The following is a 922,746-nucleotide window of genomic DNA, read 5'->3' as shown; positions in this document are numbered from 1 at the left end:
CGCATCGGCATAACATCAAGCATAAGCTGGATTTGCACTCGACGGCTGAGTTGGCGAAGTATGCGTTTGAGATGGGGCTAACTGAATAGTGCTCGCTAAATGCGAGCACTCGGTGGAGAAGAAGAACTTAATCTAATTTTGTAATGCTACCGAGCTCTAGCATTGGGGCGACATCGAAATCTTCAGCGTTCATCATAGTTGAGATGCGCTGAACCGAAGAAAGCAGTAAAGTTTGTTCCCATTCTGCTAGTTTTTGGAATCGGCGAATGAAGTGTTCTTGCAACGGAGTTGGTGCTTGTCTTAATGCCTCTTGGCCTTTCTCGGTCAATACAGCATGCACTTTACGTTTATCCTGAACACTGCGTTGGCGCTCAACGAACTGGCCTCTTTCTAGGCGATCTAGGATCGTCGTCGCGGTCGCTTGGCTCATATTCGTGTGGCTAGACAACTGTTTGATAGTTACGTTATCTAAATCGTTGATAGCACGCATTAATATTAACTGTGGAGCGGTCAATCCAGATTCTTTGCTCAGTTTTTTAGAATGTAAATCAATAGCGCGGATGATCTGACGAATCGAGACCAATACTTCTTCGTACTTTTCCAATTTTTTCATCCAGTCTGTAAGGTACATTTAACGAGGCGACACTAACTTAAATACGCCCTTATTTAAAGGGGGGTCTTCAAAAATTACCGCTACAATCTTAAGTAGCTTCTTTACTTTATTTTCATTGCGTCATGCATGTGCAATAGAAAGACCTAAATTATTATAGCAATAAATGTTTGTGGTCTAACTATTGTGGCAAAGGTTTGTACTTTTGGTAGAGGAAATTTCTACTTGAAAAGTAAGTTATCGGATTTTTTCATAGCGAAAGATAGACAAAAACGTTTCAAGTGATAGGATCTTGCGCTTTCACGAGGCGCAAAACGTATCGTGTTCGAATGATTTTTTGTTTGGTGCGTAAAAAATAGTACAAAAATAGAGAGGAACGATGACAAAAGGTATAGATAAGTACAGTATCGATAGTACCGACTATACGGTAGGTCAGGACAACGTTCAAAAATGGGGTTTTGATGTTCACAATCCTGTTTTTGGTATTAGTGCAGGTTTAATTGCGCTGTTTCTTGTCGCTGCATTAGTGTTAGATCCACACACCGCAAAGACGGTACTTGACGGGCTTAAGTGGAAGATCATTGGCTCATTCGATTGGTTGTTCATTATTGCAGGTAATATTTTCGTTATTTTCTGTTTGGCACTTATCGTCTCCCCAATGGGTAAAATCCGTTTAGGTGGTAAGGATGCCGTCCCTGATTACTCATTTATGTCATGGCTTGCCATGCTTTTTGCTGCAGGTATGGGTATCGGCTTGATGTTCTGGAGTGTTGCAGAACCGGTTGCTTACTTTACGGGTTGGTACGAAACCCCATTAGGCGTCGAAGCAAATACACCAGAAGCGGCTAGGTTGGCGTTAGGTGCAACCATGTACCACTGGGGTCTTCACCCATGGGCAATCTACAGCGTTGTAGCACTTTCTTTAGCATTTTTCGCCTACAACAAAGGCCTACCGTTATCAATGCGCTCGATCTTCTACCCACTGCTGGGCGACCGTGCATGGGGTTGGGCAGGGCACATTGTCGATATCTTAGCCGTACTAGCGACGCTGTTTGGTTTAGCAACATCATTAGGCCTTGGTGCTCAACAGGCAGCAAGCGGTATTCACCATGTGTTTGGTGTGGAGCCCGGTCTAGGGTTACAAATTGTTGTTATTACTGTTGTCACTCTACTTGCGGTTGTTTCTGTGTTACGCGGTATTGATGGTGGTGTTAAAGTCATCAGTAATATCAACATGGTCGTGGCTTTTTTACTACTGATTCTCGTTGGGTTAATTGGCTGGGCTGCAAGCTTGGGTTCAATTCCTACGACGCTGATGGCGTACATAGAAAATATTATTCCGCTAAGTCAGCCGTTTGATCGGACTGATGAAGCATGGTTCCAAGGTTGGACGGTATTCTACTGGTCTTGGTGGATTTCATGGTCACCATTTGTCGGTATGTTCATTGCACGTGTATCTCGTGGTCGCACGGTACGTCAGTTCATTACTGCTGTATTACTTGTACCAACCGCAGTGACGGTGATCTGGATGTCAGTGTTTGGTGGCTTGGCCATTGAGCAAGTTGTCGACAAAGTTGGTGACTTGGGCGCTAATGGTTTAACCGATGTTTCACTGGCTATGTTCCAGATGTTTGATGCTTTACCATTCGGTAGCTTGCTATCTATCATTGCGATTGTTCTGGTATTGGTATTCTTTATCACCTCTTCAGATTCAGGCTCACTGGTCATCGACAGCATCACGGCTGGTGGTAAAGTGGATGCACCTGTGCTGCAACGTATTTTCTGGGCATTCATGGAAGGTGCAATTGCGGTTGCTCTGCTATGGATTGGTGGCTCGGAAGCGGTTCAGGCCCTACAGGCTGGTGCAATATCAACAGCATTGCCATTCACCTTTGTTCTGCTTGCAATGTGTGTAAGCTTATTAATGGGAATGAGAACCGAGCGTCAGTAACTTGGTCATTTTGTCTGAGAAACAAATAGTTAAAAGCCAGCGTATCGCTGGCTTTTTTGTGTGTGGTTTTTATGACGCACAGACAAAAAAATGTCACATTAAAGTTCAAGCATTACAAAGAGTTAATGTGTTATTGTGTTTTCTTTAAATTTAATGAATAGTCATGAAAAAGTGTGTATTATTCACACACCTTAACTGTTCTCCCAACTCAAAAAATATAAATATGAATTTATCATTAAAACAAAAGCTTATTGGCGCAAGCCTTTCTGCTGTTGTTGTGATGGCAACAGCACTTACTTGGTTGTCGGCTGGTCAATTGTTTGATCAGACTCGTTCAGGTGTCTATTCACGTGCACAAAGCCTAAGTACAACGGCGTCAGAAGGAATTTCTGATTGGGTCAATATCCGCAAAGATATTGCTACGGCATTCAACGACTACTCGACAGAGCAAGATGTTGTGCCTTTCTTACAACAAGCTCGTAAATCTGGTGGTTTTGACGATATATTCCTAGGTACGCCTAACGGTGACATGTATCGCTCTCATCCTGAGCGTAACCGTGCTGATTATGATCCGCGCACCCGTCCTTGGTATAAAGATGCCAATGCAGCCGGTAAGCAGATCATCACTGCCGCTTATCAAGATGCAATTACGAATGCACTTCTCGTGACCATTGCTGAGCCAGTCATGAAAAATGGCCAGTTTATTGGAGTGGTAGGGGCAGACGTACTGATCGATCAACTTATCAGTGACGTGATTAACTTAGATGCGGGTAAAAATGCTCGCGCTATGTTAATTGATATGAATGAAGGTACTTTCCTTGCCCATCCGGATAAAAGTTTAACGCTTAAGCCCATTACCAGCGTGCTAACAGATTTCTCTGAAGAGGAAATTAAGCGCGCGGCTGAAGAAGGTCGAATTGAAGAGACCATCATCAAAGGCAAAGAGAAGATGTATTACTTCAACAAAGTATCTGGTACAAATTGGATGTTCGCGATTGAAATGGATCGCGCAACCGAAGAAGCTGGCCATGCTATTTTGTTGCGTGACTTGTTGATTGCTGCGGTAATGATCACCATTGTGGTGATTCTCGCTGTTTCTTGGTTAGTTGGCTTCCTATTCCGTGATTTAAACCGTGTATCAGTTGCACTGGAAGAAATTGCATCTGGTGACGGCGATCTGACTCAACGCCTAGAACCACGCAGCGATGATGAAGTCGGTAAGTTGGCTGAAAACTTTAACCGCTTTGTAGGTAATATGCATACGATGGTAACCAAGTTAAGCCATGTATCCACGGCGCTATCTGAGCAGGCTCGTACAACAGCACAGCAGGCTGAAGAGCGTAGTCAGCGTATTTCTTACCAGCAAGATGAAATCAACATGGTTGCAACAGCGGTGAATGAAATGGCCGCTGCAACGCAAGAGATCGCTGGTAATGCGGATAGCACTGCAAGTAACTCTGAAGAAGCGGTTCAAGCTTGTTCACATGGTTCTAATCAAGTCAAACAGACACAAGTTTCTATCCAGAACTTAGCACAAGAAGTTCAAGTCGCGACCAATGTTATCCAAGAGCTAGAAGCGCACGGTAACAGCATTAATACGATTCTATCGACCATTCAAGGTATTGCTGAACAAACGAACTTACTTGCACTTAATGCGGCAATTGAAGCTGCTCGTGCGGGTGACCAAGGTCGTGGTTTTGCGGTTGTGGCTGACGAAGTCCGTGTATTGAGCCAACGTACACATGCATCAACTCAAGAGATTCAAGAAACCATCGAGATGCTCCAAGGTACAACAGGGAAAGCCGTTGGTATCATGGGTGATAGTCGACGCTTAGCTGACACAAGTGTTGATGACGCGAACTCGGCAGCAGCAAGTCTGACGCAGATCCACACCGCAGTGGAACGTATCAATGATATGGCGACGCAAATCGCGTCTGCAGCAGAAGAGCAAGCATCGGTAACAACAGAAATCACTCGAAACTCGGAAGGTATCCGAGACGTGTCGAATGAGTTGTCGACAGAAGCTCACCAAGCCGCAGAGCAAGCCGCGCATCTTTCTGAGCTTTCTCATGAGCTAGAACAAGAGATCAAACGCTTTAAGTTGTAGTGGCGTGAATTGACCTAACAAAAAAGGAGCCGAAATGGCTCCTTTTTTTATTTTTATCATGTTGGTTCTATACCGGGTGTCACTACAACCACAATTCGCCGATGGGCTTATCATCGTTGTAATGATGGGCGATTTGCGCTTGTAGTAGCTCCGCAGTGGCAATCGCGTCCGTTAACGCGTGGTGAGGGGTATAATCTGGTAAGCCGTAGCGACGCCTCGACTGAGCAAGTCTCAAAGACTCGGGCTTTTTCCCTTTTAACCGTTCCCATAATGAACTTATACGTTTCTGCTGGATAGTTTCTTCGATATGAAGCGTATCTAACACTGGAAACTCAACCCCTTCACCAATACGTGCTTTGAGGGCGATATCGAGAAATTCTCGCTCGATACGGCGATAATGTACCACCACAATTTTGCCGCTTAAGCACGGTAGCAGCTCACTTAAAATATCCCCTAAGTCAGGAGCGTCAATGAGGTCGCTATGAGTAATGCCATGAATAATAACCGAATCCTCATCCAGCGTTCTTCGAGGTCGTACTTTCCAGTGACGCGAATCACGTAAGGAAATGCGTTTCAGGTTGAATGGAACCAAACCGATGGTAATGATGTCGTGTTTTTCTGGATTTAAACCAGTCGTTTCGAAATCTAAAGCGACGAACTCAATTTCGGAAAGCGGTGTTTCTGGATCAGGCAGTTTATTGCTATAAAACGCGATTAAATTCTCATTTTTAGCAAGCTCAAGTTTTTGCTCAAACTTAGTCGGCCATTGAATTGTCGGCTTTTGAAAGAGCTTCTTAATCATGCAAACCTCACTTAAAATTCTTGTTAGCTTGATAACGGAACTTAAGGAAGTTCTGACCATTACTTAGAATCTGGAAAGCATCTTTTAGGTTTCGACGTTCAAATTCAGAGAGGTTTTCTGGTTCAATGTTGTTATCAGGTTCTATACCCAGCTCAACATCCGTTGCTTGGTGGCGAATGCGAACCATAGAAATAAATTCTAACGCGTCTTTTAAATCTTGAGCACGGCCTTTTGGCAAAATGCCGGCGTCAATAATGTCATCAAGACGCTCGAACGAGTTTTGTGCTCGGGAGCCAACAGCTAGGGAGTGGACACGAATCAAATCGACCAAAGGAGCCGTGCCACGACGTTTGAGGTTAATGGAGTTATTATGTCTGCCGTCTTTCTCCATCACAAAGTCTTTAAAGAAACCGAGAGGTGGGGTGCGGTTAAGAGCATTGCGAGCCAAACAAGCCAAAAATCGGTTGTTTTTACGTGCTCGGCGGACAATAAAGCTGGTTAACTGCTCAGCCCATTTTAAACGGCCATAAACGCCATATAAATCGAAAAAGATAGAAGCGTTCAGTAGTGCTTTCGGGTTTGGGTTGTCAATCCAATCAGCAAAACATTCTTCCCACTCGGAACGAGTCATACGCCACATTGGGTTTGTCGCCATAATATCGCCAGTACAATATTTGTATCCACAAGCATCTAGCCCGTCACTGACGTATTTTGCTAATGCTTCAAAATATTTACCGTGCTTTTCTTCTTGATAAGTATCATCAAGGATGATGGCGTTGTCTTGGTCTGTGACCAACAGTTGCTCATCTCGTCCCATAGAGCCAAGGGCGAGGAAGCAGTACGGGATAGGAGGGGGACCAAGCGCTTCTTCGGCCATTTCCAATAAACGCTGTTTGAAGCTTCGTCCAATCACTGACATTGCACTGCCGACCATGTGAGAGTTGGCATCTTCATTGACCAGGCGCACGAAGCTACTGCTTACCTCTTCAGCAACCACGGCTAAATCTTCAATGGTTTGTTGTTGGAAAATGCTGCTCACCAATAACAATGAGTTTTGCGATTCGTAACGGACGATGTCCGTTGTTTCGATAATGCCAATCGGTAGTTGATTTTTGACCACCGGAAGGTGATGCACGTTGTAGCGCAACATGGTCAGCATCGCCTCATAGATGTAGGCATTGTGGTCGAGAGACATTACCTCGGTCGTCATCACACTTGACACGTCGTCTTGCGGTGATAGCCCTTCTGCCAACACGCGTGTACACAAATCACGGTCGGTAATAATACCTAGTACAGGGGACTGAGGGTCGTCTTCATCACGAACAAAGTCAGGTTCTACGATGAGCAGGGCAGATACGTTATCATTTGCCATTAATTGAGCGGCTTGTTGTATCGTTTGACCGCGATCGATGGTATGTACATCGCCAGTTAGCAATGTTTTCACTTTCGATGTGGTAAGGTCGTTCGCATCTTTGTTTTCTGAAATAGCAAGTCGTAAGCGTGCGCTGTTTTCTACTTCAACAAAGTCTGCGAATGAGTCAAAGGAATCGTAAATTTCTTGGAATACATCACCCGGGATACAATAGAGCAAAGAGTCTTCAATGGCTTTGACCGGAAAACGAACTTTGTTATTAGTTAGCATGCCCATCTGGCCAAATAGGTCACCTTCATCAAGACGGTTGTAGAGCTCCCCTTTACGTCGATAAACTTCTACAACACCGCTCCTTACCACATAAAGATCCTGAATATAATCACCAAAATGGATGATAGGTGTGTCTTGTCGATAGTACGATATTTCGACGCTTTCAGTCACTTTGTTCAGTGTTTCTTCTGGGAGTTCATTGAACGGGGGGTACTTGGCGAGAAAGTTATATATCTCGAGAAGTTCTGCATCCATCAAGGTGCCTTTTGGTTCGCAAATAATAAAGCAATCTTAACTTAGTTTTAAAACAGAGTCTTATTCGATCCTTGTTTTTCATACTCAGTCGTAAGATTCTGACATACCGCACGGCAAGAAATCAGCACTTCAACTACTATGTAGACTCTCAAGTCTTAGCATCATATCGTGTTTAGATAGTTCTCATAAGTTTAGATAACTCTCATAAAAGGAAGTTGAATGGTGAGAAGTTTAGTGTTTGGGCTACTTTCAGTCTTACCTGTAGTGAGTAGCGCTTCAGCTGTAGATCAAGGTGAAAAATTTGGTTACGAGCACCTTCATCTTGATGTCGGTGCAGGCACCACAAACGAAGAATGGTTAGATAACTCTAACGCGACCACAGTTAATTTTGGCGGCAACTATTTATTTACCAATAATTGGTTGTTTAATGTTGATTATTCGGCACAGTTTTTTCATCCGGATGATTTTACACTCCGAATTGACCGTTTGTTAGTTGGTGGTGGGTATCGTCAAGGTATTACTCCGCTATTCGATATCTACGGTACATACGGGGTCGGTGCAATCAAAGCCAAAGCAACCAATGATAAAACAGATAATACGTTATCTTCCGATAGTGAACTGCTCCAGGCTGTTACTGTAGGTGTCAACTACTTGTTGAGTGAGAAGCTCATCGCAACGGCAGAAGTGGAAGTAAATCGAAGTGATATCGTCGACGAAAATAACGTCAAGATCGGGTTTAATTATCAGTGGCACGACGTTATCGGCAGTGGGCTTTTTTACCAATTTCGAGACACTGATTACAGCGGCGAAAGCTCGGACTACATTAATGAAGTGGGTTTGAGTTTAAAGTTCATTTATTAAGTCAAGATAAATAAAAAGGTCAGCACATGCTGACCTTTTGCTTCTTCTGATAATGGGTTTACGTCACTTAAAGAACTGCTGCAATCCCTTTACATAGTGGGCCCATATTTGATTTAGTCATGCCAGCAACGCTAATACGACCTGAGCCGACAATATAGATTGCGAACTCATCTTTAAGGAGATTAACTTGTTCTTTTGATAACCCAGAGAACGAGAACATGCCATTTTGACGCTCAATAAAGCTAAAGTCTGCGTCTACGCCTTCTGACTTAAGTGTCGCAACAAATAGCTCACGCATCTCTTGAATACGATCACGCATCTCTGCGACTTCTGCTTCCCATTCTGCACGTAGTGCTGGGTTGTTTAGAATGTGAGTCACAACTGCGCTACCGTGCGCTGGTGGGTTAGAGTAGATAGAACGAATGATCGCTTTTACTTGTGAGAAAGCCGTTGTTGCCACTTCTTCTGACTCTGCTACAAGCGTAAATGCGCCGACACGCTCATTGTACAAACCGAAGTTCTTTGAGAATGAGCTCGCTACGAGGATCTCTTTATTGTACTTAGCAAAAATACGCAGACCTGCAGCGTCTTCTTCTACGCCTTTAGCGAAACCTTGGTATGCAAAGTCGAACAGAGGTAGAAGGTTCTTCTCGGCTACCAACTTGGCCAGTGCTTCCCATTCTTCGGCTGTTGGGTCGATGCCTGTAGGGTTATGACAGCAGCCATGCAGAAGCACGATGTCGCCTTCCGTTGCCGCTTGTAAATCGCTTAGCATCGCATCAAAGTCTTTATCTTTGCTTTCTGCATTGTAGTAGCTGTATTGTGCAGTTTCGATACCTGCCGCAGCGAATACGCCATTGTGGTTCGCCCATGTTGGGTTGCTGATCCAGATTTTTACGTCGCCAAGCTGACGTTTAATGAATTCACCAGCAACGCGTAGTGCGCCAGTACCACCGGGTGCTTGTGCCGTTTTTGCACGCTTTTCTGCAACAATGTCAGCATCCGAACCGAACAACAGTTTTTGCACGGCTAAACCGTATTCTGCTGTCCCTTCAATAGTGAGGTAAGATTTGGTTGTTTCAGTCTCGATGAGTGCTGCTTCAGCTTTTTTGACAGTCGTAAGAACTGGTGTTTCACCTTGCTCGTTTTTGTAAATTCCTACGCCAAGGTTAATTTTCTCAGCACGAGTATCTTTTTTAAACTCTTCAGTCAGGCCAAGAATAGGGTCAGCCGGAGCGGCAACTACTTTTTCAAACATAATCTTCATCCATGTTAATCGAAGGGGTCTGGTGATATTTATACCTTTCAGCCATATTCGTTACAACCGTTCATGAAAAGAAAACCTGAAAAAATTGCGATTTGAAACGAAAATCTAACATAATTAGAGTTTTGCTATGAAAACGTCAGCTAGGCAAGGAATAAAAGTAATCGTTCACCAAGGTAACTTGACTCGATATTAACGGGGGGAACAGCCTATAGATCAAAGATGTTGGGGTACGGTCTCTTCGCCACAACAGCCGTGATGATCTCACTCAACACTGACATTGCCGACAAGCCACGTTTTTTGCAGGTTTCGATGAGGGTATGTATCCTACTGCGGAATTTATCGCCTGCATCCGAGGTCGTTCCGAAGCTGATTTTCCTTTGGATTACAAAACCTCTAATACATCGCTCAGCTTCATTATTGGTTAAGGGGATTGACACTATCTTGAGGAAAACCCACAAGCTCTCTCTATGTTTGAGCAGTAACTTGCATCGCCCCCGATATCGCTTGACCATGACATCAGTCCCTTTGCTCAACCAATGATCGAACGATTTCTGCAACCTACGCATTCTTCGTAAGTATAGCGCATAATTTAACTCATCTTGTTCATAACGATGCCGAGTATGGAAAATGGCGTTCGTCAGCAAACAAAGATGTCTGCCAATATAAGCGGTGTGGCCACCGCCACTATAATCCGCCATTTGCTGAAGGTTACGCTTCACATGTGCCCAACATAACTGATGACGGTCTGCGGCTATCCAGTTATAGCTAGGGCACTGGTCGCTGACCACAATGCCTGCATAGTCTTCATCAATGACCTTTTTCGCTGATGAGGTCGAGCGCGAATAAAGTATTTGCTCATAGACAAGGTCATCACTTGCCACTAACCAACACCAGCGAAGGCTTTGTTCATCATTTCTGTGATGAGAGGTCTCGTCAGCATGAATCAAAGGCGCTTTCTTTAATGCTTGTTTTATCGCTTGATGTAATGGCGTTAGCATTGAAGCGACTTTCGTTTGAGCTTCGCTGATCGCGCCAACTGAAAAGGTTGTGCCAAGCTGTTCTTTGAGAAGAGATTGGATTTTTCGAACACTGAGGTGATATTGCCCCGCAAGAACCCCAATGTAACTTAATAAGTTAGGCCCTATAATCCCTTGTGATGCATCGTCAGGCTTTTGAGCCTTGACGGCTTCTTTGCAGTGCCGACATTGACCTGAAAATAAACGGTATTCGGTGATATCGACAGTGGGCTTGGGAATATCAAAGACTTGGTGTCGGTAGTAAGGGCCGTCATGAACATCAATGTCAGACTGTTCGCAACAAGGACAACTATCAGGGAAGCAATCAATAATGATATCCGTGTCTTTTAACGGGGAAAGTTTTCGTTGATGCCCTGTGTGGCCTTTTTTAGCTCCTCTCGAATTGCGACCACCAGAGCTTTCATCTTTTTTCGCTCATGGCGATCTTTAGGACTGTCTGATGAGGGCGATTTTGAAGAGTTTTTGGAGCTAGTGGTAAGCTTATCTTCATAGTGCCTGAGCTGCTCCCACAGCTCATCAATAAGCACCTTAGCCTCATTCAGATCAGAGACTTTAGGTGGTGCGTCTTGGTATTTAGGAGCTTTTTTTCTAGTCATATAACTATGATGAAGCTCAAAAATGATCACTCAATACCTAAAGTGGGATCAAGTGCTAGAGGTCACAGTTTTTATGTCAATAGGGTTTGGTGAACACTTACGAATAAAAAGGATATCTACACTGGCGCAGGTGATCTTTTGTGCATGTTTCTGGGCTTTAGTCGAGGGAGAGTAGTCGGACGTTTAAATATGCAATTTTGGCTAAGCGAATGTACTTATTTATTTGTTGACAAAGAATCTTAAAATTTATAGTTGCTGCTCATTCTTTCGAATTCATACAATTCAGGGATTGGTGGCTTAGGGATACTGCCAGATATTACATCCATGCGATAGAACGAATTAAGTCACAACCCATCGATTAATATTAGTTAAGATTGAATTGAAGCGGCGCGTTAAAGGTTTGAAAAATTAAGCCCTCGTATATTTGAGGGCTTAATTGCTTACCAGTGGTAGTTAACCGTTAATATTTCTTCAGTATCTCGATAATCTCTTCTTTGCTTTCTGCAGAAATGATTGCATCGATATCCTCATCATTTTGGAATAGCTCAGATAAGGCCACAATGGTTTGAATGTGGCTATCCGAGTCCAATGCTGCAAGAGTTATCGAGAAATACACATCACCATTATCTTCCGACTCTAGGTCAACGCCATTTTTAAATACAGTGACTTGTAAACAAGCTTCATTAACACCATCCTCTGGACGAGCATGTGGCATGGCAATCTTAGGGGCTAGTACATAATACGCCCCGATTTCTTTGTGTTTACTTTTAATCGCCTCTAGGTAGCTTTTTTCAACTTTGCCTTGTTCAATTAATCTAGAGCAGGTGAGATCTAATGCTGCATCAACACTTAAATTTTCTTCTGTAGAAATAACAATGCTGTTATCGCCAATTAAATTAAAAATACTCATGAAACAATCCACCCAAGAATTAGTCCTACTACACCGAAGTCAAAGTCTGCAAACGTCGTTGCTTCAAGACCTAAGCCCCCAAGTACTGGTAACAACATCATTGGTAGAAACGAGATACACAGCCCTTGAGTAAAAGAACCTAAAATGGCACCACGTAGGCCACCCATGGCATTACCATATACGCCTGCGGTGCCACCAACGAAGAAGTGAGGAACGACACCAGCCACGATAATGGTCAAATCCAGCGCCCCTTGTATTGCCATGGCAATAATACCGGCGGCAAAGGAAGATAAGAAACCAATTAGTACCGCATTGGGCGCAACAGGGAATACCATCGGACAATCCAAAGCAGGCTTTGCTCCTGGAACAAGCTTGTCAGAAATGCCTTTAAAGGCTGGCACAATTTCAGCAATCAACATCTTCACGCCTTGAAGTACAATGTACACACCTCCCGCAAACACCAAAGATTGCATAAACGTAAACACGACCCAGTTCTGACCTCCAGAGATAGACTCTACAAACTCACCGCCAGCAAAAATCGATGAGAATAAGAAGAATATCGCCATCGTAACGGCAACGGCTACTGGCGTATCTCGTAGAAACATCAAACTTTTCGGTACTTTCAGATCTTCGGTTGATTTCGATTTGTCACCAAACTTAGAGCCGATAAAAGCCGCAATGATGTATGAGAATGTAGAAAAGTGACCCATAGCGAGTTGATCAGTCTGCATAACCTTTTCAGTGTATTTCTGCACAAGTGCGGGCATGATAACCATCAAAGACCCTACAATGATTGACCCCGCTGCTACCAGTGCCGCACCTTTGACTTCTGCCGTTGACAGGATAACTGCAACGAGCATTGACATAAACATGGTGTGATGACCGGTTAAGAAGATAAATTTTAACGGAGTAAATCGCGCGAGAAGAATATTCACCATGAAAGCAAAGAACATGATAAGGGCCATTTCGTAGCCAAATGCTTCTTGTGCCAGTGCAACAATCGCTTCGTTGTTTGGAATAACACCACTGACACCAAACGCTTCAATAAATACAATAGAGAAATTATTTAGCGCACCGATTAGGGCTCCGGCACCAAAACCTAAAATAAGGAAGCCCATGACTGTTTTAACAGTGCCTTTCAGAATTGTTGAAACATCGGATTTTTGAGCAACTAAGCCTACAAATGCAATAAGGCCGACCATGATTGCGGGCTCTTTTAATATGCCCAGCATAAACTCAAAGAAATTCGCCATACTACTATTCCTTACACAAATTTTTGTAATTGCTCTTCAATTGACTCTTTATCAAAAATATTGGCTAGGCTCACAATATTCTGTTTACCCTGATCGGCTAATTGGCTTGCTACATCGGTGGCTGCAACCCAAATATCAGCTTTGCTTGATGATGCGGAAGAAAGATCTTCATGATCAACTTCGACTTCTAGACCCATTTTTTTGGCAACTTCTTTAACTGCCATTTCCATCATTAATGAGGTACCAAGACCGTTACCGCATACAACCATTATTTTTTTCATAATATTATTTCCCTGTAGGGTGTAATTAAGAATATTGTCTTATTCTGTTATTGGACGAGAAAAGAATAGCTAAGATATGGTTAATTTGATGGGTTATTCGTCACAAAGTCAGATTGATCTTGTGACGTAGATCTTATTTTTGGTGGTTTTTTTAATTATTAAAAGTTTCTATTGAATTGAGTATTAAATAAAATATGCGGCTTAGAATTTGGATGGGGTAGGCGAGATAGTCATGTCGCTTAATGACTTTATAATTACTTACCGTAATCTGTAAGCATTTTTTTAAGTAGACTGTTGATGTCTTTGGTTTTCTTATTTCGCTTAGTCAGTGCGGTTAATGACGTAGGTGCTATAACAGCTTCATGAGTATCTTCTTCGGTATCAGTCCGTTCACGAAGTTTTTGTACCGAAGCCATTAACATGCGAACTTCTTTACCGAGACTGTCCTCGAGAACGACGATATTATCAGCCTCGACTTGAGTAATAGTAAGCAGCCCGTATTTAACCGATTCAACTTTTTCACCCACCATCAAGGATTGAGGTGGAACGGAGCGATCAGAAACTTGACCACTACGAAGCTTTGCAGCAGTCGTTGCACGTATATTCCCTGTATTTTCAAAAGCTACAATGACGGTATGAGTATTGTAGTACTCTACAACAGTGACGTAACCGTGTTTTCTTGTTTTAAATAATGCACCTACCTGCATATCATGCGGTGCGTCCATTTTTCTCATTAACATCTGGTGTTCCCAATACTACCTAGTGTTGCTTTGGCATATCGATAAATTAGCTTATTCCCCAAAGTATATACCTTCCTATGTTTTATAGGAACGATTAGGTTCATAGCCTATTATTTTAGTACAGCGTATGTAGCCCACAAGGGTGGTTGGCTTATTGTGAGTAATGGTGACTATTTAGAGAATGTAATTGTATCGTGACTATCTAAAGCTCTCTCGGAGTGCAGGTAGGAGGATAAGTGGGTATAAAAAACGGCAGTTTGTGTCTGTTTTTGTTTAGCGACAAAATTGTACCATTGACTACCGTTTCAGTTTTCGCATTTTTACGATGAACCTATTTTTTGAGTTCAATCTCTGACTCAACCGCGTTGGTTTCAATCTCCGGGTTAGAAGAAAGTTTATCGGTTGCCCAGTCATTCATATGTTTCAAAATCGCGGTTAATGCGTGCTTTTCTGTTGGTACTTCAGACTTCTCAAATTCAAGCTTTTGCTTGGGGTGTGAACCCGTCGCATCTTCTGCTACGTGTAGCCAATCTGGATGCCAGTAATAAGGCTGGCCTGAAGGTGAGCTCCAAGAATGTACGCCGTTGGATTCACCTTTGTATTTGAGGTCTTCTTCTTTATATTTCGTCATTTGTGTTTTCTCTCATAATTTATGAGTTGAGGTGTGCATCACCATTCCTATATAAATGTAACAAACGTGATAAGAATTAATGTGACAAATCTCAATTTATTTTGCAGGCAGCTCGCTCATGACGATACACACCTCTCACTCAGCAACATTTCGTCTCTGATTTTCTTACCACTTTTCTCCTTGATGTGGGCATTCGTTTTGACGTTCGTAGTCCAGCATTGATGGCAGTTGATTTGGGCGTGATGAGTTATTCGCCATTAATATGTTTAACAATAGCGGTTTTTGCGTGTTCTTCTGTCGCCGTTTCGCCATCGGGCACTTCTAGGTCGGCTTTCTTGCGTTCACCTAATGCGTCTTCGGCAATATGCAACCAGTCAGGATGCCAATAATAAGGGGTTTTACTGCCAGGGTGGTTCCAGCTATGTACACCTTTGTGTGCGCCACGATATGAGAGGTCGTCCATTGTAAAAACTTTCATCGTTTCCTCCTGAAATAAAAGTCATACGACTGAAAGTATGGAACATAATGCCGCATTTTTGTATCGCGAATTGCTATCGATAACCTTGCTAAATTGATCGTTGCGATATCAGAATGCTGGCGCGAAGTATGCTAAGGTGCGTTCGCAAGTGAAAGAGGGATACATGAATCGATATCATCAATTGGCCGAATTGTTCAAAGCGCAGATTCAGAAGAATACATGGAGGGCAGGGGAAAAATTACCTTCTTTGCGTGTCACAAGTCGCAATTATTCAATTAGTACAGGTACTGTACTACAAGCCTATCAATTGTTAGAAGCACAAGGGTGGGTAATAGCAAGACCTCAGTCGGGTTATTATGTGACTGCAAAGCAGCAACGGATCGAAAGTGTGAATGGTACTAACAATACGGCACACACCAAACTGAATGATGAATTGTATGCTTTTTTAAAGCACCAAGCGACGCCTGATATGACTCATTTGGGCTCTGCCTTTCCTGAGCCTTGTCTGTTCCCTCTTGAAGCGCTCAACCGCAATCTAGCCAGCTCGGGTCGTAAAATGGGACCGGATACGCTTTTAGATAACTTACCTCCAGGGTTCGAAGCACTCAGGCGCTTAATTGCACAGCGCTATATTCAGCGCGGCAACTCTCTCTCTCATGATGACGTTGTGATCACCTCTGGTGCATTGGAAGCCTTAAACCTTAGCTTGCAAGCCGTCACTCAACCAGGAGATACGGTGGTTATCGAATCTCCGACGTTTTATGGTGCTCTTCAGGCGGTTGAGCGGTTAGGTTTAAAGGTGATTGAAATACCTGTAGATGCGCAGTACGGACACTCATTAGATCATCTTGAACAAGCATTTTCTGAACATGATGTGCGCGCGTGTTGGCTGATGGTGAATTTTCATAACCCAACCGGGAGCTCTTTATCTGAAGCAAAAAAAGAACAAGTGGTGCGCTTGGCAGAAAAATACGATGTCTACATTATTGAAGATGATGTGTACGCTGAATTGCATTTTGATATTGAGAAACCAACTTCTTTGAAAACTTATGATTCACAAGATCGCGTGCTTCATTGCGGTTCTTTTTCTAAGAACTTATGCCCGGGATATCGATTAGGGTGGGTTGTGAATAGACGCTTTAATGAGGCGGTGCAAAAACTTCAATTAATCTCGACGTTATCGGGGAGTGCGCCCATTCAACAGGGGGTTGCGCATTATCTGCAAAATGACAGCTATGACAATCATCTAAGAAAGTTGCGTAAGACGCTACAACAGCGGCAACAGGTATTCGCTGACATGGTCAAGAGGTACTTACCTAGGGAGGTCACATTTCATCTTCCTGATGGGGGCTATTTCTTATGGTTACAACTGCCCGTAGGTAAAAGTAGTAAAGCCATTTATCAAGCATTACTCGGTGAGCAAGTGACGGTCGCGTACGGTCAGTTGTTCTCCATGGATGGACAATATGAGAACTGTTTAAGGTTAAATACTTCACTCCCTGTTGATCAAAAACTAGAAAGTGCAATCAAGAAGTTAGGTGATCTGCTTCGCTAAACCAACTGTTTAGCTTTTTTTCATTCCAATTGTATCAGAGTGATTTATTTGGGCCGTGCTTCAATCATCACTAGAATTTCTGATAGGGGTGATGATGAAAAAACAGTTGGTTAAACATGAATTAAGGTTGATAGCCGTAGCTATCTTTAGCGCGTTTTTATTAGTTTTTGCTCACTTAATTTTAGCGAAGTCGTTTTCTCATAAGGTGTGGACCGAATACACGGCGGCGGTGATTCCTTTTGTGATGCTTGCTTTGTGTATCGTTGGCGTGAAGTACGCAGTAAGAGCGGACTTGGAAGAGGAATAGTCGTAAAGAAGGTATTGCTTATTCGAGCTTATGTGAATGTTAAATAAAAGACCTCCACTTAGGAGGTCTTTTTGATTCTGTGTCACTGCGTAGAATTAGAAGTTTGCAGAGCGTGGAGTACGTGGGAAAGGGATCACATCACGAACGTTGCCCATACCAGTCACGTAAGAGACTAGGCGCTCGAATCCGAGACCGAAGCCAGCGTGCGGCACCGTCCCGTAACGACGTAGGTCGCGGTACCAGTTCATGTGTTCAGGGTCGATACCCATCTCACGCATGCGTGAATCAAGAACGTCTAGACGTTCTTCACGTTGAGAACCACCGATGATTTCGCCGATGCCAGGTGCTAAAACGTCCATCGCGGCGACCGTTTTGTCATCGTCATTCATTCGCATGTAGAACGCTTTGATGTCTTTCGGATAGTTTTTCACGATTACTGGTGCTTTGAAGTGTTCTTCCGCAAGGTAACGCTCATGCTCAGAAGACATGTCGATACCCCACTCAACTGGGAACTCGAACTCGCGACCAGATTCAAGCAGGATTTGAATTGCATCTGTGTAATCGACTTGTGCAAAATCAGAAGAAACAAAATTCTCAAGACGAGTTAATGCTTCTTTGTCGATGCGTTGTGCGAAGAACTCCAAATCATCACGACGCTCTTCAAGAACGGCCTTGAATACGTATTTCAGCATATCTTCAGCAAGTTTGGCTACGTCATCCAGATCAGCAAATGCAATTTCAGGCTCAACCATCCAGAATTCTGCTAGGTGGCGGCTTGTGTTTGAGTTTTCAGCACGGAAAGTCGGTCCAAATGTATAAACTTTGCTCAGTGCGCAAGCGTAAGCTTCTGCGTTGAGCTGTCCAGATACCGTTAGGAATGTCTCTTTACCAAAGAAATCTTCGTTGTAGTCCACTTTACCAGCGTCAGTGCGAGGTAGGTTTTCCATGTCTAGCGTAGAAACACGGAACATTTCACCAGCACCTTCTGCGTCCGATGCGGTGATCAGCGGAGCCGAAACCCAGAAGTAACCCTGCTCGTGGTAGAAGCGGTGAATCGCTTGAGAAAGGCAGTTACGTACACGTGCTACCGCACCGATTACGTTTGTACGTGGGCGTAAATGCGCAACTTCACGTAGGTATTCGATAGAGTGACGTGTTTTTGCCATTGGGTAAGTTTCTGCGTCTTCAACCCAGCCTACAACCTTCACAGCAGTGGCGGCCAGCTCGAAATCTTGACCTTTCGCAGGAGACTCTACAACCTTACCCGTTACTTCAACAGAGCAGCCAGTTGTTAGCTTAAGTACTTCGTCTTCGTAATTATTAAGATTACTTGGGACCACGGCCTGAATCGGGTCGAAACAAGAGCCGTCATATATGGCAAGGAAAGAGATTCCAGCTTTGGAATCACGACGTGAACGGATCCAGCCGCGAACAGTAACTTCACTGTCTACTGCTAGCTTACCGCGTAGTACGTCAGATACAGGCGCGTAAGTCATTTTTTTAATATTCTCCATTGAGGTAAAAATTCAACGCAATGCTTATTAAAGTGCTTGTCTCATAATAACTTTGTTTAAAAAACAAACTAAGCGCTGAGTTGGGTCGCATTTTACAGATTCAACCGAATATATTACCTGTCAAATCGTCAGCTTCAACCTTTATATTCATTTTGAAGGGGAGAATTTTTCTAATTATCCTCTCTTTGCTCTTTCGAAAGAGTAAATTGATTAAGTAATTGCTCCAACCGCTCTGAAAGATGCTCTAAATCGACACTGATATCACGAGTATGGGATGCCGATTGCGATGTATCGTTAGCGTGTAATGTAATCACATCAACTTTCGTTTGGATACGTGTACCCACATCCGATGTTGTTTGCGCTTGGCTCTGGATATTTTCTGCATGCTTGAGCACTTGGTGCATTTCATCCACCATCTTATGCATTGTTGCTGAAAGAGCCTCGACATCAACAGAGCGTTGGTGAGCAGACTGACAAACATGATCGACGGAAGAGAGCGACTCTTCACTGCCTTGTTGGAACTGTGCAATGATGTGCTCAATGTTGCTGGTGGCCTCGGCGGTGCGGGAAGCAAGCGTTCGTACTTCATCCGCAACCACTGCAAAGCCGCGACCTTGCTCACCCGCCCGTGCTGCTTCAATGGCAGCGTTCAAGGCGAGTAAGTTGGTTTGTTCTGCAATGCCTTTAATGAACCCAAGAATGGACGAAACCTCTTCCGTTCTCTGGTTGAGCGATGTGATTTTTTCGCGCACGCCATCAATATCGCTGACCAAATTCTTAATGTCCTCACTCACGCTGTGTGCCTGACTCGCACTGTATGTGGCGAGATCGACGGTGTGATTGACCAACGTCGTAGCATCGATCGTCGAGTTCTCAACGGCGGTTTGTTGCTGCAACATATCAGTGATATTGCTTTGCACTTCACTGGTTTCTAATTGTTGGTTATTCGCGGCTTTATCCGTTGACTGAGCCACATTCGTCAGTCGCCCAGCGGATCCAGCAAGGGAATGGGAGGTGTCTTGCACACGCTCTAAGCTCTCGGAGACGGTATCCATAAAAGAGTTGATTGCCATCGAGAGCTGGCCGACCTCATCATTCTGCTGGTGGGTGAGTCGTTGTGAGAGGTCTTTAGTGTTGCTCACATTCGACATAAATTGAGACGTCTTTTGAATTGGGCGCACAATGATCTTACGAATTAATCCCATGGTGATAAGAAAACCGATAAAGGCAATAACAGCCATAATGCCCATCGCGAACATGGCCTGTTTATTGATCATTGAATTGACGTGGTTCATGTTGTATTCCAAGCGGATCGCGCCAAGCACTTTGCCTTCAGGCGCAACATGGCAAGCAACGCAGTTAGTACCACGATAATTTTCGCTGGATTTCATTGGCAGTGCGACAACAAGCCCTTTTCCCCAATCGGCTGTGATGGGTTCAATGACTAGTTCGCCATTTAAGGCTCGTTGATCAATGTCATCAACAGGTTGTTGACTTGCTTTTCCTGGTCCATAGAGCGTGGTGACGGCCTCGGCACGCAACACTCGAACTTGCTCAATGCCTTCTTGGGCAAGTGCTTTTTGTCTGAGCGTTTCTTTCTGTGACATGGTCCCAGTGAGCATCATCATGTTCAGGCTATCAAAATAATTGCTGGCCTTATCATGAAGCTGTTCACTAAGAACATCCTTTATTAACGTTTTTTGTTGGTGGTATTGGTAAGCGGTGGAGGCGGCTAAAACGCAACTGAAGACAGCGATTAACGTGAGCAAGAGTTTAAAAGTGATAGTTGAGTGCATATTCTTATAAGTGTAATTGGAACGAACGGCGCAATCTTAATGCACATAAATGCATACTGCGAACAACCAAATGAATGATTGTGACTCCACTCATGTTGGGAATATGTAATTGTGATGTGAGTGCGGCGTAATCAAATGTTTGGCATGCGACAAAAATACGGCAGTAGCCGGAAGCGATAATGATTAACATCAGAAACGGCCAAGAGCATGGACTATGTCTGTATTGGGTTGTACTTGTCTCTTGGAAGTGAATTCCTTAGTATGACGTGTTTTTTTAAGCCTGAGAATCAAGATGAAAACAGAATTGTACAAAGAGTTTATGTTTGAAGCGGCACACCACTTGCCACACGTGCCTGAAGGGCATAAATGCGGTCGTTTACATGGACATTCTTTTTTGGTTCGTCTTTATGTAGAAGGTGAGGTCGATCCACATACTGGTTGGGTTGTGGATTTCGCAGAAATCAAAGCGGCATTCAACCCAATTTATCATCGTCTGGACCATTATTACCTAAACGATATTGAAGGTCTGGAAAACCCGACCAGTGAAGTATTGGCAAAATGGATTTGGCAACAACTTAAGCCAAGTCTACCGCTGCTAAGTAAAGTCGAGATTAAAGAAACTTGTACAGCAGGGTGTATATACAAAGGCGAGTAAATTAAATTTATTATTAAGTTTTCGACACAAAGGCAAGCGATAAGTTTGCCTTTGTTTTATCGGTGATTTGTGGATATTAGAGTATAAAAAACCCGAGCATTGCTCGGGTTTTGTACGCTTTTAGCGCCAGTAACGTTATGAACTAAAAGTGATTAGCAGATAACTTTAATGGCGAGACCACCTTGAGAAGTCTCACGGTATTTCGCGTTCATATCTTTACCTGTCTCCAGCATGGTTTCGATAACCTTATCTAAAGAGACAGTAGGAGCAGAAGAACGACGTAGTGCCATACGAGTCGAGTTGATCGCTTTTACTGCTGCAATGCCGTTACGCTCAATACATGGCACCTGCACCTGACCTGCAACGGGGTCACAGGTTAAGCCAAGGTTGTGCTCCATTGCAATTTCTGCCGCCATACATACTTGCTCTGGGCTACCACCCATAAGTTCAGCAAGGCCAGCTGCTGCCATTGAACATGCCACGCCTACTTCGCCCTGACAGCCAACTTCCGCACCAGAGATAGACGCGTTACGCTTGTAAAGGCCGCCAATGGCACCAGAAGCTGCGAAGTAACGGATGTAGTCTTTCTCAGTTACGGTTTGGATAAACTTGTCATAGTAAGCCAGTACCGCTGGGATGATGCCACACGCACCGTTAGTTGGCGCAGTTACAACACGACCACCTGCTGCGTTTTCTTCGTTAACGGCAAAAGCAAACATGTTGACCCAGTCAACCACTGACATAGGGTCGTTAGTGGTTTTTTCTGAAGTAAGCAGTTGCTGACGAAGGGCTGCCGCACGGCGAGGTACGCGTAGTGGACCAGGCAAAATGCCTTCTTCGTTCATACCGCGATCCATACATTCGCGCATTGTGCGCCAGATGTTCGCGAAGTAAGTACGAGTCTCTTCATCAGAGTGGAGAGCTTGTTCATTCTTCATGGTTAGCGCGCTGATAGATAGGCCACTTTCGCGACATTGATTTACCAGCTCTTCAGCCATAGTGAATGGGTAAGGAACTTTAATTGGATTTTCAACTTCTTTTCCGAAGTTCTCCTCATCAACGATGAAACCACCGCCGATAGAGTAGTAGGTTTTCGAGTACGCTTTTTCGTCTTCAATCCATGCATGGATCTGCATGCCATTTTCGTGCAGATCCAAGTTGGTTTTATGAAAGTTCATACCACCTTCACGTGGGAACGATACTGTATGACAGTGCATGCCAACAGGAAGGCGTTCAGTTTCTTCTACACGAGCCATAAAGCCCGGGATAGAGTCGATATCTACTTTCTCAGGGGAGTTGCCTGCAAGACCCATGATGATCGCGATATCTGTGTGGTGACCTTTCCCTGTCAGTGATAATGATCCATAAACGTCAACGGTGATTTTAGTGATGTCGCGCAGTTTTCCCATTGCACGAAGGTCATCAATAAACTCTTTGCCCGCTTTCATTGGGCCTACAGTGTGTGAGCTTGAAGGTCCAACACCGATTTTATAGATATCAAAAACACTAATCATATCGATTACCTCAGAAGAAAGCCTCCCAAGGGGAGTTGGGAGGCTTAATTTTATCGTTATATTTTTGGATTAATCATGCCCAGTGGAGCGGAATGATTAAAGAGCGCCGTAGATTACAGAAGTAATCGCCGCAAGACCACAGATTGCTGTGAAAATTTGCACAGGTGCTGAAGTTTTGAACTTCGCCATCGCTGGCACTTTTTGCATCGCGAAAACAGGCATCAAGAATAGGATTGCCGCAATCATTGGCGCGCCCATTGTTTCAATCATACCTAGGATGCTTGGGTTAACGATAGCCACAACCCAAGTTGTGATTACGATGAAGATAAGCGACATTTTTTCAATTTTGCTTACCGATGAGTTTGAGCGAGATTTGACCAGACCGACTAGACCTTCATGAGCACCTAAGAAGTGGCCGAAGTAGCTAGAAGTAATTGCTGCGAAGGCAACCAGTGGACCCAAGTAAGAGATCAGTGGTGATTCGTGAACGTTCGCTAGGTAAGAAAGAACAGAGATATTTTGATCTTGTGCTGTCGCTAGTTGCTCTGGAGAAAGAGAAAGTACAACAGAGAATACGAAAAACATCACGAAGCCCATTAGCATCATCGCTGCGCCGCCAGTGATAGCGTCTGTTTTCTTAACTGCACCGTCACCGTATACACGACGTTGTTCTTTAGAGAACTGCGAGACAATAGGGCTGTGGTTGAAAGAGAACACGATAACAGGGATTGCTAACCAAATGATAGCAGGCATTGCACTCCAGTCTGGTGATACATCTACCATTGAAGTGTTCCAACCAGGGATAAGGTAAATAGACAGGGCCAGTAGGATGAATACGAGAGGGTAAACCATTGCTGATGTTGCTTTCAGCATCAGTTCTTTACCAAATACTACACCCGCTGTCATTGCCGTGATAAGTGCACCTGACAGTAGCCAGCGAGGAATGGACTCCATTCCAATTTGGTTAACTAGAAACGAGTCAACCGTGTTTGTAATACCAACACCGTAGATAAGTACGATTGGGTAGATAGCAAAGAAGTAAGCGAAAGTAATAAGGTTGGCGCCAGTCTTACCAAAGTGCTCTTCTACAGTGTCAGTGATGTCCGCGTCAGGCTTTTTTGCTGAAAGAACGAAGCGAGCGAGAGATTTGTGTGCGAACCAAGTCATTGGTGCAGCGATTAGGGCTAGGATTACTAATGGCCAAAAACCACCCGCACCCGCTTTAATAGGAAGGAACAGTACACCTGCACCTACTGCCGTGCCGAATAATGACAGACACCAGGTGAAGTCTTTGTAAGAAAACTTACTAGGTGATTGTGCGGTCGAAACCGCAGAAGTAGTTGTATTCATTTTTGAGTTACTCGTTTTGGGAACAGGAAATAATTCGGGAGCGATTTTGCAAGATTTTACACTATGAAAATTAGATCTGAATCATGTATTGCTCGCGCTTATTGAATGATTTATCAAAAATCTGGTTTTTATCACGAAAATGATGTGCTACTCGTGATTTCTGCTAATGAGTGAGATTAGAAAAACTTATCAATAGGTGAGGTTGTGTAAATTTATTTCACTGCAAACGATTGCGATTGAAGTTGAAAATTAAACTAATGTGAATGAATTTTTATGAAGTAACATTCTAATAATATTGATGCACATAATGTTCAACTCAATAAAAGCATCAATATGAAGGATTGTTCAGTGAGAAATGATGTGTTTTTGCATGGATTCGATGATTTGAGCCGTCATGCCCCAGATGAAATGCTGTCGATATGGGATGGCAAATATACGATGGTTGCTTCTTTTTAGTTCAAATTGGGTGCTATACAGCTTTTTCGGGTTTAAAATATGGTCTGCAGGCACCTCAAAAACAGACTCCACCTCGTTTGGGTCAATATGCGTTTTATAGTCGGGGAAAATAAAGGCTAAAAACGGCGTCACATTAAATTGGCTAATCGTTGGCAGTGTTGGAAGCTGACCAAATACGTGAATGTGTTCATCCTCGATACCAATCTCTTCTTTCGTTTCTCTTAGCGCAGTATTCATCAAGTGGATATCTTCGGCTTCAAACTTTCCACCGGGAAAGCTAATTTGTCCTGGATGATGGCGTAAGTGCGTCGCTCTTTTGGTCAAAATTACTTGTAAACCTTCAGGGCGCTCTACAAAACCAATGAGAACCGCCGCATTTCGTAGCGGTTTTTCTTTCATAAACTTCAAGCGGGCAAGGGATTCTTGGTGATAGCCCGTTGGAAGGCGCAATTGAAAATTCTGTAATAACCTTGTTTTATCAATAATCAAACTGTGAACCCTTACTTATCTCATCCATCCCATATTATATACCTCACACGATGAAACATGTGTGAACACCAAGAGAGTTAGTGGGCTCGGTAGTGATGGTCATAAAGGTTTGAGTAAACGGGCCGTGAATGTCAGTCAGGTTTCCCATACCTTTGGCCCAGAGCATATACAACAATAAACCCGAGATTCCGCAGCCAATTTAGGAATAAACCGCTTCATACAGTACGCCAAGAAGCTTAAGCAGCCGAGTCTGATGCTCCTGAACACCCGTGATGAAGCTTTGACCGCCAAATTCGAGTGTGTCGATACCTTCGAATTTTAAGAATACCCAACGTGCCGTCGGTTTGGTTGTCGTCTTGTTCTTTACCATGCTAGGAAAGAATTCCTCGGTCTTAGTGAGACTCTCTCGGATTTTGTGCTCTAAGCTTGCGTAAACGAGTAGGCTAAGCGTCATGATCATCAGCAATGCCTCGATTCGCTGAGGTTTCTTCAGGAAAATTGATGATGTTAGGAACTCAGGGCTCTTCAAGAAGCGAAATCCGCGCTCTACCTTTTGCTGAGACTTGTAATGCTCAAGTAACGCAGCCATTGTTAGATCGGCGTAGTCAGTATCGTTGGTGGCGAGAATAAACATACCTACTTTAAGCTTGGCCATCTTCACTTTTTCTAGATCGGTATAAGGCGTAGCATCTATCAAATAGTGGTATCCCGTTGGCTCTGCGTCTTTCTTCGGCCGACCGCGACCTGAATAGATTGGCTCTTTAACAATGGTTGGTTGTGCAAAGCCAAGCAAATAACACTGGCTAGCGAAGTCGCTCATTGCTTGCTCGGCATCCACTGCGCAAGCAAACTTCTTTTTCATTAGTTGTCCCAGTGCTTTCAGCTCTTTGGTGATATTTTTGTCTAAGTTCTTATAGAACGTTGCTTCTTCTCGCTTGGTTGCTTGTTCACTATGAACCAATAGCCACTTCTGAGATACCGAGCCATAGTCAGCATCAACCCAGCAACCCGAGTAACCATTGCCGATACGGCTCAACTGCTCTGGCTCAAGGTTCATTAAGGCTTCTTTGGCTGACTTAATGGTCATTGGAACACGCGTAATAAACTTCTGTTGTTGCTCATCCAGTGAACGAATGCTTTCCTCGGTGTATAGAGCGGCATCGGCGATGAAGTAGCGACTGTTTTGAGCTGCCTTTAGGCAATGAATATGCCGTTTAGTGACCTCTGAAAATGCCTTAGCATCATTGGTGTTGCCACTGAGCGCTTGCATGTAAACAGGTAGGCCGGCTTGGTTTTCACAAATCAACTCAAGGACCACTTGATTTAGCTCTGGACGGTGGTCTCGGCTGTAGCCTTTTACCAGTTTGATGGCATTAAGATCTTCGTCTTGGATGTATTCACCGTCGACATGAAAACTCGTGATATCAAGGTGGACAGAGTCTGCTTTAAGCCCAAGCTTATCAACGACATGCTCTGCAATCGCTTGATAAAGTGCGGACACATCTGCTTCATATAAAGCATCTAACGTACGTCCGAGTACATCGTCAGTTAAATGGTGCGCTTCAATGTCTTTAGCGAGCAACTTGGCAACAGGCTTCGTCTCGAAGAAGTCAGAGAACATATGCAGCGTTCTACTGTGAAAGCCAAGACCATTAAGAATCATTGCTAAGACTGCATCGCCGTGTGAGACGTTGTGATCCGAGTATTTGGGAATGATGCGATCAATAATGCCTGGTAAACCGACTTCATGACAGAAAGCAGCGATTAACCCTAAGTGGTCTAGGCGTTTAATGACAGGTTGAGCAGCAGACATAATAAGTGACCGTTAAATAACAGTAATAGATCAAAACTGGGGATCGCGGTCAAGATGTCTGTCGCACTAACAGTTGTAAACGATCACTGGATCACATTATTTTAATTCTGAAATTGGCTGCGGAATGACGGATAAACCTGTCCAAGCGGAGACGTTTATTGTGGCACACTCTAATCGGCTAAGTTGTGCTATAGCAATGCAGGAAGAATTTTGGACAACTTATCCAATGTCTCTTGGTATTCCGCGGCGCAATCACTATCTGCGACCACACCGCCGCCCGCCCACGCATACAAGGTGTTATTTTCAGCCACGAGTGTGCGAATTGTGATACTGGTATCCATACGGCCATGTCGAGAAATATAACCGATACTGCCACAGTAAGCACTGCGGCGATGCGGCTCTAGTTCTTCGATGATCTGCATGGCGCGAACTTTTGGCGCTCCCGTGATCGAGCCGCCAGGGAAGCAGGCTCGCAACAAGTCCGCAGGGGCGTATTGCTTATCTAAATCCGCGCGAATAGTACTCACTAAATGATGAACGGCAGGAAAGCTTTCAATATCAAACAGCTTTGGAACATGCACACTCCCCGGTGATGCAACACGGCCAATGTCGTTACGCAATAGGTCTACAATCATCAGGTTTTCTGCTTGATCTTTCTCTGCGGTTTGCAAATCTAACGCATTGACTTTGTCTTGTTCTGGATCGGCGTTGCGCGGGCGAGTGCCTTTAATTGGTTTGGTTTCTATCACGCGATCTTTTAGTTCCAAAAAGCGCTCTGGTGAAATGCTTAAAATTGACGATTCTGGCATGCGAATAAACGCAGAAAAAGGCGCTTGGTTGGCAGATTCGAGCTTCAAATAGGCTTGCCATTCACTGCCTGTATAAGGGGCATTAAAGCGTTGTGCTAAGTTGATTTGGTAGCAATCGCCACTGAGCAAATACTCTTGAACCTTATCGAAGCGAGACGAGTAAGCTTCTTGCGTCATATTGGAGTGCCACTCTCCCGCTAAGGTGAAGTCATTGGTTTGCTCAGCTTCTTGCTCGTTTAACCACTGCCAAGCTTGTTCGATATTCTGACCGACTAGGCAGGCTTTTCTGAGATGGTGGTCAATAACGACGGCCCATTCATACAGACCTACTGCCATATCTGGCGTGTTGAGATCTTTTTCGGCCAGTTCTAGCATCGTTTCTACGCGCCGACCTAAATCGTAACTAAAGTAACCGAGCGCGCCGCCAACAAAAGGTAAGTCCCATTCATGGCTGATTTCAACATGGGGTAACCACTGTTGTTGTAACTGCTGCAGAAGAGCAAAAGGGTCATCATAAGACACCACCTCATCGAATGGCGTTATGATTTGCGTGCTTTTCGAAGTGGTTTCTAACGTGACGATTGGGTTAGCAACGAGCACATCAAAACGGCTATCAATATGGTTTTTTGACGCAGAGCGCAGCAACATTGCCCAAGGCTTATGTTGAATGCATGAAAAAAGGTCAAGAGCAAGATCGGGTGCGTAATCTAACGCTTTAAAATCAATGAATTGGTTGTCTATGTTGTTCATTTGTGTAATTTGTGACAAAGAGATCGTTCACTGAATGGCATGTCATGGTCGGCAAGAGTATCATATTCCCCTGTATAGCCAAACTCCCTCTATACAAAGGGGTCAGAGAGGGTTTTAACTATACGAGTAGGCGACTTCAATGTTTCGTGTGTCGATATCAGCCGTTCGACAATTGTTTATAAAAAACGAAGCTCACTCAAAAGAGCAATAAGCTCAACAAACACGATTGAAGCCAAGCCAATAATGGAAGCATAACGATAACGAGGCATGTAATGACGGTAATACGCAAGCAGGATGTGATCAGCAGTGTCGCTGATGCGCTACAGTATATTTCTTACTACCACCCGCTAGACTTTGTTCAAGCCCTTGAAAAAGCCTACCACCGCGAAGAGAGCCAAGCCGCGAAAGATGCGATTGCACAAATCTTAATTAATTCGCGTATGTCGGCCGAAGGCCATCGACCAATTTGCCAAGATACCGGTATCGTGACTTGTTTTGTCAATATCGGTATGGGCGTGCAGTGGGACTCAACGGACATGACGGTTCAGCAAATGGTAGATGAAGGGGTTCGACAAGCTTATACGAATCCAGATAATCCATTGCGTGCGTCAGTACTTATGGATCCGGCTGGTAAACGTATTAATACCAAAGACAACACGCCAGCTGTCGTACACATCAATATGGTTCCTGGCGATAAAGTTGAAATTCAGATCGCGGCCAAAGGTGGCGGCTCTGAAAACAAAACCAAGATGGTAATGCTAAATCCATCTGACGACATTGCTGAATGGGTAGAAAAAACGCTACCAGCCATGGGCGCGGGTTGGTGTCCACCAGGCATGCTTGGCATTGGTATCGGCGGTACGGCTGAAAAAGCAGCAGTACTGGCAAAAGAATCGCTAATGGAACACATCGATATTCAAGAGCTTATCGATCGTGGCCCACAAAACGCAGAGGAAGAACTTCGTCTGGATATCTTCAACCGCGTGAACAAGCTTGGGATCGGCGCGCAAGGCCTTGGCGGTTTGACGACCGTTGTTGATGTGAAGATCAAAACCGCGCCAACGCATGCGGCTTCTAAGCCTGTTTGTTTGATCCCGAACTGTGCGGCGACTCGTCACGTACACTTCACGCTTGACGGCAGCGGCCCAGCAGAGCTAACGCCACCTAAACTAGACGATTGGCCAGACATCACTTGGGAAGCGGGCGAAAATACGCGTCGCGTTAACCTTGATACGGTAACGAAAGAAGAGGTACAAGAGTGGAAGACAGGCGAAACCGTTCTTCTATCTGGTAAAATCCTGACTGGCCGTGATGCTGCGCATAAACGGATTCAAGGTATGTTAGAAAGTGGCGAAGGCCTACCAGAAGGGGTCGACCTCAACGGTAAATTTATTTATTACGTAGGCCCAGTTGATGCCGTAGGTGACGAAGTTGTCGGTCCGGCAGGTCCAACAACCTCAACACGTATGGATAAGTTCACTGATATGATGTTAGAACAAACCGGCATTATGGGGATGATTGGTAAAGCAGAGCGTGGTCCTGCGACCGTAGAGTCGATTAAAAACCACAAAGCGGTTTACTTAATGGCCGTAGGCGGTGCGGCGTACCTTGTGTCAAAAGCAATTAAGAAATCTCGTGTTGTTGCGTTTGAAGATTTAGGCATGGAAGCGATCTACGAATTTGAAGTCGAAGATATGCCAGTCACGGTTGCGGTAGACTCGAACGGTGTGAATGCCCACCAAGTCGGTCCAGATACTTGGAAAGTGAAAATTCAGGAAATGGAAGCGTAAAGGAAACAGTAATCTTGCAGTGCTCAATAGAGAGAGTGTGACAAAGTGCTGATTTAAATCGCAAACAATTGGGAAAAGTGCAGCGAAAACTGCACTTTTTGTCTATATAATTAGGTATAGCAATTCAATGTTATGCAAACAATAATTAGGAGACCGCATGCCTCGTTTTATTCAGATTCTACAAATTATTCTTGCTGTAGTGGTAGGCGGCTTTGTTGGCTACGACTTAATTCTTCACGGTATCAGTATCTTTAATGGTAAATATGTCACCATCACCTGTGCATTATGGCTGATGCTGGAAATTGCCCTATTTGTTATCTATAAACTGATCGAGAATGATTAAACCATATTGGGCCTATAACTTGCTTTGCCGTATGTGTCGTGACGGTATGGGAAGTAAAGCGATAAAAGATCAAAAGTTTAAGCCTCTGAAGTTCTCAGGGGCTTTTTCTATTTTTGGCCATTTGAGCGTGAATACTTTGTTCATCTTTAATTAAGGTATATAAAGTTAAACTCATACAGGTTGAATGTTTATAGCTACACAAAGTGGATGAGATAAAGAACAGCAATGAAAAGAATTAAGAAAGAAGTGAATGACTTTATCAACAGAGGTATGGACTCTAACGTCCGAGTCGCAGTGACAGGGCTTTCTCGCGCGGGTAAAACGGCGTTTATTACTTCACTTGTTAATCAGCTGCTCCACACGGCCACCCACGATAATTTGCCTTTGTTGACCGCGGCAAGAGACAAGCGTCTTATTGGGGCGAAACGAGAGCCACAAGCCAATATGATGGTCCCCCGTTTTGCCTATGATGAAGCCATGAGCCAGATACATGCTACCCCTCCTCAATGGCCAGTGCCAACGCGCGATGTAAGCGAGATTCGCTTAGCGCTGAAATATAAACCAAACAAAGCCACCAAAAAGCTATTGAGTAAAACGGCAGTTTTGAACGTCGATATCATCGATTATCCTGGAGAGTGGCTGCTTGATTTACCGTTACTGGATATGGATTTCGCGACATGGTCGCAAACTCAATTTGACGCACTTAAAGGGCAGCGTGGCGAGTTAGCGCAAGCGTGGCTCGCCGAATTGGACCATGTCGATCTCTCTGCCGACGTGAACGAAAAGCAGTTAGAGAAGGTGGCACATTGCTACACAGAATATCTTCATGCATGTAAAGACGCTGGGCTACACTGGGTGCAACCAGGGCGATTTGTCCTGCCGGGCGAACTTGCAGGTGCGCCCGTGCTGCAATTCTTTCCGTGTCGATATGACTCAGAAACCAAGCCAGTGAAAGGCAGCAACTTGGCGATGCTAGAAGCGCGCTTTCATGAATATCAGCAGAAAGTCGTGAAGGCGTTCTACAAGCATCACTTTGCGACATTCGATCGCCAGATTGTACTGGTAGATTGTTTGCAGCCGCTCAATGCCGGTGATGAAGCGTTTTACGATATGCGCCAAGCACTCGAACAAATCATGCGTAGTTTCCGTTATGGTCGCAGCAGCTTTTTGCGTCGTTTGTTCTCACCCAAGATAGACAAAATACTTTTCGCGGCAACAAAAGCCGATCACATTACGCCTGACCAGCATCCCAACTTGGTGTCTTTACTGCAACAAATGGTGCATCCGGCGTGGCAAACAGCGGCTTACGAGAATATTGAGATGAGCTGCATGAGCATCGCTTCTATTCAGGCAACCACAACAGGCTTTATTGCGTCTGGAGATCACACCATTCCAGCGTTACAAGGGGTCACATTAGATGGTGAACCAATGACGATGTTCCCAGGAGATGTGCCTAAAAAGCTTCCTAATGCAGCTTACTGGCAAAACAGTGGTTTTGATTTTACGTCGTTCCGCCCGATGCCTTCGACAAATGATGAGCCAGTGAAACACATTCGCTTGGATAAAGCGCTGGATTACCTGATTGGAGACAAGTTGACATGAGTGAATTGAAGAAAAAACAAGTTTTCTCTGAAAAGGCATTAGAAAAAGAGGTGCAATCAGACGATCTAGAGTTAACCGCACAGAAGACCTTTGGTCGAAATGAAGCCTTTGTGCCAGTTGAAATGAAAGAAGAGCAAGCAGAAACCGGAGCAGAACGCCAACTTGAGCATGTGATCCGTCCAAAATCAGGACGAAAATGGTTCACAACAGGAATATTTAGCGCTTTTGCAGGTTTGCTAGGGTGGCAGGCGGTGGACTCCGTTGTTACAGCGATACAAAACTCTGATTGGTTAGCGTTAGGCTGGGCTGGGTTTATCACAGGGATCGCTTCTTTGGGCTTAGCCGCAATAGGTAAAGAATTGTGGAAACTGAGAAAACTAAGAAATCATTTTAGTATCCAAGAAGAAGGTGAACTTCTCGTGCAGAGCGAGAGTGTCGGCAAAGGTAAAGCGTTTTGCGAGAAAGTGGCCGAACAAAGTGGCGTACTGGCAGAAAATCCAGGTTTTGATCGATGGAAGAACAGCATCAATCCGGCGCACAGTGACGCAGAAATTCTCGACATGTATGACGCAATGGTCGTCAGCCAACAAGACAAGCTGGCGACGCAGATCGTGTCTCAGCACGCCACTGAGTCAGCGGCTTTAGTGGCAGTCAGCCCACTGGCGGCCGCCGATATGCTGTTGGTGGCGTGGCGCAACTTTAAAATGATCGATAATCTTTCCAAAGTATATGGCGTTGAGTTGGGCTATGCCTCGCGGATTAAGTTATTGCGAGCGGTATTCGTTAACATGGCCGCCGCGGGGGCCAGTGAATTAGCCATAGATGCAGGCATGGACTTAATGTCGATGGATTTGGCGGGGAAAGTATCAGCAAGAGCAGGGCAGGGACTTGGTGTCGGGATTCTTACTGCTCGATTAGGTCTAAAAGCCATGACATTACTTCGTCCTTTACCTTGGTACCCGCAGCGCCAAGTAAAACTCGGGATGATTCGCAAAGCCGTAGCGGCGAAAGTTGCATCAATTACGATGAAACCGTAACGAATATCACCTTTGATAGGTAGGATTGCTTGACGCCATACCAAGCATGGTAGAAACTACTGTCAACTTTTCCTGACAGTTGCGAATTGGGATATTTTCAGTGCGTCTTGAAGTCTTATGTGAAGATCGACTCGGCTTAACCCGAGAATTACTCGATATTTTAGCGTCAAAAAGTATCGATTTACGTGGTATCGAAATCGACATCAGCGGCATTATCTATCTAAATTGCCCAGATATTGACTTTGATACGTTCAGTGAATTGATGGCTGAAATCCGCCGTATACCGGGGGTGAAAGACGTACGTAAAATCCAGTTTATGCCGATGGAGCGCCACAACACTGAGCTGCTCTCATTGGTAGACAATTTGCCTGATCCGGTTTTTGCCATTGATCTTAGAGGCGCCGTTGATATGGCAAACATGTCTGCCTTGTCACTACTTGGGCTTCACAAGCAAGAAGTGATTGGCACTCCAATTGGTACATTATTACCAAGCGTACGTTTTTCTCGTTGGACGGAAGGCGTTAATGGTCGCACACGAGAAAATCTCGTTATTGATGGCTTAGATTATATTCTTGAGCTTATGCCTGTTTATATCCGAGATGAGGCACAAAACTCGACCTTAGCCAGCACTCTTATGACGATTCGTTCTAATCAACAAGTCGCCAAAATTGAAGAAGCGCTACCATTGCACAACCCACTTGGTTTTGAACATTTTGTTGGGTTGTCCAATCGCCATAAAGCATTAATGAACCAAGCCAAAAAGTTGTCCGTACTTGATCAACCGCTATTGATTGAGGGGGAGACTGGCACTGGTAAAGAAATGCTAGCTAAAGCGTGCCATAGCCGCTCAAGTCGTGCGAGCAAACCGTTCTTAGTATTAAGCTGCGCTTCAATGCCGGACGATGTCGCGGAAACAGAACTATTCGGCCATGCTCCGGGGTCATTCAATCATGAGCAAGGGCACAAAGGGATTTTCGAACAAGCGAACGGTGGCACGGTATTTCTTGATGAAATTGGTGAGATGAGTTCACACCTGCAAATTAAGCTTCTTCGTTTTCTCCAAGATGGTAACTTCCGCCGTGTGGGCGCAGAAGACGAGATGCACGCAGATGTCCGCATTATCGCTTCAACCAAACATAACTTGGCTGAACTATCTGAAGCAGGCTTGTTTCGAGAAGATTTATACTACCGTTTAAATGTGTTGACGTTAAGTATCCCAGCTTTACGCAAGCGCTCAAACGACGTCGTGCCATTACTGGATTTATTTGTGGCTAAGCATGCTCAGCAACTTGGTATCGATAAACCTGAATTTGATGAAGGGTTAGTGGATGCGTTAGCTAATTATCAATGGCCTGGAAATATGCGCCAGCTCGACAATATGGTACTGCGCGCGTTGACTGAAATGGATGGCGATTTGTTAAAAGCTGAACACTTTAATTTACCACAGCCGCAGACAGTAGGTGGCGGCAACATCACTCTCAACATCGACGGCTCTCTGGATGAGATAATGAGTGACTACGAATCCCAGATATTGGAACGTTTATATCAGTCATTCCCCTCAAGCCGAAAGTTGGCCAAACGTTTGAATGTCTCGCACACTTCTATCGCCAATAAACTGCGTGATTATGGGATTCGCAAGAATTAAATCGAGTCAGATGGTAAACGGGGATTGTCATTTGTAATGGAAGATAAAAGCTCATCCATCGCCGTTCATAAGCAGGACGGCGACTTACTTCTGCGTACTGCTGAGATTGGCGACGCCGACATGATTGCCGAGTATTTCCAAATTAACCGAGAGCACTTAAAACCATTTGAACCAGCTCGTGATGACGTGTTTTACTCTGTCAACGGTTGGTTAAAAAGGCTTATTAAACTTAACGAGTTGCACCGTATGGGGCTTGGTTATTATTGTTTGTTGATCAATGCAAACTCAGGTGAGATGTTAGGTACGATCTCGTTTAGCAGTCTGAGCCGATTCCCATTTTATTCGTGTAACGTTGGCTACTCCTTGGCAGAAAAAGCACAAGGCCATGGTTATATGCGCCGCGGTTTAAAAATGGCTTGCGAATATATGTTTGATGTTCAAAAGCTACATCGCATCCAAGCGGGCTATATGCCGCATAACAAACGAAGTGAAGCGGTGTTAGAGCACGTTGGTTTTAGTAAAGAAGGTTACGCAAAAGACTACCTTTTGATTAATGGTAAATGGCAAGACCACGTGTTAGCGTCATTAACTAATCCAAGTTGGCAACAAGAGAAACATTAGTATGGGATGGTTAGAAAAGCCGCAGAAGCTTTGTTTGGCAAGCCTGCAGAGAACAAGACCAACAACTATTCGCGCTATAACATCAATTTGAAGCAGCAGAGTGTGATGACGCAGAAGATGCTCAAACACTCGAACGGTTGATTCCAGTGCTCTTGAGCGATCATAATGATGGTCAACGTTGGCAAGCGCATGGTGTCACGCGTGAACAAGTGCTTACTATTAATAAATGAATTGAAGTTGGCGTTGTTCCCTTATGGAACAAAGCCAAAAGTTGATTGAAAATGCCACTATAAAAGGTTGGCTGAAGTCGTAATAAAGGAGACTGAATGTCTTATTTGCCTTTGGACGAATACCAAAGAAAATGGATTTTTACTCACCAGTCAATGCCGGTGCCAGAAGAAGACTTAGCGTTAATAAAACCAATGAGCCAAGCGCGATCAGCTCAGTTTTGGAAAGAGAATATTAGTGCCCAAAGTCCAGATATGGATCACTTAAGCTCCCAAGATTGGCCTATGAATGAGCCTAATTGGTCAAAAACGGTCGATTGGATGGCGGCATGGGAATCGGATGAGCCAGAAATGCCACAAGAAGTAGAAGTTCATATTGATTGGCAAGATGATGTGACCGTGTACTTTTGCTATGAGAAGTACAATGTAATCGAAACAAAATGGTCGATTTTTAAAAAGCATTGGAAAAACTTTCTCTTCTATGACGATGGTCCGATATTAATTGGACGCCGTCGCTCACAAGCGCTTTGGTTTGATTCAAAAGGCAATGTGAAACTCGGTGTCCGTCAATAAGTTATTTTTTACCAAAGCCACCCTCTGAGGTGGCTTTGTTTTGCCTAAAGACTCGATAGTGGGCTTAACACACCGCCTGCACCTCGTTCGATGACGTGCGTGTAGATCTGTGTTGTCTTAACATCGGTATGTCCTAACTGTTCCTGAACGGTCCTAATGTCAGCTCCAGATTCTAATAAGTGGGTTGCAAAGCTATGCCGTAGTGTATGGCAAGTCACAACTTTCTCAATTCCAGCATCTTTTGCAGAACGCTTTACCGCTCTTTGTATCGCACTTTCATTAATATGGTGTCGTCTTAGTTCTCCAGTTTCTCGATCAATACTTAGCTTGGCTGACGGGAACAAAAAATGCCAGTTAAAATCCAATTCTGCTTTTGGGTATTTGCGTCTTAACCCTTCAGAAATATAGACCCCAGCGTATCCTGGCATGTGCCGATCTTTAAAATAATAATTTCTCGCGAGACTTACTTGCGCTTTAAGCTGCTCGTGCAGTTCTTTTGCTAACGTGACCGTTCGGTTTTTTCCTCCTTTTCCTTGCCAGACACGAATGGCGCCATAGTCATAATCAATGTCTTGAACTCTTAACCTCAAACATTCCATCACTCGAAGGCCTGAACCATAAAGTAATTGAGTGTGTAGCTTATATTTCGGATCCATATGTTGAACGAACCTTCTGACTTCTTCGCGTGTTAGTACAACAGGTAGTTTCTTCTCAGTTAGTGACTTTTGAAACCTCATATCAAGGGATAAAGGGGTTTGAAAGTAGTCTCTGTATAAGAAAGAGATTGAATTAAGTGCCAAAGCTTGCGTTTTTACTGCTACTTTTTCTTTAACAGCTAGATGGCTAAGAAATTGAACAACATCGTCTTCAGCTAATGTGGAAGGATGTGCAAGCTGGTGGAAAGCTATGAAGCGCTTTATCCAAAATAAGTAGCTATCAATTGTTTTGTTGGCATAGTGACGGGTAATCATATGTTCTTTAACACTCAATAAAAACTGACTTTTCATTGTTATCTTTACCTGTTTATTTATACAGTTTTGATAATTTATCACTCTTCTCAAAATTAACGTTCTTTTAGCCGTCTAATTGCGCGCTCGAACACACATATCCATACTATTTTTCTATTTGTTTCATGTAGGTAAGTGCTAACATTCATATTTCTTTTGTCGAGAAAGAGGGCGGTAGCTTGCTTGAAAGGCGGCAAATAGCCGTATAGAAAGCGTTATGCATATGGAGTCTATATGGACATAGATATCGAAGTGATTGAATTACCAGACCTTGATGGATTTCGCATAGAAGCCTTACTTCCAAATGGTCATTCAGTCGGCTATATCAATATCATTGTAAAAGGAACAGTTGCTGACCTTTGTGATCTATGCGTTAAAGATTCCTATCTATATTTCTGGCCTAGTTTTATGCCTGTATTTCTAAGTATTCAGCGAAAGCGTAATTTCCAAAATAAAGGAATCGGAAGTCGGTTGCTTACTACTGCTATTGAACACTCAAAATTTAAAGGCTGTAGCCAAATGAAAGGTTGGATGCATGGTGACAAGCCTAGGTTAGAAAAGTTTTATAGATCATTTGGCTTTCAAATCAGTGGAATTAACATCGAGCTAGACCTTGAAAATATGCATAACAAAGCGTTTAAGAGTGATTCTCAACGCTTGGCATTCTGAGTTCTAGGTTGAGTTTTGTGATTATGGCACGATGGTTTAGGTCTGGTGGTCGCGTTGTTCACACCTTAACGCGGCGTTAGCAGTTACGGAGGTTCAGTGGTATCAAATAAAGCAATATGGGTTTGTTGCATCAGCTTAGCTGCGAGTGGCTTTATTGTCGGAGCTAATTGGTTAATTGACCCCGATATATTGAAAATTTTCAATTTGAGCTTTACAGCTATCGGAGCTTTAGCAACAGCAGGGCTACTGTATTTTGGTTCTAAAGCCTTTTCAGTGTGGAAGTTGCAGTTTGTTTATGCTGAGAAATTTAAAGCATTCGTAGATCTAGAAAAATCATTTTCAAATGCAATTAGCTGTTACAGACGCTTGGTAGCTAGTATGATCAATAAACATGATATACAACGAGGTATTCCAGCGGACAAGCTCATATATATCGAAATTGATCATGAGAGAGCATATTCAGATTTTAAGGCCGCAAAGCGTGATTATTTAACCAAAGTTGACTGGGCGATCTCTTTCTTACCTGATGGACAAAAATTTGAATTAGACTATATAAAGTTTGAAAGTGAACTTCATAAAGGACTTCGTTATTGGCACCAATCGCATAATGCGGACGATAGCGACTATGAACATGAAATGATGTGCAAAGCCGAGCAATTTATCGTTGATTTTAATGTAAAAGGTAAAAAACTAATTCGAGAGCAGCGAAATAAGTAACTGCTAACAAGCAATTTAAGAGGGATTCCCAACGCTTGGCATTTTTGCTTCTACTTCAATTTTAGTGATTACGGTACAATGCTTTAGGTTGGGTGGTAGCGTTGCTCACCCCTTAATTGGGCGTTATGTTTCACTTTGATTTAGAAGAAATAAAAGGTTTCTTGGCGTTTTTTTCTTTGGTCTCTTTGGCAATTCGTTCGAGTTGTTTCAGCAATTAAATATTGTCCGTCCAAGTTCATGAATCCATCAAACATAATCACGCTTCAAAGTTCGTGGGTTGCTTCAATTTGAAATTGCATTTGCGCGTTGATAATCGGTTTGGCTTAAAGTCGCTTGGGTTATATTTCCCAATTAGCAAATCGGCAGCGGGGTTTTCTGCAATTCGGGTTTTGTCTTTCGCTTTTTTGACAGTGATGCCATCACTTGCTGAAAATCATCAAAGTTGCCTCAATCCAATTTCTGGGAATTACGTGCTTTGTGTTTATCGCTTTTGTCGGTTAATTCCACAACGTCGTGTGACGTGAGTTAAACAATTTCTTATGCAATTCAGTTCTTTGCCATGTGAGCGAGTCAGTTGTGGTAAAACATAACAAAGTGTTTAAGAGGGATTCGTCAACGCGTGGCACTTTCACTTCAAATCGGTTTAAGTGATTAAGGTGGTCATATCCGCTTTGGCGGTAGCGTTGTCTCACCCCTTAACACGGCGTTAGTACTGGGTTGGTATCAATAGTCAAAAATTCGGTGTTTATCGGTTTTTCTTTCTAGCTTTACACCTGAATAAATGTGCCTTTCACGTTCTTTCCGGTGGCACTATATGTGGAGTGCTTGCGTTTATTTCACCGTTTACGGTGTCTCACTCACAGTCTATTTCTTTGGCGCGGCTTCTTTTTTGTGGTTGGTTTTTCATCGTAAATTCGGCTCGTTGGCGTGGTTGTCCAAGTCCGATGATCGAATTCTTTGCTAATTTTGACGCGGTGAAAGTTGGGCGGTTTTGTGTGTTTTTCTTCTCGCCAACTTGCGTTTTGGGAGTGAGTTCTAGTTCGGTAATTATCCGTTTAGCTTCAGCGTTTTAAGCCAGCCGTTTCGTGCTATATTTCAACACTTTGGTGTGTGCCAAAGGCTTTGGAGTAGCGTACTAACAAACAATTCAAGCGTGATTCGGCACGCGTGGCATTTTTGTTATGCGTTAGTTTTAGTGATTAAGGTGGTTACGTTAGCATCGGTATTGCGTGCCTCACACCTTAATTGGGCGTTAGTTCCCCAGAGCGAGTAATCAATCCGTAGGGAATTTTTGTTTCTGGTGGAGTACACGCATAACTCGGATGATATCGCCCTCGACCCAGTAAGAGACAATCATCGAAATCTCAGGAATAATGAGCAATCGTCCGCGGATGCCATCTCGTTGTACACCCATTAAAGGTTGTTCAAGCAAGTTTTCTACTTTTGCTTCAATGAGGTTGTCAGTTTTTTCTGCCGCATCAGGGTTGAAGTCATAGAGAAACTCGAAGATCTTTTCACGATCATTAAGTGACTCTTCTTCCCATAAAATCATTGCTTACCTCGATTACGGATTCTGGCTTTGCGTTCTTCCATTCGAGACTTAGCCGTTTGGTGTTCAACGAAAACGGATTTTCCTGAGTCAAACTTCTCAAATGCTAGGTTTACTTGTTCAGTTAGCCATGCATCGTGAGATAATGTTTTTCTTTGTTGTTCAGCGAGTTGCTCAGTAAGTTCACGGCAAGCATCACTTAGAGTTCGACCTTGGCTCTCAGCCATTTGTTGAGCTAGGCGTTTTGTTTCTTCATCAACACGAAACTGAATTCTAGTGTCCATGATGTATTCCTTTGTTGGTGTGTGTACAAATGTTAGCACTAGGCTTTGAGATGGGCAACTAACAAACAATTTAAGAGTGATTCGGCACGCGTGGCATTTTTACTATGCGTTGGTTTTAGTGATTAAGGTGGTATGCGGGAGCATCGTATTGCGTGCCTCACACCTTAATTGGGCGTTATGGTACATAGGGAAATTATGAGTCAATTTGATATTCTTGAAGCGTTTAAAAAAGAATTATGGGATCTGGAAAATCATTGGTATTTGTTTTTAGATCTATATGGACATGAGCATAAAAAGCGTAGGCGTGAAGTTCTTTTTCCGTCACATCCGTTGTTATTTGATACCATTAAGTTGAGGCTGCATGATCACGTACTACTGATCATTTCTCGATTACTAGACCCCGAAAAAACATGTGGTAAACACAATCTAAGCTTGAAAACGCTCATCTCAACCTACAAGCCGTTTTCTTCGGAGGCATTAGAAGTCATTGAAAATGCCCAATCTGATATATTGGCTAATTTTACGAAAATCAAAACTCATCGCAATAAACGTATTTCGCACAACGATCTAACCAATAAGTTAAACTTCGATTTGCCGACCATACCAATAAAAGAAATTGAGTCCGTCATTGATAGTTTGGAATTGGTGTTTAATACGATCTCAATCGACAAGAGAAACCGTAGCCATGAATTTTTTCCTAGAAATCTAGATGATAATTATAAGGCTGGACACCTGTTGGACATTTTGGAAGCCGGACGAAAGGCTCTTGGTCTAGATGTGCGTTGAAATGTACCATAACAAACGCTTCAAGACGGATTCGCAACGCGTGGCATTTTTATCATGCGTTGATTTTAGTGATTAAGGTGGTATACGGAAGCATCGTATTGCGTTGCTCACCACTTAAGCGGGCGTTAGGCAATCCGGTAATATTTAAATTTTTGAGTAGGATAATGAATAAAGTAATTGATAAGCTCGCTTGGGTTCTGATTCAAGACGGTAAGTTTTTGGCTGTAAGATCTAAAGGTAAAGACCTATTTTATCTTCCCGGTGGTAAGCGTGAAATCGGTGAAAGTGACGCTGAAGCTCTAATTCGAGAAATTAAAGAAGAACTGTCTGTTGACCTTGTTCCAAGCAGTATTAAGTACATGGAAACTTTCACAGCTCAAGCTGATGGTAAAGCTGAAGGTGTCTCTGTAAAACTAACTTGTTATTTTGCTGATTACTCAGGTGAACTTCTTCCTGCTGCTGAAATAGAAGAACAAAAGTTCATTGACGGTCATGACGAAGAAATTTGCTCTGTTGCAGCATTGGTAGCGTTGAAATGGCTAGAAGAAAAGTCACTGGTAGTTGGAAAAATTGCCTAACAAAGCGTTTAAGACAGATTCGCAACGCGTGGCATTTTCAGTTCAAGTTGATTTTTGTGTTTACGGTGCAATGGTTTAGTTCAGTGCTGGCGTTACTCACTACTTAACGCGGCGTTATGTGCTTGGAGGGAAATAATGAATTCAAAGGAAGTCGTCTTAGCTTTTTGGGACGCAATGAAAACTAATGATTTCGCGAAAGCAAGTGAGTGGCTTAGCCCAGATTTTGAAGGGTTTTGGCCTCAATCTGGTGAGCTTACTGTTGGACGAGACAACTTCACAGCAATCAACTCTTACTATCCAGCAAATGGTACTTGGGAGTTCGTCGTTCATTCAATCGTCTGCGATGGCGAAACAGTAGTCACTGATGTTTCTATAACTGATAGCGTTCAAAAGGCGCGTGCTATTACTTTCCATACGGTAGAAAATGGGCTTATCCGTAAACAGAAAGAGTTCTGGCCAGACCCAATGGAAGCGCAGGAGTGGCGTTCCAAGTGGGTGAGGGTCGTGCAAGAGCAGGCGCGCACATAACAAAGCGTTCAAGAGGGATTCTCAACGCTTGGCAGTTTTGGTTCAAAGTTTAGCTTTTGTGATTATGGCACAATGGTTTAGGTCAGGTGGTGGCGTTGTTCACCCCTTAACGCGGCGTTAGGCGCAGTAAAGAAATTCTTGGATCCAATCTCTTTTTACCTCTCTGGCAATTTGCCCCAGTTTCTCGGCAATCTGGCTTTGTCCCCCCAAATTCTTGAATCACTCAACCCGTAAAACATGCCAATGTTCGCGAGTTGCCTCATTGGATTTTTGGGTCGGTTAGTTGTGATTTTCTTTGGCTCAAATCGCTTTGATTTTCTCTGTCTTTGGAGCCAGTTCATTGGCTGAAATTCAGCTTTGAAAGTTAACCTTTCCAAATTCCATGTTTACGTGCTGAGAAGCCAATTTCTTTGGTGGTTTGGTTGCAGTGGGTTTCAGAGGCTTAGCCGCTTTAGCATTTGGGTTTCAATCAAATTCAGTGGGTTACGTGTGTTTATTTTTCCAAAAGGTGGTTTTCTAAATCCAATTTTAACTATTTGCGTGAAGCGCCTAACAAAGCATTTAAGAGTGACTCTCAACGCTTGGCGATTTCAGTTTAAACTTGGCTTAAGTGTTTAAGGTGCAGTGGTTTGGGTTCGGTGTTTAGCGTTGTTCGCACCTTAATGCGGCGTTAGGCAAATATTGGTGAGGTGATAATTGAAATGAGTTTAGAAAAAGCACTTATTAAAAATTTATTTACAGATGTTCTTATGGCGCCAGAGTTAGATGTTGCATTAATTGAGCAGTACGTCGACCCATCTTATATACAAAAAGTGGATGGAGTGGAGTTGGATTATGATAGCTTTGTAAATCATATAGAGGCACAGAAGAAAGTTATTAGTACATTAGATGTTAACTTTCTTACTTTGGTTCAAGAGGGCAATGTTCTTTTCAGTAACCATGTAGTAACAGCCCACAAAAAAGATGGCTCGATTATAAAAGTCAAAGTTATAGCCCAGTTCACGATACATAATAATCGTTTAGTCTTGTGTGATGAATTAACAAGGTTAATTGAGGGCGGTGATGAAGATCATGATATTGGGTCAAGGCATTAAATCACTTTGACTATTTGCCTAACAAGCTGTTCAAGAGTGATTCGCAACGCGTGGCATTTTTACTATGCGTTGGTTTTAGTGATTAAGGTGGTATGCGGCGGCTTAGGTATTGCGTTGCTCACACCTTAACAGGGCGTTAGAGTGCAGGAGAAATTGATGTCCCCAGAAGAAATTGAGTTATACAAAGATGCATTAAAGATTGGGATACCAGCACTAGTTGGCTTATCAGCTGGTTTAGTTCCATATTTTATCGAAAAGCGCAAAGTGGCTATCCAGAAAACAATAGAAGACGACAAAGCTAAAAGAGCTCTCGTGATCAGTTTTGCTGAGGCTTTATCTGAGTATCAAGGTAGTTCACGGGCCTACATATCATATTTAGTTAGTTCTCGATATAACGCTGGAGAAGGATGGGGGAAAGTCATAGATTCAGCATCTCAAAAAATGACGGATAATGAAGTCAATCGAGTTAAAGCAAAGTCTCTTGCTGGCATTGTTGGTAATACTGAGGTAGTTGATGCTTTGTTGGAATATGACAGATGTATCACAGAGGTAATGAGCCTATTAGTTAAGTCTCAACTCCTCATTGATGATAAAACCGAGAAAGAACAAGTTTTGAAACTTGAGGTTGCTGAAAGAAAACTTCTGCATTCATTAAATCGGTTGTTGTGAGCACTCTAACAAACAATTTAAGAGTGATTCAGCACGCGTGGCATTTTTATTATGCGTTGATTTTAGTGATTAAAGTGGTATTCGGTAGCATCGGTATTGCGTGCTTCACACCTTAATTGGGCGTTAGTTGCCAGCGGTAAAACGCAGCTAAAGCAGAAAACTTAAGGTTAATGAATGGTGCAATTGTGCTCGGTTTTGTCTCCATATCTAGTTTGCTGAAGTTGCGTTCGATTTTTAATATTGTGGTTTTGTTTTGCCGTTTCAGACGCGAATGTACTCGTGGAAAGTCAGCTTTGTGGCATTGTCTTTCCAAAAGGTTTATTGGGTAGTTTTTGCCTGTTTTCTGCGGCGTTGTAAGTTCCAAGTGGTTTCAGTGACAGGCGCTTTGAAACTGCGCCTGAATTGGGTTTTTCAACACACTGAAAAACGGCGTTGGCAAAGTAAAAATAATTTGGAAGTCAGAGGGTTAGAATGGCAACTAACAAAGCGTTTAAGGCAGATTCGCAACGCTGGGCATTTTCGGTTTGCTTTGAATTTAGTGTTTACGGCACAATGGTTTAGGTTAGGCGGTAGCGTTGCTCACTACTTAACGCGGCGTTAGTTGCCAGTGGGGAAAACGTAGCTAAGGCAGAAAGTTTAGGGCTAATGAATTGTGCTCGATGTTTGTCTGGGTGTGGTTTGCTGAAGTTTCGTTCGACTTTTAATGTTGTGGTTTTATTTTGCCGTTTCAGGCGCTAACTCACTCGTTGAAAATCAGCCTTGTGACATAACCTTTCCAAAAGGTTTTTTGGGTGCTTTTTAGCCAGCTTTCTACGGCGCCGCTAATTCCAAGTGGTTTCAGTGGCAGGCGCTTTGAAACTGCGCCTGATTTGAGTTTTTCAACACGCTCAAAAACGGTGTTGGCAAAGTGGAAATAACTGGAAATCAAAGGTGTAGAATGGCAACTAACAAAGCGTTTAAGGCAGATTCGCAACGCTAGGCATTTTTGGTTTTCTTTGAATTTAGTGTTTATGGCACAATAGTTTAGGTCAGGTGGCAATGTTGCTCACTACTTAACGCGGCGTTAGGCTTCTAGGAGGAGTACTAGATGATAAGAAAGGCGGTTTGGGCACTTTTACGTCTTGGAGTTGTTTTCTTTCTATACCTGCCCGTAGCGTATGCGTTTTTGATCATTATTCAGACATCTCGTCCTCGATTCCTCGAAATGAACTGGGATGCTTACATTTGGTTTACGGTCTTGCTATTGGTTGTAGGCTATTGCTTGCTTCGTTTTTCACGTACAAAAGAACTTTGGAAGCTATTCCTAATTAGTGTGCTCGGGGTCTCTGTGTTGATGATGTATGAAGGTCAGTCTTATACATTTAGCACCCAGAACATATCAGCGAATGCCTTGTATGTGTCTTTTCTGTTCTTGATTCCTGCAATTCACTTTATAGTGCCTTCAGTGTGGACGAGACCGTTTTTGTTTTTGCTTCCTGTTAGTGCTCTGAGTTGGTTTTTACGAATGTCGATATATCAGCCGGTTTGCTTCTCTTATGAGCTATACGTAAGTAAGTCAACGTTGAGTCCAGAGCAGTACGATAAGGCTTTTGAATTAGTGCTACAAAGCTTCCCAACCACGTTTATAGGTGGGTCAATGGCATTTGGGTTACTAATCCCATACTGGTTCGCATTGTATGGTCCTAACCCTGTCTCAGCGTACAGAAGCCTAACAATAAATTTAAGAGTGATTCACAACGCTTGGCGCCGTCACATCAAGTCAGTTTAGTGTTTATGGCACAATGGTTTAGGTAAGGTGGTAGCGTTGTTCACACCTTAATTTGGCGTTATGAAATTTTTAGGTAAGGTGTAATTAGTGAACTTTAATGAAAGATTAAAATGTACAACCTGTGGAGGGTTAGTTGATTGCCGTTTTGGTATGTCTAACCGAGATGTTCAGCCTTTTAGGTTTGCCTGCCCATCTTGTGGATCTGGAATAGAAGTAACTGTTGAACAGGGTAAACAGCCCAAGATGTACGGCGCAGAAAGCTACCCATTGGATGGGCACTTTACTGGTGAAAACCCATTTATTGACTTGCATATTGATTTTCCAGTGTCATTTGAGCCTTATGTGATGGGGCAGACACCTTTTCTTAGAGCTATTGGTCGTATTGGACGTGAAAATTTTCAAATCCACAACTTTAGACTCGATTCGTTGAACCAGTTGTACAAGAAGCATGAAGTCATTGAGCGCTTGGTCAACTTATACAAGAGAAAAAGAAACAAAGTCCTCTCTGATCTTGCGGAGAAAGAGTTTGATGAACCTGCTAAATCGTTTAAAGACTGTGACATTAATATGATGATGTATTGTGTTATTGCGAAGGTTTTTTATCCGTTTTCAACCCCAACATCTAATGCTGAAGATGTCAGTCTGTACCTTACTAAGTTCAATGATATTGTCAAAAAAGACAAAAACATCATGGACTCATTTGTTAAAGAAATAGTTGAATCTAAATTTATTTTCAATCTTCAAGAGGATTGCTTTGAGATTTATCCGAGAATATTGGAGCTAGAACTAGCCCTCAGACCTGCACTATTTCTAGACTACGATAAAGATTATGTCGATGGAAATGAGCAAGTTCCTTATCGCGTGTCTTCACGTGAATTCAAAAATTATAAGGATCTTTATAAAGACATTTCAGAGATAATATCCAGACAAATTGTGCTCGTAGCCGGTGTTAATAATTTATTAAAACGTAGTGACCACAATAAATTCTCAGATGAGAAGATTAAAAATCTTAACGACTTTGCGAATAAGCCATTTGGTAAGAAACTCGAATTCATTGATGATACTTGGCTACCGATCTCAAAGAGTGTCGCTGATAATCAGTTGAGAAATGCGGTTGCACACTATAAAGCTGAATATGATGAAGTTTCTCAAAAAGTAACGTACTTCCCTAGACAGGAGGGGATGAAGCAGGAAAAACCAAATGAAATTTACTTTTTAGGTTTTACACGCAAAATACTAGATTCGTATCGTTTAATGCATTCTCTAAATCAGTTAATTAAGTGCTTGTTAAACTATGAGTATTTCATGAGAAATAAAAATTCATAACAAAGCATTTAAGAGTGATTCGCAACGCTTGGCATTTTCGCTTCGCTCAAGTATAGCCAAGCGTCGCTCACACCTTAATGCGGCGTTAGGTGCCTAATGGAGAACTATTTTGCAGCAGTTATTTTTTATCGAAAAATCAGTGGCTGGTAGGTGTGGTCCTGACAACTGTATGTGGGATCTAAATGAACTACACAATAACAATGTAGTTGCCATACTATCTGTCAATGACGGTGAAATGGTGCATGTTTCTCTTCTGGAGTCATTGGGTATTGCCTACAAAAACGTTCCGCTTTCAAGTAATGCACCACCTCTCGATGGTGATTTGGATCTTTGCTTAAAGACTCTCCCACAAATACTCAATTTCATTGAACAGCACGAGCGCAATGGTGTGGTTGTTATTCACTGTAGATCAGGTAAAGATCGCACTGGTCTAGCTTTGGCTGCATATTTAATGAGCACCAAAAAGCTGTCACCTATAGAAGCCATTTATGCTGTTAAACAGGTAAGGAGTATTGCCTTTACTGCGCCAGGTTGGGACGAATTTGCGCTAAAGGTACTGAGCGCGTTGAGAGACACCTAACAAACAATTTAAGAGGGATTCCCAACGCTTGGCATTTTTGGTTCTACTTCAATTTTAGTGGTTACGGTACAATGCTTTAGGTTGGGTGGTCGCGTTGTTCACCCCTTAATTGGGCGTTATAACGCAGTAGAGTTCATCACACATATTAAGGATTGTATGGAAGAATATTGGAATCCAATGGTGCCAGAATTATCGGTATCAGACTTCTCAAAATCACTGAATTTTTACTGTGAAATCTTAGGGTTTAAGGTTAGAAGTCAAAGAACAAAACCAGATTTTGCTTACATCGAATTTGAACAAGTACAAATCATGTTGGAGCAAATTCATGATAACGGTTGGGCTACAGGAAGCTTAGAAGCGCCGTTCGGGCGTGGTGTAAATTTTCAAATTGAACTATCGAACATCGAACCTGTTTATAAACGTATCAAGCTAGCTGGGATATCATTGTTCAAAGAACAGAAAGATACATGGTATGACGTTGGCCATAGCCTTTCTGGGCAGCGCGAGTTTTTAGTGCAAGACCCAGATGGTTACCTCTTGAGGTTTTCGCAATATCTTGGTGAAAAGTCTAAGTCATGAAAACAGCGTTATAACAAACGCTTTAAGACGGATTCGCAACGCTCGGCGTTTTTAGTTTGATTTGGCTTTTGTGTTTACGGTGTAATAATTGAGTCTTGTGGCAGTGTTGCTCACCACTTAAGCGGGCGTTAGGTGAAAAGGAGTTCACTCAAAGTATGAAGACTGTTTCAAAGTCCATAATGTTGGCGGTTTCGATTTTTTCAGTTCTGGGCTGCAAAGATAAATCTGAAGTCTATTCAAATCCGCCAGTTCACTTAGTGGAGCAAATAGATGCATATTTTCCATTATCTATCAAATATGTAAGAAACAATGAAAATATAGCCTTATCTCAAGGAGAGTCACTATTGCCTCAATACCTCGAAATAGCTCGTAAAATTGGCATTAAACACCCTGAAAAAGTACGTGTTTATTATGCGGACAAATTGCCTTTACCTAAAAACGAGTCACTTTTATTTCAGATGCAGCGGTTAGGTCTTGATTCTCCTTATTTCACAGGCACTACGTTTGGCTATGGTATTTGGATTTCCACTAAAGCTAAGGGTGATAAATTGCTTCTCTCACATGAGTTAATTCATGTAAAACAAGCAGAAGAGTTAGGTCTTGATGAGTTTACAAAAAAGTATTTACTGCAACTCGCAATCTTTGGTTATCGGGAATCTCCGATAGAGCTTGAAGCTTATGAAAAAGCGGCCAATTATTTGTAATCTTCGTGTAATTCACCTAACAAAGCGTTTAAGACAGATTCCCAACGCTCGGCATTTTCGGTTTGCTTTGAATTTAGTGTTTACGGCACAATAGTTTAGGTTTGGTGGTTTGCGTTGCTCACTACTTAACGCGGCGTTAGTTGCCAGTGAGAAAAACGCAGCTAAAGCAGAAAATTTCGGGCTAATGAATCGTGCAATTTTGCTCGGTTTTGTGCTTTGGTGTAGCTTGCTAGAATTGAGTTCGATTTTGAATGTTGTGGTTTTGTTTTGCCGTTTCAGACGCGAATGTACTCGTTGAAAGTGAGCTTTGTGACATTGCCTTTCCAAAAGGTTTTTTTGGTGCTTTTAGTCAGTTTTCTACGGCGTTGCTAATTCCAAGTGGTTTCAATGACAGGCGCTTTAAAACTGCGCCTGATTTGAGTTTTTCAAAGCACTCAAAAACGGTGTTGGCAAAGTGGAAATGGAGATGAAATCAAAGGTTTAGAATGGCAACTAACAAAGCGTTTAAGGCAGATTCGCAACGCTTAGCATTTTCGGTTTGCTTTGAATTTAGTGTTTACGGCACAATGGTTTAGGTTAGGTGGTAATGTTGCTCACTACTTAACGCAGCGTTATGAGCCACCATTAAAAATGCAGAATAGAGTGGAATAGATGGAACGGAAAAAACAGGTTCAGTGGCTCAAGATTCAAAAGAGAGGCTTTCTAAGGCACTGTCTTACTCATGGATTAGCTTTCTGTGTACCATTTATATTTGGTACTGCATTTGTTCAAAACGATTTTTACTTGAACCTGTCGCCTTTTATTTCGTACCGGCTTTATTTAGTTACTGTCATTGGCGCGGTATTTCTCGCAGGCAGTGATTGGGTTTTTAAAAGTAGGCAGTATCAAAAGCACAGAAAGAATCTATTGCGAAAAAATGTCTCATAACAAATTGTTCAAGAGTGATTCGGCACGCGTGGCATTTTTACAATGCGTTGGTTTTGGTGGTTAAGGTGTTATGCGGAAGCTTCGGTATTGCGTGCCTCACACCTTAACAAGGCGTTAGGTTTCTCCGCGGGAAACATCGAATTCGAGGATTTTGAATAATGGATTATGAAACGAAGCTGCAACTTGCTCACAAAGAATTAAGTGACAAAGGTGTTTGGAAGTCGAACTACAATCCACCAATTGTAAAGTGGCTACGTAAACTTGGCATGTGTTTTCCGCCACCTTATTACCAAACCTATTTTGCAAACGTTATGCTTTGTGTGGCTTTCTTCGCTCCTGTTTGGGGAATCTTTCAATGGTTTCTCGTGTGGAACGAGCTAGGTAAACCAGTTTTAGAAGCAGTTTTCATCTCGTTACTTGCTGGCACTTTGTTTGGTTTGGTTATGGCAACCTTCTACTACATTAGGCGCAAGCAATTAAATCTAACAGATTGGGGTTCATTGGGAGAATAAGCCCAAAACCTAACAAAGCGTTTAAGACGGATTCACAACGCTTGGCAGTTTCAGTTTCAATCAGGTTAAGTGTTTAAGGTGCAATGGTTTAGGTTTGGTGGTTGGCGTTGTTCACCACTTAACGCGGCGTTATGTTTACTTGTATTTCAGTGGCTTAAAACTTCTTCGATCTATGTTCTTTGCCCTTTTGGCAGTTCGTTCGAGTTGCCTCAGCAAATCCGCATTGTCGGCCAAAATTCGTGAATTTCTCAACCCGTAAAACATGTAAATATTCGCGGGTTGCTTCATTTGCAGGTCGTGGCGGATGGTTGTAAATTTCTCTGGCTCAAAGTCGCTTTGAACGTATTTGGCAAGTAGCATGTCGGCTTGGCAGTTGCCTCGGCAATTTGCCATTGTTTTGCGCTTTGTTTGGAAAGAGAGGGCGCTTGTTGAAGTTAAGCCGGGTTGCCTCATTGGGCAGGGAAGTGGATCTGCGCGTTTTATGTTTCGTGCATTTGGCGGCCAAGCTAGAATGAGCTTGTGATTTACTTCTTGAAATGCGCTCAACAAAGCAGTTCTTTGCCAAGTAAATCAGTCATTTGTGGTAAAACATAACAAACAATTTAAGAGGGATTCCCAACGCTTGGCATTTTTGCTTCTACTTCAAATTTAGTGGTTACAGTACAATGCTTTAGGTTGGGTGGTAGCGTTGCTCACCCCTTAATTGGGCGTTAGAAAATGGAGGTTAGAATTGGGATACGATTTATATGATGCTCAATACGATCAATACATGGATGAAATGTACTCCAATATTGAGGAAGAACTTCGAGAGGAGCTGTATGAGGAGCACAGAGATCAAGCTATTGAAGAGTTTATCTTTGAGAGAATGCAGTCGTATTATCGTCAAAAGCCTGACTTAGCTGAGAATGCTATTAAGTTTCTACGCAAGAGCAAAGCTCTTCTTGAGGTAGATCCTACGGTTTCGTTAATTTATGCAGCAATTTCGACCGAGGTGTTAATTAAATCAGTTTTGTTAAAGCCTATAGTGTATGGAATGGTTCATAACGAATATGCGGCAGAAATGATCTCAAGTGGGTTACTCAAACAAAGTGGAATCGATAGATTCAAAGATCTAGTTTTCGATGTGATCGATGAAAATGTAGACTTAGGTTGTTCAATTAATGAGTACAAGCGCCAACAATCTTCGGAAACTCTTTGGCGAGAGCGAGACAATATTCAAAGGTTACGCAACAAAATCATGCATGCAGCTAATGAGTGTTCATCTGAAGACGCACAACAAGCAATTGATATAACCGTAGAGTTTGTTTCCATTATCGTTGCTGTTATTCGTAACTTCAGCTTGGATCTATCATCAGAGGGATTGGTGATCGACTATGTTGACCCTAATCAGCAGTCCCTTTTCTAACAAACTGTTTAAGAGTGATTCGCAACGCGTGGCATTTTTATTATGCGTTGCGTTTAGTGTTTAATGTGGTATGCGGCGGCTTTGGTATTGCGTTGCTCACACCTTAACAGGGCGTTATATGCTTTCTCGAAAAAATCATAACGTAGTGTAGAATTAGGGTTTTGAAATATTGGAAATAACCATGTCTAAACTTGTGCAACAACAAATCGGAAATATCGCCCTAGTTGTTGAGAATTACGATGACGCTATTGAGTTCTACACTCAAAAACTTCAGTTTACATTGATCGAAGATACTGACTTAGGCGGTGGCAAACGTTGGGTTCAAGTTTCTCCTCCAAATTCTAATGGTACGAATCTACTTTTGGCTCAAGCTAGTACCAAAGAACAGACTCAAGCAGTAGGTAATCAAACTGGTGGTCGTGTTTTCTTGTTCCTACAAACGAACGATTTCTGGCGAGACTACGAACTAATGAAGGCAAATGGCGTTGTATTTAACGAAGAGCCACGAGTTGAAGAGTACGGGACAGTAGTGGTGTTTCAAGACCTATATGGTAACAAGTGGGACTTACTGCAATTAAACAGCGTAACCAAATAGCACGCATATAACAAAGCGTTTAAGACGGATTCCCAACGCTTGGCGATTTCGGCTTATTTTAAGTTAAGTGATTATGTCACAATGGTTTAGGTAGGATGGCCGCGTTGCTCACCACTTAACGCGGCGTTATGCTACCGGGCGAAATCTTAAATAAGGAATACTATGAAACAGAACATTGTCCATATTGCCTTGGTTGTAAACGATTATGATGAAGCAATTGATTTTTACGTAAACAAACTCAAATTTGAGCTTATTGAAGATACTTATCAACCTGAACAAGATAAACGGTGGGTGGTTGTAGCTCCACCAAATTCTCATGGTGTTACGTTGCTACTTGCCAAAGCCTCGAAGCCAGAGCAGCAAGATTTCATTGGTAATCAAGCAGGTGGTCGAGTATTTCTGTTCTTAAATACTGACGATTTCTGGCGTGACTTTGAGCGCATGAAATCTATTGGTATTAACTTTGTCCGAGAGCCAGCTGAACAAGACTATGGAACGGTAGCAGTGTTTGAAGACTTGTATGGAAACTTATGGGATCTTCTTCAATTAAACCCAGACCATCCAATGGCGAAAAGGTAGCATAACAAAGCGTTTAAGGCAGATTCCCAACGCTTGGCACTCTCAGTTCAATGTTGGGTTTAGTGTTTACGGTGTAATGGTTTAAGTTGGGTGGTAGCGTTGCTCACTACTTAACGCGGCGTTAGCTTTTTGAGGATAAACGTTGATTCTGTATAAATATATGTCGTTTAAAGCGGCTATTTCTGTTATTGAAAATTCATCACTTGGCTTCTCTTGTCTTGAAGACTTGAACGACCCATTTGAATGCACCGCTTTTGGATTCGAGGATGGTAGTGATTCATTCGTAACTGCAAGCATGGCTACGAATGCGTGTAAAAATCGTTTTTCAAGAAACTATGGTGTGCTTTCACTTACTAGGCAACCATTGAATCCATTGATGTGGGCTCACTATGGAGACGAACATCAAGGTGTGGTAATTGGCTTTGATGCTAAATTAGCTGGATTTACAGATGAAGATGCGTGCGTCATACCTTGTCAGTATGGAGAAATCGTCTATTCGGCAACCAAGCCACATAAAAATTTGCCTACTTTAAGTAGTGAAGAACTGATGAGTATAGGAAATGGCATCAAATTTAACTCTGACTCGTTTAATCTAATCAAAAGGGCATTTTTGTACAAATCTATTGAGTGGAGCTACGAAGAAGAAGTTCGAGTTGTTAAGGACATATCAGCTCTACCGTTTAGCTACCATTTCGGTAAGGGGCGCAGTAACGCTTGGAATAAAATCTCAGTAGCAGGGCGTCCATTGTATTGTTTTGATATACCAGAAAATGCTATTAAGGAAATATATTTAGGTCGGCATGTATATAAGAATGTAACTAAAAAGAATGACTTCTCCGGTGATGAACTTAAAGAGATCCTTCTCTCATGGGGACGCAAAGATTTAAAATTGTTGCAATGTAAGCCTGACGTACATTCATGGCAGTTAATAGCAGAACAATCAATCAACCAACAAAGCTAACAAACTGTTTAAGAGTGATTCGCAACGCGTGGCATTTTCACTATGCGTTGGTTTTGGCGTTTAAGGTGGTATGCGGGAGCTTCGGTATTGCGTTGCTCACACCTTAACAGGGCGTTAGGTTTTTCGGAGGTAAAATGCATAAGTTTGTATGGGATACATCAGCAATAGTAAATATTAAAGAATCGAATGATGATGGATATTCACCGGGTAGAAGCCTATTTAAAGATCTTTCTGACGGTTGGATTGATATTGACTATCAAAATATATTTCCAACTCTCGCTGTTTTCGAAGTAAATGCAACGGTCTCAAAGCTCGCTCGCAAAGGAAAACCGGTTCTTAGAGAGTTCTATCTTTTAGATGACCGAGCTCTTATGTACGATGTTGACCAAGAACTAATTCGAAAAGCTAATCAATTATTTACGTTGGATGGCTTTGATAAGTTGTATGGAGCAGATTTGGTTTTTGCATGCATCGCAAAGATTGAAGATGCGTACTTGGTTACAATGGATCGTAAACTTGCCATGCATGCTTCGAAGCATGTAAAAGTCATAGATTTAAATGAGAGTAAATCTTCGCCAGTTTATAGAGCACTCTTTGAGTAAAAACCTAACAAACTGTTTAAGAGTGATTCGCAACGCGTGGCATTTTCATTATGCGTTGTTTTAAGTGGTTAAGGTGGAATGCGGCAACTTCGGTATTGCGTTGCTCACACCTTAACAGGGCGTTAGTTGCCAGTGGGGAAAACGTAGCTAAGGCAGAAAGTTTAGGGCTAATGAATTGTGCTCGATGTTTGTCTGGGTGTGGTTTGCTGAAGTTTCGTTCGACTTTTAATGTTGTGGTTTTATTTTGCCGTTTCAGGCGCTAACTCACTCGTTGAAAATCAGCCTTGTGACATAACCTTTCCAAAAGGTTTTTTGGGTGCTTTTTAGCCAGCTTTCTACGGCGCCGCTAATTCCAAGTGGTTTCAGTGGCAGGCGCTTTGAAACTGCGCCTGATTTGAGTTTTTCAACACGCTCAAAAACGGTGTTGGCAAAGTGGAAATAACTGGAAATCAAAGGTGTAGAATGGCAACTAACAAAGCGTTTAAGGCAGATTCGCAACGCTAGGCATTTTTGGTTTTCTTTGAATTTAGTGTTTATGGCACAATAGTTTAGGTCAGGTGGCAATGTTGCTCACTACTTAACGCGGCGTTATGCATTGCAATAAAGTTTGGAGTTAATTTGAACAATTACTTTTTAGAATTAGAATCAATAAGCCCTTCTTGCATTGTTAAAATCATGCAAGGTGGAAAGCTTCCCAAAGGAGGAGATATATGGGAGTTTACCAATGAGATCAAACCCCTTGATCTTTATTGTTACCTGTATGCTAAATACGGAAAGCCAAATGGAATGCAAAACTTATTTCGATCTAATGATTCAGACAACCTCATTCAATGGGAATGGACACTTGCCGGTGACTTTGGGTTAACGTCTATACAAGGTCACAACTTTCGAACAGAGGTACATTTAGTCGGTGACTTTAAAGATAAAGGTTTAACTTTAGACATGTTTATTAGTCAGGTTAAATCAGATATTGGCAACTATGGAAAACAAATATCTGAACTACGAAAAGAGTTAGAGAAATGGACTCAATTTGTAAACCCATACCATAGAATTTTGTCGGCTGTCAGACAGCATATGAATAAGTTGGACGAGCTTAACCTCAACCCTGCAAAGGATAAAGTTCCGCAGCCTACATCATCAGAAGATATGACCGAATTTAGCAATCGTTGGGAAGAGATGACGGATAAATATAGTCATGCTGTCGGGCTTTCATTTGGTTTGCGTTCAATGCTTCCTGTACTAGCAGAATCATTTATCAATTTGGCTCTATTTCTACTGTGTAAGCCTGAAATTAAATCAAACGAAAGGTTGTTTCAAAACGCTCTACGACAGCCAATTGACATTAGGGTGCAATCACTACATTTAAACTGTGTAGGTTTTGAAGAAATTGTCGATTATACGGCTGACGAATGTAAAAAATTCCATACGTTAATGAATGAACGGAATGATCTGTTACACGGCAACGTTGAAGTTAATAAACTATCCATAGGAGATGTGTATTTCAATGGTACAGTCCCGCTGTTTATCCAATATGAAGACTTTTGGGACAAATCAATTGGAGTGTCGATGTCCTCTGTTAAATTTGACTCCATAAAAGACGATTACAACGTTGTTGATGATTTCATTCGCTACATTTTAAGCAAAATGAATGCTCAAATTAGTAAACAACTTGAAGCAATCATGGATAAAGGTCAATTGGGCTTTAACAAGAAAACTGGTCGAGTTGGTGTCTTGTTTCCAGAGCACTTAGCTGATTTTCGTGTAGCAGTTAGCAAAGCATAACAAAGCATTTAAGAGTGATTCGCAACGCTTGGCAGTTTCGCTTCGCTCAAGTATAGCCAAGCGCCGCTCACACCTTAATGCGGCGTTAGTTTGCAAAGGGCAGAAAAGCGTTTGTGGTCTAAGAGCGTTGTTCTACGTTCTAGCTATTCACCTGTCCGTTTTCCAATCTCACGAACTTTCCGGTGGCACTATGTTGGAAGCGTTTGCGGCGAGTGAGTCACTTACTGGTTCTAACATTATTGCTAGTTCTTTGGTGCGTTTTCTTTTTCTTGGCAGCTAATTTGTTAACAAATGGCTTGATCATATTTGGTTGTCAGGTTGGTCGAACGAATCCTTTGTCAGTTAAAGCACTTCAAACCGTCGTTGTTTGTCGTCTGTCGCTTCTTAGCCAAGTGCATTTTGTTGGTTGGGTTTAACTTCTGAGCTGTCCGTTTTACCTTTGTGTTTAAATCCAGTAGTTTCATCATTAATTCAGCATCTTGGCGCTAAGCCTTTGGCTTCATCGTGGTGGCAAACTAACAAAGCGCTTAAGGCAGATTCGCAACGCGTGGCATTTTTAGTATGCGTTGATTTATGTGTTTAAGGTGGTATGCGGTGACTTTTGTATTGCGTTGCTCACTACTTAGCTTAGCGTTATGCGTAAGGAGATAAAATGGCAATTCCAAGATACAAAGATATTGTTGAATTAATCAAAAAGGGCTCAACAATCGAAGCACAAGAAAAAATAATGGAGCTTCGCGAGGCTGCTTTAGAGTTGCAAGAAGAAAACTTTGGGCTCAAAGAAGAGTTGTCTCAATTGAGGCGCGAAGTTTCAAATAGAAAAGCAATGGTATTTAAAGGAGGGATCTACTGGAAACAACTAGAAGACGGGACTGAAGATGGTCCATTCTGCCCTAAGTGCTTAGATACCGGAAATAAGTCAGTACGTATGCATAAAGATGGTGACGGTTGGTGGTGTTATACATGTAGCTTGGATTTCGGCACCAATAGCGATTACGCATAACAAAGCATTTAAGAGTGATTCGCAACGCTTGGCAGTTTCGCTTCGCTCAAGTATAGCCAAGCGCCGCTCACACCTTAATGCGGCGTTATGTGATACAGGTGGCTACTCTACCTTTTGCATTAAATGAAAACACAGTAAAATGTCACATTGGTTTTTCCATTTTGAGGCTGTGTTGTGAAAGGAAAAGTTAAGTGGTTTAGCTCAGACAAGGGCTTTGGCTTTATTGTTTCTGAAAGTGGTGATGACCATTATTTTAATGTTAAAGGCGTTAAGGGTGCAGAGCTACCAAGTAACGGTGATGAGGTAGAGTTTTCTTCAAAGCCTGGAAATAAAGGTCCACGAGCTTTTGATGTAGTTATTACGAATAAAGCTAAAAAAGCTACAACTACGGACGATCGAATTAATTGCCCGAGTTGTAATAAGAAAATAGTTCCTCGTATGATTACATATGCAGGAAAAGCCGAAAGATCTATTTGCCCTTATTGCGCTGCGGAAGTGAGAAATTTCAAGTCGTCCATGTGCTTTATTGCAACCGCTGTATATGGTGACGCAGAATGTTGGCAGGTTAGAGAGCTTCGAGACTTTAGAGATAAAAATTTAATGAACTCATATTTAGGTAACAAGTTTGTTAAAGCGTATTATGCGGTTTCTCCTTCAATATCTGAATGGTTAAAAACTAAAGCAGTTATTTCTAAAATTGTGAAATATGGACTTAATATTTTGGTTAATTCTATTCAGAAAAGTAAGTCAAAGTAGCACATAACAAAGCATTTAAGAGTGATTCCCAACGCTTGGCATTTTTCATTCCATCGTTGGGTTTCGTGATTCTGGTGATATGGTTTAGGTTCGTGGTAGCGTTGCTCACACCTTAATGCGGCGTTAGGCTTATAGGAGGAAGATTGATACTCTTCAAGTATTTACCAGTCGAGCGACTTGATGTCATTCGTAACCTGAAAATTAGATTTACGCAACTTAGCTCTTTGAATGACTTTTACGAGACTTATCATTCAGTAGATAACAAAGATGCCTTTAAAAGTCAGATGCAAAGCTCTCTCGATGAGTTGGATGAGCTTTGGAATCAACTTAGCCCTATCGAGCAGGTTGAGAACAAAAGTGATTATGAGAATGCAATCGTTACTCTCAAAGAGCTTTGGGGCAAAGCGATTCAAGATTCGTTGATGACACAAGAGATCACCAATATGTTAGATAAAACTCTTGGTGTATTGTCTCTTTCCAAGACAAACAGTTCTCTCTTGATGTGGTCACATTATTCTGACTCTTATTGTGGCTATGTGATCGCTTTTGACTCTAAACATGAGTTTTTCCATAAAAAAGATCAAACTGGTAAAGCTACTGATCCTATATGTATGGTGTATACGGAGAATAAGCCATGTATAAAGCTAGATTCATTTGATACGAACAAGCAAATCATAGGTACAAAAGACCTATCGTGGAGCTATGAGCAAGAATTTAGGTTGACAATAAATTTTCTTGGACTTTATCCAATAAAAAACGACAAAAATAGACCAGTCCTAGATCAGTTTGGTAATAAAATTTATCTAGTTGATATCCCTAAAGAAGCTATCAAAGCCATTTACCTTGGTCCTAGAGTTTCAGAAAAAACGAAAATTGCTATATTTGATAGCCTGAAAAACAACCAGATTGAATGTTCTGTATATCAGGGTGTTTTAAGTGGCGAGAAGCACTCTGTTACTTTTGATGAAATATAAGCCTAACAAGGCGTTTAAGGCAGATTCGCAACGCATGGCATTCTCAGTTCAAATTGAGTTGTGTGTTTACAGCACAATGGTTTAGGTTATGTGGAGGCGTCGCTCACTACTTAACGCGGCGTTAGCTTCTTTGGAGGTCAATTGGAAGATTTAGTGTTAATCTTAAACATTGCTGTGGTGGTATCCGTATCCATCGGTGGTTTTCTTATTAGAAACTACTTTCCCAAGTATTTATCTGAAAAAGCCAAAAACTTAGCGACAAAAGAAGATATTGGGCAGATTACAGACCAAGTAGAATCCATTAAACGTCAGCATGCTGTTGAACTCGAAAAGATAAAAACAGAACTAGATGTAAAAGGGGCTCTTCGTCAGTCATTTCAATCTAAGAGCTTGGACGCGCTGACTGCAATTGATGAGTTACTCGTAGAAATTCATCTATACAGTTGGAAACAACTCGCAGAACGATCACCAAATGAACATTACGTTTGGAGTAATGTCGACACTTTAGCCGATAATCGACATTTTCATTATTATCGCGTCGCTATAGATAAAGTTAAAATGGTTCACGGCCTTTACCTTACTTCAGCAGCACAGCAAGCCTTGTCAGACTTATCTCAATCTCTAGGTATGCTATCTAGTATGGAACTTGCTCTCAGCAGTGAACCTGACGAAGCAATTTTAGAATCAGCAGTCCCAGGTTATTCGTCAGCCATTGAGTCTGTCGAAAAGTGTAGAAAGAAACTAATGCACGAGCTGGGAGTACAAAGCTAACAAGCAATTTAAGAGGGATTCACAACGCTTGGCATTTTTGCTTCTACTTCAAATTTAGTGTTTATGGCACAATGCTTTTGGTTTGGGTGGAGGCGTTGTTCACCCCTTAATTGGGCGTTATGATTTTGGAGGTAATATTGGAAACATCAGATTTAGCAAAAACTATTAAAAGATCGAAGATCTTTGCTTTTTTCCTAATCGTTGCAATCCCAGCAACGTATTTAATTTGGTTTTATTTTATAAATAAACAAGGATTTTCTACTGATAGTTCCATGTGGGGTACTTTCGGAGATTTTGTCGGTGGACTTCTTAATCCCCTAATTGCCTTATTAGCATTTTATTGGCTAACTCAGTCTGTACTTATTCAAAAAACAGAACTATCTGAAACTCAGAATGTGCTAAGGGAAACAGAGAAAGCCCAAAGAGAACAAGCGTTAACTCAAGAAAAAAAGAGATTTGAGGACACATTTTTTTCGCTTCTAAACCAACTAAACGCAGTCCATTCAGGTTTAAGTGAGCGATTAATTGTCAGAGACATCCCTCAAGCATCAGAAATATCTAGGCTACATAGTACAGTAATAAAAAATGGCACAGGTAATTCTCTTGATCAAAGAGTTACCAAGATGAGAGAGTCATCTAGTGATACGAGTCATTATTTTCGTGTTCTATACCATATTCTTAAGTTTATCTTACAACATAGTAAATTCAGCGCAGAGCCCGTGAAATTCAATGTGGCGATTACCAAAGATGTTTCACCAACTGAAAAGTTCTACTCGAATATAGTACGTTCATTCTTGAATAAAGATGTGATTCAATTACTAGCGATTAACTGTATTGTCGATGATCCAGAAAATGATTTTTATAAGTATCGACAACTTGTAGAACGATACTCATTGTTAGAGCATTTACATATCGATAAAGAGTGGCAAGAAGAGTTATTTCAAAGGTATGATAAATCGGCTTTTGGTGAGCGTGTCGGGATAAAATCATAACAAACAATTTAAGAGTGATTCAGCACGCTTGGCATTTTTGGTTTGGGTCAAGTTTAGTGATTAAGGTGTTCAAATTGAGTGTCGTGGTAGCGTGCTTCACACCTTAATTGGGCGTTATAACTACCGTCAGGTTTGAACTACCTCGAATTACCTTCCAAGTTCTTTGCACAGTTCGACCTCCTTGGCTAGTTTGGTACTACATTGAAACTAGATGAGAGTACATATGTTTAAATGTCCAAATTGTAGTGCGCCCATTTCCATTGGTGCCAAATTAACTATAAACCTTGATAAGTACATAACATGTAAGAAGTGTTCACAAGAACTAAAACCAGTGAGGTTGTTCATATATGCAGTTATTTTTATTGCCCCTACAGTTATGTCTTTACTGGTAAACTACGGTGGACTCAATTATTTGGCAGCAGTAGGGAGCACGTTTGCGTTTTGCTTCTTTCTATTAGCATGTCAACCATTAAGGAAAAAGTAGTTATAACAAAGCATTTAAGACGGATTCCCAACGCTCGGTATTTTCGGTTTGCTTTGAATTTAGTGTTTACGGCACAATGGTTTAGGTCGGGTGGTAGGCGTTGCTCACCACTTAATGCGGCGTTAGGCTAAAGAATGCGTTCATCTTTATGTGTGCTTGTTCATACTTTTTGTCAGTTAAGTTAGTTACAGTTTAGATCCATACACAAACGAGGACTAAATATGGCTAAATGGGCCGACTACTTAATTTCAGCAGTAAGATATAACCCTGAGCACACTCACATAACACATCTATATGCGCATGAGGACAAAGGCGAAAATGTTGGTGAAGGGGCTTCGTATACTAGGCAGGCTATAGTTGATGCCATCGAAAAAGGAACTACATTTGTAACTATCTACAAAAATAACCAAGGCAAGTACAGCAAGGGTCAAAAGGTTTTTGTGATCAAGGTTAATGGAATTAGTTACCTCAAAACTACTGATAATAGCAAAGAGGAAGACAACTTAGAAAACTTGCCGGAGTTTTAGCCTAACAAACTGTTTAAGAGTGATTCGCAACGCATGGCATTTTTACTATGCGTTGCGTTTATTGTGTAAGGTGGTTTGCAGATGCTTCGGTATTGCGTTGCTCACACCTTAACAGGGCGTTATGCCTTAGAGGAATAAATGAATTTGGAAAGTGTTGTAACTTGGTCTGCTTTGGTGATTTCCGTTATCAGTTTACTTGTGAGTGGGTATGCAATTTATCGAGATAGAAGTCGGGTAAAAGTTTTCTGCAAGGTAGTATATGACTACTCCAAAGATCAATCTGAGAACTTAGATAATCCGCCCCCATTTTTACGCATATATGCTGTTAACACTGGAAAAAGAGCAATATTTCTATCTGATCTTTGTGGTTATATTTCAAGGAAATCATCAAGCTCTTGGTCGCTGAAAGATGAACCAATAGTATTTGATGAGCATGGATTACCGTCGGTCGTATCTAGCGGCTTTGTCCATGATGTCGCAGTGAGACTGGATGATGGAGATATTTACGAGTATCGAATTAAGCATGATGATTTTGCAAAGTTATATGCAGTTAATCATGATGGCTTGTTATTTAAAAAATATTTTTTAACGGACGTATTAGGTAAAAAGTACCCAGTTAAAGGCTCCAAAAAAGGTATCGAAAAACTGTTGGAGTATAAGGCATAACAATCTGTTTAAGAGTGATTCGCAACGCTTGGCATTTTCACTATGCGTTGTGTTTGGTGTTTAAGGTGGTATGCAGGAGTTTCGGTATTGCGTTGCTCACACCTTAACAGGGCGTTAGCTTGTAGGAGAACAAATGACTGTAGATTGGCGTGATAAATACATAACAGAAAAAGGTTTTCGTTTTACAGAACTAATAAACGATGACTTCTTTCAACCTTTCAGAGTCTTATATCAAGCAGGACATTATGTTTCTAGCATTAAGCTTATGCTTGTAGCTGTTGACTCGATTGGCTATATCGAGTTTGGCGAAAGCTCTAGAGGTGAAGATACCCCGTTTGTTAAATGGTTAAATGAGTATGCTGACTTAACATCAGTCGAGGTTACTCCTAGAGAGCTTTGGGAGCATCGAAATTCACTCTTACACATGAGTAACTTGGATTCAAGGCAAGTCCAAAAAGGTAGCATAAAACGCTTGGTTGCTTATGTCGGCAGTATTCCTCCGGAAGTTGAGTTGTTGGAAGAAAATGCTAAGTATTATGACTATCGAGCATTAATACATGAGTTTGGTCAGGCTTGTAATAAGTGGATTCAATCATACAGTGACGATCCATCAAAATTTGATCAGTTCATTCAACGATACGATCTCATTGTGTCAGATTCACGTATGCTCCACATTCCACTTACAAGCTAACAAACTGTTTAAGAGTGATTCGCAACGCGTGGCATTTTCACTATGCGTTGCGTTTGGTGTTTAAGGTGGTATGCGGGAGCTTCGGTATTGCGTTGCTCACACCTTAACAGGGCGTTAGGCTTTAGGAGAAATATGCAAGATATCTGGTTGGTGATTTCAAAATGGGACTGGAGTGGGATCGTACAAGCTGGTTCGGGGCTACTTACTGTTGTTGTTGCTTATTGTGCTCTTTCTTCATGGAAAATTCAGCAAAAATCAGCGCAAGTAAACGCTTTGTTTGATGAGTTAGTTACTGAAGTAAATGAATTTATTCGTCATTCTGTAGTACCTGCACAGATTGTAAAATTTAGCCATATTCGGTTTGAGTCACATAAAGACTACATTGAACTAGACAAGTCACTCCCTCATCCTGAGGTCGTTTATGTAATAAATGAGTTTGGCAATGACTTATCAAAACAGTTAATTGCGGCTCTTGAGCCATGTGGTCAGAATTCGAGTCGTATAAAATCTTTGCTTGTTCGCATCCAACTTCATCAACCGATTGGTTTCGAAGATTGCATTAACGCATGTAATTACATTGTTTGGCAACATGACAGAATGCAAGCATTCGCTATGACTTTGGGTAGCTCACATATGAACTGGGAAAACCCAATGGTAGCTAAAAGTGTTGAAAATTCATTAGCCATAACGGCAGAAAATATCGAAGAGCACATCAATGAAAATTATGGTAACTTACTAAAATATATTACAAAAACCTACGGCGTCATCTACAAAAAGCCTAACAAAGCATTTAAGAGTGATTCCTAACGCTTGGCATTTTTGCTTCGTCTTTGGGTTCAGTGTTTACAGTGGTATGGTTAAGTTTCGTGGTCGCGTTACTCACACCTTAATGCGGCGTTAGTTGCCAGTGGGAAAAACGCAGCTAAATCAGAAAGTTTTGGGCTAATGCATCGTGCAATTTTACTCCTTTTTGTTGCTGAGTGTGGTTTGCTGAAATTGTGTTCGATTTTTAGCGTTGTGGTTTTGTTTTGCTGTTTCAGACGCTCATTTACTCGTGGACAGTCAGCTTTGTGGCATTGACTGTCCAAAAGGTCTTTTTGGTGCTTTTGGCCAGTTTTCTGCGGCGTTGTCAGTTCCAAGTGGTTTCAGTGGCAGGCGCTTTAAAACTGCGCCTGATTTGAGTTGTCAAAGCGCTGAAAAACGGCGTTGGCAAAGGTGGAAATAAACTGGAAATCAAAGGTTTAGAATGGCAACTAACAAAGCGTTTAAGGCAGATTCGCAACGCTCGGCATTTTTGGTTTGCTTTGAATTTAGTGTTTACGGCACAATGGTTTAGGTTAGGTGGCAATGTTGCTCACTACTTAACGCGGCGTTAGCTGCTAGGGAGAAGAGAATGATTAGACATATCTTACTAATAAAATTTAAAGACGCATCGTCGGTCTCAGAAATAGACAAACTTAAAGGTTTATTTGAATCTATGCCTGAGAAAGTAGCGGGTGTCGAATCGGTAGAGTGGGGTATTAATGATAGCCCCGAAGGTAAAAGTAAAGGTTATACGCATTCAGTTTTAATGACTTTCGCAGATGAAACTGGGCGCCAAAACTATCTTCCGCATGTCGAACATGAGAAGTTGAAGCAAGTGTTTAGGCCGTTGCTTGAAGATATCGTCGTATTTGATTACACGGTCTAATTTGAGAACGCAGCTAACAAAGCGTTTAAGGGTGATTCCAAACGCTTGCCGGTTTCGCTTCGCTCAAGTATGGCAAACGCTTGTCACACCTTAACGCAGCGTTATGAGCTAATAGGGAAATCAGTATGAATTACGAAGAATTTAACCATTTTTGCGGATCTTTTGCCGGAACGAGTCACGTCGTTCAATGGGGTAATTCCGATGTATGGAAGGTTGGTGGTAAAGTTTTTGCCATAGGAGGTTGGAGCGATGGTTCTCAAGCTGCATTCACGTTTAAAACCTCCAACTTAAATTTCGACTTTCTAAGTGATTGTGAAGGTTATAAACCGGCTCCATATTTTGCTAGTCGTGGAATGAAGTGGATACAGCAAGTTGAGACTTCAGGCAAATTAGACGATGACCTAAAGTATTATTTATCGGAATCATACCGAATTGTCGCGAGTGGTTTAAGTAAGCGCAAGCAACGAGAATTGGGCATAGAGCACCTAGCTGAACCACGCTCATAACAAAGCGTTTAAGACGGATTCGCAACGCTTGGCGATTTCGGTTTATTTTAAGTTAAGTGATTATGTCACAATGGTTTAGGTAGGGTGGTTGGAGTTGCTCACCACTTAACGCGGCGTTATAACAAATAGGAGATTTTCATTGAATATTGAGACAATAAGTGCAGTCACAGCTTTAATTGCAGTCATTGTGGGGCCAACAGTGTCGATTTTAATTGCTAAAAAGCAGATTAAGTCTTCAGTAGTGTCTAAGAATAGGCAAGACTGGATTATTAGTCTAAGAGAACAAGTTTCTGAGCTTATGAGTGACTTTCAATATCTGCCAAATGCTTCAATTGATGGTGAGCTACAACGAAATGAAGTATTAGCGCTGCACAAAGAAATCTTAAGAAAAAGTAACTTAGTAAGGCTGCACCTAAATATGGATGAGCAGCTACATATAGATTTGATGGACAATATCGATCAGATGAACAAGGAATTGTTGCAACATATTCGAGGCGGTCTATTCAACTATACAAAAATGTCCCAAATGTGCTTCGATTCTATTGAGCAATGTAGTTTTATAGTCAAAGACGAATGGAAAAAGGTAAAGTCAGGTGAATAATTTGTATAACAAAGCGTTTAAGGCAGATTCGCAACGCTAGGCATTTTGGGTTTTCTTTGAATTTAGTGTTTATAGCACAATGGGTTAGGTTAGGTGGCAATGTTGCTCACTACTTAACGCAGCGTTATGTTTATAAGAGGAAAGTTTCGAGTTGTACATAAAAAAGTTAAATAGTATCAGAAGCTTAATTAGATATTATCTAATTTCATACTTTGCAAAGCATTTAGATGATGAATCGGATAAATTTAGGTTCTTACCGCGTTATCGCGTTGAACTTTTTATTGCAAATGATACTCGACTAGAAAGTTACCAATTTATCAGAGAGGATTTGGTCAAGTACTCAAATGTAAAGCTCAGATTTATTCCATCAAGTTCAACAGTCAGGGGAGGGGTTCGATTACTTACAGGAAAAGACTCAGGCTCAATCCCTGAGAAGGAATGCTTACTTTCTTATGATCACCTTGCTTTTATAAAAGTATCAATTGGTATCGTGTTGAACAACTGGTCAGATCATGACAATACGTATTCGACTATAAAATTGTTTAAATATTTCTTATATCGAAAGTTGGGAATTTTTTATTTTTCAATACTGAAAAGTAAGCTGAAAGTTATTAAAAATAAACTATTCAATAAAGTTAGACCTGTAGATGTTGTGAAGTCCAAGTATGAAATATTCCAAGCTATTTTTAGCAACGATTATTTTGTCAATTATGGCTCATTTGATAGGAAAGACCTCGTAGATCTATTGTACCCGAATAAAGAATATAAAGGTGTAATTTCAAGGTCTGCGATTTCGTCATCAGTCAATTTGGTTGTGGAATCATGTGTTGAATCTGGTGAGTTTAAAATCATAAATAAAGACCGACCAAATGAAAGGATCAAAGTTACAGGAAAAGGAATTAATTTCTTCACAGAAACTAAAGAAAGCTACAAAAAGGATGCAAGTTTATTTGAACTTCAGTCATCTCAAACTAAGACACAAAGATCTGTTGCGTGGTTAACATTTGTTCTAGCAATTGCAACAACACTCTCGCTAGTAGACAAAATAGAGTTAATTGAATATTGGTGGAACTACTTTTGGTGCTACTTTGGGGCATAAACATAACAAAGCATTTAAGAGTGATTCACAACGCTTGGCAGTTTCGCTTCGCTCAAGTATAGCCAAGCGCCGCTCACACCTTAATGCGGCGTTAGTACTGGGTTGGCATCAAAAGTCATAAATTTCGGTGTTTATCGGTTTTTCTTTCTAGCTTTACACCTGAACAAATGTGCCTTTCACGTTCTTTCCGGTGGCACTATATGTGGAGTGCTTGCGTTTATTTCACCGTTTACGGTTTCTCACTCACAGGCTATTTCTTTGGCGCGGCTTCTTTTTTATGGTTAGTTTTTCATCGTAAATTCGACTCGTTGGCGTGGTTGTTCAAGTCCGATGATCGAATTCTTTGCTAATTTGAATGCGGTGAAAGTTAGGCAGTTTTGTGTGTTTTTCTTCTCACCAACTTGCGTTTTGAGAGTGGGTTCGAGTTTGGCGACTGTCCGTTTAGCTTCAGTGTTTTTAGCCAAAAGTTTCGTGCTATATTTCAACACTTTGGGGTGTGCCAAAGGTTTTGGAGTAGCGTACTAACAAACAATTTAAGAGTGATTCGACACGCGTGGCATTTTTATTATGCGTTGGTTTTAGTGGTTAAGGTGGTATGCGGCAACATCGGTATTGCGTGCCTCACACCTTAATTGGGCGTTATGACTATCTCGAATGAAAAGGATTTTTACATATGAAGAAGCTGTTTTGGTGGAATCTTAGTACTCAGGAAAAAGCGAGGCGTTCATTCATCTTAACGCCCATTACAGGCATTTTGGTTTACCTAGCTCTTCAGGATTCTAATCTCTCTGGTTTCCAAGTTAGTGGAATCATCTTAGGCAGTATGGCGTTGATGCTGCTACAGGGCGTATATTACAGGCGGAAAGACAGCAACAATGGTGACATAAAATGAAACTAAAGACATTGCTAAAATTCCTTGTTAAAGACAGTGTTTGACTTGCTTGGTGGTGATTTGAGATACCATAGTCATAACAAAGCGTTTAAGGCGGATTCACAACGCTTGGCATTTTCAGTTTGCTTGTGCTTAAGTGTTTACGGCACAATGCTTTAGGTGAGTGGTTGCGTTGTTCACCACTTAACGCGGCGTTAGCTTAAATCATTAACAAGGATGTGTAATGAGAAGTAAAAAATGGATATTTGCAGGTATTTTACTCATTGGTGGACCTTCATTATTGCCATTTAGTTTGGAAGTTATCTCAATAATTGAGCTGTTTGGTCTTTTCGGCTTGTGGACAATTTACTCATCTTACGCCGAATATTTGGTGAATCATCCTCGTTTTAAAAGAGGTCTGCGTTTAGCTACCAGTTGGGACTTCCAGCCTCAAATGTTGTTCTCGCTGAGAGAGCTTAGGGCATGTCCACAGTTAGTTTTTCATATGCTCCCTATTCAAAGTGTGATGGTCTGGACTTTGAATATTATGTTTTGGGGTGGTGTGGCATGGTGCTACATAATTTAAGCTAACAAATTGTTCAAGAGGGATTCGCAACGCGTGGCATTTTTACTATGCGTTGGTTTTAGTGATTACGGCGGTATGCAGTGGCTTCAGTATTGCGTTGCTCACCCCTTAACAAGGCGTTATGCGGTTTGAGGGATAAGGATAATCAATGGAACACGTAAAGCAGATTTTGGATTCAATTGATCAGGCAATTAAACGTCTGGTTTCTCCTGTTGCGATGCTAGTTGGTGCAGCATTACTTGGAAATGGTCTCGATAAACCCGAAACAAGTGAATTTGGGATATATTTCCTCATGATTTTACTTAGCGTCGGTGCCGTGGGTTATATGTTTTTTTCTGGTCGAGAGGCAGTTAATACATTTAAAGAATTGCCAATAAGTCGTTGGAAAGTGGCAATATTAACGGTCTATTTTATGTTAATTTACCTAGTCTTATGTATTGCAGCTGTTAGGTTAGGCTTTGACAAGTTACCCACCGCATAACAAATTGTTCAAGAGTGATTCGGCACGCGTGGCATTTTTACTATGCGTTGGTTTTAGTGGTTAGGGTGTTATGCGGAAGCATTGGTATTGCGTGCCTCACACCTTAACAAGGCGTTAGTACTGGGTTGGCATCAAAAGTCATAAATTTCGGTGTTTATCGGTTTTTCTTTCTAGCTTTACACTTGAATAAATGTGCCTTTCACGTTCTTTCCGGTGGCACTATATGTGGAGTGCTTGCGTTTATTTCACCGTTTACGGTTTCTCACTCACAGGCTATTTCTTTGGCGCGGCTTCTTTTTTGTGGTTGGTTTTTCATCGTAAATCCGGCTCGTCGGCGTGGTTGTCCAAGTCCGATGATCGAATTCTTTGCTAATTTGAATGTGGTGAAAATTGGGCAGTTTTATATGTTTTTCTTCTCACCAACTTGCGTTTTGAGAGTGGGTTCGAGTTTGGCGGCTGTCCGTTTAGCTTCAGTGTTTTTAGCCAAAAGTTTCGTGTTATATTTCAATATTTTGGTGTGTGCCAAAGGCTTTGGAGTAGCGTACTAACAAACAATTTAAGAGTGATTCGGCACGCGTGGCATTTTTACTATGCGTTGGTTTTAGTGGTTAAGGTGGTATGCGGCAACATCGGTATTGCGTGCCTCACACCTTAATTGGGCGTTAGGGTACAAACGTAAAAAAGCCCACCATATCAACAGTGGGCTTGGAATTTAAGCTTCCTCTGCTTCACCTTGGCTAGAGTTACTTCTGTCGAAAGCAAACTCAAGTTTCAGAAACCAAGCATGAAATGCTGCAGAAACACTAAAACTAATCTTCATAGTCAACGCCTCTAAGGGTTGGTGACTATCAGGCTTGAAGGTGTATTTTGAGTTTCAGGTATATTGAAATTAGTCGTTTTAAGTTAAATTAGAGAGAGTTTTAATATTAGTGTTTGTCTTCAATCTTATGAGCTTTAGCATCTTAAGCATTGAAATAGTAGTCTAGTTTATGTAGCTCTTTACTCTAATCTGTATTCAGTTATGTTAGTTTCAGTATCTTACTTTTGGTATTTAGTTACCTTAATTTTGCCTGACACCTCGCGGATAACCGCTTGAAATTTATACTATGCATTTAAGCACTCATGTCAAGCAAGAAGTACCCTAACAAACTGTTTAAGAGTGATTCGCAACGCGTGGCATTTTCACTATGCGTTGGTTTAGGTGGTTAAGGTGGTATGCAGTGGCATCGGTATTGCGTTGCTCACACCTTAACAGGGCGTTATATTTTGGAGGAAAATTCATGCCACATCTAATGGCTGTTTGTGATAATTGTGGAAATGAATTCCCATCAGGCTTCTTTATCGAAGGTTGTTCTAATGTCACATTCACAGGGAATAAATCAGGGCCATGTCCAAATTGTGGGGGGATGGGTTCAGTCAACTATATTTCCGATGAAGATAAGCAAGATGCAATTTGGGCTATTGCAACAACTAAACAGTTTGAGTTGTTTCAAGATTCAATCACTAGCGTTGAAGCATTGTTGAAGATTCAATCAGGGCAAAAGGTAGAAAGAGCCCTTTTAATTATGCTACATACACATGTAGTGACAGCTATTGAATCTTATCTATCATCAATTACAATCCACAAAATTTTAAACTCAGAAGAGTTCAAACGAAAATTGGTCGAGAGTGACCCTGAGCTATCTAAACAAAAGTTTTCACTAAAAGAAATCTATGAAAAAAGTGAAAATATAGGTTTTATAGTTGCCCAGCACTTAAAAAGTATAATCTTCCATGATATGAAGAAGATAAAGCCAATGTATTCAAAAGTCTTCCAGTATGAGTTTGGCGATATTAAGTGGCTTTTTAAAGCTATATCTTTAAGGCATGATTGTGTTCATCGGGGAGGCTTTACACAAAATGGAGACTCTATTGATGTCAGTAAAAGCTCCCTCGGTGAGCTAGTTAAGTTGGCAAAATCTTTGATTAACAACCTAGAAGATCACTGGCAAACCAAAATATAACAAACAATTTAAGAGTGATTCAGCACGCTTGGCATTTTTGGTTTGAGTTAAGTTCAGTGTTTATGGTGGTTAAATTAAGTATCGTGTTTGCGTGCTTCACACCTTAATTGGGCGTTATGCATATGGAGCAAAAATGACATACGATGAACTAATACCAGTACGAGATGAAGTTTTATCTAGTATCAAGATGACTAATCACCGAGATAAAGTTGTAGCATCATGTATGGCGCGAATATTGGGTATAACAGATGATATTCAAATACTATTAATTTCTCGTCAGTACAGCTCTCTCGAAATCTTAATGAGGTCTGTTCTCGAAACTTATATTGAACTGAAGTGTTTGCTTGAAGATGAAAGTTATATTGAAAAATTTGACTTAAATTGCCAATTAGAAGAGCGCAAATATTATAAGCAATTTAAGCCAGATAATCCGTTTTACTCTGGTGTATCACAAGAAAAAGTAGAATCGATATTAGCATCCATTCCCAATAAAAAACCGATGGCAGTCTTTGACAAATTCAAGAAAGTAAATGAGGTCGATGCGTACAATACGTTATATGCTCATTTTTGCCGTTTTTCTCATGGTGGTTTACAAGCTCTTGCTTCAAAACATTTTGATGACAACAATGTTGTTATACAGAAAAGCCCTTCAAAGGAGTCGATGAAGTTTATCGAAGAGTCGTCATTCAATGTAGTAATTGCAACTCTGTTTGAAACTTCGCTCTACTTTAAGGCAAGTGAAGATCTAACAAATCAAATAGCGTCACTCAAGATAGAATATGCATAACAAGGCATTTAAGACGGATTCCCAACGCTCGGTACTTTGGGTTTGCTTCGACTTAAGTGTTTACGGCACAATACTTTTAGTGTGGTGGTCTGCGTTGCTCACCACTTAATGCGGCGTTATAAAACAAGGAGAGTTCTGCATTTGAAAATAGTAACGGATAGACTAGAAATGACTCAAATCACAGTGAAAGACTGGGATTTATACCAATCTTTAAATCGAGATCCTGCGGTAATAAAGTTCTGTTTTGATGAACCATCACCTAAGGAAATTAAGGACAATTTTAATTCTCGACTCCCAGTGTGGACTAAGGTTTCTGATCATTGGTTGTGCTTAACCATTATTGCAAGTGAAACTGGTGAAAAGATTGGAGTCACTGGCTTTCGTATGCGTGATGGTGCAGCTGAAGTTGGCTTTCTAATTCAACCTAAATACCATGGTCTTGGCTACGGCACTGAATCTCTAAAATCTCTGATTAACTGGGCATGTGAAGAGCAAGATATCCAATCGTTTAATGCAGTCGTAACTGAGGGTAACATTGGTTCAGAAAAAGTATTAACCAAGTGTGGTTTTTCGCTGAAAGAAGTTATTCCAGAAGCTTATGAAATCGGTGGTAAATTGTATGCAGATCATGTTTACCAATATGGAAAAATTGTTTTATAACAAAGCGTTTAAGACAGATTCCCAACGCTTGGCATTTTCCACTCCATCGTCTGGTCTCGTGTTTACGGTGGTATGGTTAGATTTCGTGGTAGCGTTGCTCACTACTTAACGCGGCGTTATGTTTACTTGTATTTCAGTGGCTTAAAGTTTCTTCGATCTCTGTTCTTTGCCTCTTTGGCAGTTCGTTCGAGTTACTTCAGCAAATCGGCATTGTCGGCCCAAGTTCATGAATTACTCAGCCCGTAAAACATACTAATGTTCGTGGGTTGCTTCATTTTCAGGTCGTGGCGGTTGGTTTTATGTTTCACTGGCTCTAAGTCGCTTCGAGTGTATTTGCCAGTTAGCATGTCGGCTTGGCAGTTGCCTCGGCAATTTACCATTGTATTGCGCTTTGGCTGGAAAGAGAGGGCGCTTGTTGAGGCTAAGTCGGGTTGCCTCATTGGGCAGGGAAGTGGAATTACGCGCTTGGTGTTTCGTGCATTTGGCGGCCAAGTGAGTTTGAGCGTGTGATTCACTTCTTGAAATGCGGTCAATAAAGTAGTTCTTTGCCAAATAAATCAGTAGTTTGTGGTAAAACATAACAAACAATTCAAGCAGACCCTCAACGCGTGGCGCTTTTGGTTTGCGTTGGTTTTAGTGTTTACGGCGCAATGCGGAAGGTGGGCTGGGGCGTTTCGGGCTACTTAATTGGGCGTTAGTTGCCAGTGTTAAAAACGCAGCTAAAGCAGAAATTTCAAGGCTAATGAATTGTGCAATTGTGCTCGATTTTTGTCTGGGTGTGGCTTGCTGAAGTTGCGTTCGATTTTTAATATTGTGGTTTTGTTTTGCCGTTTCAGACGCGAATGTACTCGTTGAAAGTGAGCTTTGTGGCATTGCCTTTCCAAAAGGTCTTTTTGGTGTTTTTAGTCAGTTTTCTACGGCGTTGCTAATTCCAAGTGGTTTCAGTGACAGGCGCTTTAAAACTGCGCCTGATTTGAGTTTTCAAAGCGCATCAAAAACGGTGTTGGCAAAGTGGAAATGGACTGGAAATCAAAGGTGTAGAATGGCAACTAACAAAGCGTTTAAGGCAGATTCGCAACGTTGGGCATTTTTGGTTTTCTTTGAATTTAGTGTTTATGGCACAATGGTTTAGGTTAGGTGGCAATGTTGCTCACTACTTAACGCGGCGTTATGTTCAACCATATCTCATTGGAGTAATTAGTTTTGGATAAGATTCAGTTGTCTAATCAGGTGGTTGGCGATGAACTGCAAGGGTTTGTTATTAGTGTTGTAACTGATATCGTCGCTGTATCTGCTACAGCTCTTGTTGGTTTGGGAAGTGTCTTTGTTTCACTTGCTCTAGTCTATGTAACGCGGAAAAACCAAAAGTCACAAAATGCAGTACATGCTGCAAGTCTAGCGATATCTCATTGGGATAACGTCCAAAGAAATACGGCAAAGTATTTATCATCTGTTTCCTGTCTGGGTATGGTAATTCGTAATCATAAAGGCGATGAAATGCCGTTGAATTTACCTCAATTATACTCTGAGATGATGGAAAACAGCCTGAATGTCACTCTGGTATTACCAGATTCAGATCAAGGCAAAATTATAAATCGGCTAATTGCAGACTTGAATAAAGCGGTTATAAATAGGGATTGCTCTCATACTGATTCAGGCGCTTTAGCTTCAGCTGTCGGTACGCAAATGAGAAACCTTTTGCGGGAAGAGCGTCAGAAGCACTTTGGAAATTGAACATAACAAATTGTTCAAGAGTGATTCGGCACGCGTGGCATTTTTACTATGCGTTAGTTTTAGTGGTTAAGGTGGTATGCGGAGGCTTTGGCATTGCGTGCCTCACACCTTAACAAGGCGTTAGCTGTACAGAGAGATTATATTTATGTATTCAGACAACGAGTTAAAACAATTATCTGAAATGGCGTACCAAAATGCTTGTGAACTTCTAGAAGAGTCATTAATTCTTTTCAATGCAAGTCGTTTTCCGCGAGCTTACGTGTTAGCCCATCTAGCAAGTGAAGAGATAGCTAAAATTCCAATGATTTATGGAACTAGAGTTCGGTTGAAAGGTAAAGAAAAAATAGGTTGGAAAAATTTCAATAAAAAACTTACAGGTCATCAATCTAAACTAAGATCTATCGCACAATTCGACTATATGAATGATGAGTTGGATTTAATAAGAAATCTAGATTTAAAGCGATACGAAACGCAATTAGATTTTGTAAAGAAATTTGATTTGATAAAAAACATGGGGCTTTATTCTGGCTATCATGAAAATACCGTGTTCAAGCCGAGCGATCAATTTACATTGGAGACTGCTAAGTCAATGATCAGTCTTACTGAAGGTCGGTTAAAATGTTTAAAATCAAATTGGCAAGGTATGATTTCAGGAGAAGTTACAGATCAAGCCTATGAAGTACATAAAGCATATATGGCGGCACGTGATATGTTTTACGATGAACCAAGCAGCTAACAAAGCGTTTAAGACGGATTCCCAACGCTCGGCATTTTTGGTTTGCCTCAGCTTAAGTGTTTACTGCACAATACTTTAAGTGCAGTGGTCTGCGTTGCTCACCACTTAACGCAGCGTTAGCTTTTTATCGCAATACTATCCAGTATAATAGCGGCATATAAAGAAAAAATAGAGATTAGATTGAATGAGTGATGACAGTAATTTTCAAGAGTACAAGCGTAATGCTGCTGACGAAATGGATTGGGTTGAAGTTGATCAACTTCATGAAGCGACTTTGAAAAGAGGGCGTTCAGAATTCTGTGTCAGCTAATTTTGGCTAAATATCTAAGACGTCATCCAAGCGACCTTCAAAATGAATCGCCAGTTGAGACAATGTCATATTCCAATTCTGTATTGGCATTGTCCATTTCTTAGAAGCATTCAATATCCCAGCATACAGTAGCTTAAGCAAGCTATTTTCATTTGGGAACCCACCCTTAGTTTTGGTCAGTTTACGGAATTGGCGATGTACGGCTTCAATAGCATTTGTCGTGTAAATAGCCTTTCGGACGTATTCTGGATATTTGAAGTAAACCGATAAATTTGCCCATTTGTTCCGCCAGGAACGAATCACTATTGGGTATTGCTGTCCCCATTTGGCTTCCAAACGATCCAACTCCATCTCGGCCGCTTCTTTGCTGACAGCCCGATAGACTGGCTTCAAGTCGGCCATAAACGCCTTCTGATGCTTAGAGGCAACATATTTCATAGAGTTACGGATTTGGTGAATGATGCATTGCTGAACTTCTGTATCAGGATAGATGGTTGCTATCGCTTCTGGGAAGCCTGTTAGCCCATCTACGCAGGCGATCAAGATATCTTCAACGCCGCGGTTATACAGATCTGTTAGCACGGAGAGCCAGTAATTAGCGCCTTCCGACTCTGACAGATAAAGACCGAGTAGCTCCTTTTTCCCCTCAACATCTAAGCCCAATATTGTGTATATCGCTTTGCTAACGTAGCGTCCGTCTTCTTTGATTTTATAGTGGATGGCATCAAGCCAGACAAAGGGATAAAGTGCATCGAGCGGACGTTGCTGCCACTCCTTCAGCTCAGGTATCAAACGGTCGGTAACACCTGTGATGGTGGCCTCAGAGACATCAATGCCATACATATCTTCTACGTGACCACGGATATCACGGTAGCTCATACCGAGCGAGAACATGGATAGGATCTTACGGTCGATCTCATCGGTCAATTTAGTCTGGTTCTTCTTAACTAACTGGGGTTCAAATGTTCCAGAGCGGTCGCGTGGGGTATCCAGTTCAAACGTGCCGACAGAAGACTTAATCGTTTTCTTGCTTGAGCCGTTCTTACGGTTAGGTTGCTCATCACCTTCAAGGTGCTGTTCGAGTTCTGCTTTCAAAGCAGCTTCTGTGATTTGTTTAATGAGCGGAGTTAAGAAGCCATCTTTACCTGTCAGGTCTTGGCCTGACTGAAGGGCTTTAATAGCTTGTTCTAGATCGAAGTCTTTGTTCATGTGTCATTCCTGTTTTGTATATCATACTGAAATGACACAGATTTCTAAACACTACCTTTGAAAATTAGTCAAAACTGTTTCGAATTTAAAAAACTATGTGTTGCGGTAATCGGTATAGCAGCTGTCGCACTTGGTAAACTAACATCTGATACTCTAGACCCTTCATATTTTGTAGTTCCCTTTCTTGTTGCGTTTGGCTTTTGGATTGCTGACTTTACTGCATATTATTATCAACGAGTTACCAGAAAACGCATGAATATAAGGCTTCAGGCAATAGCATCAAGAAACCAACTTTCAACCGATAATCTCTCAATAGTAAATGTTAGTTGGGGCAACGCTATGTTTAATTTATCTATGTCGCTTTACTTCGTTCTAATGTCTTTGTCTGTAGTTGGATTTTTCTTGTTTTCTCAAGGTCGCATTGCGTAATGAACATTTTTATTAGCTATACCCTTCGAGATGAGGTGATCACAGTTGATCATCTTAAGTCTATATCAGAGGTTGTCTCTGATTACGGCAAGCCATTTGTAGACATCATTGATAATGACGCAAAAGACAAACAAAAATTTGTCATTGAGCAACTAGATAATTCTGATCTGGTCGTGCTACTTAACACTGATTCTGTTTCAAAATCTAAGTGGGTTAGGTTGGAAATCGACCGAGCAAATAAAAACAATACGCCTGTAATTAGTATTCCGTTAAACGGAAGTCAGTCAATCCGCTTAAATTACATAAACAAATACTTACGTGCAGAACTAAAAAAAGCTAACAAAGCATTTAAGAGTGATTCGCAACGCTTGCCATTTTCGCTTCGCTCAAAGTATAGGCAAGCGCTGCTCACACCTTAATGCGGCGTTATGGCGCAGGGCAAAATTCAGCTAAGGGAGCTAGATGAGTGATAAAGTTAAAGTAGCCTTGCAGTGGCTCAAAGAAATCTTGGATGCAGAGGTTGTGGAGTATCAAATAGTAGGTGGATTAGCGGCAACTATTTATGGTGGAAGTCGGGAAGTCGCAGATATAGATCTTTATATTCGAAACTCAGACGCAGATAAAGTGTTATCGCATGTATCAAAATACATATCCAAACCGTTAACTCATTATGTCGAATATGGTTGGGATTTAGAGTATTTCCAATTGGTTTACCAAAATCAAAAAATTGAAATCGGTTTGTCTGAACATACTAAGATACAATCACATCAAGATGGCTCTTGGCACCAGCTTGAAATCTCCTTTTCAGAATCAGTTATTAAAAATTATCAAGGCATAGAGTTGCCAGTTATCCCAGTTCATCGTTTAGTCGAGTACAAGCGGATATTGGGCAGGGAAGTAGACCAAATTGACATACAAGAGCTAACGTTGAGCGTAGCGCCATAACAAATTGTTCAAGAGTGATTCGGCACGCGTGGCATTTTTACTATGTATTGGTTTTAGTGGTTAAGGTGTTATGCGGAAGCATTGGTATCGCGTGCCTCACACCTTAACAAGGCGTTATATTTTTTCAGTTCGTATTTAACATATAGAGGTATAGTTATGGAAATTAAACCAGAGTTTTTCTTGGATGAAATATTCAAAATTGAAGCTGAAGGAATGCTCAGTGATATCATGCTATCAACAGTAATGGTTTCGTTGGCATTTGATTTTGACGAACAAAAGCAAAAAGTAGCGTTAGGTTATATTTCCGATGTTTTGAGGGAGTGTTACAACGCGGGTCATTTACAAGTTGCGGTGCAGCACGAAGGTGAAACTTTGTACGGGTTTGCTTTGTTGTTTATTCATCCCCAGCATCCAGCGACCTATCTACACAAAATATTTGTACATGAACCGTATAGAAACAATGGGTTAGGTACAAATATTTTAAAGAATCTAACAGATTCAGTGAGTAGTGTTAATTTGGTATGCCCTGATAGTAAAGTTGATTTTTATGAGAAAAATGGCTTTCGTTATGTTCAACCTTTTCAAATTCCCGAAAATGACCAGTTTCAATTGTCTAAAGGTTTGTATTCAGGTTTGTCGATAATGACTTCTTCTGAAGACACTATGGAAGCCCCAATATTTTTCCTCAATGACAACGATCTTAGAACTATCGCTGGGTTGAAATAAAAATATAACAAAGCATTTAAGAGTGATTCGCAACGCTTGGCAGTTTCGCTTCGCTCAAGTATAGCCAATCGCTGCTCACACCTTAATGCGGCGTTAGCATTACAACTGAGGAGAGCATAATTTGATTTCATTGGCAGAGGTTACCGCCTTTCTGGTAGTAGCTATTCCATTATTTAGGTTCCTTAACGATTGGTTATCCGCTCGAAACCAGTTCCGGATTAAAAGCCTTGAGCTTTTCTATCAATGCTTTGAAGCTGAATCAAACAAGTCAATGAAATTAGTCGTTGAACAACAGTTTAAATCGGTGTTTAAGTTAAATGCTGACTTTGACGTAGTAGAAGCCTTATTGCTTTCGAATCAACCTAGTAAGGCTATTCAATTGTATAAAAAGTGCAAAGCTTATGTGGTTGTAGAATCTCAAGCATTGAAATTATCAGATAAGTATGTGGATCTGAATCGTCGCAAGCGTGAGTATTACCTTAAACCTATACGAAATTTTTCACTGTATTTCCTGACTGCTATGCCTGCAATATATTTGGGGCTTTGGTCATATGAACAGTTCACATCCTTATATACAGGCGACATCGTTTTGTCACCCTCGCATATTGGAAGTGCATTTATATCTTTGATTGCTTCAATAACAATGGCATTTATTGCTTACATCAGCGTAACTGATTCAGCAAGCATCAAATATGCGGAAGAACTCGTAGGTCAATATGACCATGATTTTCAAAAAGCTGATTTGGGAGTAAGAATAATGCTAACAAAGCGTTTAAGGCAGATTCGCAACGCTTGGCAGTCTTAGTTTTAATCAGTTTAAGTGTTTACGGTGTTATGGATAAGGTTAAGTAGCAGCGTTGCTCACTACTTAACGCGGCGTTAGGCTAATGGGGGTAAAATTCATATTTCATTCCCATTTCAAGGTAAATCGAGACTTTCTGCCTTGCCTGAGAAGTGAGCAAAAGTAGTATGTGCTGTAGAACTCTACTTCAAGTCAATTTTGCAGGTAACAAGTGAATATACTTCTAATCATAGCTACGGTTTTTATAGCCAAATTTATCGGTTCACAAATGGGATTCACCTATAACCTGTTTTCAGATCCGTTCAGTCTTAAACTAGCTCTAATTGACTTTGGTCTGTTTGTCGTTGTCGGTGTGGTTCTAAGTTTTATTTACAACAAGACCAAACATGCATTCAAGAACTTCAGGCAGAATTAGCCTAACAAAGCGTTTAAGACGGATTCCCAACGCTCGGCATTTTCGGTTTGATTCAGCTTTAGTGTTTACGGCACAATGGTTTAGGTAAGGTGGTCTGCGTTGCTCACCACTTAACGCGGCGTTATGGCGCAACGGGTAGTCGAAATTTCGAGATATTGTATGATGTTTATGCTTTACAAAAGATTGTTAAGTTACTTCTTCAAACGAAATGAAGATCGTAATAATTACTACCAGATTCGGTGGGAGAATGAAGATACTGGAGATGAGTATCTGATTACTTCATTATTAAAGAAAGGTGTTGAAGTTCAGGTTAAGAACAGAGGTAAAGGAACTCGAGATCGAAAGTACTTCGCATATCAGCGGCTAACTGCTTTAAAAACTGAAATATATGTCTTAAATTTCTACCATTTTTTAACAATTCGCACTCATGGTTTATTTTACGGGTTTGTAAGTGATTTATTTGGTTATAAAAAACTATTGTGTCGTTGGAAACATCGTAAACAATTCGACTTCAATGCAAAGCCGCTGCTTAAAAAAGACCGCCATATGATTTTAAAAGCGATTGTTGAAAAACAGTTAGTAGAGCCTAGGGCTCGTTTTCATCGTCTTAATGTAATGCCATTGTTGGAAGGAGGGATGTGGCTACATCACCCAAATAAAGATCGAGATATAGCATTCATAAAACTATGTCTGGAATCATGGGCTGATACTGGTGAGTTGACCCCAGAAAAGGATAATGGCTGGTTTAAAGTCGGACCTAAAGCTGTTGAAACAATCGAAAGAATGGAGCGAGAAGAGTTAGTTCATAATGACAACGTTAAGCAAGCGAACCATATTAAGTATCTGACAGTGTGCTTGGTCTTAGTTGGTATCGTCCAAGCAATTGCAACCGCATACCAGGCATACAATGCGCCATAACAAAGCATTTAAGAGTGATTCGCAACGCTTGGCAGTTTCGCTTCGCTCAAGTATAGCCAAGCGCCGCTCACACCTTAATGCGGCGTTATATTTTTATTTGAATTCATAGGACTATAAATTATGCATCAAAAGATTCTTCGATTCAGAGTTTCTCTATCGGGAAGCGAACCGGAAATTTGGCGAGAAATTGATGTGCCAGATCATTACAACTTCTGGGAATTGCATGTTGCTATTCAAGATGCAATGGGTTGGCTTGATTACCATTTACATGAATTTTCTCCAAGAAAAGCTGGTCCTACAAAAGGTAAGCGGATCGGCCTTCCCGAGTCAGAGCATGATGAAAGTATAATTGCAGGTTGGGAACTTTCGGCCAAAAAATATTTCACATCACTGGGCAATACTATTGATTATGTTTATGATTTTGGTGATAGTTGGCATCACGAAGTCACTTTGGTTGGTATGTTTTTAGCTTCCTTAGATTCTACTTTCCCTCAATGCTTAGACGGAAAAATGGCTTGTCCACCAGAAGATAGTGGTGGCTTACATGGTTATCAGAGTGTGTTAGAAATATTGTCCGATCAAAGCCATGAGGAATATGTCGATACAGTTGAGTGGCTGAAAAATCATGCAAAAAATTATTGGCCATACGACCAGCATGCGTTTAGCCCGAAAAAAGTCGAATTTTCAGACCCTTATCTACGCTGGTGTAATGCATTTAATCAGCCCTATCAGCCGTAAAAAATATAACAAACAATTTAAGTGTGATTCAGCACGCTTGGCATTTTTGGTTTGGGTTTAGTTTAGTGATTACGGTGCTCAAACTGACTATCTTGGTAGCGTGCTTCACACCTTAATTGGGCGTTAGCCGTCATGGAGCTTGCTATACGTAAAGTGATAGAATAGTATCACTATAGTATTCCTTTGGAGTTGCTCTCATGAAAGTAGAATTAGTCACGTCACTCAAGCGTCAAGCAACTAAGATCCTCGCCGATCTGCACGACACTAAAGAACCAGTATTAATTACCGAGCACGGTAAACCATCAGCATATTTGATCGATGTTGATGATTACGAGTTTATGCAAAACCGTTTGTCAATTCTTGAGGGTATTGCGCGAGGCGAACGCGCACTAGCTGATGGCAAAGTGGTTAGTCACGAAGAAGCCAAGGACAAAATGTCAAAATGGCTGAAATAATCTGGACTGAGCCAGCGCTATCCGACCTCAATGATATCGCTGAATACATCGCACTTGAAAATGTCGTTGCAGCAAAGCAATTGGTTCAAACGATTTTTTCTAAAGTTGAGCGTCTAGAGAGTTTTCCGGAATCAGGGCGTATTCCACCTGAATTAGAACATTTAAGTTACCGTGAGGTTGTTGTTAATCCATGTCGTGTATTCTATAAACAAGACGCAGACAAAGTATTTATTCTGTTTGTTATGCGTGCCGAAAGAGATTTGCGTAAGTTCCTGTTGAGTAAACAATAACCTTTGAAAATGAGCGGCTAACAAACGCTTTAAGACGGATTCGCAACGCGTGGCATTTTTACCATGCGTTGATTTAAGTGATTAAGGTGGTGTGCGGAAACATCGGTATTGCGTTGCTCACCACTTAAGCGGGCGTTAGTTTGCAAAGGGCAGAAAAGCGTTTGTGGTCTAAGAGCGTTGTTCTACGTTCTAGCTATTCACCTGTTCGTTTTTCAATCTCACGAACTTTCCGGTGGCACTATGTTGGAAGCGTTTGCGGTGAGTTAGTCACTTACAGGTTCTAACATTGTTGCTAGTTCTTTGGTGCGTTTTCTTTGTCTTGGCGGCTCATTCGTTAACAAATAGCTTAGTCACATTTGGTTGTCAGGTTGGTCGAACGAATCCTTTGTTAGTTAAAGTGCTTCAAACCGTGGTTGTTTGTCGTATGTCGCTTCTTAGCCAAGTGCGTTTTGTCGGTTGCATTTAAATTCTTAGCTGCTCGTTTTACTTTTGTGTTCAAAGCCAGTAGTTTTGTAACTAATTCAGCATCTTGGCGCTAAACCTTTGGTTTTATCGCGGTGGCAAACTAACAAAGCGCTTAAGACGGACTAACAAACGCTCGGCATTTTTGGTTTGGTTAAGTTGTGTGTTTAAGGTGTTCAAATTGAGTCAGGTGGCAGGTTTGTTAGCCACTTAGCTTAGCGTTAGCTTCACTCTGGCAAGGTTGTCTATAATTTGCAATATAAAATACAATTGTGGGCATAATGATGTTTAAGTTTTACGGGGCAATCATCGTAATAGTCGGGGCTGTATGGCTTTATCGAGCAAATGACGGGGTACCTCCCAGTACCAACAATAAGTGGGGGGCATGTTACAATCAATTGTATGCCGCCAACCACCCAAGTGATCGTCGCGTTGGAGACCCCGCCTTTCGCATTGGGAATGGGATGTTTGTTAGGCAAGAAGTGTACTTTTGCCGAAATGAATTTGTTAGTTGGATAAACTCTTCCCGCAGTCAGCAGTCCATATATGACGTAGAGTTATCCAAGAAGTTAACTAGGTATATTGTATGCCGAGATAAAGGTAACGATCATCAGTCTTGTAACTCATAAGCATGAAGCTAACAAAGCGTTTAAGACGGATTCACAACGCTTGGCATTTTTAGTTTGAATCAGCTTTAGTGTTTACGGCACAATGGTTTAGGTTTGGTGGTTGCGTTGTTCACCACTTAACGCGGCGTTAAGTTTATCAAGGAGCTAGGTGATATGAAAAAATTGATACCAATACTGATTTTGTTTACAAGTGCGTCTTCAGCGTATGACTTTGATGCATGGACTTATAAGTCGAAAAAAGATCAACTTACAGATGAAGAGTATTCGTATGCTTATTCAAGCGGAGTAAATTATCAGTATAACAACTACTTTAACATTGGCTTTCAATGTAAGAACGGCCGAGTTCGTTTTGAAGTTTCTGCAGATACTCTAATTGAATCAAAGAATAAGCCTTTTACATTTACCTATAGAGTTGACAAAAAACCTTCCAATACAATTCAAATGAAAACATATTCAAATGATGGTCAAGGCGGTTACTCTTATGACAAGGCAGAAATTGTCGCAAGGGACATTCTAGGTGGTTCTTCTATATTTGTACGTGCTATTTCTTGGAACAACGACTACCTTCAAGGTAGTGTTTAGAAATCTGTGTCATTTCAGTATGATATACAAAACAGGAATGACACATGAACAAAGACTTCGATCTAGAACAAGCTATTAAAGCCCTTCAGTCAGGCCAAGACCTGACAGGTAAAGATGGCTTCTTAACTCCGCTCATTAAACAAATCACAGAAGCTGCTTTGAAAGCAGAACTCGAACAGCACCTTGAAGGTGATGAGCAACCTAACCGTAAGAACGGCTCAAGCAAGAAAACGATTAAGTCTTCTGTCGGCACGTTTGAACTGGATACCCCACGCGACCGCTCTGGAACATTTGAACCCCAGTTAGTTAAGAAGAACCAGACTAAATTGACCGATGAGATCGACCGTAAGATCCTATCCATGTTCTCGCTCGGTATGAGCTACCGTGATATCCGTGGTCACGTAGAAGATATGTATGGCATTGATGTCTCTGAGGCCACCATCACAGGTGTTACCGACCGTTTGATACCTGAGCTGAAGGAGTGGCAGCAACGTCCGCTCGATGCACTTTATCCCTTTGTCTGGCTTGATGCCATCCACTATAAAATCAAAGAAGACGGACGCTACGTTAGCAAAGCGATATACACAATATTGGGCTTAGATGTTGAGGGGAAAAAGGAGCTACTCGGTCTTTATCTGTCAGAGTCGGAAGGCGCTAATTACTGGCTCTCCGTGCTAACAGATCTGTATAACCGCGGCGTTGAAGATATCTTGATCGCCTGCGTAGATGGGCTAACAGGCTTCCCAGAAGCGATAGCAACCATCTATCCTGATACAGAAGTTCAGCAATGCATCATTCACCAAATCCGTAACTCTATGAAATATGTTGCCTCTAAGCATCAGAAGGCGTTTATGGCCGACTTGAAGCCAGTCTATCGGGCTGTCAGCAAAGAAGCGGCCGAGATGGAGTTGGATCGTTTGGAAGCCAAATGGGGACAGCAATACCCAATAGTGATTCGTTCCTGGCGGAACAAATGGGCAAATTTATCGGTTTACTTCAAATATCCAGAATACGTCCGAAAGGCTATTTACACGACAAATGCTATTGAAGCCGTACATCGCCAATTCCGTAAACTGACCAAAACTAAGGGTGGGTTCCCAAATGAAAATAGCTTGCTTAAGCTACTGTATGCTGGGATATTGAATGCTTCTAAGAAATGGACAATGCCAATACAGAATTGGAATATGACATTGTCTCAACTGGCGATTCATTTTGAAGGTCGCTTGGATGACGTCTTAGATATTTAGCCAAAATTAGCTGACACAGAATTCTGAACGCCCTCTTTCCGTACTCTCACCCTTCATTAAAGCAGTTTGAAAAGTCTTCGTTTCAACGGTTATTAGTCGGCTCAGATTTACAGTTAATCACTGTCGATGATACTCCGATAGGGACAGTCAGTTGTTATTGGGAATGTGAAGAAACTCGCTGGCTTGAAGCTGGTGTGGTGATCTACGATTCTAAGTTTTGGGGGCAAGGTATCGCTGCGTTGGCTCTTCCTCAATGGATATCATACTTGTTCAAAAATAACACAATCGAAAGGGTTGGTTTGACAACATGGTCAGGCAATCCGCGCATGATGTCTCTGGCGCTGAAGTTGGGTTTTCAACAAGAAGCAAGGCTAAGAAAAGTACGTTACTATGAAGGCGAGTATTACGATTCAGTGAAATATGGGGTGTTGCGTTCGGAGTGGCAAGAACGCAACTAACAAAGCATTTAAGAGTGATTCGCAACGCTTGGCAGTTTCGCTTCGCTCAAGTATAGCCAAGCGCCGCTCACACCTTAATGCGGCGTTATGTACTTTCTCGAAAATTAACCTAGCCAACGAATGAAATTTGGTCGTAAACTTAGCTTAATTAAAGGGTTAGGTAGTAGATATGGCATTTTCAGAAATTGAGCAACAGCGTTACAGAAAGGCAGTGGAGAAATACCTCGATTCTTGTCGACCGCCAGAAGAGATCCGCAACCAACTTGACATTGGGTATCGGCTAGAGGGGCAGGTTATCGAAATATTTGAGATACGTCCTAAGTGGAATGACGCATCCGAAAAAATGGAGTGCCCAGTAGCCAAAGTCAAATATTATAAGTCGCGTGACGCGTGGAAAATTTACTGGATGAAATCCGACCAAAAATGGCATTCGTATGAGCCAATTCCAGAAATTCAGCTCCTAGAAGCTTTCTTTGAAGTATTGGAAGACGATACTTATGGGTGTTTTTGGGGATAGAATCAACCACGTACATAACAAAGCATTTAAGAGTGATTCGCAACGCTTGGCAGTTTCGCTTCGCTCAAGTATAGCCAAGCGCCGCTCACACCTTAATGCGGCGTTATGTTTACTTGTATTTCAGTGGCTTAAAGTTTCTTCGATCTATGTTCTTTGTCCCTTTGGCAGTTCGTTCGAGTTACTTCAGCAAATCGGCATTGTCGGCCCAAGTTCATGAATCACTCAGCCCGTAAAACATACTAATGTTCGTGGGTTGCTTCATTTTCAGGTCGTGGCGGCTGTTTATAAGTTTCACTGGCTTTAAGTCGCTTTGAGTGTATTTGCCAATTGGCATATCGGCTTAGCAGTTGCCTCGGCAATTTGCCATTGTTCTGCGCTGTGGTTGGAAAGAGAGGGCGCTTGTTGAACGTTGGTCGGGTTGCCTCATTGGGCAGGGAAGTGGACTTACGCGTTTTATGTTCCGTGCATCTGGCGGCCAAGTGAGTTTTGTCGTGTGATTCGGCTCAGAAAATCCGGTCAAGAATGCAGTTCTTTGCCAAATAAATCAGTCATTTGTGGTAAAACATAACAAACAATTCAAGCTGATTCGCAACGCTCGGCGCTTTCGGTTTCAATTTGTTTAGTGATTACGGTGAAGTGTTTGAGTAAGGTGGCAGCGTTGCTCACAACTTAATTGGGCGTTATAGAGCAGAGTGAAAATATTCAAATTTGGGAGTTTTATGCAACATATTATACCTGGCTATGAAAAACGTAAAGTGTCTATAGATATGCTCAAACATCTTGCAACTTTGTCGGTTGCATGTATTGCGTTTATAGCGTCATTTTATAGTCAAATGAAACAGTTGCCTGATTACCAAGAGTTTTTGGTTCACTCAGTTAGCGCATTCTTCTTCTGTGTGGTCTGCACCATTATTGCCTGTTTTATTTTGTTAGCCAATTTAGAAAATATAGTGAAAATCGCTGGTACACTTCAGCATCAATTGTTGCGACTCTCCATTTTAGGAGCAGTTGGAAGTTTTCTATATGGTGTGTGGAAACTAGCATCATTGGTGTTGGGAAATGCTCTATAACAAAGCGTTTAAGGCAGATTCCCAACGCATGGCATTTTTCATTCCATCGTTCGGTTTCGTGTTTACGGTGGTATGGTTATGTTTCGTGGTAGCGTTGCTCACTACTTAACGCGGCGTTAGCTTTCAAGATAAACAATAATCACCTCAAAGAATTACATTACCAAGTGTTCTAAACTAATTGCTTATTACTAGCGATAAGGAAATGGTTATGTCTGTAGAAAATGATAAACAAGAAGTTACTGTTGTAGATATAAAAATGCCTTTTATGTCGATGGTTATTTTTATGGTTAAATTGGTTATTGCTTCGATCCCCGCTTTTATAATTCTGAGTATAATTTTTGGTCTTTTAATGGCTTTTTTTGGTGGAATGTTCCATGGAATGGGGCGGTATTAAAAGCTAACAAACTGTTCAAGAGGGATTCGCAACGCGTGGCATTTTCACCATGCGTTGGTTTTAGTGTTTAAGGTGGTATGCGGCGGCTTAAGTATTGCGCTGCTCACCCCTTAACAGTGGGAATGAGTAAAAACTCTCAGTAAACACCAATGAACAAGAATGAGCGAATACTCGCATAAAAACATGTACTTATATGAATCTGGTTTGTTCTTTGTTGTTCGTGGGTATGGGTGTACGTACAATAATTTTGCTACATATACGCTACACGAGGACTTGTGCATGCCCATTAAGAAGAAGATCACCAACACCTCAATCAAAGCACTTACCGTCGAACAGGGGAGGCTTAATGATACTGAGATAAGTGGCTTTCATGCCCGTATCTCTCCAAAAGGCGCAATCAAATATTACTTTTATTACCGCGTAAATGGCAAACAACGAAATTACTTCATTGGCTCGGCGGATTCACTCACACCCGCTCAAGCGAGAGATTTAGTCAAAGAGAAAGCAGGATTAGTTGCGAGCGGGGTGGATATCCAAGAATCTCGTCATGAAGCGAAAAAGGCAGAGATGCGCAAAAGTCTCACGCTTGGTCGTTTTCTTTCCGAACACTATAAAGATTACTTAATTTCAATGAATCCAAAACGGGCGAGTCAGGCTTATTCTTGCATTGCGAATTCTTTTACCCACCTTTTAGACAAACCATTGGATGAGGTCAAAGCTTGGGATATACAGCAGTGGATCACCGAACGTAGAAAGCTAGGTCGCGCACCCTCAACGATAGAGTATTGTGTCAATCGCCTTAGAGCGGCATTCAATCGTGCTGTCGAGTGGGAGTTCATAGATAGCCACAACCTAAGCAGCGTGAAACTCATTAAGCAGGATAACACCCGAATACGATATTTATCTAAGGAAGAAGAACAGCGTCTACTGGATAGTATTCAAAACCGAAATCAAAGCATTCGAGCGTCCGATAGAACGAAGAAGCCTCTCATGTTCGTTGATTTCTTAGAGCCATTAGTGATCACCGCTATGAATACAGGCATGAGAAAAGGCGAACTTCAGACTTTACGATGGGAGTATGTTTCTTTCCCCAATCGTTATTTAACCATTCGCTCTGAAAATGCCAAATCAAAGAAGACTCGAACGATACCGCTTAACGATACGGTGCTTAATCTACTAGAGAGTTGGCGAGCACAAAACTCTGATGCCGATTATGTCTTCGTAGCGAATAACCAACCCGTAGAGTTCTTTCAATATCAATGGCAATCATTATTGAAAGAGGCGGGTATTGAGAATTTCAGGATCCATGACTTGCGGCATCATTTTGCAAGCAAACTGGTAATGGCGGGCGTCGATTTGAATATTGTGCGTGAACTTCTTGGACATGCGGATCTCAAGATGACGTTGCGCTATGCACATTTAGCCCCTGAGCATAAAGCGGCAGCGGTGAATCTCATTGGTTAGGTTACAAAGTAAATCGAGATATCACTCGAATTATCAAGGGTATGGTTTTTTATACAGTGGTATTGGTGCTGTAATTCGGTGTTTAAGTGGTGTTAATTCAAGGAGGGATTGAAGTGAGCCAGTTTAAACGCCGTTATGTCAGGCTTGAGGAAGCTTGTGATAAAACCTATTTAACCAAGTGGGACATACTGGAAGCCATTGAAGAAGAGAAGCTGAGTTTGTATGCGCAGATCTCTGCTCAACGTCTTGGGGCTATTCATCCATCTAGTCAAGGTGTTGCGGCCATCTTCGACTATAAAGGCATTGTTCAACTGACGGACAGACCATCTAAACAGTTTGCGCTTTCGTTAGAGCCAGTACCCGTTCAACACGTCATTGTGGTTGAGCCACATGGGATCAACCGTTGGCGTTCGGTTACGGATGCGTTTGATAACGTATTACAAGCGGACTTTAAGTACTTATCGAGTGCGTTAAACCAACCGAACAAAGCATTCCTTGCTTATACGGCGGTTAATGCTTCCCTAATCACTGAAAGCGTGGTTGGAGAGTTCATCACGAGAGCCTCGAAGATCTTAAACGATGAAAAGGTTCATCAGTATGTTGAGCAATACCCAAGTCAGCGTGGTCAGCGCCTTTCAACCGATACGTTAACGGTTAAACCCTCTCAAATACGGGTTGATATGGAGGAGGTTGTCTGTGTCTTTGGTAAAGCCGCACTCATGAATGGCGGTTGCCAAGCGGTGAATACTACTGAGGCAACGGTAGGCTTAACGGTTAACCCTATTGCTAGTAACTGCACTGGAGTGGTTGAAGCACCCACTACTATTCGGTTGAATTCGGTTACCCAACCGATGCCAATCCATCCGATAGCACAAATAGCCTATCGAGTATTACAACTGCATTCTAAAGCGAGAGCGGATAAGGTTTGGAACATCATAAGACAAGATGTGAGAGAAAACGAGTTTAACCGTCAGTTTGATATTGATACGCTGGTTGAAAGTATTACTCAGGACTCTGTGACGTGGTTTGGCCGCGGGGATAATGAAAATACCATGTCCTACGAATCATTCAGAAAGAATGTATTGGTCGATGTGAGACGGCAAATTAGAACGCTGGGATAAAACGTCGTCGTCATCGTCGTTGATAACGTCATATGACGTTTGCAGTCATTAAGTTGAAACCTCAATGAACAAGAGGAAACATCAACATGACTCAATCCCCACTGGATAAACGTGTATACACAGAGCAAGAAACTGCACTTTACATCGGCATGAGCCGTTCGTTTTTACGCCAAGCTCGAATGGAAGGACAACGCAAGAGCCGAACGGCAGCGCCGCCTTTCATTAAAATTGGTCGTGCTGTCCGTTATCTCAAAGAAGACTTAGACCAGTGGCTAGATAGTCATGTCAAACGTGACCACTTGCTACAAGGGGAGGGCTTCCATGCTTAACGATGGCAATGCACCAGAATTTCCTCATGTCAGATATAAAGAATCGGGACAACAAATCGTATTAAACACGGCGGATAACCTGAGAGAATTGCTTAAGAGCACAGGCTATCAAGCAAAGCTCAACAAAATGACGTTAGAGCCTGATATCTTCAAAGACAATATTTGTATCGGTTTTCCTGATATGGTCAGAAGTGAGCTCGTCTCTCTGGCGTCGATTTACTCATTACCCAAATCGGCCATTGATGATCATTTTAACGCCATTGCACAAGATAGTAGCTACCATCCAATCGCGGATTGGCTTGATGGTGAGTGGGATAGAAAGCCAAGAGTGGAGGCGGTACTCAACTGCTTAGATAAACAGAATCCAACGCTCTCTAACACCGTGTTGCTACACTGGTTGGTTTCCTGTGTAGCATGTCTCTTTGTTCGTAATTTTAAATCTAAGCTCGTGCCCGTCTTACAAGGTGAGCAATCTTACAAAAAGACCGCATTTGTTGAGCGTATTGCCAATGTAATGCCGAGTGCCTTTCTTGAAGGTGCAGAGCTAAACCCTGACCACAAAGACAGCGTGCTCACGGTGATCCGCTCATGGATAGTGGAATTGGGTGAGCTAGAACGTTCAACAAAGAACTGCCAAGGGGCATTGAAAGCATTCATAACGCGAGCCTGTGATACGGTGCGTCCACCCTATGCGCGCAATGATATCAAGAAAGAGCGTCAAACCAACCTAATTGCGACGGTAAACGGTACGGATTTTCTAAAAGACGAAACCGGAAATACCCGCTACGCGGTCATTGAGCTTGTGGGTGAAACGGATATGGATACACTTAATCAAATACTGGGTTGGGAATATCAAGCCACCGGTGAATTGACCCTGAAAGAGCCTGAGCAGCTGCGCCAATTTTGGTTAGAAGTGAAATACAAGTTCATGGTTGAACGTCACCCTTGGATGTTGTCGCCTGAGATACAATCACAAGTATCACAAGAGTCGGCGAAATACGTAGATAAAGGCACTTGGTATAACTTGTTAAATGACCATTTAGTCGAATGCGCAGGTAAGGCGAGGGAGTGGCTATCGACCAAACAGATATGTGAAGTCCTGAACACAGACGGATCGAAAGGAAATGTGATTGGCAAAGCACTGAATCAACTGGTTAAAGAGGGCAAGTTAGAGAAAAAAATGCTCAATGGCTCAAACCGCTATTGCTTCCCGACTGTACGTCCTCAACACGCATTTCACTAAGTAGCCAAAGTTACCCCACTTGCCCCACTTGAATTGATATTAAGTGGGGTAAGTGGGTTATTTTTATAAGATTTAATGAATTAAGACGACTGGTAAATCCAGAATGAGTACTGTCTCGAAACTTTTACGATAGGCGTTTGGTTTAATATGTGCTTTACATTTTAGGATATGAGACGTTATGGCAAAGAAAAATGATGGAATTCTTCTACACCTAATGGATGCGCCTTGGTGGGTTAGCGTTCTGTTTGCCATCGCTATATATGTAGGAATGACCTATATATTGCCCTCACTGGCTATAAACACGGATAATATTGTCTTTAAAGCTGTGGGGCCGAACCTTCCTATTATGGCCCCGATCTTTACTTTCCTTTTCCTTATACCAGCTCCGATCGCGTTTTTTAAACAATACCAACGAGTAAAAACCTATCAAACCACAACTAACCATATCTTGAGGCGAAAAGATTCTAAACCATTAAGCTCATTGAGTTGGCTTGAGTTTGAAAGTTATATAGGTGAGTACTTTAAACACCAAGGATATAAAGTGAAACAAAACTTGTCTCACAAGCCCGATGGCGGCGTCGATATTTGGTTAACGAAAGATGGTGAGCGGATTTTAGTTCAGTGCAAACATTGGAAAACACGTAAAGTTGGGATCCAAGTGCTTCGTGAAATGTATGCGGTCATGATTGAGAATCAAGCGACTAAAATGATGATTGTAACTTCAGGAAATTTTACCTCAGAGGCGATAGCATACGCTCAAGATAAACGACTTTGGTTAATCAACGGCAGTGAGTTGGTTCATCTGATTGAAGATGGTCGTTATCATAAGGATAAGGCAATAGTCAGTGACGTCACAGAGACACCAACAACAACACTATGTCCTAATTGTCATTCCCCCTTGGTACAAAGAGTGGCAAAACGAGGCGTAAATGCAGGAAAACCATTTTGGGGTTGCTCGTCATTCCCCAAATGTAGGTTTACGCGTGACAGTTGATACTCTTTCTATCTATTCAACAAGTAGCGCCATGTTATCTTGCAAAAATCGAGTGGGGTAAGTGGGGTAAGTGGGGTAACTTTTGTTACATTGAGAAATTGAGATAAGATAGAGAGTAGTTAATCTTTATTTATCAGTAGCGTAAATACGCTTCATTTGAGATTTTATGAACTATTACAACCAACATGCACAAGCGTTTTTCGACGGTACAATCAGCGTTGATATGGAAAGTATTTATCGAGAGTTTTTACCTTTGGTAAAAAATGGCGGCGTTATTCTCGATGCAGGCTGTGGCTCAGGGCGCGACTCAAAAGCGTTTAAAGAATTGGGCTTCCAAGTTCACGCAATAGACGCTAGTCCCGTACTAGCGGAACTGGCAGAGGAACTCATTGAACAACCTGTTCAAGTTACCACGTTTTGATCATGTCTTGCCAAGACAGGTAGTAAATCACGATGAAATTTGGAACTTAGTGCTCGCTCATGGTGACTGTAATCTGTTGAAGTCCGATAGATTGGTCGGAGAGCACTTTATTACCAAGCTTATTGCTAGAAATGAAAACATCATGGGTAGTAATCACCCTTGGAAAGCACAAATCCAAGCCGCGTTAGGAACAACACCCAGAAAGAGGTCATCTGCTTTGCGTCATCACTACGACAACGTAAAAATGGTACTAGGAAACTATTATTGGGGTGGTTCTGATTCCTACAATCCTGCAACTGACCCGTTCTACATAAAACTAATTACAGTTCTGAATAATCGGTGATGATGTAACCATGAATAGAGATAACAAGTTTATGCCCCAAAATGAGTTACGGAACTGAATTGCAATCGTTTAATTCTTATGTGCTACTCATTGTGGTGTCCCTGAAATGCGAACCTAACTTTTTCGGGTACTGTTTGGCCTGAGTTTGAGTGCAGTCAATTGGTTATACCAAATGACTATAGATATGCGTTAAACAACCATACATCTGTACTCGTTTGAAATTAGTTAAATTCATTAAGGTGCTGAGAGTTGACGTAGTAAACATAATCGATATTTTGCGAATACTTTTCGTGGCAATTGTTACATCTGCTCTTGATGATTTCATCACGTTGAGATATTTATCCGTATGCCATTAGTTTAAACTAATTAGGTTGCATAATATGACGACTAAATCAACAGCAGTATTGGATCACCACGGACAACCTCAGACTTTGGCGTTTAATTACAAACGAAACAAAGCTAAGGCAATATTAACACTTAAAGGAATTCTAGATGGTATTCATGCTGATAAGCATTTGAGTGAACTAGAGGAAGTCTATCTTCGAGCATGGAAGGACAACGATGTCTTCAACTTAACAGATGGAGATTTCATTGATATTCATGAACAAGTAGAAGATATCTTAGAAGACGGTGTGATAACAACATCTGAACTTATTGATATGCAGCAAATGCTGCAAGACATACTTAATTATGGTGACCTTGAAGATGGTGGCTATGAAGGCACAGTCAATCATCTTCTTGGGTTTCTAAGTGGTATAAGCGCTGACGACACTTTATGTGATGCAGAGATAGAAAAACTAGGAAAGCTACTTAGTAAAGATAAACACCTTGTTAGTAAGTGGCCTGCAAACGCAATAAAAAAGCGTCTTGATATGATACTGGAAGATGGGATTGTTGATGATAGTGAAAGATGTGACTTATTAAGTCTTATCAAGGCTATTTCTGGTCAATCTCTGCTGGAAACAGGCCTTGCTTATGGTATGTCAGCTGATTTTTCGACAACTCAAGAAGGACGAATTTGTCTCAAGGGGAAACAAGTTTGTTTTACGGGTAAGTTTTTAAGTGGTTCAAGAAAGATCCAAGAGCAAAAAGCTTTGTCTTTAGGTGCCCAAGTAAAAGGCAACGTTGTGAAGGGACTTGATATACTTGTACTTGGTGCAGTTGCGAGTCGAGATTGGCGGTTCACGAGTTATGGTCGAAAAATTGAATCAGTCTTAACCTATCGCGAAGAAGGGCGCAAGATTGAAATTATTAATGAAGAACTGTGGAATGCACTAACGGTTTGTGATGACTAGTGATGATCTTCTTGTTCAAAAAGCTGGTACAAAGCTAAGAATTATAATGGAATTAAGTTATTGATGTTAAATAAATTTAAATTTGGCAGCTTGTGCTCGAGAGTTCGAATCTTCTAAAGATGTCTATTTACTTTTTTTGACACGTTTTATGCGCCGCTAACGCGTTCATGTCCACCAACATTTCAGATCTTTCTGAGGCCTACTAAATGTGACTGCCAAACTTCATGTTGACCAAAAACACTGAGAGGAGGTCATCATGAGAAAGTCATCTTCTGGAAAATGCAGTGGCATCAAAAGGCCATTTAAGCTTGAAGAGATCTGGCGGATCAGAACTAGGCTGGAGATTGAAAACGATTTGATGCAGCTCGCGTTACTGAACCTAGCTATAGATAGCAAGTTAAGAGCGAGTGATTTGCTAAAGTTACACGTTTACGATGTTTCTTCGCAAGGAGTTATCTATGACAGGGTTCAGTGCATCCAGCAAAAAACGGGAACCGATGTCCACTATGAGATTACACCAAGAACACAGAAAAGTATTAGCCGATGGATTTTTGCAGCATCCCTAGAGGCAAGCAGTTTTCTATTTCCGAGTAGCCGCCGCTCTGGGCAACCTATCAGCTATTCATTCTATCGAGCAATTATCAGGAGCTGGGCTGTAAAGCTTGGATTGAATGCTGACTATTACGGTACTCACTCCATGCGTCGCACCAAAGCAACTTTAATCTATGCCAGAACGAAAAACATCAGGGCTGTACAGATCTTACTTGGACACTCGAAGCTTGATAACACAATTCGATACCTTGGCGTTGAGCTAGAGGACGCTCTGAGGTTGTCTGAGAAAACAGACTGCTGACAGATAGAAGCTGTTACAGGCTTTTCTCCTGAAAAGCCTGTGCCACATTAAATGTTTTAGATTAATTACTCTTTGATACATCGAGGAAGAGTTTTTTCATACTAAAAGTTATCCTTTCTTATAGCGTGCCGTTCGTTTTGAGGTACCGTAATTTATCGAGGAAGTGAATTTCTCGTTAACTCAATAAATGTTTGGACTCAATAAGCACTCTAAATATGCAATAATACTCCTCAGTTTTAGTTACGGGCTAGCAAAAAAATAGGAAGAACAAATGACTTCCTATTTTTATGTTTACGACTAAACATATGAAACAATAAATCAATGTGAGTGATGCAATAGCCCTGTAGAAATCATTGCCGTAGTTGCGATTTCCTGACATCGTTTGGTGTTTATACAGCTACCTAATGCGACTTGTTGGTCAATTGAGTAAATCGTTTGACCCTCTTTTATCGTTTCTAACACTTTGATATCAGAAAGTATTTCGGGTTTTGCCGTTAGTGGGTTATCAGACAATATAACTAGGTCTGCAAGCTTCCCAACTTCCAGAGAGCCTTTGTTTTTCTCTTCTTTGTATTGAGTTGCCGCCCATAGTGTTTGCGATTTTAATCCGTCCAGCGCCGATACGCGTTGTTTAGGTCCCAAAACCTGACCACTACGACTCACACGGTTAACTGTCGCAGAATAAACACGCATTGAGTTAGGAAAAGCCACTGGGGAATCATGGTGAGACGTATAGATCATCCCCAAATCTCGTGCCCAGCCGGTAGGCGAGATATTTTCTGCACGACCTTTACCTAAAACGGAACTCATGTGCCAATCACCCCAGTAGAAGGTATGCATTGGAAAGAACGACGGAAAAACGCCTAATTGCTTAAATCGTTCTACTTGATCTTTACGAGCGGTCTGAGCATGTATCGCGATAAAACCTCGGTCTGGTATACCGAGCTTTTTCTGACTCGCTTCAATACCGTTAAGCAATTGATCAATTGCAGCATCACCATTGACATGGGTTAACAACTGCCATTCATTACGTTGGGCTAACTCAATATACTCGGCGGCTTTTTCATCACTCATACTCGGGTAACCTTTGTAGCCTTGTTCTTGACCGACAGGTGGAACAAGGTAAGGCTCAGTTAACCATGCAGTCTTCCCCTGAGGAGAACCGTCTAGATTAAGCTTAGCCCCAGCAACGCGAAATCCATTAGAATACTCGCTTGAGTAATACGGAGGAGAGATAACTTCTTGAGCTACTTGAATATCGGGATACGCGGCTACATCGATAGGGAGTTTTTCCTCTTGAGCTAAGTTGTACATGGTTTTCACTGCCGAAATCGAAGCGCGACCTTCCTGAGCTGTGGTATAACCAAAACTCGCGTAAAGCTCCATACCCGCTTTAAAAATGGCTTCATTCTCTTTGGCATTGAGTTTGGAAAGCAGTGGTAGCAAGGTCCCAAAGAAAGCGGTTTCTTCCAGCACACCATTAGGTGTTTTTCCATCACTCTCACGACGAATCTTACCGCCATCAGGATCGGTACTCTCTGATTTCAAACCTGCCAACTCTAATGCTTTAGTGTTCAACGTCGCTAAGTGACCTGACTGATGAATAATAAGTATCGGAAGGTCTTTAGATACTTCATCCAATTCTTGCCGAGTAGGATGCCTTTGCTCTTTTAGCTGTGAGTCATCATAACCAAACCCCAGGATGATTCCATGCTTGCCATTTTCTGGCTTCGCCACCCAAGATCTTAGTTCTTCTTGCAGCGACGCAATACTATTCACATTACCATCAGGATCGGCAAGTAAGTTCGCAGATAAAGCTTGAATGCCCGTGTTAAAAACATGTCCATGGCCATCAATGAAGCCCGGGATCATGGTTTTTCCATCTAAATCAAAAATTTTCGTCTTATCATCTCGTAACTTCATCAGTTCCGATTCTTTGCCGACAGCTAAAATTCGACCATTCTTAATGGCTAGAGCCTCAGCGGTAAGGTCAGAGTCGTTGACCGTAATAATATCTCCGCCAACATAGATTCTATCCGCAAAAGATTTTGTTGGGCTTGCCGCCAAAGTGGTACAACTGACAGATAGTAAAGCGAATGCCAAAGGTGAGAGCCTCATTATGTTTCCCCTCCAAGGAACTATGAAAAATGACTTGTAATAAGTAGAAAGTGTAGATTAGTCAGGTAGATTTTACCCACTTGATATTAATAAAGTTTAATACTTGGGTAAAAAGTAAGGCTAATGCTTTAAATAATTAAAAATATTAAACTTGCGTCTAAACGATAAACCATCCGACTAATAGGGAGCTCAAGTCTCGAAATACATAAAAACAGACGTTCTAGTCTTCGCCAGTAGGACTGGGCTCCTTACTAAGCGTCTTTTCCATACCTGACATTATTCATGAATTGCTAATATTCGATTCTTCGAAACTCATTATTGTACAAAAGCATGTTGGTAGAGTGCTTGCTTTGTTCACTTTTATCGCTACATATTTGCTACATTCCTTGTGGTTTTGGATGTTTACTTATTAGTTAAGTATATGTTTTAAAGGCTTTTTAAAGATTGTCATCATCCCCTTAACAGGGCGTTAGCTTTCAAGATAAACAATAATCACCTCAAAGAATTAAATTACCAAGTGTTCTAAACTAATTGCTTATTATTAGCGATAAGGAAATGGTTATGTCTGTAGAAAATGATAAACAAGAAGTTACTGTTGTAGATGTAAAAATGCCTTTTATGTCGATGGTTATTTTTATGGTTAAATTGGTTATTGCTTCGATCCCCGCCTTTATAATTCTGAGTATAATTTTTGGTCTTTTAATGGCTTTTTTTGGTGGAATGTTCCATGGAATGGGGCGGTATTAAAAGCTAACAAACTGTTCAAGAGGGATTCGCAACGCGTGGCGTTTTTACCATGCGTTGGTTTTAGTGTTTAAGGTGGTATGCGGCGGCTTAGGTATTGCGTTGCTCACCCCTTAACAGGGCGTTATGTTCTAAGGTGAAAAATGAGAAATCAAGGAATGATATTAGTTGCTTTCATCTTTTCAATTGTTCAAGCTTCTTTAGCGTATTTTCTTCATAACGACATGATTTCAGTAAAAATATTTCAATGGATAGTCTCGGTAATATATATCCCGTTGTATTTCGTTCTTCTGTTGATTGGTGGATTATTAGAAGTAGTCTTTGGGCTGAATCTGCTAAAAGGTGGAGTTGTTTTTCCTTATCTGCATGATGCTTTATGGGCAGTTGGTGGCATACTATTACTTCCTCTGAATCTGTGGTTTTTGAAGTTAGGCGCACGCTGTAAATTACGAACATAACAAAGCGTTTAAGGCAGATTCGCAACGCGTGGCATTCTCAGTTTAAATTGAGTTTTGTGTTTAAGGTGTAATGGTTTAGGTTAGGTGGCTGCGTTGCTCACTACTTAACGCGGCGTTATGTATCTCGCGAAAAAGGACAGTTTTAATGGATGTAGTTCCAAAAATATCAGATATAAAAAACCTTAAAGATCTCAGTACCGTTCTAGTTCTTCCGTTGTTATGTGCCTGCTATATATATCAAACGGAGTACATTTTATCGCTGGATAGTTTTAGTTTCTCAGTTGATCCTGACAGTTCTGGTTTCTGGTACTACTTCCAAATAGTGGTGATTTTCGTTGGAAAAACTATATGGGCTGCATTTTTTAGTTTTGCGCTCTATATGGCTGTAATTTACGCCTATATATACATTCATCAGTCAACTATTCATTTAATCGTATTGATTTTGTTAACATTTGGTTTTGTTGGTGTTTTTGCTACGGATAGAATTAATGCGTATTTGTCTTTGGCTCCTTTGTGGTATTACACTAGTTTCGTTGTAGCATTCTTTTTACTTTCAATGGTGGAACAAATCGAGTCCGATACATAACAAACTGTTTAAGAGTGATTCGCAACGCGTGGCATTTTTACTATGCGTTGGTTTTAGTGTTTAAGGTGGTATGCAGGAGCATTGGTATTACGTTGCTCACACCTTAACAGGGCGTTAGTTTGCAAAGGGCAGAAAAACGTTTATGGTCTAAAAGCCTTGTTCTGCGTTCTAGCTATTCACCTGTTATTTCCCAAAGACTTTTCATCGAAATAGGCATCTCGCGTAGCCAGTTTTTCGGTTAATTGGCTTTCGTGTTATTCATTTCTTCCGTGTTAGTAAGGTTCATTTCTCAATATTCTTGCACGCTGCTTCTTTGGTTTTGAACGTTAAGCGGGAACATTGAAAGATGGTATTTGTGGCCGTCGGCATCTACGAAAGTCTTCTTAGCCAAGTGCGTTTTGTTGGTTGGGTTTAAATTCTGAGCTGCCCGTTTTACTTTTGCGTTTAAAACCATTAGTTTCATAGCTAATTCAGCACCTTGGCGCTAAACCTTTGGCTTCATCGCGGTGGCAAACTAACAAAGCGCTTAAGGCAGATTCGCAACGCGTAGCATTTTTAGTATGCGTTGATTTATGCGTTTAAGGTGTTATGCGGTGGCTTCGTATTACGTTGCTCACTACTTAGCTTAGCGTTAGGAGATTCAATGGTTTCGTATCAACAAACAGAAGATTTATCAGCTTCGGCTAAAATCACTTACTTAAACATGCGTTCATATTACGAGCATTACTCTGTTGATTGGGATTGCTCAAAAATAGAAGCTCAAATCCATGATTTAAATAACTTCGATATTCTGTTTAATGGTGAGGTTGTTGGGGCAATTCGTTTGGCGTTTGATAACGATGGTTGTTACATCCGTGACTTGCAAGTCAGCGAAAAATGCCAAAATCAAGGTATTGGTGCGTTAGCACTTTCTGAATGTGAAAGGTTAGCCATTAAATCAGGCTCTAATCGACTTAGGTTACGTGTATTTAAAATTAGTCCAGCTTTCCACCTCTATAAAAGAGTTGGATTTGTAATTGATAGCGCTGACGAGAGATTTTATAGCATGTCGAGAACAATCTCCTAACAAAGCGTTTAAGACAGATTCCCAACGCTCGGCATTTTCGGTTTGCTTTGAATTTAGTGTTTACGGCACAATGGTTTAGGTTCGGTGGTTTGCGTTGCTCACCACTTAACGCGGCGTTATGTTTATAGTCAAAAAGGAAAATATTTATGAGTAACTCTATTGAAAAAATGAAACAAAATGATCTTTTGGTTGAAATTCATCCTGGTGGAGAAGCCGATATCCCTCGGTTGAACGAATTACTTAGACTACATGATGAGTATATAGACGGTATTGAATTTACCTATGCTAAGAATCTGGGAGGGAACCAAGTTCAGTTTTGCTACGATCATCCAGATACATTTACTAATAAACAAGCTGAAATAGCGCAAAGAATTGTATCTGAAGTCAAAAATAAGTTTATGGCGACAAAATAAACATAACAAACGCTTTAAGACGGATTCGCAACGCTTGGCGATTTTGGCTTGATTTGGCTTTTGTGTTTACGGTGCAACAATTGAGTGTCGTGGTAGCGTTGCTCACCACTTAAGCGGGCGTTATGAGTAAATTGGTATTGGAGTCCAAGTGTAATGTCAGAAAAAGAAAAAATGTTAGCAGGTGAGCTTTATGATCCAAGTGATGAAGAGTTATTAAAGCTAAGATTGAACGCTAGATTGTTAACTGAAGAGTTGAATACAACCTCTGTTGAGTTTCAACAAAAGCGTGTTGAAATAATTAAGCACTTGTTCGGCACAACAGGTGACAATATTCACATCGAATCTTCTTTCAATTGTGACTATGGCTCTAATATTCATGTTGGTGATAATTTCTATGCTAATTTCGGCTGCGTGATTTTGGATGTTGCGGAAGTAAAATTTGGTAAGAGCTGTTTACTTGCACCTCAAGTTGGAATTTATACTGCGACACATCCCTTAGACCCAATCGAGAGGAACAGTGGTTTAGAGTTAGCAAAGCCAATAACCATTGGTGACAATTGTTGGATAGGTGGTCATGCGGTTATCAACCCTGGTGTGGCCCTTGGGAACAATGTGGTGGTAGCCTCTGGTGCAGTGGTAACGAAGAGTTTTGGAGACAATGTCGTAATTGGTGGTAATCCAGCGAAAGTGTTAAAAGAAATCAGCGTTAAGCCATAATTTACTCATAACAAAGCATTTAAGAGTGATTCCCAACGCTTGGCATTCTCAGTTCAAGGTTGGGTTTTGTGTTTACGGTGGTATGGTTTATGTTCAGTAGTAGCGTTGCTCACACCTTAATGCGGCGTTATACCGCAATCAGTCATCTAACCTTTTCATGGCTTTACGGTAAACATCGCTACGTTCGCGCTTTCCAACTGCTAGGACGGTTACAATGATTACATCGTCTTCAACTTTGTAGACGAGACGGTAGCCTGATTGACGCAACTTAATTTTATACATGTTGTCAGCTCCAGAAAGTTTTGAAGCCGGAACATGTGGGTTATCTAAGCGCTCGATTAGCTTTTTCTTAAATTGTTGTTGCAGAGTAGAACCAAGCTTTTTCCACTCTTTGAGTGCGCTCTTTTTAAAGTCGAGTTTATAGGTCATCAATATTTACCGAAATGCTCTCTTCAGATTCACGCTCTTTAGCGATAGCGAGTAGTTCAAGATCTTCGAGTCTGTCCATCATCATTTCGTACGCTTCGGCAGGTACGCAATAAAATGCTGGTTCATTTCGGTTTAATACAGCAACAGGTTCGCCGTAAGCACTAGTTGCAACTTTCATAGGGTTAGCTTTCAACTCAGTAATGCTTGCAGCAACATCGGCTAAAATTCTAGTGGTCATATAATCGGTCTCTTAAGTGGTCTTTATGTTGGTCATTTTAGCCTCAACCAAGCGGTATAACAAGTTGCTTAAGAGTGATTCGCAACGCGTGGCATTTTTACTATGCGTCGGTTTATGTGTTTAAGGTATTATGCGGAGGCTAAGGTATTGCGTTGCTCACACCTTAGCAAGGCGTTAGCTTTTTATCGCAATACTATCCAGTATAATAGCGGCATATAAAGAAAAAATAGAGATTAGATTGAATGAGTGATGACAGTAATTTTCAAGAGTACAAGCGTAATGCTGCTGACGAAATGGATTGGGTTGAAGTTGATCAACTTCATGAAGCGACTTTGAAAATTAGTCAAAACTGTTTCGAATTTAAAAAACTATGTGTTGCGGTAATCGGTATAGCAGCTGTCGCACTTGGTAAACTAACATCTGATACTCTAGACCCTTCATATTTTGTAGTTCCCTTTCTTGTTGCGTTTGGCTTTTGGATTGCTGACTTTACTGCATATTATTATCAACGAGTTACCAGAAAACGCATGAATATAAGGCTTCAGGCAATAGCATCAAGAAACCAACTTTCAACCGATAATCTCTCAATAGTAAATGTTAGTTGGGGCAACGCTATGTTTAATTTATCTATGTCGCTTTACTTCGTTCTAATGTCTTTGTCTGTAGTTGGATTTTTCTTGTTTTCTCAAGGTCGCATTGCGTAATGAACATTTTTATTAGCTATACCCTTCGAGATGAGGTGATCACAGTTGATCATCTTAAGTCTATATCAGAGGTTGTCTCTGATTACGGCAAGCCATTTGTAGACATCATTGATAATGACGCAAAAGACAAACAAAAATTTGTCATTGAGCAACTAGATAATTCTGATCTGGTCGTGCTACTTAACACTGATTCTGTTTCAAAATCTAAGTGGGTTAGGTTGGAAATCGACCGAGCAAATAAAAACAATACGCCTGTAATTAGTATTCCGTTAAACGGAAGTCAGTCAATCCGCTTAAATTACATAAACAAATACTTACGTGCAGAACTAAAAAAAGCTAACAAAGCATTTAAGAGTGATTCGCAACGCTTGCCATTTTCGCTTCGCTCAAAGTATAGGCAAGCGCTGCTCACACCTTAATGCGGCGTTATGGCGCAGGGCAAAATTCAGCTAAGGGAGCTAGATGAGTGATAAAGTTAAAGTAGCCTTGCAGTGGCTCAAAGAAATCTTGGATGCAGAGGTTGTGGAGTATCAAATAGTAGGTGGATTAGCGGCAACTATTTATGGTGGAAGTCGGGAAGTCGCAGATATAGATCTTTATATTCGAAACTCAGACGCAGATAAAGTGTTATCGCATGTATCAAAATACATATCCAAACCGTTAACTCATTATGTCGAATATGGTTGGGATTTAGAGTATTTCCAATTGGTTTACCAAAATCAAAAAATTGAAATCGGTTTGTCTGAACATACTAAGATACAATCACATCAAGATGGCTCTTGGCACCAGCTTGAAATCTCCTTTTCAGAATCAGTTATTAAAAATTATCAAGGCATAGAGTTGCCAGTTATCCCAGTTCATCGTTTAGTCGAGTACAAGCGGATATTGGGCAGGGAAGTAGACCAAATTGACATACAAGAGCTAACGTTGAGCGTAGCGCCATAACAAATTGTTCAAGAGTGATTCGGCACGCGTGGCATTTTTACTATGTATTGGTTTTAGTGGTTAAGGTGTTATGCGGAAGCATTGGTATCGCGTGCCTCACACCTTAACAAGGCGTTATGTGTAAGGAGGAGAAATGGAGTTCATATTATATATTGCTGTGTTTTTATTAATTGCAGTTTCTTTCGCTCACTCCTACCTTGGCGAGCGTTATATTCTCTCTAGATTGTTCAAACGAGATAATTTACCAAAGCTATTTGGTAGCGACGATTTTACGAAACGGACATTGCGTTTTTCTTGGCATTTAACGTCAATAACATGGGTTGGGTTTGCGGGTATTGTTGCCGCGTTAGTTCAGCCTGAAATAAACAAATTTATGGTTGGACAAATAGTTTCAATTACGTTTGGTGCACACTTTGTCATTGCTTTATTTGGCTCTAAAGGTAAGCATTTGTCTTGGGTGCTATTCGGTTTGGTCAGTATCTTAGTACTGGTGGGAACTTACACATAACAAAGCATTCAAGAGGGATTCACAACGCTTGGCAGTTTTGGTTTGAATTAACTTTAGTGTTTACGGCACAATGGTTTAGTTCGGGTGGAATGCGTTGTTCACCCCTTAATGCGGCGTTAGCAATATAAGGAAATATCAAGCATGTCAGGAATTACAGATTTAGACGAACTACTGCGTTCAATGCATCCCAAATTACTTAAAGCTGAGTTTGTATTTTGTACTGTTTCCGGAAGCCTAGAAGAGTATTGCAAGTTAAATCCAGTAGCTACTTTTATGGAGCCTGAAGGTTTGACTCTTGTACTTGCAAAATCAGTGGCAGAAAAAGCGGGTTTATCTTTTGAAGGCTCGTATAGTCAAATCACATTGACAGTCCATTCTAGTTTAGAGGCAGTTGGTCTAACGGCAGCTGTAGCAACAAAATTAGCTTCAAAAGGCATAAGTGCAAATGTCATAGCGGCGTACTATCACGACCATGTTTTTGTTCAAACTAGCAAAGCCGAAGCGGCAATATCAGCTTTAGAAGAGTTCAGTGCTTAATGTTGGCATCATATTGCTAACAAGGCGTTCAAGAGGGATTCTCAACGCTTGGCGGTTTGGGTTCAAAGTTTAGCTTTAGTGTTTATGGCACAATGGTTTAGGTTAGGTGGTGGCGTTGTTCACCCCTTAACGCGGCGTTATGTTTACTTGTATTTCAATAGCTTAAAAACTCTTCGATCTCTGTTCATTGTCCCTTTGGCAATTCGTCCGAGTTGCCTCAGCAAATCCACATTGTCGGCCTAAATTCGTGAGTTTCTCAGACAGTAAAACATGCCAATATTCGTGGGTTGCTTCATTTGCAGGTCGTGGTGGCTGGTTTTAAGTTTCACTGGCTTTAAGGCGCTTTCAGCGTATTTGCCAAGTAGCATGTCGGCTTGGCAGTTGCCTCGGCAATTTGCCATTGTTCTGCGCTATGTTTGGAAAGAGAGGGCGTTTGTTGAGGCGAAGTCGGGTTGCCTCATTGGGCAGGGAAGTGGGCTTACGCGCCTTGTGTTTCGTGCATTTGGCGGCCAAGTGAGTGTGAGCTTGTGATTCACTTCTTGAAATGTGGTCAACAAAGCAGTTCTTTGCTAAATAAATCAGTCATTTGTGGTAAAACATAACAAACAATTCAAGCTGATTCGCAACGCTCGGCGCTTTCGGTTTCAACTTGTTTGGTGATTACGGTGTAGTGTTTTAGTAAAGTGGCAGCGTTGCTCACAACTTAATTGGGCGTTAGGTTTATAAGGAGTTCCAGTGAGAAGTTTTGGTAGACGAAGAAATGAGTTTAAATTCCACATCTTGAGAAAAGAGTCAGGTTACATTGCAATATATGATAATGATGGCGCTGATGTAATTCTGGATGATCTAGAAGAGCAAGGGTATTTTTACTTAGACTGGATTCGCGCAAAAAACAGTGTGATTGCAGTTGAAAAATGGCAACAGACTCAGAGAGAGGAAGTTGCTAGGTTACATCACAAAAATCGAGAGCTGCAGGAAACTATAGATGCACTTGAAAAAGAAATTGAGCAGTTAGAGAAGCTCTCTCGAAATAGTCCACGAAGTACAAGGTCTAACGGGCTAAACGACTTTTCTCCATATGCAATTCTAGGTGTTCCTGAGGGGTGCAGTGATTTACAACTAATCAAGAAAAACTATAAACGTCTATCTCATATATTTCATGGTGATAAATCTCATAGCTCTGAAACAAGCGACGATATGATGAAGTTGATAAATAGTGCTTATGAAATTTTGAAGAAAAAATAAACCTAACAAAGCATTTAAGAGTGATTCGCAACGCTTGGCAGTTTCGCTTCGCTCAAGTATAGCCAAGCGCCGCTCACACCTTAATGCGGCGTTATGATTCTCTCGCAAATTGGTAGGGAGTAAACCGCAAATCTGATAAAATCCAAGTCTTCCAGTAATCACGTTGATAGCACTGGATTTACCTAAGACTAGGAACTATTTTGACCAATAATGATATTTTGCGCCGTGTACGTTATACATTCGATTTAAAAGACAGTGTAATGGCTGAAATCTTCTCTTTAGCAGACTTAAATGTGACGGATGAACAAGTCACTAGTTGGCTGAAAAAAGAGGACGATGAATCTTTTGTCGAACTTAGCGATACAGAGTTAGCTGTATTTCTAAACGGTTTTATCAATTTCAAGCGTGGCAAACGCGAAGGTGAGCAGCCTAAGCCAGAAGAGAAGTTAAGTAATAATATCGTATTCCAAAAGTTGCGTATTGCTTTGAACTTGAAGGCTGAGGATATTCTCGAGATTTTGCAACTTGTCGATTTTCGTTTGAGCAAGCATGAACTGAGTGCATTTTTCCGTAAGCCAGAGAATAAGCATTACAGAGAATGCAAAGACCAAGTTCTTCGAAACTTCCTACTGGGTCTTCAAAGTCAGTTGCGCCCAAGTGGTGGTGAGTCCGAATCATAACAAACTGTTTAAGAGTGATTCGCAACGCGTGGCATTTTTACTATGCGTTGCGTTTAGTGTTTAAGGTGGTTAGCGGAGGCTTCGGCATTGCGTTGCTCACACCTTAACAGAGCGTTAGTTGCCAATGAGGAAAACACAGCCAAAGTAGAAGTTTAAGACTAAATTTCTGCGTTGTTTTGGTCTCGAGTTTTGTCCAAGTCTTCGTCTTTCAGAAACCATGCATTAATTTTCAAACGGTTTTGTTTGCCATTTCAGAAGCCGATTTACTGGCTGAAAGTCAGCATTGTGGCATTGTCTTTTCAAAAGCGCTTTTTGGTGTTGCCAGTTCGTTTTCTACGGCGTTGTTTGTTCACGTGGTTTCATTGACAGTCGCTTTAAAACTACGCCTGATTTGAGTCCACAAAAATACGAAAATTCGGTGGTAACAAAGCGATAATAAATTAAAATCAACGTGTTAGGCTTGGCAACTAACAAATTGTTCAAGAGGGATTCGCAACGCGTGGCATTTTCACTGTGCGTTGAGTTTAGTGTTTAAGGTGGTTGCTGTGGCTTCAGTATTGCGTCGCTCACCCCTTAACAAGGCGTTATATGCTTTCTCGAAAAAATCATAACGTAGTGTAGAATTAGGGTTTTGAAATATTGGAAATAACCATGTCTAAACTTGTGCAACAACAAATCGGAAATATCGCCCTAGTTGTTGAGAATTACGATGACGCTATTGAGTTCTACACTCAAAAACTTCAGTTTACATTGATCGAAGATACTGACTTAGGCGGTGGCAAACGTTGGGTTCAAGTTTCTCCTCCAAATTCTAATGGTACGAATCTACTTTTGGCTCAAGCTAGTACCAAAGAACAGACTCAAGCAGTAGGTAATCAAACTGGTGGTCGTGTTTTCTTGTTCCTACAAACGAACGATTTCTGGCGAGACTACGAACTAATGAAGGCAAATGGCGTTGTATTTAACGAAGAGCCACGAGTTGAAGAGTACGGGACAGTAGTGGTGTTTCAAGACCTATATGGTAACAAGTGGGACTTACTGCAATTAAACAGCGTAACCAAATAGCACGCATATAACAAAGCGTTTAAGACGGATTCCCAACGCTTGGCGATTTCGGCTTATTTTAAGTTAAGTGATTATGTCACAATGGTTTAGGTAGGATGGCCGCGTTGCTCACCACTTAACGCGGCGTTAACTGTTTAGAGGAAAATGTAATGTCTAAAGATATAGAGATTTCGGCTAAGTTATTAACTTATGGCGGTGGCGAAGAAGAGCCTATTGATATGGATGCTTATCTTAATCAGGGTGGCTTAATTACTATTCGAATTGATGAAGAGAATTGGATTGAACTGTCTCCAATTTCGGCAAAAAAACTTCTTAAAAAACTCGACTACGCGGTGGGGCAATCTTTGGCTGAGTATCTGTCAGCTCAGGACTAAAACGTTGAGAAAACAGTTAACAAGCAATTTAAGAGGGATTCACAACTTTGCTTCTACTTCAAATTTAGTGTTTATGGCACAATGCTTTAGGTTTGGGTGTAGGCGTTGTTCACCCCTTAATTGGGCGTTATATTTTTAATTGGGATTCAAGGCTATGGAAGAAAGAAGTCAGGCTTATTTGAACGAGTATCTAAGCTCATTACCTAATGAAATTGCGAAAAAACATACCTCTTTCAGTGCTGACTATTTCTGCGCAGATGAGTACAACGCCAATGTCTGTGCCGACTTAATACTGCGTGGAGAAAAACGTGCTTCTTGCAGTTTGGAGTATTGGTACAGTCATGAAGGCGAACCCATGCCAGAAGTTGGTCATCTTCAAGTGGTGACTAACTGGGACGGCAAACCAGTTTGTATTATTGAACTTACATCAGTCAATAAATGTAAATATAGCGATGTTAAAGCGGAGTTTGCAGCAGAAGAAGGCGAGGGTGACAAGTCATTAAATTGGTGGCGAGAAGCTCACTGGAAATTTTTTAGCTTAGAGTGCGACGAACTTGGTATTAAGCCCGCAGAGGATATGCTGTTGGTTTTAGAGCGCTTCAGGGTCGTCTATAAATAAAAATATAACAAAGCGTTTAAGACAGATTCGCAACGCTGGGCACTTTCGGTTTGCTTTGAATTTAGTGTTTACGGCACAATGGTTTAGGTTAGGTGGTAATGTTGCTCACTACTTAACGCGGCGTTATATTTACTTGTATTTCAATGGTTTAAAAATTATTCGATCTCTGTTCTTTGTCCCTTTAGCCATTCGTTCGAGTTGTCTCAGCAAATCCGCATTGTCGGCCCAAATTCTTGAATTTCTCAGCCCGTAAAACAGGTAAATGTTCGTGGGTTGCTTCATTTTCAGGTCGTGATGGTTGGTTTCAAATCTCACTGGCTCTAAGTCGTTTTGGGCGTATTTGCCAAATAGCATGTCGGCTTGGCAGTTGCCTCGGCAATTTACCATTGTTCTGCGCTTTGGTTGGAAAGAGAGGACGCTTGTTGAAGCTAAGTCGGGTTGCCTCATTGGGCAGGGAAGTGGACTTACGCGCTTTGTGTTTCGTGCATCTGGCGCCCAAGTGAGTGTGAGCGTGTGACTGACTTCTTGAAACGTGGTCAATAATGCAGTTCTTTGCCAAATAATCAGTCATTTGTGGTAAAACATAACAAACAATTCAAGCAGACCCTCAACGCTTAGCACTTTTGGTTTGCGTTGGGTTTTATGTTGCCGCGTTATGCGGAAAGTGAGCCAGGGCGTTTCGGGCTACTTAATTGGGCGTTATGTGGCAAAGAGGAAGCTATGACAAATGAAGAACTGAACATTTATAATTTGGTGCGTTCTGAGCTGTGTGATGACTTGATTCCACTTCAATACAAGAACGTGTTAGAACACTCAATGTGTGGTCATTGCCACCACGCATCATTAGCAATGTACAATCTCCTAGGGGGCAGTAGCTCGGGATATAAGCTGCAAAAAGCAACAGATGAAAAAGGAATAATTCATTATTGGTTGCTTTCCCCGACAGATGAAATCATTGATCCAACCGTCGAACAATATACTGATTTAGGACGTCCTTTACCTTACGTAAATAAGGTTGATAATCGTGCAAGTTATCGAAAAACTGTAGCTACAAAGAAAATCATCTCAGCCGTAGAGCTACAATTGGGAACAGCCACATAACAAAGCGTTTAAGGCAGATTCGCAACGCGTGGCATTTTCACTGTGCGTTGAGTTTAGTGTTTAAGGTGGTTGCTGTGGCTTCAGTATTGCGTCGCTCACCCCTTAACAAGGCGTTATGTTCCATTGTGCATGTATGTGATGTGCATCTAGTTTTGTAAAGTATTGAGAATTGCTCCCTTTATTTGCATTAAATATATACCAATGTAACTAGTGTGCTTAATTACAATGAGGAATGCACTGTGCCAATTTTCTTCGAAAACCTAGATACAACAACTCGTGATTATATGCGTGGCGAAGTAAACGTAGACTTTGAAAATGCGAACGTTTACTACAGCAAATTCTTGAAGCAGGGACTGCAAGATACATGGGATAACCTTTTACTTGAAGCCGTTACTGAGCATGATGAGGCTTGGTTGGAGAGTAAGATAGAATCAAACCAAATATTAGTTGATAGCTATCAAAGGAAAAAGCCTAAAGGTGGTTTTACTGTAGCCAAAGTCCCTTATACGGCTCCGCAGACATTGGCTGAAGGTGAGTTTAATCGCTTTTATTGTCGTGGGTTATGCGCACGTGCGATTGAAGAAGGAAAAATGGTTCAAGTTTATCGTGGTAAGGAAGTTACTAACGCTCGTAGCGCATCTGAAGAAAAGATCGGACAAATCATTGCTCCAAAGGAGCTGCTAGAGGACTTGAGAGTTAATGTCGGTGTAGATACGGCATTAGGCTTACCAAATGGTCCTAATTCTGGTTTGACGATCAAGTTAGTATAAGAACATAACAATCTGTTTAAGATTGATTCGCAACGCGTGGCATTTTTACTATGCGTTGCGTTTTGTGTTTAAGGTAGTAATCGGGAGCTTCGGTATTGCGTTGCTCACACCTTAACAGGGCGTTAGTTTGCCCACCGACCACAATCAGTCGGTAGGGAATTTTTGCTTCTGGTGTAGAACTCTCATTACGCGAATTGCTGAGCCGTCAACCCAGTAAGAAACTATCATTGAGATTTCGGGGATAATTAGTAATCGTCCTCGAATACCATCACGTTGAACACCCATTAGTGGTTGCTCAAGTAAATTTTCTACTTTAACTTCGATAATTTCGTCAGTTTTGTCTGCCGCATTAGGGTTGAAGTCATAAAGAAACTCAAAGATCTTCTCACGATCATTTAGCGATTCTTCTTCCCATAAAATCATTGTTGACCTCGGCTACGAATCTTTGCTTTTCGTTCTGCCATTCGTGCTTTTGCTGAGTCATGGTCAACAAATGAAGCTTTTCCTGAGTCAAACTTCTCAAACGCTAGGTTTACTTGTTCAGTTAACCAAGCGTCGTGAGATAATGCTTTGCGTTGTTGTTCAGCCATTTGCTCAGTAAGTTCACGGCAAGCATCGCTAAGTGTGCGTCCTTGGCTCTCAGCCATTTGCTGAGCTAAGCGTTTGATTTCGTCATCAACACGAAATTGAATTCTAGTGTCCATGAGTTGCTCCTAAATTAATGTACACACAAATGTTAGCACTAGCATCAGGTAAGGGCAACTAACAAAGCGTTTAAGACGGATTCCCAACGCTTGGCATTTTCGGTTTGCTTTGAATTTAGTGTTTACGGCACAATGGTTTAGGTTAGGTGGTCTGCGTTGCTCACCACTTAACGCGGCGTTAGTTGCCAGTGGAAAAACGCAGCTAAATCAGAATATTTAAGGCTAAGAAATTTTGCATTTTTGCTCGGTTTTGCGTCTGGGTGCGGTTTGCTGAAGTTTCGTTTGGTTGTTAATGTTGTGGTTTTGTTTTGCCGTTTCAGACGCGAATGTACTCGTTGAAAGTCAGCCTTGTGACATTGCCTTTCCAAAAGGTTTTTTTGATGCTTTTAGGCAGTTTTCTACGGCGTTGTAAGTCCCAAGTGGTTTCAGTAACAGTTGCTTTGAAACTGCGCCTGATTTGAGTTGTTAAATTGCATCCAGAACTGATCCACTTCACCCCCTGATTTGCACCGAAAACTGATCCACATCATCTAACCTAAATCCTGCTGAGTCTTAGCAGGAGAATATGGAGTGATTGACGTGTCATTATTAAGTGTTATTCGTCGTTGGCATTTCCGCGAAGGAATGTCGCAAAGAGAAATAGCCAGACGTACTGGACTATCCCGAAATACCGTTAAACGTTATTTGAAAGATCAAACTATCGAACCTGTTTATCCAAAGCGGCATTCATTGAGTAAACTAGACGAGTTTAAAGAATTACTGACTTCTTGGCTAAAACGAGAAATGAAGCGACCGAGAAAGCAGCGCAAAACGGTCAAAAACCTTTTTCAAGACCTCGTTCCGCTAGGCTATAGCGGCTCGTATGACAGAGTCGCTTCATTTGCACGTAAATGGCGCGAAGAACAAAAACTCGATGCGTCTAAACGAACGTATATGCCGCTAGAGTTTGCCCCTGGTGAAGCCTTTCAGTTTGATTGGGGCGAAAATTGGGCCTATATCAATGGCCATAAAACCAAGCTACAGGTCGCTCACTTCAAACTCAGTCATAGCCGCGCATTCCTCCTTCGAGCCTATTATTCTCAAAGTCATGAAATGTTATTTGATGCCCATAACCATGCCTTTCGCGTGTTCCAAGGCGTTCCAGAACGGGGGATCTACGATAATATGAAAACTGCGGTTGATGCGGTCAAAAATGGCAAAGATCGAGTAGTGAATCGTCGCTTTTTAACAATGGTTAGTCACTACTTGTTTGAAGCCGACTTCTGCAACCCAGCCGCAGGTTGGGAAAAGGGGCAGATCGAGAAGAACGTGCGGGATGTGCGTTCTATCATCTGGCAGCGCGCTCCTAAGGTGAAAACCTTAGAAGAGCTTAATCAATGGCTTGAAGCCCAATGTTTACGGGACTGGCAGTCACGTAGACACCCTCAATATCGTGATATGACCATAGAGCAAACGTGGCTAAGTGAGCGCTCCCAATTAATGAAAGTCACAGCGCCGTTTGATGGTTTTATCGAGCAAAGCAAGCGAGTCTCCTCTACCTGTTTGGTGAACTTCGACAGAAATAAATACTCCGTGCCTGCAAGTTACGCAAACCGACGAGTGAGTCTGCACGCCTACCCCGATAGTATTGTTTTGGTGGCAGAAGGTCAGCCCATAGCAGAGCACCAAAGAGTCTTTAATCCTAAACATGAGCCGCCACACATTGTTTATAACTGGCGACATTACCTGTTGGTTGCGCAACGTAAACCAGGCTCTCTGCGTAATGGCGCACCGTTTCACTTGCTCCCTGAGAGCTTTAAGCACCTGCAATCAATATTATTACAGCGTCTTGGCGGCGATAAGGAAATGGTCGAAATCTTGTCATTGGTTATTCATCACGATGAAAAGCTGGTAGAGCAAGCCATTAATATGGCACTGGAAGCAGGCACACCATCAAAACAACACGTCATAAACTGTTTAAGCCGCTTACTCAATCCTTCTCCAGTTGTACCCGTCCCCGTCTCTCAAGGGTTGCGACTGGTTACCGAGCCAACCAGTGATACGTCGCGATATGACGAATTAAGAGGAAAACGTCATGCACAATGAAGCGTTATTAAGCACATTAAAGGCACTCAAGCTTCACGGCATGGTTAGCAGTATTGTTGAACTTGCCTCTCAAAACTCTCCTGCTTATCAACAAGCTCAACCCATCCTTGAAACCTTGTTAAAAGCAGAGATAGCAGACCGTGAAGTGCGCAGTATCGCTTACCAAATGAAAGCGGCAAAGTTCCCAGTCTATCGAGACCTATACGGTTTTGACTTTAGCGAGAGTACAGTCGATGAGTATCTAATACGAGGTCTGCATCGCTGTGAGTTTATCAAAGACAGCCAAAACATCGTGCTTGTTGGTGGTCCAGGCACAGGGAAAACGCACTTAGCGACGGCGTTGGGCGTACAAGCCATACAACACCATCAAATGCGGGTCAGGTTCCTATCGACCATAGAACTCGTCAATACGCTAGAGCAGGAGAAGCAAGCGGGTCATGTGGGCCGCCTCGCTAATCGATTAGTGAGCTGCGACTTAGTCATACTAGATGAACTTGGGTATGTCCCTTTTAGCCAAGCGGGTGGGACATTGCTGTTCCATTTACTCAGTAAACTCTACGAGCGTACGAGTATCGTCATTACCACCAATCTCAACTTCACGGAATGGTCGAAAGTGTTTGGTGATGCAAAGATGACAACGGCATTGCTGGATAGGCTGACTCATCATTGTCACATCATTGAAACGGGTAACGACAGCTATGTTTTAAGGAATCAAAAAAGAAGTCGAAGGAGAAAACCAAATAGAAACTAACGTAAAAATGTAGTCTAGAATAGACTTACTTAGGTGGATCACTTTTCAGTGCAAATGGTGGATCAGATTTAAGTGCAAATTAACAGAACAACACCCAGAAAGAGGTCATCTGCTTTGCGTCATCACTACGACAACGTAAAAATGGTACTAGGAAACTATTATTGGGGTGGTTCTGATTCCTACAATCCTGCAACTGACCCGTTCTACATAAAACTAATTACAGTTCTGAATAATCGGTGATGATGTAACCATGAATAGAGATAACAAGTTTATGCCCCATTCGTTGCTAGAGTAAAATATTAATAACTAGTAGCTCATACGAATTTTCCTTACCAAAAATTATCCGAATCAGCATGTAAATTTGTATTGCTCATTCTATGCGATACTTCAAAATCAATAAGATGTAAGCAATGAATGACCGAAACGCTAAAGGTTTTAATTGGACATTAAAGGTTTGAGAGCACTAATCATATTCTTAGATTGAGTTTGAAGGTGTCTTAGGATTACTCGGAACAAGTAGACAGCTAAAAATATAAAGGCTTTCCAGTAAGATAGGAAAGCCTTTATGTCACATTTAATTGAACAAACAACAAAGATTAGTTATCGGTGCTTATTAGGTCTCAGTCAATACCCCAAGCTCGCGAGCTTGATCGAACGTTATCTGGTTGGATATCAGATTGTGCAGAGCGGCTTCGGAGATTTGCAGCACTTTGACGTTATCGGTAGGAGGTGAGACGTGAACTTCAATTGAATTGTCTGTCTCACTAATGCGTGACCATAGCTGGCGATCAACCACGTAGACGTAAGAACCTTTAGGTAAATCTGGGTGTGCTTTGGTCATCAAGTTTAGCCACCAACTTGCTCTTCTCAACCCTGCTTCACCATCAATGATTTCTAAGGGCTGCATTGATTGAGATCTAACGGCTAGCTGTGTGGCAATGGATACATCCAATGCTCCGGGGTAGCTCTCGCTAAATGGGTTGGTAAACAACCCATCATAAGAGCAAGCCCAACTAGTTGGACTTGCTGATGCGATAATACCCGAAGCAATGCAGGTTATTATACGCTTCGTCATACTTACTCCCTAAGGTGTTACAATATTGAACCAGAAGTTGAAGTTATCTAACATTCCTACAAAGTCTTTCAATACTTGCGGGTCACCATCCAGTTTGATAGAGCCGTCTGCAATCGCCTTCTCTAAGGTGATGTTACCAAGCTGAACGTCATCTAACGTAGCCTTAGTCAGTTCCAGTGAAACGTCAGGCTTTTCAGCGAGCTTCTTCGTATGGTTAAGTACTGAGTTTTCAACATACAAAGAGTATCTTTCGTCGAGATCAGTGAAATCCAGATTCATCACAAACGCTTTACCGGCCGCTTTCTCTGGTAGGATTCGCACGGCTAGGTAGTCGAACAACATCTCTGGTGGCATATTCTTAATGATGTCAGGAGAGGCAACATTAGTACCGCCTGCACTAGGAGTGCCGTTTCTTAACTCATAAGCCCCTTGTAGATAAACCGAACGCCAAGGACCAGACTCGGCTTGATAACCCATTTGTTCATAGGCGTCCGCTAGTAGTGCTTTCCCTTTTTCACTTTCAGGGTTAGCGAACACGACATGTTTAAGCACTTCGGCAACCCAACGATAATTACCTTTATCAAAGTCAGCTTGTGCTTTGTTGATGGCTTCTTGCTCGCCTTCCATGTATTCGACATACTTAACTGCGGCATCCGCTGGTGGCAGATTGTTTAAGTCAGATGGGTTACCGTTGTACCAACCCATGTAGCGCTGATAAACCGCACGGCTGTTATGGCGTAAGGTGCCGTAGTAGCCTCTAGAACTCCAGCTTTTACCAATCTCGTCTGGAAATTCGATCATCTCTGAAATTTCTGAGCCAATGTAGCCTTGGTTCATCAAACGAACTGTTTGGTCGTGAGTGTACTTATACATATCACGTTGTTTTTTAAAGTACTTAACGATGTCTTCCTGACCCCACATTGGCCAGTGGTGACTTTGGAACTTCACCTCCACAGCATCGCCCCACATATCAATGGTTTCTTGTAAGTAGCTTGACCATTTCAACGCATCTCGAACCTGAGCACCGCGGAGGGTTAAGATATTGTGCATTGTGTTGGTGGTATTCTCTGCCATCCAAAGGGCTTTTTTCTCTGGGAACCAGATATTCATTTCGGTTGGCGCTTCCGTACCTGGAGTGTATTGGAAAACCATTTTAACGCCATCAATTGTACGTTCTTCACCAGTTTTCTCGATGATATCGGTTGGCTTGATCATTGTTGCCACGCCAGTAGACGTCGTTTGACCCAAACCGCCGTTTACACCACCTTTTTCGTTTCTTGGCAGTAGAGCACCATACATGTAAACTGCTCTTCGACCCATTGCATTACCCGCAATTACGTTTTCAGATACGGCATGTTCGGTAAAGCCCAGAGAAGCGACGATAGGAACCTTGCCTGAGATCACGTCTTTTTCATCGACAATGCCTCGTACGCCACCGAAGTGGTCGATGTGACTATGGCTGTAGAAAACGCCAGTAACCGGTCTTTCACCTAATTCGCTGTTGATAAAATCCAGTGCTGCTTTCGCTGTTTCCTGTGAAATAAGCGGGTCAAATACAATCCACCCAGTATCACCTTTAATAAATGTGATGTTGGATAAGTCGTAGCCGCGAACCTGATAGATACCATCGGCAACTTCAAACAGGCCATTGATCATGTTTAATTGGGCATTACGCCATAAGCTTGGGTTAACAGTGTCAGGAGAAGGTTTGTCTAAGCTTATGTACTTTTTATACGCTTCGAGGTCCCAAACAACGTCGCCTTTTTCGTTTTTGATTGTTACCATATCTTGCTTGGCGATAAAGCCTTTTTGAGCGTTCTCAAAGTCCTTCTTGTCACTAAATGGTAAGTATTGTTTGACTTGGTTGTTTACATCTATTGTGAATTTAGTTGCGTCTTTGGGGTCGGATGCGTTAGCACTCAGTACCACTAACATAGCCAATCCCCATGTTCCTAATTGTCGCATACAATTTCTCCTTATATGAAATCGGCATACTAAAGATAGGCTATGTAAAGGTTTTATTTTTTGAAAAGTTAATGAGTAAGAATGATTGAAGACTATAAATATATTTCTTATGATCAAAATCACAGTTTTTATTAAACATAGACTGCATGTAGAGGTGTTGAGTCGATTCTCAGAAATCATGAAGTTGTTTTGGGTACAGCTCCTAAGTTCATTTAGATTGGTAGCGGCATACTGAGTTTAGCTTGTGGTGTATATGCTTTTCAGTACTGTAGCTTATCCGAAAAGTCGGAATACTCTCCTGCATCGTAACTCGGTAATGTCCAAACATGCGTCAGAAAGCACTTGTGGACTGTCTAGAGTTTTAAGAAATATGTACAATCCTAAAGCTACATATTCGCTACATGAATCTTTAAAGAGGTTATAATTTTTAGGTTAACTTATTGATATATAATAGTTAAACTTACTTGTCTTTTCGCCTTAATGCGGCGTTAGGTTTTTGAAGGATTAATATCCTTTATCTGCTTAAAAATCTCTTCTGCCTCGGCGGTCAATTGAGAGTAAGTCCTAATGTCGCCTTTCCTCTGGGCGAGCATAGCTTGCTCAAGTAGCATTGAGTGTCGTTTCTTGAGTTTTTTGGCTGGATTGCTCTTAAAAAGAGAAAACATGAATGACTCCGCTAATGTTTGGTGTATTTTTGTTTACGTAGATTTGTAGAAAAGAGTTCATACAGAGACCACGAAGCTACAAACCTAACAAAGCGTTTAAGGCAGATTCGCAACGCGTGGCATTTTCGATTTGTTTTGAATTTAGTGTTTACGGCACAATGGTTTAGGCAGGGAAAATTCACGTACATGCCCATGTTTAAAGGGTTCGTGGCGTAGTGAGTTCTCAATTTTAGAATCTCACTAGTTAGCGTTATCACATAACAACCAATTGTCTGATGATCGATTTGTAGATCATTTTCAGTGTTTTTTAATACCTCCATAGACAAATTGGAGGTCCAACGATGAGTAACCAGCACCCATTTATGCATTTCGATGTCATTCCAGATTACCGACAACAAGGCAAAGTCGAACATAAGTTAACCGATATCATTCTGTTAACAATTTGTGCAGTGCTTTCTGGTCAAGACGACTGGAAAGCGATTAGCCTTTACGGTGAAGCTAAGTTGGATTTCTTGAAGCGACTTGGTGATTTTAGCCATGGCATACCATCAACATCGACGATAGCCAGAGCGATGGGAATGATTAATGCGACTCGACTACAAAAGTGCTTCATTGAATGGATGAAAGATTGCTGTGAGCTCACTAAAGGTGAAGTCATTGCCATTGATGGTAAGACTGTCAGGGGCTCTTATGATGACTCTCGTGGCTTAGGCGCAATTCACATGGTGAACGCTTTTGCGACTGAAAATGGTGTTAGTCTCGGACAACATAAAGTTTACGAAAAAAGCAACGAGATCACCGCCATCCCAGAGTTGCTCGAACTGCTTGATATATCAGGTTGTTTAGTCACTATTGACGCGATGGGATGCCAAAAGAAAATTGCTCAAAAAGTGTTAAACAAAAACGCAGATTACTTATTGGCGGTGAAAGGTAATCAAGGTCGTTTAGAGCAAGCATTCGATAATTATTTCGATATGAGTATGCTACAAAAACACGATGGTGATTCTTACAGCACACAAGAAAAATCACGTGGCAGACAAGAAACCAGGTTGGCATTAACCAACACAGATTTAAGCGTTTTAGGTGATTTAGAGTTTGATTGGCCCGAGCTAAAAACGATGGGTATCGTTGTTTCTGTGAGACAAGAAGAAGCCGTGGCGAAAGAGTCAGAAATCACGGTGAGATACTACATTAGCTCGAAGAATTTAAATGCTAAAGAATTGTTAAATGCAACGCGTTCACATTGGTTGGTCGAGTCGATGCATTGGTCCCTCGATACGACATTTGGTGAAGATGCTTGCCGAAAACGAGCGGAAGAAAGTGCAGAGAACTTCGCAAGGATCAGACAGATGTGTTTAAACATGCTGAAGAGTGAGACGACTTTGAAAGCGAGTATTAAACATAAAAGAGCGATGTGTGCGATGGATTCAGAGTACTTGTTGAAGGTTCTTGCGAGCCTTAATTTTTAGTGGTTGGTGCTCGTACAAATGGCTAAATAAACCTTACTCATATTATTTGTAAGACGGAGAAATATCATGTGTAACTTAAAAGAAAACAAAGATATGGATAAGTACTTTCACTTCGCGTGCGATGCCACTATTGAAGGTATGCGTGAAGGCACAGGGGGACCTTTCGGTGCGACTCTAACACGAAATGGCGAGGTTGTTTGTTCAGTTGCCAATACGGTGCTCAAAGACATGGATATTTCTGGTCATGCAGAGATGGTTGCGGTGCGTGAAGCGTGTAAGAAGCTGGATACCTTAGACCTATCAGATTGTGTGATGTATGCGACATGCGAACCATGCCCAATGTGCGTGTCGGTGATGCTATGGGCAGGGATAAAAACATGTTACTACGCATCTACCCACTTAGACGCGGCCAAGCATGGTTTTTCAGATCAGCAGCTAAGAGATTATTTAGACGGTAGTGACACATCGACATTAAATATGGTCCATATTGAGGACAATCGTGACGATTGTGCAAAAATTTGGACTGAGTTTCGTCACTTGAATGAAACAAAAAACGATGGTTAATTCTGTGGCATAACGAAGTATTAGGGAAGGTGGTCCTCATAGCTGAGAAGCTAATCATACAACCATTTTTTCAAACGCGATCTTTATTATAAAGGGCGTGTTTGTTTATTTTTTGAGAAATTAAAGTGCTGTTAGCTCCATCGGTGACAACGTTGGTCCATAGGGGTGAAAATATTTATAGTATATGAAACAATGGTTTTCGACCTTCAGACAACATATAGGGAGAGCTAATGACAACGTTAAACAATAAAGTTGCTTTAATCCTCGCGGGTGCCGATGGTATTGGTAAAGCATGTTCATTAAACCTCGCCCAAAGCGGGGCGACAGTGTTTGTTGCCGATTGGGACAAAAAACTTGCTGAGCAAACCGTTCAAGAAATTAATCGGCGTGGCGGGACTGCCTACAGTCTATTTTTTAACGCTTTTGATAACACTACCTATCCACCAATGATAGAGCAAGTCATTAATCAGGAAGGAAAAATAGACATTCTTGTCAATAATTTCGGTGGTGTGGATCTGAAGAAAGATCGTGACCTTGCTCATACCGAAACGGAAGACTGGGAAAAAAACATGTTGGCAAATATTAACAGTGTTTTTATTCCGGTCAAATGCGTGGTGCCACATATGGTTAAGAGTGGAGCAGGAAGTATCGTGAACATCTCGTCTCTCTCTTCATTGAGTGCAGAAATGTCCAGTATTTCGTATGGTACGGCCAAAAATGCGATTAACCATATGACTCGTCAAATCGCAATTCAATACGCTAAATATAATATACGTTGTAACGCCGTATTACCTGGGATGATCGCGACGAATGCGGTCAAAGAGAATCTAAACGACGAGTTCATCGATAACTTTTTATCTACTCAACCGATCAAACGGATGGGCAAACCAGAAGATATCGCTCATGCGGTAAATTTTTTAGCAAGTGATGCTGCTAGCTTCATTACCGGGGTCTGTCTGTCTGTGACGGGCGGTATGGATATCGCGCCAGCACGTTATTACTTTGATGAAGATAAAGTAAGCTTCTAATTATTTTATAAAAGACAGAGGTAACTTGTGGTGCCACTCAATCAGTGAGCGATTTAGCCGCTTTATTGTGATATTCAATATAGGGGGAAATCCCACAAGTTGCCCTAACCAAGATGTTCTGCGCCATACTACGCTGCCACCAACCCCACGCCTCTCATCTATCAATGCTGCTAGTAACGACGGTTTGGTCGTGAATAAATATATATCGACCGTTACATCAAAGTCCAAGAAAAGATAAAGATAAAGATAATACTGCGGCAAATCGTTGAGATGTAACTATAGTTAATATTCAGCTGGCGCAGCCAATAGTCAACACATCTTTGCTTACTGAAAATATGGGATAAAACAAATTAAAAGGCTTAAACTTGGGGGAAAGTATGGCAATGAACAATCATCATTTTAGGGCACTGATTGAGTCGCTCAAAGACTTAACACCAATGCAAAAAAGGTACTTACTTAATCATACCAAAATAGCACTCGATGACGAGCGCAGAATGCTAAGCGTCAGAGACATACTCACCCCAGAAGAGTTAGAAGCGCTGTTATCCCCTATACCTACAACAAATACAAAATAATATCTATCGTCAGGTCAACGCTAGGAACCAAGTGAAGTGATACCACTTTGCTTGGTTGTTAGATTTTCTCCTTCTCTCCAAGAAAAGCATTTCCGGCTCCTCCTTTAATAGAGAGTTATCAGGTTAATGGCGCGACTACCAATCATACCCTCGACCCGCACTGTGTAATTTATTACCACTATTGATAAACTTGAAAGCAATTTTTCTAGAATTTAGGTATATTAGAGACGATTATTATATTGTGATTGTTGCTATGCCATTATCGAAAGAGTCGTTGAAAACTATTCATATCATTGCCCATTCTGGCAGTTTTGCCGTCGCTGCTGAGCGGTTAAACCGAGTACCTTCCGCGGTAAGCTATACGGTGAAGAAGCTCGAGCAAGAGCTTGGCTTTACTTTGTTCGACCGTACGGGGCGACAAGTGAGGTTAACGCCAGCGGGGCATTACTTTATTGAACAAAGCCGCTGGATGTTAGATTCGTTTGAAGAGCTGGTACGTAACAGCACCATGATTAGCCGTGGTGTCGATGTCTCGTTTGATATTGCGATCAACAACATTATTAATCGCCGAGGCATTACCGAGCTGGTGAGTCAACTTAACCAACACTTCCCTGCGACACAAATAGGGATCAAAACCGAAGTGTATAATGGCTGTTGGGATGCTCTGTATGGACGTCGTGCTGATCTGGTTATCGGTGCGCCAAACTCCCCGCCTAAATTGGAAGGTATTGTTTATCATGCTATCGGCCTTGTCGAGTGGGATTTTATTGTCGGCCAAACCCACCCGTTAGCTTCTCATGTGGGTACCCTGACCACCGAAGAACTGCGCGGCTATCCGGTTGTGGTGGTTCGCGATACCTCGCAACATATATCACCACGAATCTCATGGTCACTTACTGGGCAAACCATGATCTACGCTCCTGAATTAACCACGGCAACTCAAATGATTGAGGACGGCATTGGGATTGGTTATATCCCTCACCATCGGATTAAAGAACAGCTCAACCAAGGTAAGGTACTGAAAAAAGCCATCATAGAGCATAAGCAACCGACGCAACTGTTTTATGCTTGGCATGCTCAGCGCGAAAGCCCCGTGTTGGAATGGTGTGTCGACTATCTGATTAAGAATGAACATAAGTTCAATTGGCATAGCTAGTATAGATATGAGCGTACCAATTGACTAACTATCTCGCTCACTAGTAAAAGCCCATTTGCGTTAAGTGTTACTTTCTGCGGTGGTTGCCCAACCAAGCTCTCACTTTTGGCACTAAAATGACGCGAAATTTTGATGATTTGATGCAAAAACTTCGTTGAGTTATCAGTGGGCTTTACTATTTGCAGTGTTATCACCAGCAACCGTGCGGTTGATGTGATACAGGTCTTACCCCTCTATTGATTGGTCAATTATTTTGATGATTGAGCCCTTATTTTCTCACTTTTTTTGTTCTCATCGCCACTATACACTCCTTACGTACGCAAAAGAGCGTCAATAAACACTAATAACAAAAGGTATGATAGTTATGATTAAGTCATTTAATGCTGAACCCTTTGCCCTAGAATTTGATCCTAAAACAACAGCTCTTGTCATGATCGACATGCAGCGTGATTTCGTTGAACCCGGTGGCTTTGGTGAAGCACTTGGTAATGATGTCTCATTGGTACGTACTGCAATTGAGCCGTGCATGGCCGTGGTTGAAGCGGCCCGTGAAGCTGGCCTGACGGTCATTCACACTCGCGAAGGCCATCGTGCTGATCTAACGGACTGCCCAGCGGCGAAGCTAACGCGTGGTGGTAAGACATTCATCGGTGAAATGGGACCGAAAGGGCGAATTCTGATCCGTGGCGAACAAGGTCATGACATTATTCCTGAACTATACCCAATCGCTGGTGAGCCGATCATCGACAAACCTGGCAAGGGCGCATTCTATCAAACAGATCTTCACTTAATTCTGCAAAATCGTAACATCAAAACGCTGATCGTTTGTGGTGTCACGACAGAAGTGTGTGTTACCACAACCGTTCGTGAAGCGAACGATCGTGGCTATGAATGCATCATTCCTGAAGACTGTGTCGGTTCTTACTTCCCAGATTTCCAAAAATACGCCCTAGATATGATCAAAGCACAAGGTGGTATTTTTGGTTGGGTATCAAACTCAAAATCGATCATGGAAGCGATTAAATAATCGTTAATTAGCGATGTTATTCGCTCACGAGAAAGGGAACCTATACCCAGTACAGGCGTTTGATGGCTATATTCACAGTGTGTTTGATAAAGCCATCAACATTGTCACCAATGACCCAACTGCACCATGGGTTTCCTTACTTGATCTTTCTCTGCCAAATACGCCTTGTGGGTTAAAGGTAGCAATGGCAAGTCAGCCTATCTTTAAACAATGTCAAGTGAAGGATAGGGTCTATTATCGTGGTGGTATTTTGCGTTTTGAGGCTCAGCCTCTACTCACGATTGATAGCCGAAGCGCGAAATGGTGGTGCCGTCCACCAAAGCCGAGAGAGTATCAAGAAAAACGGTTACTTAATAACATCCGTTATTTAGAAAGTTGTTTTACGCAACATATAAATAAAAATGAAAGTGATAACTTAAATATTAAAAGCCATCTTGAATACTTAAGAGAGAAAGCACTTTATTTCAATTTTAACTTATTTTCTGAGCCTGAGTTAATTACAGAGAATATTGGAAAAGGGCAGGGGTTAACACCGTCTGGCGATGATTTTATATGCGGTGTGTTTGCTTTACTCACTTACGTAAGCAAAGAATTTTCAGAGTTAAGCCATACCTGCTCTGTGGTGCTATCTACGATGGTTAAGTCATGTCAGTCAAACTGGCAGAAGACAAACGAGGTGAGTCTTCATTATTTGCAGCAAGCGAGTAAAGGCGACATTTCCCAACCCGTTTTATGGTTAGTCTATTCAATTTTTACTTCCACTTTAGAGAGTGAAGTGGAAAAAGCATTACATAATGTACTTGAAATAGGTTCTAGCTCCGGCTGTGACATTGTTTCGGGTATTTTATTTGGAGCTCATCAATTACAACTCAATCAATATTAGTCAATCGTATGCCTAAATAGTTATTGATCTATTATTGATGCCAATAAAAGTGGTTATTTATGACAGTTAAATATAAAGCATTTGAAAATATGTATCAGGACTCAGTCTCTTTGATGCAGTTATCAGCACAATTAAATAAACTCGACGGAATTGAAGATGCGTCGGTTGTCATGGGCACCGAAGCTAACTTGAGCCGCATGGCTGATGCAGGCTTTGGTTCTGACATTAGTGCGAAACCAAACGATTTAGTGATTGCCGTAAAAGGTGAAGAGGCAGCGTGCGATGAAGCGATCGCGTTAGCGGAAGAACAGCTGACATCACATAGCCACGAAGCGAGCAGCAAAAGCGATTTTGTTCAGCCTCTAACGAGCTTCGCTTTAGGTTTAGAGCAAAATCCAGACGCGAATTTAGCACTGATTTCAGTTCCTGGTGAATACGCGGCAGCGGAAGCCATCAAAGCGCTCAACCTTGGCCTTAACGTCATGATGTTCAGTGACAATGTGCCATTACAGGATGAGCTGAAAATTAAACAATTAGCACAAAAGAAAAACCTCATCGTCATGGGGCCGGATTGTGGTACCGCCATCATTAATGGTACGCCATTGGGTTTTGCAAACGTGGTTCGCCAAGGTGAGATCGGTATCGTTGCTGCGTCGGGGACCGGATTACAAGAAGCAACGTGTCGCGTACACCAACTAGGCGCTGGTATCTCTCAAGCATTAGGAACCGGTGGTCACGACTTGCACCAAGAGGTCGGTGGTATTTCAATGTTGACGGGCTTACAAGCATTAATTGAAGATGAGCAAACCCGCGTTATTGTGCTGATATCAAAACCGCCAGCACAAGAGATTGCTGAGCGTATTATAAAAGTGGCCCAGTCGACAGTGAAGCCTGTGGTAGTGCACTTCCTTGGTGCATCAGACGAGCATATTCAGCGCGATGGTGTTTACTCGGCGGAGACATTAGCACATTCCGCTGAAGTCGCGGTTGCACTACTGAATGAGCAAACCGTTAATGCGCCTGAAAGCATCCCACCAACCACCAAAAGCACCGTGCTTGCCCATGCCGAAGCTTTGAACGCAGAGCAGCGTTATGTTCGTGGTGTTTTTGCTGGTGGTACCTTCTGTTTTGAAGCTCAGTTAATTTGCGATAAGGCAGACATTACGGGGTATTCCAATACGCCGGTGACCGCCTACCACTCATTAAATAACATTTGGGAAAGTCAGGGTCACACCATTGTTGATTTAGGAGACGATGAATTTACTCAAGGTCGTCCGCACCCAATGATTGACCCGACACTGCGCAACCAACGCATTATTCAAGAAGCTCGCGATCCACAAACCGCCGTCGTGCTATTTGACGTGGTGTTGGGTTACGGCGCATCGGAGCAGCCACTAGACGAGTTGATTGCAGTGATTGAAGGGCTGAAAAAAGAGCAAGACCAGCTTCCGGTATTCATTGCGCATGTCTGTGGTACGGATTCTGATCCCCAATCACGTGAACTAATCAGCCAAATGTTAACTGAGCAAGGTGTCATCATTGCTGACTGCAACGCTCAAGCAGCAGAGTTCGCAACACTTATCATTAACCAGCAAAATCAATAAGGAAGAGCAGAATGAAAGCTTTATTCAATCAAAAACTGACGGTCCTTAACGCTGGTTTAACCAGCTTTGCAACCAATATAGACCGTGCAGGCGGCACCGCGATTGCCCTGAATTGGCAGCCGCCGGCAAATGGTGACATGGCAGGAGGCTTAGCGCTTGCTGAGCTGACCAATGCGGTTGATATTGAACAAGCGAACCAGATCGCGATGGGGCGTTACTTAGCCGCCCAACCAACACTTGTTGATGTGATGTTAGCGGGTGAAGCGATTCCCACCTTAGCGGAGCGCAAACTGATCCTACATGCGGGGCCACCGATTGCGTGGGCTGATATGTGTGGACCAGTACAAGGCGCGATTCTTGGTGCGATTGTATTTGAAAAATGGGCCGAAGACATCGAACAAGCGCAAGCTATGATCGACTCTGGAGAGGTCGTTTTTGAACCTTGTCATCACTATGATGCCGTCGGTCCGATGGCGGGGATCATCAGTCGTTCAATGCCAGTTTGGGTGGTCGAAAACCAAACCGAAACGGGCACTGAGCGGGTCTTTTCCAACTTTAACGAAGGGCTAGGTAAAGTTCTGCGTTTTGGTGCCAATAACCGCGATGTGATTGAACGTCTTGAATGGATGGGAACTGAGCTTGCGCAAGCGATGAAAGCGGCAGTACGCCAAATGAATGGCCTAGAGCTTAAGCCAATTATGGCGCAAGCGCTGCACATGGGCGATGAAGTTCATAACCGTAACGCGGCTGCCACAGGGTTATTGTTGAAGCAACTGCTTCCAGCGTTGTTGTCGGCAAAGCTTGAGCCAAGCCAGCTTGAACGTGTGATCGGTTTTATCACTGGTAATGATCACTTTTTCCTCAACCTTTCAATGGCGGCGTGCAAAAGCATGTTGAAAGCCGCTGAAGGCGTAGCGAATAGCACCATGGTGACCGTAATGGCACGAAATGGCGTTAACTTCGGCATTCAACTTTCTGGGACGGGCAACCAGTGGTTCCAGGCGCCAGCCAATCCAGTTAATGGCTTGTTCTTTCCTGGCTTTAGCGTCGAAGATGCCGCGGCAGACTTAGGCGACAGTGCGATTACGGAAACCGCCGGTGTTGGTGGTTTTGCGATGGCTTCTTCTCCTGCAATCGTCAAGTTTGTTGGTGGTACGCCAGACGATGCCACTAATAACAGCCGCTCAATGCAGACGATTACGATTGGCAATAATCCTGCCTTTACCTTGCCTGCACTGAACTTTGCTCCCACTGCTGCTGGGGTCGATGCACGTAAAGTCGCAGATAGCGGCGTGCTCCCAATCATCAATACGGGTATCGCTCATAAACAGGCGGGTATTGGCCAAATTGGTGCCGGGATTACGAGCGCGCCAATGCAATGTTTTGTTGATGCACTGCGTGCATTAGACGCTCAACGTAATACAGAGGAATCACTATGAGTAAACGTCCTTTAGCTGTCATCGCTTTTGGTGGCAATGCGTTAATTGATGATAACGAGCACTGCTCGATTAACGATCAATACCATACCGTTGAGCAAAACGTCGGTTATTTGGTTGATATGATTGAGCGTGGCTGGGACTTAGTGATTACACACGGTAACGGCCCTCAAGTCGGTTTCATTCTTCGCCGCTCAGAGTTGGCGGAACATGAAGTGTCACCCGTACCGGTTGATTACGCGGTAGGCGATACCCAAGGTGCCATTGGTTATATGTTCCAAAAAGCCTTAGCCAACGAATTGAATCGCCGTAATCTTTCACGCCCAGTGGTGTCTTTAGTCACACAAACGTGTGTGGACCCAAACGATGCCGCCTTCGCTCAGCCTAATAAACCTATTGGTTCGTTTATGAGCCAAGAAGTGGCAGAAAAAAATGCTGAAACCTTAGGTTGGAGCATTATGGAAGATTCTGGACGCGGTTGGCGTCGTTGTGTCGCAAGTCCACAACCTCTTGAGATTGTCGAGCTTTCAAGCATTGAAAACTTAGTCGCAAGCGGTGCTTTAGTGATTGCTTGTGGCGGCGGCGGTATTCCGGTAGAGCGCGATGCACAAGGCAATCTCACTGGTCTTGAGGCTGTGATTGATAAAGACGTTGCTTCCGCATTATTGGCCGAAAAGCTCAAGGCAGACATGCTAATCATTCCGACTGGGGTCGAAAAAGTCGCGATTAACTTTGGGCAACCAGACGAGCAATGGCTTGATAACTTAACGCCTGCGCAAGCACAGACGTTGTGTGATGAAGGTCAGTTTGGAGAAGGCTCGATGAAGCCAAAAGTTGAAGCATTATTGAAATTTATCGCTTCAAACCCACAAGGCGCAGGTTTAATCACCCAAGCTAACACACTTTCACAAGCGCTTGACGGTACAACAGGCACTTGGATTCGTCAGTAATTTGATTTTATTTTGCCCAGTGCGCTGGGCTTTTTTGGAGAGCACCATGTCAACAACACAAACGACGCTACTAGCAGTAAACGGCACACTAATGCGTGGCTTAAAACTTAATCCTAACTTAATTAACGTTGGGGCAGAATTCGTGCGTGAAGATGTCACCGATAAGCATTATAGATTGTGGTCAATCAATGATGATCACCCAGCAATGATTCGTACCACCGAAGAGAACAACTCTGTCGATTTAGAAATCTGGTCACTACCAATGGACGCTTTTGCGACGGTACTGAGCAATGAACCTGCGGGTCTCTCGATTGGTAAAGTCATTTTAGCCGATGGCAGCGAGATACTCGGTGTACTAGGCGAACCTTGCTTAGTTGAGGGCCAGCAAGAAATTACCCATACCGGTGGTTGGCGCAAATATACGCAAACATTGAGCTAACTTCCATCATCTGATTCCAGTCATCTCGTTAGCTTCATCGCTAGTCCCTACATTGAGATGACTGGAAACAATAATAAAAATCGAACAAAAGGTTTTGAATTATGAGTAATAATAGAAAAAGTGATGACGCTCCGACTACCGCTTCTGGTATTCAGATTGCCATGATTCTACTGGGTATCCTGATTACCCCTGTGCTGTTGGCTTCTTCGAGTTTGGGTAGCCAGCTTGAACTGGGCAACGCCGCGTTAATTATTGCTATCGGGAGTATTATCTTAACGGTTCTGGCGGTGATCAACATTTCTATCGGCCAAAAAGCACGGTTGCCGACTTACGGTATCGTAAAGTTTTCTTTTGGTAATCAAGGAGCCATCGCCATTAACGTGATCATGGCGATCAGCTTATTTGGTTGGATTGCTGTTACGGCCAATATGTTTGGTCACAGTGTTCATGATGTATTGGGTAGTTTTGGTGTGTCTGTGCCGATCCCGGTATTAGTCGCCATTGGTTGTGTTATTTTTGTTGCTTCCACGGCGTTTGGTTTTGAAATACTGGGCAAAGTGTCTAAAGTGGCCGTGCCTGTGATTGTTGTTCTTATGTTTGTGGTGCTGTTCCTTGCGACAGGCAGCGATGTAGTCGCAACAGAGAAACTAGGGCAACTCCCATTCGGTGCGGCAGTCTCTTCAGTTGTCGGGACGATTATCGTGTTAGTCGCGACTGCGCCAGATTTCGGTAGCTTTGTTCATAATCGCAAGCACGCAGCGATTGCCGGTGTATTAACCTTTGGCTTGGCCTATCCAGTGCTGTTCTTTGTCGGCGCAGTACCTAGCTCGCTTACTTCTGAGGGCTCATTGCTCGGCGCCATGGCGGTGATTGGAACGACGCTTCCTGCTGCTGTCTTACTGGTATTTGCTTGTATCACTGGTAACGCCGGTAATATGTTCCAAGGCACATTAGTGGTATCGACACTGTTAAGTAAAATTCCTAAGTGGAAGATCACCGTCGCATTAGGCCTATTAGCAACGGTACTTGGCAGCATGGAGATCATGGCGTGGTTTATTCCTTTCCTACTATTCCTAGGAATTGCGACGCCACCTATTGCGGGTATTTATATCGCAGATTTCTTTATGAATCGCCGCGAAGGCTACGACCAAGCTCTGCTTGAAACGGAAAAGGCAATCAAGCCAATGACATTCGTCGCGTGGGGAATCGGCTCTTTGGTTGGCTTTGCGACCGTTAATGACATATTTACACTAACGGGCATCCCATCACTGGACTCAATTCTGATGGCATCACTGGGGTACTTTTTACTATGCCGTAATGGTGTGAAAAGCATGGCGACGCCTAAAAACGCGAGATAAAAGCTTTAATCCACCTTGTATGCGTCAATGACTTCAAGGTGTTTTATAGTAAGAGTGACTTGGTTTGCAGGTGCGACAATAATGTGAATAGCTAATATTCTAATTAAAACTCGTGACAAACCCTGTGAGCCAAGGCAACTCATCCTTCGAAAGTGTGTTATTAACACGATCTCATCATCAAATCCTTCGGAAATTCTCCGCCATTCCACCTACGAAACCACAGTCCTTGTTCACTTCAAAGTGGGGTTGAGTTTGCAAAAGACTCAAGCCAGAAATCCCATAGCCCACTGTGCAAACTATGACGCTGATTGAGCATCTATCTTTTTCACCATTCTCAAAAAATAGTAGTGCTTGTTTACTTTAAACGAGGCGTCGATGTGGTTTGAGAATAACGGTTATTTTTCTAAATTAACTCCTTTCCCAAGCGTTTTTTGTTATCGTTTACATTGCCGTGTTGTGTTTTTCTACTTTGATAAAAGTATCAAGCTAAATAATTGTGATCATTCACGCATTGTGCGTCTTATTGCGAGGTTGTGCTGATATCTGTGATTTATGTTGCATTTTGCTTTTGTGGTAACGTTTACACTAATCGGCGTAAACAAACTATAGGATGAAACAAATGTCTAATGTAGAACATGGGCTAAGCTCCATCGACATAATGGTGTTTGCTATTTATGTCGCAATTATTATTGGTGTGGGACTTTGGGTGTCCCGTGACAAGAAAGGGGTGCAAAAAAGTACAGAGGATTACTTCCTTGCAGGTAAATCCCTTCCTTGGTGGGCGGTTGGTGCGTCACTGATCGCTGCAAACATTTCAGCAGAACAGTTTATCGGTATGTCCGGCTCTGGCTATTCGATTGGATTAGCGATTGCGTCATACGAATGGATGGCTGCCATCACGCTGGTTATCGTCGGTAAATACTTCTTACCTATCTTTATTGAAAAAGGGATTTACACCATCCCTGAGTTTGTCGAAAAGCGTTTCAATAAGCAGCTCAAAACCATTTTGGCGATTTTCTGGATCTCACTTTACATTTTCGTCAACCTGACTTCGGTACTTTACTTGGGTGGTTTGGCGCTAGAAACCATTTTAGGCATCCCGTTAATATACTCTATTGTGGGCTTGGCACTGTTTGCTTTGGTTTACTCGGTGTACGGTGGTTTATCTGCGGTGGTTTGGACCGATGTTATTCAGGTGTTTTTCCTGATCCTTGGTGGTTTCATGACGACCTTTATGGCGGTTAGCTATATTGGTGGTGATGACGGTTGGTTGGCCGGCATGTCAAAAATGGTCGACGCAGCACCTGGCCACTTTGAGATGATTCTTGATCAAAGTAACCCACAGTACATGAACCTGCCGGGTATCGCGGTACTGATTGGTGGCTTATGGGTTGCTAACTTATATTACTGGGGTTTCAACCAATACATTATTCAAAGAACCCTTGCCGCTAAGTCGATCGCTGAAGCACAAAAAGGTATTGTGTTTGCGGCATTTTTGAAATTGATTGTGCCATTCCTAGTGGTTATTCCAGGCATTGCTGCTTACGTCATTACTTCTGATGCCCAACTACTGGCCAACCTTGGTGAGGTGGGCGCAACCAACCTGCCAAGTGCAGCACATGCTGATAAAGCTTACCCTTGGTTGACTCAATTCCTACCCGTCGGTGTGAAAGGAGTCGTCTTTGCAGCACTAGCCGCTGCGATCGTTTCTTCGTTAGCGTCTATGCTTAACTCGACAGCGACTATCTTTACCATGGATATCTACAAAGAGTACATTGGCCCTGAATCAGGTGACCATAAACTGGTGAACGTGGGTCGTTCAGCTGCCGTTATTGCGCTGGTTATTGCTTGCTTTATTGCGCCAATGTTAGGTGGTATTGGTCAGGCATTCCAATATATTCAAGAGTACACTGGTCTGGTTAGCCCGGGCATTCTAGCCGTATTCTTGTTAGGTCTATTCTGGAAGAAAACAACCAGCAAAGGTGCCATTATTGGTGTTGTTGCGTCTATTCCTTTTGCGTTGTTCTTGAAGTTTATGCCAATTGCGATGCCATTTATGAACCAGATGCTATACACGCTGCTGTTTACCATTGTGGTGATTGCTCTGACTAGCTTGAGTACTTCTGTTCACGATGATGATCCAAAAGGTATCAGTGTCACGGCATCTATGTTTGCCACTGATCGCAGCTTCAATATCGCGGCTTACGGAATTATGATCGTGCTGACCGTTCTCTATGCACTATTCTGGTAAGTAGACCGTTGATTAAGCTCCGCTATACACTGGCGGAGCTTTTTTATTTGTCTCGCACAATTTCTGAACATCTAGGGTATAAACGGAGTACCTATGGATTCTACCTTATTGCCTAATGTGGTTTCTTTTCTAAAAACGATCGCGCCATTCTCTAGCATCCCCGATGACATCCTAGACAGTATTGCCACTGATGCTGATATTCTTTATTGGGGAAAAGAGCAACATATTTCACTGAACGACTCGCAAGAGCGGAATCTTTATATTATCCGATCAGGGGTGATTGAGCAGCGCTTACCCAACGGGAACCTGAGGGCTCGACTAGGTAAAAATGATGTCTTCGGTTTTAACTTAGAACAAGACAATTATCAGATAGTGACCGTTGAAAGCTGTCTGATTTATAAATTTAACTATGCCAGATTACTGAGTAAAGTGGCTCACCTTGGGTCGGTTGCTGACCAGCTCGCGATTGACGCGAATCATCGGCTTAAATCCAGTGTGAATACTGAATTGCTTGAGGCTGAAAAGGGGCTGTATTTTAAGACGGTAAAAGAAGTGGCACTCTCAGATATTGTTTTAGTCAGTCCGAATATGAGCATCCAAACCGTGGCAAAAAAAATGCGCGCTCATCAAGGCTGTTCGTGTGCGCTGATTGTAGAAGGTAGAGCATTAATTGGAATGGTCAGTGAGAGAAATATCACCAATCGTGTGGTGGCGGAGGCGATGGATGTCTCTCGGCCTATTGTTGATATCATGACCGCTGAGCCTAAAACGCTCACAGAGGATGAACTGGTTCTCTCTGCCGTTCACCTTATGATGAAACATAACATTCAACATGTCCCACTGATTAACCACGATAAACAGATAGTCGGCTTAATTACTCCGCAACAATTGATTCAAAAACACAGTGTTCAAGCCATCTTTCTGATAGAGAAAATTGGTTATTGTGACACATTAGATGCACTCATCGGCTTAACGAATGAACGTCAGTCTGTATTCGAGGCAATGGTCGAAGCGCATTTGCCTGCTACTATTATCGGCCAAGTACTTAGCATGATTTATGATGCCTTCACATCACAATTACTCAAGTTGGCAGAACAAACGGTCGGGACGCCACCTTGTCGATACGCATGGTTAGCCGCTGGGTCGCATGCCAGAGGTGAAGTGCATTTAGGGTCGGATCAAGATAATGCGTTGGTGCTCGAGGATTCCGCCACAGAGGCTGATAGATTCTATTTTCAGCACTTGGCAATGTATGTCTGTAAAGGGTTAGCCGCCTGTGGATATTCACTGTGTAGTGGACGCTTTATGGCGGCCACTTCAAAATGGAACCAACCGCTATTTATTTGGAAACAATACTATCGTAAATGGGCGAATAACCCTGAATACGATTTGCTGCTTAACTTAAACGTCTTTTTAGAGATACGCTTTATCGCGGGGGATGAGAGCCTGTTTGATCAAATAGACCATTATCGTAACGAGTGCATTCAAAATAACCCACGTTTGATGTCGGCACTGGTGAGAAACTTGCTCACGGATCGCCCGCCTTTGGGAATATTTAACAACTTAGTCTTAGAAAGTGACCATAGTGATGGAAAAACGCTGAACATAAAAAAAGCGGCGATTGGCTTGCTGGTGGATATTGCGAGAATTTATGCGCTCAGCGGTGGGGCGGGAGGAACGCTCTCGACGGAGGAGCGAATTCAGTTCGCGTTTGAGCATGGAGTGCTGAACGAAAACTCATATCAGGATTTAATTGGCACCTATCGTTATGTCACGCAAATGAGGTATTCTCATCACCTGAAGTGCCTGCGAGAAGGGCTCAGTGTGACAAACTTAATCTTTCCTGACCGGTTTGGCAGCTTTGAACGACAGCATTTAAAAGATGCATTCCGAATTATTGGCGGCTATCAAGATGCGTTAAAAATGAAGTTTGGTGCCTAATATGTTTCGTCCATACTCACGACATTTTGCGCAGTTAGAAACCGAGCGTAATAACCTTGAAACGGCGCATTTACCAGCATCGCTGAATGCGCTGTTGCGCACGCCGTTGCCCAGTGCCGTCGCTGATATCAAGTCCCTCAATACATTAGTCTTAGACTTCGAAACCACCGGCTTTGATGCTGAACAAGACAAAGTTTTGAGTATGGGTTGGGTTGAAGTTCGCCAAAATCAGATTCATTTGGGGAGTGCTCGACACGTTATTATCAATCAGCCAGTCGCCGCAACTGCCGACTCGGTAAAAATCCACCACTTAAGGCCTGAAACACTAGACACTTTCGGCATCGATGAACATGCGGCTTTTTTTCAACTGTTTGATGCGATGGTGGGAAAAATTCTCATTGCGCATGGCAGCGTAATGGAAAAACGTTTTTTAGAGAGCTATGTCAGAGCGCAGTTTGAACAACCGACATTGCCCTTAATATGGTTGGATACGTTAAAAATTGAGCAGTACCGTGAAAAATTACGGCCTGTCCGTTCTGATTGGCGCTTAAGCTCAATTAGGGAAGGGCATGAACTACCTGAGTATCAAGCCCATAACGCACTCAGTGATGCCGTTGCTACTGCGGAATTATACCTTGCGCAAGTTGATCGCTTGTTTGGCCTCGATTACGCCCCTCTGCACGTGATCGCCGATATTTCAAACTGAAATCAACGCTGTTTCCGCATGTGGTAAGACGCTTATACCGAGTTTCTGCGCACTAGCGTTGGACTAAATATAGCGGTTTCTTCTTCAATAATTTCACCACGTGATAAGGCTAAGGCGAGGTGTGCCGCACGTTCTGCCATCATCTCAATCGGGTAGCGAATCGTGGTTAAGCCAGGATGAACAAAACGCGCAATTAACCCGTCATCAAAACCGATCAACGCGACGTCTTCTGGCACTCTTATGTCATTTTCTTTCAACACCGCTAAAGCACCTGCCGCCATAAAGTCGTTGTAGGCGAACACGCCAGTAAATTCGAGTGATTTAGTTAACAGGTTAGTCATTGCAGCTTCGCCTCCGTCACTATTTGGCTCGCCGTATTCGATATAGCTTTTGGGTAATTCGATGCCATGTTCTTTGAGTGCGGCTTGATACCCTTGTTGACGCTCTTGGGTATCTTCAATGTGATGAGAGGACGCGATATGCGCTATTTTGTGATGCCCATGACGGATCAAATACTCTGTTGCTATGTACGCGCCTTTTTGGTTATCAAGGGAAATGCAACGCTCAGCTAATTGTGGAATATGACGATTTATCAGTACCATGCCTTTTACTTCATTGGCGTAACTGACCAGCTCCTCATTCGATAAGGCTTTAGAGTGAATGACAATGGCATCACAACGGCTATTAATGAGTAATTCGAGCGCTTGGCGTTCATCTTCTGCGTTGTGGTAGCCATTGCCTATCAAAAGATGTTTGCCGTTATTGTGTGCGATGCGATCGATGGATTTAATCATTGAGCCAAAAAATGGGTCGGACACATCACCGACCAAAACGCCCATGGTCGTGGTACTTTGGCTGACTAATGCTCGAGCGGCAGCATTGGGACGATAACCTAACTGTTTCATTGCTTTGGTCACGGAGTCGATGGAGCGTTGACTCGCTTTGGGGGATTTGTTGATCACACGTGAAACCGTGGCGACAGAAACACCGGCTTCTTTCGCGACATCTTTGATCGTTGCCATAGAGAACCTTTACTGGCTAGAAAATTGAACTAAAGGTATTAAACACCGATTGTGTAACAAGTACAAATAGATAGAGAATTTGCTTTTGAAAATAAGACCTATACCACTGATATGTAAGTGAGATCTAAGCAATGTATACGTTAGTCACCCCATGTAATGCAATGAATGAAACCAACGTATAGTAATGAAGGCTAAATTTGAGTGTTAATAAACCCCAGCTTATTCAGTCAGCCGGGGTTTGTGGGGAGGGTGAATTGCGGTCGCGGAACTTATGACTTAAGCATATTGAGTTGTTTATCGAGTTCAGAAATTGAGCTTTCCATCTCTTGGCTAATGGTTTCAACCTCCTCAGAGAGATGATTAAGTTGTCGTCCTGTATCCACTATCGCGGTGATATTGCGATTGATTTCTTCGGTCACGGAGCTTTGCTCTTCAGCAGCTGTCGCCACTTGCATTGAGTTACTTGTGATACTACCGATGATGCTCGTCATATCTTGTAAGCTTTGATTGCTGCTTTCGACATCTTTAACCGCACTCGATACTTTATCTCTATTTATTTCTATTTGATTTACCGTGCTATCAACTTCAGTTTGTAAGCTATGAATTAGCGCGTCAATCTCTTCGGTCGAATGTTGGGTACGGGAAGCAAGGTTGCGCACCTCATCTGCAACCACAGCAAAACCACGTCCAGTGTCACCAGCACGGGCAGCTTCGATCGCCGCATTCAGTGCTAATAAGTTGGTCTGTTCTGCTATATCTCTAATAACGTCCAATATTTTTGAGATATCTTCGCTTCTGCATGCCACTTGCGACATCCTTTCACACGCGGTATCCATATCTTTGGCAACCACATGAATATCTGAAAGCGTTTTAGTAAACATGGTTAAGCTTTTATTTAACAACCTGTCTGATTCATTGGCTTCCTGTGAGGTGTTTTGAGCGAGGACAGACACTTCTTGCGCAGTCGCAGCCATTTCGTTCATTGCTGTTGCTATACTGTCGGTTTCAGAAGATTGACTTTGTGCTGCTTGTTTTGAAGCATTGGAGGATTGCAACAGAGACTCGGAATTCGTGCCTATGCCTCTAGATTGACTCTTCATTATCACAATCATGGCTCTGAATTTATCAATAAAGTTGTTAAAGCCGGTGGCCATTTCATCCAATTCTTTATGCTTCTGGCTAGGAATGTTTATCGTCAGATCCCCGTCACTGCTGGCAAGAGTTTGAAAGTGTTTACTCATATTGACCAATGGCTTAGTAAAGCTAGTGAGCATCACGCTAATCACAACGAGCGCAAGGATCAAACCAATGAGTGCTTGAATGGCTAATGTCGAATTAATCTCATTAAAACTTGAAGTGAGTATCTTTTGATAGGTGATGGAATCGGCTAATGCGACAGACTTAGGCAATAGATAAACTAAAGTCCATTTTGACGATTTTGTTAGTGTAATTTCACTCACCGATATCAATGAATCTTGAGTACTCTGCTCTCTTTGATTATTGACGTCTTTTATTTGCGCCCATAATTTTGGATTCACCGCTTTGAGTGATTGCCCAGCAGCATTACTTAACGCGCTATCAGCGATGATCGTCCCTTGCTCAGAAATGATGAGCATTTCGCCTTGGTTATTAAACAGGCCGTCAGAGAGTTGAGTGACTAACTTTTGTAATTCTGGCAAAAATATGTCAATGCCAACCATCCCCAAGAAAGTATTACCGTCTAAAACAGGGTAGGTGATACTGGTCATCAGTTGGGAAATGCCATCGCTAACCTCTTCGCGGTAAGGTTCTAATATGCAGTTATTTTTTGTCTCTAGGCTGCATAGGTACCATTCTGCATTGCGCTTACCAAACTCGTTAAGGCTACCGTCGTATTTTTCATCTGAATCGGTAATACGCTCTTGAATGACCTCTGAACCATCTCGATACCAATAGACTTCTAAAGAACCACTGTCCGTGCTGTGGCTTAAGCCACGAGAAGCAAACTGGTTGTCTAAATTGTCATAAGCATTAGGTTCAAAGTAGGTGTACAGAGCGCTGAATTCACGATGGTCAACGAGCAATTCTTGAGTGATGGCCTCGACTTGTTTCCTGTCGAGAGGGTAACCATCATTTTTTAACGATGTTGCTTCAAGAGTTGAAGAGAAAGCCTCTGCGAGATTTAATGCCGAGTTGATGTACTGTTCTACTTCTTCTTCCGCGCTCTTTGTCGCGAACGCTATGGTTTCTACCGTGTTCTCTTCGAGCATTTTAGCCGAAAAATCGGTGGTTTTTGTCGTTACCTCTTTCAGTGATAGCGTAATGGATAAAAAAATTCCCCCAATTATCACAAGCATTAAACAAGCGAGTGCGAGTAAAAGTTTGTTTCTGATACTCCAATTAGACATAAATAATTCCCATTGAGTCCTCTTAGTTTGGACTGTGTTTTTTTATAAGAGATGCCCAATGCGCAGCATCAAGATAATCAGATGCTGATCCAAAAATGATAACTATCTATTTGCATTGCGCGATATTTATATTTAGATGCGAATGATAAAAGCAATAAAATATAAACTCATGAGCATGGTGGTTTGTTGCATACATGCAAGTGTTTATCTGGAAGTAAAATGATCTTACTAATTAAAGCTATTGAAGTTTTTATATCACCGTAAATGTCTGAGTATGTGGTTAAGTTTGGATGGTTCTTGGTTCTTGGTTTTTGTCTTTGGTTATCATCAGTCGAATAAATGAGATTAAACGAGATCTAAGCGATAAGTACTGTTGATATTTTTATTTTTAACGTTTTTGCCATTAATGTCTATAGTGATAGCGCCATTATGGGAATCTAATCCAATAAATAAGGGCCCTTAGAGGTTCGTTAGCAACAGGTTAACCATCAAAATCCAATTTATTATCATTCTAGCAACAATAACCATATCGGTTTTTTTTGTGATTTGGGTTGTGTTTTCTGGGGCGGAAAAATAAACCAGTCATTCAAAGAGTAGGTTAATTCAGCGGTAAATACCCAAACAGGGATATTAATGAATGGATGAGATATAAATCACATGTCTCAGTCGTTCAGTATGCGCTTCATTGATTCAATATATGGCATTTTTTTAATTATTAAACTTTAGTTGTATTTATACCTCACTGACAAAACAGTTAGGCTGTAGACCAGTCGTTTTAAAAGCCGGAAGTAAGGCATGACAAGGTCATTGGAGTCTGTATTGAACGAGTGGTATTTATAAATACACTTACTCGACTTATGCTGCTAATTTAAATAATTAATGCTCTTCATTTACTTATCAAATAACCTAACAAGCACCATCTCTTTTATTTTTGTGATTAAGTTCATGGATATAAAACGAATAACATCGACGGGATTATTTTTGAAATTTGTTCACTATCACATAAAAAACACAAATGCCGTCATTTTTGTTAATTAAATGTTAAGTGGGGTGGTATTTGTTGGTGACTATTATTACTTCAGATAGCCATCATCCATTTTATTAATTTATAAAGCGTACCCAAACTTGCTAGCTTTAATGTTGCTTTAACGGTGTGAATAATAACGTTAATTAAATTTAGGGAAATGATTATGGATATGACTCAATTATGGCGAAAAGGCGACTGGGCCGCTTTTTTCGGCTTATTTACCAATAACTTAACTAACTTATTAACCATGATGGGCTTGTTGCTTTTTGTGGTTGGTTTGCCCAAAGACTTTGTTATGGGGCAAGTTGCGCCTGCATTCGGCTTTGCCGTTATGTGTGCCAGTGTTTTTTATGCGTGGTTTGCTTATAAATTAAGAAAAGAAACCGGTCGTGATGACGTTACAGCGTTACCTTCAGGGCCAAGCGCTCCTTCCATTTTTACCGTCACATTTTTGGTTATCATGCCGGTATACCAAACCACACAAAATGCGCAATTTGCTATCCAGATTGCTCTCGTGTGGTGTTTTGTTGAAGCGATGATTCTACTTATCGGCTCTTTCTTTGGTGACGCGATCCGTCGCATCGTCCCGCGTACGGTGCTGCTGTCGTGTTTAGCGGGGTTAGGTTTGACCTTGTTGGCTTTAAACCCAATGTTACAAGCCTTCTCAACGCCAGTTGTTTCGTTTGTGGTATTAGGGCTGATTTTTATTAACTGGTTTGGCTCTAGCCCACTGTTTCCTAAAATCCCGACTGGTTTGTTATTGATTATTGCTGGCACCGTGCTGGCTTGGGCATTTGGTTTGCAGTCGCCAGAAGCGATTGTTGCTGCACTGTCTGACGTAGGTTTTAACCCTCCAGGTTTGCACATCGATGATTTTGTCGAAGGTATTCCTCATGCTCTACCTTACTTAGCTTCAGCGGTGCCTTTGGGTCTTGCCAACTATGTGTTTGACTTAGAAAACATTGAAAGTGCTGATGCGGCTGGCGATGCTTACCCAACTCGTAAAGTGATGACGGTCAATGGTTTCTCGTCCATGATCGGGGCGTTCTTAGGTAATCCATTCCCTGTGACTGTATATGTTGGTCACGCGGCTTACAAACAGATGGGGGCCAGTATCGGTTATACCTTATTCAACGGTATCATCGTGTTCCTCGTGTCGTTGTTTGGTCTAGGTGCGCTGTTACTGAGTCTAATCCCGGGTGCTGCAATCGCGCCAATCCTTGTATACATCGGTATCGTTACTGCTAATCAGGTGGTACGTGAGTCTCCAAAACTGGAAGTTCCAGCTATCTTTGTTTGTTTATTCCCGTGGGTCGGATATTGGGCTCTGACCATGTTCAAAAACACTTTAGCGACCGCAGGTACTAACGCGCATGAAGTTGGCATCGATGCTCTGGCAGCTAAAGGTATCTATTACGAAGGCATGGTGGGTTTAGGCAACGGCGCGCCACTGGCTAGCTTGCTATGGGGTTGTATGGTGGTGTTCTCCATCAATAATACGCCGCTGCGAGCTGTGGTTGCGGCACTGGTTGCGGCTTTCCTCTCCATTATTGGCTTTATTCACGCCAACGGTGTTGGCTTTGCACAACCTGAGTCAATGATGTTTGTGTACTCATATTTAATGCTGGCAGGGCTGTTTGGTGTTAAGCACTTCTACAACCTCAAAGAAAGTACTGCTGAAGAATTAGAAGCAAAAAAATTACAGTCTGAAACGGTGTAAAGGAAGCATTATGAATAGCAATATTTCACTATCACTGCACGATCTGGTTAAGGCGGGGTCACGAGATGATGTAATCCAACAGCTAGAGACTGGTGCATTAATTGAAAGCCGTGATGATAATGGCTGCACTCCGTTGATGATAGCGGTACAAAATAACAATATCGATATGGTCAAGGTATTACTGGAGCGGGGGGCCGACGTGAACGCGCGTGATGTCACCATGTTGACACCATATCTGTGTGCTGGCGCTAATGGCTTCCATGATCTGTTGTCACTGACATTGTTACACGGGGCGGATGTCACCAGTATTAACCGTTTTGGTGGTACTCCGTTATTACCATCCAGTGAAAAGGGCTTCTTGCGTACGGTTCAAGTGAGCCTCGCGGCAGGGATTCCGGTGAATCACGCGAATAAACTGGGTTGGTCTGCTCTTTTGGAGGCGGTCGTGCTTGGTGATGGCGGGTACTTGTACGGCGATGTGATCGACATGCTGTTATCCGCCGGTGCCGATCAACACCTTAAAGATCGCGATGGCATTAGCGCATTGCAACACGCTAAAGCACGACAACAAACTCGTGTGGTGGCGTTAATGACGGATGCCGAAGCAGTACGAGCAAGCGAAAGCGCGGCGCTGCGTGAGGTGAAAGCACATTTAGCGGCGTTTGAATATGAAGATGCTCTTGGCGTATTGACCGCTAAGCCATCAGAGTTTACCGACCGAACGGGCTACCATTATTACTGTGGTTACGTGTTGATGGAGTTGGGGCGTTACCAAGACGCGATTGACGCTTATCGCCAGGGGTTATCATTAAGCGATAATCCGGCAGAGTTTCATTTATATATTGCCAATAGTTATCGTTTAGCCAAACAAAGTGAGCAAGCGTTAGCAGAATTTGATTTGGGCATTGCAGCTAATCCTCGTTCGCCTTTTGTGCGTTATCACAAATCGAACTATTTACGAGAGTTGGGGATGCATCAAACGGCCGTCGAGACCATGTATCAGTTACTGGCCGCGGAGCCAAGTCGTTATGATTATTCGTTCCATTTGAGTAACAGTTTGCGTTCATTAGGACGACATAGCGAAGCCGTATGTGCGATAGAAAATGCAATTACTCATGATTATACCAATGCTCTTTATTATTTGCATAAAGGCAAATCATTAGAATTACTGGGTAAAAACAAGCAAGCATTAATGGTGATCAATTATGCAATTGATGTTTGTGATGACAGCAGTGAATTATTAGATGTTAAGCAACAATTGCTTAATTAAAAAATAATCATGTATTAACCGGAATAATTAAAACGAATTAATTAATTATTAAAACTTTGAGCTAATAGTGACAAAGTTAGCGTCACTATTATCTCAATAAAGTGGAAATAAAAAGAGGCGAACATGGTCGTTAAAGTAATAGTCAAAAAAAATAACTATTTTGATTCAGTGTCATTAATGGCATTGTCGACAAAAGTCAACGAATTACCTGATGTTGAACAGGCGTTTGTTGCCATGGCAACCGACATGAACAAGGGGGTATTGGATAATGTCGGTCTATTGGACGATGAGATTCGTACGGCCAATAGCGGTGACTTATTTATTGTCGTGAAAGCGGCGAGCGAAGAAGTGTGTGAACAAACACTGGAAGAAGTCGAAAAGTTATTAAAAGGCGGCGATAAGTCTTCGACTGGCCTCGGTGGCGCACAAGAGCAGAAGTTTACAACGTTAAAAAGCGCGTTGAAACAGCAACCTGATGCCAATTTGGCGATTGTTTCTGTACCTGGTGAGTTTGCCAAGCGCGAAGCGCTGATTGCCTTGAATAATGATCTACATGTGTTGATGTTTAGTGACAACGTATCAGTAGAAGATGAAATTGAACTGAAAACGCTCGCTCATGACAAAGGGCTGCTGATGATGGGGCCTGACTGTGGCACTGCGATCATCAATAACGTGGGCCTCTGTTTTGCGAATAAAGTTCGTGCTGGCAATATCGGTATCGTGGGGGCATCAGGCACGGGTAGCCAAGAAGTCGCGGCGCGTATTCATGATTTTGGTGGCGGCATTACCCAACTGCTTGGCACGGGTGGTCGCGATCTGAGTGAAGCGGTAGGCGGTGTCATGATGTTAGACGGCCTGCGTGCTCTTGAAGCCGATCCTAATACTGAAATCGTACTGATCGTTTCTAAACCGGCAGCGAAAAGTGTTGAAGCCAAAGTGCTTGAACAAGTGAAATCCATGTCTAAACCTGTCGTGGTTTGTCTGCTGGGCGGGGATGAAGCGCCAGTGGTTGAAGCAGGCGCACACTTTGCTAAAACCACGAAAGAAGCGGCGTTGCAATCGGTGATTTTGGCTGGCGTGGATGAAGCTGGGATCAACAAACGAGCGCTTAACCTACCATTAATTGAAGAAATTAAAGCCAAATTAGCACCTGAGCAAAAATACATCCGTGGTTTGTTCTGTGGCGGTACTTTGTGTGAAGAGTCCATGATGTTAGCTCGTGAACACTTCTCCGACGTTTACAGCAATATCGCGAAAAAACCAGAACAGCGTTTGGCAGATATTGACGTTAGTCAGGCGCATACTTTTATCGACTTTGGTGATGATGATTTCACCAACGGCCGTCCGCACCCGATGATTGACCCATCATCACGCATTGATCGCTTGTTGAAAGAAGCCGACGATCCCGAAGTTGGCGTGATATTGCTTGATTTTGTGATTGGTTACGGCTCCCACCAAGACCCAGTAGGCGTAACGCTTCCTGCCATTATTGAAGCAAAACAGAAAGCCGCAGAGCGTGGTCAACATCTGGAAATTCTCGGTTATGTCCTCGGAACCGATTTAGACACTCCGGACATGAGTGAACAGATCGAGAAACTGGCGCAAGCGGGAGTCACTATCTCTAGCAGCAGCCAAAACACCGGACTACTGGCACGTGGATTTGTGAGCAAAGGAGAATAAGAGATGAGCAAAGTCGAACAATTGTTTTCAGGCCTGAATGTGATTAACGTGGGTTTGGAGTTTTTCAAACAAGACATTCAGAAACAACAAGCGCCAGTAACTCAAGTGAGCTGGCAACCAATTGCGGGTGGTAATAAAACGGTCATCGATGCTCTAGATAAATTGGCGCAACCTGAAATTGCCGCTAAAATCGAAGCCGCGAATGAACAAGCAGTCGATCGCATCATTAACTCACACCCTGTCCTAGTAGGGTATGAGCGTGCAATTGATGTGGTACCTGGCATGACTAAAACCACTATTTTGCATGCGGGTCCACCGGTTGCATGGGAAGATATGAATGGTCCAATGCGTGGTGCGGTTACCGGTGCTCTGATTTTTGAAGGTTTAGCGAATAATTTAGATGAAGCCTTTAGACTGGCAGGCTCAGGTGAAATAACCTTCTCGCCTTGTCACGAGCATGACTGCGTGGGTTCTATGGCGGGTGTCACTTCAGCATCAATGTACATGCATGTTGTGAAAAACCAAGCGTACGGAAACGTAGTTTACACCAACCTCAGTGAGCAGATGGCGAAGATTCTGCGTATGGGCGCTAACGATGAAAGTGTCGTGGAGCGTCTACTATGGATGCGTGATTTGCTCGGTCCAATGCTCAAAGCGGCGATGGAAATCGGTGAGCCGATTGATCTGCGTCTGATGTTGGCACAAGCGCTGCACATGGGCGATGAGTGTCACAACCGCAACAACGCTGGTACGGCTCTGCTGGCTCAAGCGTTGACACCACGTATTCTACAGACTGATTTTACGACTGAACAGAAGCGTGAAGTGTTTGATTTTATTGCATCAAGTGACTATTTCTCAGGCCCGACTTGGATGGCGATGTGTAAATGTGCTTTGGATGCAGGGCACGGCATTGAAAACAGCACCCTCGTGACCACCATGGCACGTAACGGTGTGGAATTCGGTATTCGAATCAGCGGTATGCCAGGGTTTACTTGGTTTACTGGCCCAGCGCAGAAAGTGGTTGGCCCTCTATTTGCGGGCTACAAGCCTGAAGACTCCGGCCTAGATATCGGTGACAGTGCGATCACAGAAACCTATGGTATTGGTGGCTTCGCGATGGCAACGGCGCCCGCTATCGTTGCGCTGGTTGGCGGCACGGTGGCAGAAGCGATTGATTACTCGATTCAGATGGATGAAATTACAACCAAAACAAACCCTAATATCACGATTCCTTTGTTGAACTTCAAAGGTGCTTCATCGGGCATCGATATTCGTAAAGTGCTTGAAACGGGGATTCTTCCTATTATCAACACGGCGATTGCTCATAAAGAGCCGGGTGTCGGCATGATAGGCTGTGGTATTACCAATCCTCCTTTGGAGTGTTTTGAAAAAGCCTTATTGGCGTTCGCTAATAAGATCTAGCCAGACAAGTATTGACACTCAACCATTGCGCCAGTGATTCCACTGGCGCAATTCCTCCATGATTACTTTGGAGCACATTCAATGTGCTCTGGGTATCGATGGGGCTTATTAATCGAGGAATAACGATGAGAATTGTTTTAGCATTAGGCGGCAACGCATTATTAGAGCGAGGTCAACCATTGACGGCCGCCAATCAGCGTATCAATATTAAAAAAGCCGCCGCCGCAATAGCGGAAGTTGCCAAGCAGCATCAAGTGGTGATTGTTCACGGGAATGGCCCACAAGTGGGGCTTCTGATGGAACAAAACAGCCAATATCAACAGCAAAAGCCGGAAGTAACGGCCTATCCATTGGATGTATTAGGTGCCCAAACCTGCGGAATGATTGGTTATATGCTTCAGCAAGAGCTGTTCAATGCAGACAATAACCTAAGTATTACAACGATGCTTTCTCAGACATGCGTGAATATTAATGACAACGCATTTGATGACCCAACTAAGTTTGTCGGTCCGGTCTACCGTGATGGTGAGATCGAAGCATTGCGCGCTGAAAATCCAGCGGCGATCTACAAGAAAGATGGTGACTATTACCGTCGCGTTGTGGCATCGCCTCAACCTCAAGATATCGTAGAATCGGCGCAAATTACTCGTTTGCTAGAAAGTGGTAATACCGTCATTGCTTGTGGCGGCGGGGGGATCCCGGTATTCCAAGCAGAAGATGGGGCGCTGGTGGGTGTCGAATGTGTTATTGATAAAGATTTAACGGCAGAGCTACTGGCAGAGCAAACTGAAGCCGATTTGTTCATTATTCTTACAGATGGTGCGGTGTACCTTAATTATGGTAAACCTGATCAAAAAGCCATCAAATTGACGAGCCCACAAGAGTTAAGCAAATATTCATTTCCACCGGGGTCAATGGCACCAAAAATTGATGCAGTTTGCCAATTTGTCTCTAAAGGCTTGGGAAATGCCGCCATTGGCGCATTAGATGAATTACCAGAAATCATTGCCGGCAGTTCGGGCACGACGATTACCAATTTAGTGAGTATGGAATACTATTAATATTCCGATCATGATTATCTGCAACACCACCTCTGAGAGGTGGTGTTTTTATATGCGACGCGTTCAGTTTGTCCATGTTTCTATCCCAAGTCTTCCAAGATATCGGGCTTGATGAAAAACCTCGCCTCTCGCGTCGTTAGATTAACATCGAGCTTGTTACCTTTCCTGAGCAGAGCGGACACTTGTCCGTTTTTTTTCATCTACAATTACGTAGAATTATGGGTCCAATATATACAAAAAAGGGATAGTCATGACTCCTCATATTAATGCACCACAAGGTGCTTTTGCTGAAACGGTTCTAATGCCAGGAGATCCGCTAAGAGCAAAGTTTATTGCCGAAAACTACTTGTCGGATGCTAAGCAAGTGAGCGACGTAAGAAATGTACTTGGATTTACGGGAACGTACCAAGGTAAACCAGTGTCAGTCTTAGCCTCTGGGATGGGGACACCATCAATGGCGATTTACGCCAACGAATTAATCAATGAATATGGGGTCAAACAGTTGATTCGTGTGGGGAGCTGCGGTGCGATTGCTGAAGATATCGCGCTAAGAGACATCATTGTGCCTAATGCCGCCAGTACCGGAAACGCGATGAACCGAGCAAGATTTGCGGGATATGATTATGCGGCTGCACCGGACTTCTCTATGCTCAAAAATTGCTGGGATGTTTCTGAGTCGATGTCTATCGATGTGAGAGTCGGTAATATCTTTACCAATGATTTCTTTTATGAAGACCCTGATTACCTAATGCCAGCGCTAAAAACGATGAACATATTGGCATTAGACATGGAGTCTGCTGCTCTGTTCTCGATTGCGGCAAAAAATCGTGTCAAAGCGTTAAGTATTCTGACCGTGTCCGATCACGTGGTAAAAGGTGGAGAGCTAACCCCAGAAGAGAGACAGACATCTTTTGATAATATGATGATACTTGCACTCGAAACGGCTACTAAGTAAAACTGACTCTTGCGCTACAAGCTACCCCAAGCCCCGTAGCGCAAGCATTACGCACTGCCTATAAAAGTCGTAGGCGGTGCGTAAAGTAAAGCTAGGAGATTTTAAACTGCACGACCATTTGGTTTAGTTGCTCAGCCAATCGCGCAATCTCTAAGCTCGAACCACGGGTTTCATCCGAAGCCGCTGCATTTTCAGTTGCAATTTGTTTGACATTGACTAAATTTTTATTGATGTCTTCAGCAACGGCGGTTTGTTGCTCAGCCGCACTGGCGATTTGCATATTCATGTCACTGATGACCCGGATGGCACCATTGATCGTCTCTAGGGCATTATTGGCTTCACCGGCATGTTCGACACAGTAATCGGCTTGTGTTTTACCTTCACTCATTACCGCCACGGTTTCGCGAGTGCCTGTTTGCAGTTGAGAAATGATGTTCTGAATTTCGGCGGTGGACTCTTGAGTGCGCCCCGCTAATGAGCGAACTTCATCGGCAACCACTGCAAATCCGCGTCCTTGTTCTCCCGCACGTGCAGCTTCAATCGCGGCATTGAGTGCTAGCAGGTTAGTTTGCTCGGCAATACCTCGAATGACATCTAGAATCGTGCCGATATTCAGTACTTGTTTTTCTACCCCACCGAGTTTGAGAGCCGAGTCGTTTACATGCGCTGATAAGGTATGAATGGCATTGATCGTCTGATCGACCACCTTTGTCCCGGACTCCGCCTCTTTGTCGGCTTGCGTGGCCGCTTGTGATGCTTTTTGTGCATTATCAGCAACATCGTGAACGGTTGAGGCCATTTCATTCATGGCTGTGGCGACCATTTCGGTTTCAGATTCCTGTTGAATAATCCCTTTGGAAGTCTGCTCGGTGACGACCGCTAGCTCTTCAGCAGCCGATGACAGCTCACCGCTGGCACCAGCCATGGTCATGATCATCGCTTTCAGCTGTTCGCTGCTGTTTCCGATCGCGGTGAGCAATTGACCCGCTTCATCGCTCCGAGTGCTCGTTACGCTGTGCGTCAGATCGCCCTCAGCCAAACGATTTGCGGCTTGCACTGCCAAAGAAATAGGTTGGGTGATATTGCGGATGATGAAATACGCCACAACAATGCCACTGCCTAGCGCCACGAGAGTGATTATCAGCATCATTACCAAACTATCATGATTGCTTTGTTCTAGTTTAGCGACGTGCAGGTTCATTGCGTCGATGATGAGCAATTTAACCTGTTCAACTTCATCGGCGATGCGTGGACCAAGGATGTCTAATGTATTGGCTACGAGCTGGTTACGCTCAGTAATTAAGCGCTGCGCGTCTTGCATTTCGGTGATGTAGTTATCGTGCGCGGTAACAAACTCGTTAAAAAGTGAACGATGCGCACCGGAAGTTAATAGTGAAGAGAGCTGTTTGACTTTTTTATCCACCGAGGCATTCATCGCTTGCATCGCCATGGCAAAATCCTCGTCACGGTTGTTTTGCAAATATTTGACCAAGAACAAACGTCCGGTGAGAATGTGCTCCTGAATAGAGCGTGCCACATAGTAAGCTGGCATTTGGCCGCTCAGCCGAGTGGTTTCTAGCAGTTCTGCAATACGCTCCCGCATGACTTCACCGTCACGCATTAGCTCTGCGTCATTGACCACATAGATCTGACGGATTAAATCCGTCACTTGAACGAAGGCTTGGTCGTAATCTTTGAGCAAGCGAACCACATCTTGCAGTTCCTTTTCTTGTTCGGTGCCAGCCAACGCTTGTTGTGCTTGGGCTAACAATTGTTGTAGCGCCTTGAACTCTTTTTGATATTTGGTCAAGTCTTCTTGTTGATGACCTATCAGGTAGTCCTTAACACTCATGCGTGCCAGCAGCAGGTGGGTTTGTACTCGCCCTTGCAAGTTACCTTGTATTGATAATGCACGGTAATCATCCAATCCATCATCGGCGCGTTTAAATGCGATCATGCTCATTGTCACTACAATAATTAAAAGCCCTAATACCAAGGCAAATCCAGCGGATATTTTATAGCCTAATCTTAAATTACTCAGCATATATGCTCTCCCCGCGCAAGCGGCTTAAATTGTTATATTAGTTTTTGTTATAATTAATCCTGTGTATCTTACGACAGGATAACGGGAGGTATAACGGCATTTATTCTGAAGTGTGAAGCAGCGTCACTAAGGCGTGAGTGCAAACTGAGGTTTCATTAATGAGAGGTTTCTTTTTAGTGTAAAAGCTCTATTAATCAATGATTTATTGAGGGTTTGTGGGGCTGGTTGTGTGCGAGTGGATGATGGGGTGTTTTGGTTTAGCGATAAAGGGAAGGTATTCACTGCCGCACTGTTGCGGCGGCGTGTTTATATCCCTTCTGAATTATAGTTCAATTAATAATTTGTAGCGTTTTCCTGATTTTTCTAATATTCCCTCACTAATTAAATCATGAATAATTCGTCGATAAGTACGAGGAGTGATACCTAATTTTTTTGAATTCAAGTTTGAAGACAATTCAAAATAACCTTGACCTGCGAGGTTATGGGCTTGAAGAATTTGATTTTCTATACTGGTTCTTGTTGGTTGGGTGAGCCTTTCTATCAGTTTTTTGACATTGGTATTATATCTTTTAGTCATTAATTCCATTAGATCGGAAAAAACGTCTTGGTTTGATGATAAAACTTTTAATACTTGAGGTTTGGTGAGTTTATAGTAACTGCCAGGCTGATTAGATTTAACGTTAAATAAGGCGTGATTATCTTTCTGGAAAAACTCCATTTCCCCAATAAACCCGGTGTAATTCTCTTCAATCTTTAAAATGAATTCATTGCCGTTACTGTTTATATAAGAAATGGTTAGGTTAGCGTTAATACAAAAGATCAACGACGGAACCGCGACCGACTGTTTTAAAAGATACACATTTTTATCATAATTGTGTTTGTAAGCGCCAGATGATTCAAGCACCGAGACGACATGTTGCAATGTGACACTCCCTAATCTTAAAAATATGGGTAAAGGGGACATCATGCATATTCTCAAATAACCTCAAACCTGTGTATTGAGGTTATTTGGGCATTATTAACTCAATTGCTTAACAGCTCGGCCATTTACCCAGACTTTAATAATATGGTTTCTATCCGTATAGGCAATGATTTTTTCGAAAATATCTTGAGTACTATCAAGGCTAGGGAAGATGTTGAGCTCTTCATGGGTAGTATCGATGCATATCGCATCAAAAAGTTGACCGGCTTGGATTGTACCTGCATTGAGTTTTAGACTCTTAGCTCCACCAACGGTTGCCATCCAGTAAGCTTCTAGCAGTGTAATTCTGGCTTTTGGGGTGCCACGTTGGTCGCTCGATAAGGTGTAATCAACGCCATTTTCACGTGCTCTAGAATGCGTAACAGCATCGAAACATGAGCGAAACAGTGACGGATAAGGAGAGGCCGCGATATCTGATCCAAGGCCGACTTGGATATCGGTATCTAATAGTTCGCGACACGGTAGCGCAGCGTTGGCAAAAAACGTATTGGATAGAGGACAGTGTGCAAGCGATGAGTGATGACGTTGTACAATATCCAAGTCATTTTTAGTTAAAAAGATTGAATGCGCTAATAACGTTTTTGGGCCTAGTAATCCGGCTTCCTCATAGAGTTCTACGTCTGTTTTGCCATATTTCTCTTCGCTAAAGTCTCTGGCCCAGTCACTTTCACTCGCGTGAGTTTGCACCGCACAATGGTACTTTTTCGCTAATTCACCTAGGCCACGCATCGCTTCTTTGGTACAAGTCGGTACAAAGCGTGGGGTAACGATAGGCTCGACGAGTCCATGATTTCCATCCAAGTTACGTACGTTTTGGATGAAGGTTTCTGTCAATTCGATTGAGGCTTGATAGCCATCGTCCATGTAGTAGTCGGGGCACATCGAGCTTTCATCCATCGCGACTTTACCCACAAAGGCTCTTTGACCTTGGCTTAAGCATTCTTGTGCTAAGTAAGTCGATGATTCCACATCAACCGTCGCGAAATAGACCGCGGTTGTTGTGCCGTGAGACAGATATGTACTGACCAGCCCTGGGTAAATACTTTTGCTGAACTCAATATCTTGATAGCGGCTTTCGAGTGGGAAGGTATACGTTTGTAACCATTGATCAAGCGGTAAGTCTAATCCTTTGCCAGCTTGTGGCCATTGAGGGGCGTGAATATGCAGGTCGATCATCCCTGGCAAGATATATTGACCAGTCTTGAGTGTTTCAAGCCCTCCGAGGTTTTTAAAATGACGAATTTGAGCAGCGTAATCCGTGTGAGCAGGGTTGGTTACACTTTCAATCAGTCCTGTTTCGCTATCAAAAACGATCAGAGCATTTTCTAATTGTTCGAACGAACCGAGTGTGGGGGTGTGGTAAACGGAGCCGAGAATTGCACGTTTCATGGTGATTCCAAGTTATTGTTGCCAAACTCAAACCAGAGACGCCTAGCCTCTGGTTTGTGATAGAAAAATTTGTAGTGAGCTTACAGCGTAAGCGCAGTCTCTAATGCGATTTCAACCATATCGTTGAGGCCGATTTGACGCTCATCAGAGCTAAGATGCTGCTGCTGGGTGATGTGGTCGGTAACGGTACAAAGGCCCAAAGCCCGGCATTTATGTTCTGCGGCAAGCGCATAGAGTGCGTTGATTTCCATCTCGACACCCAATATTCCGTATTTTTCCATCAGGTGGTAGTAATCTTCATCTGGACGATAGAATAAATCGGACGAGAAGACGTTTCCGACTTTGTGCTTAACCGATTTAGACTGAATGACTTGGTAACAGGCTTGCAGCAGTTCAAAGTTGGCTAATGCCGCCAAGTCATGATCACGGAAACGGATGCGGTTTATTTTTGAGTCCGTTGACGCGCCTTGCGCAATGATTAAATCTTTCAGTTCTACATCATCCGAGATGGCACCGCAGCTACCGACACGGATAAAGTTTTTGACGCCATAGTGAGTCATCAGTTCGTGAAAATAGATCGAGGCGGATGGGCCGCCCATACCATGTCCCATCACAGAGATGGGTTTCGACTGATAAGTGCCAGTAAAGCCGAGAATCCCACGCACATTGGTCACTTCACGAACGTCGTCTAGAAAATTCTCAGCAATGTATTTGGCTCTTAGCGGGTCGCCAGACATGATAATCGTTTCAGCAAAGTCGTTTGCGTTTGCATTGATATGAGGAGTAGACATAGTTTTTCCTTATTTAAAATCAGCCGAGAGAGATAAGTGTGCCCGCGATGGTGCCAGACATAAGGTTTGCCAGAATGGAAGCGAGCAGTACACGTGGCCCAATAGACGAAATGAGATCACGCTTATCAGGGCACATGGCGCTAATACCACCAACGACCATCGCAAGAGAGCCAATATTGGCGAAGCCACACAAACTAAACACGACGATGGCTTGTGTTTTTTCTGACAGTTGCTGCGCAATGTCTAAGTAATTGATGTAAGCAACAAATTCATTGATCGCTATTTTTTGACCAATGATCGAGCCTGCCGTGATGGCCTCTGACCAAGGGACCCCCATCAAAAAGGTCAATGGAGCGAGGAGGTAACCAATGATGGTTTCTAGTGTAAGAGCGTCGATTCCTACCATTGAGCCGATACCGCCGATGATGCCGTTGAGCAGAGCGATTAACGCGACGAAGGAAATAAGCAGCGCGGTAACGACGATGACCTGATTCATCCCCATGCTCGAACCATCCGAAATGGCTTCTAACAAACCTTTTGGTTTATCGGCTGAGTTGATGTCAATTTGGTTGTTGACGAGGTCATGTTCGGTTTGAGGGCATAATAACTTGGCAAAAAGTAAACCTGCTGGTGCAGTCATAAAACAGGCAGTAAGAATGTACTTAGGATCAATACCTAAGTTGATGTAGCCAACCATCGTGCCACCAGCCACACTGGCAAGGCCGCCGGTCATGACAGCGAATAGCTCTGAGCGAGTCATGTTTTTTACTAACGGTCGAACCATGGAAGGCGCTTCGATTGGTCCAACAAAAATATTGGCTGTGGCTGAAAGTGATTCCGCTTTGCTGGTTCCCAACACCTTCGATAACCCACCACCAATGGTATTGATGACAAGTTGCATGATTTTTAAGTAATACAGGACGGAAATCAGTGCGGAAACGAAGATCACCACACACAGGACATTGATGACGAAGATAAAGCCGACTTTGAAGTCAGCCAAGTTACCAAAGACAAACTTAAGGCCTGCGTTTGAAAAAGCGATGATGTCGTTCACACCATGACTCAGAGACTCAATAATGCTCATCCCTATTGGGACATACATGACAAAAGCGCCAAGCGCTATCTGCATAGAGAGTGCGAGAAGGATAGTACGGAAGTTGATACTGGTGCGGTTTTCTGAGCACAGATATCCTATCAGTATCAGCGAGGCAATGCCGATTAAACTCATAATTGTAGACATAGGGTTGTTCCATTTTCGTTATTGTTCCTCGCTATAATTTGATAAACGCAAACGAAAAGAACGGACATTTTTCCCCTTAATTCAGCTTTATTACATTTTTTGAAAGGGATCACGTTTGGATGATGATAGGTTTGTAAGCAATTGAATGCATACGCTTAATAACTTCAAGGGGCGGATTCAATGCGTTGTCTTTGGCTTGAGTTTTTCTTGAATTTTTCAGAAGTCAAAGATACGTAAGCACACATGATGGGTCATTTTCTTGGTGATGAAATTATGCTGAAGGCATGTGTTTTTTTTGGGAGGGGGCGAATTTATAACGGTAAGGTTTGGGTCTAAGACTTTATTAACGAGCGTTAATTTAAGCTCATCCGATGATCAGACCGTTGAATAAAGTAATTCTCGCGGAACCAAGCAGATTGAAATTAGTTGAGTATAAACCAAGTGTTCAGATATTTATCAATCGCAGTATTCGGTCGTATAACGCCACCTTCCTAGAAGGTGGCGGTTGATTTAAACGATACCTTGTTCGATCATTGCATCGGCCACTTTTCTAAAGCCAGCAATGTTGGCACCAAACACTAAGTTACCCGGTTGACCAAACTCCTTACTCGTTTCATTTGCACTAGTAAAAATGTTTTCCATGATGGCTTGCAAATGGGCATCGACTTTCTCAAAAGTCCAGTTCTGCATACTCGCATTCTGAGCCATTTCAAGTTGGCTGGTGGCTACGCCGCCTGCGTTTGCCGCTTTTGCTGGCCCATAAGCGATATTGGAATCGACAATGGCATTGGCCGCCTCTTGAGTACTTGGCATATTAGCGCCTTCACAAACCAATTGGCACCCGTTATCGATAAGGGCTTGTGCATCGGCCAACGTTAACTCGTTTTGCGTGGCACATGGGAACGCGGCATCCGCTCGATAGCGCCAAACAGCATGACCATCATTAGGGTAATCACCAGCGGGTGTATAAGCTGCTTCTGGGTAAGTGTGCAAATACTCTTCTAAGCTGGCACGTCTCACTTCTTTGATGTGTTTTAGCAGCTCAAGGTCGATGCCTTGTTCATGGTAAACGGTGCCTCTTGAATCACTGCAAGAAACCGGGGTCGCGCCCATATGGTAGAGTTTTTCAATCGCGTAGATAGCGACGTTACCTGCACCAGACACTAAGCATTTTTTACCTTTTAATGAATCTTGACGGTCTTTTAGTATACAGTTCGCAAAATAGACGGTGCCGTATCCTGTCGCTTCTTTTCTCGCGAGAGAGCCACCCCAAAGTAGGCTTTTTCCGGTTAATACGCCTTCGTAGCGACCGGTCAAACGTTTATATTGACCAAACATGTAACCAATTTCACGAGCGCCGACACCGATATCTCCAGCAGGAACATCCGTAACAGGACCGATGTGACGGTATAACTCATTCATGAAAGACTGGCAGAAACGCATAATTTCGCCATCAGATTTGCCTTTCGGGTCGAAGTTAGAACCGCCTTTACCACCACCAATGGGTAAGCCTGTGAGTGCATTTTTAAAAATTTGTTCAAAGCCAAGGAATTTAATAATACTTGCATTCACTGATGGGTGAAATCTTAAACCGCCTTTATACGGACCGAGTGCTGAACTGAACTCGACACGGTACCCTTTGTTGACTTGAACATTACCAGCGTCGTCTACCCAAGGAACACGAAACATGATCTGTCTTTCAGGCTCTATTATTCTTTGGATTATGGATTGTTCTTGATATTGACGATTACTCTCAATCAATGGGGCGAGGGAAGTTAAGACCTCTTCTACGGCTTGATAAAATTCCTTCTGCGCAGGGCTAGTGTGTTGCAACGCGACAATCGTGTCATGTATATGTGGCATTTGTCCTTCCTTGATATGTTTAAGAAATCTAACTGATCTAACTGATATAACTGGCATTATTTAATGACAATTTTCACTGAGACTCAATAAAAACAAGCCAGTGATTTGTTGAGAAGCGCTAAGCGTCGAATTATAGTGGATTGATAACAGATATTTGTTTTAGTCGTGAAATGATTGGTTTATTAATGAACGGGTTCGTTTTATTCATTCAGAATGAGCAATGTATTGTTAAAGTGAAGCTGAAGATACGGTGCTTGACGGCCTAATTGAAAATGAGTTCATCAACAATGGCAGGAAGAAAAAGAAGTTAGACTACAAAACAGAGCGAGAGTCCTTTTTTGTAGTCTACACCCGTTACGAGTTGGTCGGTCTTGCCCTTATTTTTAAGTAGAGCCAAGGCCAGACGCTGACGATCATCACACCGATTAAAATCAGTATTGCCCCCCAAACGAATCCCGCATGCGCCTTTTCGTTAAGAATGATAATACCGGCTAGTACGCCGATGACAGGAGTCATGAACGAGAGAACCCCCAGTTGTGATGCCTTGTATTTTCGAATCAAACTGAACCAAGCTAAGTAGCTAGCAAAGCTGACAAAAATAACCTGCAAAAACAAATTGATAGAAACAGTATAATTCAGAGAGAAGGTAAGTTGATCAGTCACGGCTGCATAGCTTAACAGCAATAATCCCGCTCCTCCCAGTTGAAAGAATAAGGTGTGCTCAGCGGAAGCAAGACCAAGACGAGTACAGCGAACAACAACCGTCGTCGCCCCCCATAGAGAGCCAGCGATAAGCCCCATGATATCTCCCCGCAAGATATCTTGCATCTCGTGACTATTCATCTCATCTCTTGATATAAACGCCACGGCAATACCGGAAAAGGCAAGCGCGATACCAAACCATTGCATTCCGGCAAGTGTTTCGTTTTTATTAAACAGCTGAAGACCCACTGCGGCGAAAATGGGAGCGGTGTATAAAAACACCGTCATATGCGATGCTGATGTGTATCTTAATCCTTCTGCAACAAATAAAAATTCGAGAGCAAAAAGAGTTCCAACCACGATTCCCGAGATAACATAGTCTTTGGATTGCTTAAGCGAGTTTCTTTTAACCGTCATCACTATCCAGACCAGCAGAGCGCCCAAAAAAGAACGAAATCCGATTTGCAGTACGGGGGCGATATCATCCGCGATAGATTTTATGGCGGTTTGTTGCATTCCCCAAATAAAGCAGACAACAACCATCGTAAGGCTTGCACTTACATCAACGTTAAGCCTTGAATCTGTCATATATACTCCTTTAAATTATGATTTTTATAATATTTCTCTATGTTAGCTGCATTGCCTTGCAGACTTTATTCACGATTCCGGTTCAGAGAGATTACAACTTTGAACCGTTACACTGTTTGTCTATCATTCGTTTTGTTTCAACTAAGCACCTTGCGGTAATAGCCAGCGGTTTAATGGCATGATCGACATTAATAAAGCTTGTTGCTTCTGGATATCCACGTTAAAGAGAGCCGATTGGGCATATTTAGCCAACACCACCAGGATGCAGACCTTATTCATACTGGTTAACGAGGATGAATAAGAGTCAAACTGATCTTTTATATGTACGACAATTTAGTGATAGATGACGTTGCAATGATGTTCAACCAGCACCATGGTCTGCATGGTAGCAAGATAACTCATCAATTCAGCGTGTTAGGGCTAGCGCGTTCAAACTTTTCATCGTCTTTAAAATGACGATAGGCAGTGATTGGTTAGATCCGCAGCGCATGATAAATCATGGTGGTGCATAATCTTTAAGAAGCAAGCAGCACGGGCTTGATACGGTCACGAACGTTGTCATCACGAGTGGCGTTGTGCTGACGTTCAAAAATTGTTTGAGTGCGTGATTCCGTCTCATCTTCATGAGGCATAGCTTGACGCTCTTTCTCCAAAGAATCAAGCATCTCCAATGAACACCGGTATGCAGTTTAGATAGGAACATACTTAATATCCGGTTTAAACGGAGTATTAACAGTACTCGCAATTACAACCTGAAAAATAAAGCTATTTCATATAATCTATACACTCATTCATATGGATAGTCATCAACGTTGGCAGTTAGCAGATGTCTTTTAGAAAAAAAATTAACCTTAGAAACCTGATTGTAATACTGTGCGTGTTTAGTGTGTTTGTTACTTTGATCAACGCATTTTATTCAATTTATCTTGTACAGCGAGAGCTGATAGTCAATAACACGTTAGAGTCAAATCGTGTTTATGCACAAAAGATGTCAGAGATGACAGACTCTTTCATAGAAAGCTCAATGTCCCAGCTAAAATACAGCGCAAATCTGTTGAATGGGAAGATGCATGACACTGAGTTTATTGATGATGAAACCGAGCGATTGAGGACGCAAACAAAATCGTTTAATTCTGTGGTTATCGTTAATGCTAAGGGAGTGATTGTTTCGGTATCACCGGAGACGGTTCAGGTTAAAGGAGTCACATTGACTGGGGAAAGAAAACGTCAGTCTTTGAACGCCCAAGCGCCGATTATCACCGATCCATTTGTATCACCAGCAGGGAATTATCTGTTAACGTTATCGTACCCGATATTTTCGGAATCTAATCAGTATCTCGGCTATGTAGGCGGTACAATTTACTTAGAACAAAACAACATTCTAGGGACGTTGCTTAATCAGCATGCCTATAAAGATGGCTCCTATCTCTATGTTGTGGATGAGAATAAAACGCTGATCTATCACCCAGATAAATCTAGAATCGGCGAGGTGATTGACCATAATGTGGCCATTAACGCTGTGGTTATGGGGAAGAGTGGCAACAAAACAATAACTAACGAAAATGATATAGAAATGCTCGCTGGCTATTCAACGGTTGAGGCATCAGGTTGGGGAGTCGTTGCTCAACGTTCGAAATCTATTACGTTATCAGTACTAGACGAGCAAATGTGGAACGTCTTTTTCAAATCGATTCCTATCGGTTTATTGACCCTTTTACTGATTTGGCTTTTTTCTGTTCTCATCTCAAAACCATTATGGCAGTTAGCGGGGGCGGTAAGAGGAGTCGAAGAGCACTCTTCATCAATCGATGAACTTAAAAAGGTCAAAGCTTGGTATTTTGAAGCATCGAATTTGAAGAGCAGTTTTCTTAAAGCGTTTGGTATCGTCTCTAAAACCATAGATAAATTGCAGTTAGATACGCTTACTGATGCGATGACAGGGTTGTTAAACCGACGTGGATTAGAAAAACTACTTGAGTTATTTAAACAGCAAAACAAAGCCTTCTCACTCTTAGCGCTAGATATTGACCACTTTAAGCGTGTTAATGATAACTATGGACATGATGTTGGTGATCATCTACTCAAAGAGTTTGCTCAGTTAATGAAAGAACAAGCCAGAGCGAATGACCATCTGTGCCGCTCAGGAGGAGAAGAGTTTATGATGTTCCTCGAGGATACAGACGTTCACCACGCGGTTGACGTCGCAGAGCGGATTCGAAAAACAGTAGAGCATTATGATTTCCAAGTGGTTGATAAGGTGACGGTATCAATCGGAGTCTCCCATTGGAAGGGGAATGATATCCCCATCGCTGCTGTAATGAAAGACGCTGATAATGCGCTTTACAAAGCCAAACATAACGGAAGAAATAGAATCGAGTTAAGTCCTGACTTAAATTAAATGCGATTGATGATCTCGCTTTTACTCGCTGGCGTAACCACTGCCAATCGCTCGAAACGGCAAGTCAAGTTCTAACTCTGGGATTTGCTTGCCAACCCAAGCAGGGAAGGTATTGCTATTGGGGCCAGGAAATAGTGTGTACTCTTCCGCCCAAGGGTATTGGCTGATTGCATTTTCTATTTGAGGGATAAGTTGCTGAGCTTTTTCGCCTTGTATCGAGAGGATCTTTTCTGGTTTAGCGCCATACCAGTAACGATCAGGTGTGCCTGTTTGGTATTGATATAACGCTGGTTGTCCTCGATTTACCCGCCAACCGATCACTTCATATACGGTATATTCAGTCGCATTTTGAGGTTTGATAGCGAACCACGTGTGTACGGCAAACCAACCACGCCACCCAAATGCATCTGCAGCATAAAACTCAATCACAGCCTGTTTTACATCTGATGGATTTGGCGCGATACCAGCAGGCTCTCGGCTTGCGGTACGCCAATCACCTTGAGTACAGCCACTCAATAAGGCGATGATCGATATCAAACCTATCTTGATAAAATGATTAGAAGAGTGAGTGTGTTTCATTTAAAGCTCCTAGATGAACAACCTTGCCAATGATACCAATAAGATATCAAACTCTCGATGACGATGAGGTGAAAGGCTCGTACTACAATACGGTGTTGTACGTAATATCGGGATAAATGGAGTTATTAATAAAGTGTGTCCCCCGTCGTCAGTTTTCTCACAACTGAATTCGTGCATCTAGTGCATTAAGAGCGTGCGCGCCTTCAGTTATTAGCGTTGTGGGATTTTCGCGATGATGAAACGAAAAAGTGGTTTAGCAGCATCACATCAAAATTAAACCATACGGTTGTTGGTAATGAAATGGTTGGTCGGGTAGAGCTGGTTGTCACTATAAAAAAGGTGAGCCGAGTATTATCACGAAAACTACCTGAAAACAGCGGTAGAGTTTATATTTTCGCCAAACAATTCAAAGTTCGTGAATTTGTGCTTGCACCCTCGTTAGCTTATAGCTAATATCCCTCTCGTTCTAGAGAAATGCGTCCGTAGCTCAGTTGGTTAGAGTATCGCCTTGACATGGCGGGGGTCGGTGGTTCGAATCCACTCGGACGCACCATTCTGAGTTGAATGGTTAGGAACTGAAATTTGGGTCCGTAGCTCAGTTGGTTAGAGTACTACCTTGACATGGTAGGGGTCGGCGATTCGAGTTCGCCCGGACCCACCAAATTTTATACAAAGCCCGCTTTTCAGCGGGCTTTGTTGTATCTCAAGCCAAACTTTCCTTTCTTGTTTACCGTCTTTACTGTTAGTAAGTTTCCGCTTTCTTGCCATCGCTCAATAGGCAGCAATACTGCGTGTGTGCTATGGCTCACATGACATATCGAAAGCCTTGATAAGGTTCGAGCCTCACTTTTAGTGTGACAAGGCATGATGAGTGTTCACATCATTTTGTAAGTTGCCTACAGTTGAGCATTAAGGGGGAGACGTTGAAGACAAAGTTCTAGGGATATGTCATCGAAATAGCTTTAGACCAATAAATATCCCGCATAAAGTATCATGCCCAGAGGTGTGTCCAATCTTTAATAGATTGATTATCTTTCCCTCTATATCTCCACTATTACTGATAGCGGAGTATAATTCGACGATCTCTTGGCTGTATTGTTGATCACAGGCTGAGAATAACATTGCACGACTAACGTCGGTCGTTTTATCAAGTGAATTGAGGCATGCGGAGCTTAATATTGAAAAATATGGGTGTCTGAGACTGTCTAATACAGACAGTAAGCCGACGAGTAGATCATCAGAGGAGGGGGTTAATCCAGAACCAAAGCCGAGAAAATTTGTTAAATCGATAGATGAGGATTGTATTTTTAGCGCTTCAATAAAATCATCCATACGGGGTAGGAAGTAATCTAACAGCATGGGTGAATAATAGCTAACGCTTGAAGAAATAGGCAATTTTTTACTCTGACCTAATATAGAATATATCCCCATTTCTTTTTGATATTTATTTAAATATTCATAAACCATCTTATTTATTTGATTGGGAAAGGCTACTTCGCTACTTAGATAAGGTGAGAATAAAGTCACTGACTGAGGGGGTAGCAGTAGATGAAGACCATGTTGCAGGTGAGTATCTTGTTTAAAGCCCACTTCAATGATCTGATTAGGCAGTAAGCTTTGAAACCATGTCTCGTCGTTGATCATCATCGCGCGAGGGTTCATTCGTTTATTCTTGCACACTACCGAAATCAAACCTAAGTCGCTGCTTAAATTACATGCAGAATTGAATATAGAGTGAACTTTGGTACAAAGTCTAGATTTGACTTCTAGTTCTTTATACAGAGGGTCTGAAATTTTAATAACATCCATATGATTATTTACTGTATTTATATGTGAAATTTTCCAGAGTGTACATATTCCAGTTCAAATAATCGAACCAATGTAATTGCTATTTTATTCAAAACAGGACTGTGCATATCACTAATATACAGCCCTAGATATAGATCATCTGCTGGTGCCAAGGCTTGCAATTCATCGACTACGACATGTTCGTGAGTTTTGCACGTCTGTGGTAACAAAGTAACACCAAAGCCGACAGCGGACGCCGTCATTATAGCGGATAAATTACTACTGCAGTAATTGACTCGGTGGCTATAACCTAAACTGTCTAGTGATGACAGAATATGGTCACGGTACAAAGCACCCGTTGGGAATAACACTAACGGGACAATAGGGTTATGAAAGGTAGGTGCAGAAGCACTATCAAGCCAAACTAAGGGCTCATGTCTATAAGCAAACGCGTTCCCAAGCATGGGTTGCTTTGCTAGAACAATATCATATTTTCCAGTTAAGAAGGATTGGTATAGATCGTTACTTAAGCCTGAAGTGAACTCAAATAAGACGTTATCTGTGCGCTGAAAAGACATAATTGCACGTGTAACGTCGACAGATAAGTCGTCAGGAACGCCAATTTTAATGATCGTTTGTTCGGATGTCGCATTTAAACTATCCAGCATGCTGTTATTGAGCTCAATAATGCGGTGCGCATAGCGTAAAACAAACTCTCCTTTCTCCGTTAATTTGACCTTTTGTGATGTTCTAATTAATAGATTGTCACCGATGATAGACTCTAATCTGTTAATTTGTTGACTGATGGTTGACTGAGAGTTATGGATTCTATCTGCTGCACGAGTAAAACTTCCAGTTTCACATACCGCGATGTAAGTCAGTAATAGCTGCGGGTGGATTAACTTCATCTCTAGGCTCCTTGCTAGTATCCACGATCAAATGGCTAAAAATAACACTATAACTAGCCTAGCTGCTTTATTCGTATGATACATGATGCTCATTATTTATAGTTTTTATCTTGTCATTGTCTGTAAAATTATCACTTTATGATAGAAAATAAAATATTATTCGATTTTTAAATGGCTGTTATTTAAAAAAATAATTTAATAAGATCAAGATCACAGCGTAAAATTTCGCGGTTAAAAAGAATCAATAAGGTGTTTTTTTTGAAAGTGCTCAGTAAATATACGTTTGATATGCGGTCTATAAAGGTTTTTGTTTTAGTCATATTGATTGGACTAAACTTACGACCATTTTTGGTGGCGATAGGCCCTGCAATTGAACAAATTGTTCAAGACACGGGGTTAAACTATTCCACAACATCATTTTTGACCTTAATCCCGATGGCTCTGATGGGGATGGGGGCGTTAATTATCACGCGATTTCCATTCTTAGCGGAAAAAATCAGTTATTTGTTGATTGCACTAATAACGTTAACACTAGGAAATATAATCCGAATTTTTGCCCAGGAAGGGTCGGTGTTAATACTCTCAACCTTCATTTGTGGTGGAGCAGTTGCAGTGATTCAGTCTTGTGTCCCACGCCTGATCAAGCAGCACTTCCAAAAAAATATGCCGATAGTGGTTGGTTGCTATTCAGCATCACTAATGGTTGGCGGGGCATTAGGGGCACTCGTCACGCAAGCGTTAATTACTGAGGGTATAACATGGCAGAAAAGTATGGCTTGGTTAGCATTACCATGTTTGGTTGCATTCATATTAACTTGGCTGATACTGCCTCGCAGTAAACTCTCTCAGAGTGGAAGATCCAATTGGATATTACTTTTTTACCAACGAAGTACTTGGAAACTAGTATTTTTGTTTGGATTGGTCAACGGAGCGTATGCGTCGATTGTAACCTGGTTACCTCCCTATTATCAGAAGTTTGGCTTCACACCAGAGCAAAGTAGTCACATGATCCTTGTATTATCGATGGTACAAGCTGGTTGTGCATTAGTGCTTCCGATAATTATTAAAAAACAAGGTGATCGACGTGCGTGGTTGTTATTGATGCTGGCTTCTTTAATTGTAGGGATGCTGGGAGTTATGTTGTGGCCAACGCTCTATGCCTATACTTGGGCGGTACTATGTGGTGCTGGCTTGGGAGGAGCCTTTTCTATTTGCATGCTGCTTGCATTAGAAAGGTATGAGAGTATCGAGCATTCAAATGCACTTAGTGTGATCATGCAAGGTGGTGGTTTCTTATTAGCGTCATTGTTCCCTCTCATATTTATTCTGTCGGTCGAGTTGTCTCGGCAGTTCCAAACAGGATGGGGGGTACAAGTGTTCGCGTTGTTCTGCGCCGGAGCGATATGTCTTCAGCTTCCAAGTTCGCAAGAGAAGCAACATTAACGCAAGGTGTGCGGATTCAAACACGCTTCTTATTTAGAGGCGTGTTTGATGAAGAAGGGGGCTACTGCGTCTGCTCAATAGGAAGAAATTTCAGAACGCCCGCCTTTATTCTCGGGCGTTAATATATTTTGTTAGGGAGACAGCACTTGTTTTTTGGTTCTTACAGAAGCAATCAGTTGCGGGAGCAATGACATAATAATCATGCCTAGCATCAAGCTGTATTGAAGAGGGGTGAAGGTCTCGCCTAGTAATAGTAGACCGGAAAAAATCCCAGCGATGGGGTTTGCTATACCACCAAATGTGAAGTCAACGACAGACATGCGCTGCAGTAACCACACATACATACCATAACCTAAGGCAGTGTTGAGAACGATAACCCATAGTAACCCTAGAATGTTTGTCATTGATGTATTTTGGACAGCATTCACATATGGGGCCGGGTTAGTTATCGCAAGCACACCCGTTGCGATGGACATGATCACTCCCCCCAAAATCAGCTGCCATGTCACCACCGTCCACCAATGCATTTTTGTCCCTAAGGACTTGGTAATGCTACTGCCTATTACGATACACATAATGGCTGATACCATCGCTAACAAGCCCATTGGATTTAACGTAATAGCACTTGGGTCAAATAAGAACCAAGCTAAGACAATCAACGTGGCTCCGCTTACGGCTTGAATAACAGTTGGCTGGCGTTTGTATACTGCCCAACCAAAAATCATAGCAAATACAGGTACCGAAACCATACCAACACCGGAGATAGCGGAAGGAAGCGTCAACGCCATCACAAAAATGAGGCCAAAGAAGCAAGCGATGTTGATGGTTCCCAGCACAAGCAGCACTTTCCACTCGCTTTTTTTCGGGAAAGACGGTTTTATTGCCAATAATAACAAACCTGCTGGTAATGCTCTTAGCGCGCCCAGCAAAACTGGGGGCCAGTCTGGTACCGTAAATTGTGTTACCGCGTAAGTGGTTCCCCAGAAAAAGGCAGGGATCATTGCAAGTAGAATATTCATGTTAAATATCTTTACATTGAGGTAATTGACTATAAAGGTATAGACAAGGTTGCTTTTTGTAAAGTATCTTTATGTTAAAATAAATATTAAGCAATACTTGGAGAGAAGTAATGGACGCTATTGATAAAGTGGTAGAGCAGTGGGCTAAAGAAAAGCCAGACCTCGACACAAAACCGATGGCAATAATGGGGCGGCTAATGAGGATCGCCAAGCATATGGAAGCTCGCGTTGCCGAGTTGCACAAGAAGTATGATCTTAAAATGGGTGAATTCGATGTTTTGACTACCTTACGTCGAGCTGGCTCGCCATATTGTCTTACTCCCTCTGAACTGATTGCGTCGATGATGCTTACCTCGGGAGCAATGACGAACCGCTTAGATAAGCTGGAACAGAAAGGGTTCATAACGAGAACACACAGCAAAGAAGATCGACGCAGTGTTACGGTTGAGTTGACCGATAAAGGTTTAATGCTAATCGATAAGTTAATCCTAGAACATGTTGAAGTTCAGCAGGCGCTGATTCAGGCCTTGGCAAGCGATGAGAAAGAGCAGATTAACCAAGCGTTAAAGCTGTTATTGCCCCAATTCGAGTGATGCATGTCAGAGTCAAAGTGAAACCAGAAAAGAGAGAAGTGTAAACATTGCAGTGACTAAAAATTCGCACCTTTTTCAACCTCGGGCTATATAAAAAGAAGTAGGCCGAAAAAAGGAAGCAATATGCGAGCACTATCTGAATGGCTAAAGGACTATGGTGAGAGCCATCAAAACCCAATTAATCAAAAAATCCACACTGTTGCCGTTCCGGGTATTTATCTTTCTATCGTCGGACTCATCTGGTCAATCCCTCAAATCCCCATTCTTGGTTTCGAGCTTAATTGGGTCTGGTTAGCTGTCGTGCCCGTGTGGGCCTTCTATTATCGTCTTTCTCTCAGCGTTTTTATGATGATGCTAGGTTACACGCTAGCGTGCATTAGCCTGATCTGGTCATTGGAAATACTGGCGCTTCCGGTGTTACATATTTCCATGCTTTTATTTGGCGTGTTATGGATATTGCAGTTCATTGGTCACAAAATTGAGGGTAAAAAGCCTTCTTTTTTTGAAGACTTTCAGTTTCTGTTGATTGGTCCAATTTGGGTGTTTAGAAAGCATTAACACTGTTCCTTTACACTATTAGGACGTTCTCAAAACTATCTGCCGCCTGAACAACCTGTCATTCTCGTAAACTCAGTATTTTGAGGTTATTTGGAGATATACTTACCTAACCGCGATTAGGTGATATCAACCTTTGTCCAAGCACTCACTTCTGATTCACACTATGATTAACGTGCGACGAAAGCATTTAACCGTAATGTTTATTCTGAGTGACATTGTCACTTTTAGAGGGGGGAGAAATGTACAACCGCGAACACAAGTACGTTTATTGGCGAGAAGAACGTAAGAAAGGTAAGTGGCATTACATCATGAAATCATTTTTTATGATTTTCTGTACATTATTGCTCGGTAAAGTTATAGGGTTGTTTATCTTTGGGGAGCTGCATTCATTTAATGACATATTCGAGCAGCTACCCGCGGATTTTTTTATCATGATGATCGTTGGTTTCCCTATCAGTGTTATCGGGTGGCATCACGAGGAATCAAAGTTTTTCCGAGCGTTACGACGTAGAGAGAAACAATTGAAAAATGAAGGTAACAATAAATCCAAGCCAAATTAACCACTTGATCCACAGGCTGCCAATATATACCCCAAACATCTTAGATTATTTGGATATCGATTTTCTCGTTGGCTAGAATTAAGACATCTGCTCTAACTGTTTCTGATATTTTTGCTCTAGTGATTCATTTCCTGCCGCACGCTCTAATAGAATCATTAGTTGTAAAGAGGGTTTCTTGATGCCATACGTTTGGTTAAATCTCAGCAATCTTATTCTTGCGTCAGTGTAGTTCCCTTCCTCAATCTCTAGCTTAGCAAGTTGTAGAATAGAACTGGGCCTGTGGGGATCGTGGTCAATCGCGCGAGCGAAGTAGTATTGTGCTTTATCTCTATTTTGCGATTTTAATGCGCAAAATGCGGCATTTTCGTAGCTGGCAGGAATGAGATAGTAGTAGGGTTGTTTAATCGCACGATTAAACATTTGATCTGCTTTTTGGAAGTCGCCTCGTTTGCAAAGGAAGGTACCATAATTATTTAGTACGTTGCCGTTTTTAGCGTGTTGGCGTAACGAGCGTTTATACATTTTTTCGGCTTTGGAATCTTCACCAACGGTTTCGTAGTAATGAGCCATGGATAATTGAGCTCGATAGTACTGTGGCGCGTGAGTTAAAGCTTGCTGTAGATTGTCATGAGCGCGAACCATATTACCACCCTCTAAGTAGCCAAGGCCAAGAGCGATACGTGACTCTGCCATTTCCACCGGATCCGCTTTTGCTATGAGACCGCCATCTTTGTTTACAGTGACGCAGCCTACGAGTGCAACTTGAGATATCAATATAAGTGCACTTAGCTTAATTGTTTTCATTCTTCGTCCCTACATCCCTGAATCTCACAGCATAATATGAATTACCCAGCAAAAGCCCATGGAGGAAAAATTACTATGCGATCAGGTTTGCAAACTAGTATAAAAAAGCCGCGATATGGCGGCTTAGTTCACATGCTTAGTAAAGCTCTAATCGTCTTTAGTGAAAGCCTCCTCACTAAAGTGGTCAAGGTCGTAAGGGGTTTGTTGGTAAACGCAGTAGTTAAGCCAATTTAAGAACAATAAATGTCCGTGACTTCTCCAACTCGCAATCGGAGGGTTATCTGGATTGTTATTCTGATAATAATTGACCGGAATAGCGGGTTCCATGCCTTCACTCAAATCGCGAACATATTCGTTGTGCAATGTGAGAGAGTCGTACTCGGGATGGCCGGTAACAAACACATTTCGCTTGTCTTTTGTTGTCGCTAAATAAACACCCGCGACATCTGACGTCGCGAGAATATCCAGATCGGTATGCTCTTCTAAAAAGTGCGGTGAAAAGTCAGCATAACGTGAGTGAGGCGCTAAGAAAGAGTCGTCAAAACCACGCAAAATAGGATGGAATTGATTGTGAATTTGGTGATGATAGACGCCAGACAATTTCTCTTTACGTGTTTTTTTTGGAAGATCGTAAAGTAATTTTAAGCCTGCTTGAGCTGCCCAGCACACATACAGAGTGGACGTTACATGATCCTTTGCCCACTCCATAATCGTTTTAAGGTGGTCCCAATAGATAACGTCTTCAAACTGAACTAATCCAAGCGGTGCTCCGGTGATGATCATACCGTCGAAGTTTTTACCCTTTACCATTTCAAATTGTCGATAAAAAGTATCCAAGTGTTCGGTTGGCGTGTTTTTACTTGGACGGTTGTCAATGCGAAGCAGTTCGACGTTTACTTGCAGTGGGCTGTTTGAGAGTAGGCGTAGAAACTGAGTTTCAGTTTCTATTTTTTTTGGCATCAAATTCAAGATCAGGACTCGCAAAGGTCGTATTTCCTGACTCGCGGCACGCGTCTCACTCATGACGAAGATGTTTTCTGTCCTTAGTACATCAGTAGCTGGTAATTGGTCTGGAATTCTAATTGGCACGACTTTCTCTCCCTAAGTCCCTAAGTGAAGTTATTGTAGACGTCTATACTTCTAAAACTAACTTAATTAAGTTTAGATGTCGACACGAAATATGACTTTTAAATCGGGTCTTGATGCTATTAGGCTTCACCGTCCATGCGTGGTCATATGATTGTGATTAGAGCAGAGTTTCTGGTCAGATTTGTTTGAAAAGCCGTGAGTACTATTTGATGGTGGTTATGAGATCAAGTTAGTATACAAACGTGACTTAAATAGCAACCTAGTCCCTCATTCATGAACCATAATAAGAAATAGTCAGCGCATGAGTGTGCGCACATATAAATATCAGTCAACATCGTCAGTGGAGGACATTATGTTCGGTATTTTTAAGAGAAAAACAAAAATTCAGAGCATCGCTCAAGAGGTTCCTAATGTGCTACTGCGCTCGTTTGGCGATAAAGACACTTATGCGCCGAAAGAGATTGATCAAGCCCTTAAGGAGCTTGGTTATGATAAGAGTAAGGATCTGAGTCATTATCAGTATGCGTATGGAATGTTCGCCAATGAAGCATTTTACGTGCAGCTAGGGTTGACGGATGAGTTAGGTAACTATGGTCACTTTCAACGTGAAGTGGGTAAGATGTTGCTCAATACACCAGAGCCGATTGATATGCACATCTATTTTGCTATTTCTCAACAATACCAGAAAGTGGGTCACGCTCCATCTCGTCGAGGACTAGGAGAAGGCGATGGCGCTTAGTCACTAATATCGGTGTAGCATCATGAGATGAGTTGGGTATAATGCGCGGCTTAATATCCTGACATATTGTCGGTTACCATTTCCGTTGAGCGTTGATGCCTTATGTTCAAAATGCTTGTCTCTATGCCGCCGATGATGGCGTTATCGATAGCAATTGTGTGTGAAGTTATTGCTACTTCCTATATTCCCAAAACAGAGCAATTTACAAAAATAATGCCAAGTACGATTGTATTGGTTGGCTACAGCATTGCTTTCTTTTTATTATCTGTAACGATGAAAACGATGCCTGTCGGTGTCGTATATGCGATATGGAGTGGGGCTGGGATTGTGCTTATCGCGACCGTTGGTTACTTTGTTTATGGGCAGCGGCTTGATTTACCAGCGTTGGTTGGAATTGGGTTTATTATCATGGGAGTAACGATAGTGAACCTGTTATCAAAAACAGTTGGACACGGATAGCGGTGTTTAAGTAAATAGAGGACTTCTTTCCTACTGGATATATATCATACGCTGTGTTCGCATTGTTCTGCCTGTAATAAGCGATTGCACTCCGAATCTTGACCTTATCCCAAGGTTAAGGCCTAGATTAACTTGAAACTGTCTTATTTACTTAAATTCATTGCGGTTTTTTTTCTGATTATTTTTGTGATGGCGGCTCTTTGGGGATAAAAATTTAGCGAGGCTGATACTAAATTCAAGATCTGGAAAGCACTCGGTTATATCTATCCCAACTTTCACAAAGAGAGTAGATCAATTGCTCCAATCGATGTTACCGTGGCCGTTCATTTTTTGCCGCTTTTACATTTTCTACATATTCCTGCAAGGTTCTTATTGTGTAGTGTGTCGAAGAACTATCAAACCCGCGCGCTTTAATTTATGCAGTAAGCGCTATCAATGATAGAAAGCTTAACCAATTATCATTACTTTTTAATTACTTATAATAGATGGGCACATCTGACGATACTCACATGAATAAATACAAAATGCCTAAATTTAAGGCTGAATTTCTATTGCCTCGTTATTGGGGAACCTTATCCATCATTGGAATGATGTACCTACTCAGTCTCCTTCCTTTCAAAATTCAATTAGCATTGGGTCGTGGTATCGGTCGTTTAGCCATGCGTATCATGAAAAAGCGTCAAGTTACGATCAGGCGTAACCTTGAGCTCTGTTTTCCAACCATGAAAGAAAGCCAACGCGAGGCGATTTTAAGAGACAACATCGACAACACCGGCATCGCGTTGTTTGAAACAGCAATGGCATGGTTTTGGCCCGACAAAAGAGTCAATAAACACGTTACGATTGAAGGGATGGAACACTTAGAAGCGTTAGAGAAGTCGGGTAGAGGCGTGTTAATGCTTGCTGTCCATTCTATGAATTTAGAGCTAGGTGCTCGTGCGTTTGGCATTAAAAAGTCAGGGACGGGGGTTTATCGCGCCAACAACAATCCGTGTTTCGATTACTTTCAATACAAAGGGCGTTCACGTTCTAACCGTACTCTGATCGATCGTAAAAACGTTAAAGCCATGCTGAAGACACTGAAATCAGGCGGGCGTGTTTGGTACGCACCCGATCATGATTATGGCGCTAGACGTTCAACGTTTGCTCCTCTGTTTGCTGTTAAGAATGCTTGTACAACAACAGGCACCAGTATACTAGTTGATGCAACGGATTGCGCGATTGTACCTTTTACTATGGTAAGAGGCGAGAATGGGCATTATACATTGACCATTAGTGCGCCCGTTGACGGTTTTCCAAAAAATGACCTTAAGGGCGCTGCGATTTTTGTCAACAAAATAGTGGAATCGTCGATTATGGCTAGCCCGAGCCAATATATGTGGCTACATCGCCGTTTTAAAACGAGACCGGACGGTGAAAACTGCCTGTATAAACCCAAATTGCTCCCCGCACTGGCGCAATAAATAATAAATACAGAAAAGCCCAAGGAGGAGATGCCTTGGGCTTTTTATTCCTATTTAATCAAATAGTTACATCCAGTTCTCGCTGTTTTCTATCACGATAAAAAAGTGTTCGATTGATAGAGAACCTGCTTTCAATTGTTTCCGAATTTATAGGTAACGACTTCTTAAGTGGGCTTGGAAGTGTTGCGCATTGAGCGTCTCCGCCGTCGCTTGCTTCACCAGTTCATCCGTTGTTAGCAAACTTCCTTTGCTCCAAATTTTCTCTGAAAGCCAAGTAAAGATCGGACTTAAATCTCCACTGCAAATAGCTGCGTCAACATTAACCGTTTTACCCATAGCCGCCATAAACTGAGCCGCGTACATCGCACCGAGGGTGTAGCTCGGGAAGTAACCAAATGCTCCGTCCGTCCAGTGAATATCCTGCATACAACCGTCTCTGAAATTACTTTCTGTTGCTAGGCCTAAGTAGGCTTTCATCTTTTCGTTCCACAGCTCAGGCACGTCGGTATGCTTGATCACTCCATTCATTAGGTCGCGTTCTATTTCATAGCGAAGAATAACGTGTGCAGGGTAGGTCAACTCATCAGCGTCTACACGGATAAAGCCTCTTTCTACATGTGTATAGATATTAGTTAGGTTTGCTTGTGAAAACTCGTTGCCTACAAAATGGCTCGATGTAAGCTTAGCAAGATGTTCAATAAACGCGCGGTTTCGACCAATTTGCATTTCAAAGAATAAAGACTGCGATTCATGAATACCCATTGAGCGAGCCTTACCTGCAGGCGTTCCCGCGAAATCTTTTGGTAATCCTTGCTCATAGCGAGCATGACCCGTTTCGTGAACGATACCCATTAATGATTGTACAAATTCACTTTCATCATAACGAGTCGTGATGCGTACGTCTGTCGGTACTCCGCCACAAAATGGGTGGACACTCTCATCAAGTCGACCATGCTCAAAATCAAATTGGAGTAAGTTCATGACTTCTAAGCCAAGTTTTTTCTGTTTTTCAGCCGGATAATGACCATTAGGAAGCAAGGTATGATTTGATCTCTGTTTTTCAATCGCCTCATCAATCAGTGATGGAAGCCATGTTTTTACGTCAGAAAAAAGCTGATCTAATGAAGCCGAATCCGTTCCTGGTTCATAAATGTCTAGCATAGCGTCGTAGGGCGTTGTGCCATTGGCTTCTGACCGAATTTGAGCCTCTTCTTGCGAAAGTTTGACGACTTCGGCCCAATTTTTTTCAAACCCTAGCCAGTCATTTTTTTTACGTTGTGTACGCCATGCATGCTCGCACTTTGATCCTGCGAGAGACTGAGCTTGCACTAACGATTCAGGTAATAGATTTGCTTGTTGCCATCCACGTTTCATTTCACGCAGAACGGCTGTTTCGTTGGCTGATAATGTTTCTTCTTCTGCTTGGTCGAAGAGATCACTAAGGTGTGGTTGAGTCATGAGAGAGTGGATATGTACGTCGAGTTCAGCCATTGCATTGGAGCGGGCTTGCGCACCTCCCGAAGGCATAACGGCAGCTTGATCCCAGCCAATAATGGCAGACAGATGGTCAAAATTGGCGACTTTTTTTGAATGTTCGACGAGTTTTGTAAATGCATTCATGTGACTACTCTTATTTCTTGTTTTCCTAACCCCTCTAACCGGCCACTAAATACTATTAAGGGGGCACTCAAGTTTCTTTTAGGTTGCGTTATCTAATTTACTAATTATTAACAAATAATGATGTATCATTCTCCACAGATTCATCCAGTTGTATAGATCTCATAAAAAAGAAGCTTGCGAATAACTTAGATTGACGGTATTGGTATCCGATTACCAATCAATGATCACAATAATATGGATATTTTAAATTTTGAGGCATTTCTAATTGCCATCACAATTTTAACGCTGACCCCAGGCTTAGATACGGCTTTAGTTATTCGTAATACCAGTCGAGCTGGCTTAAAAGATGGCTGTACGACCAGTTTAGGTATTTGCTTTGGTTTGTTTGTGCATGCGTTCTTTTCAGCGGTAGGGATTGCAGCGCTCCTCGCTCAATCGGCCGAATTGTTCCAAATCGTCAAAATGATTGGTGCAGCGTATCTTATCTGGTTAGGCTTAAGCAGCTTAAAGACACTGATGTCACCGAATAAAGGTATATCAGTGACAGATCAAATCCATGAGGTTTTTAATGGTAAACGTTCGTTCAGAGAGGGGTTTCTATCGAATGTATTGAACCCTAAAACCGCGGTATTTTACTTGGCTTTCCTACCGCAGTTTGTAAACCCAGAAGGGTCGCCTTTGCTGCAATCAATGATGATGGCGTCTGTTCATTTTATCATTGCGATGGTCTGGCAATGTAGCCTAGCGGGAGCATTAAACTCAGCGAAAAACTTACTAAAAAACGCCAGATTTATGAAATGGATGGAAGGGACGACCGGTGCTGTTTTAGTCGCGTTAGGCGTTAAGCTACTTATTGAAAAGCCCGAGGTTTAACTGCGGGCTTTGTTTTTTTACAGCTTCCAACTTGTTTGAATAGCAGCCAGTAACAACTCGTTATTGAATTACACTTTCACTGCGTCAATGTCATCAGGTTGAGTCGATGGACTGAAGAACAGCTTTGTTTCTGCCAACACGACGTGACGTAGAGCGATCAAACCAATGAGGTTAGGAATCGCCATTAGGCCATTTACGATATCAGCCAACAGCCAGATCATATCCAAGTGGAGGAATGCGCCTGAAGCAACCAAACCAACAAAGATTAGCTTATATGGAAGCACAGCTTTGGTACCAAAAAGGAAGACCACGCAACGTTCACCGTAGTAGTTCCAACCAAGAATGGTCGTAAACGCGAAGAACATGAGGCCGATAGACACCAGCATTGGTCCAAATGTGTCGGCGTTTAGGCCAACCGCAAACGCATGAGTCGTCATTGCTGCACCGGCGAAGTCACTTTGCCATGCACCTGTCAGGATTAAAGCAAGACCCGTCATCGTACAAATGATAATGGTATCGAAGAAAGTACCCGTCATTGAAATCAGACCTTGTTTTACGCAAGAATCTGTTTTCGCTGCCGCCGCCGCCATTGGTGCACTACCCAAACCGGATTCGTTTGAGAACACGCCACGTGCAATCCCCGATTGGATAGCCAACATGATGCTTGCGCCCAAGAAGCCACCTGTCGCTGCCGAGGATGTGAATGCAGATACCAATACCAACTCAACGGCGTTTAGCAATTGGTCGGCATTCATGATGATCACACTTAAGCACGCCAATACATAGAGCACTGCCATTGTTGGGACCACTTTACCTGCCACGTTTGCAATTGACTTAATACCACCTAAGGTAACAACTGCCACCAAAAAAGTGAGTACAAACGCAGATAGTTCACGGTCGACACCGAGAGATATCTCACTGGCGTCCAGAATCGCGTTCACCTGTGGAAACGTACCAATACCAAAGCAAGCGACACCCAAAGCAAATACCGCAAACATGATGGCAAGAGCTTTTGAACCAACGCCATATTGCAGGTAGTACATTGGACCGCCGATCATTTGGCCTTTATCGTCAATACGACGGTATTTTACCGCCAACAAGCATTCAGCGTATTTGGTTGCCATTCCAAACAGAGCAGCAAGCCACATCCAAAAAAGGGCACCTGGTCCACCAAGTTTGATTGCAGTTGCAACACCGACAATGTTACCTGTACCGATAGTTGCAGATAGTGCAGTACAAAGTGCTGCAAAGCTAGAAACATCACCTTGTTTATCAGATGATTTATCTTTACTGAATACCATCGCTAACGCAGTAGGGAGGTGTTTAAATTGGATCAAACCTAAGCTAAAAGTAAAGTAAACACCGGTGCCCACAAGCAAAATAAGCAGCGGTGGACCCCAGACAAGGTTATCTATGGTTTGTAGTAAAGATTGTAGGTCGTTCATGATTTCCCCTTAATAAAAACAACTAACTAAGGAGAAGAGGGAAAGGACGAAATCAATGATCTCTAATCGAACTGAGCTATTTATTGAAGGCGGGAGGGCCGAACAAAATAATCAGGTTGTAACTTTCCACTCCTCTGTCCTTTTGCCTGAGAGTTTCACCTTGCATGAGTGCAAGACTTGCTCCTTCGGCGACCGATTTAACGGTTCTCTCCAGAGGTTCCTCCAACAACAGTCCCCGCTACCTAAGTAGCACCTGAAATAGTTAATTCTTCGGCGAGTTATGCTAATCAAATGTTAACTTTTGATTGATAACTACTCTCCTGCAGTCTTCATCGGAACAATTACTCAATCAAATGAGTAAAGGCTAGTTAATGATGCTGGCCATCATTAACGTGTGAACTTTATCATGTTTTTGGGCTATTTCAACACTCCGTGTTCATTTATTTCCAACGAATTCAACCAAAATGTGGTCGTTTGGGCTGAGTCAGCGCCGATATCAAGGTTATCGGCTGCATAAAGCACTCATTTGGGATAAAAATAACTAAAGAAAAACTTTCATTCCTATGAATGCATTACAGCAGGGCAAAAATAAGTTATTCAGTTAAGACCACAAAATTGCTTAAAAGCGGAGCACTTACTTTAAAATCTACGCTAAGTTGACCTTATGAAGCGTACAAATAGGTTACAATGAATTTTTGCGGGATTGTCTATAGACTTAAGCAAATTTTCACAAATGGACAAGGAGGCTGTATGACCAGATTGTTAGTTATTGCGATGTTGATTGCAGTAGCGTTTGTGCTATTTCGTTATCGAACCAATGAAAAAGTTCAAAAAGCGACCGTCATAACATTAATTGGCGCATTCCTGATTTATACCGCATCGATTATGTTTGCGGAGTTGATTCGCTAGCAAAGCAAAAGCAAAGAACCCTTGGAGTAACAGACGGTGAGTTCTCAGAAAAATATGGAAGAACAAGACGACGTGGTTGTCATTGAAGAACGTGACAAACGCACTCACATCTATATCGCGATTGCTGCGATATTAGGCTTAGCATTTGGAGGTCTTGTCGGTTCCATAGTGACGGCGAATAAGTGGGAATCGACCTACCGCGTTTTAGAAGAAAAATACCAAATACTAACGCAAGATAAACAACAATTAGTTTCTCAAGTTACAGTACGTGAAGAAAGCCTAGATAAAGAACTTCAAGACAAACTAAATGAACTTCTTACAGCGAAAGAAGTAACGCACAAACAAGAGCTCAAGAAACTACAAAAGCAGTTAACTGAACTCGAGAAAGTCAATCTGTCACTGGAATCTCAAGTGAGACAACAGAGAGATAAAATCAATACCACAAAGACTGAAAACGAAAAGCTAAGTCGTCAGACTGATATGCAAGCGACTATTTTTGAGCGTTCACGTGAAGTGTTCCAAAAAGAGCTGAAAGTTTCACAACAGTTAGAGTCTCTCGAGAAAGAGCGTACAAAGTTACTGCCTAAAATAGAGAAGCTGAAAAAAGAGTGCGACGTATTCCTAGAAGGTAAGTCTTGGGATGTAAAATCAGATGCGTGTGATAAGCATGATGAAGCAAACTCGCGTTTAAGTCAGATTGATCAGATGATTGAAGTTTATAAACTTGACCTAAAGCAGATCAAAGCGCTCACAGAAGACATGGGTTTATAAGCAACTCTGGCTTAAGCGAGAACAAAAAAGGGGCTCACTGAGCCCCTTTTTTACGTAAGATTAGATACGTGATGCATCATAACCCGATGCGAGGAGTAATTCTCGTTCACGCTTAATCAGTTGGGCGCGATCTTCAATTAGTTCATTTAATGCCTGAGATGGCCGGCGAGCGAGCGCTTTGAATGATTCAAAAGATTCTGCGTTGTCTATTTCTTCAATCATTGCGCTAATGACGTTGCGGGCTTCACAAGGATTGCTCGTGGTGGTGAAATACTCCACTTGTTTCGCCGCGACTTTCATCTCAGTGAGCAACTCAAGCGGGCTACTTTCTTTAGCCACCGCCATGTAGTTATCCAAGACGCGCTTGGCGTACAGAAGTTCTTGAAGAGGGATATCGCGTCCACTTTCGATGAGGGAGTCACTAAGGATCATACTTGAGCTCATGGGCATTCCTTTATTTTTCATACAGCCGCTGGTGTTTACTCGAGTCTAATTTATTGACGTCTGAATGGGAATGGTTGAGAAGCAATTCAAACGATATCGTAATGCAATGGGTCGGAGAACGGACTTACCCCCTGCAACTTAGGTCTCTAAACTCCAATGGTATTCATGTACTGGCATGAGCTGAGGTCATGTTATATCAGCGAATAAAAGGGGGTTAATTAGTCTGTTTCGAAGAGTACCAGTTGTTTTGATACGCTTTAGAAGCAAATAGCGCGTGAGCTTTGGCTCTTTCAATTACAGATTCATCGACGTCCAATGGCTTCATTGTTTGGTTTTTAAAGTCATACTCCAAGGTCGACACTTTTCCGCCCGGAGAAAGTACAACCAAGTTATCGCGCGTTAAATAACCAAAGTTTTTGTCGTATTGCATCATTGCTCGCTCATCCTCCCTAGCTATTGATTTGGTTAAATCGCGGCCAGTCATTGGCGTTTTCGCATCGATACCAATTAAAGAAAGCAGCGTTGGCGGCATATCTATATTGCTTGCAATACGGTCATCTTTGCGTGGCTGAATGTCTTTACCAATGATCAACGCAGGGATGTGGAAGTGCTTAACTGGAACAAGGCTAGCGCCAGAAGCACGAGCGTCATGGTCCGCAATCACAATAAAAATAGTGTCATCCCAGTAGGAGGATTGCTTTGCGTTGTCGAAGAAGGTGCCCAGAGCGTAATCTGAATACTTCACGGCGTTGTTACGAGTCATGTACTTTGCATCGTACTGATCGATTTTACCTTGGGGGTATTCGTATGGACTATGGTTGCTGGATGTAAATACTAAGCTGAAGAATGGTTTGTCGCTTTTTGAAAGGCGGTTAAACTCTTCATCCGCCTTGTTATAAAGATCTTCATCACTTACCCCCCAAGAGCCAACAAAGTTTGGTTTTGGGTAATCTTTTTCTTCCACAATTTGGTCAAAGCCATTGCCAAAGAAAAAGGTCTTCATATTGTCGAAGTTGGCCTCGCCACCGTAAATAAACCCGGTTTGATAACCTTGCTCTTTCAGTAGCTGGGCAATGGTGAAGAAGCCGGTCTGACTTTTGCTCAGCTTTACAACTGCACGAGAAGGCGACGGTGGAAAGCCCGTTGTCACGGCTTCAATGCCCCGCACAGAACGCGTACCTGTGGCGTACATTTGGGTGAATTGCCAGCCTTCTGCCATTAACTCATCAAGATTGGGTGTAAGTGGTAAGCCTCCTAAAGAACCAATAAATTGTGCGCCTAAGCTCTCTTGTAGCAAAATCACCAAGTTTTTCGGCTTACCTTGATATATCGCGGGGTTACTGTTCATCGTTGGTAACCAAGTCAGGTCAAAGTCTGATTTAGTTGAAGAGGCTCGCACTAACTCCAACATCTTTTGGTTGTCCATCTTGCCGTAAAACTGTTCAGCGCTTTTTTCTGACTTCATGTTATTTATGGCAAACAATAATGAATATGAAGAGTTGAGTGCTAGGTCATTTAATAATGGATCGTTGGAAAATGCCACCATTGCAGGGTTGAGTGGACGATGACCTAGTGATGATCGCGCACCAGTAACGCCAAGAAGAACAACAAATATTGCTAATAGTGGACGCCATTTCCAGTTGACCTGTTGTGCGCGGTCGGTCAGTTTTTTGCTCCATTTCCAACCAAGAAAAAGTGTTAAAACCGTACCTATACCACCAATAAAAAGCGCTGGTTTGTAACCAGCCCAAAGCATACTCATTACTTCTTTAGGGTAGATTAGATACTCAACGAATAGGCGATTTGGACGTAAGTCGTACTCCTGAATGAATGGTGCAGTCGCGAGTTCCATATACACAATCAGCCAAAGTCCAGCAACCATCCAAAGGCGTAGAAGCCACTTCCAACATCCGCCAATCTTCTTATTTAATGGCAAAAGGGCTGAAAGGAGAGCAGGCAAAATAAATAACCAGCACAATGTAGCAACATCGACACGAATACCTTGAGCGAGTATATAAAAGAAGTCATTTAAAGTATCAATTCGTTCAAGTTGCCACGAAGCGAGAACAATGCGTGAAGCAGATAAAAAAACGAGTGAAAACAAGGAAAAAACAACAATAGGCTGTAATGGTCCCCAAATGGATCTCTTTGGCACGTTACTCATAGTTATTCGAATAATTTTGTTATCTTGTGTTGTTTTTAACAAAGCAAGCGTGAAATAAACGTGAATTATAATGTGGGGCTACTCATCAACGAGGAAAGGTGGTTAGGTAATGCCTTGCATCATCTTTCGATCCGTTTTGGGAAAAGCAACGACAAAGGTATTCATCTCATTTTCTCTTAGGGCGAGCTCAATGGTTGCACTATGGAGTGTTGCTATGTCTTTGCAAATCGACATGCCTAAACCTGCACCGTCTCCTGTTTCAGAGTGGCCGCGGTAGAACTGCTCAAAAAGCCGCTCTCTTGTTTCTGGTGGTATCTCTGGGCCAGTATCCGAAATTAGGACTTTGATGGTATTTTGATTTTGAATCATACTCACAAGGATTTCACTTCCATTTCCTGAATACCGAATCGCATTGTCAATTAAATTGCGGAACAAAACCTCTAACAACATGCGATCTCCCGCCAACTGTGCTTGAGAAGGCAAGAGACTGATATCTTGATTTTGCCTCAACGCCAGTGGGGCTAAGTCGGCAATCACGGTTTGTAGTAACGGTGTTAACTCTATGCTGTCAAATCCGCGTTCTGAGAAGCTTTCAACTTTCGCCAGTGTTAGCAGTTGATGAATTAGACGGTCTGTTCGGTCAATGCCTTGTAGTATGTTGTGTAGGTCGCCGCGCAGCTGCTCGGGGTCATTACTTTCAAGTGCGTTTTCTATATTGAGACGAAGTATGGTCAGTGGCGTTTTTAGCTCGTGTGCGGCCGCTCGAGTAAAACGCTTTTCACGTTGCCACGCTAATTCAAGCTCAGAAAGTAATGCGTTTAATGCTTTAATCAGTGGGGCAAGCTCAATGGTGTTGTCTGTAACATGAATGCGATCTAAGCGATGTACATGACGCTGAGTAATGGCGCTCTGAAGCGCTTTGATAGGACGAAAATATCTATCGATTAACCAAAAGAGTAAGAGCAGGAGGGTCGGCAACAGTAGAAGTTGCTCTATTGAGGTAGACAGTGCGATCTCATGGATTATCTCTTGTCTGATTTCTTGTTTCTCGGCCACAACAACAAACTCGTTTTGGTACGTTGTTCGTGGCAAAGAAAGTTGAAACGTGCGCCACTGAACGCCATTTTTAATTACGTTTGCATAGCCATTATTTTGGAAGGATGACGAAAGGGGCTGTAGAGACGGAGATGAACTCCAGAATAGCTTATTGTTACGATAAAATTGGAAAACTAGGTTTTGTTCGTAAGGGTGGCCGAACTTTGTCGCTTGGTCATCATCCGACTTAGCTAACAATTCAATATTTTTCATCCACTGGTCAAACAGTTCTTTATGGTTAGCGAGAGTGTTTTCTTGGGTTGAAATAGAGAGCGTAAGCAACATCAATTTAGCGGATTGTCCAAGCCTTGCATCATAAACTTCTTCCACCTCGTGTTTGGCGGATTGAAAACTAAAATATAGCGAGATAAGTAAGAGTACACTCACCAATATGCCGACGGATAAAGTGAGTTGACGTTTAATCGAGTACGGTTTTTTATTTCTCAAGAATATACCCTACACCACGAATATTTTTTATGATCACATTGGGTGCTTTTTTGCGCAGGTTGTGAATGTGAACTTCTATAGCATTATCGCTTGAACCTTCATCCCAGCCATGCAGTGTCTGTTGCAATTGCTCTTTACTTTGTACACGTCCGGCATTAGTGATCAAATTGGTCAGGATCTTGAATTCGTTGCGTGTCAGTTTAAGCGGGGCATTATCGTATCGAATGCTTTGCTCGGATAAAGACAGAGACAGTAATCCGATCTGAATAACTTCTTCCGCGCTACCGGATTGACGGCGAATCAATACGCGTAATCTTGCGAGTAATTCTTCTAGTGCAAAAGGTTTGCCCAGATAGTCATCTGCACCACCGTCTAACCCTTGTACACGGTCACGTATGTCGTCTCGTGCCGTGAGTATCATCACGGGAAGATTGAAGCCTCCTTTTCGAATATTCCGTAAAACTTCTAACCCATCAATGTCGGGTAGGGAGAGATCCAAAATTACAGCGGTAAATATTTCAGTTTTTAGTGCGCTTGTCACACCAGCGCCTTTTTCAACCCAATCCACAGTTAATCCATGGCGACTTAATGACGTCACCATGGATTGACCGAGTAATTTGTCATCTTCTACAAGTAATAAGCGCATCGGTTACTTTAATCTCCCAAGAGTCGCTTCGATTTCCATTTTTCTGCCCTTATCGGCGATAGGACGGTCTGGGCGTGGTGATGCTTGTTTGGCGCGGGTGAGATACACTTTCGCCTCTTTATCGCGACCTTCTTCTATAAGGAAGTCACCATAAAAATAGTTCGGATCGATACCTTTTGGGTTGATCTCTAACGCTTTTTTTAACATTTCTTCGGCTTTTTCATCATCGCCAAAGGCAAGTGGCCATCCTGGGACTTTGTAATACAGAGAGCCTAAGCTCGTGTATGCTGAACCATCAAGCGCACGCGGAGAGGATGCAATCACACTTTCTAACAGAGATTTCGCTTCTTTGGCTAAAGAGAGTGCGCCTAGACCTCCTTGAGCGCCAGCAAGTGATGCTTTATTGATCGCAAGCCAAATCGTGAGTTCTGGGCTACCTGGTTCTCGATCAAGATAGATGCTGGTTTTTGCAATGGCGCGATGAAAGCATTGCTCCTTCTCATCGCTGTCGAACGTGTTGTATTGACATTCAGCCCATTTTTTTTGAACGTCTTGAATTGGAGTGTTGCGCGCCAACGCTGCTGTTGAAACGAGCATTGAACAAGTTATCACAGTGCAAAATAGTAGTTTGGTATTCATCGTGAGTATCCTCTCAGTGACTGACTCGGTTTACATATTGTTGAATGGTCTCTTGTTGCTTGCGAATTGCAGAAGAGACAGCGTCGGGAAACAGTTGATTGATGCGAGCGAATAATTTTTCTGGCCAACCTATCCATTTTGCAGAAATTTCTTTTTCCAACATGGTCACAACGTGTTGCGCGACGACCTCGGGTGAGTCAGTTTTATTACCCAATTGTCGATTCATCTGATTGACGGCATCGCTATTCAGTGAGGTTGCTGTTGCTCTTGGTGCCAAATACAGCGCACGGATTCCGGTTGCGAACAGCTCTCTGTCGAGCGATTCGGTAAAACGGTGCAACCCCGCTTTTGCCGCGCAATAGGAGGTATAGCCTGGGTAGCCAATTGAGCCGAAAGTCGAACCAATATTGAGAATCACCCCAGGCTGTTTTAACCACGTCAACGCCGATTGGCATAGCAGCATCGGCGCAACGAGATTGAGTTGGATTTCGTCTGCAATCTGCGTTGGTCGCTTGTGGCTTAACAACGAGAAATCGTTGCTGCCTGCGTTGTTAATCAATGCGTCCACTTTTTGATGTTGGCGCGCTCGATCTTTAATCGCTGTTAATCCTTCTGATGAGGTGATGTCTGCAATGACCAGGTTATGGCGTTCTGGATTCGACAGTTCACGCTGTAGTGTTTGCAAGCTATCTTCGCTTCGCCCAACAAGAATGAGGCTGGCACCGCGTTTTGCTAACTCTTGCGCGATGGCTTGCCCAATTCCGCCCGTTGCGCCTGTTAGTAGAATGGTGCTGTTATTTATAAACATGCATTACCTCATGCTGTTTGTTGAGTAGAGAATGAGGGCAGAGTATGTAGCATCTGTCCGTAGAGATGAAACACCATGTTGGCGGCATTAATAATGACTTGTTGGTCTTCCACTTTGGTAACGTTATTCATCAGTGATTTAAAAAATTGCAGATGCTCTTGGTCTAACACGCTGTGTGAAACTAGGTAAGTCATTGCTGACGGCGGTAGGCTTAGCGTTGACTGGATTTTTTCTGCCATTTGGCCACCAATGCCGACGCTGGTGCCTTCTAATACCCACACCATGCCAAACAGCGCGAGTGGGTTGTGGCGGTCAATGTTGTGGTAAAGATAGGAAACCATCAATTCAATAGGCGCACCGACTTGGCCTACATCTTTGCTATTGCGCACCGCATCGGCATCGCCGCCGCACGCTTTGATGTCGTTCAAAATCCATTCTTGATGGCCCTTCTCTTCATTGATGTATTCCGCAATGGCTTCTCGAACCCATTCATATTCAGATGATAAACGACTGCCGCACGCCATCAGCAAGGGAACGGTGTGCTTAACGTGATGGTAAGCTTGAGTCAAAAAAGCGATATACATCAGTGTTGAAATCTTACCTTGTTCTACGTCGGCAATCACTGGTGCCGATAACATGGCTTGTTGAGCTGCGGCAGTGCTTTGTTTGAGTTGTTCGAAAAATAAAGTCATAACCTTCTCCTTAAGAAGCCATTAACTAAGATGCAGTTTGGAAAGATGTAATGTGTTGCTGAAAGGGCAAATCGATGCGTTGGAGCTTTTGCGCTTGCAGCGTTAATTCAGGCGTTGTGCTCGTTAATAACTGAGCCACATCATGTTCGATTTGATTTCGTTTGAGCTTGCCGTTATCCGTGTACCAACCAGAGATGGTTCGTGGGTTGTCAAGCAGCAATAAGGTTCGGATTTGAGCGTAATCGGGTAGGGTGCTATTTAAAGCACGAACTTTCTCTTCAACGTGTTCGTTGTTCGTCACGACTGCGCACAATGCTTGTTGGCTATCACCCGTAACGATAAGTGGCGTCATCGGCAAAAACGCCAACGCTTCTGATTCAATCCACTCCGGTGAGACATTTCTGCCATACGCGGTGACGATAAGGTTCTTCTTGCGTCCTGAGAGAGTGACAAAGCCTTGCGCATCAATTTGGGCTAAGTCGCCAGTTGCTAACCATTCTTGAGTAAACGGCTCATTCAAATAACCAAGAGCAACGTTGCCTTTGACGAGCAGTTCACCATCTTCCGCGATATGAAGTTGAGTATGAGGAAGTGGTTTTCCACAGGAGCCAGGTTTGAATGCGGCAGGTGTGTTCAAACAAACAACGGAGCCACATTCAGACAGTCCGTATCCTTCAAATGCTGGAATATTAAGTGCGCGTGCAGCGTTAATCAGCTGCGACGATATTCTTGCGCCGCCAACAGCGACGAACTTGAGTGACTCGACAAGCGACGACTTTTGCTTCGCGATCTGGATGAGGGCGAGTAACAACGCAGGCGTCAGGACCAAGCTTTCTGGTTTTATGGTGGTTAAAGCTTGTGCAAATAAACGTGGTTCGAAATGGCTTGAACCAAGTAATCCCGTTTTCTGTCCAGGCAAGATATACGACTTAACCCCCAACAGTAGTGGTACATATATACCAGTAATGTTTTCCAGTAGCGTAGAAAGAGGCAGTAACACCAAGTGTGAGTGAGCTGTACCATTGACAGCGTCAGAAAGTGATTTAGCCACTAAGCAAAGATGGTCATTGCTTAAGCACACACCTTTGGGCTGGCCGGTGGATCCCGAAGTAAACGTAATCTTCCCTGTCTTGGGCAGGAAAGTCACTTGCTCTTTAGATTGTCTGCGAAGTAAAGGTAAATTAGCGATTGAGACCTTGCTGTCTTGTACGGTAGAACGCCATTTTGGGTGAGATGACAACCAGTTTTGCCAATCGCCAATCAACGTATCTACGCCGGATTGATTTAGCGTATGCTCGATTTGAGCATCAGAAAAGAAAGTCGGGATAGGCACGACCACAATATTAGCTGCCATTGCGGCTAAATCGACAATTGCCCAGTTAACGCTATTTTCTGCACGTAGAGCGAATGCCTTGATGTTTTGCGTCATGAGCTCTGAAGCGACTTGTTCGATTTTGTTGAGTAATTCAAAGTAAGTGAGTTCAACCGCTTGGCCAGCGTCATCGACACCTATCAAAGCAGCATGATTTGGGGTAGCGTTTGCCCATTTAACAATACTATCAAGGAGAATATTCATACGTTACCTACGCTTGCTTATGTTTCTTTTCTTGGACTAATCTTAGGCGCTCAAGGCCTTTAAGCAGATTCCCTGCCAGAACACGAGGTTGATGTTCGTAGTAAGAGCCCCACGTAGACTGTGCATCGGTTACTTTGTTTTGTTCGGCTTGTGCAATGATTTGAGGCTCTAAGCCTAGACGTGTCATCATGGCATGTAGCGGGTCGGTGGCGGTGAAGATGCACCATTCAAATCCCTGTTCAACTAACATTTCTGCGATGAGGTAAAAGTGCAGCGAAGACATGCCTTTTGCGAAAGAAGCTAAATGACCAAATTCCACCAAGTTCGCACGCGTAACCTCGCAGTTAAAAGCAGAGGAGACAAGTTTATGTGCATCGTCTTCTAAATATTGCTCAAGAAATAAAGGCTGACTTTCAGCGATGCGAAACCCGCATACAGAGATAATATGCTCATCATTGATAAGCGTTAAATACGCTGGCATAAATTGTTTCAGTTCGGCAAAAAATGCTTCTTGATAACGCTGAGAAACATGCTCAATAACATTTTTCCACAATGGGTGTGTGGAGTAGACAATTTCTAGCGTAAACCCCTTTGCTAAATTTGATGCATAGTGTTTCATTAGCGCTTCCTTGTTTTGTCTGTTACCTGTAAGGTAAAGCGCAAAACTTAAGAAACTCTTAAGAAATGAAATTTAAATCGACAATTAAAGCGTTTGAATGTGGGTTGGTGGAGTGCCATTTCGCAAATGGTGAGCGTAGAGAGTGAAAAGAGACAATAAAAGAAGAGCCAACTGATGGTGTCAGTTGGCTCTAACGTTTTTATAAGCAGAATCAGTTGATAGAGTTTACATCGCCGCTTTTTTCGCTTCTTCTACCCATGCATCAAATGTCTTCTGGTTTGCTTTGATCCAACCATTCACGTGAGATTCGATGTCTGCTGAGCTATTTTTACCTTGGCTCATCATCATGTTCTGCGCACTCACATCATTGATGTTAAGTTTGATGATTTCAAACAGCTTAGCTGCTGCTGGATTGTTTTCGGTAAACTCTTTGTTCGCCACGATACTCATCGAGTTCATTTCGAAGCCGTAGTTTTTACCGTTCTTTAAGGTAGTGTCGATGTCTTTACGCTCGCCAGGCAATGAAGAAAATGGCACTTCTAACCAAACTACGTCTTTACCCGGAACCAATACACCACTTACCCAGTACGGTGTCCAAGTGTAGTAAAGAATCGGGTCACCTTTTTTATAGCGAGAAATGGTATCAGCGATGATTGCTGCGTAGTTACCTTGGTTGTGAGTTACGGTGTCACGAAGGCCGAAAGTATCAAGTTGATGCTCAACCACTAATTCACAACCCCAGCCTGGGTTACAACCGGTGAGATCTGCTTTACCATCATCATTCGCATCGAAGAGTTTTGCTAATTTTGGATCTTTCAACTGACCAATATTAGTGATGTCGTATTTCTCAGCGGTTTTTTTATCGATAAGGTAACCTTGGGCTGCACCACTGACATAGCGTCCTTTGCGGAAGAAACTATCATCACCACCAGACATGGTGTATTTGTCAGCGTGAAGAGGGAACCAGCCTACTGCTAGGAAAGTTGCATCCCCTTTGGCAATAGAGGTGTAACCGACGTTGTAATCCACTTCTTTGGTTGGTTTTACATCGTAACCAAGTTCTTCTAGCGCACGATTTACAATTAAAGTTTGAAACGTTTCTTCAGCAACAGTCGATTGAACGGGCTGAACAGTGACACCTTCTCCTGGCAATTCGCTTGCCACAGCATAAGTTGAAAATGCGACAGTGCTTAATGCTCCCACAGAGAGCGCTTTCTTCCATGAATTATTCATTGATGTTTCTCCTAAGTTTTAGATCGTCTTGGTTCGTCTTTGTTTTCAGTTTTAATAGGTATGAAACAGGACCTGTGTGATACCAACGGAGCTTGGTGTTACCCGCATTTACACCCAGAACTTGAGTAATGCGGTCCAATAAAATTGCGAGAATTACGATACCCAAGCCACCAACAGCGGCAAGCCCCATATCCAGTCGGCCGATACCACGTAACACCATTTGGCCCAAACCACCTACAGCAATCATGGACGCAATGACCACCATAGAAAGCGAAAGCATCAAGGTTTGGTTCACACCCGCCATGATAGTAGGTAGAGCTAATGGTAATTGAATGCGGTATAGCATTTGTTTCTTGCTTGCACCGAAGGAGTGACCTGCTTCTATAAGCTCTTCAGGGACTTGTTGAATACCCAAAATCGTTAAACGCACGACCGGAGGCAGGGCGAAAATGATCGTTACAACAACACCCGGTACGTTACCAATACCAAATAGCATAACGATTGGAACAAGATAAACAAACGCTGGAGTAGTCTGCATGGCATCCAAAACTGGTCTCACAAACTTAGCTGCAGTGTTGCTTCGCGCCAACCATATTCCCATTGGTAACCCAATTAACAAACAGAAAAATACGGCGGTTAGCACCAGTGCCAGTGTTGTCATGGCTTGTGCCCAGGCGCCAATCAAGCCAATAAAGATAAGAGAGGCGAAGGTTGAGACACCAAGTTTTACGTTTGAAAATTGCCACGCTAACAAGAATAAAATCAGTACCATTATCGGCGCGGGTGTCGATACCAGCGCAGTTTCAAATGAGGTCAGAATAAAGTCGATTGGAATCCGAATCGCTTGGAAAACCGGACGACCATGTTCTACTAACCAGTTTAGGCCTGACTCCACCCATGTATCGAGTGGCAATACTGCATCTTGAAACGGGTTCATAATATCGAATGGCGCTTGTTCCACGGTCTCTGAACTTAGCCAGTCATTGCTTGGCGCAGCTTCTGTACCTGTACCTTGCGACCAAGGGTCATCTTGAGCAGGGGCAGTGTTCGACCAGGGATCATTATTAGTTTGTTCTGATGACATCGTGTTAATCCTTATCTAGTGTTTGCAGAAGACGTGATTTAGTCACGACACCAAAGTACTTACCTTGCTCATCTACTACAGGTACGGCATAAGGAACGCCGGCTACCAAACCCAAAATATCATTAACTGATTGGTCTGGCTGAAGAGTGACCTCGTCCGTTAATTGTGCACTGGTTAAAGAACGGTTTTCTTTATGAGCCAAGCGCAGTGAGTCGAGAGACACAATGCCGGAATATCGGTTAGATTTATCGACAACAATACCGTAATCACGGTCATGATCCATCAGGAGCTGCATTGCAGAGCCTGGCCCATCATGCTCAGACTTTTTGAAGACTGCCGCTGGTTTTTTACGAGCGATGTCTTTTACTGTCAATACACTTGCTATGTTTACGCCACGGAAGAATGCTTCCACGTAATCATTTGCAGGCTTGTGTAATATCTCATCTGGCGTACCAACTTGGACAACTTCACCGTTTTGCATAATGGCAATACGATCACCGATGCGCATTGCTTCGTCTAGGTCATGAGAGATGAATACAATCGTACGTTTATCATCGTTTTGCAGTCGGATCAGTTCATCTTGCATTTCAGAACGAATCAGTGGGTCGAGGGCTGAAAATGCCTCGTCCATCAACAGAATATCAGGGTCGCAAGCCAAAGCTCTCGCTAAGCCAACACGCTGTTTCATACCGCCAGAAAGCTCATCAGGGAAAGATTCTGCATAAGGGTCTAGGCCTACACGTTCTAATGCAGAAAGAGCATTTTGATTACGTTCATTAATATTGACGCCGGCAAGCTCTAAGCCGAATGCTGCATTTTCGATTACAGTCATGTGGGGCATGAGCGCAAAACTTTGGAATACCATCGAGATATTATTACGACGAACTTCTCGCAGATCATCTTCAGAGATGTGGGCAATGTCTTTACCTTTCAGGTAAACATTCCCTTTGGTAGGTTCAATAAGTCGGTTGAGAAGACGAACGAGGGTGGACTTTCCCGAGCCGGAGAGGCCCATGATAACAAAAATTTCACCTTCATTGATGGTGAGAGATACATCGTTTACGCCGACTGTTAAACCTGTCTGTTCAAATATATTGTCTTTATCGATACCTTGTTCGATAAGTGAGAAAGCTCTTTCAGGCGTTTCTCCAAACACTTTATACAGTCCCTTAACTTCCAGTATGGGATCCATGTTATTTGTCCTTTTTTGTGTGTTTATAACTGTCTAACGATTTGTACTCTAATTAATTTTAGTTCAAATTTCAACGAATGCGATGATGTTAATTGTATTGGAATACATGCGACGCATAAGTAAAGCCCCACATTTTTATTGATTTAATTTAATTTAAAAACAATGGCTTATAGTTTAAGTGTGGTGGTTTCAGCATAAGCATAATAATAGGGTGAATTAATTTTGAATTTTATCAGAACATTTCAAGTCAGTATGGGTGCATATCTATAGAGAGGGCCTGGTCTGTGGTTTAGACTTAAAACTATTAGAGGTCTAATGGTTGGGTGGTGTTTTGTTCTACGAAATAAGTTAAGTATTGTTAATCTTAGATTTATTTATTGCTTGATTTAATTCTTGGTGATATTTATCGCTGTAGTTTAGGCAATGTATGGAATAAAGAATGGAAGCCGAACAGTTAGAAGTGCTCAACTTCATTAGCCAGTATCCACCTTTCGATGAACTACCAGAGGAGTATCTGAAGAACATCGCTCTCAATGCTGAAGTTGCGTACTTTCGGCAAGGGACTGAAATCCTTAACTCTGGAGACACGATTCACGACTTGTATATGGTCAGAAGCGGCGCGGTAGAGATCTATCGACGTAAAGGTGAGTTGTATAACAGAATTGATGCTGGTGGACTTTTTGGCCAGATGGGCTTGCTAATGAACAATCGTGTTCGTATGCCAGCCAAAGCAATAGAAGATACCTTGGTTTACTGTATTCCTGAAACTATCTTTAATGAGCTCTGTGATGAATTTGAAAACTTTGCAGACCACATGGAACTGGAAGACAGTGCGCGACTACGTACTGCTATTTCAAGCCGCTCTGAAGGTAATGATTTTACTACCGCAAAGGCACGTAAGATACTTGCCAGAGAACCGATAACGTTAGAAGTAACCGCGTCCATTCAGGAAGCGGCGATACTTATGGCAGAAGAAAACATCACGTCTTTGCTGATTGTTCGTCCAGCTGAAGAGTTAACAGAAGAGGACGATGAACAACTGCTTGGCATTCTTACTGACCGTGATCTTTGTATTCGCGTATTAGCCCAAGGTATTGATACCAATGTGCCTGTTAGTGAGGTCATGAGTTATGACGTGGTTTCTTTAGATTATAACGCCTACGTTTTTGAAGCCATGTTGACCATGCTGCGCTACAACGTCCACCATCTTCCTATTTTAAAAGATAAAAAGCCGATTGGTATTATCGGCATGACAGATATCGTTCGTTATGAATCTCAAAACAGTTTGTTGCTTGTCAGCTCCATATTTCAGCAAACCAGTGTTGACGATTTGAAATTAGTCTCTGAACAAGTCAAAGATTGTTTTGTTCGTATGGTTAACGAAGATGCAAACGCCCATATGATTGGTCGAGCAATGTCCGTTATTGGCAGCAGCTTCAAGCAACGATTAGCAGAGTTGGCGGAGCAGGAGTTTGGTCCTGCTCCAATACCGTATTGTCTCGTGGCCATGGGGTCGATGGCCAGAGATGAGCAATTAATTGTGACCGATCAAGATAACGCGCTTATTCTCGACAATAGTTACGATGCAGAAAAACACGGTGAGTACTTCGAGAAATTTGCCAAATTTGTTTGTGATGGATTAGCGGCATGCGGCTATGCTTATTGTACCGGAGGTATCATGGCGACAAATCCGGAGTGGCGTAAAACTCGTGCAGAATGGGAAGAGTGTTTTGGCAACTGGATTGACAACCCAACGCCAGAAAGATTGTTGAATAGCAATATATTCTTTGATCTCTTGGGTGTGCACGGGCGTGTGAAGTGGGCCGAACAGTTGAGTAGTTTTATTGTGCGACGAGCAAAAAGAAATAATCGTTTCCTTGCTTGTATGGCTTATAACGCGATACGCAGGACACCGCCATTAGGCTTTTTCAAAGACTTTGTTATGGAAAAAGATGGTCGACACCGCAACTCTATCAACTTGAAACGAAGAGGTACGGCACCACTTGCAGATCTAATACGAGTACATTCGCTTGCTATTGGTTCCCGTTCACAAAACTCATTTGATCGTTTGGATGATATTAACGATGCTGGGATACTGCCCAAAGGACGAGGAATGGACTTGAGAGATGCAATGGAGTTGATTTACATGGTTCGCATTCGTCACCAAGCGATAGACATCGAGAATGGCGATGAGCCTGATAATAATATAGAACCAGAAAACATGTCTGAGTTTGAGCGACGCAATCTAAAAGCGGCATTTCAGATCTTCAGTAATGCCCAGAACTTTATTAAGTTCCGTTACCAGAGAAGTGGTAAATGATGTGGTTCTCGACAAGTAGAACGAAAGAGCAACCGCTGCTGAATACAGCTCAAATACCGGAGTGGTCATGCTTGTTCAAACAACTCGCTGCACAGGCAAAAGACGAAAGGCTTAAACGTTACTACTCAACCCCTATGGTCAGTGGTAGCACTCCCTTAGAAGAAGTGCCGTTTGTCTCGGTCGATTTTGAAACGACGGGTCTGAATGCCGAAGAAGATGCGATTCTCACGATAGGTCTTGTGCCATTCAACATTGATCGTGTTCAATGTAATGGCTCAGCGCATTGGGTGATCAATCCTAATCGTGAGCTCAATCAAGAATCGGTTGTGATCCACGGGATTACAGATTCTGAAGTCAAAAACGCACCTCAATTGCCCCAAATCTTGGGGGAAATATTAGATGCACTCGCAGGCAAGGTTGTGTTGGTCCATTATAAAAACATCGAACGGCAGTTTTTTAATAACGCTTTAGTTAACTGTATTGGTGAAGGTATACAATTTCCAGTTGTTGATACACTAGATATTGAATATGCGATTCAGCGTCGAGAGTGCATGGGAATTCTCAACAAATTAAAAGGTAAAAAACCTGGCTCAGTAAGGCTAGGGCACGCTCGAGAGCGCTACGGCCTTCCAGCATATCAGCCTCATCATGCATTGACTGATGCTCTTGCAACCGCTGAGTTGTTTCAAGCGCAGTTGCAATATCACTTTGATCGAAGCATGCCCATTTCTTCGATTTGGCAATAAAAGTTGTTTATCATTAAAGAACAAAACGCAATGATTTATGGGGAGATGATTATGATTGTGGCCTAGAGTAGCTAGGGTCTGTGACGAAGAAAAACAAACAGATCTTAATTTAGAATATGTTTTTACTTGAATATGTGCTTGGTAGTGATGCCAATGTTACATCACTCAGACTCCGACAAAAGTAATTTAAATTTGGTCACGTATTTTTAAGGAGATTATCCGTGAGCACCGATAATGATAATAACGGAGGCATTCAACGCCCCGATGGAAAGGTAAATGCGATAGACACTGACTACCAAATTGGTCAGGACAATGTCGCGTTAAAAGTAGGGCCTTTTGGTCTTGATATTCATAACCGTGTTTTTGCAATTTCTGGGATGGCCATCATCCTATTCGTTGTGGCGACACTGACATTTCGTCAACAAGTAGAACCGTTTTTTGCGGGCTTACGATCATGGCTGGTATCCAATTTAGACTGGTTCTTCTTGGCGTCTGGTAACGTTTTTGTGGTGGTTTGTTTACTGCTGATTGTTACGCCACTTGGCCGTGTGAGAATCGGTGGTACAGAAGCGACGCCGGATTATTCTTATGCTGGCTGGTTAGCCATGTTATTTGCGGCTGGTATGGGCATCGGCTTGGTGTTCTTCGGCGTGTCGGAACCAATGTCTCACTTTAGCTCAGCGATTGGTGGCGTGAGTGTCGAAAACGGCGTCCGTACCGATTGGGCTCCCCTCGGTGGTGCAGAAGGGGATGCAAGTGCTGCATCAACGTTAGGTATGGCCGCGACTGTTTACCACTGGGCGCTTCACCCTTGGTCAATTTATGCATTATTAGCTCTTGGTTTGGCTATCTTTTCGTTTAACAAAGGTTTGCCACTGACCATGCGCTCGATTTTCTACCCATTATTCGGTGAGCGCATATGGGGATGGACTGGCCACATCATCGATATATTGGCTGTTGTCGCGACCGTGTTTGGTTTGGCTACATCATTGGGGTATGGTGCTTCTCAAGCGGCGACAGGTTTGAACTTTTTGTTTGATATACCAATGACAAACACAACGCAAGTTGTACTGATCGTTGTCATCACTGCCCTTGCGTTAATCTCTGTTGTGGCAGGGCTAGATAGTGGTGTAAAGCGTCTATCAGAAATCAATATGGTCCTAGCTGCATTGTTGTTGCTATTTGTGATTGTTGTTGGCCCTACACTGGCCATCCTAACGGGGTTCTTCGAAAATATTGCATCCTATGTGACGAACATTCCAGCGCTTTCAATGCCGTTTGCACGTGAAGATGTAAACTACTCTCAAGGTTGGACTGCATTCTACTGGGCATGGTGGATCTCTTGGTCACCATTTGTGGGCATGTTTATCGCTCGTGTATCTCGTGGACGTTCTGTACGTGAGTTCATCATTTGTGTGATTTTGATCCCTTCTACCGTATGTGTATTTTGGATGACTGCATTCGGTGGAACGGCGATTAGTCAATACGTTAATGACGGATACCAAGCGGTATTTGAGGCCGAATTACCACTAAAATTATTCGCAATGTTGGATGTTATGCCTTTCGCAGAGATCACCTCTCTTGTCGGTATTGTTCTGGTTGTTGTGTTCTTTATCACTTCGTCAGACTCAGGTTCCCTAGTCATTGATACAATCGCCGCGGGCGGTAAGGTCGATGCACCAACGCCTCAGCGTGTATTCTGGTGTACATTTGAAGGCTTAGTGGCAATTGCGTTAATGCTTGGCGGTGGCTTAGCTGCGGCTCAAGCGATGGCCGTCACCACTGGCTTACCATTTACCATTGTATTGCTCGTTGCCACAGTTTCTCTGGTGAAAGGCTTAATGGATGAACCGCGGCCAAAAGTAAAAAGTAAAACCAGGAAAAAGTGAAGTAGAGTCTATCAATATTATTGATAAAAACGGCATGCGAAAGCATGCCGTTTTTTTATGTCATCAAGTTTTGATGATAATGAACGTGCTGAAAATTTATAGTTTATTGTGCGTTTTTTGTACGGTTTATTTAAATGACTTTTTAATAAGTTAGACATCGAACGATTTAAAGACTTGGCTGATTGGCTTGTTTTTGTGATGCAGATCACAAAAAAGCGGATAAAATGCCCGATTATTTGATTTTTAGTCGCGAGAAATGCCCATAATAAAAAGGAAATTTAATTAGACCTCAAAGGATATGTATTTGCACATGATCACATCAGCACCTTGGGTCCTTTATCCAGAGATTGGAGAGAGCTCAAGCAAAAAATGGATTTTTCGTGAACCTAAAATCTCTGATGGTGACGACATTTACAGCTTAATTGCAGACTGTCCCCCATTGGACATGAATTCTTCTTATTGCAATTTTCTACAGTCTACGCACTTTAGCAAAACCAGTGTTTTGGTTGAGCACAAAGGCGAAATCGCAGGTTTTATTTCGGGCTATCAGAAACCAAGCGAACAAGACGTTTTATTTATCTGGCAAGTTGCAGTCTCTCCTCGTTTTAGAGGTAATGGTTTAGCTATCCGCATGTTGAAAGAACTTCTCATTAGAGAGGAATTAAGCGGTGTTAAATCGGTAGAAACAACCATCACGGAAGAAAATAAAGCCTCTTGGGCATTGTTCAAAAAATTAGATGCGATGAACGGCAATCATGGCCAAGTAAGCACATTTTTGGATGAAGAAGCCCACTTTAAAGGCAAACACGATACAGAGTATTTGTATCGCATTCCTCTCAAATAAACTCAAACAATAGGAATTAAAAACGGTCTCATCATGGATATTTTCAAAAAGCAGGAATCCAACGTACGCTCATATTCAAACAACTTTCCAGTTATCTTTCGTAAAGCGAAAGGTTGCTGGCTGGAAACAGAACAAGGTGAACGCTACTTAGACTTCCTTGCTGGAGCGGGATCTCTAAATTACGGACATAACAATCCGGTGCTTAAGCAAGCGTTACTTGAGTACATTGAAATGGACGGTATTACTCACGGTTTGGATATGCACTCAGAAGCGAAGGCATCGTTTCTTGAAGCGTTAGATACTTACATCCTAAAACCACGTAAGTTGGACTATAAAGTTCAATTTACCGGGCCAACAGGTACTAACGCTGTTGAAGCAGCGCTTAAATTAGCGAAAAAAGTGAAAGGTCGAAGTAGTGTTGTTGCATTTACTAATGGTTTCCACGGCTGTACAGCAGGTGCATTAGCGGCAACAGGTAATCAACACCACAGACAAGGTAATGGTTCAAGCTTAAATGACGTTACTCGTATTCCTTTTGAAGGTTATGCAGGCGTTGATGGCTTGGCTTTATTCGAAACCATGCTTAACGACAACTCAGCGGGCATGGACAAACCAGCAGCTGTGCTACTTGAAACAGTACAAGGTGAGGGTGGTTTGAATGCAGCGTCGAATGAATGGCTGCAACGTTTAAGTAAAATTTGTAAAGCAAATGACATTCTTATGATTGTCGATGATATTCAGGCTGGTTGTGGACGTACTGGTACGTTCTTTAGCTTTGAACCATCAGGCATTCAGCCAGATATCGTGACCTTGTCTAAATCTATTGGCGGCTACGGTTTACCAATGGCGGTTGTGCTACTTAAGCCAGAGCTGGACCAGTGGAAACCAGGTGAGCATAACGGCACGTTCCGTGGCAATAATCACGCGTTCATTACAGCGGCTAAAGCATTAGAAATTTACTGGGCTAACGATGATTTTGAAACACACATCAAGCAATGTTCAGAAAAAGTAAGCGATGTTATTGATCGCTGTGTGCACCGCTTCCCACAAATGTTCGTGCAGAAAAAAGGTCGCGGCATGATGATCGGTATTGAATGCATTAACGGCGATATGGCCTCAGAAATTGCGAAAGACTGTTTCGGCAACGGCATGGTTATTGAAACTGCCGGCCCAGACGACGAAGTCGTGAAATTCTTCTGTCCGTTAACGATTAGCGAATCAGAGCTAGACCAAGGACTAAGCATTTTTGAAAGCGCAGTAGAAACCACCGCTGCGAAACATTTCAAACAAGCATCTTAATAGGGATTATTAACTATGATCGTTAGAACGCTCGATGAGTGTCGCAATAGTGAGCGACGTGTTGTGTCAGATAACTGGGAAAGTGTCCGTATGTTGTTAAAAGATGACAACATGGGTTTTTCTTTCCACATCACAACAATCTATGAAGATACTGAAACGCATATTCACTATCAGAATCACCTAGAATCCGTTTTCTGTATGAGTGGTGAGGGTGAGATTGAAGTCGTAGGCGGGGAAACTTACCCAATTAAACCGGGAACGCTATACATCCTTGATAAACACGATGAGCACTACTTGAGAGCATATAAGAATAAAGAAATGGTAATGGCGTGCGTGTTTAACCCGCCTATTACCGGCGCTGAAGTTCACGATGAAAATGGTGTTTACCCTCTCGTTGACTAACCGGTTGATGTGAGGCGCTTGTCGCCTCACATTCATATCTCTTTTCTTTTTCTTTTAAAATTATTAATCAAAAAAAGGCTTATCATGACATTTACCGTAGAAAAAATCGGCGGTACATCAATGACAGCATTTGATGCTGTTCTCGACAATATTATTCTTCGTCCCAAATCGCCATACAATCGTATCTTCGTTGTATCTGCATACAGCGGTATGACCGACGCACTATTAGAATGTAAAAAAACCAGCAAACCAGGCGTATATCAACTTATCGCAAAGCGTGATGATAAATGGGAAGAAGCTTTAACATACGTAGAAAGCCGTATGTTATTAACGAATGAAAATATTTTTGCAGACCCAATGAGCCGTATGCGCGCAGATAAATTTATCCGCTCACGAATTGCTGAAGCAAAAAACTGTATTGCGAATATTCTAGAAACTTGTCAGTACGGTCAGTTTTCATTGCGCCAATATTTACCTCAAATTCGAGAGTTTCTCTCGTCTATTGGAGAGGCACACAGTGCTTATAACACCGCATTGAAGCTAAAAAATATGGGTATTAACGCTAAGTTCGTTGACCTGTCCGGTTGGGATAATCAAGCGCCAAGAAGCCTTGAAGAATCGATTAGCGACGCATTTGCTGATATTGATGTGTCAAAAGAACTGCCAATCGTTACTGGTTATGCTTACTGTAAAGAAGGGCTAATGCATACCTATGACCGAGGTTATAGTGAGATGACATTTAGCCGCATTGCCGCCATCACAAAAGCGGATTTAGCGGTAATTCACAAAGAATATCATTTGAGCTCTGCAGACCCTCGCGTCGTCGGCCCTGAAAAAGTATTGCCAATAGGTAGTACAAACTATGATGTGGCAGATCAACTTGCTAACCTTGGTATGGAAGCCATTCACCCGAATGCGGCAGCAGGTTTGCGTGAGAGTGGTATTGAGCTGCAAATAAAAAATACGTTTGAACCTGAGCATGAAGGTACATTAATTTCTTCAAGCTACCGTCCAGAAGAAGACAAAGTTGAAATTATTGCGGGTAAAGAAAAAGTATTCGCACTGCATTTATTCGACCAAGCAATGGTAGGGAAAGCGGATAATGTAAGTTATGAGTTAATGGAGATCATCTCAGATGCTTGCGTTAGTTTGGTCGGTAAAGAGATGAATGCGAACTCAATCACTTACTACTTAGTTGGCAGCACGGATAGCTTGAACAAAGTGCTTTATAAAGCAGAGAAACGTTATCCAAACGCTTCGATAAAAGGCCGCATGGTTGCGCTGATTTCAGCCATCGGTTCTCAAATCGATACCAACAAAACGTTGGCTAAAGGTGTACTTTCTCTAATGAATAACGGCGTGACTCCGGTTGCGCTGCACTCATCAATGAGAAACGTAAACGTTCAGTTCGTCGTAAGTGATAAAGAATACCAACATGCGATTTGTGCATTGCATGATGAGTTTTTCCCGCCAGTTCAAGGGAAAAAATCAATGGATGATGTTGCTTAAGTATTACATCTGTTTTCTAAAAGCACGGAACAAAAGGAGCCTCGAAAGTGGCTCCTTTGTTTTTTAGACCCAATATTTAGTCTGAAAGCTAGCTTATGCTTTCCGTCACAACTGGTTTAGAATTGCGTCTTGCAATCCAATATGCCGCACTTCCCCAAAGAACGGTCAGAGCCCAAAGCCCCGTCCAATACTCAGCCACTTGTTGCCACGTAGCCCCCATTTGATTTAGTGCCAGAAAGCCTTTAATTGCCCATGTGCTTGGGCTTAAGTCGGCCAACCAAAGCAGTGGGGCAGGGATCGATTCCACAGGCCAGATAAAGCCAGCTAAGAAAATTAGTGGCATTGAACTCACTAATACTACAAAAGTCACTAATTCTCGTCTTGGTAATAAGTAGCCCAAACAAAAGCCTAGACCGCAGCATCCAAGCAAGAATGGCAACAGCATAGTGAGCAATTCATCCGCTTTAGCGATATGGTTAACGTTCAGACGTTCGAAACTGAACCCCAAGTAATAGGCACTCAGCAAGTAGTAGACCGTCACAAAGACAAGGGTTCGTACCAGTATCAATGAGCCCGTTGAGACTTGAGACCAATATCCACGTCCGTGACGCTGTGAGCCGGTTTGTAATCCCACTGCCATTATCAGCGTTTGTTGTAAGATCAGCACAAACACAGCAGGAACCACATATTCGATGTATCCCATCGTTGGGTTGAACGTCGGTTTCATATTCAGCTTAACTGCGGAGTAGTTGTGGCTAGCCATACTCAGAGGTACGCCATTAATCACCATTTTACTGACTTTCACTTGCGCGCCTAACGTTCCGCCAGCTTGTGCTAAACCTTCAACTACGGTCCCGTAAACTAAAAAATAAGAAGCATCAGCAGCATAAGCGAGGGTAGGGCTTTTACCTAGCATCAGGTCTTTGTAAAAGTGCTCAGGGATGACTAAGAAGCCAGTAATATCACGATTTAAAAAAGCTTGTTTCGCATCTGCAATGGTATGAAGCCGAGTCATCACTTGTACTTGTGGAGTCGCATCGACCATACGTTCAAGTGTCAAACTGGTTTGACTACCGTCCAAATTTACAATTGCAATTGGCTGTTCACGTGGTGTTTGTTGCGCGTAAGGCAGAGGATATAAAAACGAATAGAACACCACCCCACCAAACACGGTTAATGTCACGACCGGATTCGTCAGAACGGATCGAATTTCCGCTTTAAGCAGTTGCCATAATGTCATACAGCCTCCTCGCTTCGACACTTAAGTGCAGCCGTTCTGTATTTACTCATTAAGGCGGCGGTTAGTATCAAAGGCACAACGTAGCCAATCATCGGGCATAAAGTACGTAAAGATTCTACAGTGGATTCGCCATAGCTGGCTTGGCCGATCTGCACTTCAATGTAATGGGTAATGGGTAATAATGATCGCCAAGCGTAAGCGAGCGTATTCATGTCAGAGACTGGGAAAGTAACCCCCATAAAGGCAAAACTAGGCGCAGTAAAGGCGCCTGCAAAACTCATAGCGCGGGCAGGATCCATTGATAAAAAGAAGAATAACGCTCCCATAATCATGCAGGCAATTATTGTACTTAACTGAGCCAGTAATATGACAATGAAGCTGCCCGCCATTGGCCAATCTAGTAAGAGATAAAACCAATAAAGAAAAAGTGCGCCTTGCAGCATAAATACAGGAATATATCGACTCAAAATAAAAGCCAGCTTTGCGTATGGTTTGTCGCCCAGAAACTCAAACTGCGTTTTCCCAGCGTAAATACGAAAATGTGCCGCTAAGATCAAAATGGTGCTTACAACGATACCAATCTGCCAAATTGCTGGAACGATCGCGGTAACCAAAAACTGAGCGTAGTTGTTATTGCGGTTAAATAGGGCTGTGATCTGAGTTGAAACAGGTACGGCTTGGCCCGTTGCAGCAAGCGTTGTGGTATTCCCTTGCGCCAAATTATTCATCACCTCAAGCTGAGCATCGAAATATCCTTGTGCTTGTGCAACAGCAGAGTTGACCAACTTTGCGACCAAAATATATTGGCTGTTGTAAAATACAGAAAGCTGAGGCTGACGATGCTGAAAAATGTCCTGATCGAATTGCGGTGGAATCACCGCATAAGCGTAAATATCGCCTTCGATCATCGCATTTTTTGCTTCAGTCGCACTGGTGTAGTGATAATTTACCGCTAAGCTAGATGAAGCATCTAAAAATTGAGTCAGTTTTCTGGACAGTTGGGAGTGTTGTAAATCTACGACACCTATTGGTAGATCCCGAGCAATACCTGCTGAGAATACGCCCCATATGGTAATAGCCAGTAAAAGCGGCACCCAAGTGATGCACGATAGTAACCACTTGTCTCGGCGCAAGATATGCCGTTGTGAAATCTTAATCGTCATAAAGTCCACCCGTTGTGATTAGAGTTCAACAACAACACTCATGCCCATGCGCAGCTTAGATTCCGCTTGAGTTGGACGAGCTTCTACTTCAAACGTGCGCAAATCAAAACCTTGAGACGCGTCGGTTGCTCTCCAAGTGGCAAAGTCACCCATTACGGCAATATGCATTACTTTAAACTCAACATTTTTGTCTAAAGCTGGGAGATATGCGTTAAAGGTTGAGCCTTTGTTGAAGTGCTTTAGATGATCTTCACGGACGTTAAGCGTTGCCCAAGCATCTTGCGTATCAATAACTGTGACGACAGGAAAACCTTGCGGTGCTAACTCGCCACTTTGAAGTAATATTTGAGAAACTTCGCCATCAAACCAGCTGTAGATTTGCGTATCTTTGGCATACGCTTCAACCTCTGCGACAGCACCAGAAGCCATACGAGCTTTTTCAGCCGCAGCGACTTTTGTTTCACTACGAGCGCCTTCTTTTGCCATCTCGTACATCTGGTACGCTGCGCTTTGTGTGTATTTCGCGGCTTGCCACTGGGTTAATGCTTCGTCGCGTTTTTGTTCTGCAACGACACCATCTTTATAAAGATTATTGATTCTGTTGTAAGTCTTCGCCATTAAATCCGCGGCAGATTTGGCTTTCAGCCATTGATCTTTGGCTGCTTGAATTTGTTGTTCACGGGCGCCTTTTTCTGCCTCTTGCGCTAAAGCATCTGCCGCCTTTTCACCAGCTTTTGCTTGCTCTAGCTTCGCTTCTATTTCAGGGCTATGAAGCGTAAAGATAAGTTGCCCTTTCTCAACATTATCACCTTTGCGAACCATTACCTCATCAATACGGCCCGCCACTTTAGAAGAAATACTGTACTGCTGAGCCTCTATCAACCCTTGGAGACGAACGGGTGCTGGCTGATAGGCTTGATAAAATTGATAGCCAATCCAAGAGACGATACCCAAAGCACAAAGTGATAGGAAAACAGGTTTTAGAGATTTCGCTGCCATGATTTATTTCACCTCTTTGGATATTGAAGCAGGGATATAAGCGGTATGTTGGTATTGTTCGAAGTTGTTCATTTCACTGCTAAGAGCCAACAGTTTTGTTAAAGAAATCAAATAGCGGAAACGCGCTGCTGAGCGTTGTGTCTCAATATTGGCGACATAAAGTTGTGCATCAACGACATCTAGAGACGAAGAAAGTCCTTGAGTAAACGCTTTTTCTCGTAGACGTAGGTTTTCGTTTGCCAGCGTAATACTTGATTCGAGCCCTTGAACTTCGTCGATGGCTTGTTGTGCTTGGAGATACGTTTTTTGCACTAATAACGACAAGTCTTGTTTTGCCTGAGATTTTAATGAATCAACTTGTGAGGCCACACTTTGCGCGGCTTTTACTTTTTCACTTCGACCTGTTGACTCAATCAACGGAATACTTACGCCGACACCAACTAACCAGTCTGGCTTCATTTGGCTTGCCAACGAGTCATCTTCATACAAGTTGTAATCGCCGTACAAATAAACCTCAGGATAATATTTTCCTTTTTCTGCTTTGATTAAGCTTGATGCTTGTTTGTGTTTGGCATCAAGAAGTTCAAGTCCAGGGTAGGTGAGCAAGGTTTGATCAATAAAAGCAGTGAGAGGTGGGAGATTCTCATTTATGAATAGCGACTCTATGGGTTCGATGGCATCGTCTTGAGCCAGAAGTTTACCCAACGCGGCTTGAGCAATGCTTAAGTCGTTTGCTGCTTTACGGGTTTCAACGGAGGCTTTATCTAGTGAGGCTTCTGCTTGTAGACGCTCTACATGCGCTATCTGTCCTTGCTCTTCGAGTTTAATTGCAAAATTTCGGTGTTTCTTTAATCCTGCCTCAACCGCTTTTCGTGTTGTTAACACTTCTTTTGCGAGTACAACCGAGAAGTAATATTTAGATAAATCTTCGAAACGCGCTTGTTGTTCCATCAAAAGCTGGCTTTGCGCTTCATCCGTCTTTCCTTCTGCTGCTGACTGTGCCGCAGAGATACGGCCACCAGTAAAAATCGGCCAAATTGCCCGAATAGAAGAAGAGAAAATATCGCGTTCAGTAATGGTCGAAGTCGTATTCGCGATCGCCCCAGTAATAAGCGGCGGTAGTGGTAAATGGATTGGAACTTCGGCGCTATCCAGTATTTGCTTCCCTGACAGCGTGATGTCGGTATCTAAACGCGTGTAATTTGCACCAAGGGTCACTTGAGGCCAGTTAAGGTGGTTTGTCGCCCTCTGTTGGTATTGATAATTATCAACGTTTGAGCGTTGAGCCTTGAGAGAGTAGTTGTTTTCTAATAACAACTGCCATGCAGTATCAAAGGTGATAGGTGCCGCATGACAGGCAAAAGAAATGGAGCTGCTGAGTAAACCCAGAATCCAAAACTTTTCCGTTTTTTTCATAGTGGCTGCTTTGTTGTAGAGTAATAACTCTAATATAAAGGATTCGGCTCACACTGTTAAGTGGAGAGGGGAAGAATTAGGTGGAAAACCATGCGGCCAGCTCATGAGTATAGCAGGCCGCGTAGGAGTCAAAAATCATTTAATATATGGGTATGGACAGTGAAATTCTGCCCGCCATTCAAGTTGGCGAGAACCACGCATTGTATTCAATAAATCTTTACCACTCATTTGAGGGAACGATAGCAATACTTTGAGTTCAGAAGTATTGCCTCCGTTATTTTCATAAGCTCTGACGTGGGTAAAAGTTGAATATATATTCTCTGACAGCATGGCCTTATTCAGGCAAATTCCAAATGTATCGCGTTCCATGTTCGGTATTCCTTTTAACTATAAATGTATCTATACCTATAGTTTTTTATTCAGTTTTAGATGGTATCTAAGTCCTTGTCATATAATCAGTATTTGTATTGTATTTTATTTTTATTCAAATGACTGACATCAAATATTGAGCGTTTAACAGACTTCCAGCTTAACTGTTTTCCATGTTGAAACTCTTACAGGCTTCTTTGACTAAAAAGTATACGTGGTAAAGTCTAAAAATGCCTCAAAAACCCCTGAAATGACCGTGACGATGATCACGCTTTAAGGGGGCAATTATGTATGGGATTTTAGGTTGGTAGCGAATGCTGAATTCAGTCAATAATTGTCGTTTTATGTTTCATCACGGCCATAAACTAACCGTTAAACTTGCTGTTGTTTGCATCACATCAACGGCTCAAGGAGCAATGAGTTATTCGCTTCGAGGAAGCAGAAATGTTCGATATGTAGGCCAGCATTAATGTGAGTTTTGAGCGGTGATGCAGTGAATAAAAGTGGTCATGAGCACACATAAAGAAGCTGTTTTCAGGATGGTTCCGCATTGATAGTATCGTCATTATGCTTAATTGAGTATGATTATCATATAGGCGAATTAAAAATAGGTTTTGAGTCGGTCACGTCAACTTTGTAAGGGGTTGCAAAACTGGATAAACATTGCTCAAATTAGCGTTTTTGTTTAAATTTTAGCTAACTTTAATTAGGCTTTTTTATTTATTAAATACAATCGGTTATGATGTTATGTGTAACTTATTTAAACGTTTGCACTGGCAAGTGTTGATGTAAATCAAATAGTCGTAGACAATACTGCACCGTGTCGGACTCTCCTCCACTGAGTACAGTTTGTACTCTTGAGACATAAGTGACCCAAATGACCTCAATACGTCGTGACGTCGTGTTTTCGCAAAGACTCAAGAAGCGCCACTTTTGAGGTTCTGTGGGCCTATAGACTTTACCTATCAACGTAATAGGTAAGGCCAATTTTCTATTTTGAGGTGCCATTGATAGGGTTGGCTTATCCTTTAGCCGTATCCAGGCGCACAATAAGTACCTAGTTTTAAAGGGAAAGATGATGGTAATACCAGAAAAAAGTAGCATCGTTATTTTTGGTGCTTCGGGTGACCTTACATACCGAAAGTTAATTCCTGCTTTATACCACCTCTACGCGAATAAGCAGCTACCAGAAAACTTTGTGATTCTGGGAGTAAGTCGCACAGAGTACAGTGACGAGTCTTATCGCGAGAAGTTGAAAAAATCACTTCAGGAAATGGAAAAAACTGAGCCAGAAACGCTTGATGCATTCATTAGCCATCTGCATTACCAAGCTATTAACACTTCTGACACGCAAGATTACAGCAAGCTATCTTCTCGTTTAGACCAACTAGCCGACGAATACCAGTTTGAGCAACGTAATACACTTTTCTATTTAGCGACACCTCCTAGTCTATACAGTGTGGTTCCTGCAAGTCTTGCCGCTCATGGCCTAAATAACGAAGAGGACGGCTGGAAGCGTCTGATCATTGAAAAGCCATTCGGTTATGATCTTGAATCTGCCCGTACTTTAGATAAAGAAATCCATGAACATTTCCAAGAACATCAGCTTTACCGCATTGATCACTATCTAGGCAAAGAAACCGTTCAAAACCTATTGGTTTTCCGTTTTTCAAACGCAATGTTTGAACCGTTATGGAACCGTAACTTTATTGATTACGTGGAAATCACAGGTGCGGAGTTCTTGGGCGTTGAAGAGCGCGGTGGTTATTACGATAATTCTGGCGCGGTTCGAGATATGTTCCAAAACCACCTGCTACAAGTCTTGGCGATGGTTGGTATGGAGCCACCGGCACAAATCAATGCAGATTCAATGCGAGATGAAGTGGTGAAGGTACTTCAGTGTCTAAAACCATTGGACGAAGACGCCCTGCGTAACGACTTAGTGTTAGGTCAATACACGGCTTCAGAAGTCAGAGGACAAAGCTTACGTGGTTACCGAGAGGAGCCAGGCGTAGCGGACGATTCTCGTACTGAGACTTACATTGGTTTGAAAGCGTACATTAATAACTGGCGTTGGAATGGCGTACCTTTTTATGTTCGTACAGGTAAGCGTCTTCCGACTCGTGTGACTGAAGTGGTGATTCACTTTAAACAAACACCGCACCCAGTGTTTGGTCAAAATGCCCCAGAGAATAAGTTAATCATCCGGATTCAGCCAGATGAAGGTATCCAGATGAGCTTTGGTTTGAAAGAGCCAGGGGCGGGTTTTAAAGCGAAGGAAGTCAAAATGAACTTCCATTACGCTGACCTTCAAGAAACGCAAATGCTAACGGCATATGAGCGTCTTCTTCTTGATGCCCTAAAAGGGGATGCTACGCTATTTGCACGTAGTGATGCGGTGGAAGCATGTTGGCAGTACGTACAGCCAATTCTTGATTTCAAACAAGACCCGCAATCACTCTTCGGATACGCATGCGGAACATGGGGCCCTAAAGAGTCAGATAATTTGCTAGAGCGTGACGATCGCGCTTGGCGTTTCCCATGTAAAAACTTAACAGATACGGACTACTGTGAACTATGAACAACCATAAGATTTATCAAACTGCGGAGCGAGTAATAGAAAGCTTAGCGAACGACATGAAAGCGTTTAGCGAAATGGGGAGACCGATTCATATTTCGCTTTCAGGTGGTAGTACGCCGAAAATGTTATTCAAACTCTTAGCCTCTGAGGCTTATGCAACTTCAGTTCAGTGGCAAAATCTACACTTTTGGTGGGGAGACGAGCGTTGTGTCGCCCCTGATAATCCGGAAAGTAACTATGGCGAGGCAAACGCGTTATTATTTAGCCAAGTAAAGATTCCCGCTGAAAATATTCACCGTATCCGTGGTGAAAATGATCCAAAAGCAGAAGCAGAACGCTTTGCCAAAGAGATGTTAGACGTAATCCCAACAGAAAATGGTACGCCAGTATTCGACTGGATCTTATTGGGTGTCGGAGCAGATGGCCACACTGCGTCTCTATTTCCTGGCTACACCAATTACGATGATGAAAATCTTGCCATTGTGGCATCTCATCCCGAATCAGGCCAATTGCGTGTCTCTAAGACCGTTCGCGTTATAGAAGCCGCGAAACGTGTGAGTTACTTGGTACTTGGTGCGGGTAAAGCCGACATCGTTGAAGAGATCAGCAATTCTATTACTGACACGCTCTCATATCCGGCAGCGAAGATCCACTCGAGAGAGGGATTAACAGAATGGTATTTAGATTTGGACGCAGCAGCGAAAATTGCGTAACTTGCTGCTCGTCAATGAAAGACAATTGGAGAGAAACAATGAAAGGTGATATCGGTGTAATTGGCCTAGCAGTTATGGGACAAAACCTTATCCTAAACATGAATGATCACGGCTTCAAAGTTGTGGCGCACAACCGTACTGCTGCAAAAGTAGACGAGTTCCTAGAAGGTCCAGCGAAAGGCACCAATATCGTCGGTGCTTACTCTCTAGAAGAACTAGTAGAGAAGCTAGAAACACCACGTAAAGTGATGCTTATGGTTCGTGCTGGTGACGTTGTAGACACGTTCATCGAAAACCTAATCCCGCTTCTAGACGAAGGCGACATCATCATTGATGGTGGTAACACGAACTACCCAGACACTAACCGTCGTGTAGCGCATTGTCGTGAGAAAGGCATCCACTTCATTGGTACTGGTGTATCTGGTGGTGAAGAAGGTGCGCGTTTCGGTCCTTCAATCATGCCAGGCGGCGCGGCTGAAGCGTGGGAAGCGGTGAAGCCTATCTTCCAAGGTATCTCTGCAAAAACAGACGCTGGCGAGCCTTGTTGTGACTGGGTTGGTAACGACGGTGCGGGCCACTTTGTTAAGATGGTACACAACGGCATCGAATACGGCGACATGCAGCTTATCACTGAAGCATACCAGTTCATGAAAGATGGCTTAGGTATGTCTGCTGACGAGATGCAAGCAGTATTCGCTGACTGGAACAAGACTGAGCTAGACAGCTACCTCGTTGAAATCACTGCTGACATCCTTGGCTACAAAGATGAAGACGGTGAAGCGCTAGTTGAGAAGATCCTAGACACTGCAGGCCAAAAAGGCACGGGCAAGTGGACTGGTATCAACGCACTAGACCTAGGTATCCCACTAACGCTTATCTCTGAGTCTGTATTCTCTCGTTGCCTGTCTGCTCTTAAAGACCAACGTGTTGAAGCGGAAGCTTTGTTTGAGAAGACCATCACTCCAGTTGAAGGTGACAAGCAAGAATGGGTTGATGCACTACGTCAAGCTCTACTGGCTTCTAAGATCATCTCTTACGCTCAAGGTTTCATGCTAATGCGTGAAGCGTCGAACGAAAACGGCTGGGACCTAAACTACGGTAACGTAGCACTAATGTGGCGTGGTGGTTGTATCATCCGTTCTGCATTCCTAGGCAACATCCGTGATGCGTACGAAGCAAACCCAGACATCGCGTTCCTAGGTTCTGACGAGTACTTCAAAAACATCCTACAAGGCAGCCTAGTAGCATGGCGTAAAGTAGCAGCGAAATCTCTAGAGTCTGGTATCCCAATGCCATGTACGATTTCTGCGCTATCTTTCCTAGACGGTTACACAACCGCTCGTCTACCAGCTAACCTGCTTCAAGCTCAACGTGACTACTTCGGTGCTCACACTTACGAGCGTACTGACCGTCCACGTGGTGAGTTCTTCCACACGAACTGGACTGGTACAGGTGGCGACACTGCGTCTACTACTTACGACGTATAATACGTTTAAGTGACTTAAGACAATCTAAAAGGGTGCTCGCGGCATCCTTTTTTTATCCATTATTTAGCGCCTAGGTGCTCTTTTTCAGTGATACGGCTTTTATGTTGGTAAAGCTTATCTTTGAGATAGAAGGTGACACTAACAACAATCGCCAGTACGGAAACGGTAAAGAGCGCATACATGTTTAGAACCCATGCGAACGTTGCGATCAAAAAAGCAATGAAGGAAAACATTCTGCTGAAAGTCATTACATGACCAAGTTTGTTGCTTTTCATATAGGCCTCCCAAATAGAGCGGGGATAGACAAGAGTGAGAACGCGTCAAATTGATTCATTTCACTTACATTTGATTGTCTGCTTTTCTTCGCGATTACACCCAAAAAAGTGGCTAAAGATTTCTCAAAAAAGGTTAAATATTGAACCGGTAGACAGATTGATATGCTGTTTTATATGTGCATGCATTTAATTGTGTATTTGGTCTAGTTTTTGGCGACTCGTTAAGCGTTTTTTGCCAAAAGAGAGAGTGAGCTAAGCGAGTTATTTTTCATGTCTGTTGTAATGCTTGCACGTTATTAGGTTGAATCTCATCCCTGAGTATTAAAAATTATTATCCTTTATAAACAAAAATTTAGTGAATAATCGATATTGAGCCATTTCTAATAATGAAACTAAGGTGCATCAACGATGAAAAAGAGTGCTTGGTAAGCCGTTAAGCTACTCCTATAATTAGCCCGCGCATGTAGGATGTGTCATCAATAAACATCCTCTATTGTTTGAAACCAGCGACAAGGAGCTAAGAAAACGTGTTTTCTGATGTTGCTTCCATTGACCAAGAAGGTGATTAATAGCAAATTGAGGTTCTAACGATGACTCTTAACAAGTACTTTGTTTTCATTCCAGAAGCATTGAATCAGGAAGTACATAAGGACAAACAAGTGATATCTGAGAAGGAAGCTCAACGGCAGGTATTGGTAAAACAGGCGCAACAAGAAGGCGGCTTGTAAACTAGGTTTCAAATCAAAGAGCACCTGATATTGGTGCTCTTTTTGTGTCAGATTCACGCCATTGGAGTCCGGTTAGGTACTAATATTTTTCATTTTCTAGAAACGATACTGCAATAGCTAACATTAAGTATGCGAGGTATTTTGTTGATGTGATTTTGAGCCGCCTGATAGATTGCAGAGTTAACGAAAGCATACTGAAGTCAATGTTGCGAAATCAAATGTTATCAAATTGTTAACTCTTGCTATACTTAAACGGTCACAAACACAGGTAAAAGGATGTTCAATGTTTAAGTTCAAACAAATTGCACTTGCTGCATCGTTGGCAGCGTTAACTACAGGCTTTGCTGCGTCAGCTGAAGAGACTTTTGTCACGATTGGTACCGGTGGGGTAACGGGCGTTTACTATCCAACAGGTGGGGCTATCTGTCGCTTGGTAAACAAATCTCGTGAAGAGCATGGTATCCGTTGCTCGGTCGAAAGTACGGGCGGTTCAATATACAACATCAACACTATCCGTGCAGGCGAACTGGATCTGGGTATCGCACAGTCTGACTGGCAATACCACGCTTACAATGGAAGCAGTAAGTTTGAGAGCAGTGGACCATTTAAAGAGCTACGTGCTGTTTTCTCCGTACACCCAGAACCGTTCACAGTCGTTGCTCGTAAAGATGCCAACATCAAAACGTTTGATGACTTAAAGGGTAAGCGAGTCAATATCGGTAACCCGGGCTCAGGTCAACGCGGTACTATGGAAGTATTAATGAAGCAGTATGGATGGAGCAATGATGACTTTAAGCTTGTTTCAGAGCTTAAAGCCGCAGAGCAATCAAAAGCACTGTGTGATAACAAAATCGATGCCATGGTTTATACGGTGGGTCATCCAAGTGGTGCCATTAAAGAAGCAACCACATCGTGTGATAGCAATATCGTTACGGTATCGGGACCTAATGTAGAAAAACTGGTCGCAGACAACAGCTTCTATCGCGTTGTCAGCGTACCGGGCGGCATGTACCGTGGTACGGATAACGATATACAGACATTTGGTGTCGGTGCTACGTTTGTTTCTTCTACTGCCGTTTCTGAAGATGTGGTTTATAACGTTGTAAAAGCGGTATTTGAAAATTTTGATGATTTTCGTCGTCTTCATCCTGCTTTCTCTATCTTGAAGAAAGAAGAAATGGTCAAGGATGGTTTATCAGCACCACTTCATCCAGGTGCACTAAAATACTATAAAGAAATCGGTTTGATTGAGTAATCATTCCTCTTTGTTTACTTAATATAAAACGCCATCTACGAGATGGCGTTTTATATGTTTATTTATCTAAATTAGGATGGGAGAGCGAGGTTAAGTGTACACATCAATGAAAAAGTAGATCGTGATGAGGATTGAAGAAACCGTGACAAACCCTTTTACATGAGTGGGGTTTAACTGACGAGAAACCCGCGCCGCGAGATACCCCCCCAGCAAAGTTCCTCCCATAACAATACTGCCTTTGCTCCAATCAATTGAACCGTTCGCAATAAAAATTAAGATGGCGATGAGCGATACACAAGTAGAAACAAGCAGCTTTAGCCCATTCATTAAGTTAATGTCTTGATGACCCGCCACCACTAAATAGCTCAGTACAACAACCCCTAAACTGGCATTGAAAAAACCGCCGTATGCGGATACTCCAACCAACAATAAGCCCAACGCTATCACGCCTAATACACCCGCGTGTTTGTGTTCTTTTGTGACGGCCTTGATCGTCATGGTTAACCGTGATCCGGTCAAAAAAAGCACAGTCGCAAACAAAAGCAGCCAAGGAATGGCCTCTAAAAATAGTGACTCAGGTGTATTGAGCAACAGGTAAGCACCAAACGCACCACCAATTAGGCTAAAAGATACCGTAAACAGTAACTCTTGCTTATTTTTAAGGATCTCTTCTCTAAACCCGATAGCACCGCTGATGTAACCAGCACATGCGGCATAGGTGTTCGTCGCATTTGCGATAATAGGCGGCACGCCAACGGCCATTAAGGCTGGAAAAGTAATAAAGCTTCCACCTCCGGCAATGGAATTGATGATCCCACCAACCACGCCCGCAGCGAACAAGAGGGCAAAGTCCATTTGCATACATGTTCCTTTGTGTGTTTTTTGTTCTAATGTTGTTAACGGTACTCAATTTGTTGGCGCAAAGATAGTAGCAAATGGTCAAATAATCCTCATTGCTTGGTTCTGTAGACGGAGGCGAGCTCTGTTTCTATTTAAAGTTACACTTTGTCTCAATGACTACATTGTCGACAATTTTTTATTTGTCTCTATTTTTACGTAGTAAATAAGCAATTAATCGTCACTTGAAGCACTTTTATCTACGACCTTAGTCTAAATTGTCGACAGTTTGCTTGATTGTCGACACTTCGATCGACTACTTTAAATGCAGGTTAAGAAATTGTAGACATTTTGATGTCGATTAAGTGAGTGTCTGATTATGAACGCTGAGTTGAAAGCTCGTTATAAAGTATTGGGTTCTGAGAAAGAGCACACCAAGTCAGAAACGCTGACAGAAACACTGATTGAAGTGATTGTGAATGGCGATGTGAAGCCTGGTCATAAAATATCGGAACCCGAACTGGCGAAGAAATATCAAGTCAGCCGTGGTCCTTTGCGCGAAGCATTGATGCGTTTGGAAGGATTAGGACTTATCGAGCGTATTCCTCATGTGGGCGCAAGAGTGACCACACTTTCCCCAGAAAAGTTGATAGAGCTTTACTCGGTTCGCGAAGCACTGGAAGGCATGGCTGCAAGACTCGCTGCTCGTCATATCACACAAGAAGAGTTGTTGAGTTTAGAGATGCTGTTGTCGACACATTCAGAGCACATTGACCAAGTGGAAGGGGCGTCTTACTTCCATCAGCACGGGGATTTTGACTTTCACTATCGCATCATTCAAGCGAGTAGAAACCGTAAGTTAATTTCCCTGTTGTGCGATGAACTTTACCACTTGCTACGCATGTACCGTTATCAGTCGCCACGTGCGCAATCTCGTCCGAATGAGGCACTCACCGAACACAAATTCATTCTGGAAGCCATCCGTAATCGCGATGAAGAGCTTGCAGAAATGCTGATGAGAAGACACATCTCAGGAAGTCGAAAGCTCATCCAATCACAAATTATACATACAGAAAGTTTAGACAAAGACTAGAAGGAATTCGTCATGAGCCTAACACCGGGCGCGAAGTTCAGACTCGCCATTGAACAAAACAATCCGCTGCAAATTGTCGGCACTATTAACCCGTACTGCGCCATGATGGCGAAGAACTTGGGGCATCAAGCGATTTACTTGTCTGGCGGCGGTATCGCAAACGCGTCATACGGATTGCCGGATCTCGGAATCACTACGCTAAATGATGTTCTGGTTGACGTTGACCGCATCACTAACGCGTGTGATTTGCCACTTTTGGTCGATATTGATACGGGTTTTGGCGGTGCTTTTAATATTGCTCGTACGGTCAAAGCAATGGAAAAGGCGGGCGCGGCAGCGGTTCATATGGAAGATCAAGTCGCACAGAAACGCTGTGGTCATCGTCCTAACAAAGCGATTGTGAGCCAGCAAGAGATGGTTGACCGTGTAAAAGCCGCGGTTGATGCGCGCAACGATGCAAGTTTCGTGATTATGGCGCGTACCGATGCGCTTGCGGTTGAAGGTATGGACAGTGCCATTGCACGTGCGATTGCGTGTGTTGAAGCCGGGGCGGACATGATCTTCCCTGAAGCGATGACCAAGCTGGACCAATATCTTGAGTTCTCTAACGCGCTTGAACAAGCAACTGGTAAGCATGTTCCTATTTTGGCGAACATTACGGAATTTGGCGCGACGCCATTATATGGCTGTGATGAGTTAGCGGAAGCAAAAGTGGACATGGTGCTTTATCCACTTAGTGCGTTTCGTGCTATGAACAGAGCCGCAGAAACGGTTTATAAACACCTTTTAGAAGTGGGTAATCAGGAAGCATTAGTTGACTCAATGCAAACACGTAAAGAGTTGTATCAACATCTGAACTACCATGACTACGAAGACAAACTTGACCAGTTATTCTCTGAAGGGAAATAGCGGCGAAGCAAAGAATAAACGGAAACCCAAGAAATTATTTGAAGAGATAATCGGAATATATCTAATCCAATAACGTGAAATTCGTCTGGCTAAAAACGCTCCAAAGAGAGCAAAGACAGACAGAAAAGGAGTTCAAACAATGTCTCAAGCTGCAGAAAAGAAAGCAGAATTAGGCGGTGCAGGCCTTCGTGGTCAAAGCGCGGGAAGCACCGCTTTATGTACTGTCGGTCAAACGGGAACTGGTCTTACTTATCGTGGTTACGATATTACAGATCTTGCAAACAACGCTCAATTTGAAGAAGTGGCGCATCTCCTGTTACGCGGTCACTTACCGAGTCAGCAAGAACTCGATGCTTATAAGACATACCTGCTAAGCCTACGTGGCCTTCCAGCCGAGCTTAAACAAGCGTTAGAACTGATTCCTGCAACTGCTCATCCAATGGATGTGATGCGTACAGGGTGCTCTGTGTTAGGGAACCTAGAGCAGGAGATGAGCTTCGATGAGCAACTGCATTCGACGGAACGTATGCTGGCGCTTTTTCCTGCCATCATTTGTTACTGGTATCGCTTCAGTCATGATGGTGTACGTATCGACACAGAAGATCAGACCGAAGATAGCATCGGTGGTTATTTCCTTAAACTGCTAACCGATAAAGCACCAACCGAGTTGCACAAACAGGTGATGCATTGTTCATTGATCCTCTACGCAGAGCATGAGTTTAACGCGTCAACGTTTTCAGCCCGCGTTTGTGCATCGACATTGTCAGATATCCACTCTTGTATTACCGCAGCGATAGGCACGCTCCGTGGTCCTTTGCATGGCGGCGCAAACGAAGCCGCGATGGAAATGATTGAAGATTGGCACACGCCAGACGAAGCAGAAGCCAACATCATGAAAATGCTCGCTAACAAAGACAAGATCATGGGCTTTGGTCACGCCATTTATCGCGAAAGCGACCCTCGCAATGCACTGATCAAACGTTGGTCAGAAGAGCTGTCGAAGCAAGTGGGTGATACGCACCTATACGCAGTGTCCGAGCGCGTGGAGTCGGTCATGAAGCGTGAAAAAGGCTTGTTCTGTAATGCCGACTTCTTCCATGCATCGGCTTATCACTTTATGGACATTCCGACCAAACTATTCACGCCCATTTTCGTCATGAGCCGTTTAACTGGCTGGGCGGCGCACGTGTATGAACAACGTGCCAATAACCGCATTATTCGTCCAAGTGCGGATTACACGGGCCCAGACCATCAGGATTGGGTGCCTATCGAGAATCGCTAGCGCGAAGGTCAATCAGAGTATGTATTTGCTTTGATTGACCGCCATCTCCTTCCTTTGTATTTCTCTCTTTGCAGAGGAAGGAGATCCCCTCATCACGACGTTTCTGGAGCAATGGAAGGTGGTGGTGAAGGAAGATATACAGACTGGATGGAAGCAAACTATGAACATCAATATCAATACCCAATATCGAAAGTCGCTTCCGGGAACTCAACTGGATTACTTTGATGCCCGCGAAGCCGTAAACAGTATAACTCCGGGAGCTTATGAAACGCTCCCTTACACCTCACGAGTGTTAGCAGAGCAACTGGTACGCCGCTGCGCGCCAAACCGATTAACAGACAGCCTTAAACAGCTCATTGAACGCAAACGCGATCTGGATTTTCCTTGGTATCCTGCACGTGTTGTTTGCCATGACATTCTTGGGCAAACAGCATTGGTTGATTTAGCTGGCCTGCGCGATGCAATTGCAGAGCAGGGCGGCGATCCTGCAAAAGTAAACCCCGTGGTCGAAACTCAGTTAATTGTCGACCACTCACTTGCGGTAGAACATGCGGGCTTTGAAGCTGACGCATTTGAGAAAAACCGTGCGATTGAAGATCGCAGAAATGAAGATCGCTTCCATTTTATCGAGTGGTGTAAAACAGCATTCGAAAACGTGAGCGTGATCCCTGCGGGTAACGGCATCATGCATCAAATCAACTTAGAAAAAATGTCGCCAGTGGTGCAAGCGAAGCAGGGCATTGCTTACCCAGATACCTGTGTTGGTACTGACAGTCACACCCCGCACGTCGATGCGCTGGGTGTTATCGCGGTTGGTGTCGGTGGTCTGGAAGCCGAAACTGTGATGCTAGGTCGTCCGTCGATGATGCGTCTGCCAGACATCGTGGGTGTAAAGCTGACCGGTAAACGCCAGCCAGGCATTACCGCAACAGATATTGTTCTCGCAATTACTGAGTTTTTACGTAACGAGCGGGTTGTCTCTGCTTACCTCGAATTCTTCGGTGAAGGGGCACGAGATCTGACTATCGGTGACCGTGCCACTATCTCGAACATGACACCAGAATACGGTGCGACAGCAGGCATGTTCTATATTGATGAGCAGACCATCAATTACCTCAAACTGACGGGTCGTGAGGACCAGCAAGTTGAACTGGTAGAGAAATACGCGAAACAGACCGGACTCTGGGCCGATGATCTTGATACTGCGGTTTACGAGCGCGTTCTTGAGTTCGATTTATCATCCGTCAGTCGTAATATGGCTGGCCCTTCAAACCCGCACCGCCGTTTGCCAACGTCAGAGCTGGCACTGCGTGGTATTTCTGGGTCATGGGAACAAAAAGAAGGTGAGTTGCCAGATGGCGCGGTTATCATCGCTGCGATCACCTCGTGTACCAACACCAGTAATCCAAGAAATGTGGTCGCAGCCGGACTTGTGGCGAAGAAAGCCAATGAGCTTGGCCTTGTGCGCAAGCCTTGGGTGAAGTCCTCTTTTGCGCCGGGCTCAAAGGTGGCACGTTTGTATCTTGAAGAAGCGGGCTTATTAGCAGAATTAGAAAAGCTCGGTTTTGGTATTGTTGGCTATGCATGCACAACGTGTAATGGCATGAGCGGCGCGCTGGATCCCAAAATCCAACAAGAGATTATTGACCGCGACTTGTACGCGACAGCGGTGCTTTCTGGTAACCGTAACTTTGATGGTCGAATTCATCCTTACGCGAAACAAGCTTTTTTAGCATCGCCACCGCTGGTCGTGGCGTATGCATTGGCAGGAACTATTCGTTTTGATATCGAGCAAGATTCACTGGGCACGGATAAACATGGTCAGCCTATTCACCTTAATGATTTGTGGCCAACTGACGAAGAAATCGATGCCGTTGTCGGTGAGCACGTTAAACCAGAACAGTTTAATCAGGTGTACATTCAGATGTTCAAACTGAATGACCAAGAGCAAAATCCCAACCCGCTTTACGATTGGCGTCCAATGAGTACCTATATTCGTCGTCCGCCTTATTGGCAAAAAGAGGGGGAAGGCGCGCTAGCGGGTGAACGATCTTTATCTGGTATGCGTCCTTTGGCGATTTTAGGCGACAACATAACGACTGACCACTTATCGCCATCAAACGCGATCATGGCGAGCAGTGCCGCAGGTGAATACCTAACCAAAATGGGCGTTCCGGAAGAAGACTTTAACTCTTATGCGACTCACCGAGGCGATCACTTAACCGCGCAACGTGCGACTTTTGCGAACCCGAAACTGTTTAACGAAATGGTGAAGGAGAACGGCGAAGTCGTGCAGGGCTCTCTAGCGAGAATTGAACCAGAAGGCAAAGTGGTTCGCATGTGGGAAGCGATAGAAACTTACATGAATCGCAAACAACCACTCATTGTTGTGGCTGGCGCGGATTACGGTCAAGGTTCATCCCGTGACTGGGCGGCAAAAGGAGTTCGATTAGCCGGCGTAGAGGTGATTGTAGCGGAAGGTTTTGAGCGTATTCACCGTACTAACTTGGTCGGTATGGGCGTATTGCCACTGCAGTTTAAGCCGGGGATCAATCGTAATACGTTAGAGCTGGATGGTACTGAACTTTACGACGTGGTTGGTGAGATTAAACCCGGCGCCGATTTGGCTTTGGTCATCACACGCAGCAACGGAGAAAAAGTTGACGTTCCTGTCACGTGCCGCTTAGATACGGGTGATGAACTGTATGTTTATAGTGCGGGTGGTGTATTACAGCGTTTTGCTCAAGACTTCTTAGCGCAATAGGAGCGGGAGATGAATAACGTAAGCCAAAGCCAAATCAAGGTATCCGCTACTTATATGCGTGGCGGTACGAGTAAAGGTGTTTTTTTTAGTCTTGAAGATTTACCGCAACAAGCGCAAGTGGCTGGTGAAGCACGTGACAAATTATTATTACGTGTTATCGGTAGCCCAGATCCGTATGCAAAGCAAATCGATGGCATGGGCGGCGCAACTTCTAGCACGAGTAAAGCGGTGATTGTTTCGCGCAGCAACCGAGAAGAACATGATGTTGACTACTTATTTGGACAAGTTTCAATTGATAAGCCATTCGTTGACTGGAGTGGTAATTGCGGCAATTTGTCTGCGGCAGTGGGTCCTTTCGCCATTCATGCTGGTTTGATTCCACAAGATCGTATTCCTGAAAACGGAATGGTCACTGTGCGGGTTTGGCAGGTGAATATCAACAAAACCATATTGATTCACGTGCCGATTGTGAATGGTTTTGTGCAAGAAACCGGAGAGTTTGAACTCGATGGTGTTACGTTTCCTGCGGCAGAGATCCAAGTGGATTTTGTCGATCCTTCTGATGGTGAAGGTAGCATGTTCCCAACCGGAAACTTGGTCGATGACTTAGTGGTTCCTGATGTGGGTACGTTCAATGCGACTTTCATTAATGCGGGGATTCCGACCATTTTTATTGACGCTGAGTCGATTGGTTATCAAGGCACTGAACTGCAAGATGACATCAATAATGATCAGGCTGCATTGACGATGTTTGAATCCATCCGTGCACATGGTGCGTTAAAAATGGGGCTAATCTCTGACCTGAAAGAAGCGCAAACCCGCCAGCACACACCTAAGATTGCTTTTGTATCAACGCCGAAAAACTACGTTGCTTCGAGCGGAAAAGCAGTCAATGAATCCGATGTTGATGTACTGGTTCGTGCGTTGTCGATGGGCAAACTTCATCATGCCATGATGGGAACAGCGGCGGTTGCGATCGCGTCAGCGGCTTGTGTTCCGGGAACGTTGGTGAACCTTGCCTCTGGTGGCGGTGAAAAAGAGTCGGTCACTTTCGGTCACCCGTCAGGAACGCTGAAAGTCGGTGCAAAAGCGAAGCAAACTGAGCAAGGTTGGGTGGTACAGAAAGCCATTATGAGCCGAAGTGCGAGAATACTGATGGAGGGCTTTGTGCGTGTTCCCTCCAATGTCTTTGAATAGAAAGAGTGTGATGTCAGGACATTCTGGAGGAAGCAATATGTCTCTATACGAAAAAGAATATCTATGGGCGCAAAACGAACCGGAGAGTTTTTGGCGTGCTCAAGCGGAGAGCATTGACTGGTTTGAATCGCCTAAGACCATTTTGAAAGCCGATGACAATGGGATTGAACGTTGGTTTCCTGATGGTGTGATGAATACCTGCTGGTTAGCACTGGATTACCATTGCGAGCAAGGTCGAGGTGGCAATATAGCCCTTATTTATGATTCGCCAGTCACGGGCAGCAAAAAGGCTTACACCTACCGAGAATTACGTGATCAAGTCGCCAAAATCGCAGGTATGCTAGCCAATCAAGGCGTAGAAAAAGGCGACCGAGTGGTCATCTACATGCCGATGATCCCAGAAGCCGCGATGGCGATGCTCGCTTGCGCTCGGTTAGGGGCGATTCACTCGGTCGTATTTGGTGGTTTTGCGCCAAATGAACTGGCTGTGCGCATTGAAGATGCAGAACCAAAAGTCATCATGACCGCTTCTTGCGGGATTGAGATCAATAAGGTTATCCCATACAAACCAATGGTGGATAAAGCCATTATGGACAGCCGCTGGAAACCTGAAAAAGTTTTTGTCCTGCAACGTCCAGAATGCGAAGCTAATCTGAGTCAAGAAAGAGACTTAGACTGGCAACAAGAATACGGTCAAGCTCTGCCACATGCATGCGTACCAGTGTTAGCAACAGATCCACTTTATATTCTCTATACTTCGGGCACCACAGGCAAGCCGAAAGGGGTAGTGCGTGATAATGGTGGCCATGCAGTAGCCATGAAGTATTCAATGAGTGTTATCTATAATATTGCACAAGACGGCGTATTTTGGGCGGCATCCGATGTCGGTTGGGTAGTCGGACATTCTTATATTGTTTATGCCCCACTTATTCACGGTTGTACAACGATTTTGTTTGAAGGCAAGCCGGTCCGAACTCCCGATCCGGGCGCATTCTGGCGCGTATGTGATGAATACAAAGTAGATGTCTTGTTTTCTGCACCGACGGCGTTCCGCGCGATTAAAAAAGAAGACCCTGAAGGTGAGTGTTTAAAACAGTATGACTTGTCGCATTTAAAAACTATCTTTATGGCCGGTGAGCGGTTGGATCCTCCGACGCTCGAATGGGTACAAAGCAAAACTGGCAAGCCGGTTATTGACCACTGGTGGCAAACAGAAACAGGTTGGGCTATTTCCGGTAACCCAACGGGTATTGAAATGATGCCCGTTAAAGCGGGTTCTTCAACCAAACCGATCCCGGGTTATCAGGTAGAGATACTGAATGAACTTGGCGAGCCTGTCGGACCAAACCGACAAGGTTTTGTTGCGCTAAAACGTCCGCTGCCACCAAGTTGTCTGCCAACGGTGTGGCGTAACCATGACCGATTTGAGACAGGGTATCTCAGCCAATTCCCTGGTTACTATGTCTCAGGTGATGGTGGTTATCTCGATGAAGATGGCTACCTGTTTATTATGGGACGTATTGACGATGTGATTAATGTCGCGGGACATCGTTTGTCGACAGGCGAAATGGAAGAAATTGTGGGAGGGCATCCGGCGATTGCAGAATGCGCTGTTGTTGGTATTCACGATGAACTTAAAGGACAGCTCCCACTTGGCTTTGTTGTGTTGAAAGATGGAGTCAAAGTCGATGAACTAGACCTAGAAGGTGAATTAGTCGGTAAAGTACGTAACGAGATTGGAGCGGTAGCTTGTTTCAAACATGCGTTAGTGGTCGATCGTTTACCGAAAACGCGCTCCGGTAAAATTTTGCGTAGAACGATTCGTCAAATCGCTGATGGTGAAAAATACACTGTGCCATCGACGATTGATGACCCAAGCAGTTTAAATGAGATAGAAAGAGTATTGCGACGTTAAGCATGGTTGGGTAACTCGCCTCAAACTTCTAGCCAAAACTCTGCCCCTCTAACTCTGTGATTTGGTTCTGCCTCTGTAAGCTCATTAAGTGCAGAGGCTTTTTTGGTTTTAGCAGAACAAATTTTTGTGAACGTGGTTTTGCAGCTTGCCAACCCGAGGTTTTGCTCACACACTATCGTCATTCAATCATTGGTAAACCTAAACCTGAGTATGTCTGCGTTCGTAATTAAATCTGCGTGCTTTAACGACCTTGAACCCCTTAACGATCTTATGTTCGATTTGCATGATGAGCATCATATGCAATCACCTGAGCTTTTCAAAACCGCTGAGGACATTGAGCAAGAGAAAAGCATTGCTCGTTATCTCGATAATCCCGAGTGTCTGGTTTATGTGGCGAAATGGAAAGACGAGGTCATTGGTTTTATCTCAGGCCACTTTTGTGAGTTAACATCTACAGTCAGTAAACCAGTCATGATGGGAAGTGTGGATGAGCTCTATGTATCACCAGAGTTTCGTAATCAAGGGGCCGCGCAAGCACTTATTGAAAAAATTGAGTCGACTTTTATCGATTACGGTGCGAAACAGATGTTTGTAGAGGTGTGGCATTTTAATCAAGGGGCGTTATCGCTTTATGCAAAGCATGGGTTTGGGCATCACATTCATTGCCTAAGAAAGCCATTAACGGCGAATAAAAAGCGGCATACAGAATTGCCTTATTGACCTTTTCCAATGATTAATCAAATTAGAACTTTTAGGTCTATCTCTTTTGCATCACTCGTTACTTGATTTTTGTCGAAAAAGATTGGTTTAGCTGTCATTATTCATTGGTCATGATTCTCTTTATTTAAGGCCATACCCTGTGTTGAGACAGTTATTTTCCCTCGCCCTTTTCTGTATTCTGTTACCTGTATCTTCAATTGCGGCAACGCAGTCACCCGCTGAAGGTGTAAAAGGCGCGCTATGTGTGGTGCGAACTGTTGATAAGCTTGTGTTGGTCCATGAGGTATTGACCAATAAAATCTCTTTGCCTGGTGGGACGGTTCTCGAAGGAGAGTCCCCGAAAGTTGCTGTTCAACGAGAAACGTGGGAAGAAACCGGACTGGTGGTTACCGTTGGTAAAACGTTAGGTCAAACAGAGACGGCCATATATTACGATTGTGTCTCGGATTCAGAGATCATTGCATTTTCAATGAATAACTCCTTGGGAGGGAATGAATTACCTATTTGGTTTGCACCTCACTACGGCGTTGAGGTTGCGTCCGCCATGCTGCTTAACCCAGCAGAGCTTTCTGCATCGTTATATCGTTATCCTGCCCAATGGCCCAAAGCTATTCAATTTTTTGAGCAAGCCACAACGCAGCCTGTTTCTTACGTGACTCAGCTGATTGAGTCCGCACCATCATTCCGTCAAATAGAGCTGGTATGGCTGGGTGGGTTACAAAGTTGGGTAGGGGCTCTCTCAGAAGAGAGTTATGAGATAGCGAGTCAAGTTGCTAACTTCGTTGTGGCGCTGACAAAACCGGTCATATTACTGGTTTTGTTTCCTTTCATCATGATGCGCTTTGACAGTCGATTTGTATACCGACTCTTTTTCGCTATTAGCGCAACATCCCTTATGGTACTCGTCGCGCAGCAGGGCTTTTCACTTCCTCGGCCACATGTGTATATGCCAATGGCGAAGCTTGCACATAGTTTTGGATTTAGTTTTCCAAGTTTACCTATTGCGGTGTGGTTTTGTATTTTTACCTTTTTGCTCCAAAGAACTCATAAGCTTGGTTTTAACAGTACAGCGGCGGTTGTGTCAGTTGCCACTCTTACGGTTATCTTATGCAAGTTTTTCCTTGGTTCGGCGTTCATTTTAGATATGTTGTTTGGCGCGCTATTAGGAAGCCTAGTGGCTTGGCACGTTTTACGTTTGGAAACAAACCAAGAGGTGAATGTTGATCAACTGCTGAGTTCTAAAGGGGTATGGTTCACAATGACGGCGATGACTGCGGTCATTTCTTTTATCTGGCCATTGCCTGTATTTGGTCGTTGGCTCGCTATTTTGTTCACAGCCTCTGCGCTGGTAATGACGTTTAAAGAATCAAAAGTACAGTTAGATTCTCGTCAGATGATCTTTATCACACTATTGTTGCTTTTAGCTGAGCAACTATATATGTATTTCACTGCGGCAATATCATATAGCGGCTTATGGTCGTTGGTATTATCGACGTTCCATTATCCATTGCTGATGCTGTTGTTTGTTCTGTTGGCGAGAAAGCTCACACATGAGAAACAGCAATCTATGTATTAGGAACATGATGATTTTCGTGTACTTCAAATAAAGAAAGCCTTGCTTACTTGCAAGGCTTTGTATCAATCGTAACAAGATTGTGAGGAGCGATTTCTAGATACTGAGCAAATCATACATTTAGAATGAACTTTTCAATCGCTTTGGCCACACCGTGGTCATCATTACTTGCTGTAATATAGTCAGCGATTTTCTTAGTCTCATCCATTGCGTTTTCCATCGCGATTCCTAATCCAGCAAATTGCAGCATGTGGTGGTCGTTTTCTGCATCCCCCATACAAATAACTTCTTCAGCTTTAATGCCCAAATGCTCTGCAATTGCTGAGACACCAATGCCTTTGTTGCTGAGCGGATTGAGAAACTCTAAAAAGAAGGCTGCACTTTGCACTACGGTAAATTCTTCACGGAGCTCTTGTGGTAACGCGGCAATCACTTCTTTTAACTTACTTGGCTCTGCGACCATCATTGCTTTGATGATAGGGTGATCATCTTCGAGAAATTCGAAGTTCATTTCAGTCACAGTCAGGCCGTTGATCTTCGCCTCAATGTCGGTGTATGGGTTGCTTTCATTGGTGATTAGTCCATGAACTTGGCTAAATGCATGCACATATGCACCTAGTTCTTTGGCTTTTCGCGCAATCAATTTTGCTGCTTTACCATCAATAATTTGCTGGTGGATGATGGCATTCGTACCTACGTTTTTCACCATGGATCCATTGTAGTAAAGAACAAAATCTTTATCGGAGCGAATATCCAATTCATCCAATTTATCTTGCATTCCTTCTAATGGGCGGCCTGAAGCCAGCACAACAGTAACTCCAGCTTGGCGAGCCTTAGCGATCGCTTGTTTGTTTTCTTCAGAAATTGCTTTGTCACTATTTAAGAGAGTGCCATCCATATCTAATGCGATCAATTTGTACATCATTTCTTACCTTAAACCTTAGGGAACTTTAGCAGAACTTAGTGTGGCCGAAATATGACCAACAAACTTAAGTAGACGGTGACTATGAAACTACAAAATGACCTATTTTAACAATTAATTTTTTGGTTTAAATTGACCTAGGCACGCCTCTACATTATGGTCTTCGCCTCGAAGTATGATGAGTTGAGTGAGTTCACGTTGTATAAGCTAAATGAGATGTTTGAGACCATCCAAGGGGAAGGGATTTTCACTGGAATACCTGCCGTTTTTATTCGCCTTCAAGCGTGCCCGGTAGGTTGCTCATGGTGCGATACCAAACAGACTTGGTATGCTGATGAGAGTGACCGACGTCAGATTGGCGATATTTTGGTGAAGAAGGAAGACTCCCCAACTTGGTGTGTTGCATCTGCTCAGAGCATCGTAGAGCAATATAAAAAACAGGATTTTAACGCCAAGCACATAGTCATTACTGGGGGAGAACCTTGCCTTTACGATCTACGGCCTTTAACCAATGCGTTTGAAGATATGGGGTGCCAATGCCAAATCGAAACGAGTGGAACGTCAGAGGTGGTCACTTCAAAAAACACTTGGGTGACAGCGTCACCGAAAGTGGCCATGAAAGCTAAACTGCCTGTACTTAACAGTGCGTTGGAACGTGCTAATGAGATCAAACATCCCGTCGGGACTCATAAAGACATCGACCATCTGGATGCATTGTTAGCAGACGCGAATGTTGCCACGAATACGGTGATTGCATTACAGCCTATAAGTCAGAAGCCTCGCGCAACCCAATTGTGTATTGAGACATGTATTGCTCGTAATTGGCGCTTGTCTGTTCAAACTCATAAATACCTAAATATTGCTTAAGCCCGGAGAGAGAAATGAAAAAAGCCGTCGTTGTTTTCAGTGGTGGGCAGGATTCGACAACATGTCTGGTTCAAGCTCTTAAAGAATTTGATGAAGTTCATGCAGTCACCTTTGACTACGGCCAGCGCCACAAACTGGAAATTGAGGTCGCTCAACAAGTGGTGGAAGATCTGGGAGTGGTGGCACACAAAGTTATGGATGTCGGTTTGCTCAATGAACTTGCGATCAGCTCTTTGACGCGTGATGACATTCCTGTATCACATGAATTGCAAGAGAATGGTTTGCCAAACTCTTTTGTTCCTGGGCGTAATATCCTATTTCTTACCCTTGCGGGGATTTATGCTTACCAAATCGGTGCTGAAGCGGTGATAACGGGTGTATGCGAAACGGATTTTAGTGGCTACCCTGATTGTCGTGATGACTTCGTTAAAGCGATGAACGCGGCACTAGTGAAAGGTATGGATCGTAACTTGATTATCAAAACGCCATTGATGTGGTTGAACAAAGCTGAAACTTGGGCATTGGCCGACCAATACGATGCATTGCAACTGATTCGTGAAACCACGTTAACTTGTTACAACGGTATTATCGGCGATGGTTGTGGGGATTGCCCAGCCTGCGACTTACGCAAAACAGGCCTCGATGATTATTTAAGTAACAAAGAAGCCGTGATGCAGTCGTTGGTTCAAAAGCAGGAAGTCGAAGGTCTGTAAAATTCAGCCTAAAAACGAATGCCGCTACTTTTAAAGTTAGAACAAACTAGCTTACGTATAGCTTAGCGAGGTCTTGGGGTTCAATCTCTTTACCCTCTAGCTGTGCATTCCAATTTGTGCCAACAAGAACGCCATCTTCTGCAAGAGTTAGAAGCCAATCTTCAACAAAGATATCTAGCGGAATTTCTAGTACTGTAAAATCAGCCCATTCTTCAACATTATGTGTTTCTGCATCTTCTTTAGAAGACCAGAAAGGCATGACTTCACTGTTTTCGAATTCAGTTGAATCGCAAGATAGCCAACCTTCTTCATTACGTAGCCCCCAAACTAAGTGGCTTTCTTTCGTTTCTGCAACGAAAAGGTCAAGGTTTGCTTGGATATCTGATGTAAGTTTGCTCATTTCAAAACTCTCATTGTTATTACGCGGTTAGACTAACACTAAAGCGCCGATTCCTAAAGCATAATACGGTTAACGGAACCTAAAAAGAAAGGCCCAGTTGTTATGCAACGAGACCTTATAAAAAGTGAGAATTAACCTAAATTACATGCATTACGTTATGTGCTGACCTTTCTTTTTCACGGTATGATTCAATGTTTAGCTCTTAGGAAGAGTCGTAAAAACAGTCCACTCTTTTTTCACTTCCCCTTTATAGCCTATAACGGTTGCTGTTACTCGACGGTTTAATGCATGGCTAATTTCATCTGTGCCTTGTGTTGCTAGTACCGTATCTCCATAACCCACGATAGCCACTCTACTGCCACTGATGCCATTGCTCAACAGTTCTTTTCGCACATTCTCTGCGCGACGCTTGGACAAATCGAGGTTGTGTTCTGCACTGCCTGTTTTGCTGGCATACCCTTGGATCTCAATGGAAGTATCTGGGTACTCTTTCAAGAAATTCGACAGTTCAAGAATTTGTTTTGAGAAAATAGGATTAATTTTGTCAGAATCGTTAGCAAACAAAATCCGGATTTGCATCTCTTGTGATGAATCCACATAGGAGCCACAACCATCATTGTCAATCTCTGCTCCGAGCGGTGTACCTGGGCATAAATCCCTTTCGTTGATCACGCCGTCACCGTCATCGTCTAAATGGTCAGCCCATTGTTCGGCGAGCGGAGTGGCCATGTACTCATATTCGTCCCCATTATTATTGGATGAACTACAAGCTGAAAGTACCAATGATAGTGCAATAATAGTTATATATTTCATCATTAATACTCCACTTCTTGTAGCCATTCTTTAGGCATTTCGACTCTCAAAGCGCTCAATAGCTGACCTGTTGCATTCATCACTCGATATTTTGCATACTGCTCAGCGTACTTTGAATCGACGTAACCCTTACGTGCTTCAAATAACTCATTTTCTGTATTCAACAAATCGAGTAATGTTCGTTTACCAATACGGTATTGCTTCTCGTAAGCAATGACCGTTTCTGATGCAGAATCAACATGATCGGATAAAAACTCTTTTTGTTGGAGCGTTAAATCCAGTGCACTCCAAGAGAGTCTCAATCCTTCCTCAACATTTCGATATGCGCCTTCACGCAAGTCTTTTGCTTTGTTCAATTGGTATGCGAAGTTTTCAGAATTCGCCGCATCACTACCACCGTTAAATAAGTTGTAACGCAAGCGTAGCATCGCAAGCGTTTCATCACTTCGGCCTTTGAGGCCATCAGCGTCGTCGCGCCATGTCTGAGACGCTTCAATCGAGATAGTTGGGTAGTTAACCCCTTTAGATTGTTTGTACTGAAATTTTGCGGAGTCTACATCAGCGAGCGAGACTTGAACGACAGGGTGCAGTTCAAAGGCTAAACTTACCGCTTCATCAACAGTGTATGGAATAAAGTTTTGATCGGCTCTAGGAAACACCAGCCCTTGCGGAGTTTGACCCACCAAGCGAGTGAACATTGTATGTGTATCGTATAAATTATTTTGCGCTGCGGCTAAGTTACCATGCGCCTTGGCTAAACGTGCTTCCACCTGAGTTAAATCCGCTGTTGAACCGATACCTGAATTTACACGTTTTTTAATGTCGTCATAAATATCTTTATGAACCGCAAGATTGCTTTCAGAAAGTTTCAAAATTTCATAGGCTTTGACCGCATCTAAGTACACTTTAGTGACTTCCAGTGCTTTGTCTGATGCGTCAGCCAATAGTTGGAACCTAACCGATTCTGCATCAGCAGCGGTTCGATCAATATCATTTAAGGTTGCGCTACCATCCCAAATGAGCTGGGTTAATGTCACAGAAGCTTCCTTCCGAGTGTAGTCGGTGTCCCCACGACCGACCTCATCGGATGGATCAAGTCCTTCATAGCCAATCCCTGCATCTAAATCGATGGAAGGCAAGTAAGCGCCAGAAGAAGCTTCATTAACATAGCGTCTACTAGTGAATTCGTTAAATGCGCTTTTAATATCTGGATTATTTTTTAACGTCAATGCCACAGCTTGCTCTAAGGTTTGACCGAAAACGGGTAAAGACACTATTAAGCTACAGCAGCAAGCAATATTTAGTCGGTTCCATTTCACGGTGATTCTCCTAAAAATTTGTGTTGCTTTTGCTATTTCACCTCAGTTTTATCTCAAAAGTGAGATGAAATATCGTAAAAAACAGTGTTTGGATAAGCAATATCTCAACCGACTGTTAAACCAAGGTTTTTATTCGAAAAATCCAAAGGTTCTCCCTTTAAATCCTAGACCATGTGGTAAATATTGCTTCGCAACACAGTGGGTTTAAGCAGAAGAAAAGTTTGAGTTCTTAATATCATAGTGCTTCACGACCTGTGTAATTTATGGCTTTCAAATAACCTCACCCCCTGAGTTATTAATCGGTCTAACTATTGACAGTCACACACATAACGAAAATATAAATCACACATACAACGAAAATATAATGATTTTGACTAAACTATAGACGTAAATGTAGAAGTAACAAACTTTTAACTTGGTTTGAATTGGGGTGAGGTAGATATGGATCGACTAACTTTGAGCTCATTAATGGGCAACATAGTAGTTATCGGGCTGGATGGGGAAATTAGAATCTTAGAAGAAGGACAATTACCTCAACCCGGGGAATTAATTATTGAAGAGGTTTCAGACACTTCAGAGCTTGTCATCGAACAAGTGACACCGCAAGGCAGCGCGATAAATGTAACCGATGATATTACTGCACTGATTGAAGCGATAGCGAGTGGAGAGGACCCAACTCAGCTTGGTGAAGAGTTCGAAACTGCAGCGGGTGAAAATATTGGATCTAGCCCGCAGACAACGGGCGCGGTAGATCGAACTGGTGCCGAATCACTAGCAAGTACCAATTTTGAGACAAGCGGTATTGATGGTATTGGACTGTCAAGTACTCAAGCACTCTCTTTACTTGAATATATTCAAGCGAGAAACGCGCCATTACCCGAGACAAACTTTGTTCAGGATATCTCGAACCCGGTAGTTAATGAGGGTAATCGAGTTTTCTTTGATATTACGCTGAGCCAGCCAATTCAAGACAATACCAACATCAATTTTTCGTTATCAGATGATTCCGCTACTGGTGGTTCATCTGACCAAGTTGGTGTCGACTATATTGATGATACGGTACTTGTGACCTTTTCTGATGGCTTAACGGAGGAGGTTCAAGTCGATGAGAACGGTGCTTTTACTGTATCGATACCTTCTGGCGAGAGCACTTTTACCGTTTCTTTAGACTCTGTAGATGACTCCGTGCTCGAAGGTCCAGAAACCTTCACACTTTCAGGAAGTACTGATGAGCAAAATACCCCCGTTTTAGGCACGGCGACCATCGTCGATGACGGCAATGGCCCGGGCGAGGATCCAGATGATGACCGTCCGATGGTGTCCATCAGCGATGCAGGCACAATTAATGAAGGGGAAACCGCCAACTTCAAAGTCACCTTATCGAACGCCTCTGAAGCGGAGGTTCAAGTCGAGTTAGGCTTAAACCTCGGTGATACCGAAGCAGGAGATCTCGGCACCTTGGAATACAACACCGGCTCGGGATGGACCACGGTGCCCGTTTCCGGCTTAGTCACGGTTCCGGCAGGCTTGACGGAATTCGATGTGCGCATTGCGTCGATTGACGACGAAGTGTATGAAGGCGCAGAAAACTTCAGTGTGGATGTCACGGGAGTGGGTGCGGTGCAAGGCAGCGACACCGGCACGGCGACCATCGTCGATGACGGCAATGGCCCCGGGTCGGATCCAGATGATGACCGTCCGATGGTGTCCATCAGCGATGCGGGCACGATTAATGAAGGAGAGACGGCGAATTTTGTCGTGTCACTGACGAATGCCTCCGAAGCGGAGGTTCAAGTTGAATTAGGCTTAAACCTCGGCGATACCGAAGCAGGAGATCTCGGCACCTTGGAATACAACACCGGCTCGGGATGGACCACGGTGCCCGTTTCCGGCTTAGTCACGGTTCCGGCAGGCTTGACGGAATTCGATGTGCGCATTGCGTCGATTGACGACGAAGTGTATGAAGGCGCAGAAAACTTCAGTGTGGATGTCACGGGAGTGGGTGCGGTGCAAGGCAGCGACACCGGCACAGCGACCATCGTCGATGATGGCAGTGGCCCGGGATCGGATCCGGATGATGACCGTCCGATGGTGTCCATCAGCGATGCGGGCACGATTAATGAAGGAGAGACGGCGAATTTTGTCGTGTCACTGACGAATGCCTCCGAAGCGGAGGTTCAAGTTGAATTAGGCTTAAACCTCGGCGATACCGAAGCAGGAGATCTCGGCACCTTGGAATACAACACCGGCTCGGGATGGACCACGGTGCCCGTTTCCGGCTTAGTCACGGTTCCGGCAGGCTTGACCGAGTTCGATGTGCGCATTGCGTCGATTGACGACGAAGTGTATGAAGGCGCAGAAAACTTCAGTGTGGATGTCACGGGAGTGGGTGCGGTGCAAGGCAGCGACACCGGCACAGCGACCATCGTCGATGATGGCAGTGGCCCGGGATCGGATCCGGATGATGACCGTCCGATGGTGTCCATCAGCGATGCGGGCACGATTAATGAAGGAGAGACGGCGAATTTTGTCGTGTCACTGACGAATGCCTCCGAAGCGGAGGTTCAAGTTGAATTAGGCTTAAACCTCGGCGATACCGAAGCAGGAGATCTCGGCACCTTGGAATACAACACCGGCTCGGGATGGACCACGGTGCCCGTTTCCGGCTTAGTCACGGTTCCGGCAGGCTTGACCGAGTTCGATGTGCGCATTGCGTCGATTGACGACGAAGTGTATGAAGGCGCAGAAAACTTCAGTGTGGATGTCACGGGAGTGGGTGCGGTGCAAGGCAGCGACACCGGCACGGCGACCATCGTCGATGACGGCAATGGCCCCGGGTCGGATCCAGATGATGACCGTCCGATGGTGTCCATCAGCGATGCGGGCACGATTAATGAAGGGGAAACCGCCAACTTCAAAGTCACCTTATCGAACGCCTCTGAAGCGGAGGTTCAAGTCGAGTTAGGCTTAAACCTTGGCGATACCGAAGCGGGGGATCTCGGCACCTTGGAATACAACACCGGCTCGGGATGGACCACGGTGCCCGTTTCCGGCTTAGTCACGGTTCCGGCAGGCTTGACGGAATTCGATGTGCGCATTGCGTCGATTGACGACGAAGTGTATGAAGGCGCAGAAAACTTCAGTGTGGATGTCACGGGAGTGGGTGCGGTGCAAGGCAGCGACACCGGCACGGCGACCATCGTCGATGACGGCAATGGCCCCGGGTCGGATCCAGATGATGACCGTCCGATGGTGTCCATCAGCGATGCGGGCACGATTAATGAAGGAGAGACGGCGAATTTTGTCGTGTCACTGACGAATGCCTCCGAAGCGGAGGTTCAAGTTGAATTAGGCTTAAACCTCGGCGATACCGAAGCAGGAGATCTCGGCACCTTGGAATACAACACCGGCTCGGGATGGACCACGGTGCCCGTTTCCGGCTTAGTCACGGTTCCGGCAGGCTTGACGGAATTCGATGTGCGCATTGCGTCGATTGACGACGAAGTGTATGAAGGCGCAGAAAACTTCAGTGTGGATGTCACGGGAGTGGGTGCGGTGCAAGGCAGCGACACCGGCACCGGCACAGCGACCATCGTCGATGATGGCAGTGGCCCGGGATCGGATCCGGATGATGACCGTCCGATGGTGTCCATCAGCGATGCGGGCACGATTAATGAAGGAGAGACGGCGAATTTTGTCGTGTCACTGACGAATGCCTCCGAAGCGGAGGTTCAAGTTGAATTAGGCTTAAACCTCGGCGATACCGAAGCAGGAGATCTCGGCACCTTGGAATACAACACCGGCTCGGGATGGACCACGGTGCCCGTTTCCGGCTTAGTCACGGTTCCGGCAGGCTTGACCGAGTTCGATGTGCGCATTGCGTCGATTGACGACGAAGTGTATGAAGGCGCAGAAAACTTCAGTGTGGATGTCACGGGAGTGGGTGCGGTGCAAGGCAGCGACACCGGCACGGCGACCATCGTCGATGACGGCAATGGCCCCGGGTCGGATCCAGATGATGACCGTCCGATGGTGTCCATCAGCGATGCGGGCACGATTAATGAAGGGGAAACCGCCAACTTCAAAGTCACCTTATCGAACGCCTCTGAAGCGGAGGTTCAAGTCGAGTTAGGCTTAAACCTTGGCGATACCGAAGCGGGGGATCTAGGCTCCTTGGAATACAATACTGGCTCAGGCTGGACCACGGTGCCCGCCTCCGGCTTAGTCACGGTTCCGGCAGGCTTGACGGAATTCGATGTACGCATTGATACTGTAAATGATGCAATATTTGAGCAAGATGAGGACTTTAGCGTTTCTGTTGTCGGCGTTGGCCCTGTATCAGGCTCAGATCTCGGTAACGCAACCATTATCGACGACGATGCACCTCCGACTATCTCTGATGTCATCGATGTTGTTGTTTCGGAAGAAGGTTTAACCAATGGTATTCCTGACAATACTGGTTCACCTACCGACACAGTAAATGCTGCCAGTTTCTCAGGAACATTTACGGTTGGAGACCCTGATACCGCAAATGTTTCAGTAGTTCTTTCTGGTCCAAATACGCTTACATCGGGCGGGGAACCGGTCTCTTGGGTATGGAACAGTAATAATCAAACATTGACGGCTTCTACTGCAAGTTTGGCTGTTGTTGCAACAGTCGTCCTCACTGAACCTGCCGTCTCAGGACAAGGATCTTGGGATTACACCGTCACATTGTTTGAACCACTAGATCATCCGGTGAACGATGTTGAAGATATCATTGACTTTGATTTGCAGATTTCAGTCAGTGACGGTCAAAGCACAACGTCTGAAAGCCTAAACATTGTCGTTGAAGATGACCGCCCATTGGTTCCTAACAATGTACAAGCTGTAGATGTAACAAACCTGAATATCCCTGATGTTATTACTGGGCAAGTTAGTTTTATAGGTAATGGGTCAGACTCTTTCAGCCGATCTTTTGGTGATGTTGTAGTCACAGCTGAAGGTTTTCTTTCAGATGAATCGGTTACGCTTGGTGCTGCACAAATCAATCAGTCTTCAGATGGTATTGGTGTTAAAAGTTCAGGTGATAACGGCTTCCCATTGGATAACGAGATCGATTACCGCTTTGCTAACGAGCAAGGAGTATCTGAAAAACTCATTATAGATTTAGGCGATAAAGTTGCATTTGGTGCTGAAATTGAATTTGCCAAAATGTTTGGTGGTGAACTAGAAGAAGGGCTGGCGTCATTCTATCGAGATGGCGTACTTATTGCCCAGCAAACATTTAGTTCAGATGCTCAGAGTGGCGATTTCGCAGCAAACTTTAGTGTTCAACAAGGTGGTTTCGACCAGATCATTCTGGAAGCAACGGGTAATGGTAATGCTTCGAATATCGAAGATAATAGTGACTTTACTGTTAGAGCCATTACCTTTATTGGTTCTGATGGCGGCACTCCGATCGCGTCTGCAGAAGGAACGATTAGTTCTACCTACGGTGCTGATGGTCCAGGAACAACAGTATTAACAGGTGCAGAGTCTGGTTTAAAGACCGCAGATGGTGACGATATTACGGTCAGCGTCGATCCGCAAAACCTTAATCGTTTAGTTGGTTCAACGGATAATGTTGTTGCGTTCGAAGTGCAGTTTACGCCGAGTACAGGTAAGTGGGAGTTCGTTCAGTACGAGCCACTCAGCAAGCCAATAGGTGATGGTTATATCGACTTTGGGTATACAGTAACGGATGCCGATGGAGATAGTGTTTCTGGATCATTTGCGGTTAATCCAGCGATACCACCAACGATTTCTGGTGTAGCGTTGAGCGTATCTGAAGAAGGTTTGTCCGATGCGAATGTCGACAGTGCCGCATTGGCTGGTTTCACTGATACAACAGATTCCATTAATGATACCGACACACTTAATTTAGGTTCGACGGTTGAGAGTGTCACATTGGGTCTTCCAACGGCACTAATCTCAAGTGGTGGGGACACCTTAGTTTGGACATTATCGAACAGCGATAAAATACTAACAGGTTCCGCAAGCGGTCAGCCTATTATCGAGGTGTCGGTTGATGACCTAGGCAATTTATCAGCAGAGTTACTAGGAAAAGTCGATCACCCAGATGGTGGTGGTGAAGATGTGATAGATTTAGAAGTTCCTGTTATTGCATCAAATGCGTTCGGTGTTACTAGCTCAGCAACCGCTACAGTCGCCATTGAAGATGATTCACCATTTGCTGAAATGGTTGTAGAAGACGTTAATGCCATGCAAACAACTGGTTCCAATGTTCAGTTAATCTTAGACGTATCAGGTTCGATGGGGTGGGACTCTGTCACGGGTTCGAGCTTTAATGTCGTTACTTCGCGCCTTGATGTGCTGAAAAGTGCATCGATAGCATTGTTATTAGAATATCAACTGCTTGGAGATACCAAAGTTCAAATCACGACTTTTAGTAGTAACGCGAATATTCTTGGTGAAAGTGGTAATGAATCGTCAGATAACAGTTTACCTAATGATTTAACGACAATTTGGATGGATGTTGATCAAGCTATCGATCTGATCAATGGTTTAACTGCAGGTGGTGGTACGGACTATGACGATGCCATTGCACTTGCTGTCGAAGATGACGTATGGGGTAATGTTGAGTTACTTGAAGACGCAAACAACCTCAGCTATTTCCTGTCGGATGGTAACCCTAACTCTCCTGGGAATCAGATTAATGCGACAGAACAGGCGGATTGGGAAGCGCAGCTAGAGCAATACAATGTAACAGGACTTGCTTATGGTATTGGTAGTGGGGCGTCGACTCAGTTCTTAGAGCCAGTTGCCTATGATGCGAACAACCCTATAGATAAGCAAATTTCACCAATAATTGTTCCGGATATCAATAGCCTTCCAGCGATACTTATCCAATCGGTCGTTACACCAATTACAGGCGCTTTAGGTTCGTCTGGTATGGGTGGAAGTACGTCATTCTTTGGTGCTGATGGTGGTTATGTATCGTCGTTTAACTATGGTGGTGCAACAGGTATTACGGTGATGTTTGATGGCACAACCATTACGGTGGATGATGGTGCCAACAATACAGGAGCAACGGCGATTGTTGATATTGTTGAAGAAACAGTAACGCTTGTAGTAGATAGTCAAAATTCTGTGGTTATCGACTTGAATACTGGGGAGTACACCTTCTTTGCTTCATCGATTGCAGTTGCAACACAGTTTGATTTCGATTATGTACTAACAGACGGTGATGGAGATACTATTGTAGAAACCGTTTCGTTTGATTTAGAGCCAAACTCTGTCGAGGCCGTTGATGATGCTGCATCTACACCTGAAGGCACACCAATAGTGGTTGATGTGCTTTCAAACGACACCAATAACGACAACGCAGCCACATTGACATTAGCTGACGCAGTGGTTGATTCAAGTAAAGGTCAAGTGCTCATCGTAGACAATCAATTGGTCTTTATCCCGTCAAATAATTTGGATGATGGAGACAGTGCGAGAATCTCTTATCGAACTGAATCGTCAAACGGTGATTTTGATATAGGTGCACTTACTGTCTCTGTCACCGGCAGTGCTGGCAGTGTTCCAGGCGTGGGCGGAAATGATAACGATGCGCTTATCGGTACAGCAGGTGCCGATATCTTACTTGGTGGAGAAGGAGAGGATACTATTTCAGGTAATGCAGGTGAAGATATCATAATCGGAGGTTTAGACTACGATATCCTTACTGGTGGAGGCGATGAAGATACCTTTGTTTGGACTCAAATGGATGATGCTGTGGACTCAGTGACAGACTTTGATGCGTCAGAAGGTGATAAACTTGAACTAAGAGATCTATTTGATGATGTGTCTGGCACCGATATGTCGGCATTACTTGATGACTTTGAGTCTGGTGATTTTTCTGGTCAAGTGAATAGCATATCCTTGTCTATAACTGAAGGCTCCGGGAACTCAACCTTAACCATCAACAAAGATGGACAACAGTTGGAGGTTAACTTTGATGGTGCTTCTGCAGCCGATATTGCCAATAGTCTGATTTCTAATCTTGAGCAATTAAGAGAATAATAGAAGAGAGAAAAAACGGAGCGAAAAGCTCCGTTTTTTCTTAACAACGCAAGCGCCATTGAGGTGGTGTCAAAGCACTTTACATGCAAAGCCTTTTAGGTAGAAACCTTCAGGATAAGCAGTGTCAGTTGGATGATCCGCTGCTTGCTCAAAACGCTCTACAAACTTCACCTGGCGGTTCGCGTCTAAGGCAGCGTCTGCAATAATTTTCTGGAATAACACTTGATCCATTAGTCCCGAGCAAGAATAGGTTAGCAACGTGCCACCCGGCTTTAGAATTTGCATGGCTAACATATTGATATCTTTGTAACCACGGCAAGCGCCGTTGAGTTGCGCTTTACTCTCCGCAAATTTAGGCGGATCCATAATCACAACATCAAATTTTGTGCCTTGGTCACGATACTCGCGAAGCAGCTTAAATACGTCTGCGTTTAGAAACACGGCGCGCTTTTTCGAAATATCAAATTCGTTCAATTCTGCGTTGTGCTTTGCAGTGTCGAGTGCTGGCTGAGAAACGTCGGCATTAATTACGCGCTTTGCCTCACCTTTAAGAGCATAAAGGCCGAAGCCGCCAGTATAAGAGAAGCAGTTGAGAACTTCTTTATTTTTCATGTATTTCATCGACTGTTGGCGACTATCACGTTGGTCTAGATAGAAACCAGTTTTGTGACCACCAACGATATCAACACTGATTTTTACGCCATTCTCTTCGATAACGACAGACTTCGGAGGTTCTTCACCATGCAGAACACCAGTCGTTTCGTCTAAGCCTTCCTTTTTACGAACGGCCACATCAGAGCGTTCGTAAATATTGCTTTCCGGGAAGCATTCGATTAATGCTTCAATGATAGCGGGCTTATTGTATTCGGCTCCGGCACTCAACAACTGACATACAAAAAAGTTTTGGTAACGGTCGATAGTTACGCCCGGAAGGCCATCTGATTCTCCGGCAATTAAACGGTAACCAGTAAGGCCATCTCGCTCGATGATGTCTTCACGAAGAAGTTGTGCATGTTTCAAACGCTTAACGAAAAACGCTTTATCAATATTTTCTTTTTCAAAACTCCAAATACGAGCACGAATTTGAGAAACCGGAGAATACGCGGCTTTTGCTAGCCATTTTCCATCGTAAGTGAATACATCAACGGTTTCGCCAAGTTTTGGTTCACCCTCAACTTTATTGATACCTCTAGAGAAAATCCAAGGGTGCTTTCGCTTAACCGATTTCTCACGACCTTTAACCAAATAGATAGCAGCAGTCATTTCTTGTAGCTCTTGTTGAATTTTGAAAGGGGCGTATTGTCCGGGATGTTACTGGCAAAAGCAACATCAGCCAGCAGTCCAAGCCATTGCTTAAGCCTTAATTGTAGACTTATGGGAACATGTTAGAGGTAGACGATAAAATGCGAGCCATAAAAAAGGCCACCTAAGTGACCGTTTTTATAGCTAGAGAGATAGGTTTTAAGCTTTGAGGCCTGTAAGGAGAGATTCCATCGTGTCACTTTGCGCACGAAGTTGCTCTACGTTTTGCGACGTCGTGCTGATCATATTACACACGTTGTTTGCTTGAATGCGGATATCTTCAACGCTAGACGCGATGTTGTCTGCCACGACACCTTGTTCTTCGGCCGCAGTCGCGATCTGGATACTACTGTCAGAGATGGTCTGATTCTTATCTGCTAGTGAGCCGATTTCATGGTTTACTTCTGCCATTAAAGTTTGGCCTTCATTGGCATTGTTTACCGTTACTTCCATCAGTTTTGTTAGAGATTGACTGTTACGCTGTAACGATTCGATCATTGCTTGAATTTCTACTGTTGCTTGTTGAGTTCGTCCAGCCAATGCTCGAACTTCGTCAGCGACAACGGCGAAACCCCGACCTTGCTCACCCGCACGTGCGGCTTCAATCGCTGCATTTAATGCGAGTAGGTTAGTTTGCTCTGAAATAGCGTTGATAGTGGTAACCACTTCATCAATTTGCGCAGCATTCGCGTCTAGCTCTTCTACCGCTTTAGAAGCAGATTGAATTTCAGTAGACAGCTCCGAAATGGAGTGAAGCGTGTTTTCAACTTTAACTTGCCCAGACTGTGCAACACTTCGTGCGTCATCTGTCTGTGTACTTGAGTCATGCGCTAATGTTGCAACCTCACGAATGGTTGATGCCATTTGTTCGGTGGCACTTGCCAGTGAGTTTAAGTGTTCCTGTTGGGTATTCGATATATCAGAGCTGTGATGAATGGATTGGTTTAAGTCGGCACTTATCTGTTGCATCAACGCGACAGATTCTTGGATCGAGAGAACCATTTTTTGTTCACGCACTGCCACTTTGTCGATAGTAATAGCAATTTCACTAAACTCGTCACGAACAGGGAAAAAGTGCATTCGCGCGGTTAAATCCCCATCCGCTAACGTGTTTAAAGCCTTATTCATGGTAAACATAGCGCCACCGATGAACGTCATAATGTAGTAAACACCAAACGCTAAAATGAATAGGCCGACACAAATAAGGCTTATTTGAGTGACAGAAAGCGCTGACCACAACGAAAGTTCGTGATTGGCAACTAAGCTATATGCGCCGTTAAGGACTGACACTGAGTCTGAACCAGAGCCTAATCGAATGGTTTCAGAGCTAGCTAGTAAGTTGGATACTTGTGTTTGAGAAAGGTTACCTGCTTCGATTAGCCCTTTTATCAGCACGAGTTCTTCTTGGTACATTCCTGAAATAAGAGTATTTGCTGCACTATTGAGAACAAGAGTGAGCATAACGAGAGCGAGAACGGGAAGAAAAAAGAGTAAGTAGAACTTCTCTTGGATTTTTAAGTGAATGAGATACTTATCAATCCAACGAAATGGAATTTCTTTCATAATTATTATAACCGTACAAAAACCCACTATCCTTAGTGGGGTGAATAGATGAAATGAATATATCACTCAATAAAAAGAAGCGGTACAACGATGAATGTAAAGTGTGAGAGATTTATAGTAAAAGGTCATGTTCAAGGTGTTGGCTTTCGTTACCATACATCTCATCAAGGTTTAAAACTTGGTTTGACCGGTTACGCGAAGAATTTAAATAATGGTGATGTCGAAGTGCTGGCGTGTGGAACAGAGCAGCAAATTACTGACTTTTCAGAGTGGTTACAAGAAGGGCCGCGGACAGCCACCGTGGATAGCGTGACTCGAGAAGAGGCGTCGTATAAACCGTTCCGCGGCTTTAAAATTTTATAGTCTCATAAGCACTTAGCTGGTTTTGGCAAGCCTGCTAATTTGGTTGCTTGTTTGGCAGGACCTTTCTTGAATAGCTTGAATAGGTACTTACTATTGCCTTTTTCAGGTCCGTGCGCTTTCTCCATTGCTTTGACAAGCATGCGGACGGCAGGAGAGGTGTTAAACTCTTCATAAAAGTCTCGTACGAAATGTACGACCTCCAGATGAGCCTCGGTAAGATCAATGTCTTCTTCTTTCGCTAAAAGCTCAACCATACCTTCTTCCCATTGAGTATGGTCTAACAAGTAACCTTGAGCATCAGTTTCAATTTCTTTTCCGTTGTAAACGAACATAACGTTTATCCGCTAAGTGGTCATGGATGTTTATAGATTAGCTTACAGGTACGGATGTTCTCAACAAAAGAATTAGGACTTCTTGCCTGAGCGCAGAAAAAGCATACAAATTATGGTTTTAAATTATTCTTAGTCATAATTATGGGAAGTTATTCAGTCTGTTAGAAAATTATCGGGGTGAGTAATAATAAAAATGAATGCCTATGCAAAGGCGTTCACCTTTAACAGAGTTTTGATGGTAAAAATGAGGTAGCTGACGATATTTAAATAAAGTGGTAGATAACGGTTTATTTCTATTCTGCGACAAATAAAAAAAGCCCGAAGTTTACCTCCGGGCTTTTTAGATTCACTCTGACAAGTTAATCATCATTCATGATGCCTAGAATGCTTAGCAAGCTGATGAAGATATTGTAGATTGACACATATAGCGTAATAGTTGCAGAAATGTAGTTATTTTCTCCACCACGAATAATACCTTGAGTTGTCATCAGAATCGCCATTGTCGAGAAAACGATAAACAAGCTGCTCATTGCTAGGTGTAGGATCGTTGATTGAATGAAGATGCTTGCAATCATACCTACAACAAGCACGACAAACAGAGACAGCATCAAACCACCCATCAGTGATAAGTCACGCTTTGTCGTTAGTGCGTACGCAGATGCGGCCATAAAGGACAGGGCAGTACCGCCAAGAGCGGTTAATACGACGTCGCCCATTCCTGCACCAATGTACATGTTTAGGATTGGCCCAATGGTATAGCCAAGGAAACCAGTGAATAGGAAAGTAAATACAAGGCCAAGGCTGTTGTTACGGTTTTTCTCTGTTAAGAAAAGCAGACCGTAGAAACCAACCAACATTAGGATGATGCCCGGATGTGGTAAGTTAAAAGCCATTGCAACGCCAGCAACGCCTGCTGACCATAAAAGCGTCATTGAAAGTAGAGCGTAAGTATTACGCAACACTTTGTTGGTTTGTAGAGCACTTTCTTGTGTTGAAGTGCGGGTAAACATTGGACTGTTCATAATCTTCCTCGATAAGAGACTTTCTTATAAGTACATTTATGGGATTGAAAGTTCAAAAAATCAAGCCCTAACCATACATAACTAAGATAAAATAATAATAGAAATAAGGTGTTATGTATGTGGTAACTTGTAACACAATATTACTGTTAGGCAAAGTAAGCCGATTGTCACACAGTTTCTCGATTTTAGTAACAAAAAGCACTGATTCTATTGAAATCAGTGCTTCTATAGATGTAGATGTCATCATAAATTGCGACAAAATAAGGCATCAATGGTGCAGTATTTGTGCGAGGAAGTTTTGCGTTCTATCGGATTGGGGGTTTTCAAAGAAGTCGACAGGGTTGTTCTCTTCAATGATTTCTCCGGCGTCCATAAAAATGACTCTGTCGGCGACTTCTTTGGCAAAGCCCATCTCATGCGTTACGCAAAGCATGGTCATGCCTTCTTCGGCAAGCTCCACCATGACATCTAAAACTTCGCGGACCATTTCTGGGTCGAGAGCGGATGTGGGCTCGTCAAATAACATGACTTTCGGGTTCATGCATAAAGAACGAGCAATCGCTACACGTTGCTGTTGACCGCCAGATAATTGCCCTGGGTACTTATCTGCTTGCTCAGGAATTTTAACGCGCTGTAGGTATTTCATCGCAACAGCCTCTGCTTCGTCTTTTGGCATTTTCTTAACCCAGATAGGAGCAAGAGTACAATTCTCTAAAACGGTTAGGTGAGGGAAAAGGTTGAAGTGCTGAAAACACATTCCGACTTCGCGGCGGACCGCTTCAATGTTCTTTAAATCATCAGTCAGCTCGGTACCAGAAACATAAATGCTACCAGCTTGATGCTCCTCAAGACGATTAATACAGCGAATCATGGTGGATTTTCCAGAGCCGGAAGGGCCACAGATAACAATTTTTTCGCCTTGTTTCACTTCGAGATTGATGTTTTTTAGTACGTGAAACTCACCATACCATTTATTCATGTCCTTCAACTGGATCATATAGTCTTGTTGTTGAGTCATAATACGTCCTTGATCTTGATGAGTTATCGTTTGTGACCGGTATGAAGTTTGTTTTCAAGCCATATCGAATAACGCGACATGCCAAAACAAAATATCCAAAATACTAACGCGACAAATACATAACTTTCTGTGGCAAAGCCAAGCCAGTCAGGGTCGGTATTTGCAGCTTGCCCGATGCCTAGTACATCAAACATACCAATGATTAACACCAAACTAGTGTCTTTAAATAGGCCGATAAAAGTATTTACGATAGAAGGGATTGTGATCTTTAATGCCTGAGGCAAAATGATCAGCCCTGTTTTTTTCCAGTAGCTTAAACCAAGCGCATCTGCGGCTTCATATTGCCCTTTAGGGATTGCTTGTAAACCGCCACGAACGACTTCTGCCATATAAGCGGAGGCGAACATCACTACACCGATGAGTGCTCGGACCAACTTATCGGTTTCTGAACCTTCTGACATAAACAGCGGAAGCATCACCGACGCCATGAACAGAACAGTGATAAGCGGAACACCACGCCATATTTCGATGTAAATTGTACAAATACTTCGAATAATCGGCATGTCTGATCGTCTACCTAGCGCTAAGACAACACCAATCGGCAGAGATACAACGATGCCAACAAGCGCAATAATTAATGTGACGAGTAATCCGCCCCATTTATGGGTATCGACGACTTCAAGGCCAAAGACACCGCCGTATAAAAGGGCCGCGATAATGAAAGGGTAAACATTGACGAAGAACAGCCAAATCCAAGTTCGCTTTGGTGTTTTTTCATAGGCGAGCAATGCAGTAAAGATAGCCAGCGTGATGTAAAACAGGCGAGGGCGCCACAGCTCCGCTTCTGGGTAGAAACCATACATGAACTGTTCCCAACGGACACTGATGAATACCCAACATGCACCATCACGGCTACAGTCATCGCGCGTAGAGCCTAACCAATCGGCACTAATCAATGCCCAGTCGATAATGCTCCAAAGAGCTGTGACGACTACGTAAGCAAGAATCACTGTGACAAGAGAGTTTATGAGCCCATTAAAAAGATGTTGACGCATCCAACCTACCAAGCCGACAGTATTGGCGGGTGGTGGGAGATCAGGTTGAAACTTATGTGTGCTCATATTATCTCTCCACCAGCGCGACTTTACGGTTGTACAAGTTCATTAACGCAGAAGTAATCAAACTGAGGGTTAAGTAAACGCCCATGGTCATTGCAATAATCTCAATCGCTTGACCGGTCTGATTCAGTGTTGTGCCAGCAAAAACAGAAACAAGATCAGGGTAACCAATCGCCATCGCTAACGAGGAGTTTTTGGTTAAGTTCAAATATTGGCTGGTTAATGGAGGGATAATGATTCTTAGTGCTTGTGGGATAACAACAAGCTTCAAGGTTTTTGAGCGCGGTAAGCCAAGAGACATTGCGGCTTCAGTTTGACCATGGCTCACGGCATTAATTCCCGAGCGTACTATTTCTGCGATAAAGGAAGCGGTATAGACACTTAATGCCAAAAGTAACGCCGCAAGTTCTGGAATAATGCTAATTCCACCTTGGAAGTTAAATCCTTTTAGGGCTGGGTATTCTAATGAAATTGGCATGCCGACAAGGAAATAAACGACCAAAGGTAGCCCAATCACGAGCGCAAGAGCAATTTTTCCCGTCGGGGTTTGCTGCCCAGTTAAGCGCTGTTTGTTCTTTGCCCATTGAGCAATTAACAAGCTTGCAATCACACCACCGATAAATGAAGCGACAACGATACCACTGCCGTTTTCCATCACAGGGGCAGGGAAAAAGAGTCCCCGTACATTTAAGAATATCGCTTCGCCAAGGCTCATGCTTTGTCGGGGGGATGGCAGCGCTTGTAACACTGCGAAATACCAAAAGAAAATTTGTAATAAAAGAGGGATATTTCGGAACGTTTCAATATAGACAGTGGCGAGTCGGCTGACTAACCAGTTAGAAGATAGGCGCGCTATCCCCATTGTAAAACCAATAATAGTGGCTAAGATAATCCCTAAAAATGAAACGAGAGCGGTGTTTAACAGACCTATAATAAAAGTTCTGCCATAAGAAAAAGTTTCATCATATTCAATCAGAGTTAACCCAATACCGAACCCTGCTTCTTGGTTCATAAAGCCGAAACCAGTTGCGATACCTCGAGCATCTAAATTATTCAGGGCATTGCTTACAATGGTATAAAAGAAGAATGCCAGTGCAGTTATGGCAATGATCTGGAAAATAGCAGAACGAAAGGCGGGATTATAAATCAGGCTCTTGCTTCCGCTTGGTTTGGACATCGTACTTGGCGATGCATCTTTTGTCGGTTTCATACAGCGATAACCTCAAACCTTAATTATAGATATCACTCTGCACGAATAAGTGACTTCCGTGTCGGCTCAACCACTTTTTATTCACTTGCGATAGATGGTTCTAAATGATCAATTTTCATCTATTTCAAATTCATTTGGTTAAAGCCAGCCAATGAGTGTTCCTTACTCATCCAGATGAATGTAATCAAGAAAAAGGGCGGCGTAACCCGCCCTGATTAACTCGTTTATCGGATTGGTGGCGCGTACATAAAGCCGCCTGCATTCCATAGCGCATTGACACCACGAGAAATTTCCAAAGGCGAGCCTTTACCGACCGTACGTTCGAAACTTTCACCGTAGTTACCTACTTGCTTGACAACTTGGTAACCCCAGTCATCACGAATACCCAAGCCTTTACCTTTAGGGCCGTCGACACCCAGAATCCGCTTAATGTTTGGATCTTTCGATTTCAACATCTCGTCCGCATTCTTAGAGGTAATACCGTATTCTTCCGCGTTCACCATTGCCGCCAGTGTCCATTTAGCAATATTGAACCATTGGTCATCACCTTGACGAACAACCGGGCCTAGAGGTTCTTTAGAGATAATTTCAGGAAGAACCGCTGCAGAAGATGGGGCTTTAAGGTTCAAGCGCAGCGCATAAAGACCCGACTGGTCGGTTGTTAGTGCATCACATCGACCAGCGTCAAAACCTTTGGAGGTTTGTGCAGCCGTATCAAATACGACAGGTTTATAAGACATACTATTATTACGGAAGTAGTCGGCTAGGTTAAGTTCGGTAGTGGTACCCGACTGTACACATATAGAGGCACCATCAAGTTCTTTCGCACTTGAAAGGTCAAGCTCTTTCTTCACCATGAAACCTTGACCATCGTAGTAGTTTACACCGACAAAGTTTAGGCCGAGCGCTGTATCTCGATGAAGTGTCCAAGTCGTGTTACGTGAAAGTACATCGATTTCACCCGATTGAAGAGCGGTGAAACGTTCTTTCGCGGTTAGGGGAACATATTTAACTTTTGTTTTATCCCCAAGAACGGCTGCAGCCAGTGCTTGGCAATATTCTACGTCGATGCCTTCCCATTCACCTTTTGAATTAGGGTTGGAGAAACCAGGTAGACCGGTACTTACTCCACAAGTAATAAAACCTTGTGTTGTTACTTTGTCCAGAGTAGCGCTTGCTGCTTGAGCTGATGTTGCCATCATGGCAGTAGAAGCCGCTACGACGGAAGCAAGAACTGTTAGTTTATTTGCCATTTGTATCCTTCCTGTATGATCCATGTTTAATCAGGAGCGACCTGAAACAACGAGTCCAATTCGTTAGTATTATCGTCCTACGTGATTGATTTCGAAGAAACAGCAAATCGGTAAATCAACCAGTTATAAGCGTAGGAAAGGATCTGTAAATTCTCAAATATATAATTTAAATGGATTTTTGAGAGAATTCACAAAGCGCCTTGGGGATTAGAATGACGAAATGTTAATTGTTTGTAAATAGTGCAGTTCAGGGCCAATTTGGTGCATCAGAACTATCAACAGAAAAGTGTCCAAAACAAGAGAATAAAAAGTTGTTATTAAAACTGTCATTAGTTGAGCTTGGCTGAGTTCAGTAAAAATTCGAACAAAAATTATTTGTAATATCGAAACAGGGTGATGAGCTTGCCCCATTTTTGGTAGCATAGTTTCTAATAGCTAATTAGAGTAATCATGGATTGAAATGCGATATTTTCCTCTGTTCTTAGATTTGATTAATAAACCCGTTCTTGTCGTTGGTGGTGGAGAGGTGGCTAGCCGTAAGGTGGAAGCTTTAATAAAGGCGGGGGCGGATGTCACTATCGTCTCTCCTACATTGGTTGATTTTCTATCTAAGTTAGCCTTTGAGCATAAAATTCGCTGGATTCAATGCTTCTACTCTAGTGACATTGTCACTCAAGGGTTCATTCAAGTATGGGCGACAACCGACAATCCGGAACTGAATCACCAAGTCTTTAAGGATGCAAAGGAGCTTGGAATTTTGGTTAATGTGGTTGACGATAAACCTTACTGTGACTTCATCACCCCCTCGATGCTCAATCGTGGCCGTATTCAAATCGCCATTTCGAGCGGTGGGGCATCTCCTGTCTTAATCCGCAATATTCGTGAAAAACTTGAATCCATCCTGCCGCAGAATATGGGCTTGATGGCGGACTTTGCTAACTCAAAACGCAATTCGATCAAAGAAGCATTACCAAGTGTTGATTTACGCCGTAAATTTTGGGAGCAGTTCTTTGCCAATCCTGACGTTGAAAATGCGCGCAACAATCGAGAGCTAGAAATGATTTACCAGCAAACGATGACAAGTCCACTGGATGAAAAAGGCAGTTGTACATGGGTGCAAGTTGGCAAAGATGTAGAGATGCTACCGATAAAAGCGGTTCGCTACATGCAGCAGGCTGAGCTCGCGTTGTATTCGACGCGATGTGAAGCTGATGTTCTAGAATTGGTAAGAAGAGACGCCGAGCGACAAGGTTTTACTAGCGCGGCTGAACTTTCGGATATGTTGGCGAAAGCTAAAACCGAAAACCTCCGCGTTTGCGTGTTTATTCCTCAAGGGACAAGTGAATTTTTATTGCTGCAAGGGCAAGATTTAGTTATCTAATGATGTTTACATACGTACCTTCAAAAACGCCAGCGAATCTATCGCTGGCGTTTTTTATTACAATTCTTAGGTGGTGATTTCTAAACCTAAGAGTAGGAGATATTATTAATCACGGAAGTTATTGAACTGGAACGGCTGTCCGAGTTCGGCTTCTCGGATTGCTGCCATGGTTGCTTGCAGGTCGTCACGTTTTTTACCCGTTACACGAACTTTGTCACCCTGAATAGAGGCTTGTACTTTTAGCTTCGCGTCTTTGATCAACTTAACCAGTTTTTTTGCCGTTGGCGTATCAATACCTTGGCGGAACTGGAGGGTCTGGTGCCAGTTTTTACCTGTGACATCTGGCTCTTGTGCGTCCATCGAGTTTGCATCGACATTACGCTTGGCCAAGTGACTACGTAGAATGTCACGCATTTGCTTCAGCTGGAAGTCACCTTCCGCAGACATTTTTACGTTTTCTTCGACTAACTCAAAACTCGCATTTACGTTGCGGAAATCGAAACGAGTAGACAGTTCACGGTTAGCATTATCAACGGCGTTACGTAGTTCAACCGTATCGATTTCAGAAACAATATCAAACGATGGCATGAAGATTCCTTGATTATCGTGTTATAGGGACTTGCGGGATTTTACTGCGTCTGCCAGCATATCTAGCATTGTTGTGGTATCTTCCCAACCCAAGCATGGGTCAGTAATGGATTGACCGTAAGATAAATTATTAATATCAGTCATCGGCTGATTGCCTTCAATAATAAAACTCTCTGCCATAATACCCGCAATGCGAGTGCTGCCTGACTGAATTTGATTACAGATGTCTTGAGCAACGTCAATTTGCTTTCTGTGCTGTTTTTGACAATTTGCATGGCTGAAATCCACAATCAAACGTTGTGGAATATCAAATTCCGCGAGCGCATCACACGCTTGCTTCACCGACGCTTCATCAAAATTAGGGCCTTTTTCTCCGCCACGCAGAATGATATGACCATAAGGGTTACCACTTGTGCGGTAGACCGTCATGCGACCATTTTTATCTGGCGAGTAAAAGTAGTGCGGTGATTGAGCGGCACGTATTGCATCAATCGCAATTTTCACATTACCATTGGTGCCGTTTTTGAAGCCAACAGGGCACGACAAAGCAGAAGCCATTTCACGGTGAATTTGAGATTCTGTTGTACGAGCGCCAATTGCCCCCCAAGTAATTAAATCTGCAATGTACTGACCCGTGATCATATCAAGAAACTCAGTGGCAGTTGCCAGACCAAGTTTGTTGATATCCAGTAGCAGTTTACGTGCTTTATGAAGGCCGGTTTCAAGTGCATAGGAGCCATCTAGGTTAGGATCAGTAATTAAACCTTTCCAACCAACGACGGTACGAGGCTTTTCAAAGTAAGCACGCATCACGATAAATAACTCATCTTTGTACTTATCTTGGATTGCACTCAGACGAGTGGCGTAATCAATGGCGGCTTCTGTGTCATGAATTGAGCACGGACCAACGATAGCAATCAGGCGATCGTCTTTACCCGATAAAATGTTCTCAATCTGACGACGAGATTGAGCGATACGGTCTGCAACGTCATCCGTAATAGGATGTACACTACCCAGTTCTGCAGGGGTAGGCATTGGACCCAAAGGTTGGGTTCTCAATTCATCTGTTTTTATTGGCATGTTATAGCTTTATTCTCTATTGCGAAGAGGTAAAGATAACGGAATTGAAGGCAGGAATAAACCGTTTCACGGGAATCTTCGCGATGAAATACCGAATTGTATACAAAGGTGTTGTATTCATTTAGAGCGCCTATGTGTAAAGGATCAAACCTGATCACTAAATCAATATATACATTTGAATTTATAACCGTTAGTTCTAGGGCTACTTTAAAGCTCTGGCAAAGGATGGTGGCTTCATGTACGCCGGGCATGCTTTGTGACAACGTAGCGTGAGAAAGCATAATTAGCAGCGAAGATCGAGGTTTTATTAACATTTCTTTGACATTGGTAGGCTTGATTGATTAACTGGTCTGACTAGATTGGTAAGGAGACCAAAAATGTTATCAGTTGTACGCCGCGCAAACCTGTATCTGAATCTGTTTGGCTTTTCTAAAGTGCCTCTGATTTGGTTGTGCCATCCTAAGATCATTGCGATTGATAGTGAACATGTTGAAGTGCGCATTCCCCTGCGGAGAAGAACCAAAAACCATCTAAATAGCATGTATTTTGGTGCTTTAGCGGTTGGCGCTGATGTAGCTGGTGGTTTTCTTGCGATGAGCAAAGCGCAAGCAAAAGGCGAGGCGATCTCGTTGGCGTTTAAAGGGGTTAAAGCCGAGTTTTTAAAACGACCAGAAGCTGACGTGCACTTTGTTTGTCACGATGGTCATGTCATTGATGAAATGCTTGATCATACCTTGGCGACCGGAGAGCGGGTAAATCGTGATGTTAAAATCATTGCGCTATGTCCAACCCTGCATGGTTCAGAGCCAATGGCTGAGTTTTCTTTGACGTTATCGATCAAAAAAGCAGCTCAACAAAAGAAGAAGGCTGCTTAATCGTTTTAATTCAGAGAACGATTTCTAATTGAGTTCGATTTTCTCGATAGATACGATTTTAGAACGGTTAAGTACGACTTTCCAGCGATAATAAACGGGTTCATCGGTGTGGTTGTCTTCTTTGACAATCACATTAAGCAGGTGACGCTTCTCTACCGATTCTTTCGTCACTTGACCTTCGTTTAGCCGGTAAACGCGGTTCGAACTTTTATCCATCAAACGGATGATAGGTCGTAAACTAATATTCAACGTTTCGCGAGTTTGCTCATAACCACTTAAAAATAGAGAAGTTGCCATCTCGGTTTTCTCGTGATAGTGCAGTATTTGCTCTTCTCGTTGAACGACCCGTTTTTTACGTATAATTTGAATTTTATCCGGCAAGCTTGCAAGCGTTCGATAATCCAACCATTCTAATTTTTTCCCAACCACTTTTTTCGTCGTAGGATCCATGTACTTTTTACGCCACTTGGGTTTGCCTTTACGAATCCAGCGCCACATCGCATCGCGCAAATCATCTTTGAATATCTCGCGCAGAGCGTAAATAAAAGACAGTGCGATAATAAACGACGCAGAAATTTCCCCAAGGTAATCACGTGCTAAAATCACGGTCGATGTAACCACGACCATCACCAACCCTGTTGCAATTCCTTTGATTGCCCGTTTGATGTTGTTACCCATGGAGACGGTTTCTTCCCTAAGAATGATAGGGTGCTCTATTAAACGTCTTAACAAACGCATTTTGTTAGAGAGGCGGGTAACGTCTTCGACGACTCTAGGTGAGTTGTACTTATTGAGCTTTCTGTGAGCCTGCTCTTTTTCACATAAGATAATTAAACGCTTTTTGATCGTGCTGTAATCGCCTTCGCGTGGAAGGTGAGCAACCAACGACAGAAATTTCTGTTCGGTATACCAAGACAGGTAATTATCGATATTAATGTAGTAACGCTTTAAGTTTTCTTCATAGGGGATAGAACGTCTTAAGCGTTTTAGTATTTCAAGCGTTAGCTCGATCACTTCATCTACTTCATCTTCTGTTACCGAGTTAATTTCTTGTTTATTCAAACTCGCGACGGCTTTATCTAACGCAATAACGTACTGATATGCGAATAAACTTAAACTCACGCGATATTGTTGATTTGATAATCGGCCACGTTTGGCCAGTCGGCTATGGACTAGCGGAAGAAGGATTTCGGTACTGTAATAAGATCGTTGCTGCGTAATAGAAGTGTAATAGAATTCGGATTCACTGATGATATCGGCGTTTAAACCAAGTTCACCGGGTAAAAAAAAGTAAATATCAAGGTCGACACTTTTGCTATTTGCGAGTGCGTGACTGATTTTTAACGTTATTGAGTCTTGTTTATCGACGGTGACCAAAGAAAGCTCCTGACTTTGCTAAAGCGTTCTTACCTCACTGTTTTATGGATAGGGTAAGAGAAATATTGCTAAGAGAGTGACTGGGGCAAATAGCTGAACGACAACAGCATAACAGAGCGATTTGCTTTTCTCTCTGAATTTTTTGTTAGTTTAGGTATAATTCCACGTAAATTTTAAAAGAGACAAAATCAATGATTAAAATTGGTCAAATTAACAGCTTAGAAGTCATTAAAAAGGCTGATTTTGGCGTATTTCTGGATGGTGATGAATACGGCTCTGTCCTACTGCCCAACAAACATGTACCAGAAGGTACTGAAGTTGGTGATTACGTAGACGTATTTTTATACTTCGATTCAGAAAGTCAGCTTGCTGCGACCATTGACAAACCAATCGCCCAAGTTGGCGAATGGGGCCTGATGAAAATTGAGGGCGTGAACAGCACGGGTGCGTTTGTCAATTGGGGGATTAAAGAGAAAGATTTGTTGGTTCCTTTTAGTGAGCAACGAACTCGCTTTTCTGCAGGACAAACGATCTTAGTGTATGTCTATACCGATAAAGCATCTGGGCGCATTGTTGGTACAACAAAGTTCAATAAATGGTTGGACAAAACCCCAGCAAACTATGAGATAAACGAGCAAGTTGATTTGATTATCGCAGAGCGCAGCCAACTGGGTTATAAAGCCATTGTGAACGGAAAGCATTGGGGCATGATTTTCCCATCAGACGTTTTCGGTAAGCTTTACATTGGTAAAAAACTAAAAGGTTTCATTAAGCAAACTCGTGAAGATGGTAAAATTGACCTAGCACTACAAAAAGTAGGCGTAGCGAAAATGGACGATCTTTCAAGCAAGATTCTTGATTTACTTGAGAAGAAGGGCGGCTTTCTGCCATTAAACGATAAGTCGGCGCCTGAAGCGATATTTGAAGCATTTCGTACAAGTAAAGGAACTTACAAAAAGACGATTGGCACTTTGTACAAGCAAGGTAAAATCGTTATCGAAAAAGACGGTATTCGTCTCGCTCCATAGAAAATCAGAGTGCTGGAGCGCCTCTCGTTAGCTGGTGGTCTACCCAGTTACAACAGCAAAAAAAAAGCGGCCCAAACTCTTCCTTTTTTTGGGCCTAGGGGAAACGGCTCCGCAGAGCCTGCGCTAAACTTTCCAACCATGTGTTGGTTGGTGAATGTGTATATAGAGAGAAACGCCGTATCAAAGTGCTCTTTTGATACACTCAGTTTAGTACAGCGTCTTCGGATAGCTAGTAAGCGCTGAGGTTTTCATGCCTCTGAATTAAAAAGCCATCGCAAATACGATGGCTTTTCATTTATTTATCGTTTCTCATTAAATTAAAATAAATTCTTATCTCGTACTAATTCGCGAGGAAGGCCATTTTTAATACGGGTACTGACCCATTTCCCAAGTCCAATAACAGCGCCTTGATAAGTGACGAGAACTTCACCTTTCCCTGTGTTTATTCCTTCAGGTATCGTTTGTGGGCGAACGTCACGGCCCATGTACCATTCGCGTGCTTCTTCAATGGTCAGTTCGATAGCGTTTTGCTCTGTACCAGTCGCTAAAGCGGTTGCGACCTGATGTTGCCAGCGATAGCCATTTTTATGGGTTTCAGCAATTTTAATTCCCATACGTGAGAAACGCAGTTCGCCAATCATTGGCTCCAATGCATTAGGGAATAACCAGACGTCTTTATCACGTAACCAAACTGAGCTGTCATTCGGTAGTTCAATACTCAATGCATTATAAAGCTGATGAGCAATGGCTTCGGATGTTTTCTTGGAGGCTTTGGCAAATGGGAATTTCCCCATGCGCTTTTTCACTTCTGGGGCTTCAACTGCGAAAAGTTTACGAATACGTGCGACAAAGAAGCCTTCACAATCGTAGACTTGAGGGAATATATGTAAAAAACCTTCCTCTGTTAGTGCTGCGTTTGCGTTTTCAAACAAGTCTCTAAGGCTTTCAAACTCAACCGCGTCACCAAATGTCTCTTTGAGATGATGACACACTTGCTGATTTTCTTCTGTACTCAGTGTACACGTTGAGTAGACCATTACGCCGCCCGGTTTTAAGGCGTGAAATGCGCTCTCGATAAGATCCTTTTGCGTGTGTGCAATGTCAAAAACTGACTCTTGCGTCCAGTTTTTCATCGCACCTTCGTCTTTACGAATCGTGCCTTCACCAGAACATGGCGCATCGAGTAAAACGGCATCAAACTGTTCTGGAAGCCAACCGCCAAATACACGTCCATTAAAGTTACTTAAAGCCGAGTTACGCACACCACAGCGCTCAATATTGGCGTGCAGCACTTTGACACGACTCGCAGCATATTCGTTTGCAACTAATACACCTTCATTATTCATGAGCGCAGCAATTTGTGTTGTCTTTGATCCCGGCGCGGCGGCGGTGTCTAAAACCGCATTATACGATTCATCATTCATGAAGAGAGCGGATACAGGCATCATCGAGCTCGCTTCCTGAATGTAGAATAAGCCAGACATATGTTCAGCAGTATTACCTAAGGGAATAACCGACTCGTCAGCATCAATCCAAAAGCCGGCATCACACCAAGGCACTGATGACAATTTCCATCCTTTATCTTCCGCTCGTTTGAGAAACGCTTCAACACTGATCTTAAGCGTGTTTACACGGATGCTTTTGCGCAGCGGTTTTTGACAGGAAGCAACAAAGTCATCCATGTTGAGGTGAGTAGGAAGGATAGTTTGGATTTTTTCCAGAAATGCTTCTGGGATATAGACATTAGGATGCAAGGTGAAGCCTCGTATGCAAATTTGCCGCAAATGATATACGAAAGCAGGGCAGAAACGAATAAAAAAGAGCAGCGATGGCTGCTCTTTGGAAGATGTTTAGCTGAAGTATTAAGGCTTTGGAATCGCCGTACGCCATTGTGTCCAACCTTCTTCTGCTCTTGGGTATAAAAAGAAAGATTGACCTGTTTCAGCGGCGGGTGGAATTTTGCTTTGTTCAGGTGTTGAGAACGCAATACCACCACGAACTAAGCTATCAATCGTTCCTGCTTTGATATTCGCGCCTGTAATACCGATAGACACATCAACGCCAGAAACATTCCAGAACACGCTGTTTTGGCGAACTAGGTAAGCATATTCAGGCTTGATCTTGATAGTGGTGACGATGCGGTCCGCAAATTCACCCAAATTTACCCCGATGACTTGGCCAACGTCCATTTGACGATAAAGTATCGGAGTGCCGACTTGAACTGAGCCGCGCTGTTCACTTTGTAAAGTAAACATGGTGCCTTTTACATGGTCTGATCCTTTTTCCAGCGGGAAGGAAAATTTAGCTTGGCCTTTACCAGGTGCCACATTGATCGACTTCGAAACCAAAGCGCTAAGATTTTTCACGCCACTAAGGCTAATTTCTGGTTCTGTCAGCCAAAAGCGAGAACCGCCTACCGCGATGTTGTCTACATATTCCGGAAGGATTCGCGCGGTGACTTCAACCATTTTGCGACGGAAGTTAGGCACAACCAGCGAGACTTCACCCACTTTCACGCCTTGGTATTTTATAGGTGTACCTTGCTCTACCTCTTGAGTTCCGTCGGTTTCGAGCGAGATTATTCGGCCAAATTTACGTGCTTCTTTTTGGTCTGGATAAACCTTCCACCGCGGGCCGATTTTATTTTCTACGCCCGGAACGGAATCAAAAGCAATGCCCCCTTCGACCAATGATTTCAAAGGATGAGCTTTAACACTTACGCCTGTGAGTGAAGCATCGATTTCAACGCCAGAACGATTCCAAAATACCGTTTGCGCGGTAAGAAGGTGGGTAAAGCGGTTGTCTATGGTTGCTTTGATCACTACGCCACCATCAACCAAATGGAAACTCGATACATTACCCACGGGCAGGTTACGGTAAAGCAGTGGACTGCCTTTAGAAATTGGCGGTAACTCAGAGGCAAATAGTGTTAACGATTTTGAGCCACTTTGATTGTATTGGGCAAGTGCTGCAAGGGATTCATTTTGGAATAATTGGTAGTTTTTCTGAATACTCTGTGAACCTTCACTCACAAAACTGATAGAGCCAGTAAGCAGTTGTTTGGCAGGAGGCACTGTTACGCTTAAGCCCGATTCGGTCAACTCGGCAGAAGCACTGCCTGTCACGTAGAAACGGTTATTCGATTTGATCAGGTGTTTGTATTCATGATCGACCAGTACATCCATAAATACATCACGTTGTGTTTTTTGGGGCTCATCGACCAAACCAACCTTGATAATTGAACCTACCACGATGCCCTTATAAAGCACATTGGCGCCGCTATCTAACCCAAACGAATTGTCGGATACGAGGCGAATTGCAATGGACTTTTCTTGTTGCTGATTGAACTCGTTTTTTCGAATAGCATTAAACTGGCGAGAGCGTTCGCCTTCCCCCGGAACGATCGTTAAAAAGTTTCCACGAACTAAATTCGCAATGTTTTCGACACCAGAGAGTGATACTTTCGCTTCTTCTAAAACAAAGCGAGTACCGGAGGTCAGCATGTCACTAAATGCCGGCTGAATCGCAGCGGATGCCAATATAGTTTGTCGGCCTTCAGTCAAGCTTAAGTCTGTAACTTGACCAATTTCGATACCTCGGTACATGATTGGCGCACCTTCACCGCTGATCTTACTATCGTCGGGCAGCGCTATTTTAACCGCGATACCTCGACCTGCCGTTTTTAAATCTTGGTATAGACGGAACTGAGTATTCTCTTCAACGGGTTCACCATCGTCAGGTGAGTCAACCGCGATCGCACCGCCGAGTAGGGCGCTCATACTCTCTAGTTGAACATCGACACCTTTAAATCCGATGCTTGCTCCAATCCCACTGACGTTCCAGAACCGACTGCGGTTATTAATAATGTGTCGATATTGCTCTTGAATGTTGGCCTGAATGCTGACTGATTTGGCATCTTCATCCAATTGGTAGCTATATACTTCGCCGATCGGAATTTTCTTGTAAACGATTTGAGACCCAACCGAAACGCCACCTAAATCCCGGCTTTTCAGCTTAATATTCAAACCTTGTGTGACACGTAAATCGGTAGGTGCAGAGTCAAGTGCATGAAAAGTCGTTTCGAAGTCTTGACCATCTCCAGGCTGGATCGAGATATAATTCCCCGACACGAGGGCATCTAGCCCAGAAACGCCCGTTAGACTTGCGGTTGGTTTTACTAACCAGAACCGAGTTTTATCGTTGAGTAGTTTTGTCGCTTCAGGGTAAATATCGGCATCAACATAAATACTGCCAAGATCTTCTGTGAGATTAATATCACGCACCATGCCCACTTCTAAGCCTTGATAGCGGATCGTTGTACGTCCAACGACCAACCCCGCGGCATCAGAAAAGTATATTTGAACACGTTGCCCAGCATCGTGTATCGACTTAACCACAAGCCAACCGGCTAAAACCATCGTCAAAATTGGCAATAACCAAAGAGGAGATATACCTTTGCTCCGCTTTACATCCGGCACGTATGACGTTTGAGAATTGTTATGATCACTCATTCATTGACTCTTTTTCTGATTGTTTGTGGTCTTGGTCCCAGATAAGTCTAGGGTCAATACTTTCTGCTGCGAGCATAGTCAGCACAACCACCACTCCAAAAGCAACAGCGCCATACCCTGGTGTGAAATCGAGTATTTGACCGCGATCGACGAGGGTCATCATGATAGAAATAACAAACAAGTCCATCACCGACCATTTACCGATCCACTTTACCGCAAAATAAACCATCATTCGCTGTCTCTTAAACACCGAACGTTTGAATTGAATACACAGCATGATATAGGCAAGGCCAAGTATTTTGATAACTGGCACAATAATACTGGCGACAAAAATAATAATAGCAATGCCATACATACCGCTTCTTGCTAAGGACGCTACGCCAGAAATAATGGTGTCTTCTAACTGCTGGCCATTAGTAATTAAAATTGAAATTGGGATTATGTTTGCTGGAAAAATCGCTATCGTGGCTGCGGCGAGGTATGCCCAAGTTTTCTGAATCGAGTTTGGCTTGCGATGGTATAACGCATGATGACAACGACGGCAATTATCACCTTCAGGTTGGGATAAATGGCACTCGTGGCAATGCACATCCTTATGCTCAAACGTGTAAGTATTTTCCGGTTTCCATGCTTCCCAATAGCGACGCACACTGATTCGGGCAACTAACAGAACAGTAAAAACTTGCAGAAGAACCAAGCCGATCAACCCTGGCCCGACAAAAATATCCGAGTAATCTTGTAGCTTGAAACAAGAGATCGCGATGCTGACAAGAAAGACATCCAGCATCACCCATTGTTTAAGGTGTTGGATCAGCCACAGCGAAATTCTCAATCCTTTGAAACATCGAGTATGTAGTGATAAATGTGCGGTTACAACTGAGACACAAACGGTCAGTGGTGCTAACGAGCTACAAAACATGATCAATAATGAGAGAAGAACGAACCCTTCTTCCATCAGCGTGATCATGCCAGATGGCAGAGTCGCTGGGATCATCACGCCAAACAGCCTGATGCTAATAAAATTGAAAAAGTGAGAAGGAATAAACAGCAGAATACAGGTGACGGCAATGGCTAAATTACCCGAAAGACTAGGGCTGCCGCCGCGATATAACTGCGTCCCACAGCGTGGGCAGTAGGCATGTTTACTATTAGGTAAGTCGACAATATCGACAGGCAGTTCGCACCCTTGACACAAACGCACATGATTAGGTTGCATGGCGTGCTTAGACAGAGAGGTCATAACGACCTCTCTAGCTTGAACGATTTAAGCGTGGGACTGTATGCCCCCGTATAAGGTTTGATATAAGCCTTCTTGCTCAACTAACTCACCATGAGTTCCTGTTTGCGTTACTTTTCCATCTTCTAACACGTAGATCAAATCTGCTTGTTTTACAGCGGATAGACGGTGCGCAACGATTAATGTTGTTCTGCCACGTAAGAATTCCGTTAACGCTTTATGTAATGCAGCTTCAGTTGCAGTATCAAGCGCGGATGTTGCTTCATCTAAAATAACAAATTGAGGATTGCTCAGCACCATTCTTGCGATAGCAAGGCGCTGACGTTGGCCACCAGATAAACGAATCCCACTGCGACCAACTTGTGTATCCAAACCGTGGTTGAGTTGAGAAATAACATCATGAAGCTGAGCAACTTCGAGTGCTCGCCAAAGTGACATTTCATCAAAATCCGCTCCGAGCGTCAGATTATGCCTCAAGGTGTCGTTAAATAGTATAGGTTGCTGTAATACCACGGCAATTTTGTCGCGGATGACTTCAAAACCAATATCATCCGTTAACTCATCATTAAAGCGGATATTACCGGAGTTTTGACGGTAAACACCAATCAACAACTGAATCAAGGTTGACTTACCACTGCCACTTGCACCAACGAGAGCCACCTTCTTGCCGGCAGGGATATGCAAGGAGAGGTTATTCAGAATTTTATTTTCATTATTATAAGAAAAGTTCACGTTCTCTAATTTCACATCAACTTCTTGGTCTTCGCTGAAAGGATTCACTTTAGAGACGGGTCTGTGTTCTTCTTCAAGGACTAATAAATCGTTGATACGTTTTAATGCGGCTTTAGCGCTATACCAAGAAAATTGAATACCAAGCAATTCTTGAACAGGGGATAACATAAACCATAAGTAACCAAATACCGCAAAAATTTGCCCAATAGTGAGATCGCTGAACATAACCATCAGCATCGCGATTGCTCTAAATAGCTCAAACCCAATTAAAAAAAGTAGAAAAGACACTCTACCGGCCGCCTCGGATTGCCAAGCGTATTTGTCGGCATCGACACGAACTTGGTCGGCGCTATTTTTAAGTTGCTGGAGAAATTCACGTTCTTTGTTTGCTGCACGTAGCTGATAGATACCATCTAGGGTTTCCACTAAGCGGTTTTGGAAAATCTCAAAAGAGTGGTTTTCTTTTCGCTTTAGATGCTTAACCATGCTACCGAGTTTACGTGAAAAATAAATCACCACAGGATTGACTAATAGAATAAACAGACCGAGTCGCCAATCGAGCCAAAGTAGCACAATTGCCGTGCCAATCACGGTCAGAAAACTGATGACGAATTTTGCTAACGTAGACCCAATAAATTTATCAATGGTTTCAATGTCAGTGATAAGGTGGGAGTTAATACCGCCACTGCCTTTAGTTTCGTATTGACGAATACTGATGCGACCCAGTTTGTCGATCATTTTACTGCGCATCTCGAACGTAATAGTCTTAGAAACGAGGGTAAATTGCCGACTTTGAAGGATATTTAATGCTTGACTGGCTGCACGCATCAATACGACCAAAAATAGGGTAAAGAAAATATAGCCTGTTGGGGTTTGCCATGCTTGAGGGAGAATGGCGTTCATCGCGGCTAAGCCTTTCGCTGGCTGATCCAATAAAACCTCATCGACCATCAAAGGCATGAGAAGGGGAATGGGAACACTAATCAAGGTTGCAAGAACGGCGACCAAGTTCGCTGCGATTAGCTTGGACTTGTGCTTTTTTACTTGTGTTATCAACCAAGAACGGTTAATAGTGTCATTTTTAAGAAGCATTGTAATTGAGAATAAGTCCTATTATAAAGTAGGCAGTATTTTAGCGCCATACCGTGAGAATGGAAGCTTTAATAGTAAGTAGGAAGTTAATATGAACATAGAACAATACCAAAGACTCACCAAACAAGCCGTTGCTCTTATTGAATCTGAGCCAGACTTTATTGCCAATTTAGCAAACCTAAGCTCATTGTTATTCATGGAGCTAGAAGACATCAACTGGGCAGGTTTTTATCTGACGAAAGGTGATGAGCTTGTTCTTGGCCCATTCCAAGGTAATCCGGCGTGCGTACGCATTCCTATGGGGCAAGGTGTTTGTGGTACAGCAGCACAAACTAACTCTACACAAAGAGTATACGACGTTCATGAGTTTGAGGGTCATATTGCTTGTGATGCGGCCAGTAATTCGGAAATTGTGATCCCATTTTCTATCCATGGCGAAGTCGCTGGTGTACTTGATATAGATAGCCCAATTATCGGTCGATTTAATGAAACAGACGAGCAAGGTCTCACGCATTTTTTGGCTGAAGTAGAAAAGCTGCTTAATTCACACGCGAACGACATATAAATTAGCCCATGAGTGTGGTTTTTCCTTGGCATGTCACTATAATACGAGAATATTTTTCTTAATGCTTCGCGGAAATCCGCTCAAATCAGGACCCCTCATGACTGAAAAGTTAAAAAACAGCAAAGAAGTTATCGCATATATTGCTGAATGTTTCCCTAAGTGCTTTACTCTAGAAGGTGAAGCAAAACCTCTGAAAATTGGTATTTTTCAAGATCTTGCGGAACGTTTAAGTGAAGACGAAAAAGTAAGCAAAACACAGCTTCGTGCAGCGTTAAGACAGTACACTTCATCATGGCGTTACCTACACGGTGTAAAACCAGGTGCAGTACGTGTAGATCTAGATGGCAACCCTTGTGGTGAGCTAGAAGAAGAGCACGTAGAACACGCAAAGACAACGCTTGCAGAAAGCAAAGCGAAAGTTCAGGCTCGTCGCAAAGAGCAAGCACAGAAAGCTCGTGAAGAGGGTAAGGCGAAAGCAAAACCTGCGGCTAAGAAGCCTCAACAGCCTCGTCGTACGAACAAACCTAAAGAGACTAAGCCAGTCGAAACGCGTGCACTAAACGCTGATGAAATCACCGTTGGCAACACAGTAAACGTGAATATGGGCAAAGGAAACATGGCTGCGACCATTGTTGAGATCAATAAGGATGATGTACGTGTTCAACTTGCTAACGGCCTTCAAATGGTTGTAAAAGCGGAGCACTTGCGCGCATAAAGGAGATACTCCTACGCATGATACGCATGAATTGCCGTTCAAAAGTGACACTGATTGCTGCTAGCTTATTGTTAGCAGCATCAGCTCAGGCTCTTGAAGCCAAACTAAACAAAGATGACTTGCCGGTACTCGCGCCTGAAGTTCAGCACGAAACAGCCAGCAAACGAGTCACCTCGCGATTTACCCGATCTCATTATAAGCACTTCAGTCTAAATGACGATTTCTCCAAAGCGATTTTCGAACGCTATGTGGGGCTGCTTGATTACAATAGAAATATTTTTACTCAAGCGGACATCGATTCATTTAAAGATAGGTCAATTGAACTCGATGACCAGCTAAAAGCTGGTGAGAACAAGATTGCATTTGATGTTTATAACCTTTCTATGCTAAAGCGTTTTGATCGCTTTGCCTATGCGCTCACTTTACTCGACGAAGAGATCAAGTTTGATACCGATGACGAGATTGAGTTAGATCGCTCAGAGGCTTTGTGGCCAAAAGATGAAGCAGAGCTCAACGAATTGTGGCGCAAACGCGTTAAATATGATGCGTTAAATCTAAAACTAACTGGTAAAGAATGGCCAGAAATTAAAGAAGTTTTAGAAAAGCGTTATAACAATGCGATGAAGCGAATCACTCAGACCAACAACGAAGATGCATTCCAGCTTTATATGAATGCCTTCGCACGACAAATCGATCCGCACACGAGTTATCTTTCTCCTCGTAATGCAGAACAATTTCAATCAGAGATGAATCTTTCCCTAGAGGGCATTGGTGCTGTTCTACAAATGACAGACGATTACACCGTTATTCGTTCGTTAGTCGTAGGAGGCCCTGCATCTAAAAGTAACCAGCTGGGTGAAGGGGATCGTATCATTGGCGTTGGACAAGATGGTGAAAAGATTGTCGACGTTATCGGATGGCGATTGGACGACGTCGTCCAGTTAATTAAAGGACCGAAAGGTACTAAAGTTAACTTACAAATCTTGCCTGAAGGGAATGAAGCTAAGAGTTACATTGTCACAATTGTTCGTGATAAAGTTCGTTTAGAAGATCGCGCGGTTAAATCTGAAATCATTGAAAAAGATGATAAAAAGATTGGCATTTTAGAAGTACCAAGTTTTTATGTTGGCCTATCGAAAGATACCGATAAACTGCTTGCGGAACTGAAGACCAAAAATGTGGATGGTGTGATTGTCGATTTACGTAATAATGGCGGCGGTGCACTAACCGAAGCTACGGCGCTAACGGGATTGTTCATCAAAGACGGTCCCGTTGTTCAAGTTCGTGATAGCTATGGTCGTATTAAGGTGAATGCCGATACTGATGGCCAAGTGAGTTACGACGGCCCACTGACCGTATTAATTAATCGTTACAGCGCATCTGCATCAGAAATTTTTGCGGCAGCACTGCAAGATTACAATCGCGCAATTATTCTTGGTGAAAACTCGTTCGGTAAAGGTACGGTTCAACAACACCGCTCACTGAATCACATCTACGATCTGTTCGATAAAGAGCTAGGTTATGTTCAGTACACGATTCAGAAGTTCTATCGTATTGATGGTGGAAGTACGCAAAATCGTGGTGTCGCACCAGATATTTCGTACCCAACGCCAATAGAGGCTTCAGAGACAGGTGAAAGCGTTGAAGACAATGCACTACCTTGGGATCAAATTGACAAAGCTAAGTATCAAACATTCTCAAGTCATGATGCATTAGTATCAAATCTGACGGAACTTCATAACAAGCGTATTACGGATGAAATGGAGTTTCGTTTCATCAATGAAGACATCGAAAAATATCGTAAAGACAAAGACAATAATATGTTGTCTCTAAACGAAAAAATTCGTAAAGATGAGTCGGATAAGGAAGAAGCACTTCGCTTAAAACGCATCAATGAACGTCAAGTCGCTTTAGGGAAGGAAGCATTCGAAACTTTGGATGATGTACCTAAAGACTATGCAGCGCCTGATGTTTATTTAGATGAGTCTGTTGCTGTTATGGTTGATATGCTTAAAGCTCAAAATCAGTCATAACTACTGGCAATTCGTTATAAAAAAGAGCGGGTCATTAAGACTCGCTCTTTTTTATGTCTTTTATTTTTGTTTTTATCCAATCTCAAGTGGGATATTTGCTTTTTTTGTACAAACAATTTAAGTGATCTATGTCAAAATTATCGCGAAAATAACGACTAATGCCTAAGCTAAAAGAAAACTAAGGATGCCGATATGAAATGGTTCTTTATTTTACTTAGCTTTTGTTGTTTTGCTGTGTTGAGTGGAGAAAACACAAAGGAAGATGAATTAAGTCACTTCGATACCCCGTTTCTCATCGGCGATTGGTATTTAATGAATCCAAACCCTAAAGAGTCGGCGGAAAACTTCCGTGCGATCAAGCTGACACTGGGTTCAGATTACACATTTTCCATCGATATTCAGAAGAAAGACTACTCGGTTGATCACTGGCAAGGTCTTTACAATGTCAACGAAGATACGATTGTGCTTGGGTTGAATACGGATGAACCGCAGATTTATGCGTATCGGAACAATCACAATACACTCGATCTTAATGGGGTAACTTTTACTAAGGGATTGTCGAATACGCTTGCTGGTATTTGGTCAAGCTCTCATGTATCAGGCGACGGATTGATTGCGAATAATATTAATCATATGGATTTGATTCTCCAGCCTGACTTCGTATTTATGTTTAGAGTGTCTAACGAAGCAGGTGAAGAATCGGTAAAACAAGGTGTGTTTTATACGGAAGACGAATATCTAGTACTGCTGTATGAAAATGGAGAGCATGGAACGACATACCAACTCAACAAAAATAAATTAACGATTGAAGATTCGAACGGGGATATGTACGCGGTGCTGAATCGTGTGACACCTTAACAATAGTTAATCTATATAACAGCAAGTCTAGTTGTTTAAATGTTGATCAGAAAACGGATCTAGAACACTAAAAGATCCGTTTTTTATGCTAAAGACTTGTATTCTGGTACCACAATCCCTAAAAATGGCTTATATCGTAATACTAGCACTAAGTTTTTACCTAGTGGCTTGGTATATTTGTTGTTCTAAATACAAGGATTTATGGACATGGCTCAAGCTCCTCAATCTAAATATCGTAAAGATTATCAAACGCCATCTCACTCAATCACCGACATCGACCTCACGTTTGACCTCTATGATAACGACACAATCGTGACAGCAGTATCTAAGGTTGTTCAAAAAGGTGAATCAACAACATTAGAACTTGATGGTGAAGGGCTGGAGTTACGTTCGGTTAAAGTCAATGGCGAAGATTGGGCACATCATGAAGTGAAAGAAACCTCGCTCGTGCTTTTTGATCTTCCTGCAGAGTGTGAGGTTGAGATCATTACAAAGATTGATCCTGAAGCAAACACCGCACTAGAGGGGTTATACAAATCAGGTGGAGCATTCTGTACTCAATGTGAAGCAGAAGGCTTCCGTCGTATTACTTACTACTTGGATCGCCCAGATGTTCTCGCTAAGTTCACTACCAAAGTGATCGCAAACAAAATGACTTATCCGTATTTGCTAAGTAACGGTAACCGTATTGCAGAAGGTGATGCTGAGAATGGTCGTCATTGGGTTCAGTGGCAAGATCCTCATCCGAAACCAGCATATCTTTTTGCACTTGTTGCGGGTGACTTTGATGTCTTACGTGATAAATACACGACGATATCGGGTCGCAATGTCGATCTGGAAATCTTTGTTGATAAAGGTAACTTAGATCGTGCGGGTCATGCGATGACTTCTTTGATCAATTCAATGAAATGGGATGAAGAGCGATTCGATCTTGAGTACGATCTTGATATCTATATGATCGTTGCCGTTGATTTCTTCAACATGGGCGCAATGGAGAACAAAGGGCTAAATATTTTCAACTCTAAGTATGTTCTTGCCAATGATCAAACTGCGACAGACCGTGATTATCTGGGTATTGAGGCCGTGATTGGACATGAATACTTCCACAACTGGACGGGTAACCGAGTAACATGTCGTGATTGGTTCCAACTAAGCCTAAAAGAAGGTTTAACGGTTTTTCGTGACCAAGAGTTTTCATCGGATTTAGGCTCTCGCGCCGTAAATCGTATTGATAACGTACGCATTATACGTGGACCTCAGTTTGCTGAAGATTCAAGCCCGATGTCGCACCCAATTCGCCCTGAAAAAGTAATTGAAATGAACAACTTTTACACTTTAACAGTGTATGAGAAAGGTAGTGAAGTGATCCGTATGTGCCACACGTTACTGGGTGAAGAAGGTTTCCAAAAAGGGATGAAACTTTACTTTGAACGTCACGATGGAACGGCGGCCACCTGTGAAGACTTTGTATGTGCAATGGAAGACGCCACTGGTGTCGATCTACAACAGTTCCGTCTCTGGTATAGCCAATCAGGTACGCCAACCCTGCGTGTAAATAGCGAATACAATGCCGATGCAAAAACGTATGCGCTAAAGGTAGAGCAATTTACTGAACCGACATACGATCAAGCAGAAAAACAGGCGCTACATATTCCATTTGATATCGAACTCTATGATTCGAAGGGCCAAGTTATTCCTCTAATGATCAACGGGGAAACCGTTCACAATGTTCTAGATATTAAGCAAGACAAACAGACGTTTGTATTCGAAAACGTAGAAGAAAAACCAATCCCATCTTTGCTACGTGAATTTTCTGCTCCCGTTAAATTAGAATACGATTACAAAGATAGTGAGTTAATCTTTTTGATGAAGCATGCAACAAACGATTTTGCTCGTTGGGATGCAAGCCAAATGCTATTGGCGAAGTACATTCTCCAAAACGTACGCCGTATTCAAGCGGGTGGGGAGATTAAGCTTTCTGAAGAGTTGGTTGATGCATTCCGTGGTGTGATTCTCGATGAAAACCTGGAGCCAGCTTTTATTGCTCAAGTCCTATCGCTTCCGTCGATCAATGAAATCACCGGTTGGTACCAACAGGTTGATATCGATGCTGTCGATAAAGTATTAAACAGCATTACCCTGTCACTTTCTTGTGAGTTGGAAGATGAGCTAAGTGCTACTTACCATACACTTAAGCAAGCGGATTATACCATTGACCATGCAGCTATTGGGAAGCGCGCGTTACGCAATCAATGCTTGCAGTACTTAGCGCATACTGAGAAAGGCAATCAGTTAGTGAAAGCGCAATATCAATCTGCGAACAACATGACTGATACGATTGCAGCGATGAGTGCAGCGAACACGGCTCAGCTTGAATGCCGCGAAGCATTGATGGCGGATTACAGCGACAAATGGAAACACGATGGTTTGGTCATGGATAAATGGTTTGCACTGCAAGGTAGTAACCCAGCAAACAATGCGCTTGAGAAAGTGAAAGCGACCATGAGTCACGATGCATTCAGCTTAAAGAACCCAAACCGCATACGCAGTTTGATTGGATCTTTTCTAAATGCTAATCCAGTTCGCTTCCATGACAAGTCTGGTTCAGGTTATCAATTTGCCGGAGAAATTCTTCGTCATTTAAATGATTCCAACCCACAAGTAGCATCTCGTATGATTGATCCATTGCTTAAGTTCCGTAAGTACGATGAAAAGCGACAAGCTTTGATTCGAGAGGAACTTGAAAAACTCAAAAGTATGGATAACCTCGCTAAAGACTTATTTGAAAAATTGACTAAAGCACTAGACGAATAATCAACTAAACAATAGGGTGGTCATCACGAGCACCCTAATTTACTTTCTACTTAATTTTCTCATGACCCATTACTACTTTACCCTCAACATCTCCTATCAAGCTTTTTTATCTCATTACTCTGGTGTTGCAAGTGTTGTTCAAGTCATAACACATAATGGTTTACGCCTGCAGTTGCCCGCAGCTAAATTTAGACCATTTCTTAATCAACTCGGCATCAGAGGCCAGTTTAGACTAACAATTGACCAAAATAATAAGTTTCTAAAGTTAGAAACTCTGTGATGCCTTGTTTTTGTAGAGAGTTAATTAGGAATCTTAGTCACAGAATCAAAGATTGCACCTCTTATCAGTACGATTAGTTGTTAAACATTTGTAATTATGCTTTTACAATGGGCATATGCATTACCTATGCTTAGTTTTTAGGGTAACGACCCAGCGACTAAGTCCCTACAAAACAACAATTCTAATGTGGAGTGTGAATATGACCGCGCGTGAAAATGTAGTGCCGGTTTTGCTTGAAAAGGTTTACCAGCTGATTCATGACAAACTCGAACTACCTCACCAAACGCTTGTAACTAAACTTGCTCAACACTTATTCAGTAACATTGCTGATAATGACTTGATTCATCGAAATGAATCTGATCTTTATGGAGCCGTTGTCAGTCTTTGGCATCATATTAACGAAAAAAAACCTGAAGACATTTCGGTGCGAGTATTTAACCCGGCCGTTAGTCGACATGGCTGGCAATCCACCCACACAATTGTAGAAATCGTTGTTCCAGATAGTCCATTTTTAGTCGACTCAGTCAAAATGGCGCTCACACGCTTGGATCTTGTTTGCCACTTAATGCTAAACAATCCTACTCAGTTACAGCGTGATAAAAAAGGTCAAGTCACGGATATAAACGGTGAGGGGGGCGTACTTCAGTCACTATTCCACATTGAAGTAGACCGTCTTACCAGCAAAGAAAAAATGCAGGCGCTTAAAGAAGAGCTGCTAACAATCTTATCTGATACTCGTTTAGTAGTTGATGATTGGAAGCAAATGGTCGATAAACTCAAATTCGTTACCGACGATCTGGAAAAGAATAAAGATCGCGTTTCGATCCAAATGGATCGTATGGATGAAACCATCGCGTTTCTTCGTTGGCTTGAGAATCACAACTTCACCTTTATGGGTTATAAAGACTATGACTTAGCAGAGGTTAATGGCGAAACAGAATTGGTACCTGCAAAAGAAAAGGGGCTCGGTTTATTTGCTGATGACAAGCGTGTACGCAGCATTAAATTATCCGATCTATCCGATTCAGCAAGATTAGAAGCGAAAAAACCATACGCTTTAATTATCACAAAAGGTAACAAAGCATCTCGTATCCATCGTCCTGCTTATACCGATTACATCGGCATTAAGAAGTTTGATAAAAATGGTAAAGTCATCGGTGAGCACCGCTTTACCGGGCTTTACACTTCTGCAGTTTACAACCAAGCCGTGCAAAGCATTCCTCTGATCCGAGAAAAAGTACATCGAATCTTAGAGGCAAGTGGATACCGCCACGGGTCATACTCATATAAAGCACTTCACAATATTCTAGAAAATTACCCTCGCGATGAATTGCTCCAAGCGAATGAAGAGGAGTTGCTGGAAGTTGGTATGGGTGTTGTGCAAATGCAAGATCGTGACTTGCTGCGTTTGTTCGTTCGTAAAGACCCGTTTGGTCGTTTCTTCAGCTGCATGGTTTATGTCACGAAAGATCGCTACAACACGGAATTACGTCGTCAAACTCAACGCATTCTTAAGCAGTACTTTGGCTGTGAACAAGAGGTTGAATTTACAACGTTCTTCTCTGAAAGCCCATTAGCGAGAACGCATTACATTGTTCGTGTAGACAATAACAACATTGACGTAGACGTAAAAAAAATCGAGCGAAATCTAATGGAAGTTTCTACCTCTTGGGATGACAGACTTGAAGAGTCCATCATCGCTAACTTTGGTGAAAGTAAAGGTCTGCCTCTTTCAAAAGAGTACATGAGGGCTTTCCCTCGTTCATACAAAGAAGACATGATGCCGGGTTCTGCGGTCGCTGATATTGAACGCTTAGAAGCACTCAGTGACGACAATAAATTAGGCATGTTGTTTTACCGTTCTCAAGAAGAGGGCGCTGATTCCAAAGCTGTTCGTTTAAAACTCTATCATCGTGACGAGCCAATCCACCTTTCTGACGTGATGCCAATGTTAGAAAACTTGGGATTGCGAGTGATCGGTGAATCACCTTACGAGATCGAGAAAAATAATGGACAGACGTCCTGGATCCTTGATTTCTCCATGCTACATAAGAGCGAAAGAACCGTTGATCTTCGTGAAGCTCGCGACCGTTTCCAACAAGCGTTCGCTGCTATTTGGGCTGGTAATCTTGAAAGCGATGGCTTCAACCGGTTGCTTCTAGGTGCTTCACTTTCTGGACGTGAGATTTCTATTCTTCGCGCTTATGCACGTTACATGCGCCAAGTAGGCTTCCCATTCAGTCAACAATATATCGAAGATACACTAACTCATTATCCAGATTTGGCTACTGGGCTAGTAAAGCTGTTCGCTAAACGATTCGATCCAAGACACAAAGGCAGCGAAAAAGGACAAAATGATCTTATCAAGAAATTAACGGGACAGTTGGATCGCGTGGAAAGCCTTGATGATGATCGTATCATTCGTCGCTATATCGATATGATCATGGCGACGCTGCGTACCAACTATTATCAAGTGGACGAAGATAAGCAGCCTAAGCCTTGGTTATCTTTGAAGATGAAGCCAAGCGATATCCCTGAAATTCCGCAACCAGTACCAGCTTTCGAAATATTCGTTTACGCACCAGATATAGAAGGTGTTCACCTTCGTGGCGGTAAGGTTGCACGCGGAGGATTGCGTTGGTCGGATCGTCAAGAAGACTTCCGTACCGAAGTTCTTGGTCTCGTTAAGGCGCAACAAGTTAAAAATACAGTTATTGTTCCGGTTGGGGCGAAAGGTGGTTTTGTTTGTAAACGTCAGCCATCGCTAACAAGCCGCGATGAAATTTTTGCGGAAGGTCAACGCTGTTATAAGCGCTTTATTCGAGCGTTGCTTGATGTATCAGATAACATCATTGAAGGCGAGGTGATTCCTCCACAGAACGTCATCCGTCACGATGAAGATGACCCGTACTTGGTTGTTGCTGCCGACAAAGGCACCGCAACATTCTCAGATTTAGCGAACTCAGTATCTGCTGAATATAACTTCTGGTTAGGTGATGCCTTTGCTTCTGGCGGCTCTAACGGTTATGACCATAAAGCGATGGGAATTACCGCGAAGGGAGCTTGGGAATCAGTAAAACGCCATTTCCGTGAAATGGGCATTAATTGTCAAACTACGGACTTCACTGCGATTGGAGTTGGTGACATGGCGGGTGATGTGTTTGGTAACGGTATGCTGCTATCGAAACATATTCGTTTGCAAGCTGCGTTTAATCACATGCACATCTTTATTGATCCAAACCCAGACTCTGCCACCAGCTGGGAAGAACGTAATCGATTATTTAATCTACCAAGATCAAGTTGGGAGGATTACAACAAGGAGTTGATCTCCCAAGGTGGTGGAATTTTCTCACGCCGTGCAAAATCGATCCAATTGACACCGGAAATTCAGAAAATGTTAGGCACTAAAAAAGCCTCTTTAGCTCCTAATGATCTGATTCAAATGATCCTTAAAATGAAAGTGGATCTGTTGTGGAATGGTGGTATTGGTACGTATGTTAAAGCGTCGACTGAAACACATACCGATGTCGGTGACCGTGCTAATGATTTACTACGTATTAATGGCCGTGACTTAAGAGCAAAAGTGATTGGTGAAGGTGGTAATCTAGGTATGACCCAACGTGGCCGTATCGAATATGCATTGAATGGTGGCCGAGTCAACACGGATTTCGTTGATAACGTAGGTGGCGTTGATTGCTCGGATAACGAAGTTAACATCAAGATTTTCCTCAATGGATTGGTCACGAATGGTGATCTCACCATGAAACAACGCAACCAAATCCTCGAATCGATGGAAGATGAAGTTGGTGAAATTGTATTAGATGATGCGTACCGTCAGTCAGAATCGATTTCTGTGACGGAACAGCAAGGCGTCGGCATTGTTAAGGAACAAATTCGATTCATCCATACTATGGAGAAAGCAGGATACTTAGACCGTGCATTGGAGTACATTCCTGACGACGAAACCTTGATCGAACGTGAAAAACAAGGCTTAGGACTTACGCGTCCTGAACTGTCAGTTTTGGTTGCTTATGGAAAAATGGTACTGAAACAACAATTAGCGACGGATGAAATCGCCAATGATGAATTCCATGCTAAACAGCTAGTTGAGTACTTCCCAAGTGCGTTACGTTGTAACTATAAAAGTCAGATGGTAAACCATCCACTGAAAGCAGAAATTATCGCGACAGCCTTAGCAAATCAAATGGTTAACGAAATGGGCTGTAACTTTGTCACTCGCTTGCAAGAAGAAACAGGGGCAAGCATAGTAGACATTGCAAATGCCTACAGTGCTGCGCGTGAAATCTTCGATTTATCAGACATTCTTAAGCAAACAAGAGAGCTTGATAATATCGCAACGGCACAAGCTCAATACGAAATTATGTATTATGTTCGTCGTGCGCTACGCCGTATTGCTCGTTGGCTACTTCGTAACCGCAGCAGTAAGTATACCGTGGGCGAGTTGATTGCTATTTATAAACAAGATGTCAATATTATCACCGAAGCGCTAGATACCATGCTGGTTGAATCGGAAGTTGAAGAGCACAACGAACTCGCTCAGGTTTGGATAGAAAGAGGGGTAGAAGAGAAACTTGCACACCAAGTTGCTCGTTTATCTAGCCTACAATCCGCATTGGATATTTCTTCTGTTGCGAGTGAAACAGGAAAAACCGTTGAGCAAGCATCAAGACTGTATTTCAATTTAGGAGACCGTCTATCGTTGCATTGGTTCTTGAAGCAGATTAATAGCCAAGCCGTTGATAACAATTGGCAAGCATTAGCAAGAGCGGCATTTCGTGAAGATTTGGATTGGCAACAACGTCAACTTACTGCACAAGTTATAACGTGTGGATGTGCCACCGATGACTTAGATGTCATCAAAGCACTGGATGATTGGATGATAACCAATAAGCAATCTTTACAACGTTGGGAAAGTATCCTAAATGAGTTTAAAGTAGGCTCAGTACATGAATTTGCCAAATTCTCGGTAGCACTTCGTGAGCTGGTGCTTCTAAACTTGAACTGTTCTTCGAAAGAATAGGTGAGTTAAACTTCCGATAAAAGCCCCGTAATAACGGGGCTTTTTATTCTCTATCGTTATTATAGATGACTTGCTACTATAAGGTTACACCGTAACTCAAGTTGAGTTTTAAAGACATTGAAATCGATTACTTCCGAGTATTTACTATATACTTTGCGGTTGATATTTCATGCTAATTGATTGTTTTTAAATAAAAAGTATAAAAAATATATTGGATTTTTCTTAATACATTCATTTTCATTGAATTACGATGGAAAACAGTAAATAATATTGCCCCGTTTATACGGAGCTTTTTTTCTCTCGGAGGCACAATGCTTTACCGTTTAGCCAGAACTGGCTTTTTCCAACTTGATGCCGAAAAGGCACATGATCTTGCAATCAAGAACTTCCAACGCTTTAACGGCACACCACTCGATCTTCTCTATCGTCAGCAATTACCAATTCGTCCAGTTGAATGCATGGGATTAACATTCCGCAATCCTGTAGGCCTTGCCGCAGGTTTAGACAAAAACGGCGAATGTATTGAAGCATTTGATGCTATGGGTTTTGGTTTCGTTGAAGTCGGTACCGTAACGCCTCGTCCTCAACCTGGTAATGATAAACCACGCTTGTTCCGTTTAGTTGAAGCTGAGGGCATCATCAATCGTATGGGATTTAATAACCTCGGCGTTGATCACTTGATTGAAAATGTAAAAAAAGCCAAGTTCGATTGCGTTCTCGGAATTAATATCGGAAAGAATAAAGACACTCCGATAGAGAAAGGGGCAGAAGACTACTTGATTTGTATGGAAAAAGTGTATGAGTACGCTGGCTATATCGCGGTCAATATCTCGTCGCCAAATACTCCAGGATTGCGTTCACTTCAATACGGTGAAGCACTTGATGTTCTTCTTTCTGAGTTAAAAGCTAAGCAAGCGGAACTTGCTGAAAAGCACGATAAATACGTTCCGCTTTCGCTAAAAATTGCGCCAGATTTGAGCGATGATGAAATCAACCGGATTTGCGACTCTTTACTCAAGAACAACATTGATGGTGTGATAGCGACCAACACAACACTTGATCGTACGATGGTTGAAGGCATGAAGCACGCTAACGAAGCTGGCGGCTTAAGTGGCCGACCTGTGCAATCTCGCTCGACTGAGGTAGTTCGTAAACTTCATCAAACACTGGGAGATAAACTGCCGATCATCGGTGTAGGCGGTGTGGACTCTTACATTGCCGCAAAAGAAAAAATGATGGCGGGCGCGCAGCTAGTCCAAGTTTACACAGGATTCATTTATCACGGCCCTGGCCTTGTACGCGATATTGTTAAGAATCTCTAGTATTACTTAAAAATTGCTGAAAAATCAGCACGTATTACATAAAAAAGAGGAACTTGTTTCCTCTTTTTTTTTGTCCGTTGGTTTGTAAAATCAAAAATAACGAGTAGGTAATTAAGCGTCTTACCTCTTAACCACTGATTTTACTAATCAAGAGAGAACGGAATAATGCTTAAACCCAGCGACAAATGGAATTGGTATTATGATGAGCAGAAAGCTTTCTTAATGCTGGATCTAGGGGAGGAAATGATTTTCCAAACCAATTTATCCCGAAAATTGTTGGTCAACAGCGCCTTCTCTAAAAATGAATTTACCGTCGATGACGCTAGTGCTTTCCAAACGTTCAATGAACGCATCCGTTGTCTCGATATCAATGAATACCGCCAAGCTGAATTAACACTGTATTGCGTCGCAGCTCAGCGTTTTCACAAGCCTGTTCAACCTAAAAGTTGGTTTTTCGATGCCCAGTCAACTGGCTATGAGCCGGAAGAAGGGGGCATGGTATTTCTCACTAATCAATACTCTGAAGGTATATTTATCGTTTTAGAGCCCGGTGAAACATCAAGTTTGTGTGCTTATGCGGGTCAGAACGAGTTTGTTCTCGATGGCAGCAAAGTACTTCAGTTCGGCCAACCAATTAAAGTGATGCATGACCGTATGGCTTGCGCAAGCCATTTATTAGCGCTCACTCCGATGGCAATGGTTGGCTAAATCAGTTTTATTTTTCTTTGTTTCGTTCCTATGTCTTCTTTAATCGACCGTATCGGTCGATTTTTTTTGTCTCTTTCTTTACTCCTCTAAGCCTAATTGCTTATACAATTGTGTTTTTTCTAAACATGTAAATATGAAGCTGGTCACTTTATCTCACTTTTTTCATCTTAATAATTCCTAGGATTAGTCAACGCGACACTTATATTTTCGTCATTTATTCCTCTATATTGAGGAAATGTAAGTAAATTTCACCTATTCAGTTATTCTGGTATAGTCCAAAGATACATAGAATAAGTATTCACTTCGCTTGCGCCCCTTGAAAGTCGTTGATTGTGCAAAAGTGGTGAGAATCAAAAATGTTGAAACTTTCAGATTATAAAACTGGTGAGGGTTTGTTCTAACAGATAGGAAAATGCCTTTAAAAACGAGGCATTGATCCTAAAGTCAGGTATAATTGAAGCCATTTTTATCAGCGAAAGAACACTATGAATCAATATCTCGCGGTAACTTCAAATGGCATGGAAAACTTGCTTGTTGAAGAACTGACTAAACTAGGCATCGAAAATGCGAAACCAGTACAGGCAGGCGTAAAATTTAAAGCGACAAACGAACAAGTTTACCGCTGTTGTTTGTGGAGCCGTTTAGCGTCTCGATTTGTACGTGTTTTATCTGAGTTCACATGTAACAACGACATGGACTTGTATCTATCCACATCCGCGATTAATTGGGTTAATCAATTTCATAGCTCAAAACGCTTTGTTGTGGACTTTAATGGTACAAACCATGAAATTAGAAACAGTCAATACGGGGCGATGAAAGTCAAAGACGGCATCGTAGACTGTTTTGAAAACAAAGGACTACCGCGTCCTAATATCAGTAAAGAGAGCCCCGACGTTAGAGTTCATGTCCGTTTACATAAAGACAAAGCGCTACTTGGCGTAGACATGGTAGGAAGTGGGCTCCACCAACGTGGTTACCGCCCAGAATCCGGTCGAGCACCACTTCGTGAAACGCTTGCCTCTGCGATTATCATGCGCTGTGGTTGGGATGGTCACCAGCCATTACTCGACCCAATGTGCGGCTCGGGTACGCTGCTTATCGAAGCGGCCATGATGGCTGCGAATATGGCGCCTGGCGTTAAGCGTAAACAGTGGGGCTTTGAGGTGTTAGAGGATTTCGAGCCAGAAACGTGGGCTGAGATTAAATCGGAAGCGAGTGTACAGGCTCGACGCGGCGTCAAAAAAGTTGACGCTAAATTTTATGGCTTTGATAACGATCCTAGAGTTCTTAAAGTCGCACAGGAAAACGCACGCAGAGCGGGTGTTGAAGAGCTGATTGAGTTTGCTCAAGGCGATGCTGCGACCATTACTCGACCAACAGGTTTCGAAAATGGGGTTATCGTTTCGAACCCACCTTATGGTGAACGTTTGGGTACCGAGCCGGGCCTCATAGCATTGTATACTGCATTTGGTGGACAGCTTAAATCTGAGTTCGGTGGCTGCAAAGCCTCAATTTTCTCTAGTTCCGATGAACTACTTAGCTGTTTGCGTATGCGCGCTGAGAAACAATTTAAGCTAAATAATGGTGCGTTACCGTGTCACCAAAGAAACTACACAATTGCAGCTCGTAGTATTGAAGAAATCAAAGGAACTGATAATAAGCAAGTTCAAATCGCTCCCGATTTTTCAAACCGTCTTAAAAAGAACATCGGTAAGATTGGTAAATGGGCTCGTAAAGAGAAGCTAGACTGTTACCGAATCTACGATGCAGACTTACCAGAATACAACGTTGCAATTGACGTTTATGGTGATCACATCGTGATTCAAGAATATGCGGCCCCGAAAGATATCCCCGAAGAGAAAGCTAAGCGCCGTTTAACCGATATTATTCGCGCGACTATTCAAGTTACTGGTGTAGAAGCAAACAAAGTCGTACTCAAAGTTCGCGAAAAACAAAAAGGGCGTAGCCAGTACCAAAAATTGGGACAGGTTTCAGAGACATTAGAAGTTCATGAGTATGGTGTGAAGCTGATCGTAAACCTTCATGACTACCTTGATACAGGCCTTTTTCTCGATCATAAGATCACCCGTCGTCGACTTGGTGAAATGGCTCAAGGCAAAGACTTCTTAAACTTGTTTGCTTATACCGGCAGTGCGACAGTCCACGCCGCCGTGGGTGGAGCACGCTCAACAACGACGGTAGATATGTCTAATACCTACCTCAATTGGGCAAAAGACAACATGCAACTTAATGGCTGTGTGGGTCGACAACACCATTATGAACAAGCAGATTGTTTACAATGGTTAGAAGGTGCAAAAGGCGAGTATGACCTTATCTTTATCGACCCACCTACATTTTCTAACTCAAAACGCATGGAAACATCTTTTGACGTTCAGCGTGACCATATTAAATTAATGACGAATCTAAAACGCCTTTTAAGACAAGGTGGCACGATTGTTTTCTCAAATAACAAACGTCACTTTAAGATGGATGAAGCAGCCCTAGCCGAACTTGGCTTAAAAGCTCAGAATATTTCATCTCAAACGTTGCCATTAGATTTTGCGCGAAATAAGCACATCCACAATTGTTGGTTGGTAACTCACGCAGATTAATAGGTAAAGATAAGGACATTAAAAGTGCTGATATTGTATAGCACAGAGGGATGCCATCTTTGTGAGATGGCATTTACTTTAGTGGAAAAGGCGGGGTTAGGAGAACAAACGGATATTATCGACATTGCGTTTGATGATGATCTATTTTCTCGTTACGGCGTCACGATTCCTGTATTAAAATATCAAGATTCTGAGTTGAACTGGCCGTTCGATTTAGAACAACTTACAAACTGGTTGGAAAATAATGGCATTACTTACCATTCATAATGCACAACTTGCGTTCGGAGATCATCCGTTACTCGACCACGCAGAGTTTGCCTTGCAAGAAAACGAACGAGTCTGTCTAGTCGGCCGAAACGGCGCTGGTAAGTCAACATTAATGAAAGTGCTGGCTGGTGAGATACTTTTAGACGACGGTAAAATTCAGGTCACTCAAGATGTTGTGGTTTCTCGACTGGAACAAGACCCGCCTCTTAATCAAGAAGGCACTGTTTACGAATATGTTTCTGGCGGCTTAGCTGAGGTAGGCGAGCAACTTAAGATCTATCACGATCTTTTGGATCTTGTTGCTCAAGATCCAAGTGAGAAAAACATTAACCGTTTAGCGAAGACTCAAGAGCTGCTCGACCATTCTAATGCTTGGCGTTTTGAAGACCGAGTTAAAAATGTACTCGGAGCATTGCAGTTAAGTCCAGAGACCAAGTTGAGTGACTTATCCGGTGGCTGGCAGCGTAAAGCCGCCTTGGCGCGTGCTCTTGTTTGTGACCCAGATGTATTGCTTCTGGATGAACCGACGAACCATCTAGACGTTACAACAATCGAATGGTTAGAAAATTTCCTAAAAGATTTTAAAGGTTCAATCATTTTCATCTCTCACGATCGCGCGTTCATCAAATCGATGGCGACACGCATTGTCGATTTAGATCGCGGTCAACTCGCCTCTTTTCCTGGTGATTACGACAATTATTTGATTGAAAAAGAAGAGATGCTTCGAGTCGAAGAAATGCAAAATGCAGAATTTGATAAGAAGTTGGCGCAAGAAGAGGTTTGGATCCGTCAAGGTATTAAAGCTCGTCGTACTCGAAATGAAGGGCGTGTTCGTGCCTTGAAAAAACTCCGCGAAGAGCGTTCGAGTCGTCGTGATGTGCAGGGGAAAGTTAATCTAAATATTGATGATGGCTCACGGTCAGGGAAAATTGTTTTTGAAGCTGAAAATATTTCTTTTGCTTACGAAGGCAAAACCATCGTTGACAACTTTAGCTTTAATATCATGCGTGGCGATCGTATCGCACTTGTCGGCCCAAATGGTTGTGGTAAAAGTACAGTACTTAAATTGCTATTAGGTCAGCTAGAACCTCAATCTGGTCGTCTGCATTGCGGTACTAAACTCGACGTCGCGTATTTTGACCAATATCGAGAAATCTTGGATCCAGAAAAAACGGTGCTTGATAACTTGGCTGATGGTAAACAAGAAGTGATGGTTGGCGGGCGTCAACGTCATGCGCTAAGTTACCTTCAGGATTTCTTATTCGCCCCCAAACGCGCAAGAACACCGGTTAAAGCGCTGTCTGGCGGTGAAAAAAACCGTTTGTTGTTGGCTCGTATCTTATTGAAGCCAAACAACTTACTTATTCTAGACGAACCAACCAACGATTTGGATATCGAAACGTTGGAACTTTTAGAAGAAATGCTTGCCAACTATCATGGTACGTTATTGCTAGTAAGCCACGACCGAGAATTTGTTGATAATACGGTGACTACAAGCTGGATCTTCGAGGGCAACGGAATAATTGAAGAGTTTGTCGGCGGTTATCACGATGCAAGACAACAGCGCGAGCAAGCGAGAGCTGTTCGTCAATCGGTTGAAAAAACAACGAAAAATGAGAAAGTGGTTGAGGAAACTCCCAAAACAGCCCAACCTAAGAACAACACAAAGAAGTTATCATATAAGCTGCAAAGAGAATTAGAAGCTCTACCAGCTAAACTTGAACAATTAGAGTCGGATATTGAGAGCCTACAGGAGCAAGTGAACAACCCAGAGTTCTTCGCAAAACCTGTAGAACAGACTCAACCGGTATTGGAACAACTTGCTGCGCTAGAGCAGGAGTTGGAAATCGCATTCGAGAGATGGGAAGAACTCGAAGCAACGCAACAGGATAGTTAATATTTCAATGAATTGTAGTAATAAATTCAAATTGACCGCCATTGCGATAATGGTTGGCACCACAATGAATGCACATGCGGCATTGTATCAGGTTATTGAAGTCTCTCCTCAAATTGACGGAAATAGTGTAGACGATGTAACGGCTCAAACCTCTTATGGCGTTGCAATCCAGCAGGGTGATGTTTACGTTGATCCAAACATCGCTGAACCGGTCCCATTTTCGAAAGGTTGTTTTGATGCTGCAGCGAACTGTACACCAGAGCAATTTAAACTAGCGCTTGAGACTCGTACAACGCCGATATCGGCAACGCAAGCAGTAGATGGTAACAGCTACCGTGAAGAAATCCCGTTTGCCATGGACGCGGGCTTTTATAACATAGAAGAGTTTGACGATTTTGAAAGTTATTGCTTCAACCAACTTGGTTACTCCACTTGTGAATCTTGGGCTGCAGTAAACTGGGCGCCTTGGAACAAAGAGCTAAATAAAGATTTCACTTCTAACGCATTAGCTTTTGTAGAAGGCAATGCTGACGCCTACACGAATGAATATAACAATGTTATTAATCATCTAACAGAAAGCGGCGCAGCGATTGGTAATCAAAGCGTTGTTAGCACATCAGACTCATCAACACTGGAAACACGAAATAGAGTTGTTTCGCCTATTAAGCCAAATATTCTCAGCCAAGCAAGTGTTGTACAAAGCCACGCGTGGAATACAGACGGTACCTTTACAGTAGGTAGTGTTTCCAGAACAGCAAGCAATACAAATGGCTCGCATCACACCTCAAAAGCTGCAATTTGGGATGCAAGTGGAAATGTCCGTGAAATAGCTTGGCCAAGTAAAAATGCTAAAGACGGTGAAAAGCTTGCCCAAGGCAGTATGCGTGACCTTGTCACTTTCGGTACTACAGTCTATGGTGTCGGGTACAATACTTACTCTGATGATAATTATCTAAATGCGACTGTTTTTGTTGGGACGCTTGACTCTGTAAGTTCTGTTGAAAACTCGACCTGGGAAAGCAAAGTTGTTGTAGGTGCAAGACAACGTGAGGGGGGGGATACTATTCACTCAAACTCACGCTTAACGGATGTCAACTCAAACTTTGTCGCGATCGGCGAGGCGAAACGAAGAATCGCTACTGCTGGTGCTTATCCAAATCGGTTGTTTATCGTAGATGATGTACGAGATACTTTAAACGCATTTTATCCAACCACTGGTATTTTCTTCAATGGCGCCGGCGGTAAGATGGGTGGGATTAACGCGTACAATGAAATCGTCGGTCAACTAGACGCTGAGACTACTCGTGAGGACGATGGAAAGCCGCGCCGTAAACGTGGTTTTATCTATCCATACGACTCAACTGGAACTGTAGCAGAGCGCAAAGCTATTTTTGATAATAGAGCATGGTTCTTAGATGATTTGACCAACGGTGGTGACCAATCCGAAGCAAATAACCAATTCCGTATCATTGACGCAACAGATATTAACGACGCTGGCGTTATTTCTGCTACCGCGATTAAGTGTGAAGGAGGGTATGACAGTACTGCGCATAACTCTTTGTGTAAAAGCGGTGAAGCGAATGCCGAGAAAGTAGTCGCGGTCAAACTGCTTCCGATACTTGGTGCAGATAAAGCAGATATTCGTTCTCGTTCTTTTGAACAAACAACGTCTGAACGTCAAGGCGCTGGACTTGGTTGGTTGGCTTTGACCATGCTTGGATTGTTTGGGTTCCGTAGAAAATAGTTAGTAATTTTTAAATCAAGCAGAGGCTCACAGAATTGAGCCTCTGCTTTTTTTGTGCCTTGAGAAAATACGTAATCTGATCGATTCTTATAGATGGAGTCATAAAAACTCCATCAAAGTTTCACCAAACAGCTTTACTTAGTAAATGGACCTGTATGAGGAATTAACTATGAAGAGACAAAAGCGTGATCGCCTAGAGCGAGCTCAATCTCAAGGCTATAAGGCAGGGTTGAATGGAAGGTCTCAAGAGGCTTGCCCGTATCAACAAGTTGATGCTCGGTCATATTGGTTAGGTGGTTGGCGTGATGCCAGAGATGAAAGACAATCTGGTCTCTACAAATAACTCTCCACATACAAATATAAGGATTCAAAAAGGCTCTCAGGAGCCTTTTTTACTCTTCTACAAAACTAAAAAAGACTCCCAGAGAGAGTCTTTCAAAAGATATTGAGTACTTATTGATAATTAAAAGTTTGAAGTATCTTGGAACAAGCCGACTTTCAAATCTTTGGCAACGTAAATCTCTTTACCATCAACATATACATGGCCATCAGCCAAACCCATCACTAATTTACGATTCACGACGCGCTTCATGTGGATTTCATAGGTCACTTTTTTCGCCGTTGGTAGTATCTGACCAGTAAACTTCACTTCGCCAACGCCTAATGCACGGCCTTTGCCTTTACCGCCAACCCAACCAAGGAAGAAACCAACAAGCTGCCACATTGCATCTAAACCAAGACAACCAGGCATTACTGGGTCACCAGGGAAATGGCAATCAAAAAACCAAAGATCTGGAGTAATATCCAATTCAGCTAAAATCAAGCCTTTACCAAAATCACCTTCAGTCTCGGACATTTTAGCAATACGGTCCATCATTAACATATTCGGTGCAGGAAGCTGCGGGTATCCAGGGCCGAACAGCTCACCTTGGCTCGAAGCAAGAAGATCATCACGGTTGTAAGAATCACGTTTGTTTTGCATTATCAATTACTCCAAATTTTGACAGGTGCATCTTAGTGAACACGTGTACGCTAGACAACTCCGATCAGTACTAAACAAACCAGTTTTTGATGCGTTGCACAATTCCTTCTGTATGCTCATGTCTTTCAAAACTTTCAATACGTTCAGCAATTTTTCCAATAATGCTGTCGTCTTCACCTCTAAATGGTTTACCCATAATAATAGGAATGGCTTCGTCAACGGTAGAAACTGACCATATATGGAACTCGCCACTCTTGATACTTTCTATTACATCTTTATGCAAAGCAAGATGCTTGAGGTTGCTGGTTGGCATGACCACACCTTGGTTCCTAGTAAAACCTTGATGCTTACAGACCTGATAGAAGCCTTCAATTTTCTCGTTCAACCCTCCAACAGCTTGTACTCGTCCAAATTGATCGACAGCGCCGGTTACAGCAATTTGTTGATTAACAGGGGATGCTGATAAAGCACTGACCAAACAACATAACTCCGCAAGGGATGCACTATCACCATCGACTTCACTGTACGATTGCTCGAACACAATAGAGGCAGAGTAAGGTAACGGTTCGTCCAGCTTGAGCGCAGAGCTTAGGAATGCCTGCATAATCATCATGCCTTTGGCGTGCAAATTACCACCAAGCTCAGCTTTACGCTCAACGTCGGAAACATCACCGTCACCAAAGTGAATAACGCATGAAATACGTGCAGGTTCACCATAAGAAACTGGGTGACCTGACATATCAACCACCGTTAAGCCATTAATTTGTCCGACTTGTTCACCCGTTGTTTCTATAATCACTTGCCCATCAAGAATGTCGTAAACAGCACGTTGTGGCAGGTATGACTCACGGTAATACTTGTCATCAATCGCTCTATCTATCGCGTCATAATCAAGCTCTTCATTTGAACTGTACTGACTCGCAAGGCTCAATAATTGACAGTGCCACATTACCCCCAAAGGAAGATAATGTTGGTCTTCGGTATAACGCATTCCAGCCAAAAGCAATCTTTTAAATGCGCTGTCATCCAAACTTGGTAAGCAATACTCGGAACATATCCAATTAACGAGACTAAGGTAATCAGCTAAGTTTTGTTGCGATAAGTGAATATCTTCCTCTACTTCTGTATACATAGTGAAACCTGAACGGAAGTCTTCATCAATATACTCAAGCTCTGCCAACTGGCTTCTTTCTCCAGTTACGACAAGCTTTACATCATAGCGACATGACGAAATCGGAGAAGACGCAAGACGAGTAGGGCTCAAATTCAATGGATCGATGGGATGCTTTTGAACTGCTGATTTAATATTGGGCCAATATCCCGGATTAGCTAAAATTAAATTTGCAGGTACGATCAAATAACCATTGTCGGCTTTGGAAAGCAGCCCTGACTGGAAAACAGTCTCACCGTTTTCACTTACGCTATAGCGATCAAATAGAAGTTTGGCATCAAGAGATTCTGTGGTGACTACCGGCAATGAGGTTTCATTCTTTACAGAATCGCTTATAAAATCTCGGTATATAGAATTGTCGACACAATTGATAAGTAAAACACGTGTTAAACCGAAAATTTTTGAAAATCGCGATATTGTCGCCGCCATTCTCGGTTGAAGGTCTACAAATGTCTTTTTAGGTAGTGTACGAGTTGATTTTAAAAGCGTTTCGTATTGTTCGAGCGAAGGAGTAACGTCTTGCCAGTTAAGTTGGTTCATTAAAATTCATCATAATTCAATATTGCCACCATTATAACGAAATGAGCATTAACTCCCTAGCACCAATTTACGCTATCTAAAATGAAGAATACTCGATGAACAAGGCTTAGACAAATGAGTGATCAGCATCGATACTTCTAATGTATTTGTTTGCCGAACTTCAACATCTGGGTTACGCTGTCACTAGGCTATCTTTGTAGGTGGAAACAGATGAAATATCAGCAGCTTGAAAATTTAGAGTGCGGGTGGAAATGGAAATACTTGATAAACAAATGGAAGGATGGGGAGGCTATTACTCGCCACATTGACACCAGTGCAGCCGAGTCTGCCGTTGCAGAGTTAAAGCGCCTAGAGCACGAACCTACACTTGTACTGGCCTGGATAGAAAACCATATGTCAGAAGAGATAGAGAACAAACTCAAACAGGCTATTCGTGCAAAAAGGAAGCGCCATTTCAACGCAGAACAAGTTCATACCAAGAAGAAATCCATAGATTTGGATTACAGGGTATGGGAAAAGCTTTCTAGTCGAGCAAATGAACTGGGATGTACGCTCTCTGATGCCATTGAATACTTACTTTCAGAGGCTTCAAGAAGCGAAAAAGCGAGCCAGAAAGTTACCTCTATCAAAGAAGATTTAAGTAAGTTGCTATCCAATTAGGTTAGGGAGCGTCATATGTTATACGTAATTTTAATTGCTGCTATTGTGATATTTTGGTTAATTGCGGTTGATCGACCGATACTCAAAGTATCTTTTGATAACGGGCACATTAGTAAAATAAAAGGGCACTTACCGCCATCATTTAAGCATAACCTAAAAGATATCGGTGAGCATAATCCGTTTACTGGCAAGATGAAAGTGTACAACCAGCGGACAGGGATGAGATTGGTGTTTTGTAAAAATGTACCTAAAAAAGTCCAGCAAAAAATTAGAAACGTTTTCCCTCATCAAGGATTTAAAGCAAGCAAAGGAAAGAAGCGCGCTTAATCTACATATCAATTACTGTACAGTGTTAAATGGGACGCAATGTTGCGTCCCATTTTCGTATTCATAGATAAGATAATTAAGATAGAAGACTCAATTGGATAATATAAATGGAATGAAAATGCGCTACGTTGTGACTTTAATGATTTTATTTTTTGTTAGCACGTCGTCAATAGCTTTAGCTGACGATGCGGAAACGAACCCTTTGGCGAAAAAAATCAAAACGAAACTCCAAAGAAAAGTGAGTAATAAATTCGACGATTATCAAGGCTACTGCGATGTCATGATAGAAATGGAGCACAAGAGTAAGAAAGCAGCCATAAAGCGAGTAACTAGCAATGGCGACAAAAAAGTATGTCGATATGTAAAATCTAACTTAAAGGTAGGAAAACGCTATCGCTATAATTTCCCAGAAAAGTATATTCGATTACACATATCTTCTAATTAATCGTTCTCAATTTAAGAGCATAAAGCTCGCTTGATAAAATAGAAACGGAGTTGATGATTGATTCTAATCGTTATGATGAAAAGGCAGCAAAAGCCAAATACGGCGTAACTAATCTGGCAGCGCCAATGCTAATCTTCTGACCCTTACGCCAAGTGCGCATTATGTCACCTTATGTTGAATAATCATCAACTTACGTTATATACCAATTCGTTTAATAAACGAGGCGTATATGACAAACTTTCGAAAAATGAACAAGAATTACATTTTTCGTGAATTCGAATGCGGATTAAGCATAGAAGAGACGGCAAAACTTTGTTTTAAAAGTGTGACAACTGTCAAGAAATGGGACAAGGGGCAGAGCATACCGCCAGAGTGTAAACGATTGATGAGAATGACCAGTGGGAGGGAACTAGCCACCTCCGAGGACTGGGAGCTTTTCAAAATGCATAAAAACACATTAGAACTACCAACGGGGCAATTTGTTACAGCGCAACAAATACTAACGGGAATAGCACTACTTGAACTAGGGGCAGAACCTGATTTGATGATCGCAAAAGAGATCATGAAATACGTCAGAGCACTAATGAAAATAAAAAAAGGGCACTAAGCCCCTTTATTCAATTTCAGAGAGCGCGCTAAAAGCTGAAACGTACCTGTTAACTTTACTACGCAAATCATAAAGTTCACGCTGTAGACGCTCTCTTCTTTCCTTTTCATCTTTATACATCTGTTCATACCTTATAGCAGTATAACCACCTTCGATAAGAGCTTTTGATTTTGTTGATTGACGTGTCAATGAAGACAAGGTGGATAGCATTTCCTCATGCTTTTCTGTATCTCGAATTGTAATAGCCATCATTTTCCCTTTCTGCAGAATTTGCCTGGACAAGTAATGATAGCATTTTTAATCGATCGAGCCAGGTAAAAAATGGGTTAATGATAGCAAAAATAGTTTTGTTCCAGGAATACCGGTTCGCAATATGATAGCAAAACTCGCTAACGCTCAAACACTGGCGCGTTACACTTGCAGATACACGGAGAGAGTTGATAGTTCCGTGGAATTTACCCCCGTAATACAGAACGGGGGTTTGCCCTCCGCTGCGCTTCTCCTCCTCAGTTTTCGTCGTCGTCGCTTATTGTCGGGCAACCACCAAAGAAAAATCAATCTCGACACTCGATTGATTTAGAGAACTATGAGAAAGATGAGATAGAGCCGAAACTTGGGAGTGCCCTGAACGTTTTAAATGGTCTAGCAGGAAGGAGGGTGTCAGAACCCAATTAGATTAGGCTACTGACCGCGCCGATTAAGTGGGGAGGCTATCTTTAGTTAAGTGGGCGGCTTGGTGCCCCGTCGTCGCTCCGCAACTCCTTATCCCTGCGGGGCAACTTAAACAAAGCAGAAATACCAAAACGAATCAAATCCCAAACCAGTAACGCCGTAAATATACCTGCGCCGTAAACGTACCCGCAAAAATAAACCAGAAAAATAATTCTGTTAAATCTAAAAAGTCTTTAGGTGTTATGACAATACTTTCCATTTTAAAAACCTCACATTATAAAAGAATTTTCACTCATCGCATCAGAACGCAACGCCCCAATGCTAGCCATATCAGTATCATTAGATTCTGAGTTATCACCCCGACCATCACTAGGTTCGCAAGTTATCAAAGTTTTTAACTCACCTTGTTTAAGTACCATTAAGCATTCGTCTAACAGTTCAAAATCAACATCAACCGCCTTTAAATAACGCTTATTTAATGAATACAGCCCATCATCGGTATAAGCATTAATAACGACGTCAAACACCGTCGTTTTCAAATCAATCCCGTTTTTCTCGCGAATAATGGTTTTCTTATGAAAACCCGACAGATAAGCAGTTTGAAGACCATCAAAATAAAGTACATCCGTTACAGGAACAAAAGGAGAGCCGCCTTGCTGACTACTCGAATTAACAGTCCCACCGCTAGGTAAAACAGAATCCCCTTGAACAGACGTCGAAGCCCGTCCAGCCGGAACAGATTCCAAATTTTGGCTGTTAGTTTTCGTCTCAAGTTCATCTGTTGAAACCTGACTTTCATCTTCAGTAAGTAAATCCATAGCGCCATAAATAAAATACACCGGACAAGCAATCATTAAGAACAAGGCTAGAAAGAATTTCGGAGAGCGAAACAGCGTATTCAAGCCACCTGATTTAGTAGCCGCACCCGTACCCGTAGACTTATAAAGTAGGTGCGCTTCCAAGGGGATTTTTTGAGGGAATAGGTTTGCGTCTTTCTTTTGCGGAATAACTGGTTTAGTCACATTGGTAGGGTGTTTGTATATCCACGGTTTACGCTTAGCAAAGAAAAAACCATCCCTATTTTTGTGAAAGAAAGCTTGCTCAGCACACGCCTTGATTGAGCTATCTATCTGCTGCCAGTCGGGAGAGAGCAACTCAATATCCCAGTTGTATTTTCGATGACGCATAAAGCCCTCGTTATAAGCTAACGGGTAGATTATGCGACCATTTTCGTCGTACTCAGCCACGCCTAAATCGTCTATCTCACACGATTGCAACGTACTCAAATCGACAGGAACGTGGCGAGAATCGAAAAACTCCTTATAGCCTTTAGGTAGGTTTGGAAGAAATTCTTCTAAAGGGCGGTATTTAATTTTTCGACCATCGAAGCCGATGTTTTTAGAAAAGATATCCTGACACTCATCAATAACAATGAGAGCGTTAAGAGGGCACCAACAGAAGAAATGCTGCCAGAGTTCAATACCAATTTCAGAGCGCGAGAAAATACGAATCAACTTAGCAGATGAAGGGAATTTAATATTCAAGCGCTTTTCAATTTCTTCTAAGGGCTGCATACCCTCAAAGTTGGTCACAACCACACGACCAGCCTTGAGAGCAGGGAGAATAACAAACCATGCCGTGTAAGCGGACTTATAAGAGCCATTGCCACCCGTTCTAATACTAATTGCCATTGTTGTTACCTCGACATTCTCATTACAAGTGCAGTAGTGGCGCAATTGGCATAAATAGCCATCCCATCAGGCACTTTAAATAATATCCCCCAGTAACGAAGCTCAGAGGGGAGCAAGTTAAACAAATCAGAGAATAGGGAGCTAAAACCAATCTCATCCAATAATGTTGTCGCCACCAAATAAGAGATACGCAAAAACTCAATCATCACCATGAATTTCATTTTTATCCACCATGCTTGGAGCCACACAAAAGCCGCATCAAAATAGCTACCTGCATTACTGAAATAGTTAAGAATGGTCTCACCCATATTGGTGATGTATTGAAAAAACTCATACATTAGAAAGCCCCTCCGATTGATCTTATCCCTAACAAGCCAAATACAAACAAAACCACCGCCCCGATGATTCCTGCGTTATCCTGTAACGCTGCCATAACTGCATTCTGTTGACGGACTACATTTCCGCGAACCGTGAGTTCGATGTTATGAGCGTTGTAATCACCGCCGTTAACATCAGACGTAAAATTGAAGTAGGCGCGGTACTGGTTTAGCAAATCCTTATACTCATTTTTAAGGACAGTAATTTCAGCGTTTAAGTTGTGTAATTGGGTAGCTGAATAAAGGGGAACAACAGCACCACCACTGCCACCATCAACCATAGGTTTACCTAACCCCTCAATAGCATCGACCACATCACCAAAGCCCTTTTGGTTGGTTGATTCCAAGTCGCCAAGGTCATTGGATAGCTGACCAAAGCCGTTGTTTAAAAGATTGTTTGCAGACGTAAGCAAGCCGTTGGTTTGATTACCAATGCCAGACAACATATCTGACTGTCCTTTAATGGCGTTAGCCACATGGTTTGCATTATCGACAACCGTATCGGTATTTAAATCAACAGAAGCCTTGAGAGCATCCAGAGCTGATTTTGTTTCAGCTTGGTTTTTGTTCATGTCGTTATTGATACCAGTTAACTGAGAGTTAACATCCTTATTCATCGCCTTAATAGCCGCTAGAGTGTCACTAGTATTATCAACATCCGGCTCAGGTTTATCAGGGTCAGTAGAGCCACCACCGCCACCGCCAGATGGTTTATCAGGGTCGCCTAAATCGCCACCCGTTGGAGGGTCGATATCAGTATCACCCGAACACTCCGGCCAATTTGGGGAAAAGATGGTACAAGACTCAGGTGGAGGAACGTCACACCAATTATTTTCTGGCGTACAACACATTCCGTATTCTGGATTCCAATCAGGATGATTTTCATCACATTTGTTTTCATCGTCCAAGCATGCAGGAAATGAAGGGGAACCCGGCTCACACCCCTCGGGTGGAGGTGGAGCAATATCGCAAGACATTCGAAAGTCAGGCGGGTCAACTTGGTCATTACAAATAATTGTTGGAGAGCCACCATCAGCAAGACAGTTAGACTCATATTGGTTCATCTGACTTATCGTGTCAGGACGACTACAGAAAGGGGGAGGCGGTGGCTCCTCACATAAACCAGTCTCAGGATTTAACTGAGTACCATCAGGACAACTATCAATAGCAGCGTAGTTAACCCACTGCTTACGCGAAGAAATACCGTAGTGATAACTCACCCAAGAGCCAGAAGTGGAAGTACTTCTAATAATGTAACGACCAGATGGGTCTTTTTTACCCACAGGGCAGTCAAAAAGATACGAGTCATCCATAACCTGACCAATAGACACAGGACAACCCGAAAGACGAGTGACGTAAGCAACGTTCTTAACCTGAACCAATTTAGCAGAAGCACTAAACGAAACACTCATAAGAACAACCAGTAACGCAATGCTTTGTTTAATACTCATTTGTATACCTTATAAAAATAACGCCCCACTAGGAGGCGTTAACACCAGACTTAAAACCCCCGACAAACCCACCAAACATCGAGAGAGCGAAAAGCAAGGTGAGAATAGCGGTTAGTGTTTCTTGCATAGTAATTACGAGCGCATCGCACCAATCATCATACGAAGACCGAAGCCGATAGCCGCGAGGCCAATCAGACCAACAACAACTAGCGTATAGTTTGCTTGACCTTCAGTAACCGCCGTGCCGATAGCCGCTGAATGGTCAGCCGCGAAAGTAGAGCCAGACGCTACCGCAGTAGCCAAAAGAACAGATAATTTTTTCATGATATTAACTCCAATAGTTTTAAAATTAGGCTTTACCAAGCCCCTTAACGATTCGCCCGAGCACATGACCGGACACAAAAGACAGCAGCAAATAGCCTGTTATTTCTGCATAAAATGCTGCATCAATATCAAATTGAAGGTTTGAACGGCTGGAAATCAGGTTGTAATCATCATTACTCACAATCACAAACGTACAGTTAGCTAATGGCTCATAAGGAAACGCCTTTATCGAACCATCAGTTAAGATTTCCGCGCAAACCGTCAAAGTCATAATTACTTAAAGCTCGCTTGAAAATGCTTTTTGATTTCTTCATCAACAGGCACAATTTCCACCGCTTGGATATCTAACGGGTCGTCAATGTTAGAGCCGAAACGAATTTCATACTCACGATTGGGAACGAAGGCTTTTGAATCAATAAGCTTTTCTGCGTATTGCAAATTAATTCGAATAGGTTGTTTGTTGTAAGGAATATCAGTGTTCAAACCGATTCCGCGTTGCTTGAATTTTTCAACATCCACTTGCTCGACAGTGCGAAGAACGGATAATTCCGCAAATTCCATTCCCGATTTCGGGAACTTTTTAATAACCACGGCAGTAATTACTGGCATAATCTTGACTCTCTAAAGTTAATGATTTGAGATGAGCGTAAGCATCAGGAACGCCAAGCTCGTTAAAATTAATACGTCGATATTTTTCAGGGATAAGCATTCCGAACGCTTCCCCCAAGTCACCTTCAGTCATGGCGATAACTTCAGATAACGCTTTACCGCACTGGCGACGAGCCCAAGCGATACGTGAAAAGAATTCCAAACCTTGCGCTTTCTTGTTTTGAGAAAATTTGACAGGTTCAGCAGGTTCAATGCTGGCAGCAAAATCACACAGGCCAGCAAAAGCCGAAGCAGGAGAGGCGAGCATATCCACATCGCACTTTTTAAGCTCAACTTCATTTCGATACCAAATCACCTCAGGGTCAGTGATTTTTTGCTCTAATTTCTTGTTGTAAACACGCCAATAAACCAATGAAGAACGAGAACCAACAATAGTGGCTTCTTCCAACAATTCACCGCTTTGAGTAATCCGCTTGTGCGGCACCATAGAAGGGCCACGACCACGATTGGAAGTGCGAAAAGCACCATTGTAGAAACACATTTCAGCGTAACAACAATCAAAAATACCCGTGTAATCGTCCACCGCTAAATCAAGACGGGCGAGGCGAGTAACACCGAGCACCGTCGATAACCAGTAGTGCAATTTTTTGTTTGTGGTGTAATCAAAAAGCTTGGTACAACCAGAGCCGTTAATCTGGACAAAAACCGTATCATTGTTACCACCAATACCGACCAGACCGCATTCAACTGTCCCTGTTGAATCTAGAATCACCATCGAATCTTGATAACCATGCAAACCACGACCACGCATAGGCGACAAACGAAAGCCAAAAATTTTAAACATGAATTCATCAAAGCGATGCGAAAGGACTTTACGAACTTTATCTTTGTGTCGCTGCATAGCACCCTCAATCGCCTCAGGAGTACCAGCGGCAGGTTGACGAAACTCAGGAAGCTGCAAATTGACAAAATCTTGGTCGCTAGACTTATCGAGGTGACGCAAATCACCGTAATTGAACGTAAATGCTAAGTGGTCAATTTTAACAGGGCGTACTTCATCTTTAGATTGCATGAAAGACCCCCTTTAAGAGCAGTTCGTTATAGTTTTCGTCAGTGATTTCAATCAGTTGGTATTCGTCATTACCGTAATGAATATTCAGAAACAGATTGAAATCTGACTGATTTTTAAAGAAGTGGTGACCCCAAGGAAAATAGGCATTGATTCCGATTTGGGGTTCATTGTCAAAATAAATGGAATCCATGATTAAGCCTCGCTCAACTCAAAAAGTGTCGAATCAGAAAGGCCATGTAAAACATGATTCTTGTCATCGGCGACAATCTGCTTAGCCTCAGCATTACAGAATGAACAGCCACAGAATTGACCACCACAACTGCATAGTTCATCTTCGTTATGACGAGCATCAGAATAAATGGACACTTTCAAACAATCTTGACAGAGCACGAACATTGAACGAGACATAACAACCACCTTGACCAGTTGAGAGAGTGACCGCCAAAGCCAAGCGCGAAAGCGTCAAGGGCAAACGCCCCAAGCGAGGCGGTCTAATATGCTAATATGCATATTATTAAACATGCAGTTTTGCATAGTGTAAATACCCGAATTTGCATGATGTTAAGCTAGAATGAAAAAGCAAGCGCATTAATGAGGATTTAAAAATGTACATAAACCAATTGCTAGACGCATATAAATCAGCGAAGAATTATGTGCAAGACAAGCAAATCGCTCACGACTTAGGGATAAGCACTCAAAAACTATCAAATATAAGAAATGGACAACGCTATCTAACTGAAAAAGAAGTGCTTTTTCTAGCGAAAGAAGTGGGAGCCGATATAGAATCAGTATTGGTATACCTAGCTGCTGATAAAGCGAAAACCTATGAAGCTCAACAAGCTTGGGCGAAGATTGCAAAAAAGTTTAACGGGCTAGGATTACCAAGTATTTCAATGCTTTACGGAGTGTTTTCACTCACCAATTTAGAGCAACTCAAGTTCGCATTATGTATATTATGTTAAATTATGGACAAATGAGTTTCACTTAACACACCTAGCTTAACCCCCTCCGCTCTGTGATCCGAAAAGCAATTAAACATAATCGTTATTTACCATAAAATACTTAATATAGCTCTTAATAATCTATCGATTGTTAAGAGCTATATTAATGCTATTCACAAGACTGTATTGCGTTGAAGATATCTTGCCTTCGAACTGGCTTTGAAATGAAGTTGTTCATTCCTGCTTCTAAACATTTATCGCGGTCACTTTCTAAAGCATGTGCCGTTAACGCAATGATTGGAACCTGAATTCCTTTTTCACGAATTAACTTTGTTGCAGTAATACCATCCATTACCGGCATAGATACATCCATAAAAATAATATCAACCAAATTGCTGTTTTCTTCTAAGAACGTTAATGCTTCTTCGCCATGGTTTGCAATATGTACGTTATGACCAAGCTTACTTAAGATCAACTTTATGACCAACTGGTTGGACTCGGTATCTTCTACCACAAGAAGATCCATTGCTTTATTTGGTTGGTTAGGCTCTATTTTAACGGGACGACACTGATTATTCCTAGTTAGAACAGGAACTGTTATCGTGAATGTAGAGCCTACACTTTCTTCACTCTCAACTTGTATTGTTCCTCGCATCATCTCGACAAGGTGTTTTGTTATTGCTAGGCCTAATCCTGTCCCACCGAAACGTCTGGTTATTGATCTGTCACCCTGATAAAACGCCGTGAACAGATATTCTAATTTCGTTTTAGAAATACCAATACCAGTATCCGAAATGGTTACAATGAGCTCGTCATCTTGCTCAGAAACAGAAATGTTCACCGTGCCAAAATCGGTAAATTTAATCGCGTTACCAATCAAGTTAAAAAGGATTTGAGAGAGTCTTGTTGAATCAATCCAAAATTGTTTATCGTGTGAAACGGTGTAGTGAAATTCAAAGTGAAGGTTCTTTTTCTTGGCCATTTGTTTTTGTTGAGACACAACAAAAGTGACAGTGTCTTTTAAGCTTATCCACTGTTCATTTAACTGGAAACTGCCTGACTCAATTTTGGATAAATCGAGTATGTCACTTATTATCGCCAGAAGTAATTCTGCTGAGCATTCCATTTGGCTAAGTGCGTCAATTTGCTCTTCTGATAACGTTGATTGCCTTAATATATCGAACATTCCAAGCACAGAGTTTAGAGGGGTACGTATTTCATGGCTCATCATTGCTAAAAACTCAGATTTGGAACGATTAGCGAACACGGCCTCTTCTCTTGCCTTAGCAAGCTGAGTTGTCCTCACCTCGACGATACGCTGTAACCTTTCTTTAGTTTCAATATCGATGACAGCGCGTTCGATTAAGGGTCTAAATCGCCTAAGCGTTTCTTTTTGTTCGATACTGAAGTGCCCTTTCTGAGCACAGACCAATAAGATAACAGTTTGTGTTACTTCAGAGCGAAGACCTGTTAAAACAACTGAATTGACGTGGCTTTTGACGAAGCTATTTAAATTAGCAAACTCATCTATTTTTGTTGGCTCAAATAGCAAGATACACTCACCATTTAGAGCCCTATCCATTACGTCACCTTGTAACCAATTAACCGAGTCAAACACGCTATTCGTCGTTATTAAGGTTTTGAATGGATAGTGTTCACCATCACGTGTAAGTACAATAAAGTCGTCGAAACTGATGTACTTCTTAAAAACGTTGGTTAATTCGGTAAATATCTCATTAATATTTTTGGCTTTGCTCATCGCAGATATTGCAGAGAGAATCGCTTTATTCTCTTCCACAAGTAACCGCTCTCTTTGCCTAGCCTGCTTGAGATCGACTAACGCCTCTTGCAACGCTTCCTGTTGAAATATATCGATGTATTTATCTTTCATAAGGTCTATGGAAGATTGCTGATGATATCATCAAGTTTCCGTGTCCATTTTCACCACCAATGAATCTCCCTTGCTCACCAAAGGTAAACGGGCAAATAAAAGGTAAGTGTTCTAGTTCCTGATTAATTTGTTCGCAGACGCTATTTATGTCTTGCATTAAGTGCAACATAGGGCCTGCGCAGAAGATGCTTATCACACCTATTTTTCGAGATTCTTCTAACTTTTGATTGAAGGCTGCATTTACAACTTTGGCGGGACGCGCTACTAAGTGATCACGGCTCCCTTTCATTAGAGTCAGTTCTTCTCCCTCTTCTATTCTTGTAAAGAGTTCGATTCCACCATCATGGGTCTCGCGAATAGGATGGGATAATTTGTAGTATGGTCGTTCATAAAGGTAACCTGCCACACGACCTAGCGGGTATGCGCTGGAGTTAGTAAATAAAAGGTCATCTTGATTTGTCTGATTATCTTGATGACTGGTCCACTTTCTATAAATATCTAACGCTGGGTGATGGTCAATCTCAAGTAAGCATCTATCATTAGTTTTGGTTGCTATCCCTTTGATATTTGTAGGTATGTGCCCTGCGCTGAAAGCGATATCGACAGGCTGGGAAGAGTAAAAAAGAGTGACGCTAATGCCCGATGTTTGATGACCTTGAGCAGTGATAACTGACCATTTACCTTCAATGTTATTATCTGCAGCAGAGCCGCCGATAATAGGAATAAGCGTGCCAAACCTCTCATCAATAGCTTCTATAATTGACTCTTCTTGACCTGGAGTTGCATGGAGAAGGATCAAGTTCGGTACTTCGCCGATTCGACCTGCACTCTTAAGCGCCATATCCAACGCAAAAGAGACGCTGTCACTTATGTTGTCTTTGGAAATCCCCGTACCATAAGCATGTGACTCTGAATCATAAATAGCAAACGCCGCAATAACGGGGCCTGAGTGAAACCCCTCCTCCGTCATAACGGCTTGGCAAGAGCTTGCGCCATGGAAAGGTACTCTAGGAAAATACTTGAGAAAAGCTTCACGAATGGACTTAAAATCATACTCTTCTGTGTAGTAAAGCAAGACATACGACAAGCTTGCCTGAGTCAATTCAGAACGAAGTTTTTCGATAGCTAAATGTTCATCGATGATATGAGTAAAAACTGTTTGGCAATGCATACGCTTTTATAATTGAATATCACGCTGTTGTTATACCATTCCGATCAAATTTCATTAAGTAAGAAGGTATGTATTTCATCAAAAAGTTACAATTATCTCGTAGCAGTTCTGATTTAGAGCTGAACGACAATAATGTTTTTGTCTTTTTTAAAGCTGATTTTATTAGATTCCGAAATAGAACCCCATTTAATATGTTGGTCGGTTTCGCGAAGAACAACATATTCACCAGATTGATTTTGATCAACTTTCAGAGTGCTACTTTTTATCGTTTCGATCGAAATACCTGATGAATCACGATTAATCGTGATTTTTTCTTCTCCAATTGTTACATCACATCGCTCTTTTTGTGAACAGTCAATGGTATTGATGGTCTCGTGTGTAAAGGTCCGCCAGAAAAAGGCTCCGATTAAAACACTGAGCATGATTAAGATTTGTGCAAGTCGCGCCTTTGTTAACTTTTGTGCCGGCATAATTACTAATATCCTTGTTACAAACTTCAAACTTTTTAAATAAAAAATGATTTCCAGAGGCCCTGTAAGGTTACTACCCTGTCATTGAATTGTTAATTCAAGTATAGTGCCATGCTGAAAATGCCACTTTTTATCAAAGTCAGCAATAGAAATAAGGTGATGATAACACTTAAATTCTTGAGTTTACTTGGGTGGTGTTACGACGCAAGTCGTGTTGAAAGTAAAGTGTAGTTAATTAGAAATTGGAAGCATGCAAATGAGCCAAGTAAAGCAGCTTGAACAAAACTACAACTATACAGTCGTTCGCCAATTTACCCTTGTGACCATTTTATGGGGCATAGTTGGTATGGCTGTTGGTGTTTTGATTGCCGCTCAATTAGTTTGGCCACAGCTAAACTTTGATACGCCGTGGTTGACGTACAGTCGTTTACGTCCGCTGCATACTAATGCGGTAATTTTTGCGTTTGGTACAAGTGCTCTGTTCGCAACGTCTTATTACGTTGTACAGCGTACATGCCAAACACGTCTTTTTGGTGGCCCACTCGTTGCCTTCACCTTTTGGGGTTGGCAAGCAATCATCCTGGCAGCCGCCATTACTTTGCCTCTCGGTTTAACATCGGGAAAAGAATATGCTGAGCTAGAATGGCCTATTGATATCGCAATTGCGTTAGTGTGGGTATCTTATGCGGTGGTGTTCTTCGGCACTCTGGTGAAACGAAATACGTCACATATTTATGTGGCAAACTGGTTCTTCGGCGCCTTTATTATCACGGTTGCAGTACTTCACATCGTGAACAGTATGGCTATCCCTGTTTCCCTTGGTAAGTCTTACTCGATTTACTCTGGCGCTGTGGATGCAATGGTTCAATGGTGGTATGGACACAACGCGGTCGGTTTCCTACTCACCGCTGGTTTCCTAGGTATGATGTACTACTTCGTTCCTAAGCAAGCTGAACGTCCTGTTTATTCTTACCGCTTATCTATCGTTCACTTTTGGGCATTGATCTCATTATACATTTGGGCTGGCCCTCACCACCTTCATTACACTGCACTACCAGACTGGACTCAGTCTCTAGGTATGGTGATGTCGTTAGTTTTATTTGCTCCGTCTTGGGGTGGCATGATCAACGGTATTATGACGCTGTCTGGTGCGTGGCATAAGCTTCGTTATGACCCTATCTTACGCTTCCTAATTGTTTCATTGTCATTCTATGGAATGTCTACCTTTGAAGGCCCAATGATGTCGATTAAGACGGTTAACGCACTTTCTCATTACACAGACTGGACCATTGGTCATGTACACTCTGGTGCGTTAGGTTGGGTTGCGATGGTTTCTATCGGCTCTGTATATCACTTAGTTCCTCGCCTATTTGGTCAAGGACGCATGTATTCAGTAGGTCTAGTTAACGTACATTTCTGGTTAGCGACAATTGGTACTGTGCTTTACATTGTTGCGATGTGGATCTCTGGTGTAATGCAAGGTCTGATGTGGCGCGCGGTTAACTCTGACGGCACGTTAACTTATAGCTTTGTTGAGTCTGTAGAAGCATCTTACCCGTTCTACTTTGTGCGTTTTTTGGGTGGTTTCATCTTCCTATCTGGTATGTTCCTAATGGCATACAACACGTACAAGACAGTAAGTGCACCTAAAGAAAGCCTAAAAGCTATTCCGCATCCGGCATAAGGAGATTTAAGAATGAGTAATAATTCTAATAATCGCCATGAAATTCTAGAACGTAATGTCGGTTTGTTGGCTATTTTTATTGTTTTTGCTATCAGTTGGGGTGCGCTAGTAGAAATCACTCCGCTGATTTTCCAAAAGCAAACAACAGAGAGCGTAGAGAATTTACGTGTCTACACTCCTCTGGAAATGGAAGGTCGTGATATCTACATCCGTGAAGGTTGTAACGTATGTCACAGCCAAATGGTTCGCCCTTTCCGTTCAGAAACGGAGCGTTACGGTCATTACTCGGTAGCGGGTGAAAGTGTTTGGGAACACCCATTCCTGTGGGGCTCTAAACGTACAGGTCCGGATTTAGCTCGTGTTGGTGGTCGTTATTCTGATGAATGGCACCGCGTTCACCTGCTTGATCCACGAGAACTCGTACCAGAATCAAACATGCCAGGTTTCCCTTGGTTGGCTGAAAACGTACTAGATGGCAAGCTGACGCAGAAGAAACTTGAGGTGTTCCGCGACCAATTCGGCGTCCCATACAAAGATGAACAGATCGCGAATGCGGCTAAAGAAGTAGAAGGTAAAACAGAGATGGATGCAATCATCGCTTATCTTCAGTCTCTTGGTCATGCAATGAAGTAAGGGGGTAATATGGATTTCGGTACAATTCATAGCATTTATACCGTTGTGCTCTTTGCTAGTTTTATCGGCATTGTATGGTGGGCATTCGGTAAAAAACGTAAAGCACGTTTTGAGGAAGATGCCAACTTGGTATTTGCTGACGAAGAACAAACGACCCCAAATAACCAAGGAGTGAAGAAGTAATGACTACATTCTGGAGTCTCTGGATTATCGTGATTACTGTCGGTACGTTAGTGGGCTGTGCGATCCTCCTGACTTGGTGCGCTAAAGATAAAATGGGCGTCGAGGAAGGGGATGACATGGGCCACGAGTACGATGGTATTCGCGAGCTAAACAACCCTCTACCAAAATGGTGGACCTACCTTTTCGTGAGCACGTTTGTGTTTGCAGCGGTATACCTCGCTCTATTTCCAGGCTTAGGAAACTTCAAAGGTTTCTTGAACTGGCAAAGTTCGGCTCAAACAGTACGTTCACTGGAAGAGTCAAAAGAAGCGATCGCTCAAGCACAAGAGAACAAGCAATTAAACCAATACGCAAAGGAACTGGATGACGCAGAGGCCTACTTTGGCGAAGCATTCCGTAAGCTTGCCCATAATGATGATGGATTGCGCTCAATACCTGAAATTGCGCAAGATCCAGAAGCTTTGAAGGTTGGTCAGCGTCTGTTCTTACAAAACTGTTCTCAGTGTCACGGCTCTGATGCTCGTGGTCAAAAAGGGTTCCCTAATCTGACTGACGATGCTTGGCTATATGGCGGTGAGCCAACAGCCATCGTCACTACCATTATGGATGGCCGAGTTGGTCAAATGCCTGCGTGGAAAGATGCGCTTGGTGAGCAAGGTGTGCGCGAAGTTGTAAGTTACACACTGAGCCTTTCTGGCCGTAAAGTGAACGCACGTGAAGCAGCGGCAGGTAAATCGCGCTTTGTCGTGTGTGCAGCTTGTCACGGTACGGACGGTAAAGGTAACCCAGCAGTAGGTGCCCCTGACTTAACAGATCAGAATTGGCTATTTGGTGATTCACGTGCAGCCGTAACTGAAACGGTAATGAATGGTCGTTCTGGTGTTATGCCTGCGTGGCAAGACATTTTAGGTGAGGATAAAGTTCAGCTCGTTGCCTCTTATGTCTGGAGTTTAAGTAACTCCGAGAATCAGTAACATATCAATAAATACCAGCCCCTATGCAAGGGGCTGTCTTTCCTTTAGATTTAGAACCTTACATTTTTTCATTTAGCTGTTGAGAACATTTTTATGGTAAAGCCTTGGTATAAACAATTTTGGCCGTGGTTCCTAATCATTCTTCCTCTTACTGTTGTAGTATGGACGGTGGTTACTGTGATCGTATTTTCGAATAATTCCGTTTCTCTCGTTGCCGAGGATTACTATAAAAAAGGCAAAGGTATCAACATTGACATTAGCAAAATGAATGTTGCTCGTGACCTCGGTCTTAACGCTAATATCTTTTCAGAAAATAACGACGTGGTGATCGCTTTCTCCAAGGGTAAGCTGACTCACTACCCTGCTCTAAATGCAACATTTACCCATCGCACCCTTCCAAACCGAGACTTTACAAAGCTGGTGACGGCAGATGCTTCAGGTAACTACCGACTCACCGCAAAAGAGTCTATCCAAGGCCCGTGGTTTATAGAGCTTCAGCCCCATGACAGACAATGGATGATCCAAGGTAAAGTCGAATTCCCGGCCGTCTCAACACCATTAATGAAGTAAGTAAAGTCTATGTGTAAATCCTGTTATCACTGTGGTGACGATGTACCAGAAAACACGGATTTTAAAGTTGAGATACTCGGTGAAACACGGGACATGTGTTGCCCTGGCTGTGAGACCGTCGCGCAGACTATCGTAGACAGTGGTCTCACCTCTTATTACCAGTACCGCACGGCACCCGCAGAAAAAGCGGACTTAGTCCCAGAGCAACTTCAAGCGCTTATTCATTACGATAATGAAGACTTGCAATCAGAGTTTGTTCGTAATCGAGACAACACCTCGGAAGTGACCCTCTCTTTGGACGGAGTATCCTGTGCTGCCTGTGCTTGGTTGATTGAGAAGCAAGTTTCGAGTGTGGAAGGTCTTGTTTCGATTCGTGTGAATACGACAACAAACCGCGCATTGCTTGCTTGGGATAAAACTCAAGTTCGACTAAGTGAGTTACTCTCGGTGATCCATAAGCTTGGTTATAAAGCCGCACCATTTGAAGCCGATAAGCAAGAAGCGTCTTATCATCGTATGATGAAGCAATACCTCTACCGATTAGGTATTGCGGGTCTGGCTACGATGCAAGTAATGATGCTTGCCGTCGCTTTATATCTCGAAGTATTTGGCGATTTAGAGCCTGAGTTTAAAAACTACTTTCGTTGGGTAAGCTTGATATTTGCCACGCCTGTTCTGCTCTATTCTGCTATGCCCTTTTACTTAAACGCTTGGCGCAGCATAAAAGGCAGAACTTTGGGTATGGATGTACCTGTCTCTGTTGCCTTAATTTTTGCTTACGTTGCCAGTTTATTTGCTACCGTTACAGAGCAAGGCGAAGTATTCTTTGAATCAATTTCCATGTTCACCTTCTTCCTTTTAGTTGGCCGATTTTTAGAAATGCGCGCTCGACGTAAAGCAGCGGCGGCAAGTGGAAACCTATTAAAGCTAATTCCAGCTATCGCGACAACGTTAGACGGAGAGCAAATCCCAGTTAAAACATTAAAAGTTGGCGATCGAATTCGCGTTCTTCCGGGAGAGCATATTCCCGCGGATGGTCACGTCCTTTCCGGTCGAATTCATATTGATGAATCCATGTTAACTGGTGAATCAGTCCATGTGGTCAAAAGAGAGGGAGATGCGGTTTACGCAGGAACACTCAATGGTGATGAATCCTTTGAGCTTGAAGTCATGAGCTCTAAAGCTGATTCGATGATTTCCAACATTGTACGCCTACAGGATGAAGCCCAACATTCCAAGCCAAAAATCGCTGAGATTGCAGACGTTGTTGCGCGCTACTTTGTAGGAGCTATTCTAATCATTTCTGCAGGGACTTGGCTTTATTGGCATCAGACAAAACCAGATGATGCATTCTGGATTATGTTATCTGTTCTCGTCGCGACCTGTCCTTGTGCTCTTTCCTTGGCAACACCTACGGCTTTAACATGCGCAGCATCCCGTATGGGGAACTTTGGCATTTTACTGCGAAAAGGCCATGTCTTTGAAACCTTATGTAAGATCAATCACTTAGTTGTAGATAAAACAGGTACTCTAACGAAAGGCGATATTGAGATCTGTGATACAAAAGTGCTGAGTGATCTTCCAAAAGAAGATTGTCTATCTCTAGCCGCAGCATTAGAAGCCCATGCTAACCATCCTATCGCTCGTTCTTTTGCAAGTTACGTCAATGATGACTTTGTCGTGTCTGAAGTACAAAACGTGATTGGTTCAGGGATTGAGGGAATATGGAATGGCAAAATCGTTAAGATAGGCAGTGCTGCTTTTGTTCAAGGCAAAGAAAGTGATGAAAGTCATGCGGTTTATCTTTCAGTTGATGGAGAGCATGTCGCTAGCTTTTACTACCGCGACCCAATCCGAAAAGAAAGTAAGGCCTTTATTCAACGTTTCGCTGACGCAGGAATTAAGACAACACTGCTAACAGGTGACTCTCTCTCAAACGCCCGACCTGTGGCGAATGAAATTGGTATCGCTCACGTCGTTGCGTCAGCAAAACCAGAAGACAAACTCGCGTTTCTTAAGAGCCTAGATAAAGACAGCATCACGATGATGGTTGGAGACGGTATCAACGATGCACCTACTCTAGCCGGTGCTCACCTTTCTGTGGCAATGGGCGGTGGTACAGATGTCGCTAAAGCTTCTGCTGATATGACGTTACTTGGGGATAATCTCGAAAAGCTACTAGAGGCACGCTTGCTTGCACTACGTACAAGAAAGATTATTCGAGAAAACTTGGCTTGGTCTTTGGGTTACAACCTGTTAATTTTGCCTTTAGCGGTTACTGGTTTGGTCGCTCCCTATGTTGCAGTAGTCGGCATGTCTGCAAGCTCAATTATCGTCGTATCCAACTCTTTGCGCCTACTCAAAGAGAAATAAGTAGAGAAAGCAAATATGGAAAGCCTTTATATTTTAATTCCTATCGCGATTATTCTTGTCTGCGTTGCTGGAGCTGTCTTTATTTGGGCGGTACGAAGTGATCAGTTTGAAGATCTTGAGCGACAAGGACATAACATTTTGCTCGATGAAGAAGAAAAACCTGATAATACTAAAAGATAGCCAGATTATATGAATCCTGATTTCATCGGTGCTTTGATGGTTGGCCTCGTTGGTGCTGGTCATTGCATGGGAATGTGTGGCGGTATCGCGTCATTGCTCTCCATGGGTGCCCCAAAAAGTAAGTTCTCTTCTCTTATTCCTCTATTTTACAACATGGGTCGGCTGGCCAGTTACGTCTTAATCGGCGGGCTAGTAGGCGGCACCATCTCTAGTTTGTCTGAACTCAGCGGACTTACCCAGTCTCTGGCTTGGTTACGATTTGTTGCTGCCCTATTTATGATTATGGTTGCACTTTATATTGCTAAGTGGTGGCAAGGTTTACTGATTATCGAGAAAGCTGGCCAGTATATATGGAAGTTTATTTCTCCTGCAGGCAAAAATTTGTTGCCATTACAACATCCTTTTCATGCATTACCGTTCGGCTTTATCTGGGGATGGCTACCATGTGGATTAGTATACTCTGCACTTACATGGTCGGCAGTCTCTGGAAGTGCTACTGACGGCGGCTTAATCATGCTGGCTTTTGGCCTCGGTACCCTTCCAGCTATGCTTGCGATTGGCTTCGGTGCGAGTTATTTCCAGAAATTACAAAAGTCGTTAATATTTCGAAATATTTCTGCATTAATCCTCATTGGCTACGGCTTTTACACCGCGGTAGGGGCCATGGAGTTACTCGGTTTCATATAACGTGAAACGCTTTAGAAGCGATATTTTTGCTATCCTTTGGGATTAAGCGATGCTAAAATATTGATGTATATCAAATAGTGAAAGGTTGTTATGATTTCTGAAAAACCTGCAACAAAGCGTGTCCAATCAGGCGGTTGCGCGATTCATTGCCAAGATTGTAGCATTAGTCAGCTGTGTATCCCATTCACTCTGAATGAGTCTGAACTTGACCAGTTGGACCAAATCATCGAGCGTAAAAAGCCTATCCAAAAAGGACAAGAGCTTTTTAAAGCTGGAGATGAGCTTAAATCTCTGTACGCTATTCGCTCAGGTACCATTAAGAGTTATACGATTACAGAGCAAGGCGATGAGCAAATCACAGCGTTTCACTTAGCTGGTGACCTAGTCGGCTTCGACGCTATTACTGGGGACTCCCACCCTAGCTTTGCTCAAGCACTTGAAACGTCGATGGTATGTGAAATTCCCTATGAGATCCTAGATGACTTATCAGGAAAAATGCCTAAGCTGCGTCAGCAAATTATGCGCTTGATGAGTAATGAGATTAAAGGTGACCAAGAAATGATTCTGCTTCTTTCTAAGAAGAATGCCGAAGAACGTCTCGCCGCTTTCCTCTATAACTTATCCACTCGTTTTTCTCAGCGTGGCTTTAGCCCTCGAGAATTTCGCTTAACCATGACTCGTGGTGATATCGGTAATTATCTAGGCTTAACGGTAGAAACCATTAGCCGACTGTTAGGCCGTTTCCAGAAGTCCGAGATTTTAAGTGTAAAAGGTAAATATATCACTATCTTAGACCATGACTCATTAATGGAATTAGCTGGTGTAACCAAAGAATAAGTAACGCTATTTATTGATGTGGCTCGAAAATGAGCCACATCATATTTCTTATAAATTCCCTGCAAAAGTCCTCTAAAATTTCCCCAAACTAAGCTACAGTAAGAATGTACAGTGAGTACCCCAAAATACTGATTTGATTTATATTCAGTAGTTGGTTTTGCAATATAAATGGGCTTAGCTATGAGCATATACAGTAAGATTCTTGTTGTTGCTGACATCAATAGTGATGAGCAACCAGCACTTGCAAGAGCCGTCCAATTGGCTCAAAAAAGTGTATCCAGAAGCCGAATCACTTTCTTTTTATCCATTTACGATTTCTCGTACGATATGACGTCAATGCTGTCTATCGATGAGAGAGATGCTATGCGTCGAGGGGTTATCCATCAACGTGAACAGTGGATGCGTAAGATTGCTCAACCGTATCTAAATGATAGCTTCGACTTTGATGTGTGCGTTGTATGGCACAACCGCCCTTACGAAGCAATTATTGCTGAAGTTTATGCTGGCCATCACGACCTCGTCATCAAAGGGACGCGTAAGCACGACGTTCTTGAGTCCGTGATTTTCACGCCAACAGACTGGCACTTATTACGCAAATGCCCTATCCCAGTGCTTCTGATTAAAAATGCAGATTGGCCTGAACACGCGAATATTCTTGCTTCTGTTCATGTGGGATCGGAAAACTCAACTCACATTGATCTCAATGACGCGATGGTAGAACGATTAAAAGAGATGACTAGCCGACTTTATGCCGAGCCATATCTTGTTAATGCATATCCTGTAACTCCGGCAAACATCACAATAGAGTTACCCGAGTTTGATCCAACAACTTACACTGACGCAGTCCGTGGACATCACTTAACGGCAATGAAGGCTTTACGCCAAAAACACGGCTTAGATGAAGAGCAAACCATTGTCGAGCAAGGACTGCCAGAAGATATCATCCCTGCGGCGGCTGAGCGCTTAAATGCGGCAATGGTTATTTTAGGAACAACGGGGCGAACAGGTCTGTCTGCTGTCTTTATTGGTAACACCGCAGAACATGTCATTGATAAAATCAATTGTGACGTTTTAGCATTGAAACCAAAGGGCTACATTAGTCCGCTAGACCCTAATACTGCAACCTAACCAATTAGCACAAGCCTAATATTCATAAAAATCCCCCAATAATTAAAGAGCAACTAACTATTGAGGGGCTTTTTTAAGATTTAGCAGTTAAAGGAGCCCATTCGGCCTCCTTTTTTGTTGAAGCTTATCGTTAGATATTAGTCACGTCGATAAACATTGACTCATCAATGTTCGTTGAAGAAACAACAGCTTCATTGAACTGATACTCTTCACGCTCACCGTCACGATCCAATGGTAAGTTTACAAAATCGAACAAGTCACGATCTGCTAATTGGCTTGGACTTACATTTTGAATTGACTTGAAAATCGCCTCAACACGACCTGGTGTCTTCTTGTCCCATTCAATTAACATAGCCTTAATCGATTGACGCTGTAAGTTTTCTTGTGATCCACAGAGGTTACAAGGAATGATTGGGAAATCTTTATGTTCTGCGTATTTGATCAGATCTTTTTCACGACAATAAGTCAGAGGACGAATAACCACGTTGCGGCCATCATCAGAACGTAACTTTGGGGGCATTGCTTTTAAGCGAGAGCCGTGGAACATATTTAAAAACATGGTCTCTACGATGTCATCCATGTGGTGACCGAGTGCTAATTTAGTTGCACCAATCTTTTCTGCGAACGAATAAAGCGTACCACGACGTAGGCGTGAACACAGACCACAAGTGGTTTTACCTTCTGGCACCTTCTCTTTGACGACTGAATAGGTGTCCTTATCGACGATGTAGTAAGGAATGTTCAACGTTTCAAAGTAATCGGGCAAAATATGTTCTGGGAACCCTGGTTGTTTTTGGTCAAGGTTAACGGCAACAACTTCAAACTTAATTGGAGCGGCTTTTTGAAGATTCAATAGGATATCAAGCATCGCAAATGAATCTTTACCACCACTTATACATGCCATGACCACATCACCTTCTTCGATCATGTTGTAATCAGTAATGGCATTCCCAACATTTCTTCTCAGACGCTTTTGAAGTTTGTTGAATTCAAGGGTTTCTTTTCTTGGATCTTTTTGGTTCATTGCGGGCTCTCAAATCGCCGATAAATCGACGGTAGGACTTCCTAACGTGGTTTCTTTGGGGCGTGGATTATACGAGCTTTTACAACAGGATTAAATGCTTGCTTGATAGTTAGGTAATAAAAATATATTGAACAAACAGAAGTGTGTTGTTAAGTATCATTTAGTAGTTAGATACAAAAAGAGCTGCGAAAAAGCAGCTCTCACCATACGAAAGAAAGTTTATTGCTTCGCATCTGGTAAGTAAGGCAGAACTCTCATTGTAGGTTCTGGTAATGTCATCATCCCACCTACACCAATTTCACTTAAAGCCACTTGTATTTTACCATTTACTATCGGTTTTTCAGTTCCATCAGAGAAAATCACTTTCGCGTTGAGTCTATTTGCAAATTCCATCGTTACGCCTTGGACTTCAGGAGTAAACCAATCAGCGAACATACCTCCGAGGTCTTCCAGCATTGTCTGCATTTGAGGCATGATAGAAGAAAGCTGCTCGTACGATACATTACCCAGTAACGGTTCTTTCGTCATCACAACAAGAGAATAATCACAACGTGTACCTGTTGGGGTATCCACAAAAACCAACGGATTCGCTGATTTAAGGTTCTTGTCAACGGGTAAAGGAAGTTCTTGTGAAGCCGGAATTACAAGTTCTTCATAGTGCTCTTCTTTTTCCATCCACGCTTTTTCGATCGTACAGATCTGTTGGGTTTGTGAGTCGACAAAAAACACACCCACTTTAACGTCCTCGTGGCCTTCTTTAGTATTATTTTTGAGCTGAGTGTATAGCTTTGAGTACGTGAACATGTACTCTTGAGCTTGGGTTATTGGCGATACAAGTATTAGCGCCGCACTTCCCAATAGACTTAGGCTTAACTTTTTCATTTTATCCGTTATTTTATTGTGTCCAGTAGGCGTTATTATGACGAATCATAGCGCGAAGATCGTGTACATAAGCAATGCCACGTTCAGAATACGCTAGCAATCCATGAGTTAACTCTGACGCCGTTGCGACCGATAACAGGTCTTTGTTCTTTTCGGCTAGAGAAGCTCTGATTTCACGCAGTTCAGCATACGCTGGGTTTCGATTGACATTCATAAAGTAGCCATGAACCGACTGCTGTACAGAATCGAATTTTTTAACTTCATGAACTTTGCCAGCGCCACGTTGCGCAGGAACAATTCCACAGCCCTGCTTATAACACCATTGACCAAACAAGTTGTTCGCTTGAGTAGCAAAACGAGAAGTGCCCCACGCAGATTCATTTGCTGCTTGAGTTAGAACCAATGCTTCTGGTAAGACATTCACTCGCACAAGCATTTCATCCAGCCACGCTTGATCAACCTTGTTGTCGCTCAAAGGCAAAGAATACAGAGCCGCTAATCGCTGTGCGTACTCTTCTTGTTCTTGAGTGATTCTCCCTAGCTTTAAAGAGGTAAGAAACGTTCGTTCATGACGAATTCGTTGATTCTCAATTGCTATCTTAGGTCTTAAGAAATCAAAAAACGCCGCTTTTTTCTCTTTGGTGTCTTTTATTGCGTTGAAGTCAGGGATATCACCAATGTATGGCAAATGAGACAAATCGACATGCTTAATTGTCTCGGACAGCACATCAGGATTCTCAACATATTTAAACTGTTGCTCGTAGTGTAAATACGGACCTATGGAAATGAAAGTGACGGCTATGCAGGTCGCCGCCAATCGTAAACTCATTAATTTTAAAGATTTAGGCATCAAACACCTTTGAATCACCGTCGTGATCATTGTCATTTTTCTGTGCTGCTACGATCTTGAGCTTAATACCAAACATTTCGCGATAAAGCACCCCTTTTAAATGGAAAAAGAACGGCAACACAAAAATCAAACCAATACCGTAGAACATAGCTGCCACAATAAACATCAACATCACACCCAAGAAAAGCCCTGCAACAACAAAAATCTTCTTGTTGATAGCACGAAGCGAAAGCAATAAGGCTTGCATTGGGGGAATTCTTTTCTCACAAATTAACAAGATAGAATGACTAAATGCTAAAGATAGGTATAAGGATAATGGCGGTAAAATCATACCCACGACCCCTTGGAGCATTAAACTCATCAATGTGGCTAAAATGACTGGAATCGTAAATTGTAACCCTTTACCAACGTGACGTAACTTGGTTTTTAACCCAGCCACATGGCTCATCGCCATCAAACTGATGCCCGCATAGATAGGGGCACTGATAACCTCATAGCTAAAGTTCGCGACATAAATAGCTGACACGATATCGCTTGTGAAAGACTCAGGATTTTCTATCGCGTCCAAAATAATACTTGGGTCGCCGAGCTGTAGTTGTAATGCAATGTAGAAAATCCCTAACTGGACAAAAAGCAGTACAATAATGGCGGGAGAAAATGATAAAAAGTGTTGAATCGTTGCTCGCCAAGCCTCACTGAAAACAGCACCTGCTTTCAGTTCGTAGTCGCCAGACAAAGCTCGTTCGACACTCCCCCCAAGATTGAAATCTTTCTCAAAATCGTCGTTCATATATTATCCAAGATTAACTTGTGAAATTTTTACTGGAATACCAGTCAATTAATTTGACCATCATTATAAAGAAATCTTTCCTCGTCTAACATCCATAACTCACACCCTACCCTTGCAATCTCTACTATGTGCTTGATAATTGACCACTCAGTAGGTATGAAATTAGAAACAATTGTTGAATAAAGCGTAACACTATCAAACAGAGCTTAAATACCAATTAATCTTATAAAACAGTATGGTAAGGAATAATTACTTTTTCCTGCAAAATTTTTTCTGTTTCAAGATGAGAAAACTCTTTAATTTCACAACTTTGGTGATTATGATGCGCGCCTCAAAGTGAATGGCTAGTGTCACATCAGTGGGAATAAGCCCAACTTGAACGTGGGGGAAATACAGACGTTGAACGCAAAACCGCAAGCAGGAAAACCAGTTATTCGTTTATCTGGTATTAGTAAAAGTTTCGATGGAAAGGAAATCATCGGTAATTTAAATCTGGATGTTAATCATGGCGAATTTCTGACCATTCTTGGCCCTTCTGGTTGTGGTAAAACAACAGTTTTACGCATGATCGCAGGGTTTGAAACGGCAGATAACGGTCAAATCATTTTGGATGACCAAAATGTAACACAGGTTCCTGCTGAACAAAGGCACGTCAACACCGTATTTCAAAGTTACGCACTGTTTCCACACATGACCGTATTTGACAATGTCGCTTTTGGTCTTCGTATGCAGAAAACGCCTGCCGCAGAAATTGAACCAAGAGTAATGGAAGCATTACGCATGGTTCGTCTCGAGAAAATGGCCCAGCGTAAGCCGCATCAACTTTCTGGTGGGCAACAGCAGCGTATCGCAATTGCACGTGCGGTCGTTAACAAGCCAAAAGTGCTGCTGCTCGACGAATCGCTCTCTGCGCTGGATTACAAACTACGTAAGCAAATGCAGATCGAATTAAAGCAACTTCAGCGTCAACTTGGTATTACCTTCATCTTTGTAACACACGATCAAGAAGAAGCCTTATCGATGTCAGACCGCATTATCGTGATGCGTGATGGCGTTATCGAACAAGATGGCTCTCCGCGTGAGATTTACGAAGAACCTAAGAACCTGTTTGTTGCTCGCTTTATTGGTGAGATCAACGTGTTCAATGCAACCATGCTAGAGCGCATCGATGACAAACGCATCCGCGCAGAAATTGAAGGTGTTGAATCCGTCGTTTACTACGATAAGGAAGCACAGAAAGACGACAAACTACAAGTACTACTTCGCCCTGAAGACTTACGTATTGAAGAGATTAAAGAATCTGAAGAGAAAGGCATTGTAGGTCACGTAACTGAGCGTACTTATAAAGGTATGACGTTAGACTCTGTCATTCAATTAGATTCAGGTATGCGTGTAATGGTGAGTGAGTTCTTTAACGAAGATGATCCAGATGTGGACCACTCACTCGGCCAGAAAGTCGCTATTACTTGGGTTGAAAGCTGGGAGGTGGTACTCAATGATAAGCAAGAAGATTAATCTTCAGAACGCGATCATTGCCGTCGTAGTGGGTTGGCTAACACTATTCGTGTTGGTTCCAAATCTAATGATTATCGGTACCAGTTTCTTAACGCGTGATGAAGCAAACTTAATCGAAATGACATTCACTTTCGACAACTACCTGCGTCTGTTAGACCCATTATATGCGAAAGTGCTGATGCACTCGTTCTACATGGCAATTGTGGCAACCCTGTTCTGCTTAGTGATTGGCTATCCATTTGCCTACATCGTAGCCAAAATGCCTGAAAGATGGCGTCCATTTATGTTGTTTTTGGTGATCGTACCATTTTGGACGAACTCTTTGATTCGAACTTACGGACTAAAGATTGTTCTAGGCACACAGGGCATTTTGAACAAGTCGCTGATGGCAATGGAAATCATCGATAAGCCGATGCGTATTATGTACAGCGAAACGGCGGTAATGATTGGCCTTGTGTATATTTTGCTTCCATTTATGATTCTGCCGCTTTACTCAGCGATTGAGAAGTTAGACAACACATACATCGAGGCGGCAAAAGATCTCGGAGCAAACAAGTTCCAAACGATAACCAGAGTGATTTTGCCTTTAACAATGCCTGGTATTATCGGTGGCTGCTTATTAGTTCTTCTGCCTGCTTTGGGGATGTTCTACATTTCTGACCTTCTAGGCGGCGCGAAGAACTTATTGATCGGTAACGTAATTAAGAGCCAAGTATTGAATGCACGTGACTGGCCATTTGGGGCAGCGACGAGTATCGCCCTCACCTTTGCAATGGCGGTAATGCTGTACGCTTACTATCGAGCAGGCAAGTTGTTGAATAAAAAAGTGGAGCTAAACTAATGGGACGCACAGTTAGATTTAGCTTTATGGCGTTGGTTTATGCATTTTTGTATCTACCAATCGTTGTACTAATCGTAAACTCATTTAACGCTAATAAATTTGGTATGAAATGGGGCGGTTTCACCACCAAATGGTATGAAACCTTAGTCAACAACGACAGCTTAATGCAGGCGGCATGGCACTCATTGAACGTGGCGGTGTTTTCAGCGACAGCGGCAACCATCATTGGTAGCTTAACCGCTGTTGCCCTATTCCGTTACTCGTTCAAAGGTAAAGGGGCAGTAAACGGTATGCTGTTTGTCGTAATGATGTCTCCAGATATCGTCATGGCGATTTCATTACTTGCTCTGTTCCTAGTCTTAGGCGCACAGCTAGGCTTCTTTACTCTATTAATTGCTCACATCACCTTCTGTTTGCCATTCGTCGTGGTAACCGTATACAGCCGCTTAAATGGCTTCGATGTGAAGATGTTAGAAGCAGCAAAAGATCTTGGCGCAAGTGAATGGATTATCTTGAAACAGATTATCCTTCCTCTTGCAAAACCAGCAGTTGCGGCAGGTTGGCTGCTTAGCTTTACCCTGTCTCTGGACGACGTAATTATTAGTTCGTTCGTAACAGGTCCAACGTATGAAATCCTACCATTGAAAATTTACTCGATGGTTAAGGTGGGTATTTCACCGGAAGTGAATGCTCTTGCAACGGTCATGTTGGTGGTTTCTTTAATTCTTGTCGTAATTTCTCAGTTGCTCGCAAGAGAAAAAGTAAAGTAAAACCCATATCCGTTAACATCACGAAACAGAATGGTTACATACCATTCTGTTTTTCTATCTACCGTCCAAAATGATTTGGACAACGTTTGGTTTGGAGCTAACGTCAATGAAAAAATGGGCTACTCTATTCCACACGTTGTTGCGATTACAGGTCTAGCGATTAACGCAGATATGTACGATCCAAACAACTTCCAAAGCTGGGCAGCTCTATATCTATATCTATGGAAGCCCGAGCTTGAAGGCCAAGTAATGCTGATGGACGACACTCGCGAAGTCTTCCACATCGCTCTGCGTAAACTTGGCTATTCAGGCAACTCAAAAGACCCTAACCAAATTGATGAAGCGTACGCTGAGCTACAAAAGTTGATGCCAACGTTCTAGTTTTTAACTCTGATAATCCTGGCGCACCTTACATGTCTGGTGAAGTGGGCGTTGGTATGCTTTGAAACGGCAGCGCTGCAGCTGCTCAAAATGAAGGCCTGAACCTTAAACTCGTATTTCCTAAAGAAGGTGGTATCGGTTGGGTTGATAACTTTACTATCTCTTCCGGTGCGAAAAATGTAGAAGCGGCACATAAAATGATCGACTTTCTACTGCGGCCTGAAATTGAAGAGCAAATCTCTCGTGATACTGGCTATCTAACGGCCGTGGCGGAATCGAACGCTAAGTTTAAAGAGGTTGCACCACTATTCCCTGTTCAAGAAGACCTTGATCGAGTTGAATGGCAAGATGCGGTTGGTGACCTAACCGTCAAGTACGAAGATTACTTCCTGAAGCTGAAAGCGGGACAATAAGCTTACATAACAAGCCATCGACTGAAAGAAAATAGGTAGCAATACGCTGCCTATTTTTGTAATTGGCTGATATAATTGTACGTTGTTAGGTTTGTTTGGCTCTATTATCTCATAACGATTAGATAACCGTGTTCGAGCTAAATAAACAGATTTGTGCTTAATGCGATTTGGCTCAACTTGATAACTACCACTAGTATTGATTTATCCAATCGCGAAACAAAACGGAAAACAAATGAAAAGTAAATTCTACGCAAGCGCTCTATGTGCAGCGACGCTCATCGCTCCCCCTGCAATAGCTGCTGATCAAGAACTGTATTTCTACAACTGGTCGGAATACATTCCAAACGAAGTTCTTGAAGACTTTACAAAAGAAACTGGAATTAAAGTTATTTACTCTACATACGAATCTAACGAGAGTATGTACGCAAAACTGAAAACCCAAGGTTCTGGCTACGACTTGGTAGTACCGTCTACCTATTTCGTCTCTAAAATGCGTAAAGAAGGCATGCTGCAAAAGCTCGATAAAGAGAAACTGTCTCACTTTTCCGAACTTGATACTAATTTCCTAAATAAACCGTTTGACCCAAATAATAACTATTCTATTCCTTATATTTGGGGTGCGACCGGTATTGGTATCAATGCAGATATGCTAGACACGTCGACTGTGACTAAATGGGATGATTTCTGGGATAGTAAGTGGGAAGGTCAACTAATGCTAATGGATGACTCTCGTGAAGTCTTTCACATCGCATTGACTAAGCTTGGTTACTCTCCGAACACGACGAACCCAGACGAAATCAAAGCGGCGTACGAAGAATTGAAGAAGTTAATGCCAAACGTTTTGGTATTTAACTCAGACTTCCCAGCAAACCCATACTTAGCCGGTGAAGTTTCTCTTGGTATGTTGTGGAACGGCTCTGCATACATAGCTCGTCAAGAAGGCGCGAACATTGACATCATCTGGCCCGAAAAAGGCACTATCCTCTGGATGGATAGCCTTGCCATCCCTGCTGGCGCGAAGAACGCAGATGCCGCCCATAAGATGATCGACTTTCTACTACGTCCAGAGAACGCAGCGAAGATTGCTCTAGAGATTGGTTACCCTACTCCAGTTGGAACAGCGCATGACCTCCTCCCTAAGGAATTTGCTAACGATCCAAGCATCTTCCCACCACAAGAAGTGATGGACAACGGAACATGGCAAAACGAAGTTGGCGAAGCGAGCGTAATGTACGATGAGTACTTCCAAAAGCTAAAAGTGAACAACTAATTCGTTAGTTTTAAAGAGATGAAAAGCGGCTCATGAGCCGCTTTTTTGTTCTCATTTACAAGGCAAGCGCTCTCGCCTGTGGGACTTGTTACATCCTATCTTTTCCTTCTAGAGCCAATATCTCGTCAACTAATTTTGGCACCTCAATGCTCGCTTTTCCGTAGCGCTTTTCCTCAAACTCACTCTCTACTGCACTAGGCTCAAGGTTAATTTCAATCGTATGAGCACCATGCATTTTTGCATCATGAACAAACCCCGCCGCCGGATATACCACACCAGAAGTTCCTATGGAAATAAACAAATCTGCCTCTTCCAGCGCAGCGTAAATATCCCCCATTCTTAAAGGCATTTCTCCAAACCAAACAATGTGGGGTCTCATTTGAGAAGGCATCTGACAACAATGGCAAAGTTCGCCAGTTGCAATATCACCATTATGCTCAATGACCTGATTCGATTCACTGCATCGGGCTTTTAGAAGCTCACCGTGCATGTGAATTACATTCTGGCTGCCGCCTCTTTCGTGAAGGTTGTCTATATTTTGAGTGATTACCGTCACTTTGCCTTTTAATTCAGCCTCAAGGTGACCCAAGGCCTTATGTGCCGCATTCGGTGATATGGTTTCGTCTTGGAGTTTTTTACGACGTAGATTATAAAAGTTTTGAACAAGGTCCGGATCGCGAGCAAATCCTTCAGGTGTTGCCACATCTTCAATTCGGTGATTCTCCCAGAGACCATCTTGAGCACGAAATGTTTGAATACCAGATTCGGCAGAGATACCAGCCCCAGTAAGTACTACAATATTTCTATACGGGAAATTCATAACTTATCCTTGTCGTTCTTTTTCATTAGCTTAACACTGAAAGAATAGCAACAGTAGTAATATGGATTAGACTATGGTCGTAATGATCACGGTTAAAATTATATTTTTTGAGGAATCGCAATGAGAGAAGTATCTCTGGCGCTTATATTACTTACAACTTTAGCGGGTTGTCAGCTAACCAACGTTGAAGGCGAAATAGACGATGTAAAAGTAAAAGTCAGCACGAATGACGATAAACACCGAGGCAATGGTGACTTTTGTCCTCCAGGGCAAGCGAAGAAAGGAAATTGCTAGAAGAGCGGAGCAATGCCGCTCACTTTAAGTGAACGGCATAACCTCTTTAATGGCTATTTTAAGTAGTATAGATTAACTAAAGGTTTGGCCCTGTCGACGGTCTATGTGGCTGATTATGACGCAGCTGCTGCATACCTTGGAACATACGAATCAACCAAACAAAGATGGCTAAAGCCGCAAACAACATTCCAACCCAAGGGATGAAGTACGCGATGTTTTCAATCAACGTGTTTTGTACCCAATAGTCGCTAACTCCAATTAAAACACCGTTAGAAGTTGCAACCGTTACAATTAGCACGACAAAAAACGTCAAATAAAGAAAGAAAGTTCGAATCAAACCATAATAGTGAGAAATCACTACCTCGCTGTCTTCTCCCTTATCTAAACGGTAACCAGCATAGATAATTGCAATAACGCCTGAGACCAAAAACGTAAACGGGGTCAAACAGCTCAGGATGTACGCAATCCAAATCCCGTTATGATGTTTGTTCATTCGTTTTCGCTCCTTTCTCTGCAGCTGGTTTTGACTCAGCTTCGCCCATCGCTTCTTTAGACTTCACTTCTTCGTACCAAAGGTCATGGTGTTCTTTTGCCCATGTCTCATCAACTTCGCCGGTCACCATGCCTTCTAGCGCCCCTTCCATTCCGAACAAACCGATGTAGATATGGAAGACAAAGCCACAGATGAGAATTAGCGCTGAAATCGCATGAACTAGGTTCGACAGCTCCATATCACGGCGAGTTTGATCAAAAATGGGGAAGTCTAAAATCAAGCCGCTAATCGCAGCGATAATACCGAAGAAGATCAATAACCAATAGATTGCCTTCTCACCGCCATTTGAGAACCCCGCAGAGGGGTGTGTGCCTTTGTGCTTACCAACCATACCGCCCATTTTCATGAACCAACGTACGTCAGTCATGTTTGGAATTGACTTACGCCACCATTTCAGTAGAACAAGTATCAGTAAGACGAAGAACAACGGCCCCATATAATTGTGGTACTGTTTCGCCAACATGACAATAAAGCCCCAAAACTCGGTTGGAACATACGGTTTTAAGAAATGCTTACCGTAAACGAGCATCAAACCACTGAAGGCCAGCGTTAAAAAAGTAAACGCCATACTCCAGTGAAGAGCTCGATCCAAACGGGACCAACGCTTCACTTTTTTGCCAGTACGTGGCTTGCTTAGCATTAGCGGACCTACAAATACATAAGCCATAATTACCATTGCGATACTGCCGAAAATCGCGACAGCACCAGCAGGAGACATCCATTTTTCTTTAAGAATATACCAAGTTTCACCAGGTTTACTGATTAACACACCATGCTCTGGTGATTGTGATGTGGTATAGCCTTCTTGTCCCTCTCTGACTTGGCGCCAGTAATCTGCTCCTGCGAGCTGTGTCATCTCCTGTTGTACTACTTTAGAAGACTGCTCCTCTGCAGAAGCCTGCATTGCAAAAGTCAGAAGTAATGCCGTCATCATTGACAGCATTACTAGAGACGCACGTTTAAGCGTGTTTAACATGTGCCTCTCCCTACTTAGCTTTTCGTCGCATCGTAAGAAAGATCGTTACCGTCTGTCCAACCTGCGTTTTTCGCGCCGCGCTCAACAACACGTTGACGGAAAATGTCAGAGACCTTCTCTGCGTCACCGGCCAGTAATGCTTTTGTTGAGCATAGTGATGCACACATCGGTAATTTACCTTCTGCAATACGGTTCGCACCGTACTTTTGACGCTCTTCTTCAGAACCTGCTTCAGTTTCAGGACCGCCCGCGCAGAAGGTACACTTGTCCATTTTGCCGCGTTCACCAAATGCTTCTTGTTTAGGAAACTGAGGCGCACCAAACGGACAAGCAAACAAGCAGTAGCCACAACCGATACATAAGTCTTTGTTATGAAGTACGATGCCATCTTCTGTATACTCAAAACAGTCAGCCGGACAAACCGCCATACAAGGTGCATCCGTACAATGCATACACGCTACAGAGATCGAGTTCTCACCCGCTTCACCATCATTTAGCGTAACAACGCGACGACGTTGAATGCCCCATTCTAGCGCATCGTCGTTTTCGTTCTTACATGCAGTAACACAGCCGTTACACTCGATACAGCGTTTGGTGTCACATAGAAATTTCATTCGTGCCATGGTTAGACTCCTTACGCTTTACGAATGTTACATAGGGTTACTTTGGTTTCTTGCATTAAAGTAACCGGATCGTAACCGTAAGTGGTTGCCGTGTTGGCAGACTCCCCACTTACATACGGTTGTGTACCTTCTGGGTATTTAGAGCGAAGATCTTCACCCTCAAATTCACCGCCGAAGTGGAACGGAATGAATGCTAAACCAGGTTTAACACGACGTGTCACCATCGCTTTCACTCTAATACGGCCCTTCTCTGCACCTTCAACCCAAACATCGTCACCATCTCTAAAGCCAAGATCGTTCGCATCTTTCGGGTTCACCTCGACAAACATCTCTTGTTGAAGCTCAGCAAGCCAAGGGTTTGAACGGGTTTCATCTCCGCCACCTTCGTATTCAACCAAGCGTCCAGAAGTGAGAACAATTGGGTACTCACCAGACTTGTCTTGCTCTTGAATAGATTTGTATAGCGTAGGTACTCGGAAAATCGCCTCTTTGTCATCCCATGTAGGGTAGTCCGTGACAAGGTCACGCCTAGGCGTATAGAGTGGCTCACGGTGCAGTGGCACACGGTCTGGAAATGTCCAAACAATCGCACGCGCTTTCGCGTTACCAAATGGGATACAACCGTGCTTAATCGCTACACGTTGGATACCGCCAGAAAGGTCAGTTTTCCAGTTTTTTCCTTCAGCTGCCGATTTCTCTTCAGCGGTTAAATCATCCCACCAACCGAGCTGCTTAAGTAACTTGTCAGTGAATTCTGGGTAACCATCTTTGATTTCAGAGCCTTTTGAGTAACTGTCTTCCGCTAGCAGATTTTTACCTTCAAATTCCACACCAAAGCGCGTACGGAAGTTGCCACCACCTTCTGCCACCGTTTTAGAGGTGTCATAAAGAATGTGAGTGCCTGGGTGTTTCATTTCAGGTGTCCCCCAACACGGCCAAGGTAAACCGTAGGTTTCACCGTTAACAGGCCCCCCCTCTGCTGCTAGCGTAGTGTTGTGGAATGTATGCCAGTTTTGTTGATGCGCTTTTAGACGCTCAGGGCTTTGACCGGTGTAACCAATCGTCCACATACCGTTGTTGAACTCGCGAGTGAGATCTTCAATCAAAGGTTGGTTGTTTTCTACACGGATGTTTTTGAACAACAAGTCTGAGTAACCCAGCTTTTTTGACAATAGATACATGATTTCATGATCTGGTTTTGACTCAAACAAAGGTTCGACAACCTGATCACGCCATTGCAGAGAACGGTTAGATGCCGTCACGCTCCCGTAAGTCTCAAACTGAGTCGTTGCAGGAAGCAAGTAAACATTATCGGTACGATCGCTCATTACCGCGGCCACTGTTGGGTAAGGATCGACAATCACCATCATGTCGAGTTTCTGCATCGCTTTTTTCATCTCAACACCACGTGTCTGAGAGTTCACAGCGTGACCCCAGTAAAACATGGCGCGAATGTTTTCACGCTGACGAATGTTATCTTTGTTTTCTAAAACACCATCCACCCAACGAGAGACTGGAATACCGGCGCTGTGCATTGGTTTTTGACCACTGTAAGCGGTATCATCAAAACGACCTTTCACCCACTCGTAATCAACTTCCCACACTTTTGACCAGTGGCGCCAAGCGCCTTCAGAAAGGCCGTAGTAACCAGGAAGCGTATCAGACAATACGCCAAGGTCTGTTGCGCCTTGTACGTTATCATGACCACGGAAGATGTTCGCACCGCCACCGGATTTACCGATGTTACCCAGAGCAAGTTCAAGTACGCAGTAAGCACGTGTGTTGTTGTTACCTGTGGTGTGCTGAGTCCCCCCCATACACCAAACAATACAGCCCGGACGGTTTTCAGAAAGCAGTTTTGCTGTTTGGTAAACGTCTTCTTCGCTTACGCCTGTTACGCGCTCAACTTCTGCTGGCGTCCATTTCACAACCTCAGCACGGATTTCATCCATACCAAAAACACGTTGGCGAATGAACTCTTTATCTTCCCACTGGTTTTCGAAAATGTGCCACAACACACCCCAAATGAACGCCACGTCAGAGCCAGGACGAAGAGAAACATAGTGATCGGATTTTGCCGCCGTACGAGTACGACGAGGATCCGCGACTACGATCTTACAATTGTTCTTCTCTTTCGCGATCAGAATGTGCTGCATCGCTACTGGGTGCGCCTCTGCAGGGTTAGAACCAATGAACAGCATCGACTTACAGTTGTGCATGTCATTGAAAGAGTTAGTCATCGCACCGTAACCCCAAGTGTTCGCGACACCCGCCACTGTTGTTGAGTGACAAATACGCGCTTGGTGGTCAACGTTGTTAGTCCCCCAAAGTGATGCCATTTTGCGGAACAAATACGCTTGCTCATTGCTGTGCTTCGCACTACCCAAGAAGTAAACTGAATCAGGACCAGACTCTTTACGAATGTCCATCACCTTGTTACCGATCTCTTCAATGGCTTGATCCCAAGAAAGTTTTTTCCACTTACCATTTTCAAGCTTCATTGGGTATTTAAGACGACGCTCACCGTGGCCATGCTCACGCAGTGCTGCGCCTTTTGCACAGTGACCACCAGCGTTAAATGGGTGGTCGAAGGCAGGTTCTTGACCCGTCCAAACCCCATTTTGAACTTCTGCGTAGATCCCACAACCCACCGAACAGTGAGAACAGATAGTACGTTTTACTTCTGTTTTCGCTTCTGGATCGACCGATTTCGCTTGCGCTTTTTTCATCATGCCCGGTGCGAATAGACTAGCACCAACCACGGCGCCACCAGCGGCAAGCGAAGTGTTTTTCATGAATGCACGACGAGAAACGCCAAGCTGATTCGTTTCTTTGCTCACACTGTCGGAGCGTTTGATAAGTTTCATCCGTTATCTCCTAAAGTGTGTCGTAGTAATCACGAATGTGCTGAGTTTCGCGATACCCTGTCTTCTTCATGTCTTTTGTAGAAGGCTCAACCTTTTCTGAAGCGACGGCCACTTTCGTGGTACCCGCAACAACAGCACCAGCAACGGCAGCCGTTGTAAAGCCTTTGAGGAGGTCTCTACGGCTTGTGTTTATTTCTTTATTATTCATCATTGCTTCCTTACCTTACGGTAGATCTGTGGAGACTTATGCCTCTCTATCGATATGACCAAGTACTACCCGATTACTCGTAATCTGTGACGTTTTTCACATCAATTTTTAATTTGCTTTTACTACTTTTGGTATTCACGCTGAAGCGCACTTGTTCTAAGGTTAAAAATGCCTCGCAAAGTTGCGCGGCTGGCTTATAAAAATTCACACTTTCCGCGCTCTCTAGCTGACGAGTAAAAGATTGGAACCAAGGCGCGATGTGTTTGTTAAACACGGCTTGTTGTAATGTCTCTTCCTCGTCTGTCAGCATCGCCATTACTTCACAGAGAGCCGATATATGGTCTTCAGGCTCTTTCACGTTTTCTGCACGTTCAATGCCAAGCAGTTCTAGATCTCGACGAATTTCCGCTAACGGTTTTTCCATCATCGAGCCAGTACGATGCCAAGAACCAAATGGCACCACTTCTCCACGACCGATACCAATGAAGAGTTCTTGATACTCGTCTTCAACCGCTTCACGATTTGCTTCATTCGCCGCTTGTTGCAGCGCGAGCCACGCTTTTTGCATGGCGCTTTCGGAGGATTCAATTTCAAGTAACTTTAAGAATCCAAGCTCGTCCTCACTGGGCGCGCTCCGAAAAAGTGTAGAAAGCATGAGATAAATTTCAGTTCTCAGTGTTTGTTCTTGTTGTGTCTCCACTGTGAGCTCCTAATATTTCAGTTGACTCATTGGGTCTTCAGCCATCGACTCAAACATGTCGACCACACGGCAGTCTTCACACATCGCGATGCGATTAATAGCCGCTTGATCGGAGAAGTGCGTATGCCCACGAAGCTTGTTTTGTAACATGTCAATCATGGACTGGGGCGCAAAAGGCTTGTGACAACGAATGCATTCCGCCGCCTTTTCTTCGTGAATCACCACCGCTTTCTGACGCTCTTCTTTTACCCAGTTCATTTGGGGAGTCAGCGTCAGTACATTTTCTGGACATGCTTTCTCACACAAACCACATTGGATGCAGTCTTGCTCGACGAATTTAAGCGAGGGAGATTGACCATCGGTATGCAGCGCGCGCGTTGGACAGACCGCGACACAGCTCATACACAACGTGCAGTCTTTGCTTTTGCAAGAAACCTTGCCGTAAGGCGCATTGGCAGGTAACTCCACCATGTTATCTACAGGAATACGAGATACTGATAATGCGTCTAATGCGGTGAACAAACGTTGACGCTTATTGCCTGGCAAATCACCTAAAGCCAAGTCAAAAGACTCAGTACAAAGGGTTGGTGCACCTTCGCGTAACGACTCTAGATACAGAATATCGATGGTTTCTTTTGCGATACCAAGTTGGTCAAGAAGTTCTTGAGCAATACCCACTTCAGTGTTGAGCACACGAATAATGGTTTGTGGCATATAACGCGAAGCCGCAAACAGAACCTGAGTGGCTCCGTTCACAAGTGCGGCAAACCAAGTATCGATTCCAATCGAAGGCAGTTCTTCTACCACAATTGGAATGACATTATCTGGTAGCGCTTTGAGTGCCATCACGTTGTAGGTTTCATGACGAGAGCTACAAATCAGCACGATGGGGTCTAAACCGCCCGCCTGCTCATAATTCGCGAGCGTGCGTTCAATGAATTTTTGCGTATCTTGCGGGTTTGGTAATGCGTAATGAATCGCTTCTGTCGGACACGCCGTCGCACACGTCCCTACGCCTTGACAAAGGTATGGGTTAATCTCGATGCGGTGGCCTGTTTTGTCACTGCCTTCACTCGATAGCGCGCCTGCCGGACAAGCATCGACACAACGCTCACAACCTTTCACGCCACGTGAACTGTGCGCACACAAATCAGTATCTAAACGGAAATATTTGGGTTTATCGAAGGTTCCCATCAGTGTTGGGATTTCTTCTAACGCTTCAGCCAGTTTTGGATAACCACGACCTACTGGATAATACCCCGGGACAGGCACTTCTTCCGACATACAACTGTTAAGGCAAAGATCAAGTACGATATCAAAACAGTCGCTGTTGATGGCTACTTTTGCTAGGTTGTTGATCGAGTCGTTATTTTCGATAATGACTTCGAACGTACCGAGGAACCCAGAAACCTGCACCGAGTTTGCATAGTAAAGACCTTGGGTCGTCCCTTTTTCACCATCGGTAGAAAGCAGCGTTAAGCTATTCATTTGTGACAATTGCGCCGCTGCACTCTCAATAATTGCAGTTGGGCCAACAATCAAGGTGTTACCGCCACTTTCATAACTAACGGTTGGTGGAATAAGGTTCATCAACTCTACGGTATTTTCGCAAGCGTAGCGCCTCGCTTTACCGTTATTGGAAGTCGCTTGTTCTAATAGTTTTTTCAACATTGCTCAATTCCATTTATAAATATGGATAGTCTTTTCCATCTATCATTGTAGTTAGCGCCAGAGATTCTGCTGATTAACTTATGGGTGAAAAGTCTCAGTGGCTCAGTACTAATATCAATGAGATTGGTATTAAACAATGTTTAGCAAGTGCTGTGCCAATAAAATAAGCTTTTAATTTCAACGCTTTACATATTTGACGGACAATTTATAGGGACAAAAAAACCGGATGAGACATTTTGTCCCATCCGGTTCATTGAGTATTTAGTCAAAATGTACCTATTGTTTGTGTGGTATATTTTGTCCCATGTCTTCAGGCATCAATTTACCTTCTAAAGTATCACCTCTTGAAAGCGCTGTATTTTTATCCGAATCTGTTTCATCTTGGTGCGTGGTGGCGCTTGTTTCGCCCTGCTTAATATCCTCTGATAAAACTTCCTTATCAGCATCAATAGCTTGAGTGATCTCTTCCGGCGGTTCTTCTTCTGTTTGCTCTTTCACCCAATCACGCAAAGTCTCAGCGACCTCCTGAGACAGAGACTTCAAATTACTATAATCGTCATCGTAATCATCGAGCCCATCACGGACATTAAACTCTTCAGACAAAAACAGCTTACGCAGTGCGGTTTTTTTTATGCTTTCAGACGCCTCAGAAACCAATAAGCTTGCAATCGACATCTCTTCTGGTTGTTCATTTTCAATGTCAACGACTGTTGTAGTGTCTTGAGTGGCTTCATTGAATTCAGAGTTGTCTAGGGAAACAGTGGTACTTGGCGTTAGCGTTTCACTCACGCTCGCTGGTGCTTTTTCTTCTTCAACCGGTGTGATTTCTTCATCACCTAAGTTTGAGGATTCTTCTAATTTACGTTTCGACCAACGGCTTAAAAAACTAGTTGCCATTTGCTCTCCCCGCTCCTTTACGTTTCTTTCGTCTTGTTTCTAACAACTCACCATGACGCCCTATAAAGGCTTCCATCCACGCTTGAACGGCTAATGGCATATCATTAGATAATACTAGGTTATCACCGTCCATGTATTGAGCCGCGACGGATTGCGAAGCCGTCAAGAGCTGTATTGTTGGCTTTTCACCAGACTCAACATTATCCATCACTAGGAAAAGCTTAGGTTGCTGAGAGCTTAAATTAAATCGGTAGTCGGTGCGTTCATCTTTGTGCAGTTGCAACCAACAAACGTCCGGAGTCTCTTCTGTCGGATTCAGCGCAAACCCCGTTAACTGCCATTGGGTGGTAACCCAAATCCCCGTACTGATTTCATGCTCAACAAGTTCAACCCCAATCAACCACTCATCTTCAGTTTTCTTGTATTTTGTTTCAAACTTTTTCTTATCCGACATAGCTCACCCAGCTTTCTATTTTGGTCCAAAAACGGAGACGGAAAGGACATCTTGACCTTTACTTTTTTTAACCATTTCATGGTTGGATAGCAATATCCGAGCCAGAAATTATTCTCAGGACTCTCGTTAGTTAAGACCATAAATACCAAAGTAGTCGAAACTCTAATTCATTGATGTGTCATTACTGCGAACTCGCAGTTTTAATGCGCCGTGGGTATAAAACTTCGCATTTTTTGTAGTAAACGCTATTTTGGAATGAGACTTGCTTTGTAAACCGTGAAATAAACGAAAATATTTGATGGGGTGAATCGCCCTCTCAACGACTAGGATAGGACTGTGCTAAAACCAAATATTATTAAAACCAGTGAAAATCCCCTGCAAACCATTGAAGTCGACGTTTACGATGAATATGGAGAAAAGCTTACCAAACAAATCGCCTGTGAGCGCCCTCTAACGGTAATGCTAAACTGGAGAGAAGTAGTGACATTAATGACGCTGGGGTCGCGTCCTGAAGCCTTGGTGCTGGGGTATTTAAAAAACCAGAGTTTCCTGTCTGATCCTGAAGCGATTGAATCGGTTATCATTGATTGGGAGACGCACTCTGCGGCGGTGATAACCAAAGAAAATACTGAGCACCTAGAAGGCGCACTTAAAAAGAAAACCGTCACATCTGGATGTGGTCAAGGCACCATGTACGGCAATGTCATGAAGCAGCTTGAGGATTATCAGGTTCCCCAAGTACCACTGAAACAATCGGAAGTTTATGCCGCTTTAGAAGCACTAACCCATTACAATGATACGTATAAAAAAGCCGGAGCCGTGCATGGATGTGCGGTTTGCAAGGGTAATGAAGTGTTATCTTTTGTCGAAGACGTTGGTCGTCATAATGCGGTTGATACCCTTGCGGGTGAGATGTGGCTCGAACAAGAAACCGGTGAAAATAAAATTTTCTACACAACTGGTCGCCTTACATCAGAGATGGTTATTAAAGTCGCTCAAATGGGTATTCCCGTGCTTCTTTCTCGCTCTGGAGTAACACAAATGGGACTCGACCTCGCGAAACAATTTGGTATTACGACCATCGCTCGCGCTAAAGGTCTACGCTTCCAAGTATTCACTGGTGCAGAAAAAGTTGAGTTTGATGTAAAAGGTGAGCAATAACGCCTTGCTAAATCATCAGATGATATAAACTAACGATACGGACTCACAAAGGATGTGGACGATGGACAATGACCAACTGTGGAATTTTTTGCTCACACCAAGTGGCATTATGCTTTCGATGATCATTACATTTGGTCTCGTTGGGATTTACGCTTACTTAACGGGCCAATTTAAGGATTAAAGCCACAAAAAAAAAAGACCTCATTATGAGGTCTTTTTACTTTTACTTAATTCGCGATCACTCATCCACACTACGTGATTTCAGGTACTCAGCATAAGTGCCTTTGAAATCGATGATCTTACCCTTACGGATTTCGAGAATACGTGTAGCGAGAGAATCAACAAAGACTCGGTCGTGCGATACGAAGAACAGCGTACCTTTGTATTCTTCAAGTGCATTGTTCAATGATTCGATGGATTCCATATCCATGTGGTTGGTTGGCTCATCCATCAGTAGCATATTTGGTTTGTGCATCATTATCTTACCAAGCAGCATACGACCTTGTTCACCACCAGATAGGACTTTTACTGATTTTTTGATGTCGTCTTGACCAAACAACATACGCCCAAGGAAGCCACGAACCACTTGCTCGTCATCCCCTTCTTGACGCCATTGACCCATCCAATCAGTTAGGTTCATGTCTTCGGCAAAGTCGTGGGCGTGGTCTTGAGCATAGTAGCCAATATTTGAGTTTTCAGACCATTTATATTGACCAGTGCGAGGCTCTAGTACACCAGCAAGCGTGTTAAGTAGTGTCGTTTTACCCACACCGTTTTCGCCGATGATGGCAACACGTTCACCGACTTCAAAGATGGCATTGAAGTTAGTAAATAAATCGTTTTCAAAACCCTGACTTAGGTTTTCTATAACCAGAGCGTTACGGAACAGCTCTTTCGATTGCTCAAAACGAATGAATGGGTTTTGGCGACTAGATGCTTTAACTTCGTCAAGTTTGATCTTATCAATTTGCTTAGCACGTGATGTCGCTTGTTTTGCTTTCGATGCGTTGGCAGAGAAACGTGCAACGAAAGTTTGTAGCTCAGCAATTTGTGCTTTCTTTTTTGCGTTGTCGTTAAGTAGACGCTCACGGACTTGAGAAGCTGCAGTCATGTATTCATCGTAGTTACCTGGGTAAATGCGCAGCTCACCGTAATCTAAGTCTGCCATATGGCTACATACTGAATTTAGGAAGTGACGGTCGTGCGAAATAATGATCATGGTGCAGTTACGTGCGTTCAGCGTATCTTCTAACCAGCGAATCGTGTCCATATCCAAGTTGTTGGTTGGCTCATCAAGCAGCATAACGTCTGGGTCTGCGAATAGGACCTGCGCTAAAAGCACACGAAGTTTCCAGCCCGGCGCTACTTCACTCATTAGGCCGAAATGTTGCTCCATCGGGATGCCAACCGCCAGCAAAAGCTCACCTGCTTTTGCTTCTGCCATGTAGCCATCCATCTCAGCAAACTGAACTTCGAGATCCGCGACTTTCATGCCGTCTTCTTCGCTCATTTCTGCTTGAGAGTAAATACGGTCACGCTCTTGCTTCACTTCCCATAGTTCTTTATGGCCCATGATCACGGTATCAATAACTGTAAATTCTTCGTATGCGAACTGGTTCTGATTTAGTTTCGCCACACGTTCATTCGGGTCGTAACTTACATTACCACTGGTTTGCTCAAGCTCACCGCTGAGGATCTTCATAAAGGTTGATTTACCACAACCATTAGCTCCAATTAAGCCGTAGCGATTACCTTCGCCGAACTTAACTGAAATGTTTTCGAATAACGGCTTTGCGCCGAATTGTTGTGTAATATTCGCAGTGGAGATCAAAACCTATACCTTAGTACTTTGGGTGTATTGAGAAAAACCGCGCAACGGTACTTGTTCGAGCTACATACTGCAAGTGTTGTTTTTATTAATTCATTATTTGGCAACGTGACCTAAGCCTTCACGCAGAATGAAGCCGCCTGATCTTTAACTCATTTTTAAATTAAAAAAGGATCAGTATCGTCACTCATCCTTTTCTAGGGTTCATACTGTTGCTTATACGATCTTCTAGCCGATATTCGTTACTTCCAATAACATTTCAGCTTTGTTCGGTAAGTAGATACTAAAAGTGCTGCCTTTCCCCCACTCCGATTCAACCTTAAGCTCACCGCCTGTTTGGCTAAGGGTACTTTGGGAGACAGACAACCCCAACCCAGTTCCATCACGTTTAGTCGTATAAAATGGTGAAAAAATCCGGCTTAGATTTTCTGGCTTAATCCCACAACCCTCGTCGGTCACGTGGATCGCTGCACCTTTTATTTCTCCACCTTCGATCCAGTCTTCGCTCATGACGGTTAACTTACCTTTACCGTTCATCGCATGAATAGCGTTCATTTGTAAGTTGACCAAAATTTGCAGCAAATGGTGACGATTGATCTCGACAGATGTATGCGCTCGCAGATCGGCCACAAACTCAATATCACGCTTCTTAGTCCCTGTTTTTACCAACGTAATGCTTTCATCAATGATAGGGTTAATGTGCTGCCATGTGATCTCATCTTGCACTCCACCCTGACGACTGTATTGCAACAAACTGCGGGTAATATTTCGGATGCGATCAATTTGTGCGTGAATCGCATCAATCTCTTCCTGAACTCGGCTCGCATCCTCACCAAGTTCAAAATGAATCAACTCTATGTTTCCTAGGATTACCGCCGTTGGGTTATTAATTTCATGCGCGATGCCCGCCGTTAGCTCGCCTAATGCCGCGAGTTTTTCGTGCACAACTAATTTATGACGCGTTTGATTAAGTAATTGAATATGCAGCTCAAGCTCATTGGTCTTTTCACGTAGGCTTGCCGTTCGCTCTTGAACCTTGCCTTCAAGCTGTGTAGCAGAGCTTTTTAGCTCACTCTTACGTTGTTCTAACGCATCTAACATGTCATCGAATTGTCTCGCTAATTGAGCGAGCTCATGGTGTTCATCTAAACCCAGTGGGCCAATGCGCTTTTCTTTACCTTGTTGAACTTGCTTAACTACCTTGTGAATACGCTCGATTGGTCTAAACAGCTCTTGTGACCCCCGATAAACAATCACGCCCGATATCAATAGCAGCATCAGAGTAATCACGCTGATTTCAGCAATATTCGTCATGTACGCTTTGACAAAGGGCCACATCAAGTAGCCGGTGTAAAGCATTCCAATCACATTATCGTACTGATCTTTGATTGGCTGGTAAGCCGTGATGTACCACGCGTCATAAACATATGCCCGGTCGACCCACTGCTCACCTTTTGTAAGAACGTGGTTGTAAACGTCGGTACTCACTCGCGTACCGACGGCACGCCCTAGACGGTGGTCACTATCCAACGGCACGTTGGTGCTGACTCGTAAATCGTCTAGGAATACCGTCAACGTTCCGACAGGGCGCAAACGATCATTATCGCTGAGATAAATTAAATCACGGATTTGATCAACCAATACGGTGCTGTTATTCAAGAGCAAGCCGCCATCAAGAAAACCGATTAAGTCGTTGGCTTGGCTATAAACAGGAATAACCGTCCGACTGACTAAACCGCGAGCTTCCACTCTTCCATCAGCGAGAATCGGCACCTCAGAACGTTTAGCCAAGTTGGGGGTAAGCCGTTCTAGTTCTGCTTTATTGAGCACATCAAAAAAGGACTCGCGCTTGGTGAGATCCATAAAACGAAACTTGTTTTCCATCGAGTTAACTCGTTGGAAAGAGAGAAAATCTAACCCGTAGCGTTTTTTTTGCTGGGTCACCCAAACTTGCAGTTGTTCTTGCGGCATCTCTTGATTAATACGAATGCGAAAATCGTAGGAATCGGCAAATGCGCGTACGTAATTTGCCTGCTTTTGCTGCAACAATGTCACACTGTTGTTCGCAACCCCCAATCGCTCTGATACATCAAGCAACGCATTTTGCCATGTGTAATGAATTGACCAGTAAATGGTGATGCCTATTAAGGCAATTAAAGTGAGGAAAATAGGCGCAGAGGTTAAGATCAATAAGCGATAGCGCACCATCGTTTTAAGGCGGTGCGTCCATTTCGACAGCCCTTTGCGCTGCTGGACGCTAGTTGTCATATTCCTCATCCTCAGAATCCCATTCTTTATATTTGCGCTCTAAGGTTTTGCGGGCCACTCCCAATTCACGTGCTGCGGCTGATTTATTGCCTTCATATGAGTTAACAACTTGTTGGATATGGGCCTTTTCGACTTCTTTTAATGTCCAATGGGTTGGGTAACCTTCACCCGTAAACTCTTTACCTTCCTTAAAAGTTGGTAGTTCAGCAGAGTGTGAGACGGTAATCGAAACATTAGGAAAAGACTGCCCACTGTTCAGTTCTCGCCAGTAATGTGCAGGCGGTTTGCCGAGCAAAATACAACGTTCAATCAAGTTTTTGAGCTCACGAATGTTGCCCGGCCAATCGTATTCACTCATTGCTTCCATATCTTCATGCGCCCACTTTGGCGAGGACGTGCCGAGCTCGCGAGTGAGCATATTACTGAAAAAAGGTACTAACTCGAACAAATCCGTTTTACGCTCACGCAGTGGGCATACTTCTATTTTCAACACATTTAAACGGTAATACAGATCGCTACGAAAGTTGCTCTGATTCACTTCGTCTTGTAGGTTTCGGTTGGTCGCAGCGACAATTCGTACGTCAATGCTGATTTCTTTTTCAGATCCAACGGGCCGGATCGTGCGTTGCTCTAACACACGTAGTAATGACGCTTGCATTGCTAACGGCATTTCACCGATTTCATCTAAGAATAAGGTGCCACCATTGGCGACACGGAATAAACCTTCACGAGCTTTCTTCGCTCCCGTAAAAGCCCCAGATGTATGACCAAACAGCTCGCTCTCTAATAACTCTGGCGCAATCGCCCCACAGTTAATTGGCACGAAGGGCCCCGTTCGTCCACTGACTTGATGGAGACCTCTCGCCACCAGCTCTTTACCTGTTCCCGATTCTCCCTCGATCAAAACAGAAGCTCGAGATGGTGCAAACTGGGTTATAAGCTGCTTGAGTTGACGTGTTTTCTCTGAACCTCCGATGATTTCTGACGTGTTATATCGTTGATAGTCACGTTTCATCGCATATTGCATGCGCTCATTCAAGCGACGATCCATACAGCGGCTCACCGCTTTTAACATCTGCTCAAGATTAAAAGGTTTAAGAATAAAATCTGAGGCCCCAAGCTGGAGTGCACGAATGGCGATTTCCAGATCGGCATAACCAGTCATGAAAATCACATCAGCGCGTTTATCGTCATCTTCAAAGGCTTCTTCCCACTCAATCCCTGAACGACCAGGCAAATTAATATCGAGTAAGATTAAATCATAGTGGCGAGAATTACGTAGCAACTCCGCTTCTTCGATACTGCCTGCGGTATCGACATGAGAAAAAAGCTTACCGAGTGCTTTTTTTAAAATGGCTTGCATGCCTAATTCATCATCAACAACCAGTACCGAAAAAGCGTTGTAGTGTTGGTTTGTACTAATATGGGATTGAGTAGACATATTTACCCTAGATGGATTCCGATGGGACAGAGTGTACCAAGTTAAAGCAGAGATACCCTACAAAAAGTGCGACATTTTGTACCAACTCAATTTTTTGTGCAAATAAGTCCATGAATCCGCGCATAAATCGAACATTTTGGCCTTGTAATAGGTTGGCATCTTGTTTGCTATGTAAAAGTATCCAAGTCATCTCAGATATTCGAGTCCCCCTGAGGTAACTTGTGATTTAAGCCCGTAAGATGGCCTAGGACACTTCTTAATCATCATGATGTTAGAAGTCACAAAAATCATAAGAAAGGAACACTTAAAAATGAAAAAAATGGCGCTAACGCTGGCCGCAACGTCAATCACGCTTGTAAGCTACTCTGCATTTTCTGCTCTAGAAGCAGAACACGTTCGCTTAGCAACCACGACCAGCACTTACCACTCTGGACTACTGGATTACCTACTACCACAGTTTGAAAAAGACACAGGCTACAAAGTCGATATCATCGCGGCGGGCACAGGTAAAGCGCTCAAAATGGGCGAAAATGGCGACGTGGATTTAGTCATGACCCACGCACCAAAAGCGGAAGACACATTCGTCGAAAAAGGCTACGGCGTACTTCCACGCAAATTGATGTACAACGATTTCGTGATTGTTGGCCCTAAAGCCGACCCTGCCACCATCAAAGATGAGCAGTCTGTTCTTGATGTATTCAAAGAGTTCGCAAACCAAAATACGACCTTTATCTCTCGCGGTGATGACTCTGGCACACATAAAAAAGAAATGGGCTTTTGGGCACAAACCAAAATCGAACCAAACTTTGGCGGTTACCGTAGCGTAGGTCAAGGTATGGGGCCTACACTAAACATGGCGTCGGAGATGCAAGGCTACACGATGACGGATCGGGGCACTTGGTTGGCTTATCAAAACAAGTTGGATTTAGAGATACTATTCCAAGGTGATGCAATGCTATTTAACCCTTACCAAGTGATTCTTGTGAACCCTGAACGTTACCCGACAATTAACTATCAAGGTGCAAAAGCATTCAGTGACTGGTTGGTTAACCCACGCGGTCAGGAGCTAATCAATCGCTTCCGTCTCAACGGTAAACAACTGTTTGTTGCTAATGCAGAAAGCAAATAACGCAATATGAATCTTGCTGATACAACAGTAGAAGCGCTTCGCTTACTGGTGAATTTTGATGCAAACTTATGGGAGATCGTGGCGGTCTCCTTTAGCGTTTCTATCACGGCGATATCCTTGGTGGTCTTGCCTGCTATTTTGATGTCTTTTGTTCTTGCTTACACAAACTTCCGAGGTAAGTGGTTCTTGCTTTCGATCGTCAATACCCTGCAAGCAATACCAACGGTGGTAATTGGTTTATTGCTGTATATGTTGCTATCAAGAGCAGGTCCTTGGGGTGGATGGCAAATGCTCTTTACGCAAAAAGCAATGATTTTCGGCCAAATGATCATTTGTTTCCCGGTGTTGGTGTCCATGATGCATGGAGCGTTGCAATCTAGTGACCGACGTGCAGTTGAAACCGCGATTACGTTGGGCGTTTCCATTCCTCGCGTTGCAGCGACAATGATTTGGGAAACTCGGTTTCCCCTACTTGCAGCCATTATTGCGGGTTTCTCACGCATCGTGACTGAGGTGGGCTGCTCAATGATGGTTGGGGGTAATATTATGGGTGTGACTCGCAATATTCCGACCGCAATCGCAATGGAAAGTAGCAAAGGCGCCTTTGCAGAAGGAGTAGCGTTAGGGATTGTATTACTATCTTTAGCATTGGCACTAAACTTTTTCTTATCCAGCATGAGAGGCAAAGGCTACCTAAGAACATGACCTCCACAATCGACTCGCTATCAAACCAACGTAAGGCCGTATTATGACGATAAAAATCACTGCCGAGCAATTGTCTATGCGCTTTAAAGAGCGTGTGCTTTTCCACATCCCAGAACTCGCCATCGGGCCAAACGATGCCATTTATCTCAAGGGGGACAATGGTGTGGGCAAAACGACCCTACTTAAAATCCTCGCGGGTCTGCTAAAACCTTCAACAGGTAACGTGGTCGCACCAAAAGATACGTGGCTGAAAAGGCAAACACGCCGCAATGGTCGTGTCGATGTGATTTACCTCCATCAATCTCCGTATTTGTTCGACGGTACCGTTTTTGAGAACGTAGTGTATGGTGTAAAATATCAACAAGACACACCAAAAGATAAGCGAGCTCAAGTTATTAACGCGCTACGCATGGTAGGTTTAGAGACTTTAGCAGATGAGCACATTTCTGTTCTGTCTGGCGGTGAGAAGCAACGCGTTGCAATGGCACGGGCATGGATTTTAAAACCCTCGATTCTATTGATGGATGAACCGAGCGCATCACTAGATAAAGAGTCGATTGAAAGATTAGTCGTCATGGCGAAAGATCTTTTAGATAGAGGATCGAGCATCGTAGTGACAAGCCATCAAGCCAACGCCCTCACCGACCTATGTAAAAAACAGTGGTGGATTAAAGACAAGACTTTGATAGAGTCTCCTCTGTTGTATGTCATACCAAAAGAAACATCCCAAGAGAACGCATATGCTTCAACCAACACAAACTAGTTGGGTCATTTTGGCTGGTGGCCAAGCCAGCCGCATGGGTGGAAAAGACAAAGGTCTGATCGAATTAAATCAAAAACCACTCATCGAACACGTTATTGAACGATTATCGCCACAGACTCCACGTATTCTCATTAATGCAAACCGAAACCAAGAGGCTTACCAAAAGTTTGGTTTTGTGTTCAGCGATCAATTCAAAAATTTTCCTGGTCCTATGGGGGGCATCCACGCAGGCCTGGTCCATGCTGATACCGATTGGGTTGGCTTTGTGCCTTGTGATAGCCCTCAAATCAATACCGATTTAGTTGAACGCTTTTGCCAAGCGGCGAAAGAAGATAGCGATATTTTGGTCGCGCATGATGGCGATCATCAACAGCCAGTGTTCACGCTATACCACAAACGCGTACTACCAAAACTGACGGCATTCCTCGAGCGAGGTGATCGAAAAATCATCTTACTCTACAAAGAATGCAACACCAGTTACGTTGACTTCAGCGATTCACCAAACTGTTTCGTCAACCTAAACACTCCAGAAGAACTGGCACAATTTGGACAACTAGAATCATGAAATACACGTTAAATATTCCTATTCTTGGTTTTGCGGCTTATTCAGGCACTGGTAAAACTACGTTGCTAGAAGCACTACTGCCAACACTCACCGAAGCGGGGTTGCGTATTGGTATGCTGAAGCACGCACACCACAACTTCGATGTCGATCAGCCGGGTAAAGACAGCCACCGCCTTCGCAAAGCTGGCGCATCTCAAATGTTGATTGCATCTCGCAACCGATTTGCGTTAATGACAGAAACGCCAGAAACCGAAGCCGAGTTTGAATACCTACTGACGCGCTTTGATGAAGACCAACTTGATGTGCTCTTGGTTGAGGGCTGCAAAAATATCGCTTTTCCTAAAATCGAACTACATCGCGAAGATGTCGGCAAACCTTGGCTCTACCCTCATGATGAAAACATCATCGCGATTGCTTCAGACAGCGGCCAACTCGATTCTGAACTGCCGCAAATGAGCATCAATGATTTGGATGCCATCGCTCAGTTCATTCTCCAATACGTTCAAGGTGCAAAAGCACCAGCATCAAATGAGAAAGAAAAAGAAGCCGCATGTTGTGACACTCTTTCTCCCGCTTTCCTTTCCGTGCTTCAAGGCCAAGAAAAGATTCTCTCGTTGGTCAATCCCGTTAAAGAAGTCGAAGCATGCAAAATTGAAAATGCCTACGGCCGCGTTCTTGCGGAACATATCGTTTCACCAGTAAACGTACCGCAGTACACCAATTCAGCGATGGATGGTTATGCTATCCGCAGTGATGATGTTGACCGCGATAGCTACCAAATCGTCGCAGAAGTGATGGCTGGCCATGCCTATGATAAAGTTTTAGAAATCGGCCAAGCGGTGAAAATCATGACAGGTGCACCAACACCGATTAACGGTGACACCGTGGTCATGCGTGAACAAGCGACCCAGAAGAGTGACAATGTCACCTTTGATAATGCGAGCATCAAAGTGGGTCAAAACGTGCGTCAAGCGGGTGAAGATCTCGCGATTGGCAGCGAGGTATTTACTGCTGGCACTCGCCTCAGCCCCCCAGAAATGGGCATGATCGCTTCGTTAGGTTTTGACAAAGCAAATGTCTTCCGCAAGTTGAAAGTGGCGGTGTTCTCTACCGGTGACGAAGTGCAAGCGCCGGGGACAGAGCAAAGAGCGAATTCTATTTACGATTCAAACCGTTTTACTATTATAGGTATGCTTGAAAAGCTCGGCTGTGAGATCTTGGATTTCGGTATTCTCGAAGATAATGAACAGCGAATGATTGAGGCGCTAGAAAGCGCTTCAGCGCAAGCGGATGTCGTGATGACTTCTGGTGGTGTCTCTGTGGGTGATGCTGACTACATCAAATTAGCGCTGGATAGGTTAGGCCAAATCGATTTCTGGCGTATCAACATGCGGCCAGGCCGTCCATTGGCATTTGGTCAAATCAATCATAAGCCATTCTTTGGTTTGCCAGGCAACCCGGTGGCAGTAATGGTCTCCTTTATTAACTTTGTTGAACCTGCGCTACGTAAGATGCAAAGTGAACAAAACTGGAAACCACTGAAAGTAAACGCAATTGCTACTGAGAACCTGCGTTCTCGTCAAGGTCGTACTGAATTCAGCCGGGGTATTTATGAATTAGATGAAACCGGACGATTAACGGTTCGAACAACTGGCAAGCAAGGTTCTGGTATCTTGCGCTCAATGAGTGAGGCGAATTGTCTTATCGAGATATCGCCCGCTGTCGATACCGTAAAAATGGGAGAAAGCGTGACAATTATCCCACTTCAAGGCAGAATCTAACTTTTAGTTTGACTAGAAAGTCGTTCGCAAAGGTCAGCATTGCTGACCTTTCGTTTTTAACAAAGCAATCTCGTTTATCACTGTGACTGGAAATCAACACCATTAACCATTGGCATTTTGATGGCCGATTACTCACTCCATATTGTGGTGAGTCACTTGCTTTGGCTAAAGACACTTATAAAATATATTCGAGAGATAACTATGGCTCGCACCATTCTTTACACATACAAAAACGAAGACAAAGAACTGACGTTTTCTTACCAACAGCACCGCAACATTCAGGAAGCCGTCGCTGAAGCTGAAGGGATCGACATTTCTGAATACCTAAAGATGGAACAGCAAATCGAAGCGGTTTCAGACACCAAAGCAGTCCGTAACTACCGCGACAACCACTTCAAAAAGCTTGGCTTTACTAAAATCACTCTCGCTCAAAAAGAAAACTTGGGTGTAGGTAAAAAGAACAAGTAAGTTCAGCTTAACAATCAAAACTAAAAAGCCCTGTCGTGATTCGACAGGGCTTTAAATTTTTGGCGCGATTGAATTTCAGCTCAACGAGTATTTATTTGATATTTAGGAAGGCAGCGCCACGTACACCGCCTGAATCACCGTGTTTTGCCTTGATGATTTTCGGACACTTCGCCACTGACAAAAGATGCTTTGGAATACGTTTTGGCATCTCTTCGTAAATCAACTCAAAGTTAGATAAACCACCACCAAGAACGACAACGTGCGGGTCCGTCGCAGTGAAAATATTCGCAAGACAGATAGCGAGCAGCTCCATAAAGCGCTCAACATGTTCGACGGCGTTTGCTTCACCCTCAGCATTTGCTTTGATGATATCGATCGCTTTTTTCTCTTCACCGTAGTAATGCTCGTACAGAAGCTCGAAGCCACGACCTGATAGGTAACTGTCTAAACAACCTTTTTTGTCACAACCACAGCCTAGTAACGGCGCATTGTCACCAAGATGGAACCAAGCATCGATAGGTAGGCGAGTATGACCCATCTCTCCCGCTACGTGGTTACGACCGGAAAATACTTTACCTTCGTAAACCATGCCGCCACCAAAGCCAGTCCCTAAGATCAACCCAAGTACAGAAGGCTCGTCTTGTAACTCTTCATCCCATGCTTCTGAAAGCGCAAAACAGTTCGCATCATTCTCAATTTTTACGCTGCGACCAATTTTAGCTTCAAGATCAGCCCGCAGTGGTTTGCCTTTTGCTGCAGGCACGTTAACCGTTAGAACGGTCGCGTCATCCGCATCTTCCATGCCTGGCAAGCCAAGACCAATAGTACCTTCGCAACCAAATTCGGCATCGTACTTGTTTACCAATTCTGCAATCGTTTCAACCAATAGAGCATAGTTCTCTGTTGGTGTCGGTACGCGCTCTGTTGCTACACGCTCAAGCTTATCGTTAAATGCACCAAACTCAATCTTAGTGCCACCGACATCAAAGCCGTAATACATGTACTTCTCTCCTAAAAATGCTTAAACGACTCCCAACATTAACTGGAGTCAAAAAGTATAAACTTTTGGCATTATCCATATCTGTACGCCTGCAAACCGTGACCAAATGCAGATTTATCTCCTCATCGAGGCAAGTTGAACAACAAGCCATCAACAAAAGTTCATTCCTTAGAGTCAGCTCTCGGTTTTGATCCATGCTTTGAAACGTTTCAGATGAGGCCGATTAGGGTCGGTTTTAACACGGGTTTTGGTCAACATGTACGTTTCACGAAAGGCTTCAAACCACAGCTGGAGGCATTCTGAAGCTTTATGCTCACCAGCTAACTTTAGAACTAAGGTTGCGACTTCTGCGGTGGAAAGGTGTTGCTCGTTATCAGAGCGACGCATGATGTATTCTGACAAAGATTCCGGCTCGATAGATAAGACAGGCAATGATTGCAAGAACTCTGAACAGCGAAAAATCTTTCTTGCTTCACGCCAACTGCCATCAATGAAAATCAATAGCCATTTCTTATCCTGGTTTTGGTGTTTTTGTAAACGCTCGAAGTTTAAATCGTCAACTAAACGAGACGAGTCATCAACATAATCAGCCGGGAATACAACCACAGGTTGGAAACTATCATCGCCTAATAATGCGATCATTTCTTGTGAGGGTTCTGTGCGGTTCCATTGATACACATACGTTTCTTGAATCGTATCAGCTATCAAGCGGCCCGTGTTACTTGGCTTAAACACTTCATTTTCAGACACTATCAACATGCACGCTATATTTGATTCAATGTTGGGCTGTAATTCACACAGACAATGTTGCTCAGAAACCTGACAATATTGACATCGAACCACTTTACACCCTCGTGCATTAAAAGGTTTCGTTGAGATAGATTGTCGATACTGAAGTAAGCGATGGAAAGCGTGAATTCTCATGAGTAGTAATGCCACGTAAAAAATAGAACGCGATTCTACTGGGATAATGCGTTAGCCTCAAGGTAAGGTCTCAACGCCCCTCGTTTAATTCTGAAAGCATTTAACGAAATACTCGGTCTATGGCAAAGTAAAGAAAAAAGGAAATTCTCAATGACAGAAACGATGTTTGACGACCCATCATGGATAAGGCTAGGTTTTTTTATTGGGGTATTGCTGCTTTGTACCTTTTGGGAAAATGCGCTACCACGGAAAAATCTTAGCGTGTCACGGATTTTTCGTTGGGCTAACAACCTTTCTCTTGTGGCTCTCAATAGTATTATTATCGCCGTTGTGATGCCGATTGCTGCATTTCAATCAGCCATAATTACAAATGAGAACCAGTGGGGATTGTTTCACTTACTTTCCCTACCGAGTTGGCTGAATATCATCTTGTCGGTATTATTTCTCGATTGCATCATTTACCTTCAGCATATTGTTTTCCACAAAATAAAACCGCTTTGGAAGCTCCATCGTATGCATCACGCCGATTTAGATATTGATGTCACTACTGGTGCACGCTTTCATCCCATTGAAATACTTTTATCGATGGTAGTCAAAATAGGAGCTGTTTTTGCTTTAGGCGTCTCCCCGCTGGCAATCGTGGTGTTTGAAATAGTACTAAACGCCAGTGCCATGTTTAATCATAGCAATGCGAAATTGCCACTTCCTGTTGATGCATGGTTGAGGAAGCTCGTTGTTACGCCAGATATGCACCGCGTACACCACTCTGTGATTGCCAAAGAAACTCATTCCAACTTTGGTTTCTTTCTTTCGGTATGGGACCGCTGGTTTGGCACCTATCGGGCACAACCAGAATTAGGTCATGATGGCGTAGTGATTGGAATTCCGGAAATACGAGATAAGCAAGAACAAAGGCTTGATAAACTGCTCACTCAACCCTTTCGCTATCGTGAACAGCGACAGAGTGAAAAGGAATCAAGCAGAGTGGAGAAATAAGGATAAGTAACCAGTACAGTTGGTGTTCCAGCTTTGGGAAGCTCATCCGTATTATTCTAACCCTCGCTCAATTGGCGCTTTTTGTTCAACTGAGTGACACCAATAAGTAATCCAATGCTTCCCAGTACAACACAAATTAATGCATTTATGTTTAATTCTTGTTCCGTTTCAAGCGAGGTATATACAAAAACAAGACTAAAAAAGAGAGTACCAAAACTTAACCCTGTTAATGCACTCAAGGCGGCGAAACTGGCCAAGTCTTTAAAGTTGTTCATAACGAATCCCTGTTAATAATCCTTAATTTATATAAATGAGCACTAAAAGTTAACGAAATATCTGGCGTGACTGTTGGTGCTTACGTGCGCTCCATAGCCAAATGGAGACACCGATCGAGAAGCCCAAAAACAGTGTTTTCATTTGCAAAGCGGTATTGTTATCTAAAACTTCCAATGTGTATTGCGCATGAGAACTGAAAATAACATTGGTCACTAGGAGTAATAGCATTAAGACCAGTCCTACTCTACGATGCCTGATAAGAAGGTAAGCTGCCAACAAATCCAAAATGCCCAATACACTCCAATAGATATTTAACCAACGCGGGGCAAAATCATACGGTAAAAAACCATCGACAACGTTGTCATAAATATGAGCCACACCACCGATTGTTAAAAAAAGGCATAAGAGAAACACTACGAATTTATCCATCTTCGTTTCCTTATTTTAATTAATGGCGAAGAGCATATAGAACTAATCAACCAATTTATAATCTTGTCGCCATTTTTGAGAGCAATCATGCCTTTATGTCGACAATCACAAGGTCTCTGTCGTTTTATTAACACAGAACACCCTGCGCCGCTTAAATCATCAAAGAAGAAAAATGAAGACTATACGCCTCGCTTTATCAATAGTTAAGTACAGATTACATTTTATGTTTAATGCAACTGGTTTTTTATATAACATCGCTTGTTAATGCCCTGCGAGCTGCTCAACTAGTGAATATATTGCGCTGACAGCGTGAATCTGTGAGAGTGAAAAAACGTATTTTTTTGCGTTACTATTGGGAGTGAGTCAGCTTTGTGATGCTTCCATTACAGAAGTGGAACAAACCATAATTTTCAATGCATAGATTGCTTGTGGCATGAATACTACAGTTATGAACCATAAAGATGAAGACGGATGATTTGCATCGTATATATTTTCCTTTGATACTAAGTGCTCTATTAACAGCCTGCTCGTCAGGACCTGACTTTAGTGAACGAGATCAAATGATAACGCCAACTCACCAACTATTGTCCGATAATCCAGATTTATTCCAATTTTACAATGAGTGGCATGGCACGCCCTATCGCCTTGGTGGCACTCAAAAATCTGGTATTGATTGCTCCGCATTTGTTCAAAAGGCCTTTATCGAGGCTTATCAATACTCATTACCGAGGACAACAAGGCAGCAATCAAAGCAAGGTGTTGAATTGAGCTGGACAGACGCTAAGCAAGGTGATTTGGTTTTTTTTAAGACAAGACGAACGATATATCATGTTGGAATCTACTTAGGTAATAAGCAGTTTATGCATGCCTCAACGTCTAAAGGTGTGATTATTTCGAGAATAGATAACCCTTATTGGGCCTCTAAGTTCTGGCAAATAAGAAGAGTGACATTGTAACTCTTCTTATTTGATCGACGAGAAATAGTTTTGTTTTAAGCTGTTTTAATCCAATAAAGATCGGTCGTACGTTGCCACAGCGGTATCAAACAGATTTTTTACCAAAGAGATATACTCATCTAAGAATGCAATCTGCTCGTTAGTTGCTTTTTTATTCCAAACACCAGCAAGGACTTCGCCAAGGTCTTCAACTACCGCATCGGCTTCTTTCAGTAATTTAAAGCGTACGCTTGAGTGAAGCTCTGGGTTCTGTTCAAAAAGAGCCATGATGTTCGAAGCTACCATGTCGGTTACTACATCTTCGATGCTTTCAGTTCCAATATCGCCAATTTCAGTCGTAAAAATATCTAGATTTAGCGACAAGTGCTCGATAAGAGCGAGATATCCATCGGTTTCTACAACCACTGTTTTTCTCCGTTTATTGCAAGCCTTCGAAGCTGAAAGCGAAATAGTTTCAATAGTAAGACATGCCGAGAAAATTTCATTAACTTATTTCATATTAATAAACATTCACAAACTAAGTGGATGATTTTCGACCTGGTATGCGTTCATTCAAAAAATTGAAAGCACGGAATGTGTAGTGAAACCGTCTGTTATTCAGTCGCTTTCATGCGCGCAGGTTTGATTACGACCATTTTCTTTGGCACGATACAAAGCAGCATCGGCATTCTCAAGCCATTGAGTATGAGTTTCAAAATAAGGTTTATATTCGCAAACACCAATACTTATCGTGTAATTAATCAAAAAATCTTCCACTTTCACGATCTCTTGCTCAATTCTTCTACGTAAACGTTCGGCAAAGTAGCAAGCTTGCTCTTGGTTCGTATGGGGAAGCAGCACCGTAAACTCTTCACCGCCAAAACGGCCACATACGTCGCTGCTCCTTGCTGTTTTTCTCAACAAAGAAGACGTGCGACGAATAACTTCGTCTCCAGTCGGGTGGCCATAAGTGTCATTGACCTTTTTAAAATGGTCGATATCGAAAATGACTAGTGAGCATCGCGAGTCGATTACTTTTAATTGAGCGAACTCTTCTTTTAAGGATTGCTCCCAGTAAGCACGATTAAATAAACCTGTTAAACCGTCTTTGCGACTGATTTCTGACAAATGTTGATTTGTTTCTTTTAAGTGAATACGGCTTCTCGCTGTTTCGGAAACATCATTTATTTGTATCGCGATATGACTCACCTCCCCAGAAAGCGCCCTTAAAGGGGTAATAACGATGTCTTGATACATGAACTCTATGCTGTTTGAAACCGGAGAAAAGTTGTTAAATTTAAAAAGGTAACGTCGGTTTTCCCAACTAGAAAATGAACGAGTTTCGAGATCGGCGGCGGTTTTAATTTTGGTTTCTAGCCAAGCTCTAGGTAACTCTTCAAAATGGTCAAATAGACTTTCACCGAGAATATCTCGAGACAATACCCCACTGTATGACTGCATAAAACTGTTCCACACACAGACTTTATGCTCTTGGTCGAGTACGATCAGTCCTGAGTCCATTGTATCTAAAATTTGTGTAACCCAATGAAAGTCGGCTATGTCCAACGCAATATCGGACATTATATTAGCTCCATGATTTCATAGATAATTTCTACAGATGGCTTGTCAATTAAAAACAGAACCTCGCACTCAAAATCAAGTGCTTCTGCCATATAGGTATATTCGATAGTAAAGAGCTCGCCTGACTTACCTTGGTCTTCATTATATGGAGTTAATGTGTCAATGATGTTTGGCTGGCGAAGTGAGAATTGCTTATCAAGTTGACTGCCCAGTGAAGTGAGAAAAGAAGAAACCAAGAGATTAGAGACGTTCAGAATAATTTCATTATGTGGCGTAAACTCCAAACGATAACCTAACTTTTCACCGATTTGATTGATGTCTTTACCTCGAAGGCAAACTAACGCTTCTCCGTGAATCCCACCGCCGACAAAACGTTGAGCGACGGCAACCGAACCATCTCGGCCAATCACATCCACCAACATCATATGAAGTTCCCCATAAGATAAAGGGCCTACATGGGGAACAGGCAACTGAATGAACTCTTGTAAATGGTCAGCCATAATTGCTGCGCCTTTACCGAGCGATATATTAGCAACCTCTCGAAACTTTGCTAACGAAGAGATCTCTTCTCGTGATTGAGTCTCTAAGCTAAGAGTAACGATGGGTTTAAATGCGTAATGGAGCCCAAGCTGCTCATAAAGCGGTATCACCTGCTCTTCTGACAAGGGCTTAGCAATAAAATCGAGCGCACCCAGATCAATACAACGTTGTTTCGCTTCTTTTTGAACATCGCCGGAAATGATGACTATTTTAGTGGGATAACTGCTGACAGGTAGCGACTCTAAAACCTCAAACCCATCCATCATAGGCATCGTCAAATCGAGGAACAAAATATCAATATTTTGCTCTGCGAGAATATTAAGCGCCTCATGCCCGTCTTGAGCTTCAAGAAGGTGCAATGATGTATCTTGTACAATGGAGCGAGCGATCAGCTTTCTTGCAACCGCCGAGTCATCACATATAAGTATTTTCATGTCACCATGGAACTAATGTCAAAAAAATAATAATACCTGTTGTATACGTGCAGCTCCATATGCTAAGTCGATAAATCATAGGCTTATAAGCGATTTGATTCACATTTATATAAATTGACTAGCAAAATAAAAACTTTCTTGCCCAAGTATGCTCAACTTAGCGTCAACACTTCGCTATTTATCCTAAACTATTGGTGGTCAAATAGATTCGCGAGGTTTTGTATGTGGCAAGCAATATCGCAACAGCTTTCTGATACGTTGTTATTCGAATATCAAATCGCCGAAAAAGTAAGGCTGTCTGGTGGAGATATCAGTGAAAGCTATATGATCAATGACGGTGAACAACGGTATTTCGTAAAAATTAACGACCGTGAGTTCTTATCTAAATTTGAAGTTGAAGCAGAAAGTCTGCACTTGTTACGAGAAACGTCCACTCTTTTTGTCCCAGAGGTTGTTCTAGTTGGTAAAACCAAGAATAACTCTTTTCTTATCCTTAATTATCTCCCTACTAAACCACTAGAAGATGTCAAAAGTAGCTTCGCATTCGGGCAACAACTGGCGCAACTCCATCAATGGGGAGAGCAAAAAGAGTTTGGGTTTGATACCGATAACTATCTTGGCTCGACCCTACAACCAAACAAATGGCATAAAAAATGGTGCGTGTTCTTTGCTGAGCAGCGAATTGGTTGGCAGTTACAACTACTCAAAGAGAAAGGCGTTACCCTAATTGATATCGAAGAGTTTATTGACGTCGTGAAACAGCTTTTGGCAAATCATAACCCTGCCCCCTCATTACTACATGGTGATTTATGGAATGGTAATGCGGCATTAACGGCTTTCGGTCCTATTTGTTATGACCCTGCTTGTTATTGGGGCGATAGAGAGTGTGACATCGCAATGACGGAACTTTTTGGCGGATTCAATACTGCATTTTATCAAGGTTATGAGTCTGTTATGCCACTATTGCCAGGTTATCAAGACCGTAAAGACATCTACAATCTTTATCATATTCTTAATCATTGTAATTTATTTGGAGGCCATTACTTGGAACAAGCACAACAGACGATCAATAAAATTATTTCTTACTGATTTGGAAGGCATTAATCATTTCAAAATGTAAAATATCGAGGCATATCACTCCGGATATTGACCCCAAGTTCAAGGTTGAGTTTGGGGTCAAGTTTTGTACTTATTTCGACTCAATTAGCAACAACTCCACCTAATATCAAAGAAGACTTAACTTTAGATTGTGCCTCTTTCCTTGTAGGCAAAGTAAGTCTAGGGCTGTACTTCTATAACAAGTTTGCCAAGCCCTGCGAGACTAGGAGTTGTTGCATGAAAAATTATACTGAAAGACATGTGAAGTGTCCGCACTGTGGGCATTCGATCGGCATCACATTAGATGCGAGTAATGGTGATCAAGAGTTTTATGATGATTGCCCAGCATGTTGCCACGCAATCCACTTAAACTTGCGTGTAGATGAACTACAAGAGAAGATTGAATTGTTTATTGATGATAATTACGAATAAAAACTCAAATACAACCAAAATAAAAATGACAGAAAATTAAATTCGAAAAAGGAGCGATATAGCTCCTTTTTCATATTCTAACGTTATTTCGCAGCCAGAACTCGCTCAACCGTATCAACTATAGCTTGAGTCTGTGGATCAAATTCAATGTTAACGCGCTCTCCCACATTTCTCATGCCAAATAATGTTCTTTGTAGCGTTTCTGGAATCAAGTGTACCGAGAAGCGGCGCTCCTCGACTTCACCAATCGTGAGTGAACATCCATCCAGACCAATGTAGCCTTTGGCGAGTACATACTTCATTGCATCTTGCGGTAGTTTAAACCAAATCGTGCGGTTATTTGGCGTATCGACAATGTCAACAATATCCGCCATCAAACTAATATGGCCCGACATATTGTGGCCACCAATTTCATCACCAAATTTTGCTGCGCGCTCGATGTTAACGCTGTCACCTTCCACCAAAGCCCCTAAATTGGTTAATGCTAACGTCGCTTGCATCAAATCAAAGTGGATGAGGTTTCCCACTATTTGGGTTACGGTTAAGCAACAGCCATTGTGTGCAACTGATGCGCCAATCTCTAGTCCCTCACTCAGTTTGCCATTTAACTCGACTACGTGCGTTTGAAAGCGCTCTTTCCTATCAATCTGGACAACCTTAGCCGTACCTTGAACTATTCCTGTAAACATTATTTTTTACCTATTAATATAAACGTATCATGAACTAAGCAAACGTTTATTCAGTGTTCTTCACTATTCGCTGTCTAACTATAGAATATAGACATACAATTGTTTATCATTCGCGCGGAGTTTCTCCGAGGCATTTTTTCACCTTATAGTGATTAAAATCAACCATCAGATCAGTGCATCACATCTTTTGTCTTCGAGCACTCCTTTCTTTTAACTTATTGTTCCGCTCTGGAGTATTTTCGTGCATCGCTATAAAGAAGAAGCATCAAGTCTTATAAAACTGGCGACTCCTGTATTGATCGCTTCTGTCGCTCAGACAGGCATGGGGTTTGTCGATACCATTATGGCTGGTGGCGTAGGTGCCACAGATATGGCTGCGGTTTCTATCGCTTCAAGCATTTGGCTACCCTCCATCTTATTTGGTGTGGGTTTATTAATGGCATTGATACCAGTCGTTGCGCAGCTAAATGGTTCCGGTCGTCGAGCAAAAATCCCATTTGAAATACAGCAAGGAATTGTTTTAGCGCTGTTGATCAGTATTCCGATTATTGTTGTCCTGCTTCAAACCCAATTTATTCTCGGGTTCATGGCCGTCGAAACGCTCATGGCAGAGAAAACGGTGGGTTACATATATGCCGTCATTTTAGCCGTTCCAGCGTTTTTGCTCTTCCAAGCCTTAAGAAGCTTTACGGACGGTATGTCATTAACTAAACCAGCGATGGTCATTGGCTTTATCGGCTTGTTACTCAACATTCCTCTCAACTGGATTTTCGTCTACGGAAAGTTTGGTGCGCCAGAACTAGGTGGCGTTGGTTGCGGTGTTGCAACAACTATCGTTTATTGGGTAATGCTTGCGCTGCTTCTTATGTATGTCATCACGTCAGAACGTTTAAAGAGTATCAACCTTTTTGGTGAATGGCACCGCCCACAGTGGAAGGCGCAAGTTCGACTTTTTAAACTTGGTTTCCCTGTTGCTGCGGCACTGTTCTTTGAAGTGACGCTATTCGCTGTTGTTGCACTCTTAGTGTCACCATTAGGTCCGATTATCGTTGCCGCTCATCAGGTCGCGATAAACTTCTCCTCTTTGGTGTTTATGCTGCCGATGAGTATTGGTGCTGCGGTTAGTATTCGAGTTGGTCACCGACTTGGCGAAGAAAACGTAGACGGTGCACGTGTTGCATCTCGAGTGGGAATCATGGTCGGTTTAAGTTTATCTGTACTAACAGCTGTGTTAACCGTGTTATCTCGAGAACTGATCGCCGAACTCTACACCAACAACCCCGAAGTCATTACGCTTGCCATGCAGTTGTTACTGTTTGCAGCGGTTTATCAATGTACCGATGCCTTTCAGGTGATCGCAGCAGGTGCGCTACGCGGTTATAAAGACATGCGTGCCATCTTTAACCGTACATTCATTGCCTACTGGGTCTTTGGTTTGCCTATGGGTTATATCCTTGGTCGAACGGACTGGATAGTTGACCCAATGGGCGCACAAGGTTTTTGGCTTGGTATTATTATCGGTCTGTCTTCCGCAGCGATAATGCTAGGAATAAGGATGCGTTGGATGCACCGTCAAGATCCAGAAATACAGTTAAATTTTTCCGTTCAATAAAAGATGATTTAAGGTACAAGGTTTAAGCTCCTTGAGATTATTTCAATATAAAAGCCAGCAAATGCTGGCTTTTTTGATCGAATAACAGTGATACGGGTATACTTTTTTACACAGATAAAGATAGAGAAGTAAAAAAGGATTTTTGTGCGACTCATTTTATTATTCTCAACATTCCTTATTGGCAGCTGTAGCAACTGGTTTAACTCAGAAAATGCCGTGTTTGATAAATATCACCATCGTTTAGCCAATGTGTTGGATTCTCCAACCATTCCAATGGCAGGACAGCCGGCAATTACCATCCCTTCAAAGCGCGCGTTATTCGAGCCACTTCCAAGGTTATCAATAGGTCTGTTAGAGAGTTATCAGCTACGCCAATGTGGCCTATTCAATCTACTAGCAGAAAAAAATTCACAACTTGGCAAAGTTCAGGACGCGTTTCACGACTTTGATTATCAGACTTCGCTATTAAGAACACTGAATACCTGCCTAACGGACTTTAATCTTAGTAATGACGAGCGCGTTATTCTGGAAGAGCTGTATTCAAAAAAGTGGCAACATTTCGATACGCACCTCGATAACGTATTACTTAGTAGTGATGCAATGCGAAAGCAATTAACGGCTTCTGATTGGTTATCAGTCGAAAACGTAAGTGATGTAGCACACATCAGTGATGCGTTTAGCCTTTTCAGCGAAATGTACGACGTGCCTCTTCAAACGATTTCCCGCCTACCCGATGTCGCACTTATTCAGTATCAGGAAGAGATCGAAAAATCTCGCTTGCTGGGTCGCCTTTATTATTCAATGGTCAACGCCTCTCATTGGTTGAATGTCACGACACAATTGCTCGAACAAAACCAAAGTAATGTGCAGTGTGGGGAGAACCGTGACACTACTCAGTTTCGTTATTTAAACAATGTTTTTAACTCAATTTACGTTGAAGAAGTACAACCTTACTTGGCTTACTTAGACAGTACTTACCAGCAAATCAGCAGCGGTATTCAACTGGTCGAGTGGCGAATGCAACTTCATGGACATCCATATGGAATAACAGACGCACATAAAGCTTTTAGAACACAGATCCTAAAACATGTTCAGTTCTGGCAAGCTCTCTTCAAGCGGTGTGGTGTAACTGTTGGCGGTCGGTCTACTCTTTAACGCGCTCGCGCAAGAACCTTGCAAAACGAGGCTTGCCAGTGTGAGTAAAACCGTTATATCTAAAAGTCACCGTTGCCCCAATTTTTGGTGGCTTACGACGAACTTCGTCGGTGAGCCCACTACCTATATAAAACTCTGTTCCATCTGATAAACGCACTAATAATGCCCCTACCATACCTAACAACCGCCCTGTTCCCGGTTTATGGCCAATCACCAAAGCTTCATCATCGGCGTATCGCTTTAATTTTAGCAAATCACTACCACGGCCAGCTTGGTATCGACTGGAAACCTTACGTAACATTACTCCTTCGCCATCGGATATCGATATCTTATCTAACTGATTAAACAAGTGAGTTTCATTTTTAATCGTTCTGTGTTCAACATATTTGATGTGGGGCTCATCAAGCTCAAACACTAAGTCCTTAATATTGTAATAGCGTTTACGGTAATCTCCTGCGGAATACGGCATATCAAAAATCATAAAGTCGATTGTTCGCCAAGCAGACTCGACCGGTGTTTTATCGAGTACGGTTTGTTGTACCAGATGAAAGTTACCTCGGCCAGCCCAAAGCTCACCATCTAACGGGTAGTCTGGCAAAGACTCAATAAACCACTTTGGTGCATATATCCTATTTCCGTTTCGAGTCACAAAGTGATGACCAGTCCAATAAGCGCGTATGCCGTCCAGTTTTTCGCTGTACCAGTACTCAGAGACATCAATTCCATCTTGATACGTCTGAGCCAATGAAACCTGTGGAATGAGAGATGTATCAGCCTGAGACTGAGCAGACGCCGTCAGGACAGCAAGCGCGATCAAAGTCATTTTCAATGGCATAAGGAAACCTTATTCAAAAAACTTTATTGAAACGCAACTGCCCTCGATGACCTATTTGTCATTATTTATTATTCGACTCAGCACAATAACATAAGTCATCAGTTACAAAGAAAATCATAAAATTTAGACAAGATGTACATTTGTTCTGAAAACCATCCTAAGCAACGTCGAAATGAATCTGTAACGCGTCCAGTTTTCTGGTTTTTATGAGATTAATGTCTTATAAAATCATCCATGGACGACCTTAACGTTGAGCTTTCTATCCAAAGTCGGATTTGCTCACAGCTACGTACTTAATAAGTAAGTTCTACTTTGGGATCGTCATGATTCTTTCATTCATGAAAGACATTGGTGGTGAATGGTGGCGGGGACAGTGACTTTTTAATTCTGCCATTGGCGACGCATTTTCTCTATGGTCGCTGGTGGTACATCATGAACGCTCTTATATTCTTCGCGACACACTCTGATTTCCACTTCAATCGCCTTTTTGCTGCAGTAATCTAGGTAACGTTGCATTTCCCAACGACATACAAATGTATTGCTTACGATGACCACTTTGTTCTTGTTGAGCCATTTTCGAGTTTGTTGAAAACACCACTCATGCGCTTGAGGCAATTGAACCGGATTGAAGTGGTACTCTCCGCTCTCATCCTCAAAAAACATATCAGCTTCAAAGTGCTTAGCGTCCAATTCTTTCATTAATTGTTTTGCTAAGGTTGTTTTACCAGAGCCGGGAAGGCCTCGAATGAGGATCAGTTTAGCGATAGACATATGTTCATCTGAAATTGGGGTAATTAAGGTAAATGGGATTTCTTAAAAAGAAAAGTAAAAAAATGCCGAGCGCATTACGCTCGGCATTACACTTAAAGAATAAGTCTTGCCGTGTTATTTATAAGCTGAAAGCTCAGTTCTTAGACCTTTAACCAAGCTTACACACATCACCAACAGCACAAAAGTGAACGGTAGTCCTGTGGTGACAACACCCGACTGCAATGCTTGCAAGGCTTCTTTACCGCCAATCCAAAGCATTACTGCAGCAATAGCACCTTCGATACACGCCCAGAAAATACGTTGTGGTATTGGTGCATCAATCTTACCACCAGCGGTAATACTGTCGATAACGAGTGAACCAGAGTCCGAGGATGTGATAAAGAAAACCAAAATTAACACAATTGATAGAATCGAGATCACCGAGCTGTATGGAAGCACATCGTATACATGGAACAACGTCAATGAAATATCAGTAAGACCATTCGCACCCAACTCACCGACATTATTCACAACTTGGTCAAGCGCAATACCACCAAATACAGACATCCAGATAAGAGTGACTATCGTTGGAACTACAATCACTGCAAATAAGAACTGTCGAACGGTACGCCCTTTAGATACGCGGGCGATAAACATACCGACAAATGGTGACCAAGAAACCCACCAAGCCCAGTAGAACACTGTCCAACCGTGCATCCAGGTTTCATCTTCGCGGCCATGAGGGTTACTCAGCGGAATAATATTTTCGATGTAAGCCATAGTCGTATCACGCAGAGAAACCAATGCCGTATCGGAACTAATAAAGATAATGAAAACAAGTAACGCGAAAGCCACCACCATGTTGACATTACTTAATAGCTTGACACCGCCATCGATACCGCGAATCACAGATAGCACCGCGATAAAGGTAACAAAGGTAATCACAATCATTTGTGTACCAATACCACCTTCTAGGCCAAACACATGATTAATACCACTGGTTGCTTGTTGAGCACCTAAACCAAGCGAAGTAGCAAGACCAAAAAGAGTTGATAAAACGGCAAGGATATCGATCACATGTCCTAACCAACCCCATGCACGGTCACCAAAAATTGGGTAAAACGCCGATCGTAACGAAAGTGGTAAACCTTTGTTAAAGGCAAAAAATGCGAGTGCTAAGGCAACAAGTGCGTAAATACTCCAACCATGAACACCCCAGTGGAACATGGTGGCCCCCATCGCAAGAGATTTCGCTTCTTCCGAATATGGTACGGCATTTAATGGCATTCCCCACCAGTCGGTAAAGTATGCGGTTGGCTCAGCTACACTCCAGAAGAGAAGGCCGATCCCCATACCTGCGGCAAAAAGCATCGACAACCAAGAAACAGTTGAGTGGTCCGGTGTTGCTTCTTTACCACCTAGGCGTATCTTACCTAGCGGAGAAAAAAGTAGAACAACAGCGAACAATAAGAAGAAGTTAGTCGACCACATAAAAAACGCATCAAACTGTTCGATAATTCCGTTTTTAAGGCCGTTTAATACGTCACGAGCCGTGCTTGGCTCGACAAGAAGAAGTGAAATGAGACAGAAAGCTATGAGACCTGCACTGATACCAAAGACGGGGTTATGTATATCGAATCCCCACTTTTGAACGTTATCTTGTCCAACCTGATAGTCTGTTGTGTCAATACTATATTTTTTAAATGCATTATCCATAAATACAAATTTAACGTTAATTTGAAACGCTCCTCAATTGAGAAGAACTCCAATACCGCCCTCCATTAATTTGAACTCTAAAGTTTTAAAGCGGACGAATACTAGCAACAATCACAGTATTTTGCAAAAGCATCATATTTATTGCATTTTCAAGACAAATGGAGACATAGATACACAAAGCAATCAAACACAGAAACTACGACGTCTAATGATTCTCTCATTACCTGTAAAATTAATAAAAACGAAGATGACTTGCACTCAAATCTAGCTCAAACGCCCATTTTTTATCGGTATTCAGTAAGCGAACGTTAATGTTTAGCGAAACGCTTCGTGGCAATGCATTGGTCGAGCCTATCAGGCATCATGATAATGGAAGTCGTAGGCATTTTAAGACTAATCAATCAATAGGTTAGATTCGACTGTTGTTTCTCTGAGTTACAGACAAAAAAACACCAGCGTGTTGCCAGTGTTTTTTCAAATAGACTTGCGAAAGAGGGTGCTTATAGGAAGTGCAGTGTCGCGTTTAGAGAGAATGTACCTATGTCCTCTTTGTCAGCGGTGTAGTTGGTATAACTTGCACCAACAGACATCGGGCCAAAGACGAAGTATTCTGCACCTACACCATACATTAGATCGAAATCGTCATCGTTTTGACCACCTTTCACTTCTTTATCCCACTGGTGGAGGCCACCTTTCGCATAAATATGTAGTGGACCGAAATCGATACTAGGTTTAAGTGCTGCATAGTAAGACGTCAACTTAGTGTCTTGACCATTTACGTTAAATTCACCATGTTGAGTGACACCAGCTTCAATACCGATGAGAGGCAGAATACCAGTACCAACATGTACAGAGTAAGACGTATCAGTCTCACCTTTGTAGTCAGACTGACCAACGGTTGCACCACCGTAAACCCAAGAATCTGCCATTGCCGCAGAAGATGCGCCAAGTAACGCCACTGCTAATAGAGTTTTTTTCATCATCTACCTTTATTTACTCTTTATTATTACCAACGCCTGCTTTATTCAGCCGTTGGTATTACAAATATAAGAGAGGCGAATTATTGCCTCCCAAGCACTAGAAATACGCTTAATATGTTACTAGCAATTACTGTACCAGCCGATCATCAACCGTTTAAAACACACTATGCGTCATTGTACATATTGATTAACAAGCATCAATCGCGTTTTTGATTCGTTTATCAGAAACCGGATAAGGCGTACCTAACTGTTGAGCGAAATAGCTCACTCTCAGCTCCTCGATCATCCAACGCACTTCTTTAACGTTCTCCGGTATAGCCATACCTTTCGGTATTTTGTTCAGCAACTCTTTATAGTCATTCATTACCGATTCAATCTTTAGCATGTGCAACCGGTCTTTGTTTGGATCGATTGGTAACTTCTCCATACGACGCTCAATCGCACGCATATAGCGAAGGATATCTGGAAGACGTTTCCAGCCACACTCTGTCGCAAAGCCCTTGAAAATCAAGCTTTCAATTTGTGCCTTAATATCAGAGAGTGCAAACGCCATGGTGAAATCAATTTTCCCTTTCAATTTCTTATTAATGTTAAAGGCAGTCGTAAGAATGATTTCCACTTGCTTGGCAATGTCCACCACCGTATCACCCAATTCAGCACGAACGTGTTCTTTCAGCGTTTCAAACTTTTCTGGTTCCCAAACTAAACCGCCCTGCTCTTCGATCAATTTATCAACGCCACACGCGATACAATCATCAATGAGATCAAGTACCTTACCATAAGGGTTGAAGTACAGACCGAGCTTAGATTTATTTGGTAAGTTGGCATGCAAATATTTGATTGGCGACGGGACATTCAACAAGATTAAACGTCGCTGACCTGCCCGCATAGCAGACACTTGCTCATGTTCCGTTTCGTACAGTTTGATCGCTACGCTATCTTTCGCATCCACCAGAGCAGGATACGCTTTTACCTCGTAACCACCGCGCTTTTGCTGGTACACCTTTGGCAGTTCGCCAAAGCTCCATGTGTGCAAACCTTGTTGTTCAATATCATCATCCGCGACTTTAGAAAGTGTTTCCTGAACTTTCTCTTTCAAGCTTTCTTTCAATTCATGAAGATCTTTGTTTTCCTTCAATTTACGGTTTCGATGATCCACCGCGCGGAAGGTGACTTTTAAGTGCTCTGGCACCTGCTCCATGTTCCAATCTTCACGCCGTATTTCGGCACCAGTCATACGTCGGAGTTCTTTCTCAAGGGAGTCAAGCAGCGGCGCTTCCATTGGTGTAACACGCGCTAAAAATGCGTCCGCATAATTTGGTGCTGGCACAAAGTTCTTACGGAGTGTCTTCGGCAGCGATTTAATCAAGCTTACTACAAGCTCATGACGCAACCCCGGAATCTGCCAGTCAAAGCCCGCTGGTTCCACTTGGTTTAAGATGGGGAGCGGCACATGCACTGTGACGCCGTCACTATCATCGCCGGGTTCAAATTGGTAACTCAACTTGAGCTTCAAACCATTTTGATGCCAGAAGTTCGGGTAATCCAAGTCGGTGACATGGCTGGCGTCGCCCTTGAACAACATCTCCTTTTCAAAGTTAAGCAGTTCAGGATTTTCTTTTGATGCCTTTTTCCACCACGTATCGAAGTGCTTACCAGACACCACTTCGGTACCAACACGTTGGTCATAGAAATCAAACAGCTCATCGTCATCCACCAAAATGTCACGACGACGGGATTTGTGCTCAAGCTCTTCGACTTCTTCAAGTAACTTACGGTTTTGCTTGAAGAATGCGTGTTTAGTCTCCCACTCACCTTCAACCAGCGCACTGCGGATGAAAATTTCACGACTAACAGAAGCGTCGATACTTCCGTAATTTACCAAGCGCTTGGGTACAATTGGGACGCCGTATAACATGACTTTTTCATGAGCCATAACAGCAGCGCGCTTCTTCGACCAATGTGGTTCACTGTAACTGCGTTTAATTAAGTGTTTAGCCAGCGGCTCAATCCACTCTGGCTGGATTTTCGCAATAACACGACCCCAAAGCTTTGAAGTTTCTACCAGCTCAGCAGACATGATCCATTTTGGCTGCTTCTTAAATAAGCCTGATGCTGGGAAGATATGGAAGCGCGCATTACGCGCACCTTGATATTCATTCTTCTCCTGATCTTTCATGCCGATATGAGACAGCAAACCAACCAAAATAGCACTGTGCACACTATGGTAAGACGCAGGCTCATTATTGAGCTTAAACTCCATTTCACGCATGGATTGGTGAATCTGGAAGTACACATCTTGCCACTCACGTACGCGCAAATAATTTAAGTAATCTTGCTTACATTGTTTACGGAATTGGTTACTCGATAACTCTTTTTGCTGTTTTTGGATGTAATCCCATACATTAACAAAGGTTAAGAAATCCGACTCTTCATGGAAGAAGCGACGATGTTTGTCGTCTGACGCTTGCTGCTTATCTGACGGGCGCTCTCGCGGGTCCTGAATCGATAGGGCTGCGGCAATGACCATTACTTCTTTAAGTGCACCATACTTGGGCGCTTCCAAAACCATGCGCGCTAAGCGCGGGTCAATAGGTAAACGCGCAAGTTGTCGACCAATTGCCGTCAAACGTTTCTTCGGATCTTTTATGTCTGCGTTAATCGCCCCCAACTCTTCTAGAAGACGCACACCATCTTGAATATGACGCTTATCCGGTGCTTCAACAAATGGAAACGCTTGGATATCACCTAGACCCAATGCCGTCATTTGTAAAATAACCGACGCTAGGTTGGTGCGTAAAATCTCCGGATCCGTAAATTCTGGTCGTGATTCAAAATCTTCCTCTGAGTACAGACGAATACAAATCCCCTCTTCCACACGACCACAACGACCTTTACGTTGGTTGGCACTTGCTTGAGAGACTGGTTCAATTGGAAGACGCTGAACCTTAGTACGGTAACTGTATCGGCTGATACGTGCCGTACCCGGATCGATCACGTATTTGATGCCGGGAACGGTTAACGAGGTTTCTGCCACATTGGTTGCCAATACAATACGGCGACCTACGTGAGGTTGGAAAATCTTGTTCTGCTCTCCCGCTGACAAACGCGCATAAAGCGGGACTATTTCCGTGCTCTTTAGGTTGCGCTTAGACAATGCATCTGCGGTGTCTCGAATTTCACGTTCACCATTCATGAAGATCAGAATATCGCCTAAACCTTCATCGCACAATTCGTCTACCGCTTCGAAAATGCCTTCAAGTTGGTCACGATCATTGTCGTCATCACCGCTTAATGGGCGGTAACGCGTTTCTACTGGGTAAGTACGACCCGATACTTCAATGATTGGTGCATTGTTGAAGTGTTTTGAGAAGCGTTCTGGGTCGATGGTTGCCGACGTGATAATTACTTTCAAATCAGGACGACATGGTAGCAACTCTTTCAAGTAACCCAAGATGAAATCGATGTTAAGGCTGCGCTCGTGCGCTTCATCGATAATGATGGTGTCGTATTGATTCAAGAAACGGTCATGCTGAATTTCAGCCAGCAAGATACCGTCCGTCATCAATTTGATTTGGGTATTTTCAGAGATCTGATCGTTGAATCGAACCTTATAACCAACAAACTCACCCAGCTTGGTTTCCATCTCTTCGGCAATACGGTTAGCAACCGAACGCGCTGCAAGACGACGAGGCTGAGTATGACCAATCAGACCGAACTTACCGCGACCAAGCTCAGCGCAGATTTTTGGCAGCTGAGTGGTTTTACCAGAACCGGTTTCACCCGCGACGATAACCACTTGGTTTTCTTCAATAGCTTTAGCGATGTCGTCACGCTTTTGGCTGACGGGCAGAATTTCTGGGTATTCAATCGTTGGTTTGTAGTTGCTGCGTTGTTCCGCAACCATCATCGATTTAGCAATGTCGAGTGCAATTTCATCAAACACAGCATTACGTGCTGCATCTTTCTTAATTTTGCTCGCACCAGAAATGCGTTTACTTAAACGGAAGCGGTCACGCATCATGCACTGGCTTAACGCTTTACGTAGAGACGCCGCGCTATTCACTTGAGCCTGAGGTGCTTTATCTTGTTTCGCTGTCGCCTTTTGCACACCATTTGACGGTGTCGCTTGCTCTTCAGCGGGATTCTTTTTTGGGGGCTGTGACGAAGTCAAAGCGTTTCCTATTCTTTTCATTACAAAAACTGCGCGGATTGTATCACACAAGATCTGCAACAAGATAACCGAAACCACATTCAAATTTTTCGAACATGTTCAGCAAATCCCTATACTTTTTAACCAACGTGCCTCGCTTATAATGGCTCCCATAGTCAAAAGCACTTATTTAAGGAATAACCATTATGTCTCGTGTACTAGCTCTAAAATCAAGCATCCTTGGCGATTACTCTCAATCAAACAAACTGGTTGAAGACTTCATCAAAAATGTAGACCAAGACAAGCTAACTGTTCGCGATTTGGCTGCCAACCCATTACCAGTTTTGGACTTCGCCGTTGCCACTGCACTTCGCGCAACGGAAGATCTTTCACAAGAACAGCAAGCGGTGGTCGACTTGTCTGACACCCTTATTGAAGAAGTAAAGGCCGCAGACACTTTGGTTATCGCAGCGCCAATGTACAACTTTACAATTCCAACTCAGCTTAAAAACTGGATTGATTTGATTGCTCGCGCGGGTGTGACATTTAAATATACCGAGAGCGGCGTTCAAGGTTTGATTGAAGGTAAGAAAGCAATCGTTATAACCACACGCGGTGGCATCCACAAAGGTTCATCAACGGACAACATTACCCCTTACTTACGCACGGTACTTGGTTTCGTTGGCATCACCGATATAGAGTTTATTTATGCAGAAGCGCTAAACATGGGTGAAGAAGCCGCAGCGAAAGGCATGACTGAGGCACAAGGCCAACTTGCTACACTCGCATAGTCATAAGTTAAAATCGCATGAAAACGATGAGTGGTTGGTGAACGCCAATCGCTCTTTTTGTGTTGCTCTTTCTATTGAAAGTGCATGATATTAACGACGAGGCGTTATTTTCTTTCGACTTAAGCGATGCACTTTATCCAAGCGATGTAGGCCATCCAAGTAGAGTTTCTCTAACGCTTGGTTTCCCTCACTCACCAGTTTTTCTATCATCGCGTTAAAGGCCAAATCGCTCGGGATTTCTATGTCGTTCCCTACCTCGACCTTTAAAGAGTTACCGTAAAGCACTAACCAGCCGTCGCCCTCAAGGTGTCCTTCCCCGTGAATAAGGAAAAAACGCTTGGCAAATTCCTCGTTAGTACAGTTCATTGCCTCAATTTGAATATTATATGAGGAGTCGATGCTCATGTGGCTAACACTGTTTACGCCATCAGATGCATCACAAACGGCTTTCACTTTTGCACGATAAACAAAATTGAGTGTGGATAGTAACGTTGTCGTATTCATCACTATTCATGATGGGTGAAAATCAAGCAAGCAACAAATCCGACCTTTCGCGTCTATTTTTTTCTATACCCCATGTTTTTTTATTTCACACTATCACTGTTGATGTGACCATCACGAGAGATAGAGCGAGAGTAGTTAGAGTTAATCTCTTCATAAGTGACGAATAAAACTGGTTAATAAAAATGCAAACATCAATGAATTGCGGTTTTAAGCTTATGTTCTTTTGATTCTGGCCGTTACAATGATAAATGTTGTCATACTCGTGACAGTTTGAGTCCCATCGTTTTATAAAATGACTCAATAACTTGTTAGAGTTAATCGCACTTTTCAATACACCCTAACTTAGTTCAACATCAAACATAATGAAGTAAAAAGTGAAAGCATCAGAACTTATCTCTCATCTCAATAACCTGCCAACCGAAGCCGACCCAGATATTGTTATGGGAGAAGCATGGCTACCTGAAAGATTGGTAGAGACTCAACTTGATGGCGATATGTTATTTTTACACTTTGATAATGCGCCAGAAGAAGATCAGGGGGAAGAAGAAGGCCGTGGTTTTGTGGAGCATGAAATTGACCTAATTCGAGCTCGACTTCAACAACTCCTCGACGAGGACAGTGACAATGCTTCAAAAGCAGATGCGATGTTAGGATTATTTCTTATGGGACATGAACTTAGTAGTTCTCAAGTTATCGAAATATTAGAAGAAGCATCCAACGAATAAGGAATTACATTGCCAGCTTTGTTGACCACGACTGAAAACTCTCCACTTCCTCTTATTATTGCGGGTCCTATCCTACGCAAAGTAACGGCGACTGAAATCAACATTTGGCTTGTCACCACCGAACGATTAGAAGGCATGGTGCAAATCACCGATGAAAATGCCGATATCCTTTATCAATCTTCGCTAAATGAACAACCAGAACAGTTTCAAATCGGTCGAAACGCTTGGGTAAACTTACTCACGTTGAAGGGCAAGTTTCCTACTCATCAACCGCTTCGTTATCAGATTACCACCCAACATGGTTCGCTGGCAGACTTGCTCCCGCACCTCATTTATGAACAAGATGACAACCCAAATCAAGGCGTGACATTTTTCATCAGTGAAAAGGCCGACTATGTTCTGCATGGTTCTTGTCGTAACCCACACCATTTTAGTAAAGATTCTTTAGTAACAGCAGATGACAAAATAGCCTCTCAAGCCATCGAAGATCGTGCAGACATGCTTATAATGAGTGGCGACCAAATCTATGCTGACCATGTTGCCGGTCCAACACTCGATGCAATTGAGCAGGTCATCGCATTATTAGGTTTACCCGGTGAAAAGTTTGAACAAGCGCCAATAGCAGATACCACCGCTCTTTATCAGCACCCCAACTGCTATTATGGACGCGATAAGTTGTTGCCCCGGTATACCAGTGATGGCCGTTTACTCAACAAGTTTTTCCCTCATCGTGGCACACCAATCTTCAGCGCAAAAGAATGTGAGAACCACCTGATAAGTTTTGCCGAATGTTTCGCCATGTACTTATTGGTTTGGTCTCCTACCTTGTGGCAGCTTATTCAGTCAGATCGTTTGCTAGAAAGTGGATTCACTGTCGGTGGGGAAACGCTCGCTCCAAAATGGCAACAACAGTGGCGCGACGAAAAAATTCACATTGAAAAATTCATCGCGGGTTTACATAAAGTTCAGCGATTACTAGCGCATATTCCAACTTACATGATCTTTGATGATCATGATGTCACCGACGACTGGAACCTCACAATTGGTTGGGAGCAAGCGGCATATAGTAACGCTTTTGCAAAACGTATTATTGGTAATAGTCTTATCGCTTATTGGCTATGCCAAGGATGGGGAAACGCCCCTGAAAAATTCAATGATGAATTTATGAGCATCGCGCAACGTTTTTTCAGCGAGAACTCGTCACAAGATCAGGATGCGTTTATCCAATATTTATACCGCTTTGAAAATTGGCATTACACCATCCCTACGACTCCAAAAGTGGTGGTTTTAGATACTCGTACTCGACGTTGGCGTTCTGAGTCGAAAATGAACAAGCCGTCAGGATTAATGGATTGGGAAGCCATGATTGACTTCCATCAAGAGCTTGTCCATCAAGATAAGGTCATTATTGTTTCTGCAGCGCCCATGTTTGGTGTGAAGTTTATAGAAGCCTTACAACGAGTGGTCACTGTGCTTGGAAAACCTTTGATGGTCGACGCCGAAAACTGGATGACACATCCTGGAAGCGCGAATACTCTGATCAGTATTTTCACTCACACGAAAACACCGACCAACTTTGTCATTCTGTCAGGCGATGTACATTACTCGTTCGCGTATGACATCAAACTGCGCTATCGAAAAAATAGCCCAAACATCTATCAAATCACTTGCAGTGGGATTAAAAATCAATTTCCAACGCAACTGCTGAACATCTGCGATGGCCTAGACAGAATGCTATATAGCCCTCGCTCACCGCTAAACTGGTTCACAAAGCGTAAGCGTTTGAAGATTTACAAACGCGCCCCAAGCTCCCACAACTTTTATCGCTTGGTGAATCACAGTGCCATCGGTGAACTGCGCTTAGATGAGCAGGGAAAACCAAGTCAAATTAGTATCCTAACAAGTGACAACGAAGAAATTCATTTCCCGCCAACTCGTGCCGAAGGTTGAGATAACTGAGTTTTTATTGACCTTTTGATTGTTCCTAAGGGGTTAACGGTACGCTAAATTTGATACTACACCTTGAGATTTTCCGTATCTATTACCATGTTAACAAAATAGACAATAGCTCGGTGTTCAGTATGTTTAATTCTCTAACCTCATTATTCAAACAACTCATTGATGGCGCAGACCTAAGCCAAAACAACACATTTTCTCCTAACATGGCTATCGCCTGTTTGCTGTGTGAAGTGTCAGGGGCCGATTATAAAACCGATGAAAAAGAGTATGAAACCAAACGCTCTTTACTGATGAAGCTCCTCTCATTAAATGAGGAACAGTCGAATCAGCTCTTGGAACAGGCGCAGCAAAAAGTCCAAGATTCTGCTTCGCTGTACGACTTCACATCTCAGCTAAGAGAGTTGACTCAAGAAACTCGCTACAGTTTGATTCAGAGTATGTGGGAAGTCGCCTATGCCGATGGTGAAATTGATCCACTAGAAGAAGCCGTTATTCGTAAAACAGCAGAATTGCTCTACGTCGACCACAGTGAATTCATTCGTGCGAAACTTCAATCTCAGTAGTTACGCAGACACATCAAATAAGTACGAGATTGAATTTCAACCCAGCTGGGGTAACGAAGCGGTTATAAAAACGCGCTGACAGCGCGTTTTTTAAGCCAACAGTCGTATTATAAAAATACGTGCATTCAACGACACTTGAACTCGCTACGCGCTGTGACAAAGAAATAATATAAGTTAAATGGAAACTTTGTTACGAACTATTTGTTACGAACGAAGAGTTATATCAGTGATTAAAGCATCGTCAAGGCAAGCTTAGCCAAGTTGTACGCATCCACATAACCTGAGTGCTGGCGACCTTCCCAATCAATACCTTTGGCTTCTTGTGCAGCTCGATGGCCAATACGCTTATCTTTAAGGCGATTTTGAATTCGGTATAACGTCGCTAAGTTAATGAACTCTGAAAACGGCGCTTCAATGCCTTTCTGCTTACACTCTTCCAATAAAATCATATCGTCACGACCCCACGACGCGTAAATCTTATTGCGACCACCGAAGTTCTTGATCATAGATTTAAGCACTTCTTCTAATGGGCGACCCTGCTTTTCGATTTTACGTGGCGATATACCAGTTAACTCCACACAAAACAATGAGACTTCATCGAACTCAGGCTTTACATAGTATTGAGCTCGCTTGACTATTTCGCCTTTAGACAAATCTATTTCGGCTAACCCAACTTCGATGATCTCACCCGTGCTGCCAACGCCATTCTCGTTCCAGCAACACATTTCTAAATCGAAGCATACAATACGGTTATGGTTCATAGTTTGTCTTGATCCCTAACATAAATTTCAAAGCGTTAAATTTTACCGTAATGCCATATAAAACTCGAATTTAATCACCTATCGACACGCTATGCCGACCGTTTTTCTTACTTAGGTAAAGTTGGTTATCCATTTTATGGTATAAGCTTTCAAGATCTTCATCTTTACTGAAATACAGCTTTAGTAACGAGCAAACATCAAGCAACAACTATAATGGTTAGTCCAATTGTTGATTTTTCACCCTGTCCATGCGGTATATCCACGAATTATTACAGCCTTAAGTCTTGAATATGCTACCATCCGTCATCATTTTAATGTCTAAACTTGGTGCAAGATCGCAAAGACGATCGTTTTAGTGAACACATATGAGCCAATGCTGAGCACCAATCATCAATAGAAAGAGAAAATGTCATGAACATTGATTTGAACCTAATTCCTCAAACGTTCGATATGCTCCACGCTGGCCTAACGGCATCGAGCGTTTTGCTTCTTTTGATCGCGGTATCTCGCAAGTCTAAAGTGATTGAGAAAGTGGTAGAAAAACCGGTCGAGAAAATCGTCGAAGTTGAAAAGCCAGTTGAGAAGATCGTTGAAGTTGAAAAGGTCGTTGAAGTAGAAAAAATCGTTGAAAAAGTCGTGGAGGTGGAATCGAAACTCGCAACCGCTTCAACAGCTTCTGCAATGCAGCTGCTTTCTATCATGCAACAAGAGGCGCGCCTTATCGATTTCTTAAAAGAAGACCTCACTTCATTCTCTGACGAAGAAGTCGGTGCCGCTGCTCGCGTGATTCACACTGGCGGTCAAAAAGTATTGAACGACTATGTGGCACTGACGCATGTGCGTAACGAAGACGAAGAAACTCGCATTACGATTGAAAAAGACTTTAATCCACAAGAAATCCGCTTAACTGGCAACGTAACTGGTAGCGCGCCGTTCCACGGTACGCTCGTTCACAAAGGCTGGAAGGCAACATCGATGACGTTACCTAAACTGGCAGAGAACTACGATCCATCAGTGATCGCACCAGCTGAGGTTGAGCTGTAATGGAACACATGAACCAAGAAAACGTTTCACACCAACAACACCTTCAAGAAACGGTACAAGAGCACCTGCCTCCTAAGTTCAGTGTGGGTATCGACTTAGGCACAACGCATTGTGTGATGTCTTTTATTGACACTCACGATGAAGATGCTCGTGTACAAGTGATGCCTATCCCACAATTAACAGCGCCTGGCACGGTAGAAACTCGCAGCCAACTCGGCTCGTTTCTATACCAACCGCACGAACACGAGATGAGCCCACAATCACGCGTGCTACCGTGGTCAAACGAGCCAAAAGCACTGGTTGGAGCTATCGCTCGTAACTTGGGTTCAAAAACACCGATTCGCCTTGTTGCTAGTGCAAAATCGTGGCTTTGCCACGGTGGTGTAAACCGTCGTGATGCATTTCTTCCTGCGGGTAGCCCAGAAGACGTAGAAAAAATATCACCGCTTCGCGCAACTGAGCTTTACCTCGAGCATTTAAAAGACGCTTGGAACCACGCGAACCCAAACCATAATCTTGCTGAGCAAGATGTGACGATCACCGTTCCTGCATCGTTTGACCCTGCGGCTCGCGACCTAACAGCAGAAGCTGCACGTAACGTTGGTTTTGTGCACCTAACGCTTTTAGAAGAGCCTCAAGCAGCACTTTACAACTGGATTGATAACAGCAACGACAAGTGGCGTGACGACGTTGAAGTCGGCGATATCGTCTTAGTCGTCGATATCGGTGGTGGTACAACAGACCTTTCTTTAGTGGAAGTCACTGAAGAAAACGGCAACCTAACACTCAACCGTATCGCTGTAGGTGAGCATATCCTGCTCGGCGGTGACAACATGGACCTTGCTCTTGCCTACCGCCTAAAAATGAAGCTAGCGCAAGAAGGCAAGGAACTGCAACCATGGCAAGTTCAGGCCATGACGCACGCCTGTCGTGATGCGAAAGAAGCGCTATTGAACGACAGCGAACTGCAAGCGGTGCCAATCGTCGTGCCTAGCCGTGGTTCTAAACTGCTTGGTGCAACGTTAAAAACAGAACTGACTCAAGAAGAAGTACAACAAACACTGGTTGATGGCTTCTTCCCTCAAGTGGCGATTACTGACCACCCTGTTCAGCGTAACCGTGGTGCACTAACGAAAATGGGTCTGCCTTACGCACAAGATGCGGGCATCACTCGTCACATTGCCGCATTCTTGTCTAAGCAAGCAAACGCGCAAAGCGGTAGTGAGTCAGCACCGGCTCAAGACTTTGATCCGTTTGCGAATATGCCGGGTATGCCGGGTTCAGAGGCAACTCAATCGGCTGACTTCATCAAACCAACTGCAATCTTATTCAACGGTGGTGTTCTTAAGTCGACGCTTCTTGCGACTCGCTTAGAAGATACGATCAATGAATGGCTACTTGAAGCCGACGCGGAAATGGCGAAACGTCTGACAGGCGTGGACCTAGACCTAGCGGTAGCGAGTGGTGCAGCTTACTACGGATCGGTTCGTCGCGGTCAAGGCGTCCGTATCCGTGGTGGTATCGCGTCGGCTTACTATGTAGGTATCGAAAGTGCCATGCCAGCGATCCCGGGTATGGCTCCACCAATGGAAGCACTGTGTATCGCCCCATTTGGTATGGAAGAAGGTTCAAGCGTTGATGTGCCAAGCCAAGAGTTTGGTCTGGTTATCGGTCAGCCGGTCAACTTCCAATTCTTCGGTTCAACTGTGCGCCGTGATGATCTCGCGGGTACGCACCTCGATTATTGGGCGCCAGACGAGCTTGAGGAACTACCTGAAATTCAAGTCACACTTCCAGTTTCTGAAGGTCGTCGTGAAGGTGACGTAGTTCCGGTCACCTTAGCGTCTCGCGTAACAGAGCTGGGTACGCTTTACTTAGAAGCCATTGCTGCTGATAACGGTCAAAAATGGCATGTTGAGTTCGATGTGCGCGAAGACGCGACAAGCGACTCAAATGAAGAAGAGTAAGTAGAAATCAAACGGCATCCAACTGGGTGCCGTTTTTAAATATACGAAGGTTTGTATGACATCTCCTCGTTTTCTTGTTGGTATTGATTTAGGCACTACAAACACTGTGGTCGCGTATTGTGAAATCACCGACAACCTTGAACAATCTGAAGTCTCCCTATTTGAAATAGACCAATTAATAGGTCCTGGTGAAGTGGTTCGTAAGCCGCTGCTGCCCTCTTTCCGCTACCATCCAGCAGAAGGGCAAATCTCCCCTTCTGACTTAACACTCCCATGGGAAAACCAACCAGTTTCTGGCGATATCAAAAACGTGATCGTCGGTGAGTGGGCGCGTGAATTAGGCGCGAAAGTAGAAGGCCGTCAGGTCTCCAGCGCGAAAAGTTGGCTATCACACCAAGCGGTGGATCGCCGCTCAGACATCCTTCCTTGGGCTGGTGCACAAGACGTTGATAAAGTATCACCGGTTATCGCCAGTGCAAGCTACCTAAACCATATTCGTCAAGCGTGGAACTACCGCCATCCAAGCAACAAACTGGAAGATCAAGACGTCGTCGTCACCGTTCCGGCATCGTTTGATGAAACAGCGCGTAAGTTGACGCTAGAAGCTGCAGAACTGGCTGGCTTAAAGAAAATCATCTTGCTCGAAGAGCCACAAGCAGTGTGTTACGACTGGTATTCGCGTCACCTGAAAACGGTAGCTGATGAGCTCAAGGAACTACCGCTCATCCTAGTTTGTGATGTTGGCGGTGGTACCACTGACTTAAGCTTGATTGAAGCTCGCTTTACTTCAAATAATGACAATAGTGGCGATTTAGCCCTTAATCGTATCGGCGTTGGTGAACACTTAATGCTGGGTGGTGACAACCTAGACTTAGCACTCGCACACCTCGCAGAAAGCCGCTTCAATCAAAATAAAAAACTTACCGCTGCGAGCTTAACTAAACTGATTCAACAAACGCGTAAAGCGAAGGAAAACCTGCTTTCAGCACGCGCACCAGACGAAGTGAAAATCACGATGCTGGGTAGCGGCTCTAAGTTACTTGGCGGCACGCAAAGTATTGCGCTAAGCAAACAAGAGGTGCATCAAATTGCTCTGGATGGTTTTTTCCCGCTTTCAGATTTCAGCGCCATCCCAGACAAACGCCGCAGCGCAGTGGTTGAATTCGGTCTTCCTTACGTTGCAGACCCTGCCGTGAGCAAACACGTTGCCGAATTCCTCACTCATCATCAACAAGTATCTCGAGCCGCACTGGGCATTGACGACGACAAACAAACCGCCATTCCTATTGGTGTGCTACTAAACGGGGGGGTATTCAATAGTGACCTTGTCACAGAACGCATCGCTGCCCTACTTTCCGCTTGGCGAGGCGCTCCTGTTACCGTATTAGACAACCCACATCCGGACTGGTCCGTCGCACTTGGTGCCGTTGCGTTTGGTAAAGCACGTCGAGGCGCACAGCTAAAAATCGGTGGTGGCGCCGCTCGTTCTTACTTCTTGCATCTGCAAGAGAAAAACAAGATGGGTAAAGCACTGTGTCTACTTGCAAAGGGAACAGAAGAAGGGCATGAGATTCGTTTAAGCGGTCGCCGCTTTTCTTTAACGCTTGGTGAGCCAGTTCGTTTTAACCTGCTAACTTCGACACACGATACATTAACCAACAACACCACGATTCAAAATGGCGTAATGGTCGATGTCGACCCGGATTTTTTTGCTCCTCTTCCTCCTTATATCACCACACTAGAAGGTGACGGTGCACTTCTACATGCCAACCAAAAGGAGCGTGTAGAAGTGCAACTCGCTTGTCAGTTGACAGAAGTCGGCACACTTAAGATGGAGTGTGTCAGTGTCGAAGACGACAGCAAGCGTTGGGAACTGGAATTCGAAGTGCGTAACAAACAAACGGACGACGAAGAACAAGTTCAACTTCACCCGAGATTGAACGAGTGTAAGGCATTAATTTCTCGCCTATACAGCGGCAACAAGAAAAGTGCAGAAGGCAAAGAGATCAAAACCTTAGCCAAAGATCTTGAGAAGAAACTCGGTAAACGCGATGAATGGGACTTTACGACCTTACGTCAACTATTCGATACTTTCGCACAAGGTCGTAAACGTCGTCGCCGCTCAGAACAACATGAAAAAAACTGGCTTCGTCTCGCTGGTTTTTCACTTCGCCCAGGCTTTGGTGATCCCACAGACTCTTGGCGTATTGAACAAGTTTGGGGACTGTATCAACAAAACATTCAATTTAAGAACCATCAAGGCTGGACAGATTGGTGGGTATTTTGGCGTCGCATCGCTGGCGGATTGAATCAAGAGCAGCAAGAAACCATCTTGGCTGACATCGCCAAATACTTGCATCCCGGCGCAATGAAGAACCCTCAATCGGCAAAAACCGCGCAGGAGATGGGCTATGAATCAATGGTGCGTTTGTCAGCATCTCTTGAACACTTAGAAGTGGACGACAAAGTACTACTGGCGACTTGGTTTTTAAGTAAAGCCACTAACCACAATCAGTTCCAACCAGCGCATTGGTGGGCGGTGGGACGTTTGGCGTCTCGTACTCCGTTATATGGTAGTCAACACAACGTCATACCTCGCGAACAAGCGGAACAATGGTTGCCTAAGCTGTTGGGGCAGAATTGGCAAAAAGAACCCATGGTCGCATTCGCAGCCGTAATGATTTGTCGCAAAACAGGTGATCGTCTATTCGACATTTCAGACGAGTACCGTGAGCAAGTCCTAGCGAAGCTAAAACAAAGTAAAGTGCCTGAATCGTGGGTTTCGTTGGTTGAAGAAGTAAAAGAGCTGTCTGAAAGTGAATCGAAACGTGTATTCGGAGATGCACTGCCAAATGGCTTAACTTTAGTTCACCATTAACTTTACAGACTGCCTAATGCCACAAAGCCCTTAACGAAGGGCTTTGTTTTATCCATTCAGTATAAAAGAGTTAGTTCATCTCTGTGGTAATCACAATATCTCTGGTTTCGTTATCCATATCACTGATGCCAACCACCGACACTTCTCGATCTGATAGATTTTCAATCAATCCATCTTCCAACCCGCCATCAGCAAGCCAATTATAAAATTTTTCAGCGACACGGCCCGAACCTTCACCAACAAACGTTAATGTAACCTTCTTCATTTGTGACACTCCATCAATTTACGATTCAGCCACTTAAGCGTAGTATGTATACCCCATATCGACATCAAATAAGGCTAACTTCTTTTTTATGAGTATCGAAAAATTTGACGCTATTTATCAACGGGCTGCCGAGCGTAAAGGCGGCGAAGAACAACTTGAATCGCTACTCTCTCATCCTTTGAGTAAAGAAGATTTAGCTGCAATTCCTGATGACCGATGGTTAGCAGCATTTTCGATGAAAGTATTTCAAAGTGGCATTTCGTGGCGTGTTGTGCGAAATAAATGGCCAAACTTTGAAGCCGTGTTTTTCGGGTTCAAAATCGAACCATTGTTGATGCTTTCTGATGAGCAGTGGGAAGCCAAAGCGGCAGACAAACGAATTATCCGTCATCTGACTAAGGTCATGTCGATTCCTGCGAATGCCCACATGATCCACGCAGCAACATTCGAATACGGCTCATTTGGAAAAATGATCGCGGATTGGCCTCAAGAGCAAATCACTGACCTTTGGGCATACTTGAAAAAACACGGTAGCCGCTTGGGTGGCAATACAGGCCCTTATACTTTACGTCAAATGGGCGTCGATACCTTTATTCTCTCTCATGACGTAGAAGCCTATTTACGTAACTGCAAAATTATCGAAGGTGGTAAAGAAACGAAAAAGTCCCTCGCCAGTGCTAACAAAGCATTTATTCAATGGCAAAAAGAGTGTGGTCGAAGCCTAAGCGAAATCAGCCAGATCATTGCGTTTAGTACTGGCGACAATCGAATTTAACAGGGCCCGCTCATAGAAGATTAACCTGAACTTCGAACATCCATTTTCGTTGTCTAAAACATCGCTGACGAAAGTCATCCTAACCGAATAGAATTCAACATCAAAAGTGAAAAAACCCAGCTTTTTGAACCAGTTTCTTATTACTTTCACTCAATTCTTCAGTCATTTTGTTCTAAACACCGCTAATCACATACAACATCGTCCAAAATCATCATTTCGACAAATTATTTTTCTTAATCAATATATTTACTTATCAAAAGGTTAATGCGAACTAACTACTTTTGGATACTAAATATTGATTAACCTCAATTGCATTGCTCTAACAAACTGACTAGGATACACGCCCTTTCTGAGTGAAGTATCAACAAATATGATTGCGATTGAGAAGTTCATCCAAATTTCTCAACACTTCGTGATCACTCACAACTATTGCACTCATTTTTATATGTTTGAAGATCGCATGGTCTTCAGCACCAATATTAGAGTACTCCTGAGTGCTGATTAGAACAGCCATGACTCTATGCCGCAATGGTGGCTATTTTCGTGGTTTTTCCGCTGGGAGTTACCTATTCATCAAGGCTGGTCAAAGGATGAGCGCCTTGGATGCATTTACTGGAGGACAAAAAATGCCAAAAGGTCTAATGCTGACTGACTTAGCCATCGCTGGCTTACTGTTGATCACAGCAAAAGTTATCCGCGTACACATGCCTTTGCTGCAACGTATGTACATTCCGTCTGCTGTACTGGCAGGATTACTCGGCCTGATTTTTGGCCCTGCTCTACTTAATGTATTGCCATGGACAGAAACCTTTACCGCAAACGCAAGCCTGTTAACTGCTGCACTTTTTTCTGCGTTAGGTTTAGCTACAGACGTCCCATCACCAAAAGTAGTGGCTCAAAGAGCCGGTTCATTATGGGCTTTCAACCAAATCGCATCCGTGTCGCAATGGCTGTTTGCTGGCATGTTTGGCTTAGCGCTAACCACATTCTTCTGGCCTGATATCAACCCGGGCTTCGGAATTACCATGTCTGCTGGGTTTATGGGTGGTCACGGTTCAGCTTCTGTCGTAGGAGAAATCTTCACCGGGCTTGGCTGGGAAGATGGCTTTACCTTAGGTCTAACCTTTGCCACGGTTGGAATCTTCATTTCAATTTCCGTCGGCATGCTCATGCTTCAATTTGCGTTGAAAATGGGATGGATTCGTAGCTTTACGACTTTCGATAGTATGGATGAACATGAACGCAAAGGGTTGGTTAAGCCAGCAGAGCAAGAGTCAGTAATGAAAGATACCATGTCGTCGCTGTCTGTGGATTCATTTGCGATTCATGCCGCACTTGTGGTTGTCGTGACGGGATTCTCATACGTTGCGGCAAACTATCTTTCCGCCTTCCATGACAAAGTACAGATCCCAACGTTTGTAACTGGATTTTTGGGAGGCATGTTGGTTCGTATTATTGCAAAACAAACCAAAGCGTCTCGTTACCTTTGTGATGGCGCATTTAAACACGCCGCCGGCATTAGTACGGATTACTTGATTATTTTTGGTATCTCTGCCATCAAAATCACAGTGTTAGCACAGTACTTAATGCCAATGGTTGTACTTGCGACTGGTGGTATTGCGTTTACCTTGTGGCTCATTTTCTGGGTTGCACCTCGCATTATGGGAGATAATTGGTTCGAAAAAGGCATCTTCTCTTGGGGGTGGCTCACGGGTACGGTAGCAATGGGAATCGCCTTGTTACGTATCGTCGATCCTAAAATGCGCAGCAAAGTATTGGATGACTATGCCATTGCTTATGTTCCGGGATCAATTACTGACATTTTCATCATCTCCCTTATGCCAATCGCTATGTATAATGGCCTGCACTGGCAGGCTTTGGGCGTCGGTTTAGCCTACATTGCTGTTGTTCTATTTATCTGGCGATTCGTATTTAAACGTAGTGGTCAAGCCGCCACTGACGCTTCCTAAATCACTAAAATTCGGGAGGGCTCACCTCCCGAACTCAATTTCAACTCATTCTCCAAAGTGGGAAGGTACTTACCGCGCTTCAACCTGTTCAGTCTTCATTGAATCTCCATTCCTTCACAATCTAAACTAATTTTTCATTTCTTACCGATTATTGACATAACTCCTCGCTATATCACGCAAGGTCGTTGTAAAATCTCCATTTACTTCAGTCTGATACTCAAGGCTACTTTCTCATAATACATATTAATCTCATGACCCAAGTCCATGGACAAAGATAAGTTTACTAACATCTATCGTTTACCTGGTTCGATTCAAATTCGTATCGGTAAATGGCAAAAGACGTTCCGAGGCACTTCTGATTTGGTTTTACATCAGGCATTAATGGAGCGTAATAAACAATTTAAGAAGCCAGACTTTTTTCCTAAAGGCTGGTGTGTCACCCCTATTGATGAAAATGACATCACCATTACGCACCATGGTAAGTATATCCAAACCGTCATGCGTACAATGCTGGATAGAAAAGTGTCTTATAAGCGGCTATTCCTCTCTCGAATGAGTGAGGATGAAGGTAAAAAAGTACTCCACCAATACAAATTAGAGTGGGTGAGAAAACACAACCAAGTCGCGAAAAAATACAACCACATTAAGAAAAAACAGTATATGAACTTTGCGAGAGAAGAAGAGGAAACTCTCTACCCTTCAATTCCAAAGGCTGAGTTTGATAAAATACTGTGGAACAAACTCGTCGTGTCATCGTTTGGCCCGCCCAAAAAGTACAAAAACCCTCACTTTGTTCGCAAAGCAGATTTCTAAATCAATACCCCGCAATCCAACAGAGCTGTTTATTTATACGTTAATACCATCACTGATCGTTGGTTTAGATGGGCGAGAGCAATGTCGTCACATTGCCCTCACATGATAGATAACTTGTTTATGCTATGGCGTATGAGCATAAGAGCAAAGCCAAAACTGAGTCATTAATGCCGAGCATCAGCTCCAAACTCGACTTCTTTATAAATATCCGCCAGCGGTTTTTTACCCTGCTTGTCTTTAGTTGAACGCTTTTTCTTGGTTTGAGAATGGCATTCTTGCTCCTGAAGTGCTTGTTCATGCTCTTTGGCTGCTTGAACAAAATCAGGGTTAGCAAGAGCTTGTTGGCGTAAGCGGTTTACTCTTTCAAGGGTTTCCCACAACATACTTCACCTCCAAACTTTAACTGTATATAAAAACAGTATTGTTTATGCATTCCTTTCCGTCAATATTTCAGCTCCTTTATTCTATTTCTTAACATTATTCTCGGCCTGTATAGTGCTCTGGATGCTTAAACGCATTAGGCTGAACAGAGTTCAAGAAAACAAAGCCAGTAAATGCTTTTTGGTCATAACAAGAAATCGCCACTGAAGACTGATACCCCTGTTTCAATAAGGTTTGAACCCGAGAGCAATAGTTCATATTGCGAAGATCATCAACGATACGAGGTAACGCATTTTTCGATGCAATGTTGAGGTGAGGCAGTTTACGGAAAGACGACACGTGATGAGCTAAACACCCAGTGTCGAACTCACTTTCTGCAAAGAATTTGATCACATCTTGAGCAAAGTGGTATTTTGCAAACGACCCTCGGTCAATGCACGGTAGGTATACCGGCATTCTATCTTTCAGCGTTTGCAGTTGTTCATTGATCGGCTTAGCAAACAGATAAAAACGGCTGTATGCCATACTTCACCTCCACACTAAAGCAGAGAGACAAGAAGAAAGCGCTCATGAATGTCAGAAATTTTAATAAGTTTTGAGCGGTTTTATCTACTTAAATTATTGATATATTACAATTTAAGTGTACGAAACAATGGTAGATTTTCACCAATTTTTCCTTGGAAACCTTACAGTAGTTTGATCCAGATTAAAAAAGCCAATGAGCAAAACTCATTGGCTTGATAAAAGACCATATTTTTTGAAAACAGCTCTAGCCAAGTGTAGGGAGAACACCAAGCGTGATCAATACCTGAGCCAATACAATGCCTGTACCTGCAATACCTGTCATTACCAACGCCCCCTGCCCGCCAGGCACACGATACTCGCCATTAAATTCACCGGAACGACGCACCTTGATCACCATGGCCAAAGGTAAAAAAATCGCCAGAATCGCTAAAGCAATGGCTGCATAGCCAAGCGCCATAATAAACCCTTGCGGATAAAAAAGAGCAAATCCAAGTGGTGGTGTGAATGTAATTAAAGCGGCGGCTAAACGATTGGGTTTATCGTGATTGCCTTTGATCGTATCGCCTAAAAACTCAAAGAGACCAAGACTTACCCCTAAGAAAGAAGTCAGTAACGCTAAATCTGCGAAAACACCAACAACGTTACCTAAATTGGATTGATGAACCGTCTGAGATAATTGACCAATTAGCGCGCTCAAGCCGCCATTTTCGATTAAGACATTTTGACTTACGACACCCAAAGTGACGATCTGCCAGAAAATGTAAATCACTAATGGAATTGTAGAACCGATAATGATCGCTTTGCGCAAAGAAGACATATCTCCATCTAAGTAGTTTACGATGGCAGGAATACTTCCGTGAAAGCCGAACGAAGTAAAAATAACAGGAATAGCAGCAACTATCAGACCTTGCTCTATCGGCATGCTCAATAAGTAAGACTCGGTTACATTCGGAGCTAAGAAAGACAATACCACGACCATCACCACGAGCTTCATCGCAAACAGCACACGGTTCACTTTATCTACTGTACTCGTACCAACGGTAACAACCAAAGTCACAATCAATGTAAAGATGATGGTCGAGGTCGAAGCTGAAATATCAAGATCAAACCATTGCGTGAGTCGATCACCAAACTGAGCACCGCCACCAGCAATATACGCGGCACACAATGAGTAAAACAAAAACAACATGGCGAAACTCGCCACCCACTTACCTTTTTGTCCAAGGATCTGCTTAGCTAATGTATGCAGCGTGGCACTGCTTTCAGCATGCTGATGCAGTTCGAGCATGAGCAAGGCAGTAAATGCCATCAAAGCCCATAAACTCAACATAATGATGAGAGAGGTAGAAAAACCAATGCCCGCAGAGGCAATAGGGAGAGCCAGCATACCAGCTCCAATTGTAGTTCCCGCAATAATTAAGGTGCTACCAAATACTTTAGAACGACTCATTGTATAGTTATCTTTACATATTATAGAAATTATCAGCATTAGATCGGGCAAGGGCGTACCGAAACCAATACCATCTTCGTAATGATACCGATACTGTAAGATATTAAGCAGAAGATCAAGCAATGTGTAAGGATAAAAAACCACAATTGTAAATAAATAATTACAGATCGCTTATGTCTGATAATAACCGAGTGCATTCTTGACGGTTCATAAACTTAGGAACAGGATAATTCCAATGCGCTTCTTTCAGTATCAAGCGAACAAGAGATGCAACATCTTCATGCTTGATAACACTAGTGGCCTGTTCAATCTCGATAGCAAAAAACAAAGACTCTATCTTGTTTAAGAAGCGCTGGGCGCTCTCATCTCCCGCTTCTTTATCTCCTGTCATTGCATCAAGTGTTTTTAGTTGAGGTTCAATTTCTGATAATGAAAAGCGTAACACGGGCAGTAATGCCAAGCCGTTCGCCATACCGTGAGGTAAACCATATTTAGCGCCTAGTGTATGAGAAAAAGCATGAACGTAACCTAAACTCGCCTTGGTAAACGCTAAACCAGCGTAATAAGAAGCCATTGCCATTTTGTGCCGAGCTCGTATATCGCTTCCCCGTTCAACAACCATAGGAAGGTATTTAAAAATCAACTTGATTGCGGCAATTGAGTAAGCTTTTGTTTCTTGAGTAGCATTACGGGAAACATACGCTTCGATCGCATGAGTCAACGCATCGACTCCTGTATCCGCAGTCATTTTGGCAGGTAAACCAACCAATAGATTTGCATCTAAAGCCGCCATTAAAGGAACCAGTTTCGGATCCATTAACGGGGTTTTAAGATGAGTATCAGGGTCTGAGACTACGGCAGCAATGGTTACTTCAGAGCCAGTTCCTGATGTCGTTGGAATTGCAAATAGCGGTGCTGGCGTTCGCCACACTTTGAATAACCCTGCAAGTTTCTTGACAGAACGTTTATTGGTCACTTTTGCAGCAATTACCTTTGCACAGTCTATTGCAGAGCCGCCCCCTAATGCCAATATCCCTTCACACTGAAAATGTTGATACGCCTTAAGTCCGCTCTCCACTTGATCGTAAGTAGGGTCTGACTCTACTTGCGAGAAAACCTCTAGCTTCAAACCAAATTTAGCCGCCATCTCCACGACTGAATCTGACATTCCTATTTCCATTAACCCTTTATCTGTGACTAATAATATTCGCTCAAACCCCAACTCAGTCATCGATTCCAATAACTCATTCGTCGAGCCAGGTCCAGAAAAGAGTGTTGGTCTCGGCATTGGTAATACATGCGCCGCTAATTTTAATCCATTAGTGTAAGTCCGATATAAAGCGTGCTTAAACATACGAAATCCTTTTTCATCTAGAGCTATTATTCTAGCTGCTTTTGGCGCACGTAATTATTTTTAGAATCTCATGTTATCAATAAGGTAGAAACGAACAACGCGTCAACCAGTCTGGTTATCAAGCAAAACACTCGCTTTTTAAGCGATAAAGTGAGTCAAATAGCAAGCAAAAAACTTTGCTCTGACGTCTATTCGGTATTAGGAATAACATAACGGAGTGTTACGAGCTCGCCGCTATCTTTTAGTTCAGAGGGGGAATATTTGCCCCTGATGGATTCATATAATCAGTAGATTGTATTGATCTCTAAGGGAAAGGCGCGCTACTTTTCAAGTCGATCATAGTGACATCGATATAACGTTTATATTTACGGGGTAAAAAACATTTTACTTCTGGTTTCAAAGGTTGAGAGGGGTTTGGTTGAGTGATTTTTGTCCGCGACAGGTTTGAAGCCTCCTTTGTTCGGATAACGTTTGCTCCACCCCAACATATTTCACACCACTTGTGTCAAGTTTTTTAATACCTTCAGCGGTCTTGATTAAATTTTAGGGTCGTAATCCATAACGTGACATTTGCTACACCTAAATAGTGACGAGAACATTATAAAAGCTCCCAGCTCTTAACCTGATAAGCATTATAAATTGGTTACAAATAATGGGAATTCTGTCAATTAATACGTCGATTTACATATTAAATCCTTTATATTAGTATGGATTACACTCTAATAAATATATAATTCTTCAAAATAATTTATACCTGAGGAGTGCATTAATAATCGGTGTTTATAAAATCATATTAACTATTGACTAATTTTTATAAATGTCGATGATTAGCCGCCTAATCTTAAAATGCTATTAACTCAATAACCCATAAAATGATAGTCACCCGATTTGAATACATCTTTTTGTGATAGTAATGTGATCCTACACATCAACCCGAGATTCCGCAGCCAATTTAGGAATAAACCGCTTCATACAGTACGCCAAGAAGCTTAAGCAGCCGAGTCTGATGCTCCTGAACACCCGTGATGAAGCTTTGACCGCCAAATTCGAGTGTGTCGATACCTTCGAATTTTAAGAATACCCAACGTGCCGTCGGTTTGGTTGTCGTCTTGTTCTTTACCATGCTAGGAAAGAATTCCTCGGTCTTAGTGAGACTCTCTCGGATTTTGTGCTCTAAGCTTGCGTAAACGAGTAGGCTAAGCGTCATGATCATCAGCAATGCCTCGATTCGCTGAGGTTTCTTCAGGAAAATTGATGATGTTAGGAACTCAGGGCTCTTCAAGAAGCGAAATCCGCGCTCTACCTTTTGCTGAGACTTGTAATGCTCAAGTAACGCAGCCATTGTTAGATCGGCGTAGTCAGTATCGTTGGTGGCGAGAATAAACATACCTACTTTAAGCTTGGCCATCTTCACTTTTTCTAGATCGGTATAAGGCGTAGCATCTATCAAATAGTGGTATCCCGTTGGCTCTGCGTCTTTCTTCGGCCGACCGCGACCTGAATAGATTGGCTCTTTAACAATGGTTGGTTGTGCAAAGCCAAGCAAATAACACTGGCTAGCGAAGTCGCTCATTGCTTGCTCGGCATCCACTGCGCAAGCAAACTTCTTTTTCATTAGTTGTCCCAGTGCTTTCAGCTCTTTGGTGATATTTTTGTCTAAGTTCTTATAGAACGTTGCTTCTTCTCGCTTGGTTGCTTGTTCACTATGAACCAATAGCCACTTCTGAGATACCGAGCCATAGTCAGCATCAACCCAGCAACCCGAGTAACCATTGCCGATACGGCTCAACTGCTCTGGCTCAAGGTTCATTAAGGCTTCTTTGGCTGACTTAATGGTCATTGGAACACGCGTAATAAACTTCTGTTGTTGCTCATCCAGTGAACGAATGCTTTCCTCGGTGTATAGAGCGGCATCGGCGATGAAGTAGCGACTGTTTTGAGCTGCCTTTAGGCAATGAATATGCCGTTTAGTGACCTCTGAAAATGCCTTAGCATCATTGGTGTTGCCACTGAGCGCTTGCATGTAAACAGGTAGGCCGGCTTGGTTTTCACAAATCAACTCAAGGACCACTTGATTTAGCTCTGGACGGTGGTCTCGGCTGTAGCCTTTTACCAGTTTGATGGCATTAAGATCTTCGTCTTGGATGTATTCACCGTCGACATGAAAACTCGTGATATCAAGGTGGACAGAGTCTGCTTTAAGCCCAAGCTTATCAACGACATGCTCTGCAATCGCTTGATAAAGTGCGGACACATCTGCTTCATATAAAGCATCTAACGTACGTCCGAGTACATCGTCAGTTAAATGGTGCGCTTCAATGTCTTTAGCGAGCAACTTGGCAACAGGCTTCGTCTCGAAGAAGTCAGAGAACATATGCAGCGTTCTACTGTGAAAGCCAAGACCATTAAGAATCATTGCTAAGACTGCATCGCCGTGTGAGACGTTGTGATCCGAGTATTTGGGAATGATGCGATCAATAATGCCTGGTAAACCGACTTCATGACAGAAAGCAGCGATTAACCCTAAGTGGTCTAGGCGTTTAATGACAGGTTGAGCAGCAGACATAATAAGTGACCGTTAAATAACAGTAATAGATCAAAACTGGGGATCGCGGTCAAGATGTCTGTCGCACTAACAGTTGTAAACGATCACTGGATCACATTATTTTAATTCTGAAATTGGCTGCGGAATGACGGATCAACTGTATGTTATCCGACCCCACACTCATCTATGGTGCCAAATGGTACGAGGAGGAAATGTCTTGACCACCCGTTTTGACCAGCATGCCTCAGAGAATGACCGAGAGTTCCTAAAAATCGTTGAAGAACGATTCATTCATATTTTTGATGTATTCAACGAAGGTCTCTTCTACATGGATGAATTTGGTACCATGGCCTTTTACAATAAAAGCTTTTATGAGCAGTTTGGTATCAGTGCAGGTCGGATCAAACTCGAACACTGGCTAGATTTAGTGCATCCATTAGATCGAGAAAGACTGTCAAAAAGAGTGGATGCTCATATCAAAACGGATAACACTAGGGCCACCACCACCTATCGCCTTCGTAAACCCAATGGACAATATGTCTGGATAGAAGGCGTGGCAATGACAAAAGAAACAGAACATGGCCACTATATGGTGGGCAGCCATCGGGATATTTCTGAACGAAAACTGATGGAAAGCTACATCCACCAAGTCGCGTTTCATGACAATGCGTCTGGAATGGCAAACCGTGCTCGTCTCCTACTCGACATTGAAGATGGTGTACGAGCTGCCGACTCTTGCGCATCTATTTGCTACATTCAAATTGAAGAAATAAAATCGTACCTCAATCAATATGGGAGCGAGTTAGTTGATGGTCTGGTTGAAAAGTTATTGCAAACACTGAGTCATTTGCCCTCTCCGAATAGCTCCGTTTACCGAGTACACGATGATGATTTCGCCATCTTAATTCACGATGAATGCTCAACAAAAACCCTTCAGCGCTATGCCGAGAACATTAAGCAAACCTACCATGAAGCCGTGATTGAAGAAGGCCAGTACCTCGGTAGTAATCTAAGCATCGGGCTATACCCTTGTATCGACCGAACACACTCAGCTGACGAGATCTTACGTAAAGCAGCAAGAACCTGCCAGTACGCCCGTGAGCAAAATAAAGATCGCGTTGCTATTTATAGTGAAAAAACGCGATATGCGGTTGATCGATACTTCTTCATCGAACAGGGCCTGAAAAGCGCTCTAGAAAACCAGACCTTAAGCGTTAAGTTTCAACCTATCGTTGATGCAAAAAATGCTGAAGTGGTCAGTTTTGAGTCTTTAATTCGTTGGCGTAGTAAAGAGTTTGGCGAAATTTACCCAGACGAGTTTATTCCTGTCGCAGAGAACAAAGGTTTGATCGTCGAACTGGGCTACCAAGTGTTCGAAAAGGCTTGTCAGTTCATCAAAAACTACCGTGAACGGTACCAGAACCAGGTTCGTGTTAACGTTAACGTCTCTGTCCTTCAGCTCATGAATAGTGAATTTCCGGCACAAATTAAAGCAATGGCAGACAAAGCTGGCGTAGCACCAGAATCCATTGTATTAGAACTAACAGAAACCTTCATTTTAGATAATAACCAAACGGCTATTGCACCTTTGAGCACACTTAGAGAGCTAGGGTTTGCGCTTTCACTCGATGATTTCGGCTCAGGTTATAGTTCATTAAACAGCTTTTTCGATCTCCCAATGACACAAATAAAGATTGATAAGTCGATGGCATGGAAAACACTGACCAATCGCTCTTCTCAAGAGTATTTGAAGTTTCTTATTACAATGTGTCAGGAGAACAATATTGAGGTGGTTATTGAGGGCATAGAAGACGCAAAAATGTATGACTTTTTCGCTAATATGGGGGTCGACTATTTACAAGGTTTTTGGTTCTCCAAGCCATTGTCTGTAGCGAGCGCTAGTCGCTATTCACTGAGTTAACTTCTCTTAATATTCCGCACAGCCACGTTCAATTGTCTGCCCTCTCTAAAAAGTAGGCTTCAGAACTAAGTGGCTGTGGCGAAAACAACCTGACAAACCTTGGCTAACGTAGACGTTCAAACACCACGCTTTGATCTAAGTGTTCATGGTATTGCGTGTAATCCAATCCCATATCGAAAATGAATAGTGTCACCAAGTTTCTAACGCATTCAACTAATTGGCTAGCTTGCCACGGTTTTTCAAAGTAGCGGTCAATCCCCGCCGAGTTAATTGCATTGATGGTATCACTATGAGTGGCTTGTCCAGTAAGAAGCACTTTTCGGGTGTGGACAAAACGGCTGTCTTTTGACACCTCCGTCAGTAACTCAACCCCTGTCTTACCCGGCATCACATGGTCAGAAATGATCAACGCTATCATTTCTCCTTCCGCATCTAACTCATCCATCAACTCAAGCACTTCATCGGCAGACTCACAGTCTTCAATATTTAACCACTGACTTAACGGCTCTAAATCTTGTAGAACCGCGCTTAACACCTCTCGTTGGTCATCAACGCAAATTAAATTAAGCTTCTCCATGTTCATCCTCTACTGGTAACTTGATTCTAAAAATAGTTTTGTCGCTATCGCTCTTTACCACAATTGAACCGTTATATCCGGCTATGATGCGTTTAACAATCGATAACCCCAGCCCTAACCCAAACGACAATCCGCCTTTTTTCGTGGTGAAGTTGGGTCGGAAGATTTTTCTGCGTGTGGCTTCATCGATTTCGGGACCGTTATTGGCAATAGTAACCAAAACCTTGCCTTTACTCTCTCTGGTATGAATTTCAATACCAGGCTCATCACTCTCTCCCAGTGCATCGCATGCATTCTTCAAGATATTGACCCAAACTTGCACCAATTCGGTTTGAGACCCAACAAATGTCGGTAGCTCCGCTGGACTAAAACGAACACTCACTCGCCTCAAATCACTTTGCAACAAAGCAAGCGCCCGATTGATGGAATCGTTAATGTTAAAAGCTTCATCTAGATCGATATCGGTTCTGCCAAGCTGCTTTACTGAACGAACAATGCCGACTGTATGTTTTGATGCGATACGCAGATCGTGAAGATCTCGGCCCATCTGCCAAAACCGAATCGCTTCCTCTGGCCTTTTTAGCCAATGTTCAGAAAGGCTATTATTTGGAACTGCACGCGCGAGATCTCGTGCTAAGTCTTTAGGTAAACCATAATATTTCTCGAAGTGACGGCCTCGCTTTCTCGCTTCACTCGAGGACACCTTCTGCCCTTGCATTAATCCGAAATCAAAGAACTGGCTGGCTTCTGGGTGGACCTCTTCCAGCAATTCCATAATCACTGACTCCAAGCGCTGGGATTTACTGCTCACCACACCAATTGCATTATTAAGCTCATGCGCAATACCAGCAGCGAGCTGACCTAATGTCGTCATTTGTTCAGCGGTATGTAGCTTTTGTAATGCTTCTTCTTTAGCCAGCGCCTCCTGCATTGCTCGGCGCTGACGACGCGATAGCTCATTCACCATCACCGTCATAAACTGCGTGGTCAAAGGGCCATATTTATCTTCTTCTATCGCGGGCGTATCACGCTCTATCCATGCTAGCTCGACATCTGTTTGCGCAATGACCGTCGATGATGCAGTCCATGTTCCTGAAAAGAAACTATGCACACCGATAAACGCACCTTGAGACGCAGAGAACACTTGAATCGGCTTTTGTTCATCATCGGCATAATAACCGGCCAACTCGCCCGACAATACGTAATACAAACGCTCGTTGTAACCCGCTTGCTCAATCAATACCGACCCAGCCGAAACCGTCAACTGACGTTCAAGGTGATTAAAATAGCGTTGCACTAACGCATCTAACTTCGTTTCGTACATGATTTATCCAATGCGCCCTACGGTGTGCAGAACCCAAACCATGACAAAACTAAGTAATACCCCAACAACACCTAACACCACACCAATACGAGCCATTTGGCTACTTTCTATATGGCCGGTGGCATGAGCCAAAGCATTTGGTGGAGTACTGATGGGTAACGACATACCGAGTGATGCTGCAAACGTGACCACTAAGATCAGCGTGACCTCCCCCCCTAAAGGTGTCAACGAAGCCATCGAAGTACCAAGCGCTGCCATAATCGGCATTAATAAGTTCGCCGTGGCCGTATGTGACATGAAGTTCGCCATCACTAAACACAATAAAGCCGCGCCAAACAAAACCACATATGGAGAAAATTCATCAAACGGAATGCTATGGACCACCAGCTTTGCTAACCCTGTTTTATCAAGAGCCAAACCCAGTGCAATACCGCCAGACACCAACCAAAGCACGTCCCAAGAAATTTTCTTTAAGTCCTCTTTATTGATGATGCCTGTCAAAGAAAAGACAGCGACAGGTATCAACGCCACTGTGTATGAGTTCATGCCATGCACAGAACCCATCAACCAAAGAGCTATCGTACCGGCGAATGTGACGTACACGATCATCGCTTTTGGCGTTTTCAAAAACTTGCTCTTAATGTTTAGGTCGATGGTCGTTTGCTCTGCTTTGTATAAGAAGCCAATAAGGAACCAAGCCAGCGCCATCATCACAATCACGAATGGCACGCCAAATACCATCCACTCTCCAAAGGTAATCAAGTTATCACCAACCAAGTACTTTAACGCGATGGCGTTTGGTGGTGTGCCAATAGGCGTACCTATGCCACCAATATTTGCAGCAACGGGAATGCATAACGCAAAAGCAATCTTGCCGGGATCTTTAGGGCCAAATACCGCAATCACGGGGGTAAGAATAGAGAGCATCATTGCGGTTGTCGCAGTATTAGACATAAACATTGAGAAGATAGCCGTTATCAACATTAACCCTAACATGACAAATTTAGGTTGTTGCCCAAACGGCTTAAGCAGCACTCGCGCTAAGTTGACATCTAATCGATACTTGGTTGCCGCCATGGCCAAAAAGAACCCGCCAAGAAACAGCATAATAATTGGACTGGCGAACGTAGCCATGATCTCGTTATATTGCAAAAGCTGTCCAAAATGGGCCTGTCCTTCTTGTAAACGGAATAGCACGATACTTTTGTTTGAGACGAGTAACAGCTCGAGCACAATGATAACCACCGAAGTGGCGTAAATCGGAATGGGCTCAAACACCCAACATAAAGCAGCCAACAAGAATATTGCAATAACTCGCTGTTGGACGATCGTCATGCCGTCAAATGGGAAGGCAGATAAGGGCATTAACCAGATAAGCAATGGAATGAACGTTGGAATAATGTATTTGAGATAAGGGCGCATAATACTACTTCTCTTCCTGAGATGGTTGGCCATAAAACATTGGCGTTAGGAGTCTTATCCCCCAGCCGCAGAGATACGCCTTTTAACTGTTTCTATATGTTCAAAAAAGACGAACCATACCGTAGATAAGTACTTCAAGAAAAGATTATGCACATTGTTTCGAAACGAAATTTTGGAGTTAGATCAATGATTTTGTGTTCATGTCAAAAAACATGTTATATCTGTGTTCAAGCTCACTAAATGCCCTAGCTAATAGTTTCCCTCACCACTTTTGTTAAATAATCCCCATAACTTCAACATGTTGCTTAACTTTAGTGACCCCCACCCATTTCTTCTAAAAGAGCCGTTCACTTTGAGTGATTGCCAAATTTCCCTTTCCCTTTACTTAATTATCATAAGGCACTTCACTCAACATCCATATTTGTAAGGTTTGCGATACGTTAGGACAAGAACCAAATAAAATCTGGTATTTTGGCTCAAACGGCTTGCCGATATAAGTAGTGCGAATGAGCTCTCCTGTTTTTACATCGACCTGAGTGCTGACTCGTCCTTTAAAGTTTTGAAAGATAACAAACTGTTCGCTGTGGTAAACCATTTGCTCGCGGTAAAATAAGAAGTGATCTTGCGGTGTTTCTGTTAACTCACACTCCAACGGCTTTAGGTTAGGTATCGCGCTGGCATTGAACGCAATTAACAACGCTGAAAGAATCCATTCATATCGCATGATGCTTGCCTACTCTGTTTACTTTATCAAAGTATAGGACCGGATACTGGCCATCGTAAGCTACAATCGCATTCTCATGAATGTAAAAAAGGCTTTGATTTTGGGAATCAAAGCCTTTTTTGTATGGTGATGCCCCCTATTATTCATCGTCGGGCTCAAACACCACATTATAGTTTTCAGTGTACGTACAATTAGGTTGGCGACTGCACGTGAAGAAACGTCGCCCTTTAAACTCGCCTTGAGTGGCCGTCTTGATTGTCATCGGGCTGCCACATTTCTTACAAAATCGAACTTCTTTATCTGGCTCAATCAAGTCAATGTGCGCGGCAAGCAAGCGTCGCAAGCGCCCTACTTGGTAGCTGTGTTTTATCGATACCCCCATTAAGGGCAAATTAGCGGTTTTGCACACATGAATCAGTAGCTTCTGACGCTCGACCTTGCCTTTACTTAACTCTTGTCCATTATCTAGTTCAAGAATCACGCGCGGCTCTAACGTTCTGGGATCACAAATGACATAATCAAAGTAGCTTCTGGAGATGCGATTATTCGCAACAAAAAACTGCTTTTTGTCTTTAGTGCTTTTCGGGGCCACTAAACTCGACATATTGACTTTGGCAAACACCACCGCATGTTCACCCACTGCTGCTCTTAAAGCATTATAAAACGCGCCTTCTTGACCTCTTAATAAAGGCCCTTTTGAGCGATATGGATAGTCTCGAGTATCATCATTTTTAATGACGTACTTTTGAATAATAAAGAAGAAAACAACCAGAAGAACAACGATGATAAAAATGTTGGTCATAGATAAAGTGTGCCCAAAAACAACTAGTTGCTCAAAGCGTAAAGGGAAACCACTATTAGAGCAACTAAAGCTATCGATTTTAGACCGTAATAATGACGAGATTTTTAGAGCATAAATGTGTACAGAATAAAGCGAGCCTCGTCGCCTGAGCTAAATTAAATTCGTTTCATGTACTTTTATTGGCTTGCGTCAGGCTGGTTCTCTGGCATCGCATCAATAAAAGCCGGTAGTTGATTACATACTTGCACAACAGCGTTAATGGTTGAGTAAAGAGAGGTATCCATACCAAAGCGCTGTGCGTTATAAAATTGTGGTACCAGACAAACGTCGACAATAGATGGCGAGCTTGTCAGGCTAAACTTACAATCGCCATGCAATTTGCGATGCTTTTGAAGTTTCTCTTCTAATGCAGCAAAGCCTGTGTGAATCCAGTGATGAATCCACGCTGTTTTTCGTTTCTGCTCGCAGGCTAATTCTCTTTCTAGATACTGTAACACTCGTAAGTTATTTAAGGGATGGATCTCCATCGCGATATCTTGAGCCATGGCTAACGCTTGGTAACGCAGTGGTGACTGTTGTGGGATAACCGCAATATCAGGGTAGTTTTCTTCAAGATACTGAATAATCGTCAGCGATTGATTCAGGTGTAAGTCTCCGTCCACCAGCACAGGCACCAACTCACACGCATTAAGGTGGTGATAACGCTCACTGTGCTGCTCACCGCCATTACGCACTAGATGTACCGCTTTGGACTCATAATTCAGTTGTTTTAAGTTCAACCCAATACGCACTCGATATGTCGCGGAAGATCGCCAATATCCATATAAAATCATGCCGTCGCTCATTTGCTATTCCTAAGTCCTGTTGACCCGTCGAGGTGTCTTTTAGCGTTTTAAATATTGACTGACTTGCTGATCGATGGCGCCAAAAAGAGTGTTTCCTTCTGCGTCGAACATCTCTAACTTGATGGAGTCGCCAAACGACATAAAGTTGGTCAATGGTTTTCCATCGCGGATGGTTTCAATCATACGCACTTCAGCAATACAGGAATAACCGACGCCCCCCTCGACAATAGAAGTGCCGTATTCCGTACCTTGCTTGTTTGACACCGTGCCAGAACCAATAATGGCGCCGGCTGATAACGGACGCGTTTTCGTCGCATGAACAATTAAATCGGCAAAATCAAACGTCATATCCACCCCTGCGTTCGGGCAACCAAAAGGCTCATGATTGTAAGTTGACACCAGTGGTAAGTGGACTTTGTTTTCGTACCATGCCCCGCCTAATTCATCTGGCGTTACCGCAACAGGAGAAAAGGCCGAGGAAGGTTTGGATTGGAAGAAACCAAACCCTTTGGCTAATTCCGCAGGAATCAAACCGCGCAATGACACATCATTCACCAACATAATGAGTCGGATCGATTCTTGCGCCTCAGCGATACTTGCACCCATTGGTATATCCCCCGTGACAACAGCGACTTCCCCTTCGAAATCAATACCCCACTCATCACTGGCAAACTCGATATTGTCACAAGGACCAATAAACGCATCAGACCCTCCTTGGTACATTAATGGCTCGGTCCAAAAGCTCTCAGGCATTTCTGCACCACGTGCTTTACGAACCAGCTCAACGTGATTGACATACGCGCTACCATCCGCCCATTGATAAGCTCGTGGCAACGGAGATTCACAATAATGCGCCTCAAACTCTTCAAACCCAGCAACAGTACCGTTATTCAGTGCGGTATATAAGGCTTCTAATTGCGGCGCTAAAGTTGCCCAATGATCGAGGGCAACTTGCATGGTTGGCGCTAAGTTCATCGGGTGAAAAACTTCCGTGACAGGGATACAACGGGTTAAATCTTTGCTTACGACCATCAACAAACCGTCACGAGTCCCATTTTTTTTGGTTGCTAATTTCATTCTTGCCTCTTACTTCTTTTGCCAGCTATAGACGTATTCTTGGTTTTCTACTTTCTCCAACTCATCCGAAAACTGAAGTGCGTGGCGCGTATCTATCATTACCGCCACCTCGTCAGTAAACTTCTTCCTGTATTCTCGTCCCGCTTTGAATGCCTTAGGGTGAGGGCCGTGGGTAAAGCCAGCTGGATGGAATGTCACCATGCCCGCCTCAATGTTGTCACGACTAAAGAAGTCACCTGCGTGGTAGAACAAGACTTCGTCATAATCGTCATTGTTATGGTAGAACGCTACTTTCAGCGCTCCGGGATCACTCTCAATCGGGCGAGGGACAAACGTGCACACCACAAACCCCACTCCTACAAAGGTAGTATGTGCCGACGGAGGCAAGTGATAACGATGTGACATAAGTGGACGAATATCACGCCAGTTCACTTTTACCACGGCCAAATCCCCATGCCAGCCAATGGCATCCAGCGGATTAAACGGGTAGGTGATCACACTGACTTTATCGTGACGTTTGACTTGCACCTGTGTTTGATTTTCCGAATATTGAGCGCGGAACGGGTCGTTGATGGACGGGATTTCCAAAACCGCTGGGTCAAACACCGCGTGATTTCCCACGATGCCCTTTTCAGGCAAGGTATAAGCCGCATCAGTGTTTTCTATCATCAAAATGAACATCGGTTCACTTGGCTCTAACCGCCAGCTGGTTGAACGTGGGATCATCACATAATCCCCTTCACTCACCTGCAAGTGCCCGTAGTCACAGTAAAGGTCTGCCGTCCCTTGGTGGATAAATAACAACTCGTCACCATCGGCATTTCGCACCAAAAAGTCCATCTTTTCATCCATGCGCCAAACACGAATCTTACAATCGTTGTTATGCAGTAAGCGTGGCACCGCCCAAGGCGTAATGTGATTGGCTTTTTCGACCAGATTGAAGTCGAAAGCGCGTGGACGCAGCTCACCTTCCCACTCCGACCATCCTGTCGGCGCATGTTGATGATGGAAATGTGCCGCCGGACCAAAGAACCCGCTTCGGCCTGCTTCGCGCTCAAAAATTGCCTCTTTCGGGAAATCTGCATGTGCTTGTTTAGAGCACACTCCCTCCCGATGAGGAAATGTGATCCATTTATGCATCGTTGAGTACTCCTCGGCGAATTTGGTCTTCTTCAATCGATTCAAATAGCGCTTTGAAGTTACCTTCACCAAAGCCCTCATTCCCTTTACGCTGGATAATTTCGAAGAACACAGGACCAATAACAGTTTGGGTAAAGATTTGCAGCAAAATGCCGTCTTTCATTGGCGCGCCATCAATAAGAATTTGCAAGTCACGCAATTTGTTTACGTCTTCACCATGGCCTTCCACACGTTGGTCTACTTTCTCGTAATAGGTATCTGGCGTTGGCATAAAGTCCATACCACGCTGACGTAACGTTTTGACGGTTTCATAGATATCGTCTGTTGCTAACGCGATATGTTGAATACCTTCGCCATTGTATTCGCGAATAAACTCTTCGATTTGCGATTTGTCGTCAGACGACTCATTGATAGGAATACGGATCTTGCCACAAGGTGCAGTCATCGCACGGCTTACAAGGCCAGTGAGTTTCCCCTCGATATCGAAATAACGAATTTCGCGGAAGTTACCGATCCGCTCATAAAAGCCGGACCAAACATCCATATTGCCCTGTTTGACGTTGTGCGTCAGATGGTCAATCTCGTAAAGGCCAACATCCGCTTGCGATAAACACTCATCGGCATCATAAAAACGGAAATCGACATCATAAATGCTCTGTTTTCCATAACGGTCAACAAAATAAAGCACGCTTTCGCCAATGCCGTAAATCGCCGGAATACTGAGTTCCATGGGACCAATTTCAGTCTTATATTCCTGACCGCCATTGTCCAGCGCATGCTGCATTGCCGCGGTTGCGTCTTTTACTCGAAACGCCATCCCACATACTGATGGCCCGTGCTCTTTCGCAAACTCTTCGGCTTGGCTATGCGGTTGTGCGTTGACGATAAAACTGATTTCACCTTGTCGATACAACCACGCTTTCTTTGAACGGTGCTTGGCAATTTCTGCAAAACCTAACGAGACAAACAGGGTTTTGAGTTGCTCAATACCTTTGCTGTCTGCCGCCGTATATTCAACAAACTCAAATCCGTCTGTGCCTAATGGATTATATGTGGCCATTATGACTTCTCCTTGTCTCACTCATTTTTTTGACCTTATTTCTCTAACTTGGCGCAGACAGTAAGAAATTGAAATACGCGAACGTAAATCTCTATTTTCGTGTTCATCACATCTAATTGTAAATTATTTGTTACGCTCACTATGCGTATCTATACAACTGCAGCAAAAGCCAAATAAGTGAAATATTTTCAATGAATTAGGTCTCTATTTTTGTCTTTACGTCGAGATAAATATGTAAATAACTTGTTACCAACAGATTTTCTATGGCAACGTTGTTCTAAAAATAAAAGGACGCGGTGAGTCGATGGCGACTGATTTCCAATCCACCTTGCTTCCCCCAAAAAGTGACGTTAAGTTTTCGTGATGACTTAAGCAGTTTGTGAGACTCACTGGTCAGAATCATGTCAGGGACACCCTTTTATTGATTCACCTCAGTTCCCTTAAAAATTAGCTGTGTCATAAGTGATGACCTGTTCCCTTTCGATCTCGTGCCACAGCGCAGCGATCTCGACCAGAAAAAGAGACATCCTAATGACACACATCAATCAAAAACGTCTAATTGAACACTTCTGCCAATTAGTACGCATTGACAGCGAATCAACAAACGAAAAACAAATTGCAACAACGCTGGCTGAACAACTGGGCGAATTAGGCTTTACGGTTCACAAACTTCCTGTACCAGAACACATTTCGAACGGCTTTAATGTGTATGCGCGTTTAGAAGGTAAAAAAGAAGGCTCTATCTTAATGAGCTGCCACATGGACACGGTGACGCCGGGCATCGGTATTGAACCCATTATCGAAGACGGCATCATACGCTCCAAAGATAATACTATCTTGGGTGGTGACGACAAATCGGGTATTGCAGCCATCATGGAAGCCGTTCGCTGCATCCAAGCCGAAAATCTAGAACACAAAACACTGGAGCTGGCCTTCACCGTCTATGAAGAAGGAGGCCTATTCGGCTCTCAATACTTCGATATGACACACGTAATGTCAAAAGAAGCGATCGTGCTCGATACTGGCGGCCCTATCGGCACCATCGTGACGGCAGCACCGGGCCAACAGAAAATCATCGCGACGATTAAAGGCCGCCCAGCGCACGCTGGTCTTGCACCAGAAGAAGGCATCAGCGCCATCATGGTCGCAGCAGATGCCATCAGCCAAATGAAGCTACTTCGCATCGACGAAGAAACCACAGCAAACATCGGGATGGTAAACGGCGGACAAGCGACCAATATCGTAATGGCAGAACTCAAAATAGTCGCTGAGGCGCGCTCTCTGAATGGCGATAAGTTGGATGCTCAGGTCAATCATATGATCTCAACGCTAGAGTCCGTATGTGAAAAACACGGTGCTGTGGTCGAAATCGAATCTAGCCGAGCCTACGACGCGTTTGTTATCGAAGAAGACAACGCACACGTCAGCGCCATCAAAGCTACTTTCGCCGAGTTGGGCATCGAAGCGTTTACCAAAGGCACTGGCGGTGGTAGCGATGCAAACAACTTCAATAAGAAGGGGCTTACAACCGTTAACCTCTCTACTGGCATGGCAAAAGTACACACAACCGAAGAGTTTATCGCCGTTGATGATATGGTGAAGATTTCAGAATTTGTGAAGTATTTCTTGGCGAAATAATCACACTGGCTTAGCCGTTTTTACCTGCTCCCCTTCTTGAGTACGAGGGGAGCCATTGCCTTCAGTTGATCGTCTACATCAATTTTTATTTTATTGCTGAATTTTAAGCTACCGCAAGTGACTCCAGTCATATTCGATTTTATGCTTTACTGGCAATTTTTGGTGTTTGTCTCAAATCGATATAAACTAGGCTCTTTTCTTCTTTTATGACTCACCACTATGTCCGACGCCGATATCGAACTACAACACATCTGGCTAGAAGTCCAAGCCCAACGATGGCAAAACCTTTCGCGATTTTTATTTAGCTACTTCTGCTACCAACACAACCTCGTCAGCAAAACCAATAAAGCCTGTTGGGAAACCGCACGTGCAAAGCTGCCCACTTCAAAGTCCATCAAAGCACGGAAAAATGCGGTTATTGAACCCTTGATTGCTGAAGAAACAATCGTTGGGTTGTTGAAGACCATGAGCAAAAATGGAGAGATGAGCTTTGGAGCAATGCAAGCAACAATTAATGAGTTTTTGCACTATGTTGTGATAAGCAAACAAGAAAAAAACCAGCTAAAATTGAACATGCCAGCAAGCTGGTATCAGCAGCAGCACAAACCTATCATGGCACGTTTTGCACAAGCCGGAATTGTAATTTAAGAGAGTCAACAAATGCCCCTACCTGTGGAGGGACACTTTCGAAGCTCAATGGCGTTATTTCAACTCAATCCAAGTTTTGCGCTGTTGCTTGTCCATGTATGACCATGCCATAAAACGGCTGACTTTCTGCCCTTGACTCATTTCAACCTCACGGATCGCTTTTACACCTAGTTTCTCTAACTGTTGGCGCATCGGACGGACGTTGTCTTTCTTGGATATAAGCGTGGTAAACCACAATACTTGAGCAGCAAATGCTTGGCTTTCGTTGGCCATTTTACGAATGAAAGCGGCTTCTCCCCCTTCACACCATAGTTCGGCGTTTTGACCACCAAAGTTCAACGTTGGTTTGCTCCGCTTCACTTGGTCAACTAGAGGTTTCACGCCTTTTTTCCGCTGATTCGCTTTTAAATTGTCCAGCTTGCGTTGACTGCCCATCGCCGCCTCTTCTGCAGAACGGTGGAATGGCGGGTTACATGTCGTCACATCCAAGCATTGAGCGGACCGAATAATACCGTGGAAAATGTTGGTTTCACTGGTTTGCTGTACCAGTTCGATCTTGCCGTTTAAACTGGCGTTACGTTCCACAATAGCTTGTGCCGACTCGATGGATTTCGGGTCGACATCACTTCCCATATAGTGCCAACTATATTGAGTAACCCCCACGATGGGATAAATGCAGTTAGCCCCGACACCAACATCAAGCGCACGTACTTTATGGTGTGGATATTTACCTTTGACTTCGCCATCAAGCAATTCAGCCACACGGTGAATGTAATCTGCACGGCCAGGGATTGGCGGGCACAAGTAGCCTTCTGGAATGTCCCAAAACTCAATATTATAATATGCAGCGAGCAGGGCTTTATTCAGCATTTTGACTGCGTTGGGATCAGAGAAGTTAATTGAATCTTCCCCTCTAGGATTCTTAATCACAAATGGCTTGAGATTGGGTTCACTTGCAATGAGTTTTTTGAAATCGTAACGACCACGGTGGGCATTGCGCTCATGCAATCCACTTTTGGCAATTTTAATAACGTCCACTTCGCTTTTTTCTAGTGGCGATTTCACGTTGGCGGGTGCTTGACTTGCTTTTTTACCCTGCTTCGCCTTAGCCGCTTTTGGTGTGTGTTGTTTCACACCACGGTTATTATTCTTCATTCGAGTTCACTTTTAAATCGAGGAAAATCATAAACAGTCGAGCATCAAACTCCAATTGGTGATACTCCGGCTCCATATAACAACACAACTGGTAAAATGCTTTGTCGTGGTTCTTCTCCCGAGTATGCGCCAATTCATGTACCACCAGCATTCGTAACAATGGTTCTGGTGCATCCTTGAACACATTGGCAATACGGATCTCATTTTTAGACTTGAGCTTACCACCATGATTTCGGCTAATTATGCTGTGCAATCCGAGCGCGTTGTTCACTGCGTGAATTTTTTTATCGTAGACCACTTTACTGATCGGCGCGGCTTTCTTCATATAGCGATTTTTAATTGCCATCGCGTACTCATAGAGTGCCTTGTCACTTTTGACCTGGTGCCTAGCGGGGTAGCGTTTTTCGAACCAAGAAATAAACTTCCCACTCTCTATCAGTGAGTTTACCTGCTCGGTGATGTTCTTCGGATAACCTTGAATATATCGAAGTGACGGATGCATAGATGTAACGTCTGCTATGACAAAAGAAAGGCGCTAAATATACCTGAGATAAGCCATAGTTTCACCTTGGGTTCATCTTTCATTTATCACGAAAGGTGGTTAAACTTCGCCTCCCAAAGATAATGGAGAGAAGGTGTATGCGTAGACTTGTTTTGTACGTGACAGACAAATGCCCTCATTGCAAAGATGCACAAAGGTACTTAGATTCAAAAGGTTACAAATACCGCTTAACTAACGCTAAGATGCAACGCGGTAGAAAAGAGTTAGACGCGATTGGCGCACGCTCACTTCCAGTACTAAAAATCGGCGACCAAGTGATGATCGGTTGGAATCCGAAGAATTTTGAAAAGCTATACAATCGCTCATAGGAATACATGGACAACGCAATAAATGATTCGATTCGCTATAAAGAAGTGAGTGGAAACTCAACATGTTCCACAATCATGCTATATCAAAGTCTTGTAACAGATTATAATATAAAGAATATCAGCATAAGCAGAAACGACTTTCCCTCTTTCACCCTATGAAAGCCGTCCTTCCAATATAAGCCGAACGCGATGAGCGAGGAAACTTCCAACATGAACCAGCCATTACATTATAAAGAGATTTCTTGCGAACAATGTGGCAAATGTACAGAGCTTGATTTCGACTTTACAATGGCATTTCAACCCATTGTTCAATGCTCGTCTAAACAAATATTTGGTTATGAGGTAGTGTTTAGAAATCTGTGTCATTTCAGTATGATATACAAAACAGGAATGACACATGAACAAAGACTTCGATCTAGAACAAGCTATTAAAGCCCTTCAGTCAGGCCAAGACCTGACAGGTAAAGATGGCTTCTTAACTCCGCTCATTAAACAAATCACAGAAGCTGCTTTGAAAGCAGAACTCGAACAGCACCTTGAAGGTGATGAGCAACCTAACCGTAAGAACGGCTCAAGCAAGAAAACGATTAAGTCTTCTGTCGGCACGTTTGAACTGGATACCCCACGCGACCGCTCTGGAACATTTGAACCCCAGTTAGTTAAGAAGAACCAGACTAAATTGACCGATGAGATCGACCGTAAGATCCTATCCATGTTCTCGCTCGGTATGAGCTACCGTGATATCCGTGGTCACGTAGAAGATATGTATGGCATTGATGTCTCTGAGGCCACCATCACAGGTGTTACCGACCGTTTGATACCTGAGCTGAAGGAGTGGCAGCAACGTCCGCTCGATGCACTTTATCCCTTTGTCTGGCTTGATGCCATCCACTATAAAATCAAAGAAGACGGACGCTACGTTAGCAAAGCGATATACACAATATTGGGCTTAGATGTTGAGGGGAAAAAGGAGCTACTCGGTCTTTATCTGTCAGAGTCGGAAGGCGCTAATTACTGGCTCTCCGTGCTAACAGATCTGTATAACCGCGGCGTTGAAGATATCTTGATCGCCTGCGTAGATGGGCTAACAGGCTTCCCAGAAGCGATAGCAACCATCTATCCTGATACAGAAGTTCAGCAATGCATCATTCACCAAATCCGTAACTCTATGAAATATGTTGCCTCTAAGCATCAGAAGGCGTTTATGGCCGACTTGAAGCCAGTCTATCGGGCTGTCAGCAAAGAAGCGGCCGAGATGGAGTTGGATCGTTTGGAAGCCAAATGGGGACAGCAATACCCAATAGTGATTCGTTCCTGGCGGAACAAATGGGCAAATTTATCGGTTTACTTCAAATATCCAGAATACGTCCGAAAGGCTATTTACACGACAAATGCTATTGAAGCCGTACATCGCCAATTCCGTAAACTGACCAAAACTAAGGGTGGGTTCCCAAATGAAAATAGCTTGCTTAAGCTACTGTATGCTGGGATATTGAATGCTTCTAAGAAATGGACAATGCCAATACAGAATTGGAATATGACATTGTCTCAACTGGCGATTCATTTTGAAGGTCGCTTGGATGACGTCTTAGATATTTAGCCAAAATTAGCTGACACAGAATTCTGAACGCCCTCGGTTATGAGGCGCTGGTTCGAGGCTTACAAAACGAATCTGCTTTTTCTATCATTTCTCGAGTCAACGACGAGAATAGATACCGCTTTGATCAACTCTGTCGAATAAAAGCGATTTCTTTAGCCTCGAAACTCAACATCACCACAATGGTGAGTATCAATTTCCTACCTAACGCTGTTTATCGTCCCGAACGTTGTATCCGAACAACACTACAAACTGCGAACGAACACCACTTCCCTCTCAGTCAAATTATGTTTGAGTTTACTGAAGTTGAAAAGGTTGAAGACAACCAACATATAAAGCATATCGTTGACAGCTATAAAAAGTTTGGCTTTAAAACCGCTATAGATGATTTTGGCTCTGGTTATTCTGGGTTAAATCTGCTTGCTGACTTTCAAACGAATATTGCTAAGTTAGATATGGAATTAATTCGTGATATCGATACGGATACGGTACGCCAGGTGATCGTTAAAAATTGTGTCACTATGCTCCAGGAGCTGAATATTATACCTTTAGCTGAAGGCATTGAAACTCGAGGAGAGATGCTATTTTTACGCAGTATTGGGGTCGACCTGATGCAGGGTTATTACTTTGCAAAACCTGGCTTTGAATCATTGCCAGATGTGGACTTTAACCGCTTATAATTCAATTATTTCAATGACACTGGGTTATCTCCCCTTTAAGTCAGGCCACCCTGTCAGAATTTTCTAACGCTCTTATTGATGGCAGAATTACGCTATACGTAGCGCTTAATAAACTCGATAAATGTTCGGTCAGCAATAGACAAATATCCCTGCTTTCTCCATGCCAACGCGAGATCAAGCGTTACTGGCGGATCGAATGGCACTCCGACCACTCCCTGCTCATTTTGCGTCACTAACTCAAGTAATGCGGTAATCGCAAACTCTTGCTTCACAATACTTAGGATCAAAGGCAATAAGTTCGTCTCAAATGATGATTTCATGGTAAAACCGTGCTCTTTACTCACTTGATCTAAAAACTCACGATGGAAATAACCGTGCTGAAACATAACCAAGTCGTGCTCAAAAAACACATCAAAAGACAGAGATTGCCTTTGAGCCAATTGATGCTCGGGTGACACCACGGCCACCATTTGGCTGGTAAATAAATGGTCGGTTTCCAAATCATCCGGCACATCCTCACAGCTAATCACACCGATATCCAACTGTCCATTAAGCAGCATTCGACGAATAGACTGGGTTCCCGCTTCAACCAGCGTCAGCTTTAAATTCGGAAATTGGCTTTTAAATGCCATCACGATACGAGGAAAAAAATAACTGCCCATCATCGAAGGTGTCCCTAGACGGACCTCTCCTTTCTCCAGACCTTTAAGCTCATCAATGGCAAGTTGTGCGTCGTATAGCTGTTGAATGACGCGTTTAGCATGCACCAGCAAGGTTTCACCCTCGTTGGTTAGACTGATTTTTTTATCATCCCGACGAAATAACGTCACGCCCAAAGACTGCTCAAACTTTTTAATAGAAATACTTAGAGCAGGCTGAGCGATATGTAAAGCTTGAGCAGCATGAGTGATATTTCGATGCTCTGCGACCGCCAAAAAGTGTTTGAGTTGCTTCGATTCCATTAGATCAAAAATATATAGTGTTCATATTTTTAATATATTTTTTTTATTCAAGATGAACTGATAGATTGATCACAATCTCTCTTATTTGCTCCGATTAGGCAGAATTCATGGTCACTTTTGGCACGCCGGAATACAAACGTATTACGCTCTCTCTTGCGCTTGGTTCCTTTTTAGTTTTCTCCAATTTATACCTATTGCAGCCTATGCTGCCTGCCTTTGCGCGAATTTTCGCTATTTCAGAAACGCAAGTGAACTGGCTATTCGCAGCGTCAACACTGGCACTGTCATTCAGTCTCGTTCCCATGGCCGTATTGTCTGAATCGATAGGCCGTAAACCCGTTATGATGGCAGGCCTTTTCTCTATTCCTGCTCTTTCTGGCCTAATGCTACTTGGCGATTCGTTTTTATTTTTAGTAGTGTGCCGCGCACTCATCGGGATAGCACTTGCGGCCTTTGCGGCTGTTGCGGTTGCTTACATGGCCGAAGAGCTCGACAAACACGCATTCTCTATGGCAATCGGGACTTATATTGCGGTCAACTCGCTCGGTGGTATCGCGGGACGTATCAGTGGGGGGTTATTGACAGACAACTTCAGCGTCGATACTGCGATTAAGGTCATGATGGCTATCACCCTTATGGGAGTGATCAGTGTTTACTATTTACTTCCCGCACAACACAACTTCACGCCTTCATCAAGTAGCTTACGTCATCAAAATCGAGCCCTCATTGGTCACTTCCGAAACCGACGAGTGTGGTTCGCGATGCTTATCGGTGGCCTTAACTTCGCTTTGTTTGTAAACCTCTATTCTGTGATGGGGTTTCGACTGGTTAGCGCACCTCACAATGTGCCTGTCGGCTTAGCGTCATTGATCTTTATCTGTTATTTGGGAGGGACATTCTCCTCTCGCTGCGCAGGCCACTGGAGTAAGCATTACTCGTCCATTTTCGGCATGTTTGTGGGCGCGATTGTGAGTATGTCAGGGATGTGGATTGCCGCCGTTGAAAACCTCACGGCAATGTTTATTGGTTTGTTATTAATCAGCTTTGGCGCCTTCTTTACCCACACGCTAGCCTACGGTTGGGTAGGCAAAAGTGCGACACAAGCAAAGGCAACAGCAACCGCTCTCTACTTGGTTCACTACTATATCGGCGGAAGTTTAGGTGGGTTCTTACTGCTCTACTGTTGGCAGCATGGTGGCTGGTCCAGCGTTCTCATTGGCGGAAGCGTAGTCTATCTTGCAATGTTTGCCGCTATCGCATACTTAAAACACATTACTGAAAGCAAACGCATGGGTAAAACGACCGATCCGGCCAGTTTTAAGAGCAGTTAAACCGTCGCTCAGACTGCAAAGTAGAATAAACATCTCGTGGTTACTTGGATCACCGACTCTGCTATGCTTACGTTACTTAAATAAAAACCAGAAAGTCGTATGTCAACGCGTTCAACACACAACACACCTATTACCGATATCGAGGCGATCACTCAGCAGGTCGAACAGTGGCTAAATGATGTGGTAATCGGGCTCAATCTCTGTCCTTTTGCCGCCAAACCACAGCGCAATAAGCAAATCAAAATCTTGGTAAGTGAAGCCGAACAAGAAGAAGCACTACTAGAAGATATTTTATTGCAGCTGATTGAACTCAATAATACAGAGCCAGAGAAGCTTGAAACGACGTTGGTTGTAGCACCAAACATGTTGCAAGACTTTTGGGACTACAACATGTTCATTGATTGGATAGAAGGCTTGATCAAACAGCAAAACTGGGAAGGCACCTTCCAACTCGCGACCTTTCATCCTGATTACTGTTTTGGAGGGGCTGAACCCGAAGACGACGAGAACTTAACCAATCGCTCGCCATATCCAATTTTTCACTTGATCCGTGAAGAGAGTATGGAAAAAGTTCTCAAGCACTACCCTGACCCAGAGTCGATTCCCGATACCAATATCGCGCGCGTTTCAGCGCTGTCGGAAGAAGAACGTAAACACCTCTTCCCTTATCTGTTTCGCTAATTAGAGCATGCGCCTCCAAGAAGCAGATTTATCGTCAGTTAAAGCCTCATCTCTTGGGGTTCAAACTACGGTTTGGTATCATTGCCGCCTCAATCGATTCAATGGAAATTAGAATGCAACTGTCAAAGCTAACCCAAGAGATTTTTGATCACTTATACCGTGACATCACCGAGTTCCGCAGCACGTTTGATCTACAAGTCGCAGACGCTGCTAGCCTAGATGCACAAGCAGACACGCTACACACATCTTTAGCGATCGAAGAGCTGACCGAGTTAGCAGAAGCAGACTGCAAAACTGAGCAAGCTGACGCAATTGTAGACAGCGTTTATGTCCTTATGGGCCGCCTAGTCCACCTTGGCCACTGCAAAGTAGAAGATAACCTAGCGATCAGCTACCTCATCGACCTGCTATTAAACGTGGCCGTAAACCGTGGTATCGAATTTATCCCGTGCTGGGACGAAGTACACTCAAGCAACATGAGTAAAGTGTGCCGTAACGAACAAGAATACGCTGAAACTGAGGCATTCTATGCTGAACAAGGCATCAAGCTGATGGCAGTACAAAAAGGTGAATACATCATCGCGAAATGCGCAGAAGACTTCGTCTCTGAAGGTAAAACCGTTCGTAAAGGCAAAGTACTGAAATCCGTTTACTACCGTCCAGCCGACCTAAAACCGCTGACTCAATAAGCGTTCAATTAGGTATGCAAGATAAAAAAACGACCTCTCGTGGGTCGTTTTTTATTGCCTACTTTGTATTAATGGGCGCTCGATTCACATCAACGCGAAACCTTAATCGAAGATCAAATATGGTCTGTCTTCGACCATGATTTTTTTGACTTGGGTTTTGAACACTTCCCCTAGCCCCTCCTCTGTTAATACCTCACTGGCATCACCAGAAGAATGAAGTACACCATTATTAAGTAATAGTACTTTATCGGCATGTTTTAATGTTCGATTGAGATCGTGATTGGCAACCAAAACACCAATACCCTGAGCCGCCATTGTATTTATCAAGTGATAGAGTAAACCTTCTTGTGCAATATCTAAGGGCGCGGCAGGCTCATCCAAGATCAAAAAGTGCGAATAAGGATTGATGCTTCGCCATACTTGCAAACACACCCCAGCCAACCGCACCCGTTGCCACTCACCGCCAGAGAGAGTTTGAATGCTACGGTGCAGTTTATTTTGTAATTGAACAAGCTCAACCACCATGTTCACCGCATCACGTACTTTACTGTCCGTAATGTTAGCGCCACTTGGTAACGATAGCGCAAGGTATTGAAATACATCTACATTGAATACTGGTCGAGATTGCTGACACAAATAGCCGCGAATGTGCGCTTGTTCTGAAAGAGGTAAAGCAAGCAAGTCTTTATCACCAAGGATCACTTCCCCACTCATGCCATCCCTTTTGGTTAAGGTTCCAGAAATAGCGGACAGCAACGTACTTTTACCTGAACCATTTGGCCCGACAACGTGCACTATTTCGCCTAATTTGCATTCAAATGAAAGTGGCAATAGTCGGCGACCTACCGCAATATGCTTAACCTGCATCATGACTCTTCACCAACATCCAGATGAAAATAGGCGAGCCGATAGACGTCGTCATTACACCCAACGGTAGTTCGGCGGAATCTAACAACAATCTCGCGCCGATATCTGCAAACACTAATAGAGCTGCACCAGACATCGCCGAGAGCGGCAGTAAATAACGATTTTCCGTGCCAAAAGCCAAACGTAACAAATGTGGAATGACCAACCCTACAAAGCTGATGATCCCACCTAAAGCCACAGCCCCACCGACCAAAACAGAAATAGCCAAAATCAATTTCCAGCGCATTTGATGCACATCAATACCAAGCTGAGTGGCATGGGTTTCTCCCAGCATGAGTTTATCGAGCGGTTTGCCTTTGCAACACAGCCAGATCAAAACTGGCAACATCACTAAAGTAACGGTGTGTTGATACCAACTTGCACCGCCAATGCTTCCCATCAACCAGTACATCAATTGACGCAGACTGAGGTCGTCACTAAAGTAAAATGCCCAAGTAACAATTGCACTTGATAAAATACCTAATGCGACCCCGACCAAAAGCAATCGAGCGGTGGTGAGATGCATGGCTCGAGCAATGACCACCAAAAGAAACGTAAATACCATAGAGCCGGCAATCGCCGCCAACATAAAAATGATGGGTGTAGGCGAAACTGGTAATACAAACATGACCAGTACCATCGCCAAGCTCGCACCACCAGAGATACCAAGCACTCCAGGCTCAGCCAAGACATTGCCAAGCAATACTTGTAATGTAGCCCCAGAAACTGCCAATGCAGCACCGATGATCGCCGCTGAAACCAACCTTGGTAAGCGCAAATCGAATAATAACTTTTGTTCGAATGCGGAGAGGGGGCGAAGAGGAGAAAGAAAAATCTCTCCAACCATTAAATGAATGGCAGAGAGCAATGCGAGCACCACTGACATAATCAAAAAATTGCGTTGCCAGCGTCGCTCCTTGTTTAGGATAAGTTGTTGAAAATCCATAATGACCGATAAATACGAACGAGGCCTAACCTTACAGTTAAGCCTCGGTAAATTGCAATTATTTCGTGTCTTGGGGCTGGATTAATCGTAAACCAACTCACCATCTTCAAAACGAGTTTTTACTTCACAAACCATTAAAGCCGCCCGTTCACCAATGCCAACATGGCGATTTGGAAATACAATCGCTTCGTTTTCATTCTTTGCCATCAGAGGTTTGTCACCATCGTGACCAAATACTTCACCGTGAACGAATGACGTAAAGTTTTCGACGTTATCATCAAACATGAAGTCGAAATCTTCATTCAAACGCACGATCGTACGACTCACGCGATATTTAATACACGGCTTCGGCAAATGTTCAGCTTGAGTTTCTGCAATCAAGTGACGCAAAGCCAAATCAAACGCGGTCAATTTATTTAGGGCATTGTTTCCAATGCGCGCCACACGACCAAGTTCCATTGTCAGCGCTTGTGCGCCAAAGTGCTCAGCACTGTACCAGCTAAATGTGCTCGACGGTGCGTTTGATAACAATACTGACTCAATATGTGCACTATCCAAGAAATCCATTAACGCTTTGCTACGTATTGGATGACGCGTCTTCGGACTTACCGCAAACGTATAATGCTTCGATTGACGAATGGCACAATGTAAGTCGAGATGCCAACGTGTTGTAGGATCGGTTCCCTGATAAAAGTCTCGGACTAACAGCTTAAGTATGTCGGCAATCACCAATTCTTTCGTCTGTTTGTGTTCTTTTTCATCGAATAAACGGTTGAGGTTTTCTTCAAGGCATCGAGTGTGCGCCAGAGTCGACTCTGGGTGAGCGATAATGAATAAACAACGAGCATCGACCTTCTGGAAGCCAGATTCAATGTCTTTAATCATTGAATCTACCAGTTCCATCGGCGCTGTTTCATCCCCATGAACCCCACAAGAGATGATGATGTTCTTCGTCTCCTGAGTATAATTCTCAGGGGTAACTTCTAGCACACCACGTTGATAGAGTTTAAGTTTTACTCCGTTAGATAACACCTGCTCCGCTGGCGCTACATCGAAATTAATATCTAACGTGTCAGTTAAAAACGATTGGCGAAAGAGAGACTTCGTCATGCGTTACTCCTTAATAGCACGGCGGGTATGTTAATAAATTGTACAAAGGATTTTTGTTGCTGCGATCCCACTTATGAGTAGAACTCACCATTTCCCTCGAAAATCCGATACCTTTTCGCGCCATGCACTCAAACCAAGCATTGAGGCGTTTACTTTTTAAACAATTACAAAGTGTTAGGGCTGTGAACTTTACCACAGCCCTGACTTAGATCATTATGATTTGATCAAATTTTATCGTTATCAGGCGTGTGAATTATGAATACACCAAAAACTAGTTACGTTGTGCGAGTAATAACTCAAATTCATCAACTTTTTCTCGCACTAATTCAACGCTTTGTTGCCAAAAGTCTGATGTAGTTAAATCCATCCCTAAATGCTTTGCAACCACCTCTTCTGCCACCATATTGCCAGTATCACGCAACAAATTAAGATAATCGGTGTAGAAATTGTCCCCCTTATTGTCTCGTTGCGCGTAGATCCCCTTACTGAATAAGAAACCAAATAGATATGGGTAGTTATAAAAACTCACCCCAGAGATTGAAAAGTGTAACTTACTCGCCCAAAAGTATGGATCTGGTTCGCTCATAACCTCGCCATACCAGTCTCGCCACGTAGTAGACATAAGGTCGCAGAGTTCTTGCGCGGTCAACTCCCCGCTTTGCCGACGCTGATAAAATGCTTTTTCAAATTCATAACGAACGGGAATATTAACCATCAAGGCGAACGCTGACGACAACTCCTCCCATAACATTTCCAACTTATCATCTACGCTTTCTGCCTTAGAAATAAGATGATCACGGACAATATTTTCTGCGAAAATTGACGCCGTTTCTGCCAACGTCATTGGATAATAAGTTTGGCAAAGCGGCAAATCACGAAGCACCCAGTTATGAAAAGCATGACCAAGTTCATGTGCAAGTGTCATCAAGTTAGAACGACTGCCACTCCAAGTCATGAATACTAACGGCGTACGCGTCGCTGGTAACTTAGTGCAATACGCTCCAAGACGTTTATTGGCATTCGGCGCAGCATCAATCCAACCGTTTTGAACCATTAACCGGACAAAATCAGACATCTCCGGATTGATGGTTTCAAACGCTTCGCAAATAACATCAATCGCTTCATCAAAATCGTAGATCTTCGCTTTCCCTTGTAAAGCAGGCTTAGCCGCAAGGTGGTTCCATGGTTTCATCTCATCCAAACCGTGCACTTGAGCCATCAAAAAACCCGCTTTCTGGCCGATATCACGGTTGTCTTTTGCGACCGTCATCATGGCATCTAGCGTTTCGGCTTGGATTCGACTAGCATGTAAGCTCGGCTCTAAAAAATGTATTTCACGCTTGGTAGAGCGTTTTTTATTTTCGGTTAGACGCCAACCGGCAAGGGCATTCAAAATCGCCGCAAATGACTCTTGGTGCGTTTGCATCGCACTTTGGACCCCTCGCCAAGCGGCTTCTTGGCGATCAAACTCACTCCCATAAAGAATGCTCGCTGCCTGAGAAAAACCAAGTTCTTCGCTCTTACCATCGGCATAATTTAACTGTACTTTTAATGAGCCAGTCAGGTTGTCGTACAACTTCCCCCACGCAGACTTACCATCTACGCTCATCGCTGCTAACAGTTTTTCTTCTGCGTTACTAAGGCGAGTATCCGCCAACTTTCTCCAATTCAAAATCGAGAAGGCTTGTCCGCTAATATCTGGGTTTTTGTGGTCTAACACACGCAAAACAAATGCTTCATCTGCGTGAGTCAGCGTTAGCTCAAACGGACTGAATGCTTGAGAAAGCTCAGAGAAAATACGCGTCATGCGTCCGAGCAACGCTTTTGCTTCGGTATTCGTGGCATCAACAGATGCATAACAATTAGCAAAATTAGCAATGGTGCCGGCTAAACGACTGGCTGCTTCACTGGTTAAAATCGCGTTTTGCATGACTTCAACATTGTCACAATCGGTCGATTGCTTGTTAAGTAGGTCGATGCATTGTTCAACCAGAGCAATATCATGTTGAATACGTGGGTCGGCAAGGTCGTTATAGACAATAGATAAGTCCCAACTCGGTATGGTCATTTGTTATGTTCCTTTGATTTAATTGAGCCAGCTTCCCTTTTTCCTGTTGGTAGAAGGTTGAGAACCGACGACTTCCGTGGCTGGAGGCGTTTTTCTTCCTTGATTGTTTTTACTTTTAAAGGCAACCGCTCCTAATATTAACTTTCTAAAAGAGGTACGCCAATCGAACGAACAGAGGCGTAAATCTGGTCATCGATGGTTATGGTTATGTGAGTAACGGACGCATTCTCTATCGCTAACGTCGAATACCATTTCGGATTGCGCCAATCCACGCCTAAAACTTGAGCCAAAATCATTCGAATTACGCCACCATGTGTGACAACTAATAAGTCATCATTGATATCGTTGATGATTTGAGACCAAGCACAGTTAACACGCTGAGAAAATGTACTCAAGCTCTCGGCATTCGGTAGCGTGTGTTGAGATGGTGATTGCCAGAAGGCCTCAAGCTTTTTCCAATGATCAGTAAGTATATCAAAAGGCACACCGTCAAAATCTCCAAATGCCATTTCCTGTAATTCGTCTTTCGCGATCATCGGTAATAGCTGCGGCTCTGCGATAAGGTCAGCCAGTTCCTTGCAGCGCGAAAGTGAGGAAGACACCACCCCGCCAACCACACGGCCACTGTCTTGCCATGCCTTAGTAATGCGATGTTGCTCGGCTATTTTCACTTTTAAATCAGTTTGCCCGTGTAATCCCGGTGCAGCATCGACTTTGCCATGACGCATAAGGTAAATATTGAACGATTTCATTTTCCATCTCTAAGGCTGTTGCTGTTTCAAGTTAAAAGTGCTTTCAGCAAGATAAGTCGATTCACGTCTCGTCTTTTAAAACCAGTGGCAGGCCTGCCGCAACAAACGTCACTCGCTGACAAGCTCTTGCTAATCGTTGATTCATTCGTCCGGCGTTATCTACAAAATGACGGCTGACAGTCCCCATTGGCACGATACCCATGCCGACCTCATTGGAGACGAAGATCAAGTTAGCACTTGACCCCATCACGACTTGTTCCAGTTTTTTAATTTCGGCTTCTAGCTTTTCATTGCAACAAGCATCGCCTAGCTCAAAAATCCAGTTGTTGAGCCATAATGTAAGGCAATCTATTAGCACAACATCATCACTATTAAAACCTGCAAGCAACGCAGCAAGGTTATGCGGACACTCATGTTCTTGCCACCCAGCTCCTCGCTGATTTTGATGGTGTGCAATTCGCTCTCGCATTTCTTCATCAAAGGGCAACGCCGTTGCGACGTAATGTAAAGAGATTTGGGTCGTTCTAGACAACTGTCTTGCGGTTTGTTCTGCAAACGTCGATTTTCCGGAGCGAGCTCCGCCTAAGATAAGTTGCTTCATGGCAGGTAATAAAACGCAATAAGAGTAAGATAAATAAGCAGCTCTGCTAATTGCTGCGCCGCACCAAGGCAATCCCCGGTGAAGCCGCCAATTCGCTTGGTTAACCAACGTTTGAAAATGCAACGAAAGACAACGAGAACCAACGTCATAACAATGGCCTGCGAGGTGCCAAGTAAAAGCATTACAACGCCACCAGTCAACAACAAGATCGCCACTTCTAAAGGTGATTGCCTACTCGCCAGAGGTTTACTTTTAGAGGTATCGCTATCACTGACGTAAGGCATATCATAAATAAGCGTAGCGGCTAAAGCTCTGCTCGCAGTATAAGCCACCACAATGATCAATCCAAAGGATGACAAATGAGCAAGCTCATTCCAAAAGATAAACTTGGCCAATAGTGCCATGACTAATGTCGCCGCGCCATACGTACCAATCCGGCTGTCTTTCATAATAGAAAGACGACGTTCCACTGTCATACCCCCACCAATACCATCAGCCATATCAGTCAGCCCATCTTCATGGAATGCACCGGTAAGCAACAAGCTAAACATCATCGTTAATACTACAGCGACCGATGGTGGGAAAATCAGTGTCCCGAATGAGAATATTAGGGCACAAAGCACGCCAAGTATCAGGCCAACCAAGGCAAAATAGCGCCCAGCTTGATTCATGCGCTCTTCACTGTACGGCAGATCTTGAGGTACGGGTAAGCGGCTAAAAAAACTGACTGCCAGTAGAAGCAACTCACCTTGGTAACGTAATGAGGATTGATTGTTTTTTTCAGTTGCTGACACTACACCATTACTCCTGCACTCTCAAAACTGGCCATTTTGTTGTAGAACTGGGCTGCTGCTTTTAATAACGGCAATGCGAGTGCCGCTCCGGTTCCCTCGCCTAGACGCAGTCCAAGATCGAGTAAGGGCTCCGCTTTTAGATACTCCAACACAAACTTGTGGCCATTCTCTTCAGAACAGTGAGCAAAAAGCAGGTAATGACGCACATTTTCATCTAACAAGGTGGCAATATAAGCCGCGACAGAAACGATAAACCCATCGATTAAAACTGGCGTTTTCAGTCGTTTAGCTTCAAGAAAAGCCCCAACCATTTGTACGATTTCAAACCCGCCAACTTGCGCTAAAATCGCTTTTGTACTGAGCCCTCGACATCGATTAACACCTTGAGCCACCAATTTATACTTACGATTCAACTGCTGTTGGTTAATGCCCGTTCCTAAACCAATACAATGATTAACCTCTAACGGGCTCAACGCTGATAACAACGCCGAAGCCGAACTGGTATTTCCAATTCCCATTTCTCCGAACATCAGTAGGTTTGAACCAGATAGAATCGTTTTCTCTGCGATTTTCGCCCCATACTCCAACCCCAATGCCACTTGCTCTTGCGACATTGCGGTCTGTTTGGCTAAGTTGCCCGTGCCATTGCCTAAGCGTCGCTCAATGAGGTTGGGGTGAGACTTAAATTCTGGGACAAGGACATTCATCGGTGCCAGCATGCCGCAATCTATTACTTTGAATTGAATGTCGTTGATGTCGCAGAAACAATTGATGGCCGCGCCACCGGTGAGAAAGTTGGCCACCATTTGCTGAGTCACTTCGCTTGACGCAATACTGATCCCTTCTTCGGCCACACCGTGGTCACCAGCGAACACCAACATACTAGGTTGATAAATCTCAATCTTTTCCACGGCTTTGTGTTTATCTTGGCTTTGAATAAGCGCGAGTTGTAACGCTACTTTTTCGAGTTGCCCCAGAGAACCAACGGGCTTGGTTTTATTGTCTATGCGCGCTTGTATTTCTGCAGCAAAAGCGTAATCCATTTTTAGTTCCTTTGATTTATTCAGGGTGTGCGCCTGTTTAATCTAGTTAACGAATACGAGTCACGTTTTTATATCGTAATCTATACATAGATAGTCTTTTGAATAAGCAGATTATTGTATACTTTAGCGCGCACGAGAGGCAGTGCTAATCAACCTTCTCTTTGAGAAGCGCCGTTATTCTTGCAGAAGCACTCAACTTGAGCGCATTTGAGTATATGTAACCCTATGAAATCAGATACAATAGCTGGGTACGTGTTCCAGATAGGAGAATGGCATGGATAACCACAACACCTGCGTGATTGTTGCTGGCGCAACTGGCTTAGTAGGTTCAAAAGTAGTCGCTAACCTTATTACTCAATCAGGTGTTGGTCCTTTATATTGCCTTTCTCGGCGCCCTATCAACAATGTCCCCGATCCTGCAAACAAAATCGTCCCTATCATTGACGCCGATCTATCTATCCATCAATGGGATGAACAGCAATCACCCCCTCAAATCGGATTTATTTGCTTAGGAACAACACTGAAGCAAGCGGGCAATAAAGAAAATCTACGTAAAGTGGATGTAGATTTAGTGTGTAAAGTGGCGCAGCAAATGAAAACAATCGGCGTAAAACGCTTAGCTGTGGTATCAAGTCTGGGCGCAAACAGCCAATCCCCTTCCCATTATCTCGCTTGTAAAGGACAAACGGAGCAAAGAATCGAAGCGATGGGCTTCGAGGAAGTGGTCTTTGCTCGACCGGGACCGCTTGTTGGGCAACGTGAAACCCCTCGTACCGATGAGAAGCTAGTGCAAGGTATTTTTAAAGTCATTCGCCCACTCATGCTCGGTAAGTTGTCCAACTTTTTACCGATTGATGCAGAAGATGTCGCCAAAGCGATGATTTATCAAATTTTCAGTTATCAAGAAGATTCGGTGGTTTATTTGCAAAGGCAGGAGATACTCAACTTATTGCAAACCTACGAATAGCCATGAGTATAATCTGCATGCTAAGTACTATTTACTCATAATTCATCACTGCTGTTTATATGCATTTTTGATCTAACTAATACCTGTTTGTCATTTTCAAAGTTATATCCAGAGCGTTATCTTACGCGCCAATCAATAACTCCAAAGAACAAACAGTCGGTCTTTTCGGCGGACTAATAAGGTCAGATTATGAATTTTGCAGTGATAGCCTCTCTCGCAGTTTTTGTTGGCGTATTATTCTTTCTTTTTAACCAACAACAAAAACAACACTCTCTTTCTCGCCTCGTGTTAATCGGCCTTGTTACGGGGTCACTTTTTGGTCTCGCCTTACAATTGCTTCACGGTGAAGGTAGCGACACCATTTCTCAAACGCTTGAGTGGGTTGGCATCGTTGGCAGTGGCTACGTGGGTCTGTTGAAGATGGTTATCATGCCACTGGTGTTGGTGTCGATGATCTCTGCCGTGGTTAAACTAGAAAAAGGCGGCTCGCTGGGTAAGATTTCTGGCCTGACAATCTCGGTTCTATTGATCACGACGGCGATTGCTGCGCTCATTGGTATTTTAGTTACCACAACATTTGGCTTGTCAGCCGAAGGCCTAACCGAAGGGACTCGTGAAACAGCTCGAATCGCTGTGCTGGAAAGCCGTGCAGGTACCGTTAGCGACCTGACCATTCCTCAAATGTTAATCAGCTTTATTCCAACAAACCCATTTGCGGATTTAACTGGCGCTCGTTCTACGTCGATTATTGCCGTGGTTATTTTCGGTGTGCTAACGGGTATTGCCGCTCGCAAAGTCATGATGGAGAAAACAGAGTTGGAATCACCGATTCGTACTTTTGTTGAAGCAGCTCAGTCTATCGTGATGCGTTTGGTGAAGATGATCATGGCTTTAACGCCATATGGTATTGCCGCACTAATGGCTAAGGTTGTAGCAACTTCAAGCGCGGGTGATATCCTTAACTTGCTTGGCTTTATTGTTGCGTCTTATGTTGCGATTGCATTGATGTTTGTCGTCCATGGTTTGCTTGTCTCTTTTGTTGGTGTCAGCCCTACGGAATTTTTTAAGAAGATTTGGCCAGTATTGACCTTCGCTTTTACATCACGAAGCTCGGCGGCAACTATCCCACTCAATGTGGAAGCACAGATCACCAAGCTCAACGTACCACCAGCGATTGCCAATCTATCGGCATCATTTGGCGCCACTATCGGTCAAAATGGCTGTGCAGGTATCTATCCGGCTATGCTTGCGGTAATGGTCGCGCCGAGTATGGGCATAAACCCATTAGACTTACACTTTATCCTTTCCTTGATTGGCATGATTACTATCAGCTCATTCGGTATTGCTGGTGTTGGTGGTGGTGCAACCTTTGCTGCATTGATTGTTCTTCCTGCGATGGGTTTGCCGGTGACTATTGCAGCGCTGCTTATCTCTATCGAACCATTGATTGATATGGCTCGTACCGCACTTAACGTATCAGGCTCAATGACGGCTGGCACGATTGCTAGCCGAGTACTGAAGTCAAGAGAAAGTGCAACAACACTAGAAGAGACCAAAGCATAAAGCTTGAACAAGTTTTCTACGCCGTAGTATGCATAATATCAAGCCGATGGCTCGTCATCGACTTGATATTTTCACAATTTCACCTTGCATCTTTCGTTGCTAGTCAAAGCGTTGAATGGTCTAATACTGTTATCGGTTCCGTAAACGGTAAGCAGAATGCACCAAGATAATCAGCCAACTTTTTTCTTCTTTGACTACGAGACTTGGGGAACTAATCCCGCAAAAGACCGCCCAAGCCAGTTTGCTGGCGTTCGCACAGATGAAAACTTTAACATCATCGGTGAGCCGTTAGTCATGTACTGCCAGCCACCCGCTGATTATCTCCCATCCCCAGAAGCTGCGCTTATTACCGGTATTACTCCGCAAAAAACAATTCAGGAAGGCCTTCCTGAACCTGAGTTTATCGCTAAAATTCACGCTGAACTTGCTAAACCCAAAACAACCAGTTTAGGTTATAACAGCATTCGCTTTGATGACGAGGTTACTCGTTATACTTGTTATCGCAACTTCATTGATCCCTACGCTTGGAGTTGGCAAAACGGCAACTCACGCTGGGATTTACTCGATGTGTTACGAGCGTGCCATGCCCTTCGTCCAGAAGGCGTTGAATGGCCAGAAAATGAAGACGGTTTTACCAGCTTTAAATTAGAGCACTTGTCTGTCGCCAACGGTATCGAACACAGTAATGCGCACGATGCAATGGCAGACGTTATCGCAACTATCGAAATGGCGAAAAAAGTAAAAGCGGCTCAACCAAAGCTATTTGATTACTTCTTTTCTATGCGTCAGAAACGTAAGTTAAACGAGTTAGTCGATATCGTTAATATGACGCCACTGATGCACGTATCAGGCATGCTGGGTCGCGAATGCCAATACACCAGTTGGATTGTACCTGTCGCGTGGCACCCGACAAATAATAACGCCGTTATTACGATTGACTTAGCCAAAAATCCGCAACCAATTCTTGAGCTATCTGCCGAAGAGTTACACGAAAGGCTCTACACTAAACGTGAGGATCTGGGAGAGTTATTGCCTGTTCCAGTCAAATTGGTTCACCTGAACAAATGCCCTATTCTTGCGCCAGCAAAAACACTGACGTCTGAAAACGCAGGAAAGATTGGTATCGATCGTCAGCGATGCTTAGCCAACCTGTCGCTACTTCGTCAGCATCCTGAAATTCGAGAAAAACTGATTAACCTGTTTTCTATCGAACGTAAGTTTGAAAAGAGTGATGACGTTGATACTCAACTTTATAATGGGTTCTTTTCTCCTGCTGATCGCACCGCAATGGATATCATTCGTGAAACAGACCCGAATAACCTAGCCGCGCTGGATATTGAATTCGACGATAAGCGCATAAAACCATTATTGTTCCGCTACCGTGCTCGTAACTTCCCTGGAACGCTAGATGATCAAGAACAAAGGCGTTGGGCTTTGCACTGCCGAGAAGTATTTGAAAATCAAATCGAAGAATACATGCTGAATTTAGAGAACTTAGTTCACGAACATGAAAGTGACGAAAAGAAGCTTGCGATATTAAAATCCGTATACCGTTATGTTGAGAACCTCGCTTCCTAATTTATCCTGATACAAGCGCACCTTCTGGTGTGCTTGTCGTTTATATGCTGCCGAAATGATTAAAGACCGATTCTTACAACTTATCCAACTGCTTATCTCCTTCTTCCTCATTATGGGAGCTCTTGGCATCGGTATTACCATTCAAAAATTCACTGGCGTTTCCGTACCAGCAAGTGTCATCGGTATGCTTATATTGTTTTTCTCCATGACGCTGGGGGTTGTCAAAGTCGATTGGGTAAAACCTGGGGCTACGCTGTTCATCCGCTATATGATCCTGTTGTTCGTTCCGATTAGCGTCGGCCTGATGCAGCACTTCGATATACTACTTGCCAACGCACTGCCGATTATTGCTAGCGCTGTTGGAGGCTCACTCATTGTATTGGTCAGTCTCGCTTGGCTGCTGGACTACTTGCTAAAGGAGAAGCACTGATATGTGGTTAGTTGTTACCATTGCGGTTTTTCTTGTCGCGCGCCAAATCGCAATCAAAGTGAATAATCCTCTAGCAAATCCTTTGTTGATCAGTATTGCAGTGCTCATTCCTTTGCTTACTTACTTAAATGTGCCGTTTGAAACGTATTATGCGGATAACGAAGGGATCAGTTTTTTACTTCAACCAGCCGTAGTTGCTCTGGCTTACCCGCTATATGAACAGCTCCCACAAATTAAAGCGAACTGGCGCATCATCACATTTGCTTGCATGGTAGGCAGCGTGATGTCGATGATGACGACAACGTTAATAGCCGTTGCTTTTAAAGCAGATATCAGTTTAATCGCAAGCTTGCTGGGGAAATCTGTGACCACACCGATTGCGATGGAAATCTCTAGCCACCTAGGAGGCGAAGCCGCAGTGGCTGCAATCTTAGTGCTTATTGTTGGTCTCCTGGGGGCGATTTTAGCATACCCAATTTATAACCTGATTGGCATTAAACACCCTATTGCACGAGGTTTAACGATGGGTACCGTATCTCACGCGTTGGGCACAGCCACTTGCGCAGAGAAACAACCAGTTGATGCTGCGTTTTCATCGTTAGCATTAGTTTTATGTGGCATCATCACTTCTCTTTTAGCTCCAAGTTTTTTTGCCTTAGCAGTCTGGTTTTATCAGTAGATTAAACGCTCTTGGCCTGTCCTCCTCTATCAGGCCCCCCTCCTTACCTCTTTAACGTTAATCAACACCACCTTCCTGCGCACGACCAAATAGCGATTCTCTAAGCACTTTAGAAATAGACCTAAATCAAGCATAACCGTGGTCATAGCACATTGCTGCTACTTAGAATATGAATATACGCTAATATACTTGATAGTGAGACTGAGTTAACGCTTCACGAGAGTGCAATCGAACACATGTGTGAGCTCACTCAAACTGTGTAACAGAAAATTCAATTACACTCACCAGTGTGATTTGTAGCACAGAATATTTCTCTCTTTTACATAGAATAACTGTCCATGCAATAACAAGGATTCAACATGAAAAGTCGCATTGAACAGGCGCTAGCGAGCGCTCCAGAAGCACTTTCCAAACAACTGGCTCCTATCATTCAAGCGGATGATTTTGATGCTACGCTTTCAGAGCAACAGTTTGAACAGTTGCTTTCAGCTACTGGCTTATCAGATAAAGAGCTTCGTGTTGCTCTGCTTCCTTTTGCCGCTGCGTTTTCCTACGCTACAATTTCCGAATTCTATGTAGGCGCAATCGTTCGTAGTCTGTCGGGTCGTCTTTACTTTGGCGCAAATATGGAGTTTCTCGGCGTTCAACTCGGACAAACGGTTCATGCTGAGCAATGTGCTATTAGCCATGCTTGGATGAAAGGTGAACGTGGTATTAAAGACATCACGATTAACTACAGCCCTTGTGGTCACTGTCGCCAGTTCATGAACGAACTGACGACTTCAGCAGAGCTTAAAATTCAACTTCCTGAGCGTGAAGAAAAATCTCTGCATAACTATCTTCCAGAAGCGTTCGGTCCTGGTGATCTCGGCATAAACTTGCGTCTTATGGATGGTAATAAACACAACTTTACCTACGATGAAGAGGATGCTCTTGTTCAAAAAGCAGTAGATGCAATGAATATGAGTCACTCACCATACACTAACAATATGAGTGGTATTTCTCTTGAAATGGTAAGTGGTCGTGTTTTCCAAGGAGCTTATGCGGAGAATGCTGCGTTCAACCCTAGCCTGCCACCACTGCAGGTAGCTCTAATCCAAATTCTGATGGCGAGCGATACCTTCGATAATATTAAGTCGGCCGCTTTAGCAGAAAGCGCTAAGGGGAAAATCAGTCACTTAGCGGACACACAATCAACACTAGAAACAATCAATCCTGATATTCCTTTAAGCTTTGCAAACGTGTAACCCCTGTCTCTCCTAGCTGCGCCCAATAACCCTGCATATTTTGCAGGGTATTATTATCAAAACCACCACGCAAACGTTTGCTTCGTTAAAAAAAATCAGTATGATCCTCTGCAATTTCTATCTCATCACTTTATTTTGTAAGGGAACACTATGTTTGGTACTGCAACCAGCGCAAATGCTACTCGTGTATTGCTTCTGGGTTCTGGCGAACTTGGTAAAGAAGTCGCGATTGAATGCCAGAGACTTGGATTGGAGGTTATTGCTTGCGACCGTTATGCCGATGCTCCAGCAATGCAAGTCGCTCACCGAAGTTATGTGATTGATATGTTAGACGGTCAAGCCTTAGAAAAAATTATTGATCAAGAACAACCCACTTATGTTGTACCAGAGATCGAAGCTATCGCTACTGATAAATTGGTTGAACTTGAAGAAAAAGGTTTGAACGTGGTGCCAACGGCAAAAGCAACTCAGCTCACGATGAACCGCGAAGGTATCCGTCGTTTAGCCGCAGAAACGCTTAACTTGGCGACCTCCCCTTACCAATTTGCTGATAACTACGATGATTTCAAAAGCGCAGTCGAACACGTCGGTATCCCATGTGTGGTTAAGCCTGTCATGAGTTCATCAGGTAAGGGCCAAAGTGTTATTAAGACCGAAGACGGCATTCAAAAAGCGTGGGAACACACACAAGAAGGCGGACGCACAGGTTATGGGCGTGTCATTATTGAAGGCTTTATCGATTTTGATTACGAAATCACTTTATTGACCGTCAGAGCTGTTGATGGTGTTCATTTCTGTGCTCCAATTGGCCATCGTCAGGAAGATGGTGACTACCGCGAATCATGGCAACCGCAAGCCATGTCAGAAAACGCAGTAAAAGCAGCAGAACACACGGCAGAGAAAGTGGTAAACGCACTCGGTGGCTACGGCCTCTTTGGTGTAGAGTTGTTTGTTAAAGGCGATAAAGTCATTTTCAATGAGGTCTCTCCTCGCCCACACGATACAGGCATGGTCACGATGATTTCTCAAGAAATGTCAGAGTTTGCTCTCCACGTACGTGCATTTACCGGAATGCCGATTAATAAAATTGTGCAATATGGTCCATCAGCGTCCGCCGTAATACTTGGTCAAGGGACTTCAACAAACATTCGCTTTAACAATCTAACCAAAGCCTTAGCTCAACCTCAAACGCAAATTCGTCTATTCGGTAAGCCTGAGATTGATGGTCGCCGCCGCTTAGGTGTTGTTCTTACTCGACGTAAAACGACCGAAGAAGCCGTTCAAGATGCTATTGAGAGTGCGTCAAAAGTGAATGTCACTTATTAAACGCGCTCCATTCCTACAAAAAACAGCGCAGCTTTAATTGCTGCGCTGTTTCGCTTTACAAACCGAGGAAATCCTATTCGCTCTCGATTAAGTACACCTCTTCAGAGAAGCGACTTAAGCCTTTTTTGGCGATTTTAGGATGGTTTTCATCAGCTTCATCTACGTTCAAACAGGTAACTTTGTAACCTGAAAATAACTGCTCAATCTCTTCGACTGGCACACTAAATGGAGGCCCCGCCATCTCTTCTTGAGGATAGTTGAGTGTAACAAGCAAAATACGACCGCCTGGATTCAAAAGTTGCTTGAGGCGCTCTACATACTCTCCTCGCATGTCTTGTGGTAAAGCCACCAACGCGGCTCTGTCATAAATGATATCGGCTTGAGATACTGGCGCCGTAAAAAAGTCACCGGTATAAATCGAGAGCTCATCAAACTGATACAGCTCGTGCATACCATTAAGCGGAGTCACCATTGGCGTATAAAGGTGCTCAGCAAAAAAAGATCGAACAGCAATATGGCTTAGCTCGACACCTTCAACTGAATCGTGCTTCATTGCTAACCAAATCAAATCTTCTGATTTACCGCATAATGGAACCAATACTTTATCTTCACGCTTTGGATTAGTGTGCGGCCAATAGGCAGGTAGTAGTGGGTTTACATCTTCCAAGTGAAATCCGATTTGATTACTGGCCCATTTGTTGTGCCAAAACTCTTGGTCTCTCATTTTATTTTCTACTTATCGGCTAATTTTCATTTTGTGGCGTAAGACTAACGATTTTCTCAAATTTGTCTATGTCGTTCATCTTTAGTTAATAGAGCGATGATAGGATGTCACCATTCCTTAGTAGAGGGTGTCTTTACCCTAAACAACAGAATAAAGAAAAGAGAAATGGTGATCTAATGCACGATTCCACTTTAAGGTTAAAGTTAAACCTTGGGATCTTTCACAAAGGCCCCATTAATGAGTTAGAACCTAATTTGCCAATCTTAGCGACCTTTATGTTCCCTATTTTCTAAGTGAATGCAAGTTAAGGAGAGTGAATGAGCTTATTTCTACGTACTACTGCATTGATGCTTTTGGTACTCAGCCGTGCGCCGGCGTTCGCCGCACTTCCTATTACCCCCCCACCGAGTGACGAACAAAATCGTTCAGCTAATCAAGACGAAGTTTGCGCGAAACTCTTTAAACACAGCCTCAGCGGTTTATATGGCATTCAAAATATCGACTCAACACCAACACAGCCATACTCTGATTTCGACATCCTCTACAGTAAAGCACACCAAGCACAATTCGAACTTGAAACTATTTGTAAAAGTACGGCACTTCTTAATGATGCTCAGCCGTACTTTGCGGGTGTGAAATCCAAACAACGTGCAGAAGCAAAAATAGCCCTAGAACTGGATGGAAAAGTGGAGCGTATTACCGATCTTGCTCGTGCAACCATTGTTGCGGAAGATGTGGCTAGTTTGGTCTCAATTTATGAAACCTTAGAGCGAGAAACAACCATAGTAAAAGTTAAAAATCGCTTTAAAAAACCGAGTCCTTCTGGTTATCGCGATTTAAATTTGTTGGTTCGCCTGCCTAAAACTAATTTGGTTGCAGAAGTTCAATTGCACTTAAAAGCAATAGCTAATGTGAAAAATGGTCCTGAGCATGACCTTTACGAGAAAGTTCAGAAACTTGAACGTCAAGCCATGATAGAGAAACGTGAACTCAGCGAATTAGAACTCGCTTCAATTAGAAACATGCGTACCCAATCTAAGAACTTATATCAACAAGCGTGGCAACCTTACTTAACCACTCACTTAGAGGCGGCATAATCGCTATTTAGCAATATTGCTTGATAGGCTAAGGCGTGGAAAATAACTGACCCTCCTAGCTTGTAAAGTATTTAGACGCATCCCAAAATAACTTCAAGAAACAGAAAAACCACCGCGTTGCGATGGTTTTTCTTTGTATAAGACACGTGTTTACGCCAAAAAGACCATGCTTTCGCGTGATCTATTTGTTCGGCTTACTGTACTTTCTTCAGGTTCTCTACACGCGCTTTTAACTTCTGCCCTGGGCGAAACGTCACTACACGTCGAGCAGTAATTGGAATATCTTCACCGGTTTTCGGGTTACGACCAGGTCGTTCATTCTTGTCACGAAGGTCAAAGTTACCAAAACCTGACAGTTTTACCTGTTCGCCACTTTCCAGTGCCTTACGAATCTCTTCAAAAAACACTTCCACCGTTTCCTTGGCGTCCCGTTTACTAAATCCTAATTTATCAAACAGGTTTTCTGCCAGTTCGGCTTTTGTGAGCGCCATAAAACTTTCCTCAAAGCTATTTTAAACAATGCTACTTAGTGTAGCGCCAGAGCAGTTTTACCCTACCAATTCAACAACATATCGGGGTTACATCGGTAAGTGTATGACAAGCTTATGATTTTCGCCAATTTTTTTATTGGCAAACAATGGAATAGCATTATGAAAATTATTGTTAAACACCAAGGTTTTAATATTTTTGTTTCTACTTCATCTTACAAAAGAAACCAACCCAGTTAAAACAACTAATAACTGAATTTATATCAACATTAATCACTATTTAACAAAAATGTCAGTGATGGATTGTTTTACCAGCACTTGATACAAAACTTATCGTAATTTCAGTAATTTGTATGTAACTCGACACGTAATGCATGGACTTAAAGGTATGACTATCTAACGGTACAAATGTGCTTATAAAGCTTGATTTAACCCACGCTTCTCACTGGCCAGCGGTGACGCAATATACAAAGGTTGCTAATGTGCTCATTAGGGCTTCTCGAACTCATATCCTTACCTCTAATTAAGACGACCATGATTAATCAGATCATAAATATTCTTTTCCCTGTTTTTGCTCTCGTCGGAGTCGGCTATCTGGTAGGTCGTTACATCAAGCCTGACTTTCGTCCAATTAACCGCATTAATATTGAAGTTTTCACACCTGCGCTGGTGTTTTCTTCGCTCGCTAGCATGCCGTTAAACTCGAATCAGGGACCACTCCTTTTGGCAGCAATTGTCGCGGTTTTGGTTCCTGCTCTGATCATGATCCCTGTATGTCGGTTGACGTCACTCTCGTTTAAAACCTGGGCGCCGCCACATATGTTTCGCAATAGTGGAAACCTAGCCATTCCCTTATTTACCTATACGTTTGGAGAAGTTGCGCTCTCATCAGCAGTGTTGTTATTTGTCGTCTCGGCGTGTCTGCATATCAGCTTAGGCGTGATGCTGCTTAGTCATGGGAACCCTTTTAAGCAGATAATCAAAATGCCGATCTTTTTAGCAGCTTCGTTGGCTCTGTGTCTGAACGTGTCGGCTGTGGGAGCATGGACGCCCTTATACGAAGCGACTGCTCTACTTGGCCAAGCGGCAGTACCCGTGATGCTTTTATCTCTAGGGGCGCAAATGTGTCATTTAAGAGTGGACGGTTTAAAGGTTGGTGTATTGTGCACCGTGCAGTCACTTGCAACTGGGGCGGTTGCGTTTGCACTTATTTATTGGTTAATACCCCTTCCAACGATGCAATTGCAGATGATGGTACTCTTCACAATGCTTCCACCAGCCGTCATGAATTACCTATTTGCTGAAAGACTGAATATAGAACCGATGAAAGTGGCATCAATGGTACTATTTGGTAACTTTTTCAGTATTCTTACGCTGCCGCTTTTACTGAGCTACACCCTCTCACTCAGCTAATTATTAATAAACTGGCGTTAGCGTGTATTGGCAGAAAAAACGACAGATCCGACTCTCGATTGAGGCGCTACCCTTAATTTGGTCCAGCTTTTTGAGGTTATCAGAGGTAACGTAAGCGGCATAGCACGTGAGCAACGATAAGGTAATCCTCAACATAAAAAACCCTACCAATTTGGCAGGGTTTTTAGTTTCTTAAAAGAGGTAGTTCGCCTAACGCTTAGTCACGCAGAGCTGCACCAAACTTCTCAGAAACGTGAGCAACGATAGCATCTACCGCGCCAGCGATATCAGCATCTTCAAGCGTACGCTCAACTGACTGTAGAGTCAGAGCGATTGCTAGGCTCTTCTTGCCTTCTTCAACGCCTTTACCTACGTATACGTCGAATAACTTCGCATCTTTCAGGAACTCACCGCCTTGTTCTAGACAAGCATTAACGATGTCGCCAGATGCTACCGCTTCATCCACAACTACCGCGATATCACGACGGTTTGATGGGAATTTAGAAAGCTGAACCGCTTCTGGAATCACTTTACTGTTGATTGCAGACCATTCGATTTCGAATACGATAGTCCGACCGTTTAGACCGAACTTACGCTCAAGCTCAGGGTGAACGGTACCGATCACGCCCACTTCTTTGCCATCTACGATGATTGCCGCAGATTGACCTGGATGAAGTGCTGGGTTAGCTTTTTTGCTTTCAGGTGACAGTGCTGCGAAAGAGTACGCTTTTTCGTTCGCAGATAGCTCTAGAATCGCTTCTAGATCGCCCTTAAGGTCGAAGAAATCAACGGTGTTAGTTTCGATATCCCAGTGCTCTTCACCGCGAGTCCCTGCGATAACACCTGCTAGCATAGGCTCTTGGCGCATGCCGTTTTCTGCAGATTCACATGGGATGAAACGTAGGCCGTATTCGAATAGACGAACGCGTGGCTGTTGACGTTTCTGGTTGTGAACAACCGTGTTCAGCAGACCTTGGATAAGACCAAGACGCATTGCTGACATGTCTGCAGAAATTGGGTTTGGAAGCACTAATGGTTCAACACCAGGTACAACTAGCTTTTGTTGCTCTGGCTCAACGAAGCTATATGTGATTGCTTCATGGTAACCACGGTCAACAAGAAGATCACGAACGCGTTTCAGTGGAAGGTCCGCTTCAACGTGGTTGTGCATCTTAAGTGCTGCTGCTGGGTGTTGGTTAGGGATGTTGTCGTAACCGTAGATACGGCCAACTTCTTCAATCAAGTCTTGCTCGATAGCGATATCGAAACGCCATGTTGGTGCAACTGCATTCCAACCTGACTCACCGTTTTCAAGAACAGAAGCTTCAACAGTTAAACCTAGGCGCTCTAGGATTTCTACTACGTCTGCATCCGTGATGTGGTGACCTAGTAGGTTGTCTAGTTTAGTGCGACGTAGAGCAACTTTGTTTGGCTTAGGTAGGTCTGCTTCAGACTCAACAGCAACAACAGGTGCTACTTCACCGCCACAAATTTCAACAAGAAGCTGAGTGGCACGCTCCATTGCGCTCACTTGTAGTGCGTAATCCACACCACGCTCGAAACGCATTGAAGAATCAGTGTGAAGACCGTAACTACGCGCGCGACCACGGATGTGGTCAGGTGCAAAGAATGCACACTCTAGTAGAACGTTTTTAGTCTCAGTTGTTACACCAGACTCTTCACCACCAAAGATACCTGCGATTGCCAGTGCTTTGTTGTGGTCAGCAACAACCAATGTATCAGCGTTTAGTTCTGCTTCGCTGCCGTCAAGAAGTGTTAGCTTCTCACCTTGCTCAGCCATACGAACGACGATACCACCTTCGACCTTCGCTAGATCGAATGCGTGCATTGGTTGACCTTGCTCTAGAAGAACGTAGTTAGTGATGTCTACTACTGGGTCGATAGAGCGAATACCACAACGACGCAGTTTCTCTTGCATCCATAGTGGCGTTTCAGCTTGAACGTTTACGTTCTTAACCACACGACCTAGGTAACGTGGGCACGCAGCAGGTGCTTTCACTTCAATCGACACTTTATCGTCGATTGAAGGGGCAACTGCTTCTACTGATGGCTCAGTCACGTCAGCACGGTTTAGTACGCCAACTTCACGAGCTAGGCCACGGATGCTGAAACAGTCAGCACGGTTTGCTGTTAGATCTACGTCTACCGTTACGTCATCTAGACCTAGGAATTCACGGAAATCTGTACCGATTACTGCGTCTTCTACTAGTTCCATGATGCCGTCTGACTCAACATCGATGCCTAGTTCAGTGAATGAACAAAGCATGCCGTGAGATGGTTGGCCACGTAGTTTCGCTTTTTTGATTTTGAAATCGCCTGGAAGAACAGCACCAACTGTTGCTACTGCTACTTTCAGACCTTGGCGACAGTTAGGTGCGCCACAAACGATGTCTAGAAGCTCTTCCTCACCCACGTCAACTTTAGCTACGCGCAGTTTGTCTGCGTCTGGGTGTTGACCACATTCAACAACGTGACCCACTTTAACGCCAGTGAAAGACCCCGCAACAGGAAGAACGTCGTCTACCTCTAGGCCGGCCATTGTAATTTGATGAGTAAGTTCGTCAGTAGTAACCGCTGGGTTTACCCACTCACGAAGCCATGATTCGCTGAATTTCATGTTGATGAACCCTCTGGATTACTTGAACTGTTTTAGGAAACGAAGATCGTTTTCGAAGAACGCACGTAGGTCGTTCACGCCGTAACGAAGCATCGTTAGACGTTCAACACCCATACCGAATGCGAAACCAGAGTATTTTTCAGGATCGATGCCCACGCTACGTAGTACGTTCGGGTGAACCATACCGCAGCCTAGTACTTCTAGCCATTTACCGTTTTTGCCTTTCACGTCTACTTCTGCTGAAGGTTCAGTGAATGGGAAGTAAGATGGACGGAAACGTACTTCTACTTCTTCTTCGAAGAAGTTACATAGGAAATCGTGCAGGATGCCTTTCAACTGTGCAAAGTTTACGTTCTCATCAACCAACATACCTTCCACTTGATGGAACATTGGCGTGTGAGTTTGGTCGTAGTCGTTACGGTATACACGGCCCGGTGCGATGAAACGGAATGGTGGTTTGCCATTTTCCATCGTACGGATCTGTACTCCAGACGTATGAGTACGAAGCATCAAATCTGGATTGAAGAAGAAGGTATCGTGATCAGTACGAGCAGGGTGATCAGCAGCAATATTTAGCGCATCAAAGTTGTGGAATGCATCTTCAATCTCTGGGCCAGCTTCGGTGTTAAAACCAAGTTCACCAAAGAACTTCTCAATACGCTCTACAGTACGAGTTACTGGGTGTAAACCACCGTTCTCAATACGACGACCTGGTAGAGTAACATCGATTGTTTCTGCTGCGAGTTTCGCTTCCAGCTCTGCACGCTGTAGTGCATCTTTACGAGCTGCGATAGCTTGCTGAACTGCGCCTTTCGCTTTGTTGATCTCTTGACCCGCTTCGCGGCGTTCTTCTGGTGGTAGTTTACCTAGGCTTTGCAGTTGAGCAGTTAGCTCACCTTTTTTACCCAAATACTGAACACGCACTTCATCAAGTGCGACTAGCGATTCGGCAGCGTCAATGGCGCTGCTTGCGCTAGCAATGATCTCTTCTAGATGTTGCATCGTTTCCTCATCTACCTGCAGGTAGTGTCCATAAAGGAGTGATTGGTTTTTTGATAGCTGTACATAGTAGCCAAACCAGACACCAATGCCAAATTGAATTATGAAAAGAAAAGGTTATTGAGTAAAAAGAACACAAAAAGTATAAAGGCCGCGTCTCTTGGAATGACACGCATTTATCGAGACTATTTTACGAATCGACCAAATATAGTGGCGCCAGATTTTAAGAATAAGACAAAAAGTACGTTTCTTTGGTGATTAGCATTTGGAGGAATTATCTCCGTTGGATTAAGTCAATTTTTGGACGGAACGAACACAGTTCTTACCATTCTGCTTGGCAAGATACACCCCTTTGTCTGCCACACGAATTAAATCTGTGTAGGTACCCATATCACCTCGGCGCTCCGCTACTCCCACACTGATGCTGCCTCGCCAAGATTCGACTGATGTTGATACTTGCATACCAGATACTTTTTTTCTTACTACTTCGGCGACATGCAATCCCCCCTCTAAACCAGTATCCGGACAAATCACGAGAAACTCGTCGCCCCCTAAACGGCAAACGATATCATCGCTGCGGAAATAGTGTGTCAGTGCTTGTGCGAGCTCTTGAAGGACCACGTCTCCAGCCTCATGCCCACAGGTATCATTAACCTGCTTGAAGTAATCTGCATCTATCATTACGCAAACAAGGGACCATTCTTTGCTGTCCTCATCATCCCACAACGTTTTTAGTATCTTGATCGCGTTTCGACGATTAGGGAGCTGTGTTAAAGAGTCTGTTAATGATAACGCTTCAAGCTGTTTATTGGCGTCGGAGAGTTGTCGCGTCCTTTCATCAACCTTTTCTTCCAGAACCAAATTAAGCTTGAGCAATTCTCGATTACGCTCAGACACTTGTGAAAATAGTTCGGTTAACGCCCTTAGCAAAGGTTCTGTTGAAGCATTTACTTGTTTTTCTTGATTATCATATGCTGCTTTCGGTGACATACCAGACTGTATAGCGGCTACTTGCTTCGCCATATTCTGATCAATTCCTAGAATGTGGTACGCCAGCCAATGGATAAGAAAATCCAGCAACTGCTTCGCTGCTTTTTTGTTTTCTTCATTGATGAAGCTTTGCATGCTGATAATATCACTCATAAACGCGCGATGAACTTGAATATGCCTATTTAGGTGCTCGGAATATATACCAGCCTCTCGCATCAAACTCTCTTCTTCCTTGAAGTGAAACTCGGCATATCGAGATAGATCAAAAAGCGCAAGTTGGATATCCGTTAAAGCAATACTGTTTTGCGTCAAAAGTTCGCCGTATTTATTGATAAAACCAACTAAGTATTGATGTTGCTCATCAACTTTTTCAATTCCAGTTTCGAAATATGTGTCCCAGTCAAATGACTTCAACGTAACGACTCCTGAGTAGAAACAGTAAGCATTGATAGTTGCTCATATATATCTATCAATACCACAATAAACATATCGGATAGTAACGATAAATTTTCCTTAACGCTCTAACTGTCAATCAAAACAATGAAGTCGATCTATCTCACTCGATCTTTTTGATTAATTTATCAACCAACCACGTTGGTAGCTTTATGGTATGGCGCTATTATGTCCGTTCGTGGCGTTTATTTATTACAAGTCATATCAGTTAGCAAGTTTTACAGCGGTACCAAAAGCTAAAATTTCAGAAGAACCATCCACAATTGAACTGGTTGTCAGCCGGATACCAACAATCGCATCTGCGCCTTTATATTCTGCGTCTTGCACCATGCGTTGAATTGCGACGTTGCGCGCTTCGCTCATCATTTCGGTATAACCACGAATCTCTCCACCGAAGATGCTCTTAATGCCAGCCATCAGGTCACGGCCAATATGTTTAGATTGAACAACATTACCTGTTACCACTCCTTGTATTTCTACGATATCTTTTCCTGGAATAGTCTCTGTCGTTGTGCAGATCATTTGTAGTTCCTCAAGCCGTTAATATCAATTTACATTATCATTTAAGTTGAGGAGATAAAACCAAGAAAGTGGAAGTAGATATTAGGCGGGGGAATGATAATGAGAGTGTGTCAATTATACGAAGGGAAAATCCTTGGAATGAGTTATGCGAAGATATAAAAAAGGAGAGCCTAAGCTCCCCCTTTTCTTAAACCTAAACTGCTAATTAAAGAGCAGCTTTTGCTTTTTCAACTAGAACTGCAAATGCAGATTTGTCGAATACCGCAATATCAGCAAGAATCTTACGATCGATCTCGATAGATGCTTTCTTAAGACCGTTGATGAAACGGCTGTAAGATAGACCATTTTGACGAGACGCAGCGTTAATACGTGCAATCCAAAGTTGACGGAATTGACGTTTCTTGTTACGACGGTCACGGTAAGCGTATTGACCAGCTTTAGTAACTGCTTGGAAAGCTACGCGGTAAACACGTGAACGTGCTCCGTAGTAACCTTTGGCTTGTTTTAGAACTTTCTTATGACGTGCACGAGCTTGTACACCACGTTTTACGCGAGGCATTATGCTTCTCCTAAACTAAACGATTGATAACTAAAAAGAATTAAGCGTATGGCAACATACGGATTACTGCAGCCACTTCACAACGTGGAAGGATTGCATTTGGACGTAGTTGACGCTTGTTCTTAGTAGTACGCTTAGTCAGGATGTGACGTTTAGTAGCGTGCTTGAACTTAATACCGCCAGCAGTTTTCTTAAAACGCTTAGCAGCACCTTTGTTGGTTTTCATCTTAGGCATGATGAATAACTCCGCATTGTAGTAGTTTAATTAACAATGTAATTAAGGCGAACAAAACCTAGTCGTCGTGTTAAACGACTAGGTTTAAGTTACTTTATGAGCCGTTAATTACTTCTTTTTAGGGGCTAGCACCATGATCATCTGGCGACCTTCGATCTTCTTAGGGAAAGATTCCACTACAGCAAGTTCTGCAGTGTCTTCCTTAAGACGATTTAGAACGTCAACACCGATGCTTTGGTGTGCCATCTCTCGGCCACGGAAGCGAATTGTTACCTTCACTTTGTTGCCTTCTTCAAGGAAACGCGTCAGGTTGCGTAGTTTTACCTGATAGTCTCCAATATCAGTTCCAGGACGGAATTTTACTTCCTTGATCTGGACCTGCTTTTGCTTCTTCTTCTGCTCTTTAGCAGTTTTGCTCTTCTCGAAGAGGAACTTACCATAGTCCATCACACGACAAACAGGTGGCTCGGCGTTAGGGCTGATCTCAACGAGATCCATACCAGCTTCTTCAGCAGCTGCAATGGCTTCTTGAATCGATACAACACCAACTGAGTCACCGTCAGCGCCTGTTAGTCGAACTTCACGAACACCACGAATTTCACCGTTTATACGGTGCGGGTTTTGTTTTACCGGCTGTTGGCCACGTCTTCCGCCTTTAATAGCTTATTCCTCCAGATTGAGCTTACGGCTTGAGATCTCGTCTTGGATGTATGCAATAAAGTCATCCACTTTAAATTTGCCGAGATCTTTACCTTTACGGGTACGTACTGCAATTTCGCCAGCTTCCATTTCTTGGTCACCAACTACAAGCATATACGGTACTCGCTTCAAAGTATGTTCGCGGATTTTAAAGCCAATCTTCTCATTTCTCAAGTCCGCTTTGGCTCTAATTCCACTTTTTTGTAGTTTTTGTACTATTTCTTGAACATAACCTGACTGTTTATCAGTAATGTTCATAAGAATTGCTTGTTCTGGCGCCAACCAAGTTGGGAAGAAGCCAGCATATTCTTCGATTAGGATACCGATGAAGCGTTCTAGTGAACCTAGAATCGCACGGTGAATCATTACTGGTACAAGACGTTCGTTATTTTCACCTACATAAGTAGCGCCTAGGCGACCTGGTAGGTTGAAATCAAGCTGAACAGTACCACACTGCCAAGCACGGTCTAGACAGTCATATAGCGTGAATTCGATCTTAGGACCGTAGAATGCACCCTCACCTTCTTGAATCTCATATGGGATGTCCATTGATTCAAGAGAAAGTTTCAATGCTTCTTCAGATTGATCCCAGATTTCGTCTGAACCTACACGTTTCTCTGGACGAGTAGACAATTTCACTACGATATTGTCGAAACCAAATGTTTGGTATGTATCGTATACCATTTTAATGCAGTTTGTTACTTCTTCTTGGATTTGGCTCTCAGTACAGAAGATGTGAGCGTCATCCTGAGTGAAGCCACGTACACGCATAATACCGTGCAGTGCACCAGATGGTTCGTTACGGTGACATGAACCAAACTCCGCCATACGTAGCGGCAGATCACGGTATGATTTAAGACCTTGGTTGAAGATCTGTACGTGACCTGGACAGTTCATTGGTTTAATTGCGTATTCACGGTTCTCAGAAGACGTCGTAAACATCGCATCAGCGTATTTGTCCCAGTGACCAGAGCGTTCCCAAAGAACACGATCCATCATTAGTGGACCTTTTACTTCTTGGTAATCGTATTCTGTTAGCTTGTCACGAACGAATACTTCTAGATCACGGAAGATAGACCAACCATTGTGGTGCCAGAAGACCATACCCGGAGCTTCTTGCTGCATGTGGAATAGGTCTAGTTGTTTACCGATCTTACGGTGGTCACGCTTCGCCGCTTCTTCTAGGCGAGTTAGGTGCGCTTTCAGTGCTTTCTTATCGTGGAAAGCCGTACCGTAGATACGTTGAAGCATTTTGTTGTCGCTGTTACCACGCCAGTAAGCACCTGCCACGTTCAATAGTGTGAAGTGTTGGCAGAAGCCCATGTGTGGAACATGAGGACCACGACACATGTCGATATATTCTTCATGGTGGTAAAGACCCGGGCGATCATCACGAGATACGTTTTCGTCTAGAATTTCCACTTTGTATGGTTCACCACGTGATTCAAACGCATCACGCGCTTCCTGCCAGCTCACCTTTTTCTTAACAACTTCGTACTTGGTTTTCGCAAGCTCTTTCATGCGCTTTTCAATCTTTTCTAGATCTTCTTGCGTTAGAGACTCGTCTAGGTCGATGTCATAATAGAAACCACTATCTATCGTAGGACCGATCGCCATTTTAGCTTGAGGGTAAAGCTGCTTAATAGCGTGACCAAGGAGGTGAGCGCAAGAGTGACGAACGATTTCTAGACCGTCAACCTCATCTTTAACTGTGATGATTTCTAGGCTTGCATCTTCTTCAATCAGATCACTCGCATCTACGCGGTTACCATTTACACGACCAGCGATCGTTGCTTTGGCAAGACCTGGGCCGATCGATTGCGCAACTTCCATTGTCGATACTGGGTTGTCAAATTGACGCTGACTGCCGTCAGGAAGAGTAATTATAGGCATGCTATGTCCTTTACAGTGGTGTTGCACACCAAGCAACACATGTTATTCAAATTAGAAGCTATTTGTTGGAAAATAGTTGAGAGTCAATAACGGCCTCTCGGTAACACGAATACCGGACCATTATCAAAAGTGAGATTGTACCTAGCTCACATTTAGATTGCAAAGCGCGATTTAGTTTTATCCATAAGGCTTGCGCGCAGAGAGATTCACCTTAAACGGCTTACTTGATACCGTTTAAATAGACAATTGATATAATTAAAAGGCATCATTCATTGCTCGATAACACTATAGTTGTCTTATTAAGTCGTTTGTCAGAGGTATTCAGTATGATGAATTTTAGACACCGTCTTATTGGATTTATATGTGCTTCTATGTTTTCAGTTCCTGCCTTCACGTCTGGTGCTCAATACGGGCCGCTTCGATCCTACGCGCAATCACCAATGCAAGTGGTGAGTCACACCAATATACTCCGTTCTGGGCATAGCCTTCCTTCTGGTTTAGTAGAAGCCTACGGCTCAGGAACCGTGGCTAGTGTATGGGCTCATACCGATGAATACGCTCTTGATTACTACCATAATCAAATCGAGATCGGCAGCAAGTGGCAAATCAATAGCCGTTGGCAATGGGAGCTCAATTATCGATGGGTTTTCGCAGCTGATAACCACTTAGATGGCCTGACTAAAAGTTTCCATAACTTGTTCGGCATCGGACAAAATGGACGAGATAATGTAGATAGAGACCGTTTCTACATCTCAATGCGGCAATATGATGTACTGGAAGATGACTTTAAAGGACAAACACTTGCCAATAACATCTCTACTTACGTGCAATATCAAGTATTACAGAATGAGCATCACGGCCTCTCGGTTGGTGGTAGCTTATATTTTAATGATGTTGCTCACGCTGCCTTTAAAGGCAGTAATTTTGAACAAGGCTTCCAACTGAATTACAGCTACTTGAATGATGCCCATGCTTTTTATTCGATGGTAGGCATGACTTTTCGTTCAAATGATCGCGCCTTGCTTGAACTGCCTTATCGACATAATACTGTTGCCACTGCGGTGGGATACCGTTATGCGTTAGAAGAAAACCATCACTTAGTGGTTGAGTATCATTGGTATCAAGGATCGACAGAAGGACCTGCAGAATTTGCTGATGCATCCAACGAGCTTGTACTTGGCTATCGATATGTAATGGAGAGCTCTGCTATTGAATTTTTAGCGGTAGAGAATGCAAGAAACATGGACAACAGTACCGATATCGCATTTAGCTTGGGATATCGATACTTATTCTCACCAAACTCAGAAAGCTGAGAGAGTTAAAGGTTTAGCGCAGGTGCAACCGCTGCTGCAACTTGTGCATCGGTTGCATTAATCGGCAAGGTAAATGAACGATATTGATCACCAGCCAGGCTCAACGAACGGTCGATCTCTGCCAAACAATGCATAACCTGCCCTTCTAAGATAAAGGACAGTTCAATTTCTTTGGTGGAGAGAAAACCATTATTGCGGAATTCAAGCTCTTGATAAATTCCTGAACGAGAGGCAAATGTGCTCCCACGCAAGAAGCCTTTTTCCACGTCCGCTTTCACCATGGTGAAGCCCGCCTGCTCAATCGCCTGAATAACGCGTGATGCGCAAGGAAGTGGTTTCACTTCAATGTAATCACGATCACGAGGGTCAATTGCAAAATCAATATCTAGCGTTGTTTCTACCCATACATGACATTGATTCTTAAGCGCACTGACAGCCGTAATTGGTGTTTCATCATGCAATTTAAGCTCAAACGAAACTTGCTTTTCTTCATTTGCCTGAATGACAAACGGTTCAACCGCTTTTAATTGATCGATAGTGAATGTTTGATAACTCACATTATCATCCACTTCTACTTTCATTTCCGTATTTAGCTTAATAGTGATGGCATCAATTTGCTGTTCAACGTCCCCACCTTTGATATGAACATGCCCTTTCAGCGTCGAACCTTGATATACGCTCATTTCATCTAAAATTGTATCAACTTTGGCTGAGCCAATCCCCAGTGATGCTTTTAGTTTCTTAAACATGCCTTCCCTTTACGACCGTTTTATTGTAAATAGTTGCTCCTTTGTTTACACAATTGCGTTATGCACTGCAAGCAATAAACCATAAGGATATAGGCGAATTTCGTTATCACAACCCAACACACGTAATAAAACGAAGGATCAAGATTCTAGCCTTCAAATCAAACCTATCGATGCCGTTTGGAGAGAATGATTTGCAATCCGTACCTAAATTAAGCAATATTTGTATAGTCAAATAAAGGAATCATTATGTCTGTACCACTCTACATTCAAATCAAACAATTTATCCTCGATAAAATTGATGCTGGAGAGTGGATAGTCGGTCATCGTATCGCTACTGAGATTGAGCTTACCGATCAATTTGGCGTCAGCCGAATGACAGTAAACAAAGCAATCAGGGACCTCGTGAACGAAGGAAAACTGCAACGCCGACCTCGGCTCGGCACGTTTGTTTGCGCTCCTGTAGAAAAATCACAATCTCCACTGTTAGATATTCGAAATATTGCTGAAGAAGTGAGTGACCGAGGACGACAATACCGCAGCAAAGTGCTCAAACAAGTGGCTATAAAAGCCGATGATAACATCGCGACCAAGTTGGGCGTCATGCTCGGTACTACAGTGTTTTATAGTGAGATCATTCACTATGAAAACAACACTCCCATCCAATTAGAGTTACGTTGGGTAAACCGCCAATATGCGCCACTGTATTTAACCCAAGACTTCACTCACATCACCCCTAACCAATATCTTTCAGATAACTGTCCACTTAACGCTATAGAGCATACTGTTGAAGCAATTATGCCAGATGGTCGTATTATGCAAGATCTAAAAATGCAGGCTCATGAGCCGTGCTTACTGCTCAACCGACGGACTTGGAGTCAAGACAAACTGGTCAGTACTGCATTGCTTTATCACCCTGGCAACAAATACAAGCTGAGCTCAAAAGTTCTCCTTTAAATAACATACCCACTTAACACCCTCTATGTTTTGATCACACTTCTGCAACACAACTCTTGTCATCATTTCTGTTTTGCCCTATTTATTTGTATATACATTTAAAAATACAAATAAATAGGGGCACTCACATGGATTTGCTGATTCAAAACGCACGTCTGGTTACAATGCAATCAGGAGAACAAGGTTACCGCCCTACGCCTCTAGCTCGTATTGGTATTCAAACTGGAAAAATTGTTGCGATCAGTACTTGTGCCAATGGCGAAGACAATCCGCAAACCGAGTCTCTATTATCACCTCAACATTATCCTCAAACTATCGACCTCCAAGGCAAACTTGTACTCCCTGGCTTAATCGATTGTCATACCCACCTAATTTACGCAGGTAATCGTGCAAACGAATTCGAAATGCGCTTAAACGGTGTGCCGTATCAAGAAATCGCTAAGCAAGGCGGAGGGATTCTTTCAACGGTACATGCCACGCGATCGGCAACAAAAGAACAATTAGTTGAGCTTGCTCTCCCTCGCTTAGATGGTTTACTTGCTAGTGGGGTGACATCGGTGGAAGTAAAATCAGGCTACGGATTGACACTGAATGATGAAGTAAAAATGCTCCGTGCAGCCAAAATGCTTGAACAAGAGCGCAAAGTTAGAATCACCACGACACTTCTTGCCGCTCACGCCATTCCGCCGGAGTTCCAAGGCCGTGCAGATGACTATATTGAGCACATTTGTCAGGACATAATCCCTGTTGTCGCAAAGGAAGAATTAGCCACGAGTGTCGATGTTTTTTGTGAATCGATTGGTTTCAATCTTGAACAAACAGAAAAAGTGTTTGTAGCTGCAAAACGCCACGGCTTAAAGGTTAAAGGGCATACAGAGCAACTTTCGAATCTCGGTGGTACAGCCCTCACTGCGCAATACAACGGTCTGTCAGCGGATCACATCGAGTTTTTAGATGAGCAAGGTGTTAAAGCACTTGCTCGCTCAAACACTGTCGCCACTCTACTGCCTGGCGCTTTTTATTTTCTAAGAGAAACTCAGTTACCACCGATTGAGTTGTTGAGAGAGCATAACGTGCCGATGGCAATTGCTACGGACGTCAACCCAGGTACATCACCGTTTTCTGATCTCACACTCATGCTGAATATGGCGTGCACACTATTTCGCCTTACACCGCAAGAAGCACTGCGTGGTGTAACGCAAAATGCAGCCAAAGCTCTGGGTTATCAAAACTCACGTGGCACCATCAAAGTAGGGTTTGATGCGGACTTCTCTATCTGGGATATCGAAAGCCCTGCTGATTTAAGCTATCAAGTAGGAGCAAAACGTCTAGTAGGTCGTATAGTAAATGGTGAATACATTTCACACGGAGGCCAATAACATGTCTCAATCAGACCTACACTCTCCCCTATTTCATTGGCAAGGCCGTCATGATGCCGAGGACGGCAAACTTGGTCAGCGAATTCATCACGTGGTTCAACGCCAAAAAAGTAACGAGTTGGATAAAATCTCGCAAGGCGTCTCCATATTAGGATTTGCCACCGACGCTGGCGTAGCAAGAAATAAAGGCCGTATCGGCGCGAAAAAAGCACCAGACTTAATCCGACGAGCACTCGCTAATTTAGCATGGCACCAAGACGCCCCACTGTATGACTTAGGTACCGTGGTGTGCGAAGACGACTTACTGGAAGAGAGCCAATCTCTATGTGCGGCAACCATTTCAAGCGCACTGCCTCACACACCAGTCATCGTGTTAGGTGGTGGGCATGAGATTGCGTGGGCCTCTTTTTCCGGCTTAGCGGAGTATTTTAAAGCGCACCATCCAGAAAAGAAGCCTAAAATCGGTATCATCAATTTCGATGCGCATTTCGACTTACGCGCATTCGAGAGCAGCATCGCCGACATCAGACCAAGCTCTGGCACCCCCTTCAACCAAATTCATCATTTTTGCCAGCGTAACGACTGGGATTTTCACTATGCGTGCTTGGGGGTAAGCCGCTGCAGCAATACCAAAGCGTTATTCGAAAAAGCGGACGCTCTTAATGTGTGGTACGTCGAAGATAATCAACTCAGCTACTTAAACCATAGCTACCACCTAACCCAGCTTCAGCACTTTATCGACGATTGTGACTATCTCTACCTGACCATTGATTTGGATGTATTTCCAGCGGCAACCGCGCCAGGAGTCAGCGCTCCCGCGGCTCGAGGAGTAAGTTACGACACAATCGCACCATTTTTAGACCGAATTCTTCATTACAAAAATAAGCTCATGCTGGCTGATATCGCCGAATACAACCCGAATTATGATGTTGATAGTCAAACCGCACGCCTAGCTGCCCGCTTGTGCTGGGACATCGCTAATGCCATGGCGGAGAAGCAGCACAAACCATAACATATCCTCGATGCCACTTATTATTACGGCTGAGCAAGGACTTGGTCATCACGAGAAACTAAAGGAGTCTGAAATGACACAGCGCCAGGGACAAGATCCACGACTTGATACAAGCAGAACAATTCGTGCACCTCACGGAGATAAACTGCGCGCGAAATCTTGGCTAACCGAAGCCCCTCTTCGTATGCTGATGAACAACCTCGATCCTGATGTGGCAGAACACCCACATTCATTGGTGGTATACGGCGGCATTGGCCGCGCAGCACGAAACTGGGAGTGCTACGACAAGATTGTTGAAGTACTTGAAAGACTCGAAGATAACCAAACGCTTTTAGTTCAATCAGGCAAGCCTGTTGGTGTTTTCCCTACCCATAAAAACGCCCCACGCGTGCTAATTGCAAACTCAAACCTCGTCCCTCATTGGGCAAACTGGGAACACTTCAACGAGCTCGATAAACAAGGCTTGATGATGTACGGCCAAATGACCGCTGGCAGCTGGATATACATTGGCTCACAAGGCATCGTTCAAGGTACCTACGAAACTTTCGTTTCGGTTGCGAAGAAACACTTTAACGGCGAAGCAAAAGGCCGTTGGATTCTGACTGGTGGCCTTGGCGGTATGGGGGGCGCACAGCCGCTTGCTGGTACGATGGCGGGTTTCTCTATGATTGCGGTTGAATGCGATGAATCGCGTATTGATTACCGTCTACGTACAGGCTATGTCGACAAGAAAGCGACATCTTTGGATGAAGCGCTGGCCATCGTCAAAGAATCAAATACACCAGTGTCGGTTGGGCTATTAGGTAATGCAGCAGACGTTTTCTCTGAATTGGTAGAACGTAATATCACGCCTGATGTTGTGACAGACCAAACGTCTGCACACGACCCACTCAATGGCTACTTGCCACAAGGCTGGAGCATGTCTCACGCGGCAGAAATACGCCTGCAAGATGAAGCAATGGTGGTCAAAGCTGCGAAAAAATCCATGGCCGTACAAGTTCAAGCCATGCTCGATCTGCAAAACCGCGGCGCCGCCACGCTCGATTACGGTAACAACATCCGTCAGATGGCATTGGAAGAAGGCGTAGAAAACGCATTTGACTTCCCTGGCTTCGTTCCAGCCTACATTCGCCCTCTATTCTGTGAGGGTATTGGTCCCTTCCGCTGGGCTGCGCTATCTGGCGATCCAGAAGATATCTACAAAACGGACCAAAAAGTAAAAGAGCTGATCCCAGATAATCCACATCTACATAACTGGCTAGATATGGCACGCGAACGTATTCAGTTCCAAGGCTTACCAGCACGAATCTGTTGGGTTGGGTTAAGAGATCGTGAACGTCTCGGTCAAGCATTCAACGAAATGGTAAAAAATGGTGAGCTTAAAGCCCCCGTTGTCATTGGTCGCGACCACTTAGATTCAGGCTCTGTAGCGAGTCCGAACCGAGAAACAGAAGGCATGATGGACGGTTCTGACGCCGTATCAGACTGGCCACTATTAAACGCACTACTCAATACAGCTGGCGGCGCTACTTGGGTTTCACTGCACCACGGTGGTGGCGTAGGTATGGGCTTCTCGCAACACTCAGGTATGGTTATCTGCTGTGACGGCAGTGAAGATGCCTCACAACGTATAGCCCGCGTGCTACATAACGACCCAGCAACCGGCGTCATGCGTCATGCTGATGCCGGATACGATATCGCTAAACAATGTGCAGCAGAGCAAGGGCTAGATTTGCCAATGCTCAACGAAGAACTGAAGAAGCTCAAGTAAGGATGAAAGAGATGTTAAATTTAACGCTAAAGCCAGGTCATATTAGCTTAAACGAACTACGCCAAGTGAGCCGTTCACCAGTCAACCTTACTTTGGATCCTGAAGCCATTCCGGCTATTGAAGAAAGCACGCAAGTCGTGGATCGGGTCATCGCAGAAGATCGGACGGTTTACGGAATCAACACGGGTTTTGGTCTACTGGCTAACACACGAATAGCACCAGAAGATTTAGAAACCCTACAACGCAGTATCGTGCTATCTCATGCCGCTGGCATCGGTGAGTTTATGTCAGATGAAACGGTTCGTCTGATGATGGTATTGAAAATTAATAGTCTGTCTCGTGGCTTTTCCGGTATTCGTTTAAAAGTCATTAATATGCTTACCGACCTAGTCAATGCGCAAGTTTACCCTTGCGTACCTAAAAAGGGCTCTGTTGGGGCATCCGGTGATTTAGCTCCCCTCGCTCACATGAGTACTGTGCTACTAGGTGAAGGACAAGCTCGTCACAATGGCAACATCATTTCTGGCCTAGAAGCCCTAAAAATTGCAGGGTTAGAACCCATCACACTTGCACCTAAAGAAGGCCTCGCACTACTTAACGGGACGCAAGCCTCTACCGCATTTGCATTGGAAGGCTTATTTATTGCAGAGGATTTATTTGCTTCAGCAACCGTATGTGGCGCAATGTCAGTAGAAGCAGCATTAGGCAGCCGACGTCCATTCGATCCACGCATTCATCGCGTTCGTGGCCATCGAACCCAAATGGATGCGGCTTTCGCATACCGTTATCTACTCGATACCACCAGCGAAATTGGAGAATCCCACACCAACTGTGAGAAAGTACAAGATCCATATTCACTGCGTTGCCAACCACAGGTAATGGGAGCATGTTTACAACAAATTCGCAGTGCTGCAGAGGTGCTTCAAGTAGAAGCAAACTCAGTGTCTGATAACCCACTCGTATTTTCCGAAGATGATGACATTATCTCAGGTGGTAACTTCCATGCTGAACCCGTTGCGATGGTAGCCGACAACCTCGCTCTTGCTATCGCTGAAATCGGCAGCTTATCTGAACGTCGTATGGCACTCCTTATCGATAGCGCTCTATCGAAATTACCGCCGTTCTTAGTCGATAATGGTGGAGTAAACTCTGGTTTTATGATTGCTCAAGTAACCGCTGCCGCACTTGCAAGTGAGAACAAAACCTTAGCTCATCCCGCATCAGTCGACAGCTTGCCAACCTCTGCCAACCAAGAAGACCACGTTTCAATGGCGACGTTTGCGGCCCGAAGATTGAAAGAAATGGGCGAAAACACTCGTGGCATTTTGGCAGTGGAATACCTTTCTGCCGCACAAGGCTTAGATTTCCGTTCTCCAAAAAAATCTTCTGAGCGCATTGAAATTGCAAAGCAGATACTGCGTGAGGAGGTCTCTTTCTACGATAAAGACCGTTACTTCGCACCAGACATTGAACAAGCGAACACACTACTTAAACTGGCGGTTCACAACTCTTTAATGCCAGAAAACCTATTGCCAAGTGTCTCTTAATCCGACCCGATGAATGTCTCATTCTAAAATAATTTGATAGGTTAAAGGCTCCACCTAAAACGTGGAGCCTTTTTGTGTCTATACTGCTATTCAGCAGTGACTGCTTTATACGTTATGTAGAATCGTTCAAGCCGAGTAGTACATTTATTCCTTCTACAAATAAAAGAGTCGCTTAAGCATGCGTTTTTTAAACATTTATCTGCCGAAATAGTGTCTCATTGTTAAGATACGGTGAAGTTTTCACTGGATGGACCATTGCTACTCAGATATTCGCATATAATCCCCTACAGTTTTGGTTACTACGTAAAAATTATGTTTCTAACACCTTATTTTTCAAACACTAATCACCAGTTTCAATTCACTCGTGAGCAAGCAAGTCACTTTGCTAAACGCGTAGCGGGCGACTACAACCCCATTCATGATGAAGACAACAAGCGTTTTTGCGTCCCTGGCGATCTGCTTTTCGCTGTTCTCCTCAGCAAAGAAGGCGTTAGCCAAAAGATGCGCTTCAGTTTTTCAGGCATGGTCAACGATGGTGTTGCACTTCATATTGAGAATAAGTGTGAAAAAGAAAGCGCCGTCGTTGACGAAGCAGGCAAAGAGTACTTGCGGATGTCTCGTGAAGGTGAAATTAATCACGACCCCGAATTTATCGAGCATGTTGTCACAAACTACGTTCAGTTTTCAGGTATGAACTTCCCGCACATCATGGTGCCACTAATGGAAGAAAAGCAGATGATGATCAACTGCCAACGTCCACTGGTTATCTACGAAAGCATGGAAGTGGAGTTTTCTCACTTAAACCTAACGCATCCTGAAGTTGATTTCACTGGCGCAACATTCGATGTCGAAGGAAAGCGCGGTGTTGTCACTCTAAACTTTGCGTTTAAAGAAGATGGCGAAGTGGTAGGAAAAGGCATCAAACGCATGGTTGCAAGTGGACTGAAACCCTACGACCAAGATGCGGTCGATGATCTGGTACAACGCTTTAATGAGCGTAAGGATGCGTTTTTAGCAAAGTACGTTAAGGCAGCCTAATCGACTGCCTCAAGAAGCGCAAAAATGTATTTAAATAAAAAAAGCTCAAAACTGATGTTGGGCTTTCTTTTTACTTCTTATCCAAATGAAACCGAACTCGACGCTCAAATCCAGCGGCGGACATGGTTTTTATAATCCACATACTCTTCACCAAACAATCGCTCTAGAACACGTTCCTCTGGCTTGATTTGAAATCGATTCATATAACTGACAAATACGACGCCACAAAGCACCACACTCAAATGCTGCCACCACAAACCAATTGCAATGATTAGGAGCAGTAGCGCCACATACATCGGGTTGCGAGAAAAAGCAAATACGCCAGTTCTCACCACGGAAGAGGCCGTATCAGGCTTTACAGGGTTAACCGTCGTTTTTACTTTATGGAATTCATATACACCAGCAATGCCCATATAACCAGAGAGCAAAGTTAACCCGCCAACCACAACCTCTACAAAGGGCACACTAATATTCAGGCTCGGCACCAGAACTGTCAGTCCATACATGAGTAGTATGACCAACAAAAACACCGCAACAGGTGGGACTTTGAGTTCAAGTTTTCTCAAGATTCATATCCTTTGAAATTGTTGTATGTGACTTCTAAAAAAGCCCAGTAAAACTGGGCTTAATTTGATGTGATTATATCAAAGTTAACAGCGCCTGAACGGGATGTTTAGGCTTTATACCTTCAAAACGTTTCACTTGGCTTCGGCATGAGTAACCAGTCATCAAACATCGCTCACTATCTAACGCCTCTAAGTTTGGTTTCCAGCTTAGATTATAAATGTCTTTTGACATTGATACTTTATCAACTTCATGACCAAACGTGCCAGCCATGCCACAACAGCCGACGGGAACGGTATTAAGCACAGCGCCAAAATGAGAAAAAATCGCACCCCATTCCTTTTCAGCGTTAGGCATTTTGGTTTTTTCAGTACAATGCGCAAACAGATACCACGGTTCCTGTTCTGTTGATTGCTTACCTACTTCGAACTCTTCTAGCCTCGGGTATAACCATTCGTGAACCGTTAGCACCTCGAAATCGCCTCGCTTACTGCCCAGCACTTCAGCGTATTCATCTCGATAACACAGCACTAAAGCAGGATCGACGCCAACTAATGGGATATCCAGATCCGCTACCATCGCCAAGAACTTCGCCGTATCGGAGGCAGTGTCTTTAAATTGACGTAGGAAGCCTTTAATGTGTTGCGCTTTACCATTCGGTTTAAATGGCAGAAGCACCGGATGCATGCCCAGACTTTTCAATAGCTTAACGAAATCTTCTACAACATCGGCATCGTAGTAGCTAGTGAATGGATCTTGAACAATTAAAACATGCTTGCTCTTTTCAGACGAAGACAAACCGCTGAGTGCTTGCAGATCATAAGGCGTTGTCAGCGACTCTACTCGTTGTTTCAGGGTAGGTATTGATAACAACGGCGCATCGACATACCCAACCGTGGATGCCGTTAAGCTTTTCACCCACGACTGCTTCAAAACACCATTTACGACACCTGGCGCTTTCGCCATCATCGGCAGCATAGTCTCTATGTTCGCAACCAGATAATCTTTCGCTGGACGTTGGTAACGAGAGTGATAGATGTTTAAAAAGCGTGAACGAAAACTCGGCACATCAACTTTAATCGGGCACTGACTCGCACACGCTTTACATGCCAAACAACCATTCATTGCTTCATAAACTTCATGTGAAAAGTCATAATCGTGACGACGGTTAATGGAGTGACGAACACGCTCAATCATGGTTTTTATCGGGGTTTTGTTTTCTAGCGTTTGCTTCTCTAAGTCAAGGATATCGATCCCTTGTTCAGTGAGCTGACGCAACCATTCACGAACTAACCCCGCCCGCCCTTTTGGTGAGTGACGGCGATCTGCCGTGACTTTCATAGAAGGGCACATCGGAGAACTGGTGTCATAGTTAAAACACAGGCCATTACCATTACATTCCATTGCTTGCTTGAAGCTGTCACGAACCTGAACATCAATCTGACGATCGAAGTAGCCGCGTTTGGTGCCTGTCACTTTTACTAATTCTGCACCACTGTCTAGCGGTGTGCAGATTTTTCCTGGGTTCATTTTATTGTGTGGATCGAATGCCGACTTTACGCGTCGCAGCTCGGTGAACAACTCCTGGCCAAAGAACTCCGGGCCATACTCAGAGCGAAAGCCTTTACCGTGCTCTCCCCACATCAAACCGCCGTATTTCGCCACCAGTTTGACCACTTCATCAGAGATTTCATGCATCAGTGCTTCCTGGTATGGATCACATAAATCCAACGCAGGGCGCACGTGTAAAACACCCGCATCCACATGACCAAACATGCCGTAATTGAGTGACTTACCGTCCAGAAGCTCACGGAATTCAACAATGAAATCCGCCAAGTTTTCAGGCGGCACACAAGTATCTTCAGCAAATGCGACTGGCTTAGCACGTCCTTTTGTCGCGCCCAGTAACCCCACCGCTTTTTTGCGCATATTATAAATACGTCCGATACTCGCAAGGTCGCTACAGACTTGGTAGCCGATAATGCCCGCTTCTTCTGTTTCCAACATAGTATCGAGCTTGGCGGTCAGCGCCGCAACCTGCGCCGCGACGTTTTCTTCGTCCTGACCTGCGTATTCCACCATATTGATACCCAGCATTTCTTTATTTGGAACATCGGTAAGTAAATCACTCACGGTGTGCCAGACGATATCTTGCTTCGCGAGATTAAGCACTTTAGAGTCAACGGTTTCGACAGAGAGCGCATTCGCTTCAACCATGAATGGTGCGTTGCGCAGTGCTGAGTCAAAGCTACTGTATTTTACGTTAACCAACGTCCGCGCTTTCGGAATTGGCGTCAGGTTTAACTTCGCTTCAGTAATAAACGCCAGCGAACCTTCGGCCCCACACAGAATACGAGTGATATCGAAACTATCATCGTCTTCATTTAACGCATTTTTTAAATCGTAACCTGTTAAGAAACGGTTTAGGGCTGGGAACTTATCATTAATCTGTTGACGCTTTTCACGACATACCGATTCCGTAACGCGCAATGCAGTAGCGGCAAATTCACCGTCTTTCGGGTAACCATGAGAGAGATCCGATTCTAAAACAGAACCATCGGCAAAAACGGCTTGAAGCGATAAGACATGATCTGAGGTTTTGCCGTATTTTAATGAGCCTTGACCGGATGCATCCGTATTGACCATTCCCCCGATGGTTGCACGATTACTGGTCGATAAGTCGGGAGAAAAGAAATAACCGTAAGGACGAACAGCATCATTTAACTGATCTTTCACTACACCCGTTTGAACACGAACCCAACCCTCTTCTGCATTAACCTCAAGTACTTGGTTCATGTGGCGGGACAAATCAACCACAATTCCTTTCGTTAAAGACTGACCATTGGTACCAGTACCGCCGCCTCTTGGAGAAAAGGTGATTCTTTCGTACTTTTCTTTATTACTTAGTCTCCCTATCAGGGAAACATCATGAGTGGTTTTGGGATGGACAACCGCCTGAGGAAGTTGTTGGTAGACACTATTATCAGTGGCAACCGCTAATCGACTTGAATATTGGTTTTCTATATCACCAGTAAATCCGGCTTGTTCAAGCTCTTTCAGAAAACTAAGAACAAGAGGGTCAACATCAGTTTGCGAGTGTAATCTTGGTAACATTTGCTTCCTGCCCCTACGGCGCTGATCCGATCAGCTTCGGGTTATCTATTGGTTTGCTCACTTCTTATACAAGGTAACTATCACAAAGCAAGACACCATAAAGAGTAAGTAGAGTAATATTTTTTGAATTTGGTCACTTTACAACATTTAAAAAGACGAGCAAATTAGAATCTCAATACAATAATTAAACTTATGCTTTATTTTTTAACGCTTAATGCCTTACATTGGGGGAAAATAGCGTTTCTAGATGAGCTTTCAGAATGAAAAAAAATAAAGTGGTTACAACCGAAGATATCCTTCTCAAACTTTGCCAGTCAGTTTCTGGCGTTCTTACTTCGGCCACCTCTTCTCAAGTCAATTATTCAGCAATGGTGCAAAAAATTAACAAAACTAGCCTCAAGCCAGATTTTGGCTGTTTTGTACTGTTTGATGGCGGGTTTACCGGTTTAGTCGTGATTAACTTTACTGCAAAAGCGGCTTTGGAGATTTATACCAACTACATGCGTGCTATGGGTATGCCAGAAGAAGAATTGGCGATCTCTCATACCTCCGATGAAGTTGGCGATATTCTCGGTGAATTGATGAATCAATTAGTGGGAGATTTCACCAATAAGATTCGTAAAGAACTCCAAACAAATATCACACAAAACCAACCTAAAATGCTCGCACTCAACAAGCAAGTCATTCTGCAGGTTGATACGAACCTTGACCGACCTCAAGCGCGTCGTGTGACGTTCTCTACGGAGAATAACAACATTTTCTATCTGGAGCTGGCGATGGATAAAACGGAGTTTATACAACTAGAAGAATTTGAAATCGCAGAGGACGAAAACCCTGACGACATTTTGGAAGCCACGCGTAAAAACATGGCAGAAAAGCAATCTAAACCTCAAAGTTCAACCGATAACACCGATGATTTACTCAGTCAGCTCGGTTTCTAAAACATTTGGATGAACACTCAATTTTAACTAGCCTGTTCAAGATCACCTAAAAGCGCTCAGCCTCGCACATGCGAGGCTTGTTTTTATTTATGCCTCTGTATCCTTAATGACACCTTGTATTTCGTTTTTATATCAAAAAAGGTAATATGTCTGACTTCATGAATTTTCTGCTTTCGTTACTGGTTGTCGATGGATAAACAAAAAGCTCTGAAAAAAATTGCCAAGTGTTTAGAACTGGGCAACTCCGCCAACGTTAATGAGGCTGCCAACGCTATCAAGATGGCGCACCGCCTCATGCTCAAATATGGTTTGGATAAAGATGATATTGAGTTTATCAGAATGGGGAAAACACAATCTTCCCACCTGTTACCAACAAATATCAGTGCAACTATATTGCGTGTGATCCGTGGCATTAATACCAAATTCGGAGTTGAAGCCGTACTACTGAATCATAAAGGACTCAAACGTGTTGAGTTTATTGGTGAAGCTGACCGTGCGATTTTTGCTGCGTTTGCTTTCGATATTATTTATCGCGAAATGAACGAGAGTACCGGACAATTCCGGAACAGTTTTGCAGGCACTGGAACTTCCTCCCAAGAAGTGACACGCCGCGTAAACTCTTTTGTCTCAGGCTGGATAGAAGGCGCGATAGAGAAACTCCCTATCATCTCACCAGATGAAGAGTCAGCAAACAAAATCAACGATTATATTGATAAAGAATTCCAAAACATTGACCGAGAAACTTTTAAACAGCAGCTTAGAGAAGCGATGAAAAACCTAACTGAAGACTACGAAGTTGGTTTGAAGAAAGGTCGAAAAGTTTCGGTTAACCGTGGTGTTAGCGGCGAACAAGCAAGGAAAATGTTAGATAATCAATCTGAATAATCAGAATTTACTTTTAACTCGCTGCGCCTTAAAGAAATCGACATCGTTGGAGCATCTTGTTGATAATAAAAATAAGTTTCTTACAAACTTCTTTTTATTAGTCTTGCTTTTACATAACACATATCAATAACAATTCGTTTATAATTATTATCTAATCATGAGGCATGCTTTCGCCTCAGTTTTATACGGAGATTTCCCTTGAAAAAGATGTCTATTGCTCTGGCTCTAGTACTAGCTCTCGCTGGCTGCCAAGCCACTCAACGCCAAAACGCAACAACGGGTGAATACGAAACTAACTCAACCACACAAGGTGCGCTTATTGGTGCCATCACTGGTGCTGCTATCGGCCTAGCTACGGGCGATGACGCAAAAGAACGCCGCCAACATGCTCTCATTGGTGCTGCAGCCGGTGGGGCGACTGGCGCTGGCGTAGGTTATTATTTTGATCAACAAGAAGCAGAGCTACGTCGTGCTTTGCTGAACTCTGGTGTACAAGTTCAACGAGTTGGTGAAAAACAATTGTTACTGCGTATGGAAAACGGCATTGGCTTCTCTTCAAGCTCATACCAACTGAATGCCAGCATTCATAACACCCTTCGCGGAGTGGCTCGCATTCTGGTTGAGTACCCAGATACCAGCTTAGTGATTGATGGCTACACAGATAGCACTGGTAGCGAGTCTTACAACCAAACGTTGTCTGAGCGCCGCGCAGAAGCAGTTCGTCAATTTCTAGTCTCACAAAACGTTGCACCTGGGCGTGCAATTGCACGCGGCTATGGCGAACGTAACCCAATTTGCTCAAACCAAACTTCTGAAGGTCGTGCGTGCAACCGTCGTGTTGAAATCCAGATCTTGCCACTGAAGTAATTTGATAGCACCATAACGGTAATAATAACAATTATCGGAGCAGGCCTAACCATAACCATTAGGCCTGACATATCAATGCCTTTCAGAATCACTGCCCTTATCTGCTTATTGAGCCTCTGTTTTTCGGGCTATATCTTCGCATCCCAAAGCCCTACAGACCCTGCTGAGCAATTCGAATACGCACAACAATTAGCAGCATCGACAAACTCAGTTCCCTCAGATATTCGTTATTGGTTAGAGCAATCCGCTAGCCAGAATTATATCCCTGCACAAAAACAACTCGCCCGAGACTTTTCTCAAGCCCTAAATGGCCCTATCGACGACACCCGAGCACTTTATTGGCTAGCATCCATCGCACTAAACGATCCCACTGATCGTGGTTTTCTCCTTGCCGAGTTTGTGCGGCATAATAAAGACAGGGTCACAACATCTCAATTAGTGGAAGCTTGGTATCAACTCGCTGCGGTTCAAAACCCCAAAGCCGAAGAAGCCTATAATCAATACTTGGAGCAGCGTTTCAATCAACTACGGGCCAAGCAAGTGTCAGAAATAGAAGCGCTAGATAGAAAGGCGGAATTCTTACCACAAGGAAAGCGCACGGTAACGACACGTTCTGACCAAAACTCATCAGTGTCACAATGGTTAATATGGTTTGGAGCGATAGTATTCATTGCAACCGTCAGCTTAGTTGGATTCAAAACACATCAACAACACAGAAAGACGCGCGAAACCCAAAAAGCAAACCTTACTCAACAACTTAATTCAAAGGTCAACGAGTTGGAGTTCACCAATAAACAACTTAAGCGACAACTAGAGAAAGTTTTCAAAGAGTTTAGGAAAATCCAGACTCATACCGACAATCATAAACTGGCGATGGCATGCGCTATGTTTGGCTACACACCTCAAACCATTCCTGGCATATCAGCAATTAAGCTACGTTACCGACAGCTCTCTAAGCTGTACCATCCTGACGCTAGAGGAAGTGAAGAAGAAATGAAACGATTAAATCAAGCCTTTAAGCTTATCTCACAAAATGTTACATAATCGTAAAAACCAGCATCAACCTAATGACAGCTTTATTCTTACCTCAGTAAAACAAAGGTCCGCAATCGATCTCCCTCTCAAATAAATTAACAGACATTTAACTTGAGTCTCTTTTTTATGCCATAATGCTCGGCGAAAAATAACACCTAACAACGCTAAATAATCTAGGTGGGGAGAAAATCAATGTTCACTGAAGAAGGCACCTGTGATTGGTGTAAAAAACCGAGTCTTGTCATTCGTCACGATTATCTAGATGGTAAACACCATCATTCATGTAAAACTTGTTACGACATGGCAAAAATCGACGTATGCCTATTTAATCAAGGCGAATTGCAAATGCGCAAACGCATGCAACGTGCAAGTTAAGCAAGACTGAATCAACGGAACTGATTTTCAAAAGCGCCTTTTTAAAAGGCGCTTTTTCATCTTCTTTGCGAACTCTACTACTCCACCCATTATTCTTACCCCCACTAAAAAAACACACTGTATACAACTTAGTAAGCACCTGTATAAAACACATTAAGATCCTAATCACTTCACATTTCTAATCTTTGTCATACATATTAAACAAAATAATTAAACCCAATAAATTCAAAAACTTAAATAAAATTTAATTTATTTTTATAGATAAAACCGACAAATAATTTGAGAAAAACTGTTGATCAGCCATCAAAAACAAACTACTGTACAAGCATACAGCATGTATAAAGGAACAGTAATATGCAGTTACATAGTCAATCTCATACATACTCTCGTCACAACGTATTGGCGCAAACAACTCAACCGATGGCGGTTTCGGATCAGTTTCTTTCTAAGCTGGCCGATCTATCACAACAGAAACAATGGATTATGTTTACTGCGGAGTGTCCTCGCCCTGACTTTGATCAACTTGCAGCCTCTAGCATTTGCTGTAGAAATATTATTCAAATTAAGCCTTCACAACATTTTTCTGAAGTCGAAATCGTTATTAAAGCCATTCAATCTGGTAATGCGAGCGCCGTTGTCGCATCAACCAAAATTGCACTGATGAATCAGTCAATGCTTCGCGATATTGCTCAGCGTTATCAATGCGAAGTCTTTTTCGTCGAAGGCAGAGTTAATAAGTACCATTAATAAGATCGACGTTATCCACCCTCCATCGCCTCCTTCTCTAAGCTTTAAGGAGGCGTTTTTATCTTGCCAAATAAAGGCAAACGTTTGCTTTTTCTCTGGCGAGCAAAAATAGTTCTGGTATGATGCCCTCATTCGCTTTATTCAGTGCATACTTTCACTGAATATCTTCTCTTTATGACGTTTGATTAAGATAATAGGAATGTCTCAATGAGCCTTGCTAATCAAGTACTTGCCGTCAATGATGACCTGCCAATTCGTACCCAAAAACCCGTTCATAGCGGAAAAGTTCGCTCAGTTTATTGGTTAACTGAAAAAGACAGCGCCCGACTAATCAAAGAAAAAGGATACGATGTTGCTCCAGATGCACCTCTGGCAATCATGGTAATCAGTGACCGCATATCTGCTTTCGATTGTATTTGGCATGCAGAAGGCGGTCTTAAAGGCGTCCCGGGCAAAGGGGCTGCTCTGAATGCGATTTCTAATCACTGGTTCAAACTATTTAAAGATAACGGACTAGCCGATAGCCACATTCTGGATATCCCTCACCCATTCGTCTGGATCGTACAAAAAGCCAAACCGGTCAAAATTGAAGCGATTTGTCGTCAATACATCACAGGCTCAATGTGGCGAGCTTACGCCAACGGTGCACGCGATTTCTGTGGCATTCAACTTCCAGAGGGTTTGGAAAAAGACAAAGCACTTCCAGAACTGTTGATGACGCCATCCACCAAAGGCATTCTAAAAGGTATTCCTGATGTGCCAGAAGCGGATGATGTGAATATTACTCGTCAAAACATCGTCGACAACTTCGAAGCCTTTAACTTCTCAAGTGCAAAAGACATAGCGCAATACGAAAAGCTATTAAAAGAAGGCTTTAACGTTATCAGTAACGCACTAAAAGCAATTGACCAAATTTTCGTCGACACTAAATTCGAGTTCGGATATGTTCATGATGCGGTGGGCAATGAAAAGCTGATATACATGGATGAAGTGGGCACACCAGACTCTTCTCGTATTTGGGATGCGAAAGAGTATCAAGCTGGAAATATTGTTGAGAACTCGAAAGAAGGTTTCCGTCAGTTTCTCCTTAACCACTTCCCTGACCCAGATATTCTGCTGAATAAAGAGCGTATGCCGGAACGTGAAACGCTTGCTCGTGACAACGCTTTACCTGTTGAGTCTTTGATGGATATTTCGAAGACCTACATCGGTATCGCAGAGAAAATTACGCGCAAACCCATACATTTAAGTGAAAACCCAAAAGCTGAAATTATTGAAATTCTGAGCAAAGAGTATGGGTTGATAGACTAACGACCTCTGATATTTGAACAGTATTAGCCTAACCAGAACAGTCCGCATTCAAGCGGACTTTTTATTGGTCTCATTCTGGCACGTGTTTTCTCCTTGAGAACAGGACAGCCGAACACAAAAAACGCCCTTCATGTAGGGCGTTTTATTTGTTGCAAGAATTTAATTTTTGTAAGTGCTAAGAAGACCGCGTTCAGAACTTAATATTAAGTACATCTTGCTCCGTCGCTTCTACTTTTGATTGACTTCGAGACTCTATGTACTCTATCTGTTTTACGTCTAACGCATATGGCATCACAATACGTAACTCATGTATTCCTTCATGTTTTGCTAACTGCATCAAGCGAACTAAATTAGACTCATCGCTCTGACGGGAAGACATCGATTTTAATGCGGCATCCCAAAGGCGATCTTCAGGTAGGCTTACCTCTGCAAGGTTTTGTTTCCACATCAAACCAAAAATGGGAGCGATAGTGGCAAACGCTTCTAAGAAGGTCCACTTCTTACTACCAGTTGCCCCTAAAAAACTAGTGTAATCGAACTCAATACAAGCCTTACCTTGTTGAACCATTCTATGCCCCCCGACACTCGAAAATGAGATATATCAAATATCGTTCAACTATTTTGATATAGCAATGGGATATAAAACATTCGTCTTTTATTCCTTAATTTATATGCAAAAGGAAATATTAAAACCAGACTTGTAACAAGTAATGCACAGCTTTGCTATATAAGCATTCAATTGATTAATATTTCAGTCGGCAAACTAAAAAAAGCATCTAAGCGACATGAACAATATGAAATTCTTATAGATTCACCAGCTTAATACCAAGACCAACTCGAGTCTGTGAATGATCATAGTCAATCAGTGTTTCACCGTAACCATGATAACCCTGAAGATATACACCAAGAATATCATTGAAGTAAAAAGTATAACCCAGTTCTACTCCACCCTTATCGTCCGCAAAGTTATAGAATCCTCGAGTATTAAAAACGCCAGCGCCGGTATACACTTTTGCCCATAACTCGTACGGCGCGTAGTAGTTTTCCATATCATCATTTTCTGTCGAGATCACCCACCACGCGTGAGCACCATATTCAACGGGCCCAGAAAATCGTTCTGCGGCAATATATAATCGATCCCAACTGCGAGATAGCAAACTCGATTGGCCATTAGATTCGTGCTTATAACCAGTCTCCAAGTGATTGAACAAAAGCATGTTCGATTGATGCGCTAAGAAAACTTGTGGCTTGTAGTTGGTCTCTCTAAATGGAGAGGAAATATCAGAGTTTCCAAGTTGCCAAATCGATTTTTGAGTATAGGACCCGACCAACGCAGTAGCCGAGTTAAATCGATAAAATGGGATAGACGCAGATATTTGAAATTTGACTTCGAAGTCTTGTAAAGAAGAGTCCATTTCAGATACCACTTCCTCATAAGCACCTTGATTAATATTTGAGGTGTATGTGCCTAAAACGTAGTTATCTTCATAAGTAGAAATGTGAGTGATATTTTTCCCATACGCAAATACGGGGCACAACAATAATGGAATTACTTTATACTTCATCATGATCCTTTTGCCACTAAACCATCTGCGGCAATATCATTCCTTATCGTCTTCTTGTTCGACGATAAACAGCAAGAGAAAGCCTCCCCTAGCAATTCTTATTCCACTTTAAAAACATCTACTTTATATCGATAATACGACTGGCTTTTTTATATTGTACCTTCCAGCCAGCCCAACGTGGTAACTCCCAACGTTTTGGGTCTCCTTTGCGGTTACCACCTCGATAGACCACATGCACAAGCTTTCGGGATACAAAATATTTAACATCCAGCTTGAGTTCAGCAAGAAACAGCTCGAGCGGATACTGCTCAGCGAAGTCATCGTATTCCCATGCTGGAACACCATCAAACAACAAGTCATCTGGCTCAAATAAGGCCATATCATCGACACTTTCTATACCCAACGATTCCAGTTGCTCGCTCAACCAGCTAGAAAAGGTCAGTGACGTAAGAGCTTGAGCACCTGAGGTTTGGTCATTAAGGCCCAGTGCGTTGTATAATTTCCAATGTTGAATTTGTTGTTGTCGTAGAGGTGCAAACCCCGGTAATAAGGTTTCCTTTTCAATCATTTCGATGATGGACTGAATGGCGATTTTGCCTTGTAATTCCTGGTATTCAGTACATATTGTTCTTCCTGCATAAACCAAGTGCATAGTTGCTCTAGGCCTTTCTTCGTCGTAGTTTGTTTCGCCTTGTTGCCATTCGCCAAGCTCTAGTTCGCGCAACAAACGCAGCGGTATCGGCACCATTACCGACGCAAGATTAAGCGTTTGCTTAACGCCTTTACCCGGCACGCTATGACTATCGAGCACTAACGCAGCTTCTTCTTTATCAGGGAAACGACTGCTGCGCCCTACCAACATTTCCAATGTGCCATTTCCTAACGCCTCTCTTCGGCGTGTTCGACGCACGAAAACAAGCTCGGAATGCAAAGCGGCAATGGCTTTAATGAACGCATCACGTTTGTATCGAGAGGCAACATCAAGATCGGGCAGTTCAAACACGTCTCGCATCTGTTTCGCCAAACCTTGCGATTCTTCTAATACGTTGGCATCAACAATAACCCCAGGGAATTGCTCTCCTCGAACCAGACGAATTATCAAAGAGGCATCGCAACCATACCGCTCCTCTTGAGCCAAGATCTCCGCAGATTCGCCACCTTGTAGCTGATAAAGTTGCGCGGGAACAGACAATGCAGCGGCTAAATCTATCATTGCTTCTTTCTCTGATTTAGTTTGAATCCTAGTGACAAGATCGGCAAACAATGCATCAATCGGTAATGGATATACTTTTTGGCCATGCTGTGTGACATTACCATCCTCATCAATGGCTTCCATAGAGAGTAAAGCGAGGTGTGAGGCATTGAGAGATTTTTCTGGGATTAGGTCAAGAAAAGCGAGATCTGAAAGGCGGTACCCACAGCAAGCCGCTGCCAACATAGGCTCGACGAGCTCTTCTCTGTGCAATTCTGGAGGCGTCACTAATTCTAAAGGCGCATGTTCACCATATAGACGAATACAAGCCCCTTCGGCAACACGGCCTGCCCGACCCATTCGCTGCGCGGCACTGGCCTTAGAAATATGAGTGAGCGTTAGCGCGGTACGTCCATTACGCTGCATCGTTCGACGTTCCAATCCACTGTCAATCACGACTCGGATATTAGGGATCGTGAGCGAGGTTTCAGCGACGTTTGTTGCTAATACCACTTTCCTCTGTTTTTGTTTGGTTAAGGCCCGATGCCTCTCTTGATCACTGACTGAAGCGTGGAGCTTCACTACCATTACATCGTCGAGACTCTGTAGCATCTGGGCACATTGAGTAATTTCTTTTCGGCCTGGTAAAAACACCAGAATATCGCCTTCTTCATCTACTAGTGCTTCTTTTACTGCTTTAACAATATCACTTTCACAGCCTTTCTTGTTCGGTAGGTAACGGCTGTCTAGAGAACGATGTGTCACCGTCACAGGAAAGCAACGCCCCTCAGAACGCAAACGCTTAGCATCAAGGTAATAAGCGAGCTTTTCTCCTTCTAACGTCGCGGAGGTGACAATCAAACGATGCTGATTTTCTTGCTTCAACATTGCCGTTAGCAGATCAATGTCCCAACGGCGCTCGTGAAACTCGTCCACTATCACAATATCGAAGCTTGCCAGCTTGTCTTCCGTAAACCATCGCAGTGCCACGCCCGGAGTGACAAATACCACCTCAGTATTGAGATCAAAGTAGGCATGAAGTTTAATCGCGTAACCTACTTTACAACCTATTGGCTCACCAGATTGCTCTGCAAGAAACTCAGCTAATGAGGTACAAGCGATTCGACGAGGTTCAATAACCAGCACGCGTCCGTGTTTTGCCGCCCACATAGGCAAACGGGTAGATTTACCTGACCCGGTTTCGGCTTCCACCACGAGATGGTTTTGGTTCACATGTTGGTCAAACTCAGCTTGCAGGCTGTCGATAGGTAGTTGAAACATAGAAATTGGATTTGATTTGATGATGCAGAACATTATACCCAAGTAAAAAAATCATGCTTTAGGTATCTCTAAACAACCAATATTGCCGATATTTTCGGCGGTATCTGAGTTTTTTTGCGACATTACATTGATGTGCATCAACGCATGTTTACAACTAAATGGTGAACCCGTTAAAATTTGGTGCGCATCCTTCAACCCTACATAAGGCACCCAATGAACAACGATAAACGCCCACTATATATTCCATATGCGGGTCCGGCTCTTTTAGCAACCCCTCTTTTGAACAAAGGCAGTGCATTCTCTGCTGAAGAACGTAGTTCATTCAACTTAGAAGGCTTGCTTCCAGAGTCTACCGAAACAATCCAAGAGCAGGTGGAACGTGCCTACCAGCAATACAAGAGTTTCGAAAGCGATATGGATAAACACATTTATCTGCGTAATATCCAAGACACCAACGAAACACTGTATTACCGCCTAGTGCAAAACCACATTTCAGAGATGATGCCTATCATCTACACGCCAACTGTCGGCGCAGCATGTGAAAACTTCTCTAACATCTACCGCCGTGGTCGTGGTCTATTCATTTCATATCCGAACCGTGACCGTATTGACGACTTGCTGAATAATGCAGCAAACCACAACGTTAAAGTGATTGTTGTGACAGATGGTGAACGTATCCTTGGCTTGGGTGACCAAGGTATCGGCGGCATGGGTATTCCTATTGGTAAACTGTCACTTTATACCGCGTGTGGTGGTATCAGCCCTGCTTACACGCTACCAATCGTGCTTGATGTGGGTACGAATAACCCACAACGTTTAGCTGATCCGATGTACATGGGTTGGCGTCATCCTCGTATTACGGGTGCAGAATACGATGCATTTGTAGAAGAGTTTATCCAAGCAGTACAGCGCCGTTGGCCTGATGCCTTGATCCAGTTCGAAGACTTTGCTCAGAAAAATGCGATGCCTCTTCTTGAGCGTTACAAAGATCGCGTGTGCTGCTTCAATGATGATATTCAAGGCACGGCGGCCGTTACTGTTGGCTCTCTACTTGCCGCCTGTAAAGCAGCAGGTACTCAGCTGTCTAAACAACGTATTACGTTCCTCGGTGCAGGCTCTGCTGGTTGTGGTATCGCAGAAGCGATCATCGCTCAGATGGTATCAGAAGGTATTTCTGATGCTGAGGCTCGCTCGCAAGTTTACATGGTCGACCGTTGGGGTCTGTTGCAAGAAGGCATGCCTAACCTTCTTGATTTCCAACAACGTTTAGTGCAAAAGCACAGCAATACAAAAGAGTGGGAAAATGAAGGAAATGGCTTCTCACTATTAGACGTTATGCGTAACGCCAAACCAACGGTACTGATTGGTGTGTCTGGTGCTCCAGGTCTCTTTAGCCAAGAAGTGATCGAAGAGATGCACAAGCACTGCAAGCGTCCGATTGTCTTCCCACTATCGAACCCAACAAGCCGTGTAGAAGCAACACCAAACGACATCATTCGTTGGACAAACGGTGAAGCATTGGTAGCAACAGGCAGTCCATTCGAACCCGTGGTACATGAAGGCCGTTCTTACCCTATTGCGCAATGTAACAATAGCTACATTTTCCCTGGTATTGGCCTTGGTGTACTAGCAGTAAACGCTAAACGTGTGACTGATGAAATGCTAATGGAATCTAGCCGAGCGCTAGCAACTTGCTCTCCTTTAGCCATTAACGGCCACGGTGCTTTACTTCCACCTTTGGAAGAAATCCACTCTGTATCGAAAAAAATCGCGTTTGCCGTGGGTAAAAAAGCCATTGAGCAGGGGGTCGCTCTAGAAATCACGGATGAAGCATTGAACGTTGCGATTGAACAGTCATTCTGGCAACCGGTATACCGCCGCTACAAACGCACCGCGTTCTAAGATTTAGACATTTAGTTTAATAATTAGCCCCTATACTCTAGGGGCTTTTATTTTTTATCATCCTAACCAAATTTTGGCATAAATTGACTTCTCTCTTTTCGTTTCTATCAGATATGATGAGGGCTACATTTTTAGTTAAGGATATAAAACGTTTTGTTGTTTTCTCGCATAAGATCAAAGTGGAAGCTGAAATTTTCTTGGCCTCGGCTCGCTTTGATTTTGTCGCTCTCTGTACTTAGTCTGCTTGTTTCTGTTATTGCCATCGACCGATGGGTGGTATTACAAGCCCAAGAGAGCATTTTCACAGATTACGACCAGATACCTCAACACGAGGTCGCTGTGGTTCTTGGTACCAGTAAATACATCGGTAAGATCCTCAACACGTATTATACTCATCGCATCAATGCAGCGATTGAGCTTTACAATCAAGGTAAGGTAAAGCAGTTTTTATTGAGTGGCGATAACGCTCATCGCTCTTACAACGAGCCTTGGACAATGAAACGTGATTTGCTTAAAGCAGAAGTGCCAGAAGGTGTGATTCACCTTGATTATGCTGGCTTTCGCACGCTGGACTCGATTGTCAGAGCAAAAAAAATTTTTGCTTCTGACCGTTTTCTGATTGTGACTCAACGTTTCCACTGTGAACGTGCACTGTTTATTGCTGGTGCTTATAACATTGACGCCCAGTGTCTTGCCGTAGCAGGTCCAGCAACAGGTAAACAAAAAACATCGATGCGCATTCGTGAACTTCTCGCACGCGTAAAGGCTTTCTTAGATCTTTACATCATTAACACACAGCCAAAGTTTCTTGGACCTCAAGAGCCCATTATTGCAGTAAAAGAAATAACAAAAGAGCCAAACAAACCTTTACAAGTCCCTGTCGAATAAAGGCCCAAACCTTTCGCATAATTAATAACATTTCTATAAAACAAATGGGTGGTATCCTACCCATTTCCAATTCTTAATATCACATTTTCTTATTTGCTCTACAATTCAGACAAAACTCCGACACACATTCCAAGTAACATTTAATCAATAAATAACTACAAGTCAGTTACTTTGCCATAAAAAAAACCGACAAAAGGCAATGCAAAAGGAGCACAACCCATGACCGCACTCGCTGTAACATTGAAGAACTGGTTCTTCACTCGCAACAGCATGATTTTGAACGCAAATATAATACTGTTCATTATTTTGTTTAATACCCTACCCTTTGAGCCTCAAGTCGTAACCGGCCTAAGCATCTTAGTTTTTGTTGCTATTCTTTGGTTAACTGAAGCGATTCACGTCAGCATTACTGCGCTTCTCATACCATTACTCGCGGTATTCTTAGGCGTGTTTAACACGCAAACAGCGCTGAACAACTTTTCAAACTCCATCATCTTTTTGTTCTTAGGTGGTTTTGCACTCGCAGCGGCTTTACATAAACAAAAACTAGACCAAGCGATTGCCGATAAAGTATTGACATTAGCGCAAGGGAAAATGTCGGTTGCCGTCTTCATGTTATTTGGAGTCAGTGCTGGTCTATCAATGTGGATTTCTAACACCGCGACTACCGCGATGATGCTGCCCCTCGTACTGGGTGTGATGACGAAACTGGATGCAAAGAAAAATCACAGTACGTTTTTATTCGTGCTACTTGGCGTCGCTTATAGTGCTTCAATTGGTGGTATTGCAACGCTTGTTGGTAGCCCACCAAACGCAATTGCGGCAGCTGAAGTCGGCTTAAACTTTACAGAATGGATGAAATTAGGCGTACCAATTTCATTGGTGCTAATGCCAATCGCAATCCTCATCCTCTACACTATGACGAAACCAGATCTAAGCCACACCTTCGAGCTTGAGCATAAACCCGTCGAGTGGACTAACGGAAAAATGATTACGTTGGCGATTTTTCTACTCACCGTAACGCTATGGATTTTTAGTAAACCAATCAACGCCATGCTGGGTGGCTTCGCCAAATTCGATACACTTGTGGCGATTGGTGCAATTTTATTACTGGGTGCGTCTCGTGCCGTTGAGTGGAAAGATATTGAGAAAACGACCGATTGGGGCGTATTAATCCTATTCGGTGGTGGTATCTGTTTGAGTAACGTGCTGAAAGTAACAGGAACAAGCGTATTCTTAGCGCACAGCTTGTCAGGTTTTCTAGAACAAGCAGGTATCCTTCTGACTATTCTGGCCGTGGTTGCGTTTGTTGTGTTTTTGACCGAGTTTGCAAGTAATACCGCCAGCGCCGCTTTATTAGTGCCTGTATTTGCAACCATTGCCGAAGCGCTTGGTATGTCTCCGGTCATCCTATCGGCATTGATTGCCGTCGCCGCATCTTGCGCGTTCATGTTGCCAGTGGCCACACCTCCAAACGCAATTGTGTTTGGTACAGGGCACATCAAACAAAAAGAAATGATGAGAATAGGATTAGTCTTAAACATTGCCTGTATCGGTGCCTTAACCCTATTTGCTTGGATGTTCTGGTAAAAATCGTTAACTCGATGAGTACTACACTGTTGTTCACGGTAATCGAATTGACTACCTAAACGTTCTTAAAGTGATGTTCAGCAGTTTCCTCTTGGTGGCCAGTCGGCCACCTTTTTATTCATGTAAAACTGCCTAATATTGCTAGATTCAGATTTTCTCATCTTCGGAATATATGCCTCTATACGACATAAAAACAACAACGCCCTTTCAACCTAGCTAACCAAACGCCTAACGGCGACAGTCAGATACAAAAAAGCCGTCGTATTTTCTTTCACAAGCTCAATACAACGACAACGGCCCTTTTTCAACAGAAACACTGATAAACTATTAGCGCATTATTTACGCTTTCTTGGGGTAGTTAAGTAATCCGTAGTTCACTTCAACACGATTTCGACCATTACGTTTGGCTAGATACAATACCTCGTCAGCCCTTGCCATGGTTTCTGTTACGCGTTCATTCTGCATTTGCGCGACACCAATACTACACGTTAATACTTCACCATGAACCCACAAGTGATTTGCTACATTCTTACGAATCATCTCAGCCCTTTTCACTGCTTGTTCGATATTAGTATCAGGGCAAAAAACCACGAACTCTTCTCCACCCCAACGGATAAGTCGGTCATCAGGATAGATGGAACCCGCGACTACCATGACAAACTCTCTTAGAATATCATCTCCCATTTGATGTCCGAACTCATCGTTCAACTTCTTAAATTTATCCAAATCTAAGTAAAGGATACTCAGTGTGTTATAACGCCAACGTACTTGCCTCGTTTGTTGATCGAGCCAATGCTGCACGGCATGACGATTCATCGCCCCGGTGAGTGCATCTCGATGAGCTAACTCTGCAAACTCGAAATTTTGGGCTCTGAGCGTTCCATTCACTTTCTCTAAGTGTCGATGGCGTTTTTCCGCTTTTTCATAAGCAGCTCTATTATTACGCAGTTCATGTAAAGAATAAGCCACCCCCAGCGCCATCCAAGAAAGCAATAGCGCATATAACAACGTTTCTTTCTTAAGGTAAGCACCTTCAAACTCGATCTTATCAATAATGATTTTGTGCTTACCAAGAGCCGCCTCAGATCCAGTAGCTATATCAATACGAGTAACATTAGAGAATTCGGGGGCGGAGTGTTCAATGCCCACTTTATTGTCCGCCAACCACCAGGTCATCACCTGTAGATTTTTGATTGGAATTTCGATGACGTCATTTGAACCTGAGGAAGAAAACTGCATGCCATTGTATTTTATCGTGTACTCCTCATCAGGCTTCGAGTACTCAGGGTTATAATTTCTCAGATATAAACGAAGTTCATGACCCGGATTGACACCAATTCCGGCCTCCTCATATCGGATTTTTAGACGAATCGTATGGTAACTTGAAAGATTAATGCCCTGCGTTGGCGTTGCAGTATCGGTATACACAGAAATCCCACAGTAAGGCCAAGCGTAGGAGCTTTGTTTTAAGTCACAGTTGAGTATTAAACGTTGCTGATCATAAGTAATTTCTGCTTCACTCATCCCCCCTTCGCTCGAATCCTTGGTTGCATAAATTTCAAACTGGTCTGGTGTAATAACGAGCTGGCGCGTATCCCCAAGAACACTGTAAAGCGCAACCAGACTAATAGTACCAATCGAAAGGGCATAGATTAATTTGTGTATCCACTTCATGGACAAGTGACCTGCTGAGCCTATATACGGAACAGTGTACTTAATAATATTTCTAACTTCAAATAAACCATTTATCAATAAACATGGCTTACTTTTTATTTGTGAAGCATTTCACAGCCGATCCGACTTTGTTTCGCGCATGCATATCACCACACCTCTCTCATTTTTTGAGTTGAAACATTTTGTTTTAATACCGCTGTCAACCCTGCATCTCAGTGTCAGTTCGGTATATACTGTGCGAAAACACAATAATGAGTAATGTCATGTCATTAAATACAACAGGTACGCTCAACAAAATGCGTGCGTCTTTGGATGGTGATGTAAGCTACCGTCTTCCCGTTGGTGATGAAGAGATCGATCTGTCACCATTTCTTGGTAAAACACTGACACTTACCCATACTGGCAATATTTTTTGTTGTTCATGTGGTAAGAAAACAAAGAAAAGTTACTCCCAAGGACACTGCTTTTTATGTATGAAGAAGCTAGCGAGCTGCGACATGTGCATCATGAAGCCAGAGACCTGCCATTATGACCAAGGTACCTGTCGCGAACCGCAATGGGGGGAAGAAAACTGTATGGTGGATCACTTTGTCTACCTATCCAATACATCAAGCTTGAAAGTCGGTATCACCCGTCACACACAGATCCCAACTCGTTGGATTGATCAAGGCGCAACTCAAGGTCTACCAATATTCAAAGTAAAAACTCGCTATATCTCAGGTTTAATTGAAGTCGAATTAGCAAAACATATCGCAGACAAAACAAACTGGCGCACATTGCTTAAAGGCGATGGTGAACCAATGGCTCTGCAAGATCGGTTTGCTGAACTATTGCCTTTGGTCGAAGATAAGATTGCTGAGATAAAACAGCAATTCGGTGCCGGTGCAATAGAAACATTGAATGAGAGCACTACCGACCTTAGCTATCCGGTGCAACAGCACCCAACCAAGATCACTTCTCATAACTTCGATAAAAACCATGTTGTTACTGGTACTTTGCAAGGCATCAAAGGCCAATACTTGATTTTTGACACTGGCGTGATCAACGTACGAAAGTTCACTTCCTATGAAGTGGAAGTCAGCGCCTAATCGCTGATATAACTGGTTTGTTCAAATAAAAACGAAAAAGCTCGAGTTTGACTCGAGCTTTTGTTTTTCTATCAGGAAGATATGGTCAGTTACGCATCAAGGATATTTTCCAGTACATCGAACAACATATCGACTTCTTCTATTGTGTTGTAATGCATGCAACCAATTCGTACCACACCACCCGACTCTTCTAGACTAAGTTGACGAACTAAGCCCAGCGCATAAAAATGACCGTTCCAAACACAGATGTTGTGTTCGCCTAGCGTTTTCGCGATAAACTCCGGTGAATAAAGGTCGAACGTTAGCGCAAACGTTGGTGTGCGGAGTTGGCTATCTTCCTTCGCGATACCAAATAGATTGACGCCATCTAGTGCACCTAAACGCTGTAAGAAACGCGCACTCAAGCGTTGCTCATGTTGTTCATACAATTGGTAGCTTTGCTCCAATCGTTGACGAAGAGGTAAACCGGCTTCACCAAATTGAGCCAGATACTCAACCGCCGTAACCACACCAGCCAGACCTTCAAAATTTTGCGTCCCCGTTTCAAATCGGCCTGGGCCAATATTGGTTGCAGGCTCCACTTTATATGGACGAATACTGTGCAACCACTGGTCGGCAATGTAAGCAATACCGACATGAGGGCCGAAAAACTTGTAAGCAGAGCACGCTAAAAAGTCACAACCCAACGCTTGAACATCAACCAAGTGATGCGGCGCGTAATGAACGGCATCCACATAAACTTGCGCCCCAACGTTGTGCCCCATGCTGACTACTCGCTGCACATCCACGATAGAACCCGTCGTATTCGATGCATAGGTCACCGCGACAAGGCGCGTTTTATCAGAAAGAAGACTGCTTAAATGCTCCAAGTCCAACGTACAATCATCTTCGTTGATACGAACCTGATGAACAGTAACGCCTTTATCTTCTGCCGCTTGCTGCCAGCTAGACACATTCGAATAATGGTCCAAAGCAGAAACAATGATCTCATCTCCCTCTTGCCAATCTCGGCTAATCGCACGACTAAGCTGAAAGGTTAACGATGTCATGTTCGCACCGAAGACGATATTGCCAGATGACGGCGCGTTAAGCAGAGCTTGCGCTGACTCGCGTGCATTTTGCATCACCTCAACCGTCTTTTGGCTAGAAAAATAATGCCCGCCTAAGTTGGCGTTGAAACGACCTAAATACCCCACCATGCTATCTAGAACCGATTGAGGTACCTGTGACCCGCCTGGACCATCAAAAAACGTCACAGGCTTGTCGTTATGGTATTGAGCGAGTGCCGGAAACTGCTCTCTGATCAGATTAAGATTGAAGTTCATTACGCTTATCCGTAGCCGTGAGTACAAACACATCCATATGACCCGCCTCATCATCAATGACAGAACGGATTGGGCACGCGTTGTGCCACAGTTTACTGTCGGCCAATATTGCGACCTCACCTGTCTCTAACACCTTACGGAAAAATGGGGCTTGGTTATGACTGCTGTACAGCATGATGTCGCCACCAATGATGTTATGGCGTCCTACGCCAACCATTGCAATGTGATCAAAACCGTCTTGGTGCACACCTTCAGGTGCCACTTGAGTTTCTTCTTCTAGCGCTGTGATTCGGATTTGGTGAATTTCTATTTCCTGGCCGTTAGGCAGATGATTCGCATTGACAAACAATTCGCACATTTCTCGGAAACCATCGCTGGTGAGAATATCCTTCTCAATCGGCTCAAATTGTCTTACAACGTCACCTTGAAATCGGTTGATGTCAGACGATTGAACAAAGTTGTTTTTGTTTAAATCAATGACTTTACCGTTATCAAAACCAACCACAGAATAACGTCTTAGTCGATACTGACCATCTGCATGCTCGGTACGAGGCAGTTCTTCAAACGATGGGGAAAGTTGCTCAATGGCTGCCATGCTGAGCTGTGTTAAATGCAGAGTATTCTCACGTGAATGTAACATCATTGGCTCCTTTAATGAGGCACATTAATTAACATTTAGTTCACACGCTAGGTTACGCAAATATCCTGCAATTACCAGCTTTTAACGTTGATAGCTTCAACAAAATAACAAAAACAACACAACCAACCAATTGCTAGTTAAAACACAGAGCCATGTTTCAGTTTTGCACTTTGGCGATATTTGAAACTAGACTTCTCTACTACGAATAGAATTTTATGCTAGAAGTCAACGTTCTTTATCAATCTTTAGTGGGTTCTAATCTATAACCAATTATTCGTTCACAATCGTTGTTTATACTTTTAAAGCACTAAGAATTTCCATACAATCGAAAAATATGTTCAGCCCTTTTTTGGAGCCATAATGAGCGACGTAAAACATTGTAAACTATTAATTCTTGGTTCTGGCCCAGCGGGATACACAGCAGCCGTCTACGCTGCTCGTGCTAACCTAAACCCTGTGCTTGTGACGGGAATGCAACAAGGTGGTCAACTAACCACCACCACTGAAGTTGAAAACTGGCCAGGCGACGCTGAAGGCCTGACAGGCCCTGCCCTCATGGATCGCATGAAAGAACACGCTGAGCGTTTCGAAACTGAGATCGTGTTTGATCACATCAACGAAGTGGAGCTATCACAACGCCCATTCCGTTTAAAAGGTGACTCAGGCGAGTACACATGTGACGCATTAATTATCTCTACAGGCGCATCTGCAAAATACCTAGGTCTTGAATCTGAAGAAGCGTTTAAAGGACGTGGTGTATCGGCATGTGCAACCTGTGACGGTTTCTTCTACCGTAACCAGAAAGTGGCCGTTGTGGGCGGTGGTAACACTGCTGTTGAAGAAGCGCTATACCTATCTAACATTGCATCTGAAGTTCACTTGATCCACCGCCGCGACTCATTCCGTGCAGAAAAGATCTTAGTGGATCGTCTTATGGATAAGGTGGAAAATGGCAATATCATTCTTCATACCGATCGTACATTAGATGAAGTACTTGGCGACGACATGGGCGTAACTGGCGTTCGTATTAAAGACGTCAACACAGGTGCGACTGAAGATCTTGAAGTGATGGGGGCGTTTATTGCGATCGGCCACCAGCCAAACACGCAAATCTTTGCAGGCCAACTCGACATGAAAGATGATTACATCATCGTTAAGTCAGGCCTAGAAGGCAACGCAACGCAAACCAGTATCGAAGGTGTATTCGCCGCGGGCGATGTTATGGACCATAACTACCGTCAAGCGATCACATCAGCAGGTACGGGTTGTATGGCGGCATTAGACGCTGAGCGTTTCTTAGACTCACTTGGTGACAAATAACTTTTCACATTTGTGTCATGTCCTTAAAACCCAGCGGTATTCCCGCTGGGTTTTCTTTTGTATACTACCGCCTCATTAAAACAATTATCATTAAGCCTTCACGATGGATAAGAAAAAGCAAAGCAGCTTGAATAAGTGGCTTAAGCAACAAAGTAAGTTAGCCAAGCGCTGGCTCATGATTGCGATAGGCCTAGGCGTACTTTCAAGCGTGTTTTTATTGGCTCAAGCAGCCCTGCTCGCCTCCATTCTTCACCAGTTAATCATCGATCAAGTCGACAAAAGTGAACTCCTTTGGCACTTTGTTGGGCTAGGTGGAACGGTTATCGGCCGTGCCGCTTGTACATGGGGCCGAGAGCTTGCCGGTTATCGCTGTGGTGAACAGATTCGAGTTTATATTCGCCAGCTCATTTTAGATAAAGTCCATAAACTTGGCCCTGCTTACATCAAAGGCAAACCTGCGGGTAGCTGGGCAACACTCATCTTGGAACAAGTGGAAGATATGCAGGATTTCTTCTCCCGCTACTTGCCTCAGATGTCATTGTCCGTGTTAGTCCCTTTCATTATTTTGGTTGTCGTATTTCCAGTCAACTGGGCCGCAGGCCTGATCTTCCTTATTACTGCCCCACTCGTGCCTATATTTATGGCACTGGTTGGAATGAAAGCCGCAGAAGCAAACCGAAAAAACTTTAAAGCAATGCAACGCTTGTCAGGTCACTTTTACGACCGCTTACAAGCGATGACGACGATTCGTCTGTTTGACAGAACACGAGCTGAAACGGAGACTCTTAAAGGTGCTTCGGAACTCTTTCGTACTCGCACTATGGACGTACTAAAAATCGCCTTCCTGTCTTCTGCCGTTTTGGAATTTTTCACGTCTATTTCTATCGCCATTACCGCCGTCTACTTTGGCTTTAGTTATATCGGAGAGCTGGATTTCGGCTACTACGGCACAGGTGTTACGCTGTTTGCTGGTTTGTTCATTCTGATTCTTGCGCCTGAGTTTTATCAGCCATTACGTGATTTGGGCACGTTCTATCATGCTAAACAGCAAGCGGTTGGCGCAGCAGAAAGCATCGTCGAGTTTCTGGATTTGGAAGTCGATCAAGTCAAAGATGGCACCCAAGCGTTAGATAAGAGCAGCCCTATCCATATTGAAGCGGACGAGTTAACCATTTTTAGTCCGGAAGGTAAGCAACTCGCAGGCCCCCTATCCTTCTCTCTCGAAGCCAACAAAAGCACCGCGTTGGTTGGACCAAGTGGCGCAGGTAAAACCAGCCTAGTGAATACGATTCTTGGCTTTATGCCTTATCAAGGCAGTTTAAAGATCAACGGTTGTGAGTTATCTCAACTGGATCTTGCAACATGGCGTGAAGCCGTGAGCTGGATCGGGCAAAATCCGATGCTACTGCATGGCAGTATCCGTGAGAACATCACGTTAGGTAAGCACGACATTCAAGACGCAGATGTACATTCTGTATTGAAAGATTCTCATGCTGCTGAGTTTGTCGAAATGCATGGTCTGGATTATCCAATCTCTGACCGCTCTGGTGGTTTATCGGTCGGCCAAGCCCAGCGCTTAGCATTGGCCCGAGCGATGCTACAAGACGGCCGCTTTTGGCTATTAGATGAACCGACTGCAAGTTTGGATGCTCGCAGTGAAAAGTTGGTGATGGAAGGCATCAACAAATACACCCAAGCGACAACTAATCTGATGATTACTCACCAACTCACACCTTTACAAAATGTCTCACAAATTCTTGTTATGCAAGGTGGTCAGATCGTACAGCGTGGTGACTACGCAACTCTATCTACTGAGCGTGGTTTATTTAAAGCCATGTTAGACGCAAACCTCACTCAACGTGAAACAGACAAGGGGAACTTAGATGCGTGATTTACTCCCTTATCTAAAGCTCTATAAAAAACACTGGTTTGGTCTTTCTTTGGGCATGTTACTGGCCTTCCTGACCTTAGCCGCCTCGATCGGCTTATTGACATTGTCCGGCTGGTTTATTTCTGCGGCGGCCGTAGCTGGTTTAACGGTGGCTCGTGAAACATTCAACTACATGCTGCCAGGTGCCGGGGTACGCGGCGCTGCAATGGCACGTACTGCGGGTCGGTGGGGAGAGCGTGTTGTCAGCCATAATGCGACGTTTAAGTTACTGACTGACTTACGCCTCTTTTTCTTCAAAAAGCTCGCACCGCTTATTCCTGGCCGCGTTTCAACAATGCGTGATGCCGACCTGTTAAACCGTTTAGTGGCTGACGTAGACGCCATGGATCACGTGTACCTTCGACTTATCAGCCCTGTGGTGATTGGTGTGTTTGGTATTTTGAGTCTAACAGCTGTCTTGGCGTTCTTTGATTGGCAGTTGGCATTGCTATTAGGGTCGATTCTTACTGTCATGTTGTTTGTATGGCCAGTGCTGTTCTATAAACTAGGTAAAAGCAATGGTGAGAACCTCACCCATCATAAAGCGCAATTGCGAGTGGCGACTCTGGACTGGCTTCAAGGCTACAGCGAACTGAGTATCTTTGGAGCTGAAGAGCGTTATCGCAATCTCATTTTAGAAAAGCAAAAACAGCTCCTTTCTAACCAGTTTGTTAACGCTAACCTTACAGGTATGGCGTCTGGCTTGCTGATGCTCGTCAATGGCTTAACATTAATTGTAATGCTTTGGTTTGCCGCCGATGGCGTGGGAGGACGTGCTCCAGATCCATGGATTGCGTTGTTTGCGTTTGCAACCATGGCGAGCTTTGAGATCCTGATGCCGATCGCGGGAGCATTCCAATACCTAGGTCAAACATTAACTTCTGCTCGTCGTTTAAATGAAGTTATTCTGACTGAACCTGACGTTGTTTTCCCTGAACAATCGAAACGTGAAAACACAACGTTGGATATTGAATTCGACAATATTGACTTCACTTACCCTGACGGCCAACAAAAAGTGTTGAAAGAGTTGTCACTCTCGTTGCCTTTGGGCACTAAAACGGCCATTGTCGGCCAAACGGGGTCTGGTAAATCAACGCTGATTCAACTCCTATGTCGATACTGGGATGTTAACCAAGGTGAAGTTCGGCTTGGCGGCGCTAAACTCCAAAATTGGAGCGAATCTGACCTACGGGCTGCAATGACGGTGGTCAGCCAACGGGTTGATGTCTTAAACGGGACATTACGCGACAACTTACTGATGGCAGCTCCTGAAGCAACCGACGTGCAACTAACTAAGGTTTTGACAGACGTTGAACTTGGTAGCCTGCTTGAAGCACCAGGCTTGGATGCTTGGCTCGGTGACGGCGGCCGTCAATTATCTGGCGGTGAAAAGCGCCGTATCGGCATCGCTCGTGCGCTGTTGCGTGACGCCCCTATCCTACTCTTGGATGAACCAACCGAGGGCCTTGATAAGCAAACAGAACAAAAAGTGATGGCGCTGTTCAATAAGCACTTTGCCAATAAGACTGTGATATTCATTACTCACCGACTCATTGGATTGGAAAGTATGGATAATATTTGTTTAATGGAGCAAGGTGAGATCATCGAGCAAGGCCACCACCAAACTCTGGTGGCGCAGCAAGGTCGTTACCACCAGCTATTGCAATCTCTATAACCCAGAGGTTCAGATACGCAAAGGGCTCATCGTTCGATGGGCCCTTTTTGTGTATTTCGTAATAACGTTAAAATGCTTGGTTGAACAAGTACGGCTGACTTAACGGCCAGACTTCGCTAAATAAGCCGCCATTTCAGCGTCTGGCACCATGCCTCCGCCAGTCGCCCAAACTAAGTGTATTGCATTCTTCAATGTACCTTCCGTGATCGCCATGCGAGCCTGATACTCTCGGCCATTCGATACATGCACCGCACCAATCATGCCTGCTAATGCTGAAGGCTCTAAGCGGATCTCTTCTAACTCGCTCAATTCTCCCAAATGACGATACATACGTTCATCGGTGATGGTGTAATAACCATCAATTAGCCTTTCCATCGCTCTACCGACAAAGCCAGAAGCTCGCCCGACAGCTAGGCCATCTGCAGCGGTCATGTTGTCGATACCCAAATCTTGTACCGCAATCTCGTCATGCAAGCCGGTATGCACGCCCAGCAGCATGCACGGAGAGTGCGTTGGCTCGGCAAATATACAATGAACATGGTCGCCAAAAGCCATCTTAAGCCCAAATGCGACGCCGCCTGGTCCTCCGCCTACTCCACAAGGTAAGTAGACAAACAACGGATGATTTTCATCAATCACAACGCCGAGAGCATCAAACTGCTGCTTCAGACGCTCACCTGCAACAGAATAACCCAGAAACAGCGTCTGCGAGTTTTCATCATCAATAAAAAAACAGTTAGGATCTTGCTCAGCTTCTTTACGGCCTTGATCAACGGCAACACCATAGTCTTGTTGGTACTCCACCACGTTGACGCCATGCGATCGGAGTTTATTTTTCTTCCACTCCCGCGCATCAGCAGACATGTGAACCGAGACTGAAAAACCAAGCGTTGCACTCATGATGCCAATCGACATGCCTAAATTCCCTGTCGAACCGACGGCAATATTGTATTGTCGGAAAAACTGACGAAACTCCTCACCAAGCAGTTTGCTGTAATCATCGCTTTCGCAGAGCAATCCAGCGTCAAATGCCAGTTTTTCTGCATGGGCTAACACTTCGTAAATGCCACCACGAGCTTTAATTGAACCAGAAATTGGCAAGTGGCTATCTTTCTTGAGCATCAAGCGCCCCAGAATTCGTGTGCCGTACTGCTTTTCCAAATGGGCTTTCATAGCTTCAATATCAACCATCGGTGATTCAATAATGCCATTCGATCTAGCCGTTTCAGGAAAAGCTTTCTCTAAATAAGGAGCGAAACGCGTGAGTCGCTCACTCGCAGCTTGAATGTCTTTCTCACCTAAGCCCACGTAAGGCAGCGCCTCAACCAAGGACGTGATATTAGGATTAAACCAGCAAACTTCTTTCAGTTCGATAAGTTGTTCTAGGAGTGGGAATTGCTTTGTCAGCGTTTCCATATTCTGCTTGATCACTTTACCTTCCCGATCTTACGCTAATTTGGATAAACAAAAGCGCCGCAAGTGCGACGCTTTGATAAATAACAGTGAATTAATTTGATTTTACGCGTAGTTTTTCTCAAACTCTTGCATAAAATCCACTAACGCTTGGACGCCTTCTAGCGGCATTGCGTTGTAAATAGAAGCCCGCATACCACCGACGGCTCGGTGACCTTTTAGCGATTTCAGCCCTTTGGCATCGGCTAGTTCAAGGAAGGTTGCATCCAGTTCTGGCTTCGCAAGTTGGAATGGCACGTTCATCAAAGAACGGTTCGCCGGATGAATACCATTACGGTAGAAGTCAGACTGATCGATGTAATCATAAAGCCGTTTTGCTTTTTCTCGGTTTACCTTCTCAATACTTTTAACGCCACCTTGTGCTTTTAGCCATTTGAACACTAGGCCAGATAAGTACCATGCGAAAGTCGGTGGCGTATTGAACATCGACTCTTTCTCTGCAAGCACGGTATAATCTAAAATGCTTGGTAAAACTTGCTTCGCCATCCCTAATAAATCCTCACGAACAATCGCGATTGCAATGCCGGAAGGACCAATGTTTTTCTGCGCACCTGCGTAAATCACACCGTATTTCGATACGTCGATCTCGCGAGAAAGAATCGTCGAAGACATGTCAGCAACGATTGGTTTGTCAGTGATGGGTAGATCATTGATTTCGATACCATCGATGGTTTCATTTGGACAAAAATGCACGTACGCCGCATCAGGCGCAATCTTCCACTCACTGGAAGAAAGAACGGCCACTTTACCGTCGATTTTTGTTTTAGCATCAAATACGTCTGGTTTGCAGTATTTCTTCGCTTCAGCTACCGCACTTTCAGCCCAATAACCGCCGTCGATGTATGTTGCTGTCTCAGCATCACCAAGTAGGTTTAGAGGAACAGCAGCAAACTGAGCACGAGCACCACCTTGGCAGAACAGCACTTTATAGTTAGCTGGAATATTGAGAAGATCACGCAAATCTTGCTCCGCTTCCTCAGCTACTTTAAGAAACTCTTTGCTTCGGTGACTGATTTCCATGACCGAAGTTCCTAGACCTTGCCAGTCAATTAGTTCCTGTTGTGCTTGCTGCATAACTGCTTTAGGCAGACCTGCTGGCCCTGCACTGAAGTTAAATACGTTGTCCGTATTTTGTTCCATGATGCTCATTGCTCCTGCTATGTAAATATTAAGAAATTAATATCATGTTTTTACATCGATAAAAACAAGAAAAGAGGTCTTACGACCTCTTTTTAAATGCTAAACGCCAAATAGGATAGAATCCGTAGCAATGCTTAAGCTATTGTTGTGACATCAGGGCAGGCATTAGCAATGCCACCAAAGGAAATTCATGTCCATTTTCGAACTTTAACTTTCCTTCACTGATCTTGGCTTTTAGTTCATAGCCGCCCTCTATTTTTTCAATCAGCTCCATAATAAGTAACTCATCAATGCCTTCTTGAATAAACGGATATTGATCGACCAGTTCATCTGAGAAGTAAGTATTTAGCTCGCCCGTTGTTACTGTCATCAGTTTCATAGGATCTTGAGTAATGTTATCGGTTCCTTGAGGGATTGATAATTTCCATTCGTTGCGGAACGTCCCCTCACCAAACGCGAGCGAAAGCTCATTCACGGATAAATTAAACCCTTTGCTGAATAAGGTATCAACGTGCGGTAGTAGGCTCGCAATATCTTGCTCATCTAGGATTGGAGAGCCTTGGTAGATCGACATGATTTGATCGAAGGACTGGCTATCAACATCGGCAATAGAGAAGTCTAATTGAAACTTATCAATATCCGTACCATCGGTTAAACGTATTTTCTTGGCGTTGAGGTTCAATTGGCTATTCAACTTGTCGCCAGATTCATTCATCATCGTGTTACCACGATAACTCGCATTCTCTATCAAAAAAACAGGTGTCAAGTTTGCGTCCACCACATCCAGCTTCTCTAAAGAAAAGGTTTGTTCACCTAACCAGTAACCCTTGGCCTGTTTACCCTTACCTTGTCCTGTCAATGTATTTAGGTGCAGCTCTTCACCGTTTTCAAAAGCCATTTGAACAGAAGGAACCGACACTTGGTAATTGATATCACCAAGTACGGTCACATCACCGGTCACTTTTGCAGGGCTGGTTGAAACAGAAACACCTTGAGCTTCATTACGATAATGCCAGCTATCTAAGTTAAGCGTGAATGCAGTATTACCGTTAAGCTGAGTTTGACTGTGCATCGTCAACGGCAAAAAGTCGTTATCCACTAACGTTGAGTCAGCGGTTAGACTGGTTACGCCATGGTTGACATCACTGATCACATCAAACGTCGTCGGCATACCATCACGTTCTAACTGTAGTTTGAGTTCTGGATCAACAACTGAATACCGGGTAAGAACAACAGAAGACAGATAGCCTCGTTGATACTCAACCACTTCTCCTTTGACCATTTCATCATTTATATCGGCGATACGATCTTCGATGATGGACTGACCCATTTGACCGACAGCAAGCGGCCAACACAGCGCTAACGCGATTGCACCACCAATGGCGCCGATTTTTTTAAGATTTTGCATAACGTCACTTATTAGGTATTTTCAGTCAGTCTACCCCAAACTTTCAATGGATAAAACATTGAAACAAATCAGACTATTGATGCTTATTCTAGTCCATTAATCAGGAATCATACCCAGCTCCCACTCATCGTGTGCTTTTATTGTTAAAGTTTGCGTGGCAAAGTTTTAACCGGAGCTAAATATCTGTGAACCGTTATGCTGTGTTGTGCCTCGACAACAATCCAATCAGTGCTGAACAGTTTCGGCTGGAGCTGTCTGCTTTCTCAAGTATGTTTGATATTCTTTCTGTCGAATCAATAGAAGAAGCGCAGAGCGCATTAGAGTATTTAGAACAACGAGAACAGACTGTCGCTTTAGTTATAGCCAGTCACCACACCCATTTTAACGGGGTTGATTTTCTTATCGGTTTAGACCGAACGCCTCACACCGAACAAGCAAGAAAAATTCTCATTAGTTGCTCCTCCGATATCGATGCCATTCTGACAGCCGTCAATGAAGGGCGACTTGATCATTGCCTTACGAAACCTTTGCCAGATAAAGTCCTGTTCAATACTGCGAAAAAAGAACTGACTCAGTTTATTTTGCGCAATGGCAGAGAAGACCTGCTCAGTTATAGTCAAGTTTTGGATCATCATAAACTGCTACGTGCTCACATCGATAACCAGATGAGCAGCTACCACGCTGGTTTTTTACACGACTATCATTCGATGTCTGATAGCGAACTTGCAGAACAAGTGATCTCTGCTTTACAGCAGTTTTTCACAGACAATGACGAAACAAGAGCTTGTCGCACTTACTCTCCGGAACACTTCTTAACCATAGAGGGTAAACCCAATAGCTTTTTGTGGTTTATTACCAGTGGTGAAGTTGCTCTCTATAAAAGAGATGAACAAGGTATGCAACGAGAAGTCGTACGCCACAACAAAGGAAACATCGTCGGCGGCATGTCGTTTGTGACTGGTGAGAGTTCTTTCTCAACAGCCCTGACACTAACAAGAACGGAGGTCATCAAACTCGACCGCAATGTGTTTCAAAAAGTAATGCAGAGTGACTCAAATTTATTACCTCTCTTTACCAACTTGCTGCTACGCCACTTCAATCGCCGCTTACAACGAAGCATCAATACCAAGCTCCAACTTCAAAAAACGCTAGAATCGTTAGAGTCCGCCCACCAACAATTAATTGAGCGGGAGAAGATGGCGATGTTAGGTCAGTTGGTCGCAGGGGTTGCTCATGAACTCAATAATCCTATCGCAGCCATATTAAGAGGGGTTGATAACCTTACCCATACACTTGAACAATTACTGAGCGAAACGCCTTCCCCTTCTGTTCAAATGAAAGGCTTGGAATTACTGACTAGCGCTCAAACCGCGAAACCTGCATCTACCGCGGAGCTAAGATCTCGAGTTAAGGCACTTTGTCATAATCTGCCTGACAGAGCCTTAGCCAAAAAAGTGGTGACCCTAGGGTTAGAGTCCGACAACGAATTAATCAGCCAGCTGGCTAAAAAACAAACCACGCCTTCTCACACGCTTGCATCACTTGAGCAATATCACAAAGTCGGTGCTTCTCTTCGCTCGATTAATGTTTGCGCGGCACGTATTGCTGATATGGTCAAAAGTCTTAAAGGTTATGCTCGTTCAGACGATGAGCGTTGCCACTATGCCGATATTCATGAAGGGATTGAAGATACGTTAGTGATCTTCGAAAACAAATTGAAACTGCATAAAGTTTCAACCAATTATGCAAATTTACCACCTATACTTTGCCAACCCATTGCGCTCCAACAGGTATGGACGAATTTAGTTTCCAATGCCATTGACGCTTTTCCGGACAAAGGGATCTTGAAAATACAAACAAGCTTAGTTGAAAAAGCAAACAAGAATTATGCGGTTATCTCATTTGAGGACAATGGGTGTGGTATTCCGGAATCGCAAAGAGAGGCGATTTTTGAACTCAACTATACGACAAAACGAGAAGGTAACTTTGGCTTGGGTATCGGACTTTCTATCTGCCAACAAATCGTCACGGCTCATAAAGGATGGATTGACGTCGAGTCGGTACTCAACACATTTACACGTATGACAGTCTGGCTACCCGTCATCGAAGAAGGAGATTAAATATGACGAAATACCTAATTTTATGTGTTGATGACGAAAGGGAAGTCTTGGATAGTGTTCTTCAAGACCTCGCGCCATTCGAAGAGCACTTTATTGTCGAGGGAGCGGAATCTGTGACTGAAGCAAGGCAAGTTATCGAAGACATGGCGGAAGAAGAGGTTCAGCTTGCGCTTATTTTGTGTGACCACATCATGCCGGAACAAACTGGGATAAGCTTCTTAATTGAACTCAGTCAAAATGGTGACACAAAAGCAGCACGAAAACTGTTACTAACCGGGCAAGCTGGATTGGAAGATACTGTTGAAGCGGTAAATCATGATAGCTTAGACTATTACATCGCGAAGCCTTGGAACGGTGAAGCGTTGAGAAAAGCAATTATATCTCAGCTTACTGCCTTCATAATAGACAATGACGATAACTTACTATCATGGACTCAATCTCTTGATTCAGAAGCGATACTTAACGCCATGGCTGAGCGAAGAGCAAGTTTTGGTGAGTGATACTCCCCATCAACAGACAGTCTTCTCATCAAGGTTCACGGTATAAACTAGTTATCAAGTTAGTTAAGAACACATGGCATAGTTTTTGCTTAGACAAAGCAACAATTAAGTTAATTGACAAAACATCGACACATTTTTGTTGGTCGTCGACCTTCCTTTTTATTATGATGTCGGACAAATCAGATTATGGTTCAAGTATTTGCTTGAATCCGTGGAAATAATGAATAAGGTTTATCGTTAGTTATGCGTAAAACACTATTAGCCGCTGCCGTACTCGTGGCATCAAGCCCTGCCCTAGCGGCAAACGACCCCAATTCGCCTGCAACTATGAGCAACTTTAGCTACGACTATTTCGAAGCACGTATTGGTGCAAGTCCTGTAACATTTGGCGCTGGATTCAGCAAATCAATTCACCCAAATGCCCACGTGATTGCTCGCATCGACTCTGAATTTGAAAGTGATTTTGACTCAGCCGCAGGTTTTGGCTTTCATTCTCCACTGAACAATTGGGCAGATCTCACTGGCGAAATGCTGATGCGCGTTGTACAACCATCAAGCCACAGCAGCGCAGATGTAGGTATGGAACTGAACTTAGGCGTTCGTCAATGGCTAGGTCCTCAATTAGAGGTCGGCGGCAAAGCTGGCTACGTTTCTATTGATAACGATGATGACTGGACAGGTGCTGCGTACGCACGTTTCCACTCCACAGAGCTTTTCTCTTTGGGCGCAGAAGCACGTATCAACGATTTCTACGGCGATCAAGTGATGTTCACTACGCGCTTTAAGTTTTAAACAAGTACTTATAAAAAAACCGAGGTTCTAACCTCGGTTTTTTATTGTAATGATTAACTCAATGAAGTGGTTAAAAACATCAACATCCTTTTCCGCTTTCAACGCTCAACGCTTGCTTTTACGACCCGCTGACCTCATAAAAACGAGTCCATCATAATGCGCCTAGCCTGCTCATTCACAGAGCGCAAGCAACTGCTTTTTACGTGGTTCTTGAATGAGCTTCCAGTGCACACCGTCAGTGGCACCAGCAAACTTCCAAAGCAACTTCACGTCAACATTGTTACCGTAAGCCACTTTCACTTTGTTGAAGACTTTAACAGGTCCAAGTTCCAAAAATGTTTCTACGTCATCAACGCCTGCTTTCTTGACCATCCGCTCAAGTGTGAGCTGCATATTTGGCAGATCTCTTAACCGTTTACTGGCAGAGGACTTTTGATATTTTCGCTCCTTGATTGAGTAGTCAATTGATTTTTGTACCAATTCATCCAGCCCTGCATATCCGGACTCAAATAAATATGTTACATCGTAATAATTTACGGTTGCCGTCGTCTGTTTTTTAACGTGTTTGTATTTTTCACAGTTCAGTTGAGTAAACGTTTCGTCCAGTCCATTACCACCACGCAAGTAACAACAAGCATTGCTGACAAGCGCAAACATAGCATCATCGGTAAATAACCCGATACCACCAAACATAGAACGTTTTTGATACTCATTAAAATTGCGTACATATTTAAAAAAAGCTTGGTCTGTCATGTCCATTGACCTCTTTAATCTGAATAAATTACCCCGATTAGCGATGTCACCAGATAAACAGCAGCTCATAGCGAATTGTAAATGTCGATTTGTTGGCGATATTTTTGTGAGTTGTGTTCACCAACCTTGTTTAATCATACTTAACGCTGAAAAATAAGTTAGGACATGAGTCACATATAAAAAAGCATAAACCAATCATACGTGATTGGTTTCACAATTATGTTGAATAGATGATAATTTTTTGACGTACTTTCTGCCGAAAACCATGCATCATTATGATCGCTATGGCATTTACGCGTACAAGCTGCGCATTTTATTGATAAAGAATACAGTGTAAGGGTACACTGTGCGAAAGATCTCAAGTACAGCGTTATAATGGAACATTTATCATTTTTTTGGCTGCCTGATAATAAAGATAAGCTTATAAAAGCATTAGAATCCGAGTTTGCTATATTAGTTGAGCAGTCCATTGCTACGGGTAAAATTGCTCTTCCCCCTATCCCTGATGTCGTGCTCAAAATTCAACAACTATGTTTAAAAGAGAATACGACGGTTTCAGACGTTGCCAACTGTTTGTTAGAAGATCCCGGCTTAGCGGCAGTTGTTCTGCGAGTCGCAAACTCTGTGGTTTTCAATCGCAGAAATATTACCTGCAACGACTTAACCACCGCAGTGTCTCGTCTTGGTATTCTTCGCGTGCGTGATATTGTTACCGCCCAAGCGATTGAACAACTCAAGCACTCTGTGAACTTAACTCAAGAATGCAACGCAATCTTAGTCAAAAGCGCGGCGGTATCACGAGAACTCGGTGCTGTAATGGTATTGCTGGTGCAAGCGTTCCGCAAACATGAACTTAAGACTTACAGTCATTTAGAACAAGAGAAAGCATTGCTCGTTGGGCTATTGGCCGATATTGGTCTGTTTTGTCTAATTAATGAGTATCACCTGTACTTAGATAGAGGCAACTACTTGGCTCCTGAGATTGCATTACAAATTTTCCAAACTCGTTGCGCTACGACGAGTAAATTGGTACTTGAACGTTGGGGGTTTGATAACGACTTTAGAGAAGTTTCTTCTAACGAAAAGTATGATCAAACACGCCCAGAAGTCAGCTATCTAGACATAGCAAGAATTGCCAATCACTTATTGATGTTCCGTAATCATGACGATCATATTGATGAACACGAAGTTGAGTTCAATTTAACTGGTGCTGAAGTCTTGTATGAATTTAGTAATATGAGTGATACTGATTTCAATAATCAAATTAGTACTGTGCTCAGTGCTAGTGGCTTATAACTCATATTCATCAAACGTCACTTACGGAAACGGTTCGCTCAAGGCTGAGCAGCGTTTTATCTGTAGTTAAGTGCCTCACTCTACCAATCAGATCGATAACCAGTCAGTTCCTTATTGGTTGGAGTTATCTAAAAAGGAATCATTGCGTTTTATGTTCTCAGGGATGCTATTCATTTTTTCCCCACTTGTAGTTGGGTATCTAATTCCTATTTCTCGCGCTTCACTATTGGAAAAGATTAATCAGTCCACGTCCTACCTTATTTACGTCATTTTGTCGTTAATGGGGCTGAGTCTGGCTGCGCTCGACAACTTAAGTAGCAACTTACAGAGTATTTTACTTTATGCTTTCACCTTCTTTTTATGCTTGAGTGTTTGTAATCTTTTGGCGTTGCCTATTATTGATAAAGTTATTCCTCTTCAAACTAACCAGAACCAAAAGAAACTGCCTTTATCATCCATGGCAATGGAGTCTGTAAAGCTGATTGTCGTCGTTAGTGCTGGCTTAGTGGCGGGGTTACTTTTACCTATTGATTTAAGCTGGGTGGATACCGCAAGTGAGTGGATACTGTTTCTGTTGCTCTTTTTTATTGGAATTCAACTACGCAACAGCGGCCTTACCCTGCGCCAGATATTGCTAAACAAACAAGGAATGGCCATTGCCGCTATCGTCATAATGACGTGTATGCTTGGTGGCTTGATTGCCTCTATAATATTAGATCTCCCTCTTTACCAAGCGTTAGCGATGGCTTCGGGGTTTGGTTGGTATTCGTTAGCTGGTATTTTGATGGGCGACGCGTTTGGCCCAGTGTTTGGCGGCGCCTCTTTCTTAATCGAGTTAATGCGAGAGCTTGTGGCGCTCGTTGCTATCCCTCTGTTTATCCGCAGCCATCCGTGTACCTCAATAGGTTATGCTGGCGCAACCGCCATGGACTTCACTCTGCCAGTGATTCAGACTACTGGTGGCGTACGCTGTGTGCCGGTCGCAATAGTTAGTGGTTTTATTTTGAGTTTACTGGTGCCAGTTATGATGCTTTTCTTTGTATCACTTGCTAGCTAGATCTCAGGTTTTAACCTTAACATCCATTACAATACCGCAAAAATTTAAATACCCAGTTAACTTTAAAGTGGTCAATATATTAGTAAACTCTACATCCTGTTTTGTCATTGAGCCCAATGAATTATTACGACTAGACAGAGTCGAGTATCACTTGATGCACTTTACGTTAATGAAGGAATAACAAACCAGAAGGAAGAAGAATGAAACGCTTTGTCGTTGCAGCGCTCCTCGCTACCAGCTCAACTTTTACCTTTGCCGCAGATCAACAGTGTCTCGCGAGCAAATACGATGGCTATGTCGATGCTTCATTACAATGGTATCAAGATCTTGTTGACTTAACCGTCACTCAATACCCAGAGCTAGACGAAGTTAGCCAATGGTTCCTAGATGGCCGTAAACACCACTTTGAACTCAATCGCGAAGCCGTTCACTATTTTCTAAAGAACGATCCTAGCCGTGTCGCGACAGAAAAGCCTATCGAAGCTTGGTTAAATCTGGAGCAACATGATGTTAAGCAACTGGCAAGCCGCAATGATGAGTTGGGTGAAGTAGCAAAACAAACTTTCAATGACCGTCAGTCAACAAATCACCCAAAAAACTACGAACTTCGTTCTGCTTTTGCTGATTTGCTTAGTCATCCACAGCAAATTGATTCTGCACTCAGCAAATATAATCAGTCCATTGAAAAGATTGAAAAGCAAATGTGCAACTGATACCAATAAAAGCACCTATTTTGCAATCGTGTGGGAAAGCACTTGAACGCAAAACGAAGCTTTTCGATAAGTAGTGATTCTAAATCAGAATTAGAGCGCAGTTGCCGAGTGCTTTAACACACTAGAAGAAACCATTATTTACTGCAATTGGTATAACCCTCACTTTGATTTTTTCATTTCAGTAACATGGGGTTTCAACAATTAAAACGGGACTTTGCGCCCGTTTTAGTTTAGATTGTGCCGCTCGCATTACCACAATAACTACAAAGATTCTTTGCTATGGTTAAGGAACAAAAAGCCGCTGACGTTAGCTTTGAGAGCTTGTTAAAGATCTTCACTGTGCCAGAAGGTCCAGAGTCAACGTTAACCAAAATTGACGAGAGCCTCTCGCGAAACCTAAATCAGTTTCTTCGTGAACACATCGTGGCAGAAGAAAAGCCTTTACGTGAAATAGAAAAAGATTTTTCTTCTGCTCAGATTCCTGAGCAACCTGAATTTGTATCAGACCATACTGAGCATTTGCTAGACACTTTGGTATCACACTCGGTTCATACCTCCGCACCAAGCTTTATTGGTCATATGACGTCGGCACTGCCTTACTTCTTGATGCCTCTGTCTAAGATCATGATCGCCTTAAACCAAAACTTGGTTAAGATTGAGACGTCTAAAGCTTTTACACCACTTGAGCGCCAAGTGCTAGGCATGCTACATCGCTTAATTTATGGCCAAAAAGATACGTTTTATCGCGAATGGATGCACAGTGCGAACCACTCTCTCGGTGCTTTTTGCTCTGGTGGAACAATTGCCAATATTACGGCACTTTGGGTCGCACGTAACAAAGCTTTAAAAGCCGATGGCGAGTTTAAAGGCGTAGAAAAAGAAGGCCTGTTTAAAGCCATGAAACACTATGGCTATGACGGTTTAGCCGTTCTAGTTTCTGAGCGCGGTCACTACTCGCTCAAGAAAGCGGTTGATGTGCTTGGTTTAGGCCAAGACGACTTAGTCGCGGTAAAAACAGACGCCAACAACCGTATTATTGTTGATGACCTTAAACAAAAGATCGTCGAACTACAAAAGCATAACATCAAACCCATCGCTGTGATTGGCGTTGCAGGCACAACAGAAACGGGCAACGTCGACCCTCTGCAACAGATTGCTTCAATATGCCAAGAACATCACTGTCACTTCCACGTTGATGCCGCTTGGGGTGGTGCTACATTAATGTCTAATCACCACCGCCATCTTCTTAACGGTGTTGAAATGGCAGACTCGGTGACAATTGATGCACACAAGCAGCTCTATATTCCTATGGGTGCTGGGATGGTGCTGTTTAAAGAGCCAGACGCAATGAAGTCCATCGAACACCACGCTCAGTACATTTTGCGCAAGGGTTCAAAAGACTTAGGTAGCCACACGCTAGAAGGCTCGCGATCCGGCATGGCAATGTTAGTTTATGCCGCGATGCACATCATCAGTCGACCAGGCTACGAATTACTGATAGACCAGAGCATTGAAAAGGCGCATTACTTCGCTCAGTTAATCAAGCAACAAAATGATTTTGAACTGGTATCTGAGCCTGAACTGTGTCTACTCACCTATCGTTACTTGCCAGCCAACATCCGTGAGGCTTTACTAAAAGCGCAAGGTACACAAAAAGAAAAACTGAACGAGCTCATTAACCAGTTAACGCAGTTTATTCAGAAACGCCAACGTGAGACGGGTAAATCATTTGTGTCGCGCACAAGACTAAACCCAGTGCAATGGCAACGCATGAACACGATCGTTTTCCGCGTCGTACTTGCCAATCCATTAACCACCAAAGACATATTAAGTGTCGTCCTTGAGGAGCAGCGCGAAATCGCTCAACAAGCACCAAATTTGATAGCTAAAATCCAAGAAATAGCCATCGATATTTTGTCATCGTCACGATGACAAACATGAGTTACATCAATTTGAAATTTTTTTTCTTTTTGATGTAACTCAGACATCATTATCGTGCGACTAACGCAACAAGTCTTAGATTCCACATCCAATTCTGTAGTTTTTACAACATTTTGTTTGAGGCCTGTCAAATTATCACTAAATAGTACCCGTTATTGGTTTAGACTGATTGAAGATCAGGTTTATACTGATTCTATGGCGCTGGTTGTTTTCGTTAACGCCCTCTCTACTCTGGAATCTACGTGTTTCCTACCGTTAACAGAACCAGCGAGTTGTTCTCTATACCCTCGTGAACACTATGAATACATTAGAAAAAATTCAAAAAAACTTGGAGAATTTCAGTAAGTCAGAGCGCAAAGTTGCGGAAGTAATTATGACGTCTCCACAAACTGCAATTCATTCAAGCATTGCAACGTTAGCTAAAATGGCTGACGTAAGTGAGCCCACTGTAAATCGCTTCTGTCGTCGTCTGGATACCAAAGGCTTTCCAGATTTTAAGCTTCACTTGGCACAGAGCTTAGCCAACGGTACACCTTACGTTAATCGTAACGTGGAAGAAGATGATGGCCCAGATGCATACACCCATAAGATCTTCGAATCAACAATGGCTTGTCTTGATGTCGCGAAGAATAGCTTGGATCCAATGCAAGTTAATCGTGCTGTTGACTTGTTAACGCAAGCGAAGCGCATTTCTTTCTTCGGTCTCGGCGCTTCTTCTTCGGTTGCTAGAGATGCACAAAACAAGTTTATTCGTTTTAATATTCCAATTACTTGTTTTGAAGATATTGTCATGCAGCGTATGAGTTGTATTAACTGTAGTGAGAATGACGTCGTGGTTCTCATTTCTCATACTGGTCGCACAAAAAGCCAAGTTGAGATTGCGCACCTTGCGCGTGAAAACGGTGCTACCGTCATTGCGATTACGGCCAAAGACTCACCTCTAGAGAAGGCAAGCTCATTGGCGATTACGCTTGATGTCCCTGAAGATACCGACGTTTATATGCCGATGGCGAGTCGTGTGGTTCAAATGACGGTGATTGATGTATTGGCGACTGGCTTCACACTTCGCCGTGGCACTGGGTTTCGTGAAAACCTTAAGCGCGTCAAAGATGCATTAAAAGACAGTCGTTATGACAAATTGAGTCAATACTAAACACCCACGTTTATATTGACCATTGAGTAAAGGGGAGCTTTGGACTCCCCCTTTTTTCCATAAGCCTTAAATAACTGTTAATCATTCACACTCGATAAATCCGACCTTGACTCCAATACCTCGACTGAACTTACGTGCTGAGTGCTTTCTGCTGAACAATCTCCACTGCAATTACACACTTGCCGCAATATATCTATCAACCGGTCTTGGTTAAGAGGTAAAGGGTTACCTTTAATTGCAACTGATTTAAGGGCATCGCTGGCAACCTGTTCAAATGACGTTTGACACACACCAAACTTTCCGAGTAAGGGCAGTTCTAACTTGTCTAGAACCATCGTGACCCACAACACACCATCATGTTCATTCGCATTCGCACGGTCTGTTACCAGTTGAGCAAGTTTACGGTAACGATTAATCACATCATTTCTACCCGCCAGCTTTGCTGCGTTGATATTTTCTTGCATAACATGTGGAGCAAGGCGTGCAGTTATGACGCTGTGAGGAGCATCTAATTTACCTCCCAAGGCAGAAGCTAATCCGTGTGCCGCCCCCAACTTGGCATTGGTGATAGCCATACCGCCAAGCAAGGCAGCAAACGACAGATCCGATCTTGCTTTGTGGTTATCTTGTTTACAACCAGCAATTACAGAATGACTTAAGCGTCGTAAACCTTCTTCACATACCATATCGGTTAAGGGATTTGGTTCGCCACAAACATACGCTTCCATCAAATGCGTGAACGCATCCATCGCACCACGTCCGGAGGTATATTGATCAGTGCCGTAGGTTAATGTTGGGTCAATAATAGCAACATCTGCCAGCATATCTGGGCTTCGGAGACTCACCTTCACTTTATCTTGACCAGATTTTAATACCGCGTTTCTAGTCACTTCCGAACCTGTACTTGCCGTGGTAGGAATAGCCATAAAGTATAGTGGTTTCGCTTTTAGTGGCACATTTCTACCCACGACTTCAACATAATCATAAACGTTACCTTGATTAGGGATAATCGCTGCTAACGCTTTCCCCATATCGATGACGCTGCCTCCCCCAATCGCGATCACCATGTCAGGTTGAAATTTTCTTCCGAGCACAGCGGTCTCTTCCACCATTGTGATGTAAGGCTCACCACTAATAGCGACGTGCTGATAGCGCATACTTTGAGCTTTAAGGTAATTGATGATGGGCATGGCTCTTTGGGTATCTTTCCCTGTAACCAGTAAAACACTGTAGCCAAACTGATTGATAACGGACAATGATGACTGTAGCGCACCTTCACCGAAAATAATCCTTGTTGCCGTCATAAACTGAAACATACATTTCCTCCCCAAACGATATACCCAAATAACCTCGAGGCGTGTGCTTTAACCAGAATGAGTTGGAAATTGCGGGGACGCTACGCAGGTCCTTTAAACTCGGCTCAGTGACAGCGCTCTTCATCCTACATTTGAAGTGATTTGGGTATAGCGATTATTAGATTGCTACGGATTGCAGTAAAAAAAATTGACCGAATCTACTTTGCAGCTATTAACCCTATAAAAGATATGCTTTTATGCGGTGCCTCACATTGTTTTGTGACTCTAAATCACAATGCACGTTTAGTTTTTATTCGATAGATTTCACCGATAGAACCAAGAGGCAATTGCCACTTTATTTCCGTACTTGGATCGGGCATAGTTACTGCAACAAAAGAGAGCGCACTCAAACGCTGTGTTTTTTATACGCTTTCAAAAAGAATAGATTTAGGAGAAATAAGATTATGTTCGTTGTTATCTTTGGTCGCCCTGCATGTCCTTTCTGTGTTCGTGCGAAAGAGCACGCAGAAACGCTAAAAGCAAAACGTGACGATTTTAACTACCGTTACGTTGATATTCATGCTGAAGGCATCTCTAAAGCAGATCTCGAGAAAACCGTTGGCAAGCCAGTTGAAACTGTTCCTCAAATCTTTATTGATCAAGAGCATATCGGTGGCTGCGATGAGTTTGAAGCTTACGCGAAAGAACACTTAGGTCTATTCGACGAGTAATAAACACTAGTCTTTGATAGAAAGCCGCTTTATGCGGCTTTTTTATTATTTATCAGAACGTTACTTCCCTACGTTAACTAATGGTAAAACCTAAAAAAATTCACTTATCTTTTTGCTATATTTAGTTACAATTCGTAGTTCTTAATCTTTTTGGCACACACTTTACCGAGCCACACAGTGAACATAGACGTCGTATACCTTCTTGAGCAAAACCCAATCCTGCTAATCTTCGTCGTATTAGCCATTGGCCTTGCCATCGGCAAAATCCGTTTTGGAAAGTTGCAACTAGGCAACTCCATTGGGGTTCTAATTACCTCGCTCGTTATGGGGCACCTTGGCTTTTCCTTTAACGCAGAAGCGCTGACCATTGGCTTTATGCTGTTTATATACTGCGTTGGCATTGAAGCTGGCCCTAACTTTTTTGGCATCTTTTTTAGAGATGGTAAGCACTATTTTATCTTAAGTATGACCGTACTGGTTTCAGCGGTGAGTTTAACTTATGGTCTTAGCCACTACTTTGGCCTGGATTTTGGGTTATCTGCAGGTATGATGGCCGGAGCCTTAACAGCAACCCCGGTACTTGTTGGTGCACAAGATGCACTTAACTCAGGCCTTGCCACTATACCGCGCAACATGGATTTTTCGTTGGTATTAGAAAATCTATCCGTTGGTTACGCAATGGCTTATCTGGTGGGATTGATCAGCATGATCATGTTCGCCAAGTTGCTCCCAAAGCTACAAAAACAGAACCTTTCTGATTCTGCGCAGCAAATTGCACAAGAACGTGGCCTCGGTAACTCTAGCCAGAGAAAAGTATACTTACCTATTATTCGTGCTTATCGCGTTGGCCCAGAGCTCATTGATTGGACCGATGGCAAGAATTTACGTGAGTTGGGTATTTACCGCCAAACGGGATGTTACATAGAACGAATCCGCCGGAATGGCATCCTCGCCCACCCTGATGGTGACGCCATTTTGCAAGAAGGCGACGAGATTGCGCTTGTAGGTTTCCCTGATAGTCATGCCCGTTTGGATCCAAGTTTCCGTTACGGCAAAGAAGTGTTTGACCGAAACTTGCTTGATCTGCGCATTGTCGAAGAGGAAATCGTGGTAAAAAGCGACGCTATCGCAGGTAAGCGTCTATCCGATTTAAACTTATCGGAATTTGGCTGTTTCTTAAACCGCGTTGTGCGTGCCCAAATTGAAATGCCAATGGACTTAGATATCGTTCTCGCTAAAGGTGATGTCCTTCAGGTGAGCGGTGAGAAAAGCCGTGTGCATGGGCTTGCGGAAAAAATCGGTTTCATCTCAATTCATAGCCAAATGGCAGACTTACTCGCTTTCTGTAGTTTCTTTATTTTAGGCATTTTGTTTGGTCTCATTACTATGACGTTTGGGCAAGTGTCATTTAGTCTCGGCAATGCCGTTGGTCTTTTGTTATCTGGCATTACACTCGGCTTCTTACGAGCCAACCACCCCACCTTCGGTTATGTTCCGCAAGGGGCACTGAATATGGTCAAAGACCTAGGTTTGATGTTCTTTATGGTGGGAATTGGTTTAAGCGCTGGTGGTAAGATGTTTGAACACTTGGCTCAAGTTGGCCTACAGGTCATTGGTTTAGCCTTTATTGTCAGTGTTGTGCCAGTAGTACTCGCGTATTTAGTCGGCGCACACGTACTTAAAATGAACCGCGCATTACTTTTCGGTGCCATCATTGGTGCCCGTACCTGCGCCCCGGCAATGGATGTTGTCAACGATTATGCGAAATCGACAATTCCTGCGCTTGGTTATGCAGGGACATACGCTATTGCGAATATCCTGATGACCCTCGCAGGTACTATTCTGATTATTTTGAGCTAGGCTCAAGCTCATCGAAGACAAAAAAAGGCGCTCAACAGAGCGCCTTTTTGATATTGTTTATCTATCGAATAGATTGATTAGATTTGGATGAAGTCGGCTTCAACCGCTGGATTCACATCCGCTTCGTAGTCAACCCCTTCAACACCAAAACCAAATAGCTTCAAGAACTCTTCTTTGTATTCTACGTAATCAGTCAGTTCTTTTAAGTTCTCAGTCGTAATCTGAGGCCACAGTTCGCGGCAGTGTTGTTGGATATCTTCGCGAAGTTCCCAGTCATCTAGGCGCAGACGATTCATCTCATCTACTTCTGTTACACTGCCATCATCTTTATATAGACGCTGGCTGAACATGCGGTAGATCTGCTCCATACAACCTTCGTGCACGCCTTCTTCACGCATCTTCTTGAACACCATCGCAATGTACAATGGCATTACAGGAATCGCAGAACTTGCCTGAGTCACAACAGACTTAAGTACCGCTACGTTAGCACTACCACCTGTTGCAGCTAGTTTCTCATTTAACGCTGTTGCGGCACGATCTAGGTCCATTTTTGCTTTACCTAGTGCGCCATCCCAGTAAATAGGCCATGTTAGCTCAGTACCAATATAACTGTATGCCACTGTCTTACAACCTTCAGCCAGAACACCAGCTTCAGAAAGCGCATTAATCCAAAGTTCCCAGTCTTCACCGCCCATAACGGTTATTGTATCTTGGATTTCTTCTTCCGTTGCAGGCTCAACACTTGCTTCGATGATCACATCTTTATTGGTATCAACGGCCGTTGATGTGTAAGTTGCACCGATTGGTTTAAGTGCTGAACGTACAAGTTCACCAGTTTCTGGCATTTTGCGTACTGGCGATGCCAATGAGTAAACCACCATATCAATCTGACCCAAGTCTGCTTTAATCAGATCAATGGTTTTCTGTTTTGCTTCATTTGAAAAAGCGTCGCCATTAAGGCTTCTTGCGTAGAGGCCTTCTTCGCGAGCTAGCTTTTCAAAAGCAGCCGCGTTGTAGAAGCCCGCTGTACCTGTTTTCTTCTCTGTGCCTTCTTTTTCGAAGAAAACACCGATTGTTGATGCACCACCACCAAAAGCCGCAGCGATACGAGAAGATAGACCGTAGCCACTTGATGCACCGACAACAAGCACACGTTTAGGCGCATTTTTGATTGGGCCTTGTGCTTTCGTGTAAGCAATTTGTTCTTTTACGTTAGCTTCACAACCAACAGGGTGCGTTGTAGTACAAATGAATCCACGAATTCTAGGTTTGATGATCATATTCAACTTCCTTTAAAAAACCTTGCTAGGATAAAAGTTTCGTTCGGGTTTCGCATCTAATTTCTGTCAAAATGCTTAGAAAAGGCAAGTGGTTGGATCACTATCGCGCCAATTCTTGAATAAAAGATACAAAAAAGCACCTCAAAGAAGTGCTTTCGTTCTTAGCTTGATTTTTTTCCTATGCTGCCGGGTTCAAATGCGACTTTTTTGGGCAGTCAGTCCGCACTTCAGAAAAGTCGTGACTAAAGTGATCGACTTGAATCGCTTTGTAACGCAACTTGTCTGCAGCGATAATTTTATCAATTTCTCGCTCGGTTAAAACACCAGCCTCCAATGCTTGTTGTAAGCGGTCGTTTAACAGCCCTTTACGAGCCACTTTTCCATCCTTCGCTGCCTTCATAAGCTTACGCTCTAACGGTTTGATTTCATACATAGCAAGGAATGCATTTTCCATTAAGCCGACGCTATCGTCATCAGATTTGCCGATGTAACATAAATGCGTAAGTCGATCACGTTGCGTCCCCGGTGTCATCATGCTTTCCGCCAAACTCACACATAATTCATCACTTGGCTTGTTAAAGTGGTTACCTAGGGGGAATAACAACCCTTTCAATACACCACCCACATATTTTACTGGGAAGTTAGTATAAGCTTCATTCAGCGACTTCGACGCATTGTATAGACAGTGTTGGATTGAGTAGTGAACAAAGTTCAAGTCACCTTGTTGACGACCTTCATCTTCGTACTTTTTCAGTACCGCAGAGGCCATATATAAGTAGCTCAAACCATCCCCTAAACGGGCCGATATCATCTCTTTACGCTTCAAGTCACCACCCAGTGTCAGCATGGCAAAGTCAGCGCTCACAGCAAGTGCTCGGCTTAATCGAGAGATATCTCTGTAGTATGGTTGTGTCGGCCCGCTCATGTGTGCTTTAACAAAGCGAGAGCCAGTCAGTGCTGCGCCAAAGGCTCCAAAAGTATTCCCCATCGCATGCTTAATGTGTTTGAAAAGCAGTTCATCGAACTCTTTCGCACCTTGTTCTGAGTCCGGGTTAGCCGCGGCTTCCATTTCTTGAAGAACATATGGGTGACAGCGAGTCGCACCTTGCCCAAAGATCATCAAGTTACGTGTCAGAATATTTGCACCTTCAACGGTGATTGCAACTGGAATACCAACATAGTGCTTTGCAAGGTAGTTCATCGGTCCATCTTGAATCGCTCGGCCCGCATGAATGTCAAACGAATCGTTGAGAATCGTGCGCGCAATTTCGGTCATATGGTATTTGGCGATCGCCGTGACTATGCCTGGTTTCTCTTTCATATCGAGTGACGTTGTCGTCAGCGTACGAGTCGCTTCAAGAAGGTAAGTCAACCCACCAATGCGTCCCATGGCTTCTGCGACGCCTTCAAACTTACCGATAGACATGCCAAATTGTTTACGCACATAAGCGTAAGCGCCTGTTGTTCTCGTCGTTAAATGACCAATCGCAGTGCCTAGCGCAGGCAGAGAAATGCCCCGACCTGCAGATAGACACTCTACCAACATACGCCAACCTTTACCGGCATACTCAGAACCACCAATTAACCAATCCATTGGAATGAAGACGTCTTCACCACGAGTCGGGCCATTCATGAACGCAGAACCCAATGGGTCATGGCGCTCACCAATCTCTACGCCCTCATAATCAGCAGGAATAAGTGCACACGTTATACCAACATCCTTTTTATCACCAAGAAGGCCTTCTGGATCTTGCAGTTTAAATGCTAAGCCCAGCACGGTCGCGACTGGCGCGAGGGTAATGTAGCGTTTATTCCAACTCACGCGAACCCCCAACACTTCTTGGCCTTCGTGCATGCCGTAACAAACAACACCTTGATCAGGAATGCCCCCCGCATCAGATCCCGCTTCAGGTCCAGTCAACGCAAAACATGGAATATCCGTACCATCAGCAAGACGAGGTAACCAATAATCTTTTTGCTCTTGCGTGCCATAATGTGAAAGAAGCTCACCGGGGCCAAGTGAGTTCGGCACCATAACCGATACCGCAGCACTAATGCTTCGCGTCGCAATACGCGAAACAATGGTCGAATTCGCTAAAGCAGAGAACTCCCGACCGCCATAATTTTTGGAAATAATCAGCGAGAAAAAGCGCGCTTTACGTAGGTGCTCCCACACCTCCGGTGGTAGGTCTCGATCTTCTTTTACAATTTTCTGATCATCAAGCATTTCCAACAGTGTTTCGAGCTCATTGTCCATAAATGCCTGCTCTTCTGCCGTCAACTTTGGCGTTGGGTAATGGTGCAATGTCGTGAAATTTGGCTGACCGGAAAATATTTCGGCATCCCACCAAACACTACCTGCTTCCATCGCTTCTTTTTCAGTACTCGACAGCGGAGGTAACACTTTTTTGAAGACTTTAAAAGCTGGGTCACTAATCCATTTTCTTCGTAGAGAGCTCATAGTTCAGATCCTTTTGTTCACGTAACCGCTCAGGGCATAACTTTATTATTGGTTTAACTTGCTTATTTGTCTTGTGCTTGTTTTACGCCAACTATTACGCTGACATTCCAGCAGACAAATAAGGAATCAATAAATCGACAACAGACTTAGCGTCGACTTCCTGTTCAAATTTGCTATCCGCAAGCTCTAATAAAGCTTGACTTGAGGCCATCGTAAAGACACAAGTTCCTAGAGTGAAATGCAATCGCCAAAACAACTGCTCTTCAGATAACTCTGGGTTGGCCTTGATTATTGAGAAGGTAAACAGGTTCAATACTTCTTCATATCGAGTGGTAATAAACCAACGTAAGTGACCTTGTACATCTGTATACCCTCTACCAATCAGTAACATAAATAGCGCAGTGCCGTTTGGGCGTACCTCATTCAAAGTTCGTAACGGCAAACGAAGTGACTCAAACACTTCGTCCATGTTGTAGTTATCGCGTGTATTTAGTTCAACCAAAGAGCTTTTAATACTTGGCATCAGAGCCTCTAAGTATCTATCCAACACCGCTCTGACTAGCGTTTTTTTATCACCAAAATGGTAGTTTACTGACGCCAAGTTAACGTTCGCTTTTCCTGTGATCGTTCTCAGTGACGTATCATTGAAACCATGTTCAGCAAAGAGTCCTTCTGCGACATCGAGTATTTTTGCTTTTGTTGATGTTCTCGGGGCCATTTTAATCACTCGTATTAAACAACTGTTTGAAATATACTCCCGAAACCAAGAATTAACAAATGATTAACATCACACTTTTACCAATTGGTCCGACCAGACCAAAGCAACTACCACTTAATGCTTTGAGTTTAGGGCGAATGTTTTTACGTTCTTTCGTCGATGGCATAGCAAGACGATGAATGAGAGTTAAGTTATATTGGGAAGAAGTAAAGCTACTTTAGCTCTAACAGAAATCGAACTTAACCAGACGATCCGTTTCTGCTAGAACTAAAAACAAACTTTTTTAAAATAAATGGAACTGTTTGGAAAAGGCTCGGTCTGAATATATGTAACAATCAGGGCATTTTAAGTTTCACAGGCCGTCAAACTTTTTCTATCTGATTATTACACTGCTGCTTTTTTCTTATTAACTCCTATGTATGTTTGTATCCGCCCAGTCAATTTTTCGGCTGGGCTTTTTTTCGCCTATAGCCCCTACTCTCAATAAATTCAATACATAAGGACAAGGTAGGCGTCAGAATCTGTACATTCTAATTCGTTGTTGTCGACTTCCGCCGTAGTAACACGAATTATTCACTTGCTGATCACTGAACCAATCACCCTGAGAGGGTTCTAAAGGGCATAAAAAAAGCCTCCCAAATTAGGAGGCTTTTTTAGTTAATTAATCTGTTTCCTTATGCTTGTGCTTTCTTCGGTAAAGAGAAATGCAGTAAAACATAACCAAGAATGGCTGCAGTCGTTGACCCCATTAAAATACCCAGTCGAGCGTAAGTATCAAATTCAGGACTCGCATTTCCAAATGCTAAAGAAGAAATGAAGATAGACATCGTGAAGCCGATACCACACAGCACAGACACCGCGAAGATATGTTTGAAATTTATCCCCTCTGGCAACTTGGCAACACCCAGTTTTACCGCCGCCCAGCTAAAGCTAAAGATACCTAGCGGCTTACCAATCAGTAAGCCCATTGCAATACCTAGAGGCAGCATTGAAGTCAAACTTGATAGAGAAACACCTTCTAACGAGATACCAGCATTTGCAAATGCAAACAGTGGCAAAATACCAAATGCTACGTAAGGGTGAAGCGCGTGCTCCATGTGTTTAAGCGGTGAATGTTCGCCCTTTTTACCTTTAAGCGGGATGGCAAAGCCAATGACGACACCTGCTAAGGTTGCGTGAACACCAGACTTTAATACGGCAAACCATAAAATTGCCCCAACTATCATGTATGGTGTCAGTTTCGTCACTTTCTTCGCATTCAACATGAACAGGATGCCCGTCATGATGAAACCAACAAGCAACGCCATTGACGACAAATCACCTGTATAGAAAAGCGCGATGATCACAACAACACCCAAGTCATCGATGATCGCCAAGGCCAACAAGAACACTTTAAGGCTAACGGGAACACGTTTACCAAGTAGAGCCATGATACCTAATGCGAATGCGATATCTGTTGCGGCTGGGATAGCCCAACCAGAAATCGCCTCGGCATCACTCGCGTTAAACGCAACATAAATAAGAGCCGGAGCCAACATACCGCCAACCGCTGCAATTGCAGGGAAAATAGCAGTTTCTTTTGATTTCAAAGCACCTTCTAGTAGCTCTCTTTTTACTTCAAGACCAACGATTAAGAAAAACACAGCCATGAGGCCGTCATTGATCCAATGAGAAACTGACATACCAAATAAATAAGTATGCAGTGTAGATTGATAAATTTCGCCCATAGGTGAGTTAGCAATAGTCATCGCAATTGCAGCAGCAATCACGAGAAGAATACCACCTGCGGATTCCATTTTGAAAAAGTCACGAATGACATCGTTCATGGTTTCGTCCTTATATTTATTATCTTAATAAACGATTAACAAGAGTAATAGGAGTGTATAGATGTCGCAAACTTTAGAATAATCGCTTCTTCAGAGCATAAGCTTCGGTTTTTCCGATGTTATTATTACTATACATCGCATTTTCCAACATAACACTCAGCTTTGATGTATCCAATCTCCTGTTATTATCGCACTAATAGTTAACCAAGATGATAAGAATTTCAGCATAGCACGGCATGTCCCGTCATGATAACCCCGTGTTTTTTAGAGAGAAGTAATGAAGGTCGCACACGAAAAAGCCACCCATTTGGGCGGCTTTTTCGTGATCATCTAATAACCAGTGAGTTGCATAAAACCCCAAGCTTCATGAGAGCCTGAAGCTGAAGTTGGTCCTTCCCAATATGGAATGACAAATGGAAGCCACATCTCTGATTTGATAATATGGGTGGTTAGATCAATTTTGTGCTTAGGAACGATGATTTCCCATTGCAGCGGAAGTCTTTTCTCATTCGACAGGCTGGTCACCTGTATAGGCGTAATATGGACATCACTCTCAGTGAGCTTAATTACCTTTCCCGAACGCGTGGATAGCGTGCCAAAAATATACGGTGTTTGGTCATGATGACGATAACGACTAACCGTTAACGCTCGGCCATCATCTAAGTTGAAAACAAACCAATCCCAACCTTGTCGTCCTTCACCAATTAAACCACTTCCCCACTCTTTTTGAACCCATGCAGAGCCCGTAACAGAAAGTCGCTTACCCTTTAGGTTTAAGCTACCTTTCACATTAAGAAAAGGAGCACTGAAGCTAAAAGACGCAACAGATTGCAAAGCGTGCTTAACTTGAAACCCTTTGTCACCATTCATCACAAAAGGACCATTTGTCATGGTATTAAGCGCCACGCTAAACGTATCGGTGGTGACATTCAAATTCCCTGGGAAAGGCGTTGCACCAAGTGATCGCCAAGTCCAGTTATCAATCCACAACCGAAATGGGCGATCAGTCATACCTGCCTGACCGATCCCACCACGAGCAACCCGTTGCTCTTTCCATACCTGCGAACCATGGCTAACGACAATATGTGATATATACAGTTGTGGACTTTGCCATCCACGAGTTTCACGCTCATCTGTCGCAACACGGAAGTAACTCCATTGGACATTGTAAACCTGCCCTTGCTCATCTTGCAGTCTCGCAAAATAGTGCCAAAACTCATGCTGATATTCAGGATGAGAACGAAAATCTGACGGTAATGAGACATGTTCATTTGGTAAAACAGGATCAAAGATCGTTGTGTCTTCACGCATTAAAATGGAGTTAAGATCACTTTCTTGGGTCGCTGTTGACTCTAACCAAAACGTCGAGTAAAAAACGAATCCCGTCAAAAAGACCAAAACAACAATCAATATTGAAACTAAGAAGCGTTTTTTAAAGCCCATCTTTTTCATTACAACGCATCCCTTAATGACTTCATCGGTGTGCTTTTGATCATTCGAATCACGGGTAGCGCACCTGCCGCCATGATGGCTAACATCGTCCACGCAATAGTCTGAGCATACTCCCAAGGAATCATCTGTAGTTCCAAAGACCAACCAAATGACTGGCGAATGACAATATCAACAATAAAGTGCGCTAATGCCAAGCCAAGCGGCACCGCAATAATCGTGGAGATAGCGCCAAATACGAATAATTGAAGACCACCAAGTGCTACTAACTCTTTGCCAGAAACCCCCATGCACCGCAATAATGCGAAATGTCGCTGACGTGAAAGCTCACCTGCTAATGTCGAGAAGAACAAGCCAAAGACGGCAATGATCAACGTAATGTTGCCTAATGTCCCTGCTATTGCAAAGGTATGGTCAAACACTCTCATGGCTTGGTTATAAATATTACCGTTATCGAATATGCGATCTTGTGGAAGTCGGAACACATTTTCTAGGCGGTTTTTTAAGCCATCTCCGTTAACATTGTCTCCTAGCACCACCCCCAAACCGACGTTGCCCGTCCCAGCAAATCCGTAAAGCCAATTGCGATGCGACATCATCACTTGGTTGTATGGGTTACCGTAATCATAATAGACCCCGACAACCTGCCAACCTCCTCCAAGCGGAGTCTGAAAATCAATAACATCTCCTGGCCGAATATCCAGTTTCAAGGCCATTGACTCACTGACCATTAAGCTCTTGGTTGAATGTAATTGATACCAATAATTCGGAACTCCCAGCTTAACCGTCAAGGAGTCAAGCTCGCCTTCAGAAGAGCCAGTACTGACGACTTGAAGCGCACCATACTCTGTTGGAACGTCTTTTTCCCAGCGCCACCATACTGATTCGACTTCAGGCTGGTCTTGTAACCATCCACTCATGCGGGCTGCTGAGTTATTAGTTGGATAGATATAGATATCCGCGGCTAACCGTTGGCTAAGCCATTTATCTGTTGTATCCCTAAAACTACCAACCATGGTCTCTACACCAATGTTGGCGGCTAACGCAAGCATAAAGGCCATAGTCGCAACGCCACGATAACTCATGCTTGCTGCCGCATCGGCGAAAAACCAGCGTACACGAACCCAGCGCAGCGAATAAGAAAGGCTCTGAAACATATGCCACATAATAAAGGGCATAAACAAGGCAACACTAATCAACATCAAGGCAATAATTGCAAAGCCTGTTTCTTGTGTTTTTGGCGCTTGGTACACCGCCACCGCCGCGACACAAAATGCACACGCGGCCAGTGCTTGCCAAGAGAATTCGCGACCAGCAAAACGCATCAAAGACAACCGAGAAGACAGTCGGATTGGCTGCGACTTCAACAGACGGATTAACGGCCACAGACAAGAAATTAAAGCCCCCATCGCCGCCATGATCAAACTATATAGACTTGACTGCCAAGACCAGCCAATCGTTAAGCCAACATTCGCATCGTACAAATCACTCAAGCTAGACGACACCGCCGGGATCAGTTCATTGGCTAACATTAATCCGAAAAAGTTACCGCATGCCCATGCGACGAAGACTAGAATAGACAACTCAAGTAATAACGCCTGAGCCAATTGCGAACCATTGACACCGGTTTGACGCAAAATGCCAACCAACCTTTGACGCTGGATAAATGATAACGACATTGCTTGGTAAAAAATAAACAGCCCAACTAAAAACGATAACATCCCCATCGCAGTGAGGTTCATGTGAAACGCTTTGGTGAGTGACTCTAGCTCTGTGCGCGTGCTTCGTACTAACGTCATGCCATTGGGCAGCATGTTTTTCAAAGCCAATAACTTTTCTTTTGGCATTTCGCCACACGAAATAGCCGATAAACCTGAGCTACGTTTCAACATTCGCAACAAAGAAATATCGGTAACCAACCTCGTGCCAGAAAGTAGCTTGTTTTTATCAACTTGAATCGGCCCGAGACGACTGCCGTCATTCATCTCGATAAAATCTCCATCAGTCCAATTCATATAAGAAGCTAAATCTTGACTAATTAAGACCGGATAAGGCGGCTTTATTAATGACAGAATAGACATTTCGCCCAAAGATTTACCTTGTTGCAACGGAATCATCGCCACAGGGTCAATGCCCACCAGCATTAGGCTCATATCTGTTTTGGCATCAAGATGCAGCACATCAAACGGCGCACATTGATTAAAGCCTGCGCGACGTAGCTGAATATAAAAACCTTGAGGAATTTTATTGGCAGAATGCTTGGTGCGGATGCGATATGGAAGAGGATTAGAGAAAAGCTTCTCTCCAGCCGCGTAACTTTGCTTAGCATGTTGGTTAATAGAAGTCACGCCAACAAGGAGCGAAACGCCTAACGTTAATCCTAGCCAGACGAGAATGATTTGCAGAGGGTAACGACGGTAATGACCGAGTAGTGCTTTAACTACGGGCCATAACATGAAGCTGCCCTCCTTGAAGTCGAATTTTCCCTTCCATATGAGCCGCCACTTTTTCACTGTGGGTTACCAACAACAAAGTACATTCGAGCTGCCGAGCTAGGCTAGTCAACAAGCGCATGACCGCTTCTGCATTTCGTTCATCAAGACTCCCTGTTGGCTCATCCGCTAGGAGAATCTTGGGCTCCATATATAATGCGCGAGCGATAGCAGCACGCTGCTGCTGTCCACCAGAGGCTTCTTCTGGATAACGGCCGAGGAGCGGCATTAAATCGAGAGCAGAAAGAATTTGACGCAATAGTTCTTTGTCTTCTGGTAAAGCTTTTAACTGACGGCAAAAACGGATGTTGTCGGCAATATTCAACGTAGGAAGGAGGTTGAACTGCTGGAAAATATTACCAATGTTGTTACGGCGATAAAGCGTTCGCAAATGCTCTGGTGCATTATGCATTGCAAAGTTTGGAAACAGAACTTCTCCCGAGTCAACAGTATCAAGCCCTGCGATAAGGTTCAGTAAAGTACTTTTACCTGAGCCACTTTCCCCCATCAGAGCGACTTGATCGCCTTGCTGTAATGTCAATTCTGCCCCTTGTAATACCGGGTGAAATTCTCCCCCGTCAACATAGCCTTTACATAGGTCTGACAGTTTTAACATTGATTTCCGCTCAGATAATGTCTAAAAATTGGGATCAGAATCTACACTAAAAACCTGTTCGTAGAAAGCATTTTGAATGCTTGGTCACACTATGAGGGTACAAATGCAACTCGATTCACTTTTCACACGTATTTTTGTTGACGTTTCAAGCAATTTTTTGAAGACGTTTTGAAACGCTATTGACTATTACCCTCCGATAAGGTTTTTCATCCACTTTCGGCTTATTACCCGTGGTAAACAGATGGTCCACTTCACCACTTCCTCGGTTAAAAAGAGCAAATATACCCACTGAGGCTCCCAACCAAGCTGAATTGAGGCAAACGCCGCAAGCGGAATACCAATCACCCACTGGGCAACAATGTCCTGATACAGGCAAAACTTTACATCGCCACCTGCTCGTAAGACCCCCACAATGACCATCATAGGAACAGAACGCAAAATCACACCGAGCGCTAAAATCATCATGAACTGTTCTGCCAATTGACGCGTGTCAGTTGTTAGCGCGCTGAAGGCATTAAGGATCCACTGATTCGACACTAATAAAACCAATGCGACGATAAATGCAATAAGCAAATTCAAGATAACTGTTGCCCAAGCTTGGTAGTAAACAGACTCAAAGTTGTTTGCTCCGAGCTGGTTACCGACCAAGACTGCCGCAGCATTAGACAAACCAATCATCATAGCTAAAGCAATCGATTCTACCGGTGTCATGACAGATAACGCCGCCAAACCTTGCACACCTGCTTGTCCCATGATCGCGTGATAGGCGAATAACCCACCAGCCCACGCTAAAAAATTGAACGTGGTTGGTAAAGAAAGACTCAGGAAGCGCGTGATCTTGTCGATAACTAAACCTGCACGTATGTCATCCCAGCCGAATGCAATAATGTGTTTTTTAAACCATAGATAACTAAATAAACAGCCGACTTCAATCGCCCCACTGATGACCGTCGCAATCGCGGCGCCTGTAATACCCAAAGCAGGAAAACCCAAGTGACCAAAAATTAACATCCAGTTTAGAAAAACGTTAGAAAGGATCCCTATTCCACTAAAAAACGTACTCAAACCCGGCTGGTGCATGGCTCTCAAGCCAACCGACATACTGGCCACGCATGCTACGGCAAACATACTAACAGATGAAATAACAAGATAACTGGCGCCTAAATCCATGACTTCTTGCGAGTCAGTCGTCAGTCGCATTATTGGTTGAGGGAAGAAAACAAACAAAGAAACCGCGATGGCAGCAAATACCATAGCGATCATCCATGTCAAGGCGGTACTTTGACGTACCCCTACCTTATCACCGGCTCCCCAATATTGCGCGGTGAGCAGTGCTCCCCCTGTCGTCACGCCCACTAACATGATGGTGGTCACAAAGGTCGCGCGTGCAGCAACACCTACCGCAGCGATCTCAGCTTCACCAAGTTGTCCCAGCATGAGCACATCAACCAGACTTCGACTGGAGAACATCATACTTTGCAATGTAATTGGCAGTGCTATCGTAAATAGACGACGTAAGAACGCTTTATCTGCATGAATTGAGAGTTGGGAGAAAAAAGTCACAAATGCTCCGACGACAACTTATTGATAGAATAGAAAAAGTGTCTCATGATTATACTCTGTGGTGTTTATTCCACCAACGATAAAAAGGACAGATAATGAAAAAGGTGTTGGTGCTAGGCGCATCTGGTTACATTGGTTCTCAACTTCTTCCGTTACTCCTAAACAAAGGTTACGCCGTCACGGCAGCAGCGCGACACATCGATTACTTAGAATCAAGAACTCGCCCTCACCCTAATCTAACGCTGACATATCTGGACTTGGCTGATGCTGAAGCGACCACATCCATAGTGAACGACTTTGATCTGGTGTTTTTTCTAGTTCACGGAATGGCGCAAGGACACGACTTTGTTGAATATGAATTAAATCTCGCGGAAAACTTCAAGAACGCATTGGCGAAAAGCCGTATCCAGCATGTGATATATCTTAGTGCGATACAACCACAAACCGGCAATTCCGAGCATTTAGCCGCGCGAAAAGCGACAGGAAAAATAATCCGCCAAGCTGGAGTCCCCGTGACGGAGTTGCGCGCCGGCGTGATTATTGGCCCCGGCTCCGCGGCTTTCGAGATCATGCGCGACTTTGTGTACAATCTACCAATATTAATTGCGCCAAAATGGGTCGACTCCAAGGCGAACCCGATAGCTTTGCCAAACCTCAACCATTACTTGCTCGAATTAGCCAAAGCCACGCCGCCTCAAGAACATGAAACCTATGAGGTGGGTGGGCCTGATACGCTAAGCTACCGAGAGCAATTTCAAGTCATTTGCAAAATGACCAATAAGCCTTATCGTTTATGGTCCACACCATTGCTCACCCCGAAAATGGCATCTTACTGGCTCGTACTGGTGACATCGGTGCCCACCAACATTGGTAAAGCGTTACTTGCCGGTTTAGAGCACGATTACATTGCTGACTCTGAAGCGATTAAAACTCGGTTTCCTCAAGTTTTGATCAGCTACGAACAAGCAGTGTCAGACACCATTCAAGCAGAAGGAACCTTCGTTCGCAGCAACGTCTGGGGCTTTGAGCCAGCCGCTCTGCATCGTTGGCAGCCTGGATATGGTTATTATCCTAAACAAGCAGGGGCGAGCATCAAAACCCAAGCTTCTGCTGAGGCGTTATGGCAGGTCGCACAAAAGATAGGAAGTCGAGAAAAAGGCTATTACTTTGCCAACATTTTGTGGCGCACTCGTGAGTGGCTAGATATTTTCTTTGGTGGAGAAAAACCGATTCGTGTCGCCCCTTCCGGACCTGATCTCAAAGTTGGCGACTATATTGATTCATGGAAAGTAATTCGCTGTGAAGAAAACCAGTTTCTTTCTCTCTTCTTTGGAATGAAAGGCCCCGGGCTTGGTCGATTAGAAATTACGATTAAAGACCATGGGGATGAACGTGAATTCGACATCACTGCATGGTGGCATCCGCAGGGTTTTCTTGGCCTTCTCTACTGGTTTGCGATGATGCCTGCGCACCTGTTTATATTTAAAGGCATGGTTAAAACCATCGCCAAAGAGGCCGAACGTTTAGAACAAAAAAGCCCCAATCATGAGTAGTGGGGCTTCATCCAAATAACGTTAAAAGTGGGTGAAGTGACTAGTCAACCTTGAAAGACAAAGGAATCTCAGCTAATTGGTTGCCTTCATTTGCAGGGAAGATCAGATATTCACCGTGGTATTTCACCTTAGATTTGTAATCCGTCACTTTATGCACCATAAAGCCCGCTTGCGATGCTTTTTCTACGAATTCTGCATGGTTGCCACGCACAAACCAACTCATTGGTTTCACGAGCAACTCGCCATCAAAACAGTTATCACACTGGTCAGCACATAGCGCTAAAGAGTTTTGGCCAGCAGTAAAAAGCTGTACTTTGCCACAACCAACAAGCTGTTCTGACGTCGATACTTCCCAACCTGCTTGTTCCATCAAATCCAGAAATGTTTCGATATCTTGGTCTTTAATTGCTTTTGGTGCTTCACCTTCAGGAAAGAACTGCGCGTAATAAGCTGAGATGCGCTTAAAAAGAAACAGCAAACCAGCCTCATTCCCTTTCGATCGCCCCGCCTTTTGCCAACGCGTGAGGTCATCCCCCACCGCTCGACCAAAACTTTGATTCTTGAGGGCCTTAGTAACCCAGCGTACCAAATAGTGATTATTTGCTACAGGTGCATTGGCTAATTTACCTGAGCGATGTTCTTGGTCTAACTCACCTAATGCAGTGTTAACCAAGTTTTGAATTTCTTGGGGGTAATTCGACATTACGCCTTTCTTCCTAAAGTCCAATAAAACAGTGCCGATAGCACTGAACAAACAAACATAACGACAATCATCGGCCATGCCACGCCGCTAGGTAGCGAAGCGACTAATACACCAATCAATGAACCAGTACCAAATCTAAGCGTCCCCGCCAGTGATGATGCCGTGCCTGCCATCGCAGGGTAACCACTAAGTAACAAGGCCATAGAATTACTACCAATGGTAGACAAAGTACCGATGAACAGTACGACAAATGGTACGGTTCCCCATAGGCCAAGGTCCATTAACCAGCCCACAAACAGTCCGACCCCAGCTAAAAGCTGTATAAACAGTCCAAAACGAAGCATGGCATGGGAGCCAACTTTTCTCACCAAACGACCGTTAATGCTGGTCATGATGATCATCGCAACAATATTCAATCCAAATAAGTAACCAAAATGATCTGGTCGAACACCATATAAATCAATGTAAACAAACGAACCCGCCGTTAAAAAAGCAAACATGCCAGAGAAAGAGAACGCACCAGACAAGATCAGCCCCATCGCTTCCGAGCTAGAACATAAACGTGCATAGTTTCTTAATGTCGTACGAAAACGAAGTGGTTGACGGTTCTCTGGCTTCAACGTTTCTGGAATTTTCCAAAACACCAGCAGAATGACAACCACCGCGAAAATAGCAAGAACCCAGAAGATCGAACGCCACCCAAACCAAATCGCTAAATGGCCACCTATCATGGGCGCAACCAAAGGCGCCATCGTAATCACCAGTGTCACAAAAGACATCGCGCGCGCAAAGTCCTCGCGATCAAACATGTCACGAACCACAGCTTGGATAATGACCGCCGCTGCCGCACCTGCAAAGCCTTGGGCGGTGCGCACATACGTAAGTGCGTCGATACCGTTTGTTGTCGCGCTGACAGCCGCCGCTAAACCAAAGAAAAACACACCTAAAATGAGTACAGGCCGACGACCAAAGCTATCGGCTAGCGGTCCATGTATAAGCTGGCCAATAGCAAAGCCTGCTGTATAGGCCGTCAACGTAATCTGTACGGCACCAGGTGTCACTCCTAAATCTTTCGCAATCGTTGGCATCGCAGGTAGATACATGTCAATGGCAAGCGGAGTTAAAGCACCAATCGCTCCCAATACAAGAAACAATAAAAAACCGATTTGAGATTGGGGAGCAGTTTGAGCTTTTTCTGTCATTCTTTTACCTCTTGTTATAGTCCTGACACCGCACCTTTCAGTACAGTGAAAATGACTGATGTTTCTCACACCGTTAAATATGGGACCAAAGGCTTTAGTTTTATCAACGCTCGAGAGTCACAAGGACGAGTGTGTACCAAGTTGGTCTTGACGGATTCGACATAGAAAAGCGTATGGTAGCAATGCATGTTCATCCGGAAACAAACGTATTGAAACTAAAAATGATGGATTCTCTGACCCACCATTTCATTCTTTACGGACGGATATTTTTGCAAGACAAGTTGCGTGCTCCAGCCAAAACACACTGGGATATCACCGAGATTAAGCAAGCAAACCGACATTGTCTAGACAATAAACATTTAGTAGGAAACCTTATTTTGAGTCCTTTCCCACCAAAAGACGAGTTCCTACTGAGAACTCAGGAATTTCCATGGCGATAATTAATTCCAGATAGAATCAATTTCTTCTTGAGTAAGATAGCGATAATCACCGGGTTCTAAAGCCTCGTCTAGCTCAATCTTACCGATACGCTCACGATGCAAGTACTCTACTTTATTGCCTAAAGCCGCGAACATACGCTTAACTTGATGGTACTTCCCTTCTACGATGGTCAGTAACACTTCATTCTCCGCCTCGTTTACGATGTCTAAACGAGCTGGCAGGGTCAATTCCGATTCATTACGAAGCATGATGCCTTGAGTAAACTTTTCAACGTAATCAGGTTGAATGGCATCAGCCAGCCAAACACGATACGTTTTCTCACATTTACGTTTTGGCGAAGTAATACGGTGGGACCACTTACCATCATCAGTGATCAACACTAAGCCTGTCGTATCAGCATCTAAACGACCTGCAAAGTGCAGATTTTCGACCTTAGGCTCGTCAAGCAAGACAAATGCCGTTTGGTTGTAGCTATCTTCATGTGAACAAACGAAATCAGCTGGCTTATACAACATGATGTAACGCGGACCTGGGGCACCAACAACACGGTCTTCCCATATGACTTCAGCCCCCTCAGGTACTTTGAACGCACCACTTTTTTGAACATTCCCATCGACGGTGATGTCGCCACTTTTGATGATCTTTGTTGCCTGTTTGCGAGTCGCACCCAGAGCATCACACAAATATTTATCTAAACGCATGAATACCTCATTGAATTATACCCAAGTGACCTCTCATTCTCGCCGCAAAAACTCAGTCATCAGTCTGAATCTTACCAACAAAGGTCACTTGGGTATAAAAGTCAGGTATTATAACGTTCCTCGTTCGAATAGTTGAGCAATTTCACATATTTTCATGTACACACTTCGCCCTTATCAAGCCGACTCTGTCAAAGCAGTCATTCATTACTTTCGTAAACACTCCTCTCCTGCAGTCATCGTACTGCCAACAGGCGCGGGTAAAAGTTTGGTTATTGCAGAGCTTGCTCGCCTCGCCAAAGGACGGGTTTTAGTCTTAGCTCACGTTAAAGAGTTGGTCGAACAAAACCACGCAAAGTACGAAGGTTATGGATTGAAAGGCGCGATTTTCTCGGCAGGCTTGGGAAGAAAAGAAACCGATCAACAAGTGGTATTCGCCTCTGTCCAGTCAGTCGTGCGTAACTTAGATTCATTTAAAAACCAGTTTTCCCTATTAGTGATTGATGAGTGCCACCGCGTACCAGATGATAAAACCAGCAGCTATCAAAAAGTCATTACCCATTTACGGGAAGTAAACCCAGGCATTAAAGTCCTCGGCCTCACCGCAACGCCATATCGCTTAGGGATAGGCTGGATTTACCAGTACCACACTCGGGGGCAAGTTCGTACAGAAGAAGCTCGCTTTTTCCGAGACTGTATTTTCGAGCTGCCGATTCGTTACCTGTTAGATGAAAAGTTTTTAACCCCCGCGCGAATGATGGATGCCCCAGTCTTATCTTATGACTTCTCACAATTAAAACCTGCCAATACTGGGCGATATAAAGAAGCAGAGATGGACATGGTGATCGACAAAGCCAAGCGAGCCACTCCGCAAATTGTTGAGCAAATCATGCAATACGCGAAAGAGCGTCAAGGCGTCATGATCTTCGCCGCTACGGTTCGACACGCACAAGAGATCCATAGTTTATTGCCAGAAAGCGACACTGAAATCGTAATTGGAGATACACCGACACCAGAACGTGATGCGATCATCCAGGCGTTCAAGCATCGAAAAATTAAATATCTGGTCAATGTTTCTGTCTTAACCACCGGCTTTGATGCTCCACATGTCGATTTAATCGCTATTTTGCGCCCAACGGAATCGGTAAGCTTGTATCAGCAAATCGTTGGGCGAGGGTTACGTCTATCTGATGGTAAAACTGAATGTTTAGTGCTGGACTACGCGGGCAATAGTTATGACTTGTATCAGCCTGAAGTGGGTGATCCGAAACCAGACTCAGACAGTGAAATCATCACCATCCCCTGTCCCGCTTGCGGATTCAATAACAATTTCTGGGGAAAACTGGACAGTAATGGTTTTCTGGTTGAGCATTTCGGTCGCCGTTGCCAAGGTTACTTTGAAGATAAAGTAACGGGCGAAAGAGAGCATTGTGGGTATCGTTTCAGAGCAAAATATTGCGGCGAATGTGGTGCAGATAATGATATTGCGGCGCGTATTTGCCATGAATGCGATACCACTCTTGTTGACCCCGACAAAAAGTTGAAAGAAGCTCTCAATTTAAAAGATGCGTTAATCTTCGAGTGCACGGAGATGGACTTGTCAGTGTTTAAATCCAATGAGGGTAAACCTCAGCTAAAAGTCACCTATTCTGGTGAGCCTTACCAAGGTGAAGGAAATGCCTTAGTGCATGAGTTTTGGTCTTTAAATACAAAAAAACAGAAGCAAACCTTCAAAGATCAGTTCGTCCGCCCTCACTTGGCCGATAAACATCGCCCATTTGAAGAAGCATCACCAACCCGTGTTGTTGCAAACCAGCATCGCTTCCGTTTACCGCAATTTGTCATCGCTCGAAAATCTGGGCGTTTTTGGAAGCTACGTGACAAAATTTTCGCAGATGAGCTCAAGTAGTATCCACTCGTTTTAGCTGGGCACGCGCAACCCGGCGTAAATGAACTAACCGACAGTTAAACAATGGTTCAGTTTCGGTTCATATACCGCTCGATATAATTTTGCCAACACTTCAAAAGAGGTTTGACCATGTATAAACCAACGACTTCACATTATTTCGCCTTACTTTTCGGCTTGGTTACGATGCTACTTTGCGCAGCAAGCCTAGCCAAACATGTAGACACTTATGCGCAGAAAAATGGTCATGCAATCGTGCGAGATGTTGAAAAACCAGGCACTCGAATCGAATTTGATGAAGACCAAGACGAGGTCTATCGTGCGGTACAAAAAGGTTATATTCGCCCATTTTCAGAGCTCTATGCGGCCGTCGAAAACGATCTATATGGTCGAATTATAAAAGTCGAGCTCGAAGAGGAACACGATGAGTGGGTCTATGAGTTGAAAATTCTCTATAACAATAGCGTGCTGAAAGTGGAGTACGACGCTGCAACACTGGAGATGCTCGAAATCAAAGGTCGCAGCTTTAACAAAGCGTTAAAACCACAAAACAACTAAAATAACCTCAGGCTCAATCTTTCCATACTTTGGCCCAACGCTCACACATAATAAGAGTCGCTACTATGAAAATACTTGTTGTTGAAGATGACCCTCGTTTAGGCGAGCAGATCATAGAAACCTTAGAAAATACCGGCTGGGTGCCAGAATTATCTCTAGATGGCATTGATGCATTGTATCGAGCCACATCAGAAGAATGGGACGTCATTGTGCTCGACCTAGGCCTACCAAAATTGGATGGCTTAACGGTGCTAAAAGGCATCCGAGATGAAAACATCAATACGCCAGTGGTGATCCTTAGTGCCCGCGACACCTTAACTCAAAGAGTTGAAGGTCTAAATGCGGGAGCGGATGATTACTTAACAAAGCCCTTTGAAATGGTGGAACTTATTGCTCGCATTCGCGCGCAGTTACGCAGAGCATCTGGTAACGCATCACCAGTAATGCAAATTGGCGACTTAAGTTTGGATACGCGTACGTCAAAAGTGATGTGGCAAGGGCAAGCAGTGAGTTTAACCGCTTTGGAATATAAAGTGGTTGCCTACTTCATGCACAACCCTGAGAAAGTGATTTCACGAACCGAGTTAGTCGAACATATTTATAAGCAAGACTTCGATCGTGACTCCAACACCATCGAAGTGTTCATAGGCCGTATCCGCAAAAAAATAGCACCACAGATCATCAAAACCGTCCGAGGGTTGGGATACCAATTAAATGCCGAATAAAAGCAGGCTACCACTTAACGTATTAAAACGACTCAGTATTAAGAGTCGCTTAGTCTTAGCGGCGGTCGTCTGGTTAACAGCTATGATCCTCGCTGCCGGCGTCACTATACCGACTCAGGTGTATAACTACATGCTCGACGATACTCGTTCGCAACTGAGCATCTTTATGGATGAAATTGCCGCTCAGCTAGAGGTCAATAGTACTGGTCGTCTCGATCTTGCTGCACAACTTTCAGACCCTCGCTTTAGTCGCCCATACAGTGGCTTATATTGGAGCGCGTCTACCGAAACCAGCCTCGAACGCTCTCGCTCTTTGTGGGATAAAAGAATCGAATACAAAGGCATGGATAAAAGTGCACACGGCGCAAGAGGTGAAAGGCTCATCACCATCGAAAAAACCTTGTATCTTACTGATTATGAAGGCCCTATTCATATCATCATTGGCATCGATGAAGAACCTATTAAAAACACATTGCAAACTCTGGTCGGACAACTGTGGCTTATTCTGGGTCTATTGTTCGCTGGTGTGCTTACCGTCATTCTGCTGCAAATCGCTTGGTCGTTAAGCCCATTAACCAAGTTACAAAAAGAATTGGCAGAACTAAAGTCTGGAAATAAAAAGAGCTTAGAAGAGACGTATCCAAAAGAGATCTCGCCTCTTATCGTTGACCTCAATGCCTTACTTTTTCATTATCAAGAACTGTTAGAGCGCGCTCGAAACCATGCTGGCAACCTATCTCATGCACTGAAAACGCCACTTTCAGTACTGAAAAATGAAGTACAAGCATTAGAAACCGAAGATCAATCTCGCCTTCATGGCCCAATCAATCAAATACAAGATCATATCGACTATCACTTGGGCCGAGCCAGAATGGCAGGTTCAATGAATATACTGTCAGTCAAAGCCAACCCAGCAGAGCGGGTTGATGCTATTTCAATGGCATTCGACAAAGTGTATGCCCAACGTGGCATCACGTTAATCAACGAGCTAGATTCTGAGCTGAACGTAGCAGTAGAAAAAACCGACCTCGATGAAATGATCGGTAATCTGCTAGAAAACGGTTATAAATGGGCAACCAGTATGATTCGAGTTCACTCGACGCAAGATAATAATAATATTTACATTATTATTGAAGACGACGGCTTTGGCATCCCTAAAGAAAAGCTGACCCAAGTAACTCAAAGAGGGGTTCGGTTGGATGAAACAACGCCCGGCTCTGGACTTGGATTAAATATTGTCAGCGAAATGGCGCACAGCTATCGAGGCCAATTGATGCTCGAAGAAAGCCAGTTGGGCGGTTTGAAAGCCTCTTTAGTCTTACAAAGAAGTCGAACTTAACCTGTTAAGTCGACAATGCCCATTCGTGTTAAGCACAGAGCAAACTGATGAAAACAGACGCAAAGTGCGCAGCTTTCATCCTAAGCAAACAAACCATAGCCTTTTGAGTAACAAATTCCTGTCTTTCTGTTGATTTAGGCGTTGTTTCAGTTGCCCAAATCAAACCAGAATGATAGTATCCGCGCTCGCTTGAACAGTTCCTGTTTCAAGCCTTACCACAAACGACAAGGTCGCATTGTTGATTGTGAAAATTCTATTTTACTAATTTGAGAGTAAATACTATGAAATTCGAAGCAGTAGTACGTACTGAACTAGGTAAAGGTGCGAGCCGCCGCCTACGCCACGCTGGCAAATTCCCTGCAGTTGTATACGGCGGTGAAGAAGCAGCAGTAGCTATCGTTCTTAACCACGACGACGTTGTTAACCAAATGGACAAACCTGAATTCTACGAAGGTCTTGTTCTCGTTATCGATGGCAAAGAAGTTAAAGTTAAGCCACAAGACGTTCAACGTCACGCGTTCAAGCCAAAAGTTGAACACATGGACTTTATCCGTATCTAATTCCCTACCAAGGAATTACTCAGATTAAATCCAAACCTTTTGCATAACAGATTATCGGCTTTACCAACCGAAATATCTAAAAAAATTCAAAACCCCGGAGACTTACCACCTCCGGGGTTTTACTATTTATAGCGTTTGAGAAACACTCATAGAATTTCCTTTTCAATCGCACAGCTCAAATTGTTGAATATTTTCCACTAACATTATGTGTTCGATACAAAAAGAATACATAACGCAAATATAAAAGCGGCATACCTTATTCAGGAACCTTTCCTAGTAATTCGTAACCATACGAATTCATCGTACAATTTGTCGCTTACCTTGCGTTGACTTTTCTATTAATAATCGATTTTCATGAAAAGTCTGCCTGCTTATCCCGTCCCCTCACCTTCCACTTTAGAGATAATCTAAATTTTAACTATTTGTTTCATTGAGAATACAAATACATGAAATTGGCAAAGTAGTACCCAAATAATGCTGAATTCCTTATTAAAATGCGCATTGATGCACATAAATCAAGCTCATTCAATTAACCGCTTCACAAAAAACACCCTAAATATTATGGAATTGATCCTAAAAACCATTTCTGTTTGTTTGTCGATATAGTTTGCAGGCTTATTAATTCGTTTCTCCGATAGAAGTATAAACAAGAGATGGATCACTAAAGTTTCACGTTAATTGCGTATATTTCACGCCGTAACAATAACAAAATCACACAGAAAGGATCCCTTATGAAGTTTTACAAATCTCTCTTGGTACTTTCAGTCGGCGCTGCGCTAGCAGGATGCGGCTCAGATAGCGACAACTCACCAGTAACTTGTGAGACCGCAGATTCATGTACAAAATTTACGGTTCTTCATACTAATGATAACCATGGTCGTTTCTGGCATAACGATGATGGTGAATATGGCATGGCTGCGCGTCACACTTTAATCGAATCTATCCGCGCAGAAGTCGAAGCAAACGGTGGGGAAACGATCCTCCTATCTGGTGGTGACATTAATACCGGCGTACCTGAGTCAGATATGCAAAATGCAGTACCGGACTTCGTAGGGATGAACCTTCTTGGTTATGACGCGATGGCAGTGGGTAACCACGAGTTTGACAACGACTTAGACACCTTAGATATGCAAGCAGAACTCGCCGATTTCCCTATGCTTGCAGCGAATATCTACAAAAAAGATACTGCAGGCAACATTACTGAAGAACGGTACTTTGACCCATACAAAGTGATAGTCCTCAACGGTCTTAAGGTTGCAGTCGTTGGCTTAACAACCGAAGCGACAGAAAAACTGGTGAACCCAGACAACGTCGCAAGCATTCACTTTGCTGATCCTAGAACCGAAATCAAAAAAGTTCTGAAAGAAATTGAAGTGAACGAAAACGTTGACCTTGTGTTTGCTACGACTCACATGGGTCATTACCAAGACGGCAACAACGGTAGCGAAGCACCAGGAGACGTTAAGCTAGCTCGCTCTCTTGAAGAAGGCCAGTTAGATGCCATTATCGGTGGTCACTCTCAAAACCCTGTTTGTATGGAGCCGAATACAAATGAGTATGCCGATTTCAAACCTGGTGATGACTGCGCGCCAGATCAACAAAATGGTACTTACATCATGCAAGCGCATGAATGGGGTAAATATGTGGGCCGTGCTGACTTCGAATACTACGGCGGTGAACTTCACTTGGCGAACTACGCACTGATTCCTGTAAATCTTCTCGGCGACAACGATGAAGTTATCGGTGAGCACATTCGACAAGATGCAACAGTCAAAGCTTTGCTATTGCCTTACCAGCAACAAGGTCAAGAGTTGTTAGATGAGAAGATATCTAAAACAACCGGAAAATTAGAAGGTGACCGTAACGTAGTTCGTTCTCAACAAACTAACCTAGGTCACTTATTAGGTGAAGCATACCGTACTTATGAGACGGTGAAGGCTGACTTTGGTGTAATGAACTCTGGCGGTGTGCGTGATTCAATTAAAGATGGCGACATCACTTACCGTGACGTACTGACAGTGCAACCATTCGGTAACTTCGTGACGAAAGCAACCATGACTGGTCAAGAAGTAAAAGACTACCTTGATGTCGTAGCAACGAAATCTGCAGGCTCTGGTGCTTACGCTCAACTAGATAACATCACTCTGGATGTAGATTGTGATGCTGGCTCAGTGTCCATCACCGACATCAACGGTAAAGGCTTTGCTCTGGACGCAACTTACACGTTTTCTGTTATCAGCTTCAGCGCTGCTGGTGGCGATGATTACCCTATCATCGATGTTCAATCTACACAGCTAACGGATGCATACGTTTTGCGTGAGTTCTTCGTAAATAACCCGCAAATTTCTGCGGCACACTACGACAAAAACTTAGACAACATCAAGTACTTCAGTAATAGCCAAGCAGTGAAAGGTTGCCCTGCAACTAAAAGCTAAAAGCACCTTATACTCTGACGGAATAACTCTGAGGAATGGTTCCGTCAGAGCTCCCTCTAAAAACCGAAGCTTGGTGCTTCGGTTTTTTATTTCTATTAAATTGCTGAAAATTATCAAGCTTCAAAAAATGTTCAAAAATTATCCGTTTGTGTTGTTGACGCTCACCTGTTGAGCTTCTATGTTTGAAAGTGTCTTTCGAAAACACAGATTCATTAACTGACTTTAAACCATGAGATTTCATGGTACAGAGGATGATGCTAAGAAAGATATTAATGGCGTTACAAACACTGCTCTCACACAATTTATCTTTCACCCAGAACGAAGGTGATTCGTCTCCACGCGTACACCTATGAGCAGCGATATAAACGCCAATATGTTCAAACTGCTGCCATCGAGTTCTGGAGGTCAAAAATGAAACGAGCCAGCAATAGCTACAGACTGCAAATGATCAAAGAAGTGGTTACCCGTAGAGAACGTGAAGCCTGTACCGACCCCATGGCGAAATACATTCACCAACTGATGGATGAGCGTCCGACAAGTAAACTGAATGTTGAATTCAATCACCGGTTTTCAGGAAGCCACTTCGATGAACATGCTGGGGGATGGGTGAGTGATGATTGGTCAATGAAGTAAACCCCATAAACTATGGTTAAGCGCACAAAATCAAGTAATAATAAATAGACAGTACCTTCCCGGCCATAAGAAACCAAGGAAGAAACCAAGGGCCAAGGGCCAAGGTGGAGAGTGGCGAATCTGTTATTAAAAGAGAGTTTGCTGTGGTGATACGTCTTCCTGAGGCTCTCCTGACTTCGCCTTCCCTACCAAAACCTTTCTCTTGTAACGCTGACGACATAACTTAATGACGTGCAATTGCTGCGCAGGCGTATAGTTGAGCCAATTAAATCGCTCTTCTCTTTTACGCATACACCCTTTGCAATACCCTTTTTCATCTACACTGCATATGCCGACACAAGGGTTAGGGACAGTAAAAAACTCCAATTGCTCCATACTAATACCGTGCTTTCATCGCGACTCGCAGAAAATCAATATTGGCTAAATCGATGGCAGAGTCTAATATACACTCTACCCTGATGCATACGAAACTATCACCGTATTCTGACAAAAACAGTGTTTTATTACCTATACTTATTACGTTTTTTAAAACGGAGTCTATAAAATGAAGCTTAGCCTAAAAACGTTCGTTACAGCAATCTCTCTCCCTATTCTCATAACTGCATGTACTAGCAACGGTGATGGTAATGATGTGAAAGAAATTACAGCTCAAGACTTAAAGCACCACAACTGGGAACTGGTTCAAATTGATGGCAAAAACATCGATCTTAAAGAGCGTCAAAAAACACCACGTTTAGAGATCGGTGAAAATCTAACCGCAAATGGCCATGCCGGTTGTAACGACTTCTTCGGTCAGGCAGAACTAAAAAACAATCAACTGCGTATCGAAAAAATGGGCATGACCATGATGATGTGCATGGATGACCAGATGGAAATTGAAAAAGCGATGTCAGAAACATTATCTAAGTGGAGTGACATCACGCTAACAAATGACGCTCTAGTGCTAAAAAACGCAGACCACGAGCTCACCTTCACATTGCGTGATTGGGTAAACTAGACCTGTACTCCGAGCACTCACTCTAAAAAGCAGCCATCACGATAGGCTGCTTTTCTATTTTAACAAGCAACAAACGCCTCCCCCCCTCTCCTATCTAAAACTATCGGGCTTGAAAGAAATGGTTTAGCCTTCCGGTCCAATTCTACTTAAAATAAAGATCTAAACGACTTCAAACTCACGTTTGCTCCACTTTGCTCCACATTGATAATAATTGTTTGAATTAGTGAGTGATTAGGTTTGTAATTAACGTTGATAATAGAGTGAGATGAATTACTATCTTTTGAAGGAACGGAGTTTAGCTCCCTTTGGACATCAAAAACTCCTCGAACAAAAACAAAGAATCACAACACGGATTTGATATGAAAAAGCTATTTAGCACCATTGGTATGGTAGCCGCGACTTTCGCCACTTCTTCCTTTGCCGACAACTGGCAGAAAATCGAGCAACAAGCGGAAGGCCAAAGTGTTTATTTTCATGCTTGGGGCGGTAGCCAAGAAATCAACCGCTATATCCAATGGGCAGGTAAAGAGCTTAAATCCCGCTACAACGTGACTCTGAATCACGTTAAAGTTACCGATATTTCTGAAACCACAACGCGTTTAATTGCGGAAAAAGCCGCAGGTAAAAATAGTGGTGGTAGCGTGGACATGGTTTGGGTTAATGGTGAAAACTTCAAATCTATGAAAGACAACCAACTGCTGTTTGGCCCCTTCGTTGGCGATTTGCCAAACTGGCAATACGTTGATAAAACCTTGCCCGTGGATGTGGATTTTTCAGAACCAACAGAAGGTTTAGAAGCACCATGGGGGGTCGGCCAATTAGTGTTTATTCATGATGAAGAAACACTGAAAAACCCACCGAGTTCTTTTTCAGAAATGTTGAACTATGCGAAAACATTTCCCAACCATCTCACTTACCCTCGCCCGCCAGAATTTCACGGCACCAGCTTTATTAAAGCGCTATTAATTGAGTTGACCAGCAATGACCCTAAGCTGCAACAACCAGTGACGGACGAAGCATTTAAGCGAGTAACTCAACCACTTTGGTCATACTTAAATGAATTTCATCGTGTTGCGTGGCGTGGTGGTCAACAGTTCCCGGGCGGCACGGCAGAAACTATCCAATTACTAGATGATGGACAAATAGATCTCGCCATTACCTTCAACCCAAATGCAGTATTTTCAGCGCAAACCAGTGGTACTTTAGCCAAAAGCACAAAAGCTTATGCGATGGATGCAGGTGCGCTTTCCAATATCCATTTTCTCGCCATTCCTTGGAATACAAATGCCAGTGCAGGCGCCCAAGTTGCAATAAACTTTTTATTAAGCCCTGAGGCGCAGTCTCGTAAAGGCGATATCAACATCTGGGGTGATCCTTCGGTACTAAGCCAACAGCACTTACAAGGAACGGCAAAGAGCACACAACAATTCAAATCGATCGCTGAGCCGCACCCAAGCTGGCAAGTCGCGTTAGAAAAAGAATGGCTGAAACGTTACGGAAACTAATATTTACCCATGTTAAGAGCGCTATATCTCGTTATTATTGCAGTTTGTATTTTACCGACCATCCCTGGGCTACTCGGGGTGGTGGTTTCTGCGCTCGGCTATATTCCCCCTATCGGTCTGAATCAAGTTTCTCTCGGTGGTTTTACTGCGGTGTTTGATTGGGAAGGAGTGTGGACTTCTATTGGCCTCACGTTCTATTCCGCCATTGTTAGTAGCTACCTTGCTTGTTTAATGACGTTTGCGATTCTTCAAGCTTCTTGGGGCTGCAAATTTTGGCGCAAAGTTGAAGTGAGCCTCTCCCCCCTACTCGCGATGCCACATGTCGCCTTCGCGATCGGTTTTGCTTTTTTATTTGCACCAACGGGAATGGGTGTTCGCATTCTTCACCAGCTGTTTGGCTACGACCCAAATGCGCAAACTGTGAATGACTTGGCGTTATTGATTAAAGACCCACACGCACTCGGCTTGATCCTCATGCTAGCCATCAAAGAAGTACCTTTTTTGTTACTGATGAGCATTCCAATTCTTCAACAATTGAAAGTCGATAAAATTGAGAAAGTCAGTCATTCTATGGGGTATAGCTCTGCTCAAACGTGGTGGAAATGCATCTTCCCGCAATGGTTGGTGAAATTACGTTTTCCTATGCTAGCCGTGTTGGCTTATAGCCTATCGGTCGTTGATGTTGCTCTGATCATTGGCCCAACGAATCCACCAACCTTCGCTGTACTTGTGTGGCAATGGTTCAACGACCCTGATCTCTCGCTCCTGCCAAGAGCGGCTGCGGGCGCTGTCGTATTGTTTTTTATGGCCAGCGCCTTAATGAGCTTTGCTCGCCTTGTTGAATGGGGCATCACCCAAGGCTTTAGACATTGGCAATATTCTGGCCGCAGTGGCTTGTGTTTGCCGGGCAAAACGGTGTTTTCTCTGATCGCTCTATTGACATTGTTAATGTTGCCTTTGATGGTAATTTGGAGCTTTGCTCAACGGTGGCGCTTCCCTGATTTACTGCCAAGTCGTTATAGCCTGCGCTTTTGGGAATATGAGTGGCAAAGTATTCTCGGAACGTTAGAACAAAGCATGTTGATTGGTATTATTAGTGCGTCGATTGCGCTGGTTTTGGCGCTGATCGCTCATGAGTACCGTTTACGTTATCGCTGGCAGATCCCAGGGTACGTCATCGCAATTCCGATGTTGATTCCACCACTATCTGTGCTATTCGGCATGCAGATTGCGACACTTTATTTCAATAACAGTGCGTACTTCTTTTGGGTATGTTGGGCTCACGTATTCTTCGCTTTCCCATTTGTCTACTTGTCACTAGATGGTCCATGGCGCAGCTTTGATAATGGGTTAACTCGTGTTGCATTAAGCTTAGGCAAATCGCCATTGCAAGCGTGGTGGAAAGTAAAGTTACCGATTCTATTACCTGCCATTGCCTTCGCTTGGGCAGTGGGGATCAGCGTCAGCTTAACGCAATACCTACCAACACTCGTGCTCGGTGCGGGGCGTATTAGCACAATAACAACGGAAGCGGTTGCTCTATCCAGTGGCTTCGATCGTCGCGTCACTGCTATTTATGCCATTTGGCAAGCGCTCTTACCGTTCATGTTTTTCTCTTTTGCGATCCTACTTAGTCGTTTACACGTTAAGTATCGCCGATTGTCTATTAAAGGTTTATTACCGAATGAGTCTTTGCCTCAAAAATCTCGCCATCCGTAAAAACGATGGCGATACACTTTTCTCCGCATTCAATATGACGGTAAATAAAGGTGAAATTGTTACCTTAATGGGTCCCAGTGGCTGTGGAAAATCCATTTTGTTGGATGCTATCGCTGGACATCTACCGACTGAATTCAATTACTCTGGGTCTATCACGCTCAACGACCAACAATTAGATGCACTACCCGCACATAAACGTCAGATCGGCATTTTATTCCAAGATGATCTGCTTTTCCCACACCTTACTATTTGGGAAAATCTCGCTTTTGCACTCCCCAATTCAATCAAAGGTGCAGAGCGTCAAAAAGTCGCGATGGAAGCATTAAAAAACATCTCGTTGCTCAAACTTGCTGATGCCTTTCCTGACCAAGTATCAGGCGGACAACGTGCACGTATCGCCCTCACCCGCATGTTACTCGCACAACCTAAAGTCGCGCTGCTTGATGAACCATACAGCAAGCTTGATAAAGATCTGCGCGCACAATTTCGCAGCTGGGTCGTCGAACAACTACACCACGCAAACATCCCAACGCTGATGGTAACGCACGATGAAGAAGACATTCCAGAAGGCAGCCGCTGTATAAACTGGCCTTGGGAGACGAACAATGCTTGATAGTTTTAGTCTTAAAGTCATTAAGAAGCCATTAACCCAAAGCGCCAGAGTCATCGACCAGTTCGGTATAACCGCGAATCAAACGACTTTTTTTGGGTTCATCATCGGATGTTTTGCGCTACCGTCTTTGATTGCAGAACAATACACACTTGCATTAGTGTTTATTTTGCTTAATCGGTTTTGTGATGGCTTAGACGGCGCGCTAGCGAGGATTCAGGGTATAACTGACGCGGGAGGCTTTCTCGATATCAGTTTAGATTTTCTGTTTTATTCCTTGATCCCATTTGGTTTTGTATTAGCAAACCCTGAACAAAATGCCATTGCAGGTGCGTTTTTGATTTTTTCATTTGTGGGGACTGGTAGCAGCTTTTTAGCGTTTGCCATCATGGCCAGCAAACGCGGTATCGATAACCCCGTTTATAAAAATAAATCTCTCTATTACATGAGCGGCTTAACCGAGGGCACTGAAACCATTGGCTGTTTGGTACTGTTTTGTTTGCTTCCACAACACTTCGCTGTCATTGCTTATAGCTTTGGTGCCGCATGTTGGTTTACCACCGTCACACGAATATATTCCGGTTTTCATACACTGAAGTCACAACCTTAATATTGGTTCGCGCTCAACACTTGCTAAGACGGACTGTAAGCAATCGGATTTACTACGTTGATTAACCTGAGACCAGCATTCGCGAATTTCAATGCAGATACTCAGACGTGGTTCTATACTCTGGAAGTATCGGAATCATTTGGAGGTTACATGGCAAAATACATCCACTTAAGCATCATGCTCGTTTTGTCCGTAATAACATTGGGTGGCTGTAGCTCTCCCAACCCATACGGTGATTCATACGGCTCAGCAGACACAAGAAAAGTGCAACAGGTCTATTATGGAACCATAGAGAAAGTGGAACCTGTCACTATTGATGCCTCCACCCAATCCAATGCCATTGGTACTATCGCTGGCGCAGCCGTTGGGGGGATATTAGGATCTAAAGTTGGTGGCGGTTCAGGTTCGGATATTGCGGCAATTGGGGGCGGTCTATTAGGTGGGTATGCTGGTAGTAAAACCGCGGAGGCAACCGCTAAGCGAAACGGGGTCAACCTGACGATTCGCCTCGAAGATGGAAAAATCATTGCCGTCGTTCAAGAAGCCAACCCTAATATGATTTTCCAACCAGGCCAAGCCGTTCAGATAAACATGTATGGCAATGATGCGCGTGTCGTTCCTCGATAACCGGCTTCCACTGCTTTATTAATCCGCTGCGCAAACAAGCACTGTTTGCGCGGCCCTTTCACGATGTAATTTGATCGTGGTCAATAGAACATCAATCTCCACCTGCTTTCGATGTTCAAATGACATCAAGTTGCTAGCATGCATCCACTTTAGATAAATTTGGGCTTGTTATGACTCTTACTGTTGACCACGTACTCCTGAATATTGCGTTAAATCTTAGCTCCAATCGCTCCCATGAGCAGCAATACCAGAGCCTGATTGATGGAGTGGCTCAAGTCTTCCCTTGCGATGCAAGTTGTCTGTTTATCTTTGATGAAGATGGTTTCCTCACCCCAGTCGCAGTAAAAGGGCTATCTAGCTCAGTGCTAGGTCGTCGTTATTTTCCTAACGCCCATCCAAGACTAAACGCGATAATTCAGAGCCGAGATCCGGTCCGTTTTGATGCAAATTGTCCACTGCCCGATCCGTTTGACGGTACATTGCTCACGGAAGACCAATGCATTGATGTCCACGACTGCATGGGCTTTAGCTTATATGTCGAAGGGCAACTTGTCGGTGCATTGACGATGGACGCACTGACCGTTGGTGCATTCAATCATATCGACCCATTAGCAATAGAAACCTTTGCCGCTTTAGCCGCAGCGACGTTGCGTAACATCTCACAATTAAACGCACTGAAAACCCAGAACCAAAAGCAGAAAAACGTCACGCAGACGCTCATCCAGCAAGCTCGTTCTAAGCATGGTGAGATGGTTGGGTTAAGTCCGCAGATCAATCAACTGCGTAATAATATTGTGACGGTAGCTCAATCAGATTATGCAGTATTGATTACCGGTGAAACGGGAACAGGTAAAGAATTGGTCGCTCATTCTGTTCACGCGCAATCCCATCGCAGTGACAAACCGATGATTTACGTAAACTGCGCCGCTCTACCTGAAGGTCTGGCAGAGAGTGAACTGTTTGGCCATGTTAAAGGCGCGTATACCGGTGCAAACGGAAACCGAGCTGGTAAATTTGAGCTGGCCAATGGTGGGACAATTTTCCTAGATGAAGTGGGCGAACTGTCTTTGATTTTACAGGCAAAATTATTACGTGTGATCCAGCAAGGTGAGTTGCAGCGCGTGGGTAGTGACCAGAATTTGATGGTTAACGTACGCATCATTGCCGCAACGAATCGACAATTAGAAAAAGAGGTCGAAGCGGGTACTTTCCGCGCCGATTTGTTTCACCGTTTAAACGTATTCCCAATCCAAGTACCAGCGCTTCGTGCTCGTGAAGGCGATATTCCCGTCCTTGCGGGTTATTTATTAGAAAAAGTGCGCCTGCAATTCAACGCACCGAATCTGCATGTTCATCCAAAGGTGTTAGCTCGGCTCGAATCTTTACCTTGGTATGGTAACGTACGAGAATTAGAACACACCTTAACTCGCGCAGCCTTGCACGCCATTCAACAAGGTGCGACTACCATTATATTAAGTCACTTTGATGCTTCACTCGCGCTGGACGATGTTAAAAGCACATCGCATTATTTACCCAAAGAAAGTCAACCAATGCGCGAGCTCGTCGAAAGCTATCAACGTGATTTGATTGAACATGCCTTGAGCCAAACAGGCGGAGTTTGGGCAAAAGCAGCCGAGTTTTTACAGATGGACCGCGGTAATTTATATCGTATGGGGAAAAAACTCGAGATCAATAAATAGGCACTTTTAAAAACACGATGTAATTAAGACATCATCGGCGTTGTCTTAGTTACATCATCCCTCTTCATAAAAACCCACAAAACCCTTAATTTTCAAAAAGATAAGCATTGGCACGCATTCTGCTCTCTAGTGATCAACATTACGACTATTAAAACAATCACTGGAGAACCCAATATGTTCTGTATTCAATGTGAACAGACAATTCAAACCCCTACTGTTAAAGGCTGTTCTTTTTCTCAAGGCATGTGTGGCAAAACTTCTGACGTATCCGACTTACAAGACGTGTTGGTTTATACACTGCAAGGGGTTTCTTTTTGGGCATTAAAAGCACTCGAATATCACATCGTAAACGATGAAATTAACCAATGGGCACCAAAAGCTTTCTTCTCAACGTTAACCAACGTTAACTTCGACCCTGAACGTATCCTAGAGCTGGCGAATCAAGCAGCAATATACAAAGCTCTGCTTAAAGACCAAGTTATCACTGCTGCAACAATGGCAGATAAACCACTGGCCCACATCCCTGACGTGGCGAACTTTGAACTTCCCAACAGCGCAGAAACGATCCTTACCTTTGCACCTCAAGTCGCGGTGAACCGTGGCAAAGATCAAGTCCATGAAGACGTAATTGGCTTGCGTCTGCTGTGTCTATATGGCCTGAAAGGTGCAGCTGCTTACATGGAGCATGCTCGCGTTCTTGACCAAACCAACAACGATATCTACGCTGAATACCACGAAATCATGGCTTGGTTGGGGACCGACCCAGAAGATCTGAGTGAGCTGCTTGATTGCTCAATGCGTATTGGCTTAATGAACTACAAAGTGATGGAAATGCTCGACCATGGTGAGACCGAAACTTTTGGTCACCCAGAGCCAACCACGGTTAACGTAAAACCAGTAAAAGGTAAATGTATTCTGGTATCTGGCCACGATTTACACGACCTAGAAAAAATCCTGCAACAAACCGAAGGCAAAGGTGTCAACGTTTACACCAACGGTGAAATGCTACCTGCGCACGGCTACCCAGAACTGAAGAAGTATTCTCATCTAGCCGGTAATTACGGCAGTGCTTGGCAAAACCAACAGAAAGAGTTCGCCAACTTCCCAGGGGCGATTGTGATGACATCAAACTGCCTATTGAACCCAAATGTGGGTCAATACGCAGATCGCCTGTTTACCCGAAGCATCGTCGGTTGGCCGGGAGTAGAACACATTGAAGGCGATGACTTCAGTCAAGTGATTGAATGTGCACTTGCGCAAGAAGGATTCAAACACGATGAAATCGAACACAACATCACCGTTGGTTTCGGCCGCAATGCATTAATGAACGCTGCACCTGCGGTTATCGACCAAGTGAAACAAGGCAACATCAAGCACTTTTTCCTCGTTGGTGGTTGTGACGGTGATAAATCTGAGCGCAGTTACTACACCGACTTTACCGCAGAAGCACCAGAAGACACACTCATCCTGACGCTAGCCTGTGGTAAGTTTCGCTTCAATAAGAACACGTTTGGCAATATCAATGGCATCCCTCGCCTATTGGATGTAGGTCAGTGTAACGATGCTTACTCTGCAATCCAGCTGGCACTAGCACTGGCAAAAGAATTTGACTGTGACATTAATGACTTACCACTCACGCTGGTACTTTCTTGGTTCGAGCAAAAGGCAATTGTTATTCTACTCACGCTATTTGCACTGGGTGTGAAAGGCATTTACACGGGCCCTACGGCGCCAGCATTCCTAACGCCAAACTTAATCGCAATCATCCAAGAAAAATTCGATATGCGCAGCATTGGCAACGTTCAGGATGACCTAAAAACCATCCTAGCGTCTTAATCCTAACCCCCTCTTATTCCGCCCCCTTCGCAGTGGGGCGACTTTGCAACAAACCAAAGAGAAGATTATGTTTTTTGAATGGCAAGGCAACCAACCTGTTACGCTCCGCTGTATCGACAAATACTTCGAAACTCATGATACCGTCAGCATTCAATTAGCCGAACTAACAGAGTTACTCCTGTTTCAGTTTAAGCCTGGTCAGTTTATTAACTTAGGTGTTGAAATCGATGGGAAAATGGAATTTCGTGCCTATTCAATCAGCTCTATCAACGAAGACGATCATCTTCAGCTAACCATAAAGCGAGTTGCAGGTGGCAAGGTGTCCAACTTCATCATTGACTCTCTATTACTTGGCGATACGGTACAAGCACTACCGCCTACGGGGGATTTTAACTGCATTGATCACCCTCCTATTCAATATAATGGAAAAAACAAAGCACTGCTCATTAGTGCCGGTTGCGGTGTAACTCCGGTGTATTCCATGGCGAAACACTGGCTGAGTCATCCGGATGAGAACGATAACGACGTTGATATCGCATTTCTGCATATTGCACGCAGCCCAGAAGAGACGATTTACTACGACCAATTGGAAACATTCGACGCCGTGTATCCCAATTTTCAGTTAACGCTATTGCTGAAAAATAACGGCGGGACATCACATCCGCAAGGTCGTTTGAACGCCGACTGGCTGCAAGATCTCGTCCCAGATTTCAAACAACGTACCGTTTACCTGTGTGGTCCAAGTCAATTCATGCAAGATGTGCGCGGCTATTTGAGTGAACTCGGTTTTGACATGGCGAACTTTTACCAAGAAAGTTTTACACCTGCTACCAGTGAACAACCAGAAGCATTAGACGAAACGGTCAGTGTCTTCGTTCCCGATTTTGCTCAAACGATTGATGCGCCAAAAGGTCAAGTGTTGGCTGATGCACTTGAAGGCGCGGGCTTACCACTTATCGTGGCTTGTCGCAGCGGCATTTGTGGCTCATGCAAATGCAAGGTTCGTAAAGGCAGCGTCTCTTCCACCAGCCTTGAAACATTGACGCCAGAAGAAATTGAACAAGGTTATGTCCTCGCTTGCTCATCAACCATCGAAGCGGATCTTGAAGTGCAGATTGGTTAGTTCTCCAAATACAAAAAGCGCCGCGATACGTCTGTCTAGATGTTTCGCGGCGCTTTTTTTTGATTTTGCTTCTGTTGCGACAGAAGTCTTTTAGCTAAACAGCAACACTTTCAATGCCGCTTCGCTGTCCACGTCCATAAATTCTGGCGGGTTATCCAGACGCTCGCGGAACGTCAGCTCTGGCGCTTCTTCTTGCATGCTTTCAATCAAGAAGTCACTCGTCACAGATGGCGAGTTCACACATGCCATCACTTGACCGCCCTCTGTCAACAAATCCGGCAATCGACGTAAAATCTTTTTGTAGTCTTTAGTAAGCGCAAAGCTGCCTTTCTGGAATGAAGGCGGGTCAATGATGATCAAGTCGTACTGACCAGACTTCTTAATCTTGCCCCAAGATTTAAAGATATCGTGCCCCATAAAACTGACTTGGTTGATGTTGTGACCATTGAGTTTATGGTTTTCACGCCCTTTAGCCAGAGAGGCTTTAGCCATGTCTACGTTGACAACTTTATCCGCGCCACCCGCAATGGCAGCGACAGAAAAACCACAGGTGTAAGCAAACAAGTTAAGCACGTTTTTATGCTTGGCATGTTCGCGTACCCAATCACGACCATAGCGCATATCCAAAAACAATCCAAAGTTCTGATTACGGCCTATATCCAACTGATATTTCAAGCCGTTTTCTTCTACAACCGGACGCGCGTCTAGTTCACCAAACAGAACTTCTGACGGCGCCCCATCAGCATAACGGTGCTGGAGTACCATGGTGCGACCTTGCTTATCTGCCCACAGTTGTGATTGTGCCAATGCATTTAGGCCGCTTTTGAGTTCAGCAAGAAATACATCATCCACTTTTTTAAACAAGTTAATGATTAGCTGACCTTGTAACCAGTCACTCGTAATTTGCTCTAGACCCTCAAAACGACGGCCACGACCATGAAACAGTCGACGAATTTCATTCGGAGCTTGCGCGAGCTCGGTTTCTAAATGCTGGAAAAACAGCGGAAGTTGTGATGCTTGCATCGAGTTCTCTTAATCTATTTTTTCAAATGTTTATTTGATGGTTGGCCAGTTCAATTCCCAAGGACTTAACCACGAGTCAATGCCCTGAGACACAACCTTGGAATGCCATTTACTCCCGAGTGCTTGGTAATCTCGTGGATCGCAGATAAAACGGAACAGTTTCTCTTGATAAGTGAAACACAGGGAGAACGCATGCAGATAGCCACGATCGGCTTCGTTACCCGCATTATAAATAGGATCGCCAACAATACCCGACCCTATCGACTTTAATGCCACACGAATTTGGTGCGTTTTACCAGTATGTGGCTTACATAAAAATAGGCGCTCTCCGGGCTCTGCCGCAAGAGAGAAAAACTGGGTGACGGCTGGGTTATTTTTGCTGTTGACAAGCTTCCATGATGAACGGCGCGAACGCTCCATATCACCAACGACCAAACCTTGTTTCTTTTTAGGCTTTTTCGCACCAATCGCTAGGTAGAACTTTTCCACCTGGCGATCAGCAAAAGCTTGAGACAACAAACTCGCGGCTCTGGCATTGCGTCCGAGGAGCAAAATACCCGATGTCATTTTATCTAATCGGTGAACAAGATAAAGCTGATCGTCACCACTCTGCTTTGCCACTTCTTGCACCAGCATCGTGTCACCATCATCTTTGTGTACAGAGACATTAGGATGCTTATTGACGATCAGAAAATCTGGGTGGGTATGTAGGATATCGAACATAAAAAACTGGCTCCATGTTTGGAGCCAGAAGTATACATAAGATATCGAACAAAGCCATCGAGGCTTACGCTATAGCTTCTTAGAAAGCACCCCTGCAAGGCCAATAATTGCGATACCAAGCACCATAATTTCGCCTTTACCGCTGTCAAAGCCAGACTTAATGCCCATGAAAGCGACAATAGCAATCGCGACAGGAATAACGAATTTCACGAGGTTGTACCATAAGCCAAATAATGGGAATGACACTTCACCATCATTCGTGATCTCATTTTCTAACTCAGCGCGATTTAAGCGCCAGCCAGCAAAAATACACACCAACATACCGCCAACCGCTAGGAAGATTTTATCTGTTAATAAATCGAAGATATCAAACGCACCAGTTCCAAACAGTGTTGGCCCCATGCCTCCCAACGATAGCGATGCAAAGATACATAATGTTGCCATTACAGCACTTGCCGACAGAACCGCCTTAGAACGCTTCATGCCTTTCTCATCAATGAGATAAGAAACAACGACCTCAAGCAGAGAAACTGAAGACGTCAACGCAGCCACAGTCAAACCAATGAAGAACAACAATGCCAATAATAACCCGATAAAACCGCCCATTTCTGCAAATAGCTGAGGTACCACGACGAACACTAAACCCGGACCTGCCGCTGGCTCCATGCCGAATGCAAACATCGCAGGGAACATAGCAACCCCCGCCAGAATCGCCACGCCAGTATCCATTGCGGTGACCATACCCGTGGTTTGTATCAGGTTCTCTTTCTTCTTCAAATAAGAGCCGTAAGTCATCATACAGCCCATACCTAAGCTGAGTGAGAAGAAAGCTTGCCCCAAAGCGGCAAGAACGACGTTACTGTCTACTTTAGAAAAATCTGGCATGAACAAGAATTCTAGGCCCGCCATTGCACCTGGCAACATCAAGCCCTTCACAGATACAATGATCAGGATTAAGAATAAAAGCGGCATTAGAATCTTACCCGCTTTTTCGATACCACCAGAGATCCCCTTCATGACAATCAGCACATTGAAGACTAGATATATGCCCATCCACATCAATGGTTGTATTGGATCAGAAATGAAGCCACCAAAACTATCTCCGATAGCTTCTGGGGTACTGAGTAGGCCACCACCCACTTTAAAAATGTAAGCTAATGCCCAACCGCCAACGACAGGGTAAAAGCCCATGATCAAAAGACCACTGCAAACACCAATCACGCCAGTAAATGTCCAGCGACGATCGGTTGTTTTAAATGCTCCTACGGCAGACAGGCCAGTTCTACGACCAATAGCGAATTCTGTCAGCATTACGCTAAACCCGATAAAAAGAACAAAGAAAAGGTAGATCGCAACGAACGCACCACCGCCGCCCTCACCTGCTGTGTAAGGGAATTTCCATATATTGCCTAAACCAACAGCGGAGCCCGCTGCTGCCATTACGAAGCCTAGTTTAGACCCCCACGTATCACGTGGTGCTGCTGTATTAGTTGTAGCCACGCTTTTTCTCCAAAATTAGGTTGTTGTGTATGCATAGAGATAGGCGTCTAAAAGTTAATGTAAAAGTTATTGTACACTTGAAAAACAAGTGTTTGACGCACTATGTATAGCAAGTAAAGCAGTTAGCCATTAAAATTGGAACCCCAAAAAAGTATATTTATCGTGCTAATGTAACCTTACGCAGGTTAAATGCTGCTTTTTTGTTCGAAAGTTAAAAAATGGCCTTGAATATCACATTAAAACAACAGAACCCCCTGTTACGAAACTCATCCCTCATGTAAGGTCAAACTCACTTAGTAATGGGAAATCTGTTTCCCCCAACCCACTTTTATGCTTAATATCCTAGAAGGGCATATTACTCTGAGCGTATATGGACAAGTTTTATCATTTCCTTACTCTAGCTAGCATCGGCCTATATTGGTTGTTGGTCGCTGGTATTACTATCCGAGTCGTTTTAAAGCGACGCGCTGTCAGCGTGTCTTTAGCTTGGCTCATGATCATTTATATTCTTCCGGTCCTTGGCGTCGCATGTTATTTCCTCTTTGGCGAACTAAATTTAGGTAGAAAGCGAGCTGAACGTGCAAAAAAAATGTTTGCCCCCTTCCAAAAGTGGTTCAGCCAACTGGATGATTGTAATGCCCACAAGCCAGAAACGATGGGCCGACATATCTATCGAATTGATGAGCTTTGTAACAACCGCCTTGGCCTTCCTGCACTTAGTGGTAATACCCTGTCATTACAGCATTCGCCCAATGAGATCTTGCATTCCATCATTGAAGATATCGAAAACGCCCAAACAAGCATTCGCATGGTGTTCTACATTTGGCACCCTGGTGGTTTGGCCGACTCTGTGGCTTCAGCACTAATACAAGCCGCAAAACGAGGTGTCGATGTTAAGCTCCTGCTTGATTCTGCTGGCAGCCCACGCTTCTTTAGAAGTCACTGGTGTAAAATGATGCAAGATGCAGGGATTGAGGTTGTCCAAGCGCTAGAAGTAAAAATGTGGCGTATTTTCCTGCATCGTCTCGATCTTCGTCAGCACCGTAAAATCATCGTGATTGATGATAAGATTGCTTACACTGGCTCAATGAACCTTGTCGACCCCGCTTACTTTAAACAAAATAGCGGCGTAGGCCATTGGGTTGATATTATGGTTCGTATCACTGGGCCAACTGTCAACGTTTTAAGCGCAATCCACTGTTGGGATTGGGAAGTCGAAACTGGCGAACGTCATCTACCTAAGCTGCCAGAGTGCAAAATAGATGAGCGAGAATTCCAGCACCCAATTCAGGTCGTCCCCTCTGGACCAGGGATGCCAGAATACCTTATCTACCAAGTCCTCACGCTTGCTATTAACCAAGCCAATCGCTCCGTCAGAATCACCACACCGTATTTCGTCCCAAGTACTGATTTGCTGGAGACTTTAAAGATGACAGCGCAGCGCGGGATCGATGTGGAGTTAATTATTCCGCACAAAAATGACTCCATGATGGTGCAATGGGCTTCACGCGCCTTTTACAGTGAATTACTGAGCGCGGGGGTGAAAATTTATGAATTCTACGGCGGCCTACTTCACTCTAAATCAGTCGTGATTGATGAACAATTCTGTTTGGTTGGTACCGTTAACATGGATATGCGTAGTTTATGGTTGAACTTTGAAGTGACATTGGCAGTGGATGATGAAGAGTTCACTAAGCAGATGTCATGGCTACAGGATAACTACATCAAACAATCTCATTCCATTGTGCAAAAAGATTGGGAAAAGAGAAGTCTACTTTCTCGATTCTTAGAGCGGGTTTTCTACCTTTTCAACCCGCTGTTATAAAGTCTCTGTATCCAACCTTTTGAGCTGAAGACAAATCCCACACCGATCTCGTTTGTGTGGGATTTTTCTATCTTCTCTGGTGTGCCTACACCTAAATATCATCAAGGTGCTTAATTCATTGCCGAGTTGTGTAAACCATAATCTTCGAGGCTCTATGGCTATATACGACTTTTCCCTTGCAAACGAACGATGGTCCATGTTTTAAATAAAGAAATCGTTTCATTTAGATAGGGAATCTTTATGTCAGAAGGAAAAAAAACCAAACTCATTACCGCTGGCCGCAATAAAAAGTGGACTAACGGTGTTGTAAACCCCCCAGTTCAGCGCGCTTCAACGGTTGTATTCAATACCGTCGCAGAGAAAAACCAGGCAACGATCAACCGTACAAATAAAACCTTATTCTACGGACGCCGAGGCACGAACACGCACTTTGCTTTTCAGGATGCGATGGTCGAGATCGAAGGGGGAGCAGGATGTGCTCTCTACCCATGTGGAACCGCGGCGATTTCCAACACCATTCTGTCTTTTGTCGAAACAGGCGATCACATTCTAATGGTGGATACGTGTTACGAACCGACGCGTGAATTTTGCAATACCATTATGAAGAAAATGGGCATTGAAACCACATACTACGACCCGATGATTGGTGAAGGTATCCGCGATTTAATTCAGCCAAACACCAAAGTGCTTTTCCTTGAGTCTCCGGGCTCAGTCACAATGGAAGTGCAGGATGTACCAACGCTGGCTCGTATTGCTCATGAACATGATATTATCGTGATGTTAGATAATACATGGGGAGCGGGTGTGAACTTCTCACCATTTGCACACGGTGTCGACATCTCTATTCAAGCAGCAACGAAATACATTGTTGGTCACTCTGATGTCATGTTGGGTACTGCCGTCGCATCAGAGAAGTATTGGGACCAATTGCGTGAACAAAGTTACTTGATGGGTCAGTGCGTCTCTCCTGACGACGCTTACTTAGGCCTACGTGGTATCCGAACGTTGGATGTCCGCCTCCGCCAACATGCCGAAAGTAGCTTGAAAGTGGCGAAATGGTTAGCCGCTCGCCCAGAAGTCGATCATGTTCGTCATCCTGCTTTAGAAACCTGTCCTGGCCACGAGTTTTTCACACGTGACTTTACTGGCGGTAACGGTTTGTTTTCATTCATTCTCAAAACGTCCTGTCCAAAAGCCACCACGGCCCTGCTTGATGGCATGAAACACTTTAGTATGGGTTACTCTTGGGGAGGCTTTGAGAGTCTAATTCTTGCTAATGAGCCTAAGAGCTTTAATAGCTTGCGTACCGTCGCACACCCGCACTTTGAAGGGACACTTATACGGATTCATATCGGCCTAGAAGATGTGGATGATTTGATTTCTGACCTAGAGGCTGGATTTGCACGATACAATGCGCTAGTTCTTGAAAAAGAAGCCTCAATGTAATCATTCATTGAATCGCCCTGCCGTGCAGGGCTTTTTTATCATTAATGTGCATTCTCTGTAATAACGTGCTCGTTACCAAATGCTATTGGTTTTGTTTCTTCGGGCACCCAACTAGATGGTCATCAACCATACCAACCGCCTGCATAAAAGCGTAGCAAATGGTCTCACCGACAAACTTAAAGCCTTTCTTTTTCAAGAATTTGCTCATGGCTCTAGATTGCTCGGTTGAGGCTGGCACCTCATTCATATCTTGCCAATGGTTTACGATTGTTTGGCCATCAACAAACTGCCATAAAGCTTCGGATAAACTGCCATATTCTGCTATTAACTCTTTTGCGGCCTTCGCGTTAGCGAATACGGAGTTAATTTTCCCACGATGTTTAACTACATCAAAGTTTTCAACGATGAATTCAGTTCGTTCCTCATCACGGTGAACTAACACATCCAAATCATAATGCTCAAATGCTTCGCGATAGCCTGTCCGTTTCTTCAAAATGGTAAGCCAACTAAGGCCAGCTTGTGCCCCCTCAAGCGTAATGAATTCAAATAATACTTTATCGTCATACACAGGCACTCCCCATTCAGCATCATGGTATTCTCGCTCTAAAGGGTGATTCATCGCCCAAGCGCAGGTTTTGTGCTCTGTCATCATTACTTGTCCTTATAAAAACGCCTCTAGCCCACCAGCTAGAGGCGCTCAAAATTTGCATTATGGTTACTGTGGCACTGCCACTTTGTGGAATAGACGATACAACACTGGCACGACAATAAGTGTCAGAACAGTCGCAAAACCCAAACCAAACATAATTGTTACTGCCATTGGCTTGAAGAAGATATCCGGTAGCAACGGAATCATCCCTAGAATGGTGGTGATTGCCGCCATACATACTGGCCGCACACGACTCACAGCCGCATCAACTACCGCATCATAGGCTTCTTTACCTGATTTCATTTCAATCTCTATTTGATCGAGCAACACGATACCATTTTTCAGTACCATGCCCGATAAGCTCAAGAAGCCCAGAAGCGCCATAAAACCAAATGGCGTATCTAAAACCAACAAGCCCGTCGTTACCCCTATCAGTGCCAAAGGCACCGTTAACCAAACGATTAGCGGCTCTTTGATAGAATTAAACAAGAACACCGTGACCAAGAACATGAACAAATAGCCCATCGGCATGGTGGTAAACAGCGACTCTTGGGCGTCTCCAGAAGACTCGTATTCACCGCCCCACTCCAATGAATAGCCTGGTGGCATTTCGATGGCTTCTATTTGTGGTTGTAAGCGTTTTTGCAGTGTTGACGCGGTTTCTTCACTGAGAATATCTGGATCAGCCATGACCGTCAGCATACGCTTACGGTTTTTACGCACGATGATTGGATCTTCCCAGCGCATATCGTATCCCATTGTCACCTGTTGCAATGGGATAAACTCGCTCTGTGCTGGACTCCATATTTTCATTCCCTCGATATTACGAATATCAATACGCTCATCTTCTGGTAATCGAGCCACGATTGGCATCAAGGTTGTACCATCGCGATAAATACCAATCGTCTTGCCAGAAAAAGACATGGATAAGAAATCATCCACATCCGACTTCGTAATTCCATAACGACGCGCTTGGCTTTCATTAAACTGAGGCTCAAGGACTTGAGTACGTTCACGCCAGTCATGCCTGATGTTCGTTGCCTCCGGATCGGCGTACATGATGTCCATGATCTTAGCCGCGATAGTACGAAGAACCGTTGGATCAGAACCAATCACTCTCGCTTCAATTTTTGCGCCGCCACCAGGGCCTAATTCAATCTGCTTCAATTTGTAGTTAATTTCTGGGTAATTGGCTGTTAAGTGTTGTCGGAAATTCACCATTAACGGAGCCAACGCCTCGTAATTGTCCATGCGAGCAGTTATTTCACCGTATGAAGCATAACTTTTTTCAGGCGCATACGTTAACATAAAACGCTGTAAGCCTTTGCCTGCCGTTGTGGTGATGTGGTCAACATGTTCTTGCTTTGCCAACCAGCTATCCAATTCTTTCAACGTCGCGTTGGTAGCTCGAATATCAGAACCTTCTGGCAACCATACGTCTAATTGGAAGATCGGGGTCGTTGATGATGGAAAGAATGCTTGTTTCACAAAAGTGAACCCATAAACACTCACAGCAAGCCCGGCAACTAACACGACAACGGTGAACCAAGCTCGGCGCATGCAAAATTCGAGGAACTTTTTGTATAAGACAAAAACAACCCCATTGTAAGGGTCATTCTCCTCCCCTTCTCCTTGTTTAATTTTCTGACCTTTAAAGAAAATATCAGCGAAAAATGGTGTCAATGAGATCGCTGTAAACCAACTGAGCATCAAGGAAATAAGCAATACTGTAAACAGGGTGCCACAATATTCACCCGTCGAATCTTCAGATAGGCCTATTGGGGCAAATGCGGTTACCGCAATGACAGTTGCCCCAAGCAAAGGCCATTTAGTCTGGGTAACAATATCGGTGGCGGCTTGTAATCGAGTTCGCCCTTTTTGCGTGCCAATTAATATGCCTTCAACGACTACGATGGCGTTATCCACCAGCATCCCCAGCGCGATGACTAACGCACCTAAAGAGATACGTTGTAGATCAATCGCCAAGTATTTCATGAAGATAAACGTTCCCAGCACCGTCAGTAGCAAGATAAGGCCAATCAAAAGCCCAGAACGTAACCCCATGAAAAACAACAGAACGATAATAACGATCCCAACCGCTTGAGCGAGGCTAATGACGAAGCCACTGACCGATTTATCTACTTCTTTGGGTTGACTATAAATTTCCGATATTTCGATCCCTATCGGTTGCTGATATTTCAGCTCTGCTAGTCGATGATCAAACGCTTTTCCAACTTCAACAACGTTAACGCCTTCCGCAAAAGAAATACCAACATTGAGAGCTAAACTGCCATTAAAGTTGATGATATTACTCGGAACTTCGACATAACCGCGTTTTATTTCCGCCACATCCTTTAAGAAGATCAATCCCTGCGCGCCGGACTCGGTGATCAACAAATCACCCAGTTCATCAACGCTTTGAAACTCGCCCGTTGGCTGGATCCTGATATATTCATCACCGATTCTGATCGCCCCCGCATCAGAGACCACGTTTTGCGTCGAAAGAAGATTGAACACTGTATTTGGTGACAAGCCAATACTGCTCAGTTTCTTCATCGAAACTTCAATGAATACTTGCTCTTGTTGCTGACCAGAAACCGAAACTTTACTCACACCATTAACAAGTTCGAGCTCTCGACGTAAGTAGTCGACATAATCAAGCAACTCCTTATAGCTATAACCGTCACCAGTCACGGCCAGTAAAATGCCGTAAACATCACCAAAATCATCAATGACTTGGGGCTCATTTACGCCTGGCGGTAAGGTCCCTTTGAGATCATTCACTTTTCGGCGCAACTCATCCCAAATTTGCGGAAGATCATCTGGGCCATAATTGTTCTTCATTGTTACGGTGATTTGCGACAAGCCTCGGCTGGAGATCGAATTCACTTCATCGACGTACGTCAGTTGCTGAACCGCTTTTTCTATTGGATAGGTAACCTCTTCCTCTACTTGTTGAGGTGCTGCCCCTGGGTATGACGTCACAACCATTGCATCTTTGATAGTAAATGCTGGGTCTTCAAGACGCCCCAAACCAAAGAATGCGGCAACACCACCAATTAAAAAGATCAGCGCCACCATCCAACTGATCACTCGGTTTCGGATAAAGTACGCTGCAACGCCCGTTACGTCATCATCACTTTGAGGCGCAGTCTTATTTAGCTCACTCATAGACCGGCCTCCTGTTTAGTCGATTCTTTTATCACTTCCACTTTCATGCCATCTCTTAGTCTAGAAATACCCGCAACAACTACTTCGTCATTAAGTTCTAGCCCCTCAAGGACCTGAATCGATGTTTTGGAGGCCTTGCCCGTACGAACCTGTTTGCGAGATATCGTCCTATCCTCATTCAGCACCCACACAAATTTATTATCGCGACCAAGCCCATCGCCGTCTGCATTAAAAATCGCTTCGATCGGGACGTTAATTCCAACGTCTAATTCGAGGCCGATGTTCTTGTCTTTTGATGTCACTTCCACGGCCATCCCATCTAGAATGTATTCTTGCTCCGGCATAGGCAGCGAAAGTGTGACGGTGAACGTTCCTGTGGCTGGCTCTGGTTCGGTAGTGAACTCTTTAACGGTAGCATTGTATTCATTACCACTTGGCACACGCACAACCGCGTTAATCGATGTAAGTCGATCTTCCATCGGCGGCTGCTTCACATACAGTCGGTCAGCAAGTTGGATGAGGACTTCAACTCGCTCTAAGCTGTGGATATTCACAATGTATTGGCCGACCTGTACGTTCTCAAATTGATCGATATTCACTCGGGAAATTACTCCATCGACAGGGGCTTTTAATGTGGTAAACGATAAACGAAGCTTGGCCAAATCCAGCTCAGCCAAGGCGATTTGTCGCTGCGCTGCAATCTCATCAAACTGTGACTTGGCTAATAGACCTTTATCGACAAGAGGGCGAGAACGACGATATTGGCTGTCCACAACCGAAAACCGTGCGGTAGCATTATCAACCACCAACTTATAGTCCGTTGGATCTAAAGTCGCGATAACGTCACCTTTGCTCACCTTGTCTCCTTCTCTAACCATGACGCGGCTGACTTCTCCGGCGACTCTAAAACTTAAGTGAGAGCGATCAGCAGCATTCGCTACCGCAGGAAAATACAGGTTATCGTCGACTTTACTTCCTTCTAATGAAGCAATTCTGACTCGTGGTGTTTCTACCTCTTTATCTGGCGCTTTTTCTCCACAGCCAACAAGCAACAATGCAAAGCAGAGACACAGGGAACTTCTGATTCCTTTCATACTATAATCCTCGCTCCTTGACCCACGCTCTTACTTTAATGCCAGGTTCAATGACATCCACTCCAGAAATGATGATCTGGTCACCATCATTCAGCCCTTGTAGTATCTGACGTTTGTCATTCACCTCAATCGCCGCTTTTGCAACAATGCCCTGTTCATCCACTCGCCAAACATAGGTTTTGCCATTCTCTCGCAGTAGTGCGGAATCCGGAACTTTCGTCACGTCAGCGTTTTGGGAAAGAAGGTAAGCATTGCCAGACATGCCCGGGAGGATGCCTAAGTCCGATGATCGTGCCATGACCATGGTTATTTTATAACTGCCCGTTTTAGGATCGGCTTCTGTATCTATTTCTTGGAAAGTCAAATCAAAAGATTGTTCAGGAAAGGCATCAAACACCATTCTGGCTGACACATCGCTACCTTTTGTGTAACGGTTTAATAAGTAATCGGGGATGTAAAATATCACCTTCATCACTTGATTGGACTGAATATTCATCACCCCTTCTTTCGCGGTAACATATTCATGATTTTCTGCTGGTACATAAGAAATGGTTCCGTCATACGGAGCGATGAGCTTGGTGTATCTCAAATTTGCTTTTGCTTGGTCCCACTGAGCTTTGGCTGAATTATGATTGGCTTTTGCTTCATCAAAATCTTGTTCTGAGACTACCTGATCTTTGCGCAGTTTTTTATAGCGTTTGTACTGCACATCGGCGAGGGCAAAGTTAGCTCTGGCTTGTTGTTCAAGAAGGGAATATTCATCTGGGTTTAGTGAGGCTAAAACATGGCCTTTGTTAACTACTTGACCTTCATTCACCTCAATGGTTTGAAGCAAACCGGGCACACGAAATGTTAATACAGCTTTGTCACCAGCATCTGTTGTGGCAGGAAAATAACGTTCAAAATGGGCGTTGCCAACAGAAACAGTAAAAAGTTTAGCGGGACGAGATTCTGGCTCAGGGACGGGAGGAAGCTCTTTACCACAACCCGACAAAACAGCCGTAACAGCTATCGGAATAAGCATTTTTCTCATTATATTCATCCACAAGATTAGGGAGGTTACTTTTAAAGTAGATGAACAGTGGGTTAGCTGCCAGATTATAACTAGTTAATAATGCTCTAAATTAGTGATTTGTGATAAGAAAGCAGGCGTGACGCCTGCTTTGTATTTGTTGTTCTTTCGCGTGGTGTATTTAGAGCTTACTGAACTCTCGGTTTACCCTAAAGGTATCGGAAGTCACGTACGCTTCCATATTACGAATTTTACTATCCAGACGCTCAAAATCACGCTCTAGAACATTGAGTAATTGGTCAGGACTTTGGCCTTTTTGCCATGGTTTGCTTTTAAGCGTGTGCTCTTGCTGCGCCTTTATATTCGCGGAGTAAGTTATTGGCTGCTTTTCTAACATAAACGCCATCGCAACGTACGCAAGTAAGATTAAAAACGTCCCACCGAGAAGCGCTGCGGAAATAACAACAATACGAATCAACCAAACTTCCGTACCAAAGTAGTTTGCAATCCCGGCACAAACACCTGAGATTTTCCCATTTACAGGGTCACGGTACAGTTCTCGTTTATTCATATTTACGTCTCCACGTCGGCGATTCTGCGTCTAAGATGCGCTCCAGTGTATCAACTCGAGACTGCATCGCTTCCGCTTTTTCAGACAGTACCTGAAGACGCTCTAAATCTTGGCTCGACAGAGCACTATCTGTTTTGCGCTTACTGCGATAGTGTAAAAAGAGCCATAGTGGAGCGACAAAGATTAAAAAGACAATCAATGGTCCAGCTATAAAAAATGTCGACATAAATGGCTCCTTTCTTATTTATCTTGTGATGACATCTGTTCTTTCAGTTTTGCCAATTCTTTTTCAATTTCATCTTGCGCTTGCAACTCTACAAACTCCTGATCTAGCGACTTAGCATTACCCGTTTGAGCGTATAGATCGGCTTCCGCTTCCATTTCATCCACTTTACGAGAGTATTGTTCAAACTTTGCCATCGCTTCGTGAGTTCGGCTAGTGTGTAGATGCTTCTGTACATCACGACGGTTAGATGCCGTTTGGTTGCGAATCGCCAGAGATTGCTGTTTGGCACGCGTTTCAGCAATTTTACTTTCTAGCTTACCAATTTCGCCAGTGAGCTTGTCAATCGTTTCTTCCACCAGAGTCTGCTCAGTGTGAAGACCTTTAATCACTTGCTCGAGCTTTTGCTTTTCGATAAGCGCCGCACGTGCGAGATCTTCACGTTGCTTCACTAACGCAAGGCTTGCTTTTTGGTTCCACTCACCAATTTGTTCTTCTAACGTGTCAACTTTACGAGCTAACTCTTTTTTGTCTGCAATCGCTTTCGCCGAGTTAGTACGCACTTCAACAAGTGTGTCTTCCATCTCTTGAATGATAAGACGGATCATTTTTTCAGGATCTTCCGCCTTGTCCAGCAATGCACTGATGTTTGAGTTAACTATGTCTGCAAAACGAGAAAAAATACCCATAACGGAACTCCTATTTTCCAATTAAAACTCGACAAGGTGGTGCTTTACCTTGTGCCGCAATGAATAGATTACAAGTAGCATGCCAAAACTTATTTCCATTAATAATCATGACATTATGCGCATCATTGTCGTTATACAGCATTGTGCTATGATATTTTTAACCAACTGTTGGTGAAATTGACCAATACCATACGAATTAATGCCCACGCAGAAAAATAAGAAGGACTTTATGAAGCAAAACCTGATTGGTGAGTCACCCGTTTTTCTCGCTGTACTCGATAAAGTATCACAACTTGCGCCTATTGAACGCCCCGTCCTCATTATGGGTGAGCGAGGCACAGGTAAAGAACTCATCGCCCAGCGTTTGCACTACTTATCAAAACGCTGGGATAAACCACTCCTATCGTTAAACTGTGCGACACTAAGTGAGGGACTGATTGATTCTGAGTTATTCGGTCATGAGTCTGGCTCCTTCACCGGCTCAAAAGGCAAGCATAAAGGCCGCTTTGAACGTGCAGAAGGAGGCACTTTATTTCTTGATGAACTGGCCACAGCACCACTTTTAGTTCAAGAAAAACTACTACGCGTCATTGAATACGGTGAATATGAACGTGTCGGGGGTCATACCGCTTTAAATGCGGATGTGCGCCTAGTCTGTGCAACAAACACAGACTTACCTCTACTGGCTGAACAAGGCGAGTTTCGGGCTGACTTGCTCGACAGGTTAGCGTTTGATGTGATCATATTACCGCCGCTTCGTGAACGTAAAGAGGATATTCTGTCACTAGCTGAACATTATGCGATGAAGATGTGTCGCGAGCTTCAACTTGCGTATTTTGTCGGTTTTACCGCAAATGCACAGCAATCGCTTCTGGAGTATTCATGGCCGGGAAACATCCGTGAACTAAAAAACGTGATTGAACGTGCCGTCTATCGGCATGGTCTTAATGCAGCCCCAATTAATAAGCTCGTTTTCAACCCGTTTGAAACAGCATGGAGCAATGCGCTGGGGCACGCACCTAACCAAGATACTCCTCAAAAAGATGCAGTAACCAATAACACTCTTCATTTCCCATTGGATTATAAACAATGGCAACAAGAACAAGACATTAATCTGCTCAATCAAGCATTAGAAGAGGCCAAATTCAATCAGCGTCAAGCGGCGGAATTATTGGGGTTGAGCTATCACCAACTGCGAGGGATGGTGAGAAAGTACGGGCTCGTCGGACAAAGTTGATGAAATAAAGTGAACTAAGCAATAGTACTCGTCTATCCTCACGTGACAGTACACGAACGCGAACCTAGAGCTGCAGTGGTAATTATGCGGTACTTTGATCTAACACCCTGCAAGCAAAAGATTTTGTGTTTGGAGCGAGTTCACAAAGGTGTTAAATTAACGAGATCATTTTCGCTTGTGAGTTCTAGGTGAGTAAAATCAGATGAAACAAGCAAGATCCAATGAACAGCTCATATTATGAATGCTTTTATAAGATTATCGCTGAGCCTTATCGGGGTTAGCTTACTAACGGCTTGTGGTGATAAAATCGACCACAATGAGATTCGCAAGGCTGGCTTTGTGTTTTGTGGGCAAGGTAAACCAACCACGTTCAACCCCCAGCTTATTGACAGCGGTATTACCGCAGAAGCGCTGAGTCCGCAGCTGTATGATACCCTGCTTACCCTCGATCCAAAATCACATCAACCTGTGGCGAATATTGTAGAAAACTGGTCTGTGAACCAAGCTGGGACTGAGTATACGTTTACCCTTAAACAGGGTGTTCAATTCCAAACGACACCGTGGTTTACGCCTTCTCGAGCACTGAACTCAAAAGATGTGGTATTTAGCTTTAAACGAATCATTGATGTAGACCATCCTTTTCATCAAGTAGGCGGTGGTTTTTATCCATGGTTTGCCGGTTTAGACTTTCAAAGCCTGCTAAAAGACGTTATCGCCATCGATGAGCACACCGTAGCATTCAAATTATCTCAGCCTAACTTTTCTTTCTTAGCCAATATTGCCACTAGCCATGCGGTGATCCTATCCGCGGAGTACGGGCAGCAACTGGCAGCCAAAGACCATAAAGAACGGATCGATCAATTCCCTATCGGTACAGGGCCATTTCAATTAAAAGAATATCAGTTGAATGACTTAATTCGCTTGGAGCGACACCCGAAATACTGGAACTCTCCCGCGAACATGGAGCAAGTGGTATTTGATATCTCGCACCGAGGAACAGGTACGCTAGCCAAGCTACTGAGAAATGAATGTGATGTGCTCTCTTCTCCTATTTCTAGCCAAATTCCGGTGATTAAGGAAAAGGAGAATCTGAAACTCACGGCTACACCAGCTAATAATGTGTCGTTCATTGCGATTAATACCGAAACATCTGCCCTCAACGATGCTCGCGTCCGACAAGCTCTCAATTTAGCGATTAATCGTCAGAATATTTTGGATTCCGTTTACTACGGAACGGGCTCTCAAGCTTATACCCTGCTTCCACCTAATTCTTGGGCATATCAAAAGGACAGCGTCAAAATTCGCTACGATCGCAACTACGCATTAGCGCTACTTCGCGATGCTGGCTATGAAGATGGGCTCGAAATCACAATGTGGGTGCCATTAGAGCCTCGAGCTTTCAACCCAAGTCCACGTAAAACCGCTGAGCTTATCCAAGCGAACTTTGCTGATATCGGAGTTGAGCTAACACTCTTAAATGACGACCGGTTTGAACGTGTCGACTTAGAGAACATCAACGATATTGATTTACTGTTGACGGGTTGGATTGGCGATACTGGTGATCCTGACAACTTTTTCCGTCCGTTATTGTCGTGTGAGTCAAACAAAGTCGGTCTGAACGTCTCCATGTGGTGTAACGATGATTTTGATTTCTTGCTCGATTTGGCGCTAGAAACGCAGGAACCACGCTATCGTTTGAATCTGTATCGCCAAGCGCAAAATATTTTGAATCAGGAGTTTCCGGTGATCCCATTGGCACATGGTGTGCAATTCCGTGTTCATGACAAGTCACTGACAGGCTTCAAATCAAGCCCTTTCAATGCCCAACCTTTTGATAGAGTTGAGAGAATCCACTGATGTTTTGGTATACCGTTCGACGTTTTAACCTCTTTATCATCACTTTGATGATCCTCACCTTAGTGGGTTTTTCTCTGCTGCGTCTTGACCCATTGTCGCATTGGGCAAAGGTGGACTTTTGGTCAGGTTGGCAAAGTTATTTGATCAACCTTTCGCAACTTGATTTTGGCTTAAGTAAAAATGGCAACGCGATCTACGACGAGTTAGCCATGGTTTTCCCGGCGACATTAGAGCTGTGCTTTTTCGCCTTTTTGGTGGCACTTTTGATTGGTATTCCACTAGGAACCATTGCAGGGATGAAGCAAGGTAAATGGCTCGATACCAGCATCTCGTTTATATCCATGTTTGGGTATTCCGCGCCAATCTTTTGGGTCGCCCTCTTGCTGATCATGGTCTTTTCACTGGAGTATCAAGTTTTTCCTGTCTCTGGACGATATGACTTACTGTACCAAATTGATCACGTGACAGGTTTTGCAATTATCGATGCCTTTATGGCAAAAGGTGAATATCGTGCGCATGCGTTGCAAAGTGTGATTGAACATATGGTGTTACCATGTTTAGTGTTGGCACTTGCGCCTACCACACAAGTGGTGAGTCTAATGCGTTCCTCCGTTGCGGATGTAATGAGCCAAAACTACATTCGCGCAGCAAAAATTAAAGGTCTCTCTCAACGAGAGATTGTGTCTCAACACGTGTTACGCAATGCGATTCCGCCAATCATTCCAAAAGTCGGAATACAGCTATCCAGCATGATCACCTTAGCGACCATTACTGAATCAATCTTTAACTGGCCAGGCATTGGTCGTTGGTTGTTGGATGCATTAGCAAACCAAGATTATGCCTCCATACAGGCCGGAGTGATGGTACTCGCAACGCTGGTGCTAACCGCGAATATTCTATCGGATCTCATTGGCGCGATGATAAACCCTCTAGTGAGAAAGGAATGGTATGCTAACAAATAACGTTTATCAGGAAGAAAGCATTCCTACTCAATTTGAGCGATTCTGGCGAAGCTACCGTGCAAACGGATTAGCCATGTTCGGCCTGTGGTGCCTTGCTTTCATCGTATTGATCACCATTCTTGGCCCACTGCTTGCCCCCTTTGACGCACAAGCACAATCAGGCGAATTGCTTGTTCCTCCATCTTGGGCTCCTACTGGTACGGTCGAATACTTTCTAGGGACTGATGATCTAGGTCGTGATATTCTTTCACGCTTAATTATAGGGTCTCAGCTAACGTTCGGCGCTGCGGTAGCCATCACCGCAATCGCTGCCGTGATCGGTTGCTTCATTGGGGTTCTGGCAGGTATGACGAAAGGCCTACTTTCGAGTACTTTAAATCACCTCCTTGATACCGTTATGTCAATTCCATCGCTTTTGTTAGCCATCATATTCGTGGCGTTTCTTGGATTTGGTGAATTTAATATTTTGCTCGCGATCTGTCTGGCATTGATTCCGCGTTTTATTCGCTCGGTCTACATTGCTGTACACACCGAGGTTGAAAAAGACTACATTATGGCCGCTCGTCTTGATGGTGCCGATAATTTCTACCTGCTCAGAAGCTCGATTCTACCGAATATTTTGACCGTCGTTGCCGCTGAAGTCACGCTGGCACTTTCGGCAGCTATTTTAGATATTACGGCCCTTGGTTTTCTGGGTTTAGGCGCGCAAGCTCCAAGTACCGAGTGGGGGGCGATATTGGGTGACTCTGTAGAGCTCATTTATATTGCACCTTGGACGGTTACTCTACCCGGCCTAACCATTATGTTTACGGTTATTACCCTAAACTTAGTCGGTGAAGGTGTACGCCAAGCACTGAATGCGGGGATCGAATAATGCCGTTATTAGATATTCGACATTTGACCATTGAGATTGAAACCCCTCAAGGAATGGTAAAAGCCGTTGACCGAATGAGCCTGACCTTAAATGAAGGCGAAATTCGTGGCCTTGTCGGTGAGTCTGGCTCAGGGAAAAGCTTGGTTGCGAAAGCCATTGTCGGGGTGAGTAAAGACAACTGGCGAATCACCGCAGACAGAATGCGTTTGGGTAACATCGACTTATTGCAGCTCACCCCCAAGGAACGACGACGTGTCATTGCCCGTGATATCGCCATGATTTTCCAGGAACCGTCGACCTGCTTAGACCCTTCTGAAGAGGTTGGACGACAATTGATCGAGTCCATTCCATCTCGCTCCTTTAACGGGAAATGGTGGGAACGAATTAAGTGGCGTAAAAAACAGGCCATAGCGCTCCTTCATAAAGTTGGCATCAAAGATCACAAACGCTTGATGCGCAGCTACCCGTACGAATTGACAGATGGAGAGTGTCAAAAAGTCATGATTGCGATGGCCATTGCGACCAAGCCTAAATTGCTGATCGCCGATGAACCGACCAATGACCTCGACCCTATTACCCAATCACAAATTCTGCGTTTGTTGAGCCGCATGAACCAGCTCAACAACACCACAATTTTGCTTATCGGCCACGACTTAGCCACCATTACACAGTGGGCAGGCCGGATTACAGTGATGTACTGTGGTCAGTCGGTGGAATCTGCTGATACCAGTAAAATTATAGCCGCACCGAAACACCCTTATACCGATGCTTTACTTAAAGCAATGCCAGATTTTAATGATTGGGTGCCACATAAGCAGAAGTTGCAATCCCTGCCGGGATCAATTCCTCCGTTGCAGCATTTACCGATTGGCTGTCGATTAGGTCCGCGTTGCCCCTATGCTCAAAAACAATGTGTTGAAATTCCACACACTAGACGTATAAAAAATCATAAGTTTAACTGCCACTTTCCATTGAACACGGAGAAGAAGTCATGAGCGCGTTACTTGAAGTCGATAACTTATCGAAACAGTTTGTCACGCGTTCTCGGCTATTTAGACGTCAAGTTTATGAAGCAGTAAAACCCGTGAGCTTCACCCTAGAGCCAGGGCAAACCATTGGCTTTATTGGGCAGAACGGGTCGGGAAAGTCAACGCTTGCTCGTATGCTTGCCGGAGTCGTTGAACCAACTTCCGGCGAAATCAGAGTTAACGGCGAGCGGTTAGAGCACAAAGACTACGCCACGCGCTGTAAGCTGATTCGCATGATTTTCCAAGATCCGAACACCTCTCTGAACCCACGACTCCAAATTGGTCGCATTTTGGAAGGGCCGTTAAAACGGAATACGAATATGCCGCCTGATGCGCGTATGCAGCGGGTAAAAAACACGTTACTCCGCGTCGGACTGCTACCAGAACACGCATACTTCTATCCGCAGATGCTCGCTGCAGGTCAAAAGCAGCGAGTCTGTTTGGCTCGCGCATTGATCCTTCAACCATCCATTATTGTTGCAGATGAAGCGTTAAACGGTTTGGACATGGCAATGCGCTCACAGATCATTAACCTGTTCCTAGAGCTGCAAGAAGAGATGGGATTGTCGTTTGTGTACGTATCACAACATATTGGTATCGTAAAACACATCACCGACAAAGTCATCGTGATGCATGAAGGTAAAGTAGTTGAGTTCGGTGAAACCAATCAAGTGCTCACCACCCCTGAACATCCGATTACGCAACGATTGGTAGAGAGTCACTTCCATAAAGCGCCCAACCGTTAAATTCAACGACTTAGAAAACAAAAGCCTGCTTGATGAAAGCAGGCTTTTTTAGTTCTTGAACCCCTCAACTGACCAAGTATAAGGCAATGGGCTTAATAAGCGTCGATTTGATATTAGCGGCGGTTTGCCTGTTGACGCAGTTCAAAGTCAAACTCGTCCGGAAACAGCACCACACCTTCTTCATTCTGGTTTGGAAATACCACTACGGATAGCTCGTCGTCTTCCAATCCTGATGTCCAACGATTGTGCCATTTGTTGAGCGAGATCGCTTCTGGTTCACAATTTTCCCACTCACCATTCGCCCATTGCTGAGCAAACTCTTCATTTGGCCACACAGGTACACAATCGTCGTCTTCTGTATTCAACATCACACAACCATGTTCATCTTTCAGAATCCACACCTTGCGATTGACTACGATCTCTTTTACACAGTATTTCAATCGCTGCTCTTCATTGTAGCGATTGATGGTATCCATCTGCTTTTGGGTTAGTTGTTCAGACATGTTCGTCTCCACTTTCCTAGAAAAATGCCCACCTCTTGGGTGGGCATTTAAAGTATATGCTCGTAATTATGTGTTTACACTAGCTCCGTTTGAAGCCAAGGCCAGCCTTGTTTCTTACGGCTTAGTGTATTTTCCATCATCAGCACGCCATCTTTTTCGTGCTTAACAAGCTTCTCTGCCCACTCACCTTTGTATAGAAGACGAGTTTGAGCAGTCGTGATGTCAGTTAGCATAACAGCGGCAAACGCTAGGTTGTCTTTTGCACAACGCGCTTCTAAATCTGCTTCTAGTGCTTCAATCATGCCGTCAACCTGCTCTAGCGTTGCAAGTTCAACCTGACCAACCACCACGTCACGACCATTAAATGGGTAACCTTTTAAGTCTTTTTCTACTAGCTCAGCAGCAGATAAGCCTTCAATATTAGTCTTCGCAATTAGAAGATCTTTTGTAAAGGCGTCGACGTCAGCAACGTCTGCGATTTCCGCTAGCTCTGCTACTGCATCTTTATCTTTTTGAGTACAAGTTGGAGAGGCGAAGCCCACCGTATCAGAAAGGATAGCTGACATCATTAGCTTAGCGATTTGAGGAGTGATCACGTGACCTTCAATCTTGAACATGTTGAATAGAACCGTGTTAGTACAACCAACAGGCCAAATCCATGCTTCCATTGGGTTAACTGTCATCACGTCACCTAGGCGGTGATGGTCAACGATACCCGCGATTTCCGCTTCTGCGATGTCATCTGGTGCTTGTGCTAGATCTGAGTAATCGACCAGCCAAACGGTCTCACCTGCAACTGATGTACGAAGCTCAGGAACGTCTGCGTCAGCAACTTCTAGAATGTGCTGTGTTTCACGGTTAATTTCGCCTTGGCGAATTGGCATGGCCTCTTCGCCACGCGATTTTAGAAGTTCAGTGGCAACGAGTGCACTACAAATACTGTCGCTGTCTGGGTTCTTATGACCTACAACTAGAATCATGTTTCTTCCTATTCAAGTCAATTTGATACGCTGCCTAATACAGGAAATTAGGGCGTGTTTACTCACAAAGGCCGATACTTTACCTGATTTGAAAGAATTTGACACGAAGAAAAGTTCGGCGCACGGCGCTAAATATCCCACTTGAAACACAATAACAACCATTACTATTTTGGGTTGAGAGGCATTGGACGCTACTCGCTAGATTCCTTATAAGGGTGGCAACCAAAGCGGCCTAAATGGCGACCATCTATTCTGCTATTCCAACATTATCGTCAGAGTAATAATGCCTCTTTGCATTCTACTAGGCCGCCCCACAACAACAAAAGAGCCTACAGGGGCTTTCTCTTCGTCTTGTACTAATCTTACGCCCTTAGTTACACCGTCACTATCGCTTTGGCACTTAACCCTTCATCAACACTCACCATCAACAATTGGCAAGGCTCTTGATTTAGCTTCTCTCCGGTCCAATAATCATACCAATCCGTCGGCTGTTCGGATGTCAACGTGAATTCTATCGCCCCATCACTGGTGTAATTAAATAAACAGTGCAGATCATTATTCGTTGTCAATTTTAAAAATGCGTGATTCACACTCAACGCGGTAAACTTGGCAGACTCTTGGTTACGTTGTTGACGGAGGATGAGTTTTACCAAGGTTTTTCTCGCAAACGGAGTCATTTCGGGGAGTGGGTCTCCGGACAATAGTAATCCACCGCTTGCCAAAAGCACCGTACGGTGAAACTCGTACTCTTGTCTAGATGCAGCTTGATTCGCTAGTGAGGTGAAGGTGGCGCAATCAGGATCGATTTGCCAGAGTTTTCGATGCTGCCAGCTTCGATAAAAGGTTTCTTTCGCAATTTGTTCAAAACGACGACTATATCGTTCAACATCATCTGAAACCCGCATTGCATCCACCAGCCCTAAAGAGGGCCACATTGGCGCATTACAACCTAAAAGCCATGCGTCCCCCGCCCCTTTTGCAATCGCTTCCATGCCCAAACGATACGCTTCTACGCCAGTAATCCCAGACTGATGGCGCACACCTTTTAATGTTCCCCAATAGTTAGCATCCAGTTTGAACAACTCAATACCCCACTCTTGGCGCATGACAGAGACAATATGCGTCAGATGATCTTGCACCTCAGGGTTCGAGGTATCAAGAATATACCAAGGAGTACAACGCCAACCGCCATAAGTTACGTCTTCGGCTTTCAACAAACGACCATCTTTATGACGAACAAACCATTCAGGGTGGCGCTTGAAGACGTCAGACTCCGGTTGAGCGATAAAGGGGGCCATCCAAATTGCCGGCTTTTTGCCTTTTGCACGGATACTTTGAATGAGCTCTTTCACGCCACCAGAAAATTTATCCGATGGGGTTAACCAATCGCCCATAAACGCTTGATAGCCGTCATCCAATAATACCCACTCCAGATCTTCTAACTGATCTTTCATGCAATCAACGTTTTGCAAAATATTCTGCTCAGTAACATCCGCGTAATAAGCGTACCAAGAGCACCACCCCACAGGCGCAACTTGCGTGACGCCTTTTCGTATTGGGTGATGCTGAGTAATCATATCGCTGTATTCTTGGAACAGCTCAGAAAGAGATGGACCATTGAGCACCGCAATAGACTCTAATTGATTGTTATCCCAATCCGCTACCTGAGTAAACTCACCATCAATCGCGGCAGACAAGATCCGATGTCCATCACGGAGCACAAGGTCAAAGTAGCCAGCAAATCGGTAACAAGAAGTAAAGCCAAACAAGGTGTAACCTGCCGAACTCTCTACCACCAAATAATTGTAGTAACGCTTAAGGGCATCTTTTGGATAAATACGATAAGACGGATTGTTATCTGGACAACGGCCTATATCAACCGGGTGGCTTATCGTCCCCGCCGTTTGCGCTAACATTTGAAAGCCATCGCCAATCACGTTGGCTTCCGGCTCGTATAAAAGTGGCACTTCGAACAGGGTTTCGCGATCAGTAAAGGTTTTATTGTGTAGCCCAGCGAAGGAAAAGTGTATTTGATTATCAACAACTTCGACTTGAAGATCGTTATCATTCACTGTGACTTCAGTACGATTTGCCAATTGAATGGTCTGAACCATATAAAATCTACTCTCTTGATTTATTATTGTTTAGCTTCGTTCATTATCCTCTGCTTGTCTTACTCAATTCGTTATCAGCGTCACGAATCGGCTTCACGCAGCCGGTTCAGCGCTGTTATTGAGATGGCTACCACTGAATTTTGATAAAAAAATACCAGCTCGAAAGCTGGTATTTCATTTCTGGCTTATTGGGCGAATTAAGCCACTTCTATCGGTCCACCGAATGCAGTCACTGGCGGAACTTTACCGGTGAACTTCTCGAAGTCGACGATACACGTGTTCGCCGAGGTCGCCTGAGCAAGCTCAGAGGTGCCGATATCTAGAGTCAGTGTGTTCGGGTCACCGTAAGTACAGATAGCTCCATCTTTCTCGTTTAGAGGGCCGTACCACGCACCTTCTTCGATACGGATGACGCCACGTGGGTAGCTGTCCGTCAATACAGCGCCCGCGAGGAGTTGACCACGGCCATTAAAGACACGCACCAAATCGCCATCTTTAATGCCTTTCTCTTTCGCATCAAGCGGGTTGATGTAAACCGGTTCACGACCTTGTACCGCATAAGTTGCACGGAACTCTTCAGATTCACACATCTGAGAGTGTAAGCGCTTATCTGGGTGACAAGATTGCAACCAAAATGGATGTTTCTCTGAACCAGGGCCGCCGTGTGAACGTTCTGATTTTTCGAACCACATTGGGTGCTCTTGGCAATGTTCGTAACCGTAACGACCGATCTTACGCGACGTGATCTCGATGAAACCCGACGGAGTACCTAATGGGTTAATCTCAGGTTCGTTACGGAAGTCTGCGTGGCGAACCCAAGGCTTACCTTCACCAAAGTCTAGTACGCTCTTCTCCCAGAACTCTGCAAATTCTGGCATGTCGAACTTACCTTCGTTCGACTGCTTACAATCGCTGTATAGGCTTTCGATCCACTCCATCTCACTCATACCACGAGTGTATTCTTCGCGACGACCAAAGCGCTGAGCCAGTTCACTCATGATTTCGAAATCTGGCTTAGATTGGAACAAAGGATCGACCAGACGATGCATCGCGATCAGCCCTTTGTTCGAGTACGAGCCGTATACGTCGATGTCGTTACGTTCCCACTGAGTACACGCAGGAAGAACGATGTCTGAGAAACGACATGTTGCCGTCCAAGCAAACTCAATAGTTACAACCGTTTGCAGCTTGCGGAACGCCTTCTTCATCCGGTTACGATCTTGATGGTGATGCCATGGGTTACAACCGGAGATCACCATCATTTTGAAGTCAGGTAAATTAACTTTGCTACCGTTGTAGTTGATCTCTTTGCCAGGCTCTAGCAGGCAGTCAATCCAGCGTGCCACCGGAATGGTACGACTGTAACCGTTAAAGTCATTGTTGTCCCATTTTGGCTTCATACCTTGGTCAAGGTTACGCGGGAAACCACCAGGGCCGGCGAAACCGGTTGAAGGTACGCCGATACTTGAGTAATGGTGACCGTAAGAGATACCGCCACCAGGAAGACCGATTTGACCAATCATTGCTGCAACAACGGCTGCTGCCCAGTAAGGTTGTTCACCATGCTCTTGACGCTGGATACACCAACCCATCAGAATCTGAGTACGACCATTTACGAGCATGCGAGCAAATTCACGAATCTTGTCCGCTTTCACTCCGCAAATGGCTTCTGCCCATTCTGGGGTTTTCTCAACTTTATCTTTTGTCTTACCTTGAACGTATTCAATGAACTCTTTAAAACCAAGGCAATAAGTCTTGATGAACTGCTTATCGTACAGGTCTTCGTTGTACAGAACGTGCGCGACAGCAATCATGAATGCCACGTCTGTCAGCGGGTTGATGTACAGGTGATCGTTTTCTAGGTAACGCTGAGTTTTGTTCTTAACAGGGTCAACTGACAGAACGTTGATCTCGCCTTTCGCTATTTTTTCTTTTAGCTGCGCTAGATACTTGAATGATTCGTGCGTTTCACAGTTCCAACCCACCTGTAGGTTTTTTACTGGGTCGTTCGCCCACAAAATAATATTGTCTGAGTTTTCTAAAATTTCAGACCAAGAGGTACCTTGTGCATACACTTCTGTCGACCCAAGCACGTAAGGCATGATGGTTTGGCCCGCACCTGTCGAATAGTCACCAACTTTGGTGATGAAGTTACCATGCATACCGACGGCACGTTGCATGTGCGCGGTACAGTTGTTAAACGAGCCCGTTTGGTTCCAACCGGTTTGACCTGCGTGTAGCGCCCATGGACCGTAGTCTTTCTGAACACGCTCTAGTTCGCGGTAGAACAAGTCTAACGCCTCATCCCAAGTGACACGAATAAAACGGTTGTTACCCCGCGTTTCTGCGCTGTATTTGTGTTTTTTCAGCCAATCTAGACGAACCATTGGGTAGCGAACACGTGAAGGGCTGTAAATAATGCCCTTGATGCCGTTCAGCATCTCTGTTGGGTTTTTATCTAGCTCTAGTGGTTTGATCTCTTGAACTTTACCCGCGTAGATATGGGCGCGAAATGCGCCCCAATGTGAACCTGAAACTTTCCAAGTGCCTGTCGTCTCCACTGCGTTTGCAGAAGCTGATGCCAATAAACTTGGACCAATCACCGACGCAGCACTTGTGGTTGCTACACCTTTAAGAAAACTTCTTCGTGTAATAGCCATTTAACTTACTCCAATCCGACGCTTATTAATGGTGACCTTCAGCATAATCTGAAGAGTGTTTCTGTAGATACTTCAAGATCAGTGCTTCACTGTCTGTATCTAAGTTAACGAACGCCAACATACCGTCGAACATACCTGGCCAGGTGTTCGCATCGAAGTGCGCTTCCGCAGGTTGCGTGTGACATACTGAACAGTTGGTCTTGTAAGCTTCACGAGATTTTTCCCAAACTGGATTAATGTCGTTCAGCATAGACTCTTTCTTGATCCATACTTTCGCTGCCACTTTTTCCCATGGAAGGCCTGTTAGCTCATCCACTTTTTTCTCACCAGTCGTCACAATGCTGCTGTCTGTCGCCGCTTCTTTCATTAAAGAAGCCGTCGCAATGTTCATACCAAAGTCTTCTTGGATCACTCGACCAAAGCCTTTGGCTTTACGCCAGCCATCAATTTCGATTTCAATGTACTCGTCTTTATCTTCAAGTACTTTAACGGTTGATGCAGGGTTTAGCAGACCCGCTTCTTTCGTACCTTGCGCGTCAAAGTAGATCGGTAGGTGTCGAATACTGACCAGCTGTTGGCCCACTGCGTAATCCGTATTTGATGCCATTTGTTCTAGTTCACCAACAATACCACCAATGCTGTCCATACCTGCTGGTAAGTTGTGTGCGATACCTTTATGGCAGTCCACACAGCTTTGATCTTTTTCCGCAGCCTGTTTCATTTGAATACGAGCCGTTGGAGACATCTGTTCGAAGTCCATCGATTCATAGTTGTGACAGTTTTTACACTCTAGGGATTTATTCGCAGAGAAACGATCCCATTCGTGTTTTGCGAGTTCGATACGGCGCTCTTCAAACACACCAGGTTCATCGTAATTGCCAAACACCTGTGCAAACACTTCTTTAGAAGCCTGCATTTTACGAGCGATCTTATCGGTCCAGTTGTGAGGAACGTGACAGTCAGGACAAGTAGCACGAACACCAGAGTGATTTTTCCAGTGCACTGTGTCTTGCAGTTCAACGTATACGTTGTCACGCATCGTATGACAACTGATACAGAATTTTTCTGTGTTGGTTACTTCTAGTGCGGTGTTAAATCCACCCCAAAAGATAACACCAGCAATAAAGCCGCCCATCGTCAGCACACCTAGGCTGATATGTACAGCAGGGCGCGACATAGTACGCCACAGTTTAATGATCAATGATTTCATTATTTGCTCTCTTAAAATCTTTTCAAAAGTGTGGTTGTGAGCTCACGGGCTTACATGCCATGTGCACCTGGAGGGCCGAGGAAGAAGACTTGCAACATCCAGACGATAAATCCGTAGCCTCCGACGAAAGCCACACTCAGAACTGGGAAGAGAACAACCGCAATGAAGAGGAACGACTTCCACTCCAGGGAGCGCTTTTCACCACTCTCAATTTTATTAACATCACTCATACATTTGCCTATTTTGTATCTAGTGTTATTGAAAAAGCCTGTCTAACCAAGCTTAAGTTTTTACAATCTCTAATAGAAAATTTTAGACCATACTAATAGTAAGGTTCAATTAAATCGACTCTTCAGACCTTGTAATTCAACACTTTTTTGAGCTCATACAGAGATGTGAGGGATTGATTCTATTTGTTTAAAAACATGAATAGATATGAAAAAATAAGAAGTTTAAGGCATTGTTAAATAAGTAACACTAACGAAACATTCATTACATTAATGCCGTAAAGCTTGGGCCTAAAAATCGCTCAGATTTCAGAAAAAGATCGTCACTTGTAAAAAAAGTGATAATAAAACTTTTATTAAAGTACTCTCCGTTTTTCCTCTAGAATAGGCAAAAGTACACATTGATATTCATATAAAGGATATGCACAGTTACACTCCTTTATTTCATTCCAAGGAGCAATTATGAATGGTGTGGTAGATATCAGCTGGGCAAAACTAACGATGTTTAGTGTTATTCTATTAGTCCCGTTCATTATCAACGTACGCTACAAGTTGGGCATCGCGAAAGATACTGCAATCAGCGTTATTCGTATGACGCTTCAACTGATATTGATTGGTATTTATTTAGAGTATCTCTTTCAATTAAATAACTTACTCGTGAATATGCTTTGGCTGACGCTTATGCTACTGGTCGGCGCAAGTTCCATTGCAGGAAAAGCTCGTCTACCACAAAAGCCTCTTATGCTGCCGCTGTTAACGGGACTGATTTGCAGCCTGACGCCAATTTTGATAGCGATAATCGTAGGCTTAGTGCAACCCGCACCTCTCTATAGTGCGCAGTACATGATTCCGCTTGCGGGCATGCTGTTAGGCAACAGTCTGAGCAGCAACATCATCGCGCTTCAAAATTTATTTACGGCTTTTGAACAACGCAAGTCTGAGTACGAAGCAGCTATATCGCTTGGTGCCTCTCCTCGATATGCGTCATTTCCTTTTATTCAAGAGGCGCTCAGAAAGTCGCTTGCTCCAATCTTGGCTTCTATGACCACAACAGGGCTTGTAACCCTGCCAGGCATGATGACCGGTCAAATTTTAGGTGGGGTAAGCCCAATGGTAGCAATAAAATACCAGCTGGTGATTATGCTCGCGATTTTCGTCATGTTGAGCGCGTCGGTCGCCATCACATTAGAGATGACGTTGAGCTGCGTACAAACCAGAGCCGGCCGAATTAAAATAAAAATCCAACAACCAGAACAAGTCAAAACCGAGAGATAATGAGAATATGTGTTAGTGGCAACAAGAAGTAGGTTACTGGGTATGTAAGCTATTAATTTTATGAAATTTTATTTTCATTATTACGTAAACACGAACTTTAGACAGTTATCCACAGAAAATGTGGATAAACGGCCAAAACACATACGCAACTAAAAACATAACAACATAAGAAATCTGTTTAAACATCATGTCTTGGTCACTTGAATGGCATCTTGTCGTTTTAGAGTCTAACGCGCGAGTTTGATTCGAATTTACTGACCTGATACCGCATAAAAGAGCGGCGAGCTATTTAAGCTCGCCGCTCTTTTATTTATCTCAAATGTTTGTCTTCATCACGTAAGAAGATCATCCAGTACCACATACCGACAAACACGCCACCACCAATAATATTGCCTATTGTGACAGGAATAAGATTATTGACGATAAATCCAGTCATGTTTAAATCTGCGTAATTCGCAATATCTGCGCCCGTCATCTGCCAAAATGCTTCGGGAGCAAAATACTTAATACCAATCGCCATAGGCACTTGAAACATGTTCGCAATGCAGTGCTCAAAGCCAGCCGAAACAAACATCGCGACTGGCAAAATCATGACTGCAATTTTATCGGTAAGCGTACGGCCACTGAACGTCATCCAGACCGCAATACACACCAATACGTTGCACATAATACCTAAAGCAACAGCTTGGAAAAAACCGTGGTGCATTTTATGTTGAGAAATTGCCATCGCATTCAAACCAACTTGCCCACCATCAAACATATATTGCTTGGTCACTAACATACATGCGACCAACAAAATCGCCCCAGCCATATTTCCGAAGTACACCACAAACCAGTTTTTGAACAATGCAACCCACGAGATCTTACCACTCGCACGCGCGACCAACGTCAACACAGAACTCGTGAAAAGCTCTCCTCCCGTAACAACAACAAGAATAAGGCCCAGACTGAATGCCAATCCACCAATCAAGCGTGTTATTCCCCAAGGTAGATCTCCTGCACCTGTGGTGACTATGGTATAAAAAATAAAGGCAATACCAATATGAAGTCCGGCTGAAATCGCCAACAGGAAAGATTTGATCGGAGCTTTAGTCGCTTTACCTACCCCCGCTTCAGCAGCACGCTCAGCCGCTTGAGGCGGTAATAATGAGTCAAATTGATTGAAGTTCATTGCAGTGTAACATTTAGAAACATTTAAAGAGGCGCGGATAATCGCTTCATTCCCATACTTTTTCAAGTGCTATTTGGCATGATTACTAAAAATGTTGTTATTGGGAGGTTGATTCATAAAATTCCATAATAAATCGCTGTCTTGTCTATCATTGATATTTAACAAAGATGATGGCGTTTGAACAAAAATCCTGCGCTATATCAGCCTGATAGCGCCACACTTAACACTTCTTATCGTTTAGTGTTGCCCAACCCGCCTTTTCCGACTAGTTTGGATAAAAAAGCGCAAAGGAATTATTTATGAAATATTCAGCTGAACATATCGCCGAATTGAACCTACTTCTTCAATTCGACCTTAGTAGTGCTGCAACCGGTATTAAAGTCCGTACAGATGCGTCACAAGAAATGCAAGCCGCAGTTGCTGGTCTATACGAAAAGAAATTGTGCACACAGCCTGATGGTGGCTATTTAACCAATGAGGGTATTGAAGTTGCAGAGCATGCAGATAAAATTTTACGTGTTCTTTCTGTGTAATAATTACTAATACCCTAATAAAATGCCACCGGAGTCGGTGGCATTTTTTTACTTCTCTCTCTATTTTTTGCTTGTCCATACCGGCTGCATCAGTCGATTTTTTATTCTATTAAATGGCTGAACTTTATCGTATAACCAGTTAAAGCCCGTGGTATAAAATAAAAAGAACACTAAGAAGCCAGCTTCTAGCATCAGAGCTTGGAGGAAAGTCATTTCTAAGAACCAAGCGATCACGGGTATAGTGATAATGATCAACCCTCCTTCGAAACCAATGCTATGCCCAAGTCGCATCGCCAAGCTCCGCTCAGATCGATCACCGCCAAACCACTTGTCAAAATACCAGTTATAGATGTAGTTCCATATTACGGTGTACACGCTCAATCCAACCCCAACTAACGCGAGATCACTAGAGCCCTTCCCTGTGATCAAGGAAGCCGCTGGCACAACAATCGCTAACGCTATCAATTCAAAAAGTACGGCATGAAAAATTCGTTCGTTACGAGTCATGATTACCCACCAAATAGTCCTACTCAATGTTTAGAATTTTATCTATTATTCAGATAACAAAAAGTTAGATACCATCGGTAAAAACGATATGTTTACCATCGAACAACTGCAAGCTTTCATTGCAACATCAAAAGCCGGTTCATTTTCAGGCGCGGCGAGAAAACTGGGACGAGCTCAATCAGTAGTGAGCCAACACATCATCAATATGGAGGTCGACTGCGGCGTTGAACTATTTGACCGCTCTGGTCGATATCCAAAATTGACCGAGAGTGGCCATGCGTTACTGCCTTACGCACAAGCTGCCGTTAGCCAGCTCGACCGCTTAAACAATAGAGCCGCACAACTCTTTTCTGTGCCGACCAATAAATTGGTTTTAGCCATCGATGAAGGGATCCCTCTCACGCGCTTAGCAGATGTTTTAGCCAATTTAGAGCTGCGGTTTCCACACTTACAAGTTGAGTGCTTAACCGCTTCCAGTCCCGATATCATCGAATTGATCAAGTCAGAGCGCGCCACAACCGGGATTATTTTGAGTGACTTACAAATGCCTCGACATATCGATTTCACTAATCTGGGTAACATTGCGTTCGATGTGTATATCTCTTCCAAGCATCCACTGGCCCAGCAGCATGTCACTCACATGGACCAGCTCAAACAATATCGCCAACTGGTAATACGCTCCAAAAGCGCTGAACCATCTAGCCTTAATCAAGCATTTAGCCCAGATATCTGGTACGCTGATAATTATTATATTTTGTTGGAATTAGCGAATAAAGGGTTTGGTTGGTGCTTCCTACCGACACATTTAGTAGCGTACTCACCAAACACATTAATAAGAGTTGGGGATGATTTCACAAAACTGGCTTGGCAAGTCAATGTTGACCTCATTCAACATCAAAGATGGCATTCCGATCCCCTTCATCAACAAGCTAAAGCAGAGCTGCTCACCTTGTTCGGGCAGACATAAATAAGTAGGAAGACCCAAATGGCAAATACATTGATCGTAGGTGCAGGCTGGCTCGGAACTCCGCTAGCAGAAGCCCTGATGAAAGACGGACACCAAGTGGTCGTTACGCGTCGAAGCCAATCTCGATTAGACGAATTACCGACCTCATTAACTCACTCAGCGTTGTTCGACTTCAATCAACTTAACGCTGCTAACAAACTCGATGCGCTGCTCAAAGAGCATCAAATCACCCACATTATTGGCGCTTTTCCACCCGGCTTTCGTAAGGGGCACGGACAAGAGTACGCCCAACAATGGCAAATACTGGCGAACGCAGCCAAACACAATGGCGTTGAGAAACTGGTGATGGTTAGCTCAACAACCGTCTATCCAAATCTCGCTTCAGATATGAAAGAAGAAGCTGCCTCTCTGTCTCTCGCTACAGGCAGCCCTTACTTTTCAGATAATGCGCGTATCATGCTTCAAGCAGAACAACATGTGATTGATTCTGGTGTTAACTTTGTAATTATGCGCTGTAGCGGCTTAATTGGACCAGACAGGCACCCATCTCGCTTTGCGATGAGGTTAAAACAAGTCAGTCGAAAAGCACCTGCTAATATGGTTCATCAAAATGATGCTGTATCAGCCGCGCTATTTGCTTTAAGTAACCTGAACAACCAAGTCATCAACGTCACGACACCGCATACCGTGAGTAAGGCGGAGTTTTATCAGGCAGCGATTAACACCAGTGATGTCAATATTGCTCTTCCGCCAGTTACCGATAAGGCAGATAAACGTATTTTGGCCGATAAGCTAACTTCGCTCGGCTATCAGTTTCAATTCAACTCGACGCTGGACGCATTATGAAACTTTACCAACACATCGAAACTCTCTGGGATTACATGCAACTCAAGCATGATCTGAAACCTGCAGATTGTTTGTTTGTCATGTGCAGCAACGATGTACGGGTCGCTGAACATGCGGCAAAGCTTTATCACCAAAAGCTTGCACCATTGATTATTTTCTCCGGCGGTAAAGGTCGATTCACAGACGGTCTATTTGAAAATAGTGAAGCAGAGACATTCGCAGAGATCGCACGAATAGCGGGGGTTCCAAATGATGCGATTATTTTGGAAAAGAACTCGAGCAACAGCGGGGAAAATATCCGTTTTACTGAGCAACGACTAAAAGATGAAGGTAAAGTGTGCTCGTCGTTCATTCTGGTGCAAAAACCGTTTATGGAACGTAGAGCGCTCGCAACCTTTGAGCAACAATGGCCGTCTCCCTACTCTCAACTTCAGGTAAGCTCAACGGCGCACCCGTTTTTTGAGTACATTAATGAAGATATGCCATTGATGATGGTGTTAGACGCACTAATGGAAGACTTTTCTCGCATCAAAAGCTACCCACAAAAAGGCTTTCAAACCGAGCAAGCGATACCTGAAAATGTCGAGTCGTCTTATCAAACTTTACTTAAGCAATTGGGTTATCACTTAACCTAATGTAAACGACTCAAATAGAAATTAAAAAGCCACCGAATGCGGTGGCTTTATGTTGGCTGTCGGGATTATTTACCCAAGGCTTCTTTATAATGCTGACGACAAACCGATACGTATTTGTCATTGCCCCCAATGGAAACTTGGTCACCTTCTTTAATTGCCACTCCGTGCTCATCCGTACGAATCACCATATTCGCCTTACGGCCACAGTGACAAATTGTCTTCAGTTCAACAAGCTTATCGGCCCAAGATAGTAGGTACTTACTGCCTTCAAAAAGTTCGCCTAAAAAATCGGTACGAAGGCCATAGCACAATACAGGAATATGCAGCTTATCGACGACCTCAGTCAGTTGATAAACTTGCTCTTTCGACAAGAACTGGCATTCATCAACAAGAATGCAGTGACGTTTTTCAACGTCGTTGAGTGTTACAACCTCTTGATATAAATTGGTTTCCTGACGGAATAAATGCGCATCAGATTTAAGACCAATACGAGAGCTTACTTTCCCCACACCAAAACGATCATCCAGTGCGGCCGTAAAAATAACTGGCGTCATGCCTCGTTCTTGATAGTTAAAAGAAGATTGTAGAAGAGTTGTTGATTTACCCGCATTCATCGCTGAGTAATAGAAATACATCTGAGCCACAGAGCATTACCTAAAGTTAAAGTTTTAATCAATGAAAATGACAAATAAAAGGGCTGAATTATCAGCCCTTTTACATTGAAAATTCAATTATTTACGGCGCCACGCTGTGCCTTCTGGACCATCCTCAAGAAGGATACCCATTTCTGTCAGCTTGTCACGAGCCATATCGGCATTTGCCCAGTCTTTCGCTGCACGAGAGTCATTACGCAGCTTGATCAGTGCTTCAATTTCAGCCACTTCATCATCATTACCTGCATCACCTTTAAGGAAGGCTTCAGGGTCTTGGTGAAGAATACCGATAACATCAGCCAGCTCACGCATCAGGACACCAAGTTCACTGGCTTTCTCTACGTTTTCTGTTTTCAGACGGTTTACTTCGCGCGCCATGTCAAACAGCACAGAGTAAGCTTCTGGTGTGTTGAAATCGTCATTCATCGCATTAGTAAAGAGGGAAACATACTCTTCACCTCCAGCAGGGGCGACGGTTAGGTCAAGACCACGTAGAGACGTGTAAAGACGTTCAAGTGAAGCTCGCGCTTGGTTTAGGTTTTCTTCGCTGTAGTTAAGCTGACTGCGGTAGTGACCAGACATCAAGAAGTAACGCACAGTCTCTGCGTCATAGTGACTTAGAACGTCACGGATCGTGAAGAAGTTACCTAATGACTTAGACATTTTTTCTCTGTCTACCATCACCATGCCACTGTGCATCCAAGTGTTTACGTAGTTGGTATCATGCGCACAGCAAGATTGAGCAATTTCATTTTCGTGATGCGGGAACTGAAGATCCGAACCACCGCCATGAATATCGAAGTGCTCACCCAAGATAGAGGAGTTCATCGCAGAACATTCAATGTGCCAACCAGGACGACCAGGACCCCATGGTGACTCCCAAGTAGGTTCACCTGGCTTTGACATTTTCCAAAGCACAAAATCCAACGGGCTACGTTTTGCTGTTTCAATATCAACACGCGCACCAGCTTGAAGCTGTTCCAAGTCTTGCTTAGACAGTTTACCGTACTCGTCAAATTTACTGACTTCAAACATTACGTCACCGTTATCCGCTACGTAAGCGAAACCACGCTTGATTAACGTTTGAACCAGCTCAACAATTTCCGCAATAAACTCTGTTGCACGAGGCTCAATATCTGGACGCTTCATGTTTAACGCGTCGAAGTCAGCGTGCATTTCACCGATCAGACGTTCGGTGAGTGAATCACAAGACTCTCCATTTTCCGCCGCACGTTTGATGATTTTATCATCGATATCGGTGATGTTACGCACAAACGTCAGGTCATATCCGAGGTAACGAAGGTAGCGTGATACGACGTCAAAAGACACAAATGTGCGGCCATGACCGATGTGACAGAGATCGTAAATGGTAACTCCACAGACATACATGCCAACTTTGCCAGCTGTAATTGGTTTGAATTCCTCTTTCTGTCGTGTGAGTGTGTTATATATTTTTAACATGATCTCTATCTATGATTGTGAATGAAAACAAGATCGCCGAGTATATCAACTCAGACCTTGTTAGGTAATAGCAATTAACCGATAAAACGATAATCGGCTAAACTTCAAACACAAAATAAAGAATTTATTCTTTCTGAGTTTTTAAAGCGTGAGAACTTAGGCTAGAATCTCGGGCTCAACACAACACAGTAAAGGAAAGTAGCATGATCACCCTTCACACTAATTTTGGTGACATCAAGATTCAACTAAACGACGAGAAAGCGCCAGAGACAAGCGCAAACTTTCTTCAGTACTGCCGCGACGGCTTTTACGACAACACTCTTTTCCACCGTGTTATTGATGGTTTCATGGTCCAAGGTGGTGGTATGGAGCCAGGTCTACGTGAAAAAGCAACACGTGCCCCTATCCAGAACGAAGCAAACAACGGCCTAAGCAACAAAGTCGGTACACTGGCAATGGCACGTACGATGGAACCGCATTCAGCCAGCTCTCAGTTTTTCATCAACGTGAACAACAACACCTTCTTAGACTTCCGTAGCGAAAGCCTAGATGGTTGGGGTTACTGTGTATTTGCTGAAGTAGTTGAAGGTATGGACATCGTTAATAAGATTAAAGATGTGAGCACTGGTTCTTACGGCATGCACCAAGACGTACCACTAGAAGACGTGGTAATCACTGGTACAACAATTGAAGAATAATTCGTAAGAATTGTTCCCAAGAGATAAATTAGTGGGGAGGCAACGCCTCCCCTTATTTCTATGATGACATTATTTATTTCCGATCTTCACCTTACGCCATCTCGTCCAGACATTACCCAATGCTTTGCGACGTTCATGCGAACAGAAGCTGTCGACGCCGACGCACTTTACGTGTTAGGTGATCTGTTCGAGTTTTGGGTTGGAGACGAAGACAACACCCCCTTCGCAAACCAAGTTCGAACTGAATTCAAAACGCTCACCGACCATGGCGTGCCCGTCTTTTTTATTCAGGGCAACCGTGACTTCTTGTTAGGAGAACGTTTTTGCAAAGACACAGGGATCACGTTACTTGATGAGGTTTGCACCATTGACCTGTATGGCACTAAAGCAGTCATACTTCACGGCGATACCCTATGCACGGATGACATCGACTACCAAAAATTCCGTAAGACCGTCCACCAGCCCTGGTTACAGTGGCTTTTCAAGCATATTCCTTGGTTTATAAAGAAAAAAATCGTTTCAAAAGTTCAATCCGATATTCGTGGTGATAAAAAGAGCAAGCCTCTCGATATCATGGATGTGAATCAAAGCGAAGTGGAAAAGGTGATGTCCCAGAATGGCGTCAACCTCATGATTCATGGCCACACTCACCGTCCCGATACACACTTTTTTGATATCAACGGTACTAAAAAGATCCGTATCGTTTTGGGTGATTGGTACACGCAAGGTTCCGTTTTGCAAGTCAATTCTGATACCTTTGAACTACAAACACGACCATTCGATACATCACCTCCACTTAGATGTTGAGTAGGTAGAAGATTCACTCACAAGTCGTAGATATTTTATAAAAAATCGCTATCATCATGAAAATAGTTGAACGGAACGAAGTACCTAATTGAAGTATTCTTACGTAGCTCGCCAGCCAATATTGGACAGAGAAAGACGAACCATAGGTTACGAACTTCTCTTTCGCGACGGTCCCAAAAACACCTTCCCTGAAGTAGAGCCAGAGCTGGCTACGAGTCGACTGCTATCCGATCATTTTCTGTCGACTCATTACAACACATTAGGTGATAAACTGGGCTTCGTTAATTTCCCACACCAAAGCTTAGTGAACTTGGTGCCAACACTGTTTCCGAAAGATTCATTAGTTATTGAGGTTCTTGAAGATTGTGAGCCGACCAAAGAACTCCTAGACGCGATCAAACACCTACATCAATGTGGATACAAAATTGCCTTGGATGATTTTGTTCCAACCCCAGCTTGGAAGCAGTTTCTTCCTTATATTTCCATGATCAAGTTTGACATTCGATTGGTTCCGATTCAAAAAGCCGCCATTTTTATCCAAGCTCTAAGTCAATTCAATATCGACTTTCTGGCAGAAAAAGTCGAAACCTATGAAGAGTTTAAACAAGCACTCGAAGCTGGATTTGACTATTTTCAAGGCTATTTTTTCAGCAAACCAGAGATGATTCAGAAAAAGCGTATAAACCCTGCCTTCCTGACTGTCATCCAACTGTGTAAAGAGATAGCGGACAAGCCCATCAATTTTAATGAAGTCGAGCGACTGTTTTCTATTGATGTGACACTTTCATACAAACTGCTCACGTACGTTAATTCAGGCTACACGTTAACGACAAAGATTAAGTCATTTAGACAGGCGCTTATTTACTTAGGTGAAGAGCGCTTGAGGCGCTTTATTTCACTCGTCGCAATTGCTTCTGTTCAAGAGGATAAGCCAGACTCGCTCTACTCGCTTGCTATTCAGCGCGCTAGGATGTGCGAGATTTTACTCGGTCAAATGGACACTAAGTACGATCCTGGGCAAGCTTTTTTGACGGGAATGTTTTCTCTACTGGACTCTTTGCTCGATCAGCCTCTTTCGGATGTCATTGAGGATATTCCCATTGATGAGGACATCAAACTCGCGCTAACTAGTCACAAAGGAGTGCTCGGTTACTTGCTTTGCATGATTATCGCGTATGAACAAGCGGATTGGGAACTGGCAGAACAATATTGCTCATCTCTCAAACTTACCGAGCCACAGTTGGCTGATGCTTTTAATCAATCGACCGCTTGGGCTCAAGCACTCCTTTCTCAAACGCCTTGAACCGCTATAATATCCCCCATAATACCGCCAACCTCACGATTATTGTGAGGTTGTTTGTTTTTACCGCTTAATTAAACGAGTTTTCATTTTATGGTTTCTTCTTGTCCTTGCGGCTCTAGCCGTACCTACAAACAGTGTTGTGAAATTGCCCACAATAATCATGCCGATGTCAGCACGCCAGAGCAACTTATGCGCTCTCGTTACAGCGCTCATGCTGTGGGTCTGGTTGATTACATCGTAAATACCTACCACTCTAGCTGCAATGCAGAAGCACAACGCGAAGAAATTGCGCAATCCATAGAGAGTGACTGGTGCAAGCTTGAAGTCGTAAAAGCAGAAGCGGGCAGCAATGAAGACGAAGGTTTTGTAGAATTCCGCGCCTACTTTAACGAAGACGGCAAGCGCTACTGTATGTCCGAGCGCTCTCGCTTTGTAAAAGAGAACGGACTTTGGTTCTACATTGACGGTACATTCCCAGAAGAAGAGCCAGAAGAAAAACGGTCCGAACTGGATCCACGACTAAACCAATCAATCGATGGCTTAAAAGTTGGCAGAAATGATCCGTGCATCTGCGGCAGTGGCAAGAAGTTTAAGAAGTGCTGTGGATAAAGGCTTTTAGATTTGAGCTCTGATCTCGTCTAGGCTTATCGGAGTGACGTACTCCACCTCGTTATATAAAAAAGCCCCTAACTCTTAAGCTTAGGGGCTTTATCTTATCTTGAGTAACCTTATTTGTGGCGCTCTTTTAGCTTGTTCACCACATCATTCATCGATAAACCTTGGTCTTGCAACAGCACCATCAAGTGATAAATCAAATCCGCAGATTCACACACTAATTCCGCCTTATCGCCCGACGTCGCCGCAAGCGCGACTTCAACGCCTTCTTCGCCCACTTTCTGCGAAATACGCTTGGTGCCACGAGCATAAAGACTGGCAGTATAAGAGGAGCCTGGATCGGCACTCTTGCGGGCAGCCAATAACTGCTCAAGTTGATGAAGCCACACCATCTGCGACTCTTCTTGTGAATCGCCGTCCCAACAGGTCGTGGTCCCGGTATGGCACGTTGGGCCTATAGGGTTTACTTTGACTAGTAGCGTGTCAGCGTCACAATCGAGCGAAATATTCACTAACTGCAGCACATTACCTGAGGTTTCACCTTTGGTCCACAAACGCGCTTTAGTACGAGAGAAAAACGTCACTTGACCAGTTTCACCCGTTTTTGCTAGTGCGTCTTGGTTCATGTAGCCCATCATCAACACTTGGCTTGATTGAAAATCTTGTACGACGGCAGGCACCAAGCCATCGACTTTGTCCCAGTTGATTCGCTCTGATAGCAAACTTACTTCGGCGGCTTTAAAACTCATAGTCGTACCTCAATGCCTTGTTGTTTTAAATACTGTTTTAGTTCACCAATATTGATGACTTGCTTGTGGAATACTGACGCGGCAAGGGCACCATCCACATTCGCTTTTTGGTATGCTTCGGCAAAGTGCTCTACGGCCCCCGCACCGCCCGACGCGATGAGCGGCACTTTACACACTTCACGAACCATATTGAGCTGTTCAATGTCGTAGCCGCTGCGCACACCATCTTGGTTCATCATGTTTAATACGATTTCACCCGCGCCACGTTTTTGCACTTCTTGCACCCAATCACGCGCTTCCCATTGAGTCGCCTTTGTACGCTCTTCATCGCCGGTGAACTGGTAAACTTGGTATTTCCCAGTTGCTTTGTTGTAATAAGAATCAATGCCCACCACGATACACTGCACCCCAAACTTATCAGCGAGATCCGTAATCAATTGTGGATTCGCTAACGCTGGCGAGTTAATAGAAACTTTGTCCGCACCAAACTCTAGGATCCGCGCCGCATCTTCTGCCGACTTAATACCACCAGCCACACAGAAAGGAATGTCGATCACTTCCGCAACTCGCTTCACCCAACTTTTGTCCACCACACGACCATCACTTGACGCGGTAATATCGTAAAAGACCAGTTCATCTGCGCCCTCTTCAGCGTAGCGTTGAGCCAGCGGAACAATGTCGCCAATGATCTCGTGGTTACGGAACTGAACGCCTTTCACCACTTGTCCATCACGAACATCAAGACATGGTATTATTCGCTTTGCCAGCATGCCAATGCCTCCTCTGCTGTGAACTTTCCATCCAGTAAAGCACGACCGACAATCACGCCGGATACGCCTGTCCCTTTGAGCCTCTCGATATCAGCCAGTGAGCCAATACCGCCCGACGATTGGAATTGCACTTGTGGGTATTGTTTAGATAGATCGACGTAAAGCTCTACGTTTGAGCCTTCTAGTGTACCGTCACGAGAAATATCCGTACAAAGTACGTGCTGTAGACCTACTGTTAGGTAATCATTAATAAGTGCTTCAATCGTTACACCCGAGTCTTCTTGCCAGCCCGAGATGGCCACTTTACGCGTGCCATCTTGGTCGATGTTAATATCTAGTGCTAAGACAATTTTCTCTGCACCGTATTTTTCCATCCACCCTTTCACAAGCTCTGGTTGCTTGACTGCTGTCGAGCCAACCACAACACGCTGGGCGCCTGCCTCTAACAAATCAATCACGTCTTGCTCTGTGCGCACACCGCCACCGATTTGGATGTTCGCTGGCGTGCTTGCTAGTAGCTTTGCAATCAAATCAAGTTGGCGCGCAGAGGTATCTTTTGCACCTGTTAAATCCACCAAATGCAGCCAGTTAGCGCCCGCTTGGTGGTACAAGTTGAACTGCTCTGCAGGGTCAACTTTGTACTCGGTTACTTGGCCGTAATCACCTTGATAAAGGCGAACTACCTGTCCTTCGATTAAATCAAGAGCTGGAATAATCACACTAAATTCCTTTTATAGTTCTAAGAAGTTTTGCATAAGCTTCGCGCCCGCTTTTGAAGAACGCTCAGGGTGGAATTGCACACCGTAGTAATTGCCGCTTTGTAATGCTGCTGTGAACGGATTGCCGTATTCACATTCGGCAATCGTATAATCGCCAACGGGCATGGCAAAGCTGTGTACAAAGTAGAAGTACTCCCCTTCTTCAATATCTTTGAACAGTGGGTTTCCAGCTTTTGCAGAAACGGTATTCCACCCCATGTGTGGCAGTGGCAAGTCGCCAGTTTGCATCAGTTTCACTTCACCTTCGCAAAGGCCAAGACACTCCACTGAGGCATCCGCTTTCTGACCCTTCTCCTGAGAAAACTTACCCAATAGCTGCATACCCAAACAGATGCCGAGCAATGGCTTTTCAACTTGTTTGACGAGATTGATAAGATCACGATCTTCAAGGTTCTTCATCGCTTCACTTGCGGTCCCCACTCCTGGCAAGAAGAGCTTGTCAGCAGATAGTACGACTTGGGGATCTTTTGAAATCGTAACCTTGTAGCCAAGACGCTCAATGGCAAACCTTACCGAAGAAACATTGGCACACCCTGTATCAATGATGACAACTTTTTGTTCTGTCACTATTTTTTCTCCTATCCTAACGGAAGCCTTAAAGCACACCTTTACTGCTTGGTAATTCTGTTCCTTCCACTTTAATGGCTTGACGCAGAGTTCGGCCAAACGCTTTAAACAAGCTTTCAACAATGTGGTGATCATTATTGCCCGCAGAAGAAAGGTGCAGCGTACACGCTAAGGTGTCAGTCAGAGAACGGAAGAAGTGCACCACCATCTCAGTTGAGAGGTCACCCACTTGTTCACGGCTAAACTGCGCGTCGAACTTAAGGTATGGGCGGCCAGACAGATCCAGCGCACATTGAGCCAAACACTCGTCCATTGGAAGGCTAAAGCCAAAGCGACCAATACCACGCTTGTCACCTAGCGCTTCTTTCAACGCTTGCCCCAACGCAAGAGCGGTGTCTTCTACCGTGTGGTGATCATCTATGTGTAGGTCGCCTTCCACTTTGCACACCATTTGGAACCCACCGTGCGTCGCGATTTGATCCAGCATGTGGTCGAAGAAACCAAGACCCGTTGAAATATCGTTACCACCTTGCTCATCAAGGTTAACCGCAACTTTAATGTCCGTCTCTTTGGTGGTACGAATCACTTCAGCAACGCGAGCTTTAACCGTGAGATCTTTCAGGATCTGTTTCCAACCCATGGTTTCTGGATTGTATTGAATCCCGCGAATCGCCATGTTTTCCGCCAATTGCAGATCCGTTTGGCGGTCACCAATCACGACAGAGTGTTGGAAATCCACTTTGCCGCCTTGAAGGTACGCTTTCACCATGCCTAGCTTAGGCTTACGGCAAGAACAGTTGTCTTCTTCAAAGTGCGGGCAAATCAGCACATCATCGAACTTCACACCTTGAGATTCAAAGATCTCCATCATCATATTGTGCGGCGCATCGAAGTCTTCTTGAGGGTAGCTGTCGGTACCAAGACCATCTTGGTTCGTGACCATCACTAGCCGGTATCCTGCATCCTGCAACGACAACAGGCTTGGGATAACAAACGGCTCTAGTTTTAACTTATCCAAGCGGTCAACTTGGAAATCAATCGGTGGCTCGACAATCAGCGTGCCATCACGGTCGATAAATAGGATTTTTTGTTGCTTGCTCACTCGAACTTCCTTATTGCTATTCTTTTTTGACGCTCTCGCTATTTAGCAAGAGCGATTAACTCGATCTCTACTTATGAATAGTAGTTTCTGATGAAACCCAGTGTTTTTTCGCACTCGTCGCGGTTTCCGACACTAATACGTACGCAATTCTCGATTGGTGAGTTACGAAGAATGATTCCCGTGTCCCAAGCAGCTTTGAATACTTCGTCGCCATCTGGGAATTTCACCAACAGGTAGTTACCCCACCCTTCAAAGACTTCCAAACCTGGAATCATCGACAAACCGACCTGCAGATAAGCGCGGTTTGCGTTCAAGTCGAGGACTTGGAATTTTGCTCGCGCTAACCCTGCTTCAGAAAGCGCCTGAGTGGCAATTTCCGCAACAGGAACGGGAACTGGGTACGGGGCAATAACTTTAAGAAGGACATTAATCACTTCTTCATTCGCAAGCGTAAATCCACAACGCAAACCAGCAAGCGCAAAAGCTTTCGACAGAGTCCGCAAAATCGCGAGATTCGGGTATTGCGCCAGTAAATCTACCGTTGATGCTTCTGGACAAAAATCAATGTACGCTTCGTCCATCACTACGATTGCGCGGCCTTTTGTCATCTCAAGCAGAGAGACAATATCTTCACGCTTAACTAAGTTACCCGTTGGGTTGTTTGGCGAACATACAAACACCAGTTTTACGTTATCTAGGTTTGCTTCAATACCCTCAAGATCCAGTTGCCAATCTGTGGTTAACGGCACCGTTTTGCGCGCTACACCGATGGTTTCTGCACTGATGGCGTACATACCGTAAGTCGGTGGGCAGTATAAAATCGCGTCTTCACCCGGTTCACAGAAAGCACGAATCAATAACTCAATACCTTCGTCTGCGCCACGAGAAGTCAGTGTCTGCTCTGGTTTCACTCCAGCATACGCGGCGTAAGCAGAAATCAATTCTTTAGGTTGGCATTCGCTGTAACGATTAAGACGAGCAAAATCGGTTTTGTATTCATTATTGAACGGGGATTCATTCGCGTTTAACCACACATCACCAGTACCACCAATTCGGCGAGCCGAAAGATAAGGTGTTAGTTGTTGGACTTGTTTACGCGCTAGCTTTTCCATCTCTTTACTCTCTTATTCTTACTTACTTGCTAATTTTGCTACACGGATAGTAACAGCACGTTTGTGGGCGTCCAGACCTTCCGCTTCGGCCATGGTCACAACCGTTGGCGCAAGATTTTTCAGACCGTCAGCTGAAAGCTCTTGAACCGTCATTCGTTTAGAAAAATCAGCCAAACCTAAGCTTGAGTATGTCCGAGTGTAACCGTAAGTAGGAAGCACGTGGTTAGTGCCCGATGCATAGTCGCCAGCCGACTCCGGAGACCAATCACCAAGGAAGATAGAGCCTGCGTTATCTAATAGAGGTAAAAGTTCTCTCGGATTCTTAGTCTGTACAATCAAGTGCTCTGGACCATAGTAATTAGAGATAGAAATAGCCTGCGTAATCGACTCTGCAATAATGATTAGGCTTGATGCCAGTGCCTGTTCAGCGATGTCGGCACGCGACAGTAGTTTCAATTGACGTTGCACTGCATCTGTCACTTGGTCGGCGATAATGGCGGACGGAGTGACAAGGACAACTTGAGAGTCAGGTCCATGTTCTGCCTGGCTTAAAAGGTCCGCCGCAATAAAATCTGGGTCCGCTGTTTCGTCTGCGATCACAAGAACTTCCGAAGGGCCCGCTGGCATATCAATCGCGGCGCCACGGAAATCATTACTAGCTTGACGTTTCGCTTCCGTAACGTAAGCGTTGCCCGGACCAAAAATTTTATCGACCTTCGACACCGTTTCTGTGCCGTAAGCCATTGCCGCAATAGCTTGACCACCACCGATATTGTAAACATCGTCAATACCACACAACTTAGCGACATAAAGGATCTCATCCGCGATAGGGGGTGGAGAACACAGTACGACTTTGCGACAGCCTGCAATTTTCGCTGGTACACCAAGCATCAAAACCGTCGACGGTAATGGCGCACTACCGCCAGGAATATATAACCCCACTTTTTGAATTGGACGTGTTACCTGTTCACAAAGCACACCCGGTTGAGTTTCGACTTTAATTGGCTGTGGCTTTTGCGCTTTGTGGAATTTGGAAATATTGGCATAAGCTTGCTCTAGTGCGTTTTTCATTGATTCAGACAAGCGTTCTGAAGCGGCTTTAATTTCCTGAGAGGAAACACGGATGGATTCAGGTTTAACGCGATCAAACTTTTCCGTTAACTCCAGTATTGCTGCATCGCCCTCGCTACGAACTTGGCTAATTACTTTAGACACAGCGGCGGTAATATTTGCACCTTGAGTAATAGCGGGACGCTCTAGGATAGAATCTTGTTGTTGTTCACTTAATGATTGCCAAACGACTGTTCTCATGATGCTTACTCCATCATTTTTTCAATTGGTAATACTAAAATTGAGCTTGCGCCAAGCTCTTTAAGCTGTTCCATTGTTTCCCAGAATAAATTTTCTGTACTGACTAAGTGAACGGCAATTTTTTGTTTATCAGCTGATAGCGGTAATACAGTAGGGTCTTCAGCACCAGGAAGTAACGCCTTGATTTGGTCTAGTTTTTCAGCAGGAGCGTGAAGCATGATGTATTTGGATTCTTTGGCTTGTTGAACGCCTTGCATGCGTGTCAGCAACTTTTCAATAAGAGCGATTTTGTCAGCATCGAACTCCCCAGTACGCTGAATTAGCGTCGCTTTCGATTTGAAGATCACTTCCGCTTCTTTTAAGCCGTTCGCTTCTAGCGTTGCGCCCGTTGATACTAAGTCAGCAATCGCATCAGCTAGCCCAGCGCGAGGCGCGACTTCTACAGAGCCCGTTAGCATACATGTGGAGAATGGAACGCCTGCTTCATCCATGTAAGCTTTTAGGAGTTGAGGGTAAGTTGTGGCAATACGCTTACCAGCCAAGTCTTGCGGGCCGTTGTACTCTTCATCCTTGTCGATTGCGATAGACAAGCGGCAACCGCCAAAATCAAGTCGACGAAGTGGAACAAATTCACATGGCTCACCCAAAGCTTTACGATCTAAGCGTACTTCCTCTAACTCGTTTTCTCCGATAAAACCAAGGTCAACAACGCCATCCATGATCAAACCAGGAATGTCATCGTCACGCACTAGCAGCAAATCGATCGGCATATTCTCCGAGTGAACAACTAATCGCTCCCCCATAATGTTAAATTTTACGCCGCATTGTTTTAGTAGAGCTTGGCTTTCTTTACTAAGACGGCCTTTTTTCTGAATAGCGATTCTTAAGCGTTGTGTTTGCATAACTTTGTCCCTGTGCAAGATTTGATATCTAAATATTTTTAAAGCTAAAACGAAAAAACCCTCAGGAGATTGTTCTCTCCCGAGGGTTTTAATCTGAAATTGCTCTGATTTAACCTCCGGGAGTTTCCTGCCTCCCGGGTATGCGCGCATCTCCCGAAAGACTAGATTGGGTGATGATGGTGATGAATGTTCATTACAAAATTGCGCATACTTATTTAAGGCTCTGTCGTATTTCTGGATTAGCTCCACACTAACTAAGGATTCTATTTTTTTCAATAGCGAATTTTAAATTTTCCAGCACTTTTTTTTAAACCATTAATTTTTAATAACTTATTTTTAATTTAATTGCGATAAGGTGCAAAAAATAGTGATTACCCATGAAACTGCGTAAAGGTAGCACTCAGTAAACAGCAGATTTCAGTGATGCTGCACTATACTCATTAATCGGTAATAGCGTATGTATTCAAGAGCTACGAAACGTGATTCAACGAGCCATTATTATGTGTGACGACAATACCCTACTCGTCGCCGACTTGGGCCTAGATAATAATGAGAGACAGCTGCTCCCTTCAGTAGACCAAATCGACCTCGATTACCTATTGTAGGCAATTGAGGAAAACAAACACAATATGAGTGCTGCTGCGCGTCATCTTGGGATATCGAGAACAACGCTTTACCGTCTCATTAAAAAGTACAACTTAAACGTCTAGTCACTGTACAGGTGTAACGTAACACTGTGTAACAGACAACTCGCTATGTATCATTCACTTAAATTTTCAGCCTGAATACCCTAACTTTAGAGCACTATAAATCAAAGCTTATATCAGGCATATTCCCTGCTAATAACTAACAGTAAGTCCGAGATGATTAGGTTAGCCCCAAAAACGCGATTGCCCCCCTCACCTAAATCGCGTTAAAAAAAGCTCCGCTAATTTAGCGGAGCTTCCTCTTTCTGTCAGTCTGTCAGTAAACTGAAACGCGTTATACGTTTTGACACGATGCCATCTTAGACTTCGACAACCAAGACAGGGCGAGGCATACCATAATGAAAATCACTGACGCTGCAATAAGCGAGAGTGCGATAGATGCCGTTATGCCCAAAGTAATAAAGCCAACACACGAGACTAGTGCCACCGATAATGCATAAGGTAACTGTGTTGATACGTGATCAATGTGATTACAGCGAGCACCAGTAGACGATAGAATCGTAGTATCTGAAATTGGTGAGCAATGGTCACCAAATACCGCGCCGGCTAATACGGCACTCAACATTGGCAGCATCAAAGCGAGATCAGTCGCCCCCGCCATATCACCGGCAATTGGTAACATGATGCCAAACGTCCCCCATGAAGTGCCCGTTGAGAAAGCCATTAAACCTGACAATAAGAATAAAATCACAGGTAACCACTGCGGGTTAATATTACCTTGCGCCAAGGTCGATAAGTAAGACCCCGTCTTCATGTCGCCGATAACAGAACCAATGGTCCAAGCAAATACGAGTATGAGAATTGCCCCGAACATTGACTTAGCACCAATCCAAAGCGTGCGAGTAATCTCAGTCATTGGTAGGCCTTGTTTAATCACAGTAAACAACGCGACGGCTAACCCTAGCAAACTACCGTAAATTAAAGACATACCTACATCGGTGTTTTCAAATGCGCCCAACAAAGCAAATTCTTTACCATCAGCGGCCAAAGCCTGACCACCGGTGTATAGCATCGAAGCGATCGTGGCAATAATTAACGTGACGATTGGAAGTACAAGGTCAGAAACTGTGCCTTTTTCACTTTCGCGGATATCAAGCTCTTCATTGAGTTCATGCGCTTCTTGCGAATCATTCTCTTTGTCTTTATCAAAGCCACGACCTTGAGACGCCGAAATTTCGTGATCACGCATCTTACCGACATCTAGGCCAAACCAAGCAACCGCAAACACCATCAGTAGCGCAAAGACTGCGTAGAAGTTCATTGGGATCAAACGAACATAGGCACCTAACGCTGAATACTCGGTAATCCCATGAGAGACCAAAATGCCGCCAATGATAGTGATGATATATGCGCCCCAGCTAGACGCTGGCATGATCACACACATCGGTGCTGCTGTTGAGTCAAGAATATACGCAAGTTTGGCGCGAGACACATAGAAGCGATCGGTCACCGGGCGAGAAATCGCACCAACCGCAAGACTGTTAAAGTAGTCGTCGACAAAAATGAATACGCCTAAGCAGGCTGCGAGAAGTTTAGAGCCGCGCTTACTTTTCACTCGAGACTGTGCCCACTCGGCAAACGCACGAGTACCACCAGACAGCGTCAACAAGGCCGTGGTCATACCAAGCAAAACGAGGAAACCCACGATACTCATATTCCAAGTATTAATACCACCATCTTCAACAAAGACAGAGGACACTTGAGAACTGACATAGCTAGCGGTGTCACCGATAGACCAGCTGTTTAGTAGAACCGACCCCAGTACGATACCAACGCCGAGAGAAATTAATACACGTCGAGTCAAAATCGCCAGAGTCAAAGCGACAATAGGTGGCAATAATGAAACAGGAGAATTGGAAAAATCTATTAAATTCATGATCTTCAAAAACCAAAGTTTGGCTAGAGATCTACTGCAGACAAGTCACGCAGCATACGATACGTGCTCATGTTGAACTTAGCGACAGGGAAGCGAACACTTCACCCAACCCTACAGTAGCGCTCCATAGTTTAATGTGAATATATACTATGGCAGTGTTGTTCCTTTCAGATACAACCCCAATAAGTAACATTGATAGGCTACTTACTTCGGCAATCTTCGCCTTCCACTATTATTCATTGGCATCACCCCAATAATAGCTACTCTTCGAGACTGCACCTCTACGGCAACAGCAAACAATTAACCGTTCATTTTACAAATCAACAACAAATTATCTGCAATATTGCATCAGGTGGCAGCCATTGTACTTATGATATGAGGCAATGCAACACATCAAACTAAATTAAACCAATAAATAGTCACACCTCTAATTTATAAATCATGCCTACTTTAATTTTTCTTTGTGCAACTGAAATCACAGCAACTACGATATTTATGAAACATCATTATCACCTTAAGAATATCATGGTTTATCCGGCTTCAATAAATTCAGAATATATGCTCGCTAGAGATAGTGAGACACAGTCTATTTCTAAGTACTAATTCTCACCTTTTTATACAAAACGATGCATTAATCATTATCAGCAATAATGGATAATAACTTTAATTCCCACCTCTTAAGATTTCTTTCGAGTTAAGTATTATTAATAAAGGTAAAAAACAGCTAAATTTAAACAAAATCATGATTTAGTATTTGCACATAAGGAGAAGATAAAGTTAAATATAAGGACTCTTTGTTTATTTGTAGACTGGCATTATTTAATCGTAACAATAAAAAGTGCCCAACACATTAACCTATTAATAGGAATCGTTATGTCAGAGCTGACTAAAACACTTCTAAATATCCGTAGCCTTCGTGCATTTTCTCGTGAGCTGACTCTAGAACAATTGGAAGAAGCTCTAGATAAACTAACTACTGTTGTAGAAGAGCGCAGAGAAACAGAAGAAGCAGAACGTGCAGAAAAAGCAGAGCAAGAAGCGAAACTAGCAGAGATTGCAGAAAAAATCGCTCAAGATGGCATCGACGTTGAAGCACTGATCAGTGCTTTATCGGGCGAAGCTAAAACGAAGACAAAATCTAAGAAGCGCGCGCCTCGCCCAGCAAAATACAAATACATAAACGCAAACGGCCAAGAAAAAACTTGGACTGGCCAAGGTCGTACACCTTCCGCAATCCAAGAGCAACTGGATGCGGGTAAATCATTAGATGATTTCCTAATCTAATTCAGATTATTAAAAGGCTCTCGTTGGAGCCTTTTTTATTTGTATTGAACAAACTAAAATGGCGCACTCTCAAGTGCGCCATTTTAACATTAGTTATCGAACAGTTAATTATCGATTATGTATTAACGTTCCCAGTATGCTTCTTCTAAGCTGTCTTCTCGCTCTGGAAGACCGCGTGACAGACGTGGAGAATGCTGAACGAGAACTTCATAACTAGCACGGTTTGCATATTTGCAAACTTGTGAAAAAGAAGAGTAGGTTAAATACTCGTTACTGTGCTTGCTTGAATTAGGCACATTTTCTTTATGATATTTGTTTGCGGCCATATCATGAAGGACAGCTGATAATGCCGCGTCACCCGCACCATTAGTATTCTTTATCTTTTCAGGTCCCCCCATATATGGAGAAATATGTGAGTAAACCTTAATCGGATTTTCACATGCGTGTCGCTTAGCTGGGCGGCTAAATTCATAACGGTTAAACTCCGCGATTGAACCTGGAAGCAATGGTAAAGATGTTTCTCGCTTCGCACTGTCTTCTGTATAACCAGCCATAAACAAACCAACAGGACCTGCTGTACATAGCACTAAATCAGTCCATTCTAACGCCTTATCCGATGCAGCAAGAGGATCAGACTCACCCGTCAGGGCTTCTGCTTCATCTTCATTCATGGCGACAACAGAAACGTTGTCTCGAATAAACTCTTGCCAATATTTGGGGTCATCTTGAATAACAAACTTTGTTCCTAGCGTAAGAACCACTGGTACATCATTCTTTTTCGCGTACTCAATTGCCTTCATCGTTGCTTCAGGCATTGGGTCACCCTCTTTACAACGTACTAAGTACGAAGTTAGTACCAACGCAGAAGCATTTTTAAAGATTTTTTCTGGAATGCTATCGGGATGAAGTTGGTTCATCTGACCTTCACTAATTGCAAAAGTACGTTCACCATCTTCGGTAATCAGCGCGAAGCAACGGCCAATCGCACCATCTACGCCTTGTAGGTAATTCAAATCCATCCGGCTCGATGTGTTACATAGGTAACGATAACCATAACTGCCGATTTTGATATCCTGACTCATCACACCAAGCAGCGTTGAGCGGTCATCGGCTAAAACAGAGTAGTTATGTAACGTATTACCAATAGTACCGCCTGCATATTCGTTGGTAATTAAGCTCTCTTCTTTTAACTGCTGGTATAATTCTTCCGCTTTGGCGTCATCAATAACCAGTGAATGACCTTTACTCAAACCGTACTTTTCAATCACATCCGTTGTAACTTTTGCTTCAATATCTACCAAAGTTTGGTCAATACCAATGATGTGAGTGCGCGTCATCATCTTGCTTTCTTGTGCTTGGCTCACTAGTGGGTCACGAGCATGAACAGGAAAATAGTGCTTCGATTTGCGTTGTCCAGGAAATTTCATATTGTCAGTCTGAGTAAGGGGATAATAAAGAGAACGGATTCTATACCGCGAATAATAAAGCGGCAATAAAAGCCATTATAGCAAACGATTGCTAGCCATTTTTTCTTCCCGAAGCTTTATTCCCCCTCCATAAAACTCAGATCTGGTAGCTGATCTAGGTGTTCACTGTAGCGCTTCAGATTGAACTCTCCTTCATTTTTCATGACATCAAATACTTCAATCGACATCGCACACGCCAGCATAGCCACGGCATCTTCTCGTGGCGTTCCGGTCATCATTAAGCGCATTAACGTTTCTTTGGCTTGGATTGGATTTCCATCCTCTAACTGGTTTTCCACAATTTCAATGAGTTCTGCTTCTTGCATGAATTGATTTTCGGCTGTCATTTGTTCACTACCTCTTGGATTTTTGCCAACTATGCCATATATACCTTCTCTATATCTATGAAATAGCCCATTCGATGTTTTTGTTGTAGCAAATACAACAAAAAACGAAGTGTGATTTCGATCTCGGAACTGTCACCGGTCTGTGGATTCTGATAGAATCTGCGTCCCGTTTATTAAGTGGTGTTTAGTAATGTCTGATAACAGCCAAAAGAAAGTCATCGTCGGTATGTCCGGCGGCGTTGATTCATCTGTTTCTGCGTACCTTCTAAAACAACAAGGCTACCAAGTTGAAGGCCTGTTCATGAAGAACTGGGAAGAAGATGACAACGAAGAATATTGCACAGCAGCAGAAGACTTAGCCGATGCTCAGGCAGTATGTGACAAGCTAGGCATCCATCTACACACCATCAACTTTGCCGCAGAGTACTGGGATAACGTATTTGAGTACTTCCTAGCGGAATACAAAGCAGGTCGTACGCCCAATCCAGACATTCTTTGTAATAAAGAAATTAAGTTTAAAGCGTTCCTTGAGTTTGCCGATGAAGTGCTGGAAGCAGACTACATCGCAATGGGTCACTACGTGCGTCGTTCTTTCCCAGAAAATTCATTACCTGGTGAAGAACAGAAGAAACCACAAATGTTACGCGGTCTAGATAGCAACAAAGACCAGAGCTACTTCTTATATACACTCAGCCACGAGCAAGTAGGCCGTAGCCTATTCCCGGTTGGTGATTTAGAGAAGCCAGAAGTGCGCCGCATTGCGGAAGAGCAAGGCTTAGTAACAGCGAAGAAAAAAGACTCTACTGGTATCTGTTTCATCGGTGAGCGTAAATTTACCGACTTCCTGAGCCGTTACCTACCAGCTCAACCTGGTAACATCGAAACGCCAGAAGGCGAAGTGATCGGCCAACACCAAGGTCTGATGTACCACACTCTTGGCCAGCGTAAAGGCTTACACATTGGTGGTCGTAAAGGCGGTGGTGGCAATGAAGAACCATGGTTCGTTGGTGAAAAAGACCTCAAGCGCAACGTTTTGATTGCCGTGCAAGGCAAAGACCATCCAATCCTGAAATCAGAAGGGCTACTTGCATCACAACTTCATTGGGTAGAACGTGAACCAATTCGTGATGTTATGAAGTGCACAGTGAAAACTCGTTACCGCCAACACGATATTCCTTGTACAATCATTCCTGTCGATGATGAAAACATTAAAGTGATCTTTGATGAACCACAAATTGCAGTGACTCCTGGTCAATCTGCCGTATTCTATAAAGATGACGTTTGCCTAGGTGGCGGCATTATCGAACAACGCATTAAATATTCTCAAGCTTAGGAGTTGTTACGTGGCGAATACACTTTATGACCGTACTATCGCTTTCGCTGGTATTTGCCAAGCCGTTGCTTTGGTTCAACAAGTGGCGCGAAACGGACATTGTGATCAAGATGCTTTTGAAACATCCATTAACGCCATTTTGAACACAAATCCAGCTAACACCGTTGGCGTATTCGGTTGCGAAGCCGATCTAAAACTTGGTCTAGAGTGCCTAGTTAAAGGCATTGATAGCACCCCATCTGGCAGTGAAATTACTCGCTATCTCATTAGCTTAATGGCTCTAGAACGTAAGTTAACTGCTCGTAACGATGCGATGTCACAACTTGCTGATCGTATTCAGATGGCCAAACGTCAAACGGAACATTTTGAATTGCTAGACGATCAAATGCTTAGCAATCTCGCAAGTATTTATTTGGATGTCGTTAGCCCTATTGGTCCACGAATTCAAGTCACTGGCACACCATCGGTACTGCAACAAACCTCTAGCCAGCATAAAGTTCGGGCGCTACTACTATCGGGCATTCGTAGCGCGGTGCTTTGGCGTCAAGTCGGTGGCAAACGCCGTCACCTGATCTTTGGCCGCAAGAAAATGATCGAACAGGCTCAGATCCTGTTAGCCCGAATATAAAATGCACCTGCTAGCTCGCGTTTATCGCGAGCTACTTTTTTTCGACTAAAACAAACTCCGCGCAAACGTTTGCGCGATATTCGTGACAATTGCCACCGTTATTGGTATAACGCTCACGAAATTTAGAAACTCAATTCAGGAGAACATCATGGAACTGTCAGCATTGACTGCTGTTTCACCAGTAGACGGTCGCTACGGAAGCAAAACCATTGCGTTACGCGAAATTTTCAGTGAATACGGTCTACTAAAATACCGTACCATCGTTGAGATTCGCTGGTTACAGAAGCTAGCAGCGACGGCTGAAATTGCCGAGGTGCCAGCATTCAGCGCAGAAGCGAATCAATTCCTAGACGACCTTGCTGCAAGCTTCTCTGAAGAAGATGCACGCCGTATCAAAGAAATCGAGCGTACAACTAACCACGACGTTAAAGCGGTTGAATACTTCTTAAAAGAGAAAGTGGCAGACGTTCCTGAACTGCACGCTGTCAATGAGTTCTTCCACTTTGCATGTACTTCTGAAGACATCAACAACACATCGCACGCTTTAATGCTTAAAGAAGCACGTGAGATGGTTATTCTTCCAGAACTTCGCAACCTCATTGACGCAATCAAAGCACTTGCTGTTGAGCACCGCGATATCCCTCTTCTCTCTCGTACCCACGGCCAACCAGCTTCTCCATCAACGATGGGTAAAGAAATGGCGAACGTTGCATATCGTATGGAGCGTCAATACAAACAAATCGAAAACGTTGAGATCCTCGCGAAAATCAACGGCGCAGTAGGTAACTACAACGCACACTTATCTGCTTACCCTGAGCTAGATTGGCACAAATTCAGCGAAGAGTTCATTACCGAGTCTCTGGGCGTCACATGGAACCCATACACCACTCAGATCGAGCCACACGATTACATTGCTGAACTCTTCGATGCAATCGCACGCTTTAACACTATCCTGATCGATTTCGACCGCGATATTTGGGGTTACATTGCACTGGGTCACTTCAAGCAAAAAACGATTGCAGGTGAGATCGGCTCTTCAACAATGCCACATAAAGTTAACCCGATCGATTTTGAAAACTCTGAGGGTAACCTCGGTCTGGCAAACGCCGTATTTGGCCATTTAGCACAAAAACTGCCTATCTCTCGTTGGCAGCGTGACCTAACTGACTCTACAGTTCTACGTAACCTCGGTGTTGGTGTTGGCTACGCAGTGATCGCCTACACGTCTACGCTAAAAGGCATCAGTAAACTAGAAGTAAACCGTGAAGCACTGCTTGCTGAACTAGACAGAAACTGGGAAGTACTTGCAGAGCCAGTGCAAACAGTCATGCGTCGTTACGGCATCGAGAAACCGTATGAGAAGCTAAAAGAGCTAACTCGTGGTAAGCGTGTAGATGGTGAAGCAATGCGTAACTTCATCGACGGTCTTGAGCTTCCTGAACACGAGAAAGCACGTTTGAAAGAAATGACGCCAGCTAACTACATCGGTCAAGCTATCGAGCTAACTGACAAGCTGTAACTTTTCCGTGATGGACTAGAAATTGAAAAAGGTTGACGTCAAAGCGTCAACCTTTTTTTGTCTCTAAGAGGATTGAAAAATACAAGTTTAAAATCGCGCTGCATTAACATATTTAATCAGGCCCGCGGACAGTCTCCCCTAAACCTAATACGTGCTTAAGTACATCAACCCCTGTTAAGGCTGCTTTTGAAAAAACAAGGTTATCGTACCGACTTCAAGGCCAAACTTTTTAATTTTGGTGAGATTAAATACGTGTTTTTCATCTTGACGATAGAGCCAGTCATCAAAAAAGACGTTCACCGAAGAATCATCCATTTGTAATTCGAAGTCATACTGCCACTGCAACGCATTTCCCTGCTCTTTACCCGTTGCAACGCCAATAATATCATCCGCCTTTCCTTCGTAACTGCCGTCATCCAGTTTGGTGATCACCCAGATTCGTTGATCAAGTTCTCCATCATCAAAAACGAAGTCTTCTACAAGCGTTAATTTGTTCCCTTTTACCGTACCAACAATATCCACTTCAAACCGACGTGTCTGTTGTTCGCTGTAATCTTGAACCATGCCCCAAGCTTTTACATCACCCTCGAAATAACCGAATAAGTCAAAGGTCGGTGTCGAGGATTGGTAATTATCAATGTCCGCTGAGCATGCCGAAAGGAAAGCAGCAGTAATCAAAGCGGTTGACTTCAAAATTCGTTTAAGCACTATCTAACCTGCCCTATTAGTTGTTTTCGAAGCTTGGGAAATTCGGTATTTGGTGATAACCAAATCGACAAAAATGCGTCGTTCATACGTTCATCTTGAATATCGCCGACCATTTCTACTCGCAAGGAATCTGATGGTCTAAAAAGCAGTTGGCCCGTTTTACCATCAGTCAAATAAGTTAATTGATCTCCCTTCTCGATACTGGGGAACATGGTGTTAAGCTCAGCAATCCACTTTTCACGATAATAGTCAGAAAAACCTAACTTAGCCCATTGTTCGTCTGTCACATCTAGTAGCCTTTGCTTACTGACATTTCTTTGATAATTGATTTCCAAAGCAAGCGGGTGTGGAGAAACATCATGGCTTGAGGCGAATTTTCCACCAGGGGCTTTCAAACGCGACTGGTAAATATCGAAAATAAACCACGTCAATTGCGCCTCCCCGACCGTTTCCCACCCTGTCCAGCCGTCTAAATTCACACCGTTATTCGCTTTGCCAATACTTTGCGCTTGCAGAGTAAATGAGCAAAGCAACACGGCAGAAGTAAGGGCACTAATCAGGTTTCGTGTTAAGACTCTCTTCAAGCTTTTCATTTCCGTAGACCTTTAATATTAACAGCATCATCGCAACCCATTCTGCAAACAAAATAATTAAAGTGACGCCAGTACTAAATCCAAATTCAACGGCTTGGAGCTTGAAGCCCGCGTAGTAACTGACCACTCCTCCTATACCGCCTATTATTGATACGTAGGTTTTCGGGAAACGGTACAAAACGGATCTGAGTTGATAAGCATACCAAGAGAACAATACCCACAAGCACATCAGCCAAACAGGAAGCCATAACGTCGGAAAAACAAAAACAGAAATTTGTTGGTTGAGTGTATCGAGAACGAGGCCGGAAACGGTGATAACGGCAATGCCCCTTAACGAAGCAATGTCGGTTTTGATGCAATAAAGAATTGTAGTAATAGTCAGCGCGAAGGTGACCCATTGCAAATGATAGGTTCCGATCACCGCTGAAAACCAGCAGAGTTGGAACCATATCGACGCGATAAACACTCTCATGATGAATTACGGTCTTTGAAACGTCATATGTATCGCGCTGATGCTTCTCGCTAAAAAACCACCTTCACAATAACTTAAGTAATAACGCCACATGCGAACGAAACGGTCATCATAGCCAAGTGAACGTACGTGCTCTTCAGCTTGGTTAAAGCTGTAATGCCAATCGTTCAGCGTCTTCGCATAATCCAGACCGATATCAAACAGATCACGTACCACCAAGTCACTATACTTGGTGGTCGTTTGAGCCAGCGAAGTCACTGAAGGCAAAAAACCTCCAGGAAAGATGTATTTCTGAATAAAGTCAACATTGTTGCTGTAGTACTCGTAACGCTGGTCAGCAATGGTGATAGCTTGAATAGCCATTAACCCGCCAGGTTTGAGTAATGATTGACACTTTTTGATATAAGAAGGCAGAAATTGTTTACCGACAGCTTCGATCATTTCAATGGAGACCAGTTTGTCATAAACCCCATTAAGATCGCGATAGTCTTTCTTTAGCAACGTCACCTTATTCGATAATCCACGCTCCTTTATCTGTTGCTCGGCATAAGCATGCTGCTCTTCTGAAATGGTTGTCGTGGTGACATGACAGCCATATTGCTCGGCCATGTAAATCGCCATGGCTCCCCAGCCAGTACCAATTTCAATAACTTCATCTGAAGGTTGCAGGTTTAGCTGCTGACACAAACGCTCCATCTTATTCATTTGCGCTTGTTCTAACGAATCGTTGTCTTGGAGGTAGAGAGCTGACGAGTACAGCATATTACTGTCTAAAAACGACTGGTATAAATCGTTACCTAAGTCGTAGTGTGCATGAATGTTCTTCCGTGAATTCTCTTGAGAATTACGGTTTGTCCAGTGACTAAACTTATACAATAATTTCGTCAGCAAACTGCCTTGCTCTTCTAATTTATCCAAAGCTCGCATGTTAAGAGCCATTAGCTTCATTAATGATGTTAGATCTGGGCTATCCCACCAGCCATCCATGTAAGCTTCGCCTGCGGCAATACTGCCACCTTGTAATATTCGCGAGTAAAAACCGGGGTGTTTAACTTCTATACTGGCGACCACTGGTTGGCCATTATATTCGCCATCTGGTGCGGTAAATCGTTCGCTTCTTTCTGTCGCTTCCGTTTTATAACTCTCAATAACAGTTAAGCAGCCGATTTCTATTTTTTGCAGACATTGAAAAATAACTCCGCGAGCCGCTTTTTGAGTCGTGGTAAGCTTGCGCGGCAATGTTATCGAACTGGTATTTAACATGCAGAATTCTCCTTGCTCTTTTTATTATCTTTTATCTTTTTTATCTGTATCGGCTTCTATTTCGTCAGATGTTGAATATTTAGGATGAGAATAAAACGGTGCCCCTTTTATCCACAATTTTAGTGCGTGCCAATAAATACCCACCATGACTTTTACCGTTTGAATTGGCGTAACGATCAAACACTTGAACAGATTTTTACTGGAAAACTCTGTTGCTTTCATGGCCATCGTGGCATCAAAGTGTTTATCACCTTTATGGCATTCGAGATGAATATTGAGCTTGTCTGTCAAAGGCTTGATCTTCCAACGGTATAGCTGGTCAATGGGATTAAAGGGCGAGACATGAAAAGCTTTATCGTGTTCCCAGCCAAAGTGCTCGTCGTTCTTATCTGCGGAAAGAGCGTAATAATGACGTTCATTCCATGGCGTATTACTGACTTCCGCAAGTAGATATTGCCATTCACCCTGTTGATTGTAGACGTAGTAAAAGTTAACCGGACTGAAATAGAGCCCCAAATAACGCAAGTGACAGACCGCAATCACTTTGCCGGTGCATTGTACACCTGTCATTGTTTGCAACTTATCCTGTACTGCCTTTTTCAAGTTTCCTTCACCAAGGTAATCACTACGTTTAAACCGAGCCCAATGCCACCAACGCGTACCAAAACCCCATACTTTTTTCTCGAGTTGTTCTAATTCATCGACATCAATAGCCGGCATGAACAAATTGTAGTCCAGATTGTGACGTACAGGGGTGAAACGCCGATGTCTTACATTTCCGATAAAGAGTTGGCTGTTCATATGGTTACCCATTTATGCTGCGCCTTTTTCTATCTTAGTCATGTCTTCTTCACCGAATTTACGTTCTATACCTTTCACGACATCCAACGCACTACGTACGCCATCTTCGTGAAAGCCGCTGTACCAATATGCGCCACAGAACCATGTATTTTTAACGCCTTGAATTTCATCTTTACGCTGTTGAGCAGCAATGGATTCCGTAGTAAAAACCGGATGGTGATAAACAAATTTTCGCAGAACTTTACTTGCGTCAATTTTCTCAGAGCTATTTAACGTGACGCAAAAAGTGTGTTCCGACTGAACGTGTTGGAGGATATTCATATTATAAGTGAGAGATGGCAGCTTTTGCTGCTCGCCTTCACTGCCTTCTAACAAATAATTCCACGAAGCCCAAGCGGTCTCACGCTTTGGCAGTAAACTAATATCCGTATGAAGCACCACCTCATTCGCTTGATAAGCCATATCCTCTAGGATCTGCTGTTCGTTTTGCGTAATGTCTCCAACCATTTTCATTGCTTGGTCACTGTGACAAGCAAAAATAACTTCATCGAACCATTCCGTCACTCCATTGACTTTGACCGCCACGCCACGCTCACTTCTAACAACTCTCTCAACGGGGCAATTTAGACGGATTTTGTCTGAAAACCCTTGTATAAGGGGCGATATGTAGGCGCGAGAGCCACCTTTGATCACATACCACTGAGGTCGGTTAGTTACATCCAGCAGACCATGGTTTAAGAAGAAACGTAAGAAAAACATTAGTGGAAACGCACGCATATCCGCCAACGTTGAAGACCAAATTGCCGCGCCCATTGGCAGGATATAGTTATCAGAAAAGAAAGCACTAAAGTGATGCTCATCAAGAAACTCGCCCAGCGTTTGCGAATTAGTGGATTGCTCGTTGGCAAAGGTTTTCGCTAACTTATTGAATCTTAATATCTCAAAGATAAAACGATAAAATTTAGGGTTTGCCCAATTACGTTTCTGCGCAAACAGTGTTGAGATGGTGTGCCCGTTGTACTCCAAGCCATTACCATCGTTTCGGACACTAAAACTCATTTGAGTCGGCAAGCCTTCGACGCCAATCTCGTTCATCATTTTGATGAAGTTTGGGTAAGTCCTGTCATTGTAAACAATAAAGCCAGTATCAATCGCGTAGTCTTTACCGCCGACATTCACGTCCACCGTCGCCGTGTGCCCACCAATATAATCGTTGGCTTCAAATACGGTGACATCGTGATTATTGTGTAAGTAATATCCACACGTTAGGCCTGATATGCCCGTTCCTATGATCGCAATCTTTTTTTTCCCTGCTGATCTCATTTCTCTTCCTTCTTATGATACGAGTTTAGCCGTTAGGCGAGCTTGCCAACTGTATGGAAACAACGATATGAAACGCAAAATACCGGTAAACCTCGCTGGAAAATAAATATAACTTTTATTCGCCGCCAACTGTTCTCTAATCGCTTCAGATGCGTGTTGTTTGGAGACGATCATTGGCATTTCGAAGGTGTTCTTGTCAGTCAGAGGCGTCTCGACAAAACCGGGAAACACCGTTACGACTTGTATGCCCTTCTTCTTTAAATCCACTGCCAACGTTCGTGCAAAGTAGCTGACCGCCGCCTTTGATGCCCCATAGGCCTCTGCTCGCGGTAGTGCCACCTCAGATGCAATCGAACCCACGATGACAATGCGATGACCTCGCTCCATATGCGGCTGACAAGCCTCAACGCAGTTTGCCACCCCAATAACGTTAACATTCATAACGCGCGCCATAAGTTTCGCGTCAACCACACCCTCATCCATGTATTCACAATTACCTGCATTGAAAATCCATGTGCTGGGGATAAATGGTAAAGAAGACAGCACATGTTTTGTTTCTTCGTGTTGTGTCACATCAAATTGCAGTGTTTCAATAAGAGGAGTGGTTGAGGCTAATTCTGCCAAGACTTTCTCGTTTCGCCCGCATGCAATCACGCGCCAACCAGACTTTGCGTAATCTAAAGCTAACTGTTTTCCAATGCCGGACGTAGCACCAGTAATTAAAACCGTACTGCTCATTGCCCTAACCTCTGCTTAATTGTTTTCACGACGGACCCAAGTAAAGGCAAGTTTTCATACAACATTTCGCCGAGATCAAAATAGTCTCGGTGGTAAATCACTTGACCTTCGCTGAACTTTAGATGAGAAACACCATTCACAAAAATTGGAGCCCCTTTCTGGAGTTTGGGATGTTGAAGGTCCATGGTCCAAGTAAGAAAACCGGTATCACCAACTTGTTGATGTTCGTGGATAATAAAATCACAACTTATGACATTGGCATATAAAGAGTTGAAATAGTCTGAAAGCGCGTCCCACCCTTCTAAACGATGAGCGGCATCTTCAAATACCACATCTTGATGATACACCTCTTTAAGTAGATGCAAATTTGCTTTATTAAGCTTTTGATAGATGTTGCCAACAGACTGTATGTCCATTCCTTTACTCCTACATGCCAGCAAATGTTGTACAAAATTATTATACGTACAAGATAGACCAATTGACAAAAGTTGTACAAAATTAATTTTGTATAACTTTTGTTTCCTCAGGTTAATACGGAATGCCCTCCGTTAGCGATCAATAGATAAAAAAAAGCTTGGTTAAAACCAAGCCTTTTCAATAAATTATCCAATTAGTATTGCTGGTTACGCAATGCTGCAATGCGTTTATCTAGTGGAGGGTGACTCATCAGTAGTTCAGTTAAAGATTGCTTACCGTTAATACCAAACGCCATCATCGTGCCATCCAGCTGAGACTCGTGGCTCATTTTTAAACGTTCTAGGGCGGCGATCATCTTCTGTTTACCTACTAGTTGCGCGGCACCTGCATCCGCGTGAAATTCACGGTGGCGGCTGTACCACATGGTAATAAAGCTAGCCAAGAAACCAAATACGAGTTCGAGTACCATCGACACACCAAAGTAAACCATCATGTTTGTACCTTGGCCCTCTTCTTCGTCGTTTGATGCCACAATATTTGCAATGAAACGTGACAAGAAAATAACGAACGTGTTCACCACACCTTGCATCAATGTCATCGTGACCATGTCACCATTAGAGATATGGCTTACCTCATGCGCGAGTACTGCCTCAGCTTCATCACGAGTCATATTGTGTAGCAACCCGGTTGATACGGCAACCAGTGAATCATCACGCTTTGCGCCTGTCGCAAATGCGTTGATATCTGGCGAGTCATAAATTGCCACGGTTGGCATACCAATACCCGCCTGCTGAGCTTGGCGATTCACGGTTTCTAGAAGCCAATGTTCGGTTTCGTTACGAGGGGTTTCGATAACCATGCCACCCACAGCGCGTAGTGCCATACCTTTAGACATCATTAACGAAATCAATGCACCACCAAAGCCAAATACTGCCGCCATGATAAGTAACCCTGACAGGCTACCTGGTTGCATTCCAGTGGTGGCATAAACAATATTCAGAACAACACTGAGAACTAGCACTACGGCTAGGTTCGTTGCTAGGAATAACATAATTCGCTTCATTACTTTTCTCCGAGGAAGCTTATTGGTATAAAAAGCTTGTTTAAAAAGCCGATTCCGGTTGGTTTCACGCCTTGATGCGTTATAGATATAGTCTACCTGCGATAAAAACAAGGTTAAGCAATAAATTGCAACATTTGTTTTCGAGACTGAAATATTACGTACATTTAAGTCGCGTAGAAACAGCATGTTAACCCAAGTATAGACTTTGGTCTTATTGTACGCCCATAAGAACGTGTTAGATTCAAATGAGATGAACAAAACAGAGCATACTCTAATAAAGACAGAGTAACTCTAAAATCCATGTTATTGAGGGAAAAAACCATGGTAGAAACTAACGACTATCAAATGGCTATTGATTTACTCCGCTGTCACCTAGGTATCTCAGAGGACGAGGCAAAACAGCAACTTGGTATTTCAACCGATGCTCAAATGACACAACGTGTTGCAGAAACACAGCAAGCATTGATGGGGCTTAGCCAAGAAAAATAACCATAACGTCTAACGTAACGGTTGGAAGCAAAGGTTAGCAAAAGGTTAACATAAGAAAAGGGCTGCATTGCGCAGCCCTTTTTTATCTTCACGTAATAATTTATACGCTCAGCAACGGCTCAACGTTAATGTACTTGCCTATCTCTTTACGTTTCGCGCTTGGAATATAGGGGATTTCACCTAGTTTAGGAGCGCCTAAACGAGCTTCAAGTGTTCCAATAATATCGGCATAGTGTTCTGTGCCCGGGTTTACACGATTTGCAACCCAACCAACAAGATTCAAACCATCCGCTCTAATGATTTCCGCAGTCAACAACGCATGGTTCAGGCAACCGAGCTTAATCCCTACAACAAGAACCACCGGTAGTTGCTCTTGCTTTACCCAAGTCGACAAACTATCGATATCCGAGACAGGCACACGCCAACCCCCAGCACCTTCAACTAAGACGATATCCGCTTGCTGCTTATGCTGAATCAATTTCTCACTTAGCAAATCATATTTGATGTCTACATGTTCATGTTTCGCTGCGATGTGCGGAGAAGCAGGTAACTCCAAAGCATATGGATTGACATCATCGTATGCAACATCAATAGTTGCCGCTGCCTGTAAATGCAACGCATCTGAATTACGCCATCCTTCCGTTGTGTTATCACTTCCTGATGCCACTGGCTTATAACCAATGGTATTAAGGCCTTTTGCCGCTAACGCTTGCAAAATGGCTTTAGACGCTACCGTTTTCCCTACATCAGTATCCGTACCAGCAATAAAAAAAGCATCAATCATAGATGTATTACTCCAAAACAAACCTGATAACTTGCAGGTAGAAGACCTTGATCATTTCCGAATGCTTGGTAAGCACGCTCAACTTGTCGTAAAGCGCTTCGACTCGTTAACCCATGTGAGCGTCCGCTTACGTGATTTGCACCTATACCTTTAAGGTCACGCATAACAGAAAACGCCGAATCGTACCAAACTGTGATGGTGGTCGAGTCTAGATGATGGTTGTGGCAACGGGATTGCGCTAACGCAATTTTTACCTGATTGAAGGTAATAAAGTTATTGACGTGTTGATATGCATCAATTTTTCCCCACGAGTCACGTAACTCATAAAGCGAATTATCAAGCAGTGTAGAAAAGGCAGCTGTCCCCCCCTTTCTCAATACACGCTGTACTTCTCGTAGCGGATAACTTAAATCTGTACACCACTGTAAAGCCAAGCTTGAGAATATATAGTCAAAGCTGCCATCATCAAAGGGTAGGTTTTCAGCATCGGCTAAGATATAGCTCATGCATTCCTCACCGCAGCGTTGTTGTGCTTTATCCAACATGGCTTGTGAAATATCTACACACACCACGTTGGCACCGCGCTGCTGAAAAACTTTGGAGAAATAACCGGTCCCACAACCTAAGTCTAAAACGCGCTGGTTCGTTAAATCACTTGGTAATTTATCTATCAAACGATACCCAACATCGCGCTGAAATGCAGCATGCTTATCATAAGTGCTCGCGGCTTTCCCAAACGATGAGGCAATCGCGTCTTTATTGCAGAGAGAAGTGTCTAAAACGACATTTTTGGCCCTATCCATTACAGCGATCCTAATGCTTGCTTCAGTGCAGCTGAGAGTGTTCTGACTTGTGTTTTCGTGTGGTTGACCGTCAACGTAATACGTAATCGTGCCGTTCCTTTCGGAATCGTTGGCGGTCGAATAGCCGTTAACCAAACTCCGTTTTTACGGCAGGCTTTTGCCACCTTAAGTGCAGATTCCGATTCACCAATCACAAACGGCTTTATTGACGTTGCAGTTTCAACAAAACCTTCTGTATCTCGCAAACATTCTTGATAGTAAGCACTCAACTCAGTCAACTTGTCACGTCGCCAAGTTTGCTCCTGAATCATAGAAACGGCATGAGTAAGTGCATAGGCTTGAGCAGGAGGCATCGCTGTTGAATACACGTAGTGTCTCGCGAATTGCATAAGAAAATCTCCCGTAGCTTGGTCACATAAGATAGCAGCACCAGACATACCAAACGCTTTACCGAAAGTCACAATCAAGATCTCTGGTTTGATGTTGGCAAACTCACAAGAGCCGCCGCCAGTTTCACCAAGCACACCGATACCGTGTGCATCATCAACAGCAAGCCAAGCGTTATGGTTTTTTGTCACTGCAGATATCTCGTTTAAAGGGGCACGATCTCCATCCATGCTGAATACCCCTTCAGTGACTACAAGGTGATTACTCTCATCATTAATCAGCGACTTAAGGTGTTCAATATCGTTGTGTTTGAAGCGTTTCATCTTAGCTGTCGATAAGGCTCCTGCCTCCATCAAAGAAGCGTGATTAAATCGGTCTTGAAGTAACACATCAGTTTTTTCTAATAATGTAAAAAGCAAAGCTTGATTGGCACTAAATCCAGAGCCAAACAGAACGGCCCTCTCAAACCCCAACCACTCTGTTAGCGCAGCTTCAAGATTGCCATGCGCCGCACTAAACCCAGTCACCATAGGTGAGGCTCCGCTGCCACTGCCGTAAACACTCAAACCTTGCTGCCAAGCACGCACAAGTGATTGATCATTCGCCAAACCTAAATAATCGTTGCTAGAGAAGTTAATGTAGCGTTTATCTTCGTGTTCCAAAATAGATTGGTTACCAGAAAACACTATATTCATTGTTCGAGTTAACCCCTGTGTTTTACGCTCAATAAGGGCAGACTCAATACGAGATTTAAACGCTGGCATCGTAAAAAACATCGCCTTCGGTGGGACGTGAAGCAACACGCTCTACTACACGATCTAACAATTCGTTTTCTGCGATGTCATCCGGCTTTTGAGACACCTCATGACTGTTAATACCTAACTTCTTAAACAGCATTATGTCTTTGTCTTCAGAAGGATTGGGAGTCGTTAAAAGCTTACAACCGTAGAACACAGAGTTTGCGCCAGCCATAAAGCAGAGTGTTTGCATCTGCTCATTCATGTTTTCACGACCTGCCGACAAACGAACCGCGGAGTTAGGCATCATAATTCGCGCAATCGCAATTAGGCGAATGAAGTCAAATGGCTCCACATCGTCTACTTTTTCTAATGGGGTGCCTTTTACCTTCACTAACATGTTGATTGGTACACTTTCTGGTTGCGTTGGTAAATTAGCAAGTTCAACCAGCAGACCTGCACGATCATTGACGCTTTCCCCCATGCCGATGATACCACCAGAACAAATCTTCATGCCGGCATCACGAACGTGAGAAAGCGTATCTAAACGGTCTTGGTAAGTACGAGTGGTAATGATTTTGCCGTAAAATTCTGGGGAAGTATCAAGGTTGTGGTTGTAGTAATCTAAGCCAGCACCAGCCAGTTGATCCGCTTGCTCCGGCGTCAGCATACCTAGCGTCATACACGTTTCCAAGCCCATACCCTTCACGCCTTTAATCATATCGGTCAAATGCGGCATGTCGCGTTCTTTCGGGTTCTTCCACGCGGCGCCCATACAGAATCGCGTCGAGCCAGCATTTTTCGCTTTTTGTGCAGCATCGAGTACACGCTCGACTTCCATCAGACGCTCTTTTTCGATGTCTGTGGTGTAACGAGCACTCTGAGGACAGTACTTACAATCTTCTGGACAAGCCCCCGTCTTAATCGACAGTAGCGTGCTAACTTGAACATGGTTGGTTTGTTGGTATTGACGATGAACAAGCTGCGCTTCGAATAGGAGATCCATGAATGGTTTTTCCATGAGATCGCGCACTTCAGCATGCGTCCAGTTATGACGAACTTCCACGTGTATTCCTTTAGTCACTTTTTTGTTGTGTTGACAGTCTACTGAGTCTCGATAAACTGTCAACACAATGCAAAACAACAAAGTTTACATCTGTTTGTTTTTTAATCTTAATTAATATTGGAATAGCACATGGATCTCGCCTTCGACCGCCAGCACATCTGGCATCCTTACACTTCGACGTTGACACCTCTGACCTGCTACCCAGTGGCATCAGCAAATGGCGTACACATTAAACTGGAAGATGGAACAGAGCTTGTCGATGGCATGTCTTCTTGGTGGTCGACGATCCACGGCTATAATCATCCGCACTTAAATCAGGCCGCTCACCAGCAAATCGATCAGGTTTCTCACGTGATGTTTGGCGGGATTACCCACCAGCCAGCCATCAATTTGTGTAAGAAGCTATTGTCCCTTGCACCAAGTAATCTTGAACAGGTCTTTCTTGCTGATTCTGGCTCGGTTGCCGTAGAAGTGAGCTTGAAGATGGCGCTGCAATATTGGCATGCAAAAGGCGAGCGCCGACCGAAGTTTTTGACTTTGCGACACGGCTATCACGGCGATACCTTTGCGGCGATGTCAGTTACCGATCCTGATAATTCAATGCACTCTCTCTACAAAGGCTTTTTGCCTGAGCATATCTTTGCGGAGTCACCAACTTGTGGTTATTGGGACGAGTGGAAGCCGGAAGATCTTGCTGACTTTGAACACAAGATTGAAATGCACCATCAAGAACTCGCAGCGGTGATCCTCGAACCCATCGTTCAAGGCGCAGGCGGCATGCGTATCTACCATCCAGAATTTCTCAAAGGCGTACGTCGGCTTTGCGACAAATACGGTTTGTTATTGATTGCGGATGAAATCGCCACTGGATTTGGTCGTACCGGTAAGTTGTTTGCCTGTGAACATGCCGATATCCAGCCAGACATTCTTTGTGTTGGGAAGGCTCTGACAGGCGGCTACATGACTCTCTCTGCTACTCTGGCAAGTAAACACGTCGCAGACACCGTTTGTGGTGGTGATGCAGGTTGTTTTATGCATGGCCCAACGTTTATGGGTAATCCGCTCGCCTGCGCTGTTGCCACCGCAAGTTTAGAATTAATTGAACAAGGGGAATGGCAGCAGCAAACGAAACAAATTGAAACGATGTTTTCTGAGTTACTGCCAAAGCTTGAAGAATACGACTTGGTGAAAAGCACCCGTTGGTTAGGTGCTATTGGCGTTGTGGAAACGCATCGCTCTGTGAATATGGAGGCCATCCAAACAGTATTTGTCGAATACGGTGTGTGGATCCGTCCGTTTGGCAAAATGATTTATATGATGCCGCCATTTATCAGCAAGCCAGAAGATATTGAGAAGTTGGTCAACGCGATTGATGCCGCTTTACAGCGTGAAGACTGCTTTGCATAACAAAAAAACCCAGCGCTCAGGCTGGGTTTTGCTGTTTTGAGGTTAATGGATTAACCGATGTGCGTTGCGCCGCTCATGTACTTCTGAAGTGCTGTTGGGATTGCAATACGGCCGTCCGCTTCTTGGTTATTTTCTAAAATAGCAACCATTGTACGGCCAACGGCTAGACCAGAACCGTTTAACGTGTGTACAAGCTCCGGCTTCTTCTCGCCTTTACGACGGAAACGCGCTTGCATACGACGAGCTTGGAAGTCCCACATGTTAGAACACGAAGAAATTTCACGGTAAGTTTCTTGAGCAGGTACCCATACTTCTAGATCGTAAGTCTTACGTGCACCGAACCCCATATCACCTGTACATAAAACCACTTTGCGATAAGGCAGCTCTAAAAGCTGGAGCACTTTTTCAGCGTGACCAGTTAACTCTTCAAGCGCATTCATTGAGTCTTCTGGCTTGGTGATTTGTACTAGTTCAACTTTGTCGAATTGGTGCATACGAATCAGACCACGAGTATCACGCCCATAAGATCCCGCTTCAGACCGGAAACATGGTGTGTGCGCCGTCATTTTAAGTGGTAGATCCGCTTCTTCCGAAATAGTATCGCGCACTAGGTTTGTGACAGGCACCTCGGCTGTAGGAATTAGAGACAATTTACGTGGCTCTTCATCGCTGACTTTTTCGACCAGAGGTTCGGTATGGAAAAGATCTTTACCGAATTTAGGCAGCTGACCAGTACCGAATAGGCTGTCAGCGTTGACTAGATAAGGGACATACATTTCCGTGTAACCGTGCTCTTCAGTGTGAAGGTCAAGCATAAACTGAGCAATAGCACGGTGTAGACGAGCAAATTGACCTTTCATTACGATGAAACGAGCACCAGTGATCTTAGTTGCACTTGCGAAGTCTAGACCATCACCCATTTCGCCAAGATCAACGTGATCTTTTACTTCGAAGTTGTACGTTTTAGGCTCACCCCAACGAGAAATTTCTACGTTGTCATTTTCATCTTTACCATCTGGCACTTCATCCGCAGGGATGTTAGGTACAGAAAGCGTGATTTCCTCTAGTTGAGCCATAACTTGCTCAAGTTCCACCTTTTTAGCATCAAGATCGCTACCTAGTGTACCGATTTTTTTCTTGATCTCTTCTGCGCCTTCTTTGTCACCAGCCGCCATTTTTTGGCCGATTTGCTTGGAGATGGAGTTACGCGTGGATTGTAAATTTTCAACTTCTACTTGAATGGACTTGCGTTGTTCTTCAAGTTTACGAATAGTCTCTACGTCTAGCTTAAAGCCACGACGCGCTAGTTTTGCAGCTGTTTCATCCAGCTCTGTACGAAGTAATTTAGAATCCAGCATTGTTAATCCTATGCTTTTTGTTGTGAAATCACGCACCCTATCCGAACAGGCACGTTACAAAAATAACCCAATAAATGTATCCAAAAACGCCTACTTTTCATAGCGCTTTTGTTGGCTATTTGCATCTAAAGTAGCCAAGTAATCTAACTTTTCGCTTATTTTGGTTTCTAGACCGCGATTTGTTGGCTGGTAGTACTTACGATCCACCATTTCAGGTGGTAAATATTGATCGCCCGCGGCATACGCTCCCGGCTCATCGTGAGCATATCGGTATTCGGCGCCATAACCCATGTCTTGCATCAAACTGGTTGGCGCATTTCTTAGGTGATTAGGCACTTCATATTCAGGTAAATTATGAGCGTCTGTGAGCGCTTGCTTCCACGCGACATACACCGCATTACTCTTCGGCGCACATGCTAAGTAAACAATCGCCTGAGCAATCGCACGCTCACCTTCTGCCGGTCCAACACGCGTGAAGCAGTCCCACGCCGACAACGCAACTTGCATCGCCCTAGGGTCCGCATTGCCCACATCTTCGGATGCTATCGCCAGTAATCGACGTGCGATGTAAAGTGGATCACAGCCAGCTGCAATCATACGCGCAGCCCAATATAAGGCGGCATCAGGGTTTGAACCACGAATGGATTTGTGTACCGCAGAAATCAAATCGTACCAAATATCGCCTTTGTTATCGAAACGAGAGACTTTCTCTCCTGCTACTTCCGCAAGTAGCTTCAGAGTGATTTCTTTTTCGCCTTGCGCATTGTCTTCTGCCATATCGTAAAGCAGCTCAAGGTAGTTAAGCGACATACGCGCATCGCCATTGACCAATTCCGCTAAGCGGTCTAAGACGTTATCAACAAAGTGCGCAGGAGTGCCCCCTAACCCACGTTCTTTGTCCTGAATGGCTTGCTTCAAGGCTAACGAGATTTCGTTTTTATCCAGTGACGTTAGCTTATATACACGTGCGCGAGATAATAATGCGTTGTTCAGCTCGAAAGATGGGTTCTCTGTCGTCGCACCGATAAAGGTCACCGTCCCATCTTCAATGTGGGGTAAGAAAGCATCTTGCTGAGATTTATTAAAGCGATGCACCTCGTCCACAAACAAGATGGTACGGCGGCCCGCCATTTTGTTTTCACGCGCTTTTTCAATCGCAGACCGTATCTCTTTTACTCCGGAAGTAACAGCCGACACGCGCTCCACTTCAGCGTTAGCGTAATTGGCCGCCACTTCTGCCAGCGTGGTTTTACCTGTGCCCGGTGGTCCCCACAAGATCATAGAGTGAATGTGGCCCGCTTCCAGCGCACGATATAGAGGCTTACCAGGGCCTAATATGTGTGACTGACCGATATACTGCTCTATCGTTTGCGGCCTCATACGTGCAGCAAGGGGACGAAAATCTTCGTCCCCTGAGAAATCTAATGTGTAATTACTCACTACCTATTAATTCCTTTGGTCATCCACTTCCACACCATTTGGAATCGTGAATGTAAATCTGTCTGCTTTTGGTTTACCCAACTTCACATTGTCAAACTTAAATAGCCCCTTTTGACCATCTTGTTCTAATACATTGAAGCCTTTTACGACACCTTTCGCGTCAATATTAATGAGAAACTGCCCCTGTGTAGAGTCAACGGCCGTTGGAGTCAGAGTAAACTCATTCCCTTTCTGAGAAATAGAGTAGTTTTCCCAGTCACTCGCTCGGTTACGAGTTAACAAAACAAATGGGGTTTGTTCTGTTGCCTGATCTTGCCAGTAAATGCTGACTTGCTCAATAAACGGACTGTAATACCATAGCGTTGTGCCATCTGAAACTAATAAATTCTCATCGGGAAATGTTGTGCTCCAACGAAATAAGCTTGGTCGGGCGATTTCTACCGTACCTTCGCCTTCCATTACCGTTTCACCTTCAGGGCTGATCACTTGCTGAGAAAAGTCAGCTCTGAAACCTTCGTTGATCGCTAAGCGTTTACTCAACTCTTCTTTTGGCGCCGCTGCATAAGCAGTAGAAAAGAGAGAACTGCTTAGAAGAAGCGCAGAAAAAAGTGTCGCTGAAAATCGTTTTTTCATTCAGATACCTATTGTTGGAACCACTCACTTCCGTTCGACTGAAGTGAGTCAAACAAGTTCATTAATCTTTTGGTGGCGCAGGCGCTAAGACTTCACGGTTACCATTGTGCCCTGGAGTACTCACAATACCTTGGGCCTCTAGTTGTTCAACAATACGAGCGGCACGGTTATAGCCAATTTTAAATCGACGCTGAACACCAGAAACCGATCCACGCCGCGAGTGAACCACGTGCTCGACCACTTGATCGAATAACGGATCCACATCTTCATCCGCTTGCATCTGCTCACCTGGCAGCAGAGCTTCAGGGCTTTGATCACCGTTAATGATCTCGTCGATATAGTTAGGTTTGCCACGTGCTTTCCAGTTATTCACAACCGCATGCACATCATCATCCGATGCGAACGCACCGTGCACACGAGTAGTATGACTGGAACCGGGTGGTAGATACAGCATATCACCCATGCCCAATAGTGATTCAGCACCGCCTTGATCTAGGATCGTGCGAGAATCCGTTTTGGTCGATACAGTAAACGCAACACGTGTTGGGATGTTCGCTTTAATTAGGCCTGTAATGACATCAACGGATGGACGTTGAGTGGCAAGGATCAGGTGAATACCTGCTGCACGTGCTTTCTGTGCCAAACGGGCAATCAGCTCTTCCACCTTCTTACCCACAACCATCATTAGGTCGGCAAACTCATCCACTACCACAACGATATAAGGCAGTCTCTCAAGCAACGGTGGCTCTGCATCCATACTGTCGCCCTCTTGCCAGAATGGATCGTGAATTGGATGGCCCGCTTCCGCTGCCATCTTCAATTTTTCATTGAAGCCTTTGACGTTACGCACGCCAAGTGCCGACATCAGTTTATAACGGCGCTCCATCTCACCCACACACCAACGAAGTGCGTTAGAGGCGTCTTTCATGTCCGTCACGACTTCTGAGAGTAGATGTGGAATACCTTCATAAATTGAAAGCTCCAGCATTTTTGGGTCAATCATGATAAAGCGAACATCTTCTGGGCTTGCTTTGTAAAGCATGCTCAAGATCATGACGTTAACCCCTACCGATTTACCGGAACCTGTCGTACCTGCAACCAGTACATGGGGCATCTTAGCCAAGTCGGCGACCACGGCTTCACCGGCGATGTCCTGACCCAACACAACGGTCGTTGGCGACGTGGCTTGTTTAAATTGTGTGCTGTTAATGACATCAGATAAGTAAACCGTCTGACGGCTCATGTTTGGCAGCTCTAGACCGATATAGGGTTTACCCGGGATCACTTCCACCACACGTACCGCCATGGCTGACAGTGCTCGCGCTAGGTCAGTAGATAAACCGGAAATACGGCTCACCTTAACTCCTGGCGCGAGGTCAAGCTCAAAACGAGTGATAACAGGACCAGGGTAAATACCGACTACCTCAGCTTTGATTTTGTAGTCTGCTAGCTTACTTTCTACCAATCTAGCCACCTGCTCAAGAGCATCGCGATCAATGAAGTTCTCACGCTTTTCTGGGTGGTAAAGCAATTCTAACGTTGGCAGTGGTTCTTGTGGTACTGGCAGGTTTTGTTCTTGCTTCATCAAAAATGGGTTTTGCTTTGCAGCCACTTTCGACTGCGCGCTAGAAACCATTTCTTGGAAGGCGTCCACATCTTGGTCACCTTGTTGTGTTTTTTCTAACTCATCGTCTTGATGCACAGACTCAAAAGTCGCAGAAGGTGCAACTGAGGTCGCTGAATAAGATCGCGTAATTGATTGAGGATCAATAGGTTCTGGCTGCTCTTGCAGTACAGGTTCTGAAGGTAGATAGTCATCTTCTTCATCTAACACATCAAAGTCTGAAATAGTCGGTTCGATGTGTGGGTCAGAGTCAGTTTGGTTCGTGATGCTGTCTAATTCTGCAGAATCAATAATAGGCTCTTCATGTTGAGGCCGCTCAGTGTGCATCTGCTGCGCTTGTTCTGCTTCAAACTTTACGTACTCAGAATAATCTGACTCAGCACTTTGTAGCCCCTGTTCAGCACTGGCTTGCTCTGCATAAAATGAGTAGGTTTCTGAAATGGATTGCTCTTCCGTTACCCAGTCATCCGCTTGCTGCGCTGCTGCTTCAAGCTCTTCAATGGTTACATTAAGCTGCTTGGATCGATCAAACAAAGGTTCAACGTGCTCAGCACTGACGCGGTGCATATGAGCTTGAGGATCAAGGTCCGCATAGCCTGAAGCCTCATCAACAGCAGCCTGACTCGGCGGTGGTGTTCTCGGCGTGGGTGGTACCGTATGCGTCTGAGGTTTCGCTTGCGGCATATAAATAGGATATTCGTGTGCAGGTTCAGCGGCTTTAGGTTCGTCAACATCATACGCGGTCAAATGTGGCAATGGCTCGTCATTGACTTCACTTTCAGCATTTTTGACGCTGGACACTGTATCTTCTACGAATTCATCCAATTGAGGTTCTAGTAATTCCTGCTCAGAGCCTCTAAATTTATTGGCAATAACAGAAGTAAGCTCCAATGCTCGATCACCAAGCCATTCCACGATATTCAACCAAGAAATACCAGTGAACAAGGTAAAGCCAGCTCCCCATAAGAACAATAAAACCAGTGTGGTACCAAGTACATTTAGTGTCGGCAAAGCAAGACTAGTCAGCACGTCACCAACCACGCCACCAGATGAGAAATACCAGATATCATCAAAATTAATATCGGCGAGCCCACAACTGGTCATAATGAGGACGGTAAGACCGAGTAGTCGCGTCCCCCAAAGCATGAGGTCGATTGTCTCGTCTTCTCCTCGTTTACGGCATATAACCCACGCGGCAGCGGACAGTAAGAAAGGAATAGGATAGGCGAGAGAGCCAAATGTGAAAAATAGAGTATCGGCAAGCCAAGCACCAAATAAACCGCCAGCGTTATCGACCTCCCCTCCCCAAGCGGTTTGGGACCAAGAAGGATCGGCCGGACTAAAGGTAAATAGTGCGACAGCCAGCAATACCGAGCTTAGAACGCCAACGATAAAGCAGCACTCTTTTAAGCGTTGGAAGCCATTTAAACGTGAAAACTGAGGCTCTTCACTGGTTTTGATAATGGTTTCGACTTTCTTTGCGTTCTCTTTGAACATAAATCAACTTGAATATGGAATGAAATAGGAATTTACAAAACATTCCGAGCGGCTGGATGCCGCTCGGTAAATTGATTTAACCATATCAAAGAGAAAAACCCAATTACTCTCTGGCGAAAGCGGAAGCATATACCGCTTTCTTTGCAAGAATTTAACGAGTTTTAATCACAAGCTGGTTAGATTGCTTCACTTCTTCCATAACAACGTATGTTCGGGTGTCATTTACACCAGGTAGGCGTAACAACGTATCACCCAATAATCGACGATAAGCCCCCATATCAGATACACGGGTTTTTAGAAGATAGTCAAAATCACCTGATACAAGATGACACTCTTGTATATCGTCGAGTTTTTGAACCGCTAAATTAAACTGCTCAAATACATCTGGCGCACCACGGTTTAGCGTTATTTCAACGAATACCAATAGTGACGCATCCAAGAACTGCGGATTAAGTAACGCAGCATATCCTGTGATGTAACCCTGACGCTCTAAGCGACGCACACGCTCCAAACATGGCGTTGGAGACAGTCCTACACGTTTTGAAAGCTCAACGTTTGAAATACGACCGTCTTTCTGCAGCTCATTAAGAATGTTGCGGTCGATACGGTCTAGTTCCTTGGACGGCTTTTTATAGTTGTCTGCCATTTTTTATTCCACCTTATTACTTCCTTGCAAAAAAATATGTTACAACTTTTTAATATTTGGTGCCAAATTTTACAAACCAATAACTATACTAGTTATTAATTCGATAATAACACCCTACAATCAGTTAATACTACCATTATAGAAAGAGGATACAGGATGATCATTGGCGTACCTAAGGAAATCAAAAATCACGAATATCGTGTTGGTATGATCCCAGCTAGCGTGAGAGAACTTATCTCACATGGTCACCAAGTTTTAGTTGAGACCAATGCAGGTGCCGGCATTGGTTTTTCAGACGATGATTACATCGCTGTCGGCGCATCCATTCTCCCTCATGCTGCAGACGTATTTGCGCAAGCAGACATGATTATAAAAGTAAAAGAACCCCAAGCAGTAGAGAGAGCAATGCTCCGCGAAGGGCAAATATTATTTACTTATTTACACCTAGCACCAGATTTTCCACAAACTGATGAGCTAATCAAAAGCAAAGCTGTCTGTATAGCCTATGAGACTGTAACAGATAATATGGGTCGTTTACCACTGTTAGCACCGATGTCAGAAGTGGCGGGTCGGATGTCTATCCAAGCAGGCGCGCAAACGTTAGAAAAATCACACGGGGGCCGTGGCTTGCTCCTTGGCGGTGTACCCGGTGTTGGACCCGCGAATGTCGTGATTATCGGTGGTGGTGTCGTTGGTGCGAGTGCAGCCCGTATGGCGGTTGGCCTTCGTGCAGATGTTACCATTTTAGACCGTAACGTAGACACTCTACGCAAGCTAGATGAGGAATTCCAAGGGAGAGCAAAAGTCGTTTATTCTACAGAAGACGCTATTGAGAAGCATGTTCTAGCCGCCGACCTCGTTATCGGAGCGGTTCTTATCCCTGGCGCTGCAGCGCCTAAACTCGTCAATAAAGAGCACATCGCGAAGATGAAACCTGGCGCAGCGGTCGTTGACGTAGCCATTGACCAAGGCGGTTGTTTCGAGACTTCTCACGCAACCACACACGCAGAACCCACTTATATTGTTGATGAAGTGGTTCACTACTGCGTCGCAAATATGCCTGGTGCCGTTGCACGCACTTCAACATTCGCATTGAACAATGCAACACTCCCTTACATTGTGAAACTCGCAAACAAAGGCTACCGTGAAGCGCTACTTGCAGATAAAGGCTTCCTAGAAGGTCTAAACGTTATTCACGGCAAAGTAACATGTAAAGAAGTGGCTGAAATCTTTAACCTAGAGTACGTTGAAGCCGAACAAGCCATCGCAGCCTTTAACTAACAGTAACGCCACACGACGGTGTCATGTTTTAATTACAAAAGCCCACGAATAAGTGGGCTTTTCACATAGAGCATTTAGCTATAAAAAATAACTACTTCTTATATGCGCAAATTAAAATATTTCTAGGTGTGATTGATTTAGGGCAAAATTCTGACAAATTGACACGATAACCACGCTCTTGAAGATAAAGTGCTTTGTCTAACGCGAGCCATACCTCCAACGAACGCTGAAAAACCAGTTGAACTAAGCTCATTCTTTCCATTTGCCAAAAGCGCTCTTCAGCCAACGCTTCGAACTGTTCAAAATCTATCTCTGGGTTCAGTTTCAATCCCTTCTGTTCCGCAGCCCAATAACATAGTGCCTTAAAACCTGTATTTAATTGAGACTTGCGAATACTCGGTACGGGTTGATACTCATTAACCCCCATGACTTGATGAGTGATCGCATCAAAACCAAGTCTGAAAATCATTTCTTGCTGACGATGACGACGTACGCGCGCTCCACCAGTGACTGTCTGCTGAAGTGGTATACGTAACTCATGCTTCGAGAGGGTTAATTTTGAATTTTTGCCTGGCGTTGATAGTGGTTGATACTCTTCAGTTTGAATGAGGTGATAACAACAAGGCGAGATAGTCATTGCGGCAACCCCTTTTTCACTGCCGTATTGCATTAATCGAACATGCAAATCACCACAAGCATGTAACGCAACCGCGTGTTGATTCGGCCTAAATACTGCTTTGGCTTGAGAGCTAAACGCGTCACCTTGGACAAATGTCATTTGCCAATGATTGTCGTCAGCCGCTTGCTGCCCTGAATCACATAGCGCTTGTTGGTACTCAAAGCTCGTCACGGCTTGTTCAGTCTGAGTCGTGAGAACTCGTCCTAAATACCCTTTCCCAGAACACCACTCTAACCATTCTTCTCCATGATGATGTGAAATAGCGGCTTCCCCTAACGCACTAATTTGCGCCAATTTTCGACCAGGAATGCCACTGTCTAAACCGCGAGTCAATTGAAGACCATCCAAAAACAACGGCTCAAGCTGAGCTCGTTCTGTTAGAGCTCTTACGTTTGGTAAAAACTTGCTGATTTCAGCCGATACTATTTCAGGCTGAGCTTTTAAGTCTTCTATTTGAGAAGGAGACAGAGAATATAACCATTGGCAAAGCTCAGGATATGTATCCTGCCAAGGGAGTGATGTCTGGACACTACTTTTGAATGGTTCGAATCGCCATAGTGATTCGTTTTCTAACAAGCCGTCGTTAATGAATTGAAATTGAGTTTGCATAGCCCCCCCTACGGTGAGGGAGGCATTGTATACCCAAGCCGGCCTGTCTGAAACAAGCAGCTTGAGGGTAACAAAAGTGAATATCTATCGAACAGGGAGCTCAATATCTTTAAACATCTCTTCAATTTCAGTATTTGATTTGAGTGAGATGGCCTGCTCTACCACAGGGCGAGTTAAATGCGGAGCGAAACGCTCCATAAAATCAAACATGTAAGAGCGTAGGAAGGTACCTCGACGGAAACCAATGCTCGTGGTACTTGCACCGAATAAATGGCTTGCATCAATCGCAACTAAATCGTTGTCCTGCACTTGGTCGACCGCCATACTAGCAATCACACCAACCCCAATCCCCATCCGAACGTAAGTCTTAATCACATCAGCATCGGTTGCAGTAAATACCACGCGTGGCGTTAAACCTTCACGGTTAAATGCCGTATCTAACTCTGAACGACCAGTAAACCCAAACACGTAAGTGACGAGTGGGTAAGCAGCAAGATCGCTGATCGTTACTTTATTTTTCTTTGCTAATGGGTGTTCTTTGGGTACCACGATAGAACGGTTCCAGTGATAACAAGGCAGCATGATTGCGTCTTGATACAGATGTAGAGCTTCCGTTGCAATAGCAAAGTTAGCGGTGCCTTTTGCAATCGCTTCAGACATCTGTGACGGCGTACCTTGGTGCATGTGCAAAGACACTTTCGGGTAACGAGAAGTGAAGCTCTTAATCACATCTGGCAGTGCGTACCGTGCTTGAGTATGCGTAGTGGTGATGTTGAGCGTCCCCATTTCTGGATGGGTATGTTCACCGGCTACCGCTTTGATGCTTTCTACCCGAACAAGAATCTCTTGAGAAATTCGTACGATTTCTTCTCCGGCAGGTGTCACTTGTGTTAAGTGCTTACCACTACGTTCAAAAATCTGGATACCCAATTCATCTTCTAGCAACCGTACCTGCTTGCTGATACCTGGTTGTGAGGTATACAAACTTTCTGCTGTCGCAGACACATTCAGATTATGGTTTACAACCTCAACAATATACTTCAACTGCTGCAACTTCATCGTAATCCCTTACTAATTTACGAGATGGTATGTTAGTCATTCTAACGAACGATATAATAATTAGTTATAACGCGATAAAGATAAAATGAACAGTGATTTCTAGCTTATACCTCAAACACATACTCGTAATTTGGGCAAAGAAACAACATGAGCAAAGGAGAGTAAATAAATACCCTAAGCTCTGTGATGTGACTTCTATCGAGAACTAAAACGTGGTTAGGCAAAATAATCAAAAAAATGGGGTGCCGAGTGAGATAAGATTCATGTATTCTTTAATGCTAGCCGCAGAAAAGTAAAAGCAGACGCAAAGATATGAATATTGGTTTAATAATCGCTTTGGTAGCCATCCTACTGGTATTGATCCTAGGCTATAACATCATGTTGCAATACAAGGTCAAGGTAGAGACCGCAAGAAGACAGGAGTCAGCACGTTATGTCGCTTTGATTGATGGCACTGAAGAGCTCATTGGCCACGCGCACCATATTCCTTTTAGTAAAGAACTTTTGTTATGTCTAAATAATCGCATACTTGACGCGTTAGAAAGCATGTGTGAGTTAGACCCCAAAAATAAACATCTTGCTCAACGCGTCGAAAACATGAAACAACAAATTGAATTACTTAAAGAAAATGGTACGACAAGCGAAAGCACGACGTTCAAAATGCCGAGCAGCGATAAACAAGCCATCGTCATGCTAAAGCTTGTTAAACGCCTTCGCGATACGGTTCGTAATGAACACAATAAAGGCAGAATCGATACCCAAACTTACGTCGCTGAAAACGCGCGTTTGGAAACAATGCAAATTCGTATCAACATTGAAAACGTCATTAAAAGAGCTAATGATTCCATTGCTCGCGGTCAACCAGGTACTGCGCTGCAATTACTGCGCAAAGGCATTGATGCACTGAGTACGAAGAGTGACCCCTACTCCCTTCAAGCAAAAGAAAAACTTGAAGGCATGCTCCTTGAACTCGATAAAAGACGTCAAGACAAAAGTGATGCCGAAATGCAGCAAAGCGTAGACAAAGAATACGACAATGACATGGAAGCACTCTTCGGTGAGAAGAAAAAATGGTAACATCCACGTTAGGTCATTAAAGGCTGCAATTGCAGCCTTTTTTCTATCCGTTAGATACCGGATAAGCCCAACTTGAATGTGAAGTACTAAATTTAAAATGATTAATCTAAACGCCTATCAAAATCTTCTTGCTCCTATTAACCAATTTCTGCAATGCAGCACACCTGATGAATGGATAGAAGAAGCCAAAAAACCAGAAAACCTTCAAACCATTTTGCTAGATCACCTATTGTGTGAACTCAAAGCTGGTCAATCCGCGATGTTTTTGATTCGCAAATATGCCGTCGACCAAGCCAGTTCGCACGCTCTACTTGACTGGTTTAAACCCTATGAAGACTTCGCTTATCGTCATCTGGGCTCGCTAGAGACCTTAAAAGGTAAGAGTAATATCTCTAAAGCAATCATGGCAAAATCCGGCTCTCCATACAGCCAAGATTTAATTGATAAAATGGTTCTTTTGATTAAAGAGGAATTGCACCACTTTTATCAAGTCTTAGAAATCATGGAAAGCCGTGGGATTACATACAAGAACATCCCAGCAAGTCGTTATGCTAAAGGGCTGATTTCACATATGAAAACCCATGAACCAGAAACATTGATCGATAAGCTCATTATTGGCGCATACATAGAAGCGCGCTCTTGTGAACGATTTGCCAAGCTCGCGCCACACATGGATGATGATATCGCGAAATTTTATGTATCCTTACTGCGCTCAGAAGCACGCCATTACCAAGATTACCTCGCCTTGGCAGAGCAAATTGCAGGTAAAGATATTAACGAACGTATTGCTTACTTTGGTCGAATTGAGGCGGAGTTAATTTCAACACCTGACCAAGACTTCAAATTCCATAGCGGTATGCCAGCCTAGTTTCAGGCAATTAAGCTTGGTTCGACTCGATAGCTAGTGATTTAAGGCAGCTCACTCCGCCTTTTACAAAAAAGCTCAGTATTATGATGCTGAGCTTTAATCACGATACCAAACCATACAGGTTTAGACTTTGAAAAACGCAACTTCTTGCTTGAGCCTATTCGATAGTGCGTTTAGGTTTTGGCTGACAACCTCATTGTTTTTCATCGAATCAGTCGATTCTTTCGACATACTGGAGATTTGATCCATCGCCACCACTAACTCACTGACCACTTGTACTTGCTCTTCTGTCGCGATGACAATGTCACGAACGCGATTCAAAGAGTCTTGCGATTGTTGTTCAATGCTCACTAATAGATGGCTCGCCTCTTCAGTGTTCTTTTGACAGCTTTCAACTTGTGGTTGAGTATTTTCCATGGCTGAAACGCTCGCTACTGTTTGTTCTTTTACTTCTTTCAGCATGGTTTCAATTTGAGTCGTCGCTTCGCCTGTACGCATAGCCAAACTTCTAACCTCGTCTGCCACAACCGCAAATCCTCGTCCAGACTCTCCAGCGCGCGCCGCTTCAATCGCAGCATTGAGCGCCAACAAGTTTGTTTGCTCAGAAATACCACTGATCATATTCACAATGCCGCCAATATCACGGGTCTTAGCCTCTAGCGCCTTCACTTGCTCTACAGTCCCATTCACCGCCGCCGTAACAGAAAGCATTTGCTCTGCCACGGCAGAAATACGCTCACGACCATCTCGAGCATTTTCAGAAGTGTTCACTGAGTTTTGTTCAGAAAGATTGACGATTTTCGCAATGTCATCGATGCTCGCATGCATCGTCTCAATTCTGATTGCCATCTGCTCAGTCAAGCTTGCCTGCTGTTGAGCTGAGTCAAACACCGAGCTTGAACCTCGCGATACCTCTTCGACTTGCTCCGACAACTGCTCAGACGCCCCACGAATGTTGCTTACGATCGAGCTCAACTTTTTAGACATAGAAGACAGAGAGTGTAGGATACTGCCTGATTCACTTGATGTATGCTCTTGCGTCAGCTCACCATCTGCCATCAACTGAATTGCGTTTTGGGCGATATGAGGTTCTCCACCTAGCGAACGGCGAAAACTGCGCTCAATAATAAAACCAACCACAACGGAGATAACCAAAGCTATCCCACTTAAGGCGAGCATTAAGCTTTGAAAACCATTAGCTTGAGCACGAGCAACCGGCGTCAGCTGCTGGTTCAATGATTCTTGATAATCAATAAACTCGTTAATTACCTTTAGCCATACCGCAAAACTAGGGCGAACTTGTTCCAGCAATAACGTCGTGACTTCTTCTCCACTCTTTTTCTTAGCAATGACTTCTTTGACTAGCGGCAGTGTTTTCGCTTGTATCTCGTCGATACTTTGCAAAATCGCCAACTCTTTAGCTGTAAAAGGGGCATTATTTGTCATCATGCTTTGCATGTTTTGTTCAGATTCACGGTAAAACTCTTCTAATCGATGAATTTCTTCTTCAAAAGCAAGCATTTCTTGTTTATTACGAGCCATCGCAACATCACGAATAGCAATCGCACGGTCGTGAACACTGCCTCGATAGTTGATCGCATAACGCTGCTTTACTGAGTTGATATCGGTAACCTCGGTTAACGTCATGTCGATAAAGTTAACCTTTTGAATTCCTACAATTGTAAGCACTGCCATTAACGCCACTAACGTACCAAAACCTAGCGCCAAACGAGTTCTCACCTTTAACTGTGCAAGGTGTTGCATTTTATACTCCTGATAGCAAACAAGATGATTGAGGATATATCACTGATAGCCTCTATTTTTAATTTTACTCGAAAGAGAAAGGACCTTGCTTTACCTATAAACATTACAAAGGGGGGAAGTTCAGGCAAAGTCATACTCAATGCGTCAATCTATTCACAAAGTAAAAAAACGATTTAACAGTAGATTCGGACTGTTGAGTTAGACATTCTTTGTATTTGAAACAATATTTGACGTTGATATTATTGCAAATAAGCAGACTAAGCGTCCAATCAATAGTATCAATCTGATCAATAGGTTTTGTCTAACATCGGGTCCTATAAAAGAATTGGGGGGACACCCCAACGTAAAGTCGCACTCGCCAGTTGCTCTGGTTAATTAAGATTGTGTTGGTGTCCTCATCAAGAATTGGATTCTTTTTTAATTATTTTTTGCTTTACTATCCAGACACTCTGAGTTTATGGCTTAATAGACAAAGGAACCCTTTTTTCTTTGGCTGCGGATACTTACATGGAAGCTGTTTTACACCAGTTGCAATTTTCTTTGTCGATAACTGGCCCAATTTGTTTGATGTTGGTGCTAGGTGTCGTGTTTAAACGTATAGGCCTCATTAACGATAACTTTATTGAGATTGGCGCTAAACTGGTGTTTAAAGTCACCTTGCCTGCAATGTTATTTGTTAGCATTGTCGCGTCAGAACACGACTTCTCAGCGGCTAGCGCTTTTGTGAATTACGGTGTTATCGCCAGTATTTCGTTTTTCATTTTTACTTATCTCTCCGTCAAACTCCTCTTTAAAACATCGTCCGACCAAGGCGTCCTTATTCAAGGTGGTTTTCGTGCCAATACTGGAATCATTGGTATCGCTTACGTTGCCAACGCGTATGGCTCTCAAGGTGTTGCCTTGGCCGCGCTTTATGTCGCGGTCACCACGTTTATTTACAACGTACAAGCGGTTATCTGTTTATCGCCAAAAGGGGAAACTTCGGCGTCTCAGGCTGTCAAAATGATGGGACGAACGCTCACGAGAAATCCACTTATTATTTCGATTGTACTGGGAATGGTTTTCTATTTGCTCTCAATCCCTGTACCGGATGTTGTCATTGATGCAGGCAACTATTTATCGAAAATGACGTTACCTTTGGCACTGCTGTGCACTGGCGGCTCATTAGATTTTCGCTTGATGAAAAAAGAACAAGGTCCGTCGTGGTTTGCCAGTTGTTACAAACTGATTGTCGCCCCTATGATGGTTACCATCGGTGCGTACTTAGTCGGATTTCGAGGGATTGAGTTAGGTATTTTGTTTTTTATGAATGCCTCCCCTGTCGCTGCAGCCAGTTATGTGATGGCACGATCTATGGGAGGAAACTCCGTGTTAGCCGCCAATATCATTGCGTTAACAACGCTACTTTCGACGATAACTTGTACACTGGGCATTATCATTCTTAAGTTTTATGAACTGATATAAAACCCGCCCATTTAATCGAGGTCTCAAGAAGAATTAAAAGGCAACATATCAGTGACCGTGATTACCAAAAGTGAGCTTTCTCACTAGGCGAAAAAATTCGGCCGCTTCTGATTCTGACAAACACGCAAAAAATTCCTTGTGTAAGTTCGTCATAATTTGGTGAACTTTATTTAAAGCTTCTGTCCCTCCCTCCGTCATACTCAGCATCTTAAGCCTTTGATTAGTAGCATTCTTAGAGACTTTAACAAACCCTCGCTTTTCTAAATTATCCACCATCCGCTTTGCCACGCTGCGCTCCGTACAAACCGCATCCGCTAAAGCCTGCTGGCTCATCGGCTGAAACTCTTCCAAAGCCACTAGAGCGCTTGCCATTTCTAACGTCATCAAATTTTGACGAGAGAGCTCTGCTTGAGCTCGGTTGCGATACATCCTTTGCATCACGCCACAGACAAACATAGGACTTTGATCCAAAACAGAGATCGGGGATATTTTTTGTTTTTTCATCGTTGCTTATTCTAATTTAAAGCGTTCATTGGATCGGTTAAATACAAAGATTCTAAATGACGTTCATCCCTCATCGTTCAGGGGAAGGTTATTTACTGTAACGACCCAGTAAAACATAAAACAAAGAGCGCCGAAGCGCCCTTTATCTAGTTTATTGTCACTAGTATAGCTCAGCTCCAAACAACACGTCTTAATCGCGCTGTTCTGTACTCTGAACATTCGTATCGGAGCTTTCGGCTTCGGACTCTTTTCTAGCGCGTCGATCAAATAATCGCTCAACCACCACAAAGAACACCGGCACGAAGAAGATACCCAAAAGGGTCGCACTGATCATGCCCCCAAGCACACCTGTACCGACGGCGTTCTGACCTGCCGAACCAACGCCCGCACTGATGGCAAGCGGCACAACCCCCAAACCAAACGCAAGCGACGTCATGATGATTGGGCGAAGACGAATGCGCACGGCGTGTAAGGTCGCTTCCATCAAACCGGCGCCTTTCTCGTAATAAGCTTTAGCAAATTCGACAATAAGAATCGCGTTTTTAGTTGCCAAGCCTACCGTCGTTAATAAACTCACTTGGAAAAACACATCGTTATCCATACTGCGCATCATCACGGCAAGCACAGCGCCAAGGACTCCAAGAGGGACAACCAATACCACAGCAAAAGGCACTGACCAGCTCTCATACAACGCCGCAAGCACTAAGAACACCACAAGAATAGACAGTGCATAAAGCATTGGCGCTTGGTTTCCTGACAGCCGCTCTTCATAAGAGATACCGTTCCAGTTAACCGTGAAGCCTTCTGGTAATTGTTCAACCATCGCTTCGACCTCTGCCATTGCTTCACCCGTGCTCACGCCTGGCGCTGCACCACCTTGAATATTCATCGCAGGGAGGCCATCAAAACGCTGTAGAAGCGGCGAGCCGTATGTCCATTCACCGCTGGCAAATGCGGAAAACGGAACCATCTCACCTTTCGCATTGCGAACATACCATGAATCGAAGTCCTTAGGTTGCATGCGGAACTCAGCATCACTTTGCATCATCACTTTCTTCACACGACCGCGATCAATATAGTCATTGATGTAAGCTCCCCCCCATGCTGCAGACAATATTTGGTTCACGTCATTAATACTGACGTCCAGTGCACGCAACTTAACGTGATCAATATTGACTTTATACATGGGCGCATCGGCTTGACCATTCGGTCGCACACCGACAAGTTTCGGGTTCTTTGCTGCCATGCCTAGGAACTGCCCTTGTGCCGCCACTAATGCTTCATGCCCTTTATTCAACGAGTCTTGCAGATAAAAATCGAAGCCAGTCGAGTTACCTAACTCTTGAATAGCAGGAGGCGCAAATGCGAAAACAAGTGCTTCTTTAATGGTCGAAAAGTACCCCATTGCGCGGCCAGTGATTGAGGCTGCATCAGTACCTGGCGCTTCACGTTCTGACCAATCTTTAAGGCCAATAAATGCCATACCCATGTTCTGACCTTGTCCCGCAAAGCTAAAGCCAGCAACAGAGAAGACCGATTTGACGTTATCTTTCTCATCCTCTAGGTAAAAATCACGCATTTTCTCGAGTGTTTTTTCCGTCTGCTCCTGTGTGGAGTTAGGCGGTAAAATAGCCATCGAGTATACTGTGCCTTGGTCTTCATCTGGTAAGAACGAGGTCGGAAGGTTCATAAATAACCAGCCAGCGCCTGCGCTCATCGCCAAGAACACCACCAGCATACGACCGGTACGTTTTAGCAGTTTTGCTACGCCCGCTTCATAACCTGCGGTCATCGCATCAAACTTGCGGTTGAACCACCCAAAGAAGCCTTTCTTCTCCAATAGCTCCGCATCGCCTTGCTTAAGCAAGGTCGCACATAATGCTGGGGTTAGGATGATCGCAACCAATACTGAAAGCGTCATCGCCGCAACAATGGTTATCGAGAACTGACGATAAATAACCCCCGTAGAGCCAGACATAAACGCCATCGGTACGAACACTGCCGAGAGCGTTAAACCAACACCAATAAGAGCACCAGTGATCTGCCCCATCGATTTTTTAGTGGCCTCTTTAGGAGCTAGCCCGTCTTCGTGCATCACACGTTCAACGTTCTCCACCACCACGATGGCATCATCCACCAGCAAGCCGATGGCTAAAACCATGGCAAACATGGTTAAGGTGTTAACGCTAAATCCGGTTGCATATAAAACTGCGAACGTCCCCAACAGGACGACCGGAACCGCTATGGTTGGAATGATAGTCGCACGGAAGTTCTGTAAGAACAGGTACATGATTAAGAACACCAAGACAATCGCTTCTAGTAGCGTTTTAACCACTTCTTGGATCGATGCTTTAACGAATGGTGTTGTTTCAAATGGGTATGCGATCTTCAACCCTTTTGGGAAGGTCTCCTTAAGCTGTTCTAATCGCTCTTTCACCGCCGTCGCCGTTTCCAGCGCGTTAGCCCCTGTACCTAATGAGATACCTAAACCAGAAGCAGGTAAGCCATTGAACTGTCCTTTGATGTCGTAACTTTCCGCGCCACGTTCAACACGAGCAACATCTTTAAGATATACATTCGCGCCGCTAGAGTCAGACTTTAGAATAATATCTTGAAATTCGTCGATGCTGCTCAAACGGCTTGCCGAAGAAACCGACGCGTTTAACAACTGGCCTTCCTGAGCAGGCGCTGCTCCAAGCTGGCCTGACGACACTTGCGCATTCTGCTCACGAATCGCATTCGCGACATCAATCGCGGTTAAGTTAAACTGCGTAAGCTTGAAAGGGTCCAACCAAACACGCATGGCGTATTGAGAACCAAACGCCTGAACTTGCCCAACGCCAGTAACACGACTGACCGGATCCTGAATGTTCGTTACAACAAAGTCACCAATATCATTTTCCGTAAACTCAGGATCTTCAGAATAAACCGCAACAACCATTAAGAAAGCCGTGTTGGATTTATTCACCACAATACCTTGGTTTTGTACCTCCATCGGCAGTGATGGAAGTGCCAATTGCAACTTGTTTTGTACCTGAACTTGCGCGATATCAGGGTCAGCTTCGCTATCAAACGTGAGCTCGATATTAGCATTACCAAATGCGTCACTACTGGATGATAAGTAACGTAAATAGTCCAAGCCCGTCATGTTTTGCTCTATAACTTGCGTGACAGAGTCTTCAACGGTTTGCGCGGATGCACCTGGATAACGTGCACTGATGGTGATCGTAGTCGGTGAAATGGTTGGATATTGTGAAACGGGTAAGTTGAATAATGCCATTACCCCCGCCAACATAGTCAAGATGGCAAGAACCCAAGCAAAGACCGGGCGATCGATAAAAAATCGTGCCATGATTACTCCTGTTCAGCGTTTTGAATACTTACCGAGCTACCTGGGCCTACTTTTTGTAAGCCAGCAGTAATGACTTTATCGCCCGCTTTCAAGCCCTCGATAATGCGCCATTGGCTATCAATGGCTTCCGCCGTTTTAACGGGTCTCGCTTCCACTGTATTATCGTCATTGACCGTCATCACCATCGCTTTGCCTGTCGCATCTCGAGACACTGTATTTTGTGGGATCAAAATCGCATCAGGGTCAACACCAGTGATAACCGTGGCACGTACAAACATCCCAGGCAGCAGCAGGCCATCAGGGTTTGGGAACTCGGCACGAAGCGTCACGCTGCCTGTACTTTCATTCACATTCACCTCGGTAAATTTCATTGTTCCTTTACGTTCGTAAGTCCTTCCATCTTCTAGCTTCAAGGTTACTTGGGCCGAATCGTCTTCCTGCATGTGACCCTGTGACAACGCCGCTTTTAAACGCAATAGCTGTGCTGACGACTGAACGATGTCAACATTAATAGGATCAAGCTGCTGAATCGTTGCTAACGTACCGGCTTGATTTGCCGTTACCAGCGCCCCAGCCGTCACGCTCGATTTACTGATAACGCCACTAATCGGCGCTTTTACTTGTGTATAGTCCAAATTGATTTTTGCGGTATTGATCTTCGCTTTTGCTACTAACACTTGCGCTTTCGCTTCTTTATAAGCTGCTTCTGCCTCATCCAAATCTTGTTGGCTAATTGACTTTTTAGTGATCAAGGCGCGATAACGCTTCACGGTCGCATAGGTCGATTCTTCTGCAGCCTGAGCTCTGATCAATTCAGCTTCTGCACTCAAGAGAGCTGCTTGAAATGAAGAATCATCGATTTGATATAGAGACTGACCTTTTTCAACAAAGCCTCCTTCGTCAAAGTTGCGCTCTGAAATAATGCCTGTAACTTGTGGACGAACCTCCGCTTCTTTGAATGCTCGGCTACGCCCTGGCAGCTCTACCGTTAACGCTTGGTGAGTTGGCTCTACCGTTAAAACGTTCACCTCAGTTGTGGGAGCGGGACCACTACCTTGATTCGGTCCCTCTTCACTTGGTTGACATCCAACCATAAAAAGGCTCGACGCAATCAACAGAGATAGTGTGGTTCTACTTCTCATTAACTTTTCTCTCTTATTTCTTTACCAGCCTTAAAGTTCTTAACTAAAAACTTCTCGAATGACTTGGTTATGACCAACGGATATAAATATATGCAAAACAAATTAGTTAGGATGATAATTACCCAGTGTTGTACATACAACAAAATTTACAGTTCTATACGCTTACGAAAAACGTTTATCGTAAAGGTGTAATGAAGTTCTCAGATTTAAAGATTTTGTGTTGGAAATCACACTTTTCTGTGGGCAGCCGCAGTGTACAATAAGCAACCAAGACGATGATAAAACCGCCTTTGCTCTGTACAAAATTGATAGTAAGTGTCTAGGTTTATTTATCGTTTAATATGACATCGTGATATAAAAAAACCTGTGAAAATGCAGGTTGCTCTTATGGTTCGTTACAGTCTGAACTGACTTACTGATTTATCCAAGTTTACGGTTCGATACGTGATGACGTTATCTCAAACAACTTTCGATAGCACTAACACGAAAAAGCCCCAGCATTTCTGCTAGGGCTCAAATGTGGCGGTGAGTGAGAGATTCGAACTCTCGATACGTTGCCGTATACACACTTTCCAGGCGTGCTCCTTCAGCCACTCGGACAACTCACCGAATCAAATTGTGGTTAGCATCTCAGCTAACGAGGCGCTAATTTAATGATTATGTACCTGATGGTCAAGGCTAAACATAAAAAAAAGCGCCCTTTTCCTGTCGTTTGTTCACTAAGTAACTAAATTGAACAAAACAGTGGCATTTAAATACCTTGATAATAGCCAGGGACGCGGAACCAACGGCGGCATATGTCTAAGAAGTAACCAAACAAAACCCCCATGCCACAAGAGACAACCGCATTACTTGCTACTGCGGTTACTATTTGGTCGGATGAAGCACCAACCGCGAGTAAAATCCCTGCATACACTGGGGACTGAAAGAGTACATAAGACACAAGATCGGAGACATTCTTCATAAACGAAGAAGATGACACTTTATTGCCCTGACGCAAAACCCAATCGCGGAACAAACCATAAGGCCACGCGATAGCAATATTTACAGGAATTGACAACGTGCGCGATGCTAGAGATTGCTCAAACGTCATCCCTGAAATCAAGATCTCGACAATCATCCCTGTAATAAAACAAAAAACCACCATCGCAAAAGTATCCGCAGCGGCATTACGAATACAAAATGGTCCACGAGACTTCATCTGCCAACCCTCTAAAATTAAACGCTATAATTAACAAGTAAAAACAAACAATCAACTACATTTAAACATTAACACCAGTTAATGCCGCTATTAAAACACACATTATTTAGTTTATGGTTCTATATTTAAATTCAAGTGGTAAATTAATAACTATTTTTTAAAATAAAAGTAGATTTTTTCACCATTTGAGCAGGAAGGGGTCAAAAGATGCTCAAAATAAGCACAACAATGCGGATTTCACTTACAGAAACAGGGGGTTAAATGGTAGCTTCGATAGGGATTTAGGATAATAAGTGAACAATAATCTAGTTACTTGAAATTTTATGCTGCCAAACTGTAAAAATTCAGAGTTTGAATGAACTCATCGTGTCACTCGCTCTCCTAAAAAGCGATACTTAGGGCTGGCATGGATAGAGCACAACGGCATGATGTTGGTAGCAAGAACTTCCAACAATTCTAACTCTCTTTGGTTTGATATTGATATAACCGTTCGGCATGGCGATACAACGCATCATTTAACTCAGACTCTACGATAGGCTTAGCTATAATGTGATCGGCACCGATTTTCAGCATTTGCTCTTGTGTTTCTTTGAACACATCTGCCGTGCATCCAAAAATCAAAACAGACTTTGCCGATGAGTTCATCGTACGGATAGCTGATATCGCCTCAACACCATCAAGAACGGGCATGTGATTGTCCATCAATATCAAATCAAATCGCTGCTTTGTTACGGCGTCGACTGCAAGTTGACCATTTGCAACACAGGTACAGTCAAAACCTTTGTCTCTGAGAAAGGTCTCTATAATGACCGCATTCGTTCGGTTATCTTCAACAATTAATGCTTTCAAACCATTGTAACCAAGTTTGCAAGGGCTAACTGGTTCGATTTTTACTGGCTCACATGGCGTTAGTATTACTTCGACGGTGAAGGCAGTTCCGACGTTTCTCTGGCTCTGTACAACGATACCTCCCCCCATGTGTTCAACAATTTCTTTAACGATCGCCAAACCAAGCCCAGTGCCGCCAAACTGTCTTGTAGTGGAAGACTCTGCTTGCTCAAAGGGACGGAAAATACGTTTTTGTGCTTCTTTTGATATCCCAATGCCAGTATCCCTAACCATGAGGATCAGCTTAGTGTGCTTAATATTTGATTGCTCAGTCAACTCCACTTCAATTACACCTTGGTGCGTAAATTTGACGGCGTTATTTAGCAAATTAAACAGAACCTGACGTAAACGGGCTTTATCACTGTTGTACCAACGCTCCGCTGGCACATGCGAAACCACTCGGAATTTAAGCCCTTTTTCAGCACACAGCGTGTGATAAATACTCTGAATACTGCCAAGTATTGACTCTATTGGGAACGGTGTATTTTCAAACTCTATATGCCCTTGCTCGATTTTAGAATAATCCAAGATCTCATTGAGTAACGTCATCATGTGATCGCCAGAATCATATAGTGTACTCAAGTGCTTTCTTTGTTCATCCGTTAACTGAGTTTTTAACAATATCTGAGCCGTTCCCAATACACCATTCATAGGTGTGCGGATCTCGTGAGATAAGGTCGCTAAGAATGCTGTTTTTGCATTGGTAGATGCCTGAGCTTTCACTCGCTCTTGCTCAAGGTATATGGTTTTTTCATTAAACTTATGGATGAGTTGGCCGATTTCATCTTCGCTATGATAGTCGATGTCAATGATCCCTCCAGTTTTTGAATCATCCACCTTAGCGGCAATACACACGATTGGATCGACAATATAACGATTGAGTAAGTAATACCCCGCAAGAACACATAGCAGTAAGAAAGGAATGACACCTCTCTCCACGCTCATTACTTGCTCAAAGGCTTGATCCGCAACGTTAGTCTTTGCGTTGACAACTTCCAGGTGCCAGTTGAACTCGCCAAAATCGAGCTCATTCACATACATTTGTTTTGTCAGCTGAAAATTGTGCTCAATAATAACGTTAGAATTGGCGTCGCGAACCACGATCCCTAAAGAATGTTGATTAATGTGCTCTCGTATAAATTTAAAAAGTGCATCAAGTGATAAGTCTACCGTTGCAACTCCGGCAAACTTCCCGTTTTGGTAATATGGCGTTGAAGCAGTGATCATTTGAATTTGTGTAAATGTATCAATATATACCGCAGACCAACTCACCGTCCTTTTGGGCGCCTCGGCCGCGACACGATACCAAGGCTCGTTGTCATAGCCGCCAGATTCTGGATTATTATATGAATAGATTTGGTCAATGCTACCATCACTATTCTTATTGAAAAATAAACTACTGTATTGCCATCGTTCAGCTATCAACTCAGGTTTAGGCCACAAACCACCACTGACTATCATCTCATCACTTAATTGAAGTATGTGGGCGACACCGGAGCGAGTAGACATCATTGTTTCGGCACTTTGCGCTAATCCTACGAGGCTACTTAACACACCCGTTGACTTAAGTAATGGCTCTTTAATTTCAGATGCCAACAGCTGAGTGCGTAATTCTAAGTTTTGTTCTAGCTTTTGTCTTACTGGCGGCTCTACTACTAAATACACCATAGATCCGATCGTAGCGATAAAAAAACACAGATAAAGTGTTAAGGCGAGGATGCTTTTCTTTCTAAGTGATGACCGAATTTCCATAGATGTCTGTGAATCATTCCATAATATCGATTTATCACTGATTGATTGGTAAAATAAGCGCAATCAACCGCCCATGAACAAATGGTATTCTATTTTGAAACTACAAGACATCCTTTCTCTTCCAGAACTTGACGGTAAATTACTAAACCTAGCGAAAACTCAAGGCTTTGTAACAGCGATGGCATCAGCGCCAAATGTATTGATGCCACAAGAATGGCTACCATTCTTATGGGGTGGTGAGGAAAACGCACCATTTACAGATGGTGAGCAACTTGAACAGTATATTGATGAGATTGTACAAATGTGGAATCAAACTCGCCCTGCTCTACTCGATGGTACGTGGCAGTGGCCAGAAGGCTGCGCGCTGGATGAGCAAGATATTGTGACATTATCGACTCGCGACTTCTGTGAAGGTGTGTTGCAGGGCTGGCAATTGACTCGAGATGACTGGGAGACGCTAATGCCTGAAGACAGCGAAGATAACGCTCTACTTGGCGGTGTCCTACTTTCTCTAACAATGCTTTACGATCCAGAAACAACGATTGAGACCTTGGCTGAACAAGGAATACAAGGCTTAGAACAGTTTGAAGAGATCTTCAACGCTATGCCTGTAATGTTAAGTGGTTTAACCCAGCGCGGTGTGACTCTAGCGGAAGTACAGTAACAGGAATCTTGCTTTAAGCAGCGAGAAAAAACATGACTAAAAGCTCTCCGCGGAGAGCTTTTTTATCGCTTATAGCTTGTTGAGTTCATGCCACGCGAAGTCTTCAATACGTTCATCGGCTATATAAAATAATTTGGTATGAGGAAGGACGCCTTCACTTAGCTCTGGGTTCAACTCAATACCATTGCCTGTATCGAAGGCGATTAGCGTTGCGTGATGACGCTGCTTAATAAAGCCAAACACACGCTCAATGGTAGTGGCTGGTTGATCCTCGGGATAGATAACAGAGTATTGAGTCATCCCTCGAGTAGATGCCAATAGCTCTTGGTGAAGTGCACTTGACCCCGGGTCAACTGCAGCTTTAGCAAGCATTTCAGCACCAACAGCCGGAATACATTCAGCTTTAGGACAATGCTGGCTTAATAGCCTGCCAAGCGCTTCATCTTTAAAATACGCCACCAAGTGAGCCGTCGGGTTTACCGATGCGCAATATAGAGCAGCGGATAAAGTGATATCATCCGAGAGGTTATCAACGATAATACAGTTCGCTTCAGCGATGTTGGCGTTACTCATCTCTTGTGAGTCGGTGTAACTGGTTACCTTAATAAAACTAATTTCGCCTGGTAACGGATTTTCTATCTCTGAACGACTGCACAATACAACCGGTCGTTTTCCTGCTTCTTCATGCTGTAACATGCGGATAAGGTGTATCGTTCTCGACCCATTCCATCCCAACAATACAATATGATTTTCCACTTTTACTCTCCGTTTTCCTAAAATACCAGCTCGCCAATAATCCATTGCCGCTCCAGCAACTCTTCCCAATAATGCCGCGAACAGGCTTAAGCCACCGGGAATCACAAATAACACAACAACCCACTTACCAAAGTCTGTCACAGGTGAATAATCGCCATAGCCGACCGTGCTCGCCGTTACCATCAAGTAATAAATGAAGTTAGAAAAGTTATTCGTTAACGCTACTTCCCCAGCTAGGACCAATAACCCCCATGAAAGACTCACATACAAAGCACTAAAGATGAGAAGGCTTCGGTTACTCAATTTAAACAGGTGCGAACTTAGCCACTTTTTAACTACTAGCCACACAGCCATAGATTTACAATTCCTATATTATATTGATTACGTTAATAGTAACTCATTGATAGTAAGACACAAAAAAACCAGTCATATTCGACTGGTTTTGAGGTTTGCTTTCACCTACGGCGAGGTTTACGCGTTTCCTTTCACCTGCATGTTTAGCTGTTCTGCGAAATCTAACATGCGATTCAATGGAATAAGAGATTTTACTCGCAGTTCTTCTTTTACGAAAATTTCATGCTCTTCACCGCCTTCACTAAGCGCTTTCTCTATCGCTTTCAAACCGTTCATTGCCATCCAAGGACAGTGTGCGCAGCTGCGACAAGTTGCGCCAGCACCTGCGGTTGGGGCTTCGATAAGCTCTTTTTCAGGCACAAGTTGCTGCATTTTAAAGAAAATGCCTTTGTCTGTCGCAACGATCATTTGTTTGTTCGGGAGCTCTTTCGCTGCTTTGATCAACTGACTCGTCGAACCGACGGCATCCGCTAATTCAACCACGCTAGCAGGTGACTCTGGATGAACTAAAATTGCAGCTTCTGGGTATACGCTCTTCATTTTGCGTAGCGCATCAGCAGAGAACTCATCATGAACCACACACTCACCTTGCCATAGCAGCATGTCAGCGCCAGTTTTGTTAGCGATGTACGAACCTAAGTGACGGTCTGGTCCCCAGATAATTGACTTACCTTCAACGTCCAGGTGTTCAACAATTTCTAATGCGATGCTGGAAGTCACGACCCAGTCCGCTCGGGCTTTAACTGCGGCAGAGGTATTTGCGTAAACCACGACAGTATGATCAGGGTGAGCATCACAGAACTCACTGAACTTATCTGCCGGACAACCAAGGTCAAGGGAGCATTCCGCTTCCAATGTCGGCATTAGGATACGTTTTTCTGGCGTAAGGATTTTCGCTGATTCCCCCATAAAACGAACACCACCGATGATCAGTGTGCTTGCTGGGTGGCGGTTACCAAACTTTGCCATTTCTAGCGAATCACCAACAAAACCGCCTGTTTCTTCAGCTAAAGCTTGAATTTCTGGATCTGTGTAGTAATGAGCGATAAGCACTGCGTCTTTCTCTTTTAGTAGCGTTTTAATGCGCTCAATGTAAGACGCTTTTTCGTCTTCGCTCAGTGGTACTGGTTTTGGTGGGAACGGGTAAACAGTGTCGATTTTATCTAATATATGGCTCATTGCTCTTACTCTACGCAACTTCCTCTAATCCGAACATTGTAACCTTGTTGATTTTCAAAAACCAACCTGTAGCAGGGATTTCTAGCGGTCTAGCCGTATATCTTTGTTACGTTTAGCATTTCGCCGTAAGAAGAGGCAGCAAAAACGATTAAGGCGACGCCTGAACGCTGCTCTTTGAGGGTATTTCAGTATACATAAAGAAAAAGGAAGCTTTGGCTTCCTTTTTAAATGTTGTTGATTAAAGCTTAGAGCTAGCAAGTTTTGCAGATGCGCTACCGGGGTATTCATCAACCACTTGTTGGTAGTATTTTTTCGCTTGCGCTGCATTGTTGTTGCGCTCAGCAATATCACCTAACTTAACCAGAGAGTCAGCTCGCTTATTGGAGTCTTGATAAGAAACCACGGTCGCAAAGCTTTTTACCGCTTCTTCATCCTGCTTTTTAGCGTAATACAATTGGCCTAGCCAATAATATGAGTTCGCAGAGTAAGTGGAATCGGGATAATCTTGCTGGAATTGTTGGAATGCTGCGATAGCACCTGCGTAGTCACGCTTTTTGAGAATAAGATCGACAGCATTTTGATATGCTGTTTGCTCATCAACGTTAGGCGTGTACTGGCCACCGGTTTTCGCAGGTTTTGTCTCTTGTATGGGCGCTGATTTTATTTCACCACGCACACGGTCTAGCTCGACAAATAGCTCACGTTGCCGCTGCAACATTTGCTGCATTTCATAGCTATTCCTCTCCAGTTGACCTCTGAGTTCACTGATCTCTTGTGACATTTGGTCAATTTGCTGTTGCATTTGGAGTTGGACACGGTTGCGATTTTGTAGCAAACGCTCTAAACGCTCGACGTCCGTTTCGGAAGAGACTCGGCTCTTTGAGACTGAAGATGTGCTGTTGAGATCGGATACTGGAGCTGGTGCAGCGAACGCAAGATTCGCTGCACTTGCCAGTAACGTAAGCGCAACAGCGCGCTTAGTGTTACTGAACATGAGGATTACCTCGAATTAGTATACTAGAACCGCGCGACGGTTCTTAGCGTAAACTTCATCAGATTGACCCAGAAGAAGTGGCTTCTCTTCACCGTAGCTAACGATTGAGACTTGATCTGCTTGAACGCCCAGAGCTTGCAGGTAGTTCGAAACCGCTTGTGCACGACGCTCACCTAAAGCGATGTTGTATTCAGGTGTACCGCGTTCGTCTGCATGACCTTCGATAGTTACGTCAAGAGCCGGGTTCTTGCTTAGGTAAGAAGCGTGCGCTGCTAGCATCTCTTCGTAATCTGCTGCAATTGTTGAGTTATCAAACGCAAAGTAGATTGTTTGAGTTTCACGTAGCGCTTGCTCTTTTAGCTCTTGCTCAGTTAGCTGGCCGCTTTGATCGATTGGCGTAGCTACTGTCGTTTCAACAGCGCCATTATTGTTTGTTACCGCGCCAGTATTAGAAGCAGCATCATCGCTTGAACTACACGCTGTCACAGCCATTACAGGAAGTGCTATTAATAGCCCTTTTAGAACCTTGTTCAGTTGCATCTTATTTTCCTTTATTAATCAAACTTATTACTACAAAAACGGTGACCATGCAGGCGCTCGAACACGCCCATTTGTTGCCGGTAATCTCGCTTTAAATCGACCATCAATTGACACCATTGATAGTACGTTTTTCTTATTGTAAATCGAGCTATAGACGACCATGCCACCATTTGGGGCAATACTAGGAGACTCATCAAGCAAGGTCTTAGTTAAGACTTGAAGAGCACCTGTTTCCAAATCTTGTTTTGCCAAATTAAATCCTGAATTACTACGATTCACCATTACGAGGAATCGTCCATCTGAAGTAATCTGACCACCCAAATTCTGGCTACCTTGCCAAGTCAAACGGTTAGTAGAACCGCTGTCCAAATTTACTTGATAAATCTGTGGTTTACCACCCCTATCCGATGTCAAGATCAACGATTTTCCATCTGGATACCAGAACGGTTCGGTATTATTAGATCTGCCACGCGTAATTTGTGTTAGCTTACGAGTTTTTAGATCCAAAGTATAAACATGAAGTGAACCCGTCTTGGAGAGAACAAGCGCTAACTTATTGCCATCAGGCGAAAATTTTGGCGCACCGTTATGACGTGGGTATGACGTTACCTTTTCACGCTCACCTGTGTAGATGTTCATGATGAAAATTTCCGCTTGCCCATTTTGGAAGCTTACGTACGCCAGCTTTTGCCCATCCGGCGACCATGATGGCGACATCAAGGGTTGTTTAGACCGCAAAACTAAACGCTCGTTATAGCCATCATAATCAGCCACACGCAGCTGATACGGGAAGCGATCTTTATCATTCACCACCACATAAGCAATACGCGTCATGAAAGCACCACGGTCACCTGTCAATTCCTCATAGACAAGGTCAGAAATACGGTGAGCATACTCACGCATACGTGGCCCTTCAACGGTTGCTACTTTATTGAAAAGCACGTGATCTTTAGAGAGAACTAACTCCCCATCACTACCCAATGCTTTGCTCTTTCCGCCCGTTAACTGGCCACGAACAATATCAACAAGTTGGTAGTTAATCACATAATTACCTTGCTCGTTTTGCTTGATTGAGCCAGTGAGCAAAGCATCTGCGCCGAGAGTAGTCCAAGCATCAAAATTGACTTCTGATTCACTAAATGGCGTTTGTGGCATCTTGCTGGTTGGAACTGGGCTGAATTTACCACTGCGCTGCAAATCCGATGCAATCACAGCCGAAATATCCGTTGGAAGCGCTTGAGTGCCCTCCCACTTAAACGGAACAACAGCAATTGGTCGTGCTGAATCAATACCATCGGTAATGACCAACTCTAATGCGGCATTCGCCACATTTGTCATACTGCTAAACAGTACAAACATTCCTAGTAAAAGGCGTCTAATCACGTCTTATTCCTTTTAGTCCAAAGCAACAGTTAAGTTGATATCTTTTAGTCGTTTATTGACCGCAGCTTCTGAAGACTTAGGGAAAGTTCCTACCTGAGCTATCGCTCGCTTCGCCGCTGCACATACTCGAGTGTCGCCACCTAACACGGTAACACCAGATACCATCATATCGGTTCCGGTCGGAATCAATTTGATGTTGACTCTACACTCCTTTCCCAGCAAGTAGTCATCCTTAATCAACTTTTGCTGAATGTTTTGAGTATAGATAGATGACATACGAGCAATTTCATCATCAATAAATTGGTTACGAGCTGCACTGTTTTTACTTACCTCATCTTCTAGGCCCGAAAAAATATCATCTAATGCAGCTTCTTGTACTTTCCGCTCTCGCTCAGCTCGCTCTGCCGCTTCTTTGGCTTTACGTTCTCGCTCTGCGGCTTCTTTCGCGGCTTTTTCTTTGGCAATACGCTCTTGCTCCGCCTTTTTTGCAGCCTCTCGTTCACGACGAGCTTTTTCTTCTGCTTCTTTTGCTGCTTTTTCACGCGCCAAACGTTGTTCTTCTGCTTGGGCAATCGCCGCTTCTTTGGCTAAACGCTCCTGCTCAGCTTTACGTACCGCTTCTTCTTTAGCTTTACGTTCTTTTTCAAGCTTGGCTGCGCGTTGTTTTTCTTTGCGGGCACGTTCTTCTTCCGCTCTGCGCGCTTGTTCTTTTTTCTTACGCTCAGCTTCTGCTTCACGAGCGGCTTGTGCATCTTTCGCTTGTTGTTCTTTTAGCTTACGAATTTGCTCCTCTTCAGCTTTGCGATTTTTCTCTAGCTGCTCTGCTTCACGCCTTAGTTTATCAAGACGGTCTTGCTCTTTTTTGGCTGCCTTCTCGCGCTGCTGACGAATTTCTTTCGCTTGCTGTTGAACAAGTTTTGGATCAATCACCACTGCCTGAACCATCTGCCCTGTTGGCTCTGGTTTAGACATTGTGAAGTCTGCTCCCCAAAGTAAAGCTGCAACAAGAATCGCATGCAAACCAACCGATATCATTATCGGTTTGGTGTATTGGTTGGATTTCTTCTTGTTCTCTTTCATAGATATTCGATGTCTATTCCCTGATATCGGTCATCAGACCCACTTTGGGGATACCTGCACGGCTTAGTTCGTCAAGTAACAATACGACGTCAGCGTATGGCGTCGCTGCATCACCACCAACCGCAACTGGAGAATCAGGTTTAATAGAGCGTTCAGCTTTTACTCTCACAATCACGTCTTGCAGTGATAGACCGCGCTGAACCTCTTCGTCATTCACACTTAACCCTAAGTTACCGTCACGGTCGATTTCGATAATGATAAAACTACTATCAGTTTCACCAGCCAGTTCTTGCATTGATTCCGCTGTTGATGTTTTTGGAAGATCGACATCCACACCTTGGGTTACAAAAGGTGCGGTCGCCATAAAAATGATCAACAGTACGAGCATTACATCGATATAAGGTACAACGTTGATCTCCGCTGTCATTTTCCGCTTTTTAGGTTGATAACCCGCCATGCTTTATTCCTTATCCGCGCTGTCTCGGCCAGCCATCGCTTGACGATGAAGGATGCTGTGGAATTCTTCTGAGAAGGTGGCGTAAGTATGCTCTAGTTTACTTACTTTGTTACTTAAACGGTTGTAAGCCATAACAGCAGGAATCGCAGCAAATAGACCCATCGCTGTTGCGATCAAAGCTTCTGCAATGCCCGGAGCAACCATAGATAACGTAGCTTGTTTAACCTCGCCTAGTGCGATAAACGCGTGCATAATCCCCCAAACAGTGCCGAATAGGCCGATGTAAGGGCTGATAGACCCGACTGTTGCAAGAAAAGGTAAACTGGTTTCTAACTCATCGACTTCACGTGATACAGCGACGCGCATCGCACGGCCCGTACCTTCCATGATGTATGCTGGCGAGTTTGCATTGCTCTTACGTAGACGAGCGAACTCGGTAAAGCCAGCATAAAAAATTTCTTCTGTGCCGAAGATATCGTCTTTACGCGCTTTCACTTTTTGATAAAGCTGCGAAAGATCGGTACCTGACCAGAACTTATCTTCAAATGACTCTGCATTCTTTGTCGCCTGAGACAGTACTTTGCTTCGCTTCATGATCATCGCCCATGACGCGATTGACATGCCAAGCAATGTCAACATCACGAGTTTTACCAACAGACTGGCTTGAAGAAAGAGATCTAAAATGGAAATATCAGCAGTCACTATTTATTAGCTCCGAATTGATAAAGGTTGGAATAGCTATTGGTTTCATTTTCTTATTATTGATACATGCTACCTTAACAGAGGTCTTACACAATATCTTGCCTTGATCATTGACTAACTCTTGACAGAATTGCAGGGATGCACGTTTTATTTCTGACACTCGGGTTAAAACGGTCAACTGTTCGTCCAATCTCGCTCCGTGATTGAAATCGATATCCATGTGTCGGACAACAAAGCCTATATTTTGTTCCAATAGCACATGTTGAGAGATGCCTTTTGAACGCAGCATCTCAGTTCGTGCACGTTCAAAGAATTTTAGATAGTTTGAATGATATACAACACCGCCCGCATCCGTGTCTTCATAGTACACGGTGATCGGCCAGCGGAAGAAATTTGATGTGCCTTGCAAAAGAGTCCCAATGTATTCAATTCTTTAAAGTGGCCACTATAACTTAAGCAGCAACAATTGGCACCGAGTGGGAAGCATATTTTCGATTTTTGTAGAAAAAATAAAAAAGCTAGGCAAGACGCCTAGCTTTTATTCAATGATTTAATAACCGCCTTTATAACCGCGTATTTCATTCTAGATGAAATAAAGTGCCGTTAAATACATTAAGATAGCTAACGAGAAATAGGGACTGAACAACAACTGCCAATACCATTTTCTTGGTTTAAACCCCACGCCGTAGACCATACTTGAGCACACTGCCCAGATTAACGCTGGCGCAATCACCGCATTAAACCCACCAATCGCTTGATGGTAAGCCTCAGGCTCCCACATCACCAGTCCTACGTGCATAAAGCCAAGGATGAGAGATAAGACTCTGAGAAGAGTCTTATCCATTGGTGCGTGTAGCTCAGCTACCTTAACAGCGAGATTACTCACTGTCTTTATCCATCATTTCTGAGTGCTCTAGCCAAAGAGCGTTGATGATACCGAATGCACAAGCAAGTAGTACACCTAGAATCCATGCGAAATACCACATAGTAAATGCTCCTTAGTAAAGTGAGTTTTTGTTATCTTCAATGTACTGATCATCAAGGCGACCAAACATCTTGTAGTAAGTCCAAGATGTGTAACCTAGGATGATTGGAACCATCACAAACGCCACGCCTGTCATTAGGTTCAGAGTCAATTCAGATGACGTTGCATCCCACATTGTTAAGCTGTGGCTTGGCATTAAGTCTGAAGGCATGATGAATGGGAACATCGCAAAACCTGCAGTAAAGATAACACCAGCCACACCCAAGCTTGAAGTAATGAACGAAATCGCACATTTTTCAAGACGAGATGCCAATACAGCAAGAAGCGGCATTGCAACACCTAATACAGGAGCAGCCCATAGTAGTGAGTAGTTTTCAAAGTTCTTCATCCACGCACCAGCTTCTCGGATTACCTCTTTGTTTAGAGGGTTAGAAGCTGCGTTAGTATCGATACCGCCAACAATGACGTAACCATCAATGTTTTGGATCCAGAAACCAGCCGCGACAAACGCAGCAACAGTTAGTAAACCAGACAGCTGGGCAACATTGCGAGCACGCACATGCACTTCGCCAGTTGTTTTCATTTGTAGCCAAGTCGAACCTTGCATCAAAATCATGAACAAGCTTACTAGGCCACACAGCAGTGCAAATGGGTTTAACAGACCGAAGAATGAGCCATGGTACGTTGGCATCAAGAACTCACTCAATTGGAATGGTACACCTTGTAGTAGGTTACCAAACGCCACACCAAAGATGATTGGCGGAACAAAGCCACTGATTGAGATACAGATATCCCATGTGCTGCGCCATTTTGGATCTTCAATCTTTGAACGGTAGTCCAAACCCAGTGGACGTAACCAGAGCGCGGCAAGCGTTAATATCATTGCCAGGTAGAAACCTGAGAACGATGTTGCGTAGACCAAAGGCCAAGCTGCGAACAATGCACCACCAGCAGTGATAAGCCAAACTTGGTTACCATCCCAGTGAGGAGCAATTGAGTTAATCATGACACGACGTTGTGTGTCGTTTTTACCGATAATAGGTACAAGCGCGCCTACACCCATATCGAAACCGTCTGTTACTGCAAAACCAACTAGTAGAACCCCGATCAGTACCCACCAGATGAATCGCAAGATTTCGTAATCAAACATCTTGTTATCTCCTTGCCTTACGCTTCTACTTGGCGACTAACTTTGTCTTCAACAGAGTCAGTGTTTTGCTCAAAGTGGTAGCGACCCGTTTTCAGGCTACTAGGGCCTTTACGAGCGAATTTCAACATTAGGTAAACTTCTGCAATTAGGAATACCGTGTAAAGCGCCAGAATTGCGAATAGTGAAGTCCAGATTTGACCTGCAGTCAGTGCAGATGCAGCTACGTGTACTGGTAAAATCTCACCGACAGCCCATGGCTGACGGCCATATTCAGCAACAAACCAACCTGCTTCAATCGCGATCCACGGTAGTGGAATACTCAATAGCGCCGCTTTAAGAATCCATTGTTTTTGCTCAATTTTCTGACGACAGGTTTGGACAAATGCCGCACCGAAGACGAATAACATGATGAAACCACAAGCAACCATGATACGGAACGACCAGAATAACGGCCATACTGTAGGGATAGAGTCATCCGCAGCGGCTTGGATTTGCTCTTCTGTTGCATCAACTACGTTGTCTGTGTAGCGCTTTAGCAATAGGCCGTAACCTAGGTCGCCTTTCACTTCATCAAATGCCGTCATGTTAGCGTCAGATTTGTCACCCGCTCGTAGCTTTTCAAGTAGCTCGTACGCGAACATACCGTTACGAATACGGTCAACGTGATCATCGCGTAAATCGCGCAGACCAGTAACCTGCTCATCAAAAGAACGTGTGGCAATAATACCCATTACGTAAGGGATCTTAATCGCGTAATCTGTGTGCATGGTTTCTTGGTTAGGTACACCAAATAACGTAAACGCTGCCGGCGCTGGCTCAGTGTGCCACTCTGCTTCGATTGCAGCTAATTTTACTTTTTGAACTTCACCCAGCTCGTATCCAGACTCATCACCCAGAACGATTGTTGATAAAATCGCGGCAATACCGAATGAAGCGGCAATAGCGAATGATCGGCGAGCGAACGCAACATCACGACCTTTTAATAGGTAGTATGAACTGATGCCTAGAATAAACATTGCGCCACAAGTGTAACCAGAAGCCACCGTATGCACGAACTTAACCTGAGCTACTGGGTTTAGGATAACTTCGGAGAAGCTCACCATTTCCATTCGCATGGTTTCGAAGTTGAAGTCCGCGCCTACAGGGTTTTGCATCCAGCCGTTTGCGATAAGGATCCAAAGTGCAGAGAAGTTAGAGCCTAGAGCAACAAGCCAAGTAACCGCTAAGTGCTGGCGTTTAGATAGACGATCCCACCCGAAGAAAAATAGACCAACAAAAGTTGACTCTAGGAAGAATGCGACAAGTGCTTCTATCGCCAGCGGCGCACCGAAGATATCACCAACATAGTGGGAGTAATACGACCAGTTAGTACCAAACTGGAATTCCATGGTAAGGCCTGTTGCCACACCAAGTGCAAAGTTAATACCGAACAACTTACCCCAGAACTTAGTCATGTCCTTATAGATTTGCTTGTTCGTCATTACGTACATTGATTCCATAATGGCCAAAAGGAAGGCCATGCCAAGGGTCAATGGTACGAATAGGAAGTGATACATCGCTGTCAGTGCAAATTGCAACCGCGATAGATCAACTACGTCAATCATGGTAACTCCTATGTGTCGGCTGAATGACACTCTCTACATATTGCAATCTATATTCAGGTGTTATTCACACTTGAAAAGTGTTGAATTATCACCGTCCTTTGTTGCAAAAATGTGCTTCATTGGTTAGTTAATTGTTAAGCATCAGCTAATATAGCTAGGACTAATATTACTTGTAAAAACAGATTGTTTCAAAAGGTTTATAGGCGGGATATGCTTTGATATACATCAATGTTTACGCGCCAGACTTGCACAAAAAACCATCACACTGATCCAGATCAAGCGCAATTAGATACGGATGTAACCAGAGAGTAATCAAGAGAGGAACTAACCCATTGCATGCAAACGTGGCGTTAACAATCAATGCTTTTTTTTTACCTAGTGAGTCTGAGAAGAAATTCAATAAATGAGAGGTCGGTCACGAATGATAAGAGGCTGAGCAAAACAACTACTCAGCTCTAAAATCTTATTTTTCAATTCCGAAATGAAGATAAGCGCGATCTGTGGCGACTCGTCCACGTGGCGTGCGTTGTAAATAGCCTTGCTGAATAAGATAAGGCTCAAGCACATCTTCAATGGTATCTTTCTCTTCGCCTATGGCTGCTGCCATATTATCCAACCCGACTGGGCCACCACCAAATTTTTCCATAATCGCGAGTAGTAGCTTACGGTCCATATAATCGAAACCTTCGGCGTCCACATCAAGCATATTCAGCGCTTTATCTGCTACTTCAAGGCAAATATGACCATTCCCTTTCACTTCTGCATAATCACGAACACGACGCAGTAAACGGTTCGCGATACGTGGCGTGCCACGAGCTCGTCGAGCCACCTCTAATGCTCCCTCAGGCTCCATCGATAAACCTAAACAGTTCGCGCTCCGTTGAACGATATCTTGGAGATCTTTGATCTTATAGAACTCAAGGCGTTGAGTGATACCAAAGCGATCTCGCAATGGTGAAGTTAATGAACCAGCACGAGTCGTCGCACCGATAAGTGTAAATGGAGGCAAGTCGATTTTAATGGAACGTGCTGCCGGGCCTTCACCAATCATGATGTCTAACTGGTAGTCTTCCATCGCGGGATACAGCACCTCTTCGACCATGGGGCTTAAGCGGTGAATCTCATCGATAAAGAGAACATCGTTTTCTTCTAAGTTCGTCAACAGTGCTGCCAAGTCCCCCGCTTTTTCAAGCACAGGTCCGGAAGTTGTACGGATGTTTACTTCCATTTCATTAGCGACAATATTCGCTAACGTCGTTTTACCTAAACCTGGAGGACCAAAGATCAGTAAATGGTCAAGTGCTTCACTTCGTAGTTGAGCCGCTTTAATAAAAATTTCCATCTGATCACGAACATGGTCCTGACCTTGGTAATCCATCAGCTTCTTTGGTCGAATTGCACGATCAATGACATCTTCATCACGGAAGACTGGGTTTTCTGGAGCGATTAAACGATCGGCTTCAATCATATTGTTACCTTGAACTTACCGTTACACCATTGACTTTAGTGCTTCACGGATCAGCTGTTCACTGCTCATATCCGGCTTAGCAATTTGAGACACCACTTTTGATGCTTGAGTTGGCTTGTATCCTAAAGCAAGCAGTGCACTGATGGCTTCTTCTTGAGCGTTATTAGACGCAGACGATTTTGAATCCGCAGGCGCTGAGTCAGAAAACGGCGTAAACAAGTCACCCACTCCCCAGCCTTTCAAACGGTCTTTCATTTCAACCACTAAACGTTCTGCTGTTTTTTTGCCCACACCAGGCAGTTTAACTAATGTCGAGACATCTTCGTGCTCCACACAAGTGACAAATTGGCTGGCAGTCATGCCTGATAAGATACCTAACCCCAGCTTAGGGCCAACACCATTCGCTTTAATGACTTCACGGAATAGCGCACGTTCTTTTACGGTATTAAAGCCGTAGAGCAATTGTGCATCTTCACGTACCACAAAATGAGTATAGATAATGCTTTCTTCACCAACATTTGGCAGTTCATAAAAACAGCTCATCGGCATCTGAACTTCATAAGCAATGCCGTTAACTTCAATTAACACTTCAGGTGGTTGTTTTTCAATCAGTGTGCCACGCAGACGTCCAATCACTATAACTACTCTTTAGGAATGAATTTGCGACAGGATAATAAAGAACTGGATAGACATCCAGTTAATTTTACCGGTAGCGCCCTTTTCTGGCACTGGTGGCTTTGCCTGATAAAGCCACCAAGGTTTTGTTGGTATTGGCATGGCAAATCGCCACGCCTAATGCATCGGCCGCATCTGCTTGCGGTTTCGCTGGCAGTTTTAGCATTTGCTGAACCATATGCTGAACTTGGGCTTTATCGGCCCCACCAGTTCCTACGACGGCTTGCTTAATCAGACGAGCAGCGTATTCATAAACTGGAAGATCTGCATTGACCGCTGCGACAATTGCACTGCCACGTGCTTGCCCAAGCTTGAGCGCCGAATCGGCGTTCTTCGACATAAAAACTTGCTCAATCGCGAAAACGTCCGGCTGAAACTGCGTAATGATCTCGGTGACACCGGCATAAATCTGTTTGAGCCGGCCAGGCAATTCTTTCTCTGATGTTCGAATACAGCCGCTACCCAAGTAATGTAAATGACGCCCATTTTGGCGAATCACACCATAACCAGTAATGCGTGAGCCTGGATCAATGCCCAAAATAATTGACATGAATATTCCTAAAAAATGAGATCGAATTTGATCTCAGCCTCTTATTATTGCTTTTTCTCAATAGGGAGTATCCGTTCACTCCCTATTAAATGCGTTTATCCTAACGTCGCCACGACCTCATCAGAAATATCAGCGTTGTGGTATACCTCTTGAACGTCATCAAGATCTTCTAAGGCATCAATTAAACGTAATAACTTAGGTGCGGTGGCCGCATCTAATTCTGCTTGAGTTGAAGGAATTAATGACACTTCTGCATTTTGCGCTTCAAAGCCCGCGGTATCGAGTGCATCTTTAACGCTGCCGAACTCTGCCGGAACAGTGTAAACATCAATCGAGCCATCTTCTGATGTTTCGATGTCATCAGCGCCGCTTTCTAGCGCCACTTCCATCACCGCCTCTTCATCTAAACCTGGAGCGTATGAGATCACCCCTTTCTTGTCGAAAAGATAGTTTACGCTACCGTCCGTACCCAGATTACCGCCTGACTTCGAGAACGCATGGCGTACGCCAGATACTGTGCGATTTCGGTTATCTGTCATACATTCGACCATGACTGCGGTGCCACCGGGACCATAACCTTCATAGATTACGGTTTCCATGTTGTCATCACCTTCACCACCAGCGCCTCGACTGACAGCGCGGTTGACGGTGTCACGCGTCATGTTGTTGGACAGAGCTTTATCAATTGCAGCTCGCAAGCGTGGGTTATTTTCTGGCTCACCGCCGCCCTCTTTTGCCGCAACAACGATTTCACGGATTAATTTGGTAAAGATTTTGCCGCGCTTCGCATCTTGCGCTGCTTTACGGTGACGAATATTCGCCCATTTACTATGACCTGCCATAATTCACCTTTTAATGTATTTTGACGCTTACTAGCAAACATGAGCTAAAAAGCGTTGCTTGGGAAATTGCTTTGGAAGTTTCTTGGGTTTATTTAAACAAAAACTCCCGCAGGTGCGGGAGTTTTCTTCACATGTTGTGCGCTTATTCTGCGTCTTTTTCTTTCGCGGCTTTCACTGCAATCGCGAGTTCTTCTAGCGCTGCTGGGTTAGCAATGCTTGGGGCGTCTGTTAGTAGACACGCCGCTGCTGTTGTTTTCGGGAATGCGATAACATCACGGATGTTCTCGGTACCACATAGCAGCATCACTAGACGGTCAAGACCGAATGCAAGACCAGCGTGTGGCGGCGTACCGAATTTCAGTGCATCAAGCAGGAAGCCGAACTTAAGCTGTTGCTCTTCAGGTGTGATACCTAGAATATCAAATACGGCTTCTTGCATGTCGGCGTTGTGGATACGGACAGAACCGCCGCCCACTTCGTAGCCATTTAGAACCATATCGTAAGCGTTAGAGTTTGCCGCCGCTGGGTTCGCTTTTAGCTCTTCCGCTGTCAAACCTAGTGGCGATGTGAATGGGTGGTGCATCGCGTGTAGGTTGCCTTCGTCATCTTCTTCGAACATTGGGAAGTCAACCACCCATAGTGGAGCCCATGCAGATTCGTCAGTTAGCTCTAGATCTTTACCTAGCTTCAGACGCAGTGCACCCATAGCTTCTGCAACGATGCCCGCTTTATCAGCGCCAAATAGGATGATGTCACCAGATTCAGCTTGAGTACGATCTAGGATAGCGTTGATCACGTCTTCGTTTAGGAACTTAGCCACTGGAGACTGGATACCTTCCATGCCCGCTGCACGGTCGTTAACCTTCATCCATGCTAGACCTTTCGCACCGTAGATACCAACGAACTCGCCGTAGCCATCAATTTGCTTACGAGTCAAAGATGCACCACCTGGAACGCGAATAACGGCAACGCGGCCTTTCTCATCGTTTGCTGGACCAGAGAATACTTTAAACTCAACGTCTTTCACTAGATCCGCAACGTCAACTAATTCTAGCGGGTTACGTAGGTCTGGCTTGTCAGAGCCGAAACGGCGAATCGCTTCGCTGAATGGCATGACTGGGAACTGACCTAGGTCTACGTTTAGTAGCTCTTGCCACATATCGCGAACCATGTTTTCAGTCACTTCACGTACTTGCTCAGCCGTCATGAATGACGTTTCGATATCGATTTGAGTGAATTCTGGTTGACGGTCAGCGCGTAGGTCTTCATCACGAAAACACTTAACGATTTGGTAGTAACGGTCAAAACCAGACATCATTAGAAGCTGTTTGAATAGCTGTGGAGACTGAGGAAGCGCGTAGAAGCTGCCTTTGTGAACACGGCTAGGTACTAGGTAGTCACGCGCACCTTCTGGTGTCGCTTTGGTTAGTACTGGAGTTTCAATGTCTAAGAAGCCGTTGTCATCTAGGAAACGGCGAACGAAGCTTGATGCTTTCGCACGTAGCTTGATACGGTCGCTCATTTCTGGACGACGTAGATCTAAGTATCGGTACTTCAGACGTTGTTCTTCTGAGTTCTTCTGGTTGAAGTCTAGTGGTGGAACATCACTGCGGTTGATGATCTCTAGGCCTGTCGCCAAGACTTCAACTTCACCCGTTGCCATGTCTTTGTTTGCTTGGCTTTCTGGACGAACGCGCACTTCACCCGTCAGTTTGATACAGAATTCATTACGAAGTGTATTAGCCACTTCATACGCATTCGCCATATCTGGATCAACAACTACCTGAACGATACCTTCGCGATCTCGCATATCAATAAAAATAAGACCGCCTAAATCACGACGACGGTTAACCCAGCCGCAAAGTTCTACAGTTTGTCCTGCAAGGGACTTGTTCAGGTGACCACAGTAATGGGTACGCATAATGAAATTCCCAATCTCTCAAATATTGTTAACTACGCTCTGTCCAGCCTCATTGCTAAGCAGAGCAAAGATTCCGTTATACGCTGAAAGCCTATGAAAATCGACTACTCAACATACAATTAAGTGTGTTTTATCGTTCATTGGTGCTTTTTAACACAACAAATGTTCAAAAGCGCACCAAGGCGAAAAAATTGGTGCTGATTATAGCTTGAAATTACCCATTTCAGCAAAATTCTCGTAAAGTGAACACCTCAACAAATGCAAAGAAGAACAATGGAAACGCTACCGCTTCGATTAGGGTTGACCATGTGGTCGCACAACCAATGGCAGCAAAGCTTTTATGGCAGTGGAACAAAGCCAGCCGAGCGTTTAGAGAAATACGCTCAGGTTTTCCATACTGTCGAAGGCAACACTACCTTTTACGCTACGCCAAGTCTTAATACCGTGCACAACTGGAAGTCAGCAACTCACGATGATTTCAAGTTTACTTTTAAGCTGCCTAAAGCCATCACTCATGAGCAAATGCTAAGAGGATGTGGTGAGCAACTGCGAGACTTCATGAAAGTCATGGAGCCTTTGCATGATCGCGTCGGTCAATGGACGATTCAATTGCCTGCGGCGTTTGGCCCAGAACACATTGATAGATTGAAACAGTTTTGTGCCCATTTCCCTCCTAACTTCCCACTTGGTGTTGAAGTTCGTCATATGGCATTTTTCTCTAAGGGCGAGGAAGAACGCGCACTTAACCAATGGTTAGTGGAAAATAACATTGACCGAATTATTATGGATAGCCGTCCTGTCTTTGCCGCTAAGCCAGATAATGAGACGATCATTGATGCGCAAATGAAAAAGCCAAGAGTGCCTGTCCACGCCATTGCTACCGCTTCACAACCTCTGATTCGTTTTATCGGTCACCCAGAAGAACAGCAAAATTACAAGTTTTTTACGCCATGGCTAAGTAAGTTGCCACAATGGATTGCAGAAGGTAAACAACCGTATGTCATGATCCATACCGCGGATAATATTATTGCGCCAAAGTTGGCAGCAAATCTTTATAAAGATATACAAAAGCGAATCACGCTCCCTGACTTAACTTCTTTCCCCGCTAACGATGGCAACTCGCAGTTGCAAATGTTCTAAATAATGACAGAAGCGCAAATTTCCCATAAAATACGCGCTTTTTTGGTGCCTGACGTTTTCAGGCGGCTTGTATGCAGAGATTTGGTTATGAACCATAAAAACAATCCAGATACTATTTTTTCGGCTCCAATCGATAAAATTGGGGATTTCACGTTCGATGAACGCGTAGCGGAAGTATTTCCTGACATGATTCAACGATCGGTGCCGGGTTATAGCAATATTATTTCTGCTATTGGTATGCTGGCTGAACGTTTTGTTAAACCCCATTCGAACATCTACGACTTAGGTTGTTCTTTAGGTGCTGCAACATTGTCGATGCGCCGCCATATCAAACAAGAAGGTTGCCAAATTATTGCGGTAGACAACTCACCGGCCATGGTCGAGCGTTGTAAATTACACGTTAATGCCTATCGCAGTGACACACCAGTGAACGTAGTTGAAGCCGATATTCGTAATATCGAAATCGAAAATGCTTCAGTGGTTGTGCTGAACTTTACCCTCCAGTTTCTTTCACCCGACAACCGTTATACGTTGTTAGAAAAAATCTATGCTGGCCTTCGTCCTGGTGGGATTTTAATCTTGTCAGAAAAATTTGTGTTTGAGGATGACGTTTCTAACGAACTTTTAATCGACCTTCATCACGACTTTAAACGCGCTAATGGCTACAGCGAGTTAGAGATCAGCCAAAAACGCAGCGCGATAGAAAATGTCATGCGTCCAGACTCAAAAAAAGAACACAAAGAACGCTTCGCAAAGATTGGGTTCTCCAGCTACGACATTTGGTTCCAGTGTTTTAACTTTGGCTCTATGTTTGCGATTAAGTAAATGGCATTCAGTCTATTAAAACCAAACATTATTTACTTTTCACATTATCCACTCAGCGATTAACTAACTATGTTTAACTTTGCAAATTTCTACCAATTGATTGCCCAAGACACACGTCTTCAGCCTTGGCTCAATGTGTTACCACAACAGCTAACAGACTGGAAAAATGCAGAGCACGGTGACTTTGGTCGCTGGTTGAAAGCACTGAACAAGATCCCTGCTGGCCAGCCAGACACTATCGATATTACAGATTCGGTGACGATTTCAAACATTGAACCAATGCCTCATTGGGAGTTGAAGAAATTAGAGAACTTGCTTCGTACTTTTCACCCGTGGCGTAAAGGCCCATACCGCTTACATGGCATTCATATTGATACGGAATGGCGCAGTGACTGGAAGTGGGATCGCGTGCTTCCACATATTTCTCCGTTAAAAAACCGCAGCGTACTGGATGTTGGATGTGGTAACGGTTACCACATGTGGCGAATGCTGGGCGCAGGCGCTCGTCTTTGTGTCGGCATCGACCCTTCGCACTTGTTCCTCATTCAATTTGAAGCCATCCGAAAATTGATGGGGGGTGACCAGCGCGCTCACCTTTTGCCGCTTGGCATTGAACAATTACCTAAGTTGGAAGCATTCGATACTGTGTTCAGCATGGGCGTTCTCTATCACCGTCGCTCTCCTTTAGACCATCTTATCCAACTTAAAGAACAATTGGTTGCAGGCGGTGAGCTTGTACTGGAAACACTGGTTATCGAAGGCGATGAAAATTCGGTATTGGTGCCAACCTCTCGTTACGCTCAAATGCGCAATGTGTACTTCTTCCCTTCAGCCAAGGCACTGAAGGTATGGTTAGAGTTGGTTGGATTCGAAGATGTGCGTATCGTCGATGAAAACGTCACGTCGGTTGATGAGCAAAGAACCACTGACTGGATGACGCATAATTCACTGCCAGACTATTTAGACCCCAACGACCCTTGCAAAACCGTTGAAGGATACCCTGCTCCCCGCCGTGCCGTTCTGGTTGCGCGCAAGCCGTAATTCGCTGAGATTTCTGACATTGTCTTAACTCATTCGCTCAGTTAAGACATTACCCTTTCTTCTTGTAGTGGGACATGGTTATCTTCCGAACTGCTTTTGTGGCGAGATATAAACATGTCCTGACTAAGGATTCGTTTTATGTCCTTGATTTTCGGCTTTTCATCACTATTCCTCCCACAATAAGTCATAGAGAAACATTCTTACTTGTGAGGCTTTAACGATATAAGCTAAACTCCTAAAAAACAAATAACTTAATCCAATTTCAAGGTTTTCAATGTTATTACGATTGACTCCGGTTGTTGCCATCGCCTTACTATCTGGATGCACACTGACCAAAGGTGAACAGTATCACCAAGAAACGTTAGCCGCTATCCAAGCTTCAGATGCGAATATTAATAATCGCATTACTAACTTAGAGTTACAGCTCAGTAACCAATTGGACTATATCGATAGCCTTGAAGACCAAGTCGATGCGTTACAGGTTGATCTTCTTACATTCCGTGACGAAGTAATGGCAGAAGTCAAAAAACCAAAAGATCCAGTGATTGTCCAAGCCCCCGGGCCCGCCGAGCCGACGCCTACTCACGACATTATTCTTGGCTCTATCGAAAAAGTGACCATCGACTCCATCAAGCAGACCTTTGATGCACGGGTTGATACAGGAGCAGCGACTTCGTCTTTAAATGCAGTCAATATTGAAGAGTTCGAAAGAAACGGGAATAACTGGGTTCGATTCCATCTTGAAGATACCAGTAAGTCCGAAGAAGAAAAAAACATTTGGATTGAAGCACCCGTTGTTCGCTATGTGAAAATTCGCCAAGTAACCAGTGAAGAACTAGAACGTCGCGTGGTAGTCGAATTGTGGGTGCGCGTGGGGAAAATTCATGAAAAGGCGCAATTTACGTTGGCAGATCGCTCACACATGAACCATCCTATTTTGCTGGGTAGAGAATTTATGCGTGACATTGCTCTGGTCGATGTGAGCCGTACCTATATCCAAACAAAAGAAGATAAAAAATAATAAGGTAGATTATGACGTCAAAAATACCGTTTTACCTTTCAATCATCTTGTTGGTGATTGCGGGCATTGCTTTGAGTCTTTTCAGACACGAAAACTATGGCGTGCCATGGACTCCAGGCGAAACACGTCAGGTATGGGATGTAGAAGCACGCATTGAGTTCAATGCTAACGGTAATGAAGTCAAAGCCTCCCTTGCTGCGCCTCACACACAAAAAGGTTATACACTTATCGGTGAGTCAGCTTCCTCTTCTGGTTACGGCGTTTCATACATCAACTCAGATTCTGGACGTCGTGCTGAGTGGTCTATCCGTCAAGCCAAAGGCCCCCAAACCATTTATTACAAAGCACAGTTTTTAGTAGACCCTCAAGCCAAGGTAACACCACTACCGCCGACTGACGATATCACACCACCAACCTTATCAGCACCGCAAGCTGCTGCTGCGAATGCATTGATCGAACGTGCGATGAGCCGCTCAGCCGATAATGTGACGTTTACTCGCGAACTTATCAAGGAACTGAACGACCCTGATAGCCAAAACTCTTCATTGCTGCTGAATGATTTTAGCCGCACTGATGCGCTACACAATATCTTATTGACCGCTGGCATACAGAGCAAAACTGTAGGCGTTATTGAACTGGAAGATGGGCGTCGGCGACAAACCATTCAGCCAATGGTTCAAGTGTGGTCTGGCAAGGATTGGATTCTGTTTTCCCCGAATTCAGAACAAAAAGCGGTACAACCGAACCTGTTGATTTGGGACGAATCAAATGTATCCCTACTTGATTTGGTTGGTGGTCAGAATAGCCAAGTTCATTTCTCGATGATTCAGCAAGATATGACCTCTCAACAGGCGACCAACAATAAAATAGAAGCCGATGGATTGCTGAACATTTCCATTCATAGCTTACCTCTTGAAGAGCAAGCGATGTTCAAGACTATCATGCTGATCCCTATCGGTGCTCTGATCGTAGTGTTCTTGCGTGTGATTATCGGCCTGAAAACGTCTGGTACGTTTATGCCCGTCCTGATCGCCGTTGCTTTTGTCCAAACTCAACTGCTCACGGGCATCGTCGGTTTCTTACTTATTGTTGGTACAGGCTTAATTATTCGAAGTTATTTATCAAGGCTGAATTTACTCCTCGTGGCGCGGATATCGGCCGTTATTATTGCCGTTATTATGATCATCTCTGTATTTACGGTTGTCGCATTTAAAATGGGCCTAACCGAAGGACTAACGATCACCTTCTTCCCAATGATCATCCTGTCATGGACCATCGAGCGTATGTCGATTTTATGGGAAGAGGAGGGTGCAAAAGAAGTCGCGCTACAAGGTGGTGGTTCACTGCTGACTGCTGTATTAGTTTATCTAGCAATGACCAACTCATACATCCAACACCTCTCTTTTAATTTTATTGGTCTACAGTTGATTGTTCTGGCTGGCATTCTACTGCTTGGTACTTATACAGGTTACCGACTCACTGAGCTACGTCGCTTCAAACCACTAGCGGAGGACTAAACGATGTTCAAACGTTTTACTTCGCCAGCAAAGCTTCGCCATAAAGGCATTATGGGGATGAACAAACGTAACCACAGCTACATTGGCCGCTACAATGACCGCTCTAAATACCCATTAGTCGATGACAAGCTAAAAACAAAAATCATCGCTCAAGCGGCGGGGGCTACCGTTCCTGCCCTGATCGGTGTTATTCATAACCAAGCAGAAGTGAAGACCATCCATAAGATGGTACAAGACTGGCCTGGTTTCGTCATCAAGCCCGCCCAAGGCAGTGGCGGTAAAGGTATTTTGGTTATTACATCGCACAAAGATGGCGTATATACCAAGCCGTCTGGCTCAACCATTGGCAAAGAAGAAGTCGAGCGCCACATCAGTAACGCACTGGCAGGGCTTTTCTCTCTTGGTGGGAAAAACGATGTCGCGGTCGTAGAAAACTTGATTAAGTTTGACGATTGCTTCGATGGCTTTAGTTACGAAGGTGTACCAGATGTTCGAATCATCGTATTTAAGGGCTACCCAGTCATGGCGATGATGCGTTGCTCAACCGCGGCTTCAGATGGTAAAGCAAACCTTCACCAAGGTGCTGTCGGTGTGGGGATTGATATTGCCACCGGTAAAGCAATCCGTGCCGTGCAATTCGACCAACCCGTTACCCACCACCCAGATACTGGTAAAGACCTTTCAACGTTACAAGTTCCTCATTGGGAGCGCTTGCTAGAACTTGCATCCAGCGCATGGGAAATGACTGGCTTAGGTTATATGGGCACCGATATGGTGATCGATAAAGAAGAGGGTCCAATGGTTTTAGAACTGAATGCTCGCCCCGGCTTGGCAATCCAAATCGCCAATGGGGTTGGCTTGCTTCCTCGTTTAAAACATATTGAAAGCCTCGGTACACCGGCTGAATACCCAAAGCCTCTCGAACGTGTCACTTACGCGGCAGAACAATTCGGAGTAAAACCTCAATTCTAACGCTCTTCTGCTAGCAATCACCTCCGGTTGCTAGCTCTTCCCTTTTCAGCAAGAACCCACCTTTTCCAAACGAATGCCCCCTCATTTATAGAACCAATCAATGATCAGGCTAACAAAATAAACATGGACTGTTTCTTTTTCTCTTAACTTTTTAGGTATGATGAGGGTTCCCCTTACTCAACTTAAGAGGTTGAGAAATGCATAAAAAAGAAACAAATAATGATGAACCAGAGCTTGAAGAGCAAGAGAGTTTAGATCAGCACTTACAACGCTTGTCTGCCCTTTCTGTCCAAGCACTTGAAGAACTTGCTGAAATGATTGATGTTAGAGACGATATTTCAGATAAATAGAACATATCTTCCACTCTAAGTCCTGATAAAAAGCCGAGACTGTCGTCCTACAGACTCGGCTTATTTTATAGGGGAATCGGCCCCCTTTAGTTAGCTCAAGATACAAAAACGCCCGCGATAATGCGGGCGTTTTTAGGCTATTAAACTTAGGACTCAAACTCTTCAACCATCTCTTGAGCTTCGCTTTTGGGCTTCTCGTTTTGGCCGAAGCCACGTAACCCGACTACGTGAACATGTTCGTGGTCTTTAAACACCTTACGCACCAGCTTGTAGGTTGTGCCTTTTTCTGGGCTGATGTTTTCAGGGGCGGCAATCAGAAGCTGCATATCCAGACGATCACATAATTCGAACAGCGTCGAGATAGACTTCGTATCCAAACGCGCGGCTTCATCGAGGAACAGTAAACGACATGGCACGATATCTTTACTACGCAATCGGCGCGACTCTTCCTCCCAGCTTTGCACCACCATCAGGAGAATTGATTGGCCAGTACCGATGGCCTCACCGGTTGATAGCGCACCTGACTCCGCTTGTAACCAGCCGTCAGAGCCACGGTTCACTTCCACACTGAGTTCTAGATAGTTACGGTAGTCGAGTAGTTCTTCGCCGAGAACCTGCGGAGAACGTTGCCCCATGTCAATATGCGGGTTCACACGCTGGAACAGTTTCGCCATTGCTTCTGAGAAAGTGAAGCGTGGAGACTCAAACAGGTCTTTGTGCTGTTCTTGCTGAGCAGAGAGACCATTCAATAACACTTCATGGCTTTCACGGATTTTCACGTTCAGACGAACACCTTTCACCTGACCAAAGGAGATATTAGACAAACCTTGGTTGAGCATACGAATGCGGTTTTGTTCACGCTGAATCGTTTTATTAATGATGCTTGCGACGGACTCAGAGCTGATCGCCAAACGGTTTTCACGTTGCGTGAGTTCCTCGGTCAGACGCGCTAGCTCGACTTCCATTTCTTCAATGGCTTCGACAGGATCATCGGTACGGATGATATCCTGGCGAATTCGCTCGCGAAGATGCTGATAAACCGCAATATAAAACAGAACTTTACGCTCAGGACGCGCATTGTCTTCTGACTGACGCAACGCATCACGCAGATCGTCATTATTAGCCACTGCTAGACGCAACGCACCCAAGGATTTATCCGACATTGAACGCAGCTCATCGGTCGACATGTATGCCAGCTCACGCTTATGTAGACGACGTTCAACATCATTTTCACGGGCAAGACGCAGGACTGAGCACCAACCTGCTTTCGCCGCAACAACAAACTTACGCAGTTCAGCGTATTCCTTCTGCACTTTCTTCAGACGCTTCGCCAAGCCTTTCATCTCGAGTTCGGTCGCGGTGATAGTGCGCTCATATTCACTCTTACGACTGCGTGAAGTATGCAAACGCTCATGAAGTTCATCACGGCGACGCATCGCGCGTTCTTCCGCACCTTCGTCTGCATTTACGCCGTACTCTTGCAGTTCTTGCTTGAACTCTTGCACGGTTTCTTGCTTCGCTTGGTGTGAACTCTTCAACGAGGCCAACACCTGGTTGTATTGGTTCATTTGTGCTTGCGCTTGCTTTAGATCTTCACGAGAGCGAGCACGCGTCTGTTCAGCTTGAACCAATTTCGCTTTTAGCTGTTCACTCAGTTCGCTGCTCTGATTAAGCAGGTCAACAGAGTCTGAGTATGCGAAATAGTGACGACGTTCAACCAGATCTGACAAAGCGAAGATCTGCTTTTTCAGATTTTGCAACTGTTCATCCGCTGTCTGGTATTCAGCTTCTAGCGCGTCGAATTGCTCTGGGTCAACCTCCAGCGCAGACACTATTTTCTCAAGTTGTGCCACCGTTTTCGCATGACTGCTTAGGAAGTTTTTGGCTTCTGCAAGCTGCGCGATTTTTTCTTCTAGCTCATCAAAACGAGCTTGCAATGACTCATCTTCAATTAACACCATGCTTGGTGCCAGCTTATCTAATGATGTTAACGCTTGTTTACTAAGCAGCAGCTGAGAACGTTGTTGTTGCTCTTTGGCATCCAAATCCGCTAATACACGCGACGTTTGGCTGCGCTGGTCACGAATGTTTGCTAACGCTTGTTCAGGATCGGCGTCAAAAGCGATTTGAATATGATTAGAAACAAACTGGTTAAACGCTTGGTATAAACGCTGCATTTTCTGTGAATCGAATGCTGCTTTCGCATGCTTCTCCACCACTTCTTCACGTTCGTTACGCAAGCGTTCTAAACGTTGCTCACGGGCAGCACGGCCAAACAGTGGAATTTCAGGTAATCGTGAGTAACGCATTTGACGCTCGTTCATACGAACGCAAACCGCGCCTTCTAGTTCTTCTGCATCGAATGAGCTGTCATCAAAGGCATCAATGTCGCCTTCGATGATGTACAAATCTTCCGGGCAATCGTCCAGCTCAACCAATTTCTCTTCGATATCTGTGAGATCTGAAACAACAATCGCGTGGCGCGCAGGACCATACATCGCGCTAAAGTATGGTGCATCGTTAATGGTAATGTCATCGTAGATTTCCGACAACAATACCCCCCCTAGCGTGTCCGCAAGACCTTTCAGGCGAGGATCGTTTGAGCCACCTGGAGAGGCTAAACGCTCGATTTCATCTTCAAGCTGAGCGCGACGCTCTGCCAGTTTGTCTTTTGTCAGAGACAGTGCTTTCTCTTGCTCCAGAACCGCTTGCATGTGGTTCATCACCGCATGGCGATCTTCAAGTTCAATACCGCTCTGCTCACACAGTTTCGCTAGTGCATCGTTCGCCGCTATCCAAGTTGGTGCTATCGCTTCAAGCTTGTTGATTTCTGCTATGGCATCTTGCTCAAGACGACGTTGGTCACCACGCTGTTCACGCACCTCTTCTTGGGCAATCTCAAGCGATTCGATTTGCATGGCATGGCGTTCACGCTCTTGCTCTAAGGTGACTTCGTCCACCAGCTCAACATGACATTGCTTTTTATAGTCTGCCACTAGCTCACGAGCTTGATGCTGCTGATTGAGGCTACGCTCTAGATCACGGTGTTGCGCACGCCATTGTTGCTCATTTTGTACCGTTTGCTGCGCTTCGCGCGATTTGGTGATGATCGCTTTAGCATGATCAGAAGCCTCTTTACGCTCCACTTGACCAGCAACACTTTGTACAAGCTTCAGCGCGGTTTCAAACTGCTCTGCCGCAGCCGATGACATGTCAAGCTTGTGCTTAACGGAAAGTAACGTGTTAGTGTTTTCCGCTTCTTTTTGCTTTAGCTCAGAAACCAACGTTTGTGCCGATTCCGCCGTTAGGGTGTCGTCACCCAATAGCTGTTTTGCTTTCTCAAGCGCTTGGACCGCTTGCTGGTATTGAAGAGCTCGCGTTTGCTGAACATCAAGCGCCTGTTGGTAATCGGCAAGCTGAGTCTTAAGGCTATCGACTTCTTCTTCAGAAACCGTCGCTTGCTCTTCCGCCATCATTACGCGTTCTTGCGCTTCTTCTACCACCATCATTTGTTCTTCAAGACGCTCATTGAGCTCTTCAAGATCTTCAAGATAACGTTCGATCTTTTCTTGTTGACGCAATGCATTCTGCACCAACTGCAAATGGTCGGAAGCCGCTTGGTAGTCCTGTTCCAGTGCCGATTCTGATTCAACAAGCTGCTCTAGTTCTTCTTGGACACGATTAAGCAAATTGTTCTGTTCAATTAACGTCTCACGTGAACCAAATAACTCCGTTCGCAACGCCAAGGTTTGATCTAGCTTTTTACGACGGTCGTTCGCGTGGCGCATGTAGTCTGCCGCCACGTAGTTGGTCGACTCTGTAATCAAGTGCTTGAACAGGTCACGATCGGCTTGCGTGGTTTTGATCGCTTCGAGCGTCATGCGGTTTTCACGTAGCGCTGATTCCATATCTTGGAATGCTTTCTTCACGCCGCCGTTTTGTGGCAGAAGGTAGTCACGCAATGAACGTGTAATCGCACTCGAGATACCACCGTAAAGTGATGCTTCAATCAAACGGTAAAATTTAGAACGGTCACTGGAGTTACGCAGTTTCTTCGGTACCACGCCAAATTCAAACATTTGCGTATGGTAATCTACAATTGAAGCGAAAGCTTTGAACTGAACGCCTTCAAACTCAGAAATCGCGTCTTTCACTTCGTTGATTTGACGCACACGAGCCTGTGTCGCCGATACGCTCTCAACTAGAATGTCCGTTGGTTTTACATGGCTCGGAAGGCCTTGAATAACAAACGGTTTGATGTCTACTTTCTTATCACGACCCGCAACTTGCTGCAGTTTTACTGCAAACAGTAAGCGTTGGTTACGTGAGTTCACCACATCTAGCGCCGCATAACACGCGCCCGGCTGTAGTTTACCGTATAAACCTTTATCGCGAGACGATTGGCTGCTGCCCGCTTCGGTTGTGTTACGGAAGTGCAGTAGCGTTTGGTCAGGAATCAATGCGGTGATGAATGCCGCCATTGTGGTGGATTTACCTGCACCGTTACCACCCGAGAGTGTCGTCACCAGATCATCAATATCAAAAGTTCGGGCAAAGAAGCCGTTCCAGTTGACCATGGTCAGCGACTGATATTTACCACGTTCAATCATGCTCATGCTTCACCCTCTTCTGTCATTTCTGCTTGGGCTTGTTCGTCTGACTCATCTTCAGACAACAGGCTGCCTTGGCTCGGCTCTTTAGTGTGCACGACCGCTTCGCCATCACGGATAAGACGTAGCTGTGCTTCACGCACGTCATCACCAACACGAACCTCAGCACCAAAACGGAATACCGCTTCACTGATACTGAACTTGCCGGTTTCACCAATGTTGATGAGCATACCAAGACGACGAAGACGACGAAGTGAAGTACGAACCTTCTCAAACAACTTCTCTTTATCCAGATCAGAGCCCGTCGCTCGGTTCGTTACCAGCTTTATCAGCTTGTTTTCATCTGCTAGAGCAAGCAATTCGTCGTAAAGCTCTTGGTTGGTGAAGATGCCTTCGTGTGCGAGACGCTCTGGGCTTAGGTAAAGGAAACACAGAACCTTACCCACCAACATATCTAGCTCAGACAGAACACTACGCCCAATCAAAGACGTTGAGCGTGGACGAAGATAGAAGAAACCTTCTGGCGCTTTCACCAACTCGGTGTTGTAGCGCTGGTAGAAAGACGAAAGCTCAAGTTCAAAATCCGACAACAATGCGTGGTTGTCGAGGTCTTCACTTGAGATATGACGCCCTGCTCGAAGCATGCTGTCTAGCGCTGGGAACAGAGGGTTAGAAATTGCTTTTGCCAGTTTATCTGACATGTATTCATTAGTATCGGTCGATGACATTCGCTTGTACCTTTGCCCCAAATTCATTGATTGCTTTCCAGTCTGGTTGAATCGCTTGGTAATCCGATTCCGAATACCCCAGACGCACGGCTTGATCAACAATAATTCGAGCTAAATCAAAATGATGAGTGTAAGGGTGCTGCACGAGGTAATCACGCAGTACCACACTCAAATCGATTGGTGCTTCTTGCTCTTTATGCGCTTTTAGCATGTCACCAATTCGCTCAGACAGCTCATCATTGACTTGTTGAAACTCTTCGTATTCTACTTCCATCGGAACCAGGCCAGTGACTTCGTCATCACGTAGCACCAACGCCTCGTCACGAAGGTCAGAGAGCCTTTCTGCATCGGCATAAATCAAATACCAAGGCATATCGAAGTAATCTTTGATGGATTGACGTAGACGCGAGCTAAACGCTCGGTTTTTATCCATATCAATGGCGGTACGAATAAACTTGTGGACGTGTCGGTCGTAACCAATCCAGAGGTCGATGGCTTGCTGGCCCCAACTCGTGATCCGGTCTAATTTCATTTGTAGACCGAATAGAGCTTCATCAATAAACTCCAACTCAGGATCACCGTAAACAAGCTCTTGGATGTCTAGGATCTGAGTTTGCAGCTCATCACTGGCGGCTTGCAGCGTATCTTGAAGTTCACGCAACGTGCTGGAGGTTTCTGATAGTAACGCTTCACAGTTATTAATCGCGTCACGCCAGTCTTTGTTCAACAGATCGGCGATCTGCAATTTAACCGACTGCTGCTGTTCATCCATCACACGTTGGTTCAGGTCTATTTGGTCGAAAATTTCGCACACGGAATATTTCAAAACCCCATATACGTTTTTCTTCCAATGGCCCGGCGTGCCACCTTGTTGTGCCGCGTCAATCGCCTTCGCCATCTCATCCGCTATCATGGATAGTTGGATAGATAAGCGAAGTTTCGAGAACTCACGATGACGCAAATAATGGTCGGTGATCCCTATCGCTAAAGGCGACAAGCGGTAAATACTCGCTCCGTCAGTGATCTCACTGACAAAACGGCTAATAAGGCGCTGCTTGACCATCTCGTTGACGGCGTTGTTCGCACGAAAAGCAGAGGCTTCACCAGTCTCATCAAAAAGTCGAGTGACGATGGCAAATGCGTCGTGCAATTCACCTTCACCCAGTTCTTCATCGAACCTTTCATTACTTAGTACAGCGATGGCTATCAAAAACGCCAATCGCTCAGTGGTCAGGTTCAACGAGAAATCGTGCTGCTTAACCCAGCCAACCAACTCATCGATTGGTTGCTCTGCAGCATTGAGAGTCATCTCACTCATTGTTATTCCTGTTTATCATTCTTTTTAGCCCACACGTGAATGTAGCGGCCTAATGAGAGGTATGGCTCTTGTCGACAAAGTTGTTTTTCTAGCGCCAACACATCTTCAAACTCGTAATCACCCATGTATTGCATATTGCCGATGTAATCACTGAACGAGCGAATACCAGATTTTCCACAAATACTAAAACCCGAGTCTTCTATCCATTGGTAGACCTCTTCAGGTTTTAAGCCTTTTTGCGGCTGTAGTTTAAATCTTTTTCGGTGAGGCATGCCGTCTAGAACATGAGGAATGTTGCCACAAACTACGTTTTTATAAACTAAACCATGGTGGTTGTAGAACATCACCGATGCGACGCCTCCCGGTTTTACTTGTTCTAGTACCGTTTCAAGTGCAGTCTTAGGGTCGACTAACCACTCCATCACGGCATGGAACATAACAAGATCCACCTGCGCCTCCATATACTCACCAATGGATTGGACAGGCGAATGAATCAGGCGATACTGCTCAAGCAAACCGTTTTTTTCAATATCCTGTTTGGCTAGCTGCAGCATTTCCGAAGATAGATCACATAAAGCAACACGATGTCCGAGCTTAGCAAGCTTTTGCGACATTTGTGCCAAACCACCACCAGCATCTAAAACATCTAGGGGTTGCTGCTCAGCATCTAATTCACTTAGAATCTGTAGAAAATCTTCCCACACAATGATTTGGCGGATCTCCCCTTTATCGGAGCCGTAAATATTTTTTGCAAATTTGTGGGCGATATCGTCGAAATTGCGGTCTTCTGTCACTTCTGCTGAGTTATCATAACGGATTGTGCCGCTATTCTGGCACAAGGAAAGCAGGAATAAAGAGGGGTATCCTCATTTTTATTATCAATTGATGTTTTTTCGGACTATTTATGTATGTTTGAGCTGAAAAAAGTAGTATCAGCCTTGTTTATGCCTCTACCGGCATTGCTGCTGATAGGTTTGGTGGGGCTTGCTCTCATTAGTTTTACTACCAAACGTAAAACTGGCTGTTTCGTTGTTCTGTTCTCTTTTGTCGGCATTTTCCTTGTTGCCTTTCAGCCTGTTTCAACTAAACTTCTTATGCCATTAGAGCGAGAGCATAAAGCTTTTTTGCCCGTCTCTGGCACTATCGACTACGTGATGGTTTTAGGGAATAGTCACGTCATCGATGACGAAATCCCTCCCACCTCTCAGTTAAGTCGTGCGGCGTTAATGCGCTTAACAGAAGGCATTCGTATTTTACGTATGTACCCAGGAGCTAAGTTCATTTTATCTGGCTATGCCGGGGGCTCTGAAATTAGTCATGCAAGGATGATGGCTAATGTTGCATTAGCATTAGGTGTTGCGAAATCGGATATTATTTTATTAGAAGATGCGAAAGACACATGGGAAGAAGCTCGGCAGGCAGCCGCTTTTGTCCAGCAAAAAGAGATTGTGTTAGTTACGTCGGCAAGCCATATGAGCCGAGCGCTGTATGAATTCCATGCCGCGGGCATAAAACCAATTCCAGCACCAACGAACTTCTTAGCGATTAGTGATATCAACCAACCTTGGGATAAATACTCCCCTAAAGCTCGTTACTTGGAACAAACTGAGCTTTATTGGCATGAGTATCTGGGCAGTATTTGGCAAAGATTACGTGACACCGTAGGCCAAACGCCGATGGTTGAGGCTGAATAAGCACATCACTCATCTCAGAGATGATCAAAAAAGGGTGAGCCGTTAGGCTTCACCCTAAGTTATCCTGAATGTAATAACTATATTCAAATAGTCTCAAGAGGTTTAATGATTAACCTTCAACAACCTTCATCAACAACTGACCATCGTAAAGCGCTTGCTTTATCAGTGCAGCACCTGGCATTGTCGCCTGCTTATAGAAACGTGACTCCACCAATTCTAAGTCTTGGTGATAAACAGGAAGGCTCTGCTCTTCAATACAACGGCGAACCGCTGGATAAAGGACTTCTTTCGCTTGATTAATAACCCCACCAATCAAAATCTTTTCTGGATTAAATAAATTAATCACAATAGCAATCGCGGAACCTAAATAGCGGCCAAGCTTTTCAATTACATCCACGGCTAAGATATCTCCGTTAGCTGCCGCTTCACAGATGCTTTCGATACTCATTTCCTCTTGCTCAGTAAGAATCGACGCTTCACCCTCAGCCAGTCGCCTTACCACTTCGTCACGAATCGCTTGCGAGCTTGCAACGGTTTCCAAACAGCCGATATTGCCACAGTGGCAACGCTTACCGTTTGGGTCGATTTGAATATGACCAAGTTCACCAATATTGCCATGACGACCCTGTAAAACGCGACCATCAAGAATAATCCCAGCACCTAAACCATGATGAATGGAGATAAGGACCGAGTTATCGTTTTCTTGGGAGTGACCAAACAGCTTTTCTGCTAATGCCCAAGCGCGGGTGTCATTAGCAATAAATACGGGTAAGCCCGTTGCTTTGTATATCTCTGGGCCCAACGCTAGATTTTCGACATTATAGTGAGGCATTTGCAGCACCACACCTTGTTCAGAGTTCACAAGGCCAGGCAGCGTAATTGCAATGCTGGTAACACGATCTAGTTGATCGGCATACGTTTGAAAAAATTCTTCAATTTCATAAAGTAAGCGTTCGAGTACGTCTTCTTGGTCACGTTCATGAATTTCGATTTTGGTATCGATAAGCACATCGCCACCCAGCTCATGAAGTGCAATGGTTAAATAACCACGACCTAAACGCATCGATAAGAATTGCCACCCCTCATTGTTGACCTGCAAACCCACGGCAGGTCGGCCACGACTTATGGCTTCTTGTACCGTCGTTTCATGAATCAAGTGTGCTTCAATTAATTCTCGCGTGATTTTGGTGATACTCGCAGGCGCAAGCTCACTCTGCTTTGATAAATCAATTCGAGAGATTGGACCCTTTAGGTCAATTAGTTTATATACACGACCAGCATTGACCTGTTTGATATGATCAATATGGCCCGGTTGAGCCATGTACATCTTGCACTCCGAAATTCTATAACGAGACAATTTTTTTACTTTGCGAACTAATTGTGAAGTGAATTAATAAATCCCCGTGACAAGCATCACGTATAAACCTGTTTGTTTGTGTATTCAATCAAATAACGAAGAATCTACTCCTGTTAAATTGTTTGAAAAATAACTTATTTTATTCACCAAATTAGGTGAACAGCACCCGCTCGTACTGAGCCTCCTTACAAAATAGGGACCAAGTTCTCTATGAAATATCTGCCGTTTTGTGAAGGTTACGCTTAATGTAAAACATTCTCTGCATATACTTAAATCCTAAACGCCACTGACCCAACTTAAAAACCGCCACTAAGCGGTCGGGTAAAATAAGAATAGAATTCGAGCAATTTTGATCACACACATTCATCGGAGAACCTATGACTTCCAAATTAAGACGAACCAAAATTGTCACCACGCTTGGTCCTTCAACGGATAAGGACAATGTACTTGAGGAGATCATCAAAGCCGGTGCGAACGTTGTCCGCATGAACTTTTCACATGGTACCAGTGAAGATCATATTAAACGCGCCAAAAACGTACGCGCTATTGCGGCAAAACTTGGACGTCAGGTAGCAATCCTTGGCGATTTACAAGGCCCAAAAATCCGCGTATCCACCTTTAAAGACGGCATCGTCATGCTCAATGTGGGTGATGCATTCACGTTAGACAGCGACCTACCCAAAGGCGAAGGTAATCAAGAGTCAGTCGGATTAGATTATAAAGAACTGCCACAAGATGTTTTACCCAATGACATCCTATTACTCGATGACGGACGCGTTCAACTGCAAGTGACCAGCGTAAAAGGCAATAAAGTCCATACACGCGTGGTTGTTGGTGGACCACTCTCCAACAACAAAGGCATCAATAAAAAGGGGGGAGGTTTATCAGCCGATGCGTTAACGGAAAAAGACAAAGCCGACATCATTACCGCTGCAAAAATTCAAGTCGATTACCTTGCTATTTCTTTCCCGCGCAATGGCGAGGACATGCATTATGCACGGCGATTAGCTCGAGACGCAGGTTTAGAGCCGATGTTAGTTGCCAAAGTGGAGCGTGCAGAAACCGTTGCAAGCAATGAAACTATTGACGACATTATTCTCGCATCCGATGTGGTGATGGTCGCTCGTGGCGACTTAGGGGTAGAAATTGGCGATCCTGAACTCATCGGCGTGCAGAAAAAACTGATTCGTCGTGCTCGCAGCCTAAATCGTATTGTCATCACCGCGACACAAATGATGGAATCAATGATTACCAACCCAATGCCAACTCGCGCCGAAGTAATGGACGTCGCCAATGCGGTTTTAGACGGCACCGATGCGGTCATGTTATCCGGAGAGACCGCTGCAGGTAAATTCCCGGTAGAAACCGTCAAGTCGATGGCTGAAGTATGTGCCGGGGCAGAAAAAATGTCTGAAGCAAGCCTATCGAATTACCGCTTAGACCGTACATTCGAGACTGCCGGAGAGACGATTGCTATGGCAACGATGTACTCTGCGAACCATATGGAAGGAATTGAAGCGATGATTTCGTTAACGGAGTCTGGTAGAACGGCTTTGCTGATGTCTCGCTTAAGCTCAGGCTTACCGATTTTTGCGCTCTCACGTAATGAATCAACCTTGAATCGAGCCGCTCTTTATCGTGGTGTAACACCAGTATATTTTGAATCGAATTGTGATGCAGGCTTACCAACAGCTCAAGCAGCGATTGCCAGCCTCAAGGAACAAGGCTTCTTGCATGAAGGTGATTTAGTCATCATCACTCAGGGTGATGTAATGGATGTTGTTGGCTCAACCAATTGCATGAGAATTCTGTCAGCATAAACTTTACGGATATGTAAGGGCTCCATTAGGAGGAAGCCCTTATGACTCCCATGCTCTGGTCTTATAATAAACGGTTACGCACTCTCTCTGTCATTAATGTTGATATTAAGCTGCTCATAAAGCTGAACAAGATTAAACCCAGCCTGGAGCCCAAGTTGATAATCATGCTCCAGTGATTCAGGATCACTTAGCAGAGAAGAAGCACGAAGCTCCTCTCTTGGTGCAATTTGCAAAATAAATGTATCGTCAGGCGGCGTAGACAAAAAAGCTTGGGTAAGCTCAAACGTTTGATAATGTATCATCAGCATGTCCGCCAACCCCGAATCAAAATTCTCACCAACCAAATGACTTAATCGATATAAATTGTCAGCGCCAAACAGCCAGCGTCCACCATTTAACAACATTTTTCCAGACAGTTTAGATTGATGAGTCGCATTGATTTTCTGCTGGAAGAAAAACGCCCAATCGGACTTCCATTGATTCACTTTTTGTTGCCAAGATTGCTGAACCGAGTTTATCGATTCACGATACCATTCGACAGGAACATCCCCCACTTCACTTTGCGCCCTAGCTTCAATCTCCGAAAATGGTTCGGTTCTAATAACAATAATGTTACGAGCGTTCTGACGCCAAGCCTCTTGAACAGGAATTGAGGCAGCAACTCCGCCATCAACAAACTTCGTGCCACCCACATCTACAGGACCATGATACAACTTAGGAACTGCACATGTAGCCAGCATAGTATTGAACCAAGCATCGCCTAAAATCGGCATATATTGGTCAGACAGCGTATCTACGTTAGTGACCGCAGCGAAGGCTCCCCTGCCCCCTAAAGCAGCACGACCCAAGTCGAGATCCAACTTGTAGGGAAAACCTTGAATTCTTTCTAGCGCCCACTCTAAACCTAAATACTGCTGCCTACGGATGTAGCGGAACAGGTTGAAGAACTCAGTAGAAGTCGTAAGATCGGTAATAAAAGCCTTTCCCATACCGTGTTGACGACATAAATAGGCACATAAGTTAAGTGCACCAGCAGAGGTGCCATAAAACTCATCGAAGGGATCAAAATTGGAAAGTAAAAAAGCATCTAATACCCCGGCGGTAAAAATCCCTCTCTGCCCTCCTCCTTGTGTGACTAGAGCGGTTTTGCCACGCCTAAAATGTTCATAAACATCTATGTCGAGCTCAGTATGGCTTTCGGTAATTATACCGCTGTTACGTATCATAGGCTGATGCCATTTCGTTAAAGCGTTTCGTGAAGTAGTTACCTTAAGTCGTTGTAATGGCAATAATTCCAAACGACAAAAGTACTGCAAAAACAATAACCACAATGATTAATGCGGATTTTAGATCGTGTTCCATATACACCTCCCTGAACTTTAACAAAAAAATAACACCAGTGTGAAACATGTTCAAGATCTGCTTGATTTAGTCGCACCAATTTGACTAAGCCATCACAATTAGTTTAGTCATGATAAGGAGATAAGACATGGACAATAAATTCCGTTGGCTTGTTGGAAGCCTGTTAGTCAGTTTGGCGGCAAACGCTCACGCCAACATTGCAATTACTCCCTTTGTCGGCTATGCGGGTGGCGGTCAAGTAGAAGATGAAAACGGAAATGCCTATGATTTTGACCCAGCGATAAACTACGCCTTGTCAATTGAAGCTCCATTTGAAATAGGTAAGATTGGGGTGTTTTACTCAAACCAATCCACAGGTCTTGAGCAACTATCAAATTCCGCCAATATTCATTATCTACAATTTCAAAGCAGTATTTATTACCCTATTCAACAAGGTTGGCAAGCCTATATTGGGGTTGGGGTTGGTGGGTCTTATACCGATGTTAATTGGGTGGATAACAAATATGGCTTCTCTGCTAGCGCTTTTACGGGCCTCGAATATGAGTTTTCAAAAAATGTCGCACTCACCGCTCAATTAAGGTGGCTTGGCACCGTGGTGGATAACGATACCTCTGGAGCCTGTACATTACCTAGCGATGGTTCAAGTTGCATCATTAAGTTTGATACCGATTGGATGAATCAATTTCAATCTAACATTGGCTTTAGTTTTCGCTTCTGAGTGACCATTATTTCGCTGCTCGCTTCCAAAGGTAACTCACTAAAACCAGCATTTTGGGATCACTTGATACAAAGTATTATCTAGTGGGTGTACAAAATATAGACGTACACCCTAAATTCAAAAAATAGTCTATAAAACTAGAGAAACAATAAATACTCAGTCGTTTATCCCTATTAACCCTCAAAAACCCAGCACAAATCAACCAGCAAGCTGTAATTTAACAAGATTAAAACCACACAACACAGCACTATTAACATTTATATTCTATTGCGCTCACTATTATTCGAAGTTAGTCTACTTAACGAAACAGATAAATATTTCAGTTTTATCAAACACACATCAAACTATTAAGATTAAACATCTAATTCCCTTACAGATTAACAGAATATAACTCTGCAAATGGATAATAATATAGAATTAAGGGCAGACAATCTGATGGATAACAGTTGTCCTTTCTTTTAACAATTTGCTCAGTATTACTGTGTCACAGAGGGAGCTTCATTCCTTAGGGAGTAGTATAGGAGTCAAATATGAAGCGAGAACAATGGGGATCCCGAGCGGGATTCATTTTAGCAGCAGTCGGGTCTGCTATCGGGTTGGGAAACATCTGGCGTTTCCCATATATGGCGTATGAGAACGGTGGTGGCGCATTTTTTATTCCTTACCTTTTTGCCATGATCACTGCCGGTATTCCATTCATGATCCTCGAATTCAGTATGGGACAAAAATATCGTGGTTCGGCACCAAAAACGTTAGCAAAGATCCACTCCAAATTTGAGTGGCTTGGTTGGTTTCAAGTGGGTGTTGCCGCAGTCATCGGCGTTTACTATGTGGCCGTTATCGGCTGGTCAATTTCTTACTTTGGGTTGTCATTTACCCAAGGCTGGGGAACTGATACCAATGCGTTTTTCTTCAGTGAATACCTAAAGTTAGGTGACAATTCACCTACAGAGCTGGGTAGCATTCAATGGAAGATTGCGTTGTCGATAATGATTGCTTGGGCTATCACTTACACCGCCATTGCCAAGGGTGTAAAATCCGGAATTGAGCGTGCATCAAAAGTCATGATGCCAGTCTTATTCTTGATGGTGATTTTCTTAATCGGACGCATGGTGCTGCTACCAGGAGCATTGGATGGTGTGAACTACATGTTCGAGCCTGACTTCAGCAAAATCTGGGACGTAAAAGTATGGGCAGCCGCATATGGCCAGATTTTCTTTACCCTAAGTATTGGTTTCGCCATTATGTTGGCATATTCAAGCTACTTACCTGAGAAATCAGACATCACGAATAACGCCTTTATGACGGTGTTGATTAATTGTGGTTTCTCCATTCTCGCCGGTATCATGATCTTCTCTGTCTTGGGTTATATGGCTCAAGAACAAGGTAAACCGCTAACCGAAGTCGTTTCTGCTGGTGTTGGCCTTGCTTTTGTTACATTACCTGCCGCAATTAACCTGTTACCTGCGCCATATATTCTTGGTCCTCTGTTCTTCTTCGCATTGGTTGTTGCGGGCCTAAGTTCACACATATCCATTATGGAGGCCGTTACATCAGCGATTATCGATAAGCTTAAATGGAGCCGTAAGAAAGCGGCAAACGTAGTGATTGGAACAGGTTTTGTTGTTTCTATGGCGTTTGCTACCAATGGTGGCCTGCTGCTGCTCGACCTTGTTGACCATTTTGCAAACAACGTTGGCATCATGGTTGGTGCCTTAATTGAAATCGTACTGATGGCATGGCTATTGAAGCGTGTACCGGAAGTTCGTGATTACGTGAATCAACGCTCTGACTTTTCTGTTGGTCAATGGTTCGAGATCTGCTTACGCTTCGTGACACCTATCATGCTCGCTACCATCTTAGCAACGAAGCTTTATGCGCTATTTACCGAAGGCTACGGTGGCTATGATCTAACATTGGGCTGGGCGCTGATTGCAGCACTCTTCACCTTTGGCCTAGTGATCAATGCAGTAAACCGCAAGGAGACAGAAAAATGACAATCAGTGCAATTATTATGATGGTAATTGGTTTGGGAATGACTTGGGGCGGCGCGGCCTTTTGTATCAAGCGAGCCATGGATAAGCAATAATTTAATAGGTAAAACGTCGGCAAGCAGCCGACGTTTTTTATATTAACCATCGTAAATCAGTGGTCATGAATGGTGCAGGAAAGCACTCGAGAACAAGGCATATTGTTCAACAAAGCGGTGACGTTACGAGCAATGCCATTCATAAAAAAGTTAACACCGTTATCGAGTCGTTTAATAAGCTAAGATGACCAGTGATTTACTGTATATCCAATTACATTTAGAAACGGTATTTGATACCAACGGCACCACCAAGCTGTAAGTCAGCGCCTTTATAAAGATCGAGTTCTGGGTGTATTTGCCCATAAACATCCCAGCCATTCGATAGATCCCAGTTCACACCAAGTGGCACTCGCACACCAAATTCATCATCCCATTCATACCAGCCACCGACGCCAACATACCACGTCACAGGTACGTTTTGCTCAAATCTTCCACGCTTAGCAATATAGTCAAACGCCATACCGTCGTTACCGATAATGCCACGGTATTTATTGTCCAGTTCCACTACAACACTTAACTGTTGATCAACAGCCATACCAACCGACAAATTAGTCGGTTCATTTGCCGCCATTGTACTTCCAGAAATGAATCCTGCGACAAGAATTAGTTTGTTCTTCATACATGTCATCACTTATTTAAAAACACCATGCACTATTCAAACATAATGAGTTTTCATTATGTCAACGATGAGTAAGCTCAGCGTATAAAAAGACAGACAAAAGTGAAGATGAGTTTAAGATCACATTCGTGATCAAGCTTATAAGCACCTACCTCGAAACTAAAAAAGGAGGCCTTAGCCTCCTTTTGATAATTATGAATGGTTGTAATTATCCGTGGTTACGAATCCACTCATCCATTTCTGTTTTCAGATTGTCAGACTTAGTACCAAAGATAGCCTGAACACCACCAGCAACAATAACAACACCAGCAGCGCCAAGTTGTTTTAATTTGTCTTGGTCTACCGCCGCGGTATCCGCAACTGCGACACGTAGACGAGTGATACATGCATCTAGGCCAGTAATGTTTGCTTTACCACCGAATGCTGCAACCAGTTCGCCTCCCATATCAGAATCTGAAGTTGCGACTGCACTTTCAGACTCATCTTCACGGCCAGGCGTTTTTAGATCCAGCGAAGTGATAACTCCGCGGAACACTACGTAGTAAATTGCAGCGTAAACGAGACCAACACCAACCATTAGAACCATCTTCTGAGCGTTACCAGATAGCACTAGGAAATCGATCAGACCATGAGAGAAAGATGTACCGTGTACAAAGCCTAGAGTGTTCGAAACAATGTAGGCAGAACCCGCTAGTAGAGCGTGGATACCGTATAGTAGTGGAGCAACGAACAGGAATGAGAATTCGATAGGCTCAGTGATACCAGTTAGGAATGAAGTCAGAGCTGCTGACGCCATGATACCCATTACTTTCGCGCGGTTTTCTGGTTTAGCACAGTGAGCAATCGCAATTGCTGCCGCTGGTAGACCAAACATCTTAAACATGTAACCACCGGCTAGCTGACCGAAGCCATTACCAGCAGCACGAGATGCTTCGTCGGCAACTAGGTAACAAGTCAGAACGCCGTTTTGAGTTTCACCTGCAGCGTTAACACAAGTACCCGCTTCGAAGAAGAACGGTACATTCCATACGTGGTGAAGACCGAATGGAATTAGAGAACGCTCAACCACCCCATAGATACCGAATGCTAGTTGTGGATTTTGGTGCGCAGCCCAGTCAGAGAATGCAGAGATTGCACCGCCGATTGGTGGCCAAATGACAGAAAGGATTACACCAAGAAAAATCGCTGCGAAACCAGTGATAATTGGCACAGCACGCTTACCAGCAAAGAAGCCAAGATACTCTGGAAGCTGGATTTTGAAAAAACGGTTGAATGCCCAAGCAGAAATACCACCGACGAGTATACCGCCTAGTACACCAGTTTGGATTTTTTCAACACCCATAACGCCAGCCATAACGCTTAGCGTCGCGGTCATGATACCGTAACCAACGATTGCAGCTAGACCTGCCACACCGTCGTTATTAGTGAAACCTAGTGCCACGCCTACGGCGAATAGAAGTGCCATTTGGCCGAATACTGAACCACCAGCTTGTTCCATTAGATCAGAAACAATCTCTGGAATAAAGCTTAGATGGGCAGCACCGACACCTAGTAAAATACCTGCAACTGGTAAAACTGATACTGGAAGCATCAGCGACTTACCAACTTTTTGCAGGTTCGCAAAAAGGTTCTTAAACATGTTTATGCTCCTGATAAATTTATAAGTATTATTTGGGCACTAACGGCACACCCCCGTAGCCTAAAGGTTAGCACCCTATGAAAATGTAACCACAACTGCATTATATTTTCCGGCTCTAAATATATATTGATGACCCTCAAACTTTCTATACAGCTACGAAATTTAGTTTCAAAACAAGTCTTAGATCACACCCCAAAATAGCCAATGAAAAGGTTTGCATCCATATTAAGCATTGTTTTAAAAGACTTTTTTTATTTATATGATTAATTTTAAGGCGTAAATAAAATACATGTCAATGTTATTTTTAGTAACAAAACTACATTTGTGACTTTTGAATACTATTAAATCAACATTTTTAGTAAACATTAAACCAAAGGGACTCTTTGATGGATTTACAAACAAAAAAGGAACTTTCGTTCCTTTTTTATGCTTTCATCCGTTTTTCATCGCAAAAAAAGATCTCGGAAGTTTTCGGTGGTTTTTTGTGCAACTTCCGAAAGAGAACACGATTTTAACTGTGCAATATAAGAGGCAACCTCAACAACATAAGCGGGTTGGTTCTCTTTCCCGCGATGAGGAACAGGTGCCAAATAAGGTGAATCTGTCTCAATAAGCAGTTTGTCCAAAGGCAAAGCCTTGACCACTTCTTTTAGTTCAGTAGCCTGCCGAAAAGTCACAATGCCAGAGATTGAGATATAGAAACCTAAATCCAGAGCAGCTTGTGCAAATGGTAGGTCTTCGGTAAAACAATGGATTACGCCACCACACTTTTCTGCCCCACCGTTACGTAAAATTTCTAAGGTATCCGCACGAGCGTTTCTGGTATGGATAATTAATGGTTTGTTAAGCTCCACCGCAAGATCAACGTGTTGCTCAAAGCGCTCTTTTTGTAACGCGGCGATCTCTGGCTTGTAATGGTAATCTAAGCCAGTCTCACCTATGGCGACGACTTTTTCATTCGAAGCATGGTGACGTAACATGTCCATCGAAAAGTCACTTTCAACATCAAGTGGGTGTACACCGCACGAAGCGTAAACATTCTCATAAGGCTCGATCATTTCCATCATTTTCGGGAAAGAATCCAGTGTTACTCCCACAGAAAGTAGCTCAGTTACCTTTGCTTGTTTAGCTTTGTTAATAACGTCTTCAACATTGATGTGAAGATCGTCGTAATTCAATTTGTCTAAATGACAATGCGAATCTACGAACATAATGCCTCTCGTGATTCAATTAACCAGTTCATTGATAGTAGCTCAAGGTTTAGACCTGGAAAGGCTTGTACCTGAGCTTTGAGGTCCATCAGCGCCTTCGCTGATGAATACAAACCGTTATAGTTGTTCGGTTGAAACTTTATAGCGCCAGGAAGCATTTGTGCTTCTGATACACCAAACAACGCTTTCTGAGCGTCTGTCAGTAAATACCATGCCCAGTCTAGTGATTTCTCCGAGTGTTTAACCATTAAAGAAACACACTCAGAAATATCTGAGACAGGAGAAGACATCGCCTTAATAAGGCTACGCTCAAAAGCCAAATAGGCATCGAGATCGCCATTATTTAACGCATCCAATGTTTTTATCGGAGAGCCCATATTCAGTTTTAAGGCATAAGCAGGAACTTGCTGTGCCCCTTTTTCGAGCATCCATTGCATCGCTTGTTCCGTTGACGGCGGCGCAACAACCCAGTGTTGGCAACGGCTACGAATCGTTGGAAGCAGACGATTCTGATTGTGGGTAACGAGCAAAAACAAGCACTTTGCCCCAGGCTCTTCTAGCGTTTTTAACAATGCATTCGATGCCGACTCGTTCATTGCGTCAGCCGGTTCGATCACGAATAAACGATAACCATTGAGCTGAGACGACTCTTGAGCGAGACGGTTGCAAGTACGAATTTGCTCAACCGTTATCGCCTTGCCTTCTTTCTCTGGCTTAATCCAGTGCAAGTCAGGGTGACTTTGGGAATGATTTAATTGGCAGCTATGGCAAAAACCACATGCTTCATCGCTGTAATTTTGACAAAAAAGTACCTGACTAAAAAGCTCAACTAGCTTTTCTACGGCCAAGCCCGGATCACTCTGCAGTAAAAGGGCTCCCGGTATTTTGTCCGAACCCAACCCTACTTTGAGGTTATCCCAAACAGGCTTCAGCCATGGGTAATCATTTAACATGAGTCACCTAAAATCCACATTTCACTTATTGACAAGACAGCCATTCATTTAAAGCACCTTTAATATTGCGAGAGACTTCTTCAATACTTTGCTCTGCATCGATAACAACAATTGAAGGATCGTTATGCGCTATTTCTAAATAACGTTCACGTGTACGTTCAAAGAAGCCGATATCCATTTTCTCGATACGATCAAGCTCACCTCTTCCACGTGCACGCTCAAGTCCTACTCGAGGATCGATATCCATATAAAGTGTGAAAGCGGGTTTAAACTCACCGAGTGTTGTATCACGCAAACTTTTCATCAAAGCCGCATCAATTTGGCGACCGCCCCCCTGATACGCTTGAGAAGACATGTCATGGCGATCCCCCACCACCCACTGACCGTTAGCCAAGGCTGGCTTGATCACATTTTCAACCAACTGAACACGTGCGGCGTAAAGTAGCAGTAGCTCCGTCATGTCTTGTAGCTCTTCACCTTCATGCTCTTCCTTGACCAGAGCACGCATTTTTTCAGCCAGAGGGGTTCCGCCTGGCTCACGGGTATTAATGATATTATCAATCCCCGCTTGATTTAACGTGTCCAATACCGTTTTAATCGCAGTGCTCTTCCCCGCGCCTTCTAGGCCCTCAACGACAATAAAATTTGCTTGCATCATTTATTTCTTTCTTAGTTCTCTTAAATAGGCTCGTACGGCACGATTGTGCTCAGCAAGGGATTTGGAAAAGACATGTCCGCCCTTACCGCTCGCGACAAAATAAAGGTATTTACTTTTCTCTGGATTCAATGCCGCCTTAATCGACGCTTCCCCAGCCATGGCAATCGGTGTAGGTGGCAGGCCGTTAATCACGTAAGTATTGTAAGGTGTGGCTGTGCGCAAATCTTTCTTTCGAATGTTACCGTCGTATTCGTCACCCATTCCGTAAATCACCGTTGGATCCGTTTGGAGTCGCATACCTTTATTCAAGCGATTCACAAACACAGAAGCGACGCGCTCACGTTCAGTATCAATCGCCGTTTCTTTTTCGATAATAGACGCCAGAGTCAAGGCTTCATATTTATCTTGAAGCGGGAGATCTTCTTGGCGCGTCTCCCAGTTCATATCTAAAATTTTATTTAGCTTACGATGTGCCCGTTTTAATAACTCACTTTCGCTGGCACCAGCGGTGTAATGATAGGTTTCAGCTAAGAATAATCCTTCCAACTTATCACGTTCAATTCCTAGCTTAAATGCCATCTCTTTTTCAGATAGACCCGTTAAGTCGTGGTCTATATGAGGCGCAGTTTTGAGCTGTTCAATCCACTCGGAAAAACGACTTCCTTCAACAAAAGTAATCGCAAATTGATGCTCCTTTCCGGTATTAAGATGCTCTAATACTTGGTACAACGACATTTTGGGATCGAGTAAGTAGGTACCCGATCGAACTTGTAAAAGTTCTGAATAAAGATGAGGTATTAAGCGTGTATATTCAGACGCTTCTATTACTTTATTTTCCACTAAATCACGTATGACGTGGTGAAAACTTGTGCCATTCTCTATTGTAAATAGCTGAGGTTGCTCTAATAGAACTGGCTTTTCAACGTATTGTTTCGCCTGTGAAACAACGTAAAAAACAGCTGCTGCACCGATCATTGCCATCAGCACAACAAAAACCAACAGTTTTTTAATCACGTAGTTAAATTCCCTTGCAGTCGTTGAGTCAATTTTCCAATAGGAAATAAAATTTTACTGTTGGATTCTGTGATGCTGCGAATAGGCACGACACCCAACAATGAATTACACATGAATGCCTCATCAGCATCCAAGAGGTCTGAGAGACTAAAAGCGTCCACTACCATCTCCGTATTGATAACCTTTAGGTATTCAAAAACCTTACGGCGCATTACGCCCGCGACGCCTGACTGCGTCAGTTCTGGAGTGAACACTTTATTACCTTTAACCCAAAAAAGGTTGGCCATTGTAGTTTCAATGACATGATTTTGCACATTTAACGTCACTGCGTCCGAAAATTCAGAGTTATCAATTTCCGCCTTTGCGAGAATCTGCTCTAAACGGTTGTTATGCTTGTGCCCTGCAAGTAAAGGTTGAATACCAAGACGCATCTCACAAACGCCTAAATGCACACCTGTCTTTCGCCATGCTGAGTAATGAGAAGGAAAAACAAAATTGGAAATGGTCACCACCGGACCTTCTATCCCATTCGGACTGTATCCTCGCCCTCCGACCCCACGACTGACGTGAATTTTTATACCCGCTCGCTCATTAGACAGTGCGGCACGCAGAGCCCAATCATGCACGACTTGCCAGTCAGGTAAAGGTATCTGCAATGTTTGAAGACAAGAATCCATACGCTCGATGTGTTCGGGCCAGTAAGCCAACTTACCGTATTTGGTCAAGATTGTAGTAAAGCAGCCGTCCCCATACTGAAAGGAACGATCTCCTAATGATACATGCGTCTGTGGAACGCCATTTACCCAAAACATTCACTTACCTTCAGTTGCAGACAACAAATAAAACAAAACGGCTCAATGCTAAGCATCGAGCCGTTAGAATACAAGTTTCACTTATCTAAATAAGGTTAGATAGTGTTACTCTGCGATTTTTTTGAAGATCAAAGAACCGTTTGTACCACCAAAGCCAAATGAATTACAGATTGCGTATTCCATACCTTCAACTTTGCGCGCTGTATGCGGCACAAGGTCGATGTCTAGACCTTCTTCTGGATCATCTAGGTTGATCGTTGGTGGAACGATTTGGTCGACTAGAGACATCACCGTGATGATAGCTTCCACAGAACCTGCTGCCCCTAGTAGATGACCAGTCATAGATTTTGTTGAAGACACAAGTACTTGCTTCGCACCTTCTACACCAAGAGCACGTTTCACGCCCTTGATTTCTGCAACGTCGCCTGCCGGCGTTGAAGTACCATGTGCGTTTACGTAGCCCACTTGAGTACCTGAGATGTTCGCGTCACGCATTGCCGCTTCCATCGCAAGCGCACCACCAGAGCCGTCTTCGCTTGGAGAAGTCATGTGATAAGCATCACCGGACATACCAAAGCCAACTAGCTCAGCATAGATCTTCGCACCACGAGCCTTCGCATGTTCATACTCTTCAACAACCATAACACCAGCACCGTCACCAAGAACGAAGCCATCACGGCCTTTATCCCATGGACGAGATGCTTTCTGAGGATCGTCATTCCGAGTCGACAGTGCTTTAGCTGCACCGAAGCCAGCCATACCGAGCGGCGTGGACGCTTTTTCTGCACCACCAGCAACCATCACATCTGCATCACCGTATGCGATCATGCGTGCTGCATGACCAATGTTGTGCAATCCTGTTGTACATGCAGTAGAAATCGCGATGTTTGGACCACGAAGACCACGCATGATAGATAGGTTACCTGCAACCATATTTACGATGGTCGAAGGAACAAAAAACGGACTAACTTTACGAGGGCCTTTTTCAACTAATGCAGTATGACCAGTTTCGATAAGGTCTATACCACCAATGCCTGAGCCAATAGCAACACCAACTCGAGCTGCATTTTCTTCGGTAATTTGTAAGCCAGAATGATCAAGTGCTTGGATACCCGCTGCAATGCCGTACTGGATAAATAGATCCATCTTACGAGCATCTTTTTTAGACATGTATTCTGTGCAATCGAAATCTTTAATAAGACCTGCAAAACGAGTTGAGAAGTTCGTAGTATCGAAGTGATCAATATTTACGATACCGCTTTGACCTTCTAGCAGGGCTTTCCAAGATGATTCTACTGTGTTGCCTACCGGTGACAACATACCCATGCCAGTGACAACTACACGACGCTTGGACACGATATAATTCTCCGGGAATTGAATATTTCTATGAGAGGATAGAAGAGGTTAGAAAGAACACAGGCGGTCTTGGAGACCGCCTGGGAAAGATAATTACTGAGCGCTGTTTACGTAGTCGATTGCAGCTTGAACAGTAGTGATCTTCTCAGCTTCTTCATCAGGAATCTCAGTGTCGAATTCCTCTTCTAGAGCCATAACTAGTTCTACAGTGTCTAGAGAATCAGCACCCAGATCGTCAACGAAAGAAGCTTCGTTTTTCACTTCTGCTTCGTCTACACCTAGCTGCTCAACAATGATTTTCTTTACGCGTTCTTCGATGTTGCTCATTTTTCTTTTCCTTTACAGATTTCGCCTAATGCGATGATTCCGTAGTTTATTCGAACTATTGAAAGTTGCAAGGGGGTCCTTGCTGGTCAAACCACAAAATTAGTGAATTTAACCGATTTTCAATACATTTTTGACTTAAATCATGCACAAATCTTGCGCATAAGCATAACAAGTTCATGACCGTTAACTGCAACTATAGGTTATTTTCCATAATGTAAAATAGCTTATTTTGCACTAACTGTCTCATTAAACCATGTACATGCCACCATTTACATGCAAAGTTTCACCAGTAATGTACGCTGCTTCAGGTGAAGCAAGGAAAACTACTGCTGATGCAATTTCACGTGGATCACCTAAACGACCTGCAGGCACGTTCGACAACGTTGCCGCACGTTGCTCATCATTTAGTCCCTTCGTCATGTCAGTTTCGATGAAACCAGGGGCAACAGTATTCACTGTTATACCACGAGACGCCACTTCACGAGCCATTGATTTAGTGAAACCAATCACACCCGCTTTTGCTGCTGCGTAGTTAGTTTGACCAGCATTACCCATAGTGCCAACAACAGAGCCTACGTTGATGATACGACCCGAACGTTTTTTCATCATGCCGCGTAAAACCGCTTTAGACATGCGGTAGATAGGCGTTAGGTTGGTATCGATGATGTCGTTCCACTCATCATCTTTCATGCGCATCAGTAGGTTGTCGCGAGTAATACCAGCATTGTTTACTAAAATATCGATAACACCAAACTCTTCATTAATGATTTTAAGCGTTGATTCGATAGACTCTACATCAGTAACGTTAAGTGCTAAACCTTTACCATTTTCACCAAGGTACTCACTGATTGCCGCTGCGCCACTCTCAGAAGTAGCAGTACCAATCACGGTCGCACCTCGCTCTACAAGAAGTTCCGCGATCGCACGACCAATACCACGGCTTGCGCCGGTAACGAGTGCAATCTTACCTTCTAGATTCATCATGTTGTGTTTCCTTTTCTTATCGCGAACTTTACTGGCTGATACGTTACTTCGCTGATTCCAACGAGGCAACGTCATTCACTGCCGCAGCAGTCAGCGTTTTCACGATGCGTTTTGTTAGGCCTGTTAAAACTTTGCCAGGGCCAAGTTCAACAAGATTTTCAACGCCTTGCTCGCTCATCAACTGCACAGTCTCTGTCCAGCGCACTGGGCTATGAAGTTGACGAACAAGTGCATCTTTAATTTTTTCAGGGTCGGTCTCTGCAGCCACATCAACATTATTGATAACCGGAATTTGCGGCGCCTTGAACTCAATTGACTCTAGTGCTACTGCAAGTCTGTCCGCTGCTGGCTTCATAAGCGCACAGTGAGAAGGCACTGAAACAGGAAGAGGAAGCGCACGTTTCGCGCCAGCTTCTTTACATAAAACACCCGCGCGTTCAACAGCATCTTTACTGCCTGCGATAACAACCTGACCCGGTGAGTTAAAGTTAACTGGAGAAACGACTTCACCTTGTGCTGCGTCTTCACATACTTTCGCAATTGCATCATCATCTAGGCCGATGATTGCATACATTGCACCAGTACCTGCTGGAACCGCCTCTTGCATTAGTTTACCGCGTAACTCTACCAGTTTGATGGCTTCCTTAAAGTCAATCACGCCAGCACATACTAGTGCTGAGTATTCACCTAAGCTATGACCAGCAAGGTTTGCAGGTTGCTTAAGACCCAGCTCATGCCATACACGCCAAATAGCAACAGATGAAGCTAGCAACGCAGGCTGAGTCCGGAAAGTTTGATTTAAATCTTCCGCTGGACCATTTTGAACAAGCGCCCATAGATCGTAACCTAGTGCTTCAGATGCTTCTGCAAATGTTTGTTTTACTACATCATATTGTTCGCCTAGATCCGCAAGCATACCTACAGCTTGAGATCCTTGACCTGGAAATACGATAGCAAACTTACTCATGTTGTTTTCCTTTAAGAAAAGTAAAATGAAGTAAGACGCCCTTTCGCGCATCTTAAATTTGAATTTTCGTGAAGCTTAGAACTTCACCAGAGCCGAGCCCCATGTGAAACCGCCGCCAAATGCTTCCAGCAACAAAGTCTGTCCACGCTTAATACGACCATCACGCACAGCTTCGTCCAGCGCAGTCGGTACTGTCGCCGCCGATGTATTACCGTGTCTATCTAGCGTAATGACTACTTGGTCCAGAGACATTGAAAGCTTCTTCGCTGTCGCGGAAATAATGCGGTAGTTCGCTTGGTGCGGCACTAGCCAGTCTAATTCAGACTTGTGCATGTTGTTTGCTTCAAGGGTATCTTTGACCAATTTTGACAACTGAGTAACCGCGACTTTGAATACCTCGTTACCCGCCATGTGAAGCCATTGGTCAGCATCTTTACCACGCTCGGGGACCGGAAGGCTCAAGAGCTCACCGAATTGACCATCCGAGTACACGTGTGTAGAAATAATGCCAGGCTCTTCGCTCGTACCAATGACAACAGCACCCGCAGCATCACCAAATAGAATGATGGTTGAACGATCTGTTGGATCACACGTTTTCGATAGCGCATCCGCTCCCATCACAAGCACGTTTTTACACATGCCAGATTTGATATGTTGATCAGCTACAGATAACGCATAAACAAAACCAGAACAAGCAGCGGCCAAGTCGAATGCAGGACAACCTTTAATACCAAGCTTTGCCTGAACCTGACATGCAGATGAAGGAAAAGTATGGCTACTGCTCGTAGTCGCAACGATAATTAGGTCGATATCATTTTTATCAATCCCGGCCATATCGATAGCGTTTTCAGCTGCGTAGAATGCCATGTCTGCAACAGTTTCATTTTCTGCAGCAATTCGACGCTCTTTAATACCAGTGCGTGCAACGATCCACTCATCACTTGTATCTACCATTTTCTCTAGGTCTGCGTTAGTACGCACCTGAGATGGCAGGTAGCTGCCAGTACCTAAAATTTTGCTATACATGAAGACTAATAATGCCTCTCGAGTAAAACCGCTTCCAAACGATCGCTAATACGGCTTGGTACTTGTCGTTTGACCTCGTGTACTGCTTCGCCAAGTGCATTGACAATCGCAGATACATCTGCACTTCCATGGCTTTTTATGACAATGCCGCGCAATCCTAGCAAACTTGCGCCGTTATACTGGTCGGGGTTCAGTGTTTTTAGTTCATTAAATAGCCGAGAAAACAACTTTCTAGCAATCCAGCCTTTTATCGTAGACGCCATGATGCTGGTTTTTATTTTTTCGATAAAAAGTTGCGCTGTCCCCTCACTGGCTTTTAAGCATACGTTACCGACAAACCCATCACAAACGATGACATCAGCAACATCATGCAAAATTTGATTACCTTCAATATAACCAACAAAATTAATCGCGTCGGTTTGAGACAGCATTTCTGCACAGCGCTTAACAAGGTCGTTGCCTTTGATTTCCTCAGCCCCGATATTAAGAACCGCGACCCGAGGAGGGTAACCTAAATGCTGTTCCGCCAATGCACTTCCCATCACTGCAAACTGAAATAAACTGTCGGCATCACACGACACATTTGCACCAAGATCTAGCATCCAAGTACGTTTTCCAGTGATAGTTGGTAAAGCCGAAACTAAAGCAGGACGCTCAATACCAGGCAGTAGCTTGAGAATAAAACGCGACAGCGCCATCAAAGCACCTGTGTTACCCCCGCTCACGCAAGCATCCGCTTTCTGCTCAGACACCAAGTCGATAGCGATACGCATAGAACTGTTTCGGCTATTGCGTAATGCCCATGATGGCTTTTCTGAGTTCGAGATAACTCTCTCGCTATGAGAAATAGTCAAGCGAGAACTGGTAGAGGTACCTAATTGAGATAGTTGAGACGTGATCAGAGATTGATCACCTATAAGAATCACTTTTAGCTCTGGGAAATGAGACAATGCCTGCACGGCGGCAGGCACTGTTACGCGTGGACCGAAATCCCCGCCCATTGCATCAAGTGCAACGGTAATACTTTGCAAAGGTTCAACCTTACTTGTTGATAACCTTTTGACCACGGTAGTAACCTTCAGCAGTTACATTGTGGCGTAGGTGAGTTTCACCAGAAGTCGCGTCTACAGATAATGCAGCTGTAGTTAGCGCATCGTGTGAACGACGCATACCGCGCTTAGAACGAGTTTTACGGTTTTTTTGTACGGCCATTGACCCTACTCCTATACTATTGGGTTAAAAACCTGAGCCTGAGTAAGCGGTTATTACACCAATTACTTTTTCAGATTTTTCAAAACGTCGAATGGATTCGGTTTCTTTTCCTCAATTTCTTCAGGAAGCTCACCAAAAACCATGTTATTTGAGTCAACGCTACAGTCCGCTTCATCGTGCATCGCAATTTGAGGTAATGCTAAGATGAACTCGTCCTCAACCAGTTGTACAAGGTCTAATTCACCATACTCATTTAGATCTACCAAATCATAAATTTCTGGTGCTTCCTCTTCACTCTTCTCACCGTAGTAAGGAGTGTAAAGGAATTCAACTTCACACGCGTGTGTGAATACCTCATTACAACGCTGACATTCTAAATCGACATCGATGCTAGCTTTACCAGAGATAACAACGAGTCGCTGTTCATCCATCTCAAATGACAATGAGACTAGTGCGTCGCGTTTTACGCCTTCAGTTGTTTCCGCTAAACGTTTGAAAAGACAGTCTTGGATGATACCATCGAAGTCCAATCGTTTCTGTGCCGCTTTTGCCGGATCAACCGTTCGCGGTATTTTTACCTTTTGCATAGGGCGCGAATATTATCTTCCAATTCAAAATTAGTCAAAGAAAAAGGCAAAAAAGTTATACTTTTTTACGCTTAACATACAGAGCATTAGCCAGAATCATTTTTGATCGATTATCCTATCGGAAATGCTCTCACGGATTGTAATTCAAAATGAAAAATTACCAACTGGTTTTAGCCTCAACCTCCCCTTTTCGTAAACAACTGCTTGAAAAGCTTTCACTGCCGTTCATTTGTTTATCACCGGATTGCGATGAAACACCTTTCAATCAGGAAGCCCCCCTTGAATTGGTACAAAGACTGGCCAAAGAAAAAGCAATCTCTTGCCAAACGGATAAAGCAAGTTTAGTCATCGGCAGTGACCAAGTTTGTGTCATTGATGGTGAAATCGTTGGCAAACCGTTAAACAGAGCTAACGCGATAAACCAACTTCTGGCTCAAAGTGGAAAAATCATCACTTTCTATACAGGCCTTGCGGTACATAACACCGTTACAAACCATACAGAAATCGGCTTTGATACCTTTGAAGTTCACTTTCGAGAGCTAACTCGCGAACAGATTGAACGCTATGTTGATAAAGAAGCGCCTTTTTACTGCGCAGGCAGTTTTAAAAGCGAAGGAATGGGGATATGTCTATTTAACAAATTAGTGGGTAAAGACCCGAATACACTTGTCGGGCTACCACTGATTGATTTGATTGATATGCTGCGTGTTCAGGGGCTTGATGTCCTTTAATCCAAACACGAAAAGGGAGCCAAAGGTTCTCTTTTCGTATCCGCGAGGGAAACATGGTTACGCGTTTCTTAAACCCACCAACACTTTTTCTAGTTTCGGTTCCATTGGTGCATTGATTTCCATCCACTCATCATTCGAAGGGTGCTGAAACTTGATATTCGCTGCATGCAAGAACAAGCGGTCAAGCCCCACTTTGCCTGTATAGGCATCAAAACGACGGTCACCATATCGGTCATCCCAAGCAATTGGATGACCCACATATTGAGTGTGAACTCGGATTTGGTGAGTGCGACCAGTAATTGGACTGGCTTGGATCAGCGTCGCTTGCTCAAACTTTTCTAGAACTTTAAAGCGCGTTTCAGACGGCTTACCATTAGGGTTAACACGAACAATACTGTTCACTTCGTTTTTAAGCAGCGGTGCATTGACAACCTTACAACTGCTTTTCCATTGTCCCATGACAAGAGCAAAGTAAAACTTTTTCACTGTCTTTTCACGAAACTGGGCTTGCAAGTGACGAAGTGCAGAACGCTTCTTAGCGACCAGCAGGATGCCTGAAGTATCGCGGTCAATACGATGCACAAGTTCAAGAAAACGCGCCTGCGGCCGGAGCGCACGGAGCGCTTCAATCGCGCCAAACTTTAAGCCGCTACCACCATGCACAGCGGTGCCTGACGGCTTGTTTAGAATCAACATATGATCATCTTCGAAGATGATCATATCTTCCAACTCAGCGACTTTATTGAGTTTCGTACTTGGTGCGACGGCGTCATCTTTTTTCTCGACTGTCACAGGTGGAATACGCACGAGATCACCAGCTTTTAGTTTGTACTCGGCTTTAATCCGCTTTTTATTTACGCGTACTTCACCCTTACGCACGATTCTGTAAATCATGCTTTTAGGAATATCTTTTAATTGGTTACGCAAGAAATTATCGATGCGCTGCCCCGCCATATCTTCGTCGATATCAACGAACTGGACTTTTGTTCTTATTTCGCTCATGGTCGGTATTGTAAACGCAATTTCGCGCGAGTTCACATTATTCTTACAGCAAAAGAAACACTTGAGTGAACAAAACGCTCTAAACCTCGCCAAGCTTTTGTTTAATTTATGAAAACTCCCAATAAAGTTCTCGATTTGCTTACTCTCTTGCTCAGTTCCTTCCTCTCAATTGCTTATGAAACAGCCAGTTATAAATTAGAAGTTTGAATTTAACGGCAATTTTTCTATCGTTTGCGTCAAAGCAGATTGCTGATAGCCACACGCACTGCTATAGTTCACAGCTGCTAAGGAAGGTTTGGTTACATTTTATTCATTACCAATCATTTATCCTCAGCAATGTGAGTAGATCGTTGAAGGTCGAGTGCAGCATTGGCGTAAGACACATCGAACTCAATACTCTTGCCACCCTACTCCTCGCATAATCACGTTGAGTACTTACCGCCCAAATAGCGGGTCACAAGTCTACGTTTCCAACAGAAACCTTAAAAAGATTTGTGATGACTGAAGTGCCCGAGAGCATCCCCTTCCAGCCGGGAGGCTGCAAATTATAAGCCATGGGATCAGGCACCGTGAAAGCGCGAAAAACAGTGGCAAATCGACAGAAAGACATAGAAGAAAAGACAACGAGAATTTTCAATGAAAAGAATGTTAATTAACGCAACTCAAAAAGAAGAGTTGCGTGTCGCTCTGGTTGATGGCCAGCGACTTTTCGATCTTGATATCGAGAGTCCAGGTCATGAATCTAAAAAAGCGAATATCTACAAAGGACGTATCACACGTATCGAACCTAGCTTAGAAGCCGCATTTGTTGATTACGGTGCTGAGCGTCACGGTTTCCTCCCTCTTAAAGAAATTGCCCGCGAATATTTCCCTGAAGGTTACACCTACCAAGGTCGTCCAAGCATTAAAGAAGTGCTGACCGAAGGCCAAGAAGTCATCGTTCAAGTGGAAAAAGAGGAACGTGGTAGCAAGGGCGCTGCTCTGACTACTTTCATTTCTCTTGCTGGTAGTTACCTTGTTCTTATGCCTAATAATCCTCGAGCTGGCGGTATCTCTCGCCGTATCGAGGGTGATGAGCGTACGCAACTAAAAGCGGCGCTAAGCACTTTGGAGCTGCCACAAGGCATGGGCCTGATTGTCCGTACTGCTGGCGTAGGTAAGAGTGCAGAAGAGCTTGAGTGGGACCTAAACGTACTACTTAACCATTGGGGAGCAATCAAAGGCGCAGCAGACTCGAACCCTGCTCCATTTTTAATCCACCAAGAAAGTAACGTTATCGTTCGTGCTATTCGTGACTACCTACGCCGTGATATTGGCGAAATTCTTATCGATAGCAACACTATCTATGAACGTGCGAAAGAGCACATTCAACTAGTTCGCCCTGATTTTGTTAGCCGCATTAAGAAATACGAAGGTGAAGTACCACTGTTCAGCCACTACCAAATCGAAAGCCAAATTGAATCGGCTTTTCAACGTGAAGTGCGCCTGCCGTCTGGTGGTTCTATTGTTATCGACCCAACAGAAGCGTTAACTTCTATCGATATCAACTCTGCTCGTGCCACAAAGGGTGGCGATATCGAAGAGACAGCGCTAAACACAAACCTAGAAGCAGCAGACGAGATCGCCCGACAATTGCGTCTACGTGATCTCGGTGGTCTGGTGGTTATCGACTTTATCGATATGACACCAATTCGTCACCAACGTGAAGTAGAAAACCGCCTACGCGAAGCTGTTCGTTTAGATAGAGCTCGTGTACAGATCGGTCGTATTTCTCGCTTCGGTCTGCTAGAAATGTCTCGCCAACGTTTAAGCCCTTCTCTAGCAGAAGCAAGCCACCATATTTGTCCTCGCTGTAGCGGTACTGGTGTTGTTCGTGATAACGAATCGTTAGCGCTTTCTGTCCTTCGCCTGATTGAAGAAGAGGCGTTAAAAGACAATACAGCACAAGTATTAGCCGTTGTACCAGTGCCCATCGCTTCCTACCTATTGAACGAAAAGCGCCGCTCGGTTAACCACATCGAACGTATTCAAGAAGTGAAGATCACCGTAGTTCCTAACTCTGATATGGAAACACCGCACTTTGAAGTAATCCGCGTTCGTGAAGGTGAAGAGTTTGATCTGATTTCTTATCTACTTCCTAAGAAACTGGAAGCAATGAAAGAAGCGGAAGGTAAAGAGCCCGTTGAGGTTGATGTAAAACCTAAACGACTTGAAGAACCTGTTCTTAAAGGCTTTGCAGCACCAACTCAAACAGCTCCTGCTCCTGTAGCTAAACCAGCTCCAGAAGTGAAAAAGCAGAAACAAGAAAAGAAAGTTGAACAAGAAGAGCAACCTGGACTGTTCAGCCGTTTGTTTAAAGCACTTGGTAGCTTCCTATCTAATGGCTCTGAAGAAGTACAAGAAGAGCCGAAACCTCAAGAAGAGAAAAAACCAAATCACGACAACAAACGTGACCGTAACGATCGCCGCCGAAATAATAATCAACGCGATAATCGTGATAACAGACGTCGTCGTAAGCCTCGTGATGAGCAAGCCAATGAACAAAGTGAAGCTCAACAACCAAATAACAAGCAGCAAAACCGTAACCAGAAGCGTAAACCGAAAGCTCAACAAGCTGAAAAAGCTCAAGAGCCAAAAGCGAACGACAAAGTAGCGGAAAAAGGCCTACAACTTGCAGCTGAAGCTCGTTCTGAGACGAAGCCAGAAGAGAATAAGCCGAAACAAAATGCGAAAACAGAGAAAGTGAAAGAGCGCCGTCAACGTCGCAAATTAAACAAATCTGTCCGTATTAAAGATCAGCAGGCTGAAGAGTATATCGCGGAAGAAAATCCGGTCGCAGAAGTGGTTGAAGCGAAAATTGAGAAGCCGTCAAAAGTTGAGAAGCCGTCAGAAGCCGCAACTGAAGCGCAACAAGACAACAAGCAGCCAGAGTCGAAACAGCGCCGTAACCGTCGTTCTCCTCGTCATCTGCGTGCAAGTGGTCAACGTCGACGCAGAGGTCGCGATCGTCGCCCTAACCCATTCCGTCTGCGTAAAGGTGGAGTAGCCTCTCCAGAAATGGCGATGGGGAAAGTAATGCCACGTTACACTCCAAAGTCAGCACCTAAGAAAGAAGAACGTACACAGGAAGAAGTTGTAACGGCGGTAACAGCCATCCAAGGTGGCTTTGCTTGTCCAGAGATGGCAATGGGGAAAGTGATTATCCGTCACGGTCAACCTATTGCATCAGAAACGCCTGTTAGCGCTAAAACAACGCAAGATAAGGCTGAAAATGTAGAAGCCCCTGTCGTTGAAACAGCCGTTGCTGATTCGGTTACAGCCGAACAAACAACGGTTGAACCAACCGTTCAAGTAGTTGAGACTCCGATTGCTGAAACGGCAGATACAGCGGTAGACGAAACTCCAGTTCAAGAGCCGATCATTGAGACAATAGTTGAAGAGCCTAAGGTTGAACCAATAGCAACCGAAGCTCCAACAAAAGCTGAAGACGCGAAAGCAAAAGTGATTAAGGTAGCAGCAGCCAAACTTAGTGCCAGCGCACCTATGACAAAAGCGCCAGGCTCTCAAGAAATGAAAGAGATCGAGGTTTCCGCGGCCCCTTTCAAAGCTGAGCGATACCAGCCAAAAGGTGCGGGTAGCCAAGCTGCAAAAAACCGTGCTTCTTCAGAAATGACAAAGCCAGACTTTAACTAAGTCAACGCTCATTGCAGCGAGAATGCAACAACGGAAAAAGGGCTGCCATATCGGCAGCCCTTTTTATTGATTGTTTATATCAATGACTGTTCACATAGGTGTGTCATTTCTCGCATCATTCTTGAACTTAGTCACACTTTTCGGTAGCATGCGCCGACTTAATTTTTCGACACCTTCCTGATGCCGCTCTTTTATTACTACGGTTTACACTGCGATAATTGATCAAAACTCAATCACCCAGTAACTTGCGCAAATACGAGTATGTGTCGGGATCAACTCATTTTAAAGAGAACTAAAAACAAACATGTTCGAATTTCCGCAATTTTCTAAGCACTCTGTAAAAAACGACGTGCTGTCAGGCTTAACGGTAGCGCTCGCATTAGTTCCTGAAGCTGTCGCATTTGCGTTCGTTGCTGGTGTAGACCCTATGGTTGGTCTGTACGCAGCATTCATCGTTGGCCTTATCACCTCTATCTTTGGTGGCCGCCCTGGTATGATATCAGGTGCAACAGGTGCCATGGCAGTCGTAATGGTTTCGCTTGTCGCGACTCACGGTGTCCAGTACCTATTCGCAGCCATCATGCTCGCTGGTATTCTTCAAATTGCCGCTGGTATGTTTAAATTGGGTAAGTTCATCCGTATCGTACCTCACCCTGTGATGATCGGTTTTGTAAACGGTCTGGCTATTGTTATCTTCCTAGCTCAATTGGGTCAGTTTAAAGCGCCAGACGTCAACGGCATGCTTACTTGGCTACCACAAAACCAAATGCTGCTAATGCTTGGTTTGGTTGCGCTAACCATGGCAATCATTCACTTTCTACCCAAAATCACGACAGCGGTACCCTCGTCTCTCGTGGCGATCGTCACCGTAACTGCGCTTGTGGTAGGCTTAGATCTAGACACTCGTACCGTCGTTGACTTCCTGCGTACAATGTCTGGTGATGAAGCGGCAACACTCGCAGGTTCACTGCCAACCTTCTCTATTCCGGCGGTACCATTTACGCTAGAAACTCTACAAATCATTTTGCCTTACGCGATCATTCTCGCGGCCATTGGCTTAATTGAGTCATTGCTGACTCTGACAGTGTTGGATGAGATGACGAACACTCGTGGCCAATCTAACCGTGAATGTGTCGGTCAAGGTATGGCAAACATGACGTGTTCTGTATTTGGTGCAATGGGCGGCTGTGCGATGATTGGCCAATCAATGATCAACGTTAACTCCGGTGGTCGTGGTCGTCTATCTGGTATCATTGCTGCAAGTGCCCTGTTGGTTTTTATCCTGTTTGCTTCATCACTGATTGAGATGATCCCACTAGCAGCACTCGTTGGTGTGATGTTCATGGTGGTGATTGGCACTTTTGAGTGGGCAACATTTAAACTCGCGCGACGCGTACCAAAGCAAGACTTCTTCGTTATCTTGTTAGTGACGGTTGTCACGGTTCTTACTGACCTCGCCGTTGCAGTAGCGATCGGTGTTATCGTTTCGGCACTGATGTTTGCATGGCAACATGCGAAGCACATCTACGCAGACACATGCTTAAATGAAGAAGACTCTAAAGAGTATAAGATTCATGGTCCTATTTTCTTCGGGTCTGCAGCAAACTTCCTTGAATTGTTCAATGCTCATGACGATCCAAAAGATGTGATTGTGGACTTCGCGGACTCGCGCGTGACTGATCACTCTGCAATTGAAGCGATTGAAACACTAGCAGAACGTTACAACTCTCAAGGTAAAACGCTACACCTTCGTCACCTAAGCCCAGATTGCCGCAAGCTTCTAGATAAAGCTGGCAGCTTGGTTGAAATCAATGTGAAGGAAGACCCAAGCTACAAAGTCGCAACCGACCTTCTCGCGGGTTAATACAGACATAAAGGGATGAGCTAAGCTCATCCCTTTTTCTATTGTCTTCAAACCACACGATTATAGCTTCTTCAAAATCGCTTCTGATGCCTCTTCAATTAAATCAAGCACCAATTCAAAGCCATCTTCTCCACCGTAATATGGGTCTGGGACTTCATCGTTATTTGACCCAGAATGACTTAAAAATAGCGATACCTTGTGTCGGTACTCCAACGGACAAATATCCAGTAAATCAGCTAAATTCGCTTTGTCCGCGGCTAAGATAAAGTCAAACTTTTCAAAGTCATTAATGGTAACTTGACGCGCACGCATTCCTTTAAAAGAGTAACCTCGCTGCTTTCCTGCCGCCATCGCCCTTGAATCCGGTGGGTTTCCTGCGTGGTAGCCAATCGTACCTGCCGACTCAACCTCCACGGCAACACCCAAATCTTGAGCTTTCGCTCTTAACACGGCCTCTCCGGTTGGAGACCGACAAATGTTTCCCATACAAACAACAAGTATTTTCTTCATTTTATTCCCTGAATTATCGGTGGTTTTTCTTCACGATATGTTGGTCTATCATAGCGAGATAAATCAATGAACCCAAATCAGCTTGGGCACAGCACGAAAAGGAATTGAGAAAATATTATGTCTATCGAAGAAAATAAAGAAGCACGCCATAAAGCTCGCCAACAAAAAGTCAAAGAACAGGTAGACGCAAAAATTGCTGCTGCTCAAGAAGAGAAAGGTTTACTGCTTATTATTACTGGTAATGGTAAGGGTAAATCGACGTCGGGCTTTGGTACTATCGCGCGTGCGGTAGGACACGGTTTAAAATGTTCAGTCGCTCAGTTTATTAAAGGTACATGGGACAACGGTGAGCGCAACCTACTTGAGCAACTCGGCGTTGAGTTCCAAGTAATGGCAACCGGCTTTACGTGGGAAACGCAAAACAAAGCCGCTGATACCGAAGCAGCGCAAGGCGTATGGCAAGAATGTAAGCGCATGCTCAAAGATGAATCTATCGATGTGGTTCTTTTTGACGAGTTGACGTACATGGTGAGCTACGGCTACATTGACTTAGATGAGGTCGTTGAAGCGCTGAATAACCGCCCTAAAATGCAGTCGGTTATCATTACTGGTCGTGGCGCACATCGCACCCTGATTGAAATGGCCGATACCGTTTCTGAAGTGAAGAATGTAAAGCATGCATTTGAATCAGGCGTCAAAGCGCTGAAAGGTGTCGACTGGTAAAGCTCACCAGCAGAATTAAAAAAGGGTTGGCTAATGCCAACCCTTTTTGCTTTGGCTCGAATCTAATTGAATAAATTCTTTATCAAACCATCGACTGCTTCTTTGGTTTTTTCATCTTTGATCTTGTCCGTTAGCTTCTCTACACCACGATCAATTTCTTTCTGAGCTTTCTGTTTCAGAACATCATCGAATACCAGTTTGAATTTAGGATCCGCCCACTGACCAGACACATTGATCGGAATAGTAATGTCTTTCAACTCATCAATATCTTTACCGCCTTGGCCTTCTAGGCTACCTACGACTGATGTGCTGATGGTAAAGTCGACAGTTTCATTGATGTAGTTTGCGGTGCCTTTACCACGAACACGTAGCAATGGAGACTGAGCTTGCATATTATCCGTTGATACGACACCTTTGTTGAGCTTCAATGTCGCCGTCATCGCACTAAAGTCTGTTTTCTTAGCTTCATTTGTGCTTTCGACTTTTTGCCCTTTAAATTTCGCGTAGTTTTCACGAATCAACTGAGCAACGTTGATGCCATTCACCGCACCGTCAGCAAAATTGATAACAACCGTACCAGAAAGATTCTTCTTGATACCGGTAGGCGTTAGACTCTTACCTGTAACATTCACATCAATGTTACCCGTCCCTTCAAGCTTATCGTTATCAGCGACATCAATAAGTAGCGGTTGAACTTTCACGCCTTTGATTGACTTTTTCACACTGTAAGTCGCTGGTGACTTGCGTGCATCTAACTTCGCTGTCGCTGAGATTGAGCCTTGGTACAGCTTCGAACTAAATGAAGTAAGCTCAAATACGCCACGATTTACAGTGAAGCTCGTTTTTACCGCTTCCATCTTCGCATTTGCCGCTTTGAATTTGTCGATGGTAGTATCACCCTTTACATCTAACGTTTTCAACGCAGATAAATCAGGTTCAACCTCTGGCCCGGCAGGGCCACTTTCACCACCAGAAGCTGGCTTGTTACCTTCAGAAGCTTGCGGATCTAATCCTAAGAATTCATCAAGATCGATATTTGGGCTATGGAGAGCAAAGCGTACTTTAGGAATATCACCAAGTGTCACATCGGCCTTACCATCTAAGGCGATAGCATTCGCTGTTAATTTCTCTAGGACAAAGCTCAGATGACTTTTCGTTAGGTCGAAAGACAGATCAGACACCATGTCGACTTTCATCGGTGATTGAGGTAAAGCATCACCCTCAAAAGTCGATTTAAGAGTTAACTTATCCAACTGCACTTTGCTGATAGCCTTGTCCACGCTAAGTTGACCAGCACCCTGCATATCTAACTTCATACCACCAGCGTCGCCCTTCATGGCATACGTCAGGTTATTTACTTTATCGAATTCAAACGTCTCTAAACCGAACGTTGCCGATTCAATCTTATTGGCAGGGTCTGAGTATGTCGCATCAAAGTTGATGTTCTTTAGCGCGTAGTTTGCCAAACCTTTTTCTAGCTTAAAGTCTGCCTGACCTTTCGCGGTGAACTTTTGGTCGTTCATTTCGCCCTTCACACCAAAATCAGCCGTTGTCCAGTTGTCAAAAGCGAATTCGGAAAGGTTTAATGAGATGTCGTAAAGCTTGGTGTAACTTCCGGCTTGCTTGTCCTGAACTTCTAATGAGCCGTTAGAAACCGTAACACCAGCAAGATTAATGCTCCAATCTGAGCCAGAAGGCTGCGTTTCACTATTTTGCGTAGGTGCAATATCGCTCGCTTGCTCTGCTTGTTGTGTTTGCGCTTTCGTCAATGCATCAATATTCTTGCTGCCATCTTTCTTGGTTTCGATATAGAACTCTGCACCATCCAGCGTGACATTACCAATTTCAAGCTGCTGACTGAGAAGTGGCATAACGGAAATATCAATACCAACCGTATCAACTTTGAATAAGTTGGGTTTACTAAAGCCTTGAGGGTTTCGCAATTCTGTATGTCCCAGCTCAAAGCCGATCGATGGGAAAAATTGCCAGCTGATATCTCCTTCAATCACCAGTTCTAACCCTGTTTGCTTTTGCGCTTGTTCAACAATAAGGGGCTTAAACTGGTTCGGATTGACGAAGATAGTTAACGCTAAAATTGCGACCAAAATGACCACAATCGGTATTGCTAGAATTAAGAGCAGTTTCTTCATTTGTTTTTCCTTGCTCGAGTGTTTTTACAATTATAACCGCAGGCTAGATTTACCGCTGACAGTTCCACAAAAACGTGAAAAACGTCCGGTTTTTCCTTGCAACTGACTAATTTAAAAACAAAAAAAAGAAGTGACACTTACCGTGCCACTTCTTAACATAAAAATAAAGCAATATAGCCTTCTAAAAACTTAAGCTTTCAAAAGTTTTGCAATGTGAGCTTTTAGTACATCAATCGCAATACGGTTTTTACCACCACGAGGCACAATGATGTCCGCATATTGTTTAGAAGGTTCAATAAACTGCATGAACATCGGACGTACGGTTTGCTGGTATTGCTTAAGAACAGATTCCATTGTACGACCTCGCTCCTCAACATCACGTTTAACCCGTCGAAGAAGACAGATATCGAGTGGCGTATCCATAAATATCGTCGCATGCATCAAATCACGAAGGCGAGGGTCAGTAAGAAGAAGAATACCTTCTAAAATGATTACCTTTTTAGGGGTCATTATTGTCGTATTGTTTGTTCTTGTATGCTCAGTGTAGCTGTACTCCGGTACCTTTACCGCTTCACCACGCCCCAGTTTTTCAAGGTGCTCACACAGTAGATCGTGATCTAACGCACTCGGGTGGTCGTAGTTCGCCTTTACTCGCTCTTCCATGCTTAGGTGGCTTTGGTCGTTGTAGTAACAATCTTCCGTGATGACACCGATTTGATGATCGCCTACTTTCTCGCGAAGCTCATTATAAATAGTGCTTGCGATCAGACTTTTTCCAGAAGCTGAAGCGCCAGCAATACCGACGATGACGCATTGATTATTATCAGACATTAGTTTGCACCCGATGATGATTTTCTAGTCACATAAAAAGATAAACTGCGTGATTATAGGGAGTTCCCCCCTTAGTTACTAGCTGGAATTAGGGTTTAGTCGTAAGTTTCTGCCTGCTCAGAGGGTTAATCTCCAAGCAAACGTTAAAATGTGCAATCATCACCCAATTGGCATAGTAAACTTAGTTCACCATTGTAAAACTAATTGCCTCTGGTTTGGCTTTGCCTTGCCAAAACATCGTGCTACATACACGGTCAGCAAGTTGCTTATAATAACCGGCATGTTCGCTTTCTGGCCGTCTTGCTACTGTTGGTATCCCCGTATCAATGTCTTCTCGCATAGAAATATGCAATGGAATTTGACCTAATAATGCTAAGCCAAATTCTTGTGACATTTTTTCTGCGCCACCCATACCAAAAATATGTTCTTTCGCACCGCATTGACTACAGATGTGGTAACTCATATTTTCCACAACACCGATAACTGGAACATGAACCTTGTTAAACATCGCCGCGCCTTTTCTTGCATCGGCTAAAGCAAGGTCTTGCGGTGTCGTGACCAACACACTTCCGGTTACTGGAATCTGCTGAGACAAGGTCAACTGAATATCACCGGTACCTGGCGGCATATCGATAACTAAGTAATCCAAATCGGGCCAATCGGTTTCAGTTAGTAATTGCGACAACGCTTTTGAAGCCATTGGACCTCGCCAAATTGCCGCTTCCGATTTATCAACCAAGTAACCAATAGAATGAGTATAGATCCCGTGAGCAAAAACTGGCTTCATCCATTTTCCGTCTCGAACCTCGGGTTTCGCATCCTCTTGACCCAGCATCATCGGTACGGAAGGACCATAGATATCGGCATCAAGCAAGCCGACTTTCGCGCCAGATTGAGCAATCGCCAACGCTAGGTTGACCGCTGTGGTTGATTTACCGACCCCGCCTTTTGCCGAACTTACGGCGATGATATTTTTCACACCTTTTACTGGGTTGTCCACTTGTGTTTCTAATGCTTTAACGCCAAGACCAATATGGCATGGAAACTCCGGCACTGTGCCTACAGTTTGCTGATGTCTGATCCAGTCGCGTAATTCGTACTGAAGCCCATTACTTGCAAAGGGCAATGTTACCTCTACCTCACCTTGCGCTGTAATTGCGATGACATCGTGAATATCAGCCCAGTTTTCCACCAATTGTGGATGCTGGTATTGGTTAAACCAATCACAAAAATCTTGTTTTGAAGTGAACTGATGCATAAGTCCTCCTTTTAAAGTGCCATGCTAACACCGTCCCGCCTTAACCAGAACCCTAAAAAAACTAAGCCATTACGCAGTTTGACATCTTGGAGTTAGTGAATGCATGGGGTAGTATTATCCATCAAAATTTTTATACCTATCAAGAAAAGCGAATATTAAGTATGGCAAACGATCCAAGAATTCTTTCTTCAAGAAAAATGCTGGTAACTTGTGCCCTTCCGTACGCTAACGGTTCGATCCACCTTGGTCATATGCTTGAGCATATCCAAGCGGACATTTGGGTTCGTTACCAACGCCTACGCGGTAACACTGTAAACTTCATCTGTGCTGACGATGCTCACGGCACGCCAATCATGCTTAAAGCGCAACAGATGGGTATTACTCCTGAGGAAATGATTGCCGCAGTCAGCGAAGAGCACCAAAAAGACTTTGCAGGCTTTGATATCAGCTTTGATAACTACCACAGCACACATTCAGAAGAAAATCGTGAGCTGGCTTCGCATATCTACTTAGAGCTAAAGAAAAACGGCTTTATTTCTAGCCGCACCATTTCTCAGTTGTTTGATCCTGAGAAAAAGATGTTCTTACCGGACCGTTTCGTAAAAGGCACTTGTCCAAAATGTAAATCAGAAGATCAATATGGCGATAATTGTGACGCATGTGGTGAGGCTTACAGTCCAACCGAACTGATCAATCCTAAATCTGCGGTTTCTGGTGCAACTCCGGTAATGAAAGATTCCGAGCACTTCTTCTTCGACCTCCCTCAGTTTGAAAGCATGTTAAAGGCGTGGACTCGCTCTGGCTCTCTACAAAATGAAACCGCGAACAAGATGCAAGAGTGGTTCGAATCGGGTCTGCAACAATGGGATATTTCACGTGATGCGCCATACTTTGGCTTTGAGATCCCAGGCGAAAAAGATAAGTTTTTCTACGTATGGTTAGACGCACCGATCGGCTATATGGGTTCATTCAAAAACCTATGTGACAAGCGTGACGACCTCGACTTCAACGAATACTGGAAAAAAGACAGCTCGGCTGAGCTTTACCATTTCATCGGTAAAGACATCGTTTACTTCCATAGCCTATTCTGGCCAGCAATGCTTCAAGGGTCAGGTTTCCGTCAGCCAAACAACATCTTCGTTCACGGCTACGTCACGGTTAACGGCGCGAAAATGTCTAAGTCTAAGGGCACATTCGTAAAAGCAAGTACTTACCTAGAACACCTAGATCCAGAGTGTCTCCGCTACTACTACGCAGCGAAACTTAATAGCCGCATTGATGATCTCGACCTTAACCTTGAAGATTTCACGCAACGTGTGAACGCTGACGTCGTCAACAAAATCGTTAACCTCGCCTCTCGTAATGCTGGCTTTATCGCTAAACGCTTTGACGGCAAACTGTCTGACAACTTTGCAGAACCTGAACTATACAAAGAGTTCGTCGCCGCCGCAGAGCACATCGCAGAGCTTTACGAAAGTCGTGAGTTTAGTCGTGCGATCCGTGAAATTACTGCATTAGCCGACAAAGCAAACCAATACGTTGACGAAAAAGCGCCTTGGGTAATCGCCAAAGTAGAAGGCAAAGATCAGGAACTTCAAGAGATCTGCTCTGTGGGTATCAACCTTTTCCGCGTTCTGATGACCTACCTAAAACCAGTGATGCCAGCACTCGCTGCACGTACAGAAGCATTCCTAAACCAAGAGCTAACTTGGGACGGCATGACTCAGCCACTAACAAGCCACGAAATCACTAAGTTTAAAGCACTATTCAACCGTATTGATCCGAAGAGGGTTGAAGCAATGGTCGAGGCTTCTAAAGAAGATGCCGCAGTTGAAATGGCAGCAAAAGAGAAAGCGGAAGCAGAAAAGAACGAGGCTAGCCAAACTGAGCTAGATAAAGATCCAATCTCTGATGAGATTGAGTTTGATACTTTTGCTCAAGTAGACATGCGTATCGCTCGCATTATTTCTTGTGAAGAAGTACCAAAAGCAAACAAACTACTGAAATTTCAACTGGATATCGGTGGCGAAACACGCCAAGTATTCTCTGGCATTAAATCGGCATACAAACCGGAAGAACTAGAAGGCAAGCTAACAGTTATGGTTGCGAACTTGAAACCTCGTAAAATGAAGTTTGGTATGTCTGAAGGCATGATCCTAGCCGCTGGTCCTGGTGGCACTGACCTATGGATCCTAGAGCCGCACGAAGGCGCTCAACCAGGTATGCGCGTCATGTAACTCGTTACTTTACTACCCAATCCGAAAATCCCCGCGAGACTCCGTGGGGATTTTTTTTGGTCAAATTCACAGGATTGGTGAACTGTTGCACCATGAATACACAAACTTATTCATTTAAAAACATAAGTCCATATTTTTAAATGAATTTTAATTTGGCATCAAAACTGCTAACTCTTGTTTGATACTCCCAAATACTAACAAGGAGTTGGTTATGTTTGTTTTGATTTCATCTTTACTGTCTATCGCTATTTTAGTGAGCATATATCACCTGTCCTTCAAGCGGGAACAGCAACATATTCGCAAGTATCAACTACTCACCTTATTACGTGATGTTGTTCACCTGCTGCGACGCCACCGCGCAGCAACGCACTACTCGATTTATTTTCAACAAAATAACGAGCAAGAACTACACAAACTGCACCGAGCTCTCACCAAGAAGCTACACCTCCTAGTTGAAACCTCACGCTTTGAAAATAAACCCATGTATCGCGTGCTGCAGATAAAAGTCGGTAAATTACTCGAAAAATGGCAAGGCAGTAGCGTTGCCCGTAACCAAATGGAACATGGCCGGTTAATTCGTCACTGCTTATTCTTAATGGATGAAACTACAATAGCGTGGTTGACCGAAGAACAACGAGATGAGTTACATGATGAGTATCATATGAACTGGCAATACATCATAGATAGCTTAGAAACTCTCACTCAGCTTCGTATCTGCATCCAAGACCTAAGTGAGCAAGGAGGAAGGGCGCGATTTAAACACTATGCATCGGTCATGACACGTAAGCTGAACCAATTAGCGATGATTGCCCCATTAAATATCGCCTCGCCAGTTGCGATGCGCGCCATACAAGTATTGGATGACTACGTAAATGAAAAGAATGCCAATATAACGGAAGCAGAGCTTTATCGGATTACATCTGATTTATCGCTCACTATTTTCAATACCTACGACCATGTTCTCTCTGATACCGTTGAGGCTTTATATCTGCCACTCCCCAGACTCTCAGTCGTAGGATAGAAATTTTCAATCCTACGTAGGAAGTCGTTCAGTGAGGCATTTACACATAAACTCTACTTAATAAAAAAACCGCAGGTTTATCGCCTGCGGTTTTTAAGTATCGTGCGCTTCTTAGCGCTTAGCTATCATCTTCGGTGAAATTAGTCGGCAACTGTTTTTTCATCTCGTTCCAGATCTGCGCACTTTCAATACCATAATGACGAATCACAATAGGTAGCTGTTCACGTTGACCATTTTCACAAGTTTCTAGTAGCTGACGGTAAAAGTTCAGGGCTAGTTCACGAGAAGCCGGATTTGAGAAGTAGTAGCTACCGACGCGATCATACAGCTTTTTCAATCCATTAAAGATCAACCCATAAATTTGGTTACCAGAATGGAATGCAAGACGCTGGAACAACATGTAGTCGTAAAAGTTGAACGTTTTAGCAATCAAAATTTCTTGACGCTTCGTTTCGTCTTTTTCGTTATCTTCTTTCACACTCTGCACAACTTTGTCGGCATAAGGGGAAGAAGCGATAAATTCATCCCAAGAGCTGGCATTCATCAAAGCTTCACAAGACTCGATTACATTTTTGATGGTGCGCTCAGAACTTTCCTTATTTACTTTAAATGCATAACGCATAAAGATAGGACTAATATTAGTACGTGCCGCAAGCAAATCTTCAACAATATTTGTGGCGTTATCTACGTCCAATGTCATCAAAGTATCTAAGATATGCAGGCCTGAAGTCTCCATAAACTGGTTAACTTTCGTCGGTTTCCCGTGTTGGATAGTTAACCATCCATCACGTGCTAATCGTTGCAGAACCTCTCGTAAAGTCGTTCGAGTTACACCTATCAGTTCGGACAGCTCGCGCTCAGCAGGTAAAATTGAGCCCGGAGGAAAACGGCCGTTCCAAATGCTCTCGATAATATATTTTTCTGCGAATCCCGCAGGGCTTTTCGCCTTTATGACCATTCTACTTTTTATCCAATCTTGATTTATGAGGATCGATATTACTCATCATACCACTAGTTAACGATTTGAGAAAACTTACGATCAATAATTGAAACGACCCTTCAGTATAGAGTTATCACTCTAAACTCCACAATAAATTAGAGTGCTTTTTCGTTGAGTCCAAACCGATAAAATCCACATTTTATGCGAATTAAACAGCCCACAAGTTGAGGCGAAATAAAGATTACTGCGTCACAATTTTATATTCAAAATATGAAAAGTTAATTTGTAATTGACGGTTAATATTCTTTCTTAATTTACCTTTTCTCATCACTGAGTGTCATTTACAATCCAAGAGGATTTTTTTAAACCTTTCATGATATAGTTACACCGTTTTGATCGCGTTATTACATTTAAAAAGTACTCTTAGTCAATAACATCACGTATTGTTATTGACTAATGAATGCCTGAGTGTAGAGTCTGCGGTCGAAAATGAGCGGTGCTTAAGTTCAGGGGAAGTAACTTGGCAAGACTACAATAGGCAAAGGATTGTTGTTTTACTAAGTTATTGTTTTAAAAGACTAACCAATAAGTCTAATAAACAGATACTTAAGCACTATTGTAGTGTCTAATCATAATTTTGTTATAAAGAGAATTATCATGCCGATATCGCTCGGAAATGCTTTCATCAAGAATTTCCTTGGTAAAGCACCTGATTGGTACAAAGTTGCCATTATTGCCTTCTTAATAATTAACCCAATTGTTTTCTTCCTAATTGACCCATTTATTGCTGGGTGGTTGCTGGTCGCTGAATTTATTTTCACACTTGCTATGGCGTTAAAATGCTACCCATTACAACCGGGTGGTTTACTTGCCATTGAAGCCATTGCTATTGGCATGACCAGTCCTGCACAGGTTAAACATGAATTAGTAGCCAATATCGAAGTATTATTACTCTTGGTGTTCATGGTGGCGGGGATCTATTTTATGAAACAGCTTTTGCTGTTTATCTTTACCAAGATCCTGCTTGGCATTCGCTCTAAAACCTTGTTATCTCTAGCATTCTGTTTTGCTGCAGCGTTTTTATCGGCTTTCTTAGATGCGTTAACCGTGATCGCGGTCGTTATCAGTGTGGCTATTGGTTTTTACTCGATATACCATAAAGTCGCTTCAGGTAACCCAATTGGTGACCACGACCATACTCAAGATGACACTATCACAGAGCTAACACGAGACGATTTAGAATACTACCGAGCTTTCTTACGCTCGTTACTAATGCATGCTGGTGTGGGTACGGCACTAGGTGGCGTAACAACCATGGTTGGTGAGCCGCAAAACTTGATTATCGCAGACCAAGCGGGCTGGTTATTTGGTGAGTTTTTAATCCGTATGTCTCCGGTCGCTCTACCCGTCTTTTTCTGTGGCCTAATCACTTGTGCGCTGGTCGAAAAACTTAAGGTCTTTGGTTACGGTGCAAGACTGCCTAATAACGTTCGTAAAATTCTGGTCGACTTTGACCGTGAAGAGCGTAAAACACGTACGAATCAAGATGTTGCTAAGCTATGGGTTCAGGGCCTTATCGCAGTATGGTTAATTGCTGCTTTAGCCTTACATTTAGCTGCCGTTGGCTTAATTGGTCTTTCGGTGATCATCCTGGCCACTTCCTTTACTGGCGTAATTGAAGAGCATTCAATGGGGAAAGCGTTTGAAGAAGCCCTGCCTTTCACAGCACTGCTCGCTGTTTTCTTCTCGGTTGTCGCCGTCATCATTGACCAAGAGTTGTTCAAGCCTGTTATCGATGCGGTACTGGCCGTTGAAGATAAGGGGACTCAGCTTGCTCTTTTCTATATCGCTAACGGCTTGTTATCGATGATTTCCGACAACGTTTTTGTCGGTACTGTTTACATCAACGAAGTGAAAACCGCGCTGATTGAAGGCGTAATCACACGCGAACAGTTCGACTTGCTGGCCGTCGCAATCAATACAGGTACAAACCTACCTTCAGTTGCCACTCCAAATGGTCAAGCCGCCTTCTTGTTCCTACTAACATCGGCTTTGGCTCCATTGATTCGACTCTCTTACGGCCGAATGGTCATCATGGCATTGCCTTACACCGTCGTGCTTGCGATTGTTGGCTTGATGGGCATTATGTTCTTCCTAGAGCCAGCCACAGCTTCATTCTATGATGCAGGCTGGATTCTACCTCACAGTGGTGATCTGACTCCCGGAGCGTCAGTCGGCCACTAAAATTGAGTTGATAAGGAAACTTATACACGATAAAAAGCTCTGAGTATTCAGAGCTTTTTCTATTTCAGACAGGAACGAAACCGTGACTATTTTAAATTCACTTAACCAGTTTTCGAAGGGACGCTTATCGTGGCTACTGCTACTTCTATTCATTATTATCTTTGAAGCGTGTGCACTTTATTTCCAACATGTAATGATGCTGGCACCATGCGTGATGTGTATCTACGAGCGTATCGCCATGCTCGGAGTTGGCGTGGCCGCAATCATTGGACTGGTCGCGCCAACTAATCCTCTTTTCCGTTGGTTAGGCTTAGTTGTTTGGGGACTCAGCGCTTATAAAGGGTTACTTCTTGCTCAGCAGCACGTTGATTACCAATTTAATCCATCGCCTTTTGCTACCTGCGACCTATTTGTGGTTTTTCCTAATTGGGCACCACTCAATCAATGGGTTCCTTGGATGTTTGAAGCTTATGGTGACTGCTCAAAAGTAGTATGGCAGTTCTTTGATTTGTCGATGCCACAATGGTTAGTCGTCATTTTTGCAGGTAATCTCATCGCTTTAGCATTAATCGTAATTGCTCAATTCTTCCCTGCAAAACGCAAGAACCCAATTCGTTAATTGAAAAAAGCCGACCACTCGGTCGGCTTTTAAATTAGGGGGATGAGATAAGTCTTTATCAGTGTGACTTGCCACAGCAATACTTGAACTTTTTACCGCTCTCACATGGGCAAGCTTCATTACGGCCAATGCCTTTGAATGGATTTAAGCTTTGAGCCTTGTTACCGACCATTAACTCATCCGCTCCCAAAGCGACTTCACTGACCATTAAATCCAATTGGTCGACTAAATCATTAAGCGACGGTGGGATTTCTATGCCCGCATCACGCATCTGTTGTTGAGTAGAGGCTTCATCGATGGCTAACATCAACGTTGTGAGTAGCGCCTGTAACATGCGTTGCAAGCCATCATTAAGCTCAGCATCCTGCCATTGCTCTTCAATCATCGGCCAAACCGACATAAATCCTTCCGCAAAATCCGCGAGTTGCTCTGGCTCTTTCCCAGTCAACTCTAATAGTGAATATTCATTGCGTTGAATTCGGTTGTGTTGTGTATGGATTTGCGCTTCAACCACTGGTTGAATGGCTTTGAAGCGCTCTCCTAGTAGTGGCTCTAACCACGTTTCAGGAGCCATGGGCTTAGTGGTCAAGTTAGCGGCTAAAACCGCGCCTTCAATAAATAAGGGAGATTCATCGAACTGAACTTCACCTTTCTCAATTAGTGTGTATTGCATGACGTTTTAGGTTCCCCATATATTTGGCGGCATTATACCCCAGCATTAAGAAGATGCTAGATGACGGAAGGTTTAACAACCGAGTCTTTTAATGACAAACTTAGCTTACATCGCTACAATCGCCCTCCTTTTGACCACCAAACTGTATTAGGCAAGCTATGCGAGTTGTATTAGGCCCAATGGAAGGCGTTCTAGATCATTTGATGCGCCAAATCCTGACCGAAATAAACGACTATGATCTGTGTGTAACGGAATTTGTGCGGGTGATCGACCAATTATTGCCAGACCACGTGTTTCACCGTTTATGCCCAGAGTTATTGCAAGGCTCTCAAACTCTATCCGGTGTGCCTGTACATGTTCAATTGTTGGGACAAGAGCCCAACTGGATGGCAGAAAACGCCATTAAAGCTGCCAATTTAGGCGCCAGAGGCATTGATATAAACTTCGGCTGTCCAGCCAAAATGGTCAATAAAAGCAAAGGTGGCGCTGCGCTGCTGCAACATCCAGAGCTGATTCATCAAGTAGTTAAAGCGTGCAGAGAGGCGGTCCCTGATGATATTCCGGTGACGGCAAAGATTCGTTTAGGCTGGGAAAATCCGGAAGATTGCTTTGAAATTGTCGACGCGATTCAATCAGCGGGAGCAAATGAATTAACGGTTCATGCGCGTACCAAGCAAGGTGGTTATAAAGCGTCGGAGATTAAATGGGATTACATCAACCACATTCGTCAGCGTTTTTCCATTCCGTTAGTCGCTAATGGTGAGATTTGGAATTACGTTGATGGTCAACGTTGTATTGAAACAACCGGTGCTGATTCTTTGATGGTTTGTCGCGGGGCATTCAACATTCCTAACTTAGGTAACATGGTGAAGCACAACCACCAACCAATGCCTTGGTCAGAGGTTGTCGAATTGCTGATTTACTATTCTCAATTTGAGATGAAAGGTGACAAAGGCCTGTATTATCCAAACCGCGTTAAACAGTGGTTTTCATACCTGCGCCAAGCGTATCCAGAAGCAAAGGATTTATTCCGCGAAATCCGCAAGTTCAATAAAGCCACACCGATCGTTGAGCATATTCAACGCTATCGTGATGAATTACGATCTCATATTGCATGAACAAAAAGAGACTGAACATCCTCCTTGCGCGTTGATGAATTTGCCAACGTTCTCAAGGAGGATCACGCTTGATAGTTACATGAGCTTCAAACTAGATGGAGTCTGGCTTTCAGCGCCGCATTAACTTAATAACAAACTATCATCTGCTAGCTCTTCTCCTCTCACCTTCGAGAACATATCCAACAAATCAGGAACTTGCATCTTGGCTCTTTGCTCCCCTGCTACATCCAAAACAATTTCACCTTGGTGAAGCATTACGGTTCTATCTCCACAAGCAAGTGCGTCTTTCATTGAATGTGTCACCATCATAACGGTTAAATCAAACTCACCGACGATACGCTTAGTTAAGTCGATGACAAACGCCGCCATTCGTGGATCAAGCGCTGCGGTATGCTCATCAAGCAGTAACAACTTACTTTCTGATAACGTCGCCATGACTAGGCTGACGGCTTGCCTTTGTCCACCAGATAACAATCCGATACTGTCGCTTAGCCTATCTTCCAGACCTAATCCGAGAATGCTGATCCGCTCTTGAAATAACTGACGACGCTTACTCGAAAGTGCTAGGCCCCAGCCACGTGTTTTACCACGCATATACGCAAGCGCCATGTTTTCTTCAATGGTTAACTCGCCACACGTTCCCGCCAGAGGATCCTGAAAAACTCGCGCACATTGCGTAGCCCGCTGCGCCACGGTTTGTCGAGTCACTTCTTTACCATCAATGACCACTTGGCCGCCGATCATTGGGGTTTCTCCTGTCACGGCCCCCAACAAGGTTGACTTGCCAGCACCATTCGAACCAATCACAGTCAAGAACTCATGCTCTGGCACTTGTAGAGAAACCCCTTTAAGTGCTCGGTTTTCTAAAATCGTACCTGGGTTGAATGTGACTTGAATATCGTTGAGTTCGATCATAATACCTCCCCAGATCCTTTTTTAGATGCCGCTTGCTTGGCGTTCACCACGCGCTGTTTCGCTCTCATACTGTGTTTTAATTTCGGCGCAATCAGCGCAACAGCAACCAATACGGCAGTCACAAGATTGAGGTCTGACGCTTGTAAACCAAACATGCCAGAACTCAGTGCAAAAGCGACTGCAAGACGGTAGAGCACCGAGCCAACAATCACAGCGATAACCGCGACCCAAATTTTACGGCCAGGTAACAAGGTTTGACCCAAAATAACCGCCGCCAAACCAACGACAATAGTACCGACACCAGAAGTAACATCAGCAAAACTGTTAGTTTGCGCAAACAAAGCCCCTGCAAAGCCAACAAATCCGTTAGATAATGCCAGTCCAAAGTAAGTATAAAATCCTGTGCTCTCCCCTTGCGCTGAGACCATGCGCGCATTTACACCTGTAGCACGAAGGCCAAGACCAAAGTCACTATTAAGTAAACGGACGACAAAGAAAGCAGAGAAAAGTACTAATACCCCGACCACGATAAGGCGAACAAACATTGGGTCACCCATCGTTTCAAACGGCGTAAGGATTGTCTCTTCCCCTAATAACGCCATATTAGGTTTCCCCATAATACGAATATTGATCGAAAATGCAGCGATCATGGTAAGTATTGAAGCTAACAGGTGTAAGATCCCGCAACGGACAGCAAGAAATGCCGTTACCCAACCTGTCATACTCCCGGCGACCATCGCCATCGCCGTTGCAACCCAAGGATTGATGCCAGCCACAATGGCAGTAGCCGCAACCGCAGCGCCCATCGGGAAACTGCCATCGACACTCAGGTCCGGAAAATCAAGGACTCGAAAAGTGAGATAAACACCCAAAGCAACGAGACCGTAAATCAGGCCGATCTCGAGTGCACCAAAAAAAGCAAATGCAGACATAACCGCTCCTTTCTGCATGCTCAGGTCAATCTATGTTGACCTGAGCTTAAGACTTCTAACTTATATCATCCAATCCAATCGCAGAGCGTTCTACGGACTTAACTAAGTTGATAGTAAATTTGGGGCAAATCATCTTTAATGTTAATGAAAATGCCTCGGAAAAGTGTTGGCTATTGAATGTTGGTCGCACGTTGAACGACTGAGGAGGGTAATGGAATACCGAGCTTAGACGCTGCAGCTTCATTGACCACAATGTCTGAACCAGTGGCCACTTTCACATCCAGCTTGCCTGGTTCTTGTCCATCAAGGATAGCCGCCACATAATCTGCGGTTTGGACACCCACTTGATAATAATCAAAGCCAAGTCCTGCGATGGCACCTTTTTCAACATACGATGTTGCGCCGCCAAACACTGGTTTCTTAGCTTGATTAGCCGCAACAATCATTCCTTCAATCGCACTCGCTACCGTGTTGTCGGTCGGTGCGTAGAGGATGTCTGATTTCGCTGCAATTGCCTGAGTCGCCGATTGTACATCGGCACTTTTTAATGCCGTCGCCTCAACAACTTCAATCCCTTTTGCTTTGGCACTTTCTTTGAGTAACTCGACTAGCGTGACTGCGTTAGCTTCACCAGGGTTGAAAACCACACCGATGCTTTTCACTTGAGGAAGGATTTCTTGAATAAGTTCGACATGCTGAGTGACAGGTGATAGATCAGACAAACCTGTTACGTTTTTACCTGGCTGCGTCATTGTCTTCACCAGTTTCGCACCGACAGGATCAGTCACCGCGGTAAACACGACTGGGATAGAACGGGTTGCAGACACCAATGCTTGTGCAGACGGTGTCGCGATACCAACCAATACATCTGGATTTTCTCCCACATACTGACGAGCGATTTGCACCGCAATGGCAGGATTCCCCTGAGCGGTCTTATAATCAAACTCTAAGTTCTTGCCCTCTTCGTACCCTTTCGCTTTTAACCCATCGAGCAGCCCCTGACGAGTAGCATCTAATGCAGGGTGTTCAACAATTTGTGAAACCGCAACGGTGGCAGTTTTTGCCAACACATTCGGACAAAAGAATATAGCGCTAGCAGATAGAACGGCAGTGGCTATTAAACGGTTCGTTTTCATCATAACTCCTTGATGTGACTTCGTCCTTGTTTCACGAGCATTCACGGTTAGTGCGTGCTCCTGAGTTCAAGTATGAGAAGGCGGTAATGTTGTGTTTGTACTTATTTGTGCACTTATTGCGCATCTTGTGTTTATTATTACTACTAAGTCTTAGTAAAGAAAAGAAAGATTTAACACTAAAACAACATTTGTGATCGTGAGGCTGTATTATCAAAGAGAATGGGAAGGAAGTGATTAATTAAACGAGAGAAATATAGATATAAAAATGGAGTGGCAATTGCGCACTCCATTTTCTAAGCTGGTGTATCTAGTACTTACAACCATCGTTCCAAAGACGACTTATCTAACTGACGAAACGCACGATTTAAGATAAGCGCCAGTTCTTTGTAACGTGGTCTTGACTTGACGGGCTCTAATGCAAAACCAGTTTCGACTATTTTTTGGTGTAGCTCTCGGTACCAAGAAGCCAGAGGCGGCGGTAGTTTAGTATTAGCGCGAGCACCCAACCACCAAATGCCTTGAATCGGTAAGCTAATAGCGAATAACGCAACGATAATAGATTGAGGCAATGCATTGTCGTTGTTAAACGCCATTTGAGTGAGCACACTGATAGCAGCAACCGCTGGCATCACTTTTATACCAAAACGGGTGGCTTTGATAATGCGCTGTTCTGGAAAAATGGCACCTAGCTCTTTACGAACTGGCCAGATCTCCATGTAACTCTGACCATCTTTCAGGCTATGGATCAATCCGACTTTATTACTCATACCACTCTCTCACTAAAAAATAGTTGAACATATCAACTGAAGGTACAAAAAATTGATGAAAGTTAATATTCTTTCAAATTTTTTTTGTTATCATTGCCTATTATCGCTATCCTTTGCGAACCCTCAATCTCATTGTTGCTGTTATTTACAATTTACGCAACTCCGAGATATCTATCTGCACGGATCGCACATAGTGATGGATGGGTTCATCACTATTTTTCTTTATACGGAATTAGAACAATTTTTGACCAAGATTAGTACGCAGCCTTGTGGGTATCGGCTATTCTTGTGAATAATTTTTCATTCTTTAACTGATTTTTTATCAGACGAATAACAGGTAGTCATACATGTCTAAGCTAGTTTTAGTTTTAAACTGTGGTAGTTCTTCTCTTAAATTTGCCGTTGTTGATGCCGAGAGCGGCGACGAGCACTTATCAGGTCTTGCTGAGTGCCTCCACCTTCCTGAAGCTCGCATTAAGTGGAAACTTGATGGCAAGCACGAAGCTCAACTAGGTGATGGTGCTGCTCACGAAGAAGCACTTGCGTTTATGGTCGAAACTATTCTTGCTTCTAAGCCAGAGCTTAAAGCTAACCTAGGCGCAATCGGTCACCGTATTGTTCATGGTGGCGAGCAGTTCACTCAATCGGCACTTATTACTGATGAAGTTCTAAAAGGTATTCAAGACGCTGCAACATTTGCACCTCTTCACAACCCAGCTCACATCATTGGTATCGAAGCGGCTAAGAAAAACTTCCCAGAGCTTCAAAACGTGGCTGTATTTGACACTGCATTCCACCAAACTATGCCTGAAGAGTCTTACCTATATGCTCTTCCATACAACCTATACAAAGAGCACGGCATCCGTCGTTACGGCATGCACGGCACTTCTCACCTGTTCATCACTCGTGAAGTAGCAGGCCTACTAAACAAGCCTGTTGAAGAAGTGAACATCATCAACTGTCACCTAGGTAATGGCGCGTCTGTATGTGCAATCAAGAACGGTAAATCTGTCGACACTTCGATGGGTCTTACTCCTCTTGAAGGTCTAGTGATGGGGACTCGTTGTGGTGACATCGACCCTGCAATCATCTTCCACTTGCATGACGCTCTAGGTTATTCTGTTGACCAAATCAACACGATGCTAACGAAAGAGTCTGGTCTTCAAGGACTAACTGAAGTAACGTCTGACTGCCGTTTCGTTGAAGACAACTACGGTGAGAAAGAAGAAGCAACGCGCGCAATGGACGTGTTCTGCCACCGTCTAGCTAAATACGTAGCAGGCTACACAGCGTCTATGGACGGCCGTCTAGACGCCATCACTTTCACTGGTGGTATTGGCGAAAACTCTGGCCCTATCCGTGAAATGGTTCTAAACCGTTTAGGTATCTTCGGCATCGAAGTTGATAGCGAAGCGAACCTGAAAGCTCGCTTTGGCGGTGAAGGCGTTATCACAACTGACAACAGCCGCATCCCTGCCATGGTTATCTCGACTAACGAAGAGCTAGTGATTGCGGAAGACACTGCGAGCCTAGCAGGTCTTTAATTGAACTATCTGGCTAGCCACTTAGCTAGCCAGTGTTTCATTCAAACGAATTTCTTAGGGGCTCAACCCCTATTCTTCCGAGCGTCATGGAATAAGAGTTGAGCTTTTATCCCCCAAATAGCTAAAGGTACTCTACGAATGTCTCGTACTATTATGCTTATCCCTACTAGCGCAGGCGTTGGCCTAACAAGCGTTAGTATGGGTGTTCTTCGCGCTATGGAGCGTAAAGGCGTTAAAGTTTCTTTCTATAAGCCAATCTGTCAGCCACGCAGCGGTGGTGATCAGCCAGATCTGACTTCAACTATCGTTAGTCACAACAGCGATATGCAGATCGGTGAACCAATGGCGATGTCTGTTGCTGAAAGCCTAATCGGTAACGACAACATGGACGAGCTGCTAGAAACCGTTGTTGAACGTTACAACCAAATCAACAAAGACGCAGACGTTACGCTAATCGAGGGTCTTGTCCCGACTCGTAAGCACCCATTTGCAAACCAAGTAAACGCGGAAATCGCGGCAACACTTGGCGCAGAAATCGTGCTGGTTGCGACTCCAGGTACTGATAACCCTGCGCAACTAAAAGAGCGTATTGAAGTGGCATGCTCTAACTTCGGCGGCACTAAGAACAAAAACATCTCTGGCGTTATCATCAACAAGCTAAACGCACCGGTTGATGACGCTGGCCGTACTCGCCCTGATCTATCTGAAATCTTTGACGATGCAGACAGCGCGAAACAAAACGAATTGAAAGTGATGGAAATCTTCAACACTTCTCCAATTCGTGTACTAGGTTGTGTGCCTTGGAGCATCGATCTGATTGCAACTCGTGCAATCGACATGGCTAAGCACCTGAACGCCGATATCATCAACGAAGGTGACATCAACACTCGTCGCATCAAGAGCATCACATTCTGTGCACGTTCTCTGCCAAACATGATTGAGCACTTCAAACCAGGCTCTCTACTTGTGACTTCTGCAGACCGTCCAGATGTCATCGTTGCAGCTTCTCTTGCGGCAATGAACGGTGTGGATATCGGTGCGGTACTGCTAACTGGCGGTTACGACATCCCACACGAAATTGAAGGTCTATGTAAGCCAGCGTTCGACACTGGTCTACCAATCTTCAAAGCACAAGGTAACACTTGGCAGACTTCTCTCAATCTACAGAGCTTCAGCATTGAAGTACCTGCAGATGATAAAGAGCGTATCGAGTTCATCAACGAGCACGTTGCGGGTCACATTGACGGTAACTGGATCGAATCAATGACGGAAGGGACTCAGAAGTCTCGTCGTCTAAGCCCACCAGCGTTCCGTTACCAGCTAACTGAACTGGCTCGTAAAGCAGGCAAGCGCATCGTTCTTCCTGAAGGTGACGAACCACGTACAGTCAAAGCAGCGGCTATCTGTGCTGAACGTGGCATTGCAGACTGTGTGCTTCTTGGTAACCCAGCTGAAATCCGTCGCGTGGCGGCACAACAAGGTGTTGAGTTAGGTACTGGTGTAACCATCATCGATGCTGACGCAGTACGTGAAAACTACGTTGCTCGTCTAGTTGAGCTACGCGGCGCGAAAGGCATGACTGAAGTTGTGGCTCGTGAGAAGTTAAAAGATTCCGTATTCCTAGGCACAATGATGCTTGAGAACGACGAAGTTGACGGCCTAGTTTCTGGCGCGGTTCATACTACGGCGAATACTATCGTTCCTCCGTTCCAAATCATCAAAACGGCACCGAACGCCTCTATCGTATCTTCAGTGTTCTTCATGCTTCTGCCTGATCAAGTACTGGTTTACGGTGACTGTGCAATCAACCCAGATCCAACCGCAGAACAGCTTGCTGAGATCGCTATCCAATCTGCGGATTCTGCGGCTGCATTTGGTATCGAACCACGCGTGGCGATGATCTCATACTCTACTGGTGAATCTGGTAAGGGTGCCGACGTAGATAAAGTACGTGAAGCAACCAAACTGGCTCAAGAGAAGCGTCCGGATCTCATCATCGACGGTCCTCTTCAGTACGACGCCGCTATCATGGAAAACGTTGCCGCTTCTAAAGCGCCAAACTCTCCAGTCGCGGGTAAAGCGACCGTTTTCGTATTCCCAGACTTAAATACGGGTAACACGACTTACAAAGCGGTACAACGTTCAGCTGACCTCGTTTCTATCGGTCCGATGCTGCAGGGAATGCGCAAGCCTGTAAACGACTTGTCTCGTGGCGCACTAGTAGACGACATCGTATACACAATCGCTCTAACCGCAATCCAAGCAACGCAAGAGCAGAAGTAATTCTCCTCTCAAATTTGATTGGTAAAATTCAAAGCCCTCGATGAATCGAGGGCTTTTTCGTGCTTGCTCTTTATTTTAATGAAGCCATCAGTAAAGCGTGAAAAACATGACCCCACCGACGAATACGCATCCTGTCATCACGGGGGCGACACGATGCCAGAGCTTTTTATTCCCTATCGCAACAACCATTCCCATTTTCACAATCGTATTTACCGAAGCCGCCATAAAAACACCAAGCGCGGCTGTCGTAGCGCTTAAGGCTTGAGTACTTTGCCGTCCCAAAGTCAATGAGATAGCATCAACGTCAGTAATACCAGACAAAGCCGCGAGAATAAGCACCCCTGTATTACCAAACCAATCCGATAACGCGTGTGATAGCAACATGATCACCGCTAACACCAAACCAAAAAATAGTGCAGACTGAAAAGCGAGAGGATTACTTTGCTTATTTGATTGCTCAACTTGCTCAACTTGACTCCTGCGCCAAATCCACCAAGCCGGTAAATAAAGTGCTGCCATCATCATCATGGCGATTGGCCACAACAATTTAACTAATTGTGGATTAATCACTGACAGTACAATTAATAAACGTGGGAACATGGTGCCACAACTGAGCAGGATCCCACTCGCAAGCAATGGGCTGATACTCGCTTGCTCGCGAGAAAGATGAGAAAACTGAAGTGTTAACGCAGTAGACGAACTTAACCCCGCAAACACAGAGGTAAATAGGATACCTCGCTTTGCACCGCCAATTTTAATCGCGAAGTAACCAACAAATGAAACACTGGCAATCAGAACGACCATCCACCAAATTTCAAACGGGTTGAGCGCCCCCCAAGGCCCATAAGGTTGATTGGGTAAAAGTGGCAATAAAACAATAGAGATGAGCAGTAAACGTAAAGCGGCATCAAGCTCATACTCTTGCAGCTTTTGCAGCGCTTGGTGAAGCTCTTTCTTATTATCTAAAACCACAGCGGTAACCACGGCAGCAACAGCGGCAAGTACAATCTCTCCAGATACCGCAAGGCTTCCCAAAACAAACGTCACGATCAGACTAACAACGCCAGTAATACTGACGTCACCGCTCCTTTTTTGTTGAATCACAAAAGCCATACCAGCCAGTATCACCAATGAAACCAGTGCAAAACCCAGTAACAGTGGTGAGTATAGGTTAGCCAGAATTGCCACCAGACCACCTAGTAAACTAACTAGGGAATAGGTACGAATACCAGCAACACGACTACCCTCTACGCTATTTCGCATGACCCAACCACGCTGCGTGCCTACTATCGCACCAAGAAGCAAAGCGATGAATAGATTCCAGATTAGATGGTCACCGCTAACAAGCTCGTTGATATCCATACCTCACCTCGGCAAAAGATCGGTTTTTATATCATCAGTTTATGTATATCTAGAGAATAAGTTGTGATGTTAGGAAAAGAATGAATAAAAAAGCGCCATATTAAATGACGCTGTTCTTGATGCATGTCAATCTTATAGAGAATCTCGGCCATGCGGTGAGTCTAAATCCAGCTCTGGGCCTTTAGGAACGACCTGTGTCGGGTTAATTCCAGTATGACTGAAATAGTAATGACGCTTGATATGATAGAAATCGGTCGTTTCCGCAACACCCTCTACTTGATAAAGCTCTTTAAGGTAGCCCTGAAGATTTGGGTAGTCTGCGATGCGCTGCTTATTGCATTTAAAATGACCAACGTAAACGGCATCAAAACGAATCAGTGTCGTGAATAAACGCCAATCCGCTTCCGTCATTTTATTGCCCGCTAAATATCGATGTGTACCAAGGTGAGCATTAATCTTATCTAGTGCGGTAAACAATGAATCAAAAGCTTCTTCGTACGCTTCTTGACTTGTCGCAAACCCACAACGATAAACGCCATTATTGACATTTGGGTAGATGAACTCATTCCACTCCTCAATAATATCTCTTAGTGGCTCAGGATAATAATCATCATGATTACCCGTTAACTCATTGAACTCAGAATTCAACATGCGGATGATCTCTGAAGATTCATTCGACACGATCGTGTTGGTCTTTTTATCCCATAACACGGGCACCGTGACACGACCGGTATAATCAGGTTTCGCTTGCGTGTAAATCTGGTGCATTCGAGTATGGCCAAACAATGGCTCCGGCAGACCCATTTGCCAACCTTGACTTAACATGTCAGGGCAAACAACCGTTACATCAATATGCGCTTCTAGATCTTTTAGTTTACGAAAGATGAGCGTTCGGTGCGCCCAAGGACAAGCAAGAGAAACGTATAGATGGTAACGACCTGATTCTGGTCTGAATTCCGCTTTGGCATCATTTTTAATCCAGTTGCGAAATCCAGCGTCTTCACGTACAAACTTACCACCATTAGATTTTGTGTCATACCAGACGTCATGCCAAACACCTTCGACCAATTTCCCCATGATCCTCTCCTCTTATTCTATTTCGTTCGATAGTAGCAATTACGACGGGAGAGAAAATCATCATTGTTAAGACATCATGTTCAAGAAATTCGAATGTGCTAGGCAGTAAACAATGCACATAAAAAGCGCGACCTCAAGTGGGCGCGCTTACGTTCATTATAGACAGTATTTAGACACTGACGTGTAAACAAGATACCGAGTGAACGTCGTTACCTTGAATGGTCGGTTTCGTCTTCGCACACTCTTCTGTCGCTTGAGGACAGCGGGTGCGGAATACACAACCAGAAGGCGGACTGATTGGCGATGGTAAATCACCTTCTAACATCTGGATGGTTTTTTTACGTTCCAACTTAGGATCAGGGATTGGAACTGCAGACATTAAAGCGCGTGTATACGGATGTTTAGGATCTGAAAACAACGCTTCAGCTTCACCAAGCTCCACGACGTTGCCGAGGTACATCACGAGTACACGGTCAGAAATATGTTTTACCACGGACAGATCGTGCGCAATAAAGACTAAAGATAGACCTAGCTCTTTCTGGATTTCTTTCAGCAGGTTAATCACCTGTGCCTGAATTGACACGTCAAGCGCTGAGACTGGCTCGTCACAAATGATCATTTTAGGTTTTAAGATAAGTGCACGTGCGATACCAATTCGCTGACATTGACCACCAGAAAACTCGTGCGGATAACGGTTGATCACGTTTGGTAGTAATCCAACCTTGGCCATCATCTCTTTGACCCGGCCTTTCACTTCTTGTTTCGATAACTCTGGGTAGAAGGTCTCTAATGGTTCTGCGATGATGTCACCTACCGTCATACGTGGATTCAAAGATGCCAAGGGGTCTTGGAAAATCATTTGGATCGCTTTACGCGTTTCACGGCGCTGAACGGCTTTCATTTTTGTTAGGTCTTGGCCCAACCACATCACTTCGCCGTCGGTGGCTTCGACCAAACCGATGATCGCGCGAGCAAACGTCGACTTACCACAACCGGACTCCCCCACTACACCGAGAGTTTCACCTTCATAAAGGCGAGCACTGACACCATCGACAGCTTTCAGGTTTGAGGGTTTCGACCAAGGCCATGCCGATTTTGCTGCAATACTAAAGTGAACTTTAAGCTCTTTAACGTCTAATAGTAATGATTTATCTGCACTCATTTCTTCCAAGTCTCCCACGGTGAAAAACATGCGCGCTGACGACCATCACCAAACGAAGTCAGAATTGGCGCTTCTTGTTTACAACGGTCCATTACACGATGGCAACGTTCCTGATAAGGGCAGCCCGGTGGTAAACGAAGTAAGTTAGGCGGATTGCCTGGGATAGTAGGTAGAATCTCCCCTTCTGTATCAAGGCGAGGAATTGCTTGTAACAGGCCTTCGGCGTATGGGTGACTTGGGTTGTAAAAGATTTCATCAACCGTACCGTACTCCATTGTACGTCCTGCATACATCACCAAAACTTTGTTGCATGAGCCGGCCACAACCCCAAGGTCATGCGTGATCATAATGATTGCGGTGTTAAATTCATCTTTAAGTTCATTAAGTAGATCCATGATTTGTGCCTGAACCGTCACGTCCAATGCGGTCGTTGGCTCATCAGCAATCAATAACTTCGGACGACACAGCAACGCCATCGCAATCATTACACGCTGACGCATGCCTCCTGAAAACTCGTGTGGGTACATGGTAATACGCTTACGAGCTTCTGGAATTTTCACCGCTTCCAACATACGAACAGACTCTTCAAATGCTGCGGCTTTGCCCATGCCTTTGTGAAGCATTAATACTTCCATTAGCTGATCACTTACCTTCATATAAGGGTTAAGTGACGTCATAGGGTCTTGGAAGATCATCGCGATCTGTTCTGCGCGCACTTTATTAAGTGCTTTCTCCGGTAAGTTGAGAATTTCTTTACCTTCAAATTTCGCACTACCAGAAATCAATCCGTTTTTTGCCAGCAGCCCCATGATTGCGAATACGGTCTGAGATTTACCAGAACCAGACTCCCCTACAATACCGAGGGTTTCGCCTTGCTCCAGAGAAAAGTTCAAATCGTTTACTGCGGTTACGATACCATCTTGCGTGGTGAATTCGACGCGCAGATCTTTGACATCTAATAAGCTCATCATTACTTCCTTAATCTTATCTTTTAATTACCTGTCTTTTGGATCCAGCGCATCGCGCAAGCCGTCACCCACATAGTTGAAGCAGAACAGGGTTACAACCATAAATGCCGCAGGGAATGCCAGCTGCCAGATTGCCACTTCCATTGTCTGTGCACCTTCTTGTAGGAGTGCGCCCCAACTTGTCATTGGCTCTTGAACACCAAGACCAAGGAATGATAAGAATGATTCTGTCAAAATCATGCTTGGGATAAGCAACGTTGAGTATACTGCTACAATCCCCAGCACGTTTGGTACAATATGGCGGGTAATAATTTTCCAATTACTCACGCCACAAACGTGTGCCGCTTCGATAAACTCTTTACTGCGTAAACTCAGCGTTTGACCTCGAACGATACGCGCCATGTCCAGCCATGCGATTGCACCAATCGCGACGAAGATAAGTATGATGTTACGACCGAAGAAGGTCACTAGCACGATTACTAGGAACATGAACGGTACCGCGTAGAGGATTTCCAGAATCCGCATCATGATACGGTCGACTTTACCGCCGATGAAGCCGGAAGCCGCGCCGTACAGAGTACCGATAAGAACCGCGACAAATGCTCCCATCACACCAACCATTAGGGAGATACGACCGCCAATTAACGTACGTACGTATAAATCACGCCCTAAACTGTCGGTACCAAACCAGTGGTCCGCATTTGGCGACACATGCATAGCGTACCAGTCGGTCGCATCAAAGGCGTATGGGGCAATCATTGGTAGAATAATGACTGCCAAGGTCATTACAACCAGAATACACAAGCTCACCATCGCCGCTTTATTACGCATAAAGCGGATACGAGCATCTTGCCAAAGACTGCGACCTTCGATCTCTAAATTTTCAGAGAATTGTTCAATCGCTTCTAGGTTTTCTTTTTTCGTTAACATAACCAAACGTCCCTGTTAGTAGCGAATTTTCGGGTCAATCATTGCTAGTAGAATATCTACAATCGCGTTGAATAGAATGAATAGGAAACCAATGAGGATGGTCACCCCCATTACTAACGAGTAGTCACGGTTAAAAGCAGCGTTAACGAAGAGCTTGCCAATGCCTGGCAAACCAAAAATGGTTTCAATGACCACTGAACCTGTAATAATGCCAACAAAAGCAGGCCCCATGTAAGAAACCACAGGAAGCAGCGCGGGTTTCAGCGCATGCTTGATAATAATGTAACGGTAGCTCAGACCTTTAGCACGGGCTGTTCGAATAAAGTTACTGTTTAACGTTTCAATCATTGAGCCACGGGTAATACGTGCAAACGTTGCAACATAAAGTAATGACATGCCAATCACAGGGAGGACTAAATACTGCCAACTACCTCCTTGCCAACCACCTGCCGGAAAAATATGCCAGTGCAAAGAAAATAGATAGATAAGAGCGGGAGCCAACACAAAAGATGGCATTACGACCCCAAGCATCGCTGTCGACATGATGGTGTAATCAATCCAAGTATTCTGTTTTAACGCAGCAATGGTACCAACGGTAACGCCCATGATCAGAGTAAAGATAAAGGCGATGAAGCCAACTTTAGCCGATACTGGTAACGCAACGGAGATCAGCTCGTTAACCGAATAATCAAGATATTTAAATGATGGTCCGAAATCACCTTGGATAACATTGGTCAAATATGTGGTGTATTGCTCGAATACTGGCTTATCTAAACCATATTTAGCTTCGATGTTTGCCATGACTTCGGGTGGTAATGGACGCTCTGTCGAGAATGGGTTTCCCGGCGCAAAGCGCATAAGAAAGAAAGATACGGTGATCAAAACCAACATCGTTGGGATCGCCTCAAATATCCTTTTTGCGATGAATTTAAACATAAACTCACTCTTTCAGTCTGTGACCGTTAAATTAAAGAAAGTCGTCCAATTCTTTTTGGACTTAATAGGTGCCACATGCAATTTCTCGCACGTAGCACCTTATTTTTTATAGTTTTACCGAATTAAGACTTACTCAGTGATGTAGAGATCTTTAGAGTAAATTTTCTCTTCTGGGTTGTTCGCTGGGAAGCCGCCAACTTTTGGGGATAGTAGACGTGATTTTACGTACTGGTAGATAGGCGCGATTGGCATATCTTTCGCCATCAACTTCTCTGCTTCTAGGTAAAGCTTTTGACGTTCTGCATCAGAAGTTGAAGCAAAGGCTTTGTTCATGATCGCATCGTACTCTTTGCTGTCATAGTGAATACCACCTGTGGTGTTATTACTCATCATCAGGGTTAGGAAAGATGAGGCTTCGTTGTAATCACCACACCAACCTGCACGAGCAACCTCAAAGTTGCCTGAGTCTTTTGTTGATAGGTAGGTTTTCCATTCTTGGTTTTCTAGGGTTACGTCTAGACCCAATGTTTGCTTCCACATCGACCCTAAAGCAACCGCCACTTTTTTGTGGTTCTCTGAGGTGTTGTATAGAAGATTAAACTCAAGTGGGTTATCCGCCCCGTAACCGGCTTCTTCCAATAAACGAGCGGCTTCAGCATTACGCTCTTCTTGCGTCATTGTGCCGTATGCTGGTATTTCTGGATTAAAGCCCGCTGTAATTTCAGGTGTAAGGAAGTACGCTGGTCTTTGCCCTTGGCCCATGATCGCATCACTTACGATGTCACGATCGATCGCGTAAGAGATCGCTTTCCGAACCCGAACATCGTCAAAAGGCGCGCTCTTCGTATTGAAGATGTAGTAGTAAGTACATAGGTTCCCCACCACTGACAGTGATTCTGGCTGCTCTTTCTTGAGGCGTTTAAAATGTTCTATCGGCACTTCATAACTGATATCAATTTCGCCGGCTAGGAAACGATTCATTTCCGCGACTTGGTTTTCAATTGGTAAGAACGTCACTTGATCAATCGTGGTATCTTCGTTGTCCCAATATTGCTCGTTACGTTTTAATACTAGACGTTCATTAACGACCCACTTGTCGACCACATAAGCACCGTTACCGACAAAGTTCTCTGGTTTCGTCCATTGATCGCCGAACTTCTCAACTGTCGCTTGGTGAACCGGCTTCACTGTCGTGTGGCCCATCATCATTACAAAATAAGGCACTGCAGTATCAAGCTCAATCACCAACGTGTGGTCGTCAACCGCTTTAACACCTAACTCACTCTTATCTTTATCGCCAGCAACAATGTCTTTAGCATTCTTCATCTTGGTATATTCCATATACCAAGCGTACGGAGAAGCCGTTGCAGGGTCGATAGCACGTTGGAAACTGTAAACGAAGTCATCGGCCGTAACAGGATCGCCATTGGACCATTTTGCGTCTTTACGTAGGTGGAAAGTGTACGTTTTGTTGTCTTCTGTTTCCCAAGATTCTGCAACACCAGGGACAGTGTTACCGTCTGCATCTTGGTTTACTAGGCCCTCAAGAAGATCGCGAATCACGTGAGATTCTGGAACACCTTGAGATTTATGCGGGTCTATTGTCGCAACTTCTGTACCGTTACCACGCACCAACTCTTGGACAGCAGCCAGTTTTGGCTCTTTAGAATCAGATTTCGCTTCAGGTACTGGAGCCGGAGCGGGCTCAGTTGCTTGTTTCTCTGCAGGCTTTTCACCACAACCCGCCAGAGCGAAAGAAAGACCAGCACCAATAAATAAAGCGCGCGTGATTTTATTCTTATACATGCGTAAAACTCCAATTTTTTTGTTAGCATCCATGACTTCTCTGTAAGAGACTCTAACGGTCAGTGTTTTAGCGTTTTCAGTGTATTTCCTGAACACAAAAGCCTAAAACCTTACAAAGATTGCGGCCCACATTATCAATCATCGAAGTAATTTGCCATTAAAATGCAGCAAAAAAACCAATAATTCTGAGCAAACCCGACATATCTAGCAGTAAACTCTAATCAAATAGTATTCATCAGAAAAATGAAGAGTCGCGTTCGTAGTTAGTAGATGAAAGTGTCGAATAACCTAAGTTTCACTCTATAAATAGCATGTTCTGCTAGACAATTACGCACTAGTTAGGGTTTACAACAAGCAGCGCCTGACAAGTAATTGTTTATATATTGTTCTCTGTTTTGGATTGTGAACTCGATTGCCCACAGGAAACACGAGCATGTTGGCGTGCAAACCGAAGCTTTAAGAAGATAGATACAAAAAAGCTAAGTGCTTTTGACACTTAGCTTTTTTAGTCAAAACGAATGATTGGCTCTACTTTTCCCAACGCTGAGCCGCTTGGTGATCCGTCGCTCGTGACTCAATCCAGCGATCTTCACTTGTGGTCCGTTCCTTTTTCCAAAATGGCGCCTTGGTTTTTAGGTAGTCCATAATGAATTCACAAGCATCAAATGCAGCGCCGCGATGAGCACTAGACACACCAACGAATACAATTTGGTCGCCGCTGTCCATATCACCCACACGATGAATAACACGCACGCCGAGTAATGGCCAACGAGATTCAGCTTGGTTACAAATATCAATCAGACTCTTTTCGGTCATGCCAGGATAATGCTCTAAATGTAAACCAACGACATTATCCCCTAAATTCATGTCACGTACTTTACCAATGAAGGTGACGATGGCACCAGCGCCCGTCCCTTCGGATAAACGTTGGTATTCGTCATCAACGGAAAAGTCTTCAACCTGCACAGAGACGCGAGGATCCATCTTAACCTCCGGTCACTGGTGGGAAGAAAGCAACCTCATCACCCGCTTTCACTGCCGTTTCTAACGGAACAATAGACTGGTTGACCGCCGCCAATAACTTGCCCGGCTCTAATGCCAAATCCCATTTACCATGCTTAACAGAGCCAGTGTCAACAAGATACGCTCGGATCGCTTCGACGGTCTCGAATTGCTCTTCTAACTCGAGACCATCCACTCCAACCAACTCACGAGTTTGAGCGAAGAAAAGTACTTTAATCATGATTCCACCTTGAAGTGTCCCGATTTACCGCCCGTCTTCTCTAGTAAACGAACTTGATCAATGACCATATCTTTTTGAACCGCTTTACACATATCGTAAATCGTTAATGCAGCCACAGAAGCCGCCGTTAACGCTTCCATCTCAACGCCAGTTTTCCCTGCCAGCTTACATACCGATTCGATACGTACTTTATTTTCCGCTTCGATCGCTTCTAGTTGAACTTCAACTTTAGACAGTAAGAGAGGATGACAAAGCGGGATCAAATCCCATGTCTTCTTCGCCGCTTGAATGCCCGCGATACGAGCAGTAGCGAACACATCTCCTTTATGGTGTTGACCAGAAACAATCAGTTGCAGTGTTTCTGCCGCCATGTGCACGAATGCTTCTGCGCGCGCTTCACGAACGGTTTCGGTTTTCGCAGACACGTCGACCATGTTGGCTTCACCAGACGCATTGATATGGGTAAGTTGGGTCATTATTTTTCCTTCGTTTTAGGAAAGGTTATACAGAGAGGTGTGGCATGAAGTTACAAGGGCGGTGGCTTGCATCTAGCTGCTGCTTGATGATTTTTGTCCACCCTGTACGGCATGCACCAGTCGAGCCAGGCATAGCGAAAATAACCGTATGATTGGCAAAACCAGCAATCGAACGCGACTGAATCGTTGAGGTTCCAATTTCTTCGTATGACACCATACGAAATAACTCACCGAAACCTTCCACTTCTTTATCAAACAGTGGTTTAAGGGCTTCAGGGGTGCTATCTCGCGAAGTAAAGCCAGTACCACCTGTAATCATGACCGCTTGTACATTATCATCCGCAATCCACTGTGAAACGATCGCACGAATCTTGTACATGTCATCAATCACGATTTGCTTGTCTACAACATTATGACCCGCTTCTTTCGCGTGTTCTACTAGGTAACGTCCGGAGGTGTCATTTTCTTCCGTCCGTGTATCAGATACCGTCAGAACGGCAATGTTTGCAGGTTGAAATTTGCTTTCAGCGTGACCCATTTGTCCACCTATTCTCTATTAACTTTGATACGCTTAGTATCGATTCCGGAAAAAGTTAGAGAAAGCCTATTCCTAAGCTTTCTCTATAAAATTTGACTACGTTTAACCGCCGATAGACGCAAGATGTGGCGTCATACCCGTATTGCCATCATGCAAGAAGTGACTGACCGACTTGGTTTGCAGCTGCGCTTGGATACGTTCAATCAGTTCGCTTTCTTGGTTGTCACGCTCAAGCAGATCGCGTAGCTCCACGCCATGCTCGCCAAATAAACACAAGTGCAACTTACCCATTGCAGAAACACGCAGTCGATTGCAGCTTTCACAAAAGTCCTTCTCATAAGGCATGATCAAACCGATTTCACCTTTGTAATCTGGATGAACGAATACTTGTGCAGGGCCGTCATTATGCGAGCGAACTTTAAGTAGCCAGCCATTGGCAATTAACTGATTACGAATAGCAACGCCAGAGACGTGATGCTTATTGAATAAGTCATCCATCTCTCCTGTTTGCATCAACTCGATAAAACGTAATTGGATAGGACGACCTTTTATCCAGTTAAGAAATGCAGGCAGCTCCTGATGGTTTAGGTCTTTCATCAACACGACATTAACTTTGACCTGCTCATAACCGACTTCAAACGCGCGCTCGATCCCATTCATCACTTCAGTAAACTTATTTTCACCCGTGATTTGATGGAACATACGCGGGTCTAAGCTATCCACACTCACATTGATGTGTGTTAAGCCAGCTTCACGCCAGTCTGCGACTTGCTTTTCCATTCTGTAACCATTGGTCGTGGTTGCGACTTTTTGAATGCCCGGCGTCGTCGCCACAGATTGGATGATGTCGGTAAAGTCTTTACGTAAACTTGGTTCACCACCAGTAATGCGCACTTTTGACGTGCCACAATCAGCGAACGCTTTTACGACCCGTTTAATTTCAGGGAGAGATAAAAAAGACGAGTTTTTTTTTCCCGACGGCTTGTAGCCATCAGGGAGGCAATAGGTACATTTGAAATTACACACATCTGTCACAGACAGACGCAAGTAATAGAACTTACGATGAAATTTGTCTTCGAATTGTTGCGCCACGGAACACCTTTCCAAACACGGGAGGCATGGTCATTTCCAATCATGCCCTTGTGGCAGTATGCCACTGGCTCAAAACGCTTATCCTTGGACTTAGCAATTGTGAGCTCGGAGTTATGGCAACCAGAAGTATGAAACCTCTGATAGCTTTACGCTGTAAAATACTTAATATTTGTATTGGAATCCAGAGTTGAGTAATAAAAAAACTCTTCAGAGACACAATTTACCGCTTATTGAGTACCTTTCAAACACTCATTAATATAAATTGTAGTCGTTTTTACAAGATTATTAGAAGAACGTAATGAATATCTATACAGATAAAAAAGTGGTCGCTGTGGGTGGTGGTCATGGCTTAGGGCGAATGTTAGCAGCGCTAAGAGATTTTGGTGGTAACGCCACCGGTATTGTCGCCACAACTGATAATGGCGGCTCGACAGGACGTATTCGTCATTGCCAAGGTGGTATTGCTTGGGGTGACACTCGTAACTGTATCAATCAGTTGATCACAGAACCGTCGATCAGTTCAATGATGTTTGAGTATCGCTTCAAAGGGACTGGGGAACTAGACGGTCACAATCTTGGCAACTTGATGCTTACAGCGTTAGATAACTTATCGGTCAGACCCTTAGATGCTATTAATCTGATCCGCAACATGCTGAAAGTCGACGTCAATATTCTCCCTATGTCTGAACATCCTTCCGATCTTTCAGCGCTATCTGTCGATGGTAAATGGGTGACGGGTGAGACCAACGTGGATGAAATGGACGCCGATTTACAACGCTTAGATCTCTCGCCAGAAGTGCCAGCTACCAAAGAAGCGATTAGCGCATTGGTTGAAGCGGACGCGATCATCCTTGGTCCTGGAAGCTTCCTGACCAGCATCATGCCACCATTACTGTTACCAGAGTTGGGTAAAGCCATCGCAGCAAACGAGAGTGCAAAAGTAATTTTTGTTGCTAACTTAAGCCCTGAATATGGTCCAGCCGGACGTATGACGATGGCACAAAAATTAGAATGGTGTGAACGGGCTTGCCAAGGCAGAAAAATAGACGTGGTACTTGCAGAAGAAGCCGATCAAGAAGTATTAAGCCAGTGGAATGTAGTTACTGAGTCATTAGCGTCAACAAACCGAGACTGGCGACACGATCGAGACAAGCTAAAACTTGCAATTGAAAACCAATTACTTCCAACCCTTTAATGGTAACGGGCTTTAAAGACGAATCGCCACACGGCTCATTTGTGGCGTATAGCTTAGCCCCCTTCCACGTCGGTGAAGCATTTGCTTCTAACGAAGATTATTTAGTAAAACTATAAGCTGATATATAACTTATTGCCGCCAATCGCGGTAAGCTTCCCGCGTTTTATGCAGAAGATTAAGCATCATTGCCAGCTCCTCGGCTTTTTCGTCTAGCTCACCGGTTTTGGCTTTCTTATCGATAGCTACCGCCAATGCGCATAAGCGATCAGCACCAAAACTGGCCGCACTGCTTTTCAATGCGTGACTGATTTCTTTTAAATACTTCAATCGTTCTGTACCTTGATAGAGCGATAGATTCTCAATGTAAACATCCATCTCTCCCAAGAAAATATCGAGCAGAACAGGGACATTATCATGACCAATTTCCATCGACAGTTCGTCTATTTTCTGCTGATTTAAGACCTTCACACTCATACTTTCTGCCGCTCCTCCTTGCCGTTCCATGCTTGTAATTTGCGGTAAAGCGTCGACGGACTAACATCAAGATACCCCGCTGCTCGAGGAATATTGCCATCGCACACTTCTATTGCTTGCTCTATTGCCATTTTTTCTGTCATCCATAAAGGCATAATGTCAGATGCTGTCATCATCTTAGGCTCGATTAATTTTGCCATGGACAACGGACGATCGAGTGGCTGATTCAGTGGCGGAGGTAGCATATCTAACGTAATTTCTTTACCGTTATTTAGAACAACGATATTACGCAATACGTTTTGTAGTTGACGAACGTTGCCCGGCCATTCATAGCTATTAAATCGAGCTATCACATCTGGCGCGAAACGGATAAAATTTTTCCCCTCTTCATGCGACATGTAACCCAAAAGTGAGTACGCAATTTCAATAACATCTTCGCCACGTTCGCGTAAAGGTGGCAGATGCAACGGAATCACGTAGAGACGATAGTACAAGTCTTCACGAAACCGCCCTTCTTGTACTTCTTTCCACGGGTCACGGTTAGTCGCACACACAAAACGCACATCCACACTCTTCATTTTCGAAGAGCCGACTTTTTGGAACGTACCCGTTTGGATAAAACGTAATAACTTGGTTTGTAAGTCCAAGTCCATTTCACATAACTCATCAAGGAACAGTGTGCCACCATCAGCTAGCTCAGCAGCACCTTGACGGTCATTCGCAGCACCGGTAAACGCCCCTTTTACGTGACCGAATAACTCACTTTCGATCAAATCTTTCGGGATAGCGGCACAGTTAATAGCGATAAACGGCTTGTCTCCTCGCTTACTCGCGGCATGAATTGCTTCCGCACATACCTCTTTACCAGTACCACTTTCACCAGTAATGAAGATGCTTGCTTTACTGCTCGCTGCAGAGTCAATGGTGCGATAGACCTGTTGCATGGTTTGACTGCTACCGATGAAGCCCTGATAACTTTGGTTGCCGGGATTATCGGCCTCATTTTTTAGCTTGGTCGCTTTACGAATGGCATTATTGACCGTGACGCGTAGCCGATCAGCTTCGCATGGTTTAATCAAGAAATCTTGAGAGCCATGGCGCATTGCCTCTACCGCGGTATCGATAGAGCCATGAGCGGTCATAAAAATAATCGGTACGTCCGGGTGGCTTTTTTTAACAGCGTGTAATACATCCATCCCTGTCATATCTGGTAGACGGAGATCGAGTAAAATAAGATCTGGAATTCGATGCTTGAGACTCTCAATCGCATCTCTACCTGTACCAACAATATTAATGTCGATCCCTAAAGGGGTCAGGTATGAACGATAAAGTGCCGCAACTGATATGGTATCCTCAACCATTAACAGGTAACGAGTTTTTTGGCCTTCTGACTTTTGTTGCATAATATAGCTAATTTTTGTTGTATTTTAAACAATAATCGCATTACGCTTTGCATTTTGCAAACAGTCTATTGAATTACGGCTAATTGAAAATATTAAAAAATGATATCAATCACTTAAAAAATGGCATAAATCATGCTGTTGTATCTACTGACCCTCGGGTCACCTAGCCAATTGACGTTGTTAGTGAACGGCATGTTCACAAAACAAGCCAATAGACCCGACTGCCTATTGGCTTCTTTTTTTCTTCTACTTTATTTATTAAGCCACAACGCTCTTGCTCAAACTTGAACGATGAAGGCTAACAGACTCTGTTTAGCTGTTCGTAATAAACTGCGCTCGTAGTTTTTCAATTTCATCACGTTTTTGTGCCGCTAACTCAAATTCTAAGTCTTGTGCATGCTGGTACATAGTCGCTTCTAATCGACTGATTTCTTTTTCCAGCTGTTGTGGTGACATCACTTGGTAAGATTGAGATGGCTCCGCCACTTTCGACAATGGCACCTGCTTGGTATTACGTTGACGCTTAGATTTCGTAATATCCCCCAGTTCCATGATGTCTTTAATATTGCGTTTAAGCGCTTGCGGAGAGATACCCAGCTCTTCGTTGTAGGCTTTTTGCTTCTCTCGACGACGACTCGTCTCATCCATCGCCTTTTTCATTGAATTAGTGATTCGGTCTGCGTATAAGATAGCCCGCCCTTCAAGGTTACGTGCAGCGCGGCCAATGGTTTGAATCAAAGAACGTTCAGAACGCAAGAAGCCTTCTTTGTCTGCATCCAAGATCGCCACCAGCGAAACTTCTGGCATGTCCAAACCTTCTCGTAACAAGTTGATACCCACCAGCACATCAAACTCACCAAGACGAAGATCGCGAATAATTTCCACACGTTCTACCGTGTCGATGTCTGAATGTAGATAACGCACCCGTACGTCATGCTCGTGCAGATATTCGGTTAGATCTTCTGCCATTCGTTTGGTTAATGTCGTCACCAACACACGTTCATCTTTAATCGAGCGAATACGGATTTCAGAGAGTAAATCATCCACTTGCGTCGTAACTGGACGAACTTCCAGTTCTGGATCGAGCAATCCTGTAGGACGGACAACTTGATCAGCCACCTCTCCTGCTGATTTTTCTAGCTCGTAATTCCCTGGTGTTGCAGAGACAAAAATGGTCTGTGGTGCTAAAGATTCAAACTCTTCAAATTTAAGCGGTCGGTTATCCAAAGCAGAAGGTAAGCGGAAACCAAATTCAACCAAGGTCTCTTTACGAGAACGGTCACCTTTGTACATCGCACCAATCTGCGGCACAGTCACGTGCGACTCATCGATCATCAATAAACCATCATGAGGTAAGTAGTCGAAAAGCGTTGGAGGCGGCTCACCTTCCGAGCGCCCACTAAGATAGCGAGAATAATTTTCAATACCGGAGCAAAAACCCAGCTCATTCATCATTTCGATATCAAATTGAGTGCGCTGACTAATGCGCTGCTCTTCTAACAGCTTGTTGTTATCTAAAAACTGTTTTTTCCTTACTTCTAACTCGACTTTAATATGTTCAATCGCTTCAAGAATACGCTCTCGCGGAGTCACGTAGTGGGTCTTAGGATAGATGGTATAACGTGGTAAATCTCGCTGCTTAACCACGCCAGTGAGCGGGTCGAACACGCTGATGCAATCTACTTCATCATCAAACATTTCGATACGAACGGCATCTTGTTCAGATTCTGCAGGAAAGATATCAATCACTTCGCCACGCACACGGAACTGACCACGTTCGAAAGCCACGTCATTACGTGAATACTGTAACTCGGCCAAGCGGCGCAACATATCACGTTGATCGATCACATCGCCTCGACGTAAATGCAACATCATCTGAAGATAAGATTCAGGATCACCCAAGCCGTAAATGGCAGAAACAGAAGCAACGATAATGGCATCTTTGCGTTCCAGTAGCGCTTTTGTGGCAGACAAACGCATTTGCTCAATATGTGCATTTACCGATGCATCTTTTTCAATAAAGGTGTCCGTCGTCGGAACGTAAGCTTCAGGTTGATAATAATCATAGTAAGAAACAAAATACTCTACAGCATTATTAGGAAAGAATGATTTCATCTCTCCGTAAAGCTGAGCAGCAAGGGTTTTATTCGGCGCCAGCAATATGACTGGTCTTTGTGCTTTTGCAATCACATTCGCTAACGTGAACGTTTTACCAGAACCTGTCACTCCCAGCAGTGTTTGATGCGCTAGGCCCGCGTCTAACCCCTCAAGCAATTGGTTGATCGCTGCCGGTTGATCTCCTGACGGTTGATAACCAGAAACCAGTTCATAGACTTTACTCATACCCTTCCTCAACTCTGCTGCTTCTCGGCTGTATATATATACACCTTAGCCAATGAAATCTACGCCTATCGAAAATTTACCGTCTATTGTTAATAAAATTTCTTGTTTGTCTATATCGAGATAGTCTTATCTCATTCGCTCTGATATAGTATTTCGCCCTAGTTAAAGACCTCCCTTCAATTTTTAGTCTTTAGTTTCCACAGCTTTTCCCCAAAAAACACTTTAAAGTTCCTTCATCCCCAAAAGCTTAATTTTTATTCATTTTAAATACATCTTACTTAATTTGAACAAATCACTGTTTTATTTGCGTATTTGGTGCATAAATCTACGTAAAAACCCAGACAATACAAAACCTGTTGCATTTAATAAAAGTTTACTCAGATCTCATCAACACACTTATCCACAAATTTAGTGGATAAGTAACTACAGCTCTTTACTGGTAAGCAATACAAAAAAGTAAAGTATTCTAGATAATATTTTTTGCTAAAAATGTATTTTTTTACGGTTGACATGTAGCCCGCCGCGCGCCGTGATAAATGAAACCGCATAAAATGGGAATGTTGACAATTTTCACTTTATACGGTTTTTTTGTTAACTGGTTAAACGGGGTTTAAACGGCAGTTTCACTCTCTGGTTTAAATTTAGAGTTATAATCCTGCTCGCTGCGTTATATAGGAGGAAACGGATTCACCTCGATTATTGTTTTTTCTCACATCTAAAGCTTTTGATACTTGGTCTTTCATAGCAGCTAATTGAATTTAGCAGCTAGCTTTACCAATTCAACTTCCCGCATTTCATTGAGCCTCATTGTGTTGCCTTTGATTCTCGCTTTAAAAACGGTAATTGATTGTCTAAGTTGTACATGTCATCTCGGTTTGGCACTCACGCTCTGTTCAAGTTGGGAGTGCTGACAGCCTGAACGGCACGCTTTATAAAGCTTGATGCGTTCCCTGTTCGCAGAGGAAAATGGCTTCTGTTGATTCTCGGCACACTCATTGACTAATGATTTATCGATTAAATGATTGACAGTAAAAGGTTTTGGTCATGTACAATCCTTCCGCCCACTAAGTCATAACCTAGAATTTTCGATAGCTTTTCCATTATCTTTATTTAGATACTTCAAGTCTTTGAACTCCCTACCATGCTCAGGTGCGTGATGCTTTAATGCACTTTTGTACAGTCCTAGGAGAGTAGCTGTGCTCTAAAGCCCAACTACGACAGCTGTACACGCTGCCTTTATGTCTCTTTCAGTGACTATATCCATGCTTTCAGTTACACTCTTTTCTCTGTTCGCAGTGCGAACCGTTAATATTCCCACGGTACGCAGCAGGTCCCGTAGTACGCACAATAGTGCGCACCTTAGCTATTTACAACACCATAGAACGCATCCTTTTCACAATACGCGTTCTTTAGCACGCACTGTTTTTATCTATCTAATAAATAAAGAGTTTTCAAAAATAGGATCTTACTGTGTCAAAAAGGATCGAAGATCCGATTCTGAAGATAAAAATCGGATCGGTATCAGCGCGAATAGAATCTCTCATGAACGGAGATAGCATCAGGAAGTTTGCCAGTAAAACGGATGTGTCCGAGGGGGCGCTACGTAAAATCTTGAAAGGCTCTGTACCTAACATTGAAACGGCAGCGAAAATCGCTATTAACTGCGGTGTAAGCCTTGACTGGCTTATCATGGGCACGGAAAACCCTCAGGAAGAGCTGCACAGGCAGGAAGAGCAGTCAAGCACATCGGTGAAGACAACGCTAGGTGAGTATAAGGTACGACGCTTCCCAGACTTTAACGAAGAATTTTGCTTGGTGCCTGGTTACCACATTCAAGTGTCCGCAGGCAGTGGCTGCAACGCCTTCGATGAAGAACCCAAGCGCTGGCTTGCGTTCCGCAGGAAGTATCTTAAGTTCAAAGGGCTAACTCCAGAACGCTGCGCTGTTGTATTCGTGAAAGGAGACTCGATGGCTGACACTATCACTGATAATGACTCACTGCTGATTGATACTGGCTCAAGAACGCCTATCGACGGTCATATCTACGTTGTTCGCCTTGGCGACGAACTATATGCAAAACGAGTTCAGAAGAGTTTCGATGGCTCGCTAGTTCTGATTAGCGACAACAAAGACTATGGGCCGATTACTGTTCCAAAAGCACAGCTCAATGAGCTATGCATTGTTGGTAAAGTGGTTCAACGAGCAACGGATCTTTAAATAGGATTTAAACAGAGAAACGGATGCTTACGCTCAAAACAGCCGTTTTCTTATTCCATGTGGGTCAACGCAAAGTATTCTATCTTTTTTCTCATTTCTAGTGGATTTCAGGATTCCTCAGTGATAACATCCTGAACCGTTGAAAGACAAGGCATTGCCGACGAATTCCGGCCAAATCCTATCTATTCCTTAGTTATCATTCTAAGTGATGGGTTACACCTCGGTAAGATTCTTCCCGCTTTCATACAAAGCAGTTCCTCCTTAGCTCAGTTGGTAGAGCGACGGACTGTTAATCCGCAGGTCGCTGGTTCGAGCCCAGCAGGAGGAGCCAAATTTAAGAAAAAAGCTCAGTTTAAGAACTGGGCTTTTTCATTTTAAACTTGGCATTGCTAACTTGAACCTAATGCAGAGTGCCTGGTTTCTATCTAATAGTCTCGCTGAGCATGGGGTTTCTAAGCTTAAAAAACCCCCTATCAAAGCATAAAACAACGCCTTTTCTTCGTAGAAACCATTCACTCGACTTTTTAATTTCTCATTCATTCATCCAGCATTCCTCTCATAGACGACTATTTTCCCATCGTGTACATAAAACCACATCGTTCACCGGTTGTTATTGGTGTCGCAAAACACGATAATATTGAGATCGGATTTTCAGAACGTAATAACTATGACCGAATATGTTTTGTTGTTAGTCGGCACTGTGCTGGTGAACAACTTTGTACTAGTGAAGTTTTTAGGCTTATGTCCTTTTATGGGCGTGTCCAAAAAACTCGAAACAGCAATAGGTATGGGCTTTGCGACAACTTTTGTCCTCACGCTTGCATCAGTGTGCGCGTATCTAGTGGAAAGCTACATACTTCGCCCACTCGGTATTGAATACCTTCGAACCATGAGTTTTATTTTGGTGATAGCCGTTGTGGTGCAGTTCACCGAAATGGTTGTGCACAAAACAAGCCCAACACTTTATCGCTTACTCGGAATTTTCTTACCGCTGATCACAACAAACTGCGCGGTATTAGGTGTCGCGCTTCTCAACATCAATGAAAACCACAACTTTATTGAATCAATTATCTACGGCTTCGGGGCCGCTGTCGGCTTCTCACTGGTATTAATACTGTTTGCATCTATGCGTGAGCGCATTGCTGCCGCAGATGTTCCAATACCTTTTAAAGGGGCATCGATTGCAATGATTACCGCGGGTTTAATGTCATTAGCCTTTATGGGCTTTACAGGTTTGGTGAAGTAAGCGATGAGTACGATTCTAATGGCGATCATCGCGCTAGCGGTTCTTGCCGCGATTTTTGGCGCAATACTTGGTTTTGCTTCCATTCGCTTCAAAGTTGAGGCGGACCCGATTGTAGATCAAATCGATGCGATCTTACCCCAGACCCAATGTGGTCAATGTGGCTACCCTGGTTGCCGACCTTATGCAGAGGCAATTGCGAATGGTGATCACATCAACAAATGCCCTCCCGGCGGTCAAGCGACGATCGAAAAGCTAGCCGACCTAATGGGCGTTGAACCAGAAGAATCAGCGCACGATCTCGACAGCAAAATCCCAACCGTTGCATTTATCCACGAAGATATGTGTATCGGTTGTACTAAATGCATTCAGGCTTGTCCTGTTGATGCCATTGTTGGCGGTACAAAAGCTGTACACACCGTAATTAAAGATGAATGTACGGGTTGTGACTTGTGTGTGGCACCGTGTCCGACCGATTGTATTGAAATGATTCCTGTGGCCACCACCACAGAAAGCTGGAAATGGCAACTTAACTCCATTCCAGTGCTTAACATTACGGATGCTGCCGATGATGCAGTGAACGTGAAAGATTCAATTAAGTAAGGTTTCGTATGTTGTCTTTGATTGAACAAATTCGTACAGGCTCACTTTGGGATTTCCCAGGTGGTGTGCATCCGGCAGAGAACAAAGCGCAGTCCAATAAAACAGAGCTCGTCCACGCATCCATTCCATCGGAAATCGTATTACCGTTAAAACAGCACATTGGCAAAGCCGGTAACTTATTAGTTTCCGAGGGTGATGACGTTTTAAAAGGCCAACCATTAACGCAATCAGAAACAGGGTTTACCGTTCCTGTTCACGCGCCTACGTCAGGCAAAATTACTGCGATAGAGCCACGAACCGTTGCCCACCCATCAGGGCTCAGTGAGTTATGTGCTGTTATCACGCCCGACGGAAATGACACTTGGGGTGAGAAAACTCCTGTCGCCGATTACACTCAAGAATCGCCTGATTCATTAATTGATATTATTCGTCTTGCGGGTATTTCAGGTATGGGCGGTGCAGGTTTTCCAACAGCGAAAAAGATCCAATCCGGTTTCGCGCGCACCGAAATTCTTATCGTCAATGCAGCCGAGTGCGAACCATACATCACATCTGATGACAAGCTCATGCAAGAACATGCCGACGAGCTGATTCAGGGAATCGAAATTGTCGAGCATATCCTATCGCCTAAATTGACCATCATTGGTATCGAAGATAACAAACCAGAAGCCGTCAAAGCATTAGAAGCAGCCGCTCTGAATAAAGATATTGTTATTCGCGTTATTCCAACCAAATACCCTTCTGGTGGTGAAAAGCAATTGATCAAACTTTTAACCAATAAAGAAGTGCCAAGCGGCGCAATTCCGGCTGATATTGGGATTTTGGTTCAAAATGTGGGTTCTCTTTACTCTATCAAACGCGCAATCATCGATGGCGAACCGATGATAGAGCGAGTCGTTACACTCACCGGCAAAACCTTTAAACAACCACGCAACGTATGGGCGTTATTGGGCACACCGGTACAAGCATTGCTCGACGAGTTTGGCTATAAAGCAGATAAGAAGTTACAGCGCTTGATCATGGGCGGCCCAATGATGGGCTTTACTCTGCCCCACTCTCAAGTACCTATAACCAAGACAGCAAACTGTATCCTGGCTCCGACTTGCAGAGAGATCTCACCGCACCAATATGAGATGGAATGTATTCGTTGTAGTCAATGTGCTGACGCTTGCCCTGCGTCACTGTTGCCTCAACAGCTGCAATGGTATGCGAAAGCAGAAGAGTACGACAAACTCGAAGAACTTAATCTTAAAGATTGTATCGAATGTGGTGCTTGTGCATTTGTGTGCCCAAGTGAAATTCCACTCGTACAGTACTACCGTCAAGCAAAAGCGGAAATTCGAACCAGAGCACAAGAAGCGGAAGCGGCCGAACGCGCGAAGCTGCGCTTTGAAGAGAAGAAAGCGCGTATGGAGCGCGAAAAAGCAGAGCGTGAAAATCGCTTTAAGAAAGCGGCTGATCAGCGTCGTAAAGATATGAAGTCTTCCGGTGGTGATGATGCTATCGCTGCCGCTATCGCGCGTGTCAAAGCAAAAGACACAAAAATACAAGAAAAAACAGAGTCAACGGTTAAACCAGCGGTCGCCGCTGCTATCGCAAAGGCGAAGGCAAAACAAGCTGCCGCAGCTGATGCTAACTCAAGCGAGCCTGATAACTCAGAAATGGCAAAGCTGCGTGAAGAACGCAAACGTCTGGCGCGCGAACGCAAAGCGCAGAGAGAGCAAGACGACCCCTCTGTAAATAATGCTGATGACAAGAAGTCGGCCGTTGCAGCTGCCATTGCTCGGGCTAAAGCACGTAAAGCAAAACAAGAAGACTCGACCGAAACGGTAGAAGCTGAGACGCCTACTGAGCCAACAGACGATCCGAAAAAAGCGGCGGTTGCTGCCGCCATTGCTCGGGCTAAAGCACGTAAAGCAAAGCAAGAATCCGAACCCAAACCTGCTGAAGATGAAGCGCCTGCTGAACAAACTGAAGATCCGAAGAAAGCCGCCGTTGCCGCTGCTATTGCACGCGCTAAGGCTCGTAAAGCGAAACAAGCAGACCCAACCGAAACGGTAGAAGCTGAAACGCCTGCTGAACAAACAGACGATCCGAAAAAAGCGGCGGTTGCTGCCGCCATTGCACGCGCTAAGGCTCGTAAAGCGAAACAAGCAGACTCAACTGAAACCGAAGAAGCTGAAGCGCCTGCTGAGCAAGCTGAAGATCCGAAAAAAGCCGCGGTTGCTGCCGCTATTGCACGGGCTAAAGCACGTAAAGCACAGCAAGAATCCGACCCCAAACCTGCTGAAGATGAAGCGCCTGCTGAGCAAGCAGACGATCCGAAAAAAGCAGCGGTTGCTGCCGCCATTGCACGAGCTAAAGCTCGCAAAGCTCAGCAAGACGCAAATAAAAACAATACCGAGGAGAACGAGTAGTGTCGTTTTTTATTGCCAGTTCACCGCATACCCACAGCCGTCGTAGTACGCCTGATTTAATGAAATGGGTGGCACTTTGTGCACTCCCAGGTTTAGCGGCTCAGACCTACTTCTTTGGGTGGGGCACACTCATTCAGCTCATTTTTGCCATCGCTGTCGCTGTATCACTAGAAGCGTTAGTGATGCTCTGTCGTAAGCGTTCACCGATGCGAGCACTGCGTGATAACAGCGCGATTGTTACCGCTTGGTTATTAGCCGTCGCAATTCCGCCGTGGTCTCCTTGGTGGATCATGGTGATCGGTTTAATCTTTGCTATCGTCATCGCGAAGCACCTCTATGGTGGCCTTGGTCAAAATCTATTTAATCCGGCCATGGTCGCTTACGTCGTTTTACTGATCTCCTTTCCTGTACAAATGACAAGTTGGAGTGCACCGACCTTACTCATCCCTGATCACGTAAACTTTGCAGACACGCTATCGCTGATTTTTACCGGTTATGATTATGATGGCTTATCGTTACAACAAGTGCGCTCAAGTGTTGATGGCGTAACAATGGCGACACCACTTGATGCATTTAAGACGGGAATCCTTACCGGAGCAACGCCAAACGAAGTGTTTTCACAACCTATATTCGGTGGCCTAGCTGGCATTGGTTGGCAATGGGTTAACCTTGCTTACTTCATTGGTGGCATGGTGATGATCAAAAAACGCATCATTCAATGGTATATTCCAGCTGGTTTCCTTGCGAGCTTGACACTATTTAGTCTAGTTTTCAGCTTACTGACTCCGGGGGAAACAGGGTCACCAATCTTCCATTGGTTATCTGGTGCTACGATGCTTGGCGCGTTCTTTATCGCCACAGACCCGGTATCAGCTTCTACCACCGTTAAAGGCCGTTTGATTTTTGGTGCGCTTATTGGCGCTTTAGTCTTCATCATTCGCAGTTGGGGCGGCTTCCCAGATGGCGTCGCATTCGCAGTACTGCTCGCCAACATGTGTGTTCCGCTGATCGATTACTACACCAAACCTAGAACTTACGGTCACTGAGGTAAACATGTTAACCGCAATTAGAAAAAATGGTCTGACGCTCGCGATCTTTGCCTGTGCAACAACCGGACTGGTAGCATTCACTCAGTACCTAACCAAAGATCAAATTAAGGAACAAGAACAACAACAGTTACTCTCTGTTTTGAATCAAGTCATACCAGAGACCATGCATGACAACGCGCTAACGCAGGCATGTACTATGGTCACATCACCAGAGCTTGGTACGCTGCGTGCGATGCCGGCCTACCTCGCGTCCAAAAATGGTGTGCCGACCGCCATCGCGGTAGAATCGATTGCGCCGGATGGCTACAATGGTGACATCAAAGTTATTACTGGTATTGATAATCAAGGCAACATTCTGGGTTCTCGTGTTTTAAGTCATCAAGAAACCCCAGGTCTGGGCGATAAAATTGATCTCCGTGTCACTGATTGGATTTTGAGCTTTACTGGCAAACAAGTCACGGAAAGTAACTGGGACTCTTGGAAGGTACGTAAAGATGGTGGCGACTTTGATCAATTTACTGGTGCAACGATCACCCCAAGAGCGGTCGTAAAAGTGGTGCGAAACACCGTAAACTACGTAAATCGATCTCGTGAAGAAATTCTTAGTCAGCCTTTGGACTGTGAAGGAGAACAGTAATGAGTGACAACAAGCTGCTAATGAAAAACGGCATGTGGAACAATAACCCCGCTTTAGTACAACTATTGGGGTTGTGTCCACTGCTGGCAGTTTCATCCACTATAACAAATGCGCTGGGTCTTGGTATCGCAACACTGCTGGTATTGGTAGGATCAAATGTAACGGTTTCTCTGATTCGTAACTACGTGCCTAAAGAAATCCGTATCCCTATATTCGTGATGATCATTGCATCCCTCGTGACGTGTGTTCAATTACTCATGAATGCCTACGCGTATGGATTATACCTATCGCTTGGCATCTTTATTCCCTTAATCGTTACCAACTGCATCATTATTGGCCGTGCGGAAGCGTATGCATCGAAAAATGATGTCGTCCCTGCAACATTGGATGGCCTATGGATGGGCCTCGGTATGGCTAGCGTTTTGGTTGTGTTAGGTGCCATGCGTGAACTAATAGGTAATGGCACGTTATTCGACGGTGCAGACCTGCTTTTGGGTGACTGGGCTTCTGCATTGCGTATCCAAGTCTTCCAGTTTGATAATAGCTTCCTGTTGGCGTTACTACCTCCGGGCGCGTTTATCGGTGTCGGTCTGTTGATTGCGCTCAAAAATATTATCGATAACGTCATTCAGGCGCGCCAACCAAAAGAAGAAAAACCCACCATTGAACGCGCTCGTGTGACTAACACATAATAGAAGAAGAATAAAATCAAAGCTCGACTGCTAGCCGAGCCTTTTTCATACACCGCGCAGACGGGATTGGAAGTCAGCAATGAATAAAATAAAAAGAATTGAAATTCTTGAACGATTACGAGAAAACAACCCAAATCCTCAAACGGAACTGAACTGGAGTTCTCCTTTTGAACTACTTATCGCGGTACTGCTCTCAGCACAAGCCACTGACGTAAGTGTGAACAAAGCGACGGACAGGCTGTTTCCTGTGGCGAATACTCCGCAAAGTATTCTCAACTTAGGTGTCGATGGTTTAAAGGAGTACATCAAGACCATTGGCTTGTTTAATTCTAAAGCAGAAAACACCATCAAAACTTGTAAGATCTTGTTGGAAAAACACAATGGTGAAGTTCCTGAAGATCGCGCCGCGCTGGAAGCGCTACCAGGCGTTGGTCGTAAAACAGCAAACGTCGTGCTCAACACCGCATTTGGCTGGCCAACCATCGCCGTCGATACGCACATTTACCGCGTATCCAATCGTACTAAGTTTGCTATGGGAAAAACCGTCGACGACGTGGAAGAAAAATTATTAAAAGTCGTGCCAAAAGAGTTTAAGCTCGATGTGCACCACTGGCTCATTCTTCATGGCCGTTACACCTGTTTGGCGAGAAAGCCACGCTGCGGTAGCTGCATTGTTGAAGATTTGTGTGAGTATAAAGAGAAAGTATATCCAGACAACTAATGTTATCTAAAAATGAAAGCTAGGAGCAAAAAATGTCAAACGGTCGAATTCTCCACACTATGCTTCGCGTAGGTGATCTAGACAAATCCATCCAGTTTTACACTGAAGTGATGGGCATGCAGCTACTTCGTACCAACGAGAACAAAGAGTACGAATACACGCTTGCGTTTGTTGGTTACGGTGACGAATCTCAAGGTGCAGTGATTGAGCTGACTTATAACTGGGGTACAACTGAATATGAACTAGGTACTGCTTTCGGTCACATTGCCATTGGTGTTGATGACATCTACACAACGTGTGATGCCATCAAAACAGCGGGTGGTAATGTAACGCGTGAACCTGGTCCAGTGAAAGGTGGCAGCACACACATTGCATTCGTAAAAGACCCTGATGGTTACATGATTGAGCTTATCCAAAACAAACAAGCATCAGCAGGTCTGGAAGGCTAAGACTCACTATTTCAACTCAAGTTAAACATCGATTACAGGCAGGTCTGCGATCTGCCTGTCCTTTTATAAACAAAAGCCTTTGCTTGATAATAATTATCGTTTAGATTTGTTCATACCTTCGATATGCGAGATGACGATAATGATCAGTGAATGGGAAACACATACACTTCTAGCCGATACGGCACTTCAACTAGATGACCCTGTTCGCAGCATTCTTCATTACCAGCAAGCCTTAAATCTAAGTGAAGATATCAGCGAATGCGTGGAAATTGATGCAGACGAGCGGTTATTGATTTCAGTCATTTCTTGTCATAACTTAGCTCAGTTCTGGCGTTGGGCCGGAGACACTGACTATGAACTCAAATACCTTCAGCTGGCTTCTGAGAAAGTCTTAACGCTCATCCCACAATGCCCAAATAAAGAATGTGCAAGCTTTATCGACTCAATAGGATGTTGTACTAAGGCACTGATAGACTTCATGAAACGCCATCCTAACCCGACTATTGCTAAACAGGTTGAAAAAATCGATACCGCAACCAATTGCGAAGTGATTGCCAAATTCCGCTTAAACTAACATTCAAGTTAAACAGTAGAAAACACCGTTAAGAAACTTGGCAAAGTACAAATAGAATATTATTAACAATGTCAGTAAATAAAAACGCCGGAGCTTCTAAAGCTTCGGCGTTTTATATGCATCACACTTGGGTTCGCCCTAGCGATATCACGACTCGGCGGTTTTTGTCTTTTCCTATTGGCGAACCGTTGTCCGCTATAGGTCGACGTTTGCCGTAACCTTGCACCTGAATTCTATCTTCCGGCAGACCGAGAGACTCAAAGTAATCACGGAGTGATTCTGCGCGTCTCTCAGATAAACTTTGACTCGCACTTTTACCATCTGTTGAATCGGTGTAAGTCGCCACCAGCACGAGATCGATATCTTGATTGTATCGGATATAATCTGCAATTTGTGACAAACGCTTTTTGGATGCTTTGGTTAACTGATCACCTTGTCTTTCGTAATGCAAAATCGTAAAGGCAATATCTTCAAAGCTGTATTTCAATAAGTTGGAAATACAGTCACTGAACGCGTTGTACTTACTTTGAAACAACACGGATGACAACGCGACTTCGATTCTCTGATCTCGACTCTGCCAGTCTTGGTAACTAAAGGTCGGATAGCGTCCTTTTTCCAACTCAGACAAAATGCCCCATGCAGTTTGTCCACCCACATAGCCATCAAACTGTTTAAAAAACTTTAGGTTCGTAATTCGGTCGGCATGTTCACCAGGTCGCCAAGGGGGCGGCATAGAAATAAGGCTGACGTTACGCGTTTCTCCCATCGGGCGACGCATTTTTAACTCAAAATCTAAGTTGATCTTTTTGCTCGCACGTGATGAAAACACCGCATCTCCAAAACTAGGAATGGGGTGAACAAGTTGGCATTCTAACGGCGTGTTGACCACCATTTCCCATTGAGATTGCTGTGGAGTCGCAACGTAACGTTTGCCCATCACAGCGAAACTGTTGGCGCTAAACAACGAAAGTACAACGCCACTGGTTATCAGCCATTTCTTCATCTAAGTACTATCTCTTAAGCGGCAGCCTGCTGCCGTTACTTTGCATCAATTAAACTACATCAAACAGCATGCAAAAACCCCGCCATGAAGTAGCGAAATGTTAACGTGATACAAAATCCTGAATGTTGACTCTTTATGTAATGAGTCATCCACATTCATTAATTAGATGAAAATAGAATTCCGCTTTTCTCCTAAATTGCGGTTTTTCTCATCGGTAGAATCTGCAATAATGCAGCACTCGTCACACAAAAATAAGCCGACATGACAATAGAAAATGAAGCTCTGACCCTGAAAAAACGTTTTCGCGGTTATTTCCCAGTGGTCGTCGACGTTGAGACCGCTGGTTTCAATGCTCAAACTGATGCACTTTTAGAAATCTGTGCCGTCACCCTTCGCATGGATGAAGATGGTATTTTGCATCCTGCCTCTACGATTCATTTTCATGTCGAACCATTTGAGGGTGCGAACCTAGAAAAAGAGGCGCTAGAGTTTAACGGTATACGTGACCCATTTAGCCCTCTGCGTGGCGCAATATCTGAACAAGAAGCGTTAAAAGAAATCTACAAACTGATTCGTAAAGAACAAAAAACCGCAGATTGTTCGCGCGCAATCATGGTTGCGCACAATGCAGCATTCGATTTAAGTTTTGTGAATGCCGCCAATGAGCGCTGCAAGCTCAAAAGAGTCCCTTTTCATCCATTTGCTACTTTTGACACGGCGACATTGAGTGGCCTTGCTTATGGTCAGACTGTTCTCGCTAAAGCATGCAAAACGGCAGGGATGGAATTCGATAGCCGTGAAGCACATTCGGCTCTTTACGACACAGAAAAAACTGCAGAGCTATTCTGTGGCATCGTCAACAAATGGAAGGCCCTCGGCGGTTGGCCGCTTGTCGACGAAGAATAATAAATAAACACAACATATTAGGAAAAGTATGAACCCTGTCGTTATATCTGTATGCGTCATGCTCGTGTTAGCATTGATGCGCGTAAACGTGGTGGTCGCCCTCACGTTTAGTGCCATTGTTGGTGGTTTTGTATCCGGCATGAGCCTTGGGGATACCGTGGCGGCCTTTGAAAGTGGCCTTGGTGGCGGTGCAACCATTGCACTTAGCTACGCCATGCTTGGTACGTTTGCGGTTGCCATTTCTAAATCGGGCATCACTGACCTGTTGGCAAAAAGTGTTATCAAACGCTTGAATGGCAAAGAAAACACAGCCTCGACGACTGGTCTGAAGTACGCTGTATTAGTTGCTTTAGTTCTGGTCACTATGTCTTCGCAGAATGTGATCCCTGTCCATATCGCTTTTATTCCAATTTTGATCCCCCCCCTTTTAGGCGTATTCGCGAAGCTTAAACTAGACCGTCGTTTGGTTGCTTGTGTTCTGACTTTCGGCCTCATTACTCCGTACATGCTCCTACCTATAGGTTTTGGGGGGATTTTCTTAAACAACATCCTACTCAAAAACCTACGTGATAATGGTTTAGAGAATATTGTTGCTGGTCAAGTGCCAACTGCCATGCTATTGCCAGGTGCCGGTATGTTGTTTGGTCTTTTATTTGCGGCTTTTGTTAGCTACCGTAAACCCCGCATTTATGAGGAAACGGAGTTAACCGTCATCCACGAAACTGAACACACTATCAACAAGCAGCACATCCTAGTGGCGGCTTTAGGTATTGTAGCGGCTTTAAGCGTTCAGCTTTACACAGGCTCTATGATCATTGGGGCGCTAGCGGGCTTTATGGTGTTTACTTTTGGTGGCGTGATTGCGTGGAAAGAGACGCACGACGTGTTCACTAAAGGTGTCCACATGATGGCGATGATTGGCTTTATTATGATCGCAGCTGCGGGTTTTGCTGCCGTAATGAAACAGACTGGTGGTGTAGAGACGCTGGTTCAATCGCTCTCAACCAGCATCGGTGACAACAAGCCACTGGCGGCTCTGTTGATGCTAATTGTTGGGCTACTAGTGACAATGGGGATCGGTTCTTCTTTCTCTACCATCCCTATTCTTGCAACTATCTATGTGCCACTCGCACTTGCATTTGGTTTCTCACCAATGGCGACGATCGCGCTAATTGGTACAGCCGCGGCATTGGGTGATGCTGGTTCACCTGCCTCTGACTCAACATTAGGTCCGACTTCAGGCCTAAACGCAGATGGGCAGCACGAGCACATCTGGGAAACGGTAGTACCGACTTTTATCCACTACAACATCCCACTAATCATCTTTGGTTGGATCGCGGCAATGGTGCTTTAGTTACCGTCAGACCTTCATAACTAAAAAACCGCTCTGTTGAGCGGTTTTTTAGTTATCCGGACGTTTGCTACCTTACCTCATTACATGAAGTAACTGCTATCCTCGCTCACAAGTAAAAAGTTATTGCGCTGGCATATTGTCAATAATACGCTCACGAATTGACTTGAGCGTCGATTCTGTTGACAAGTAATCCACCTCGATGGGGAAATACGCGTCGTTAATTTGAAGAACCAAGCTAGGGTAAGAATCCACACCTAAGCTCTTTGCAAGACTCAATTGATCTTCGAACACACCTTCTAAGAAAGAGCCGTCCATGTCATTCTTGAACTGCTGAACATTCAAACCAATTTCTTTAGCTAGCTGCAAGTGAGTCGCTTCTTCATGAGGTGGCATGGCACGTAAGTAATACGCATGCTGGAGCGCTTCTAGCATCTGCTCATAAGAGTCTTGAAATCCCGCTGCGATCACCGCACGACAAGATTGGTAAGTGCTTCTTACTGGCGTGCAAAGCTTCCAGAAATCGTAGTTAAACTTAGTACCTAATTGACTCTCAATCTTTTTCCAAACCCTTTCAAGCTTTTGTTGCATCTCTGGTGGCATTGGTAAGTTGGTATCTGGTGCAAGCCCACCCACTACATACTCGAACTGAATCACGCCGGGCAGTTGCTGTTTCAATTTATCGAGTGTTGGTTTGTAACCCCAACACCAGCTGCACATTGGGTCATGTACGTAATAAAGCTTTATATCCACTTAAAATTTCAAACCTTTAAATTCAATTACTTATCACAAAAAACTTTAAATAGTGGCGATGAAATGGCGACGTATTTTATTTTTTGTTTGCTTTGCTGTTCCCTAAAAGTCTAGGTTTAATCTGGTAAAGGGTCAGGTCTTACTCACTCAATCTCCACAAAACTGAGATTTTCTCCACCTGCTGTTTACCCTATACCAACCTTTGAGCTCAATTATACTGTCTATAAAATTGAAAAACTGCTTTATATTAAAAATTCGTTCCTAAGCCAGTCATTGCAAGGCTTCACATACCATAGGAGAGATCATTAAAAATACGGACAAGATCTCCCAAATCGTGACAAAAAACAAGGAAAGCATTTAATTTCAATAAGTTAAAGTTAAGGATGGGATCTTTAATGATCGTTTATTTTTCAATTCTCTGCAAAAAACTGCAATGATTGAAATTCTACATAACGCAATTTAAGCCCTTTTCAGCGGCTTTTTGCATCACTCAAAATCCTTACAGCAAAAGGCTTTATCGCGTGTCCTACGCCTTTCCTAACCCCGTAGATTTTCACCAAATCAAAATTGCAAAAAAACTGTTCGAAAAACTGCGCAGGCGGGTGAGGAGAGTGCGAATTTTGTCACTCGATCTTTATGTTACGTGGCTCTGTGGTCGCTGCTTGTTCTTTAGTTGCGTCATTGATGTTTCACTTTGATTTAATACAGAAAAAAACGCAGCCATTTGGCTGCGTTGATGGTGAGAAAACGATATGCAGGTATTAATAAAGGACTTTAACCTGGCTTTGATCTGTAGCCGGTCACATAAATCCAGACCACCACTATTAACGAGAATACAGTGACGTTTGAAAATACGATGAAATAAAAAGTATTGAATATATTAGTATTTGCCAACATATCATCGGGCAAGCTGAAGTAGTAACCGATACTTCCTAGAACAACGATCAAGCCAGCTCCCAAAAAAGATTCAAAAAGTCTTAGCAACCATAAGTGCGAGTATTTCTGCAATTTCCTAAAATTATCCCAGCCCCAATTTCCCCAAAAAACACCAACTACCAAGTTTGCGGTTTCCAAGGTCGTAAGCCAGAAAAAATCAACACTTCCAAACTCTTTAATTCTAAAGTGACTTAACCACAGCATAAAAAAACCCATGATTAAATGCACAATAATGTATATGTAAGGTGGCATATCTTTGATATTTAACATAGTTCCGAAACAAAGAAGCATAACGCTTCGTCTACAGCCGATCGCCGTGTTCAATTCTTATATACTGCCGCCTTTTATTTATCACTTCAATTTATAATCAGCATGTTAGTGACAATATTGAGAGATAAAACGCCTTGGTAAATATCACTTCTAGGTGAGTTAAATTCGAATAATTTATAAACGACTATCGATAACACTACTATATGTACGCGTGATTATTGTATCGGCCAACTTCCGGCAGAACTGCCGCTTTCGATAGTAGCTTTAGCGTTGGCTTTTATCTCATCAACGACAGCATTGGCGATAGCGGTGGCAAGTTCATCTGATTTGGCGTGAGCTCCAGATGTTACAAACCCTTGTGATTGTAGCTCTGACAAGATTCTATTTTTTAATGAAGATTTACTAAGTGCCATTATTTTCCTGCCTTGACGGTGCTAGATAAATCAGAATGCGGCAAACCAGTGAATGCACAGATGCAATCGCCCTGCACGACGCCTTTGCCGCCGTTCATGGTTATTAGGTCCGCGGTGAAGCGCATATTCTTAGCACTAGCCTGCCAGTCTTTCTCTATGGTTTCTAATCGTTGGCCCATCACCTTGAGTTTTTCGTCTTGAGCAATAACAGTGTTTCTCAGCCGACCGATCACCGTGACCAAATCACCGGCGGTCGCCGTTTGTATGTTACCTAAACTACCTAGCACAATATCATCACCGGCAATTAGGTTAATCGCGCCGAGTGCTTCAATAAGCTTTTTGCCGACCACCTCTTCAATGCTGTGCTCATCAACCATAATATGGTGTTGACCAAATTCACCACGATAGCGTTCTGCTTGGTCTAGCTTTTCGAACGCTCTTTGCTTTTGTGTTTGGTCGGTTTGCTGGGTGGTATTTCCTGCTGCATCAATGCGGTTGCTTACCTCTTCACGTTGCTGTTGCAGTTGTTCCCCTGGCTCTATCGAAGGCAGTGAATATTCACGACCATACACACCGCGAATAATTGGCTTATCATTTCGGCCATAAGCAAAAGCAATCTCAACCAACGTCCCTTCTAATGGATAAGCAACCAATCCAGATTCATGCCCGCTCATGTGAACAGGTAATGGAATTGAACGATAAACCGGTACATTACTGTCTGGCTGTAAATCCTCATCGAGGATTTGAACGTCTACCGACAACCTTGGACGAAAAGGGTCCGCCAGTTGTCCTGCGGTAGCGGTATCTCTCAGCGCTTCCACCCGCCCAAATTTTGGCAAATGGAAACCTGCCGCCAACTCAGGAAAATGCTGTAGTGTTTCACGCTTTTTAGGTGGCACCTCTGATTGTTCCGTTTTCCAATAAGCGGTCATTTCGTCTTGAATCAAATCAATGCGATTGACGCGCTTATCGTTCATCACTCTGCCCGGCCTAAGCATTGGAAACGGCACAAAGGTGACACTGTTACCACTTTGGCGACTAGTAAACTCTTCAGGCAATGGCATCGGTTTGTTGTTGAAATGACTATCTTGATATGAACCGAAGTAAACCACCTGATCAGTATGTTGGAACCAAACACTATCAGGAATAGAAAACGCCTTGGCGACTTGCTCTAAACATTGATAGCCCGTTCCTTGGCAAACAAAGTTTGGAATCGTGGTTTTGATGTATTCGGAATCAGGTAGATTGAACTCAAGCCCTGTTAAATCTGAAAGAACGCCGATCACCTGCTCTGCGGTTGGGTGCTCTAGGCTAACCGCCCAACGTTTGGACAAAATGCCAGCCAGTTCTTTAACCGTAATCTTATGATAGCCATTTGCTGCAGGTTGAACCTTGTCGATATAGCCCTCAAACCACGAGGCGGTTTTGTTCTCATACCCAATATCAAAACGTACAGACTCAAACTGCTCTGGTTGCTCTTTAGCTTCAATTTCGAAGATAGCGACACCACCCAGTGATAGCTTTAGGCTCACCATGTTACTGACCAGTTTTACTTCTTCGCCACTGATGAACAAGCGTTTCTCTAACTTCATTTCGTCGCTTCCTCTGCCGTGGTCAATGCCTGTTTAAGTCGAGTATTTTCTCGTTGCTCAGGCTTACTTTGCTGTTTGGCTCTTTGCTCTCGCTGCTCTGCTACGCTGTTGTGCTCTCGCAACTCAAAAGAAACATTCCAAGCTTGCAGCGTTTCATGTTCACGTGCATTTATCCGACCTGTGAATTTCACATTACGAATTTTCAGTGCTCGCGCAATGTCATTACCAATTCGATAGACTCGCCTTGTATTGGTTTCGTCTTTGTCCGAAGCAAGCGAATACAACTGGGTGAGCGTTTCTACACGTGTGAAAGGAACACGGCCACTAAAGGTCAGTTTCTTACCTTTATCGCCTTGCTCTGCCATATCGGTACCCGATGATTGACCGCTCATGTCTTGGTCTTTTAACTCCATCGACATTTCAACTTTCATCGAGTCTAAGTTAACCGCCACACCATCGAGAGCTAACATAGCAACTCCTCAAAAAAGGTCATGGGTTCATGGCTAATCAATAGACTCGCCACGGTGAATTGATGATTGTTTGGCGCACCTGCTTGGCTAATCTGCGTTGCGATACTTTCAGCATTACCAGTAACAGAGAAAGCGTAAACACTGCCTTTTAGGTTTTTAAGTGCATTTATCTGGGCTTTGACATCACCCAACCTAGTAGCTCTCTTTGCTGCCAGTGCCTGCAACTTCCCGATCACATGGTTTGCGTCATCAGCTAACGATTCGAGCATGGCAATTTGCGCACCCTGCCAATGCAAAGCTTCATGCAATGGATTGACATTAAGTTTTGCCATCGGTTTAAAGCGTGGCTGAACGATTGCAGCAGGTTGGTGAAGCTTATCTTTTTCATTGGTAGTCAGTGACTGAGTCAGTCTGCTTACCTGACACCAATCAGGCAGCGGGAACACAGAAACAAGCTCAACCAATTGGTTAGCGAACTGGGTTAACTGCGACGCGGTCAACATGACGGCAACACAATAAAGATGTCCATTAGGACGATATTGGTCAGCGTGATCACGAAGCTTACTCGACAGTACTTTTATTGCCGCTTGGGGGTTGAGATAACATCCAGAGTCTAATTTGGTACCGACTTGAAACTGATAGGGTGTGGCAGAAAGCACGGTGCCAGTAACGAGCAAGGATTCAAGTTCCGCGCGCAAACCTAGCAAGGCCTCAGCTTCCGTACCTAAAGCATGACGCCCGTAATTGGCGTCACTTTCAAGGCTCATCAACCGGCTAACAGCCTCATTCGTCGTGGTACTGATTTTATCGGTGACCGATTGCGCGCGGCTTTGAATATCCTGCGAACGACTTGGCCAACTTAATGGCGATAATTGCCACATTAAATACTTGCCTCACTGGTCGCCGTAATGTCTATTGGCCTTTTCGGTCTTGTATCGGTTGTTACAACGCCATCTTTGACATAGTCACGTAATGCTCTTCGATAAGTTCGCCAATCTGCCTCGGTCAACGTAGCGCGAGCATCTGAATCTTCATGAAATCGGATTTGCATATCGATGAAATCCATCTCTTGTGCGACCCATAAGTTTTCGGATTCGGCGAACATGGCGGCGGCTTCTTCTGGCGTGATAACAGGTTCCACATAATCTGAAATCTCGCCAAGTTCGCCGTTAATTGCGCGTTGAAAAGCCTCTTCTCCATGCTTTTCAGTATCAGAAGATGACATTGCGAATGGAAGCCAGTCCGTACCTAATTCACCCAAACACTGAACTTCGCACTCAATCACAGTTTTATCAGGTGATGCGTATTTTAAGTTTCTTGCTGCTGTTATTCTCATTACAAAACCCTCTGGAATAGTCCTGTTTGCACGTTAGCCATCGCATATACATACCCACGAAACGCCCATGTACCTGCTACAGATGCTCCTTTGTAATTTCCGTATAAGGAAGACCCGTAACGAGCATGATCTCCGCTATTCGAAGAAACCACGTACAGCGTAGTATGACGGTTTACATAGCCCTGACGGTAGTAAGTTGACCCCACCCAAGCTATAAGATATGCCCCTACAGGAAACTGGGTATTTTTGTTCGCAGTACCTGAGTAAACGGTCCCAGATACCGCATCACCAACATTGACCTTGTTATTCAGTGCGGTTTGTAACCCTGATACGCTAGAAATCGCCTGTGTTCCGGTATGATTAGCACGGTTTTTTAAATGCGCATCCGATTGGTTCTTGGTTGCGCCAACGGCGATACCATTAAGCTTAGATTTATCGCTTGCGGTCATTACGCCAGCTTTGCTTGTGGTGGCGGCGGGTAAAGTCGCATTACTTCCCGTCGAGCTTGTGACGGTTTGCGTGTTGGCGTTGCCCGTAGCCCCTAAGTTAGTGGCGACATTGACCTGCGCCCCTGCTTGAATGCCATTGAGTTTAGATTTATCACCTGCAGTCATTACGCCAGCTTTACTTGTGGTGGCGGCGGGTAAAGTCGCATTACTTCCCGTCGAGCTTGTGACGGTTTGCGTGTTGGCGTTGCCCGTTGCCCCTAAGTTAGTAGCGACATTGACCTGCGCCTCGGCCTCAATACCATCGAGCTTTTTCTTGTCCGCCGCGCTCATCCACCCTGCGACGCTTTGCGTGGCGCTGTTAATGTTCTTATTGATGTAGGATGCAACGGCTTGGAACACGCGCTTAGCACTCCACAAACTGCGTAGCTCACTCTCGCCCGCTTCCGCTTGTTGCTGAGTAATAACCTCCCATACTCGCCAGTCGCTCACTGCGCCCGATGTATCTATGCCAGCCAACCTAGCGATATAATGCTTGTGACCATACTCATCAATGTAATCGTTCAATTCACTTTCTGAGCTGCGAACAGTGGCCGTATTTTCCCAGCGAGATAGCGCACTGCCGTGACGCACAACATCCAAATACAACCCACAAGGTTTGGCACTCACAACCACCTGCGTTTGCGGCAAGGCCACACGCAACCCAGAGACATAAACCACCCCAGAATTCACGGTGTAAGTATTTGGCTCTGCTTGCTTGACCACAGAACAACCAGTGATAAATGCCGTGTTCCCATAGTGATCGCGATTTGCCAAATGTAAGTCATCATCCATTCCCGTTAGCCGAGCATGAAAATCAATTTGCCACGTTGCTGGGTCTATATGGATATTCGCGATGGCGGCAGCACCGCTATACTCTTGTGCCACCGATTTAGTGGCGGTCATGTTAGCTTCCTTCGTTTCAGTGCTTTTATGCACAATTAAACCGCAGGAATTCGCCACATGTTTGTCATGCAAGTAAATAGCATTAAAGGTAAAGCTAGCGGTAGTCGCTAAGAGGATCACAGAGTACACCAACGTGTTACTGTTCAAACGGGCGACTTGGTCCACTGACTGACGATGCACAACATAAGCTTCATCAGGTAAACCTTGAGTACGGGCTATCGGTATCTCTGGGTCTAGATCTGGAATGTAAGCGAACACGAACTCATTCATATTCGGCGCACCGCCTGCCGTGATTTTATCCAGTAGATACCGCTCAAACTCTGAAGGGATAATGGTTTGGGTCATTAAATTTTACTCCTGTAGTTTTGCGCTAAACAGCTGTTGGCTATGGCTAAACTGAGCCGTCCGTAAGTGCAACTCAATGGGATACCACACCTCGAAACGGTAACGGCGGCAGGATCTTCCATATTGTTCAATCAAGGTCTGGGCTAACTTACTGCTTTTGGATATGTCACCATCGGTAAGTTCGATAGTGCATACATCCCAATTCATCGCATCTTCACGTTCTTTAAACGCAACGATACCAATGCCTAACCGTTCAAAAATCCGTTTGAAGCCTGCGACACTACCGGCATCCTTGGCATTTAATGCTGCGAATTTCACTCGCTTACGAAACAGTGACAGCGGCTCACCTTCAAAGCGGGTAATGTCTCTATCCCAAGCCATTAGCTCCAAGGTGTTTTCGCTGCATGTCAGCGCATCCATTTGGCGAAGCGGAAACAACAGCCAACCCCGAACCATTTGAAAAAAGGCAAATACTCCTTTTGATAAAAAGTGCGGCTCTTTGATTTCTTCCGATGTAGTGCTGCCGTCTTGCCACCAAGGGATAACTATTTCTGGTAACTCTGGTGCGTGTTGTTTTGGGTTGTCGCTTTGATATTCAAACATGGCTTGTTACCTCACCGTCAGCGATTTCAAGCGAGGCTGCTCTAGGTCACTGATGATGTCTTCTTGTATCTTTCCGCCTACGGTGAACCTTACCGATTCAACCTCCGCCATATGGGTGTGGATCTCACTGCCAAGCAAGGACAAACTAAAGCGGCTCCGTGGCTTCGCACGCGTCATTTCTGGATACGCCGCCGTTTCACGAAAGGCAGCTCTGATCCGGTCTTCCGCTTCCAGCAGTTCATTTACTGTGGTTTGTGCGTCAAGGTTCGCTGCTAACACCACATCCGCAATCACATCATATTCAATGTCAGGAATGGCTTTGCACGTCAGCACATCGCCATGGCCGTGGTGCCCTTGAGCCATAATGTGTTCATTTAACTGGTCAAGAACGGGCTGTGGCGTTGCCCCTACTTCCATCAAAATCAAAGCTTCAGCACTGCCGGGAATAACATCCCCTGTATTTCTGAAGTAAATGTTATCGCTGCGAATGCCAGCAACGCTGGCAATGATAGAACGATAAACATCATCGATGTGCCATTCACCCGAACTGGTGAACGCGTTCTGTATACGCAAGGCTAACTCTTCATTGCTCTCGGCATTCGCACCAAGTTTGGTTATCCAGTCTGGTTCATTGACCGCACCAACAATGCCTGGGATTTCTTCAGGAATAATATTGAAATAACCAGCAGGTAAATTAAAAGCTGCTCCTGGTTCAAATGCTTCAACCAACACCTTGCCCGTTGGCTGCTCTACCTCAATCACGCTTTCAGTCAATACGCGAACCTTATACACCACACCATTAATAGGTAGGGTTTGGATCACGGCGCCACCATCAACGGTGACCGCATCGGCTGTATTTGCTTTAGTGAGCGTGATGTAACCTTGTGTTCTCTGTGCGTCTTTCGGCTCGATATTATGTTCCCAAGCTTTTAACTCCAACCCCCAACGCTGCGCCGTCGCCACAAACATGTTGGGCATAATATACTGAGCCAATAACGTTCTGATTAACCACACACAAGGGCTTACTACCGCCGCACGAACCCATCGCCAAAACGGCGACATTTCAGAGTCGTTAGAGACCTTACTGCCAGCTCCCACCACTTTTTGTTTTAACTCAACTTCCAGTGCCTCTTCGGTAACCGGTACACCCGATTCACTTAAGATCTCGATAAAGTCAGCGCTTGGTCGTTTATTCATACTTCGTTCTCTTCCAAAGAAAGCGCAAAATCACCATACTCATAAGTGATTGCGGTTAATGTTATTACCCCTACTTCTGGCTCCGCCGCTGTCGCGCTGCCCGGAATGATTCGCACATCGAGTTCCGATAACTGCTCAATCTGTACTAATACATCAGCACGTAAGGCAGGGTTTCGCTCTGCAACTAACTGACGGACCAAACCCGATTCCATAATTGAATGTTTGATGTCTTGCGCAATGCTGTATAAATCACTGCACTCGGTTGGTTGTTGCCCTGCGTCCATCTCCCAACCGCCGTCGTTCACTCTTATATCGATGTATTTTTTGTTTTCTGATAAATGGCTATCCGGCATTGAGCTCATCCCACTCCGCTAGTTGGTCTGGTGTCATTCCACTTGGTGCCGTGATGTAAACGTCACCGTAAGAAGTCATATTGCTACCTTGTGGTTTATGGGTAGTCGTGACGTTTTGAACCATGCTAGGCGGTAGCGTAGGCATCGCTCCCGACTGTTTGTATTCTGCTATGCTGCCACTATTAACCGTTGGCGTTTCTGCTGCGTCGAACGCCATTGGCTGAATGGGTTTAGGGCCGCTTTGCTCTGCTTGAACCGCTGCCCTGATCTCTGGTGTATCAACCTTGCTACCCAGTTCAATATCTACACCGGGGATCATGTTCAGTAGGTCAACAATGCCCTCAATCGCTCCGGCAATAACATCAAACCAAGCTGTATCTTTGAATGCTGCGGTTAAGTCGTCCCACCAATAGATTGCAGCGGCCACACCACCAATAAGCAGTGCAATACCAGCCACTACCCACGTGATTGGGTTCGCCCATAAAGCGGCATTAAATAGCCAAGCGGCGGCGGTGCTTGCAATTGTGGTAATGCGTAGCAGTTTCATTATGCTGTTCAAGCCTGTCATGGTAACGGCCCAACCTGCTGACATCATTTGCCCGATACCCATAGCAAGCGAAAGCGTTGCGACCACCCCGCCAAGGGACAAACCAGCAATAGCCACATAACCCAGAATTTCAGCCAGCCAAGGAAATTCGTCTGTCCAACCCACGACAACCATCAATCCGTCAGCCATTGAACCAACAACCGCATTGATAGACGGAAGAATGGCACCGAATACCGCTGCACGAACAGCAAACCAAACTGACTGTAGGCGCTCCCATTGGTCGGTCATTGCGCGCGCCATTTCTTCGGCTTTTGACATACCTTGAACTTGACCGAGTTGCTCAATGCTTCCTGCAAGTCCGTCGGTGTCCGTCATTAATTGTTTGATTAACGCTGTCGCTTGCTTACTTCCAAAAGCCTTATCTAGCTGTGCTGATTCCGCGACACTAAGTGTGTCACCAAACTGAGCTTTGATTTTTTCTAGGATGTCTATCATTGGCAGCATTTTTCCTTGGCTATCAGTAAAACTGAGCCCCAACTCATCCTGAGCTTTTGCTACCCCTGAAAGGAATGCGCGATATTTTGTGCCCGCTTCACTGCCACTCATGGTGGCTTGCAAGGTACCTAATATCGCCATTTGTTCATTCATGGCAATGCCAGCCGAAGTGGCGTCAGCACCAACACTTGAAAAGGCACTGCTCATCTCTGAACCAGTTGTTTTAAACATTTGCACCGCGCTAGCCGTTTGGCCAGCGACAACCTCGACCCAATCACCTTTTCCCATCTCTGTAGCTTGGGTTTTAAATATCCCGTACATGGTGCCCATGTAACTGGTGATTGTGGATGTATCGGCTTTCGTTGCTGCTGCTAATACACCGGACGCTTTGGTGAATTGAGACAGTTCATCACCATTTAAGCCCGCAATAGCAGACTGAATATCATAAGACGCATTAACAAAATCAGTGGCTGATTTACCGTATTCAGCGGCGAAATCTAAGGAGGTCGCTTGTAACTGTTTTAATGCGTCATCAGTCACTCCAAGCGATTTAACCTCTCCGAGCTTTCTGTCCATTTCAATGGCTGGCATCAACGCATTTTGAATAGCAAAACCAGCAGCAACCAAACCCGCGCCACCTGTCGCCATGTTCTGCATGCCTTGCTTGCCTGCTTCCATGGAAGATTGCACTTGTTTGGTAATGCCTTGCAGTGGTTTAGTCACTTGGTCGACCAAGGCCACATGCATTAATAGCTTTTCCATACTCATTGCGTAATGCTTACCTTAGTTATTGAACAATCGGCTGATTGCGCTCATGACGGCTCGCTCGTTGCGTTCGAACTGGTACTTATCCAGCCAGATAGCACGGCTTAAACTGTGTTCGTCGTCCGGTTCGTTTGGCAGAAAATGACGACGCAGGGCAAAGGCTTGTTCAAGTGGGTTATCTTCAATCCGCTTTGCCCTGTCAGTTATTTTTTTAGTGAGATTTCAATGCCACCTTTAGAGGCATTACTCACGGTTGCATACAACTCGATGGTTAGGCCGGGAACGCTATCAAGCAACTCGATCAGCGCGTCTTTCTGCTCGGGTTTTACCGTGCGAGTCAAATACGTGTATGCAGGAGCCACTTTGTTGTTTGGCATCATGTCATTGGTGTAGTTGTTCGCATCTTGCACCGATGGTGTGAATTCGAACTCATTGCCACCGATAGTCACTTCTACAGGTTTTGATGTGAAAGCAGGTTTAGTCATTTTCATCTCTCTTCGTCTTTGTGTGCTTAGCTTCGTGCTTGGCACGCCATTGCAAATAATCTTCGGCTTGCTGAGCGCATTGACTCAGGGCCGCTTTTAATTGGGGGACATCTTCACTGGCCGTTATTAACGGACTAGTGCCTTTTATTTCTGGTTTATGGCAAGGAACTATCAGCCCCGCAGGTGGTAGCTTCACTACAACTTGAGTCGTCACTAACTCAGTACGGCTGGCGCAACCTGTCAGTAACATCACTAGGCCAAGGCTTTTGATAACACTCATCATCAGCAAGTTGATGTCGAAGCGTTTCAATATCCTCATTGAGCTGTTCCCCTATCATGCTGTGTTGTCGGGCTCGTTCGACCAATATCTGATTCGAGTCGTGGTTCTCTTCGGTCAAGGTTTCAATGGTTACCTGATTCACTTGGTTGGTTGATAAGGCCGTATCTAAACGCGCACTTAGTGCGACTTGTTCAGCTTTACTCGCTTTTAGCATCAACCACATCGATGTCATGACACCCCCTATCACGGCTATAAATAACCACTTAACCCATGGAACATGCTTAAATGGAGAGGCAGCGATCATGTTCTTTTTCCCTGCGGTCAATTAAACCTTTCAGCTTCACTCCACCGCCATAAACCCACCTTGGCAACTCATGACAGGCTTTCGTAAAGTTGCCCTGTTTGATGTAGCGATAAATCTGAGTTTCACTGCCATCACGGTTACGCATGAACCGAGTACAACCCGTGTTGAAACTGAAAGAGGTGAACGCATCAAACTGACCTTGTGACATCCGTTTTTCTGCGTCAGCCTCGGCGCGGCTAATACACTGCTCAGCTTGTTGTAAATTCTTCACCCAGTCAGTTGCGATCTGCTCTAACGACACCACTTGGTCTTTCACGTCATGAGTGTTACCAATGCCATTGGTTGCCAGTCCGGCAGGACAGGTATAAGGGTCTTGTCTACAACCCTCTGCATTACCAATGATTTCCAAACCTATTGGACTGGTTCTTAGCTGGCCGACTTGCTCACCCGCAATCATCACATTGCCAATCGATAGCTCTGAGCTACTTAATGTGACTCCGCCGGTCACCAGACCGATGACTGCAGCGACGGAACAAAGAATGCGTTTAGTCAATTTCATTCAGTGCCACTCCTTTTTCGCTTGCGATACGTTGCATTGCTCGTTTGTGCCAATAATTCAAACCCAATGCTGCTAGGCCGATGACCAGTGATAAAATGAAATACCACTGTTCAAATGTCAGTTTGCTGAAAGTCATACCTGCCAATGACATTAGATAAGCAATTCCACTGGTTATTTTGTCGTACCAGTCTCTCATTCGGTTACTCCCGTTCTGCCTGGCAAGTTGCACAGTAACGACACCCTGCTATAACCAGCCGACGCGCTTCTGGGATTTCATCGCCACACTCGTAGCACTCTTGCGCACTTTCTTGTTGGCGGCTCTGCACTGACCGTTTAAGTTGGTCTGCAATCGCCATTTCGGTGAATTTGGCTTCGTTATTACTGGCATGGTCGATAAAATCCGGCATTCTTTCTCTCTCTGAAAAGGCTTAAATGAGACCGCGTGTGTCGTCTGTACTTAGGTATGAAACACCATTGATGCGAACAAAGTGTGGGCTCGTCACAAAACCTTTCAGCTTGCGCTTGGTTTTATCACTGCTGTTAGGGTCAATGCTTAGCAAGTCTGAAATTTGCAGCTTTACGCCGAACAATTCGACTTTGTCTTCATCGTCCCCAGTATTGGCATAGAACATACAATCGTGAGGTTTGATGCCACGCCAACTGCCTGCTTCACGTGCTTTTTGCTGCAACTTGCGGAAGTTGTTCAAATCCAACTCATATTCCACTTCGCAACCGACCGCGCCATGAGTAAAGCCTGTTGGGATACCTTTCTCTTTATCGACGGCAGATTCATCACTAATGGTTGCTGTGGCCGATTCAACGTGAACCAGAACACCCAACATGTTGACGTCGAAGCTTCGACCTGTATAACGAGAATGCATTGATTACTCTCCTAGACGTTGGTTAAGCATGATGCCGATTGTGATTTTCACTGGGCATTCATAAGGCGTAACAGCAAGGAGAATTTCCACTTCTTCACTGTTAATCCAAGTAATGGTGATGTCTTCATCTTGCGGCGGCTTAATTTCACCAGGGAACTCGTAATCACCTATTTTTTTCACTATCGCCATTTCGCGCAGGTCTTGCGTAAAGTAGAGTTTGGCCGCGGCGATACTGCCCGGTGTTGAGTTCAGTTCACGGTCCGCAATTCGGGCAATGGCACGCACGCGCACTTTACGCGCCGCTTTCATGGCTACACGGATATGGCGAATGTCTTGGAAATCCCCACCCGGCACATCTAAGGTGCGACCCGTAGTCCAATATTGACCTGGATAATCTGGGTACCACATCGGCACCGCCATTCGCGCCGCTTCCAAGGCTTTTAACGTAGCCAAGTCCAACGGCTTGCTTTCCTTATCGCTCGCCAACGCCATGCTGCCCAGTACACTGCCGGTTTTGACTCGCGCCGGTGAATCCGCAATTGACACTTCCTGATTGGCCAAGCGACCAGCGTAAATCCCAACGGTCGAGTTATCTTTATGTACTTGAGGCACAACGGTGATGTATTCACTCGCAAGATTGGTAGGGACGGCTACGGTTGCCGCTAGCCACTCGGCCCATGTCTCGCCTGCAACCGATTCATCATTGATGCCGGGCAGCGTGCAAATCATGAATACTTCACGCCCTAGTTTGGCTTTAAGCTCATGACGAAACGCGATCGCGTCTTCAAGTACGGTTTTGCCTGTGTCTGGCTTATCGAGCACAACAGCTTCAAAACTTGAGGTTTCATTGGCTTTAAATACCGCGGCTTGCCAACTGTCTGCTGGGTCTAAAACAATCACACCTGCAGTCCAGTTCTGTTTGCCGTTTCGTTGAGCAGCTTTAAGCGTTCGGATGTGTATAGGGTCGATGTTATCGAATGTGCTATCGGCGAAATCCGTGGTGTTGTCCACCATAATGAGGCTGCGTTCGGCTCCCGCGACGGTGCCGTACACGACAAACAGAAAGTGAAATTCAACGCCCGGAATCGGTCCGCGCATCATGTTCAGTATGTTAATAATGACGGTAGGCCATGCCATGTTTAGTTGCTCCTGTTTCGATTCAATTCCCGCTTAATAATCATCGCCACTCGTTTGGGGCTCACTCCTATTAATCGGCGTTCTGGGCGGTCTACTTCCCACTTGCGTGATGGAGTTTTGTTTTCCAAATCACTAATTAGTTTTGCGACTTCGGCTACGGTCATATTCTGAGTAATGAATTTGAGCGTTGGCTTTTTGCCTCTCTTCTGTCTGCCTTGAGGCGTAAACCTGTACCCTAAATCGCGTAACTCTTTCGCTTGTTCTCTCGTTGCCGGATCGGTTTTCTTTGGTTCTTTCTTTTTCTTTGCCTGAACAAAACGTGCTTTTAAGCTACTTTCTTCGTTTTCACCTGAATGATGCTTTGCAGCAACGTAACCAGAGAATCCGGGCCAACCGATATACACTGTTCGGTGATTGTCTCGCTGAAAGTATTTAATTTTCCTAGCGAGTCCCTTGAACATCTTCGTGCGGCCACGTTTGCGTTTCTTCCAACGATGACCTTCTGGGTCTTGTTGATTACGCATGTTTTGCTGCGTATGCTTTTTTGTGTACCGTCCTATCTGCGCTAAAATTCGTTTGCGGCTCTTTTTATCGAGCATTACCAACTCAAGTTGTTCTTTCACTCGCAGGTAACTGCGCTTATCGGCTCGTATTTCAAACATTACGGATAGTGATATTTGATAGTCTCTGCGCCTGCCAAATCTCGTATTCTTCGATTTTCCAGCGACGACTATTCCAGTAAATCGGCCCCTCTGGGTGTTCGATGACTTTTACTGGCTCTTCAAACATGACTGAAATAAGCACTTCGGCGTTTTTCTCATCTTCTAGAACGATATCCACATCAGGGTCGGCGAGCTCTTCAATACGGAAACGATCAACGTCGTTATCCATTAGCCAAGCACCAACATTCGCGAACAACACTGCAGGGTCATACTCTTTGAAAGGGAACTTATCGAAGTAAAAATCAGCAACGTAACGCTGGTAGATCAGGTCAAAACCGTGGCCCATGTGCTTGGTTTCTAACTTCAATTCAACCTTGCCCATTTCACATTCCATACGTTTAGCAATCTTGTCGCCTACAACTGCGGTTAAGAATGCGCTTAGATCACGCAGCTTGTAGCCTGCTTGGTATTGCGTTTTCATAGCAGATCCACCGATGAGCGGTTTAGCCCTTTCATATTTCGAATAATGCGCTGGCTTTCTGAAAGCAGCTCCGTTCGCACTTCTGCACTTCTGTCTGCCATGTGATCACCTTTGTCCTTGGTATGCACGGTTGCAATGTCGGGTAACAAGTCGGCTTTGGCTCTGGCGAACACGGCAGATTCGTACTGGTACACCACTCGGTTTTTGCCATTCATTATCGGGAAAGCAGGAACATCGCCAGCAGCCGCATGCCTCTCTTCTTGATACTTGATTTTTAAATCTTCAAGTTGCTGATTTACTTCCGAGACAGCATTAACTAGAGCAATTGCAATCCGATCGGTATCTTGAGCGGCAGGAATACCGCGGCGCTTTTCGAAATCACCTGCATTGATGTTCGGCCAGAAACCATCATTGGTAATCTCTGTCACCTGATAGTTCGAGCCGGAAGCGCCTGTAAACATTGCCATTCCTCATGAAAATAAGTGAGCCTCTAACCACTGGGTCGATAGGTCACGATGAACTAAAAGCTCTCGCACCCTCGCCAGCCGAGGCTCGGCGGCGTAGGAGTCTTTAAAGGTTCGTGCCTTCTTGAATGGCACGAATACGTTGTTCAATTTTCTTGATTTGGGTGCCCACGCCCACTTTGCTGTGCTTATCGTGGGCGTGATGAAGCAGAGCCAATGCCTGTTTCAGTGTTTCCAAATTACCGACCGCTGTCGCTTGCGGTTGACCTTCTTCATTTCGGATCAGGGATAACCCCGCAAACTTGTACCACTTGGCGTGAACCTTCTCGTGTAAGCGCCAGTCTTTCTCGACCTTCTCAAAAACTTGGGAGAAATAAGGTTCAATCGAGTTACCCCGTTCCGATTCGCTTTCTGCCCATGCCAATACCTCATCAGCACAGAATGTCGGCCAATCACGACGAAAATTCTCTGGTGTTGGCAAGTCACGTTCGATGGCCTTCATGCACCAATCAATGGCGGTATCCAGCTCTTTAATATCGAATAGCCAGATCACCAAGTTGGTAAAGATGGGGTTTTCGAACTGTTCACCACTTTCTAAGTAACGCTGAACGTACGGCTTGTATTTCGGGACTAAGACATTGCGCTTATGCTCGACACGGTCAGCTATCGCATTGAAAGAGCGTAAATGCTTGCGGTCTTCTTCGAAGTCAATCAGCTTAATGTGCAGGCTGTCGGTGTCAGCCACAGACCCTACGCCAACGCTTTGCCGCTCTTTTACTGCTTTCTTTGCAAGGTTGTCTCTCATGCCAGGAGATAAGCGCATCGTCATTTACCCTTATGCCGCCGGTGTCGCACCGAAGTGTACTTTCGCTTCATTGAAGCTTGCGTAACCTTCATGATCACCCACGGCATAACCTTCGTTGCGTAGGTATGAGTTTTCATGTTGCTTGCGGTCTTCTACATGCTCCGACTTACGGTGACGCGTGTTGCGCTGCGTATAGATATGCAGGTTTTTCAGCGTAGTCACTGTCATTCGCATACCAGGGAAGAACGGTGGCGACATGGCACGACGACCAGCAATAGAGTTTGGCAATTGTTGCGCTGCTTTCTTCTCTGTTGGTGTTTTTGCCGCGTCGTACAAACGAGCCTGTTCGAATGAAAGAAGATCAGCCCCCACCAACACAATCAAGTTTGGGTCGTTTCGCAACGCCGGATGAATCTTGGTATTGATTAAATCAGACGCCATCGAGTCTAAGTTGGTGTAATCACCACCACCTTCAGGGTCTAGGTAAATATCCACATCAATGATTTGCTCTGGCGACTTTTCTTTTACTAGCTGCTGCCAGCCCTTGTTGATGTCTTCACCGTTTGGACTGGTAGCAGGGTTGGTTGTTTCTGCTACCGACGTACCATTAAAACCAACACGGATCATGTCTTGCGCAAAGTTCAACGTTGCATTTTCGTTTAGGCGCTTCATGAATTCGCCAGGCTTACCAGAGTTAGCCCAAACACTCAGCAAATCCCATGTTGCTACGGCGCAAGAGTCGGTTTCGACTAGCGTGTAAGTATTGCCATCGACCTTTGAGTTGGTCGTATGGCGGCCACCTTTTTTACGGCCTGTATGTAGCTTATTGGTGCCAACATCCACAACCTGACCAGAAACTTGGTCTACATCTTCAACCGTGATCAGCTTGAGGAAATCAACAGACTCCATCAGCTTGTTTTTTAGCGCCGTTTCAATCGGGCCTGAAATAGCGAATTGCTTACTTACATCAGGACGAGAAAACACTTCACACTGCTTTGCACAGTATTGCTCTAGCAATGCACGAGCGGTTTGAGTTAATTGCATTTACTATTGCTCCTTATACAAAATTGCTAATGTCTTCCGCCGCACCTTCTCCGCCCGGCTCTTGTCCCGGCACTTCTTGCGACAGGGCGTTAAACTTAGTCTCAAGGGCAGACACTTTCTCTAAAAGTGGGTTAAGCTTTTCTTCCAGCGTTGCAGAGAACTGCTCGACGGTAGTGCCTTCCGGCTTAACTTCCGGTTTTGGCTCTGGCTCGGGCTCTTGCTTACTGAACTCTTGCTTGAGTTCATCTTTCAGCTCGGTTTTTAAATCATCTTTAAGCACACCAAATTGCTCTTTTAGTGCGGCTTTTAATTGCGCTTCGGTCACTTCCGTTTCCTCGGGTTCTGGCTGTTCAGTTGGTATTTCTGGCAGTTCCCCACCAGATTGGAAATAGCTTGCGATGGTCGCTAATGCTTGTGCTAACGGATTGACAGAATAGAACTCGCTAAGATCGATTAACTCCAATGAATCGGTTTCAATCTCTTGAGTTTCACCCGCTTGGCGAGAAAACTTGAGGCGAGTCGTGCCCGTTGAGGCTGGGGAGTCAGTCACAGCTAGGCCAATCAGGTAAGCTCGCCCTGTTCCTTGGAAATCTGGGTGCATCTCGATAGAGGTATAGAGCTTCTGACCTTTTTTGTTAGCGGAGAGTAAGAGCTCATTTGGCGTAATTTTGGCCAGCAATCGCAGTTTGCCTGCACGTTTTTCAGCTTTAACTTGCGGCACTTCACCCCAGTTATTACCTTCGAACACGTTCCAGTGAGAGCGAAAGTGTTCAGGCCAAATTAATGCGCCATAAAGTGCAGGCGAATATGACTCACCCATCTCTTTAATCTGTGCCGCGCTAATCTGGCGACCGTCTACGGTAGCGCCTTCGGTTGCAACAATATTCCAATCACTGGTTTTGCTCATGTTTGTCGTTTGCCTAGTTAATTACGTCAAATACATCTTGGTCACGGCAAACAATACGCCTTTGACTGACTGCTTTCAGCCACTTCAATTCCTAGAAATTCGGATACAGCCCATATCCGAATTCATCCGAATTTTACTTAGTCATTTGCGAGTTTTCGGAGCGTATGATGCGCTTATGGCATATTCAGATGAAATCAAAGAGGCCGCGAAAAAGCTTTATTTACGCGGGGTACCTCCAAAGGAAATTGCGGCGCAACTTAACCTCAATAGCGACCGCATTATTTATACCTGGGCGGAGAAATTCGGCTGGGCTTTGTTGTTGAACGAACTGTCCGTTGAGGAAATGGTTAACCGCCGTTTGGCCGTGTTAATTGATAAAGATGAGAAAAGCGATCAGCAGCTGAAAGAGATGGATAAGCTTATAGACCATCACGTTAAGTTGCTAAAAGCTCATGCTGATGCAAAAGCCAAAGCGGAACGTATGCTCTCGCAAGGCAGCTCGAAGGAGAACCGCGCCGAATCATCCAATCAAAGTCGTGGTGGTCATGGCAGCAGTAAGAAAAAAGGCAAAGGCAAAAACAGCATTGAGCACCTTTGTGAAGATGACTTTATCGGTTGGCATGAGTCACTGTTCGAATATCAGCATGTCATGCGTAACAACATCAAACAGCGTATTCGCAACATCCTAAAATCACGCCAGATTGGCGCAACTTACTATTTCAGTGGCGAAGCGTTAGAAGATGCCATCCTAACGGGCGATAACCAAATATTCCTTTCAGCTTCTCGCGCTCAAGCCGAGGTTTTCCGTAGCTACATTATTGCGATTGGTAAAGAATTCTTGGGTATCGAGTTAACCGGCAACCCAATCATTCTTTCTAACGGTGCCGAACTGCGCTTTTTATCAACCAACAGTAAAACCGCCCAGAGTTACCACGGCCATGTTTATGTCGATGAATATTTCTGGATACCTAAGTTTGATGAGCTGAACAAACTTGCCTCAGCAATGGCTACACATAAAAAGTGGCGTAAAACCTACTTTTCTACCCCGTCTTCCAAAATGCATCAGGCTTACCCTTTTTGGACGGGCGACTCATGGCGCAAGGGCAAAGAGTCTCGGGAGAAAATTGAATTCCCAACCTTTGCAGAATATCGCGACGGTGGTCGACTCTGTGATGATAAACAGTGGCGTTATGTTGTCACCATTGAAGACGCTGCGAAGGGAGGTTGCGATCTATTCGACATTGACGAACTGCGCGAAGAATACAGCGAAGATGACTTCAACAACCTATTTATGTGTGTGTTTGTTGATGGCTCGCTTTCTGTTTTCAAGTTCTCTGACCTTGAAAAAAGCATGGTGGACGCGGCCCATTGGCAAGACTTTAAACCAAAGAACAAACAACCTTTTGCTCATCGAGAAGTGTGGCTAGGTTACGACCCAAGCCGAACCCGAGACAATGCCTGCTTGGTGGTTGTCGCGCCACCTGCCGTCGCGGGTGAACGGTTCCGTGTATTAGAAAAACACTACTGGAAAGGGCTTAACTTCCAGTACCACGTTTCAGAAATAGACAAAGTGTTTCAGCGTTACAAAGTCACTTACATCGGCGTCGATACCACCGGCATTGGTGGCGGCGTTTGGGACTTAATATCGAAGAAATACCCGCGTGAAGCTCACGCCATCCATTACAGCAACGAAAACAAAAACCGTCTAGTGATGAAGATGATCGACATCGTAGAAGCAAAACGACTTCAATTTGATGCTGAACACAAAGACATTGCGATGGCGTTTATGGCGATTAAGCGAGTACCAACCGCCAGTGGTAACGCCATGACATTCAAAGCAGAACGCAGCCAAACGACAGGCCACGCCGATGCATTCTGGGCTATTTCTCACGCCATCATTAACGAACCGCTAGATCATTCCAATCCAACAAAATCAACGTGGGCCACTGCAGCATGACCGAACAAACAGAAACTCTAGTCAAACAAGAAGAACAAGCATCCGAGTCGGTCTATCACATCGACTCTGCACCAGAGGCCATCGACGCCAATAGCTGGATGACGTCTTACTCAGATTTGTTTTACAACGATTTCGATAACTACTGGGAACCGCCCATTTCGCGCCAAGGCTTATCAGAGACCTCACGCGCGAATGCTTACCACTGTTCATTGCTTCGAGCTCGGGCTAACTATGTCGCTGCTCGATTTGTCGGGGGCGGAGGACTAACACACCGACAAGTGCAGTTTTTTGGTAATAATTACTTTACCTTTGGTGATGCCGCTTTCTTGAAAATAAGAAATGGATTTGGCCTCCCAATAAGACTTCACCCGTTGCCTTCTATGCACTTGCGCCGCCGAAAGAACGGCGACTTCGTCATACTTGGACGCGACAATAAACAACGTGTCTACAAACAGAAAGACGTTATTTTCTTGCCTCAAGATGATTTGCAACAGCAAATCTATGGCTTACCAGATTATTTGGGCAGCTTGCAAAGCAGTTTACTCAACAGAGACGCGACCTTGTTTCGTCGCCGCTACTACAAGAACGGCGCGCACATGGGTTTTATTTTTTACGCTACAGACCCAAACCTAAGTGATGATGACGAGAAGATGCTGAAAGATAAAATCGCGAGCTCAAAAGGCGTGGGCAATTTCCGCAGTATGTTTGTCAATATTCCCGGTGGGCATGAAAAAGGCATCCAGTTGATACCTGTAGGTGACATTGCGACAAAAGACGAATTTGAACGCATCAAGAACATTACCGCTCAAGACATTCTTGTAGGACATCGGTTCCCTGCAGGTAAAGGCGGCATGATGCCCCAACCTGGTTCAAGCTTCGGTGATCCAGAAAAAGTGGGTAAAGAGTATGCGAAAGACGAGACCATTCCTGTCTGTAAATTGATTATGGATGAGGTGAACAACGACCATGAAATCAAAAACATGAAACACTTATATTTAAAATTTGATACTGACACTGATACGGAAACAAGCACGTAAAACTGTACAAAAACACAGCCCTTTAACGTATCATTACATGGTCAGTCAATAAGCTAGGTTTTACTATGAGAGTGTTGTGTCCAGAGTGTGGTTGTAAAAGCCGTATCCAAAAATCTAATCGAGTATCCAACAGCTATTCAGATTTATATTGTAGCTGCAGTGATCCAGAGTGCGGGCATAGTTTTGTCATGAACCTGTCTTATAGCCATACTTTGAGTCCATCAGCAAAAACAACGAGTCAAATGGCTTTAGAGCTGTGTAAGGCGTTGCCGCCAGAGGCAAGGCAACAGCTCAAACACCAACTATCTATGCTGTAAATTATTTCGACATAAAAGTAGTACTCTCTGTTTCACAAGCCATCTCGATAATACTCAAGATGGCTTTTTGTTTTTCAGAGTCCAACTGCCCTTTTGCATCCGCCAGTATTAAGCCAGCGATATATGCACCTGCCGCTCGAGTTCTCTCTGTCGCCTCACTATTTGCTACACCATCAATGATGATCTCTAAAGCAGACAACATGATATCGTTTGGATTTTTATTCGACATATCAACACCCTTACCAATTACCATGGAAATATACTGTATATTCATACAGTTTTCCACAGTGGTTTTTTGACATGACGTACTCATCAAAGGTTTTCTTCGTTTCTGTAATGCTTTAGCACACCTAACTCAATATTGGTTGAAGCCGTCCCTCTAGATAATCTGCCGTGACACTATGCCAGTAACAATACTCTCTTTCATCAATGTCAAAGTACGGCACTGGATCATTTAGTAATGAATTCCAATATGACTGATTCTCTTTAAATCGATGATATTCAGTTTGATAAGAGTAGTTAGCACTCTGCTTTATGTCGCTCAAATCCACATCTCTACAATTCAATGACCATCCTCTCGCACCTGCAGCCCAGACCATAAACTTATCGACCTTATTCTTGGCGTGTTCGCCCTCGAATGTAATGCAGAAACGATTACTCGTGTTTACGTGCACTCCCCTGTCACGTAAGTTCTGGTTCAACTTTTCGGCCTGCTTTTCTAATCGAATGATTCGTTGATAAAGCTTCTTCTGATATTCCTCTGGTTTCTGTTGCTTTTTAGCAATAGCTTTAGCCTTGATGGTTTGCTCTTTGGCATTTCGTAGCTTTCTGATTTGCCGTTTAATTGGCTTTTTCCATTGTTCAAGTTTGTAGCCCAACTCTTTAATAATTGCTGTCATATTGCCAGCTTCAAACGAAGCAAGAGTTTCCCAGACAGGAGCTCTTGAGCATTTCGCAATATTGTATCTATTTCCCTTGATAAGCCCTTGGTCAGCATTTTCACCTTTCGCCGCATAGCCGACCGCTTTGATAATGTAAGAACCAGCAGCTTTTGGCTTTTTTATTCGCTCTAATTTCGCAAACCCGTGCCCCCATATTTTTTCAAGTCGCTTAGCCCAAGGGCTAAAGAGGTGTTCTGGTACTGTCCAACGTAGCAATATATGGACATGTGGATTAGGCTCGCCATCTTCATTAGCTGGACACTCAGCTACCCATATGTAATGAAAGTCTGCAGGTTGATTCGTTGGGCCAACATCACTTGGTTTGACGTGCTTAGCAACCTTTTCATGAATTAAATCGCAGTATTTCTGCCCACTTTCTTTATCAACTTGGATTGTGTGGTCAGCAGCCCAGCCGCGCTGGTACATCTTCTTCGCACCATCAAGAAAACGAGAAACCTCCTTCCCTATCGTCGCTTCCAAGGTCTTTTCCATGGAAAATTCTTGCTTTGGTTTCTGCTTAAGATCGCAATACGGTCCAGCGATTATACTGCCCTGATTCATCGCTTTAATTCGTCTACTATCTTTGGTTGGAAACAGCCAGTATTCTCCACCAATATCAGTGATTGGTTGGTCTACTTTCTTTTCGCCACGCTTGGGGTGTACTGTCACCATGTTGCGCTTGTAGATTATTGGGTGATGCGACCCCATGCTGACACATTCACTCCCATCCAACATTCCACCGAATATAGCCATCCGCTGTGCCTTGGTGAAAGTCAGCGTCAGAAAAGTTGAGAAACCACCGTGGCAAGCTGCAGTGTAAGCCCCTGCCTCAAAGATTTTAGAAACAGAACGAGACGTCAGCTTTTCCGAGAACCTCTCACCACTGTTTTCCGCTGGCGCAGCACTGGACGGCGTTTCGGTTACCGCCTGAAACTTATAAGTTTCATTCCAAGACCGGTGCATTAGCTGCATCGAGATCGGAATCTTATTTGGCTCGCCTTTTGCTCGCTTGCCATTCTGATTGAGAATGGCAGGTTTGGAGCGCTCGTTCGTTTCATACAAAGCATCATGGCTGAAGTTAGCGTCGGCATTGCTGATGATACTTTTAGGGCGTAGAGACTTTCTCAAGCTCATTAATTGCTTAATTTGCTTGTCTTTTCTGTGGCGAAATTTCTCTGTCGGACTTTTGCGCCCTTTGACTAGCCTATACTCTTCGGCGATTCTCGCCGCCGCTTCGCGGTCGTGTTTCGAGTGATGATTTACGGCTTTATAGAAATTAGTTCGCTCTTGAAGTACTCGCTCTCGCTTAGATTTTCGATTAGGAACGCGGTCATAAATTGGAATTTTTTTGACTATGCCACTATCCAATAGTGCTTGTTCACGATCTGAGTAAATTTTGGAATCTAAAAAACCAGCATTATAGCTGGCGTCATTTCTTTTGATTCGATCAAGGGGCATCACTGCCCCTGCTATGTATAGGAGATCACTGGAATTAATTTTACCAATTATTCCCTGCTCTTGTTTCAATTTCATCTAATTCCCATACCCCGTCATCTGCCTGGGATACCTCGCTTATGTACATATAGTTCTGAGAGATTTCAACAAACTCGTATTCGTTTAAGGCAAGCAGACCCAACATAAAGATTCGTTGAATATATTCATCTTTAATACCCACTGCGACAGCACAATTTGGGTTCATTTCTTTCAAAACTAAAAACGTATCTTCTTGGGTTGGTTCAAGCTCATACTCTTCAATATCAAACTTTATTGTTAAGCCGCTTTCTTCGCACACGCTCAGTAATTTGGTCTGCAATTCGGTAAAGCCTTGCTTTTCGTTCATCAAGTTGGATCCTTTGTTCAGGTGTAAGTTTTCTTCTACCTGTTATATTACGTCCTTTTACAAGTCTTTCATCAACATGCGTAACATTTCTCATACCGCCTCCAATTCCTGAGTCGTTACTAACATAAAACCACCTTTACCTTTGCCTTTACTGATCACACCTTTGTGTAGATGAGTGCAACTTAAGTCTTGGCAAGCTTGTTCAATAGCCACTTCTAATGATTCAAAATCACCAACCAAAATATTAGCTACTTCTTGAGTGTCTTCATGGCGGATAACACCACCAACAGGGCATAGCATTATTGCTGCGTATTGCATGACTCACACTCCTGTTCCTGTAAGTAAGCATTAGCTTCTTTAATAAAGTAACGCCCACCTTCAACGGTTAGCTCCGCATCAGTAGTCGTGAATCCTGCAGAGCCTGCAATCTCGTAGCCTGCTTCGATGCAGTCACAACACTCCTCCAAACGATCTTTCAACATTTCAATTAGCTGATTAATTTCAATTGAATTGGGAGTCATGCCGCTACCTCCGCTTCTTTTTCATCACGGAGTTCTACAACTTTTTCGATAATCTTGTCTTCAACTGCTAACAAATCTTCTAATGCTTTTTCGTTATCAAGCAGCACTAAGTTGTGGGCGTGATGAGTCGTGTTGTCAGAGAAAATAACAATATTCATCAACTTCATTTTTGAGGAGAACTCAATTCGAATACTTAAAACATCTGCGCTCTCTATCGCTAAGGCATACAAACTATTTATGGTGGATAATATGGCGCGCTTAACAGCGACTTTGGCGACGGTGTCGTTCATCTTCTATGCTCCTACGCTAAGATAAAAAAGCCCCTTGCTTACAGGTGTAAGGGCTGGCTAGGTTTAATGGGTATTACTGAACTGGTAATGCTTGAGGCGACGAACGTCACCGATAGTGCGATCAAACAACGTCGAAATTTCTTTAATTTGTTGCATGCCGATGCGGATTTTATGTAATTCCAAATCGTCGAAGCAGTCGAACTCGCGCACATGCTCTGAGGCCTTTAGACCACCGGCAACCAAAACCATGCCACGAAAGCGTGGCGGCATACCGTTCCACAACTCTTTTAACTTGCCGCGTGTAGCGGAACCATTGAACAACGCTTTGCAAGCAGTAATGCTCTCTTGTGCAGATGGCATTGGCTTGGCGATTGGTCTCGGTTCAATATTTTTAGCTAACTGACTCATTAATTCTCCTTAGGCTAATCCCGGAAGTGGCGCACCGTTGGCGAGGAAATCTGTGCCCATTTGCATGAGGGGTTGAAAGCCAGTGGTGCGGTTTTCTAAATCGTTGACGAACAAAACCAAGTTGCCGATGGCTGCTTGAACCTTGGCAATAGTTTTGCGTTTTTGACTGCGGGGTAAACGGTCTGCGCTACACATGTGCATTGCATCGCTAGACAGCTCACCTGAATATTGACTGTTGAGTAACGTGCGTTCTAAAAGGTTCTTCTCTTCCCCGTCTTGAGGTAACTGAACCGTCACGACACCTAGGTCAGCAAAGAGTGTGTTCACAATGGTGTAATCGCCGGATTCTTTGCTCAGCAATGCCAAATCCACAGGGTCCAGTTTGTGCGGCTGTTCTGGGTTTAGCTTGTTACGCAGCATTCTCCCTGTCAGGCCAATACGTGGAGCCAGCTTTTCCATATTGTGATTGATGGCGAAGTCGCAGCATGCAGCGTTAAAAGATTGCTGTTTGCGTTCGCGGAATCCGCACATGGCGATGTTTGCGTCCATGATCCACACTCTTACATGAAAGGTGGTACGAGAATGACAACCAACGCAAACACATTTAGCCACTTTGGGCAGTGTGATCTGGTTGGAACAAGAGAGGAAAAGCTCATGGCTTACCCTAGAGCAGCAATGGCTTCACGTGCCGCCAATTCATGCATGGCAACCATGTTAATCAACGGCTTATCACGGCGTTTGTCTTTTGGCTTAATGATCACGCGACCTTCCGTCACGTACTGTTTGATGGTGCCCATCGGCAAACCAGTAAGGCGGGAGTATTCTTCGTAAGTCACATATGGACTTAGTGGAGGTATCTTGTACGTTAACATGGTGATATCCTTGCTTTTATGTCTATCTTCTTCGGTTGTCTTTAGCTTTGCTCGGCATGGCAATCAAACTTCGAGTACAATATTGATCAAATTATATGGATAGTCAACAAAAGATATCAATTTTCGAGTACATAAAGGGTGAGGATTTTACTCAAACTTTAAAAGATGCTCTAGGGGTGTCGACATTTGCAGAGTTAGCGGACGTAACTAATGTAAGTCGACAAACGATTAGTACATGGAATGCACACAATAGGAACTCTCACGAGCTGGTTGTGCGTATTCATTTGAGGACAGGCATCCCTGTTCACGAACTAATTCTGCCAAAAGGTTACCCTTTGACTGACTTGCACCACTCTTTTTGGGGTAATCAAAAGGCATCTGAATCAGGCGTCACTTCATCTAGTCCAGAGTTACAGAACCCTCAGTTAGCTGTTGTATCTATTAAGAGCTTCTGCCTCACAAACGGACAGCTTGTGCCAACTGGAGAAATTCCATACGCACAACGCATGTTTAACTCTTGGGATTTAGAAGCCAGCAACACCATTGAGATCGAAACGAACGAAGGCCGCTTTCTAGTCGATAAAAACCAGAACGATGCAGTGAGTGGCGAGTATTTGATTGATATGAATGGGCGTCTGTCCATCAACCACATTCAACGATTACCAAACAAACTAGCAGTCGTGTTTGGCAACGCGACGGTTGAAGTATCAGAAGAAGATATAAAAGTAATTGGCCGCGTGGCGGTATCGTTGGAGAAGAAGTAGGTGGAGAAGAACTCCAATAACTCCCAGTGGTCAGATGAAGAAATGAAAGACTCTGTCAGTGAGTACTTGCAGATGCTTACTAATGAACGGGCTGGCATTAAGTTCAACAAAGCACAAATCTACAGAGACCTCAGCCAAAAATACAATAGAGGTGCAAAAGCATATGAGTTTCGAATGCAAAACATCTCTTATGTTTTCGAACTTCTAGGTCGCACTTGGGTTACTGGCTTAAAACCTAAGCGTAATATCACCGCTCAGCAAGTTAAGCTTATTGAACAACTTATCGCGGACATAGAGAACAAACCCTTTGAGGGCAAAGCAGTCTTTGAAGCTGAAGTGCGTGATACTAGTGAAAGCAAAAGCATGGAAAAGCCGGAAGGAAATGCCAAGCCTTCTACGTCGATAACCCAAACCGCTACATATGCAAGAGATGCAAAAGTTAAAGCCTGGGTTCTTAGACGTGCAAATGGTATCTGTGAATGCTGTAACAAACCAGCCCCTTTTGAAACGGATGAAGGTAAGCCGTTCTTAGAAGTTCACCACTTAATTCGGCTGGTAGATAACGGAGAGGACAAACCAGAAAACTGTGCTGGCGTTTGTCCAAACTGCCACAGAAAGCTACATAGCGGCAAAGGCCGTGAAGACCTCACTAATGATTTGCTATCGAAGATTGAAGCAAAAGAAAGCGGCTTATAGCCGCTTTCTTTATCTTTTATAGTCTAGTCCAATACGCGACACATGCTCACCTGCCGTTTTAGAGTGATGTAGCGCATATTCATACCTTAACTGACCAACTACCGAGTAATTACAAACTCTAATTTGTGGAGGCGTTAATGCCAAATTTAAGTTATAACTCGTCAGAATAAAACCTTCCCCCCACTTCCCTTCATCTGCAAACGCTAAACTCATTAAGTTTGGGTTTGCGTTTTTGTAAAGGTGAGATACCGTCGAATAAACTTCCACTTTTTCATTAATAGGGATAAAAACAAGCTGCTTTGTATTTACAAACTCCTTACAGCGTTCAAACAGTTCTTCTTGCTCAATCACTCCTTCGTCTGAATCCTGACGCAAAGCACTAGAAATTGGATACAACTGCTGAACAACAACTTCGATACTATGTAGCCCTTCCTTACGTCCAGGAACCAAGTCACAAGCAGGTGTAACAACTAAGCAGAGGCCATCTGTCTGATTATTTTTAAGAATATGCCCGGTAGTTAAGCTCTTTCCTTCTACTGGTAGAGAGTTGTTGAAGGCATTTGAAAACTTAAATATCTCAAAATCACTCGTTAGTATGTCTTGCGATGTATATCGCTTCTCTACTTCATCGATAGGTGCCTCATTAGCAACTAGTGCTTGCACTACTCTTACCAAATAATTGCTAAGATCATCCTTGTAGTACCATGACATTTCTTCCAAATGGTGTTGTGTCGTATACCAAGCTTGTTGCTCTAAGTCTTGCTCGTCGCTGTTAAGAAGTTCACGTAACCAACCAGCATGCGTGTGTTGCTTGCTTAAGACACTGCTAGCTATCGTAAAACCGTGCTCATCCAATTTATGTCGAATTTTGGCTAGAAGAAGCCTATGTGGGTGGGGGCCCCAATGCTCTATCGCGCTTAGCAATCTCTCTGGTAACTCAGGTGTGGGAACTGTTTTCCCCACAACACAAACGAATAGGTTTCCAGCCTTTACCCACATGTATTCGTCGCTATCACTCCACCTAAGATCACTAAAATCACTGATTCCAAAAGATTTTTTAATCTTTTCTCCCTTTTTTCGCAAAACGTACCACTGTAAAAATTTAAGCTCCAATTCATCCAAATCATCATCTTCACCAAGCGGACGATTATCATAAAGTGCTTTAAGCTCTGCTAGTTCTTTTCTTGAAGAATTAATTCTAGCGGGAGGTTCCCCAAGGGAATGCAAATTGAGGTAATCTAAGTCCGTAATACTATCAACCAACATGTCGATAATACCGTTTTGTTCTTCCTCCCAACTATCTATCGCTTCTTCGATATTCTTTCCTCTCATTAAACCTTCTGGCATTATCAGAAAGAGTTTCTTATCTTGAAGATGGAAAACAATATCTTTAAATACAGCGCGGTATCCCTGATCTGAGCCAACATCGGTATATCCTTTTGTATGAACTACGACCAAGTTAAAATGTTCTTTTTCTGCTAAAGATGAAAGTACGCTGAGTGCCTTTTCACCTCGACCATCATCTCCATTCCCTTCTAAGTGATAGTCTAAGATTAACAGGTCACTATGGTGTAGATTATCTACGTCTCCAGTGCCATTGAACTGACCGTCATGTACATCAAGCATCCAGTTATTATCTGGCTCTTTACACATCCCAATCACTTCTTGAAGTCGCTCTTTATCCTCCCCCTTGGAACCATCCTCTCCAGCAATCAATTTAGATAAGGTTGGGTACTCATCATCAACGACCATAACACTGCGAATTGGGTCAATATAAGCTTCTTTTATAAGATCCGTCATGCTCATTTTAGAAGCCCTCCAATTTTGATACCGAAGTTTGCTCCCGATAAACATTTTTCATCAGAGTTGGTAATGTAACGAATTGTATGACCCGATAACGCCAAATTAGATTTGCACAGATAAAGACCAACACCACGACCACCACGCTGCTTTTTGGTAAAGAACAGCGTAAACAAGCTTTCTAAGTCAACTAGATCGACACCAGGCCCATTGTCAGCAACAATGACTTCGCCATCTTTATAGTCCAACAAAATTTCTTTAGGATCTTCATCCTTAATGTTTAACCAATAGCGTGAGTTATTAATCAGATTAATAAATACTGGATACAATCTAGCAGGTGAGTCATACACACTAAACTCGTTAAAGCTGTCTGTAGAAATAAGGGAGATATTGCGTCGTTCTAGTGATTCACCATAAAACTTTTTGACATAATCAACTACTTTTAGGCCTGTTATATCAGTTTTGGTATTATCTCCAGATAGCTTTAATGGTGATAAAAAGCGCCACTTATCACTCAAACTCTCATGTGCAAAACTAACTGAGTCAACCAAGCCCTGCTGAGAATTTGTTAATTCTGTTTTACGTAAGTCGTTCAAACCTCTGGCCATAGTGAGATCAAGTCCTTCAATCTCATGGCCAATGATTTCAACAGTAATACCAAGCTGCGCCAAACCGTTTAACCTTGCTGCTTCTTGTTGCCACTTATTTGACTCTCGCAAACTTGCAATGGCTAACCCTTCCAAGTCAATCGCATTTCGTATACTACTCAAAGCTGATATGTATGGTTTTAGGGCTTGAGCATTTGCAATTTCTTGCTTTTGGTATTCTGCGTCTATCTTTTTCATCGCGTCTGCAGGAGTTATCGCGCCAAGGTCTAAATCTTGTAATAGTTCAGTTAACGATGCGTCGTATGCCTTATTACAACTATCTACCAGCTGCTCAAACCGCTCTAGCTCAGTCCTTAACAGCTCACGCCCTTCTGCTGCCATTTTTTTAACTTTCGCAGTAATGTAGCCTCGGTTTGTATTGAACTGTGAGCGTGCGACATCGGTATCACTCTTAGTTGTATATTTTTCAATAGCTGAGTCTGCAGATGTGGTCAATCGTTTAACAATTTCCCTTGCTTGTAACTCGAGTGAACGATAGCCGTCATAGGTCTCTTTAACTGTCCCTAGACTTGGAGGTACAGGACTTAAAGAGTAACCCTTTAAGTTTTCGTTGTAGCGGTTGGAAAGGTTTTTCAGTTCTCTGGCTTGCTGTAAATTAGTGATGTCGTCGCCATGAACTAAATCGGCTTGAACTTCTTCAAGTTCTTCGAGAAAAGCTACTAAATTCGGCTTATTTTCCTTAATAAGCTTTTTAACACGGTTACGCTCGTTTTTAAGTAATTTTTTTCTATCCGCTTTAGCCTTCTCTTCAGCTCGCTCAGTAGCAATATCTGCTTGTACTTCCTGCCTTATTTTTGAGGTACGTCCAAAGAACCTCTCAGCCGTGCTGATTAGAATATTAATGACAATTTCTCGGAATAACATCGCTGCACGATTGTCCATTAAACCTTCTCGTCCAGCCTTATCTTTCAAATTTGGATTTCCAAGCCTAGATATACTGGCACGACCGAATGTTTTTCTTGAAGACCAGAAGTAGTAACCCGCATTTTTTGTACGGCGGCTTTCAATTTCAAAAAAGTCACTATCATCACGACCATATGGCATCACACGAAGACCGTCACGGTAAATTCTTAACCCACCATACAAATCAGATTTTGAGTCTATATGCTCCCACAGCTCCGCTGGCATCGTAGAGTTCTGCTTTCGGCCTTCATAGCCACCAATCCTTAGATCAAAAGCACCGAACCTCGAATCTACGCGAGTTTTGTAATTTCGTTTTGGTTTGATTTCTATGTCTTCAAACACCTGGCCAAAAACCTTAACTGTCCCTTTGAAATAGCCATTTTCGTCAACGTGGCCATCAACTAAGTGTTCCATCTTCTCCAAGTCGCTGATATCGAACTCTCGGTCTCCTCCCACCAATACCCGTTGTAGCTGTCCGTTCCACGCAAAGACACTACATGAAAATGGATCGTCTTTACTTTTTTCAGTGTCATTAACAAAAGGATCTGTAAAATTAGACAGTGTCTCAAGCAACTTAAGCTTTGCACGACCAGTTGCATCATTGACTTCAGTTATAGGGTCAAGGATCAGTTGATCTTCGAGTTCATCAGGAATACCAACCATGAACATGGCGGTCCCTGTCGGGGATGTCCCTTTAGCCACCTGCCACGTATTAATAACTCTTTCTGTAAAAACGTGGGATTGAGACTGTGCGATAATTTGATCCCTGGTGGATAAAAATTCATCAGTTACATGATTTTGTTTAAGATACTCTTTTCTCTCAAGCTCCGTAAACATTTCCCAAGCATCCCTAAGCCTGATTGCTGTTGCGGATTGATCTTCTTCTGGAGGTGTTACGTTTTTCAGTAGGTTTTCGTAAAGAGTTGGAAGTTCAGAATACAGTTCTTCTAAACTTTCTATTTCAACTGCTGGAATAGTAATGTCATGTAGCATGACATATGGATTTTCAAAAATACGCCAGTCAACAAGACTCGCGATATACGGATGATGTTCTTTCTTACTAATTATGAGCAATAGATGCCCCAAAGCTGCGCAAGATAAACGCCCTATACCTTTCTGGCCTTGCTTTTGTCTATTGTATTTCCGCTTTGGCTTATCTTCACCACCTTCAGATTCAATTTTAGATTCTGTGCCGACAGTGAGCCATTTTTCCTCAAAATCAGCCGTACTCATACCAAAGCCATTATCTACAATAGCTGCTACTGAGTGCTCACCATCGAGTATGTGTAACGCGACTTCATCTGCATCTGCATCGTAAGCATTTTTCCAAAGCTCAGAAATGGCGGTTGGGCAATCGGCGATTTGCTCTCGTCCGAGGTGGTCTATCGTTCTCGCTCTCGTTTTAAAAGAAGACGTGATTAGAGGCATAAATTGATTCCAGCTACGTATAAGCCTGTTGTTTAACTTAGCTTACTGAAAATAAAAAAAAAGTGCCTAACATTGTAGGCACTTTATTTAATTCAATCTACTGCATATATCACTTATCAGTACTTTACCGAGTAATGGTGGTACTGCATTGCCAATTTGCCGAGCTTTTTCGGTTGAGCTCCCATAAAAGTTAAAACTGTCAGGGAACGACTGTAACCTCGCCGCATGCCGTAATGTTATCCCATGATTTAACCACGGGTGAACAAATCGGCCTTTTGACGGGTTATTACAACCCGTTGTTATGGTATTGCTCGGTACATGGATTAGGACTCGACCATAAACATCTTTGTGACCTGCGTACTCACCTGAATGACACTTTAGCCGGTGTTTCTCTCCAGCGTCTACGCGACTACCATTAAGCGGAGTATCTGAAAAACGTTCTGCCATCATATCAGTAGGCTGCATATGAACATTACATGGATCACTTTTCCTAAGTTTTCTGCCAGACTTAAGAGAACGCAAAAGCTTTATAGTTTCTTCATATGTCAACTTAGTCTTTGGCTTAAAGTACTCTTCCCAATACTGGTCATATAGTTCTTTGGGGATTTTTTCAAAGACTGTAGATGCGGTTGTCCAGTGCGGAAGTTTCCCACTTGTAGGAGAGAAATGAGTTGGCTCTGGAGGGAATACATGGTCGCTGTCTGTATCTAAATCTTGACGCAATCCATAGATAAAGACACGCTTTCTGTTCTGCGGTACGCCATAATCCTTGGCGTTCACAATGCCACAGAACTTGATGGTGTAACCTGCATCTTCAGCTAGAGAGATAAACTTATCTAAAAAGTCTTTATGACGTTCCCATAACAGGCCTGCGACATTCTCGACTAAGAAAGCTTTTGGATTGAATTCGTTAACAAACTCAAAATATCTAAGCAGCAGAGTATTACGTGGGTCGTTAACACCTGCATCTTTAATACGATGTGTAGAGAAGCCTTGGCATGGAGGGCCACCCAATATCAAATCCAGTTCACCCTTCTTTAGATTTAAGCTCTCTCGTAGCTCTAATGGGTCAACTTTATTGATATCGCCGAAGTCTTTGCCGGCACGCAAATCGATGTTGTGATGACCAGCTTTGATAAAGTTTTCTTTATAGGTATTAGCGGCCGCTTCATCAAACTCGATAGCTGCGAGAACATTCACCTCAGCCTTAATCGCTGAAAGAGTAAATCCGCCGGCACCGGCGAACAAATCGATCGCTTTTGTTGTCATCAAATATACCTAAAAATAGTTGCTGGCACATTCTACAGACTTACTCGCAAATTACCATTGTTGGGCAGCCTGATAGATTACAAATCAAACCAATCTTCGAGATTCATTTCACGAATGAAGATTGCTGTTCATTCCACATCGGTTAAACTGTATTTATATACAGTTTAAATACTATTTACTATGGCAACCCGCAACTTAAAAGATGGAAGCAAGAAACCTTGGCTATGTGAGTGCTACCCGCAAGGCCGCTCTGGTAAACGTGTTCGCAAACGCTTCGCTACGAAAGGTGAAGCTACCGCTTTCGAAATACATTTAATGAGAGAAGTGGACGATAAACCATGGTTAGGCAGTAAGCCCGATCACCGTCGATTGTCTAACTTGGTGGAACTTTGGTACAAACTCCACGGTAAGAATCTAAAATCTGGCGAACATACCCTTCTGCGCCTAGAAAATATGGTTGAAGACTTAGGCGACCCAATTGCAACCCAACTCAATTCCAAACATCTTGCGTCTTACCGAGCAACCCGCATGAGCAGAGGACGAGGCCAACAGCACAAAGAGCTATCAATCTCATCCAATAATGTAGACTTTGGGTTGCTGAAAGCGATGTTCAATAAGCTGATAAAGCTTGGTGAGTGGAAACTGCCTAATCCGGTTGATGGTATTGAGGCAATCAAAAAGCCGGAATCCGAGCTTGCGTTCCTGACCGAACAGGAAATTCGTCACTTGTTTGAGGTTGCTCAACAAAGCCCGATTGGTGATGAACTGACGAAGATATACAAAGTTTGCCTCGCAACTGGTGCACGTATCAGGGAAGCGATTTACCTGAAAGGCTATAACCTGACGAAATACCGCATCACCTACAACAATACCAAAGGCAAACGGAACAGAACGGTACCTATTTCTGAAGAGTTGTATAACCAAATCTATAAGCCAACCAATGACCGGCTTTTTACATGCGGTTACGGCGTAGCATACAAGTGGTTGACCAAAGCCCTTCCCCATTTACCCGAAGGCCAAGCCACTCACGTTTTACGTCATACGTTCGCGAGCTACTTTATGACTAATGGCGGCAACATTCTTGTATTGAAAGAAATCCTCGGACATCAGCATATCGATCACACGATGATTTACGCTCATTTTTCGCCAAACCACCTGAGTGATGCTGTACGCTTTAATCCACTTACAAATCTCAATATCTAGCCGCCAATAGTGGCGGCAAAGTGGCGGCACAAGTCAGCTTTTGTCGTTATTTATACGCCATCACCGGATTGAAGTGATTGCATAAGTCTTTATATAACAAGGAATAGCAAGGGATGGAGGGGTTCCTAAGGATTGTGAGACATAATAAAGCTTTATGTTCATTTCCACTAACCTAAAAAAGAAAAAGGAGCCAATGTGGCTCCTTCGTATTCTAACGCCAAGTGTGAGTATTTACGAATTACTCAGCTTGACCTTCAGCGCGTGCTGCAGCTTCTTTAACTAGAGGCTGAAGCTCACCTTTCTGGAACATTTCTAGAATGATGTCACAGCCACCAATCAGCTCACCTTCAATCCATAATTGAGGGAACGTTGGCCATTGTGCGTACTTTGGCAACTCAGCACGGATATCTGGGTTTTGTAAAATATCTACGTAAGCGAACTTCTCACCACATGTCACTAAAGCTTGTGCAGCTTGAGAAGAGAAACCACAGCTTGGCAGTTTCGGTGATCCTTTCATGTACAACAGGATTGAGTTTTCAGAGATCTGCTGTTTGATTTTGTCGATAGTTTCCATCGCTTCCTCATTCATGGGTTTGAACTTTGTTTATCTGTCACATTCTACTCAATAACCACAGAATAAAAACCATATAATTGATGTGGTTTAATTTTTAATTCGCTAGCTAGATAGTGAACCATTCAACATTGAGCAACCACTAACCTCTTAAAATATTTTCATATCGGGGTTTTAATAAAGTAAAAACTTGCTAAAATAATCAGCAAGTCAGTCGTAATGACGATATACAAATAAAAACACTGGAAGCAATCGAAAGGTTATCCTTTCAAATCAATGGAGAATCGAGTAATGGCATTTGAACTACCAGCACTTCCTTATGCGAAAGACGCACTAGAACCACACATCTCAGCAGAGACTCTAGACTACCACCACGGTAAGCATCACAACACTTACGTTGTTAAGCTAAACGGTCTTATTCCTGGTACTGAATTCGAAGGGAAAACACTAGAAGAGATCATCAAGACCTCTACTGGTGGCGTATTTAACAACGCAGCGCAAATCTGGAACCACACGTTCTACTGGCACTGTCTTGCTCCAAACGCGGGCGGCGAGCCAACTGGCGCCGTTGCTGACGCAATCAACGCAGCATTCGGTTCTTTCGAAGAATTCAAAGCGAAGTTTACTGATTCAGCAATCAACAACTTCGGTTCTTCATGGACTTGGTTAGTTAAGAAAGCGGACGGCTCTCTAGAGATCGTTAACACTTCTAACGCTGCTACTCCTCTAACAGAAGAAGGTACAACTCCACTTCTAACAGTTGACCTATGGGAACACGCGTACTATATCGATTACCGCAACGTACGTCCTGATTACATGAACGGCTTCTGGGCGCTTGTAAACTGGGATTTCGTAGCTGAGAACCTAGCGAAGTAATTCACTTCCCCTAAGTTCAATTTAGTCTTATTCAAAAGCTCGCTTAATTGGCGAGCTTTTTTACTGTCTGCCAATTAATACTACCATTAATTGTCGTTTTTTCCTTAAGTTCTTCCATGCCATGCCGTTATAAAAGCATCTAGCGAGGAACACCATGCAAATCCATACTTTAGACAAAGCGGCAATAATTAACGAACTTCAGTTCGGTAATGGGATTAACCATGCGGTACACGAAGGTCGTCGTGCGGATTTTTCTCTGATTTTGTCGATGTTCTCTAACGATGTACGCGACGTTATACCTGTTGAGGAAATAAAAGAGGTCACAACCAGTGACAGTGTGCTGCGTCAACAATTTGAGTTATCACAACCACAGGCTCTTCGTTCCGACAGCAGCAGCTACGAGATTGCAGGACAACAAGCTAAACAATTTCACCATGCTGGCCTACCCTCCGCAAAATTAAGCCATTACCTTAAACCTGATGCGTTAACTTACCTACCTGAGGACACATTTAACCTTCCTGAGGATGTTTACCATAACCTTTCAGGTCATGAACGACGTCATTTAGGTGAACGTAATAAGGCTCTGTTCTCTGATGCTGGACTGTATAACCAGCTGGTAACGGCCCAACGTCAGTACCAAATCCAAGCTCAAGCATAAAGCTCGGCTTTTTTACCCATTGTTTACATAAGCAACACATCAGAATGTGAACCCTTACAAATTCCCACACAATAGTCCTCACCCTAAAGCGTTAGTTTGAAGCCTTTCACACTGACCGTATCGAATTTCAACCATGCTGTTAGCTCAAACCACTGGTGTAGTTTTCACACATGGAGATAGTGAAGGTGTTATGGATATTAAAGAATCCCTTATTCTTGTCACATCGGCAGGCTCTGTCATAGGTAGGACTTGTGCTAGTCACTTTGCTCACCTTGGAGCAACATTGATTCTTTGCGATCAAAACCCCAGCATTTTAAAAACTAGCTATGAGCAGATTAGTGCCTTCACAGATAAGGTTTACGCTATGAATGTGTGCAGTGATAACACAACTTCAATAAACTTACTCTTCGATCAAATTGAGTCCCAATTGCATGCTACACCGGATGTCATCGTCAACTGTTGGACAAGTACTTCCATGCCAGGCTTAATGGCGCCGGAACCAATGAGCACCTATATCGACCATTTATCTTCAGCCGCCCGCTTTCTTTATACTTACGGACAAGTCGGTGCTGAACGCTTTCGATCTCGAAATAAGAAAGGGGTCATCGTCAACGTCATCTCTCACGATAATCATCAGGATCTGACAGGCGTTGAGAGCATGGCTGCTTTAGTGTCGGGCTTTACCTACAGTTGGGCAAAAGAGTTAACCCCATTTAACATCCGAGTTGGCGGCGTTATTCCCTCGCTCAGTCATATCCGCGACGACATCAAAGAAAGGCATTGGGCGGAAGTTCAAGACGAATTAGTACGAAATACCGCCTACATCATTGCAAATGAATATTTCAACGGCAGAGTGGTTACAACTGAAGTATAAACGTATAAAAACCTATGCCACTGCTGCTAAAGCCTTATTAACACTCCAAGCAAAAAAAGCCCCAGTCTATTGACTGGGGCTTTCACTTTTCCCTGATATAAGGTTTCGTGCTAGCGAAAACCCTTTTTCAAAAACAACTCTTAATTACGCATCAGCTTTTTCTTTTTTAGCTTTAGGCGCTACTTTCGCTGCTTCTTGATCTGCTTTCTTCTTGATAACCGTTGTACCTTCGAAAGTTTCACCTTCAACAAATGCTTTACCGTAGTAAGAAGACATTAACACTTCTTTTAACTCACTAATGAGTGGGTAGCGTGGGTTCGCACCTGTACATTGGTCATCAAACGCTTCAACTGCTAACTCTTCAAGTTTAGCTACGAAGTCTGCTTCAGATACACCGGCCGCTTGGATAGACATTGGGATGTCTAGGTTCACTTTTAGCTCGTCCAACCATGCTAGTAGACGTTCAATTTTCTGAGCAGTACGGTCACCAGCTTGGCTTAGACCTAAGTGGTCAGCAACTTCAGCGTAACGACGACGTGCTTGTGGGCGGTCGTATTGAGAGAACGCTGTTTGTTTAGTTGGGTTATCGTTCGCGTTGTAACGAACAACGTTAGAGATAAGTAATGCGTTAGCCAAACCATGTGGAATGTGGAACTCAGCACCCAGCTTGTGAGCCATTGAGTGACAAACACCTAGGAATGCGTTCGCAAATGCAACACCTGCGATAGTCGCTGCGTTGTGTACTTTCTCACGAGCGATTGGGTCATTTGCACCGTTCGCGTAGCTTGATGGCAGGTACTCTTTGAGCATCTTAAGTGCTTGTAGAGCCTGACCATCTGAGTATTCGTTCGCAAGAACAGACACATAAGCTTCTAGAGCGTGAGTGACGGCATCATAACCACCAAATGCGGTTAAAGACTTCGGCATGTTCATGACCAAGTTCGCATCAACGATAGCCATGTTTGGCGTTAGTTCGTAATCAGCTAGTGGGTACTTCGCCCCAGTTTCGTCGTCAGTAACAACCGCGAATGGCGTAACTTCTGAACCAGTACCTGAAGTGGTAGTGATACATACAAGCTCCGCTTTTTGACCCATTTTAGGGAACTTATAGATACGTTTACGGATGTCCATAAAACGCATTGCCAGTTCTTCAAATGCTGTTTCTGGGTGCTCATACATTACCCACATGATTTTCGCAGCATCCATTGGTGAACCACCACCTAGAGCTAGAATCACGTCAGGCTGGAAGCTTTGCATTGCTTCTGCACCTTTTCTAACAACCGATAGCGTTGGATCAGCTTCTACATCGAAGAATGTTTGAACCTCCATGCCTTGAGCTTTAAGTAGGCTTACTACGCCATCTGCGTAACCGTTGTTGAATAGGAAACGGTCAGTTACTAGGAATGCGCGTTTTTTACCTTCTAGGTCGCCAAGGGCGATTGGAAGGCTGCCACGACGGAAGTAGATTGACTTAGGTAGTTTATGCCACAACATGTTTTCAGCTCGCTTCGCTACAGTTTTCTTGTTGATTAGGTGCTTAGGACCTACGTTCTCAGAGATAGAGTTACCACCCCAAGAACCACAACCTAGTGTTAGAGAAGGCGCAACGTTGAAGTTGTATAGGTCACCGATACCACCGTGTGTAGTCGGGATATTGATTAGGATACGAGCCGTTTTCATTTTGTCACCAAAGTAACGGATACGGTCTGCATTTGTGTCTTGATTTGTGTAAAGACCAGATGTATGGCCGATACCGCCAATCTCTACCATAGTGACCGCTTGAGCAACCGCGTCTTCGAAATCGTCAGCACGGAATAGGCCTAAGGTTGGGGACAGTTTTTCGTGAGCGAACTCGTCTTCCACTGAGACTTTACCTAAACCTTCACCAACGAGAACCTTAGTATCTGCTGGAACTTTAACGCCTGCCATCTCAGCGATTGCTGGTGCTGGTTGACCAACGATTTTTGCGTTTAATGCGCCGTCAATAAGCAGCACTTTACGCACTTTATCAGCTTCCGCTTTGCTGAGTACGTAAGCTTTGTGAGAAGCGAAACGCTCTTTTACTTCGTCATAGACTTCATCAACAACGATCGCTGCCTGTTCAGAAGCACATACTACGCCGTTATCGAATGTTTTAGACATTAAGATAGACGCCACAGCACGTTTGATGTCTGCCGTTTCGTCGATCACAACTGGAACATTACCTGCACCAACGCCAATTGCTGGCTTACCAGAAGAGTAAGCTGCTTTAACCATGCCTGGACCACCAGTCGCTAGGATAAGTGCAATGCCATCGTGCTTCATGAGAGCGTTAGACAGCTCAACTGAAGGCTGGTCGATCCAACCAATGATGTCTTTTGGAGCGCCCGCAGCTACTGCTGCATCTAAAACCAGTTTCGCGGCATCGTTCGTCGAATTTTTTGCTCGTGGGTGTGGAGAGAAGATAATGCCGTTACGAGTTTTCAAAGAGATGAGTGATTTGAAGATGGCGGTAGAAGTAGGGTTTGTCGTTGGAACGATACCACAGATGATGCCGACTGGTTCAGCGATTGTCATCGTACCTAAGCTGTCATTCTCTTCTAAGACACCACAGGTTTTTTCATCTTTGTATTTATTGTAAATAAATTCAGATGCAAAGTGGTTCTTGATTACTTTATCTTCAACAATACCCATACCAGATTCTTCTACCGCTTGTTGCGCTAGAGGGATACGAGCTTGGTTAGCGGCAAGAGACGCGGCGCGAAAGATTGCGTCAACTTTCTCCTGAGAGTAAGTTGCAAACTCTTCTTGCGCTTTTTTAACGCGAGCGACCATTGCATCTAGTTCGGCCAGGTTAGTTACAGGCATAGGGATTCTCCTAAAATTAACAAATATTAAAAACTTTTTAGTAAGGCTATTGTTTATCGACTTCACTGTTAATCAGTCATTTAGCAAACAAACGTCTTAGTAAATTGCTTTCAGGGCTGAGTATAATATTTCAGAGTGTGAAAAAAAATGACTTGGATCAGTTATCACTCTCGAAACACCAGTAAAATCAATTAAGATACTGATAAAAAAAGAAATTAAACTTCATTCTTTATTTAAAAAAAGAAGCGCATAGACAGTCAAATAAAAGAAACAACAACAACCTGTAAAAAAGTTTCATTTTTAGCCAACAAAATTACATGCAGGCTCAAATTATTACGCTACTGAGAGTATATAGAATCAAATTCATCTCTCTGCAAACCACCTTTGTTTTTATCAAAAGTGCACGAATGTTAAAGTTTGTGTAAAAAAGAGCAGATTTACAACATCTTTCTACGTAACAATTTATTTCCAAATTGGATACAGATTATTAAAAATTAGTTTTTCTCACGCATATACTGTCGAATACGTTAGTTTTTTTCATTTCTTTCAGTCGGGCTTTTGCCTTACATTACCGCAAAATTACCTCTTCTCTTTTTCACTCGCGTGAATTTTTACGAGTACACGATATGCAGACTTTTGAGCTAGCCATATTCTTACAGTTTTTTCTTGGTTTGGTTGCCGCAGTTAACCCTGTAGGCATCATGCCAGTATTTGTGTCATTGACCGGTCACATGACACCAGAAGAAAAAAGCAAAACCGTGACCACGGCTAATGTGGCGGTTGCTATTATTCTGATCACATCTCTATTTGCTGGTCAGATGTTATTAGATATGTTCAGTATTTCGCTCGACTCGTTTAGAGTCGCGGGTGGTTTGTTGTTGCTCAGTATCGCATTCTCGATGATGAGTGGTAAGTTAGGGGAAGGTAAACAGAACAAACAAGAAAGGTCCGAATACGTGAGTCGTGAACAGATTGGTGTCGTGCCACTGGCTATGCCCTTAATGGCGGGGCCTGGTGCCATTAGTTCAACTATCGTCTACGGCGCACGCTACCCAAACATGTTGGATACTGTCGGTATCAGCCTTACTATTGGCTTGTTCTGTCTATGCTCGTGGCTGTTGTTCCGCTCTGCCCCACTGATCGTGCGATTTTTGGGCCAAACCGGCATTAACGTTATCACCCGTATTATGGGGTTGATCTTAGGTGCATTGGGTATTGAATTTATTGCGAATGGTTTACGCAACTTATTCCCAGGATTAGCCTGATTTCCTATAAAATTGTATGATAGAGCGATTCAATAATGGATCGCTTTGTCATGACAACTGACTCTCTCAAACATACGCTTTATGTCACTATATTTGGCACGCATACCAAGGCTGGTCGTGCTTTTGATATTGCACTCATCGTTGCAATCCTTAGCTCTTTAGCCGTTCTTGTCCTCGATTCTATCCCATCTGTGCGCGCAGAATGGGCACAAGAGCTCAAGTATTTAGAATATACCTTCACAGGCTTGTTCACCATAGAGTATTTACTGCGTTTGTATTGCTCCCCCAAACCAGCAGCCTACGCGAAAAGTTTTTATGGTGTTGTTGATCTACTGGCAATACTCCCAACCTACTTAGTTCTGTTCTTTCCGGCAGCATCTTTCATGGGCGTGATCAGAGCACTTCGTGTGATGCGCATATTCCGTATCCTAAAATTGGTCCGATACTTACAAGAGTCTAATATCCTATTGCGTTCTTTGTTAATGGCGCGAAGAAAAATCTTCATCTTCTTTAGTGCCGTTGCCATTTTAGTTACGATTTTTGGTTCTTTGATTTTTATTGTTGAAGGCCCAGAGAACGGATTTACCAGCATTCCAAAAAGCATTTACTGGGCTATCGTAACGATAACAACTGTGGGTTATGGTGATTTGGTCCCACAAACCAACTTGGGCAAAGCATTGGCGTCAATCACTATGTTACTTGGCTACTCGATTCTTGCGGTTCCGACGGGAATATTTACGGCTGAATTACATCAAGAAATGCAATCACACAAGGTTCTAGTGAAATGCCCCAACTGTTCTCACTCCGGGCATGACTCCGATGCGAGTTATTGCAAACATTGTGGTAGCGAGTTAGCCGAACCAGATAAACGAGTGGTTAGAGGAAAAGAATAAATATAAAAAAAGAGCTCCCAAGGGAGCTCTTTTGTATTTAAACACTACTTGTTGATTGTTAAATTTATGCTTTTTCAGAAAGAATGATGCGTAACGTACGGCGTAGTGGCTCAGCGGCCCCCCAAAGCAATTGGTCACCAACGGTGAAAGCATTTAGGAAGTCATCCCCCATTGCCATCTTACGTAGACGCCCCACAGGCACTGACATTGTGCCCGTCACTTTCGCAGGCGTTAGCTCTTGTGCGGTGATATCGCGGTCGTTAGGAATCACTTTAACCCAATCGTTGTGAGTTGCGATGATTTCTTCGATTTCATCCATTGGCACGTTTTGCTTTAGCTTAATCGTGAGTGCTTGTGAGTGACTGCGCATTGCACCGATACGGACACAAGTGCCATCAATAGGCACTGGCGTATCTTGAAACCCTAAAATCTTATTTGCTTCTGCACCCGCTTTCCACTCTTCTTTACTCTGGCCATTATCACGTTTTACATCGATCCATGGAATAAGCGAGCCTGCCAATGGCACACCAAATTTATCCGTAGGGAAAGAAGAACTGCGCATTGTGTCGGCCACTTTTTTATCAATATCAAGTATCGAGCTTGATGGGTTTGCAAGCTCTGAGCTTACAGAATCGTTGATGACACCCATTTGAGAAATCAATTCACGCATGTTCTGTGCACCTGCACCAGAAGCGGCTTGGTAAGTCATGGCACTTGTCCACTCGACTAAACCTTTCTCAAATAGACCGCCTAGGCCCATCAACATTAAGCTGACAGTACAGTTACCACCAACAAATGTGTTGGTGCCAGCATGAATACCTTGTTGAATTTGCTGCAAGTTCACCGGATCAAGCGTGATGATTGAATCTTCTGCCATACGTAAGGTAGAGGCAGCATCAATCCAGTAGCCTTTCCAGCCCATTTGACGAAGCACTGGGTAAACTTTCTCTGTGTAGTCACCACCTTGACACGTAATAACCGCATCAAGTTGTTTTAAGCTTTCAATATCATACGCGTCTTGCAGTAATCCTGCGTCTTTTCCTAAGTTAGGAGCAGGTATACCAACTTGAGAAGTACTGTAGAATACTGGTTCGATCAGATCGAAGTCTTTTTCTTCAACCATACGCTGCATAAGGACTGAACCAACCATACCGCGCCAACCAACTAAACCAACTCTCATCGTATTAACTCTCCATGTATTAAAAAACCTATTCCATAGTTCATTTTTCGCAACAAAATCTCAAGCCCTAATTTGTAAATAAACTCAATTATTAACCTTTTATCCTGAATAATTCGCGTTAAACGAGATTTTTAAGGGGTCTGGTTGCTAATTCGTTCATTTTTCAAGTAGGGAAAGCCCTCTTCATCAAAATTGGTCTTACCAGAAAATCAGAAATAACACCTGAAGCACATAATTTTCACATCACATAACATTTAAAACCATAAAGATTAAATAACTTTGACATTTAATTTCACAAGCAAACGTTTTCGCCGACGAACATCAAGATAAAACACCAAATATTCGAAATATAATTTTTGTTAATGTATGTTGTGAGCCATTACAACAAGGAGCGCCTTCCTCTATTGCTCCAAGATTGAAAGAGGCACATATGAAGCAAGTTACACCACGCCTACCAAGCTTGATACAGGTATTTATCTCGCTTGGTTTTTTTCTACTGCTGGCATTTTCATTTACTGCCAAGTTAGATCTGCCAATACAGTTAGCGCTGTACATCGGCTGGTTCATTATTATCCTGCTGGGTTTAAAACTCGGTCACTTATATAAAGACCTTGAAAAAGCAGCACTAAATGGTATTTCCAACGGGCTTGGAGCAGTATTGATTCTGCTTGCCGTAGGTGCCCTTGTCGGCACTTGGATTTCAGGCGGTATTGTGCCTACTATCATTTACTACGGTCTAAAAGCAATTCACCCTTCTATCTTTTTGCTCGCTACAATGATCATCTGTTCATTAACAGCATTGGCGACAGGCACATCTTGGGGCGCAGCAGGTACTGCTGGTATTGCAATGATGGGTATCGGCCAAGGCCTTGGCGTTCCTGCGCCGATCACGGCAGGTGCCGTGCTTTCAGGCTGTTACTTTGGTGATAAAATGTCGCCTCTGTCAGATTCTGTGATCCTTGCTTCATCAATGTCTAACGTTGAAGTCATGGAGCACATCAAAGGCATGTTACCAATTGCACTGATCAGCTACATTATTACAGGCATCATGTTCACGGCATTTGGCTTTCACTATGCTGGCCAAGTGGACATGAGCCAAGTGGATTCTGTAATCAAAGCGATGGAACAACAGTTCTACATCACACCTTATTCATTTGTTCCGGTTATTATCGTATTGTCACTACTGGCCATGCGTATGCCTTCATTTCCTGTGATCAGCTTCGGTTCTCTACTGGGTATTATTTGGGCTGTGATGATCCAAGAAGTTGACTTCCTAACCGCATTCAATACCGCATGGGCACCATTTGCGATTTCTTCTGGTGTGGATTTCATTGACTCTATCCTTAACCGCGGTGGTATGTCTTCAATGCTAGGGTCAGTTGCGGTTATCGTCTTTGGTCTTGGTTTTGGTGGCCTACTTGATAAAGTTGGTGTTCTAGAAACCATCGCGAAGTTATTCGAAAAACGCGTTCAAAGTGCAGGCTCCCTAGCAACAAGCACGATTGGCACGGCGTTTATGGGTAACGTATTTGGTTCAGCGATGTACGTTTCACTTATCTTGACACCAAAAATCTGTGCGAAGAACTACGACCGCCTAGGCTACAAACGTAAAAACCTGTCTCGTAACGCGGAGTTCGGTGGCACATTAACCTCAGGCATGGTTCCATGGAGTGACAACGGTATCTACATGGCAAGTATTCTGGGTGTTGCGACACTGTCTTATGCACCGTTCATGTGGTTAAGCTTTGTATGTATCATCGTGACCATTATTAGCTCTTACATGGGCTGGTTTGTTGATAAATGTGAGCCAGTAGCAGAATCATCGGAACAAGTGGAAGCTGAGTTAAAGCAGCAAACGGCTTAATCTGATTTTGCTATAAAACAACTCAAATGAAAAAAGAGCGCTTATAAGCGCTCTTTTTTGTTTATTTTGGGCAATATCAATCTGTGAACATTTCTTGTATCTTTTCACTCTCAAGGACATTGTTAGCATAAAGTATGGTTTGATGCAGAACACCAGCTAAATCTGTTAGCTTATCTTCCGGCACTGTAAGCCCTTGCTTAATTAACAACTCAATATCACCCGATATATAGTACAGTGGCATTGCACCCAAACTTCCTGCTACTCCCTTTAAGCTGTGTAACGTCCTTTTTGCTTGATCTTTATCTTCCTTTAGTAAGCGATGCATTTTAGTGCCATCATCACAGTGATCCTGAATAAAGATCTCAAGCAACATGCGCACCGCATCTTCGTCTCCCGTTAACGAATCCAACATCTTATTGATATCGATATATGGCTCACTTGAGATCTCATCTGTCGTTGGTGAAGGTGAATTATGCTTGCTTGTTTCTGCGTTCTGTTGTGCTTGCCGACTCTTAGCATGGAACGATAAATCAACGCTAAGTGGTTTATTCTTTATGTGCTCTGGCTCTTTTTCTTGCTCACCTGCTGTTTCTACTGGCTGAACGGTGCCTTCGGTGAAAACTGCCCACGAGAAAAACGCAAGCACTACACCACTGACGGCCGAAAGCCAAACAAGGAATGTCATCAGCTTTTGCTCCAACTGGGCATTAATAGAAGCCAATTGGTTGGAAAAATCCGGCTTAAGTAGCTGATTCGCTAAATAACTACCTTGTGCATTGGCAGAGAGAGCACTTGACGTTTGAGCAAGTCGACGTTGAAAAGCACGCCGCTCTTCAGCGATGAGAGAATCTGACTCGATAAAAAGTAAATCAAGTTCGCGGTACGTATCGGTATTCGTTGCAGAGTCGCTAAAAATAGACTCCAACACTAACGCCCCTAAACGGTAGTACATTGACTGAATGTGTTCTGAATTCTGGTCTAGATCTCGGCTATTGTGTAATAACTCTGCTAACGATACGAGTTTAGTATCGCTGTCAATAAAAGCGCGAGCGCGCTCTAAAAAACGATCGGTGGCATAAAGCAATGGAGTAATATCTGGTGTGGTTTCTTCTGCCGATAATTCAGTCTCGAGTTGCAAACGAACGGCGTAAACTAGCTGGAGCTCAAGAGCGATTTGATCAACATACTTAACACGATAAGGAAGCTCGAAGTTAAAGAAATGTCGAACCTCTTCGACTTTGGTTCCTAATTCATTAACGATCGAGATTGTTTGCATCGTTTGCTTCGCCTGCAGCAAAACTCCTAGAGCAAAAGCACACCATAAAACAAATAAGAACCAAGCACATTGCCGAACCCCGCCTTTTAACTTCTGCAACGCTCATCCCTCATATATATCCATTAATTACAAGCATATACCATGGCATACATAATGGGTGTACCTGCCTCACATAAAAAAAGAGAGCCAGTGGGCTCTCTTTGTTAAAATGTACTGACCTAGTTACGACTCAACTGGTCTTTGAGATTCGGAGGAGTTCCTTTGATCGTTAACGTATCAGTCTCCGGATCGTAAAATATACGCTCACCAAGCAACAAGCTATCGAAGCTGATGTTTAAGCCTCCACCGGCTCCAACGTATTTGGTTAGCTTGCGCACTGTCGACCGATCACCAGGAAATGACTCTTCAAGTTCATAACCCTGTTCTTTGGTAAAGTCCATGAAACTCGTACCGTCTTGGCTCGGTGGAAGCTCACCAGATAACTCAGAGATTTGAACTTCATCACCTGATTTAATTTGTTCGTTACAGTAATCGTAAACTTGCTTTTTGTACTCGTTAACTTCTTGCTTCTCGAGCTTAGAGTCCGAGCAGAAGTCATCAACGGCTTGCATTAACACCAAGTTTTGTTGTTTGGTGTCTAGGCCAATATCCGCTTGTAAAAAATCGAGGAAAAAGTCCGCCACTTTACGGCCTACTCGTCCTTTTATATAAGACAAATAACGGTTGGACTCTTTATCAGTTTCGTAGCTAGACAGATCAATACGCGCAGCAATATCCATTTTGGTGATATCTAAATAATCTGTCGCACTGATGTCCAAACCCTCCGTCACTTTTAGACTTTGGTTCATAGGTAAAATACCAATGAATAGGTAATCTGTCGCCAAACTTTGGTACTCTGCAAAAACCAAGATCCCTTCATCCGCGAATGGATACTTAATCAACTCTTCTTTCAAGCGATTTGCACTAATTTGCGAGAAATCATAAAAATCTCGCTCTCCTTTGCGCATTTCTTGAAGCCAAAATTGAAATTCGCTGTCTGACTGGAAAGAGCCAAAACCTTTACCAGCTTTAGAATGGAATACGCGGTGAAGCTCAGCGACTAATTTTTCAGTAGATGCATCGTTATCTAATGATGCTGGACGAAAGTTTACAACCAGTTCGTCCTGATCGTTTTTGCATAGTTGATGCAAAATAACGTTTGAAAGATGAAGGCTCATAGTGATTTATCTTGCTACAAGGTTTTAGTTGATGTGGATTGTAGGTTATCATAAGCCGCTTTTACTATCATTATTAGAGTCTTTATGCCGATTACATCTAAATATACTGACGAACAAGTAGAGAAAATTCTTGCTGAAGTAGCTACAGTTCTAAAAAAACACGCAGCGTCGCCTGAATTGACGCTCATGATTGCCGGAAATATCGCAACCAATGTCTTAAATCAGCGTGTTGCTGCTTCACAACGTAAGGCTATTGCTGAAAAATTTGCTCAGGCACTGATGTCTTCTTTAGAAACACCAAAAACACACTAATCACGGACAATAGAACACATACATGGTAGACAGCAGAAACTCATACGGCGAACGTGTATCTCGACTGGTTGGTTGGGGTCATTGGTTTGCATTCTTCAATATCGTCGCTTCGATGTTGATAGGCACGCGCTATATTGTTCAGTCACCTTGGCCCGAAACATTGCTAGGTCAATTCTATCTGGCGGTATCTTGGGTTGGGCATTTTGGCTTTCTGGTTTTCGCGCTCTATCTACTGGTTCTATTCCCGCTGACATTTGTCCTGCCATCGCGGAAACTATTCCGTTTGGTGGCTGTGATTTTCGCGACGGTTGGACAAACCCTATTACTGATTGATACCCAAGCGTATCAGTCAATCAACCTGCACTTGACCCCCGTCGTCTGGGAATTGCTGTTCAGCGAAGACAAAAGTACACTCAGTACGGATCTGCAACATTTATTTGTGGTGATGCCGCTGATTTTCCTTACTCAGCTCGCTCTATCCGAGTGGGTATGGCGAAAACAGCGTAAGCTTTCTCATAAACACGTAGGCCGACCGCTAACCGCCGTATTCTTCATCAGCTTTATCATGAGTCATTTGGTTTACATTTGGGCCGATGCTTATTTCTACAACCCAATAACAAGTCAGCGCTCAAATTTCCCGTTGTCCTACCCGATGACGGCGAAAAGCTTCATGGAAAAGCATGGCTTGCTTGATCGCGAAGAGTATTTACAACGCTTAGCTGAAAATGAAGGTAACGTCGAGCTAGTCAACTACCCACGAGAAAAGCTGGAGTTTAATCGTCGTGTAAACAAACTCAATGTACTAATGATCAGCGTGAACAACTTACGGTCAGACGCGCTAAATCAACAAGAGATGCCGAACCTCTACGAGTTTGCTCAGAAAAACCAAAACTTCCGCAATCATTACAGCTCAAGTAATGACACATATGGAGCCTTCGGTTTGTTCTACGGTTTACCAACCAGTTATGCCTCAAGCATTAAAGCACAGGGTACCTCTCCCGTATTACTCGATGTTCTCAAAGATCAGGGTTACAACTTTGGTTTGTTCAGTGGCAACGGTTTTGAAGATGACCTGTACTCAGAAATCATTTTCCGAGATTTAAAGCTGGCAGATGAGCTTGACGGAACACAACCCCATACAGACCAACAATCCATTGCAGATTGGAGTACTTGGCTAACTGAACAAGCGAACCAACCTTGGTTTAGCTACATCGAAGTGACGGCTGTTGATAATTTTGAACCGCTGCCATCAAACAAAGATGAAGAAATGCCAGCAAGCGAACGATTCAAAAAAGCGTATGAACTTGCCGTAAAAACTGCTGACAAGACAGTTGCAGGCATTATTAATGAGCTTGAAACTACAGAACAGTTGACCAACACTATCGTTATCATTACCTCTAACCACGGTAGTGAGTTTAATGAGACAAACACCAATAGCTGGGGAGCAAATAGTAATTACAGTCGTTATCAGCTCCAAGTGCCGATGGTACTCCAATGGCCAGGAATGTTAGCAGGTGAGTTTAGTCACAGCACGAGCCATTTAGATCTCTCTGTCACGCTACTGCAAGATATGCTAGGCGTATCGTCTAACCCATCTGATTACAGCAGTGGCCGTAACTTGTTTGATGAAGGCCGCCGCCGCTGGATTCTTGCGGGTGACACTCGTGAGCTGGCATTAATTACCAATTCGCAAACCACGGTGATCGACAAGTTTGGCAACTACAAATTGTATGACAAAGATTACAAACGCCTACGAGATGAAGCGCCGAAATTGCCTGTATTAATGCAAGGCTTAACGGAACTACAACGCTTTTATTCAAAAAACAACTAGCCGAAGCTGGCAAACACCTACCGCAAAGCTCTCCTTTAGGGGAGCTTTTGTTTATTTAAACAACAGAGATTATAGTTTTCTGAGCAGTAAACATCCAATTGATTAAATTGGGGTTTACAATATTTTCAAAGCCTTATAATATCTAAGTCAACAATGGAGAGATGGCTGAGTGGTTGAAAGCACCGGTCTTGAAAACCGGCATACGTTAATAGCGTATCTAGGGTTCAAATCCCTATCTCTCCGCCACATTCAAGCCCTTGATTTATCAAGGGCTTTTCTCGTTTTAAGACGATCAAATGTCACCTAATACAAATAGGTGATACATATGTATTTGATTAAATTGAGCAATAACGTGTTTTATACACGTATTTCCACTCCTGTTGCATTACAGACTTCTCTTGGCTATCCGAGAGAGGTTCGATGTTAAATTGCATCCAGAACTGATCCACTTCACCCCCTGATTTGCACCGAAAACTGATCCACATCATCTAACCTAAATCCTGCTGAGTCTTAGCAGGAGAATATGGAGTGATTGACGTGTCATTATTAAGTGTTATTCGTCGTTGGCATTTCCGCGAAGGAATGTCGCAAAGAGAAATAGCCAGACGTACTGGACTATCCCGAAATACCGTTAAACGTTATTTGAAAGATCAAACTATCGAACCTGTTTATCCAAAGCGGCATTCATTGAGTAAACTAGACGAGTTTAAAGAATTACTGACTTCTTGGCTAAAACGAGAAATGAAGCGACCGAGAAAGCAGCGCAAAACGGTCAAAAACCTTTTTCAAGACCTCGTTCCGCTAGGCTATAGCGGCTCGTATGACAGAGTCGCTTCATTTGCACGTAAATGGCGCGAAGAACAAAAACTCGATGCGTCTAAACGAACGTATATGCCGCTAGAGTTTGCCCCTGGTGAAGCCTTTCAGTTTGATTGGGGCGAAAATTGGGCCTATATCAATGGCCATAAAACCAAGCTACAGGTCGCTCACTTCAAACTCAGTCATAGCCGCGCATTCCTCCTTCGAGCCTATTATTCTCAAAGTCATGAAATGTTATTTGATGCCCATAACCATGCCTTTCGCGTGTTCCAAGGCGTTCCAGAACGGGGGATCTACGATAATATGAAAACTGCGGTTGATGCGGTCAAAAATGGCAAAGATCGAGTAGTGAATCGTCGCTTTTTAACAATGGTTAGTCACTACTTGTTTGAAGCCGACTTCTGCAACCCAGCCGCAGGTTGGGAAAAGGGGCAGATCGAGAAGAACGTGCGGGATGTGCGTTCTATCATCTGGCAGCGCGCTCCTAAGGTGAAAACCTTAGAAGAGCTTAATCAATGGCTTGAAGCCCAATGTTTACGGGACTGGCAGTCACGTAGACACCCTCAATATCGTGATATGACCATAGAGCAAACGTGGCTAAGTGAGCGCTCCCAATTAATGAAAGTCACAGCGCCGTTTGATGGTTTTATCGAGCAAAGCAAGCGAGTCTCCTCTACCTGTTTGGTGAACTTCGACAGAAATAAATACTCCGTGCCTGCAAGTTACGCAAACCGACGAGTGAGTCTGCACGCCTACCCCGATAGTATTGTTTTGGTGGCAGAAGGTCAGCCCATAGCAGAGCACCAAAGAGTCTTTAATCCTAAACATGAGCCGCCACACATTGTTTATAACTGGCGACATTACCTGTTGGTTGCGCAACGTAAACCAGGCTCTCTGCGTAATGGCGCACCGTTTCACTTGCTCCCTGAGAGCTTTAAGCACCTGCAATCAATATTATTACAGCGTCTTGGCGGCGATAAGGAAATGGTCGAAATCTTGTCATTGGTTATTCATCACGATGAAAAGCTGGTAGAGCAAGCCATTAATATGGCACTGGAAGCAGGCACACCATCAAAACAACACGTCATAAACTGTTTAAGCCGCTTACTCAATCCTTCTCCAGTTGTACCCGTCCCCGTCTCTCAAGGGTTGCGACTGGTTACCGAGCCAACCAGTGATACGTCGCGATATGACGAATTAAGAGGAAAACGTCATGCACAATGAAGCGTTATTAAGCACATTAAAGGCACTCAAGCTTCACGGCATGGTTAGCAGTATTGTTGAACTTGCCTCTCAAAACTCTCCTGCTTATCAACAAGCTCAACCCATCCTTGAAACCTTGTTAAAAGCAGAGATAGCAGACCGTGAAGTGCGCAGTATCGCTTACCAAATGAAAGCGGCAAAGTTCCCAGTCTATCGAGACCTATACGGTTTTGACTTTAGCGAGAGTACAGTCGATGAGTATCTAATACGAGGTCTGCATCGCTGTGAGTTTATCAAAGACAGCCAAAACATCGTGCTTGTTGGTGGTCCAGGCACAGGGAAAACGCACTTAGCGACGGCGTTGGGCGTACAAGCCATACAACACCATCAAATGCGGGTCAGGTTCCTATCGACCATAGAACTCGTCAATACGCTAGAGCAGGAGAAGCAAGCGGGTCATGTGGGCCGCCTCGCTAATCGATTAGTGAGCTGCGACTTAGTCATACTAGATGAACTTGGGTATGTCCCTTTTAGCCAAGCGGGTGGGACATTGCTGTTCCATTTACTCAGTAAACTCTACGAGCGTACGAGTATCGTCATTACCACCAATCTCAACTTCACGGAATGGTCGAAAGTGTTTGGTGATGCAAAGATGACAACGGCATTGCTGGATAGGCTGACTCATCATTGTCACATCATTGAAACGGGTAACGACAGCTATCGTTTTAAGGAATCAAAAAAGAAGTCGAAGGAGAAAACCAAATAGAAACTAACGTAAAAATGTAGTCTAGAATAGACTTACTTAGGTGGATCACTTTTCAGTGCAAATGGTGGATCAGATTTAAGTGCAAATTAACAGATAAGGAAAAAATTGAAAGCCTGTTCCGTGCGTACGAGCAGTTCATTCTTTTTGGCGACAAAACTGTATCGATAAAAACTCTCAAAGAAAAAATTATCAATAAAATCGAAGCTAGAGCAAAAGACATATTGGTGGATTTGCCTTTCACCGAGATCAATTACCCTTTTGTTGATGATAATTCTGACGATAGGTTAGAACACACCCCAAAACTGATAAAAACTGATTTAGTCAGCGATGGCCTCTTACTGACCTATGCGTCTATCAAAGTTCTAGAAGAAACTATTGAACTAGACGAGACATACTTTCAGCAACTGAATGCAGGGTTTACTCTTCCAGATGAGCTTTATGACATCAAAGCAAAACGCCATATCAAAAGACGTTATTATGATTCGGTGTACATTAGTTTTTCAGATCAAACAATTGAGTTCCGCTTGGACACTGCCTCTTTGTCATCGAAACAAGCTATTGAAGAGTCCTTTGCCTATCTAGAGAAATCTTTCCGCGATACAATTGAAAAAGTAATTCCTTCTGAAAACCTTGAGTTTGAAAACGAAAATTTGTTTTTAGCAGTACCTGGGGGATATGAAAACTCAAAGCTAAGAGTATGCGAACTTGGTTTTATCGTTGGTTCCGTTATCCATCATGAAAAAATGCGGACAGGAACAAAAGATCTGAGAAATGAGCTGTTCCATAAAGGTGGGAAAAGTAGTTTAGCTCAGTCTCAAACAGCGTTACAACCATTCCGAATTGCACTCCGAAAGAGAAGAACTTTGACAACAGTAGAGGGCAGCTATGAGACTGAAGCATATCTACCTGGTACAGCAAAACTGATACAGACTGGTGGAATGCCAGTTTTAGATTACGTGATTTTATCAAACTGCAAAACAGAGATGGATTATACTGATCATATAATTAGCATTAAGAACGACATCTCTACATATCGTACAAGGCTTTTAGCAGCATGAATCTAAATGATCTAATTATACGCATTCACAATGATTGGGAGGACACTGATGTGCTCCCAGTCATAGAGCGTGTATTGAGATCTCTCAGCATTCAAAAGGAGTATCTTCAAGATACTCCTATCAACTTGCGCGAATTATGTGAATATAGTGGGTTGAGTAACACTGAAAACGAACTTGTCTATAAAGCTACAAACTACTTGGTACATCCCTCTATACACGTACTTAATCTCAGGTATGAGTTATATGATAATGGCTTGTTCGAGATTACAGCAGATGAGATATATGAAGCCCAGAAAGACGGCGCTTTGTATCATCCAGTCACAGGTAGGGAAATCCCTAACTTTGAAAATGAAGTAACACTTTCTTTCGTTCTTTCTCATGAATTTATCAATGCAGAGGGAGCGATTAGTTGAACAATCAAGCTTCTTCATTACCTTATGGGTCTTTAACTCTAGCTCAAGTTGAAAGTGGCTTTTTTAAAGATACTCTTCCTAATTGTACGGCTGGATTACACTCAGATCTTGCAAGGCAAGACTATAACCAAAATTTAGTAAGAGTTTACAATGGCTTAGAGAAAACAATCCAACGACTAGAGATGCACCCTATCCATAGAGAGCATGATACTGAGGACAGAATCACCATTGAATTAGTTAATCTTTTACATTTCTTGAATCACGCAGCGACTCATGACACGTCTTTTTCAGGGAACTGTGATATATGCATTGAAGAATCTCAGCAAAACTTCCGTTTTTTGGCTGAAGCCAAGATCGACTATAGTACAACGCACATTATGGAAGGGTTTCGACAGTTATCAGATCGGTATGGGACACGTGCGTTCAAAGATGGCGCACTACTGATTTACTGTAAAGAAAATAACAGTAGTGAGATGCTTAGTAAATGGAAGCAATACTTGTCGCGTAAAGAAAATAAAAGCCCAGAGTTTAGCGTCAACTTTACTACTAATGTAGGCGATAATTACTTTGAAACGACCCATAATAGTAAAGCCACTGGGCAAATATTCACAGTAAGACACATTGCCATAGCGCTTAAAGATGTTGCTTCAGATAAGAGCGCACGTCGAAAGAAAAAATGCAATCATACATGCGTAAATTGCTGCTCATCACACCACCCAGATCCAGATAGTTTACTGGATTACCACATATAATATCTTCTTATTGAGTAAAGATTAATCTTTGTAAGGTTAAGACTCAACTTAGTTTCAAGACGATTTACCAATCGTCAGGATCAAACTTGCCTGGGTCTCTGCCTACGACCTTCTCTTCAATATGTAGCTCAAGGTTAAGAGAAGACAGTAGGCGCATTAAACTCTCGATGCTTGACGAAGCTGGATCTCGTTCCAGTTTTGACACCGTGGTTTGTTTCAAACCCACAATGTCACCAACTAAAGTTTGATTGCGTTTTTGAGTTCGACGCACATCTCTTAGGTATATTCCCAACTGCCTGGGACTTGTAATCAACATCATATTCTCCAAAACATTTTTAACCCCTCAGGGGGATAATACCATATTTATCCCTCCAAGGGGTTAAGTTTATTGATTTATACAATGTCTGAAATCACAACCATCGTCCTTTAGTTATCTTTGTCTACAAAATTTTATCGCGTTATCTGCTTGATTCACTTGCTAAGTTAAGCTGTTTTTGTATACTAAATGTGATTCACAACTGTCAACCTGACATTTGATTGATAATCGAAGAAAGCTAATAAACTCAAGAGCTTGATAAATATAGGTTTTCAAAGAGATAGGGTTCAAATCCCTATCTCTCCGCCATTATTTAAAAAGCCTGCATTTTTGCAGGCCTTTGTCGTTTTAGGATATCTACCCAGTCGAGGGGAATTTTCCCCTCTGATGCATTTAGCTAATTGATAAACACTTCGCTAGCAGCATTAATTAACTGTAAGTGAATTGGTACCAAATCTGCGTGATTCGTTCGGTATCCTCCCCCAACCACTGCCGCAACGGGAATGCTTCTCTCTTTCATCGTTTGCATTAAAAATTGGTCGCGCTCTGCAATGCCTTGCGTAGATACATTAAAATAACCTAGTTCATCATCTTGATGGATATCCACACCAGCATCATAGATCACCAGATCTGGACGATGGAGGTTAAGGGCCATTTCAACGACTTCTTTGAATGTCATTAGAAATGTTTCATCCTCTGTCCCGCGAACGAGAGGAACATCCAGATCTGATTGAGGCTTTCTCGCAGGGAAGTTTTTATCGCAGTGAAATGATAACGTAATAATGTCTGGCTCTGCTTGGCAAAGCGTTGCCGTTCCGTCACCATGATGCACATCACTATCGATAATCAAGACCTTGTCCACATATTCGATATCTAACATCTGCTTTGCGGCGATGACCAGATCATTAAATAAACAGAACCCACTGCCAAAATCTTTGTGTGCATGATGGTACCCACCACTCAAATGAATCGCGACACCATACTCAAGTGCCTTTTCCGCCGTTAAGACCGTCCCTGCCGCAGAGGTTAATGTTCTTGTGATCAGGAGCTCACTCCAAGGAAAACCGATACGGCGCATTTTCGCGGTAGGCATATTACCTTTAATAAGTAAGTCGACATACTCTTCATCATGAACTTGCTTTATCTCATCGACAGTTAATGCCTCCGGCTGGAAAAACTGCACCTGCTTTCCCCACCCCTCCTTTTCGATTTGTGCCATAACCGATTGGTAAAGGTACTTGTATTTCATAATTGGATAGCGATGACCTTTAGGTAATTGAAGTTGCGAATAGATTGGGTGGTAGATCAGTGGCAGCATGAGATTTTCTTATTAACAATCGTTGTGAAATAATATCAACTCCAAGTTAATAAAAACAATTCTAATTGATAATGATTTTCAGCACTGACAAAAACAAGTTAAATAGAAACACATTGCCTTTGCCATACTAGATACAATCGTTGGTTTTTATGCGCTGCTTTTTTAACGATCACATTGAGTGCCTAATGGTTAGTTGATTTTATTATTCTCCGCTAACACAATGGCCTCTGTTTAGATCAACAAGGTAGGTGTTTTTATGAGTCAAACGGTCTTTATTACTGGTGCAAACCGAGGCATCGGCTTAAGTTTAACCGAGCTGTACTTGCAACAAGGCAGCCAAGTACACGCCACTAGCCGCTCTCTTGAAAGCTGTTCAGAACTACGAGCATTAGCATCACGCTACGACTCATTGTCTTTACACGAACTGGATGTGACTAACTATGACCAAGTGGCTAAGCTTACTGGCGAACTTCCAGCTATCGACTTGCTAATAAACAACGCAGGCTATTACGGGCCTAAGGGTTATGGCTTCGGCAATACCGATGTTGAAGAATGGCGCAAAGTATTTGAAATTAACACCATTGCTCCATTAAAGCTGATTGAGAGCTTTTACCCACTATTACAGCAAGGCGCTACGAAAAAGATTGCTTGTATTTCATCGAAAGTCGGCAGCATGACCGAGAACACTTCCGGCGGAGGCTATATCTATCGCTCATCGAAAGCGGCACTTAACTCCGTCGTTAAGAGCTTAAGCAACGATTTAACCTCTGAAGGATTTACCGTGTTAGCGCTTCATCCCGGTTGGGTGCGTACCGCGATGGGTGGACCCAATGCTTTGATTGATACACAGACGTCAGCAAAGGGGTTAGCAAACGTGATTACACAGAGCACCCCCCAAAATTCAGGTCAATTTATTAACTATGATGGTACCGAGCTCCCTTGGTGATCAATAAGCCATCAATAGGTGGCCTCTTGACGGTATGATAGACGTGCAACCCAAAGCAACAATGACCTTTTGAGTTGGCGCTTTATGATGTGGATTTACGTTTGGAGGCACCCGATTTAGCAGCGCCTCCTTTCGCATAGCTCCGTTTATTACGTTTGAATGCAGGACGATCTACTTTAGGGAGATGACGTAATGAGTCCGGGATCGGCCCTGATTTAACCTGCCCCATCAAACCACTAATTCGTTGCTCTAATGCTTGCATGAAGGGTTGATACGCCTGATTTCTTTCTGACATTCCTTGTAACTGATGTTCCCAATTCGCCGTCATATCAGGATAAGTCGCATCTTGTGGCAGTGCATGAATTAACCCCCGCCCAGCTTGAGAGCTGAGTATCGACTTGCCTTGACGTGTCAACAGTTGGCGTTTGAATAACGTATCTAAAATACCGGCTCGCGTTGCCTCCGTGCCCAAGCCGTCGGTATCGCGCAATATTTTCTTTAACTCTTTATCCGCAACATATCGAGCAATGCCCGTCATCGCTTGTAGAAGCGTCGCTTCCGTAAAATGCTTCGGGGGTTCGGTTTTACGATCTTTAATTTCACCCTCTCGACAAGTCAATACTGTCCCCTCCGATAATGGTGGTACAGCATCAATCCCTTCATCATCTTTGTCCGTTTTTCCCATTAACACTTTCCAGCCAGATGATAACAATTGACGTCCTTTAGCGATGAATGTGCCACCAGCGATGTCAAACACGAGTTTTGCTTCTGCGTATACCGCTGTAGGGTAAAACTGCATAAGATATTGACGAGCGATCAACTGATATATTTTCATTTCATTAGCAGAAAGAGCGTTTACATTCGCTTGCTTTGGTGTGGGAATAATCGCATGGTGTGCATCGACCTTTTTATCGTTCCATGCTTTTGATTTCAGAGTTAAATCGGCTCCCTGAACCGCACTTTGTAGCTCTTTGGTATTGTTCGCGATGGCTGAGGTTACCGTCCTTGCTTGCGCATAATGCTCCATCGGTAAGTAGCGACAATCTGAGCGTGGATAAGTGATCAACTTATGCTTTTCATACAAAGCCTGACAAGTGTCTAAAGCCTGTTGAGCACTCAGCCCATAACGCTTTGCAGCGTCAATCTGTAGTGCCGACAACGAATACGGAAGCGGCGCCGATTGCTTGGTCTGCTTTTGCTCGGACTCGGTGACTTTAGCTGGCTGATTTTTAATCCGACTTGCTACGTTTTCCACTAGCTTTCGGCTCAGCACTCGCCCTTCTTCATCTTGCCAAGGCTGACAGGCTTCACTCGGCTTCCAGCGTGCGCGAATATCGAATGTGCCATTGTTATCTTGATACGGAATCAATGCATGCAGTGTAAAAAAGTCTTTCGCCACAAAATTTTCTATTTCTTCATCACGGCGAACCACCAAACCTAACACCGGCGTTTGAACCCGCCCCACAGATAATACACCTTGATAACCTGCTTTTTGACCAAGCAGTGTGTAAGCACGAGACATGTTCATTCCGTACAGCCAATCGGCCCTAGAACGAGCGAGTGCCGATACAGAAAGCGGGATAAACTCACGATTACTGCGCATTGAACTCAATGCTCGCTTGACCGCTGGCAAGTTCAAGTCTGAGATAAGCAAACGTTGAGTCGCTGCTTTTTTGGTTTTGGAAAGCTTGCAGTGTTCCAATACCTCATCCACCAACAATTGACCTTCGCGGTCTGGGTCTCCGGCGTGAATGACTTCATTCGCTTCCTTGAGTAACTTACGAATCACGGTTAACTGCTTGCTCGCACTTTTTCTCGGTCTCAATTGCCACTGCTGTGGAATAATCGGCAAATCCGTCATACTCCACTTTTTATAACGCTCGTCGTAAGCGTCTGGCTCTACCTGTTCTAATAAATGCCCGATACACCAAGTCACTACATCACCGTTACCACAGCGAATAAAGCCTTGGTCTTTCTTTTGGGGGGTAGGCAATGCGGCCGCTATTGCACGACCTAAACTTGGTTTTTCAGCGATAAACAGACGAGACATAACATTTAGACATCATAATAATAAGGGCTACATTATCGAATCTCACCCTAAAAAATCAAGAAAAACTGTATAGATAAACAGTAATCCGTTTTTTTTTAAATATATTTATTGAAACTCAACAAACTTTGACAAGTCACGCTCTGGTACTTTCATTGGTGTGCAACCCGGTGTGCCTAGGTATAAAAATCCTACGATTTTATCTTCACCCTTTAAGCCAAACGCTTGATGAACTTCTGGATGAAACATCCATTTACTCGATCGCCAAAAACCTTGGAAGCCTTGTGCTACCGCTGTCATCTGCATCGCTTGTGCTGCACAACCGGCAGAGAGATACTGTTCTAATACAGGCACTTTCTCATGTTCGGTTACTTTAGCAATCACGGTAATTACCATAGGTGCGCGAAATGGCGCATTTTTTATCTTTTCCACAACAGTTTCATCACTGTTTTCCGCCATTGCCGCTTTGACCAAAATGTCTGACAGTCTCTTTAGTCCATCTCCCTGAGCAATCACAAAGCGCCAAGGCGTTAAACCTGCGTGATCAGGGGCACGAAGCCCAGCACGAATGATGTTCTCCAATGCTTTGCCTTCTGGCGCAGGTGCAGATAATTTCGCAATAGATCGGCGATTGAGCAAAAGTTCGAGCGCTTCCATGAGAGAGTCCTTATTGAATATCACTGTTATTTTCTTTGTTACTCACTTTAGCATAATCCTTTCATCCAAATAACAACCTGTTTTCTGAGGATTTAATAACTTGCTTCACTTAACACTCATCAAGGTTTACTGTAAATTTATTCGTAAAATGAATAGGTTGAATATAGGCAGGTAGATGGACAAAGATAAACAAAACAGCATTTACGAAAAAATCATCAATGACGAAGATGCCCGCGCCTGCAAAGCGATTCCTGAATCCGCTTGTCATCAAGTTCCTGGTAACTTCCTTAAAATCATTTATGCTCAATTTCTAACAAAATTGGGGGATGCGTTGATCAATCCCAAAGTGACTTTGCCATGGATATTACAAAGCCTTGGCGCGCCCGTTTACTTAGTTGGTTGGCTAGTGCCCATTCGCGAATCTGGTTCACTCATTCCGCAGTTAAGTATTGCGTATTACATTCGCCTGCTCCCGGTAAGAAAGTGGGTTTGGGTGCTTGGTTGTGTATTACAAGCGCTTTCGATATTCGCCTTAGCCTTAGTCACCCTCACTATGACGGGCGTTGCTGCTGGTTACGCTGTCATCGTATGCCTCGTCGTTTTCAGTTTTTCGCGTGGTCTTAACTCCGTGGCTTCCAAAGATGTATTAGGAAAAACGATTCCTAAAAACCAACGTGGCCAAGTCAATGGCTGGTCTTCAAGTGCTGCGGGGCTCGTCACTCTTGTATTCGCTAGCCTTCTTGCAGTGACTTGGCTTTGGGGAGTGGAACCGACCGTACGCTTTTACAGCATCAGTTTAGCGTTGGCCGGCATCATATGGTTAGTTGCAGCTTGGGTCTACGCTCGTATTAATGAGTATGCTGGCGAAGTAGACGGTGGTAAAAACGGGGGGTTAGAAGCCTTTAAGCAGTTGGTTCTGTTAAAAACTGACGTGACTTTTCGGCGCTTTGTTATTACCCGTACGCTATTTTTATGCTCCGCATTGAGCGCGCCGTATTACATCGTATTGGCGCAACAATCTCTCGGCGGTCAGTTGTGGGTGTTGGCGCTCTTTATGTTTTCAAGCGGGTTAGCCTCGTTTGTCTCTGGTCCTTTCTGGGGACGCATGTCTGATTACTCGAGCCGAAGTGTCATGGTGATTGGCGCAACAATCAGCGCGCTACTTGGCATCGCGTTGTTTGTTTATGACACTTGGATAACCTCTTCTCCCGCCTTTTTATTTGTCATTCCGCTGCTCTACTTTTGTGTTTGTATTGCTCATGATGGCATACGTGTAGGCCGAAAAACCTATCTGATTGATATTGCCGAAGGTGACAAACGCACAAGCTATGTGGCCGTAAGTAACACGGTCGTGGGCGTAATGCTTTTATTGATGAGTTCACTTGGTGCAATGGCAAACGTTCTTAGTCTCTCGTCGATCGTCTTAGTGTTCTCTTTTATTACATTAATAGGCGTATTGCTGGCGAAACAACTGCCAGATATTAACGATTAACTTTTATGCTTATCTCAATGAAAGAAAACTGCGCATGAGTCGCAGCTTTCTTTTTCAGGATAATTTGAGGCTATTTATAGCTTCACGTTATAACTTCACGGCTAACTTTACCCCTTGGCGAATCGCACGAACGGCATCGAGTTCGCCCGCATGGTCAGCTCCACCAATGATGTGGATTTTTTCACCGAGCTCAGACCATTTCTCTTCAAATGGACGTACCGACTCCTGCCCAGCGCAAATCACTATTTTATCCGTTTTAAGCAATTGCGATTTTCCATCCACATGAATATGCAAACCATCATTATCGATTTTGTCGTAAGACACCCCACCCACTAAATGTACGCCGCGCTTTTCTAGGGTTCGTTTGTGGATCCAGCCTGTCGTCTTGCCAGGGCCTTTACCGACACGACCTTTACGACGCTGAAGCACCCACACCTCTTTGTCACTCACCGAGTCAGGATATGGGTACAAGCCACCTGGTTGAGACATTTCTTTATCAATGCCCCAATCATGAAGCCAGTCATCCAATGTTTGTCCAACGGGTTCGGTGAGCATCGTCGCAACGTCGATACCAATACCACCCGCACCTACGATCGCAACTTTCTCTCCTACTGGCGTTTTATCTCTAATGAGCGTTTGGTAGTCCACGACTTTTTCAAGGTTTTCAATACCGTCGATTTTCACTTTACGCGGCTCAACGCCGGATGCCATTACGATTTCATCGTACTCGGTGAGCAAATCGTAATTCGCTTCAGTAGAAAGGTGTAAGTTGACCCCTGTCTCATCAATACGGTTAGCAAAATAACGTATTGTTTCACGGAACTCTTCTTTGCCAGGGATCTGCATGGCAAGACGGAACTGACCACCGATTCGATCATTCTTTTCAAACAAATCGACTTTATGCCCGCGTTCAGCCAAGGTTGTTGCGCAGGCTAAACCTGCAGGACCCGCCCCAACCACAGCAATATTTTTCTTGTTAAAAGCAGGTTCAACCACGATCTCGGTTTCATAACAAGCCAGTGGGTTAACCAAACAGCTGGCGCGTTTACCTTTAAACACGTTATCTAAACACGCTTGGTTACAGCCAATACATGTATTGATCAGCTGCGCTTTTTCCTGCTCAGCTTTGGCGACAAAGTATGGATCCGCTAAAAATGGACGCGCCATTGACACCATGTCGGCATGCCCGGCAGAAAGAATACGCTCTGCATCATCCGGCGTATTAATCCGGTTACAGGTGATAATTGGCACTGACACATGGGGCTTTACTTTTTCCGTTACCCAAGTGAATGCACCTCGAGGAACTTGAGTCACAATGGTTGGAATTCGCGCTTCGTGCCAGCCAATTCCGGTATTTATTATGGTTACGCCAGCTTCTTCCAGTGCTTTTGCCAGTTCGATAACATCTTCAAATGTACTGCCTTGCTCAACAAGGTCCAGCATCGAGAGACGAAATACAATGATGAACTTTTCTCCCACTGATTTTCGAACCGCTTTAACAATCTCAACTGGAAAGCGCATACGTTTTTTATAGCTACCCCCCCATTCGTCGTAACGCATGTTAGTACGCTTACAGAGGAACTGGTTAATCAAATAACCTTCAGAGCCCATTAGCTCCACACCATCATAGCCAGCAAGTTGTGCCAGTTCGGCACTGTTAACAAACGCCTCGATAGTACTTTTAATTTGACGCTCACTCATTTCGCTAGGTGCGAACTTGGCAATAGGTGCCTTTATACCAGACGCACTTTGCGCGAATGGATGCATTGCGTAGCGCCCCGCATGAAGAATTTGCAAAGCAATTTTTCCACCGTGCTTATGCACTGCTTCAGTGACCACTTTATGAGCTTTAGCATGCTTGGGCTTACTAAACTCGGCACTCAAAGGGTGTAGACGACCGCGTAAATTGGGAGAAAAGCCTCCGGTCACGATCAGCCCGACACCTCCTTTCGCACGCTCTTCATAAAACGCGGCCAGCTTTTGCAATCCTTCTTTATGCTCTTCTAAGCCCGTGTGCATTGATCCCATCAGAACTCGGTTTCGTAATTGAGTAAAACCAAGGTCCAGTGGCTTTAATAGGTTTGGGTACATGGCAGACATTACTAAACATCCATTGTTATTATCATGGTCTGACCAGATTACGTCTGCGCAAGCCAAAAATCAAACAGGCGTTTACATTTTTGTAACACCGATCAATCTCGCGTGAAAATATGCCAATTGTTGAGTGGTCGTGATAAGCTAAAAAAATGTTATTTTTTGAGATCTTAGAGATAAGAACCCATACTTTGCAAGATTAAGGGAAGACTATCTCGTTATGGAGACAAGATGAAAAAACTCTTCAAATTTATTGGGTTGATATTTAAGGGGATATGGAAAAGCATCACCTTTATCAGACTCGCGCTGGCAAACTTGATCTTTTTGCTGATGATTGCCGTTTTTTACTTTGCTTTTACCTACACCGGAGAGGGGTTACCTGTCGTCGAAAAAGAATCAGCGCTGGTGATGAACCTGTCCGGGCCAATTGTTGAGCAAAGGCGCTATATCAACCCGATGGACTCTTTTGCTGGATCAGTTTTCGGTAATGAATTACCTAAAGAAAATGTCTTGTTCGATGTCGTTGATACCATTCGCCATGCCAAAGACGATCCGAAAGTATCAGGGTTAGTTCTGGCACTTCGCGACATGCCAGAGACAAATCTAACGAAACTTCGTTATATTGCTAAAGCGCTGAATGAATTTAAAACGTCAGGCAAGCCAGTTTACGCCGTCGGCGACTTTTACAATCAAAGCCAATATTACTTGGCAAGTTATGCCGACAAAGTGTACTTAGCGCCAGATGGTGGCGTACTGATTAAGGGTTACAGCTCTTACTCTATGTACTATAAAACGTTGTTAGAAAAACTGGACGTTTCCACCCACGTATTTCGCGTAGGCACCTACAAATCAGCCATTGAGCCATTTATTCGTGACGATATGTCGGATGCGGCAAAAGAATCAGCAACACGTTGGGTTACCCAGCTATGGAGCGCCTTTGTAGATGATGTGACAACCAATCGTAACATCGATGCAAACGTCTTGAACCCTACGATGGACGAGCTACTTACTGAAATGAAATCTGTCGACGGTGATATCGCACAACTGGCGATAAAACTCGGTCTGGTCGATGAACTGGCAACACGTCAAGACATCCGCACCCTGTTTGCGAAACAGTTTGGTAGTGATGGCCAAGACAGTTACAACGCAATAAGTTACTACGATTACCTCGCTACTATTCGTCCAGATTACAACTTGACCAAACACGACATCGCGGTTGTGGTTGCAAGCGGTGCCATTATGGATGGCCAGCAACCTCGTGGCACCATCGGCGGTGACACGGTTGCAAGCTTACTTCGTCAAGCCCGCAATGATGACAAAGTCAAAGCAGTCGTACTGCGTGTCGATAGCCCAGGGGGAAGTGCCTTTGCCTCTGAAGTAATCCGGAACGAAGTTGAAGCACTAAAAGAAGCCGGCAAACCAGTAGTGGTCTCTATGTCGAGCTTGGCCGCATCTGGGGGATATTGGATCTCGATGAGCGCAGATAAGATCGTTGCTCAGCCAACCACCCTGACAGGTTCAATCGGCATCTTTAGTGTGATCACGACATTCGAAAAAGGCTTTAATAAGTTAGGTATCAATACCGATGGGGTTGGTACATCACCCTTCTCGGGGGATGGCATTACGACTGGCCTTTCCGAGGGCGCCTCGCAAGTCTTCCAACTAGGTATTGAACACGGATACAAGCGTTTTATCTCTTTAGTTGGCTCTAACCGCGCTATGTCTTTAGAGGAAGTCGATAAGGTGGCTCAAGGGCGAGTTTGGACGGGACAAGATGCCCTATCCTTTGGTCTTGTCGACCAAATGGGCGACTTTGATGACGCCGTCGAATTGGCAGCAAAACTTGCAAATGTGACCGATTACGGCCTTTACTGGGTTGAAGAACCACTTTCACCAACTGAGCTGTTTTTACAAGAGTTCATGAAGCAAGTCAAAGTGTCTATAGGTATCGATGCAACTAGTTTGTTGCCTAAGAGTATCCAACCTGTTGCTCAACAGTTTGAACAAGATGTGAGCTTACTGCAAAGCTTTAATGACCCGAAAGGTCAGTATGCATTCTGTTTGAACTGCCAAATTCAGTAGACGTTCAATCGCGATAAATCTTTAAATCGTGCATTGAGGCATCTTGTTGTGAGATGCCTCTTTTTATTGCGTTATCGACTCATTCCTCTGCCTCGCATCTCAAGGTTATTTGGGTATATAATCCCGTTCCCTGTTCCCCTACATGAAAGAAAAATTGAACGATGACTAGAAAACACATCTACATTGCTTACACCGGTGGGACCATCGGTATGCAAAAATCGGATCATGGTTATGTGCCTATCGCTGGCTTTATGGAAAAACAATTAGCGAGCATGCCGGAGTTCCACCGCTCAGAGATGCCGAACTATACTATCCATGAATACGAGCCACTGATTGACTCATCAGACATGACACCTGAAGACTGGCTACAGATTGCGAATGATATCCGCGACAACTATGAAAAATACGATGGTTTCGTGATTCTGCACGGCACTGACACTATGGCCTACACTGCGTCAGCACTGTCTTTCATGCTTGAAAACCTTGGCAAACCAGTAATTGTAACTGGCTCACAAATCCCATTGGCAGAATTGCGTTCTGATGGCCAGGCAAACTTATTGAATGCTCTGCATATTGCGGCTAACTACCCGATTAATGAAGTAACATTATTCTTCAACAACCAGTTGATGCGTGGTAACCGCAGTACTAAGTCTCATGCGGACGGCTTCAATGCCTTCACATCACCAAACCTCCCGCCACTCCTAGAAGCCGGTATTAACATTCAAGTAAGCAATACCGTGACCGTCGGCGCACAACCTGAAGGTGAATTCAAAGTACACAAGATTACCCCACAACCAATCGGTGTCATTACGATGTACCCGGGCATCTCGCATGAAGTTATCCGAAACACGCTTCGTCAACCCGTTAATGCGATGATTCTACTGACTTTTGGCGTAGGTAATGCACCACAAAACCCAGAGCTACTTGGTCACCTTAAAGAAGCGTCAGAGCGCGGTGTTATTGTCGTCAACCTGACGCAATGTTTAGCAGGAAAAGTCAACATGGGTGGCTATGCGACTGGTTGTGCTTTGGCTGATTCGGGCGTAATCAGTGGCTTTGACATGACTCCTGAGGCGGCGCTAGCAAAACTGCATTATCTTCTGAGTCAAAACCTCACTTACGAAGAAGTGAAAGAGAAAATGCAACAAGTACAGCGTGGCGAAATGAGCCTATAACAAGGATTCGCATAAAACCTAAAAAGGTCCATCGTTCCTTTCTCGGAAAGCCACGATGGACCTTTTTCTTTAACGGTGACACTTTAACGACAATCAATGTCGCGGATATAACACGTCATCAATCAATATTTGGATTCACACGTACAATATCGTTTGCTTCTGCACTGAACTGCGTTTTAAGCTCTTGTTTAGATTTAAAACTGATTTCACCACCCGCTGCAACGCTCATGTGTTGAGCATCGGTATTATGTTTTGATTGATACAACATCACAGCTTGCATACATGAATCTCGCTGCTCTCTAGAAAGTGTTGTACCCTCAGGCCATCTTCCCGTCTCGACTGCATAGACCAGACGATTATAAACTTCTGGAGTCATCGCTTTTAATAGTTGTTCTGCGTTCATAATGTACCTTCTTATTACATTTTATTCACAGAACATAACGGGTTCACAAACTGAGTCAAGAACACGAAAATCAATTGGTGTAACAGATCACAAGCAAAACCATGAAAACAACATACTGGTTACTTACAGGCCTCGCCAGCCTCACACTAACAGGCTGCCTTGAAGGTAACGTGACAACAGAAGAGTTGTGCAATAAAACACCGCAGCTACGTTGCGAATACCTCAATATGGATGACGGACAGTGTCGAATACCACGAACAGACTTAGTCTGGCATCGGTTTGAACAATTTAAACATCCATCAGAAGCAAACCAAATCACCGAATACGGCTTAGTTGCCGAGTATCGAAAGTGCTTAGAGCTTGCTTCTCAGATTACGCCTATCGATCAAAGCGCCCTAAAAAGACAACGTTTTAATGCTTTAGTGCATAGCATTGACGAGCTGGATCGTATTGTGGATGAACTCCAAGACTCAGATAATCCAGCCACTTTATACTTTCTCTGGTCTCAAACCGGTGATACCCAAGCGCGCCGTGAGTTTTTACAAATGGAAGGTTCACCGAAGCTAGAAACGGCTGAGATGCAGTATGCCTTAGCCACTTTTTATACTAACCGGGACGCCCAAAAAACGCTGACGCTGTTAAACAATGCGCTGTCTTTATCGAATCAAGACAACGTAAACTCTGTCATTCTTAAATCTATGGCGAGTATCTACCAAGGACTTGGAAAGAAAGAGCATGCGTACTTATGGGCAATGGTCGCGAAAAGATTTGATGTGCCACTGGCAGGACAAAAACAGCTGAAGCGAATGTTTAATTTTGAGGATCCCAATCAATATCAACGGTTAGACGATGTAGCGGAATCGATCGCGAAAGCCATTGAAAACGGCAACTATTCTCCCGCAATGATTCCCCAAGAGATGTAAAAAGTTCCCACTGAATGTGGGAATTTTTTTGGCTCAATTTCAGTTCTAAATGTTCTACCTAGCAAGCACTTTGTGAAAGGATAAAACACTCTGATGCTCAATTTGGTCTTTATTACCCAGATTTGTTGAAAATTAACGACACTGAATTAATACAATAACGCTCACCTGTGGATTGTGGTCCATCTTCAAAAACATGCCCTAAATGGCTATCACATGTCGCGCAGCGAATCTCCGTACGGACCATCCCGTGACTGAAATCCTCCAAATAACGCACCGCATTGTCATTGACAGGCGCATCAAAACTCGGCCACCCACATCCAGAGTCATACTTGTTATCAGAGACAAACAGAGGAGTATTACAACAGGTGCAGGCATACACGCCCGTTTCTTTATTATGCAGCAACTTGCCGCTGAACGGCGGCTCTGTACCTTGCTCTCGGCAGACACGAAACTCTTCATCAGATAGTTGCTCACGCCACTGCTCATCGGACTTTGTGACTTTCTTCCCACTTTGTTCCACGACTTTCCGTTCCTTCTTTACTCTTTCTAGCATTGACTTTTTTAGTAAAAAACTTGCTTCTCGTAATAGTTGTAGCACATACTTTCTCACTAGCACACCATGCGTAATTAATTTAATACGAGCACTTCTCTTACAAGTTATACTACGCCAACTGGGCTATAGATAAATCAGTTGAAAGTTTAAAAAACACACATTTGCTAAGAATTGTTAAAAAAAGCGTCGCTTTTTTTTGACTTTAAACAAGTTAAGTCCGATTATCTGTTGCAGATGATTACTGGATTCTGTAATTTTACTACCAGTTATCTTTAATCAGAAATTAAGTTGTGGAGCAACTATAATGACTATCAAAGTAGGTATTAACGGTTTTGGCCGTATTGGTCGTTTCGTATTCCGTGCAGCGCAAGAACGCACTGACATTGAAGTTGTAGGTATTAACGACCTTATCGACGTAGAATACATGGCGTACATGCTTAAGTACGACTCAACTCACGGCCGTTTTAACGGTACTGTTGAAGTTGAAGGTGGTAACCTAATCGTGAACGGCAAAACAGTTCGCGTAACTGCAGAGCGCAACCCTGAAGACCTTAAGTGGGACGCAATCGGCGTTGACGTTGTTGCTGAAGCAACAGGTCTTTTCCTAACAGACGAGACTGCGCGTAAGCACATCACTGCTGGTGCGAAGAAAGTTGTTCTTACCGGCCCTTCTAAAGACGCAACTCCAATGTTCGTTAACGGCGTAAACTTTGACACTTACGCAGGCCAAGACATCGTTTCTAACGCTTCTTGTACTACTAACTGTCTAGCGCCTATCGCTAAAGTTCTTAACGACAAATTCGGTATCGAATCTGGTCTTATGACTACAGTTCACGCGACTACAGCTACTCAAAAAACTGTAGACGGTCCTTCTGCTAAAGACTGGCGTGGTGGTCGTGGTGCTTCTCAAAACATCATCCCTTCTTCAACTGGTGCAGCTAAAGCTGTAGGCGTTGTACTTCCAGAAGTAAACGGCAAGCTAACTGGTATGGCTTTCCGCGTACCTACTGCTAACGTTTCTGTTGTTGACCTTACCGTTAACCTAGTAAACGGTGCTTCTTACGAAGACATCTGTAAAGCGATGAAAGAAGCTTCTGAAGGCGAACTAAAAGGCGTTCTTGGCTACACTGAAGACGCAGTAGTTTCTCAAGATTTCATCGGTGAAGTTTGCACTTCTGTATTCGATGCTAAAGCTGGTATCGCGCTAACTGACAAATTCGTTAAAGTTGTATCTTGGTACGACAACGAAATCGGTTACTCAAACAAAGTTTTAGACCTAATCGCTCACATCTCTAAGTAATTACTTAGCTTTGAAAAAAGCGTTTAGCGAAGCTTGTGTTTGAAGCATAAGATTTGAATAAAAGGCGACCATAGAGTCGCCTTTTTTGTATCTGGAATTTGATGAAAACGTTCGGCTGACTCTCACGACAACCGAGAGATGTGTCGAAATTTCATCTCTACTTGGCCATAGGAAACAGCACATGGATTTAAAAACTCTCCCAGCCCTCACCGTTCTTTCCGATAACGTTACTATTGTAGAAATCAACCAAATAAAAATAGTTCGTGTTATTCACGAGAAAGCAACAGCCGGCATCGCTCTGCATGGCGGTCATGTCGTCTCGTTCTCACCTGAAGGTCAAGAAGATCTAATTTGGATGAGCGAAAAAGCGGTTTTTGATGGTAAAACAGCACTTCGTGGTGGTATCCCCGTTTGTTGGCCTTGGTTTGGCCGTATTGCCGCTCCCGCTCATGGCTTTGCACGCACCTTTGAATGGGAACTGATTGAACATCGGGAAAATGACAATGGTGTGATTGTCGAACTTGCTCTGTTCCCGACGGAAGAAACTCACGCCATCTGGCCTCATATGTTTGATGCTCGCCTTGTAGTAGAAATAAGTGATGAACTAAAAGTCACACTTAAAATCGCGAATATTGATGATGAACCTTGGACCTTCTCTGGCGCGTTACACTCTTATTTAAACGTGGGTGACATTAGGCAAGCCCAAACCACAGGCATGGGCACTGAGCACATCGATAACCTGAAGGCTGGTGAAGTGTGTCAAGGCGGCGATTTACTTCAACTGACTGACACTATCGACCGTGTTTATACCCAACCAGAACCGCAAATCTTGGTGAACGACCCAGTATTACATCGAACCTTGAGTGTAAAAAATTACGGTCATAACTCGGCAGTACTATGGAACCCTTGGGCTGAAGGTGCACAGTCAATGGGTGATATGGCTGATAACGGTTATAAAACGATGCTGTGTGTAGAATCAGCACTGCATGCTCCAACCTTAGAACAAGGTAAAACCCTGCAACCGGGCAAAAGCTACGAACTGGTTACTGTAATTTCGGCACTTTAATCCCCCTAATGAAGAGCCGCAGATATCGGCTCTTTTATTTCACTTAGGGTCACTGTTTTTGATAGAATTTGCCGCCCTACTTTCTGTTCGAGATCACCATGAACTATCAATGTCCTTTATGTCATCAGCCTCTTGCGTTAAAAGAAAAAATGTTCAAGTGTGAAAAAAACCATCAATTCGACCTAGCCAAAGAAGGTTATGTCAATTTGATGCCAGCACACCATAAACGCTCCAAAGATCCAGGTGATAACCAAGACATGATGCAAGCTCGTCGTCGATTTCTTGAGGGCAATTACTACGATCCAATGCGCCAAGAGATTGCGCAGCTGTGTGCCAACTATACACAAGGTACCGCTCATCAAGTATTGGATATTGGTTGTGGTGAGGGCTATTACACAGATCAAATCCAAAAAGTGATGCAGAAGCAATCGGACAATGCGGCAGTATACGGTTTGGATATTTCAAAAGTCGCTATCCGCTATGCAGCAAAACGTTACACGCATTGCCACTTTAGCGTAGCCTCCAGCCACCGGCTTCCTTTCGCCGATGAATCGCTTGATGCCATCGTACGTATTTACGCACCATGTAAAGCAGCAGAGCTACAACGCGTTGTTAGAGAGAACGGTGTGATCCTCACCGTAACGCCCGCGGGTCGCCATTTATATCAACTACGGGAACGCATTTACCAAGACGTTCGACTCCACAGTGAAGAGCCTGAAAGCATTGAAGGCTATAGGTTAGAACACCAGAAAAAGCTTAACTATGTGATGGATTTAAAAGACGGCGCAGCATTCGATTTATTGCAAATGACACCGTTCGCATGGAAAGCAACTGACGAACTTCGTGAAGAACTAAAATCCACTACACTGTTTCAATGTGAGGCAGACTTTATGCTGCATGTTTATCGCAAAAAGTCCCTATAGTAAAAGAATCGAAAAACGTAAACGTAAGTAATCCCACTTACATTGATTCACTGCTTAGCCTCTTTTAATATTACTCGGCATTTTTGGAGGCTTTTCAATGCGCTTTTCTACTTTGAGCTCTCTCTTTGCAAGCTTACTCACTGGTTGTGCTGCTCATATGCCAACCGAGTCTGAGCTGATCCCAACCGATGTCACGAGCTTTTACGACTACCAATTACACTCACCTTCTGGTGAATACCTCGCTATAAACAACTTGCCAATTGAGTTACTGCAAGCCGATGTGATCCTGATTGGCGAATGGCACACTCATGCTGGTATTCATCACTTCCAAACGGATATGCTCAAGCAGCTTTCTTTTGGCAAGCGCTCACTTGCACTGTCGATGGAACAGTTTACTCGCGACAAACAAAACGTTCTCGATTCTTATCTCAAAGGGGAAATTGGTGAGCAACCTTTGATCAAGCAAGCCAATGCTTGGCCAAACTACGAAAGCGATTATCGCCCTTTAATAGAATTTGCCAAGCAAACAAACCTTCCAGTGATAGCAGCGAATGCACCGAGGCATATCGTTCGATGTATTGGTCGTTACGGCATTGATTACACCAACAAGCTAGACCCTGAAGAGCGTACTTTTATCGCAAAAGTAATCAACACAAAGACCAGCCCTTATAAAGAGAAGTTCATGGCATCAATGCATCACGGTAAGCCAGAACAAACCGAGCGACAATACGCCGCTCAAATCACTTGGGATGAGACTATGGCAGAATCTATCGTCAACTACCTCACGACCAACCCTAGAACACAAGTTATGCACGTGGCAGGAAAGTTCCACACAGAAGGTGGTTTAGGTACGGCGGCATCAATCTTAAACCGCAACCCAAGCTTAAAGGTGGTAGTGATCAGCCCAACGGCCAACGTGTTATCAAATAGCTCAGATTATCAGCTAGAGGTCCTGGCTCCACCTGCGCGATACGTGCAAGATGCAAACCGCATGGCAGCGTACGAACACCTCTCGCAACGTAACAGCCGTCTTCAATGCAAATAGCCACATAAGGTTACGTCATCAGAACCGTTTGGCACATTAAACCCCCAACAACCACGGTCTGCTTTTTGCTAGTAGTTATGCCAAATAGATAGGAAGCGGCAAAACCAAGCCTATTTTTTATTCACATAGCTTTAGAAATACTTTTTGCCGCCGATATTAACTTAACGGCTTTTACCCGCACTCAGTGAATGAGTGTCGATGTTCCAAGGAGTATTCGATGAATCCAGTAGGAAGCGCTTCTATTAATAGTCATGCCAATCGTTCTACAGTTTCAACTCAAGACAATATCGCCCAAGAAAAGACAAACGCTTCGCCACTTAAAATGGAGCGAAATAAAGTGACACTTTCACCTGAAGGTAAAGCGCTGCTGTCCGCCCTCCAGCAGATTGATCATGAGAGTGAACATGTAAAAGTAGAAAATAAGTCGGTCGGTGAAAAAGTCGAGTCCTTTACGCACGGTGCTCTTGGGATGGAGCATCCTACTAAGCTTGAAGAAGACGAAGACGGTTCTTACTCTGCGGGACAGTACCTTTCTGCCGCACTGACTGTTGGTGGCATCATCCTTGCGCTTGCCTAAACGTCAGCATTGTAGAATTCGAGACAACTCATAAACACATCAAAGCTTTCGATCACTAATAGCAGCGCCTCGGCCCATTTTCTTATCGGACTGCGCGATTATAACTTGAACTTTAGCAAAACTAATGTATTGAGCTGTAAAGAAAACTTAGCCATAAAATATGACTTACTTAACGGATAAAAAAGACACTCTATCAACAGAGCGCCTTTTTACATTCGTATGCTCCTTGGCTAAGCGTCTCGCTTCTCTACCATGTGCAAATGTACATCTTGTTGTGGGAAAGGAATGGAAATGCCCTCGCGGTCAAAACGCAGTTTCACCTCTTTAGTCACATCCCAATACACATCCCAATAATCATCCGTTTTAACCCAAGGACGAACGATGAAGTCGACAGAAGACGTATTCAAGGTATGCACTTTGATCATCGGCTCAGGGGAACGAAGCACCGCAGGGTGAGAAGTTACAATGTCAGACAGCACCGACTCTGCTTTTAACAGGTCATCAACGTAACCAATACCAAATACCATATCCACACGGCGAATACGTTCATGAGTTACGTTCTTGATTACATCTCCCCAAATTTTGCTGTTCGGTACAATAATGATCTGGTTATCAAACGTACGAATGGTGGTGTTCACTAAACTCATATGGCTGACCTTGCCATCCACACCGCCTGCGTACACAAAATCACCCACATCAAATGGACGATAAATCAAGAGCATCATGCCCGCTGCAAAATTAGACAAGGTATCTTGTAACGCAAAACCAATGATGACACCAGCAATACCGAAACCAGTTAAGATTGGCGCAAGATTTAACCCTATTTGAGACAGGCCGACCATGATACCAATCACCCACACGAATTTACCGGACATAGCGATAAAAAAGTCCTGCATTAAGTGTGAGAGCTTCAAATTCTTCGAGGCCACTGCCTTACTTACTACTGTTCGCGTTAACTTCGCTAGCCCGCGAGCAATCAGTAAAATCAGCGCAAAGACAAACAGCTGGAAAATATGCTGCGGCGCATTGTCAGCAAACCAGTCAACCGCCGAGTTTGACCAATGGCTAAGTATTGACCACACCACTTTGGTATTAAGCAAGTCATGCGTGATATTGCCCGTTACCTCAAAAATCTGGCGTTTATATTCTGATGTTTCTAGGCCGATTTTATCTCCTATCGATATGAGTTTTCGTAGACTTTCTGTCGCAATATTCAGTCTTTGCTTAATAATAAGCTGATTGAGTTGCAACGAGGTTTTCTCTGAATCCGGACTAGACGACAGCTGCGAACTAATAACATCATTTTGTTGACTCAAGTACTCAGTAGAGGCTGACAATAAACGCATTCGTTTATCAATTTTGTCTTTTAACTCTATTTCAGCACGCTCATTCTGTACCCCTAACTCCTTTAACCACGCTAGATTTTGCCAACTAGAATCGAAGCTCACATCCAAATAATTCTGCAATTCTCGGTAGTCATTAATGAGAGCCAGCTTCTCTTCCTCTTTGGCATTATTTAGGTTTTCAACGACTTTCTTAATTTTTTCCAATAAGTAATCAGTTGCGTCCTCTGAGTAATTTTCTTGTTTTTTGACCAGCGTAATCAGCTTATCGCGTGGAATCGAACCATGCTGAATCGCAGCCTCTAGCTGGTTTCTTAGCTCTTCATTTTTTTGGAATAGTTGCAGTTGAAGTGCATCACGCTCGTCGCCACTTGCCTGTGAAAGGCTCTGGGACAAGTCAATAATATCTTGGTTCAAGTTATCAATTGAGGCTTCCGCAGCGGATATTTCGGGCGCATCCTTTATCTCAATGGCACTAACAACAGAAGGGGTCACCATACTAATGATGAGTACGAATAATGTGGCCCAAGGTGTCAGGCGATTTTTCAGTAGGGATTGAAACGTCATTTTTACCTCGTAACGGACAGGTCCCGATCGGAGCGATCAAGAATCAGAATGTAAAGCCTTGAAATTATATGCTCTAAGTTTACAACACTAAATAAAAATCCGTTCAGCATTTAGTAAATTAAGCATCAACGTTCCTCAATTTTTTTAATCGATAGTCACGACTTAAGCGTGGTTCTTTTCTTATCTCCCAATAACAAACAAGCCTTTCACTGTTTGGTGAAAGGCTTGTTTAAATTCGGCTAAGGGCGATTGGGATGATTCAAGATGTGGTCTTCCCAGTCCACCACATCTATCTCGTACACCACTTTGTTTCGGACACTTTCCCCTGCAGCGTGCATCGCTGATTTAGAGCCCGTAATAAGTGGATGCCACTCTGGTAAAGGTTGCTTGTCTGCCAATAGACGATAAGCACAAGTATGCGGTAACCATGTAAAGTCATTAATGTCTTCACGAGTAAGCTTGGTGCACTCTTCACCAGAAGTAAAACGGTTTGGGTAGTCCTTGCATGAACATGTTTTACTGTTTAGCCAACTACACGCCACGTTGGTGTAATAGATTTCATCCGTATCTTCATCCATCAGCTTATGCAAACAACACTTGCCACACCCATCACAGAGAGACTCCCATTCTTCTTCAGTCATCTGTTCCAACGATTTACTTTGCCAAAATGGAGTGCTCATACTTCAGGTCTCACCAACGAAATTTAGGGGCCGATTTATACTCCTCTCGTCGAAAAAGTTCAAGTTTTACGACGAGATCGCATCATGAATAACGAATGCTCGCAATATCCACTCATTTTCCTTTTACTGATCTATCCTTAACCAAGTTTGTATTATTTTGTTAAACACTAAGGAATTAAGGAGTTTTCATGGGTATCTTTGCTTGGATAATTTTAGGCTTGATCGCCGGAGCTTTAGCGAAATGGCTCATGCCAGGAAAAGATGGTGGGGGCTGGGTTGCCACTATGTTACTTGGTATCGCGGGGGCGTTTGTTGGTGGCTTCCTAGGAGGTATCCTTGGCTTTGGTGGCGCAACAGGAGTCAACGTAGGCAGCATCCTGACTGCGACGCTTGGTGCCTTTATTTTGCTTTTTGTGTACAACCGCTTTCTTAAGTAATCTTGCTTTAAGGTAATCCAATCTAAAGCAGAAGAGGTACTCCGTAGTACCTCTTCTTTTTTTAACTGCTAGCCCTTTCAATCTACGTCAAAATGACCATAATTGCTTCCTCAATTTTTAAGAGGTTTACATTATGGATTGTCGACTAGGGTGCGGAGCATGCTGCATTGCACCAAGTATCTCTTCTCCCATACCCGGTATGCCAAATGGTAAGCGCGCTGGTGTTCGTTGCGTACAGCTGAACGAGGACAATCTATGTAAGCTGTTTGGCACCCCTGAGCGTCCAAAGGTTTGCCACGATTTTAAACCGTGCCCGGTTGTATGTGGCAAAACCAACCAGGAAGCACTCAACAATATCATTGAGTTAGAGCAACTGACTTAGCACAACTTTCACTTATTGGTTACCGCTCTTTGTGATGACGTCAGGGCCGTATTGGCCGCCGTTTTCTGATATTGGGATGGACTCTTTGGGTATCGCCCTTTACGTGACTGCTACAGGAAAGGAGACGACGCTTTGTTGTCGCAGGCTTTTGACTTTTCGGAAGGTAATGACGATGAATGTTCAATAGGTCAAGATGGAAAACCGCTGAAGTTCAGCGGCTTTTTATTAAATCCGGTGCCGACCTAAAAGCGAATGTGACAGCGTTGTCCCATCAACGAGCTCTAGCTCGCCACCCACAGGTACACCATGCGCAATACGGCTCGCATCGACTTGGTGCACTTTACACAGCTCTGCGATGTAGTGTGCTGTAGCTTCGCCTTCAACCGTCGGGTTAGTTGCCAAAATCACCTCGTCGATATCACCGCGGCGTAAGCGATAATCAAGCACATCTAGCCCAATATCACTTGGGCCAATACCGTCTAACGGTGACAAGTGCCCCATAAGGACAAAATATCGACCTGAATATTGCCCTGTAGCTTCGACTGCTGCAATGTCTGCCGGGCTTTCTACTACACAAATTTGGCCATTTTCTTGGCGTTTTGGGTTAGTACAAATATGGCAAACGTCTTCTTCAGTGAAGGTTCGACACTCGGTGCAATGACCAACCTCTGTCATTGCCTGACTCAACGCATCTGCCAGTTGCAGACCGCCCTTTCTATCGCGCTGTAACAAATGAAAGGCCATACGTTGCGCCGACTTGGGACCAACCCCAGGTAGACAACGTAAGGCCTCCATCAAGTGCTCCAGCATATGACTGGTTCGCATTAGAAGTCCGCTTAATTAAATAATATCAGCAGCTTAGAATGGCATCTTCATGCCTGGTGGTAGTTGCATACCACCAGTAACAGAAGCCATTCTCTCTTTTTGAGTCTCTTCTACACGACGCGCTGCATCATTGAATGCTGCAGCGATCAAATCTTCGAGCATCTCTTTGTCGTCTTCCATCAAGCTTTCATCGATGTCAACACGACGCACGCTGTGGCTACCAGTAATAGTAATTTTAACTAGGCCAGCACCAGACTCGCCAGTTATTTCCATATTCGCAATTTCTTCTTGAAGCTTTTGCATGCGATCTTGCATTTGCTGGGCCTGCTTCATTAGGTTGCCCATACCGCCTTTACCAAACATGTTTATCTCTCTGGTTTAATGAGGTGTTGCACTAATTAATGGGGTTATCACTATCGATTTTCAACCCCATTCCATTCGATTGTTAGATAGGTCGCACGCTATCTCTATCAAGCTCTGCAGCAAATCGACGTTCGATAAATTGAACATTTGGATCGTCTTCTAGGCTATTCAGAGCTTGCTGTAATTTTTCTTGATAGAGCCGATCTCTCAGTTCAAGTGGCGTTTCGCCACTCTCGCCCACTTCAATACTCAAATGACACTCTTCATCTAAAACCGAGTTGAGTGCTTTGAGTAACTCCATTTGAGCTCTATCGGTATTCAAGTGAGCCTGACTACTTCTCAATAACAAAGAAACGGTCGAGCCTTCTTTACTGTATTGTGAGTTTAGCGCAAGTTGTTCCACCAGCTTGGGGATATTCATCAAGCTGATCAACTTTGCCCACTCGTTCAGCTCTAACGACTCTTCGATGAGCTTTTGAGCCATTTCTGGCGTCTTTTCGTGCTCAAGTGCCTGCTTGAGCTGCGTAGGTGTCAGTTTCGTATTTACTTTTGTCTCAACGGGTTTACTTGGACGCCAGCGATACGCTTCCTCTACTTCAGATTCAGACTCCATGGCTTGGGGAGCTGAATTTGGCGACACCTGCGCGGAATTGTCATGCAATTGCGCTAAACGATCAATGACCGATTCTGGTTGTACAGATGCCGCTTTAGGCTTTTTTGAGCCACCACTTTGAGGAGTATTCTGTTGTAAGCCTTGACGCTGAGAGCGCAGTTGATGACGTAAGCCACTCAACCTACCCCGAGCCGGGGTTGATGTGCTCTCTTGCTCCTGCTGGGATGGCTCCTCATGCTGTGGTGCCGGATTCTCACTCATTGGCGGCGCCATGTCATAACCACTAGATTGATGGTCCGGAGCTTGTGGGGCAGGCTTAGGCTCCATCTGCGGTATATTGTGAGTTTGACTTGGCTGCGGCTGGGAAGCAGGCTGAGTTGATGCTGGTGGTACTGACGCCGGTTTGAGTTGTTCTGTACTTTGCACAGGTGCCGTTGCAGACTCAGTTTGGGCGGAAATTACGTTCGCGTCACGGTTTGATGATGGTCGAAAAGCCATCATTCGTAGCACGACCATTTCCATACCAACACGCCCGTTTGGCGATAAGGTGACATCTTCACGCCCTTTGAGTGCAATTTGATAGTAAAGTTGCACATCTTGCGGGGTGAGCGCTTTACTCAATAATTCGATTTTTCCAGCATCTGGCTGGGCGTTATCTAATGTTGATGGTAAAGCTTGATACATCGCAACACGATGTAATTGCGTCGCTACTTGCTGCAACAGCCCATCCCACTCCACACCATTGGCAGCAAACTGTTGAATTTTGTCCATCGCTTGCTGCGGCTGTTTACGGCTGATCGATTCAAGCAAATGAATGGCTTGGTCAGTATCAATGCTTCCCAGCATATGACTAACAATATCAGTGTGTACCGCGCCATTCCCCAAAGCAATCGCTTGATCGGTAAGGCTTAGAGCATCGCGCATACTGCCATCGGCCGCGTGAGAGAGCATCCCCAGAGCTTTCGATTCAGCAGAAACTTGCTCTTGCCCTAAAATGTAATCAAGTTGCTGATGAATATCATCAACGCTGATTGGCTTAAGGTGAAACTGCAGACAACGAGATAAAATCGTCACTGGCAATTTTTGTGGGTCCGTCGTCGCCAGTAAGAATTTGACGTACTCAGGAGGCTCTTCCAGCGTTTTTAAAAGCGCATTGAAAGAATGACGCGACAACATGTGTACCTCATCGATGAGATAGACTTTGAAGCGTCCACGAGCTGGCTTGTATTGCACGTTGTCTAGCAGTTCGCGAGTATCTTCAACTTTAGTACGTGATGCCGCATCAATTTCCAATAGGTCAACGAATCGACCTTCATCAATTTCACGACAAGTATCGCATTTGCCACAAGGTGTTGCGGTAATACCAGTTTCACAGTTCAACCCTTTGGCGAACAGTCTGCCGATGCTCGTTTTGCCGACGCCGCGAGTACCACTAAAAAGGTAAGCGTGGTGTAAACGGTTTTGCGCCAAGGCGTTTTCCAAAGCGGTCAGGACATGTTTCTGTCCTACAACTTGATCAAACTGATTCGGACGCCATTTTCGCGCTAAAGCTAAATAACTCATTGAATGTATTAATGTCCTTCAAAATCGCAAATGCTGTATACGTTTAGACCTAATGCCTCTAAACGTTTATCACCACCGATTTCTGGTAGGTTAATAACGAACGCAGCGTGCTCAACTTCACCACCAAGTTGACGAATCAGCTTAGTCGTTGCTTCGATAGTGCCGCCTGTTGCAAGCAAATCATCAACAACAAGTACTTTGTCGCCTGATACTATTGCATCAGTATGAACCTCTAGCGTATCCACGCCATATTCAAGCTCGTAAGATTGAGCAACAGTTGGACGCGGTAATTTGCCTGGCTTACGCACTGGAACAAAGCCTACCCCAAGCTCAAGCGCTAATGGCGCACCAAATAAAAAGCCACGAGCTTCAGTCCCCACAACCTTGGTAAACCCCATGTCTTTGTAACGTTCAACCAATAAATTGATCGTTGCTTGGTACGCTTTTGCATCTTCAAGAAGACTAGTGACATCACGGAAAAGGATCCCTGGTTTTGGGTAATCTTGGACGCTTTTGATGCTAGATTTGATCAGTGAAATTGTTTCTGTAGTCATAATACCGATTTACTTAGATTGGCTCATCACCCTCTATATTTTATCGCAGTATCACGAGGGCAACGAACAATAGGTTTTCATCACCATGACTTATTTTCGTAAAGTCACAGGCGCTGAAAATACAAACGCCCACTCGAAGAGTGGGCACACTATTCTCTGCAATCTTAGTGATTTTCTTCTCGGTCAGCAACCAACTCAATCACAGGGAGACGCATAAACCACCTGAGTAAAACGATTAACATCACTAAAAGACCAATTTTCACCCAAACAAAGGGGACCATAAAAATAGAAATCATGAAACTGAGTGCAATAAAAATCGCACCACGTCGTTTTATCTTAAAAGTAACGGCCCGATGTTTATTCCAATTTTTGAGAACTGGTCCAAACGTTTTGTGGTGATGTAACCAGTGATGAAACGCTGGACTGCCACGCATAAAACAAGCGCTGGCAAGTAAAATGAAGGGGGTCGTTGGCAAGAGAGGAAGAGCTATGCCGGCAATGCCAAGCACAATAGAGAGTCCACCAACGATATTGAAGAAGTAGCGCTTAATACGAATGGTGAACTCCAGAACATAATAGCGAGATTAAAAGCCAGCGTAACCATTCATTACACGAAGCCAGGTTAACGTTGCAGGTAGTGTGGGAATTAAAAGTACTGCAATGAACCCTAAAAAGTAAAAAATATTATAAGGCTCTTTAAAATCTTTATCTGCCATGATGTATCTTCTCACTAGTTGACTTTGCTTCTCCCACCACGCAGTGTTAAATAATAGTTGCGTAAATAGGGGATTATTGTTTGCGCATGACTATACCTTAAACTGTCAACCCTAAAAACTAGAGAAAAGTAAGGTTATATATCAGTAAATACCCACTTTTCCTCGATTAAAAAACCTCCCTGCAGCGCAAATACGCTGCTGGGTGGTTTTATTAAATCAGAATCAAGCAAACTAGGTATGCCGAACAATATTTAGGCTGAAACTTGACGTTCCAAGGCATCCAATAGTCAACTGCCCAGATGTATTTAGTGGCAAGTCTGTAGTGATAAAGTTTTTCATGCTACCGTCACCTAAACAATTGCCCGCTGCAATATGCTGGTTATTATTTCCATCAGACCATCGGCAATCTAAACCTGCTGGTAAAATAGATACGGTTGATGATGCCAAATCAGCCACACCAAACATCGCATTGACGGCACCAACACATTCCGAGCACTCAATTCCCTTCTCCATGATCTCTATCATATCTTTCAGATCTGCATTGAAGCTCTTCAAGTTCCGTAGATAATCATCGAATAAAGCCCGCACAAGCAATGTCGTCGCTACTCCGCCGTTTTTCTGAGAGGCTGAGTCAACTAAGTAAAAGGCAAACTGTCCATTCAACAACCAACGGTAATCAAACACGAGCGGCATGACATCAATTGATTGCAGCAGACGATACGAGCAACGCCAATCTCCTTGAGAAGTATCCTTCTCGGGTAATAAGGCATGCAGCAAATCTCTCGCTGCGCTCGGGTTCTCCTGCAAGTATTCTAAATGCCAGTGAAGCTCTTGCTCATCTGGTATCTCACCACCATCATCCACTCTAAACCACTGACTTGAGAAATCTCGTTGTTCAGAGAAATGGCTATCGGTATCTTCGAGTGTGTTATCGATCGCTTGAGATAGGTGCTTATAATTACCTATCGGTTTAGGCAGAAAATCTTTAATACCAAATCGTAACGCTTTTGCGACATCCGACATTTCATCCGTACCTGATACTACGATAAGTGGCAAGTATGGATATTCAAGGCTGACTTCTTCAACAAACTCAATACCGTCTAATACCGGCATAGATAGATCGCATAAGACAAGATCGGGCTGACACTCTCTAAGTTGTTGAAGTGCCTCCAGACCGTTTTCAGCTTCTACTAATTTAAAACCCTGACTTTCTAAATAGGCATTGGTGACTTTACGAAATACCGGATCATCATCCACCAACATAATTAGTTTTTGATTAACCACTTCCTGTGCCGAGACCATTGCCGTTTGACTGTGAGTCTTAAACATACCTTTACACCTCACAAAGCTCAGTCAAAAAAACAGATTATTAAGTCATTATTTTTGTTGTATTTATATCTAGCGAAACGTTGCGCAGCAAGACTTGAGGCCGTTTCGCCTTGTTATAAAAAGTAGCTTGAAAACGCCGTTTATACAATATTGCGGTGAGATATAACTAAAGTAGCTCCCAATAATTTGGGGGGAGCGAGATTCCGCTGCGCTATTTTCTTAACCGCGTAGCGTAACGGCGCTTAAAGTCTTACTTATTGAAGTCATTTAAGTATTACAATATTTACGCAGAGAAGTTTACTGTGTTCAAATTCAAATGATGTAACATGTTGACTTAAAGCAAACTACGATCGCAAAATTAATTATAAATTAGCCGTAATGGTAATTGAATGTGTCTGGAAATATGAAATTAGATGACTTAAACCTATTTCGACTGGTTGTCGAAAATGGGAGCTACACCGCAACTTCGCGAAAAACCATGATCCCGGTGGCAACCATCACCCGACGCATTCAAGCGCTAGAAGACTCTGTCAATCTTCGACTGTTGAACCGTCATGCTCGCAAACTTTCTTTAACCGAGGCTGGAGAACGTTTTTACCATGAGTGCTCTCCTTTACTGCAAAGGTTAACGGCTGCGACTGAAGAAATCACCGATGACTGTAAAGGGGCGTCAGGGAAAATAAAGATATCTGCGCCTTATAATCTGACTAAGCGCATGATGATGCCAATGCTCAACGGATTTATGAAGCAGTACCCAGATATCAATATTGAGCTAACGACAGAAAATAACGCAGACAAGCTAGACCCGACAGAGTGGGATGTGATTTTTCGTGTTGGCCCACAACGTGACTCTAGCCTAATCGCACGCAAAATAGGTGAAGTAAAAGATATTTTGGTCGCCAGCCCTGATTACCTCACGTTAAACCCGGCGCCAAACCACGCCGAAGAGCTCTCAAACCATTCATTGTTGAAAGGCTACCCTCTCATCAAGTGGACCTTAATTAACAGTAAGGGCGAGTCTGTAGTGAATGTAGAACGCGGTCGTTTTCACGCTAATGCTCTCAATGTCGTTCGTAGCGCATGCTCGGAAGGTCTTGGTATTACGCTAATGCCAGATGTGATGATCAAAGAGTATATTGAAAGCGGCGATCTGCTGCGCGTGCTATCTGATTGGAGTGCAAACCCACGTGATATCTATATGCTGTACAACCACAAAGACCACCTGCCGGAGAAAGTACGTCTATTTATCGACTTTGTGATCGCGTACAACATCCACTAATTAAAGCTCGAAACCTACATCGTTATTGGTTTAGGTATGACAATAAAAAAGAGGCTTAACGCCTCTTTTTTTATATTTTAATAATGTTTAGCGTCGACGCCCACGCGGTGGGTAATTCGACTCATCTGATGGCTGACCGCTCAATGGTGGGATCTTTTCTTTTCCAGCCAATTTTTTCTGCAACGAAAGCATCAATTCGGCCTCTGCCTTAGGCAGTTCACACTCTTCAATAAGCTCATTTATGTCAGCACCAAGCTGTACCATTTTAGAAGCGCGACTGTACAATCGACCATCGTTGTCTGCGTGTTCTAACTCACCAATGCGCTCGTTTAAATGCTGAATAATGTCTTGTTGTTCGGTGACCTTCTGTCCAAGGCCAACCACAACAGAACGGACTTCCAGTAACTGTTTGCTAAGCTTCTGGACTTCTTTATCCGCATGCCGTGCTTGAGCACGTTGTTGACCAATTTGCTTTTGTAATCTCGAGCGAATACGCAGTTGCAACGCAAGCAATACTAAAACGATAAAAGCGACACCACCCACTAGGAATGGTACAGATAAAAAAGTGTCTTCAGCCATGATTATTCAGCCAATTATAGGTGAGCCATCTCATCCCATTCGTCATCACTTAACAGCTTATTCAAATCGACAAGGATAAGAAGCTTACCGTCACGGTTGCTTACACCTTGGATGAACTTCGCGCTCTCGTCAGTACCGACCGAAGGAGTGGTATCAATCTCAGATGAACGTAGGTAAACCACTTCAGCCACACTATCGACTAAGATACCGATAACTTGACGTTCAGACTCAATCACAATAATCCGCGTATTGTCTGTTACCTCACCTTCTATCAGGCCAAAGCGCGAACGAGTATCGATAACCGTCACTACATTACCACGCAGATTGATGATACCCAGAACGTAATCCGGCGCACCTGGAACGGGGGCAATTTCAGTATAACGAAGCACTTCACGAACTTGCATTACGTTAATGCCGTAGGTTTCTTCTTCTAGCTGGAACGTCACCCATTGAAGAACTTCGTCGTTCGATGCATCTTTCTTCACTTCTACTTCAAAAGCTTGAGACATAGTTAATCCTCGTTAATGTCGTTCCCGACTTAAATCTAATTCATTGATTTTACATCTAAACCGGCGTTTAGCATGTTAATGAGTGCTTGGACATGAATTAAAGCACACATTTTTTCTTTTACCATGCCCGCTAGCCAAGGGCGCTTCCCCGCCTGTTCACGCCAGCGAACTTTGTCGATATTGAGAGTTTCCGTCCCCATTAACTGGTTGCTGGCTAACCCCCACATGCTATCTCCAAGCATAACGACATATTGGTAATTATCTTTGTAATCGTCATCGCGAAGCTTATCTGCCATCACCCATTTAGCGGTATCGACAACATCAAATTGTTGCTCGCGATTGCTCTGTAGCCCAAGATACCAAGCGGGTTTACCAATCAAATGGTTCAGTTCCGTCATTCGATGAATACCACCTAGTTCATCAAGTGGCACTGCAAACGTTACGTTGTTCACATCAAAATAGAGAACTTGAAAATCTTTACTTCGCTGTGTACTTTCCCACGGGTTCGATACCTCGGCATCCATTGGCTTATCAACCTCTGGATCACCCTTTAATGCAACGTTGTTATCTTGCTCAATCATACCCTGAGTATCAACGCATGCTGATTGACGCTCCTCCAAAACTGGCGCTTCAATTACCCAGTCTTGTATTTCTTTCATTTTTTCGTGTTGTTGCGCCTCTGAGGTAGAAACCGGCACCTCTGGCTCCACCAATTTTACTTTTTCGGCAATATCGATGGTGTTTTGTTCCAGAATACTGTCAATGTCTAACTCGGCCACTGGGTTGCTCGCCTCAAGCTGACTCAATAGTCTTTGGACATCTTCCAGATTAGGCGCTTCTATCTCTGGTGAATAAGTGTCTCGGAATGGATAAGTGTCCGGTTCAGAATATTGCAACTGTAATTCTGGCTCTGGCTCTGGCTCTGGCTCTGGCTCTGGCTCTGGCTCTGGCTCTGGCTCTGGCTCTGGCTCTGCAGAGGATAACTCTTGAGCCAGTAAGTCAAGATCTTCTTCAAGATCAGCCACCTCAACTTCTTCGCCCAGTAATGCGCTAAAGTAGTCATCAAGCGCTTGCTCACTGGAAAGCACGTCGTTACTGCTCATCAAACGCTAGCCTCTCCAAATAAATCAGCAGTTGCTTATAGGCAAACACACCACGACTGCCTGAGGCAAAGTGCGAAGCTGGTAAGTTTTTTAAACTGGCATCACGGAACTTGGTATCAATCGGTACTGCCGATGTCCACACCTGATTTGGATAATCTTGCTTTAGCTGCATTAATGTCTGTAAAGAAGCTTTGGTACGCTTATCATACATCGTTGGTACGATGGTAACTTTAAAACCACTCGAACGAGACTTATGCATGATGGTTAACGTACGCATCATGCGTTCAAGCCCTTTCATCGCCAAAAACTCGGTTTGGACCGGAATTAAAATTCGGTCGCTGGCCGCCAGTGCATTCACCATCATCACACCGAGAATCGGTGGGCAATCAATCAGTACATAGTCGTAGTCTTGCGCAACCGCTTGTAGCGCTCGTTTTAAAATCAACCCCATGCCACTGCGGTTACCCATTACACGGTCAAGCGTCGCAAGCGACATATGTGCCGGAATGATATCCATTTCTTCCAGCTTCGTTCCCAAAATCAACGGCTTCACCGTTTCACGTGAGAACATCTTAAGTTGGAACAGGTCGAACAAACTTGTCGTTACTGCATCCGGGTCATAACCAAGGTAAGTGGTCAATGAAGCATGCGGGTCGGTATCCACCATCAACACACGATACCCCTTTTGACTTAGCAAGCCTGCTAATGTCACTGTTGAGGTGGTTTTACCCACGCCACCTTTCTGGTTAGCTACACTCCAAACAATCATTATGAATCCTACGCTAGGCCAACTTCCACCAGCATGCGGTCAGCAATACGGTCGAGAGGTAAATCTTCGGAAGAGATGCCCGCTTTCGCAACCGCTTGTGGCATGCCGTAAACAACGCAGCTCTGTTCATCTTGTGCCCAGATGGTGGAACCTGCAGATTTTAACATCCGAGCCCCTTCGCGACCGTCAGCCCCCATGCCTGTCAGCACTAAAGACAGTACTTTATCGCCATATACTTTCGCGGCAGACCCAAACGTCACATCGACACAAGGTTTATAGTTCATCCGGTCACCGCCATCAATAATGCGCAAACGTGCTGCGCCAGGCCGACCATCTACCATCATCTGCTTACCACCAGGTGCTAGATACGCAACGCCCGGTTGCAATACATCACCATCTTGCGCTTCTTTGACTTGAATTCTACATAACGTATTCAAACGACTAGCAAATGCGGCTGTAAACGTTGCTGGCATATGCTGGATTAACACGATCGGATGAGGATAGTTCGTTGGCATAATCGTCAAAATCTTTTGTAGTGCGACAGGTCCGCCCGTTGATGTCCCGATCGCTGTAAGCTGATATTTCTTACCAGAAGCACGGAACTTGGTCACTGCAGATCGAGTTGGTGCTGAAGCTGCTCTTGCACCTAACGAGCGCGGAGCAGTACTGGGACTTGCTGCAGGACGAGCGATTGGCCGATGCATAAAAGTACGCTTAGAGGCAATCTGAATCACTCGTTGTTGGAGCAGTGATACCGCTTCTTCACGATTACGCGCGATATCTTCAAATTTTTTCGGTAAGAAATCCAAAGCACCCGCATCTAACGCGTCAAGTGTTGCTTTCGCGCCATCATGAGTAAGGGATGAAAACATCAGGATTGGCGTTGGTGCTGCAGCCATGATTTCACGCACAGCTGTAATGCCATCCATCACTGGCATTTCAATATCCATGGTGATGACGTCAGGCTTAAGAGATTGGGCTTTTTCTACCGCCTCTCTACCGTTCACTGCAACGTCAATCACCTCTAGGCGCGATTCTGAGTTGATGATTTCACTAACACGACGACGGAAAAAACTCGAATCATCAACGACTAGTACTTTAATCGCCATTTTATTCCTTTTAATAACGTCAGCTTAGCCTAGAGGCGTGAAGCCGCAGCGTATTGCTTAAGTAAATCAGGCACATCAAGAATCAATGCGATGTGACCATCACTGGTGATCGTCGCGCCAGCCATACCCGGCGTGCCTTGCAATAAGTTATCGAGCGGTTTAATGACCACTTCTTCTTGACCAATCAGCGTATCCACAACAAAACCAACACGTTGGCTACCAAGCTGAACAATCACCACATGACCATGACCGATGCGCTCTTCTATTCGTGGTGACTTTACCGTTAACCAATTTTGCAAGTAGAACAATGGGATAGATTTATCACGAACGATAATAGTAAGTTGACCATCCACTACGTTAGTGCGGCTTAAGTCCAAATGGAAGATTTCACTGACCGATGCCAATGGCAGAGCAAACGGGTGTCCACCCACACCAACCATTAACGTCGGTAAGATAGCTAATGTCAGTGGCACTTTGATGATGATCTTGGTGCCCTTACCAAGTTCAGAATCGATATCGATTGAACCATTGAGGGTGTTGATCGCCGTTTTCACCACATCCATGCCCACACCACGGCCAGAGATGTCAGAAATCTTATCTTTGCTTGAGAAACCAGGGGCGAAGATCAGGTTAAAACACTCTTTGTCTGTCAAACGCGCAGCAGCATCTTCATCCATCATGCCGCGTTTCACTGCGATTGCGCGAAGTTTGTTCGAGTCCATACCGCCGCCATCGTCAATGATAGCAAGTTCAATATGATCGCCTTCTTGAGAAGCAGAAAGAAGTACTTTACCCGTTCGCGATTTCCCTGCTTTCACTCGGTCATCCGGCATTTCAATACCGTGGTCAACAGAGTTACGCACTAGGTGGATCAACGGGTCGGCAAGCGCTTCAACAAGGTTTTTATCGAGATCGGTTTCTTCACCACGCATTTCTAGCACGATGTCTTTATTTAGGTTGCGCGCTAAATCACGAACAACACGTGGGAAACGACCAAATACTTTCTTGATTGGCTGCATGCGCGTTTTCATTACCGCGCCCTGTAGATCGGCCGTAACCACATCGAGGTTGGACACCGCTTTTGACATTTCTTCGTCGTTGCTGTTTAAGCCAAGGCTTAGCAAGCGGTTACGCACTAACACAAGCTCACCAACCATGTTCATGATGGTATCGAGCGTGGAAGTGTCAACACGCACTGTCGCTTCAGCTTGAGGCTTTTTAACGACTGGCGCCGATGCCTTCGCTTCTTCTTTCACAGCGACAGGTTTAGATTCTGTTTTTGTTGCTGGCTCTGCAGCCATTGCCGGTTCTGGCTTAGCAACAGGTTCAGGGATGATCTCTTCTGACTCGACATTGGTTGATGCTGGTTTAGTTGCCATATCAAGCTCTTCAAGCGTTGGGCCTTTCCCTGAGCCATGCAGTTCATCCAGCAACTTCTCGAACTCTTCGTCCGTCATTAAGTCGCTGTCAGTGCTTGAGGATGATGCCGGCGTTGAAGCGGGTGTTGAGCTCGCCGCCTGTGGCGATTTAGGCATTTCTTCTGCCGCAGAAGATTCAGCAGTCGATGGGCTGTTACCTGCGCCATGCAGTTCATCTAAAAGACGCTCAAATTCGTCGTCGGTGATATCATCACTTTCGAGTGCACTTGATTGTTCTGGTTCTGACGCCGCAACAGAAGCAGGTGGTATCGCGCTTGGCGCTGAGCCTTTACCATGCAGCTCATCCAGTAGCTTTTCAAATTCGTCTTGGGTAATTTCATCAACAGAACCGACACTTGAGTCTGCTACTGGGGCTGCTGGCTCTTCGGTGACCGCTTCTGGAGCAACGACAGATTCTTCTGTGAGTGTTTCAACCACTTCATCTTTAGATTCTGGTTTACATAGACGGTGAAGTTCTTCAAGAAGTGCCGGATCCGCAGCTTGTAATGGTTCATGATCTTGCACGGCTCGGAACTGAGTGTTTACTGTATCCAAAGCCCTCAACATCGTATCCATTAGGCTTTGCGTCACCGTGCGTTGACCATTTCGCAATACGTCAAACACGTTCTCTGCGCCGTGGCAGGTATCTACCAGCTCAGCCAAAGAAAGGAAGCCAGCCCCACCTTTTACGGTATGGAAACCGCGAAAAATGGCATTAAGTAAGTCTTTATCTTCTGGGTTGTTTTCCAATTCAACCAACTGCTCAGATAGCAGTTCCAGAATTTCCCCAGCCTCAATGAGAAAGTCCTGAAGAATATCTTCGTCTAAATCGTAGCTCATACGTTACCTTTAAAATCCAAGACTGGACAACAAGTCATCGACTTCGTCCTGCGATGAAACCGCATCTTCTCTTAGTTCTGGATGAAGAATAGGGCCTTCAACTTCGCTTGTTTGTTTATTCTTTTTATCTGCCGGTTCTGACAAAACTTGAACCTGAACTTCAGGTTTATTGCCGGAAAACACGGTGAGAATTTCCACTAAACGGCCTTCAACTTCGTTCACCAACGTGATTACGCGACGAATAATTTGACCCGTTAAGTCTTGGAAATCTTGCGCCATGAGAATTTCAGTCAGCTGACCGCGCAACTCGGTACTGTCACCTTCGACTTGAACCAGCAGCTCATCGATACGATGACAAAGCGCTTTGAACTCGCTTAATTCGATGCGCCCATGCATAAGTTCATTCCATTGAGGACGAACTTGTTGAAGGCAATCATTTAGGTTGTCGGCGATGGGAAGGCAGCAGTCCACCGCATCCATCGTTTTGTTTGCTGCCAGCTCTGTTTTTTCGATCACGTAGTTCAGTCGGTCCCTTGCACTCGGAATTTCATCTTGCGCAATTTCGGTCATGCGTTGATCGAAGCTAAACTGCTTGAGTGAATCGTGAAGGTCTCGAGTTAACGACCCAATTTCTTGCAGCATTGGGTTCTCAGTACCTTCATAAATCGAGGCAACAAGCATATTGGCTTGGTCTTGCTCGCCGCTTTCTAGCATTTGAACGAGCAATTTCGCCTGCTCTAGTGAGATCATTTTGAATAGACCCTTTTACGTTTAATTCTTATTATCACTTTGAAAACGCTAAACAAGTCATTTAACAGGCATTTAACAATTGGTACGAATGACTTGAATAACAAAGGCAAAGAGAGAGTTATAAACGTTCGAAAATTTTATCTAATTTTTCTTTTAGTGTTGCAGCAGTGAATGGCTTAACAATGTAGCCATTTACCCCTGCTTGAGCAGCTTCAATGATCTGCTCACGCTTCGCTTCAGCTGTGATCATAAGAACTGGCAGATGCTTCAATTCAGCATCCGCTCGAATGTGTCTAAGCAAATCGATGCCTTGCATACCAGGCATGTTCCAATCAGTTACAACAAAATCGAAGTCACCTTTTTTCAGCATGGGTAATGCAGTTAAACCATCGTCCGCTTCTTGAGTGTTATTAAACCCCAAGTCACGCAACAGATTTTTAACAATACGGCGCATTGTTGAGAAGTCATCAACAATAAGGATCTTCATATTTTTATTCAAAATTGCCTCCACTGAATCGTAAATCAGTGTTTTTAGTCATTTTGTGTCCACGCACTGAGCTTGGTGCGTAAACGTTGCATCGATTGACTCAGTATTTGACTTACGCGAGATTCGCTTACGCCTAATACATCGCCAATTTCTTTCAAATTGAGTTCTTCGTTATAATAAAGCGAAAGCACCAACGCTTCACGCTCTGGAAGCTGTTTGATCGATTCAACCAATGCGTTTCGAAAGGATTCATCAGCAACCCGTTTGAATGGATTGCTCTCATCAGTTTCATCAGCAGGTGAAATCACATCATCAGAAACGCCTAAATCCTCAATTCCTACTAATTTCGAGCAGTTTATATCGGTTAGTGCACTATGATATTGATCTAGTGTCATCTCGAGATGCGCTGCTATTTCAGAATCAGTCGGATCGCGATTTAGTTCACCTTCTAGCTCCGCAACCGCTTGGTTGATCTCTCGATTATTTTTATGAACAGAACGTGGTACCCAATCGCCTTTGCGCATGTCATCTAACATGGCTCCGCGAATACGAATACCAGCATAAGTTTCAAAGCTTGCACCTTTAGAACCATCATAATTCTGCTGAGCTTCGATAAGACCTATCATGCCGGCCTGAATTAAATCCTCTACCTGGACACTTGGTGGTAAGCGGCCTAATAGGTGATGAGCAATGCGCTTAACCAACACTGAATAGCGTTCTATAAACGCTTGCTGGCTCTTAAATCTGCCATGCTGGTCATAGGTGATCGCTTTATTCACCAAAAGGGTCCTCTGCGAATTCGGTTCGATTTAGCAACCTTTCCACAAAAAACTCCAAGTGTCCACTGGGTGTTTTCGGTAGTGGCCACGTTAACGCTTTATTTGCTAGTGAGCTGATAGCTAAAGCAGCAGGTGAGCGTGGAAACGCATCAACAACAATTTTTTGTCTTTTTACAGCCTGACGTACTTTATCATCTAATGGAATACATGCGACGAGCTCAATGCTTACATTCAAGAATCGCTCTGTGACTAGCGTCAACTTTGCAAACAATTCTCGTCCTTCACGGTAGCTTCTAACCATATTTGCGACAACTTTAAAGCGTTGAACTTGATGTTCTTTGCTGAGTAGCTTAATTAATGCGTATGCATCAGTGATGGATGTCGGCTCATCACAAACCACAACAACCACATCTTGAGCTGCACGCGAAAAGCTAATCACCATGTCAGAAATGCCCGCAGCCGTATCAATCAGCAGGACGTCAATTTCTTCTTCAAGACCACCAAATGCTCGGATGAGCCCAGCATGTTGAGCATGTGAAAGCTCAGTCATACTTTGTGTGCCAGAAGTTGCAGGGATTATCTTGACACCATAAGGGCCTTCCACAATCGCATCTTTTAGCTCACACTCACCAGCTAGAACATGTCCTAGGTTACGTTTTGAGCGGATCCCGAGCATTACGTCTACATTGGCCAGACCTAAGTCAGCGTCAAGAACCATCACCTTCTTGCCTTGACGAGCCATACAAATTGCCAGACCCAGTGTTACGTTTGATTTCCCCACACCACCTTTGCCGCCAGTAACAGCAATCACTTTGGTCAATGATGGTTGTGTTAAGCGACGGAGGCCGCTTGCTTGATCGTGTATCATATTCTCAGTCATAGTAGTCCGCCGCCTTCGAATCCTTCACTGTCGCTGTTCCAAAAGTGAGGTTCGTTCTCTGTCGACTTTTCTAACAGTTCATTTGCTTTCGCAAGCATATATTTTGGTTGCGCTATCACAATGTCTTCTGGCACGCGCTGACCATTAGCAATGTAAGCCACTGGCATCGCGTTTTGAATCACTACACTGATGAATTCGCCTAGACTCAATGACTCATCAAGTTTGGTCATAATACAACCCGACAGCGGAATGCGTCGGAAGTGATCCAGCGTTTCTTGTAGAACTCGACGTTGTGCGGTTGCTGGCAAAACGAGATAGCTGTGAATGACTTCTCCGCTTTCTTGCATCAGGGTATCGAGCTGTTCGGAAAGCCGCACATCTCGCTGACCCATCCCTGCCGTATCGACCAAAATCAGTCTTCTGTTTCTTAGCTGATATATAACATCGGCTAACTCGTTAGAATCTTTAGCAACTCTTACGGGACAACCCATGATTCTTCCATAAATTGAGAGCTGTTCATGTGCACCGATACGATATGTATCAGTGGTAACAAGCGCCACATTATCGGCACCATATTCCATGGCGGCGCGTGCTGCGAGCTTAGCCACTGTCGTTGTTTTTCCGACACCTGTTGGGCCTAACAGGGCAACCACACCACCACGCTTTAAAATATCCTTTTTAGGAATCGTGATTTGATCTGCCACAAGGGACAGAAGTGCCTTCCACGCTCGTGCTGGTTGCGTATCTTCAGGAATGTAACACGCCATTTGATCGGCGAGTTCTGGAGAAACCCCCATTCGTTCTAAACGCTTGATTAGCATCGCTCTTAGCGGCTCACGGCGTTCCACTTCTTGCCACATGAGGCCTGAGACTTGGTGTTCCAACAGACGGCGAATTGACATCATCTCTTCACGCATGCTTTCAAGCTCATCCGCCGATTCTTCTCGTTCATCAGCAGGTCGACGGCGGTCATAACGCGTCGGGTCTAGCTTCGGCGTTGGACGTTCAAATCGATTGTCTTGTGCAATGAGCTTCGCCAACGGGGAATCGGGTTGATATGGCGCAGGCTTTTCTTGATTGTAACCATCGCGATGCTGGTTCTGACGCTGCAATAAAGCTGACAACGAATCTTCGTTTTCCGCAGTATGCTCATCAGAATCTGCTGCTCCGCTGCTATATTGCTTGAGCATATTGGCAAATCGCTTAGTCATTGAGCCTGATTTTTCGTTGTTACTGTGATTATTCAGGCTAATTTTGTCGTTATCTAAATTGCGGTCTCGAAAACGGTCGGCAGACGACGATGACATTTGACGATGTTCGTTATAGCGATTCGATTGAGGAGCACCACGATTCGATTGCGACGTGGCATTCGTGGAAGGCGCGTTAGATTCGCTATCTATTGCTGCGACAATTGCTACGCCCCCAGCCACTTTCTTGTTTGACATGATCACCGCTTCCGCGCCTAGCTCCTCTTTCACTTGGAGCAACGCCGCTCGCATGTCTTTGGCAAAAAATCGCTTTATTTTCAAACTATGAATCCATTAATTGAGATCAGTTACCCACGGCTTGCACAATTCTGATCTGTTTTTCATCCGGAATTTCTTGATAAGACAGCACCCGGAGATTAGGTATTGTGTTCTTCACAAACTTCGCTAACGTCGAACGTAATACACCCGACGTCAGCAGAACCGCAGGTTCGCCATTTAACTCTTGCTCTTGCGTCGCTTGGCTTAGTGAAGACTGCAATCGTTCAGCGAGTCCCGGTTCAATCCCAGCAGATTCGCCTCCTGAAGCTTGCATTGTTTGATGCAATATTTGTTCCAGCTCAGGTATCAGGGTAATCACTGGCAACTCCGGCTCTATCCCATTGATTTCCTGAACAATTAGACGTTTTAGACTAATTCGAGCCGCCGCCGTTAATATGTCAGGTTCTTGACTCTTACTGGAATACTCAGCCAAAGTTTGCACAATCGTGCGAATGTCACGAATCGGTATGGCTTCGTTTAACAAGTTTTGCAGAACTTTCACTACGACACCTAATGCCAACTGATCAGGCACAAAATTTTCAACCAACTTAGGTGTACTGCGGCCTAACATTTCCAATAAATTCTCAACTTCTTCATGACCAAGCAATTGAGAAGCATTGTTCGTTAACTGTTGGCTAAGATGCGTCGCTAATACTGTGGATGAGTCCACAACCGTATAGCCTAACGCTTGCGCATGCTCGCGCTGATCCTCACGAATCCAAACGGCTTCCAGCCCAAATGCGGGGTCGATGGTCGGCTCACCTTCAATCATGCCATAGACCTGACCTGGGTTGATCGCCAACTCTTGATCAGGACGAATTTCCGCCTCACCGACGGCCACTCCCATCAGGGTAATTCGGTAACTGTTTGGCGTAAGCTCAAGATTGTCGCGAATGTGTACCGCTGGAATTAGAAATCCAAAGTCTTGCGAGAGCTTCTTACGCACCCCTTTCACCCGTTCCAGCAATTCACCGCCTTGGTCTCGGTCAACTAAGGGAATCAAACGGTAACCAACTTCTAACCCGATAATATCAACGGGCTGAACATCGTCCCAAGACAGCTCACGCTGTGATGAAGGCTCACTCCCTTCCTCGTCTTTCGCGGGTAGAGCAAGGTCTTTTACTTTCTGTTTTTGACGTTTGTCGATCAAGTACGCGCCGGTGCCTGCTGCCACCGCCAGCGTCAAAAAGGCGAAATGTGGCATACCTGGCACAATCCCCATCACGCCAAGAATCGCGGCCGTGATCATCAACGCTTTAGGGTTATCGAACAGTTGGAAAACCAATTGTTCGCCCATGTCTTCATCGGTATTTTGGCGCGTAACCATCATTGCCGCTGCAATAGAAAGTAAGAGCGACGGGATTTGCGCCACCAAACCATCACCAATGGTCAACAAGGTATAGATTTCAATGGCTTCACCAAAACCTAACCCGTACTGCGCCATCCCGATAGCAAGGCCACCGATAATGTTGATAAACAGAATTAAAATACCGGCAATCGCGTCACCTTTTACGAACTTAGAGGCACCATCCATTGAGCCGTAAAAGTCCGCTTCTTTGGTTACTTCAAAGCGACGTACCCTCGCCTGCTCTTGATCAATTAGTCCAGCGTTTAAGTCTGCATCAATTGCCATTTGTTTACCGGGCAAAGCGTCAAGCGTAAAGCGAGCACTCACCTCAGAGATACGACCCGCACCTTTGGTGACCACCATAAAGTTGATGATCATTAAAATAAGGAACACGACTAAACCAACCGCGTAGTTACCCCCAATGACGACGTTACCAAAAGCTTCAATCACGTTACCTGCCGCATCGCCGCCTTCATGTCCGAGCAGCAACACGACACGTGTCGAAGCGACGTTCAATGCCAAACGCAGCAATGTAGCGATCAGCAGTACCGTTGGAAATGCCGCGAAGTCCAACGGACGACGCGTGTAAACGGTCACTAACAACACCACCATCGACAACGCGATATTAAAGGTGAAGAACATATCCAGCAGCAAAGCCGGTATTGGTAATACCACCATAGCAAGGGTGGCCAAAACCATGACTGGCGCGCCAATGGCTGGCATTGCGCGCAGAGGTATTCGTGGCAATTTATCTGCAAATGGCAGGTTTAACTTCATACTGCGAGGTATCTCAATCGATTGAAGCGTCACGCTATCTGATATTATGTATACGCGACCACTTTGACCCAAAGTTTAGGTCTGTTGATAATTAAGCCGTGTTAAGCAATCTATGTACCATAATTAACGCCAAAATAATGACTAAACGCTAAATAAAGACTAGATCTTTGATTCTAATAGCCTTTCTCTAGCTAGGTTGCGTAAGAGTTAGTGACGATGCTCTGGCGGGATAGGTAAGTCATAATCTTGAATTTTTGGACGTTGACCACCTTTTTTACGATACTGTTTCAGCTGGAAAACAAACGCTAGGATCTGTGCAACGGCACTGAACAAACCATCGGGGATTTCTTGCTCTAATTCTGTTGTATGGTATAGCGCACGGGCAAGGGGTGGCGCGGGTACAATAGTAATGTCGTGCTCACGGGCTACTTCCCGGATCTTCATCGCCATATGATCCGTACCTTTGGCGATCACCACTGGCGCCCGATCGGTTTTCTGTTTGTACCGAAGCGCAACCGAAAAGTGTTCTGGGTTAGTAACAATAACGTCGGCTTCAGGTACGTCGGCCATCATACGTCGTTGCGCCGCTTCCCTTTGCAACATACGAATACGCCCTTTCACTTCTGGCTTGCCTTCCGTTTCTTTGTATTCGTCTTTAACTTCTTGCTTGGTCATTTTCAGCTGATCGGCGTGTTGCCAGATCTGGAATGGAATGTCGATAGCCACCACAATCAACAACGAGCAACTGATTAATAAGACAAAGTTGAGCAAAATATCTAACGCATGAAAGATGTTTTGTGGATACACATCCATACTCAGTTGGATCAAGTCTGCTTGTGACGCTTGGATCAAATAAATGGCAATACCAGTCACCAGCACGACTTTTAGGAGCGACTTAATCAGCTCCACCCAACTTTGCATACCCACCATACGTTTAAGGCCGCTAAGTGGGTTCATTTTTGACAGTTTAGGCATCGCAGCCTGGGCGGAAAAGCTAATACCACCTACGCCTGCAGCGCCAATCATTGCGGCCGTAAATAACGTCGCTAAGATGAGAAATAAAGGCAAAAGTAGCTCGCTCATCGCACCGATTGCGATATCAAATAACTTAGCCGTATCGAAGATTTCGTCACGCTGGAGATCAAACAAGCGACTCATAATAGAAAACAAGGAACGTGATAAGCTCTCACCAAACCACATCAACGAAATGGCGCCAATAATCAGTACTGACGCTGACGCGAGCTCCTTGGACCGAGCCACCTGTCCCTTTTCTCTGGCTTGTTGTAACCGTCGGGTCGTGGCTTCTTCGGTGCGTTCCTGACCGTCTGACTCTGCCATACCAGCCTCCTAGCAATCTAAGCGAATGAGGCGACAAATCTGCTCCTCACCCACTGCCCAGAACAACTCATAATGACTGTATAAACCAGACAAAATGTACCAACAAATTAATAAGCCCACCATCAATGCAAAGGCAAAACCGAGTGAGAAAATATTCAACTGAGGTGCAGCACGTGTCATCACACCAAACGACAAGTTGATGGTCAGTAACGCAATAATGCCTGATAGCGACATACTGAGCGCCGTTTTAAACATGATGCCAAGCCAACCAGCCATCTCGCGGAAATCCAGCGCCGTTAATGTACCAGAACCAATAGGGAGCGTTTTAAAGCTAAACACCACCAGCTGCAACATTTTGAGGTGCCCGTCCGTCGCGAGAAAAAACATGGTCGTCAGGAACATAAACAACTGACCAAGCAAAGGCGTGCTTTGACCATTAGCCGGATCGACCATGGATGCGAAGCCCAAACTCGATTGCATGCCAAGAATCTGTCCTAATAAGACAAACGTCTGAATCATAAATTGGGTCACCATCCCCATCGCGATACCAATGATCATCTGTTCGACGATGGTTATAAAACCACGAAATGAGAGCAACTCAATATCTTGAGGAACGGCAGGAATGGCTGGCATAACGGCGAATGTAATCGCGAGCCCCAGATAGAGCCGAATACGCGGCGAAACAAAGCGCGCGCCGGTCACCGTCATCACCATCAACATGGAAGAGATACGAACGTAAGGCCAGAAATAATTTGCAATCCATTCTAAGACAACACTAGTAGGATACTCCATACGCGCCTCTAGTAGAGTACCTGAGGAAGACGCTCAATTAAGCCGTAAAAGTACTCCATCATCATTTGTGTCATCCAATGACCAAATAACATCAGCGCTAATAAAGTGACAATCAAACGAGGTAAAAAGCTTAATGTTTGTTCGTTGATGGACGTAGCGGCCTGAAAAATAGCCACAACAAGACCGATAAGCAAACTCGGAATGATAATGGCACAGACCATGATCAACACCATCCACAGTGCATCACGGAAAAGCTCGACAAACATTTCTGGCGTCATGTCTTATCCTCTTATCTGTGCCACGCTAAACGGCAAAACTGCCCGCGAGTGTGGATAGTATTAAGTTCCAACCATCCACCAGTACGAACAGCATTAACTTAAACGGCAACGATACAATCATCGGAGATAACATCATCATACCCATGGCCATTAATACCGATGCAACCACAAGGTCGATGATCAAAAATGGCAAAAACAGCATAAAGCCAATTTGGAATGCGGTCTTTAATTCTGAGGTGATGAATGCCGGAATCAATACCGCCATTGATACATCTTCTGGGTTAGCCACCTGCTCGCCAGACATATTAACGAAGGTCTCCAAATCTTTAATACGAGTCTGCTTGAGCATAAAGGCTTTCATTGGCGTTTGTGCCGCATCAAAGGCTTCACGAGCCGTCACTTGCTCATTCAAATAGGGCTGAACCGCTCGCTCATTGATTTCATTAAGCACTGGCGACATGACAAAGAAAGTTAAGAACAGTGCAATACCAATGATCACCTGATTCGAAGGCGTTTGTTGCAAACCCATCGCTTGACGCAATATCGACATCACCACGACGATACGGGTGAAAGAGGTCATCAGAATCACCATTGCTGGCAAGAAGCCAAGCATGGTCATTAATGCCAGAATTTGTAACGTGACCGAATAGTCTTCGCTGCCATCAGGGTTAGTGGTCATAGTGAAAGCAGGAATACCACTACCATTGTTGACCGCCATAGCACGACTGGCGCCCGTGTCGCTTTGCATGGCCTGCACCGTCACGCTACTCCCTTCTGCCAAATTATCAGGCAGTAATGACTCCTCTGCCTCGGCAAACGAAAGTGAAGAAAACAGTATGCCAGCCAAAAGTAACAACGTACTCATGACCAAGCGAATTAGGTTACCCTTTTTCATGTTTTTTAATCAGTTGGCTAAATTGATTAGCAAAAGCGTTGGTTGCCAACTCTTGCTCTTTTAGTGGCTTGTCTAACTTAGCCAAGGCTTGGATCGATTGGCTAGTGATCCCGATCAAAAACTGCTCTTCGCCAACTTGGACCACGGCAATTCTTTCTTTGGTGCCGACAGGGAGTTGACTCACTATACGTAAGCCTCTTTGTTGTCCCATCGTGGGGCCTTGCATACGTTTAAGCAGCCAAGCAAGCAGTAAAATAACCCCAATAACGAGCACAAGAGACCCTAGAGTGGTGGCGAGATCGAGATTACTTGGCGCGGCAGCAAATGCATGAGGAGCACTCAGCATTAAGCTCAGTGCTCCAATGAGTTGCTTCATGCGTGTCTTGATTGAACCGCTCATACTAACGCAGCTTCTTAATGCGTTCAGTTTGGCTGATCACATCGGTTAAACGGATACCAAACTTATCATTCACGACCACCACTTCGCCGTGTGCGATTAAGGTTCCGTTGACTAATACGTCCAATGATTCACCCGCTAGGCGATCCAGCTCAACAACCGAACCTTGGTTCAATTGCAGTAAATTACGAATGCTGATTTGTGAACGACCGACTTCCATCGCTATCGTCACGGGAATATCCATGATGGTATCGAGTTTACGGCGCTCATCGTCCGTAATGGGACTTGAAGTATCTTTCAACTCATCCAGTGGCGCCGCCAACACTTCATCTACATCAATAGAAGGCGCAGAAGGGTCTTCGTCGAGAGCGGCTGCCCATTCGTCTGCCAGCTTTTGATCGTCACTTGGTTCCATTTTTCTATCCTGTGTTAAGCCTTATTTCTGCCAAAGCCTGTATAAGGTATCTTAATCGTTTGTATCGTCGTCACTCTCAAGCTCCGACATGATGTCTTTACCCAAGAAAGCTAAGTCTGTTTTTACCACATGTGGCCGCTCAATCTCTTCCGAGATCTGCACCGCTAATTTGTCTTCCGCACGGCCCATTTTGACTCGATAGGTCGGCAGATCTTCAACAAACATCGTCGCGTTTTCTGGCATTTCAACTGGGATGATATCACCTGGTTGTAACTCCATCAGATCACGTAGCGAGATATCTTTTTCGAGCAAATTGACGCGGAAATTGACCGGACAATCCATGATCTCTTCACGCAACGCGGAGCTCCAACGAACGTCGGTTTCCATTTTGTCTGACTGAACACCCGCATCTAGCAGTTCGCGGATTGGCTCAACCATCGAGTACGGCATGACCACATGGAAATCACCACCACCGCCATCGACCTCGATATGGAATGAGCTCACCACTATCACTTCGGTTGGGCTAACGATGTTTGCCATACTAGGGTTCACTTCTGAGTCGAGATATTCGAACTCAACCCCCATAACAGGCGACCAAGCCTCTTTATAATCTTCAAAAACTATTTTCAGTAATAATTGAATAATGCGACGTTCAGTTGGGGTAAATTCACGCCCTTCAATTTTGGCATGAAAACGACCATCGCCACCGAAGAAGTTTTCTACCAGTATAAATACCAACCGCGCTTCCATCGTTATCAATGCCGTGCCCTTCAGTGGGCGAAAACGCAGCATATTCAGACTGGTGGGAACGTACAATGTGTTTTGGTACTCACCAAATTTCATCATCTGAACGCCGTTTATCGACACCTCCGCCGTTTTACGCAGCATATTGAACAAGCTGATGCGCATATGCCTTGCAAAACGCTCGTTGATAAGCTCGAGCGTCGGCATTCTGCCACGTACAATCCTGTCTTGAGACGAAAAATCGAAACTGACGGCACCTTCTGTGTCGTTTCCTGCTGGTTCATCAACGTCATCGACATCGTCAACCCCATGCAATAGCGCATCAATTTCGTCTTGGCTTAATAGATCGGTCACGTTTTACCTATTGAATAACAAAATCTGTAAACAGTACTTTTTCAATCACTGGTTTACCAACCGCAGCGCTAAGTGCTGCTTTAATGTCCTCAGAAGCGCGATCACGCAACTCTACTCGGCCCGTCGGAGAACGAAGCTGCTCAACGGTTGCAGAGGCAAACGTCGACAACAAAGAACTCTCAACCAGAGGTGAATGGTAACGAGCTAACTGCTCATTCTCAGCGCCACGGACCATCAACTGAGCTTTGATTTGTACCAGCCTATCGCGACGGTCACCCGTTACGTTGAAAACAAATGCTTGCGGAAGGTTCACGTAAGCGATCGGTGCTGCATTCGAGGTCGCCGCTTGACTCTGCTGAGACACGTTCGTTTGAGTCGACTCATCAGAGCCTATTAAAAAGACTCCCGCAACAGTACCGCCGAGCAGTATCACTACTACAGCAATAATAATGAGTAACTTACCTTTCGGTGCGTTGGTCCCTTGGGGCTGTTCATCTGCCATTATTGTCTCTTATTGTTCTGGAGGTTACTTGCTCGAGCACGAAGCTTGCTTGGTAACCTGATATCATTGCGTGTGAAAGGCATCATTATGCGTAGAAACTAATTCCATCACGCTTTGAAACCACATTCAAATCAAGATTGGCGTCGGTATCAAAGTTTTCTTCTGAATGACCAGAAAATCCTCTCCCAGTAGTGCCTTGCCCACTTTGATCCGATGCGGCATAACCATCTTGTTGTTGACCACTGTTTTGTTGCTGAACCGACGAATCAGCGAGTTGCATGCCTTGCTGAGCCAACATTTCTCTCAAACGGGGAAGCGCCTGATCCACAATGTCACGCGCTTGCGGATTACTCACAGTGAAATGAACATTGGCGATATCATTGTTCATGGTCATGCGAATTTGCATACGGCCCAGCTCAGGAGGGTCAAGACGAATATCAAGGTTTTTCAGGTTCTTTGACATCATCATTTGTACCTTTTCCGCCACTTGCTCATTGGCTAACTCTTTGGTCAGTTGTAGCGGAAGCTGGGCTTGCTGAGCAGCATCAATTCGCGCTTGTTGCGGTGTACTGACACCCTGCTGCCCTGCCGCGGCTTGAATTTGTCCAGCCAAACCATGTTGCAGGTCCGGTTTATCTTGTTTATCGGCCGTCGCTTGCAATGCACTTGCTGTCAAAGCCGCGTTCATAGCTTGATGACTCACATCACTCTTCGCCACACCTTGAAGCGCCGGAGACAAATTGGTCGTAACCAAGGCGTCTGGCATGGAAGACATCGCCGCTTTATCTAGATTCTGAGCCGCCAATGCTTGAGCGGATTGAGCCGCCGCGTGCTTCATTTCTTGCGTGGCTGCCTGTTGTGCCGTGGTCATGGCTGAAGCTTGACGCGCGAGGCTCTGCTGCGTCGCTTGTTGCTCCGCAAGAGCTTGCTTTAGCTCACTCGGCAGAGCAACAAACTGCGCAAAATCTTGATTGGGCATATCAGCGACAATCGCGCCGGTTTTCAGCCCCTCAATAACATCGATTTCTTGCGCCGTCAGCGACTTTCCTTGTGCAAGCTTGGTATCAATGAGCTCCAGCTGGTCCAGTGAAACGCGTTGGACGGTCTCAGCATCAGCCACTAACTTCGCGGACATCAGCACACCGGAGCTCCCATCATTTACCACGTTCTGCGCAGCCGCATTCGTCACTTGCGCCGTCATATTTTGCCATGCTTCGCTCTTTTGTAGAGGCACCTCTTTGCCGCTCTCGACAGAAGCAGCATTTGCTTGCAACGCTTGATTCGCTTGCTCAAGACGGCCTAATAGTTGCTGCCCTTCTCCCATCGCGTTGGTGACATCATGAGTCTTTGCCAAGCTGTTTTGGTCAGACGTTACTGAATCGATCGCATGGATATCTAAGTATTCTTCTTGCCCTGACGGTAATTCGCCTTGTTGTTGGCTTGCTTGGGTGTTCGCCGCGTTATCGGCCGCTGTATTGTTGTCAGCGTTGTCGCTAGCCGCGACGGTTTCTTGGCTCTCACTTTTATTTGTAGGCGAATTACTGCCCGTGGCGCTTGCTTCGCTTTCAATGTCTGCTGATTGCGCCGCGGTTTTTTTTGTTGTTTGTGAACCGGTAAAAGTGTCGGCTAAGGTTTCAAAAAAACCTTTTTTTTCAGAGTTTTCTGCAATTCCTTTCGCGGTAGAGTCCGAAGCTGACGTCTTATTTGTCGCTGAAGCATTAGACAAATTCACATTCATATAGAAATTCTCATTATCCGCAGCATTAATATTTCACTGCCGTCATTGCGCATGAGTGGCAAAATTAGGTTAGTTGTATCGTTTTATGCACAAATCACGCCAACAAGAAGTAAATTTCTTTCGACAATATCCTTCCGAAAGTGTAAACAGATTCGCATTTCTCTATCCTTAAAATGGCTTCGCTCTTCGGCTATAAAGTAATGTCGAGAACTCATCCATCTGCTTTTGTTCGCGTCTAGCTTCTTCCTGTTGTTTATCTTTCATGCGTTTTTCTATCATCCATTCATAGGATTTACGTTCTTTTCGCACTTTTAACCAGTATTCTTGACAGTTTTCGACTTGTTCTTTGAAGTGATTTTCCGCTTGCTTTTGCTTAGATAAGGTCTCATCTAGCTGAGTGAGAAATCGATTTAAGTGGCCATATTGGCTGGCGGTCAAACCCGCTTGACCACGGTCAACCAGCTGTTGACAATAATCTAGACGATACTTTTCAATCTGCTCAACTTGGAGGTAGTAGTCTTCTAACTCATTGCGCGCTTTATTAAGAGCCAAGACCGCTTGATCTTCTTGCTCTTTCGCTTGCTTGAGCAAGAAATCCATCGCGTTTTCCATAGGCTATTACCCACTTAAAATACTTTTCAGCATATTGACACACATACCGTAAGGCACCGACTCTTTCATGCTTTGTTGGAGGTATTCATCTAATTTCGGCTTCAGGGTAAAGGCACCATCAATCGCAGGATCAGTACCAGGCTTGTACGCGCCAATCGAGACCAAATCCTGATTCTTACGACAAATCGACAATACCTGACGCACCGCTTTTGACATCAATACATGCTCTTCGGTGGTGATTTGCGGCATAACACGGCTAACCGATTTCTCAACGTCGATGGCTGGGTAGTGGCCTGCGTCTGCCATTTCACGGGACAACACAATATGACCATCGAGAATCGCACGTGAGGCATCGGCGATAGGGTCTTGTAGATCATCACCTTCGGTTAATACAGTAAAGAATGCGGTAATTGACCCCTGCTCGCCATCTCCATTACCTGCACGCTCCACCAACGCTGGCAATTTTGCAAAGACTGATGGCGGATAACCTTTCGTGGCGGGCGGCTCACCGACGGACAAGGCGATTTCACGTTGCGCTTGCGCAAAGCGCGTTAATGAATCCATCAGCAATAATACGTCCAAACCTTGATCGCGGAAGTACTCGGCAATGGTTAAGGCTGTCTGACAACCTTTCAACCGCATCAATGGTGAAGCATCAGCTGGCGCCGCCACGACCACAGAGCGACGACGGCCATCGTCACCTAAAATTTCTTCGATAAATTCTTTAACTTCGCGTCCACGTTCACCGATAAGGCCAACCACCACCACTTGCGCCGTAGTGCCTCGGGTCATCATGCCAAGCGTGACCGATTTACCCACGCCCGAACCAGCAAAGAGTCCGATGCGCTGGCCTTTACCCACCGTCAATAAACCGTTGATCGCTTTCAAACCGACATCAAGGGGTTCAGAAATAGGCTTGCGAGACAGTGGATTAATAGGCACAGCATGAAATGAAGCACGATGATCAGTATACAGAGGCCCAAGTCCGTCTAAGGGGTTCCCTACACCGTCAATCACTCGGCCAAGCAACTCCATACCAACAGGCAAACCCGCATCATTCGTTATTGGTGTCACTTTAGCGCCAGGTAAAATGCCCGTGATTTGCTCGCTTGGCATCAAAAACAGATTATCGCCTGAGAAACCGACGACTTCCGCTTCCATCTGCCCAGACATGGTTTCAACCAAACAGAGGCTGCCGATTGGTGCACGGCAACCTGTGGCTTCTAACGTTAAACCAATAACGCGAACCAGTTTGCCAGAGGCGACTGGGCGTGTGGTTAAGCCTTCAACTTTGTAGTTTTTTAAACGGTCGGCCAACGCTTGCATGGCTTACTCACCCTCTTGATGACGGTTTGTGCCACAAAAGCTGTGCAGAACACTCTTAATGCGTTCTTCCATCCGGTAACTAATACTCGATTCTCCCGCTTCGATCTGTACATCACCCCGGTTAAGGGAGGGTTCCGCCACTAACGTCCAATTGCGACAATCCAAATCTTCTTCACCATAAGACGAGCGAATAATCGCCACATCTTCTGGGTGAAGATGAAGGGTGATTGCGTGACCAGAGATAGGAAGAGCTTCAACCGACTGCTTAACGGTATCCAAGAGGATTTGAGGGTTGGTTTGTACTTCAACGTGTACTACTTCTTTTACCAAGCAAAGCACCATATCCACCAGTTGTTTCTCTACCTGAGCATTCATTAACTCCAGCGGCTGAGTAAACTGATTTGCTAGATTCATAAAGGTTTCGACTTGCTGCTGAATATATTCCTGACCCGCTGTCACGCCTTCGGCTTTACCAAGCTCCACTCCTTCTAGGTGCCCCGCTTGAAGACCTTCCTCTTTACCTTTGTCGTAACCTTGTTTGAAGCCCGCCTCTTGGCCTTGGTACAAACCTTCTTGATAAGCGCCCTGCTTAATCTGTTCGATCTGCTCCTCGGTCAACTCAAGAACTTGCGCCTCTTCAGGCTCGTCAAAGTTCGGCACCCAACCGGGATCGTAGTTAAACGCAGTTTGCTTCACTTGTTTGGCTTTGGACTCACCGTAATCCGGCAACCCCCAACGTTGCGGCTCGAGCATCGCATCATCTTCATCAGGGCGGATAAATCCACGTTTTCTATCGCCAGCCATGGGTTACCTATGTGTATTCGATTGGAAGTGAAGGAGCCCTGCGATAGAAATCGCAGGGTAATAGAGATTATAGGAACTCGTCAGCACCGCCGGTCAACATAAGTTCACCAGCATCGGCCATACGGCGAGCTATCGCGAGAATTTCTTTTTGAGCGGCTTCTACGTCAGCAACACGGACCGGCGGCATCGCTTCGATGTCATCACGCATCATATCCGCGGCACGCTTCGACATGTTCTTAAACACTTTCTCACGTAGAGAATCGTCGGCGCCTTTAAGCGCTTTTTGCAGAACATCTTGTGGCACATCACGCAGCAATTTCTGAATGCCTTGGTCGTCCACTTCGGCCAAGTTTTCGAAAACAAACATAAGGTCTTGAATTTGCGTTGCCATGTCTTCGTCTTGATCGCGGATCTGATCCATCAACAAACCTTCGACGTTGTTGTCTAGATAGTTCATGATCTCGGCTGCTGCTTTTAAGCCGCCAATTTTGGCCGCTTGCGCCCCCGCTTGGCCGGCAAACTGCTTCTCCATGATTTCGTTCAACTCGGCCAGTGCCGATGGCTGAACTTCTTCTAGGTTGGCAATACGCATCATCAAATCCAAACGCACCCGCTCTGGGAACTGAGAAAGGATTTCCGCCGACTGATCCGATTCCAAGTATGACAATACGATGGTTTGGATTTGTGGGTGCTCATTAAAGATGATGCTGGCGACTTGGCGCGGATCCATCCATTTCAGTGAATCTAACCCTTTCGACCCTGTCCCCAATAAAATTTGGTCAACCAAGTTGTTCGCTTTATCTTCACCCAGCGCTGCTACCAGTGCGTTGCGCATGAAGTCTTCGCTGCCCATACCAATATTGGTGTATTTCTGGATGTCTTCCAAAAATGCTCGGTGCACTGCCGATACTTTGTCTTGATTGAGGTTTTTCGCTTTCGCCATCGCGCTACCGACGCGCTGTACTTGCTTAGGCTCGAGATGACGAATGATCCCCGCAGCATCTTGCTCGTTAAGACTCAGTAGCAAAATCGCCGCTTTTTCTTCGCCAGTGATGGTCGAGATATCCAATTCAACTGGCATTCCCTCGACGTTGTTATCTTGAGGTGCGATATCGTTAGCCATTGTCATTCATCCAGTTTTTTACTACTTGAGCGGCAAGTTCGGGTTCATTCGCAACCAGCGCGCGCACCGCTTTCAGTACGTCTTCATCTTTGTGCAGGTTTGGCAGGTCAATGCTTGAGCCAAATTCAAACAGTTCACTGTTTTCGATGTCACTACTGATCAAGCTTGTTTCACCATCCGCGCCAATTGGTAAACCATCTGGCCCGTACATGTCATCTTTATCGTCGCTTGCTGGGTTAAGCAATTTCTTCATTGCAGGGCGAACCAGAACCAAGACCACCACGATGATAACCAATGCACTCGCAAACCAACGAACCCAATCACTAAAGTTGGGGTGCTCCCAAATTGGCGCATCTTCTAGTTGTTCTGTTTGCGGCTCAGCAAACTTCACACTCAACACATTTAGCAAGTCACCACGGCCTTGATCAAATCCAACACTACCTATAAGCACTTGACGAATTGCATTAATTTCTGATTCAGACATCGGTGTGTAAGTCACTTCACCAGTATCTGGATTGACTTGTCGACGATCTTTGATGGCCACCGACACGGTTTGACGCGCGACCGTGCCCGTTTGCTTACGCTCATGTCTAATGGTGGTATCTAACTCAAAGTTTCGGGTTGACTCTTTACGTACCGAGCCCTGCCCCATGACCGAGCCATCCTTCATCTGAGCCACGTCTTGCGGAATAGAGGCATCCGCTGGCGGCTGATTACTCAATGCTCCCGGAATGCCGGCTACCACGTTACCGTTGTTGTAATCTTCTAATGCGTACTCACTGCGTGTGGCTGGCGTATTAGGATCGAAGCGTTTGCGGGTTTGCTCCACAGCGCTGAAGTCCATTTTGATGTCCACCTGCGCGGTGTAGTTGCCATAACCTAAAATTGGCAACAAGACCGAGTCAATCTTTTCACGGAGTGCTTGCTCTTGACTACGCTCTAATTCTTGCTCTTTGCGACGGGCGGCAGACGCAGGGTCTTGAGAACCCGAACTGAGTAGACGTCCGTGTTGGTCTGTGACCGTGATACGGGAAGTTTTCATTCTGGGCACCGCACTCGCCACCATATCGACAATCGAATCAACTTCTTGTTGTTTAAGATTCGTCCCTGTCGATAAGGTTAGAAATACGGAAGCAGAAGCCTCTTGGTTATGACGCACAAACACACTATGTTTTGGCAGTGCTAACAACACTCGAGCCTTGCGAACCTGCTTCATTTCCTCAATCGCTTGAGCAAGTTGACGCTCGCGACTGAGCTTAAGGCGCTCTAACTCAAGACGCTGTGAAACACCAAACCCCATGTCTTGCAGTAGGATGTCATCACCGGCCTCTGTGGCCTGATTCACGCCCGAACGCACCATTCCAAGTTTTATCGAGTTGTATTCGCTCGATTCAACGGAAATGGTATTACCGTCTATCTTATAGTTGATTTTTTGTTGATCCAGATAATCTAGGACGGGGATCAATTCTTCCGTCTCGTACGCCCCAAGTGGGCGCATTTCTGGTTCTTTTACCCAAAAAAACAGCATCACAATCAACGCAACACAGATGGAGATTGACAGTACGAGCACGACCTGACGAAGTAAGTCGAGATCGCCTACCGCCATGTCGAATTTCGACGCACTGCGCTCCTCTAGATCTGGATTTTGACTTTCCATATCAACATCGGAATTTGCTACCAGTGCACCATCTGAGCCGCCTTCAGTGACGGTTAAATCTGTAGACTTGTCTGCCACACTTATTACCTAAATTACACTGGCATATTCATGAGGTTTTTGTAGGCCTCAACGAGTTTATTGCGAATTTGAACCGTCGCATCAAACGCGACACTGGACTTGTTACGAGCAATCATAACGTCAGAAAGGGAAACATCGGCATCACCACGATCAAAACGGGTTTGTAAGTCACCCGATGCTTTTTGGAGTGTATTTACGTTATTGATGGCTTTTGTTAGGAGATCACCAAAATCGGCACCAACTTTCGCCCCACTTGGGGTAGGAGCAGTGTTAGTCGCTTCTACCATCATGGCGCGCATTTCTGCCTGCATACCATCAACTTTCATTACCACCTCGAAGCCAAAAGTTTGACTATTCATAAAACTGATTATTGACACAGCAATTAGTGTGCCATAAGAAAACTGTTGCTAGTCTACCCACACTTTGATTGTATGGCTATGCATATACCTAAATGACTTAAAGATATACACTTCAATACCTTGACATTATAGAAGCCACAAATCCTAACTCGGAATATCTATACCAGCATCGCGCATTTTTGCAATTTTGTAGCGCAAGGTTCGTGGGCTTATCCCCAATTTATCTGCCATGTCTTTACGGCGACCATGACACTCAACTAAAGTTTCTAGAATGATGGCGTATTCTTGATCGCGTAATTCGCTGCCTAAACCCTCACCTGAGGAAACCGCTCGATTGGTATGGTCTGGTTCAGCTACTGGCTTAACATTCGGCACGACGGCCTCTGTATTTTGCACAATATGTTGCAAGCTATTGGCATCTTGCCAATCCACCCCTTCTAACAAAATATGCTCTGCATCGATATCGCCGTTTTCACTTAAAATCAACGCTCGTTGAACGACGTTATCAAGCTCGCGTACATTACCCGGCCACGGGTATTGCAACAGTTTTTCTACCGCAGAAGGTGAGAACTGAGGAACTGGCAAGCCCATCTTACTGCAATGACGCCCAGCAAGGTGCGTCGCAAGCGGCTCAATATCGCCTTTACGCTCACAAAGGGCAGGCCAAGTGATTGGGAAAACATTCAGTCGGTAGTATAAGTCTTCCCGAAAATGCCCTTCGGCTACATACTGTTTAAGATCGCGGTTACTGGTTGCCAAAACACGTACGTCTAATTTAATGCTTTTGCGACTTCCTAGGCGTTCAACTTCGCGCTCTTGTAAAACACGCAACAGTTTCGCTTGTAGACTTAAGTCCATTTCACTGATTTCATCGAGCAAAATGGTGCCGCCTTGCGCTTGCTCGAATTTGCCTGGGCACGCCTGAACAGCACCGGTAAAGGCACCTTTCTCATAACCAAATAGGGTCGCTTCCAGCATATTGTCAGGGATCGCCGCACAGTTAATCGCGACAAATGAGCCATCTTTACGACTGGACGAGTTATGGATGTAACGCGACATCACTTCTTTACCTGAGCCACTTGGCCCTAATACCATGACGTTGGCATCAGTGCGTGCGACTTTATCAGCCAGCGCCAACAAGCGTAGGCTTTTCTCATCAGCCACAATCGCATCACCATTATCGTCACTTTTTACGGGCGCGTAACGGCTGACCATGTTGAGCAACACTTCAGGTGCAAATGGCTTTGCCATGTAGTCTATTGCGCCGTCTTTCATCGCCGAGACGGCGTCTTCGATGTTGGCGTACGCCGTCATCAGAAGCACAGGTAAATTTGGCCAGTTCTGTTTAATATTTTTCAGCAGGGCGAGACCACCCATTCCCGCCATTTGCACGTCAGAGACGACAATGTCGACAGCGTTTGACTTTAGTTTGACTAACGCGCCTTCCGCACAATCGGCTTCTAACCATTCATACCCTGCCAGAGCCAGAGTATCCACCAAGGCTTCACGAAGACCTTCGTCATCTTCTACGATCAGCACTTTGCTTTGCGCCATTCTGATTCTCCAGTAATTGTTATCGGCATAAGCCGCTTATTGAACTTCTGCTTGCACTCGCTCTAACGGAATACACATGGTGAAGCAGGCTCCATCACCCTGTTCTGAAATAAGCTCTAATCGGCCGTCATGGGCACGGCAAACCATTTGAACTACGGCCAGTCCTAATCCAGTACCTTGGGATCGCGTAGTAAAAAACGGTTCCATAATTTTGGCTTGTAGTTCTTGTGGAACACCCGGCCCGCTATCTTGCACAGAGATGCGCAGCTCGCCGTTAATCGGGCGGAAAAAGATATCAATTTGTGATTCTTTACCCGACATTTGCACCGCATTCATCACTAGGTTACTAAGCGCAGAGGCAATAGCATTCGCATTTCCCAGTAACTCTGTCTGCTCTTCTTCGACTTCAAGAAAATAATCAATACTGTTGTTTTTTAGTGCGGTTTCGACCATGGGTTGATACTCCGCCACCAGCTGAGCAATCGTAAATGACTTAATGACTTTATTGTCACCACCTTTAGCAAACAGCAGCATATCATTCACCTGCTTTTCCAAATCGTGCAGTCGATCCATTAATTTACTTTGAAATCGCTCTCTGGTGGCAGTAGGCAAATTCGGCGCCCCTAAGTTCGATGCGTACAGCATCGCACTCGACAACGGCGTTCTCACTTGATGAGCCAGTGAGGCCACCATATGTCCTAGCGATGACATGCGCTGCAAATCACTCACTCGGGCTTGTAATAAACGAGTTTCGGTTAGGTCAGTAATTAAAATAAGTTGCCCTGTCGTCGAGGCAGAAATCGCCAAACGAACCTTACGGCCATTGCGCAAGGAAACTTCGTGACCATCGTCTTCGCGAGGATCAAACACAGCCTGAATGATGTTGAACCACTTTTCGTTGACCAGCGGAATGTCAAGAATCCGGTGTGCTTCAGGGTTTGCTTCACGCACGACACCGTACGTATCAAGCAAAATTACTCCGGCAGGCATCACATCGAGTACCTGCTTATAGCGTTCGACTTGGTTTTCTACTGAATCTAAATGGGATTGGTTGGTGTTATTGTCCATTCACTGCCTGTCGAAATATCGCCACTAAAACTAAAATAGCTTAACAAGCAATTTACGTACCAAGCTCTTTTCCATATTAATCATAACGTTAGCTAATCGACAATAAGTTGACACTCAAGAATATCGTTCTTTTATGCCGGAAAAGGTTACAAATTGACGCACAGTGGCACTGAAAATACGAATCAGACTCAGCGTTGTAAGTTGTACTTACGCATTTTTTCCACCAACGTCGTACGTCGCATACCGAGCATATCTGCCGCCCGTGCCACGACCCCAGATTGTGCTTCTAACGCCTGACTGATCATATTGACTTCTAAATCCGCCAACAATTCTTTCAGATTCACACCATCGGGTGGCAGCGCTTGTGGCGCATTGATATTGTGGTCGAGCTCGTCTTGCTCATCAAAACTAAAGTCTTCTGAGAAAATGTCTTGGAACACATCCCGCTCTTGCTCTTCAACCGAAGTAAATGGATTGCTTTCGGGTTGGAACTCTGGAATATCGCTGTAACGGTACTTGGTCGGTAGGTGATTCACATCCACTAGGCTGTTTGGGAACAAAATCACCATCCGTTCTACCAAGTTTGCTAATTCGCGTACGTTCCCTGCCCAATTGTGCTCCATCAATGAGTTGATCGCACGCGGCGTAAAGCAGATAGGCTGCCCACCTTCCGCTTCTAGGCGCGTCATCAATTCTTGCAGTAACAATGGAATATCTTGTTTGCGCTCTTTAAGTGCTGGCATCTCGATAGGAAAAACATTGAGGCGATAGAACAAGTCCTCGCGGAAGGTTCCTTCTTCAATCATGTTTTCCAGATTCCGGTGCGTCGCCGCAACCACTCGAACGTTGACTTTGATGGTACTGTTACCACCAACACGCTCAAAACAACGCTCTTGCAGCACACGTAACAGTTTTACCTGCATCGACATCGGCATATCGCCAATTTCATCGAGGAAGATCGTCCCCCCATCAGCGAGTTCGAATCGGCCCTTACGCGCCGTTAACGCCCCTGTAAACGCGCCTTTTTCATGGCCAAATAGTTCGCTTTCTAATAACTCTGGAGGAATCGCACCACAGTTAATTGGCACAAATGCACCATTACGGTAGGAGGAATGATAGTGGATGTTACGAGCAACCACCTCTTTGCCTGTGCCTGACTCACCCAAGATCAGAACGTTCGCGTCCGTTCCTGAAACTTGCTCAATCAGATGACGAACTTCTTGAATGCTTCGGCTTTGTCCCACTAAGCTGCGAAAAAGCGTATTTTTACGCGCACTCGCTACCACATTGACGCCCTTGCGACCAAGAAAATCTTTGCAGTGACGTAATGCTTCACTAAGCTGTGGGTAATTAAGTGGAAGCTCTAGCTCACCGACAAAATTCGGCAAGTCATCAACCGAAAGAGGAAAGCTATCCAAGACTAGAAGTGGGATATGATAGGCACTTTTGAGGTGCGACATCACTGTCGCCGCACGCTGACCAGCCGATATGTTACCAACGATACAACAAGACCATACGCTAGACCAATCAACATCGCCTAGCTGTTCAGAGCTGACAACTTCGCAACTTTCTCCAACAAATTCCAATATATTGCTTAAATGTAAACGACCTGATGCGTCATCATCAATAACAAGCAGCTTTGCCAAACCTTGCATAAATAAGAGTGATTGCCTTTATTTTAGGTGCGTTGCGGCCAAACCTTGATTTACGTAATTGGGTGCTAAAGACGGCGGAACCACCACACTCAATCTACGATCGACAGAATAGGAAAATCAGCAACAAAAAAGCCATTAGGGCTACTAATGGCTTCTATTTTATTTGAATATAAAAATAAGGCAACCAAGCAATAATTAGAGGTGTGAGCTTGCTTGTAACTTTAGTGCACAACGGATTGCGCAATTGACAATTATATTTCAAGCATTTGCTAACGCATTGTTTTGGCTATTAAATACCAACTTCTGCTGCGGTAAGATTATGAAACTCTGGTGGAATATGGTCCCAAGCCGACTTAATCTCGCGGATAATATCGATAACATCATCGAGCGGCTGTGGGTCATTTTGATGGTTAGCAGCAGAGATTTTTGTGATCATAAACTCATATAAAGAATCTAAGTTTGAAGCAATATCACCACCGTCATCCATCGATAAACAACTGCGTAGCGCAATAATGATGTCTAGCGCTTTACCTAAACGCTCACCTTTTGCCGGAATATTGCCTGCTTGCATAGCGGCTTTGCCTTGGATCAGGCGCTCAATCGCGCCAGCCATCAGCATTTGAATGACTTTGTGCGGAGAAGCCGCACTGAGCTGGCTATCAACTGATACTTTTTTGTATGCTTGCAATGAACCGCGCATAGTAATCCTCTTTTAAATAAATTTTTTGTACTGCTGAAGCGAACGTTGGCCATAGCGAAACTTATGCAGTTCTTTTCCGACCTTTGACGTTTCTGATTGCATCAGTTCGACAATTATTTGGGTACGAGTGAGCAAGTCTTGCCACTCCGCATCCTGCTTAACCAAGGGATTCTGAACAATAATTGGTAGCAGGTTCTGCAATAACCGTTCCCTAGTATCGACCAAGCGCAGAATTTCTTCAGTATTAAAATCGACTTTTTCCAGCTCTTGCGTAATCAGTTGATCTATATCACCAATTTCTATGAGTTCATTTTGCATCTGTTAACCCAATGCGCTCATTAGTGCGCCTAACTGGCCTTGCATTTTGCCCGTCGCATCTTGCATAGCGGCGAACTTGTTGTGGGTGCGTTTTTCCAAACTTTCCATGCGGCGATCTAATGCCGCTTGATCATCATTCAAACGGTAATTTTGTTCAGTGAGGCTTTTTTCTCGAGTCCGGATGCTACCAGTGACACCTGTAATGCCGTGGATCGCGTCTTCCACTCGTTTGGCAAATCCCGTATTGCCACCAAAGAAACTTTCGAGTTCATTGAAGTTAGTGTTCAACTGACGGTCAAGCATGTCGTAATTGATCTCCAATGTACCTTGACGCGTGGTAGTAATACCAAATTCAGTTAACGATTTTAGATCTTCGGGTGCGTTATCTATCTCAGTAGAAAAAACGGACTTCAATCTTGAGTCCGCGCTACGAACCGTACTATCGCCCGATAATGGCCCTTTTTGACCGGTGACCGGATCTACGCTCGCTAAAGCCTGAGAAGTTTGATAGAAGGCGTTGTACGCCGAAACAAAGCTTTCGATATCGCTACGCACACTTTGACGATCGTACTCAACCCCAATTTCTGCAGGCGGCTTATTCAACTCTGACTTGCCTTTTAGTGTTAAATCAACACCCTCAATAGCATCTTCAATCACGTTATTGTGGCTGGAAAGTTTCGCTACGCTGTCAAGTAATACCTCTGCATCTTGCCCCGCCTGTATTTCAGCCATGCCTAGGTATTGTTCAAACGAGGATTGAGCTTGAGCGATTTTCGCTTCTGCGACATCAATTTTTTCTAAGCGCTCACGCTCTTCGGGATCGAGCCTCGCACGATGGATTTGCTGCGCTTGCGCTTCAGTCAGTTCGCCCCGTTTAACTTTGGCATCGAGCTCTTGCTTTCCATCTGCAATCTTCAGCTCTATTTCAGCTTTTTCTTGCTCAAGCAGCTGCTTCGCTTCTTTAGTTGTAACGTAAGAATCGGTCAGTGTGCCGGATGTGGCATTATTCCACCCAGGCACATCCGGTGCCTTGGTTATGGCTTTTTCATCCAGCTCTAGTTCTGGTTCTTCATAAGAATCAAGCAACGTGCCTGAAGCGGTTTCAGTCCAACCCGGAATGCGCTCTTCGGGACGTAAGCTTGCACGTTGGCTGTCTTGATCAATGGCTGCTTGTCCTGCTTTAGCAGCCGCAGCACCTGCCGCAGAAATCGGCGTGGCCGATTTTTGTTCTTCAGAAACGAGAGGGTTACCATTTGCATCCAGCTCTACTGGCTGCGATGGCATTTTAAGGGGACCTAACACTTCCTCCGCCGCTGTACGCGCATCTTCTAGCGCATTCATTCGGTCTTCATGTGTTTGGTATTCGAAGTATTTCAGCGGGTTGGCTTTTTCGGCATCCACACTGACTTTAATTTGATGGTCCTTACCCGATAGGTTAGAGGCAAGGATAAGTCGTGGTCCCTCAACGTCGTTAATGAGAGAGGCACGAACACCAGGGTTTTCTTTTGCTCCGTTGATACCGCGAACAACATCAACCAGCTTGGAGCTCGAGCGAACGTTTACATTGAAGGTGTCATCACCAAGCGAAATATGCAGCTTACCTGGGCCAAGTTTCGCGTCTTCTGGCAGTACGTCAGAAGCCACTTTATGGCTCTGGGCAAGCTGCAACACATCGATAGCATACTTACCGGCGATCGCATCTGTGGTTGCAGTGGCGGATACGATATTTTCATCAGTGGTCTCTACCGTACGGACAGCAAAGGCCTTCTCCTGACGAAAATTCGTCATGAGATTTTTCATCGTATCTAACGATTCTCTGAGCCGACCATAGGCACTGATACTGGCGTCAATTGTCGTGCGTTCATTGTTGATGCGTTGCTGCTTTGGCACACGCTCGGCATCCACAACTTTGCTAACCATGGAATTAATATCCATGCCGCCAGACATCCCCAAAGGGCCTAAACTCATCTCATCACCTCAAAAACGACTTACACTTTTTCAGTCAACAAACCGCTGTTAGCTGTGTGTTCAGCTAGGCGACGTAATACCACTAGCATTTCTTCATCAGGAATTTGACGGATCACGTCACCAGTCTTGGCTTCGTAAATCGTCACCACATCCCGGCCGGATTCTTCATCCACCCGAAACGCGACTCCTTTGTTTATGGACGTCACAAAATCATTCATTTGTTCGACCACTTTTTCACGCTCTTGTCTGTTCAGCTCCTGACGGCTTTCTGCCATCTCGATGACGGCTTGAACAGATAAATCGTGAACGGTGTCTTTCGCTGTTTTCGGCGAAAGTTCACCGACTGAACTTGCTGCGCTAAACGTGCCTACATTACTGTCATTTTTATTTGCAAACTTTGTGCCACTTGGCGCGCCGTGAGACTGGATGTTCGATGTGTAGGAAGAAATATCCATTATGCTCTCCCCTCCGCCTTATAAGCTAACGATAAACCTATCGCTTTAGTGACCCAACCTCTCGGGTGTATCACCCGAAGCTGGGCCGACCGATTAGCCCAGCAAGCTTAACGCGGCAGAAGGAGCCTGCTTCGCTTGAGCCAAGATTGAAGTACTTGCTTGCTGAAGAATTTGCGACTTAGTCATCGCCGTCGTCTCTTTAGCATAATCCGTATCTTTAATACGACTCTTCGACGCATTAACATTCTCATTAATGTTATCTAAGTTGCTGATTGCATGGTCGAAACGGTTTTGGAATGCACCTAACGATGCACGTTGGCTGTCGACGTATTTCATCGCTGAATCGATGATTGCAACTGATTCTTGTGCACCACCAACTGACGTTACATCAACACTATCTACCGTAACTGCTTTTGCCACGCCCATATCTAACTCATCAGCAAGACCACCACTGAATGTGACGGCGCCATCAACGGTGTTCGAACTTGTAAAGACTTGTAGCGCACCTTCTTCGTCAACAGACGCTTTCACCAAATCGGTTTGACCATTGATATAAGTTGCCAGTTCTTCGATGTCATCGCCTTCTTTCGCCGCGATATTGATTGTACGAGCCTCACCATCAGTGTCGGTTAGCTCGATAGTCATATCATTTGCAGTACCTGACACACTCCAATCAGGGGTCTTTGCCGTCGCTGCTTTGTAGCTAGAGCCGCCCATATCAGCGTTGTCTGAGCGCATACCGTTCAACGTTAGCGTGACAGCTTCACCAGAATCGGCACCGATTTGGAAAGATTGCGTGCCGTGGGTACCGTTAAGCAGCTTATTACCACCGAAAGACGTTGTTTCAGCGATACGGTTGAGCTCATCATTTAGTGCGGTGACTTCTTCTTGAATCGCAACACGATCTGATTTTGAGTTAGAACCATTGGCAGACTGTAAAGACAAGTCACGCATACGTTGTAGAATGTTGCTAGACTCATTCATTGCACCTTCAGCGACCTGTGCAATAGAAATGCCGTCATTGGCGTTTTTCACCGCTACGTCTAATCCTCGGCTTTGTGCGTTCAAACGGTTTGAAATTTGTAGACCTGCAGCATCGTCTTTCGCGCTATTGATTTTATAACCCGAAGACAAACGCTCCATTGATTTTTGTTGACCGTCAGCGGCTTGGTTTAAGTAACGCTGTGCCGTCATCGCAGAAACGTTAGTATTAACGTTAATCGCCATAATTGTTCTCCTTTAAGGCTTAAGTGAATGTACCCTCGTGTCTCTCACCTCACTTAGGTACATCTCATTTCTCTCAGTCCCTTTAACGACGGCTTATGCATATTCTTGAGGAGTATTTTAAAATTTTTGCGATTATTTTCTTTAACTTACTGAAGTGTGATGGAACTCTGGTGTTGCAGGTAAAAGTGCTTACCTGTTTAAACATAAAAAAACCCAGCCGAAGCTGGGTTTACTTGCTCATCACGAGCCAATCAAGTGCTCGCTTTAGGTTTGGAATTAACCTAGCAGACTTAGCGCTGAGTTTGGCGCTTGTTTCGCTTGCGCCAGAATAGAGCTTGACGCTTGCGATAGAATTTGTGACTTGGTCATTGCGGTGGTTTCTTTCGCAAAGTCAGTATCTTTGATACGGCTCTTCGACGCATTCACGTTTTCGTTAATGTTGTCCAAGTTGCTGATCGCATGGTCGAAACGGTTTTGGAAGGCACCCAATTCTGCACGATGGCTGTCAACGTTGTTTAGCGCCGAATCAATCACCGCTACCGATTCTTGTGCGCCACCAACAGAGGTAACGTCGATATTATCAACCGTGACCGCCTTGGCCGCGCCCATGTTTAGCTCATCAGCAAGGCCACCGCTGAATGTGACGTCGCCATCCACTTTATTCGTACCTGCAAAAATTTGCAGCGCGCCTTCTTCATCCACTGACGCTTTTACCAAATCGGTTTGACCATTGATGTAGGTTGCCAATTCTTCAATGTCATCGCCTTCTTTCGCCGCGATATTGATGGTATGGGCTTCACCGTTCGTGTCAGTCAGTTCGATGGCGATATCATTTGCAGTGCCTGATACTCCCCAGTCCGGATCTTTTGCCGTTGTCGCTTTATAGCTAGAGCCACCCATACTCACGTTGTCTGAACGCATGTTATTCAACGTAAGTGTCACGGCTTCACCAGAGTCGGCACCAATCTGGAACGACTTGGTTGTAAAGGTACCATTTAACAGCTTGTTACCACCAAACGATGTGGTTTCTGCAATACGGTTGAGTTCATCGTTCAGTGCGGTTACTTCTTCTTGAATCGCCACACGATCTGATTTTGAGTTAGAGCCATTTGCCGATTGTAGAGACAAGTCACGCATACGTTGCAGGATGTTGGTGGTCTCGTTCATGGCACCTTCCGCCGTTTGTGCCATTGAGATACCGTCGTTCGCGTTACGAACAGCCACATCCAGGCCACGGCTTTGTGCATTCAAACGGTTTGAGATTTGCAGGCCCGCAGCGTCATCTTTTGCGCTGTTGATTCTAGAACCCGAAGACAAACGTTCCATTGACGTTTGTTGCGCTGAGTTTGCGTTGTTGAGGTAACGCTGAGCGGTCATTGCTGATACGTTTGTGTTTACATTCACTGCCATGATAATTTCTCCAATTGATTTTCCGGTAATGCGGTTTCCGACGTCTCGGAAAACCAAGTAGTTCTCTCAAAGTTACCTTTTATTAACGACGCCCAAGCCGATTTCTTTAGCTTTTTTTCTGTAAACAATTCGTTTGGTGGGGTTATCGTGACCATGCAGAGAAAAAAGCAAGAAACTTTCATTTTTCACTAAAGCTTATTCTTAAGCTGTCGATAAAATCAGGTTTTGCGTTGAAATGACGAAAAGCCAGTCGTTAGCCAAGCAAGGTTAACGCGAGGTTTGGCGCTTGCTTCGCTTGAGCTAAAATGGAGGTACTGACCTGTTGCAAGATCTGCTGCTTCACCATTTGCGTGGTTTCTTTGGCGTAGTCGGTATCTTGAATGCGGCTGTTGGAGGCCGCCAAGTTTTCGTGGATATTATCCAGATTGTTGATGGTGTGATTAAAGCGATTTTGGTAAGCACCGAGCTCTGCACGATGGCTGTCCACATACTTCATGGCAGTATCTAAAACAGCAACCGCCTGTTGCGCGCCTCCCGCAGAAGTAATATCGATGTTGTCGACGGCATCGTAGCCTTTTAACTCTAGACCAAGCTCATCGGCAAGATTGCCAGAGAACGACATCGCCCCAGCCGTTTCTTCACCCGCCATAAAGATCTGCAATTGCCCTTTTTCATTGACAGACGCGGTGACTTTATCAGTTTGACCATTAATGTAAGTAGCAAGCTCTTCAATATCGTCCCCCTCTTTGGCATTGATTTCGATCTCATCCCTTTCGCCAAAGCGGTTAGTGAAAGACATTTTCAGTTCATTAGCACCGTTTTTAACTTGCCAATCGGAACTCGCACGCCCTTTCGCGAGATAACTAAAGCCGCCCATTTCGATGCCATCGCTGCGCATCGATTTCAACTCCACTTGCACCGCCTCACCAGAAGCCGCGCCAACCTGAAATGCTGATTTACCAAAACTGCCGTTAAGCAATTTACGTCCACCAAACGAAGTTGTTTCCGCAATACGATTTAACTCATCGTTTAGCGCGGTGACTTCTTCTTGTAGCGCAGTACGTTCCGCTTTGCTGTTGGAACCATTGGCGGATTGAAGTGACAAATCACGCATGCGTTGCATGATGTTAGTCACTTCCTTCATCGCGCCTTCAGCAGTCTGCATGATGGAGATACCGTCATTAGCGTTACGCACAGCAACATCCAAACCTCGCATTTGCGATTGTAAGCGATTGGAGACTTGCAGACCCGCAGCATCATCTTTTGCGCTGTTAATACGCTTCCCTGAAGACAAACGCTCCATGGATTGATTCAGCATCTCCGTCGCACTGGTCAAATGACGTTGTGCGACAAGTGCTGCAACATTGGTATTAACAGTGATCGCCACGAGAAGCTGACTCCAAGTTATCTAGGGCTTTGGATACTTATCGACCAAGTAGCACAAAGGTTTAGTAGTTTCTTTGAAAAAGTAATGGCAAATGAACTGAAAACAAAAAGCCCTCCTTTTGGAGGGCTACAGGAATAATTTGTGCAGACTTATCTAATTGCCAGTTCAGCCAGCATTTCTTGCGAAGGCGCGAAGAAGTAAGCCCCTGTTACCGCTTTTGTGAAACGCAGCATTTGGTCTGTTTTGCCATCCGTTACACCATACATGCTTTCTAACATCACTTTGATGTTATGCAGCGTATTACAGTAACAGATGAACAACAGACCATGTGGACCTGTAACGGTGCCGTAAGGTAAGCTGTGACGAACAATTTTAAGACCTTTGCCGTGCTCTTTAATGTCCACACGACCAACGTGAGACGCCGCTGGCACATCTTCTAACTCAATAGAGTCTGGCTTAGTACGCCCAATCACTTTCTCTTGCGCTTTTACGTTCAACCGGTTCCAGGCCGCAAGGTTATGTTCAAAGCGTTGAACCATTACGTAGCTGCCACTAGCGAACGGCCCTTCTTTAAGCAAAGCCACGTCAGCGCGAGCCTCACCTTTCGGGTTTTCGGTACCGTCAATGAAATCAGTCATATCGCGCGCATCAAGGTAGCGATAACCATACGTTTCGTCCACGAGCGTGACATCTCCCGCTGTCGCTTCCAGGAATGTACGTAGTACATAAAAGTGCAAATCATGGCGTGTAGAGTGACAGTGAATGAGAACATCGACTTCACTCACTGGGGCAACGATGTCACCTTGCCCAAGTTGAGTGAAATCAATCAGCCCTTCTGGCACGTCTACATTGAGGTGTTCCCAAAACGACTTTGTGAATGCGATAGAAAGTGTCAGTGCTGCGCCCGGTTGAGTGATATTTAACTCTTCAACCAGTTTCGGCAGCGCTTTCAATTTTGCCAACACGTTTTCACGGTTTTGGTTCACTTTAAATTGAGTGTACAGTGCAAATGGCCCTGCTTCCGGCACGATCGCCGTTTGAGCTTGTGGCATTGAGGTTTCCTCTATACTTTGCCCCAGTGTGGGAGGTTATTGTTTTTAATTCTTCGAAGGCTGTCCATTGCTGCGCTTCAATTGTGGCACATGAAAACAGTCTTTCACCCATCTTCCGTTTAGAAGATAAATCATAAACCAAGTTAATAAAGTCATGGTAAGAGCGTTTGCCCAGTTAAAAACACCATGTTCCAAGTACACATGATACACGCTCTGGGCGAGTTGAATGGCGCATAAGATCAAAGTTACTTCTCGACCATAACGGGTCACTTGGTTCACCCAGTTTCTATCTGGATGGCGCAGCCCCATTAACCACATTAACAATAGGCTTGGTACCCCCATTGCAAGGCCTAAATATAGGGTATTTGAGTCTGGATACACAATCGCTAATATCTTGCTCCCGCTGTCACGGCTGACGCCTGCCATAGCAAACACAACCCATGAACGCGCAAGAAACATCCACCCTAACCATAAAAAAATGGGCGCTTTTAAAATTCCATGGGTGTCATATTGGTCAAATGAGTAGCGCACAATCTCTTCTTCTTAAATGTGATAAAAAATGTCACCTTAACCTATCACTTCAGAGTTGCAAGCGAGTAAAGGTGAGAACTACAGTTCATTTCGTCGCCTTTGGCAGGTAAACTAAGATCTGGTTTACAGCGACGTCGAATAAAAATATGAAACAAAAAAATACAGCAGCCCCAACGCCTTCCCAAGAAACGCAAACAGAAGCCATGAAAATAGCCAAAGCGACTCAAAAGCCAAACCAAACAAAAGAACAAACGAAGTTAATCGCACAAGGTATTGAGAAAGGCATTGCTCTGTACAAAAAACAACAAAAAGAGCGGAGCCGGCAAGCAGACAAAGCAAAAAAGAAACAACAAAAAGAAAAACAAATTCAACATCAACCAGCTATTGAACAAAATACGCCAGCAACCTTGGAATCAAAGTCTACGCCATATTCCATGCTCCCTTGGGGTTTGCTTGTGATCAGCTGGGTAGGATTCGCCGCTTATGTTTTGATGGGGAATTAACATGCAAAGACTTATTGTTATTGGATGCGCGATGTTCTCTCTATTTGGCTGCGCGACGCCGTCAGTCAAAATTCATGATCAAAGTCAGCAAGTTGAACTTCGCCTTGATGAACAGTTCAACCCGTCTAATTGCCAGTACTTAGGCGAAGTGACAGGCAGTGAAGGTCATTGGTATAGCTATCTTTTCTTCACTAACGATGCCATGTTGCAAGGCGCTGTGATTGATCTGAAAAACAATGCAGCCGCGTTAGGCGCCAATACGATTGACATGATTGCACCTCAAGACTTTACTACTTCATTTAGCGTGCTCGGAACCGCTTATCATTGTAAATAAAGCTCAAAGAGCATGAAAAAAAGCCAGCGACTGCTGGCTTATGCACGAAATCCAAGACTGCTAGCGATATCTCTCTCCCGCTCTAGGACCCATTGGCAATCAAAAGGCCCCCAATCTGAAAGTTGATAATAGCCGTCATTATGACGTCGACCATCTTGAACGAATATAAGTTCAATACCAATCCCCGGTAATGCCTTTAGTACATCTTGAATCGTACGACGAGGCCACCCCGTTTTTTCGATCAACTTCGGCACATTCGGCCTTTCTAGGTTTTCCACCAGCAAGGCCAAATATAGTCGCCTTGCAAAAACAGGACTCAATTCCATTGACACCTCCTAAAATTGTGCTAACTCATTATTTCTTTTTTGCCCAACGAGATGTTGCGTTTGATCAATAACTCGACCTTTCTATTTGATTTAGACAATTTTTTATTCACTTTATGTCTAATGTAACCAATTCTTGAGTTGTAACATCGATACCTCTCCCCCAAACAACCTCATGTTATGTGGGTAGAGAGTAGAGTGGTTATAGAAATTATGTTCTACCGCATTTTGTCAGTTTGATTGCTTCTTGATAGGATGCGGTAACAACTCCAAATCGTTCATACACGAATCAACTCTACTCGTGTAAACAGAATAAAGAAAAAAGGGAACACTATGTCGATTACCATGTTCGGTATTCCAAACTGCGATACGATTAAAAAAGCCAAAAAGTGGTTAGACGCTGAAGGTATCGCGTATGATTTTCATGATTACCGCAAACAAGGCATTGATACCGCGATGGTGACAGAGTTTTGTCACGCATTAGGTTGGGAACAGGTGGTCAACAAACGCGGCACGACCTACCGACAGCTGACGCAAGAACAAAAAGACTCTCTCAATGAAGAAAACGCCATCGTTCTATTGGTGGAAAACCCTGCGATGGTTAAGCGCCCAATTTTAAGAGTGAATGATCAACTGCATATCGGTTTCAAAGCGGATCAATACACCACTATTTTTAATTCATAATTTAAGGAATATTCAAGGATGACAGACAGTCCTGTGTTGGCACTTGCTAAAGATCTGATCAGCAGACAATCCGTAACCCCTGAGGATGCAGGTTGCCAGAACCTGATGATTGAGCGCTTAAAAGCACTCGGTTTTAATATTGAAGTGATGGTGTTTGAAGACACAACCAATTTCTGGGCACGACGGGGCACAGAAGCGCCATTGTTTGCTTTCGCCGGTCACACCGATGTTGTACCAGCAGGCAAGCTGGAAGATTGGGATACCCCTCCCTTTGAACCAACCATTATGGATGGCTACCTCTACGGTCGTGGGGCAGCCGATATGAAAGGCTCGTTAGCTGCAATGGTTGTCGCCGTTGAGCGCTTTATTACGGATAACCCTGACCACAAAGGCTCTATTGGTTTTTTAATTACTTCGGATGAAGAAGGTCCATTTATCAACGGTACGGTTCGCGTTGTAGAAACGTTGATGGCGCGTGGCGAGAACATCGACATGTGCATCGTCGGCGAACCTTCAAGTACTGACGTGGTGGGAGATGTTGTCAAAAACGGACGTCGTGGTTCAATTACCGGTGACTTGACGGTAAAAGGGACACAAGGACACGTGGCCTATCCTCACCTCGCGAATAACCCAGTACACGCCTCTTTACTGGCGATCCATGAACTCGCAACGACCGAGTGGGATCAAGGGAATGATTACTTTCCACCGACCAGCTTTCAGATCCCGAATGTCTCTGCTGGGACAGGCGCATCTAACGTAATTCCTGGTGAGTTTAACGTGCAGTTCAACCTACGTTTTAGCACCGAGCTAAGCAACGACTTAATCGTTCAGCGTGTTACAGAGACCTTAAATAAGTATGATCTGAACTATGAAGTAAGCTGGACCTTCAACGGTGAACCGTTCTTAACTGACACGGGGGCATTGCTCGATGCCGTTGTCGCTGCGGTAGCAGATGTTAACGATACTAAGCCAGCGTTACTGACCACTGGCGGCACCTCTGATGGCCGTTTTATTGCACGTATGGGGGGGCAAGTCGTCGAACTAGGCCCAGTTAACGCCACCATCCATAAAGTGAACGAATGTGTGAAAGTCGACGACCTAGAGAAACTCACTGGCATGTACCAAAACACACTGAAACATTTGCTGGCGAAATAAACGCTCGAAATAGGCCATCCAGTACTGAGAACATCATGACACCAGAGCAACTCACCGGAACGACAGATACTCACCTTCAATCGACCATGGTTGGTCAAAAGGCCTTTCTGATGCATCCAGATGTGGCCGATGACCTACTCAGAATGATTGAAGTGGCTTCAAGTGCCGGCTTTAAAATGGAGATCGCCAGTGGATTTCGAGATTTTGAACGCCAACGCGCCATTTGGAACGGGAAGTTTTCCGGCGATTTGCCCATTCAAGATTCTCACTCTCAACCGTTAAACAAGACAGATTTAAACGACGAAGAGAAACTGATGGCCATTCTCCGATGGTCAGCCCTACCTGGAGGAAGTCGTCATCATTGGGGGTGTGATTTTGATGTTTATGCCCGTAATTTATTGCCACAAGACACTAAACTTCAATTGGAGCCATGGGAGTATTTGCAAGGCCATCAGTACGATTTTCATCAATGGTTACGAGCGCATCTTGAAGATTTCGGCTTCTTTTTCCCTTACCAGCAAGATTTGGGGGGCGTCGCAATTGAACCTTGGCATATCAGCCATAAAGCGGTATCACAGCAATGCCTGACACATTTAACGCCAGATCTACTGAAAAATCAGTTAATCCAGCAGAATCAGATCAAAAGCATTGCAGGTATTGACGTCATATTGAATAATTTAGAGACGGTTACTGCTAAATTTATTCACAATATTACATCGCCGGAGGCGCTATGTTAGAACTGCTTACTAACCCTTGGGTTATCATCACGGTGGTGCTGAGCGTGGTCATTGGTAATATTGCAGCGCTAAAATACACGGCCAATATGAAGCTAGGTCAGATGGATAAAAGTCGAAAAAATGACTTAGACCAACTGAATAAACTTGATAAAGCACGTGATGAGAGCAATGACAAAAACTGAGACGGGACTCGTTAACCAAGTGCCCATCTCAGAGTAAATCAATCCGCATAAAAAAGGGACCGCGTGAGTCCCTTTTCTATTTCTTCGCTTCTGACTACTGCTTCACAACGCTGGCCAAAACCGGTGCTAGCGATTTTAGAAACGCCTCCTCGACTGGCTTACCTGAAGAGTCGGTGATGTTAATAGAAGTTCGGTTACCTAAATCACCAAATAGGAATGTATATTTACCTGAGTCTAAATCAACCGGTTTAACACCAATCTCATTCCAGAACTCATCATCTGGAGATGCATATTTTGCGGTAACCGTACCTTGAGACTGACTCCGCTCTTCAATAGTAAAACCCATCTTAGGTAAGATGTTTGGCAAACGCTGCCAAAGCATATTGTATTGTGCACGAGCAACGATAACTGGAAGCCCACTGCGGTCTTTACCCATGGTAATTGGGATATGCTTCACCAACTCTTGTGCGTTACGTTGTGCTTGTTCACGCACGTCTTGATCGTAGCGAGCTGTCACCAAGTTAGTCATGAATGCATTGTAACGCTCACGATTGGTTGCCGTGACCTCTTTTACTTGGTTACCTTCACGCCAGTCAATAAGGTTTACTTTAAAACCATGTCGACCATTGGCTTCTGTACGCACAATCTCATATCGACTCCCAACTTCTAAATCTTCATCTGGAGAGTCCCAAGTGACCCAACCTGTTTCGATGCGCGAATCCGTTTGGCTTTCAACCGGAATTTGATTGGTTTCAACCATACCCAGCACCGTTTGCCAAACCTTATCCAACTCGTCTTTTCGGAGTAACCAAAGTGTCACTTCCCCATCACGATTACGATCAAGACGAGCACCAGGAATAAGCTCTAGCACCTGTTGTGGTGGACGAATATCTACTTCTTTACCCACGCCACCGACATAATCACCCTGAGGGATATCATAATTTGGGTAAAACTGAGGTTGTGCCCCCTGTGGGACATTCCACTCACCCAAATTTTGGGAATTCAAATACTCGAAGTCGTCTTTTGCTTGACGACGCTGATTGGCACCACCTGAACAGGCAGTCAATACGAATACAGCTAATGAACTTAACACTAACTGGCTTGAAAGCTTCATCTATACTCCTAAAATACTCAGGGCTTATCCGACCCTCAGCATGAACTTCAATCCTAGTAACTCAATCTTAATAGCTCAATTTTAATAAATACCGGCGTCGGTTAACGACTGCTCCACGATCGGCTGCGATTTTTCAGACAGAGTGGTTAAAGGAAGACGCAAACCACCGTCTTCAATCAAGCCAAGCTTTTGCGCTGCCCATTTTACCGGGATAGGGCTTGCCTCAATGAAAAGGTTCTTATGCAACGTCATTAAACGCTGGTTAATCGCCTTAGCTTCTTCGCACTTACCTTCACTTGCCAAATCGAACATGTCTGCCATGTCTTTAGCCGCAATATTGTTGGTTACCGAGATAACACCATTGCCGCCAAGTTCCACAAAATCGAGTCCCGTCGCATCATCACCGCTTAGTAAGATAAAATCTTCGCCACAAAGTTCACGATGAAGTGCAACTCGACTCAAATCGCCTGTCGCGTCTTTTAATGCAACAACATTATCAAGCTTTGACAAGCGAGCCACTGTTTCTGGCTGCATATCTACCGCAGTACGACCTGGTACATTATACAAAATTAGAGGCACATCACTTGCTTCAGCGATCGCCTTGTAATGCAGGAACAAACCTTCTTGAGTGGGCTTGTTGTAATACGGTGTCACACTCAGGAAACCTGAAATACCAGAATCAGCCAATAATTTGCTAAATGTAACTGCTTCGTGGGTGGCATTTGCTCCCGTACCAGCAATCACAGGGATGCGACCGTCGGCAAACTCGACCGTTTTATTCACGACCTTTACATGCTCTTCAATCGTCAGTGTCGCTGACTCGCCTGTTGTGCCTACAGCCACAATACCGTCTGTACCGGCTTCTACGTGGTACTCTACTAGCTTTTGTAGACTGTCAAAGTCTACTTCACCATCCGCTTTGAATGGTGTAATCAGCGCTACGATACTTCCTGAAAACATGTTTATCTCCCTCACTTTACTCTTTCTGCATGGTACTGTAATGCGATTGAAAAACACAAGAGCGTAAACTCGCTTACAAAGTACAAATGAATGAATAATTATCAGTTGTTAGAGGTCTAGCAACTTAATTACTCGATTTGGTTTAATTCCCAACAATCTTAATAATCGTGTTAGGCCTAGTAGTTAGTGAGCCGCATGGCTCTATATTCGAGTGACTTTAGAATCTATCAGTGATTGGAAAAATAGCGAAACAATACTTAATGCCACTCTACTCTGAAATCGAAAATATACTCTTGGGTTATGTCGGCTAAGTCAGGCTTGAGTGAATAAAAAGACCAAATCGTCAGCAAATGAGCAGAGAAAGTTTTATTGCTTAGCACTCAGACGTTGAAATCAAAAATACAGGCTGACACTCTCCAGTCAGCTTGCTTTTTTATAAACTAAAAAAAGAACGGACTCGTATTTCTCGTCAATATTTGTGCTAACATCTTCCTATTCAAAAAAGGACAAGAAGCTCATTTATGAAGCAAAATCTGGTACTTACAGCAGTTGGAACGGACCGTCCGGGCATTTGTAACCAAGTGGTAAAACTGGTCACTCAAGCTGGCTGTAACATTGTCGATAGCCGCATAGCTATCTTTGGAAATGAATTTACTCTGATCATGCTACTTACTGGCAACGCTAGTAATGTCACCCGCGTAGAAACACAACTGCCGCTATTGGGCCAAGAGCATGATCTGATTACGATCATGAAGCGAACGGCCTCTCATGAGCTACTCGGCCACAGTTACACCATGGAAGTGTTTATCGAGTCTGATGACCGCCTTGGTCTAACAGAAGAATTTACTCGCTTCTTCGCGGGTCAACAGATCGGCTTAGACTCCCTGAGCGCCCAAACTATCAGTAAGTCGAAAATTCAGCGTGATACTGACCAATTTCACATCGCAATTACCGCATCAGTCAGTACCGACAGTAATCTAATGCAATTACAAGAAAATTTCGATGAACTTTGTAAGTCACTCAACGTACAAGGTTCTCTGAATTTCATTAAAAACACACTATAAAGTAAAGGAAATCACCATGAATACGCTGACAGTAGGCTCGCCAGCGCCAGCCTTCTCTTTGCTCGACCAAGACGGTAACACCGTTTCTCTTGATGACTTTAAAGGTAAAAAAGTACTTTTCTATTTTTATCCTAAAGCAATGACGCCAGGCTGCACTACGCAAGCAAAAGGTCTGCGTGATATTAAAGCAGAGCTAGACGCGCACAATATCGTTGTATTGGGCGTAAGCATCGACCCTGTCAAGCGGTTGGGTAAGTTTATAGAACGTAACGAATTGAACTTCACCTTACTTTCAGATGAAGATCATACCGTAGCCGAGCAATTTGGCGTTTGGGGCGAAAAAAAGTTCATGGGTAAGGTCTATGATGGTCTTCATCGTATTAGCTTTCTCATTAATGAAGACGGCGTGATTGAACACGTGTTTAATAAGTTCAAAACAAAAGACCACCACGAAGTGGTTCTGAACTACCTTAACCAAAACGCGTAATCGATATCGCGTCACGACACAATAAAAGCCCAGCGTTCTGCTGGGTTTTCTTATTCTGTCGTTTACTGCTTGCTATTCTTGTTCCGCAGTCTGGTTTTCTTCTGTACTTGGCAACGCATGCCAAACCGCTTTCACTAGTGTCGCCAATGGAATAGCGAAGAAGACGCCCCAAAAGCCCCACATACCACCAAATACCAATACGGCAACAATGATTGCGACCGGGTGTAAGTTGACGGCCTCAGAAAACAACACAGGGACCAACACATTACCATCTAACGCTTGGATAATACTGTAGGCAAGGAGTAGCCAATAAAACGGAGGGGTCAATCCCCATTGGAACAAACCGACAATAGCAATGGGTACCGTTATGGCTGCCGCACCGATATAAGGGATCAATACCGACAAACCAACAGCTACCGCAAGTAACGCCGAGTAACGTAAATCCAAAATCGCAAAAGTTACGTAGCTCACGCTACCAACGATTAAAATTTCAAGTGCTTTGCCACGAATGTAATTAGAGATTTGCTCATTCATCTCATGCCAAACTTTATTTGCCAACTTACGATTTTTAGGCAAAATTTTACTCGCAATTCTTAACATCTCTTCTTTGTCTTTTAACAGGAAGAAAATCAATAGCGGCACCAAAATCAAGTACACCACTAACGTTGCAATGCTCACCAATGAAGCAAGTGAACCTTTAACAACGCTTTCACCCAATCCTAATGCTTGGTTTTTTGCATTACTAAAAACCGTTTCCACAATTTGTAAATTCGCCAACTCAGGGTGACGCTCTGGCAACGTAACGATGAACTTTTGCAGACCGTTATACATATTCGGAATGTCGTTGATAAGGTTTCCGACCTGAGTCCAAATTGTCGGCACTAAACCAAACATGGCGATTAACATTAACCCAAGAAAGATTAAAATAACGATGATGACCGACAATGTGCGCGGCACTCCCAAACGGCACATCTTAACGACAGGCCATTCAAGAAGATAAGCTAAAACGATCGCGACAAGCAATGGCGCAATCAAATGCCCAAAAAAGTAAATGGTGATGAAACCAAACAGTAAGATCGCGACGAGGCTTACTGCATGAGGGTCAGAGAAACGTCGCTTGTACCAGCGATTTACCATTTCAAACATCTTATGAGGATTCCTTATTGAAGACAGTCAATGTGTAGTGCTCGGGTGTAGATTGGCAATCGACTAGGTACCCTTGGGCACTTAGGTAGTTCACGATGTCTCGTTTAGAGCTGCTATCCATTACTTGAATGACAAGTTGATGATACTGTTGAGCTTCTCCTTGAAAGGCCTCAGCAGCGTGACGTTTTGCAAGCAACAGCGCCATTGGGCAACGTTGTTCGCGCAAATCAAGTAACATCGATTCCATTGTATTGCTCTGCACTTATGATAGGGTTGTATTGTAACGGCTTTTTAAGCTGGTGCTAGCACTTCTAACATGATTTAACCACATGCTAAAATGACTCGGGTATAAAGAAATTTACGAAACCAATTCGTTCATTTCCGGTCTTATTGCTAGCGTATATCCACGCGGATGACCAAAAGACATGTGGCATGCTAGGAGAACCTCTACCTCCAACCACACGCTTAGGTATTTTTGGAGACCCCTTTAAACGTATGTTAAAACGCACTCGCTCGCTAGTTTGTTTATGTCTTGCTGCTGTAATCAGTTCGCCGACCACTTATGCCAATACCAACAGCATGGATTTGCCCGAAATCGGTACGGCTGCTGGAGGCACGCTTTCGATAGACCAAGAGTTGATTTATGGCGATGCGTATATGCGCATGCTTAGAGCCAGTAAGCCTCTCGTCAATGACCCCGTGATTAATGAGTACATCGATTCTTTAGGCCACCGTCTGGTTGCCAATGCGAATGACGTAAAAACCCCGTTTCACTTTTTTATGATCCGCGACCGTAATATTAACGCGTTTGCGTTTTTTGGTGGTTACGTCGCGTTGCACTCTGGCTTGTTTCTTCATGCTCGCTCTGAGAGTGAACTCGCCTCTGTTGTGGCGCACGAGATCGCACACGTCACGCAACGCCACCTCGCTCGTAGCATGGAAGAACAAGCACGCCGTTCTCCTGCAACATTGGCTGCGCTCGCTGGAGCTTTACTACTTTCTATTGCCTCCCCAGAAGCGGGGATGGCGGCAATTACCGCGGCAACTGCGGGCAATATGCAAAGCCAAATCAATTATACTCGCACTAACGAGAAAGAAGCGGATCGCTTTGGGATTTCGACGCTGGCAAAAGCAGGCTTCGAAGTGCAAGCCATGCCTCGCTTTTTTGGACGCCTTGCCGATGAGTATCGCTATGCCAGTAAGCCACCACCAATGCTGCTAACGCATCCGCTACCCGAAGACCGTATTACCGATAGCCGTGCGCGAGCCAGAACCTACCCACCAATGCGAGTCGTCCCGTCGATAGACTACCACCTAACTCGTGCGCGCATAGTGGCGCGTTATGCAGGCATTGATGGACAAGCCGCTCTTAATTGGTTTGAACGTACACAAAAGCAAGCCTCGGCAGATATCACGCTGGCTTTCGATTATGGACGAGCTTTGGTGCATCTCGATAGTAAGCGCTTATCTCAAGCAGAACCGATTTTGGAAAAGCTCTTAGAACAAGACCCAAGTAACCCATTCTACCTTGATACCATGACCGATTTATATATTGAGAAAAAGCAACCAGACAAAGCGATAGAAATGCTCAACCGGGCGCTCTCTCGTAATCCTCAGAATAAAGTTTTAACCATCAACTATGCCAATGCGCTACTTGAAGGTAATCAAAACACTCTGGCCGTGCGTGTTCTTCAGCGTTACACCCATGATTACCCAGAAGACACAAACGGCTGGCACTTACTCTCGAAAAGTTATCATGCATTAGGCCGTAGTGATGAAGAATTGGCCGCACGTGCTGAAATTTTGGCACTACGAGCAAACTGGAATAAAGCGATTCAATATTATAGTGAAGCAAGTAAAATGGCCAAACTGGGTAGCTTAGAACAAGCGCGATACGATGCTCGTATTGACCAACTCATGATCCAAAGAGATCGATTCATGGCATTACAATAACGAAATGGAGAAAACCATGTCAGTCGTGATTTACCACAACCCTCGCTGCTCAAAGAGCCGTCAAACTCTTGAGCTACTTGAGCAAAACGGTATTACACCAGAAATCATCAAATACCTAGATACACCTCTGAATGTAAATGAACTCAAAGTACTTTACACTCAACTCGGTTTATCATCTGTACGTGAAATGATGCGTACAAAAGAAGCCATTTATAAAGAGTTAGGCTTAGGTGAAGCATCTGTAACCGATGAGCAACTATTCGAGGCCATGGCTACAAACCCTAAGCTATTTGAACGCCCAATTGTCGTTGCCAATGGCCAAGCGAAGATTGGTCGCCCACCAGAACAAGTGTTGGATATTCTATAAATGGATTGCCGAATCCTTATTTTGTACTTCAGCCGTCACGGCTCCACAAGACAGTTGGCAAGGCAGATTGCAAGAGGGGTTGAATCGACTCCTCATTGCCAAGCAATTTTACGTACAGTTGAAGAATTGTCACCTGACTCACATCCCCCTTCCGATCCAATTGTTACTCTAGAAGAACTGAAGACATGTGACGGTCTCGCTTTCGGCAGCCCTGTCTGGTTTGGCAACATGGCAGCCCCTTTAAAACACCTTTGGGATCAAACGACTTCTCTATGGGTTGGTGGTGACTTAATTGATAAGCCTGCTTGTGTCTTTACCTCCTCATCTTCGATGCATGGTGGTCAAGAAACAACATTACAAAGCATGATGACTCCTTTATTGCATCACGGGATGATGGTAATGGGGATTCCATATGCAGAACCAGAGCTACACACCACACAGTCGGGGGGCACGCCCTATGGTGCAAGTAGTGTGGGTCAGGAGCCTAGCCTCACCAATGAAGAGGCTCGCCTGGCACAAAAATTAGGCAAACGACTCGCAACCACAGCGTTAAAATTAAAAGTCTGTTAGTAAATTCAAGGATAGTTCATCGATGTCTGACTCTTTCGACCAAATACCACTCGGTACGCAGGCTAAAACTTACCGTTACCTCGCTTTGTTTGGCAATTTAGCCTTATTAACTTGGGTCGCTATTTGGCAGCTTGCGTTATCGCCTCACCCTCACCTAAGCAGTACAACATTGGCTATTGCATGGTGTATTCCTTTGTTACTTCCACTTCCCGGAATTTTAGCGGGCAAACCTTATACTCACGCTTGGGCTAACTTTGTTCTGATGCTGTATTTCTTACACGCCCTGACCATTCTTTATGTGGATGGCGGCGAACGTTGGCTTGCGGCAGTGGAGTTACTGCTAACGTCATTAGGCTTTATAGGGAATATTTTATTTGCTAGGGCGAGAGGTAAAGAACTAGGGCTAAAACTAAAACTTTTATCCCAAGTAGAAAAGGAAGAAAAGTCGAAATTCAATAAATAATACGATGAAACTCAAATGAGCGTGATAGGTATCATCAACCGTTAATCTAGAATCTAGATATCAAAAAAGAGTCGCCAATCGCGACTCTTTTTTCTATGCTATTTTTTACCATTTACTGTGGTTGGTATAAACACTATGACGCCGTGCGCCATTGGTAGATAAGATCATACTGCTCTTGCACTGGCGTAACACCAGCAGGGGATTCAACCGCTTTTACTCTCTCTTCGCTAGACTCTTCAATCATGTCAGCCGGAGCTTCGGACTGCCCTTCTGCTTCCGCTGCAGGCTTTCTTGTTTGCTCCACTTGCGCAGACTGCTCTGGTTGTTGTGCCGGAACCATGTTTTCAACCTCCCTCAACTGAGAGATCGATGATAGCTCTTTCTCAAAGGCTTGTTGAGAGGCCAACAAGTGGATATTTAACGTCAACTCATTACCTTGAACACGCTTGACTTCAATTCCTGCGACAGAATTAAGTTGTTTTAGTGCATTTTCTAAACGGAAGAAGTCGGCTGCAGATGTAACGTTAAGCACTTTCACTGCAAGCGCTTGTGAAGACTTCCCAGAAACCACCACCGCACTCTTACTCGCATAATAGTCGGCAATTCCGTCTACCATAGCAGCAATTGCATTGGAGCCGGATTCAGAGCCATTACGAGCAGAGCGTTGCACATCAAGAATGTTTGTTGGCGATTGATCGTACAGCGTCCAACGAATCTGATCTCCTTGAGCACGCACAACAAGAATCGCATCAGCTTGGTAGCGTTGGCTTGCTTGACCAATTGGCTCAATAAATCCCCCCCATAAATCAGAAACATTCACGCCCGTTACATCATCAAAATCCCCGACAGGGATCGTGATCGGCAAACCTCTTGATTGCGCCGCCCCGCGAAGTGCTGCAATGTTGGGTGAGCCGGAGTGCTCCCAAGCGATGTTGCGATCATAGTCTTGTTCCTCAACCATCCAAACTAAGATATTAGGTCGATTGGGAGACCAAGACGGCAATTGAGCCTGAGTGAGCAACGCGCTGATTTGACCACTATTGAAAAGCATCTTCAAACTTGTTTGCCCATTTATCTGACCATAACTCAGTTGTGATATATAGCGCGCGCTGGAGCTGAGCGCCTTTTTAATAACAGGATTGCTTAATGAGGATTGAGAACCCGTAGCTCGAACAATCACATCTTGCATACCTTGTTGACGAGCCAATGTCTCACCGTTGTTCTGCTCATTGTCGATAACCACTTCAGCACGATAGATATCTACCTGAGTTAATGCATATACCGGTAGGGACAACCAACCTATCAGTAAGAGAGCTAAATAGCGCATAGTTTTTATAATCCTCTAAACAAGAACCCGAATAATAAGCAACTATCAAACCTTGAGCAAGGCAAGCTCTGAGTAAATTGCCTGTATCTTAACGAGTTAAAGCCGTTTGGTTAACAACCTTGGTATATACGCGCTACTCTCTGTTTTTATAAAAGCGTGATTGTTTATGGTCTTATCGCGATAATTAAATCATCAAACAAACAACCTCTACCGGACTCGCAAAACAGACCAATTTGCAAGCAACCAGCTCTCAAAATCGTCATTTGTCTTATAACTTCAACTCAAAGTTTGATCCAGGCAACATTGCAAACGATTACAGGATGATAGAATTCGCCGGATTTGTCTGCGTATCTTTAAATAGGGAATTATTATGAAAAATGCGTTACAAGGCGCTCAAATGCTCTTTGTCGCTTTTGGTGCTCTGGTACTTGTGCCACTCCTCACTGGCCTTGACCCCAACGTGGCCCTTTTTGGTGCTGGTGTCGGTACCCTCCTCTTCCAATTAATGACTAAACGTTCCGTTCCAATCTTTCTTGCCTCTTCTTTCGCGTTTATTGCTCCTATTATGTTCGGTATCCAAACTTGGGGTATCGGTGCAACCATGGGTGGCTTAATGGCCGCAGGTTTGGTGTACGTTGCACTCGGTGCAATGATTAAGGTTCGTGGTGTTGGTTTTATCCATAAAATTTTGCCCCCAGTGGTTGTTGGTCCGGTGATCATGGTCATTGGGCTTGGCTTGGCGCCAACAGCGGTAAATATGGCCGTAGGCAAAACTGGCGATGGCGCGGTACAACTGGTTAACGGCGATGCGGCAATCATTATCTCCGCGGTCTCTTTGCTCACAACTATCGTATTAAGTGTCTTCGCAAAAGGTTTCCTCAAGCTGGTTCCTATCGTTGGCGGCATCCTAGCAGGTTATTCAGTATCACTCTTTTACGGTGTGGTGGACTTTACCCCTGTGACTCAAGCCGCGTGGTTGGCAATGCCAAACTTCACTACACCTGAGTTCAACATCAACGCGATTCTGTTTATGATCCCCGTGGCTATTGCACCAGCGGTAGAACACGTGGGCGACATGCTGGCTATCTCAAATGTAACAGGTAAGAACTACCTGAAAAAGCCAGGCCTACATCGCACAATCGCAGGAGATGGGATTGCGACGATCGCCGCTTCCATGGTTGGTGCCCCACCAAACACCACTTACAGTGAAGTTACCGGTGCCGTTATGCTAACTAAATCATTCAATCCAGCCATCATGACATGGGCCGCGATCACTGCCATCGTGCTTGCGCTTGTCGGTAAGCTAGGGGCAACACTTCAAACTATCCCTATCCCTGTGATGGGCGGCATTATGATCCTGCTGTTCGGCTCTATCGCGACCGTCGGTCTAAATACGTTAATCAAAAATAACGTTGACCTTCACAAGTCGCGTAACTTGGTGATCGTAGCGGTAACATTAGTATTTGGTATTGGTGGTATGGCTTTCGGTATTGGCGAGTTCAGCCTACAAGGCGTGAGCTTGTGTGGGATTGTGGCTATCATTCTTAACCTAGTGCTACCAAACGACTTGGGTGAGAACCACGTCATCGACAATGCACAAATGGAAGAAGATAACGCGAAATAATATCGCTGCGCTGTCTTTAAGACAGAAGACTTTGATTATTTGTCTTAACCGCCGCGTACAAAAAAGGCTTGATGAAAATCAAGCCTTTTTTAATTTCTGTTCTGCTTAATTATTGCGTGCCGAAGATCTTATCGCCAGCATCACCAAGACCAGGAACGATGTAACCTTTATCGTTTAGCTTCTCATCGATTGCTGCAGTGTAAAGCTCAACATCTGGATGCGCTTTTGCGAGTGCTTCAATACCTTCTGGCGCAGCAACAAGTACCAACACCTTAATGTGGTTACAATTTTTTTCTTTTAAAAGATCGATGGTCGCGATCATAGAACCGCCCGTTGCCAGCATTGGGTCAACAACAAGCGCAATACGCTCGTCTATGTTAGAAGCAAGCTTATTAAAGTAGGGTACTGGCTCCAGCGTTTCTTCGTCACGGTAGATGCCCACCACGCTGATGCGTGCGCTAGGCATGTGCTCAAGAACACCGTCCATCATACCAAGGCCTGCTCGTAAGATTGGCACGACAGTGACTTTTTTACCTTTGATCTGGTCTACTTCTACCGGACCGTCCCAACCATCAATGGTCACTTTCTCTGTTTCAAAGTCTGCTGTTGCTTCGTACGTTAGTAGGCTACCGACCTCTGTCGCTAACTCACGAAAACGCTTTGTGCTGATGTCACCTTCTCTCATTAGACCAATTTTGTGCTTTACTAGAGGGTGCTTTACTTCAACAACTTTCATGTCCATCTCCGGCTATAGTTGGCAATATTTAAACAAACCTGCAGATTATACATGACTTTTACAGAGATATCAGAACAAATCACGAGAGAAAAAAACCAACGCAAACGTTTGCCATCTATATTTAAGCACTGATAGAATAGCGCCGTTTTCATATCCAACTAAATACCGAGGACTTCCCTGTGAGTGGTAATAACTCTTCTCTGAGCTATAAAGACGCTGGTGTAGATATTGATGCGGGCAACGCGCTTGTGGATCGTATTAAGGGTGCAGTAAAACGCACTCGCCGCCCTGAAGTGATGGGTGGGATCGGTGGTTTTGGCGCGCTATGCGAATTGCCAACCAAATACAAACAACCTGTACTGGTTTCTGGTACTGATGGCGTAGGCACTAAGCTTCGCCTGGCACTGGATATGAACAAGCACGACACTATCGGTATCGACCTTGTTGCGATGTGTGTCAATGATCTTATAGTGCAAGGCGCAGAGCCACTGTTCTTCCTCGATTACTACGCAACAGGTAAACTGGACGTTGATACCGCAGCGGATGTGGTTTCGGGTATCGCGGAAGGCTGTATTCAAGCAGGTTGTGCACTTATCGGCGGTGAAACGGCTGAAATGCCGGGCATGTATGAAGGCGAAGACTACGATGTGGCAGGCTTCTGTGTGGGCGTCGTCGAAAAAGAAGACGTGATTGACGGTACCAAAGTAGCCGCAGGTGATGCGCTCATCGCCGTCGGCTCAAGCGGTCCACACTCAAACGGTTATTCTCTGATCCGCAAGATTCTTGACGTGTCTGGCGCAGATAAAAACGAAGAGCTCGCAGGTCGCACTATCGGCGAACACCTTCTTGAACCGACCAAAATTTACATCAAATCTGCACTTAAGATGATTGATAAGCACGATATCCATGCAATCTCTCACATCACCGGTGGTGGTTTCTGGGAAAACATACCACGCGTACTGCCAGAAGGCACAAAAGCGGTGATCGACGGTAACAGTTGGGAATGGCCAGTTATCTTCAAATGGCTACAAGAAAAAGGGAACGTAGATACACACGAGATGTATCGCACATTTAACTGTGGTGTTGGTCTAATCGTCGCCCTACCGAAAGAGCAAGCAGATGCAGCGGTTGCTCTTCTTAGAAAAGAAGGCGAAGACGCGTGGGTAATTGGTGAAGTCGCTCAAGCGGAAACTAATGAAGAACAAGTTGAAATCAAATAACTTGTGAATCACGCTAAAAATAGAACGAATGGGGACGTTATGTCCTCATTTTGCTATCTGGCAGATCGAAAAACCATTCTAATAGTAGGTAATTTATAGAACCTACAATATCAAGGTAGTCTCAGTATCATGAAAAACATTGTGGTCCTCATCTCGGGTAACGGCAGTAACCTGCAAGCCATCTTGGAAGCTTGCGAAGACAACATGCCAAACGCACAGGTCGCGGCCGTGTTCTCTAACAAAGCAGATGCTTATGGGTTAGAACGTGCAAAACAGTTTGATGTGAACGGTCACTTTGTCGATCCAAAAGCGTTTGATTCTCGAGACGCCTTTGACGCGGAACTAATGAGCCAAATAGATAATTACCAGCCTGACATCATTGTCTTAGCGGGATACATGCGAATCCTCACTCGTGCGTTTGTTCAGCACTATAGAGGCAAGATGATCAATGTTCACCCTTCTCTATTACCTAAATATCCGGGCTTGCACACCCACCAGCGTGCGATTGATGCCAAAGACAGAGAGCATGGCACCAGTGTTCACTTTGTGACGGAAGAGTTAGATGGCGGCCCTGTCATTTTGCAAGCAAAAGTCCCGGTATTTGAGGAGGATGATGCCGATGCACTTGCTGCCCGTGTTCAAACTCAGGAGCACAATATCTACCCTATGGTCACCAAGTGGTTGGTTGAAGATAGGTTGAAGATGCAAGACGGCAAAGCTTGGCTCGATGGTCAAGCTCTTGGTATTCACGGCTACGCTGCCGAAGAAGAGTCATCTTCTGAATAGACCCAAAAAAGGCAGTTCAGTGACTGCCTTTTTTCTTCTATTATCAGGTTTTATTCCAGTGGCTCAATGGCCGCCTGGTTGCCCGGTTTAGCTGCGGCAAACGGCACATTTGCTAATTCAGACGCATTGTTTTCGACTAACTCGCCGAGATGAAATAAACCGTATTCTCCTGGTTTCATTCGTTGCCACGCTTCATTACCAGTCAAAGGTTGAGTGGCAATAACAGAGACAATATCGTGCGGTGTCGTTTCTTCTTGGAAGTTGATTTCTACATCCTCATCAAGCAACACGGCTTTACCGAATGGCGCACGTCGCGTGATCCAATACAAGTGATTAGTACAATACGTCATGACGTACTCACTATCACTGAGCAACATATTAAAAACGCCCTTGTCTTTTAGCTGGTCACAGCATTTAGCAACATAGAGAAAAACCGATTCCATATCTTCTGGAGGCTCAGGATATCGATCTTCCATTTGTTTCAATAGCCAACAAAAGGCCAGTTCACTATCTGTCTCGCCGACAGGTCGATGCCGACCGGTATGCAAGTCTTGATAACCTGATAGCTGTCCATTGTGGGCAAAAGTCCAATACTTCCCCCATAACTCACGCGTAAAGGGATGGGTGTTTTCTAAATTAACCCCTCCACGGTTAGCCTGACGGATATGACTCACCACCGCTCGACTTTTGATCGGGTAATTTTGCACCAACTCAGCAATCTGAGACTCACAACTCGGTTTGGGATCTTTGAAGGTCCGAAATCCCTTCCCTTCATAGAAGGTAATGCCCCATCCATCGCGATGTGGACCAGTTCGGCCTCCACGCTGCATAAGCCCGGTGAAGCTGAAACAAATATCCGTAGGAACATTGGCGCTCATGCCGAGCAATTCACACATCGTTTACGAACTCCTTATCTTAAATATCGACCTAAACAAGTCACAGGTTATTTTTTGGTAACAGCCGCTGATAACCATGTTGTCAATTTGCACACTCACTCGTTGCAATCCGTCTCTTTGCCACTAGCGCAGAGTTACTTATTCAGGTCGATATCAGGCCGCAACCCCAATCGAAAAAGCTACGTACCCTATGATTCCATCTCTTTTTCAATCAACTGAATGATAATGTGAATAATCTTAATATGTACTTCCTGAATGCGGTCAGCGTAACCAAAGTGTGGTACACGAATTTCAACGTCAGCGAGACCGGCCATTTGTCCACCATCTTTACCTGTCAGTGCGATGGTCTTCATACCTTTAGCTTTTGCCGCTTCAATCGCTTTAAGAATATTGCCTGAATTGCCAGACGTCGACAAACCAAACAAAACATCGCCCTTACGACCCACAGCTTCAACGTAACGAGAAAATACAAAGTCATAGCCAAAGTCGTTACTGACACAAGAAAGGTGACTTGGATCTGAAATAGCGATACCCGCATAGCCCGGACGATTTTCACGGTAACGACCGGTGAGCTCTTCTGCAAAGTGCATCGAATCACAATGAGATCCCCCATTCCCGCATGACAGTACTTTACCATCTTGCTTGAATGAGTCTGCAATCATTTTCGCTGCTGCTTCTATTTGAGCAATGTTATGGTCATCGCTTAAAAATTTATTGAGCACTTCAGCCGCTTCGTTTAATTCACTTCTAATCAGATCATGGTACATAACACGTTCTCTTTATTATTTAGGCTGTCGGAAATCCATCGCTTCCTCAGCAAATTGTTCTGATGCTAATTCAGCATCTAACATTTCATAAACCTGAACTCGGGTTTGATGCCTCTGAGTTTACCCACAAACGAGAATTAGTGTCGATAGCGAAGCAACAGATTTAGATTAGTGATAGTAATAAACTTGTTAACTTGCTTACAAAATCATCACTCAAATCGCAACTTTAAAATTTTAACCCTACTTAGATCACTTTTTACCCAATCTTATGTTTTACATTTCCTTAATATTTTGATTACACTTAGTCAACTGGTTAGACCTCTTACCTAGCGCACAGACGTACAACACTTATAAAGTCTGAAAAGGAAAATACATATGGACATCTTGCTCTCAATCATCACGATGATAATCGTGTTAGGCGTCACGCTCTATCACCGAATGAGCCTCGTGAAATCCATCAGCCTTCTAACTATTACCATGTTAGTACTGACCATTACTGGCTCAGTAGGGTTGATAGGCTGGGCGATTTACATACTTGCTGCAGCCATCCTCGCGGTTCCCAGCGTTCGTCAGTCTTTAATTAGTCGTAAAGCGCTGGCGCTTTTCAAAAAAGTGCTACCTGCCATGTCTCAAACAGAAAAAGAGGCACTAGACGCGGGCACAGTATGGTGGGAAGCCGAACTATTCAAAGGCAAGCCTGAATGGCAAAAGCTTCATGCCATTCCAGCACCTAAATTAAGTGCCGAAGAACAAGCATTTCTTAACGGTCCAGTTAATGAAGTGTGCGCCATGGTCAGTGACTTCCAAGTGACCCATGAGCTAGCAGATTTGCCTCCAGAAGTATGGCAATACTTCAAAAATCATAAGTTCTTCGCCATGATCATCAAAAAGAAATACGGCGGTCTTGAATTTTCCGCCTACGCGCAGTCTTTGGTACTACAAAAACTCACGGGCGTATCGGGCGTTCTATCTTCCACCGTTGGGGTGCCGAATTCTTTGGGCCCTGGAGAGTTACTGCAACACTACGGTACTGAAGAACAAAAAAATCATTACCTACCGCGCCTAGCAGAAGGCAAAGAGATCCCATGTTTCGCCCTAACCAGTCCAGAAGCTGGCTCAGATGCAGGCTCAATCCCAGACTACGGTGTGGTCTGTAAAGGCGAATGGGATGGTAAAGAAGTCTTAGGTATGCGCCTAACTTGGAACAAACGCTACATCACCCTTGCACCAGTAGCGACTGTACTCGGCCTAGCCTTCAAACTGCGTGATCCTGAAGGCTTACTGGGCGACAAAAAAGATCTCGGTATTACCTGTGCGCTCATCCCAACGGATGTGAAAGGTGTAGAGATTGGAAACCGTCACTTCCCTCTTAACGTACCATTCCAAAATGGTCCAACGCGCGGTAACGACATTTTTGTGCCTATCGATTTCATTATTGGTGGCGAAAAAATGGCTGGCCAAGGTTGGCGTATGCTGGTTGAGTGTTTATCGGTTGGTCGCGGTATCACGCTTCCTTCAAACTCAACCGGTGGCATCAAATCAGCCGCAATGGCAACCGGGGCATATTCCCGTATCCGTCGTCAGTTCAAACAACCTATCGGTTACATGGAAGGGGTTGAAGAACCGTTAGCACGACTAGGTGGTAACGCCTATGTAATGGACGCGGCAAGTAACCTAACGGTGGCAGGTATTGACCTAGGTGAAAAGCCATCGGTTATCTCGGCAATCGTGAAGTACCACTGTACTCACCGTGGTCAACAAAGCATTATCGACGCCATGGACATTGTAGGCGGTAAAGGTATTTGCCTTGGCCCTTCTAACTTCCTAGCACGTGGTTACCAAGGTTCGCCAATCGCCGTAACCGTGGAAGGTGCCAATATCCTAACTCGTTCAATGATCATCTTCGGCCAAGGTGCCATTCGCTGTCACCCTTATGTTCTAGAAGAAATGAACGCGGCTTACTCTCACGCCAGCGATGCAGTTGAACAATTCGACAAAGCCCTTGCTGGTCATGTGAGCTTCACCATGAGTAACATCGTGCGCAGTATTTGGTTTGGCTTAAGTGATGGCTTAGGCTCATCGGCTCCAACCAAAGATGCCACCAAGCGCTACTACCAGCAATTAAACCGTTACAGCGCGAACTTAGCCCTTCTGTCTGATATCTCGATGGCCGTGCTGGGTGGGTCACTAAAACGCAAAGAGCGACTGTCTGCACGTTTGGGAGATATCCTAAGCCAATTATACCTCAGCTCAGCGACACTCAAACGCTTTGAACAAGATGGACGCCCAGTCGAAGATCTTCCTCTTGTTCATTGGGGCTTACAAGACAGCTTAAAACAAGCAGAAGTGGCCGTAGATGAGTTTTTAGCGAACTTCCCGAATAAAGTCATTGCCCGTGCGCTACGTGTACTCATCATGCCATTTGGCCGTATACGTAAAGCGCCAAGCGATAAATTAGACAGCAAAGTCGCGCGTATTCTACAAACCCCAAGTGCAACACGTTCACGCATTGGGCGCGGTCAATACCTTGAACCAACCGAGCACAATCCTGCAGGTAAGATTGAACTGGCCCTCTCAGTGATTCTTCAAGCAGAACCGCTGTTCGACAAAGTATGTAAAGCACAAGATAAGCGCCGCCCATTCTTGCGTTTAGATATGATGGCACAAGAAGGACTAGAGCAAGGTATTCTTACTCAAGAAGAAGCGGAACTGCTAAGAGAAGCGGAGCAACACCGTCTAGATACCATCAATGTCGATGACTTTGAGCCGGAGCTACTTGCCGCAAAGCCACTATACCCTCAGATGGATAGCGTGGCTTAAACGATCCTCTGAGACAGTAAAACGGGAGCCGCGATGGCTCCCGTTTTGACTTATGATGGTTCCAAATATCTCGAAATCAACCCAGTACTTTTCCAACACGAATGCTTAAGTGAACCTCACCAAATAACGTTTTCGCTTTTCAACGGATAAATAGCTCACAGGCGTTACGACGAAGCGGTGTATACTTTAAGTAACTCAACCACATATAGAGTAAATCTGTTGGCCAAAACATTATTCGCACAATGGTTTCCCGGGCTAGTCCAACTTAAGCATTATCAAAAAGAATGGCTTGTTAACGACTTTAGAGCGGCTTTTTCTGTCGTCGCGGTGGCGCTACCTGTCGCCATCGCCTATGCACAGTTAACCGGTGTTTCTGCGATTGTCGGCCTGTATTCGTGCGTATTGCCCATGCTGGTGTATGCTGTGATGGGCACTTCTCGACAGCTCATTGTTGGCCCCGATGCGGCGACTTGCGCGGTTATCGCTGCTGTCGTTACCCCTCTTGCGGCAGGCGACCCAACCAAACACTGGCAATTGGTCATGACCATGACCGCCATGACAGGTATTTGGTGCGTACTGGCAAGCCGATTCAAACTAGGCATTTTTGCTGACTTCCTATCTCGTCCTATCCTTCTGGGACTACTCAACGGTGTCGCCCTCACCATCATTGTGGGTCAGTTTGCGAAAGTCTTGGGCTTAAAATACGAACAACGTTATCTACTTGAGCAATTATGGGAGGCGCCTCAACGTTTAGCAGAACTTCACTGGCCTACTTTAACGTTAAGTATTGCAACGGTTGTGGTTTATCTGGTGACGAAACGCTATCGCCCAGCTTGGCCAGCGGCAATGCTCGCCATACTGGTCACGACAACCTCGGTTTGGTTATTCCATCTACAAGAGATGAACGTCTCTGTGGTCGGCCTGACTCAAGGCGGGTTTCCACAATTCCAAACACCAAAGTTCGAGCTAGGTGAAGTGCGCGGACTGGTGGTTCCAGCACTCAACCTTGCTATCGTGAGCTTTGTCAGCATGATGCTCACCGCGCGCAGTTTTGCGGCTAAAAATTGCTATGATATTGACGCTAATAAAGAATTTCAGGCATTGGGGTTTGCGAATATAGCTTCTGCCTTTTCTCAAGGGTTTGCGATTAGTGGCGCCGACTCTCGCACCGCAGTCAACGATGCAAATGGCGGCAAGTCCCAACTCGTATCGATCATTGCGGCGCTCACCATTGCGGTCATCGCCGTGTTTATCTACGAGCCTTTACAGTTTATCCCTATTGCTTCACTTGGCGTCGTCTTGATTATTGCGTCCTTGTCGCTACTCGATCTCAAGGGTATTTGGACGTTAAAGGCACGTGACAAAGACGCGTTCTATCTTGCCATCATTACCTTCGTATCTGTTTTAGTCATTGGTGTGATTCCGGGCATTACATTAGCCGTGCTTTTGGGGTTATTTCAGTTTTTACGCATCGTCATGCGGCCGAGTGATCAGCTGCTTGGATTGGATGAGAAAGGTACTATTCGTACCATCGACGACACGGGCAAAGCCTCACCTATTCCAGGCATGGTAATTTATCGATTCAACTCACCACTTACCTACTTTAATGCCCCTTATTTTAAGCGCCGAGTGCTAGAACATGCAGAGCATCACAAAGATGCCAGTTGTGTCGTGGTTGATGCGGTATCAAGCTTTACCCATCTTGATTTAAGTGTAATGGCAACGCTGGCTGACATTCATGACGTATTGAAAAAGCGAGGCATACGTTTGGTTCTGGCCGGACGAAAACGACGCTTACGTCAATGGTGTGAGCTCACTGGGATCAGCACCAGCGAGGGCGGTATCTTACTGCGTGCCGATATGTATCTCGCCATTAAGCTCAGTGGCAGTTACATCAATGCGGTCGGTGAAGGACAAATCCCGACGGTACAAAAAGAGCCCGACTTAGAGCAACCACCAAAACCGATACCTGAAGTGGCTTAAACGGCCATTTAAAACCGCCATCGTCCTTTCTGATAGACACTCAATACAGACGATTTGGCAAGCTCAGTAAAAGACTGTTTTCAACTAAACGATTTCAGATTAGGGAAAGAAGGCTAACTCTGCTAAAATCCGCTCCCTTCCTATCTTCATGACAAAATACGACCGTCTTGTTTGGAGCGGAAACCACACAACCCACCACCTTGGTTAGTAAGATACTTGGGAGCTCGTTATGATGACTGATGAAGAAAGAATTGAACTACAACAAAATAACCCGTTACACGGTCTTAAGTTAGAAACATTGCTGCAAGAACTTGTGGATTTCTATGGTTGGGACATTCTAGATACGGCTATGCGTTTTAACTGTTTTCATACCAACCCATCGATTGCGAGCAGTGTTAAGTATTTAAAGAAAACCGATTGGGCGAGAGAAAAGCTAGAGAACTTCTACCTATACCGCTTTAAGCGCATGCCTCGCGCCTCTAGCGAAGAGTATGACCTGCCTCCACGAGCTCGTACGTTCCCACATGGCCTAAAGCCGAAGGAGCCACTGGAACTGACGGTTGACTCAATTTTAAAGTCACAAGCTAAAGCGGCCTCCGCTCATAAAGAACGCTCATCACGTAATCGTCCTTTTCGTCGTTAATTCCTCGATTCCTCGAAATAATAGTAAAAGAGCGATGTATAGGTAACTTGCGCGCTCTTTAGTTTTTGTACGACTACTGTAAAGCTAACGTTTGCAGGCGAATATTTTCATGTCCTTCCGATTCCAATAAAGAATGTTTGTATAAATCTCACTAAACATTCTGCAATTCTCTACCACTTTATCATTCATACTAACTCTGCTAAAACACTAGGAACTTTGAACAAATTACTGCGTCCTTTCTTCACTATCTCGTAAGTTCCTAATTTATTCCTTCCAAACTAGACTAATCTTTCCAATATAAATTCATAGATTTGTTCTTGAATGAGAAGGGATTGATTGGGAGTTATGGATGAGCTTAACCGGCTTAATAAATGATTTTGTGTTGTTATGGGCTGTCGTTGATCCTATCGGTACTGTTCCAGTGTTTCTTGCTATTGCAGCAAATAAATCGGAATTGGAGCGACGACAACTCGCGATAAAATCCGTCTCCATCGCCTCACTGGTGCTCTTATTTTTTGCAATCGCGGGTGAAGCATTACTTCAGGCAATGGACTTGCCACTGGCGTCATTTCAGGTTGCAGGAGGCATCATACTTTTTATATTTGCTACAAGTATGATATTCGGCTCTAGTAAGCCTGATGATGAGATCTCACAAATTGAAGGACATAATCATTTGGCAATTTTCCCACTGGCTATGCCCTCAATTGCCTCACCAGGAGCGATATTAGCCGCCATTATGATGACTGATAGCCATAGAAACTCGCTGAACGAACAACTCATAATAATAGCTTTATTGGGTGTTGTATTACTCTCAGTGCTTGCTCTTTTGCTTTGCGCGTCTGCAATTTATAGGGTTATTGGCTCTGCTGGTTCCAGTATTATAAGTCGTATCATGGGGTTAATTCTGGCAACAGTCGCTGCTGATCATGTCATCAATGGAATAATAAGCCACATAGGCATAATTGGAGATCTTAAATGAAAAGAGAACCGCATGAGGAGTTACCGTTAGACGAGCCTGACCGAATCATTCGTGTTAGTCATATAGCCATTCGTTTCGCCGTTAAGCTTTTGGCCGTTTTAATGGTCATTGTCATTTACTTCGGTATCGTGGATGTATTATATGTTTTATACCAACGCCTGACTTCAGATCCTTTGTATTTGCTGAATATTAGCGACATTTTTGAGACTTTTGCAGCCTTTCTCGCAGTACTCGTTGCAATCGAAATCTTTGTCAATATTCGCATCTACCTCAAGGGGTATGAGTTTCCTGTAAAGCTTGTGGTTGTGACAGCCATGATGGCCGTGGCCCGAAAAATTATTGTACTTGATTTTAATAAAATCGACGCATTAGAAGTTTTTTCGTTAGGGGCCATTATGGTGTCGTTAGGCTTAACATATGGCGTGATGCTTATTGCCGACAAAAGAAGGCAAGAGGATGAAGCACTTGACCGCATTAATCACAAATAACTGTTCAAGTCGACTCGGTTATTGAACCATGAAAATAAAGCCTAACGAACCCAAGACAACGACTATCATTGTTGATTTGTTTCCTTAAAGCTTTATTCACCGTTTTAAGCTGATTCATCACTTAATCTGAATGTCGTTCGTTTCCGGCCCTTTACGCAAATCATCTAGAAAGCTCCCGACACTTTAAGCAAACTCAGTCAGCTCATAGAATCGGTCTATCATTAATAACCCGACGTATGACCATGTTTCCGTTTTCTAGCTCTTTGAGTCGCTGAACAACTATCTTCTTACTCGCTCCTATTACCATATATTCAATGGTTATTCAGACATTAGTTTGTATCTCGATAAGGTTATTATTCAACGAACATAACTAATTTTGGTAAAGAAGAACTCATTCATTACCACTGTCATGCTTGGTTCTTTATTAAATTGACATTTGACGGTTTCTTAATCTGTGTTTAAGATCTCTTTTTTGTTTTTCATGGAGTGACCCAATGTCAATTACGCCGCCTTAAACCACATCCCTCATTAACTCCTTTCTACTATTAACTAACTTCATAATTTTAAGAGTAAATTCATGATTGAAACGATGAAACGTGATTGGTTGTCCAATATACGTGGTGATGTGCTGGCTGGCATAGTTGTAGCGCTGGCTTTGATTCCTGAAGCGATTGCTTTTTCCATTATTGCAGGCGTTGACCCAAAAGTAGGCCTTTATGCCTCATTTAGTATTGCATTCATCATCTCTATCGTCGGTGGCCGACCAGGAATGATTTCAGCGGCAACGGGGGCGATGGCTCTGTTGATGGTCACTCTGGTCAAAGAACATGGCCTACAATACCTATTAGCGGCAACTGTACTCACTGGTGTCATTCAAATTCTCGCCGGCTACCTCAAGCTAGGGGATTTGATGCGTTTTGTCTCTCGTTCAGTGGTAACGGGCTTTGTAAACGCTTTGGCCATTCTTATTTTTATGGCGCAACTGCCAGAGTTAACCAACGTGACATGGCATGTTTATGCGATGACGGCTGCGGGGCTTGCCATTATCTACTTATTTCCTTATGTCCCTTATGTAGGCAAGCTTTTACCATCACCTCTAGTGTGCATCATTTCCCTTACGGTTGTCGCTATTGTGTTTAACATCGACATTCGCACCGTGAGTGATATGGGCCAACTACCCGATACTCTACCTATATTTTTATGGCCTGATGTCCCTCTAAACCTAGAAACACTTTGGATCATTTTACCTTACTCATTAGGTCTCGCGATTGTTGGCTTACTTGAGTCAATGATGACGGCGACAATTGTTGATGACTTAACTGACACTAACAGTGATAAAAACCGCGAATGTAAAGGCCAAGGTATTGCGAACATCGCAACAGGCTTTATTGGCGGTATGGCAGGTTGTGCCATGATTGGTCAGTCCATTATCAACATCAAATCTGGCGGTCGTGGTCGTTTGTCTACATTCTGTGCGGGCATCTTTCTCCTGATCATGGTGGTTTTCCTCAGTGATTGGTTGAAACTTATCCCAATGGCGGCATTGGTGGCGGTTATGATTATGGTTTCAATTGGTACTTTCTCTTGGAGTTCAATTAAAGATCTCAAGTCTCATCCGTTATCAACCAACATCGTCATGATTGCGACCGTTGTCGTGGTCGTTGCCACTCATAACCTCGCGATTGGTGTGTTTGTGGGCGTATTACTCGCTTCACTCTTCTTTGCCAACAAAATTGGGCGTTTCATGGTGGTTAAAAGTGATTTATCCGAAAACGGTGACGAGCGTACTTATCGTGTTATTGGGCAGGTCTTTTTTGCTTCATCAGATCAATTTTTAAAAGCATTTGACTTTAAAGAAGTCCTTGAGCGTGTCACGATTGATCTCTCGAATGCCCACTTTTGGGATATCACCTCTGTTTCTTCTTTGGACCGCGTTGTTATCAAATTCAGACGAGAGGGAACAGAAGTTAATTTGATTGGGATGAATGAAGCAACGAGCACTATCGTTGATAAATTTGGTATCCACGATAGACCAGAAGAAGTCGAAAAAATGATGGGCGGACACTAAGGATCTAATTATGACAAACATAATCGCTTGTATAGATGGGTCGAGCTATTCCCAATCTGTCGCCGACATTGGTGCATGGACATCCCAGCGCCTATCCGCACCATTAACGCTACTTCATGTGTTGGATAAGTCATCTCAAGAAACAGAAAGTGAGTTAAGCGGCAATATCGGCCTCGGAGCCAGAGAACACTTACTTACTGAACTTATCGAACTTGATGAGCAGCGAGCAAAAATAGCGCTGAAGCATGGCAAAGCTTTATTAAACGATCTAGAGCACCACTTAGCAGAACACGGTTTCAATACTATTCATAAGCTACAAAAACATGGCAACTTAGTCGAAACATTAACGGATATAGAGCAAGACATTCGTGTTTTGGTTATTGGCAAGTCAGGTGAACTTCACCAGAATGACACCAAAACCATCGGCTCACAGTTAGAAAGTGTCGTGCGTTCAATCAAATCACATATTCTCGTTGCACCGGACGGTTTTTCGCCGCCAGACAGTTACGTACTTGCCTTTGATGGCAGTGCAATTAGCGAAAAACTGGTTGATAAGGCGATTAAAACCCCGCTTCTGAAAGGGATGACATGCCACCTAGTGATGGTTGAAGACTCCAACAGCAAAACTGATGCATTTTTAAACGCAGCACAGAAACTCAAAGCCAATGGCATAACGGTTGTTGAAGTGAAACTTCAAGGTGAAGTTCATTCCGCTATCTTGAAATATCAGCAACAACAAAACATTGGCATGATTGTTATGGGAGCTTACGGGCATTCGATACTTCGTCAGTTTTTTGTCGGCAGCAATACGACACGGATTATTACCGACACGACAGTGCCACTCTTACTGATTAGATAACCCTTTTTAAAGCCTTCATGACAGAAGGCTTTTTGTTGAAAAGGGTTATAAAAACACAGGCAAAACTGTCATTATAAGTACCACCTCAAACAAAAAAGCGAAGCCGTTGAGCTTCGCTTTTTTTTGATCGTGACCTTTATTTCTTTGGGACTTCCAGTTGCATCTCTGGCATGGCGTCGCGTTTGGCTTTTATGTTACGCCAGACTCCCCATGCGACAAGGCCAATCAATAGCACGATGAGGTTACCTACCGCAATGATGATTATGCTACGCTTACGTTTAGCTTCACGCTCAGCAATGATGCGCTTTTCCATCTCGATACGGCGCAGCTCAATAAGCTCGGCTTCTTTGGCGATTCGTGCAGCTTCTAGATCGACTTCATCGACAACGCTGAAGGTTTGCTCATGAATTGGAAACATCAGCGGGCGCTGCGTGGCGAAATCAGTGGCAAAAACCTTTCCTCGCCATGAGTATCTACCCAGTTCAGCATCGTTGTTCAGGCTTAGTGTGGTTTTCATCCCCTCTTTGGAGACTTGCTTTTGGCTGTAGCTAATAAAGCCATCTGGTGCGTGTTGCTCGACCGTTGTCGCAATAGAGCCTGGTGCGATCATACCCTGCTCCCCTCTGACGACCAGCTGATGGGCCTTATCAGGATTTCGAGCTTGGATAAAGGTTCGAGTGATTGGGTTCGGATAAACCAAGATGACTTGCTCTTGCGCGCGTAAAAATACGCCATTGCCAGAGGTGATTCGCGCACGGTACTTTCCGGGCTCAACGTCTATTGGTAGTTGGACGGTAAATACGCCATCGCCCGCTTTTTCATCTAGGTCACGACCATCATCAGAAAACTCACCCACCACCATTGGGACTGGGCGCGCCTCTTTGATCAGTTCATCTTCATTTTCGACAAACTTCCTAAACGTGACTCGCAGGTTTATCCGGTCAAGAAAATCACGCAGCACAAGCGGTTTATCGTCTGAGGTTAGACGCGCAGTGAATTTAAGCGCTTCGCCATTATAGAGTCGATTTGGGAATTCATCTGTGCTGAGTTTTAAATGCGAAATTAAGCGGATATTATTTTTTGGCGTTACTTTACCAACCGCCTGCCATGGCCCCGGCATTGGATTATCGACGGAAATGATGTCGAGCGAGGGTTCTTGGTACCAACGTACATTATCGTAGGTACCCCAAGCATAATACTTTTTACCATCAGGACGCACTAATACGACAGGTTGAGAACGTTGTTTACGATAAACCAAAAAAGTAATCTGTTCGATGGTCGGATCAACCCGAAAACGATTATCTAACAAAGAGATGGCGGACTCACTCGCTGCATTCGCGAAACAACTCCAGACCGCGAATAGTGCGATCGACAAAGCCCTCAACATAGCTTCTCCTATTAGTGCCAAATACTGTCGTTCACCAATTCTAGTCTTTTCTGGTGAGCTTCTAGTTCATCGGCACTTGCATGCAAAACCTTTAGCGATTTTCGTCCCTCAACGCGACGAATGGTTTCAACTCCCCCCTCTTGTTTGTTAGCGTTGAATTCTAAATTCGTTTGCCCACCAGTCATGAATAGGTAAACGTCGGCTAGAATCTCCGCATCGAGTAATGCCCCGTGGAGTGTGCGGTGGGAATTATCAATACCGTAACGTTCACACAAAATATCGAGATTGTTTCGTTTGCCCGGGAAGATTTTCTTCGCCATGGCTAGGGTATCGGTCACCCTACAGAAATCTGCCGTTTTACCAATGTTGGGATCGAGCATATTAAACTCGTTATCCATGAAGCCCGTATCGAAGGGCGCATTGTGAGCAACAAGCTCGGCCCCTTTGATAAAGTCGAGAAACTCTTGGTGCACGCTCGCGTATTCGGGTTTATCAATCAAGAATTCATCGGTAATACCGTGAACCTCAACCGCTTCGGATTGAATTTCGCGGTCTGGTTTAAGGTAGACGTGGAAGTGACGACCAGTCAGCTTACGGTTGATGATCTCCACGGCACCGATTTCAATAATGCGGTGCCCCATGTAATGAGGCCCCCCCTCTCGGTTCATACCCGTGGTTTCGGTATCGAGAACGACAATGCGGTTATATTCAGAATTGCTGCTGGTATTCATAAGGTTATGTATGTCAGACTATGCTTTATTAAATGTTTCGGCTAATAGTACCAAAAATATGACCAAACACGTTGAGATTTTCACTGACGGTTCTTGTTTAGGCAATCCTGGACCTGGTGGTTACGGCATCGTCTTGCGTTACAAAGGGGTAGAAAAGACGCTTTCTAAAGGCTATACGCTGACTACCAACAACCGTATGGAAATGTTAGCAGCCGTCGTAGCACTTCAAACGTTAAAAGAACCTTGCCAAGTAACATTAACCACGGACAGTCAATATGTGCGCCAAGGTATTACACAGTGGATTCACAACTGGAAAAAGCGTGGTTGGAAAACGGCGGGCAAAAAATCAGTGAAAAATGCGGATTTATGGCAAGCACTAGATAAAGAAACCGCACGCCACAAAGTAGAATGGCACTGGGTAAAAGGTCACGCTGGCCACAGAGAAAACGAAATCTGTGACGAACTCGCCCGTACCGCGGCCGAGAACCCGACTGAAGAAGACAAAGGTTACCAGCCTTCCTAACTTTTCTCGTTCGATACCTTCCTTACTGCACTACCCTCTCGATTCATCACCCCCAGTGGTGAGAGTTTTTTCTTCAAACGCCAATGAGGTTTAATCGGTTTGAGAGGGTATGTTCTTTTACGTGCCACGATATAATACAAGCTTCCTGCTGGCGATGCCCAGTGACCTAAACTGTTTTCTAACCAAGTCCACATTGTCCGGTAACGCTTCATCGGAAACAGCGCATAACGATCGCAGTGAATGACTTCATAATTGAGCAGCCCTAACCAGTCTTTAATGCGATTAGATGTAAACATTCGTCCACACCAAGGCACATTGTGTTTACGCCAAGGGAACAAACTCGCTAACCCTGTCAAGCTGAACGGGTTAAAGCCCGTGATGATCAAATAGCCATCATCCATCATGACTCTGTCTACTTCTCGCAGCAAACGGTGTGGATCTCTTGCGTAGTCAAGCTGATGAGTGAACACCACCACATCAAAGCTTTTTTCCAAAAAGGGCAATTCATAACCATCTGCAATCACATTATGCAACGGGTTCTGGATATCTACGTTGACTTGGTGTTGAATGTTACAATTACAGCTGGTTAGCTCACAGCTCAACCCGCCCAGCTTGAGCATATGGTAACCGAAGAATTTCGGCCACCACTCGTCAAGTCGGGTCTGGATTGACTCAAGTACCCACGGACCGTTGTTCATTACTGACCAACTCGACGGGTGTGGTATAGTTTTGTTGCTGAGTGCTGGTTTCATTAACCACCTGACTAAAATGGGTGACGGAGAACGAATCGTGTTAGAGATCAAAAGCATACCCGCATTTAATGATAATTACATCTGGCTGATACAAAATAGCGATAAACGTTGCGCGGTGGTTGACCCGGGCGATGCTAAGCCAGTGTTAGAATACTTGCAGGCTAACGAGTTAACTTTAGAAGCAATCTTGATCACACACCACCACAACGATCACATTGGTGGGGTTCCAGACTTAGTCCGTGCGTTTCCAAACGTCACCGTTGTCGGCCCCAAAACAGAACCAATTCCAACCCTTACGACACCAATGGAAGAAGGAGACAAGCTAGAACTGTTTGGTGAGATCTTCTTGGTGCTGGGATTACCAGGTCACACCTTAGGCCACATTGGTTATGTCGGTGATGGTAAACTATTTTGTGGTGATGTCCTGTTTTCTGCAGGCTGTGGACGTATTTTCGAAGGTTCGTCAGAGCAGATGTTTGAATCGTTAAGTAAACTCGCGTCCCTACCAGAAGAAACACAAGTCTTTTGCGCTCACGAGTACACCGCCAGCAACGTCGCTTTCGCTTTAGCGGTCGAGCCAGACAATGAACAACTTCGCCAGTACCGTGATGATGTCAACAGGCTTCGAGCGCTCAATATTCCAACGCTTCCGACAACAATACGCAAAGAAAAGTGGATTAATCCGTTCTTACGCTCTACCAACCCAGAGGTCGTTAAGTCCGTTGCGAACCGCATTAAAAACAGCGATCCATGCTCGGTTTTTACTGCTTTACGTGAGTGGAAGAACGAGTTTTAACCATTTTCTGCTTGTAAGTTTACCAGACCCCAGTATTATCATGGGCTGATTTTTCGAGAAGCGCCACTGGCGCTTCTCTTACTTTGGGGTTGATATGAATCTATTTTAAGTTCCCCCTAGTGCGTAACTTAGAAGCTCTCACCTCTATTTATTACTTAGTGTTTAAAGATGTCTATTATCTTGCGACTGCCACGTAATTTGTATTGCGCGACAGGCAGGTGAAGATAAACAGGCCCTAAATAGGCTGAATCCATGCGTTTGAAGTATACCTGGGCGTTGGCGTTATTATTATCTGGCTGTCAATTGACTCAGTCAGACTCAACAACGTCTTCTACACCAGAAACCAACAAGTCCGAGCAAACTGCAAACCAAAATGCAGCTATCGCTCAATCAAAAAGCAAACCATCCCTAGCAAAAAAGACGGCTGGGGATACACCAAAAGCTCTCTCTCCTCAGGAACAGGAAGATGTGTGGCAACGTATCGCTATGCAGCTTGAAATGGACATCCCTAACAACAAAAAAGTGGACTACTACCGCACGTGGTATTTAAAGCACCCAAACCACCTTTATACGGTGTCGAAACGTGCTACCCCTTTTCTCTATATGATCACAGAACGTATAGAAGAACGCGGGCTGCCAATGGAGTTAGCTCTACTTCCTGTGGTTGAAAGCTCATTCGATGCCTTTGCATACTCACATGGCAGTGCTGCGGGTTTATGGCAGTTTGTTCCTGGCACCGGAAAAATGATGGGGCTTGAGCAAAACTACTGGTATGACGGACGCCGAGATGTGGCAGCGGCTACCGATGCGGCGCTAGATTACCTCGTTAGACTGAATCAGCGCTTTGATGGCAGCTGGGAACACGCCATTGCTGCGTACAATAGTGGCGGCGGCCGTGTTTCCAGTGCGATCCGTAAAAATAGAAAGCTAGGCAAGCCTATCGACTTCTTCTCTTTGGATTTACCAAAAGAGACCAGCAGCTACGTGCCTAAACTTCTGGCGTTGGCAGATGTCATCGCAAACCAAGATAAGTACGGGCTTAATATTCCAGCGATTACGAACAAGCCTGTCCTTGCTCTTGTTGATCCTAAAGAACAATTAGACCTAGCGATTGCAGCGGATTACGCTGGCATTGGAGTTAAAGAGCTACAAAGCTATAACCCAGCTTACAATCAATGGTCTACGGCTCCAGAAGGCCCGCATCAACTTTTGATCCCGATTAAGAAAAAAGAAGTGTTCCTAGCCAAAGTGGAAAAAAACCGCGGCAAAGGGATGAAAGTGGCTCGCTACAAGGTAAAATCTGGCGATTCTCTGAGTGTGCTGGCTAACCAATATGGTACAACCACGAAAGTTATTCGGCGTGCAAATGGCCTTGCCAACGATAACATTCGCATTGGCCAATATCTGTTGATCCCAACGTCAACAAAAGACGACTCTAAGTACGCTTTAAGCGCTCAGAACCGCTTGAACAAAACCCAATCTCGAGCTCGAGGTCAATTCAAGCTAACCCACTCGGTTCAGTCTGGGGAAAGTTTGTGGTCAATCGCGCATGATAACAAAGTATCGTACAAGGCTCTGGCGAAATGGAACGGCATGGGTCCAAAAGATCCATTGCGCGTTGGTCAAAAACTGGTGATTTGGAAGAACGCAGACCAAGGTGCGGTCATTCGCACGGTGTTTTACAACGTTCGCTCCGGCGATACGATCAGTGGCATTGCCAGCAAGTTTAAAGTCAAAACAAACGACATCGTGAAATGGAACGCGCTACAAAAGAGCAAATACCTACAACCAGGTCAAAAACTTAAATTATACGTTGACGTAACGAAGGTGAGTGTATGAGCCCATCAAGTAATCCACTTGTAATGTTATTGGATATTTTCCGTTCTCCAACGTCTTGTTTTCTTGCGTTGTATCAGCGTGGCGCTTGGGGGTGGCAACCGTTCATCTTCTTGATGCTTAGTCCGTTTTTATTCTGGGGCGCTTACTTTTCGAATGTCGATTTCACGTGGCTTAGTGACCAACTTGCCGTGCAGTTTCAGCAAATCGACCCGAAGCAGATTGAGCTATTAGAACCCAACACTCTGATGGCAAGTGTGATCATCAATGATGTATTCAACCGCTTTGCCACCTTACTGTTGCTTGCGCTTTGGTTCTTTCTTGCAACGAAGGCAAGCAAGCAACAATATGGTTACTGGAAGTGGTTTGCCGCGTCGTGTGCAGTTTTGTTTCCTGCCGTGTTAGGAGACATTGCAAGCTATGCCAGTTTGCTATTGAAACACGGCGAGGTCATGACTTACGCGGCGGATCTGAACAGTCTTAATGGTTTATTAAAGTTGCCACTGACCAACGATTGGTCTCACTTTGCCAGTTCATTACCTCTGCTTCTGCCTTGGTACATTGTACTTGGCTACGGTGTGGTGTTAACTTGGACAGAGTTTGAACGAGGGCAAGCTTTAGTTATTGCAAGTTTACCATGGGTTGTCTTTTACGTAATTTGGGCGCTGTACCTTGTCGTGATGTAACCCAACCGGCTTTAGTTACCTAAATCAAACGACATCAACAGTGGATTATGATCGGAAGCGTCGCTCTGCGGCGCTTTCGCGTATTTAAGAGTAAGTCCTCGGTAAAACACATGATCCAATGGTAATCCAGTAATAAATTGGGTGCGATGGTCCGGAGAAAAAGTCACTTCTTTCAAGCTTGCCGCTTTTAAAACCTTGCTCATCGCATCGACTCGGGACTCACTCCAACTGTTGAAGTCTCCGGCAAACAAAACTGGTCCGGTATGATTTTTTAAGAGCATCTCTAGGAAGGTTAATTGCGACACGTACTCTTGCATCCCAACCGTAAAGTTGATGGCATGCACATTGATGACGGCAAGACGCTCCCCATTGCTCAAATAGTATCGGCTGTACAAGGCAGACTTGGGTAAGCGTAACCACGGCTCTTTCGACGTATAAGCACACGCTTTTTCTGGTTGCTCCTGCCCGATGCTAATCACACCAACGCCACTTCCCAATGCTTTAAACGCACTAACTTGATTACTCACCCAGTCACCCTCGACTAACCACTGCTTAAAGGTTTGAGTCATGCTGGCTTCTTGCAGTAATAGCAGTTGTTTGTTAGCCGACAACTCATCAAGCTCGCGTTGCCAATTATTGCGATTTTGTTTGTAAATATTCCAAACCAGCACATTGAGTTCACCACCATTATCCAGTGCTTTTGAGCCACCAAATTCAATACATCGAATCTCTTGGGTGATTTTCGAACCGGTTTGAGTAATGATCTGCGGCTGCTCTGGCACGGTAAAAATCACTTGAAAGCTAACTAACACAACCATGATGAGAAAAGCTACAGCTAGGACAACACGCTTAAACATACGACACCTGAATCCAGTTTATATACCCAAATGACTTTAAGAGGCTCTTGTCTGCGTACTTTCACTGTTTCGATTGCAAGGAAAACAACAAAGCGTAATAGTCGATTCTTTCCGGGTTGTGCGGGTATAGAGGCTAAAACAAAAAAGGAGCCTCTTGGCTCCCTTTAGCATAGTAATATGAGACCCTTTATAATGAAATATTAAATCGCGTCTTCGTCTTCTTCACCTGTACGGATACGAACCACACGCTCAATATCCGTGACAAAAATCTTACCATCACCAATCTTACCGGTTTGAGCTGTTTCAATGATGGTTTCCACACATTTATCCGCCACGTCTTCAGTTACGACGATTTCTAACTTCACTTTAGGAAGAAAGTCCACCATGTACTCAGCACCGCGGTACAGTTCTGTATGACCTTTTTGACGACCAAAGCCTTTCACTTCAGAGACAGTCATCCCTGTGATGCCAACTTCAGCCAGTGCTTCTCGAACATCATCCAGTTTAAATGGCTTGATAATCGCTTCAATTTTTTTCATGTTCATCCCTTAAGCTTTAATCGATTGCACTTATTATCGTTTAGCGCTTCATAACATTCAATATTTGTCTCTGACCCACCAGCTCAAATCCGCTTTAAGAAGGGGTAATGATGCGGATAAAGCAAAGCCAGAGTCTTCTCCGACATTATATATGGAAGACCTAGCCGCAAAAGCACTTTCCCCAATTACTTCAAACTCGAGTAGTAGGCGGCTAAATTTTCGATGTCTTCATCAGAAAGAAGCGAGGCTTGCGCCTGCATTACCGCAGCCAGCCCGCCATTTCGCTCTTTATTTTTATACGCTTTGATTGAACTGATAATGTACTGCTCATTTTGCCCTTTCAAGTTTGGGTAAGCGGGAATGGTTGCGATGCCATCGGCGCCATGACACGCCGCACAAACGCCAGCTTTGGCTTGACCTGCCTCAACATTCCCTCCCGCAAAGGCTTGCCCGCTCAACATGCTTAGCGCCATTATCACGCCCATCTCTATTTTCTTCATTGCTTCACCTAATTCTTGTTATTTGAGTTAATCTTTTTATTTAATACCGATATTGTGGCATTAATTACAACGACTTGCGCCAAATGAGTTCACAGTCTTGGCCACTAAAAGCTTGCTCAACAAACAAGTCGGCGACAGCAACGACCTGATCCTGATACATTAGAATTGGCGTTTGGCGGCGCAACCAGCTTGGCACACCATACTCTTGAAAGAGTTTTTTTAGCTTGCGGCTATGACTGCGGGTTGTCGGATGGGCTGAAAGCCCTTCAGGATTAAATGTAATGCACAACCCTTCGGGTTGTGCTGGTAAGGCGATGGTTGGATGAGCCGACGCCGTACTCAACGTCACCTGGCCCAAAGATTCTGGGAGGCTCAGGGGCTTGTCGATTTGGATAGTACGTTGCCAATGTGTCACATCCACGATGTCAGTAATCCAATACAAACGACGTTGAAAGCGTCGGATCTCACCTTGTTTTAGCTTTAGCTTGGGGTTGGCATCTTGCTGCGCCAGTGCAACCTCATTCCAAATTAGACTAAGTTGAGCCTGCGTCGGCATGTTCACCTTGAGTTTTGCTAACCACATGCGGATCAAACGCGCTCGAGCAAGCTCACTGTGGGATGATAACTCTTCAATATTCAAGCTCAAATCAGCTTGTAGAGCGCGCATAAAAATAGCGCCTAGTAACTCATCCAATAAAGCTTCTTGCTGTGCACACAAACTCGCACTGCGCTGCACAGAATGATGAATGCTCGGCCAACGCTCAGATAAGGTAGGGACAATGCGATGACGAAGAAAATTACGATCGTAGCGGGTATCTTGGTTGCTTTCATCCTCAACCCACTCCAACCCTAGTGCTTTAGCTGCAGATTCAATTTGCGCTCGTCGAATAGACAACAACGGACGAACTAAAGTACCACCAGCAAAAGACATATTTTCCGCCATGGAGGATAAGCCTTTGGGTCCACTGCCGCGCTTAAGTGCGAGCAAAAAAGTTTCAACCTGATCATCCGCATGCTGACCTGTTAATACGACATCGCCTTCATTCACATATTTGGTTAACGCTTGGTAACGGGCTTCTCGGGCGATGAGCTCAATACTCTCACCACGAGTAATATCCAAACAGACGCGTTCAACCGAGTAAGGAATGGCCGCTTGTTGTGCCCATAACTGACATTTTTCTGCCCAATCGTCAGCGTTGGCACTCAGACCATGATGTACGTAAACGGCATGACAAGTTACTGAGTTAACTTGCTGATAACGACTAAGCAGCTCAAGCAGCAGACGGGAATCGACCCCGCCACTGAAAGCTAATACTATTTTAGTATTCGGTTTGTGATAAGTATCCAACACATGAGCAAAGTGCTGATAAAGCAATTCCATAAGCGATCCGATAGGTACAAAAAAGGGCTGGACGCTTGTCCAACCCTTTCTATTTTAACTTTTATCGTGCGAGATATCAGCAGTAACCGTAGTTCATTAAACGTTCATAACGACGTTCGCGTAGCGCTTCTTCGTCAAACTGTTCCAATTCTTCCAATTGACGAAGCAATGTTGCTTTCATATTAGCGGCCATTTGTACGTGGTTACGGTGAGCACCGCCCAGTGGCTCCTCGATGATTTCATCAATCAGCTCAAGTTCTTTTAGACGTGGGGCTGTTAGACCCATCGCTTCTGCTGCTTGTGGGGCTTTATCTGAATCACGCCATAAGATTGAAGCACAACCTTCTGGAGAAATAACAGCGTAAGTTGAGTACTGGAGCATGTTCACATAATCACCAACCCCGATCGCTAATGCACCGCCTGAACCACCTTCGCCCACAACATTACAGATGACAGGTACTTTAAGACCAGACATCACTTTTAAGTTTGTCGCAATAGCTTCAGATTGACCACGTTCTTCAGCGCCAACGCCAGGATAAGCGCCCGCCGTGTCGATGAAAGTAAGGATTGGCATTTTGAAACGCTCTGCCATTTGCATCAGACGCAGTGCTTTACGGTAACCTTCTGGTTTAGGCATACCAAAGTTACGTTTTACTTTCTCTTTAGTTTCACGACCCTTTTGGTGACCAATTACCATGACTGGGCGGCCTTCAAGACGCGCAATACCACCTACAATCGCTTTATCATCGGCAAACGCGCGGTCACCCGCTAGTTCATCAAATTCTTCAAAAGCGTGCTGAATGTAGTCCAATGTGTAGGGACGTAAAGGGTGACGAGCCAGTTGAGCCGTTTCCCATGCACCTAAGCTGCTAAAGGTTTTCTTCTTCAGCTCCAAGCTTTTCTTCTCAAGCTGTTCGATTTCTTTATCCAGGTCAATCGCAGAATCACCGCCGTGACGAGAGACATCACGCAGCGCTTCAATTTTCGCTTCTAATTCTGCAATTGGCTTTTCAAATTCAAGAAAGTTTAGGCTCATCTGTGAATCCTTGTTTACTCAGCGTCTAACACATTGCGCTGAATTTTTTAGTTAAATTCGAGTTCTACCTGACTGTTGCCAAGTAACTGTTTTAAATCGTCGAGTAATCTATCACTTGGCGTCACTCGCCACTCGGTGCCCAATGTTAACCGCGTTCTGGCGTCGGCACGCTGGTAGTATACATTGACGGGTACGGTTCCGGCTTTGTGCGGTTCTAAAATACCGCTAAACCGCTCAAAAAACTGCTCATCGACTTGAGTTGCATCTATCGATACCGACAAGCCACGAGCGTATTTTTCACGCGCGCTGCCGAGATCCATAACTTCACGCGCCGACATTTTAAGGCCACCGTTAAAATCATCAAAGCTGACCTGTCCAGAAACCACTAAAATTCTGTCTTTTTCGAGAAGTTCTGCGTATCGATCGAGCGCATCTGAGAACAACATCACTTCCATTCGACCGCTTCGGTCGTCCAACGTCATGAGACCAATGCGAGTCCCACGCTTGGTGGTCATTACGCGCGCAGCGATTACTAACCCCGCCACAGTCACAGACTGATCACGACGTGTTGGTGTCGCGTCTTTAAGTCGACAACTGGTGTATTTGTTAAGTTCCTTCGCGTAGGCGTTAATTGGGTGCCCAGTCAAATATAAGCCTAGGGTATCACGCTCGCCTTCCAACCACACTTTTTCTGGCCATGGTGGAACTTGCGTGTACTTATGTTCCACTTCTTCTGGTGCATCAGTTAACACCCCAAACATGTCGGTCTGACCAAAGGCTTCTGCTTGGTGATACTGACTTGCCGCCTTTACTGCATCATTGAGTGAAGCCATCATTGCTGCGCGGTGCGGGCCCAATCTGTCCAGTGCACCGGCGTAAATCAGCTTTTCGATCACTCTTTTATTGACGCGTTTCAGATCAACACGAGCACAGAAATCAAACAGATCTTTAAAGTGACCACCTTTATTTCTTGCCTCAAGAATAGCGTCGATTGGACCTTCACCGACCCCTTTAATGGCACCAATACCGTAAACAATGGCGCCATTCTCATCAACATTAAAGCGGTATAATCCGGAGTTGATGTCTGGTGGTAACATCGTGAGCTTCATGCGGAAACACTCATCGACCAAGCCAACCACTTTCTCGGTATTATCCATGTCAGCCGTCATTACCGCTGCCATAAACTCAGCTGGATAATGCGTTTTCAACCAAAGCGTCTGATAAGAAACCAGTGCATAAGCGGCAGAGTGCGATTTGTTAAAGCCGTAACCTGCGAACTTCTCTACCAAGTCGAAGATTTTCATCGCCAACTCGCCGTCGATACCGTTCTTTATCGCTCCCTCTTCAAAAATAGCACGTTGTTTGGCCATCTCTTCCGGTTTTTTCTTACCCATCGCACGGCGCAACATGTCCGCACCACCTAGCGTATAGCCTGCTAAGATCTGTGCGATTTGCATAACCTGCTCCTGATACAGGATGATGCCATAGGTTGGTTCGAGTGTTTCTCTCAGTGACTCATGCTGCCATTTTTCATCTGGGTAAGAGACCGCTTCTCGGCCATGTTTACGGTCGATAAAGTTATCTACCATCCCCGATTGCAAAGGGCCCGGACGAAAAAGCGCCACCAATGCGATAATATCTTCAAAACAGTCTGGCTGAAGTCGCTTTATAAGCTCTTTCATACCGCGCGATTCCAGCTGGAACACCGCGGTTGTTTCTGATTTTTGCAACACACGGAAAGAGGCGGAGTCTTTAAGCGGGATTGACTCAATACTAACCGGCTCTTTACCTTCTCGCTCTAGACGGGGGTTAATCAGACCAAGCGCCCAGTCAATGATGGTTAAGGTACGCAGCCCCAAGAAGTCAAACTTAACCAAGCCAGCGGTTTCAACGTCATTCTTATCGAATTGCGTGACTGGGAAGTGACCTTCCGCGTCAGCGTAAATAGGCGCAAAATCGGTAATTGTCGTCGGCGAAATAACCACACCACCAGCGTGTTTACCAGCATTTCGCGTACAGCCTTCCAGAATATGACACATATCGATGAGCGCTTTCACTTCCTCATCGGCTTCGTACAATTCTGGTAAGGCAGGCTCAGCTTTAAACGCTTTATCCAGCGTCATACCTGGATCGGGTGGGATCAGCTTTGAAATACGATCCACAAAACCAAATGGATGACCAAGTACACGGCCTACGTCACGAATTACCGCTTTCGCTGCCATCGTACCGAACGTGATGATCTGAGACACGGCATCACGGCCATACATTTCCGCTACGTGATCAATCACTTGATCACGCTTATCCATACAGAAATCGACATCAAAATCGGGCATCGAGACACGTTCTGGGTTCAAAAATCGTTCGAAAAGCAGGTCGTATTCCAACGGGTCTAAGTCTGTGATTTTGAGCGCATACGCCACTAAAGAACCAGCACCCGAACCACGACCTGGGCCGACTGGAATTCCGTTATCTTTAGACCACTGGATGAACTCCATTACGATCAGGAAGTAACCTGGGAACCCCATTTGGTTAATAACGTCAAGTTCGATTTGCAAACGCTCATCGTACCCAGGACGATGTCGTTTTCGCTCCTCTTCATCAGGGAATAGAAATTCCAAACGTTCTTCTAGACCTTCTCGAGACTTCATGACCAAGAATTCGGTCTCTTTCATCCCTTCCGTTGGAAACGCTGGGAGGAAGTACTCGTCTAAGCGAACCGTTACGTTACAACGCTTGGCAATCTCAACACTGTTTTCTAATGCTTCAGGAATGTCGGCAAACAACGCGCACATTTCTTCTTCAGTACGAAGGTATTGCTGTGGGCTGTAGTTTTTTGGTCTGCGTGGGTCTTCTAACGTGTAGCCATCATGAATCGCGACACGAATTTCATGTGCGTCAAAAAGGTCTTCACTAAGAAACACCACTTCATTTGTTGCGACAACAGGCAAGTCTTGCTGCTCTGCCAGCTCCACAGCAAAATGAAGGTAGGTTTCTTCGTCCGGACGGCCAGTACGATGCAACTCCAGATAGAAACGGTCTGGGAAATACTGTTTATAGAAGTCGACACAGTTTTGCACTATCTGTCGGTTACCTTTCAGTAACCCTCGGCCAATTTCACCACTTCTTCCTCCGGACAAGATAATAAGGCCTTCGGACATATCCGCTAGCCATGTTTTATCGATCACGGGGTGATGCTGAATATGGCCGCGTAAATAAGCTTTCGAGATCAGCAACGTAAGGTTTTTATATCCCACATTGTCCGCTGCAAGTACCGTTATTTGTGTCAGCTCTTCACCGAACTCATCCGATTGCATTTTAAAATCGGCACCAATGATCGGCTTAACACCGCAGCTATGTGCTGTGCCGTAAAACTTCACCAAACCACATAGGTTGGTAAAGTCGGTCAGCGCCATGGCAGGCATACCGAGCTCAGCGACTTTCTTAACTATCGGTGGAACTTTGTTGAGGCCATCCACCATCGAGAAATCACTATGAACGCGCAGGTGGATGAATTTGGGATCTGACATTAACAGGTACCGTGTGACTCTATTTTGTTGGGGATTCTAACCTAAAGAGATTGGGTTTATAACTCCAATTGTCTCCATTGGTTATTCTATGCCTAAAGCTTTCTTTACTGGTTTGAAACTCTTGCGATGTTCGTTGATGACGCCGTGTTGCTCAATCGCTTCAAAATGCGCTTTGGTTGGATAACCTTTGTGCTTCGCAAAACCAAATTGTGGGTGCTGTTTATCCAATTCTTGCATTTCTTGATCTCGCACGACTTTGGCAATAATCGAAGCAGCGCTGATTTCAACAACACGCAAATCGCCTTTGACTACCGCTTGAGCATCCATCGGCAGATCTGGACAGCGATTGCCGTCAATCAGAACTAAATCTGGCGGAATATTTAAACTAGAAACCGCACGCTGCATGGCTACCATCGTGGCTTGAAGAATATTCAGTCGGTCAATCTCTTCAGGAGAACAACGCCCAATAGACCAAGCTAACGCTTTTTCTTTGATTTCAGGAAGCAGCGCCATACGCTTCTTCTCGGTCAATTTTTTGGAGTCATTCAAGCCTTCGATGGGATTGCTTGGATCAAGGATAACGGCAGCGGTGACGACATCACCGACCAAAGGACCACGTCCTACCTCGTCGACGCCCGCCACAAGTTGATAACCTTGTGGATACTCAAACGGTGGGAGCTCAACTTTTTCTTTGGTCGTTTTAGCTTTCGCAGGCATGGGAATTCTCTATTTCTCAATCAATTTTAATACCGCTTTTGCGGCTTGTTGATCCGCATCTTTACGGATCCAATGATGCATTTCGTTAAACTTGTCTAACATCTGTTTATTGTTGCTTTCTAATAAATGGGAGACTTCGTTAAACAGATTGTGTGACGTGCAGTCATCTTGTAGGAACTCTTTCACTAACTCGTCATCGGCGAGAATGTTCGGCAGTGAGACATATTTAGTTTTGAGTAGGCGCTTAGCCAAAAACGCGGTAAATGCATTCACACGATAACCAACCACCATCGGACGTTTAAGAAGCATACATTCCAGTGCCACTGTACCGGACGCTAGCATAACGGCATCCGAAGCGGTGATGACGTTGCGTGCGGTGTCATCGACTAATCTAAAATCCAACTCTGGCGCATGCTCTTTCCAAGCTTGTTCAAACTGCTCACGGCGTTTTTGATTAACTAGCGCTACGACAAAGCCCAAATCGGGAAATTTTTGATGAAGCAGCTTACAAGTTTTGATAAATGGCTCTGACAGCATTTTTAATTCGCTCCCACGACTGCCTGGTAATACTGCTAACCATCTTTTATTTTGCTCCAACCCGATCAGTTCACGTGCAGGTGCTTGCTCGGATTCGAGTGGGATCGAGTCTGCCAATGTATGCCCAATAAATTCACAAGGAACGTTAAACTTGTCATAGAACGCTTTCTCAAAAGGCAGAAAAGCCAATACGAGGTTAGTTGCCGCTTCAATTTTGAAGATGCGCTTTTGACGCCAAGCCCAAACTGACGGGCTCACGTAATGAACGGTTTTAATGCCCGCCTGCTTAAGGTCAAGTTCCAAGCGTAAGTTGAAGTCAGGAGCATCGATACCAACGAAAACATCCGGTGGATTTTGTGTAAAGTATTTAACTAACTCTGCTTTCACTTTCAAGAGTCTCGGCAGACGCCCTAGAACCTCAACCAACCCCATCACAGCGAGCTCTTCCATATCGAAAAGAGATTCACATCCTTGGGCAATCATTTTCGGGCCACCAATACCGACAAACTCCGCGTTTGGGTACTGTTCTTTCACGGCTTTGATAAAGCCTTCACCTAGCGTGTCGCCAGACAGTTCTCCGGCAATGATGCCGATACGTAGTGGTCTTTCCATTCTTACTTCGCCTCTGTGCGCTATGGATAAAGGTTTGCCTTATCCATAAAACACAAAAAGATCGCAACCCTTAATTTGGTCACGATCTTTTGTTTTTATTGGCTTACTCGCGACTTAACGAATAATGCCACGTTCCGTTGTTTCCAGAATGTCAGTGAAACGTTTCACAGCAGACCACTCTTGAGCCATTTCAGCCAGAATGGGTTTCACTTCTTCTAAAGTCTTACCTGAACGATAAATTTCTTTATACGCTTTTTGTAATGCACGAATTTCAGGTTTTTCAAAACCATTGCGCTTCAAGCCGACTAAGTTCAGACCAAATGGCGTTGCGTGATTGCCTTGCGCTAACACATACGCTGGAACATCTTGTACAACAGCAGAACAACCACCAACGTAAGCATAAGCGCCAACGGTACAGAACGGATGAATGGCAGAAAGAGCCATCACACCAGCATAGTCACCCACTGTCACATGACCACCAAGAATGGCGTTGTTACCTATATGCGTGTGGTTGCCAACAATAACATCGTGTGCAATGTGCGCGTTCACACACAGCAAGTTGTCATCGCCAATGACAGTGGTGGCTTTATCTTGCACAGTGCCACGGTGAACCTGAACCGCCTCGCGTATCACATTGCGGTCACCAATAACCACGGTTGTCTGTTCGCCACCGTATTTTTTGTCTTGGTTTTCTTCACCAACCACAGCATGTGGGAAAATACGGTTATCTTTACCAATGGTGGTATGGCCTTTAATCACAACATGGGACATGACTTCTGTACCTTCACCAATCTCAACCGTAGAGGTGATGTACGTGAAAGGGCCCACTGTCACATTGGCGCCAATTTTGGCACCTTCTTCTACCACCGCTGCCGGGTGGATTTTAGCGGTTTCATGAATCATATTAAAACTCTCGACGAGCACACTTCAGTTCTGCAGAACATACCACTTCACCGTCAACTTTTGCTAAACCTTTAAATGCAGCAATACCGCGACGTTCTTTTAAGAACTCTACCTCTATCACCAATTGATCGCCCGGAACCACTGGTTTGCGAAATTTCGCACCGTCAACACTTGCAAAATAGTACAGTTCGTTTTCTGTTGGTGCACCAAATGATTTAAATGCTAGTAGGCCTGTTGCCTGAGCCATAGCTTCCAAAATCAAAACACCAGGGAATACTGGCAGTTGAGGAAAATGACCTGTGAACTGAGGTTCGTTAACCGACACGTTTTTAATGGCATGAAGGTACTGTTCTTCTTGGAAGTCAATCACTCGGTCGATCAATAAGAATGGGTAGCGATGAGGTAGTAACTCTTGGATCTCCGAGATATTCATCGTTTTCTTTTCAGTAGTCAAAGTCGTCTTCCTATATCAATTTTTTGCAGCCAAGATGGCAAAAACGCGACAACAGGTCGCAAAGCCAGAATGCTTTGTGGCGCATTCTAGCAAAATACACACCATCTTGGTGGTCAATCTACTTATAGCACGTCATTATAGAAGAAAAAGACCCGCATTTCGCGAGTCTTTGTACAGAAAATGGAACCAATGCGTGTTATCTTTGGCGCGTAACGCACCCCAAAAGAAAAGATAACCACGTCTTAGATTTCTTCTTTCTGTTCCAGCTGTTTTTCTACTGCTTTCAGGCGTTTGTTCATCTCATCAATACGGTGAACTCGAGTTGCAGTTTTACGCCACTCTCTGTTCGTTTGTAATGGGATACCTGAAGAGTAAAGGCCTTTTTCTTCAATACTGCGCATTACCATGCTCATACCGGTAATCGCCACACCATCTGCAATAGTAATGTGTCCATTTAAAACGGACGCGCCGCCGATCTGACAGTACTTACCTATTTTAGTACTGCCAGCAACAATGGTACCACCAGGCATCACGGTACCATATCCGATCTGCACGTTATGCGCGATTTGAAGCTGGTTATCAAGAATCACGTTATCTTCAATGACTGTGTCTTCTAATGCGCCGCGATCGATTGTAGTACATGCGCCGATTTCAACGCGATTACCGATACGTACAGAGCCAAGCTGAGGGATCTTAATCCACTCACCTTTATCATTTGCATAGCCAAAACCATCTGAGCCGATGACTGCACCAGATTGAACCAGACAATCATCACCCAAGGACACTTCATGATAGATAGTAACATTAGCCCACAGCTTGGTATTGTTTCCTAACTTGGCATTTTTACCGACAAAGCAACCAGCCCCAACAATCACGTTGTCGCCTAACTCTACCCCCGTTTCAATCACAGCATTTGCTCCGATTGCCACGTTTTTACCCATTGTTATATCTGCGGCAATGACAGCACTTGTTGCGATGTCTTCCGCTGGCTGTGGCGTGGTATCCATCGCCTGTACAACACGAGCGAATGCAACGTAAGGATCAGCAACCACCAGTGCATGGCCTACACACTTATCTTTGTGCTCGGCCTTCACCATCACAACTGTCGCTTGACAGTCAGACAGGTGTTTCGCGTATTTTGGGTTAGACAAGAAGGTCACATCACCTGCTTGTGCTTTATCCATTGGGGAAACACGGCTAACAACTAGTGTGTCATCGCCAAACAGTTCGCCCCCAGTAATCGTTGCCAACTCGGCTAATGTTAATGTCTTCATAATGTCTTATTTTAAAGCTTTAATTACGTCTTCAGAGATATTGTATTCTGGCTTGCCATATTGAAGCGAAGAGATATCAATCACTAGATCGTAACCTTTTTTATCCGCAACTTTCTTCACTGCGTCTTGAATTGTTTTGAAAAGTTTTGCTTTTTCTTCAGCTTCGCGACGTGCAGACGCCTGCTCTAAGGCTTTAGCTTTAATTTTATACTTACTGTCTAACTGGCCAATCTCAATACGCAGCTGTTCAACTTCATCTTCACCCAATAGCTCACCATCACGTTGTAGCTTTTCGATCTTGGTTTTAGCTTGGGCTTGAATAGATTTCAGCTCGTCAGCCTTGCCTTTGAAGTCTTTCTGCATGTTTTGTAGAACCACTTCACGTTGAGGAAGAGCTTGGAAGACTTGAGCGGTGTTTACATAAGCAATTTTTTGCGCAGCCTCTGCCGCATTGGCAAACATTGAAGAGCTAAGTACAAGAAGGCCAATCCCAGCCGCTTTAATCATTTTATTCAAAATATTTTCCTCTTTAGAAAGTTCTACCGATAGTGAATGTGAAGAACTCTTCATCATCGCCATCAAATTTCTTAATTGGTTTCGCTAGTGAGAAAACTAGTGGCCCCATTGGAGACATCCATTGCAACGCCGCACCATAAGAAGAGCGGTAGTTGGTTGGATCTGAGTAATCATCGTAGTAACGATCACCATATTCCGCACCTGAGTCGCGGTAGTCAAACTCCGTATCCCAAACACTTGCCATATCGAAGAAGATACTGGTCCGAATTTGACTTTGAACTTCTTCTGACGCGAATGGGGTTGGGACAATCAGCTCAAGACTCGCTAAAGCCACGGCGTTGCCCCCAACAGAGTCATCGGTTGCGGTATCAGCACCGTTGTTTGACCCTGAACTATCACGGTACACCGCTTTTGGGCCTACCGAGTTCGAGCCGAAACCACGTAGTGAGGTAAAACCACCTGCGTAGTAGTTTTCGTAGAATGGGAACAGGTTATCATTGCCATCCGTTTGCCCATAACCGTTACCATAACCTAAACGACCCCGGAACAAGAGCGTGAACTCATGTTTTTCTGTGAGTGGAAGGTATTGACGAACATCATACTGCATCTTGAAATACTGAACGTCAGAACCAGGCACCGTCATTTTGTAGAAGGCGCGTTGGTGGTTACCCGCAGTCGGGAAGTAGCCACGGTTTAATTTGTTACGCGTCCAAGAAATATTGAGGTCAAAATCGTTCGTGTTCAACGCACCGCTGGAATCGACATTGTCTGCTTGCGCCTGCAAGAACTGCTCCACCTGTAGGTAGGGGGAAAGATTTCCGATTTTATTGTGTGTGTAGCCAACACCAAATTCAAAACGGTTCAACTCATCAAATGGAAAACCCCAAGTTAAGCTGGCACCATAACTTTCGTTAGTATAGTCAACGATGTTGGCTTCTTTTGCTTCGAACTCATTGTAGAAGACCTTACCACCCAAGCTAACCCCGTCCAAATTCCAATAAGGGTCACGGTAATCTAAACTGATGTTTTTCTGATAGTCATTCATCATCGCATTGATACCAACACGGTTACCACTGCCAATAAAGTTGTCTTGCTGTAGACCGACCTGGAAACTGACACCCGACTCTGTACCATAGCCGACACCAAAGTTAACACTGCCCGAGTTTGCCTCTTTCACCGAGTAAACAAGGTCAACTTGGTCATCACTTCCTGGGACTCGAACGGTTTGTACTTCAACGTTTTCAAAATAACCGAGACGGCTTAGACGAGTTTTACCTGTTTCAATCGACTTAGAGTTTAACCAACTGCCTTCCATCTGGCGCATTTCGCGACGAAGCACTTCGTCTTTAGTCGAGTTGTTACCATTAAAGCGAATGTCGCGAACATAAATTCGATTGCCAGGGTCAACGTTAACCACCAAAGAGACTTCTTTAGTGTCGTCATCAAATTCTGGAATGGTGTTTACTTGAGGGTATGCATAGCCTGATTCACCCAGTACACGCTTAATCCCCTCTTCCATCGACGTAACCAATGAACCGTTATAGATGTCGTTACTTTCAAATGGAACCAGTTCTTCAAACGAGCCTTCTTCATCAATTAAATCACCACGGAATGTTACATCCTTAACGGTGAAGACTTCGCCCTCTTCCAGACCAAGAGTAATGTAAACCCCTTTTTTGTCAGGGGAAATGGCGACTTGTGTTGAATCAACGTTAAACTTCAAGTAACCACGATCCAAATAGAAAGATTTCAGTGCTTCAATATCACCCGCGAGCACTTGCTTCTGGTATTTTTCATCAGAAAGAAAGTTCCACCAAGGCACATCAACATTTAAGTTAAAACGAGACAGCAGTTCATCATCTGAAAAAACTTCGTTCCCGATAAAGTTAATTTGCTGAATTTTTGCTGAAACACCTTCAGTAAAGATAAACTTCAGGTCAGAACGGCTACGTGGTAATGGTGTCACAACGGCTTTTACCGTCGCATTGTACTTACCCACGCTGTAGTAAAAATCTTCTAAGCCTTTTTCAATGTTGCTTAGCGTAGTCCGGTCAAGCGCTTCACCTTCACGAACGCCTGATGCGTTCAGGTTTTCTTGTAGCTGCTCGTCCTTAATTGCTTTGTTACCTGAAAATGAAATGCTGGCAATGGTCGGGCGTTCTTTTACTTGAACAACCAGAACACCACCGTCACGCAAAACTTTGACGTCTTCAAAGTTACCAGAGGCATACAATGCGCGGATAATCTCTGCCACATCGCCTTGGCCAATGGTATCACCGATACGTACAGGCATTTTCAACAACGCAGCACCCAGTGCCACACGCTGTAATCCATCGATTTCAATATCTTGAACTACGAAGTTCTCTGCTCCATTTGCAGATACACTGGTTGCCAGTAAACTTGCAAATAGAATTCGCTTAATCGCCATACTTGTTCTAATTATTCCTTTGCTACTGCTTTTGTCTCTGAACTATCACAGACGAGTAAAATCATTAAATAGCGCTAACGCCATGAGCGAGAAGATGATCGCACCACCAATTCTAAACCCCATTTCCTGTACTTTTTCTGGAACGGGACGTCGGATGATTGCTTCAATTGCAAAAAACAATAAATGACCACCATCCAACATTGGTAGAGGAACGAGATTAATAATACCTAGGTTAACACTGATTAAAGCGAGAAAACCTAAAAAGTAGACCAGACCATAGTCTGCTGTTGCCCCTGCACCTTTGGCAATGGATATCGGTCCGCTTAGATTATTTAGACCAACGTCTCCGACAACCAGTTTCTTAAGCATACTGGCGGTTAGTCCAATCACTTGCCCTGTTTTATCAATCGCTTTGCCAATTGACTCGAATACACCAAACTGCAGTTCGAAGCGATAACTTTCTGGCCATTCTGCGACTTCAGGAGCGATTCCCGCAAAGCCTACTACTTGTTTGTTAGCTAGCTCACGGCTATCAGGCGTTAGCGTCAATGTCTGTTGATAACCTTGACGCAATACCGTGAGATCCATCGGCGTATTGGGTTTGGAGCGCACAGCCTCAACCACTTGCTTCCAATGGGTGACAGTTTGCCCATCAATGGCAACAATCTCATCGCCTGGAAGAACGCCCGCTTTTTCCGCGGCCCCATCCTGCGTAACCTGTTCAATAACTCGATACACTTCCGGGGTATATGGCGCAAAACCCAGTGACTGCATTGCCGATTCAGTTTCTGGTTCAAACTTCCAATTGCGAAGATTGAGCGTTCGAGTCACTTCTGAACCGACTTCATTCACTGACGTTAGTGTTACCGTCATCGAGTCATCACCAATATGAGAAATCAACCCCATATTAACCGATTCCCAGTCCGGAGTTTTGATACCTGCGATCGCTTTTAGTTCCATCCCTGATTCAATTCCGGCTTCTGCAACTATCGAATTGGGCGTAACATCACCAATTACTGGCTTAACGGCTGGTACACCAATCAGAAAGACTAACCAATAAGCAAAAATAGCGAAGAGAAAGTTAAAAATAGGACCAGCCGCAACAATGGATGTTCGCTTCCAGAGCGGCTTTTGATCGAAGGCTAGATGCATCTCATGCTCAGGCACCTCATCCACGCGACTATCAACCATTTTGACGTAGCCGCCAAGCGGGATCATTGAGATGCTGTATTCGGTTCCGTCTTTGCCGACCTTACTCCAGATAGACTTGCCAAAACCGATCGAAAACTTTTCCACTTTTACGCCACAACGGCGAGCGACCCAAAAGTGACCAAATTCGTGCACGGCAACAAGAATGCCTAGTGCTACGATAAAAGAAATAAGATTCCACAATATACCCGTCATTAGCTACGCTCGCGTATGGTTTCTAGGGCGATAATTCTTGCCATTCTATCTAGCTCTAACAAGCTTTCCAAGCTATTCACACTCTCAGCTTTGCAGCTTGCACTGATTTTATTCAACACCGACTCATTGATACGAGCGATGTCTGTAAAGCCTAGGCGGTTATTTAGAAACGCATCAACTGCCGCTTCATTTGAAGCATTCAGTGCTGTTGTTGCATGCTGACCTTCATAACACGCATCAATCGCTAGTTTCAAGCATGGATAACGGGCGAAGTCAGGCTGCAAGAACGTCAGTTCCCCCACCTGGGTGAAATCTAATGATTTTACCCCTGCGTCAACTCGCGATGGGTATGACATGGTCTGCGCGATCGGTGTGGCCATATCTGGCTCACCCATTTGCGCTAAAACAGAACCATCACGGTATTGTACCATTGAGTGGATCACTGACTGCGGATGAATGATCACCTCAAGCTGGTCACGAGTAGCATTAAATAGCCACTTCGCTTCAATGTATTCAAGACCTTTGTTCATCATGGTCGCAGAGTCGACTGAAATCTTGGGGCCCATAGACCAATTAGGATGAGCAATTGCTTGGGCAGGAGTTACCTTTTCAAGCGAAGCGATGTCAGTATAACGGAATGGTCCACCAGAGCCGGTAAGTAGAATATTAGAAATGCCATGCTCTTCTAAGTCACAACGTCCAAGGCTCGTTTGCACTTGCTGTGGCAGACATTGAAAAATGGCATTGTGTTCACTATCAACGGGGAGTAATTCTGCGCCATGCGCTTCAACAGCATCGATAAACAATTGGCCTGACATCACAAGCGCTTCTTTATTGGCTAACAATATCCGTTTACCTGCCTTGACCGCCGCCATCGTGGGTAATAAGCCCGCTGCGCCCACTATCGCAGCCATTACACTGTCGATTTCTTCCAACGAAGCAACATGACAAAGCGCATCTGTACCAGCTAACACCTCAGTTTTTGGCGAGACAGAATTTAACTCCGACTGCAAAGCGACCGCTGCGGCTTTATTCGCCATGACTGCGTATTTAGGTTGCCACTTTCGACAGAGTGCACTCATCTTTTCAACGTTTGTGCTTGCTGCTAATGCGACTACAGAAAACAGCGCTGGGTTTTGTTCGACCACTTTAAGCGTGCTTGACCCGATTGAGCCTGTAGCGCCAAGAATCGTTAACTTTTGCATGTTGTAAGACCGTTAGAAAACTCCGGAGCGATAATGCTGCGTCGCTCCGGATAAATTAGAATACGTAGTAAAGAAGAGCAAAAACTGGGAATGCTGCGGTGAGACTATCGATTCGGTCAAGCACACCGCCGTGTCCTGGAATAATGTTACTGCTGTCCTTAATGCCAGAGACTCGCTTAAACATACTTTCAACCAGATCGCCTAACACTGAAATAACAACAGTGATAAGCGTAATCAGCACCATATGAAAAGGACTGGTAAAGTGAATGTCGAACCAATCGGCAAACACCCAAGCGACGATTAAGGCTGCAATAATACCGCCGATAAGCCCTTCAATGGTTTTATTCGGGCTGACATGGGGCGCCATCTTACGTTTACCTAAGCTTTTCCCTGCAAAGTAAGCACCACTGTCTGCAGCCCATACCAAGAAACAAACATATAAGACCAGTTTAGCGCCGTGGTATGGGTCTACCGTAATGTTATAAGCTCTGAGAATTATTACACTCCAAAGAAATGGAACTAATGTCAGAAAGCCAAAAATATGTCGTAAAATACGATTACTTTGCCAAGATTTGGTGGTTTTAGGATAAGTAATCGCCATTAAACTCGCGACAATCCACCAAACAAAACCGAGTCCCAATACAACGTAATGAGGTGTGGTTAAATGGTTAAGGCTGTGCGCGTCAGGTGAAATATATAGGAAACTAAGCCCAGTGATAATGACCGCCGGAACAAGGGCAGCAATACGAGAATTGCTTCCTGTAAACTGAGTCCACTCCCAAAAACCTAACAGTGTGATCGCAGTCAAAGCTGCAATAAAGCCCATTAGGGGTAATTTAAAAATGCCTAAAATAACCAAGGGAGCTAAAATTAGTGCTGTTATTATTCTCTGTTTCAAACTAACTCGTCCTTATTGAGCCGCCATCAATGCCTTTATTTGCTCACCAGTGCAGCCAAAACGACGCTCTCGATTAATAAACCAAGTAACCGCTTCTACTAAGCTATCTTCGTCAAATTCAGGCCAATATTCTGGTGTAAAGTACATTTCAGCATAAGCCATTTGCCACAACATAAAGTTGCTGATACGACACTCCCCACTGGTGCGAATCAAAAGATCCACCTCAGGTAGGTCTGCCATGGTCAAATACTTTGTGATTAACTGCTCATTGATATCTTCTACACGGATCTCACCGTTGCGCGCTTTTTGGGCTAGCGTTTTTGCCGCCTCGGTGATGTCCCATTTACCGCCATAATTGGCAGCAATGTTAATTACCATCCCCGTATTAGCTGCTGTAAGCTTTTCTGCATCTACAATTTTTTTTTGCAGGCGTTCACTAAATCGACTGGTGTCGCCAATCACGCGTAACCGTAAGTTATTTTTGTGTAGTTTTTTTACTTCACTAGACAAGACTGAGATAAACAGTTCCATCAAAAGACCCACTTCTTCCTCCGGACGACGCCAGTTTTCGCTACTAAAAGCAAACAACGTCATGGCTTTAATGCCAAGCTTTGAAGCAGCAGCCACGGTTTTGCGAACCGCATTAACGCCTTTTTTATGACCAAATACGCGAGGTTTTCCTTTGGACTTAGCCCAACGGCCATTACCGTCCATAATGATGGCGATATGCTTAGGGAGAGAATCAGAGAAGGCTTGAGAATTTTGCATAGGAAGTTAATTGAATTCCATCAGTTGGATAGACTAACACAAAAAAACGCTGAGCTGTGAGCACAGCGTTTTCCAACAGTGATGTGTGTGGGAGTATTAAACTTCCATCAACTCTTTTTCTTTGGCAGTAAGAACTTCATCGATTTTCTTCACTGCAACGTCTGTTAGTTTTTGAATCTCGTCTTGTGCTTTACGATCTTCATCTTCAGAGATTTCTTTATCTTTTAGAAGCCCTTTAAGATCGCCATTGGCGTCGCGACGGATATTACGTACCGCAACACGAGCACCCTCTGCTTCGCCACGAACAATCTTAACAAGATCTTTACGACGCTCTTCTGTGAGCGGCGGAAGTGGGACACGGATAATCGTACCAGCAGACATTGGATTTAGACCAAGATCAGACATCATGATCGCTTTTTCAACTTTCGGCGTTAACTCTCTGTCGAAAACCGTGATTGCAAGTGTACGTGCATCTTCAGCAATAACGTTTGCAACTTGATTGAGAGGAGTAGATGCACCGTAGTATTCTACAGAAATACCGGATAGTAGGCTTGGGTGTGCACGACCTGTACGAATTTTAGAAAGGTTGTTCTTAAGCGCTTCAACGCTTTTATCCATGCGCTCTTGCGCGTCTTTTTTGATTTCGTTAATCACAGTTTCACCTTAAAAATGTCATCTTTCCTGAAGAAAGCCTAAAAGGATTGAGCAAAGCGAAACGCCATTCAAAGCGTTTCAGTGTCGTTATAGATCAAGCTTGTTCGCTGATTAGCGTGCCTTCAACTTCACCCATAACCACGCGACGTAGTGCGCCCGGCTTGTTCATATTAAATACGCGGATTGGCATTTTATGGTCACGAGCTAGCGTAAACGCGGCCAAATCCATTACTTTCAGCTCTTTATCCAGAACTTCTGCGTAAGGTAGCTTATCATACAGCTCTGCGTCTGGGTTTGCTACCGGGTCTGCAGTAAATACGCCATCAACTTTTGTCGCTTTTAGTACAACATCCGCTTCGATTTCAATACCACGTAAACAAGCAGCAGAATCCGTTGTGAAGAATGGGTTACCTGTGCCTGCTGAGAAAATCACGACTCGGCCTTGGCGAAGTTCACGGATGGCATCAGCCCAATTATAGTCGTCACACACGCCTTTTAGCGGAATAGCCGACATCACTCGAGCATTTACGTATGCACGGTGAAGCGCGTCACGCATAGCTAGGCCATTCATTACTGTTGCAAGCATACCCATGTGGTCACCTACTACGCGGTTCATACCTGCTTCTGCAAGACCTGCACCACGGAACAAGTTACCGCCACCGATAACTACACCAACCTGAACGCCCAGTTCAACCAGTTCTTTAACTTCTTGAGCCATACGATCAAGGACCGCAGGATCAATACCAAAACCATCTTCACCTTGAAGAGCTTCACCACTTAATTTTAATAGAATACGTTGATACGCTGGCTTAGGGTTCGTAGTCATGGAGTTTACCTTCCAAAGAGAGTTGTTGATTAACAGTCATGAATAGGCACAAATTAATTTATAGCTATTCATCACGACTAATCTTCCACTTCTCATAAAAAGACCGTAGCCTTGGCTACGGTCTAATCTTTGCTCAGTCTCTAAGGGTTAACCTTTTTGAGCTGCAGCAACTTCTTCTGCGAAGCTCATTTCTTCAGCTTTCTCGATACCTTCACCTACTTCTAGGCGAACGAATGTAACAACTGAAGCGCCTTTTTCTTTCAGCATTTCACCTACTGTTTTCTTAGGTTCCATGATGAACGCTTGACCTGTCAGAGAGATCTCGCCAGTGAATTTCTTCATGCGGCCGATGACCATCTTCTCAGCGATTTCAGCAGGCTTGCCTTCGTTCATTGCGATTTCAACTTGAACCGCTTTCTCTTTTTCTACTACGTCAGCTGGTACGTCTTCTGGATTAACGAACTCTGGCTTAGAAGCAGCAACGTGCATTGCAACATGCTTAAGAGTTTCTGCGTCGCCTTCACCAGCAACAACCACACCAATTTTCTCACCATGACGGTAAGAAGCGATTGCAGTGCCTTGAACGTATTGTACGCGACGGATAGTGATGTTCTCACCGATCTTTGCAACAAGAGTGATACGCTCTTCTTCAAATTTCGCTTGTAGATCTTCTACTGAAGCTTTAGAAGCTAGAGCTTCTTCAGCCACTTTGTTTGCGAATGCAGTGAAGTTACCATCTTTAGCAACGAAGTCAGTTTGACAGTTAACTTCTAGAAGAGCAGCAACGCCGTTTTCTTCTTTGATGATGATTGCGCCTTCAGCTGCAACGTTACCAGCTTTTTTCGCTGCTTTCGCTGCGCCCGATTTGCGCATGTTTTCAATTGCTAGTTCGATGTCAGCGTTTGCTTCTACAAGCGCTTTCTTACATTCCATCATGCCAGCGCCAGTACGCTCGCGAAGTTCTTTAACTAGAGCAGCAGTTACAGTTGCCATTCTCTATTCCTCGTTTGATTCGAAATAAGGTAAAAAACAGGGGCCTAACATTGTCGGCCCCCATTGCTAACTATAACTTAGTTTATGCTACACAAAGGTTTCACATAGACCAAGTGTGACACAGAGCCGCTATTATTCAGCTTCTACAAAACCGTCTTTTTCAGATACTGCTGCAACGTCTTTGTTACGACCTTCAGCGACTGCTGAAGCAGCTGCATTTAGGTATAGGTGTACAGCACGGATCGCGTCATCGTTACCTGGGATAACGTAGTCAACGCCGTCTGGGTTAGAGTTAGTATCTACCACAGCGTATACTGGAATACCTAGGTTGTTAGCTTCTTTAATTGCAATGTGTTCGTGATCAGCGTCGATTACGAATAGCGCGTCTGGTAGACCGCCCATGTTTTTAATACCACCAAGAGATTTCTCTAGCTTCTCCATTTCACGAGTACACATTAGAGCTTCTTTCTTAGTTAACTTGTCGAAAGTACCGTCTTGAGATTGAATCTCTAGTTCTTTTAGACGCTTGATAGACTGACGAACTGTTTTGTAGTTCGTTAGCATGCCACCCAACCAGCGGCTATTCACGTAAAACTGGTTGCTTGCAATAGCAGCTTCTTTAACAGCTTCAGATGCAGCGCGCTTAGTACCTACGAATAGAACTTTACCTTTCTTCTCACCAACTTTAGCTAGCTCAGCTAGAGCGTCGTTGAACATTGGTACCGTTTTTTCTAGGTTGATGATATGAACTTTGCTACGAGCGCCAAAGATGAACGGCTTCATTTTTGGGTTCCAGTAACGAGTCTGGTGACCGAAGTGAACACCAGCTTTTAGCATATCGCGCATTGATACAGTTGCCATTTTAAATTCCTCTATGGGGTTAGGCCTCCACACTCCCCATAACTCCGACCAAGCTTCTGCTCAGCACCCCGGAATATGTGACGGAATGTGTGTGATTTAAAGATAAAAGGTTATTCGGATGAAGCCTGCTTCGCCGCTTAGCTAGCACTTAACAAAGAGAACAGTCCTCTATACCGGCGCGCTTTATACCATATTTCAGCTTACTCTGGCTAGTAAAAGTTATGTTTTCACCCTCCTGTACAAGAGTGAATGCAGAGCCCTATTCTCAATTAAGAATGATGCATATTCCTATCTGGCTTGGGTTAACGCCTCGATGTCTGATAGAATGCGACTATTCGCACGTTTACGTGCTTACGAATTAAGTAGAGAAAACCAATGTCAATCAAGATTAAAACTGCTGAAGAAATTGAACGCATGCGCATTGCAGGCAAGCTAGCCGCAGAAATTCTAGAAATGATCGAACCGCACGTAAAAGCCGGTGTAACCACAGAAGAGTTAAACAAAATCTGTCATGAATACGCTCTAGAAAAAGGCGCATACTCTGCTCCACTTGATTATCATGGTTTCCCTAAGTCGATTTGTACTTCTATCAACCATATCGTTTGTCACGGCATTCCAGCAGAACGAGACGAAATCGGTAGTAATGGTCAAATAAAACCAGCCGTACTAAAAGATGGCGACATCTTGAACATTGATATTACCGTTATTATTCCTAACGATGAGAATGCCGATCTAAGCGTGCGCCCTCAAGGCTACCACGGTGATACCTCTAAAATGTTCTTAGTTGGTGATGTCTCGCCAGCAAACAAGCGTCTATGTATGGTTGCACAAGAAGCTCTTTACGTGGGTATGCGTCAAGTCAAACCGGGTGCAACTGTTGGTGACATCGGTACGGCTATAGAAAAATACATCAAAGAAAACAACAAGAACAATCCTCGCAATAAGTTCTCTATTGTTAAAGACTTCTGTGGTCACGGCATCGGTGATGAGTTCCACGAAGAGCCTCAGGTGGTTCACTATAAGAACAAAGACCGCCGCGTACTGAAAGAAGGCATGTGCTTTACTATCGAACCAATGATTAACGCAGGTAAGTTCGGTTGTTCTGTTGATGCGCAAGACGACTGGACGGTATACACCGGTGACGGCAAAAACTCAGCGCAGTGGGAACACACTATCGTCGTAACTAAAGAAGGTTGCGAAGTGTTCACTCTTCGTAGCGATGATACGATTCCTCGCCTAATGAAAAATGCGTAAAGCTGACTGTCACACCTCGTTTACAATATCCCTGCTTCGGCGGGGATATTTTTTATCTTCCGTAAATTTGTTAGATTGGTTCTAGATTATGATTAGCTTGCACGGATGGCAAATATGACACTTCAGTCCCCTCTTACCTTTTCCGATGAACACATCAATATTGATAAACTCAAACAAGAGTTAGAGAAGTTTAGCTCCGATCAAAACCAAGCATTTCTCAACCAGCATCCCGTGACAAACCTAGTTTTGGCTCGGGCGGAATATATGGACCTGCTCCTTAATCGCCTATGGCAGCACTTTGGCTTTAAGGATATCTACAACATTTCATTGGTGGCGGTTGGTGGTTATGGACGCGGCGAGCTTCACCCGTTATCCGATATCGATATTTTGATTCTGTCGAACAATAAATTACCCACCTCGCTTGAAGCAAAAATCAGCGAGTTCATTACCTTATTATGGGATCTAAAACTTGAGGTAGGACACGCCGTTCGTACCGTTAGTGAGTGCGCAAAAATAGGTCAAGAAGACCTCACTGTCGCGACTAACCTTCAAGAAGCCCGCCTGCTGTGTGGCAGCGAGGATACATTCCAAGCACTAAAAAAAGTGGTGTTATCGGATTCTTTCTGGCCGAGCGAAACCTTTTACCGCGCTAAAATTCAAGAGCAACGCGAACGCCATGCACGCTACCACGATACAACTTATAACCTTGAACCGGATATCAAATCCACTCCCGGAGGTCTGCGCGATATCCATACCTTAAGTTGGGTTGCTCGTCGCCACTTTGGCGCGACTTCTTTACTTGAAATGAGCCGATATGGTTTTTTGACTGACGCAGAATACCGAGAACTGGTTGAGTGTCAGGACTTCCTTTGGCGCGTGCGCTTTGCTCTGCATATGGAACTGCGTCGATACGATAATCGTTTAACCTTCGCTCACCAAGCACAAGTTGCAGAAAACCTCGGCTACATTGGAGAAGGTAACCGCGGCGTAGAAATGATGATGAAAGAGTTTTATCGTACGCTTCGTCGTGTGGCAGAGCTCAATAAAATGCTGCTCAAACTGTTTGATCAAGCCATCATCAATGGTGGCGTTACTAAGAATGCAGAAATTCTCGATGCCGATTTTCAACGTCGAGGTTCGTTGATTGAAGCCCGTAAACCGGCTTTATTTCAAGCTCGCCCAGAAACCATTCTGGATATGTTTTTACATATCGCGAATGACTTCACCATCGAAGGGGTTAGCCCACCCACTCTACGTCAATTAAGAACGGCACGCCGCCGCCTGAATAAATTTCTTCACACCATGCCTGCCGCCAGAGAAAAGTTCTTAACTTTATGTCGTCACCCTAATGCTCTGCACAAAGCATTTAGCTTGATGCATCGGCTTGGTGTGATGGCGGCTTACTTACCACAATGGAGCCAAATAGTAGGCCAAATGCAGTTTGACTTGTTTCACGCCTATACCGTCGATGAACATAGTATTCGCTTACTCAAACACATTAATACCTTCAGTGATCCTGAGAACCATGATAGGCATCCAATTTGTTGTGATGTTTACCCGCGTATACAAAAAAAAGAACTACTGATTATAGCGGCGATTTTTCATGACATCGGTAAAGGGCGTGGGGGGGATCACTCTGTGATTGGTGAAGAGGAAGCGTACAATTTCTGTATTGAACATGGTTTATCCAAACCAGAAGCCAAACTCGTGGGCTGGTTGGTAAGGCACCATTTGTTGATGTCCGTCACAGCCCAGCGTCGTGACATTTATGATCCCGATGTGATTGCCGAGTTTGCCAAAAAAGTAAGAGATGAAGAGTCCCTCGATTACCTTGTTTGCCTAACCGTGGCTGATATTTGTGCGACAAACCCAGAACTCTGGAACACTTGGAAACGAACCCTGCTCGCTGAATTGTATTACTCCACTCAGCGCGCCTTACGTCGAGGGTTAGAAAACCCTGTCGATGTCCGAGAACGCATTCGCCACAATCAACAGATGGCCTCAGCAATGTTGCGCAAAGAAGGGTTTTCTGCGCGTGAGATAGAAGTACTTTGGCAACGTTTTAAAGCCGACTATTTCCTCCGTCATACTCATACGCAGATAGCTTGGCATTGTGAGCACTTACTGCGTATGGATGATCCTAGCAAACCATTGGTCTTGATCAGCAAAAAAGCGACTCGCGGAGGCACCGAAGTTTTCGTGTACAGCAAAGATCAACCCGCATTATTTGCTACCGTCGTAGCAGAACTTGACCGACGCAACTTTAATGTTCATGACGCACAAATTATGACCAGCAAGGATGGGCACGTGATTGATACCTTTATGGTGCTCGATCAACATGGAGAAGCCATTGACGAGTCTCGCCATGCGGCAGTGATTAAGCACTTAACTCATGTTCTGGCTGCGGGTCGTCCAACAAAAATCAAAACTCGCCGAACACCAAACAAGCTGCAACACTTTAACGTCAAAACGAAAGTGGATTTCTTACCAACCAAAGGTAAAAAACACACATTAATGGAGTTTGTCGCGTTGGATACACCGGGCTTGCTCGCGAAAGTTGGCCGCACTTTTGCTGATTTAAACATTAATCTTCATGGTGCGAAAATTACGACTATCGGTGAGCGTGCCGAAGACTTGTTTATTCTCACCAGCGATGTTGGCGGTAGGCTAAGTGAAGAGCAGCAAGATGAACTAAGAGAGAAACTGATCGAAAAATTATCTGATGAGGTCGCAGCTTAGCTCAAACCTGCCAACCTTTTCGGTTTAGAGCGAGAGCGACCCTGTCCACAAGTTGAGCAATTTGACTAAATATCAGCTATCTAGCGTATACATAGGCTGCTACATTTATATAAAATCAACTCGATGTCATAGAGGTAGCCTATGTATCCCCACCTCACAGGTTTGGGCATTCATGATCCCAAGCAAATTGAACGTTACTCCTTACGCCAAGAAGCACATAAAGACGTGCTCAAAATCTACTTCCATAAACAAAAAGGTGAGTTTTTTGCCAAGAGTGTAAAGTTCAAATACCCACGCCAAGTAAAAAATGTCCTAGTCGATAGCGGTAGCCATCAATACAAAGAAGTTACGGAGATCAATCGTAACCTCACACTAGTGATCGATGAACTTAATAAAATAACCAAACCAACTAAAATGGCCGAAGTGGATGTCAAAGAGAAAATCCTATCTGATCTGCGTCATTTGGAGAAAGTGGTATCAAGCAAAATTGCTGAGATCGAGTCCGACCTTGAAAAGCTCAAGTAATGCGTCATATTAACCATACTAAAACCAAGAGAGTTGGCTCCAAATGCCAACTCTTTCTTTTTATGTTCAGTGTCCAAACGACTTCACGATGTCTTGGTTCCATTCAAATCGCGAGAATAACTGTTGCCAAGTTTGATCAATACTGGCTTTCATCACGACTTCTTCTTGAGTAAATGGATGAACAAAACGCAACTCTGATGCGTGCAACAGCAAACGATGCGAATCAAATTTCATTCGGTACAGTTTGTTATGCTTACCGTCACCATGAGTCGTATCCCCTACGATTGGGTGACGTAAATGAGCCATATGGCGACGAAGTTGATGCTTACGCCCCGTCAAAGGTTTCATCTCGACTAAACAGTAACGTGTCGTTGGAAATTTCCCCGTTGAATATGGCACCTCTGCTTTCGCTAACGGCTTATACTCAGTTATTGCCTCTTGCGCCTCTTTCTCTTGCGAAGCAAACTTATCGGCGATCTTGTCCAGCTCAACTTTGAGTGCATAATCCAAAACCCCCTCTTCTTCAATCCAGCCACGCACAATAGCGTGATAAGTCTTCTCCATCTTGTGCTCAGCAAACATCGGCATCACCTGCGATGCGACTTCACTCGACAGCGCAAATACGAGCACACCAGATGTTGGACGATCTAAACGGTGCAACGGAAAAACATGCTGACCAATTTGATCACGCAAAGTCTGCATCACAAATTGCGTTTCGTGTTTATCTAACCAACTACGATGCACCAACATACCGGCAGGCTTATTAACGGCAACAAAATATTTATCTTGATAAACGATCTCTAACTCCACAGGAGCCACTGTTTGGAAAGTTTCTTGTTCTGACATTGCGATTACTTACATAGTTCGTCGATAGTTCGGATGATGTGCAAAAGCTCTGTGTATTTTGCCTCTTGCTTCCATACTTCAGAAAAATATGGCTCGATAGAAAAACCTTTTGGCAACGCTTTATTGCTTTCTACTAATGCGCGCATGCGTGCGATAAAAATCCATTGCAACCATTCATGGGGATGAAGTGAACCTATCGCAAACGGCTCCACACTTTGTAAAGCTTGTGGTGAAGGCATACTGTGCTGCCAGAGATCATGCTTTTTGAGTCGCTCTTCAAGTTGGTGAAGTAAGTCGACCAATTGGTTTTTTGTTGCCATTAATTCTATCTCGAACCTTGAATTAGCCAAGAATGATACCATTTCTTGTGAAAAGAACGTTAGGACGCCGTATTTAATGGATAACATTCAAACCCTCACCCAACTGTTGAATAACAGCCACTGTGACTATCAAATCTTCGACCTTGGTCGTCGTATTAAAACCATCGATCAAAAAGAATTTACCGATATAGAAAAAGGCCAATGCCCTTACCCATTTCCAATGCAGCGCAAAGCGCATCTTGCGATTGCTTATTGGAATGAAAAAAAGCAGCCTTGGATTTGGTTTCTAAAGTTTGAGTTAGACGAGCGTGGTTTATTAAAACAAGTCGATATCGGCAATTTCATAAAATACGTGGTGGAAGCCATGGGAACACGCCTCAATGATGATATCACTGAAGAACAACAGCAAAAGTTGTCTAACAACCCCTACACTTTCAAACCGTCAGAAGACAAAATGGCCGTATTTCATAGCCAAATCCGCGCGAACCTTGATTTGCCTACCAGCCCCTATTACGAGCACACGCAACACTACTTTTCAGGCGGCTTAGGTTGGGAGAATTGGCAAACGGTCGGCCTGCAGGGTATCACCGACATGGCGGCCCGTTTGGACAAAGAACAAAACGGGGTAACAATACGTAAAGCATTGAGACACTTACCAAACGAACCACTTTATGCGCTACTAGGTGCGCTTGAGCACGTAGAGTTACAAGAGCGTTTGGCAGAACGTATCGCCGAAAAAGCCCAGCAAGAAATAGCAAGTAACGAGCCCGATCTTTTCCTCCTCTCCGCGCTCATCCGTGCATTGGCTGGCGCACCGATAGCAATCGCATCTCCGGTACTAGAGGCCATTCTACACAGCCAACGTCTGAGCCATCAAGAAGTACTGATTGGTGTCGCAGGCCGAACATGGCATTTGCTTGCCAATGAGAAAATAGCCGAGCAGTTTTTGCTGCGTTTGGCACAAACAGGCAACCAAGCCCTGTTTAATCAGCTGTTTGCGGATTTAGTCATGCTCCCAGAGCTCAGAATGGTCTTATTGCCTTTACTGCACTCAAGTCCATCGGAAGAGCTCGCTAATGCACTCGTCAGCTTACAACAAGCAACCAAAGGGTAAGAGAGATGATTGGTGATCTGTTAGCCATTTTAGCGCTGTGCTTTTTCTGTTTTCTGTTTTGGCAGCAGCGCCGCCAAGCAGAACTTGCTAGAGCCGCAATCACACGTAAATGTGAGCAATTGGATCTCCAGTTAATCAGCATCGCTTTTGGTGCCCACAAACTAAAAACGCCAGATGGATTCTGGCGTTGGCATACGGTATATCAATTTGAATTTTCATCTCTTGGTGATGATTGCTACCAAGGCGAGTTGACGATGGTCGGTTTTAGGCCGCAGAACTTTCACCTACCACCACATCGCTTGTAAATTCCATTTCAAAGTAAGGGCCATATAAGTCCTTACTTTCTTTTGTTTTAACAAATCCTAACTTTGTCAGTACTGCCATTGATGCTTGATGATTACTATTCACGTTAGCTTTCACCTTATGCAAATCCAACTCACGGCACGCTTTCGGGAAAAACGCTTTTAGTGCTTCTGTCGCTAACCCTTTACCCCAATAAGACTTATCAAAAACAAACCCCAATTCAGGCTCAAAATCGAGATGGGAAATAAACACATGCCCCATGTAGTCACGACTCGTGCTCTCTAACACCGCCATACTATAAATGTTTTCATCATCCAGGAGTTTCTCAAACAACTGTTTAGCAGACGCAACGGTATGAAGTCTGTTCATGTCAGTACGATTTTTCGCACAGCAATTCAGCATGACGAATTCTAGTTGCAACGACTCATTGTAGGGTAGAAGAAGCATTCTTCTGGTTACTATGGCCACATCTGTTCCTTGATTACAGCAAACTTAATTTATCCGCATATCAAAACCTTAACGAAGCTGAGCCAGCTAAGTCACTGCGGGGTATAACACCTTATAGAGAAGCCGAAAGTTAAACCAACTGGTTGGAAAGTATATTGATCTGGATTGTTTTTTATCAACTGTTGTCAGGATTTTATAAATTTTGTGATATTGACAATTTTTAAATAAGAAAGACCCCGACACAAAGGTATCGGGGTCATGGTCTTACTCGCAGCAGTCCGGCTACTAAAAATTGCTCCATGCATCATCCATAATAGTGGCTGATTCCATCAGCTTAATCCTTACGTCGCCGTCCTAGCGGTGTCCTTGGCATCTTCCTGATGCTGTCCTTACCTCATTCCTGTGAGGGGTCCATTGTCTATCCTTCGTCATCAACGTCCTATTGATGATTGTGTCCTTACAATGTCCTAGGCTCCTTGCTTGATTGATCATCCTGATAAATCAAATCGTCTTCCTGACGATAACCAAATCCTTGGTGCTTTCCTGTTCCATGTCGGCTCCCTGCTGACAACTTCTAATTTACGCTTTTTCCCTAAATTGACAATCTATCCGAAGGTAATATTTGTTAACCACACTCGCTAGAAAACCTTTCAATCTCTTGTTTATCAGAAGCTTATATTTTAATTCTTCTTCTTTTATGATGTCGAAATCGTTTTATCTTACAAACCATGTAAGAAATCTCTCACAAAGCGTTATCCAAATTGCTATTCGCCAAATTTAGGTACGCAAAGTATGATGATAAATATATCGTTGTTAAGGAGTAAAAATGTTAACTCAAGACGTGACTAAAGAATTAGAAGCAGTAATGGAACAACTGCAGCAGCAAGGAAAAGAACCGACGGTTGCACAGGTTAAAGCCCGAATGAAAACGCCGGTCCCAATACCAGCATTAATCACCGCCATAAAAAGCTGGAAGAGCGCTCAGCGTGTGCCTAAGGTCGAAGTCGCCGCTCAGACCAAGGCAAACAATGGTCGCATTGACGCACTGGAAAGTACGGTGACAGCATTAGTCGCACGTATCGAAGAGTTAGAAGAAAAACTGAGTGAGAAATCGTCATGAAATTATGGGTAGATGCAGATTCGTGTCCTAAAGTCATTCGCGAGACCATCGTTCGCGCTGCAGAACGCACAGGAATCGAGTGCACGTTTGTTGCAAACCATGTCGTTCCCGTGCCAAAAAGATCTAACATCCACTCCCTGCAAGTCCCAGCAGGATTTGACATTGCAGACAACGAAATCGTTCAACGTGTGGAAGCCAATGACTTGGTTATTACCTCTGACATTCCGCTTGCTGACGAAGTGATTTCTAAAGGCGCGCAAGCGCTAAGCTCGCGTGGTGAGCTTTATACTAAAGACACCATCAAAGCTCGCTTGAATATCCGTGATTTTATGGAAACCATGCGCTCAAGTGGTATTCAAACCGGCGGACCTGCGGCCCTATCTCAAACTGACCGCCGTGAGTTTGCTAATCATTTGGACCGCATTTTAGCTAAATTTAAGCAGTAAACTTCCACATCATTTCAGTTGACCCCGTGAATCCGATCTGACGAATAATCACTACTTCACTTCTTGCGGTGTCTCCGAAAGCGACTCTACGCTTGATGATAAAAAAAGCCTGCGAACTTTGCAGGCTTTTGATGTGGCTGTATGAGGTAATCGTTGTTAAGGCGTGTAGAATGTTGCTGCGCCAGGGCCTACTGGTAAACCAAATACAAATACCCAGAGGTAGAACAACACACTCCAACCAATAATGAAGCAAATTGAGTAAGGCAGCATGGTCGCGATCAACGTACCGATACCTAAGTTCTTCATGTAACGAGTCGCTACCGCTAAGATCAAACCAAAGTAGCTCATCATTGGGGTAATAATATTGGTGGTTGAGTCACCGATTCGGTAAGCAGCCTGAATTGTTTCCGGCGCGTAACCAACCAGCATTAACATTGGCACGAAAATAGGCGCCGTTACTGCCCACTGTGCCGATGCCGAGCCGATCATTAGGTTGATAAAGCCACACATTAGAATGAAGGCAAAGAACAACATGGGACCAGTTAGGCCAATGCTTTGTAGGAAGTCTGCGCCTGCAACCGCGAATACCTGACCAAAGTTGGTCCACTTGAAGAAAGCAACGAACTGAGCCGCAAAGAAAACCAACACAATGTACATGCCCATAGAAGACATGGATTTCGCCATGGCATCAATCACATCGCGATCCGTCTTCATTGTGCCCACAACTTTACCGTACACAAAGCCTGGGATCGCGAAAAAGACAAAGATGAACGCGACGATACTTTTTAGAAATGGCGAACCTGCTACCGTCCCAGCCTCAGAGCGTAACACCCCGTCCGCTGGAACAATCGTCCACGCTAACAACGCAGAAACGACAACAACAGCGATACCGGCCACTTTTAGGCCTCTCTTCTCTTGGCCAGTTAGGTCACCCATTTTGTCATTAGACAAATCTTCGGCCGCTTCTTCTTCATTGTACTTGCCCAGTTTTGGCTCAACGATTTTCTCAGTCACCAATGCACCAGTGATTGCAATGAAGAACGTTGACACAAACATGAAGTACCAGTTTA

General features: G+C 44.0%; 862 protein-coding genes, 5 tRNA genes, 8 pseudogenes, 3 riboswitches and 1 other annotated feature (2 of these 879 running past the window's edge). Of the genes and pseudogenes, 418 read left to right on the top strand and 457 right to left on the bottom strand.

The window, feature by feature from the left end:
- A protein-coding gene (locus ATG66_RS13840) for a response regulator (RefSeq protein ID WP_098415817.1) crosses the window boundary here: on the top strand, positions 1 to 89 show its final stretch. Its footprint begins 550 nt before the window's first position; 89 of the gene's 639 nt are visible here — the last part of the coding sequence; the start codon falls outside the window, past its left edge; its stop codon occupies positions 87 to 89.
- Between the two features lie 38 nt (positions 90 to 127).
- On the opposite strand, the gene ATG66_RS13835 is transcribed toward ATG66_RS13840, so the two are convergent.
- Positions 128 to 604, bottom strand: a complete 477-nt coding sequence (locus tag ATG66_RS13835) for a MarR family winged helix-turn-helix transcriptional regulator (RefSeq protein ID WP_098415927.1) — start codon at positions 602 to 604, stop codon at positions 128 to 130.
- Positions 605 to 989: 385 nt separating this feature from the next.
- On the opposite strand from ATG66_RS13835, the gene ATG66_RS13830 reads away from it, so the two are divergent.
- Together ATG66_RS13830 and ATG66_RS13825 are read left to right on the top strand one after the other, a co-directional pair.
- Positions 990 to 2,561, top strand: a complete 1,572-nt coding sequence (locus tag ATG66_RS13830) for a BCCT family transporter (protein ID WP_098415816.1) — start codon at positions 990 to 992, stop codon at positions 2,559 to 2,561.
- A gap of 223 nt (positions 2,562 to 2,784) precedes the next feature.
- Positions 2,785 to 4,668 carry a methyl-accepting chemotaxis protein gene (locus ATG66_RS13825; RefSeq protein WP_098415926.1) on the top strand — a complete coding sequence of 628 codons (1,884 nt, stop codon included), beginning with the start codon at positions 2,785 to 2,787 and terminating at the stop codon, positions 4,666 to 4,668.
- A gap of 82 nt (positions 4,669 to 4,750) precedes the next feature.
- Here the strand turns inward: ATG66_RS13825 and ATG66_RS13820 are convergent, their stop codons facing one another.
- Positions 4,751 to 5,470, bottom strand: coding sequence for a 3'-5' exonuclease (locus tag ATG66_RS13820; protein WP_098415815.1), 720 nt, complete (start codon positions 5,468 to 5,470; stop codon positions 4,751 to 4,753).
- Between the two features lie 7 nt (positions 5,471 to 5,477).
- Positions 5,478 to 7,367 (bottom strand): DUF294 nucleotidyltransferase-like domain-containing protein, encoded by a 1,890-nt coding sequence (locus tag ATG66_RS13815; protein WP_098415814.1) that lies wholly within the window; start codon positions 7,365 to 7,367, stop codon positions 5,478 to 5,480.
- 219 nt (positions 7,368 to 7,586) lie between these two features.
- Here ATG66_RS13815 and ATG66_RS13810 point away from each other — a divergent pair, with 219 nt between their 5' ends.
- Entirely contained in the window at positions 7,587 to 8,228 is a 642-nt protein-coding gene (locus tag ATG66_RS13810) for an outer membrane beta-barrel protein (protein ID WP_098415813.1), read from the top strand.
- 67 nt (positions 8,229 to 8,295) lie between these two features.
- Here the strand turns inward: ATG66_RS13810 and ATG66_RS13805 are convergent, their stop codons facing one another.
- The 8 genes from ATG66_RS13805 to ATG66_RS13770 all read right to left on the bottom strand — a co-directional run bounded on the left by ATG66_RS13805 (position 8,296) and on the right by ATG66_RS13770 (position 15,421).
- The gene (locus ATG66_RS13805; protein ID WP_098415812.1) at positions 8,296 to 9,486 is read right to left on the bottom strand and encodes an amino acid aminotransferase; all 1,191 of its coding nucleotides are present in this window, start codon (positions 9,484 to 9,486) and stop codon (positions 8,296 to 8,298) included.
- A 215-nt stretch (positions 9,487 to 9,701) separates the two neighbouring features.
- Positions 9,702 to 11,128, bottom strand: a protein-coding gene (tnpC, locus tag ATG66_RS13800) for an IS66 family transposase (protein ID WP_098414497.1) whose coding sequence is annotated in 2 segments (ribosomal slippage) — positions 9,702 to 10,936 and positions 10,936 to 11,128 — 1,428 coding nt in all. Because the reading frame shifts where the segments join, the coding sequence is not laid out codon by codon here.
- Positions 11,129 to 11,588: 460 nt separating this feature from the next.
- Positions 11,589 to 12,038 (bottom strand): PTS sugar transporter subunit IIA, encoded by a 450-nt coding sequence (locus ATG66_RS13795; RefSeq protein WP_179885667.1) that lies wholly within the window; start codon positions 12,036 to 12,038, stop codon positions 11,589 to 11,591.
- Positions 12,035 to 13,291 (bottom strand): PTS ascorbate transporter subunit IIC, encoded by a 1,257-nt coding sequence (locus tag ATG66_RS13790; protein ID WP_098415810.1) that lies wholly within the window; start codon positions 13,289 to 13,291, stop codon positions 12,035 to 12,037. The genes ATG66_RS13795 and ATG66_RS13790 overlap by 4 nt, the downstream gene beginning before the upstream one ends.
- A gap of 11 nt (positions 13,292 to 13,302) precedes the next feature.
- Positions 13,303 to 13,572 (bottom strand): PTS sugar transporter subunit IIB, encoded by a 270-nt coding sequence (locus ATG66_RS13785; RefSeq protein WP_098415809.1) that lies wholly within the window; start codon positions 13,570 to 13,572, stop codon positions 13,303 to 13,305.
- Positions 13,573 to 13,826: 254 nt separating this feature from the next.
- Complete coding sequence (locus tag ATG66_RS13780; protein WP_179885690.1) at positions 13,827 to 14,306, bottom strand: hypothetical protein; 480 nt, start codon at positions 14,304 to 14,306, stop codon at positions 13,827 to 13,829.
- A 337-nt stretch (positions 14,307 to 14,643) separates the two neighbouring features.
- On the bottom strand, positions 14,644 to 14,943 hold the full coding sequence (locus ATG66_RS13775; RefSeq protein ID WP_098415807.1) for a hypothetical protein: 300 nt from the start codon (positions 14,941 to 14,943) through the stop codon (positions 14,644 to 14,646).
- A gap of 247 nt (positions 14,944 to 15,190) precedes the next feature.
- The gene (locus ATG66_RS13770; protein WP_098415806.1) at positions 15,191 to 15,421 is read right to left on the bottom strand and encodes a hypothetical protein; all 231 of its coding nucleotides are present in this window, start codon (positions 15,419 to 15,421) and stop codon (positions 15,191 to 15,193) included.
- Between the two features lie 163 nt (positions 15,422 to 15,584).
- Here ATG66_RS13770 and ATG66_RS13765 point away from each other — a divergent pair, with 163 nt between their 5' ends.
- A complete protein-coding gene (locus ATG66_RS13765; protein ID WP_098415805.1) occupies positions 15,585 to 16,976 on the top strand; it encodes an aminotransferase-like domain-containing protein in 1,392 nt (463 codons plus the stop codon).
- A gap of 94 nt (positions 16,977 to 17,070) precedes the next feature.
- The gene (locus tag ATG66_RS13760; RefSeq protein WP_179885666.1) at positions 17,071 to 17,283 is read left to right on the top strand and encodes a hypothetical protein; all 213 of its coding nucleotides are present in this window, start codon (positions 17,071 to 17,073) and stop codon (positions 17,281 to 17,283) included.
- Positions 17,284 to 17,378: 95 nt separating this feature from the next.
- Here ATG66_RS13760 and asnS read toward each other — a convergent pair whose 3' ends face one another.
- Complete coding sequence (gene asnS / locus ATG66_RS13755; protein WP_098415803.1) at positions 17,379 to 18,779, bottom strand: asparagine--tRNA ligase; 1,401 nt, start codon at positions 18,777 to 18,779, stop codon at positions 17,379 to 17,381.
- A 188-nt stretch (positions 18,780 to 18,967) separates the two neighbouring features.
- Positions 18,968 to 20,593, bottom strand: a complete 1,626-nt coding sequence (locus tag ATG66_RS13750; RefSeq protein WP_098415802.1) for a methyl-accepting chemotaxis protein — start codon at positions 20,591 to 20,593, stop codon at positions 18,968 to 18,970.
- 292 nt (positions 20,594 to 20,885) lie between these two features.
- Here ATG66_RS13750 and queD point away from each other — a divergent pair, with 292 nt between their 5' ends.
- Complete coding sequence (queD, locus tag ATG66_RS13745; protein ID WP_179885665.1) at positions 20,886 to 21,248, top strand: 6-carboxytetrahydropterin synthase QueD; 363 nt, start codon at positions 20,886 to 20,888, stop codon at positions 21,246 to 21,248.
- Positions 21,249 to 21,400: 152 nt separating this feature from the next.
- Here the strand turns inward: queD and ATG66_RS13740 are convergent, their stop codons facing one another.
- The 5 genes from ATG66_RS13740 to pabB all read right to left on the bottom strand — a co-directional run bounded on the left by ATG66_RS13740 (position 21,401) and on the right by pabB (position 28,429).
- Positions 21,401 to 22,762: an L-serine ammonia-lyase gene (locus ATG66_RS13740; protein ID WP_098415800.1), complete on the bottom strand. Its 1,362-nt coding sequence runs from the start codon at positions 22,760 to 22,762 to the stop codon at positions 21,401 to 21,403.
- A 96-nt stretch (positions 22,763 to 22,858) separates the two neighbouring features.
- Positions 22,859 to 24,112: an aromatic amino acid transport family protein gene (locus ATG66_RS13735; protein ID WP_098415799.1), complete on the bottom strand. Its 1,254-nt coding sequence runs from the start codon at positions 24,110 to 24,112 to the stop codon at positions 22,859 to 22,861.
- A 345-nt stretch (positions 24,113 to 24,457) separates the two neighbouring features.
- Complete coding sequence (locus ATG66_RS13730) at positions 24,458 to 25,057, bottom strand: CoA pyrophosphatase (protein ID WP_098415798.1); 600 nt, start codon at positions 25,055 to 25,057, stop codon at positions 24,458 to 24,460.
- 199 nt (positions 25,058 to 25,256) lie between these two features.
- A complete protein-coding gene (locus ATG66_RS13725; RefSeq protein WP_098414114.1) occupies positions 25,257 to 26,870 on the bottom strand; it encodes an IS1634 family transposase in 1,614 nt (537 codons plus the stop codon).
- Between the two features lie 188 nt (positions 26,871 to 27,058).
- Entirely contained in the window at positions 27,059 to 28,429 is a 1,371-nt protein-coding gene (pabB, locus tag ATG66_RS13720) for an aminodeoxychorismate synthase component I (RefSeq protein ID WP_179885689.1), read from the bottom strand.
- A gap of 272 nt (positions 28,430 to 28,701) precedes the next feature.
- Here pabB and ATG66_RS13715 point away from each other — a divergent pair, with 272 nt between their 5' ends.
- The 8 genes from ATG66_RS13715 (at position 28,702) to ATG66_RS13685 (ending at position 36,267) form a co-directional block, all read left to right on the top strand.
- The gene (locus ATG66_RS13715) at positions 28,702 to 30,219 is read left to right on the top strand and encodes a fumarate hydratase (RefSeq protein ID WP_098415797.1); all 1,518 of its coding nucleotides are present in this window, start codon (positions 28,702 to 28,704) and stop codon (positions 30,217 to 30,219) included.
- A 157-nt stretch (positions 30,220 to 30,376) separates the two neighbouring features.
- Positions 30,377 to 30,562 carry a hypothetical protein gene (locus tag ATG66_RS13710; RefSeq protein WP_098415796.1) on the top strand — a complete coding sequence of 62 codons (186 nt, stop codon included), beginning with the start codon at positions 30,377 to 30,379 and terminating at the stop codon, positions 30,560 to 30,562.
- A 225-nt stretch (positions 30,563 to 30,787) separates the two neighbouring features.
- Positions 30,788 to 32,164, top strand: a complete 1,377-nt coding sequence (locus ATG66_RS13705; RefSeq protein WP_098415795.1) for a YcjX family protein — start codon at positions 30,788 to 30,790, stop codon at positions 32,162 to 32,164.
- Positions 32,161 to 33,201, top strand: a complete 1,041-nt coding sequence (locus tag ATG66_RS13700) for a YcjF family protein (protein WP_098415794.1) — start codon at positions 32,161 to 32,163, stop codon at positions 33,199 to 33,201. The genes ATG66_RS13705 and ATG66_RS13700 overlap by 4 nt, the downstream gene beginning before the upstream one ends.
- Positions 33,202 to 33,301: 100 nt before the next feature.
- Complete coding sequence (gene tyrR / locus ATG66_RS13695; RefSeq protein WP_098415793.1) at positions 33,302 to 34,846, top strand: transcriptional regulator TyrR; 1,545 nt, start codon at positions 33,302 to 33,304, stop codon at positions 34,844 to 34,846.
- Between the two features lie 36 nt (positions 34,847 to 34,882).
- Positions 34,883 to 35,467 (top strand): ribosomal protein S5-alanine N-acetyltransferase, encoded by a 585-nt coding sequence (gene rimJ, locus ATG66_RS13690; protein ID WP_098415792.1) that lies wholly within the window; start codon positions 34,883 to 34,885, stop codon positions 35,465 to 35,467.
- Positions 35,468 to 35,604: 137 nt separating this feature from the next.
- Positions 35,605 to 35,697 carry a hypothetical protein gene (locus ATG66_RS21205; protein ID WP_373560841.1) on the top strand — a complete coding sequence of 31 codons (93 nt, stop codon included), beginning with the start codon at positions 35,605 to 35,607 and terminating at the stop codon, positions 35,695 to 35,697.
- 96 nt (positions 35,698 to 35,793) lie between these two features.
- On the top strand, positions 35,794 to 36,267 hold the full coding sequence (locus tag ATG66_RS13685; protein WP_098415791.1) for a DUF2947 domain-containing protein: 474 nt from the start codon (positions 35,794 to 35,796) through the stop codon (positions 36,265 to 36,267).
- A 44-nt stretch (positions 36,268 to 36,311) separates the two neighbouring features.
- Here the strand turns inward: ATG66_RS13685 and ATG66_RS13680 are convergent, their stop codons facing one another.
- A complete protein-coding gene (locus tag ATG66_RS13680; protein WP_098415790.1) occupies positions 36,312 to 37,274 on the bottom strand; it encodes an integron integrase in 963 nt (320 codons plus the stop codon).
- A gap of 234 nt (positions 37,275 to 37,508) precedes the next feature.
- On the opposite strand from ATG66_RS13680, the gene ATG66_RS13675 reads away from it, so the two are divergent.
- Together ATG66_RS13675 and ATG66_RS13670 are read left to right on the top strand one after the other, a co-directional pair.
- Complete coding sequence (locus tag ATG66_RS13675; protein WP_098415789.1) at positions 37,509 to 37,943, top strand: GNAT family N-acetyltransferase; 435 nt, start codon at positions 37,509 to 37,511, stop codon at positions 37,941 to 37,943.
- A gap of 96 nt (positions 37,944 to 38,039) precedes the next feature.
- Positions 38,040 to 38,660 carry a hypothetical protein gene (locus ATG66_RS13670; protein WP_098415788.1) on the top strand — a complete coding sequence of 207 codons (621 nt, stop codon included), beginning with the start codon at positions 38,040 to 38,042 and terminating at the stop codon, positions 38,658 to 38,660.
- Positions 38,661 to 39,933: 1,273 nt separating this feature from the next.
- Here the strand turns inward: ATG66_RS13670 and ATG66_RS13660 are convergent.
- Together ATG66_RS13660 and ATG66_RS13655 are read right to left on the bottom strand one after the other, a co-directional pair.
- Positions 39,934 to 40,212, bottom strand: a complete 279-nt coding sequence (locus ATG66_RS13660; RefSeq protein WP_005398411.1) for a type II toxin-antitoxin system RelE/ParE family toxin — start codon at positions 40,210 to 40,212, stop codon at positions 39,934 to 39,936.
- Positions 40,209 to 40,493 (bottom strand): type II toxin-antitoxin system RelB/DinJ family antitoxin, encoded by a 285-nt coding sequence (locus ATG66_RS13655; protein WP_005398409.1) that lies wholly within the window; start codon positions 40,491 to 40,493, stop codon positions 40,209 to 40,211. Before ATG66_RS13655 ends, ATG66_RS13660 begins: the two co-directional genes overlap by 4 nt.
- A gap of 195 nt (positions 40,494 to 40,688) precedes the next feature.
- Between ATG66_RS13655 and ATG66_RS13645 the strand changes: the two genes are divergently transcribed.
- The 39 genes from ATG66_RS13645 (at position 40,689) to ATG66_RS21070 (ending at position 75,396) form a co-directional block, all read left to right on the top strand.
- Positions 40,689 to 41,279, top strand: coding sequence for an AbiU2 domain-containing protein (locus ATG66_RS13645; RefSeq protein WP_098415787.1), 591 nt, complete (start codon positions 40,689 to 40,691; stop codon positions 41,277 to 41,279).
- Between the two features lie 164 nt (positions 41,280 to 41,443).
- Complete coding sequence (locus ATG66_RS13640) at positions 41,444 to 41,857, top strand: NUDIX hydrolase (RefSeq protein WP_218925180.1); 414 nt, start codon at positions 41,444 to 41,446, stop codon at positions 41,855 to 41,857.
- 135 nt (positions 41,858 to 41,992) lie between these two features.
- Positions 41,993 to 42,385 carry a nuclear transport factor 2 family protein gene (locus ATG66_RS13635; protein ID WP_098415785.1) on the top strand — a complete coding sequence of 131 codons (393 nt, stop codon included), beginning with the start codon at positions 41,993 to 41,995 and terminating at the stop codon, positions 42,383 to 42,385.
- Positions 42,386 to 43,086: 701 nt separating this feature from the next.
- Positions 43,087 to 43,479 (top strand): hypothetical protein, encoded by a 393-nt coding sequence (locus tag ATG66_RS13625; RefSeq protein WP_031850676.1) that lies wholly within the window; start codon positions 43,087 to 43,089, stop codon positions 43,477 to 43,479.
- A 156-nt stretch (positions 43,480 to 43,635) separates the two neighbouring features.
- On the top strand, positions 43,636 to 44,148 hold the full coding sequence (locus tag ATG66_RS13615) for a hypothetical protein (protein ID WP_098415782.1): 513 nt from the start codon (positions 43,636 to 43,638) through the stop codon (positions 44,146 to 44,148).
- Between the two features lie 1,087 nt (positions 44,149 to 45,235).
- Complete coding sequence (locus ATG66_RS13595) at positions 45,236 to 45,916, top strand: hypothetical protein (protein ID WP_098415779.1); 681 nt, start codon at positions 45,236 to 45,238, stop codon at positions 45,914 to 45,916.
- 87 nt (positions 45,917 to 46,003) lie between these two features.
- A complete protein-coding gene (locus tag ATG66_RS13590; protein ID WP_212756011.1) occupies positions 46,004 to 47,242 on the top strand; it encodes a hypothetical protein in 1,239 nt (412 codons plus the stop codon).
- Positions 47,243 to 47,351: 109 nt separating this feature from the next.
- Positions 47,352 to 47,822, top strand: a complete 471-nt coding sequence (locus ATG66_RS13585) for a protein-tyrosine phosphatase family protein (RefSeq protein ID WP_098415778.1) — start codon at positions 47,352 to 47,354, stop codon at positions 47,820 to 47,822.
- A gap of 156 nt (positions 47,823 to 47,978) precedes the next feature.
- Complete coding sequence (locus tag ATG66_RS13580) at positions 47,979 to 48,401, top strand: bleomycin resistance protein (protein ID WP_098415777.1); 423 nt, start codon at positions 47,979 to 47,981, stop codon at positions 48,399 to 48,401.
- A gap of 155 nt (positions 48,402 to 48,556) precedes the next feature.
- Positions 48,557 to 49,105, top strand: a complete 549-nt coding sequence (locus tag ATG66_RS13575; protein WP_098415776.1) for a hypothetical protein — start codon at positions 48,557 to 48,559, stop codon at positions 49,103 to 49,105.
- A gap of 1,085 nt (positions 49,106 to 50,190) precedes the next feature.
- A complete protein-coding gene (locus tag ATG66_RS13560; protein WP_098415775.1) occupies positions 50,191 to 50,544 on the top strand; it encodes a DUF6404 family protein in 354 nt (117 codons plus the stop codon).
- Positions 50,545 to 51,274: 730 nt separating this feature from the next.
- Entirely contained in the window at positions 51,275 to 51,949 is a 675-nt protein-coding gene (locus ATG66_RS13550; protein WP_098415773.1) for a hypothetical protein, read from the top strand.
- Positions 51,950 to 52,130: 181 nt separating this feature from the next.
- Positions 52,131 to 52,544: a VOC family protein gene (locus ATG66_RS13540; RefSeq protein WP_098415709.1), complete on the top strand. Its 414-nt coding sequence runs from the start codon at positions 52,131 to 52,133 to the stop codon at positions 52,542 to 52,544.
- Between the two features lie 162 nt (positions 52,545 to 52,706).
- Positions 52,707 to 53,123 (top strand): VOC family protein, encoded by a 417-nt coding sequence (locus tag ATG66_RS13535; protein ID WP_098415771.1) that lies wholly within the window; start codon positions 52,707 to 52,709, stop codon positions 53,121 to 53,123.
- 142 nt (positions 53,124 to 53,265) lie between these two features.
- The gene (locus ATG66_RS13530; protein ID WP_098415770.1) at positions 53,266 to 54,084 is read left to right on the top strand and encodes a DUF2971 domain-containing protein; all 819 of its coding nucleotides are present in this window, start codon (positions 53,266 to 53,268) and stop codon (positions 54,082 to 54,084) included.
- Between the two features lie 134 nt (positions 54,085 to 54,218).
- The gene (locus tag ATG66_RS13520; RefSeq protein WP_049535828.1) at positions 54,219 to 54,686 is read left to right on the top strand and encodes a hypothetical protein; all 468 of its coding nucleotides are present in this window, start codon (positions 54,219 to 54,221) and stop codon (positions 54,684 to 54,686) included.
- A 618-nt stretch (positions 54,687 to 55,304) separates the two neighbouring features.
- Complete coding sequence (locus tag ATG66_RS13510; protein ID WP_031856767.1) at positions 55,305 to 56,468, top strand: hypothetical protein; 1,164 nt, start codon at positions 55,305 to 55,307, stop codon at positions 56,466 to 56,468.
- Positions 56,469 to 57,120: 652 nt separating this feature from the next.
- A complete protein-coding gene (locus ATG66_RS20645) occupies positions 57,121 to 57,471 on the top strand; it encodes a bZIP transcription factor (protein WP_143699697.1) in 351 nt (116 codons plus the stop codon).
- Between the two features lie 174 nt (positions 57,472 to 57,645).
- Complete coding sequence (locus ATG66_RS13495; protein ID WP_098415767.1) at positions 57,646 to 58,227, top strand: cold-shock protein; 582 nt, start codon at positions 57,646 to 57,648, stop codon at positions 58,225 to 58,227.
- Between the two features lie 143 nt (positions 58,228 to 58,370).
- Positions 58,371 to 59,201, top strand: coding sequence for a DUF2971 domain-containing protein (locus ATG66_RS13490; protein ID WP_098415766.1), 831 nt, complete (start codon positions 58,371 to 58,373; stop codon positions 59,199 to 59,201).
- Between the two features lie 153 nt (positions 59,202 to 59,354).
- On the top strand, positions 59,355 to 59,972 hold the full coding sequence (locus ATG66_RS13485) for a hypothetical protein (protein WP_143699696.1): 618 nt from the start codon (positions 59,355 to 59,357) through the stop codon (positions 59,970 to 59,972).
- Between the two features lie 137 nt (positions 59,973 to 60,109).
- Positions 60,110 to 60,964, top strand: a complete 855-nt coding sequence (locus ATG66_RS13480) for a putative phage abortive infection protein (protein WP_257145743.1) — start codon at positions 60,110 to 60,112, stop codon at positions 60,962 to 60,964.
- Positions 60,965 to 61,669: 705 nt separating this feature from the next.
- Positions 61,670 to 61,975 carry a DUF3892 domain-containing protein gene (locus ATG66_RS13475; RefSeq protein ID WP_098415763.1) on the top strand — a complete coding sequence of 102 codons (306 nt, stop codon included), beginning with the start codon at positions 61,670 to 61,672 and terminating at the stop codon, positions 61,973 to 61,975.
- Between the two features lie 138 nt (positions 61,976 to 62,113).
- Complete coding sequence (locus ATG66_RS13465; RefSeq protein WP_098415761.1) at positions 62,114 to 62,641, top strand: hypothetical protein; 528 nt, start codon at positions 62,114 to 62,116, stop codon at positions 62,639 to 62,641.
- A 133-nt stretch (positions 62,642 to 62,774) separates the two neighbouring features.
- On the top strand, positions 62,775 to 63,332 hold the full coding sequence (locus tag ATG66_RS13455; RefSeq protein WP_029857376.1) for a hypothetical protein: 558 nt from the start codon (positions 62,775 to 62,777) through the stop codon (positions 63,330 to 63,332).
- Positions 63,333 to 63,374: 42 nt separating this feature from the next.
- Positions 63,375 to 64,139 carry a hypothetical protein gene (locus ATG66_RS13445; RefSeq protein ID WP_373560839.1) on the top strand — a complete coding sequence of 255 codons (765 nt, stop codon included), beginning with the start codon at positions 63,375 to 63,377 and terminating at the stop codon, positions 64,137 to 64,139.
- A 586-nt stretch (positions 64,140 to 64,725) separates the two neighbouring features.
- On the top strand, positions 64,726 to 65,022 hold the full coding sequence (locus ATG66_RS13440; protein ID WP_098415758.1) for a Dabb family protein: 297 nt from the start codon (positions 64,726 to 64,728) through the stop codon (positions 65,020 to 65,022).
- 125 nt (positions 65,023 to 65,147) lie between these two features.
- Positions 65,148 to 65,528: an MmcQ/YjbR family DNA-binding protein gene (locus ATG66_RS13435; RefSeq protein WP_045608197.1), complete on the top strand. Its 381-nt coding sequence runs from the start codon at positions 65,148 to 65,150 to the stop codon at positions 65,526 to 65,528.
- A gap of 139 nt (positions 65,529 to 65,667) precedes the next feature.
- Entirely contained in the window at positions 65,668 to 66,129 is a 462-nt protein-coding gene (locus tag ATG66_RS13430) for a hypothetical protein (protein WP_098415757.1), read from the top strand.
- Positions 66,130 to 66,280: 151 nt separating this feature from the next.
- Positions 66,281 to 67,228, top strand: a complete 948-nt coding sequence (locus ATG66_RS13425) for a hypothetical protein (protein ID WP_098415756.1) — start codon at positions 66,281 to 66,283, stop codon at positions 67,226 to 67,228.
- Between the two features lie 1,115 nt (positions 67,229 to 68,343).
- A complete protein-coding gene (locus ATG66_RS13410) occupies positions 68,344 to 68,685 on the top strand; it encodes a hypothetical protein (RefSeq protein ID WP_069537329.1) in 342 nt (113 codons plus the stop codon).
- A gap of 148 nt (positions 68,686 to 68,833) precedes the next feature.
- Positions 68,834 to 69,166 (top strand): hypothetical protein, encoded by a 333-nt coding sequence (locus ATG66_RS13400; protein WP_098415754.1) that lies wholly within the window; start codon positions 68,834 to 68,836, stop codon positions 69,164 to 69,166.
- A 125-nt stretch (positions 69,167 to 69,291) separates the two neighbouring features.
- Positions 69,292 to 69,714: a hypothetical protein gene (locus ATG66_RS20860; RefSeq protein ID WP_179885664.1), complete on the top strand. Its 423-nt coding sequence runs from the start codon at positions 69,292 to 69,294 to the stop codon at positions 69,712 to 69,714.
- Between the two features lie 732 nt (positions 69,715 to 70,446).
- Positions 70,447 to 71,169, top strand: a complete 723-nt coding sequence (locus tag ATG66_RS20850; RefSeq protein WP_069524694.1) for a hypothetical protein — start codon at positions 70,447 to 70,449, stop codon at positions 71,167 to 71,169.
- Between the two features lie 133 nt (positions 71,170 to 71,302).
- Positions 71,303 to 71,956 carry a DUF5677 domain-containing protein gene (locus ATG66_RS13375; protein ID WP_098415751.1) on the top strand — a complete coding sequence of 218 codons (654 nt, stop codon included), beginning with the start codon at positions 71,303 to 71,305 and terminating at the stop codon, positions 71,954 to 71,956.
- Between the two features lie 141 nt (positions 71,957 to 72,097).
- On the top strand, positions 72,098 to 72,616 hold the full coding sequence (locus ATG66_RS13370; RefSeq protein ID WP_257145740.1) for a GNAT family N-acetyltransferase: 519 nt from the start codon (positions 72,098 to 72,100) through the stop codon (positions 72,614 to 72,616).
- Between the two features lie 1,203 nt (positions 72,617 to 73,819).
- The gene (locus tag ATG66_RS13360) at positions 73,820 to 74,350 is read left to right on the top strand and encodes a hypothetical protein (protein ID WP_098415749.1); all 531 of its coding nucleotides are present in this window, start codon (positions 73,820 to 73,822) and stop codon (positions 74,348 to 74,350) included.
- A 145-nt stretch (positions 74,351 to 74,495) separates the two neighbouring features.
- Positions 74,496 to 75,086 (top strand): AbiV family abortive infection protein, encoded by a 591-nt coding sequence (locus ATG66_RS13350; RefSeq protein ID WP_098415747.1) that lies wholly within the window; start codon positions 74,496 to 74,498, stop codon positions 75,084 to 75,086.
- A gap of 184 nt (positions 75,087 to 75,270) precedes the next feature.
- Positions 75,271 to 75,396, top strand: coding sequence for a hypothetical protein (locus tag ATG66_RS21070; RefSeq protein ID WP_257145739.1), 126 nt, complete (start codon positions 75,271 to 75,273; stop codon positions 75,394 to 75,396).
- A gap of 6 nt (positions 75,397 to 75,402) precedes the next feature.
- Here the strand turns inward: ATG66_RS21070 and ATG66_RS13345 are convergent, their stop codons facing one another.
- The gene (locus ATG66_RS13345) at positions 75,403 to 76,605 is read right to left on the bottom strand and encodes an IS256 family transposase (protein WP_095661319.1); all 1,203 of its coding nucleotides are present in this window, start codon (positions 76,603 to 76,605) and stop codon (positions 75,403 to 75,405) included.
- A 428-nt stretch (positions 76,606 to 77,033) separates the two neighbouring features.
- Here ATG66_RS13345 and ATG66_RS13335 point away from each other — a divergent pair, with 428 nt between their 5' ends.
- From ATG66_RS13335 to ATG66_RS13205, 23 genes and pseudogenes are all read left to right on the top strand, one after another.
- Entirely contained in the window at positions 77,034 to 77,453 is a 420-nt protein-coding gene (locus ATG66_RS13335) for a TIR domain-containing protein (protein WP_098415718.1), read from the top strand.
- Between the two features lie 43 nt (positions 77,454 to 77,496).
- A complete protein-coding gene (locus ATG66_RS13330) occupies positions 77,497 to 77,979 on the top strand; it encodes a MazG-related protein (protein WP_098415717.1) in 483 nt (160 codons plus the stop codon).
- 156 nt (positions 77,980 to 78,135) lie between these two features.
- Positions 78,136 to 78,705 (top strand): GNAT family N-acetyltransferase, encoded by a 570-nt coding sequence (locus ATG66_RS13320; RefSeq protein WP_098415746.1) that lies wholly within the window; start codon positions 78,136 to 78,138, stop codon positions 78,703 to 78,705.
- Between the two features lie 121 nt (positions 78,706 to 78,826).
- Entirely contained in the window at positions 78,827 to 79,510 is a 684-nt protein-coding gene (locus ATG66_RS20845) for a hypothetical protein (RefSeq protein ID WP_098415745.1), read from the top strand.
- Positions 79,511 to 80,081: 571 nt separating this feature from the next.
- On the top strand, positions 80,082 to 80,840 hold the full coding sequence (locus ATG66_RS13305) for a hypothetical protein (RefSeq protein WP_098415743.1): 759 nt from the start codon (positions 80,082 to 80,084) through the stop codon (positions 80,838 to 80,840).
- Between the two features lie 120 nt (positions 80,841 to 80,960).
- Complete coding sequence (locus ATG66_RS13300; protein WP_098415742.1) at positions 80,961 to 81,578, top strand: plasmid pRiA4b ORF-3 family protein; 618 nt, start codon at positions 80,961 to 80,963, stop codon at positions 81,576 to 81,578.
- Positions 81,579 to 81,775: 197 nt separating this feature from the next.
- Positions 81,776 to 82,033, top strand: coding sequence for a type II toxin-antitoxin system Phd/YefM family antitoxin (locus ATG66_RS13295; RefSeq protein WP_098415741.1), 258 nt, complete (start codon positions 81,776 to 81,778; stop codon positions 82,031 to 82,033).
- Positions 82,021 to 82,323, top strand: a complete 303-nt coding sequence (locus tag ATG66_RS13290; RefSeq protein ID WP_025523589.1) for a type II toxin-antitoxin system RelE/ParE family toxin — start codon at positions 82,021 to 82,023, stop codon at positions 82,321 to 82,323. Before ATG66_RS13295 ends, ATG66_RS13290 begins: the two co-directional genes overlap by 13 nt.
- A gap of 1,244 nt (positions 82,324 to 83,567) precedes the next feature.
- Positions 83,568 to 83,996: a hypothetical protein gene (locus ATG66_RS13285; protein WP_098415740.1), complete on the top strand. Its 429-nt coding sequence runs from the start codon at positions 83,568 to 83,570 to the stop codon at positions 83,994 to 83,996.
- Between the two features lie 44 nt (positions 83,997 to 84,040).
- On the top strand, positions 84,041 to 85,243 hold the full coding sequence (locus ATG66_RS13280) for an IS256 family transposase (RefSeq protein WP_095661319.1): 1,203 nt from the start codon (positions 84,041 to 84,043) through the stop codon (positions 85,241 to 85,243).
- Positions 85,244 to 85,278: 35 nt separating this feature from the next.
- Positions 85,279 to 85,701 (top strand): annotated as a pseudogene (locus tag ATG66_RS13275) (GNAT family N-acetyltransferase); the annotation flags it as partial.
- Between the two features lie 169 nt (positions 85,702 to 85,870).
- Positions 85,871 to 86,218 carry a DUF3024 domain-containing protein gene (locus tag ATG66_RS13270; RefSeq protein ID WP_098415739.1) on the top strand — a complete coding sequence of 116 codons (348 nt, stop codon included), beginning with the start codon at positions 85,871 to 85,873 and terminating at the stop codon, positions 86,216 to 86,218.
- A gap of 719 nt (positions 86,219 to 86,937) precedes the next feature.
- Positions 86,938 to 87,288, top strand: coding sequence for a hypothetical protein (locus ATG66_RS13260; RefSeq protein WP_098415737.1), 351 nt, complete (start codon positions 86,938 to 86,940; stop codon positions 87,286 to 87,288).
- A gap of 208 nt (positions 87,289 to 87,496) precedes the next feature.
- Positions 87,497 to 87,682 carry a hypothetical protein gene (locus tag ATG66_RS13255; protein WP_098415736.1) on the top strand — a complete coding sequence of 62 codons (186 nt, stop codon included), beginning with the start codon at positions 87,497 to 87,499 and terminating at the stop codon, positions 87,680 to 87,682.
- Positions 87,683 to 87,961: 279 nt separating this feature from the next.
- Positions 87,962 to 89,146: a site-specific integrase gene (locus tag ATG66_RS13245; protein WP_098415921.1), complete on the top strand. Its 1,185-nt coding sequence runs from the start codon at positions 87,962 to 87,964 to the stop codon at positions 89,144 to 89,146.
- Positions 89,147 to 89,259: 113 nt separating this feature from the next.
- On the top strand, positions 89,260 to 90,267 hold the full coding sequence (locus ATG66_RS13240; protein ID WP_098415735.1) for a hypothetical protein: 1,008 nt from the start codon (positions 89,260 to 89,262) through the stop codon (positions 90,265 to 90,267).
- 86 nt (positions 90,268 to 90,353) lie between these two features.
- Positions 90,354 to 90,596 (top strand): helix-turn-helix transcriptional regulator, encoded by a 243-nt coding sequence (locus ATG66_RS13235; RefSeq protein ID WP_098415734.1) that lies wholly within the window; start codon positions 90,354 to 90,356, stop codon positions 90,594 to 90,596.
- Complete coding sequence (locus ATG66_RS13230; RefSeq protein WP_098415733.1) at positions 90,589 to 91,839, top strand: VapE domain-containing protein; 1,251 nt, start codon at positions 90,589 to 90,591, stop codon at positions 91,837 to 91,839. The genes ATG66_RS13235 and ATG66_RS13230 overlap by 8 nt, the downstream gene beginning before the upstream one ends.
- 178 nt (positions 91,840 to 92,017) lie before the next feature.
- Positions 92,018 to 92,833: a restriction endonuclease gene (locus ATG66_RS13225; RefSeq protein ID WP_098415732.1), complete on the top strand. Its 816-nt coding sequence runs from the start codon at positions 92,018 to 92,020 to the stop codon at positions 92,831 to 92,833.
- Positions 92,834 to 92,999: 166 nt separating this feature from the next.
- On the top strand, positions 93,000 to 93,254 hold the full coding sequence (locus ATG66_RS13220) for a class I SAM-dependent methyltransferase (protein ID WP_098415731.1): 255 nt from the start codon (positions 93,000 to 93,002) through the stop codon (positions 93,252 to 93,254).
- Complete coding sequence (locus ATG66_RS21200) at positions 93,223 to 93,597, top strand: HNH endonuclease domain-containing protein (protein WP_098415730.1); 375 nt, start codon at positions 93,223 to 93,225, stop codon at positions 93,595 to 93,597. Before ATG66_RS13220 ends, ATG66_RS21200 begins: the two co-directional genes overlap by 32 nt.
- Before the next feature lie 380 nt (positions 93,598 to 93,977).
- The gene (locus ATG66_RS13210; RefSeq protein ID WP_098415729.1) at positions 93,978 to 94,892 is read left to right on the top strand and encodes a BRCT domain-containing protein; all 915 of its coding nucleotides are present in this window, start codon (positions 93,978 to 93,980) and stop codon (positions 94,890 to 94,892) included.
- A gap of 256 nt (positions 94,893 to 95,148) precedes the next feature.
- Positions 95,149 to 95,745, top strand: coding sequence for a tyrosine-type recombinase/integrase (locus ATG66_RS13205; protein ID WP_098415728.1), 597 nt, complete (start codon positions 95,149 to 95,151; stop codon positions 95,743 to 95,745).
- Between the two features lie 318 nt (positions 95,746 to 96,063).
- Here the strand turns inward: ATG66_RS13205 and ATG66_RS13200 are convergent, their stop codons facing one another.
- Entirely contained in the window at positions 96,064 to 97,863 is a 1,800-nt protein-coding gene (locus ATG66_RS13200; protein WP_098415727.1) for an amidohydrolase, read from the bottom strand.
- Positions 97,864 to 98,424: 561 nt separating this feature from the next.
- Here ATG66_RS13200 and ATG66_RS13195 point away from each other — a divergent pair.
- The 6 genes from ATG66_RS13195 to ATG66_RS13160 all read left to right on the top strand — a co-directional run bounded on the left by ATG66_RS13195 (position 98,425) and on the right by ATG66_RS13160 (position 101,847).
- Entirely contained in the window at positions 98,425 to 98,610 is a 186-nt protein-coding gene (locus tag ATG66_RS13195; RefSeq protein WP_098415726.1) for a hypothetical protein, read from the top strand.
- A 140-nt stretch (positions 98,611 to 98,750) separates the two neighbouring features.
- Positions 98,751 to 99,065 (top strand): hypothetical protein, encoded by a 315-nt coding sequence (locus ATG66_RS13185; protein WP_098415725.1) that lies wholly within the window; start codon positions 98,751 to 98,753, stop codon positions 99,063 to 99,065.
- Between the two features lie 145 nt (positions 99,066 to 99,210).
- On the top strand, positions 99,211 to 99,651 hold the full coding sequence (locus ATG66_RS13180; protein ID WP_098415724.1) for a hypothetical protein: 441 nt from the start codon (positions 99,211 to 99,213) through the stop codon (positions 99,649 to 99,651).
- Between the two features lie 643 nt (positions 99,652 to 100,294).
- Complete coding sequence (locus ATG66_RS13170) at positions 100,295 to 100,717, top strand: GNAT family N-acetyltransferase (RefSeq protein ID WP_098415722.1); 423 nt, start codon at positions 100,295 to 100,297, stop codon at positions 100,715 to 100,717.
- Between the two features lie 146 nt (positions 100,718 to 100,863).
- A complete protein-coding gene (locus ATG66_RS13165) occupies positions 100,864 to 101,130 on the top strand; it encodes a hypothetical protein (protein ID WP_098415721.1) in 267 nt (88 codons plus the stop codon).
- Between the two features lie 153 nt (positions 101,131 to 101,283).
- Positions 101,284 to 101,847 (top strand): sugar O-acetyltransferase, encoded by a 564-nt coding sequence (locus tag ATG66_RS13160; protein ID WP_098415720.1) that lies wholly within the window; start codon positions 101,284 to 101,286, stop codon positions 101,845 to 101,847.
- A gap of 138 nt (positions 101,848 to 101,985) precedes the next feature.
- Here ATG66_RS13160 and ATG66_RS13155 read toward each other — a convergent pair whose 3' ends face one another.
- Together ATG66_RS13155 and ATG66_RS13150 are read right to left on the bottom strand one after the other, a co-directional pair.
- Positions 101,986 to 102,276, bottom strand: coding sequence for a type II toxin-antitoxin system RelE family toxin (locus ATG66_RS13155; protein WP_005377002.1), 291 nt, complete (start codon positions 102,274 to 102,276; stop codon positions 101,986 to 101,988).
- Positions 102,266 to 102,514 (bottom strand): type II toxin-antitoxin system Phd/YefM family antitoxin, encoded by a 249-nt coding sequence (locus tag ATG66_RS13150; RefSeq protein WP_005377003.1) that lies wholly within the window; start codon positions 102,512 to 102,514, stop codon positions 102,266 to 102,268. The genes ATG66_RS13155 and ATG66_RS13150 overlap by 11 nt, the downstream gene beginning before the upstream one ends.
- 242 nt (positions 102,515 to 102,756) lie before the next feature.
- Here ATG66_RS13150 and ATG66_RS13145 point away from each other — a divergent pair, with 242 nt between their 5' ends.
- The 12 genes from ATG66_RS13145 to ATG66_RS13060 all read left to right on the top strand — a co-directional run bounded on the left by ATG66_RS13145 (position 102,757) and on the right by ATG66_RS13060 (position 111,062).
- The gene (locus ATG66_RS13145) at positions 102,757 to 103,218 is read left to right on the top strand and encodes a hypothetical protein (RefSeq protein WP_098415719.1); all 462 of its coding nucleotides are present in this window, start codon (positions 102,757 to 102,759) and stop codon (positions 103,216 to 103,218) included.
- Positions 103,218 to 103,637: a TIR domain-containing protein gene (locus ATG66_RS13140; protein ID WP_098415718.1), complete on the top strand. Its 420-nt coding sequence runs from the start codon at positions 103,218 to 103,220 to the stop codon at positions 103,635 to 103,637. The genes ATG66_RS13145 and ATG66_RS13140 overlap by 1 nt, the downstream gene beginning before the upstream one ends.
- Positions 103,638 to 103,680: 43 nt before the next feature.
- The gene (locus ATG66_RS13135) at positions 103,681 to 104,163 is read left to right on the top strand and encodes a MazG-related protein (protein WP_098415717.1); all 483 of its coding nucleotides are present in this window, start codon (positions 103,681 to 103,683) and stop codon (positions 104,161 to 104,163) included.
- A 133-nt stretch (positions 104,164 to 104,296) separates the two neighbouring features.
- Complete coding sequence (locus ATG66_RS13125; protein ID WP_098415715.1) at positions 104,297 to 104,671, top strand: hypothetical protein; 375 nt, start codon at positions 104,297 to 104,299, stop codon at positions 104,669 to 104,671.
- A 141-nt stretch (positions 104,672 to 104,812) separates the two neighbouring features.
- Positions 104,813 to 105,208 (top strand): ACT domain-containing protein, encoded by a 396-nt coding sequence (locus tag ATG66_RS13115; protein ID WP_098415713.1) that lies wholly within the window; start codon positions 104,813 to 104,815, stop codon positions 105,206 to 105,208.
- A 735-nt stretch (positions 105,209 to 105,943) separates the two neighbouring features.
- Complete coding sequence (locus ATG66_RS13110; RefSeq protein ID WP_098415712.1) at positions 105,944 to 106,453, top strand: J domain-containing protein; 510 nt, start codon at positions 105,944 to 105,946, stop codon at positions 106,451 to 106,453.
- 200 nt (positions 106,454 to 106,653) lie between these two features.
- Positions 106,654 to 107,133: a DUF1456 family protein gene (locus tag ATG66_RS13105; RefSeq protein WP_098415711.1), complete on the top strand. Its 480-nt coding sequence runs from the start codon at positions 106,654 to 106,656 to the stop codon at positions 107,131 to 107,133.
- 651 nt (positions 107,134 to 107,784) lie between these two features.
- Positions 107,785 to 108,198, top strand: coding sequence for a VOC family protein (locus ATG66_RS13085; protein WP_098415709.1), 414 nt, complete (start codon positions 107,785 to 107,787; stop codon positions 108,196 to 108,198).
- A 149-nt stretch (positions 108,199 to 108,347) separates the two neighbouring features.
- Complete coding sequence (locus tag ATG66_RS13080; protein ID WP_098415708.1) at positions 108,348 to 108,572, top strand: hypothetical protein; 225 nt, start codon at positions 108,348 to 108,350, stop codon at positions 108,570 to 108,572.
- A gap of 154 nt (positions 108,573 to 108,726) precedes the next feature.
- Positions 108,727 to 109,191: an ASCH domain-containing protein gene (locus ATG66_RS13075; protein WP_098415707.1), complete on the top strand. Its 465-nt coding sequence runs from the start codon at positions 108,727 to 108,729 to the stop codon at positions 109,189 to 109,191.
- A 720-nt stretch (positions 109,192 to 109,911) separates the two neighbouring features.
- On the top strand, positions 109,912 to 110,292 hold the full coding sequence (locus ATG66_RS13065; protein ID WP_143699690.1) for a hypothetical protein: 381 nt from the start codon (positions 109,912 to 109,914) through the stop codon (positions 110,290 to 110,292).
- A 239-nt stretch (positions 110,293 to 110,531) separates the two neighbouring features.
- Positions 110,532 to 111,062, top strand: a complete 531-nt coding sequence (locus ATG66_RS13060) for a hypothetical protein (RefSeq protein WP_098415704.1) — start codon at positions 110,532 to 110,534, stop codon at positions 111,060 to 111,062.
- Positions 111,063 to 111,206: 144 nt separating this feature from the next.
- Here the strand turns inward: ATG66_RS13060 and ATG66_RS13050 are convergent, their stop codons facing one another.
- Both ATG66_RS13050 and ATG66_RS13045 read right to left on the bottom strand, forming a co-directional pair.
- Positions 111,207 to 111,485 carry a type II toxin-antitoxin system RelE/ParE family toxin gene (locus tag ATG66_RS13050; RefSeq protein ID WP_098415702.1) on the bottom strand — a complete coding sequence of 93 codons (279 nt, stop codon included), beginning with the start codon at positions 111,483 to 111,485 and terminating at the stop codon, positions 111,207 to 111,209.
- Positions 111,482 to 111,766, bottom strand: coding sequence for a type II toxin-antitoxin system RelB/DinJ family antitoxin (locus tag ATG66_RS13045; protein WP_006710667.1), 285 nt, complete (start codon positions 111,764 to 111,766; stop codon positions 111,482 to 111,484). The genes ATG66_RS13050 and ATG66_RS13045 overlap by 4 nt, the downstream gene beginning before the upstream one ends.
- A 570-nt stretch (positions 111,767 to 112,336) precedes the next feature.
- Between ATG66_RS13045 and istA (ATG66_RS13040) the strand changes: the two genes are divergently transcribed.
- Together istA (ATG66_RS13040) and istB (ATG66_RS13035) are read left to right on the top strand one after the other, a co-directional pair.
- The gene (gene istA, locus ATG66_RS13040; protein ID WP_143699666.1) at positions 112,337 to 113,851 is read left to right on the top strand and encodes an IS21 family transposase; all 1,515 of its coding nucleotides are present in this window, start codon (positions 112,337 to 112,339) and stop codon (positions 113,849 to 113,851) included.
- Complete coding sequence (istB, locus tag ATG66_RS13035; RefSeq protein ID WP_098414133.1) at positions 113,841 to 114,602, top strand: IS21-like element helper ATPase IstB; 762 nt, start codon at positions 113,841 to 113,843, stop codon at positions 114,600 to 114,602. Before istA (ATG66_RS13040) ends, istB (ATG66_RS13035) begins: the two co-directional genes overlap by 11 nt.
- A gap of 613 nt (positions 114,603 to 115,215) precedes the next feature.
- On the opposite strand, the gene ATG66_RS13030 is transcribed toward istB (ATG66_RS13035), so the two are convergent.
- From ATG66_RS13030 to ATG66_RS20590, 3 genes are all read right to left on the bottom strand, one after another.
- The gene (locus ATG66_RS13030; RefSeq protein WP_098415701.1) at positions 115,216 to 115,677 is read right to left on the bottom strand and encodes a hypothetical protein; all 462 of its coding nucleotides are present in this window, start codon (positions 115,675 to 115,677) and stop codon (positions 115,216 to 115,218) included.
- Positions 115,678 to 115,686: 9 nt separating this feature from the next.
- Positions 115,687 to 117,612 carry an alkyl/aryl-sulfatase gene (locus ATG66_RS13025; RefSeq protein WP_373560846.1) on the bottom strand — a complete coding sequence of 642 codons (1,926 nt, stop codon included), beginning with the start codon at positions 117,610 to 117,612 and terminating at the stop codon, positions 115,687 to 115,689.
- A 518-nt stretch (positions 117,613 to 118,130) separates the two neighbouring features.
- The gene (locus tag ATG66_RS20590; protein WP_143699689.1) at positions 118,131 to 118,307 is read right to left on the bottom strand and encodes a DUF6435 family protein; all 177 of its coding nucleotides are present in this window, start codon (positions 118,305 to 118,307) and stop codon (positions 118,131 to 118,133) included.
- A gap of 341 nt (positions 118,308 to 118,648) precedes the next feature.
- Here ATG66_RS20590 and ATG66_RS13020 point away from each other — a divergent pair, with 341 nt between their 5' ends.
- The 15 genes from ATG66_RS13020 (at position 118,649) to ATG66_RS12950 (ending at position 135,694) form a co-directional block, all read left to right on the top strand.
- Positions 118,649 to 119,776, top strand: a complete 1,128-nt coding sequence (locus tag ATG66_RS13020; protein ID WP_143699687.1) for an ISAs1 family transposase — start codon at positions 118,649 to 118,651, stop codon at positions 119,774 to 119,776.
- A gap of 66 nt (positions 119,777 to 119,842) precedes the next feature.
- Positions 119,843 to 120,340: a nucleoside deaminase gene (locus ATG66_RS13015; protein WP_098415699.1), complete on the top strand. Its 498-nt coding sequence runs from the start codon at positions 119,843 to 119,845 to the stop codon at positions 120,338 to 120,340.
- Positions 120,341 to 120,570: 230 nt separating this feature from the next.
- Positions 120,571 to 121,368: an SDR family NAD(P)-dependent oxidoreductase gene (locus ATG66_RS13010; protein WP_098415698.1), complete on the top strand. Its 798-nt coding sequence runs from the start codon at positions 120,571 to 120,573 to the stop codon at positions 121,366 to 121,368.
- Between the two features lie 383 nt (positions 121,369 to 121,751).
- Positions 121,752 to 121,943, top strand: coding sequence for a hypothetical protein (locus ATG66_RS21055; protein WP_098415918.1), 192 nt, complete (start codon positions 121,752 to 121,754; stop codon positions 121,941 to 121,943).
- A gap of 253 nt (positions 121,944 to 122,196) precedes the next feature.
- Positions 122,197 to 123,099, top strand: coding sequence for a LysR substrate-binding domain-containing protein (locus ATG66_RS13000; protein ID WP_098415697.1), 903 nt, complete (start codon positions 122,197 to 122,199; stop codon positions 123,097 to 123,099).
- A 364-nt stretch (positions 123,100 to 123,463) separates the two neighbouring features.
- Positions 123,464 to 124,126 carry a cysteine hydrolase family protein gene (locus ATG66_RS12995; RefSeq protein WP_098415696.1) on the top strand — a complete coding sequence of 221 codons (663 nt, stop codon included), beginning with the start codon at positions 123,464 to 123,466 and terminating at the stop codon, positions 124,124 to 124,126.
- Between the two features lie 79 nt (positions 124,127 to 124,205).
- Positions 124,206 to 125,009, top strand: coding sequence for a DUF2877 domain-containing protein (locus ATG66_RS12990; RefSeq protein WP_179885662.1), 804 nt, complete (start codon positions 124,206 to 124,208; stop codon positions 125,007 to 125,009).
- Positions 125,010 to 125,068: 59 nt separating this feature from the next.
- A complete protein-coding gene (fdrA, locus tag ATG66_RS12985; RefSeq protein WP_098415694.1) occupies positions 125,069 to 126,613 on the top strand; it encodes an acyl-CoA synthetase FdrA in 1,545 nt (514 codons plus the stop codon).
- An 11-nt stretch (positions 126,614 to 126,624) separates the two neighbouring features.
- Positions 126,625 to 128,052, top strand: coding sequence for a DUF1116 domain-containing protein (locus tag ATG66_RS12980; protein ID WP_098415693.1), 1,428 nt, complete (start codon positions 126,625 to 126,627; stop codon positions 128,050 to 128,052).
- A complete protein-coding gene (locus ATG66_RS12975; RefSeq protein ID WP_098415692.1) occupies positions 128,049 to 128,999 on the top strand; it encodes a carbamate kinase in 951 nt (316 codons plus the stop codon). The genes ATG66_RS12980 and ATG66_RS12975 overlap by 4 nt, the downstream gene beginning before the upstream one ends.
- A 46-nt stretch (positions 129,000 to 129,045) precedes the next feature.
- Positions 129,046 to 129,438 carry an allophanate hydrolase-related protein gene (locus ATG66_RS12970; RefSeq protein WP_098415691.1) on the top strand — a complete coding sequence of 131 codons (393 nt, stop codon included), beginning with the start codon at positions 129,046 to 129,048 and terminating at the stop codon, positions 129,436 to 129,438.
- 101 nt (positions 129,439 to 129,539) lie between these two features.
- Positions 129,540 to 130,796 carry a cytosine permease gene (locus tag ATG66_RS12965; protein WP_098415690.1) on the top strand — a complete coding sequence of 419 codons (1,257 nt, stop codon included), beginning with the start codon at positions 129,540 to 129,542 and terminating at the stop codon, positions 130,794 to 130,796.
- Positions 130,797 to 131,415: 619 nt separating this feature from the next.
- Positions 131,416 to 133,047, top strand: a complete 1,632-nt coding sequence (locus tag ATG66_RS12960; protein WP_098415689.1) for a sodium/sugar symporter — start codon at positions 131,416 to 131,418, stop codon at positions 133,045 to 133,047.
- Positions 133,048 to 133,140: 93 nt separating this feature from the next.
- A complete protein-coding gene (locus ATG66_RS12955) occupies positions 133,141 to 134,988 on the top strand; it encodes a DUF294 nucleotidyltransferase-like domain-containing protein (RefSeq protein WP_098415688.1) in 1,848 nt (615 codons plus the stop codon).
- 1 nt (position 134,989) lies between these two features.
- A complete protein-coding gene (locus ATG66_RS12950; RefSeq protein ID WP_098415687.1) occupies positions 134,990 to 135,694 on the top strand; it encodes a 3'-5' exonuclease in 705 nt (234 codons plus the stop codon).
- Between the two features lie 32 nt (positions 135,695 to 135,726).
- On the opposite strand, the gene ATG66_RS12945 is transcribed toward ATG66_RS12950, so the two are convergent.
- A complete protein-coding gene (locus ATG66_RS12945; RefSeq protein ID WP_098415686.1) occupies positions 135,727 to 136,716 on the bottom strand; it encodes a substrate-binding domain-containing protein in 990 nt (329 codons plus the stop codon).
- A 269-nt stretch (positions 136,717 to 136,985) separates the two neighbouring features.
- Entirely contained in the window at positions 136,986 to 139,103 is a 2,118-nt protein-coding gene (locus ATG66_RS12940) for a methyl-accepting chemotaxis protein (RefSeq protein ID WP_098415685.1), read from the bottom strand.
- 1,190 nt (positions 139,104 to 140,293) lie between these two features.
- On the opposite strand from ATG66_RS12940, the gene ATG66_RS12935 reads away from it, so the two are divergent.
- The 6 genes from ATG66_RS12935 (at position 140,294) to deoD (ATG66_RS12910) (ending at position 148,238) form a co-directional block, all read left to right on the top strand.
- Positions 140,294 to 141,850, top strand: coding sequence for a xanthine permease (locus tag ATG66_RS12935; protein ID WP_098415684.1), 1,557 nt, complete (start codon positions 140,294 to 140,296; stop codon positions 141,848 to 141,850).
- Between the two features lie 10 nt (positions 141,851 to 141,860).
- Positions 141,861 to 143,120 carry an ankyrin repeat domain-containing protein gene (locus tag ATG66_RS12930; protein WP_098415683.1) on the top strand — a complete coding sequence of 420 codons (1,260 nt, stop codon included), beginning with the start codon at positions 141,861 to 141,863 and terminating at the stop codon, positions 143,118 to 143,120.
- A gap of 123 nt (positions 143,121 to 143,243) precedes the next feature.
- Positions 143,244 to 144,800: an acyl-CoA synthetase FdrA gene (gene fdrA / locus ATG66_RS12925; RefSeq protein WP_098415682.1), complete on the top strand. Its 1,557-nt coding sequence runs from the start codon at positions 143,244 to 143,246 to the stop codon at positions 144,798 to 144,800.
- A 3-nt stretch (positions 144,801 to 144,803) separates the two neighbouring features.
- A complete protein-coding gene (locus tag ATG66_RS12920; RefSeq protein ID WP_098415681.1) occupies positions 144,804 to 146,222 on the top strand; it encodes a DUF1116 domain-containing protein in 1,419 nt (472 codons plus the stop codon).
- A gap of 125 nt (positions 146,223 to 146,347) precedes the next feature.
- Entirely contained in the window at positions 146,348 to 147,283 is a 936-nt protein-coding gene (locus ATG66_RS12915) for a carbamate kinase (RefSeq protein ID WP_098415680.1), read from the top strand.
- A 250-nt stretch (positions 147,284 to 147,533) separates the two neighbouring features.
- A complete protein-coding gene (deoD, locus tag ATG66_RS12910; RefSeq protein ID WP_098415679.1) occupies positions 147,534 to 148,238 on the top strand; it encodes a purine-nucleoside phosphorylase in 705 nt (234 codons plus the stop codon).
- A gap of 91 nt (positions 148,239 to 148,329) precedes the next feature.
- Here deoD (ATG66_RS12910) and ATG66_RS12905 read toward each other — a convergent pair whose 3' ends face one another.
- The 8 genes from ATG66_RS12905 to ATG66_RS20840 form a co-directional block, all read right to left on the bottom strand.
- Positions 148,330 to 150,282: a methyl-accepting chemotaxis protein gene (locus ATG66_RS12905; protein ID WP_098415678.1), complete on the bottom strand. Its 1,953-nt coding sequence runs from the start codon at positions 150,280 to 150,282 to the stop codon at positions 148,330 to 148,332.
- A 322-nt stretch (positions 150,283 to 150,604) separates the two neighbouring features.
- Positions 150,605 to 151,204, bottom strand: coding sequence for a Crp/Fnr family transcriptional regulator (locus ATG66_RS12900; protein WP_098415677.1), 600 nt, complete (start codon positions 151,202 to 151,204; stop codon positions 150,605 to 150,607).
- Positions 151,205 to 151,300: 96 nt separating this feature from the next.
- On the bottom strand, positions 151,301 to 152,653 hold the full coding sequence (locus ATG66_RS12895; protein WP_257145738.1) for an amidohydrolase family protein: 1,353 nt from the start codon (positions 152,651 to 152,653) through the stop codon (positions 151,301 to 151,303).
- Between the two features lie 80 nt (positions 152,654 to 152,733).
- Positions 152,734 to 153,444, bottom strand: a complete 711-nt coding sequence (deoD, locus tag ATG66_RS12890; protein ID WP_098415675.1) for a purine-nucleoside phosphorylase — start codon at positions 153,442 to 153,444, stop codon at positions 152,734 to 152,736.
- Positions 153,445 to 153,463: 19 nt separating this feature from the next.
- Positions 153,464 to 154,684, bottom strand: coding sequence for a NupC/NupG family nucleoside CNT transporter (locus ATG66_RS12885; RefSeq protein WP_098415674.1), 1,221 nt, complete (start codon positions 154,682 to 154,684; stop codon positions 153,464 to 153,466).
- Between the two features lie 510 nt (positions 154,685 to 155,194).
- Positions 155,195 to 156,547, bottom strand: a complete 1,353-nt coding sequence (gene gdhA, locus ATG66_RS12880; RefSeq protein WP_098415673.1) for an NADP-specific glutamate dehydrogenase — start codon at positions 156,545 to 156,547, stop codon at positions 155,195 to 155,197.
- 354 nt (positions 156,548 to 156,901) lie between these two features.
- Positions 156,902 to 157,837, bottom strand: coding sequence for a DMT family transporter (locus ATG66_RS12875; RefSeq protein WP_098415672.1), 936 nt, complete (start codon positions 157,835 to 157,837; stop codon positions 156,902 to 156,904).
- Between the two features lie 515 nt (positions 157,838 to 158,352).
- Positions 158,353 to 158,502: a hypothetical protein gene (locus ATG66_RS20840; RefSeq protein WP_179885660.1), complete on the bottom strand. Its 150-nt coding sequence runs from the start codon at positions 158,500 to 158,502 to the stop codon at positions 158,353 to 158,355.
- Positions 158,503 to 158,663: 161 nt separating this feature from the next.
- Here ATG66_RS20840 and ATG66_RS12870 point away from each other — a divergent pair, with 161 nt between their 5' ends.
- Complete coding sequence (locus tag ATG66_RS12870) at positions 158,664 to 160,235, top strand: sensor domain-containing diguanylate cyclase (RefSeq protein ID WP_098415671.1); 1,572 nt, start codon at positions 158,664 to 158,666, stop codon at positions 160,233 to 160,235.
- 21 nt (positions 160,236 to 160,256) lie between these two features.
- Here the strand turns inward: ATG66_RS12870 and ATG66_RS12865 are convergent, their stop codons facing one another.
- Positions 160,257 to 160,814, bottom strand: coding sequence for a DUF3750 domain-containing protein (locus tag ATG66_RS12865; protein ID WP_098415670.1), 558 nt, complete (start codon positions 160,812 to 160,814; stop codon positions 160,257 to 160,259).
- 476 nt (positions 160,815 to 161,290) lie between these two features.
- Here ATG66_RS12865 and ATG66_RS12855 point away from each other — a divergent pair.
- Positions 161,291 to 161,367, top strand: a tRNA-Val gene (locus ATG66_RS12855).
- Positions 161,368 to 161,398: 31 nt separating this feature from the next.
- Positions 161,399 to 161,475: transfer RNA gene (locus ATG66_RS12850), tRNA-Val, on the top strand.
- Between the two features lie 287 nt (positions 161,476 to 161,762).
- Here ATG66_RS12850 and ATG66_RS12845 read toward each other — a convergent pair.
- Positions 161,763 to 162,476, bottom strand: coding sequence for a DUF2877 domain-containing protein (locus tag ATG66_RS12845; RefSeq protein ID WP_179885659.1), 714 nt, complete (start codon positions 162,474 to 162,476; stop codon positions 161,763 to 161,765).
- Positions 162,477 to 162,640: 164 nt separating this feature from the next.
- On the bottom strand, positions 162,641 to 163,510 hold the full coding sequence (locus ATG66_RS12840; protein ID WP_098415667.1) for a LysR family transcriptional regulator: 870 nt from the start codon (positions 163,508 to 163,510) through the stop codon (positions 162,641 to 162,643).
- Positions 163,511 to 163,774: 264 nt separating this feature from the next.
- Here ATG66_RS12840 and ATG66_RS12835 point away from each other — a divergent pair, with 264 nt between their 5' ends.
- On the top strand, positions 163,775 to 164,953 hold the full coding sequence (locus ATG66_RS12835) for an MFS transporter (protein WP_257145752.1): 1,179 nt from the start codon (positions 163,775 to 163,777) through the stop codon (positions 164,951 to 164,953).
- Between the two features lie 131 nt (positions 164,954 to 165,084).
- Here the strand turns inward: ATG66_RS12835 and ATG66_RS12830 are convergent, their stop codons facing one another.
- Positions 165,085 to 165,972: a DMT family transporter gene (locus ATG66_RS12830; RefSeq protein WP_098415665.1), complete on the bottom strand. Its 888-nt coding sequence runs from the start codon at positions 165,970 to 165,972 to the stop codon at positions 165,085 to 165,087.
- Between the two features lie 110 nt (positions 165,973 to 166,082).
- Between ATG66_RS12830 and ATG66_RS12825 the strand changes: the two genes are divergently transcribed.
- The 3 genes from ATG66_RS12825 to ATG66_RS12815 all read left to right on the top strand — a co-directional run bounded on the left by ATG66_RS12825 (position 166,083) and on the right by ATG66_RS12815 (position 167,683).
- Positions 166,083 to 166,565: a MarR family winged helix-turn-helix transcriptional regulator gene (locus tag ATG66_RS12825; RefSeq protein WP_098415664.1), complete on the top strand. Its 483-nt coding sequence runs from the start codon at positions 166,083 to 166,085 to the stop codon at positions 166,563 to 166,565.
- Between the two features lie 123 nt (positions 166,566 to 166,688).
- Positions 166,689 to 167,123, top strand: coding sequence for an Mpo1 family 2-hydroxy fatty acid dioxygenase (locus tag ATG66_RS12820; RefSeq protein ID WP_098415663.1), 435 nt, complete (start codon positions 166,689 to 166,691; stop codon positions 167,121 to 167,123).
- 239 nt (positions 167,124 to 167,362) lie between these two features.
- Positions 167,363 to 167,683 (top strand): hypothetical protein, encoded by a 321-nt coding sequence (locus ATG66_RS12815; protein WP_098415662.1) that lies wholly within the window; start codon positions 167,363 to 167,365, stop codon positions 167,681 to 167,683.
- Between the two features lie 78 nt (positions 167,684 to 167,761).
- On the opposite strand, the gene pilW is transcribed toward ATG66_RS12815, so the two are convergent.
- Positions 167,762 to 168,487, bottom strand: coding sequence for a type IV pilus biogenesis/stability protein PilW (pilW, locus tag ATG66_RS12810; RefSeq protein ID WP_098415661.1), 726 nt, complete (start codon positions 168,485 to 168,487; stop codon positions 167,762 to 167,764).
- 147 nt (positions 168,488 to 168,634) lie between these two features.
- A complete protein-coding gene (gene metA / locus ATG66_RS12805; RefSeq protein ID WP_098415660.1) occupies positions 168,635 to 169,576 on the bottom strand; it encodes a homoserine O-acetyltransferase MetA in 942 nt (313 codons plus the stop codon).
- 352 nt (positions 169,577 to 169,928) lie between these two features.
- Here metA and ATG66_RS12800 point away from each other — a divergent pair, with 352 nt between their 5' ends.
- The 3 genes from ATG66_RS12800 (at position 169,929) to ATG66_RS12790 (ending at position 172,237) form a co-directional block, all read left to right on the top strand.
- A complete protein-coding gene (locus tag ATG66_RS12800) occupies positions 169,929 to 170,315 on the top strand; it encodes a hypothetical protein (RefSeq protein WP_098415659.1) in 387 nt (128 codons plus the stop codon).
- A 123-nt stretch (positions 170,316 to 170,438) separates the two neighbouring features.
- Positions 170,439 to 170,774, top strand: coding sequence for a DMT family transporter (locus tag ATG66_RS12795; RefSeq protein WP_179885687.1), 336 nt, complete (start codon positions 170,439 to 170,441; stop codon positions 170,772 to 170,774).
- Between the two features lie 509 nt (positions 170,775 to 171,283).
- A complete protein-coding gene (locus ATG66_RS12790; RefSeq protein WP_098415657.1) occupies positions 171,284 to 172,237 on the top strand; it encodes an LpxL/LpxP family Kdo(2)-lipid IV(A) lauroyl/palmitoleoyl acyltransferase in 954 nt (317 codons plus the stop codon).
- Positions 172,238 to 172,384: 147 nt separating this feature from the next.
- On the opposite strand, the gene ATG66_RS12785 is transcribed toward ATG66_RS12790, so the two are convergent.
- Complete coding sequence (locus ATG66_RS12785) at positions 172,385 to 173,857, bottom strand: carboxypeptidase M32 (RefSeq protein WP_098415656.1); 1,473 nt, start codon at positions 173,855 to 173,857, stop codon at positions 172,385 to 172,387.
- A 234-nt stretch (positions 173,858 to 174,091) separates the two neighbouring features.
- Between ATG66_RS12785 and ATG66_RS12780 the strand changes: the two genes are divergently transcribed.
- On the top strand, positions 174,092 to 174,730 hold the full coding sequence (locus ATG66_RS12780) for a LysE family translocator (RefSeq protein ID WP_098415655.1): 639 nt from the start codon (positions 174,092 to 174,094) through the stop codon (positions 174,728 to 174,730).
- A 68-nt stretch (positions 174,731 to 174,798) separates the two neighbouring features.
- On the opposite strand, the gene ATG66_RS12775 is transcribed toward ATG66_RS12780, so the two are convergent.
- Positions 174,799 to 176,175, bottom strand: a complete 1,377-nt coding sequence (locus tag ATG66_RS12775) for an alanine/glycine:cation symporter family protein (RefSeq protein ID WP_098415654.1) — start codon at positions 176,173 to 176,175, stop codon at positions 174,799 to 174,801.
- Positions 176,176 to 176,306: 131 nt separating this feature from the next.
- A riboswitch (glycine riboswitch) is annotated at positions 176,307 to 176,392 on the bottom strand.
- Positions 176,393 to 176,925: 533 nt separating this feature from the next.
- Here ATG66_RS12775 and ATG66_RS12770 point away from each other — a divergent pair.
- Together ATG66_RS12770 and ATG66_RS12765 are read left to right on the top strand one after the other, a co-directional pair.
- Positions 176,926 to 177,084, top strand: a complete 159-nt coding sequence (locus ATG66_RS12770; RefSeq protein ID WP_098415653.1) for a hypothetical protein — start codon at positions 176,926 to 176,928, stop codon at positions 177,082 to 177,084.
- Positions 177,085 to 177,120: 36 nt separating this feature from the next.
- The gene (locus ATG66_RS12765; protein ID WP_098415652.1) at positions 177,121 to 177,855 is read left to right on the top strand and encodes a chromosome partitioning protein ParA; all 735 of its coding nucleotides are present in this window, start codon (positions 177,121 to 177,123) and stop codon (positions 177,853 to 177,855) included.
- A gap of 60 nt (positions 177,856 to 177,915) precedes the next feature.
- On the opposite strand, the gene ATG66_RS12760 is transcribed toward ATG66_RS12765, so the two are convergent.
- The 12 genes from ATG66_RS12760 to proV all read right to left on the bottom strand — a co-directional run bounded on the left by ATG66_RS12760 (position 177,916) and on the right by proV (position 190,494).
- A complete protein-coding gene (locus ATG66_RS12760; protein WP_179885658.1) occupies positions 177,916 to 178,299 on the bottom strand; it encodes a hypothetical protein in 384 nt (127 codons plus the stop codon).
- 214 nt (positions 178,300 to 178,513) lie between these two features.
- Entirely contained in the window at positions 178,514 to 180,463 is a 1,950-nt protein-coding gene (locus tag ATG66_RS12755) for an LTA synthase family protein (protein WP_098415650.1), read from the bottom strand.
- Positions 180,464 to 180,565: 102 nt separating this feature from the next.
- Positions 180,566 to 182,005, bottom strand: a complete 1,440-nt coding sequence (locus ATG66_RS12750; protein WP_098415649.1) for a sensor histidine kinase — start codon at positions 182,003 to 182,005, stop codon at positions 180,566 to 180,568.
- Positions 181,995 to 182,651, bottom strand: a complete 657-nt coding sequence (locus ATG66_RS12745; RefSeq protein ID WP_098415648.1) for a response regulator — start codon at positions 182,649 to 182,651, stop codon at positions 181,995 to 181,997. Before ATG66_RS12745 ends, ATG66_RS12750 begins: the two co-directional genes overlap by 11 nt.
- A gap of 3 nt (positions 182,652 to 182,654) precedes the next feature.
- Positions 182,655 to 183,290: a tetratricopeptide repeat protein gene (locus tag ATG66_RS12740; protein ID WP_098415647.1), complete on the bottom strand. Its 636-nt coding sequence runs from the start codon at positions 183,288 to 183,290 to the stop codon at positions 182,655 to 182,657.
- A 13-nt stretch (positions 183,291 to 183,303) separates the two neighbouring features.
- On the bottom strand, positions 183,304 to 184,098 hold the full coding sequence (locus tag ATG66_RS12735) for an SDR family oxidoreductase (protein WP_098415646.1): 795 nt from the start codon (positions 184,096 to 184,098) through the stop codon (positions 183,304 to 183,306).
- Positions 184,099 to 184,106: 8 nt separating this feature from the next.
- Positions 184,107 to 184,790 carry a TenA family transcriptional regulator gene (locus tag ATG66_RS12730; protein WP_098415645.1) on the bottom strand — a complete coding sequence of 228 codons (684 nt, stop codon included), beginning with the start codon at positions 184,788 to 184,790 and terminating at the stop codon, positions 184,107 to 184,109.
- Between the two features lie 25 nt (positions 184,791 to 184,815).
- The gene (locus ATG66_RS12725; RefSeq protein ID WP_098415644.1) at positions 184,816 to 186,366 is read right to left on the bottom strand and encodes an AMP-binding protein; all 1,551 of its coding nucleotides are present in this window, start codon (positions 186,364 to 186,366) and stop codon (positions 184,816 to 184,818) included.
- 7 nt (positions 186,367 to 186,373) lie between these two features.
- The gene (locus ATG66_RS12720; protein WP_098415643.1) at positions 186,374 to 186,985 is read right to left on the bottom strand and encodes a thermostable hemolysin; all 612 of its coding nucleotides are present in this window, start codon (positions 186,983 to 186,985) and stop codon (positions 186,374 to 186,376) included.
- 225 nt (positions 186,986 to 187,210) lie between these two features.
- Positions 187,211 to 188,218, bottom strand: coding sequence for a glycine betaine/L-proline ABC transporter substrate-binding protein ProX (gene proX / locus ATG66_RS12715; protein ID WP_098415642.1), 1,008 nt, complete (start codon positions 188,216 to 188,218; stop codon positions 187,211 to 187,213).
- On the bottom strand, positions 188,211 to 189,302 hold the full coding sequence (gene proW / locus ATG66_RS12710) for a glycine betaine/L-proline ABC transporter permease ProW (protein ID WP_098415641.1): 1,092 nt from the start codon (positions 189,300 to 189,302) through the stop codon (positions 188,211 to 188,213). The genes proX and proW overlap by 8 nt, the downstream gene beginning before the upstream one ends.
- Before the next feature lie 4 nt (positions 189,303 to 189,306).
- Entirely contained in the window at positions 189,307 to 190,494 is a 1,188-nt protein-coding gene (proV, locus tag ATG66_RS12705) for a glycine betaine/L-proline ABC transporter ATP-binding protein ProV (protein WP_098415640.1), read from the bottom strand.
- Between the two features lie 439 nt (positions 190,495 to 190,933).
- On the opposite strand from proV, the gene ATG66_RS12700 reads away from it, so the two are divergent.
- From ATG66_RS12700 to ATG66_RS12670, 7 genes are all read left to right on the top strand, one after another.
- Positions 190,934 to 192,814 (top strand): DUF294 nucleotidyltransferase-like domain-containing protein, encoded by a 1,881-nt coding sequence (locus tag ATG66_RS12700; RefSeq protein WP_098415639.1) that lies wholly within the window; start codon positions 190,934 to 190,936, stop codon positions 192,812 to 192,814.
- Positions 192,811 to 193,560 (top strand): 3'-5' exonuclease, encoded by a 750-nt coding sequence (locus ATG66_RS12695; protein WP_179885657.1) that lies wholly within the window; start codon positions 192,811 to 192,813, stop codon positions 193,558 to 193,560. Before ATG66_RS12700 ends, ATG66_RS12695 begins: the two co-directional genes overlap by 4 nt.
- A 221-nt stretch (positions 193,561 to 193,781) precedes the next feature.
- Entirely contained in the window at positions 193,782 to 195,449 is a 1,668-nt protein-coding gene (locus tag ATG66_RS12690) for a BCCT family transporter (protein WP_098415638.1), read from the top strand.
- Between the two features lie 310 nt (positions 195,450 to 195,759).
- Positions 195,760 to 196,293, top strand: coding sequence for a diaminobutyrate acetyltransferase (gene ectA / locus ATG66_RS12685; protein WP_179885656.1), 534 nt, complete (start codon positions 195,760 to 195,762; stop codon positions 196,291 to 196,293).
- Positions 196,294 to 196,326: 33 nt separating this feature from the next.
- Complete coding sequence (gene ectB / locus ATG66_RS12680) at positions 196,327 to 197,592, top strand: diaminobutyrate--2-oxoglutarate transaminase (protein ID WP_098415636.1); 1,266 nt, start codon at positions 196,327 to 196,329, stop codon at positions 197,590 to 197,592.
- A gap of 15 nt (positions 197,593 to 197,607) precedes the next feature.
- Complete coding sequence (locus ATG66_RS12675) at positions 197,608 to 197,994, top strand: ectoine synthase (protein WP_005377769.1); 387 nt, start codon at positions 197,608 to 197,610, stop codon at positions 197,992 to 197,994.
- An 84-nt stretch (positions 197,995 to 198,078) separates the two neighbouring features.
- Positions 198,079 to 199,503 carry an aspartate kinase gene (locus ATG66_RS12670; RefSeq protein ID WP_098415635.1) on the top strand — a complete coding sequence of 475 codons (1,425 nt, stop codon included), beginning with the start codon at positions 198,079 to 198,081 and terminating at the stop codon, positions 199,501 to 199,503.
- A gap of 88 nt (positions 199,504 to 199,591) precedes the next feature.
- On the opposite strand, the gene ATG66_RS12665 is transcribed toward ATG66_RS12670, so the two are convergent.
- The 5 genes from ATG66_RS12665 to ATG66_RS12645 all read right to left on the bottom strand — a co-directional run bounded on the left by ATG66_RS12665 (position 199,592) and on the right by ATG66_RS12645 (position 204,690).
- Positions 199,592 to 200,743: an ABC transporter permease gene (locus ATG66_RS12665; protein ID WP_098415634.1), complete on the bottom strand. Its 1,152-nt coding sequence runs from the start codon at positions 200,741 to 200,743 to the stop codon at positions 199,592 to 199,594.
- Positions 200,740 to 201,906 (bottom strand): ABC transporter permease, encoded by a 1,167-nt coding sequence (locus tag ATG66_RS12660; protein ID WP_098415633.1) that lies wholly within the window; start codon positions 201,904 to 201,906, stop codon positions 200,740 to 200,742. Before ATG66_RS12660 ends, ATG66_RS12665 begins: the two co-directional genes overlap by 4 nt.
- Before the next feature lie 18 nt (positions 201,907 to 201,924).
- Positions 201,925 to 202,905: an HlyD family secretion protein gene (locus ATG66_RS12655; RefSeq protein ID WP_098415632.1), complete on the bottom strand. Its 981-nt coding sequence runs from the start codon at positions 202,903 to 202,905 to the stop codon at positions 201,925 to 201,927.
- A gap of 3 nt (positions 202,906 to 202,908) precedes the next feature.
- Positions 202,909 to 204,321 (bottom strand): TolC family protein, encoded by a 1,413-nt coding sequence (locus tag ATG66_RS12650; protein ID WP_098415631.1) that lies wholly within the window; start codon positions 204,319 to 204,321, stop codon positions 202,909 to 202,911.
- Positions 204,322 to 204,456: 135 nt separating this feature from the next.
- Positions 204,457 to 204,690, bottom strand: a complete 234-nt coding sequence (locus tag ATG66_RS12645) for a hypothetical protein (RefSeq protein ID WP_098415630.1) — start codon at positions 204,688 to 204,690, stop codon at positions 204,457 to 204,459.
- A gap of 1,078 nt (positions 204,691 to 205,768) precedes the next feature.
- Between ATG66_RS12645 and zwf the strand changes: the two genes are divergently transcribed.
- From zwf to gnd, 3 genes are read left to right on the top strand one after another with little or no spacing between them, the layout of a single operon-like run.
- Entirely contained in the window at positions 205,769 to 207,271 is a 1,503-nt protein-coding gene (zwf, locus tag ATG66_RS12640) for a glucose-6-phosphate dehydrogenase (RefSeq protein ID WP_179885686.1), read from the top strand.
- Positions 207,268 to 207,984, top strand: a complete 717-nt coding sequence (gene pgl / locus ATG66_RS12635; RefSeq protein ID WP_098415628.1) for a 6-phosphogluconolactonase — start codon at positions 207,268 to 207,270, stop codon at positions 207,982 to 207,984. The genes zwf and pgl overlap by 4 nt, the downstream gene beginning before the upstream one ends.
- Positions 207,985 to 208,022: 38 nt before the next feature.
- Positions 208,023 to 209,471: a decarboxylating NADP(+)-dependent phosphogluconate dehydrogenase gene (gnd, locus tag ATG66_RS12630; RefSeq protein ID WP_048659456.1), complete on the top strand. Its 1,449-nt coding sequence runs from the start codon at positions 208,023 to 208,025 to the stop codon at positions 209,469 to 209,471.
- Between the two features lie 59 nt (positions 209,472 to 209,530).
- Here the strand turns inward: gnd and ATG66_RS12625 are convergent, their stop codons facing one another.
- Positions 209,531 to 209,746: a hypothetical protein gene (locus ATG66_RS12625; protein WP_098415627.1), complete on the bottom strand. Its 216-nt coding sequence runs from the start codon at positions 209,744 to 209,746 to the stop codon at positions 209,531 to 209,533.
- A gap of 590 nt (positions 209,747 to 210,336) precedes the next feature.
- Here ATG66_RS12625 and ATG66_RS20835 point away from each other — a divergent pair.
- Complete coding sequence (locus tag ATG66_RS20835) at positions 210,337 to 210,474, top strand: hypothetical protein (protein WP_179885655.1); 138 nt, start codon at positions 210,337 to 210,339, stop codon at positions 210,472 to 210,474.
- 283 nt (positions 210,475 to 210,757) lie between these two features.
- Positions 210,758 to 211,729: a TAXI family TRAP transporter solute-binding subunit gene (locus tag ATG66_RS12615; RefSeq protein WP_098415626.1), complete on the top strand. Its 972-nt coding sequence runs from the start codon at positions 210,758 to 210,760 to the stop codon at positions 211,727 to 211,729.
- Between the two features lie 90 nt (positions 211,730 to 211,819).
- Here ATG66_RS12615 and ATG66_RS12610 read toward each other — a convergent pair whose 3' ends face one another.
- A complete protein-coding gene (locus tag ATG66_RS12610) occupies positions 211,820 to 212,590 on the bottom strand; it encodes a sulfite exporter TauE/SafE family protein (RefSeq protein WP_098415625.1) in 771 nt (256 codons plus the stop codon).
- A 355-nt stretch (positions 212,591 to 212,945) separates the two neighbouring features.
- Between ATG66_RS12610 and ATG66_RS12605 the strand changes: the two genes are divergently transcribed.
- From ATG66_RS12605 to ATG66_RS12570, 8 genes are all read left to right on the top strand, one after another.
- Positions 212,946 to 213,659, top strand: coding sequence for a GntR family transcriptional regulator (locus ATG66_RS12605; protein ID WP_098415624.1), 714 nt, complete (start codon positions 212,946 to 212,948; stop codon positions 213,657 to 213,659).
- 12 nt (positions 213,660 to 213,671) lie between these two features.
- Positions 213,672 to 214,568 (top strand): methylisocitrate lyase, encoded by an 897-nt coding sequence (gene prpB / locus ATG66_RS12600; protein ID WP_098415623.1) that lies wholly within the window; start codon positions 213,672 to 213,674, stop codon positions 214,566 to 214,568.
- A 139-nt stretch (positions 214,569 to 214,707) separates the two neighbouring features.
- Positions 214,708 to 215,850 carry a bifunctional 2-methylcitrate synthase/citrate synthase gene (gene prpC, locus ATG66_RS12595; RefSeq protein ID WP_098415622.1) on the top strand — a complete coding sequence of 381 codons (1,143 nt, stop codon included), beginning with the start codon at positions 214,708 to 214,710 and terminating at the stop codon, positions 215,848 to 215,850.
- Between the two features lie 160 nt (positions 215,851 to 216,010).
- Positions 216,011 to 218,614, top strand: a complete 2,604-nt coding sequence (acnD, locus tag ATG66_RS12590; RefSeq protein ID WP_098415621.1) for a Fe/S-dependent 2-methylisocitrate dehydratase AcnD — start codon at positions 216,011 to 216,013, stop codon at positions 218,612 to 218,614.
- 9 nt (positions 218,615 to 218,623) lie between these two features.
- Positions 218,624 to 219,811: a 2-methylaconitate cis-trans isomerase PrpF gene (prpF, locus tag ATG66_RS12585; protein WP_098415620.1), complete on the top strand. Its 1,188-nt coding sequence runs from the start codon at positions 218,624 to 218,626 to the stop codon at positions 219,809 to 219,811.
- A 37-nt stretch (positions 219,812 to 219,848) separates the two neighbouring features.
- Positions 219,849 to 221,726, top strand: a complete 1,878-nt coding sequence (locus ATG66_RS12580; protein ID WP_179885654.1) for a propionyl-CoA synthetase — start codon at positions 219,849 to 219,851, stop codon at positions 221,724 to 221,726.
- Between the two features lie 210 nt (positions 221,727 to 221,936).
- Entirely contained in the window at positions 221,937 to 222,446 is a 510-nt protein-coding gene (locus tag ATG66_RS12575; RefSeq protein ID WP_098415916.1) for a GNAT family N-acetyltransferase, read from the top strand.
- Between the two features lie 139 nt (positions 222,447 to 222,585).
- A complete protein-coding gene (locus tag ATG66_RS12570) occupies positions 222,586 to 224,022 on the top strand; it encodes a bifunctional NUDIX hydrolase/phosphatase PAP2 family protein (RefSeq protein WP_098415618.1) in 1,437 nt (478 codons plus the stop codon).
- 109 nt (positions 224,023 to 224,131) lie between these two features.
- Here ATG66_RS12570 and ATG66_RS12565 read toward each other — a convergent pair whose 3' ends face one another.
- Positions 224,132 to 224,941: a Cof-type HAD-IIB family hydrolase gene (locus tag ATG66_RS12565; protein WP_098415617.1), complete on the bottom strand. Its 810-nt coding sequence runs from the start codon at positions 224,939 to 224,941 to the stop codon at positions 224,132 to 224,134.
- A gap of 216 nt (positions 224,942 to 225,157) precedes the next feature.
- On the opposite strand from ATG66_RS12565, the gene queE reads away from it, so the two are divergent.
- Both queE and queC read left to right on the top strand, forming a co-directional pair.
- On the top strand, positions 225,158 to 225,808 hold the full coding sequence (queE, locus tag ATG66_RS12560) for a 7-carboxy-7-deazaguanine synthase QueE (RefSeq protein WP_179885653.1): 651 nt from the start codon (positions 225,158 to 225,160) through the stop codon (positions 225,806 to 225,808).
- Between the two features lie 14 nt (positions 225,809 to 225,822).
- Positions 225,823 to 226,521, top strand: a complete 699-nt coding sequence (gene queC, locus ATG66_RS12555) for a 7-cyano-7-deazaguanine synthase QueC (protein ID WP_098415616.1) — start codon at positions 225,823 to 225,825, stop codon at positions 226,519 to 226,521.
- 46 nt (positions 226,522 to 226,567) lie between these two features.
- On the opposite strand, the gene ATG66_RS12550 is transcribed toward queC, so the two are convergent.
- The 3 genes from ATG66_RS12550 to ATG66_RS12540 all read right to left on the bottom strand — a co-directional run bounded on the left by ATG66_RS12550 (position 226,568) and on the right by ATG66_RS12540 (position 229,053).
- Complete coding sequence (locus ATG66_RS12550) at positions 226,568 to 226,921, bottom strand: DUF2750 domain-containing protein (RefSeq protein WP_098415615.1); 354 nt, start codon at positions 226,919 to 226,921, stop codon at positions 226,568 to 226,570.
- 195 nt (positions 226,922 to 227,116) lie between these two features.
- Entirely contained in the window at positions 227,117 to 227,650 is a 534-nt protein-coding gene (locus tag ATG66_RS12545) for an OmpA family protein (protein ID WP_373560845.1), read from the bottom strand.
- An 86-nt stretch (positions 227,651 to 227,736) separates the two neighbouring features.
- On the bottom strand, positions 227,737 to 229,053 hold the full coding sequence (locus tag ATG66_RS12540; protein ID WP_179885652.1) for a TolC family outer membrane protein: 1,317 nt from the start codon (positions 229,051 to 229,053) through the stop codon (positions 227,737 to 227,739).
- A 441-nt stretch (positions 229,054 to 229,494) separates the two neighbouring features.
- On the opposite strand from ATG66_RS12540, the gene ATG66_RS20580 reads away from it, so the two are divergent.
- The gene (locus tag ATG66_RS20580; protein ID WP_257145737.1) at positions 229,495 to 237,102 is read left to right on the top strand and encodes a Calx-beta domain-containing protein; all 7,608 of its coding nucleotides are present in this window, start codon (positions 229,495 to 229,497) and stop codon (positions 237,100 to 237,102) included.
- A 69-nt stretch (positions 237,103 to 237,171) separates the two neighbouring features.
- Here the strand turns inward: ATG66_RS20580 and ATG66_RS12530 are convergent, their stop codons facing one another.
- The gene (locus tag ATG66_RS12530; protein WP_098415612.1) at positions 237,172 to 238,365 is read right to left on the bottom strand and encodes a class I SAM-dependent methyltransferase; all 1,194 of its coding nucleotides are present in this window, start codon (positions 238,363 to 238,365) and stop codon (positions 237,172 to 237,174) included.
- A gap of 198 nt (positions 238,366 to 238,563) precedes the next feature.
- Positions 238,564 to 239,967 (bottom strand): methyl-accepting chemotaxis protein, encoded by a 1,404-nt coding sequence (locus ATG66_RS12525; RefSeq protein WP_098415611.1) that lies wholly within the window; start codon positions 239,965 to 239,967, stop codon positions 238,564 to 238,566.
- Positions 239,968 to 240,057: 90 nt separating this feature from the next.
- Here ATG66_RS12525 and yccX point away from each other — a divergent pair, with 90 nt between their 5' ends.
- A complete protein-coding gene (gene yccX, locus ATG66_RS12520; protein WP_098415610.1) occupies positions 240,058 to 240,330 on the top strand; it encodes an acylphosphatase in 273 nt (90 codons plus the stop codon).
- A 2-nt stretch (positions 240,331 to 240,332) separates the two neighbouring features.
- On the opposite strand, the gene ATG66_RS12515 is transcribed toward yccX, so the two are convergent.
- The 6 genes from ATG66_RS12515 to ATG66_RS12490 all read right to left on the bottom strand — a co-directional run bounded on the left by ATG66_RS12515 (position 240,333) and on the right by ATG66_RS12490 (position 246,283).
- On the bottom strand, positions 240,333 to 240,662 hold the full coding sequence (locus tag ATG66_RS12515) for a TusE/DsrC/DsvC family sulfur relay protein (protein ID WP_098415609.1): 330 nt from the start codon (positions 240,660 to 240,662) through the stop codon (positions 240,333 to 240,335).
- Positions 240,663 to 241,021: 359 nt separating this feature from the next.
- Positions 241,022 to 241,684 (bottom strand): Bax inhibitor-1/YccA family protein, encoded by a 663-nt coding sequence (locus ATG66_RS12510; protein ID WP_098415608.1) that lies wholly within the window; start codon positions 241,682 to 241,684, stop codon positions 241,022 to 241,024.
- Positions 241,685 to 241,952: 268 nt separating this feature from the next.
- A complete protein-coding gene (locus ATG66_RS12505; protein ID WP_098415607.1) occupies positions 241,953 to 242,702 on the bottom strand; it encodes an amino acid ABC transporter ATP-binding protein in 750 nt (249 codons plus the stop codon).
- Positions 242,703 to 242,725: 23 nt separating this feature from the next.
- On the bottom strand, positions 242,726 to 243,823 hold the full coding sequence (locus tag ATG66_RS12500; RefSeq protein WP_098415606.1) for an amino acid ABC transporter permease: 1,098 nt from the start codon (positions 243,821 to 243,823) through the stop codon (positions 242,726 to 242,728).
- A 1-nt stretch (position 243,824) separates the two neighbouring features.
- On the bottom strand, positions 243,825 to 245,030 hold the full coding sequence (locus tag ATG66_RS12495; RefSeq protein ID WP_098415605.1) for an amino acid ABC transporter permease: 1,206 nt from the start codon (positions 245,028 to 245,030) through the stop codon (positions 243,825 to 243,827).
- Between the two features lie 224 nt (positions 245,031 to 245,254).
- Positions 245,255 to 246,283, bottom strand: a complete 1,029-nt coding sequence (locus tag ATG66_RS12490; RefSeq protein WP_098415604.1) for an amino acid ABC transporter substrate-binding protein — start codon at positions 246,281 to 246,283, stop codon at positions 245,255 to 245,257.
- A gap of 460 nt (positions 246,284 to 246,743) precedes the next feature.
- Here ATG66_RS12490 and ATG66_RS12480 point away from each other — a divergent pair, with 460 nt between their 5' ends.
- A complete protein-coding gene (locus tag ATG66_RS12480; RefSeq protein ID WP_098415603.1) occupies positions 246,744 to 247,664 on the top strand; it encodes a siroheme synthase in 921 nt (306 codons plus the stop codon).
- A gap of 105 nt (positions 247,665 to 247,769) precedes the next feature.
- Here ATG66_RS12480 and ATG66_RS12475 read toward each other — a convergent pair whose 3' ends face one another.
- Positions 247,770 to 248,252: a YajQ family cyclic di-GMP-binding protein gene (locus tag ATG66_RS12475; RefSeq protein WP_098415602.1), complete on the bottom strand. Its 483-nt coding sequence runs from the start codon at positions 248,250 to 248,252 to the stop codon at positions 247,770 to 247,772.
- 21 nt (positions 248,253 to 248,273) lie between these two features.
- The gene (locus tag ATG66_RS12470; RefSeq protein WP_098415601.1) at positions 248,274 to 249,332 is read right to left on the bottom strand and encodes a 3-deoxy-7-phosphoheptulonate synthase; all 1,059 of its coding nucleotides are present in this window, start codon (positions 249,330 to 249,332) and stop codon (positions 248,274 to 248,276) included.
- Positions 249,333 to 249,709: 377 nt separating this feature from the next.
- On the opposite strand from ATG66_RS12470, the gene ATG66_RS12465 reads away from it, so the two are divergent.
- Positions 249,710 to 250,207: a DUF4442 domain-containing protein gene (locus ATG66_RS12465; RefSeq protein WP_098415600.1), complete on the top strand. Its 498-nt coding sequence runs from the start codon at positions 249,710 to 249,712 to the stop codon at positions 250,205 to 250,207.
- A 24-nt stretch (positions 250,208 to 250,231) separates the two neighbouring features.
- Here ATG66_RS12465 and ATG66_RS12460 read toward each other — a convergent pair whose 3' ends face one another.
- Positions 250,232 to 251,584: a hypothetical protein gene (locus ATG66_RS12460; protein ID WP_098415599.1), complete on the bottom strand. Its 1,353-nt coding sequence runs from the start codon at positions 251,582 to 251,584 to the stop codon at positions 250,232 to 250,234.
- A 191-nt stretch (positions 251,585 to 251,775) separates the two neighbouring features.
- On the opposite strand from ATG66_RS12460, the gene ATG66_RS12455 reads away from it, so the two are divergent.
- A complete protein-coding gene (locus ATG66_RS12455; RefSeq protein ID WP_098415598.1) occupies positions 251,776 to 252,612 on the top strand; it encodes a CvfB family protein in 837 nt (278 codons plus the stop codon).
- A gap of 317 nt (positions 252,613 to 252,929) precedes the next feature.
- Here ATG66_RS12455 and rsmF read toward each other — a convergent pair whose 3' ends face one another.
- The 4 genes from rsmF to ATG66_RS12435 all read right to left on the bottom strand — a co-directional run bounded on the left by rsmF (position 252,930) and on the right by ATG66_RS12435 (position 260,184).
- Entirely contained in the window at positions 252,930 to 254,366 is a 1,437-nt protein-coding gene (gene rsmF, locus ATG66_RS12450) for a 16S rRNA (cytosine(1407)-C(5))-methyltransferase RsmF (protein ID WP_098415597.1), read from the bottom strand.
- Positions 254,367 to 254,474: 108 nt separating this feature from the next.
- A complete protein-coding gene (locus ATG66_RS12445) occupies positions 254,475 to 257,123 on the bottom strand; it encodes an MlaD family protein (RefSeq protein ID WP_098415596.1) in 2,649 nt (882 codons plus the stop codon).
- A complete protein-coding gene (locus ATG66_RS12440; RefSeq protein WP_098415595.1) occupies positions 257,116 to 258,363 on the bottom strand; it encodes a paraquat-inducible protein A in 1,248 nt (415 codons plus the stop codon). Before ATG66_RS12440 ends, ATG66_RS12445 begins: the two co-directional genes overlap by 8 nt.
- Before the next feature lie 24 nt (positions 258,364 to 258,387).
- Positions 258,388 to 260,184, bottom strand: coding sequence for an ABC transporter ATP-binding protein (locus ATG66_RS12435; RefSeq protein WP_098415594.1), 1,797 nt, complete (start codon positions 260,182 to 260,184; stop codon positions 258,388 to 258,390).
- 91 nt (positions 260,185 to 260,275) lie between these two features.
- Here ATG66_RS12435 and ATG66_RS12430 point away from each other — a divergent pair, with 91 nt between their 5' ends.
- From ATG66_RS12430 to rmf, 14 genes are all read left to right on the top strand, one after another.
- Positions 260,276 to 260,749, top strand: a complete 474-nt coding sequence (locus ATG66_RS12430; protein ID WP_098415593.1) for a GAF domain-containing protein — start codon at positions 260,276 to 260,278, stop codon at positions 260,747 to 260,749.
- Between the two features lie 97 nt (positions 260,750 to 260,846).
- Positions 260,847 to 261,464 (top strand): RNA chaperone ProQ, encoded by a 618-nt coding sequence (gene proQ / locus ATG66_RS12425; protein WP_098415592.1) that lies wholly within the window; start codon positions 260,847 to 260,849, stop codon positions 261,462 to 261,464.
- Positions 261,465 to 261,490: 26 nt separating this feature from the next.
- On the top strand, positions 261,491 to 263,497 hold the full coding sequence (gene prc, locus ATG66_RS12420) for a carboxy terminal-processing peptidase (RefSeq protein ID WP_098415591.1): 2,007 nt from the start codon (positions 261,491 to 261,493) through the stop codon (positions 263,495 to 263,497).
- 192 nt (positions 263,498 to 263,689) lie between these two features.
- On the top strand, positions 263,690 to 264,355 hold the full coding sequence (locus tag ATG66_RS12415) for a hypothetical protein (RefSeq protein ID WP_098415590.1): 666 nt from the start codon (positions 263,690 to 263,692) through the stop codon (positions 264,353 to 264,355).
- A gap of 207 nt (positions 264,356 to 264,562) precedes the next feature.
- The gene (pepN, locus tag ATG66_RS12410) at positions 264,563 to 267,169 is read left to right on the top strand and encodes an aminopeptidase N (RefSeq protein ID WP_098415589.1); all 2,607 of its coding nucleotides are present in this window, start codon (positions 264,563 to 264,565) and stop codon (positions 267,167 to 267,169) included.
- Positions 267,170 to 267,230: 61 nt separating this feature from the next.
- Positions 267,231 to 267,449: a DUF2835 domain-containing protein gene (locus ATG66_RS12405; protein ID WP_098415588.1), complete on the top strand. Its 219-nt coding sequence runs from the start codon at positions 267,231 to 267,233 to the stop codon at positions 267,447 to 267,449.
- A gap of 199 nt (positions 267,450 to 267,648) precedes the next feature.
- Entirely contained in the window at positions 267,649 to 272,490 is a 4,842-nt protein-coding gene (locus ATG66_RS12400) for an NAD-glutamate dehydrogenase (RefSeq protein ID WP_098415587.1), read from the top strand.
- Positions 272,491 to 272,801: 311 nt separating this feature from the next.
- Positions 272,802 to 273,812 (top strand): quinone-dependent dihydroorotate dehydrogenase, encoded by a 1,011-nt coding sequence (gene pyrD, locus ATG66_RS12395; RefSeq protein ID WP_098415586.1) that lies wholly within the window; start codon positions 272,802 to 272,804, stop codon positions 273,810 to 273,812.
- Positions 273,813 to 273,977: 165 nt separating this feature from the next.
- Positions 273,978 to 274,520, top strand: coding sequence for a cell division protein ZapC (locus ATG66_RS12390; RefSeq protein WP_098415585.1), 543 nt, complete (start codon positions 273,978 to 273,980; stop codon positions 274,518 to 274,520).
- A 485-nt stretch (positions 274,521 to 275,005) separates the two neighbouring features.
- Positions 275,006 to 277,132, top strand: a complete 2,127-nt coding sequence (gene rlmKL / locus ATG66_RS12385; protein ID WP_098415584.1) for a bifunctional 23S rRNA (guanine(2069)-N(7))-methyltransferase RlmK/23S rRNA (guanine(2445)-N(2))-methyltransferase RlmL — start codon at positions 275,006 to 275,008, stop codon at positions 277,130 to 277,132.
- A gap of 24 nt (positions 277,133 to 277,156) precedes the next feature.
- Complete coding sequence (locus tag ATG66_RS12380) at positions 277,157 to 277,399, top strand: glutaredoxin family protein (protein ID WP_098415583.1); 243 nt, start codon at positions 277,157 to 277,159, stop codon at positions 277,397 to 277,399.
- Complete coding sequence (locus ATG66_RS12375) at positions 277,377 to 279,296, top strand: ABC transporter ATP-binding protein (protein WP_098415582.1); 1,920 nt, start codon at positions 277,377 to 277,379, stop codon at positions 279,294 to 279,296. Before ATG66_RS12380 ends, ATG66_RS12375 begins: the two co-directional genes overlap by 23 nt.
- 7 nt (positions 279,297 to 279,303) lie before the next feature.
- Positions 279,304 to 281,040, top strand: coding sequence for a DUF3466 family protein (locus tag ATG66_RS12370; RefSeq protein WP_098415581.1), 1,737 nt, complete (start codon positions 279,304 to 279,306; stop codon positions 281,038 to 281,040).
- 169 nt (positions 281,041 to 281,209) lie between these two features.
- On the top strand, positions 281,210 to 281,383 hold the full coding sequence (rmf, locus tag ATG66_RS12365; RefSeq protein WP_005377453.1) for a ribosome modulation factor: 174 nt from the start codon (positions 281,210 to 281,212) through the stop codon (positions 281,381 to 281,383).
- Between the two features lie 120 nt (positions 281,384 to 281,503).
- Here rmf and fabA read toward each other — a convergent pair whose 3' ends face one another.
- A complete protein-coding gene (gene fabA, locus ATG66_RS12360) occupies positions 281,504 to 282,022 on the bottom strand; it encodes a bifunctional 3-hydroxydecanoyl-ACP dehydratase/trans-2-decenoyl-ACP isomerase (protein ID WP_098415580.1) in 519 nt (172 codons plus the stop codon).
- Between the two features lie 70 nt (positions 282,023 to 282,092).
- On the bottom strand, positions 282,093 to 283,733 hold the full coding sequence (locus tag ATG66_RS12355; protein ID WP_098415579.1) for an AAA family ATPase: 1,641 nt from the start codon (positions 283,731 to 283,733) through the stop codon (positions 282,093 to 282,095).
- Positions 283,734 to 283,943: 210 nt separating this feature from the next.
- Between ATG66_RS12355 and matP the strand changes: the two genes are divergently transcribed.
- The 4 genes from matP to ATG66_RS12335 all read left to right on the top strand — a co-directional run bounded on the left by matP (position 283,944) and on the right by ATG66_RS12335 (position 285,772).
- Entirely contained in the window at positions 283,944 to 284,393 is a 450-nt protein-coding gene (gene matP / locus ATG66_RS12350; protein ID WP_098415578.1) for a macrodomain Ter protein MatP, read from the top strand.
- 15 nt (positions 284,394 to 284,408) lie between these two features.
- Complete coding sequence (locus ATG66_RS12345; RefSeq protein ID WP_098415577.1) at positions 284,409 to 284,720, top strand: DUF3634 family protein; 312 nt, start codon at positions 284,409 to 284,411, stop codon at positions 284,718 to 284,720.
- A 118-nt stretch (positions 284,721 to 284,838) separates the two neighbouring features.
- On the top strand, positions 284,839 to 285,165 hold the full coding sequence (locus tag ATG66_RS12340; protein WP_098415576.1) for a hypothetical protein: 327 nt from the start codon (positions 284,839 to 284,841) through the stop codon (positions 285,163 to 285,165).
- Positions 285,166 to 285,394: 229 nt separating this feature from the next.
- On the top strand, positions 285,395 to 285,772 hold the full coding sequence (locus ATG66_RS12335) for a phage protein (RefSeq protein ID WP_098415575.1): 378 nt from the start codon (positions 285,395 to 285,397) through the stop codon (positions 285,770 to 285,772).
- Positions 285,773 to 285,778: 6 nt separating this feature from the next.
- Here the strand turns inward: ATG66_RS12335 and ATG66_RS12330 are convergent, their stop codons facing one another.
- From ATG66_RS12330 to ATG66_RS12285, 10 genes are all read right to left on the bottom strand, one after another.
- On the bottom strand, positions 285,779 to 286,021 hold the full coding sequence (locus tag ATG66_RS12330) for a hypothetical protein (protein WP_098415574.1): 243 nt from the start codon (positions 286,019 to 286,021) through the stop codon (positions 285,779 to 285,781).
- Positions 286,022 to 286,713: 692 nt separating this feature from the next.
- Positions 286,714 to 288,135 carry a zonular occludens toxin domain-containing protein gene (locus tag ATG66_RS12325; protein WP_098415573.1) on the bottom strand — a complete coding sequence of 474 codons (1,422 nt, stop codon included), beginning with the start codon at positions 288,133 to 288,135 and terminating at the stop codon, positions 286,714 to 286,716.
- Between the two features lie 5 nt (positions 288,136 to 288,140).
- Positions 288,141 to 288,473, bottom strand: a complete 333-nt coding sequence (locus ATG66_RS12320; RefSeq protein ID WP_005376274.1) for a DUF2523 family protein — start codon at positions 288,471 to 288,473, stop codon at positions 288,141 to 288,143.
- Positions 288,473 to 289,963 (bottom strand): chemotaxis protein, encoded by a 1,491-nt coding sequence (locus ATG66_RS12315; RefSeq protein ID WP_098415572.1) that lies wholly within the window; start codon positions 289,961 to 289,963, stop codon positions 288,473 to 288,475. The genes ATG66_RS12320 and ATG66_RS12315 overlap by 1 nt, the downstream gene beginning before the upstream one ends.
- Positions 289,964 to 290,095: 132 nt before the next feature.
- Positions 290,096 to 290,287 (bottom strand): hypothetical protein, encoded by a 192-nt coding sequence (locus ATG66_RS12310; RefSeq protein WP_031812170.1) that lies wholly within the window; start codon positions 290,285 to 290,287, stop codon positions 290,096 to 290,098.
- 25 nt (positions 290,288 to 290,312) lie between these two features.
- On the bottom strand, positions 290,313 to 290,558 hold the full coding sequence (locus tag ATG66_RS12305; RefSeq protein ID WP_098415571.1) for a hypothetical protein: 246 nt from the start codon (positions 290,556 to 290,558) through the stop codon (positions 290,313 to 290,315).
- 2 nt (positions 290,559 to 290,560) lie between these two features.
- Positions 290,561 to 290,896 (bottom strand): DUF1293 family protein, encoded by a 336-nt coding sequence (locus tag ATG66_RS12300; RefSeq protein WP_098415570.1) that lies wholly within the window; start codon positions 290,894 to 290,896, stop codon positions 290,561 to 290,563.
- On the bottom strand, positions 290,868 to 291,968 hold the full coding sequence (locus ATG66_RS12295; protein WP_098415569.1) for a replication initiation factor domain-containing protein: 1,101 nt from the start codon (positions 291,966 to 291,968) through the stop codon (positions 290,868 to 290,870). Before ATG66_RS12295 ends, ATG66_RS12300 begins: the two co-directional genes overlap by 29 nt.
- Complete coding sequence (locus ATG66_RS12290) at positions 291,958 to 292,158, bottom strand: hypothetical protein (RefSeq protein WP_098415568.1); 201 nt, start codon at positions 292,156 to 292,158, stop codon at positions 291,958 to 291,960. Before ATG66_RS12290 ends, ATG66_RS12295 begins: the two co-directional genes overlap by 11 nt.
- A 2-nt stretch (positions 292,159 to 292,160) precedes the next feature.
- Entirely contained in the window at positions 292,161 to 292,376 is a 216-nt protein-coding gene (locus ATG66_RS12285) for a hypothetical protein (protein WP_098415567.1), read from the bottom strand.
- A 197-nt stretch (positions 292,377 to 292,573) separates the two neighbouring features.
- Here ATG66_RS12285 and ATG66_RS12280 point away from each other — a divergent pair, with 197 nt between their 5' ends.
- Positions 292,574 to 292,930: a DUF3693 domain-containing protein gene (locus ATG66_RS12280; protein ID WP_098415566.1), complete on the top strand. Its 357-nt coding sequence runs from the start codon at positions 292,574 to 292,576 to the stop codon at positions 292,928 to 292,930.
- A gap of 148 nt (positions 292,931 to 293,078) precedes the next feature.
- On the opposite strand, the gene ATG66_RS12275 is transcribed toward ATG66_RS12280, so the two are convergent.
- The 3 genes from ATG66_RS12275 to ATG66_RS12265 all read right to left on the bottom strand — a co-directional run bounded on the left by ATG66_RS12275 (position 293,079) and on the right by ATG66_RS12265 (position 296,441).
- Positions 293,079 to 294,800 (bottom strand): ATP-binding protein, encoded by a 1,722-nt coding sequence (locus ATG66_RS12275; RefSeq protein ID WP_098415565.1) that lies wholly within the window; start codon positions 294,798 to 294,800, stop codon positions 293,079 to 293,081.
- On the bottom strand, positions 294,790 to 295,971 hold the full coding sequence (locus tag ATG66_RS12270; RefSeq protein ID WP_098415564.1) for an FIST signal transduction protein: 1,182 nt from the start codon (positions 295,969 to 295,971) through the stop codon (positions 294,790 to 294,792). Before ATG66_RS12270 ends, ATG66_RS12275 begins: the two co-directional genes overlap by 11 nt.
- Positions 295,972 to 296,084: 113 nt before the next feature.
- Positions 296,085 to 296,441 carry a hypothetical protein gene (locus tag ATG66_RS12265; protein ID WP_098415563.1) on the bottom strand — a complete coding sequence of 119 codons (357 nt, stop codon included), beginning with the start codon at positions 296,439 to 296,441 and terminating at the stop codon, positions 296,085 to 296,087.
- Positions 296,442 to 296,697: 256 nt separating this feature from the next.
- Between ATG66_RS12265 and ccoN the strand changes: the two genes are divergently transcribed.
- The 10 genes from ccoN (at position 296,698) to uspE (ending at position 305,690) form a co-directional block, all read left to right on the top strand.
- Positions 296,698 to 298,125 (top strand): cytochrome-c oxidase, cbb3-type subunit I, encoded by a 1,428-nt coding sequence (ccoN, locus tag ATG66_RS12260; RefSeq protein WP_179885651.1) that lies wholly within the window; start codon positions 296,698 to 296,700, stop codon positions 298,123 to 298,125.
- Between the two features lie 12 nt (positions 298,126 to 298,137).
- On the top strand, positions 298,138 to 298,758 hold the full coding sequence (gene ccoO, locus ATG66_RS12255) for a cytochrome-c oxidase, cbb3-type subunit II (protein ID WP_098415561.1): 621 nt from the start codon (positions 298,138 to 298,140) through the stop codon (positions 298,756 to 298,758).
- A 9-nt stretch (positions 298,759 to 298,767) separates the two neighbouring features.
- Positions 298,768 to 298,941, top strand: coding sequence for a cbb3-type cytochrome oxidase subunit 3 (locus ATG66_RS12250; RefSeq protein WP_005429887.1), 174 nt, complete (start codon positions 298,768 to 298,770; stop codon positions 298,939 to 298,941).
- Entirely contained in the window at positions 298,941 to 299,915 is a 975-nt protein-coding gene (gene ccoP, locus ATG66_RS12245) for a cytochrome-c oxidase, cbb3-type subunit III (RefSeq protein ID WP_098415560.1), read from the top strand. Before ATG66_RS12250 ends, ccoP begins: the two co-directional genes overlap by 1 nt.
- A gap of 93 nt (positions 299,916 to 300,008) precedes the next feature.
- Positions 300,009 to 300,485: a FixH family protein gene (locus tag ATG66_RS12240; RefSeq protein WP_098415559.1), complete on the top strand. Its 477-nt coding sequence runs from the start codon at positions 300,009 to 300,011 to the stop codon at positions 300,483 to 300,485.
- A gap of 9 nt (positions 300,486 to 300,494) precedes the next feature.
- Positions 300,495 to 302,858 carry a heavy metal translocating P-type ATPase gene (locus tag ATG66_RS12235; protein ID WP_098415558.1) on the top strand — a complete coding sequence of 788 codons (2,364 nt, stop codon included), beginning with the start codon at positions 300,495 to 300,497 and terminating at the stop codon, positions 302,856 to 302,858.
- A 15-nt stretch (positions 302,859 to 302,873) separates the two neighbouring features.
- The gene (gene ccoS, locus ATG66_RS12230; protein WP_098415557.1) at positions 302,874 to 303,038 is read left to right on the top strand and encodes a cbb3-type cytochrome oxidase assembly protein CcoS; all 165 of its coding nucleotides are present in this window, start codon (positions 302,874 to 302,876) and stop codon (positions 303,036 to 303,038) included.
- 9 nt (positions 303,039 to 303,047) lie between these two features.
- On the top strand, positions 303,048 to 303,725 hold the full coding sequence (locus ATG66_RS12225) for a sulfite exporter TauE/SafE family protein (RefSeq protein WP_098415556.1): 678 nt from the start codon (positions 303,048 to 303,050) through the stop codon (positions 303,723 to 303,725).
- Between the two features lie 90 nt (positions 303,726 to 303,815).
- Positions 303,816 to 304,562: an FNR family transcription factor gene (locus ATG66_RS12220; protein ID WP_098415555.1), complete on the top strand. Its 747-nt coding sequence runs from the start codon at positions 303,816 to 303,818 to the stop codon at positions 304,560 to 304,562.
- Between the two features lie 180 nt (positions 304,563 to 304,742).
- Positions 304,743 to 305,690: a universal stress protein UspE gene (gene uspE / locus ATG66_RS12215; protein ID WP_098415913.1), complete on the top strand. Its 948-nt coding sequence runs from the start codon at positions 304,743 to 304,745 to the stop codon at positions 305,688 to 305,690.
- Positions 305,691 to 305,820: 130 nt separating this feature from the next.
- Here uspE and ttcA read toward each other — a convergent pair whose 3' ends face one another.
- From ttcA to ATG66_RS12195, 4 genes are all read right to left on the bottom strand, one after another.
- On the bottom strand, positions 305,821 to 306,714 hold the full coding sequence (ttcA, locus tag ATG66_RS12210) for a tRNA 2-thiocytidine(32) synthetase TtcA (RefSeq protein ID WP_098415554.1): 894 nt from the start codon (positions 306,712 to 306,714) through the stop codon (positions 305,821 to 305,823).
- 219 nt (positions 306,715 to 306,933) lie between these two features.
- The gene (locus ATG66_RS12205; RefSeq protein WP_098415553.1) at positions 306,934 to 307,596 is read right to left on the bottom strand and encodes a DUF2987 domain-containing protein; all 663 of its coding nucleotides are present in this window, start codon (positions 307,594 to 307,596) and stop codon (positions 306,934 to 306,936) included.
- Positions 307,597 to 307,609: 13 nt separating this feature from the next.
- Positions 307,610 to 308,446, bottom strand: coding sequence for a glucosaminidase domain-containing protein (locus ATG66_RS12200; protein WP_098415552.1), 837 nt, complete (start codon positions 308,444 to 308,446; stop codon positions 307,610 to 307,612).
- Positions 308,439 to 309,236, bottom strand: a complete 798-nt coding sequence (locus tag ATG66_RS12195; RefSeq protein ID WP_098415551.1) for a hypothetical protein — start codon at positions 309,234 to 309,236, stop codon at positions 308,439 to 308,441. The genes ATG66_RS12200 and ATG66_RS12195 overlap by 8 nt, the downstream gene beginning before the upstream one ends.
- A 399-nt stretch (positions 309,237 to 309,635) precedes the next feature.
- Here ATG66_RS12195 and potA point away from each other — a divergent pair, with 399 nt between their 5' ends.
- The 5 genes and pseudogenes from potA (at position 309,636) to ATG66_RS12170 (ending at position 314,426) form a co-directional block, all read left to right on the top strand.
- Positions 309,636 to 310,751 (top strand): spermidine/putrescine ABC transporter ATP-binding protein PotA, encoded by a 1,116-nt coding sequence (gene potA, locus ATG66_RS12190; protein ID WP_257145736.1) that lies wholly within the window; start codon positions 309,636 to 309,638, stop codon positions 310,749 to 310,751.
- Positions 310,732 to 311,592: a spermidine/putrescine ABC transporter permease PotB gene (potB, locus tag ATG66_RS12185; protein WP_098415550.1), complete on the top strand. Its 861-nt coding sequence runs from the start codon at positions 310,732 to 310,734 to the stop codon at positions 311,590 to 311,592. The genes potA and potB overlap by 20 nt, the downstream gene beginning before the upstream one ends.
- Positions 311,592 to 312,362 (top strand): spermidine/putrescine ABC transporter permease PotC, encoded by a 771-nt coding sequence (gene potC / locus ATG66_RS12180; RefSeq protein ID WP_098415549.1) that lies wholly within the window; start codon positions 311,592 to 311,594, stop codon positions 312,360 to 312,362. Before potB ends, potC begins: the two co-directional genes overlap by 1 nt.
- 117 nt (positions 312,363 to 312,479) lie before the next feature.
- Positions 312,480 to 313,156 (top strand): annotated as a pseudogene (locus ATG66_RS12175) (extracellular solute-binding protein); the annotation flags it as partial.
- Between the two features lie 232 nt (positions 313,157 to 313,388).
- Positions 313,389 to 314,426 (top strand): extracellular solute-binding protein, encoded by a 1,038-nt coding sequence (locus ATG66_RS12170; RefSeq protein WP_098415548.1) that lies wholly within the window; start codon positions 313,389 to 313,391, stop codon positions 314,424 to 314,426.
- An 88-nt stretch (positions 314,427 to 314,514) separates the two neighbouring features.
- Here ATG66_RS12170 and cobB read toward each other — a convergent pair whose 3' ends face one another.
- Positions 314,515 to 315,246 carry a Sir2 family NAD+-dependent deacetylase gene (gene cobB, locus ATG66_RS12165; protein ID WP_098415547.1) on the bottom strand — a complete coding sequence of 244 codons (732 nt, stop codon included), beginning with the start codon at positions 315,244 to 315,246 and terminating at the stop codon, positions 314,515 to 314,517.
- A gap of 120 nt (positions 315,247 to 315,366) precedes the next feature.
- On the opposite strand from cobB, the gene ATG66_RS20830 reads away from it, so the two are divergent.
- A complete protein-coding gene (locus ATG66_RS20830) occupies positions 315,367 to 315,540 on the top strand; it encodes a hypothetical protein (RefSeq protein WP_179885650.1) in 174 nt (57 codons plus the stop codon).
- Between the two features lie 76 nt (positions 315,541 to 315,616).
- Here ATG66_RS20830 and ATG66_RS12160 read toward each other — a convergent pair whose 3' ends face one another.
- The 9 genes from ATG66_RS12160 to ATG66_RS12120 form a co-directional block, all read right to left on the bottom strand.
- Complete coding sequence (locus tag ATG66_RS12160; RefSeq protein WP_098415546.1) at positions 315,617 to 316,033, bottom strand: hypothetical protein; 417 nt, start codon at positions 316,031 to 316,033, stop codon at positions 315,617 to 315,619.
- Positions 316,017 to 317,069 carry a formate dehydrogenase subunit gamma gene (locus tag ATG66_RS12155; protein WP_098415545.1) on the bottom strand — a complete coding sequence of 351 codons (1,053 nt, stop codon included), beginning with the start codon at positions 317,067 to 317,069 and terminating at the stop codon, positions 316,017 to 316,019. The genes ATG66_RS12160 and ATG66_RS12155 overlap by 17 nt, the downstream gene beginning before the upstream one ends.
- A 14-nt stretch (positions 317,070 to 317,083) precedes the next feature.
- Positions 317,084 to 317,692 carry a formate dehydrogenase FDH3 subunit beta gene (gene fdh3B, locus ATG66_RS12150; protein WP_098415544.1) on the bottom strand — a complete coding sequence of 203 codons (609 nt, stop codon included), beginning with the start codon at positions 317,690 to 317,692 and terminating at the stop codon, positions 317,084 to 317,086.
- Between the two features lie 11 nt (positions 317,693 to 317,703).
- A complete protein-coding gene (locus ATG66_RS12145; RefSeq protein WP_098415543.1) occupies positions 317,704 to 320,559 on the bottom strand; it encodes a formate dehydrogenase subunit alpha in 2,856 nt (951 codons plus the stop codon).
- Between the two features lie 10 nt (positions 320,560 to 320,569).
- A complete protein-coding gene (locus ATG66_RS12140; RefSeq protein WP_098415542.1) occupies positions 320,570 to 320,770 on the bottom strand; it encodes a twin-arginine translocation signal domain-containing protein in 201 nt (66 codons plus the stop codon).
- A gap of 70 nt (positions 320,771 to 320,840) precedes the next feature.
- A complete protein-coding gene (locus tag ATG66_RS12135) occupies positions 320,841 to 321,422 on the bottom strand; it encodes a TorD/DmsD family molecular chaperone (RefSeq protein WP_179885685.1) in 582 nt (193 codons plus the stop codon).
- A 54-nt stretch (positions 321,423 to 321,476) separates the two neighbouring features.
- Complete coding sequence (locus tag ATG66_RS12130; protein WP_098415540.1) at positions 321,477 to 323,138, bottom strand: 4Fe-4S dicluster domain-containing protein; 1,662 nt, start codon at positions 323,136 to 323,138, stop codon at positions 321,477 to 321,479.
- 276 nt (positions 323,139 to 323,414) lie between these two features.
- The gene (locus ATG66_RS12125) at positions 323,415 to 324,035 is read right to left on the bottom strand and encodes a DUF3306 domain-containing protein (RefSeq protein WP_098415539.1); all 621 of its coding nucleotides are present in this window, start codon (positions 324,033 to 324,035) and stop codon (positions 323,415 to 323,417) included.
- The gene (locus tag ATG66_RS12120; protein ID WP_098415538.1) at positions 324,025 to 324,489 is read right to left on the bottom strand and encodes a DUF3305 domain-containing protein; all 465 of its coding nucleotides are present in this window, start codon (positions 324,487 to 324,489) and stop codon (positions 324,025 to 324,027) included. The genes ATG66_RS12125 and ATG66_RS12120 overlap by 11 nt, the downstream gene beginning before the upstream one ends.
- A 336-nt stretch (positions 324,490 to 324,825) precedes the next feature.
- On the opposite strand from ATG66_RS12120, the gene ATG66_RS12115 reads away from it, so the two are divergent.
- A complete protein-coding gene (locus ATG66_RS12115) occupies positions 324,826 to 325,650 on the top strand; it encodes a formate dehydrogenase accessory sulfurtransferase FdhD (RefSeq protein WP_098415537.1) in 825 nt (274 codons plus the stop codon).
- Positions 325,651 to 325,888: 238 nt separating this feature from the next.
- Here ATG66_RS12115 and ATG66_RS12110 read toward each other — a convergent pair whose 3' ends face one another.
- The 3 genes from ATG66_RS12110 to ATG66_RS12100 all read right to left on the bottom strand — a co-directional run bounded on the left by ATG66_RS12110 (position 325,889) and on the right by ATG66_RS12100 (position 331,187).
- The gene (locus ATG66_RS12110; protein ID WP_098415536.1) at positions 325,889 to 327,481 is read right to left on the bottom strand and encodes an ABC-F family ATPase; all 1,593 of its coding nucleotides are present in this window, start codon (positions 327,479 to 327,481) and stop codon (positions 325,889 to 325,891) included.
- A 225-nt stretch (positions 327,482 to 327,706) separates the two neighbouring features.
- Entirely contained in the window at positions 327,707 to 329,746 is a 2,040-nt protein-coding gene (locus ATG66_RS12105; protein WP_098415535.1) for a sensor histidine kinase, read from the bottom strand.
- Positions 329,736 to 331,187 (bottom strand): sigma-54-dependent transcriptional regulator, encoded by a 1,452-nt coding sequence (locus ATG66_RS12100; protein ID WP_098415534.1) that lies wholly within the window; start codon positions 331,185 to 331,187, stop codon positions 329,736 to 329,738. Before ATG66_RS12100 ends, ATG66_RS12105 begins: the two co-directional genes overlap by 11 nt.
- Positions 331,188 to 331,497: 310 nt before the next feature.
- Between ATG66_RS12100 and ATG66_RS12095 the strand changes: the two genes are divergently transcribed.
- From ATG66_RS12095 to ATG66_RS12070, 6 genes are all read left to right on the top strand, one after another.
- Entirely contained in the window at positions 331,498 to 332,316 is an 819-nt protein-coding gene (locus ATG66_RS12095) for a substrate-binding domain-containing protein (RefSeq protein ID WP_098415533.1), read from the top strand.
- Positions 332,317 to 332,322: 6 nt separating this feature from the next.
- Positions 332,323 to 333,021 carry an ABC transporter permease gene (locus ATG66_RS12090; protein WP_098415532.1) on the top strand — a complete coding sequence of 233 codons (699 nt, stop codon included), beginning with the start codon at positions 332,323 to 332,325 and terminating at the stop codon, positions 333,019 to 333,021.
- A 43-nt stretch (positions 333,022 to 333,064) separates the two neighbouring features.
- On the top strand, positions 333,065 to 333,784 hold the full coding sequence (locus tag ATG66_RS12085) for an energy-coupling factor ABC transporter ATP-binding protein (RefSeq protein ID WP_098415531.1): 720 nt from the start codon (positions 333,065 to 333,067) through the stop codon (positions 333,782 to 333,784).
- A complete protein-coding gene (gene mobA, locus ATG66_RS12080) occupies positions 333,762 to 334,349 on the top strand; it encodes a molybdenum cofactor guanylyltransferase MobA (RefSeq protein WP_179885649.1) in 588 nt (195 codons plus the stop codon). Before ATG66_RS12085 ends, mobA begins: the two co-directional genes overlap by 23 nt.
- Entirely contained in the window at positions 334,346 to 336,130 is a 1,785-nt protein-coding gene (locus ATG66_RS12075) for a bifunctional molybdopterin-guanine dinucleotide biosynthesis adaptor protein MobB/molybdopterin molybdotransferase MoeA (RefSeq protein WP_098415529.1), read from the top strand. The genes mobA and ATG66_RS12075 overlap by 4 nt, the downstream gene beginning before the upstream one ends.
- Before the next feature lie 201 nt (positions 336,131 to 336,331).
- A complete protein-coding gene (locus ATG66_RS12070; protein WP_098415911.1) occupies positions 336,332 to 336,598 on the top strand; it encodes a DUF2960 domain-containing protein in 267 nt (88 codons plus the stop codon).
- A 91-nt stretch (positions 336,599 to 336,689) separates the two neighbouring features.
- Here ATG66_RS12070 and nagK read toward each other — a convergent pair whose 3' ends face one another.
- Together nagK and ATG66_RS12060 are read right to left on the bottom strand one after the other, a co-directional pair.
- Positions 336,690 to 337,598, bottom strand: a complete 909-nt coding sequence (gene nagK, locus ATG66_RS12065; RefSeq protein WP_098415528.1) for an N-acetylglucosamine kinase — start codon at positions 337,596 to 337,598, stop codon at positions 336,690 to 336,692.
- Positions 337,599 to 337,772: 174 nt separating this feature from the next.
- A complete protein-coding gene (locus ATG66_RS12060) occupies positions 337,773 to 338,522 on the bottom strand; it encodes a tRNA-uridine aminocarboxypropyltransferase (protein ID WP_098415527.1) in 750 nt (249 codons plus the stop codon).
- A gap of 150 nt (positions 338,523 to 338,672) precedes the next feature.
- Here ATG66_RS12060 and ATG66_RS12055 point away from each other — a divergent pair, with 150 nt between their 5' ends.
- On the top strand, positions 338,673 to 339,518 hold the full coding sequence (locus ATG66_RS12055; protein ID WP_098415526.1) for a sterol desaturase family protein: 846 nt from the start codon (positions 338,673 to 338,675) through the stop codon (positions 339,516 to 339,518).
- A 56-nt stretch (positions 339,519 to 339,574) separates the two neighbouring features.
- Here the strand turns inward: ATG66_RS12055 and ATG66_RS12050 are convergent, their stop codons facing one another.
- Both ATG66_RS12050 and ATG66_RS12045 read right to left on the bottom strand, forming a co-directional pair.
- Complete coding sequence (locus tag ATG66_RS12050; RefSeq protein WP_098415525.1) at positions 339,575 to 339,793, bottom strand: hypothetical protein; 219 nt, start codon at positions 339,791 to 339,793, stop codon at positions 339,575 to 339,577.
- Between the two features lie 49 nt (positions 339,794 to 339,842).
- The gene (locus ATG66_RS12045; protein ID WP_098415524.1) at positions 339,843 to 340,223 is read right to left on the bottom strand and encodes a hypothetical protein; all 381 of its coding nucleotides are present in this window, start codon (positions 340,221 to 340,223) and stop codon (positions 339,843 to 339,845) included.
- A gap of 461 nt (positions 340,224 to 340,684) precedes the next feature.
- Here ATG66_RS12045 and ATG66_RS12040 point away from each other — a divergent pair, with 461 nt between their 5' ends.
- On the top strand, positions 340,685 to 341,179 hold the full coding sequence (locus ATG66_RS12040) for a C40 family peptidase (RefSeq protein ID WP_179885648.1): 495 nt from the start codon (positions 340,685 to 340,687) through the stop codon (positions 341,177 to 341,179).
- A 45-nt stretch (positions 341,180 to 341,224) separates the two neighbouring features.
- On the opposite strand, the gene ATG66_RS12035 is transcribed toward ATG66_RS12040, so the two are convergent.
- The 3 genes from ATG66_RS12035 to ATG66_RS12025 all read right to left on the bottom strand — a co-directional run bounded on the left by ATG66_RS12035 (position 341,225) and on the right by ATG66_RS12025 (position 343,713).
- Complete coding sequence (locus ATG66_RS12035; RefSeq protein WP_098415523.1) at positions 341,225 to 341,584, bottom strand: DUF3802 family protein; 360 nt, start codon at positions 341,582 to 341,584, stop codon at positions 341,225 to 341,227.
- Positions 341,585 to 341,776: 192 nt separating this feature from the next.
- Entirely contained in the window at positions 341,777 to 342,739 is a 963-nt protein-coding gene (locus tag ATG66_RS12030) for a GGDEF domain-containing protein (protein WP_098415522.1), read from the bottom strand.
- The gene (locus ATG66_RS12025) at positions 342,739 to 343,713 is read right to left on the bottom strand and encodes a response regulator (RefSeq protein ID WP_098415521.1); all 975 of its coding nucleotides are present in this window, start codon (positions 343,711 to 343,713) and stop codon (positions 342,739 to 342,741) included. Before ATG66_RS12025 ends, ATG66_RS12030 begins: the two co-directional genes overlap by 1 nt.
- A 222-nt stretch (positions 343,714 to 343,935) precedes the next feature.
- On the opposite strand from ATG66_RS12025, the gene ATG66_RS12020 reads away from it, so the two are divergent.
- Together ATG66_RS12020 and ATG66_RS12015 are read left to right on the top strand one after the other, a co-directional pair.
- On the top strand, positions 343,936 to 344,802 hold the full coding sequence (locus ATG66_RS12020) for a fructosamine kinase family protein (RefSeq protein ID WP_098415520.1): 867 nt from the start codon (positions 343,936 to 343,938) through the stop codon (positions 344,800 to 344,802).
- A gap of 246 nt (positions 344,803 to 345,048) precedes the next feature.
- Positions 345,049 to 345,243, top strand: a complete 195-nt coding sequence (locus ATG66_RS12015) for a CPXCG motif-containing cysteine-rich protein (RefSeq protein ID WP_098415519.1) — start codon at positions 345,049 to 345,051, stop codon at positions 345,241 to 345,243.
- Positions 345,244 to 345,326: 83 nt separating this feature from the next.
- Here ATG66_RS12015 and ATG66_RS12010 read toward each other — a convergent pair whose 3' ends face one another.
- Positions 345,327 to 345,932: a riboflavin synthase subunit alpha gene (locus ATG66_RS12010; protein WP_098415518.1), complete on the bottom strand. Its 606-nt coding sequence runs from the start codon at positions 345,930 to 345,932 to the stop codon at positions 345,327 to 345,329.
- A 241-nt stretch (positions 345,933 to 346,173) separates the two neighbouring features.
- On the opposite strand from ATG66_RS12010, the gene ATG66_RS12005 reads away from it, so the two are divergent.
- Together ATG66_RS12005 and ATG66_RS12000 are read left to right on the top strand one after the other, a co-directional pair.
- Positions 346,174 to 347,544: an MATE family efflux transporter gene (locus ATG66_RS12005; protein ID WP_098415517.1), complete on the top strand. Its 1,371-nt coding sequence runs from the start codon at positions 346,174 to 346,176 to the stop codon at positions 347,542 to 347,544.
- A gap of 144 nt (positions 347,545 to 347,688) precedes the next feature.
- On the top strand, positions 347,689 to 348,699 hold the full coding sequence (locus ATG66_RS12000) for a DUF3080 domain-containing protein (protein ID WP_098415516.1): 1,011 nt from the start codon (positions 347,689 to 347,691) through the stop codon (positions 348,697 to 348,699).
- On the opposite strand, the gene ATG66_RS11995 is transcribed toward ATG66_RS12000, so the two are convergent.
- The 5 genes from ATG66_RS11995 to hrpA form a co-directional block, all read right to left on the bottom strand.
- Positions 348,689 to 349,534: a DNA ligase gene (locus tag ATG66_RS11995; protein WP_098415515.1), complete on the bottom strand. Its 846-nt coding sequence runs from the start codon at positions 349,532 to 349,534 to the stop codon at positions 348,689 to 348,691. The genes ATG66_RS12000 and ATG66_RS11995 overlap by 11 nt on opposite strands.
- Positions 349,535 to 349,915: 381 nt before the next feature.
- Entirely contained in the window at positions 349,916 to 350,305 is a 390-nt protein-coding gene (locus tag ATG66_RS11990) for an AAA family ATPase (protein WP_098415514.1), read from the bottom strand.
- 114 nt (positions 350,306 to 350,419) lie between these two features.
- The gene (locus ATG66_RS11985; protein ID WP_098415513.1) at positions 350,420 to 352,000 is read right to left on the bottom strand and encodes a BCCT family transporter; all 1,581 of its coding nucleotides are present in this window, start codon (positions 351,998 to 352,000) and stop codon (positions 350,420 to 350,422) included.
- Positions 352,001 to 352,500: 500 nt separating this feature from the next.
- Positions 352,501 to 352,980 carry an outer membrane beta-barrel protein gene (locus ATG66_RS11980; RefSeq protein WP_098415512.1) on the bottom strand — a complete coding sequence of 160 codons (480 nt, stop codon included), beginning with the start codon at positions 352,978 to 352,980 and terminating at the stop codon, positions 352,501 to 352,503.
- A gap of 187 nt (positions 352,981 to 353,167) precedes the next feature.
- Entirely contained in the window at positions 353,168 to 357,154 is a 3,987-nt protein-coding gene (gene hrpA / locus ATG66_RS11975; protein ID WP_179885647.1) for an ATP-dependent RNA helicase HrpA, read from the bottom strand.
- Between the two features lie 185 nt (positions 357,155 to 357,339).
- On the opposite strand from hrpA, the gene ATG66_RS11970 reads away from it, so the two are divergent.
- A complete protein-coding gene (locus ATG66_RS11970; RefSeq protein ID WP_098415511.1) occupies positions 357,340 to 357,924 on the top strand; it encodes an FMN-dependent NADH-azoreductase in 585 nt (194 codons plus the stop codon).
- 90 nt (positions 357,925 to 358,014) lie between these two features.
- Here ATG66_RS11970 and ATG66_RS11965 read toward each other — a convergent pair whose 3' ends face one another.
- A complete protein-coding gene (locus ATG66_RS11965; RefSeq protein ID WP_098415510.1) occupies positions 358,015 to 358,428 on the bottom strand; it encodes a hypothetical protein in 414 nt (137 codons plus the stop codon).
- A 374-nt stretch (positions 358,429 to 358,802) separates the two neighbouring features.
- Between ATG66_RS11965 and ATG66_RS11960 the strand changes: the two genes are divergently transcribed.
- From ATG66_RS11960 to ATG66_RS11950, 3 genes are all read left to right on the top strand, one after another.
- Positions 358,803 to 359,153, top strand: a complete 351-nt coding sequence (locus ATG66_RS11960; RefSeq protein WP_098415509.1) for a hypothetical protein — start codon at positions 358,803 to 358,805, stop codon at positions 359,151 to 359,153.
- Positions 359,154 to 359,162: 9 nt separating this feature from the next.
- The gene (locus tag ATG66_RS11955) at positions 359,163 to 361,103 is read left to right on the top strand and encodes an alkaline phosphatase D family protein (protein WP_098415508.1); all 1,941 of its coding nucleotides are present in this window, start codon (positions 359,163 to 359,165) and stop codon (positions 361,101 to 361,103) included.
- Positions 361,104 to 361,234: 131 nt separating this feature from the next.
- Positions 361,235 to 361,675, top strand: coding sequence for a TerB family tellurite resistance protein (locus ATG66_RS11950; protein WP_098415507.1), 441 nt, complete (start codon positions 361,235 to 361,237; stop codon positions 361,673 to 361,675).
- Between the two features lie 230 nt (positions 361,676 to 361,905).
- Here ATG66_RS11950 and ATG66_RS11945 read toward each other — a convergent pair whose 3' ends face one another.
- Positions 361,906 to 362,436, bottom strand: coding sequence for a 3'-5' exonuclease (locus tag ATG66_RS11945; protein ID WP_098415506.1), 531 nt, complete (start codon positions 362,434 to 362,436; stop codon positions 361,906 to 361,908).
- Positions 362,437 to 362,847: 411 nt separating this feature from the next.
- On the opposite strand from ATG66_RS11945, the gene ATG66_RS11940 reads away from it, so the two are divergent.
- From ATG66_RS11940 to ATG66_RS11930, 3 genes are read left to right on the top strand one after another with little or no spacing between them, the layout of a single operon-like run.
- On the top strand, positions 362,848 to 363,480 hold the full coding sequence (locus ATG66_RS11940) for a DUF2760 domain-containing protein (RefSeq protein WP_098415505.1): 633 nt from the start codon (positions 362,848 to 362,850) through the stop codon (positions 363,478 to 363,480).
- A complete protein-coding gene (locus ATG66_RS11935) occupies positions 363,480 to 365,447 on the top strand; it encodes an Hsp70 family protein (RefSeq protein WP_179885646.1) in 1,968 nt (655 codons plus the stop codon). Before ATG66_RS11940 ends, ATG66_RS11935 begins: the two co-directional genes overlap by 1 nt.
- A 55-nt stretch (positions 365,448 to 365,502) precedes the next feature.
- Positions 365,503 to 368,325: an Hsp70 family protein gene (locus ATG66_RS11930; protein ID WP_098415504.1), complete on the top strand. Its 2,823-nt coding sequence runs from the start codon at positions 365,503 to 365,505 to the stop codon at positions 368,323 to 368,325.
- A 70-nt stretch (positions 368,326 to 368,395) separates the two neighbouring features.
- Here ATG66_RS11930 and ATG66_RS11925 read toward each other — a convergent pair whose 3' ends face one another.
- Positions 368,396 to 368,590 (bottom strand): hypothetical protein, encoded by a 195-nt coding sequence (locus ATG66_RS11925; protein ID WP_179885645.1) that lies wholly within the window; start codon positions 368,588 to 368,590, stop codon positions 368,396 to 368,398.
- Between the two features lie 88 nt (positions 368,591 to 368,678).
- On the opposite strand from ATG66_RS11925, the gene ATG66_RS11920 reads away from it, so the two are divergent.
- The 3 genes from ATG66_RS11920 (at position 368,679) to ATG66_RS11910 (ending at position 372,148) form a co-directional block, all read left to right on the top strand.
- Entirely contained in the window at positions 368,679 to 369,365 is a 687-nt protein-coding gene (locus ATG66_RS11920) for a DNA-3-methyladenine glycosylase I (protein WP_098415502.1), read from the top strand.
- A gap of 626 nt (positions 369,366 to 369,991) precedes the next feature.
- On the top strand, positions 369,992 to 371,335 hold the full coding sequence (locus ATG66_RS11915; protein ID WP_098415907.1) for a sodium/glutamate symporter: 1,344 nt from the start codon (positions 369,992 to 369,994) through the stop codon (positions 371,333 to 371,335).
- Positions 371,336 to 371,599: 264 nt separating this feature from the next.
- Entirely contained in the window at positions 371,600 to 372,148 is a 549-nt protein-coding gene (locus ATG66_RS11910; protein ID WP_098415501.1) for an MSHA operon transcriptional regulator, read from the top strand.
- 164 nt (positions 372,149 to 372,312) lie between these two features.
- Here the strand turns inward: ATG66_RS11910 and ATG66_RS11905 are convergent, their stop codons facing one another.
- The 6 genes and pseudogenes from ATG66_RS11905 to ATG66_RS11880 form a co-directional block, all read right to left on the bottom strand.
- Complete coding sequence (locus ATG66_RS11905; protein ID WP_098415500.1) at positions 372,313 to 372,531, bottom strand: hypothetical protein; 219 nt, start codon at positions 372,529 to 372,531, stop codon at positions 372,313 to 372,315.
- Positions 372,532 to 372,625: 94 nt separating this feature from the next.
- The gene (locus tag ATG66_RS11900) at positions 372,626 to 373,054 is read right to left on the bottom strand and encodes a hypothetical protein (RefSeq protein WP_257145735.1); all 429 of its coding nucleotides are present in this window, start codon (positions 373,052 to 373,054) and stop codon (positions 372,626 to 372,628) included.
- Between the two features lie 244 nt (positions 373,055 to 373,298).
- Complete coding sequence (locus tag ATG66_RS11895) at positions 373,299 to 374,648, bottom strand: aromatic amino acid transport family protein (protein WP_373560837.1); 1,350 nt, start codon at positions 374,646 to 374,648, stop codon at positions 373,299 to 373,301.
- A gap of 16 nt (positions 374,649 to 374,664) precedes the next feature.
- On the bottom strand, positions 374,665 to 375,858 hold the full coding sequence (locus ATG66_RS11890) for an iron-containing alcohol dehydrogenase (protein ID WP_098415498.1): 1,194 nt from the start codon (positions 375,856 to 375,858) through the stop codon (positions 374,665 to 374,667).
- A gap of 316 nt (positions 375,859 to 376,174) precedes the next feature.
- Positions 376,175 to 376,273, bottom strand: a pseudogene (locus ATG66_RS11885) (HD-GYP domain-containing protein); the annotation flags it as partial.
- A 537-nt stretch (positions 376,274 to 376,810) separates the two neighbouring features.
- Complete coding sequence (locus ATG66_RS11880) at positions 376,811 to 378,424, bottom strand: IS1634 family transposase (RefSeq protein ID WP_098414114.1); 1,614 nt, start codon at positions 378,422 to 378,424, stop codon at positions 376,811 to 376,813.
- A gap of 175 nt (positions 378,425 to 378,599) precedes the next feature.
- Here ATG66_RS11880 and ATG66_RS11875 point away from each other — a divergent pair, with 175 nt between their 5' ends.
- The gene (locus ATG66_RS11875) at positions 378,600 to 380,324 is read left to right on the top strand and encodes a putative bifunctional diguanylate cyclase/phosphodiesterase (RefSeq protein ID WP_257145734.1); all 1,725 of its coding nucleotides are present in this window, start codon (positions 378,600 to 378,602) and stop codon (positions 380,322 to 380,324) included.
- Between the two features lie 103 nt (positions 380,325 to 380,427).
- Here ATG66_RS11875 and ATG66_RS11870 read toward each other — a convergent pair whose 3' ends face one another.
- The 9 genes from ATG66_RS11870 to hppD all read right to left on the bottom strand — a co-directional run bounded on the left by ATG66_RS11870 (position 380,428) and on the right by hppD (position 389,298).
- Entirely contained in the window at positions 380,428 to 380,901 is a 474-nt protein-coding gene (locus tag ATG66_RS11870) for a response regulator (RefSeq protein ID WP_098415497.1), read from the bottom strand.
- Entirely contained in the window at positions 380,888 to 382,225 is a 1,338-nt protein-coding gene (locus ATG66_RS11865) for a sensor histidine kinase (protein WP_098415496.1), read from the bottom strand. Before ATG66_RS11865 ends, ATG66_RS11870 begins: the two co-directional genes overlap by 14 nt.
- A 3-nt stretch (positions 382,226 to 382,228) precedes the next feature.
- Positions 382,229 to 383,647 (bottom strand): SLC13 family permease, encoded by a 1,419-nt coding sequence (locus tag ATG66_RS11860; RefSeq protein WP_098415495.1) that lies wholly within the window; start codon positions 383,645 to 383,647, stop codon positions 382,229 to 382,231.
- Between the two features lie 385 nt (positions 383,648 to 384,032).
- Positions 384,033 to 384,371, bottom strand: coding sequence for a hypothetical protein (locus tag ATG66_RS11855; RefSeq protein ID WP_098415494.1), 339 nt, complete (start codon positions 384,369 to 384,371; stop codon positions 384,033 to 384,035).
- 139 nt (positions 384,372 to 384,510) lie between these two features.
- On the bottom strand, positions 384,511 to 385,173 hold the full coding sequence (locus tag ATG66_RS11850) for a DUF2726 domain-containing protein (protein WP_098415493.1): 663 nt from the start codon (positions 385,171 to 385,173) through the stop codon (positions 384,511 to 384,513).
- Between the two features lie 176 nt (positions 385,174 to 385,349).
- The gene (gene maiA / locus ATG66_RS11845; protein WP_098415492.1) at positions 385,350 to 386,018 is read right to left on the bottom strand and encodes a maleylacetoacetate isomerase; all 669 of its coding nucleotides are present in this window, start codon (positions 386,016 to 386,018) and stop codon (positions 385,350 to 385,352) included.
- A gap of 39 nt (positions 386,019 to 386,057) precedes the next feature.
- Positions 386,058 to 387,095 carry a fumarylacetoacetate hydrolase family protein gene (locus ATG66_RS11840; protein ID WP_098415491.1) on the bottom strand — a complete coding sequence of 346 codons (1,038 nt, stop codon included), beginning with the start codon at positions 387,093 to 387,095 and terminating at the stop codon, positions 386,058 to 386,060.
- 9 nt (positions 387,096 to 387,104) lie between these two features.
- The gene (locus ATG66_RS11835) at positions 387,105 to 388,235 is read right to left on the bottom strand and encodes a homogentisate 1,2-dioxygenase (RefSeq protein WP_098415490.1); all 1,131 of its coding nucleotides are present in this window, start codon (positions 388,233 to 388,235) and stop codon (positions 387,105 to 387,107) included.
- On the bottom strand, positions 388,228 to 389,298 hold the full coding sequence (gene hppD, locus ATG66_RS11830) for a 4-hydroxyphenylpyruvate dioxygenase (RefSeq protein WP_098415905.1): 1,071 nt from the start codon (positions 389,296 to 389,298) through the stop codon (positions 388,228 to 388,230). Before hppD ends, ATG66_RS11835 begins: the two co-directional genes overlap by 8 nt.
- Positions 389,299 to 389,826: 528 nt before the next feature.
- On the opposite strand from hppD, the gene ATG66_RS11825 reads away from it, so the two are divergent.
- Positions 389,827 to 390,933 (top strand): M20/M25/M40 family metallo-hydrolase, encoded by a 1,107-nt coding sequence (locus tag ATG66_RS11825; protein WP_098415489.1) that lies wholly within the window; start codon positions 389,827 to 389,829, stop codon positions 390,931 to 390,933.
- A 219-nt stretch (positions 390,934 to 391,152) separates the two neighbouring features.
- Positions 391,153 to 391,581, top strand: a complete 429-nt coding sequence (locus ATG66_RS11820; protein ID WP_098415488.1) for a hypothetical protein — start codon at positions 391,153 to 391,155, stop codon at positions 391,579 to 391,581.
- Between the two features lie 54 nt (positions 391,582 to 391,635).
- On the opposite strand, the gene rlmF is transcribed toward ATG66_RS11820, so the two are convergent.
- Positions 391,636 to 392,736, bottom strand: coding sequence for a 23S rRNA (adenine(1618)-N(6))-methyltransferase RlmF (rlmF, locus tag ATG66_RS11815; protein ID WP_098415487.1), 1,101 nt, complete (start codon positions 392,734 to 392,736; stop codon positions 391,636 to 391,638).
- Positions 392,726 to 393,238, bottom strand: a complete 513-nt coding sequence (locus ATG66_RS11810) for a M48 metallopeptidase family protein (protein ID WP_098415486.1) — start codon at positions 393,236 to 393,238, stop codon at positions 392,726 to 392,728. The genes rlmF and ATG66_RS11810 overlap by 11 nt, the downstream gene beginning before the upstream one ends.
- A gap of 137 nt (positions 393,239 to 393,375) precedes the next feature.
- Between ATG66_RS11810 and ATG66_RS11805 the strand changes: the two genes are divergently transcribed.
- The 4 genes and pseudogenes from ATG66_RS11805 to ATG66_RS11795 all read left to right on the top strand — a co-directional run.
- Positions 393,376 to 393,606, top strand: a complete 231-nt coding sequence (locus ATG66_RS11805; RefSeq protein ID WP_098415485.1) for a glutaredoxin family protein — start codon at positions 393,376 to 393,378, stop codon at positions 393,604 to 393,606.
- Positions 393,607 to 393,816: 210 nt separating this feature from the next.
- Positions 393,817 to 393,966, top strand: a pseudogene (locus tag ATG66_RS20935) (EAL domain-containing protein); the annotation flags it as partial.
- Between the two features lie 37 nt (positions 393,967 to 394,003).
- Positions 394,004 to 395,206 (top strand): IS256 family transposase, encoded by a 1,203-nt coding sequence (locus tag ATG66_RS11800; protein WP_095661319.1) that lies wholly within the window; start codon positions 394,004 to 394,006, stop codon positions 395,204 to 395,206.
- Positions 395,207 to 395,238: 32 nt separating this feature from the next.
- Positions 395,239 to 395,883, top strand: a pseudogene (locus tag ATG66_RS11795) (EAL domain-containing protein); the annotation flags it as partial.
- Positions 395,884 to 395,975: 92 nt separating this feature from the next.
- Here the strand turns inward: ATG66_RS11795 and ATG66_RS11790 are convergent.
- Positions 395,976 to 396,845, bottom strand: a complete 870-nt coding sequence (locus ATG66_RS11790; protein ID WP_098415483.1) for a LysR family transcriptional regulator — start codon at positions 396,843 to 396,845, stop codon at positions 395,976 to 395,978.
- Positions 396,846 to 396,952: 107 nt separating this feature from the next.
- Here ATG66_RS11790 and ATG66_RS11785 point away from each other — a divergent pair, with 107 nt between their 5' ends.
- From ATG66_RS11785 to ATG66_RS11775, 3 genes are all read left to right on the top strand, one after another.
- Entirely contained in the window at positions 396,953 to 398,176 is a 1,224-nt protein-coding gene (locus tag ATG66_RS11785) for an MFS transporter (protein WP_098415482.1), read from the top strand.
- Between the two features lie 99 nt (positions 398,177 to 398,275).
- The gene (locus ATG66_RS11780; RefSeq protein ID WP_098415481.1) at positions 398,276 to 398,857 is read left to right on the top strand and encodes a DUF1415 domain-containing protein; all 582 of its coding nucleotides are present in this window, start codon (positions 398,276 to 398,278) and stop codon (positions 398,855 to 398,857) included.
- A gap of 113 nt (positions 398,858 to 398,970) precedes the next feature.
- A complete protein-coding gene (locus tag ATG66_RS11775; RefSeq protein WP_098415480.1) occupies positions 398,971 to 399,546 on the top strand; it encodes a nucleoside triphosphate pyrophosphohydrolase family protein in 576 nt (191 codons plus the stop codon).
- 102 nt (positions 399,547 to 399,648) lie between these two features.
- Here ATG66_RS11775 and btuD read toward each other — a convergent pair whose 3' ends face one another.
- From btuD to cobT, 8 genes are all read right to left on the bottom strand, one after another.
- The gene (gene btuD / locus ATG66_RS11770) at positions 399,649 to 400,416 is read right to left on the bottom strand and encodes a vitamin B12 ABC transporter ATP-binding protein BtuD (protein ID WP_098415479.1); all 768 of its coding nucleotides are present in this window, start codon (positions 400,414 to 400,416) and stop codon (positions 399,649 to 399,651) included.
- The gene (gene btuC / locus ATG66_RS11765) at positions 400,403 to 401,398 is read right to left on the bottom strand and encodes a vitamin B12 ABC transporter permease BtuC (RefSeq protein ID WP_098415478.1); all 996 of its coding nucleotides are present in this window, start codon (positions 401,396 to 401,398) and stop codon (positions 400,403 to 400,405) included. Before btuC ends, btuD begins: the two co-directional genes overlap by 14 nt.
- Before the next feature lie 81 nt (positions 401,399 to 401,479).
- Positions 401,480 to 402,508: a succinylglutamate desuccinylase gene (locus tag ATG66_RS11760; RefSeq protein WP_098415477.1), complete on the bottom strand. Its 1,029-nt coding sequence runs from the start codon at positions 402,506 to 402,508 to the stop codon at positions 401,480 to 401,482.
- Positions 402,509 to 402,779: 271 nt separating this feature from the next.
- Positions 402,780 to 404,576 carry a M3 family oligoendopeptidase gene (locus ATG66_RS11755; RefSeq protein WP_098415476.1) on the bottom strand — a complete coding sequence of 599 codons (1,797 nt, stop codon included), beginning with the start codon at positions 404,574 to 404,576 and terminating at the stop codon, positions 402,780 to 402,782.
- 137 nt (positions 404,577 to 404,713) lie between these two features.
- The gene (gene cobC / locus ATG66_RS11750) at positions 404,714 to 405,328 is read right to left on the bottom strand and encodes an alpha-ribazole phosphatase family protein (RefSeq protein ID WP_098415475.1); all 615 of its coding nucleotides are present in this window, start codon (positions 405,326 to 405,328) and stop codon (positions 404,714 to 404,716) included.
- 61 nt (positions 405,329 to 405,389) lie between these two features.
- Positions 405,390 to 405,929 (bottom strand): bifunctional adenosylcobinamide kinase/adenosylcobinamide-phosphate guanylyltransferase, encoded by a 540-nt coding sequence (cobU, locus tag ATG66_RS11745; protein ID WP_098415474.1) that lies wholly within the window; start codon positions 405,927 to 405,929, stop codon positions 405,390 to 405,392.
- Positions 405,926 to 406,723, bottom strand: coding sequence for an adenosylcobinamide-GDP ribazoletransferase (locus tag ATG66_RS11740; RefSeq protein ID WP_098415473.1), 798 nt, complete (start codon positions 406,721 to 406,723; stop codon positions 405,926 to 405,928). Before ATG66_RS11740 ends, cobU begins: the two co-directional genes overlap by 4 nt.
- Entirely contained in the window at positions 406,723 to 407,766 is a 1,044-nt protein-coding gene (gene cobT, locus ATG66_RS11735; RefSeq protein WP_098415472.1) for a nicotinate-nucleotide--dimethylbenzimidazole phosphoribosyltransferase, read from the bottom strand. The genes ATG66_RS11740 and cobT overlap by 1 nt, the downstream gene beginning before the upstream one ends.
- Before the next feature lie 274 nt (positions 407,767 to 408,040).
- Between cobT and ATG66_RS11730 the strand changes: the two genes are divergently transcribed.
- The 7 genes from ATG66_RS11730 (at position 408,041) to purT (ending at position 415,556) form a co-directional block, all read left to right on the top strand.
- A complete protein-coding gene (locus ATG66_RS11730; RefSeq protein ID WP_098415471.1) occupies positions 408,041 to 408,733 on the top strand; it encodes an NAD(P)H-binding protein in 693 nt (230 codons plus the stop codon).
- 189 nt (positions 408,734 to 408,922) lie between these two features.
- Positions 408,923 to 410,296 carry an L-cystine transporter gene (locus tag ATG66_RS11725; protein WP_098415470.1) on the top strand — a complete coding sequence of 458 codons (1,374 nt, stop codon included), beginning with the start codon at positions 408,923 to 408,925 and terminating at the stop codon, positions 410,294 to 410,296.
- A 156-nt stretch (positions 410,297 to 410,452) separates the two neighbouring features.
- Entirely contained in the window at positions 410,453 to 411,874 is a 1,422-nt protein-coding gene (sbcB, locus tag ATG66_RS11720) for an exodeoxyribonuclease I (protein ID WP_098415469.1), read from the top strand.
- Between the two features lie 55 nt (positions 411,875 to 411,929).
- Positions 411,930 to 412,304 (top strand): CidA/LrgA family protein, encoded by a 375-nt coding sequence (locus ATG66_RS11715; RefSeq protein ID WP_098415468.1) that lies wholly within the window; start codon positions 411,930 to 411,932, stop codon positions 412,302 to 412,304.
- A 1-nt stretch (position 412,305) separates the two neighbouring features.
- Positions 412,306 to 412,983 carry a CidB/LrgB family autolysis modulator gene (locus ATG66_RS11710; RefSeq protein WP_098415467.1) on the top strand — a complete coding sequence of 226 codons (678 nt, stop codon included), beginning with the start codon at positions 412,306 to 412,308 and terminating at the stop codon, positions 412,981 to 412,983.
- 359 nt (positions 412,984 to 413,342) lie between these two features.
- A complete protein-coding gene (gene cdd / locus ATG66_RS11705; RefSeq protein ID WP_098415466.1) occupies positions 413,343 to 414,230 on the top strand; it encodes a cytidine deaminase in 888 nt (295 codons plus the stop codon).
- Between the two features lie 150 nt (positions 414,231 to 414,380).
- Entirely contained in the window at positions 414,381 to 415,556 is a 1,176-nt protein-coding gene (gene purT / locus ATG66_RS11700; protein WP_098415465.1) for a formate-dependent phosphoribosylglycinamide formyltransferase, read from the top strand.
- Positions 415,557 to 415,629: 73 nt separating this feature from the next.
- Here the strand turns inward: purT and ATG66_RS11695 are convergent, their stop codons facing one another.
- The gene (locus ATG66_RS11695) at positions 415,630 to 416,280 is read right to left on the bottom strand and encodes a thiopurine S-methyltransferase (RefSeq protein ID WP_098415464.1); all 651 of its coding nucleotides are present in this window, start codon (positions 416,278 to 416,280) and stop codon (positions 415,630 to 415,632) included.
- Between the two features lie 317 nt (positions 416,281 to 416,597).
- Between ATG66_RS11695 and ATG66_RS11690 the strand changes: the two genes are divergently transcribed.
- Positions 416,598 to 417,377 carry a phosphoribosylglycinamide formyltransferase gene (locus ATG66_RS11690; protein ID WP_098415463.1) on the top strand — a complete coding sequence of 260 codons (780 nt, stop codon included), beginning with the start codon at positions 416,598 to 416,600 and terminating at the stop codon, positions 417,375 to 417,377.
- A gap of 194 nt (positions 417,378 to 417,571) precedes the next feature.
- Here the strand turns inward: ATG66_RS11690 and ihfA are convergent, their stop codons facing one another.
- Positions 417,572 to 417,868 carry an integration host factor subunit alpha gene (gene ihfA, locus ATG66_RS11685; protein WP_005377899.1) on the bottom strand — a complete coding sequence of 99 codons (297 nt, stop codon included), beginning with the start codon at positions 417,866 to 417,868 and terminating at the stop codon, positions 417,572 to 417,574.
- 531 nt (positions 417,869 to 418,399) lie between these two features.
- Here ihfA and ATG66_RS11680 point away from each other — a divergent pair.
- Positions 418,400 to 419,278, top strand: a complete 879-nt coding sequence (locus tag ATG66_RS11680) for an AEC family transporter (RefSeq protein ID WP_098415904.1) — start codon at positions 418,400 to 418,402, stop codon at positions 419,276 to 419,278.
- Between the two features lie 217 nt (positions 419,279 to 419,495).
- Here ATG66_RS11680 and pheT read toward each other — a convergent pair whose 3' ends face one another.
- From pheT to thrS, 8 genes are all read right to left on the bottom strand, one after another.
- Positions 419,496 to 421,916: a phenylalanine--tRNA ligase subunit beta gene (gene pheT, locus ATG66_RS11675; RefSeq protein WP_098415462.1), complete on the bottom strand. Its 2,421-nt coding sequence runs from the start codon at positions 421,914 to 421,916 to the stop codon at positions 419,496 to 419,498.
- Between the two features lie 18 nt (positions 421,917 to 421,934).
- Positions 421,935 to 422,918, bottom strand: coding sequence for a phenylalanine--tRNA ligase subunit alpha (gene pheS / locus ATG66_RS11670; protein ID WP_098415461.1), 984 nt, complete (start codon positions 422,916 to 422,918; stop codon positions 421,935 to 421,937).
- Positions 422,919 to 423,203: 285 nt separating this feature from the next.
- Positions 423,204 to 424,319, bottom strand: coding sequence for a GGDEF domain-containing protein (locus ATG66_RS11665; RefSeq protein ID WP_098415460.1), 1,116 nt, complete (start codon positions 424,317 to 424,319; stop codon positions 423,204 to 423,206).
- 243 nt (positions 424,320 to 424,562) lie between these two features.
- Entirely contained in the window at positions 424,563 to 424,880 is a 318-nt protein-coding gene (locus tag ATG66_RS11660; RefSeq protein WP_098415459.1) for a heavy metal-binding domain-containing protein, read from the bottom strand.
- Between the two features lie 205 nt (positions 424,881 to 425,085).
- Positions 425,086 to 425,439, bottom strand: a complete 354-nt coding sequence (rplT, locus tag ATG66_RS11655; protein ID WP_021019837.1) for a 50S ribosomal protein L20 — start codon at positions 425,437 to 425,439, stop codon at positions 425,086 to 425,088.
- Positions 425,440 to 425,479: 40 nt separating this feature from the next.
- Positions 425,480 to 425,674 (bottom strand): 50S ribosomal protein L35, encoded by a 195-nt coding sequence (rpmI, locus tag ATG66_RS11650; RefSeq protein ID WP_098415458.1) that lies wholly within the window; start codon positions 425,672 to 425,674, stop codon positions 425,480 to 425,482.
- Positions 425,675 to 425,782: 108 nt separating this feature from the next.
- Complete coding sequence (gene infC / locus ATG66_RS11645) at positions 425,783 to 426,334, bottom strand: translation initiation factor IF-3 (RefSeq protein WP_098415457.1); 552 nt, start codon at positions 426,332 to 426,334, stop codon at positions 425,783 to 425,785.
- Positions 426,335 to 426,337: 3 nt separating this feature from the next.
- Entirely contained in the window at positions 426,338 to 428,266 is a 1,929-nt protein-coding gene (thrS, locus tag ATG66_RS11640) for a threonine--tRNA ligase (RefSeq protein WP_098415456.1), read from the bottom strand.
- 326 nt (positions 428,267 to 428,592) lie between these two features.
- On the opposite strand from thrS, the gene ATG66_RS11635 reads away from it, so the two are divergent.
- Entirely contained in the window at positions 428,593 to 429,579 is a 987-nt protein-coding gene (locus ATG66_RS11635) for a DUF3187 family protein (RefSeq protein ID WP_098415455.1), read from the top strand.
- A gap of 5 nt (positions 429,580 to 429,584) precedes the next feature.
- Here the strand turns inward: ATG66_RS11635 and ATG66_RS11630 are convergent, their stop codons facing one another.
- Positions 429,585 to 430,328 (bottom strand): sporulation protein, encoded by a 744-nt coding sequence (locus ATG66_RS11630; protein WP_098415454.1) that lies wholly within the window; start codon positions 430,326 to 430,328, stop codon positions 429,585 to 429,587.
- A gap of 246 nt (positions 430,329 to 430,574) precedes the next feature.
- On the opposite strand from ATG66_RS11630, the gene hutC reads away from it, so the two are divergent.
- The 6 genes from hutC (at position 430,575) to ATG66_RS11600 (ending at position 438,029) form a co-directional block, all read left to right on the top strand.
- Positions 430,575 to 431,282 carry a histidine utilization repressor gene (hutC, locus tag ATG66_RS11625; protein WP_098415453.1) on the top strand — a complete coding sequence of 236 codons (708 nt, stop codon included), beginning with the start codon at positions 430,575 to 430,577 and terminating at the stop codon, positions 431,280 to 431,282.
- Between the two features lie 128 nt (positions 431,283 to 431,410).
- A complete protein-coding gene (gene hutI, locus ATG66_RS11620) occupies positions 431,411 to 432,661 on the top strand; it encodes an imidazolonepropionase (RefSeq protein WP_098415452.1) in 1,251 nt (416 codons plus the stop codon).
- 1 nt (position 432,662) lies between these two features.
- On the top strand, positions 432,663 to 433,673 hold the full coding sequence (hutG, locus tag ATG66_RS11615; RefSeq protein ID WP_098415451.1) for a formimidoylglutamase: 1,011 nt from the start codon (positions 432,663 to 432,665) through the stop codon (positions 433,671 to 433,673).
- Positions 433,674 to 433,746: 73 nt separating this feature from the next.
- Positions 433,747 to 435,444, top strand: a complete 1,698-nt coding sequence (hutU, locus tag ATG66_RS11610; RefSeq protein ID WP_098415903.1) for a urocanate hydratase — start codon at positions 433,747 to 433,749, stop codon at positions 435,442 to 435,444.
- An 11-nt stretch (positions 435,445 to 435,455) separates the two neighbouring features.
- Positions 435,456 to 436,991 (top strand): histidine ammonia-lyase, encoded by a 1,536-nt coding sequence (gene hutH / locus ATG66_RS11605; RefSeq protein ID WP_098415450.1) that lies wholly within the window; start codon positions 435,456 to 435,458, stop codon positions 436,989 to 436,991.
- 312 nt (positions 436,992 to 437,303) lie between these two features.
- Entirely contained in the window at positions 437,304 to 438,029 is a 726-nt protein-coding gene (locus tag ATG66_RS11600; protein ID WP_098415449.1) for a DUF3581 domain-containing protein, read from the top strand.
- Between the two features lie 104 nt (positions 438,030 to 438,133).
- On the opposite strand, the gene ATG66_RS11595 is transcribed toward ATG66_RS11600, so the two are convergent.
- Positions 438,134 to 438,595: a methyltransferase family protein gene (locus tag ATG66_RS11595; protein WP_098415448.1), complete on the bottom strand. Its 462-nt coding sequence runs from the start codon at positions 438,593 to 438,595 to the stop codon at positions 438,134 to 438,136.
- Between the two features lie 73 nt (positions 438,596 to 438,668).
- Positions 438,669 to 441,707, bottom strand: coding sequence for a D-2-hydroxyglutarate dehydrogenase YdiJ (gene ydiJ / locus ATG66_RS11590; RefSeq protein ID WP_098415447.1), 3,039 nt, complete (start codon positions 441,705 to 441,707; stop codon positions 438,669 to 438,671).
- Between the two features lie 260 nt (positions 441,708 to 441,967).
- Between ydiJ and ATG66_RS11585 the strand changes: the two genes are divergently transcribed.
- The 7 genes from ATG66_RS11585 to ATG66_RS11555 all read left to right on the top strand — a co-directional run bounded on the left by ATG66_RS11585 (position 441,968) and on the right by ATG66_RS11555 (position 447,868).
- Positions 441,968 to 442,648 (top strand): DUF3334 family protein, encoded by a 681-nt coding sequence (locus ATG66_RS11585; RefSeq protein ID WP_098415446.1) that lies wholly within the window; start codon positions 441,968 to 441,970, stop codon positions 442,646 to 442,648.
- A 189-nt stretch (positions 442,649 to 442,837) separates the two neighbouring features.
- Positions 442,838 to 443,533: a DUF2786 domain-containing protein gene (locus ATG66_RS11580; RefSeq protein ID WP_098415445.1), complete on the top strand. Its 696-nt coding sequence runs from the start codon at positions 442,838 to 442,840 to the stop codon at positions 443,531 to 443,533.
- Between the two features lie 207 nt (positions 443,534 to 443,740).
- Positions 443,741 to 444,400 carry an OmpA family protein gene (locus ATG66_RS11575; protein ID WP_373560844.1) on the top strand — a complete coding sequence of 220 codons (660 nt, stop codon included), beginning with the start codon at positions 443,741 to 443,743 and terminating at the stop codon, positions 444,398 to 444,400.
- A gap of 75 nt (positions 444,401 to 444,475) precedes the next feature.
- Positions 444,476 to 445,444, top strand: a complete 969-nt coding sequence (locus tag ATG66_RS11570; RefSeq protein WP_098415443.1) for a J domain-containing protein — start codon at positions 444,476 to 444,478, stop codon at positions 445,442 to 445,444.
- A 183-nt stretch (positions 445,445 to 445,627) separates the two neighbouring features.
- On the top strand, positions 445,628 to 445,810 hold the full coding sequence (locus ATG66_RS11565; protein ID WP_179885644.1) for a hypothetical protein: 183 nt from the start codon (positions 445,628 to 445,630) through the stop codon (positions 445,808 to 445,810).
- Positions 445,811 to 446,164: 354 nt separating this feature from the next.
- The gene (locus ATG66_RS11560; protein ID WP_098415441.1) at positions 446,165 to 446,557 is read left to right on the top strand and encodes a SulA-like leucine-rich domain-containing protein; all 393 of its coding nucleotides are present in this window, start codon (positions 446,165 to 446,167) and stop codon (positions 446,555 to 446,557) included.
- A gap of 207 nt (positions 446,558 to 446,764) precedes the next feature.
- On the top strand, positions 446,765 to 447,868 hold the full coding sequence (locus ATG66_RS11555) for a phosphoribosylaminoimidazolesuccinocarboxamide synthase (protein WP_098415440.1): 1,104 nt from the start codon (positions 446,765 to 446,767) through the stop codon (positions 447,866 to 447,868).
- 190 nt (positions 447,869 to 448,058) lie between these two features.
- Here the strand turns inward: ATG66_RS11555 and ATG66_RS11550 are convergent, their stop codons facing one another.
- The 3 genes from ATG66_RS11550 to ATG66_RS11540 all read right to left on the bottom strand — a co-directional run bounded on the left by ATG66_RS11550 (position 448,059) and on the right by ATG66_RS11540 (position 451,906).
- Positions 448,059 to 448,436: a transporter gene (locus ATG66_RS11550; RefSeq protein WP_098415439.1), complete on the bottom strand. Its 378-nt coding sequence runs from the start codon at positions 448,434 to 448,436 to the stop codon at positions 448,059 to 448,061.
- 235 nt (positions 448,437 to 448,671) lie between these two features.
- Positions 448,672 to 449,433, bottom strand: coding sequence for a phospholipase A (locus tag ATG66_RS11545; RefSeq protein WP_098415438.1), 762 nt, complete (start codon positions 449,431 to 449,433; stop codon positions 448,672 to 448,674).
- Between the two features lie 118 nt (positions 449,434 to 449,551).
- A complete protein-coding gene (locus ATG66_RS11540) occupies positions 449,552 to 451,906 on the bottom strand; it encodes a helicase-related protein (protein ID WP_098415902.1) in 2,355 nt (784 codons plus the stop codon).
- A 213-nt stretch (positions 451,907 to 452,119) separates the two neighbouring features.
- Here ATG66_RS11540 and ATG66_RS11535 point away from each other — a divergent pair, with 213 nt between their 5' ends.
- The 3 genes from ATG66_RS11535 to ATG66_RS11525 all read left to right on the top strand — a co-directional run bounded on the left by ATG66_RS11535 (position 452,120) and on the right by ATG66_RS11525 (position 456,286).
- Positions 452,120 to 453,808, top strand: a complete 1,689-nt coding sequence (locus ATG66_RS11535) for an NAD-dependent malic enzyme (protein ID WP_098415437.1) — start codon at positions 452,120 to 452,122, stop codon at positions 453,806 to 453,808.
- Between the two features lie 153 nt (positions 453,809 to 453,961).
- The gene (locus ATG66_RS11530; RefSeq protein ID WP_098415436.1) at positions 453,962 to 454,696 is read left to right on the top strand and encodes a SanA/YdcF family protein; all 735 of its coding nucleotides are present in this window, start codon (positions 453,962 to 453,964) and stop codon (positions 454,694 to 454,696) included.
- A gap of 219 nt (positions 454,697 to 454,915) precedes the next feature.
- On the top strand, positions 454,916 to 456,286 hold the full coding sequence (locus tag ATG66_RS11525; protein ID WP_098415435.1) for an SLC13 family permease: 1,371 nt from the start codon (positions 454,916 to 454,918) through the stop codon (positions 456,284 to 456,286).
- 339 nt (positions 456,287 to 456,625) lie between these two features.
- On the opposite strand, the gene ATG66_RS11520 is transcribed toward ATG66_RS11525, so the two are convergent.
- The gene (locus tag ATG66_RS11520; RefSeq protein WP_098415434.1) at positions 456,626 to 457,960 is read right to left on the bottom strand and encodes a GGDEF domain-containing protein; all 1,335 of its coding nucleotides are present in this window, start codon (positions 457,958 to 457,960) and stop codon (positions 456,626 to 456,628) included.
- 263 nt (positions 457,961 to 458,223) lie between these two features.
- Between ATG66_RS11520 and ATG66_RS11515 the strand changes: the two genes are divergently transcribed.
- A complete protein-coding gene (locus tag ATG66_RS11515) occupies positions 458,224 to 459,048 on the top strand; it encodes a DUF2797 domain-containing protein (protein ID WP_098415433.1) in 825 nt (274 codons plus the stop codon).
- An 89-nt stretch (positions 459,049 to 459,137) separates the two neighbouring features.
- On the opposite strand, the gene ATG66_RS11510 is transcribed toward ATG66_RS11515, so the two are convergent.
- Positions 459,138 to 460,373: a cysteine desulfurase-like protein gene (locus tag ATG66_RS11510; protein ID WP_098415432.1), complete on the bottom strand. Its 1,236-nt coding sequence runs from the start codon at positions 460,371 to 460,373 to the stop codon at positions 459,138 to 459,140.
- On the bottom strand, positions 460,357 to 461,013 hold the full coding sequence (locus ATG66_RS11505; protein ID WP_179885684.1) for a 2OG-Fe dioxygenase family protein: 657 nt from the start codon (positions 461,011 to 461,013) through the stop codon (positions 460,357 to 460,359). The genes ATG66_RS11510 and ATG66_RS11505 overlap by 17 nt, the downstream gene beginning before the upstream one ends.
- A 360-nt stretch (positions 461,014 to 461,373) precedes the next feature.
- Between ATG66_RS11505 and trxB the strand changes: the two genes are divergently transcribed.
- From trxB to cydC, 3 genes are all read left to right on the top strand, one after another.
- On the top strand, positions 461,374 to 462,333 hold the full coding sequence (gene trxB, locus ATG66_RS11500) for a thioredoxin-disulfide reductase (RefSeq protein ID WP_098415430.1): 960 nt from the start codon (positions 461,374 to 461,376) through the stop codon (positions 462,331 to 462,333).
- A 103-nt stretch (positions 462,334 to 462,436) separates the two neighbouring features.
- Positions 462,437 to 464,224, top strand: coding sequence for a heme ABC transporter permease/ATP-binding protein CydD (gene cydD / locus ATG66_RS11495; protein WP_098415429.1), 1,788 nt, complete (start codon positions 462,437 to 462,439; stop codon positions 464,222 to 464,224).
- Complete coding sequence (gene cydC, locus ATG66_RS11490) at positions 464,217 to 465,938, top strand: heme ABC transporter ATP-binding protein/permease CydC (protein ID WP_098415428.1); 1,722 nt, start codon at positions 464,217 to 464,219, stop codon at positions 465,936 to 465,938. The genes cydD and cydC overlap by 8 nt, the downstream gene beginning before the upstream one ends.
- A 99-nt stretch (positions 465,939 to 466,037) precedes the next feature.
- Here the strand turns inward: cydC and ATG66_RS11485 are convergent, their stop codons facing one another.
- From ATG66_RS11485 to ATG66_RS11475, 3 genes are all read right to left on the bottom strand, one after another.
- A complete protein-coding gene (locus ATG66_RS11485) occupies positions 466,038 to 467,354 on the bottom strand; it encodes a D-serine ammonia-lyase (RefSeq protein ID WP_179885683.1) in 1,317 nt (438 codons plus the stop codon).
- 102 nt (positions 467,355 to 467,456) lie between these two features.
- Positions 467,457 to 468,551, bottom strand: a complete 1,095-nt coding sequence (serC, locus tag ATG66_RS11480) for a 3-phosphoserine/phosphohydroxythreonine transaminase (protein ID WP_179885643.1) — start codon at positions 468,549 to 468,551, stop codon at positions 467,457 to 467,459.
- A 139-nt stretch (positions 468,552 to 468,690) separates the two neighbouring features.
- Positions 468,691 to 469,959, bottom strand: a complete 1,269-nt coding sequence (locus ATG66_RS11475; RefSeq protein ID WP_098415425.1) for a DUF945 family protein — start codon at positions 469,957 to 469,959, stop codon at positions 468,691 to 468,693.
- A gap of 185 nt (positions 469,960 to 470,144) precedes the next feature.
- Here ATG66_RS11475 and ATG66_RS11470 point away from each other — a divergent pair, with 185 nt between their 5' ends.
- From ATG66_RS11470 to ATG66_RS11460, 3 genes are all read left to right on the top strand, one after another.
- A complete protein-coding gene (locus ATG66_RS11470; RefSeq protein ID WP_098415424.1) occupies positions 470,145 to 472,079 on the top strand; it encodes an ATP-binding protein in 1,935 nt (644 codons plus the stop codon).
- A gap of 2 nt (positions 472,080 to 472,081) precedes the next feature.
- Positions 472,082 to 472,579, top strand: a complete 498-nt coding sequence (locus ATG66_RS11465) for a response regulator (RefSeq protein ID WP_098415423.1) — start codon at positions 472,082 to 472,084, stop codon at positions 472,577 to 472,579.
- A 243-nt stretch (positions 472,580 to 472,822) separates the two neighbouring features.
- A complete protein-coding gene (locus tag ATG66_RS11460) occupies positions 472,823 to 473,371 on the top strand; it encodes a hypothetical protein (RefSeq protein WP_098415422.1) in 549 nt (182 codons plus the stop codon).
- Positions 473,372 to 473,542: 171 nt separating this feature from the next.
- Here ATG66_RS11460 and ATG66_RS11455 read toward each other — a convergent pair whose 3' ends face one another.
- Positions 473,543 to 474,130 carry a TfoX/Sxy family DNA transformation protein gene (locus ATG66_RS11455; RefSeq protein ID WP_098415421.1) on the bottom strand — a complete coding sequence of 196 codons (588 nt, stop codon included), beginning with the start codon at positions 474,128 to 474,130 and terminating at the stop codon, positions 473,543 to 473,545.
- 369 nt (positions 474,131 to 474,499) lie between these two features.
- Here ATG66_RS11455 and ATG66_RS11445 point away from each other — a divergent pair, with 369 nt between their 5' ends.
- The 5 genes from ATG66_RS11445 (at position 474,500) to ATG66_RS11425 (ending at position 480,284) form a co-directional block, all read left to right on the top strand.
- On the top strand, positions 474,500 to 475,420 hold the full coding sequence (locus ATG66_RS11445; protein ID WP_098415419.1) for an HDOD domain-containing protein: 921 nt from the start codon (positions 474,500 to 474,502) through the stop codon (positions 475,418 to 475,420).
- Positions 475,421 to 475,571: 151 nt separating this feature from the next.
- Positions 475,572 to 476,477, top strand: a complete 906-nt coding sequence (locus tag ATG66_RS11440; RefSeq protein WP_098415418.1) for a lysine exporter LysO family protein — start codon at positions 475,572 to 475,574, stop codon at positions 476,475 to 476,477.
- 200 nt (positions 476,478 to 476,677) lie between these two features.
- Positions 476,678 to 477,190, top strand: coding sequence for a hypothetical protein (locus ATG66_RS11435; RefSeq protein WP_098415417.1), 513 nt, complete (start codon positions 476,678 to 476,680; stop codon positions 477,188 to 477,190).
- Between the two features lie 279 nt (positions 477,191 to 477,469).
- The gene (panP, locus tag ATG66_RS11430) at positions 477,470 to 479,122 is read left to right on the top strand and encodes a pyridoxal-dependent aspartate 1-decarboxylase PanP (RefSeq protein WP_098415416.1); all 1,653 of its coding nucleotides are present in this window, start codon (positions 477,470 to 477,472) and stop codon (positions 479,120 to 479,122) included.
- A gap of 307 nt (positions 479,123 to 479,429) precedes the next feature.
- Positions 479,430 to 480,284 carry a MurR/RpiR family transcriptional regulator gene (locus ATG66_RS11425; protein WP_098415415.1) on the top strand — a complete coding sequence of 285 codons (855 nt, stop codon included), beginning with the start codon at positions 479,430 to 479,432 and terminating at the stop codon, positions 480,282 to 480,284.
- A 77-nt stretch (positions 480,285 to 480,361) separates the two neighbouring features.
- Here ATG66_RS11425 and ATG66_RS11420 read toward each other — a convergent pair whose 3' ends face one another.
- Positions 480,362 to 481,600, bottom strand: a complete 1,239-nt coding sequence (locus ATG66_RS11420; protein WP_098415414.1) for an iron-containing alcohol dehydrogenase — start codon at positions 481,598 to 481,600, stop codon at positions 480,362 to 480,364.
- A 443-nt stretch (positions 481,601 to 482,043) separates the two neighbouring features.
- Here ATG66_RS11420 and ATG66_RS11415 point away from each other — a divergent pair, with 443 nt between their 5' ends.
- Both ATG66_RS11415 and ATG66_RS11410 read left to right on the top strand, forming a co-directional pair.
- Positions 482,044 to 482,310 carry a GrxA family glutaredoxin gene (locus ATG66_RS11415; RefSeq protein WP_005378026.1) on the top strand — a complete coding sequence of 89 codons (267 nt, stop codon included), beginning with the start codon at positions 482,044 to 482,046 and terminating at the stop codon, positions 482,308 to 482,310.
- 177 nt (positions 482,311 to 482,487) lie between these two features.
- Positions 482,488 to 484,170 carry an aspartate:alanine antiporter gene (locus tag ATG66_RS11410; protein WP_098415413.1) on the top strand — a complete coding sequence of 561 codons (1,683 nt, stop codon included), beginning with the start codon at positions 482,488 to 482,490 and terminating at the stop codon, positions 484,168 to 484,170.
- A gap of 77 nt (positions 484,171 to 484,247) precedes the next feature.
- Here ATG66_RS11410 and fabV read toward each other — a convergent pair whose 3' ends face one another.
- The 8 genes from fabV to ATG66_RS11370 form a co-directional block, all read right to left on the bottom strand.
- Complete coding sequence (gene fabV, locus ATG66_RS11405; protein WP_098415412.1) at positions 484,248 to 485,450, bottom strand: enoyl-ACP reductase FabV; 1,203 nt, start codon at positions 485,448 to 485,450, stop codon at positions 484,248 to 484,250.
- A gap of 178 nt (positions 485,451 to 485,628) precedes the next feature.
- A complete protein-coding gene (locus ATG66_RS11400) occupies positions 485,629 to 487,911 on the bottom strand; it encodes an acyl-CoA dehydrogenase (RefSeq protein WP_098415411.1) in 2,283 nt (760 codons plus the stop codon).
- A 94-nt stretch (positions 487,912 to 488,005) separates the two neighbouring features.
- On the bottom strand, positions 488,006 to 488,629 hold the full coding sequence (locus ATG66_RS11395; RefSeq protein WP_098415410.1) for a TetR/AcrR family transcriptional regulator: 624 nt from the start codon (positions 488,627 to 488,629) through the stop codon (positions 488,006 to 488,008).
- 674 nt (positions 488,630 to 489,303) lie between these two features.
- Complete coding sequence (gene nhaA, locus ATG66_RS11390; RefSeq protein WP_098415409.1) at positions 489,304 to 490,455, bottom strand: Na+/H+ antiporter NhaA; 1,152 nt, start codon at positions 490,453 to 490,455, stop codon at positions 489,304 to 489,306.
- A gap of 330 nt (positions 490,456 to 490,785) precedes the next feature.
- Positions 490,786 to 491,907 (bottom strand): lipocalin-like domain-containing protein, encoded by a 1,122-nt coding sequence (locus ATG66_RS11385; RefSeq protein WP_098415408.1) that lies wholly within the window; start codon positions 491,905 to 491,907, stop codon positions 490,786 to 490,788.
- A complete protein-coding gene (locus ATG66_RS11380) occupies positions 491,907 to 494,360 on the bottom strand; it encodes an ABC transporter permease (RefSeq protein ID WP_179885642.1) in 2,454 nt (817 codons plus the stop codon). Before ATG66_RS11380 ends, ATG66_RS11385 begins: the two co-directional genes overlap by 1 nt.
- On the bottom strand, positions 494,341 to 495,012 hold the full coding sequence (locus ATG66_RS11375) for an ABC transporter ATP-binding protein (protein ID WP_098415406.1): 672 nt from the start codon (positions 495,010 to 495,012) through the stop codon (positions 494,341 to 494,343). Before ATG66_RS11375 ends, ATG66_RS11380 begins: the two co-directional genes overlap by 20 nt.
- Positions 495,013 to 495,198: 186 nt before the next feature.
- Complete coding sequence (locus ATG66_RS11370) at positions 495,199 to 496,575, bottom strand: MATE family efflux transporter (RefSeq protein WP_098415405.1); 1,377 nt, start codon at positions 496,573 to 496,575, stop codon at positions 495,199 to 495,201.
- 95 nt (positions 496,576 to 496,670) lie between these two features.
- On the opposite strand from ATG66_RS11370, the gene ATG66_RS11365 reads away from it, so the two are divergent.
- Positions 496,671 to 498,128, top strand: a complete 1,458-nt coding sequence (locus ATG66_RS11365; protein ID WP_098415404.1) for a DUF2867 domain-containing protein — start codon at positions 496,671 to 496,673, stop codon at positions 498,126 to 498,128.
- A gap of 40 nt (positions 498,129 to 498,168) precedes the next feature.
- Here the strand turns inward: ATG66_RS11365 and ATG66_RS11360 are convergent, their stop codons facing one another.
- Positions 498,169 to 498,831, bottom strand: a complete 663-nt coding sequence (locus ATG66_RS11360) for a DUF2913 family protein (RefSeq protein ID WP_179885641.1) — start codon at positions 498,829 to 498,831, stop codon at positions 498,169 to 498,171.
- Positions 498,831 to 500,033, bottom strand: a complete 1,203-nt coding sequence (locus tag ATG66_RS11355; RefSeq protein ID WP_098415402.1) for a Bcr/CflA family multidrug efflux MFS transporter — start codon at positions 500,031 to 500,033, stop codon at positions 498,831 to 498,833. The genes ATG66_RS11360 and ATG66_RS11355 overlap by 1 nt, the downstream gene beginning before the upstream one ends.
- A 131-nt stretch (positions 500,034 to 500,164) precedes the next feature.
- On the opposite strand from ATG66_RS11355, the gene ATG66_RS11350 reads away from it, so the two are divergent.
- Positions 500,165 to 500,473, top strand: a complete 309-nt coding sequence (locus ATG66_RS11350) for a hypothetical protein (RefSeq protein ID WP_098415401.1) — start codon at positions 500,165 to 500,167, stop codon at positions 500,471 to 500,473.
- On the opposite strand, the gene rsuA is transcribed toward ATG66_RS11350, so the two are convergent.
- Positions 500,474 to 501,175: a 16S rRNA pseudouridine(516) synthase RsuA gene (gene rsuA / locus ATG66_RS11345; RefSeq protein ID WP_098415400.1), complete on the bottom strand. Its 702-nt coding sequence runs from the start codon at positions 501,173 to 501,175 to the stop codon at positions 500,474 to 500,476.
- Between the two features lie 154 nt (positions 501,176 to 501,329).
- Here rsuA and ATG66_RS11340 point away from each other — a divergent pair, with 154 nt between their 5' ends.
- From ATG66_RS11340 to ATG66_RS11310, 7 genes are all read left to right on the top strand, one after another.
- Complete coding sequence (locus ATG66_RS11340) at positions 501,330 to 503,081, top strand: DEAD/DEAH box helicase (protein WP_098415399.1); 1,752 nt, start codon at positions 501,330 to 501,332, stop codon at positions 503,079 to 503,081.
- Between the two features lie 129 nt (positions 503,082 to 503,210).
- Positions 503,211 to 503,636, top strand: a complete 426-nt coding sequence (locus tag ATG66_RS11335; RefSeq protein WP_098415398.1) for a PepSY domain-containing protein — start codon at positions 503,211 to 503,213, stop codon at positions 503,634 to 503,636.
- A 65-nt stretch (positions 503,637 to 503,701) separates the two neighbouring features.
- Positions 503,702 to 504,361, top strand: coding sequence for a response regulator transcription factor (locus tag ATG66_RS11330; protein ID WP_098415397.1), 660 nt, complete (start codon positions 503,702 to 503,704; stop codon positions 504,359 to 504,361).
- The gene (locus ATG66_RS11325; protein ID WP_098415396.1) at positions 504,351 to 505,700 is read left to right on the top strand and encodes an ATP-binding protein; all 1,350 of its coding nucleotides are present in this window, start codon (positions 504,351 to 504,353) and stop codon (positions 505,698 to 505,700) included. Before ATG66_RS11330 ends, ATG66_RS11325 begins: the two co-directional genes overlap by 11 nt.
- 281 nt (positions 505,701 to 505,981) lie before the next feature.
- A complete protein-coding gene (rplY, locus tag ATG66_RS11320; RefSeq protein WP_098415395.1) occupies positions 505,982 to 506,260 on the top strand; it encodes a 50S ribosomal protein L25 in 279 nt (92 codons plus the stop codon).
- A 731-nt stretch (positions 506,261 to 506,991) separates the two neighbouring features.
- Positions 506,992 to 508,695: a bifunctional UDP-sugar hydrolase/5'-nucleotidase UshA gene (gene ushA, locus ATG66_RS11315; RefSeq protein WP_098415394.1), complete on the top strand. Its 1,704-nt coding sequence runs from the start codon at positions 506,992 to 506,994 to the stop codon at positions 508,693 to 508,695.
- Positions 508,696 to 509,106: 411 nt separating this feature from the next.
- Positions 509,107 to 509,328 (top strand): hypothetical protein, encoded by a 222-nt coding sequence (locus tag ATG66_RS11310; RefSeq protein WP_098415393.1) that lies wholly within the window; start codon positions 509,107 to 509,109, stop codon positions 509,326 to 509,328.
- 126 nt (positions 509,329 to 509,454) lie between these two features.
- Here the strand turns inward: ATG66_RS11310 and ATG66_RS11305 are convergent, their stop codons facing one another.
- Entirely contained in the window at positions 509,455 to 509,703 is a 249-nt protein-coding gene (locus tag ATG66_RS11305) for a DUF1289 domain-containing protein (protein WP_098415392.1), read from the bottom strand.
- 169 nt (positions 509,704 to 509,872) lie between these two features.
- Here ATG66_RS11305 and ATG66_RS11300 point away from each other — a divergent pair, with 169 nt between their 5' ends.
- The 9 genes from ATG66_RS11300 (at position 509,873) to ATG66_RS11260 (ending at position 520,055) form a co-directional block, all read left to right on the top strand.
- Entirely contained in the window at positions 509,873 to 510,325 is a 453-nt protein-coding gene (locus tag ATG66_RS11300) for an META domain-containing protein (protein ID WP_098415391.1), read from the top strand.
- 359 nt (positions 510,326 to 510,684) lie between these two features.
- Positions 510,685 to 511,830, top strand: a complete 1,146-nt coding sequence (locus ATG66_RS11295; protein WP_098415901.1) for an ABC transporter substrate-binding protein — start codon at positions 510,685 to 510,687, stop codon at positions 511,828 to 511,830.
- Positions 511,831 to 511,839: 9 nt separating this feature from the next.
- The gene (locus tag ATG66_RS11290) at positions 511,840 to 513,549 is read left to right on the top strand and encodes an ABC transporter permease (protein ID WP_098415390.1); all 1,710 of its coding nucleotides are present in this window, start codon (positions 511,840 to 511,842) and stop codon (positions 513,547 to 513,549) included.
- Entirely contained in the window at positions 513,515 to 514,162 is a 648-nt protein-coding gene (locus tag ATG66_RS11285) for an ATP-binding cassette domain-containing protein (RefSeq protein WP_098415389.1), read from the top strand. The genes ATG66_RS11290 and ATG66_RS11285 overlap by 35 nt, the downstream gene beginning before the upstream one ends.
- On the top strand, positions 514,155 to 514,769 hold the full coding sequence (locus ATG66_RS11280) for a CDP-alcohol phosphatidyltransferase family protein (RefSeq protein WP_098415388.1): 615 nt from the start codon (positions 514,155 to 514,157) through the stop codon (positions 514,767 to 514,769). The genes ATG66_RS11285 and ATG66_RS11280 overlap by 8 nt, the downstream gene beginning before the upstream one ends.
- Positions 514,770 to 514,919: 150 nt before the next feature.
- On the top strand, positions 514,920 to 515,396 hold the full coding sequence (locus ATG66_RS11275) for a glycine zipper 2TM domain-containing protein (protein ID WP_098415387.1): 477 nt from the start codon (positions 514,920 to 514,922) through the stop codon (positions 515,394 to 515,396).
- A gap of 170 nt (positions 515,397 to 515,566) precedes the next feature.
- Positions 515,567 to 517,096, top strand: a complete 1,530-nt coding sequence (gene norR / locus ATG66_RS11270; protein ID WP_098415386.1) for a nitric oxide reductase transcriptional regulator NorR — start codon at positions 515,567 to 515,569, stop codon at positions 517,094 to 517,096.
- 174 nt (positions 517,097 to 517,270) lie between these two features.
- Positions 517,271 to 518,932 carry a hydroxylamine reductase gene (gene hcp, locus ATG66_RS11265; RefSeq protein WP_098415385.1) on the top strand — a complete coding sequence of 554 codons (1,662 nt, stop codon included), beginning with the start codon at positions 517,271 to 517,273 and terminating at the stop codon, positions 518,930 to 518,932.
- A 67-nt stretch (positions 518,933 to 518,999) separates the two neighbouring features.
- Complete coding sequence (locus tag ATG66_RS11260; RefSeq protein ID WP_098415384.1) at positions 519,000 to 520,055, top strand: hybrid-cluster NAD(P)-dependent oxidoreductase; 1,056 nt, start codon at positions 519,000 to 519,002, stop codon at positions 520,053 to 520,055.
- A 90-nt stretch (positions 520,056 to 520,145) separates the two neighbouring features.
- Here the strand turns inward: ATG66_RS11260 and ATG66_RS11255 are convergent, their stop codons facing one another.
- From ATG66_RS11255 to ATG66_RS11245, 3 genes are all read right to left on the bottom strand, one after another.
- Positions 520,146 to 521,078, bottom strand: a complete 933-nt coding sequence (locus tag ATG66_RS11255) for a class I SAM-dependent methyltransferase (RefSeq protein WP_098415383.1) — start codon at positions 521,076 to 521,078, stop codon at positions 520,146 to 520,148.
- Between the two features lie 30 nt (positions 521,079 to 521,108).
- Complete coding sequence (locus tag ATG66_RS11250) at positions 521,109 to 521,801, bottom strand: TIGR01621 family pseudouridine synthase (protein ID WP_098415382.1); 693 nt, start codon at positions 521,799 to 521,801, stop codon at positions 521,109 to 521,111.
- 69 nt (positions 521,802 to 521,870) lie between these two features.
- On the bottom strand, positions 521,871 to 523,241 hold the full coding sequence (locus ATG66_RS11245) for a sodium-dependent transporter (protein WP_257145750.1): 1,371 nt from the start codon (positions 523,239 to 523,241) through the stop codon (positions 521,871 to 521,873).
- Between the two features lie 430 nt (positions 523,242 to 523,671).
- Between ATG66_RS11245 and cls the strand changes: the two genes are divergently transcribed.
- Entirely contained in the window at positions 523,672 to 525,126 is a 1,455-nt protein-coding gene (cls, locus tag ATG66_RS11240) for a cardiolipin synthase (protein ID WP_098415380.1), read from the top strand.
- 240 nt (positions 525,127 to 525,366) lie between these two features.
- A complete protein-coding gene (locus ATG66_RS11235; RefSeq protein WP_098415379.1) occupies positions 525,367 to 526,572 on the top strand; it encodes a cystathionine beta-lyase in 1,206 nt (401 codons plus the stop codon).
- An 82-nt stretch (positions 526,573 to 526,654) separates the two neighbouring features.
- Here ATG66_RS11235 and ATG66_RS11230 read toward each other — a convergent pair whose 3' ends face one another.
- From ATG66_RS11230 to pspA, 7 genes are all read right to left on the bottom strand, one after another.
- Positions 526,655 to 527,221, bottom strand: a complete 567-nt coding sequence (locus ATG66_RS11230) for a DNA-3-methyladenine glycosylase I (protein WP_098415900.1) — start codon at positions 527,219 to 527,221, stop codon at positions 526,655 to 526,657.
- A 66-nt stretch (positions 527,222 to 527,287) separates the two neighbouring features.
- Positions 527,288 to 530,392 (bottom strand): efflux RND transporter permease subunit VmeI, encoded by a 3,105-nt coding sequence (vmeI, locus tag ATG66_RS11225; protein ID WP_098415378.1) that lies wholly within the window; start codon positions 530,390 to 530,392, stop codon positions 527,288 to 527,290.
- Positions 530,389 to 531,486, bottom strand: a complete 1,098-nt coding sequence (locus ATG66_RS11220) for an efflux RND transporter periplasmic adaptor subunit (protein ID WP_098415377.1) — start codon at positions 531,484 to 531,486, stop codon at positions 530,389 to 530,391. The genes vmeI and ATG66_RS11220 overlap by 4 nt, the downstream gene beginning before the upstream one ends.
- A gap of 1 nt (position 531,487) precedes the next feature.
- Complete coding sequence (locus ATG66_RS11215; RefSeq protein WP_098415376.1) at positions 531,488 to 532,519, bottom strand: efflux RND transporter periplasmic adaptor subunit; 1,032 nt, start codon at positions 532,517 to 532,519, stop codon at positions 531,488 to 531,490.
- Positions 532,520 to 532,679: 160 nt separating this feature from the next.
- Positions 532,680 to 533,069 carry an envelope stress response membrane protein PspC gene (gene pspC, locus ATG66_RS11210; protein ID WP_098415375.1) on the bottom strand — a complete coding sequence of 130 codons (390 nt, stop codon included), beginning with the start codon at positions 533,067 to 533,069 and terminating at the stop codon, positions 532,680 to 532,682.
- Positions 533,062 to 533,295 (bottom strand): envelope stress response membrane protein PspB, encoded by a 234-nt coding sequence (gene pspB / locus ATG66_RS11205; protein WP_098415374.1) that lies wholly within the window; start codon positions 533,293 to 533,295, stop codon positions 533,062 to 533,064. The genes pspC and pspB overlap by 8 nt, the downstream gene beginning before the upstream one ends.
- 14 nt (positions 533,296 to 533,309) lie before the next feature.
- Positions 533,310 to 533,981, bottom strand: a complete 672-nt coding sequence (pspA, locus tag ATG66_RS11200) for a phage shock protein PspA (protein ID WP_098415373.1) — start codon at positions 533,979 to 533,981, stop codon at positions 533,310 to 533,312.
- 199 nt (positions 533,982 to 534,180) lie between these two features.
- On the opposite strand from pspA, the gene pspF reads away from it, so the two are divergent.
- The 6 genes from pspF to ATG66_RS11170 all read left to right on the top strand — a co-directional run bounded on the left by pspF (position 534,181) and on the right by ATG66_RS11170 (position 540,685).
- Positions 534,181 to 535,218 carry a phage shock protein operon transcriptional activator gene (pspF, locus tag ATG66_RS11195; protein WP_373560834.1) on the top strand — a complete coding sequence of 346 codons (1,038 nt, stop codon included), beginning with the start codon at positions 534,181 to 534,183 and terminating at the stop codon, positions 535,216 to 535,218.
- A 237-nt stretch (positions 535,219 to 535,455) separates the two neighbouring features.
- Positions 535,456 to 537,075 carry an ABC transporter substrate-binding protein gene (locus tag ATG66_RS11190; protein ID WP_098415371.1) on the top strand — a complete coding sequence of 540 codons (1,620 nt, stop codon included), beginning with the start codon at positions 535,456 to 535,458 and terminating at the stop codon, positions 537,073 to 537,075.
- Complete coding sequence (locus ATG66_RS11185) at positions 537,075 to 538,037, top strand: ABC transporter permease (RefSeq protein WP_098415370.1); 963 nt, start codon at positions 537,075 to 537,077, stop codon at positions 538,035 to 538,037. The genes ATG66_RS11190 and ATG66_RS11185 overlap by 1 nt, the downstream gene beginning before the upstream one ends.
- Positions 538,024 to 538,911: an ABC transporter permease subunit gene (locus tag ATG66_RS11180; RefSeq protein WP_098415369.1), complete on the top strand. Its 888-nt coding sequence runs from the start codon at positions 538,024 to 538,026 to the stop codon at positions 538,909 to 538,911. The genes ATG66_RS11185 and ATG66_RS11180 overlap by 14 nt, the downstream gene beginning before the upstream one ends.
- Positions 538,911 to 539,906: a peptide ABC transporter ATP-binding protein gene (locus ATG66_RS11175; RefSeq protein ID WP_098415368.1), complete on the top strand. Its 996-nt coding sequence runs from the start codon at positions 538,911 to 538,913 to the stop codon at positions 539,904 to 539,906. The genes ATG66_RS11180 and ATG66_RS11175 overlap by 1 nt, the downstream gene beginning before the upstream one ends.
- A complete protein-coding gene (locus ATG66_RS11170) occupies positions 539,903 to 540,685 on the top strand; it encodes a peptide ABC transporter ATP-binding protein (protein WP_098415367.1) in 783 nt (260 codons plus the stop codon). Before ATG66_RS11175 ends, ATG66_RS11170 begins: the two co-directional genes overlap by 4 nt.
- A gap of 113 nt (positions 540,686 to 540,798) precedes the next feature.
- Here ATG66_RS11170 and ATG66_RS11165 read toward each other — a convergent pair whose 3' ends face one another.
- The 6 genes from ATG66_RS11165 to torE all read right to left on the bottom strand — a co-directional run bounded on the left by ATG66_RS11165 (position 540,799) and on the right by torE (position 548,382).
- Positions 540,799 to 541,188, bottom strand: a complete 390-nt coding sequence (locus tag ATG66_RS11165; RefSeq protein WP_098415366.1) for a DUF2750 domain-containing protein — start codon at positions 541,186 to 541,188, stop codon at positions 540,799 to 540,801.
- 74 nt (positions 541,189 to 541,262) lie between these two features.
- Positions 541,263 to 542,168, bottom strand: coding sequence for a manganese-dependent inorganic pyrophosphatase (locus tag ATG66_RS11160; RefSeq protein ID WP_098415365.1), 906 nt, complete (start codon positions 542,166 to 542,168; stop codon positions 541,263 to 541,265).
- A 374-nt stretch (positions 542,169 to 542,542) separates the two neighbouring features.
- Positions 542,543 to 544,282, bottom strand: coding sequence for a glycoside hydrolase family 36 protein (locus tag ATG66_RS11155; RefSeq protein ID WP_098415364.1), 1,740 nt, complete (start codon positions 544,280 to 544,282; stop codon positions 542,543 to 542,545).
- 197 nt (positions 544,283 to 544,479) lie between these two features.
- Positions 544,480 to 546,942, bottom strand: coding sequence for a trimethylamine-N-oxide reductase TorA (torA, locus tag ATG66_RS11150; RefSeq protein WP_098415363.1), 2,463 nt, complete (start codon positions 546,940 to 546,942; stop codon positions 544,480 to 544,482).
- Positions 546,943 to 546,967: 25 nt separating this feature from the next.
- Positions 546,968 to 548,152, bottom strand: a complete 1,185-nt coding sequence (torC, locus tag ATG66_RS11145; RefSeq protein WP_098415362.1) for a pentaheme c-type cytochrome TorC — start codon at positions 548,150 to 548,152, stop codon at positions 546,968 to 546,970.
- A 50-nt stretch (positions 548,153 to 548,202) separates the two neighbouring features.
- Positions 548,203 to 548,382, bottom strand: a complete 180-nt coding sequence (gene torE, locus ATG66_RS11140; RefSeq protein WP_098415361.1) for a trimethylamine N-oxide reductase system protein TorE — start codon at positions 548,380 to 548,382, stop codon at positions 548,203 to 548,205.
- A 459-nt stretch (positions 548,383 to 548,841) separates the two neighbouring features.
- Between torE and ATG66_RS11135 the strand changes: the two genes are divergently transcribed.
- Complete coding sequence (locus ATG66_RS11135) at positions 548,842 to 549,654, top strand: ABC transporter permease (RefSeq protein WP_098415360.1); 813 nt, start codon at positions 548,842 to 548,844, stop codon at positions 549,652 to 549,654.
- A 310-nt stretch (positions 549,655 to 549,964) separates the two neighbouring features.
- On the opposite strand, the gene focA is transcribed toward ATG66_RS11135, so the two are convergent.
- Complete coding sequence (focA, locus tag ATG66_RS11130) at positions 549,965 to 550,825, bottom strand: formate transporter FocA (protein WP_098415359.1); 861 nt, start codon at positions 550,823 to 550,825, stop codon at positions 549,965 to 549,967.
- A gap of 299 nt (positions 550,826 to 551,124) precedes the next feature.
- Between focA and ATG66_RS11125 the strand changes: the two genes are divergently transcribed.
- Positions 551,125 to 551,358 (top strand): TIGR02647 family protein, encoded by a 234-nt coding sequence (locus ATG66_RS11125; RefSeq protein WP_098415358.1) that lies wholly within the window; start codon positions 551,125 to 551,127, stop codon positions 551,356 to 551,358.
- A gap of 60 nt (positions 551,359 to 551,418) precedes the next feature.
- On the opposite strand, the gene ATG66_RS11120 is transcribed toward ATG66_RS11125, so the two are convergent.
- Complete coding sequence (locus ATG66_RS11120; protein ID WP_098415357.1) at positions 551,419 to 551,865, bottom strand: PACE efflux transporter; 447 nt, start codon at positions 551,863 to 551,865, stop codon at positions 551,419 to 551,421.
- 88 nt (positions 551,866 to 551,953) lie between these two features.
- On the opposite strand from ATG66_RS11120, the gene ATG66_RS11115 reads away from it, so the two are divergent.
- From ATG66_RS11115 to ATG66_RS11105, 3 genes are read left to right on the top strand one after another with little or no spacing between them, the layout of a single operon-like run.
- Complete coding sequence (locus ATG66_RS11115) at positions 551,954 to 552,832, top strand: LysR family transcriptional regulator (RefSeq protein ID WP_098415356.1); 879 nt, start codon at positions 551,954 to 551,956, stop codon at positions 552,830 to 552,832.
- Between the two features lie 18 nt (positions 552,833 to 552,850).
- The gene (locus ATG66_RS11110; RefSeq protein WP_098415355.1) at positions 552,851 to 553,678 is read left to right on the top strand and encodes an NAD-dependent epimerase/dehydratase family protein; all 828 of its coding nucleotides are present in this window, start codon (positions 552,851 to 552,853) and stop codon (positions 553,676 to 553,678) included.
- Positions 553,675 to 554,313: a YdcF family protein gene (locus ATG66_RS11105; RefSeq protein WP_098415354.1), complete on the top strand. Its 639-nt coding sequence runs from the start codon at positions 553,675 to 553,677 to the stop codon at positions 554,311 to 554,313. The genes ATG66_RS11110 and ATG66_RS11105 overlap by 4 nt, the downstream gene beginning before the upstream one ends.
- 65 nt (positions 554,314 to 554,378) lie before the next feature.
- Here the strand turns inward: ATG66_RS11105 and ATG66_RS11100 are convergent, their stop codons facing one another.
- Both ATG66_RS11100 and cysS read right to left on the bottom strand, forming a co-directional pair.
- Positions 554,379 to 554,957 carry a thymidine kinase gene (locus tag ATG66_RS11100; protein WP_098415353.1) on the bottom strand — a complete coding sequence of 193 codons (579 nt, stop codon included), beginning with the start codon at positions 554,955 to 554,957 and terminating at the stop codon, positions 554,379 to 554,381.
- Between the two features lie 87 nt (positions 554,958 to 555,044).
- Positions 555,045 to 556,427, bottom strand: a complete 1,383-nt coding sequence (cysS, locus tag ATG66_RS11095) for a cysteine--tRNA ligase (RefSeq protein ID WP_098415352.1) — start codon at positions 556,425 to 556,427, stop codon at positions 555,045 to 555,047.
- Positions 556,428 to 556,630: 203 nt separating this feature from the next.
- Between cysS and ATG66_RS11090 the strand changes: the two genes are divergently transcribed.
- The 4 genes from ATG66_RS11090 to ATG66_RS11075 all read left to right on the top strand — a co-directional run bounded on the left by ATG66_RS11090 (position 556,631) and on the right by ATG66_RS11075 (position 559,844).
- Complete coding sequence (locus tag ATG66_RS11090; protein WP_098415351.1) at positions 556,631 to 557,125, top strand: peptidylprolyl isomerase; 495 nt, start codon at positions 556,631 to 556,633, stop codon at positions 557,123 to 557,125.
- Between the two features lie 60 nt (positions 557,126 to 557,185).
- Positions 557,186 to 557,932: a UDP-2,3-diacylglucosamine diphosphatase gene (gene lpxH, locus ATG66_RS11085; protein ID WP_098415350.1), complete on the top strand. Its 747-nt coding sequence runs from the start codon at positions 557,186 to 557,188 to the stop codon at positions 557,930 to 557,932.
- An 88-nt stretch (positions 557,933 to 558,020) separates the two neighbouring features.
- Entirely contained in the window at positions 558,021 to 559,235 is a 1,215-nt protein-coding gene (locus ATG66_RS11080; protein WP_098415349.1) for an EAL and HDOD domain-containing protein, read from the top strand.
- Positions 559,236 to 559,325: 90 nt separating this feature from the next.
- Entirely contained in the window at positions 559,326 to 559,844 is a 519-nt protein-coding gene (locus tag ATG66_RS11075) for a YchJ family protein (protein WP_098415348.1), read from the top strand.
- Between the two features lie 119 nt (positions 559,845 to 559,963).
- Here ATG66_RS11075 and hisIE read toward each other — a convergent pair whose 3' ends face one another.
- From hisIE to hisG, 8 genes are all read right to left on the bottom strand, one after another.
- Positions 559,964 to 560,599 carry a bifunctional phosphoribosyl-AMP cyclohydrolase/phosphoribosyl-ATP diphosphatase HisIE gene (gene hisIE / locus ATG66_RS11070; RefSeq protein WP_098415347.1) on the bottom strand — a complete coding sequence of 212 codons (636 nt, stop codon included), beginning with the start codon at positions 560,597 to 560,599 and terminating at the stop codon, positions 559,964 to 559,966.
- Positions 560,596 to 561,369, bottom strand: a complete 774-nt coding sequence (gene hisF / locus ATG66_RS11065) for an imidazole glycerol phosphate synthase subunit HisF (protein ID WP_098415346.1) — start codon at positions 561,367 to 561,369, stop codon at positions 560,596 to 560,598. Before hisF ends, hisIE begins: the two co-directional genes overlap by 4 nt.
- Positions 561,351 to 562,088: a 1-(5-phosphoribosyl)-5-[(5-phosphoribosylamino)methylideneamino]imidazole-4-carboxamide isomerase gene (gene hisA, locus ATG66_RS11060; protein WP_098415345.1), complete on the bottom strand. Its 738-nt coding sequence runs from the start codon at positions 562,086 to 562,088 to the stop codon at positions 561,351 to 561,353. Before hisA ends, hisF begins: the two co-directional genes overlap by 19 nt.
- Before the next feature lie 12 nt (positions 562,089 to 562,100).
- On the bottom strand, positions 562,101 to 562,715 hold the full coding sequence (gene hisH / locus ATG66_RS11055) for an imidazole glycerol phosphate synthase subunit HisH (RefSeq protein WP_098415344.1): 615 nt from the start codon (positions 562,713 to 562,715) through the stop codon (positions 562,101 to 562,103).
- A 28-nt stretch (positions 562,716 to 562,743) separates the two neighbouring features.
- Positions 562,744 to 563,817, bottom strand: a complete 1,074-nt coding sequence (hisB, locus tag ATG66_RS11050) for a bifunctional histidinol-phosphatase/imidazoleglycerol-phosphate dehydratase HisB (RefSeq protein WP_098415343.1) — start codon at positions 563,815 to 563,817, stop codon at positions 562,744 to 562,746.
- 71 nt (positions 563,818 to 563,888) lie between these two features.
- The gene (hisC, locus tag ATG66_RS11045; protein WP_098415342.1) at positions 563,889 to 564,929 is read right to left on the bottom strand and encodes a histidinol-phosphate transaminase; all 1,041 of its coding nucleotides are present in this window, start codon (positions 564,927 to 564,929) and stop codon (positions 563,889 to 563,891) included.
- A gap of 18 nt (positions 564,930 to 564,947) precedes the next feature.
- Entirely contained in the window at positions 564,948 to 566,240 is a 1,293-nt protein-coding gene (gene hisD / locus ATG66_RS11040) for a histidinol dehydrogenase (protein ID WP_098415341.1), read from the bottom strand.
- 5 nt (positions 566,241 to 566,245) lie between these two features.
- Complete coding sequence (gene hisG, locus ATG66_RS11035; RefSeq protein ID WP_098415340.1) at positions 566,246 to 567,142, bottom strand: ATP phosphoribosyltransferase; 897 nt, start codon at positions 567,140 to 567,142, stop codon at positions 566,246 to 566,248.
- Positions 567,143 to 567,191: 49 nt separating this feature from the next.
- Positions 567,192 to 567,328: a sequence feature (His leader region), on the bottom strand.
- Between the two features lie 275 nt (positions 567,329 to 567,603).
- Here hisG and ATG66_RS11030 point away from each other — a divergent pair.
- Positions 567,604 to 567,852 (top strand): annotated as a pseudogene (locus tag ATG66_RS11030) (helix-turn-helix domain-containing protein); the annotation flags it as partial.
- A 271-nt stretch (positions 567,853 to 568,123) separates the two neighbouring features.
- On the opposite strand, the gene tet(35) reads toward ATG66_RS11030, so the two are convergent.
- Positions 568,124 to 569,725, bottom strand: a complete 1,602-nt coding sequence (gene tet(35) / locus ATG66_RS11025) for a tetracycline efflux Na+/H+ antiporter family transporter Tet(35) (RefSeq protein ID WP_098415339.1) — start codon at positions 569,723 to 569,725, stop codon at positions 568,124 to 568,126.
- 109 nt (positions 569,726 to 569,834) lie between these two features.
- Positions 569,835 to 570,017: riboswitch (Lysine riboswitch) on the bottom strand.
- A gap of 581 nt (positions 570,018 to 570,598) precedes the next feature.
- Here tet(35) and ATG66_RS11020 point away from each other — a divergent pair.
- Positions 570,599 to 571,009, top strand: a complete 411-nt coding sequence (locus ATG66_RS11020; protein ID WP_098415338.1) for an H-NS family histone-like protein — start codon at positions 570,599 to 570,601, stop codon at positions 571,007 to 571,009.
- Between the two features lie 122 nt (positions 571,010 to 571,131).
- On the opposite strand, the gene ATG66_RS11015 is transcribed toward ATG66_RS11020, so the two are convergent.
- Both ATG66_RS11015 and ATG66_RS11010 read right to left on the bottom strand, forming a co-directional pair.
- Positions 571,132 to 572,436, bottom strand: coding sequence for an inosine/guanosine kinase (locus tag ATG66_RS11015; protein ID WP_098415337.1), 1,305 nt, complete (start codon positions 572,434 to 572,436; stop codon positions 571,132 to 571,134).
- Positions 572,437 to 572,552: 116 nt separating this feature from the next.
- A complete protein-coding gene (locus tag ATG66_RS11010; RefSeq protein WP_098415336.1) occupies positions 572,553 to 572,822 on the bottom strand; it encodes a hypothetical protein in 270 nt (89 codons plus the stop codon).
- A 190-nt stretch (positions 572,823 to 573,012) separates the two neighbouring features.
- On the opposite strand from ATG66_RS11010, the gene mnmA reads away from it, so the two are divergent.
- The 3 genes from mnmA (at position 573,013) to purB (ending at position 576,302) form a co-directional block, all read left to right on the top strand.
- On the top strand, positions 573,013 to 574,155 hold the full coding sequence (mnmA, locus tag ATG66_RS11005; protein ID WP_098415335.1) for a tRNA 2-thiouridine(34) synthase MnmA: 1,143 nt from the start codon (positions 573,013 to 573,015) through the stop codon (positions 574,153 to 574,155).
- A gap of 10 nt (positions 574,156 to 574,165) precedes the next feature.
- Complete coding sequence (gene hflD, locus ATG66_RS11000; protein WP_098415334.1) at positions 574,166 to 574,783, top strand: high frequency lysogenization protein HflD; 618 nt, start codon at positions 574,166 to 574,168, stop codon at positions 574,781 to 574,783.
- A gap of 148 nt (positions 574,784 to 574,931) precedes the next feature.
- Positions 574,932 to 576,302, top strand: coding sequence for an adenylosuccinate lyase (purB, locus tag ATG66_RS10995; RefSeq protein ID WP_098415333.1), 1,371 nt, complete (start codon positions 574,932 to 574,934; stop codon positions 576,300 to 576,302).
- A gap of 174 nt (positions 576,303 to 576,476) precedes the next feature.
- Here the strand turns inward: purB and ATG66_RS10990 are convergent, their stop codons facing one another.
- The 9 genes and pseudogenes from ATG66_RS10990 to htpX all read right to left on the bottom strand — a co-directional run bounded on the left by ATG66_RS10990 (position 576,477) and on the right by htpX (position 583,680).
- Entirely contained in the window at positions 576,477 to 577,010 is a 534-nt protein-coding gene (locus ATG66_RS10990) for a DUF3833 domain-containing protein (RefSeq protein WP_098415332.1), read from the bottom strand.
- Positions 577,010 to 577,603, bottom strand: coding sequence for a hypothetical protein (locus tag ATG66_RS10985; protein ID WP_098415331.1), 594 nt, complete (start codon positions 577,601 to 577,603; stop codon positions 577,010 to 577,012). Before ATG66_RS10985 ends, ATG66_RS10990 begins: the two co-directional genes overlap by 1 nt.
- Positions 577,563 to 578,075, bottom strand: coding sequence for a DUF2878 domain-containing protein (locus ATG66_RS10980; protein WP_098415330.1), 513 nt, complete (start codon positions 578,073 to 578,075; stop codon positions 577,563 to 577,565). The genes ATG66_RS10985 and ATG66_RS10980 overlap by 41 nt, the downstream gene beginning before the upstream one ends.
- 6 nt (positions 578,076 to 578,081) lie before the next feature.
- Positions 578,082 to 579,338: an SAM-dependent methyltransferase gene (locus tag ATG66_RS10975; protein ID WP_098415329.1), complete on the bottom strand. Its 1,257-nt coding sequence runs from the start codon at positions 579,336 to 579,338 to the stop codon at positions 578,082 to 578,084.
- A pseudogene (locus ATG66_RS10970) lies at positions 579,332 to 580,151 on the bottom strand (DUF1365 domain-containing protein). Before ATG66_RS10970 ends, ATG66_RS10975 begins: the two are co-directional and overlap by 7 nt.
- Entirely contained in the window at positions 580,152 to 581,462 is a 1,311-nt protein-coding gene (locus ATG66_RS10965) for an NAD(P)/FAD-dependent oxidoreductase (protein WP_098415328.1), read from the bottom strand. It lies immediately after the preceding pseudogene.
- Positions 581,463 to 581,474: 12 nt separating this feature from the next.
- Complete coding sequence (locus tag ATG66_RS10960) at positions 581,475 to 582,200, bottom strand: SDR family oxidoreductase (RefSeq protein WP_098415327.1); 726 nt, start codon at positions 582,198 to 582,200, stop codon at positions 581,475 to 581,477.
- A complete protein-coding gene (locus ATG66_RS10955) occupies positions 582,197 to 582,616 on the bottom strand; it encodes a nuclear transport factor 2 family protein (RefSeq protein ID WP_098415326.1) in 420 nt (139 codons plus the stop codon). The genes ATG66_RS10960 and ATG66_RS10955 overlap by 4 nt, the downstream gene beginning before the upstream one ends.
- A gap of 194 nt (positions 582,617 to 582,810) precedes the next feature.
- The gene (htpX, locus tag ATG66_RS10950) at positions 582,811 to 583,680 is read right to left on the bottom strand and encodes a protease HtpX (RefSeq protein ID WP_098415325.1); all 870 of its coding nucleotides are present in this window, start codon (positions 583,678 to 583,680) and stop codon (positions 582,811 to 582,813) included.
- Positions 583,681 to 584,001: 321 nt separating this feature from the next.
- Here htpX and ATG66_RS10945 point away from each other — a divergent pair, with 321 nt between their 5' ends.
- Positions 584,002 to 584,169, top strand: a complete 168-nt coding sequence (locus tag ATG66_RS10945) for a hypothetical protein (RefSeq protein WP_098415324.1) — start codon at positions 584,002 to 584,004, stop codon at positions 584,167 to 584,169.
- 100 nt (positions 584,170 to 584,269) lie between these two features.
- On the opposite strand, the gene bioD is transcribed toward ATG66_RS10945, so the two are convergent.
- Genes bioD through bioB form a run of 4 tightly spaced genes read right to left on the bottom strand, consistent with a single transcriptional unit; the run spans position 584,270 to position 587,946 of the window.
- Positions 584,270 to 584,953, bottom strand: a complete 684-nt coding sequence (gene bioD / locus ATG66_RS10940; RefSeq protein WP_179885639.1) for a dethiobiotin synthase — start codon at positions 584,951 to 584,953, stop codon at positions 584,270 to 584,272.
- Positions 584,950 to 585,756: a malonyl-ACP O-methyltransferase BioC gene (bioC, locus tag ATG66_RS10935; protein WP_098415322.1), complete on the bottom strand. Its 807-nt coding sequence runs from the start codon at positions 585,754 to 585,756 to the stop codon at positions 584,950 to 584,952. Before bioC ends, bioD begins: the two co-directional genes overlap by 4 nt.
- Positions 585,756 to 586,907, bottom strand: coding sequence for an 8-amino-7-oxononanoate synthase (bioF, locus tag ATG66_RS10930; protein ID WP_179885638.1), 1,152 nt, complete (start codon positions 586,905 to 586,907; stop codon positions 585,756 to 585,758). The genes bioC and bioF overlap by 1 nt, the downstream gene beginning before the upstream one ends.
- A complete protein-coding gene (gene bioB / locus ATG66_RS10925) occupies positions 586,894 to 587,946 on the bottom strand; it encodes a biotin synthase BioB (RefSeq protein WP_098415321.1) in 1,053 nt (350 codons plus the stop codon). Before bioB ends, bioF begins: the two co-directional genes overlap by 14 nt.
- A 129-nt stretch (positions 587,947 to 588,075) precedes the next feature.
- On the opposite strand from bioB, the gene bioA reads away from it, so the two are divergent.
- Positions 588,076 to 589,353: an adenosylmethionine--8-amino-7-oxononanoate transaminase gene (bioA, locus tag ATG66_RS10920; RefSeq protein ID WP_098415320.1), complete on the top strand. Its 1,278-nt coding sequence runs from the start codon at positions 588,076 to 588,078 to the stop codon at positions 589,351 to 589,353.
- A 50-nt stretch (positions 589,354 to 589,403) separates the two neighbouring features.
- Here bioA and serS read toward each other — a convergent pair whose 3' ends face one another.
- The 5 genes from serS to lrp all read right to left on the bottom strand — a co-directional run bounded on the left by serS (position 589,404) and on the right by lrp (position 596,551).
- A complete protein-coding gene (gene serS / locus ATG66_RS10915; RefSeq protein ID WP_098415319.1) occupies positions 589,404 to 590,711 on the bottom strand; it encodes a serine--tRNA ligase in 1,308 nt (435 codons plus the stop codon).
- A gap of 90 nt (positions 590,712 to 590,801) precedes the next feature.
- On the bottom strand, positions 590,802 to 592,091 hold the full coding sequence (locus tag ATG66_RS10910) for a replication-associated recombination protein A (protein WP_306471568.1): 1,290 nt from the start codon (positions 592,089 to 592,091) through the stop codon (positions 590,802 to 590,804).
- Between the two features lie 66 nt (positions 592,092 to 592,157).
- On the bottom strand, positions 592,158 to 592,784 hold the full coding sequence (gene lolA, locus ATG66_RS10905) for an outer membrane lipoprotein chaperone LolA (protein ID WP_098415317.1): 627 nt from the start codon (positions 592,782 to 592,784) through the stop codon (positions 592,158 to 592,160).
- A 61-nt stretch (positions 592,785 to 592,845) separates the two neighbouring features.
- Positions 592,846 to 595,905, bottom strand: a complete 3,060-nt coding sequence (locus ATG66_RS10900; protein WP_098415316.1) for a DNA translocase FtsK — start codon at positions 595,903 to 595,905, stop codon at positions 592,846 to 592,848.
- Positions 595,906 to 596,056: 151 nt separating this feature from the next.
- The gene (gene lrp / locus ATG66_RS10895; protein WP_098415315.1) at positions 596,057 to 596,551 is read right to left on the bottom strand and encodes a leucine-responsive transcriptional regulator Lrp; all 495 of its coding nucleotides are present in this window, start codon (positions 596,549 to 596,551) and stop codon (positions 596,057 to 596,059) included.
- A 156-nt stretch (positions 596,552 to 596,707) separates the two neighbouring features.
- Between lrp and ald the strand changes: the two genes are divergently transcribed.
- The gene (ald, locus tag ATG66_RS10890) at positions 596,708 to 597,832 is read left to right on the top strand and encodes an alanine dehydrogenase (protein ID WP_098415314.1); all 1,125 of its coding nucleotides are present in this window, start codon (positions 596,708 to 596,710) and stop codon (positions 597,830 to 597,832) included.
- A 91-nt stretch (positions 597,833 to 597,923) separates the two neighbouring features.
- On the opposite strand, the gene ATG66_RS10885 is transcribed toward ald, so the two are convergent.
- A complete protein-coding gene (locus tag ATG66_RS10885) occupies positions 597,924 to 599,120 on the bottom strand; it encodes a methyltransferase (RefSeq protein WP_098415313.1) in 1,197 nt (398 codons plus the stop codon).
- 84 nt (positions 599,121 to 599,204) lie between these two features.
- Positions 599,205 to 600,179, bottom strand: a complete 975-nt coding sequence (gene cysB, locus ATG66_RS10880; RefSeq protein ID WP_098415312.1) for an HTH-type transcriptional regulator CysB — start codon at positions 600,177 to 600,179, stop codon at positions 599,205 to 599,207.
- A gap of 312 nt (positions 600,180 to 600,491) precedes the next feature.
- On the opposite strand from cysB, the gene ATG66_RS10875 reads away from it, so the two are divergent.
- Together ATG66_RS10875 and miaE are read left to right on the top strand one after the other, a co-directional pair.
- Positions 600,492 to 601,256 (top strand): DNA repair protein, encoded by a 765-nt coding sequence (locus ATG66_RS10875; RefSeq protein ID WP_098415311.1) that lies wholly within the window; start codon positions 600,492 to 600,494, stop codon positions 601,254 to 601,256.
- A gap of 97 nt (positions 601,257 to 601,353) precedes the next feature.
- Positions 601,354 to 602,124, top strand: a complete 771-nt coding sequence (gene miaE / locus ATG66_RS10870; protein WP_098415310.1) for a tRNA isopentenyl-2-thiomethyl-A-37 hydroxylase MiaE — start codon at positions 601,354 to 601,356, stop codon at positions 602,122 to 602,124.
- A 123-nt stretch (positions 602,125 to 602,247) separates the two neighbouring features.
- Here miaE and ATG66_RS10865 read toward each other — a convergent pair whose 3' ends face one another.
- The gene (locus ATG66_RS10865; RefSeq protein WP_098415309.1) at positions 602,248 to 603,888 is read right to left on the bottom strand and encodes a methyl-accepting chemotaxis protein; all 1,641 of its coding nucleotides are present in this window, start codon (positions 603,886 to 603,888) and stop codon (positions 602,248 to 602,250) included.
- Positions 603,889 to 604,395: 507 nt separating this feature from the next.
- Between ATG66_RS10865 and ATG66_RS10860 the strand changes: the two genes are divergently transcribed.
- A complete protein-coding gene (locus ATG66_RS10860; protein WP_098415308.1) occupies positions 604,396 to 605,352 on the top strand; it encodes an AEC family transporter in 957 nt (318 codons plus the stop codon).
- A 48-nt stretch (positions 605,353 to 605,400) separates the two neighbouring features.
- On the opposite strand, the gene ATG66_RS10855 is transcribed toward ATG66_RS10860, so the two are convergent.
- From ATG66_RS10855 to ATG66_RS10830, 6 genes and pseudogenes are all read right to left on the bottom strand, one after another.
- Complete coding sequence (locus ATG66_RS10855; RefSeq protein WP_098415307.1) at positions 605,401 to 605,856, bottom strand: MarR family winged helix-turn-helix transcriptional regulator; 456 nt, start codon at positions 605,854 to 605,856, stop codon at positions 605,401 to 605,403.
- A gap of 190 nt (positions 605,857 to 606,046) precedes the next feature.
- Positions 606,047 to 609,208, bottom strand: coding sequence for an efflux RND transporter permease subunit (locus ATG66_RS10850; protein WP_098415306.1), 3,162 nt, complete (start codon positions 609,206 to 609,208; stop codon positions 606,047 to 606,049).
- Positions 609,209 to 609,210: 2 nt separating this feature from the next.
- Positions 609,211 to 610,350 (bottom strand): efflux RND transporter periplasmic adaptor subunit, encoded by a 1,140-nt coding sequence (locus tag ATG66_RS10845; RefSeq protein WP_098415305.1) that lies wholly within the window; start codon positions 610,348 to 610,350, stop codon positions 609,211 to 609,213.
- Positions 610,351 to 610,870: 520 nt separating this feature from the next.
- A tRNA-Ser gene (locus ATG66_RS10840) sits at positions 610,871 to 610,958 on the bottom strand.
- A gap of 143 nt (positions 610,959 to 611,101) precedes the next feature.
- Entirely contained in the window at positions 611,102 to 611,551 is a 450-nt protein-coding gene (locus ATG66_RS10835) for an L-alanine exporter AlaE (protein WP_098415304.1), read from the bottom strand.
- A 462-nt stretch (positions 611,552 to 612,013) separates the two neighbouring features.
- Positions 612,014 to 614,191 (bottom strand): annotated as a pseudogene (locus tag ATG66_RS10830) (ATP-binding protein); the annotation flags it as partial.
- 73 nt (positions 614,192 to 614,264) lie between these two features.
- Here ATG66_RS10830 and ATG66_RS10825 point away from each other — a divergent pair.
- A complete protein-coding gene (locus tag ATG66_RS10825) occupies positions 614,265 to 614,855 on the top strand; it encodes a YecA/YgfB family protein (protein ID WP_098415303.1) in 591 nt (196 codons plus the stop codon).
- 69 nt (positions 614,856 to 614,924) lie between these two features.
- Here ATG66_RS10825 and ATG66_RS10820 read toward each other — a convergent pair whose 3' ends face one another.
- The 18 genes from ATG66_RS10820 to aspS all read right to left on the bottom strand — a co-directional run bounded on the left by ATG66_RS10820 (position 614,925) and on the right by aspS (position 631,495).
- Positions 614,925 to 615,965 carry a potassium channel protein gene (locus tag ATG66_RS10820; RefSeq protein ID WP_098415302.1) on the bottom strand — a complete coding sequence of 347 codons (1,041 nt, stop codon included), beginning with the start codon at positions 615,963 to 615,965 and terminating at the stop codon, positions 614,925 to 614,927.
- Positions 615,966 to 616,082: 117 nt separating this feature from the next.
- On the bottom strand, positions 616,083 to 617,144 hold the full coding sequence (nadA, locus tag ATG66_RS10815; protein ID WP_098415301.1) for a quinolinate synthase NadA: 1,062 nt from the start codon (positions 617,142 to 617,144) through the stop codon (positions 616,083 to 616,085).
- A 238-nt stretch (positions 617,145 to 617,382) separates the two neighbouring features.
- Positions 617,383 to 618,138, bottom strand: a complete 756-nt coding sequence (ybgF, locus tag ATG66_RS10810) for a tol-pal system protein YbgF (protein ID WP_098415300.1) — start codon at positions 618,136 to 618,138, stop codon at positions 617,383 to 617,385.
- Positions 618,139 to 618,153: 15 nt separating this feature from the next.
- Positions 618,154 to 618,678 carry a peptidoglycan-associated lipoprotein Pal gene (pal, locus tag ATG66_RS10805; RefSeq protein ID WP_098415299.1) on the bottom strand — a complete coding sequence of 175 codons (525 nt, stop codon included), beginning with the start codon at positions 618,676 to 618,678 and terminating at the stop codon, positions 618,154 to 618,156.
- A 30-nt stretch (positions 618,679 to 618,708) separates the two neighbouring features.
- A complete protein-coding gene (gene tolB, locus ATG66_RS10800; protein WP_098415298.1) occupies positions 618,709 to 620,061 on the bottom strand; it encodes a Tol-Pal system beta propeller repeat protein TolB in 1,353 nt (450 codons plus the stop codon).
- 12 nt (positions 620,062 to 620,073) lie between these two features.
- Entirely contained in the window at positions 620,074 to 621,141 is a 1,068-nt protein-coding gene (gene tolA, locus ATG66_RS10795; protein ID WP_098415297.1) for a cell envelope integrity protein TolA, read from the bottom strand.
- 13 nt (positions 621,142 to 621,154) lie between these two features.
- Positions 621,155 to 621,598 (bottom strand): protein TolR, encoded by a 444-nt coding sequence (gene tolR / locus ATG66_RS10790; protein WP_098415296.1) that lies wholly within the window; start codon positions 621,596 to 621,598, stop codon positions 621,155 to 621,157.
- Between the two features lie 3 nt (positions 621,599 to 621,601).
- Complete coding sequence (gene tolQ / locus ATG66_RS10785) at positions 621,602 to 622,300, bottom strand: protein TolQ (RefSeq protein ID WP_098415295.1); 699 nt, start codon at positions 622,298 to 622,300, stop codon at positions 621,602 to 621,604.
- Positions 622,290 to 622,709 carry a tol-pal system-associated acyl-CoA thioesterase gene (ybgC, locus tag ATG66_RS10780; protein WP_098415294.1) on the bottom strand — a complete coding sequence of 140 codons (420 nt, stop codon included), beginning with the start codon at positions 622,707 to 622,709 and terminating at the stop codon, positions 622,290 to 622,292. Before ybgC ends, tolQ begins: the two co-directional genes overlap by 11 nt.
- A gap of 174 nt (positions 622,710 to 622,883) precedes the next feature.
- Positions 622,884 to 623,186, bottom strand: a complete 303-nt coding sequence (ybgE, locus tag ATG66_RS10775; RefSeq protein WP_098415293.1) for a cyd operon protein YbgE — start codon at positions 623,184 to 623,186, stop codon at positions 622,884 to 622,886.
- Positions 623,179 to 623,286, bottom strand: coding sequence for a cytochrome bd-I oxidase subunit CydX (cydX, locus tag ATG66_RS10770; protein WP_000270284.1), 108 nt, complete (start codon positions 623,284 to 623,286; stop codon positions 623,179 to 623,181). The genes ybgE and cydX overlap by 8 nt, the downstream gene beginning before the upstream one ends.
- Before the next feature lie 12 nt (positions 623,287 to 623,298).
- Positions 623,299 to 624,435 carry a cytochrome d ubiquinol oxidase subunit II gene (cydB, locus tag ATG66_RS10765; RefSeq protein ID WP_098415292.1) on the bottom strand — a complete coding sequence of 379 codons (1,137 nt, stop codon included), beginning with the start codon at positions 624,433 to 624,435 and terminating at the stop codon, positions 623,299 to 623,301.
- Between the two features lie 17 nt (positions 624,436 to 624,452).
- Positions 624,453 to 626,039, bottom strand: a complete 1,587-nt coding sequence (gene cydA / locus ATG66_RS10760) for a cytochrome ubiquinol oxidase subunit I (RefSeq protein WP_098415291.1) — start codon at positions 626,037 to 626,039, stop codon at positions 624,453 to 624,455.
- A 463-nt stretch (positions 626,040 to 626,502) separates the two neighbouring features.
- Complete coding sequence (gene ruvB / locus ATG66_RS10755; protein WP_098415290.1) at positions 626,503 to 627,507, bottom strand: Holliday junction branch migration DNA helicase RuvB; 1,005 nt, start codon at positions 627,505 to 627,507, stop codon at positions 626,503 to 626,505.
- Positions 627,508 to 627,528: 21 nt separating this feature from the next.
- A complete protein-coding gene (gene ruvA / locus ATG66_RS10750; RefSeq protein WP_098415289.1) occupies positions 627,529 to 628,143 on the bottom strand; it encodes a Holliday junction branch migration protein RuvA in 615 nt (204 codons plus the stop codon).
- 67 nt (positions 628,144 to 628,210) lie between these two features.
- On the bottom strand, positions 628,211 to 628,732 hold the full coding sequence (gene ruvC, locus ATG66_RS10745) for a crossover junction endodeoxyribonuclease RuvC (protein ID WP_098415288.1): 522 nt from the start codon (positions 628,730 to 628,732) through the stop codon (positions 628,211 to 628,213).
- Positions 628,733 to 628,827: 95 nt separating this feature from the next.
- On the bottom strand, positions 628,828 to 629,574 hold the full coding sequence (locus tag ATG66_RS10740) for a YebC/PmpR family DNA-binding transcriptional regulator (protein ID WP_098415287.1): 747 nt from the start codon (positions 629,572 to 629,574) through the stop codon (positions 628,828 to 628,830).
- 142 nt (positions 629,575 to 629,716) lie between these two features.
- A complete protein-coding gene (gene aspS / locus ATG66_RS10735; protein ID WP_098415286.1) occupies positions 629,717 to 631,495 on the bottom strand; it encodes an aspartate--tRNA ligase in 1,779 nt (592 codons plus the stop codon).
- A 273-nt stretch (positions 631,496 to 631,768) separates the two neighbouring features.
- Here aspS and ATG66_RS10730 point away from each other — a divergent pair, with 273 nt between their 5' ends.
- From ATG66_RS10730 to ATG66_RS20825, 7 genes are all read left to right on the top strand, one after another.
- Positions 631,769 to 632,635 carry a DUF72 domain-containing protein gene (locus ATG66_RS10730; protein WP_098415285.1) on the top strand — a complete coding sequence of 289 codons (867 nt, stop codon included), beginning with the start codon at positions 631,769 to 631,771 and terminating at the stop codon, positions 632,633 to 632,635.
- An 87-nt stretch (positions 632,636 to 632,722) separates the two neighbouring features.
- A complete protein-coding gene (cmoA, locus tag ATG66_RS10725) occupies positions 632,723 to 633,460 on the top strand; it encodes a carboxy-S-adenosyl-L-methionine synthase CmoA (RefSeq protein WP_098415284.1) in 738 nt (245 codons plus the stop codon).
- Between the two features lie 69 nt (positions 633,461 to 633,529).
- Positions 633,530 to 634,501, top strand: a complete 972-nt coding sequence (cmoB, locus tag ATG66_RS10720; protein WP_098415283.1) for a tRNA 5-methoxyuridine(34)/uridine 5-oxyacetic acid(34) synthase CmoB — start codon at positions 633,530 to 633,532, stop codon at positions 634,499 to 634,501.
- Positions 634,502 to 634,775: 274 nt separating this feature from the next.
- Entirely contained in the window at positions 634,776 to 635,522 is a 747-nt protein-coding gene (locus ATG66_RS10710; RefSeq protein WP_098415281.1) for an ATP-dependent zinc protease family protein, read from the top strand.
- A gap of 11 nt (positions 635,523 to 635,533) precedes the next feature.
- Entirely contained in the window at positions 635,534 to 637,039 is a 1,506-nt protein-coding gene (locus tag ATG66_RS10705; RefSeq protein ID WP_098415280.1) for an inactive transglutaminase family protein, read from the top strand.
- 3 nt (positions 637,040 to 637,042) lie between these two features.
- The gene (locus ATG66_RS10700) at positions 637,043 to 638,011 is read left to right on the top strand and encodes an alpha-L-glutamate ligase-like protein (protein WP_098415279.1); all 969 of its coding nucleotides are present in this window, start codon (positions 637,043 to 637,045) and stop codon (positions 638,009 to 638,011) included.
- A gap of 197 nt (positions 638,012 to 638,208) precedes the next feature.
- A complete protein-coding gene (locus ATG66_RS20825; protein ID WP_098415278.1) occupies positions 638,209 to 638,361 on the top strand; it encodes a hypothetical protein in 153 nt (50 codons plus the stop codon).
- A 146-nt stretch (positions 638,362 to 638,507) separates the two neighbouring features.
- On the opposite strand, the gene mukB is transcribed toward ATG66_RS20825, so the two are convergent.
- From mukB to cmoM, 4 genes are read right to left on the bottom strand one after another with little or no spacing between them, the layout of a single operon-like run.
- A complete protein-coding gene (mukB, locus tag ATG66_RS10690; protein ID WP_098415898.1) occupies positions 638,508 to 642,971 on the bottom strand; it encodes a chromosome partition protein MukB in 4,464 nt (1,487 codons plus the stop codon).
- 2 nt (positions 642,972 to 642,973) lie between these two features.
- Positions 642,974 to 643,699 carry a chromosome partition protein MukE gene (mukE, locus tag ATG66_RS10685; protein ID WP_179885637.1) on the bottom strand — a complete coding sequence of 242 codons (726 nt, stop codon included), beginning with the start codon at positions 643,697 to 643,699 and terminating at the stop codon, positions 642,974 to 642,976.
- Positions 643,680 to 645,017, bottom strand: coding sequence for a chromosome partition protein MukF (gene mukF / locus ATG66_RS10680; protein ID WP_098415277.1), 1,338 nt, complete (start codon positions 645,015 to 645,017; stop codon positions 643,680 to 643,682). Before mukF ends, mukE begins: the two co-directional genes overlap by 20 nt.
- A gap of 2 nt (positions 645,018 to 645,019) precedes the next feature.
- Positions 645,020 to 645,811 (bottom strand): tRNA uridine 5-oxyacetic acid(34) methyltransferase CmoM, encoded by a 792-nt coding sequence (gene cmoM, locus ATG66_RS10675; protein ID WP_098415896.1) that lies wholly within the window; start codon positions 645,809 to 645,811, stop codon positions 645,020 to 645,022.
- Between the two features lie 114 nt (positions 645,812 to 645,925).
- Here cmoM and elyC point away from each other — a divergent pair, with 114 nt between their 5' ends.
- Positions 645,926 to 646,711, top strand: a complete 786-nt coding sequence (gene elyC, locus ATG66_RS10670; RefSeq protein WP_098415276.1) for an envelope biogenesis factor ElyC — start codon at positions 645,926 to 645,928, stop codon at positions 646,709 to 646,711.
- A 109-nt stretch (positions 646,712 to 646,820) separates the two neighbouring features.
- On the opposite strand, the gene mlc is transcribed toward elyC, so the two are convergent.
- Positions 646,821 to 648,038, bottom strand: a complete 1,218-nt coding sequence (gene mlc, locus ATG66_RS10665; RefSeq protein ID WP_098415275.1) for a sugar metabolism global transcriptional regulator Mlc — start codon at positions 648,036 to 648,038, stop codon at positions 646,821 to 646,823.
- 407 nt (positions 648,039 to 648,445) lie between these two features.
- Between mlc and pyk the strand changes: the two genes are divergently transcribed.
- Positions 648,446 to 649,888: a pyruvate kinase gene (pyk, locus tag ATG66_RS10660; RefSeq protein ID WP_098415274.1), complete on the top strand. Its 1,443-nt coding sequence runs from the start codon at positions 648,446 to 648,448 to the stop codon at positions 649,886 to 649,888.
- Between the two features lie 74 nt (positions 649,889 to 649,962).
- Here pyk and ATG66_RS10655 read toward each other — a convergent pair whose 3' ends face one another.
- Positions 649,963 to 651,114, bottom strand: a complete 1,152-nt coding sequence (locus ATG66_RS10655) for a patatin-like phospholipase family protein (protein ID WP_098415273.1) — start codon at positions 651,112 to 651,114, stop codon at positions 649,963 to 649,965.
- 43 nt (positions 651,115 to 651,157) lie between these two features.
- Positions 651,158 to 651,250, bottom strand: a complete 93-nt coding sequence (gene cydH, locus ATG66_RS10650) for a cytochrome bd-I oxidase subunit CydH (RefSeq protein WP_098415272.1) — start codon at positions 651,248 to 651,250, stop codon at positions 651,158 to 651,160.
- A gap of 127 nt (positions 651,251 to 651,377) precedes the next feature.
- On the opposite strand from cydH, the gene ATG66_RS10645 reads away from it, so the two are divergent.
- From ATG66_RS10645 to ATG66_RS10635, 3 genes are all read left to right on the top strand, one after another.
- On the top strand, positions 651,378 to 651,968 hold the full coding sequence (locus tag ATG66_RS10645; RefSeq protein ID WP_098415271.1) for an outer membrane protein: 591 nt from the start codon (positions 651,378 to 651,380) through the stop codon (positions 651,966 to 651,968).
- 530 nt (positions 651,969 to 652,498) lie between these two features.
- Positions 652,499 to 653,965, top strand: a complete 1,467-nt coding sequence (locus ATG66_RS10640; RefSeq protein WP_098415270.1) for a sodium-dependent transporter — start codon at positions 652,499 to 652,501, stop codon at positions 653,963 to 653,965.
- A complete protein-coding gene (locus ATG66_RS10635) occupies positions 653,962 to 654,057 on the top strand; it encodes a MetS family NSS transporter small subunit (protein ID WP_098415269.1) in 96 nt (31 codons plus the stop codon). Before ATG66_RS10640 ends, ATG66_RS10635 begins: the two co-directional genes overlap by 4 nt.
- Positions 654,058 to 654,274: 217 nt before the next feature.
- Here the strand turns inward: ATG66_RS10635 and ATG66_RS10630 are convergent, their stop codons facing one another.
- The 15 genes from ATG66_RS10630 to yceD form a co-directional block, all read right to left on the bottom strand.
- The gene (locus ATG66_RS10630) at positions 654,275 to 654,676 is read right to left on the bottom strand and encodes a hypothetical protein (protein ID WP_098415268.1); all 402 of its coding nucleotides are present in this window, start codon (positions 654,674 to 654,676) and stop codon (positions 654,275 to 654,277) included.
- Between the two features lie 208 nt (positions 654,677 to 654,884).
- Positions 654,885 to 656,315, bottom strand: a complete 1,431-nt coding sequence (gene ptsG, locus ATG66_RS10625) for a PTS glucose transporter subunit IIBC (protein ID WP_098415267.1) — start codon at positions 656,313 to 656,315, stop codon at positions 654,885 to 654,887.
- A 443-nt stretch (positions 656,316 to 656,758) separates the two neighbouring features.
- The gene (locus ATG66_RS10620; protein WP_098415266.1) at positions 656,759 to 657,526 is read right to left on the bottom strand and encodes a TatD family hydrolase; all 768 of its coding nucleotides are present in this window, start codon (positions 657,524 to 657,526) and stop codon (positions 656,759 to 656,761) included.
- A complete protein-coding gene (locus ATG66_RS10615; RefSeq protein WP_098415265.1) occupies positions 657,517 to 658,479 on the bottom strand; it encodes a DNA polymerase III subunit delta' in 963 nt (320 codons plus the stop codon). Before ATG66_RS10615 ends, ATG66_RS10620 begins: the two co-directional genes overlap by 10 nt.
- Positions 658,480 to 658,504: 25 nt before the next feature.
- Complete coding sequence (gene tmk, locus ATG66_RS10610) at positions 658,505 to 659,137, bottom strand: dTMP kinase (RefSeq protein ID WP_098415264.1); 633 nt, start codon at positions 659,135 to 659,137, stop codon at positions 658,505 to 658,507.
- A complete protein-coding gene (gene mltG, locus ATG66_RS10605) occupies positions 659,138 to 660,151 on the bottom strand; it encodes an endolytic transglycosylase MltG (protein WP_098415263.1) in 1,014 nt (337 codons plus the stop codon).
- Positions 660,148 to 660,963, bottom strand: coding sequence for an aminodeoxychorismate lyase (pabC, locus tag ATG66_RS10600; protein ID WP_098415262.1), 816 nt, complete (start codon positions 660,961 to 660,963; stop codon positions 660,148 to 660,150). Before pabC ends, mltG begins: the two co-directional genes overlap by 4 nt.
- 105 nt (positions 660,964 to 661,068) lie before the next feature.
- On the bottom strand, positions 661,069 to 662,319 hold the full coding sequence (fabF, locus tag ATG66_RS10595; protein WP_098415261.1) for a beta-ketoacyl-ACP synthase II: 1,251 nt from the start codon (positions 662,317 to 662,319) through the stop codon (positions 661,069 to 661,071).
- Between the two features lie 93 nt (positions 662,320 to 662,412).
- The gene (gene acpP, locus ATG66_RS10590) at positions 662,413 to 662,646 is read right to left on the bottom strand and encodes an acyl carrier protein (protein WP_004406112.1); all 234 of its coding nucleotides are present in this window, start codon (positions 662,644 to 662,646) and stop codon (positions 662,413 to 662,415) included.
- Positions 662,647 to 662,892: 246 nt separating this feature from the next.
- Positions 662,893 to 663,627, bottom strand: coding sequence for a 3-oxoacyl-ACP reductase FabG (gene fabG / locus ATG66_RS10585; protein ID WP_179885681.1), 735 nt, complete (start codon positions 663,625 to 663,627; stop codon positions 662,893 to 662,895).
- A 46-nt stretch (positions 663,628 to 663,673) separates the two neighbouring features.
- A complete protein-coding gene (gene fabD / locus ATG66_RS10580; RefSeq protein ID WP_098415259.1) occupies positions 663,674 to 664,597 on the bottom strand; it encodes an ACP S-malonyltransferase in 924 nt (307 codons plus the stop codon).
- Positions 664,598 to 664,672: 75 nt separating this feature from the next.
- The gene (locus ATG66_RS10575) at positions 664,673 to 665,623 is read right to left on the bottom strand and encodes a beta-ketoacyl-ACP synthase III (protein WP_098415258.1); all 951 of its coding nucleotides are present in this window, start codon (positions 665,621 to 665,623) and stop codon (positions 664,673 to 664,675) included.
- A gap of 5 nt (positions 665,624 to 665,628) precedes the next feature.
- The gene (gene plsX, locus ATG66_RS10570) at positions 665,629 to 666,654 is read right to left on the bottom strand and encodes a phosphate acyltransferase PlsX (RefSeq protein ID WP_098415257.1); all 1,026 of its coding nucleotides are present in this window, start codon (positions 666,652 to 666,654) and stop codon (positions 665,629 to 665,631) included.
- Positions 666,655 to 666,664: 10 nt separating this feature from the next.
- A complete protein-coding gene (gene rpmF, locus ATG66_RS10565; protein WP_005396978.1) occupies positions 666,665 to 666,835 on the bottom strand; it encodes a 50S ribosomal protein L32 in 171 nt (56 codons plus the stop codon).
- Between the two features lie 62 nt (positions 666,836 to 666,897).
- Positions 666,898 to 667,422 (bottom strand): 23S rRNA accumulation protein YceD, encoded by a 525-nt coding sequence (gene yceD, locus ATG66_RS10560; RefSeq protein ID WP_098415256.1) that lies wholly within the window; start codon positions 667,420 to 667,422, stop codon positions 666,898 to 666,900.
- 149 nt (positions 667,423 to 667,571) lie between these two features.
- Here yceD and ATG66_RS10555 point away from each other — a divergent pair, with 149 nt between their 5' ends.
- Positions 667,572 to 668,153, top strand: coding sequence for a Maf family protein (locus tag ATG66_RS10555; RefSeq protein WP_098415255.1), 582 nt, complete (start codon positions 667,572 to 667,574; stop codon positions 668,151 to 668,153).
- Positions 668,154 to 668,210: 57 nt separating this feature from the next.
- Here ATG66_RS10555 and rluC read toward each other — a convergent pair whose 3' ends face one another.
- Positions 668,211 to 669,155 (bottom strand): 23S rRNA pseudouridine(955/2504/2580) synthase RluC, encoded by a 945-nt coding sequence (gene rluC, locus ATG66_RS10550; RefSeq protein ID WP_098415254.1) that lies wholly within the window; start codon positions 669,153 to 669,155, stop codon positions 668,211 to 668,213.
- Positions 669,156 to 669,791: 636 nt separating this feature from the next.
- Here rluC and rne point away from each other — a divergent pair.
- A complete protein-coding gene (gene rne, locus ATG66_RS10545; RefSeq protein WP_098415253.1) occupies positions 669,792 to 672,848 on the top strand; it encodes a ribonuclease E in 3,057 nt (1,018 codons plus the stop codon).
- Between the two features lie 304 nt (positions 672,849 to 673,152).
- Positions 673,153 to 674,712 (top strand): SulP family inorganic anion transporter, encoded by a 1,560-nt coding sequence (locus tag ATG66_RS10540; RefSeq protein ID WP_098415252.1) that lies wholly within the window; start codon positions 673,153 to 673,155, stop codon positions 674,710 to 674,712.
- 60 nt (positions 674,713 to 674,772) lie between these two features.
- Here ATG66_RS10540 and ATG66_RS10535 read toward each other — a convergent pair whose 3' ends face one another.
- On the bottom strand, positions 674,773 to 675,222 hold the full coding sequence (locus ATG66_RS10535; RefSeq protein WP_098415251.1) for a low molecular weight protein-tyrosine-phosphatase: 450 nt from the start codon (positions 675,220 to 675,222) through the stop codon (positions 674,773 to 674,775).
- Positions 675,223 to 675,339: 117 nt separating this feature from the next.
- On the opposite strand from ATG66_RS10535, the gene cobO reads away from it, so the two are divergent.
- A complete protein-coding gene (cobO, locus tag ATG66_RS10530) occupies positions 675,340 to 675,945 on the top strand; it encodes a cob(I)yrinic acid a,c-diamide adenosyltransferase (RefSeq protein ID WP_098415250.1) in 606 nt (201 codons plus the stop codon).
- A gap of 62 nt (positions 675,946 to 676,007) precedes the next feature.
- On the opposite strand, the gene ATG66_RS10525 is transcribed toward cobO, so the two are convergent.
- The 3 genes from ATG66_RS10525 to apbC all read right to left on the bottom strand — a co-directional run bounded on the left by ATG66_RS10525 (position 676,008) and on the right by apbC (position 680,184).
- Complete coding sequence (locus tag ATG66_RS10525) at positions 676,008 to 678,095, bottom strand: AsmA family protein (protein ID WP_098415249.1); 2,088 nt, start codon at positions 678,093 to 678,095, stop codon at positions 676,008 to 676,010.
- Between the two features lie 189 nt (positions 678,096 to 678,284).
- Positions 678,285 to 678,926 (bottom strand): uridine kinase, encoded by a 642-nt coding sequence (gene udk, locus ATG66_RS10520; RefSeq protein WP_098415248.1) that lies wholly within the window; start codon positions 678,924 to 678,926, stop codon positions 678,285 to 678,287.
- A gap of 181 nt (positions 678,927 to 679,107) precedes the next feature.
- Positions 679,108 to 680,184 (bottom strand): iron-sulfur cluster carrier protein ApbC, encoded by a 1,077-nt coding sequence (gene apbC, locus ATG66_RS10515; RefSeq protein ID WP_098415247.1) that lies wholly within the window; start codon positions 680,182 to 680,184, stop codon positions 679,108 to 679,110.
- A gap of 161 nt (positions 680,185 to 680,345) precedes the next feature.
- On the opposite strand from apbC, the gene metG reads away from it, so the two are divergent.
- Positions 680,346 to 682,421 (top strand): methionine--tRNA ligase, encoded by a 2,076-nt coding sequence (gene metG / locus ATG66_RS10510; protein WP_098415246.1) that lies wholly within the window; start codon positions 680,346 to 680,348, stop codon positions 682,419 to 682,421.
- Positions 682,422 to 682,632: 211 nt separating this feature from the next.
- On the top strand, positions 682,633 to 683,442 hold the full coding sequence (locus ATG66_RS10505; RefSeq protein ID WP_098415245.1) for a hypothetical protein: 810 nt from the start codon (positions 682,633 to 682,635) through the stop codon (positions 683,440 to 683,442).
- Positions 683,443 to 683,560: 118 nt separating this feature from the next.
- Here the strand turns inward: ATG66_RS10505 and fadR are convergent, their stop codons facing one another.
- Complete coding sequence (gene fadR / locus ATG66_RS10500) at positions 683,561 to 684,400, bottom strand: fatty acid metabolism transcriptional regulator FadR (RefSeq protein ID WP_098415244.1); 840 nt, start codon at positions 684,398 to 684,400, stop codon at positions 683,561 to 683,563.
- A gap of 639 nt (positions 684,401 to 685,039) precedes the next feature.
- Between fadR and nhaB the strand changes: the two genes are divergently transcribed.
- Entirely contained in the window at positions 685,040 to 686,626 is a 1,587-nt protein-coding gene (nhaB, locus tag ATG66_RS10495; RefSeq protein WP_098415243.1) for a Na(+)/H(+) antiporter NhaB, read from the top strand.
- An 82-nt stretch (positions 686,627 to 686,708) separates the two neighbouring features.
- Positions 686,709 to 687,245 carry a disulfide bond formation protein DsbB gene (gene dsbB / locus ATG66_RS10490; protein WP_098415242.1) on the top strand — a complete coding sequence of 179 codons (537 nt, stop codon included), beginning with the start codon at positions 686,709 to 686,711 and terminating at the stop codon, positions 687,243 to 687,245.
- 58 nt (positions 687,246 to 687,303) lie between these two features.
- Here dsbB and ATG66_RS10485 read toward each other — a convergent pair whose 3' ends face one another.
- On the bottom strand, positions 687,304 to 687,918 hold the full coding sequence (locus tag ATG66_RS10485) for a YecA family protein (protein ID WP_098415241.1): 615 nt from the start codon (positions 687,916 to 687,918) through the stop codon (positions 687,304 to 687,306).
- A gap of 158 nt (positions 687,919 to 688,076) precedes the next feature.
- On the opposite strand from ATG66_RS10485, the gene dusC reads away from it, so the two are divergent.
- Positions 688,077 to 689,036: a tRNA dihydrouridine(16) synthase DusC gene (gene dusC / locus ATG66_RS10480; RefSeq protein WP_098415240.1), complete on the top strand. Its 960-nt coding sequence runs from the start codon at positions 688,077 to 688,079 to the stop codon at positions 689,034 to 689,036.
- Positions 689,037 to 689,156: 120 nt separating this feature from the next.
- Here the strand turns inward: dusC and ATG66_RS10475 are convergent, their stop codons facing one another.
- The 4 genes from ATG66_RS10475 to yfbV form a co-directional block, all read right to left on the bottom strand.
- Positions 689,157 to 689,951 (bottom strand): ABC transporter ATP-binding protein, encoded by a 795-nt coding sequence (locus ATG66_RS10475; RefSeq protein WP_098415239.1) that lies wholly within the window; start codon positions 689,949 to 689,951, stop codon positions 689,157 to 689,159.
- Positions 689,948 to 690,883, bottom strand: a complete 936-nt coding sequence (locus ATG66_RS10470; protein WP_098415238.1) for an ABC transporter permease — start codon at positions 690,881 to 690,883, stop codon at positions 689,948 to 689,950. The genes ATG66_RS10475 and ATG66_RS10470 overlap by 4 nt, the downstream gene beginning before the upstream one ends.
- Before the next feature lie 170 nt (positions 690,884 to 691,053).
- A complete protein-coding gene (locus ATG66_RS10465) occupies positions 691,054 to 692,019 on the bottom strand; it encodes an ABC transporter substrate-binding protein (RefSeq protein WP_098415237.1) in 966 nt (321 codons plus the stop codon).
- A 314-nt stretch (positions 692,020 to 692,333) separates the two neighbouring features.
- Positions 692,334 to 692,786 (bottom strand): terminus macrodomain insulation protein YfbV, encoded by a 453-nt coding sequence (gene yfbV / locus ATG66_RS10460; RefSeq protein WP_098415236.1) that lies wholly within the window; start codon positions 692,784 to 692,786, stop codon positions 692,334 to 692,336.
- A 347-nt stretch (positions 692,787 to 693,133) separates the two neighbouring features.
- On the opposite strand from yfbV, the gene ATG66_RS10455 reads away from it, so the two are divergent.
- Both ATG66_RS10455 and pta read left to right on the top strand, forming a co-directional pair.
- Entirely contained in the window at positions 693,134 to 694,330 is a 1,197-nt protein-coding gene (locus ATG66_RS10455) for an acetate kinase (protein ID WP_098415235.1), read from the top strand.
- A 138-nt stretch (positions 694,331 to 694,468) separates the two neighbouring features.
- Positions 694,469 to 696,613 (top strand): phosphate acetyltransferase, encoded by a 2,145-nt coding sequence (gene pta / locus ATG66_RS10450; protein ID WP_098415234.1) that lies wholly within the window; start codon positions 694,469 to 694,471, stop codon positions 696,611 to 696,613.
- Between the two features lie 87 nt (positions 696,614 to 696,700).
- Here pta and ATG66_RS10445 read toward each other — a convergent pair whose 3' ends face one another.
- The 12 genes from ATG66_RS10445 to moaA all read right to left on the bottom strand — a co-directional run bounded on the left by ATG66_RS10445 (position 696,701) and on the right by moaA (position 708,203).
- On the bottom strand, positions 696,701 to 697,975 hold the full coding sequence (locus tag ATG66_RS10445; RefSeq protein ID WP_098415233.1) for an MgtC/SapB family protein: 1,275 nt from the start codon (positions 697,973 to 697,975) through the stop codon (positions 696,701 to 696,703).
- Positions 697,976 to 698,107: 132 nt separating this feature from the next.
- On the bottom strand, positions 698,108 to 699,052 hold the full coding sequence (locus ATG66_RS10440) for a glutathione S-transferase family protein (protein WP_098415232.1): 945 nt from the start codon (positions 699,050 to 699,052) through the stop codon (positions 698,108 to 698,110).
- Between the two features lie 169 nt (positions 699,053 to 699,221).
- Positions 699,222 to 700,214 (bottom strand): murein tripeptide/oligopeptide ABC transporter ATP binding protein OppF, encoded by a 993-nt coding sequence (gene oppF, locus ATG66_RS10435; protein ID WP_179885636.1) that lies wholly within the window; start codon positions 700,212 to 700,214, stop codon positions 699,222 to 699,224.
- Entirely contained in the window at positions 700,211 to 701,182 is a 972-nt protein-coding gene (locus ATG66_RS10430) for an ABC transporter ATP-binding protein (protein WP_179885635.1), read from the bottom strand. Before ATG66_RS10430 ends, oppF begins: the two co-directional genes overlap by 4 nt.
- A 27-nt stretch (positions 701,183 to 701,209) precedes the next feature.
- Positions 701,210 to 702,112, bottom strand: a complete 903-nt coding sequence (oppC, locus tag ATG66_RS10425; RefSeq protein WP_098415230.1) for an oligopeptide ABC transporter permease OppC — start codon at positions 702,110 to 702,112, stop codon at positions 701,210 to 701,212.
- Between the two features lie 15 nt (positions 702,113 to 702,127).
- Entirely contained in the window at positions 702,128 to 703,048 is a 921-nt protein-coding gene (oppB, locus tag ATG66_RS10420) for an oligopeptide ABC transporter permease OppB (RefSeq protein WP_098415229.1), read from the bottom strand.
- 129 nt (positions 703,049 to 703,177) lie between these two features.
- On the bottom strand, positions 703,178 to 704,854 hold the full coding sequence (locus ATG66_RS10415) for an ABC transporter substrate-binding protein (protein WP_098415894.1): 1,677 nt from the start codon (positions 704,852 to 704,854) through the stop codon (positions 703,178 to 703,180).
- A 528-nt stretch (positions 704,855 to 705,382) separates the two neighbouring features.
- Complete coding sequence (gene moaE / locus ATG66_RS10410) at positions 705,383 to 705,838, bottom strand: molybdopterin synthase catalytic subunit MoaE (protein WP_098415228.1); 456 nt, start codon at positions 705,836 to 705,838, stop codon at positions 705,383 to 705,385.
- Position 705,839: 1 nt separating this feature from the next.
- Positions 705,840 to 706,097 carry a molybdopterin synthase sulfur carrier subunit gene (moaD, locus tag ATG66_RS10405; protein WP_098415227.1) on the bottom strand — a complete coding sequence of 86 codons (258 nt, stop codon included), beginning with the start codon at positions 706,095 to 706,097 and terminating at the stop codon, positions 705,840 to 705,842.
- Positions 706,094 to 706,573 (bottom strand): cyclic pyranopterin monophosphate synthase MoaC, encoded by a 480-nt coding sequence (gene moaC / locus ATG66_RS10400; protein ID WP_098415226.1) that lies wholly within the window; start codon positions 706,571 to 706,573, stop codon positions 706,094 to 706,096. Before moaC ends, moaD begins: the two co-directional genes overlap by 4 nt.
- Before the next feature lie 25 nt (positions 706,574 to 706,598).
- Complete coding sequence (gene moaB / locus ATG66_RS10395) at positions 706,599 to 707,111, bottom strand: molybdenum cofactor biosynthesis protein B (protein WP_098415225.1); 513 nt, start codon at positions 707,109 to 707,111, stop codon at positions 706,599 to 706,601.
- A 102-nt stretch (positions 707,112 to 707,213) separates the two neighbouring features.
- Positions 707,214 to 708,203, bottom strand: a complete 990-nt coding sequence (moaA, locus tag ATG66_RS10390) for a GTP 3',8-cyclase MoaA (protein ID WP_098415893.1) — start codon at positions 708,201 to 708,203, stop codon at positions 707,214 to 707,216.
- Positions 708,192 to 708,326: riboswitch (molybdenum cofactor riboswitch) on the bottom strand. It overlaps the preceding gene by 12 nt.
- Positions 708,327 to 708,501: 175 nt before the next feature.
- On the opposite strand from moaA, the gene ATG66_RS10385 reads away from it, so the two are divergent.
- Positions 708,502 to 709,398 (top strand): YvcK family protein, encoded by an 897-nt coding sequence (locus tag ATG66_RS10385; protein WP_098415224.1) that lies wholly within the window; start codon positions 708,502 to 708,504, stop codon positions 709,396 to 709,398.
- 129 nt (positions 709,399 to 709,527) lie between these two features.
- Here the strand turns inward: ATG66_RS10385 and luxU are convergent, their stop codons facing one another.
- From luxU to uvrB, 3 genes are all read right to left on the bottom strand, one after another.
- Positions 709,528 to 709,872: a quorum-sensing phosphorelay protein LuxU gene (luxU, locus tag ATG66_RS10380; protein WP_098415223.1), complete on the bottom strand. Its 345-nt coding sequence runs from the start codon at positions 709,870 to 709,872 to the stop codon at positions 709,528 to 709,530.
- The gene (gene luxO, locus ATG66_RS10375) at positions 709,869 to 711,275 is read right to left on the bottom strand and encodes a quorum-sensing sigma-54 dependent transcriptional regulator LuxO (protein WP_179885634.1); all 1,407 of its coding nucleotides are present in this window, start codon (positions 711,273 to 711,275) and stop codon (positions 709,869 to 709,871) included. Before luxO ends, luxU begins: the two co-directional genes overlap by 4 nt.
- Before the next feature lie 312 nt (positions 711,276 to 711,587).
- The gene (gene uvrB, locus ATG66_RS10370; RefSeq protein WP_098415222.1) at positions 711,588 to 713,618 is read right to left on the bottom strand and encodes an excinuclease ABC subunit UvrB; all 2,031 of its coding nucleotides are present in this window, start codon (positions 713,616 to 713,618) and stop codon (positions 711,588 to 711,590) included.
- Between the two features lie 1,542 nt (positions 713,619 to 715,160).
- Here uvrB and ATG66_RS10365 point away from each other — a divergent pair.
- The 11 genes from ATG66_RS10365 to ATG66_RS10315 all read left to right on the top strand — a co-directional run bounded on the left by ATG66_RS10365 (position 715,161) and on the right by ATG66_RS10315 (position 724,220).
- Complete coding sequence (locus ATG66_RS10365) at positions 715,161 to 715,835, top strand: XRE family transcriptional regulator (RefSeq protein ID WP_098415221.1); 675 nt, start codon at positions 715,161 to 715,163, stop codon at positions 715,833 to 715,835.
- Positions 715,836 to 716,090: 255 nt separating this feature from the next.
- Positions 716,091 to 716,166 (top strand) — tRNA-Asn (locus ATG66_RS10360).
- 336 nt (positions 716,167 to 716,502) lie between these two features.
- Positions 716,503 to 717,081 carry an electron transport complex subunit RsxA gene (gene rsxA, locus ATG66_RS10355; RefSeq protein WP_098415220.1) on the top strand — a complete coding sequence of 193 codons (579 nt, stop codon included), beginning with the start codon at positions 716,503 to 716,505 and terminating at the stop codon, positions 717,079 to 717,081.
- A gap of 3 nt (positions 717,082 to 717,084) precedes the next feature.
- Positions 717,085 to 717,681, top strand: a complete 597-nt coding sequence (rsxB, locus tag ATG66_RS10350) for an electron transport complex subunit RsxB (protein WP_098415219.1) — start codon at positions 717,085 to 717,087, stop codon at positions 717,679 to 717,681.
- An 8-nt stretch (positions 717,682 to 717,689) separates the two neighbouring features.
- Entirely contained in the window at positions 717,690 to 720,098 is a 2,409-nt protein-coding gene (gene rsxC / locus ATG66_RS10345; RefSeq protein ID WP_098415218.1) for an electron transport complex subunit RsxC, read from the top strand.
- The gene (gene rsxD, locus ATG66_RS10340) at positions 720,098 to 721,144 is read left to right on the top strand and encodes an electron transport complex subunit RsxD (protein ID WP_098415217.1); all 1,047 of its coding nucleotides are present in this window, start codon (positions 720,098 to 720,100) and stop codon (positions 721,142 to 721,144) included. The genes rsxC and rsxD overlap by 1 nt, the downstream gene beginning before the upstream one ends.
- 7 nt (positions 721,145 to 721,151) lie before the next feature.
- Positions 721,152 to 721,784: an electron transport complex subunit RsxG gene (rsxG, locus tag ATG66_RS10335; RefSeq protein ID WP_098415216.1), complete on the top strand. Its 633-nt coding sequence runs from the start codon at positions 721,152 to 721,154 to the stop codon at positions 721,782 to 721,784.
- Positions 721,784 to 722,476, top strand: coding sequence for an electron transport complex subunit E (locus tag ATG66_RS10330; RefSeq protein WP_098415215.1), 693 nt, complete (start codon positions 721,784 to 721,786; stop codon positions 722,474 to 722,476). The genes rsxG and ATG66_RS10330 overlap by 1 nt, the downstream gene beginning before the upstream one ends.
- 79 nt (positions 722,477 to 722,555) lie before the next feature.
- A complete protein-coding gene (gene nth / locus ATG66_RS10325) occupies positions 722,556 to 723,197 on the top strand; it encodes an endonuclease III (RefSeq protein WP_098415214.1) in 642 nt (213 codons plus the stop codon).
- Positions 723,198 to 723,229: 32 nt separating this feature from the next.
- Positions 723,230 to 723,646: a lactoylglutathione lyase gene (gloA, locus tag ATG66_RS10320; protein ID WP_098415213.1), complete on the top strand. Its 417-nt coding sequence runs from the start codon at positions 723,230 to 723,232 to the stop codon at positions 723,644 to 723,646.
- A 139-nt stretch (positions 723,647 to 723,785) separates the two neighbouring features.
- Positions 723,786 to 724,220, top strand: coding sequence for a DUF2753 domain-containing protein (locus tag ATG66_RS10315; protein WP_098415212.1), 435 nt, complete (start codon positions 723,786 to 723,788; stop codon positions 724,218 to 724,220).
- Between the two features lie 121 nt (positions 724,221 to 724,341).
- Here the strand turns inward: ATG66_RS10315 and motY are convergent, their stop codons facing one another.
- Positions 724,342 to 725,223, bottom strand: a complete 882-nt coding sequence (motY, locus tag ATG66_RS10310) for a flagellar protein MotY (protein ID WP_098415211.1) — start codon at positions 725,221 to 725,223, stop codon at positions 724,342 to 724,344.
- A gap of 261 nt (positions 725,224 to 725,484) precedes the next feature.
- On the opposite strand from motY, the gene rnt reads away from it, so the two are divergent.
- Together rnt and ATG66_RS10300 are read left to right on the top strand one after the other, a co-directional pair.
- Positions 725,485 to 726,129, top strand: coding sequence for a ribonuclease T (gene rnt, locus ATG66_RS10305; protein WP_098415210.1), 645 nt, complete (start codon positions 725,485 to 725,487; stop codon positions 726,127 to 726,129).
- A gap of 28 nt (positions 726,130 to 726,157) precedes the next feature.
- Positions 726,158 to 727,483 carry a Na+/H+ antiporter family protein gene (locus ATG66_RS10300; protein ID WP_098415209.1) on the top strand — a complete coding sequence of 442 codons (1,326 nt, stop codon included), beginning with the start codon at positions 726,158 to 726,160 and terminating at the stop codon, positions 727,481 to 727,483.
- A 120-nt stretch (positions 727,484 to 727,603) separates the two neighbouring features.
- On the opposite strand, the gene ATG66_RS10295 is transcribed toward ATG66_RS10300, so the two are convergent.
- From ATG66_RS10295 to ATG66_RS10170, 27 genes are all read right to left on the bottom strand, one after another.
- Complete coding sequence (locus tag ATG66_RS10295; RefSeq protein ID WP_098415208.1) at positions 727,604 to 728,233, bottom strand: DsbA family protein; 630 nt, start codon at positions 728,231 to 728,233, stop codon at positions 727,604 to 727,606.
- Positions 728,234 to 729,007: 774 nt separating this feature from the next.
- The gene (locus tag ATG66_RS10290; RefSeq protein WP_143699683.1) at positions 729,008 to 729,439 is read right to left on the bottom strand and encodes a hypothetical protein; all 432 of its coding nucleotides are present in this window, start codon (positions 729,437 to 729,439) and stop codon (positions 729,008 to 729,010) included.
- A 215-nt stretch (positions 729,440 to 729,654) separates the two neighbouring features.
- A complete protein-coding gene (locus ATG66_RS10285; protein WP_098415206.1) occupies positions 729,655 to 729,852 on the bottom strand; it encodes a hypothetical protein in 198 nt (65 codons plus the stop codon).
- On the bottom strand, positions 729,852 to 731,444 hold the full coding sequence (locus ATG66_RS10280; protein ID WP_098415205.1) for a hypothetical protein: 1,593 nt from the start codon (positions 731,442 to 731,444) through the stop codon (positions 729,852 to 729,854). The genes ATG66_RS10285 and ATG66_RS10280 overlap by 1 nt, the downstream gene beginning before the upstream one ends.
- Entirely contained in the window at positions 731,441 to 731,914 is a 474-nt protein-coding gene (locus tag ATG66_RS10275; RefSeq protein WP_098415204.1) for a baseplate complex protein, read from the bottom strand. Before ATG66_RS10275 ends, ATG66_RS10280 begins: the two co-directional genes overlap by 4 nt.
- On the bottom strand, positions 731,908 to 732,795 hold the full coding sequence (locus ATG66_RS10270; RefSeq protein WP_098415203.1) for a hypothetical protein: 888 nt from the start codon (positions 732,793 to 732,795) through the stop codon (positions 731,908 to 731,910). Before ATG66_RS10270 ends, ATG66_RS10275 begins: the two co-directional genes overlap by 7 nt.
- Positions 732,795 to 733,250: a hypothetical protein gene (locus ATG66_RS10265; RefSeq protein ID WP_098415202.1), complete on the bottom strand. Its 456-nt coding sequence runs from the start codon at positions 733,248 to 733,250 to the stop codon at positions 732,795 to 732,797. Before ATG66_RS10265 ends, ATG66_RS10270 begins: the two co-directional genes overlap by 1 nt.
- The gene (locus tag ATG66_RS10260; RefSeq protein WP_098415201.1) at positions 733,250 to 734,986 is read right to left on the bottom strand and encodes a phage tail protein; all 1,737 of its coding nucleotides are present in this window, start codon (positions 734,984 to 734,986) and stop codon (positions 733,250 to 733,252) included. The genes ATG66_RS10265 and ATG66_RS10260 overlap by 1 nt, the downstream gene beginning before the upstream one ends.
- Positions 734,987 to 734,992: 6 nt before the next feature.
- On the bottom strand, positions 734,993 to 735,589 hold the full coding sequence (locus tag ATG66_RS10255; RefSeq protein ID WP_098415200.1) for a phage tail protein: 597 nt from the start codon (positions 735,587 to 735,589) through the stop codon (positions 734,993 to 734,995).
- Between the two features lie 6 nt (positions 735,590 to 735,595).
- Positions 735,596 to 736,786 carry a baseplate J/gp47 family protein gene (locus tag ATG66_RS10250; protein WP_098415199.1) on the bottom strand — a complete coding sequence of 397 codons (1,191 nt, stop codon included), beginning with the start codon at positions 736,784 to 736,786 and terminating at the stop codon, positions 735,596 to 735,598.
- A complete protein-coding gene (locus ATG66_RS10245) occupies positions 736,783 to 737,148 on the bottom strand; it encodes a DUF2590 family protein (protein ID WP_098415198.1) in 366 nt (121 codons plus the stop codon). Before ATG66_RS10245 ends, ATG66_RS10250 begins: the two co-directional genes overlap by 4 nt.
- On the bottom strand, positions 737,129 to 738,949 hold the full coding sequence (locus tag ATG66_RS10240; protein ID WP_098415197.1) for a phage tail tape measure protein: 1,821 nt from the start codon (positions 738,947 to 738,949) through the stop codon (positions 737,129 to 737,131). The genes ATG66_RS10245 and ATG66_RS10240 overlap by 20 nt, the downstream gene beginning before the upstream one ends.
- A 15-nt stretch (positions 738,950 to 738,964) precedes the next feature.
- Positions 738,965 to 739,099 (bottom strand): DUF6890 family protein, encoded by a 135-nt coding sequence (locus ATG66_RS21195; RefSeq protein WP_373560843.1) that lies wholly within the window; start codon positions 739,097 to 739,099, stop codon positions 738,965 to 738,967.
- A 50-nt stretch (positions 739,100 to 739,149) separates the two neighbouring features.
- Positions 739,150 to 739,431: a putative phage tail assembly chaperone gene (locus ATG66_RS10235; protein ID WP_098415196.1), complete on the bottom strand. Its 282-nt coding sequence runs from the start codon at positions 739,429 to 739,431 to the stop codon at positions 739,150 to 739,152.
- Complete coding sequence (gene lysC / locus ATG66_RS10230) at positions 739,424 to 739,750, bottom strand: Rz1-like lysis system protein LysC (protein ID WP_257145733.1); 327 nt, start codon at positions 739,748 to 739,750, stop codon at positions 739,424 to 739,426. The genes ATG66_RS10235 and lysC overlap by 8 nt, the downstream gene beginning before the upstream one ends.
- Positions 739,650 to 739,943, bottom strand: a complete 294-nt coding sequence (locus ATG66_RS10225; protein ID WP_143699682.1) for a hypothetical protein — start codon at positions 739,941 to 739,943, stop codon at positions 739,650 to 739,652. The genes lysC and ATG66_RS10225 overlap by 101 nt, the downstream gene beginning before the upstream one ends.
- 49 nt (positions 739,944 to 739,992) lie before the next feature.
- Positions 739,993 to 740,574 (bottom strand): lysozyme, encoded by a 582-nt coding sequence (locus ATG66_RS10220; RefSeq protein ID WP_098415193.1) that lies wholly within the window; start codon positions 740,572 to 740,574, stop codon positions 739,993 to 739,995.
- Complete coding sequence (locus tag ATG66_RS10215) at positions 740,561 to 740,770, bottom strand: HP1 family phage holin (protein WP_098415192.1); 210 nt, start codon at positions 740,768 to 740,770, stop codon at positions 740,561 to 740,563. The genes ATG66_RS10220 and ATG66_RS10215 overlap by 14 nt, the downstream gene beginning before the upstream one ends.
- Before the next feature lie 4 nt (positions 740,771 to 740,774).
- A complete protein-coding gene (locus ATG66_RS10210) occupies positions 740,775 to 740,981 on the bottom strand; it encodes a TraR/DksA C4-type zinc finger protein (protein WP_098415191.1) in 207 nt (68 codons plus the stop codon).
- Positions 740,982 to 741,002: 21 nt separating this feature from the next.
- Complete coding sequence (locus ATG66_RS10205) at positions 741,003 to 741,455, bottom strand: phage protein (RefSeq protein WP_098415190.1); 453 nt, start codon at positions 741,453 to 741,455, stop codon at positions 741,003 to 741,005.
- 3 nt (positions 741,456 to 741,458) lie between these two features.
- Entirely contained in the window at positions 741,459 to 742,592 is a 1,134-nt protein-coding gene (locus ATG66_RS10200; protein WP_098415189.1) for a DUF2586 domain-containing protein, read from the bottom strand.
- Between the two features lie 2 nt (positions 742,593 to 742,594).
- Positions 742,595 to 743,254 carry a phage virion morphogenesis protein gene (locus ATG66_RS10195; RefSeq protein ID WP_098415188.1) on the bottom strand — a complete coding sequence of 220 codons (660 nt, stop codon included), beginning with the start codon at positions 743,252 to 743,254 and terminating at the stop codon, positions 742,595 to 742,597.
- Positions 743,247 to 743,735, bottom strand: coding sequence for a phage tail protein (locus ATG66_RS10190; protein WP_098415187.1), 489 nt, complete (start codon positions 743,733 to 743,735; stop codon positions 743,247 to 743,249). Before ATG66_RS10190 ends, ATG66_RS10195 begins: the two co-directional genes overlap by 8 nt.
- Positions 743,732 to 744,196 (bottom strand): head completion/stabilization protein, encoded by a 465-nt coding sequence (locus ATG66_RS10185; RefSeq protein WP_098415186.1) that lies wholly within the window; start codon positions 744,194 to 744,196, stop codon positions 743,732 to 743,734. Before ATG66_RS10185 ends, ATG66_RS10190 begins: the two co-directional genes overlap by 4 nt.
- Before the next feature lie 109 nt (positions 744,197 to 744,305).
- Complete coding sequence (gene gpM / locus ATG66_RS10180; RefSeq protein WP_098415185.1) at positions 744,306 to 745,022, bottom strand: phage terminase small subunit; 717 nt, start codon at positions 745,020 to 745,022, stop codon at positions 744,306 to 744,308.
- Between the two features lie 12 nt (positions 745,023 to 745,034).
- Complete coding sequence (locus tag ATG66_RS10175) at positions 745,035 to 746,048, bottom strand: phage major capsid protein, P2 family (protein WP_098415184.1); 1,014 nt, start codon at positions 746,046 to 746,048, stop codon at positions 745,035 to 745,037.
- Positions 746,049 to 746,061: 13 nt separating this feature from the next.
- Positions 746,062 to 746,955: a GPO family capsid scaffolding protein gene (locus ATG66_RS10170; protein ID WP_098415183.1), complete on the bottom strand. Its 894-nt coding sequence runs from the start codon at positions 746,953 to 746,955 to the stop codon at positions 746,062 to 746,064.
- A gap of 175 nt (positions 746,956 to 747,130) precedes the next feature.
- On the opposite strand from ATG66_RS10170, the gene ATG66_RS10165 reads away from it, so the two are divergent.
- The 3 genes from ATG66_RS10165 (at position 747,131) to ATG66_RS10155 (ending at position 750,266) form a co-directional block, all read left to right on the top strand.
- Complete coding sequence (locus ATG66_RS10165) at positions 747,131 to 748,912, top strand: terminase large subunit domain-containing protein (protein WP_098415182.1); 1,782 nt, start codon at positions 747,131 to 747,133, stop codon at positions 748,910 to 748,912.
- The gene (locus ATG66_RS10160) at positions 748,909 to 749,949 is read left to right on the top strand and encodes a phage portal protein (RefSeq protein ID WP_098415181.1); all 1,041 of its coding nucleotides are present in this window, start codon (positions 748,909 to 748,911) and stop codon (positions 749,947 to 749,949) included. The genes ATG66_RS10165 and ATG66_RS10160 overlap by 4 nt, the downstream gene beginning before the upstream one ends.
- A 65-nt stretch (positions 749,950 to 750,014) precedes the next feature.
- Positions 750,015 to 750,266 (top strand): ogr/Delta-like zinc finger family protein, encoded by a 252-nt coding sequence (locus ATG66_RS10155; RefSeq protein WP_098415180.1) that lies wholly within the window; start codon positions 750,015 to 750,017, stop codon positions 750,264 to 750,266.
- A 1-nt stretch (position 750,267) separates the two neighbouring features.
- Here ATG66_RS10155 and ATG66_RS10150 read toward each other — a convergent pair whose 3' ends face one another.
- From ATG66_RS10150 to ATG66_RS10110, 9 genes are all read right to left on the bottom strand, one after another.
- A complete protein-coding gene (locus tag ATG66_RS10150; RefSeq protein WP_098415179.1) occupies positions 750,268 to 750,540 on the bottom strand; it encodes a hypothetical protein in 273 nt (90 codons plus the stop codon).
- 76 nt (positions 750,541 to 750,616) lie between these two features.
- On the bottom strand, positions 750,617 to 752,740 hold the full coding sequence (locus tag ATG66_RS10145; protein WP_257145732.1) for a rolling circle replication-associated protein: 2,124 nt from the start codon (positions 752,738 to 752,740) through the stop codon (positions 750,617 to 750,619).
- Complete coding sequence (locus ATG66_RS10140) at positions 752,706 to 753,047, bottom strand: hypothetical protein (protein ID WP_098415178.1); 342 nt, start codon at positions 753,045 to 753,047, stop codon at positions 752,706 to 752,708. Before ATG66_RS10140 ends, ATG66_RS10145 begins: the two co-directional genes overlap by 35 nt.
- A gap of 90 nt (positions 753,048 to 753,137) precedes the next feature.
- The gene (locus ATG66_RS10135; RefSeq protein WP_098415177.1) at positions 753,138 to 753,365 is read right to left on the bottom strand and encodes a hypothetical protein; all 228 of its coding nucleotides are present in this window, start codon (positions 753,363 to 753,365) and stop codon (positions 753,138 to 753,140) included.
- A complete protein-coding gene (locus tag ATG66_RS10130) occupies positions 753,347 to 753,568 on the bottom strand; it encodes a hypothetical protein (protein ID WP_098415176.1) in 222 nt (73 codons plus the stop codon). The genes ATG66_RS10135 and ATG66_RS10130 overlap by 19 nt, the downstream gene beginning before the upstream one ends.
- Positions 753,565 to 753,858, bottom strand: a complete 294-nt coding sequence (locus tag ATG66_RS10125) for a hypothetical protein (RefSeq protein WP_098415175.1) — start codon at positions 753,856 to 753,858, stop codon at positions 753,565 to 753,567. The genes ATG66_RS10130 and ATG66_RS10125 overlap by 4 nt, the downstream gene beginning before the upstream one ends.
- 63 nt (positions 753,859 to 753,921) lie before the next feature.
- Entirely contained in the window at positions 753,922 to 754,266 is a 345-nt protein-coding gene (locus tag ATG66_RS10120; RefSeq protein WP_098415174.1) for a hypothetical protein, read from the bottom strand.
- A gap of 9 nt (positions 754,267 to 754,275) precedes the next feature.
- Positions 754,276 to 754,815: a phage regulatory CII family protein gene (locus ATG66_RS10115; RefSeq protein WP_069515558.1), complete on the bottom strand. Its 540-nt coding sequence runs from the start codon at positions 754,813 to 754,815 to the stop codon at positions 754,276 to 754,278.
- A 110-nt stretch (positions 754,816 to 754,925) separates the two neighbouring features.
- Positions 754,926 to 755,138: a hypothetical protein gene (locus ATG66_RS10110; protein WP_098415173.1), complete on the bottom strand. Its 213-nt coding sequence runs from the start codon at positions 755,136 to 755,138 to the stop codon at positions 754,926 to 754,928.
- A 95-nt stretch (positions 755,139 to 755,233) separates the two neighbouring features.
- Between ATG66_RS10110 and ATG66_RS10105 the strand changes: the two genes are divergently transcribed.
- Together ATG66_RS10105 and ATG66_RS10100 are read left to right on the top strand one after the other, a co-directional pair.
- The gene (locus ATG66_RS10105) at positions 755,234 to 755,902 is read left to right on the top strand and encodes a phage repressor protein CI (RefSeq protein WP_098415172.1); all 669 of its coding nucleotides are present in this window, start codon (positions 755,234 to 755,236) and stop codon (positions 755,900 to 755,902) included.
- Positions 755,903 to 756,598 carry an HNH endonuclease gene (locus ATG66_RS10100; protein WP_098415171.1) on the top strand — a complete coding sequence of 232 codons (696 nt, stop codon included), beginning with the start codon at positions 755,903 to 755,905 and terminating at the stop codon, positions 756,596 to 756,598.
- Positions 756,599 to 756,607: 9 nt separating this feature from the next.
- Here the strand turns inward: ATG66_RS10100 and ATG66_RS10095 are convergent, their stop codons facing one another.
- From ATG66_RS10095 to ATG66_RS10085, 3 genes are all read right to left on the bottom strand, one after another.
- Positions 756,608 to 758,404, bottom strand: a complete 1,797-nt coding sequence (locus ATG66_RS10095) for a response regulator receiver domain (RefSeq protein ID WP_098415170.1) — start codon at positions 758,402 to 758,404, stop codon at positions 756,608 to 756,610.
- Positions 758,401 to 761,397, bottom strand: coding sequence for an ATP-binding protein (locus ATG66_RS10090; RefSeq protein WP_098415169.1), 2,997 nt, complete (start codon positions 761,395 to 761,397; stop codon positions 758,401 to 758,403). Before ATG66_RS10090 ends, ATG66_RS10095 begins: the two co-directional genes overlap by 4 nt.
- An 87-nt stretch (positions 761,398 to 761,484) precedes the next feature.
- On the bottom strand, positions 761,485 to 762,666 hold the full coding sequence (locus tag ATG66_RS10085; protein WP_098415168.1) for a DNA cytosine methyltransferase: 1,182 nt from the start codon (positions 762,664 to 762,666) through the stop codon (positions 761,485 to 761,487).
- 180 nt (positions 762,667 to 762,846) lie between these two features.
- Between ATG66_RS10085 and ATG66_RS10080 the strand changes: the two genes are divergently transcribed.
- Positions 762,847 to 763,869: a phage integrase gene (locus tag ATG66_RS10080; protein WP_098415167.1), complete on the top strand. Its 1,023-nt coding sequence runs from the start codon at positions 762,847 to 762,849 to the stop codon at positions 763,867 to 763,869.
- Positions 763,870 to 764,107: 238 nt separating this feature from the next.
- Here ATG66_RS10080 and ATG66_RS10075 read toward each other — a convergent pair whose 3' ends face one another.
- Complete coding sequence (locus ATG66_RS10075; protein ID WP_098415166.1) at positions 764,108 to 764,443, bottom strand: Grx4 family monothiol glutaredoxin; 336 nt, start codon at positions 764,441 to 764,443, stop codon at positions 764,108 to 764,110.
- Positions 764,444 to 764,731: 288 nt separating this feature from the next.
- Between ATG66_RS10075 and sodB the strand changes: the two genes are divergently transcribed.
- The 3 genes from sodB to ATG66_RS10060 all read left to right on the top strand — a co-directional run bounded on the left by sodB (position 764,732) and on the right by ATG66_RS10060 (position 766,848).
- Complete coding sequence (gene sodB / locus ATG66_RS10070; RefSeq protein WP_005396533.1) at positions 764,732 to 765,316, top strand: superoxide dismutase [Fe]; 585 nt, start codon at positions 764,732 to 764,734, stop codon at positions 765,314 to 765,316.
- Positions 765,317 to 765,470: 154 nt separating this feature from the next.
- Positions 765,471 to 765,974 (top strand): VC2046/SO_2500 family protein, encoded by a 504-nt coding sequence (locus tag ATG66_RS10065; protein ID WP_098415165.1) that lies wholly within the window; start codon positions 765,471 to 765,473, stop codon positions 765,972 to 765,974.
- A 133-nt stretch (positions 765,975 to 766,107) separates the two neighbouring features.
- Positions 766,108 to 766,848 carry an SDR family oxidoreductase gene (locus ATG66_RS10060; RefSeq protein ID WP_179885633.1) on the top strand — a complete coding sequence of 247 codons (741 nt, stop codon included), beginning with the start codon at positions 766,108 to 766,110 and terminating at the stop codon, positions 766,846 to 766,848.
- A 144-nt stretch (positions 766,849 to 766,992) separates the two neighbouring features.
- Here ATG66_RS10060 and adhE read toward each other — a convergent pair whose 3' ends face one another.
- Positions 766,993 to 769,695 carry a bifunctional acetaldehyde-CoA/alcohol dehydrogenase gene (gene adhE / locus ATG66_RS10055; RefSeq protein WP_098415164.1) on the bottom strand — a complete coding sequence of 901 codons (2,703 nt, stop codon included), beginning with the start codon at positions 769,693 to 769,695 and terminating at the stop codon, positions 766,993 to 766,995.
- A 626-nt stretch (positions 769,696 to 770,321) separates the two neighbouring features.
- Between adhE and ATG66_RS10050 the strand changes: the two genes are divergently transcribed.
- Positions 770,322 to 770,960, top strand: a complete 639-nt coding sequence (locus ATG66_RS10050; RefSeq protein ID WP_098415163.1) for a YchE family NAAT transporter — start codon at positions 770,322 to 770,324, stop codon at positions 770,958 to 770,960.
- A gap of 35 nt (positions 770,961 to 770,995) precedes the next feature.
- On the top strand, positions 770,996 to 771,853 hold the full coding sequence (locus tag ATG66_RS10045) for an ion transporter (RefSeq protein WP_098415162.1): 858 nt from the start codon (positions 770,996 to 770,998) through the stop codon (positions 771,851 to 771,853).
- 64 nt (positions 771,854 to 771,917) lie between these two features.
- Here ATG66_RS10045 and asd read toward each other — a convergent pair whose 3' ends face one another.
- Positions 771,918 to 773,033 (bottom strand): aspartate-semialdehyde dehydrogenase, encoded by a 1,116-nt coding sequence (asd, locus tag ATG66_RS10040; protein WP_098415161.1) that lies wholly within the window; start codon positions 773,031 to 773,033, stop codon positions 771,918 to 771,920.
- A gap of 430 nt (positions 773,034 to 773,463) precedes the next feature.
- Between asd and nhaC the strand changes: the two genes are divergently transcribed.
- Positions 773,464 to 774,897 carry a Na+/H+ antiporter NhaC gene (nhaC, locus tag ATG66_RS10035; protein WP_098415160.1) on the top strand — a complete coding sequence of 478 codons (1,434 nt, stop codon included), beginning with the start codon at positions 773,464 to 773,466 and terminating at the stop codon, positions 774,895 to 774,897.
- A gap of 76 nt (positions 774,898 to 774,973) precedes the next feature.
- Here nhaC and ATG66_RS10030 read toward each other — a convergent pair whose 3' ends face one another.
- The gene (locus ATG66_RS10030; RefSeq protein WP_373560833.1) at positions 774,974 to 776,173 is read right to left on the bottom strand and encodes an Hpt domain-containing protein; all 1,200 of its coding nucleotides are present in this window, start codon (positions 776,171 to 776,173) and stop codon (positions 774,974 to 774,976) included.
- A gap of 218 nt (positions 776,174 to 776,391) precedes the next feature.
- Positions 776,392 to 777,390: a nucleoid-associated protein YejK gene (yejK, locus tag ATG66_RS10025; protein ID WP_098415158.1), complete on the bottom strand. Its 999-nt coding sequence runs from the start codon at positions 777,388 to 777,390 to the stop codon at positions 776,392 to 776,394.
- An 84-nt stretch (positions 777,391 to 777,474) separates the two neighbouring features.
- Here yejK and ATG66_RS10020 point away from each other — a divergent pair, with 84 nt between their 5' ends.
- The 8 genes from ATG66_RS10020 (at position 777,475) to ATG66_RS09985 (ending at position 784,544) form a co-directional block, all read left to right on the top strand.
- Positions 777,475 to 777,702, top strand: a complete 228-nt coding sequence (locus ATG66_RS10020; RefSeq protein WP_098415157.1) for a YejL family protein — start codon at positions 777,475 to 777,477, stop codon at positions 777,700 to 777,702.
- A 22-nt stretch (positions 777,703 to 777,724) separates the two neighbouring features.
- Positions 777,725 to 779,533 (top strand): DUF3413 domain-containing protein, encoded by a 1,809-nt coding sequence (locus tag ATG66_RS10015; RefSeq protein WP_098415156.1) that lies wholly within the window; start codon positions 777,725 to 777,727, stop codon positions 779,531 to 779,533.
- A 155-nt stretch (positions 779,534 to 779,688) separates the two neighbouring features.
- Positions 779,689 to 779,779, top strand: a tRNA-Ser gene (locus tag ATG66_RS10010).
- 282 nt (positions 779,780 to 780,061) lie between these two features.
- Entirely contained in the window at positions 780,062 to 781,576 is a 1,515-nt protein-coding gene (gene istA, locus ATG66_RS10005) for an IS21 family transposase (RefSeq protein ID WP_143699666.1), read from the top strand.
- On the top strand, positions 781,566 to 782,321 hold the full coding sequence (istB, locus tag ATG66_RS10000; protein WP_098413846.1) for an IS21-like element helper ATPase IstB: 756 nt from the start codon (positions 781,566 to 781,568) through the stop codon (positions 782,319 to 782,321). The genes istA (ATG66_RS10005) and istB (ATG66_RS10000) overlap by 11 nt, the downstream gene beginning before the upstream one ends.
- Before the next feature lie 224 nt (positions 782,322 to 782,545).
- Complete coding sequence (locus tag ATG66_RS09995; protein WP_098415155.1) at positions 782,546 to 783,379, top strand: hypothetical protein; 834 nt, start codon at positions 782,546 to 782,548, stop codon at positions 783,377 to 783,379.
- Entirely contained in the window at positions 783,376 to 783,792 is a 417-nt protein-coding gene (locus tag ATG66_RS09990) for a hypothetical protein (protein ID WP_031854777.1), read from the top strand. The genes ATG66_RS09995 and ATG66_RS09990 overlap by 4 nt, the downstream gene beginning before the upstream one ends.
- Entirely contained in the window at positions 783,789 to 784,544 is a 756-nt protein-coding gene (locus ATG66_RS09985) for a hypothetical protein (RefSeq protein WP_098415154.1), read from the top strand. Before ATG66_RS09990 ends, ATG66_RS09985 begins: the two co-directional genes overlap by 4 nt.
- A 64-nt stretch (positions 784,545 to 784,608) precedes the next feature.
- Here ATG66_RS09985 and ATG66_RS09980 read toward each other — a convergent pair whose 3' ends face one another.
- Positions 784,609 to 784,815, bottom strand: a complete 207-nt coding sequence (locus ATG66_RS09980; RefSeq protein WP_231398565.1) for a helix-turn-helix domain-containing protein — start codon at positions 784,813 to 784,815, stop codon at positions 784,609 to 784,611.
- Positions 784,816 to 785,257: 442 nt separating this feature from the next.
- Positions 785,258 to 786,178, bottom strand: coding sequence for a histone deacetylase family protein (locus ATG66_RS09975; RefSeq protein WP_098415153.1), 921 nt, complete (start codon positions 786,176 to 786,178; stop codon positions 785,258 to 785,260).
- A gap of 256 nt (positions 786,179 to 786,434) precedes the next feature.
- Between ATG66_RS09975 and ATG66_RS09970 the strand changes: the two genes are divergently transcribed.
- A complete protein-coding gene (locus ATG66_RS09970; protein ID WP_098415152.1) occupies positions 786,435 to 787,124 on the top strand; it encodes an SDR family oxidoreductase in 690 nt (229 codons plus the stop codon).
- Between the two features lie 82 nt (positions 787,125 to 787,206).
- On the opposite strand, the gene ATG66_RS09965 is transcribed toward ATG66_RS09970, so the two are convergent.
- Together ATG66_RS09965 and ATG66_RS09960 are read right to left on the bottom strand one after the other, a co-directional pair.
- Positions 787,207 to 789,174, bottom strand: coding sequence for a DNA topoisomerase III (locus ATG66_RS09965; RefSeq protein ID WP_098415151.1), 1,968 nt, complete (start codon positions 789,172 to 789,174; stop codon positions 787,207 to 787,209).
- 105 nt (positions 789,175 to 789,279) lie between these two features.
- On the bottom strand, positions 789,280 to 789,828 hold the full coding sequence (locus ATG66_RS09960; protein WP_098415150.1) for an NAD(P)H nitroreductase: 549 nt from the start codon (positions 789,826 to 789,828) through the stop codon (positions 789,280 to 789,282).
- A gap of 175 nt (positions 789,829 to 790,003) precedes the next feature.
- On the opposite strand from ATG66_RS09960, the gene ATG66_RS09955 reads away from it, so the two are divergent.
- Positions 790,004 to 791,320, top strand: a complete 1,317-nt coding sequence (locus tag ATG66_RS09955; protein WP_098415149.1) for an MFS transporter — start codon at positions 790,004 to 790,006, stop codon at positions 791,318 to 791,320.
- Positions 791,321 to 791,407: 87 nt separating this feature from the next.
- Here ATG66_RS09955 and ATG66_RS09950 read toward each other — a convergent pair whose 3' ends face one another.
- Complete coding sequence (locus tag ATG66_RS09950) at positions 791,408 to 793,420, bottom strand: NADPH-dependent 2,4-dienoyl-CoA reductase (RefSeq protein WP_179885632.1); 2,013 nt, start codon at positions 793,418 to 793,420, stop codon at positions 791,408 to 791,410.
- Between the two features lie 225 nt (positions 793,421 to 793,645).
- On the opposite strand from ATG66_RS09950, the gene sppA reads away from it, so the two are divergent.
- Together sppA and ansA are read left to right on the top strand one after the other, a co-directional pair.
- Entirely contained in the window at positions 793,646 to 795,496 is a 1,851-nt protein-coding gene (sppA, locus tag ATG66_RS09945) for a signal peptide peptidase SppA (RefSeq protein ID WP_098415147.1), read from the top strand.
- Positions 795,497 to 795,657: 161 nt separating this feature from the next.
- Positions 795,658 to 796,671: an asparaginase gene (gene ansA, locus ATG66_RS09940; protein WP_098415146.1), complete on the top strand. Its 1,014-nt coding sequence runs from the start codon at positions 795,658 to 795,660 to the stop codon at positions 796,669 to 796,671.
- A 118-nt stretch (positions 796,672 to 796,789) separates the two neighbouring features.
- On the opposite strand, the gene ATG66_RS09935 is transcribed toward ansA, so the two are convergent.
- Positions 796,790 to 797,074: a YeaC family protein gene (locus ATG66_RS09935; RefSeq protein ID WP_098415145.1), complete on the bottom strand. Its 285-nt coding sequence runs from the start codon at positions 797,072 to 797,074 to the stop codon at positions 796,790 to 796,792.
- Between the two features lie 101 nt (positions 797,075 to 797,175).
- Here ATG66_RS09935 and ATG66_RS09930 point away from each other — a divergent pair, with 101 nt between their 5' ends.
- On the top strand, positions 797,176 to 797,997 hold the full coding sequence (locus tag ATG66_RS09930; RefSeq protein ID WP_098415144.1) for a DUF2989 domain-containing protein: 822 nt from the start codon (positions 797,176 to 797,178) through the stop codon (positions 797,995 to 797,997).
- Between the two features lie 112 nt (positions 797,998 to 798,109).
- On the opposite strand, the gene msrB is transcribed toward ATG66_RS09930, so the two are convergent.
- Positions 798,110 to 798,550 (bottom strand): peptide-methionine (R)-S-oxide reductase MsrB, encoded by a 441-nt coding sequence (gene msrB / locus ATG66_RS09925; protein WP_098415889.1) that lies wholly within the window; start codon positions 798,548 to 798,550, stop codon positions 798,110 to 798,112.
- Between the two features lie 304 nt (positions 798,551 to 798,854).
- Here msrB and gap point away from each other — a divergent pair, with 304 nt between their 5' ends.
- The 5 genes from gap (at position 798,855) to ATG66_RS09900 (ending at position 803,461) form a co-directional block, all read left to right on the top strand.
- Positions 798,855 to 799,850, top strand: coding sequence for a type I glyceraldehyde-3-phosphate dehydrogenase (gap, locus tag ATG66_RS09920; protein WP_098415143.1), 996 nt, complete (start codon positions 798,855 to 798,857; stop codon positions 799,848 to 799,850).
- 181 nt (positions 799,851 to 800,031) lie between these two features.
- The gene (locus ATG66_RS09915; protein ID WP_098415142.1) at positions 800,032 to 800,916 is read left to right on the top strand and encodes a D-hexose-6-phosphate mutarotase; all 885 of its coding nucleotides are present in this window, start codon (positions 800,032 to 800,034) and stop codon (positions 800,914 to 800,916) included.
- 98 nt (positions 800,917 to 801,014) lie between these two features.
- The gene (rlmA, locus tag ATG66_RS09910) at positions 801,015 to 801,839 is read left to right on the top strand and encodes a 23S rRNA (guanine(745)-N(1))-methyltransferase (protein ID WP_098415141.1); all 825 of its coding nucleotides are present in this window, start codon (positions 801,015 to 801,017) and stop codon (positions 801,837 to 801,839) included.
- Between the two features lie 97 nt (positions 801,840 to 801,936).
- Positions 801,937 to 802,884: a ChaN family lipoprotein gene (locus ATG66_RS09905; protein ID WP_098415140.1), complete on the top strand. Its 948-nt coding sequence runs from the start codon at positions 801,937 to 801,939 to the stop codon at positions 802,882 to 802,884.
- Positions 802,885 to 803,101: 217 nt separating this feature from the next.
- Positions 803,102 to 803,461, top strand: coding sequence for a hypothetical protein (locus ATG66_RS09900; RefSeq protein WP_098415139.1), 360 nt, complete (start codon positions 803,102 to 803,104; stop codon positions 803,459 to 803,461).
- A gap of 230 nt (positions 803,462 to 803,691) precedes the next feature.
- On the opposite strand, the gene ATG66_RS09895 is transcribed toward ATG66_RS09900, so the two are convergent.
- Positions 803,692 to 805,302, bottom strand: coding sequence for a mechanosensitive ion channel domain-containing protein (locus ATG66_RS09895; RefSeq protein WP_373560842.1), 1,611 nt, complete (start codon positions 805,300 to 805,302; stop codon positions 803,692 to 803,694).
- Between the two features lie 308 nt (positions 805,303 to 805,610).
- Positions 805,611 to 806,051 (bottom strand): YcgN family cysteine cluster protein, encoded by a 441-nt coding sequence (locus tag ATG66_RS09890; protein ID WP_098415137.1) that lies wholly within the window; start codon positions 806,049 to 806,051, stop codon positions 805,611 to 805,613.
- A gap of 188 nt (positions 806,052 to 806,239) precedes the next feature.
- On the opposite strand from ATG66_RS09890, the gene ATG66_RS09885 reads away from it, so the two are divergent.
- Positions 806,240 to 806,488 carry a GlsB/YeaQ/YmgE family stress response membrane protein gene (locus ATG66_RS09885; protein WP_098415136.1) on the top strand — a complete coding sequence of 83 codons (249 nt, stop codon included), beginning with the start codon at positions 806,240 to 806,242 and terminating at the stop codon, positions 806,486 to 806,488.
- Between the two features lie 133 nt (positions 806,489 to 806,621).
- On the top strand, positions 806,622 to 806,870 hold the full coding sequence (locus ATG66_RS09880; protein WP_098415135.1) for a YkgJ family cysteine cluster protein: 249 nt from the start codon (positions 806,622 to 806,624) through the stop codon (positions 806,868 to 806,870).
- Between the two features lie 225 nt (positions 806,871 to 807,095).
- On the opposite strand, the gene recR is transcribed toward ATG66_RS09880, so the two are convergent.
- The 7 genes from recR to ATG66_RS09845 all read right to left on the bottom strand — a co-directional run bounded on the left by recR (position 807,096) and on the right by ATG66_RS09845 (position 812,833).
- Complete coding sequence (recR, locus tag ATG66_RS09875) at positions 807,096 to 807,695, bottom strand: recombination mediator RecR (RefSeq protein WP_098415134.1); 600 nt, start codon at positions 807,693 to 807,695, stop codon at positions 807,096 to 807,098.
- 33 nt (positions 807,696 to 807,728) lie between these two features.
- Entirely contained in the window at positions 807,729 to 808,058 is a 330-nt protein-coding gene (locus ATG66_RS09870; protein ID WP_098415133.1) for a YbaB/EbfC family nucleoid-associated protein, read from the bottom strand.
- A gap of 82 nt (positions 808,059 to 808,140) precedes the next feature.
- Complete coding sequence (dnaX, locus tag ATG66_RS09865; protein ID WP_098415132.1) at positions 808,141 to 810,234, bottom strand: DNA polymerase III subunit gamma/tau; 2,094 nt, start codon at positions 810,232 to 810,234, stop codon at positions 808,141 to 808,143.
- An 8-nt stretch (positions 810,235 to 810,242) separates the two neighbouring features.
- A complete protein-coding gene (apt, locus tag ATG66_RS09860; protein WP_098415131.1) occupies positions 810,243 to 810,788 on the bottom strand; it encodes an adenine phosphoribosyltransferase in 546 nt (181 codons plus the stop codon).
- Positions 810,789 to 810,952: 164 nt separating this feature from the next.
- A complete protein-coding gene (locus tag ATG66_RS09855; protein WP_098415130.1) occupies positions 810,953 to 811,357 on the bottom strand; it encodes a YbaN family protein in 405 nt (134 codons plus the stop codon).
- 15 nt (positions 811,358 to 811,372) lie between these two features.
- On the bottom strand, positions 811,373 to 811,504 hold the full coding sequence (locus tag ATG66_RS21050; RefSeq protein WP_005380608.1) for a hypothetical protein: 132 nt from the start codon (positions 811,502 to 811,504) through the stop codon (positions 811,373 to 811,375).
- Between the two features lie 231 nt (positions 811,505 to 811,735).
- Positions 811,736 to 812,833 (bottom strand): response regulator, encoded by a 1,098-nt coding sequence (locus ATG66_RS09845; RefSeq protein WP_098415129.1) that lies wholly within the window; start codon positions 812,831 to 812,833, stop codon positions 811,736 to 811,738.
- Positions 812,834 to 813,236: 403 nt separating this feature from the next.
- Here ATG66_RS09845 and ATG66_RS09840 point away from each other — a divergent pair, with 403 nt between their 5' ends.
- Positions 813,237 to 814,112, top strand: a complete 876-nt coding sequence (locus tag ATG66_RS09840; protein ID WP_098415128.1) for a LysR family transcriptional regulator — start codon at positions 813,237 to 813,239, stop codon at positions 814,110 to 814,112.
- A gap of 87 nt (positions 814,113 to 814,199) precedes the next feature.
- On the opposite strand, the gene ATG66_RS09835 is transcribed toward ATG66_RS09840, so the two are convergent.
- From ATG66_RS09835 to ATG66_RS09640, 39 genes are all read right to left on the bottom strand, one after another.
- Complete coding sequence (locus ATG66_RS09835; RefSeq protein ID WP_098415127.1) at positions 814,200 to 814,691, bottom strand: DUF2802 domain-containing protein; 492 nt, start codon at positions 814,689 to 814,691, stop codon at positions 814,200 to 814,202.
- Between the two features lie 14 nt (positions 814,692 to 814,705).
- The gene (locus ATG66_RS09830; protein ID WP_098415126.1) at positions 814,706 to 815,200 is read right to left on the bottom strand and encodes a chemotaxis protein CheW; all 495 of its coding nucleotides are present in this window, start codon (positions 815,198 to 815,200) and stop codon (positions 814,706 to 814,708) included.
- A gap of 35 nt (positions 815,201 to 815,235) precedes the next feature.
- Positions 815,236 to 816,303: a chemotaxis protein CheW gene (locus ATG66_RS09825; RefSeq protein WP_098415125.1), complete on the bottom strand. Its 1,068-nt coding sequence runs from the start codon at positions 816,301 to 816,303 to the stop codon at positions 815,236 to 815,238.
- Positions 816,293 to 817,072 carry a ParA family protein gene (locus tag ATG66_RS09820; RefSeq protein ID WP_098415124.1) on the bottom strand — a complete coding sequence of 260 codons (780 nt, stop codon included), beginning with the start codon at positions 817,070 to 817,072 and terminating at the stop codon, positions 816,293 to 816,295. The genes ATG66_RS09825 and ATG66_RS09820 overlap by 11 nt, the downstream gene beginning before the upstream one ends.
- Positions 817,073 to 817,080: 8 nt before the next feature.
- On the bottom strand, positions 817,081 to 818,181 hold the full coding sequence (locus ATG66_RS09815; protein WP_098415123.1) for a protein-glutamate methylesterase/protein-glutamine glutaminase: 1,101 nt from the start codon (positions 818,179 to 818,181) through the stop codon (positions 817,081 to 817,083).
- Between the two features lie 29 nt (positions 818,182 to 818,210).
- The gene (locus ATG66_RS09810; RefSeq protein WP_098415122.1) at positions 818,211 to 820,439 is read right to left on the bottom strand and encodes a chemotaxis protein CheA; all 2,229 of its coding nucleotides are present in this window, start codon (positions 820,437 to 820,439) and stop codon (positions 818,211 to 818,213) included.
- A gap of 9 nt (positions 820,440 to 820,448) precedes the next feature.
- A complete protein-coding gene (locus ATG66_RS09805; protein ID WP_098415121.1) occupies positions 820,449 to 821,189 on the bottom strand; it encodes a protein phosphatase CheZ in 741 nt (246 codons plus the stop codon).
- Positions 821,190 to 821,307: 118 nt separating this feature from the next.
- Positions 821,308 to 821,676: a chemotaxis response regulator CheY gene (gene cheY, locus ATG66_RS09800; RefSeq protein WP_098415120.1), complete on the bottom strand. Its 369-nt coding sequence runs from the start codon at positions 821,674 to 821,676 to the stop codon at positions 821,308 to 821,310.
- 44 nt (positions 821,677 to 821,720) lie between these two features.
- Positions 821,721 to 822,455: an RNA polymerase sigma factor FliA gene (locus tag ATG66_RS09795; RefSeq protein ID WP_098415119.1), complete on the bottom strand. Its 735-nt coding sequence runs from the start codon at positions 822,453 to 822,455 to the stop codon at positions 821,721 to 821,723.
- Positions 822,448 to 823,335, bottom strand: a complete 888-nt coding sequence (locus ATG66_RS09790; RefSeq protein WP_098415118.1) for a MinD/ParA family protein — start codon at positions 823,333 to 823,335, stop codon at positions 822,448 to 822,450. Before ATG66_RS09790 ends, ATG66_RS09795 begins: the two co-directional genes overlap by 8 nt.
- Positions 823,332 to 824,864: a flagellar biosynthesis protein FlhF gene (gene flhF / locus ATG66_RS09785; protein WP_098415117.1), complete on the bottom strand. Its 1,533-nt coding sequence runs from the start codon at positions 824,862 to 824,864 to the stop codon at positions 823,332 to 823,334. Before flhF ends, ATG66_RS09790 begins: the two co-directional genes overlap by 4 nt.
- Positions 824,865 to 824,886: 22 nt before the next feature.
- Positions 824,887 to 826,986 (bottom strand): flagellar biosynthesis protein FlhA, encoded by a 2,100-nt coding sequence (flhA, locus tag ATG66_RS09780; protein ID WP_098415116.1) that lies wholly within the window; start codon positions 826,984 to 826,986, stop codon positions 824,887 to 824,889.
- 207 nt (positions 826,987 to 827,193) lie between these two features.
- Positions 827,194 to 828,324 carry a flagellar biosynthesis protein FlhB gene (gene flhB / locus ATG66_RS09775; RefSeq protein WP_098415115.1) on the bottom strand — a complete coding sequence of 377 codons (1,131 nt, stop codon included), beginning with the start codon at positions 828,322 to 828,324 and terminating at the stop codon, positions 827,194 to 827,196.
- Positions 828,325 to 828,333: 9 nt separating this feature from the next.
- Positions 828,334 to 829,116: a flagellar biosynthetic protein FliR gene (gene fliR, locus ATG66_RS09770; protein WP_098415114.1), complete on the bottom strand. Its 783-nt coding sequence runs from the start codon at positions 829,114 to 829,116 to the stop codon at positions 828,334 to 828,336.
- A gap of 8 nt (positions 829,117 to 829,124) precedes the next feature.
- Positions 829,125 to 829,394 (bottom strand): flagellar biosynthesis protein FliQ, encoded by a 270-nt coding sequence (fliQ, locus tag ATG66_RS09765; protein WP_098415113.1) that lies wholly within the window; start codon positions 829,392 to 829,394, stop codon positions 829,125 to 829,127.
- 25 nt (positions 829,395 to 829,419) lie between these two features.
- Positions 829,420 to 830,289, bottom strand: coding sequence for a flagellar type III secretion system pore protein FliP (fliP, locus tag ATG66_RS09760; RefSeq protein WP_098415112.1), 870 nt, complete (start codon positions 830,287 to 830,289; stop codon positions 829,420 to 829,422).
- Positions 830,276 to 830,689, bottom strand: a complete 414-nt coding sequence (gene fliO, locus ATG66_RS09755) for a flagellar biosynthetic protein FliO (RefSeq protein ID WP_098415111.1) — start codon at positions 830,687 to 830,689, stop codon at positions 830,276 to 830,278. The genes fliP and fliO overlap by 14 nt, the downstream gene beginning before the upstream one ends.
- A 1-nt stretch (position 830,690) precedes the next feature.
- A complete protein-coding gene (gene fliN / locus ATG66_RS09750) occupies positions 830,691 to 831,101 on the bottom strand; it encodes a flagellar motor switch protein FliN (protein ID WP_098415110.1) in 411 nt (136 codons plus the stop codon).
- Between the two features lie 51 nt (positions 831,102 to 831,152).
- Positions 831,153 to 832,199, bottom strand: a complete 1,047-nt coding sequence (fliM, locus tag ATG66_RS09745; RefSeq protein ID WP_098415109.1) for a flagellar motor switch protein FliM — start codon at positions 832,197 to 832,199, stop codon at positions 831,153 to 831,155.
- 7 nt (positions 832,200 to 832,206) lie between these two features.
- Positions 832,207 to 832,701 (bottom strand): flagellar basal body-associated protein FliL, encoded by a 495-nt coding sequence (fliL, locus tag ATG66_RS09740; protein ID WP_098415108.1) that lies wholly within the window; start codon positions 832,699 to 832,701, stop codon positions 832,207 to 832,209.
- An 85-nt stretch (positions 832,702 to 832,786) separates the two neighbouring features.
- A complete protein-coding gene (locus ATG66_RS09735) occupies positions 832,787 to 834,439 on the bottom strand; it encodes a flagellar hook-length control protein FliK (protein ID WP_098415107.1) in 1,653 nt (550 codons plus the stop codon).
- Between the two features lie 168 nt (positions 834,440 to 834,607).
- Complete coding sequence (gene fliJ, locus ATG66_RS09730; RefSeq protein ID WP_098415106.1) at positions 834,608 to 835,051, bottom strand: flagellar export protein FliJ; 444 nt, start codon at positions 835,049 to 835,051, stop codon at positions 834,608 to 834,610.
- A gap of 6 nt (positions 835,052 to 835,057) precedes the next feature.
- Positions 835,058 to 836,377, bottom strand: coding sequence for a flagellar protein export ATPase FliI (gene fliI / locus ATG66_RS09725; protein WP_098415105.1), 1,320 nt, complete (start codon positions 836,375 to 836,377; stop codon positions 835,058 to 835,060).
- Positions 836,378 to 836,380: 3 nt separating this feature from the next.
- The gene (gene fliH / locus ATG66_RS09720) at positions 836,381 to 837,181 is read right to left on the bottom strand and encodes a flagellar assembly protein FliH (protein WP_098415104.1); all 801 of its coding nucleotides are present in this window, start codon (positions 837,179 to 837,181) and stop codon (positions 836,381 to 836,383) included.
- A gap of 67 nt (positions 837,182 to 837,248) precedes the next feature.
- The gene (gene fliG, locus ATG66_RS09715; protein WP_098415103.1) at positions 837,249 to 838,304 is read right to left on the bottom strand and encodes a flagellar motor switch protein FliG; all 1,056 of its coding nucleotides are present in this window, start codon (positions 838,302 to 838,304) and stop codon (positions 837,249 to 837,251) included.
- Positions 838,297 to 840,039 (bottom strand): flagellar basal-body MS-ring/collar protein FliF, encoded by a 1,743-nt coding sequence (gene fliF / locus ATG66_RS09710; RefSeq protein WP_098415102.1) that lies wholly within the window; start codon positions 840,037 to 840,039, stop codon positions 838,297 to 838,299. The genes fliG and fliF overlap by 8 nt, the downstream gene beginning before the upstream one ends.
- Positions 840,040 to 840,053: 14 nt before the next feature.
- The gene (gene fliE / locus ATG66_RS09705) at positions 840,054 to 840,365 is read right to left on the bottom strand and encodes a flagellar hook-basal body complex protein FliE (protein ID WP_098415888.1); all 312 of its coding nucleotides are present in this window, start codon (positions 840,363 to 840,365) and stop codon (positions 840,054 to 840,056) included.
- Positions 840,366 to 840,542: 177 nt separating this feature from the next.
- Complete coding sequence (locus ATG66_RS09700) at positions 840,543 to 841,952, bottom strand: sigma-54-dependent transcriptional regulator (RefSeq protein ID WP_098415101.1); 1,410 nt, start codon at positions 841,950 to 841,952, stop codon at positions 840,543 to 840,545.
- A gap of 36 nt (positions 841,953 to 841,988) precedes the next feature.
- Positions 841,989 to 843,020 carry a sensor histidine kinase gene (locus tag ATG66_RS09695; RefSeq protein ID WP_098415100.1) on the bottom strand — a complete coding sequence of 344 codons (1,032 nt, stop codon included), beginning with the start codon at positions 843,018 to 843,020 and terminating at the stop codon, positions 841,989 to 841,991.
- 188 nt (positions 843,021 to 843,208) lie between these two features.
- Complete coding sequence (locus ATG66_RS09690; RefSeq protein ID WP_098415099.1) at positions 843,209 to 844,675, bottom strand: sigma-54 dependent transcriptional regulator; 1,467 nt, start codon at positions 844,673 to 844,675, stop codon at positions 843,209 to 843,211.
- Positions 844,676 to 844,964: 289 nt separating this feature from the next.
- Entirely contained in the window at positions 844,965 to 845,375 is a 411-nt protein-coding gene (fliS, locus tag ATG66_RS09685; RefSeq protein ID WP_098415098.1) for a flagellar export chaperone FliS, read from the bottom strand.
- A gap of 12 nt (positions 845,376 to 845,387) precedes the next feature.
- Entirely contained in the window at positions 845,388 to 845,693 is a 306-nt protein-coding gene (locus tag ATG66_RS09680) for a flagellar protein FliT (protein WP_098415097.1), read from the bottom strand.
- A gap of 3 nt (positions 845,694 to 845,696) precedes the next feature.
- Positions 845,697 to 847,661, bottom strand: coding sequence for a flagellar filament capping protein FliD (gene fliD / locus ATG66_RS09675; protein WP_098415096.1), 1,965 nt, complete (start codon positions 847,659 to 847,661; stop codon positions 845,697 to 845,699).
- 20 nt (positions 847,662 to 847,681) lie between these two features.
- On the bottom strand, positions 847,682 to 848,116 hold the full coding sequence (gene flaG / locus ATG66_RS09670) for a flagellar protein FlaG (RefSeq protein WP_098415095.1): 435 nt from the start codon (positions 848,114 to 848,116) through the stop codon (positions 847,682 to 847,684).
- A 93-nt stretch (positions 848,117 to 848,209) separates the two neighbouring features.
- The gene (locus ATG66_RS09665) at positions 848,210 to 849,343 is read right to left on the bottom strand and encodes a flagellin (protein WP_098415094.1); all 1,134 of its coding nucleotides are present in this window, start codon (positions 849,341 to 849,343) and stop codon (positions 848,210 to 848,212) included.
- 276 nt (positions 849,344 to 849,619) lie between these two features.
- The gene (locus tag ATG66_RS09660; protein WP_098415093.1) at positions 849,620 to 850,753 is read right to left on the bottom strand and encodes a flagellin; all 1,134 of its coding nucleotides are present in this window, start codon (positions 850,751 to 850,753) and stop codon (positions 849,620 to 849,622) included.
- A gap of 253 nt (positions 850,754 to 851,006) precedes the next feature.
- Positions 851,007 to 852,140 carry a flagellin gene (locus ATG66_RS09650; RefSeq protein ID WP_098415091.1) on the bottom strand — a complete coding sequence of 378 codons (1,134 nt, stop codon included), beginning with the start codon at positions 852,138 to 852,140 and terminating at the stop codon, positions 851,007 to 851,009.
- Positions 852,141 to 852,289: 149 nt separating this feature from the next.
- Entirely contained in the window at positions 852,290 to 853,192 is a 903-nt protein-coding gene (locus ATG66_RS09645; protein ID WP_098415090.1) for a Dyp-type peroxidase, read from the bottom strand.
- A 45-nt stretch (positions 853,193 to 853,237) separates the two neighbouring features.
- A complete protein-coding gene (locus ATG66_RS09640; RefSeq protein WP_098415089.1) occupies positions 853,238 to 853,723 on the bottom strand; it encodes a DUF2919 domain-containing protein in 486 nt (161 codons plus the stop codon).
- A gap of 146 nt (positions 853,724 to 853,869) precedes the next feature.
- Here ATG66_RS09640 and ATG66_RS09635 point away from each other — a divergent pair, with 146 nt between their 5' ends.
- Together ATG66_RS09635 and ATG66_RS09630 are read left to right on the top strand one after the other, a co-directional pair.
- The gene (locus ATG66_RS09635; RefSeq protein WP_098415088.1) at positions 853,870 to 854,226 is read left to right on the top strand and encodes a DUF2956 domain-containing protein; all 357 of its coding nucleotides are present in this window, start codon (positions 853,870 to 853,872) and stop codon (positions 854,224 to 854,226) included.
- A 1-nt stretch (position 854,227) separates the two neighbouring features.
- A complete protein-coding gene (locus ATG66_RS09630; protein WP_098415087.1) occupies positions 854,228 to 854,560 on the top strand; it encodes a DUF4156 domain-containing protein in 333 nt (110 codons plus the stop codon).
- 38 nt (positions 854,561 to 854,598) lie between these two features.
- Here the strand turns inward: ATG66_RS09630 and ATG66_RS09625 are convergent, their stop codons facing one another.
- A complete protein-coding gene (locus tag ATG66_RS09625) occupies positions 854,599 to 854,886 on the bottom strand; it encodes a winged helix-turn-helix domain-containing protein (protein WP_098415086.1) in 288 nt (95 codons plus the stop codon).
- Between the two features lie 330 nt (positions 854,887 to 855,216).
- On the opposite strand from ATG66_RS09625, the gene ATG66_RS09620 reads away from it, so the two are divergent.
- The 4 genes from ATG66_RS09620 to ATG66_RS09605 are packed head-to-tail and all read left to right on the top strand — an operon-like array spanning position 855,217 to position 857,641.
- The gene (locus tag ATG66_RS09620; protein ID WP_098415085.1) at positions 855,217 to 855,567 is read left to right on the top strand and encodes an ArsC family reductase; all 351 of its coding nucleotides are present in this window, start codon (positions 855,217 to 855,219) and stop codon (positions 855,565 to 855,567) included.
- A gap of 18 nt (positions 855,568 to 855,585) precedes the next feature.
- Positions 855,586 to 856,722, top strand: a complete 1,137-nt coding sequence (dapE, locus tag ATG66_RS09615) for a succinyl-diaminopimelate desuccinylase (RefSeq protein WP_098415084.1) — start codon at positions 855,586 to 855,588, stop codon at positions 856,720 to 856,722.
- 35 nt (positions 856,723 to 856,757) lie between these two features.
- Positions 856,758 to 857,459, top strand: coding sequence for a M15 family metallopeptidase (locus tag ATG66_RS09610; protein WP_098415083.1), 702 nt, complete (start codon positions 856,758 to 856,760; stop codon positions 857,457 to 857,459).
- On the top strand, positions 857,453 to 857,641 hold the full coding sequence (locus ATG66_RS09605; RefSeq protein WP_098415082.1) for a DUF2897 family protein: 189 nt from the start codon (positions 857,453 to 857,455) through the stop codon (positions 857,639 to 857,641). Before ATG66_RS09610 ends, ATG66_RS09605 begins: the two co-directional genes overlap by 7 nt.
- A gap of 94 nt (positions 857,642 to 857,735) precedes the next feature.
- Here ATG66_RS09605 and bamC read toward each other — a convergent pair whose 3' ends face one another.
- A complete protein-coding gene (bamC, locus tag ATG66_RS09600) occupies positions 857,736 to 858,755 on the bottom strand; it encodes an outer membrane protein assembly factor BamC (RefSeq protein WP_098415081.1) in 1,020 nt (339 codons plus the stop codon).
- Positions 858,756 to 858,836: 81 nt separating this feature from the next.
- On the bottom strand, positions 858,837 to 859,715 hold the full coding sequence (gene dapA / locus ATG66_RS09595; RefSeq protein WP_098415080.1) for a 4-hydroxy-tetrahydrodipicolinate synthase: 879 nt from the start codon (positions 859,713 to 859,715) through the stop codon (positions 858,837 to 858,839).
- A gap of 521 nt (positions 859,716 to 860,236) precedes the next feature.
- Here dapA and ATG66_RS09590 point away from each other — a divergent pair.
- Entirely contained in the window at positions 860,237 to 860,779 is a 543-nt protein-coding gene (locus ATG66_RS09590) for a glycine cleavage system protein R (protein WP_098415079.1), read from the top strand.
- A 16-nt stretch (positions 860,780 to 860,795) separates the two neighbouring features.
- Positions 860,796 to 861,266: a thioredoxin-dependent thiol peroxidase gene (gene bcp / locus ATG66_RS09585; protein WP_098415078.1), complete on the top strand. Its 471-nt coding sequence runs from the start codon at positions 860,796 to 860,798 to the stop codon at positions 861,264 to 861,266.
- 72 nt (positions 861,267 to 861,338) lie between these two features.
- Here the strand turns inward: bcp and ATG66_RS09580 are convergent, their stop codons facing one another.
- Together ATG66_RS09580 and ATG66_RS09575 are read right to left on the bottom strand one after the other, a co-directional pair.
- Entirely contained in the window at positions 861,339 to 862,412 is a 1,074-nt protein-coding gene (locus ATG66_RS09580; protein ID WP_098415077.1) for an AI-2E family transporter, read from the bottom strand.
- Between the two features lies 1 nt (position 862,413).
- A complete protein-coding gene (locus ATG66_RS09575; protein WP_179885679.1) occupies positions 862,414 to 862,650 on the bottom strand; it encodes a sulfurtransferase TusA family protein in 237 nt (78 codons plus the stop codon).
- A gap of 257 nt (positions 862,651 to 862,907) precedes the next feature.
- Between ATG66_RS09575 and ATG66_RS09570 the strand changes: the two genes are divergently transcribed.
- From ATG66_RS09570 to ATG66_RS09555, 4 genes are read left to right on the top strand one after another with little or no spacing between them, the layout of a single operon-like run.
- Positions 862,908 to 864,365, top strand: a complete 1,458-nt coding sequence (locus ATG66_RS09570) for a beta-barrel assembly-enhancing protease (protein WP_098415887.1) — start codon at positions 862,908 to 862,910, stop codon at positions 864,363 to 864,365.
- A gap of 16 nt (positions 864,366 to 864,381) precedes the next feature.
- Positions 864,382 to 864,732, top strand: coding sequence for an arsenate reductase (glutaredoxin) (gene arsC / locus ATG66_RS09565; protein WP_098415075.1), 351 nt, complete (start codon positions 864,382 to 864,384; stop codon positions 864,730 to 864,732).
- Entirely contained in the window at positions 864,733 to 865,302 is a 570-nt protein-coding gene (gene wrbA / locus ATG66_RS09560; protein ID WP_098415074.1) for an NAD(P)H:quinone oxidoreductase, read from the top strand. It abuts the gene before it with no gap.
- 22 nt (positions 865,303 to 865,324) lie between these two features.
- Positions 865,325 to 865,765 carry a DUF2069 domain-containing protein gene (locus ATG66_RS09555; RefSeq protein ID WP_098415073.1) on the top strand — a complete coding sequence of 147 codons (441 nt, stop codon included), beginning with the start codon at positions 865,325 to 865,327 and terminating at the stop codon, positions 865,763 to 865,765.
- Positions 865,766 to 865,898: 133 nt separating this feature from the next.
- On the opposite strand, the gene ATG66_RS09550 is transcribed toward ATG66_RS09555, so the two are convergent.
- Positions 865,899 to 867,092, bottom strand: coding sequence for a DUF2066 domain-containing protein (locus tag ATG66_RS09550; RefSeq protein ID WP_098415072.1), 1,194 nt, complete (start codon positions 867,090 to 867,092; stop codon positions 865,899 to 865,901).
- A gap of 370 nt (positions 867,093 to 867,462) precedes the next feature.
- Here ATG66_RS09550 and ATG66_RS09545 point away from each other — a divergent pair, with 370 nt between their 5' ends.
- The gene (locus tag ATG66_RS09545) at positions 867,463 to 868,716 is read left to right on the top strand and encodes a uracil-xanthine permease family protein (RefSeq protein ID WP_098415071.1); all 1,254 of its coding nucleotides are present in this window, start codon (positions 867,463 to 867,465) and stop codon (positions 868,714 to 868,716) included.
- 109 nt (positions 868,717 to 868,825) lie between these two features.
- On the opposite strand, the gene upp is transcribed toward ATG66_RS09545, so the two are convergent.
- Positions 868,826 to 869,452 (bottom strand): uracil phosphoribosyltransferase, encoded by a 627-nt coding sequence (gene upp, locus ATG66_RS09540; RefSeq protein ID WP_098415070.1) that lies wholly within the window; start codon positions 869,450 to 869,452, stop codon positions 868,826 to 868,828.
- A gap of 179 nt (positions 869,453 to 869,631) precedes the next feature.
- Between upp and purM the strand changes: the two genes are divergently transcribed.
- The gene (purM, locus tag ATG66_RS09535) at positions 869,632 to 870,672 is read left to right on the top strand and encodes a phosphoribosylformylglycinamidine cyclo-ligase (RefSeq protein WP_098415069.1); all 1,041 of its coding nucleotides are present in this window, start codon (positions 869,632 to 869,634) and stop codon (positions 870,670 to 870,672) included.
- Positions 870,673 to 870,801: 129 nt separating this feature from the next.
- Complete coding sequence (gene purN / locus ATG66_RS09530; RefSeq protein ID WP_098415068.1) at positions 870,802 to 871,458, top strand: phosphoribosylglycinamide formyltransferase; 657 nt, start codon at positions 870,802 to 870,804, stop codon at positions 871,456 to 871,458.
- A gap of 50 nt (positions 871,459 to 871,508) precedes the next feature.
- On the opposite strand, the gene ATG66_RS09525 is transcribed toward purN, so the two are convergent.
- Positions 871,509 to 872,354 carry a class II glutamine amidotransferase gene (locus ATG66_RS09525; protein ID WP_098415067.1) on the bottom strand — a complete coding sequence of 282 codons (846 nt, stop codon included), beginning with the start codon at positions 872,352 to 872,354 and terminating at the stop codon, positions 871,509 to 871,511.
- Between the two features lie 188 nt (positions 872,355 to 872,542).
- On the bottom strand, positions 872,543 to 873,121 hold the full coding sequence (lpcA, locus tag ATG66_RS09520; protein ID WP_098415066.1) for a D-sedoheptulose 7-phosphate isomerase: 579 nt from the start codon (positions 873,119 to 873,121) through the stop codon (positions 872,543 to 872,545).
- A gap of 375 nt (positions 873,122 to 873,496) precedes the next feature.
- On the opposite strand from lpcA, the gene fadE reads away from it, so the two are divergent.
- The 7 genes from fadE (at position 873,497) to ATG66_RS09485 (ending at position 882,961) form a co-directional block, all read left to right on the top strand.
- On the top strand, positions 873,497 to 875,941 hold the full coding sequence (gene fadE / locus ATG66_RS09515; protein WP_098415065.1) for an acyl-CoA dehydrogenase FadE: 2,445 nt from the start codon (positions 873,497 to 873,499) through the stop codon (positions 875,939 to 875,941).
- A gap of 219 nt (positions 875,942 to 876,160) precedes the next feature.
- Positions 876,161 to 877,924 carry a SulP family inorganic anion transporter gene (locus ATG66_RS09510; RefSeq protein ID WP_098415064.1) on the top strand — a complete coding sequence of 588 codons (1,764 nt, stop codon included), beginning with the start codon at positions 876,161 to 876,163 and terminating at the stop codon, positions 877,922 to 877,924.
- Positions 877,925 to 878,153: 229 nt separating this feature from the next.
- Positions 878,154 to 878,567 carry a VF530 family DNA-binding protein gene (locus ATG66_RS09505; protein ID WP_098415063.1) on the top strand — a complete coding sequence of 138 codons (414 nt, stop codon included), beginning with the start codon at positions 878,154 to 878,156 and terminating at the stop codon, positions 878,565 to 878,567.
- Between the two features lie 349 nt (positions 878,568 to 878,916).
- Positions 878,917 to 879,546, top strand: a complete 630-nt coding sequence (locus tag ATG66_RS09500; RefSeq protein ID WP_098415062.1) for a MarC family protein — start codon at positions 878,917 to 878,919, stop codon at positions 879,544 to 879,546.
- Entirely contained in the window at positions 879,543 to 880,034 is a 492-nt protein-coding gene (locus ATG66_RS09495) for a phosphate-starvation-inducible PsiE family protein (RefSeq protein ID WP_098415061.1), read from the top strand. Before ATG66_RS09500 ends, ATG66_RS09495 begins: the two co-directional genes overlap by 4 nt.
- Before the next feature lie 577 nt (positions 880,035 to 880,611).
- On the top strand, positions 880,612 to 882,102 hold the full coding sequence (locus ATG66_RS09490; RefSeq protein WP_098415060.1) for a SulP family inorganic anion transporter: 1,491 nt from the start codon (positions 880,612 to 880,614) through the stop codon (positions 882,100 to 882,102).
- A 10-nt stretch (positions 882,103 to 882,112) separates the two neighbouring features.
- Positions 882,113 to 882,961, top strand: a complete 849-nt coding sequence (locus tag ATG66_RS09485) for a universal stress protein (protein WP_098415059.1) — start codon at positions 882,113 to 882,115, stop codon at positions 882,959 to 882,961.
- Between the two features lie 136 nt (positions 882,962 to 883,097).
- On the opposite strand, the gene ATG66_RS09480 is transcribed toward ATG66_RS09485, so the two are convergent.
- Entirely contained in the window at positions 883,098 to 884,348 is a 1,251-nt protein-coding gene (locus tag ATG66_RS09480) for a TIGR03503 family protein (RefSeq protein ID WP_098415058.1), read from the bottom strand.
- Positions 884,349 to 884,359: 11 nt separating this feature from the next.
- Positions 884,360 to 885,079 (bottom strand): DNA polymerase III subunit epsilon, encoded by a 720-nt coding sequence (gene dnaQ, locus ATG66_RS09475; RefSeq protein ID WP_098415057.1) that lies wholly within the window; start codon positions 885,077 to 885,079, stop codon positions 884,360 to 884,362.
- Positions 885,080 to 885,137: 58 nt separating this feature from the next.
- On the opposite strand from dnaQ, the gene rnhA reads away from it, so the two are divergent.
- Complete coding sequence (rnhA, locus tag ATG66_RS09470) at positions 885,138 to 885,602, top strand: ribonuclease HI (RefSeq protein ID WP_098415886.1); 465 nt, start codon at positions 885,138 to 885,140, stop codon at positions 885,600 to 885,602.
- Here rnhA and ATG66_RS09465 read toward each other — a convergent pair.
- Positions 885,599 to 886,354 carry a class I SAM-dependent methyltransferase gene (locus ATG66_RS09465; RefSeq protein ID WP_098415056.1) on the bottom strand — a complete coding sequence of 252 codons (756 nt, stop codon included), beginning with the start codon at positions 886,352 to 886,354 and terminating at the stop codon, positions 885,599 to 885,601. The two genes, rnhA and ATG66_RS09465, sit on opposite strands and share 4 nt — an antisense overlap.
- A 37-nt stretch (positions 886,355 to 886,391) precedes the next feature.
- On the opposite strand from ATG66_RS09465, the gene gloB reads away from it, so the two are divergent.
- The 3 genes from gloB to ATG66_RS09450 all read left to right on the top strand — a co-directional run bounded on the left by gloB (position 886,392) and on the right by ATG66_RS09450 (position 889,672).
- The gene (gloB, locus tag ATG66_RS09460) at positions 886,392 to 887,150 is read left to right on the top strand and encodes a hydroxyacylglutathione hydrolase (protein ID WP_098415055.1); all 759 of its coding nucleotides are present in this window, start codon (positions 886,392 to 886,394) and stop codon (positions 887,148 to 887,150) included.
- A 252-nt stretch (positions 887,151 to 887,402) separates the two neighbouring features.
- Positions 887,403 to 888,989 carry a lytic transglycosylase gene (locus ATG66_RS09455; RefSeq protein ID WP_098415054.1) on the top strand — a complete coding sequence of 529 codons (1,587 nt, stop codon included), beginning with the start codon at positions 887,403 to 887,405 and terminating at the stop codon, positions 888,987 to 888,989.
- Complete coding sequence (locus ATG66_RS09450) at positions 888,986 to 889,672, top strand: YIP1 family protein (RefSeq protein WP_098415053.1); 687 nt, start codon at positions 888,986 to 888,988, stop codon at positions 889,670 to 889,672. Before ATG66_RS09455 ends, ATG66_RS09450 begins: the two co-directional genes overlap by 4 nt.
- Before the next feature lie 11 nt (positions 889,673 to 889,683).
- On the opposite strand, the gene ATG66_RS09445 is transcribed toward ATG66_RS09450, so the two are convergent.
- From ATG66_RS09445 to rpsB, 21 genes are all read right to left on the bottom strand, one after another.
- Complete coding sequence (locus ATG66_RS09445) at positions 889,684 to 890,529, bottom strand: endonuclease/exonuclease/phosphatase family protein (RefSeq protein ID WP_098415052.1); 846 nt, start codon at positions 890,527 to 890,529, stop codon at positions 889,684 to 889,686.
- A 200-nt stretch (positions 890,530 to 890,729) separates the two neighbouring features.
- Positions 890,730 to 891,068, bottom strand: a complete 339-nt coding sequence (glnB, locus tag ATG66_RS09440) for a nitrogen regulatory protein P-II (RefSeq protein WP_005380372.1) — start codon at positions 891,066 to 891,068, stop codon at positions 890,730 to 890,732.
- 185 nt (positions 891,069 to 891,253) lie between these two features.
- Entirely contained in the window at positions 891,254 to 891,568 is a 315-nt protein-coding gene (locus ATG66_RS09435) for a c-type cytochrome (RefSeq protein ID WP_098415051.1), read from the bottom strand.
- A gap of 64 nt (positions 891,569 to 891,632) precedes the next feature.
- Positions 891,633 to 892,949, bottom strand: coding sequence for a tRNA lysidine(34) synthetase TilS (tilS, locus tag ATG66_RS09430; protein ID WP_098415050.1), 1,317 nt, complete (start codon positions 892,947 to 892,949; stop codon positions 891,633 to 891,635).
- 76 nt (positions 892,950 to 893,025) lie between these two features.
- Positions 893,026 to 893,985 carry an acetyl-CoA carboxylase carboxyl transferase subunit alpha gene (gene accA, locus ATG66_RS09425; RefSeq protein WP_098415049.1) on the bottom strand — a complete coding sequence of 320 codons (960 nt, stop codon included), beginning with the start codon at positions 893,983 to 893,985 and terminating at the stop codon, positions 893,026 to 893,028.
- A 47-nt stretch (positions 893,986 to 894,032) separates the two neighbouring features.
- Complete coding sequence (dnaE, locus tag ATG66_RS09420; RefSeq protein WP_098415048.1) at positions 894,033 to 897,512, bottom strand: DNA polymerase III subunit alpha; 3,480 nt, start codon at positions 897,510 to 897,512, stop codon at positions 894,033 to 894,035.
- 81 nt (positions 897,513 to 897,593) lie between these two features.
- Positions 897,594 to 898,229, bottom strand: coding sequence for a ribonuclease HII (gene rnhB, locus ATG66_RS09415; RefSeq protein ID WP_098415047.1), 636 nt, complete (start codon positions 898,227 to 898,229; stop codon positions 897,594 to 897,596).
- A gap of 9 nt (positions 898,230 to 898,238) precedes the next feature.
- Positions 898,239 to 899,378, bottom strand: a complete 1,140-nt coding sequence (gene lpxB / locus ATG66_RS09410; protein ID WP_098415046.1) for a lipid-A-disaccharide synthase — start codon at positions 899,376 to 899,378, stop codon at positions 898,239 to 898,241.
- A gap of 114 nt (positions 899,379 to 899,492) precedes the next feature.
- A complete protein-coding gene (gene lpxA, locus ATG66_RS09405; protein ID WP_098415045.1) occupies positions 899,493 to 900,281 on the bottom strand; it encodes an acyl-ACP--UDP-N-acetylglucosamine O-acyltransferase in 789 nt (262 codons plus the stop codon).
- Between the two features lies 1 nt (position 900,282).
- Positions 900,283 to 900,735, bottom strand: coding sequence for a 3-hydroxyacyl-ACP dehydratase FabZ (gene fabZ, locus ATG66_RS09400; protein WP_098415044.1), 453 nt, complete (start codon positions 900,733 to 900,735; stop codon positions 900,283 to 900,285).
- Between the two features lie 242 nt (positions 900,736 to 900,977).
- Entirely contained in the window at positions 900,978 to 902,009 is a 1,032-nt protein-coding gene (lpxD, locus tag ATG66_RS09395; RefSeq protein WP_098415043.1) for a UDP-3-O-(3-hydroxymyristoyl)glucosamine N-acyltransferase, read from the bottom strand.
- Between the two features lie 6 nt (positions 902,010 to 902,015).
- A complete protein-coding gene (locus tag ATG66_RS09390; protein WP_179885631.1) occupies positions 902,016 to 902,525 on the bottom strand; it encodes an OmpH family outer membrane protein in 510 nt (169 codons plus the stop codon).
- Positions 902,526 to 902,538: 13 nt separating this feature from the next.
- Entirely contained in the window at positions 902,539 to 904,953 is a 2,415-nt protein-coding gene (bamA, locus tag ATG66_RS09385; protein WP_098415042.1) for an outer membrane protein assembly factor BamA, read from the bottom strand.
- Between the two features lie 45 nt (positions 904,954 to 904,998).
- A complete protein-coding gene (gene rseP / locus ATG66_RS09380; RefSeq protein ID WP_098415041.1) occupies positions 904,999 to 906,357 on the bottom strand; it encodes a sigma E protease regulator RseP in 1,359 nt (452 codons plus the stop codon).
- Positions 906,357 to 907,562: a 1-deoxy-D-xylulose-5-phosphate reductoisomerase gene (gene ispC, locus ATG66_RS09375; protein ID WP_098415040.1), complete on the bottom strand. Its 1,206-nt coding sequence runs from the start codon at positions 907,560 to 907,562 to the stop codon at positions 906,357 to 906,359. Before ispC ends, rseP begins: the two co-directional genes overlap by 1 nt.
- A gap of 55 nt (positions 907,563 to 907,617) precedes the next feature.
- Positions 907,618 to 908,460: a phosphatidate cytidylyltransferase gene (locus tag ATG66_RS09370; RefSeq protein ID WP_098415039.1), complete on the bottom strand. Its 843-nt coding sequence runs from the start codon at positions 908,458 to 908,460 to the stop codon at positions 907,618 to 907,620.
- Between the two features lie 12 nt (positions 908,461 to 908,472).
- A complete protein-coding gene (locus tag ATG66_RS09365; protein ID WP_098415038.1) occupies positions 908,473 to 909,228 on the bottom strand; it encodes an isoprenyl transferase in 756 nt (251 codons plus the stop codon).
- A 96-nt stretch (positions 909,229 to 909,324) separates the two neighbouring features.
- Positions 909,325 to 909,882, bottom strand: coding sequence for a ribosome recycling factor (gene frr / locus ATG66_RS09360; protein ID WP_098415037.1), 558 nt, complete (start codon positions 909,880 to 909,882; stop codon positions 909,325 to 909,327).
- A gap of 94 nt (positions 909,883 to 909,976) precedes the next feature.
- Positions 909,977 to 910,708 carry a UMP kinase gene (gene pyrH, locus ATG66_RS09355; protein WP_098415036.1) on the bottom strand — a complete coding sequence of 244 codons (732 nt, stop codon included), beginning with the start codon at positions 910,706 to 910,708 and terminating at the stop codon, positions 909,977 to 909,979.
- A 147-nt stretch (positions 910,709 to 910,855) separates the two neighbouring features.
- Positions 910,856 to 911,701: a translation elongation factor Ts gene (tsf, locus tag ATG66_RS09350; protein ID WP_098415035.1), complete on the bottom strand. Its 846-nt coding sequence runs from the start codon at positions 911,699 to 911,701 to the stop codon at positions 910,856 to 910,858.
- A gap of 132 nt (positions 911,702 to 911,833) precedes the next feature.
- Positions 911,834 to 912,562, bottom strand: coding sequence for a 30S ribosomal protein S2 (gene rpsB / locus ATG66_RS09345; protein ID WP_098415034.1), 729 nt, complete (start codon positions 912,560 to 912,562; stop codon positions 911,834 to 911,836).
- A 375-nt stretch (positions 912,563 to 912,937) separates the two neighbouring features.
- On the opposite strand from rpsB, the gene map reads away from it, so the two are divergent.
- From map to ATG66_RS09330, 3 genes are all read left to right on the top strand, one after another.
- Positions 912,938 to 913,816, top strand: a complete 879-nt coding sequence (gene map / locus ATG66_RS09340; RefSeq protein WP_098415033.1) for a type I methionyl aminopeptidase — start codon at positions 912,938 to 912,940, stop codon at positions 913,814 to 913,816.
- Positions 913,817 to 913,930: 114 nt separating this feature from the next.
- The gene (gene glnD / locus ATG66_RS09335; protein ID WP_098415032.1) at positions 913,931 to 916,555 is read left to right on the top strand and encodes a bifunctional uridylyltransferase/uridylyl-removing protein GlnD; all 2,625 of its coding nucleotides are present in this window, start codon (positions 913,931 to 913,933) and stop codon (positions 916,553 to 916,555) included.
- A gap of 141 nt (positions 916,556 to 916,696) precedes the next feature.
- Positions 916,697 to 917,080 carry a DUF3461 family protein gene (locus tag ATG66_RS09330; protein WP_098415031.1) on the top strand — a complete coding sequence of 128 codons (384 nt, stop codon included), beginning with the start codon at positions 916,697 to 916,699 and terminating at the stop codon, positions 917,078 to 917,080.
- 66 nt (positions 917,081 to 917,146) lie between these two features.
- Here ATG66_RS09330 and truC read toward each other — a convergent pair whose 3' ends face one another.
- Entirely contained in the window at positions 917,147 to 917,926 is a 780-nt protein-coding gene (gene truC, locus ATG66_RS09325) for a tRNA pseudouridine(65) synthase TruC (protein WP_179885630.1), read from the bottom strand.
- 5 nt (positions 917,927 to 917,931) lie between these two features.
- Positions 917,932 to 918,246, bottom strand: a complete 315-nt coding sequence (locus ATG66_RS09320) for a YqcC family protein (RefSeq protein WP_143699681.1) — start codon at positions 918,244 to 918,246, stop codon at positions 917,932 to 917,934.
- Between the two features lie 76 nt (positions 918,247 to 918,322).
- On the opposite strand from ATG66_RS09320, the gene ATG66_RS09315 reads away from it, so the two are divergent.
- Complete coding sequence (locus ATG66_RS09315; RefSeq protein WP_098415029.1) at positions 918,323 to 919,360, top strand: DUF3549 family protein; 1,038 nt, start codon at positions 918,323 to 918,325, stop codon at positions 919,358 to 919,360.
- A 5-nt stretch (positions 919,361 to 919,365) separates the two neighbouring features.
- The gene (locus ATG66_RS09310) at positions 919,366 to 919,665 is read left to right on the top strand and encodes a DUF3301 domain-containing protein (RefSeq protein WP_098415028.1); all 300 of its coding nucleotides are present in this window, start codon (positions 919,366 to 919,368) and stop codon (positions 919,663 to 919,665) included.
- Here the strand turns inward: ATG66_RS09310 and ATG66_RS09305 are convergent.
- Positions 919,625 to 920,110 carry a GNAT family N-acetyltransferase gene (locus tag ATG66_RS09305; protein ID WP_179885678.1) on the bottom strand — a complete coding sequence of 162 codons (486 nt, stop codon included), beginning with the start codon at positions 920,108 to 920,110 and terminating at the stop codon, positions 919,625 to 919,627. The genes ATG66_RS09310 and ATG66_RS09305 overlap by 41 nt on opposite strands.
- 826 nt (positions 920,111 to 920,936) lie before the next feature.
- Between ATG66_RS09305 and ATG66_RS09295 the strand changes: the two genes are divergently transcribed.
- Positions 920,937 to 921,230 carry a hypothetical protein gene (locus tag ATG66_RS09295; protein ID WP_098415026.1) on the top strand — a complete coding sequence of 98 codons (294 nt, stop codon included), beginning with the start codon at positions 920,937 to 920,939 and terminating at the stop codon, positions 921,228 to 921,230.
- Positions 921,227 to 921,676 (top strand): YaiI/YqxD family protein, encoded by a 450-nt coding sequence (locus ATG66_RS09290; RefSeq protein WP_098415025.1) that lies wholly within the window; start codon positions 921,227 to 921,229, stop codon positions 921,674 to 921,676. Before ATG66_RS09295 ends, ATG66_RS09290 begins: the two co-directional genes overlap by 4 nt.
- 156 nt (positions 921,677 to 921,832) lie before the next feature.
- On the opposite strand, the gene ATG66_RS09285 is transcribed toward ATG66_RS09290, so the two are convergent.
- On the bottom strand, positions 921,833 to 922,746 hold the 3' portion of the coding sequence (locus tag ATG66_RS09285) for an AbgT family transporter (protein ID WP_098415024.1). The gene runs 673 nt beyond the window's last position; 914 of the gene's 1,587 nt are visible here — the last part of the coding sequence; its start codon lies off the right edge, out of view; the stop codon is at positions 921,833 to 921,835.

Origin of the sequence: Vibrio sp. ES.051, assembly GCF_002563795.1 — a bacterium.
Lineage (GTDB): Bacteria > Pseudomonadota > Gammaproteobacteria > Enterobacterales > Vibrionaceae > Vibrio.
This window is presented reverse-complemented; position numbering and strand designations above follow the sequence as displayed.

What these genes read in the sequence shown, in the direction of transcription:
- ATG66_RS13830 (WP_098415816.1), top strand. Translation starts at nt 990, where the DNA reads ATGACAAAAGGTATAGATAAGTACAGTATCGATAGTACCGACTATACG.
- ATG66_RS13825 (WP_098415926.1), top strand. Translation starts at nt 2,785, where the DNA reads ATGAATTTATCATTAAAACAAAAGCTTATTGGCGCAAGCCTTTCTGCT.
- ATG66_RS13820 (WP_098415815.1), bottom strand. Translation starts at nt 5,470, where the DNA reads ATGATTAAGAAGCTCTTTCAAAAGCCGACAATTCAATGGCCGACTAAG.
- ATG66_RS13815 (WP_098415814.1), bottom strand. Translation starts at nt 7,367, where the DNA reads ATGGATGCAGAACTTCTCGAGATATATAACTTTCTCGCCAAGTACCCC.
- ATG66_RS13810 (WP_098415813.1), top strand. Translation starts at nt 7,587, where the DNA reads ATGGTGAGAAGTTTAGTGTTTGGGCTACTTTCAGTCTTACCTGTAGTG.
- ATG66_RS13805 (WP_098415812.1), bottom strand. Translation starts at nt 9,486, where the DNA reads ATGTTTGAAAAAGTAGTTGCCGCTCCGGCTGACCCTATTCTTGGCCTG.
- ATG66_RS13795 (WP_179885667.1), bottom strand. Translation starts at nt 12,038, where the DNA reads ATGAGTATTTTTAATTTAATTGGCGATAACAGCATTGTTATTTCTACA.
- ATG66_RS13790 (WP_098415810.1), bottom strand. Translation starts at nt 13,291, where the DNA reads ATGGCGAATTTCTTTGAGTTTATGCTGGGCATATTAAAAGAGCCCGCA.
- ATG66_RS13785 (WP_098415809.1), bottom strand. Translation starts at nt 13,572, where the DNA reads ATGAAAAAAATAATGGTTGTATGCGGTAACGGTCTTGGTACCTCATTA.
- ATG66_RS13780 (WP_179885690.1), bottom strand. Translation starts at nt 14,306, where the DNA reads ATGAGAAAAATGGACGCACCGCATGATATGCAGGTAGGTGCATTATTT.
- ATG66_RS13775 (WP_098415807.1), bottom strand. Translation starts at nt 14,943, where the DNA reads ATGACGAAATATAAAGAAGAAGACCTCAAATACAAAGGTGAATCCAAC.
- ATG66_RS13770 (WP_098415806.1), bottom strand. Translation starts at nt 15,421, where the DNA reads ATGAAAGTTTTTACAATGGACGACCTCTCATATCGTGGCGCACACAAA.
- ATG66_RS13765 (WP_098415805.1), top strand. Translation starts at nt 15,585, where the DNA reads ATGAATCGATATCATCAATTGGCCGAATTGTTCAAAGCGCAGATTCAG.
- ATG66_RS13760 (WP_179885666.1), top strand. Translation starts at nt 17,071, where the DNA reads ATGAAAAAACAGTTGGTTAAACATGAATTAAGGTTGATAGCCGTAGCT.
- asnS (WP_098415803.1), bottom strand. Translation starts at nt 18,779, where the DNA reads ATGACTTACGCGCCTGTATCTGACGTACTACGCGGTAAGCTAGCAGTA.
- ATG66_RS13750 (WP_098415802.1), bottom strand. Translation starts at nt 20,593, where the DNA reads ATGCACTCAACTATCACTTTTAAACTCTTGCTCACGTTAATCGCTGTC.
- queD (WP_179885665.1), top strand. Translation starts at nt 20,886, where the DNA reads ATGAAAACAGAATTGTACAAAGAGTTTATGTTTGAAGCGGCACACCAC.
- ATG66_RS13740 (WP_098415800.1), bottom strand. Translation starts at nt 22,762, where the DNA reads ATGATTAGTGTTTTTGATATCTATAAAATCGGTGTTGGACCTTCAAGC.
- ATG66_RS13735 (WP_098415799.1), bottom strand. Translation starts at nt 24,112, where the DNA reads ATGAATACAACTACTTCTGCGGTTTCGACCGCACAATCACCTAGTAAG.
- ATG66_RS13725 (WP_098414114.1), bottom strand. Translation starts at nt 26,870, where the DNA reads ATGTCTGCTGCTCAACCTGTCATTAAACGCCTAGACCACTTAGGGTTA.
- pabB (WP_179885689.1), bottom strand. Translation starts at nt 28,429, where the DNA reads ATGAACAACATAGACAACCAATTCATTGATTTTAAAGCGTTAGATTAC.
- ATG66_RS13715 (WP_098415797.1), top strand. Translation starts at nt 28,702, where the DNA reads ATGACGGTAATACGCAAGCAGGATGTGATCAGCAGTGTCGCTGATGCG.
- ATG66_RS13710 (WP_098415796.1), top strand. Translation starts at nt 30,377, where the DNA reads ATGCCTCGTTTTATTCAGATTCTACAAATTATTCTTGCTGTAGTGGTA.
- ATG66_RS13705 (WP_098415795.1), top strand. Translation starts at nt 30,788, where the DNA reads ATGAAAAGAATTAAGAAAGAAGTGAATGACTTTATCAACAGAGGTATG.
- ATG66_RS13700 (WP_098415794.1), top strand. Translation starts at nt 32,161, where the DNA reads ATGAGTGAATTGAAGAAAAAACAAGTTTTCTCTGAAAAGGCATTAGAA.
- rimJ (WP_098415792.1), top strand. Translation starts at nt 34,883, where the DNA reads ATGGAAGATAAAAGCTCATCCATCGCCGTTCATAAGCAGGACGGCGAC.
- ATG66_RS13685 (WP_098415791.1), top strand. Translation starts at nt 35,794, where the DNA reads ATGTCTTATTTGCCTTTGGACGAATACCAAAGAAAATGGATTTTTACT.
- ATG66_RS13680 (WP_098415790.1), bottom strand. Translation starts at nt 37,274, where the DNA reads ATGAAAAGTCAGTTTTTATTGAGTGTTAAAGAACATATGATTACCCGT.
- ATG66_RS13675 (WP_098415789.1), top strand. Translation starts at nt 37,509, where the DNA reads ATGGACATAGATATCGAAGTGATTGAATTACCAGACCTTGATGGATTT.
- ATG66_RS13660 (WP_005398411.1), bottom strand. Translation starts at nt 40,212, where the DNA reads ATGATTTTATGGGAAGAAGAGTCACTTAATGATCGTGAAAAGATCTTC.
- ATG66_RS13655 (WP_005398409.1), bottom strand. Translation starts at nt 40,493, where the DNA reads ATGGACACTAGAATTCAGTTTCGTGTTGATGAAGAAACAAAACGCCTA.
- ATG66_RS13645 (WP_098415787.1), top strand. Translation starts at nt 40,689, where the DNA reads ATGAGTCAATTTGATATTCTTGAAGCGTTTAAAAAAGAATTATGGGAT.
- ATG66_RS13640 (WP_218925180.1), top strand. Translation starts at nt 41,444, where the DNA reads ATGAATAAAGTAATTGATAAGCTCGCTTGGGTTCTGATTCAAGACGGT.
- ATG66_RS13635 (WP_098415785.1), top strand. Translation starts at nt 41,993, where the DNA reads ATGAATTCAAAGGAAGTCGTCTTAGCTTTTTGGGACGCAATGAAAACT.
- ATG66_RS13625 (WP_031850676.1), top strand. Translation starts at nt 43,087, where the DNA reads ATGAGTTTAGAAAAAGCACTTATTAAAAATTTATTTACAGATGTTCTT.
- ATG66_RS13615 (WP_098415782.1), top strand. Translation starts at nt 43,636, where the DNA reads ATGTCCCCAGAAGAAATTGAGTTATACAAAGATGCATTAAAGATTGGG.
- ATG66_RS13595 (WP_098415779.1), top strand. Translation starts at nt 45,236, where the DNA reads ATGATAAGAAAGGCGGTTTGGGCACTTTTACGTCTTGGAGTTGTTTTC.
- ATG66_RS13580 (WP_098415777.1), top strand. Translation starts at nt 47,979, where the DNA reads ATGGAAGAATATTGGAATCCAATGGTGCCAGAATTATCGGTATCAGAC.
- ATG66_RS13575 (WP_098415776.1), top strand. Translation starts at nt 48,557, where the DNA reads ATGAAGACTGTTTCAAAGTCCATAATGTTGGCGGTTTCGATTTTTTCA.
- ATG66_RS13560 (WP_098415775.1), top strand. Translation starts at nt 50,191, where the DNA reads ATGGATTATGAAACGAAGCTGCAACTTGCTCACAAAGAATTAAGTGAC.
- ATG66_RS13540 (WP_098415709.1), top strand. Translation starts at nt 52,131, where the DNA reads ATGTCTAAACTTGTGCAACAACAAATCGGAAATATCGCCCTAGTTGTT.
- ATG66_RS13535 (WP_098415771.1), top strand. Translation starts at nt 52,707, where the DNA reads ATGAAACAGAACATTGTCCATATTGCCTTGGTTGTAAACGATTATGAT.
- ATG66_RS13520 (WP_049535828.1), top strand. Translation starts at nt 54,219, where the DNA reads ATGCATAAGTTTGTATGGGATACATCAGCAATAGTAAATATTAAAGAA.
- ATG66_RS20645 (WP_143699697.1), top strand. Translation starts at nt 57,121, where the DNA reads ATGGCAATTCCAAGATACAAAGATATTGTTGAATTAATCAAAAAGGGC.
- ATG66_RS13475 (WP_098415763.1), top strand. Translation starts at nt 61,670, where the DNA reads ATGGCTAAATGGGCCGACTACTTAATTTCAGCAGTAAGATATAACCCT.
- ATG66_RS13465 (WP_098415761.1), top strand. Translation starts at nt 62,114, where the DNA reads ATGAATTTGGAAAGTGTTGTAACTTGGTCTGCTTTGGTGATTTCCGTT.
- ATG66_RS13455 (WP_029857376.1), top strand. Translation starts at nt 62,775, where the DNA reads ATGACTGTAGATTGGCGTGATAAATACATAACAGAAAAAGGTTTTCGT.
- ATG66_RS13445 (WP_373560839.1), top strand. Translation starts at nt 63,375, where the DNA reads ATGCGTTGCGTTTGGTGTTTAAGGTGGTATGCGGGAGCTTCGGTATTG.
- ATG66_RS13440 (WP_098415758.1), top strand. Translation starts at nt 64,726, where the DNA reads ATGATTAGACATATCTTACTAATAAAATTTAAAGACGCATCGTCGGTC.
- ATG66_RS13435 (WP_045608197.1), top strand. Translation starts at nt 65,148, where the DNA reads ATGAATTACGAAGAATTTAACCATTTTTGCGGATCTTTTGCCGGAACG.
- ATG66_RS13410 (WP_069537329.1), top strand. Translation starts at nt 68,344, where the DNA reads ATGAGAAGTAAAAAATGGATATTTGCAGGTATTTTACTCATTGGTGGA.
- ATG66_RS13400 (WP_098415754.1), top strand. Translation starts at nt 68,834, where the DNA reads ATGGAACACGTAAAGCAGATTTTGGATTCAATTGATCAGGCAATTAAA.
- ATG66_RS20850 (WP_069524694.1), top strand. Translation starts at nt 70,447, where the DNA reads ATGCCACATCTAATGGCTGTTTGTGATAATTGTGGAAATGAATTCCCA.
- ATG66_RS13375 (WP_098415751.1), top strand. Translation starts at nt 71,303, where the DNA reads ATGACATACGATGAACTAATACCAGTACGAGATGAAGTTTTATCTAGT.
- ATG66_RS13350 (WP_098415747.1), top strand. Translation starts at nt 74,496, where the DNA reads ATGTATTCAGACAACGAGTTAAAACAATTATCTGAAATGGCGTACCAA.
- ATG66_RS21070 (WP_257145739.1), top strand. Translation starts at nt 75,271, where the DNA reads ATGAGTGATGACAGTAATTTTCAAGAGTACAAGCGTAATGCTGCTGAC.
- ATG66_RS13345 (WP_095661319.1), bottom strand. Translation starts at nt 76,605, where the DNA reads ATGAACAAAGACTTCGATCTAGAACAAGCTATTAAAGCCCTTCAGTCA.
- ATG66_RS13335 (WP_098415718.1), top strand. Translation starts at nt 77,034, where the DNA reads ATGAACATTTTTATTAGCTATACCCTTCGAGATGAGGTGATCACAGTT.
- ATG66_RS13330 (WP_098415717.1), top strand. Translation starts at nt 77,497, where the DNA reads ATGAGTGATAAAGTTAAAGTAGCCTTGCAGTGGCTCAAAGAAATCTTG.
- ATG66_RS13320 (WP_098415746.1), top strand. Translation starts at nt 78,136, where the DNA reads ATGGAAATTAAACCAGAGTTTTTCTTGGATGAAATATTCAAAATTGAA.
- ATG66_RS13305 (WP_098415743.1), top strand. Translation starts at nt 80,082, where the DNA reads ATGATGTTTATGCTTTACAAAAGATTGTTAAGTTACTTCTTCAAACGA.
- ATG66_RS13300 (WP_098415742.1), top strand. Translation starts at nt 80,961, where the DNA reads ATGCATCAAAAGATTCTTCGATTCAGAGTTTCTCTATCGGGAAGCGAA.
- ATG66_RS13295 (WP_098415741.1), top strand. Translation starts at nt 81,776, where the DNA reads ATGAAAGTAGAATTAGTCACGTCACTCAAGCGTCAAGCAACTAAGATC.
- ATG66_RS13290 (WP_025523589.1), top strand. Translation starts at nt 82,021, where the DNA reads ATGGCTGAAATAATCTGGACTGAGCCAGCGCTATCCGACCTCAATGAT.
- ATG66_RS13285 (WP_098415740.1), top strand. Translation starts at nt 83,568, where the DNA reads ATGAAAAAATTGATACCAATACTGATTTTGTTTACAAGTGCGTCTTCA.
- ATG66_RS13280 (WP_095661319.1), top strand. Translation starts at nt 84,041, where the DNA reads ATGAACAAAGACTTCGATCTAGAACAAGCTATTAAAGCCCTTCAGTCA.
- ATG66_RS13270 (WP_098415739.1), top strand. Translation starts at nt 85,871, where the DNA reads ATGGCATTTTCAGAAATTGAGCAACAGCGTTACAGAAAGGCAGTGGAG.
- ATG66_RS13260 (WP_098415737.1), top strand. Translation starts at nt 86,938, where the DNA reads ATGCAACATATTATACCTGGCTATGAAAAACGTAAAGTGTCTATAGAT.
- ATG66_RS13255 (WP_098415736.1), top strand. Translation starts at nt 87,497, where the DNA reads ATGTCTGTAGAAAATGATAAACAAGAAGTTACTGTTGTAGATATAAAA.
- ATG66_RS13245 (WP_098415921.1), top strand. Translation starts at nt 87,962, where the DNA reads ATGCCCATTAAGAAGAAGATCACCAACACCTCAATCAAAGCACTTACC.
- ATG66_RS13235 (WP_098415734.1), top strand. Translation starts at nt 90,354, where the DNA reads ATGACTCAATCCCCACTGGATAAACGTGTATACACAGAGCAAGAAACT.
- ATG66_RS13230 (WP_098415733.1), top strand. Translation starts at nt 90,589, where the DNA reads ATGCTTAACGATGGCAATGCACCAGAATTTCCTCATGTCAGATATAAA.
- ATG66_RS13225 (WP_098415732.1), top strand. Translation starts at nt 92,018, where the DNA reads ATGGCAAAGAAAAATGATGGAATTCTTCTACACCTAATGGATGCGCCT.
- ATG66_RS13220 (WP_098415731.1), top strand. Translation starts at nt 93,000, where the DNA reads ATGAACTATTACAACCAACATGCACAAGCGTTTTTCGACGGTACAATC.
- ATG66_RS13210 (WP_098415729.1), top strand. Translation starts at nt 93,978, where the DNA reads ATGACGACTAAATCAACAGCAGTATTGGATCACCACGGACAACCTCAG.
- ATG66_RS13205 (WP_098415728.1), top strand. Translation starts at nt 95,149, where the DNA reads ATGAGAAAGTCATCTTCTGGAAAATGCAGTGGCATCAAAAGGCCATTT.
- ATG66_RS13200 (WP_098415727.1), bottom strand. Translation starts at nt 97,863, where the DNA reads ATGAGGCTCTCACCTTTGGCATTCGCTTTACTATCTGTCAGTTGTACC.
- ATG66_RS13195 (WP_098415726.1), top strand. Translation starts at nt 98,425, where the DNA reads ATGTCTGTAGAAAATGATAAACAAGAAGTTACTGTTGTAGATGTAAAA.
- ATG66_RS13185 (WP_098415725.1), top strand. Translation starts at nt 98,751, where the DNA reads ATGAGAAATCAAGGAATGATATTAGTTGCTTTCATCTTTTCAATTGTT.
- ATG66_RS13180 (WP_098415724.1), top strand. Translation starts at nt 99,211, where the DNA reads ATGGATGTAGTTCCAAAAATATCAGATATAAAAAACCTTAAAGATCTC.
- ATG66_RS13170 (WP_098415722.1), top strand. Translation starts at nt 100,295, where the DNA reads ATGGTTTCGTATCAACAAACAGAAGATTTATCAGCTTCGGCTAAAATC.
- ATG66_RS13165 (WP_098415721.1), top strand. Translation starts at nt 100,864, where the DNA reads ATGAGTAACTCTATTGAAAAAATGAAACAAAATGATCTTTTGGTTGAA.
- ATG66_RS13160 (WP_098415720.1), top strand. Translation starts at nt 101,284, where the DNA reads ATGTCAGAAAAAGAAAAAATGTTAGCAGGTGAGCTTTATGATCCAAGT.
- ATG66_RS13155 (WP_005377002.1), bottom strand. Translation starts at nt 102,276, where the DNA reads ATGACCTATAAACTCGACTTTAAAAAGAGCGCACTCAAAGAGTGGAAA.
- ATG66_RS13150 (WP_005377003.1), bottom strand. Translation starts at nt 102,514, where the DNA reads ATGACCACTAGAATTTTAGCCGATGTTGCTGCAAGCATTACTGAGTTG.
- ATG66_RS13145 (WP_098415719.1), top strand. Translation starts at nt 102,757, where the DNA reads ATGAGTGATGACAGTAATTTTCAAGAGTACAAGCGTAATGCTGCTGAC.
- ATG66_RS13140 (WP_098415718.1), top strand. Translation starts at nt 103,218, where the DNA reads ATGAACATTTTTATTAGCTATACCCTTCGAGATGAGGTGATCACAGTT.
- ATG66_RS13135 (WP_098415717.1), top strand. Translation starts at nt 103,681, where the DNA reads ATGAGTGATAAAGTTAAAGTAGCCTTGCAGTGGCTCAAAGAAATCTTG.
- ATG66_RS13125 (WP_098415715.1), top strand. Translation starts at nt 104,297, where the DNA reads ATGGAGTTCATATTATATATTGCTGTGTTTTTATTAATTGCAGTTTCT.
- ATG66_RS13115 (WP_098415713.1), top strand. Translation starts at nt 104,813, where the DNA reads ATGTCAGGAATTACAGATTTAGACGAACTACTGCGTTCAATGCATCCC.
- ATG66_RS13085 (WP_098415709.1), top strand. Translation starts at nt 107,785, where the DNA reads ATGTCTAAACTTGTGCAACAACAAATCGGAAATATCGCCCTAGTTGTT.
- ATG66_RS13080 (WP_098415708.1), top strand. Translation starts at nt 108,348, where the DNA reads ATGTCTAAAGATATAGAGATTTCGGCTAAGTTATTAACTTATGGCGGT.
- ATG66_RS13075 (WP_098415707.1), top strand. Translation starts at nt 108,727, where the DNA reads ATGGAAGAAAGAAGTCAGGCTTATTTGAACGAGTATCTAAGCTCATTA.
- ATG66_RS13065 (WP_143699690.1), top strand. Translation starts at nt 109,912, where the DNA reads ATGACAAATGAAGAACTGAACATTTATAATTTGGTGCGTTCTGAGCTG.
- ATG66_RS13050 (WP_098415702.1), bottom strand. Translation starts at nt 111,485, where the DNA reads ATGATTTTATGGGAAGAAGAATCGCTAAATGATCGTGAGAAGATCTTT.
- ATG66_RS13045 (WP_006710667.1), bottom strand. Translation starts at nt 111,766, where the DNA reads ATGGACACTAGAATTCAATTTCGTGTTGATGACGAAATCAAACGCTTA.
- istB (WP_098414133.1), top strand. Translation starts at nt 113,841, where the DNA reads ATGCACAATGAAGCGTTATTAAGCACATTAAAGGCACTCAAGCTTCAC.
- ATG66_RS13030 (WP_098415701.1), bottom strand. Translation starts at nt 115,677, where the DNA reads ATGACGAAGCGTATAATAACCTGCATTGCTTCGGGTATTATCGCATCA.
- ATG66_RS13025 (WP_373560846.1), bottom strand. Translation starts at nt 117,612, where the DNA reads ATGTTAGTGGTACTGAGTGCTAACGCATCCGACCCCAAAGACGCAACT.
- ATG66_RS20590 (WP_143699689.1), bottom strand. Translation starts at nt 118,307, where the DNA reads ATGTTTTCTCTTTTTAAGAGCAATCCAGCCAAAAAACTCAAGAAACGA.
- ATG66_RS13020 (WP_143699687.1), top strand. Translation starts at nt 118,649, where the DNA reads ATGAGTAACCAGCACCCATTTATGCATTTCGATGTCATTCCAGATTAC.
- ATG66_RS13015 (WP_098415699.1), top strand. Translation starts at nt 119,843, where the DNA reads ATGTGTAACTTAAAAGAAAACAAAGATATGGATAAGTACTTTCACTTC.
- ATG66_RS13010 (WP_098415698.1), top strand. Translation starts at nt 120,571, where the DNA reads ATGACAACGTTAAACAATAAAGTTGCTTTAATCCTCGCGGGTGCCGAT.
- ATG66_RS21055 (WP_098415918.1), top strand. Translation starts at nt 121,752, where the DNA reads ATGAACAATCATCATTTTAGGGCACTGATTGAGTCGCTCAAAGACTTA.
- ATG66_RS13000 (WP_098415697.1), top strand. Translation starts at nt 122,197, where the DNA reads ATGCCATTATCGAAAGAGTCGTTGAAAACTATTCATATCATTGCCCAT.
- ATG66_RS12995 (WP_098415696.1), top strand. Translation starts at nt 123,464, where the DNA reads ATGATTAAGTCATTTAATGCTGAACCCTTTGCCCTAGAATTTGATCCT.
- fdrA (WP_098415694.1), top strand. Translation starts at nt 125,069, where the DNA reads ATGACAGTTAAATATAAAGCATTTGAAAATATGTATCAGGACTCAGTC.
- ATG66_RS12980 (WP_098415693.1), top strand. Translation starts at nt 126,625, where the DNA reads ATGAAAGCTTTATTCAATCAAAAACTGACGGTCCTTAACGCTGGTTTA.
- ATG66_RS12975 (WP_098415692.1), top strand. Translation starts at nt 128,049, where the DNA reads ATGAGTAAACGTCCTTTAGCTGTCATCGCTTTTGGTGGCAATGCGTTA.
- ATG66_RS12970 (WP_098415691.1), top strand. Translation starts at nt 129,046, where the DNA reads ATGTCAACAACACAAACGACGCTACTAGCAGTAAACGGCACACTAATG.
- ATG66_RS12965 (WP_098415690.1), top strand. Translation starts at nt 129,540, where the DNA reads ATGAGTAATAATAGAAAAAGTGATGACGCTCCGACTACCGCTTCTGGT.
- ATG66_RS12960 (WP_098415689.1), top strand. Translation starts at nt 131,416, where the DNA reads ATGTCTAATGTAGAACATGGGCTAAGCTCCATCGACATAATGGTGTTT.
- ATG66_RS12955 (WP_098415688.1), top strand. Translation starts at nt 133,141, where the DNA reads ATGGATTCTACCTTATTGCCTAATGTGGTTTCTTTTCTAAAAACGATC.
- ATG66_RS12950 (WP_098415687.1), top strand. Translation starts at nt 134,990, where the DNA reads ATGTTTCGTCCATACTCACGACATTTTGCGCAGTTAGAAACCGAGCGT.
- ATG66_RS12945 (WP_098415686.1), bottom strand. Translation starts at nt 136,716, where the DNA reads ATGGCAACGATCAAAGATGTCGCGAAAGAAGCCGGTGTTTCTGTCGCC.
- ATG66_RS12940 (WP_098415685.1), bottom strand. Translation starts at nt 139,103, where the DNA reads ATGTCTAATTGGAGTATCAGAAACAAACTTTTACTCGCACTCGCTTGT.
- ATG66_RS12935 (WP_098415684.1), top strand. Translation starts at nt 140,294, where the DNA reads ATGGATATGACTCAATTATGGCGAAAAGGCGACTGGGCCGCTTTTTTC.
- ATG66_RS12930 (WP_098415683.1), top strand. Translation starts at nt 141,861, where the DNA reads ATGAATAGCAATATTTCACTATCACTGCACGATCTGGTTAAGGCGGGG.
- fdrA (WP_098415682.1), top strand. Translation starts at nt 143,244, where the DNA reads ATGGTCGTTAAAGTAATAGTCAAAAAAAATAACTATTTTGATTCAGTG.
- ATG66_RS12920 (WP_098415681.1), top strand. Translation starts at nt 144,804, where the DNA reads ATGAGCAAAGTCGAACAATTGTTTTCAGGCCTGAATGTGATTAACGTG.
- ATG66_RS12915 (WP_098415680.1), top strand. Translation starts at nt 146,348, where the DNA reads ATGAGAATTGTTTTAGCATTAGGCGGCAACGCATTATTAGAGCGAGGT.
- deoD (WP_098415679.1), top strand. Translation starts at nt 147,534, where the DNA reads ATGACTCCTCATATTAATGCACCACAAGGTGCTTTTGCTGAAACGGTT.
- ATG66_RS12905 (WP_098415678.1), bottom strand. Translation starts at nt 150,282, where the DNA reads ATGCTGAGTAATTTAAGATTAGGCTATAAAATATCCGCTGGATTTGCC.
- ATG66_RS12895 (WP_257145738.1), bottom strand. Translation starts at nt 152,653, where the DNA reads ATGAAACGTGCAATTCTCGGCTCCGTTTACCACACCCCCACACTCGGT.
- deoD (WP_098415675.1), bottom strand. Translation starts at nt 153,444, where the DNA reads ATGTCTACTCCTCATATCAATGCAAACGCAAACGACTTTGCTGAAACG.
- ATG66_RS12885 (WP_098415674.1), bottom strand. Translation starts at nt 154,684, where the DNA reads ATGTCTACAATTATGAGTTTAATCGGCATTGCCTCGCTGATACTGATA.
- gdhA (WP_098415673.1), bottom strand. Translation starts at nt 156,547, where the DNA reads ATGCCACATATACATGACACGATTGTCGCGTTGCAACACACTAGCCCT.
- ATG66_RS12875 (WP_098415672.1), bottom strand. Translation starts at nt 157,837, where the DNA reads ATGACAGATTCAAGGCTTAACGTTGATGTAAGTGCAAGCCTTACGATG.
- ATG66_RS20840 (WP_179885660.1), bottom strand. Translation starts at nt 158,502, where the DNA reads ATGCTTGATTCTTTGGAGAAAGAGCGTCAAGCTATGCCTCATGAAGAT.
- ATG66_RS12870 (WP_098415671.1), top strand. Translation starts at nt 158,664, where the DNA reads ATGTCTTTTAGAAAAAAAATTAACCTTAGAAACCTGATTGTAATACTG.
- ATG66_RS12865 (WP_098415670.1), bottom strand. Translation starts at nt 160,814, where the DNA reads ATGAAACACACTCACTCTTCTAATCATTTTATCAAGATAGGTTTGATA.
- ATG66_RS12845 (WP_179885659.1), bottom strand. Translation starts at nt 162,476, where the DNA reads ATGAACCCTCGCGCGATGATGATCAACGACGAGACATGGTTTCAAAGC.
- ATG66_RS12840 (WP_098415667.1), bottom strand. Translation starts at nt 163,510, where the DNA reads ATGAAGTTAATCCACCCGCAGCTATTACTGACTTACATCGCGGTATGT.
- ATG66_RS12830 (WP_098415665.1), bottom strand. Translation starts at nt 165,972, where the DNA reads ATGAATATTCTACTTGCAATGATCCCTGCCTTTTTCTGGGGAACCACT.
- ATG66_RS12825 (WP_098415664.1), top strand. Translation starts at nt 166,083, where the DNA reads ATGGACGCTATTGATAAAGTGGTAGAGCAGTGGGCTAAAGAAAAGCCA.
- ATG66_RS12820 (WP_098415663.1), top strand. Translation starts at nt 166,689, where the DNA reads ATGCGAGCACTATCTGAATGGCTAAAGGACTATGGTGAGAGCCATCAA.
- ATG66_RS12815 (WP_098415662.1), top strand. Translation starts at nt 167,363, where the DNA reads ATGTACAACCGCGAACACAAGTACGTTTATTGGCGAGAAGAACGTAAG.
- pilW (WP_098415661.1), bottom strand. Translation starts at nt 168,487, where the DNA reads ATGAAAACAATTAAGCTAAGTGCACTTATATTGATATCTCAAGTTGCA.
- ATG66_RS12800 (WP_098415659.1), top strand. Translation starts at nt 169,929, where the DNA reads ATGTTCGGTATTTTTAAGAGAAAAACAAAAATTCAGAGCATCGCTCAA.
- ATG66_RS12795 (WP_179885687.1), top strand. Translation starts at nt 170,439, where the DNA reads ATGCCGCCGATGATGGCGTTATCGATAGCAATTGTGTGTGAAGTTATT.
- ATG66_RS12790 (WP_098415657.1), top strand. Translation starts at nt 171,284, where the DNA reads ATGAATAAATACAAAATGCCTAAATTTAAGGCTGAATTTCTATTGCCT.
- ATG66_RS12785 (WP_098415656.1), bottom strand. Translation starts at nt 173,857, where the DNA reads ATGAATGCATTTACAAAACTCGTCGAACATTCAAAAAAAGTCGCCAAT.
- ATG66_RS12780 (WP_098415655.1), top strand. Translation starts at nt 174,092, where the DNA reads ATGGATATTTTAAATTTTGAGGCATTTCTAATTGCCATCACAATTTTA.
- ATG66_RS12775 (WP_098415654.1), bottom strand. Translation starts at nt 176,175, where the DNA reads ATGAACGACCTACAATCTTTACTACAAACCATAGATAACCTTGTCTGG.
- ATG66_RS12770 (WP_098415653.1), top strand. Translation starts at nt 176,926, where the DNA reads ATGACCAGATTGTTAGTTATTGCGATGTTGATTGCAGTAGCGTTTGTG.
- ATG66_RS12760 (WP_179885658.1), bottom strand. Translation starts at nt 178,299, where the DNA reads ATGAGCTCAAGTATGATCCTTAGTGACTCCCTCATCGAAAGTGGACGC.
- ATG66_RS12755 (WP_098415650.1), bottom strand. Translation starts at nt 180,463, where the DNA reads ATGAGTAACGTGCCAAAGAGATCCATTTGGGGACCATTACAGCCTATT.
- ATG66_RS12745 (WP_098415648.1), bottom strand. Translation starts at nt 182,651, where the DNA reads ATGCGCTTATTACTTGTAGAAGATGACAAATTACTCGGTCAATCCATG.
- ATG66_RS12740 (WP_098415647.1), bottom strand. Translation starts at nt 183,290, where the DNA reads ATGAATACCAAACTACTATTTTGCACTGTGATAACTTGTTCAATGCTC.
- ATG66_RS12735 (WP_098415646.1), bottom strand. Translation starts at nt 184,098, where the DNA reads ATGTTTATAAATAACAGCACCATTCTACTAACAGGCGCAACGGGCGGA.
- ATG66_RS12730 (WP_098415645.1), bottom strand. Translation starts at nt 184,790, where the DNA reads ATGACTTTATTTTTCGAACAACTCAAACAAAGCACTGCCGCAGCTCAA.
- ATG66_RS12725 (WP_098415644.1), bottom strand. Translation starts at nt 186,366, where the DNA reads ATGAATATTCTCCTTGATAGTATTGTTAAATGGGCAAACGCTACCCCA.
- ATG66_RS12720 (WP_098415643.1), bottom strand. Translation starts at nt 186,985, where the DNA reads ATGAAACACTATGCATCAAATTTAGCAAAGGGGTTTACGCTAGAAATT.
- proX (WP_098415642.1), bottom strand. Translation starts at nt 188,218, where the DNA reads ATGAATAATTCATGGAAGAAAGCGCTCTCTGTGGGAGCATTAAGCACT.
- proW (WP_098415641.1), bottom strand. Translation starts at nt 189,302, where the DNA reads ATGTCATCAGAACAAACTAATAATGATCCCTGGTCGAACACTGCCCCT.
- proV (WP_098415640.1), bottom strand. Translation starts at nt 190,494, where the DNA reads ATGGATCCCATACTGGAAGTTAAGGGACTGTATAAAGTGTTTGGAGAA.
- ATG66_RS12700 (WP_098415639.1), top strand. Translation starts at nt 190,934, where the DNA reads ATGGAAGCCGAACAGTTAGAAGTGCTCAACTTCATTAGCCAGTATCCA.
- ATG66_RS12695 (WP_179885657.1), top strand. Translation starts at nt 192,811, where the DNA reads ATGATGTGGTTCTCGACAAGTAGAACGAAAGAGCAACCGCTGCTGAAT.
- ectA (WP_179885656.1), top strand. Translation starts at nt 195,760, where the DNA reads ATGATCACATCAGCACCTTGGGTCCTTTATCCAGAGATTGGAGAGAGC.
- ectB (WP_098415636.1), top strand. Translation starts at nt 196,327, where the DNA reads ATGGATATTTTCAAAAAGCAGGAATCCAACGTACGCTCATATTCAAAC.
- ATG66_RS12675 (WP_005377769.1), top strand. Translation starts at nt 197,608, where the DNA reads ATGATCGTTAGAACGCTCGATGAGTGTCGCAATAGTGAGCGACGTGTT.
- ATG66_RS12670 (WP_098415635.1), top strand. Translation starts at nt 198,079, where the DNA reads ATGACATTTACCGTAGAAAAAATCGGCGGTACATCAATGACAGCATTT.
- ATG66_RS12665 (WP_098415634.1), bottom strand. Translation starts at nt 200,743, where the DNA reads ATGACATTATGGCAACTGCTTAAAGCGGAAATTCGATCCGTTCTGACG.
- ATG66_RS12660 (WP_098415633.1), bottom strand. Translation starts at nt 201,906, where the DNA reads ATGACGATTAAGATTTCACAACGGCATATCTTGCGCCGAGACAAGTGG.
- ATG66_RS12655 (WP_098415632.1), bottom strand. Translation starts at nt 202,905, where the DNA reads ATGGCAGCGAAATCTCTAAAACCTGTTTTCCTATCACTTTGTGCTTTG.
- ATG66_RS12650 (WP_098415631.1), bottom strand. Translation starts at nt 204,321, where the DNA reads ATGAAAAAAACGGAAAAGTTTTGGATTCTGGGTTTACTCAGCAGCTCC.
- ATG66_RS12645 (WP_098415630.1), bottom strand. Translation starts at nt 204,690, where the DNA reads ATGGAACGCGATACATTTGGAATTTGCCTGAATAAGGCCATGCTGTCA.
- zwf (WP_179885686.1), top strand. Translation starts at nt 205,769, where the DNA reads ATGGTAATACCAGAAAAAAGTAGCATCGTTATTTTTGGTGCTTCGGGT.
- pgl (WP_098415628.1), top strand. Translation starts at nt 207,268, where the DNA reads ATGAACAACCATAAGATTTATCAAACTGCGGAGCGAGTAATAGAAAGC.
- gnd (WP_048659456.1), top strand. Translation starts at nt 208,023, where the DNA reads ATGAAAGGTGATATCGGTGTAATTGGCCTAGCAGTTATGGGACAAAAC.
- ATG66_RS12625 (WP_098415627.1), bottom strand. Translation starts at nt 209,746, where the DNA reads ATGAAAAGCAACAAACTTGGTCATGTAATGACTTTCAGCAGAATGTTT.
- ATG66_RS20835 (WP_179885655.1), top strand. Translation starts at nt 210,337, where the DNA reads ATGACTCTTAACAAGTACTTTGTTTTCATTCCAGAAGCATTGAATCAG.
- ATG66_RS12615 (WP_098415626.1), top strand. Translation starts at nt 210,758, where the DNA reads ATGTTTAAGTTCAAACAAATTGCACTTGCTGCATCGTTGGCAGCGTTA.
- ATG66_RS12610 (WP_098415625.1), bottom strand. Translation starts at nt 212,590, where the DNA reads ATGCAAATGGACTTTGCCCTCTTGTTCGCTGCGGGCGTGGTTGGTGGG.
- ATG66_RS12605 (WP_098415624.1), top strand. Translation starts at nt 212,946, where the DNA reads ATGAACGCTGAGTTGAAAGCTCGTTATAAAGTATTGGGTTCTGAGAAA.
- prpB (WP_098415623.1), top strand. Translation starts at nt 213,672, where the DNA reads ATGAGCCTAACACCGGGCGCGAAGTTCAGACTCGCCATTGAACAAAAC.
- prpC (WP_098415622.1), top strand. Translation starts at nt 214,708, where the DNA reads ATGTCTCAAGCTGCAGAAAAGAAAGCAGAATTAGGCGGTGCAGGCCTT.
- acnD (WP_098415621.1), top strand. Translation starts at nt 216,011, where the DNA reads ATGAACATCAATATCAATACCCAATATCGAAAGTCGCTTCCGGGAACT.
- prpF (WP_098415620.1), top strand. Translation starts at nt 218,624, where the DNA reads ATGAATAACGTAAGCCAAAGCCAAATCAAGGTATCCGCTACTTATATG.
- ATG66_RS12580 (WP_179885654.1), top strand. Translation starts at nt 219,849, where the DNA reads ATGTCTCTATACGAAAAAGAATATCTATGGGCGCAAAACGAACCGGAG.
- ATG66_RS12575 (WP_098415916.1), top strand. Translation starts at nt 221,937, where the DNA reads ATGTCTGCGTTCGTAATTAAATCTGCGTGCTTTAACGACCTTGAACCC.
- ATG66_RS12565 (WP_098415617.1), bottom strand. Translation starts at nt 224,941, where the DNA reads ATGTACAAATTGATCGCATTAGATATGGATGGCACTCTCTTAAATAGT.
- queE (WP_179885653.1), top strand. Translation starts at nt 225,158, where the DNA reads ATGTTTGAGACCATCCAAGGGGAAGGGATTTTCACTGGAATACCTGCC.
- queC (WP_098415616.1), top strand. Translation starts at nt 225,823, where the DNA reads ATGAAAAAAGCCGTCGTTGTTTTCAGTGGTGGGCAGGATTCGACAACA.
- ATG66_RS12550 (WP_098415615.1), bottom strand. Translation starts at nt 226,921, where the DNA reads ATGAGCAAACTTACATCAGATATCCAAGCAAACCTTGACCTTTTCGTT.
- ATG66_RS12545 (WP_373560845.1), bottom strand. Translation starts at nt 227,650, where the DNA reads ATGGCCACTCCGCTCGCCGAACAATGGGCTGACCATTTAGACGATGAC.
- ATG66_RS20580 (WP_257145737.1), top strand. Translation starts at nt 229,495, where the DNA reads ATGGATCGACTAACTTTGAGCTCATTAATGGGCAACATAGTAGTTATC.
- ATG66_RS12530 (WP_098415612.1), bottom strand. Translation starts at nt 238,365, where the DNA reads ATGACTGCTGCTATCTATTTGGTTAAAGGTCGTGAGAAATCGGTTAAG.
- ATG66_RS12525 (WP_098415611.1), bottom strand. Translation starts at nt 239,967, where the DNA reads ATGAAAGAAATTCCATTTCGTTGGATTGATAAGTATCTCATTCACTTA.
- yccX (WP_098415610.1), top strand. Translation starts at nt 240,058, where the DNA reads ATGAATGTAAAGTGTGAGAGATTTATAGTAAAAGGTCATGTTCAAGGT.
- ATG66_RS12515 (WP_098415609.1), bottom strand. Translation starts at nt 240,662, where the DNA reads ATGTTCGTTTACAACGGAAAAGAAATTGAAACTGATGCTCAAGGTTAC.
- ATG66_RS12510 (WP_098415608.1), bottom strand. Translation starts at nt 241,684, where the DNA reads ATGAACAGTCCAATGTTTACCCGCACTTCAACACAAGAAAGTGCTCTA.
- ATG66_RS12505 (WP_098415607.1), bottom strand. Translation starts at nt 242,702, where the DNA reads ATGACTCAACAACAAGACTATATGATCCAGTTGAAGGACATGAATAAA.
- ATG66_RS12500 (WP_098415606.1), bottom strand. Translation starts at nt 243,823, where the DNA reads ATGAGCACACATAAGTTTCAACCTGATCTCCCACCACCCGCCAATACT.
- ATG66_RS12495 (WP_098415605.1), bottom strand. Translation starts at nt 245,030, where the DNA reads ATGAAACCGACAAAAGATGCATCGCCAAGTACGATGTCCAAACCAAGC.
- ATG66_RS12490 (WP_098415604.1), bottom strand. Translation starts at nt 246,283, where the DNA reads ATGGCAAATAAACTAACAGTTCTTGCTTCCGTCGTAGCGGCTTCTACT.
- ATG66_RS12480 (WP_098415603.1), top strand. Translation starts at nt 246,744, where the DNA reads ATGCGATATTTTCCTCTGTTCTTAGATTTGATTAATAAACCCGTTCTT.
- ATG66_RS12475 (WP_098415602.1), bottom strand. Translation starts at nt 248,252, where the DNA reads ATGCCATCGTTTGATATTGTTTCTGAAATCGATACGGTTGAACTACGT.
- ATG66_RS12470 (WP_098415601.1), bottom strand. Translation starts at nt 249,332, where the DNA reads ATGCCAATAAAAACAGATGAATTGAGAACCCAACCTTTGGGTCCAATG.
- ATG66_RS12465 (WP_098415600.1), top strand. Translation starts at nt 249,710, where the DNA reads ATGTTATCAGTTGTACGCCGCGCAAACCTGTATCTGAATCTGTTTGGC.
- ATG66_RS12455 (WP_098415598.1), top strand. Translation starts at nt 251,776, where the DNA reads ATGATTAAAATTGGTCAAATTAACAGCTTAGAAGTCATTAAAAAGGCT.
- ATG66_RS12445 (WP_098415596.1), bottom strand. Translation starts at nt 257,123, where the DNA reads ATGAGTGATCATAACAATTCTCAAACGTCATACGTGCCGGATGTAAAG.
- ATG66_RS12440 (WP_098415595.1), bottom strand. Translation starts at nt 258,363, where the DNA reads ATGACCTCTCTGTCTAAGCACGCCATGCAACCTAATCATGTGCGTTTG.
- ATG66_RS12435 (WP_098415594.1), bottom strand. Translation starts at nt 260,184, where the DNA reads ATGCTTCTTAAAAATGACACTATTAACCGTTCTTGGTTGATAACACAA.
- ATG66_RS12430 (WP_098415593.1), top strand. Translation starts at nt 260,276, where the DNA reads ATGAACATAGAACAATACCAAAGACTCACCAAACAAGCCGTTGCTCTT.
- proQ (WP_098415592.1), top strand. Translation starts at nt 260,847, where the DNA reads ATGACTGAAAAGTTAAAAAACAGCAAAGAAGTTATCGCATATATTGCT.
- prc (WP_098415591.1), top strand. Translation starts at nt 261,491, where the DNA reads ATGAATTGCCGTTCAAAAGTGACACTGATTGCTGCTAGCTTATTGTTA.
- ATG66_RS12415 (WP_098415590.1), top strand. Translation starts at nt 263,690, where the DNA reads ATGAAATGGTTCTTTATTTTACTTAGCTTTTGTTGTTTTGCTGTGTTG.
- pepN (WP_098415589.1), top strand. Translation starts at nt 264,563, where the DNA reads ATGGCTCAAGCTCCTCAATCTAAATATCGTAAAGATTATCAAACGCCA.
- ATG66_RS12405 (WP_098415588.1), top strand. Translation starts at nt 267,231, where the DNA reads ATGACCCATTACTACTTTACCCTCAACATCTCCTATCAAGCTTTTTTA.
- ATG66_RS12400 (WP_098415587.1), top strand. Translation starts at nt 267,649, where the DNA reads ATGACCGCGCGTGAAAATGTAGTGCCGGTTTTGCTTGAAAAGGTTTAC.
- pyrD (WP_098415586.1), top strand. Translation starts at nt 272,802, where the DNA reads ATGCTTTACCGTTTAGCCAGAACTGGCTTTTTCCAACTTGATGCCGAA.
- ATG66_RS12390 (WP_098415585.1), top strand. Translation starts at nt 273,978, where the DNA reads ATGCTTAAACCCAGCGACAAATGGAATTGGTATTATGATGAGCAGAAA.
- rlmKL (WP_098415584.1), top strand. Translation starts at nt 275,006, where the DNA reads ATGAATCAATATCTCGCGGTAACTTCAAATGGCATGGAAAACTTGCTT.
- ATG66_RS12375 (WP_098415582.1), top strand. Translation starts at nt 277,377, where the DNA reads ATGGCATTACTTACCATTCATAATGCACAACTTGCGTTCGGAGATCAT.
- ATG66_RS12370 (WP_098415581.1), top strand. Translation starts at nt 279,304, where the DNA reads ATGAATTGTAGTAATAAATTCAAATTGACCGCCATTGCGATAATGGTT.
- rmf (WP_005377453.1), top strand. Translation starts at nt 281,210, where the DNA reads ATGAAGAGACAAAAGCGTGATCGCCTAGAGCGAGCTCAATCTCAAGGC.
- fabA (WP_098415580.1), bottom strand. Translation starts at nt 282,022, where the DNA reads ATGCAAAACAAACGTGATTCTTACAACCGTGATGATCTTCTTGCTTCG.
- ATG66_RS12355 (WP_098415579.1), bottom strand. Translation starts at nt 283,733, where the DNA reads ATGAACCAACTTAACTGGCAAGACGTTACTCCTTCGCTCGAACAATAC.
- matP (WP_098415578.1), top strand. Translation starts at nt 283,944, where the DNA reads ATGAAATATCAGCAGCTTGAAAATTTAGAGTGCGGGTGGAAATGGAAA.
- ATG66_RS12345 (WP_098415577.1), top strand. Translation starts at nt 284,409, where the DNA reads ATGTTATACGTAATTTTAATTGCTGCTATTGTGATATTTTGGTTAATT.
- ATG66_RS12340 (WP_098415576.1), top strand. Translation starts at nt 284,839, where the DNA reads ATGCGCTACGTTGTGACTTTAATGATTTTATTTTTTGTTAGCACGTCG.
- ATG66_RS12335 (WP_098415575.1), top strand. Translation starts at nt 285,395, where the DNA reads ATGACAAACTTTCGAAAAATGAACAAGAATTACATTTTTCGTGAATTC.
- ATG66_RS12330 (WP_098415574.1), bottom strand. Translation starts at nt 286,021, where the DNA reads ATGGCTATTACAATTCGAGATACAGAAAAGCATGAGGAAATGCTATCC.
- ATG66_RS12325 (WP_098415573.1), bottom strand. Translation starts at nt 288,135, where the DNA reads ATGGCAATTAGTATTAGAACGGGTGGCAATGGCTCTTATAAGTCCGCT.
- ATG66_RS12320 (WP_005376274.1), bottom strand. Translation starts at nt 288,473, where the DNA reads ATGTATGAGTTTTTTCAATACATCACCAATATGGGTGAGACCATTCTT.
- ATG66_RS12315 (WP_098415572.1), bottom strand. Translation starts at nt 289,963, where the DNA reads ATGAGTATTAAACAAAGCATTGCGTTACTGGTTGTTCTTATGAGTGTT.
- ATG66_RS12310 (WP_031812170.1), bottom strand. Translation starts at nt 290,287, where the DNA reads ATGAAAAAATTATCTGTTCTTTTGGCTACTGCGGTAGCGTCTGGCTCT.
- ATG66_RS12305 (WP_098415571.1), bottom strand. Translation starts at nt 290,558, where the DNA reads ATGACTTTGACGGTTTGCGCGGAAATCTTAACTGATGGTTCGATAAAG.
- ATG66_RS12300 (WP_098415570.1), bottom strand. Translation starts at nt 290,896, where the DNA reads ATGCCAGTAATTACTGCCGTGGTTATTAAAAAGTTCCCGAAATCGGGA.
- ATG66_RS12295 (WP_098415569.1), bottom strand. Translation starts at nt 291,968, where the DNA reads ATGCAATCTAAAGATGAAGTACGCCCTGTTAAAATTGACCACTTAGCA.
- ATG66_RS12290 (WP_098415568.1), bottom strand. Translation starts at nt 292,158, where the DNA reads ATGGATTCCATTTATTTTGACAATGAACCCCAAATCGGAATCAATGCC.
- ATG66_RS12285 (WP_098415567.1), bottom strand. Translation starts at nt 292,376, where the DNA reads ATGTCTCGTTCAATGTTCGTGCTCTGTCAAGATTGTTTGAAAGTGTCC.
- ATG66_RS12280 (WP_098415566.1), top strand. Translation starts at nt 292,574, where the DNA reads ATGTACATAAACCAATTGCTAGACGCATATAAATCAGCGAAGAATTAT.
- ATG66_RS12275 (WP_098415565.1), bottom strand. Translation starts at nt 294,800, where the DNA reads ATGAAAGATAAATACATCGATATATTTCAACAGGAAGCGTTGCAAGAG.
- ATG66_RS12270 (WP_098415564.1), bottom strand. Translation starts at nt 295,971, where the DNA reads ATGCATTGCCAAACAGTTTTTACTCATATCATCGATGAACATTTAGCT.
- ATG66_RS12265 (WP_098415563.1), bottom strand. Translation starts at nt 296,441, where the DNA reads ATGCCGGCACAAAAGTTAACAAAGGCGCGACTTGCACAAATCTTAATC.
- ccoN (WP_179885651.1), top strand. Translation starts at nt 296,698, where the DNA reads ATGAGCCAAGTAAAGCAGCTTGAACAAAACTACAACTATACAGTCGTT.
- ccoO (WP_098415561.1), top strand. Translation starts at nt 298,138, where the DNA reads ATGAGTAATAATTCTAATAATCGCCATGAAATTCTAGAACGTAATGTC.
- ATG66_RS12250 (WP_005429887.1), top strand. Translation starts at nt 298,768, where the DNA reads ATGGATTTCGGTACAATTCATAGCATTTATACCGTTGTGCTCTTTGCT.
- ccoP (WP_098415560.1), top strand. Translation starts at nt 298,941, where the DNA reads ATGACTACATTCTGGAGTCTCTGGATTATCGTGATTACTGTCGGTACG.
- ATG66_RS12240 (WP_098415559.1), top strand. Translation starts at nt 300,009, where the DNA reads ATGGTAAAGCCTTGGTATAAACAATTTTGGCCGTGGTTCCTAATCATT.
- ATG66_RS12235 (WP_098415558.1), top strand. Translation starts at nt 300,495, where the DNA reads ATGTGTAAATCCTGTTATCACTGTGGTGACGATGTACCAGAAAACACG.
- ccoS (WP_098415557.1), top strand. Translation starts at nt 302,874, where the DNA reads ATGGAAAGCCTTTATATTTTAATTCCTATCGCGATTATTCTTGTCTGC.
- ATG66_RS12225 (WP_098415556.1), top strand. Translation starts at nt 303,048, where the DNA reads ATGAATCCTGATTTCATCGGTGCTTTGATGGTTGGCCTCGTTGGTGCT.
- ATG66_RS12220 (WP_098415555.1), top strand. Translation starts at nt 303,816, where the DNA reads ATGATTTCTGAAAAACCTGCAACAAAGCGTGTCCAATCAGGCGGTTGC.
- uspE (WP_098415913.1), top strand. Translation starts at nt 304,743, where the DNA reads ATGAGCATATACAGTAAGATTCTTGTTGTTGCTGACATCAATAGTGAT.
- ttcA (WP_098415554.1), bottom strand. Translation starts at nt 306,714, where the DNA reads ATGAACCAAAAAGATCCAAGAAAAGAAACCCTTGAATTCAACAAACTT.
- ATG66_RS12205 (WP_098415553.1), bottom strand. Translation starts at nt 307,596, where the DNA reads ATGAAAAAGTTAAGCCTAAGTCTATTGGGAAGTGCGGCGCTAATACTT.
- ATG66_RS12200 (WP_098415552.1), bottom strand. Translation starts at nt 308,446, where the DNA reads ATGCCTAAATCTTTAAAATTAATGAGTTTACGATTGGCGGCGACCTGC.
- ATG66_RS12195 (WP_098415551.1), bottom strand. Translation starts at nt 309,236, where the DNA reads ATGAACGACGATTTTGAGAAAGATTTCAATCTTGGGGGGAGTGTCGAA.
- potB (WP_098415550.1), top strand. Translation starts at nt 310,732, where the DNA reads ATGATAAGCAAGAAGATTAATCTTCAGAACGCGATCATTGCCGTCGTA.
- potC (WP_098415549.1), top strand. Translation starts at nt 311,592, where the DNA reads ATGGGACGCACAGTTAGATTTAGCTTTATGGCGTTGGTTTATGCATTT.
- ATG66_RS12170 (WP_098415548.1), top strand. Translation starts at nt 313,389, where the DNA reads ATGAAAAGTAAATTCTACGCAAGCGCTCTATGTGCAGCGACGCTCATC.
- cobB (WP_098415547.1), bottom strand. Translation starts at nt 315,246, where the DNA reads ATGAATTTCCCGTATAGAAATATTGTAGTACTTACTGGGGCTGGTATC.
- ATG66_RS20830 (WP_179885650.1), top strand. Translation starts at nt 315,367, where the DNA reads ATGAGAGAAGTATCTCTGGCGCTTATATTACTTACAACTTTAGCGGGT.
- ATG66_RS12160 (WP_098415546.1), bottom strand. Translation starts at nt 316,033, where the DNA reads ATGAACAAACATCATAACGGGATTTGGATTGCGTACATCCTGAGCTGT.
- ATG66_RS12155 (WP_098415545.1), bottom strand. Translation starts at nt 317,069, where the DNA reads ATGTTAAACACGCTTAAACGTGCGTCTCTAGTAATGCTGTCAATGATG.
- fdh3B (WP_098415544.1), bottom strand. Translation starts at nt 317,692, where the DNA reads ATGGCACGAATGAAATTTCTATGTGACACCAAACGCTGTATCGAGTGT.
- ATG66_RS12145 (WP_098415543.1), bottom strand. Translation starts at nt 320,559, where the DNA reads ATGAAACTTATCAAACGCTCCGACAGTGTGAGCAAAGAAACGAATCAG.
- ATG66_RS12140 (WP_098415542.1), bottom strand. Translation starts at nt 320,770, where the DNA reads ATGATGAATAATAAAGAAATAAACACAAGCCGTAGAGACCTCCTCAAA.
- ATG66_RS12135 (WP_179885685.1), bottom strand. Translation starts at nt 321,422, where the DNA reads ATGCTTTCTACACTTTTTCGGAGCGCGCCCAGTGAGGACGAGCTTGGA.
- ATG66_RS12130 (WP_098415540.1), bottom strand. Translation starts at nt 323,138, where the DNA reads ATGTTGAAAAAACTATTAGAACAAGCGACTTCCAATAACGGTAAAGCG.
- ATG66_RS12125 (WP_098415539.1), bottom strand. Translation starts at nt 324,035, where the DNA reads ATGGCAACTAGTTTTTTAAGCCGTTGGTCGAAACGTAAATTAGAAGAA.
- ATG66_RS12120 (WP_098415538.1), bottom strand. Translation starts at nt 324,489, where the DNA reads ATGTCGGATAAGAAAAAGTTTGAAACAAAATACAAGAAAACTGAAGAT.
- ATG66_RS12105 (WP_098415535.1), bottom strand. Translation starts at nt 329,746, where the DNA reads ATGACAACTAGCGTCCAGCAGCGCAAAGGGCTGTCGAAATGGACGCAC.
- ATG66_RS12100 (WP_098415534.1), bottom strand. Translation starts at nt 331,187, where the DNA reads ATGTCTACTCAATCCCATATTAGTACAAACCAACACTACAACGCTTTT.
- ATG66_RS12095 (WP_098415533.1), top strand. Translation starts at nt 331,498, where the DNA reads ATGAAAAAAATGGCGCTAACGCTGGCCGCAACGTCAATCACGCTTGTA.
- ATG66_RS12090 (WP_098415532.1), top strand. Translation starts at nt 332,323, where the DNA reads ATGAATCTTGCTGATACAACAGTAGAAGCGCTTCGCTTACTGGTGAAT.
- ATG66_RS12085 (WP_098415531.1), top strand. Translation starts at nt 333,065, where the DNA reads ATGACGATAAAAATCACTGCCGAGCAATTGTCTATGCGCTTTAAAGAG.
- mobA (WP_179885649.1), top strand. Translation starts at nt 333,762, where the DNA reads ATGCTTCAACCAACACAAACTAGTTGGGTCATTTTGGCTGGTGGCCAA.
- ATG66_RS12075 (WP_098415529.1), top strand. Translation starts at nt 334,346, where the DNA reads ATGAAATACACGTTAAATATTCCTATTCTTGGTTTTGCGGCTTATTCA.
- ATG66_RS12070 (WP_098415911.1), top strand. Translation starts at nt 336,332, where the DNA reads ATGGCTCGCACCATTCTTTACACATACAAAAACGAAGACAAAGAACTG.
- nagK (WP_098415528.1), bottom strand. Translation starts at nt 337,598, where the DNA reads ATGTATTACGGCTTTGATGTCGGTGGCACTAAGATTGAGTTTGGTGCA.
- ATG66_RS12060 (WP_098415527.1), bottom strand. Translation starts at nt 338,522, where the DNA reads ATGAGAATTCACGCTTTCCATCGCTTACTTCAGTATCGACAATCTATC.
- ATG66_RS12055 (WP_098415526.1), top strand. Translation starts at nt 338,673, where the DNA reads ATGACAGAAACGATGTTTGACGACCCATCATGGATAAGGCTAGGTTTT.
- ATG66_RS12050 (WP_098415525.1), bottom strand. Translation starts at nt 339,793, where the DNA reads ATGAACAACTTTAAAGACTTGGCCAGTTTCGCCGCCTTGAGTGCATTA.
- ATG66_RS12045 (WP_098415524.1), bottom strand. Translation starts at nt 340,223, where the DNA reads ATGGATAAATTCGTAGTGTTTCTCTTATGCCTTTTTTTAACAATCGGT.
- ATG66_RS12040 (WP_179885648.1), top strand. Translation starts at nt 340,685, where the DNA reads ATGAAGACGGATGATTTGCATCGTATATATTTTCCTTTGATACTAAGT.
- ATG66_RS12030 (WP_098415522.1), bottom strand. Translation starts at nt 342,739, where the DNA reads ATGTCCGATATTGCGTTGGACATAGCCGACTTTCATTGGGTTACACAA.
- ATG66_RS12025 (WP_098415521.1), bottom strand. Translation starts at nt 343,713, where the DNA reads ATGAAAATACTTATATGTGATGACTCGGCGGTTGCAAGAAAGCTGATC.
- ATG66_RS12020 (WP_098415520.1), top strand. Translation starts at nt 343,936, where the DNA reads ATGTGGCAAGCAATATCGCAACAGCTTTCTGATACGTTGTTATTCGAA.
- ATG66_RS12015 (WP_098415519.1), top strand. Translation starts at nt 345,049, where the DNA reads ATGAAAAATTATACTGAAAGACATGTGAAGTGTCCGCACTGTGGGCAT.
- ATG66_RS12010 (WP_098415518.1), bottom strand. Translation starts at nt 345,932, where the DNA reads ATGTTTACAGGAATAGTTCAAGGTACGGCTAAGGTTGTCCAGATTGAT.
- ATG66_RS11995 (WP_098415515.1), bottom strand. Translation starts at nt 349,534, where the DNA reads ATGCCATTGAAAATGACTTTGATCGCGCTTGCTGTCCTGACGGCGTCT.
- ATG66_RS11990 (WP_098415514.1), bottom strand. Translation starts at nt 350,305, where the DNA reads ATGTCTATCGCTAAACTGATCCTCATTCGAGGCCTTCCCGGCTCTGGT.
- ATG66_RS11985 (WP_098415513.1), bottom strand. Translation starts at nt 352,000, where the DNA reads ATGGATAATGCATTTAAAAAATATAGTATTGACACAACAGACTATCAG.
- ATG66_RS11980 (WP_098415512.1), bottom strand. Translation starts at nt 352,980, where the DNA reads ATGAAAAAAACTCTATTAGCAGTGGCGTTACTTGGCGCATCTTCTGCG.
- ATG66_RS11970 (WP_098415511.1), top strand. Translation starts at nt 357,340, where the DNA reads ATGTCTCGTGTACTAGCTCTAAAATCAAGCATCCTTGGCGATTACTCT.
- ATG66_RS11965 (WP_098415510.1), bottom strand. Translation starts at nt 358,428, where the DNA reads ATGAATACGACAACGTTACTATCCACACTCAATTTTGTTTATCGTGCA.
- ATG66_RS11950 (WP_098415507.1), top strand. Translation starts at nt 361,235, where the DNA reads ATGTTTAATTCTCTAACCTCATTATTCAAACAACTCATTGATGGCGCA.
- ATG66_RS11945 (WP_098415506.1), bottom strand. Translation starts at nt 362,436, where the DNA reads ATGAACCATAACCGTATTGTATGCTTCGATTTAGAAATGTGTTGCTGG.
- ATG66_RS11940 (WP_098415505.1), top strand. Translation starts at nt 362,848, where the DNA reads ATGAACATTGATTTGAACCTAATTCCTCAAACGTTCGATATGCTCCAC.
- ATG66_RS11935 (WP_179885646.1), top strand. Translation starts at nt 363,480, where the DNA reads ATGGAACACATGAACCAAGAAAACGTTTCACACCAACAACACCTTCAA.
- ATG66_RS11930 (WP_098415504.1), top strand. Translation starts at nt 365,503, where the DNA reads ATGACATCTCCTCGTTTTCTTGTTGGTATTGATTTAGGCACTACAAAC.
- ATG66_RS11925 (WP_179885645.1), bottom strand. Translation starts at nt 368,590, where the DNA reads ATGAAGAAGGTTACATTAACGTTTGTTGGTGAAGGTTCGGGCCGTGTC.
- ATG66_RS11920 (WP_098415502.1), top strand. Translation starts at nt 368,679, where the DNA reads ATGAGTATCGAAAAATTTGACGCTATTTATCAACGGGCTGCCGAGCGT.
- ATG66_RS11915 (WP_098415907.1), top strand. Translation starts at nt 369,992, where the DNA reads ATGCCAAAAGGTCTAATGCTGACTGACTTAGCCATCGCTGGCTTACTG.
- ATG66_RS11910 (WP_098415501.1), top strand. Translation starts at nt 371,600, where the DNA reads ATGGACAAAGATAAGTTTACTAACATCTATCGTTTACCTGGTTCGATT.
- ATG66_RS11905 (WP_098415500.1), bottom strand. Translation starts at nt 372,531, where the DNA reads ATGTTGTGGGAAACCCTTGAAAGAGTAAACCGCTTACGCCAACAAGCT.
- ATG66_RS11900 (WP_257145735.1), bottom strand. Translation starts at nt 373,054, where the DNA reads ATGGCATACAGCCGTTTTTATCTGTTTGCTAAGCCGATCAATGAACAA.
- ATG66_RS11890 (WP_098415498.1), bottom strand. Translation starts at nt 375,858, where the DNA reads ATGTTTAAGCACGCTTTATATCGGACTTACACTAATGGATTAAAATTA.
- ATG66_RS11880 (WP_098414114.1), bottom strand. Translation starts at nt 378,424, where the DNA reads ATGTCTGCTGCTCAACCTGTCATTAAACGCCTAGACCACTTAGGGTTA.
- ATG66_RS11875 (WP_257145734.1), top strand. Translation starts at nt 378,600, where the DNA reads ATGGTACGAGGAGGAAATGTCTTGACCACCCGTTTTGACCAGCATGCC.
- ATG66_RS11870 (WP_098415497.1), bottom strand. Translation starts at nt 380,901, where the DNA reads ATGGAGAAGCTTAATTTAATTTGCGTTGATGACCAACGAGAGGTGTTA.
- ATG66_RS11865 (WP_098415496.1), bottom strand. Translation starts at nt 382,225, where the DNA reads ATGTACGAAACGAAGTTAGATGCGTTAGTGCAACGCTATTTTAATCAC.
- ATG66_RS11860 (WP_098415495.1), bottom strand. Translation starts at nt 383,647, where the DNA reads ATGCGCCCTTATCTCAAATACATTATTCCAACGTTCATTCCATTGCTT.
- ATG66_RS11855 (WP_098415494.1), bottom strand. Translation starts at nt 384,371, where the DNA reads ATGCGATATGAATGGATTCTTTCAGCGTTGTTAATTGCGTTCAATGCC.
- ATG66_RS11850 (WP_098415493.1), bottom strand. Translation starts at nt 385,173, where the DNA reads ATGACCAACATTTTTATCATCGTTGTTCTTCTGGTTGTTTTCTTCTTT.
- maiA (WP_098415492.1), bottom strand. Translation starts at nt 386,018, where the DNA reads ATGAGCGACGGCATGATTTTATATGGATATTGGCGATCTTCCGCGACA.
- ATG66_RS11840 (WP_098415491.1), bottom strand. Translation starts at nt 387,095, where the DNA reads ATGAAATTAGCAACCAAAAAAAATGGGACTCGTGACGGTTTGTTGATG.
- ATG66_RS11835 (WP_098415490.1), bottom strand. Translation starts at nt 388,235, where the DNA reads ATGCATAAATGGATCACATTTCCTCATCGGGAGGGAGTGTGCTCTAAA.
- ATG66_RS11825 (WP_098415489.1), top strand. Translation starts at nt 389,827, where the DNA reads ATGACACACATCAATCAAAAACGTCTAATTGAACACTTCTGCCAATTA.
- ATG66_RS11820 (WP_098415488.1), top strand. Translation starts at nt 391,153, where the DNA reads ATGTCCGACGCCGATATCGAACTACAACACATCTGGCTAGAAGTCCAA.
- rlmF (WP_098415487.1), bottom strand. Translation starts at nt 392,736, where the DNA reads ATGAAGAATAATAACCGTGGTGTGAAACAACACACACCAAAAGCGGCT.
- ATG66_RS11810 (WP_098415486.1), bottom strand. Translation starts at nt 393,238, where the DNA reads ATGCATCCGTCACTTCGATATATTCAAGGTTATCCGAAGAACATCACC.
- ATG66_RS11805 (WP_098415485.1), top strand. Translation starts at nt 393,376, where the DNA reads ATGCGTAGACTTGTTTTGTACGTGACAGACAAATGCCCTCATTGCAAA.
- ATG66_RS11800 (WP_095661319.1), top strand. Translation starts at nt 394,004, where the DNA reads ATGAACAAAGACTTCGATCTAGAACAAGCTATTAAAGCCCTTCAGTCA.
- ATG66_RS11790 (WP_098415483.1), bottom strand. Translation starts at nt 396,845, where the DNA reads ATGGAATCGAAGCAACTCAAACACTTTTTGGCGGTCGCAGAGCATCGA.
- ATG66_RS11785 (WP_098415482.1), top strand. Translation starts at nt 396,953, where the DNA reads ATGGTCACTTTTGGCACGCCGGAATACAAACGTATTACGCTCTCTCTT.
- ATG66_RS11780 (WP_098415481.1), top strand. Translation starts at nt 398,276, where the DNA reads ATGTCAACGCGTTCAACACACAACACACCTATTACCGATATCGAGGCG.
- ATG66_RS11775 (WP_098415480.1), top strand. Translation starts at nt 398,971, where the DNA reads ATGCAACTGTCAAAGCTAACCCAAGAGATTTTTGATCACTTATACCGT.
- btuD (WP_098415479.1), bottom strand. Translation starts at nt 400,416, where the DNA reads ATGATGCAGGTTAAGCATATTGCGGTAGGTCGCCGACTATTGCCACTT.
- btuC (WP_098415478.1), bottom strand. Translation starts at nt 401,398, where the DNA reads ATGGATTTTCAACAACTTATCCTAAACAAGGAGCGACGCTGGCAACGC.
- ATG66_RS11760 (WP_098415477.1), bottom strand. Translation starts at nt 402,508, where the DNA reads ATGACGAAGTCTCTCTTTCGCCAATCGTTTTTAACTGACACGTTAGAT.
- ATG66_RS11755 (WP_098415476.1), bottom strand. Translation starts at nt 404,576, where the DNA reads ATGACCATACCGAGTTGGGACTTATCTATTGTCTATAACGACCTTGCC.
- cobC (WP_098415475.1), bottom strand. Translation starts at nt 405,328, where the DNA reads ATGAAATCGTTCAATATTTACCTTATGCGTCATGGCAAAGTCGATGCT.
- cobU (WP_098415474.1), bottom strand. Translation starts at nt 405,929, where the DNA reads ATGAAGCAACTTATCTTAGGCGGAGCTCGCTCCGGAAAATCGACGTTT.
- cobT (WP_098415472.1), bottom strand. Translation starts at nt 407,766, where the DNA reads ATGGATTACGCTTTTGCTGCAGAAATACAAGCGCGCATAGACAATAAA.
- ATG66_RS11730 (WP_098415471.1), top strand. Translation starts at nt 408,041, where the DNA reads ATGGATAACCACAACACCTGCGTGATTGTTGCTGGCGCAACTGGCTTA.
- ATG66_RS11725 (WP_098415470.1), top strand. Translation starts at nt 408,923, where the DNA reads ATGAATTTTGCAGTGATAGCCTCTCTCGCAGTTTTTGTTGGCGTATTA.
- sbcB (WP_098415469.1), top strand. Translation starts at nt 410,453, where the DNA reads ATGCACCAAGATAATCAGCCAACTTTTTTCTTCTTTGACTACGAGACT.
- ATG66_RS11715 (WP_098415468.1), top strand. Translation starts at nt 411,930, where the DNA reads ATGATTAAAGACCGATTCTTACAACTTATCCAACTGCTTATCTCCTTC.
- ATG66_RS11710 (WP_098415467.1), top strand. Translation starts at nt 412,306, where the DNA reads ATGTGGTTAGTTGTTACCATTGCGGTTTTTCTTGTCGCGCGCCAAATC.
- cdd (WP_098415466.1), top strand. Translation starts at nt 413,343, where the DNA reads ATGAAAAGTCGCATTGAACAGGCGCTAGCGAGCGCTCCAGAAGCACTT.
- purT (WP_098415465.1), top strand. Translation starts at nt 414,381, where the DNA reads ATGTTTGGTACTGCAACCAGCGCAAATGCTACTCGTGTATTGCTTCTG.
- ATG66_RS11695 (WP_098415464.1), bottom strand. Translation starts at nt 416,280, where the DNA reads ATGAGAGACCAAGAGTTTTGGCACAACAAATGGGCCAGTAATCAAATC.
- ATG66_RS11690 (WP_098415463.1), top strand. Translation starts at nt 416,598, where the DNA reads ATGAGCTTATTTCTACGTACTACTGCATTGATGCTTTTGGTACTCAGC.
- ihfA (WP_005377899.1), bottom strand. Translation starts at nt 417,868, where the DNA reads ATGGCGCTCACAAAAGCCGAACTGGCAGAAAACCTGTTTGATAAATTA.
- ATG66_RS11680 (WP_098415904.1), top strand. Translation starts at nt 418,400, where the DNA reads ATGATTAATCAGATCATAAATATTCTTTTCCCTGTTTTTGCTCTCGTC.
- pheT (WP_098415462.1), bottom strand. Translation starts at nt 421,916, where the DNA reads ATGAAATTCAGCGAATCATGGCTTCGTGAGTGGGTAAACCCAGCGGTT.
- pheS (WP_098415461.1), bottom strand. Translation starts at nt 422,918, where the DNA reads ATGCAACATCTAGAAGAGATCATTGCTAGCGCAAGCAGCGCCATTGAC.
- ATG66_RS11660 (WP_098415459.1), bottom strand. Translation starts at nt 424,880, where the DNA reads ATGATCTGCACAACGACAGAGACTATTCCAGGAAAAGATATCGTAGAA.
- rplT (WP_021019837.1), bottom strand. Translation starts at nt 425,439, where the DNA reads ATGCCTCGCGTAAAACGTGGTGTACAAGCTCGTGCACGTCATAAGAAA.
- rpmI (WP_098415458.1), bottom strand. Translation starts at nt 425,674, where the DNA reads ATGCCTAAGATGAAAACCAACAAAGGTGCTGCTAAGCGTTTTAAGAAA.
- thrS (WP_098415456.1), bottom strand. Translation starts at nt 428,266, where the DNA reads ATGCCTATAATTACTCTTCCTGACGGCAGTCAGCGTCAATTTGACAAC.
- ATG66_RS11635 (WP_098415455.1), top strand. Translation starts at nt 428,593, where the DNA reads ATGATGAATTTTAGACACCGTCTTATTGGATTTATATGTGCTTCTATG.
- ATG66_RS11630 (WP_098415454.1), bottom strand. Translation starts at nt 430,328, where the DNA reads ATGTTTAAGAAACTAAAAGCATCACTGGGGATTGGCTCAGCCAAAGTT.
- hutC (WP_098415453.1), top strand. Translation starts at nt 430,575, where the DNA reads ATGTCTGTACCACTCTACATTCAAATCAAACAATTTATCCTCGATAAA.
- hutI (WP_098415452.1), top strand. Translation starts at nt 431,411, where the DNA reads ATGGATTTGCTGATTCAAAACGCACGTCTGGTTACAATGCAATCAGGA.
- hutG (WP_098415451.1), top strand. Translation starts at nt 432,663, where the DNA reads ATGTCTCAATCAGACCTACACTCTCCCCTATTTCATTGGCAAGGCCGT.
- hutU (WP_098415903.1), top strand. Translation starts at nt 433,747, where the DNA reads ATGACACAGCGCCAGGGACAAGATCCACGACTTGATACAAGCAGAACA.
- hutH (WP_098415450.1), top strand. Translation starts at nt 435,456, where the DNA reads ATGTTAAATTTAACGCTAAAGCCAGGTCATATTAGCTTAAACGAACTA.
- ATG66_RS11600 (WP_098415449.1), top strand. Translation starts at nt 437,304, where the DNA reads ATGTTTCTAACACCTTATTTTTCAAACACTAATCACCAGTTTCAATTC.
- ydiJ (WP_098415447.1), bottom strand. Translation starts at nt 441,707, where the DNA reads ATGTTACCAAGATTACACTCGCAAACTGATGTTGACCCTCTTGTTCTT.
- ATG66_RS11585 (WP_098415446.1), top strand. Translation starts at nt 441,968, where the DNA reads ATGAAAAAAAATAAAGTGGTTACAACCGAAGATATCCTTCTCAAACTT.
- ATG66_RS11580 (WP_098415445.1), top strand. Translation starts at nt 442,838, where the DNA reads ATGGATAAACAAAAAGCTCTGAAAAAAATTGCCAAGTGTTTAGAACTG.
- ATG66_RS11575 (WP_373560844.1), top strand. Translation starts at nt 443,741, where the DNA reads ATGTCTATTGCTCTGGCTCTAGTACTAGCTCTCGCTGGCTGCCAAGCC.
- ATG66_RS11570 (WP_098415443.1), top strand. Translation starts at nt 444,476, where the DNA reads ATGCCTTTCAGAATCACTGCCCTTATCTGCTTATTGAGCCTCTGTTTT.
- ATG66_RS11565 (WP_179885644.1), top strand. Translation starts at nt 445,628, where the DNA reads ATGTTCACTGAAGAAGGCACCTGTGATTGGTGTAAAAAACCGAGTCTT.
- ATG66_RS11560 (WP_098415441.1), top strand. Translation starts at nt 446,165, where the DNA reads ATGCAGTTACATAGTCAATCTCATACATACTCTCGTCACAACGTATTG.
- ATG66_RS11555 (WP_098415440.1), top strand. Translation starts at nt 446,765, where the DNA reads ATGAGCCTTGCTAATCAAGTACTTGCCGTCAATGATGACCTGCCAATT.
- ATG66_RS11550 (WP_098415439.1), bottom strand. Translation starts at nt 448,436, where the DNA reads ATGGTTCAACAAGGTAAGGCTTGTATTGAGTTCGATTACACTAGTTTT.
- ATG66_RS11545 (WP_098415438.1), bottom strand. Translation starts at nt 449,433, where the DNA reads ATGAAGTATAAAGTAATTCCATTATTGTTGTGCCCCGTATTTGCGTAT.
- ATG66_RS11540 (WP_098415902.1), bottom strand. Translation starts at nt 451,906, where the DNA reads ATGTTTCAACTACCTATCGACAGCCTGCAAGCTGAGTTTGACCAACAT.
- ATG66_RS11535 (WP_098415437.1), top strand. Translation starts at nt 452,120, where the DNA reads ATGAACAACGATAAACGCCCACTATATATTCCATATGCGGGTCCGGCT.
- ATG66_RS11525 (WP_098415435.1), top strand. Translation starts at nt 454,916, where the DNA reads ATGACCGCACTCGCTGTAACATTGAAGAACTGGTTCTTCACTCGCAAC.
- ATG66_RS11520 (WP_098415434.1), bottom strand. Translation starts at nt 457,960, where the DNA reads ATGAAGTGGATACACAAATTAATCTATGCCCTTTCGATTGGTACTATT.
- ATG66_RS11515 (WP_098415433.1), top strand. Translation starts at nt 458,224, where the DNA reads ATGTCATTAAATACAACAGGTACGCTCAACAAAATGCGTGCGTCTTTG.
- ATG66_RS11510 (WP_098415432.1), bottom strand. Translation starts at nt 460,373, where the DNA reads ATGAACTTCAATCTTAATCTGATCAGAGAGCAGTTTCCGGCACTCGCT.
- ATG66_RS11505 (WP_179885684.1), bottom strand. Translation starts at nt 461,013, where the DNA reads ATGTTACATTCACGTGAGAATACTCTGCATTTAACACAGCTCAGCATG.
- trxB (WP_098415430.1), top strand. Translation starts at nt 461,374, where the DNA reads ATGAGCGACGTAAAACATTGTAAACTATTAATTCTTGGTTCTGGCCCA.
- cydD (WP_098415429.1), top strand. Translation starts at nt 462,437, where the DNA reads ATGGATAAGAAAAAGCAAAGCAGCTTGAATAAGTGGCTTAAGCAACAA.
- cydC (WP_098415428.1), top strand. Translation starts at nt 464,217, where the DNA reads ATGCGTGATTTACTCCCTTATCTAAAGCTCTATAAAAAACACTGGTTT.
- ATG66_RS11485 (WP_179885683.1), bottom strand. Translation starts at nt 467,354, where the DNA reads ATGGAAACGCTGACAAAGCAATTCCCACTCCTAGAACAACTTATCGAA.
- serC (WP_179885643.1), bottom strand. Translation starts at nt 468,551, where the DNA reads ATGGAACAAAATACGGACAACGTATTTAACTTCAGTGCAGGGCCAGCA.
- ATG66_RS11475 (WP_098415425.1), bottom strand. Translation starts at nt 469,959, where the DNA reads ATGCAAAATCTTAAAAAAATCGGCGCCATTGGTGGTGCAATCGCGTTA.
- ATG66_RS11465 (WP_098415423.1), top strand. Translation starts at nt 472,082, where the DNA reads ATGACGAAATACCTAATTTTATGTGTTGATGACGAAAGGGAAGTCTTG.
- ATG66_RS11460 (WP_098415422.1), top strand. Translation starts at nt 472,823, where the DNA reads ATGCGTAAAACACTATTAGCCGCTGCCGTACTCGTGGCATCAAGCCCT.
- ATG66_RS11455 (WP_098415421.1), bottom strand. Translation starts at nt 474,130, where the DNA reads ATGGACATGACAGACCAAGCTTTTTTTAAATATGTACGCAATTTTAAT.
- ATG66_RS11445 (WP_098415419.1), top strand. Translation starts at nt 474,500, where the DNA reads ATGGAACATTTATCATTTTTTTGGCTGCCTGATAATAAAGATAAGCTT.
- ATG66_RS11440 (WP_098415418.1), top strand. Translation starts at nt 475,572, where the DNA reads ATGTTCTCAGGGATGCTATTCATTTTTTCCCCACTTGTAGTTGGGTAT.
- ATG66_RS11435 (WP_098415417.1), top strand. Translation starts at nt 476,678, where the DNA reads ATGAAACGCTTTGTCGTTGCAGCGCTCCTCGCTACCAGCTCAACTTTT.
- panP (WP_098415416.1), top strand. Translation starts at nt 477,470, where the DNA reads ATGGTTAAGGAACAAAAAGCCGCTGACGTTAGCTTTGAGAGCTTGTTA.
- ATG66_RS11425 (WP_098415415.1), top strand. Translation starts at nt 479,430, where the DNA reads ATGAATACATTAGAAAAAATTCAAAAAAACTTGGAGAATTTCAGTAAG.
- ATG66_RS11420 (WP_098415414.1), bottom strand. Translation starts at nt 481,600, where the DNA reads ATGTTTCAGTTTATGACGGCAACAAGGATTATTTTCGGTGAAGGTGCG.
- ATG66_RS11415 (WP_005378026.1), top strand. Translation starts at nt 482,044, where the DNA reads ATGTTCGTTGTTATCTTTGGTCGCCCTGCATGTCCTTTCTGTGTTCGT.
- fabV (WP_098415412.1), bottom strand. Translation starts at nt 485,450, where the DNA reads ATGATCATCAAACCTAGAATTCGTGGATTCATTTGTACTACAACGCAC.
- ATG66_RS11400 (WP_098415411.1), bottom strand. Translation starts at nt 487,911, where the DNA reads ATGAGCTCTCTACGAAGAAAATGGATTAGTGACCCAGCTTTTAAAGTC.
- ATG66_RS11395 (WP_098415410.1), bottom strand. Translation starts at nt 488,629, where the DNA reads ATGGCCCCGAGAACATCAACAAAAGCAAAAATACTCGATGTCGCAGAA.
- nhaA (WP_098415409.1), bottom strand. Translation starts at nt 490,455, where the DNA reads ATGAACGATGTCATTCGTGACTTTTTCAAAATGGAATCCGCAGGTGGT.
- ATG66_RS11385 (WP_098415408.1), bottom strand. Translation starts at nt 491,907, where the DNA reads ATGAAAAAGATGGGCTTTAAAAAACGCTTCTTAGTTTCAATATTGATT.
- ATG66_RS11380 (WP_179885642.1), bottom strand. Translation starts at nt 494,360, where the DNA reads ATGTTATGGCCCGTAGTTAAAGCACTACTCGGTCATTACCGTCGTTAC.
- ATG66_RS11375 (WP_098415406.1), bottom strand. Translation starts at nt 495,012, where the DNA reads ATGTTAAAACTGTCAGACCTATGTAAAGGCTATGTTGACGGGGGAGAA.
- ATG66_RS11365 (WP_098415404.1), top strand. Translation starts at nt 496,671, where the DNA reads ATGAAAAAGGTGTTGGTGCTAGGCGCATCTGGTTACATTGGTTCTCAA.
- ATG66_RS11360 (WP_179885641.1), bottom strand. Translation starts at nt 498,831, where the DNA reads ATGTCGAATTACCCCCAAGAAATTCAAAACTTGGTTAACACTGCATTA.
- ATG66_RS11355 (WP_098415402.1), bottom strand. Translation starts at nt 500,033, where the DNA reads ATGACAGAAAAAGCTCAAACTGCTCCCCAATCTCAAATCGGTTTTTTA.
- rsuA (WP_098415400.1), bottom strand. Translation starts at nt 501,175, where the DNA reads ATGCGTTTAGATAAATATTTGTGTGATGCTCTGGGTGCGACTCGCAAA.
- ATG66_RS11340 (WP_098415399.1), top strand. Translation starts at nt 501,330, where the DNA reads ATGTACACACTTCGCCCTTATCAAGCCGACTCTGTCAAAGCAGTCATT.
- ATG66_RS11335 (WP_098415398.1), top strand. Translation starts at nt 503,211, where the DNA reads ATGTATAAACCAACGACTTCACATTATTTCGCCTTACTTTTCGGCTTG.
- ATG66_RS11330 (WP_098415397.1), top strand. Translation starts at nt 503,702, where the DNA reads ATGAAAATACTTGTTGTTGAAGATGACCCTCGTTTAGGCGAGCAGATC.
- ATG66_RS11325 (WP_098415396.1), top strand. Translation starts at nt 504,351, where the DNA reads ATGCCGAATAAAAGCAGGCTACCACTTAACGTATTAAAACGACTCAGT.
- rplY (WP_098415395.1), top strand. Translation starts at nt 505,982, where the DNA reads ATGAAATTCGAAGCAGTAGTACGTACTGAACTAGGTAAAGGTGCGAGC.
- ushA (WP_098415394.1), top strand. Translation starts at nt 506,992, where the DNA reads ATGAAGTTTTACAAATCTCTCTTGGTACTTTCAGTCGGCGCTGCGCTA.
- ATG66_RS11310 (WP_098415393.1), top strand. Translation starts at nt 509,107, where the DNA reads ATGAAACGAGCCAGCAATAGCTACAGACTGCAAATGATCAAAGAAGTG.
- ATG66_RS11305 (WP_098415392.1), bottom strand. Translation starts at nt 509,703, where the DNA reads ATGGAGCAATTGGAGTTTTTTACTGTCCCTAACCCTTGTGTCGGCATA.
- ATG66_RS11300 (WP_098415391.1), top strand. Translation starts at nt 509,873, where the DNA reads ATGAAGCTTAGCCTAAAAACGTTCGTTACAGCAATCTCTCTCCCTATT.
- ATG66_RS11295 (WP_098415901.1), top strand. Translation starts at nt 510,685, where the DNA reads ATGAAAAAGCTATTTAGCACCATTGGTATGGTAGCCGCGACTTTCGCC.
- ATG66_RS11290 (WP_098415390.1), top strand. Translation starts at nt 511,840, where the DNA reads ATGTTAAGAGCGCTATATCTCGTTATTATTGCAGTTTGTATTTTACCG.
- ATG66_RS11285 (WP_098415389.1), top strand. Translation starts at nt 513,515, where the DNA reads ATGAGTCTTTGCCTCAAAAATCTCGCCATCCGTAAAAACGATGGCGAT.
- ATG66_RS11280 (WP_098415388.1), top strand. Translation starts at nt 514,155, where the DNA reads ATGCTTGATAGTTTTAGTCTTAAAGTCATTAAGAAGCCATTAACCCAA.
- ATG66_RS11275 (WP_098415387.1), top strand. Translation starts at nt 514,920, where the DNA reads ATGGCAAAATACATCCACTTAAGCATCATGCTCGTTTTGTCCGTAATA.
- norR (WP_098415386.1), top strand. Translation starts at nt 515,567, where the DNA reads ATGACTCTTACTGTTGACCACGTACTCCTGAATATTGCGTTAAATCTT.
- hcp (WP_098415385.1), top strand. Translation starts at nt 517,271, where the DNA reads ATGTTCTGTATTCAATGTGAACAGACAATTCAAACCCCTACTGTTAAA.
- ATG66_RS11260 (WP_098415384.1), top strand. Translation starts at nt 519,000, where the DNA reads ATGTTTTTTGAATGGCAAGGCAACCAACCTGTTACGCTCCGCTGTATC.
- ATG66_RS11255 (WP_098415383.1), bottom strand. Translation starts at nt 521,078, where the DNA reads ATGCAAGCATCACAACTTCCGCTGTTTTTCCAGCATTTAGAAACCGAG.
- ATG66_RS11250 (WP_098415382.1), bottom strand. Translation starts at nt 521,801, where the DNA reads ATGTTCGATATCCTACATACCCACCCAGATTTTCTGATCGTCAATAAG.
- ATG66_RS11245 (WP_257145750.1), bottom strand. Translation starts at nt 523,241, where the DNA reads ATGGCAGCAGCGGGCTCCGCTGTTGGTTTAGGCAATATATGGAAATTC.
- cls (WP_098415380.1), top strand. Translation starts at nt 523,672, where the DNA reads ATGGACAAGTTTTATCATTTCCTTACTCTAGCTAGCATCGGCCTATAT.
- ATG66_RS11235 (WP_098415379.1), top strand. Translation starts at nt 525,367, where the DNA reads ATGTCAGAAGGAAAAAAAACCAAACTCATTACCGCTGGCCGCAATAAA.
- ATG66_RS11230 (WP_098415900.1), bottom strand. Translation starts at nt 527,221, where the DNA reads ATGACAGAGCACAAAACCTGCGCTTGGGCGATGAATCACCCTTTAGAG.
- vmeI (WP_098415378.1), bottom strand. Translation starts at nt 530,392, where the DNA reads ATGAGTGAGCTAAATAAGACTGCGCCTCAAAGTGATGATGACGTAACG.
- ATG66_RS11220 (WP_098415377.1), bottom strand. Translation starts at nt 531,486, where the DNA reads ATGAAAGGAATCAGAAGTTCCCTGTGTCTCTGCTTTGCATTGTTGCTT.
- ATG66_RS11215 (WP_098415376.1), bottom strand. Translation starts at nt 532,519, where the DNA reads ATGAGAAAAATGCTTATTCCGATAGCTGTTACGGCTGTTTTGTCGGGT.
- pspC (WP_098415375.1), bottom strand. Translation starts at nt 533,069, where the DNA reads ATGAATAAACGAGAACTGTACCGTGACCCTGTAAATGGGAAAATCTCA.
- pspB (WP_098415374.1), bottom strand. Translation starts at nt 533,295, where the DNA reads ATGTCGACATTTTTTATAGCTGGACCATTGATTGTCTTTTTAATCTTT.
- pspA (WP_098415373.1), bottom strand. Translation starts at nt 533,981, where the DNA reads ATGGGTATTTTTTCTCGTTTTGCAGACATAGTTAACTCAAACATCAGT.
- pspF (WP_373560834.1), top strand. Translation starts at nt 534,181, where the DNA reads ATGCCCACGCAGAAAAATAAGAAGGACTTTATGAAGCAAAACCTGATT.
- ATG66_RS11190 (WP_098415371.1), top strand. Translation starts at nt 535,456, where the DNA reads ATGAATGCTTTTATAAGATTATCGCTGAGCCTTATCGGGGTTAGCTTA.
- ATG66_RS11185 (WP_098415370.1), top strand. Translation starts at nt 537,075, where the DNA reads ATGTTTTGGTATACCGTTCGACGTTTTAACCTCTTTATCATCACTTTG.
- ATG66_RS11180 (WP_098415369.1), top strand. Translation starts at nt 538,024, where the DNA reads ATGCTAACAAATAACGTTTATCAGGAAGAAAGCATTCCTACTCAATTT.
- ATG66_RS11175 (WP_098415368.1), top strand. Translation starts at nt 538,911, where the DNA reads ATGCCGTTATTAGATATTCGACATTTGACCATTGAGATTGAAACCCCT.
- ATG66_RS11170 (WP_098415367.1), top strand. Translation starts at nt 539,903, where the DNA reads ATGAGCGCGTTACTTGAAGTCGATAACTTATCGAAACAGTTTGTCACG.
- ATG66_RS11165 (WP_098415366.1), bottom strand. Translation starts at nt 541,188, where the DNA reads ATGTCTGAACAACTAACCCAAAAGCAGATGGATACCATCAATCGCTAC.
- ATG66_RS11160 (WP_098415365.1), bottom strand. Translation starts at nt 542,168, where the DNA reads ATGATTCTAGTTGTAGGTCATAAGAACCCAGACAGCGACAGTATTTGT.
- ATG66_RS11155 (WP_098415364.1), bottom strand. Translation starts at nt 544,282, where the DNA reads ATGGTTCAGACCATTCAATTGGCAAATCGTACTGAAGTCACAGTGAAT.
- torA (WP_098415363.1), bottom strand. Translation starts at nt 546,942, where the DNA reads ATGGCTATTACACGAAGAAGTTTTCTTAAAGGTGTAGCAACCACAAGT.
- torC (WP_098415362.1), bottom strand. Translation starts at nt 548,152, where the DNA reads ATGAAATCATTGATCATTAAACTGTGGCGTACTATGTCGCGCCCTGCT.
- torE (WP_098415361.1), bottom strand. Translation starts at nt 548,382, where the DNA reads ATGAGTGATGTTAATAAAATTGAGAGTGGTGAAAAGCGCTCCCTGGAG.
- ATG66_RS11135 (WP_098415360.1), top strand. Translation starts at nt 548,842, where the DNA reads ATGAATGGTGTGGTAGATATCAGCTGGGCAAAACTAACGATGTTTAGT.
- focA (WP_098415359.1), bottom strand. Translation starts at nt 550,825, where the DNA reads ATGAACTTCAATCAATTTGACTCATTATTACCGCCTCAAGCGGCTGAG.
- ATG66_RS11125 (WP_098415358.1), top strand. Translation starts at nt 551,125, where the DNA reads ATGAAATATTCAGCTGAACATATCGCCGAATTGAACCTACTTCTTCAA.
- ATG66_RS11120 (WP_098415357.1), bottom strand. Translation starts at nt 551,865, where the DNA reads ATGACTCGTAACGAACGAATTTTTCATGCCGTACTTTTTGAATTGATA.
- ATG66_RS11115 (WP_098415356.1), top strand. Translation starts at nt 551,954, where the DNA reads ATGTTTACCATCGAACAACTGCAAGCTTTCATTGCAACATCAAAAGCC.
- ATG66_RS11110 (WP_098415355.1), top strand. Translation starts at nt 552,851, where the DNA reads ATGGCAAATACATTGATCGTAGGTGCAGGCTGGCTCGGAACTCCGCTA.
- ATG66_RS11105 (WP_098415354.1), top strand. Translation starts at nt 553,675, where the DNA reads ATGAAACTTTACCAACACATCGAAACTCTCTGGGATTACATGCAACTC.
- cysS (WP_098415352.1), bottom strand. Translation starts at nt 556,427, where the DNA reads ATGTTAAAAATATATAACACACTCACACGACAGAAAGAGGAATTCAAA.
- ATG66_RS11090 (WP_098415351.1), top strand. Translation starts at nt 556,631, where the DNA reads ATGATCACCCTTCACACTAATTTTGGTGACATCAAGATTCAACTAAAC.
- lpxH (WP_098415350.1), top strand. Translation starts at nt 557,186, where the DNA reads ATGATGACATTATTTATTTCCGATCTTCACCTTACGCCATCTCGTCCA.
- ATG66_RS11075 (WP_098415348.1), top strand. Translation starts at nt 559,326, where the DNA reads ATGGTTTCTTCTTGTCCTTGCGGCTCTAGCCGTACCTACAAACAGTGT.
- hisIE (WP_098415347.1), bottom strand. Translation starts at nt 560,599, where the DNA reads ATGAGTTTTAAAGCCGCCGAAGTAAGTTTGCTATCAGAGCGAATCAAC.
- hisF (WP_098415346.1), bottom strand. Translation starts at nt 561,369, where the DNA reads ATGCTGGCAAAGCGAATAATACCATGTCTTGATGTTCGTGATGGACAA.
- hisC (WP_098415342.1), bottom strand. Translation starts at nt 564,929, where the DNA reads ATGGAAAAGCTAGCGCGTAAACAAGTCCAACAACTAACACCTTATCTT.
- hisD (WP_098415341.1), bottom strand. Translation starts at nt 566,240, where the DNA reads ATGAGAACAGTCGTTTGGCAATCATTAAGTGAACAACAACAAGATTCT.
- hisG (WP_098415340.1), bottom strand. Translation starts at nt 567,142, where the DNA reads ATGCAAACACAACGCTTAAGAATCGCTATTCAGAAAAAAGGCCGTCTT.
- ATG66_RS11020 (WP_098415338.1), top strand. Translation starts at nt 570,599, where the DNA reads ATGTCAGAGCTGACTAAAACACTTCTAAATATCCGTAGCCTTCGTGCA.
- ATG66_RS11015 (WP_098415337.1), bottom strand. Translation starts at nt 572,436, where the DNA reads ATGAAATTTCCTGGACAACGCAAATCGAAGCACTATTTTCCTGTTCAT.
- ATG66_RS11010 (WP_098415336.1), bottom strand. Translation starts at nt 572,822, where the DNA reads ATGACAGCCGAAAATCAATTCATGCAAGAAGCAGAACTCATTGAAATT.
- mnmA (WP_098415335.1), top strand. Translation starts at nt 573,013, where the DNA reads ATGTCTGATAACAGCCAAAAGAAAGTCATCGTCGGTATGTCCGGCGGC.
- purB (WP_098415333.1), top strand. Translation starts at nt 574,932, where the DNA reads ATGGAACTGTCAGCATTGACTGCTGTTTCACCAGTAGACGGTCGCTAC.
- ATG66_RS10985 (WP_098415331.1), bottom strand. Translation starts at nt 577,603, where the DNA reads ATGAAAAGCTTGAAGAGAGTCTTAACACGAAACCTGATTAGTGCCCTT.
- ATG66_RS10980 (WP_098415330.1), bottom strand. Translation starts at nt 578,075, where the DNA reads ATGAGAGTGTTTATCGCGTCGATATGGTTCCAACTCTGCTGGTTTTCA.
- ATG66_RS10975 (WP_098415329.1), bottom strand. Translation starts at nt 579,338, where the DNA reads ATGTTAAATACCAGTTCGATAACATTGCCGCGCAAGCTTACCACGACT.
- ATG66_RS10965 (WP_098415328.1), bottom strand. Translation starts at nt 581,462, where the DNA reads ATGAGATCAGCAGGGAAAAAAAAGATTGCGATCATAGGAACGGGCATA.
- ATG66_RS10960 (WP_098415327.1), bottom strand. Translation starts at nt 582,200, where the DNA reads ATGAGCAGTACGGTTTTAATTACTGGTGCTACGTCCGGCATTGGAAAA.
- ATG66_RS10955 (WP_098415326.1), bottom strand. Translation starts at nt 582,616, where the DNA reads ATGGACATACAGTCTGTTGGCAACATCTATCAAAAGCTTAATAAAGCA.
- htpX (WP_098415325.1), bottom strand. Translation starts at nt 583,680, where the DNA reads ATGAAGCGAATTATGTTATTCCTAGCAACGAACCTAGCCGTAGTGCTA.
- ATG66_RS10945 (WP_098415324.1), top strand. Translation starts at nt 584,002, where the DNA reads ATGGTAGAAACTAACGACTATCAAATGGCTATTGATTTACTCCGCTGT.
- bioD (WP_179885639.1), bottom strand. Translation starts at nt 584,953, where the DNA reads ATGATTGATGCTTTTTTTATTGCTGGTACGGATACTGATGTAGGGAAA.
- bioC (WP_098415322.1), bottom strand. Translation starts at nt 585,756, where the DNA reads ATGGATAGGGCCAAAAATGTCGTTTTAGACACTTCTCTCTGCAATAAA.
- bioF (WP_179885638.1), bottom strand. Translation starts at nt 586,907, where the DNA reads ATGCCAGCGTTTAAATCTCGTATTGAGTCTGCCCTTATTGAGCGTAAA.
- bioA (WP_098415320.1), top strand. Translation starts at nt 588,076, where the DNA reads ATGGATCTCGCCTTCGACCGCCAGCACATCTGGCATCCTTACACTTCG.
- serS (WP_098415319.1), bottom strand. Translation starts at nt 590,711, where the DNA reads ATGCTGGATTCTAAATTACTTCGTACAGAGCTGGATGAAACAGCTGCA.
- ATG66_RS10910 (WP_306471568.1), bottom strand. Translation starts at nt 592,091, where the DNA reads ATGAGGCCGCAAACGATAGAGCAGTATATCGGTCAGTCACACATATTA.
- lolA (WP_098415317.1), bottom strand. Translation starts at nt 592,784, where the DNA reads ATGAAAAAACGATTTTCAGCGACACTTTTTTCTGCGCTTCTTCTAAGC.
- ATG66_RS10900 (WP_098415316.1), bottom strand. Translation starts at nt 595,905, where the DNA reads ATGTTCAAAGAGAACGCAAAGAAAGTCGAAACCATTATCAAAACCAGT.
- lrp (WP_098415315.1), bottom strand. Translation starts at nt 596,551, where the DNA reads ATGGCAGACAACTATAAAAAGCCGTCCAAGGAACTAGACCGTATCGAC.
- ald (WP_098415314.1), top strand. Translation starts at nt 596,708, where the DNA reads ATGATCATTGGCGTACCTAAGGAAATCAAAAATCACGAATATCGTGTT.
- ATG66_RS10885 (WP_098415313.1), bottom strand. Translation starts at nt 599,120, where the DNA reads ATGCAAACTCAATTTCAATTCATTAACGACGGCTTGTTAGAAAACGAA.
- cysB (WP_098415312.1), bottom strand. Translation starts at nt 600,179, where the DNA reads ATGAAGTTGCAGCAGTTGAAGTATATTGTTGAGGTTGTAAACCATAAT.
- ATG66_RS10875 (WP_098415311.1), top strand. Translation starts at nt 600,492, where the DNA reads ATGAATATTGGTTTAATAATCGCTTTGGTAGCCATCCTACTGGTATTG.
- miaE (WP_098415310.1), top strand. Translation starts at nt 601,354, where the DNA reads ATGATTAATCTAAACGCCTATCAAAATCTTCTTGCTCCTATTAACCAA.
- ATG66_RS10865 (WP_098415309.1), bottom strand. Translation starts at nt 603,888, where the DNA reads ATGCAACACCTTGCACAGTTAAAGGTGAGAACTCGTTTGGCGCTAGGT.
- ATG66_RS10860 (WP_098415308.1), top strand. Translation starts at nt 604,396, where the DNA reads ATGGAAGCTGTTTTACACCAGTTGCAATTTTCTTTGTCGATAACTGGC.
- ATG66_RS10855 (WP_098415307.1), bottom strand. Translation starts at nt 605,856, where the DNA reads ATGAAAAAACAAAAAATATCCCCGATCTCTGTTTTGGATCAAAGTCCT.
- ATG66_RS10850 (WP_098415306.1), bottom strand. Translation starts at nt 609,208, where the DNA reads ATGGCACGATTTTTTATCGATCGCCCGGTCTTTGCTTGGGTTCTTGCC.
- ATG66_RS10845 (WP_098415305.1), bottom strand. Translation starts at nt 610,350, where the DNA reads ATGAGAAGTAGAACCACACTATCTCTGTTGATTGCGTCGAGCCTTTTT.
- ATG66_RS10835 (WP_098415304.1), bottom strand. Translation starts at nt 611,551, where the DNA reads ATGAAGTCTCGTGGACCATTTTGTATTCGTAATGCCGCTGCGGATACT.
- ATG66_RS10825 (WP_098415303.1), top strand. Translation starts at nt 614,265, where the DNA reads ATGAACAAATGGTATTCTATTTTGAAACTACAAGACATCCTTTCTCTT.
- ATG66_RS10820 (WP_098415302.1), bottom strand. Translation starts at nt 615,965, where the DNA reads ATGGCTGTGTGGCTAGTAGTTAAAAAGTGGCTAAGTTCGCACCTGTTT.
- nadA (WP_098415301.1), bottom strand. Translation starts at nt 617,144, where the DNA reads ATGAGCCATATATTAGATAAAATCGACACTGTTTACCCGTTCCCACCA.
- ybgF (WP_098415300.1), bottom strand. Translation starts at nt 618,138, where the DNA reads ATGTTCAGTAACACTAAGCGCGCTGTTGCGCTTACGTTACTGGCAAGT.
- pal (WP_098415299.1), bottom strand. Translation starts at nt 618,678, where the DNA reads ATGCAACTGAACAAGGTTCTAAAAGGGCTATTAATAGCACTTCCTGTA.
- tolA (WP_098415297.1), bottom strand. Translation starts at nt 621,141, where the DNA reads ATGAAAGAGAACAAGAAGAAATCCAACCAATACACCAAACCGATAATG.
- tolR (WP_098415296.1), bottom strand. Translation starts at nt 621,598, where the DNA reads ATGGCGGGTTATCAACCTAAAAAGCGGAAAATGACAGCGGAGATCAAC.
- cydX (WP_000270284.1), bottom strand. Translation starts at nt 623,286, where the DNA reads ATGTGGTATTTCGCATGGATTCTAGGTGTACTACTTGCTTGTGCATTC.
- cydB (WP_098415292.1), bottom strand. Translation starts at nt 624,435, where the DNA reads ATGTTTGATTACGAAATCTTGCGATTCATCTGGTGGGTACTGATCGGG.
- cydA (WP_098415291.1), bottom strand. Translation starts at nt 626,039, where the DNA reads ATGATTGACGTAGTTGATCTATCGCGGTTGCAATTTGCACTGACAGCG.
- ruvB (WP_098415290.1), bottom strand. Translation starts at nt 627,507, where the DNA reads ATGATTGAAGCCGATCGTTTAATCGCTCCAGAAAACCCAGTCTTCCGT.
- ruvC (WP_098415288.1), bottom strand. Translation starts at nt 628,732, where the DNA reads ATGTCAATTATTTTGGGCATTGATCCAGGCTCACGCATTACTGGTTAT.
- ATG66_RS10740 (WP_098415287.1), bottom strand. Translation starts at nt 629,574, where the DNA reads ATGGCAGGTCATAGTAAATGGGCGAATATTCGTCACCGTAAAGCAGCG.
- aspS (WP_098415286.1), bottom strand. Translation starts at nt 631,495, where the DNA reads ATGCGTACCCATTACTGTGGTCACCTGAACAAGTCCCTTGCAGGACAA.
- ATG66_RS10730 (WP_098415285.1), top strand. Translation starts at nt 631,769, where the DNA reads ATGGAAACGCTACCGCTTCGATTAGGGTTGACCATGTGGTCGCACAAC.
- cmoA (WP_098415284.1), top strand. Translation starts at nt 632,723, where the DNA reads ATGAACCATAAAAACAATCCAGATACTATTTTTTCGGCTCCAATCGAT.
- cmoB (WP_098415283.1), top strand. Translation starts at nt 633,530, where the DNA reads ATGTTTAACTTTGCAAATTTCTACCAATTGATTGCCCAAGACACACGT.
- ATG66_RS10710 (WP_098415281.1), top strand. Translation starts at nt 634,776, where the DNA reads ATGTTATTACGATTGACTCCGGTTGTTGCCATCGCCTTACTATCTGGA.
- ATG66_RS10705 (WP_098415280.1), top strand. Translation starts at nt 635,534, where the DNA reads ATGACGTCAAAAATACCGTTTTACCTTTCAATCATCTTGTTGGTGATT.
- ATG66_RS10700 (WP_098415279.1), top strand. Translation starts at nt 637,043, where the DNA reads ATGTTCAAACGTTTTACTTCGCCAGCAAAGCTTCGCCATAAAGGCATT.
- ATG66_RS20825 (WP_098415278.1), top strand. Translation starts at nt 638,209, where the DNA reads ATGCATAAAAAAGAAACAAATAATGATGAACCAGAGCTTGAAGAGCAA.
- mukB (WP_098415898.1), bottom strand. Translation starts at nt 642,971, where the DNA reads ATGATTGAACGTGGTAAATATCAGTCGCTGACCATGGTCAACTGGAAC.
- mukE (WP_179885637.1), bottom strand. Translation starts at nt 643,699, where the DNA reads ATGTCATCGACCGATACTAATGAATACATGTCAGATAAACTGGCAAAA.
- mukF (WP_098415277.1), bottom strand. Translation starts at nt 645,017, where the DNA reads ATGAGTGAGATGACTCTCAATGCTGCAGAGCAACCAATCGATGAGTTG.
- elyC (WP_098415276.1), top strand. Translation starts at nt 645,926, where the DNA reads ATGTTTGAGCTGAAAAAAGTAGTATCAGCCTTGTTTATGCCTCTACCG.
- mlc (WP_098415275.1), bottom strand. Translation starts at nt 648,038, where the DNA reads ATGTACATGGCTCAACCGGGCCATATTGATCATATCAAACAGGTCAAT.
- pyk (WP_098415274.1), top strand. Translation starts at nt 648,446, where the DNA reads ATGACTTCCAAATTAAGACGAACCAAAATTGTCACCACGCTTGGTCCT.
- ATG66_RS10655 (WP_098415273.1), bottom strand. Translation starts at nt 651,114, where the DNA reads ATGATACGTAACAGCGGTATAATTACCGAAAGCCATACTGAGCTCGAC.
- cydH (WP_098415272.1), bottom strand. Translation starts at nt 651,250, where the DNA reads ATGGAACACGATCTAAAATCCGCATTAATCATTGTGGTTATTGTTTTT.
- ATG66_RS10645 (WP_098415271.1), top strand. Translation starts at nt 651,378, where the DNA reads ATGGACAATAAATTCCGTTGGCTTGTTGGAAGCCTGTTAGTCAGTTTG.
- ATG66_RS10640 (WP_098415270.1), top strand. Translation starts at nt 652,499, where the DNA reads ATGAAGCGAGAACAATGGGGATCCCGAGCGGGATTCATTTTAGCAGCA.
- ATG66_RS10635 (WP_098415269.1), top strand. Translation starts at nt 653,962, where the DNA reads ATGACAATCAGTGCAATTATTATGATGGTAATTGGTTTGGGAATGACT.
- ATG66_RS10630 (WP_098415268.1), bottom strand. Translation starts at nt 654,676, where the DNA reads ATGAAGAACAAACTAATTCTTGTCGCAGGATTCATTTCTGGAAGTACA.
- ptsG (WP_098415267.1), bottom strand. Translation starts at nt 656,315, where the DNA reads ATGTTTAAGAACCTTTTTGCGAACCTGCAAAAAGTTGGTAAGTCGCTG.
- ATG66_RS10620 (WP_098415266.1), bottom strand. Translation starts at nt 657,526, where the DNA reads ATGTTCGTAGATTCGCATTGTCATTTAGACAAATTGAATTACGACGAT.
- ATG66_RS10615 (WP_098415265.1), bottom strand. Translation starts at nt 658,479, where the DNA reads ATGTTAAATGATTACCCATGGCTGAAGCCTGTTTGGGATAACCTCAAA.
- tmk (WP_098415264.1), bottom strand. Translation starts at nt 659,137, where the DNA reads ATGATGCAAGCAAATTTTATTGTCGTTGAGGGCCTAGAAGGCGCGGGG.
- pabC (WP_098415262.1), bottom strand. Translation starts at nt 660,963, where the DNA reads ATGTTTTGGGTAAATGGCGTTCCACAGACGCATGTATCATTAGGAGAT.
- acpP (WP_004406112.1), bottom strand. Translation starts at nt 662,646, where the DNA reads ATGAGCAACATCGAAGAACGCGTAAAGAAAATCATTGTTGAGCAGCTA.
- fabG (WP_179885681.1), bottom strand. Translation starts at nt 663,627, where the DNA reads ATGAATCTAGAAGGTAAGATTGCACTCGTTACCGGCGCAAGCCGTGGT.
- fabD (WP_098415259.1), bottom strand. Translation starts at nt 664,597, where the DNA reads ATGAGTAAGTTTGCTATCGTATTTCCAGGTCAAGGATCTCAAGCTGTA.
- ATG66_RS10575 (WP_098415258.1), bottom strand. Translation starts at nt 665,623, where the DNA reads ATGTATAGCAAAATTTTAGGTACTGGCAGCTACCTGCCATCTCAGGTG.
- rpmF (WP_005396978.1), bottom strand. Translation starts at nt 666,835, where the DNA reads ATGGCCGTACAAAAAAACCGTAAAACTCGTTCTAAGCGCGGTATGCGT.
- yceD (WP_098415256.1), bottom strand. Translation starts at nt 667,422, where the DNA reads ATGCAAAAGGTAAAAATACCGCGAACGGTTGATCCGGCAAAAGCGGCA.
- ATG66_RS10555 (WP_098415255.1), top strand. Translation starts at nt 667,572, where the DNA reads ATGAAAAATTACCAACTGGTTTTAGCCTCAACCTCCCCTTTTCGTAAA.
- rluC (WP_098415254.1), bottom strand. Translation starts at nt 669,155, where the DNA reads ATGAGCGAAATAAGAACAAAAGTCCAGTTCGTTGATATCGACGAAGAT.
- rne (WP_098415253.1), top strand. Translation starts at nt 669,792, where the DNA reads ATGAAAAGAATGTTAATTAACGCAACTCAAAAAGAAGAGTTGCGTGTC.
- ATG66_RS10540 (WP_098415252.1), top strand. Translation starts at nt 673,153, where the DNA reads ATGTTCGAATTTCCGCAATTTTCTAAGCACTCTGTAAAAAACGACGTG.
- ATG66_RS10535 (WP_098415251.1), bottom strand. Translation starts at nt 675,222, where the DNA reads ATGAAGAAAATACTTGTTGTTTGTATGGGAAACATTTGTCGGTCTCCA.
- cobO (WP_098415250.1), top strand. Translation starts at nt 675,340, where the DNA reads ATGTCTATCGAAGAAAATAAAGAAGCACGCCATAAAGCTCGCCAACAA.
- ATG66_RS10525 (WP_098415249.1), bottom strand. Translation starts at nt 678,095, where the DNA reads ATGAAGAAACTGCTCTTAATTCTAGCAATACCGATTGTGGTCATTTTG.
- udk (WP_098415248.1), bottom strand. Translation starts at nt 678,926, where the DNA reads ATGTCTGATAATAATCAATGCGTCATCGTCGGTATTGCTGGCGCTTCA.
- apbC (WP_098415247.1), bottom strand. Translation starts at nt 680,184, where the DNA reads ATGCATCAGTTCACTTCAAAACAAGATTTTTGTGATTGGTTTAACCAA.
- metG (WP_098415246.1), top strand. Translation starts at nt 680,346, where the DNA reads ATGGCAAACGATCCAAGAATTCTTTCTTCAAGAAAAATGCTGGTAACT.
- ATG66_RS10505 (WP_098415245.1), top strand. Translation starts at nt 682,633, where the DNA reads ATGTTTGTTTTGATTTCATCTTTACTGTCTATCGCTATTTTAGTGAGC.
- fadR (WP_098415244.1), bottom strand. Translation starts at nt 684,400, where the DNA reads ATGGTCATAAAGGCGAAAAGCCCTGCGGGATTCGCAGAAAAATATATT.
- nhaB (WP_098415243.1), top strand. Translation starts at nt 685,040, where the DNA reads ATGCCGATATCGCTCGGAAATGCTTTCATCAAGAATTTCCTTGGTAAA.
- ATG66_RS10485 (WP_098415241.1), bottom strand. Translation starts at nt 687,918, where the DNA reads ATGCAATACACACTAATTGAGAAAGGTGAAGTTCAGTTCGATGAATCT.
- dusC (WP_098415240.1), top strand. Translation starts at nt 688,077, where the DNA reads ATGCGAGTTGTATTAGGCCCAATGGAAGGCGTTCTAGATCATTTGATG.
- ATG66_RS10475 (WP_098415239.1), bottom strand. Translation starts at nt 689,951, where the DNA reads ATGATCGAACTCAACGATATTCAAGTCACATTCAACCCAGGTACGATT.
- ATG66_RS10470 (WP_098415238.1), bottom strand. Translation starts at nt 690,883, where the DNA reads ATGTCTGCATTTGCTTTTTTTGGTGCACTCGAGATCGGCCTGATTTAC.
- ATG66_RS10465 (WP_098415237.1), bottom strand. Translation starts at nt 692,019, where the DNA reads ATGAAAACGAACCGTTTAATAGCCACTGCCGTTCTATCTGCTAGCGCT.
- yfbV (WP_098415236.1), bottom strand. Translation starts at nt 692,786, where the DNA reads ATGAGTAATAAAGTCGGATTGATCCATAGCCTGAAAGATGGTCAGAGT.
- ATG66_RS10455 (WP_098415235.1), top strand. Translation starts at nt 693,134, where the DNA reads ATGTCTAAGCTAGTTTTAGTTTTAAACTGTGGTAGTTCTTCTCTTAAA.
- pta (WP_098415234.1), top strand. Translation starts at nt 694,469, where the DNA reads ATGTCTCGTACTATTATGCTTATCCCTACTAGCGCAGGCGTTGGCCTA.
- ATG66_RS10445 (WP_098415233.1), bottom strand. Translation starts at nt 697,975, where the DNA reads ATGGATATCAACGAGCTTGTTAGCGGTGACCATCTAATCTGGAATCTA.
- ATG66_RS10440 (WP_098415232.1), bottom strand. Translation starts at nt 699,052, where the DNA reads ATGGGGAAATTGGTCGAAGGTGTTTGGCATGACGTCTGGTATGACACA.
- oppF (WP_179885636.1), bottom strand. Translation starts at nt 700,214, where the DNA reads ATGAGTGCAGATAAATCATTACTATTAGACGTTAAAGAGCTTAAAGTT.
- ATG66_RS10430 (WP_179885635.1), bottom strand. Translation starts at nt 701,182, where the DNA reads ATGAGCTTATTAGATGTCAAAGATCTGCGCGTCGAATTCACCACGCAA.
- oppC (WP_098415230.1), bottom strand. Translation starts at nt 702,112, where the DNA reads ATGTTAACGAAAAAAGAAAACCTAGAAGCGATTGAACAATTCTCTGAA.
- oppB (WP_098415229.1), bottom strand. Translation starts at nt 703,048, where the DNA reads ATGTTTAAATTCATCGCAAAAAGGATATTTGAGGCGATCCCAACGATG.
- ATG66_RS10415 (WP_098415894.1), bottom strand. Translation starts at nt 704,854, where the DNA reads ATGTATAAGAATAAAATCACGCGCGCTTTATTTATTGGTGCTGGTCTT.
- moaE (WP_098415228.1), bottom strand. Translation starts at nt 705,838, where the DNA reads ATGGATCCTCGCGTCTCTGTGCAGGTTGAAGACTTTTCCGTTGATGAC.
- moaD (WP_098415227.1), bottom strand. Translation starts at nt 706,097, where the DNA reads ATGATTAAAGTACTTTTCTTCGCTCAAACTCGTGAGTTGGTTGGAGTG.
- moaC (WP_098415226.1), bottom strand. Translation starts at nt 706,573, where the DNA reads ATGACCCAACTTACCCATATCAATGCGTCTGGTGAAGCCAACATGGTC.
- moaB (WP_098415225.1), bottom strand. Translation starts at nt 707,111, where the DNA reads ATGGGTCACGCTGAAAGCAAATTTCAACCTGCAAACATTGCCGTTCTG.
- ATG66_RS10385 (WP_098415224.1), top strand. Translation starts at nt 708,502, where the DNA reads ATGAATATCTATACAGATAAAAAAGTGGTCGCTGTGGGTGGTGGTCAT.
- luxU (WP_098415223.1), bottom strand. Translation starts at nt 709,872, where the DNA reads ATGAGTGTGAAGGTCTTAAATCAGCAGAAAATAGACGAACTGTCGATG.
- luxO (WP_179885634.1), bottom strand. Translation starts at nt 711,275, where the DNA reads ATGCAACAAAAGTCAGAAGGCCAAAAAACTCGTTACCTGTTAATGGTT.
- uvrB (WP_098415222.1), bottom strand. Translation starts at nt 713,618, where the DNA reads ATGAGTAAAGTCTATGAACTGGTTTCTGGTTATCAACCGTCAGGAGAT.
- ATG66_RS10365 (WP_098415221.1), top strand. Translation starts at nt 715,161, where the DNA reads ATGAACGGAGATAGCATCAGGAAGTTTGCCAGTAAAACGGATGTGTCC.
- rsxA (WP_098415220.1), top strand. Translation starts at nt 716,503, where the DNA reads ATGACCGAATATGTTTTGTTGTTAGTCGGCACTGTGCTGGTGAACAAC.
- rsxB (WP_098415219.1), top strand. Translation starts at nt 717,085, where the DNA reads ATGAGTACGATTCTAATGGCGATCATCGCGCTAGCGGTTCTTGCCGCG.
- rsxC (WP_098415218.1), top strand. Translation starts at nt 717,690, where the DNA reads ATGTTGTCTTTGATTGAACAAATTCGTACAGGCTCACTTTGGGATTTC.
- rsxG (WP_098415216.1), top strand. Translation starts at nt 721,152, where the DNA reads ATGTTAACCGCAATTAGAAAAAATGGTCTGACGCTCGCGATCTTTGCC.
- ATG66_RS10330 (WP_098415215.1), top strand. Translation starts at nt 721,784, where the DNA reads ATGAGTGACAACAAGCTGCTAATGAAAAACGGCATGTGGAACAATAAC.
- nth (WP_098415214.1), top strand. Translation starts at nt 722,556, where the DNA reads ATGAATAAAATAAAAAGAATTGAAATTCTTGAACGATTACGAGAAAAC.
- gloA (WP_098415213.1), top strand. Translation starts at nt 723,230, where the DNA reads ATGTCAAACGGTCGAATTCTCCACACTATGCTTCGCGTAGGTGATCTA.
- ATG66_RS10315 (WP_098415212.1), top strand. Translation starts at nt 723,786, where the DNA reads ATGATCAGTGAATGGGAAACACATACACTTCTAGCCGATACGGCACTT.
- motY (WP_098415211.1), bottom strand. Translation starts at nt 725,223, where the DNA reads ATGAAGAAATGGCTGATAACCAGTGGCGTTGTACTTTCGTTGTTTAGC.
- rnt (WP_098415210.1), top strand. Translation starts at nt 725,485, where the DNA reads ATGACAATAGAAAATGAAGCTCTGACCCTGAAAAAACGTTTTCGCGGT.
- ATG66_RS10300 (WP_098415209.1), top strand. Translation starts at nt 726,158, where the DNA reads ATGAACCCTGTCGTTATATCTGTATGCGTCATGCTCGTGTTAGCATTG.
- ATG66_RS10290 (WP_143699683.1), bottom strand. Translation starts at nt 729,439, where the DNA reads ATGTTAAATATCAAAGATATGCCACCTTACATATACATTATTGTGCAT.
- ATG66_RS10285 (WP_098415206.1), bottom strand. Translation starts at nt 729,852, where the DNA reads ATGGCACTTAGTAAATCTTCATTAAAAAATAGAATCTTGTCAGAGCTA.
- ATG66_RS10280 (WP_098415205.1), bottom strand. Translation starts at nt 731,444, where the DNA reads ATGAAGTTAGAGAAACGCTTGTTCATCAGTGGCGAAGAAGTAAAACTG.
- ATG66_RS10275 (WP_098415204.1), bottom strand. Translation starts at nt 731,914, where the DNA reads ATGTTAGCTCTCGATGGTGTGGCGGTTAACTTAGACTCGATGAAAGTT.
- ATG66_RS10270 (WP_098415203.1), bottom strand. Translation starts at nt 732,795, where the DNA reads ATGTGGCAATTATCGCCATTAAGTTGGCCAAGTCGTTCGCAGGATATT.
- ATG66_RS10265 (WP_098415202.1), bottom strand. Translation starts at nt 733,250, where the DNA reads ATGAGAATAACAGCAGCAAGAAACTTAAAATACGCATCACCTGATAAA.
- ATG66_RS10260 (WP_098415201.1), bottom strand. Translation starts at nt 734,986, where the DNA reads ATGACCCAAACCATTATCCCTTCAGAGTTTGAGCGGTATCTACTGGAT.
- ATG66_RS10255 (WP_098415200.1), bottom strand. Translation starts at nt 735,589, where the DNA reads ATGTTTGAATATCAAAGCGACAACCCAAAACAACACGCACCAGAGTTA.
- ATG66_RS10250 (WP_098415199.1), bottom strand. Translation starts at nt 736,786, where the DNA reads ATGAATAAACGACCAAGCGCTGACTTTATCGAGATCTTAAGTGAATCG.
- ATG66_RS10245 (WP_098415198.1), bottom strand. Translation starts at nt 737,148, where the DNA reads ATGAGCTCAATGCCGGATAGCCATTTATCAGAAAACAAAAAATACATC.
- ATG66_RS10240 (WP_098415197.1), bottom strand. Translation starts at nt 738,949, where the DNA reads ATGAGTATGGAAAAGCTATTAATGCATGTGGCCTTGGTCGACCAAGTG.
- ATG66_RS10235 (WP_098415196.1), bottom strand. Translation starts at nt 739,431, where the DNA reads ATGACTAAACCTGCTTTCACATCAAAACCTGTAGAAGTGACTATCGGT.
- lysC (WP_257145733.1), bottom strand. Translation starts at nt 739,750, where the DNA reads ATGAGGATATTGAAACGCTTCGACATCAACTTGCTGATGATGAGTGTT.
- ATG66_RS10225 (WP_143699682.1), bottom strand. Translation starts at nt 739,943, where the DNA reads ATGACATCGATGTGGTTGATGCTAAAAGCGAGTAAAGCTGAACAAGTC.
- ATG66_RS10220 (WP_098415193.1), bottom strand. Translation starts at nt 740,574, where the DNA reads ATGAAATTGACTAAACGCATTCTTTGTTCCGTCGCTGCAGTCATCGGT.
- ATG66_RS10215 (WP_098415192.1), bottom strand. Translation starts at nt 740,770, where the DNA reads ATGAGAGACTGGTACGACAAAATAACCAGTGGAATTGCTTATCTAATG.
- ATG66_RS10210 (WP_098415191.1), bottom strand. Translation starts at nt 740,981, where the DNA reads ATGCCGGATTTTATCGACCATGCCAGTAATAACGAAGCCAAATTCACC.
- ATG66_RS10205 (WP_098415190.1), bottom strand. Translation starts at nt 741,455, where the DNA reads ATGCATTCTCGTTATACAGGTCGAAGCTTCGACGTCAACATGTTGGGT.
- ATG66_RS10200 (WP_098415189.1), bottom strand. Translation starts at nt 742,592, where the DNA reads ATGGCATGGCCTACCGTCATTATTAACATACTGAACATGATGCGCGGA.
- ATG66_RS10195 (WP_098415188.1), bottom strand. Translation starts at nt 743,254, where the DNA reads ATGTTTGAAATACGAGCCGATAAGCGCAGTTACCTGCGAGTGAAAGAA.
- ATG66_RS10190 (WP_098415187.1), bottom strand. Translation starts at nt 743,735, where the DNA reads ATGAAAACGCAATACCAAGCAGGCTACAAGCTGCGTGATCTAAGCGCA.
- ATG66_RS10185 (WP_098415186.1), bottom strand. Translation starts at nt 744,196, where the DNA reads ATGTTTACAGGCGCTTCCGGCTCGAACTATCAGGTGACAGAGATTACC.
- gpM (WP_098415185.1), bottom strand. Translation starts at nt 745,022, where the DNA reads ATGCGCTTATCTCCTGGCATGAGAGACAACCTTGCAAAGAAAGCAGTA.
- ATG66_RS10175 (WP_098415184.1), bottom strand. Translation starts at nt 746,048, where the DNA reads ATGCAATTAACTCAAACCGCTCGTGCATTGCTAGAGCAATACTGTGCA.
- ATG66_RS10170 (WP_098415183.1), bottom strand. Translation starts at nt 746,955, where the DNA reads ATGAGCAAAACCAGTGATTGGAATATTGTTGCAACCGAAGGCGCTACC.
- ATG66_RS10165 (WP_098415182.1), top strand. Translation starts at nt 747,131, where the DNA reads ATGGCATATTCAGATGAAATCAAAGAGGCCGCGAAAAAGCTTTATTTA.
- ATG66_RS10160 (WP_098415181.1), top strand. Translation starts at nt 748,909, where the DNA reads ATGACCGAACAAACAGAAACTCTAGTCAAACAAGAAGAACAAGCATCC.
- ATG66_RS10155 (WP_098415180.1), top strand. Translation starts at nt 750,015, where the DNA reads ATGAGAGTGTTGTGTCCAGAGTGTGGTTGTAAAAGCCGTATCCAAAAA.
- ATG66_RS10150 (WP_098415179.1), bottom strand. Translation starts at nt 750,540, where the DNA reads ATGAATATACAGTATATTTCCATGGTAATTGGTAAGGGTGTTGATATG.
- ATG66_RS10145 (WP_257145732.1), bottom strand. Translation starts at nt 752,740, where the DNA reads ATGAAATTGAAACAAGAGCAGGGAATAATTGGTAAAATTAATTCCAGT.
- ATG66_RS10140 (WP_098415178.1), bottom strand. Translation starts at nt 753,047, where the DNA reads ATGAACGAAAAGCAAGGCTTTACCGAATTGCAGACCAAATTACTGAGC.
- ATG66_RS10135 (WP_098415177.1), bottom strand. Translation starts at nt 753,365, where the DNA reads ATGCAATACGCAGCAATAATGCTATGCCCTGTTGGTGGTGTTATCCGC.
- ATG66_RS10130 (WP_098415176.1), bottom strand. Translation starts at nt 753,568, where the DNA reads ATGACTCCCAATTCAATTGAAATTAATCAGCTAATTGAAATGTTGAAA.
- ATG66_RS10125 (WP_098415175.1), bottom strand. Translation starts at nt 753,858, where the DNA reads ATGAACGACACCGTCGCCAAAGTCGCTGTTAAGCGCGCCATATTATCC.
- ATG66_RS10120 (WP_098415174.1), bottom strand. Translation starts at nt 754,266, where the DNA reads ATGAGTCAGTTAGCTAAAAATATTGAACCGAGACCAATCGCCAAGCCA.
- ATG66_RS10115 (WP_069515558.1), bottom strand. Translation starts at nt 754,815, where the DNA reads ATGGACGCAAACATCGCCATGTGCGGATTCCGCGAACGCAAACAGCAA.
- ATG66_RS10110 (WP_098415173.1), bottom strand. Translation starts at nt 755,138, where the DNA reads ATGTTAACGTACAAGATACCTCCACTAAGTCCATATGTGACTTACGAA.
- ATG66_RS10105 (WP_098415172.1), top strand. Translation starts at nt 755,234, where the DNA reads ATGGATAGTCAACAAAAGATATCAATTTTCGAGTACATAAAGGGTGAG.
- ATG66_RS10095 (WP_098415170.1), bottom strand. Translation starts at nt 758,404, where the DNA reads ATGAGCATGACGGATCTTATAAAAGAAGCTTATATTGACCCAATTCGC.
- ATG66_RS10090 (WP_098415169.1), bottom strand. Translation starts at nt 761,397, where the DNA reads ATGCCTCTAATCACGTCTTCTTTTAAAACGAGAGCGAGAACGATAGAC.
- ATG66_RS10085 (WP_098415168.1), bottom strand. Translation starts at nt 762,666, where the DNA reads ATGACAACAAAAGCGATCGATTTGTTCGCCGGTGCCGGCGGATTTACT.
- ATG66_RS10080 (WP_098415167.1), top strand. Translation starts at nt 762,847, where the DNA reads ATGGCAACCCGCAACTTAAAAGATGGAAGCAAGAAACCTTGGCTATGT.
- ATG66_RS10075 (WP_098415166.1), bottom strand. Translation starts at nt 764,443, where the DNA reads ATGGAAACTATCGACAAAATCAAACAGCAGATCTCTGAAAACTCAATC.
- sodB (WP_005396533.1), top strand. Translation starts at nt 764,732, where the DNA reads ATGGCATTTGAACTACCAGCACTTCCTTATGCGAAAGACGCACTAGAA.
- ATG66_RS10065 (WP_098415165.1), top strand. Translation starts at nt 765,471, where the DNA reads ATGCAAATCCATACTTTAGACAAAGCGGCAATAATTAACGAACTTCAG.
- ATG66_RS10060 (WP_179885633.1), top strand. Translation starts at nt 766,108, where the DNA reads ATGCTGTTAGCTCAAACCACTGGTGTAGTTTTCACACATGGAGATAGT.
- adhE (WP_098415164.1), bottom strand. Translation starts at nt 769,695, where the DNA reads ATGCCTGTAACTAACCTGGCCGAACTAGATGCAATGGTCGCTCGCGTT.
- ATG66_RS10050 (WP_098415163.1), top strand. Translation starts at nt 770,322, where the DNA reads ATGCAGACTTTTGAGCTAGCCATATTCTTACAGTTTTTTCTTGGTTTG.
- ATG66_RS10045 (WP_098415162.1), top strand. Translation starts at nt 770,996, where the DNA reads ATGGATCGCTTTGTCATGACAACTGACTCTCTCAAACATACGCTTTAT.
- asd (WP_098415161.1), bottom strand. Translation starts at nt 773,033, where the DNA reads ATGAGAGTTGGTTTAGTTGGTTGGCGCGGTATGGTTGGTTCAGTCCTT.
- nhaC (WP_098415160.1), top strand. Translation starts at nt 773,464, where the DNA reads ATGAAGCAAGTTACACCACGCCTACCAAGCTTGATACAGGTATTTATC.
- ATG66_RS10030 (WP_373560833.1), bottom strand. Translation starts at nt 776,173, where the DNA reads ATGCAAACAATCTCGATCGTTAATGAATTAGGAACCAAAGTCGAAGAG.
- yejK (WP_098415158.1), bottom strand. Translation starts at nt 777,390, where the DNA reads ATGAGCCTTCATCTTTCAAACGTTATTTTGCATCAACTATGCAAAAAC.
- ATG66_RS10020 (WP_098415157.1), top strand. Translation starts at nt 777,475, where the DNA reads ATGCCGATTACATCTAAATATACTGACGAACAAGTAGAGAAAATTCTT.
- ATG66_RS10015 (WP_098415156.1), top strand. Translation starts at nt 777,725, where the DNA reads ATGGTAGACAGCAGAAACTCATACGGCGAACGTGTATCTCGACTGGTT.
- istB (WP_098413846.1), top strand. Translation starts at nt 781,566, where the DNA reads ATGCACAATGAAGCGTTATTAAGCACATTAAAGGCACTCAAGCTTCAC.
- ATG66_RS09990 (WP_031854777.1), top strand. Translation starts at nt 783,376, where the DNA reads ATGAATCTAAATGATCTAATTATACGCATTCACAATGATTGGGAGGAC.
- ATG66_RS09975 (WP_098415153.1), bottom strand. Translation starts at nt 786,178, where the DNA reads ATGCTGCCACTGATCTACCACCCAATCTATTCGCAACTTCAATTACCT.
- ATG66_RS09970 (WP_098415152.1), top strand. Translation starts at nt 786,435, where the DNA reads ATGAGTCAAACGGTCTTTATTACTGGTGCAAACCGAGGCATCGGCTTA.
- ATG66_RS09965 (WP_098415151.1), bottom strand. Translation starts at nt 789,174, where the DNA reads ATGTCTCGTCTGTTTATCGCTGAAAAACCAAGTTTAGGTCGTGCAATA.
- ATG66_RS09960 (WP_098415150.1), bottom strand. Translation starts at nt 789,828, where the DNA reads ATGGAAGCGCTCGAACTTTTGCTCAATCGCCGATCTATTGCGAAATTA.
- ATG66_RS09955 (WP_098415149.1), top strand. Translation starts at nt 790,004, where the DNA reads ATGGACAAAGATAAACAAAACAGCATTTACGAAAAAATCATCAATGAC.
- ATG66_RS09950 (WP_179885632.1), bottom strand. Translation starts at nt 793,420, where the DNA reads ATGTCTGCCATGTACCCAAACCTATTAAAGCCACTGGACCTTGGTTTT.
- sppA (WP_098415147.1), top strand. Translation starts at nt 793,646, where the DNA reads ATGAAAAAACTCTTCAAATTTATTGGGTTGATATTTAAGGGGATATGG.
- ansA (WP_098415146.1), top strand. Translation starts at nt 795,658, where the DNA reads ATGACTAGAAAACACATCTACATTGCTTACACCGGTGGGACCATCGGT.
- ATG66_RS09935 (WP_098415145.1), bottom strand. Translation starts at nt 797,074, where the DNA reads ATGAACGCAGAACAACTATTAAAAGCGATGACTCCAGAAGTTTATAAT.
- ATG66_RS09930 (WP_098415144.1), top strand. Translation starts at nt 797,176, where the DNA reads ATGAAAACAACATACTGGTTACTTACAGGCCTCGCCAGCCTCACACTA.
- msrB (WP_098415889.1), bottom strand. Translation starts at nt 798,550, where the DNA reads ATGCTAGAAAGAGTAAAGAAGGAACGGAAAGTCGTGGAACAAAGTGGG.
- gap (WP_098415143.1), top strand. Translation starts at nt 798,855, where the DNA reads ATGACTATCAAAGTAGGTATTAACGGTTTTGGCCGTATTGGTCGTTTC.
- ATG66_RS09915 (WP_098415142.1), top strand. Translation starts at nt 800,032, where the DNA reads ATGGATTTAAAAACTCTCCCAGCCCTCACCGTTCTTTCCGATAACGTT.
- rlmA (WP_098415141.1), top strand. Translation starts at nt 801,015, where the DNA reads ATGAACTATCAATGTCCTTTATGTCATCAGCCTCTTGCGTTAAAAGAA.
- ATG66_RS09905 (WP_098415140.1), top strand. Translation starts at nt 801,937, where the DNA reads ATGCGCTTTTCTACTTTGAGCTCTCTCTTTGCAAGCTTACTCACTGGT.
- ATG66_RS09900 (WP_098415139.1), top strand. Translation starts at nt 803,102, where the DNA reads ATGAATCCAGTAGGAAGCGCTTCTATTAATAGTCATGCCAATCGTTCT.
- ATG66_RS09895 (WP_373560842.1), bottom strand. Translation starts at nt 805,302, where the DNA reads ATGGTGACCCCTTCTGTTGTTAGTGCCATTGAGATAAAGGATGCGCCC.
- ATG66_RS09890 (WP_098415137.1), bottom strand. Translation starts at nt 806,051, where the DNA reads ATGAGCACTCCATTTTGGCAAAGTAAATCGTTGGAACAGATGACTGAA.
- ATG66_RS09885 (WP_098415136.1), top strand. Translation starts at nt 806,240, where the DNA reads ATGGGTATCTTTGCTTGGATAATTTTAGGCTTGATCGCCGGAGCTTTA.
- ATG66_RS09880 (WP_098415135.1), top strand. Translation starts at nt 806,622, where the DNA reads ATGGATTGTCGACTAGGGTGCGGAGCATGCTGCATTGCACCAAGTATC.
- recR (WP_098415134.1), bottom strand. Translation starts at nt 807,695, where the DNA reads ATGCGAACCAGTCATATGCTGGAGCACTTGATGGAGGCCTTACGTTGT.
- ATG66_RS09870 (WP_098415133.1), bottom strand. Translation starts at nt 808,058, where the DNA reads ATGTTTGGTAAAGGCGGTATGGGCAACCTAATGAAGCAGGCCCAGCAA.
- dnaX (WP_098415132.1), bottom strand. Translation starts at nt 810,234, where the DNA reads ATGAGTTATTTAGCTTTAGCGCGAAAATGGCGTCCGAATCAGTTTGAT.
- apt (WP_098415131.1), bottom strand. Translation starts at nt 810,788, where the DNA reads ATGACTACAGAAACAATTTCACTGATCAAATCTAGCATCAAAAGCGTC.
- ATG66_RS21050 (WP_005380608.1), bottom strand. Translation starts at nt 811,504, where the DNA reads ATGGCAGATAAAGATTTTAAAGAGCCTTATAATATTTTTTACTTTTTA.
- ATG66_RS09845 (WP_098415129.1), bottom strand. Translation starts at nt 812,833, where the DNA reads ATGTTTAAGACTCACAGTCAAACGGCAATGGTCTCGGCACAGGAAGTG.
- ATG66_RS09840 (WP_098415128.1), top strand. Translation starts at nt 813,237, where the DNA reads ATGAAATTAGATGACTTAAACCTATTTCGACTGGTTGTCGAAAATGGG.
- ATG66_RS09835 (WP_098415127.1), bottom strand. Translation starts at nt 814,691, where the DNA reads ATGGCTGAAGACACTTTTTTATCTGTACCATTCCTAGTGGGTGGTGTC.
- ATG66_RS09830 (WP_098415126.1), bottom strand. Translation starts at nt 815,200, where the DNA reads ATGTCTCAAGCTTTTGAAGTAGAAGTGAAGAAAGATGCATCGAACGAC.
- ATG66_RS09825 (WP_098415125.1), bottom strand. Translation starts at nt 816,303, where the DNA reads ATGAGCAGTAACGACGTGCTTTCCAGTGAGCAAGCGCTTGATGACTAC.
- ATG66_RS09820 (WP_098415124.1), bottom strand. Translation starts at nt 817,072, where the DNA reads ATGATTGTTTGGAGTGTAGCTAACCAGAAAGGTGGCGTGGGTAAAACC.
- ATG66_RS09815 (WP_098415123.1), bottom strand. Translation starts at nt 818,181, where the DNA reads ATGGCGATTAAAGTACTAGTCGTTGATGATTCGAGTTTTTTCCGTCGT.
- ATG66_RS09810 (WP_098415122.1), bottom strand. Translation starts at nt 820,439, where the DNA reads ATGAGCTACGATTTAGACGAAGATATTCTTCAGGACTTTCTCATTGAG.
- ATG66_RS09805 (WP_098415121.1), bottom strand. Translation starts at nt 821,189, where the DNA reads ATGATCTCACTAGAGCAGGCGAAATTGCTCGTTCAAATGCTAGAAAGC.
- cheY (WP_098415120.1), bottom strand. Translation starts at nt 821,676, where the DNA reads ATGAAGATCCTTATTGTTGATGACTTCTCAACAATGCGCCGTATTGTT.
- ATG66_RS09790 (WP_098415118.1), bottom strand. Translation starts at nt 823,335, where the DNA reads ATGACTGAGAATATGATACACGATCAAGCAAGCGGCCTCCGTCGCTTA.
- flhA (WP_098415116.1), bottom strand. Translation starts at nt 826,986, where the DNA reads ATGAAGTTAAACCTGCCATTTGCAGATAAATTGCCACGAATACCTCTG.
- flhB (WP_098415115.1), bottom strand. Translation starts at nt 828,324, where the DNA reads ATGGCAGAGTCAGACGGTCAGGAACGCACCGAAGAAGCCACGACCCGA.
- fliR (WP_098415114.1), bottom strand. Translation starts at nt 829,116, where the DNA reads ATGGAGTATCCTACTAGTGTTGTCTTAGAATGGATTGCAAATTATTTC.
- fliQ (WP_098415113.1), bottom strand. Translation starts at nt 829,394, where the DNA reads ATGACGCCAGAAATGTTTGTCGAGCTTTTCCGTGATGCACTGTGGATG.
- fliP (WP_098415112.1), bottom strand. Translation starts at nt 830,289, where the DNA reads ATGAAAAAGGGTAACCTAATTCGCTTGGTCATGAGTACGTTGTTACTT.
- fliO (WP_098415111.1), bottom strand. Translation starts at nt 830,689, where the DNA reads ATGAGCGGTTCAATCAAGACACGCATGAAGCAACTCATTGGAGCACTG.
- fliN (WP_098415110.1), bottom strand. Translation starts at nt 831,101, where the DNA reads ATGGAACCAAGTGACGATCAAAAGCTGGCAGACGAATGGGCAGCCGCT.
- fliL (WP_098415108.1), bottom strand. Translation starts at nt 832,701, where the DNA reads ATGGCAGATGAACAGCCCCAAGGGACCAACGCACCGAAAGGTAAGTTA.
- ATG66_RS09735 (WP_098415107.1), bottom strand. Translation starts at nt 834,439, where the DNA reads ATGAATGTGAATTTGTCTAATGCTTCAGCGACAAATAAGACGTCAGCT.
- fliJ (WP_098415106.1), bottom strand. Translation starts at nt 835,051, where the DNA reads ATGGAAAACGCGATGGATTTCTTGCTCAAGCAAGCGAAAGAGCAAGAA.
- fliI (WP_098415105.1), bottom strand. Translation starts at nt 836,377, where the DNA reads ATGCAAGCGTTGGCCGACCGTTTAAAAAACTACAAAGTTGAAGGCTTA.
- fliH (WP_098415104.1), bottom strand. Translation starts at nt 837,181, where the DNA reads ATGGCTGGCGATAGAAAACGTGGATTTATCCGCCCTGATGAAGATGAT.
- fliG (WP_098415103.1), bottom strand. Translation starts at nt 838,304, where the DNA reads ATGGCTAACGATATCGCACCTCAAGATAACAACGTCGAGGGAATGCCA.
- fliE (WP_098415888.1), bottom strand. Translation starts at nt 840,365, where the DNA reads ATGAAAGTTGATGGTATGCAGGCAGAAATGCGCGCCATGATGGTAGAA.
- ATG66_RS09700 (WP_098415101.1), bottom strand. Translation starts at nt 841,952, where the DNA reads ATGGCGCAAAGCAAAGTGCTGATCGTAGAAGATGACGAAGGTCTTCGT.
- ATG66_RS09695 (WP_098415100.1), bottom strand. Translation starts at nt 843,020, where the DNA reads ATGGACAATAACACCAACCAATCCCATTTAGATTCAGTAGAAAACCAA.
- ATG66_RS09690 (WP_098415099.1), bottom strand. Translation starts at nt 844,675, where the DNA reads ATGCAAGGTTTGGCAAAGCTGCTTGTTATTGATGATGACGCATCAGGT.
- fliS (WP_098415098.1), bottom strand. Translation starts at nt 845,375, where the DNA reads ATGCGCGGTTCATTGCAAGCATACAAAAAAGTATCAGTTGATAGCCAG.
- ATG66_RS09680 (WP_098415097.1), bottom strand. Translation starts at nt 845,693, where the DNA reads ATGCAAAATGAACTCATAGAAATTGGTGATATAGATCAACTGATTACG.
- fliD (WP_098415096.1), bottom strand. Translation starts at nt 847,661, where the DNA reads ATGAGTTTAGGCCCTTTGGGGATGTCTGGCGGCATGGATATTAATTCC.
- flaG (WP_098415095.1), bottom strand. Translation starts at nt 848,116, where the DNA reads ATGGATATTTCTTCCTACACATCGAACATCCAGTCTCACGGCGCGCCA.
- ATG66_RS09665 (WP_098415094.1), bottom strand. Translation starts at nt 849,343, where the DNA reads ATGGCGATTAACGTTAATACTAACGTTTCTGCGATGACGGCACAGCGT.
- ATG66_RS09660 (WP_098415093.1), bottom strand. Translation starts at nt 850,753, where the DNA reads ATGGCAGTGAATGTAAACACAAACGTATCAGCAATGACCGCTCAGCGT.
- ATG66_RS09645 (WP_098415090.1), bottom strand. Translation starts at nt 853,192, where the DNA reads ATGCCACAAGCTCAAACGGCGATCGTGCCGGAAGCAGGGCCATTTGCA.
- ATG66_RS09635 (WP_098415088.1), top strand. Translation starts at nt 853,870, where the DNA reads ATGAAACAAAAAAATACAGCAGCCCCAACGCCTTCCCAAGAAACGCAA.
- ATG66_RS09630 (WP_098415087.1), top strand. Translation starts at nt 854,228, where the DNA reads ATGCAAAGACTTATTGTTATTGGATGCGCGATGTTCTCTCTATTTGGC.
- ATG66_RS09625 (WP_098415086.1), bottom strand. Translation starts at nt 854,886, where the DNA reads ATGGAATTGAGTCCTGTTTTTGCAAGGCGACTATATTTGGCCTTGCTG.
- ATG66_RS09620 (WP_098415085.1), top strand. Translation starts at nt 855,217, where the DNA reads ATGTCGATTACCATGTTCGGTATTCCAAACTGCGATACGATTAAAAAA.
- dapE (WP_098415084.1), top strand. Translation starts at nt 855,586, where the DNA reads ATGACAGACAGTCCTGTGTTGGCACTTGCTAAAGATCTGATCAGCAGA.
- ATG66_RS09610 (WP_098415083.1), top strand. Translation starts at nt 856,758, where the DNA reads ATGACACCAGAGCAACTCACCGGAACGACAGATACTCACCTTCAATCG.
- ATG66_RS09605 (WP_098415082.1), top strand. Translation starts at nt 857,453, where the DNA reads ATGTTAGAACTGCTTACTAACCCTTGGGTTATCATCACGGTGGTGCTG.
- bamC (WP_098415081.1), bottom strand. Translation starts at nt 858,755, where the DNA reads ATGAAGCTTTCAAGCCAGTTAGTGTTAAGTTCATTAGCTGTATTCGTA.
- dapA (WP_098415080.1), bottom strand. Translation starts at nt 859,715, where the DNA reads ATGTTTTCAGGAAGTATCGTAGCGCTGATTACACCATTCAAAGCGGAT.
- ATG66_RS09590 (WP_098415079.1), top strand. Translation starts at nt 860,237, where the DNA reads ATGAAGCAAAATCTGGTACTTACAGCAGTTGGAACGGACCGTCCGGGC.
- bcp (WP_098415078.1), top strand. Translation starts at nt 860,796, where the DNA reads ATGAATACGCTGACAGTAGGCTCGCCAGCGCCAGCCTTCTCTTTGCTC.
- ATG66_RS09580 (WP_098415077.1), bottom strand. Translation starts at nt 862,412, where the DNA reads ATGTTTGAAATGGTAAATCGCTGGTACAAGCGACGTTTCTCTGACCCT.
- ATG66_RS09575 (WP_179885679.1), bottom strand. Translation starts at nt 862,650, where the DNA reads ATGTTACTTGATTTGCGCGAACAACGTTGCCCAATGGCGCTGTTGCTT.
- ATG66_RS09570 (WP_098415887.1), top strand. Translation starts at nt 862,908, where the DNA reads ATGTTAAAACGCACTCGCTCGCTAGTTTGTTTATGTCTTGCTGCTGTA.
- arsC (WP_098415075.1), top strand. Translation starts at nt 864,382, where the DNA reads ATGTCAGTCGTGATTTACCACAACCCTCGCTGCTCAAAGAGCCGTCAA.
- wrbA (WP_098415074.1), top strand. Translation starts at nt 864,733, where the DNA reads ATGGATTGCCGAATCCTTATTTTGTACTTCAGCCGTCACGGCTCCACA.
- ATG66_RS09555 (WP_098415073.1), top strand. Translation starts at nt 865,325, where the DNA reads ATGTCTGACTCTTTCGACCAAATACCACTCGGTACGCAGGCTAAAACT.
- ATG66_RS09550 (WP_098415072.1), bottom strand. Translation starts at nt 867,092, where the DNA reads ATGCGCTATTTAGCTCTCTTACTGATAGGTTGGTTGTCCCTACCGGTA.
- ATG66_RS09545 (WP_098415071.1), top strand. Translation starts at nt 867,463, where the DNA reads ATGAAAAATGCGTTACAAGGCGCTCAAATGCTCTTTGTCGCTTTTGGT.
- upp (WP_098415070.1), bottom strand. Translation starts at nt 869,452, where the DNA reads ATGAAAGTTGTTGAAGTAAAGCACCCTCTAGTAAAGCACAAAATTGGT.
- purN (WP_098415068.1), top strand. Translation starts at nt 870,802, where the DNA reads ATGAAAAACATTGTGGTCCTCATCTCGGGTAACGGCAGTAACCTGCAA.
- ATG66_RS09525 (WP_098415067.1), bottom strand. Translation starts at nt 872,354, where the DNA reads ATGTGTGAATTGCTCGGCATGAGCGCCAATGTTCCTACGGATATTTGT.
- lpcA (WP_098415066.1), bottom strand. Translation starts at nt 873,121, where the DNA reads ATGTACCATGATCTGATTAGAAGTGAATTAAACGAAGCGGCTGAAGTG.
- fadE (WP_098415065.1), top strand. Translation starts at nt 873,497, where the DNA reads ATGGACATCTTGCTCTCAATCATCACGATGATAATCGTGTTAGGCGTC.
- ATG66_RS09505 (WP_098415063.1), top strand. Translation starts at nt 878,154, where the DNA reads ATGATGACTGATGAAGAAAGAATTGAACTACAACAAAATAACCCGTTA.
- ATG66_RS09500 (WP_098415062.1), top strand. Translation starts at nt 878,917, where the DNA reads ATGAGCTTAACCGGCTTAATAAATGATTTTGTGTTGTTATGGGCTGTC.
- ATG66_RS09495 (WP_098415061.1), top strand. Translation starts at nt 879,543, where the DNA reads ATGAAAAGAGAACCGCATGAGGAGTTACCGTTAGACGAGCCTGACCGA.
- ATG66_RS09490 (WP_098415060.1), top strand. Translation starts at nt 880,612, where the DNA reads ATGATTGAAACGATGAAACGTGATTGGTTGTCCAATATACGTGGTGAT.
- ATG66_RS09485 (WP_098415059.1), top strand. Translation starts at nt 882,113, where the DNA reads ATGACAAACATAATCGCTTGTATAGATGGGTCGAGCTATTCCCAATCT.
- ATG66_RS09480 (WP_098415058.1), bottom strand. Translation starts at nt 884,348, where the DNA reads ATGTTGAGGGCTTTGTCGATCGCACTATTCGCGGTCTGGAGTTGTTTC.
- dnaQ (WP_098415057.1), bottom strand. Translation starts at nt 885,079, where the DNA reads ATGAATACCAGCAGCAATTCTGAATATAACCGCATTGTCGTTCTCGAT.
- rnhA (WP_098415886.1), top strand. Translation starts at nt 885,138, where the DNA reads ATGACCAAACACGTTGAGATTTTCACTGACGGTTCTTGTTTAGGCAAT.
- ATG66_RS09465 (WP_098415056.1), bottom strand. Translation starts at nt 886,354, where the DNA reads ATGAAACCAGCACTCAGCAACAAAACTATACCACACCCGTCGAGTTGG.
- ATG66_RS09455 (WP_098415054.1), top strand. Translation starts at nt 887,403, where the DNA reads ATGCGTTTGAAGTATACCTGGGCGTTGGCGTTATTATTATCTGGCTGT.
- ATG66_RS09450 (WP_098415053.1), top strand. Translation starts at nt 888,986, where the DNA reads ATGAGCCCATCAAGTAATCCACTTGTAATGTTATTGGATATTTTCCGT.
- ATG66_RS09445 (WP_098415052.1), bottom strand. Translation starts at nt 890,529, where the DNA reads ATGTTTAAGCGTGTTGTCCTAGCTGTAGCTTTTCTCATCATGGTTGTG.
- glnB (WP_005380372.1), bottom strand. Translation starts at nt 891,068, where the DNA reads ATGAAAAAAATTGAAGCGATTATCAAGCCATTTAAACTGGATGATGTT.
- ATG66_RS09435 (WP_098415051.1), bottom strand. Translation starts at nt 891,568, where the DNA reads ATGAAGAAAATAGAGATGGGCGTGATAATGGCGCTAAGCATGTTGAGC.
- tilS (WP_098415050.1), bottom strand. Translation starts at nt 892,949, where the DNA reads ATGGAATTGCTTTATCAGCACTTTGCTCATGTGTTGGATACTTATCAC.
- accA (WP_098415049.1), bottom strand. Translation starts at nt 893,985, where the DNA reads ATGAGCCTAAACTTTCTTGAATTTGAAAAGCCAATTGCAGAATTAGAA.
- dnaE (WP_098415048.1), bottom strand. Translation starts at nt 897,512, where the DNA reads ATGTCAGATCCCAAATTCATCCACCTGCGCGTTCATAGTGATTTCTCG.
- rnhB (WP_098415047.1), bottom strand. Translation starts at nt 898,229, where the DNA reads ATGCCTGCGAAAGCTAAAACGACCAAAGAAAAAGTTGAGCTCCCACCG.
- lpxB (WP_098415046.1), bottom strand. Translation starts at nt 899,378, where the DNA reads ATGGAAAGACCACTACGTATCGGCATCATTGCCGGAGAACTGTCTGGC.
- lpxA (WP_098415045.1), bottom strand. Translation starts at nt 900,281, where the DNA reads ATGATTCATGAAACCGCTAAAATCCACCCGGCAGCGGTGGTAGAAGAA.
- lpxD (WP_098415043.1), bottom strand. Translation starts at nt 902,009, where the DNA reads ATGAAGACATTAACATTAGCCGAGTTGGCAACGATTACTGGGGGCGAA.
- bamA (WP_098415042.1), bottom strand. Translation starts at nt 904,953, where the DNA reads ATGGCGATTAAGCGAATTCTATTTGCAAGTTTACTGGCAACCAGTGTA.
- rseP (WP_098415041.1), bottom strand. Translation starts at nt 906,357, where the DNA reads ATGACGGGTATATTGTGGAATCTTATTTCTTTTATCGTAGCACTAGGC.
- ispC (WP_098415040.1), bottom strand. Translation starts at nt 907,562, where the DNA reads ATGCAAAAGTTAACGATTCTTGGCGCTACAGGCTCAATCGGGTCAAGC.
- ATG66_RS09365 (WP_098415038.1), bottom strand. Translation starts at nt 909,228, where the DNA reads ATGCAAAATTCTCAAGCCTTCTCTGATTCTCTCCCTAAGCATATCGCC.
- pyrH (WP_098415036.1), bottom strand. Translation starts at nt 910,708, where the DNA reads ATGACTACGAACCCTAAGCCAGCGTATCAACGTATTCTATTAAAATTA.
- tsf (WP_098415035.1), bottom strand. Translation starts at nt 911,701, where the DNA reads ATGGCAACTGTAACTGCTGCTCTAGTTAAAGAACTTCGCGAGCGTACT.
- rpsB (WP_098415034.1), bottom strand. Translation starts at nt 912,562, where the DNA reads ATGGCAACTGTATCAATGCGCGATATGCTAAAAGCTGGTGTTCACTTC.
- map (WP_098415033.1), top strand. Translation starts at nt 912,938, where the DNA reads ATGTCAATCAAGATTAAAACTGCTGAAGAAATTGAACGCATGCGCATT.
- glnD (WP_098415032.1), top strand. Translation starts at nt 913,931, where the DNA reads ATGACACTTCAGTCCCCTCTTACCTTTTCCGATGAACACATCAATATT.
- ATG66_RS09330 (WP_098415031.1), top strand. Translation starts at nt 916,697, where the DNA reads ATGTATCCCCACCTCACAGGTTTGGGCATTCATGATCCCAAGCAAATT.
- truC (WP_179885630.1), bottom strand. Translation starts at nt 917,926, where the DNA reads ATGTCAGAACAAGAAACTTTCCAAACAGTGGCTCCTGTGGAGTTAGAG.
- ATG66_RS09320 (WP_143699681.1), bottom strand. Translation starts at nt 918,246, where the DNA reads ATGGCAACAAAAAACCAATTGGTCGACTTACTTCACCAACTTGAAGAG.
- ATG66_RS09315 (WP_098415029.1), top strand. Translation starts at nt 918,323, where the DNA reads ATGGATAACATTCAAACCCTCACCCAACTGTTGAATAACAGCCACTGT.
- ATG66_RS09310 (WP_098415028.1), top strand. Translation starts at nt 919,366, where the DNA reads ATGATTGGTGATCTGTTAGCCATTTTAGCGCTGTGCTTTTTCTGTTTT.
- ATG66_RS09305 (WP_179885678.1), bottom strand. Translation starts at nt 920,110, where the DNA reads ATGCTTCTTCTACCCTACAATGAGTCGTTGCAACTAGAATTCGTCATG.
- ATG66_RS09295 (WP_098415026.1), top strand. Translation starts at nt 920,937, where the DNA reads ATGTTAACTCAAGACGTGACTAAAGAATTAGAAGCAGTAATGGAACAA.
- ATG66_RS09290 (WP_098415025.1), top strand. Translation starts at nt 921,227, where the DNA reads ATGAAATTATGGGTAGATGCAGATTCGTGTCCTAAAGTCATTCGCGAG.